Source organism: Enterobacter sp. JBIWA008, assembly GCF_019968765.1.
Lineage (GTDB): Bacteria > Pseudomonadota > Gammaproteobacteria > Enterobacterales > Enterobacteriaceae > Enterobacter.
Map to the genome: position 1 here is coordinate 4,170,791 of NZ_CP074149.1, position 648,742 is coordinate 4,819,532.

Below are 648,742 nucleotides of genomic sequence, written 5' to 3' on the forward strand. Positions count from 1 at the left end.
CACCGGCAGCAATCGCCGCGCCAAGGGCAATTACCGGCCAGCTAAGGGCACCCAGCACCGTCATGATGGCGCCGCCCACCACGCTGAATACCGTTCCCAACATCCCGGCCGCTGTAATAACCATATTGACGCCCGTCAAAACCGGGCCGATAACCGTGCCTACGCCACCCAGTACGCCAGCAAACGCCTGTGCGCCGACAGCGATGCTGGCGAGGGTCTGCGTCAGCTCAGGGTTGGCATTCACCCAAAGGGAGGCCGTGCTAAGCCAGCCGGTTGCGGTTGTTATCAGGTTGCGCAGAGCGCCATCCGCTTTATCAAATACATCAATCTTCAACCCGTTCCACGCGGCCTGGAATCGGTTGATATCGCCGTCAAGATTATCGGTCTGCACGGACGCCGCAATCGCGGTACTGCCTTTTGCCCCCTGCAACTGCTGGCGTTTTTCATCAAGCGATCCATCACCCGCAGCGGAAGCCAGCGCCCCCGCGGCTTTTATGGCATCCGGAGTCTGAACATGGCGCAACATCGCGCTGAGCGCGTCCCCGGCGGCGGCGCCTTTCATTCCTTTTTCCGCCAGAACGCCAAGCAGCGCGGTGGTCTCTTCAAGCCCCATACCGGCGGCATCCGCAGCTGGCGCAGCGGAGGTGACGGCCGCCACCATCTCAGCGAGGCTGGTATTTGAAGAGGTAGAACCGCGCGTAAGCACATCTGCGATGCGTCCCGCGTCCGCATCGGCCTGGCTGTACGCGGCCTGCGTGCTGGCGATCATATCGGCCGCTTTAGCCGCGTCGACATTACCCGCCAGGCTGAGGTTGACCGTTGGCGCGGTGGCCGCAAGTAGCCCATCGGCGCCATAGCCTGAACGAGTTAGCTCGGATTGTGCCCGGAGGACCGTATCTGCAGGTACTCCGGTCCTGGCGCTGACATCCCGCGCGTGCTGGCGAATCGCCTCAAGCCGGGGATCCCCCTTCGCCAGACCAAGGTTTGCCTGAATGGCCGACATCTGCTTTTCAAAGCTGATGCCAGGCGCCATAAACCGGGACGTCTGGTCAAAGCCCGCTTTTGCTATGCCCACACCCGCATTCGCAAGCTGACGCACCCGCGCGGTAACGCGTTTGCCTGACTCGTAGCGATTCTGAACGGTACTCAGCCGCTCCTGCTGCTGATTGACGCGGGCCAGCGCATCACGCTGTCGGTTAAGCTGCTGCGTTTTTTCGCTGATGTGAGTTCGTAAACGACGCTCATCAGACGAGAGCGTGCGCGTGTTGACTCCCGCCTGAGCGAGTTCAGCGCGCTGACGCTGTACCGAGTAGCGTAAGCTGTTGTACTCATGCTTAAGGTCGGCCGCCGATTTTCGGGCTACAGACAGCGCATCAGCCTGTGCCTGGGTAGGGTTTTGCGTGTTTTTAAACTGCACAGCCAGCGCCGCCGCCTGCTGTTTCGCCTGTGCAAGCGACTGCTCCGTCGTGGCGAGCCGGGCATTTGCTTTTCTGAAGCCGTTAATACGCCCCGCCTGCTCATCGAGCGCCCCCAGCGCCGTCTGCGCATCGCGGATATCGCTCGCGAGAGTGAGGCTGGCGTTCTGGAGAGCGTTAAGCGGTCGTGTTGCCCGGTCGACTGCCTTAAGCAGCTCCTTAAGACTGACATTATTACTCATGGTGGTTTCCGCTTCGCTGCAGCGCTTTTTCGCGCCATAAGAGGAGTTCGGTCACGCTCAGGGAGTACAGTTCTGACGGCGGCCAGTGAAAAATCACCGCGATATCCGCCATCAGATCGTCGACCGACACATTTTCAGGAAATTTCAGCGAGCCGAAGCCGGTGACAAAAAACCGATCACCTTACCTGCAAAAGAGAGCAGATCGCAGGCATCCAGGCGCGCAACCTCATGCTCGGTCAGCGCGGGCGAGGTCATTCGCGGCAGCACCTTAATCAGCGCATCGACGTCGGATTGCGCCAGCGAAGCCAGCGAGATCCCACGCAGAGTCCCGGCATTCGGTTTGGAGACCGTCACCTTTTCAATTTTTTGCTCACCGCGCTGAACGGGGCTATCAAGGGTGACGATATGTGGGTTTTCACTTTCGTTCATGGCGGTCTCGTTGATATTTTCCATTTCGTTACTCTTTAGAAAGTTAACTCACCGGCCGGTAATCCCGGCCGGTTAAAGGGTTACAGGCCGATGGCCTTACGGTGTTCTGCCAGGCGATCGACGCCATCGACTTTGAGCACCATGTTGATGATGTCGATTTCGATGATCTCTTTGCCATCAATGGTCAGCTGGTAGTAAGCGCACTCGGTGGACATCTTGGTGGTGCCGCTCTCGCCCTGCTTGTTTTCACCGCCATCAAACTCTTTATGACGGCCGCGCATGACGATTTCGACGGCGGAGATTTCGCCGGTATCATCGCGCTGATAAGAGCCGGTAAAGCGCAGCGGCACGCTGTCCGCGCCCGGAGAGGCATACTGCGCCCACAGTGCCACGTCCGGCAGGCCGCCAATGGTCCACTCCAGCGCCAGGGCATCATCGTCCAGGCCGAGGTCGATAGAGACCGAGCCCGGCATACCGCCACCGCGATACTTCTCCAGCTTGCGGGTGAGCTTCGGTAAGGTGACAGACTCAACAACGCCCATATAGCTCAGGCCGTCGTTGAACATATTCAGGTATTTAAGTTTGCGTGGTAACGCCATGCTTCAGCTCCTTAGCTATTAACCGAATCTGACAGGTCTGCCAGATAGGTATCGGTGATGCGCTGGCGCAGGGTCAGATTTTCCAGCGGCGGGACGGGGGTGTAGTCGTAATCGATATACAGTTTCCCCGCTTTCAGGGTGGAGGCATCGTTCGACTCAGGGTCATACCAGCAGGAGCCGTCGACGATATAGCCGTTGGTTTTCAGCTCGCGGAACTTGGCGTTAATACCGGAAACGATGTCGCGGATAAGCGTTGGCGTGATGGGTTTATCCATCGCCCACGCGTGCGCTTCCGCCATGGTATCGGCCAGCACCTGTGCGGTACGGGTGTAGTTTTCAAAGACGAATAACGGATCGTCAGAGCAGGTACGGTTACCCCAGAATTTGAAGCCGTCGTTGCGAATCAACGTAGTGACGCCAGCCTGGTTGAGCAGGTTCGCATCGGTAGCCTGTTCCTGCAGATCCCAGGAGACAGAGGCGCTTACGCCCGTAACGCCGTTGACGCCAACGTTTGACAGGGTTTTATGCCAGCCCATGGTCTGATCGATTTTGGCGCGCAGCCCAAGCGCGCGGGCGGTTGCCCAGGCCGTTGTCGTTGCGTTCGTGGTGGTATCCCATGCCAGAAAATCAGGATGGATAACCATCAGCTCGCGCTGGCTGAAGTTTTTGCGGTAGTCGATCGCCTCAGAGATGGTTTTACATCCCCATGCGCTGACATAGCCGAACGCGCGCAGGCTCTGGCACATAGCGGCCAGTGCGGTCGCCACTTCCTGAGAATCCAGCCCCGGCACGCCGAGAATACGCGGCTTAACGCCGGTTACCGTTTTCGCGGTCAGAAGCGCCTTCAGGCCGGTGTATTTACCGTTTTCATCGGTGGTACCGATGATGTTGGAAACGGTCTGCTTGCGCGCCTCTTCCGGGGTTTCAGCGGTGCCTTCGGCCACGCGAACAACCACGACAACCGGTTTGCACTGGTCGGCGATCGCCTGCAGAGAAGCGGACAGCGTCCCCGCCTTGCCGGCTTTCGCAATCGCGTTTTGCACGTTGGTAATGAGCACGGGCTCGTTTAAAGGAAATGTCTTGTCGTCAGCATCGCTGGCCGTACAGACCATGCCGATGATTGCCGTCGAGACGGTGGAAATGGTGCGGGTGCCATCGTTGATTTCGATAACTTCCACGCCGTGGTGATAATCGCCCATCCGGTTAACTCCTTCGTTTAGTGGTGAGGCTAGTTTCTCTTGGGCGGGGGAGTTATGAAACGTAATGCCGTTGGAGGTAAGACAGCACAACGCACAGTGAGTGGGAGTGGTTGACCCGCGCGGGAAAGGTGACCGATCGTTTTGAGAGATCAATCATGAGTCATTGATCATCGATCACCATGATTAATGATTGAATATTATCGATATCGTTGCGCCATTAACGAGGTTATGACGATTTTACTCTGGTTAAAAGATGGTCGGACTGCATGGTGGATTTTTGGCTATTACTGGCTGAAATTCATTGTCGGTGATGAAACAGTAGAATATGAGGAATGTCCCTATGAATAAGAAATAGCCCGCATGATGCGGGCTATTTCTTTAAAATAACCAACTACTTAAACAGATATCCACTCAGGAGTTTTAGGCCAGTCAGGTGTACTGAGGTCAACCCCCGTCAGTTCTACAACGTATTTTTTCAGTTCTTCCAGTTGTACTTTTTCTTCCTCGGAGGCAACCCCCAAATCAACTGCAGACTGCAGCGGAAATGCGCTAATCGCCGCCTCGCGTTTCCTGCTCAATAGCTCTCTGCGATTAACCGCGAGGATTTCTTCTGGTGTTCTGACCGGTGCGGTTACAGCGACCCACTCCATCTGTTTGCTCTCGACGTTGTAACCGGGAGCGCAGTTAACGGGGGCAGCACCGACAAATTTTTCATGATCTGAATCACTGACCCGAACAAGATCATCCGGCAGAGCGTTAACAGACTTGTAATAGCGCAGACTTTTTATCGGATAAAAGCCGCGCGTTTTATTGCTGAATAATTGACTATGCATAACTAATATCCTGTTACCACAAAAGAGAATGTGCCATCCGTGTTACGTGTGTGCAGGTTGAAAGCGCTAGCGCTTATAGCAGAAGCTGACCACCATGAATCCGAATCATTACCACCATTTCCGCTGTATGAACCTGAAATCGCAAGAATCCCATTCGGGAATGACGCTGGTAAATATACGGTGACGTCCGGGTTTGTTCGTGAATTGGAATACACACCACCAATACACTGCATAAAAACCTGTCCATTACCGTGACGGTAATAGGCGGAATAATTCCCGGTATTTGTTGACCCCGACTGATTTGGGGGCGGGTTATTTGATGAGTAAACTCTTACCTGTCCGCCAGATTCAAAAACCCCCTGACCAGCAACTATATTCCCACCAGAATTAAGCTGGCCTGAGGCATATATATTTGCGGCAGAATTAATATCCCCAGCAGCATCGACTCGACCGCCACTATAGACTTGTGATGGCACATCTAATCTACCATTTGCATTAAATGCTAATATGGCACCGCTACCGTTATCCCCAATAACCTGTATTATTGCGGAACCAAAATCGCCCACTCCTGAGCGTAAAATCCCGAAACTTACAGCTGAACCGTAGCCATGATAATCTGTTTGTGACAGCCCTTTAATCAAGGGAAGATATATAGATATACCCTTTGGCGTTGAATATCGTAAGGGAATCAGAAAAGGAGCAGAATTTGAATACTGACCAGCAAAACCCCCGGCACCATACCATCCCGAAGCGCCAGACGGGTTTGTCTGATAGTAGTCAGCACCACCCACCGGACCAGATACTTCCAGAGTCCCATTTGAATTAATATTAATCGCTGGACCTCCTCCCGCCCTCAGGTGTAGCACTTTATCGTCTGAGGCATACACCAAACCCATTTCTTTCCCACCTTGGTCAAAAAACGAGAGGTGTTTATTACCAATCCCGCGAATGCCTATTGCATTTTGGCTTAACTGAACCCCACCATTAAGCGCTTTTACATTACCTGGAATGGTAACGTTCTGGGTACCTTCATCAAATTTAAGAGTCTGGAAATACCGCCAGCTAATAGTTGTTCCATCATCTTCACGAATAGCATAAATCGCCGCTGAGTTCGAATAGCTTACAAACTGAATTAATGGTCTATTTACCCTTCCACCCTGTGCAGGACCAGTAGCATTGATAACAGTAATGAAATAAAAATCCTGGTTCAGAAACGGTGGATTATTGAATGAATAGCGTGTATCAATAAATAATGATTCACCTACGACGAATGCATACGTCGAAAAATCAATTGGACCGTGATACGTTTCGGATGTGAATATCCCTTTATATCCAACAGGAATTAATTCAGCCTTGGATTGGCCAGCCACATTCCTGAAAGCAGCATCGCCGAGACTGCTTTCCAGCGTTTTAACCTCATCGCTGACCGCCTTCACGGCCTTTGGTGTGGCAGCAAGCGTCTCAGAGGTGCTGTCAGCCGCACTACTAAGCTGAGTAAATCCTTTAGCCGTTAGCGTTGCATCAGGATGCCTGCGTGACTCCTCATGCTCTGCGAGCTTATCGTCGACATAATCCTGTGTTGCCATGATCAGTGAGGTATCTATCGAAAGCTCGATTGAGTCGATGTTGCTCACCATAACCACCATACGTACGGTCTGTGCTCGGCCTGACCCTTCGGCCAGCAGCGGCTTATAGCTTTCCGCCATGTTACCGACGGCAATCAGCGTGCCGGCATCATCGTAAAGCCCCATTTCTCGCATCCAGAAACCGCCGGTTTCTGGTGGAATGAGCAACTCCGCGATCACATAATTTTGATTCTTGTTGTCCTGGCTGATTTTATTCAGCGCGTGGCGCCAGACTTCATTAACCAGCTTCGTCTGCCCGGCATCAGGAACCGGCAATGTGCCCCCACCGTCACCCACCGCCATCGCCGTAAAATTGACTTTCTTGCCGTTCGGGACGGTCGCGGCAGCCAGTTTTTCGGCACCGGCTTTGGTGATAACCGTTTTATATTTCACTGTCATTGTGCTCTCACTTATCCGGGATAAACCGTGATGATGTCGCCGTCATAGCTCAGGGCACCGGTATAGAGATAACCCGGAATGTCCTGGATGATATTCAGGCCAATAAGGTGGCGGCTGGCAGGCTTCGCATCGGCGATAAGCCTCTCCATTTCGTAATACATTTCCTCGGTGATGCCCGTGTCCAACACGCCGATATCAAGGCGGAAGGTGCCGGGCGGATCGTTGGTTTGCCACCACTCGGTAACGTTAATCAGATAGCCGAGCGGCTCCACCACGCGGCGCACGGCGCCAATCGTTCCCTTGTGGGCATGAATAAACCACGCCGCGCGGATGACATCCCGCTTGGTGGCCTCCGGCCAGTTCTCATCCCAGCGGTCAACCGAAAACGCCCACGCCAGCCAGGGCAGCAGATTCGCCGGGCAGGTGTCCGCATTCCAGAGATGGCGCAGCGGAACGGGCGTATTTTCGATGTCCGCGCATGCGCGCGCCGCTGCCACCTCAAGCGGCGACGAGCCAACCGGTAGAAGACGCATATTACTCATCGTTTCCCCCCACGGTTACGCTGTAGTGGCTGCACCATGAGGCCTGAGTTTCATCAAGCACGATGTCCGCCGCAGGTGCGGTTAGCTCCACCCTCTGCACCCCTTCAACGTGAAGGGCTGCGTAAATGGCGGACTTGCGGATATCGCGTCCAAGCCGATGCTGGGCCGTGATATAGGCCTGTAGCCTGGCCCTTGCCGCGCTAAGCACGGGTTCACTTTCAGGGCCGGGGAAGAGAAATAGCGAGGCGGCAATGCTGTAGTCGACAATATTGGCCGACTGGACGGTGACGCGGTCGGCGACGGGCCTGACGTCCTCATCGTTCAGCGCATTGCGAACAACGGCGAGCAGTTCCTCAGAGGCCACGCCGTTATTCTCCCGAGAAAGGACTGAGATCGTGACGTTCGCCGGCTGTGGGCTGATTACGGAGATATCCGCCACCCGGCCATCTGCACTGCGTCCATGGAACTGATACGCGCCCGTCGAACCGGCCACGCTCAATCCTTCCGGTGCCTGCTGGATGCGCAAACGAAAATCGGTATCGGACTCCATCACAGCCGGCTTGGGCGGGAACGTGGCGTCATCGGCAGGGGTAATGACCAGACGCGCAAGGTTAGCGTTTGCCCCAATCTGGTCCAGATCGCGGCCCGCTGCATAGGCCAACATAACCGCACGGGCGGCCTCATTAACCCGCTGGCGCCAGATAACTTCCCGGTAGGCGTTCTCCTGCAGCAGCTTCACAATCGGCTCGGATTCCAGGGTCAGCGTCCGTGCAATCGCCTCTTGCTCCTCTTCCGGATAGAGGGAGACAAAGGTGGCCTTTCGTTCTGCCAACAGCGTTTCATAATCCACCTCCTCCACGACATCAGGCGCGGCGAGCTGGCTCAGATCAACAATAGCCATAGCGTTTAACTCAGTGAAATGGTGATAGAAAAGGATTGTCCGGAGGTCGGGCGCGTGCCGGTGATATCGACATACAACGTCCCGTCGTTCTCCGAACGCTCGAATGTGATGGCCGTCAGGCTTATCCGCGGCTCCCATTTCTGGATGGCGGAATAACAGGCGGCCATGATTTGCAGACGCAGCGCCGGACTCTGCGGCCTGTCGATCATCGCCGCCAGCAGCGAGCCGTAATCCCGCCGCATGACCCGCGAGCCGATCGGCGTAACCAGAATGTCGCGCACGCTTTGCCGGATATGTTCAGCCTCTGAAATGCTCAGCCCGGTCTGCCTGTTCATCCCCCTGTAACGCACCGTCATTGTGTCCCCTTAGTCCAGCTTCCGCCGCTTTGCACACTGCCGTGCGCGTGGTTGTCCACCTGCACCCCGTTGGAGGTGAATTTACCGCCGGAATGCTCAATATTTCCGGCCATCACGCCGCCCTTCTGCACCTCAAGAGAGGCAGTAATTAACTTGTTGGTACACACCACTTCAGGCGTATCCAGCGTGATGCGGGAGGTTGACGTCACCCGCACCTCCGGCACGGTGGCGGTCAGCGATTCGGAGGCGGTAATATCGGCCGTTTTAATGCCTGCAACCGTCAGCGCCCCGCGCCCGGGTTCGTACTCGATCACCGCGCCGTCAGGGAACGAGACGTGGAATGCGTCAGGTGACCCGGACGGTGCCGGATGGTCGTCAGAGAAAATGCCGGGCAGCACAAAGGCGGTATCAAGCTCGCCGCCGATGGCCAGCAGCAGCACCTGCTCTCCCTCGGAAGGAGCCCACCAGACGCGCGAACGTCCCGCACGACAGGTTAGCCAGTTCAGCCAGGTGGTTTTCATCCCGCCGGTCTGGACACGACAAAGCCCTCTGTTGAGGTCAACATCGGTCACAACACCGATACGAATAAGATTGCGGATCGCGCGAGCGATGCCGTTCATGGAAGTTAATGTATTCATGAGAAGAGAATGCCGTTCAGGAAGAACGGCAGCAACGAGACGGGGTTTTCTGCGGGATGATACAACAAGCGGTCCAGACGGTAGGTGCCAGGCGGCCTTCAGCGTGGGGAAGTTAGTCCTCCCACTGGCTGACCAGCTCGCCGTTAATATACAACGCCTTCGGACGCGTGACGGGCTCCGGCAGCGGCGGCTCGGGGGAATACGTTGCGTGCAGAACCCCCTGTTCCTCGGAAACAAGAATGCGCTCGGTTAATTGCACGCTGATGGTGATATCCATCGTATCGTCATCGTTCAGGACAATCGCGAAGGTGTAACCGTTTTTGCGTCCTTCATCGAGGGTAAAAATGTCCGGCTGGTTTTCCCGAAGCCAGGCCAGCACCGGGACGAAAAATCCCTCGCTGTCGCCGGTGAAACCGCTGACCTTCGCGTTTAGCGCATACCGCTTTTCAAAGGAGAGCGAGGTGGCCAGCCGGGCGTCAATATTGCCGCTTCCGACCGACATCTGCAGGCGCTCCGGGTTGGTATTGAGTTGAGGGATCGCGTCAATTAATGCCTGACGCAGGCTCTTGAGTTTGTGCATCGAGTTTATCCTGACAGTCTTTGATGGTTTCAACCTGCAGCGCGCAGGCAATAAGGGCGTATTCCAGCCTGCGAATATCCGTGCTGAGATCGCCGTTAGTGGCGGGTTCGCTTCCCGGCATCGGGCAGCGGCTCACCTTCGGGCAGGCGTTGTAAACAATGTGCTGCGGAGGCGCAGGCGGAGCGGGTGTGCAGCCTGCGGACAGCATCAGGCAGCTGAGCGGTATACCAGCGGCGTAACGCTTCATTTTCATTGAGTAATCTCCCGATAGTCGCTTCCCGTCTTGCTCTCTCCTCGCCCGCAGCCACAAGCTCCTCACGGAGCCTGACCTGGGCGTTTTCATTTGCTCTGGCCATCCGCTGCGACAGGGACAGCTGCTGGTTAAGCGTGGCGAGGGCCGCTTTTTGCTCGCTGGCGACCCGGTTGGCCGCGGCTAAGGAACGGGACAGGTTCAGGTTCTCATGGCGAAGCCACAGCGTGATGGCCAGCAGCCCGGCCAGCGCCAGCATGAGGGTTCTCACGGCAGCCCCGTCATGCACCAGGCCTTCTCGCGGACACGACGGTTTTCCAGCCCGGCATTTTTGACGCCGTTGACGTACACCCAGCGGGTAAGCTGTCCGCATGCCTGCGGCCACTGTTTACGTTTGATAAAGGACACCAGCGTCGAACGGCAGGCGGCGCCTGCGCCGACATTAAACGTAAAACTTACCAGCGCGTCGTAGACACGGGGCGGCATCTCCACCGGTGCACACGCCGCCAGACGCCGCTCAACGTTGAGCACATCAGCGACCAGGTTTACCGCAGCCTCACGCTCGGTAATGTCCCGCGTCGGCACAACGTTTGCCGTGTGGCCAATGCCGGACGTCCATACGCCGGCGCTACACCGGTAGGGCGAAAGGCGACATCCTTCGAGATCGGCAATCAACGCCAGTCCTTCCGGGGACGTTTTCAGTAATCGAAAGTCAGGCATCAGCACCGCAAGGGCCAGCACGCCGGCGACGCTGCAACGTTTAATGATTGAGTTCACGAATGCTCTTCTTATCGAGGCCAAGAGACTGGAGATAGCGCCAGGTTTTTCGCTTAAACCAGTAATTCGTCAGCGCGGTAAAAATGGCGCAAAGACTCCCCACGTACAGCGCGACTTTTTCAGGAGACATCGCCCCGAACCAGGCCAGCGCCACGGCCAGCCAGTAGGCGATAACCGTGGTGATTTTCTCCAGGCTCAGTCCCATAGGTTTACGGATTCTTTTGTGGGGGCGCTATTCACCTCCGGCATCTCTACCGGCGTGCCGTGAGGCAAGATAACGCCTAACTCCGCGAGGCCAGGATTGGCCTTCAGAACGGCTTCAACGACGCCAGCCGTGCGCCCATAAAAGCGGGCGCAAACGGCATCAAGCGTGTCCCCCTGCATTGCATAGATTTTCATCAGACGCTCCCAACATCCGGTTTCCAGGTAACGTAGAGTTTCCCGGGCCAGCAGGCTTTTCGCTATCGCTGACGGGTGGACAATCGCAGGCACAACAGATCGTCCGCGAGCGGCGAAGCGTGGTTCAACGGAAGCGCAAAACAGGAATGAGGGTGTTGGTACGGGTGATGACGCCGGGGCTAGCGCCAGCTCTCGTCTTCCCAGACTTCCCGGAGAATAGCGTCCAGCGCCTCGCGATCGGCTTCTTTTTCAAGCCCCTGGAGCTCGACCCCCGTCACCGATCCTATTTTTACGGTCACCCGCGATGACGGAAACAGGGATCGTATTCTGCGGGTCAGTTCGCACTGAAAGGCTTCAACGACGGCATGGCCAATCTGCTGATCTTTATCGAGAGTAATGTTCACCCGAACGTTGCCCTCTTTTTTGATTCGTTCCGGAACAGGCGATGCTGAGAACACAACGGTAAATGCGTTGTTCTTGATTAAATTTCCCCGTGCAATCTCAGCAATCAAATTCAGGGCAATCTCACGATCTCTTTCCTGACACGTTCCTTCCGTCGTCAGTCGCGCAATCATCTCGACTCGTTCAATCATGACCTGCTCGTTCAACTCTCTGTCCACACAACCTCCACCACGAGATACTGTATAAACATACAGTAGCACGTATTCATAAAAAGAGTGAAGCGAAAAATCAGAACTCTTCACGGTATGTACATGATATGGATGGAGATTAGCGTGCTCTCTGAGCGAAGAGATCCGTTAAATACCCAATACGTTCAAGGATTTTCCGCGCCTTTTGCTGGTAAGAGCACGGTGCAGGAAATAGCGATCCGTCAGCTGCGCCCCTGCACCATTTATCGTTAAAGCGGCTGATGCCTCCCGCCATAAGATGCAGGGCTTCTGCCCGGCTGATGGCTATCCCGGTGGCGAGCCGTATCTCATCGATCACCTTCTCCGGTACCCCGTTCTGCGGGTCGTTCGCGAAGACGACGGGCGATGTAGCGCCAGGGCGGATGAATTTGATGCGTTCGGTTAACGCCCGCCTCGCACGCCGGCTGAGGGGTTGAGAAAGATCGGTCTGCGTACAGTTATTGACAGAACTCCGAGGGGATACGGGCGCGTCCTTAAGATCCGCGGCCCGCTTCGGCACAACTTTCCACTGCGTGAGTCGGGTTAAAATTGGGCTGCCCGCGCCAACGGCAGAATCGTACACGCCGCGGATGCGGACCGTTTCCTCGCCGTACTGGTTAAACCCGGCGCGCGGCTCATACAGCGTGCGCACCTGTAAATCATCGCGACGCACAAACGGCCCGCCCTGCGCGGTAACGTAACCCGCCCAGTCTCCGGCGTCGGCAGCCTCATGGACGGCGGTAAACTCAACGCTCAGACCGCTCGCGGCCTCGGTATCCACCAGACGTCGCAGCTCGCGGTAGACCGTTACCGGCGCGCCGCCGATGAACTGAAACTGGCGAATGTGCCAGCGCCCCGCCCAGGCCGACACGGCGGACGCCGTCTCCTTCAGCAGCCCACCGCTTTCGCTATCGGTCTCGCCATCGAGCGCATAGCCGTCGATATTCTTTGAGATGTATTTGGCGATATAGCCGGTAGCGCTGCCTTTCTGCGGATCGATCGCGTCCGCGTGAAAGCGAGCCTGTCTGGCGCTTTCGATCTGCAGCTCAGCGTTCTCCTCCTGCCGCGCGTAGTCCCCGATAATCCGGCGAACGCATTCGACGTCTTCCGGCAGCATAAACATCAGCATGTGCCAGTGGGGTGTACCGTCGTGATGGGGTTCCGCAACGCGGATACCAAAGATACGGCGCCCGTCCCGGTGGAGCTTTGCCCGGATACGCGCCCAGAGACGGGTAAAGTAGATTTGCGTATCCGCCGGGCTGGCCCCGTTCCACTTCGCGTTGGGGAAGCCTGATTTCAGCGTCGCGTGATACTGCGCGGGCGCGGTTAAGGTATAGAACTCGCCCACGTAGCCCAGCGCCTCGCAGATATTTTCAAACCCGCGAATGCGGGTCATCAGTTCACAGCGGCGTATCGCCGGGTTGGCCACCGAGGTATCGTATTTTTCAATCAGGCTGATGCGGTTACCCTCTTCATCCTCCAGCTCCATGCCCTTGAGAAATTCGCGGGTGCGGCGCTTCTGCTCGCGCCACTCGGTCACGCAGCGTTTGCTCGCATACGCCGCTCTCCGTTTGCTGACGTTGCCGAGGGCAATCTGCAGATGCTCGCGCCAGGCAGCCGCGACCCGACGCAGGCGCCCGCGCCACCACGCCTCGGAGAACATGCGGATCACCGCCGCAGCAACGTCATCTTTGTCGAAAAACGTCTTCGACACCCGCTCCCAGTGCGGAGGCGACACGTTGAACTGCCGGGCGATCAGCCCGGCGCGCTGATACCAGACGTACAGCGTCTGGTATTCGCCCATCTCAGCATCGTTAATATTCGCCAGCTCGCCGCGAATAAAGCTGGCGATATCTGCGGCCAGCAGGTCGATGTCCGCGCGGGACATATCCGGAAGGCGGTTATAGCGGGCAACCAGTTCGACCATCCGCGAGGCGAGGTATTGCAAAAGCTGAGTGTCGAAATGGCCGTCAAACACGGCCCTGGAGAGCTCGTCGTGCAGGCCTGCGCAGGCATAGCGTTCAGAGACCCGCCGCAGGCGGGGTAACATCCTTTTGCAGAAGCGGATCAAAAAGGCGTTGGCCTGCGGGCTGCCCCGATGCTGTTCGAGGGCGTCAACCGTGCGCCAGATTTCGAAGCGTACGCAGTCGGGCTGCTGTGAGAGGGCAATTCTTGCCTGCTGCAGCGCCGCGAAAAGGCGATCGCGGCGCTGCTGTTGGGCATGGGTGAGATAAGGGCTGGCAATGGCCGACCGCGGGGCATTCCACGGATACGCAAATGACGTAGCCAACTTATCCTCCCCGGACGTGCTTATTTTTCATCTCCGCGATCTCCTGGCAGGTTACGCAAAGGGCCACGCCGGGCACCGCCATTCGGCGCGCCTCAGGTATCGGGGTCTCGCAGTCCTCGCAGAGGAAACGCGAAGGCGATGCGGGTCGTCTGCGGGCGCGATTAATGTACAGCTCTCTGTCCTCCTGCTCGCGCGCCTGCGCAAGATCGATAAAATCGGCCATCAGTGCAGCTCCTGAGATTCACGCTCGTAGCGGGCCGCCTCGTGGCACAGCAGTTCGGCAACGTCCTCTCCGCTCATGCCGGTTTTGTAGATATGGCTCGCCAGCGCCTCCAGGCGCAGGGAGACCGCGAGGGCTCGCGCGCATCGTTCCTCCGTTTTTGCCTCCATCAGCAGGCGCTTCAGTTCTTCACTTCCGATCGGATAAGGGCGGTTTTCACTGTTTCGCATCACGCGTTCTCCTTAATTTCAGGCAATAGGGTGCCCGGCGGGTTTACGCCATTAGGTTTTTGGTTGGGTTATATCGGCATGGTCAGCCGTTCAGGAAATAAACTCACAACAGCACGAAAATGGTTCATGGCGTTAATCAGCGCCCGTTTCTCTTCGGTCGTCAGCTCGCCGATATCGCACTCATGACGGGCGACGGGCAATCTCGCCAGGAAAAAGATGGCGGCCAGCGCCCTGCTGTTCTCCTCAAAACAGGGATCGCGCTTATCGCGCAGCTCGGCCATAAACCGCGCCAGCTCTTTTGCGCTATCGCTCCCGTATCGGGCGCGCAGTTCAGCGACGTGGTTAAGCCCGTTAAGACGAGCTCCCACGCTAAGTGGAACCCTTGCACGGGCAGCTTCTATCGCCATATCTCCCCTCGCATAAATTCACGCACGCTAATGTGCTGAAAACGGGCACAGCACGGCTTTTTTCCACCGTTTGAGGATTGCGATTTCAGAAGCCATGCTGCATGATTCCCATTTTGATAATGTCTGCAATCATTAGCCTCTGTTTGCCAACGTCTGCCGCTGATTGCCCGAATTTGTAATGATATTAATACCCAAATGAGCATTAGTAAACACCCAAAGGAATATATTTTGATTTTAGATTCTCAAGTGAATAATGAAGAGTTACTCGATAGAATCTGTCAGGTATATGGTTTCACGCAGAAAATCCAGCTGGCCCGGCACTTTAATATCGCCGCCAGCTCGCTTCAGAACCGCTACGCGCGCGGTACCATCTCTTACGACTTTGCGGTTCAGTGTGCGCTGGACACCGGCGCCAGCCTTCGCTGGCTGATGACCGGGCAAGGTGCGCAGTTTGAAGGTAACCCCGCGCCGGGCGATCCCGTTTCGGTTACCTCATACACCCTTAGTGATGGAAGACTCGAAGAAAATACTATTTTGAGTATCGACTCTGCTGTCTTTAGCAAACCGCTGGCGCGCGGCATCGCCGTCCGGGCGGAGGGAAAGCTGCACTTTATTGAAAAAGACGCATCGTTAACCGACGGCCTGTGGCTGGTTGAGATTGAAGGCACCGCCAGCATCCGCGACCTGACGCTGCTGCCGGGTAAAAAACTCCACGTGGCGGGCGGCAAAATTCCGTTTGAGTGCGGTATCGACGAGATAAAAACGGTGGGTCGCGTAGTGGGGATTTACAGCGAGGTGAGCTGAGGACAGCTCGGAAGCATTCGCCACTAAAGGCAGGGCGCTCGCTTTTGGGTAGGGCACGGTAAAACCCGTGGCAGAGGAAAAAGAGGATCGACGCACATTAACAGGGCTGGTGAACGTGTGGCATGTCGCTCTATCGCGTTTACCCCATAATGAGAGCACCACACATCAACTCATTAAAGAAATCCCCCGTCGCGCCGATCATCATCCGTGTGTATTATTTCCTGTAGCTTTTACAACAACTAACCTTAACTCAAATACTTAAGCGCCAAAGCGAAAGGCATCATGAGCACACCGATCAAACGGCTAGAAATCATTAAAAATGCCATTGAACTGGAAGATGACGACATCATCCAGAGCCAGCTGACACGCCTGAAAAATGAAGCGTTTGACGATGAGCTACAGGCAATCGTCGTGGCGTTTGAGCAGAAGAACTATACCGCGGCCATCCGGGCCATCACCGCCTGGCTGCAGGGCCAGCGCGCCGTGACCCAGTGGCGCGATCCGCAGGTGGCCGCCAGCAAGCTGGAGCTGAAGGCGCTGGAAGAGCGTCTGCGCGATCTGATTGACCGCCGCAACGCCCGGGTGCAGCAGCTCGATGAGTTCAACGATCTCTATTTCTCTCGACTCGGACCGCTGATGCAGCAGATCCTCGCCCTGCGCAAAACGCTGGCCGAACTCAACCTGCGTCGTCAGCAGGCGGAAGCGCGTCGTCGCGAGGAAGATTACCGTCGCTGCCAGCGCTATATGGCGCAGGCGGTAGAGGTACTGGCGACGCTCACCCAGCGCTGGCGCGATCTCCCGGCCGACTCCGTGCAGGCCGTTGAGGCGCGTAAGCATCTTGAGCAGCAAAGCAATCTGATTGCCAACCTGCTGGCCGAAGCGCTGGAGCTTGAGAGCGGCTTAACGCGCGAAGAGGAGCCTGCGCGTCAGGCGCGCGACGACGCTAACGAAGAGTACGAGAAGTATCGCGAGCAGCATCACGATGCCGAAGTGCGGCTGCGCAAGGGCAAAGATCTTTCGGAAGAGGATCGCAACGAGCTCAAGCGTCTCTGGCGTCAGGCGAGCAAGCTCTGCCATCCGGACCTGGTGGCAGACGACCTGAAAGAGGAAGCCAACGCGATGATGGTGCAGCTCAACCAGGCGAAGCAGCGTGGTGACGTTAAAACCATTCGCTCACTGGTGGCCCGCCTGCAGCAGGGCTTTGAGCCATTGATGGCAAGCGACAGGCTGAACGATCTGGAACGCATCCGCAAGAAAATGGCGCAGGTCCGCGAGCAGATCGACATCTTAGTGAACGAGCTGGCGGAGCTGGAGAAAGAGGAGTCCTGGCTGCTGGTCTCGTCGCTGAACAATATGGAAGCGTACTTCGCTCAGCAGGAGAAAGCGCTGCACGAGGTCCGCGCCTCGCTCGAACATCAGGTGAGCGAAGCGCAGCTGGATTCCGCCGCCTGATTATTTGGCGTGCCAGTATGCGCTGGCACGCACCAGCTGTGGGTCAATCGCGTCGGTTTCAAACTGACGGCTCAGCGTTTTCACCACCTTCCCTTCCCCGGTCAGCCAGATGAAGTAGTCTTCCCCCGGAACGGTCAGCGCCGCCAGATGGTCCGCTACCGCCTGCTCGCTGTGGCCCACCACCCATGTGATGTTGAATTCGCTCAGGTGCGCCAGATAGTCTTTATAAGATTCGTCCCCGACCGTCACTACCGCATGAATTTCCGGGCGAACCGGCAGTTTAGCAATGCTCTCTAAGCGTCGACGCAGCGCGGGCATGCCGGATTCGTCGCACACGTACAGCTGCCAGGCGTAATCCTCCGGCACCACCAGCGAACCTCGCGGGCCGCCGATGGTCAGCCTGTCTCCCGCTTTCGCCTCGACCGCCCAGCGGCTGGCAACGCCGCCGTCGTGAACGAAGAAATCGAGTACCAGCTCATGATTTGCCTCGTCGTACAGCGGCGTATAGTCGCGCGTCTGAGGACGCACACCGTCGCCCCAGTCGATGCCTTCATCGGTGACCACCGGCGGTACAAACACCGTTCCAGGGGCCGGGAAAAAGACTTTGGTATGGTCGTCGAAACCCCGGGAGCTAAAGCCCTCCAGCGCCTCGCCGCCTAAAACAATACGCTGGAAACCCGCACTGGCGCGCTCAACGCGGAGCACCGTCAGCTCGCGAAAACGCAGATCATTTCGAACACGCTGTGGGTAACGGGTAGATGCCATTTTTAGCCCCTTCTCTGGTGAATACGATATATCTAAATCAATTTTCAAATGATAATGATTACTAATAAGTAAAAATGCAAGATCTTTTAGATTGCATCTGAATATATCTTAGATATAGTTTAGATATATCAAATTAAAGGATCTGTTATGCGACACGAACACGACAGCGGCGGGCGCCGACCGCGCTTTTTCGGCCACGGCGATCTGCGGCTGGTGATTCTGGATATCCTGACCCGCAGCGCAAGCCACGGCTACGAGCTGATCAAAGAGATCGAGAACCTGACGCAGGGAAACTACACTCCGAGCCCGGGCGTGATCTATCCAACCCTGGATTATCTTCAGGATCAGACCTTTATCACCATTACGGAAGAAGAGAGCGGTCGTAAGAAGATTGCGATTACCGCTGAAGGACAACGCTGGCTGGACGAAAACCGGGAACAGCTGGAACAGATCCAGGTGCGTATCAAAGCGCGTTCCGTCGGTTTTCAGCTGCGCAAAAACCCGCAGATGAAGCGGGCGCTGGATAACTTCAAAGCGGTGTTAGACCTGAAGGTAAATCAGGGAGAGCTCAGCGACGCGCAGCTCAAGCAGATTATCGGCGTCATTGACCGCGCGGCGCTCGAGATCTCCCAGCTGGATTAAGCCGGTGCGTGCTCGCTCACGCGGAAGACGCGTACCAGCTCTTTCAGGTGCATCGCCTGTTCGTTAAGCGATGCCGCCGCCGCGACGGACTCCTCCACCAGCGCGGAGTTCTGCTGGGTGGTGGCGTCAATCAGGCCAATCGCGCTGTTAATCTGCGAGATACCTTCCGTCTGTTCGTGGCTGGCCTGGCGGATTTCGCGCAGGATCGCATCCATCTCTTCCACGTTGCCGACCATCCCGTTGATCAACGCACTCGCTTTTTCAACCAGGTTCATCCCGTCCTGGGTCTGGCTGGTAGAGCTCTCAATCAGCTCGCGGATTTCGCTGGCAGACGATGCGCTCTTCTGGGCAAGCTGACGTACCTCACCGGCCACCACCGCGAAGCCGCGACCGTGCTCACCGGCACGCGCCGCTTCCACCGCCGCGTTCAGCGCCAGAATGTTGGTCTGGAACGCAATGGCGTCGATCAGGTCGATAATGTCGGACATCCGGTTCGACGTTTCGTTAATCAGGCGCATTTTGCTGGTCACCTGCTTCATCATCTCGCCGTTGTTTTTGACCACCGTGGCGGCATCCGCCGAGAGGTTGGTGGCTTCCCCGGTATGCGAGGCGGTATTTTTCACCGTCGCGGTGATCTGCTCCATCGAGGCGGCGGTCTGTTCAACGGAGCTTGCCTGCTCTTCCGTGCGCGCGGCCAGATCCTGATTCCCGGCGACAATCTGCGCGGCTGCGCTGGAGATATTCTCCGAGCCGGTTTGCACCTGCTGCACAATGTCCAGCAGTCGCGTTTTCATCTCCATCAGCGCATGCAGCAGAAGACCCGTTTCGTCTTTGCCGTGTGGCGTGATGCTGCCCGTCAGATCGCCCTCGGAAATGGCTTTAGCGAAATGCACCGCCTCGCCGAGCGGACGAGTGATAGCGCGCACGATAAACCAGCCGATCAGGCTGCCTGCCCCGACGCTAAAGAGCGTGAGCAGGATCAGCAGCAGGCGGTTAGACCTGAAATCCCCTTCCACCTGCGCGCCAGCACTCTGCATCTCGCTGTTTTGAATGGTAATCAGCTCTTTCACCTTCGCTTTATAAGCCTGCTGCACGGCGAGGGTGGTGGTCATCATCTCCTGAATAGCGCCCGCACGATTGTTGTTTTGCACTGCCTGCAAAATGCGGTAGCGCGAGTCCAGATACTGCTGACGCACGCTGCGGATATCCGCCAGCACCTGCTGAGACTTTTGATCCTGCAGCGCGTTGTTAAGCTCGCCCAGGATCACCGTGATGTGCTCGCTGATCTCTTTCAGGCGCTGCTGAGATTGCCCCGTGTAGGTGCCCTGCTCGTCGAGCAGCATCAGCTGTTGAGTGCTAATAAATTCCTGGAAATTATCAATTAACTGGTTCGCTTTTACCGTGGTCGGATAATCACTGGTAATAATGGATTGCATCCCGTTATTTGCCCGGTTCAGACTCATCAGAGACAGGCTCGCGCTGATCGCCATCAGGACAATAAAGAACCCAAACGCCAGAAATAATTTCGTGCCGATCTTTACGTCATGTAAGAACATATTTTCTCCATCGATGTGATTATTTCTCAGACGATCGCTGTTATCGGTAACGATTACGCTAACTTTATGAGTTTGATCGTTTTTTTATTTCATAACCCACACAATGGATAGGTAGAGGCTATTAATATTGCCTCATCGATCGTTACCATACCGTCAAACCGGGTATTTTCGAAATAGCATTCTGAAGAACTGACTTAGGCAGGGATAAATAACTGAGGCGATTTCTTTAGTTATTTAATATTAACTTAACAATAAAATACATTAATAGTCACATCCAGCAAATAAAAAGCCGCTTATTTCTTACGGAATAAGCGGCTTTTTTAGGAACATTACAGACTCAATGGAGCACGGTCACCGCATCCTTGAGGCGTCCGGCGCGGTGCTTCACCATCGCAGAAATGTGGGCGCTCTCCTCGACCAGGTCGGCGTTTTTCTGCGTGATGCTGTCGAGTTCGGCAACCGCGCGGGTCAACTCTGACAGTCCGGTGGCCTGCTCGGAGGTCGCGTGGCTGATCTGGGCGATAAGCTGCGTCACGTTTTTCACCTGCACCACGATATCATCCATCGTGCGGCCTGCGGCGTGAACCTGCTCGGAGCCGGACTGCACCTTGCTGGCGCTGGCATCAATCAGTTTACGAATATCATTCGCGGCACTGGCGCTGCGGCTGGCGAGATGGCGGACTTCGCCCGCGACCACGGCAAATCCTTTGCCCTGCTCCCCTGCCCTTGCCGCTTCAACCGCCGCGTTCAGCGCCAGAATATTGGTCTGGAAAGCGATATCGTTAATCAGGGAGGTAATCGAGCCAATTCGCTGCGTGCTGTCGGCAATGTCATCCATGGTTTTGACGACGGTCTGCATCGCGTTGCCCCCTTTCGTCGCCGCGCTGCTCGCGGCCACGGAGAGTTTATCCACCTCGGCAGCGGTTTCAGAGTTACTCTGAACCGAAGCGGCCATCTGGTTCATTGTCGCGACGGTCTGCTGCACGTTCGCCACGGTCTGACGCGTCCGATCGTTCAGATCTTCATTTCCCTGCGCCAGCCTGTCGCTGCCGTCACGGACGCTCACCACCTGGCTCGACACGTCATTGATTAACCAGCGGCACATCAGGCCAAGTTGCCCAACCGCGCGCAGCGTCAGCCCCAGCTCGTCGCTGCGGTTAAGGTGCTGCACGCTGTTGCGCTCCCCGGTGGCGACCTTCAGCGCCTGACGCGCCACATTCTCTATCGGGCGGACAAGCTGTTGCTCAAACAGCAGTGTCCCCAGCAGCATCACCACCGCTGCTGCAACGAGCGGCATCCACCCGGCGGAGGTCGCGACCAGCGTGGCGGCGAGGAGAACAAAGAGCACCGCCATCACGCTGCGCACGCGCCAGCGCAGCGGCATTGCCGGCAGTTTTCCCAGCCAGCCTTTTCCAACGACCAGCCCCTTGTGCACACGTTTTTTACAGCTCCCGTCGTTTAGCGCCCGGTAGAGCGGCTCCACGGCGGCAATCTCTTCCGCTGTAGCTTTGGTGCGAATGGACATATAGCCCGTCACCTGCCCGCGGCGCACCATCGGCACCGCATTCGCACGTACCCAGTAGTGATCGCCGTTTTTGCGCCGGTTTTTGACAATTCCGCTCCACGGCTCGCCCTGCTGCAGCGTGTACCACATATCGGCAAACGCGGCTTTTGGCATATCGGGGTGGCGCACCATATTGTGCGGCTGGCCCGTCAGCTCATCGAGCTGGTAGCCGCTCACCTTCACAAAGGTGTCGTTGGCGTGGGTAATATAGCTGTGGACGTCTGTGGTAGACATTAAGGTGGTGTCATCGTCCAGAGGATATTCATTCTGGGTGACATAAGTTGGAGAGGACATCGTGGGCATCCCTTGCAGGTTATTTGAATGTTAATTTTGTGGGTCAATGTTTTTTCGGCGGTAAACAATTTATCTTTAGTTGTTAAACTTGATGAAGATCGCAAATTTGACTTAAACCATACTTTTTGTATGATTTTATAATTCATTGATTTCAAATACTTTCGATAAGAAATTACCTGTAAAGCATGACCAGTTAATGCCCACTTAAGTAGCAGGGAATGCACTTCTTTAGTGCAGTGGCGCTTTTCCGCTCTCCTTTGTCCTCTCAGTCCTGTACCGCTAAATCCCGTTTCGGTTGCTCCGGCATGATTAAATATTGTGCAACATTATTTTAACCTGGCGTTTATCCCGATTTTCGTTAAGTCCTCTGAAGTGGCGTAATCCCTGCAATACTTAATTCAGTATCATGTGATACGCGATCCCCGGGAGCACATTTTGAACAGGTTACCTTCCAGCGCCTCGGCTCTTGCCTGTACCGCGCACGCACTGAATCTCATTGAGAAGCGAACGCTCGATCATGAGGAGATGAAACAACTTAACCGAGAGGTCATTGATTACTTTAAAGAGCACGTCAATCCAGGGTTTCTGGAGTATCGCAAATCTGTTACCGCCGGCGGGGATTACGGAGCCGTAGAGTGGCAAGCGGGAAGTCTTAACACGCTTGTCGACACCCAGGGACAGGAGTTTATCGATTGCCTTGGTGGTTTTGGTATCTTCAACGTGGGGCACCGTAATCCAGTTGTGGTTTCCGCCGTACAGAATCAACTTGCGAAACAACCTCTCCATAGCCAGGAACTGCTCGACCCGCTTCGCGCCATGCTCGCGAAAACGCTGGCGGCCTTAACGCCCGGCAAACTGAAGTACAGCTTCTTTAGCAATAGCGGCACGGAATCGGTCGAAGCGGCGATTAAACTCGCCAAAGCGTACCAGTCGCCGCGCGGGAAATTCACCTTTATCGCCACCAGCGGCGCGTTCCACGGTAAATCCCTGGGCGCACTGTCTGCTACCGCCAAATCCACCTTCCGCAAACCGTTTATGCCGCTGCTGCCGGGCTTCCGCCACGTGCCGTTTGGCGACATCAACGCCATGCGAACCGCGCTGAGCGAATGCCGTAAAACCGGCGACGACGTGGCGGCGGTGATCCTGGAGCCGATTCAGGGTGAAGGCGGCGTGATCCTCCCTCCGCAGGGCTATCTGCCCGCCGTGCGTCAGCTGTGCGATGAGTTTGGCGCCCTGCTGATCCTCGACGAAGTCCAGACCGGGATGGGGCGCACCGGCAAGATGTTTGCCTGCGAGCACGAAAACGTTCAGCCGGACATTCTGTGCCTGGCGAAGGCGCTCGGCGGCGGCGTTATGCCGATTGGCGCAACGGTGGCGACAGAAGAGGTCTTCTCGGTGCTGTTCGATAACCCGTTCCTGCATACCACCACCTTTGGCGGCAATCCGCTGGCCTGTGCGGCGGCGCTGGCCACCATCAACGTGCTGCTGGAGCAAAACCTGCCCGCGCAGGCGGAGCAGAAAGGCGACATGCTGCTGGACGGCTTCCGTCAGCTGGGCCGGGAGTATCCGGACCTGGTGCAGGACGCGCGTGGGAAAGGGATGCTGATGGCGATTGAGTTTGTCGATAACGAAACCGGCTACAGCTTCGCGAGCGAGATGTTCCGCCAGCGGGTGCTGGTGGCCGGAACGCTCAACAACTCGAAAACCATCCGCATAGAACCGCCGCTCACGCTGACCATTGAGCAGTGTGAGCAGGTGCTGAAAGCGGCGCGTAAGGCGCTGGCAGCGCTGCGGGTGAGCGTGGAAGAAGCGTAAACAACGCCGGGTGGCGCTACGCTTACCCGGCCTGCAAAAAACTGCTATGCAGGCCCGGGAAGCGTAGCGCCACCGGGCAAAACGCTACTCCGGCAACAACCCCACAAAACTGCGTTTCTTGCGCGGCTCCGACATCAGCTCCTCAAGCTTATCCACGCACGCCAGATAGTGCGGGGTTTGCTTGTGCGCCAGCACCGCCTCTTCGTCTTTATAGGCCTCGTAGATAAAGAACCGGGTTTTCACCCTCGGGTCCTGCAGGACGTCAAAACGCAGGTTTCCCGGCTCCTGGATTGCCCCCTCATGGTTGGCGCGGAACACCTCCAGAAACTCGTCCACCCGCTCGGGCTTGATGTTGATCTCTACCAGCGTCACGTTCATTTTGCTTCTCCCTGTTTCTCTTCCTGCCAGAACTGGAACGCATCGCGGGCATTCCAGTTCTCGTGAACCACTTTCTTCACCGCCTTCAGCATGGCGAGCGGCGCGCTGGACTGGAAGATATTGCGCCCCATATCCACGCCCGACGCGCCCTGGTCAATCGCGCGCCAGCACATCTCCAGCGCCTCGTGCTCCGGCAGCTTTTTGCCCCCGGCGATAACGATCGGCACCGGGCAGCTGGCGGTCACTTTTTCGAAGCCCTCGTCCACGTAGTAGGTTTTGACGAACTGTGCCCCCATTTCGGCCGCAATGCGGCTGGCCAGCGAGAAATACCGCGCGTCGCGCGCCATCTCTTTGCCGACGCCCGTCACCGCCAGCGTCGGCATGCCGTAGCGCGCGCCCGCATCGACAAGCTTGATGATGTTGTTGATCGACTGGTGCTCAAACGGGCTTCCGATATACACCTGCGCCGCCACCGCGCAGACGTTCAGGCGCAGCGCGTCCTCCATTGCCACCGCCACGCACTCGTTCGACAGCTCGCCCAGAATCGAGTTACCGCCGGAGGCGCGCAGCACCACCGGTTTGTTCGTCGCGGCTGGCACCTGGCTCCTGAGGATGCCGCGGGTGCACATCAGCACGTCGGTTTCACCAAACAGCGGCGCGATGGAGAGATCGATACGCTCAAGGCCGGTGGTCGGCCCCTGAAAGTAGCCGTGGTCAAAGGCCAGCATCACCGTGCGGTTGCTCTGCGGGTTGAAGATGCGCGAAAGCCTGGACTGCATGCCCCAGTCCAGCGAGCCGCAGCCCTTCAGGGTGTAAAGCACGTTCTGCTGCGGCGTGCCGATGCCAAAATCCTTGCCGTCTTTGATGTCGTCTAAATCAGCCATTTGCTCCCCCGTCAGAAATCGTATTTATTGATGTTCTCTTTGGTGAACACCACGCGCTCCGGCAGCAGCACGATGCCGTTGCCCTTCGCCTCATACTGGTAGCCCTGCACGCTGTTCGGCTCGACCTTCAGCGCGCCGATGTTTTTCACGTCCACGCTGTCGCCGACGTTAAGATCGCTTTTTTTCAGCAGGCGATCGGCGACATTGACCGCAATTTTGCCCTGTTGCACGACGTCCCACAGGCCGAAGGCTTTCACCGTGCCGCGCTCAACGTACGGGCGCATCACGTTCGGCGTGCTGAAGCCGACAATCGCCACCCCTTCGCGCTTCAGGTTTTCCGCCGCCTGCGCCGCCGCAGGCAGCGCGTTGGCGTCCGGGGCAATGATGGCATCCAGATCCGGATACGCTTTTAAGATCCCTTCGGCGGTTTGCAACGATTTGGTGGCGTCGTTATAGCCAAACTGGGTCGTCACGACCTGCCACTGGGGGTGATCTTTCTCGATTTTGGCCTTCGCCTCCTTCACCCACTGGTTCTGGTCGGTAACGGTCGGGCTGGAGTAGAAGAAAGCCACTTTGGCATTTGGTTTGGTGACCTGCTTGCCCGCCATCTCCACCAGCAGGCCGCCCAGCTGCTCCGGCGTTCCCTGATTGATGTAGATGCTGCGGCACTCCGGTTTGGTGTCGGAGTCCCAGGTCAGGACCTTGACGCCGCGCTGCATCGCGCGCTTGAGCGCCGGGCAGAGGCCGTCCGGCGACACGGCGGAGACGATGATGGCGTTATAGCCCTGGTTGACGAAGTTATTGATGAGCTGCACCTGCCCGGAGACGCTCGGTTCGGTTGGGCCGTCGTAGGTCACGTCCACGCCGAGATCTTTCCCCGCCTCTTTCGCGCCGTTGCCGCCGCTGGTGAAGAAGCCCACGCCCACCAGCTTCGGGATAAAGGCAATGCGATCCGCCGCCTGCGCCGAAGCGAAGCTGAGGGCCATTGCCAGAACTATCAGTTTTGTTTTCATCTTACGCTCCGGATAGTTTTCTAAAGAGAGATCGCACCCATTCGCGGTGCAGACTCAGCGAACGCCCCATCACCACCACAACCAGCAGCGCCCCTGACAGCGCGCTCGACACCTGGTTAGGGATGCCGACCATCTGTAAACCCTGCTGCAGGTAGCCCACCAGCAGCGCCGCCAGCGCCGTACCAACAACCGAACCTGAACCGCCGTAGATATTCGCTCCGCCGAGCACGGCGGCGGTGAGCGCTGGCATCAGCAAATCGCGCCCCAGATCCGAACGCGCGGAGCCGAAATAGGAGACCATCACCAGCGCGGCAACCGCCGAGGCCACGCCCACCAGGCCGTAGAGCGCGTAGGGCATGCCGTTCACCGACAGCGCCGCATAGCGCGCCGCGCGCGGGTTTTGCCCGATCAAAAACAGGTGACGACCAAAGCGCCCGCGGTGGGTAATCAGCCAGAAAAAGGCAGTAATCACCGCGAACAGCACCAGCGGGATCGGCAGGCCCAACACAGTGAGGTTAGCGAACGCCGTGAAGCCGTCCGGGAAGCCGCCGATGCCCTCATAGCCCGTCGCCCCCGCCATGCCGGAGAGCAGCAGCGCCCCGCCTCCGTAGAGGTAGAGGGTGCCGAGGGTAATCACCAGAGGACTAATGCCGGTGTAGTGGATAAGCGCCGCATTCAGCAGCCCGCACAGCAGGCCGAGCAGCAGGGTTAATGGAATGGCTACCGCCATCGGCCATCCCGCCTGCATCATCAAGCCCAGCGCGATGGCGCACAGTCCAATGGTTGAGCCGAGGGAGATGTCGATCCCGCCGCTGACGATCACAAGCGTGAGCGGCAGCGCCACGATGCCGATGCAGATGAAGTCGCTGGTGCTGAACAGCAGCATATTGATATCGAGCATGCGCGGGTTGATGGCGCCAAAGAGCAGGATCTCCAGCACCAGCAAAATCAGCAGCGCGCTTTCCCAGTTAAGCCTCATTTACGCCACCTCTTTTTTGCGTTTGGGAAACGGGGTGACGTGCTTTCCCCCTTTGTTGCCCGGCTGGAAGCGACCGTACTTCAGCGCCCGCTGATGGCGCGCCAGCGCCTGGCGCAGGCGCCCGTCGAGCACCAGTACGCCCAGCAGGACCAGCCCGGCGATAAAGTCGTTCCACCACGCCGGGAGTCTGAACAGCACCAGCACGGTGTCGATTTGCGTCAGGAAGAAGGCGCCGAGCAATGCGCCAACCAGCGTGCCGGTGCCGCCCAGCAGCGAAATGCCGCCGAGCACGCAGGCGGCGATGGCCTTCATCTCCAGCCCGCTGCCGGTCTGGTTGGGTACAAAGCCAATCTGCGCGGCAAAGACCACCCCGGCGCAGGCCGCCAGCATGCCGTTCAGGGTAAAGGCAAGCATGCGGGTGCGGTTTACCGCCACGCCCAGCTGGCGCGCGGCGGCAAGGTTATCCCCTACCGCGTAAAAATCACGCCCGAACGCGGTGCGCGACAGCGTCCACGCGCCCGTGACCGCGATAATCAACACCAGCATGCCTAGCGGCGAAATGCCGATGGCGGCAGGCTCGGAGAGGGATTTCAGCCCCGGCGGCAGCCCCTCAATCCACTTTCCGCCCGTCCAGAGCAGCATCGCGCCGCGGTACAGCCCCAGCGTGCCGAGGGTGGCGACAATCGCCGGGATGCGCAGCCCCACCACCAGAAACCCGTTGAACGCCCCGGCCAGCGCGCCAGTCGACAGCGCGAAGAGAATGGAAAGGGGCAGGCTGTAGCCGCTATTAAGCGCCACGCCGACGGCGATGGCGGACAGCCCGACGATGGAGCCGACGGACACGTCGATATTGCGGGTCAGCATCACCAGCGCGGCACCGATGGCCAGCAGGATCAGGATCTGCGAGCTGGCGAAGATCATCCCCAGCGTCTGCAGGCTGAAGTAGGACGGGTTCAGCGCCACCAGCACGGCGAACAGCGCCAGAATGGCGAGAAACGCGCTCAGCTCGCGGTTTTTCAGTAAGGTCTTCATGATTGCCCTCCGAATGCCAGCGCCATCATCCTGTCGAGGCTGACGGCGTGGCGCGGCAGCTCGCCGCTGAGCACGCCCTGATGCATCACCAGCACCCGGTCCGCAAGGCCCGGGAACTCGTCGAGATCGCTTGAGATCATCAGCACCGCCACGTTCTGCGCCGCCACGCTTTTTATCAGCTGATAGATGTCTGCGCGCGCCGAGACGTCCACGCCGCGCGTCGGTTCATCGACGATCAGCAGTAAAGGGTTGGCCTCGAGACAGCGCGCCAGCAGCACCTTCTGCTGGTTGCCGCCGGAGAGCGTGCGCACGGTTTGATCCGCATGGTTGAGCTTGATCCCCAGCGCCCGGTGATAGCGCTCCACCACCGCAGACTCCCGCTTGCGCTGCTGCCAAATCGACGGCTCGTTCAGCGCCACGGTGTTCCAGCGGATCGGCGCGTCGAGGAACAGGCCGGACACCTGCCTGTCCTCCGGCAGGTAGACCAGCCCTTTTTCCAGGCGTGAACTTACCGGCTCGGCGGTGATCTCCTGATTCTCCAGCCAGACGCGGCCCCCGCGCACGGGCCGCAGGCCGTAGAGCGTTTCCGCAAACTCGGTGCGCCCGGATCCCACCAGCCCGGCCAGGCCGACGATCTCTCCGGCGTAGATCTCAAGGCTGAGATCGATAAAACCTTCTCCGGTGAGATCGTCCACCCGCAGCACCGGGAAATCCTGCGCCTGGGTGCGGCGGTTGCCCGGCAGCGCCAGCCACAGCTTTTGCGTATCGCTGAGTGATTTCTCCCGGCTCACCGGCGTCATGGCGGCGATCAGGGCGCTGTCGTCAAACTGCGCGGTTTCGCCGCTCAGCACCACCGCGCCGTCGCGCATCACCGAGACGTGGCTCGAAAGCACGCGGATTTCCGGCAGCTTGTGCGAGATAAAGACGATCCCGACGCCGAGTGCCTGCAGGGCGCAGATCTGGCGGAACAGCCGCTCGGTTTCGCCCGGCGTGAGTGAAGCTGTAGGTTCGTCGAGGATCAGGATCCTGGCGTTGCGCATCAGCCCGCGCAGGATCTCCACCATCTGCTGATCCGCCACTTCCAGGGTGCTGGCGGTGGCGTCGAGATTAAGCGGGCACTGCAGCTGCTGGAGTTTTTCCGCCAGGCGCTTTTCCAAATCGCGCTCGCGCGGCAGGCGAAACAGGATGTTTTCCCGCACCGTCAGGTTGGGGAACAGCTGCGGCTCCTGCGGCACCAGATAAATGCCGAGCCTGTGCGCCTGCACGGGCGTGAGCCGCGCATATGACTGCCCCTCGACGGAAAGTTCACCGCCGTCCGGCGTTTCCACCCCGGCGATGATCTTCATCAGCGTCGATTTTCCCGCGCCGTTTCCGCCCATCAGCGCGTGCACCTGGCCCGCAAGCAGCGTGAAATCTATGCCTTTTAGAACCGGCACGCCTGAGAACTGCTTGCTGATATTCCGCGCGTCGAGAAGTGGTGTCATCATCGCTCCGCTATTGAACAAATGATTTTTAGATTTAATAATGTTCAAAAGCGTAGACGGTGAACTATATTTACAACCGTGCAGGGATCACAGTTTTATCGATTGAGATTCAGATAAACCAGAAACGATCTAAAAGATCCGTTTTGTCGCGTGGCTCACACTTTCCCTCCGCGCCATCACGAACATATGATCTAAATTTTTATAAGAGTTCAACTATGAGCGATAAACGCACTGCGGAAGAAGGACGGTTTGCCGGGCTGGCGCTGGCGGAAGAGGAGCTGGTGGCGCGCGTGGCCTGGTGCTACTACCACGACGGATTAACCCAGAACGACATCGGCGAGCGGCTCGGGCTGCCGCGCCTGAAGATCTCCCGCCTGCTGGAGAAGGGCCGTCAGTCCGGGGTGATCCGGGTGCAGATCAACTCCCGCTACGAGGGCTGCCTGGCGCTGGAGACCGAGCTGCAGCAGCGCTTTGGCCTGAAGCTGGTGCGCGTGATGCCCGCGTTAAATACGCCGCCGATGAACGTGCGGTTAGGCATAGGCGCCGCGCAGTCGCTGATGGGCGTACTGGAGCCCGGCCAGCTGCTGGCGGTGGGCTTTGGTGAGACCACCATGAGCAGCCTGCAGCACCTGAGCGGGTTTATCAGCTCGCAGCAGATCCGCCTGGTGACGCTCTCCGGCGGCGTCGGGCCGTATATGACCGGTATCGGCCAGCTGGACGCGGCCTGCAGCGTGAGCATGATCCCCGCCCCGCTTCGCGTGTCATCCGCCGAGGTGGCCGGGATCTTAAAGCGCGAAACCAGCGTGCGGGACGTGATCCTCGCCGCCACCGCTGCCGACGTGGCGGTAGTCGGCATTGGTTCGGTGAACCAGCGCCGTGACGCAACGATACTGCGCTCCGGCTATATCAGCGAAGGCGAGCAGCTGATGTATGCCCGCAAAGGTGCGGTCGGCGACATTCTCGGCTATTTCCTCAATGCCGAAGGGGAGTGCGTCGAGGAGCTGGAGATCCACAAAGAATTACTCGGCGTCACGCTCGATGAACTGGCGCAGCTGCCCACCATCGTTGGCGTGGCCGGAGGGGAAGAGAAAGCCGATGCGATTTATGCCGCACTGAAGGGTCGCCGTATCAATGGCCTGGTGACGGAGGAGACGACAGCCCGCGCGGTGCTGGCTCTGGCCGACTAAGAGCCGCCCTGCGCTAACAACGAGGCAAGCTCATGAGTTACCTTTTAGCGTTAGATGCAGGGACAGGCAGCGTTCGCGCCGTTATTTTCGATTTACAGGGCAACCAGATTGCCGTCGGCCAGGCCGAGTGGAAGCACCTGAGCGTGGAGAACGTGCCGGGGTCGATGGAGTTTGACCTCGAGACCAACTGGCAGCTGGCCTGCCGGTGCATTCATCAGGCGCTGGAGCGTGCGCGCCTGAGCGCGGCGGATATTCAGTCCGTCGCCTGCTGCTCGATGCGCGAAGGGATCGTGCTGTACGACCGCAACGGCGAGGCCATCTGGGCCTGCGCCAACGTCGACGCCCGCGCCAGCCGCGAGGTAGCCGAACTCAAAGAGATCCATGACGACCGTTTTGAATCCGAAGTGTATGAAGTTTCCGGCCAGACGCTGGCCCTGAGCGCCATGCCTCGCCTCCTGTGGCTGGCGCACCATCGTCCGGATATTTACCGCAAGGCCGCGACCATCACCATGATCAGCGACTGGCTGGCGGCGAAGCTCTCCGGCGAGCTGGCGGTCGACCCGTCTAACGCGGGTACCACCGGCATGCTGGATCTCTTCTCCCGCGACTGGCGTCCGGCGCTGCTCGACATGGCCGGGCTGCGCGCCGATATTCTCTCCCCGGTAAAAGAGACCGGCACCGTGCTGGGCGCTATCACCAAAGAGGCCGCACAGCAGAGCGGCCTGCGCGAGGGCACGCCGGTGGTGATGGGCGGCGGCGACGTGCAGCTGGGCTGTCTGGGGCTGGGCGTGGTTCGCGCCGGGCAAACCGCGGTGCTGGGCGGTACCTTCTGGCAGCAGGTCGTGAACCTGCCGCAGGTGCGCACCGATCCCGAGATGAACATCCGCGTGAACCCGCACGTTATTCCCGGCATGGCGCAGGCGGAGTCGATCAGCTTCTTTACCGGGCTGACCATGCGCTGGTTCCGCGACGCCTTCTGCGCCGAGGAAAAACTGATTGCCGAACGGATGGGGATGGACACCTATTCCCTGCTTGAAGAGATGGCGAGCCGCGTGCCGGCGGGCTCCCACGGGGTGATGCCGATCTTCTCCGACGCGATGCATTTCAAGCAGTGGTACCACGCCGCGCCGTCGTTTATTAACCTCTCCATCGACCCGGAAAAGTGCAACAAAGCGACGCTGTTCCGCGCCCTGGAGGAGAATGCGGCGATAGTCTCGGCCTGCAACCTGGCGCAGATTTCGCGCTTCTCCGGCGTAACGTTTGAGAGCCTGGTGTTTGCGGGCGGCGGGGCCAAAGGCGCCCTGTGGAGCCAGATCTTAAGCGACGTCACCGGGCTGCCGGTGCGCGTGCCCGAAGTGAAAGAGGCGACGGCGCTCGGCTGCGCGATTGCGGCAGGCGCGGGCGCGGGGCTGTTTGCGGATATGGCCTCGACGGGCGAGCGGCTGGTGAAGTGGAGCCGCGAGTTCACGCCGAACCCGCAGCACCGCGAGCTGTACGACGGCATGATGCAGAAATGGCAGGCGGTGTACGCCGATCAGCTCGGGCTGGTGGACAGCGGGCTGACGACATCGATGTGGCAGGCTCCGGGGTTAGTACGTTCCCCCTCACCCCGGCCCTCTCCCTAAGGAAGTGTGAGATTAAGTCCCCTCTCCCTTAGGGAGAGGGTGAGGGCATCAGGCCACACCAATATTTGAATCCCATCACAATCACTGCATTCCCCTTTTCCCTTTTACTCCCCGCTGGCTAAATTAGTAACTCATCCGACCACATAACAATAATTTTACACTGGAAGAGACTATGAGCCGCTACCCGTCGTTATTCGCCCCCCTCGATCTGGGGTTCACCACACTCAAAAACCGCGTATTGATGGGCTCAATGCATACCGGGCTGGAGGAGCATCCGGACGGGGCCGAGCGTCTGGCGGCCTTCTATGCCGAGCGCGCCCGACACGGGGTGGCGCTGATTGTCACCGGCGGCGTGGCCCCTGCGCCTTCCGGCGTGGGCATGGAGGGCGGCGCGGTCCTGAACGATGCGTCACAGCTGCCGCACCACCGCATTGTGACCGACGCGGTACACCGCGAGGGCGGTAAAATCGCCCTGCAAATCCTGCACACCGGACGCTACAGCTACCAGCCAAACCTGGTCGCGCCATCGGCCATTCAGGCCCCAATCAACCGCTTTAAACCTCACGCCCTGACCCACGATGAGATCCTGGCGCTGATCGACGACTTTGCCCGCTGCGCGGCGCTGGCGCGTGAGGCGGGCTACGACGGCGTTGAGGTGATGGGCTCAGAAGGCTATCTGATTAACGAGTTCCTCGCCGCCCGCACCAACCAGCGCGACGACGAATGGGGCGGCGACTATGCCCGCCGGATGCGCTTTGCCGTGGAGGTGGTGCGCGCGGTGCGCGAACGTGCGGGCGTGGACTTTATTATCGTCTTCCGTCTGTCGATGCTCGACCTGGTGGAAGGCGGCGGCACGTTCGACGAAACCGTGCAGCTGGCGCAGGCGATTGAAGCCGCAGGTGCCACCATTATCAACACCGGTATCGGCTGGCACGAGGCGCGCATTCCGACCATCGCCACGCCGGTACCGAGAGCGGCGTTCAGCTGGGTAACGCGCAGGCTGAAGGGCAAAGTCTCTGTTCCGCTGGTCACCACTAACCGCATCAACGATCCGCAGGTGGCGGACGATGTGATTTCACGCGGCGATGCCGATATGGTTTCGATGGCGCGTCCGTTCCTTGCGGATGCCGAACTGCTCTCCAAAGCGCAAAGCGGCCGTGCGGATGAGATCAACACCTGCATCGGCTGTAACCAGGCCTGTCTGGATCAGATTTTCGTCGGCAAGGTCACCTCCTGTCTGGTTAATCCGCGCGCATGCCATGAAACCAAAATGCCGGTCGTTCCGGCGGTCAATAAAAAACGCCTGGCCGTCGTGGGCGCTGGCCCCGCGGGGCTGGCGTTTGCGGTGAACGCCGCCTCGCGCGGGCACAGCGTGAAGCTGTTTGATGCGCTGGCGGAGATTGGCGGGCAGTTTAATATCGCCAAACAGATCCCCGGCAAAGAGGAGTTCTATGAAACCCTGCGCTACTACCGCCGGATGATCGAACTGACGGGCGTCGAGCTGCGGCTTAGCCAGGTTGTGAATGCATTGGATCTGATCGATTTCGACGAAGTGATCCTGGCGAGCGGGATCGTACCGCGCACGCCTGCGATCGAGGGTATCGATCATCCGAAGGTATTGAGCTATCTGGATGTATTGCGAGACAAAACGCCGGTCGGCGAGAAGGTGGCGATTATCGGCTGCGGCGGAATCGGCTTTGATACCGCCATGTATTTAAGCCAGCCGGGCGAGGCCACCAGCCAGAACATTGCCGAGTTTTGCGTGGAATGGGGTATCGACACCAGCCTGAATCAGTCCGGCGGACTACGCCCGGAAGGGCCGCAGCTGCCGAAAAGCCCGCGCCAGATCGTGATGCTGCAGCGTAAAGCCAGCAAGCCGGGCGAAGGGCTGGGCAAAACCACCGGCTGGATCCACCGCGCCACCCTGCTCTCACGCGGGGTGAAGATGATCCCGGCGGTTAGCTACCAGAAGATCGACGACGAGGGTCTGCACGTCACGATCGGCGGCGAATCGCAGCTGCTGCGCGTGGATCATGTCATTTTATGTGCCGGGCAGGAGCCGAAGCGCGATCTTGCCGATCCGCTGCGCGAAGCCGGTAAAACGGTGCATTTGATCGGCGGGTGCGACGTGGCGATGGAGCTGGATGCACGGCGCGCAATTGCGCAGGGCACCCAGCTGGCACTGAAGATTTAGCGACGACGACCCAGCTTCACGGATTTCAGCACCACGAATTTGTTGTTGGTGGCAATCGTGGTGCAGTTACCGAAAATCTTCTTCAGCTTGTGGAAGTAGTCCAGGTGGCGGTTCGCCACGATGTACAGCTCGCCGTTGATTTTCAGGCAGCGGCGCGCGTGGTGGAACATCTCCCACGCGACGTTATCCGTCAGGGCGTGCTTCTGGTGGAACGGCGGGTTGCAGAATACGGCGTTGAAGCGGAACGGCTCTACGCCGGACAGCGCGTTGTTGATCATAAACTCGCAGCGATCCAGCGCTTCCGGCATATTGGTTTCCACGTTCAGACGGCTGGAAGCCACCGCCATCGGCGACTCGTCGCTGAACACCACGCTGGCCTCCGGGTTCTTCGCCAGCAGCGTCAGGCCAATCACGCCGTTACCGCAGCCCAGATCGACAATTTCACCTTCCAGATTTTCCGGCAGATGTTCCATAAAGAAACGCGCCCCGATATCCAGACCGGTGCGGGAGAAGACGTTCGCATGGTTGTGGATGGTCCAGTCGGTCCCTTCCAGCTTCCAGCTCAGGGTCTCTGGCGCGTCGGCCAGCTCCGGCGCGCTGAAGGTGCAGTTGATCAGGCGCGCTTTTTTCCACGCCAGCGTCGTGGTGGTCGGGCCGAGAACTTTCTCGAACAGCTCCAGCGTCGAGGTGTGGATATCGCGCGCTTTGGCGCCCGCGATGATGCGTGTTTCCGGCGTGACGACCTTACGCAGGGCGCGAAGCTGTTGCTCCAGCAGCGCCATGGTTTTTGGCACTTTGATCAGCACCACGCCCGGCGCCTGCGGGTACTCCGCGGTGCTGTCGAGGAACTTCACGCTGGACTCTTCGATGTCGTTATGACGCAGGTTTTCACGCGTCGCCAGCTCGCTCAGGTAGGAATCACCGATGCTGTAAGGCGTGTGCTCCGCCAGGGCGCAGCCCAGGGCGCCAAAGGCGTCATTCAGGATCAAAACCGGGCCGCGGATTTCAGTCTCATCCAACTGCTGCAGCAGATATTCATCCGCCGCTTCCCACGCCTGAAGCGGGTTAACGTCGTCCGTTTCCGGAAAACGTTTAAGGTTGAGTGAACGGAAACCGTTGTCTAAGTGGCTCATCGGCCCTCCTGAATGGTAAAATTTGGCGTATCCCTGAAAAGGGTGCGTGAGTATACCCGTTTTATTGTCGATTTGGGGCGTTGATGAACCAACTTACTTATCTCCAGGGCTACCCGGAGCATTTACTGACTCAGGTTCGCAGCCTGATTGCCGAGCAGAAGCTCGGCGCGGTGCTGGAAAAACGCTATCCCGGTACGCACGATTTCGCGACCGATAAGGCCCTCTGGCAGTATACGCAGGATCTGAAAAGCCGGTATCTGAAGAGCGCGCCGCCGATCAACAAGGTGATGTACGACAACAAGATCCACGTGCTGAAAAACGCGCTCGGCCTGCACACCGCCATCTCCCGCGTACAGGGCGGCAAGCTGAAAGCGAAGGCCGAAATCCGCGTCGCGACGGTTTTCCGTAACGCGCCGGAAGCGTTTCTGCGGATGATCGTCGTCCATGAACTGGCACATCTGAAAGAGAAAGAGCACGATAAAGCATTCTATTCCCTGTGCTGCCACATGGAGCCACAGTACCACCAGCTGGAGTTTGATACCCGCCTGTGGCTTACGCATTTATCGTTAAATAGTAATGCGCAGTAGCGCACGCGAATTGTCATGATGACGTGCTACAGTGGCTAAAGGTTCCCCGCAACGGAGTACGTAAACGTTTATGATACGTTTCGCAGTCATTGGTACGAACTGGATCACGCGCCAGTTCGTCGACGCCGCCCACGAAACCGGCAAACTTAAACTTACCGCAGTCTATTCCCGCAGCCTTGAGCAGGCGCAGAGTTTTGCTAATGATTACCTCGTTGAGCATCTCTTCACTTCGCTTGATGACATGGCGCAAAGCGACGCCATTGACGCGGTGTATATCGCCAGTCCGAACTCACTGCACTTCCCGCAAACGAAGCTGTTCCTCAGCCATAAAAAGCATGTGATTTGCGAGAAGCCGCTGGCGTCAAATATTGCAGAAGTGGAAGCGGCCATCGCGCTTGCCCGCGAAAACCAGGTGGTACTGTTCGAAGCGTTCAAAACCGCCAGCCTGCCGAATTTCCTGCTGCTGCAGCAGTCCCTGCCGAAAATTGGCAAAGTGCGTAAAGCCTTTATCAATTACTGCCAGTACTCGTCGCGCTATCAGCGCTATCTGGACGGCGAGAACCCGAACACCTTTAACCCGGCCTTCTCGAACGGCTCGATTATGGATATCGGTTTCTATTGCCTGGCCTCTGCCGTGGCCCTTTGGGGCGAACCACACGGCGTGACGGCCACTGCCAGCCTGCTGGAGAGCGGCGTGGATGCGCACGGTGTAGCGGTGCTGGATTACGGTGATTTCAGCGTCACGCTGCAGCACTCCAAGGTAAGCGATTCGGTGCTGCCGAGCGAAATTCAGGGCGAAGCGGGCTCGCTGGTTATCGAGAAGATCTCCGAGTGTCAGAAAGTGAGCTTTGTACCGCGCGGCGGCAAAGCGCAGGAGCTGACGCAGCCTCAGCATATTAACACTATGCTCTATGAGGCAGAGGTCTTCGCCCGCCTGGTGGAAGACAACGAAGTGAATCACCCTGGCCTCGCGGTAAGCCGCACCACGGCGAAACTGCAAACGGAGATCCGCCGTCAGACCGGCGTGGTATTCCCGGCAGACGGCGTGAGCGCGGAAGCTATCGCGTAAATCTGTGTAATGAAATGGCGCAGACCATTGACGAAACCGATGGTCCGACATATTTTGTTACCCGCAAAGGGGAGTAACTTCTTCGTCGGTGGATCGTCATTACGATGCGTGCAATACCGCATCCGGTCGCCGGGCAACCTTCGTGGTTGTAAGTGAGACCTTGCCGGAAGGCGAGGTCTATGCATAAAAAGCTAACGGCTATCGTCTTCTGACTATGGCCGTTTTTGTTTTTTTATGTGTAAGGAAAATAGTATGCATTCTGTCGGCACTCCCATGTTGTGGGGCGGATTCGCGGTTGTCGTGCTCATCATGCTGGCGATCGACCTCTTTTTGCAGGGGCGTCGCGGCGCGCACGGCATGACCATGAAACAGGCTGCGGCCTGGTCGCTGGTCTGGGTCACCCTCTCCCTGCTCTTTTGCGCCGCCTTCTGGTGGTATCTGGCCTCGACCGAAGGCCGCGCGGTGGCCGATCCTCAGGCGCTCGCCTTCCTCACCGGCTATCTGATTGAAAAAGCCCTGGCGGTCGATAACGTCTTCGTCTGGCTGATGCTGTTCAGCTACTTCGCCGTGCCTGCGGCCCTGCAGCGCCGCGTGCTGGTCTACGGCGTGCTGGGCGCGATTATCCTGCGTACCATCATGATCTTCGCCGGCAGCTGGCTGATTACCCAGTTCGAATGGCTGCTGTACGTCTTCGGCGCGTTCCTGCTGTTTACCGGGGTCAAAATGGCGCTGGCGAAAGAGGACGGCTCCGCGATTGGCGATCGCCCGCTGGTGAAGTGGATCCGCGGCCATCTGCGCATGACCGACAAGATCGAGAGCGAGCACTTCTTCGTGCGCCAGAACGGTCTGCTGTTTGCCACGCCGCTGCTGCTGGTGTTGATTCTGGTTGAGCTGAGCGACGTGATTTTCGCGGTAGACAGTATTCCGGCGATCTTCGCGGTGACCACCGACCCGTTCATCGTCCTGACCTCAAACCTGTTCGCCATCCTCGGCCTGCGTGCGATGTACTTCCTGCTGGCGGGTGCGGCGGAGCGCTTCTCGATGCTGAAGTACGGTCTGTCGGTGATTCTGGTGTTTATCGGTATCAAGATGCTGATCGTCGATTTCTACCATATCCCAATCGCCATTTCGCTTGGCGTGGTGTTTGGCATTCTGATCGTGACGCTGATTATCAATACCTGGGTTAACCGCCAGCACGATAAGAAGCAGCAGGTGGAGTAAAACGTTCGGTGCGGGCTGATGCCCTCACCCCGCCCTCTCCCACAGGGAGAGGGTGAACACACTTCTGTAACGTAGTAGTTAAAAAATATGATGCAACACGTAAAATCCAGCATTTTACGCTTCCCTCCTTTCGCGCATTCTCTATACTCGACCAGGCAAACATTTACTTACATCCGGACATAAATGTGACTAAGAGCACATTCGGAATGGAACGCAATTTCACTCAGGAATAATGTATGAGCACACAATCGACGGGTCTTTTTGCGCGCCTGGCGCAGGGAAGCCTGGTTAAACAAATTCTGGTAGGACTGGTGCTGGGTATTCTGCTGGCCATGGTGTCAAAACCTGCTGCGGAGGCAACGGGGCTGCTCGGCACCCTTTTCGTGGGCGCCCTGAAGGCCGTCGCACCGGTACTGGTTCTGATGCTGGTCATGGCGTCGATTGCCAACCATCAGCACGGACAAAAAACCAACATTCGCCCCATTCTGTTCCTGTATCTGCTGGGAACCTTCTCGGCTGCCTTAACGGCCGTGGTGTTTAGCTTCCTGTTCCCTTCCACGCTGCACCTGACCAGCGCGGCCGGCGACATCACGCCGCCATCCGGCATTGTCGAAGTACTTCGCGGCCTGCTGATGAGCATGGTCTCTAACCCCATCACCGCGCTGATGAGCGGAAACTACATCGGCATCCTGGTCTGGGCGATTGGTCTGGGCTTCGCACTGCGTCACGGTAACGACACCACGAAACACCTGGTGAATGATTTGTCGAACGCCGTCACCTTTATGGTGAAGCTGGTGATTCGCTTTGCGCCAATCGGTATTTTCGGGCTAGTCTCCTCCACGCTGGCAACCACCGGTTTCGACGCGCTGTGGGGATACGCGCAGCTGCTGGTTGTACTGGTCGGCTGTATGCTGCTGGTGGCGCTGGTGATCAACCCGCTGCTGGTGTTCTGGCAGATCCGCCGCAACCCGTATCCGCTGGTGCTGACCTGCCTGCGTGAGAGCGGCGTGTATGCTTTCTTCACCCGCAGCTCTGCGGCGAACATTCCGGTTAATATGGCGCTGGCGGAGAAGCTTAATCTGGACCGTGACACCTATTCCGTGTCGATCCCGCTGGGTGCAACCGTGAACATGGCGGGCGCGGCAATCACCATTACCGTCCTGACCCTGGCGGCGGTGCATACGTTGGGCATTCCGGTGGATCTGCCAACCGCATTGCTGCTGAGCGTCGTGGCGTCGCTGTGTGCCTGTGGCGCATCCGGCGTGGCGGGCGGTTCGCTGCTGCTGATCCCGCTGGCGTGTAATATGTTCGGCATCCCGAATGAAATCGCCATGCAGGTGGTGGCCGTCGGCTTTATCATCGGCGTGCTGCAGGACTCCTGCGAAACCGCGCTGAACTCCTCTACCGACGTGCTGTTCACCGCCGCGGCCTGTCAGGCGGAAGATGCGCGTTTAGCGAAGAACGCCCTGCGGGGTTAACAGCAAAACGGCAACCCTGAGGTTGCCGTTTTTAGCGTTTGTACCCTCTCCCTGTTGGAGAGGGTCAAGGTGAGGGCATCAGGCCGCACCGATTAAAGCGTCACACCACTCTTAAAGATCGCCAGCTCGCGGAAGTCGTTCTTCTCGTTGCAGGTCTGCTTGCCGTTGGCAAATTCCACGATAGTGTCCACGAACTCCGTCAGCAGCTGCGGCATGGCTTTGCCGTGAATCAGCTGGCCCGCATCAAAGTCGATCCAGTGCTTTTTCTTTGCCGCCAGCTCGCTGTTGGTGGCGATTTTCACCGTCGGCACAAAACCGCCGTACGGCGTACCGCGACCGGTGCTGAACAGCACCATATGGCAGCCGGCACCCGCCAGCGCGCTGGTGGCGACCGCATCGTTGCCCGGTGCGCTCAGCAGGTTCAGGCCGTGGGTTTTCAGCCGCTCGCCGTAGCGCAGAACGTCCACCACCTGGCTGGCACCCGCTTTCTGGGTGCAGCCGAGGGACTTCTCTTCCAGCGTCGTGATCCCGCCCGCTTTGTTACCCGGCGACGGGTTCTCATAAATCGGCTGGTTGTGGGCGATGAAGTACTGCTTGAAGTCGTTCACCATGGTGACGGTTTTCTCAAACGTCTCTTCGTCGCGGCAGTGGCTCATCAGAATACGTTCCGCGCCGAACATCTCCGGCACCTCGGTCAGCACCGTCGTGCCGCCGTTGGCAATGACGTAATCCGAGAAGCGGCCCAGCATCGGGTTGGCGGTGATCCCGGACAGGCCGTCAGACCCGCCGCACTCCAGGCCAAACTTCAGCTCGCTCAGCTTGCCCGGCTCGCGCCTGTCGTGACGCATCACCTCATACAGCTGATGAAGCTGTTCAACGCCCGCTTCCACTTCGTCATCCTGATGCTGACACACCATGAAGTGCACGCGCTCAGGGTCAAACTTACCCAGCGTCTCGCGGAAGGCGTCCACCTGATTGTTCTCGCAGCCCAGGCCAATCACCAGCACCGCCCCCGCGTTCGGGTGGCGCACCATGTTTTGCAGCATGGTGCGGGTGTTAATGTGGTCGTCACCGAGCTGGGAACAGCCGTAGGTGTGGCTGAACAGATGCACCCCGTCAGTGCCTTCAGCATTGTTGGTCTCTTTCAGGAAGCGCGTCTGGATCTGACGCGCAATCCCGTTCACGCAGCCGACGGTCGGGAGGATCCACAGCTCGTTGCGGATCCCCACCTCACCGTTGGCGCGACGGTAGATCTGCACCTCACGATCCGCCGCCTGACGCTCTTCCGCGGGTATATCAGGTTGATAGCTGTACTCGTCCAGATCGCTCAGATTAGTGCGGGTATTGTGGGAGTGGATGTATTCACCCGGCGCAATATCCGCCAGCGCATGGCCGATGGGCAAACCGTACTTCACCACGTTCTCCCCTTTCGCTATGGGGATCAGAGCAAACTTGTGTCCACGAACGATCGCCTGACGCAGGGTGACACTCTGGTTATCCAGGGTCACCACGTCGCCTTCACCGAGATCCGTCAGCGCGACGGCCACGTTATCCAGCGAATGGATTTTGATGTATTGCATACCAACCTCAGACGGCCTTAGTTCAGTTCAATGGCGAAGTAGTCACGCGCATTGTTAAAGCAGATGTTTTTCACCATTTCGCCCAACAGTTGGATATCCGCTGGCGCTTCGCCTGCGTGTACCCAGCGGCCAATCATCTGGCACAGAATGCGGCGGAAGTATTCGTGGCGAGTGTAAGAGAGGAAGCTGCGGCTGTCGGTCAGCATGCCGACAAAGCGGCTCAGCAGACCCAGCTGCGCCAGCTGCGTCATTTGACGCTCCATGCCGTCTTTCTGATCGTTGAACCACCAGCCGGAACCGAACTGCATCTTGCCCGGCATCCCTTCGCCCTGGAAGTTGCCGACCATGGTACCCAGCACTTCGTTATCGCGCGGGTTCAGGCAGTACAGGATGGTTTTTGGCAGCAGGTTTTGTTCGTTCTGTTTGCTCAGCAGCTTAGACAGCTCTTCTGCCAGCGGACGGTCGTTGATGGAGTCGAAGCCCACATCCGCGCCCAGTAGCTTAAACTGGCGCTGGTTGTTATTGCGCAGCGCGCCGATATGGTACTGCTGTACCCAGCCGCGACGCGCGTATTCCGCACCGAGGAACACCAGTACCGCCGTTTTAAACTGCGCCACTTCGTGCTCGCTCAGGCCTTCGCCAGAGAGACGACGCGCCAGAATGCTGTCCAGCTCTGCTTCGTTTGATTCCGCAAACAGCACTACGTCTAGCGCGTGGTCTGAGACTTTACAGCCGTGCGCCGCGAAGTGATCCAGACGTTTGGTCAGCGCGGTTTGTAGATCGGCGAAACGACGGATGTCGGTATCCGACACTTCCGCCAGCTTCGCCATGTAGTCGGTGAAGGTGGCCTGCTCAATGTTGAAGGCTTTGTCCGGGCGCCAGCTTGGCAGCACTTTGATATCAAAAGAGGTGTCTTTCGCGACAACGGCATGATGCTCCAGGGAGTCGATCGGATCGTCGGTGGTGCCCACCATCTTCACGTTCATCTGCTTCATGATGCCGCGCGCGGAGAAGTTATCCTGCGCCAGCAGCGCATTGCAGCGATCCCAGATTTCATCCGCGGTCGTTGGGGAGAGCAGCTTGCCGGTGATGCCAAACGGACGGCGGAGCTCAAGATGGGTCCAGTGATAGAGCGGGTTGCCGATGGTGTGCGGAACGGTCGCCGCCCAGGCGTCAAACTTCTCGCGGTCGGTCGCATCGCCGGTACACAGGCGCTCAGCCACGCCGTTGGTGCGCATGGCTCGCCATTTGTAGTGGTCACCCTTCAGCCAGATGTCATACAGGTTTTTGAAGCGATAATTTTCGGCAACCTGCTGCGGCGGTAAATGGCAGTGGTAGTCGAAAATCGGCTGGTCTTTTGCGTAGTCGTGGTACAGGCGGCGAGCAAATTCGGTATCTAACAGAAAATCTTCGGTCATAAACGGCGTCATTATCGTCTTCCTCATTACGGGAGCGCAGAAAGCGTATGTTCATATGCTGCAAAGTTATCACACCAATTTCCACCCACCGAAGCTTTTTTCGTGAGTGAGATCAATAAACGTCAACAAATAAATTACCCTTAATGGGGTAAACCCTTCTGCAACCCCCGCCAGCACTGGCTTTGCGCGCAACGATTAATGTCCCCACAAAGAATCATACATTTGTGATGTCACTCACCTTTTAAAGTTGTATGACAAGTTATCTTTTCGCCGTCGCAAACACTCAGCCGACGGAATGCATTACCGGTGTGAGAGACATCGGGTTTAACGGTACGGATACCGACTTATGCACGCTTACTTATGGCAAGGTTCGGGCCGTTCCGGGACATGCTTCCGGCTACGCCCCTCCCGTTACACAACTGCTCCCGGAAACGGTTGAGAGGTTGCCGTGCTCTGGCGCGGAAATAACATAACGATGAGGTTTTAGATGCGTAAAATTAAAGGGTTACGTTGGTATATGATCGCACTGGTGACGTTAGGCACCGTGCTGGGCTACCTGACGCGTAACACCGTGGCAGCAGCAGCGCCAACGTTGATGGAAGAGCTGCATATCTCCACACAGCAATACTCCTACATCATTGCCGCCTATTCCGCGGCTTACACCATCATGCAGCCTGTTGCTGGCTATGTGCTGGATATTCTCGGTACCAAAATCGGTTATGCCTTCTTCGCCATCGCCTGGGCGGTGTTCTGCGGCGCAACCGCGCTGGCAGGCAGCTGGGGTGGGCTGGCGCTGGCGCGCGGTGCGGTCGGTGCGGCTGAAGCCGCGATGATTCCGGCGGGCCTCAAGGCCAGCTCCGAGTGGTTCCCGGCGAAAGAGCGTTCCATTGCGGTCGGCTACTTCAACGTGGGCTCGTCCATCGGGGCGATGATAGCGCCGCCGCTGGTGGTGTGGGCGATCGTGATGCACAGCTGGCAGATGGCGTTCATCATTTCTGGCGTGCTGAGCTTTGCCTGGGCGATGGCGTGGCTGGTTTTCTATAAGCACCCGCGCGATCAGAAAAAGCTCTCCGAAGAAGAACGCGAATACATCATTGGCGGTCAGGAAGCGCAGCATCAGACCAACAACGGCAAAAAAATGACCGTCTGGCAGATCCTGGGCACCCGTCAGTTCTGGGGGATCGCCCTGCCTCGTTTCCTGGCTGAACCGGCCTGGGGTACCTTTAACGCGTGGATCCCCTTGTTCATGTTTAAAGTCTACGGCTTTAACCTGAAAGAGATCGCGATGTTCGCCTGGATGCCAATGCTGTTCGCTGACCTGGGCTGTATCGTGGGCGGCTACCTGCCACCGCTGTTCCAGCGCTGGTTTGGGGTGAACCTGATTGTTTCCCGTAAGTTGGTCGTCACCATGGGCGCGCTGCTGATGATTGGCCCAGGCATGATCGGCCTGTTCACCAGCCCGTACGTCGCCATTGCCCTGCTGTGCATCGGTGGTTTTGCGCACCAGTCCCTGTCCGGCGCGCTGATTACGCTCTCGTCTGACGTTTTCGGTCGTAACGAAGTGGCAACCGCCAACGGTCTGACCGGCATGGCCGCCTGGACCGCGAGCACCATGTTTGCGCTGGTGGTCGGCGCGCTGGCGGATACCATCGGCTTTAGCCCGCTGTTCGCGGTGCTGGCGATCTTCGACCTGATGGGGGCGGTGGTTATCTGGACGGTGCTGAAAAGCAAATCCGCAGAGGAGCTGGCGAAAGAGTCCCTCGGGAAACCGGCGACGCAGAGTTAGCGAAAATGCGTTTCGTCGAAGCCGCCTCCGGGCGGCTTTTTTAATGGCAAAATCTGGAGAGTGGCACGCAAAAGTGGTATAACAAATCATCTGCCGTACCCTGCCTGGAGCGCATATGGAAATCACCGAACCACGTCGTTTATATCAACAACTTGCTGCGGAGCTGAAAGATCGCATCGAGCAAGGGGTCTACCTTGTCGGTGATAAACTTCCCGCCGAGCGCTTTATCGCAGATGAAAAAAGCGTGAGCCGCACCGTGGTGCGTGAAGCAATTATCATGCTGGAAGTGGAAGGCTACGTTGAGGTACGCAAAGGTTCCGGCATTCACGTGATTTCTAATCTGCCGAAACACTCTCCCGTCGCGGACGAAAGTCTGGAATTCGCCAGCTATGGCCCCTTTGAGCTGCTCCAGGCTCGCCAGCTGATCGAAAGCAATATTGCTGAGTTTGCGGCGACGCAGGTGACCAAGCAGGACATCATGAAGCTGATGGAGATCCAGGAGAATGCCCGTAAGGAGAAATGTTTCCGCGATTCAGAGTGGGATCTTCAGTTCCACGTTCAGGTCGCCCTGGCAACCCAAAACACGGCGCTGGCGGCAATCGTTGAAAAAATGTGGACTCAGCGCGTTCACAACCCGTACTGGAAAAAACTGCACGACCATATCGATTCCCGCACCGTCGACAACTGGTGCGACGATCACGACCAAATCCTTAAAGCGCTGATTCGTAAAGATCCGCATGCCGCTAAGCTGGCGATGTGGCAGCACCTGGAAAACACCAAGCAGATGCTGTTCAACGAAACCAGTGATGACTTCGAATTTAACGCTGACCGCTATCTTTTTGCCGATAATCCGGTTGTTCATCTCGATACGGCTTCCAGTGCCGCAAAATAGATGACCTTTCTGCTGGCAGGCGCTACGTTGCGCCTTCCGGCTTACATGGGTAAGCAAAACATATATAGTGTCAGCCTTTGTAAATCCCCTCGCTCACTTCCTGGGCTTACGCCAAAATCAACTCACCCCTGCAAATTCTGTGACGCAGAACGTTGGGCTTTGTTACAATTGGATTCAATTCCTTATTTTGTAAGTTAGTGCTTGCTAACCAGCCAATTAACAGGGAACAGTGTTGGCCACACCGCAATGTGTCCGCGAGCGACCATAATGAAATCACAACAATGTCGCCGTGCTGTTTGTCCCGGATAACAGGCGTGACGTTAACCGATTTCCAGGAACACTGAATGGAACTTTTGACCCAACTACTGCATGCCCTCTGGGCGCAGGATTTTGAAACGCTGGCCAACCCTTCCATGATTGGCATGCTCTATTTCGTCTTGTTTATGATCCTGTTCCTTGAGAACGGTTTGTTGCCTGCTGCCTTCCTGCCCGGTGACAGTTTGCTGGTGCTTGTCGGCGTGCTGTGTGCCAAAGGGGCGATGGCGTTTCCACACACCGTTTTATTACTGACCGTCGCGGCCAGCCTCGGCTGCTGGGTGAGCTATATCCAGGGACGATGGCTGGGCAATACCCGGATCGTCCAGAACTGGCTCTCTCATCTTCCTGCGCATTATCACCAGCGGGCGCACCACCTTTTTCATAAGCACGGGCTTTCCGCGCTGCTGATTGGCCGCTTTATCGCCTTTGTTCGCACCCTGTTGCCCACCATTGCCGGTCTGTCGGGTTTGAGCAGCACGCGCTTCCAGTTCTTTAACTGGATGAGCGGCCTGCTATGGGTGCTTATTCTGACGACGCTCGGCTATGCGCTGGGTAAAACGCCGGTCTTTATGAAATATGAAGACCAACTGATGTCCTGCCTGATGCTGCTGCCTGTGGTTCTGCTGGTATTCGGCCTGATTGGCTCACTGGTTGTCTTGTGGAAAAAGAAATACGGAGCCAGAGGCTAACGATGGTTATCTCACCGCTCGCCCTGCGCCGTTTCGCTTTTGCCGTGATTACGCTGGTGGGGCTCAGCGCCCTGCTGCTGGCATGGAGCGCGCTTTCGCATCAGGAATCGACCCTGGCCATCCGCCCGGTAAACCAGGGCGCCAGCGTGCCTGACGGTTTTTCTGTCTGGCATCATCTGGATGCGAACGGGATCAGCTTTAAGAGCATCACTCCGCAGGACGACGTTTTACTGATCAAGTTTGATTCTCGTGCGCAAAGTGCCGCCGCGAAAGTGGTTCTCGACCGTACGCTGCCGCACGGGTATATCATTGCCCAGCAGGAGGATGACAGCCAGCCTGCGGCCTGGCTGTCATTGATTCGCGATACGTCGCATCGGTTTGGATAACTTCCAGGATTCCGAATCTTTTCACTCACTTTGGTGAATCCCCCGTTTACTTACTATGCTTAAGTACGCGGAGCACCCCTCAATGTACTCCGCATAACTTTGGATAGCGGCTTATGCCGCCACACAATGGAAGGTTTCGATAATGAAATTCCGCATGACTCTGGCTCTGGCCCTTTTTTCTTTAAGCACAGCATCCTTCGCAAACTCTCTCTGTCAGGAGAAAGAACAGGATATTCAGCGTGAGATCGGTTATGCCGAGAAGCATAACAATCAGCACCGAGTTGATGGTCTTAAAAAAGCGCTGAGCGAAGTGAAAGCGAACTGTTCAGACAGCAAGCTTCGTGCCGACCACCAGAAGAAAATCGCTGAACAGAAGGACGAGATAGCCGAGCGCCGTCGCGACCTGCAGGAAGCGAAAGAGAAAGGGGATGCGGAAAAAATTGCTAAGCGCGAGAAGAAGTTGAAAGAAGCGCAGGATGATCTGAAAGCGCTGGAAGCTCGCGATTATTGAGTTAACGGAAATCTCAACAGGAGAGAGAATCATGTCAAAAGATACGACGTCTGAACATCTGCGCGCTGAGCTGAAATCCCTGGCCGATACCCTTGAAGAGGTGCTGAACTCCTCTGCTGATAAGTCAAAAGAAGAGGTCAGCAAGCTGCGCAGCAAGGCGGAGCAGGCGCTGAAAGAGAGCCGCTATCGCCTGGGTGAAACCGGTGATGCACTGGCGAAACAGACCCGCGAAGCGGCTGCGCGCGCCGACGAATACGTGCGTGATAATCCATGGACGGGTGTTGGGATTGGTGCCGCAGTGGGTGTGGTACTGGGTGTCCTTCTGACGCGTCGTTGATATGGAAGATCCTCGTCACGCACAAGGGCCTGCTAACAACGTCCTCGGCATCGGCCAGCGTATTTTAACGACGCTGGTCGGGATTGCCGAAACGCGCGTCCGGCTTGCAGTGGTCGAGCTGGAAGAGGAGAAAGCGAACCTCTTCCAGATGCTGCTGATGCTCGGGCTGACCATGCTTTTCGCCGCGTTTGGTCTGATGAGCCTGATGGTGTTAATCATCTGGGCCATTGACCCGCAGTATCGTCTTAACGCGATGATTGCGACCACCGTCGTTCTGCTGGTCGCAGCGTTGATAGGCGGTATCTGGACGCTGCGTAAGGCGCGCAAGTCCACTTTCCTGCGCCATACGCGTCAGGAGCTGGCGAACGATCGCGCCCTGCTGGAGGATGACTAGCCGTGAGCGGTAAAGCCGAACGTCAAAAGCGAAAAGCGAGCCTGTTAAGCCAGATCCAGCAGCAACGACTGGATCTGTCAGCCAGTCGTCGCGACTGGATTGACGCGACGCGACGGTTTGACCGGGGCTGGAATACCGTCCTGAGCCTGCGTTCATGGGCCCTGGTCGGCAGCAGCGTGATGGCTATCTGGTCCGTTCGTCATCCGAATATGCTGATCCGCTGGGCACGCCGTGGATTTGGCGCCTGGAGCGCCTGGCGTCTGGTGAAAGCAACGTTGCGGCAGCAGCAGCTTCGGTGATAAAAGCAAAACGGTAACCCTGGTTACCGTTTTTTTTGCGCCTTCTCCCCGTGGAAGAGGGTTGGGTAAGGGCACCCGCGCGCACGATCCCTTACTCAATATCTTTGAAAGAGATTGACAGTTTTCCTTGCTAACAATTGCTACCCGCCCCGTTTATTATCCTCTCCATCGACAGCAACGACGCGGTATCTACCCGTAATTGCAGACAAATAATGTTCAGCCGCTCATGTGGTTTCCTGGAGAGTAAAATGAAAAAATTAGAAGATGTTGGTGTACTGGTCGCGCGTATTTTGATGCCAATTCTGTTCATCGTGGCAGGTTGGGGAAAAATCACCGGTTATGCGGGTACCCAGCAGTATATGGAAGCCATGGGCGTTCCGGGGTTCCTGCTGCCACTGACCATTCTGCTTGAGTTCGGCGGCGGCCTGGCGGTACTGTTCGGCTTCCTGACCCGTACCACCGCGCTGTTTACCGCAGGCTTCACCGTGCTGACAGCGTTCATCTTCCACAGCAACTTTGCGGAAGGCGTCAACTCTCTGATGTTCATGAAAAACCTGACCATCGCGGGTGGCTTCCTGCTGCTGGCCGTCACTGGCCCGGGCGCATACAGCATCGACCGCGTTCTGAATAAGAAGTGGTAAGCACGCTATACTGAATGAACTTAAAGCGAGGAGACATCTCCTCGCTTTTGCTATCTGACGGAGGAGAAAAAATGGGACAACTCGTAGACGGCGTATGGCAGGATGTCTGGTATGACACCAAATCCACCGGAGGTCGCTTCAAGCGCTCAGTTTCGGCCTTCCGTAACTGGCTGACCGCCGACGGTGCGCCGGGCCCAAGCGGCGAAGGCGGCTTTGCGGCTGAGAAAGATCGTTACCATCTTTATGTTTCGCTTGCCTGCCCGTGGGCCCACCGCACGCTGATTGTGCGCAAGCTTAAAGGTCTCGAATCCTTAATTCCGGTTTCAGTCGTCAACCCGCTGATGCTGGAAAACGGCTGGACGTTTGACGATGATTTCCCTGCGGCGACCGGCGACGATCTTTACCACCATGATTTCCTTTACCAGCTCTATTTGCGCGCCGATCCTCACTACACCGGGCGCGTTACCGTGCCGGTGCTGTGGGACAAGAAAAACCAGACGATTGTCAGCAATGAATCTGCGGAAATCATCCGCATGTTCAATACCGCGTTTGATGCGCACGGCGCACGTGCCGGAGATTACTATCCGGTTGAGCTGCGCGAGAAAATTGATGAGCTGAACGGCTGGATTTACGACAACGTCAACAACGGTGTCTACAAGGCCGGTTTCGCCACCAGCCAGGAAGCGTATGACGAAGCGGTCGGAAAGGTATTTGAATCCCTGGAGCGCCTGGAGCAGATCCTGGGCCAGCGTCGCTACCTGACGGGCGATCGCCTGACGGAAGCGGACATTCGCCTGTGGACCACGCTGATTCGCTTCGATCCGGTCTATGTCACCCACTTTAAGTGCGACAAGCACCGCATTAGCGATTACCTGAACCTGCATGGTTTCCTGCGCGACATCTACCAGATGCCGGGCATCGCGGAGACGGTTAACTTCGACCATATTCGCACCCACTATTTCCGCAGCCACAAGACCATCAACCCGACGGGCATTATCTCTATCGGCCCGTGGCAGAACCTGGATGAACCTCACGGGCGCGACGTCCGTTTTGGATAAATATTAAGGGCATCAATAGATGCCCTTTTTTAATTCACAATCTCCATCTATCCTTACTTTGATTACTTAAAAAACAAGTGATTGACCGATTATTGAGGCAAGGAAAAATGGACTGGTATTTAAAAGTACTACGCAACTACATCGGATTTGGTGGCCGTGCCCGCCGCAAAGAGTACTGGATGTTCGTTCTGGTGAACTTCATCCTCATCATGGTGCTGGGGATTGTGGATAAAATTCTTGGCTGGGAGCGGGCTGGCGGTGAAGGCGTGCTGACCACCATTTATGGCCTGTTAGTCCTGCTGCCATCATGGGCGGTGCTGTTCCGTCGACTGCACGACACCGATCGTTCTGCGTGGTGGTTACTGCTGCTGTTGATCCCGATCGTGGGCTGGATCGTAATTTTGATTTTCAACTGCCAGAGCGGGACACCGGGCGAAAACCGCTTTGGTCCGGATCCTAAGATCGGCGCATAAAAAAAGCCCGGTGACGCACAGCGATCCGGGCTTACAGACCTATTTATTATATTGCGCGAAAAGCTTCGGAATTTCGCGTAAACACCATGATTTGGCTTCGCCCATGCTGTCACGACGCCACGCCATAATGATATCCACCTCGTGGCTATATTCCGGGCTGACAACGCGCAGCCGGCCTTCAGCAATGTCTTTTTCGACAAACGGGTACGGCATGGTCGCCACGCCCAAACCGGCCAATAGCGCCTGCCGTTTGTCTTCCAGTGACGTGACCGTCAGACGAGGCTGTTTATCCAGCAGCTGCACCGTCAGCACCGGACGCTCGCGCGCGGTATCCGCAACCGCCACGCCGCGATACTTCACGCGCGTCACTTCAGATAGCGGCTCCGGCTCCTGGTGAATCGGGTGATTGGGAGCAGCAACATAGACGTTCATCACGCTGTAGAGCTTGCGCGAGTTGATTTCCGATGAGGAACGGAAGTGCATGTCCGGCGCAATCACAATATCCGCCCTGCCCGTTTCCAGACGTTCCCACGCGCCTGCCAGCACCTCGGTGATGATTGACAGCTGCGTATTGGCCTTAGCCGCCAGGCGGTCCACCAGTGGGAACAGCGCTTCTGTCGGCACCAGCGCTTCGGTAACTAACGTCAGATGGGTTTCCCAGCCGCGCGCCAGCGCTTCGGCGTCCGTCGTGAGCTTGTCCGCCGCTTCCAGCAGCACGCGGCCGCGCTCCAGCAGCATTCGCCCCACGTTGGTGAATTTTGTTCGATGACCGGAGCGGTCAAACAGCACCACGTCCAGCTCTTCCTCCAGCTTCTGCATAGTGTAGCTTAGGGCAGACGGAACGCGCCCCAGCTCATCTGCCGCCGCCGCAAAACTGCCGCGCCGGTCAATCGCGTCCATGACGCGAAGCGCCTCAAGCGTCAATGCTCTCTCTTTAGCCATCTCGTTCTCATTCAGGAAATTTGAACATACCGGGCAGAATATCTGGCTAACAATGCAGCGTCCATACCTTTACCATTGTTTTAGTGTAAAGAGAGGTCAAGTTTATGATTACGACAAGAACAGCTAAACAGTGCGGACAAGCCGATTTCGGTTGGCTGCAGGCCCGCTACACCTTTTCCTTTGGACACTACTTTGACCCTAAACTCCTCGGTTACGCTTCACTGCGCGTGTTGAACCAGGAAGTGCTCGCCCCGGGCGCTTCCTTCCAGCCGCGTACGTACCCGAAAGTCGATATCCTGAACCTGATCCTGGAAGGCGAGGCAGAATACCGCGATAGCGAGGGCAATCATGTCCAGGCAAAGGCTGGCGAAGCGTTGTTAATTTCCACGCAGCCGGGCATCAGCTACAGCGAGCATAACCTCAGCAAAGACAAAACGCTGACCCGCATGCAGCTGTGGCTGGACGCCTGCCCCGAGCGGGAAAACCCGCTGGTACAGAAGTTAGATTTAACGGGCGATAAGCAGCAGCTGATTGCATCGCCGGACGGCAGTAAAGGTAGTCTGCAGCTGCGCCAGCAGGTGTGGCTGCATCATATCGAGCTGAAGAAAGGTGAACAGGCGAGCTTCCAGCTTCATGGTCCGCGCGCCTATTTACAGTCTATTCACGGTACGATGCATGCGGTGACGCACGCGGAAGAGAAAGAAGCGCTCACCTGCGGCGACGGGGCGTTTATTCGCGATGAGGCGAACATCACCCTGGTGGCGGATACGCCGCTGCGCGCGCTGCTGATTGATTTGCCGGTTTAGAGAATACCCTCACCCTAACCCTCTCCCAATGGGAGAGGGAACCGATCGAGCCACGGCAGAATCATCCGGCGCCTTACGCGACGTACGGAATCACTCTGCCAGCGCGTTAGCCATATCGGTTCTAATCTGCTTACGCTGTTCCGGCGTCAACACCTGGCTGACATCGAAGTAATATTTCACGCGGTAATAGCGGGCCTGCTCTTCAATTTTGCTAAAGGCGACAAGCTGGCTTTTCACCGTGCTTTCGTCCCATTTACCCGCCTGGAACATGTCGATCAGCGCGCCGTCCTTCACCCCTGTCATCGGGATCTTGCTGACATTTTGTTCCAGCTGCTTATGCAGATCTGCAATTTTCTTAACCTGCTCATTGCTGAGCTTCAGGTGCTGTACCAGCGGATCCTGCGATGGAGACGGGGCAGCCTCAACGTTCGCGGCCTGTGCCGTAAAACTGCACACTGCCAGCGAGGCGGCAACCAGCGCAATACGGGTCATTTTCATCATCTTACTGTCCTTACATGCTGTTATAGGGAAAAGCAGGCGTATTGTTTTTCAAGAGCGGATGAATATGTGTGAGTAATTATACAAACAATTTTGTATGTTTAGCGGGCAAAAAAATGCCCCCTGCGTTGAGGGGGCATGAGCACTCGCGTTTAGATGGATTGGGTAAACGTCCTCGAAATCACGTCCTGCTGCTGCTCGCGCGTCAGGGCGTTAAACCGCACCGCATAACCAGAAACGCGGATCGTCAGGTTCGGATAGTTCTCCGGATGGGCGACGGCATCCAGCAGCATCTCCCGGTTCATCACGTTGACGTTCAGGTGTTGCCCGCCCTCAATGGTCGCTTCGTGGTGGAAGTATCCGTCCAGCAGCCCGACAAGGTTGGTTTTGCGCACCGGCTCGTCCTTGCCCAGTGCCTGCGGCACGATGGAGAAGGTGTAGGAGATCCCGTCTTTGGCATAGGTGAACGGCAGCTTGGCGACCGAGGTTAACGACGCCACCGCCCCTTTTCTGTCGCGCCCGTGCATCGGGTTGGCGCCAGGCGCAAACGGCGTACCGCCGCGGCGTCCGTCCGGCGTGTTCCCGGTCTTCTGGCCGTAAACCACGTTGGAGGTGATGGTCAGAATCGACTGGGTCGGTACCGCGTTGCGGTAGGTTGGCAGCGCCTGAATTTTCTTCATAAAGCGCTCCACCAGGTCGCAGGCGATGCTGTCCACGCGATCGTCGTTGTTGCCGTACTGCGGATAGTCCCCTTCAATCACGAAATCGACCGCCAGACCGGTATGGTCACGCACCGGCTTCACCGTGGCGTATTTAATGGCCGACAGGGAATCCGCGGCTACCGACAGCCCGGCAATGCCGCAGGCCATGGTGCGGTATACGTCCCGGTCGTGCAGCGCCATCAGCGAGGCTTCGTAGCTGTACTTATCATGCATGTAGTGAATGAGGTTCAGGGCGCTGATGTACTGCACCGCCAGCCAGTCCATAAAGTGATCGAGGCTCGCCATCACGGTGTCGTAATCCAGCACGTCGTCCAGCAGCGGCTCGGTTTTCGGACCGACCTGGATCTTCAGCTTCTCATCCACCCCGCCGTTGATCGCGTACAGCAGCGTTTTGGCGAGGTTGGCACGCGCGCCAAAGAACTGCATCTGCTTGCCGATCACCATCGGGCTGACGCAGCAGGCAATGGCGTAGTCGTCGCTGTTGAAGTCCGCACGCATCAGATCGTCGTTCTCGTACTGCAGAGAAGAGGTGACGATCGACACCTGCGCGGCGTATTTCTTGAACGCGATCGGCAGCTGTTCAGACCAGAGGATCGTCAGGTTCGGCTCCGGCGCAGGCCCCATGGTGTGTAGGGTATGTAGATAGCGGAAGCTGTTTTTGGTCACCAGCGTGCGCCCGTCCAGCCCCATGCCGCCGATCACTTCCGTCGCCCAGATAGGCTCGCCGGAGAAGAGCGTGTCGAACTCCGGCGTGCGCAGGAAGCGCACCATGCGGATCTTCATGATGAAGTGATCGATCAGCTCCTGCGCCTGGACTTCGTTCAGCCGTCCTGCCCGCATGTCGCGTTCAATGTAGATATCGAGGAACGAGGCCGTGCGCCCCAGCGACATCGCCCCGCCGTTCTGGGATTTCACCGCTGCAAGGTAGGCAAAATAGACCCACTGCACCGCTTCCTGGGCGTTCATCGCCGGGCGTGCGATATCAAACCCATAGTTCGCCGCCATCTGCTGGATCTGCAGCAGCGCACGCCTGTGCTCCGCCAGCTCTTCACGCAGGCGGATCGTCGCCTCCAGATCTTCTCCGCGCTCCAGCCTGCCCTGCAGATCCGCAAACTGAAGTTCACGCTCGCGCACCAGATAAGCGATCCCGTACAGCGCCACGCGGCGATAGTCACCGATGATGCGTCCGCGCCCGTAGCCGTCCGGCAAGCCGGTCAGCACGCCGGATTTACGACAGCGCATCATCTCCGGGGAGTAGACGTCAAACACGCCCTGGTTGTGGGTTTTGCGCAGGTCGGTAAAAAGGTATTCGAACTGCGGATCCATCTCCCGGCCATAGGCTTCGAACGAGCTGCGGATCATGTTGATCCCGCCATAAGGATGCAGCGCGCGCTTGAGCGGCTTATCGGTTTGCAGGCCGACGATCGTCTCCAGATCCTGGTCGATATAGCCCGGCCCGTGGGCGGTAATGGTGGTGGCAATGTTGGTGTCAAAATCCACCGGAGCGTGGGTGGCATTCTCCTGGCGAATGCCGACCATTACCTTCTGCCACAGCGCCGTCGTTGCTGGCGTCGCCTGCGCGAGGAAAGCTTCATCGCCTTCATAAGGGGTGTAGTTATGCTGAATAAAATCGCGGACGTTGACGGTGTTTTTCCATTCTTCACCGCGAAACCCGGCCCACGCGTCGCTGTAGGGCGCGACGCCCGTATCGATTGTTACTTTCATGTGTTTCTCGCTTTATCAGGCGTAAGCCGCAGCCGGGGTAACCTTCCCAAGACGGAGGGCGTCCAGCGCGATCATTTTTTCTTCGTTGGTAGGGACCACCGCGCAGGCCACGCGGGACGACCCGGTGGAGATCACGCGCTCGCCCGCGCTGCCCGGCAGGGCATTTTTGGCGTCGTCGAGGATGATGCCGAAGACCTTCAGATGTTCCGCCACCAGCGCGCGGACAAGCTTCGAGTTTTCGCCAATGCCGCCGGTAAAGACCACCCCATCCAGACGGTGCAGCGACGCCGCGTGGCCGGCGATATGCCGCGCAATGCGGTGAACGAAGGTATGGATAGCCAGCTGCGCCCGCTCGTTGCCTTCGTGCCAGGCTTTCTCCAGCGTGCGTAAATCGGACGAGATACCGGAGATCCCCAGCAACCCGGACTCTTTATTGACCACGCGCTCCAGGTCCTCAAACGATTGCCCGGTCTGGTGGGCAATCCACGCCATCGCACCGAAGTCCACGTCGCCGCAGCGCGTGCCCATAACCAGCCCTTCCAGCGGCGTCATCCCCATGGAGGTATCAACGCTTTCGCCGTTGCGCACCGCGCAGATGGACGCCCCGTTGCCAAGATGGGCAATCACCAGGCCGCTGTCATCGGGGGACAGCCCGAGAAGCGTATGCGCCTGCGTGGCAACGTAACGGTGAGAGGTGCCGTGGAAGCCGTAGCGGCGCACGCCCAGCTCTTCAAAATAGCGGTACGGCAAGCCGTACAGATACGCCTTTGGCGGCAGCGTCTGGTGGAAGCTGGTATCAAATACCGCGACCTGCTGCACGCCCGGGAACAGGCGCTCTGCCGCTTCCACGCCGCTCAGGTTGGCGTAGTTATGCAGTGGCGCCAGCGGGGAGACCTGACGGATCTGCGCGATCACCTCTTCCGAGATAAGGGTCGACTCGCTGAAGAGGTCGCCGCCGTGCGCAATGCGGTGGCCAATTAAGGCCACGCTGCTCATCAGGTTACGCTTCTCCAGCTCCAGGGCGATGGCAGCCAGCGCCCCTTCGTAGTCCTGGTGAGCAAGTCCGGCTGGCTCACCCCCGTTCACGGAAATAAAGGCCTTCTCGGTGTTGATCCCATCTGCAATGCCCGTCATCAGGGCATCGCAGCTGCTGGCGTCGAGCACCGAAAACTTAACGGAGGACGAACCGCAGTTAATTACCAGTACAACCGGATACTCAATCATCATGTGACTCCGCTCTTCCTGAGCAATGGGTTAGAACAGTTTGTAAACGATATTCAGAATGGTCAGCAGGCCGACCGCGGTAACGAAGATGTTCTCGGTACGCCCTTTGTATTTCGCCAGCGCAGGCGCTTTGCGGATGGCATACATCGGCAGCAGGCACAGCAGAGAGGCGATGATTGGTGCGCCCATGGCTTCAATAAGGTCCAGAATGTTCGGGTTGGCGTAGGCCACAACCCAGGTGGAACCCATGATGAACACCATGCTGATGGTGTTCAGTTTGCCGACAGAGACTTTCTTCTTATCGCCCTTGTAGCCGAACTTAAGGATCAGACCGTTCAGCCCTTCAAGCGTGCCCAGGTAGTGCCCGAAGAAGGATTTGAAGATAGCGACCAGCGCGATGATGGAGGCACCGTATTCCAGTACCGTTGCGAACGTCGATTTGGTGCCAGACATTGATGCAAAGTGGTTCGCCAGGTAGGAGAGCACCGGAATGTTCTGCGCCTTGGCGTCCGCCATGTTCTGCGGAGAGAGCGTAAACAGGCAGCTAAAGGCGAAGAACATTACTACGGCCACCATCAGCAGGCTGGCGCGACCGATGATTTTGGAACATTTCTGCTCGGTAAACTCTTTCCCGAACTCCGGCTCATACTCTTCGCGCTTGGAGACCACAAACGAGGAGACGATAGGCGAGAAGTTAAAGGAGAAGACCATGATGGAGATACCCAGCCATACGGTGACCAGAATGCCGTCATGACCGGTAAAGGCGATATCGCTCAGGTTGACCTGGTCGATCACCGCCGAGTTCCAGTAAGGGATCAGCGACAGGGAAATCAGCACCAGGCTGGCGATAAACGGAAATACCAGGAAGCTCATGACCTTCACCATCAGGTCTTTACCAAACCAGATAACAAAGGCCATCAGCAGCAGCAGGAACAGCGCCACGACGCCGCGATTCAGCGCGGGCAGCTGGAGCTGGTTTTCCCAGAAGGTCATAAAGGTGTTGGTAATGGTGACGCCATAAATCCACAGCAGCGGGCAAATGGCGAAGAAGTAGAGGAACGTGATGACCACCCCACCTGTCTTACCAAAGTGCTCTTCCACCGTTTCGGTGATGTTGCCGGAGACGTTGCTGCCGGAGAGACACAAACGCGCCAGCGCGCGGTGGCAGTAAAACGCAATGGGAAACGCGAGAACCAGCATCAGCAGGATAGGGATCAATCCGCCAAAGCCTGCGCGAATGGGGAAGAACAGCACGCCTGCGCCAATGGCGGTACCAAACAGGCCAAGTGTCCAGGTGGTATCAGACTTACGCCAGGAGGACGTTTTTGTCTGACCAACGATAATGCTTTCTGTGTTGCTCATAGGTCACCTTTATGCGTCAACGAAGCCGGTAATTTGGGAAACGCGGGAGAGGTCGATATTGCCGCCGGAAATAATGCAGACGGTTTTACGGCCCTGAATATAGTGGTCAAGTTTGCCGCTTAATAACGCGGCGCACGCCAGCGCGCCGGCACCTTCCGTCACCACTTTATTTCGCTGAATAAGGGCAATCATGCTGTCGCGAATGTTGTCTTCGCTGACCAGCACAATGTCATCGACCAGTTCACGAACGATTTCGAAGGTTAATTTCCCCGGACGAGAGACGTCGCAGCCGTCGGCTAACGTGCCGGTAACGCGGTGGTTGGTTATTTCTCCTGCCTGCCAGGAGGCTGCCATACCGTGAACATTTTCTGACTGCACGCCAATGATATTAATGGTGGGGTTGATGGATTTAATTGCCGTCGCGATCCCGGCAATTAAGCCGCCGCCGCCGATTGGCACAATGACGTTATCCACGTCATATAAATCTTCAAGAATTTCCAGACCGATGGTGCCCTGCCCGGCGATCACTTTGGCATCATCGTACGGTGGAATAAAAATACGCCCTTCCATCTCGACGATTTCGCTAACTTTGGCAATGGTGTCGTTGAAGTTCTCGCCGTGCAGCACGACTTCTGCGGAGTAGTCGCGCGTCGCGGCAACCTTAGACTTAGGCGCACCCATCGGCATCACCACTTTGCCGTCGATGCCAAGCATGGCGCAGGAGAGGGACACACCCTGCGCGTGGTTTCCCGCGGAGCAGGCGACAACGCCTTTGCGTTTCTCGGCATCGGTCAGCGAGCTTAATTTGTTAAACGCGCCGCGGATCTTAAACGAGCCGGTACGCTGCATGTTCTCAAACTTCAGGAATATTTCGCCCTTGCAGCGTTCGCTGAGATAATTCGAGCGCGGCATGCCGGTTTTATATACTTTTCCTGCCAGTCGTTTTCTGGCGTCCTGAATATCTTCAATCGTTACCGGGAGATCGTAGGTAATGTGCATAATATCCTCGTTATAATAATTCATTCTTTTCAGGCAAAGTCAGGGTATCAGAGCGTTACAGAGATAAGCTCTGGGTATTTTTAAAATGAATACTAATTATTCATCGTCGTCTTTCGATATTCATCGACGAATATTGTTTTGCCAGCTCAACTAATACTGACGCCGATTTTTTAATCCTGTAATTTTTTGACCACACGGCGGCATAACGCGCCACGGGTAATTCATCTTCCACGGGCAACACAATAAACTGGTCAGAACCGAACGGCGCAATCATGTCGCGGGGAATAACCGTCAGATAATCGGCATTCAGCACAAGGTTATAAATGGTGACGACGGAATCGGTCTGGACGATGTTTTCGATGCTGATGTGATTGTCTTGCAGAGTGGTCAGAAGTTCTTTGTAGTAGCCCATATCGGTTTGCGGCATCACCCACTGCTCGTGCGTGAGCGATGCCAGTGTCGTCGGGCCGGTGCACGTTCGCGTTTTGCTGGCGACCAGCACAAACTCGGACTCAAACAGCGGTTCGACGTGCAGATCCTGCAGCAGCATTTCATCACTCAGGGTGCCGATAGCGAAATCCAGACGACCGTCGCGAATGGCCGGAAGGAAAGAGGAGAGCTGGGCTTCATACATCGAGACGCGTGCTTTTGGGAACACTTCCTTAAATTTTTTGATCATCTCTGACAGGAAGGTAAAGCCGATCAGCGACGGGTAGCCAAAGGAAACGTCCATAACGGTACTGAAACTCAGACTGTTAATCTCACTCACCATATTTTTCATTTCGCGGGTGATCGACTCTGAGTACGAGAGCAGAACCTGGCCTGCGGCAGTGAGTTTTACGCCGGTGTTTTTACGCACCATCACTTCCACGCCGAAGTAGGACTCAATATCGCTGATGATTTTACTAACGGCGGGTTGCGTCAGGCCCAGCTGTCTTGCTGCAGAACCTATGGAGCCACTTTTAATGACTTCCTGAAATACCACGAGGTGCTGTGTTTTCGGTAGAATAATAGTGTTCATAATATTCTGCGCTTATTTCCCTATGACGGAGCGAATTCTACCTAATAGTGTTTCAGAGGGTATGTGCTGTCACTCACAATTTGCTTTTTAGCACGCTTTACTTGAACAACAACAATCTGAAAATACATTTATTATCAATGGCATAGATAAATACAGCCACACCATTACGCTGATATCGATCAACAAAATCAGTAGTAATAAATTTATTTTATGGCGATAACCCTGATAAATTTTCCAGCTTTAAAAAAATCAATAAAGACGATCTTTCAGGCAATTAAAGACCAATAAATAACCGCTATTTGTTTGAAACATTCTTTCAGATTATTAAATTTTTTCGATGCGAATTGTCAGGTTTGCGAAAAAGAGTGGAATGCGTCACATATTCACGGGAGAAATGTATTTGATTTCAATATATGCATATCAAACGCGAAAAGTTTCGGGATCATTAAGGTAACAAACATAACAAATTATCAATACTAAAAACCGTGTGTTTTTTAGCGTGAAATTTTGTGATGACGATCGTCTACAGATACAGAAACGACACTGAAGGGATAAAAACAGTGAAATGTGCTTAATGTCGCAAATATGAGAATTGATGTCGTTTGTCCCGTTGCCGCGTGGCGCTGCGCTTACCCGACCTGCAACACCCGGAAAGCAAAAACCCCGCCGAAGCGGGGTTTTTTAAGAAGTTGAAGCTGACCGATAAGCCGGGTTCTGTCGTGGACAGTCATTCATCTAGGCCAGCAATCGCTCACTGGCTCAAGCAGCCTACCCGGGTTCAGTACGGGCCGTACCTTGTGAACCCCTATTTGGCCTTGCTCCGGGTGGAGTTTACCGTGCCACGGACTGTTACCAGCCGCGCGGTGCGCTCTTACCGCACCCTTTCACCCTTACCTGATCCCGCTTGCGCGGGCCATCGGCGGTTTGCTCTCTGTTGCACTGGTCGTGGGTTTCCCCCCCAGGCGTTACCTGGCACCCTGCCCTATGGAGCCCGGACTTTCCTCCCCTCCGCCCGTCTCCCCCGAAAGGGACGACGACGAAGCGGCGACTGTCTGGTCAGCTTCGGCGCGCAGTATAGAGGGTTTGCGCGCCGCTGTCACCCTAAGGTGAAGGCAAGGCGTGATTAACGCGCCACTTCCACCTTCGCCAGCTTTTCGTAGTAGCATGCAATCGCGCTGTGGTCGGCCGTGCCCAGACCATCGGCACGCAGCGCCTGCATCATCTCCATGACCGCCGCGGTCAGTGGCAGCTGCGCGCCGACGCCGTGAGACGTATCCAGCGCGTTCGCCAGATCTTTGATATGCAGGTCGATGCGGAAACCGGGTTTGAAATTACGATCCATGACCATCGGCGCTTTGGCATCCAGCACGGTACTGCCCGCCAGACCACCGCGAATGGCCTGATAGACCAGGTCCGGGCTAACGCCCGCCTTGGTTGCCAGCGTCAGCGCTTCGGACATGGCGGCAATGTTCAGCGCCACAATCACCTGGTTTGCCAGCTTGGTCACGTTACCCGCCCCGATGTCCCCGGTATGCACCACGGAGCCCGCCATGGCTTTCATCAGGTCGTAGTATCTGTCGAAAACGGCTTTATCGCCGCCGACCATCACCGACAGCGTGCCGTCGATCGCTTTCGGCTCTCCGCCGCTGACCGGCGCATCCAGCATATCGACGCCCTTCGCTTTTAACGCCTCGCTGATTTCACGGCTTGCGAGCGGCGCAATAGAGCTCATATCAATCAGCACCAGGCCCGGCTTCGCACCGTCGATAATGCCGTTCTCACCCAGCGCGACCTCTTTAACATGCGGGGAGTTTGGCAGCATGGTGATGATAACGTCGCACTGCTCGGCAATGGCTTTCGCAGTGGTGGCAGCTTCAGCGCCAGCCGCTATCACCTCTGCCACGGCCTGCGGATTGTGATCGGACACCACCAGTGAGTAACCCGCTTTGATGAGGTTCTTACTCATTGGTTTACCCATGATGCCCAGGCCAATAAAACCCACTTTCAGCGTCATAATATGTTTCCTCAATGATGGTTATTTTTTAAAAGCGTCCGCTAATTTCTGCGTGGCTGAGCGGAATACGCCGAGGTCGCTACCGACGGCAACAAACGTGGCTCCCCACTCCAGATAGCGCCGGGCGTCAGCTTCAACCGGCGCCAGAATGCCGCAGGGTTTGCCGTGCGCTTTGGCGCGGGCAAAGATGTGCTGGATCGCGCGCTGCACGTCCGGATGACCGGCATTCCCCAGGTGTCCAAACGCGGCCGCCAGATCGCTCGGGCCGACGAAGATACCGTCCACGCCGTTTGTGGCTGCAATCGCGTCGACGTTATCAACGCCCTGTTGGCTCTCAATCTGAACCAGAATGGTGATGTTGCTATTGGACTGCGCGAAGTAGTCCGGCACGGTGCCAAACATATTGGCGCGATGCGAAACCGAAACGCCGCGGATCCCTTCTGGCGGATAGCGCGTTGAGGCTACGGCCAGTGCCGCTTGTTCTTCCGTCTCCACAAACGGGATCAGGAAGTTGTAGAAACCGATATCCAGCAGGCGCTTGATAATCACCGGCTCGTTAGTTGGCACGCGCACTACCGGGGCGCTGGGGCTGCCTTTCAGCGCCATCAGCTGCGGAATAAAGGTGCTGATATCGTTCGGCGCATGTTCGCCGTCCAGCACCAGCCAGTCGAAACCGGCCAGACCCAGCACTTCGGTGCTGATAGGGTTTGCCAGCGCGGACCAGCAGCCAATCTGAATCTGGTGCGCCGCGAGGGCCGCTTTAAATTTATTCGGGAAGATAGCGTTATTCATCGTAATTACCTTTTTAATTCCGCAGCCTTTTTCAGCATCATTTTATTTATTCAGACGCCGCGCCAGCATTATATTTATTATTCTGACGTATTCTGACGTATTCTGGCGTTATAAAATCGTCATTCAGTATAAGACGCAATCCACGACCGCACATTGTTGTAATGCTCAAGCATTGCGGTACATTTTGATAAAATTTTTTGCATATGCACAAGGCGCTGGGCGCTAATGCACAGAATCAGGGATTACTGGTCCTGGAGCGATCGAGATCACATTTTCGTATTCCCTATGCTGACATGCTTTATTTCTGAAAGCCGCGTATTTATTTCTACCATTAGAAAATTGGCTGAATTTATTATCAGACACTTTGCTGGAGAATACTGAACAATGGCCGACATTGAAATTCGACAGACACCGCCGACGGCGTTTTATATAAAAGTCCACGACACCGATAATGTGGCGATTATTGTCAACGACAACGGCTTAAAAGCGGGTACCCGCTTCCCGGACGGGCTGGAGCTGATTGAGCATATTCCGCAGGGACATAAGGTCGCCCTGGTGGATATCCCTGCGAATAGCGAAATCATTCGTTATGGTGAGGTCATCGGTTATGCCGTTCGTTCTATACCACAGGGTAGCTGGGTTGAGGAGTCGCTGGTAGCGCTGCCGGAAGCGCCGCCGCTGAACACGCTTCCGCTGGCGACCCGCGTGCCGGAACCGCTTCCTCCGCTGGAGGGGTATACCTTCGAAGGCTACCGCAACGCGGACGGCAGCGTCGGCACCAAGAATCTGCTCGGTATTACCACCAGCGTGCACTGCGTGGCGGGCGTAGTGGATTACGTGGTGAAAATCATCGAACGCGATCTGCTGCCAAAATACCCGAACGTCGACGGCGTAGTTGGCCTGAACCATCTCTACGGCTGCGGCGTGGCGATTAACGCCCCCGCTGCCGTGGTGCCTATTCGTACCATCCACAATATCGCCCTGAACCCGAACTTTGGCGGCGAGGTGATGGTAATCGGTCTGGGATGTGAAAAATTGCAGCCAGAGCGCCTGCTGCAGGGCACCGAAGATGTCAAAGCCATTCCGGCAGACGAGGCCAGCATCGTGCGCCTGCAGGACGAACGCCACGTGGGTTTCGGCTCAATGGTTGACGATATCCTGCAGGTGGCAGAGCGTCATCTGGACAAACTCAACCGCCGCCAGCGTGAAACGTGCCCGGCCTCGGAACTTGTAGTGGGCACCCAGTGCGGCGGCAGCGATGCCTTCTCCGGCGTGACGGCCAACCCGGCGGTGGGCTATGCGTCCGATCTGCTTGTACGCTGCGGCGCCACGGTGATGTTCTCCGAGGTAACCGAAGTGCGTGACGCCATCCATCTGCTCACGCCACGCGCCGTTAATGAAGAGGTCGGCAAGCGCCTGCTTGAGGAGATGGCCTGGTACGATAGCTATCTCGATATGGGCAAAACCGACCGCAGCGCAAACCCGTCTCCGGGCAACAAAAAAGGCGGCCTGGCAAACGTGGTGGAAAAAGCCCTCGGCTCCATTGCCAAATCAGGTCAGAGCGCCATTGCAGAAGTACTCTCTCCGGGCCAGCGCCCGACGAAACGCGGCCTGATTTACGCGGCTACGCCCGCCAGCGATTTCGTCTGCGGCACGCAGCAGGTGGCATCCGGCATTACGGTGCAGGTCTTTACCACCGGGCGCGGCACGCCGTACGGCCTGATGGCGGTGCCGGTGATCAAGATGGCGACCCGCACCGAGCTGGCAAACCGCTGGTATGACTTAATGGACATCAACGCGGGCACTATCGCCACCGGAGAAGAGAGCATTGAGGACGTGGGCTGGAAGCTGTTCCACTTCATTCTGGACGTGGCGAGCGGGCGGAAGAAAACCTTTTCTGACCAGTGGGGGCTGCATAACCAGCTGGCGGTGTTTAACCCGGCACCGGTGACGTGACTTCCCCTCACCCTGCCCTCTCCCCATAGGGGTGAGGGCAGGGTGAGGGGAAAGCCCCCTTAAACCAACACCACCTCAATCCCGCTTTTCCGCAGCCCGTCCAGGCTCTCCGCCGGAATGCCTTCATCAACAATAATCATATCAATCCTTTGTGTATCAATGATTTTATGAAGGCTTGAGCGGTTAAATTTGCTGGAGTCCGTGACAACGATAATACGCTCCGCCACCTCGCACATTTTGCGGTTCAGACGGGCTTCATCCTCGTTGTGCGTGCTCACGCCGCGATCGAGATCGATGGCGTCAACGCCGAGGAACAGCAGGTCAAAATGGTAATTCTGTAGCGACTGTTCTGCCTGGTCACCGTAGAAGGATTGCGACTGACGGCGCAGATGCCCGCCGGTCATCAGCAATTCCACCCCTTCCGCTTCCAGCAGCGCATTCGCCACGTTCATGCCGTTAGTCATCGCAATCACGTCCGTGTGCTGGCGCAGCATGCGGGCGATTTCAAACGTCGTGGTGCCGGAGTCCAGAATAATACGGTGCCCGGGTTTGACCAGCTCGGCAGCGGCCTGCGCGATGCTGCGCTTCACCGCCGTATTCAGCGAGCTTTTATCCTCCACGGAAGGCTCGGCGCCCGGCGCATTGCCCTCGCAAATCAATGCCCCGCCGTAAGCGCGAACGGCGATGCCCTGCTTCTCCAGGAACGCCAGATCGTTGCGGATCGTCACCGTCGATACGCCGTACAGATGAGACAGATCGTTAACCTGCACGCTTCCCTGCGCCCGCAACCGCTGAATGATCTGCTCCCGCCTTTCACTGGTGCCGGTGATGCGTTTTTCCGCGGATGAATCGGTGCTGCTCATACGAGTTCCTTAATCAATATTCTTTCGTTTCATTTCGTTTTGCCTATTAAGGCCTTTCCTTTGCGGGAATGCAAGCCCTGCATAGTGACGATACGCAAGCTGACACCGCGCTGAAACCTTTCATTATGCTTCTTTTGTGAAACAGATCGGAAAACTATTATCTTTCGTTTTATTTTTATATCACCATAATGCAGGATTAAATGAAACAAAACGAAAGATAAATATCATTACCATCCGAAATGGAGAGGAAAGTGAAACATCTGACAGAAATGGTGGAACACCATAAACGGGGGAATTCAAACGGGATTTACGCCGTCTGCTCCGCACATCCGCTGGTACTGGAAGCTGCAATTCGTTATGCGCATTCGCATCGGTCCCCGCTGCTGATCGAGGCCACCTCCAACCAGGTGGATCAGTTTGGCGGCTATACCGGCATGACGCCCGCTGATTTTCACGGGTTTGTCTACCGGCTGGCCGAATCGCTTGGTTTCCCGACGTCACGGCTGATCCTCGGCGGCGATCATCTGGGCCCTAACCGCTGGCAAAATCTTCCTGCGGAACAGGCGATGGCCAATGCCGACGATCTGATCAAAAGCTATGTTTCTGCAGGATTCAAAAAGATCCACCTCGACTGCAGCATGTCCTGCGAGGGCGATCCGGTTCCACTAACCGACGCTATCGTCGCCGGACGCGCCGCACGTCTGGCCAGGATTGCCGAAGCGACCTGCCGCGAGCAGTTTGGTGAATCCGATCTGGTCTACGTTATCGGCACGGAAGTGCCGGTTCCCGGCGGCGCGCACGAAACGCTCACCGAACTTGCCGTGACCACGCCGGACGCGGCTCGTGCCACGCTTGAAGCGCATCGTCATGCATTCGAAAAGGAAGGCTTAACCGACATCTGGCCGCGCATTATTGGCCTGGTGGTCCAGCCTGGCGTGGAGTTCGACCACGCGCACGTCTGTGACTATCAGCCGCAGAAAGCCGTAGCCCTGAGCAAAATGGTTGAAGCCTACGATACGCTGGTGTTTGAAGCCCACTCCACCGACTACCAGACGCCGCAGGCGCTGCGCCAGCTGGTTAACGATCACTTTGCGATTCTGAAAGTTGGCCCCGCCCTGACCTTCGCCCTGCGCGAAGCGCTCTTCTCGCTGGCCGCCATAGAAGAGGAGCTGCTGCCGGCAAAAGCCAGCTCCGGACTGCGTCACGTTCTGGAAAACGTCATGCTCGATCGCCCGGAATACTGGCAAAGCCATTACCACGGTGACGGCAACGCGCGTCGCCTGGCGCGCGGCTACAGCTACTCTGACCGCGTGCGCTACTACTGGCCTGACAGCCAAATTGACGACGCCTTTGAACGGCTGGTGCGTAACCTGGCAGACGAGCCTGTTCCTCTGCCGCTGATCAGCCAGTACCTGCCGCTGCAGTACGGCAAAGTTCGCGAGGGCGCTCTCAAGTCAACGCCACGGGAACTCATCATCGACCACATTCAGGACATACTCCAGCAGTACCACGCCGCCTGCGAAGGCGTAACGACTCAAAACGCATAATTAAAAAAGAGGAAAACGCTATGCCAAACATTGTCTTATGCCGCATCGACGAACGCCTGATCCACGGTCAGGTGGGCGTGCAGTGGGTGGGGTTTGCGGGGGCAAACCTGGTGCTGGTCGCTAACGATGAGGTCGCTGAGGATCCGGTTCAACAGAACCTGATGGAAATGGTGCTCGCGGAAGGGATCGCCGTGCGCTTCTGGTCGCTGCAAAAGGTCATCGACAACATTCACCGCGCCGCTGACCGCCAGAAAATCCTGCTGGTCTGCAAATCCCCCGCCGATTTTCTGAAGCTGGTCGAGGGCGGCGTGCCCATCACCCGTATCAACGTCGGAAACATGCACTACGCCAGTGGCAAACAACAAATTGCCAAAACGGTCTCTGTCGACGCGAACGATATCGCCGCGTTCAACGGCCTGAAAGCGGCCGGTGTGGAATGCTTCGTTCAGGGCGTTCCAACAGAAACTGCTTTGGATCTCTTTAAACTGCTCTGAGGGATTCACAATGGAAATCAGTCTGTTGCAGGCGCTGGGGTTGGGCATACTCGCCTTTATCGCCGGTCTGGATATGTTTAACGGGTTAACGCACATGCACCGCCCGGTGGTACTCGGGCCGCTGGTCGGCCTGATTCTGGGCGATTTGCACACCGGCATTTTGACCGGCGGTACGTTAGAGCTGGTCTGGATGGGGCTGGCCCCGCTCGCCGGTGCCCAGCCGCCTAACGTCATTATTGGCACCATCGTGGGTACCGCATTTGCCATCAGCACCGGCGTGAAGCCAGAAGTCGCGGTTGGCGTCGCCGTGCCGTTTGCCGTTGCGGTACAGATGGGGATTACGTTCCTCTTCTCGGTAATGTCCGGCGTGATGTCGCGCTGCGATCGCATGGCGGCCAATGCAGATACAAACGGTATTGAGCGGGTTAACTATCTTGCGCTGCTGGCGCTCGGCATCTTCTATTTTCTGTGCGCGTTCCTGCCGATCTACTTCGGCGCGGAACATGCGAAAACCGCGATTGACGTTCTGCCAGCACGGTTGATTGACGGCCTCGGCGTCGCGGGCGGCATCATGCCGGCTATCGGCTTCGCCGTGCTGCTGAAGATCATGATGAAAAACGTCTACATCCCTTACTTCATTATCGGCTTTGTCGCCGCCGCCTGGCTCAAGCTTCCGGTACTGGCGATTGCGGCCGCCGCGCTGGCGATGGCGCTGATCGACCTGATGCGTAAATCACCTGAACCGACGGCTCCCGCAGCCCAGAAAGAGGAATTCGAAGATGGCATCTAACCACACCACCCTGCCGGGCGTGTCTGAAAGCGAAGAGACGCTGCTGACCGGCGTGAATGAAAACGTCTACGAAGACCAGAGCATCGGTGCCGAACTGACGAAAAAGGATATTAACCGCGTGGCCTGGCGTTCCATGCTGCTGCAGGCCTCGTTTAACTACGAGCGTATGCAGGCCTCCGGCTGGCTATACGGGCTGCTGCCCGCGTTGAAAAAGATCCACACCAACAAGCGGGACCTGGCGCGGGCGATGAAAGGCCATATGGGCTTCTTTAACACCCACCCGTTCCTGGTGACCTTTGTTATCGGCATCATTCTGGCGATGGAGCGATCCAAGCAGGATGTGAACAGCATCCAGAGCACCAAAATTGCCGTCGGCGCACCGCTCGGCGGCATTGGCGACGCCATGTTCTGGCTAACCCTGCTGCCCATCTGCGGCGGTATTGGCGCCAGCCTGGCGCTGCAGGGTTCGATTCTGGGCGCAGTGGTCTTTATCGTCTTATTTAACGTGGTACACCTCGGCCTGCGCTTTGGCCTGGCGCACTACGCTTACCGGATGGGCGTCGCGGCCATTCCGCTGATTAAAGCCAACACCAAAAAGGTCGGCCACGCGGCGTCTATCGTGGGGATGACGGTGATCGGCGCGCTGGTGGCAACCTACGTCCGCCTCAATACCACGCTCGAGATCAAAGCCGGGGATGCGGTCGTCAAGCTGCAGGCCGACGTTATCGACAAGCTGATGCCTGCATTTCTGCCGCTGGTCTACACCCTGACCATGTTCTGGCTGGTGCGCCGCGGCTGGAGCCCGCTGCGGCTGATCGGTATCACCGTGCTGCTGGGCGTTGTCGGTAAATTCTGTCACTTCCTGTAAAAGCAAAGAGGTTGCGATGTTAGGCATTATTTTGACGGGTCACGGCGGTTTTGCCAGCGGGCTTGAGCAGGCGATGAAGCAGATCCTCGGCGAGCAGCCGCAGTTTATCGCCATCGATTTTCCGGAAACCTCCACCACCGCGCGGCTGACCGCTCAGCTTGAGCAGGCGGTGAGCGAACTCGACGCAGAGCACGATGTTGTGTTTCTCACCGATCTGCTCGGCGGCACGCCGTTCCGCGTGGCGTCAACGCTCGCGATGCAAAGATCGGGCAGCGAAGTGATAACCGGCACCAACCTGCAGCTGCTGCTGGAGATGGTGCTGGAGCGCGACGGATTAAGCAGCGAGGCGTTTCGTCTGCAGGCGCTGGAGTGCGGACACCGCGGCCTGACGAGCCTGGTGGACGAGCTGGGGCGCTGTCGCGAGGAAGCCCCTGCCGAGGAAGGGATATGAGCCAGCTGCTGCGCGCGCGGCGGATCCTTACCGAACAGGGCTGGCTGGACGACCACCAGCTGCGCATTGAAAGCGGCGGGGTTGCGGCGATTGAACCCATTCCGGCGGGCGTTACGACGCGCGATGCGGAGCTGCTTTGCCCGGCCTATATCGATACGCACGTCCACGGCGGCGCGGGCGTGGACGTCATGGATGATGCGCCCGACGTGCTGGACACTCTGGCGATGCATAAAGCGCGCGAAGGTGTGGGCGCATTTCTGCCCACCACCGTCACCGCGCCGCTGGAGGCCATCCACGCCGCGCTGATGCGTATCGCCCGGCGCAGTCAGTCCGACGGTCCCGGCGCGCAGATCCTGGGCAGCTATCTGGAAGGACCGTACTTTACGCCGCAGAACAAAGGGGCGCATCCGCCGGAGCTGTTCCGGGTGCTGGATATCGCCGAGCTGGACAGGCTGGTAGACGTTTCACAGGGCACGCTGCGGGTAGTGGCGCTCGCACCGGAAAAGCCCGGCGCGCTGCAGGCGATTCATCATCTTAAACAGCGCGGCATACGCGTAATGCTGGGCCATAGCGCCGCCACGTACCGGCAAACTCTCGACGCGTTTGATGCGGGTGCCGACGGGCTGGTTCACTGCTACAACGGCATGACGGGGCTGCACCACCGAGAGCCCGGCATGGTCGGCGCCGGGCTTACGGACAAACGGGCGTGGCTGGAGCTGATTGCCGACGGCCACCACGTCCATCCGGGGGCGATGCGCTTATGCTGCTGCTGCGCGCAGGATCGCGTGGTGCTGATTACCGATGCCATGCAGGCGGCAGGTATGCCGGACGGTCGGTATACCCTGTGCGGTGAAGTGGTCACGATGCAAAACGGCGTGGTTCGAACCGGCTCCGGCGGGCTGGCCGGGAGCACGCTGTCGCTGGATGCCGCGGTCAGAAATATGGTGGAGTATGCAGGCGTAACCGCCGAAGAGGCGATCCATATGGCCTCGCTGCACCCTGCCCGGCTGCTGGGCATTGACGGTCAGCTTGGATCCTTAGCCCCGGGCAAACGCGCCAATATCATTGCGCTGGACGGTGATTTACATCTCCAGCGGATCTGGATTCAGGGCCAGGCTCTCCCCTTTTAGCCCTTTCACTGTGTCTCCTTTTGGCTTTACGGCCTGAAACCGTAAGGCCTTTCTTTTCCTTTCCTTAAATTCCTCCTTTCTTTTCACGATCACACTTTTCGTTTTATTTCTTTTCATCCATTGAAGTTTCGATTTCTTTTCTATAGATTTTATTTAACTGCTTAAGTGAACAAGTGAAACGAAACGAAAGATAGCGACAAGATTGCCAGCGTCTGATGTGGAATTCACACGACTAAGGACTGAGTTATGCCACAAACCACTACCACCACTACAACCGGCACCTGGACCGAGGAAGAGATCCGCCAGCAGCCTGCCAGCTGGATCCGCTCGCTCAACAACATCGATAACCTGCGCGCTTCGATCGACGGTTTCCTGACGCCGCTGCTGCGCAAGCGCGATCTGCGGATCGTCCTGACCGGCGCGGGCACGTCCGCCTTTATCGGCGATATCATTGCGCCATGGCTTTCGAGCCACACAGGGAAAAACTTCACCGCCGTCCCGACAACCGATCTGGTCACGAACCCGATGGATTACTTCAGCCCTGCGCATCCGCTGCTGCTGGTTTCGTTTGCCCGCTCCGGCAACAGTCCGGAAAGCGTCGCGGCCGTTGAGCTGGCAAACCAGTTCGTGCCGGAATGCTACCACCTGTCGATTACCTGCAACGAGGCGGGGAGCCTGTACCAGAACGCCATCGACAGCGATAACGCCTGTGCCCTGCTGATGCCTGCCGAAACGCACGATCGCGGGTTCGCGATGACCAGCAGCATCACCACCATGATGGCAAGCTGTCTGGCGGTGTTCGCTCCGGAAACGATCAATAGCCACACCTTCCGCGACGTGGCCGATCGCTGTCAGGCGATCCTCACTACGCTCGGTGATTTCAGCCACGGCGTCTTTGGCAATGAAGCGTGGAAACGCGTTGTCTATCTGGGGAGCGGCGGCCTGCAGGGCGCGGCGCGCGAATCGGCGCTGAAGGTGCTGGAGCTGACGGCGGGCAAGCTGGCGGCGTTTTACGATTCCCCGACGGGCTTCCGTCACGGACCTAAGTCTCTGGTTGATAGCGAAACGCTGGTGGTGGTGTTTATCTCCAGCCATCCGTATACGCGTCAGTACGATCTGGATCTGCTGGCCGAGCTGCGCCGCGATCGCCAGGCCCTGCGCGTCGTCGCCATCGCCGCTGAAAACGATCCGGTCATCGAAGCAGGTCCGCACATCCTGCTGCCGCCTTCCCGCCCGTTTATCGATATGGAACAGGCGTTCTGCTTCCTGATGTACGCCCAGGTCTTTGCGCTGTCCCAGTCCCTCAGCGTGGGCAATACGCCCGATACGCCATCCGCCAGCGGGACGGTCAACCGCGTGGTGCAGGGCGTTGTTATTCATCCGTGGCAGGCTTAAGAGGATCGCACTATGAGCATTATCTCAACGAAATATCTTCTGCAGGACGCGCAGGCAAAAGGCTACGCGGTGCCGGCATTCAACATCCACAACGCGGAGACGATCCAGGCGATCCTCGAAGCGTGCAGCGAAATGCGATCGCCGGTGATCCTCGCGGGCACGCCGGGCACCTTTAAGCATATAGCGCTGGAAGAGATCTACGCCCTGTGCAGCGCGTACTCCCACACCTACGACATGCCGCTGGCGCTGCACCTCGATCACCACGAATCGCTGGACGATATTCGCCGCAAGGTGAACGCGGGCGTACGCAGCGCGATGATCGACGGCAGCCATTTTCCATTTGAACAAAACGTGAAGCTGGTGAAGTCGGTGGTCGATTTCTGCCACCTCAACGACTGCAGCGTCGAAGCCGAGCTGGGCCGCCTGGGCGGCGTGGAAGATGACATGAGCGTGGACGCCGAAAGCACGTTCCTCACCGATCCGCAGGAGGCGAAACGCTTCGTCGAACTGACCGGCGTCGATAGCCTTGCCGTCGCCATCGGCACCGCGCACGGCCTGTATACCAAACGCCCGAAAATCGACTTCCAGCGGCTGGCGGAAATCCGCGAAGTGGTCACCGTACCGCTGGTGCTGCACGGCGCGAGCGATGTGCCAGATGAATTTGTTCGCCGCACCATCGAGCTGGGCGTGTGCAAAGTCAACGTGGCGACCGAGCTGAAAATTGCCTTCTCTGACGCGGTGAAAGCCTGGTTTGCCAAAAACCCGCAGGGCAACGATCCGCGCTTCTACATGCGGGTCGGCATGGACGCCATGAAAGAGGTGGTCAGAAGCAAAATCGCCGTTTGCGGCTCGGCAAATCGATTGCTGCTTACTGCAGAAGCCTGATTAAAAAGGAGCTTACGCTGATGAAAAAAATCCTCGCACTCTCAGTGCTGGCCCTGTGCGTTTCCCATAGCGCTCTGGCCGCTAGCTACGCGCTCAATAACGACAATATTGCTCTGTCGTTTGATGACGCAAACTCAACGGTAGTGGTTAAGGACACCAGGGCTAACCATCCGCTCACGCCGCAGGAGCTGTTCTTTTTGACGCTGCCGGATGAGACGAAAATCCACACCGCTGATTTTAAAATCAAGCATGTCGAAAAGCAGGACAGCGGGATTGTCATTAATTTCACCCATCCGGACTTCAACGTAACGGTAAAGCTGAACCTGGTGAAGGGGAAATACGCCAGCATCGACTACACCGTTGCCGCAGTCGGGCAGCCGCGAGACGTGGCGAAAATCACCTTCTTCCCGACCAAAAAGCAGTCTCAGGCACCCTATGTCGACGGGGCTATCAACAGCTCACCGATCGTTGCTGATTCGTTCTTTATTTTGCCGGACAAGCCCATCGTTAACACTTACGCCTATGAAGCGACCACCAATCTCAACGTAGAATTGAAAACGCCGATTCAGCCGGAAACGCCGGTCAGCTTTACCACCTGGTTCGGCACCTTCCCGGAAACCAGCCAGCTGCGTCGCAGCGTGAATCAGTTTATTGATGCCGTGCGTCCGCGTCCGTACAAGCCTTATCTGCACTACAACAGCTGGATGGATATCGGCTTTTTTACGCCGTACTCCGAGCAGGACGTGCTGGGGCGGATGGATGAATGGAATAAGGAATTTATCACCGGGCGCGGCGTGGCGCTGGACGCCTTCCTGTTGGACGATGGCTGGGATGACCTGACCGGACGCTGGCTGTTTGGCCCGGCATTCAGCAACGGTTTTGGCAAGGTACGGGAGAAAGCTGACAGCCTGCATAGCTCCGTGGGCCTGTGGCTCTCGCCGTGGGGCGGATATAACAAACCGCGCGATACTCGCGTCTCGCATGCAAAAGAGTACGATTTCGAAACGGTAGACGGGAAGCTGGCATTATCAGGCCCGAACTACTTTAAAAACTTCAATGAACAGATTATCAAACTGATTAAAAACGAGCACATTACCTCGTTCAAGCTCGACGGAATGGGCAATGCTAACTCGCATATCAAGGGTAGCCAGTTCGCCTCGGATTTCGACGCGTCAATCGCCCTGCTGCACAACATGCGCAGCGCTAACCCGAATCTGTTTATCAACCTGACGACAGGTACCAACGCCAGCCCGTCCTGGCTGTTCTACGCCGACTCGATCTGGCGCCAGGGTGACGACATCAACCTGTACGGTCCCGGCACGCCGGTGCAGCAGTGGATGACCTACCGCGATGCGGAAACGTACCGCTCCATTGTGCGCAAAGGCCCGCTGTTCCCGCTGAACTCGCTGATGTATCACGGGATCGTCAGCGCGGAAAACGCCTATTACGGGCTGGAGAAAGTACAAACGGACAGTGATTTTGCCGATCAGGTCTGGAGCTACTTCGCGACCGGCACACAGCTGCAGGAACTGTATATCACCCCTTCAATGCTGAACAAGGCGAAGTGGGATACCCTGGCGCAGGCGGCGAAATGGTCGCGGGATAACGCCAGCGTGCTGGTAGACACGCACTGGATTGGTGGCGATCCAACCGCGCTGCAGGTTTACGGCTGGGCATCCTGGAGCAAGGACAAAGCGATTCTCGGCTTACGTAACCCGTCGGATAAGCCGCAAAGCTATTACCTCGATTTAACGAAAGATTTCGAAATCCCGACAGGAAACGCGGCGCAGTTTAGTCTGAAAGCGGTGTACGGCAGTAATTCAACCGTACCGGAGGAGTATAAAAACGCGGTGGTGATTACGCTCCAGCCGCTGGAAACGCTGGTGTTTGAGGCGTTGCCAGTTAACTAAAAGGCGCATAACGATCTGCAGGCCGGGTAAGGTGCAGCCGCCACCCGGCAAAACAGGCGGCAGGGGCTTACTCCCCCTGCTGCTCCAGCGCATGCTTATACAGCGCATTTTTCTTCACGCCGTGGATCTCCGCCGCTAGTGCCGCCGCTTTCTTTAGCGGCAGTTCCGCCTGCAGCAGCGCCAGCGTGCGCAGCGCGTCGGCAGGCAGCGCGTCTTCCTGCGCTTTATGTCCTTCGACAATCAGCACCATTTCACCCTTGCGGCGGTTTTCATCTTCCTTCACCCACGCCAGCAGTTCACCCACCGGCGCACCGTGAATGGTTTCCCATGTTTTGGTCAGCTCGCGCGCCAGCACCACGTAGCGGGCCTCTCCCCACACGGTCACCATATCTTCCAGGCTCTCCAGCAGGCGGTGCGTGGATTCGTAGAAAATCAGGGTGCGCGGTTCCGCCTCCAGGTCTTTTAACACGTCGCGACGGCCTTTGGATTTGGCTGGCAGGAAGCCTTCATAGCAGAAACGATCGGATGGTAGACCCGCCGCACTCAGCGCAGCAATTGCGGCGCACGGTCCCGGCAGCGGCACAACGCGAATACCGGCTTCACGACAGGTACGCACCAGGTGATAGCCAGGATCGTTGATCAGCGGCGTACCGGCGTCGGAGACCAGCGCAATGTTCTGCCCCGCCTTCAGCTTCGCCACCAGCGTTTCGGCTTTTTGTTGCTCATTGTGATCGTGTAGGGCAAACAAACGGGCGTTAATCGCGAAGTGTTGCAGCAACAGGCCGGTGTGGCGGGTATCTTCAGCGGCAATTAAATCAACAGCTTGCAGTACGGTGAGCGCACGTTGGGTAATATCAGACAAATTCCCGATAGGAGTAGGTACAATATAAAGCTGGCCTTGAGAATTATCTGCCGTTTCGTGTTGTTTCATTGTTTCGTCCGTATTGCCGATTTAATATTGAGCATTGCGTAAAAAAAATCACTGGATACAGTATGGTACCGTTAACGTTTCTTCGAAAAAAAGCCACGCGCAGCGTGCCGCTTCTGCTGGCAGCCCTGATCTTTGCAGGCTGTGGCACCCAGGCACCTGACCAGAGCACCGCCCATCTCCAGGGTTCTGCTCAGGCTGATTCTGGCTTTTATCTGCAACAAATGTCGCAGAGTTCAAATGATACCAAGACCAACTGGCAATTACTCGCCATTCGTGCACTGCTGAAAGAGGGTAAAACCCAGCAGGCTGCCGAACTGTTTAACCAGTTGCCGAAAGATCTTAACGACGCCCAGCGTCGTGAGCAGAGTCTGCTCTCTGCCGAGCTGAAAGTCGCGCTGAAAGATTATGCCGCCGCGAAGAAGATCCTCGGTGACATTGACGTGAGCGCGCTGGATAAAAATCAGCAGGCTCGCTTCTGGCAGGCGGGCATTACCGCTGAGCAGGGGCGCCCTTCCCTGACGCTGCTCCGCGCCCTCGTCGCGCAAGAGCCGCTGCTCGGCGGTGCCGATAAGCAGAAAAATATCGATGCCACCTGGCAAGCGCTTGCCTCGATGACCCAGGAACAGGCGCAGGCGCTGGTCATCAACGCCGATGAAAACGTCCTGCAGGGCTGGCTGGATCTGCAGCAGATGTGGTTTAACAACCGCAGCGATCCAAAGATGCTGAAGGCCGGTATTACGGACTGGCAGACGCGCTACCCGCAAAACCCGGGTGCGAAAATGCTGCCAACCCAGCTGGTGAACGTGCAGAACTTTAAGCCAGCGTCCACCAGCAAAATCGCTCTGCTTCTGCCGCTCAACGGCCAGGCGGCGGTGTTTGGGCGCACCATTCAGCAGGGCTTCGAAGCCGCGAAAAACGGCACGACGTCGGTAACCGGAAGTGCGGTTCCCGCGCAGGCGGCACAGGCGGCTAACGTGAATGACGTGGTCAGCCCGTCCGCCGCAGAGACCAGCGACCTGACCACGGCGCAAGCGCCGGCGCAGGGTACGATGCAAAACCCGGTGACGGCCCCGACGACGCCTCCGGCTACAGCTGCACCGGCTGCGGCAGCCCCGGCTACTACAGCACCTGCTACTCAGGCTCCGGCCGAGACGCAAGCGGCGCCAGCGCCTGACGCAACAGCAGAACAGCCTCAACAGCAGACTGCACAACCCGCGGCTCAACCTGCTGCGCAGCCGCAGGCCGTGGCAGCCACCAGCGCCAACCCGGGCGCTGAGGTGAAAATTTACGACACCAGCTCGCAGCCGCTTGACCAGGTTCTGGCGCAGGTTCAACAGGACGGGGCGAGCATCGTTGTCGGTCCGCTGCTGAAAAACAACGTGGAAGAGCTGATGAAGAGCAATACCACGCTGAACGTACTGGCGCTCAACCAGCCTGAGCAGGTTCAGAACCGGGCCAATATTTGCTATTTCGCACTTTCCCCTGAAGATGAAGCCCGCGATGCGGCGCGTCATATTCACGAGCAGGGTAAGCAGGCTCCGCTGCTGCTCATCCCACGCAGCGCGCTGGGCGATCGCGTGGCCACTGCCTTTGCCGATGAGTGGCAGAAGCTCGGCGGCGGCGTGGTGCTGCAGCAGAAATTCGGTTCCGTCTCTGAACTGCGCGCTGGCGTAAACGGTGGAGCGGGTATCGCGCTTAACGGCAGCCCTGTCACCGCGAGCCTGCCGCAGCAGCAGGGCGTGACGATTGGTGGCCTGACGATCCCTGCCCCGCCTACCGACGCGCAGATTAGCGGTGGCGGTAAAGTGGACGCGGCCTATATCGTTGCCACGCCGCAGGAGATCGCCTTTATCAAACCGATGATCGCGATGCGTAACGGCAGCCAGAGCGGCGCAACCCTTTACGCCAGCTCGCGCAGCGCGCAGGGCACTGCAGGCCCGGATTTCCGTCTGGAAATGGACGGCCTGCAGTACAGCGAAATCCCGATGCTGGCAGGCAGCAATCCGGCGCTGATGCAGCAGGCGCTGAGTACCGTACGTAACGATTATTCGCTGGCGCGTCTGTATGCGATGGGTGTCGATGCATGGGCGCTGGCGAACCACTTTACCCAGATGCGTCAGGTGCCGGGCTTTGAGCTTAACGGCAACACCGGCGATCTGACTGCGACTCAGGACTGCGTGATCAACAGGAAGTTATCATGGCTCAAATACCAGCAGGGGCAAATCGTCCCGGCCAGTTAAGCCTTAAAGAGACCGGCGATGCGTGGGAATTAAAGGCGCGTCGCTGGCTTGAAGGCAATGGACTGCGCTTTATCGCCGCTAACGTCCGCGGGCGCGGCGGCGAAATTGATCTGATCATGAAAGACGGTCAGGTCATCGTGTTTGTAGAAGTTCGCTTTCGACAGTCCTCCCGTTTTGGCGGTGCTGCCGCCAGCGTGACGCTCGCCAAACAACATAAATTATTACAGACTGCCCACTTGTGGCTTGCCCGCCATAATGGGAGCTTTGATACTGTGGATTGCCGGTTCGATGTGATAGCCTTCACCGGAAATGAGATCGAATGGCTTAAAAACGCTTTTGGCGAAGACGCATAATTAAGATTTAAAAGGGATAACGTGCTCGAAAGAATTAAAGTGTGCTTCACAGAAAGCATCCAGACTCAGATTGCCGCGGCGGAAGCCCTTCCGGATGCTATCTCGCGTGCCGCCATGACGCTGGTGCAATCCCTGCTAAACGGCAACAAAATCCTCTGTTGTGGCAACGGCACGTCAGCCGCCAACGCACAGCATTTTGCTGCCAGCATGATCAATCGCTTTGAAACAGAACGCCCGAGTTTACCCGCCATTGCACTTAATACCGATAATGTGGTCTTAACGGCGATTGCTAACGATCGTCTGCATGACGAAATTTACGCAAAGCAGGTGCGAGCCCTGGGTCACGCCGGAGATGTGCTGTTGGCCATCTCCACGCGCGGCAATAGCCGGGATATTGTCAAAGCCGTTGAAGCCGCCGTCACACGCGACATGACAATCGTGGCCTTAACCGGCTATGACGGTGGTGAGCTGGCGGGTCTGCTTGGGCCGCAGGATGTGGAAATCCGCATTCCTTCTCACCGGAGCGCGCGTATTCAGGAGATGCATATGCTCACGGTGAACTGCTTATGCGATTTGATCGATAACACGCTTTTCCCTCACCAGGATGATTAAGGAGTTCTTATGAAGGCTTTATCGACCCTCGCAGTCCTTATGTCTGCATTACTGCTTCAGGGATGTATCGCTGCGGCCGTTGTGGGTACCGCCGCGGTAGGCACCAAAGCGGCAACCGATCCACGCACCGTGGGGACGCAGGTGGATGACGGTACGCTGGAGCTGCGCGTCAACAGTGCGCTGTCGAAAGACGAACAAATTAAGAAAGAAGCGCGTATCAACGTGACGGCTTATCAGGGCAAAGTGCTGCTGGCAGGCCAGGCGCCGAATCTGGAGCTCGCCTCTCGCGCGAAACAGATTGCGATGGGCGTCGAAGGCACCACAGAGGTGTTTAACGAAGTGCGTCAGGGCAAGCCAATTGGCCTGGGTGACGCCTCTTCCGATACCTGGATCACCACCAAGGTGCGTTCCCAGCTGCTGGGCTCGGACCAGGTGAAATCCTCCAACGTGAAAGTGACGACTGAAAACGGTGAAGTGTTCCTGCTGGGTCTGGTGACCGACCGTGAAGGAAAAGCGGCGGCCGATATCGCCAGCCGGGTGAGCGGCGTGAAGCACGTCACCACCGCGTTTACTTACATCAAATAAAAAAAATCCCCTCGCTTGAGGGGATTTTTTTGTAGGCCCGGTAAGCGTAGCGTCACCGGGCTTTTTTCACACAAGCGCAATACTCCCCACCATCACCCCGCTCAACGCCACCAGCCCTGCGGTCAGCCACAGCGCTTTCGCTGGGAACGACTTACGCAGCATGATAAGCGACGGCAGGCTGATCGCCGGCAGCGTAATCAACAGCGCCAGCGCCGGCGCGGTGCCCATACCTGCAAGCATCATGGTCTGAACAATCGGGATCTCCGCCGCCGTTGGGATCACAAACAGGCAGCCTGCAACGGCCATTGCAATGACCCACATCAGCGTGTTGTCGATAGCGCCATCCGCATGCGGGAAGAGCCAGACGCGCGCCGCCCCCAAAACCAGTACCGCCAGGATATAGACCGGGATGGTGCTCCAGAAAAGCTGCCATAGCGCCCTGCCCCAGCGCGCAAAGAAGCCACCCTGCGGTTCGCTGACGTCCAGCTCAACAGACGCGGACTCTGGCGTCTTATCCTTCACCAGATTTTGCACCAGCGTCGCCACCACCAGCACGGTCAGCAGCCCGGCGACCAGACGGATGAACGCGAAATGCCAGCCCAGCACAAAGCCCATAAACACCAGCGTTGCCGGGTTGAGCAGCGGGTTCCCCATCCAGAACGCCAGCGCACCGCCCATCGACACGCGCTGACGGCGCATCCCTGCGGCCACGGGCGCGGCGCAGCAGGAACACATCATCCCCGGCAGGGAGAAAATCGTCCCCAGCAGCGTACCCTGAAAGCGCGGCTGCCCGAGCGTTTTCACCAGCCAGTTGCGCGGGATAAGCACCTGAATCAGCGAGCCAAGAATGACGCCTAAGACGGCGGCCTTCCAGACGGCAAGGAAGTAGACCATGGCATAGTCCCACGCCGCCTGCAGCGGGCTGGATTCAGCCTGTGCGAGAATAGATTTACCGATGCTGTGCGTTTCGGCGGCAGTGAAGGCTTTGCCGTAGTACGGCTGCCATTTCACATACCAGAGGCCAACAATGACCACGAGAAAGAAGAGTGCGGGCTTCCACCACTGAACAGGTGTTGCCGCCTGAGATGAAGACTGACCAGTCATAGCATTCCCCGGAGAGTATTAGGTTATTAGCCGGGGGAGTTTACGCCTCGCCCTGCGCTATTTCACGCAGTTTTGCCGAAGGAATAATGTTAACACCCGCTTTCGACGGGGCCAGCCCCTCTTTTAACATCGCGCGCGCGACGTCCCGTGCCTCGATGGATTTCCAGTTGCCGGGAAGGATGCGAAACAGCGGAGCCAGTATCGACTCGTTAAACCGGCGTTCGTCCCGGTGGCCGATCAGCATCGAAGGGCGCACAATCGTCAGCTGCTCCCACTTCTGCGCAATCAGCGCCTCCTCCATCTTGCCCTTCACCTTGTTGTAGAAGAAAGGCGATCCGGCACTGGCGCCCAGCGCGCTGACCACCAGAAAATGTTTGGCCCCCAGCTTTTTCGCCGTAAGTGCGGTATCCACCACCAGCGTATAGTCGGCGTGGATAAATGCCTCTTTGCTGCCCGCCTCCCGCCGCGTGGTGCCCAGACAGCAAAAGGCGATATCAATCGGGTCCTGCACCTGCGCCAGCGCGTCCGTCAGCTGAGGATCGTGCGGATTAAAGACGCCGGATAAGTCCGCCAGCGGTCGACGCGTCGGGGCGGCGATATAGTTCACGCGGCGATCCTGAATCAGCAGCCGCAGCAGATGATCGCCCACTAACCCGGTGGCACCCGTAATCAATACCTGACTCATCTTTTCCCCTTTACAGAATTGTCCGTTTGCGAACTCAGCGTCGTCGACCACACTTAGAAGTCTGTTACAGGTAAGTATTTACCACAAGCGGAGAAAAATCAGTCTGAAGCCAAAACAACGGAGGAAGCATGGGCAAGAAAATCGCAGTCTTGATTACCGACGAGTTTGAAGATTCAGAATTCACCTCTCCAGCAGAGGCGTTCCGCAAGGCGGGACATGAGGTCATCACCATTGAGAAAGAGGCGGGCAAAACGGTGACGGGCCATAAGGGCGAGGCGACCGTGACCATTGATGAGACCATCGATAACGTTAGCCCCTCAGATTTCGACGCCCTGCTGTTACCCGGCGGCCATTCCCCGGATTCCCTGCGCGGGGACGAGCGCTTCGTGACCTTCACCCGGGACTTTGTCTCTACCGGCAAACCGGTCTTTGCCATCTGCCACGGCCCGCAGCTGCTCATCAGCGCAGAAGTGGTCCGCGGGCGTAAGCTTACCGCCGTGAAACCGATCGTTATCGATCTGAAAAATGCGGGGGCCGAGTTTTACGATCAGGAGGTGGTCAACGACAAAGATCAGCTGATCACCAGCCGAACCCCGGACGATCTCCCGGCGTTTAACCGCGAAGCGCTACGCCTGCTCGGCGCGTAACCAGTGCAACTTCTTGCCAAAGCCCAGGGTGTTGTCGGTAAATTTCAGCTCATCGAGGCGGATTTCCCACACCGGGGCTTTTAGCGCAGCGGCAACGGGAAAGCGGCGCGTGTAGAGCTTACGACGCGCGTCGCTCTCTTCTCCGTCCAGACGACGGATCTCCCCTTTAAACTGCACGCCGCGGATCAGCGCGACCGTTTTCGGCTGGCCGTTTACCGTGCCCGCGACCTTAGCCTGCTGGCCGGTCATCTGCGCATGACGCGTTTTGTCTTCGCTCATGACATAAAACGCCACGCGCTCCGGATCGTAGTAGTAAAACGCGTTTGCGCACCACATCTCACCCTCGCTGTAGACGCACCAGGTGACGACGTGCTGCTTCGCCAGCCAGCGGTTGATGGCTGCCAGTGTTTCCATTTTCGTTCTCTCTCATGCTATGGTGCGTTCACCTTAACATACTGAATCCGTTTACCGTGTGCTGGTTTCTCTATCTTGTCCGAACCGCTGATAACGCACTCTACACCGGGATCACCACCGATGTGGCGCGGCGTTTTTTACAACATCAAACGGGGAAAGGGGCAAAAGCGCTGCGGGGGAAAGGGGAATTACAGCTCGCCTTCTCAGCGGCCGTCGGCGACCGTTCGCTGGCGCTCAGGCTGGAATACCGCATCAAGCAGCTGACAAAGCGCCAGAAAGAGCGCCTCGTGACCGGAGACGGCTCCTTTGAGGCGCTACGCGAGAGCCTGATTAAAAGCGATTAAAATGGTCGTGGTACTCGACCAGCCCATTGACGCCGTTGAGCGCGTCGTCCGCCAGACGATGAACCTGGAAAGCGGATTCCGTACCCGGCCAGCGGCAGCGCAGATCGTAATGCGCGGCCTGCTCAAAGCCTAATCGACCATAGAACGCCGGATCGCCCAGCGTGACCACGGCGGCATAGCCAAACTCATTGAGCGAGTCCAGCCCTTCATAGACCAGCTGACGTGCCAGCCCTTGCCCGCGATAGTTTTCATCTACCGCCAGTGGAGCCATTCCCACCCACTGAAGATCTTCGCCCTGAACGATGACCGGACTGAAGGCCACATAGCCGACCACCTGACCTTCGTCATCGGTGGCAACCAGCCCCAGCGTAATCAGGCCGTCTTCGCGAAGGTCGTGGACCAGTTGGGCTTCGGCATCGCTCGCAAAGGCGCGGCGTAACAACGCATCGATCCCCGGCGCATCAATCCCAATTTCGACTCGAATCAGCATGGCTCACCTACTGAAGTGTGTTTACCGTCCGGCGGGGTTTTCAGCCCGGCCTCAACGAAATCTGCCATTTGCATTAACATCACGCGCAGCGCTTTCGGCATCTGCTCCAGCTCAATGGCATCCATTAAATTCTTCACGTACAGGCCCAGCTCCGTGTCGCCTTCAATCACCAGACGGCGCTGGAAGAAGAGCGTATCCGGATCCTGCTTACGCGCGGCGATCATCAGCAGATCGCTGGCGTTGGCGCTAAAGCTCACATCCGCGTCGGCGGTTTCACGTACGATCAGCTGGCCATTCTCAACGGAGGTAAACCAGCGCAGCCCAATGTCACGCACTTCAATGCTTAACCAGCGGCCTTCCAGGAACTCCAGCTCGCCGTCCTGCAGCGCATGGCGGAACTGCCAGCTCAGGACCTGCTCCAGCACCTGGCGTTTTAGCGCGAACGGCGCCAGCTTGACCGGCACGCTCAGCATTGATGGACCAAATTGTACGAGACGTGAACGCAGTTTATCCAGCACGAGCTTTACTCCCTGATATCTATAGTCCTGCTATTTTGCCATATCCGAAGCGCAACATAGCGGCGTAAATCAACAAACCGTCGTCCGCCGCACCTCATTATTGGTGCCATCAATACGCCATTAGCTGCCTTAAATCAAAAATTGTCGCGTATGGGTTAATTAAAATCCCAGCTCGTTAACAATTTTGCGATCGACTACATCAGGATAAATTATGGAGCTGCTCTGCCCAGCCGGAAACCTTCCGGCGCTTAAGGCGGCCATCGAAAATGGGGCCGATGCGGTCTATATCGGGCTGAAAGATGACACCAACGCCCGCCATTTTGCTGGCCTTAACTTTACGGAGAAAAAGCTTCAGGAAGCCGTTAACTTCGTTCATCAGCACCGCCGCAAGCTGCATATCGCCATCAATACCTTTGCTCATCCTGACGGCTACGCCCGCTGGCAGCGCGCGGTGGACATGGCGGCACAGCTGGGTGCCGATGCGCTGATCCTGGCCGACCTCGCCATGCTTGAGTATGCGGCAGAACGCTATCCCCATATTGAGCGCCACGTCTCTGTTCAGGCATCAGCCACCAACGAAGAGGCGGTGCGTTTTTACCATCAACACTTTGACGTTGCCCGCGTGGTGCTGCCGCGCGTGCTCTCTATTCATCAGGTTAAGCAACTCGCGCGCGTCACGCCAGTACCGCTGGAAGTTTTTGCCTTTGGCAGCCTGTGCATCATGGCCGAAGGCCGTTGCTATCTTTCCTCTTATTTAACCGGTGAATCGCCGAATACCGTCGGGGCCTGCTCCCCTGCCCGCTTTGTTCGCTGGCAGCAGACCCCTCAGGGGCTGGAGTCTCGCCTGAATGAGGTGCTGATTGACCGCTACCAGGACGGGGAAAACGCCGGTTATCCAACCCTGTGTAAAGGCCGCTATCTGGTCGACGGCGAGCGCTATCACGCGCTGGAAGAGCCGACCAGCCTCAACACGCTGGAGCTGCTGCCGGAACTGCTGGCGGCCAATATTGCCTCGGTGAAAATCGAAGGACGCCAGCGCAGCCCGGCCTATGTGAGCCAGGTCGCGAAAGTATGGCGTCAGGCCATCGACCGCTGCATGGCGGACCCGCAGAACTACGCCCCACAGCAGGCCTGGATGGAGACGCTCGGATCGATGTCCGAAGGCACGCAAACTACGCTTGGCGCGTATCACCGTAAATGGCAGTGAGAAAATCATGAAATATTCATTAGGACCGGTGCTCTACTACTGGCCAAAAGAGACGCTGGAAGATTTTTACCAACAGGCGGCGACCAGCAGCGCCGATGTGATTTACCTCGGCGAAGCGGTGTGCAGCAAGCGCCGCGCCACCAAAGTGGGCGACTGGCTGGAGATGGCAAAAGGCCTGGCCGGCAGCGGCAAGCAGGTGGTGCTCTCCACGCTCGCGCTGGTGCAGGCGTCTTCCGAACTGGGCGAGCTGAAGCGCTACGTTGAAAACGGCGAGTTCCTGCTGGAAGCGAGCGATCTGGGCGTGGTGAACATGTGCGCTGAACGCAGGCTGCCGTTTGTTGCGGGTCATGCCCTGAACTGCTACAACGCCGTAACCCTGCGCCTATTGCTCAAACAGGGGATGACGCGCTGGTGCATGCCGGTGGAACTTTCGCGCGACTGGCTGGCTAACCTGCTTAACCAGTGCGAAGCGCTGGGCATTCGCAATCAGTTTGAAGTGGAAGTGCTGAGCTACGGTCATCTGCCGCTGGCCTACTCCGCCCGCTGCTTCACCGCACGCTCGGAAGACCGCCCGAAAGACGAGTGCGAAACCTGCTGCATCAAGTACCCGAACGGACGCAGCATGCTGTCACAGGAGAATCAGCAGGTGTTTGTCCTGAACGGCATTCAGACCATGAGCGGCTATGTCTATAACCTCGGCAACGAGCTGGCGTCGATGGACGGTCTGGTGGATATGGTTCGGCTGTCGCCGCTGAATACCGGCGTGTTCGCGATGCTTGACGCCTTCCGCGCCAACGAAAACGGTGCCTCACCGCTGCCGCTGACGGCAAACAGCGACTGCAACGGCTACTGGAGACGGCTCGCCGGGCTGGAGCTGCAGGCGTAAAAAAGGCTCACTTTGTTAACAACGGTTATCATTTTTTAATGCAGTATTAAAGATTCACCGTCGACAAAGTGAGCTGTTATGACTGACAAAACCATTCCGTTTTCGGTGCTGGATCTGGCGCCGATCCCACAAGGCTCCTCGGCAAGAGAAGCCTTTTCGCATTCTCTCGCTCTTGCTCAGCTGGCCGAAAAGCGTGGCTATCACCGCTACTGGCTGGCCGAGCACCACAATATGGTAGGCATCGCCAGCGCAGCCACCTCGGTACTGATTGGTTATCTGGCGGCAAACACCACCACCCTGCACCTGGGCTCCGGTGGCGTAATGCTGCCGAACCACGCCCCGCTGGTGATTGCCGAGCAATTTGGCACGCTGAATACGCTATATCCGGGCCGTATAGATTTAGGGCTTGGTCGTGCGCCCGGCAGCGACCAGCCAACGATGCGTGCCCTGCGTCGCCATATGAGCGGCGATATAGATAACTTCCCGCGCGACGTGGCCGAGCTGGTGGACTGGTTCGACGCGCGCGATCCAAATCCGCACGTGCGCCCGGTACCGGGCTACGGTGAGAAGATCCCGGTATGGCTGTTAGGCTCAAGCCTCTACAGCGCACAGCTTGCCGCGCAGCTGGGGCTGCCGTTTGCGTTTGCCTCGCACTTTGCGCCGGATATGCTGCATCAGGCGCTGCATCTTTACCGCACGAACTTTAAACCGTCCGAGCGTCTTGAGAAACCGTACGCGATGGTGTGTATCAACATCATTGCCGCCGACAGCAATCGCGATGCGGAATTCCTGTTTACCTCCATGCAGCAGGCGTTTGTGAAGCTGCGTCGCGGTGAGACAGGCCAGCTTCCACCGCCGGTGGAGAATATGCATCAGCTGTGGTCCGCCTCCGAGCAGTATGGCGTGCAGCAGGCGCTGAGCATGTCGCTGGTAGGCGATAAGGCAAAAGTGCGTCACGGGCTGGACGCGGTGCTACGCGAAACGCAGGCGGATGAAATTATGGTTAACGGCCAGATATTCGATCGCCAGGCGCGTTTGCATTCGTTTGATTTGGCCATGCAGGTGAAAGAAGAGCTGGTGGGGTAGTTTTTTGCCCGGTGGCGCTTCGCATACCGGGCCTACACTCTTTCCTCCCTCTCCCTGTGGGAGAGGGCCGGGGTGAGGGATTCAAACCGCACGTTTTACTGATACACAGGCAACAGATTAAAACTCGACAGCACGTGTACCAGAGCGTTACCAACGCCGAATACCAGAATCAGTGCAATCATCGGTTTGCCGCCCCAGACGCGGAATTTCGGGCTGCCGAAGCGTTGACGTGATTTGCGCGCCAGCAGCGCCGGCACTATCGCCGCCCAGATGGTTGCCGCCAGCCCTGCATAGCCGATGGCGTACAGGAAGCCGTTCGGCCACAGCAGGCCGCCCACAATCGGCGGCAGGAAAGTCAGCAGCGCCGTCTTGAAGCGCCCCATCGCAGAATCATCAAAGCCGAACAGATCTGCCAGGTAGTCAAACAGGCCCAGGGTTACACCCAGGAAAGAGCTCGCCACGGCAAAGTTAGAGAAGATAACCAGCAGCAGATCCAGGCTGCGGCTGTTCAGCACGCCGCTCAGCGCCTGCACCAGCACGTCAATGTTACCGCCCTTCTGCGCAATGCCGATAAATTCCGGACGCGGGATGTTGCCCATCGTCCCCAGCAGCCAAATCACATAAAGCCCCAGCGCCAGCAGCGTGCCATAGACCAGACACTTCACAATGGTGCGCGGATCTTTGCCGTAGTACTTCATGAGGCTCGGCACGTTACCGTGGTAGCCGAACGACGCCAGACAGAACGGCAGCGTCATCAGCAGGTACGGCGTATAGGAGGTGTTCACCTCGGCGACGTTAAACAGCGTGGCGGGCGTCACGTGCCCCAGCAGGCTGCCGAAGGTCAGGAAGAAGGTGATGACCTTAGCGCCTAATACGATCGCCGTCATGCGGCTCACCGCTTTGGTACTCATCCAGACGATAAACGCCACAGCCAGCGCAAAACATAGCCCCGCCAGACGCGGCGGAATGTTCAGCGACATCTCCGAGAAGGTGTGATGCAGAATCGAGCCGCTCGCCGAAATATACGCGTAGGTCAGGATATAGAGCACAAACGCGATGGACAGACCGTTCACCAGGTTCCAGCCTTTGCCCAGCAGATCTTTGGTGATGGTGTCGAAGCTGGAGCCAATCCGGTAGTTCAGGTTTGCCTCAAGGATCATCAGCCCGGAATGGAGCATGCAGAACCAGGTAAAGACCAGCGCGGCCAGCGACCAGAAGAACCACGCACCGGACATGACCACAGGCAGGGAAAACATCCCGGCTCCAATGATGGTTCCGCCGATGATCACCACGCCGCCAAGCAGCGAAGGTGACGTTTGGGTGGTGGTAAGTGTCGCCATACAGCCTTTTCTCCAGTCAATCATGCGGTTCTGCATTTTAATGTGACGCACTGTACCAGTACAAGAGTACAAAAGGAATAAAAAAAGCCCCGATAGCGTGTATCGGGGCTGTATATTTTACTTTACGTCAGTTGCGTAAGGCTTACGCGTCACGGCGACGGCTGGTGCCTTCATCACGACGTGGGCCACGGCTTTCGCGACGCTCACCGGAGAAACGACGTGGTTCACCGCGACCTTCGCTGCGGCCGCCTTCACGACGCTCGCCACCGAAACTGCGACCACCGCCACGACGTTCACCACCGCGGTCAGGACGTGGCTGTGCATCGCCCATCAGCTGCATGTTCATCGGCTTGTTCAGGATGCGGGTGCGCGTAAAGTGCTGCAGCACTTCGCCCGGCATGCCTTTTGGCAGCTCGATGGTAGAGTGGGATGCGAACAGCTTGATGTTACCGATGTAACGGCTGCTGATGTCGCCTTCGTTAGCAATCGCGCCAACGATGTGACGAACTTCAACGCCATCATCACGGCCCACTTCAATGCGGTACAGTTCCATATCACCCGCGTCACGACGTTCACGACGTGGACGGTCTTCACCACCACGCTCTGGACGGTCACCACGTGGGCCACGGTCATTACGGTCGCCACGACGTTCGAAGCGATCGTCACGGTCACGGAATTCACGCTTAGGACGCATAGGCGCATCTGGTGGCACGATCAGGCTACGTTCGCCCTGAGCCATTTTCAGCAGTGCTGCAGCCAGGGTTTCCATGTCCAGCTCTTCGCCTTCAGCGGTAGGCTGAATCTGCGACAGCAGCGCACGGTACTGATCCAGATCGCTGCTTTCCAGCTGCTGCTGTACTTTCGCGGCGAATTTTTCCAGGCGGCGTTTGCCCAGCAGATCTGCGTTTGGCAGGTCAGCTTCTGGAATGGTCAGCTTCATGGTGCGTTCGATGTTGCGCAGCAGACGACGCTCGCGGTTCTCAACGAACAGCAGCGCGCGGCCAGCACGACCCGCACGACCGGTACGACCGATACGGTGAACGTAAGACTCGGAATCCATCGGGATGTCGTAGTTTACAACCAGGCTGATACGCTCAACGTCCAGACCACGTGCTGCCACGTCGGTTGCAATCAGGATATCCAGACGACCGTCTTTCAGACGCTCCAGAGTCTGCTCACGCAGGGCCTGGTTCATGTCGCCGTTCAGCGCTGCGCTGTTGTAGCCGCTACGCTCCAGGGCTTCAGCCACTTCCAGGGTCGCGTTTTTGGTACGAACGAAGATAATCGCCGCATCAAAATCTTCCGCTTCCAGGAAACGTACCAGCGCTTCGTTTTTGCGCATGCCGTACACAGACCAGTAGCTCTGACTGATGTCCGGGCGAGTGGTTACGCTGGACTGAATACGCACTTCCTGAGGATCTTTCATGAAGCGCTTGGTGATACGACGAATCGCTTCTGGCATGGTGGCAGAGAACAGCGCGGTCTGATGACCGTCCGGGATCTGCGCCATGATGGTTTCGACGTCTTCGATGAAGCCCATACGCAGCATTTCATCTGCTTCATCCAGTACCAGGCCGCTCAGCTTAGAGAGGTCCAGAGTACCGCGCTTCAGGTGATCCAGCAGACGGCCCGGCGTACCGACAACAATCTGTGGGCCCTGGCGCAGGGCGCGTAACTGCACGTCATAACGCTGGCCGCCGTACAGGGCTACCACGTTTACGCCGCGCATATGTTTAGAGAATTCCGTCATTGCTTCTGCAACCTGAACAGCCAGTTCACGGGTTGGAGCCAGGACGAGGATCTGCGGTGCACGCAGGTCCGGATCAATGTTGTTCAGCAGCGGCAGCGAAAATGCTGCAGTTTTACCGCTACCAGTCTGGGCCATGCCCAGCACGTCACGACCAGAAAGCAGGTGTGGGATACACTCAGCCTGGATCGGAGATGGTTTTTCGTAACCCAGATCGTTAAGGGCTTCAAGGATAGGAGCCTTCAGGCCCAGATCTGCAAAAGTGGTTTCGAATTCAGCCATGTAGTACAAGTGCCTCGATATTAATGGCGGCCAGTCTACTTAGCTCATCGTGAAAATGATTAGCAATTTTCATTGAAAAGTGTGAACCGGCTCAAAGTAGGTGTATTGACGAACAACAACGCCCTCACCAGTCAAGGTGATGGCAATCAAAAGATTACGGGCTGATGTTTATGTCGTCAGCTATTGCTGGTCCGATTCTGCCAGGTCGTCTTGCTCCTGGCCCAAGAGCGATAATTCCAACAATGCATAACGGTGCTCAACGAAGTTGTGTACGTTGTTAGCAACCGCTAATTTGAACAGTGCCGTAGCGCTGTCCATATCCCCCAGACTTAGGTAGTACTTACCTAAATAGAAGTTGGTTTCACTGAGATGCTCAGCGAGCGAGGTGTTATCCGTTGCGTCCGCCTTGAGGCGTTCCATCAGCGTTGCTTCGCTAATGTTGCCCAGGTAGAACTCGACAATGTTCCATCCCCACTGTTCCTTGTCCGATTTATCGAAACGCTGTTTCAGCGCCTCTTTTGCCTGCTTCTCATCGAGCTTCCGCTCAACGATGTAAAGCCACAGGCTACGGAAAGGATCATTAGGATCGTCTTGATAAAACGCCAGCAGATCATCTTGCGCTAACTTATCACGACCGCCGTAATACAATGCGATACCGCGATTCAAGTGCGCGTAGTTGTAAGTTGGATCAAGCTCAAGTACAGAATCAAACGCTTCATAGGCAGCATCAAAATTGCCTGCCTGCGTTAAATAAATGCCTAAGTAATTGAATACTTCAGGCATATCAGGTCGGATAGCCAGCGCTTGTGAAAAATCATTTCGCGCCAATGCCCTCAGACCGAGACTATCATACAACACTCCGCGCTCATATAAAAGCTGCGCGCGTTCTTCATCGGTTAAAGCCCGACTGGCAAGTATTTGTTCCATGCGTGCCAGAATCACTTCCTGCTGCAAAGTCGGTTGCAATGGCACTGCGAGGACTTCGCTCTTACGCCAGGCAGAGTTGCTGCATCCTGCCAGCGTTAAAGCTGTCGCAACGAAACACCAGCGCAAAAAAGGCTTCATTTCCCACTCCCGAAGACAACTATTGGATGAACGTCCTGTCCCCCGGCGGCTTAACAAGGCGTCCTGCCTGATAATAGGCCCTCCGCAAAGCGGAGGGCAAATGGCAACTTACTCGCCTTGCTGTTCTGCTGCCTGTGCTTCTGGCGCAGCGGCTGGCTGAGACTGCTCGGTTGCTTCTTTAATGCTCAGACGGATACGGCCCTGGCGATCAACTTCCAGAACTTTCACCGGTACTTCCTGACCCATCTGCAGGTAATCGGTCACTTTCTCAACGCGCTTGTCAGCGATCTGAGAGATGTGAACCAGACCTTCTTTACCGCCACCGATGGCAACGAACGCGCCAAAGTCAACGATACGGGTCACTTTCCCTGCGTAGACGCGGCCCACTTCGATCTCTGCAGTGATTTCTTCGATGCGACGGATCGCGAATTTCGCTTTCTCGCCGTCGGTTGCTGCGATCTTCACAGTACCGTCATCTTCGATTTCGATCGTGGTGCCAGTCTCTTCGGTCAGAGCACGGATAACAGAACCGCCTTTACCGATAACATCTTTGATCTTGTCTGGATTGATCTTGATGGTGTGGATACGTGGAGCGAACTGAGAAATGTCGCCACGCGGCGCGTTAATCGCCTGTTCCATCACGCCCAGGATGTGCAGACGCGCACCTTTAGCCTGGTTCAGAGCAACCTGCATGATCTCTTTGGTGATACCTTCAATTTTGATATCCATCTGCAGCGCAGAGATACCTTCGCGGGAACCCGCTACTTTGAAGTCCATATCACCCAGGTGGTCTTCGTCACCCAGAATGTCAGACAGAACAACGAAGTTGTCACCTTCTTTCACCAGGCCCATTGCGATACCCGCAACGGCGGCTTTGATTGGCACGCCTGCATCCATCAGCGCCAGAGAGGCACCACACACGGAAGCCATAGAAGAGGAACCGTTGGATTCGGTGATTTCAGACACCACACGTACGGTGTACGGGAATTTGTCTGCTTCTGGCATGACTGCCAGTACGCCGCGCTTCGCCAGACGACCGTGACCAATTTCACGACGCTTCGGCGAGCCAACCATACCGGTTTCGCCTACGGAGTACGGAGGGAAGTTATAGTGGAACAGGAAGCTGTCAGTACGCTCGCCCATCAGTTCGTCGATGATCTGTGCGTCACGTGCAGTACCCAGGGTCGCGGTAACCAGCGCCTGCGTTTCGCCACGGGTGAACAGCGCGGAGCCGTGAGTACGTGGCAGAACGCCAGTACGCACATCCAGACCACGGATCATGTCTTTTTCGCGGCCATCGATACGCGGCTCACCTGCGAGTACGCGGCTACGAACAACGTTTTTCTCGATTGCGTGCAGGATGTCGCTCAGTTCGTTAGCGTCCAGCGTTTCGTCTTCAGCAACCAGGGTCGCGATAGTTTCAGACTTGATCACGTCAACCTGAGCGTAACGCTCCTGTTTGTCAGTAATGCGGTATGCATCGCTCAGACGAGATTCTGCCAGGGCTGCAACGCGTGCGTTCAGCGCATCGTTTGCCGCTTCTGGCTGCCAGTCCCAACGTGGTTTACCGGCTTCTTTAACCAGATCGTTGATGTTCTGGATAACGATCTGCTGCTGGTCGTGACCAAATACCACAGCACCCAGCATCTGGTCTTCGCTCAGCAGTTCAGCTTCGGATTCAACCATCAGCACAGCGGCTTCAGTACCCGCAACCACCAGGTCCAGCTTACTTTCTTTCAGCTCTTCCTGAGTTGGGTTCAGCACGTACTGGTCGTTGATGTAACCAACGCGCGCGGCACCGATTGGGCCATTGAATGGAATACCAGACAGTGACAGGGCAGCGGATGCGCCGATCATGGCAACGATGTCCGGGTTAACCTGTGGGTTAACGGAAACAACGGTCGCGATAACCTGTACTTCGTTAACGAAGCCTTCAGGGAACAGCGGACGAACCGGGCGGTCAATCAGACGCGCGATCAGGGTTTCGCCTTCGCTTGGACGGCCTTCACGACGGAAGAAACCACCCGGGATTTTACCGGCAGCGTAGGTACGCTCCTGGTAGTTAACGGTCAGCGGGAAGAAGTCCTGACCTGGTTTAGCTTTTTTCTGGCCAACAACGGTAACGAATACCGCAGTGTCATCCATGCTTACCATAACGGCAGCAGTAGCCTGACGAGCCATCATGCCGGTTTCCAGCGTGACGGTATGTTGACCATACTGGAATTTACGAACGATCGGATTCAGCAAAGTTCTGTCCTTTCTTAAATGTTTGACAGCACACCACCGGTGTGCTGTCGATTTAACCCGACCTTCTTCGCATCCTCGCGACTAATGACAACCAACACCCCCATGGGTGAAGCCTCTCATTAGCCGCGCGAACCTCTGCAATGAAGATCATTTATAGCAACAATACAATAGTTTCCAGTGAATTGCTGCCGTCTGGTTGAAAAAAGGGGCCATCAGGCCCCCTTTTCTGAAACTCGCAAGAATTAGCGACGCAGACCCAGACGCTCGATCAGCGCGGTGTAGCGTGCAACATCTTTACGTTTCAGGTAGTCGAGCAGTTTACGACGCTGAGAAACCATACGCAGCAGACCACGACGGCTGTGGTGATCTTTTTTGTGCTCTGCAAAGTGACCCTGCAGGTGGTTAATCTGTGCAGTCAGCAGTGCAACCTGAACTTCGGTAGAACCGCTGTCGTTAGTACCACGACCAAACTCAGAAACGATTTTAGCTTTAGCTTCAACGCTTAGAGACATTTTCAAACTCCAAAGTATAAAGAATATAAGGATGCCGATCTCTAATTCAGCAATCCCATGTACGCCCCGCAGATTGTTAAACAATTTACCAGGCGTTAAGCGGCGATATTCTACTCGTCTCCCCTGCTTATCGCAAGGTGAGCCGTTATCACCGTCACGCGTCGACCGGATATTCGACGACCAGACGACGGGGCGCAACGCGCCCTTCGCCATCCATTTCGCCCATACCAATGAATTTCCCTTCGTCACCTTCGGTCACGCGTACCAGTCCTTCCAGCGGCGCTTGTGCCGTACGAACCGGGTTGCCGTTCTTAAAGTAAATAGACGATGTTAAAGGAAGATTAACAACCGGGAAGTCCGCTGCCGGACTGTCCATCGGCATCAGCAATGGATCCAGTAAATCTGCCGGCGCGCTCCCCTGCGCTTCCGCCTGTTCTACCAGCTCGCGCAGATATTCCAGGGTCACCATCCGCTCCACCGGATACTTACTCACCGCCAGACGACGCAGGTAAATCACATGCGCGCCGCAGCCCAGCTTTTCACCGAGGTCGTCGATGATGGTGCGAATATAGGTCCCTTTCGAACAGTGCACTTCCAGCTCCAGCTCATCACCTTCGTGGCGAATAAACAGCAGCTCATACACGGTTATCGGACGGGCTTCACGCGGGACTTCAATACCCTGGCGCGCATATTCGTAGAGCTTCTTTCCCTGATATTTCAGCGCCGAATACATTGAAGGCACCTGCATCGTGTCCCCACGGAAGCTATCCAGCGCAGCATCAAGCTGTTCTGCGCTGAACGTCACCGGACGCTCTTCCACGACCTGGCCATCCGCGTCGGAGGTGTCCGTGCGCTGGCCCAGCTTAGCGATAACGCGGTAACGTTTATCGGAGTCAAGCAGGTACTGGGAAAACTTTGTTGCCTCTCCCAGGCAGACCGGCAGCATGCCGGTCGCCAGCGGATCGAGTGCACCAGTGTGGCCCGCGCGGTTGGCGTTATAAATGCGCTTAACTTTTTGCAGCACGTCGTTGCTGGAAGCGCTCTGGGGTTTATCCAGCAGCAGCACACCATGCACGTCGCGACCACGACGACGAGGACGACTCATTAGTCCTCCTTGCTGTCGTCCGCCGGGTTAACACGACGCTCGTCGTCATGTTTAACCACGCTGGTCACCAGGTTGGACATACGCATACCTTCGACCAGCGAGTTGTCGTAGAAGAAGGTCAGTTCAGGCACGATACGCAGGCGCATCGCTTTGCCGAGCAGGGAGCGGATGAAACCAGAGGCTTCCTGCAGCGCTTTAATGCCGTTTTTCACTGCCGCTTCGTCCTGATCGTTCAGGAAAGTGACGAACACTTTTGCATAGGCCAAATCGCGGGACATTTCGACACCGGAAACGGTGGTCATCATGCCGACGCGCGGGTCTTTAATTTCACGTTGCAGAATGAGTGCGATCTCTTTCTGCATTTCCTGCGCTACGCGCTGAGGGCGACCAAATTCTTTCGCCATAATAAATTCTCCAGACAAAAAAGGGGCTAAAAGCCCCTTTTAAAATTATTGCCGGGTGGCGCGAGGCGATCCCGGCTTACAATCGGTAATTAAGCGATGGTACGCTGAATTTCGATGATCTCGAACACTTCGATCATATCGCCAACGCGAACGTCGTTGTAGTTCTTCACGCCGATACCACATTCCATGCCGTTACGGACTTCGTTAACGTCATCTTTGAAGCGGCGCAGGGATTCCAGCTCGCCTTCGTAGATAACCACGTTGTCACGCAGTACGCGGATTGGGTTATGACGCTTGATGTTACCTTCGGTAACCATACAGCCCGCGATCGCACCGAATTTCGGTGATTTAAACACGTCACGTACTTCAGCCAGACCGATGATCTGCTGTTTCAGCTCAGGAGACAGCATGCCGCTCATCGCTGCTTTCACTTCGTCGATCAGATTATAGATGACGGAGTAGTAGCGCAGATCCAGACTTTCGGCTTCAATCACTTTACGCGCAGATGCATCCGCACGAACGTTGAAGCCAACCAGGATAGCGTTGGAGGCAGCAGCCAGGGTTGCGTCGGTTTCGGTGATACCACCTACGCCAGAACCGATGATCTTCACTTTCACTTCGTCGGTAGACAGTTTCAACAAGGAGTCGGAGATCGCTTCCACAGAACCCTGAACGTCAGCTTTCAGAACGATGTTCACTTCGTGAACTTCGCCCTCGGTCATGTTGGCAAACATGTTCTCGAGTTTAGATTTCTGCTGACGAGCCAGTTTAACTTCACGGAATTTGCCCTGACGATACAGTGCCACTTCACGCGCTTTCTTCTCGTCACGCACAACGGTCACTTCGTCACCAGCAGCCGGAACACCGGACAGACCCAGGATTTCCACTGGAATGGACGGACCCGCTTCCAGGACTTCCTGACCCAGTTCGTTACGCATCGCACGAACGCGGCCATATTCGAAGCCACACAGAACGATGTCGCCCTTGTTCAGCGTACCTTCGCGTACCAGAACGGTTGCAACCGGGCCACGACCTTTATCCAGGAAGGATTCGATCACCGCGCCGCTCGCCATACCATTACGGATCGCTTTCAGCTCCAGTACTTCAGCCTGCAGCAGAATCGCGTTCAGCAGGTCGTCGATACCGGTACCCGCTTTAGCAGATACTGGGATGAACTGCGCTTCACCGCCCCACTCTTCCGGCATAACGCCGTACTGAGACAGTTCGTTCTTCACGCGGTCCAGATCGGCTTCTGGCTTATCGATTTTGTTGACTGCAACAACCAGAGGCACCTGCGCCGCTTTCGCGTGCTGAATAGCTTCGATGGTCTGTGGCATCACGCCGTCGTCCGCTGCAACAACCAGTACAACGATATCCGTTGCCTGAGCACCACGAGCACGCATTGAGGTAAACGCCGCGTGACCTGGGGTATCCAGGAAGGTGATCATGCCGTTTTCGGTTTCTACGTGGTAAGCACCGATGTGCTGGGTAATACCACCCGCTTCACCAGAGGCAACCTTAGTAGAACGAATGTAGTCAAGCAGAGAGGTTTTACCGTGGTCAACGTGACCCATGATGGTCACAACTGGTGCACGCGGTTCAGCCGCAGCGCCAGTATCACGGTCGCTCATTACCGCTTCTTCCAGCTCGTTTTCACGACGCAGGATAACTTTGTGGCCCATCTCTTCAGCAACCAGCTGTGCGGTTTCCTGATCGATCACCTGGTTGATGGTCGCCATGGCGCCCAGCTTCATCATCGCTTTGATGACCTGAGAGCCTTTAACCGCCATCTTGTTCGCCAGATCGCCAACGGTGATGGTTTCGCCAATCACGACGTCGCGGTTAACGGCCTGAGCAGGCTTCTGGAAGCTCTGCTGCAGAGCGGAACCTTTACGCTTACCGCCTTTACCGCCGCGAACAGCAGCACGTGCTTCTTCACGGTCAGCTTTGGATTCAGCGTGCTTGTTGCCTTTTTTCGCCGGACGCGCAGCTTTTGCATTACGGCCACGGCCACGACCGCCTTCAACTTCACGGTCGTTATCATCTTCAGCCTGACGCGCATGCTGAGAAGTGGTCACGTGATAGTCGCTGGTGTCTTCAGTCGGCTCAACGGTATTCACACCATTCTTCTCGTTTTCTTCTGCCATACGGCGCGCTTCTTCGGCGACGCGGCGAGCTTCTTCTTCCAGCTTACGGCGGGCTTCTTCTTCCGCTTTACGCTTCAGCTCGGCAGCTTCATTTTCACGGCGGGCTTTTTCAGCCTGGGCGGTTTTGGTCATTTCGTCTGTCTGTTGATTGCTCACTTTGTCTTTTTCCGCAGCGTCACGCTTCACTTTATCACTTGCGTCGCGTTTCGCTTTTTCTGCGGCCTCACGTTCAGCTTTTAATTCTGCTTCACGTTTGGCGGTTGCTTCCGCCTCACGCTGAGCTTGTTCTTCCGCTTCACGCTGTGCCTGCTCTTCCGCGGCAAGGCGTTCTGCCTCTTGCGGATCACGTTTTACAAAGGTGCGCGTCTTGCGGACTTCAATTTGTACCGATTTGCTTTTGCCACCGGTCCCAGGGATGTTTAACGTGCTACGCGTTTTGCGCTGCAGCGTTAACTTGTCAGGCGTAGAACCGTGTTCACGGTTCAGGTGCGTTAACAAGGTTTGTTTTTCTTGCGCGGTCACCGAGTCATCAGCGGACTTCGGGATCCCTGCATCAGCAAATTGCTGTACCAGGCGGTCCACGGAGGTCTGAATCTCAGCAGCCAGCGATTTTACAGTTACATCAGTCATGCTGTTCCTTCCTGCTACAGTTTATTACGCTTCGTCGCCGAACCAGCAAATATTACGTGCGGCCATGATGAGCTCGCCGGCTTTCTCGTCGGTTAAACCTTCGATATCAGCCAAGTCATCAACGCCTTGCTCAGCGAGATCTTCCAGCGTACAAACACCACGGGCAGCCAGCTTGAACGCAATCGCACGATCAAGACCTTCCAGATTCAGCAGGTCATCAGCCGGCTTTTTATCGCCAAGGCTTTCTTCCTGAGCCAGCGCCAGGGTGGTCAGTGCGTTTTTAGCGCGTTCACGCAGGGCTTCAACGGTTGGTTCATCCAGACCGTCAATTTCCAGCAGCTCTTTCATTGGCACATAGGCCAGTTCTTCCAGCGTAGAGAAACCTTCTTCAACCAGAACAGTGGCGAAGTCTTCGTCAATATCCAGGTATTTGGTGAAGGTATCGATCGCCGCATGGGCTTCAGCCTGATGCTTAGCCTGCAGGTCATCAACGGTCATTACGTTGAGTTCCCAGCCGCTCAGCTGTGACGCCAGGCGTACGTTCTGACCGTTACGGCCGATTGCCTGCGCCAGGTTGCCCGCTTCAACGGCGATATCCATGGTGTGTTTGTCTTCGTCAACAACGATAGACGCCACATCAGCTGGAGCCATTGCGTTGATGACGAACTGCGCCGGGTTGTCATCCCACAGAACGATATCAATACGTTCGCCGCCCAGCTCAGTAGAAACGGCCTGGACACGCGCACCGCGCATACCGACGCAAGCACCGACCGGATCGATACGCTTGTCGTTGGTTTTCACCGCAATTTTCGCACGGGAGCCCGGATCGCGAGCCGCCGCTTTAATTTCGATAACTTCTTCACCGATTTCCGGTACTTCGATACGGAACAGTTCTACCAGCATTTCTGGTTTAGAACGGGTCACGAACAGCTGTGCACCACGTGCTTCAGGGCGAACGGCGTACAGAACACCGCGAATACGGTCGCCCGGACGGAAGTTTTCACGCGGCAGCATATCTTCACGCAGGATCACGGCTTCAGCGTTACCCGGCAACCCTTCGGATTTGATCTCCAGGGAGATGTTGTCGCGGTTCACTTTCTTCACCACGCCAGTGATGATCTCGCCTTCCTGATCGCGGAACTGATCGACAACCAGCGCGCGCTCGGCTTCGCGCACTTTCTGCACGATAACCTGTTTAGCGGTCTGAGTCGTGATACGGTCGAAGGTAACAGATTCAATCTGATCTTCAACGTACTCACCCACGTTCAGACTTTCGTCTTCAAAACGGGCAGCTTCCAGCGTGATCTCTTTGGTCGGCTGGGTCACTTCTTCAACGATTACCCAACGACGGAATGTATCGAAGTCACCGCTTTTACGATCGATTTCTACGCGAACATCGATCTCTTGTTCGTATTTTTTCTTGGTTGCTGTAGCCAGTGCACTTTCCAGCGCTTCGAAAATCTTCTCACGCGGCAGTGATTTCTCGTTGGAGACGGCTTCAACAACAGCCAAAATTTCTTTGTTCATCGCGGGCTTTTCACCTCAATCCAGACTGTTAAAAGTGGGGAACCAGGTTCGCCTTCTGGATATTACTCAGCGCGAACACTTCATCTTTGCCTTCGACTGTCACCGTGATCATTTCACCATCAACGGCTTTGATAATTCCCTGCCATTTACGGCGGTTCTGTACGGCCATACGCAGAACGAGAGCCACTTCTTCACCGGTAAAGCGCACATAGTGCTCGGCCGTGAACATCGGGCGATCGAGGCCAGGTGAGGAAACTTCCAGGTTATACGCAACGGTAATTGGGTCTTCAACATCAAGAACCGCACTCACCTGGTGGCTGACATCAGCACAATCATCAACATTGATGCCATCTTCACTATCAATATAGATGCGCAGCGTCGATGTACGGCCGCGAACGAATTCGATGCCGACCAGTTCGTAGCCCAGTGCTTCGACCGGTGCAGTAATCATCTCTGTTAATTTTTGCTCTAATGTGGACAAGCCCACCCCCAAGACATAAAAAAAGGGCGTAAAGCCCAGTTATTCTGTAGTCAGATAACAAAAAACCCCGATAAATCGGGGCTTTAGATAACTGAACCCTATAGCCACAACTGTGGCCTGGAGCACTTTCCGAAAGAATTTTTTCAAATCCAGCTACGAAGGCTCTAAGTCTTCACAGTATATTTGAAAAAGAACTTTATGGGAAAGTGGTTGCGGGGGCCGGATTTGAACCGACGACCTTCGGGTTATGAGCCCGACGAGCTACCAGGCTGCTCCACCCCGCGCCTGAAACGTGGCAAATTCTACGCGTTTTGGACAGAATTTGCAAATAATGCTGGGATTTGGTACCGAAGACGGGACGTAAAATCGGCGTTTAGTATATTGATAGTTGCCCCCACCTGTCAACCTAACTTCCGCCAGATCAATTAGACCAAATTTTTTACAAAAAACGCGCGACTCTCTTCCGGTCTTCGCCAAAAGATGATTAAATGAATACTCACTTATTTTGCATAAAAATGCACAAGAGAGCGAAAGCGGTCTCTAATCAGTCAATCAAGCAGGGTTTTATTCTATGACGACGATTCTCAAGCATCTTCCGGTAGGACAACGTATTGGCATCGCTTTCTCAGGCGGCCTGGATACCAGCGCTGCACTGCTGTGGATGCGCCAGAAGGGAGCGGTTCCGTATGCCTACACTGCGAACCTGGGTCAGCCGGATGAGGACGACTACGATGCCATTCCTCGTCGCGCTAAAGAGTATGGTGCGGAGAACGCGCGCCTGATTGACTGCCGTAAGCAACTGGTCGCTGAAGGCATCGCGGCTATTCAGTGTGGTGCGTTCCATAATACCACCGGCGGCCTGACCTATTTCAACACTACCCCGCTGGGCCGTGCAGTCACCGGCACCATGCTGGTTGCGGCGATGAAAGAAGACGGCGTCAACATCTGGGGTGACGGTAGCACCTATAAAGGTAACGATATTGAACGTTTCTATCGCTATGGCCTGCTGACCAACGCCGAACTGCAGATCTACAAGCCGTGGCTGGACACCGACTTCATCGACGAGCTGGGTGGCCGCCATGAGATGTCCGAGTTTATGATCGCCTGCGGTTTCGATTATAAGATGTCAGTCGAGAAAGCCTATTCCACCGACTCCAACATGCTGGGTGCGACGCACGAAGCGAAAGACCTGGAATTCCTGAACTCCAGCGTGAAGATCGTTAACCCGATCATGGGCGTGAAGTTCTGGGACGAGAACGTCAAAATCCAGGCTGAAGAAGTGACCGTGCGTTTCGAACGCGGCCATCCGGTTGCGCTGAACGGTAAAACTTTCTCTGATGATGTTGAGCTGATGCTGGAGGCTAACCGTATTGGTGGCCGTCACGGTCTGGGTATGAGCGACCAGATTGAAAACCGTATTATCGAAGCGAAAAGCCGTGGCATCTATGAAGCCCCGGGAATGGCACTGCTGCACATCGCTTACGAGCGTCTGCTGACCGGCATTCACAACGAAGACACCATTGAGCATTATCACTCACATGGCCGTCAACTGGGTAAACTGCTGTATCAGGGCCGCTGGTTCGATCCACAGGCGCTGATGCTGCGTGATGCGCTGCAGCGTTGGGTGGCAAGCGCGATCACCGGTGAAGTGACGCTGGAACTGCGTCGCGGTAACGACTACTCCATCCTGAACACCGTGTCTGACAATCTGACCTATAAAGCAGAGCGTCTGACCATGGAGAAAGGTGAATCCGTGTTCTCACCGGACGATCGTATTGGTCAGTTGACCATGCGTAACCTGGACATCACCGATACCCGCGAGAAGCTGTTCAACTATATTGAGAATGGCCTGCTCTCCGCGAATTCCGGTAACGGTCTGCCGCAGGTTGAAAACCTGGAGCATAGCGATAAGAAGTAATCGCTATTCAGAAATGCAGAAGGCACCCTAAGGGTGCCTTTTTCATGGTTTTCGTAGGGCGGGTGGCGCTGCGCTTACCCGCCCTACGAAAACCATCACAAGAATATACAGACGAAAAAAAGACGTCTTTCGACGTCTTTCTTCTGGAATATTGGTACCGAGGATGGGACTCGAACCCACAAGCCCGTTAGGGCACTACCACCTCAAGGTAGCGTGTCTACCAATTCCACCACCTCGGTACAGAATACTTAGTGCGGGATATCGCTGGTTGGCTTAGCCGGTGCAGCTGGCTGAGTCTGCTCAGTTTTTGCTGGCGCGCTCAGGTTTTCCCACTCGCTTCCTTTACTGGTCTTGTTGCTGTTGATATTGCCAAGCACAAGGCTGATGATGAAGAACAGCGTAGCCAGAATCGCCGTTGTGCGGGTCATGAAGTTCGCAGAACCACTTGAACCAAACAGCGTACCGGAAGCGCCTGCTCCGAAGGAGGCTCCCATATCAGCGCCTTTACCTTGCTGCAGCATAATCAGCGCTACGAGAGCGATGGCTACAATAAGGAAAACAACTAAAAGAGCTTCGTACATAATCAACCTGTTCCTTGCGGATTTGCCGCATACCAATGCTTCGACCAATTAGCAGGATTTTTGTTTCCCACTGAAGCGGGTGTGAATACTAACCAAAGCGAATGACCTTCGCAAGGGCATTTTTGACGCATTGTATCAACTGCGGAAAAAAACAGCAAAAAGCCATTAGTTGCTTAAAACAAAGGCGACAAAAGCCGCCTTTTTATACATTTAGCGCGCACAATTATGCAGCTTTCACAGCATCCGCAATACGGTGTGCAAATTCGGTTACCTGCGCTTCGTCTTCACCTTCCACCATCACGCGGATCAGCGGTTCGGTACCGGACTTACGCAGCAGCACGCGTCCACGATTGCCCAGGGCCGCTTCAACGTCAGCCATTACCGCTTTCACGTGCTCATTTTCCAGCGGATCGCCTTTACCGGCAGTGAAACGTACGTTCACCAGGATCTGTGGGAACATTTTCATGCCGCTGCACAGATCGTGCAGGCTCATATGGTTGCGCGCCATAGCAGCAACCACCTGCAGGGCGGCCACGATACCGTCACCGGTGGTGGTTTTGTCGAGCAGGATCACGTGACCCGAGTTTTCTGCACCGATACGCCAGCCCTTCTCCTGCAATTTTTCCAGCACATAGCGGTCACCCACTTTCGCGCGGACAAACGGAATACCTAGCTGTTTCAGCGCCAGTTCCAGGCCCATGTTGCTCATCAGCGTGCCCACCGCACCACCGCGTAGCTGGCCCTGACGCAGACCTTCACGTGCAATGATGTAGAGGATCTGATCGCCGTCGACCTTGTTACCTTCGTGGTCGACCATGATCACGCGGTCACCGTCGCCGTCAAGGGCAATACCCAGATCGGCTTTCTCCGCCAGAACACGCGCCTGCAGGGCGCGAACGTCAGTTGCCCCCACCTGCTCGTTAATGTTCAGACCATCCGGCTCACAGCCAATGGTGATCACTTTCGCCCCCAGTTCGCGGAAGACATTCGGGGCGATGTGATAGGTCGCGCCATTAGCACAGTCCACCACAATTTTGAGGTGAGCGAGGCTCAGCTCATTCGGGAAGGTGCCTTTACAGAATTCGATATAACGACCCGCCGCATCAACGATACGGTTCGCTTTACCCAGCTCTGCGGAATCAACACAGGTGATCTCTTTTTCCATTTCGGCTTCAATAGCCTCTTCCACGTCATCCGGGAGCTTGGTGCCGTCAATGGAGAAGAATTTAATGCCGTTGTCGTAGAACGGGTTGTGAGAAGCCGAGATGACAATCCCCGCTTCCGCACGGAAGGTGCGCGTCAGATACGCGACTGCAGGCGTTGGCATTGGGCCCGTAAAGGAGGCGGAAAGTCCAGCAGCCGCCAGCCCCGCTTCCAGCGCTGATTCCAGCATATAGCCCGAAATACGGGTGTCTTTACCGATAATGATCTTACGTGAACCATGACGCGCCAGCACTTTGCCAGCAGCCCAGCCGAGCTTCAGGACAAAATCAGGGGTGATGGGAGCATCGCCTACACGCCCACGGATACCATCGGTACCAAAATATTTACGATTACTCATAGCGTTTGTTTTCCTTCGCTGCCAGTGTGGCTTCCACCACACGCATAGCTTCTACTGTTTCTTTGACGTCATGGACACGAATTATGTGCGCGCCCTGCATCGCCGCAATCACCGCGCAGGCCAGGCTGCCGCTCAGGCGTTCGCTCGGCCCCACGTTCAGCAACTGCCCAATCATCGATTTTCTTGACATCCCCACCAGCAGCGGCAGGTCAAAGTGATGGAATTCCGATAAGCGCGCAAGCAACGCATAATTGTGTGAGAGATTTTTACCGAAACCGAACCCCGGGTCGAGCAGCAATTTCTCTTTTGGGATACCTGCACGTTCACAGCGCGCGATATGCTCAATAAAGAAGCGATTCACGTCGGCGAAGACATCGTCATACTTCGGTGCTTCCTGCATGGTTTTTGGTTGACCCTGCATGTGCATCAGGCATACCGGTAACCCCGTCTCTGCCGAGGCTTCAAGTGCGCCAGGCTCGGTGAGTGAGCGAATATCATTAATAATGTGAGCGCCCACTCTCGCAACTTCACGAATCACTTCGGGTTTAGAGGTATCTACGGAGATCCATACTTCAAACCGCTGTGCGATGGCTTCAACCACCGGCACCACGCGCGCCAGCTCTTCTTCCACTGACACTTCCGCCGCACCTGGACGCGTCGATTCTCCGCCAACGTCAATGATGGTGGCACCCGCATTAATCATTAAATTCGCGTGCTTAACCGCCTCGATAAGCGTGTTATGCGTGCCGCCATCAGAGAAGGAGTCAGGGGTAACATTCAGGATCCCCATCACATGGGGGTGTGAAAGATCGAGATGCGAGTCCTGAGCGAATAGTTTCATGGCGAAATCCCTGGTATCTATATCGTTAAACAGAAATGAAAAACCCCGGAGCAAGCTCCAGGGTTTGAGGTACAGACAAACGCTTCAACAGCAGTGACTTACTTATCGCCCAACTGTTCTGACATGGTGTTGCCCGGGTTTGGCGTACGCGGTTCATCAACCGGACGCGGCGCACGCGGGGTGCCATTGTTGTCAGAATTATTGGAAGCGCCTGGGTCTTCCCAGCCTGCTGGCGGACGCACTTCACGGCGCGCCATCAGGTCGTCAATCTGCGGTGCATCGATGGTCTCATATTTCATGAGCGCATCTTTCATCGAATGCAGGATGTCCATATTGTCGTTCAGGATCTGGCGAGCACGCGCATAGTTACGCTCTACCAGAGATTTTACTTCCTGGTCGATGATACGAGCCGTCTCATCGGACATATGTTTCGCTTTAGCCACAGAACGGCCCAGGAATACTTCACCCTCTTCCTCTGCATACAGCAGCGGACCGAGTTTGTCAGAGAAGCCCCACTGCGTCACCATGTTACGCGCCAGGTTTGTCGCAACTTTAATGTCGTTGGACGCACCGGTAGAAACATGTTCCACACCGTAGATAATCTCTTCTGCCAGGCGACCACCGTACAGGGTAGAAATCTGGCTTTCCAGTTTCTGACGGCTGGCGCTAATCGCGTCGCCTTCAGGCAGGAAGAAGGTCACACCCAGCGCACGACCGCGCGGAATAATCGTCACTTTATGTACCGGATCGTGTTCCGGCACAAGGCGACCGATAATCGCGTGACCCGCTTCGTGATATGCCGTGGACTCTTTCTGCGCTTCCGTCATCACCATGGAGCGACGTTCCGCACCCATCATGATTTTGTCTTTAGCTTTCTCGAACTCCACCATCGATACGACGCGCTTGTTACCGCGAGCGGCAAACAGTGCAGCTTCGTTGACCAGGTTCGCCAAGTCCGCGCCGGAGAAGCCCGGGGTACCGCGCGCAATGATTGCCGCATCGATATCCGGCGCCAGCGGTACGCGACGCATGTGAACTTTCAGAATCTGTTCACGACCGCGAACGTCCGGCAGACCCACAACAACCTGACGGTCGAAACGGCCTGGGCGCAGCAGCGCAGGGTCAAGTACGTCCGGACGGTTAGTTGCCGCGATAACGATGATACCTTCGTTACCTTCGAAGCCGTCCATTTCAACCAGCATCTGGTTCAGCGTCTGTTCACGTTCATCGTGACCACCGCCCAGGCCTGCGCCACGCTGGCGGCCCACGGCGTCGATTTCATCGATGAAGATAATGCACGGTGCTGCCTTCTTGGCCTGCTCGAACATGTCACGCACACGAGATGCACCGACACCCACGAACATTTCGACGAAGTCAGAACCTGAAATAGTAAAGAATGGCACCTTCGCTTCACCTGCGATGGCTTTCGCCAGCAGGGTTTTACCGGTACCCGGAGGGCCAACCATCAGCACGCCTTTCGGGATCTTACCGCCCAGTTTCTGGAAACGGCTCGGTTCACGCAGGTATTCAACCAGTTCACCCACCTCTTCTTTCGCTTCGTCACAACCGGCGACGTCAGCGAAGGTGGTCTTGATCTGGTCTTCCGTCAGCATACGCGCCTTGCTCTTACCGAACGACATGGCACCTTTGCCACCGCCGCCCTGCATCTGACGCATAAAGAAGATCCAGACGCCAATAAGAAGCAGCATCGGGAACCAGGAAATGAAGATAGAAGCCAGCAGGCTTGGTTCTTCTGGCGGCTCGCCAACTACCTTGACGTTTTTGGTCAGAAGGTTATCAAGCAGCTTAGGATCGTTCACCGGGATGTAAGTCGTGTAACGGTTACTATCTTTCTTGGTAACGTTGATCTCACGTCCGTTGATACGCGCTTCGCGAACCTGGTCCTGATTGACCTCCTGCAGGAAGGTAGAATAATCCACCTTGCGGCCATTCGACTCGCTGGGCCCAAAGCTCTGGAATACTGACATCAGCACAACGGCAATGACCAGCCAGAGTATTAGGTTTTTCGCCATGTCACTCAAGGGATTAACCTCATATTACAACTGTGTTAAAAACAGCGTCAGGATACTCTATATCCAGTTTCATTCAAACTTTCGCCTGAAATCTACCAGTTATCATTTTCGCCCGGTCGCTACAATATACACTTCTCGGGAGCGGGCCCGGGAAGAGTCCGGCTTACGAACTTTCACCTTCGCAAACAGGGAGCGAATTTCCTTAAGATACTCCTCGAAACCTTCGCCCTGAAACACCTTCACAACAAAACTACCACCAGGCGCTAGTACATCACGACACATTTCTAACGCTAGCTCCACCAGATACATGGCGCGGGGGATATCCACCGCCGGTGTTCCGCACATATTTGGTGCCATATCTGACATGACAACCTGGACCTTACTGTCACCTACACGATCAAGTAACGCTTTCAGCACTAATTCATCACGAAAGTCGCCCTGAAGGAAGTCGACACCAACGATGGGATCCATTGGTAAAAGATCGCACGCGATGATTCGGCCCGTTCCGCCGATCTGCGTTACCGCATACTGGGACCAACCGCCAGGTGCCGCACCGAGGTCAACAACCGTCATCCCCGGCTTAAAAAGTTTGTCACTTTGCTGTATTTCATCAAGTTTAAACCAGGCACGGGAACGCAACCCCTTTTTCTGTGCCTGTTGAACATATTTATCGCTAAAGTGTTCCTGAAGCCAGCGGCTGGAGCTGGCAGAACGCTTTTTACCTGTCATTTAACATTTCCGTCCTGGTTCATCGTTACCTGCCTGTGACGTAAATTTCTACGCAGCTATTTGGCGATATAAGGGAGATGGCGGTAGAATGAACCGTTTTCAATCCCAACGTAAGCAAAAATATACGATGAATCTGAGTACTAAACAAAAACAGCACCTTAAAGGTCTGGCACATCCGCTCAAGCCTGTAGTGATGCTTGGCAACAATGGTTTGACCGAAGGGGTGCTTGCCGAGATTGAACAAGCGCTGGAACACCACGAGCTGATCAAGGTGAAAATCGCCTCTGAAGACAGAGACACTAAAAACCTGATCGTGGAAGCCATCGTGCGCGAAACCGGCGCCTGTAATGTACAGGTCATCGGTAAAACGCTGGTGCTCTACCGCCCATCTAAAGAGCGTAAAATCTCGCTGCCACGCTAAGGATATCCTGAATCAAACACATTTTCTGTGTGAAACGAGGGATTTCTGTCAGCAGGCGAGCAAAATGCCATGCTCCTTGAGTTGATAAAAGGCCGCTATGCGGCCTTTTTCTTTTCTTTACAATGTATCAACATCTTAGTAGAGAAGCGAATTACAGGTATTCAACCTTAATAATTTCGTATTCCACTTCACCGCCAGGGGTGCGGATGGTGACAACATCGTCCTGCTCTTTGCCAATCAGGCCGCGAGCAATCGGAGAGTTCACTGAAATCAGGTTCTGTTTAAAGTCAGCTTCATCATCACCCACGATGCGATAGGTCTGCTCTTCGTCGTTGTCCAGGTTCAGCACGGTCACGGTAGAACCAAAGATCACACGCCCATTGTTAGGCATTTTGGTGATATCAATAACCTGCGCATTGGACAGTTTTGCTTCGATATCTTTAATACGCCCTTCACAGAAGCCCTGCTGCTCACGCGCGGCGTGGTATTCAGCATTCTCTTTCAGGTCGCCATGCTCGCGTGCATCCGCGATAGCGGCGATGATTTCAGGGCGACGCACGGATTTCAGGAAATCCAGCTCTTCGCGCAGTTTTTCGGCACCACGTAAGGTCATCGGAATAGCTTGCATTTGTTATACCTCTTAAACATTCCTGTGGGAGCAGTGTTCCCTGCTCCTGCCCCCCTAAGCGGGCAAGAAGCAAAAAGAAAACCGACCCGGGAGCAATGCCCCAGGTCAGCAGCAATTTTCAATTTGATATGCATTTTACCGCGAAGTTCACTATGGGTCATCGTTTACTTTGCAGTGCCATGCACCGTAGTATGACGGTTTGTTTTCGGGTTGTTAGCGCGAGATTATGCGATTTTCCAGATTTATCATCGGATTGACTACCAGTATAACGTTCACCGCTCAGGCCGCGAATGTTGATGAGTACATTAATCAGCTCCCCGCAGGCGCGAACCTTGCCCTGATGGTGCAGAAGGTTGGCGCACAGGCTCCCGAGATTGACTATCATAGTCAACAGATGGCGCTGCCTGCCAGTACCCAAAAGGTGATTACTGCCCTCGCCGCTCTGCTCCAGCTCGGTCCTGACTTCCGTTTTACGACCACACTCGAGACCAAAGGTAACGTCGAAGGTGGCGAACTGAAAGGCGATCTTATCGCCCGTTTTGGCGGCGATCCGACCTTTAAGCGCCAGGATATCCGCAATATGGTTGCGGTACTGAAAAAATCTGGCGTGCAAAAAATTGATGGTAATGTGCTGATCGACACGTCTATTTTTGCCAGCCACGATAAAGCCCCTGGCTGGCCGTGGAACGACATGACCCAATGTTTTAGCGCCCCACCCGCCGCCGCTATTGTTGACCGTAACTGCTTCTCGGTTTCGCTTTACAGCGCGCCAAAGCCAGATGATTTAGCGTTTATCCGCATAGCGTCCTATTACCCGGTCACAATGTTTAGCCAGGTCCGCACGCTCGCGAAAGGTTCCCCGGATGCGCAATATTGTGAGCTGGACGTCGTGCCAGGCGATCTTAACCGCTTCACGCTTACCGGCTGCCTGACGCAGCGCGCCGATCCGCTGCCGCTGGCCTTTGCGATACAGGATGGTGCAAGCTATGCGGGTGCCATTCTGAAAGATGAACTGAAACAAGCGGGCATAACTTACACCGGGACGCTGCTTCGCCAGACGCAGGTCAACCAGCCCGGCACGGTCATCGCCAGCAAACAATCTCCTCCGCTGCACGATTTACTGCGAATCATGCTGAAAAAGTCGGACAATATGATTGCCGACACCGTATTTCGCATGATTGGTCACGCGCGTTTCGGCGTGCCGGGAACCTGGCGCGCGGGTTCAGACGCCGTTCGTCAGATCCTGCGCCAGCAGGCCGGGATCGAGCTGGGTAATACCATCGCCGTCGATGGCTCCGGGTTATCGCGTCATAATTTGATCTCTCCGGCCACGATGATGCAGGTGCTTCAGTACATTGCACAGCATGACACTGAGCTAAACTTTATTTCAATGCTGCCGCTGGCCGGACATGACGGTTCACTGCAATACCGTGCCGGACTTCACGCTGCCGGCGTGGATGGTAAAGTATCCGCTAAGACAGGCTCGCTGCAGGGGGTTTACAACCTTGCAGGTTTCATCACAACTGCCAGTGGACAACGCATGGCATTCGTGCAGTATCTTTCCGGCTATGCCGTCGAACCGACCGACCAGCGCAATCGTCGTATTCCGCTGGTTCGCTTCGAAAGCAGGCTTTATAAGGACATCTACCAGAATAACTAGCGATGAAACTACTCATAGTTGAAGACGATCTGTTATTGCAGGAAGGGCTGGCGCTCGGGCTGGCCAATGAAGGGTATGCCCTCGACTGTGCCGGCACCGCAGCGGAGGCGGACTCCCTGATTCAGAGCGGCGAATACAGTCTGGTGATCCTCGATTTGGGCTTGCCAGATAAAGACGGCGCCACGCTGCTCAGCCAGTGGCGACGCCGCGGCATCGCCAACCCGGTATTGATCCTGACGGCACGCGATGCCATTGAGGATCGTATCACCGGCCTTGATGCTGGTGCAGATGATTACCTGGTGAAGCCTTTTGCGCTGGCGGAACTGCAGGCTCGGGTGCGAGCGTTGATTCGCCGCTATCAGGGCCATAGTGATAACTTACTGACCGACGGCGATATTACGCTGAATCTGCAAACCCAGCAGGTATTGCGCCAGGATCAGGCGGTAGAGGTGACGCCAAAAGAGTTCGCCTTGCTTACGCGTCTGATCATGCGCAGCGGGCAGACGGTGCACAGAGAAACGCTCCAGCAGGATATCTACTCCTGGCAAGACGATCCGGGGTCAAATACCCTTGAAGTTCACATTCACAACCTGCGTCGCAAGCTCGGCAAGGACAGAATCAAAACCGTCCGTGGCGTTGGCTATCGCCTTGAGAGCCAGAAATGAACAGCATGCGTCGGCGTTTGATGGTGCTGCTGGCGGTTATTCTCTTATTTTTCCAATTGATAAGCGTCATCTGGCTGTGGCATGAAAGCCGTGAGCAGATTGGTTTCCTGGTGAATGAAACGCTGTCGGCAAAAGCGCGCAATAACCATGTCGAAAAAGAGATCCGCGAGGCGATTGCTTCCCTTCTCGTCCCTTCTCTGGTGATGGTCGGTTTCACGCTGCTGTTTTCATTCTGGGCGGTCACCTGGATAACCCGACCGCTGAATAAACTGCGTGACAGCCTGGCTAACCGTTCGGCGGATAACTTAACTCCGCTTCCGATGTATTCCGACATGGAAGAAATCGGCGCAGTGACAACCTCCCTGAACCAGCTGCTCGCCCGGCTGGACAATACCATTCAGCAGGAGCGCCTCTTCACCGCTGACGCCGCACACGAGCTTCGAACGCCCCTTGCCGGTATACGGCTCCATCTGGAGCTCATGGCGCAGTCAGGCGCGCCACAGGCCGCGACGTTAATCAGCCGTATCGATCAGCTCATGCATACCGTTGAGCAACTGCTGATGCTTGCCCGTGCCGGACAGGCAATGGCGAGCGGCCACTACGAAACCGTGAGCTGGACGGAAAATATCATTGAACCTCTCGGCCTTGGCCATGAAGCCAAAGAGCATACGGTGATTTGGCCCGCTAAAAGCGCGCTCACGGTGCAGGGAGACGCCGTGCTCCTGCGCCTGATGCTGCGCAACCTGCTTGAGAATGCCGGGCGCTACAGCCCGACAGGGACAACGATTACCGTGACATTAACCGAGGTCGACGGGGGCACACAGATCAGCGTTATCGATCAGGGGCCAGGGATTGATGAAGCGCACCGACAGTCAATTACCGAGCCATTCCGCCGTCTTGACCAGCGCTACGGTGGCAGCGGTCTGGGACTGAGTATCGTACAGCGCATCGTCCAGCTTCATCACGGCAGGCTGACGCTTGAGAATGGTGATGAAGGCGGCTTAATCGCCAGCTGCTGGCTGCCTTCAACGCTGGAATAAAAAAAGCCCCCATAAGGGGGCTTTGGACAGATATTAGTGCTTGTAGATGAACTCGACGCCTTCTTCGTCGTCTTCATCCCAGTCATCGTCCCAGTCTTCATCATCGTCTTCCGCTTCCAGCTCTTCGAGCTGCTGGCGGTGGTAGTCATCCCACATGAATTCGACTTTTTCAGGCTGCTTCGCTTCTTCCGCCTGAACAACTGGGTTCTCAATGATGAAGGTCATCACATCCCAGCACAGATCTTTCACGCCAACCTGGCTTGCCGCAGAGATCAGGTAGTATTTATCTTCCCAACCCATCGCTTCAGCAATCGCTTTGGCTTTCGCTTCCGCTTCGGCTTTATCCATCAGGTCGATCTTGTTGAAGACCAGCCAGCGTGGTTTGTTCGCCAGTTTTTCGCTGTATTTTTCCAGCTCACCGATGATGATGCGGGCGTTTTCAACCGGATCGGAACCGTCGATAGGATCGATATCAATGAGGTGCAGCAGCACGCGGCAGCGCTCAAGGTGTTTCAGGAAGCGAATACCCAGACCCGCCCCTTCCGCAGCGCCTTCAATCAGGCCCGGAATATCGGCAACCACAAAGCTCTTCTCGTTATCCATACGGACAACGCCCAGGCTTGGTACCAGCGTGGTAAACGGATAGTCCGCCACTTTTGGTTTCGCCGCAGAAACGGCGCGAATGAACGTCGATTTACCGGCGTTTGGCATACCCAGCATGCCCACGTCTGCCAGAAGCATCAGCTCCAGCTGCAGGTCACGCTTATCACCCGGCGTACCCATCGTTTTCTGACGCGGCGTACGGTTAACGGAGGATTTGAAACGGCTGTTACCCAGACCGTGCCAACCGCCTTTAGCCACCATCAGGCGCTGACCGTGTTTGGTCATGTCACCCATGGTTTCACCGGTTCCCTGGTCAATCACACGCGTACCGACCGGAACTTTAATGGTGACGTCTTTACCGCGTTTCCCGGTACAGTCACGGCTCTGACCGTTCTGGCCACGTTCAGCGCGGAAGGATTTTTCGAAACGGTAGTCGATCAGCGTGTTGAGGTTCTCATCCGCCTCCAGCCACACGTCACCACCATCCCCGCCGTCTCCGCCATCAGGACCGCCACGTGGGATATACTTTTCACGGCGGAAGCTCACGCAACCATTGCCGCCATCACCAGCCACGACCAGGATCGTCGCTTCATCAACAAACTTCATTTTACTCTCCGTAACTCATTCGCCTGAGCGGGGGACTACTACAACCGCTTCATTTTTGCGCCAACGTCCCCAAAGACGATGACCAATGGCGGAATACATCGCGCCCGCAACCACGACAAACGCACCGAGATAACCCAACAGGTTAAGCATCGGTCTGACGAAGACATCGGGCCAGGCCATTGATAACAAATCTGAAAATAACAGCGTAAACAGCGGAGTAAGCGTAATTAACGCGCTCACCTGTGCTGCCTGCCAGCGCGCCATCGCTTCGGCCAGCGCGCCATAACCTACCAGCGTGTTCAGCCCACAAAAAATAAGGCACGCCAGTTGCCAGTCGCTAAGCTGGGTAATCACACCCGGCTTAGCTAATGGCAGCAATGCTACTGTACATAAAGTGTACAGCAAAAAGAGGATCTGCTGTGAGGCAAGTCGACGCAATAACACCTTTTGTGCGACACCATAGCTCACCCAGACCGTTGCTGCCCCCACACCGAAAATGACACCCCATGTGTAATCTGTCAGGCGGGTGAAAATCTCTATCAGACTGGTGTTGAAGAACATCACCAGACCGCACAGCAGCATGCTCGCCCCGATAATCTGCGTACCTCGCATCTTCTCCTTGAGGATAAAGACGCTGGCGACCATCATGCCCACCGGTGAAAGCTGACCTATCACCTGCGACGCCGTGGGGCTGAGATACTGCAGGGAAGAGCTGAACAGGATGAAGTTACCGAACAGACCACCCGTCGCGATAGCCAGCAACACCAGCCAGCGCGGTTTACGGAAGAGGCGCAAGGGTGGAAGCTTACCTTTGATAGCCAGAATGGCCCCGAGGCCGATGCTTGCCATCAGAAAGCGATAAAAGACCACCGTAGGCGGCTCCATCACTTCCAGTACCTGCTTCATTGCAATTGGCAGCGCACCCCAGCACATTGCGGTGGTGAGCGCCAAAAGAATACCCATGCCGGCCTGCTGCTTCATGCCCGTTTTCCCTACAGAAAAAATTACCGGGTTTCCAATGTAAAAAGCCCCGCAACAGGGTGCGGGGCTTTAATCCGTTACCGGACCGAGAAAACCTTACTCAGCAACGATGCTGATGTATTTACGGTTGTTCGGGCCTTTAACTTCAAATTTCACTTTACCGTCTGCTTTAGCAAACAGAGTGTGGTCACGACCGCAACCTACGTTGTTGCCAGCGTGGAATTTGGTGCCACGTTGACGAACGATGATGCTACCCGCCAGAACGGATTCGCCACCGAAACGCTTAACGCCAAGGCGTTTAGCTTCTGAATCGCGACCGTTACGTGTGGAGCCGCCAGCCTTTTTATGTGCCATTTAAATCTCTCCTCAGGTCTTAGGCGCTGATGCCAGTAATTTTCACATCAGTGAACCACTGACGATGGCCCTGCTGCTTACGGTAGTGCTTACGACGACGAAACTTAACGATTTTAACTTTCTCGCCACGACCGTGTGCAACAACTTCAGCTTTGATAACGCCGCCATCAACGAAAGGAACGCCGATTTTGACTTCTTCACCGTTTGCGATCATCAGAACTTCTGCGAACTCAACAGATTCGCCAGTTGCGATGTCCAGCTTTTCCAGGCGAATGGTCTGACCTTCGCTTACTCGGTGTTGTTTACCACCACTTTGGAAAACCGCGTACATATAAACTCCGCTTCCGCGCACGTCCTCGTATGAATCAGAGTGCGCTATAAATATTCACAATAGGGCGCGAATATTACGCAAAACGCGAGCCTTTGACAAGTGCTACCGTCAATACATGAAGAAAAAAAACACAACACGTACGGTAACGTTTATCTGTGCCGTTTTTTCAGTACAATCAGCACTACTATTGATAAACCAAAACTCTTCGTTACCCCATTGAAGATGGGATCAACAGGATAAAAAGCCCGGCTTTTGCGATGAATTTAGAAAAAATCAACGAGTTAACCGCGCAAGATATGGCGGGTGTGAATGCAGCAATCCTGGAGCAACTCAACTCTGACGTTCAGCTGATCAATCAGTTGGGCTATTACATTGTCAGCGGCGGCGGTAAGCGCATTCGCCCGATGATTGCCATTCTGGCTGCCAGAGCCGTTGGTTATCAGGGAAATGCCCACGTCACGATCGCCGCACTCATCGAATTTATCCACACGGCGACGCTTCTCCACGATGACGTTGTGGATGAATCGGATATGCGTCGTGGCAAAGCCACAGCAAACGCCGCTTTCGGGAACGCAGCCAGCGTCCTGGTGGGCGATTTTATCTATACCCGCGCCTTCCAGATGATGACCAGTCTGGGCTCCCTGAAAGTGCTGGAAGTGATGTCCGAAGCCGTAAACGTCATCGCTGAAGGCGAAGTTCTGCAGCTGATGAACGTCAACGACCCTGACATCACCGAAGAAAACTACATGCGCGTTATCTACAGCAAAACCGCACGCCTGTTTGAAGCGGCTGCCCAGTGTTCCGGCATTCTGGCTGACTGTACTGAAGCACAGGAAAAAGGCCTGCAGGACTATGGCCGCTATCTGGGTACGGCATTCCAGCTGATCGATGATTTGCTGGACTACAGTGCAGACGGCGAAACGCTCGGCAAAAACGTGGGCGATGACCTGAACGAAGGTAAACCGACCCTGCCGCTGCTACATGCTATGCGCAACGGAACAGCTGACCAGGCGAAAATGATCCGTGAAGCAATTGAGCAGGGAAATGGCCGACATCTTCTGGAACCTGTACTGGAAACCATGGCTATCTGCGGATCGCTTGAATGGACGCGTCAGCGTGCGGAAGAAGAAGCAGACAAAGCCATCGAAGCGCTTCAGGTCATTCCGGACAGCCCATGGCGCGAGGCACTCATTGGTCTTGCCCACATCGCCGTTCAGCGCGACCGTTAATCCCCTTGTTTCTCCCCGCAGCGATAGCGGGGAGATTCCAGTACACTCATGAAAATTCCGCGTTCATGTAAATTCATCGGTTTAGAGACCGCATGAATAAAGCCGTGTCTTATTCTGAATATCCCTTCAAGTAACGCGAACTTTTTAGAACAAGAGGTTGAAATGGGTATAGTAACCCCGTCGTTTCAGAAGAAACGGCGTAGGTGAATCCGAACTTAAGGACGGCGTTATGGATACGAAATTTATCGACTGGCACACGGCTGATATTATTGCCGCACTGCGCAAAAGAGGCACTTCACTGGCAGCAGAGTCTCGCCGCCATGGACTGAGTTCTTCAACTCTGGCAAACGCCCTCACTCGCCCCTGGCCCAAGGGAGAGTTAATTATCGCGACGGCGCTGGATATACATCCTTGGGTGATTTGGCCTTCGCGTTACCACGATCCCATTACCCATGAATTTATCGACAGATCGCGCATGATTCGCCAGAAAAAGGCAAAAAGTGAACCGCAGGAATAATGCGTTTTTGACAGGAACAGCAACCCCCCGGTCATTGCTGGCAGGGGGCTGCCGGAACGATTACTCGCCCTTCACACGCTCGATGTTAGCACCCAGCGCGCGCAGTTTATCTTCAATACGCTCATAACCACGATCGATGTGATAGATACGATCCACGATCGTTGTGCCTTCCGCAATACATCCCGCCAGCACCAGGCTTGCAGATGCACGCAGATCGGTTGCCATCACCTGAGCACCTGAGAGTTTCTCAACGCCATGGCAAATCACGGTATTACTTTCGATCTCAGCATGCGCACCCATACGGATAAGCTCCGGTACGTGCATAAAGCGGTTCTCGAAAATGGTTTCCGTGATGAAGCCAGTGCCTTCGGCGACCAGGTTCAACAGGGTAAACTGCGCCTGCATGTCCGTAGGGAACGCCGGATGCGGCGCCGTACGCACATTGACCGCTTTTGGACGCTGGCCGTGCATATCGAGGCTGATCCAGTCTTCACCGATTTCGATATCCGCACCCGCATCACGCAGTTTTGCCAGCACCGCATCCAGAGTATCTGGCTGCGCGTTACGACAAACAATCTTACCGCCAGAAATCGCCGCAGCGACCAGGAAGGTACCGGTTTCGATACGGTCCGGCAGAACGCGATACACACCGCCGCCCAGACGCTCAACGCCTTCGATGGTGATACGATCGGTACCCTGACCGGAGATCTTCGCACCCAGCGCCACGAGGAAGTTGGCGGTATCCACAATTTCCGGTTCACGCGCGGCGTTTTCGATGATGGTGGTACCTTCTGCCAGCGTTGCCGCAGACATAATGGTAACCGTTGCGCCCACGCTCACTTTGTCCATGACAATATGCGCGCCTTTCAGACGACCATTGACGGATGCTTTAACGTAGCCTTCTTCCAGCTTGATCTCTGCGCCCAGTTTCTCCAGACCAAAGATGTGCAGGTCAACCGGACGCGCACCGATGGCGCAGCCGCCCGGCAGAGAGACCTGACCCTGACCAAAGCGCGCCACCAGCGGGCCAAGCGCCCAGATGGATGCACGCATGGTTTTCACCAGATCGTAAGGGGCTGAGAAGTTGTTCACCTTGCTGGCGTCGAGCCAGACGGAACCGTTACGCTCGACTTTCGTGCCCAGCTGGGTGAGCAGCTTCATGGTGGTGTCGATATCTTTCAGCTTCGGTACGTTCTGAATTTCTACCGGCTCTTCAGCCAGCAGCGCAGCAAAGAGGATTGGCAGCGCGGCGTTTTTTGCGCCAGAAATTGTGACTTCGCCCTGGAGACGCGTTGGCCCCTGTACACGAAATTTATCCATTGTGTGCTCTCTTATAAATTCAACCGTGCTGCGGGCCTGTCGCCCTCAGCTCAAAAACCGTTTAGTTTGCGATCGCGTGCCCATTCTTGCGGGGTGAACGCTTTAATCGACAGGGCATGGATGCGGTTATCCGCAATATATTCCATCAGCGGCGCGTACACAGCCTGCTGTTTCTTCACACGGCTCATACCGTCGAACATCTCACCCACAGCAATAACCTGGAAGTGACTGCCATCGCCAGTGACGTGGGCTTCCTGAAGGGAGAGTGCATCCATCAGCACTGTCTGGATTTCATGATTTTCCATGGGCTCTTAATCATCTGATAGTGAAAACAAGCCAAACATCTTAGAGCAAAGTGGCGTTGTCTTAAACAAGCAAAAAGCCCCGACGATGAAACTGTCAGGGCTTTAGGAAGTAACGCACTGAAAATATTAACGAGGCAGTACGTCCTGAGGGAGATTGTAGAGCTGCTCAAGGGTAACGACATTATCGCTCGCGCCGTGAAGTTTGACGCTTGTCCCCTGCTTTTTCCCCACGGCAACCAGATGGGCAAGCAGCGCAACTCCCGCCGTATCGACCCGCGTGATGTTGGTTAAGTCGATAAGCGTCACGCCCTGCATCGCTTCATGGCGCTTGTCCCACAGTGGGTTCAGCAGGTCCTGATCCAGTTCACCGGACAGCATTAATGTTTCGCCTTCACGCGACCAGCTGAGTTGCTGTGACATTACTTCTTCTCATCCAGGGTAATTTTCTGGCGAGAGATAGACTGCAGCTGCGCGGTCAGGCCATCAATGCCTTTGGTGCGCAGCAGGTCGCTCCATTCGTTCTGTTTGGTGGTGATCATGCTTACGCCTTCGGCGATCATGTCATACGCCTGCCAGTGACCGGTCTGGCTGTTTTTGCGCCACTGGAAATCCAGGCGAACCGGCGGACGACCGTTAGGATCGTTGATCGTCACACGGATAGGGACAATGGTCGCATCGCCCAGAGGCTGCTCTGGCGCAATCTGATAGGTCTGACCGTGGTACATCGCCAGCGCCTGGCCATAAGCCTGTTTCAGGTATTCACGGAACGCGGCAAAGTAGGCATCACGCTGCGCAGGGGTAGCGTCTTTGTAATAACGTCCCAGCACCAGCGCGCCAGCATATTTAATCTGCACGTAAGGCAGCAGCTCCTGGTCAACGACATCACGCAGATAATCAGGATTAGCACGAATTTTAGGCTGTTCGTTTTTAAGACGGTCGAATGTCTTCTTCGCCGCTTCGTCCATCAGTTTGTACGGGTTACTCTGATCCGCGGCGTGGGCGGCGGTAAGAGGGGCGATGACCAGCATGGCAACCATTAACAGTCGTTTAAACATGAATGACTTCTCCTGAAATTAATTCGTCGCGCCAGGTGTCGGTGCGACGTCGGTATGATCTTCGCTCTGCGCAGGGGCAGCGTCGGATTTTTTCTCATCCCCTTTACTGTTGTAAAGGAACTGACCAATCATATCCTCCAGAACCATCGCGGATTTCGTATCCTGAATGACGCTACCGTCTTTAAGGATAGTCGTTCCCAGCTCGGGGTCTTCAAAACCAACGTTAAGCGCCAGATATTGTTCGCCCAGCAGGCCGGAAGTACGGATAGAAAGGGAACTGGTGTCCGGGATATGGTTGTAACGCTCTTCGATATCCATCGCGACGCGTGGCAGATAGGTTTTTTCATCAAGCGTAATGTCAGATACGCGTCCGATCACTACGCCGCCGATGCGGACCGGTGAACGCGCCTTCAGCCCGCCGATGTTATCGAAGGTGGCATAGATGCGATACGTCGGCTCGGTGCGCACAGACGTGATATCTGCCGCTCTCAGGCAGATAAACAGCGCGGCCAGCAGCGCCAGCAGCAGGAATACACCGACCCAAATTTCATTTTTTCTCGTTTGCATGAACTCAATTCCCAAACATCAGTGCGGTGAGCACAAAATCCAGACCCAGTACGGCCAGCGACGAATGTACGACTGTACGTGTAGTTGCGCGGCTAATGCCCGCCGACGTCGGGATGGCATCGTAACCATTGAACAATGCAATCCAGGTGACCGTAATGGCAAATACCACGCTTTTAATCAGGCAGTTAACCAGATCCATTCGCAGGTCTATGGCGTCCTGCATCGCGGACCAGAAGAAACCGGCATCAATGCCTTTCCAGTGCACGCCAACCAGCGATCCGCCCCAGATACCCACGGCGACAAACAGAATAGTTAGTAACGGCAAAGAGATTACCCCAGCCCAGAAACGCGGCGAGATGACGCGACGCAGCGGATCGACTGCCATCATCTCCATGCTGGAAAGCTGCTCGGTCGCACGCATCAGGCCAATTTCAGCCGTTAATGCTGACCCGGCGCGCCCGGCGAACAACAGCGCCGCCACAACCGGGCCCAGCTCGCGCAGCAGCGAGAGCGCCACCAGCATCCCGAGGCTGGTTTCCGCGCTGTAGGTTGTCAGAACAAGATAGCCCTGCAGCCCAAGCACCATACCGATAAACAGACCGGAGACAATGATGATGAGCATTGACAGCACGGCGACATTATAAAGCTGCCGCACCAGCAGCGGTGCGTGCTTGCGGAATTCCGGCTTGCCGACCAGCGCGTTGAATAACATCAATCCGGCACGCCCGAACGTCCTGATGGTTTTTATGCCACGGTGTCCGAGAGCGGCCAACGCATTTAACAGCATGAGTGGCTTAACTCCCTATTCCCAGTAAATCGTCACGATAGTCGCCCGCCGGGTAGCGGAACGGCACAGGGCCATCGGCAATACCGTCGAGGAACTGCCGCACGCGCGGATCGCAATTTTCCTGCAGCGCCTGAGCGCTACCGTGTGCGACGATCTTTTTGTCCGCCACAATATAGGCGTAATCGGCAATGCTCAATACTTCCGGTACATCGTGAGATACCACAATGCAGGTGACGCCAAGCGCGCTGTTCAGTTCAGAGATGAGCTTCACCAGCACGCCCATCGTAATGGGGTCCTGTCCAACAAACGGTTCGTCGAACATGATTAAATCAGGTTCTAATGCAATGGCTCGCGCCAGCGCGGCGCGGCGCGCCATCCCGCCGGACAGCTCCGAAGGCATCAGCTTTGCGGCGCCCCGCAAACCGACGGCTTCGAGCTTCATCATCACCGTGCTTTTCAGCAGTTCCGGCGGCAGGCTGGTATGCTCACGCAGCGGATAGGCCACGTTATCAAAGACATTCATGTCGGTGAATAAGGCTCCCGACTGAAAGAGCATGCTCATGCGTTTGCGGACAGTATACAGGCGCGAGCGCGACATCTCCGGGATGTTTTCGCCATCAAAGAGGATTTCACCGCGATCGGGTGGGATCTGCCCACCAATGAGGCGCAACAGGGTCGTTTTACCGATCCCGGATGGCCCCATGATGGCAGTAATTTTGCCACGCGGTACGGTCAACGAAATATCATCAAATATTAATCTGTTGGCGCGAGAAAAACTCACACCGCGAACATCGACTAAATTCGCCATCGTTTGGCTCATTTATGGTTCCTTTATTACCCTGCTCACGTTAAGTCATGCCGCCTGAATCAGCCCTCAACTGCGCATTTTTACAGAATAATAGCCGTTGAGGTTAGCGAAAGCTGGCATTTGTTTTACTTTTCCGGCGCATAAAGTCAAAATTAGGAATTCGTTACGCCTCAGACTGTATGCAATCCAGCCATTCCCGTGTGATGGACCGATGAGTATACCTGAAGAAAGGACTTTTGATGCTTTTAGCAACAGCACTGTTAATAATTGGTTTACTGTTGGTAGTCTACAGTGCTGACCGTTTAGTATTTGCTGCATCTATTCTGTGTCGCCTGACGGGCGTACCGCCTGTCGTTATCGGGATGACCGTTGTCAGTGTTGGAACGTCACTTCCTGAAATCATCGTCTCTGTCTCGGCATCGCTGCATGGTCAGTTAGACCTGGCAGTAGGTACAGCGATTGGCTCTAACATCGTCAATATACTCTTGATCTTAGGCCTGGCCGCACTACTCCATCCATTTCGCGTGCATTCTGATGTTCTGCGCCGTGAATTGCCGCTAATGTTAATCGTAAGCCTGCTGGCAGGCTGCGCATTTTACGATGGTGTATTGAGCTACAGCGACGGCATTTTCCTGCTGGCGCTGGCCGTCATCTGGCTGCTGTATAGTGTTAAAATCGCCCTCCTGGCTGAGAAGCAGGGTCAGGATAGCCTCACGCGGGAGCAGGTCGCCGAACTGCCGCGAGAAGGCACGCTGCCTGTTGCCCTGCTCTGGCTTGGCGTTGCGCTGATCATCATGCCGATGGCAACGCGCATGGTCGTGGATAACGCGACGGTGCTGGCGAACTATTTCGCCATCAGTGAACTGACCATCGGTCTGACTGTGATTGCCATCGGCACCAGCCTGCCGGAGCTGGCCACGGCCATTGCGGGGGCTCGTAAAGGTGAGGATGACATTGCCATTGGGAATATCATCGGTTCTAACATTTTTAATATCGCCATTGTGATGGGCCTGCCGGCCCTGATTACGCCAGGGCCCTTTAATCCCCTGGCGTTCTCACGCGACTACGGCGTGATGTTATTGGTCAGCGTGATATTTGCCCTGCTCTGCTGGCGGCGGCAACGACAGATCGGCAAAGGCGCAGGCGCGCTGCTGACGGGTGGATTTATCGTATGGATGGCGATGCTGTACTGGCTCTCGCCTCTTCTCTCTGGGTAAACGGAAACGCATTATGTCGCAAATAGAATTGCAGCCGGGTTTTGACTTTCAGAAAGCAGGCAAAAAGGTTCTGGAGATTGAACGTGAAGGTCTGGCGCAGTTAGATCGGTACATTAATCAGGATTTTAGTCTGGCATGTGAAAAGATGTTCTACTGTGCCGGCAAAGTCGTAGTGATGGGGATGGGTAAGTCCGGCCACATTGGACGCAAAATGGCGGCAACGTATGCCAGCACCGGAACCCCGTCCTTCTTTGTACATCCGGGGGAAGCCGCGCACGGTGACCTGGGGATGGTCACGCCGCAGGATATCGTCATCGCGCTGTCCAACTCCGGTGAGTCTAATGAAATTCTGGCTCTGATCCCGGTACTGAAGCGACTGCAGGTGCCGCTTATTTGCATGACCAGCCGTCCGGAAAGTAGCATGGCGCGGGCAGCCGATATTCACCTGTGCGTGAAAGTGCCCAAGGAGGCCTGCCCGCTCGGCCTGGCGCCGACGTCCAGCACCACCGCCGCGCTGGTTATGGGTGATGCGCTTGCCGTCGCGCTACTCGAAGCCCGCGGTTTTACGCCGGAAGATTTCGCGCTTTCTCATCCGGGGGGCGCGCTGGGGCGCAAGCTGCTGCTTCGGGTAAACGATATTATGCACACCGGGGATGAGATCCCTCACGTCAGTAAAGAAGCCTCCCTGCGTGATGCGCTGTTGGAAATCACCCGCAAAAATCTGGGTATGACGGTCGTGTGCGACGATCTGATGAAAATTCAGGGGATCTTCACCGATGGCGACCTGCGCCGCGTGTTCGATATGGGTGTTGATGTCCGCACGCTCGGCATTGCCGATGTGATGACGCCGGGCGGCATCCGCGTGCGTCCGGGTACGCTGGCCGTGGATGTATTGAACCTGATGCAGTCCCGCCATATCACCTCCGTTATGGTTGCCGATGGCGACCAGTTGCTGGGTGTGGTACATATGCATGATCTGCTGCGCGCAGGCGTAGTGTAATGAAGGATAAGACAATGAGTAATGCGGGTGCATCCCTTGCAACCTGTTATGGTCCGGTCAGTACCCAGATGATGGCAAAGGCGGAAAACATTCGTCTGCTCATCCTGGATGTGGATGGAGTACTCTCCGATGGCCTGATTTACATGGGCAATAATGGTGAAGAGCTGAAAGCGTTTAACGTTCGCGACGGCTATGGTATCCGCTGTGCGCTCACTTCAGGTATCGAGGTGGCTATCATCACCGGACGAAAAGCTAAACTGGTAGAAGACCGCTGTGAAACCTTAGGAATTACCCATCTGTATCAGGGTCAATCCGATAAGATGGCGGCGTTTAATGATTTACTGGGTAAACTGGCTATCGCACCTGAAAACGTGGCCTACGTCGGGGACGATCTGATTGACTGGCACGTGATGGCTCAAGTCGGGCTAAGCATTGCCGTTGCCGATGCGCATCCGCTGCTGATCCCGCGCGCTGACTACGTTACCCATATCAACGGGGGCCGTGGTGCCGTACGTGAAGTCTGCGATCTGCTTCTGCTGGCGCAGGGCATGCTAGATGAGGCCAAAGGGCAATCGATATGAGTAAAACCAGACGCTGGATTATCATTTTGCTGTCGCTTGTCGCACTGGTCTTGATTGGCGTGAACCTTGCCGATCGCGACGATACGCAAACGGAAGTGGTCAACAATAACGATCCAACCTATAAAAGCGATCACAGCGAGACTGTGGTCTACAGCCCGGAAGGTGCGCTGAACTATCGCCTGATTGCTCAGCATGTTGAATATTTTTCAGATGATGGTATTTCGTGGTTTACCCAGCCTGTCATGACCACATTTGATAAGGATAAAGTGCCGACGTGGTCAATTAAGTCAGATCGGGCAAAACTGACAAATGACCGTATGCTTTATCTGTATGGCCATGTTGAAGTCAACGCCCTGACCGCTGACTCGCAACTGCGAAAAATTACGACGGATAATGCCCAGATTAACCTGGTAACCCAGGACGTGACCTCGCAGGATCTGGTCACACTGTATGGCACAACATTTAATTCCAGCGGTTTGAGAATGCGCGGGAACTTACGCAGCAAGAACGCCGAGCTGATTGAAAAGGTTAGAACCTCCTATGAAATTCAAAACAAACAAACTCAGCCTTAAAGTAATTATCGCCAGCGCGATGCTGGCGACCAGTCTCCCCGCGCTTGCTGTAACGGGCGATACCGACCAACCGATCCATATCGAGTCCGATACCCAGTCTCTCGATATGCAGGGCAACGTCGTCACCTTCACGGGTAACGTCGTCATGACCCAGGGCACCATCAAAATTAACGCCGACAAAGTGGTCGTGACCCGTCCGGGTGGCGAGCAGGGCAAAGAGATTATCGATGGCTATGGTAATCCGGCGACCTTCTATCAAATGCAGGACAACGGCAAGCCGGTGAAAGGCCGCGCCACGCACATGCATTATGAGCTGGCGAAGGACCTGGTCATCCTGACCGGAAACGCGTATCTGGAACAGTTGGATAGCAACATTACCGGCGACCAGATTACCTATCTGGTGAAAGAGCAAAAAATGCAGGCCTCCAGCGAGAAAGGCAAACGCGTCACGACCGTACTGGTTCCGTCGCAGCTGCAGGACAAAGGCAAAGGCCAGGCCCCGGCACAGAAGAAGAGTAACTAATTCGTTATGGCAACATTAACTGCAAAGAATCTCGCTAAGGCCTATAAGGGCCGCCGTGTCGTAGAAGATGTCAGTCTGACCGTCAACTCCGGCGAAATTGTAGGGCTGCTTGGCCCTAACGGTGCGGGTAAAACCACCACCTTCTACATGGTCGTTGGCATTGTGCCGCGCGATGCCGGCAACATTATCATTGATGATGAAGATATTAGCCTTCTGCCTCTGCACGCGCGCGCGCGTCGCGGGATCGGCTATCTGCCGCAGGAAGCCTCCATTTTCCGTCGTCTCAGCGTTTACGACAACCTGATGGCGGTCCTGCAAATTCGTAACGATCTGACCAGCGAACAGCGTCAGGATCGTGCCAACGAGCTGATGGAAGAGTTCCACATTGAGCATCTGCGCGACAGCCTTGGTCAGGCACTCTCCGGGGGTGAACGCCGTCGCGTTGAGATTGCGCGTGCGCTGGCCGCAAACCCGAAATTTATCCTTCTGGATGAACCGTTTGCTGGCGTTGACCCGATCTCGGTTATCGACATTAAACGTATCATTGAGCACCTGCGTGACAGCGGTCTTGGCGTACTGATCACCGACCATAACGTCCGTGAAACGCTGGCCGTATGTGAACGCGCGTATATTGTGAGCCAGGGCAATCTGATCGCCCACGGTACGCCGCAGCAGATCCTCGAAGACGATCATGTTAAGCGCGTCTATCTTGGGGAAGACTTCCGACTCTGATAGGGTAGAGGTAACGTAACGCCGAACCGGAGAAAAATGCTCTGAACATGAAGCAAGGTTTGCAATTAAGGCTCAGCCAACAACTGGCGATGACGCCGCAGCTACAGCAGGCAATTCGCCTGTTGCAACTGTCCACGTTAGAACTTCAGCAGGAGCTCCAGCAGGCGCTGGACAGCAACCCCCTGCTGGAACAAACCGATCTTCATGACGAGGTAGATACCCAGCAATCTCAGGATACAGAAGCGCTCGACACCGCGGATGCACTCGAACAAAAAGAGATGCCCGACGAGCTACCGCTGGATGCAAGCTGGGATGAAATTTACACCGCCGGAACCCCTTCCGGTACGCGTGCAGACTACCAGGATGATGAGCTACCGGTCTATCAGGGCGAAACCACCCAGTCGCTGCAGGATTACCTGATGTGGCAGGTGGAGCTGACTCCCTTCTCCGATACCGACCGCGCGATTGCCACGTCAATTGTCGATGCCGTTGACGACACCGGCTATTTGACCGTCACGCTGGACGATATTCTGGAAAGCATGGGCGACGACGAGATTGAGCTTGAGGAAGTTGAAGCCGTACTGAAGCGCATCCAGCGTTTCGATCCGATAGGCGTGGCCGCAAAAGATCTGCGTGACTGCCTGCTGATCCAGCTTTCTCAATTCAGCAAAGAGACGCCATGGCTCGACGAGGCGCGCTTAATCATCAGCGATCATCTGGATCTGTTGGCCAACCACGATTTCCGCTCCCTGATGCGCGTCACGCGCCTGAAAGAAGAGGTGCTGAAAGAAGCGGTGAATCTGATCCAGTCGCTCGATCCGCGCCCGGGACAGTCGATCCAGACCAGCGAGCCCGAATACGTCATTCCGGACGTACTGGTCAGAAAACATAATGACCGCTGGGTCGTTGAACTGAACTCAGACAGCATCCCTCGCCTGCAAATCAATCAGCAGTATGCCTCCATGTGCACCAGCGCGCGTAACGACTCCGACAATCAATATATTCGTAGCAATCTTCAGGAAGCGCGATGGCTGATCAAAAGTCTGGAGAGCCGAAATGATACGCTGCTACGCGTCAGCCGCTGTATTGTCGAACAGCAGCAGGCTTTCTTTGAGCAGGGCGAAGAGTATATGAAACCGATGGTGCTGGCGGATATCGCCCAGGCCGTCGAAATGCATGAATCAACCATTTCCCGTGTCACCACGCAGAAGTATCTGCACAGTCCACGCGGTATTTTTGAGCTTAAGTATTTTTTCTCCAGCCATGTGAATACCGAGGGCGGCGGTGAAGCGTCGTCAACGGCCATTCGTGCCCTGGTGAAGAAGTTGATCGCCGCGGAGAACCCCGCGAAGCCACTAAGCGACAGTAAGTTAACCACCATGCTGTCCGATCAGGGTATTATGGTGGCACGACGTACTGTTGCGAAGTATCGAGAGTCTTTATCCATTCCGCCGTCCAACCAGCGTAAACAGCTGGTCTGACACAACCGATAAGGAAGACACTATGCAGCTCAACATCACTGGACAAAACGTCGAAATTACTGAGGCTTTACGCGACTTCGTGAACGCGAAGTTTGCAAAACTCGAGCAGTATTTCGAAAGGATCAATCAGGTCTATATTGTGTTGAAAGTGGAGAAAGTGACTCATATCTCGGATGCCACCCTGCATGTTAACGGGGGTGAACTGCATGCCAGTGCGGAAGGGCAAGACATGTACGCGGCTATCGACGGCTTAATTGATAAGCTTGCACGACAGCTCAATAAACATAAAGATAAACTGAAACAACACTAATTGTCCGGGCAGTTAACGGGTGCAGGAAGGCCTGTTGTGAAACACAACAGGCCATTTGTACAGTTAGCGCTTAGGTGAAATTATGATGAACAACGATTCCGCTCTTCAACTGAGCAATGTCCTTAACCAGGAATGTACCCGCAGTGCGGTTCACTGCCAGAGCAAAAAACGTGCGCTGGAGATCATCAGTGAACTGGCTGCAAAACAGCTGGGTCTGCCGCCGCAGGTGGTGTTCGAAGCGATTCTGACCCGTGAAAAAATGGGCAGTACCGGTATCGGCAACGGCATCGCGATCCCGCACGGCAAACTGGAAGAGGATACCCTGCGTGCCGTGGGTGTGTTTGTGCAGCTTGAAACACCCATCGCTTTTGATGCCATTGATAACCAGCCCGTCGATCTCCTCTTCGCGCTGCTGGTACCTGCCGATCAGACGAAAACCCATCTGCATACGCTGTCGCTGGTCGCAAAACGTCTGGCCGATAAAACTATTTGCCGTCGACTGCGCTCGGCCCAAAGTGATGAAGAGCTCTATCAAATTATCACTGAAGCAGAAGGCAATCAGGATGATGCATAACCAGGAGATGGCCTTCACATCTGTTGTCCTGAGGAGAAACGGAACATGGTGCTGATGATTGTCAGTGGCCGTTCAGGGTCGGGGAAATCCGTTGCTCTGCGCGCGCTGGAAGACATGGGTTTTTATTGCGTCGATAACCTGCCGGTCGTGTTATTGCCTGACCTGGCCCGCACGCTTGCAGAGAGACAAACCTCTGCCGCCGTCAGTATCGACGTCCGTAACATGCCGGAATCGCCAGAGATCTTCGAACAGGCCATGAGCAACCTGCCTGACGCGTTCTCGCCTCAGCTGCTGTTCCTCGATGCAGACCGTAATACCCTGATCCGCCGCTACAGCGATACCCGTCGTTTGCACCCGCTTTCCAGTAAGAACCTCTCTCTGGAGAGTGCTATCGATGAAGAGAGCGATCTGCTGGAGCCGCTGCGTTCTCGTGCCGACCTGATTGTCGATACCTCTGAGATGTCCGTTCACGAGCTGGCGGAAATGCTACGTACCCGGCTGTTGGGTAAACGCGAGCGCGAACTGACGATTGTGTTCGAATCCTTTGGCTTCAAGCACGGTATCCCGATTGATGCGGATTATGTTTTCGACGTGCGCTTCCTGCCGAACCCGCACTGGGATCCGAAACTGCGTCCAATGACCGGTCTGGATAAACCCGTCGCGGCCTTCCTCGACAGGCACACAGAAGTTCACAATTTTATCTACCAGACGCGAAGCTACCTTGAGCTATGGTTACCTATGCTGGAGACAAACAATCGTAGCTACCTGACGGTGGCGATTGGCTGTACCGGCGGTAAACATCGTTCGGTTTATATCGCCGAACAGCTGGCCGACTATTTCCGCTCGCGCGGGAAGAACGTTCAGTCCCGTCATCGCACGCTGGAAAAACGTAAAACATGACCGTAAAACAGACCGTTGAGATCACCAATAAGCTGGGTATGCATGCACGCCCGGCGATGAAACTGTTTGAGCTGATGCAGGGTTTCGATGCGGAAGTTCTGCTGCGGAATGACGAAGGTACCGAAGCGGAGGCCAACAGCGTGATCGCTCTGCTGATGCTGGATTCCGCCAAAGGGCGCCAGATTGAAGTAGAAGCCACCGGTCCTCAGGAAGAGGAAGCGCTGGCGGCGGTGATTGCCCTGTTTAACGCTGGCTTTGACGAAGACTAACGTTCACCCATTCGGCGGGTGGCGCTGCGCTTACCCGCCCTACATAAGATTATTACGCTGCATAAACCCCTCTCCGCCGAGCTGATTCATCTGGCGCAAAATCCACGCCTGACGGCTTCGCACGTAACCTGATGGAGCACTGGCTTTAAAGCGGATAGGATTCGGTAAAACAGCGGCCAATAGCGCTGCTTCTGACATGCTCAGACGGCTGGCCGGCTTATTGAAATACCGCTGTGCGGCAGCTTCCACGCCAAAAATACCGTCGCCAAACTCAGCCACATTGAGATAGACGGTCAGAATACGTTTTTTGCTCCAGACCGTTTCCATCCCCAGAGTTAACCCCGCTTCCAGCCCTTTTCGCACCCAGCTTCGACCATCCCACAGAAACAGATTTTTGGCCGTCTGCTGCGACAAGGTCGACGCACCACGCACGCGGTTTTCATGACGTTCGTTATGCGCCAGCGCCTTCTCAATCGCGGCCACATCGAACCCCCAGTGCTCCGGGAATTTCTGATCCTCCGCCGCGATGACCGCCAGCCCCATGAACGGAGAGATCTCATCCATGCTTACCCAGTCGGAATGGGCAACATAGCCGAAATCGCCGCTGAGCCACGCGCCGAACTGACGCTCAACCATCACGGCGGAGAACGGGACCGGCATAATGCTGAACAGGGCGAGTCCACCGCCCCAAAACACCGCCAGCACCAGAACGATGCGTAACAGGGTACGTTTTACCCACACGCCAGCACCGGATTTACGACTCATTCAGCCAGCACCAGCACGCGGGCGACCAGTTTTTCGATCCCCATAGCCGCTTCTGCAATATTCTGCGCCAGCATATATGCTGGCGTAGTAACAATTTTGTTCTCTTCATCAACCACAATGTCATCAACCGGGCACGGAACGTGTTCGCCCCCCATTTCCTCGACGATCTCTGCGGTATCAATATCCGTCCCGATAGTCAGGCGCAGCGGGAAATCAAAAATCCTGGGCAGCATTGCCGGCGCGATGCAGATAAAGCCCTGCGGTTTTCCTGACGCATGCATGGCCTGCGACAGCGCTTTAAGATGAGGATCTATCTGACACTCCGCCCCCTGCGCAGCAAAGGTACTGAGATTTTTGGCCGCGCCAAACCCACCCGGCACAATGAGCGCATCAAGCTCTGTAGGGTCTGCCTGAATAAGAGGATGGATATCACCTCGCGCAATACGCGCGGCTTCAATCAGTACATTTCGGGTTTCCGCCATCGGCTCACCGGTCAGGTGATTAATCACATCCGCCTGATTTTTGTCTGGCGCAAAACAAATAACCTCTGCGCCCTGCTTAGCCAGGGCCAGCAGCGTGATTACGGCTTCGTGTATCTCAGAACCATCGTAAACACCGCATCCGCTCAGCACGACACCAATCTTTTTCATCATGACAATCCTTTTCTGCAACTTGCTGAAGCACATTAATAATTTTGATTAAAACGCTATGCTTCACACATTTCACTGATTCATGTAACAAACCATTTAAGATTTGCTATCTTATCTGCGTGCGGCCTAAATTTTTCAGGCAGCGCCCTTTCGAAAATAACGTTTAAAAACAGGCGCAGCCACGATTTCCCTGGTGTTGGCGCAGTATTCGCGCACCCCGGTTAATCCGGGGTCATTTTTTTCTGGCGTCAACCCAGGCTTTAAGCACCGCCACATCGTTTTGCCACTCTTGTTTCATCTCTTCAACCCAATCACTCACGTTATCTTCCCATGCAGGTAAATCAGGCGACTGAATCTGCTGCCCCAACTGCTGCAGGTGGCGTAGGCCAACCGAGCCGGCTGCACCTTTAATTTTATGTCCTTCTTCCACGATGCCCTTCTGGTCACGAGCCGTCAGGTTTGATTCCAGCACGCTCAGATAACCCGGCATCATTTTTTCGAACACCGCCAGACCATCAGTAATCAGTTTCGGGCCTACCAGATCGATGTACTGCTCCAGCATCGCGGTATCGAGTATCGTTTGGGCTTTTGCGCTATCAACAGACGTCATGGTGCTCTCCTCTTCATCACGGGTATCCCAGAACTTCTTAATCATGGCGGTCAGAGCAGGCACCGCCAGCGGCTTGCTGAGTACATCGTCCATACCGGCATCGAGATACTCTTTTTTATCTTTCAGCACGTTCGCCGTCAGCGCCACCAGCGGCGGCAGTTCGTCGGCCGCGTACTGACGCGTCAGCTCACGCGAGATATCCAGCCCGGTCATATCCGGTAACTGAATATCCAGCAGGACAAGATCGTATTCGCCCGGTTTAAACATCTCCAGCGCGGCCTTACCGGTCATCGCGACATCCACGCTGTTGCCCAGTTTTTCAAGCACGGAGCGCGCCACAATCACGTTCAGTTCAATGTCTTCCACTAGCAGAACGTGCAGCGCAGGCAGCGGCATGTCGTCGTTTTCAAAGGTATCCTCAACCTCCTCCGCCACCGCCGGCGCATGGACCGTCAGCGTGAAGGTTGACCCTTTACCCGGCTGACTGGCAACGGTGATATCGCCCCCCATGCTTTTCGCCAGCCGTTTAGAGACCGCCAGGCCAATGCCCGTTCCGGTTGCCGGTTTCCCGCCGTTGCTGTCCTTAACCTGGTAGTACATCGCGAAAATTTTGTCCTGCTCCTCCAGCGGAATACCCATCCCGGAGTCCTCCACCTCGAAGTGCAGCATATCGCCGTCGTCATACCGGATGCGCACCGCTACCTGCCCCTTCTGGGTAAATTTCACCGCGTTGCTGATAAGGTTCCACAGGATCTGGCGCAGACGCGTGCCGTCAGTCACCACTTTATGCGGCAGCGGCAGGGCTGGCTCCATGACAAAACGCAGTCCCTTCTGCTGCGCCTGCAAGCCGGACAGGTTTTCGAGATCGGCAAGGAAGCTGGTGAAATCAACAGGCTGATTATCAAGCTGAACTTTACGGCGCTCCATCTTATCCATATCAATAATATCGTTGAAGATATTACCCAGCGTGACCGCTGAGACATGGATAGTCTTGAGGTATTTTTCCTGCTCTGCGGTCAGGTCGGTATCCAGCAGAATACGGCTCAGCCCGACAATGCCATTAAGCGGCGTACGCAGCTCGTGGCTGATGGTGGAGATAAAGGTAGTCTTGTCGCGGCTGGCGCGCTCCAGGGCGTCCTGATAGCGCTTACGCTCGGTGATATCGCGGCCAAAGCCCATCAGGCCGTGGCGTTTCCCCACGCGGTCATAGTAGGGAACCTTACGGATCTCAAAGCAGGCTTTGCGTCCGTCCGGATAATCCAGCCACTGTTCATAGGTCAGCGAGACGTTATGGCGGAATACTTTTTCGTCCGTCTCCATGACCTTGGCCGCAGCCTCTTCAGAGTAAACGTCCTGCGGCTTCAGGTTAATTAGTTGCTTCTCGCTTTTCCCGGTGAGCAACTCCATTGCCCGGTTACAGCCGGAAAACTCTTTATCTTCATTACGGTAAAACACCAGATCCGGCGAAGCATCGAGGAACGACCGCAGGAAAGAGGATTGCTGCTCAAGCTGGATCTGCGTGACCTCGCGCTCTTTCATTTCGATTTTCAGCTGCTCCAGCGTGGCCTGACGCTCGGCTTCCGCCTTTTCACGATCTGAAATCTCCTGGTTCAACTGCGCAATGTTGTCTTTGAGCTGGACGTTAAGCTTCAGGTCGCGCTCGCGCATCTCTTCCAGTTTATCGACTAGTTTTGACAAACGCTGACGGGACTCTTCCAGCTGTTCAACCACCACGGAAAGGAAATAGACCGCCCAGGGAGTAATGAGCAAGCCAAAGAAGATGGAGCGGATGACGTCGATACTCTCGACCTGACCATGCAGAACCATGGTGACGGCCATTTGCACAACAATGGCCAGAACGACCAGCGCCAGCGCAAGCAGCATGGAGAAACGCACCAGCCCAAGCTTCATCATCAGGTCGACGTAATACTGAGCAAGCATTCGAATTTGCTTCATAGGGGATCCCTTCACGACGTTATCGCTCAATAATACTCAAATTCAGGGCGAGGCGTTGAAGGTTGTGAGAAAAAGTGCGGGGTGAAACAGGAGATTAGCCTCGCTCCCGGATAACCGGAAGCGAGGAGAGGTGAATCAGGAGCGCTTCAACAGCAGCCAGAGGCTGATCAGGAGGAAGCTGGCGCTTGACAGAAGCGCACCGATAATCGGCGGAATGCCATAAACCAGCGTCAGCGGACCGAAGATCTGATCGAGCACGTAGAACACAAAGCCGAAACTGATACCGGTCACGACGCGTACCCCCATCGGCACGCTGCGCAACGGGCCGAAGATAAACGACAGCGCCATCAGCATCATCACCGCCACGGACATCGGCTGGAAGATTTTGCTCCACATGTTGAGCTGATAACGCCCGGCATCCTGCCCGCTCGACTTCAGGTATTTCACATAGTTGTGTAAACCACTGATGGAGAGCGCATCAGGATCCAGCGCCACGACCCCGAGCTTATCGGGCGTGAGCTTGGTCTTCCACGTACCGGTCACCGTCTGAGAACCGGTGATCTGTTTCGGATCCGTCAGGTCAGACTCATCGACCTGGGACAAACGCCACTGTTTATGTTCGGCGTCAAATTTCGCCGAAGAGGCGTGGCGGACAGACTCCAGACGACGCTGGTCATCGAAAGCATAGATGCTCACCCCACCCAGTTCATCATTCCCCTTCACCCGTTCGATGTAGACGAAGTTTTTACCGTCTTTCGCCCATAAACCTTGTTGAGTCGAAAGCAGTGAGCCACCGTACATTGCCTGAGCACGGTAGTTACGCGCCATCTGTTCGCCCTGCGGCGCGACCCACTCGCCAATCGCCATGGTTAACAGCACCAGTGGGATCGCGGTTTTCATCACCGACAGCGCGACCTGCATGCGGGTAAAACCCGAGGCCTGCATAACGACCAGCTCACTGCGCTGCGCCAGCATTCCCAGCCCCAGCAGCGCCCCCAGCAGGGCCGCCATTGGGAAGAAAATCTGCACATCTTTCGGTACGCTGAGCAAGGTATACATCCCCGCGCCCAGCGCGTCATAGCTTCCCTGCCCGGCTTTTTTCAGCTGATCGACAAATTTGATAATGCCGGAGAGCGACACCAGCATGAACAACGTCATCATGATGGTGGTAAAAATCGTTTTACCGATATAGCGATCAAGAACGCCAAACGCCTGCATTAGATGGCTCCTTTACGCGAGAGTCGGGCACGTATGCGGCGCACAGGCACCGTATCCCACAGGTTTAATCCCAGCGCCAGTAAGATGTACAGGCTGTTGACGAACCATGTCCAGACCATAGGGTCCAGCTTACCCTTCGCGCCGTTAGAACGAATCGAGGTTTGCAGCAGGAAATAGATCAGGTAAAGCAGCATCGCCGGCAGCATAGAGAGCACGCGTCCCTGCCGCGGGTTAACCACGCTCAGCGGAACGACAATCAGCGCCATCATAAACACGGTGAATACAAGCGTAATACGCCAGTGGAACTCAGCACGCGCTCTGTCGGTATCGGTATTCCAGAGGGTTCGCATGTCCATTTGCTCGGTATCCGTTGGATCAAGCGCCACAGTCTGATGGCCGATAATAGCCTGATAATTCTGGAAATCCGTAATACGGAAGTCGCGCAGCATCGCGGTGCCTTCGAAACGGGTGCCTTTGTTCAGCGTCACGATCTGAGAACCATCTTTGCGCTGAGCAAGCTGACCGGAGTCTGCAACCACCACTGACGGACGCGCGTTACCTTTGGGACGTAATTGCGCCAGGAATACGTCGTTGAATTTACTGCCGTCAACGCTCTCAATAAACAGCACGGAGTTGCCGTCGGTCGCCTGCTGGAACTGTCCCTGGGCTAAGGCCGCCATGCCAGGGTTTGCTTTCGCTTCGGCCAGCACTTCGTCCTGATGACGGGAAGACATGGGGCCCGCCCACATCACATTCACCGCCGCAACAATACCCGTGAACAGCGCCAGTATCATGGCCGCTTTCACCAGTACCGCTTTGCTCAGGCCACAGGCATGCATCACCGTGATTTCACTCTCGGTGTAGAGTTTCCCAAGCGTCATAAGCAGACCAAGGAAAAGACTTAGCGGCAGGATGAGCTGCGCCATTTCCGGGATCCCTAAACCAAGCAGGGAAAGCACCAGATTTGTTGGAATTTCGCCGTCAACGGCCGCACCGAGGATCTTAACCAGCTTCTGACAGAAAAAAATCAGCAGCAGGATGAAGAGGATCGCCAGTTGGCTTTTGAGCGTCTCCCGCACCAGATATCTTATGATTATCACTTTAAATACGCCCGTAAAAACCCGTCTCTTTGCAGGAATTTCGCTTGTTTCATGGCTTAAACGTCATTTATTCTCTTGAGTCGTCGAAATCATCGCTAAGATTAAAACATCCGGCGGATTCACGCTTCAGGACTTTTTCTGACGTGTCGAAACCGTAGTAACGTAAGATTAACACGAAGTCACCACAACAGCGGACATGAGTTACGAAAGGTTTCAATTCTATCCGTAGCTGCCGCCGTTGTCTTTAAGATTCAGGAGCGTAGTGCATGGAGTTCAGTGTAAAAAGCGGTAGCCCGGAGAAACAGCGGAGTGCCTGCATCGTTGTGGGCGTCTTTGAACCACGCCGACTCTCCCCGATCGCCGAGCAACTCGATAAAATCAGTGACGGCTATATTAGCGCCCTGCTGCGCCGTGGCGAACTGGAAGGCAAACCTGGGCAGACGCTGTTACTGCACCATGTTCCGAACGTACTATCAGAGCGTATTCTGCTGATTGGCTGCGGCAAAGAACGCGAGCTGGATGAACGTCAGTATAAGCAGGTGATTCAGAAAACAATCAATACGCTGAATGATACCGGCTCAATGGAAGCCGTCTGCTTCCTGACCGAGCTGCACGTCAAAGGACGTAACACCTACTGGAAAGTGCGTCAGGCGGTTGAAACGGCAAAAGAGAGCCTGTACAGCTTCGATCAGTTGAAGACTAATAAAAGCGAGCCGCGTCGTCCGCTGCGTAAAATGGTCTTTAACGTGCCAACACGTCGCGAGCTGACCAGCGGCGAACGCGCGATCCAGCACGGTCTGGCGATCGCAGCCGGCATTAAAGCGGCCAAAGATCTCGGCAACATGCCGCCTAACATCTGTAACGCGGCATACCTGGCCTCTCAGGCGCGTCAGTTGGCCGACGCCTACAGCAAAAACGTCATTACCCGCGTCATCGGCGAACAGCAGATGAAAGAGCTGGGGATGCACTCTTACCTGGCGGTCGGTAACGGCTCGCAGAACGAATCCCTGATGTCCGTCATCGAGTACAAAGGCAATCCGTCCGAAGACGCGCGTCCCATCGTACTGGTCGGTAAAGGCCTGACCTTCGACTCCGGCGGTATCTCCATCAAGCCTGCCGAGGGCATGGATGAGATGAAGTACGACATGTGCGGTGCGGCGGCGGTTTACGGCGTGATGCGCATGGTCGCGGAACTTCAGTTGCCCATCAACGTGATCGGCGTTCTGGCGGGCTGTGAAAACATGCCTGGCGGACGCGCCTATCGTCCGGGTGACGTTCTGACCACCATGTCCGGCCAGACCGTTGAAGTGCTGAACACCGACGCCGAAGGTCGTCTGGTACTGTGTGACGTGCTGACCTACGTTGAGCGCTTCGAGCCTGAAGCAGTGATTGACGTCGCCACGCTCACCGGCGCCTGTGTGATTGCGCTGGGCCACCACATTACCGGCCTGATGTCGAACCACAATCCGCTGGCGCACGAGCTGATTGGTGCCTCAGAGCAGGCCGGGGACCGCGCATGGCGTCTGCCGCTGGGTGACGAGTATCAGGAGCAGCTGGAGTCTAACTTCGCGGATATGGCGAACATTGGCGGGCGTCCTGGCGGTGCAATCACCGCGGGCTGCTTCCTGGCACGTTTCACCCGCAAGTACAACTGGGCGCACCTGGATATCGCAGGCACCGCATGGCGCTCCGGTAAGGCCAAAGGCGCAACCGGTCGTCCGGTGGCCCTGCTGTCGCAGTTCCTGCTCAATCGCGCCGGATTTAACGGCGACGAGTAATGTACAACGCCGGGTGGCGGCTTCGCCTTACCCGGCTTTGCTTTGAATCCAAAACAAGAACCCCCATATATGAAGAATGCAACGTTCTACCTTCTGGACAACGACACCCATCAGGATGGCCTTAGCGCCGTCGAACAGCTGGTGTGTGAAATTGCCGCAGAACGTTGGCGCGCAGGTAAACGCGTACTGATTGCCTGTGAAGATGAACAGCAGGCGATTCGCCTGGATGAAGCGCTGTGGGCTCGCCCGCCGGAGAGTTTTGTGCCGCATAATCTGTCGGGCGAAGGCCCACGCGGCGGTGCACCAGTTGAAATAGCCTGGCCGCAAAAGCGCAACAGCAGCGCGCGCGATATTCTGATTAGCCTGCGGATAGATTTTGCAGATTTTGCCACCGCTTTCACAGAAGTGGTAGACTTTGTCCCTAACGAAGAATCTTTGAAACAACTGGCGCGCGAACGCTATAAAGCGTACCGCCTGGCTGGTTTTAACCTGAATACGGCAACCTGGAAATAATGGAAAAGACATATAACCCACGCGATATCGAACAGCCGCTTTACGAGCACTGGGAACAGCAGGGCTATTTCAAGCCTAACGGCGACGAAAGCAAAGAGTCATTCTGCATCATGATCCCGCCGCCGAACGTCACCGGCAGTTTGCATATGGGTCATGCTTTCCAGCAGACCATCATGGACACCATGATCCGCTACCAGCGCATGCAGGGCAAAAACACCCTGTGGCAGGCGGGGACTGACCACGCGGGTATCGCGACCCAGATGGTGGTTGAGCGTAAAATTGCCGCTGAAGAAGGAAAAACCCGCCACGACTACGGTCGCGACGCTTTTATCGACAAAATCTGGCAGTGGAAAGCGGAATCTGGCGGCACCATTACCCGTCAGATGCGTCGTCTCGGCAACTCCGTGGACTGGGAGCGCGAGCGCTTCACCATGGATGAAGGCCTCTCTAACGCCGTGAAAGAAGTCTTCGTTCGCCTGTACAAAGAAGACCTGATTTACCGTGGCAAGCGCCTGGTAAACTGGGACCCGAAACTGCGTACCGCCATCTCCGACCTGGAAGTGGAAAACCGCGAGTCTAAAGGCTCCATGTGGCACATCCGCTATCCGCTGGCCGACGGTGCAAAAACTGCCGACGGTAAAGATTACCTGGTGGTCGCGACCACCCGTCCGGAAACCCTCCTGGGCGATACCGGCGTGGCCGTTAACCCGGAAGATCCGCGTTATAAAGACCTGATCGGCAAATTCGTGGTGCTGCCGCTTGTAAACCGCCGTATTCCAATTGTGGGCGACGAGCACGCCGACATGGAAAAAGGCACCGGCTGCGTAAAAATCACCCCGGCACACGACTTCAACGACTATGAAGTGGGTCGTCGCCACGCCCTGCCAATGATCAACATTCTGACCTTCGACGGCGATATCCGCGAAAGCGCAGAGGTGTACGATACCAAAGGCAACGAATCCGACGTTTATTCCAGCGACATCCCGGCTGAGTTCCAGAAGCTGGAGCGTTTTGCTGCGCGTAAAGCCATCGTGGCAGCCGTTGATGCGCTTGGCCTGCTGGAAGAGATCAAACCTCACGATCTGACCGTGCCGTACGGCGACCGTGGCGGCGTGGTTATCGAGCCCATGCTGACCGACCAGTGGTACGTGCGTGCCGACGTGCTGGCGAAACCGGCTGTTGAAGCGGTTGAAAACGGCAGCATTCAGTTCGTGCCGAAACAGTACGAAAACATGTACTTCTCCTGGATGCGCGACATTCAGGACTGGTGTATCTCCCGTCAGCTGTGGTGGGGTCACCGTATCCCGGCCTGGTACGACAACGAAGGCAACGTCTACGTTGGCCGTACGGAAGACGAAGTCCGTCAGGAAAACAACCTGAGTGCGGACGTTGCGCTGCGTCAGGACGAAGACGTGCTGGATACCTGGTTCTCCTCCGCGCTGTGGACCTTCTCCACCCTCGGCTGGCCAGAAAACACCGACGCGCTGCGTCAGTTCCACCCAACCAGCGTGATGGTGTCCGGCTTCGACATTATCTTCTTCTGGATTGCCCGCATGATCATGATGACCATGCACTTCATCAAAGACGAAGACGGCAAGCCGCAGGTTCCGTTCCATACCGTCTACATGACCGGTCTGATCCGCGACGACGAAGGCCAGAAGATGTCCAAGTCCAAGGGGAACGTTATTGACCCGCTGGATATGGTTGACGGTATCTCTCTGGAAGATCTGCTGGAAAAACGTACCGGCAACATGATGCAGCCGCAGCTGGCTGAGAAAATCCGCAAGCGCACCGAGAAGCAGTTCCCGAACGGGATTGAGTCTCACGGTACCGACGCCCTGCGCTTCACCCTGGCAGCACTCGCTTCTACAGGCCGTGACATCAACTGGGACATGAAGCGTCTGGAAGGTTACCGTAACTTCTGTAACAAGCTGTGGAACGCCAGCCGCTTCGTGCTGATGAACACCGAAGATCAGGATTGCGGCTTCAACGGCGGCGAAATGACGCTGTCTCTGGCAGACCGCTGGATCCTGGCGGAATTCAACCAGACGGTTAAAGCGTTCCGCGAGGCGCTGGACAGCTACCGCTTCGATATCGCGGCGGGCATTCTGTATGAATTCACCTGGAACCAGTTCTGCGACTGGTATCTGGAGCTGGCGAAGCCGGTGATGAACGGCGGTACTGAGGCGGAACTGCGCGGCACGCGCAACACGCTGATTACCGTTCTGGAAGGCCTGCTGCGCCTGGCGCATCCGGTTATTCCATTCATTACCGAAACCATCTGGCAGCGCGTGAAGGTGATTGCAGGCATCAACGCCGATACCATCATGCTGCAGCCGTTCCCGGAATTCGATGCGGCCAAGGTTGATGAAGCGGCGTCCGCGGATACCGAGTGGCTGAAACAGGCGATCGTTGCGGTACGTAACATCCGTGCTGAAATGAACATCGCTCCTGGCAAACCGCTGGAGCTGCTGCTGCGTGGCTGCAGCGAAGCGGCCGTTCGTCGCGTCACCGAGAACAACACTTTCCTGAAAACCATGGCGCGTCTGGAAAGCATCACCGTGCTGCCTGCGGATGACAAAGGTCCGGTTTCCGTGACCAAAATCATCGACGGTGCCGAGCTGCTGATACCAATGGCGGGCCTGATCGACAAAGACGCCGAGCTGGCTCGTCTGGCGAAAGAAGTGGCGAAAGTCGACGTGGAAATTGGCAAAATCGAAAGCAAGCTGGCGAACGAAGGCTTTGTGGCCCGCGCGCCGGAAGCGGTCATCGCGAAAGAGCGTGAGCGTCTGGTTGCTTTCGCCGATGCGAAGACCAAACTGATCGAGCAGCAGGCGGTTATCGCAGCCCTGTAATGCTTTTACCCCTTGCGCTTCAGGGCGTAAGGGGTAACCTTCCTGAAAACTCCTCGCTTGCACTCCCCTTTCTGCGGTGCTATTAACAGCAGCTATGTGTCAATTTTTGTAATGAGTAATGCTATGAGCGTGATTACCCCCGTCGCGACGACGATGCGTCGGATCGCTGTGCAGGATAACCCGGCTATCGCCGCCGTTATCCGCACCGTTTCTGCCGAATATGGCCTGACGGCTGACAAAGGCTACACGGTTGCTGACCCGAATCTGGACGAGCTTTACCAGCTCTACAGCCAGCCAGGGCATGCCTACTGGGTAATCGAACAGAATGACCAGGTTGTGGGCGGTGGCGGCGTGGCTCCCCTCAGCTGCAGCGAGCCGGATATCTGCGAACTTCAGAAAATGTATTTTCTGCCAACAGCGCGCGGGCAAGGCCTGGCGAAAAAGCTGGCGCTAATTGCTCTGGACCACGCGCGCACTCAGGGTTTTAAACGCTGTTACCTCGAAACCACCGCTTTCCTCAAAGAGGCCATCGGCCTGTATGAACATCTGGGCTTTGAGCATATTGATGCACCGCTGGGCTGTACCGGCCACGTTGATTGCGAAGTCAGAATGCTGAAAAGTCTGTAAGTTTTGTTCCTGCCCTCTTCTGTTAAGCGGCTGTAAACTGAATGCTCTACACTCTCAGTTCACACCACAACGGGGGAAACACGATGTCGAAGATAAAAAGCTACGCCGCACCGCAGGCGGGTGCAGAACTTGAGCTGTACGAGTACGATGCGGGCGAACTAAAAGCAGAAGACGTCGAAGTACAGGTTGATTACTGTGGGATCTGTCACTCGGATCTCTCGATGATCGACAACGAATGGGGCTTCTCGAGCTATCCGCTGGTTGCCGGGCACGAAGTTATTGGCCGCGTCGTAGCGCTCGGTAGCGCCGCGCAGGACAAAGGGCTGAAAGTGGGCCAGCGCGTGGGCATTGGCTGGACGGCACGCAGCTGTGGCCACTGCGACGCCTGTATCAGCGGTAATCAGATCAACTGCCTCGAAGGCGCCGTTCCCACCATTCTGAACAAAGGCGGTTTTGCCGACAAACTTCGCGCCGACTGGCAATGGGTGATCCCGCTGCCGGAGAGCATTGATATCGAATCAGCCGGTCCGCTGCTGTGCGGCGGTATCACCGTCTTCAAACCCCTGCTGATGCACCATGTCACCGCCACCAGCCGCGTGGGCGTCATTGGTATTGGCGGCCTGGGGCATATCGCCATCAAGCTGCTGCACGCAATGGGCTGTGAAGTCACTGCGTTCAGCTCGAACCCGGCGAAAGAGAAAGAAGTGCTGGCGATGGGTGCGGACAAGGTGGTGAACAGCCGCGATCCTGACGCGCTGAAAGCGCTGGCTGGGCAGTTTGATCTGATCATCAACACCGTCAACGTGGATCTCGACTGGCAGCCGTACTTTGAGGCGCTGGCCTACGGCGGTAACTTCCACACCGTAGGTGCCGTGATGAAACCGCTGCCGGTTCCGGCGTTTACCCTGATCGGCGGCGCTCGCAGCATCTCAGGCTCCGCGACCGGTACGCCGTATGAGTTGCGCAAGCTGATGAAGTTTGCCGGACGCACCAAAGTGGCGCCGACCACCGAACTCTATCCAATGTCGAAAATCAACGAAGCGATCCAGCACGTGCGCGACGGCAAAGCCCGCTACCGCGTGGTATTGAAAGCGGATTTTTGATGTGACATTGCCGGGGAATGTGCGGCCTGATGCCCTCTCCCCAACCCTCTCCCACCGGGAGAGGGCGCAAACACTAAAAACGGTAACGGGTGTTACCGTTTTGCTTCTTCCATGGCTTTAAACACCTCAGCCACCGCGACCGCACCCGGGTCCATTACTCCATCCAGATTCTCTTTATTCACATACGATGAGCGCCCCGCACCGGCTCTCTCCATTTTCGCCGTTGCCTCTGCCCCCTGCAGTGCCGCCTGCGCCGCTGACTGAAGATCTTTTTTCTGCAACGCCTCCAACGCCGGCTGCAGCGCGTCGATCAGCGTGCGATCGCCGAGATCTGCCCCACCGTACTGCTTCATCTGCGCAAGTCCGCTGAGCAATGCCTCGGGTAGCGGCTGACCATCGTGAAGCTTTTGACCGGCCGCGGTAAAGAAGATCGACATCAGCACCCCGCTCGATCCGCCCATTACCGTGGCCAGCCGCTCGCCCACCAGCAACAGCAGCGTCGATACGTTATCAAGCGGGAGTTTGTGTTCTTCCAGACGCTGCGCAATATCCCGCGCGCCTTGCGCAAAGGTTGAGCCGGTATCGCCATCGCCCACTTTGGCATCCAGCGCGTTCAGTCGGTTTTCCAGCTGGAGTAGCGTGTTCGTCACCGAGGAGACGTACTCGCCCACCCGCAGATTGTCCGACGGGGTGTATTCCACGCGATCGTGAATGGCGCTATGCGCCACGGTGCGCAGCGGCGCAAACGCCACGGGCTTCTGCCAGCCCAGCGTTTCGACCTCGGCGTGAATCGCTTTTTCGAAGAAATCATTGAGCTTCAGCAGCGTCAGAGAAAAGCCCTTCATGTCCAGCGCGCTCACCAGCGGCGCGGGGCCTATCAGGTACGCGATCTCCTCTTTCAGCGCCGAATGCGCCAGCTCTTTGGTCAGCAGCGCCATCTCCAGCGCCGATACGCCGCCGAGATTGTTAATCAATACTGCAAAGCGCCCTTCTCCCGCCTGCGCGCGTAACGGCGTCACCAGCGTGTCGATAATGGCTTTGCTATTCTGCGTATCCACGACGGAAGCACCGGGCTCGCCGTGAATGCCGAGGCCCAGCTCGACATGACCCTGCTTAATGCGCCCCTCTTCCTCGTCGCTGCCCGGCAGGTTGCACGTTTGCATCGCCACGCCCAGGCTCCAGAGGTTATCGCAGGCCTGTTGCGCAATATCCCGCACCTCACTCAACGATTTCCCGTGCTCCGCCGCATAGCCCGCAATCTTATGTACCAGTGCCGTACCGGCAATACCGCGCGGCTGTTTGTTATCCGGCAGCGCGATATCGTCCGCCACGATCACCATCTCCACCTTCAGGCCGTAGCGTTTGGCCTTTTCTGCCGCCAGACCAAAGTTCAGGCGATCGCCGGTGTAGTTTTTGACGATCAGCAGACAGCCGCGATCGCCCGTGACCGCCACAATGGCATTCAGCACCGCATCCACGCTCGGCGAGGCGAACAGATCGCCACACACTGCCGCCGTCAGCATCCCTTTGCCGACAAACCCGGCGTGTGCGGGCTCGTGGCCTGAGCCGCCGCCGGAGATCACCGCCACGCGGCTTTTGTCCCAGTCGCCGCGTGCGACGATCCTGATGGCCGGATCGATATCAAGCTTGACGAGATTTGCGTGTGGTGCAGAAAGCAGTATGCCTTCAATGGCATCGTTGACCAGCTGTTTGCGATCGTTAAAGAAGAATCTGGACATAGTTTCCCACTATTTTGTGAACCGTATGCAAAAGCATAGTCCGCGCTGGATAATGCGCCGCAAAGTCAGGAATTTACTCAACCAAATTGCTATCAGGTTGCCTATACTCCACCCAGGACAAAGAGAGGAAGCGCATCATGAGTACACCATTGTTAATTGCCCGGACGCTGGAAAAAGAGCTGTATTTACTGCCCGCGATGGCGAACCGCCACGGTCTGATCACCGGAGCGACAGGAACGGGGAAAACCGTCACCCTGCAGAAGCTGGCTGAGTCGCTTTCAGCGATTGGCGTACCGGTCTTTATGGCTGACGTGAAAGGGGATTTAACCGGTGTGGCTCAGGAAGGGACGGCCTCAGAAAAATTGCTCGAACGGCTGAAGAATATTGGCATCACGGACTGGACGCCGCACGGTAATCCGGTGGTCGTGTGGGATATCTTTGGTGAGAAAGGCCACCCGGTGCGCGCCACCGTCTCCGATCTCGGCCCGCTGCTGCTGGCCCGTCTGCTTAACCTCAACGACGTGCAGTCCGGCGTGCTGAATATTATCTTCCGCATTGCCGACGATCAGGGACTGCTGCTGCTTGATTTCAAAGATCTGCGCGCCATTACGCAGTACATCGGCGATAACGCCAAATCCTTCCAGAACCAGTACGGCAATATCAGCAGCGCCTCGGTGGGTGCCATCCAGCGTGGGTTGCTGACCCTGGAGCAACAGGGCGCCGAGCACTTCTTCGGCGAGCCGATGCTGGATATCAAAGACTGGATGCGCACCGACAGCAGCGGCAAAGGCATCATCAATATTCTGAGCTCCGAGAAGCTCTACCAGATGCCAAAGCTCTACGCCGCCAGCCTGCTGTGGATGCTCTCTGAGCTCTACGAACAATTACCCGAAGCGGGCGATCTGGAAAAACCGAAGCTGGTCTTTTTCTTTGACGAAGCGCACCTGCTGTTTAACGACGCGCCGCAGGTATTACTGGATAAGATTGAACAGGTCATTCGCCTGATCCGCTCCAAAGGCGTTGGCGTCTGGTTTGTCTCGCAAAACCCGTCGGATATCCCGGATAACGTGCTCGGCCAGCTCGGTAACCGCGTGCAGCACGCTCTGCGCGCCTTTACGCCGAAGGATCAAAAAGCGGTAAAAGCCGCCGCACAAACCATGCGCGCCAATCCTGCCTTTGATACCGAAGCGGCGATTCAGGCGTTAGGCACCGGTGAAGCGCTGATCTCGTTCCTTGATACGAAGGGCAGCCCTTCCGTTGTGGAACGCGCCATGGTGATCGCGCCCTGCTCGCGCATGGGGCCTGTTACCGACGATGAACGTAACGAACTGATTAACCACTCTCCGGTTTACGGGAAGTACGAAGACGAGGTGGATCGCGAGTCCGCGTTCGAGATGCTGCAAAAAGGGGTGCAGGCGACAACCGAATCGCAGGATGCGCCAGCCGCTAAAGGGCAGTCTGTCGGCGTGGATGACGGTATTCTCGGAGGGCTCAAAGACATCCTGTTCGGCAGCACCGGGCCGCGCGGCGGCAAGCGCGACGGCGTGGTACAGACCATGGCGAAAAGCGCGGCGCGGCAGGTCACCAATCAGATAGTGCGCGGCATGCTGGGAAGTCTGTTAGGCGGGCGTCGCCGGTAGACGGGGAACCCACCGACGGCCAAGTGCTGAGCCCTGTACGCCGTACTCCTGCAGATAGCGGTCGATTTCCACCATCCCCGTCCAGCGGTTCTCGCACCATAGCGGTGCCAGAAGCGTTGGACGGCGGGCACTGGCCGAGATGCGGTGGTAGACAATTTCCGGTGGGGTGTGGCGAATCATCTCCCCCGCCGTCACCGTATATTCCTCAAGCTCAATACCGCTTAACCGCCCCGCTTCCCACGCTTTCGCCATTATGCTGCCCTTCACGATATGCAGCGGGTGAAGCTTAATACCATCCACGCCAGTCTCAACCACCTTTTCCAGCGTCTCCAGGCCGTGCTGCTGCCCTTCACCCGGCAAGCCGACAATCAGATGCGAGCAGACCTTCAGCCCACGCTCGCGGGCCTGCCGCGTGGTGCGCTGGTAGCAGGCGAAATCATGGCCACGATTAATACGGTGCAGCGTTTTGTCATGTGCGGTCTGCAAGCCCAGCTCCAGCCAGATCTCGTAGCCTTGTTCTTTGTACTCGCAGAGCAGGTCCAGCACCGCGTCCGGCACGCAGTCCGGACGCGTCCCCACGCACAGCCCAACGATGTTAGCCTGGCTGACGGCCTGCTGATACATAGAGCGCAGCACCTGCACCTCCGCCCACGTGCTGGTGTAGGCCTGAAAATAGGCCAGATATTGCTTCGCGCGGTCAACCAGGCTGGCCTGATGGGCAAGCTGTTCAGCGATAGATTTATGCTGCTGGGCTTCGTCAGCAAATGACGCAACGTTACAGAAGGTGCAGCCGCCGCGCCCGATGGTGCCATCGCGATTCGGGCAGCTAAACCCGCCGTGCAGCGTCAGCTTATGAACCTTTTGCCCGTACCGCTGCAAAAGATCCCCACCAAACATATTGACTAATTTCTGTAACTGCATAATCTGATAGACCGTCCCGGAGAAAGGGGACAAGCCTGCCACTTTTAGCCTCTGTCGGCGATGACCTGGATCAATCGCCCTGGACGGCCTTTATCTATATGAATAAATACTCAGGATTACTGCAATTTCATTCACGCCATTCGTGATTACTTTTCCTTATGTTCTTATTGTTTTTTTCATTTATAGCGCCACCACTTAAAAACAGTGGGTTTATGCGGGTTTGCAGACAATACCAGATTATTATTCTGCTATAAAACTGCTATTCAGCACGCTACATTGATAATACCGCTTTCATATAGTGAGTCAGATCACACTCCGCTGCATCCCGCCAGGGCATACAATCATTGTAAAAATAGTTAAACATCATTAAATTACAAACACTTAAACTCTCCTTAGCACATTTTTGTATAAATAAGATTGCCATTTGACCTGTGTACCAATTCCCGATAAGTTGGAAATCCGCTGGAAGCTTTCTGGATGAGCGGCCTGCTCATCATATTTATGCAGTAATTGAGATTCCCTCTGAAGCAAGTCCTCAAACTTGTTTACCTGCGCGAAAGGATGATAAAGAGGGCGAATGCGAGGTCCGCGTATGAAACGCAAACCCCGTCGCCGTGCTCTTTCTGTGCCTGTGCGCCACGGTAAAGTTCAGTGGGAAGCCCGACGAGCCTGGGGAGGTTCACTGATATGTTGTACGATAAATCCCTTGAGAAGGATAACTGTGGTTTCGGCCTGATCGCCCACATAGAAGGCGAACCTAGCCACAAGGTAGTGCGTACTGCTATTCACGCACTGGCCCGAATGCAGCACCGTGGCGCTATTCTTGCCGATGGTAAAACCGGCGACGGTTGCGGCCTGCTGCTGCAAAAACCGGATCGTTTCTTCCGCATCGTGGCGGAAGAGCGCGGCTGGCGTTTAGCCAAAAACTACGCTGTCGGTATGCTGTTCCTTAACCAGGATCCCGAAAAGGCTGCCGCCTCACGCCGCATCGTCGAAGAAGAGCTTCAGCGTGAAACCCTGTCGATTGTCGGCTGGCGCGATGTGCCAACCAACGAAGGGGTGCTCGGTGAAATCGCCCTCTCCTCGCTGCCTCGTATTGAACAGATTTTCGTCAACGCGCCTGCGGGCTGGCGTCCGCGCGATATGGAACGCCGTCTGTTTATCGCCCGCCGTCGCATTGAAAAACGTCTCCAGGAAGATAAAGAGTTCTACGTCTGTAGCCTCTCTAACCTGGTGAACATCTATAAAGGTCTGTGTATGCCGGCTGACCTGCCGCGCTTCTACCTGGACCTGGCGGACCTGCGTCTGGAATCGGCCATTTGCCTGTTCCACCAGCGCTTCTCCACCAACACCGTTCCACACTGGCCGCTGGCTCAGCCGTTCCGCTATCTGGCGCACAACGGCGAGATCAACACCATCACCGGTAACCGCCAGTGGGCCCGCGCCCGCACCTATAAGTTCCAGACCCCGCTGATCCCTGACCTGCACGATGCCGCGCCGTTCGTGAACGAAACCGGCTCTGACTCCAGCTCAATGGATAACATGCTGGAACTGCTGCTGGCTGGCGGGATGGACATCGTACGCGCCATGCGTCTGCTCGTGCCACCGGCCTGGCAAAACAACCCGGATATGGACCCCGAGCTGCGCGCCTTCTTCGACTTTAACTCCATGCACATGGAGCCGTGGGACGGCCCGGCGGGCATCGTTATGTCCGACGGTCGCTTCGCCGCCTGTAACTTGGACCGTAACGGTCTGCGTCCGGCACGCTACGTCATCACCAAAGACAAACTCATCACCTGCGCCTCTGAAGTCGGTATCTGGGATTATCAGCCTGACGAAGTGGTCGAGAAAGGCCGCGTCGGCCCGGGCGAGCTGATGGTTATCGACACCCGCGGTGGGCGCATTCTGCACTCAGCCGAAACCGATCACGATCTGAAAAGCCGACATCCGTACAAAGAGTGGATGGAGAAGAACGTGCGTCGCCTCGTGCCGTTCGAAGATTTATCGGATGAAGAAGTGGGTCGTCGCGAACTGGACGACGATACGCTTGCGAGCTTCCAGAAGCAGTTTAACTACAGCGCAGAAGAGCTGGACTCTGTTATTCGCGTGCTCGGTGAAAACGGCCAGGAAGCGGTCGGCTCCATGGGGGACGATACCCCGTTTGCCGTGCTCTCAAGCCAGCCGCGCATCATTTATGACTACTTCCGTCAGCAGTTCGCGCAGGTCACCAACCCGCCGATCGATCCGCTGCGCGAAGCGCACGTGATGTCGCTGGCCACCAGCATCGGTCGCGAGATGAACGTCTTCTGCGAGGCCGAAGGCCAGGCGCATCGTCTGACCTTTAAATCGCCGATCCTGCTGTACTCCGATTTCAAACAGCTCACCACCATGAAAGAGGAGCACTACCGCGCCGACACGCTCGATATTACTTTCGACGTGGCCGAAGCGAGCCTCGAAGAGACGGTGAATGCGCTGTGTGACAAAGCCGAACAGATGGTGCGTAACGGTACCGTTCTGCTGGTGCTGTCCGACCGCAATATCGCGAAAAACCGTCTGCCGGTGCCTGCCCCGATGGCGGTTGGCGCTATCCAGACGCGTCTGGTCGACAAGAGCCTGCGCTGCGACGCCAACATCATTGTGGAAACCGCCAGCGCCCGCGACCCGCACCACTTTGCCGTGCTGTTAGGCTTTGGCGCGACGGCGATCTATCCATACCTGGCCTACGAAACGCTGGCCCGTCTGGTGGATACCCGCGCGATCGACAAAGATTACCGCGCGGTGATGCTGAACTACCGTAACGGCATCAACAAAGGCCTGTACAAGATCATGTCCAAAATGGGCATCTCGACCATTGCCTCCTACCGCTGTTCGAAGCTGTTTGAAGCGGTCGGCCTGCATGACGAAGTCTCCAGCCTCTGCTTCCAGGGCGTAGTCAGCCGCATCGGCGGCGCCGGTTTTGCTGACTTCCAGCAGGATCTGGTGAACCTGTCCAAGCGCGCCTGGTTGGCACGTAAGCCGCTGGATCAGGGCGGTCTGCTGAAATACGTTCACGGCGGCGAGTATCACGCCTACAACCCGGACGTGGTGCGCACGCTGCAGCAGGCGGTTCAGAGCGGCGAATACAGCGATTACCAGCAGTACGCTGAGCTGGTAAACAACCGTCCGGCGGCAACGCTGCGCGACCTCATTGCCCTCAATCCGGGTGATGAAGCGGTCAACATTGACGACGTTGAGCCTGCATCCGAACTGTTCAAACGCTTCGATACCGCGGCGATGTCCATCGGCGCGCTGAGCCCGGAAGCCCACGAAGCGCTGGCGGAAGCCATGAACAGCATCGGCGGTAACTCTAACTCCGGCGAAGGCGGTGAAGATCCGGCGCGTTACGGCACCAACAAAGTGTCCCGTATCAAGCAGGTGGCATCCGGTCGCTTTGGCGTGACGCCTGCGTACCTGGTCAACGCCGACGTGATTCAGATTAAAGTCGCTCAGGGCGCTAAACCGGGCGAAGGCGGCCAGTTGCCGGGTGATAAAGTTACCCCGTACATCGCCAAACTGCGCTACTCGGTACCGGGCGTGACGCTGATCTCCCCGCCGCCGCACCACGATATCTACTCTATCGAGGATCTGGCGCAGCTGATTTTCGACCTGAAACAGGTCAACCCGAAGGCGATGATCTCCGTGAAGCTGGTTTCCGAACCGGGCGTCGGCACCATCGCTACCGGCGTGGCAAAAGCCTATGCGGACCTCATAACCATCGCCGGCTACGACGGCGGTACCGGCGCAAGCCCGCTCTCCTCCGTAAAATATGCGGGCTGTCCGTGGGAGCTTGGCCTGGTGGAAACCCAGCAGGCGCTGGTGGCTAACGGTCTGCGTCACAAGATCCGTCTCCAGGTGGACGGAGGCCTGAAAACGGGCCTCGACATCATTAAAGCGGCGATCCTCGGCGCGGAAAGCTTTGGCTTCGGTACCGGCCCAATGGTTGCGCTCGGCTGTAAATACCTGCGTATTTGCCACCTGAACAACTGCGCAACCGGCGTTGCTACCCAGGACGAGAAGCTGCGTAAGAACCACTATCACGGTCTACCGTTCAAAGTAACTAACTACTTTGACTTCATCGCCCGCGAAACCCGCGAGCTGATGGCGCAGCTGGGCGTGAAGCGCCTGGTAGATCTGATTGGCCGTACCGACCTGCTGAAAGAGCTGGAAGGCTTTACCGCTAAGCAACAGAAGCTTGAGCTGTCTAAACTGCTGGAAACCGCGCAGCCGCACCCTGGCAAAGCTGTCTACTGCACCGAGAACAACCCGCCATTCGACAACGGCGTGTTGAACGCACAGCTGTTGCAGCAGGCGAAACCGTACGTGGACGACAAGCAGAGCAAAACGTTCTGGTTTGATATCCGCAACACCGACCGCTCCGTGGGCGCCTCCCTTTCCGGCTACATCGCGCAAACGCACGGTGACCAGGGGCTGGCGGCGGATCCGATTACCGCGCACTTCAGCGGTACCGCGGGTCAGAGCTTCGGCGTATGGAACGCTGGTGGCGTTGAGCTATACCTGACCGGCGATGCCAACGACTACGTTGGCAAAGGCATGGCAGGCGGTCTGCTGGCGGTGCGTCCTCCGGTCGGCTCAGCCTTCCGCAGCCATGAGGCCAGCATCATCGGTAACACCTGCCTGTACGGCGCGACCGGCGGTCGTCTGTTTGCAGCAGGCCGTGCGGGCGAGCGTTTTGCAGTGCGTAACTCCGGTGCTATCACCGTGGTGGAAGGCATTGGCGATAACGGTTGTGAATACATGACGGGCGGGATTGTTTGCGTTCTGGGTAAAACCGGCGTGAACTTCGGCGCAGGCATGACGGGCGGTTTTGCCTACGTCCTGGATGAAGACGGTGAGTTCCGCAAACGCGTGAACCCGGAGCTGGTGGAAGTGCTGGACGTTGATACGCTGGCTATCCATGAAGAACACCTGCGCGGTTTGATTACCGAACACGTGCAGCATACCGGTTCTTCACGCGGCGAAGAGATCCTGGCGAACTGGCCGGCTTTCTCTGCGAAATTCGCGCTGGTTAAGCCGAAGTCCAGCGATGTTAAAGCCCTGTTGGGTCACCGTAGTCGTAGCGCAGCAGAGCTGCGCGTGCAGGCGCAGTAAGGAATTCAGATGAGCCAGAACGTATACCAGTTTATCGACCTGCAGCGTGTTGATCCGCCAAAGAAACCGCTGAAGATCCGCAAAATTGAATTTGTTGAAATCTACGAGCCGTTTTCAGAAGGCCAGGCCAAGGCACAGGCAGACCGCTGCCTGTCCTGCGGTAACCCTTACTGCGAATGGAAATGTCCGGTACACAACTACATCCCGAACTGGCTGAAGCTGGCCAACGAAGGGCGTATTTTTGAAGCCGCCGAGCTGTCTCACCAGACCAACACCCTGCCGGAAGTGTGCGGCCGCGTGTGCCCTCAGGACCGCCTGTGCGAAGGCTCCTGTACGCTGAACGACGAGTTTGGCGCGGTGACCATCGGCAACATTGAGCGCTATATCAACGATAAAGCGTTCGAGATGGGCTGGCGTCCGGATATGACCGGCGTGAAGCAAACCGACAAGCGTGTGGCAATCATCGGCGCGGGCCCGGCGGGCCTGGCCTGTGCGGACGTGCTGACCCGCAACGGCGTGAAGGCGGTGGTCTTTGACCGTCATCCGGAAATCGGCGGTCTGCTGACCTTCGGGATCCCTGCCTTCAAGCTGGAAAAAGAGGTCATGACCCGTCGCCGTGAAATCTTCACCGGCATGGGCATTGAGTTCAAACTGAACGTGGAAGTGGGCCGCGACGTGCAGCTTGACGACCTGCTGAAAGATTACGATGCCGTGTTCCTCGGCGTGGGCACCTATCAGTCCATGCGCGGTGGTCTGGAGAATGAAGACGCGCCGGGCGTGTACGATGCGCTGCCGTTCCTGATTGCCAATACCAAGCAGATTATGGGTTATGGCGAAACGGCCGAAGAACCTTTCGTCAGCATGGAAGGCAAACGCGTGGTGGTGCTGGGCGGCGGTGATACCGCGATGGACTGCGTACGTACCTCCATTCGTCAGAATGCGGCACACGTGATCTGCGCCTATCGTCGTGACGAAGAGAACATGCCGGGCTCTAAACGTGAAGTGAAAAACGCGCGTGAAGAGGGCGTGGAGTTCCAGTTCAACATCCAGCCTCTGGGTATTGAAGTGAATGCCAACGGTAAAGTGAGCGGCGTGAAGATGGCGCGCACTGAGATGGGCGCACCGGATGTAAAAGGCCGTCGTCGCGCCGAGATCGTAGCCGGTTCTGAGCACGTGATCCCGGCCGATGCCGTGGTGATGGCGTTCGGTTTCCGTCCTCACAGCATGGAGTGGCTGGCGAAGCACAGCGTTGAGCTGGATTCACAGGGCCGCGTGATTGCGCCGGAAGGCAGCGACAACGCATTCCAGACCAGCAACCCGAAAATCTTCGCCGGCGGCGATATCGTTCGTGGTTCTGACCTGGTGGTAACGGCGATTGCCGAAGGTCGTAAAGCGGCTGACGGGATCCTGAACTACCTGGAAGTGTAAAAAAACAGGCCCGATTGGGCCTGTTTTTTATTTCACGACGCGAAGTGCCGGACGACCACCGCGCGGAGGCGGATCGTCATCAGGATCATTGTCGTCGTGATGATCGGGTTTATCGCCATCGATAAGTGACATCACCGTGTCGCTTTCGCGTTCATCGGATACGTTGTCATCATTCAGGCTGGCAACATCTTCATCATACGCCGCTTCCGGCTCGAACATCGTACCCGCACCGTTTTCACGCGCGTAGATAGCCAGCACAGCTGCCAACGGCACGGAAACCTGACGCGGCACGCCACCGAAACGCGCGTTGAAGCGCACTTCATCGTTTGCCAGCTCCAGATTTCCCACCGCGCGCGGCGCAATGTTCAGTACGATCTGTCCGTCACGCGCGTATTCCATTGGAACCAGCACGCCCGGCAACGTCACATCCACAACCAGGTGCGGCGTGAGCTGGTTATCCAGCAGCCATTCATAGAAGGCGCGCAGCAGATAAGGACGGCGTGGGGTAAGTTGTGACATTTCCACAGTCATTAGCCTCGGCCGAGACGCATTTCACGTTCCGGTTCAGTTAAAGATGCCAGGAAAGAGTCGCGTTCAAATACGCGAGTCATATAGCCCTTCAGCTCTTTCGCGCCAGGACCGCTGAACTCTACGCCCAGGGTTGGCAGACGCCACAGCAGCGGTGCCAGGTAGCAATCCACCAGGCTGAACTCATCGCTCAGGAAGAATGGTTTCTGACCAAACACAGGGGCAATTGCCAATAGCTCTTCACGCAGTTGCTTACGTGCAGCGTCAGCTTCAGAAGCGGAACCGCTGGTAATCACGTTCATCAGCGAGTACCAGTCTTTTTCGATACGCTGCATGTACAGGCGGCTTTCACCACGCGCGACAGGGTAAACAGGCATCAGTGGCGGATGCGGGAAACGCTCATCTAGATATTCCATAATGATACGGGATTCCCACAGGGTCAGCTCGCGATCCACCAGCGTCGGTACGCTTTGGCTCGGGTTGAGATCGATCAGATCCTGAGGCGGGTTATCCTTTTCCACATGCTCGATCTCAAAACTGACACCCTTCTCGGCCAGCACGATACGAACCTGATGGCTATAAATGTCAGTAGGACCAGAAAACAGCGTCATTACCGAACGTTTGTTGGCAGCGACAGCCATGAAAACCTCCAGGTATATTCAGAATTTTTACTGCTACCAGCCCAACAGGGGCCAGCCAGATGTTGTATCGCCCATCCCAGAGAAAACACATTGTTCAAGAAACGAACAAAAATCGAGTATTCACCGATATTTGGGCAGAAAATTGGATGATAGTTTACCAGATTTTGATGGCTTTGTGGTGAGGGGATTCTGGAAATGTGGAAAAAGAGAAGATATATGCATGGAGATTGTGGATAACCTGCACATTATCCATAAAAAAACCCGCCGAAGCGGGTTTTTCGCCAATCGTTCTGCGTAAGCAGAATGGATTAACGTTTGGAGAACTGTGGACGACGACGTGCTTTACGCAGACCCACTTTCTTACGTTCAACCTGACGCGCGTCACGAGTAACGAAGCCAGCTTTACGCAGTTCAGAACGCAGGGATTCGTCGTACTCCATCAGAGCGCGGGTGATACCGTGACGGATCGCACCTGCCTGACCGGAGATACCACCACCTTTAACGGTGATGTACAGATCCAGTTTTTCTACCATGTCAACCAGTTCCAGCGGCTGGCGAACTACCATGCGGGCAGTTTCGCGACCGAAGTATTGTTCCAGAGAACGCTGGTTGATTACGATTTTACCACTGCCCGGTTTGATGAAAACGCGAGCTGCGGAACTTTTGCGGCGACCAGTGCCGTAGTATTGATTTTCAGCCATTGCCTATAATCCCGATTAGATGTCAAGAACTTGCGGTTGCTGTGCCGCGTGGTTGTGCTCGTTGCCTGCGTAAACTTTCAGTTTACGGAACATAGCACGACCCAGCGGGCCTTTTGGCAGCATGCCTTTAACCGCGATTTCAATCACACGCTCAGGACGGCGGGCAATCATCTCTTCAAAGGTCGCTTCTTTGATACCACCGATGTGGCCGGTGTGGTGGTAGTACATTTTGTCAGTACGCTTGTTGCCGGTTACAGCAACTTTATCAGCGTTCAGAACGATGATGTAATCACCGGTATCAACGTGCGGAGTGTATTCCGCTTTATGCTTACCGCGCAGGCGACGAGCCAGTTCAGTAGCCAGACGGCCCAGAGTTTTACCGGTCGCGTCAACAACATACCAGTCGCGCTGTACGGTTTCTGGTTTAGCTGTAAAAGTTTTCATTAAAAGCTTACCCAAATAATAAGTTACACGTTGGTGAACACCCAAACGTTTAGTCAGTTGAGGTTCACACGACAAAGTCCGGCAAACCTACCCCTTCGAATAGCACATGCCGACACATAGAAAGTTTCGGGAAAAAAACCTTCTCGTAACGTGGGGTCGCAAGATTATAGAGAAGTTGAGGTCAAAGATCGACCCTTAAATGTGATTTGGAATGGGTTTTTCGGGGGCGGGTATTATGCGGCCTGGTGCCCTCACCCCCAGCCCCTCTCCCTGTGGGAGAGGGTGGCATTTACGGCATATGCTCAAGCTTCAGGTATTCCTCGCTTTGCATCTCCTGCAGGCGCGACAGGCAGCGCTGAAACTCAAACTTCAGCCGCTCGCCCTGGTAAATCTCATATAAAGGTACCTCGGCGCTGACCACCAGCTTGACGTGGCGCTCATAAAACTCGTCTACCAGCGCAATGAAGCGCCGCGCCTCGCTCTCCATCAGCCGCGTCATCACCGGCACATCCAGCACCATCACGGTGTGGAACAGACGCGAAAGCGCAATGTAATCGTGCTGGCTGCGAGCATCCACGCAGAGCGTCGTAAAGGAGACCGCCAGCGTTTGGTTTTCGACGCCAAGGGTGGGGAGCGGACGATGGTTGATCTCGAGTTCCGGGGCGTGCTCGCGTTTTGCCCCCGCCAGCGCCAGCCAAAGTGTATCCATCTCGCGAGTGGTCTCGGCATTTAACGGCGAAAGCCACAGGTGCGCCTGGGTCAGCGTGCGCAGACGATAATCGACACCAGCATCGACGTTCATAATGTCGCAGTGCTGCTTGAGGGCATCGATGGCGGGCAGGAAGCGAGCCCGCTGCAGGCCGTTACGATAGAGCTCGTCCGGCGGGATGTTCGATGTGGCCACCAGCGTGATCCCACGGGCAAATAGCGCTTTCATCAGGCCGCCTAACAGCATGGCATCGGTGATGTCAGAGACAAAAAACTCATCGAAGCAAAGCACGTCCGTTTCCGCCTTGAACCTGTCGGCCACAATCTCCAGCGGATCGCTTTCGCCCTGCAGCGCAGTAAGCTCTTCATGCACCCGCAGCATAAAACGGTGGAAGTGCAGACGCTGTTTACGTGCGCCCGGCAAGCTCAGATAAAACAGGTCCATCAGCCAGGTTTTTCCGCGACCGACCCCGCCCCACATATATAAACCGCGCACCGGCGCGTGAGCCTGCGGCGCTTTTTTACCGAGCAACCGCCCAAACGCAGCCTTTAGCCCACCGTTTTGTTCGACTTCAGCGGGTTTTACCGTGAGCTCCTGATAAATCATCTCCAGACGGTTTACCGCCTCACGTTGAACGTCATCAGGCTGATGAGTACCCTCATTAAGGGCCAGTTGATATCGCGATGCAGGGGACAGGTTTTGCATAATCTTATTGTTATTCCTTCAATTAACGCTCACCAGCAGACGTGACTGATGAAAAAAAGGCCGTTCTACACTACGCGATGATACGTCAGGATTCCACTTCTACAGAAATAGCGGTTATAGTGGCATTATCAGGCACAGGCAGGAGCCGAGCCAACACCCTACGGAACAACAATACAACGGGAGAAGTTCATGACCTGGGAATATGCGCTAATCGGTTTAGTCGTCGGCATCGTCATCGGTGCCGTGGCCATGCGTTTCGGTAATCGCAAATTGCGTCAGCAGCAGTCACTGCAATACGAACTGGAAAAGAACAAAGCCGAACTGGAAGAGTATCGTGAAGAGTTGGTCAGCCACTTTGCCCGTAGCGCCGAGCTGCTGGACAACATGGCGACCGACTATCGTCAGCTGTATCAACATATGGCAAAAAGCTCCAGCAGCCTGCTGCCGGAAATGACCGCGGAAACCAACCCATTCCGCAACCGTCTGGCTGACTCTGAAGCCGGTAACGATCAGGCGCCAGTTCAGATGCCTCGCGACTATTCCGATGGCGCGTCCGGCCTGCTGCGCGGCGGTGTAAAACGCGATTAATCGCACAACCTGAATTTATTTTACGGGCGCAGCGATTGCGCCCGTCCTTTCTTCATGACCCCAGCTATCATTTAGTTAAACACCTCATTGTTCAGCGGTTTAAAATTCAATAACATCAACGTGTTTTTGGGGCCGTTTTTCCTTTATTCCAGGTTACGAGAGTCAACATCGATGAAGAAAAAAAACCAGCTGTTGAGCGCTATCGCGTTAAGTGTCGGGTTATCTCTCTCGGCGTCCGTCCCTGTATTCGCCGCCATTCCCTCCCAGGTGCCTGGCCAGGCAGCCATTCCAAGCCTCGCGCCAATGCTGGAAAAAGTGTTGCCTGCGGTCGTCAGCGTTCAGGTTGAGGGCACCGCAGTACAAAGCCAACGCGTCCCTGAAGAACTGAAAAAATATTTTGGCGATGAGTCTCCCGACCAGCAGGCTCAGCCTTTTGAAGGCCTGGGTTCTGGCGTCATTATTGATGCGGCAAAAGGCTATATTCTGACCAACAATCATGTCATCAGCCAGGCCGATAAAATCAGCGTCCAGCTGAACGATGGCCGTGAATTTGATGCCAAACTGATTGGCGGCGATGACCAGAGCGACATCGCGCTGTTGCAGGTGCAAAACCCAAGCAACCTGACCCAGATTGCGATCGCGGACTCCGACAAACTGCGCGTCGGCGATTTTGCCGTCGCCGTGGGCAACCCCTTCGGATTAGGGCAAACCGCTACCTCCGGGATCGTCTCCGCGCTGGGACGCAGCGGCCTAAATCTTGAGGGGCTGGAAAACTTTATCCAGACCGATGCCTCAATCAACCGTGGTAACTCCGGCGGGGCATTACTCAACCTTAACGGCGAGCTGATTGGGATTAACACGGCTATTCTGGCACCGGGCGGCGGCAGCATCGGGATCGGTTTTGCTATCCCCAGCAATATGGCCAAAACCCTGGCGCAGCAGCTGATCCAGTTCGGTGAAATCAAACGCGGGCTGCTGGGTATTAAAGGTATGGAGATGAGCGCGGACATCGCAAAAGCGTTCAATATCAACGTACAGCGCGGGGCATTTGTCAGTGAAGTGCTGCCAAACTCCGGCTCGGCAAAAGCGGGCGTGAAATCGGGGGATGTGATCGTCAGCCTGAACGACAAACCGCTGAGCAGCTTTGCAGAACTGCGTTCACGGATTGCCACGACGGAACCTGGCGCCAAAGTGAAGCTGGGCCTGATACGTGACGGTAAGCCGCTTGACGTTGAAGTGACGCTGGATAAGAGCACCTCATCCTCGGCCAGTGCGGAGCTTATCGCCCCGGCGCTGCAAGGGGCTACGTTGAGCGACGGGCAGCTGAAGGATGGTACGAAAGGCATTAGCATCGACACCGTCGAGAAGAGCAGCCCTGCCGCACAGGCCGGACTGCATCAGGATGACGTGATCATCGGTGTAAACCGCAATCGAGTGCAATCCATTGCCGAACTGCGCAAGGTGCTGGAAAGTAAACCGGCGGTTATTGCCCTGCAGGTCATGCGTGGTAATGAGTCCATCTATATTCTGTTGCGCTAAGCATTTGCGACCCGGACATCACCGCTGCGTGTGATGTCCGGATAACTCATGTTATGCTGCAAATCGTTCCTTTTTTAACGACACGCGCATCATGCTTTTAAAGCTCTTACGTTCTACTGTCATCGGTTTGATTGTCGCTGGCCTGCTGCTGCTGGCGTTGCCGTCTTTACGTCAGTTTAATAAACTGTCGGCTCCCCAGTTCGATAGCGCGGATGAAACGCCGGCCACCTATAACCAGGCCGTTCGCCGTGCCGCACCTGCCGTGGTTAACGTTTATAACCGTGGCCTGAATACCTCAGCCCATAACCAGCTGGAGATCCGTACCCTCGGCTCCGGCGTGATCATGGACGAACGCGGCTACATTATTACCAACAAGCACGTGATTAACGATGCCGACCAGATCATCGTAGCCCTGCAGGATGGCCGCGTGTTTGAGGCGTTGCTCGTTGGCTCTGACAGCCTGACCGACCTGGCCGTTCTGAAAATTAACGCCACGGGCGGCTTGCCGGTCATCCCGATCAACCGTAAACGTACCCCGCATATTGGTGACGTCGTACTGGCTATCGGTAACCCTTATAACCTGGGCCAGACCATCACCCAGGGGATTATCAGCGCGACCGGTCGTATCGGTTTGAACCCCTCCGGGCGGCAGAATTTCCTGCAAACCGATGCCTCCATCAACCACGGTAACTCCGGCGGTGCGCTGGTCAACTCGCTGGGCGAGCTGATGGGCATCAACACCCTCTCGTTTGATAAGAGTAACGACGGTGAGACGCCGGAAGGGATCGGCTTTGCCATTCCGTTCCAGCTGGCGACAAAAATTATGGATAAACTGATCCGCGACGGACGCGTGATCCGCGGCTATATCGGTATCGGCGGGCGTGAAATTGCACCGATGCACACCCAGGGCGGCGGTATCGATCAGATTCAGGGCATCGTAGTTAACGAGGTTGCGCCGGGTGGTCCGGCGGCCAACGCGGGGATTCAGGTAAATGATGTCATCGTGTCGGTCAACGGCACGCCAGCGGTCTCTGCGCTGGAGACGATGGATCAGGTAGCAGAAATTCGCCCGGGCTCTATCATCCCTGTTGAGGTCATGCGCAACGATAAGAAACTGACGCTGCAGGTGACGATTCAGGAATACCCGGCAACAAACTGACAGCCATAAAAAAACCGAAGCCAGCAAGTGCTTCGGTTTTTTTTGCCGGGTGGCGCTGACGCTTACCCGGCCTGCGGGAGACGGTTCGTATTACTTGTTAACGAACTCTTCGCCCAGGGTGATATCTTTCTTCAGCGTATCCAGCATGCCTTCCATCGCGTGTTGTTCAAACGCGCTCAGCGTACCAATGGATTTACGCTCTTCGATACCGTTTTTACCCAGCAGCAGCGGCTGAGAGAAGAAGCGGGCGTGTTCGCCATCGCCTTCAACGTAAGCGCATTCAACAACGCCTTTCTCGCCCTGCAGAGCGCGAACCAGCGACAGACCGAAACGCGCAGCTGCCTGGCCCATAGACAGGGTTGCAGAACCGCCACCCGCCTTCGCTTCCACTACTTCGGTGCCCGCGTTCTGGATGCGTTTAGTCAGGTCAGCCACTTCCTGCTCGGTGAAGCTCACGCCTGGGATCTGCGACAGCAGAGGCAGAATGGTGACGCCAGAGTGACCGCCGATGACCGGAACTTCCACTTCTGTTGGCTGTTTGCTTTTCAGCTCAGCAACAAAGGTGTTGGAACGGATGATATCCAGCGTGGTCACACCGAACAGTTTGTTTTTGTCGTAAACACCTGCTTTCTTCAGCACTTCTGCCGCGATAGCAACGGTGGTGTTCACCGGGTTAGTGATGATGCCGATGCATGCTTTCGGGCAGATTTCTGCAATCTGCTGCACCAGGTTTTTCACGATGCCCGCGTTGACGTTGAACAGGTCTGAACGATCCATGCCAGGCTTACGCGCCACGCCTGCAGAAATCAGCACCACGTCGGCACCCTGCAGTGCAGGACGCGCATCTTCACCGGAGAAGCCTTTGATTTTTACAGCAGTCGGGATGTGGCTCAGGTCAACCGCCACACCTGGGGTTACCGGGGCAATATCGTACAGGGAGAGTTCTGAGCCTGAAGGCAGTTGGGTTTTCAGTAGTAGGGCAAGCGCCTGGCCGATACCACCAGCAGCGCCGAGGACTGCGACTTTCATCCTAAACTCCTTATTATGGTTAACTTAAGTATCTGTAAATCCGTTGCGGCGACCATAATTCAGCAAGTAAATAATTACAATTTTCGTAGCTAAAGAATTTGAGGTCACGCGACTTTAATCTCTCTTCAGAAGACTATCTGACGACAGACGGCAACGCATTAAGAGGTGGTTACAATACACCCTGCCCCGCCACCAAAACAACATCATTTTGATAACATTTAATTTACTTTTAAGCTTATTTGCGCGGCGTGACCCAGGCATGTTTTCTGATAACGAAATCTGATAAAATCACTCCCTTTCATAACATTATTTCAGCCTTGCGCTGAGTAGATAATTTGCATAAAAATTCATCCACATGCATAATAATGTTGTTTCTATCGTCATATTCCGGGTGACTTATGCGAAGCTCGTCTAAGCAAGAAGAATTAGTAAAGGCGTTTAAGGCGCTACTCAAAGAAGAGAAATTCAGTTCTCAGGGAGAAATTGTTCAGGCGCTGCAGGAACAAGGCTTCGATAACATCAATCAGTCGAAAGTCTCCCGCATGTTAACGAAATTTGGCGCGGTGCGTACCCGCAACGCCAAGATGGAGATGGTCTATTGCCTGCCAGCAGAACTTGGCGTGCCGACTACCTCCAGCCCGCTCAAGAATCTGGTTCTGGATATCGATCATAACGACGCCGTTGTAGTGATCCACACAAGCCCAGGTGCAGCACAGCTGATTGCCCGCATGCTGGACTCGTTGGGTAAAACGGAAGGTATCCTCGGGACTATAGCTGGCGATGACACCATCTTTACCACACCGGCTAGCGGTTTCTCCGTGAAAGATCTCCACGAAGCGATTCTGGTACTGTTCGAACAGGAACTCTAATCTCCTCTCCCCGTAGCGCCGCTGCGGGGATCGTTCTGCTTCCGCTGCTTTTTCCCCTCTTTTCTATTTCCCTTTACTTTGACAAATAGTGCTTTTTACCACCCATCGTCATTCACCTGGTGAATGCTAATCAAAAAATCGCACAAAAAATCAAAATCTGATATCCATATGATTTAATTAGATATACCCATCAAAAAAGAGCAAAAAATACTCAATATTATGCAATTTGGTTATAAAAAATTGGCGGTTTAACACGTAATAACCAAGGAAACCATTAGCATGGTATTAATTTTTGCCGTTATTAGTGTATACTTGATTTTGTGATGAGGGTCACGAAACAAGACCCCACTAAAAAATTCGACGAGGTAAGAATCATGAAAATCAAATCAACTGTAGCGGCGCTGAGCGTCCTGTCTGTCCTGTCATTTGGTGCTTTCGCAGCAGACTCTATCAATGCTGACCAGGCGCAATCCCGCCAGGCCATCGGTACGGTTTCTGTCGGCGCGGTCGCCACATCGCCAATGGATATGCGTGAGATGCTGAACAAAAAAGCGGAAGAACAGGGTGCATCATCCTATCGCATTATCGAAGCGCGATCTGGTGACCACTGGCACGCTACCGCTGAGCTGTACAAATAAGTTTTAGTGATAACTGAAGACGTAAATCTCCACTCAACGGCACCAGGCATAAAAATAGCGGTTCAACCCTTCTCGCCGTTGAGTAAAAACCCTATGCAGGAGTAAAGGCTATGAAAACCAAATTGATCATCGCAACCCTCGGTCTGGCATCCGTTCTCTCTTTCGGCGCTAGCGCAGCCGTACAGCAGGTGAATGCCGACCAGGCACAAAATCTACAGCGTATGGGCAGCATCTCCGTAACGTCTGTCACCGGTTCACCGATGGATATTCGTCACGAACTTGCCGCCAAAGCTGAAAAAGCAGGTGCCAGCAGCTATCGCGTCACCGAACTGAATCAGGGTGACCACTGGCACGCAACGGCAGAACTGTATAAATAAACCCTCGTCGTATCTCATCATACGACTTGCCCCTGGCCTCATGGTCAGGGGCTTTTTTTCGTTCAATGCCGCGCGTTAAAGCACAGCTGCCCTTCAAGCTCTTCTTCCGCTTCATCGAACAGCAATATCAGCGCGCCAAAACGTCTGCGAAGCTTATCGGGCAAATGGATGAACTCAATTTCCAGCGGTAGGGGCAACAGACTGCCGGTTACCACGTCCCACAGCGTATCCAGATTCGTCACGCTTTCCCGTTCAAGATCAAACGCCCGGATAAATTCACGGTAGAAGTCTTCCTGACTGTCGATCTCGTCAAAATCAAACGTATAGGTTTTCATTGCCAGCCACCCAGTCCAGGCGAGCGGCAGATGCCGCCCTGTCGATTATAATCCCCCAATATGCAGGGTTTTAACTTCCAGATATTCTTCCAGCCCCAGCACGGAGCCCTCTCGTCCAAGGCCTGACTCTTTTACACCGCCAAAGGGCCCAAGCTCCGTGGAGACGGCGCACTCGTTAATGCCGATCATCCCGCTCTCGATTGCCTGTGAAACGCGGAAAACCCGTGAGAGATTCTGGGTGTAGAAGTAAGCCGCCAGCCCATAAGGCGTGTTGTTGGCGCGCTGGATGACTTCATCTTCCGAGGTGAAACGGAAGCACGCAGCCACCGGGCCAAACGTCTCTTCTTCTGCCAGCTTCATGCCTTCATGGCAGTCGCCCAGCACGGTTGGCATCCAGAAATTCCCGCCAAGCGGATGAGGCTTCCCCCCTGCCAGTACGGTTGCGCCTCGGGCAACGGCATCGTCAACGTGCTCACGCACTTTGTTCACCGCAGAAGGTTCAATCAGCGGCCCGACAACAACCCCCTCGTCAAGGCCATTACCTACCTTGAGCGCCCTCACCGCATCGGCAAGTTTATTCACAAATTTGTCGTAGACGGTTTCCTGAATATAAAAGCGGTTCACGCTGACGCAGACCTGCCCGGCATTGCGGAACTTGTTGGCGATCGCGCCCTTAACCGCTGCATCGATGTCCGCATCCTCAAAAACGATATACGGGGCATTCCCCCCCAGCTCCATCGAGACTTTCTTCATGGTTTCTGCGGCATTACGCACCAGCGTTTTGCCGACGGAGGTTGAGCCGGTAAAGGAGATTTTACGCACGTCACGGCTGGCCATAATCGCATCGCTGATTTCATGGGTATTCCCGGCAACGGCGTTGAGAACACCGTCTGGCACACCGGCCTGTTTCGCCAGGGTAAGCAGCGCAAAGGCGCTGAGCGGCGTGTTATTGGCTGGTTTGATCACCCCGGTGCACCCTGCAGCCAGCGCCGGGCCTAACTTGCGAGTGAGCATGGCCATCGGGAAGTTCCACGGCGTTATCGCCGCGACCACGCCAATGGGTTCGCGGGTTGCCAGAATGCGCGAGCCAGGTTTAATCGGCGGAATAATTTCACCGTTCGCACGTTTGGCCTCTTCGGCAAACCACTGGATAAAGCTGGCAGCGTATTCCACCTCTCCTTCGGCTTCTTTCAGGGGCTTACCCTGCTCGGTGGTCATTAACCGCCCGAGCCAGCTTTTATTCTCAATAATGAGTTCGTACCAGCGGTAGAGAATCTCCGAACGCTCTTTCGCGGTTTTGGCACGCCAGGCCGGAAGGGCTTTAGTGGCCGCTGCGATAGCGTCTTCGGTTTGTGCTTTACCCGCTTTCGCAACTTTAGCGATGACTTCCCCGGTAGCGGGGTTAAGCACATCGAACGTCGTGTCCAGCGTTTTCCAGATTCCGTTGACCAGATAACCGGTCTGAAAAAGGATGTGGTCCTGAAGCGCCTGGGTCGTCATGTGTTCTCCCTTTCTGAAATGTAAGAACGTGCTGGAATAAGTATAGCCACAAAAAAACCGACGCTTTTGGCGTCGGTTTTTTACTTCAGTCAGTTAACCGTGAGGGCATTCTGGTAGCGATGCAGCATAAACACCAGCCGTCCTACCGGCTCGGTCACCTGAGGAGGTGCTTCCCAGTGCTTGAGCTTTTCCTGATAGATATCGAGCTCCTCAAGCAGCTGCGTAAAGTAACGACGCCGTTTGTCGTCGCTGCTGGCGGAAAGCACGTGGTCGGCGGTACGACGCAGCTGGCGGTGCCAGGCCGACAGATCGTCGTTGATCGGCACGGGCGCGTTACGCAAACGCTGGTGCGCAATGATCATGGTTAACGCCAGGCGGAACTTCGCGATATCGCCCGGGAACTTGTTCAGCAGTAAAAACAGCTGCTGGTAGAGCGCGGGCAGGTGGTTCTCTTTACGGCGCGCGGTATTGGTTGTCAAAGACGACACGGCAGCCGACACGAACTGGTTCAGCAGCACGCGGCCCGTTCTTGCCTGCGAATTATCCCGCACCAGCAGTATCACCATCATTGCCAGGAAACAGCCCACCAGCTGACCTAACGCGCTATCGAGGAACTGGCTGAAATGGAAGGTCATCGGGTTATCGAGCACGATGATGTTAATCGTACTCGCCAGCGCCCCCAGCGATCCCAGGCGCCGCTTTTGCACTTCAATACCGATAAAGAACGCCATTATCGCCAGGCTAATACAGAGTAGCAGCATGCTCTGTTGCGTCGACGGGATGATGACCAGGAAATAGAGCGCGCCTATCGGCAGGGCGGCAATGGTGCCGTAGAGGAAATCAATGGCGACCATACGCGGGTTAGGCAGACGCATCGCCAGTGCGGTCACGACGGCAATCATCACCATCGCGCCGCTGCCGGAGGTCCAGCCCGTCCAGAGCCAGAACAGCGTGCCGAGCATGCAGGCAAGCGTCGTACGCCAGAAGTTGACCATGGCGTGATGGCGCTCGGCGGATTCCGCCTTGATCACCACTTCTCCCTGCAGCACCTCCTCTTCCGCCGCGCTGATTTTAGTGTTGCCGATCACGCCGCGTTTCAGCAGCAGATAGCGCGTCGCGGCACCGACCCAGGTGTAGATGGTCACCGGCGTGTCGCGCTCCCCGGTCCAGGCAATCACCCGGCGCATGCGCTTAAGCTGCTTATGCACGTCCTGCACGGTTTCCACCGGCTCGGCAAACAGTTCACGGAACGTGTCGGTGACCACTTCCGGCCGGGTGTTCTGAATCAGATAGGTTTCACATGCCTGGGTGATCAGCGTCAGAGAGAGGGTGTTGAGGGCTTTAAGCCGACGATTCGCGCGAGCCCAGCGCGAGGACTCCATATTAAGGTTGCTACGCATTCCTTCCAGCGCCTGCGTACGGCGTACCAGCCCGCTCCAGGCTTTATCGACCTCTTCGCTATCGCCATGCTTAATACACAGCTGCATCAGCTGGTACTGGGCAACAATCAGCGCGTCAAGCTCAATATCGACTTCCTGCTTGATTGAGCGTGGGGAGAAAAGCAGGTCAGCGACGATCGCACAGACAATACCAATCACAATCTCGCTGCAGCGCTCAACCGCAAACTGAGGAGCGAGCAGTGGTTCGCTTTGGATAGTGATGACAATAATCAGCGCGGTATAGCCCGCCAGCCCCCAGGCGTAAGAATTCTCCACTTTCACCAGCGACGAGATCCAGGTGCAGAAACCCGCCCAGATACAGCAGACCATCAGCATCAGCAGCGGGGTGCGGATCATCAAAATAATAATGGTCAGCGCCGCGAAACAGCCGATAAACGTCCCGATGATACGCAGCATCCCGCGATAGCGGATCGCGCCAGAATAGGGCTCCCCACCCGCGGCAAAGGCAGGGCCCGCCGCGACAATAGCGGCCGTCAACACCGCCCAGCGAGGGGTTTCAAGCTGGAAGTGGAAGCCGACAAACAGCGCCAACACAATGGCGCACGCCAGCTTCACGGCGAAGCGAATATGCTGGCTGGCGATGGAAAAGATCCCCATGGCGATTAACCAAACTCGCGCAGGCGGTGGGCTATTTTACGGAAGAACGAGTCCTGGCTGGCATCCCGGTCCTTTTCACCGGTGATCACCACCGTCGCCGTGGTACCCGCAGGCCACAGATTGCCATGCTGTTCATCCAGGTGGATGCGCACCGGCACGCGCTGGGCAAGACGCACCCACTCCAGGTTGGAATCGACCGTCGCCATCCCTTTGGCATCGTTAGAACTGCTGGAGTTAGTCACCCCTGCGGCAACGCTGTCGACCGTGCCTTTAAAGACACGGTTACTGCCGAGCGGCGTGATTTCCGCCCGGAACCCCGGACGCACGCCTTCCAGCTTGGTCTCTTCCATATAGGCGAGCACGTAGAAGGAGTTCTGTTTAACCAGCGCCACGGCGGTTGAGCCACGGGTAATGAATTCCCCGGCATAGACGTTCAGGTTGGTCACCCAGCCATCGGACGGCGCGCGGATCACGGTGCGTTCCAGATCGAGCTTCGCCAGATCGCGCGTTGCCTGCGCTTTCGCCAGCTGGTGCAGCACGGTTTGCAGCACGTTATTGGACTGGTCAATCTCTTCGCGGGACATTGCCTGAACGCCCAGCTGATTACGGCGCCCTGCCTCGCGGCGTTTCTCCGCAGCAAGTGCCTGATAATAGGCCACGTCCGCCTCCGCCTCTTCCAGCGCTTTCTGGTAACGAGGCTGGTCGATGGTGAACAGAACCTGATCTTTCTTCACCAACTGGTTATCGTGTACGTTGACCGCCGTGATAAGACCGGCCACGTCAGGGGCTATTGCCACCACATCGGCGGTGAACCGTGCATCACGCGTCCACGGTGATTCGGTGTAATAAACCCAGGCGCGGAAAATAGCGATGAAGGCAAGGATAACCAGTGCCATCGTGATGGCGGTGCGGGAGATTTTTCTTGTTAGCGTTTTCACATCAACCTCAGACAAACATGCGCGATATCAGGTAAAACAGGCAGCAATATAGCGCGGTATTGAACAATGCAGGGTGCCAGACGAAATCGTAGATCCCGGTAGGGACCAGCACCTTGCGCACCAGCCAGAAAATCGCCAGTGATAAAAGAAGCTCGAAAAATATCGGTGGGAACGACAGACCGAACACCACGATAACGGGAAACAGACTCATGTTGACCTTGATAAGAGAGAGTGCAGGCTTCAGAATTTTTTAGCGCACGCCACCGCAGGAGAGCAAGAAACGCCGGGCGAGAATGGCGCAGCCGTTATGTAATTAATAATATATTAACGTAACAGTTATGCTGTTATCTATAATATGTGATCTAAATCACTTTTAAGCCAGAGTGAACAATGGAACGTTTAAAACGCATGTCGGTCTTCGCCAAAGTGGTTGAACTGGGCTCTTTTACCGCCGCTGCACGCCAGCTTCAGATGAGCGTCTCATCCATCAGCCAGACGGTGTCCAAACTGGAAGATGAGCTTCAGGTTAAGCTGCTCAACCGTAGCACCCGCAGTATTGGGCTGACGGAAGCGGGTAAAATTTACTATCAGGGCTGTCGCCGCATGCTGCTTGAAGTGCAGGATGTTCACGAACAGCTCTATGCATTCAACAACACCCCCATCGGCACGCTGCGCATCGGGTGTTCTTCAACTATGGCACAAAATGTTCTCGCTGCCATGACGGCGGATATGCTGAGAGAGTATCCCGGGCTTACCGTCAATCTGGTGACGGGTATCCCGGCGCCTGATCTGATTGCCGACGGGCTGGACGTGGTGATCCGCGTCGGCGCATTGCAGGATTCCAGCCTCTTCTCTCGGCGGCTTGGCAGCATGCCGATGGTCGTCTGCGCCTCGAAAAGCTATCTGGCGCAGTACGGCGTTCCGGAGAAACCCGCCGATCTAACCAACCACTCGTGGCTGGAGTACAGCGTGCGGCCCGATAATGAATTTGAGCTGATTGCCCCGGAAGGGATCTCCACCAAACTGCTGCCGGAAGGGCGGTTTATCACCAACGATCCGATGACCATTTCGCGCTGGCTGGTGGCCGGCGCCGGGATCGCCTATGTGCCGTTAATGTGGGTGATCAACGAGATTAACAGCGGCGTGCTGGAGATCCTCTTCCCGCGCTACCAGTCCGATCCGCGTCCGGTATACGCCCTGTATACCGAAAAAGACAAACTCCCGCTCAAGGTACAGGTGTGTATTAACTATCTGACCGAGTATTTTGTGGACGTGGCGGAGCTGTTTCAGGGGATGCGGGGAAGAAGGAAAGAGTAGGCCTTTTTCCAAAAGGACTAGTGAGAAAAGACAGCGCGGAGCAGTTCCCTCTCCCCTTTGGGAAGAGGGTCAGGAAATTACGCCGTGCCGCCCACCGTCAGGTTGTCCACTTTCAGCGTTGGCTGGCCCACGCCAACCGGCAGGCTCTGGCCCTCTTTACCGCAGACGCCCACGCCGTTATCCAGCTTCAGATCGTTACCGACCATCGAGATCTGCTGCATGGCTTCAATACCGGAGCCAATCAGCGTCGCACCCTTCACCGCTTTGGTCACTTTGCCTTTCTCGATCAGATACGCTTCTGACGTGGAGAAAACAAACTTACCGGAGGTAATGTCCACCTGGCCGCCGCCAAAGTTAGGCGCAAAGATACCGTAATCGACGGATTCGATAATCTCCTGCGGCGTCGATTTACCCGGCAGCATGTACGTGTTGGTCATGCGCGGCATCGGCAGATGCGCGTAAGATTCACGGCGTCCGTTGCCCGTCGGCGCGACGCCCATCAGGCGCGCGTTGAGTTTGTCCTGCATATAGCCTTTCAGCACGCCGTTTTCGATCAGCACATTGTACTGGCCTGGCGTTCCTTCATCGTCGATAGCCACCGAGCCGCGACGATCGCGCATGGTTCCATCATCCACAACGGTGCACAGCTCCGAGGAGACGAGTTGCCCGATCTGACCGCTGAACACCGACGTCCCGCGACGGTTAAAGTCGCCTTCCAGGCCGTGGCCCACCGCTTCGTGCAACAGCACGCCCGGCCAGCCGGCACCCAGCACCACCGGGAATGAGCCCGCTGGCGCCGCGACGGCATTCAGATTCACCAGCGCCATGCGCACCGCTTCTTTTGCCCACGCGTCGGCGCGGGCTTCACCGTCAACGTCACCCAGGAACCAGTCATAGCCGAAACGACCGCCACCGCCGCTTGAGCCGCGCTCGCGTTTGCCGTCGTCATCGACCTGCACGCTGATGGAGAGACGCACCAGCGGGCGAACATCTGCCGCCAGGGTACCGTCCGTTGCCGCAACCAGAATCAACTCATACACACCGCTCAGGCTGGCAGAAACTTCCTGCACGCGTTTGTCCGCCGCGCGCGCCACTTTGTCCACGCGACGCAGGATATCCAGCTTCTCTTCACGGCTCATGCTCTGCAGCGGATCGATGCTGGTATAGAGCGCAGAGTGCTGCACTTCTCCCAGCGTTTTCACACGACCATCGCCGGTATCACGCACAATGGTGCGCGCGGCCTGAGCGCTCTGCTCAAGTGCGGCGAGGCTAATCTGATCGGCATAGGCAAAACCGGTTTTCTCGCCGCTGACGGCGCGGACGCCGACGCCCTGGTCGATATTGTAAGAGCCATCTTTGATGATGCTGTCTTCTAAAACCCAGGATTCGTGATAGCTCGACTGGAAATAAAGATCGCCGTAGTCGAGACGGCGTTCGGTCAGTTGACCAAGAATGGAGAACAGGTCCTGATGGTTCAGGCCGTTCGCTGCGAGCAAATGTTCACTTACCAGGTTCAGACTCATCGTATTGCTACTCGTTCGTTGCCGCCTGTGGCGGTATAAAGATCGTATTTATTGAGAGTGAGGCAATTACCTGCCCACGTCAAATCATTGCTGTGCATCTTTGCGCGGCTGGCGCAGCACCTCGTTAATCTGCGGTTTATCGATCGGACCGGTGATGCGGTAGCGCAGAATGGAGACCTTGCTCCACAGCGGCCCCAGCACTTTGCTGGCGGCAAACACCGCCGCACCGACAATCGGGTTAACCACGAAGGCCGCCGCAACGCCCACGCTCGCGGAAATTTCCGGTGCCACCACGGCTTCCATATCCAGCTCGCGGCGCACGAGGTTGACTGAGCCTTTCATGGCAATATCCGCTTCCAGGCCATCCACCAGCGTATCGTCCGTATGCAGAACGCCGTCCTTGATCCACGCCGTGCTGCGGATTGAATCGTAGTAGAAACCTTCGCTGAAGGTATCGCTGAAATCAAAGCGCAGCTTGCGCAGCAGCGCATCAAAACTCAGCAGGCGCAGGATCTGCCCGGCGCGCCCCGTGCTCACGTCGGCAATTTCACCTTTGCCAAAGCGGGTTTTCAGAATGCCGTTCAGCGAGGCTTCATCCGGCCTCCACGGGGCATCACGCCAGTGAAGATCGTAATCAACGTCAAATGACGAGCCGCGCAGCGGAGTGGTGATACCAAAGAAATTGGTTGCCGCATCCAGTTTGTTGCCTTTAATGTCGCCTTTAAGGGAAGTTCGCTGCTCGCCCGGGTTATTCACCCATTCCCCGCCCGCCGTCATGCGGCCAAAGCCGGTGTCGATCAATCCGCCGGAGAGCGTAAGCGTATTTCCCTGAATGGCAAAATCACCGTCGATGCGGCCATATTTCTGCCCCCACAGCCAACACTCTGCACAGCGCAGCTGAAGATCGGGCCAGCCGCTAAAATCGATGCGGGATGTCTTACTCAGCGGCGACGTCTCTGCCGGTTTGTCTTTCACGCTCGCGGCACTTGTCGGGTTGTAGTAGAGATAGCGGATCGCCGCCTGCCACGGCGCGTGATTGCGCATGGTCAGCGTGCCGTTGATCTCCCTTCCCTGGGCCTCCACCTTCGTGCCGTTGGCGCCAGGCTGCGAGACAATGCTCAGGTTGTTCCACTGCTGTCCGCCCAGCATCAGCGACGGCGTGCGTACGGTAATGGCTTGCGGGAACTGGGCGGTTTCATCAACGTTTTGCCCAACGCCTTTCTGGAACAGCGCCAGCCACTCTGCACCGTCCATCGGTGGGAGATTCAGCTCAATGCCCGGCTGCTCCGGCAGCGGCGGGGTGGAGCGGCTATCCGTTGTCCAGATGGCTTTGTCGAGGGTGAGCTTGCGGTTAAGCAGCCAGCGGCTGTTGAAGTGGTTCGTCCCGCCCGCGCTGCCGGTCAGCTCGAAGCTGTTCAGGTTGCCATCAACGTTCAGCTTCACCGGCAGCGGCTGTCCGGCCTGTTTATCCAGCGGCGCAGGCAGCTGGCTCTGAAGGTTTTTCAGATCGCCCGTGATGTCGACCTTATACCGGGCACCAGCGTGATAAGGCAGGTCGATTGCCACTTTACCCTGCCAGGCGACCGCCCCCTCCACTGACGCCTCAATGGGCTTCGGCAGGACGTCCATTCGCGCTGGCTGCCAGTTGCCGTCCAGATTGACGGCCACCTGATAGGCCTTTTCACCCTCGGTAGTCGTGAAGTCGATATTAACGGGCTGATTAAACCAGCTGGCCGTAAGCGGCTCGCTCTTAAGGTTACCGTTCTCAAAGCTGAACTGCCCGCTGAGATTTTTCAGCGTGCTCTCAAGGGGTTTGATGAACAGGCTGTTGTTCTTAAGGCGGACATCACCTTTGGCGGTGGTCATCTCTCCGTCCAGAGGAATATCAAGATGTAAGCGAGCATTCACATCGCCATCAAGCTGCAGCTGCTGAAGCGTCGCGGCCAGCGACTCTTTCAAGGGGGTGTCCTCAAAGTACGGTCCCACCGCCTTGCCAGGACCGTTGATATCGGCATCAATCAGCAGCTTCTCTTTTGAGTAGTCCGGAATGTTGGCCGTCAGGTTGCTGGCCGTCACGCCGCCCAGCGCCACGCTGTCGGATTTCATCCATAGTCCGTCATTGAGGAAGTTGAGTTCGATATCCAGGTTTTTCAGCGCGGGCCAGCCGGGCTGGAACGCGAAGGTGGCGTCATGCAGCGGCACCAGCACCTGGAACTGACCTTCATTATGTTTGTACGGGAAAAGATGCGGATTGCCGCCGTAGACCAGCGTGGCATTGTCCGCCTGACCGCCCTGAATTGCGCCGCTCAGATAGTCGACCAGGGCTTTTCCCATCAGGTTTTCCGGGAAGTAGCGCCAGGCCTGAGAACCGTCATCAGTGCTAATCCCCGCCAGAATGCCCAGCCACGGCTCATCACCTTCAGGCTGCAGATAGCGGAAATCGCCGCGCGCGTGTACCGCTTTGGCTTTCACATCGATATGCCGGCCATCGAGCTGAAAACCCTTGTCGTTACGGAGCCAGTTAAGTACCGCGCTGCCCTGTTCGATTTCCAGCGGCGCGCGGAAGACCGTCTCGTAAGGCATTTTGGCGTCGTGCATATCAACCGTCAGCCTGCCGTTTTCCACGCTGCCTTCCAGCTTGCCGCTAAAGTGCTCAGCTCCCGGCAGCAGCTTCCACTGCTTCCAGGCCAGATCTTTCCATGTTGCCTGGAAGCGGGTTTTTTCCGTCGCCTGCAGCGGGATATCCAGCGCCAGAGAATCAATCTTTCCGCTCGGCTGCGTAGCCAGCCAGATCTCACCCAGGTCAGGAGATATCTTTGCCGCCATCGAGCGCAGGCCTTCAATGGCAGCCAAATCGAGGTTGCTGGCGCGGATGCGCAGCTCGTCGCTGCGTTTACTGGCCGTGCCGCCGACGTCCTGCTCCGGCATCCAGGCCAGCGTTAGCGCACCGCGCGGCCACGGCTTGCCGTCCATTGTGATGCGGGTATCGGGAATGGCAAACTGCCAGCCCTCTTTCTCCTGCGTCACGTGCGCAGTGAGGCTATCGACGGAAAGCTGATGCTGCTGTTTTTCGCCTTTCCAACTTGCGCCCCCCTGCTTGAGCCATATATCGCCGCTGGCAAATTTCCCTTTTGTCAGGGTCAGCCAGCCTTCAAGACTGAAGCGGGCCGTTTCCAGCTGCATATTTTGCTGGAGCCAGTCGCCCAGCCATGGCTTAACGTCCACATCGTCGGCCTGCAGCCAGACTTTGCCGTTATTTAACAGGCCGTCATCGTCGCGCAGATCCATGCGCACCTGCATCACGCCGTGCTGGCCGTTGAGGCTTGAGAGATTAACCTGCCCCTCGGCGCGGTGACGTTCTTTACCGTTGAGCCAGGTCAGCTGAGGGATCGCCAGTTCGGCGCGCTGGCCGGAAAGGGTAATAAAGCTCACTTCGCTGTCGCGCAGATCGAAATGATCGAACTGGCGGAGGAAAAGATCGCTGAAGCGGTTGGCTTCAAGACCCTGACCGCTATCGCCGCCAGACAGCGGCGTATTGGTCAGGAACTGGAGTTGATAAAAGGTGAGATCGCGAAACTGCCAGCGCAGATGCAGCAGGCTTTGCCAGACGTCAAGCGCCAGGGTTACGCGTTTGATTTTCAGGTAGCCGCCATCTTTCAGGCTGGCGTTGATATCCCGGACATCGAGCGTCGGGCCAAAATTCTGCCAGTTAGCGCTAATCTGGCTTACGTTCACCGGCACGCCGGTGGTGGATTCGATTTTAGCCAGCAGCTGCGGACGCCAGCTGTCCAGATGCGGTAATACGAGGCGTAGCCCGCTCACGAGCAACGCGACAATCACGACCAGCGTTGCCCCTGTAAGCAATAAAATCCCCGGCAATCGCCTCACGCATCTCTCCTTGTCAGCTTTCGTCACGCAGCGTACTGCGTCTTACATCATCACGACGTCAAACTGCTCCTGGTTATAGAGCGGTTCAATTTGTACTTTTACCTGTTTGCCGACAAAGATTTCCACTTCCGCCAGCGCGTGTGACTCTTCGCCTTTCAGCGCTTCAGCCACCGCAGGGGAAGCATAGACCAGAAAACGATCGGAGTCGTAGGCATGATGAACACGGACGATTTCGCGCATAATTTCGTAGCAGACGGTCTCAACCGTCTTTACCGTTCCGCGTCCATGGCAGGTTGGGCATTCATTACACAGCACATGCTCAACGCTTTCACGAGTACGCTTACGCGTCATTTCCACCAGCCCCAGCTGCGAGAAGCCGTTGATGCTGGTTTTCACGCGATCTTTGCTCAGCGCCTGCTCAAGCGAGTGCAGCACGCGGCGGCGATGGTCTTCATTACTCATATCGATGAAGTCGATGATGATAATGCCGCCCAGATTGCGCAGACGAAGCTGGCGCGCAATCGCCTGCGTGGCTTCGATGTTGGTGTTGAAGATGGTGTCATCCAGGTTGCGATGGCCGACAAACGCGCCGGTGTTGATATCGACGGTGGTCATCGCTTCGGTCTGATCGATGATCAGATAGCCGCCTGACTTCAGCTCGACCTTACGCTCCAGCGCACGCTGGATCTCGTTTTCGACATCATAGAGATCGAAGATCGGCTGACGCCCTGAATAATGCTCCAGCAGGCCAGGCATCTCCGGGATATATTCGGCGGTAAACTCCAGCAGGGCTTCATAGGTCAGGCGCGAGTCCACGCGAATGCGGTCGAGCTGGGCATCAGCAAAGTCGCGCAGAACGCGCTGAGCAAGGGCCAGTTCACCGTAAAGCTGGTAGCGGGTCTGGTTGCGTTTTTTACGCTCCATTACCTTGGTCCAGACGCGCTTCAGGTAAGCCGCATCTGACGCGAGGTCTTCTTCGCTGATCCCTTCCGCAGCGGTACGGATGATAAATCCACCCTGTTCATCGCAGTAGGCGCTGACCACTTTCTTCAGACGCTCGCGCTCGGTTTCGCTCTCAATACGCTGCGAAACGCCCACGTGCGACGCACCGGGCATAAAGACCAGATAGCGGGAAGGTAAGGTGATGTCGGTGGTCAGACGGGCGCCTTTGGTACCGAGGGGGTCTTTCACCACCTGCACCATCAGATCCTGTCCCTGACGCACCAGTTCAGAAATATCGCGCACGGCAAACTGCTTTTGCTCTTCGCCCGCGACGCACTCGGTGTGCGGCATGATATCGGAGGCATGTAAAAATGCCGCCTTATCCAGTCCAATATCTACAAAAGCCGCCTGCATACCCGGTAGTACACGACTGACACGACCTTTGTAGATATTGCCTACTATTCCGCGCCGCGCTTCACGCTCAATATGAATTTCCTGAAGAATGCCACCATCAATATAGGCCACACGGGTTTCCGATGGCGTTACGTTTACCAACAATTCAGCCGTCATAATTATCCCTTCCCTCACGCAGTGAGTTAAAATTGCTCAGCAACTCATACGTTTCCACCAGCGGTAAGCCGACTACGGCGTGATAGCTGCCATTAATCTTCCTGACAAAACAGCCACCCAGCCCCTGAATACCGTATGCACCTGCTTTATCCATCGGTTCACCGCTGGCAATATAAGCGGCGATGTCGTCGTCGGTAAGTACTCTGAAGGTCACTTCTGTCACTACCAGGCAATCCAGCACGTGCTGGCGGTCAGCCAGCGCGACGGCCGTCATCACCTGATGCGTTTGTCCGGACATTTTGTGCAGCATGCGCGCCGCATGATCGGCATCGCGCGGTTTCTCAAGCACTTCACCGTTCAGAATAACGATGGTATCTGCTCCCAGCACGGGAAGATCGCGCGGCACACTCGCCACGCCCGCCTGCGCTTTCTCGCGCGCCAGGCGAGACACGTACTGTTGAGCGCTTTCGCCCTCAGCACGTTTTTCTTCAATGCCGGTAACGATGCGTTCAAAAGAGACCCCTAGCTGCGTCAGGAGTTCCTGACGGCGCGGGGAGCCGGAAGCGAGATACAAAGACGTCATAGAAACCTTTTATTGCACAGCAAACTGCTGGCGAACCTTACGCATCAGCAGGAATAACCATGGCCAGAGCACACCGTTTACTACACTACTCCAGAACACTTCCGGTCGGAAAGAGACGTTGATCACTAAAAACTCTGCCCAGAAAACAACGATATCCGCAGCGAGCGACAATAGCATCACCACCAGGGCCTGTTGCCAGAGCGCAAGGTTGCGAAAGAGCTGGAATTTGAGTGCGACGAGGTACGCAATAATGCTCATGGACAAGGCGCGCACGCCAAGCGTAGAGCCGCTAATGAGATCCAGTATGGCACCCATCACAAAACCTGTGCCGACATTTACGCGATGCGGCAGGGCAAGGATCCAGTAGAGTAAAATGAGTAATACCCAGTTTGGCCGGAAAACGAGAATGTCATCCGGCCAGGGCATCACTTGCAGTAACAGTGCAATGAGAAACGAGAGCCAGATGACCCAGCGTCCCTGGCTACGATAGCTTGCCACTACTGCCCTCCCGAAGAGAGTTTAGGCGGTGGCGGCGCATCCGGCAGCGGCTGCGTTAATCCGGTTGCCGGTGCCGGTACTGGCGCAGGCGGCCCCATGGAATCCGCAGGAGGAAGAACCTGCGGCATCATCTGCATCAGGCGCTCGTTTGCTACACGATGCACCTCTTCAGGCGTCATCGGATTAGCACCGTTACGATCGGCGCCCCACAGCAGCAGCAGATAGCGCAGACGCTGCAAACCGGCGGTTGGACGAGCCTGAATCACGGTGTAGGCACGCTGAGTATCCAGCTTGACCGAAGAGACCACCGCAACCGGATAGCCTTCAGGGAAGCGTCCACCCAGGCCGGACGTTACCAGCACGTCGCCCACGCGGATATCCGTGTTAGCCGGCAGGTGTTCCAGCTGCAGGTCGTCCGTACAGCCGTTACCGGCCGCAATCACGCGGATGTCGTTGCGCAGGACCTGGATCGGTAACGCATGCGTGGCATCGCAAATCAGCAGCACGCGGCTGGTCAGTTTAGCCACGGCAACAACCTGGCCCACTACGCCTTTATCACTAATAACTGGCTGACCTTCATACACCCCGTTCACGCTCCCTTTGTCGATCACAACCTGATCGCTGTAGGGGTCGTTCACGGTGGAGATCACCTGCGTAACCATTTTCTGCTCATCCTGACGCAGCGGGGAGCCGAGCAGTTCACGCAGACGCGCGTTTTCCTGCTTGTATTGCCCCAGCATCAGCAGTTCGCTGTTTTTCAGCAGTAATTCCTGACGTAATGCCCGGTTTTCGAGTTCGAGTTGGTCGCGCGAAGACAACGTTTGAGAAACGGAGTCGAGCAGTTCACGGGGACCATTTGAAACAAAGTAGAAAGGACTGACGGCGGTATCCATGTACGTTCTGATCTGGCTGAACGTACCGAGGCGGCTATCGGCAATGATGACCCCAAGCGCAACCAGAACCGCCAGAATAAGGCGAAACTGTAGCGATGGGCCACGGCTAAAAATTGGCTTCATAGGCTATGCGTATTCTCGCGTCAGAGAGAAAGGGTAGCAAATTGCTACCCTCTCAAACTCGACTACTCTTCGCTGAACAAATCGCCGCCGTGCATGTCGATCATTTCCAGCGCCTTGCCACCACCACGGGCGACGCAAGTCAGTGGATCTTCTGCAACTACGACAGGAATACCTGTCTCTTCCATCAACAGGCGGTCGAGGTTACGCAGCAGCGCACCACCACCGGTCAGAACCATACCGCGCTCGGAGATATCGGACGCCAGCTCTGGTGGGCACTGTTCCAGCGCAACCATTACCGCGCTTACGATGCCCGTCAGTGGTTCCTGCAGCGCTTCCAGAATTTCGTTGGAGTTCAGGGTGAAACCGCGTGGAACACCTTCAGCCAGGTTACGGCCACGTACTTCGATCTCACGCACTTCATCGCCCGGATACGCAGAGCCGATTTCGTGTTTGATACGCTCTGCGGTGGCTTCACCGATCAGAGAGCCGTAGTTACGGCGTACATAATTAATGATGGCTTCGTCGAAGCGGTCACCACCGATACGTACGGAAGAGGAGTACACCACGCCGTTCAGAGAGATAACGGCCACTTCAGTGGTACCACCACCGATATCCACCACCATGGAACCGGTCGCTTCAGACACAGGCAGACCTGCACCGATTGCCGCCGCCATTGGCTCTTCAATCAGGAACACTTCACGCGCACCTGCACCCTGGGCAGATTCACGGATTGCGCGACGCTCTACCTGGGTTGCCCCAACCGGCACACACACCAGAACACGCGGGCTTGGACGCATGAAGCTGTTGCTGTGAACCTGCTTGATGAAGTGCTGAAGCATTTTTTCAGTAACAAAGAAGTCAGCGATAACGCCGTCTTTCATTGGGCGAATAGCGGCGATGTTGCCCGGGGTACGACCCAGCATCTGCTTCGCGTCATGACCCACTGCGGCCACGCTTTTCGGCGAGCCTGCACGATCCTGACGAATGGCCACAACGGAAGGCTCATTCAATACGATGCCTTGTCCTTTTACATAAATAAGGGTATTCGCGGTACCCAGGTCAATGGACAGGTCATTGGAAAACATGCCACGAAATTTTTTCAACATACTAAGGGATAATCCTGAAAGCTGGGGCGGAAAACAAAATCCGCTTACTTTACCAACCACACGCAGCAGCGACAAGGCGCAAAAATCATCTGCAACGGTGAAAATTTGTGCAGTACGTTTCCTGATGTTACAAAATCATCCCCTGACTCCCTCAGGGCTGAGTAAACAGTAGCGTTCCCCACTGACGTTTGTAACCCGTTAAAGGTCGTTCACTGGCTTTTTGCTCGACATACTCAAAGCTACAGGCGCGATATTCTACGTGAAAACAGCGTAAACGGCAGGTCAAACAGAGTATCTTTGCAAATATTTTTTCACGTTGGTGTCAAGCGGTTGAGAGGCAGCAAAAAAATCCCCCTGACCACCCATTACACCGCGCTCTGTTAACATCTGCCATTCCCCTCTGGATCGTACGCCCGTAGCAAATACTTGTGTTCGCGTTCCCTTGCATGCTTCTACCAGACTCTGTACCAGCAGCTGGTTTTCCGTACGCTTCTCAATATTCCTTACCAGCCCTGGATGTAGCTTTAATAACTCCACATCCAGCTCCTTAATCCAGTCGGTACTGACCAGCGTTAAACCTGCCTGCGTCACCGCGACACGCGCACCGAGCGCATTGATCAAACGTACCACCGGACGTAACCGGCTGATGTGTTGACCTACATCGGCCTCAGCAAGTTCAAAAATAATGTGTTTGCGTTGCGATTTTTCGCATTGCATTAATGTATCACGTAGCCAGCGCTGAAAACGTGGACGTATTAACGACTCCACGGTGACCTGCAGCGCCAGGTTTTCTTCCGGCCAGAAAGATAAAAACGGAATCAGCCGGGTAATTTGCTGGCGGTCATACTCTTCGGACAGGCCGAATTGCATGACCATCGGCAGATATTCCGCCGAGATAACCTCTTCCGAACCGTCAAAAATACGGCACATCAGTTCACGGTGATGAACGTTGCCATTTTTCATTACCGCGGGTTTTTGATAAATACGTGGCCCGCCGCGGCTAAGCATTTGCTCAATCAGCGTTCGCCAGCGCACGTTGCCACGCCCTTTTTCCGGCAGCGAGTCATCATAAATCGCCCAGCCGTTCGCCCCCTGCAGGACGGCGTTGCGGGTAGCGGCTTCCGCATGCTCCATCACCTGTTCTGTTGATTGTCCGCCACGCCAGGCGCAGATCCCTATGTGGACCATATCGTCCCTGTCGAGCATTTTGCTCTGCGGCAACGCATCCACCGCCTTCAGCAGCTGGCTGGCGATGCTTTCCGACTCTTTCAGCGTACGGTGCGGCAGCAACACGGCAAAGTCGCTGCGGTGATAGCGGGCCAGTAATGCGCCCGGGTAGCGCATAATAAAGGTGGAGAGCAGGTTGATCAGCGTAAAGAGATTTTCTTCCGCGTCCCGCTGTCCCCAGGTGTCGCGCAGGAGATCGAAATCGGGCAGGCGAATCATCATCACCACCCCATGTGTCCCCACTTTTTCTGAATCGTCAAGCAGCGTGGCGAGCTGATTATCAAAGAAAAGACGGTTATTAAGACCGGTTTTATTATCCTGCGCTGCATAAGAGCGGATCAGTGTATCCATACGGCTGCGCTGGTCGCTGGCAAACTGGACTTCGGAGAGCAAGGTATCCAGCGCGCTACTGGCGCGTGACGGCCACTCATGGACAGAGCCACGCACCTGCGGGCCGCGTTCACCGTTCAGGATACGTACGGAGCGCATCTCCAGCAGCTCCTGGCCGGAGAGCTGGCGGCGCAGCCAGCGGACCGCGAGAAAGATCAGCAGAACGATAAACGCCACCGCGACGGTGAGCGGCGCGGTGGTCATCATGGAACGGAAATAGCTGGCCATCGGATCGAGATAGACCATGCGTATGGTCATCCCCGGATTTTTGAGGGAATGCACCGTCACTTCCCGATACTGGCTCACCACGCCCGCAGGACGATAACTTCCCGACCGTTCATGGCTTAAAACACGATGCTTTCCCTGCTGAATGTCGATCTGAACAATATCAACAGGTACCATCAACTCATCAAGCTCACTGGAGAGCGCCGGTAGCGGCGTCGTCAGCAGACGCGTATCAATCACCGACGCGACAGACTGTACCCGGTTGACCAGTTTATCCTGAATGGCGTTGTAGAAGCTTAGAGAGCAGCCGAGAAGGGTGACAAAAATGGTAAGCCCCGTCAGCAAGGTGATAAAAGCTGAGAACTTCGTCGTTAATCGCATCCTTGAGATTACTCCGTGGGTTGATGGGGTAGCGAGTAAGCGCTAACTTGCATTTCAAATGCGGCATACTACCAAATCAGGTGTATCTGGCAATTCATTGCGTTAAATCGGCACTGCGTTTCCCTGAGCGAGTATAGTCTTCAGAAATTATTTTCCAATCACATGAGTCGAGAGGACCCCGTATGCAGGCTTTGATCTTAGAACAGCAGGACGGCAAAACGCTTGCCTCAGTGCAGGCGGTAGAAGAGAGTCGCCTGCCGGAAGGCGAAGTAACCGTCGACATCGACTGGTCCAGCTTAAATTATAAAGATGCGCTGGCGATTACCGGTAAGGGTAAAATCATCCGAAATTTCCCTATGGTGCCAGGTATTGATTTCGCGGGCCGGGTTCATACCAGCGAGGATCCGCGCTTCCATCCGGGCCAGCAGGTACTGCTCACCGGCTGGGGCGTGGGTGAAAATCACTGGGGTGGGCTGGCAACGCAGGCGCGCGTGAAGGGCGACTGGCTGGTGCCGATGCCGAAAGGCATGGATGGCCGTAAGGCGATGATCGTCGGCACGGCAGGATTTACCGCCATGCTGTGCGTGATGGCGCTGGAAGATGCGGGTATCCGCCCTGAGTCGGGTGAAATTGTCGTCACCGGCGCCAGCGGCGGCGTGGGCAGCACGGCTGTCACGCTGCTCCACAAGCTGGGCTATCAGGTCGCTGCGGTGTCTGGGCGTGAAAGTACCCATGACTATCTGCGCCAGCTCGGTGCAAACCGCATTCTCAGCCGTGACGAATTCGCTGAAACCCGCCCGCTGGAAAAACAGGTCTGGGCAGGGGCTGTGGATACCGTCGGTGATAAGGTGCTGGCAAAAGTCCTGGCGCAGATGAACTACGGCGGCTGCGTGGCAGCCTGCGGTCTGGCGGGCGGATTTGCCCTGCCAACCACCGTGATGCCATTTATTCTGCGTAACGTCCGCCTGCAGGGTGTGGATTCCGTGATGACCCCGCCGTCTCGTCGCCATGAAGCCTGGGAACGGCTGGTGCGCGATCTGCCGGAATCTTTCTATACCCAGAGCGCGACGGAGATTAACCTAAGCCAGGCGCCGGAATACGCCAGTAAGATCATGGACAACCAGTTCCACGGCCGCGCGCTGGTGAAAATCGCCTAATCTTCAAATTTTCGTGACATATTCGCGCGAATCCCTCTCCTCCGTCATGCTTAGAAAAACGCATGACGGAGGATGCCATGAAAAACCGAAAACTGACGGAAGCCGACGTAACGTCTGAGTCTGTCTTTATGCTACAGCGCCGCCAGATCCTGAAAATGCTTGGCATCAGTGCCACAGCCCTGACGCTCTCTCCGGCGGCACACGCCGACCTGCTCGACTGGTTTAAAGGCAACGATCGACCGAAGGCTCCTTCCGGCGCCCCGCTCACCTTTACTAAACCGGCTGAATGGCAAAAAAAACTGACGCTCACGCCGGAAGATAAAGTCACCGGCTACAACAACTTCTACGAATTTGGTCTCGATAAGGCCGATCCTGCCGCCAACGCGGGAAGCCTTAAAACCGACCCTTGGACGCTAAAGATTGATGGCGAAGTGGCGAAACCCCTGACGCTGGACCACCACGATCTCACCACCCGTTTCCCGCTCGAAGAGCGTATCTATCGCATGCGCTGTGTGGAAGCCTGGTCGATGGTGGTGCCGTGGGTCGGCTTCCCGCTGCATAAACTACTGGCGATGGTTGAGCCCACCAGCAACGCAAAATATGTCGCTTTCCAGACGCGCTATGCGCCGGACGAGATGCCCGGGCAGAAAGATCGGTTTATTGGCGGCGGGCTTGATTATCCGTATGTGGAAGGGTTACGTCTCGATGAAGCTATGCACCCCCTTACCCTGCTGACCGTCGGCGTTTATGGCAAAGCGCTTCCACCGCAGAACGGTGCCCCCATCCGTTTAACCGTACCGTGGAAATATGGCTTCAAAGGGATTAAATCTATTGTCAGCATTAAGCTTACCCGCGAACGTCCGCCAACCACCTGGAATCTGGCAGCCCCGGACGAATACGGTTTCTTCGCCAACGTGAACCCGCACGTGGATCATCCGCGCTGGTCGCAGGCAACCGAGCGGTTTATCGGTTCCGGCGGCGCGCTGGACGTCAAGCGCCAGCCGACGCTGCTGTTTAACGGCTATGCGGATGAAGTGGCCTCGCTTTACCGTGGTCTCAATTTACGGGAGAACTTCTGAGTGCGTTTAACGGCAAAACAGATCACCTGGCTGAAAGTGCTTCTGCACCTGGCCGGGTTACTTCCTTTTATATGGCTGTTCTGGGCCGCCAGCCAGGGGCTCTTTAGCGCAGACCCTGCAAAGGATATCCAGCATTTTACCGGTCGGATGGCTCTGAAATTTTTGCTGGCCACCTTGCTCGTCTCGCCGCTGGCGCGCTACGCTAAACAGCCCTTATTGATACGCACCCGTCGGCTGTTAGGGCTATGGTGTTTTGCCTGGGCCACGCTGCACCTCACCAGCTACGCCCTGCTGGAACTGGGAATTAACAATCTGGCACTGCTTGGCCGCGAACTGGTGACGCGTCCTTATCTGACGCTGGGTATCGTGAGCTGGGTGGTTTTACTGGCGTTAGCGCTTACCTCCACGCAATATGCGCAGCGGAAACTGGGCAGGCGCTGGCAGCTGCTGCACAACTTCGTCTATCTTGTCGCGATCCTCGCCCCCATTCATTACCTGTGGTCGGTGAAGATTCTCTCCCCGCAGCCGGTCCTTTATGCACTGGCGGCCGTGGCGCTTTTAGCATGGCGTTACAAGAAGTTCCGCCAGTGGTGGCGATAGTTCGCGAAAGTGTGCGTTTTCCCTCAGATTCCCCGTCAACCGCAAATCTTTTTCGGATAGCGGTTGATAATCTTCCCTGATAAGACCAGTATTTAGCTGCTAAATGCTACGAAATCGTTATAATGTGCGACCTTGGTTCGCCTGACAGCGGTTTTAAGCCTCTGAAAAGGTGACATTTGCGCTTCGAAGGTATATTTTGTTTTTTACCCGAAAATCGCAGGAGATAGCGGCATAATGACTGATAAGTTCCATATCTTAGTTTTGAACGGACCGAACCTGAACATGCTCGGAACCCGTGAGCCAGAGAAGTACGGCACGCTAACATTGAGTGAAATTGTTAACCGTCTGGGAACGGAAGCAGCGTCACTGAATGTAGATTTGGATCATTTTCAGTCGAATGCGGAGTACGCACTCATCGACCGTATTCATCAGGCTAAAGACACTGTGGACTATATCCTGATCAATCCGGCCGCGTTTACGCACACCAGTGTTGCTATCCGCGACGCACTGCTCGCGGTGAGTATCCCGTTTATCGAGATCCACCTGAGTAATGTGCACGCCCGAGAGCCGTTCCGTCACCATTCGTATCTGTCGGATATCGCTGCTGGCGTTATCTGTGGACTGGGCGCAGACGGCTATTCATACGCTTTACAGACAGCGGTAAAACGCTTGTCACAATCACACTAAACAAGAGTACGGAACCCACTCATGGATATTCGTAAGATTAAAAAACTGATCGAGCTGGTTGAAGAATCAGGCATCTCCGAACTGGAAATTTCTGAAGGCGAAGAGTCTGTACGCATCAGCCGTGCAGCCCCAGCCGCTAGCTTCCCGGTAATGCAGCAAGCTTATGCTGCGCCAGTGCAGCAGCCTGCGCTCTCCGCAGCCGTTGCACCAGCAGCTGAAGCCGCACCTGCCGCTGCAGCAGAAATCAGTGGTCACATCGTACGTTCCCCAATGGTTGGTACTTTCTACCGCACCCCGAGCCCGGACGCGAAGGCGTTCATCGAAGTGGGTCAGAAAGTCAACGTAGGCGATACCCTGTGCATCGTTGAAGCGATGAAAATGATGAACCAGATCGAAGCAGACAAATCAGGTACTGTGAAAGCGATTCTGGTCGAAAGTGGTCAGCCGGTTGAATTTGACGAGCCGCTGGTCGTCATCGAGTAACGAGGCGTACATGCTGGATAAAATTGTTATCGCCAACCGCGGCGAGATCGCACTGCGTATTCTTCGTGCCTGTAAAGAACTGGGCATCAAGACCGTCGCTGTGCACTCAAGCGCGGATCGCGATTTAAAACACGTATTGCTGGCGGATGAGACGGTCTGTATTGGCCCGGCTCCGTCCGTAAAAAGCTATCTGAACATCCCGGCTATCATCAGCGCCGCTGAAATCACCGGCGCGGTGGCAATTCATCCGGGTTATGGCTTCCTCTCTGAGAACGCCAACTTTGCTGAGCAGGTTGAACGCTCTGGCTTTATCTTTATCGGCCCGAAAGCCGACACTATACGCCTGATGGGTGACAAAGTGTCTGCTATCACCGCGATGAAAAAAGCCGGTGTACCAACAGTACCAGGCTCTGACGGCCCTCTGACCGACGACATGGATGCTAACCGTGCTCATGCTAAACGCATTGGCTACCCGGTTATCATCAAAGCGTCCGGCGGCGGCGGCGGTCGCGGTATGCGCGTTGTGCGTAGCGATGCTGAACTGGCGCAGTCCATCTCCATGACCAAAGCAGAAGCGAAAGCCGCTTTCAGCAATGACATGGTGTACATGGAAAAATACCTGGAAAACCCACGCCACATCGAAATTCAGGTGCTGGCTGACGGTCAGGGTAACGCTATCTATCTGGCAGAACGTGACTGCTCCATGCAGCGTCGTCACCAGAAAGTGGTCGAAGAAGCACCAGCACCGGGCATTACCCCAGAGCTGCGTCGCTACATCGGCGAGCGTTGCGCCAAAGCGTGTGTCGATATCGGCTATCGCGGTGCTGGTACCTTTGAGTTCCTGTTCGAAAACGGCGAGTTCTATTTCATCGAAATGAACACCCGTATTCAGGTTGAACACCCGGTTACCGAAATGATCACCGGCGTTGACCTGATCAAAGAACAGCTGCGTATCGCTGCAGGCCAGCCGCTGTCCATCAAGCAGGAAGAAGTTGTGGTGAAAGGCCATGCGGTAGAGTGCCGTATCAACGCCGAAGACCCGAACACCTTCCTGCCAAGCCCGGGTAAAATCACGCGTTTCCACGCGCCGGGCGGCTTTGGTGTGCGCTGGGAGTCTCATATCTACGCCGGTTACACCGTACCGCCGTACTATGACTCTATGATCGGCAAGCTCATCTGCTACGGCGAAAACCGTGACGTGGCGATTGCCCGCATGAAGAACGCCCTGCAGGAGCTGATCATTGATGGTATCAAAACCAACGTTGATCTGCAGATGCGTATCATGAGCGACGAGCACTTCCAGAATGGTGGAACTAACATCCACTATCTGGAGAAAAAACTCGGTCTGAACGAGAAGTAATAGACCAGTGTTGCTAAAAGGCCGGATAATCCGGCCTTTTTTATTTCTGGGGCCTGGAAAGCCTCATCATGTACAATCCCCGCTTTCTTCATCCACAAGGGACAAAAAATGGACAAACGATTTGTTCAGGCCCATAAAGAAGCGCGCTGGGCGCTGTGGCTGACCCTTCTCTATCTCGCAGCATGGTTGGTAACTGCTTACTTACCTGACTCCGCTATTGGCATCACCGGCCTGCCGCACTGGTTCGAAATGGCGTGTCTGCTGGTCCCGCTGGTCTTCATCCTGCTGTGCTGGGCAATGGTGAAATTCATTTATCGCGATATCCCGCTGGAGGACGATGATGCAGCTTGAAGTCATTCTGCCGCTTATCGCTTACTTGTTAGTGGTGTTTGGTTTATCCGTTTACGCCATGCGTAAAAGAACGACGGGCACCTTCCTGAACGAATATTTTCTTGGTAGCCGCTCGATGGGCGGCGTCGTGCTGGCCATGACGCTGACCGCGACCTACATCAGCGCCAGTTCGTTTATCGGCGGGCCCGGTGCAGCCTATAAATACGGGTTAGGCTGGGTGCTGCTGGCGATGATCCAGCTTCCAGCCGTCTGGCTCTCGCTGGGCATACTGGGTAAAAAATTTGCCATTCTGGCGCGCCGTTACAATGCCGTGACGCTCAACGATATGCTGTTTGCCCGCTATCAGAGCCGTTTACTGGTGTGGCTGGCCAGCTTAAGCCTGCTGGTGGCCTTTATTGGCGCAATGACGGTGCAATTTATCGGCGGGGCACGCCTGCTGGAAACGGCGGCCGGGATCCCCTACGAGACAGGCTTGATCATCTTCGGAGTCAGCATTGCGCTGTATACCGCGTTTGGCGGATTCCGCGCCAGCGTGCTGAACGATACGATGCAGGGATTGGTGATGCTTGTTGGCACCCTTGTTCTGCTGGTGGGCATTGTGCATGCTGCTGGTGGCCTGAGCCACGCCGTCGAAACACTGGAAGCCATCGACCCGAAACTGGTCTCTCCGCAGGGCGCGGATGACATCCTTTCGCCAACCTTTATGACCTCGTTCTGGGTGTTGGTGTGCTTTGGGGTGATTGGCCTGCCGCATACCGCCGTGCGCTGTATCTCTTACAAAGACAGCAAAGCCGTGCACAGAGGTATCATTATCGGCACTATCGTTGTCGCAATCCTGATGTTTGGTATGCACCTGGCGGGCGCGTTAGGTCGGGCAGTTATTCCTGACCTTACCGTACCCGATCTGGTTATCCCAACCCTGATGGTTAAAGTGCTGCCGCCATTTGCCGCCGGGATCTTTCTCGCCGCACCGATGGCCGCCATTATGTCGACAATCAACGCTCAGCTGCTGCAAAGTTCCGCTACGATCATTAAAGATCTCTATCTGAACCTGCGTCCTGAGCAGGCAGAGAATGAACGGCGTCTGAAGCGCATGTCGGCCGTTATTACTCTGGCGTTAGGAGCATTGCTGCTGTTAGCCGCGTGGCGCCCACCGGAGATGATCATCTGGCTGAACCTGCTGGCATTTGGTGGGCTTGAAGCGGTATTCCTGTGGCCGCTGGTGTTAGGGCTTTACTGGGAGCGCGCGAATGCCGCCGGTGCGCTGAGCGCTATGATTGTCGGCGGCGTGCTTTATGCCGTCCTCGCAACGTTTAAGATTCAGTACCTGGGCTTCCATCCAATTGTGCCTTCGTTACTGCTGAGTTTACTGGCGTTTGTGGTGGGGAACCGTTTCGGTCAGCCCGTCCCACAACCCGCTATGATTTCTACTGATAAATAAAGAGTTTTGCCATGCCGTGGATCCAACTAAAACTGAACACAACCGGCGCTAACGCCGAGGAACTGAGCGATGCGCTGATGGAGGCCGGTTCGGTTTCAATCACCTTCCAGGACACGCATGACACGCCGGTTTTTGAGCCGCTGCCGGGAGAAACCCGTCTGTGGGGTGATACCGACGTTATTGGCCTGTTTGATGCCGAAACCGACATGAAAGAGGTTGTCGCGATTCTGGAGAATCATCCTTTGCTGGGCGCGGGTTTTGCACACAAAATCGAACAGCTGGAAGACAAAGACTGGGAACGCGAGTGGATGGATAACTTCCACCCGATGCAGTTCGGCAAACGTCTGTGGATCTGCCCAAGCTGGCGAGAGGTTCCTGATGAGAACGCCGTCAACGTGATGCTCGACCCGGGCCTGGCGTTTGGTACCGGGACTCACCCAACCACATCCCTGTGCCTTCAGTGGCTGGATGGCCTGGATCTGGATGGTAAGACAGTGATCGACTTCGGCTGCGGATCCGGGATCCTCGCGATTGCCGCCCTGAAGCTGGGTGCGGCAAAAGCCATCGGGATCGATATCGATCCGCAGGCGATTCAGGCCAGCCGCGATAATGCAGAACGCAACGGCGTCTCCGATCGTCTGGAGCTGTATCTGCCGGATGCGCAGCCAGAAGCCATGAAAGCCGATGTGGTGGTCGCAAACATTCTGGCGGGCCCGCTGCGCGAGCTTGCCCCGTTAATCAGCGTGCTACCCGTTGAGGGCGGTCTGCTGGGGCTTTCCGGCATCCTGGCAAGCCAGGCTGACAGCGTGTGTGAAGCCTATGCCGATCTCTTTGATCTCGATCCGGTGGTGGAAAAAGAAGAGTGGTGCCGCATCACCGGCCGTAAAAAATAAGAATCTGGCGTGGTCATCTGACCACGCCTTTCTCCTCCGATAATTTTCTCTCCCCCGGTCATTCTTCGGTAAGATAACCCTACAAATCATGCTGATTTGTATTACAAAAATTCACCGGAAGAATATGATGAAACACATTACAGGCAAGGCAGCGCTGCTGACGCTGAGCATGATCTCGGCTTCAGCATTCGCATCACACTGGGGCTACGAAGGAAATAGTTCACCGGAACACTGGGGCGAACTGGACGAGGCGTACAAGACCTGTCAAAACGGCCTGAACCAGTCTCCCATTAATATTGATTCGACCATCCAAGCCCATCTCTCCCCGCTACAAACGCACTATATTGACGGCCCCGTGACGCTGACAAACAACGGCCATACCATTCAGGCCAATGAACCGGCTAACACCCGCGATACCCTTACTCTGGATAAGCAAACCTGGACGTTACAACAGTTCCATTTCCACGCGCCGAGCGAAAACACCGTGCATGGCAAGAAATACGCGATGGAAATGCATCTGGTTCATAAAAATGCCAGTGGAGAACTGACGGTGGTGGCGGTCATGTTTGATAAAGGGGCCGCAAACCCGGAGCTTGAAAAACTGTGGAGCGTTATGCCTCAGCTGGCCGAGCAGAACGTCTCCATCAAAGATAATCTCAACCTGAACACACTACTGCCGAAAGATAAAACGTACTGGCGCTTTAGCGGTTCACTGACCACCCCACCGTGCTCAGAAGGCGTCATATGGATTGTACTTAAGCACCCCATGACGGTTTCTGCACAACAGCTCGATAAATTCACCCATACCATGCACCACGATAATAACCGTCCGATACAGTCGCTGCATGGGCGTGTTGTGGTCGAGTAACACGCATTTTTTGCATGATGATCATGTTCTAAAATGCGACGCAGATCGCAAAGAAGTAGGAAAATCTGCTGCTAAAAACAGCAGATTATCCCGCTTCAGCGAAGCATTTATTCAGAAATGATGAGAAGTTACGGGAAATTGTAAGCGCCCATAAAATAACCATTATCATATAACTTAATGATTTAAATAATGAATAATTTTTAACGGAAAGATGGGGCGGCGATTCCTTGATCTACAACAGTGGATTGTTCAAAGTTTGGCCTTTCATCTCGTGCAAAAAATGCGTAATATACGCCGCCTTGCAGTCACAGTATGGTCATTTCTTAACTCATGCGCATCGGACACCACCAGCTTAGAAATCGCCTGATCGCAGCCCCTATGGCAGGTATTACAGACCGGCCGTTCAGGACGCTGTGCTATGAGATGGGAGCCGGTTTAACCGTATCCGAGATGATGTCGTCTAACCCGCAGGTTTGGGAAAGCGATAAATCCCGCCTTCGGATGGTGCACGTTGATGAACCAGGTATTCGCACCGTGCAAATTGCCGGAAGCGTGCCTGAAGAGATGGCAGATGCCGCGCGGATTAACGTGGAAAGTGGTGCCCAGATTATTGATATCAATATGGGGTGCCCGGCCAAAAAGGTGAATCGCAAGCTTGCAGGTTCAGCCCTTCTGCAATACCCCGACCAGGTGAAAGCTATCCTGACGGCGGTTGTCAGCGCGGTGGACGTTCCTGTTACGTTGAAGATTCGCACGGGTTGGTCGCCGGAACACCGTAACTGTGTAGAGATTGCCCAACTGGCCGAAGACTGTGGCATTCAGGCCCTGACCATCCATGGACGCACTCGCGCCTGTTTGTTCAACGGTGAAGCTGAATACGACAGCATTCGGGCAGTTAAGCAGAAAGTTTCCATTCCGATTATCGCGAATGGCGACATAACTGACCCGCTTAAAGCCAGGGCTGTACTCGACTATACGGGAGCTGATGCTCTGATGATAGGACGTGCAGCTCAGGGAAGACCCTGGATCTTCCGGGAAATCCAGCATTATCTGGACACTGGGGAGCTGCTTGCCCCGCTGCCTCTGGCAGAGGTTAAGCGCTTGCTTTGTTCGCATGTTCGGGAACTGCATGACCACTACGGTCAGGCAAAAGGGTACCGAATTGCGCGTAAACACGTCTCCTGGTATCTCCAGGAGCACGCTCCAGATGACCAGTTTCGGCGCACATTCAACGCCATAGAGGATGCCAGCGTACAGCTGGAGGCGTTGGAGGCATACTTCGAAAATCTTGCGTAATGAAATAAAGAGCTGACAGAACTATGTTCGAACAACGCGTAAATTCTGACGTACTGACCGTTTCTACCGTTAACTCTCAGGACCAGGTAACTCAAAAGCCCCTGCGTGACTCGGTTAAACAGGCACTGAAGAACTATTTTGCTCAACTGAACGGTCAGGATGTTAATGACCTGTATGAGCTGGTACTGGCTGAAGTTGAACAGCCACTGTTGGACATGGTGATGCAATACACCCGCGGTAACCAAACCCGCGCTGCGCTGATGATGGGTATCAACCGTGGTACTCTGCGTAAGAAACTGAAAAAATACGGCATGAACTGATACTAATCAGTTAAATGCTTGTTTAAAAAGGCGCTCTTCGGCATGGGGAAGCGCCTTTTTTATGACCTGCGCTCTCCGTCAACGCATTGTAAACCTTCGCTTCTCCCGCTTTTCAACCACGGTTTTTCGTGTATATTTCCACCACCTTACTGGCGCTCTTCTCGCGGAATGACACAATGATTCGTAAATACTGGTGGCTGGTTGTTTTTGCAATCTCCGTTCTCATTTTCGATGCACTCCTGATGCAGTGGATTGAACTGATGAGCACCGAAACCGATAAGTGTCGCAATATGAACTCCGTTAATCCGCTGAAACTCGTGAACTGCGCAGAGCTTGACTAAACGCCCGATTGCGCAAACCACCCCGTTATTACCCACTAAAAACGGGGATTTAAATCCCTTTGAGCCATTACCCGGCGGTGATAATGTCTCGCCCTTCACAACCGCTCTAGCGTAACCCCACACTCGAGTAGAACCGTCCATGCTGGTCAGCCAATACAACCATATCCTTGTCGTCCTCTCCTTTGTTGTAGCTATCCTTGCTGCGTATACCGCGCTGAACATGGCTGCACGCGTCGCCGGGAGTGAGGGCGGTGCTGCCCGCGCCTGGCTGGCTGGCGGTGGTATTGCAATGGGCATTGGCGTGTGGGCCATGCATTTTATCGGCATGCTGGCGATGGACCTCTCCATGAGCATGAGCTACAACGCCACCCTGACGGTATTATCCATGGTCATCGCCGTGGGATCGTCGCTGTTTGCGCTATGGCTCGTTAGCTGCGAGCAATTACGTCTGCGCCGACTGCTGCCCGGCGCGCTGGTGATGGGCAGCGGTATTGTTGCTATGCATTACACCGGCATGGCAGCGCTGGAAGTGATGCCCGGGATTATCTGGGACAAGGTCTGGGTGGCCATTTCGGTCGCGATTGCGCTTGCCGCTTCGCTCGCGGCATTATGGCTGACCTTCCGCCTGCGTCGCGAAGCCGCGCAGGTCGTGCTGATGCGCATGGGTGCCGCCATCACGATGGGAATTGCCATTGCCGGTATGCACTATGCCGGGATGAAAGCGGCCCAGTTTCCAATGTCCACAATGGTTCATCATGAGGGGATTGACGGGAGCTGGCTGGCGGTGCTGGTCAGCGTCGTCGCGCTCTCTATTCTTGGGATCACCCTGCTGGTGTCGATGCTGGATGCCCGCCTTCAGGCACGTACTGCCCTTCTGGCCTCTTCGCTGGCAGAAGCTAACCGGGAACTCGCTCAACTGGCGCTGCACGATACCCTGACGCGTCTCCCCAACCGTATCCTGCTGGAAGACAGACTCGATCAGGCCATCAGCAAAGCCGATCGTGAAAGAACCCATTTTGCCCTGATGTTCATGGATCTTGACGGCTTTAAAGCCATCAATGATGCCTACGGCCATGATGTCGGTGACAGGCTGCTGGTCGCCGTTACGCAGCGTCTGCTGCTGCTCCTGAAAGGCCAGTTCACCCTTGCACGTATCGGCGGTGATGAGTTTGTTCTGCTGGCAGAGGGAGAAGGTCCGGACGACGCGGCATCGCTGGCGAATTCGCTGGTGCGCGCGATCGATAGTCCGTTCAATCTCAGCCCCTATGAACTGATGGTAACCCTCAGCATTGGTATCGCGCTGTATCCTCACGACGGCAAAACCGAGCGTGAGCTGATGTTTAACGCCGACGCGGCGATGTATCACACGAAGCACATGGGCCGTAACGGTTACCACTTTTTTCAGCCCTCCATGAACACCCTGGCGCAGACCCATCTCCAGTTAATGAACGATCTGTGGATGGCGATCGATCGCAATGAGCTGTGCCTACTTTATCAGCCAAAATTTCACGCCCCCGCGGGTCCTGTCCTTGGATTCGAGGCGTTATTGCGCTGGCAGCATCCTAAGCAGGGGCTACTGACTCCCGACCTTTTCCTGCCGCTGGCAGAAAAAACGGGGCTGATCGTCCCGATTGGCAACTGGGTGATTAATGAAGCTTGTCGCCAACTGCGGAAATGGCATCTTCAGGGGCATCAAAGCTGGTCAATGGCGGTAAACCTGTCGACACTGCAGTTTGAACAACCCTCGCTGGTTAAAACGGTTCTCGACTGCCTGGCACTTCACCATGTTCCACCGGAAATGTTGATCCTCGAAGTGACGGAGACCACGGCAATGAGCAACCCTGATGAGAGCGTTCGGGTACTGACAGAGCTGACGGATGCGGGCGTGAAGGCCTCTATTGATGATTTTGGCACCGGATATTCGAGCCTGCTGTATCTCAAGCGTTTACCGGCCTGTGAATTGAAAATAGACAGGGCGTTTGTGAAAGAGCTCAGTGGCAAAAGCGATGATGCCACTATTGTCTCCGCAATTGTGGCCCTCGCTAAAACACTTAACCTGAAGGTCGTGGCTGAAGGAGTGGAAACCGAAGCACAGCAAGCCTTTTTAACCGAGCTGGGCTGTAACACCCTTCAGGGTTATCTGTTAGGTAAACCCGCCAGCGCGCAGACCATAGAAGCACTCTGTGCCCGAGGGGAAATGTTACCTGGCGCTGAGCTGTAAGCCCCCTCATCAGGCGACATGCGAATGACAGGAAGTGTCGCCAGTATGCTATCGACCAGGGCGGGAGCCTGCTGATAAAGATTAAAACTGTCGTTATTCATTAACCAGTTTTTAATTATTCCGCTAAAAAAACCGTGGAATACAATCAAGGTAAGATCAACACTCACCTCTGGCGAAATGATATTCCGCGAAATACAGGTCTCCAGCGTGGCACGTAGCGTGTCATCATTGAATCCAATACGCTTTCTGATTTCACGCTCTGAAATCATATCACTGCTAAATTCACACTTATGATACAAAATTTGTAAAAGCGCACATTGCCGGGGGTCATGGGCAATATACTGCAGCGCAGTAATAAATTGCTCACGAAGTTTTAACAAGGGATCGTCACTATCGGAAAGGGAAAGCCTGTCGCGAATCATGTCGCGAAGGGGTAATTGCTGTTCCCAGATGGCATTAAATATTTCAGATTTACTGGTGAAGTGCCAGTAGATCGCACCGCGCGTCACTTTAGCAGCATCAGCGATATCCGTCAGTGTCGTGCTGGCTACGCCACGCGTCGCAAACTGTCCGATAGCTGCCTCAATCAGTTTCTGCCGAGTTTGTTGAGCTTCTTCTTTCTTTTTACGCGCCATAGGCAACTACTCGTGACTCAAAAGGTTTAAAGGTAATATCGCTTTCATACAAATGTAAGTATTCACTAAAACCCGTTTTAATTTTGCACAAAAAAAGTCACCGCCATTAATCCATAATTAATACAAATATATCAAATCAATTAAATTGACACGATGAATAATAAGAAGCATTAAGTTTACTTACCTGATTAATATACATGAAGTATATCTCTGAATGGACATGGTTTGATTCTGATTTTTCTACAAGCATGGTCATTCGCACTTATAAATTAAAAAAGATTAAACATACTCATTATTATATGCAGCCACATTTTATTTTTATCCCTCTACCCCACCACCGATTCGCGGTATATATCGGTTAATGGGTATTTAAAGGAACAGTAATGACGAATCATTTCAGACGTTTGCCCTTATCCGGTTTCATTGTCTGCGCGGTACTGCTTACTGGATGCGATGGTCAGGAAAATCAACAACACCAGCAGGCGCCTCAGGTCAGCGTGCATATTGTGAAAAGCGCGCCTCTGGCTGTCACCACTGAACTGCCGGGCAGAACAGATGCATTTCGCGTTGCGGAGGTTCGTCCTCAGGTTAGCGGCATCATCCTGCGCCGCAACTTCGCGGAAGGTAGCGATGTAAAAGCAGGTGAATCACTGTACCAGATTGATCCTGCGACCTATCAGGCAGCCTATGACAGCGCGAAAGGCGAGCTGGCGAAGGCTCAGGCAGCGGCCAATATTGCGCACCTGACCGTGAAACGCTATCTCCCGCTGGTAGGCACCCAATATGTCAGTAAGCAGGAGTATGACCAGGCCGTGGCGACGGCTCAGCAGGCAGATGCCAGCGTTGTTGCTGCAAAAGCCGGCGTTGAAAGCGCACGTATCAATCTTGCCTACACCAAAGTGACCTCTCCTGTTGATGGCCGCATCGGGAAATCCAGCGTGACCGAAGGGGCGCTGGTGACGAACGGGCAAGCCGCAGCACTGGCAACGGTCCAACAGCTCGATCCGATTTATGTCGATGTCACCCAGTCCAGTAATGATTTTATGCGCCTGAAACAGACCAGCCTGCAAAAAGGCGATACCGCCAGCAGCGTTGAACTGCTGATGGAGAACGGACAGCCCTATCCGCTGAAAGGCACATTGCAGTTCTCTGACGTAACGGTCGATGAAAGCACCGGCTCGATTACCCTGCGCGCCATTTTCCCGAACCCTCAGCATCTGTTATTACCCGGCATGTTTGTTCGCGCCCGTATTGATGAAGGCACCCAGCCGGACGCGATTCTGGTTCCACAGCAAGGCGTGACCCGTACACCGCGAGGCGATGCAACCGTTCTGGTGGTGAACGATAAAAACCAGGTTGAGTCGAGAACCGTCGTAGCCCCTCAGGCAATTGGCGATCGCTGGCTGGTGACGGAAGGGCTGAAAAACGGTGACCGCGTGATTGTCAGCGGGCTACAGAAAGTCGGACCAGGGGTAACCGTCGTCGCCACGCCGGATACCACCACGACTCCAACCGGTTAAGGGACGACGACATGGCTAATTTCTTTATTCAGAGACCGGTTTTCGCCTGGGTACTTGCCATCATTTTGATGATTGCAGGCGGGCTGGCCATTCTCAAACTCCCCGTAGCACAGTATCCAACCATTGCCCCTCCCGCCGTGGCGATTTCCGCGACCTACCCGGGAGCGGATGCTCAAACGGTGCAGGACACCGTGACCCAGGTTATCGAACAGAATATGAACGGTATCGATAACCTGATGTATATGTCATCCACCAGCGATTCAGCGGGTAACGTCACCATCACACTGACCTTCGAGTCAGGAACCGACCCGGACATAGCCCAGGTGCAGGTACAGAACAAGCTGCAGCTCGCCATGCCGCTGCTGCCGCAAGAGGTTCAGCAGCAAGGGATTGCCGTGGAGAAATCCAGCAGTAGCTTCCTGCTTGTCGCCGGTTTTGTTTCAGACAACAAAAGTCTCACGCAGGATGACATCTCTGACTATGTCGCCTCAAACGTCAAAGATGCCATCAGCCGAACGTCTGGTGTCGGTGACGTTCAGCTGTTTGGCGCTCAGTATGCGATGCGCATCTGGCTCGACAGCAACGCGATGAACAAATACCAGCTGACGCCGCTGGATATTATCAACCAGCTGAAAACGCAGAACGATCAGATAGCGGCAGGCCAGCTGGGCGGAACGCCGTCCATTCCAGGACAACAGCTGAATGCCTCAATCATCGCGCAAACCCGCCTGAAATCACCGGAGGAGTTTGGCCGCGTGACGCTTAAGGTGAACCAGGACGGCTCGATGGTTTATCTGAAGGACGTGGCTCGTATTGAGCTGGGTGGCGAAAACTACAACATGGTCACTAAAATCAACGGGCAGGCGGCAACCGGCCTAGGGATTAAGCTGGCAACCGGGGCAAATGCGCTGGACACCGCAGCAGCCATTAAGAGCAAGCTGGCGCAACTGCAGCAGTTCTTCCCACAGGGGCTGAAAGTTGTCTACCCCTATGACACCACGCCTTTTGTAAAAATCTCCATTCACGAAGTGGTGAAGACCCTGTTTGAAGCGATCATTCTCGTCTTCCTGGTCATGTACCTGTTCCTGCAAAACCTGCGCGCGACCCTCATCCCAACAATCGCGGTGCCGGTCGTTCTGCTGGGTACCTTCGCGGTTCTGGCGGCATTTGGTTTCTCCATCAATACCCTGACGATGTTCGGCATGGTGCTGGCGATAGGTCTGCTGGTTGATGACGCTATCGTGGTCGTAGAGAACGTTGAACGTGTCATGGTCGAGGACAAGCTGCCGCCGAAAGAGGCCACGCAGAAGTCGATGGAGCAGATCCAGGGCGCACTGGTGGGGATCGCTATGGTTCTCTCGGCGGTCTTTATCCCGATGGCCTTTTTTGGCGGCTCGACGGGGGCGATCTATCGCCAGTTCTCGCTAACTATCGTTTCCGCGATGGCGTTGTCCGTACTGGTTGCGCTCATCCTGACGCCTGCACTCTGCGCAACGTTGCTTAAGCCCGTAGACCATCATGAGAAAAAAGGTGGCTTCTTCGGCTGGTTTAATGCGCTCTTTGATAAAAGCGTAGAGCACTACAGCAACAGCGTGAGCGGTATTTTGCGTAAGACAGGCCGCTATCTGGTGGTGTACGTCATTATTGTTGGTGGGATGGCGGTGCTCTTCTTGCGTTTGCCCACCTCCTTCCTGCCCGAAGAGGATCAGGGGGTGTTTATGACGATGGTCCAACTCCCGGCAGGTGCTACCCAGACGCGTACTCAGCAGGTCCTCGACCAGGTTCAGGACTACTATCTAAACAAAGAGAAGGCGAACGTTGAATCCGTCTTTACCGTAAACGGCTTTAGCTTTAGCGGCCAGGGTCAGAACTCCGGTATTGCATTTGTCAGCCTGAAGCCCTGGGAGGAGCGCCAGGGGTCGGAAAATGGCGTCGAAGCCATTGTGGGTCGCGCGACGAAAGCCTTCAGTCATATTAAAGATGGCCTTGTGTTTCCGTTTAACCTGCCTGCAATTCTTGAGCTGGGTACCGCCACGGGCTTCGACTTTGAATTGATCGATCAGGCTAACATGGGGCATACCCAGCTGACGCAGGCGCGTAACCAACTACTTAACATGGTGAAAGAGCACCCTGACCTGCTGGTTAACGTGCGTCCTAACGGCCTTGAAGATACGCCACAGTTCAAGCTGGATGTCGATCAGGAGAAAGCACAGGCGCTGGGCGTCAGTCTTTCTGACGTCAACCAGACGATTTCGACGGCCTTAGGTAGCACCTATGTGAACGACTTTATCGATCATGGACGAGTGAAAAAGGTCTACGTACAGGCCGACGCAAAATTCCGTATGTTGCCAGGAGATATTAACAGCCTTTACGTGCGCAGTGCGAATGGGGAAATGGTTCCGTTCTCAGCCTTTAGCACCGCTCACTGGGTCTATGGTTCACCTCGCCTGGAGCGCTATAACGGGATGCCCTCTATGGAGATCCTGGGTGAATCAGCCCCGGGTAAAAGTACCGGTGAGGCCATGGTTATGATGGAAAGTCTCGCGGCAAAACTGCCTTCCGGCATCGGCTATGACTGGACGGGAATGTCTTATCAGGAGCGGCTCTCGGGTAACCAGGCGCCTGCCCTGTACGCCATTTCACTGATCGTGGTGTTCCTGTGTCTGGCAGCGCTGTATGAAAGCTGGTCCATTCCGTTCTCCGTCATGCTGGTTGTGCCGCTGGGGGTCATTGGGGCTCTTCTCGCAGCGTCGCTGCGCGGGTTAAATAATGACGTCTATTTCCAGGTCGGCCTGCTGACGACGATTGGTTTATCGGCGAAAAACGCCATCCTGATCGTCGAATTTGCTAAAGACCTGATGGATAAAGAAGGCAAAGGCATTATTGAAGCCACGCTGGAAGCATCCAGGATGCGCCTTCGACCGATCCTGATGACTTCCCTGGCCTTTATCCTTGGCGTCATGCCGCTGGTGATCAGCTCCGGGGCCGGGAGCGGCGCGCAAAACGCCGTCGGTACGGGCGTTATGGGGGGAATGCTTTCCGCAACGCTTCTGGCGATTTTCTTCGTGCCCGTCTTCTTTGTGGTTGTTCGGCGACGGTTTACTAATCATAAAGAGTAATGTTTCCCTGAAAAGGCACCTCTGGTGCCTTTTTTATTTTTAACATAAACAATAAATTAGGCTTTACATAAAGGCAGTGTTAAAAATATGATGATTTGCATTAAGTAAAAACAGTCTCTTGCATCTTCATAATGTCTTAATTAATTCCTCCTGAAACCGACTTTTCTCCACAAATTTTACAAACTACATAATTTGAGATTATTCCTCGTGTAACGAGGACTTACCTGGGTGGTAAAATAACCTCCAGTTCGTTAATAGCCCTCCTGGCTTTATGGCGGATGAGAAATAATACTGAGGTAACATCATGAAAAGATTCATTCCCGTTGCACTACTCGCTGCGCTGCTTGCTGGTTGCGCGCACGACTCTCCATGTGTACCGGTTTACGACGACCAGGGCCGACTGGTTCATACCAATACCTGTATGAAAGGCACCACCCAGGATAACTGGGAAACTGCGGGTGCTATCGCCGGCGGTGCTGCCGCAGTGGCGGGTTTGACGCTGGGTATTGTTGCCCTGACGAAGTAACAGCTGTTGAGAAAGCGCGGCTCTGGCTGCGCTTTTGCTTTTAATGAGTGCAATATTTTCAAATAAGTAAAAAAATAGCCCCGAATTTATTCGCGCCGTTCTTTTCAGGCTGATGCCAGTCACATCTTTTTCGTATACTCATTTAAATTACCTGTTCTATTGTGATGATTTTCACACATTAATATTATTGAATACCCTGCCAATATTCACGCTGGAAACTATCTCTTCTTTTTCCTGACGCGACTCGAAACTTTTGCTCCGATTTGTGGCACAGGTTGTAATTTCGCACCGTTTCGGGGCGTTCGTTTTATTTAAGCCTGTCTACACTCAGCATTAAGCGTTCACTCGTCTCTTATTTTGTCGAACGCAAAACTGGCATTACGTTTGCTTTATAAACGTTGGCCAAAGCCACAGACAGGTAAAGCGTTTAAAAACGCCTCTATAACGATAAATTTCGCCACACAGGATGCATTATGAAAAAGACGATGATAGCCAGCCTGGCCGCTGCAGGCATGATGTTTGCCGTAGCCGGTCAAGCCCATGCGGGAACGACACTGGATGCCGTTAAAAAGAAAGGTTTTGTTCAATGCGGTATCAGTGACGGTTTGCCTGGCTTCTCTTATGCCGATGCGAACGGCAAATTTACCGGTATTGATGTGGATGTCTGCCGTGGCGTTGCCGCCGCCGTTTTTGGCGATGACAGCAAAGTAAAATATACCCCGCTGACGGCGAAAGAACGCTTCACAGCACTTCAGTCCGGTGAGGTTGACATGCTCTCCCGTAATACCACCTGGACCTCCTCCCGTGATGCAGGCATGGGGATGTCATTTACGGGCGTAACCTATTATGACGGTATCGGGTTCCTGACCCACAATAAAGCTGGCCTGAAAAGCGCTAAGGAACTGGATGGCGCCACCGTTTGTATCCAGGCGGGCACCGATACCGAGCTGAACGTCGCGGATTATTTCAAAGCAAACAACATGAAATATACCCCAGTGACATTCGACCGTTCGGATGAATCGGCCAAAGCGCTGGAATCCGGCCGTTGCGACACGCTGGCCTCTGACCAGTCACAGCTGTATGCCTTACGTATTAAGCTGAGCAACCCGACAGAGTGGATTGTCCTGCCTGAAGTAATCTCCAAAGAACCTCTCGGCCCCGTCGTTCGTCGTGGTGATGAAGACTGGTTCTCCATTGTTCGCTGGACGCTGTTTGCCATGCTGAACGCAGAAGAGATGGGCATCAACTCTAAAAACGTCGATGAGAAAGCCGCTAAGCCATCCACCCCGGATATGGCACACCTGCTCGGTAAAGAAGGTGATTTCGGCAAGGATCTGAAGCTGGATAACAAGTGGGCTTACAACATCATCAAACAGGTGGGCAACTACTCTGAGATCTTTGAGCGCAACGTGGGATCGGAAAGCCCACTGAAGATCAAACGCGGCCAGAACAATCTCTGGAACAACGGCGGTATTCAGTACGCACCACCAGTACGTTAAGTCATAGCTGTAACGGGCACTGCTCCGGCAGTGCCCACTCCAGAGTCATGGTTACTGAGGTTTCTTTATGTCCCATCGCCGCTCAGCCGTAAAAGGATCGCTATCCTTTTCTCATCCCGCGGTCCGCGCCTGGCTATTCCAGATTATTGCTATTGTTGCGGTTGTTCTTATCGCCGTGTATCTCATCCATAACACCATCACCAACCTAAATAATCGTGGCATTACCTCCGGTTTTGCGTTTTTGGATCGCAGCGCGGGGTTTGGCATTGTTCAGCACCTTATTGATTACCAGGAAGGTGACACCTACGGACGCGTGTTCGTGGTCGGTTTACTGAATACGCTGTTGGTATCGGCGCTTTGTATCGTCTTCGCGTCGATACTGGGCTTCTTTATTGGCCTGGCGCGTCTTTCTGAAAACTGGCTCTTGCGGAAACTGTCGACTGTTTATATCGAGACGTTCCGCAATATCCCCCCGCTCCTGCAGATCTTCTTCTGGTATTTCGCCGTACTGCGTAACCTTCCCGGTCCCCGTCAGGCCGTCGACGCGTTTGAGCTGTTTTTCCTCAGTAACCGAGGGTTGTCCATTCCTTCTCCTCAGCCGGGTGAAGGACTGTATGCTTTCATTGGTGCGATTGTGATAGCGCTTGCTCTCTCTGCTGGAGTATTCCGTTTTAACCGCAAGCATCAGATCAAAACCGGTCAGCTTCGTAGAACCTGGCCCACGGCAGTTGCCCTGATCGTTAGCCTTCCGCTAATCGCACACTGGCTGTTTGGGGCCGCTTTGCACTGGGATATTCCACATCTGCGTGGCTTTAACTTTCAGGGTGGGATGGTATTAATTCCCGAGCTGGCAGCCCTGACGCTGGCGCTGTCGATTTATACGTCCGCGTTTATCGCAGAGATTATCCGTGCAGGGATCCAGGCCGTTCCTTATGGGCAGCACGAGGCGGCACGCTCGCTGGGATTACCCCATACCGTGACGCTTCGTCAGGTCATCATTCCTCAGGCTTTACGGGTGATCATTCCACCTCTGACAAGCCAGTATCTCAATATTGTCAAAAACTCGTCGCTGGCCGCTGCCATTGGTTATCCGGATATGGTGTCACTCTTCGCCGGAACCGTGCTTAACCAGACCGGACAAGCCATTGAAACCATCGCCATCACGATGTCTGTCTATCTGATCATCAGCCTGGTGATTTCATTGCTGATGAACCTTTATAACCGTCGTATAGCACTGGTCGAGCGCTAAGGATCTATGATGACAAAAGCGATACTGTCGCACTCCTCGCGCCCTGCCAACTCGACAGGTGGACGTTTCATTATCTGGGCGCGTAAGAATCTGTTCTCTAGCTGGAGTAACAGCCTGCTGACGATTGTCTGCCTGTGGCTCATGTGGGAATTGATTCCTCCCCTGCTGAACTGGGCGTTTTTACAGGCCAACTGGGTCGGTTCAACCCGAGCTGACTGTACAAAAGCCGGCGCCTGCTGGGTGTTTATTCATGAACGTTTCGGTCAGTTCATGTATGGGTTGTATCCCCACGAACAGCGCTGGCGGATTAATCTGGCGCTGATTATCGGTCTGCTCTCTGTCGCGGCCATGTTCTGGAAAAAGCTGCCTCACCGTGGACGCTATATTGCCGTCTGGGCGGTGGTTTATCCGATTATTGTCTGGACGCTGTTATATGGCGGTTTCCTTGGGCTGGAACGCGTGGAAACACGTCAATGGGGCGGGCTGACGCTGACGTTGATCATCGCTTCAGTGGGGATAGCCGGCGCTCTACCGTGGGGGATTTTACTGGCCCTGGGGCGGCGTTCAAAAATGCCGATCGTACGCGTGCTCTCCGTTATCTTCATTGAGTTCTGGCGCGGCGTGCCGCTTATTACCGTTCTCTTTATGTCGTCGGTCATGCTGCCGCTATTTATGGCAGAAGGTACAACGATCGACAAACTGATCCGTGCCCTGGTCGGGGTCATTCTCTTCCAGTCCGCCTATGTCGCTGAAGTTGTGCGCGGTGGTCTGCAGGCGTTGCCTAAAGGCCAGTACGAAGCGGCAGAATCACTGGCGCTCGGTTACTGGAAAACGCAGGGGCTGGTCATTCTTCCACAAGCACTCAAGCTGGTCATCCCGGGTCTGGTCAACACGATCATTGCCCTCTTCAAGGATACCAGCCTGGTAATCATCATTGGATTGTTCGATCTCTTTAGCAGCGTGCAACAGGCAACCGTTGACCCTGTCTGGCTGGGTATGTCCACCGAAGGATATGTCTTTGCTGCCCTGATCTACTGGATCTTTTGTTTTAGCATGTCGCGCTACAGCCAGCATCTGGAAAAGCGCTTTAACACCGGGCGTACGCCGCACTGAGGAAATTATGAGCCAAATAACTATGACACCCGCCGACGCGATGATTACGCTGGAAAATGTGAATAAATGGTACGGACAATTTCATGTCCTGAGGGACATTAATCTCAAGGTAAAGCAGGGAGAACGCATCGTCCTTTGCGGCCCTTCTGGCTCCGGGAAATCCACAACCATTCGCTGTATTAATCATCTTGAAGAGCACCAGCAAGGACGCATTGTGGTTGATGGTATCGAGCTGAATGAAGATATCCGCAATATCGAACGCGTACGTCAGGAAGTGGGAATGGTCTTTCAGCACTTTAATCTGTTTCCGCACCTGACCGTTCTGCAGAACTGTACGCTTGCCCCGATTTGGGTACGAAAGATGCCGAAAAAGGAAGCTGAGGCGTTGGCAATGCACTACCTGGAGCGCGTACGTATCGCAGAGCATGCCAATAAATTCCCTGGCCAGATATCGGGTGGCCAACAGCAGCGTGTAGCTATCGCCCGTTCGCTGTGTATGAAACCCAAAATTATGCTTTTTGATGAACCGACATCTGCCCTCGATCCGGAAATGGTGAAAGAGGTTCTGGACACCATGATTGGGCTGGCTCAATCCGGCATGACCATGCTGTGTGTGACGCATGAGATGGGGTTTGCGCGAACCGTGGCCGACCGGGTGATCTTTATGGACCGCGGGGAGATTGTTGAGCAGGCACCGCCGGATGAGTTCTTTGCGCATCCGAAGTCAGAACGCACGCGAGCATTCCTGTCGCAGGTGATTCATTAGTCGTTTGCTCTGCCGGGTAGCGGCTTCGCCTTACCCGGCCTACCGTTTTTTCTGCGCATAAACGCAAAAAGGCCATCCTTGCGGATGGCCTTTCTACTTAATTGATGTCTGGCAGTTCCCTACTCTCACATGGGGAGACCCCACACTACCATCGGCGCTACGGCGTTTCACTTCTGAGTTCGGCATGGGGTCAGGTGGGACCACCGCGCTAAAGCCGCCAGACAAATTCTTTTACTTCTTGCCGAACTTTAACCTAAGTATAAAGTGGTGCTGATACCCAGAGTCGAACTGGGGACCTCACCCTTACCAAGGGTGCGCTCTACCAACTGAGCCATATCAGCACGCTAAATTTGATGCCTGGCAGTTCCCTACTCTCGCATGGGGAGACCCCACACTACCATCGGCGCTACGGCGTTTCACTTCTGAGTTCGGCATGGGGTCAGGTGGGACCACCGCGCTAAAGCCGCCAGGCAAATTCTGTTAATCTGTATCAGGCTGAAAATCGTGTCTCTCTCACCGCCAAAACACCTTCGGCGTTGTAAGGTTAAGCCTCACGGTTCATTAGTATCGGTTAGCTCAACGCATCGCTGCGCTTACACACCCGACCTATCAACGTCGTAGTCTTCAACGTTCCTTCAGGACTCTCAGGGAGTCAGGGAGAACTCATCTCGGGGCAAGTTTCGTGCTTAGATGCTTTCAGCACTTATCTTTTCCGCATTTAGCTACCGGGCAGTGCCATTGGCATGACAACCCGAACACCAGTGATGCGTCCACTCCGGTCCTCTCGTACTAGGAGCAGCCCCCCTCAATTCTCCAGCGCCCACGGCAGATAGGGACCGAACTGTCTCACGACGTTCTAAACCCAGCTCGCGTACCACTTTAAATGGCGAACAGCCATACCCTTGGGACCTACTTCAGCCCCAGGATGTGATGAGCCGACATCGAGGTGCCAAACACCGCCGTCGATATGAACTCTTGGGCGGTATCAGCCTGTTATCCCCGGAGTACCTTTTATCCGTTGAGCGATGGCCCTTCCATTCAGAACCACCGGATCACTATGACCTGCTTTCGCACCTGCTCGAGCCGTCACTCTCGCAGTCAAGCTAGCTTATGCCATTGCACTAACCTCCTGATGTCCGACCAGGATTAGCTAACCTTCGTGCTCCTCCGTTACTCTTTGGGAGGAGACCGCCCCAGTCAAACTACCCACCAGACACTGTCCGCAACCCGGATCACGGGTCTACGTTAGAACACCAGCCATTAAAGGGTGGTATTTCAAGGATGGCTCCACGCAGACTGGCGTCCACGCTTCAAAGCCTCCCACCTATCCTACACATCAAGGACCAGTGTTCAGTGTCAAGCTATAGTAAAGGTTCACGGGGTCTTTCCGTCTTGCCGCGGGTACACTGCATCTTCACAGCGAGTTCAATTTCACTGAGTCTCGGGTGGAGACAGCCTGGCCATCATTACGCCATTCGTGCAGGTCGGAACTTACCCGACAAGGAATTTCGCTACCTTAGGACCGTTATAGTTACGGCCGCCGTTTACCGGGGCTTCGATCAAGAGCTTCGCGTTGCCGCTAACCCCATCAATTAACCTTCCGGCACCGGGCAGGCGTCACACCGTATACGTCCACTTTCGTGTTTGCACAGTGCTGTGTTTTTAATAAACAGTTGCAGCCAGCTGGTATCTTCGACTGATTTCAGCTCCACCCGCAGGGGCTTCACCTACATATCAGCGTGCCTTCTCCCGAAGTTACGGCACCATTTTGCCTAGTTCCTTCACCCGAGTTCTCTCAAGCGCCTTGGTATTCTCTACCTGACCACCTGTGTCGGTTTGGGGTACGATTTCGTGTTACCTGATGCTTAGAGGCTTTTCCTGGAAGCAGGGCATTTGTTACTTCAGCACCGTAGTGCCTCGTCATCACACCTCAGCGTTAATAAACGACCGGATTTACCTAATCGTTCCGCCTACATGCTTAAACCGGGACAACCGTCGCCCGGCTAACATAGCCTTCTCCGTCCCCCCTTCGCAGTAACACCAAGTACAGGAATATTAACCTGTTTCCCATCGACTACGCCTTTCGGCCTCGCCTTAGGGGTCGACTCACCCTGCCCCGATTAACGTTGGACAGGAACCCTTGGTCTTCCGGCGAGCGGGCTTTTCACCCGCTTTATCGTTACTTATGTCAGCATTCGCACTTCTGATACCTCCAGCATGCCTCACAGCACACCTTCAACGGCTTACAGAACGCTCCCCTACCCAACAACGCATAAGCGTCGCTGCCGCAGCTTCGGTGCATGGTTTAGCCCCGTTACATCTTCCGCGCAGGCCGACTCGACCAGTGAGCTATTACGCTTTCTTTAAATGATGGCTGCTTCTAAGCCAACATCCTGGCTGTCTGTGCCTTCCCACATCGTTTCCCACTTAACCATGACTTTGGGACCTTAGCTGGCGGTCTGGGTTGTTTCCCTCTTCACGACGGACGTTAGCACCCGCCGTGTGTCTCCCGTGATAACATTCTTCGGTATTCGTAGTTTGCATCGGGTTGGTAAGCCGGGATGGCCCCCTAGCCGAAACAGTGCTCTACCCCCGAAGATGAGTTCACGAGGCGCTACCTAAATAGCTTTCGGGGAGAACCAGCTATCTCCCGGTTTGATTGGCCTTTCACCCCCAGCCACAAGTCATCCGCTAATTTTTCAACATTAGTCGGTTCGGTCCTCCAGTTAGTGTTACCCAACCTTCAACCTGCCCATGGCTAGATCACCGGGTTTCGGGTCTATACCCTGCAACTTAACGCCCAGTTAAGACTCGGTTTCCCTTCGGCTCCCCTATACGGTTAACCTTGCTACAGAATATAAGTCGCTGACCCATTATACAAAAGGTACGCAGTCACACCACAAAGGTGCTCCCACTGCTTGTACGTACACGGTTTCAGGTTCTTTTTCACTCCCCTCGCCGGGGTTCTTTTCGCCTTTCCCTCACGGTACTGGTTCACTATCGGTCAGTCAGGAGTATTTAGCCTTGGAGGATGGTCCCCCCATATTCAGACAGGATACCACGTGTCCCGCCCTACTCTTCGAGTTCACAACCTGTGTGCTTTCGTGTACGGGACTGTCACCCTGTACCGTGCGACTTTCCAGACGCTTCCACTAACACACAAGCTGATTCAGACTCTGGGCTGCTCCCCGTTCGCTCGCCGCTACTGGGGGAATCTCGGTTGATTTCTTTTCCTCGGGGTACTTAGATGTTTCAGTTCCCCCGGTTCGCCTCGTTAACCTATGTATTCAGTTAACGATAGTGCAACGAATTGCACTGGGTTTCCCCATTCGGACATCGCCGGGTCAAAGGTTCATATCACCTCGCCGGCGCTTTTCGCAGATTAGCACGTCCTTCATCGCCTCTGACTGCCAGGGCATCCACCGTGTACGCTTAGTCGCTTAACCTCACAACCCGAAGATGTTTCTTTCGATTCATCATCGACTTGCGAAAATTTGAGAGACTCGAACACACATAACATGTGTGTCGTTTCAATTTTCAGCTTGATCCAGATTTTTAAAGAGCAAATATCTCAAACATGACTCGCAAGTCAGTTTTGAGATATGAGGCAGGTGACTTTCACTCACGAACCAGCAAGTGGCGTCCCCTAGGGGATTCGAACCCCTGTTACCGCCGTGAAAGGGCGGTGTCCTGGGCCTCTAGACGAAGGGGACACTGAAGTCTCAATCGCAAGACGCCTTGCTATTTACTTTTCATCAGACAATCTGTGTGAGCACTACAAAGGCAGGTTCTTTAAGGTAAGGAGGTGATCCAACCGCAGGTTCCCCTACGGTTACCTTGTTACGACTTCACCCCAGTCATGAATCACAAAGTGGTAAGCGCCCTCCCGAAGGTTAAGCTACCTACTTCTTTTGCAACCCACTCCCATGGTGTGACGGGCGGTGTGTACAAGGCCCGGGAACGTATTCACCGTAGCATTCTGATCTACGATTACTAGCGATTCCGACTTCATGGAGTCGAGTTGCAGACTCCAATCCGGACTACGACGCACTTTATGAGGTCCGCTTGCTCTCGCGAGGTCGCTTCTCTTTGTATGCGCCATTGTAGCACGTGTGTAGCCCTACTCGTAAGGGCCATGATGACTTGACGTCATCCCCACCTTCCTCCAGTTTATCACTGGCAGTCTCCTTTGAGTTCCCGGCCTAACCGCTGGCAACAAAGGATAAGGGTTGCGCTCGTTGCGGGACTTAACCCAACATTTCACAACACGAGCTGACGACAGCCATGCAGCACCTGTCTCAGAGTTCCCGAAGGCACCAATCCATCTCTGGAAAGTTCTCTGGATGTCAAGAGTAGGTAAGGTTCTTCGCGTTGCATCGAATTAAACCACATGCTCCACCGCTTGTGCGGGCCCCCGTCAATTCATTTGAGTTTTAACCTTGCGGCCGTACTCCCCAGGCGGTCGACTTAACGCGTTAGCTCCGGAAGCCACGCCTCAAGGGCACAACCTCCAAGTCGACATCGTTTACGGCGTGGACTACCAGGGTATCTAATCCTGTTTGCTCCCCACGCTTTCGCACCTGAGCGTCAGTCTTTGTCCAGGGGGCCGCCTTCGCCACCGGTATTCCTCCAGATCTCTACGCATTTCACCGCTACACCTGGAATTCTACCCCCCTCTACAAGACTCTAGCCTGCCAGTTTCGAATGCAGTTCCCAGGTTGAGCCCGGGGATTTCACATCCGACTTGACAGACCGCCTGCGTGCGCTTTACGCCCAGTAATTCCGATTAACGCTTGCACCCTCCGTATTACCGCGGCTGCTGGCACGGAGTTAGCCGGTGCTTCTTCTGCGGGTAACGTCAATTGCTGAGGTTATTAACCTCAGCACCTTCCTCCCCGCTGAAAGTACTTTACAACCCGAAGGCCTTCTTCATACACGCGGCATGGCTGCATCAGGCTTGCGCCCATTGTGCAATATTCCCCACTGCTGCCTCCCGTAGGAGTCTGGACCGTGTCTCAGTTCCAGTGTGGCTGGTCATCCTCTCAGACCAGCTAGGGATCGTCGCCTAGGTGAGCCGTTACCCCACCTACTAGCTAATCCCATCTGGGCACATCTGATGGCAAGAGGCCCGAAGGTCCCCCTCTTTGGTCTTGCGACGTTATGCGGTATTAGCTACCGTTTCCAGTAGTTATCCCCCTCCATCAGGCAGTTTCCCAGACATTACTCACCCGTCCGCCGCTCGTCACCCGGGAGCAAGCTCCCTGTGTTACCGCTCGACTTGCATGTGTTAGGCCTGCCGCCAGCGTTCAATCTGAGCCATGATCAAACTCTTCAATTTAAGTTTGATGCTCGTGAATTAAACTTCGTAATGAATTACGCATGTTCACTCAGAGACTTGGTATTCATTTTTCGTCTTGCGACGTTAAGAATCCATGTCACTTTGAGTGCCCACACAGATTGTCTGATAAATTGTTAAAGAGCAGTGCAACGCGGCTTTCGCTCACCGTTGCGAGGTGGCGTATATTACGCTTTCCTCTTTCAGAGTCAACCCGTTATTTCAGGATTTTTTCTCTTCAACCGAACCGCTTGTTGTGTGAAGTGATTCACATCCGCCGTGTCGATGGAGGCGCATTATAGGGATCCCATTTTTTAGCACAAGTATTTTTTAGATCTTTTTTTTCGACTGCTGATTTTCCGCGCTTTTCGCTGAAATCCCGCCCGATCTGCTTAAATATTGACGTATTTTGCCTTGCCTCGATCCATTAATATGATCAAAGTCTTCTGTATAGCGCTCATTGTTAGAGGTAGATATGCCCGCAGTATTACGTCCTTATAAAGATCTGTTCCCCAAAAAAGGCGATCGCGTGATGATCGATGCCAGCAGCGTGGTGATTGGTGATGTCCGAATGGCCGATGACGTCAGCATCTGGCCGCTCGTCGCCATCAGGGGAGATGTTAACTATGTGTCGATTGGTGCACGTACCAATATTCAGGACGGTAGCGTTCTGCATGTCACACACAAATCCTCCTATAACCCGGAGGGCAATCCCCTCATCATTGGAGAAGAGGTTACCGTCGGCCATAAAGTGATGCTTCACGGCTGCACTGTCGGAAATCGCGTACTTGTTGGCATGGGGTCGATTTTGCTGGATGGCGTCATAGTAGAAGATGACGTAATGATTGGTGCCGGTAGCCTGGTCCCGCAGAACAAACGGCTGGAGAGTGGCTATCTCTATCTGGGAAGCCCGGTAAAACAGATCCGCCCCCTGAAGGAGGCAGAGCTCGAAGGGTTAAAATACTCTGCGAACAACTACGTTAACTGGAAGAATGACTATTTGGAACAGGACAACCAAACCCAGCCCTGATCGTCTTCCTGCTGTTCGCGGATTAAATCGCTGGCTTCCTCTTCCAGATCCCAGCGATTTTCGCAAAATACCGCTATCGGGTCTGAACCGCCAAAACGATGCAACAGCGTTTCTCCATGAATGGCACAGGTAAGTTGCATACCCTGCACCAGCACCGGAAAACTGACCGCTTGTTTACTCTCATCCCAGTTCTCTCTGTCCGGGAAATGAATAGCCTGGTTCACGCCGAAAGCTCCTGCTTTAACTTTTCAATGACAGGTTCGACCGCAGGCAACACGCCATGCCAGAGCAGCACCGCATGCGCGGCCTGACCCACCAGCATTCCCAGTCCATCGGCTAAATGTTTCGCGCCGTGTTGTTCACACCAGTTAAGGAAAGGCGTCTTCCCTTTCTGATAAAACATGTCATAGAAGTACATATGCGCGCTGACCAGAGAAGCGGGAATTGCCGGGATCTCGCCATTGATGCCGCTGGACGTGGCATTGATGACAAGATCGAACTCACGATCGTCAAGATCGTCAAGCGCTGCCGCGCTCACGCTGCCGGTATGCGCAAACAACGCCGCCAGCGCTTCTGCGCGGGAAAAGGTTCTGTTGGTTATGGTCACCGCACAGTCCAGAGAAAGCAGAGGCAACAGAACTCCCCGCGATGCGCCACCCGCACCAATCAGCAGGATCCTGAATCCGGGCTTAATAAACGACAGTCGTTCCAGATCGCTAAGTAAACCAATTCCGTCGGTGTTGTCACCCAAAAGGCGTCCATCCTCAAGCCGTTTTAGGGTATTGACTGCACCAGCCAGTGAAGCGCGCTCAGTAAGCTCATTCGCACGTTCGAAGGCTTCTTCTTTAAAAGGAACCGTCACATTAGCGCCTTTACCGCCCGCGGCGAAAAAAGCCTCCAGCGTTGGAATAAATGCATCCACCGGTGCCAGTACGCGGCCATAGGGATGATTTATCTGCAGCTGCTTCGCAAATTGCTGATGGATCAGCGGTGACTTGCTGTGCGCAATCGGATTACCAAAAACAGCATAGGTTTCCATGAGATTACCCCTGGCGAAAACGTTCGCCGGTCAAAGCGTCGCGAATTTCAGACGGATTCAGGCGCCCCCCCGTTTCACCGACAACAACAGGGAAGTCATTCCCGAACTGCGCCAGTACTTCTTCGGTTGTCCGACAAGGTGGCAATCCGGTCAGGTTGGCGCTGGTTGAGACTAGCGGTTTACCAAATGCCAGGCAAAGCTCAACCACCAGCGGATGGTCAGTTACGCGAACGGCGAGGGAATCAAAACGTCCGGTTAACCAGCGAGGCGTTGTCGGCTGCGCCGGGAAGACGAAGGTCACCGGTCCAGGCCACGCGGAGAAGATAGTCTCGCGCTGCGCCGGCGTCAGCATGGAGTCATCGATATAGGGTTTAAGCTGCTCATAATTCGCAGCGATCAAAATCAGCCCTTTCTCGACGGGTCTTTGTTTTAAGGCAAGCAAACGGCTCACAGCCGTCTCGCTGTCAGGATCGCAACCGACCCCAAAAACAGCTTCAGTTGGATAGGCGATGACTTCTTCATTTTTCAGTACGTCCACTGCATGCGCAATGGAGCCTGATGGCAGGTTATTATTCACTATTTTGATCCGCCGTAACCGGCTTTCCACATTGTTTACTGGCGCAGAAGCGTTTCATGCCTTGCGCGGTTTTCTTCTCTATAAGTAGCGGATAATTGCAATGAGGGCAGGTTCCCGCTACCGGTTTAAAATTGATAACGAACTGGCATTCAGGGTAGCGATCGCACGAATGGAAAGTCTTACCATAACGGGAGCGGCGCTGTACCAACTGCCCGCGCTGACACTGAGGGCACGCAATTGCCGTTTCATCAGGCTTATCAATTTGTTCCGTATGCTCACATTCCGGGTAGCGGCTACATCCAATAAACATGCCGAAACGCCCCTGCCGCAGGGCTAATTCACCACCGCAGAGTGGGCAATACTGCCCCTCCAGAATTTTAACGATATGTCCATCCGCCTGGTTTTTCAGGGGACGGACATAATCACATTCCGGATAGTGTGAACAACCGAGAAACGGGCCGTGTTTCCCGGACCGAATAACAAGTTCAGCCCCGCACTGCGGGCAGGGCTCGTTTTTATGCACCGTGAATAGTGCTGATTTGGCCATAACAACTCTTGGTGCTGCACATTGAATTAGTGCAGCATACCTTCATTCACTTCAAAGAGTAATTCTTCCATTTGCTGATAGGCGTTTTCACAGCCCGGGATATTAAACAGAACCATCAGGATCACCCACTTGAGATCTTCCAGTTCAAATTCTGCTGTATCCAGCGCCATGACGCGCTCTATCACCATTTCTCTCGTTTCGAGGTTCAGCACCTGAATCTGCTCAAGGAATAAGATGAACCCCCGGCAGCTGGCGTCCAGCCTTTCACACTCTTCCGCTGTATAAATGCGTACTGACAATGGGTCAGAAGCAAGCTGCATCGGTTCGGCGAGGCCTTCCTGATAATCAGCCAGTTTTTCCAGCCACATCAACGCATTATAGATATCTTCCCGCTCAAACCCCGCATCGGTAAGATCCTGTGTCAATTTGTCCTGATCCACTCGCATTTCTGCTTCGTTATGGATGTAAGTCTCAAACAAATACATCAGTACGTCGAACATGGCATGCCCTCCTTAATCGGACATAGCCGCCGGGTACAGCTGCGATCCACCCTGCTAACTCCAGTTCGAGTAGCTGTGCTACCGTTACTGGCACAGGTTGGCCGGCACGTTCAGCGACAACGTCAACAGGTGTTACCTCATCTCCTACGTTAGCCAGGAGCTTGGGAAATGGCAATGCCACCTTTCCCTGATCTGATGAATATTGTCGCTTTTCGGGATCTTCCTGCAGCCATTGCAACCCATATTGCAAATTTTCAAGAATATCTCCTACTTCCGTTACCGGCGTTGCCCCTTGCTTAATCAGCCAGTGGGGCCCCTCGCATCCGGGATTACCTATCGGACCAGGCAAGGCGAAGACTTCTCTCCCCTGTTCGAGCGCGCATCGCGCCGTGACCAGCGAACCGCTTCGGCGCGCCGCTTCAACCACCAGCACGCCTTTGCTAAGCCCACTGATAATTCGATTACGACGCGGAAAGTTTGCCGGCCTGGGCTGTGCGGAAAGCGGAAACTCAGACACTATCGCGCCGTCAGATTCGATAAGCCGCATCGCCAGTGCCTGATGCCTGCGTGGATAAATGCTAAAAAGACCGTTCCCCAGCACCGCTACACTTCGTCCTTTAACTGACAGCGCCGCGCTGTGGGCTACGCCGTCAATACCACAGGCCAGCCCGCTGGTGATCGTGAAACCGCTTTGTGACAGTTGTTCGCACAGGATTTTCCCCCATCGCTCGCCGTACCACGACGGCGCACGGCTACCTACCACCGCCAGTTGAACCGTATTAAGCGTCTCAGGGTTACCTTTTACGAATAATGCCCCGGGATAATCAGGGATCGTGCGGAGCAAAGGGGGATAAAGGGGATGGTTGGCCGTTAATAAATGATGTCCCGGCTGCTCAAGCCACATAAGGCTACGTTCCAGCTCGCTCTCATCAAGTGCAAAGAAGCGTTCAGTCTGCTTTGCTGTCAGCCCGGCGTTTCTGGCCACGAGCACGTTGAGGTGTTCCTGCTTCTGCAGTCGCGCAGCCGCTTCCAGCATTACATCACCACACAGCGACCCAGTGTGAACTAGCCGTAGCCATATCTCGTTAGACGTCATCCTTTCCCCTGCCATAAGCGGCCTGTGCAATCATTGCGATTGGTCACTGATGCTGTCAATCGATGGGGGATTTGTCTAGAATAGAGAGAGTATTCTTATCAACTACTGAACACGACTCTGGAAATTTATGGCAGTTTTGCAAGTGTTACATATTCCGGACGAGCGCCTTCGCATCGTCGCTGAACCGGTCAAAGAAGTGAATGCAGAAATCCAGCGTATCGTTGATGATATGTTCGATACCATGTACGCCGAAGAAGGCATTGGCCTGGCGGCGACGCAGGTGGACATTCACAAGCGTATTATCGTGATTGATGTTTCCGAAAATCGCGATGAGCGTCTGGTGCTGATCAACCCTGAGCTGCTCGAAAAGAGTGGCGAAACCGGTATTGAGGAAGGCTGTCTGTCCATTCCTGAACAGCGTGCTTTAGTTCCGCGTGCCGAAAAAGTGAAAATTCGCGCGCTGGATCGTGACGGTAATCCGTTCGAACTGGAAGCAGACGACCTGCTGGCGATTTGTATTCAGCATGAGATGGATCACCTGGTCGGTAAACTGTTTATCGATTACCTCTCGCCGCTGAAACAGCAGCGTATTCGTCAAAAAGTAGAAAAACTGGATCGTTTGCGTTCTCGCGCATAACGTCCCCCCGGATACAAGGATCATCGTGTCTAAAACACTACGTATTATCTTCGCGGGAACCCCTGATTTTGCAGCGCGTCATCTTGACGCGCTGTTATCGTCTGGTCACCAGGTTGTTGGCGTCTTTACCCAGCCAGACCGTCCTGCTGGTCGCGGCAAAAAACTGATGCCGAGCCCAGTAAAAGTGCTGGCAGAAGAGAATGGGCTACCGGTTTTCCAGCCCGCATCGTTGCGCCCACAGGAAAATCAGCAGTTGGTTGCTGACCTGAATGCTGACGTAATGGTGGTGGTGGCTTACGGTTTAATTCTGCCGAAAACGGTGCTTGATATGCCTCGCCTGGGGTGCATTAACGTGCATGGATCTCTGCTCCCACGCTGGCGTGGTGCTGCACCAATCCAGCGCTCGCTGTGGGCGGGTGATGCCGAAACGGGCGTTACCATCATGAAGATGGACGTAGGTTTAGACACCGGCGATATGCTGTATAAACTGGCCTGCCCCATTACGTCAGACGATACCAGCGCCACGCTGTATGACAAACTGGCAGACCTTGGTCCACAAGGGCTTATCGAGACGCTCCAGCAGCTTGCTGACAATACGGCGAAACCGGAAGTTCAAGATGACGCGCTGGTGACTTATGCCGAAAAACTGAGCAAAGAAGAAGCGCGGATCGACTGGTCCCTGTCAGCCGCTCAACTTGAACGCTGCATTCGCGCTTTTAATCCGTGGCCAATGAGCTGGATGGAGATTGATGAGCAGCCAGTGAAAGTCTGGAAAGCCTCCGTCATTAGCGGTACTACCACAGCTGAACCCGGTACGATTATTGACGCCAACAAGAACGGGATCCAGGTGGCGACCGCGCAAGGGATCCTGAATCTTGAATCGCTACAACCGGCCGGTAAGAAGGCCATGAGCGTTCAGGATCTGTTAAATTCCCGTCGCGAATGGTTTATTCCGGGCAATCGTCTCGCCTGAGCAAATTTATTCATAAGGCCCGGTGTTTCCGGGCATTTTTATTTTTACGGTTATGAAAAAACAAAATCTACGCAGCATGGCGGCTCAGGCCGTTGAGCAGGTTATCGAGCAGGGCCAGTCCTTAAGTAACGTCCTGCCTTCCCTGCAACAAAAAGTATCTGATAAAGACAAAGCCCTGCTTCAGGAGCTCTGCTTTGGCGTTCTGCGCACACTTTCTCAGCTTGAGTGGTTGATAAACAAGCTGATGTCACGCCCAATGACAGGCAAGCAGCGCAGCGTACACTATTTGATTATGGTGGGTTTTTATCAGCTTATTCATACCCGCATCCCACCTCATGCCGCGCTGGCTGAGACGGTGGAAGGCGCCGTTGCGATTAAACGTCCTCAGCTGAAAGGACTGATCAACGGCGTACTGCGTCAGTTCCAGAGACAGCAGGAAGAGCTTCTTGCTGAATTTGCCCAAAGCGAAGCGCGTTTCCTGCACCCGGATTGGCTGTTGAAGCGCCTGAAAAAAGCTTATCCACAGCAGTGGCAGGAGATTGCCGATGCAAACAACCAGCGTCCGCCAATGTGGTTACGCGTGAATCGTAATCACCACACTCGTGACGAATGGCTGGCATTACTTGAAGAAGCTGGAATGAGTGGATTCCCGCATGAAGCCTATCCGGATGCAGTACGCATGGCATCACCGGCACCGGTACATGCATTACCCGGTTTTGATGAAGGCTGGGTAACCGTACAGGATGCCTCGGCTCAGGGTTGCATGACCTGGCTTGAACCCAAAAATGGTGAGCAGATCCTCGATCTGTGCGCCGCGCCTGGGGGCAAAACGACGCATATTCTTGAAGTGGCTCCGCAGGCCATCGTGATGGCAGTGGACGTCGATGAACAGCGCCTCTCACGCGTCTACGACAACCTTAAGCGTCTGGGCATGAAGGCTCAGGTTAAGCAAGGCGATGGACGCAAGCCCGTAGAATGGTGTGGTGAAACCCAGTTCGATCGCATCTTGCTGGATGCCCCGTGCTCTGCAACCGGTGTTATTCGTCGTCATCCGGACATCAAGTGGCTACGCCGCGATCGTGATATTAAGGAACTTGCCCAACTGCAATCCGACATTCTCGACGCCATTTGGCCGCATCTGAAACCTGGCGGAACGCTGGTCTATGCGACTTGCTCCGTACTGCCGGAAGAAAACAGCCAGCAAATCGCGGCCTTCCTTAAACGTACTCCGGACGCCGCGCTGCGCGATACGGGGACGCCTGAATCCCCAGGTCTGCAGAACCTGCCGGGTGCAGAAGAAGGTGATGGCTTCTTTTACGCTAAGCTAATCAAAGAGTGATGTTGAGAACAGGTCACGAGATATGAAGATTATCATTCTGGGTGCAGGACAGGTGGGCGGAACGCTGGCGGAAAACCTTGTTGGCGAAAACAACGACATCACGATTGTTGATACCAATGGCGATCGTCTGCGCGTCTTGCAGGACAAATTTGACCTGCGCGTGGTGCAGGGTCATGGTTCGCACCCACGCGTTCTTCGTGAGGCGGGCGCCGACGATGCCGACATGCTGGTTGCGGTAACCAGTTCTGACGAAACCAATATGGTGGCCTGTCAGGTGGCCTACTCGCTTTTCAACACGCCAAACCGAATTGCGCGTATTCGTTCTCCGGACTATGTTCGCGATGCTGAAAAACTGTTTAATTCCGAAGCGGTCCCCATTGACCACCTCATCGCGCCAGAACAGCTGGTTATCGACAATATCTATCGCCTGATCGAATATCCGGGAGCACTGCAGGTAGTGAACTTTGCCGAGGGCAAAGTGAGTCTGGCAGTGGTTAAGGCCTATTACGGCGGACCATTGATCGGCAATGCGCTTTCCACCATGCGCGAGCACATGCCGCATATCGATACGCGCGTCGCAGCTATTTTCCGTCACGACAGGCCAATTCGCCCGCAAGGTTCCACGATTGTCGAAGCCGGTGATGAGGTCTTCTTTATTGCGGCCTCACAGCATATTCGTGCGGTAATGAGTGAACTTCAGCGCCTCGAAAAACCCTATAAACGCATTATGCTGGTCGGCGGCGGCAATATCGGTGCCGGTCTGGCACATAGGCTGGAAAAAGATTACAGCGTGAAGTTGATCGAGCGCGATCAACAGCGTGCTGCTGAACTGGCGGAAAAACTGCAAAATACGATCGTATTTTATGGTGATGCATCTGATCAGGAGTTGCTGGCTGAAGAGCATATTGATCAGGTTGATCTCTTTATTGCCGTCACCAACGACGACGAGGCGAATATAATGTCCGCCATGCTAGCGAAGCGCATGGGGGCCAAAAAAGTCATGGTGCTTATTCAGCGCAAGGCATATGTCGATCTGGTTCAGGGCAGCGTTATTGACATTGCCATTTCCCCTCAGCAGGCGACAATTTCCGCGCTCCTGAGCCATGTTCGTAAAGCGGATATTGTCGGTGTGTCATCGCTCCGCCGTGGCGTAGCGGAAGCCATCGAAGCCGTAGCTCATGGAGATGAAACGACGTCTCGAGTCGTCGGCCGTTCGATCGACGAAATTAAACTGCCGCCAGGCACGATTATCGGCGCCGTTGTGCGCGGGAATGATGTCATGATTGCCAATGATAATTTACGGATTGAGCAAGGCGATCACGTTATTATGTTCCTTACCGATAAAAAATTTATTACCGACGTCGAACGTTTATTCCAGCCAAGTCCATTCTTCCTTTAAAGGATTGGGTGCTCGAGTAAGAGCACCCTTACTTTATCCTTTCCATTTCTGTGCCTTCTATTTTTCATAATGTTTAATTATCCCGAATGGCAATTGGCTAATCATTTGTTAAACTTAAACTCGTCAGCTGGCACAAGGAGAGAACAATGAGTTTTATTAAAGAATTTCGCGAATTTGCGATGCGCGGAAACGTGGTGGATTTGGCAGTGGGTGTCATTATTGGTGCAGCATTCGGCAAGATTGTTTCATCATTGGTGGCCGACATTATCATGCCACCTTTAGGGTTGTTAATCGGCGGCATAGATTTCAAACAGTTCGCGTTCACGCTGCGTGAAGCGCAGGGTGATGTTCCAGCAGTAGTAATGCACTATGGCGTATTTATTCAGAACGTATTTGATTTTGTGATTGTCGCGTTTGCCATTTTTATGGCCATCAAGCTAATCAACAGGCTCAACCGTAAAAAAGAAGAGCCAGCTGCAACACCTGCGCCAACTAAAGAGGAAGTGCTGCTGAGTGAGATCCGCGATCTGTTAAAAGAACAGAATAACCGCGTCTAATCAATAGATAAAAGCAGGAAGGCCAGTGGTAAATAAGCGATTCGCTTGCTTGCCACTGGCCTCCCAGTTACCCCGTTTTTCATGTTTGTCTTTACGCAGATAACTTCCTTTCCCTTTTTTGTTCTTCTCAACGCGCTGCCTGAATAACGGGTCGTGAAGTAACGCCTCAATGGCATTGTCCTTTATTTGTCCTTTCGTATGCTGATAGCGGCTCATAATGTCTCCAGAGCAGGGTTTATGACGACGGGAGTCTAGACCCGGATGAACTAAAAATCAACAGCCCTGTTTTTCTCCACTCGCTCCCTGTTCAAGGGTTTCGAGAATTGAACAGTAAATACTGCTGTGGGCCGTCCCGCAGCAGGCATCATTCAGCCTTTGCAGAGAGCGCTGCATGGTTTGCAATTCCTGAATGCGTGCTTCAACTTCATCCAGCCGGGCCTGCACAATGCTTTTAGATTCCTGACAGGTGTGATGCTCCGGATCGATGCGGATCGATAATAACTCACGGATCGAATCCAGCGTGAAGCCGAGCTGACGCGCATAACGAATAAACCGTAGTCGCTGTAGGTCGTTATCGGTATAAAGGCGAAAGCCTCCTTCTGTACGAACTTCATGATCGATCATCTGCTGCTTTTCGTAATACCGGATGGTATCCGGCGTGACGTTCGCAAGCTTCGCAAGTTCACCAATACGGTACATAACTACTCCTCGTTTATTTTCTGCATCAATCTTTGGCCGTATTCACCGCGCAGAAAATCAGTGTTAATCCCTGCCTGGCGCAGCTTGAGTTCAAGCAGGGTGAGGTGGCGGCTAAGTTCAGCGTATCGTGGATCGTCATTACGGATCCCTTTGAGAAGATCGGCCAGTGCTACAGCCTCTCTGCGCTGTTCGAGCTCCGGAGGGAGACAGCCGGCATTTTTCAGTAAACGGTATCCAGCCCGTAGCTCAGGCGCTATATGCGAATCATCGTCAAGCACAAGGGGCTCGCCGCTTCCCGGGAGATCGTCGAATTCACCTTTTTTTTGGGCATCGCGAATATGGCGTTCTGCCCACTGGTCGAGCAACCACATTACCGGCTCCTGGGGATGAACAGAATTGATACAGACATTGTAGAGAAGTGGGGATATCGCGGATATAAAAAAACCCGCCGAAGCGGGTTTTTTTACGTTACTGCAGATTACTCTGCAGCAGCTTCTGCTTTCTCTGAACGATCAACCAGCTCGATGTAAGCCATCGGCGCGTTGTCGCCTGCACGGAAACCACACTTCAGAATGCGAGTGTAACCACCGGCACGGCTCGCGAAACGCGGGCCCAGTTCGTTAAACAGTTTTGCCACGATCTCGTTATCACGAGTACGGGCGAATGCCAGACGACGATTAGCAACGCTGTCAGTCTTGGCAAGAGTAATCAGCGGCTCAACTACGCGACGCAGCTCTTTCGCTTTAGGCAGGGTCGTCTTGATGATCTCATGACGAACCAGTGAACCTGCCATGTTGCGGAACATAGCCTGGCGATGGCTGCTGTTGCGGTTCAGTTGACGACCACTCTTACGATGGCGCATGACCTTATCCTTCTCAGTAAAACCTTAACCTGTGATCCGGTTACTCGTCAGCAATGCTTGCCGGTGGCCAGTTTTCCAGGCGCATGCCCAGAGACAGACCACGTGAAGCCAGCACGTCTTTAATCTCAGTAAGAGATTTTTTACCCAGGTTCGGCGTTTTCAGCAACTCAACCTCGGTACGCTGTACCAGATCACCGATATAGTGGATAGCTTCTGCCTTGAGGCAGTTAGCAGAGCGGACAGTCAATTCGAGATCGTCAACAGGGCGCAGCAGGATCGGATCGAATTCTGGTTTCTCTTCTTTCACTTCCGGCTGACGTACATCACGTAAGTCAACGAAAGCTTCCAGTTGTTCTGCCAGGATGGTTGCCGCACGACGAATCGCCTCTTCAGGATCGATTGTGCCATTGGTTTCCATTTCGATGACCAGCTTGTCCAGGTCGGTACGCTGTTCTACACGCGCTGCTTCAACATTGTAGGCAATACGCTCTACAGGGCTATAGCATGCGTCGACCAGCAGACGGCCGATTGGGCGCTCATCTTCTTCCGAATGAATTCGGGCAGAAGCCGGCACATAACCACGACCGCGCTGAACTTTGATACGCATGCTAATCGCTGCGTTCTCATCGGTCAGGTGGCAGATCACGTGCTGCGGCTTGACGATTTCAACATCACCGTCGTGGGTGATGTCGGCTGCAGTCACAGGGCCAATGCCAGATTTATTCAGAGTAAGAATAACTTCATCTTTACCCTGAACTCTCACCGCCAGCCCTTTCAGGTTGAGCAGGATTTCAAGGATATCTTCCTGAACGCCTTCTTTGGTGCTGTACTCATGAAGTACACCATCAATCTCAACCTCGGTCACCGCGCAACCCGGCATCGATGAGAGCAGAATACGGCGCAGTGCGTTACCCAGAGTATGGCCAAAGCCACGCTCTAAAGGCTCAAGGGTCACCTTGGCGTGCGTCGAACTCACTTGCTCGATATCTACCAGGCGCGGTTTTAGAAACTCTGTCACAGAACCCTGCATTGTGTCCTCTCTTTGGTACTAAGCTTTACTTGGAGTAAAGCTCGACGATCAGGTGTTCGTTAATGTCCGCAGACAGATCAGAACGTTCTGGCTGACGCTTGAACGTACCTTCCATCTTGCCAGCATCAACTTCCAGCCAGGTTGGCTTTTCACGCTGCTCAGCCAGCTCCAGAGCGGCCTTCACGCGAGATTGCTTTTTCGCTTTCTCACGAATGCTAACAACGTCATTCGCTTTAACCTGATAAGAAGCGATGTTAACAACACGACCGTTTACCATGATTGCTTTGTGGCTAACCAGCTGACGTGATTCAGCACGAGTAGCGCCGAAGCCCATACGGTATACAACGTTGTCCAGACGACCTTCCAGCAGAGCCAGCAGGTTTTCACCTGTGTTGCCTTTCAGACGTGCTGCTTCTTTATAGTAGTTACGGAACTGACGCTCCAGCACACCGTACATACGGCGAACTTTTTGCTTTTCACGCAGCTGCACACCATAGTCAGACAGACGCGGTTTACGCGCACCGTGCTGGCCAGGAGCTTGTTCAATTTTACACTTGGTATCGATCGCGCGAACGCCAGACTTAAGGAATAAGTCGGTGCCCTCACGACGGCTCAGCTTGAGCTTAGGACCCAAATATCTTGCCATTTTCTATCTCCAACTAACCTAAAAAACGGAGCGTTATACGCGACGTTTTTTCGGCGGACGACAACCGTTATGAGGGATCGGAGTCACATCAGTAATATTCGTGATGCGGAAACCAGCGGCGTTCAGAGCGCGAACAGTAGATTCACGACCCGGACCCGGACCTTTAACCATAACTTCCAGATTCTTGATGCCGTATTCTTTTACGGCTTCTGCACAACGCTCTGCTGCAACCTGAGCTGCGAACGGAGTGGATTTGCGAGAACCACGGAAACCGGAACCACCGGCTGTTGCCCAACCCAATGCGTTACCCTGACGATCAGTAATAGTAACGATGGTGTTGTTGAAAGAAGCATGGATATGAGCCACGCCGTCAGAGACTTGTTTTCTTACACGTTTACGTGCACGAACTGGTGCCTTTGCCATTATTCAATCACCCCGATTATTTCTTGATCGGTTTGCGCGGACCCTTACGGGTACGTGCGTTGGTCTTAGTACGCTGACCGCGCACTGGCAGACCACGACGATGACGCAAACCGCGATAGCAACCAAGATCCATCAGGCGCTTGATGCTCATGCTGATTTCACGGCGCAGATCACCTTCAACGACAAATTTGGCAACTTCGTCACGCAGCGTGTCGATTTGTTCTTCAGACAGCTCACTGATCTTAACATCTTCAGCGATACCCGCTGCAGCCAGAATGGCTTTAGAACGGGTCTTGCCGACGCCGTAGATCGAAGTTAATGCGATCACAGCATGTTTCTGATCAGGAATGTTAATGCCTGCTATACGGGCCACTATGCACTCCTACTATTTAATATGTACGCACCATGCTGAAAAGCCCGTTTTCAGGATACTCAAATGGAAACGTACAGACATACAAAAGATTGGCTGGCTAATCTAGCCAGCTCAACCCAACTTTGCAAGAAAAATATGCGAAATAATCAGCCTTGGCGCTGTTTATGCTTCGGCTCGGCACTGCAAATCACACGGATGACACCATCACGCTTAACGATTTTGCAGTTACGGCATAATTTCTTGACGGAAGCACGAACTTTCATTTTTACTCTCCGTAACTTCTCAGGCGACCATTTAGCGGCCGTAGCCTTTCAGGTTCGCCTTCTTCAATGCAGACTCGTACTGACTGGACATCATCAGAGTTTGCACTTGAGCCATAAAGTCCATAATCACGACAACAACGATAAGCAGTGAGGTCCCACCGAAGTAGAACGGTACTTTCATTGCATCACGCATGAACTCCGGGATCAGGCAGATAAAAGTAATATAAAGCGCACCAACCAAAGTCAGGCGAGTCATTACTTTATCGATATACTTCGCCGTTTGCTCTCCCGGACGAATTCCTGGTACAAATGCACCGGACTTCTTCAGGTTATCTGCTGTTTCACGCGGGTTGAAAACCAACGCCGTGTAGAAGAAACAGAAGAAGATGATCGCAGACGCATAGAGTAACACATAAAGTGGTTGCCCAGGCTGCAAATACAGCGAAATTGTTGTCAGCCAGTTCCAACCAGTACCGCCCCCGAACCATGACGCGATGGTCGCCGGGAACAGAATAATACTGGAAGCGAAGATAGCCGGGATAACCCCCGCCATGTTCACTTTCAGCGGTAAATGTGTGCTCTGTGCAGCATAGACACGACGACCCTGCTGACGTTTAGCGTAGTTCACCACAATGCGGCGTTGACCACGTTCAACGAAGACAACAAAGAACGTCACTGCAAATACTAATACTGCAACCAACAGCAACAGGAGGAAGTGCAGGTCGCCTTGACGCGCTTGCTCGATAGTATGGGCGATGGCTGGCGGGAGGCCCGCAACAATACCGGCGAAGATAATGATTGAGATACCGTTACCGATACCACGCTCAGTAATCTGTTCGCCGAGCCACATCAGGAACATAGTCCCTGTGACCAGACTTACAACAGCGGTGAAGTAGAATGCAAAGCCCGGGTTTAACACCAGGCCCTGCATACCAGGCATATTCGGCAAACCGGTAGCAATACCGATCGACTGGAATATTGCCAGCACCAGAGTACCGTAACGGGTGTACTGACTAATCTTACGACGTCCAGACTCCCCTTCTTTCTTCAACTCTGCCAGGGCCGGATGAACGACCGTCAGCAGCTGGATGATAATTGATGCCGAAATGTACGGCATAATACCCAATGCGAAGATAGAAGCACGGCTGAGAGCACCACCAGAGAACATGTTGAACATTTCAATGATGGTGCCTCGCTGTTGCTCAAGCAGTTTGGCAAGTACAGCGGCATCGATACCAGGGATCGGAATAAAAGAGCCAATACGGAACACAATCAGCGCGCCGATAACAAACAGCAGTCTGCGTTTCAGCTCGCCAAATCCACCTTTGGCACTTTGAAAATCTAATCCCGGTTGCTTAGCCATCTGCTACTTATTCCTCAATTTTACCGCCAGCAGCTTCGATAGCAGCACGAGCACCTTTAGTAACACGCAGGCCACGAACAGTTACCGGAGTAGAAACTTCACCAGCCAGGATCACTTTCGCGAACTCAATCTGGATACCGATAATGTTTGCTGCTTTCAGCGTGTTCAGGTCTACAACGCCGCCTTCAACTTTCGCCAGGTCAGACAGACGGATTTCCGCTGTGATCGCTGCTTTGCGAGAGGTGAAGCCGAACTTCGGCAGACGACGGTACAGTGGCATCTGGCCACCCTCGAAACCGCGACGTACGCCACCGCCAGAACGAGAGTTCTGACCTTTGTGACCACGACCACCGGTTTTGCCGAGGCCAGAACCGATACCACGACCCAGGCGTTTACCCGCCTTTTTAGAGCCTTCGGCCGGAGACAGAGTATTTAAACGCATCTCTTACTCCTCAACTTTAACCATGAAGTAAACCGCGTTGACCATACCACGAACAGCAGGAGTATCCTCGCGCTCAACGGTATGACCAATACGACGCAGACCCAGGCCAAGCAGCGTTGCCTTGTGTTTCGGCAGACGACCGATTGCACTGCGGGTTTGAGTGATTTTAATAGTCTTTGCCATGGTCAATTACCCCAGAATTTCTTCAACGGATTTACCACGCTTGGCAGCGACCATTTCTGGAGAATTCATATTTTCCAGGCCATCAATAGTTGCACGAACCACGTTAATCGGGTTGGTGGAACCATATGCTTTGGCCAGAACGTTATGAACCCCAGCAACTTCCAGAACGGCGCGCATTGCACCACCGGCGATGATACCGGTACCTTCTGAAGCTGGCTGCATGAATACACGAGAACCCGTGTGAACACCTTTAACTGGGTGCTGCAGGGTGCCGTTGTTCAGCGCGACGTTAATCATATTGCGACGGGCTTTTTCCATCGCTTTCTGGATCGCTGCTGGAACTTCACGCGCTTTACCGTAACCAAAACCAACGCGACCGTTACCATCGCCTACTACAGTCAGAGCTGTGAAGGAGAAAATACGACCACCTTTGACGGTTTTAGATACGCGGTTTACCGCGATCAGCTTTTCCTGCAGTTCGCCAGCCTGTTTTTCGATGTGAGCCATCTTACACCTCTACCTTAGAACTGAAGGCCAGCTTCACGGGCAGCATCTGCCAGTGCCTGGACACGACCATGATATTGGAACCCGGAACGGTCAAAGGAAACATTGCTGATACCTTTTTCCAGAGCGCGTTCAGCAACAGCTTTACCTACAGCTGCAGCGGCGTCTTTGTTACCGGTGTACTTCAATTGTTCTGAGATAGCTTTTTCTACAGTAGAAGCAGCTACCAGAACTTCAGAACCGTTCGGTGCAATTACCTGTGCGTAAATATGACGCGGGGTACGATGTACCACCAGGCGAGTTGCACCCAGCTCTTTGAGCTTGCGGCGTGCGCGGGTCGCACGACGGATACGAGCAGATTTCTTATCCATAGTGTTACCTTACTTCTTCTTAGCCTCTTTGGTACGCACGACTTCGTCGGCGTAACGAACACCCTTGCCTTTGTAAGGCTCAGGACGACGGTAGGCGCGCAGATCTGCTGCAACCTGACCGATCAGCTGTTTATCAGCGCCTTTCAGCACGATTTCAGTTTGAGTCGGACATTCTGCAGTGATACCGGCCGGCAGCGGATGCTCAACAGGGTGTGAGAAGCCCAGAGACAGGCCTACTGCATTCCCTTTGATAGCTGCACGATAACCTACACCAACCAGCTGAAGCTTTTTAGTGAAGCCTTCGGTAACACCAACAACCATTGAGTTCAGCAGGGCACGCGCGGTACCAGCCTGAGCCCATCCATCCACGAAACCATCACGTGGACCGAAGGTCAGAGCGTTATCTGCATGTTTAACTTCAACAGCTTTGTTGAGGGTACGAGTCAGCTCGCCGTTTTTACCTTTGATCGTAATAACCTGACCGTCGATTTTTACATCAACGCCGGCAGGAATAACGACCGGTGCTTTAGCAACACGAGACATTCTTTCCTCCGATTAGGCTACGTAGCAGATAATTTCGCCACCAAGACCAGCCTGGCGCGCTGCACGATCAGTCATAACACCTTTAGAGGTAGAAACAACTGCGATACCAAGACCAGCCATAACTTTTGGCAGCTCATCTTTTTTCTTATAGATGCGCAGGCCTGGGCGGCTGACACGCTGAATGCTTTCTACAACAGCTTTACCCTGGAAATACTTGAGAGTAAGTTCCAGTTCCGGCTTGGTGTCGCCTTCAACTTTAAAATCTTCGATAAAACCTTCTTCCTTCAGCACGTTGGCAATTGCCACTTTCAGCTTGGCGGAAGGCATGGTGACCGCAACTTTGTTCGCGGCCTGACCGTTACGGATACGGGTCAGCATATCCGCGATCGGATCTTGCATGCTCATCTGTCTTTACTCCCGTGATTCAATTGGTAATTACCAGCTAGCCTTTTTCAAGCCTGGCACTTCACCGCGCATAGCGGCTTCACGCAGTTTGATACGGCTCAACCCAAACTTGCCCACATAACCATGTGGACGACCTGTTTGACGACAGCGGTTACGCTGACGAGACGGGCTGGAATCACGCGGCAGAGACTGCAGCTTGAGAACCGCATTCCAACGATCTTCGTCGGAAGCGTTCACATCAGAAATGATCGCTTTCAGTTCAGCGCGTTTAGCGAAGAATTTATCAGCTAAAGCTACGCGCTTTACTTCGCGTGCTTTCATTGATTGCTTAGCCATTCAGTAACCCTACCTTACTTGCGGAACGGGAAGTCAAAGGCAGCCAGCAGAGCACGGCCTTCTTCGTCAGATTTCGCAGTAGTGGTAATGGTAATATCCAAACCACGCACGCGGTCGACTTTATCGTAGTCGATTTCTGGGAAGATGATCTGCTCACGGACACCCATGCTGTAGTTACCACGACCGTCGAAAGACTTAGCGGACAAGCCACGGAAGTCACGGATACGTGGAACAGCAATAGTGATCAGGCGCTCAAAGAACTCCCACATGCGTTCGCCACGCAGAGTTACTTTACAGCCGATCGGATAGCCCTGACGGATTTTGAAGCCTGCAACAGATTTGCGTGCTTTGGTGATCAACGGTTTTTGACCGGAGATTGCTGTCAGGTCAGCTGCTGCGTTATCCAGCAGTTTCTTGTCAGCGATCGCTTCACCAACACCCATGTTCAGGGTGATCTTCTCGACCCGAGGGACTTGCATGACAGAATTGTAGTTAAACTCAGTCATGAGTTTGTTAACTACTTCGTCTTTGTAGTAATCATGCAGTTTCGCCATCGTACTACTCCAAATTACTTGATAGTTTCGCTGTTAGACTTGAAGAAACGGACTTTTTTGCCGTCTTCGAATCTAAAGCCTACACGGTCAGCCTTGCCGGTAGCCGCATTGAAGATTGCAACGTTAGAAACCTGAATAGCAGCTTCTTTTTCAACGATGCCACCTGGTTGGTTCAGGGCCGGAACCGGCTTCTGATGTTTCTTAACCAGGTTGATACCTTCAACGACAAGTTTGCCGGAAGACAGAACATTTTTTACTTTACCGCGTTTACCTTTATCTTTACCGGTTAACACGATAACTTCGTCATCACGACGGATTTTCGCTGCCATGATTCGCTCCTTAGAGTACTTCTGGTGCCAGAGAGATAATTTTCATGAACTTCTCAGTACGAAGTTCACGAGTTACCGGCCCAAAGATACGCGTGCCGATAGGCTGCTCGCTGTTATTGTTTAAAATAACGCATGCATTACCATCGAAGCGAATGACAGAACCGTCAGGGCGACGAACACCCTTCTTGGTGCGCACCACTACCGCCTTCAGCACATCACCTTTTTTGACCTTACCACGTGGAATTGCTTCCTTGATGGTGATCTTGATGATGTCGCCTACGCCTGCGTAGCGACGGTGCGAGCCACCCAGAACCTTGATACACATTACGCGACGTGCACCGGAGTTGTCGGCGACGTTCAGCATAGTCTGTTCTTGGATCATTTTAGTGCTCCGCTAATGTCAACTACTACCTGAGACTCTAAAATCAGAGCCGTTAAAAAGCCCCATATCGAGGGCGCGGCATTATAACACCGCTTCTGCAATATGGGTAGAAAAAATAAACGGCTCATCGCTGAGCCGTTTATTCGTATTGAGAAGGCGTACTGTATTACAGAACCGCTTTCTCTACAACGCGAACCAGCGTCCAGGACTTAGTCTTAGACAGTGGGCGGCATTCACGGATTTCAACCTTGTCGCCGATACCACATTCGTTGTTCTCGTCATGTACGTGCAGTTTGGTCGTACGCTTGATGAATTTACCGTAGATCGGGTGTTTCACAATACGTTCGATAGCTACAACAATGGATTTCTCCATTTTGTCGCTAACAACACGACCTTGCAGAGTACGGATTTTATCGGTCATTACGCACCCGCCTTCTGAGTCAGTAAAGTCTTAACGCGTGCAACATTGCGACGCACTTGCTTCAGCAGGTGAGTCTGTTGCAGCTGGCCACTTGCAGCCTGCATACGCAGGTTGAACTGCTCACGCAGCAGGTTCAGCAGCTCAGCGTTCAGCTCTTCAACGCTTTTTTCACGCAGCTCTTTTGCTTTCATTACATCACCGTCTTAGTTACAAAGGTGGTTTTGATAGGCAGTTTCGCTGCTGCCAGGCCGAAGGCTTCACGGGCCAGCTCTTCCGGAACACCGTCCATTTCATAAAGGACTTTGCCCGGTTGGATCAAGGCAACCCAGTACTCCACGTTACCTTTACCTTTACCCATACGAACTTCCAGCGGCTTCTCGGTGATCGGTTTGTCCGGGAATACACGGATCCAAATCTTACCTTGACGCTTAACTGCACGGGTCATTGCACGACGTGCTGCTTCGATCTGACGTGCAGTCAGACGACCACGGCCAACAGCTTTCAGACCGAAAGTGCCGAAGCTAACATCCGTACCCTGCGCCAGACCACGGTTGCGGCCTTTGTGCACTTTACGGAATTTTGTACGCTTTGGTTGTAACATCAGCGACGCTCCTTATTTACGGCCTTTACGCTGCTGCTTTTTAGGTTGAGCAGCCGGTTTTTCCGGTTGTTCAACAGCAGCCATACCACCCAGGATCTCACCTTTGAAGATCCATACCTTAACGCCGATTACACCGTAAGTGGTGTGCGCTTCAGAGGTGTTGTAGTCGATGTCAGCACGCAGAGTGTGCAGCGGTACGCGACCTTCACGGTACCATTCGGTACGTGCGATTTCCGCGCCGCCCAGACGGCCGCTAACTTCAACTTTAATACCTTTAGCGCCCAGACGCATTGCGTTCTGTACAGCACGCTTCATAGCACGACGGAACATAACACGACGTTCCAGCTGTGAAGTGATGCTATCAGCAACCAATTTAGCGTCCAGTTCAGGCTTACGAACTTCAGCGATATTGATCTGTGCAGGAACGCCAGCGATATCCGCTACGACCTTGCGCAGTTTTTCCACGTCTTCGCCTTTCTTACCGATAACGATGCCAGGACGAGCAGTGTGAATAGTCACACGGATGCTCTTCGCTGGACGCTCGATAACGATACGAGATACAGACGCTTTAGCCAGTTCCTTAGTCAGGTACTGACGTACTTTAAAATCGCTGTCCAGGTTGTCAGCGAATTCTTTGGTGTTCGCAAACCAGGTAGAGTTCCATGGTTTTACAATACCCAGGCGAATACCATTAGGATGTACTTTCTGACCCATTGCTAGTCTCCAGAGTCTCAGCGATCGGACACAACCACAGTAATGTGGCTGGTGCGCTTCAGGATGCGATCTGCACGACCTTTCGCACGCGGCATAATGCGCTTCATGCTTGGGCCTTCATCTACGAAAATTTTCGCGACTTTCAGATCGTCGATGTCAGCGCCATCGTTGTGTTCAGCGTTAGCAATGGCAGATTCCAGTACTTTCTTGACCAATACCGCAGCTTTCTTGTTGGTATAGGTCAGGATGTCCAGGGCCTGCGACACTTTCTTACCGCGAATCAGGTCAGCAACAAGGCGAACCTTCTGAGCAGAAGAACGAGCATGGCGATGTTGAGCTAAAGTTTCCATCTCTTCCTCCTACCTTATTTCTTCTTCGCTTTTTTATCAGCAGCGTGGCCGCGATAAGTACGAGTCGGTGCGAATTCACCCAGTTTGTGACCAACCATTTCGTCGGTAACAAAGACTGGAACGTGCTGACGACCATTATGGACAGCGATGGTCAAACCGATCATGTTAGGAAAGATCGTTGAACGACGGGACCAAGTGCGCAGGGGCTTCTTGTCTCCGCTTTCCACCGCTTTCTCTACCTTCTTCAGCAAGTGCAGGTCAATAAAAGGACCTTTCTTGAGAGAACGTGGCATGGCTTATCCTCTAAAATTATTTGCTACGGCGACGTACGATAAATTTATCAGTACGCTTGTTGCTGCGGGTCTTCTTACCTTTGGTCTGAACGCCCCACGGAGTTACCGGGTGCTTACCAAAGTTACGACCTTCACCACCACCATGTGGGTGGTCGACTGGGTTCATCGCAGTACCGCGAACGGTAGGACGAACACCACGCCAGCGTGCAGCACCTGCTTTACCCAGAACGCGCAGCATATGCTCAGCATTGCCAACTTCGCCCAGAGTAGCGCGGCAGTCTGCTTCGACTTTACGCATTTCACCAGAACGCAGACGCAGGGTGACATAAGCACCATCACGCGCAACGATCTGAACGTAAGTACCAGCGGAACGTGCCAGCTGACCGCCTTTACCTGGTTTCATTTCTACGTTATGAACGGTAGAACCAACCGGGATATTACGCATCGGCAGGGTGTTACCTGCTTTGATTGCAGCATCAACGCCAGACTGAATCTGGTCGCCAGCTTTCAGGCCTTTAGGGGCCAGAATGTAACGGCGTTCGCCATCTTTGTACAGAACCAGCGCGATGTTCGCGGAACGGTTCGGATCGTACTCAAGACGTTCAACAACTGCTGGGATACCGTCTTTGTTGCGTTTGAAGTCAACAATACGATAAGCCTGCTTGTGGCCACCACCGATGTGACGAGTGGTGATACGGCCATTGTTGTTACGACCACCGGATTTGCTGTTTTTTTCCAGCAACGGAGCAAAAGGTTTGCCCTTGTGCAGCTCAGGGTTAACCACTTTAACTACGTGGCGACGACCCGGAGATGTCGGTTTACATTTAACAACTGCCATTGTATTACTCCTCCGACTTACTCAGCGCCGCCAACGAAGTCCAGATTCTGGCCTTCTTTCAGGGTGACGTAAGCTTTTTTCCAGTCGCTACGACGACCGATACGCTGTCCGTGACGTTTAACTTTCCCTTTAACAACCAGGGTGTTAACGACTTCGACTTCGACTTCAAACAGTTTCTGCACAGCAGCTTTGATCTCTGCTTTGGTCGCGTCTTTAGCAACTTTGAGAACGATGGTATTTGTTTTTTCCATCGCAGTAGACGCTTTTTCAGAAACGTGCGGTGCGCGAAGCACCTTCAGCAGACGTTCTTCACGAATCATGCCAGCATCTCCTCAACTTGCTTAACAGCATCAGCAGTCATTACGACTTTGTCGAAGGCGATCAGGCTAACCGGGTCGATACCAGTCGCATCGCGTACGTCAACCTTGTGCAGGTTACGTGCGGCCAGGAACAGGTTCTCGTCCAGCTCACCGGTGATGATCAGCACATCTTCCAGAGCCATGTCTTTCAGTTTCTGTGCCAGCAGCTTAGTTTTAGGCGCTTCAACAGAGAACTTCTCGACAACGATCAGACGATCCTGACGTACCAGTTCGGACAGGATGCTTTTCAGCGCGCCGCGGTACATCTTTTTGTTAACTTTTTGACTGTGGTCCTGTGGACGCGCAGCGAAGGTCACGCCACCTGAACGCCAGATCGGGCTCTTGATAGAACCTGAACGCGCACGGCCGGTACCTTTCTGGCGCCATGGCTTTTTGCCAGAACCAGTTACTTCAGCACGAGTCTTCTGAGCACGAGTACCCTGACGAGCACCAGCTGCATAAGCAACAACAACCTGGTGAACCAGCGCTTCGTTGAAATCACGACCGAAGGTAGTTTCGGAAACAGTCAGCGCGCTCTGCGCGTCTTTCAATACTAATTCCATTGCTATCCCCTTACGCCTTCACAGCTGGTTTAACGATCAGGTCGCTACCGGTTGCACCCGGAACTGCACCTTTAACCAGCAGCAGGTTGCGCTCAGCGTCAACACGTACTACGTCCAGGCTCTGAACGGTCACACGTTCGTTACCCAGCTGACCTGCCATTTTCTTGCCTTTGAACACTTTGCCCGGAGTCTGGTTCTGACCGATAGAACCCGGAACGCGGTGAGACAAGGAGTTACCGTGGGTAGCGTCCTGGGTACGGAAGTTCCAGCGCTTAACGGTACCAGCAAAACCTTTACCTTTAGAGGTACCGGTTACGTCAACTTTTTTAACGTCAGCAAACAGCTCAACGCTAATGTCCTGACCTACGGTGAACTCTTCGCCTTCAGCAAGACGGAATTCCCACAGACCACGGCCAGCTTCTACGCCAGCTTTAGCGAAGTGACCCGCTTCTGGTTTGGTTACACGGTTAGCTTTTTTAGCACCAGTGGTCACCTGAACAGCGCGGTAGCCATCGTTAGCCAGATCTTTAACCTGGGTAACGCGGTTTGCTTCAACTTCGATTACGGTTACTGGGATTGAAACGCCATCTTCAGTGAAGATGCGGGTCATGCCCACTTTTTTACCGACTAAACCAATCATTGTATCAACCTCTCAATCGCTCGATGACCTGATTAACCCAGGCTGATCTGCACGTCTACACCGGCAGCCAGATCCAGACGCATCAGAGCATCAACGGTTTTCTCAGTTGGCTCAACGATGTCAACCAGACGCTTGTGAGTGCGGATTTCGTACTGATCGCGCGCGTCTTTGTTGACGTGCGGGGAGATCAGAACGGTGAAGCGCTCTTTGCGGGTCGGCAGCGGGATCGGACCACGGACTTGCGCACCAGTGCGCTTAGCAGTCTCGACGATTTCCGCGGTTGATTGATCGATCAGACGATGATCAAACGCTTTAAGGCGGATACGGATTCTTTGGTTCTGCATGAGACCAGAGCTCCAATTATTTTATAAACGAAAATGATTACTCCTCAAACCCATTACGATTGATGGGAGAGTGTAACCGTTCTTACGTAGCTCCCCAATTGGGAGCATTGTTGAGTAACAAAATGAGCTACTCTGGTTCTGATTGAACCCGCCGTCAATTACGACAAGCCCGCGCATTATACGTAAATCTGGGCAAGACGCAAGTGCCGTTTAGAAATTAAGCGCCAAAGGAGCTGGATGCGTAAGAGCGCGCAACATTTTATGCAATGTATTCTGCGTCGATTCTTTCTTTCGAGTCGCTACGCATCAACGTTTTTTGTTCATTGCCGGAAAGGCCGATTATAACGAGTATGCGCTCAAACCCGTTTGAGGCCTTTTTCATGCTAACCACCCTCCCCTTTCTGCTGATCTATCTTTCACTGACTGCCTTACTTGTACATGCCGATATTCGCTACGGTCTGCTTCCCGATAAATTTCTCTGCCCGCTGCTATGGGCGGGACTGCTCTTTCAGCTCTGTATACAACCTGATTTTCTGCCAAGTGCGGTGGCGGGTGCGATGGCTGGATATATCGGCTTTGCCGTTATCTACTGGGTATATCGGTTTATCTGCCGGCGTGAAGGGATGGGATATGGCGATGTAAAATACCTGGCGGCGCTTGGTGCGTGGCATGGCTGGTGCACGCTGCCTTCGCTGGCGTTACTCGCTGCGCTTATGGCGCTACTTAGCATTCTTGTGTTTTCGTTACTCACCCCTGATAAGGGGGCATTAAAAAACCCACTGCCTTTTGGGCCATTTCTGGCAGCAGCGGGTTTATGCTTAGGTTGGAAGACGGTGGTTACTCTTCCACTTTAATCTGCGACTGAAGATAGTTCTGCAGGCCGATTTTAGCAATCAGATCCAGCTCCGTTTCCAGCCAGTCAATATGGCCTTCTTCATCGGCCAGGATCTGGATCATCATATCGCGACTGACGTAGTCATGTACGCTGTCTGCGTAGGCTATGGCTTCACGGAGATCTTTGGCGCCTTCAAGCTCCAGCCTGAGGTCGGAACGCAGCATCTCTTCGACATCTTCGCCGATGCCCAGCTTTCCGAGATCCTGCAGGTTTGGAATGCCTTCAAGGAATAAAATACGCTCGATATATTTATCGGCGTGCTTCATTTCATCGATCGATTCATGGTACTCAACGTCGTTCAGACGTTTAAGCCCCCAGTTTTTGAACATTCTCGCGTGAAGAAAGTACTGGTTAATTGCGACAAGCTCATTTCCCAATAATTTATTGAGATAACTTATGATTTTAACATCACCTTTCATTACATAGTCCCTCCGCTTCCACTCATTGAAGCGTAGATCGGGCTACAGGGATGTCAAAAAAAAGATGGAAGCTTACGCGATCTCTTTGTATTCCGGGATCTGCATCAATTCGTCCTGCATGATCTCTCGCGCAGCACGTACACATTTACCGCATTGATTTCCCACCGGAACAAATTTGCGTAGCTGCTGAAATGACTGAGGCTGAAACTGGCGAACGGCCTGACGTATTTTCTTGTCGCTTACACCATTACATAAACAAACGTACATAGAGACTCCCGTTCAAATTATGCGCAAAGTGTAAGTGAGAATGGTTATGATTACAATAGCACAGGCGCCGCATTACGGGGCGGGGGCAGGCAAAAAATGCGAAATTTTGTGACAGTGCCTGAACAGCAGAAAACAAAAAAGGACGCCGAAGCGTCCTTTTTTTATTCAGGGATAATTAATTAGCCCAGAACTTTAGCAACAACGCCCGCGCCAACGGTACGGCCGCCTTCACGGATTGCGAAACGCAGACCGTCGTCCATCGCGATTGGGTGGATCAGAGTCACAACCATCTTGATGTTGTCGCCTGGCATTACCATCTCTACGCCTTCTGGCAGTTCGATGGTACCGGTCACGTCAGTTGTACGGAAGTAGAACTGTGGACGGTAGCCTTTGAAGAACGGAGTATGACGGCCGCCTTCGTCTTTGGACAGAATGTACACTTCAGATTCGAACTTGGTGTGTGGCTTGATTGAGCCTGGCTTCGCCAGAACCTGACCACGTTCGATTTCTTCACGTTTGATACCACGCAGCAGAACACCAACGTTCTCACCAGCACGGCCTTCGTCCAGCAGTTTGCGGAACATTTCAACGCCAGTACAGGTAGACTTCGCAGTCTCTTTGATACCAACGATTTCAACTTCTTCGCCAACTTTGATGATACCGCGCTCTACACGACCGGTAACAACGGTACCACGACCGGAGATGGAGAATACGTCTTCGATTGGCAGCAGGAATGGCTTGTCAATCGCACGCTCTGGTTCTGGGATGTAAGAATCCAGGAAGCCAGCCAGTTCGATGATTTTCGCTTCCCACTCAGCTTCGCCTTCCAGCGCTTTCAGAGCAGAACCACGAACGATTGGGGTATCGTCGCCTGGGAAATCGTACTGAGACAGCAGTTCACGAACTTCCATCTCTACCAGTTCCAGCAGCTCTTCGTCATCAACCATGTCGCATTTGTTCAGGAACACGATGATGAAAGGAACGCCTACCTGACGACCCAGCAGGATGTGCTCACGAGTCTGAGGCATTGGGCCATCAGTCGCAGCAACAACCAGGATCGCGCCGTCCATCTGCGCAGCACCGGTGATCATGTTTTTAACATAGTCGGCGTGGCCTGGGCAGTCTACGTGTGCGTAGTGGCGAGTCGGGGTGTCATATTCAACGTGAGAGGTGTTGATGGTGATACCACGTGCTTTTTCTTCTGGTGCGTTATCGATCTGGTCGAATGCGCGAGCAGAACCACCGTAGGTTTTTGCCAGAACGGTAGTGATTGCAGCAGTCAGGGTAGTTTTACCATGGTCAACGTGGCCGATAGTACCAACGTTGACGTGCGGTTTTGTACGTTCAAATTTTTCTTTAGACACGGCTATATTCCTTACTATAGTGCTCTCCCCTGTGGAGAGAGCACGGGACTTAGGTTTTAATCCTGTGGATTACTTACCACGGGCTTCAATAACGGCCTGAGCAACGTTGTTAGGCGCATCATCATACTTCAGGAATTCCATGGTGTATGATGCACGACCTTTGGTCAGAGAACGCAGCTGAGTTGCATATCCGAACATTTCAGACAGCGGAACTTCAGCGTGGATCTTAACGCCAGTTACTTCGGATTCCTGACCACGCAGCATACCGCGACGACGGCTCAAGTCACCGATAACGTCACCGGTGTTCTCTTCAGGAGTTTCTACTTCAACCTTCATGATTGGCTCAAGCAGAACTGGTTTTGCTTTCTTAAAGCCTTCTTTAAAGGCAATAGACGCAGCCAGTTTAAACGCCAGTTCAGAGGAGTCAACGTCGTGGTAAGAACCGAAGTGCAGACGAACACCCATGTCAACAACCGGATAACCAGCCAGAGGGCCTGCTTTCAGCTGTTCCTGGATACCTTTATCAACGGCTGGGATGTATTCGCCAGGAATTACACCACCTTTGATGTCGTTGATGAACTCGTAACCTTTCGGGTTAGAGCCCGGCTCCAGTGGGTACATGTCGATCACAACGTGACCGTACTGACCGCGACCACCAGACTGCTTAGCGTGTTTACCTTCAATGTCGGTAACTTTCGCGCGAATCGCTTCGCGGTAAGCAACCTGAGGTTTACCCACGTTCGCTTCAACGTTGAATTCACGCTTCATACGGTCAACGATGATGTCCAGGTGCAGTTCACCCATACCAGCGATGATGGTCTGGTTAGATTCTTCATCAGTCCATACGCGGAATGATGGGTCTTCTTTCGCCAGACGGCCCAGAGCCAGACCCATTTTTTCCTGGTCAGCTTTGGTTTTTGGTTCAACTGCGATGGAGATTACCGGCTCAGGGAATTCCATACGCTCCAGAATGATCGGATGATCCGGGTCACACAGGGTGTCACCAGTGGTCACGTCTTTCAGACCGATAGCTGCAGCGATGTCGCCCGCACGAACTTCTTTGATCTCTTCACGTTTGTTAGCGTGCATCTGTACGATACGGCCAAAACGCTCACGCGCCGCTTTCACGGAGTTCAGGATGGTGTCACCGGAGTTAACCACACCAGAGTATACGCGGAAGAAGGTCAGGTTACCCACAAATGGGTCGGTAGCAATTTTGAACGCCAGTGCAGAGAATGGCTCTTCGTCGCTTGCGTGACGCTCAGCCGGAGTATCTTTACCGTCGTCCAGGATGCCGTTGATCGCAGGAACGTCAACCGGGGATGGCAGGTAGTCAACTACCGCATCCAGCATCGCCTGAACACCTTTGTTCTTGAACGCAGAACCACAGGTTACCAGGATGATTTCGTTGTTCAGAACGCGCTGACGCAGAGCTTTTTTGATCTCTTCTTCAGTCAGTTCTTCACCACCCAGGTATTTCTCCATCAGCTCTTCAGAAGCTTCAGCAGCGGATTCGATCAGGTTCTGGTGCCATTCGTCAGCCAGGTCCTGCATTGCAGCTGGGATATCTTCGTATTCGAAGGTAACGCCCTGGTCCGCATCGTTCCAGTTGATGGCTTTCATTTTCACCAGGTCGATAACACCGGTGAAGCCTTCTTCAGCACCAATTGCCAGCTGCAGCGGAACAGGGTTCGCGCCCAGACGGGTTTTGATCTGACCAACAACTTTCAGGAAGTTAGCACCCATACGGTCCATTTTGTTAACGAACGCGATGCGTGGAACTTTATATTTGTTCGCCTGACGCCATACGGTTTCAGACTGTGGCTGAACACCACCAACTGCGCAATAAACCATTACCGCGCCGTCAAGAACACGCATGGAACGTTCTACTTCGATGGTGAAGTCAACGTGCCCTGGGGTGTCGATGATGTTTACGCGATGCGGTTCGTACTGCTTAGCCATACCTGACCAGAATGCAGTAGTCGCTGCGGAGGTGATAGTAATACCACGCTCCTGCTCCTGTTCCATCCAGTCCATGGTGGCTGCGCCGTCATGAACTTCACCGATTTTGTGGTTTACACCGGTGTAGAACAGAATACGTTCGGTAGTAGTGGTTTTACCGGCGTCGATGTGCGCACTGATACCGATGTTACGGTAGCGTGCGATGGGTGTTGTACGAGCCATTTGATTCCTCGTTTATATCTTTAGGCGTTCAGTTAAGTTACCCAGAGCGGGCGGCTTCTCTGAAGCGCCCGCCTGGTGACTAATACTCCGAAGGGATTACCAACGGTAGTGTGCGAACGCCTTGTTGGCTTCTGCCATACGGTGAACGTCTTCACGTTTCTTAACTGCAGTACCTTTGTTGTCTGCAGCATCAGAAAGTTCGTTCGCCAGACGCAGAGCCATGGATTTATCACCGCGTTTACGAGCAGCTTCAACGATCCAACGCATTGCCAGAGCATTACGACGAACCGGACGAACTTCAACTGGAACCTGATAAGTAGAACCACCAACGCGGCGGGACTTAACTTCTACAGTTGGGCGAACGTTGTCGAGAGCGACTTCGAAAGCTTCCAGTTCATTTTTACCAGAACGCTGAGCCAGGGTCTCAAGCGCGCTGTATACGATTGCTTCTGCAGTAGATTTTTTACCATCTACCATCAGGATATTTACAAATTTTGCCAGCAGTTCTGATCCGAATTTCGGATCTGGAAGAATTTTACGCTGACCAATGACGCGACGACGTGGCATGGGAATACTCCGTTGTTAATTCAGGATTGTCCAAAACTCAAAGAGTTTAGTGTGACATTAAGATAAATCAGTTTGGCCTTACTTAACGGAGAACCATTAAGCCTTAGGACGCTTCACGCCGTACTTGGAGCGAGCCTGCTTACGGTCTTTAACACCTGAGCAGTCGAGCGCACCACGAACGGTGTGGTAACGAACACCCGGAAGGTCTTTAACACGACCGCCACGGATCAGGATCACGGAGTGCTCCTGCAGGTTGTGACCTTCACCACCGATGTAGGAAGTCACTTCGAAACCGTTAGTCAAACGCACACGGCATACTTTACGCAGTGCGGAGTTTGGTTTTTTAGGAGTGGTGGTATATACACGAGTACATACACCACGTTTCTGCGGGCAGGCTTCCAGCGCAGGCACGTTGCTCTTTGCAACTTTGCGTGCGCGTGGTTTGCGTACCAGCTGGTTAACTGTTGCCATTAAATAGCTCCTGGTTTTAGCTTTTGCTTCGTAAACACGTAATAAATCGACCTCATACAATATGAGGACGCGAAATTTTAGGGCTACGTCGAAAAGGTGTCAAGAAATATACAGCGATCTCAGATCACCAGTTCATTTGACTGGTGTGCGTCACAGTAAGATTGACGAAATCAGTATAGCCAACCACGTCAATTTTGGCTGAAATTTGACCAGAAAGACCCCGCGCATCCAGATCGTCTTTCAGCGCAAAGACTGTAATGGGGGCATTCGTGAGAATTTCAACGAAACGACTGCCTTCCAGTGCGGCAAGCACGCCATCCTGAATCAGCAGCAGGTCATCACCTTCGCGCAGCATACTCAGTAACGCGTCGATATCACACTGCCACGGTGAATGGCTCAGAGTATGGAGCATGGCGGCCTCAGAAAGTCAGAACGGTGTCGTAGTGGGAAAGGTGTTCGCGTAATGCAGCAGAAGGCAGGACTGTCACATCCAGCACGAAAGGTGTTGCCTCGTGTAAACCGCGCACGACCAAAGAGTCAGCACAAACATAGAAGGTTTCGATATCGTAAAGCGGTAACACTTTGAACGTCGCAATGTAGTCACGCGCCAGAATGGCCTGAGGCTGTTGCCCCGCCAGAAGCTGAAATACGCCGTCGCCCAAAAAGAAGACACCGATATCTTCGGTCAAAGCTGATGTCGCGAGCAGCGCATCCAGCCCTTCTCGGCCAGAAGCGCTGCCGTGCGGCGCAGAGGAAAAAACAAACGCGATACGCTTCATCAGAATTGCACCACTCTGTCGCAGGTCAATGCCGCCTGTGCCAGCGCGCCCAGACCACTTAACGAAAAACCGGGCTGCAGGTTAGAACCCGATAAACCAAGACGCGCGGCTTCGGTTGCATCGGTTACGCCGCGGCGCAGTGCCGCCGCCACGCAGATATGCAGTTCTACGCCCTGCTTTTCGTTTAATGCCTGCCAGGCGCGCACCAGATCGAACTCATCGCTCGCCGGTGACGTAAGCTGATTCGCGTTATACACCCCTTCCCGATAGAAGAAGACGCTCGCCAGCTCATGTCCGGCCGCCAGTAGCGCATGCGCAAACTGCAGCGCGCTGCTGGCCTGCTGAGTACCGTACGCCGGGCCTGTCACCATTAACGCAAAACGCATTACTTGTCTTGTCCCAGGAAATCGCCGCTTTTGAACTGGCGAATATAGAGGTAGACCGTGTGCTTGGAGATGTTCAGACGATCGGCCACCTGGTTGATGGCATCTTTAATATCAAAAATCCCTTTTTCATAGAGATTGAGCACGATCTGACGATTCTTGGCGTTGTTCGAGACGTTACGATCGGCATTCACCTCTTCAATCGTAAACTCAAGCGTCTGCGTGACCAGATCTTCAACGGAGGAGGCAAAGTTAACAGAAGAGCCAACGTCCGGCGTTTCTGGTGGAATAAAGGTACTCATGATTTGCGAGAATGGCACATCAAGGTTCATGTTGATGCACAGCAGCCCAATAACACGATGCTCGCGGTTTCGAATCGCGATGGTTTCTGATTTCATCAGCACGCCGCTTTTGGCGCGGGTGAAATAGCATTTGGAGACGCTGCTGTCCGCGCCGGTCATGTCATGCAGCATACGCAATGCAAGGTCGGTAATTGGCGAACCAATTTTACGGCCAGTATGCTCACCATTCGCAATGCGGATGGCGGAACACTTCAGATCTTGCAGGGAGTGCAATACGATTTCGCAGTGGGAGCCAATGAGCATCGCTAACCCGTCCACTACCGCTTCATAGGATTTCAGAATATCGAAGTCGGTCTGATCGAAAGGACGTTGATCCAGCAAATCAAGTTCACTGGTTTCGTTGGTTAAAAGCGACCTGGACATGAAAAAAACACTCCTTTTCAGGAGCCTGTCGTTAGGTTTTCAGGGCAGGCTCATTATCTACACGGACAACTAAATTAATACAGCGTGCCTAACGCTTTCCAGTGTTAATTATATCTGCCCCACAATAAAAAACCGCCGCCTTAAAGGCGGCGGTTTTTTTTCAGCATTACTTCTTAGCAGCAGCGGCTTTATCGTCAGCCGGCGCGTCTGCCTTGGCATCCGCTTTCGGTGCCGGTTTGATGTCCAGCAGCTCTACGTCAAAGACCAGCGTAGAGTTGGCAGGAATACCTGGAACGCCGGTTTTTCCATAGGCCAGATCCGGTGGGATAACCATCTTGATCTTGCCGCCTTTCTTGATGTTTTTCAGACCTTCAGTCCAGCCAGGGATAACGCCATCCAGACGGAAGGAGAGTGGCTCACCGCGGGTGTAAGAGTTATCGAACTCTTTACCGTCGATCAGCGTACCTTTGTAATTCACAACAACGGTGTCGCTGTCTTTAGGCGCATCGCCGGTGCCTTCTTTCTCAACTTTGTACACCAGGCCAGTAGAAGAGGTTTTCACACCCTTCTCTTTAGCAAAGGTATCGCGGTAGGCTTTGCCTTTCGCTTCGTTGTCTTTAGCGTCCGCGTCCATCTTAGTCTGCGCGGCACCCTTCACGCGCGCTTCGAACGCCTGGAGAGTCTGTTCAATTTCCTGGTCAGACAGCTTGCTCTTATCTGCAAATGCATCCTGAACGCCTGCGATCAGCTGAGCTTTATCCAGTTTGATGCCCAGTTTCTCTTGTTCTTTCAGAGAGTTTTCCATGTAACGACCCAGAGATGCGCCCAGTGCGTAGGCGGATTTTTGGTCGTCATTTTTGAACGCCGCTTTGCTGTCTGCAGTGGCAGCAGGCTTCGCAGCAGTATCAGCAGCGAATGACAGCGGCGCGTTCAGCGCAACAGCCATCGTCGTCGCCAGCAGCGTTACTTTAAACAGTGATTTCATCCATATCTCCAGGGCTTGGGGACTCTCACCCCAGCGTTAAACGTAAATGAGTTACGTACTATAAAACGTTGCGGAAGAAATCTACAGACAGACACTTCCAATTCTCGCCACTTTTCAGACTATTTTTGTTTAAATAAGTTTCCTGCCAAGGGGATGCGGACTGTACTTAAGGATAAACTCAGTTAAACTGCGCCGCCGCAGAGCCATTATGGCGAATCTGAAATAACGAGGTGAATGATGAAGGATACAGCAATAGAAGCGAGAATGGCTGAGCTGGAAAGCCGCCTGGCTTTTCAGGACATCACCATCGAAGAGCTAAACCAGACCGTAACCGCACATGAGCTCGAAATGGCGAAACTGCGGGATCATATGCGCCTGCTGACGGAAAAGCTAAAGGCCACGCAGCCGTCAAACATTGCCTCTCAGTCAGAAGAGACGCCACCTCCTCATTATTGAGGCGTAAAAAAAGCGGGACTATCCCGCTTTTTTATTTTCCGCATGACGGAATTAGTGACAGCCGCAGCCGCCGTTACCGCAACCACCTTTACCGTGGTCATGACCATGGTCGTGGCCGTGACCACCGCAGCAGCCGTCGTGGCCGTGATCGTGGTCATGGTCGTGACCGTGCGCACCGTGAACGTGGCCATGAGCCAGCTCTTCTTCGGTCGCTTCACGGATCGCAACAACTTCTACGTTGAACTTCAGGTTCTGGCCAGCCAGCATGTGGTTGCCGTCAACCACGACGTGGTCATCTTCCACTTCGGTGATTTCAACAGGAACAGGACCCTGGTCAGTTTCAGCCAGGAAGCGCATGCCAACCTGCAGTTCGTCAACGCCCATGAACACGTCTTTAGGAACGCGCTGAACCAGGTTGTCGTCATACTGACCGTAAGCGTCGTTCGCGCCTACAGCAACGTCAAATTTGTCGCCAACTTCATGACCTTCCAGCGCGTTTTCCAGGCCGGAAATCAGGGAACCGTGACCATGCAGGTAGTCAAGCGGCGCACTCACCGGAGACTCATCAACCAACACACCGTCTTCTGTACGTACCTGATAGGCCAGGCTGACCACCAGGTCTTTTGCTACTTTCATGATATCTCCTGAGCGTGGGAAAATTGCTGGCGCCGATTGTAGCGGAAATCTGCACCCGTGTACCCTTTAGCTTAAAAAAACTCAGGGCATATCGCTAGTCCGGATGAAAAATCCCGATAACTTGCTCTTCTTTGCGAACGTGATCGCGGGCCTCTTTATCGGCCTCACGCATCTGGTGACCGCACTTAACACACTCAACAACATCAATATTATTTTCCCGCCACATCGCAAGGGTATCTTGCGCCTGGCAGGTCGGGCATTTTGCACCCGCAATAAAGCGTTTACGTACAGCCATCTTGTTACCCTTTATTCAAATTCATCCCAGCCATCAAGCTGGCGTCGTTCCTGTTGCATCTCTCGCTGGAAGATCTCCTCCAGCTCGCGACGCGCTTCCCGCACGCGGGAGATCTGCGCCGTATCGGTATGTACCGGCATCAGCTCGCGCAACATCCGCATATCCAGCCGGCGAAAGTGCATCTGAGCGCGCTGCGCCTGGTGCGGATGCATGCCGAGCGAGATCAGCGCCTTACGGCCTAGCTCCAGCGCACTGGAAAACGTCTCACGGGAGAAGTGTTTCACACCCGCCTGCAATAATTCGTGAGCTTCAACACGTCCCCGCGCACGCGCCAGAATATGCAGATGCGGGAAATGCTGCTGGCACAGATCCACCAGCTTCATCGTGTCTTCCGGATCGTTACAGGTAATCACAATGGACTCTGCCGCTTCGGCCCCCGCCGAGCGCAGCAGCTCTAGCTGGGTCGCATCGCCGTAGTAAACCTTATAGCCATATTTACGCATCAGGTTGACCGCGCTGATATCACGCTCCAGTACCGTAATGCGCATTTTGTTCGCCATCAGCAAACGCCCGATAACCTGTCCGAAACGGCCAAAACCCACCACAATCACCTGCGGCTTGTCGTCTTCCACCCACGGCGCTTCGTCTTCATCGTCAGCTGGATTCAGGCGGCGCGACAGTAGTTTATCCACCAGCTTCATCAGCAGCGGCGTGGTCATCATAGACAGCGTGACCGTCACCAGCAAAAGCGCCATCTGATCGTCTTTAAACAGCTTCTGGGAGGAGGCGGTGGAGAACAGCACAAACGCGAACTCGCCTCCCTGACTTAACACGCTGGCAAACTGCATACGTTCCGAACTGCGCAGCCCGTAGATACGTGACATGACGTACAGCACCAGCATCTTCACCGCGACCAGGATGGCGACGCTCACTATCACCCACAGCAGATGGGTATAGAGCACGCCAAGGTTAAGCGCCATCCCCACCGAAATAAAGAACAGGCCTAGCAGCAGTCCTTTAAAGGGATCGATGGCAATTTCCAGCTCGTGCCGATACTCGCTCTCCGCCAGCAGCACCCCGGCGATAAAGGTCCCAAGCGCCATCGACAGCCCCAGCGCGTCCATGAATAACGCCGATCCCAGCACCAGCAGCAGCGTCGCGGCGGTAAACACCTCGCGAACGCCCGACGCGGCTATAAAGCGGAACACGGGACGTAACAGGAAACGACCGCCAATCAGCATGCCCGCGAAGGCCAGCACCTTCATGGCGATTTTAGCCCAGTCGAAGTGATCGTCCCCGGACCCCGCCAGCAGCGGCACCAGCGCCAGCGCCGGGATCACCGCCAAATCCTGGAACAGCAGCACCGAAAAGCCCAGCTGACCGGCTTCGTTACGATTCATCCCTTTATCGCGCATCAGCTGCAGCGCCATCGCCGTCGACGACATCGCAAGGCCTATCCCGCCAATCACCGCCGCCTGCCATGAAAAGTGGGTCAGCATTAACAGGCCACCCAGGATAGCGGCGCTGAACAACACCTGCGCGGCGCCCACGCCAAAGATAGAGCGTCTGAGCTGCCACAATTTCGAAGGATTCAGCTCCAGGCCGATGATGAACATCAGGAACACCACGCCCAGCTCGGAGAAATGGAGTATTTCATCCACATCGCTGATGAATCCCAGCCCCCAGGGGCCAATCGCGATCCCCGCCAGCAGGTACCCCAGTACCGCACCGATACCAATACGTGCTGCAAGCGGCACCGCGACGACGGCCGCAAATAAAAACAGCACCCCGGCGAGGAGCAAATTCGATCCTTCCATCAGCGACCTCCTACAGGAATCGGTGAGGCCAGCCATTCACCATAGGCTCTGGCGTGACTTGCCAGTTCTTTCGGATCCTGACGCCGCGCCCAGTAGACAATAATCGGGCTCATCCAGTGCATACGGCACATGGCCGCCGTCAGCTCGAATGGCCTGAGGATATCGCTCATCGGATAGCGGTTCAGCCCGTCGTGACGGTAAGCGCTTTCGGGTTCACCGGTCGTGATCACACTACGCCAGTACTTTCCCGCCAGCTGGTTGCCCCCCACCCCGCTGGAGAAGCCCCGGCTCAGCACGCGGTCCAGCCACTCTTTCAGCAGCGCCGGACAGCTATAGGTATAAAGCGGATGCTGGAACACAATAACGTCATGCTGACGCAGCAGCTCCTGCTCGTAAGGGATATCAATAAAGAAATCAGGGTAGTGCGCGTAGAGATCGTGCACCGTGACGTTACTAAGCTGTGTGGCCGGCTTAAGCAGCACCCGGTTTGCCACCGAGTCCTGAGATTCCGGATGGGCATACAGCAGCAGCACTTTTGCTGTCTGAGACATCATTCCCCTCCCGGTCTTGTTTCTGTTTTTGTGTATCGTCGTTGTTTTGGGCTACCATGGCGGCCCGGTGCGGAAAATGGCCCACACCTTACATTATCATAATGACAAATTAACATAGTCGGAACATACGGCGCTTCTATGATTGTTTTCTCCTCGTTACAAATTCGTCGCGGCGTGCGCGTCCTGCTGGATAACGCCACTGCTACCATCAACCCGGGCCAAAAAGTGGGCCTGGTCGGCAAAAACGGCTGCGGTAAATCCACCCTGCTGGCGCTGCTGAAAAACGAGATTAGCGCGGATGGCGGTAACTTTACCTTCCCGGGAAACTGGCAGCTCGCCTGGGTAAACCAGGAGACGCCGGCCCTGAGCGAACCGGCACTCGACTATGTTATCGACGGCGACCGTGAATACCGCAAGCTCGAAGCGGAACTTCATTCTGCTAACGAGCGCAACGACGGTCATGCCATCGCCACCGTTCACGGCAAGCTGGACGCTATCGACGCGTGGACCATTCGCTCCCGCGCCTCCAGCCTGCTGCACGGCCTGGGCTTCAGCAACGAACAGCTGGAGCGCCCGGTCAGCGACTTCTCCGGCGGCTGGCGTATGCGACTTAACCTGGCGCAGGCGCTGATCTGCCGCTCTGACCTGCTGTTGCTCGACGAACCGACCAACCACCTCGATCTCGATGCGGTTATTTGGCTGGAGAAGTGGCTCAAGAGCTATCAGGGCACTCTGATTCTTATCTCCCACGACCGCGACTTCCTTGATCCGGTAGTGGATAAAATCATTCATATCGAACAGCAAACGATGTTCGAGTACACCGGCAACTACAGCTCCTTCGAGCGCCAGCGCGCGACGCGTCTCGCCCAGCAGCAGTCCATGTACGAAAGCCAGCAGCAGCGCGTGGCGCACCTGCAGAGCTTTGTGGATCGCTTTAAGGCCAAAGCCTCAAAAGCCAAGCAGGCCCAGAGCCGCATCAAGATGCTGGAACGCATGGAGATGATTGCCCCGGCGCACGTGGATAACCCGTTCCACTTCAGCTTCCGCGCGCCGGAAAGCCTGCCGAACCCGCTGCTCAAGATGGAGAAGGTCAGCGCGGGCTATGCCGATCGCATTATTCTCGACTCCATCAAGCTCAACCTGGTGCCGGGTTCACGCATTGGCCTGCTGGGGCGTAACGGCGCCGGTAAATCAACGCTGATCAAACTGCTGGCGGGCGAGCTTAACCCGGTCAGCGGTGAAATCGGCCTGGCGAAAGGGATCAAGCTGGGCTACTTCGCCCAGCACCAGCTGGAATTTTTACGCGCGGATGAATCCCCGATTCAGCACCTCGCGCGTCTGGCGCCGCAGGAGATGGAGCAGAAGCTGCGCGACTATCTCGGCGGCTTCGGCTTCCAGGGCGATAAGGTGACTGAAAACACTGAGCGTTTCTCCGGCGGCGAAAAGGCCCGTCTGGTGCTGGCGCTGATCGTCTGGCAGCGCCCGAACCTGCTGCTGCTCGATGAACCGACCAACCACCTGGATCTCGACATGCGCCAGGCGCTGACCGAAGCGCTGATTGAATTCGAAGGCGCGCTGGTGGTGGTTTCGCACGACCGTCACCTGATCCGCTCCACCACGGACGATCTGTATTTGGTGCACGGCGGCAAAGTCGAACCGTTCGACGGCGATCTGGAAGACTACCAGCAGTGGCTGACGGACGTGCAGAAGCAGGAAAACCAGCCGGAAGAGTCAGCAAAAGACAACGCTAACAGCGCGCAGGCGCGTAAAGACCAGAAGCGCCGTGAAGCGGAGCTGCGCACCCAGACGCAGCCGCTGCGTAAAGAGATTACCCGTCTCGAAAAAGAGATGGAAAAACTCAACGCCACGCTTGCTATCGTTGAAGAGAAGCTCGGCGATAGCGGCCTGTATGATCAGAGCCGCAAGGCTGAGCTAACGGACTGCCTGCAAACCCAGGCGAAGACCAAATCCAGTCTCGAAGAGTGCGAGATGGCGTGGCTCGACGCACAGGAACAGCTGGAAGCGATGCTGCAGGCTGAATAACACGCCGGGAGGGTTATGAGTTTCGATATCACGAGCGAGATTACATTCCGCAAGCTCAGCATCTTCATGACGTTTATGGAGAAAGGGAATATCGCGCGTACCGCCGAAACTCTGGGCCTGAGCGGCGTGAGCGTGCACCGTGCGCTGCACACGCTGGAAGAGAACGTGCGCTGCCCGCTCTTTACCCACAAGGGGCGCAACCTGATTGCCCTGCCTTCCGCCTGGACGCTGCTGGAGTATTGCCAGGAGGTGATGCAGGTGATGGAGCGCGGGCTGGAAGAGTCCCGCAAAATTGCCGGAATCGGCCAGGGGCGGCTGCGCGTGGGCACGCTCTACTCCCTGACGCTGGAAACCGTGCCGCGCCTGATTATGGGCATGAAGCTGCGTCGTCCGGATCTGGAGATGGATCTGACGATGGGCTCCAACGACACCCTGCTGCACATGCTGGATGAAGGCTCGCTGGACGCGATTCTTATCTCCATCTCCGAAAGCGATATCGACCGCAATAGCCTTGAGGTTCTGCCGCTGTTTCATGACGACATCTTCCTTGCCGCACCGGCTTCCGCCACGCTGAATACCCGCGGACCCGCGGATCTGCGTGATTACAAAGACCAAAAATTTGTCGCTCTGGCAGAAGGGTTCGCCACGTATGCAGGGTTTCAGGAAGCGTTTCATATCGCCGGATTCGAACCGGAGATTGTTACCCGGGTGAATGACATTTTCTCGATGCTCAGCCTGGTTCAGGCAGGCGTTGGTTTTACGCTGATGCCGGGCAGGATGAAGAAGGTCTACGAGAATTCGGTGCAGCTGTTGAAGCTGGCGGAGCCGTACCAGATGCAGCAGCTGATCGCGATTGTCTTTGCCCGCAACCGCGAGCAGGACCCTAGCCTGCGCGCGCTGGCCGCCGAAGGGCGGATGTATGCGCGCAGCTTGCAGGAGAGTGCGTGATGCCTTGCCGGGTGGCGATGCGCCACCCGGCAAAAAAACTCACGCACGAAGTCGCTTTGCCAGGTGTACCGCCACGTCCACCCCGCTGCGCTCCAGCGAAATGGTCTCTCCTTCCCACGCAGCCTGTCGCGTCAGGCAGGTCAGTACGCCGCCGGGCGGCATCTCGATCGCCAGTCGGGCTTCGCGTTCATTCGCTGAAATCATCGCCTCCTGCCAGCGCACCGTACGCGCCATGTTCATCGCCAGATCGTCGGCGATCTTTTCCGGCTGCCAGAGCACGCGGCCGGTACTGCCGCTCAGGTATGCGCAGCGTGGACGAGCCAGCGTGACGGACTCAAACGCCGCCGCCAGCTTTTGTGCCGGTTCCGCCAGCAGTACACAGTGGGACGGCACGCTTACTGCCAGCCGTTTGGCCTTGCTCGCCCCTTTTGCCAGCGCGCGTGCAGCCACCTGCGCCATCCCGCCATCGCTTCCGGCAATCACGATCTGCGTTTCAGCGTTCAGGTTGGCAATATAGGTTCCAGTGCCTTCAATCAGCGTTTCCACCTGCGGCAGAGTTAAGCCCATAATCGCCGTCAAACCATAGCCGTGCGGCCAGGCTTGCTCCATCAAATCACCGCGCAGTGCTACCAGCCTCAGCGCGTCCGTAAATTCCAGCGCGCCCGCGATAACCGCTGCGGGATAGGCGCCAATCGATAAACCGCTCACAATGTCAGGCGACACGCCGCGCCGTTCGAGCTCGCGCGCCCAGGCCACGCCAGAAATCAGCAGGCACAGCTGAACCGCGCGGGTGTGAGTGAGTGAGGCTGCACTATCCAGCGTATCGACTTCGCTACCCAGCACCTCGCGTGCCTGAGCAAGCGTCGTTCCCGGCAGGTTTTGCAGCATGCCTTCATGCTGCGTGCCCTGTCCCGGAAAGGTAAACAGTATTTTCATCACTCCTCCCTGCGCCACGGATCCGCGACCAGGCACGGTCCGCGGCGGGTTTTCAGCAGCGTTTTGCCGTCGCGTAACCACTCCGTCAGCGCAAAGCCCCCCTCGGGCGTATCGACCTGCGTATCAACCCGGCACAATGCGCGGCTCAGCTGCGACTGCCATGCGCTAAAAGCATCGGGAGAAATCGGCTCAGGCGCGCGGATCAGCAGGTCAAGATCGCTGTCGGCATGGATCACCGGAATGCCGGTCGCCAGCGCATAGCCGGTACTGCCGGTAATGCCCCACGTCCACGGCCACGCCTGCTGAGTAAGCTGAAGCGCCACCTGAACCGGTGGCTGAGTTACAAACGGCGAACGCAGCAGATCGGCTGTGGCGCACAGGTCTTCAGGCGATACCACGCGCAGCACGTTTTCGGGCTTCACCCATCCGGCCGCCCGCTGGTCGCGGCGCAATCCGCGCACGCCAACGGGAATACGGCCTTCACTATCAACATCACGCCGCACCACCACCGGCAGGCCAATATGCCAGGCCGCCTCCACCCAGGATTCGGTGATACCTTCCAGCGCGTCGCGCGCGGTAAGCCAGATGAGGTCGTGCGGGCGTAATGTTGGGGTCATGATTACATTCCTGAAGTCAGCGAGATAAACAGCGGCAGCGACAGGATACACAGTACGGAGCTTAACAGCAGCACGGCTTCAGCATCTGGCGACTGCACGCCAAAGCGGTTACCGAACACCACACCGAAGAAACCCGCAGAAAGCGCAATCATCAGGATAGCGGTGATCGCCACGGAGCCATGCAGGCCGAAGATCAGCACAATACCCCAGGCAATCGCTGGCTGAATCAGCAGCTTGGCGATGGTGGAGGTGATCACCATGGTGTTGATCTGCAGCTTACGGGCAGAGAGGATCACCCCGGTCAGGAACAGCGCGGCAGCGGTCGCGGACAGTCCCAGCGGTTTAATCGCGGCAAGCACCAGTTCCGGCATTTTGATCCCGATGGCGGAGAGAATCACCCCCAGCAGCGGGCCCATCACGATCGGTTTTTTAATGGAACGCCACATCAGCACCGGCAGCATGGAGAGCGTTGAGCCGGAATTATCCCCCTCGGTACGCGCTTTCTCACGCTCCAGGATCAGAAGGCAGAACGGCGTCATCAGCACTGAGCCACAGGCAATAGAGACCGCCACGGAAAGCGACGTGGACGAGCCTTCACCCAGCACGCTGCCCAGAATCGGCAGTCCAAGCGCCGCGTAGTTCGGTAATGCTACCGTCAGGGTCAGCACGGCCGCGTCCTGCGGGGATTTTTTAAAGACTTTCGTGGCGAGGAAGTAGATGACCGCATAGGTAATCCACATCGCCAGCGTCAGCACCAGAATCAGCGGCGATTGCGCCACGATGCCGGTCCACGGGGTTTGCACGGTGGCGCTGAACAGCGCGGCAGGGAGTGCAAAATCCATCACGAAGATATTCAGCAGGGAAACGTTTTTGTTATCGACCATCTTTGCCTTACCGGCCCAGAATCCCAGCAGCATGATGACGAAAATCGGTGCAAGAGCATGAACAATTACGTAAGTCATAAATCACCTGTAGTAAAAAAAGTTTTAGCACTGGTGCGATGTTTATTATTTTTCAGGATGCAGGCTCCCACGCGGGCGCAGCGGGCGCGCCCACGGGGGTTTGCATCTCTGGCAGGTCTTTTTTTTACTTACCAGCTGGCTCGCATACGTTCGCGCACGAGCGCCGAGCTGCGGCGGTTGTCAGCACCCAGACGATTTTTCAGCGTGGTGTCCTGACGAGCGTCACTGATGGCCTGTTGCAGCGAGGTTTTCACCTGAGCCAGATCGTTATCGGATGGGGCATCCGGATTGCTGATATCCAGCAGGCTGGAGAGCAGCCCCAGCGTGGCGTAGTTGCTGATGTCATACGCCATTGGCGGAATGGTCGCCGCCAGTTTTTCCAGCGCCTCGACGGTACGCAGCGTGATGCGCGCGGCGGACTCTTTGCCCATCGCGTGGATCAGCACGCCTTTGTCGTTAAAGGCGATCAGACGGTTGGCCTGGTAGCCGTGCGCCAGGAACGCACCGGACATCGCCTTACCGACGATCAGGCCAATCACCGGGTGGCCTGCCAGGCGCGCGTTAGCATAGGCAGCAGCGGCTCCTGCCAGCGCCTGATGAATACCAAACGCCTCTTCGCGACGGCCATAGGCCTGGCTTGGGACGTCAATCACCGCCACAATCGGACGTTTAACCGGCTTATCTGCGTCAGCGGCGACGGTTTCGCTGACCACTTTCGCCAGCGTCCATCCTTCCAGCAGGCCGACTTCACCTTTCGCCGCGCGCGGGAAGTGGTTGTTGGCATCCGGCACCACGGCCACAAAGCGCACCGCCTCACCGTTCAGCTCGCCGTCTGCCGCCTGCACGGATGGGCACAGCCCTTCGATACGTTTGGCGTTCGGGGCCAGAGTTTCCAGCCAGAGTTCGCCACGGCTCATTGAATTACTCATCATTTCACCTCCCGGGCAAAAAGCGCGTTAATCTGTTCGGCATCGGCCTGTTTGCGGGTGTCGAAATTCGTCAGGCGGTTCAGGTAATCGTCGTAGTTATCGGTGCGGTGTTTCGCCGGCACGCCTTTCGCAATCGCCTCATTCATCGCTGCCTTAACCGCATTCACGCCGTCGCCCACCAGCGCATCCACCAGGCCGCTTTGATAGCGCACTTCGCCGCCGGTCATGCTCCAGATAAACGGACGGTCGCGGGAGTCGTACTCTTCGATGCCCGCCTCCTGCTCGATAACCTGCGGGCCGTTGAGGCCAAGACGCGCTTCGCGGGTCACAATCAGGTAGCTGCACAGCGCTGCCGCAATGGACATCCCGCCGAAGCAGCCCACGGTCCCGGCCACAATCCCGATGACGGGCGTGTAGCGACGCAGGTCTACAATCGCCGCGTGGATATCGGCAATCGCCGCCAGACCGAGGTTAGCTTCCTGCAGACGCACGCCGCCGGTTTCGAGGCACAGCACGGCCTGAGTCGGAATGCCGTTGCGGTTATCTTCCGCCGCCAGCTCCAGCGCTGCTGCCATTTTGGCACCGGACACCTCGCCCATGCTGCCGCCCTGGAACGCGCCTTCAATCGCGACCACGACCGCAGGCTGACCGTTGATGGTGCCTTTCGCCACCACCATGCCGTCATCGGCCTGCGGAACAATGCCCTGTGGCCCAAGCCACGGAGAGATAATACCTTCAAACGGATCCAGCAGTTCGCGGTAGCTGCCGTCATCCAGCAGGGCCTGCGCGCGCTGGCGCGCTTTTAATTCGATAAAGCTGCTGTCATCACGCATGGCTCACCCCCTCAAAAACCTGTTCGATGCGAATGCGGGCCACGCCCGGCGTCGCGCCGAAGTCATGAATAGTCAGTTTGCCTGCAGGCAGGCTGCTGACGGTTTGCAGGCGGTTGAACAGCGCCTCCCAGCGACCACGGCTGTTGTCGACTGAGGTGGTGATATCAATGGTTAACGTCTGGCCCGGTTCGGCGGTGAAGAGCACCTCCATATCCCCGGAGCCGACTACCCCCGCCAGCGCCCTGCCGCTTAACGCGCGGCTGGCTGGCACGGTCAATGTGATTTTTTCCATAACATCCTCTTAATGCTTTGAATAAGGCGATTCGACGCGGTCAAGAAACAGCGTGGCGGCAAGCAGGTCGGCAGCACCGCCTGGGGAGGCGTTTAGCGCCAGCATCTGACGGTCTAAGTTCGCCAGCGCCTGCTGGCCTTCGGGCGTTGCACAACCTCCGGCGTTCAGTACCGCACGGGCGCCGTCCTGCATGGCGTCCAGTCCCTTCAGCCCGGCGCGCGACAGCACGCAGGTGTCGGTGAGTGAGGTCATGATCGCCATCAGCGCGTCGAGCCTGGCCTGCGTTTCGCTGCTGCCGTTGAGGCGGCTGAGGCGAAGCTGCGGCAATGCGCGCTGCATAACGTGCGGGAACGCCTGCTGCGCTTCTTCACGCGCGCCCGGCACGCGGTAGCGGTGCGTGACGCGTAAACCCTTACTGAACACTTTCGGCGCCGCGTCATCCGGCAGCTTCGCCAGCTGCGCGGCGGTGCTGGCGACGTCTTGCGCCCTGGCATCGCCACCCAGCATCGCCACCGCGCTGACCAGCAACCCCAGCGCCCAAATCGCGCCGCGATGGGTGTTTACGCCACAGGTTGCAGTCATCATCTGCTGCTCGCCTTCGCGACCAAGTCGCCCGACGGTTTGCCGAAGTGCGATATCTGCCGGGCGCTGCCAGCTTTGCAGCGCCAGCGCCTGAAACGTCGGGGTCAGGCTGTGCGCGGAGCGCTCCATCAGCGCAAGGGATAAATCGTGGTGCGCGCCACTCCCCCGACTGTCCACCAGACCGGGCTTCGGGCTTAAACGTGCTTCGTCAATCAGACACTGCGTGGCGGTTCGCGCCAGCCATTCGGCACCGCCTTCAACCTGAATCTGGGGCAGAAGTTTCATTACCAGCTCCGGAATTTCGCAGGTGGGTTGTAGAGACCGCCGGACCACTCAACGAGGTCTGACACGCTGCCTGCCGCCAGCAGAGAGCGGGTGGCGTCGGTGCGGCGAATGCCCAAATCTTCCGGATAGACAACCTTGCCGCTCTGGCGCAGTTCCGCCACGCGTTTAGCATCCACGCCCAGGCCGATATCGGTGATCCCCGCAACAGCGGCGACCATGGCACGACGCTCTTCCAGATCTTTCGCCCGGTAGAGGTAGGCAATCCCCTCTTCCGTCAGCACATGCGTCACGTCATCGCCGTAAATCATGACCGGCGCCAGCGGCATACCCGAGGCTTTCGCCACGTCAATGGCATCAAGTTTTTCCACGAAGGTCGGCTTCACGCCTGCCTGGAAAGTTTCCACCATCTGCACGACGAGTTTTTTACCGCGCTGCATTGGGTCAGGTTCGGTGATCATGTTCAGCCAGGCCGGTGTGGCGTGGCGACGACCGTGTGGGTCGTGCCCCATGTTTGGCGCACCGCCGAAGCCGGAAAGACGACCGCGGGTCACCGTTGAGGAGTTGGCATAACCGTCAACCTGCAGGGTCGAGCCGATAAACATATCGACCGCATACTGGCCTGCCAGCTGGCAGAAGGCGCGGTTGGAACGCATGGAGCCGTCGGCACCGGTAAAGAACACGTCCGGACGGGCGCGGATGTACTCTTCCATCCCCAGCTCGCCGCCGAAGCAGTGCACGCTTTCCACCCAGCCGCTTTCAATGGCGGGGATCAGCGTCGGATGCGGGTTCAGCGTCCAGTGTTTACAGATTTTACCCTTCAGGCCGAGCTGTTCGCCGTAGGTGGGCAGCAGCAGCTCAATCGCCGCGGTGTTAAAGCCAATACCGTGGTTCAGGGACTGCACCTGGTGCTCCGCGTAGATGCCTTTGATCGCCATCATCGCCATCAGGATGTGTTCCTGCTTAATCAGGCGCGGGTCGCGGGTAAACAGCGGTTCGATAAAGAACGGCTTATCGGCAACCACCACGAAGTCGATCCACGAGCCAGGGATATCCACGCGCGGCAGGTCACACTCGTCGTCCACCAGCTCGTTCACCTGCGCGATGACGATGCCGTCGTGGAACGCGGCGGCTTCCACCAGCGCCGGGGTATCTTCGGTGCTCGCCCCGGTGTAGAGGTTGCCTTTGCGGTCCGCTTTAAACCCGGCAATCAGCGCCACGTTGGGCGAAAGGTCGACGTAGAGGCGTGAGTAAAGTTCGATGTAGGTGTGAATCGCACCGATTTCGAGCTGACCGTCTTCCAGCAGCTGCGAAATACGCAGGCTTTGCGTCCCGGAGAAGGAGAAGTCCAGCTTGCGGGCGATGCCTTTCTCGAAGATATCAAGATGCTCGCTGCGCCCGACGCTCGGCATGATCATATGCAGGTCGTGGACAATTTGCGGGTTCACTTCGGCCAGCGAGCGGGAAAGAAAATCCGCCTGCTTCTGGTTGTTACCTTCCAGAACGACCTTATCGCCAGGCGCGATTAATTTTTCCAGCATGGCGACAAGATCGCCGGTTGGCAGTACCTTGCCCTGCACCGGTACGGAGGCCAGACGACGCGCTTTTTCACTGCGTCGCGTGTTCCATTGCCGGGTGGGTGTTTGCCCAGATAACATTATTAACCTCCTGATTCAGCTAATCATTTTGATTTGCTTAACGTTGAGTAAAGTGTGCGCTCTGGTGAGAAAGGCATCAATTAAGCGTAGAGCTAAATCATTAGCCTGAGAGTAATAATCAAGGTAAAGATTTGTGATCGGGATCAGTTCATGTTTCGGAAAACCAGGCTAAACGGGGTACAATTCGGAAAGTACCGTAAATTTCCGACAAGAATCAGCATCGCGCTTATGACCCAAATCATTCCATCAGACTTCGACATTGCGGCCGAAGACAGCACTGAGTTCGTGCCTATGCGCGGCGTGGCCAATCCCCATTTGCAGACCATGCTGCCGCGACTGATCCGCCGCAAGGTTCAGTTCACCCCGCACTGGCAACGGCTTGACCTGCCAGACGGTGATTTTCTGGATCTCGCCTGGAGCGAAGCGCCTGAACAGGCTCGCCATAAGCCGCGTCTGGTGGTCTTTCACGGTCTGGAAGGCAGCCTGCACAGCCCGTATGCGCATGGGTTAATTGAAGCGGCAAAAGCGCGCGGCTGGCTCGGCGTGGTGATGCATTTTCGCGGCTGCAGCGGCGAACCGAATCGTCAGAAACGCATTTATCACTCGGGTGAAACCGAAGACGGGACGTGGTTTTTACACTGGCTGCGGGAAAATCATGGCACCGTGCCAACCGCCGCCGTGGGCTACTCGCTGGGTGGAAACATGCTGGCCTGTCTGCTGGCTAAAGAGGGCGAAAGCGTACCGCTGGATGCCGCCGTCATTGTCTCCGCGCCGTTTATGCTGGAGCAGTGCAGTTACCACATGGATAAAGGCTTTTCCCGCGTCTATCAGCGCTACCTGCTCAACCTGCTGAAGGCCAACGCGGCGCGCAAGCTGAAGGCCTACCCGGATACCCTGCCGGTAAGCCTGCGCCAGCTGAAAAAGGTGCGCCGTATCCGCGAGTTCGACGACCTGATCACCGCGAAAATCCACGGCTTCGCCGATGCGATTGACTATTATCGTCAGTGCAGCGCTATGCCGCTGCTCAGCAAAATCACGCAGCCAACGCTGATTATTCATGCCAAAGATGACCCGTTTATGGATCATCACTCGATCCCCGCTCAGGAATTCCTGCCCGACAACGTTCACTATCAGTTGACCGAGCACGGCGGCCACGTCGGGTTTATCGGCGGCACGCTGCGCCGCCCGAAAATGTGGCTTGAGGCGCGTATTCCTGACTGGCTAACCCCTTATCTGGACGGTGCAAAATGATTATTCCCTGGCAGGATCTGGCGCCCATTACGCTCGATAATCTTATTGAAAGCTTTGTATTACGCGAAGGCACCGATTATGGTGAACAGGAACGCTCGCTTGAGCAAAAGGTCAACGATGTTAAGCGCCAGCTGAAAAGCGGCGACGTGGTGCTGGTGTGGTCAGAACTGCATGAGACGGTCAATATCATGCCCCGCAACGCGTTTCACGGCTGATCTTCCACCCTTTTCAGTCAGGGAGTTGCTATGTCTGCCAGACATCCGGTTATTGCCGTTACGGGGTCGAGTGGTGCGGGAACCACCACCACCAGCCTCGCATTTCGCAAGATTTTCGCCCAGCTGAATCTCCGTGCGGCGGAGGTCGAAGGCGACAGTTTTCACCGCTACACGCGTCCGGAGATGGACATGGCCATCCGTAAGGCGCGCGATCTGGGTAAACACATCAGCTACTTCGGCCCGGAAGCCAATGACTTCGGCCTGCTGGAACAAACCTTTATAGAGTACGGTCAGAGCGGCAAAGGGCAGTCCCGCAAGTATCTGCATACCTATGACGAAGCCGTACCCTGGAATCAGGTGCCGGGCACCTTTACCCCGTGGCAGCCGCTGCCGGAACCCACCGACGTCCTTTTTTACGAAGGATTGCACGGTGGCGTGGTCACCCCTCAACACGACGTGGCGCGTCACGTGGATCTGCTGGTCGGCGTGGTTCCTATCGTTAACCTGGAGTGGATCCAGAAGCTGACGCGCGACATGAGCGAGCGCGGCCATTCGCGAGAGGCGGTGATGGACTCAGTGGTGCGCTCCATGGAGGATTACATTAACTTCCTGACGCCGCAGTTCTCCCGCACCCATATCAACTTCCAGCGCGTGCCGACGGTGGACACCTCCAACCCGTTTGCCGCCAAAAGCATCCCGTCGCTGGATGAGAGCTTTGTGGTGATCCATTTCCGCAACCTCGACGGTATTGATTACCCCTGGCTGCTGGCCATGCTGCAGGGCTCGTTTATTTCGCACATGAATACGTTAGTGGTGCCGGGCGGTAAAATGGGGCTGGCGATGGAGCTCATCATGACGCCGCTGGTGGAGCGACTGATGGAAGGGAAGCAGATAGCGTGAACATGTTCCCTCTCCCAGTGGGAGAGGGTTAGAGTGAGGGCATCAACACGCACGATGCCCCATTAATTAGCCCTCGATCACTTCATACGAATGCGTGATTTTTACCGCTTTCTCCAGCATTAACGCCACAGAGCAGTACTTCTCCGCAGACAGGTCCACCGCACGCGAGACCGCCGCGTCTTTCAGCTCTTTACCGGTGACCACAAAGTGCAGGTTAATATGGGTGAACAGGCGTGGCGCCTCTTCGCGACGCTCTGACGTGAGTTTGACCTCACAATCCGTCACGTCATGACGACCTTTTTGCAGAATCGACACCACGTCAATGGCGCTGCATCCACCTGCCGCCATCAGCACCATTTCCATTGGGCTTGGCGCTTTATCGCCGGAGTTGCCGTCCATCAAAATCTGGTGTCCTGACGCGGACTAGCCCAGGAACGTTAAACCTTCAACCCATTTCACGCGCGCTTGCATATTCTTAAACTCCAACGTTGCATTTTTGGTGACAGATTACGCGTGCGTTACATTTCTCGCAATGGAAGGCGACCTGCATCATGCTGAAGCGAGACACCAGGAGACACGCGGCGAAAGCTATGCTAAAACACTCTGGATGCTACAGTAATACATTGACGTTACACATGTATGCAGAGGACATCAAACTTTACTGGCTGCGAAACGTTACGGTAGCCGACTTCCCAGGGTATGGGTAAGAATTCGATTGCAACCCCAGAGTCCGGATGCATCTGATGACTCTGGTGACAGCTTATAACAGAGGATAACAGCGCATGGTGCTTGGCAAACCGCAAACAGACCCGACTCTCGAATGGTTCTTGTCTCATTGCCACATTCATAAGTACCCATCAAAGAGCACGCTGATTCACCAGGGTGAAAAAGCGGAAACGTTGTATTACATCGTTAAAGGCTCGGTGGCAGTGCTGATCAAAGATGAAGAAGGGAAAGAGATGATCCTTTCTTATCTGAACCAGGGCGATTTCATCGGTGAACTGGGCCTGTTTGAAGAAGGCCAGGAACGTAGCGCCTGGGTTCGAGCAAAGACAGCATGTGAAGTGGCTGAAATTTCTTACAAGAAGTTCCGTCAGCTGATTCAGGTTAACCCTGATATCCTGATGCGTCTTTCTTCCCAGATGGCGCGCCGTCTCCAGGTCACCTCAGAGAAAGTGGGCAACCTCGCCTTCCTGGACGTGACTGGCCGCATCGCACAAACCCTGCTGAACCTGGCGAAACAGCCAGACGCAATGACCCACCCGGACGGCATGCAAATTAAAATTACCCGTCAGGAAATTGGTCAGATCGTCGGTTGCTCCCGCGAAACAGTGGGCCGTATCCTGAAAATGCTGGAAGATCAAAACCTGATCTCCGCCCACGGTAAAACCATCGTGGTCTACGGAACGCGTTAATTCCGCTTAAACGGCGTGCCATCGCAAGGTGTCACGCCGTTTTTGTCTCTACTCCCCATGTGGCGCAGGCTGATCTATCACCCGGAAGTTAACTACGCACTGCGACAAACGCTGGTGTTGTGTCTTCCTGTGGCCATAGGCCTGATCCTCGGACATCTTCAGCAAGGCCTGCTGTTTTCCCTCGTGCCCGCCTGCTGCAACATCGCCGGTCTGGACACGCCGCATAAGCGCTTTTTCAAACGACTGATTATCGGTGGCTGCCTGTTTGCCGGCTGCAGCCTCGCCGTACAGCTTTTACTGGCCCGGGATATCCCGCTGCCGCTGATCCTGACCGTGCTGGCAATGACCCTCGGCGTCACGGCAGAAATCAGTTCGCTGCACGCCCGCCTGCTTCCCGCTTCGCTGATTGCGGCCATCTTCACGTTGAGCCTCGCCGGGAACATGCCGGTGTGGGAGCCGCTGCTGATCTACGCCCTGGGGACACTGTGGTACGGGCTGTTCAACTGGTTCTGGTTCTGGCTGTGGCGCGAACAGCCGCTGCGTGAATCCCTGAGCCTGCTCTATGTGCAGCTTGCGGATTACTGCGAGGCCAAATACACCCTGCTCACCCAGCATACCGATCCGGAAAAATCCTTACCGCCCCTGCTGACGCGCCAGCAGAAGGTGGTGGATCTGATAAGCCAGTGCTATCAACAGCTGCATATGCTTGCCGCCAACAAGAACCACGAGTACAAACGGCTGCTGCGCACCTTCCAGGTCGGGCTGGATCTGCAGGAGCATATCTCCGTTAGCCTGCACCACCCGCAGGAGGTGCAAAAGCTGGTCGAGCGCAGCCATGCCGAAGCGGTGATCCGCTGGAACGCCCAGACCGTGTCCGCACGCCTGCGCGTGCTGGCCGATGATATTCTCTATCACCGCTACCCGACGCGCTTTAACATGGATAAGCAGCTGGGCGCGCTGGAGAAAATCGCCCGTCAGCATCCGGATAACCCGGTCGGCCATTTTGCCGCCTGGCACTTCAGCCGCATCGCTCGCGTGCTGCGCACGCAACGCCCGCTTTATCCCCGCGACCTGATGGCGGATAAGCAGAAACGTCTTCCGTTATTGCCCGCGCTCAGAAGCTATCTGTCTCTTAAATCGTCCGCCCTGCGCAACGCCGCCAGGATTAGCGTTATGCTCAGTACCGCCAGCCTGATGGGCATGGCGCTGCATCTGCCGAAACCGTACTGGATCTTAATGACCGTGCTGTTTGTCACCCAGAACGGCTACGGCGCCACGCGGGTGCGCATTCTGCATCGAGCTGGGGGAACGATGGCCGGGCTGATCATTGCGGGCGTGACGCTACACTTCCACGTGCCGGAAGGCTATACCCTGGCAGGGATGCTGGCGATCACGCTGGTGAGCTACCTGATTATCCGCAAAAACTACGGCTGGGCGATGGTAGGCTTTACGGTAACGGCGGTATACACCCTGCAGCTACTCACGCTCAATGGCGAACAGTTTATTGTCGCCAGGCTGATTGATACCCTGATCGGCTGCCTGATTGCCTTTGGCGGCATGGTCTGGCTGTGGCCGCAGTGGCAAAGCGGGCTGCTGCGCCAGAATGCCCACGACGCGCTGGAAGCGGATCAGGAGGCCATCAGGCTGATCCTCAGCGACAATCCTCAACCGACGCCGCTGGCCTGGCAGCGAATGAAGGTCAACCAGGCGCACAACGCCCTGTTTAACTCGCTCAACCAGGCGATGCAGGAGCCGGGCTTTAACTCGCACTATCTGGCAGATATGAAGCTCTGGGTGACGCACAGCCAGTTTATCGTCGAACACATCAACGCCATGACCACGCTGGCGCGCGAGCACACGATGCTGACGCCGGATCTGGCGCAGCGCTATTTGCAGTCTTGTGAAATTGCGTTGCAGAGGTGTCAACAGCGTCTGGAGTATGACGCGCCGGGTGAGTCGGGAGATTCGAATATTCTGGAAGCGCCGGAGACGTTGACCCACGGCCCAATGAGCACCCTGGAGCAGCATTTGCAGCGCGTACTGGGGCATCTGAACACCATGCACACCATTTCGTCGGTGGCATGGCGTCAGCGTCCACATCACGGGGTTTGGTTAATCCGTCGGTTGAAACGAACCGAATATTAGCCTTTAACGATCTTCGCAACCGCTGCGGCAAAGCGGGTTAACCCGTCTTCAATATCCTTATCTTCAACCACCAGCGACGGCGCAAAGCGCATTACGTCCGGCCCGGCATTCAGCACCATCACTCCTTCACGCGCGGCGGCGTGGAGGAAATCACGCGCGCGGCCTTTGTACTGAGGTTTCAGCTCGGCACCAATCAACAGCCCCATCCCACGGATTTCGCTAAACACGTCGTACTGCTCATCAATCTTTTGCAGGTGTTTTACGAACAGCTCGCGCTTCGCGCTAACGCCGTTCAACACCTCCGGCGTATTGATAATGTCGAACGCAGCACCCGCCACGGCGCTCGCCAGCGGGTTACCGCCGTAGGTGGAGCCGTGAGAACCGACGTGGAAAGCGGAGGCGATCTCCTGGGTCGTCAGGACCGCACTCACCGGGAAACCACCGCCGAGCGCTTTGGCGCTGGTCAGAATATCCGGCGTCACGCCGTAGTGCATGTAGGCAAACAGATCGCCGGTACGCCCCATCCCACACTGTACTTCATCAAAGACCAGCAGCGCCTGATGCTCGTCGCACAGCTCGCGCAGCCCTTTCAGAAATTCCGGTGTTGCCGCCGTCACGCCGCCTTCACCCTGGATCGGCTCGACGACAACGGCGCAGGTGTGGTCGTCCATTACCGCTTTTACCGCATGCAGATCGTTAAACGGCACGTGGACGATGTCGGCCGGCTTCGGGCCAAACCCGTCGGAATATTTCGGCTGGCCGCCAACGGAGACGGTAAAGAAGGAGCGTCCGTGGAAGGCATTGTGGAAGGCGATGATTTTGGTTTTGTACGGGCTGTGGCGCGTTGTCGCGTAGTAGCGCGCCAGCTTAAAGGCGGTTTCGTTGGCTTCGGTGCCGGAGTTCATAAACAGCACGCGCTCGGCAAAGGTCGCCTCAATGATCTTGCGGCCCAGGCGCAGCGCCGGTTCGTTGGTGAACACGTTGCTGGTGTGCCACAGGGTTTCGCCCTGGGTTTTCAGCGCCTCCACCAGCGCGGGATGGCAATGACCCAGCGCCGTGACCGCAATACCGCCCGCGAAATCCACATACTCTTTACCCTGCTGATCCCAGACGCGGCTGCCTTTTCCCTTCACCGGGATAAACTCAGCCGGTGCATAAATCGGCAGGATCACTTCATCAAATGTCGCGCGGGTAATTGCTGGTTGTTCAGTTGCCATGTCATGACCGTCCATTTTATGTCACAGTGATTGTGAAAATATAATCACAAAATATGCATAAAAAATCACAACAAGGCAACAGTTATTCAGCGATGGAGGAAATTTGCCAGCAGCGCGTGGCCCTGCTCGCTGAGGATGCTTTCCGGGTGGAACTGCACGCCTTCGAGGTCCCATTCGCGGTGACGAATCCCCATAATCTCCTGCGTATCGCTCCAGGCGGTCACCTCAAAGCAGGCGGGCAGCGTCGGCGGGTCAATGACCAGGGAATGGTAGCGCGTCACGGTTAACGGATTATTGAGCCCCGTGAATACCCCGGTGCCGGTGTGGGTGACCGGAGAGGTTTTACCGTGCATCACTTTGGCGGCGCGCACGATGGTAGCGCCAAACGCCTGGGCAATCGCCTGATGGCCCAGACAGACGCCCAGGATCGGCAGCTTGCCGGCATAGTGCTGGATAATATCCAGAGAAATACCCGACTCCGACGGCGTACATGGCCCCGGAGAAATCACGATTTTCTGCGGAGCCAGCATCTCAATATCGGCGAGATCGATCTCGTCGTTGCGGCGGACAACCACCTCTGCACCCAGTTCACAAAAATACTGGTAAAGGTTCCAGGTGAAGGAATCGTAGTTATCAATCAGCAGAATCATGGCGGCCCCCGAAAAAAATGCCGCCCTATTCTACTCAGATTCCCGCGCTTCGCTCACTACTTTGGCAAAGATAGCGTTTAACGCGGTTAAATCTCCCGTTGCGCCACTTCGGTTAGCCTCCACCCACAGCTCGGGATCGATATCGCGCCAGTCCAGCGCATAGCCCGCGTGGAGCGCCAGCTGCTCGAAGAAAACGCGTTGGGCAATACCGTTACCGCGCATAAACGGATGCAGCATGTTGATTTCGCAGTAATAGTGACTAATTCTGTCAACAAAAGCCGCTTTCTCAAAGCCCACGAGATACTTTTCACTTTCCAGCGCCGCCATCAGCTCATTACCCATCTTTTCGATGTACTCAAAATGGCAGAAGGGAATGTCACCTTTAAAAATATCGTCGGTGCGGAACTCGCCAGCCCGCTTCATCTCGCTGCGGTACAAATGACGATGAATAAGACACAGATGGGGCAACCCGGGCGCGGAAGGCCCAAGCTCCAGCGTCTCAATATGGGGTTCTGAGGGACCATTACCTTTTTCAAGGAGACAACTGGCCTGTAAATTGACGTTACGCTGCTGTTCCCAGAGACGGGATTTTTGCTTGTCGGTGAGCTTTTTCACTTAACGCCTCCCTGAATAGTCCGTTTGCCACAAGTATAAGCAGCAAAACGCGCTTTCGCAGGGAGGGTCACGTAACGCGGGCAGAAGAAGCCCGCGTTCAGAAGAATTACGGCAGAACTTTTGCGGAGAGAATAACCACCGGTTTTGACGGCACATTCTGATACGGCCCGACGTCGTGGGTAGGCACCTGAGAAATCTTATCGGCCACGTCCATCCCTTTCACGATTTTACCGAAGACCGCATAGCCAAAGTCGCGTTGACCGTGGTCGAGGAAGGCGTTATCCGCCACGTTCAGGAAAAACTGGCTGGTCGCGCTATCTTTGTCTGCGGTACGCGCCATGGAAATGGTGCCGCGCTTGTTCAGCAGGCCATTGTCCGCTTCGTTTTTAATAGGCGGGTTCGGCTGTTTCTGCTGCATTTGCTCGTTGAAGCCGCCACCCTGAATCATGAAGCCTGGGATCACGCGGTGGAAAGTGGTGTTGTTATAGAAACCACTGTTCACATAGTCGAGGAAGTTTTTCACAGAAACCGGAGCTTTCTGGCTATTCAGTTCCAGCTCAATGTTCCCGGCGGAGGTGGTCAGCAGAACGTGAGGGTCCCCTTTTGCTGCCAGCGCAGCAGGGGAAACGGCAGAAAGAGCAAACACAGCTGCGACAGCCGCCAGTGTTGATTTGAGCATGAGAATTCCTTAACAAAGCGCAGTATAAAAAGCGAATGGCTTGATTCTAAAGAGCAGTATGAACGGAGACCAGCCTTTTACCTAATTTTACGAAATTGAAACAGTTGTAACCACGCAAACGGTTGGCTTTAGCGTCACCTTGTGTGATCAGGATCACACAAAAACATGCAATTAAGTTCGAATTTCTCTTAAAAGATATGAATAGATCACTTTAATGTCTAAAATCTGCCCGCTCTCAGCGCCCCCTGGGCGCTTTTCTTTTTCTGAACAGGCCAGACATGACTAACAGCAATCGCATCAAGCTCACATGGATCAGCTTCTTCTCCTACGCCCTGACCGGCGCGTTGGTGATCGTCACCGGGATGGTGATGGGAAATATCGCAGACTACTTCCAGCTGCCCGTTTCCAGCATGAGTAACACCTTCACCTTCCTCAACGCAGGGATCCTCATTTCTATCTTCCTGAATGCCTGGCTGATGGAAATTGTCCCACTGAAAACCCAGCTGCGCTTTGGCTTTGTGCTGATGGTCGCCGCCGTGGCGGGGCTGATGCTGAGCCACAGCATCGCCCTGTTCTCCGCCGCCATGTTCGTGCTCGGTCTGGTCAGCGGGATCACCATGTCGATCGGTACGTTCCTCATTACCCATATGTATGAAGGCCGCCAGCGCGGCGCGCGCCTGCTGTTTACCGACTCCTTCTTCAGCATGGCCGGAATGATTTTCCCGATGGTCGCCGCCGTTCTGCTGGCGCGCAGCATTGAGTGGTACTGGGTCTATGCCTGCATCGGCCTGGTCTACGTGGCGATCTTTATTCTGACCTTCGGCTGTGAGTTCCCGGTGCTGGGCAAGAAAGCGCAAACCACCGCAGAGCCTGTTGCGAAAGAAAAGTGGGGCATCGGCGTGCTGTTCCTCTCCATCGCCGCGCTGTGCTACATCCTGGGCCAGCTGGGCTTTATTTCCTGGGTACCGGAGTACGCCAAAGGTCTGGGCATGAGCCTGAACGATGCGGGTAAACTGGTGAGCGATTTCTGGATGTCTTACATGTTCGGCATGTGGGCGTTTAGCTTCATCCTGCGCTTCTTCGACCTGCAGCGCATTCTGACCGTGCTGGCCGGGCTGGCGACCGTGCTGATGTACCTGTTCATCAATGGTTCACCGGAGCATATGCCGTGGTTCATTCTGACCCTGGGCTTCTTCTCCAGCGCCATTTATACCTCGATCATCACCCTGGGCTCCCTGCAGACCAAAGTGGCCTCGCCGAAGCTGGTTAACTTCGTCCTGACCTGCGGCACCATCGGCACCATGCTCACCTTCGTGGTGACGGGCCCGATCGTGGCCCACAGCGGTCCGCTGGCGGCGCTGCACACCGCTAATGGCCTGTATGCCGTGGTGTTCATCATGTGCTTTATCCTGGGCTTTGTGACCCGCCACCGCCAGCACAACGCGGCGGCAGCTTCTCACTAAACCCTCCGCCCCTTTGCATTACGCAGAGGGGCTGCTTCTGGCGAAACTCACCTCTTCTCCTCCGACATCCGTCTGGATCCAGGTCTGCGCCAACTGCGTGGTGGCAATAATCCGTCCCTGACGAATCGACCAGCGCACCGGCACCTGACAGCGCACCGCTTCAAACCCACTCTCCGCAGGCAAAATAATCAGGTTCGCCGGGTTTCCCGTGGCAATACCGTAATCGCTCAGGCCGAAGGTACGGGCGCTGTTATGGGTGATGAGATTCAGGCCGCTGTCGATTTGCGGATAGCCCATCATCTGACAGACGTGCAGCCCCATATGCAGTACCTGCAGCATGTTGCCGGTACCGAGCGGGTACCACGGGTCGAAGACGTCGTCGTGACCAAAGCAGACGTTAATGCCCGCCTCCTGCAGCTCTTTCACGCGCGTGATGCCGCGGCGCTTCGGATAGTCATCAAAGCGCCCCTGCAGGTGGATATTGACCAGCGGGTTAGCGACAAAGTTAATTCCCGACATCTTCAGCAGGCGGAAGAGCCGCGAGGTGTAAGCGCCGTTGTAGGAGTGCATCGCGGTGGTGTGGCTGGCCGTCACGCGCGGGCCGATACCTGCTTCATATGCCAGCGTAGCGACCGTCTCGACAAACCGCGACTGCTCGTCGTCGATTTCGTCGCAGTGGATATCCAGCGGACGGTCATACTTCTTCGCCAGTTCGAAAGCGATATGCAGCGACTGCACGCCATATTCGCGGGTGAACTCGAAGTGTGGGATCGCCCCCACCACGTCGGCCCCCAGCTTTAACGACTCTTCCAGCAGCGCCGCGCCGTTCGGGTAAGAGAGAATACCTTCCTGCGGGAACGCGACGATTTGCAGCGTCACCCACGGGGCAACCTCCTGCTTCACCTCCAGCATCGCCTTAAGGGCGGTAAGCGTCGGGTCGGAGACATCCACATGAGTACGGACAAACTGGATGCCGTTGGCAATTTGCCACTTCAGCGTTTTCCAGGCGCGCGCTTTAACATCCTCATGGCTGAGCAACGCCTTGCGCTCCGCCCAGCGCTCAATGCCTTCGAACAGCGTGCCGGACTGGTTCCAGCTCGGCTCACCCGCAGTCTGGGTCGTATCAAGATGGATATGCGGCTCAATGAACGGCGGGATAGCAAGCCCACCGCGCGCGTTCAATACTTCATAACTTTCGGCGTGGGTGTCGTCCATCGGGGTGATGTCACCAAATCGCCCGTTCTCAATGGCGAGCTGCCACAGCCCTTCCCGACCCGGTAAACGAACATTCTGAACAAGCCATAACGGTGTTGTAGACATACCCTTCCCCTAAAAAACGCCGCTGATATTCAGGCGTATCGATTTTGGCAAAACCGCCCCTGATTTGTACACAAATTCAACGAGCACGAAAAGCCTGCGATTTCCGCTACTTATAAAAATCCTGACAAATCAGTCGCATACCACCTAAGGAGTAGGCTAAGACGTATTTGATTTGCATCAATAAGTGCCCCTGCTGAATCGTTAAGGTAGGCAATAATAGAAAAGAAATCGAGGCAATAATGAGCAAAGTCAGACTCGCTATCATCGGTAACGGCATGGTCGGCCACCGCTTTATCGAGGATCTTCTCGATAAGGCCGATGCTGAGCAGTTCGATATTACCGTGTTCTGTGAAGAACCCCGCAAGGCGTACGACCGTGTGCACCTGTCTTCCTACTTCTCCCATCATACCGCCGAAGAGCTCTCTCTGGTGCGCGAAGGTTTCTACGAGAAGCATGGCGTAAAAGTGCTGGTGGGCGAACGCGCTATCACCATCAACCGTCAGGAAAAAGTGATCCACTCCAGCGCCGGGCGTACGGTTTTTTACGACAAGCTGATCATGGCGACGGGCTCCTATCCGTGGATCCCCCCTATCAAAGGCTCGGAAACTCAGGATTGCTTCGTCTACCGTACCATTGAAGACCTCAACGCCATTGAGTCATGCGCGCGTCGAAGCCGTCGCGGTGCGGTGGTCGGCGGCGGTTTGCTGGGCCTGGAAGCGGCTGGCGCGCTGAAAAACCTCGGCGTTGAAACCCACGTCATCGAATTTGCCCCGATGCTGATGGCCGAACAGCTGGACCACATGGGCGGTGACCAGCTGCGTCGTAAAATCGAAAGCATGGGCGTGAAGGTTCACACCAGCAAGAACACCAAAGAGATCGTGCAGGAAGGGACTGAAGCGCGTAAAACCATGCGCTTTGCCGACGGCAGCGAGCTGGAGGTGGACTTCATCGTCTTCTCCACCGGTATTCGTCCGCGCGACAAGCTGGCGACCCAGTGCGGTCTGGCCGTGGCGCAGCGCGGCGGGATCATGATTAACGACACCTGCCAGACCTCCGATCCGGATATCTACGCCATCGGCGAGTGCGCCAGCTGGAACAACCGCGTATACGGTCTGGTGGCGCCGGGCTACAAAATGGCGCAGGTCGCCGTAGATCATATCCTCGGCAGCGAAAACGCCTTCACCGGCGCAGACATGAGCGCCAAGCTGAAGCTGCTGGGCGTAGATGTAGGCGGTATTGGCGATGCGCACGGCCGCACCCCGAACTCCCGCAGCTATGTCTATCTCGACGAAAGCAAAGAAGTCTACAAACGCCTCATCGTCAGTCAGGACAACAAAACCCTGCTTGGCGCAGTGCTGGTGGGGGACACCAGCGACTTCGGCAACCTGCTCCAGCTGGTGCTTAATGCCATCGAGCTGCCGGAAAACCCGGACGCGCTGATCCTCCCCGCGCACGCCTCCAGCGGCAAGCCGTCTATCGGCGTGGATAAACTGCCGGACAGCGCGCAGATTTGCTCCTGCTTCGACGTCACTAAAGGCATGCTGATCTCCGCCATCAACAAAGGCTGCCACACCGTTGCGGCGCTGAAAGCCGAAACCAAAGCCGGTACCGGCTGCGGCGGCTGTATTCCGCTGGTCACCCAGGTGCTGAACGCCGAGCTGGCGAAACAGGGCATCGAAGTGAACAACAACCTGTGCGAGCACTTCGCGTATTCTCGCCAGGAGCTGTATCACCTGATCCGCGTGGAAGGCATCAAATCCTTCGACGAACTGCTGGCGAAGCACGGCCACGGCTACGGCTGCGAAGTGTGTAAACCGACCGTCGGCTCCCTGCTGGCCTCCTGCTGGAACGAGTACGTGCTCAAGCCCGAGCATACGCCGCTACAGGACACCAACGACAACTTCCTGGCGAACATCCAGAAAGACGGTACCTACTCCGTCATTCCGCGCTCTGCCGGTGGCGAAATCACGCCGGAAGGGCTGGTGGCCGTGGGCCGTATTGCACGTGAATTTAATCTCTACACCAAAATCACCGGCTCCCAGCGTATCGGCCTGTTTGGTGCGCAGAAAGACGACCTGCCGGAAATCTGGCGTCAGCTGATTGAAGCGGGCTTCGAAACCGGCCACGCGTACGCCAAAGCGCTGCGTATGGCGAAAACCTGCGTGGGCAGCACCTGGTGCCGCTACGGCGTCGGCGACAGCGTGGGCTTCGGCGTAGAGCTGGAAAACCGCTACAAAGGCATCCGCACCCCGCACAAAATGAAGTTCGGCGTCTCCGGATGTACCCGTGAATGTGCGGAAGCGCAGGGTAAAGACGTGGGTATTATCGCCACCGAAAAAGGCTGGAACCTGTACGTCTGCGGCAACGGCGGGATGAAACCGCGCCACGCGGACCTGCTGGCGGCGGATCTCGATCGCGACACGCTGATTCAGTACCTCGACCGCTTCATGATGTTCTACATTCGTACCGCCGATAAGCTGACCCGTACCGCTTCCTGGCTCGATAACCTGGAAGGCGGCATCGACTACCTGAAATCGGTCATCATCGACGACAAGCTGGGCCTGAACGAGCATCTGGAAGCGGAGATGGCGCGCCTGCGCGAGGCGGTTATCTGCGAGTGGACGGAAACCGTCAACACCCCGGCGGCACAAACGCGCTTCAAACACTTCATCAACAGCACCCGGCGCGACCCGAACGTACAGGTTGTACCGGAGCGCGAACAGCATCGCCCGGCGACACCGTATGAACGAATTCCGGTCACGCTGGTGGAGGAAAACGCATGAGCCAGTGGATAAACATTTGCGATATTAACGACATCATCCCGGCCACCGGCGTGTGCGCGCTGCTGGGCAGCGAGCAGGTTGCGATTTTCCGCCCTCGCCACGATGAGCAGGTTTTTGCCATCAGCAATATCGACCCGTTCTTCGAGGCCAGCGTGCTCTCCCGCGGCTTGATTGCCGAGCATCAGGGCGAACTGTGGGTTGCCAGTCCGCTGAAAAAGCAGCGTTTCCGCTTAAGCGACGGGTATTGCATGGAAGATGAGAGCCGCTCTGTGAAGCACTACGACGCCCGCGTGAAGGACGGCATGGTGCAGCTGAAAGGCTAACCTCTGCCCTTTTAGGGATAGCAGCAGGAAATTCGTATGTTCCGTACGATTCCTGCTGTTATCCTGACGTCAATTCTTACCCCCTCCATGAATGCTGCGAGGTAACGTCGTGGATCACCTGCCGATTTTTTGTCAATTACGCAACCGCGACTGCCTGCTCGTGGGCGGCGGCGACGTGGCCGAGCGCAAAGCGCGCCTGCTGTTAGAGGCTGGCGCCCGACTGACCGTCAACGCCCTCGCCTTCGCCCCACAGTTTGAGGTCTGGGCCCAGGAAGGGATGCTCGCGCTGGTGCAGGGAGAGTTTGATGAATCCCTGCTCGATACCTGCTGGCTGACGATTGCCGCAACGGACGACGATGAAGTGAACCAGCGCGTGAGCGACGCCTGCGAAGCGCGCCGTATCTTCTGTAACGTGGTGGATGCGCCGAAAGAGGCTAGTTTCATCATGCCGTCGATTATCGACCGCTCGCCGCTGATGATCGCGGTGTCGTCCGGAGGACGCTCGCCGGTTCTCGCCCGCCTGCTGCGGGAAAAGCTGGAAGCCGTGCTGCCCCAGCATCTTGGTCAGATTGCGCATTACGCCGGGCAACTCCGCTCCCGCGTGAAGCAAACCTTCTCGACCGTGGGCGAGCGTCGTCGCTTCTGGGAAAAATTCTTTGTGAACGACAGGCTGGCGCAGTCGCTGGCGAACCAGGACACCAAAGCCGTTGAAGAGACGACTGAACGGCTGCTGAGCGAGCCGCTGGATCATCGCGGCGAAGTGGTGCTGGTGGGCGCAGGCCCCGGCGATGCGGGCTTGCTGACGCTAAAAGGCCTGCAACAGATCCAGCAGGCCGATATCGTGGTTTACGATCGCCTTGTCTCCGATGACATCATGAACCTGGTACGCCGCGATGCCGATCGCGTCTTCGTTGGAAAGCGGGCGGGCTATCACTGCGTACCGCAGGAGGAGATTAACCAGATCCTGCTGCGCGAGGCGCAGAAAGGTAAACGCGTGGTGCGCCTTAAGGGTGGCGATCCGTTTATCTTTGGTCGCGGCGGCGAGGAGCTGGAAACCCTGTGTGATGCGGGCATTCCGTTCTCTGTCGTGCCCGGTATTACGGCAGCATCCGGTTGTTCAGCGTACTCTGGCATTCCGCTGACCCACCGCGACTATGCTCAGAGCGTGCGTCTGGTGACGGGGCACCTGAAAACCGGCAGCGAGCTGGACTGGCATAACCTGGCCGCCGAAAAGCAGACGCTGGTCTTCTACATGGGACTCAATCAGGCCGCCACGATTCAGGCGAAGCTGCTGGAGCACGGCATGGAAGCGGATATGCCCGTCGCGCTGGTCGAAAACGGCACCGCCATTACGCAGCGCGTGGTGGATGGCGTGCTAACGCAGTTAGGCGAGCTGGCGCAGCAGGTCGAAAGCCCGGCGCTGATTGTGGTGGGTCGCGTGGTTGAGCTGCGCGATAAGCTGAACTGGTTCTCAAGCCACTAACGCATATTATCCCTTCCTGGAGTAGTCCTTAAGCGGACTACTCCCCTCTTACGGCTACCGATAACATACCGCTCCGAAGTGGAACTTTTCCCATTATTCCATCGAGTTACATCCAATTTTCGTTTTAAAGACAAGGAATGCGTATGTTCAAACTGGCAAAGGCCGCCGTTCTGGTTGGCCTGTTATCGACTCTGACGGCCTGCACCGGTCACGTACAGAACACCAAAAATAATTGCAGCTACGATTACCTGCTGCACCCGGCGATCTCCATTTCGAAGATCATCGGTGGTTGCGGCCCGGCAGCACAGCAGTAAGCGTTTTTCAGGCGTAAAAAAACCGGGAATTTCCCGGTTTTTTGTTTTAGGGAAGTGCGGCCTGAAGCCCTCACCCTGATCCTCTCCCACAGGGAGAGGGTACAAACCCTAAAAACGGTAACGCCGTTACCGTTTTGCTTTTATCTACGGTTTCGCCACAAACCCAATCGCTTCATACACCGCTTTCAGGGTTTCGGACGCGCGCGCGCTGGCTTTTTCCGCGCCGTCTTTCATTACCTTCTGCAGGAAAGCTTCGTCGTTACGGTATCGGTGATAGCGCTCCTGCAGCTCGGTCAACATGCCGGAAACGGCATCTGCCACTTCACCTTTCAGGTGGCCGTACATCTTGCCTTCGAAGTGCTGCTCCAGCTCAGGAATGCTCTGGCCGGTCACGCCGGAGAGGATATCCAGAAGGTTGGAGACGCCCGCTTTGTTCTGCACGTCGTAGCGCACAACAGGCGGCTCGTCGGAGTCGGTGACCGCGCGCTTGAGCTTTTTGACGACGGATTTCGGATCTTCCAGCAGGCCGATAACGTTGTTGCGGTTATCGTCAGACTTGGACATCTTCTTGGTCGGCTCCAGCAGCGACATTACGCGCGCGCCAGATTTTGGAATAAACGGCTCTGGCACTTTGAACACATCGCCGTAAATCGCGTTAAAGCGCTGGGCGATATCGCGGCTCAGCTCCAGGTGCTGTTTCTGGTCTTCACCCACCGGCACCTGGTTGGTTTGATACAGCAGGATGTCCGCCGCCATCAGCACCGGATAGTCGAACAGACCGGCGTTGATGTTTTCAGAGTAGCGCGCGGATTTATCCTTGAACTGGGTCATGCGGCTCAGCTCGCCGAAATAGGTGTAGCAGTTCAGCGCCCAGCCCAGCTGCGCGTGCTCTGGCACGTGAGACTGAACGAAAATGGTGCTCTTCTCAGGATCGATGCCGCAGGCCAGGTACAGTGCCAGGGTGTCCAGGGTAGCTTTACGCAGCTTCTCAGGATCCTGACGCGCGGTAATCGCATGCAGATCGACGATGCAGTAAATGCAATGGTACTCATCCTGCATGCTGACCCACTGACGTAACGCACCCATGTAGTTACCAATGGTCAATTCACCTGAAGGCTGTGCGCCACTAAAAACGATGGGCTTAGTCATTATTCAATTCCTGATGTTCACTGTGCGAAAGCCCGAGTGCGGGCAACAAATCTTTGAAGTGGTCGAAGACCACATCCGGCTCACTTAGCGTGATGGCTTCACCATAGTTATAACCATAGGTTAATCCGACGGAAGGACATCCTGCCGCTCGGGCAGCCAGAATATCATTGCGCGAATCCCCGACAAAGAGAAGCTCCGCAGGCGTTAAGGATAATTTTCCTGCCACCAGCAACAGCGGTTCCGGATGTGGCTTTTTGTTCTGCACGTCATCGCCGCCCACAATCACGGAGAAATACTTCGCGATATCCAGCGCTTCCAGCAGAGGCGCAACGAACGGGGTTGGCTTGTTGGTCACCAGTCCCAGCGGGATACCCTTCGCGTGCAGCGCGCTCAGCGTTTCCTGAACGTCCGGGAACAGGAAACTGCCCTCCTCGACGGTCTCTTCATAAAAACGATCGAACAGTTTGCGCAGAATCCGCAGCTGCTCATCCTTAGGAATGTCAGCATGATCGACGCTCGGTTTACCCTGCGCGGAACGCTGCGACGCGCGCTCCTGGCGAGCCCAGGTCAGCGCGCGTTCCATCAGGACATCGGCACCGTTGCCAATCCACGTTACCACTCTCTCTTCACCCGCAACGGGGAGTTCAAGCGCGTACAGCGCCTGATCGACGGCGCTCGTTAAGCCCGGCGCGCTGTCGACCAGCGTACCGTCGAGGTCGAATGCCACACCCCGAATTGCCTGCAATTTATCCATGACTTACCTTCGCCAGCTCACGGCGCATTTCATCAATGACTTTTTTGTAATCCGGTTGGTCGAAAATTGCCGAACCTGCAACGAACATATCCGCGCCCGCTGCCGCAATTTCACCAATGTTATTCACCTTCACACCGCCGTCCACTTCCAGACGAATATCGTAACCTGACTCATCAATACGACGGCGCACTTCACGCAGCTTATCGAGCGTGTGGGGGATAAACGACTGACCGCCAAAGCCCGGGTTAACAGACATCAGCAGGATCACGTCCAGCTTGTCCATGACATAGTCGAGATAGCTCAACGGCGTGGCCGGGTTAAACACCAGGCCCGCCTTACAGCCGTTCTCTTTGATCAGCTGCAGCGTGCGGTCCACGTGTTCAGAGGCTTCCGGATGGAAAGTGATGATGCTGGCACCCGCTGCGGCGAAGTCTGGCACGATGCGATCAACAGGCTTCACCATCAGGTGAACGTCGATCGGCGCGGTAATGCCATACTTACGTAATGCCTTGAGCACCATTGGGCCAATGGTCAGGTTAGGGACGTAGTGGTTGTCCATAACGTCGAAATGGACAACATCTGCGCCAGCCGCGAGAGCTTTGGCGGTGTCTTCACCCAGGCGGGCAAAATCGGCCGACAGAATTGAGGGAGCAATCAAAAACTGTTTCATCCGCTTCTCCTTGAAATGTGTTTACCGGCGGGCAAAACGGCTCAGGGGCGATACAGAGCCAGAAGTTCGTCCACCTTTTTACGTGTGCCGCCGTTGCTGCTAATGCTACGCCGTACTTTGACCTGAAAATGCTTCGCGGCTTTGTACCATTCGCGCGTATCAGGCGTGTCGTGATTCGAAATTAACACCGGAATTCTTTTGCTGACCAGCTTTTCCGCCATCTCCGCCAGACGAGCCTGTTCGGCCGGGCTGAAGCTGTTGGTGTGATAAGCGGTGAAATTCGCCGTTGCAGACAATGGTGCGTAAGGGGGGTCACAGTAAACCACCGAGTTTACGCCTGCCAGTTCCATACACTCTTCATAGGAGAGGCAATGAAACTCTGCATTCTGCGCTTTTTCGGCAAAGTGATACAGCTCGTCCTGCGGGAAATACGGGCGCTTATAGCGACCAAACGGCACGTTAAATTCCCCGCGCAGGTTATAGCGGCACAGGCCGTTGTAACCATGACGGTTGAGATAGAGGAACAGCAGCGCCCGACGGAACGGATCCTGACTCTGATTAAACTCAGTGCGGAACTGGTAGTAAACTTCCGGCTGATTATTCTCCGGCGTAAACAGTTTGCGCGCCTCTGCGACATACTCTTCGGTACGCAGCTTAACGATGTTATAGAGGCTGATAAGGTCGTTGTTTATATCCGCCAGGATATAACGAGAAAAATCGGTGTTGAGAAACACCGATCCCGCACCCACGAAAGGCTCGATAAGACACTCGCCTTTTGGCAGGTGCTTTTTAATATCATCGAGCAGGGGGTATTTCCCCCCTGCCCATTTCAGAAAAGCGCGATTTTTTTTCATGCTGACTAACTGATTACACCTTCTCCGGCTGTGGAGAAAGCTCCGACAGCATCCTGCGCTTTAAACATTACTTCAGATCGGCCTGAACCTGATGAATCGGCTTCGCCCATGGGTTTTTCGCCTGAACATCAGCTGGCAGGGCCGCTACGGCACGTTTTGCTTCATCTTTGGACGAATAAACGCCGCTGACCAGCACATACCACGGTTGACCGTTACGGGTCGTCTGATAAACAACATAGTTTTTTAGATTTGATTTCTTCGCCCAGCTGTTGAGATTGTCATAGTTAGACGAACTGCTCAGCTGCAGCGTGTAGTTGCTGGATGGCGCAGACTTCAGCGAGCCAACATTACCTGCCGTTTTACCTGCCGCACTGCTGGAGGCTGTTGCCGTGGCTGCTGGAGCCGTTGCTGCTGGTGTAGCTGTGGCAGCCGGTGTCTTAGGCGCAGTCTGCGTAACTGGCGCTTTAGCAGTCTCGCTCACCGCAGCCGTTTCGGTGTGTTTCGGCTGTGCCGGTACGGCTTTCACTTCAGGCGCTTTGACTACTGCCTGAGGTTTGGTTTCACGCTTAGGCTCAATCACCGCCTGCTTACGTTCAGGACGCGTCGCAGTTTGCGTCTGGCGAGGTTTGGTTTCCGTCGCTGCCGTTTGTGGCTGAGCGTTACCACCGCGAATCGGGGCAACGGTTGCCGGCTCAGTTGGCAGCGTAGAGTTAACTACGACGTTATCAACCTGCTGCTGGTTTTGCGGCTGCGTTAGCGCATTGTTCAGGTCTCCCTGAACTTCTACGCGCTGCTGGCCTTCAGGCGTAGCAGGTGCCTGGCCCTGAGCAGGGGTTGAAGAAACGGGCGGCAGAGAAACATCCTGCGGCGCTGTGGTGTTACCTGCGGTCTGTTCTGCCGAAGTGGCACCCGGAGCTGGCTGTGCGCCATTCGCCTGATTGGTCGCATCGTTACCGGACAGGTTGATGCTCTTCTCAGCGGAAGCCGTTTGCTCGGTTGAGTTTGTTGACGGTGCTTTAAGCGCGGAGCCAATGCCGACAATCAGCAGCACAAGCACCAGAACGCCAAGGCCCATCATAATATACTGGCGGGAAGCCGGTTTTGGCGCCGCGGCTTTTTTACGTTTACGCGGGCGACGCTCTACAGGCTGTTCGTCCATTGAATCTTCTTCGGACTCATAATCCTCTTCTGCTCGCTCTTCGTGCGCGTTGCGGCTGCGCGAAGGGCGGCGATCGTCTGCATCCAGATCAACATCGTCAAAGTTGATCTGCGGCTCGTTATCACGTTCTGAAGATTGACGAGAACGACCAGTACGACGATCGCTGGGATCGGGTTTCAGCTCGTCTTCTGGTTTGAATTCATCCATTTAACACCCCACTCAAAGGCTTATGCTAACGACTTTGCATTTCACCTGAAGCTAAACGACCACCTGCAACAGTGGCCTGACCTTTCTAATTGTTACGCCTGCTGACAATCAGCGATAGCGCCAAGAACGACATCGTGCGGCACTCCGCCGCGCACTTCACTCTTCCCTATTGCAAGCGGGAGTACAAGACGCATCTCACCTGCCAATACTTTTTTATCGCGCATCATGTGGGGTAAATACGCTTGCGCCGACATCTGCTGCGGCCCAGTCACCGGCAAACCTGCACGTTCAAGCAGCGCAATGATACGTGCTGTCTCTTCCGGTTTGAACTGCCCGAGACGTTCAGAGGTGCGGGCTGCCATGACCATACCGGCCGCAACGGCTTCACCGTGCAGCCAGTTGCCGTAACCCATCTCGGCTTCAATGGCATGGCCAAACGTATGCCCAAGATTCAGTAAAGCACGTAAGCCCGTTTCACGCTCGTCTGCTGCAACAACTTCTGCTTTCAGTTCACAACAACGACGAATGCAGTATGCCAGTTTAGCCTCATCCAGGCACAGCAGCGCATCCATATTCTCTTCAAGCCAGCTAAAGAACTCGCCATCCAGAATAATGCCGTATTTGATCACTTCCGCCAGACCAGAAGCCAGTTCGCGCTTAGGCAGCGTTTTCAGACAGTCGAGATCCACCACCACCGATGCAGGCTGGTAGAACGCGCCAATCATGTTTTTGCCGAGCGGATGGTTGACTGCCGTTTTGCCGCCCACAGAGGAGTCGACCTGAGACAGCAACGTGGTCGGGATTTGAATAAAACGTACGCCACGTTGATAGCTTGCAGCCGCAAAGCCGGTCAGATCGCCCACAACACCGCCGCCCAGGGCAAGCAGTGTTGTATCGCGACCGTGCGGTTTTTGCAGCAATGCGGTAAAGACGGTATCCAGTACCGTCAGGCTTTTATACTGCTCGCCATCGGGGAGAATCACGCTGTCGACTTTTACGCCCGCCTGCTCAAGCAGGTGGCGTACGCGGTCGAGATAAAGCGGAGCCAGCGTCTCATTGGTGACCAGCATCGCCTGATCACCCGCTTTCAGTGGTAAAAAGGAAGCTGGGTCGTTAAACAAACCAGCCGCGATGGTGATAGGGTAACTACGTTCCCCGAGAGTAACTGTAATCCTCTCCATGACGCGACATCCACCTTTAATGCTTTTACCCGCAGGCGAGTGTATATAAAGCCAGAATCAGTTGCTTTCCAGCATATGAATAATCTGGTTTGCAACCACTTTAGCGCTCTGGTCGTCAGTGCGAATGGTCACATCGGCAATCTCTTCATACAGCGGATTGCGTTCATCGGCCAATGCTTCCAGAACTTCGCGTGGTGGCGTTTCAACCTGCAGCAGCGGGCGCTTTTTATCGCGCTGCGTACGTGCCAGCTGTTTCTCGATGGTCGTCTCAAGATAGACCACTACGCCACGGGCGGAGAGACGGTTACGGGTTTCGCGAGATTTCACAGAGCCGCCGCCTGTTGCCAGTACGATGCCCTGTTTTTCCGTGAGTTCGTTGATCACTTTTTCTTCTCGGTCACGGAAACCTTCTTCGCCTTCTACATCGAAAACCCAGCCCACATCAGCTCCGGTTCGTTTCTCAATCTCTTGATCAGAATCGTAAAATTCCATATTGAGTTGTTGAGCTAACTGACGCCCAATAGTGCTTTTGCCGGCACCCATAGGCCCAACCAGAAAGATATTGCGTTTCTCTGCCATTTTATCGGTACTACTAAGACTATTCGTTAATGGTAATCCCCGCTTCGCAGACACCCAGCGTAGCAGGACATGAACTGAAACCTCATATGCAATAGAGCGAGAGTCAGACTAAAAATTATCTCAATACTCCGGCTTGTTTGGCAACTGATTAAATCACCGCGCCGGGCGCATAAGGTAATAAGACGTAAGTCCAACTCAAATCGGTACTCCTTGTATGCTAATTCATGCCCCACGTCAAACATCTGCAACAAACTGAATGCAAAATCATTGCGGGGATCGTTACCCGTCAGCGAATGCCAACCAGACGCGGTGTAATAAACACCACTAACTCGCGCCGTTCATTATTCTTACCATCGTGGCGAAAAAGCTGCCCAAGCCAGGGGATTTTTCCCAGCCCCGGCACGCTGTCACTGCCGGTTTTGTTCTTCTGCGAAAAAATTCCGCCCAACGCCAGCGTTTCTCCACTTTTTACCTCCACCTGGGTTTCTATCTCCTGTTTGTCGATCGCCAGCGTTTCGCCGTCAGCCTGCTGCAGGACCTGTCCCGGCATATTTTCACTGATATGCAATTTCAGGCGCACGCGCCCCCCCGGTAATACCACCGGCGTGACCTCCATGCCTAATACCGCCTCCTTAAACTCAACTGAGGTCGCCCCGCTTTCACCGCTTGAGACCTGATACGGGATCTCACTCCCCTGCTTGATGCTGGCCGGTTGCATATGCGAGGCCAGCAGCCTCGGGCTGGCGATAATATCGACCTGCTGTTTTTGCTCCAGCGCAGAGAGTTCCAGATCCAGCAGCCGACCATTGATCCGTCCGATATTAAAACCCACGTGGCTGGTGGCACTGGCAACGGAAAGATCGCTGCCAAGCGTGGTGAGCTGTCCAACCTTGCCCGCGTCGGTGGCGTCGGCGAGATTCCACTTCACTCCCAGCTCACGCAGGCTTTTTTCATTAATGGTCACAATATGCGCCGCCAGCTCGACCTGTTCGACAGGAATATCCATCTGAGCGGCCCAGCGCAGCAGCGTCTCCACCACCGTCTGGTTATCCCGAATCAGCAGCCGGTTGGTGCGTTTGTCGAGAGATAAACTCCCCTTTGAACTCAGGAATTTTTCCGCGGCTTTTTGCAGCTCTCCGGCATCGGCATAGGAAAAAGCGATGCTGTGAGACACAAGCGGCGCATCAAGCTGTCGACGGGTCCGCTCCTGTTCCGATCGTTCCTGCTGTTCACGCTGCCAGGCCGCGGTATATACATAAAAAATGCCGCCCTCCTCGCGCAAAACGAGGCCGGCGCTGGCGACAACCGTCTGTAACGCTTGCCGCCAGGGGACGCGCGTCAGGTTGAGAGAAAGCGTGCCGCCGACATCAGGCGATATCACCAGATTTCGGTTCTCCTGTGCGACCAGGCTCTGCAGCAGCTGGGCTACAGGCACGTCATCTACTACCAGCGTGACCGGTTTTGGCGCGGCGGCCCACAGCGGATGACTGAACGCCAGCAGCCACAGCATTATCCGTAAATTCATTCTTATCCGTTCCTTCTCGTTGCCACGTCCATTTTTCTGGTTCGCATGTGTCACCCACATCAACAACCAGTTCCGTTTCATTGATGGCTGTTATCATCCAACCTGCCGGAAAGCGCTCACGCGTTTTCAGCCGGTACCAGCGCTTTTGCCCATCCTGTAAAATGCCGATAGTCTCCTGCCCACCCACCATGCCGCGATAGCGCCACTGCGCCAGCTCGCCAATGGCGCAAGGATCGTCCGGCGGACGAAACGGATCGCGCATGCCGGTCAATAGCAGCACTGAGCAAACCAGCAAAAATCGCGCGCTATTTCGCATGTTCCAGCTCCAGCTGCAGGCGTAATGCCGAACCTTCTGGCGAAATCGTGAAAGCGGCGATCTGCACATTCCGCTGCGCCATCCGGGAAAAAAGCGCCGGGAGAGCCTGCCACTCCATCTCCAGCATCAGTTCCCCTCCGTTCTGCAGCGGCTTCCAGTGAACCAGCGTCGCGCCATCGCCCTGAAAATCGAGCGGGTAAAATGGCGTCAGCTCACTTGCTTCCGTTGTTTTCGGTCGAAACGGCGCCTTTCTGACGACAGGCCATAACGCCGCGTTCGTCCTCGCGTCCTGAATCAGCTGGCGTTGTCGTTCAGCACACTGCCTTTCTAGCGGTCTGAGCAAGGTGCCCCACGCGGCCAGTCCTGCCAGGAGGCTCCCCAGACACCAGAAAAGCACCCGATACCAGGGACGGCTTTCGCACCAGCGTTCTAAAAGGATATCCATGCGTTATCCCTCGCTTTTAAGGTGGAGGGTGAACATCCAGCGCCCCTGGCTATCCTGCCGAAGCTCACCCGCCGTCCCGGGCGTGAAACCCGCTATTTGGCCAAGCGCATCGCGCAGAGCAGACAGGGCTGGCAGGGTTGTGGCATACCCGGTCAACGTCAGCGCAGGCGGCTGAGAGCGCAGTTCCGTCAGCCAGACCTGTGCAGGAATGGCGCGGGAAAGGGATTCCAGCACCGGTTGCCATGCGCGTCGTTGAAGGGTCTGCGCTGGCTTCTGCGCCTGTGAGGCGAGTTTCTGCCGGGAGAGAAGCCCATGCTGCACGGTCTGCATTCCCGTCAGTTCCGTTTGCAGCGCGTGCAGCACCGTAAGATGGTTCATCCGCAGACAGAAAATGACCACGAACATCAACAGCACGGTGCCGACACACATTGCGCTCCAGAAACGCAGGCATCGTGCGCGCCGCTGCTGTCGCCAGGGCAGAAAGTTCATGATGCTCATCCGGGCACCTCGCTCATGGCCAACGCCAGCGCAACGGTATAATCAGCGCCGCAGTCCGGTAGCGGGGCATGCCAGCGTTCCAGGATTTCCCACGGGTCACGTCGGCTATCAAACAGCGCGATGTCATCCGGACCAAGCGCCAGCAGCGCCGACAGTTCAGCCACGTTTTCGGCTTCTGTGGTAAAGCGGCGTCCCCACTGATGGCGCATCGCCCAAAGCCACTGCCGGTCGTCCCGCCAGGCGATGCACGTCGCTGGCGCCACCGCGGGAAGAAGATTCGCCAGCGCGCTGGCATCCGGAGTAATGGCCACCAGACGCAAACGCAGCGTTTTCGCCAGCGCGAGAAGGGCGTCTACCTCGTTGTTTTGCGCGGCAGTCACGTGAAAGGTATTGCTGAAGGTATCCTGTGCGTAATCGAAACAGAGCGTATCGGCAGACATCTCCAGTTCGCGCGCGAGCGCCGCGCCAAGCCATGAGAGCTGCTCGCTGTCGCGCAGCACAACGGTCGGGCGGGGGAGCGACCGTTGCAGGGTGCGTGCTGCCGGGAAAGAGAGGAACACCCGGTGGTAGTGCGGCAGCGTTTTACGCCAGTCGAGTAACGCATCAACCAGCTGTTCTGGCTGATAAATTTTGCCGTCACGAATGATGCCTTCGGCCAGAGGAATTGCCCACCAGTGGCGCAAGCACCAGCCGGACTTCTCCCGGGCCAGGGCGACGATCAACACCCTATCCTGTTGAATATGAACGCCCGTTTGCCATGTTTTGAAAGCCATGCTTCACGATCTCCTTATCGCCCGTCATCTTGACGGCTATATCAATGAATCAGGCTTGCCTTTATACTACCGCGCGATTGTTTAGAAACTGCCCAAGTGAAACCAAATGGGAAATCTCCGGTGAAGTTCGTAAAGTATTTATTCATCCTTGCAGTCTGTTGCATTCTGCTGGGAGCAGGCTCGATTTACGGTTTGTACAAATATATTGAGCCACAGCTACCTGATGTCGCCACGCTTCGCGATGTGCGACTCCAGATCCCGATGCAAGTCTATAGCGCCGATGGCGAGCTAATGGCGCAGTATGGCGAGAAGCGTCGTATTCCGCTGACCTTAAACCAAATTCCACCCGTGATGGTAAAAGCCTTTATCGCCACGGAGGACAGCCGTTTTTACGAGCACCATGGTGTCGATCCGGTGGGGATTTTCCGTGCCGCGAGCATTGCGTTGTTCTCTGGTCACGCCTCCCAGGGGGCGAGTACCATTACGCAACAGCTGGCGCGTAACTTCTTCCTCAGCCCGGAAAAGACGCTGATACGTAAGATCAAAGAGGTGTTCCTTGCTATCCGTATTGAGCAGCTGCTGAGCAAAGACGAAATTCTTGAGCTGTATCTCAACAAAATCTACCTGGGCTACCGCGCCTATGGCGTGGGGGCTGCCGCGCAGGTGTACTTCGGTAAGCCTGTTGAGCAACTCACCTTAAGCGAAATGGCAACCATTGCCGGTCTGCCGAAAGCGCCGTCCACCTTTAACCCGCTTTACTCGCTCGATCGCGCCACCGCACGTCGTAACGTCGTCCTGTCACGTATGCTGAGCGAAGGCTATATCAGCCAAAGCGAGTACGAGCAGGCGCGTAACGATATTATCGACGCTAACTACCATGCCCCTGAGATCGCCTTCGCGTCTCCTTACCTGACGGAAATGGTTCGCCAGGAGATGGTGAATCGTTATGGTGACAAGGCCTATGAAGATGGCTATCGCGTGTACACCACCGTCACCCGCAAAGTCCAGCAGGCGGCTCAGCAAGCGGTGCGGAATAACGTGATGGACTACGATATGCGTCACGGCTATCGCGGCCCGTCAAACGTGCTCTGGAAAGTGGGCGAAAGCGCGTGGGATAGCAAAAAAATCACCAGTACGCTGAAGGCGCTGCCAACCTATGGTCCGCTCCTTCCTGCCGTGGTAACGCAGGCCGATCCTCAGGAGGCCGTTGCGACGCTCGCGGACGGCACCTCCGTTTCCCTGCGTATGGACGGTATCCGCTGGGCGCGTCCTTACCGCTCGGATACGCTGCAGGGCGCAACGCCGCGTAAAGTGACCGATGCAGTCCAGACCGGACAGCAAATCTGGGTGCGCAAGGTAGGCGAAGCCTGGTGGCTGGCGCAGGTGCCGGACGTCAACTCGGCCCTGGTCTCTATCAATCCACAGAACGGTGCCATCCTGGCCCTGGTCGGCGGGTTTGATTTCAACCAGAGCAAATTTAACCGCGCCACCCAGGCGCTGCGTCAGGTCGGTTCCAATATCAAACCGTTCCTCTACACGGCCGCGATGGATAAAGGCTTGACCCTCGCCAGCATCCTTAACGACGTGCCAATCTCCCGCTGGGATGCCGGGGCGGGTTCCGACTGGCAGCCGAAGAACTCCCCTGCGGAGTATGCCGGCCCTATACGCCTCCGTCAGGGCCTGGGACAGTCTAAAAACGTGGTGATGGTGCGCGCCATGCGCGCGATGGGCGTCGACTATGCCGCAGAGTATCTGCAGCGCTTCGGTTTCCCGGCGCAGAACATCGTTCGCACCGAGTCACTGGCGTTAGGCTCCGCCTCCTTTACTCCGCTTCAGGTCGCACGCGGATACTCGGTGATGGCCAACGGTGGCTTCCTGATTGACCCGTACTTCATCAGCAAGATTGAAAACGATCAGGGCGGCGTACTGTTCGAAGCGAAGCCGAAAATTGCCTGTCCTGACTGCGATATTCCGGTCATTTATGGCAATACGCCGAAATCCGAGGTGCTTGAGAATAAGGACATGGAAGACCCTGCCGTGTCGCAGGAGCAGCAGAACGGTGTGGTGCCGCAGCCGCAGCTCGAGCAGGCGAACCAGGCGCTGGTGGCGCAGACCGGTGCGCCAGAGTATGCCCCGCATGTGATCAACACGCCGCTGTCGTTCCTGATCAAAAGCGCGCTGAACACTAACATCTTCGGTGAACCGGGCTGGCAGGGTACAGGCTGGCGTGCAGGGCGTGATTTGCAGCGACATGATATCGGCGGTAAAACGGGGACAACCAACAGCTCGAAAGATGCGTGGTTCTCCGGCTACGGTCCGGGCGTGGTGACATCGGTCTGGATCGGCTTCGACGATCACCGCCGTGATTTAGGCCGTACAACGGCGTCTGGTGCGATTAAGGATCAAATTTCCGGCTACGAAGGCGGCGCGAAAAGCGCGCAGCCGGCCTGGGACGCCTACATGAAATCCGTTCTTGAAGGCGTACCGGAGCAGCCGCTGACGCCGCCACCAGGCGTGGTGACGGTCAATATCGACCGCAGCACGGGTCAGCTCGCTAACGGCGGTAATAGTCGCGAAGAGTATTTCATCGAAGGTACGCAGCCAACCACACAGGCTGTGCATGAGGTGGGTACCGAGATTATTGATAACGGCGAAACGCACGAGCTGTTTTAAGCATAAAAATGCCCGGTAAAAACCGGGCAAAGAATTCCAGGCCGGGTAAGGCGAAGCCGCCACCCGGCTTTTTTATGGCCTACAGTCGCCCCTGCCCCTTCAACCACTCCCGTACCAGGAACAGCGCGCTCACGTTGCGAGCCTCGTTAAAGTCCGGGTCTTCCAGCAGATCCATCAGATGCGCCAGCGGCCAGCGCACCTGCGGCAGCGGCTCCGGCTCATCCCCTTCGAGCGATTCAGGATAGAGATCTTCGGCCACCACAATATTCATTTTGCTGGAAAAATAGGACGGTGCCATACTCAACTTTTTCAGGAATAAAAGCTCATTCGCCCCGAACCCCACCTCTTCTTTCAGCTCGCGGTTTGCTGCTTCAAAGACGGTTTCACCCGGGTCGATAAGCCCTTTCGAGAACCCAAGCTCGTAAGATTCCGTTCCCACAGCGTATTCGCGGATCAAAATCAGATGATCGTCGACAATAGGAATAATCATCACCGCTTCGCGCGAAGAAGGGCGCATACGTTCATAAACGCGACGCACACCGTTGCTGAACTCCAGGTCCACACTTTCGATATTAAACAGGCGCGATTTGGCGACAGTTTCAACATTCAGAATGGTGGGTTTTTGTAGTGGTTTGCTCATCGTGATGGGTCTTAGCAGTGAGAACAGGCGTTATTGTGCGATATGCCGCACGGTTTCGGCAATGTCAATCGCTCTTTATTTACATTTATGCAACGTAGCAGGGATCAATCCTCATTTCAAAACAAATGTCAAGAGGTTGAAATGTTTCCAGGAATTTGCTGATATCGCGCCATAACAGGCTTTGCTATCATCACCGATCACTGGGATGCGCTTCAGAATGCTCAAGTTCGACTCCATACTTGCCGATAGCCAGCCACAGACTCTCATTCAATGTAAAGGTGCTACTGACTACACCTGTAAGAAGATAAGTAAGATGGGGAAAGCATGAGCACCATTTTGATTGTTCTCGCTGCTATGCTGGCCGGCGCGTCGGTTGCAGGGTGGTTGTACAGGCGCCGTGCACAGCGCCGTTATCGCCTGCCCTTTTTAAATGCATTTGCGGGTGCAAGCACGCGTAAACTCACGCAAGACGAACGCGATGCGGTTGAAAACTATCTCGAAATCCTGAACCGTACTCAGTTAACGCCTGCGCCAACGGGAGCCACCGCTGCGCCCGTCGCGCTCAAGCTTAATGCGCAAAGTGACACCGTGCTCTGCGTGACGCGCTCCATCACGCGCTACGGCATCACCACTGATGACCCCAACAAATGGCGCTATTATCTTGATTCAGTAGAAGTGCATCTGCCCCCGTCCTGGGAGCAATACATTAATGACGAAAACAGCGTTGAGCTGATTCACACCGATTCGTTGCCCCTGGTTATCTCGCTTAACGGCCATACGCTGAATGAATATCTTCAGGAAGCCCCGCGTTTTGCGCTGGAGCGCGCGAGTTCAACGCAGGCTTCCATCCGTGGCGAAGAGACAGAGCAGATCGAACTGCTGAACATTCGCCAGGAGACGCATGAAGAGTACGCCCTGAGCCGCCCGGACGGCATCCGTGAAGCCATTCTGATCGTTGCTGCCTTCCTGCTCTTTTTTATCTGCCTGCTCACGCCGGATGTGTTTGTCCCCTGGCTGGCTGGCGGCGCGGTGCTGCTGCTGGCCGGCGGGCTTTGGGGTCTCTTTGCCCCACCGGCCAAAACCTCGTTGCGAGAGATCCACTGCCTGCGCGGTACGCCAAAGCGCTGGGGCCTGTTCGGTGAAAACGATCAGGAACATCTCAACAATATCTCGCTCGGTATTATCGACCTGATCTACCCGCGTCACTGGCAGCCGTGGATCGCGCAGGACTTAGGGCAGAAAACCGATATTGATATCTACCTTGACCGCCACGTTGTGCGTCAGGGGCGCTTCCTGTCTCTGCATGATGAAGTGAAAAATTTCCCGCTTCAGCACTGGCTGCGCAGCGCGGTCATTGCCGGCGGCGCCGCGCTGGTCTTAGCCATGCTGCTGCTTTTCGTGCCGCTGGATATGCCCATTAAATTCACCCTGTCGTGGATCAAAGGCGCACAAACCATTGAAGCGACCAGCGTCAACAAACTGGATGAAGCCGGTGTACGCGTGGGAGACACGCTGCGCCTGAAGGGTACCGGGATGTGTAATATTCATACCCCGGGGGCGTGGAATACGCGTCAGAGCTCGCCGTTCATGCCGTTCGATTGTTCGCAAATTATCTGGAACGACGCGCCGCCGCTGCCGCTGCCGGAATCCGAAGTGGTGAATAAAGCCACGGCTCTCACCCAGACGGTTAACCGCCAGCTGCACCCAAAACCGGACGATGATTCGCGCGTCAGCCCTGCGCTGCGCTCGGCCATTCAGAAATCAGGCATGGTTCTGCTGGATGATTTTGGTGACATCGTCCTGAAAACGCAGGATTTATGCTCCTCTCAGGATGAGTGCATACGTCTTAAAAACGCCCTGGTAAACCTGGGGAACAGTAAAGACTGGGACTCGCTGGTGAAACGCGCCGAAGCGGGACGACTGGACGGCGTTAACGTGCTGCTGCGTCCGGTTAGCGCTGAATCGCTGGATAACCTGGTCGCCACCTCGACCTCGCCGTTCATGATGCGCGAGACTACCCGTGCGGCTCAGGCGCTGAACAGCCCGGCGCCGGGCGGCTTTGTGATTGCAAGCGATGAAGGCAGCGACCTGGTCGATCAGCCCTACCCGCAGGTTGCGCTTTATGACTACCCGGCGCAGGAGCAGTGGAGCCAGTTCCAGCGCCTGGCGCAGATGCTGATGCAAACGCCGTTCAGCGCCGAAGGGATTGTCACGAGTATTTATACCGATGCCAACGGCACTCGCCATATCGGCCTGCACCGGATGCCGGACAGCGCAGGTTTGTGGCGTTACATCGGCACCTCTCTGCTGATGACCGCGATGCTGATCGCCATTTTCTGGAACGGCTTTATGGCCCTGCGCCGCTACCAGCGCTCGCGAACCCGGCTTGCCGACATCCAGCAGTATTATGAAAACTGCCTCAATCCTAAGCTGATCCCCTCGTCTGAGAGCCTGATCTGATAACGTCGTTGCGCGACAAGATGTGCTACCCTGTCGCGCACGTTTCTTCTGGCTGGAGTTCCCCCTAATGCATCTTGATATCGCCTGGCAGGAGGTAGATACCGTTCTGCTGGATATGGACGGCACGCTGCTCGATCTCGCCTTTGATAACTATTTCTGGCAAACGCTGGTTCCTGAAACCTATGGCGAGCAGCAGGGGATCTCCCCGGCAGAAGCGCAGGCATTCATTCGTTCGCAATATAGCGCGGTACAACATACGCTAAACTGGTACTGTCTTGACTACTGGAGCGAACGCCTCGGTTTGGATATTTGTGCCATGACCACCGCCCAGGGCCCACGCGCCGTTCTGCGCGAGGATACCGTGCCCTTCCTGGATGCGCTGAAAGCAAGCGGCAAGCGCCGTATTTTGCTGACCAACGCGCACCCACACAATCTGGCGGTGAAGCTGGAACATACGGGTCTGGCATCGCACCTTGATTTATTACTTTCCACCCACACATTTGGTTATCCGAAAGAGGATCAGCGGTTGTGGCACGCGGTGAAGGAAGAGACGGGTTTGCAGCCAGAACGTACGTTGTTCATTGATGACAGCGAGCCCATTCTGGATTCTGCGGCAAGGTTTGGCATTCGCTACTGTCTGGGCGTTACCAATCCTGACTCTGGCCTGGCTGAAAAAAGCTATCAGCGCCACCCTGGACTGAACGACTACCGCCAGATGATCCCCTCACTGACCGTGAAGGAGACGCCATGAAAGAAAAACCCGCTGACGGGGTAAGACTGGATAAATGGCTGTGGGCGGCGCGTTTTTATAAAACACGCGCCCTTGCCCGAGAGATGGTTGATGGCGGAAAAGTGCATTACAACGGCCAGCGCAGCAAACCGAGCAAGCTGGTTGAACTGAATGCCACCTTAACGCTGCGTCAGGGCAACGATGAACGTACTGTGGTGATTAAAGCTATTACCGAACAGCGTCGACCCGCAGCGGAAGCTGTACTGCTTTATGAAGAGACGGCGGAGAGCGTTGAAAAGCGCGAGAAGACCGCGCTGGCGCGCAAAATGAACGCGCTGACGATGCCTCATCCGGACCGGCGACCGGATAAAAAAGAGCGCCGCGATCTGATGAAATTTAAACACGGTGAGACTGATTAACCTCACCCGCACGAGAGATGAAAATGGCCCAACACGACCAATTACACCGCTATCTGTTTGAACAATTCGCCGTGCGCGGCGAGCTGGTCACCGTATCCGAAACCTGGAAACAGATTCTGGAAAACCACAACTACCCGCTGCCGGTGAAAACCCTGTTGGGCGAACTGCTGGTTGCCACCAGCCTGCTGACAGCGACGCTGAAGTTTGCCGGTGATATTACCGTGCAGCTGCAGGGTGACGGCCCGATGACGCTGGCGGTTATCAACGGCAATAACCAACAGCAGATGCGCGGCGTGGCGCGCGTTCAGGGCGACGTGCCTGAAAATGCAGATCTCAAAACGCTGGTAGGTAATGGCTACCTGGTGATCACCATCTCCCCTGAGGAAGGCGAGCGCTATCAGGGCGTGGTGGGTCTGGAAGGCGATACCCTGGCTGCCTGCCTGGAAGATTACTTCATGCGCTCAGAACAGCTGCCGACGCGTCTCTTCATCCGCACCGGTGAAGTGGACGGTCAGCCTGCTGCGGGCGGTATGCTGCTACAGGTTCTGCCTGCGCAGGACGCACAGACCAATGACTTTGAGCACCTGGCGACGCTGACCGAAACCATCAAAGCGGAAGAGCTGTTCAACCTGTCAGCGACCGACGTGCTGTGGCGTCTGTACCACGAAGAAGAAGTGACGGTCTACGACCCGCAGGCGGTGGAATTTAAGTGCACCTGCTCCCGCGAGCGCTGCGCTGGCGCGCTGAAAACCCTGCCGGATGAAGAGATCGACAGCATCATGGCGGAAGACGGTGAAATTGATATGCACTGTGACTACTGCGGTACGCACTACGTGTTCAATTCGATGGATATCGCTGAGATCCGCAACAACGCCTCCCCGGCGGATCCGCAGGTTCACTAATCCCGTCTTACCGTTACCCTTATCCAGTTCCCTCTCCCTCCAGGAGAGGGTTAGGGAGAGGGTAAAACAACCGCCTCAAGCTGAATCGTTTTCCTAATGTAACTCTTACGTAATTTTCTTACGTGTATGCGATTACATTCACATTCTTTCCGATAAAATCACCACTCTTTAACCTTTTCGGAACATTTTCCCCAACCAAAAAGCGATTCCTGCGATAATCCGCCTGCGCTGTGACTGGAGTCGCAGCGTTTTCCGTTAGTAAGGGTTTTGTCCAGATGCGTAAATCTATGAGCCCCGTCGCGGTTAACAACCTCAGAAAAACCCTACAATTTCAGGCAGTACATATTGGCTAAGGAGCAGTGATATGCGTGTTACTGGTTTAACCCCGCAAGATCTCAAGGCTTATGGTATTCACGACGTCCAGGAAATCGTCTACAACCCCGACTACGATACGCTGTATCAGGAAGAGCTCAATCCAGCACTGGAAGGATACGAGCGTGGTGTGTTGACGAATCTTGGTGCTATCGCCGTCGATACCGGTATCTTTACCGGTCGTTCGCCGAAAGATAAGTATATCGTCCGAGACGAAACCACCCGCGATACGCTGTGGTGGGCTGACAAGGGCAAAGGGAAGAACGACAACAAACCGCTCTCCCCGGAAACCTGGCAGCACCTGAAAGGGCTCGTCACCCATCAACTTTCCGGCAAGCGTCTGTTCATTGTCGACGCTTTCTGCGGCGCTAACGCCGACACCCGTCTTTCCGTACGCTTTATTACCGAAGTGGCCTGGCAGGCGCATTTCGTGAAGAACATGTTCATTCGTCCAACCGACGAAGAACTGCAGGATTTCACCCCTGATTTCATCGTGATGAACGGCGCAAAATGCACGAACCCACAGTGGAAAGAGCAGGGTCTGAACTCCGAAAACTTTGTGGCCTTCAATCTGACCGAGCGTATCCAGCTGATCGGCGGTACCTGGTACGGCGGCGAAATGAAGAAAGGGATGTTCTCGGTTATGAACTACCTGCTGCCGCTGCGGGGCATCGCCTCCATGCATTGCTCGGCGAACGTCGGTGAAAAAGGCGACGTGGCGGTGTTCTTTGGCCTGTCCGGCACCGGAAAAACCACTCTGTCCACCGATCCAAAACGTCGCCTGATTGGCGATGACGAACACGGCTGGGATGACGACGGCGTATTCAACTTTGAAGGCGGCTGCTACGCGAAGACCATTCGCCTGTCTGAAGAGGCCGAGCCGGATATCTTCCACGCGATCCGTCGCGATGCGCTGCTGGAAAACGTCACCGTGCGTGCCGACGGCTCCATCGACTTCGACGATGCGTCGAAAACGGAAAACACCCGCGTTTCTTACCCGATCTACCACATCGACAATATCGTGAAGCCGGTATCAAAAGCGGGTCATGCCACGAAGGTCATTTTCCTGACGGCGGACGCGTTCGGCGTACTGCCTCCGGTGTCTCGCCTGACTGCCAGCCAGACGCAGTACCACTTCCTCTCCGGCTTCACCGCCAAGCTGGCGGGTACCGAGCGCGGCGTGACGGAGCCAACTCCAACCTTCTCCGCCTGCTTCGGCGCGGCCTTCCTGTCGCTGCACCCGACGCAGTACGCTGAAGTTCTGGTGAAACGCATGCAGGCATCCGGCGCGCAGGCATACCTTGTGAACACCGGCTGGAACGGTACCGGCAAACGTATCTCCATCAAAGATACCCGCGCCATTATCGACGCCATTCTGGATGGTTCTCTGGACGACGCCGAAACCTTCACGCTGCCGATGTTTGACCTGGCGATCCCAACGTCGCTGCCGGGTGTGGATACGCATATCCTCGACCCGCGCAATACGTACGGGTCTCCGGAACAGTGGCGTGAGAAGGCGGAATCGCTGGCGAAGCTGTTTATCGAGAACTTCGAGAAGTATACCGATACTCCGGCTGGTGCTGCGCTGGTGAGCGCAGGACCGAAGCTGTAGGTAAAAGCAAAAAGGCAACGAAAGTTGCCTTTTTTAATGTTTTCTTCCTCTCCCCGTGGGAGAGAGCCGGGGTGCGGGCATCAGACCGACTATCCCTCTTTCACCAGCCCCCGCGTCACCGGAACCGGCAGCCAGGCGCGAATGCTCAACCCCCCCCGCTCGCTGGTGCCAATCTCCAGCAGTCCGTTGTGGTTATCGATAATACGCTGAACAATCGCCAGGCCTAAGCCTGTACCGCTGGTGCTGCGCGCGCTGTCGCCGCGGACAAACGGCTGGAACAGATGCTTACGCTGCTCGGGCTTGATGCCCGGACCGTCGTCTTCCACCTGGAACCAGGCGCGGTTGAGTTCAGACCCGCTGCTGACCTTAATCCAGCCATTACCGTAGCGCGCCGCGTTGACCACCATGTTAGCGACCGCACGTTTGATGGAGAGCGGGTGCATGCGTACCTGGATTTCACCTGCCTGCAGGTCGGTATCAATCTCGCGCTCATAGCCGCTTTCCGCCGCTACCACCTCGCCCAGCACCGCGTTCAGATCCGCCATCTCCATCGGCATCTCCTGTCCGGTGCGCAGGTAGTCAATAAACTGCTCGATGATGGCGTTACACTCTTCGATGTCCTTATTAATGGACTCGGCGAGATAACCGTCCTCTTCCCCCATCATCTCCGTCGCCAGACGGATTCGCGTTAGCGGCGTGCGCAGGTCGTGGCTGACGCCCGCCATCAGCAGCGTACGGTCATCCGCCAGCTGCTTCACGCCTGCCGCCATATGGTTAAACGCGCGCGTCACCGAGCGGACTTCCGAGGCACCATACTCGCGAAGCGGAGGAGGAATAATCCCTTTACCGACCTGCAGCGCAGCGTGCTCCAGGTCGACCAGCGGTCGGTTCTGTATACGGATAAATAGCCACGCGCCGCCTATCGCCAGCAGCATAATCGCCAGGGTGTAGCGGAACAGCGGCGAGAAATCGCCCTGATGGATTTCGGTCAGCGGGACGCGCACCCAGATATTGGGTGACAGCCAGGTTTTCAGCCAGACGACGGGCGAGCTTTTGTTGACCTCAACGCGCACTTCCGTTGGGCCGCCCAGCTGCTGCGCCATCTGCTGGCTGAGGAATTCGTAGTGCTGCGCCCAGCGCAGGCCAGCGTCTTCCGCCGCTTCGTTGGAGTAGAGCGAAATGCCCAGCTCACGGTAGATTTCACGACGAAACGCCGGGGGAACGACGAGCTGCGTACCGTCCTCCAGCTGCAGTTTGTCGGTCATCAGCATACGAACTTCGTAGGCCAGGACCTTATTAAACTGCTGGAGGCTCGGCAGGATCGCAAAGTTCAGCACCACCAGATAGGTCGTCACCAGGCTGACGAACAGCAGGGTGACGATCAGTAACAGGGTGCGGGCAAACGAGCTACGCGGCGAGAAGCGCATTCGCCTCATGCTTTAGAGCCGTCCGGGACGAACACGTAGCCCAGACCCCATACGGTCTGAATATAACGAGGATGCGCAGGATCTTCTTCCACCATGCGGCGCAGGCGGGAGATCTGCACGTCAATGGAGCGCTCCATTGCGGAGTATTCGCGACCGCGCGCCAGGTTCATCAGCTTGTCACGGGAGAGCGGCTCGCGCGGGTGGCTGACCAGCGCTTTCAGTACCGCAAACTCGCCGCTGGTGAGCGGCATTGGCTCATCTTCACGGAACATCTCGCGCGTGCCGAGGTTCAGCTTGAACTTGCCGAAGGCGATGACGGCCTCTTCCTGCGACGGTGCGCCAGGCAGCTCGTTCGCCTGACGGCGCAGTACGGCGCGAATACGCGCCAGCAGTTCACGCGGGTTAAACGGTTTTGGAATGTAGTCGTCCGCGCCGATTTCGAGGCCCACGATACGGTCAACTTCCTCGCCCTTCGCCGTCACCATGATGATCGGCATAGGGTTACTCTGGCTGCGCAGACGGCGGCAGATAGAAAGCCCGTCTTCGCCAGGCAGCATCAGGTCGAGAACCATCAGGTGGAAAGATTCACGGGTCAGCAGACGGTCCATCTGCTCAGCGTTCGCGACGCTACGAACCTGGAAGCCCTGCTCGGTCAGATAACGCTCCAGCAGCGCACGCAGGCGCATGTCGTCATCCACGACCAGAATTTTGTAGTTCTCTTGCATTGTGTGTACTCCCAAAGGTTCGGATAGTCTTTGTGACAGCGTATTCTAAAAAAGTGCACGTATTCGACCAGCGAAATCTGGTATAAATTCTAGTCGAAATTGTTACAAAGCATATTTAACAGCAGCTTATCTGCTCATTTCATCACATAAATCATTATTAATCCTGTCTGTTACACTGTGTGGTACGTATTGTGCGCCAGACAGAAAACCGGCAGCAAAGGCTTTACCATGAAAACGCCCCTGATCACCCGCGAAGGGTACGAAAAACTGAAAAAAGAGATGGATTACCTGTGGCGTGAAGAGCGCCCTGAAGTAACCAAAAAGGTGACCTGGGCGGCAAGCCTGGGGGATCGCAGCGAAAACGCGGATTACCAGTACAACAAAAAGCGCCTGCGTGAGATCGACCGTCGGGTTCGCTACCTGACCAAGTGCCTTGAGAACCTGAAAATTGTCGATTACTCCCCGCAGCAGGAGGGCAAAGTGTTCTTCGGCGCGTGGGTGGAGATTGAAAACGACGACGGCAACACCCTGCGTTTTCGCATTGTCGGCTACGATGAAATTTTTGGTCGTAAGGATTACATCTCCATCGACTCCCCGATGGCCCGCGCGCTGCTGAAAAAGGAAGTGGGCGATCTGGCCGTCGTGCAGACCCCAGCCGGTGAAGCCAGCTGGTACGTCAATGAGATCGTCTACGTAAAATAGTCTGAGAGCGCCCTCCCCGGCTGGCATTTTGCCGTGTCAGCCCGTATAACTATCCCCTGATTTTTTCGACTCAACAGATGATAAAGCCATGATGAAAGATTCGCTCTGCCGCATTATTGCGGGTGATATTCAGGCCAGAGCCGAACAGGTAGAAGCTGCCGTTCGCCTGCTTGATGAAGGGAACACCGTGCCGTTTATTGCACGCTATCGTAAGGAAGTCACCGGCGGTCTGGATGACACGCAGCTGCGTAACCTGGAAACCCGTCTGGGCTATCTGCGCGAGCTGGAAGAACGTCGTCAGGCGATCCTCAAATCCATCGGCGAACAGGGCAAGCTGACCAGCGAACTGGAAAGCGCCATCAATGGCACCCTGAGCAAAACCGAACTCGAAGACCTTTATCTGCCGTACAAGCCGAAGCGCCGCACGCGCGGGCAGATTGCGATTGAAGCAGGCCTTGAGCCGCTGGCAGACCTGCTGTGGAATGAGCCGTCCCACGATCCCGATACCGAAGCGGCGAAATTCATCGACGCAGACAAAGGCGTCGCGGACACCAAGGCCGCCCTCGACGGCGCGCGTTACATTCTGATGGAGCGCTTCGCCGAAGACGCCGCCCTGCTGGCTAAAGTGCGTGATTACCTGTGGAAGAATGCCCACATCGTCTCTACCGTCGTGGCGGGGAAAGAGGAAGAAGGCGCGAAATTCCGCGACTACTTCGATCACCACGAACCGATTTCTACCACCCCTTCACACCGCGCGCTGGCAATGTTCCGCGGCCGCAATGAAGGCGTGCTGCAGCTCTCCCTGAACGCTGACCCGCAGTTTGACGAGCCGCCGAAAGAGAGCCACTGCGAGCAGATCATCATCGACCATCTCGGCCTGCGCCTGAACAACGCCCCGGCGGACAGCTGGCGCAAAGGCGTGGTGAGCTGGACCTGGCGCATAAAGGTGCTGATGCACCTCGAAACCGAGCTGATGGGTACCGTGCGCGAGCGCGCCGAAGATGAAGCAATCAACGTCTTCGCCCGTAACCTGCACGACCTGCTGATGGCCGCCCCTGCCGGCCTGCGCGCGACCATGGGTCTCGATCCGGGTCTGCGTACGGGCGTAAAAGTGGCGGTAGTTGACGGCACCGGCAAGCTGGTGGCAACCGACACCATCTATCCGCACACCGGCCAGGCAGCGAAAGCGGCCGCCGTGGTAGCGGCGCTGTGCGAAAAATACAACGTGGAGCTGGTTGCCATCGGCAACGGTACGGCTTCACGCGAAACCGAGCGTTTCTACCTCGACGTGCAGAAGCAGTTCCCGAAAGTGACGGCACAGAAAGTGATCGTCAGCGAAGCGGGGGCATCCGTCTATTCCGCGTCCGAGCTGGCGGCCCAGGAGTTCCCGGACCTGGACGTTTCCCTGCGCGGTGCGGTCTCTATCGCTCGCCGCCTGCAGGATCCGCTGGCGGAGCTGGTGAAGATCGATCCGAAATCCATCGGCGTAGGCCAGTATCAGCACGACGTGAGCCAGACTCAGCTGGCGCGCAAGCTGGATGCGGTGGTGGAAGACTGCGTAAACGCCGTCGGCGTTGACCTGAACACTGCCTCCGTTCCCCTGCTGACCCGCGTGGCGGGCTTAACCCGCATGATGGCGCAGAACATCGTCGCCTGGCGTGATGAGAACGGTCAGTTCCAGAACCGTCAGCAGCTGCTGAAGGTGAGCCGTCTGGGGCCAAAAGCCTTTGAACAGTGTGCGGGCTTCCTGCGCATCAACCACGGCGATAACCCGCTGGATGCCTCCACCGTTCACCCGGAAGCGTACCCTGTGGTGGAACGCATTCTGGCCGCCACCCAGCAGGCACTGAAAGATCTCATGGGTGACAGCAGCGCTCTGCGCAACCTGAAAGCCGTTGATTTCACCGACGACAAATTTGGTGTCCCAACCGTCACCGACATCATCAAAGAGCTGGAAAAGCCGGGCCGCGATCCGCGTCCTGAGTTCAAAACGGCGACCTTTGCCGACGGTGTGGAAACCATGAACGACCTGCTGCCCGGCATGGTGCTGGAAGGCGCGGTGACCAACGTCACCAACTTTGGTGCATTTGTGGATATCGGCGTACATCAGGACGGTCTGGTGCATATCTCATCCCTCGCCGACAAGTTCGTTGAAGACCCGCACACCGTGGTCAAAGCGGGCGACATCGTGAAGGTGAAAGTGCTGGAAGTGGATCTGCAGCGCAAGCGTATCGCCCTGACAATGCGTCTGGACGAGCAGCCGGGCGAAACCAACGCGCGCCGTGGCGGCAATGGCGGTGGCCGCGAGCAGCAGCGCCCGGCCGCGAAAGCCGCAAAACCGCGCGGACGTGATGCTCAGCCTGCAGGCAACAGCGCGATGATGGATGCGCTTGCGGCAGCGATGGGTAAGAAACGCTAAGGTTGTCAATGCCCCTCACCTCAACCTCTCCCTAAAGGGGAGAGGTTGAGAGGAATAAAATCATATCGAGATATATGAAACCGATTGCATAGCCATATTTAAACCGCGAATTATCAACCCGTTAACAAATGCTCCCCTTTTCGTTTTCCAGACAATTCAGCAAATATTGAGCAAGGTCAAACAGGCCGTAAATTAATACCGCAAACAATATTCCGTCACAGTTTTAATATTGCTGATAAAAACTATTCTCATTATCATCGCATAGTAGATAATTTAACCTTTCGTGGAATCAGGCGTTATGCAATTCACTCCAGACAGTGCATGGAAGATTACCGGTTTTACCCGCGAAATTAGCCCGGCCTATCGGCAAAAGCTGCTGTCGCTGGGCATGCTGCCCGGCTCGTCATTCCAGGTCGTGCGCGTGGCGCCGCTAGGTGACCCGGTTCACATCGAAACCCGCCGCGTGAATCTGGTCCTGCGTAAGAAAGACCTCGCATTAATAGAAGTTGAAGCCTTATCCCGATAACAAGCCAGCGGTTTCAGTGAGTCTAAAAAATGAAAAAGTTAACTATTGGCTTAATTGGCAATCCTAATTCCGGCAAGACCACGCTTTTTAACCAGCTGACCGGAGCACGCCAGCGCGTGGGCAACTGGGCGGGCGTGACGGTTGAGCGTAAAGAAGGCCAGTTCACGACGACAGACAACCAGGTGACGCTGGTTGACCTTCCCGGCACCTACTCCTTAACCACCATTTCGTCGCAAACCTCGCTCGATGAGCAGATTGCCTGCCACTATATTCTTGGCGGCGACGCGGACCTGCTGATCAACGTGGTCGACGCCTCCAATCTCGAGCGTAACCTTTATCTGACGCTGCAGCTGCTGGAGCTGGGGATCCCCTGCATTGTGGCGCTCAACATGCTCGACATCGCGGAGAAACAAAAGCTGCGCATCGACGTAGATGCCCTCTCGACGCGCCTCGGATGCCCGGTTGTTCCGCTGGTCTCAACGCGCGCTCGCGGTATTGACGCGCTGAAGCTGGCCATTGACCGTCACCAGGGAAATCATGACATTGAGCTGGTGCATTACGCGCAGCCTCTCCTGCGCGAAGCCAATTTGCTAACGCAGGAGATGGACAAAAGCATGCCTGCGAAACAGCGTCTGTGGCTTGGCCTGCAGATGCTGGAAGGGGATATCTACAGCCGCGCCTACGCCGGGCATGCGGCAGATAAGCTGGACGCGACGGTGGCCCGGCTTCACGACGAGCTGGACGACCCGGCGCTGCACATCGCCGATGCGCGTTACCAGGCCATCGCCTCGATTTGCGACGTTGTCAGTAACGCCCTGACGGCAGAACCCAGCCGCTTTACGGCGGCGGTGGATAAAGTTGTGCTTAACCGCTTCCTCGGTTTGCCCATCTTCCTGCTGGTCATGTACGTGATGTTCCTGCTCGCCATTAACATCGGTGGCGCACTCCAGCCCATTTTCGACGCCGGTTCCGTCGCGGTCTTCGTACACGGTATTCAGTGGGTGGGTTACACCCTGCACTTCCCGGAATGGTTAACCATCTTCCTCGCACAGGGGATCGGCGGCGGTATCAACACCGTTCTGCCTCTGGTGCCGCAGATCGGCATGATGTATCTGTTCCTCTCGTTCCTGGAAGATTCCGGCTACATGGCCCGCGCCGCGTTCGTGATGGATCGTCTGATGCAGGCGCTGGGCCTGCCGGGTAAATCCTTCGTCCCGCTGATTGTCGGCTTCGGCTGTAACGTGCCGTCGGTGATGGGCGCGCGCACCCTGGATGCCCCGCGTGAACGTCTGATGACCATCATGATGGCACCGTTTATGTCCTGCGGTGCCCGTCTGGCCATTTTTGCGGTCTTTGCCGCAGCCTTCTTTGGTCAGCAGGGTGCGCTGGCGGTCTTCTCGCTCTATATACTGGGCATCGTGATGGCTATTCTCACCGGTTTAATGCTGAAGCACACCATCATGCGCGGTGAAGCGTCGCCGTTTGTGATGGAGCTGCCGGTTTATCACGTGCCGCATCTGAAAAGCCTGGCGATCCAGACCTGGCAGCGCCTGAAAGGCTTTGTGCTGCGCGCCGGTAAGGTGATTGTCATCGTCAGCATTTTTCTGAGCGCGCTGAACAGCTTCACCCTCAGCGGGCAGGCGGCAGATAACATCAACGACTCCGCCCTCGCCTCCGTCAGCCGCGTCATCACGCCGGTCTTCAAACCGATTGGCGTGCATGAGGATAACTGGCAGGCGACCGTCGGGCTATTCACCGGCGCGATGGCGAAAGAGGTAGTTGTCGGCACCCTGAACACGCTTTACACCGCAGAGAACATCCAGGAACAGGAGTTTAATCCTGCAGAGTTTCATCTCGGTCATGAACTGCTGGGTGCCGTAGAAGAAACCTGGCAGAGCCTTAAAGATACCTTCAGCCTGAGCGTGCTGGCGAACCCTATCGAGGCGAGCAAAGGCGACGGCGAAATGGCGACGGGTGCCATGGGCGTGATGGGCGAGAAATTTGGCAGCGCGTCCGCGGCCTATAGCTACCTCATCTTTGTTCTGCTCTACATTCCGTGCATCTCCGTGATGGGGGCGATTGCCCGCGAGTCCAGCCGCGGCTGGATGGGCTTCTCCATCCTGTGGGGGCTAAACATTGCGTACTCGCTAGCGACGCTCTTTTATCAAACCGTTAACTTCAGCCAGCATCCGCGCTACAGCCTGGTCTGTATTCTCTCGGTTGTGCTGTTTAACGCGATCGTTCTCGGCCTGATGCGGCGGGCACGTAGCCGCGTCGACATCGACCTGCTGGCAAACCGTAAAACCGCCGCGACCTGCTGCAGCAGCCCGGCGGGCGACTGTCACTAAGGAGCAAAACCATGGCATCGTTGATTCAGGTTCGTGACCTGCTGGCACTGCAAGGGCGAATGGAGGCGAAACAGCTGAGCCTCAGCCTGCATACGCCGCAACCGATGATTGATGCCATGCTGGAAAGACTTGAAGCCATGGGGAAAGCCGAACGGATTCAGGAAGAAGCTGACGGCTGTCTCTCCGGCAGTTGTAAAAGCTGTCCGGAAGGAAAGGTCTGCCTCAGGGAGTGGTGGGCGCTGCGTTAACAAAGCCGGGCATTGCTGCCCGGCTTTACCGTATTACTTATAGACGTCCGCCGTTGCGCGTACGTTTTTGGTCTGTTTTTCTGCGCTGGTGACGACGTAGTACGTTCCGCCCAGCTCATCCGCTTTCTTCGACAGCTCTCTTCTCGCATCCATCGGCGCGGTGGTGTCAGACGTAGAAATCTCACCAATTTTCGTCAGATTCATGCCGGCAACTTTATCTTTTTCCAGCTCTTTTGCCGCAAAGACGCCAAATGACAGTGACCCAATAACCAGAGAAGTGACAATACCTGTAACAAGTTTCATAGCCTGACTCTCCATAGGATTGTTGTTTTGATTATCGTAGGCAGAACAACCGCAACGACATTTGGATTATGGTTGCGGTGTGTTACTTTTTCCAGACTGGATAGAAAATAATCAGTCGAAACGTTGACTTAACGCAATCAGCGCTGAACAAAATTCCGTCGGATGAGAGATAAACGGGGCATGTGCGGCTTTGGCAACGATCTGCGATTCACTGTCCGGCCAGAGTGAATCCAGCAGCGGAACCACTTTGCGCGGCACAATCCCGTCGAGGTAACCGTAGATACGCAGGTGTGGCACCGTCAGCTCAGCCAGCGGCTCACGCAGGTCAACCGTTTTCAGGAGCTCAAGGCCGCCGTTAAGCACCTCAACCTCCGGCATCGGCAGCGAAAGCACGGTCTGCTTCAGCGTTCGGGCATCCTTACGCGCGGTGTCAGTGCCCATTGTCTGCAATGCAAGGAACCGCTCTACGGTCCGCTGGAAATCGTCGCTCAGCTGCTGCTGGAAGCCTGCAAGCACCTCAGGCTTGATCCCCGGCCATTCATCCTGCGCGCTAAAACAGGGCGATGACGCCACCGTCACCAGCGCTTTTACGCGTTCAGGCCGCGACAGCGCAATCTGGCTCGCCACCAGCCCGCCCAGGCTCCAGCCCAGCCAGACGGCGTTTTGCGGCGCAGCGTCCAGAACCTGCTGCGCCATTTCATCGAGCGACAAGGCGCCATACCCGCGGCTGCGGCCAAAGCCGGGTAAATCCACCAGATGCAGTGTGAAATGCGAGGCAAGTTCCTCACGTATGCAATGCCACACTTCTGCATTCAGGCCCCATCCGTGCAGCAGCACAAGATGGCAATTTCCTGTCCCTACGGTCTGCCACCACAGCGTCTTCATCAGTTACTGTTCTCTTTTTTTCACATGGAGGTTGCACATGCTAACAGTACCTGGTTTGTGCTGGCTATGCCAAATGCCGCTGGCGCTCAGCGGGTGGGGCGTCTGCTCCGTCTGCACGCGATCGCTGCAATGGCGTATCGGGATCTGTCCAGAATGTGGTTTACCGGCCACAAACCCCTCGTTGCCCTGTGGTCGTTGCCTGAAAAAATGCCCACCGTGGAGCGCGCTGGTGGCCGTCGATGATTATGTTCCGCCGCTGAACAGGCTGATCCACGCGCTGAAGTTTTCCGGGCAGATCTCGCTGGCACAGCCCCTTGCCCGCCTGCTATTGCTGGCGGTTTTGCAGGCGCGACGTCACCGGGCACTGCCAAAAATCGACATGGTGGTGAATGTCCCTTTATACCGACGTCGGCACTGGCGGCGCGGCTATAACCAGAGTGATCTGATCTGCCGTCCCCTCGCACGGTGGCTCGGCTGTCGGTATGAGGCCAGCGCGCTGACACGCGTTCATGCCACCGCCATCCAGCATCAGCTCAGCGCCCGGCTTCGCAAAAGAAACCTCAAAAATGCCTTTCGCCTTGAATTGCCGGTCGACGGTCTCCATATCGCGATTGTGGATGATGTCGTCACCACGGGCAGTACCGTTGCTGAACTTTCCCGACTGCTTTTGCGAAGCGGCGCCGCGTCGGTTCAGGTATGGTGTCTGTGCCGTACCTTGTAGCCCTTCTTCAATGGGCGTATGATTATACCCAGGTAATTTAGTCAACTATTAGGCCAAAGCTATGATCCGTATTTCCGATTCTGCACAAGCGCACTTTGCCAAACTGCTGGCAAATCAGGAAGAAGGGACGCAGATCCGCGTGTTTGTGATTAATCCAGGCACTCCGAATGCAGAATGTGGTGTTTCTTATTGTCCTCCGGACGCTGTGGAAGCTACTGACACTGCCCTTAAATTTGAACAGCTCACCGCCTACGTTGATGAGCTGAGCGCACCGTATCTTGAAGATGCGGAGATCGACTTCGTCACCGATCAGCTGGGTTCTCAGCTGACCCTGAAAGCGCCGAACGCGAAAATGCGTAAAGTGTCTGACGATGCCCCTCTGATGGAGCGCGTTGAGTATCTGCTGCAATCCCAGATTAACCCACAGCTGGCGGGCCACGGTGGTCGTGTTTCCCTGATGGAAATCACCGATGAAGGTTTTGCGATTCTGCAGTTCGGCGGCGGCTGTAACGGCTGTTCAATGGTCGATGTGACGCTGAAAGAAGGGATCGAGAAGCAGCTGCTGAACGAGTTCCCGGAACTGAAAGGCGTGCGTGACCTGACCGAGCACCAGCGCGGCGAGCACTCTTACTACTAATTCAGTATCCGTCTGTATCGCCCGGTGGCGCTGCGCTTACCGGGCCTACCTTCCATTGCCTCTCCCCCCATATGTTGACCTGCGTCTCATAATTCAAATTTAGCCTCCCAGGGTGATTCTCAATCACATCATGTTACCCGTATCATTCTCGTGGGCACTCAGCATCCTTATAACAGCCGACTAAACTTAATAGTTTTGAAGGCATCAGTATGAGTGCCGTTAACGCTCTGTTCCCAGTTGGGACAATCGGAATTTGTCGTTGAAACAATGACGTTACCCATAACAATTCAAAGGCCAGGTAAATCATGCCATTAGTCATCGTTGCTATCGGTGTTGTGTTATTACTGCTCTTGATGATCCGTTTCAAAATGAACGGATTTATCGCTCTGGTTCTGGTGGCACTTGCAGTCGGTCTGATGCAGGGTATGCCGCTGGTGAAAGTCATCAGCTCGATTAAAGCCGGTGTCGGCGGCACGCTCGGCAGCCTGGCATTGATCATGGGCTTCGGCGCCATGCTCGGTAAAATGCTGGCGGACTGCGGGGGCGCGCAGCGTATCGCCACCACGCTGATTGCTAAATTTGGTAAGCAACACATTCAGTGGGCAGTGGTTTTAACCGGTTTTACCGTCGGTTTCGCGCTGTTCTATGAAGTGGGCTTCGTGCTGATGCTGCCGCTGGTGTTCACCATCGCGGCTGCGGCAAACATCCCGCTGCTGTATGTCGGTGTGCCAATGGCTGCGGCGCTGTCCGTGACCCACGGCTTCCTGCCGCCGCACCCGGGTCCAACCGCCATCGCAACCATCTTCCACGCGGATATGGGTAAAACCCTGCTGTTCGGTACGATTCTGGCGATCCCGACGGTGATTCTGGCAGGACCGGTTTATGCCCGCTTCCTGAAAGGCATTGATAAGCCGATCCCGGAAGGTCTGTACAGCGCCAAAACCTTCACCGAAGAAGAGATGCCTGGCTTTGGCGTCAGCGTCTGGACCTCACTGGTACCGGTGATCCTGATGGCGATGCGTGCGGTTGCGGAGATGGTGCTGCCAAAAGGACATGCATTCCTGGCCGTTGCGGAATTCCTGGGTGACCCGGTAATGGCCACGCTGATTGCGGTGCTGATCGCGATGTTCACCTTCGGTCTTAACCGTGGCCGTTCAATGGATCAGATCAACGACACGCTGACCTCTTCCATCAAAATCATTGCCATGATGCTCCTGATCATCGGCGGTGGCGGTGCGTTCAAGCAGGTTCTGGTCGACAGCGGCGTGGACAAATACATCGCGGCCATGATGCATGAAACCAACGTATCGCCGCTTCTCATGGCCTGGTCTATTGCTGCAGTTCTGCGTATTGCGCTGGGTTCTGCGACCGTTGCGGCGATCACCGCAGGCGGTATCGTTGCCCCGCTGATCGCAACCACGGGTGTTAGCCCTGAGCTGATGGTTATCGCCGTCGGTTCCGGTAGCGTAATTTTCTCTCACGTTAACGACCCTGGCTTCTGGCTGTTCAAGGAGTACTTCAACCTGACCATCGGTGAAACCATCAAGTCCTGGTCCGCGCTGGAAACTATTATTTCGGTGTGCGGTCTGGTCGGGGTGCTGCTGTTGAATATGGTTATCTGATGTAAAAAAAGAACCCGCCAACAGGCGGGTTCTTTTTTATTTCTTCTTCACTACCGCCCTTCTACGCTTATCCAAATCCTTAATCAGCTTGTTCACCCCATCATCGGCAAACATCTTCTCAAGGGTTGTGGACAACTTGCGACGCCAGTTCTTGTACTGATAGCTGGTCCCCGGGATGTTCACCGGCTCCGCCATATCAATCCAGTCTTCCGGCTGCAGGCCCAGCAGGGCGCTGTTGCTGTCGGCAATATAGCGCTGCAAACCGCGATTGAGGGTAGCGGTCATCGACATCAATGACGCCTTATGTCCGGCACGTTTCGGCAGACAGCCCTGCTTGTGCAGCGCATCCAGCAGCCCCTGTTTGGAGAGCTCGCGATCCTGATACAGGCCGCGCAAAACCTCTTCATCAGGATACAGGCCCAGCGTTTTGCCGAGCGTCAGATCGCCGCTTTCCCAATAGCCACGAAGCGTAGGAAGGTCATGCGTCGTCGCGACTGCCATTGACTGTTCAGGGTACGCTTTCGGCGCGCGGAAGGTTTTCTCATGGTCGTTTTCAAAATAGAGCACTTTATAGGAGTAGACGCCGCTGTCGCGGAGCTTGCTGACAATTTCTACCGGCACGGTACCGAGATCTTCACCGATCACCATGCACTGATGGCGTTTACTCTCCAGCGCAAGGATCGACAGCAGATCGTCAACCGGATACTGCACGTACGCCCCGTGATCGGCCGTTTCACCGTACGGGATCCACCACAGACGCAGCACGGACATCACGTGGTCGATACGCAGCGCCCCGCAGTTCTGCATGTTAGCGCGCAGCAGGTCGATAAACGGCTCGTAGGCGCGCGCCGCCATGACGTGCGGATCCATCGGCGGTAATCCCCAGTTCTGACCAAGCGGGCCGAGAATATCCGGCGGCGCGCCGACGGAGGCTTTCAGACAGTAAAGCTCACGGTCGCACCAGGTTTCCGCGCCGCCTTCCGCCACGCCGACGGCCAGATCGCGATACAGGCCGATCGGCATCTTATAGCCCTGGCTCACCTGCCAGCAGGCGGCAAACTGGCTGTACGCCAGCCACTGCAGCCACAGGTAGAAGTCCACCTCGTCGGCATGATTTTTACAGAACGCTTTGACTTCAGGCGTGTCGACGGACTGATACGCTTCCGGCCAGACCGGCCAGCCCCAGCGCATTTCATCCTCTTTCACCTGATATGCGTGCAGCGCATCAAACGCCGCCTGCCAGTACAGGCTCTCACCCTCCAGCGTCACAAACTGGCGGAAAGCTGCCATCTGCTCGTCATCGCGCTGTGAAAAGCCTTTCCACGCCAGACGCAGCGCGGCCATTTTCAGCGCCGTGACGGTGGAATAGTCCACCCAGTCTGCGTCGCGCGCCTGCTTGAGAGCCTGCTGCGTGGTACTGAGTTTCCACCACGCCTGCGCCTCTTTGCTGTTTTTGAAGTCATCTAACGCGTTAACGTCGATATAAATCACGTTCAGCCAGCGGCGGGAAGACGGGCTATACGGGCTGGCGCTCTCCGGGTTGGCCGGATAGAGCGCGTGGATCGGGTTGAGGCCAATAAACGCGCCGCCGCGCTCGCCCACATCCACCAGCATCTTTTTCAGATCGCCAAAATCACCGATGCCCCAGTTGCTGTCGGAGCGCAGGGTGTAGAGCTGCACGCAGGCGCCCCACAGCTTTTTACCTTCAAGCAGCGCCTGTGGCTCGTAGCAGCGTTTTGGCGCGACGATTACCCGGCAGTGGAAGCGCTGGTCATCCTGGGTGAGCGTTAGGGTGTGATACCCCTCCGGCAGCTTCGCCGGAAGGTTTAACGTTTTGCCGCCGGTGGCGTGGCCTTTGTGCTGATGCCCCTCTTCGGTGGTCAGCAGCCAGCTAAACTCGCCGCGCCCCTCCACCGCCAGCGGCATCTTTTTGCCTGCGGTGAATACCTTCACGTTCGGCACCGGCGCAACCGACGCTTTCGCGTCGGTTTTGTGCATGGCATCCAGCAAACGTCTTTTGGTGTCGGCGCCAATAGACTGCGGTTTGCCGTGAGCATTAATGTAACTGAGGCTGATTCCCGCCGCCTGCGCGGCGCTGTCCAGACGTTTACTCTCCATCGCGCTTCCTTAGCGTTTTGCCTGCCAGATACGGGCCTGATAATCACGGATTGAACGGTCAGAGCTGAACATACCGCAGCGGGCGGTGTTCAGAATGCACGCGCGGGTCCAGGCTTCCTGGTCGCGATACAGCACGTCGACCTGCTTTTGCGCTTCAACGTAGGCCGTAAAGTCCGCCATCACCAGATACGGGTCACCGCCGTGTTTGTCCATGCTGTGCAGCATCTGGTCAAACGCATGCTTGTCGCCGTCGCTGTATTTACCGCTTTCCAGCTCCTTCAGCACCGCATCGAGCACTTTGTCTTTCTTACGCCATTTCACCGGGTCATAGCCTTTGGCCTTGATGGCTTTCACCTCTTCCACGGTATGGCCAAAGATAAAGATGTTCTCTTCACCCACCTTCTCGGCGATTTCGACGTTTGCCCCGTCGAGCGTACCGACGGTCAGCGCGCCGTTCAGCGCCAGCTTCATGTTGCCGGTACCGGACGCCTCTTTCCCTGCCGTCGAGATCTGCTCGGAAATATCCGCCGCCGGGATTAACATTTCAGCCGCCGAGACGCAGTAGTCCGGCAGGAACACCACCTTCAGCTTGTCGCCCACTTTCGGATCGCTGTTGATCGCCGCCGCCACTTTATTGATGGCGAGAATAATGTTTTTCGCCAGATAGTAGCCCGGTGCCGCTTTCGCACCGAACAGGAACACGCGCGGCACGCGGTCGGCCTGCGGGTTCTCGCGGATCTCTTTGTACAGCGCCAGAATGTGCAGCAGGTTCAGGTGCTGACGTTTGTACTCGTGCAGACGCTTGATCTGGATATCGAAAATGGCATTCGGGTTGATCTCAATCCCGGTACGCATTTTCACGAACTCCGCCAGGCGAACCTTGTTCTCCAGCTTGATCGCCCGGTACTGCTCGCGGAACTTCGCGTCGTCAGCGTATTTTTCCAGGTTGATGAGCTGGTCCAGATCGTTGGCCCACTCTTTCTTCAGGGTCTTGTCCAGCAGGCCGGCAAGCAGCGGGTTGCACTGCTTGATCCAGCGACGCGGCGTAATGCCGTTGGTCACGTTGTGGAATTTGGTCGGCCACAGCTGGTGGTATTCCGGGAAGAGATCTTTGACTACCAGATCCGAGTGAAGCGCCGCCACGCCGTTCACCGCAAAGCCGCTGACCACGCACATGTTCGCCATGCGCACCTGCTTATCGTGAACCACCGCCAGCTTCGCCCAGACCGCTTTGTTGCCCGGCCAGGTTTTATCCACCAGGGTTTTAAACTGGTCGTTAATCTTGTTGATGATCTGCATGTGGCGCGGCAGGAGCGTTTTCACCAGCTTCTCATCCCAGCACTCGAGCGCTTCTGGCATCAGAGTGTGGTTGGTGTAGGCAAAGGTACGGCTGGTGATGGCCCAGGCGTCATCCCAGCCCAGCTGATGCTCGTCGATCAGCACGCGCAGCAGTTCCGGGATCGCAATCGTCGGGTGCGTGTCGTTGAGCTGAATCACCTCGAAGTCCGGCAGCTGCGCCAGCTTGCGGCCCGCCAGGTGATGGCGACGCAGAATATCCGCCACGGAGCAGGCGCACTGGAAGTACTGCTGCATCAGGCGCAGCTTTTTACCGGCCAGGTGGTTGTCGTTCGGGTAGAGGACTTTGGTCAGCTTCTCGGCGTCGATGCCCTGCTGCTCGGCGCGCAGGAAATCGCCGTCGTTAAATTTGGTCAGGTTAAACGGATGCGCGTGCTTCGCCTGCCACAGACGCAGCGGCTGCGCCACGCCGTTACGGTAGCCGAGCACCGGCAGATCCCAGGCTTCACCGGTAATGGTGAACGCCGGTTCCCAGAGCCCCTGCTTTGTGACTTTTCCGCCAATGCCAACCTGCACGTCCAGCTGCGCGTTGTGGCGGAACCACGGATAAGTATTGCGATGCCAGTCATCCGGCGCTTCCATCTGATGACCATCGGCAAACGACTGACGGAACAGGCCGTACTGGTAGTTCAGACCGTAGCCAATCGCCGACTGGCCGACGGTCGCCATGGAGTCCAGGAAACAGGCCGCCAGACGTCCCAGGCCGCCGTTGCCCAGCGCCGGGTCAATCTCTTCTTCCAGCAGGTCGGTCAGGTTAATGTCGTGTTCTTTGAGGACGTCACCGACGTCCTGATACCAGCCGAGGTTCAACAGGTTGTTGCCCGTCAGACGGCCAATCAGGAATTCCATTGAAATGTAGTTTACATGGCGCTGGTTCTTCACCGGCTTTGCCAAAGGCTGAGCATCCAGCTGTTCTGCGAGCGCACCGCTCACTGCCTGCCACCACTGGTGAGGCGTCATTTCGTTTGCAGCATGAAGGCCAAAACGCTGCCACTGACGCGTCAGGGCAGCCTGGAATTGAGCTTTGTTGAAGGTAGGCTGTGACATAGGGGATCGGCATCCTTTAGAAAGAAAACACAAGTTGGCGCTAGTGTGCCTGGCTCATTTCCCCTCTTCCTCCTCCTGTGGGGGATTAGACAGGGAGGAGTAGCGGGGATGAGCATAAAAGTGTGATCGAGGCCACTCTCAGAGCATAGTTCGAGTGTGCCCGGAAGATAAAAAAGTAACCGGGGAGAATGTCAAAGAAATGAAATGCAGTTTCGGGTGAAATTAATCCGTTCTGAAATGATTACTTACGTAGAATAATAATTTTGTAATTGGGTCAAATCTAACGAGATTATTACCCCCACTCAACTTTACCCATAATTTATTAATTTTGACGTCACCATACCTTTCTGAAACCAGTTTCAGCGCAGCCGCAACAGAAGCATACAAGCCAGCATTGACGCGGCGCTGAAGCCCTTTTCAGAAAGTTCCATCATCTGTCTGAATGTTTTGTGACAGAGTGCAAATTCAGAGCCACCAAATCCAGACATAACTTGCAATAGTTCTCTTTCTGGCCGACCTTATATCGTATTAATTACGAAGCGCAAAAAAAATAAAATCTCTCGTTCCCCACAGTGAAGTGAAACCTATGTTGATTCCGTCTAAATTAAGTCGCCCGGTTCGCCTTGACCATACAGTGGTCCGCGAGCGTCTGTTGGCTAAACTTTCCGGCGCGCATAATTTCCGACTGGCGCTGGTTACGAGCCCTGCAGGTTATGGAAAAACAACGCTCATTTCGCAATGGGCCGCGGGTAAGAGCGATCTCGGCTGGTACTCCCTTGATGAGGGTGATAACCAGCAAGAGCGTTTTGCCAGCTATCTGATTGCCGCCATACAGCAAGCAACCCATGGACACTGCGTCGCCAGTGAGGTGATGGTGCAAAAGCGCCAGTACGCCAGCCTGTCCTCCCTTTTCTCTCAGCTGTTTATCGAACTGGCCGAATGGCATCGCCCGCTTTACGTGGTGATTGATGATTATCATCTCATCACTAACCCGGTGATTCATGAATCGATGCGTTTCTTCCTGCGCCATCAGCCGGAAAACCTGACCTTAGTCGTGTTGTCACGCAACCTGCCGCAGCTGGGTATTGCCAACCTGCGCGTGCGCGATCAGCTTCTGGAAGTGGGCAGCCAGCAGTTGGCCTTTACCCACCAGGAAGCGAAACAGTTCTTTGACTGCCGCCTGACGTCACCGATTGAGGCCGCCGAAAGCAGCCGTCTGTGTGATGACGTTGCCGGCTGGGCCACGGCGCTGCAGCTTATCGCCCTCTCTGCCCGGCAAAACAACAGTCCGGCGCATCAGTCCGCGCGGCGTCTGGCAGGCATTAACGCCAGCCACCTTTCTGACTACCTGGTGGATGAGGTGCTGGATAGCGTCGATCCCTCGACGCGTAATTTCCTGCTGAAAAGCTCTCTGCTGCGTTCCATGAACGATGCGCTCATCGTGCGGGTGACGGGCTGTGAAAACGGCCAGCTACAGCTCGAAGAGATTGAACGTCAGGGCCTTTTCCTGACGCGCATGGACGATCCCGGCGAGTGGTTTAGCTATCATCCGCTGTTTGGCAGCTTCCTTCGCCAGCGCTGCCAGTGGGAACTGGCGGTTGAACTACCGGAAATTCACCGCGCCGCTGCCGAAAGCTGGATGGCACAGGGCTTTCCGAGCGAGGCCATCCACCACGCGCTGGCCGCCGGTGATGCCAGCATGCTGCGCGATATCCTTCTCAATCATGCGTGGGGCCTGTTTAACCACAGCGAACTGACGCTGCTGGAAGAGTCGTTAAAAGCGCTGCCGTGGGAAAGCCTGCTGGAGAACCCGCGTCTGGTGCTGCTGCAGGCCTGGCTGATGCAGAGCCAGCATCGCTACAGCGAAGTTAACACCCTGCTGGCGCGCGCCGAGCAGGAGATGGAAAGCGAGATGGATACCACCCTGCACGGCGAATTTAACGCGCTGCGCGCTCAGGTGGCCATTAACGACGGCGACCCGGACGAAGCTGAACGGCTGGCGATGGTCGCGCTGGATGAACTGCCGCTGGCTAACTTCTACAGCCGCATCGTGGCGACCTCGGTGCACGGCGAAGTGCTGCACTGCAAAGGCGACCTTACGCGTTCGCTTTCATTGATGCAACAAACCGAACAGATGGCGCGTCGTCATGATGTCTGGCATTACGCGCTGTGGAGCCTGATCCAGCAGAGCGAGATTTTATTCGCACAGGGGTTCCTGCAGGCCGCCTGGGAAAACCAGGAAAAAGCGTTCCAGCTGATTCGTGAACAGCATCTGGAACAGCTGCCGATGCACGAGTTCCTGTTGCGTATTCGCGCTCAGCTGCTGTGGGCATGGTCGCGTCTGGATGAAGCGGAAAGCTGCGCCCGCCAGGGTGTGGATGTCCTTTCCAGCTTCCAGCCTCAGCAGCAGCTGCAGTGTCTGGCGCTGCTGGTGCAGTGCTCGCTGGCACGCGGCGATCTCGATAACGCCCGCAACCATCTTAACCGCCTGGAGAACCTGCTCGGCAACGGTCAGTATCATAGCGACTGGGTCTCTAACGCCGATAAGGTCCGGGTGATTTACTGGCAGATGACCGGCGATAAAAAATCCGCCGCCAACTGGCTGCGTCAGACGCCAAAACCGGAATTTGCTAATAATCACTTCCTGCAGAGCCAGTGGCGCAACATTGCCCGCGCGCAGATCCTGCTCGGTGAATTAGAGCCCGCAGAGATTGTGCTGGAAGAGCTGAACGAGAACGCGCGCAGCCTGCGTCTGATGAGCGACCTGAACCGCAACCTGCTGCTGCTGAACCAGCTTTACTGGCAGGCGGGTCGTAAAAACGATGCCCAGCGCGTGCTGCTGGAAGCGCTGCAGCTGGCTAACCGCACCGGCTTTATCAGCCACTTTGTGATTGAAGGTGAAGTGATGGCGCAGCAGCTGCGTCAGCTTATTCAGCTCAACACGCTGCCGGAGCTGGATCAGCATCGCGCCCAGCGCATCCTGCGCGAGATTAACCAGCATCATCGGCACAAGTTCGCGCATTTTGATGAGAACTTTGTTGAACGTCTGCTGAACCACCCGGAAGTACCGGAGCTTATCCGCACCAGCCCACTCACGCAGCGCGAATGGCAGGTTCTGGGGCTGATTTATTCCGGCTACAGCAACGAGCAGATCGCCGGTGAGCTTGCGGTGGCAGCAACCACTATCAAAACGCATATCCGAAATCTGTATCAGAAGCTGGGTGTGGCGCATCGTCAGGATGCGGTGCAGCATGCGCAGCAGCTGTTGAAGATGATGGGTTATGGTGTTTAGGTTTGGTGCGGCCTGATGCCCTCACCCCGGCCCTCTCCCACAGGGAGAGGGAGAAAGGCTTTTCAACACAACTCTAACTGCAAATTATTATCCTTAATCACCTGCATCACGCCCGCCGGCGGCATCACGTCGGTATAGACCGCATCCACCATGCTGATGCTGCCCATGTTCACCATCGCGTTACGGCCAAACTTCGAATGGTCCACCACCAGCATCACGTGGCGTGAGTTTTCAATAATCGCGCGCTTGGTGCGCACCTCGTGATAATCAAACTCCAGCAGCGAGCCGTCGCTGTCGATGCCGCTGATCCCGAGAATGCCAAAGTCGAGGCGGAACTGAGAGATAAAATCGAGGGTCGCTTCGCCGATAATCCCACCGTCGCGGCTGCGCAGTTCACCGCCCGCGAGGATGATGCGGAAATCGTCTTTCTGCATCAGGGTATTGGCCACGTTCAGGTTGTTGGTGACCACGCGCAGGTTCTCGTGATCCAGCAGCGCATGGGCGACCGCTTCCGGCGTGGTGCCGATATCAATAAACAGCGTCGCCCCGTTCGGGATCTGGCTGGCGACCTTGCGGGCAATGCGCTCTTTCTCTGCCGTCTGCGTGGCTTTACGGTCATGCCAGGAGGTGTTGACCGAACTGGACGGCAGCGCCGCGCCGCCGTGGTGGCGAAGAATGCGGTTCTGATCGGCCAGGTCGTTCAGGTCACGACGGATGGTTTGTGGGCTGACGGCAAACTGCTCCACCAGCTCTTCGGTGCTGACGTATCCCTGTTTTTTTACCAGTTCGATAATGGCGTCATGACGTTGTGTTTGTTTCATCAATTATCCCTGAGAATTATGTTCGTTTTCGCGCATGGAGCGTGTCGGCAAACGCCATCGCCAGCCCCACGGCCAGCCCGGCGACGTGTGCACCGTTGGCGATAGACATACCAAACAGATCAAACCATCCGGCAATTAGCCATATTAACGCAAAGGTTATTAATCCGCGTTGCAGATAGATGCCGCTCTCCGGATCGCGCTCCCCGCGGAGCCAGACATAGCCCATCAGTGCATACACGACGCCCGACAGCCCGCCGAACCACGGCCCGCTGAACTTGTGCTGAACATAGCCGCTCAGCAGGGCGCTGATAAGGGTGATAACGATCAGCTTGCCGCTGCCCAGACGCTTTTCAACAGCACCGCCGAGATACCACCACCAGAGCAGGTTAAAGAGGATATGCATCACCGAGAAGTGCATCAGCGCGTGGGTAAAGTAGCGCCAGACGTCAAGCTCAAGAGACGGGTCATAGGGCCACGCCAGGGCAATCATAACGCTCTGATCGCCGACCACGTTCATGATAATGAAGACAATAATGCAGGCCGCCATCAGCAGCAGCGTAAACGGGCCCGCGCGTTCCCGGATAGTGGCAAGGAAGGGAAAACGGCTGTAGTGCAATCCGCTGTCGGTCTGGCCTGACTGCCAGCTGGCCGCCAGATAGCGCGGGTCGCCAGGGTTCTCAAGAAAACGCGCCAGCTCCTCGTTTACCCGCCCGGCCTGGCTTTCATCGGCCAGCCAGACGTCGGTCTGCGTATGTTGCTGAATAGTCAGAATAACGCCCTGCGTCGCCATATAGTCGACAAACGCCTGGGCGACGCGCGGGTTGGTAAAAGAGGTGATCATCAACATGGGCAGCGGTCGCTTATTTCCACACAAAAGGGGACAGTATAGCGGGATCAGCGCTCAAAAGCGTATTCCACTTCTGCCGGGAAATGACGATGCCAGGCATCAAAACCGCCGTCGACGCTGTAAACCGCGTCGTAACCCTGCTGAAGCAGATACTGCGCCGCGCCTTTGCTGCTGTTGCCGTGATAGCACATGACCATCACCGGCGTGTCGAAGTCGTTATCGCGCATAAACGCGCCCAGCGTGTCGTTGGTGAGATGGAACGCGCCCGGCGTATGGCCCATCGCAAAACTCTGCGGATCGCGGATGTCCACCAGCACCGCTTTTCCCTGGTGCATCTTCTGGTGGGCTTCTTCTACGTTAATACATTCAAACTGATCCATGGTGTTCTCTTTACATTGGTCAACGGCACTATTTTACCCCGTAGTGTACGTCCTGGCGGCGGGTAAACGCCATTATGTTATCCATATCACTCTAAATTGTTTTTTTGATGTTACCAAAAGCGCGTTCCTTTGCTATTATGAGCGATATCGAACATTTCTGAGCTTTAACGAAAGTGCATGAGGGTGTTATGGAAACCAAAGATCTGATTGTGATAGGCGGTGGCATCAACGGTGCCGGTATTGCGGTCGACGCCGCAGGACGCAGTTTATCCGTACTGATGCTGGAAGCTAACGATCTCGCCTGCGCGACGTCGTCCGCCAGCTCCAAACTGATTCACGGTGGCCTGCGCTACCTGGAACACTACGAATTCCGCCTGGTCAGTGAAGCACTGGCCGAACGTGAAGTGCTGCTGAAAATGGCACCGCATCTGGCGATTCCGATGCGCTTCCGCCTGCCCCATCGCCCGCATCTGCGTCCGGCGTGGATGATCCGAATTGGTCTGTTTATGTACGATCATCTGGGTAAACGCACCAGCCTGCCGGGTTCGAAGGGTTTGCGTTTTGGCTCAGAATCGGTCCTTAAGCCTGAAATCGTGCGCGGTTTCGAATATTCCGACTGCTGGGTGGACGATGCACGTCTGGTGCTGGCGAATGCCCAGATGGTTGAGAAAAAAGGTGGTGAGGTGAAAACCCGTACCCGCGCAACCTCTGCCCGTCGTGAAAACGGCCTGTGGATTGTGGAAGCGGAAGACATCGATACCGGCGAGAAATTCAGCTGGAAAGCGCGCGGCCTGGTGAACGCTACCGGCCCGTGGGTGAAGCAGTTCTTCGACGACGGCATGCATCTGCCTTCGCCGTACGGCATTCGCCTGATCAAGGGCAGCCACATTGTGGTGCCGCGCGTGCATACGCAGAAGCAGGCCTACATCCTGCAGAACGAAGACAAGCGCATCGTGTTTGTGATTCCGTGGATGGACGAATTCTCGATCATCGGTACCACCGACGTGGAGTACAAAGGCGATCCGAAGAACGTCGAGATCGACGAGAGCGAAGTGAACTACCTGCTCAAAGTCTATAACGCCCACTTCAGGAAACAACTGTCACGCGATGACGTGGTCTGGACCTACTCCGGCGTGCGTCCGCTGTGCGATGACGAGTCTGACTCGCCGCAGGCGATTACCCGCGACTATACGCTCGATATTCACGACGTTGACGGTCAGGCGCCGCTGCTTTCCGTGTTTGGCGGCAAGCTGACCACCTACCGCAAGCTGGCCGAGCACGCGCTGGAAAAACTGGCGCCGTACTATAAAGGCATTGGCCCGGCATGGACCAAAGGCGCGGTACTGCCCGGCGGTGATATCGGCGACAACCGCGATGATTACGCCGCGAAGCTGCGCCGTCGCTTCCCGTTCATTACCGAAGGGATGGCGCGCCACTATGCCCGCACCTACGGCAGCAATACCGAGCTGTTCCTGGGCGATGCAAAGGAGATTGCGGATCTGGGCGAGCATTTCGGCCACGAGCTGTACGAAGCCGAGCTGCGCTACCTGGTTGAACACGAGTGGGTTCGTCGTCTGGACGATGCTATCTGGCGTCGTACCAAAGAAGGGATGTGGCTCAACGCCGAACAGCAGTCACGCGTGGCGCAGTGGTTACTGCAAAATTCGGGGAAGCGTGAGCTGTCGCTAGCGTCTTGATGCGATCGGTGCGGCTGATGCCCTCACCCTCTCCCACAGGGAGAGGGAACAAACACTAAAACGGCAACCGAGGTTGCCGTTTTGCTTTTACAACCTCACCGGATCAATATGCCAGATCGTGTCGGCATACTCCTTGATGGTCCTGTCAGACGAGAAATACCCCATATTGGCGATGTTATGCATCGCAACACTGGTCCACTTCTCCTGCTGACGATAGAGTTCATCCACCTTATCCTGACAGTCCACGTAGCTGCGATAATCCGCCAGCACCTGGTAGTGATCGCCAAAGTTAATCAGCGAGTCCACCAGATCGCGGTAGCGGCTCGGTTCGTCAGGGCTAAACACGCCGGTCGCGATCTGCGTCAGCACCTGACGTAACTCTTCATCCTCTTCGTAATATTGACGCGGCGAGTAGCCTTCCCTGCGCAGCGCCTCCACCTCTTCCGTCGTATTACCGAAGATAAAGATATTTTCTTCGCCCACGTGCTCCAGCATCTCGACGTTCGCCCCGTCCAGCGTGCCGATGGTCAGCGCGCCGTTAAGGGCAAACTTCATGTTACTGGTGCCGGATGCCTCCGTCCCCGCAGTGGAAATCTGCTCAGAGAGATCCGCCGCCGGGATGATCAGCTGCGCCAGGCTTACGCTGTAGTTCGGAATGAACACCACCTTCAGCTTGTCGCCAATGTCCGGATCCTGGTTGACCACCTTCGCCACATCGTTGATGAGATGAATGATGTGCTTCGCCATGTAGTAGGCAGAAGCCGCCTTACCGGCGAAGATCTTCACGCGCGGCACCCAGTCGGCCGTTGGATCGGCCTTGATGCGGTTGTAATGGGTGATAACGTGCAGCACGTTCATCAGCTGACGCTTGTATTCATGGATTCGTTTAATCTGCACGTCGAACAGCGCTTTCGGGTTTGCCACCACGTTGAGGTGCAGCGCCAGCCAGACCGCCAGCCGTTTTTTGTTCAGCAGCTTGGCTTCGCGCACGGCTTTGTTCACCGTCGGGAAATCAATATGCTGTTCCAGCTCGCTCAGCTGGCTTAAATCGGTACGCCAGGTGCGGCCGATATTCTCGTCCAGCACCTCAGAGAGCGGCTGGTTGGCCAGCGCCAGCCAGCGGCGCGGCGTGACGCCGTTGGTCACGTTGCAGAAGCGCGTCGGGAAGATCTTCGCGAAGTCTGCAAACAGCGACTGCACCATCAGGTTTGAGTGCAGCTCAGATACGCCGTTGACCTTATGGCTGATGACCACCGCCAGCCAGGCCATGCGCACGCGGCGACCGTTCGATTCATCAATGATGGACGCCCGGCTCAGCAGCCCGGTATCGTTCGGGTACTGCTCCTGCAGCGTCTTGAGGAAGTAGTCGTTAATCTCAAAGATAATCTGCAGATGGCGCGGCAGGATCTTGCCCAGCATATCCACCGGCCAGGTCTCCAGCGCTTCGCTCATCAGCGTGTGGTTGGTGTACGAGAATACCTGACAGGTCACCTCGAAGGCATCGTCCCAGCTGAACTTATGCTCGTCGATGAGCAGGCGCATCAGTTCCGGAATGGATAGCACCGGGTGGGTGTCATTGAGGTGAATCGCGGTTTTCTCCGCCAGATTGGCGTAGGTTCTGTGGAGCTGATGGTGGCGGCTGAGGATATCCTGAATCGTCGAGGAGACGAGGAAATACTCCTGGCGCAGTCGCAGCTCGCGGCCGGAGTAGGTCGAGTCATCCGGGTACAGCACGCGGGACACGTTCTCGGAGTGGTTTTTGTCTTCCACTGCCGCAAAGTAGTCACCCTGGTTGAATTTACCGAGGTTAATTTCGCTACTGGCCTGGGCACTCCACAGGCGCAGCGTGTTGGTGGCATCGGTGTCATAGCCGGGGATAATCTGGTCGTAGGCCACGGCCAGGATCTCTTCCGTTTCTACCCAGCGGGATTTTTTGCCCTCCTGCTGGATACGCCCGCCAAAGCGCACCTTGTAGCGCGTATTGTGACGCTTGAACTCCCAGGGATTGCCGTACTCCAGCCAGTAGTCCGGCGACTCTTTCTGGCGCCCGTCGACGATGTTCTGTTTGAACATACCGTAGTCGTAGCGGATACCGTACCCGCGACCAGGCAGCGCCAGCGTCGCCAGCGAGTCGAGGAAGCAGGCGGCGAGACGCCCCAGACCGCCGTTGCCGAGGCCCGGGTCGTTCTCTTCGTCGATCAGTTCTTCTAAATCTAACCCCATCTCTTCCAGGGCGGTTTTGACGTCGTCATAAATACCGAGCGACAACAGCGCATTGGAAAGCGTGCGGCCAATCAAAAATTCCATCGACAGGTAGTAAACCTGACGCGTTTCCTGAGAGAGCTGGGCACGGTTTGAGCGCAGCCAGCGTTCAACTAAGCGGTCACGCACCGCAAACAGGGTGGCGTTCAGCCACTCGTGCTTATTGGCTATAACCGGATCTTTCCCGATGGTGAACATCAGCTTGTAGGCGATTGAGTGCTTTAACGCCTCAACGCTGAGCGTGGGTGAAGAGTAGCTAAATGGAGCGTTCATATCAGTAACTTCGCCTCGTTACATCAAGCGTTGATAGAGATCGCGGTATGACTGCGCCGCGACATGCCAGCTAAAGTCCATGGACATCGCCTGACGCTGAACGTAACGCCAGAGCGATGGACGGGACCACAAGACGAAAGCACGCCGAATCGCCCGAAGCAGCGACCAGGCATTACTGTCCTCAAAGACAAACCCGCTGGCGATACCGTCCGCCAGGTTTTCCAGAGAGCTATCGGATACGGTATCCGCCAGTCCGCCCGTGCGGCGTACCAGCGGCAGCGTGCCGTATTTCAGGCCGTAAAGCTGCGTCAGGCCGCAGGGTTCGAAACGGCTCGGCACCAGGATGACGTCCGCGCCGCCCATGATGCGGTGCGAGAACGCCTCGTGGTAGCCAATCTGCACGCCCACCTGACCCGGATGTTCCGCCGCTGCGGCAAGAAAACCTTCCTGCAGCACCGGGTCGCCCGCGCCGAGCAGGGCCAGCTGTCCGCCCTGCTCCAGTAAACCTGGCAGCGCCTCCAGCACCAGATCCAGCCCTTTCTGGCTGGTCAGGCGGCTGACCACCGCGAACAGCGGCACCTTGTCGTTAACCTTCAGGCCCATCGCAATCTGCAGCTGGCGTTTGTTTTCCGCTTTTTCTTCCACGGAATCACGGCCATAGCGCGCCGCCAGCAGGAGATCGGTTTCCGGGCTCCAGATCTGTTCATCCACGCCGTTCAGAATGCCCGACAGGCGGCCTTCGCGATGGCGCTGTTGCAGCAAACCTTCCATGCCGTAGCCAAACTCCGGCTGGGTGATCTCACGCGCGTAGGTTGGGCTCACCGCCGTGATGTGATCGGCGTAGTACAGCCCGGCTTTCAGGAACGAGATCTGCCCGTTAAATTCCAGCCCGTGCATGTTATAGAACGATAATGGCAGATCGATTTCACTCATGTGATGGGCATAGTACATCCCCTGATACGCCAGGTTGTGCACGGTAAAGACCGATTTGGCCGGATGGCCGCGCGCCGCGAGATACGCCGGGGCAAGCCCGGCGTGCCAGTCGTGCGCGTGCACCACATCCGGGCGCCAGAACGGATCCAGCCCCGTCGCCATTTCTGCCCCGACCCAGCCGAGCAGCGCAAAGCGCAGCACGTTATCGGTATAAGCGAACAGGTTCGTATCGTGATACGGGCTGCCCGGTCGATCGTATAAGTGCGGCGCGTCGATCAGGTAAATCCCTACGCCATTGTAATGTCCAAACAGCAGGGTGATGCGTCCGGCGAAGGTCTCACGGCGGGTCACCACTTTTGCATCGGGAATACCACGCCGGATATCCGGAAAGGCGGGCAGCAGGACTCGGGTATCCACGCCTCCGGCGATTTGCGCTGCCGGTAATGCACCCAGAACATCTGCCAGACCGCCCGTTTTTAACAACGGGAACATCTCAGAACATACGTGTAAAACCTGCATCATCGCTCCTGTTTGATCTGCAGCTTCCGCAACATTTCCCGTGTGACTAACACGATCCCCTCTTCCGAACGGTAGAAACGACGCGCGTCTTCTTCCGCATTCTCCCCAATAACCATCCCTTCAGGGATGACGCAGGCACGGTCGATCACGCAACGACGCAGACGACACGAGCGCCCTACCCAGACATCCGGCAGTAAGACTGCCGAATCGATATTACAGAATGAATTTATCCGCACGCGCGGGAACAGCACCGACTGCACCACTACTGAACCGGAGATAATGCACCCGCCAGACACCAGAGAGTTCAGCGTCATACCGTGGCTGCCGGAGCGGTCCTGCACGAATTTGGCCGGCGGCAGCGATTCCATATGGGTACGAATCGGCCAGTTCTGGTCGTACATATCCAGCTCAGGCGTGACCGACGCCAGGTCGAGGTTGGCTTTCCAGTACGCTTCCAGGGTTCCCACATCGCGCCAGTAAGGTTCCGCATTGGGATCGGACTGCACGCAGGACAGCGGGAAAGGATGTGCATACGCCATGCCAGCTTTCGTGATTTTCGGAATGATGTCTTTACCGAAGTCGTGGCTGGAGTTTTCGTCTTTGTCGTCGTCTTCCAGCAGCTCATAAAGATAATCTGCATCAAAGACATAAATCCCCATGCTGGCGAGCGATTTGGTGTCATCACCCGGCATGGTTGGCGGGTTCGCCGGTTTTTCAACGAAGTCGATAATTTTGTCGTCGGCATCCACGTGCATCACGCCAAACGCCGTCGCTTCAGCTACGGGCACGGGCAGACACGCTACGGTGCAGCGCGCCCCTTTTTCGACGTGGTCGATGAGCATGTGGGAGTAATCTTGCTTGTAGATATGGTCCCCGGCGAGGATCACGATGTATTCCGCGCTGTAGCGACGAATGATGTCGAGGTTTTGCGTCACCGCATCCGCCGTTCCGCGGTACCAGTTCTCGCCGTGAACGCGCTGCTGGGCAGGCAGGAGATCGACAAACTCGTTCATCTCTTCGCTGAAGAATGACCAGCCGCGCTGAATATGCTGAACCAGCGTGTGCGACTGATACTGCGTAATGACGCCAATGCGGCGAATGCCCGAGTTCAGGCAGTTGGAGAGCGCAAAGTCGATGATGCGGAACTTACCACCAAAGTGAACAGCCGGTTTGGCGCGCTTGATGGTCAAATCTTTCAGACGGGTACCACGCCCGCCCGCAAGTATCAGGGCAACCGTTTTTAATGGTAGCTGGCGTGCCAACATTAAGGGATCGTTCTTCTCTAATCTAACCATGACTAACTCCTTTTTTATCATCTTTGGAATACGCACACTCCGTGCGCAGGCCCGTGCCAGACAGCCATTACTACCGGATTATCCGCTCCGGCAAAGGGGGGAACGGCGCGCCACTCCCCGTCAGGTAAAACAATCTCTGCGACGTCATCCGTCGCGTTCAGCGTCACCAGCCACTTATCCGACAGCAGGATTTGCAGGCGTGGTACGCCGTGTTGCCACTCTTGCGCGCTTAACGGTTGCGCGTCTTGATTTAACCAGCGAACGTTGCCGTCACCCTCTTCCCACCAGCGGTCAGCGGTCAGCGCGGGGATCTGCTGGCGAAGATGGATCAGCGCGGCGGTAAAATGAATCAGCCCGCTGTTGGCTTCGCCCCAGTCGAGCCAGGTTAACGTGTTATCCTGGCAATAGGCGTTGTTGTTGCCGTGCTGGCTGTGACCGTGCTCATCGCCCGCCAGCAGCATCGGCGTGCCCTGCGACAATAAAAGCGTGGTCAGCAGCGCATGAACGCTGGCGCGTCGCCGCTCGATAACGTCAAGGCTTCCGCCTAACCCTTCTATACCATGGTTAAAGCTATGGTTATTGTTAGTCCCATCGCGATTCTCTTCGCCGTTTGCCTCATTGTGTTTCTGATTGAAACAAACGCAGTCCCTGAGCGTAAAACCATCGTGCGCCGTCAACAGATTAACGGTGGCCGACGGGCGTTTGCCGTCGCGCTTAAAGAGATCGCTTGAAGCGGCAAAGCGCCCGGCAAATTCCCCCAGCGAGAGATTCCGTTCCAGCCAGAAGCGGCGTGCGGCATCGCGGTAGTGGTCGTTCCACTCGGCAAACAGCGGCGGGAAATTCCCGACCTGATAACCGCCTTCACCGATGTCCCACGGCTCGGCAATGAGCTTCACCTGCGAGAGCACCGGACAGTTTTTTATCGCCTCAAACAGCGGCGCCTGCTGGCTGAATGCCGGCGTGCGCCCCATCACGGGCGCCAGGTCGAAACGAAAGCCGTCGACGTGGAACGTCTCAACCCAGTATTTCAGGCATTCATAAGCAAAATGCGTGACCGCCGGATGGCTGAGGTTGAGCGTGTTACCGCAGCCGGTCCAGTTCTCATAATCGCCATCCTGCCTGATCCAATAATAGCTACGGTTATCAATTCCGCGCATGGAGAGCGTCGGGCCGTCGAGATCGCTTTCAGCGCTGTGGTTCAGCACCACGTCCAGAATGACCTCAATGCCCGCCGCGTGGAGCGCCTTCACCGCATCGCGGAACTCGTCTCGCGCCTTTTCCGGATGGACGGCATAGCGCGGTTCAAGCGCAAACATGGCCAGCGGGTTATAGCCCCAGTAGTTGCTCAGCCCGAGCCGCTGCAGGCGCGGTTCGCTGGCAAAATGAGCGACGGGGAGCAGTTCCAGAGCGGTGATACCGAGGTGTTTCAGGTAGGCAATCATGGTGGGATGCCCGAGCGCCTTATAGGTGCCGCGCATCTCTTTGGGGATCGACGGGTGCAGGTACGTCAGCCCTTTAACGTGGGCTTCATAAATGACGGTATTGCCCCACGGCGTGTACGGCGGAGCGTCATCTTCCCAGTCATAAAGATCGTTCACCACCACGCTTTTTGGCGCGACGGACGCGCTGTCGCGGTGGTCGGGCTCGCCGTAGCCCACGTGGAAGAGCGGGTCATCTTTAAATTCGCCGTCCACGCGGTGCGCGCACGGGTCAATTAGCAGCTTCGCCGGGTTAAACCAGTGCCCCTGCGCGGGCTCCCACGGGCCGTGAACGCGAAAGCCATAGTGCATGCCGGGCCGTCCTCCGGCCAGGTAGCCGTGCCAGGTATCCCCCGTGCGCGCGGGTAAATCGTAACGGTGCTCGTTACCTTCTCCATCAAACACGCACAGTTCTATCCGCTCAGCGTGAGCGGAAAAAAGAGTGAAATTGACACCCTTTCCGTCAAAACGCGCCCCGAGCGGTTCGGATTTACCTGCCGTAAGCTGCGTCATTCGCCCTCCCGCATCAGCCAGATGGTGCCAAGCGGCGGCAGCGTCAGGCTCAGGGAGTTTGGTCGCCCGTGGCTTTCGATGGCGTCGCTCTGTACCAGCCCGCCGTTACCGGCGTTGCTGCCGTGGTAGTGCATGGAGTCGGTATTCAGAATTTCGCGCCATTTGCCCGGCTGGTTAATGCCGAAGCGGTAGTGCTGGCGCGGCACCGGCGTGAAGTTGCTGGCGACGATGATCTCGTTTCCCGCTTTATCACGACGCACAAAGACAAACACCGAGCGCTCGTGGTCATCCACCACCAGCCACTCAAAGCCGTACGGATCGAAGTCGAGCTCGTGCAGCGCTTTGTGGTGGCGGTAGGTCAGGTTGAGATCTCGCACCAGACGCTGCACCCCGTGGTGCCAGTTGTCGCCGCCTTCCAGCAGGTGCCAGTCAAGGCTGGCGTCGTGGTTCCACTCGCGTCCCTGGGCGAACTCATTGCCCATAAACAGCAGTTTTTTGCCCGGGAAGGCAAACATCCAGCCGTAGTAGGCGCGCAGGTTGGCAAACTTCTGCCACGCGTCGCCCGGCATGCGGTCGAGAATGGATTTTTTGCCGTGCACCACTTCATCGTGCGACAGCGGCAGCATGAAGTTTTCGGTGTAGTTGTAGAGCATCCCGAACGTCAGCTTATCGTGATGGTACTTACGATGAACCGGATCCAGCTTCATGTAGTCGAGCGTGTCGTGCATCCAGCCCAGGTTCCACTTATACCAGAACCCCAGACCACCTGATGACGGCGGACGGGAGACGCCCGCAAAGTCGGTCGACTCTTCCGCCATGGTTACGGCACCGTCCACCTGTTCGCCGATGATACGGTTGGTATTGCGCAGGAATTCAATCGCTTCCAGGTTTTCACGGCCGCCAAACTCGTTCGGGATCCACTCGCCCTCTTTGCGGCTGTAGTCACGGTAGATCATCGACGCCACCGCATCGACGCGCAGGGCATCAATACCAAACCGCTCGATCCAGTACAGGGCATTCCCGACGAGGTAGTTCGAGACCTCACGGCGACCGTAGTTGTAGATCAGCGTATTCCAGTCCTGGTGATAGCCTTCGCGCGGGTCGCTGTGCTCGTACAGCTTCGTGCCGTCAAACTCTGCCAACGCAAAATCATCCGACGGGAAATGGCCCGGCACCCAGTCGAGGATGACGTTCAGCCCGGCGGCGTGCGCGGCATCAATGAAATAGCGGAAGTCATCGCGCGTGCCGAAGCGGCGCGTGGGCGCATACAGCCCGGTGGGCTGATAGCCCCAGCTGCCGTCGAACGGATGCTCGTTGACCGGCAGCAGCTCAAGATGGGTAAAGCCCATCCATTTGGCATACGGCACCAGCTGGTCGGCCAGCTCACGGTAGCTCAGCCAGAAGTTGTTATCGGTGTGGCGACGCCAGGAGCCAAGGTGTACCTCATAGACGGAGATGGGCGCGTCAAAACGGTTGGCCTGTTTACGCTCCTCCGTCTGGACGACCTTCTCCGGCAGGCCGCAAATCAGCGACGCGGTATCCGGGCGCATCTGCGCTTCGAAGGCATACGGATCGGCTTTAATGCGCAGCTTGCCGTGGGCGTCGATCATCTCAAATTTATAAAGCTGCCCGGGGTGCGCTCCGGGGATAAACAGCTCCCAGATGCCGGTTTCCCGGCGCAGGCGCATCGGGTGGCGGCGACCGTCCCAGTAGTTGAACTGGCCAACAACGGAGACGCGCTGGGCGTTAGGCGCCCACACGGAGAACCGCGTGCCGGTAATGCCGTCCATGGTATCGGCATGGGCACCCAGCGTTTCATAAGGGCGAAGATGCGTTCCTTCGGAGAGCAGCCAGGCGTCCATCTCTTTCAGCAGAGGGCCAAAGCTGTAAGGATCGTCAATCAGGTTTTGCTGACCGTGCCAGAGAACGGCGAGTTGATAGCGAAAAGGGTTTTTACGACGGGGCATTACGCCCGAGAAGAAGCCACGGGAATCGAGGCATTCAAGATTACCAACCTTGCGGCCGGTTTTGGGTTCAATCACCCAGACTTCTGTGGCATCCGGTAACAGTGCCCTAACTTCAAGGCCATCCTCAGTTTGATGCATCCCAAGCACAGAAAAGGGGTCAGCAAAATGACCCGCAATAAGCGCATTAATCACGTCTCTATCCACACGATCGGACATGGTATTCATCCTGTTTTTTATGTCGTCCTTTTTAAGCGCTCCGGGACGACTTTTAATGTGACCTGAACGGGACAGCACAAAAATGTGCATCCATTCTGCTCCGTTCGAACCTCAGGTAAGAAATGACTCTTCCTTAAAGCATAGCCAACGCTCTAGATGACTCCTGATAAAAAATAAGACATACGCGTGTTACTCCATGTAGTACGCAAAAAAAAGGGGGTGAAAATCACCCCCGGTCGTTAACAAATTATTACGCCAGCTGCCGCAGCATGCGGCGCAGCGGCTCGGCTGCGCCCCACAGGAGCTGGTCGCCGACGGTGAACGCGGAGAGATACTCCGGCCCCATGTTCAGCTTGCGCAGACGGCCAACCGGCGTGGTCAGCGTGCCGGTAACGGCAGCCGGAGTCAGCTCGCGCATGGTGATATCGCGATCGTTTGGCACCACTTTCGCCCACGGATTGTGCGCGGCCAGCAGCTCTTCCACGGTCGGAATAGACACATCTTTTTTCAGTTTAATGGTGAAGGCCTGGCTGTGGCAGCGCAGCGCGCCGATACGCACGCACAGACCGTCAACCGGAATGGTGTTCGCGGTGTTAAGGATTTTGTTGGTTTCGGCCTGGCCCTTCCACTCTTCGCGGGTCTGGCCGTTATCCAGCTGTTTGTCGATCCACGGGATCAGGCCACCGGCCAGCGGTACGCCGAAGTTATCCACCGGCAGCTCGCCGCTGCGGGTCAGCTGGGTCACTTTACGCTCGATATCCAGAATAGCGGATGCCGGGTTTGCCAGCTCGGTCGCGACGCTCTGGTGCAGCTGGCCCATCTGGGTCAGCAGCTCGCGCATGTGACGCGCGCCGCCGCCGGATGCGGCCTGATAGGTCGCCACGGAGACCCACTCCACCAGATCCTGGGCGAACAGGCCGCCGAGGGACATCAGCATCAGGCTGACGGTGCAGTTACCGCCGACAAAGGTTTTCACGCCGTTGTTCAGGCCGTCGGTGATCACGCCCTGGTTGACCGGGTCAAGAATGATGATGGCATCGTCTTTCATACGCAGGGAAGAGGCCGCGTCAATCCAGTAGCCCTGCCAGCCGCTTTCACGCAGCTTTGGATAGATTTCGTTGGTATAATCGCCGCCCTGGCACGTCACAATAATGTCGAGTGCCTTCAGCGCTTCCAGATCGTAAGCATCCTGCAACGTGCCTGTGGTACCACCAAAGGACGGAGCAGCCTGGCCGAGCTGGGAAGTGGAGAAGAAGACCGGGCGGATAGCGTCGAAATCGCGCTCTTCAACCATGCGTTGCATGAGTACAGAGCCGACCATACCGCGCCAGCCGATAAAACCAACGTTTTTCATAGCATTTTTTTCCTGCTGAGGGTGTGTGCTGTTTGTGCAAGCCAGTATTGAACTGGGATATGCTTCACATTACAAAATGCTGCCAAAGTCGCAAGCGAAATTAATCGATGATTGCCCGGCAATCAGAAATACAGCTAATTATCATAATAACCATAGAGAATTTCAGGGATCATTTACATGAGTGAAATCATTTCCGCAGCGGTTTTATTGATTCTGATAATGGATCCGCTGGGCAACCTGCCGATCTTCATGTCGGTGCTCAAGCACACCGAGCCGAAGCGCCGCCGGGCGATCATGATCCGCGAGCTGCTCATCGCTCTGCTGGTGATGTTTATCTTCCTGTTTGCGGGTGAAAAAATTCTCGCGTTCCTGAACCTGCGCGCCGAAACCGTGTCGATTTCCGGGGGGATTATTCTGTTCCTGATTGCCATTAAGATGATTTTCCCGAGCGCGGAAGGCAGCAGCAGCGGCCTGCCAGCGGGTGAAGAGCCGTTTATCGTACCGCTGGCAATTCCCCTCGTTGCCGGGCCGACCATTCTGGCCACGCTGATGCTGCTGTCGCATCAGTATCCGAATCAGATGAGCCATCTGGTGATTGCCCTTCTGATCGCCTGGGGCGGGACGTTTATTATCCTGCTGCAGTCGTCGCTGTTCCTGCGCCTGCTGGGAGAGAAAGGGGTGAACGCGCTGGAGCGTCTGATGGGGCTGATTCTGGTGATGATGGCGACGCAGATGTTCCTTGACGGCATTCGGGCGTGGATGAAGGGATGAGTTTCTCCCTCTCCCCGTGGGAGAGGGTCGGGGTGAGGGCATCAGGCCGCAGAGGCAGTCCACCTACCCCTTACGAATCAAATACCGGTACGGCAGCGCTTCGGTCTGCTGTGCCACCAGCTCATGCTCCATAAAGGTACAAAAACCGGGAATATCGCGGGTCGTGGCCGGATCGTCGGCAATAATCAGCAGCGTTTCACCGGTCTGCATGTTGCGCACGGTTTTACGCACCATCATTACCGGTTCCGGGCAGCGAAGGCCCTGGGCATCAAGAGTATGGTCTGGGCTGGAAAACAGGTCGGTCATGGTCTTCTCGGTCTGGTAAAAACGGCTGTAGTTTACGCCCGGTTGCGATCAATGCAAACCAGGTTAACGATTGCGCAAAAACTAACCATTGCAATGTCCTGCCAAAGCAGTATCATGCTGCGGTTTTTATTGGGTTCCCTCACCCCAACGTATAAAAAGGTCACAATATGACGTCGTTTTCTGAATCACAGCGCGTAAAAGCGTTGTTCTGGCTTTCGCTTTTCCATTTGCTGGTGATCACCTCCAGCAACTATCTGGTGCAGCTCCCGATCTCCATCTTCGGTTTCCATACCACCTGGGGCGCATTCAGCTTCCCGTTTATTTTCCTCGCGACGGATTTAACCGTGCGTATCTTTGGCGCACCGCTGGCTCGACGCATTATCTTTGCCGTCATGCTCCCGGCGCTGTTCATCTCGTACGTGGTTTCGTCTCTGTTTTATATGGGAAGCTGGCAGGGCTTTGAGGCATTAACCCACTTCAACCTGTTTGTTGCCCGTATCGCCGCAGCAAGCTTTATGGCTTACGCGCTGGGGCAGATCCTCGACGTGCATGTGTTTAACCGCCTGCGTCAGAATCATCGCTGGTGGATGGCGCCAACCGCCTCCACGCTGTTCGGTAACGTGAGCGATACGCTGGCCTTCTTCTTCATCGCCTTCTGGCGCAGCCCGGATGCGTTCATGGCTGAACACTGGATGGAAATCGCGCTGGTGGACTACTGTTTCAAGGTCCTCATCAGCATTGTCTTCTTCCTGCCAATGTACGGCGTGCTGCTGAATATGCTGCTGAAAAGGCTGGCAGATAAATCTGAAATCACAGCATTGCAGGCTGGTTAAGGGTTCGCTTTATCAGTTGTGATAAGATGAGCGAATGAGCCGTTATGGCCGTTTATCGAAAGGAAGAAGTCAATGCGCAATCTGGTTAAATATGTCGGGATTGGCCTGCTGGTTGTGGGTCTTGCAGCCTGTGATAACAGCGACACGAAAACGCCTGCTCAGGGCGCATCCGCAGAGAGCAACGCGACCGGCCAGCCGGTGAATCTGATGGATGGCAAACTCAGTTTCTCTCTGCCAGCCGATATGACTGACCAGAGCGGCAAGCTGGGCACCCAGGCGAACAACATGCACGTTTACTCCGACGCAACCGGGCAGAAAGCGGTCATTGTGATTGTGGGCGACGACACCAGCGAAGATCTGGCCATCCTGTCCAAACGTCTGGAAGATCAGCAGCGCGGTCGCGATCCTCAGCTGCAGGTCGTGACCAATAAATCCATCGATCTGAAAGGCCACACGCTGCAACAGCTCGACAGCATCATCTCTGCAAAAGGCCAGACCGCATACTCTTCTGTGGTGCTGGGCAAGGTTGATAACAAACTGCTGACCCTGCAGATCACCCTGCCAGCGGAAGATCAGCAGAAAGCGCAGACGGCTGCTGAAAACATCATTAACACCATCGTGATTCAGTAACGCTTCACGACGATGACGTGGCCCCCGGTGCCTGCACCGGGGGCCATTTTTTTAGCCGCCACGTCAGCAGCAGCGCAATCACCACCAGCCCCGCCGCGGCAAGATAGATTACCGGAACCCCTGCCCAGGCCATCACCAGCCCCGCCAGCGGGCCGGTAATGCCTAAGGACATATCCATAAATACCGTATAGGTCGCCAGCGCCGCCCCCTGATTCTGCTGCGGCACGGCTTTTACCGCCACCACGCCCAGCGCCGGGAAGACCAGGGAAAAGCCCGCCCCCGCGAGGAACACGCCCACTTTCGCGACCCATGGCACCATCGCAATTCCGGTCAGCAGCAGCCCGGCAATCTCTATCGCAAAGCAGATCATCGCCACATTAAGCCCGCCCAGACGGTTAATGCCGTTAGGGAACAGCAGACGCGCACCAACAAACGCACAGCTAAACAGGGTTAACGCAAAGGCCGCGCCGTCCCAGCCTTTGGCGTCATAGAACAGAGTAATGAAGGTCGCTATCACGCCGAAGCCGGTAGTCGCCAGCGCCAGGGCCATGCCGTACGGCCAGACGCGCCCCAGCACAGCCCGAAACGGCAGTGGCTTGCCTTTGCTGGCCTTCACTTTCGGGCGCGGCAGCGCAAAGAGGATCGCCAGCAGCGCGACCGCCATAATGGTGATGGCCAGCCCATACAGCCCGCCAAGCGCATAGCAGGCCACGCCGAGCGGCGCCCCGAGCGCCATCGCACCGTAGGTAACAATCCCGTTCCAGGAGATCACCCGGCCGATGTGCGGCGCGCCTACCACCCCTACGCCCCACAGCGTTGAGCCAGTTCCCGCCAGGCTTTGCCCGATGCCAAGAATGACGCGGCCTAGGCAGAGCAGCGCCAGGCTGACCAGCGGCCACTGGCTGGTGATGGCTGCCAGCAGGTAGCTCAAGCCGCTGAGAAAACAGCCGCACAGTCCCACCACCACGATGCTTTTTGGACCGAACGTGTCCGCATAGCGCCCGGCATGCGGGCGGCTGAGGAGCGTGGCGAAATATTGCAGGCTAATCACCAGCCCCGCCCAGAAGGCGCTGAAGCCCATTACGTCATGGACATAGCCCGGCAGGACCGCCAGCGGCAGGCCAATGGTCAGATAGCTGGCAAAGTTGAAAATCACAACGGAAACGATGCGCAGATTGAGGCGCAGTCCGCTCAGTGCCGGTTCAGCGGCAGGTTCGGGCATGGGGTTCTACCTGGATTTTTTACAACAGTGTTTCACTATTACCACGACGCAATAAGAAAATCAGCAGCGACTTTCAGATTAACGGTGCCAGACGAAGCGAAGCCCGGGCACTACACTTACCGGGTCATCATATTAAGGAACACGCATGATCGCTAACCCGTCCGACAAAGCAGGACTCCACATCTTATTAAAACTCGCCTGTCTGGTGGTTATCCTTGCGGGTATTCATGCTGCCGCTGACATTATTGTTCAGCTCCTGCTGGCGCTCTTTTTTGCCATTGTGCTTAATCCTCTGGTCACCTGGTTTTTACGCCGGGGCGTGAGCCGTCCGGTAGCGATCACCATCGTAGTTTTCGTAATGCTGATTGCCCTGACGGCGCTCGTCGGCGTGCTGGCGGCCTCACTGAGCGAATTCTCCACCATGCTGCCGCAGTACAACAAAGAGCTGACGCGTAAGATTGTCGCGCTGCAGGAGATGGTCCCCTTTCTTAATCTGCATATCTCACCCGAACGGATGCTGCGCAGAATGGACTCCGAGAAGGTCATGACCTACGCCACCACCTTTATGACGGGGCTTTCCGGCGCGATGGCCAGCATTCTGCTGCTGGTCATGACGGTGGTGTTCATGCTGTTCGAAGTCCGCCACGTCCCCTATAAGCTGCGCTTTGCACTGAATAATCCCCAAATTCACATTGCCGGATTACACCGGGCACTGAAGGGCGTCTCCAAATATCTGGCGCTGAAAACGCTCCTGAGCGTCTGGACCGGGGTGATTGTCTGGCTGGGGCTGATGCTGATGGACGTACAGTTTGCGCTGATGTGGGGCGTGCTGGCCTTTCTGCTAAACTACGTGCCCAATATTGGCGCGGTGCTTTCCGCCGTGCCGCCGATGATTCAGGCGTTTCTGTTTAACGGTTTCTACGAATGCATGCTGGTCGGCGCACTGTTTCTCGTCGTGCATATGGTGCTGGGCAATATTCTTGAGCCGCGCATGATGGGACACCGTCTGGGCATGTCGACGCTGGTGGTATTTTTATCCTTACTGATTTGGGGATGGCTGCTGGGCCCGGTCGGTATGCTGCTGTCGGTCCCCCTGACCAGCGTATGTAAAATCTGGATGGAGACCACCAAAGGCGGCAGCAAGCTGGCGATCCTCCTCGGGCCGGGGAGGCCGAAAAGCAGGTTGCCCGGGTAAGCATTCTCGTCTGGTTAGCCATTACCGGGGACAATAGATTATAGTAATGGTTTCGCCGCGCAACTTTGCGACTCTCTCTGTTTTGACTGAAGGCCAGACGTAATATGTACCAGGTTATTCTGGGAAAAATCTCCTCGCTGAGCACCAATCGCTGGGCTGAAGCACTCTCCCGACACGCGCCCGAAGGTGCCCAGCGCGCACGCTGGCTGGCGGGTCGCGGGTTGCTTTCGCGTCTGCTGGCTCCGAAGTCACTCCCGGAGATTATCCACAACGAACAGGGGAAACCCCTTTTTGCCGGTAACTATCCGCTGTGGTTCAGCCTTAGCCACTCGGATGATGACATTGCGTTAATTATCAGTGACGAAGGTAACGTGGGTTGTTCACTGGAACGTATTCGCCCGAAGGATAACTGGCACACGCTCGCCAATGCCGTCTTCAGCTGCGCCGAGCATGAAGAGCTGGAAAAGGAAACGCCAGAGAGCCAGCTTACGGCATTCTGGCGCATCTGGACGCAGAAGGAAGCGATCGTTAAACAGAGCGGCGGTCACGCCTGGCAAATGGTTAGTATTGACAGTACCGCCCGCGCATTTCACTCAGTAAGCCAGTGCCGGATAGACTCGCTGAGCCTTGCGGTCTGTACCGAGACGCCCTTTGAGCTCAGGGCTGGGTTGATCCATTCTGCTGACGACGTGCTGGCCGAAAAATTGTCAGCACACCCAGAATAATAAACCCGACGCCCACCAGTCCTTGCCAGGAGAAACGCTCCTCCCAGCCCGGCAGCAGGATCGCGGCACCCCACACCAGAATATAGCTGAGGCTCAGCAAGGCATAGGCTTTGCTGAGCGCCATACGATGCAGCGCCAGATACCAGCAGCCCATAGAGGCCACGTACCCCATCAGCCCCAGCAGCAGCGCCCCCGTGCCGGATGAGAAGTGCCACAGCGCGGAAATAAGCGCCTTAACATCGCTGACCGGTGGCAATGCCTGCATGGCATCGCGCAGTAACAGCTGCGCCGCGCTGACTAACAGCACGCTGCATAAGGCCCAGAATGCACCTTTCACAGGCTCCCTCCCAGGATAACAATCCCAATGATGATCAATCCCACACCCAGCCAGTGGTGCGCTGCAACGTGCTCACGCCAGAAAACCTTCGCCGCCAGCGTCACCCAGACAAAATTGAGGCTCAGCATAGGATAGGCAATGCCGACAGGCAGACGTTGCAGCACCACCAGCCAGACCAGCATCCCACTCCCCAGCGCCAGCAGTGCCAGACCCAGCCACAGCGCGATATGCGCCCCACGCCGCCCGGCTTTCGCCGGACGGGTAGCTTGTTTCTGACACAGCTGCCCCGCGCAGCTGAGCAAGCTTGCCAGTATCAGCCAGATCCAGGTCATCACTTCGGCAGATACTCCAGCAAGGCCAGACGTCCCTGAATATAGAGATTGTCCGGCTGCGGTAAATTCGCCTGTGAAATATCGTCGCGTTTTGAGAGCAGCATCACCAGCGAGATGCGCCCCTGCTGACGATGCTCCGTCAACCACTGCGCGAAGTCGTCTTTATCAACATAACGATCTTTCGCATCGGGATAATCCAGTCCGTAGCGCAGTTCGCCACTCTGATCGAACATCGTGATGTCATTGCGCTTCAGCTCCCACGCCAGGCCCGCGGCCACGCCAACGTTATTGGCCAGCACGAACCGGCTTTCCTGCAGCGGTTCGCGCACGGTATCGACCAGCGACTGCGGCTGTTTGGAATCCACCACCAGGTTAGGAATGGCAAAACCAATCAGCAGCGCCACCCCTGCAGGGCACAGTGCCGCCAGCCACCAGCGCTGCTGGCTCTGTCTGAACGTAAACCAGCCTACCGCCGCCCAGATGAGGAACGCCACTACCGCACAGAAGACTTTATACAGTTCGACCGACGTCCAGACCGGATGCTTAGACAGTCCCCACGGCGAGACCACCAGCGCCGCCACCACGCCGATAACGCCAAACGCCAGGTTAATCCCGCTGTTAATGCGTAACGCTCTGGCACCTTTTTCCGCCGCGAGGCAGGCATAGCGCGCCATCAGGATAGCCAGCGGGGCAAAGCACGGCAGAATATAGGTCGGAAGCTTGCCTTTGGCGATGCTGAAGAACAGCAGCGGCATCACCACCCAACCCAGCAGATAGAACCCGCCACCCGCGTTTTGTCTGTCATTCCAGCCGAGACGAAACGCACCGGGCAGCAGAGCCAGCCACGGCAGGCTGCCCGCAATCAGGAACGGCACGTAGTACCAGAACGGAGCTTTGTGCTGCGCGTCGCTCTGGGCAAAGCGCTGAATATGCTCAACCCAGAAGAAGTAACGCCAGAAGTCAGGCTCACGCTGCGCAATGGCCAGCGCCCAGGGCAGAACGATCAGCACGCAGCTCAGGATCGCAAGCCAGCCAAAAATCAGCACCTCTTTCCAGCGCTTCTGGGCGATCACCCACGGCAGCACGCCAATCACCGGAACGGCCAGCGCCAGAAAGCCTTTGGTCATCACCCCCATCCCGCAGGCCAGCCCAAGCAGCACATAGCCCCCCGCTTTTCCGGCAACGGTTTGGGCCTGTGAGGCCAGCCAGAAGCTGCACATGGCCGCCACCAGCCACAGGGTGATGATTGGATCCAGCACCGCATACGTGCCGATGCCATACACCAGGAACAGGGTCAGGAAGATCAGGCCGGAGAAAATGGCAACACGTTTATCCCGCCAGAGACGCCAGGCCATCCAGATGACCAGCAGCGCGGCTAAACCAGTGGAGAAGATGGACCCGGCGCGCACGGCGAGGTTCGTGTGCCCGAACAGCATCTGCCCGATGCTGTTGATCCAGTAGCCGGCAATCGGCTTTTCAAAGTAACGCAGCCCCAAAAAATGCGGGACAATCCAGTCTCCGGAGGCCAGCATTTCGCGGCTGATTTCCGCATAGCGCGTTTCATCAGGCTGCCAGAGCAGGCGGATATCGACCGGAATGAGGTAGTAAACGATAAACAGTGCGAGAAGCGCTACGCCATAACGGGCTGTTTTCATGGGACCGGACTCACGGTTTGTTGGTAGCCAAGCCAGCCTTCCCGGCCAGCCATTTCATTACGTACGACTTTACCCAAAGGCAGGGTGCTGAGATCGTCCGGCAGCAGCTCGCTCAACGGGCAGAACATAATGCCCTCCTGAGCGGCCATCGTCAGCAGCTCATCGAAATCATGCTGATACGCAATCCCTTCCACTTCGGCATGGATGGTATACACCGGCGTGCCGGCGTCACGATGGATGCGGTCCAGGATGTAGCGATTAAACTCATCAGCCTTCACCTCGCGCCCGACCACTTCATCCCAGGTGGGAAGCGTGACCGGAATTTGCACCGTACCGTAGCGATTTTCGCCTAACAGCGGCAAAAATGGCCCGGTTCCGCGGCAGTCGCTGTTGTAGCGAAACGCGAAGGCTTCTTTGGCTTTCACGACGCGCTGATCCGCACGCCATCCCGCCACGGCGGAGCAGCGTACGGGCTGGCCGGTAATGGCCTCAAGCTCCAGCATCCCACGCTCGACCTCACGGGACAGGCGCGGGATATCCCAGACGCCCGCCCAGGCTTGCCAGGCATGGTGGTCCCATGCGTGCAGACCAACCTCATGATGGCGCGCCGCCTCACGGATAACCGCTTCATTACCCGCGCCGATGCGTCTGCCGGGCCAGGCGGTGCCGGCCAGCAAAATATCCCAGCCGTAGAGGGATGCTGCGCGCGAGCGCAGCATTTTGAACAGAAATGCCGGTTTAACCAGGCGCCATAAATGGCGTCCCATGTTGTCAGGCCCAACGCTGAAGAAAATGCTTGAACGCACGCCGTGCTTGTTCAGCAGTTCCAGCAGTTTGGGTACGCCGTCACGCGTTCCCCTGAAGGTGTCGACATCAATGCGTAAACCGACTTTTTTCATGAGTCCTGTTCCGACAGCTCCACGGTGCGCAGGAAGAAATCGAGCGTTTCATCAATGGTCTGCTCCATCTTCACCGTCGGCGTCCAGCTCAGGCAGCGCTTCGCGTTGCGAATGCTTGGCTTACGGTGCTCAACGTCCTGATAGCCTTTACCGTAGTAGCTGCTGCTTTCCACTTCGCGGAAACCGGCAAACGGCGGGAATTTATCGCGCAGCGGATGGCGCTCAAAGCTGGCCAGCAGCATCTCGGCCAGCTCGCGAATGCTCGCTTCGTTGTCCGGGTTACCAATGTTGATGATTTGACCGTTGCAGCGGTTATCCTTGTTTTCGATGATGCGGAACAGCGCTTCGATACCGTCGCTGATATCCGTAAAGCAGCGTTTCTGCTTACCGCCTTCGATAAGCTTAATCGGTGAGCCTTCTACCAGGTTCAGGATCAGCTGGGTGATCGCACGGGAGCTACCGATACGCGCCGCGTTCAGGTTATCCAGACGTGGCCCCATCCAGTTGAACGGACGGAACAGGGTAAAGCGCAGGCCTTCTTTCTCACCGTAGGCCCAAATCACGCGGTCCAGCAGCTGTTTGGAGACGGAGTAAATCCAGCGCTGTTTGTTGATCGGCCCGACCACCAGGTTGGAGGTGTCTTCATCGAAGTTCTTATCGGTACACATGCCGTACACTTCAGAGGTGGACGGGAAGATGATGCGCTTGTCGTATTTCACGCAGTCGCGGATGATCTTCAGGTTCTCCTCGAAGTCCAGCTCGAACACGCGCAGCGGGTTACGGGTGTACTCGATTGGCGTGGCAATGGCGACCAGCGGCAGCACTACGTCACATTTCTTAATGTGGTATTCAATCCACTCGGAATGGATGCTGATGTCCCCTTCCACGAAGTGGAAGCGCGGGTTGTCGAGGAAACGGCTGATGGCATCCGCGCCAATATCCAGACCGTAAATCTCGTAGTTATCATCCTTAAGCAGACGTTCGGTCAGGTGGTTACCGATAAAGCCGTTCACGCCCAGGATCAGCACGCGGGTGCGGCGCTTGATGGCAACAACCGGTGCGCTGGTGATCAGCGCCCCGGCCACCAGGCCCAGAGACTGTGCCAGCTGCGTGCCCTGAACGTACAGGCCGTTGTCGGTTTGCCCGGTGACGATCTCCAGCGCCTGCTCGCCGCAGCTCACAATCAGCGGAGAGACCGAAACGACGGTGCCCGGTTTAGCGGTCGGGATATCATCACGCACGCGGGATTTCCAGACGATAAACTTGCTGACGCCCGCAAAGCTGTATGCGCCCGGCCACGGATCGGTCACGGCGCGCACCAGGTTGTGCAGCTGGCGAGCGGGCTTGTTCCAGTCCAGACGGCCATCTTCCGGCGCGCGGCGGCCAAAGCAGCTTGCCTTGCTCTCATCCTGCGCGGTTTCGCTGAAGGTGCCGTTAAGGATGCCTGGAAGTGCATCACGCAGCAGCGTCTGCGCCGTCGCATTCAGCTTTTGATGCAGCTGCAGCGCAGTTTCGTCCGCATCAATAGCGACCTTCTGCTGTGCCACGATAGCGCCCGCATCCGCGCGACGCACCATGCGGTGCAGCGTCACGCCCGTTTCCGTTTCACCGTTCACCAGCACCCAGTTCAGCGGAGCGCGTCCACGGTAGGCTGGCAGCAGAGAGCCATGAAGATTAAAGGCCCCTTTTGCGGCCAGACCTAAGATCTCGTCGGAAAGCAGGTTGCGATAGTAGAACGAGAAGATCGCGTCAGGCGCGAGCGCGCGGATGCGCTCCACCCACAGCGGATGGTTTACGTCGTCCGGTGCATAAACCGGGATCCCGCGCTCGGCGGCGATACGCGCCACGGAGCCAAAAAAGTTATTCTCTCCGGCCGTGTCCGGATGGGTAAAAATTGCAGCAATATCATAGCCTGCTTCCAGCAGGGCCAACGTGCCCGTGCACCCCATATCGTGATAGGCAAATACAACAGCTTTCATGGGTGAATTTCCTCTTGAGACGCTTTGTGTTCCTGACGGACAACACGTTGAATAAAGTAGCGCGGACGCGCGCGAACATCGTTATAGATACGGCCAATGTATTCACCGAGAAGGCCCATCCCGACAAACTGGGCACCGATGAACATAAACAGCACGGCAAAGAGCATGAAGACCCCTTCCGCCGCCCACTGCGGGCCAAAGACCAGCCGCAGCACCACCAGCAGGACGGACAGCGTAAACCCGGCCAAGGCGATGATGCTGCCGAACACGCTCAGCAGACGCAGCGGTGTGGTGGTCAGGCAGGTGATGAGGTCATACATCAGGTTGATGAGACGCATAAAGCTGTACTTCGATTCCCCGTGCTCGCGCTCGGCGTGCAGAACCGGAATTTCCGTTGCCTTACGGGCAAAGGTGTTGGCGAGGATCGGAATAAAGGTGCTGCGCTCATGGCAATGCAGCATGGCGTCGACAATATGGCGGCGGTAGGCGCGCAGCATGCAGCCGTAATCTCCCATCGCTTTACCGGTAGTGCGCTGAATCAGACGGTTAATCGTGCGTGAGGCTAGCTTTCGGAACAGACTGTCCTGACGGTTCTGGCGAACCGTGCCGACCACGTCATAGCCTTCATCGGCTTTGGCAACCAGGCGCGGGATCTCTTCCGGCGGGTTTTGCAGGTCAGCGTCCAGGGTGATGATCAGATCGCCCGTGACGTGGCTAAACCCCGCCATAATCGCCGAGTGCTGGCCGTAGTTGCGGTTGAGCAGCACGGCAACAATATGGCTGCCTTCGGCCTGCGCGGCCTCGGTCAGCATCAGCGCGGAATGATCGCTACTGCCATCATCTACCAGCAGAATTTCATAAGCCTTGCCCATCGTGTCACAGGCGGCGGTTGTACGGCGGATCAGTTCGGGCAGGCTCTCCTGCTCGTTATAAACCGGGATTACCACGGAAACTTTTTGTACAGGCGGTGCACTGAACATATCAATGTCCTGCAAGCTGATGGAGTGCGGTAATGACGCGGGTTGTGTCGTCATGAGTCATATCCGGGAAAAGAGGGAGAGAACAAATACGCGCGCTATTCCATTCAGAATTCGGGAGCGATACATCAGGAAAACGCTCGCGGTAGTATTTTTGGGTGTGTGCCGCGCGGAAGTGGAGGCCGGTACCGATGCCTTTCTCTTTCAGCTCCGCCATCAGGTTGTCGCGTGAGATCCCGCAGCGCGCTTCGTCAACGCGAATAATAAACAGGTGCCAGGCGTGCACGTGCGGCCATGACGGAATGGTGAGCGGCTGGAACGGCGTATCGGCAAGCTCACGCAGGTAGCGTTCAGCAATTTCCTGGCGACGCCTGTTAGCCTCTTTCAGCTTGCCTAACTGCACCAGCGCCAGCGCGGCGTTGATGTCCGCCAGATTGTATTTATAGCCCGGCGCGATCACTTCCGCCTGCGGCGCGCGGCCGTGCGTCTGGCGGTCATAGGCATCTACGCCCAGGCCATGGAATTTCAGGCTGCGGATCCGCTGTGCCAGCTGGGCATTATCCGTGACGACTAAGCCGCCTTCCGCGCAGGTCATATTTTTAATGGCGTGGAAGGAAAAAATCGCCGTTCCTTTCCAGCCCACATGGTGGTTCTTGTAGTACGTTCCGGCTACGTGGGCAGCATCTTCAATAACCGGAATACCGTGACGTTCACCAATGGCATGAATAGCGTCGATGTCACACGGCGCGCCGGCATAATGCACGGGAATAATGGCTTTGGTACGCGGGGTAATGGCGGCTTCAACGGCTTCTGGCGTCACCATTAATGTGTCTTTGTCCACATCAATCATGACCGGTGTGGCACCCAGCAACACGATCATATTCAGCGTGGAGACCCAGGTCTGGGAAGGGGTAATGACTTCATCACCCGGGCCAATATCCAGCGCCATCAGCGTGACGTGCATTCCTGCGGTGGCTGAACAGACGGCAATCGCATGCTGATTCCCGGTAAGTTGACAGAATGCCTCTTCGAGTTCCTGATTCTTAGGCCCAGTGGTGATCCAGCCCGACATCAAAACGTCCTGAAGCGCCGCAATTTCCTCAGCGCCCATCGACGGTCGCGAAAAAGGCAGAAAATCACTCATTATTAATTTCCTTGTAATAAAAACGGCATGTTTTTGATATTAACCAAATGCCAGCCCGTTTATTTCAACGAACCATAAACTTATATCAAAGTAGCTCTCTTTCCTTAGGGAAAAATTAAGACAACGTTTGCATCGTTATAAGACAACTAGCAGGCATTTGAAAAACAACAAGTTAAATTAATATTAAATATTTTTAATGTGATCTTCCGCAACATTTTGAAATGGATTCATTTAAACCAATCATCAACAAACAAAAAAAATCCCGGCCATTTCAAAATAATATGAAATAGCCGGGAACTTTTCTTTTTAGTTAATTGTCGCGCTTATTTTAAGTTATCTGGGAAGTTTTTTGGTAACTCACTGGCTGCGCAGGCGATGACGCTTTCATTATTTGCACCGCAGTCGCGTACAAAGGTGATCGTGGCAAATTCATCAATCACTTCAGTTGGATACGCCGGGCCCGCATCGCGATAGCTGTTCATCAGCGGAATATGGTCATTCTGGAAGCAAACGGTTTTTTCCGGGTTGTTCATGATCCAGCGTGGGAAGAAGATGGTGCCGTGGAACAGTTTGTCGCCCAGGTTCACGATCAGGCTGACGTCGGTACCGGTTGGCTCGGTCCAGGAAATTTTATAGATGCTCTCCCCAACCCGTACGATGTAAGCCTGCTGATCTTTCACCCAACGGTTGGCCACCAGACCGCTGTGAATACGGTAATCAAGCGTGGTCTCGTTTTTTACATAAATCTCGTAGTTCCAGCCGTTATCGTAGGTATATACAAGATGTTTACCAACGAAGCCGCTTAAGTCGTGTTTGTCGAAGTTGCTCATAATGTGTCTCCTTTGTTTTGATGAGAGGATCTTACCCCTTCAAAAAATGAATGAATAACGCTATGTTTTAATCAAATTCATCCAAATTTTAGATAAATTATGCATAAGACGACGCTGGAACAATGGTCTTTACTGGAAAGGGTAGTGGAAGCGGGCAGCTTTGCCAAAGCAGCGGAGGAGACCCACCGCAGCCAGTCCTCGGTGAGCTATAACCTGTCGCTGCTGCAGGAGCGGCTGGGCGTAGCGCTCCTGGTTCCGGAGGGGCGACGGGCGGTGTTAACCCCTGCCGGAGAACTTCTGCTTAACCAGGTTAAACCGCTGCTGAAAGCGTTTTCGTATGTTGAGACGCGCGCAGCGACCCTTCGCAACGGGATGCGCACGCGGTTGGATCTGGTGGTGGACTCCATTTTCCCGCGCCGCCGCCTGTTCGCTATTCTTCGTCAGTTCCAGCAGCAGTATCCGCAGACTCAGATACGTCTGACCGAGGTGCTGGAAAATACCCGAGCCGATGCCATTAACGACGAAGCCGATGTGATGGTCTTAACCCGTCGCCAGGACATTACCGGGCTCGGCGAATGGCTGATGAATATCGACTTTGTTGCCGTGGCCCATTCCCGGCATCCCCTGTTTCACCTCGATGCGCCGCTAAATGATGAGATGCTTCGCCCGTGGCCGCTTATCCAGATTGCGGACAGCCAGCCCGCCGCGCGTGCTGCAGGCGAGTCCTGGACCTTCTCCACCATCGATGCCGCCATAGAGGCCGTCGTCTCTCAGGTCGGCTACGGCTGGCTGCCAGAGGAACGCATCCAGACCCAGCTGGATCAGGGCGTACTGAAACGCCTGCCGCTGAGTCACGGTGCACGCAGAGCAACGCCGCTACACCTGATTGTAAAGCGCTCCCTCGCCCCGCTTGATGAGCAGGTTGAGACGCTGTTGCGCCTTTTTAGCCAGGAGCCGTCATCCTCACCTGCTACGCTTTAAGGTTCGAACGTCAAAACGATAAGGAGCAGATGATGAAAATCGACTTTGCGGGGAAAGTAGCGCTGGTGACCGCCTCAACCGGCGGGATCGGATTTGCCATTGCCAGAGGTCTGGCAGAAAGCGGTGCGGAGGTGATCGTCAATGGCCGGAGCACGGAATCGGTGAATAAAGGCATTCAGCAGCTCCAGCAGGTAGTGCCGGGCGTACAGGTGCGTGCCGCGATTGCCGATCTCAGCACGGCGGAAGGGGTCGAGTCGCTTCTGAAGGTAGCGAATAACGTCGATATCCTGGTTAACAACGCCGGGATTTACGGTCCGCAGGATTTCTATTCCACCGACGATGAAACCTGGGAGCGTTACTGGCAGACCAACGTGATGTCCGGCGTGCGTCTGTCCCGCGCTCTGCTGCCGGGCATGGTACAGAAAGGCTGGGGACGCGTGGTGTTTATCTCTTCCGAGTCGGCCTGCAATATTCCGGCGGATATGATCCACTACGGCGTGACCAAAACGGCGCAGCTCTCACTGGCGCGCGGGCTGGCGAAGTTCGTGGCGGGGAGCGGCGTGACGGTCAACAGCGTGCTGCCGGGCCCGACGATGTCAGACGGTTTCGCAGAGATGATGAAAGATGAAATCGAAAAAACCGGCAAATCGCTGGAGCAGCTGGCGAAAGAGTTTGTGATGGCCAACCGCCCCAGCTCGGTTATCCAGCGCGCGGCCACGGTTGAAGAGGTGGCCAACATGGTGATTTATGTCTGTTCGCCCCAGGCCTCCGCCACCTCAGGCGCGGCGCTTCGCGTCGATGGTGGCGTCGTGGATGACATCATCTGATGCTGTCAGGCCGCACTGCCTGCGACCCGACGGGCGGTAATATAATGTGCTTGCCAGTAATCATCCGTCAGGGTTGAAACCGTTACGCCCTGGCTGCTTGAGGCATGAATAAACTGGCTATCGCCAATATAAACACCAACGTGCTTGCGGTTCGGACCCGTCTGGAAGAATACCAGGTCTCCGGGCCTCAGGCGGTATTGTGCCACCTGCACGCCGCGATGGATTTGCTCGCGCGTCGTGCGCGGTAAAGTAAGGTGTGCCGCTTCGCTGAACAGGTGCTGCATCAGCGCGGAACAATCCACCCCGCGATGCGTGGTTCCGCCCCACTGGTACTGGGTGCCTTTCCACTTCTGGTATTGATCGAGAATACGCGAGCGCAGTGGGCCTGCTTCCTGATGCACCAGCGCAGATTTCGCCGGCGAAACTGCCAGTTCACTGTTCATCGATAACATCGACGCTGGAAGTTGAAAACTCATTGCAGAAAACGAAGCAAAACTTAACGTGAGGATTGAAATAAGCGATCTAAGAGTCATATCAAGAAAGAAGTAGTGAGTGAGTTTTTCCTTACCTGTGGGGCCCAATGGTTCCCCGAAATATCTTGCGATGTGGCGATAATATAGGCAGTTCATTTTTTCACCAATCCTTATCGAGGCCAAAAATGGACTCACTTTGCGATCGCAAGATCGAGAAAAAAAGAGTGGTGATATAAAGACTGTCCAGCTAAAGCAGGTAAACTGATCCGCAGAATGTGTATTTCAGCTAAGACGTATTTATGACCAATATGATTGCCGACGAGACGGTGGCAAAGTCCAACGTGCTCTCTGTCTTTGACTTTGACGGGACATTAACGCACCACGACAGCTTTATCCCTTTCCTGCGTTTTGCCTTCGGTAAACGCTACTTCGCGGGCCGTCTGGTGCGCATGGCGCTGCCCACGCTCCACTGCGTGCGTCGCAAGCTGACGCGCGATGAGCTGAAGGAAGTGCTGATTAAAACGTTCCTGACGGGCGTGGATGAACACTGGCTGCGCCAGCAGGCGGAAGCCTTTTGCGAAAAATACTGGAACAAGCTGATGCGCCCCGAAGGGGTTCTGGCGGTAGCGGCTGAGGTGAATTCCGGTGCGGAAGTGACCATCTGTTCCGCGTCCCCGGCGCTGGTGCTCCAGCCGTGGGCTGACAAACTGGGCATTAAGCTGATTGGCACGCAGCTGGAAGTGAAAGACGGCAAGCTGACGGGGCGCATCACGGGCAATAACTGCCGCTGCGCCCAGAAGGTGGCAAGGCTGGAAAAAGTGTATGGCGATCTGAACGCCTATCACCTGCGCGCCTGGGGAGACACCCGCGGCGACCACGAGCTGCTGGCGGCGGCGCAGGATCCGCACTGGCGGCACTTCCATCACCCGCGCAAGCGCCGGAATTCACCGATTAAGGGTTAGGTGCGGTCTGTGCCCTCACCCCGGCCCTCTCCCACAGGGAGAGGGAGAAAAGCGGTACATCAGGCCTCACGTTTTCCCGGGAACACCACGCTCGCAATAATCCCCAGCGCCAGCACGCCTAATACCACAAACAGGCTGGCCGTAGCGCCAATGCTGTAACCGTGGTGCCAGAAGTGATCGGTGGCATTTAACCCCAGCTTGAACGCCACGAAGAACAGCAGCAGCACCACGGCTTTCTCGAGGTGCACCAGATACTGCTTCAGCGCTTCCAGCACGAAGTAAAGCGTACGCAGGCCGAGAATGGCGAACATCATGGCGCTGTAGATAATCAGCGGTTCACGGCTCACGGCAATAATGGCCGGCACGGAGTCAAACGCGAACATCACGTCAGAGAGCTCGACGACGGCCACGCAAAGCAACAGCGGCGTCGCATAGCGCTTCGCCTTTTTCACGCGGCCGACCATCACGTCCTGGTTTTCCGGCTTTTCCAGCTCCGCATCAACCTCTTTCTGCGTCAGAATAAAGGCATTGCTGCTGATTTTCGGCCAGACAGGATAGAAGCGTTTCACCAGGCGATAGGCGAGATGACCCGAGTAATCTTCCACTTCGTCACTCTCTTCATTGCGCCTGAGCATCATCACCGCCGTCCAGCCGACAACCAGCGCGAAGATCACCTCAACGTACGGCCCCAGGCTTAGCAGGCTGGTGCCGATAGCCACAAAGATACCGCGGAAGACAATCGCCCCCAGCACGCCCCAGTAGAGCACGCGGTGACGGTACTTATCCGGCACGCCGAACCAGGCGAAGATCGCCATCATCACGAACAGGTTATCGACGGAGAGCACCTCTTCCAGCGCATAGCCGGTGAGGAAAAGGCTCGCCATCTCGGCGCCGTGGTGAACATACAGGAATCCGGCGAAGGCCATCGCCATCATGACCCAGAAAATGGACCACATCGCCGCGCTTTTCAGCGAGACAGGTTTATCGTGACGGTGCATAAAGAGGTCGATAAACATCGCCCCAACGGCCATCACCACAAAGACAACAACGGTTTCCGTCGGGAAACCGAGATGAGCAGCAGACATACAAAAACACCATACAAACTGACATAAGCCAGTAACAGAAAAGGATGGTTACTTTAGCACACCCTTTGTCTAGCCGCTCATGCCCCGCAAACGCTGCAGCACCGCCACCAGCACCGCGACAGACCAGCCCACCATCAACGCGCCCACCAGCCCTTCCACTCCGCCGATGAGCCGCCAGTGCTGGGGTAACGTGACGTCGCCGTATCCCACGGTGGCGTAGCTGACCAGTGAAAAATAGAAGCTGGTGTTCCAGTCATTAAACGCGTCGATGACAAAATAAAACGCAGCAAACAGTCCGGCCTCAAGGAGGTGGGCGAAGATCATGGAGATCACGATACCGACGTTGCGTAACACGATGCGTACCGCAGAATCGACATCTAGTTTGATGAATTTTAAAACGCCAAACATCCACAGCGAATGGATCACCACGGTTAGGGTAAGCAAAATAATAATACTGAGTAGCTGCATGATGCGTGCTCGACCAAAGGGAATATGGCCCCGCTAGCGCGGCGGGGCATCTGGTCGAAGCTTAGTAGAAGGGAGATGAAAAGTTGGTGCAATAATTGCGTTACGTGATTATTTCTTTGCCAGCGCGTCCTGCTTGCGGCTGTTCAGCAGCCGTAAGCGATATCCGCAGCGCACTATCTGTGAGTCACCTCTTATTTACATCATTTAAACCTTCCATTAACTGGATAAAAAGAACGCGCCGTCGCTATAGTGGTTTTGTTTAATAAAACTAAGTTGTACCTAATAAAACAAAGAACAAACCCTGCGAGGACACAATGACAGAACATTTACGTAACGGCGCTACCGCCACCGAGGACATAGAAAGAGAGACGATGCGGAAGGTGATCTGGCGTATTCTCCCGTTTCTGATTGTCAGTTACCTGGTCTCCATTATCGATCGCGGGAATATCGGCATGGCTTCGCTGCAGATGAATGAGGACCTTGGCCTCAGCAAAGCGGCGTTTGGCTTCGCCAGCAGTCTTTATTTCGTGGCCTATTTTTTGTTTGAAGTACCCAGCAACCTGGCCATGCAGAAAGTCGGCGCCCGGCTGTGGATCCCGCGCATTATGATCAGCTGGGGCATCGTCTCCATGTGTATGTCCCTGGTGCAGAACACCACGTCGCTCTATATCGTCCGTTTTCTTCTCGGTGCTGCAGAGGCGGGCTTCTTCCCGGGCGTCGTGCTGTATCTGACCTGGTGGATCCCGTCCCGCTACCGCGCACGCATTATTGCGTCCTTTATGGTCGCCATCCCGCTCGCTAACTTTATCGGCTCCCCGCTTTCCGGGTTGATACTGTCGCTGGATGGCTGGCTGGGTCTTCGGGGCTGGCATCTGCTGTTCATTATTGAAGGATTGCCGGCGGTGCTGCTGGGTATTGCAGCCTGGTTTATTCTCCGGGATCGCCCTCATCAGGCGAGCTGGCTTAGCAGAGAACAGAAACAATGGCTGGAAACCACGCTGGAAACCGAGCGTAGCCAGCAAAAGAACATTGGACACCAGACCACGTGGCAGTTGCTGAAGCATCGTCAGATCTGGCTGATGGCGCTGATTTACGCGGGTGCATCGTCCGCGGGCACCACCATCAGCGTCTGGTCTCCTCAACTGCTGAAATCCTTCCATCTCGATAATCTTGAGACAGGTCTGCTTAACGCTATTCCTTACGGTCTGGCATCTGTTCTCATGATTGTATGGGGACGGAATTCCGATCGCACCAACGAACGCCGCTGGCATACCGCACTAACGCTATTCATGATTGCCGCAGGCGTGTTCGCCGCCTTTGTAAGCGTCTCGCTGTCTGCCACGATCGTTATCCTCAGCATTATGCTGATAGGCGCTTATTCAATGAAAGGGCCTTTCTGGGCGCTGGCGTCCGGTTGGATGAGCAGTACCTCAGCTGCGGCGGGACTCGCCGCGATTGGCGCCATCGCAAACCTGATAGGCGGGGCGGTGATGGTAAACGCGTACGGCATTATCAATGAGCGGACGGGTAGCTACACGCTGGCTATGCTTCCGCTGGCCGCGCTGTGCGTGGCCGGGGGTATCGCAGTGCTCATTATGGGCCGACAGGCCCGCAGCGCTGGGCTACACGAAAAACAGGTCACGCATTAGTGATGACAGAAGCGGGACACGTGTCCCGCTTCTGCCTTTAAAGATTTTCTTCCGCCGCGTCGCTCGTTTCACCAAAGAACTGCTGACAGAAGAGCTTACTGGCTCCCATTTTCTGCGACAGGCGGCTGGCCGCCGCCTTCATCAACTGGCCTATCTCCTTCTCACGGCGATCTTCCGTCAACCGTGAAATGGGGCCGGTCAGGGCTAATGCCGCAACCAGCTTGTCGTGAACGCCGAAGACGGGCATCGCAAACGCAGCGGTGTGGGGATCGCGTGCGCCTGACGTGTAGAAAGGGAGTTCAGCTTCTCCCTCCGGCAGGCTCTCATTGAGCCCCCAATGGCGTAATACCTTACTGATGGCCGAATTATCGAGCGGGAACTGGCTGCCGGGAAGATTGCTGTGTCGCAGGCCATGCGACGCTTCAGCGCGAAACAGGCAAAGGCGCTGCCCGCCCTCCAGCACATACCAGCTGGCACTCTCCTGAGACGCCAGGGATAGCGCCTGAAGCTCGGGCTGAACCACCCGGGAAAGATGGAAAGATTGTTCATACAGCTTGCCGAGGTAAAGCAGACGTGGGCCCAGCGCATAATTGCCGTCTTCATGCCTGACGACGTAATTCATCCGTTCAAGAGAATTCATCAAGCGGTAAACCGTGGTTTTGTGATAACCCGACAGCTGTGCCAGCGCGGTCAGCGTCAGGCTCTCATCCCCAGGACGGAAGCAATCCAGTAAAGCCAGCGCTTTTTCAACCGCTACAACGCCTTCATTCCCCATCATTATCTCCTTGTTAGCCCGGCAGTGAGTGTACCTCAAATTTTGTGAGTCACTTCGTGTTTACATCACAAACGCCACCTCGGGTCTGGCTAAAAGGAAAGCAACACCGCTATAGTTGTTTTGTTCTGTACACCTGCATTGTACTAAGTAAAACAATATGGAGGCATTTATGTCCGTTACTGAAAAAAAACCGATTAATCGCCATTTCGAGCGCGTTTCTGCCGAGGACGTTCGTCGGGCTGCCGAGTATCAGGCAGCTATTCTGGCCGACGTGGCCGGTCGCCGCGGTACGCTTCATGGCCGCATCAAACCGCTGGCCCCACACATGTCGGTTGCGGGTCCAGCCATCACCGTTGAAGTCCGTCCGGGTGATAATCTGGCGATTCATGCCGCGATGGCGGTGGCGCAGCCCGGCGATGTCCTGATCGTCGATGGCCAAGGCGACCTGAGCTGCGCGCTGCTTGGCGAAATCATGGCCACTCAGGCTCAGGCGAGCGGCATTGCGGGCATCATTATTGACGGCGCTGTACGTGACGCCGATTCCCTGAGCAAAGGTCACTATCCCGTCTTTTCTGCCGGCCTGAATCCCTGCGGCCCGACAAAGTTAATTTCTGGCCGGGTTAATCATCCCATTTCAGTCGCCGGGGCGACGGTTCAGGCCGGGGATCTGGTTGTCGCGGATATCGACGGCGTGGTCGTCATCCCGCGCGATGAGGTTCAGGAGGTTATCGCTCTGGCAAAAGAAAAGCTGGAGATGGAGACCCGGCGTCTTGCCGCCATCCGTGAAGGCGATTTACGTCCACACTGGCTTGATGACGCGCTTCGTAAGGCAGGTATGCTGACCGACGGGGAGACGCTGTGATGGGAGGCAAAGACGTAGTTCTGGTTACCGGAAGCGACCTGGCCGAGCAGGCCATGGTGATGTTGCAGGGCTTTGAGGTGGTGTTTGCGGGCCGCCAGCCGACAGAAGATGACCTGATCGCGCTGTGTGAACGACACAATCCCGTGGCGATTCTGGTTCGTTACGGCCGGATCACCGCGAAAGTCATGGATGCCGCCCCGGCTCTGCAGGTTATTTCCAAGCACGGAAGCGGAATCGATGTGATAGACCAAGAGGCAGCGGCCGAGCGCAATATCGCCGTCCGCGCTGCGCCAGGCGCAAACGCAGCGGCAGTGGCTGAACATACCTGGGCGCTGATCCTCGCCTGCGCAAAGTCCGTGGTGCCTCTGGACAAGCGGCTGCGAGACGGGCACTGGGATAAGGCGACGCATAAATCCATTGAACTGGAGGGATTAACGCTGGGGCTAATCGGGTTGGGTGCTATCGGCTCGCGCGTGGCAAATATTGGTCACGCTTTCGGCATGAAGGTGCTGGCTTACGATCCCTATGCTAAGTCCATGCCTGCCCTGTGCGAACGCGCAGAGACGCTGACCGGACTGCTTTCCCGTTCCGATGTCATCTCTTTGCACTGTCCGCTGACCGATGAGAATCGGGGGATGATCGATAGCGAGACGCTCGCACACTGCAAGCGGAACGCCATTCTGGTCAATACGGCACGCGGCGGACTGATCCACAGTGAATCGTTACTGGCAGCGCTCCGGGATGGCACGCTGCACAGCGCAGCGCTGGACAGCTTTCCCCACGAGCCGCTGACGGCGCCGCACCTCTGGCAGTCCGTAGAAAACGTGGTCATTTCACCGCATATTGGCGGCGTTACCGCAGCGTCATATATCAGGATGGGGACCGTGGCCGCGAGCAATATTCTGGCCGTGACGGACGTCACCACCGTCAGCTCGTAAAGCCAACCGCGACGAGTGGCAGTGCTCTTATGTCACTTGTCTTCTGCCAGCGCCTGCGCGCAGGCCCAGGCACTTGCCCATGCCCACTGGAAGTTATACCCGCCGAGCCAGCCGGTCACATCCATCACTTCGCCAATAAAATAGAGCCCCGGCACGTTGCGCGCTTCCATGGTGCGGGACGAGAGCTCATTCGTATCGACCCCGCCCAGCGTGACCTCTGCCGTACGGTAGCCTTCGGTGCCGTTTGGCTGAACGCGCCAGTTTGTCAGGGTTTCCACCAGCACCTCCTGCTCGCGGCTGTTAAGCTGCTTCAGCGACACGTCGGGGATCTGCCCCAGCGCCTGCAAACATTCCACCAGACGTTTTGGCAGCTGCATTGCCAGGGTGTTTTTCAGGCTTTGATTCGGGTGCGCGGTACGCTGCTCGTTAAGGAACGCGTCGGGATCGCAGTCCGGGAGCAGGTTAACCGTGACGAATTCTCCCGGCTGCCAGTAGCTGGAGATTTGCAGTACCGCCGGGCCGGAGAGGCCGCGATGGGTAAAGAGCAGATTTTCACGGAACACCGTGCCGTCTTCGGCGGTAATGACGGAGGGAACGGACACGCCAGACAGCGTCTGAAGCTGTTCCAGAAGCGGTTTATGCAGCGTAAACGGCACCAGCCCGGCGCGCGTGGGCAAGACTTTCAGGCCAAACTGTTCGGCAATCTTATAGCCGAACGGGGAAGCGCCCAGCCCCGGCATGGACAGGCCGCCGCTGGCGATCACCAGGCTGTCCGCGCTGACGGTTTCACCGTTCAGCTGCAGCGTGTAGCCCTGGTCGTCGCGGGCGACCTCCAGCACTTCCGTGCGCAGGCGCATGACGACGCCGCCCTTCTCGCACTCGGTTACCAGCATATCGACAATCTGCTGCGCGGAGTCGTCGCAGAAAAGCTGTCCCAGCGTCTTTTCATGCCACGCGATGCCGTGCTTACCCACGAGATCGATAAAATCCCATTGGGTGTAGCGCGCGAGCGCAGATTTACAAAAATGACGGTTTTGGCTCAAATAGGCTGCGGGTTCAACATACAGATTAGTAAAGTTGCAGCGCCCGCCGCCGGACATCAGGATCTTACGGCCGGGCTTTTTACCGTTATCCAGCAGCAGCACGCGACGACCCGCCTGTCCGGCCATTGCCGCACAAAACATACCCGCCGCACCGGCGCCAATTACCACGGCATCAAACCTTTCCACGTCAAAACCCTCTTTGTTAACTGCCGCGGATTGTAAAGTTTCCTCTGTGGTCACACCAGCGTAAAAAGATATTACAAAGCCATTCCATTGAAATTTAAAGAATATCCTTTCTGGTGCTTTTCTCAAATCAGGTGGTATGTCAAAAAAAGTCTATATTTCACTTTGCCCGCCGCGCATTTGTCCTGGATAATGCGCCGCGTTCATGTCCTCAAAATGGCGTAACGTCCTATGCTACATTTGTTTGCCGGCCTGGATTTACATACCGGGCTTTTATTATTGCTTGCTCTGGTTTTTGTACTGTTTTACGAAGCGATCAACGGCTTCCACGACACTGCAAACGCAGTAGCGACGGTTATCTACACTCGCGCAATGCGATCGCAACTTGCGGTTGTCATGGCGGCGGTATTTAACTTTTTTGGTGTCCTCCTGGGCGGACTGAGCGTTGCGTATGCCATTGTGCATATGCTGCCAACGGATCTGCTGCTTAACGTTAGTTCTGGCCATGGCCTCGCTATGGTGTTCTCAATGCTGCTTGCTGCAATTATCTGGAACCTCGGTACCTGGTATTTTGGCCTGCCTGCATCCAGCTCTCACACCCTTATCGGCGCGATTATCGGTATCGGGCTAACCAACGCCCTGATGACCGGGACATCGGTTGTTGATGCGCTGAACCTGCCTAAAGTATTGGGCATTTTCGGCTCGCTCATCATCTCCCCTATCGTGGGTCTGGTGGTGGCGGGCGGGTTGATTTTTATCCTGCGTCGCTACTGGAGCAACACGAAAAAACGTGCGCGTATCCACCTGACGCCAGCAGAACGTGAGAAGAAAGACGGCAAGAAAAAGCCGCCGTTCTGGACACGTATCGCCCTGATCATTTCCGCTATCGGCGTGGCCTTCTCTCACGGCGCGAACGACGGGCAGAAAGGCATTGGTCTGGTGATGCTGGTTCTGATCGGCGTCGCACCTGCAGGCTTCGTGGTCAACATGAACGCCTCCGGCTACGAAATCACCCGTACCCGTGATGCGGTCAACAACGTTGAAACCTATTTCCAGCAACATCCTGACCTGCTGAAAAAAGCGACCGGCGTTGATCAGTTGATCCCATCTCCGGAAGCAGGTGCGACTACCGCACCCGGTGAGTTCCACTGCCATCCGGCTAATGCGATTAACGCGCTGGAACGTGCCAAAGCCATGCTGGGCGATATCGAAAGCTATGACAAACTGGCCGTTGAACAGCGTGGTCAGCTGCGTCGTATCATGCTCTGCATCTCTGACGTAACCGATAAAGTCGCGAAGCTGCCAGAGGTGAATGGTGACGACAAACGTCTGCTGAAGAAACTGAAAGGCGATATGCTCAATACCATCGAGTACGCGCCAATCTGGATCATCATGGCCGTCGCGCTGGCGCTCGGTATCGGTACGATGATTGGCTGGCGTCGTGTGGCGACCACCATCGGCGAGAAGATCGGTAAGAAAGGCATGACCTATGCGCAGGGTATGTCCGCGCAGATGACGGCGGCAGTGTCTATCGGTCTGGCGAGCTACACCGGTATGCCGGTATCCACTACCCACGTACTTTCTTCGTCCGTGGCAGGTACCATGATTGTTGACGGTGGCGGTCTGCAGCGCAAAACCGTGACCAACATTCTGATGGCCTGGGTGTTCACCCTTCCGGCCTCTATCCTGCTGTCTGGCGGTTTGTACTGGATTTCGCTGAAGCTGATTTAATCGGTTGAAGGCGACAAAAAAGCGGGTCAGGAAACTGACCCGCTTTTTTTATGCTCAGTGCCAAATCATCAATGCAATCATACTGACTACGACCAGCCCGCACAGGGCGCTGGTCAAAATGAACTGACGACGCAGGCGCTCGCAGCGACGAATAAACTCTTCATCGTGATGATCGCGGTAGCGCTGGTAATAGATGTATCCCACCAGACGCATCTGCTTGCTGGGCTGTCCATGCGAGGTGAAGAACCCTCCACCGTCCACATACTGATAAAGCAACGGATCGCAACCACGAAGTACTACTAACAGCGCACGTAACGATGAGAAGTAGCGCGCCATATTCACTATGCAAACCACGCATAACGCCCAAAACAATGCGACGGTGCTAATCATACATCCTCCCCGGCGTACGCCCACGAAGCAAGGCTCCTGAGCTACCGCACCCCAATGCCCTGACAGACAGTTCAGTGAAAGAATGACCAAAAGTCGATCCGGTTCGCGTTTTAATATCCGAACGGTTCATTTAATAGTGTAGGAGATCCGTTAATTTTTTTGCCACAAGGTTAATCGTTATCAACACCAAAGCTTGAAAAATATGTTTAACTGGGCCGTAATGAAAGTATCAGACGACGGCATTCTCATTTAGTCATCGATAACTTAAGGAAGGAGTAACACTATGGCTTACAAACACATTCTCATCGCGGTTGACCTCTCTCCGGAGAGTAAAGTGCTGGTTGATAAAGCGGTATCCATGGCACGTCCCTACAACGCGAAAGTTTCCCTGATTCACGTTGACGTGAATTACTCCGACCTCTACACCGGTCTGATCGACGTGAATCTTGGCGATATGCAAAAACGCATCTCCGAAGAGACTCACCATGCCCTGAGCGAACTCTCCACCAACGCGGGCTATCCGATTACCGAAACCCTGAGCGGCAGCGGCGATCTGGGCCAGGTGCTGGTCGATGCGATCAAGAAATACGATATGGACCTGGTGGTTTGCGGTCACCATCAGGACTTCTGGAGCAAGCTGATGTCTTCAGCGCGCCAGCTGATTAACACCGTTCACGTGGATATGCTGATCGTTCCACTGCGTGATGAAGAAGACGAGTAAGTGCATTAAATCACCCTCACCCTAACCCTCTCCCAAAGGAAGAGGGGATAGATCGAGTACATAGGCCGGGTAAGGCGAAGCCGCCACCCGGCTTTTTTATTCCGGCGTACCCGGATAAATATCAAACCGGTGCCCTTTCGTGGTCACCGCGTTAGTGGTCGCAACGTCCGCCAGCGGCGGTGCATAGTCAGGACGCTTCACCACCACCCTCTTCGTCGCTAGCTGGCGAGCGGGCTCCAGCAGCCCATCCGCGTCCAGATCCGGCCCCACCAGCGACTGAAATACCCGCATCTCTTTCTTCACCAGCGCGCTTTTCTGCTTATGTGGAAACATGGGGTCAAGATAGACCACCTGCGGACGGGGGGTGATATCGGTCAGCGCCGTCAGGCTGGAGGCGTGGATCAGCTGCAAACGTTCCTGCAGCCAGGGGCCGATTTCCGGGTCCGCGTAGCCTCGCGCCAGCCCGTCGTCGAGCAGGGCCGCCACCACCGGATTACGTTCCAGCATCCGCACCCGACAGCCGACAGACGCCAGCACAAACGCATCGCGCCCCAGCCCCGCCGTAGCATCGACCACGTCCGGCAGATAGCTTCCTTTAATGCCGACCGCTTTAGCCACCGCTTCGCCGCGACCGCCGCCGAACTTGCGCCGGTGCGCCATCGCGCCGCCGACAAAGTCGACGAAAATCCCGCCGAGCTTCGGTTCGTCGCGCTTGCGTAATTCGAGATGTTCCGGCGTCATCACCAGTGCCATCAGGTTTTCTTCATCGTGCTCCAGCCCCCAGCGGGCCGCCAGAACAGATAAGGCGCCGTCTCCGGCGCCTGTTTCATCCACTAAGCAGATCTTCACGTAACAATCAGCCTTTGATCCCGTAATGCTCAAGCATCGCATCCAGCTGCGGCTCGCGGCCACGGAAGCGTTTGAACAGCACCATTGGCTCTTCAGACCCGCCGCGGGTCAGGATGTTATCGAGGAAAGACTGGCCGGTTTCGCGGTTGAAGATCCCCTCTTCTTCGAAGCGAGAGAAGGCATCCGCCGCCAGCACGTCGGCCCACAGGTAGCTGTAGTAACCCGCCGCGTAGCCGCCTGCAAAAATATGGCTGAAGGCGTGCGGGAAGCGGCCCCAGGTTGGCCCAGGAATAACGGCAACCTGCTTTTTAATCTCGGCCAGGGTTTCAAGGATTTTCGCGCCCTGCTCCGGACTAAACTCGGCGTGCAGGCGGAAGTCGAACAGGCCGAACTCCAGCTGACGCAGGATGAACATCGCCGCCTGGTAGTTTTTCGCCGCCAGCATTTTATCCAGTAGTTCCTTCGGCAGCGGCTCGCCGGTCTCATAGTGACCGGAGATAAACGCCAGCGCGTCCGGCTCCCAGCACCAGTTTTCCATAAACTGGCTTGGCAGCTCGACAGCATCCCACGGCACGCCGCTGATACCGGCCACGCCTGCGGTTTCGATGCGGGTCAGCATGTGGTGCAGACCGTGACCGAACTCGTGGAACAGGGTAATCACTTCGTCGTGGGTGAACAGCGCCGGTTTGCCGCTTACCGGACGGTTGAAGTTACAGGTCAGGTAGGCGACCGGCTTCTGCAGAGAACCGTCGGCTTTACGCATCTGGCCCACGCAGTCGTCCATCCACGCCCCGCCGCGCTTGTTCTCACGCGCGTAGAGATCGAGGTAGAAGCTGCCGCGCAGTTCGTTTTTCTCGTCATACAGCTCGAAGAAGCGCACGTCCGAGTGCCAGACGTCGATATCGGTACGCTCTTTGGCGGTGATGCCATAGATGCGTTTTACCACTTCGAACAGGCCGTTTACGGCTTTGTTTTCCGGGAAGTACGGGCGCAGCTGCTCGTCGCTAATGCTGTAGAGGTGCTGCTTCTGTTTTTCGCTGTAGTACGCGATATCCCACGGCTGCAGCTCGTCCACGCCGAACTCCGCTTTCGCGAAGGCGCGCAGCTGGGCCAGCTCTTTCTCACCCTGCGGACGGGCGCGTTTCGCCAGATCCGTCAGGAAGTCGAGCACCTGCTGCGGGTTTTCCGCCATTTTGGTGGCGAGGGATTTATCGGCGTAGTTTTCGAAGCCCAGCAGCTGCGCCAGCTCGTGACGCAGGGCGAGGATCTCCGCCATTACCGGGCTGTTGTCCCACTTACCGGCGTTCGGCCCCTGATCGGAGGCGCGGGTGCTGTACGCGCGGTACATCTCTTCGCGCAGGGCCTGGTTGTCGCAGTAGGTCATCACCGGCAGATAGCTCGGGATATCCAGCGTCAACAGGAAGCCTTCCTGCTCTTTCGCCTCGGCCTGGGCTTTTGCCGCCGCCAGCGCGCTTTCCGGCATACCCGCAAGCTCCGCTTCGTCGGTAATCAGCTTCGTCCAGCCCATTGTGGCGTCGAGTACGTTGTTGCTGTACTGGTTGCCCAGCTCGGACAGACGCGCGGCGATTTCACCGTAGCGGGTCTGTTTCTCTTTTGGCAGGCCAATCCCGGACAGCTCAAAATCACGCAGGGCGTTATCGACCGATTTTTTCTGCGCCGTGTTCAGTTCGGCATAATGGTCGCCATCGCGCAGGTCGCGGTAGGCTTTGTACAGCCCTTCGTGCTGCCCAACCCAGGTGCTGTACTCCGAGAGCAGCGGCAGGGTTTGCTCGTAGGCTTCGCGCAGTTCCGGGCTGTTTTTTACCGAGTTCAGGTGGCTCACCGGGGAGAAGATACGCCCCAGCACGTCGTCCACTTCGGCCAGCGGCTGACACAGATTTTCCCAGGTGTACGGCGCGCCCTGCGCTACCACGCTTTCTACCGCCGCGCGGCAGTTGTCCAGCGATTGCGTAACGGCTGGAACCACATGCTCGGGGAGGATTTTAGAAAACGGCGGCAACGAAAAAGGCGTCAGTAATGGATTGGTCATAAACGCTGTCCTGTTGAAATAGGTGAATGAAGCGCGCATCCGGCGCTGTGCATATGCGATCTAGAATGGGGTTAAGTGTAGAGGATTTCAATGCCGGACGTTGCGCTTTCGCGGCCGTGGAAACTTTTCTGTATACTGTGGCGATACGCTCTATTTTTGCCCGATGGCGCTAAGCTATCGGGCCTACGTTTACTACCTGGAACACATTCATCCATGCTCAGTTATCGCCACAGCTTCCACGCAGGCAACCACGCCGACGTCCTTAAACACACCGTTCAGAGCCTGATCATCGAATCGCTCAAAGAGAAAGAGAAGCCGTTTCTCTATCTGGACACGCACGCGGGCGCGGGCCGTTATCAGCTGAGCGGAGAGCATGCCGAGCGTACCGGTGAATATCTGGAAGGGATTGCCCGCATCTGGCAGAAGGACGACCTGCCTGCCGAGCTGGAGCCGTACATCGGCGTGGTGAACCACTTCAACCGCAACGGCCAGCTGCGCTACTACCCGGGCTCACCGCTGATTGCACGCCAGCTGCTGCGCGAGCAGGACAGCCTCCAGCTGACCGAGCTGCATCCGAGCGACTTCCCGCTGCTACGTTCTGAATTCCAGAAAGACAGCCGCGCCCGCGTGGAAAAAGCCGACGGTTACCAGCAGCTGAAAGCCAAGCTGCCGCCGGTTTCCCGTCGCGGCCTGGTGCTGATCGACCCGCCGTACGAAATTAAAACCGACTATCAGGCGGTGGTAACCGGCATCCACGAAGGCTACAAACGTTTTGCCACCGGCACTTACGCCCTGTGGTATCCGGTGGTGCTGCGCGCGCAAATCAAGCGCATGATCAAAGACCTCGAAGCCACCGGCATCCGCAAAATTCTGCAGATCGAGCTGGCGGTACGTCCTGACAGCGACCAGCGCGGCATGACCGCCTCGGGCATGATCGTCATTAACCCGCCATGGAAGCTCGAAGCGCAGATGAACAACGTGCTGCCGTGGCTGCACAAAACGCTGGTGCCCGCCGGTACAGGCCACGCCACCGTCAGTTGGATCGTGCCGGAGTAATCGCAGCCATCGGTGGAAACTATTGATTTCAGGTATACAATCGCGGCAATTCACGATTAAGGATAACAGCTATGACTAAGCATTATGACTACATCGCCATCGGCGGCGGCAGCGGCGGCATCGCCTCCATCAACCGCGCGGCCATGTACGGCCAGAAGTGCGCGCTGATTGAAGCGAAAGCGCTGGGCGGCACCTGCGTGAACGTAGGTTGTGTACCGAAGAAGGTTATGTGGCATGCGGCGCAGATCCGTGAAGCTATCCATATGTATGGCCCGGACTACGGCTTTGACACCACCATCAACCACTTCGACTGGGACAAACTGATCGCCAGCCGTACCGCCTACATCGACCGTATTCACACCTCATACGACAACGTGCTGGGTAAAAATAACGTCGACGTTATCCACGGTTTCGCCCGCTTTGTGGACGCGAAAACGATCGAAGTGAACGGCGAGACGATCACCGCCGATCACATCCTGATCGCCACCGGCGGCCGTCCGAGCCACCCGAATATCCCGGGCGTGGAATACGGCATCGACTCCGATGGTTTCTTCGAGCTGCCTGCCCTGCCAAAACGCGTTGCCGTTGTTGGCGCGGGTTACATCGCGGTAGAGCTGGCCGGCGTGATTAACGGCCTGGGGGCGGAAACGCACCTGTTCGTGCGTAAACACGCGCCGTTGCGCAGCTTTGACCCGCTGATCGTCGACACGCTGGTTGAAGTGATGAACGCCGAAGGCCCGACCCTGCACACCAACGCCGTGCCAAAAGCGGTCGTCAAAAATGCAGACGGCAGCCTGACCCTGGAGCTGGAAGATGGCCGCAGCCAGACCGTCGATTGCCTGATCTGGGCGATTGGCCGTGAACCGGCGAACGATAACTTCAACCTGGGCGTGACCGGCGTGAAAACCGACGAAAAAGGCTATATCGTCGTCGATAAATTCCAGAACACCAGCGTACCGGGCATTTATGCGGTCGGCGACAATACCGGTGCGGTTGAGCTGACGCCGGTGGCCGTTGCGGCGGGCCGTCGTCTCTCCGAGCGCCTGTTTAACAACAAGCCGGACGAGCATCTGGACTACAGCAATATTCCAACCGTGGTCTTCAGCCACCCGCCAATCGGCACCGTCGGCTTAACCGAGCCGCAGGCGCGCGAGCAGTATGGCGACGACCTGGTGAAAGTGTATAAATCGGCCTTCACCGCGATGTACACCGCCGTCACCTCTCACCGCCAGCCGTGCCGCATGAAGCTGGTCTGCGTAGGCCCGGAAGAGAAGATTGTCGGCATCCACGGCATCGGCTTCGGCATGGACGAGATCCTGCAGGGCTTTGCGGTGGCGCTGAAGATGGGCGCAACGAAGAAAGACTTCGACAACACCGTGGCGATCCACCCGACTGCGGCCGAAGAATTTGTGACCATGCGTTAATCCTGATGCCCCTCCCCGGAGGGGCATTTTTTTTAACATTCATAAATCGTTGCAAAACGAATGCTCCGAAAATAGTGATCTACCGCACATATCCCTCCCCATCTACCGAAGCGAATGTCTACGCTTATAAGACGCCCGGATAAACCTGTCTTTTGAACACACAACCGGAGGTCCCTATCACCATGTTCAACCAGAAACTACAGGCTACCGAGAACATCGAGTTCGAGATTGCAGAAGAGCTGCGCTACGAGACCGATCCCTGCGAGTTGAAACTGGATGAAATGATTGAGGCGGAGCCGGAACCCGAAATGATCGAGGGGCTACCCGCCTCCGATGCGTTGACGCCCGCAGACCGCTATCTTGAACTTTTCGAGCACGTGCAGTCGACACGGCTGTTTGCGGACAGTAAAACCTTTCCCGACTGCGCGCCGAAGATGGATCCGCTGGATATCCTGATCCGCTACCGCAAGGTCAGACGCCACCGGGATTTCGACCTGCGCCAGTTTGTGGAAAACCACTTCTGGATGCCAGAAACGTACGGCACAGAATATGTCTCCGACCCGGGGCTCTCCCTGAAAGAGCACATTGATAACCTTTGGCCGGTGCTGACGCGCGAGCCGCAGGATCATATTCCCTGGTCTTCCCTGCTGGCGCTGCCGCAGGCCTATATCGTCCCCGGCGGGCGATTCAGCGAGACCTACTACTGGGATTCCTATTTCTCCATGCTGGGGCTGGCGGAGAGCGGTCGTAACGATCTGCTCAAATGCATGGCGGACAACTTCGCCTGGCTGATTGAACGCTACGGGCATATCCCCAACGGCAACCGCACCTATTATCTCAGCCGCTCGCAGCCGCCGGTTTTTGCGCTGATGGTGGAGCTGTTCGAGGAGGACGGCGTTCGCGGTGCGAAACGCTATCTGGACCACCTCAAAATGGAGTACGCCTTCTGGATGGACGGCGCGGAGTCGCTGCTGCTTAACCAGGCCTACCGCAGCGCCGTACGCATGCCGGACGGTTCACTGCTCAACCGCTACTGGGACGACCGAGATACCCCGCGCGACGAATCGTGGGTTGAGGACGTGGAAACCGCCCGCCACTCGGGTCGTCCGCCCAATGAGGTTTATCGCGACCTGCGCGCGGGTGCAGCATCCGGCTGGGATTATTCGTCCCGCTGGCTGCGCGATCCGTCGCGGCTCGCCAGCATCCGCACGACGCAGTTTATTCCTATCGATCTGAACGCCTTCCTGTTCAAGCTGGAAAGTGCTATCGCCAACATCTCGGCGTCGAAAGGGGATAAAGAGACGGCAGAGGAATTCCGCCAGAAAGCCAACGATCGACGCGCGGCGGTGAACCGCTATCTGTGGGACGAGGAGAGCGGCTGTTACCGCGATTACGACTGGCGACGCGAAGAGCTGGCGCTGTTTTCTGCCGCCAGCATCGTGCCGCTGTACGTTGGCATGGCGACGCATGAGCAGGCAGAACGTTTGTCGGATGCGGTTAAGGCTCGTCTGCTGACGCCGGGCGGAATTCTGGCGACCGAGTACGAAACCGGCGAGCAGTGGGATAAACCCAACGGCTGGGCGCCACTGCAGTGGATGGCGATTCAGGGGTTCAAGCAGTACGGCAACGACTCGCTTGGCGATGAGATCGCCTGGAGCTGGCTGCATACGGTGAACCATTTTTATAAGACGCATCATAAGCTGATTGAGAAGTACCACATTTCCAGCAGCACGCCGCGAGAAGGTGGCGGTGGTGAGTATCCTTTGCAGGATGGTTTCGGCTGGACGAACGGCGTGGTGCGGCGGCTGATTGGGTTGTATGGGGAACCTTAAGTGGGGTGCGGTCTGATGCCCTCACCCCGGCCCTCTCCCACAGGGAGAGGAAGAAGAAATCAGCGAATCACCTCATAAATGGCAGTCTGAATGGACTGCCATTTTTTGGTGGTGGCATCCGGCTGTGACTGCGCGCGACGCGCGGCCATGTCGAGATCGTGCTGCTGGCGTTTCACCACGGCAGGCACGGTGCAGAACGCTTTGAGATACTCTTTACGTATCGAGGTCAGAGACTCGCCGTTCGACATGGCGTGACTAAGCGTGTTGATGAAGCGACGGCACGGCTTCTCTTCCACCATGTTCTGCCGGTAGCGTAACATCAGCTCCAGCACATCGTCATAGCCTGCCGACATCGCCTCTTCGGTCCAGGAGAGCTTCCAGTCCATACCGCCCTGCAAAAAGAGCTGGGTCACGCGGGTATCGTTGCGGTTTATGGCCGAGCGGAAATTATTCTCGTCCCAGGTCACGCCCATGCGCGTGAGGGTTTCGCGCGAGGAAGGCGCCTCGCGCATTTCCTGTGGAGGCGCCGCTTCAGCCGCTCTGGCGCTGGCTGGCTGCGGTTTACTGCTGGTCACCAGCCAGAAGCCCCCCGCCACGATGGCAATCACCATGACGCCAACCGCCCCCCATAGCGCACCGGAAATGAGCTGCTCGCGTTGTTCGGGGGTGCGCGGCGCGCGCTGGGTCGGCTTTTCAATGGTGTCACGGACTTCAAACAGATCCCCACCGGTGACCCGATCCATTTTCTGCGCCTTTTCCCAGAAGGTATGCAATTCGCTGGCATCTACCGCCATGAAACCGGCCGGATTGACGCGCGTTCTCCCCTCTTCAAACGCGCGTTGAACTGGCCGCGCGATCTGCGCGTAGTAATTATCCAGCAGCTGGATTTGCGCCGAGCTTAACGTTTTCTGAACGGTGATGTTGTTGCGGATTTGCCGAATGTCATCGAGAAAAGTTTGCAGCGTTTTGCGCGGTTCAACCAGCAGCGTCAGCATGGACGGGTCGCTGAACAGCGAAGCGTAATAGCGGCTGAACTCTTTTTTATCCACCAGCATCTGCGCCAGTTCACTAAACATCATGCCGCTCAGGACATCGTTGATCTCGCCAAGCTTCAGCCAGCGCCGTACGCGATCGGCGTTAAACAGGGTCTTCAGATGATTGTTCAACCGCACCTGATCGGGCCAGGCCTGCTGGATGAGCCCTTTAATCATCAGCTCAATCGCGCGTACCTGCTTGTGCGCCTGCTGCTGCTGGAGTTCGCTTCCCGGTGCCAGCTCTGTGCTGTAGGTCAACAGCGGCTGCTGCAGGCGAAGGTGTTCCAGTGCGGTCACAAACCGCATTGCCGCAATAAGCTGGTTTTCACTTACATCCTGTCCACTTTCATACTGCGGAACGCGCTGCTGCAGCAGGCGCAGCTGGAGCGTAAATTCCGACATCTCGGCATCATTCAGGTTGAGTTTTTTCGCAACGGCTCCCCAGCCGCCCAGAGCTAATCGCGCGCTGTCGAGTTGTTCCAGGAACCAGCGTGGATCTTTGCCCTCAGAAGCATGTACATTCAGAAGAAGCAAAATTTCCACCGACGCATGGCGAATGACCGCCAGACAGTGTTCAAACTGTTCGCGAATATGATGTGATGTGCTGAGAGTCATTGTTTTCCTTAAGCGACAACGAAGACATCCGAAATGGGTACGAGACGCCCTTTTTTCTTTTTATTTATACGCGGTTAACCATACCTGACTTTCTGTTGAAATAAAGTGACAACCCTAAAATGATTTAAAATGTTTCAGGAGAATCTGAATGCCGGTTTTAATTACCTCTCGCCTTACCTGTTCGCCACTGCAGGAACAAGACTGGCCCTTTTTTCTGGCGCTACAGCAGCACCCGGACGTTATGCGCTTCGTGGCGGAAGACCGCCCCGTCGCGGCGATCCGCGAGGCGTTTGATTCGCGCCTGACCCCATGGGCGCCGGGCAGCGCGCACTGGCTTTGTCTCGTCGTTCGTGACACCGCCTCGCGGGCCCCGCTGGGCGTCACCGGGTATATTCATCGGGAGGAGGACTGCGCCGAAGTGGGCTTCCTTTTCGCACCCGAGGCGCAGGGGAAAGGTTACGGCTTTGAATCCCTGAAAGCGCTTTGTGATTACGCTTTTCATCAGGGCGGTATACGTCGACTCACCGCTACCGTCACCGCGGGGAATGTCGCGTCAAGACGCCTGCTGGAAAAAACCCGCTTTCTCCTGGAAGGTGAATTACGCGAGAGCTATTACCTTGCGGGGCGCTGGCAAAATGACTGGCTATTTGGTTTATTACAGCAGGAATATCTGAATAATAATTCCTGACCAACAGCTTTTTAGCAGATATTTCCCGAATGTCGTTTCCTCTTCAGGGTCGCTATTAAGAGGAAACGAATATCAAACGTCTTGCGCTGAAAATATTTTCTGCGGCCATTGCGTTAATAAAAAACATCAGGGTCTTTCTCTGAAGAAATATCGTAATTAAGGGTCTCCTTAAGAGGTTCCTTCCCCTTAAGCCCGTGCATCACAGGAACATACCGCCGGACACTTCAATACGTTGCGCATTCATCCAGCCCAGCCTATCGCTGAGCAGTGCCGCAATGGCATCGCCAATATCGTCCGGCAGCCCCACCCGTCCCAGCGCCGTCTGCGTCGCCAGCATCTGATTCAGCTCAGCGTTGTCACGCACGCGTCCGCCGCCAAAGTCAGTTTCTATCGCGCCTGGCGCAATGATATTGACGGAAATTCCGCGCGCGCCCAGCTCTTTCGCCTGATAACGCGTCAGCACTTCCATCGCCCCCTTCATGGCCGCGTAGGTCCCTGAGCCCGGCTGGGTAAAACGGACCAGCCCGCTGGAGACGTTGAGGATCCGTCCCCCGTCGTTAAGCAGCGGCAGCAGGCGCTGGGTCAGGAAGAAAGGTCCTTTGAAATGAATGTTCAGCGCTTCATCAAACTGGGCTTCCGTTGTGTCGGTAAAGGGCGCATATAAACCCGTTCCGGCATTGTTCAATAAATAGTCAAAGGTTTCGCGCTGCCAGACGGTCCTAAGGGTTTCCTGTAGCTGTTGAGCAAAATTATCAAAAGCCGTGAAATCCCCGACGTTGAGCTGTAATGCCGCCGCGTTGACGCCTTTTTGCTGAATGTCATGCACAACATCCAGCGCTTCCTGCTGGCTACGGTTGTATGTCAGGATGACTCCCGTGCCGTCTGCCGCCAGCTTTAACGCAGCGTTTTTGCCCAGACCACGGCTACCACCCGTCACTAATGCGATACGTTCACTCATCATAAACCTCGTTTTGGCTGTTAAGGAGATTGAGAAAGAGCTTATTAGGTGATAGAAAATCAATAAAGATGGGTTAAAACGCTTCACTGTTTCAGCAGCAACAACAATGAGCTTCCTCTATGGATAAAATTCACGCAATGCAGCTGTTCGTTCGCGTCGCGGAACTGGAGAGTTTTTCCCGCGCGGCCGAAACACTAACCCTGCCGAAAGGCAGCGTTTCACGGCAAATTCAGGCCCTGGAAAACCGGCTTGGCACCCAGCTATTGCACCGCACCACGCGCCGCGTCAGCCTGACGCAGGACGGCATGGTCTATTACGAGCGGGCAAAAGATCTGCTGGCAAACCTTGATGAACTCGACGGTATGTTTCAGCACGATCCCTCCAGCATCAGCGGTCGGCTCCGCGTGGATATGCCCGTCGGCGTTGCTCGAAATTTAGTCATCCCTAAACTGCCTGCTTTTCTGCAGCACTATCCAGGCATTGAGCTGGAACTCAGCAGCAGCGATCGTCTGGTGGATGTGATCCGCGAAGGGTTTGATTGCGTGGTACGCGTCGGCACGCTGAAGGATTCAGGGCTGATTGCCCGTCCGCTGGGCAAGCTGTCGGTGATTAACTGCGCCAGCCCGGACTATCTGACGCGATTTGGCTACCCGGAAACCCTCGACGATTTAGGCTCACACGCCGTGATCCACTACGCCGCGATGCTGGGAGCCCGCCCGCAGGGCTTTGAGTTTTATAACGGCAGTGCGACGCAGTGGATAAAAACGGGTGGGGTATTAACCGTCAACAGCACGGAAACTTACCAGGCTGCCTGTCTCGCCGGGCTGGGTATTATTCAGGTTCCGCGGGTTGGGGTGCGCGATTTACTGCGCGCGAAGAAACTGATTGAGATCCTCCCGCAATATCGGGCCGAACCGATGCCTGTCTCCCTGATTTACCCCCACCGCCGCAACCTCTCCCGACGGGTCCATCTGTTCATGGAGTGGCTTACCGAACTCACAAAAGCCTACGTGGACTAGTCGCAAGCTATAATTCAAAAACACATCCAGCCAAACGAAAAGGAAAAGACGCGTGACGCCGGAAAACAATCCGCAACGACCCACCCAACATTTAGAGTATGAGCCCGTCAAAAAGATGGAAACGGGGCCCGAAGAAGCCAAAACGCCAGGCACCGCCAGCAAAGCGCTGGGGACCGTCACCGGCATCGCCGCGAGAATTCAGCAGTTTCCCATGGTTGCGCATCTGATACGCGCGACCGAGCGCTTTAATGACCGCATGGGAAACCAGTTTGGTGCCGCCATCACCTATTTTTCCTTCCTGTCGATGATCCCTATCCTGATGGTGTCGTTTGCGGCAGCCGGTTTTGTGCTCGCGTCGCACCCGACGCTCCTGCAGGATATCTTCAATAAGATCCTGAATAACGTCAGTGACCCGACCCTTGCCAGCACGCTCAAGAGCACCATCAATACCGCCGTTCAGCAGCGTACCACCGTCGGTATCGTCGGTTTGCTGATTGCCCTTTACTCCGGCATTAACTGGATGGGCAACCTGCGCGAGGCCATTCGCGCCCAGTCGCGCGACGTCTGGGAGCGTAAGCCGCAGGACCAGGAGAAAATCTGGGTGAAGTATCTCCGCGATTTTGTTTCGCTTATTGGGCTGCTCGTCGCGCTCATCGTGACGCTTTCCATTACCTCCGTGGCGGGCTCGGCGCAGCAGATGATCATCTCCGCGCTCTATCTTGATTACATCGAGTGGCTCAAGCCCGCCTGGCGCGGCATTGGGCTAGCCATTTCCATCTTCGCCAACTACCTGCTGTTCTTCTGGATCTTCTGGCGCTTGCCCCGCCATCGTCCGCACAAGAAGGCGCTGATCCGCGGCACGTTGATTGCGGCGATCGGCTTTGAGGCGATCAAAATCGTGATGACTTACACCTTACCGTCACTGGTTAAATCTCCTTCTGGCGCGGCGTTTGGCTCGGTGCTGGGACTGATGGCCTTCTTCTACTTCTTCGCCCGCCTGACCCTGTTCTGCGCGGCATGGATTGCCACCGCCGAGTACAAAGGCGACACGCGAATGCCCGGTAAAACACACCGCTAGCCCCGCTCTCGGGCTGAAATTTCAGCCCGATTCATCATTTCAGCATATAAATCCAGTTAGTAACTTTTATTTAACCAAAAACCAGTTTAATTGACTGATATTTAAAATTTGTGAAGCATTTCATAGACGTCTTTTCGCTGGCCTGAAAATTATTCGCTTTTTGTTGCTTTTATCACCAGCACACGGCTTTGTTACAGATTGAAATGTCGCTTTTGCTGTGCGTAATATGGCCTTTCGTTCGACAAAAATAAGAAAATATTATGCAAGCAACCACCACCACACTCGACTCAGAAACGGAAAACGTTCCGGTAAATTCACGCAATAAAGTTGTCGTCGCCTCGCTGATTGGCACCGCCATTGAGTTCTTCGACTTTTATATTTATGCCACCGCGGCGGTCATCGTCTTCCCGCACATTTTCTTCCCGCAGGGCGATCCGACGGCGGCCACGCTGCAGTCTCTGGCGACCTTTGCTATCGCGTTTGTTGCGCGTCCGATTGGCTCTGCGCTGTTTGGACACTTTGGCGATCGCATTGGCCGTAAAGTGACGCTTGTGGCCTCGCTGCTGACGATGGGCATCTCCACCGTGGCCATCGGTCTGCTGCCAACCTATGAAACCATCGGCATTCTGGCGCCGGTCCTGCTGGCGCTGGCGCGTTTTGGTCAGGGTCTGGGGCTGGGCGGTGAATGGGGCGGCGCGGCGCTGCTGGCCACCGAGAACGCCCCGGCGCGCAAGCGCGCGCTGTACGGTTCATTCCCGCAGCTGGGCGCACCGATTGGCTTCTTCTTTGCCAACGGGACGTTCCTGCTGCTCTCCTGGCTGCTGACGGATGAACAGTTCATGAGCTGGGGCTGGCGTATTCCGTTTATCTTCTCAGCCGTGCTGGTACTGATTGGCCTGTATGTGCGCGTTTCGCTGCATGAGACCCCAGTTTTTGCGAAAGTGGCCGCGGCGAACAAGCAGGTGAAAGTGCCGCTGGGTACGCTGCTGACCAAACACGTCCGCGTGACCGTGCTGGGCACGTTTATCATGCTGGCAACCTATACGCTGTTCTACATCATGACCGTTTACTCCATGACGTTCAGTACCGCCGCCGCGCCGGTTGGCCTGGGGCTGCCGCGAAACGAAGTGCTGTGGATGCTGATGATGGCGGTGATCGGGTTTGGCGTGATGGTTCCTATTGCGGGCCTGCTGGCGGATAAATTCGGTCGTCGTGCGAGCATGATTACGATCACCACGCTGATCATTCTGTTTGCCCTGTTCGTCTTCCCGCCGCTGCTGGGTTCAGGTAGCCCGGCGCTGGTGATGGCCTATCTGCTGATTGGCCTGAGCCTGATGGGGCTGACCTTCGGCCCGATGGGCGCGCTGCTGCCTGAGCTGTTCCCGACGGAAGTGCGCTATACCGGTGCGTCGTTCTCCTACAACGTCTCGTCTATTCTGGGCGCGTCCGTTGCGCCGTATATCGCCACCTGGCTGCAGGCGAACTATGGTCTGTTCTATGTGGGCGTCTATCTGGCGGCCATGGCGGCGCTGACGCTGATTGCGCTGCTGCTGACGCACGAGACGAAGCACCAGGCTCTGTAATTCACTGCGGCCAGATGCCCTCACCCGGCCCTCTCCCACAGGGAGAGGGAGAACGGGAGCTACTTCTTCATCTGCGACAAAATAGTCCGGCACTGATTCGCCTCGCCTTCTGACGGCGAAATCAACGCCAGCAGGGCTGCGGCTGGGGTGACCAGCGTCGCAAGCGCCGCAGCCACTGCACCGCGCGCAATCAGCGGTCCGGGCTTCACGCCCGCCTGCGGGTTTTTGAAGGTCCCGCGCACGTAAAGCGGCGAGCGCAGGGTGATGATACGGAGCCCCTTACTTTCCGGGTCAATCGTCAGATCAAGCTGCTCTGAGGCCATGCTGGCGGTCCCGGTCACGTTAATCACCGCGTTTTCCGTGTCGAAGGCAAAAATCTGCGGTCGCGCCACGCCGTTAACCAGATCCAGATTGGCCGCCGCGCAGTTCACCCTCACCTCGTCATCACCGAATATTTGCCCGATGACGTAGTTACCGACGTTCAGCCCCAGGATCTCCATCAGGTTTCGGCTCACCAGCCCGTCGTTCATCAGCAGTTTCAGGTTCCCGTTGCCGCTGCCCAGCAGCGCCGCCACCGAGTTCCCCACGCCGCGAATGTCGGCATCACCGTTCATTTCACCGAGGGTTTTCTGCATCAACTCTACGTTCGGCATCAGCTCTTTAAGCTTCAATCGACGCGCCTGGATCTCCGCCCGTCCCTGCATCGGCTTCTTATCGCCTTCCAGGTGAATGTTCGAGGAAATCGTCCCCCCCGCCATGCCAAACTTCAGCGGCTGCAGGCGCAGGTCGGCGTTTTTGAGAAGGATATGGGTCGAAAGATTGTTGATCGGCAGCGTACTGCCATGCTCAATTTTTCCGCCTTTGAAGCGTACATCCGCATCCATCACGTCCCATTTGTCGGTTTCGAAGCGATCGTAAGGCAGTACTTTGCCCGCAGGCTGAACGTCCTTTTTGACCTCTTTCGACTTGGTTCCTTTGCCCGAATCCACGCCAATCAGCGGACCAAGATCGGCCAGACGCAGCTGACGGGACTCAACATCCCCTTCCAGCTTCGGCCTCGGTTTTCCGGTGGTGTAGGTCAGCGTGCCGTGGATGTCGCTGTCGCCGATGCGGCCGTTAAAATCCCGGTAGTCAAAAACGGATGATTTTTCGGTATCAATTTTGGCAACCAGATGCCCGTCCGTTTCGAACGGCGGGGTATCCGGCAGCAGTACGCCGGTCAGGTCATACAGCTCGCCCAGCGAATCGCCGGCAAATTTAAGCTGAAGGTCGACGCCCCCCATATTCATCGGGTCGTTGACCGTGCCCACGAACGCCACTCGGGTGTTACCGGAACGGAAGTCCGCCTGCACCGGGAACGGCGTACCTTCGCTCCGTAGTGCCAGCATACCGCCTATTTTCCCTTTTCCGCTCAGCGGCTGGCCGTTGTAGCGTCCTTTTGCCGTCAGGCCGAAGACATAGTTACCCACGCTTGCCGCGTCACCTTTCGCTTTCGTGCCCGTGACCTCGCTAAACGGCAGCGGTTTGCCCAGCGGATCGACCAGGATCTCCACATCCGCCCTGCTGACCTTATCGTCGATGGCGATCCGTCCACGATCGAAAAGAATATTGTCGAGACGGAATGACCAGGAAGAAGGCTGGGCATTCGGATCTTTTTCGCCATCGCTGGCAAGGTTAAAGGTCCAGTTGTTGTTTTTTTCTGAGAGTCGGATCAGACGCGCATCGGGCTGCTGAAGTTTGATCCACGGCAGATAAACTGTTTTGGTCAGAAGCGCTAACGGCGCTAGCGTGGCTTCCACGCGCGGCAGGTGGATCATGGTGACGTCCGGGATATCCGGCGGGTTGCCGAGAATGATGTCGTCGGCATGGACGTGAGGCCAGGGGATCCAGCTTCGCCAGCCGGGCTCCTCTTTCTGACGCTCCCATACCACCCCTAAATCACCGCGTATGGCGAAGGGGCGGTTCAGTTCGGTTGAGACTTTCTGGTTGATGGTCGGCTTGAGACGGTTCCAGTCAAACGTCGCAATAATGATGGCGACGACCACGATCAACAACAAGAAAATCCCTGCTGTCCAGGAGATTACCCTGGTTGTTCTTGTCATTTTTATCCCCTTTCCTGATGACCTGTTCTGTAAAACTATAGTCCAGACAAAGGGAAGCGGGCTTATCAGAGGGTCGTTATAACGCTATCGAGGCGATCCATGGGCACCGGGCGAGAGAGATAATAGCCTTGCGCCGCCGCTGCGGGAGAGTTTTGCACATCACGCCACTCTTCCAGCGTTTCCACGCCTTCAACAATCACGCCCTGGCAATAGCGGTTCATCAGCTGTAATAACAGCGTAAACAGATTCCGTCCTTCCGGGGTCTGACGCAGCATAATGAACAGGTCGCGGGCCACTTTAATGTAGTCGTAGCGTACTTCACTCAGGGCGGAGAAGTTCGCCATGCCGGTGCCAAAGTCATCCAGCCACAGCGGGCCGTATTCGCATATCGAAGCAAACGAGGAATCCTGCGGCAGACGGACATGCTCCACCAGCTCAAAGCGCATCCACGGCAGGGTGGCGATCAGCTCCTGCAATTTCGCGTTCTGGCGCAGCGCCAGCAGGGTTGGGCCATCGACGTTCACCGAGGCGAGGATATCGTGCTGTTCGAAAAAGGGCTGCTTCGTCGCCAGCATACGAAGCTGCTCTTCCAGCACGTCCAGACGCTGGCGAACGGCAACTTCGGCAAAATAGCGATCCGGCGCGATGCGCTGAGTAGGGTTTGAGGGGTGCGTAACGACGGTCAAAATTTCAATTGCCATCAGTCGACCATCTGTTCGGTAGATCGGCTGATAGGTGTACGCACGCTCGCATTGCAGCCAGTAGCGATGCTCCTGCAAGTTCTCGATACTTGCCTCAGGCGTAGTGCTCAGCCGCTGGATAACCTGCTCTGACTTCATTTCAGATGTCCTGTTGTTGGGATAGCCTTTCTGGACTCGTCACAGGATTATCGGCGCGACAATTGAGAACTTTATGTTCAATTCACCGGGAAAATGAAATTAAGATGACAGAAATGCGCGGGAACACGCGCTGGCTCAAATAAAATAATGGAACGTTGTTTTAATATAGTTGACCGGTTAATTCACTCAGCGCACACTGCTGATAATTCTTCTGTTCAGGTTCACGACTATGTCCAAAAAAATTGCCGTGATTGGCGAATGCATGATTGAACTGTCACAAAAAGGCGCTGAAGTCAGCCGCGGATTTGGTGGCGATACGTTAAACACGTCCGTTTATATTGCCCGTCAGGTCGCACCTGACGCGCTTACCGTGAACTACGTTACCGCCCTGGGTACGGACAGCTTCAGCCAGCAAATGCTGGAGGCCTGGCAGAGTGAACATGTTGGAACGTCGCTGATTCAGCGTATGGAAAACCGCCTCCCGGGGCTTTACTACATCGAAACCGACAGCACCGGCGAACGCACGTTTTATTACTGGCGTAACGAAGCCGCGGCCAAATTCTGGCTGGAGAGCGACGCGGCCGCGGCAATCTGCGAAGAACTGGCGACATTTGACTATCTCTATCTGAGCGGGATCAGCCTGGCGATTTTAAGCCCCACCAGCCGTGAAAAGCTGCTCTCGCTGCTGCGCAAATGCCGTACCAACGGCGGTAAGGTTATTTTCGATAACAACTATCGCCCGCGCCTGTGGGCCAGCCGCGAAGAGACGCAGCAGGTCTATCAGCAGATGCTGCAGTGCACCGACATCGCCTTCCTGACGCTCGACGATGAAGACGCCCTATGGGGTCAGAAACCGGTTGAAGAGGTGATTGCACGCACGCAGGCGGCTGGCGTGAGCGAAGTGGTCATTAAGCGCGGTGCGGATTCGTGCCTGGTCGCGGTGGCGGGCGAAGCGCTGGTTGACGTTCCGGCGGTGAAGCTTGCTAAAGAGAAAGTGATTGATACCACGGCGGCAGGTGATTCATTCAGCGCGGGGTATCTGGCGGTACGTCTGACGGGTGGAACGCCGGAAGCGGCGGCACAGCGCGGGCACCTGACGGCCAGCACCGTGATTCAGTATCGCGGGGCGATTATTCCGCGCGAGGCGATGCCTGTTTAATTAAGGTGCGGGCTGATGCCCTCACCCTAACCCTCTCCCAAAGGGAGAGGGAAATGTTTAGGCATTACTGCCCCTGCGGAATATCCGTCGCGTCCGGATGTAAATCATCAGCCGTGGCGGCCTGCGCTGGCTGCGGCGCGGTAGCCATAATGGAATCCCAGGTCGTCTGAAGTTCCTTCATGTCATATTCCGGCTCGCCCTTCGGCTGCAGAAGGATCAACGCCATCTCCTGCGACAGCTGCTGACGGAGGTCCTGATTGAGCATATCGACGGTCAGACCGTTCAGGAAATCCTGGCGCAACTTCTGATATTGCTCAGGCGCAATGTCGACAACCTGGTTTTGCAGAGAGCGAATACGCTGGCTTATCAGAATGTCGGTATCGGCGCGAGCGTAGGTCGCAAACAGCTTCTGCAGCTCGAGTTTTTTCTGCGCCACGAGAGCATTGAATTCCTCTTCGGAAAGCCCCTCTTTGCGCACTTTCGCCAGCTCTTTCGCGACCACGCCCAGGTTGGCATTCAGCTTATCGCCAGGTGATTCAACGTTAATGGCACATTGTGCACGCTGGAACAGGACGCGGCAGTCAAAACCAAGACCGATATTCTTGACGTTGTTCTTGCTCAGCGTCTGCTGAACGTGCCAGAACAGCGCTTCACGCGCCAGATCGGCACGCCAGTAGCGCAACATCGCCGCGGACTCACGGATTGGCTGCCAGGCGTTATCCCACATGACGGAGAGGCGATCCTGACGCACGGTGTCCGTCATAATGCTGACAGGCTCAGCACGCAGCGGAGAGAGCGTCGGGACAGGGGCAGGCGTTTCACGCTTGCCTTTCAAATCACCAAACGCTTTGTTGATCTGCTCAACCACCGCGCGGCTGTCCACGTTACCCACCACAATCAGCGTCATCGCGTCCGGGGTGTACCACTTCTGGTAGAACGATTTTACCTGTTCGGCGTCCACCGGCTGTTTCAGCGGTTCGGCCGGGTCATGTCCCAATAACGTTGAGCCCTTCAGGCGGTAACGCCACCAGCCCTCTTTGGTATCCCCAGGCCAGGTCGCCACCATGTCACTGTTGCTCAACGCATAGTTGACGGTGTCCGGCGTAATTGCCAGATTGCCAGAGGCATCAGAGAGATACGTAAGCGCTTCTTTTAGCAGGTCGTTACGGTTATTAGGCAGGCTCAGGTTAAACATGGTGTAGTCATACGAGACCACAGCCGGAGGGAGTGGGCGTTTCGGATCGATGGCCTGCTGCCATAGGGAACGCACCTGAACCGCTTGCAGGCTGCCGCTCTGCGTGAGCGCCAGCCGGGGAATAAAATGGCTAAAACCGGTTTGCTGAGTGCTTTCCGTGAGGGAACCGGTATTAATAGACAGACGGATTTCTATACGGTCACTGGGACGTTGCGGAGTGGCTAAAACCTGCCACTGAAAACCGTTCGCTAATGTCCCTTGTTGCCAGGCCGGGTCTGGCTGGAGCGCATCTGCCTGCACATAACTGGCTGCTGCCATCATCAGCAAACCGCCGGTTAAGAGTCGAATTTTTGTGCCCTGCATGTGAACCCCTGATCAACATTCCTGGTTAAAGAAGAGTGCCTCGCGACGCGCTTCACTCTTAAAGATGACGATGAAAACACGTCGATTAGACCGCGCGTTCGGCAAAACGTCACGGTCAGAAGTGAAATATACCCAAAAAAAATCTTGTCGAATTATGACAGGTACGAACAGTTATTATGCGCAGGAGCCCGTATCCCGACAAGGGAATACGGGCATTTGTGACAAGATTAAGAGGATAAGCCAGGATTTTTGCTGTCAGTTGGACGATTATTCAGAGTATCGTCGAGCTTTTTGTGATCCAGCTCTTTCACCCATTTCGCCACCACTACCGTTGCCACGCCGTTACCCACCAGGTTGGTTAACGCACGGGCCTCAGACATGAAGCGGTCAATACCCAGAATCAACGCCAGACCCGCCACCGGCAGGTGACCTACTGCGGAAATGGTGGCTGCCAGCACGATAAAGCCGCTGCCCGTTACGCCTGCCGCACCTTTAGAGGAGAGCAGGAGCACCACCAGCAGGGTAATCTGATGGAAAATATCCATATGGCTGTTGGTCGCCTGAGCAATAAACACGGCTGCCATCGTCAGGTATATCGAGGTGCCGTCCAGGTTGAAGGAGTAGCCCGTCGGGATCACCAGTCCGACCACCGATTTACGGCAGCCCAGCTTTTCCATTTTGTCGAGCATACGCGGCAGCGCCGATTCTGACGAGGAGGTCCCCAGAACAATCAGCAGCTCTTCGCGGATGTAACGGATAAATTTGAAGATATTGAAACCTGTCGCGCGGGCGATGGACCCCAGCACCACGACCACGAAAAGGATACAGGTGATATAGAAGCAGATAATCAGCTGACCCAGCTGCACCAGCGTACCGACGCCATACTTACCGATGGTGAAGGCCATCGCGCCGAAGGCACCGATCGGCGCCAGGCGCATGATCATATTGATGATGCCGAAGATCACCTGCGAGAAGCTTTCGATCACATTAAAGATAAGCTGGCCTTTGCTGCCCAGACGGTGCAGGGCAAAACCAAACATCACGGCAAACAGCAGCACCTGCAGGATGTTTCCGCTGGCGAACGCGCCAATGACGCTGCCCGGTATCACGTCCAGCAGGAAGGCCACCACGCCCTGATCCTTCGCCTGCTCGGCATACACCGCGACCGCTTTGGCATCCAGCGTTGACGGGTCTACGTTCATCCCCGCGCCCGGCTGCACCACGTTGACGATGATCAGACCGATAATCAGCGCAAGGGTACTGACCACTTCAAAATAGAGAAGCGCCACTGCACCGGTACGACCTACCGCCTTCATGCTTTCCATGCCAGCGATGCCCGTCACGACGGTACAGAAGATCACCGGAGCGATGACCATTTTGATGAGCTTAACGAACGCGTCGCCAAGCGGTTTCATTTGCGCGCCCAGTTCAGGGTAATAGTGACCCAGCAGAATACCGATGGCGATGGCTGTCAGGACCTGGAAATAAAGACTTTTGAAGAGTGAGGTTTTCATAAGGTGTCCTTGGAAAGAAAAACCACAGGCTTTGTAAGGTTATGGTTAACCTGCGGCTTTAAAATAACACCCACATAACAGGACAGAAATAAACTCAGTTCAAATTTGAAACACAAATGTTAAGAACTTTGAGCTGGCTCGCACAAGCCAGCAACAAAATTACACTTTTGCGTTATTGTCAGCACCAGAAAGGTATCGTTCTTCAAAGACATCCGAAGGTACAGCAGGGGCAAAAAGGAAGCCCTGCCCGCTCTCCACGCCCGCCTCTGCCAGCCAGGCGCGTTGCGCTTCGGTTTCAATCCCTTCGGCAATAAGACGGAGGTTGAGACTGCGCGCCACCTGGATAATCGCCTGCACCATGCTGCTGTCGCCCGGCAGACCGTCGACAAACGCTTTGTCAATTTTGAGCACATCCACCGGAAGGGTTTTCATGTGCTGAAGCTGGCGCAGCCCGGCGTAGCCCATGCCAAAATCATCCAGCGCAATGCGAATGCCGGCATTACGCAGCGGCTTCAGAATGGCGACTGCGTCGTTAGGATCGTCAATGCGTCGGCTTTCCGTCACTTCCAGAGTTAACGTATCAGGCTTGATTCGATAACGATGGATCAGCTCCAGCATCTCTGAAACCATGGTCGGGTGCATCAGCTGCAGAGCGGACAAATTGACCGACAGCGGCAGCGTCACGCCGCGCTCCTGCCAGGCGGCAAGCTGACGGCAGGATTCCTCCAGCACCCAATAGCCGACGGTAACCATCAGGCCGCAGGACTCAATGCGCTCAATCAGCCCTTCCGGCAGCTCCCATGAACCATCCGGCTGATGCACACGCAGCAAGGCCTCGGCGCTTTTTACCTCTCCCGTCAACAGATCCACCTGCGGCTGAAGCCAGAGGGCAAACTGGCGGTTATCCAGCGCGGTCAGAATGTCACTCTCTTCCGTCAGGCGCTGCTGCGCCTTTTCCATCTGCTCCGGGTCAAAGAACTGGATCTGATTTTTCCCTTTGCGCCGGGCGGTAAAGGCCGCCGAGAAGGCACGGCGATAAAGCTGTTCCGCGGTCAGATCGCCATAGAACATGGCAATCCCGATACTGGCGCTTGGACGAAGCTGGATCCCCTGAATGGGCAACCGCTCATTAATGACAGTGAGTACTTGCTGACCTAACGTGATTGCATGCCAGGGCTCTTTTACGCCGTTGGCAATCACCACCAGGTCGTAACCGCTAACCTGGGTCAGTACCATGCGCGGGGCAAGGACAGATTTGATCTTTTCCACCAGGGTGAGCAGAAGCATTTCGCGCTGGCTCTCCTGAAGCACGCCAGCCGTGTCCTGCAGGGTTTCACAGGCGATAACCATCAGCGCCGTGGTTTGCTGACGGGCAACGGTCTGCTCCAGCATCGCCATCAGGAAGGCTTTATTGGGAAGCTCCGACACCGGGAAGCGCGTGGCGCTGCTGTTTAACTCATCCTGCTGACGCTGGATGCGCTGCTGGTTGAGGTTGTAGCTGCGCACCAGCATACCTATCTCATCGTCATGATGCAGACGCGGCAGCTCAAGCTGATGTCCCATTTGATCCTGCGGCGCAAGCGTATTCAGCTCGCGGGCGATACGGCGCAGCGGATGAACAATCAGCCGGTTAATGCACCAGGTGAGCGCCACGCTGAGAATAAGCGTCATAAGTAAGCAAGTGGTCACTAACGTAACCACCCAGCTCATGACGAATTTATACATGCGGTAGGAGTCCGCCTGTAATACCAGGTACGCCAGCGGCTGCGGATTGGCAGGGCGTTCGAGTGAATAAACGGGCAGCGAAATTTGCACCGGAAGCTCAAACAGGCGCATCACCATCATCGGGACGGGACGCTCCGGGATAAAGCTCATCCGCAGCGCCTGAAACTGGTTAGGCAAGACGACGTCGGCGCGGCTAACGACGCCGGCAGGCTGAATGCGTTTTAAAATGGTTTCCGCTTCGGGAATATCCCCTTTCAGGATCGAGGCGGAGAGCGGGCCGCGCACCGAGCGAGCGATACTTTCTAACTGCGAAGCCGTGTTGTAGCGATTCTGCTGTACGGAATGAAACAGCAGAATTACGCAGAAAAGCAGTACAAACAGCATGGTGACGGCAGAGACCATCGCCATCTGTTTGATTGTTAAGGAACGGCTGACACGCAAAATGACTCTCCACAAAACTCGAAGCGCAGGGCGCGCCAGGGTGTAAACCTGGCGCGCCTGAGTATACCCGATTGCCGCGCTATTAAGAGAGACTTACAAATGGATTAAGGAAAATCCGATTACCAGTCCGCATAAGGGATGAGCGGCTGCGGCGGTAAGTCCATATCGCCCTGCCAGCCTGCAGCAGAGTAGCGCACATAGATCAGCGCATGGCTTGGGGTATAGTCTTTCGCTTCCTGAATATCCACGCCCATGCCCACAAACCAGTTGGACGTTACGCGGCGTTCGATAATGGCCCGCGCGGTATAACCCGTGCCTGAGGAACTGCTGCCGGTTTCCATCGCGCCCCGGTCGGTATAGCGGTCTGGCTCATCGGTCGGGATCAGATTCTGGATCGGGTAGCGCAGTTCGTCTTTGGTTTTGGAGTGAGACCAGGACACCGAGCCACCCAGCTCCCAGGACCAGTTCTCCGTACGTTTACGCCAGGTCACCGGCAGTGCGAAGGAGACATACTCCTGCGGGCTGTAGTAGCCGCCCTGACCCAGGGTATAACCGCTCAGGTCTTTATCGTAGTGCCAGAGCATATTGGAGACGCCGACGGTCAGGCGCTCGTTGTTTTTATTAATGAGCTTGTAGTAGTAACCTGTCATCCAGCGGACGCGCCAGTTATCCTCCACATTTTTACCCGTTAGCGTTTCCGCGTTCAGGCTTGACCAGACGCCGTTCGCTTCCCCTTTGTCATAGCTCACGCTTACGCCGCCACCGGTGGCACGTACGCCGCCCCAGGTGGTGCCGGTGTTGGTATCTTTTTGCCCGGCGAAGGCCAGCAGAGAGCTGGAGATGGGGCGGCGATGGGCGTTAACGGTATAGCCGACAGGGCCCAGATCGCTGCTGTAGCTGATGCCGCCCACCACGTCGACGACGTCAAAGCCCATTGGCGTGGTGCCAATATCCATCGCCCAGGTTTTATTCTGCCAGCCGACGGCGACGCTTGCGCCATTGTCGGACTGATGGGTGTTGCCGCTACACGGTGTTTCGTAGCAGGTCCCCCATTTTGGATCGTAAGTCCCGTTATTGTTATCAAATGAACCGGCGTCCATGTTGACCAGATCGCTTCTGAAGAACATGCGCCCGTCAGAGAGCGGGGCATCCACCTGCAGCATGGTGGTATGCGCCTTCAGGTCGGAATAGCCGCCCGTGCCGCTGGAGCCCCAGTAGTCGTGCTGCAGCGTGACGTTAACATCCTGCTGACGGTACAAGTCACCGGCATCACTGCGCACGCCGCGCTTCAGCCAGTCGTCTTTTTCATCGTTACGCGTCAGACGGGTGAAACTATCGTTGTCGGCAGGACGGGTCGTCGTGATGCCGGACGACACCATCGCATCTTTATAGGTTTCCAGCGCCTGCTGAGGCTGCCCGTTTTGCGCCTGGAAACGCGCGGCATCACGTAACACCAGCGCGTTTTCCATGGAGCCGGGCTGCGATTTAGCCTGCGGAATGATGTTGTTGAAGGTCTGTTCTGCGGCAGCGGAATCGCCCAGACCTGCCTGCGCCATCGCGATCCTGCGCTGCATGTTGAGCGACAGCGGCTGGCCGTTTTGCGATGCGGGCAATTTCGCCAGCTCTGCGCGCGCGGCATCTTTGTCACCCTGAGCGCTATAAATCTCGGTCAGGCCGAGGATCGCGTCTTCGTTCTGCGGCTCACGCTGCAGAACGGCGCTGTACGCCGCTTTCGCCGACGCCAGATCGCCACGCTGCTGCGCCCAGTCCGCCAGCGTAAGGTCGATGCGGGTGGAGGTCGGCTGCTGACGCAGAAGGTTTTCCGCCTCCTGCTCTTTGCCGCTGTCGCGCAGACGGTTGGCGGTTTCCAGCACCTGGTTGCTTTGCAGGCGGTCGGCAAGCTCCTGAATATTGCCGTTCCACTGGCTGCGCGGCAGCGTGTCCAGATGCGCCAGCGCGGCGCGATCCTGATCGTTTCCGGAAAGATAGAGCCCGTTGGCGTAGACCTGATCCGGGTCGGACGGTTTCTGGCTGGCAAGCTGACGCATCAGGGTATCCGCCTGGCTGCGCTGACCCGCGCTGTAGAGATCGCGCGAGAGACGATAGGTTATCCACACGTCGCCGGGAGAGAGCGCCAGACGACGACGCTGAATCTCTGCCGCCTGGCCGTATTTCCCCTGATTTTCCAGCTGTTCTGCCTGAGCGGAAAGCTGCTCGTTGGTCAGGCTGCGTTCAATATCATCAATGCTCCGGCGCTGGCTGGCGGAGAGAGACTGGATAAACTGCGAGGCCTTCTCCGGGGACTGCGCGCGGTAAATATTGGCCAGGCCGCGGACCGCATTGCTGTTGCCGCTGTCCATACGCAGGGCCTGGCGATAATAACGTTCCGCCGCGTCGTTATCTTTACGCGCCGCGGCGGCATCTCCCAGCCCCAGCACGGCATAACTGTCGGTATTGTCGATACCGCGTGCCTGCTGATAGTAACGCTCCGCCTGCGCAGGGTTATTCGCCTTCAGCGCCGTATCGCCCTGCTGGATCAGCAGCCAGTAACGGTTGACCTTCAGCAAACTGTCCCATTTACCCCGGTTATCGCTCTGGGGATCGAGAGCAATCGCCTTTTCAAACTGCGCCACCGCGCGTGCGCGGTCGCCTTTCTGGGAGTACGCCTGGCCAAGGGCGCCCACCGCTTCACTGTCGGCATGGTTGGCGCTGACGGCTTTTTGCAGTTCCGCGACCGCCTTACTCCCCTGCCCGGCATCCACTGCCGCCAGCCCTTCCGCTTTCGCGCGGAACGCCGGGTCAGCGAGCTGTTTTTGCTGCGCTTCAAGCTGGGCACGCGCCGCCGTGACGCTATCACCACTGCTGAATACGCTCAGGTATTTTTGCAGCGCGCTAACGCTGGCGCTGCTGGCAGGCTGGCCTTTGATTTGGTCATACCACATATCAGACGCCTGGCTGCGCCCGTTGGTCGATTTAGCCATCTCCTGCAATACCGCAAAACCTTCATCACGGCGTCCGCTCTGGAACAAAAGCTGGGACAGCGTCGCCTGCAGCTGCGTATTTCCGGGGCTGCTGGTATTTATTTTCTTGAGCTGGTTAATGGCCGCATTCCGGCGAGCAGGGTCTTTCGCGACCACATTCCAGTATTCTGTCGCCACGTCGCCGCCCGGCGGGTTGCCGTCAAACAGCTTGTCGTAGGCGGCAATCGCCTCCTGCGTGTGTCCCGTGGTGGCGAGCAATCGCGCCTGCTGGAGCTGCTGGCGGCCATCCGGGGTGGAAAGCAGCATCGTATTGCGGGATGACTGGTACGCACTCGAGCCGGGCGCGATCCCTTTCAGACGATCCAGCTCTTTTTGCGCGCCGGCGTTATCGCCCTGGCGCAGCAGGTAGCGAAAGCGTGCGGCAATGACGTCAGGGTTGTTCGGGTCAATCAGCTCAAGACGATAAAGCGACTGACGAACCAAATCCTCACGCTGTGTCGATTCGCCCAGCCGAACCTGTTCCAGCAGCTGTTTCTGCTGCGGAGAGTTGGCGGCCTCAACCATCGGCATAAGCGCCAGGCCAAGCGATAAAGTGAGTAGATTTACTGTGAACTTGCGCATTCCTGGCCCCAATCCGGTATTAATTCACCTTTTGCGGTGAAGCGAAAACGATGCTGATCCCATCCTTGCCCAAAGAGAGTCAGCACGTAGCTGTAATAGGCATTATTATCGGGAAAATGGTCTGCAACGCGCTGGCGCTGAACCGCCTGGGAATCACGTTGTTGTAAAAACGGCAGCATGGCGGCAGAGAACCCGACCGGACCATTCCCGGTGCGTTTACCCGTGACCACATCCACTTTCTCCGGCGGCACACCCCGTTTCATTGTCTTTGCCGCCATCGGCTGGAAGCGCGTCAGAAGCCGGGCTTTCTGAGGATCTTTATCACTCATCATTCCCACCCAGAGATAAACGCGAATGGCGTCATAGCCGCCCACCAGCGATTTATCCTGCTGTAACCGCCAGCCTTTATTTTTCTGATACTGCACCCAGTCCGGCGAAAAGCCTTTCGGCGCGCTCTCCAGCAGCAGACGCTGATTGGTTTCACGAAGCTGGGTCCACGGGGTACCAAAACGCGTGAAATAACTCGCTAACTGCGGCGGAAGATAGCTGGGGTTAAAACGCCAGGCGTTTTCATCGGCAAAACCGACTTTACCGGGAAGCAGCATTGCGCCGAGCCCCGGGACTTTAACCACTTCCTCACTGACAATGCGTTTCAGCAGCGCCTTACCCGTGTGGGTATAGTCCGGATGTTTCCACAACCGACCCGCTTCGAGCAGAGACCAGGCGATCCAGACATCGGCGTCAGAGGCGGAGTTGGTATCAATCACCGCCCATGTCTCTTTATCTTTCTGGCCCCATAGCCAGGCTGGCAGATGGTCGTTGAGATTACCGCTGGCAAGATTATCGCGCGTCCAGGCCAGCAGCTGGTCAAACGCGCGGCGATCGTTCGCCGCCAGGGCAAAGAACAGGGCGTAACTTTGCCCTTCCGAGGTCGTTATTTTGCGCGTGTCGCTGGGATCGATAACGCGCCCGCCCTCACTGATGTAATCCTTTTTAAACTGCTCCCAGGCAGGCCAGGTACAGGCGGCGCGAAGAGGAAGCGCCGCCAGCATCACCGCTGCTAATGCACACCAGCGAAAGGCTTTCATCACATCTTACTCATCCGGGTTCAGTCGACGACGGCTGATGATTCGCAGCAGACGCCACAGCACCCATGCCAGCAAGACCACGCTGACCGCAGCCAGGATGGCGAGCAGAACCGGATGGTTAGCCAGCGCATACCACAGGCGTTCGAACCACGGCAGATGGCCCACGTAGTACACATCCCCCACGCGCAGGCTATTGACGCCGGACTCACGGATCACCGACACGGAACCAAACATCGCGGCACGTTTACCGCTGTCGTTCATGGCCGTATTGAGCAGTTCATACCCGCGCGGGCTGTCCGCCAGGAGAGCCACCACGCTACGCTGTTCGTTATAAGGTGACTGGAAGCCCACCACCGCGGCCATTGCCCCCTGAGACGTTACCGCCGTCTGCGCGCTGGCCTGACGATCGTTCATATCCGGCATAATGCTCGGGAACTCGGTCTGGCGTAGCGGCGTGTTAACCCAGGACTGGGCCGCTTTCACCAGCAGATCGATACGTTTGTCATCCTTCAGCTTATCCGGGATGGTACCGATCACCATGATGTCAGCGTCTTTGTTCTGAATCTGGCTGCCATCATCCGTCAACGTGACGTTAATCGCCGGTAATCCCGTTTGTCCCCCAACGGTCGCCATGGTGTCCAGCAGGGTCGTTACCTGCTCTTCGCTTGGTGCTTTTGGCATCACCACAATGGAGTCAGAAAGATCGGCCATGCGGCTGAACGGGAAGCCCGCGTTAGCAAAGGCGCGCAGATCCGGCATCGCCAGGAAGTGATAGTACTTCGAGAAGTCGATGGTCGACTCATCGCCAATCACGACGTGGTTCTGTACGGGCTGGAATGTGATGCAGTTTTCAACCGAGCCACCAGGCACCGGGTTCATGTACTGGAAGTCAAAGCGCAGCTGGTTTATCGCACCTAGCTTCAGTGCCGGGATGGAGACATCCGTTTTACCGTCCAGCAGCCCCTGCAACACCGGCAGGCGAAGCATCAGGCGGTTACTATCCTGCGTGCTTTGCAGACTGAACGATTGCAGGAACTGGTTGTTGAGGCTGATATCCATGCGCGAGCTGTCTTTGGTCGCTGGCGCGGTATAACGATAGTTCAGATTGATATCAATGCCGTTGGTACGCAGCAGGTACAAATCCGGCGGCAGATTCAGCGACAGGCTAATCGGCGCTGGTTCAAGCCCCGTCGCCTGCAGCTGTTCTTCATAGGTTTTCAGCTCGCCAAATGTCACCGCACGGTCGGTACGCACCCAGTTTGGCGCATCGTAAGGTTTACGCGCCAGCAGCGGTTTGACCTCATCCACCACAACGCTGTTGCCACGGAAAAGGACGTTGCCCTGGGCAATGGCTTTTGCTGCCTGCACCAGATCTTTATCATCACGGCCAAAGACCACCAGCAGCTTCACGTACGGGTTTTCCGGGTGATTTATCATCTCAATGGTCGGCGCTTTGACGTCCGGACGATCGCGCAGGAAGGCCGGGCGTTTCGCGTTGGTCGCAAACACAATGGCATTTCTGTCCGGCAGTTTGTCATACATCGCCGGGAAGCTCTGGCCACGCCAGCCCGCACGTGAACCAAACCAGGACGCCACAATGGTGGCCGCCAGCTGCTCGGTCACGTCCGGAGATGATGCAAACACCATCGGCAACGTGAGCGGACGGTTATCACGCGGATCAAAGAACGGAACCGGGAAGGCCGAGAGATCGTTTTTCAGGGCCAGCGACTGGTAGGTCAGCTGCAGCGAGGAGTTACGCCCAACGTCCATCCACAGCGTGCTTCTGTTAGGATTTCCACAGACATCACGGTAGTGACCAATAAACTCCAGACGGATACGGTTAAAGTCGGTGATGAACAGCGGGTTGATCGGCACCTGCGCCTTGGTTTTCTTGCCCAGCTGCTCTTTTGTGACCGGCAGAACGTCCATCAGCTCGTCATTCAGGTAGACCTTAAGTTGAGACTCTGTCGGCAGCAGCGACGGTGACGGCGTGTATTCAAGGTTCAGCACCGCATTAGAGACGACCTCATCGCTGCGCATGCCAAACTCAATGCCGCCGTTAGGGTTGATACCGCTCAGCACCATACTGCCCGGAGGCGGTGCAATTTGCGCGAAGGTCAGCTTCACGTCCCGTGACGGCGCATTGTCCGCGACGATGGGCGCATTCGCCCCCCGGACGCCCGGCATTACCTGCCCGATGACCTGGCCGTCTGCCGGTAGGGTGTTCCCCTCCGTTGGCTGGTTCGGCGTGATATTTTCTGTTTGACCTGGTGCCGCGGTGACAACCGGATCGGTTGCTTGCGCGACGACAGGTACCGTTGGTGCAGGCGTTGCCGCTGCGTTACCAGGAGCTGCGTTAGCCATTGTTGCGGGGATAACATTCATCCCCATTGCCACTGCACATAACCAGGAAAGTTTTGTTTTCATCGCGTTATCATCATTGTTGAGCCATAACCGGGTCCGCCTGCTTCGCCTCATCCCGCTCAGGACGGCGAGGAATGAACGACACGACCCAGGAAACCAGCGAAATAAGTGACCGGAAAATTAATTTCACCGACGACGGGGCAAATTCTGCAAGGTGACGATAGCCACGGAACCCCAGCTTCAGAATATCCAGCAGGCTTTCCAGAGGTTTATCTTCCGGGAAGCTGTCCTGCCAGAGAGCCCACGTATCCGCGCGGGCAAACGTACACTGCACAAAATCGATATGTTGCTTTTTGGTCAACGGCATCAGCTGCAAACCGACTTCATTGTCCGCCACGCGAACAACCTGCGTCGGGAAGACATACTCCTGCTGACCGCGCTTAAGCAGCAGGTTAACTTTCTGCCCTTCCAGTACCTTCGCCTGGCCGTTGATTTTGATCCCCAGACCACCGTCAGAGAAGTCGTGCACGGTACAGGAGAAGAGGTGGCCATCTTCACGGGCGATCGCCGCAGGCATGCAGATTTCAACGCGATGCGCACGACGAACCTGTTTGCTCTCCACCGACACCGCTACCGCGCCGCCGAGGATAATCAGGTTGTAGAAGACCCAGGCCATACTGACGAAGACGGTCAGGATTTCGTTTTCCGGGCCGTAGAAGTAGCGCCAGATACCGGCGATGACGCCAACGATATTCAGCAATACCAGGAAGATGTACGGACGGGAAATCACCCAGTCGACGTACTCTTCTTCTACCAGGCCGCCCTTGGCGGTGACGTTGAATTTACCTTTGTGCGGATTAATCAGCGCCACCATCGTCGGCGGCGCGATATACCAGGCCAGCACCGTTTCGTAGATTTCACTCCAGAAGGAATGACGATATTTACCCTGTATCTTCGAGTTTGTCAGGCTCGCGTGGATCATGTGCGGCAGAACAAACAGCGCAATCATCAGCGCCGGGGCGTAAATGATATAAGCATGAAGAAGCAGGAACGCCAGCGGCGCGGTCAGGAAGATCAGCCGCGGGATACCGGATAAGAAGTGGAACATGGCGTTGACGTAGCAGAGACGTTGCGCCAGCTTGAGCCCTTTACCCATCAGTGGGTTATCGAGACGGAAAATCTGCACCATCCCGCGAGCCCAGCGAATACGCTGACCAATGTGCGCCGACAGTGACTCCGTTGCCAGACCGGCGGCCTGCGGAATACGCATATACGCGGAGGTATAGCCACGACGGTGCAGGCGCAGAGAGGTGTGCGCATCTTCAGTGACCGTTTCGACGGCGATACCGCCAATTTCATCCAGCGGTTTACGGCGGATAACCGCACAGGAGCCGCAGAAGAAGGTGGCATCCCACATGTCGTTTCCGTCCTGCACCAGGCCATAGAACAGGGTGCCTTCGTTCGGGGTTTTGCGGAAGCGGCCAAGGTTACGTTCAAACGGATCCGGCGAGAAGAAGTGGTGCGGCGTCTGCATCATCGCCAGCTCTTTCTCCTTCAGGAACCAGCCCATGGTCATCTGCAGGAACGAGCGCGTCGGCACGTGGTCGCAGTCAAAGATCGAGACAAACTCCCCGGTGGCATACTTCAACGCGTTGTTGATGTTCCCGGCTTTCGCATGCTCGTGAGTCGGACGGGCGATATACTCGACGCCGACCTCCTCTGCGAACTGGCGGAACGCCGGACGGTTGCCGTCATCCAGGATCCAGACCTTGAGCTTGTCTTTCGGCCAGTCGATGCCCAGCGCGGCATAAATGGTGTTTTTCACCACGCTCAGATCTTCGTTGTAGGTCGGTACAAAGAGATCAACAGACGGCCACTGCGCAGTGTCTTTAGGCAGCGGAACCGGCTGGCGGTTAAGCGGCCAAATTACCTGGAAATAGCCCAGCACCAGCACAATCCAGGCGTAGGTTTCTGCAAATAGCAGCACCAGACCGCACACCAGGCTGACCGGGTCGTCCCAGTTCAGGGTTGAGGTATAACGCCACCAGATGTAGCGACAGGAGACGGTCAACGACAGCACAATCAGCATCAGCGCCGAGAAACGCCCCGGAATACGGCGGACCAGCAGCGCCACGCCCCACAGCAGGATCAGGAAGGTGAACTGCGCCAGAGGGTTGAAAGGTTGCGTAATACAGACCAGCGCAAGAATGAGCGAGAACACGACGATCACGCCGAGGATAAAACGCCGCAGGCCCGGATGGAGATGCCCGAGCTCTTTATGGTTATCCAGATGGCTGGTTTTATCGCTTACGCTGTTGGGCAGTCTGTCCAGCCACTGGTGGTAGCGCTCACGTAACTGCTGAACGCGGGAGAAGCTGCGCCAGTGCGGCGTTATTTTCTCTGAGCGGGATGACGTGACCACCAGCCAGATGGCCTGAATGAGATAACGTGCCGGATCCAAAGGACGCGGTCGGTTGGGATTAATGTGCGGATATAACTCACTGTGCCGGGCACGTATGCGCTGCCAGCGTGGATGTTCGAGTGGAATAAACATCCAGGCCAGAATCATCCAGAAACAGCCGAGCGAGGCGCTAAATGCCGAAGCACCGTGCCGGCGGAAATTCCGGTAATGTTCGCTCAAACGCGAACTGACCGGAGGGATGAGTAACCAGCTGGTGAGACGACTCATACAGCACTCCCTGCATGCTCCGCCCTGTTGGCAAAGTTCAGCAGACACCAGTTAGCCAGCGTCAGGATCTCTTCTGCCGCCAGTGAATCGCTGCGGTATTCACCGAGCGGTTGCTTCGACGCAAGGCATTCCGCCATTCCCTCATCACGATGGATGACAATAGGAAGCAGACGGCGCTGGCTTTGCAGCCACACCTGATACAGGTCGTCCTGGATCTGGCTACCAATGCGCAAATCGTTAATCAGAATATGAGCGTTCTGAGGCAGCCCCTGCTGATGCAGGCGGATATGGCAGTTCGCATCGACGTTAACGATCGACAGTACATGATCGCACTGGGCGATAAGCTGTCGGGTCAGCGTGCCGGCGCCGTGCGGCAGATCCAGCAGGATCCACTTGTAGTGCCCCTTTTCTTTCAGACTCTGCAGAGCAAGCGTGAACTGCGAAAACAGGCGCTGATACGCTGCTTCATTCTCGCGTTCCGTGGTGGTCAGTTGCCCAAACGGCAGCAGATCAAGCTGGGAGGTATAGCGCATCCCTGCATCCCGCCAGTCTTTATCATCAAGCAGCGCGCGGGCCCAGCCCTCTTCGCGAGTAAAATCGATGTTAAACAACATGCGCAATAAATTATCGGCGCAGGCGTCAATAACCAGCACCGATTCACCTAAAAGCTGTAATGACCACGCCAGCGCCGCGGTAACTGATGTGGTACCCACACCGCCACGTACACCCTGTAATCCGAGTATGGCCATCAATGGCTCCCTTATTGTTGATGGGCGAATTCAGCTAATAACGGCCAGCGTTTAATAGCCGCAGCCAACTGTTCCCTCTGGGAAATATCGGTGTAATCTATTTCAGGTAAAGAAAAGGCCTGCGTCAGCGCCAGAAAATCGTTTTGGAATGTGTAACCCAGAGTCGAGTCGACTGGGGTTCCAGGTTCGTTATTATCCATTTTTTTTTCATCCCTTTAAGGAAAATCGCACGCTAAAGAAGTTGCGGGGCTTCCTGCCCTGACAAATTTCATTTACATGCTAAATCTGATGTTCTTTAATTTCAATGTTAGGTTTATTTCTACGCTTTCGCTAGTAAACTGAGATACAGATAAATTAGACGAAAAGAGGGACACCGTGGACTCCATATTTTCTATTGGCATCCAGTCATTATGGGACGAATTGAGCCACATGCCAGTCGGAGGAGTCTGGTGGATTAATACGGACCGTAATGAAGATGCTATCAGTCTGGTAAACCAGACAATTGCTGCTCAGGATAAGGATTCCCGCGTGGCCGTCATTAGCATGGGCGAAGAGCCGAAGAACATTGTCACGCTTGAAAGTGACTGTGGCCCCAAGACGGTGCGATTATTTTCCATGACATCGGAAGCCGATAGTCTATACTTTTTGACCCGCGACGTTCAGTGCTCTATTGATCCGGATCGCTATTTAGTGATTCTTAAATGCGCCAATAACGTTCTGCAAAATATCCCTACGGAAAAACTGCTTTCGTGGCTGGAAAATATCAATAAATGGGCAAAATTTCAAAATTGCACGCTTCTTGTAGTCAATCCCGGCAGTAATAATGACAAGCTGTTCTCACTTTTAATGGGCGAATATCGCTCCCTGTTCGGTCTGGCAAGCGTGCGTGACCAGGTGGGCAGCTATCTCTACGATATTGCATTCTGGTGTAATGAAAAAGGCGTAAGTGCCAGGCAACAACTTACGCTGAAACATATCGAAGGTAAGTGGCACCTGGCACAGCAGGAAGAAACCGTGGTACAACCGCGCAGTGACGAAAAACGCATCCTGAGCCATATTGCGGTTTTGGAGGGGGCACCTGCCCTGTCGGAAAACTGGACGCTGTTTGAATCTAACGAAGCGCTTTTCCATGAAGCCCGCACTACACAGGCGGCGACCCTTATTTTTTCGCTGATGCAGAATAACCAGATTGAGACGCTGGCACGGCAAATCCACACCTTACGCCGCCAGCGCGGCAGTGCGTTAAAAATTATTGTGCGCGAAAATAATACCAGCCTGCGCGCCACCGACGAGCGCCTGCTTCTGGGCTGCGGCGCTAATATGGTTATTCCATGGAATGCGCCATTGTCCCGTTGCCTGACGCTTATCGAAAGCGTTCAGGGCCAGCAGTTTAGCCGCCATGTGCCGGAAGATATTTCCACGCTGCTCTCCATGACGCAGCCGATGAAGCTGCGCGGATTCCAAAAATGGGATACCTTCTGCGACGCCGTCGGCAACATGATGAGCAACACGCTCCTTCCCGCTGACGGAAAAGGGGTTATGGTTGCCCTGCGTCCTGTACCGGGTATTCGCGTTGAACAGGCCCTCACCCTATGTCGCCCGAACCGTACAGGAGACATCATGACCATCGGCGACAATCGCCTGGTGCTGTTTTTGTCCTTCTGCCGGGTTAACGATCTCGATACGGCACTTAACCACATCTTCCCCCTGCCTACCGGGGATATTTTCTCGAACCGTATGATTTGGTTCGAAGATAATACGATCGGCGCGGAGCTGGTGCAGATGCGTGCGCTCCAGCCTGAACAATGGGCTAAACCGCTCGCTATCACCAGCGATGCCAAACCAGTCCTCAATGCCAGGCATGATGGACACGTCTGGCGTCGGGTTCCGGAACCCCTTCGCTTATTAGCAGACAACGCGGAGAACGCATCATCATGAATATCAGCGATATCATTCAACTGGTTATATTCTGTGCGCTGATCTTTTTCCCGCTTGGCTACTATGCGCGCCATTCCGTACGCCGTATCCGTGATACGGCCAGAGTGCTGTTTATAAAACCTCGCTATGTAAAACCAGCCGGAACACTGACACGGGCATCACACGTCAAGGCAGACCGAAAACATGACTAATTCTACCTATACCGCTTCGTCACCCTCGCCGCTCTGGCAATACTGGCGCGGCCTTTCCGGCTGGAACTTCTACTTTCTGGTGAAGTTTGGCCTGCTGTGGGCAGGCTATCTGAATTTCCATCCCCTTCTCAACCTGGTATTTATGGCCTTCCTGCTGATGCCGCTGCCGAATATCAGGCTGCACCGCTTACGCCACTGGGTCGCTATCCCTGTCGGCTTTGCGCTGTTCTGGCATGATACCTGGCTACCGGGGCCGGACAGCATTATGAGCCAGGGCTCGCAGGTGGCGGGCTTTAGCGCCAGCTATGTCCTCGATCTGACCGAGCGCTTTATTAACTGGCAGATGATTGGCGCGGTATTTGTGCTACTGGTTGCCTGGCTGTTCCTGTCACAGTGGATCCGCGTCACGGTGTTTGTCGTCGCGATTATGATCTGGCTTAACGTGCTGACGCTGGCTGGACCAAACTTTTCGCTGTGGCCTGCCGGTCAACCGACCACCACGGTAACCACCACAGGGGGAAGCGCAGCGGCAACCGTCACAACGGCAGGCGATACGCCTGTGGTGGGTGATATCCCAACCCAGACCGCACCGCCGACCTCTACCAACCTGAATGCCTGGCTCTCCAGTTTCTATACCGCGGAAGACAAGCGACAGACTAAATTCCCGGATGCGCTGCCGGCGGATGCTCAGCCGTTTGAACTGCTGGTGATCAACATCTGCTCTCTCTCCTGGGCCGACGTGGATGCAGCCGGTTTGATGTCTCATCCGCTGTGGTCACATTTCGACATTCAGTTTAAAGATTTCAACTCAGCCACCTCGTACAGCGGCCCGGCGGCGATCCGCCTGCTGCGTGCAAGCTGCGGTCAAACATCGCATAAAAACCTGTATCAACCCGCCGGCAACCAATGTTATCTGTTCGATAACCTCTCGAAACTGGGCTTTACGCAGCATCTGATGCTGGGGCATAACGGCCAGTTCGGCAACTTCCTGAAAGAGGTGCGCGAACAGGGTGGCATGCAGGCACCGCTGATGGATCAAACCGGTCTTCCTGTCTCTCTGCTGGGCTTCGACGGCTCGCCTGTCTATGACGATTCCGCTGTCCTGCAGCGCTGGCTGCAGACCATCGAAAAAGACAATAATCCACGCAGCGCGACGTTCTTTAATACCCTGCCGCTTCACGACGGTAACCACTTCCCGGGCGTGAGCAAAACGGCGGATTATAAAGTGCGTGCGCAGAAATTCTTTGACGAGCTGGACGCATTCTTTACGGAGCTGGAAAAATCGGGCCGTAAAGTCATGGTGGTTGTGGTACCTGAGCACGGCGGCGCGCTGAAAGGCGACAGAATGCAGGTCTCGGGTCTGCGTGATATCCCAAGCCCGTCCATCACCAACGTGCCTGCAGGCATTAAGTTCTTTGGTATGAAAGCACCCCATCAGGGCGCACCGATTGAAATCACCCAGCCGACCAGCTATCTGGCGATCTCTGAACTGGTTGCCCGTGCCGTTGACGGGAAGCTGTTTGTGGAAGATAGCGTGAACTGGGATCAGCTCACCAGCAACCTGCCGCAAACGGCAGAAGTCTCCGAGAACGCCAACGCGGTGGTGATTCAGTATCAGAACAAACCGTACGTTCGCCTGAACGGCGGGGATTGGGTACCGTATCCGCAGTAACACGCTAAGACGTCCCTCTCCCCATCGGGGAGAGGGACAATGCCAACATTATTGCTGGGCGATCCACACCAGCATTTTCAGACTTGCCGAGTAGTAGTCGTCTTGAGAGGTAATTTCGGGTTCGCCGGAAGCCTGTCCCATCGTAAAATCCCTGACCGCCAGCAGACCGCCCTCCATCATATAAGGGGCATATTCGTTGGTTGTGACGTTAACCCAGGCGGGAGTGTGTTCCCGGGGGAACTGGCCGAACCAGGCCTTCCACGGCGTCAGGAGCGGGCTTTTTTTATCAGCCCAGGCAACGTACAGCGGAATACGAATCGCGTCGTAGCTCATCCGCGGTGGCCAGCCTTTGGCTGGAGCCAGCTTGTCACCTGATGCCAGTGAAACCCAGTCAGTGGGAAGATTCGCTTTACCCGAGCCCATTTTCCCCAGCAGGCGTTTTCCGTCCTTAATCAAATCGCGCCAGACCGGCAAATGACTGCGTCTGGCGAAGGCCTGCCAGGCCGGAAACACGAAATAGGAAGGATTAAGGACAACTTCACCTTCAGGCTTAAATCCCTGGGCGCCAGGCAGCATCACGCGGTAACCCGCGTAGCGGGTCACGCTGTGGTCAATCAGTGCTTTTGTAATTGCATCCGATGCGGCGCTGTAGCGTTTGTCATGCCAGCGCGCATCGGCCTTCAGTAACGCCCAGGCAATTAGCACATCGCCATCTGCAGCATTGTTTTTGTCGGCGACCGGGTTGGACTCTGCGGGGTTATAGCGCCAGTAAAACAGACCATTCTCTTTGTTCTTCAGATGACTGTCTGTCCATTGCCAGAGCTTATCGAACGTGGCTTTATCGTCGTTGGCTACCGCCATCAGCATGGCAAAACCCTGGCCTTCCGTATGCGACACGCCGCCATTGCCGGTATCAACAATGCGGCCTTCCGGTTTGAAAAAGCGGGCCTTATAACTCTCCCAGGCCCGATCCGCCTGAGAAAGGGGCGAGAACAGCAGACTCATCATGACGGCCAGCGTCGCGCAGACGGGTTTTCGCATCATTCACTCCATCCGGTTATTCGGCACTCCGCAGGGAAATCTCACCGCCCATCCAGGGTTTGATCACGCCATCCTGATCCAGGAGCAGCGCGCCCTGTGCATCAATACCGCGGGAAGTCCCGTAGATCTCTTTATCACCAATCAGCAATTTCACCGGGCGGTTGATGAAGTTATCCAGCTTTTCCCAACGAGACAGGAACGGTGCCAGCCCTTCCTGCTCAAAAAGCGTGAGTGAACTACGCAACTCTTTAATCATACGCACGGCAAGGGTGTTACGATCGATGACGATCCCCGCCTCCTGGAGGTTAGTCCATGCCTGATTTACCACATCATTTTGTACATTGCGCATCACCATATTGAGGCCTGCGCCAATGACGATTTGCGCCGCATCGCCCGTTTTCCCCGTCAGTTCGACCAGAATGCCGGCAAGTTTACGATCGTTGAGGTACAGGTCGTTAGGCCATTTAACACGTACTTTATCCGCCCCCAGATCGTGCAACACTTCCGCCATGACGATCCCGATGACCAGACTAAGGCCAATGGCAGCGGCCGGCCCCTGATCGAGTCGCCAGTACATGGAAAGATAGAGGTTGGCGCCAAATGGCGAAAACCACTTGCGGCCGCGACGGCCACGACCGGCCTGCTGATATTCAGCAACGCAGGCATCGCCCGATTTGAGCTCAGGCAGACGATCCAGCAGATACTGGTTCGTCGAATCAATTACAGGCAGCACCGCAACATTGCCGTGTCCAATCTGGCTGCGGATCGCTTCTTCATTCAGCAATTGAATCGGCTCCGGCAGGCTGTACCCTTTCCCGGGTACCGTGAACACATCGACACCCCAGTCGCGAAGCGTCTGGATATGTTTATTGATGCCGGCACGGCTCATGCCTAGCTGCTCACCCAGCTGCTCGCCAGAATGAAACTCACCGTCAGCGAGGATGCTAATCAGGGTTAAAGGGATGGTGTTGTCTTTCACGCGATGGCCTCCACGGCATTGACTTCACCTGTGCGGCCAATGAAGCGAACTTCTGGCTCCAGCCAGACGTTAAATTTTTCGCCTACGCGCTGACGAATATAATGAGCCAGCTGTACAACATCATCGCTGGTCGCATCGCGTTGATTAATCAGCACCAGAGCCTGCTGCTGGTGCACGGCAGCACCGCCTACTGAAGTGCCTTTTAGCTGGCATTGATCGATAAGCCATCCCGCGGCAAGCTTCACGCTGCCATCCGCCTGAGGGTAATGTGGCGCGGCTGGCCATCCTTCAAGAAAGACTTTTGCATTTTCGCTGCTGATAACCGGGTTTTTAAAGAAGCTTCCTGCGTTTCCGTTTACTTTTGGGTCGGGAAGTTTGGTCATCCGCATATGGCAAACCGAATCAAAAACATCGCGGGCAGTTACGGTAGCAGGATCGAGACGCGTTAAATCCCCGTAGGTCAATACAGGCTGCCAGTTCTTCGACAGGCGCAGACCCACGGCAACAATCACGTAGCGATCCTGATATTCATGTTTGAAGATACTGTCACGATAGCCAAATCGGCACTGCTCTGTCGTTAAACGCTTAGCCGTTCCGGTCGCCAGTTCGATGCAGTCGACATATTCACAGACATGTTTCAGTTCGATGCCGTAGGCGCCGATGTTTTGAATAGGTGACGATCCGGCGCAGCCTGGAATGAGCGCAAGGTTTTCCAGGCCCGGCATCCCTTTTTCGAGAGTAAATTGCACCAGATGATGCCAGTTTTCTCCGGCTCCAACGTGCAGGTGCCAGCTATCGGCACGCTCTTCAACATCCATTCCCATGATGCGGTTAACGATCACCGTTCCCGCAAAATCATCAAGAAACAGGACATTACTTCCTTCGCCCAGAATCAGTACGGGTTCGTTATTTTCTGTTGCGCTTTGCCATGCTTCCAGCAGTTGCTGTGCAGTATCGGCACGTACAATTTGATTAGCATTGCGTTGAATGCCAAAGGTATTCCAGGGCTTAAGGGAGTGGTTCATAGACGCTATCCTGATGCAAAAACGCAGGTAGTTTACCGTATAAGCAGGGGATTGGGGGATTAGTTTGTGCAGCGTATAAACGCAAAAAGGCCATCCTTGCGGATGGCCTTTCTACTTAATTGATGTCTGGCAGTTCCCTACTCTCGCATGGGGAGACCCCACACTACCATCGGCGCTACGGCGTTTCACTTCTGAGTTCGGCATGGGGTCAGGTGGGACCACCGCGCTAAAGCCGCCAGGCAAATTCTGTTAATCTGTATCAGGCTGAAAATCCTGTCTCTCTCACCGCCAAAACACCTTCGGCGTTGTAAGGTTAAGCCTCACGGTTCATTAGTATCGGTTAGCTCAACGCATCGCTGCGCTTACACACCCGACCTATCAACGTCGTAGTCTTCAACGTTCCTTCAGGACTCTCAGGGAGTCAGGGAGAACTCATCTCGGGGCAAGTTTCGTGCTTAGATGCTTTCAGCACTTATCTTTTCCGCATTTAGCTACCGGGCAGTGCCATTGGCATGACAACCCGAACACCAGTGATGCGTCCACTCCGGTCCTCTCGTACTAGGAGCAGCCCCCCTCAATTCTCCAGCGCCCACGGCAGATAGGGACCGAACTGTCTCACGACGTTCTAAACCCAGCTCGCGTACCACTTTAAATGGCGAACAGCCATACCCTTGGGACCTACTTCAGCCCCAGGATGTGATGAGCCGACATCGAGGTGCCAAACACCGCCGTCGATATGAACTCTTGGGCGGTATCAGCCTGTTATCCCCGGAGTACCTTTTATCCGTTGAGCGATGGCCCTTCCATTCAGAACCACCGGATCACTATGACCTGCTTTCGCACCTGCTCGAGCCGTCACTCTCGCAGTCAAGCTAGCTTATGCCATTGCACTAACCTCCTGATGTCCGACCAGGATTAGCTAACCTTCGTGCTCCTCCGTTACTCTTTGGGAGGAGACCGCCCCAGTCAAACTACCCACCAGACACTGTCCGCAACCCGGATCACGGGTCTACGTTAGAACACCAGCCATTAAAGGGTGGTATTTCAAGGATGGCTCCACGCAGACTGGCGTCCACGCTTCAAAGCCTCCCACCTATCCTACACATCAAGGACCAGTGTTCAGTGTCAAGCTATAGTAAAGGTTCACGGGGTCTTTCCGTCTTGCCGCGGGTACACTGCATCTTCACAGCGAGTTCAATTTCACTGAGTCTCGGGTGGAGACAGCCTGGCCATCATTACGCCATTCGTGCAGGTCGGAACTTACCCGACAAGGAATTTCGCTACCTTAGGACCGTTATAGTTACGGCCGCCGTTTACCGGGGCTTCGATCAAGAGCTTCGCGTTGCCGCTAACCCCATCAATTAACCTTCCGGCACCGGGCAGGCGTCACACCGTATACGTCCACTTTCGTGTTTGCACAGTGCTGTGTTTTTAATAAACAGTTGCAGCCAGCTGGTATCTTCGACTGATTTCAGCTCCACCCGCAGGGGCTTCACCTACATATCAGCGTGCCTTCTCCCGAAGTTACGGCACCATTTTGCCTAGTTCCTTCACCCGAGTTCTCTCAAGCGCCTTGGTATTCTCTACCTGACCACCTGTGTCGGTTTGGGGTACGATTTCGTGTTACCTGATGCTTAGAGGCTTTTCCTGGAAGCAGGGCATTTGTTACTTCAGCACCGTAGTGCCTCGTCATCACACCTCAGCGTTAATAAACGACCGGATTTACCTAATCGTTCCGCCTACATGCTTAAACCGGGACAACCGTCGCCCGGCTAACATAGCCTTCTCCGTCCCCCCTTCGCAGTAACACCAAGTACAGGAATATTAACCTGTTTCCCATCGACTACGCCTTTCGGCCTCGCCTTAGGGGTCGACTCACCCTGCCCCGATTAACGTTGGACAGGAACCCTTGGTCTTCCGGCGAGCGGGCTTTTCACCCGCTTTATCGTTACTTATGTCAGCATTCGCACTTCTGATACCTCCAGCATGCCTCACAGCACACCTTCAACGGCTTACAGAACGCTCCCCTACCCAACAACGCATAAGCGTCGCTGCCGCAGCTTCGGTGCATGGTTTAGCCCCGTTACATCTTCCGCGCAGGCCGACTCGACCAGTGAGCTATTACGCTTTCTTTAAATGATGGCTGCTTCTAAGCCAACATCCTGGCTGTCTGTGCCTTCCCACATCGTTTCCCACTTAACCATGACTTTGGGACCTTAGCTGGCGGTCTGGGTTGTTTCCCTCTTCACGACGGACGTTAGCACCCGCCGTGTGTCTCCCGTGATAACATTCTTCGGTATTCGTAGTTTGCATCGGGTTGGTAAGCCGGGATGGCCCCCTAGCCGAAACAGTGCTCTACCCCCGAAGATGAGTTCACGAGGCGCTACCTAAATAGCTTTCGGGGAGAACCAGCTATCTCCCGGTTTGATTGGCCTTTCACCCCCAGCCACAAGTCATCCGCTAATTTTTCAACATTAGTCGGTTCGGTCCTCCAGTTAGTGTTACCCAACCTTCAACCTGCCCATGGCTAGATCACCGGGTTTCGGGTCTATACCCTGCAACTTAACGCCCAGTTAAGACTCGGTTTCCCTTCGGCTCCCCTATACGGTTAACCTTGCTACAGAATATAAGTCGCTGACCCATTATACAAAAGGTACGCAGTCACACCACAAAGGTGCTCCCACTGCTTGTACGTACACGGTTTCAGGTTCTTTTTCACTCCCCTCGCCGGGGTTCTTTTCGCCTTTCCCTCACGGTACTGGTTCACTATCGGTCAGTCAGGAGTATTTAGCCTTGGAGGATGGTCCCCCCATATTCAGACAGGATACCACGTGTCCCGCCCTACTCTTCGAGTTCACAACCTGTGTGCTTTCGTGTACGGGACTGTCACCCTGTACCGTGCGACTTTCCAGACGCTTCCACTAACACACAAGCTGATTCAGACTCTGGGCTGCTCCCCGTTCGCTCGCCGCTACTGGGGGAATCTCGGTTGATTTCTTTTCCTCGGGGTACTTAGATGTTTCAGTTCCCCCGGTTCGCCTCGTTAACCTATGTATTCAGTTAACGATAGTGCAACGAATTGCACTGGGTTTCCCCATTCGGACATCGCCGGGTCAAAGGTTCATATCACCTCGCCGGCGCTTTTCGCAGATTAGCACGTCCTTCATCGCCTCTGACTGCCAGGGCATCCACCGTGTACGCTTAGTCGCTTAACCTCACAACCCGAAGATGTTTCTTTCGATTCATCATCGACTTGCGAAAATTTGAGAGACTCGAACACACATAACATGTGTGTCGTTTCAATTTTCAGCTTGATCCAGATTTTTAAAGAGCAAAACTTCGCAGTGCACCTTTTCAGGTTCACTCTGAAGTTTTCTTGTGTTTGCAGTAAAAGATGGTGGAGCTATGCGGGATCGAACCGCAGACCTCCTGCGTGCAAAGCAGGCGCTCTCCCAGCTGAGCTATAGCCCCATCGTTTATAATCTCTGTACCGCTCATCCTTTAAAAGGAGTTTGGTAGGCCTGAGTGGACTTGAACCACCGACCTCACCCTTATCAGGGGTGCGCTCTAACCACCTGAGCTACAAGCCTGCAGAGATTTTTACTGCTGTTTTTCATCAGACAATCTGTGTGAGCACTACAAAGGCAGGTTCTTTAAGGTAAGGAGGTGATCCAACCGCAGGTTCCCCTACGGTTACCTTGTTACGACTTCACCCCAGTCATGAATCACAAAGTGGTAAGCGCCCTCCCGAAGGTTAAGCTACCTACTTCTTTTGCAACCCACTCCCATGGTGTGACGGGCGGTGTGTACAAGGCCCGGGAACGTATTCACCGTAGCATTCTGATCTACGATTACTAGCGATTCCGACTTCATGGAGTCGAGTTGCAGACTCCAATCCGGACTACGACGCACTTTATGAGGTCCGCTTGCTCTCGCGAGGTCGCTTCTCTTTGTATGCGCCATTGTAGCACGTGTGTAGCCCTACTCGTAAGGGCCATGATGACTTGACGTCATCCCCACCTTCCTCCAGTTTATCACTGGCAGTCTCCTTTGAGTTCCCGGCCTAACCGCTGGCAACAAAGGATAAGGGTTGCGCTCGTTGCGGGACTTAACCCAACATTTCACAACACGAGCTGACGACAGCCATGCAGCACCTGTCTCAGAGTTCCCGAAGGCACCAATCCATCTCTGGAAAGTTCTCTGGATGTCAAGAGTAGGTAAGGTTCTTCGCGTTGCATCGAATTAAACCACATGCTCCACCGCTTGTGCGGGCCCCCGTCAATTCATTTGAGTTTTAACCTTGCGGCCGTACTCCCCAGGCGGTCGACTTAACGCGTTAGCTCCGGAAGCCACGCCTCAAGGGCACAACCTCCAAGTCGACATCGTTTACGGCGTGGACTACCAGGGTATCTAATCCTGTTTGCTCCCCACGCTTTCGCACCTGAGCGTCAGTCTTTGTCCAGGGGGCCGCCTTCGCCACCGGTATTCCTCCAGATCTCTACGCATTTCACCGCTACACCTGGAATTCTACCCCCCTCTACAAGACTCTAGCCTGCCAGTTTCGAATGCAGTTCCCAGGTTGAGCCCGGGGATTTCACATCCGACTTGACAGACCGCCTGCGTGCGCTTTACGCCCAGTAATTCCGATTAACGCTTGCACCCTCCGTATTACCGCGGCTGCTGGCACGGAGTTAGCCGGTGCTTCTTCTGCGGGTAACGTCAATTGCTGAGGTTATTAACCTCAACACCTTCCTCCCCGCTGAAAGTACTTTACAACCCGAAGGCCTTCTTCATACACGCGGCATGGCTGCATCAGGCTTGCGCCCATTGTGCAATATTCCCCACTGCTGCCTCCCGTAGGAGTCTGGACCGTGTCTCAGTTCCAGTGTGGCTGGTCATCCTCTCAGACCAGCTAGGGATCGTCGCCTAGGTGAGCCGTTACCCCACCTACTAGCTAATCCCATCTGGGCACATCTGATGGCAAGAGGCCCGAAGGTCCCCCTCTTTGGTCTTGCGACGTTATGCGGTATTAGCTACCGTTTCCAGTAGTTATCCCCCTCCATCAGGCAGTTTCCCAGACATTACTCACCCGTCCGCCGCTCGTCACCCGGAGAGCAAGCTCTCCTGTGCTACCGCTCGACTTGCATGTGTTAGGCCTGCCGCCAGCGTTCAATCTGAGCCATGATCAAACTCTTCAATTTAAGTTTGATGCTCGTGAATTAAACTTCGTAATGAATTACGTATGTTCACTCAGAGACTTGGTATTCATTTTTCGTCTTGCGACGTTAAGAATCCATGTCACTTTGAGTGCCCACACAGATTGTCTGATAAATTGTTAAAGAGCAGTGCCGCTTCGCTTTTCGCAGCGGCGCGGGGTGTGCATATTACGCTTTCCCGCTTCAGAGTCAAGCGTTTATTTTCGCTTTTCTCTGCTGACCCGGCGGCGTGTGTGCCGTTGTTCCGTGTCAGTGGAGGCGCATTATAGGGAGTTATTCCGACGTGACAAGCACAAAATACAAAAAACTTTTCGTTCGCTCACTTTTCAAACTTAACGCTTATTTATGTCGCGAATCGCCCGTTAAATGTGCGATTTCCCGTGCAAAACTGGCCACCTGCGACCAGTCGGTATAAACCACTTCTTTACGCGTATCGGTTTCCCCCCCGGTCATCTTCATAATCAGGCGGATCATAAAGCGGTCATACCAGCGGTAGCGAGGGTAGCGCAGCGCGCCGGCAAAGACGGCGCACAGGTCTGGTTGCCACGGTGAACTGAGTAGAAACTTGCGCGTGTAGCTGTTGGTCTGCGGCGTGCGCTTCTCGGCTTTACGTGCGACAAGGTTGACCGAGTAAAACGCACCGGGCAATTGGTTGAGCACCGCCGTGTGCTTTTTCACAAAGCGATCCAGCGCCGGATGGAAATGCCCGTAACGAATTGACGCGCCAATTACCACGCGATCGTACTCCTGCCAGGCTATCTGCTCCGCACGGTTCAGGTTCACAACATCCGAGTAAATACCCAGCTCTTTTAATTCAGACGCCAGATAGGCAGCAATCTCACGCGTTTGCCCGTCTCGCGTAGAGAAAAGAATCAATGTTTTCATCAACGGCTCCTTACTCGCGCCAGAATGTAGAGGTGAACAGCACCAGCAGCGTAAAGACCTCAAGACGACCAAACAGCATATTGGCGATGAGGATCCATTTCGCGACCGGGTTCATGCTGGCAAAGTTATCCGCCACAACCCCCAGGCCGGGCCCGAGGTTATTCAAGGTTGCTACGACGGACGCAAAGGCGGAAAAATCATCCACCCCCGTCGCGATAATCGCCAGCATACTGACGATAAAGACCAGCGCATACGCCGAGAAGAACCCCCACACCGCTTCGAGGATACGTTCCGGCAGCGCGCGGTTACCCAGCTTAATGCTGTAAACCGCATTCGGATGGACCAGACGCTTCAGCTCACGGTTCCCCTGCTTAAACAGCAGCAGAATACGAATCACCTTCAGGCCACCGCCCGTAGACCCCGCACAGCCCCCGATAAATGCAGAGCATAACAGCAGCACCGGCAGGAACAGCGGCCAGCGCGCGATGCTGTCCGTGGTAAAGCCGGCGGTCGTCGCCATCGATACTACCTGGAAGAACGCCTGATTTAGCGTGGTCAGCGCGGAGTTGTAGACATCATGGAACCACAGCACCAGGGTACAGATGATCACCAGCGTAAGCTGGACGCCAATGAACATGCGGAACTCTGGGTCACGCCAGTACACTTTCAGGCTACGTCCACTTAATAAAGAGAAGTGCAGACCGTAGTTACAACCTGAAATCAGCAAGAAAATGGCAATGATGGTGTTAATGGTTGGGCTGTCGAAGTAGCCGACGCTGGCATCGTGGGTGGAAAACCCGCCGATAGCAATCGTCGCAAAGCTGTGTCCGATGGCGTCGAAAGCGGGCATCCCGGCAAACCATAGCGCCAGCGCACAGGCCACCGTCAGCAAGACATAAATAAGCCACAGGGTCTTCGCCGTCTCGGCAATACGCGGGCGCATCTTATTGTCTTTCAGCGGCCCGGGCATTTCGGCGCGATAGAGCTGCATGCCCCCGACGCCCAGAATAGGCAGAATAGCCACTGCCAGGACGATGATCCCCATACCGCCGAACCACTGCAGCATCTGGCGATAAAAGAGAATGGCGTGCGGTAGCGAATCCAGCCCAACCAGCGTCGTCGCCCCGGTGGTTGTTAAACCGGAGAACGATTCAAAAAAGGCATCCGTGATACTCAGGTTAGGCTGTTCAGAGAAGATAAAGGGCAGCGAACCGACGCTTCCCAGCACCGTCCAGAACAGGACCACAATCAGAAACCCTTCACGAGATTTCAGCTCACCTTTCTGACGACGGTTTGGCCACCACAGCAGCGAGCCTATCACCAGCGCGACAAAAAAAGTCTGGGTAAATGCACGCCCCGCGCCGTCCCGGTAGATAAGCGCCACCAGTCCTGGGAGAATCATCGTCCCGGAAAAAAGTATAACCAGCAGTCCAACGATTCGGGTTATGGCACGAAAATGCATCTCTGCCGCTTCCTTTGGTATTCAAAAAAGTGAGGTGGGGATTATTCTTCAATCGGCAGCAATTGCAACGAACCACGACTAAAATCAGCCAGTTTTGCTGAAAAAGCAGCCAGCTCCGCCTGAGGAAGCGCCACGCGTAATTGCACCATTGCCTGGTAATCACTGTGCGCAATCACGCCGTTAAACTGTTTGAGCAGCGTTTCAATGCCCGATAGCTGAGCGTAATCGCACAACAAAGTATATTCAGTGAGCGGCGTTTTGCGGATAGTTTTGAGCATATTCAGTGCCTGCTGGACGCCGCCGCCATAGGCTTTTACCAGCCCACCCGTACCTAACAGGATGCCGCCATAGTAGCGCAGCACCACGGCGGTAATTTCACCCACGCCGCTGCCCATCAGCTGCGAAAGCATGGGTTTACCGGCCGTGCCCGCCGGTTCACCGTCGTCGGAAAACCCCAGCTGTAGTGAATCGTCCGGCGGCCCTGCCACCCACGCCACACAGTGGTGACGAGCGTCAGGATGCTCAGCCCGAACGGACTCGACAAACGCCTTTGCCGCCTCTACGCCGTCGGTATGCGCCAGCAGCGTAATAAAGCGGCTTTTCTTGATTTCCTCAACAAAGGTGACCGGTTCAGCCGGTATCAGCCAGCTCTCCATCAGGCCAGCTTCAGGTCTCGCGTCATGTTCTCGATACCGTTTTCGTGAACCACTACGTTATCTTCGATGCGAATACCGCCAAACGGCTTCAGCGCGTCAATTTTTTCCCAGTTGAAGTGTTTGCTGAACTGGCCTTCACGCCACGGCGCCAGCAGGGATTCGATAAAGTAGATCCCCGGCTCAATCGTCAGCACCATACGCGGCTCCAGAATACGGGTGCAGCGCAGGTAGGGGTATTTAGACGGTGCCGCCAGGTGCGTGCCGGTGTCATCCTGCATAAAGCCCGCAACGTCGTGAACCTGCAGGCCCAGCGGGTGGCCAATACCGTGCGGCATGAATGGCCCGGTCAGATCGTTCTCGACCATCGCCTCTTCGCTCATGTCTTTCACAATTTGATGCTTACGCAGCAGTTTTGCGATGCGCTGATGGAACTGGATGTGGTAATCCACATAGCTGGTTCCCGCCTTCATGGTGCCAATCAGCGCCAGCTGTTCATCGTTCACGTCTTTAATCAGCTGCGCGAAATCGGTATCCGCATTCGCCGCCCAGGTACGGGTCAGGTCAGCCGCGTAACCGTTGTACTCGGCGCCTGCGTCAAGCAGGAAGCTGCGCATCTCAGACGGTACATGGTGATCGAGTTTGGTGTAATGCAGGACGGAAGCATGCTCGTTTAGCGCAACAATATTGCTGTACGGAACGTCGGTATCGCGATGACCGGTGGCGGTCAGGTACGCCTGATTGATGTCGAACTCGCTCATGCCGGACTGGAAGGCTTCATGCGCGGCACGGTGGCCATTCACCGCCGTTTTTTGCGCTTCACGCATGCAGTAAAGTTCGTAGTCGGTTTTGTACGCGCGGTAATAGTGGAGGTAATCCAGCACCCCTTTCGGGTTGAGCTTGTCTGCCGCAATATCCAGGCCCAGCGCACGCTCCGGAACAGGGCCAATATAGGCGATGTTGCCACGCGCGGCAGGCAGCTGGCTGCCAATGCCGTCCGCTTTCGGCAGTGCAATCACGTCAATTTCTTCCGTCCAGAAAGAGGTCGGCAGCGGCTCTACGTTGTGCCAGTAATCGACCGGCAGGTAAAACCACAGTTTCGGCTTGTTCACGCCGTCTACCAGCAGCCAGCAGTTGGGAACCTGGGTTACCGGCACCCAGGCCTTAAACTGCGGGTTCACCTTAAACGGATAAGCGTGGTCATCCAGAAAGGTATTTATCAGCTCGCCGGAGTGGATCAGCAGCGCATCCAGCTTAAAGCGGGCGAGTACATCGCGGGTACGTTCCTGTAGGGTAACGATATGATTTTTATAAAGCGAAGCCAGTGAGTCCATCATTCTTCCTTTCGTTTTTTGACCTCAAGTCATCGCATCTTAGCACACCTCACTCCGCCTGCGTGATTTCCACCGACCGTGATCAATGCAGCAATTTCTTAATGAGTAGTTTGCATTTTATTAACATAAATCCCACACTCCGACTCATCTGGTATGACCAGATCCACTTGCTGGATTCAGGAGACTGACATGCTCTACAAAGGCGACACCCTGTACCTCAACTGGCTGGAAGATGGCATTGCCGAACTGGTGTTCGATGCCCCCGGCTCAGTGAACAAGCTTGATACCGCGACGGTGGCCAGTCTTGGCCAGGCGCTGGATGTTCTTGAAAAACAACCTGAATTAAAAGGGCTGCTGCTGCGTTCGAACAAAGCGGCCTTTATCGTCGGTGCCGATATCACCGAGTTCCTTTCGCTGTTTCTGGTGCCTGAAGAGCAGCTGAGCCAGTGGCTGCACTTTGCCAACAGCGTCTTTAATCGTCTGGAAGATCTGCCTGTCCCAACCATTTCCGCCGTTAACGGCTACGCGCTGGGCGGCGGCTGCGAATGTGTACTCGCGACCGACTACCGCCTGGCGACGCCGGACCTGCGCATCGGCCTGCCGGAAACCAAGCTGGGCATCATGCCGGGCTTTGGCGGCTCCGTGCGTATGCCGCGCATGCTGGGTGCCGACAGCGCGCTGGAGATCATTGCCGCAGGTAAAGATGTCGGCGCAGAACAGGCGCAGAAAATCGGCCTGGTCGACGGCGTCGTGAAGCCAGAGAAACTGGTTGAAGGCGCACTCGCCATTCTGCGTCAGGCCATTAACGGCGATCTCGACTGGAAGGCCAAACGCCAGCCGAAGCTGGAGCCGCTAAAACTCAGCAAAATTGAAGCCACCATGAGCTTCACCATCGCCAAAGGCATGGTGATGCAGACGGCGGGTAAACACTACCCGGCGCCGATTACGGCAGTGAAAACCATTGAAGCGGCCGCCCGTCTGGGCCGTGACGAAGCCCTGAAACTGGAAAATCAGAGCTTCGTCCCGCTGGCGCACACCAATGAGGCTCGCGCGCTGGTCGGTATCTTCCTCAACGATCAGTTCGTGAAGGGTAAAGCCAAACAGCTGACCAAAAACGTTGAGACGCCAAAACATGCGGCGGTACTCGGCGCCGGCATTATGGGCGGCGGCATCGCCTACCAGTCGGCCTGGAAAGGCGTGCCGGTAGTGATGAAAGACATCAGCGAGAAATCCCTGACGCTGGGCATGACCGAAGCGGCCAAGCTGCTGAATAAACAGCTGGAACGCGGAAAAATTGACGGGCTGAAGCTTGCAGGTGTGATCTCCACCATTCAGCCTGTGCTGGAATACAGCGGTTTCGACCGTGTCGACGTGGTGGTCGAAGCCGTCGTCGAGAACCCGAAAGTCAAAAAAGCGGTACTAGCGGAAACGGAAGATAAGGTTCGCCCGGATACCGTGCTGGCCTCTAACACCTCCACCATTCCAATCAGCGAACTGGCGAGCGTGCTGAAGCGTCCGGAAAACTTCTGCGGGATGCATTTCTTCAACCCGGTACACCGTATGCCGCTGGTCGAGGTGATCCGTGGGGAAAAAACCTCTGACGACACCATCGCCAAAGTGGTGGCGTGGGCAAGCAAGATGGGCAAAACGCCGATCGTGGTTAACGACTGCCCGGGCTTCTTCGTCAACCGCGTGCTGTTCCCTTACTTCGCCGGTTTCAGCCAGCTGCTGCGCGACGGCGCGGACTTCCGCAAAATCGACAAAGTGATGGAAAAACAGTTTGGCTGGCCGATGGGTCCGGCGTATCTGCTGGACGTTGTTGGCATTGATACCGCCCACCACGCACAGGCGGTGATGGCGGCAGGCTTCCCGCAGCGCATGCAGAAAGATTATCGCGACGCCATTGACGCGCTGTTCGACGCTAACCGCTTCGGCCAGAAAAATGGTCTGGGCTTCTGGCGCTATAAAGAAGACAGCAAGGGCAAACCGAAGAAAGAAGAAGATGCGGCGGTGGATAGCCTGCTGGCCGACGTCAGCCAGCCGAAACGCGACTTCACCGACGACGAGATCATCGCCCGCATGATGATCCCGATGATTAACGAAGTGGTGCGTTGCCTCGAAGAAGGCATCATCGCCAGCCCGGCAGAAGCCGATATGGCGCTGGTATACGGCCTGGGCTTCCCTCCGTTCCACGGCGGCGCGTTCCGCTGGCTGGACACGCTCGGCAGCGCCCGCTATCTCGATATGGCTCAGCAGTATCAGCACCTCGGCCCGCTTTATGAGGTGCCGGAAGGGCTGCGTAACAAAGCGCGCCATAACGAACCCTACTATCCCGCAGTTGAGCCAGCCCGTCCGGTTGGCGAGCTGAAAACGGCTTAAGGAGTCACAATGGAAAAGGTTGTCATTGTTGATGCGATTCGCACCCCGATGGGCCGTTCAAAAGGCGGCGCATTCCGCAACGTGCGTGCGGAAGACCTCTCCGCGCACCTGATGCGTAGCCTGCTGGCGCGTAACCCGGCGCTGGATCCGACTGCACTCGACGATATCTACTGGGGCTGCGTGCAGCAGACTCTGGAGCAGGGCTTCAACATCGCCCGTAACGCGTCGCTGCTGGCGGAGATCCCGCATTCGGTTCCGGCCGTCACCGTCAACCGCCTGTGCGGTTCGTCAATGCAGGCGCTGCACGACGCGGCCCGCATGATCATGACCGGCGATGCTCAGGCCTGCCTGGTGGGCGGCGTCGAGCATATGGGTCACGTCCCTATGAGCCACGGGGTCGATTTCCATCCGGGCATGAGCCGTAACGTGGCGAAAGCTGCGGGGATGATGGGCCTGACCGCCGAGATGCTCTCTCGTCTGCACGGCATCAGCCGTGAAATGCAGGATGCCTTTGCCGCGCGCTCTCACGCTCGCGCATGGGCGGCGACGCAGTCCGGTGCCTTTAAGAATGAGATCATCCCGACTGGCGGTCACGACGCAGACGGCGTACTGAAGCAGTTCAACTACGACGAAGTCATCCGCCCGGAAACCACCGTAGAAGCGCTTTCCACCCTGCGCCCTGCGTTTGATCCGGTCACCGGTACGGTAACGGCAGGTACTTCGTCGGCGCTGTCAGACGGTGCCGCCGCGATGCTGGTGATGAGCGAAAGCCGTGCCCGCGAGCTGGGCTTAACCCCTCGCGCTCGGGTACGTTCGATGGCGGTCGTGGGCTGCGATCCTTCGATCATGGGCTACGGCCCGCTTCCGGCCTCGAAGCTGGCGCTGAAAAAAGCGGGGTTAACCGCCAGCGATATCGATCTGTTTGAGATGAACGAAGCCTTCGCCGCGCAGATCCTGCCGTGCATTAAAGATCTGGGGCTGATGGAGCAGATCGACGAGAAAATTAACCTCAACGGCGGCGCGATCGCCCTCGGTCACCCGCTGGGCTGCTCCGGAGCGCGTATCAGCACGACGCTGATCAACCTGATGGAACGCAAAGATGCCCAGTTTGGTCTGGCTACGATGTGTATCGGGCTGGGTCAGGGTATCGCGACGGTGTTTGAGAGAGTGTGATAAAAAACCGGGTCGCATATGCGACCCGGCAGAAGTTTAGTTGCCGTTCTTCCCGCCTGTCAGGGGCGGGTTTTTTATTTAAATGAAGGCAAACGCATCGCCAAACAGGCGGTCTTCCCGCGCGTCACGTTCGTTACAGAACAGATCACGGGCGATTTTCGCCATCTCAAAACGGCCAGCAATATAGATATCATGCCCTGCCAGCGTGCCATGATCCTGCAGCACCGCCGTCAGCACTGTCCCATTACGACCACGCCAGCCCTCTTCCGGCTGCTCAACCACAGGCTCAATGCGCAGGTTAGGATGGGTTACGCTCAGCGCTTCCAGTTCAGACAGGTCGTACAGATGTTTCTCTTCGCGGCCACCCCAGTAAATGGTGATGTCGCGGTCCGGGTTTCGCGCCAGTGCGGTCAACAGAATAGAGCGCACATAAGAGAAGCCCGTACCGCCAGCGATCAGGATCAGCGGGCGGTCTTCGTCATCGCGAAGCCACGCATCACCGTGAGGAATATCCACCACGATTTCACGTTCCTTCAGGATCCGATCCATCACCGCCATTGCATACAGGTTAAGCTCTGACGCACCAATATGAAGCTCAATAAATTCCTGCTCCGCTGGCGTTGAGGCCATAGAGAAAGGACGCTTATCACGCTCATCCATCACGACCATCAGGTACTGACCCGCGCGGAAAGAGAATGGCGCTTCTGGCACTAAACGGACGCGATATACGGTGTCGGTGATAGCATCTACCGAGGTCACTTTACAGCTTAAGGTTGTCATTCGCTCTCTCTGTCGGCAAGTCTATAGGGCTTAACGGTCAGCTCGGGGTTTACCGTTATTCATTATGGCCAGCTCGTCCCAGATCGCGTCAATTCGCGCGGTCACTGCAGGATCTTTTTTGATCGGGCGACCCCATTCACGGTCGGTTTCGCCAGGCCATTTATTTGTGGCATCCAGTCCCATCTTTGAGCCAAGTCCGGAAACCGGCGAGGCAAAGTCCAGATAATCTATCGGCGTGTTTTCGACTAACACCGTATCGCGCGCCGGGTCCATTCGCGTGGTAATAGCCCAGATTACGTCATTCCAGTCGCGGGCGTTAACGTCATCATCGCAAACAATAACAAATTTGGTATACATAAACTGGCGCAGGAAAGACCACACGCCCATCATCACGCGTTTAGCATGGCCAGGATACTGCTTCTTCATCGTGACCACCGCCATGCGATACGAGCATCCTTCAGGCGGCAGATAAAAATCAACAATTTCCGGGAACTGCTTTTGCAGGATCGGCACAAACACTTCGTTCAGCGCCACGCCCAGCACCGCCGGTTCATCCGGTGGACGTCCGGTATACGTGGAGTGATAAATCGCATCTTCACGCTGCGTAATGTGGGTCACGGTAAATACCGGGAAATTATCCACTTCATTGTAATAGCCGGTGTGGTCGCCGTAAGGGCCTTCTGGCGCCATTTCACCCTGCTCAAGGTAACCTTCCAGCACAATCTCTGCACTGGCCGGAACTTCGAGATCGTTAGAGATACACTTCACGACTTCGGTTTTCGTTCCGCGCAGCAGGCCTGCAAACGCATATTCAGAGAGTGTATCCGGCACGGGCGTGACGGCCCCCAGAATGGTGGCCGGATCGGCGCCTAAGGCGACAGACACCGGGAAACGTTCCCCCGGATGTGCAGCGCACCACTCATGGAAATCCAGCGCGCCGCCGCGATGCGACAGCCAGCGCATGATGAGTTTATTCTTGCCAATCAGCTGCTGGCGGTAAATACCGAGGTTTTGCCGCTCTTTGTGCGGGCCGCGCGTAACGGTCAGCCCCCAGGTGATCAGCGGAGCGGCATCTTCAGGCCAGCACTGCATGATAGGGATTTTGGTTAGATCAACCGCATCGCCTTCCAGCACTTTCTGCTGGCAGGGCGCGCCACGCAGGCGTTTTGTGGGCATGTTCAGCACCTGCTTAAACTGCGGCAGCTTGTCGAACAGATCGCGGAAACCTTTCGGTGGCTCCGGCTCCTTCAGAAACGCCAGCAGTTTACCGACTTCACGCAGCGCCGTGACGTCTTCCTGGCCCATTCCCAGTGCGACACGACGCGGTGTACCAAACAGGTTGCACAGCACCGGCATGGAGTAACCTTTCGGATTTTCAAACAGTAATGCGGGGCCACCGGCACGCAGGGTGCGGTCAGCAATTTCTGTCATCTCCAGATAAGGATCAACAGGAAGTGTAATACGTTTGAGTTCGCCCTGCTTTTCCAGCAGCGTCAGGAAGTCGCGGAGATCGTGGTATTTCATGCAGTTAATCATGGCCTCTCTGTAAGCGCTTCATTATACGGCGTAAGCCTGCTTGATGCTGTAATTTTGTTAAATAAGCGTGAACTTATGCGTTCTGTTCCATTTTCCCCCATTATAATCAACTTAGCGATCCCGCCAGGGTTTTGATATGCTTGCGCCGCGAACTAAGGGAAAGAGTGATTATGCAGGCCTGGTATTTACTGTATTGCAAACGCGGGCAACTTCAGCGCGCGCAGGAACATCTTGAACGTCAGTCTGTAAATTGCCTGACGCCCGTGATCACGCTTGAAAAAATGCAGCGCGGGAAGCGCACAACCGTCAGCGAGCCGTTGTTCCCGAACTACCTGTTCGTGGAGTTCGACCCTGAAGTCATCCACACCACCACCATCAGCGCAACGCGCGGCGTCAGCCACTTCGTTCGTTTTGGCGCCCACCCGGCAACGGTTCCGTCAACGGTCATTCATCAGCTGTCGATTTATCAACAGCCTGAAGGGATCACCGACCCCGAAACCCCTTACACCGGCGATAGCGTCGTGATTACTGAAGGCGCTTTCGAAGGCCTGCAGGCGATTTTTGCCGAGCCGGACGGGGAAGCACGCTCTATGCTGTTGCTCAATCTGCTGAACAAGCAGGTACTGCAGAGCGTTAAAAACACCGACTTCCGCAAGCTTTAAACGTTTATCCCAAAGAGATTACGCACGTTGTCATCCGTCTGCGCCGAAAGCCAGTGCGGATCGTCTCCGCGCCACTTCGCAACGCTCTCAACAATGTGCCCCAGATACGCGGGCTCATTTCGCCGCGATGCCGGTTTGGGTTTCATATCACGTGGTAGCAGATAAGGCGCATCGGTTTCAAGGAGCAGCCGGTCGGCCGGGATTACCGGCAACAGCTCCCGAAGTTCAAGCCCGCGACGCTCATCGCAAACCCAGCCGGTAATACCCAGATAAAGCCCTCGCTTAAGGCAATCCACCGCCTCGTGCCGTGAACCGGTGAAGCAGTGCAGTACCGCGCCGGGCAGTTTATCCAGCCACGGATCCAGAAGTGCCAGGAAACGCTCATGCGCGTCGCGGCAGTGCATAAATACGGGCATTCCAAGCTCTGCTGCCAGCGCAAGCTGGGCAGTAAACGCCTTTTCCTGCTCTTCAGGCGTGGAAAAGTTACGGTTGAAATCGAGACCGCATTCGCCGATCGCCACAACGTCTGGCGTCTTCGCCAGCCTGTACAAGGTGTCGCCACTTTCCGCGGTCCACTGGCTGCTGTCGTGAGGATGGACGCCAGCGGTAGACCAGCAGCGATCGTAGCGCTGCGCCAGCTGCTGCGCCTGCTCGCTCTCATGCAGGTTGGTGCCCGTCAGCAGCAGTCCTTTCACCCCGGCGGCAAAAGCACGCGCAACCACCTCATCACGATCTTTCGCAAACTGCGAGCTGGTCAGGTTGAGTCCGATATCAAACATGCAAATCCCCATATAACAACCGCCCTGACGGGCGGCTGGTTTTACTCTTCAGTGGTCTTTTCGGGCGTATCGTCTTCGTCATCCGCTCGGCGCCCTTTACCCACGTAGAAACGCGAGAAGAAAACGCCGACCTCAAACAGGCAGTACATCGGTATGGCCAGCAGCGTCTGGGAGAACACATCCGGCGGTGTGAGCAACATGCCGACCACGAAGGCGCCCACCAGAATATACGGACGCTTCTTACGCAGGTCATCCGGGGTTGTTACCCCAACCCAGCAAAGCAGCACAATGGCCACCGGCACTTCGAATGCCACGCCAAACGCCATAAACAGCGCCATCACAAAGCTGAGGTAGCTGGCGATATCCGTCGACACCTGGACCCCTTCCGGCGCGGTATGCGTCAGGAAGCCGAAGGCCAGCGGGAAGACAACGAAATAGGCAAACGCCATGCCGATATAGAACAGCAGCGAGCTGGACACCAGCAGCGGGATCACCAGCTTGCGTTCATGCTTATACAGCGCGGGCGCCACAAACGCCCACACCTGGTAAAGAATGACCGGAGCAGAAGCAATCAGCGACACCCAGAAGGTCAGCTTGATGGGGGTAAAGAACGGAGAAGCAACGTCTGTTGCAATCATCGTTGCGCCCAGCGGCATCTGCTTGATCAGCGGCGCAGAAACCACCTGGTAGATATCGTTGGCGAAATAGACCAGGCACAGGAATATGACTAAAACTGCAATAATGCAGTTTAACAGGCGCTTACGCAGCTCAATGAGGTGCGTAATCAGCGGTTGAGTATCATCTACTGCCATGTTTACGCTTTATCACTCGACGAGGGGGATGATTCGGAAACGGACGCAGCGGGCTTCACTTCCGCCGTTTTTGCCACCGGCTCTTCCGGCTGCGCCTGTTTTTTCACTTCGGTTTCCTGCGGCGTCTGCTCTGGCGCGGCAGCCTGATGTTCAGCGCTGGCAGGCGTTACGCCCTCGCGCTGCTCCTCGCTGCCCTTCACCACCGGGTTATGGATGGTGTTCGCTTCGTCGCTCGCTTTTTCAGGATCGTTAACGCTATAGGAGCGTTTCATCGATTCCGCCGCTTCGCGCAGCTCATCCATTGACGCTTTCAGTTCCGGCGTCAGGTTATCCATGCTCGCCTTCTCGACCTTTTTCAGGCTTTCCTGAAATTCCTGCAGCTTAAGCTCCTGCGCCAGTTCATTTTGAACGGTCGATGCCAGCGATCTCAGCGCACGCACCCAGCCCGCAACGGTTTTCACTGCCACCGGCAGACGTTGCGGCCCCAGCACAATCAGGCCAATCACAAAGACCAGCAGGAGCTCACCAAAACCAATGTCGAACACGACTTACACCTGCTCTTTATCGTGGCGTTTAGCGTCTTCCTTTTTGGCTTCTTCTTGCTTATCGGCGATGGATTTAGCAGTAAAATCAGCGTCCTGGCTGGTTTTATCCTGCTTGCTCTCATCATCGCTCATCGCTTTCTTGAAGCCTTTGATAGACGCGCCCAGATCGGAACCAATAGAACCGAGCTTTTTGGTGCCAAACAGCAGCACGACGATGACGGCAATGATCAACAATTGCCAGATACTGATACCACCCATACATGTTCCTCAGGGATAGATGATTAAAGAGTCAGGTCGCATTATACGTATGCGACCCGTCGATAGCGACGCACGCTCAGCGCGTTTTTCGCCAGCCTGCTAGCCAGACTACCACCCCGCCAGCCATCAGCCAGGCGGGCATCATCTGCCAGTCCGGACGAGCGATCAGCAGCAGCGTACCGCTTAGCAGCAGCGTTGCGCCAATCCCAAAGAGATAGCGTGATTGTCCCTGACGAACGCGGCTGGACTGAAGTTCGCGGGCGATTTTATCCATACTGTGCTGAAGGTTCTTGCTCTGACGCAAACTGTCATAAACCAGTTCAGGAATTTCAGGCATTTTCTCTATCCAGAACGGGCCTTTCTCTTTCAGCGAGCGCACCAGCGCCGGAATGCCAACCTGATCCTTAATCCAGGATTCAAGGAAAGGTTTCGCGGTCTTCCACAAGTCTAACTGAGGATAGAGCTGTCGGCCTACACCCTCAACGTAAAGTAATGTTTTCTGAAGTAAAACAAGCTGTGGCTGAACTTCCATATTAAAGCGTCGAGCCGTGTTAAACAGGTTTAAAAGCACGTGCCCGAAAGAGATTTCCGCCAGCGGTTTTTCAAAAATCGGTTCACAAACGGTCCGGATCGCGAACTCGAACTCTTCGACGTTGGTGTCAGGCGGCACCCAGCCGGAATCGACGTGCAGCTCGGCCACCTTACGGTAGTCGCGGTTGAAAAACGCGATAAAGTTCTCAGCAAGATACCGTTTATCTTCTTTGTTCAGCGACCCCACAATCCCGCAGTCGATGCCGATATACTTCGGATCCTCAGGATGCTCATAGCTCACGAAGATATTGCCCGGGTGCATGTCCGCATGGAAAAAGCTGTCGCGGAACACCTGGGTAAAGAAGACCTGAACGCCACGCTCGGCCAGCAGCTTCATGTTCGTTCCCTGTTTCTCCAGGGCGACCACATCCGAAACCGGAATACCGTAGATACGCTCCATCACCATCATGTTCTGGCTGCAGTAGTCAGAATAGACTTCAGGCACATAGAGCATAGGGCTGTTTTCAAAGTTGCGACGCAGCTGTATGGCATTCGCCGATTCGCGCAGCAGGTTTAGCTCATCAATCAGCGTTTTTTCATATTCCCGCACCACTTCAAGTGGACGAAGGCGACGCCCGTCCGGCAGCAAGCGTGGTACCCAGCGCGCCAGACGATAAATCAGCTTCATGTCCGCTTTGATGACTGGCAGGATGTCCGGGCGAATGACCTTGATCACGACTTCTTTGCCGTTTTCTTTCAGGCGCGCTGTATGCACCTGCGCGATGGAGGCCGATGCCAGAGGCTGAATATCGAAATCATCAAACCAGGTTTCGACGGGTACATTCCCCATCGCCTCTTCGATTTGTTTTTTCGCTCGCGCGCCGTCAAACGGTGCGACGCGATCCTGCAGCATCGCGAGCTCATCGGCAATGAGAGGCGGGAAGAGATCGCGGCGGGTCGACAGCATCTGCCCGAACTTAATCCAAACCGGACCGAGCTCCTGCAGCGCCAGACGCAGACGCTCACCCAGCGGTTGACCTTTATGGCGATTGGGCATCCAGAACAGCATCCGCCGCCAGATACGAAGCGGCAGCGTGATACGCATTTTGGGGATAAGCTCGTCGAGCCCGTAGCTCAAAAAGGTGCGAATAATAAAATAGAGGCGCCGAATTTCACCAGGCGTCATTTGCCCTCCAGTTTTTCCAGCCGTTTGGTTAACGCATCAACCGCACGTTCAACAGCAGCGGTCTCTTCCGCAAACCATGCAACTTCCAGTGGCCCGGGCGCCATTCGCCACTCCTCAGTCAGTACTTCAGCCGCATAGCGTTGCTGGCGCTGGAGGCTTTTACGCGCAAAGGAGGTGCCACCATGAAGGACTTTCCCGATGCCTTCGGCGGCAATGTCGCCGATAAAAGGCGCGAGCAGCTCAGCCGGATCGAACTCCGCCAGATCGGTGAGCGCAACGAAGTTCTGCACGACCTGAATGTCGCCTTCCACTTCCAGCTCACCGCTGCGGATAAGCGCCGTTAATTGCTGACGATCGCGCAGTTTTGGCAGCACGCTCATGTGCGTGATGACCGAGCAGTCGGCTTCACCTTCCCACTCCCCCAGTACGTCAAGCTGGCGTTCACTGAATACCAGCACAAGCGGCGTCGAGAGCTCTTTTAAAACAATACGTAATACCTTCCCGTTTAGCCGCTGACGTGCGGCTTTCAGCGCAGGAGCGCGATACAGAAAAGCGTTCAGTACATTCTCGATGCCTGCGGAGACTAAGGGTTTAAAGGGCACGGGACACCTCCACTCAGAATTTGTAACCGCGATGCAGCGCGACGACACCCGCCGTCAGGTTGAAATATTCAACGTTCTCAAATTCTGCATCCTGCATCATGGCTTTTAATGTGTCCTGATCCGGGTGCATACGAATAGACTCCGCCAGATAGCGGTAACTTTCAGCGTCGTTAGCCACCAGCTCACCAATACGCGGCAGCACGTGGAAGGAATAGGCGTCGTAGGCTTTGCTCAGCGGCTCAATGATTGGTTTAGAGAATTCAAGCACCAGCAGACGTCCACCCGGCTTCAGCACGCGGTACATGGAACGCAGCGCTTTTTCTTTATCGGTCACGTTACGCAGACCGAAAGAGATCGTGATGCAGTCAAAGGTATTGTCCGGGAATGGCAGGGCTTCGGCGTTTGCCTGCACATATTCCACATTCCCCACCACGCCGATGTTACGCAGCTTTTCGCGTCCCATTTTCAGCATGGAGTCATTAATATCGGCGAGAACAACGCGACCGGTTTCGCCCACCAGACGCGAGAATTTCGCGGTTAAATCGCCCGTACCGCCGGCTAAATCCAGCACCGTTTGTCCACGACGTACGCCGCTACAGTCAATGGTGAAGCGCTTCCACAAGCGATGAATGCCGAACGACATTAAATCATTCATCACATCGTACTTCGCCGCCACGGAATGAAATACGTGGGCCACCATGTCAGCTTTCTGCGCTTTGGCAACAGTCTGAAAGCCAAAGTGCGTTGTGTCTTGTGAATCGTCAGCCATCTCAGAGCCTGCTTATCAGTAAAATGTTCGTGAAGTGTAACAGATTGGGCGCGTTTGCCCTACGTTTCAACCACCGCGAAAGAAACGCGCTGGAGTCTCGTCTGGTGATAAATCCGCCGCTAACGTATTGTCTTCACTGTTTGTCTTTTGTTCGTCCGCACCTTCTCGCAGGCGAAACTCGTCGTCCCGGGCGGTGGCCTGTTCGACCAATTCCGGATTAATCTCGCGTTTAACCTCAACCCCCAGGCTGCGGAATGATTCGGCCTGTGCCAGCAGGTTGCCACGTCCGGAGGCGAGTTTTTTCATCGCCTGGCGGTAGTTATCCTGCGCACGATCCAGGCTCTGCCCGACTGAAGACATGTCGTCCACGAAGAGGCGCATTTTGTCGTACAGCTTGCTGGCGCGGTCGGCAATCTGCTGCGCGTTGCGGCTCTGGTGCTCGTAGCGCCAGAGGTTCGCAATGGTGCGTAACGCCACCAGCAGCGTGGTGGGGCTGACCAGCATAATATTATTTTTGAGCGCTTCCGTTATCAGTTCGGGCTGTCTGTCGAGTGCCAGCAGAAACGCGGGTTCAACCGGGATAAACATCAGGACATAATCCAGGGAGCGGAGACCCGGCAGCTGCTGGTAGTCTTTTCTGCCGAGCAGGCGAATATGATTACGCACGGAGGCAATGTGCTCCTGCAGCGCGGATTCGCGCGTGTAGTCATCGTCCGCATTAAAGTAGCGTTCATACGCCACCAGCGTCATTTTGGCGTCGATCACTACATCTTTACCCTGCGGCAGCCGCACAATCACATCCGGCTGCATGCGAGAGCGGGCATCGTTTTCGATACTCACCTGCGTTTCGTATTCGTATCCTTCGCGCAGACCAGAGGCTTCCAGGACGCGGGTCAGCACCACTTCTCCCCAGTTGCCCTGGGTTTTGTTATCCCCTTTCAGCGCACGGGTCAGGTTGACCGCTTCCTGCGCCATTTGCGCATTCAGCTGCTGGAGATTGCGAATCTCATGCGCCAACGTGTGCCGCTCGCGGGCTTCCTGACCAAAGCTGTCCTGCACCTGACGGCGAAAACCGTCCAGCTGTTCACGCAGCGGCGTCAGCAGGCTGTTCAGGCTCTGGCGGTTCTGTTCGTCAACGCGGCGGTTGCTGTGTTCGAAAATTCGGTTGGCGAGGTTCTCAAACTGTTCGCTGAGACGCTGCTCGCTGTTGATCATCTGGCGGATTTTGTCTTCCGCATGCAGCTGGGTGGATTCAAGGCGGGTAGTGACTTCGCGGAGATCGGCCTCCAGCGAGGTGTTAATGTCGCGCAGGTTACGCAGCTCGTTGTTAAGTAATTCGCACTCGTCGCGCCAGTGTTCGCTCAGAGCAAGCTGCTGTTTTGTCGCGCTTAAATCGGCGACCATCTCTTCTCGCTCGGCCAGCTGGTCGGCCTTCTGCTGTGCATGCTGGTAGCTGGAAATCAGCCAGCCAATCCCTAAGCCCACCAGCGCAATCACCGCGTAAATCAGGATTGAGATATCCACAATGCCCCCTGCATCAACGTATTACCCGCACAAAATAGAATTGTGCTGTATAAACGTCCAGTTTGAAAGGGTTTTCCTGCGAGGCGCTACGCAAAAAATAAAGGCCGAACGCGTCGGCCTTTGATTTCAGAAGAGAGGATTAGATCAGGCGACGCGCTGCTTCCACCACGATTTTCACTGCATGACTTTCGGTCTGCTTCATGGTTTCGGCGTTCGGGATCTCCTGCTGGGTACGGTTGACGATAACGCCCGCCACCATACCGGCACGCAGACCCTGGCTTGCACACATGGTCAGCAGCGTTGCGGATTCCATTTCGTAGTTCATCACGCCCATGGACTGCCACTCTTCCATTGAGCCTTTGAAACGGCTTACCACGCGGCCTGAGAAGGTGTCGTAACGCTCCTGGCCCGGGTAGAAGGTGTCTGAAGAGGCGGTTACGCCCACGTGGGTGGTTGCGCCCACGGATTTCGCGGCTTCAACCAGCGCGGTGGTGCATTCGAAATCAGCCACTGCCGGGAATTCCATCGGTGCAAAGTGCAGGCTTGCGCCGTCCAGACGAACGGACGCGGTCGTGACCAGCACGTCGCCTACGTTGATATGCGGCTGGATAGCACCGGTGGTACCGATACGCAGGAAAGTACGAATGCCCAGCTGTGCCAGCTCTTCAACAGCGATAGACGTAGACGGGCCACCGATACCGGTAGAACACACGATCACGGCTTTACCATCCAGCTCTGCGCGCCAGGTGGTGAATTCACGATGGGCTGCCAGCTTAACCGGCTTATCCATCAGCGCGGCGATCTTTTCCACACGCTCTGGATCGCCAGGGACGATAGCGAGCGTAGCCCCTTGTAAATCGTTTTTGGTGAGGCCGAGATGAAAAACATCAGACTTAGACATAGGTGACTCCTCTGTGGGTCGGTTAGTCAGAAGAAGTAAAACGGTACTTTACAGAAGCAGTAAGCATAATTTCGTGACGTACCTCACCATGAATGAAAATGATTACATTGAATTTCCATAAAAAAGTGATTCACATCACATTAACAAGTTATATCGTCAGGTGCTGCACAAAAGATAGACCGTTTAAGGCACTGTGAGTTGTTAACCTGGTGTCTATATTTACCTTTGCGCTAACTGATTGGTACGGAGAATGCCATGACTGAAAGAACCGGTTTTGCACCTGCTGCGGCCCCCCATGCTTCAACCATCGTGTCGACGCCAGAAGCGGCAATTACCGCAGGTGAGACCTCTATTCCCTCGCAGGGGGAGAATATGCCTGCTTATCACGCGCGGCCAAAATCGGCAGAGGGTCCGCTACCCATCGTGATTGTGATTCAGGAGATATTTGGTGTTCACGAACACATTCGCGACCTCTGCCGCCGGCTGGCGCTGGAAGGGTATCTGGCCGTTGCCCCAGAGCTCTACTTCCGTCAGGGCGATCCGAACGACTACAGCGATATTCCCACACTGCTCAGCAACCTGGTCAGCAAAGTCCCGGACGCGCAGGTGCTGGCCGATCTCGACCACGTCGCCAGCTGGGCGGCGCGCAACGGGGGCGATCCGCATCGTCTGCTGGTCACCGGTTTCTGCTGGGGTGGACGCATTAGCTGGCTGTATGCCGCGCATAACCCGCAGCTTAAAGCCGCTGTCGCCTGGTACGGCAAACTGGTGGGTGATAAAACGCTGAATTCACCGAAACATCCGGTCGATATCGCAACCGAGTTAAACGCCCCCGTGTTAGGGCTTTACGGCGGTCAGGACACCGGTATTTCACTGGATTCGGTAGACACCATGCGCCATGCGCTGCGTTCGGCAAATGCGAAGGCGGAGATTGTGGTCTACCCGGATGCCGGGCATGCGTTTAACGCCGATTATCGTCCGAGCTATCACGCAGAATCGGCTAAAGATGGCTGGCAGCGTATGCTGGCGTGGTTTAGCCAGTACGGCGGTAAGAAGGCGTAATAGCAAAATGCCGGGTAAGCGTTAGTGCCACCCGGCAATACAGCACCGCTACGCCTGACGCAAATTCTGCGCCGCCTTCACCATGTTCGCCAGCGCCGCGCGCGTCTCCGGCCAGCCGCGGGTTTTCAGTCCGCAGTCCGGGTTCACCCACAGACGCTCCGCCGGAATGCGCTGGGCCGCTTTTTTCAGCAGGGCTTCAATCCACTCCACGCTCGGCACGTTAGGGGAGTGAATGTCGTACACGCCCGGCCCGATTTCATTCGGGTACTCAAACTCTTCGAACGACTCCAGCAGCTCCATGTCTGAACGCGAGGTCTCGATGGTGATCACGTCGGCATCCAGGGCGGCAATCGAATCCATAATGTCGTTAAATTCGCAGTAACACATGTGGGTGTGGATCTGGGTGTCGTCCTTCGCCACCGCGGCGCTGATGCGGAACGCCTCCACGCCCCACTGCAGGTAGGCATCCCAGTCGCTGCGGCGCAGCGGCAGACCTTCGCGCAGGGCTGGTTCGTCAATCTGGATAATGCCAATACCTGCCGCTTCCAGATCCGCCACTTCATCACGCAGCGCCAGGGCAATCTGTTTGGCGATGGTTTCACGGGTCACGTCTTCACGCGGGAATGACCAGCAGAGAATGGTCACCGGACCGGTCAGCATCCCTTTCACCGGCTTGTCGGTCAGGGACTGCGCGTATTTCGCCCACTCCACGGTGATCGCTTCCGGACGGCTGACGTCACCGATCACTACCGGCGGCTTCACGCAGCGGGAGCCATAGCTCTGTACCCAGCCGTTCTGGGTAAAGACAAAGCCGTCCAGGTGCTCACCGAAGTATTCCACCATGTCGTTACGCTCGGCCTCGCCGTGCACCAGCACGTCCAGCCCCAGGCGTTCCTGCTCGATAATCGCCTGCTTGATGTGTTCCGCGATGCCGGTGCGGTAGTGATTCGCATCCAGATTCCCCTTTTTGAAGTCCAGACGCAGGCCGCGGATTTCAGTGGTCTGCGGGAAGGAACCGATAGTGGTGGTTGGCCACGCGGGCAGGTTGAAGCGGGCGCGCTGGGCTTCGGCACGCACTTCATACGGGCTCTGGCGCTGGCTGTCCTGGGCGGTGATAGCTGCCAGACGTTTTTCCACCGCAGGGTTGTGCACGCGCGCCGAGTGACGACGCGCCTGGATCGGTGCGCTCCATTCGCTAATCGCCGCCGTGTCGCCGCTGTTCAGCGCATCGCGCAGCAGCGTCAGCTCTTCACATTTTTGCAGGGCGAAGGCAAACCAGTTTTTCACCTCGGCATCCAGGCGAGTCTCCACGCTAAGATCGATCGGGCTGTGCAGCAGGGAACAGGAAGAGGCCACCCACAGCTCACGTTTGCCGACGATGTCCTTAATCTGAGCATATTTCTCGGTCAGATCGGCGCGCCAGACGTTACGACCGTTAATCAGACCGGCGGAGAGCAGCCAGTCTGCGGGCAGGCGCTTGTGCAGCTCCGCCACATCATCTTTACCGTGTACACAGTCAACGTGCAGACCCTGCACCGGCAGCGCGGAAATGGTGCTCAGGTTAGGCGTCACGCCTTCAAAATAGGTCGTCAGCAGGAGTTTTACCTGACCAGTGAGCGCGTCATACGCCGGTTTGAAGGCATCGAGCCAGGCCTGGGGCAGTTCGAGCACCAGCGCTGGCTCGTCGATTTGCACCCACTGAATGCCGCGCTTGCCCAGCTCAATCAGCACCTGTTTATAGACCGGCAGAATATCCTTCAGCAGGCTGAGCCGGTCAAACGGCTCGCCTTTTACTTTGCCCAGCCACAGATAGGTTACCGGCCCAAGCAACACGGGTTTCACCTGGTGGCCCAGCGCCAGCGCTTCGTCCACCTCGTCCAGAAGCTGCGTCCAGGTCAGCCTGAACTGCTGGCCTTTGACGAACTCCGGCACCATATAGTGATAGTTGGTGTTAAACCACTTGGTCATTTCCGCCGCTGCCGCTGGCTCACCCGTTGGCGCACGGCCACGGCCTATGCGGAACAGAGTATCGATATCTACCGATCCATCTTTGTTCTGATGACGAGCCGGCACGTTGCCAAGCAGCAGGCTTGTCGTCAGAACATGGTCGTACCAGGCGAAATCGCCCACCGGCAGCAGGTCAATGCCCGCCTGTTTTTGCTGATCCCAGTGGCGGGCGCGCAGCTCGCGTCCTACCGCCAGCAGTTCTTCACGGGTGGCGTTACCCGCCCAGTAGCTTTCTTGCGCTTTTTTCAGCTCGCGACGCAGGCCAACGCGAGGGAAACCGAGAGTGTGATTGCGGATTGTCATGGTATACCCCTTGTAGAAATTCGTTATTTAGACGTCCAGATGTTTACACTTCTATAATTGGCAGGTACTGTATATTCCTCAAGCGCAAAATGTTCATGGCGAAGTGAAGGACTTTCATGATCGAGATTAAACACCTGAAAACGCTACAAGCGTTGCGGAACTGCGGTTCGCTCGCGGCGGCTGCGGCCACGCTGCACCAAACCCAGTCCGCCCTTTCTCACCAGTTCAGCGATCTGGAACAACGCCTCGGCTTCCGTCTTTTTGTGCGCAAGAGCCAGCCGCTACGCTTTACGCCGCAGGGTGAAATTCTTCTTCAGCTGGCGAATCAGGTGCTGCCGCAGATCGCCAGCGCGCTGCAGGCGTGTAACGAACCGCAGCAGACCAGGCTGCGTATCGCCATCGAGTGCCACAGCTGTATTCAGTGGCTTACCCCCGCGCTTGAGAACTTCCGCCAGAAGTGGCCGCAGGTAGAGATGGACTTCAAATCCGGCGTGACGTTCGACCCGCAGCCGTCGCTGCAGCAGGGCGAGCTGGATCTGGTCATGACCTCTGACATCCTGCCGCGCAGCGGCCTGCACTATTCGCCGATGTTTGATTATGAAGTACGCCTGGTGCTGGCGCCGGACCACCCGCTAGCCGCCAAAACGCGCATCACGCCGGAAGACCTGGCGACAGAAACGCTGCTGATTTATCCGGTCCAGCGCAGCCGCCTGGATATCTGGCGCCACTTCCTGCAGCCTGCGGGCATCAGCCCACAGCTGAAAAGCGTGGATAACACGCTGCTGCTGATTCAGATGGTGGCGGCCAGAATGGGTATCGCGGCGCTGCCGCACTGGGTGGTGGAGAGTTTTGAACGCCAGGGTCTGGTGGTGACCAAAACCCTGGGTGAAGGACTGTGGAGCCGGCTGTACGCCGCCGTGCGCGATGGCGAGCAGCGTCAGCCGATTACGGAGGCGTTTATTCGCTCAGCGCGGAACCACGCGTGCGACCATCTTCCGTTTGTGCGGAGCGCGGAGCGACCCATCGGCGATGGACCCACAGCGAAGCCAGGATCACCGCTCCCCCAATAAGGAAGCTCGGCCAGTGCGGCTGTTGCTGCCAGATAGCGAGGTTGACCAGCAGCCCTGCCGGGACATGCACGTTGTTCATGATCCCCAGCGTACCGGCGTCTACCTGCGTAGCGCCGTAGTTCCACATGAAGTATCCCAACCCTGACGCCACTACGCCCAGCCAGACCAGAACCCCCCACTGCGCGGTGGTGGTCGGCAGTTTTTGCGGGTTACCGAGCATAAACCACGCCGCCACCGCGACAATCGCGGCGCCCATATAGAACCACGCAAACGCGTTATGCTGCGGCATCGGACGGGTTTCCATCAGGCGTTTGTAGCCCACCATACCGATGGCAAAACTGATGTTGGCGAGCTGGACGAACATCAGCCCGGTCCAGAAGTGATCGCTGACTTTGTCATAGCGAATAATCGCCGCGCCGATCACCGCCAGCGCCGCGCTCAGCAGGTATCCCCAGCGCAGACGGCGTCTGCTGAGCAGGTCGTAAATCAGCGTAATATAGAGCGGCGTCAGAACGGTAAAGAGCAGGAATTCGGAGACGGACAGGTAGACGTAGGCCCGGAAGCTGAACAGATACATGATGCCGAGCTGCATCGCCCCCACCAGCATATAAAGCACAATCGTTTTCAGCGATTGCCCGCGCGTGCGTAGAAACGGCAGGAACACCAGCGCCGCCAGCCCCACGCGTATCAGCACCGAGAAGTAGCTGTCGACCGAACCGGCAAGGTATTCGCCAATCAGGCTAAAGGAGAAGGCCCACAGGATAGTGGTGATAATGAGTAGCGCCACAATGCTTGTCTCTCAGAAAGAAGGAGAGGCATTGTAGCGGACTATCAGGTTGACAACTGAGTCATAATTAGCCAGTCGTTGCATTATGAACATTATAGGGCTCTGTTTTTCCGGCGCAGACCCGCATCAGGTGTGATGCCGATCGGTCCATAGTATCAATTTAACACGGCCTGTGTGGATAACAGGCGTTATGGTAAATATGCTTGATTTTGTTATGACGGATCCGCTGGGACAGAGACCGATGCAAGCCTTTCTGCAATTGCTTGCTCTGTAGCTCCATCTGCGTCAAGGCACATGGAGTCAGTTATGAATCGAAGGTAATGTTGAATCTCAATGGCACTTTTCCCTTCCGCAATAAGTTCGCAGATTGGTTCTATATACGCGTCATATTCGTCATTAGCTTCTTCAAACTCACCGATCCCAATTGGGTCCCACTCATTTAATAGTATGGATTTAACGGCATCGTGCAGCATTTCATTGTTCATTATTTAGGTGCTCCTGGTATGACGGTAACAATGTTTCCTGTCTTTGAATTGACGATTACGCGGAGATTATTAATTGAGTCGTAGTACCCCGTTGTTCCCGCTTTTGTCGAAAACAGATCGCCTGTGCTAAGTGCATTTTCTATCGCTGAAGGCGGTACACCTCTTCCTTGCATGCGGTCAATCGCATGGGCTGAGTAGCTGAAATCACCAATAATAGTTGGGGGATTTGCTCCTATCGTATTCATAGGATTACCCATTCGACCTGTAGGTAAGTATGCACCAGAATCGCCTTTCGATATTTTTGTTAGTGCTTCCATCTCACTTAGGCTCCCTAAACGACCAATTCCGAGGCCAGCGGCGACAGACGTACCAGCGATGATAAGCCCTTTATTGTCCATAACCTGATCGTAGCCCGCTGGCGCATCGCCGCCGAGTTGCTGTGTGGTCTGATGAAAACCTTCGATATTACCGTTGTAGATGCCTCCAGCAGCCAGAAGTCTCCCTGCAGCTTTACTGTTGATTGTTTTGGCTACCTGAGCGTGCTGCACGGGTTCACCGGAAGAGCGATATTTCTCAGTTGGTGCGGGTTTTCTGCCGTTCTGATTATTAATGACTATCTGATATGCCCTCTGAAAGTCACTGATAACCCAACAGAAAGGGTCTGCGTTATCAAAAATGAGCTGACTGTCGGCATCGATGTGAAAAGGATTTAGGGTGTTATCCCAGTATTCATCTGTGTCCAGACCAATTATCCAGCCTTCCATCAGGTTCATTTCCAGATCGTCATAAACCGGGTCGTATACTGAACGATCTGCCCGAGTGTAAGGTTTGTCTTTTGGAATACTCAGTTCTCTGGGGACCTCACCTAATGGCGGATATGTGTAATTACTGTAGTCCAGATCATAACTTACCGTCGCTTTTTCCAGTGCTGCTTCCGGTGTCAGGATGTGCTGGAAATCTTCGGGAGACAGCTCCCGCTCCAGTTCCCACAGCGTGTAAAGTCTGAGCATTAAACGTCCCTTTTATCCATTCTATTTGCATGGACTTTCCTCTCTTTTTGTTTGTTAATCAAACAATCAATACAAGCATAATGCCCCATGATGAGTGCATCAAAACATGGGAGTGGAGCGTTCAGTGTCAGGCCGTTCGGTTTTGATTCTTATTGTGTGAATGTCGCACTAGAGCGACGCAGAGCAGAGGCACTGAGAGCGTCTACCGATACGGGGCACAGGGGGAGGTTCCCCTGTGCCACCCAATAACCCATTATTCAAGGAACAGTTTGCGCAGATACTTAGGCACCGCGTTGTCTGCGTTGGTGCCGATCACTTCCAGCTCAGGGTGCAGATCTTTCAGACGCTGGTGCGCGTTTTCCATGATGCAACCCTTGCCTGCCATAGAAAGCATCTCGGCGTCGTTCATGCCGTCACCGAAGGCGATACAGTCTTTCAGCCCGAAGCCCAGACGTTTCGCGACCGCTTCCAGCGCGTGGCCTTTGGAGACGCCACCCGCCATCACTTCCAGACAGGTCAGGGTCGAGAAGCTCACGTTGACGCGATCGCCCCAGCGGGCGTTGATCGCCTGTTCCAGCGGGAGCAGCTCTTCGTGGCTGTCGCAGGTGAAGAACACCTTGCTGATCCCTTCCGGCTCCAGCAGGCCCGGCTCGTAAAGGGAGTAGTTAAACACCGCTTCCTTGAAGAAACGCATTTCATCCGGTCGGTGGCGGTTCATAAACCAGTCGTCGTCGCGGTAAACGTTCGTGACGATAGCCGGGTTGTTATGCACCACGCCGAACAGATCGGAGGCGATATCGCGATCCAGATTGTGGGTAAAGATCAGGTTGCCGTCGGTATCATGCACGCGCGCACCGTTGGAGGTGATCATGTACGATTTGATCTCAAGATTATCGCGGATCTGCCCCACGTCCACGTGGTGGCGGCCGGTGGCGAACACAAAGTTCACGCCACGGGCAGTCAGGAGTTTTAAGGTCTCTTTCGCGTAAGGCGACAGGGTGTGGTCGGGGAAAAGCAGCGTGCCATCTAAATCAGATGCAACAACCTGGTACATAGGGATTTCAACCTCTGGTGGAAAACAAGAATCAATTATGCCTGTTGAAAAATTCAACAATGGCGTTGAGCGCGACTGAGCGCATAGCGTCCTTTTCAAAAAGGATCTCATGGAACGCGCCGTTAATGACCAGCGGTTTACCCCCTTCACAAGGGTGACCGGTTGCAGCGCGCAGTTCACAATAGCGGACATGCATGCGGTTATCCACCACACGCTCTTCTTCCGCCTGAATCAGAAGCGTCGGCGTGTCATCATTGCCTACGCCCGCCAGCACCTGCTCACCGGCCATAATACCCTCCCGCACCCAGTGCCAGGTCGGGCCGCCGACGCGCAAGCGCGGTTCATCGGCATAAAAGCGCAGGTTGCGGCGATAACGCTGCCGGCTGTGGGTTAAGACGTTGATGGCGAACGGCAGCGCGCGCCAGCGTCCTGTGCCTATGGCGTAACCTTCACGAATGCGCTGATGGCCCTCAGCCCAGTCGAGAAGATGACGCACCATCCAGTCAGGAAAACGGATGACGATACCGTACATCGGCGCGGTAAGCGCAATAGCGTCGCACTGGTGCGCGTAACGCTGCAAAAACAGCGTCGAAATGGCGCCGCCCATCGAGTGCGCAAGGATATAACGTTTGCGCCAGGGACCGGGCTGAACGTCCTGCTGCCAGAACGCGGCAAAATCGTCGACGTAATCGCTGAAGCGATCGACGTGCCCACGGTGCGTGTCCGGTAGCATACGTCCGGACAGCCCCTGCCCACGATGGTCGATGATCAGGACATCGAACCCCATATGGACCAGGTCATAGGCAAGCTCGGCGTATTTAACGTAGCTTTCAATACGCCCAGGGCAGACCACAATCACCCGGTCATTTTTTTCATTTCGGAAACGAACGAAACGCACCGGGATGCCCCCGACGCCCGTAAACTCATCTTCCTCACGCTGCCGCCAGAAATCGGTCAGCGGCCCCATAGAGAAAGCAGCAAAAGCGTTTTCTCGTGTTTCCCAGTCCTTTTTCTGCTGAAACATTGGGTTTCCACTCACGTAATCCAGGGAATATCGTTTTTTTCGTCACCGGTCACAAAATGACTCAATAATAGCGTATTGTGGCATAAAAATAGACGGTTCGGGAGTTTCAAATGACCTTCGAATGGTGGTTCGCCTACCTGCTGACATCCATTATCCTCAGCCTTTCTCCGGGTTCGGGTGCTATTAACACCATGACTACCTCCATCAACCACGGCTATCGCGGTGCGGCGGCGTCGATTGCCGGTTTACAGACCGGGCTGGGCATTCATATTGTGCTGGTCGGGATTGGTCTGGGAACGCTGTTCTCCCGCTCCGTGCTGGCCTTTGAGGTGTTGAAATGGGCCGGGGCAGCGTATCTGATTTGGCTCGGCATCCAGCAGTGGCGCGCGGCAGGCTCCATCAACCTCAATACGCTCGCTCAGACGCAAAACCGCGGCCATCTGTTTAAGCGCGCGGTGTTCGTCAACCTGACCAACCCGAAGAGCATCGTTTTCCTCGCCGCGCTGTTCCCGCAGTTTATCGTGCCGCACCAGCCGCAGGTGATGCAGTACGTGGTGCTGGGCGCGACTACCATTATTGTCGATATCATCGTGATGATTGGTTACGCGACGCTGGCGCAGCGAATTGCGGCGTGGATTAAAGGGCCTAAGCAGATGAAGGCCCTGAATAAAGTCTTTGGCTCACTGTTTATGCTGGTTGGCGCGCTGCTTGCGTCAGCGCGTCATGCTTAGCGAGAAATGATGAGATGAATGCCGAAGCCGGCGAACAGCGCGCCGGCGAAGCCGTCAATCCACTTCGCGATACGCTGGTAGCCGCGGCGCATCGCCGGTAAGGCGAACAGGCTGGCTACGATGGTAAACCAGGCAAAGGTTTCAACGACGATCAGCAGGAAGATGCCCCAGCGTGCGCCCGCACCGACGCTATCGCCAACAAACAGCGAGAACACCGATCCGAAATAGATAATCGCTTTTGGGTTCGCCAGATTAGTCAGCAGCCCTTTTACAAAGCTGCGGCCGCCCGTTGCCAGCTCTACTTTTGGCTCCTCCGGTTTTTTCTCTTCTTTCTTCAGCGCCCCGCGCAGCATCTGGTAGCCCATCCAGCACAGGTAAAGCCCGCCGCCGACCATAATGATGTTATGCAGCCAGGCCATCTTCGCCAGGATAAGGTTAAGACCGAGCAGCGCAACGGCCGCCCAGACCATAACGCCCATAGTGATACCGAGCACGCCCATCATCGCCTCCTTGCGGGAGCGGCTGACGGCCGTTTGTGATACGAAGAAAAAGTCCGGGCCGGGGCTCATCAGCGCAACGATGTGCACTAACGCCACGGTGAGAAATAGCATTAACATAATTCGCTCGCGGGGAAATAATTCAGTGAGTCATCATCCTGGCACTTTTTTGCCCGGCTGACTACTCTTCATCATCACCATCGGCGTGAGAGCGGATGAGCGCCATAAACTCTTTACCGAAGCGCTCCAGCTTGCGTGTTCCCACGCCGTTGACGCTGAGCATCTCGCTGGCGCTGAGCGGCATCTGCTCGGCCATCTCAATCAGCGTCGCGTCGTTGAACACCACGTAAGGCGGGATGTTTTCTTCGTCGGCGATGGCTTTACGCAGCTTGCGCAATTTGGCGAACAGCTTGCGGTCGTAGTTGCCGCCGTAGGATTTCTGCATCACGCGTGGCTTCAGGGCGATGACGCGCGGTACGGCGAGCTTGAGTTCAACGTCACCGCGCAGGACCGGACGCGCCGCTTCTGTCAGCTGTAGTGCGGAATGCTGGGCAATGTTCTGCGTGGCAAAGCCGAGGTGAATGAGCTGGCGAATGATACTCACCCAGTGCTCGTGGCTCTGCTCCTTGCCAATACCGTAGACCGGCAGCTTGTCATGCCCCATATCGCGGATACGCTGGTTATTCGCGCCGCGCAGCACTTCCACCACGTAGCCCATCCCGAAGCGTTGATTCACACGGTAAATGGTCGAGAGCGCCTTACGCGCGTCCATCAGGCCATCGTACTGCTTTGGCGGATCGAGGCAGATATCGCAGTTTCCGCACGGCTCCTGTCGCCCTTCACCAAAGTAGTTGAGCAGAACCAGACGACGGCAGGTTTGCGCTTCGGCAAACGCCCCCATCGCGTTGAGCTTGTGGCGCTCGATATCCTGCAGCTGTCCCTGCGGCTTCTCTTCCAGACAGCGGCGCAGCCACGCCATATCGGCCGGATCGTAAAACAGCATCGCTTCCGCAGGCAGGCCGTCACGCCCGGCACGGCCGGTTTCCTGATAGTAGGATTCGATATTGCGCGGGATGTCGAAATGCACCACAAAGCGCACGTTTGGCTTGTTGATGCCCATCCCGAACGCCACCGTCGCCACCACAATTTGCAGGTCATCACGCTGGAATTTCTCCTGCACGTCGGCGCGGATGTGGTTCTCTAATCCGGCGTGATACGCGGCGGCGCTAAAGCCGCGGTTTTGCAGACGCGCGGCGGTGTCTTCGACCTTCGCACGACTGTTGCAGTAGATGATACCGGACTTGCCGCGCTGCTCCTGCACGTAGCGCAGGAGCTGATCCAGCGGCTTGAACTTTTCCATCAGCATATAGCGGATGTTTGGGCGGTCGAAGCTGCTGACCTGAATATAGGGGTCGTTCAGCCCGAGCAGGCGAACGATATCCAGCCGCGTGGTGTCATCCGCCGTGGCGGTAAGCGCCATAAACGGCAGTTCAGGGAAGCGCTGGCGCAGCTGGCCGAGGGCAGCGTATTCCGGGCGGAAATCGTGTCCCCACTGGGAAATACAGTGCGCTTCATCCACCGCCAGCAGCACCGGGTTCCAGTGCGCAAGGTGATCGAGGAAGTTATCCAGCATCAGGCGTTCCGGCGCGATATAGAGCAGGCGGATCTGCCCGGTGCGGCACCCGGCCATCACCTCTTGCTGCTGCTCCCGGGTTTGCGTGGAGTTAAGACAGGCCGCCGCCACGCCGTTGGCGAGCAGCTGATCAACCTGGTCTTTCATCAGCGAAATGAGCGGAGATACCACGACCGTCAGGCCGTTCAGCACCAGCGCGGGCACCTGATAGCAGAGGGATTTCCCGCCGCCGGTCGGCATCACCACCAGGCAATCACGACCTTCCAGCACCGTTTCAATGATGGTTTCCTGGCCAGGGCGGAACTGCTGGTAGCCAAAGGTTTCATGCAAAACCTGTTTAGCCAGCGACTCCTGATTCAATACTTCCGCCTGCGCCACATTAACCCCATATGCGAAAAATAAAACAGGCGCTATTTTCAGCGCCTGAGAGAGAAACTTCAACGTTTAACGCAAAAACATTCGAACAGCCTAGAGAATATCGTTCAGCATCACGCCCACGCCGACGCGGGTCTGGTTGAAGTTATAATCGATAAGCGACTCGCCGTAACCGCTGTAGACCTGAGTATAGATACGGACATGCTTCGTCATTGGATAGCTCAAGCCCACTTCCGCACCACCGTAGCCGGTGTTCCAGTTGTACTGGCCTTTGGCGCTGAGCACGGCATCCCCTAACTGATAGCCGACTTTGAGCTGGTAGTAGCCCATATATTTGGTGATATCCGGGTTGTCATCAGTTTCGCCCACCACATACCACGGCTTCACCTCAACCATCCAGTTACCGTTCTGCGCCATCAGACGCGTATAGGCGCGGTTCCAGCTGCGCGAGGTAGGGTCAGAGCGACCGTTGGAATCGTGGTTAAAGCCCACTTCGACGTCACGCAGCGTCCAGCCCGCAAACTCATAATCTGTTGCAAAACCGAGGAACAGCTGCGGCTCATAGTTGGTTTCGCGGAACGGTGAGGACTCTCCGCTGTTAGAGAGCTGCCACCAGGATTTCTGCGTGTAAGACGCCCCGAGCACCGAGTTCGGCCCCAGAATACCGCGCCAGAACGGGAACGCGAGGCTGAGCTGGAACTTCACCTCATCTTTACGCGCATTATCAGACCAGTTATAGGAGCTTATCGCCTCTTTGTTGAGATCGCTGGTCTGGGTGTAAATCACATAGTTGGTATCATAAGGATAGAGCGTGAACGGATTGTCATGCTCCTGAAGAAGGTTCGCGATAATGCTACCGTGAACGGCAGGTTTATCATGCACCTCTTTAATCGTCGCTTCCTGCGCATATGCTGTGAGGGGCAGCGCAACCGCCGCCAGTAACCAGGCCAGATACGTCCGCATCGGTGGTGTTCTCCTGCAAAAGAGTAAAATTACCTGAATAGTTATGTGGCGGACATTCTACAGACTTCTGCGACAACTGCTGCATCCTCGTTTCTGAAAGTGGAATTCCTTGTTGTCGAGGCATAAAATCAACATTTCATTAACAATAAGGATGTGATGCCTCATGTCAGCCATGCTTACCGCCGAAGAAGTATTAAAACTCGTGGGCGAGATTTTTGTTTACCATATGCCGTTTAACCGCGCGCTTGGACTGGAGCTGGAGCGTTACGAGAAAGACTTTGCCCAGCTGAGCTTCAACAACCAGCCGATGATGGTGGGTAACTGGGCGCAAAGTATTTTGCACGGCGGCGTGATTGCCTCCGCGCTGGACGTGGCGGCAGGTCTGGTCTGCGTGGGCAGTACGCTGACCCGCCATGACACCATCAACGAAGACGAACTGCGGCAGCGTCTGGCGCGCATGGGCACCATTGATTTGCGCGTCGACTATCTTCGCCCGGGGCGCGGGAATCGCTTTACCTGTACAAGCAGCCTGCTGCGCGCGGGGAATAAAGTTGCCGTAGCGCGCGTTGAATTACACAACGAAGAACAGGTCTATATTGCCAGCGCAACCGCCACTTATATGGTGGGTTGATACGGCAAAATCGGGTAAAATTAATTCACTTTTTTGTAACGGATTTTCCCGATGGATGCTAAACAGACGCGGCAGGGCGTTTTACTCGCCCTTGCCGCTTATTTTATTTGGGGTATAGCCCCGGCGTATTTCAAACTTATCGCCTACGTTCCGGCCGATGAGATCCTGACTCACCGCGTTATCTGGTCATTCTTTTTTATGATCGCGCTAATGAGCCTCAGCCGTCAGTGGTCGGGCGTCAAAACGCTGTTTAAAACCCCTAAAAAGATCTTCCTGCTGGCGCTCTCAGCGGTGCTGATTGGCGGCAACTGGCTGCTGTTTATCTGGGCGGTGAATAACCATCACATGCTCGAAGCGAGCCTGGGGTACTTCATTAACCCGCTGGTGAACATCGTGCTGGGGATGATTTTCCTCGGTGAGCGCTTCCGCCGGATGCAGTGGGTGGCGGTGATTCTGGCCTTCTGCGGCGTACTGGTGCAGCTCTGGACCTTCGGCTCGCTGCCGATTATTGCCCTCGGTCTGGCGTTCAGCTTTGCGTTCTACGGTCTGGTGCGTAAGAAGATTGCGGTGGAAGCGCAGACGGGGATGCTGTTTGAAACCCTGTGGCTGCTGCCCGTGGCGGCGATTTATCTCTTCGGCATCGCCGACAGCGCCACCAGCCATATGGGCAGCAACCCGTGGTCGCTGAATCTGATGCTGATGGCGGCGGGCGTGGTAACCACTATTCCTCTGCTGTGCTTCACCGGTGCAGCGACGCGTCTGCGTCTCTCCACGCTGGGCTTCTTCCAGTACATTGGTCCGACGCTGATGTTCCTGCTGGCGGTGGTGTTTTACGGTGAGGTGCCGGGGGCGGATAAAATGGTGACGTTCGCTTTTATCTGGGTGGCGCTGGCGATTTTCGTCGCCGACGCAATTTATACCCAACGCAGGGTGCGCAAAGGGTTGTGATGTTTCCCTCACCCTAACCCTCTCCCACAGGGAGAGGGAATTCGCCTTGCTCTTACAGCCAGTTACGACGCTTAAAGTACAAGTACGGCGCCAGCCCGGCGAGGATCATAAAGATAATCGCCCCCGGGTAGCCAAAGCTCCACTTCAGCTCCGGCATAAACTCAAAGTTCATCCCGTAGCTGGATGCCACCAGCGTCGGCGGCAGGAACACTACGGACACCACCGAGAAGATCTTGATGATGCGGTTCTGCTCGATGTTGATAAAGCCCATCGCCGCCTGCATCAGGAAGTTGACCTTCTGGAACAGGGATTCGTTGTGCGGCAGCAGGGATTCGATATCTCGTAAGATCTCACGCGCCTGCTCCAGCTGACCGCCCGGCAGACGCGCCTTGCGCACCAGGAAGTTCAGCGCGCGCTGGGTATCCATCAGACACAAGCGCACCTTCCAGCCGATATCTTCCAGCTCCGCCAGCGTGGAGAGCGCTTCGTCGTATTCATCGCCCTGATGGCCTTCCATGATCACGCGGCTCAGCTTTTCCAGATCGCTATAGATGTTTTCAATTTCGTCCGCCAGCTGTTCAATTTTGGTCTCGAACAGATCGAGCAGCAGCTCGTAAGCGTTACCGTCCACCATTGCCTGGCTGCGGGCGCGCATGCGGTAGAGGCGGAATGCCGGCAGCTCACGCTCGCGCAGGGTAAACAGACGGCCGTCGCGAATGGTAAACGCCACGGTGGAGTTACCCGCGTGGTCTTCCGCATCTTCAAAGAAGAAGAAGGAGTGAATGTGCAGACCGTCTTCGTCTTCAAAAAAACGCGCGGATGCTTCGATGTCTTCCAGTTCCGGGCGGGTTGCCAGGCTTTGCCCCAGCTCAGATTGTACGCGAAGGCGCTCATCGTCGTCCGGCTCGACCAGATCCACCCATACGGCATCAATGAGGGGCTGTGACTCTTCGGCTTCAAGCCGAGTCAGTCGGTTATTTTCGAGTTGAAATGCGCTCAACATGACCGGGACTCCCAATGCAAAAAATATCGGACAGTTCGGTGGGCACACAGAAACAAATTGGGTTTCAGACCATTAAACAGCCTGACTCAGCGCGACGGGAATAATGCAGGTCGCTGACAACCACTAAGGCCATCAGCAAGAGGAGATAGCCTTAGGAGTTGTTCCTGGATGACAGGGAATTGAGCCAGTATCTACTGGGTGTGTCCAAGGCGAATGTCCTCTTAGCGTAATCGTGCGCGCATGTTACGCCAGCTATAACTGTGGCGTCAACACGCAACGGAACGCTGAAGGGCATTAATTGACCTTCAATGTATAAGGCTAGCAGATTATTACAAAATAATGATATTTTTCTGAATGTTAGACTGTTTCCAGCTTCGCATAGGCCGCCACCAGCCATTTGATCCCCTGCCCCTGGAACGCCACCTGCAGACGGCTGTGTTCACCGCTGCCTTCCAGATTCACAATGGTGCCTTCGCCAAACTTCGAATGGCGCACGCGCTGGCCCAGCTTGTAGCCGGTATCGGTTTCCGCAATCGGCGAGCCCATGCGCTGATGGCTCACCGGACGGCTGATGCTCGCCCGCAGACGCACCTCCTCCACGCACTCTTCCGGCAGCTCGCCGATGAAGCGCGACGGACGGTGGTAGACCTCTTTACCGTACAGACGTCGGGTTTCGGCGTAGGTAAGCGTCAGCTTTTGCATCGCGCGCGTCACGCCCACGTAGGCCAGACGACGTTCCTCTTCCAGACGGCCGCCTTCATCCAGCGACATCTGGCTCGGGAACATCCCCTCTTCCATCCCGACGATAAACACCTGCGGGAACTCCAGGCCTTTGGCGGAGTGCAGGGTCATCAGCTGAACCGCATCCTGCCAGGTGTCCGCCTGCCCTTCACCCGCTTCCAGCGCGGCGTGGGAGAGGAACGCCTGGAGCGGCATCAGGTCTTCGTCTTCTTCGTTGTAGCTGAACTGGCGCGTCGCCGTGACCAGCTCCTCTAAGTTCTCAATACGGGTCTGGCCCTTCTCGCCTTTCTCCTGCTCGTACATGGTTCTCAGGCCGGAGTCTTTAATCACCCGGTCGGTCTGCACGTGCAGCGGCATGTCGGCGGTTTCCTGCGCCAGGGCGTCAATCAGCTCAAGGAACCGCTGTAATGCGCTGGCGGCACGCCCGGCGAGGGCTTTTTCCTGCAGCAGCTCGCGGCACGCCTGCCACAGCGTCAGCTGGCGATCGCGCGAGGCCTGACGCACCACGTCCAGCGTGCGGTCGCCAATCCCGCGGGTCGGCGTATTAACCACGCGTTCAAACGCCGCGTCGTCGTTACGGTTCGCAATGAGGCGCAGATACGACAGCGCATCTTTGATTTCCTGACGTTCGAAGAATCGCATACCGCCGTAAATGCGGTACGGCATGCTCACCTGCAGCAGCGCCTCTTCCAGCACGCGCGACTGGGCGTTGCTGCGGTAGAGAATGGCGCACTGCTCCAGCGCGCCGCCGTTGTCCTGCCAGGTTTTAATGCGGTTCACCACGAAGCGGGCTTCGTCGAGCTCGTTGAAGGCGCAGTAAATGGAAATCGGTTCGCCGTCGACGCCGTCGGTCCACAGCTTTTTACCCAGACGCCCGTTGTTGTTCTCAATAAGGGCGTTGGCCGCGCTCAGGATGTTGCTGGTTGAGCGGTAGTTCTGCTCCAGACGGATGGTCTGTGCGCCAGGGAAATCGTTGAGGAAGCGCTGGATGTTCTCCACCTGCGCCCCGCGCCAGCCGTAGATAGACTGGTCATCATCGCCCACGATCATCACTTTGCCGGTATCACCGGCCAGCAGGCGGATCCACGCGTACTGAATGTTGTTGGTATCCTGGAATTCGTCCACCAGGATATTGGTGAAGCGTTCGCGGTAGTGCTGCAGGATGTGCGGCTTGTTGAGCCACAGCTCGTGGGCGCGCAGCAGCAGCTCGGCGAAATCCACCAGACCGGCGCGATCGCACGCTTCCTGATAGGCCTTGTAGACGTTCTGCCAGGTCTGCTCGACCGGGTTGCCGAAGCTCTGAATATGGTGCGGGCGCAGCCCCTCGTCCTTCTGGCCGTTGATGTACCACATCGCCTGACGCGGCGGCCACTGCTTCTCGTCGAGGTTCATCGCCTTGATCAGGCGCTTCAGCAAGCGGAGCTGGTCTTCGCTGTCGAGGATCTGGAAATCCTGCGGCAGATTGGCGTCCATATGGTGCGCGCGCAGCAGGCGGTGCGCCAGGCCGTGGAAGGTGCCAACCCACATGCCATCCTGGCTGGTGCCCATCAGCTGGGCGATACGGTGGCGCATCTCCGCCGCCGCCTTGTTGGTAAACGTCACCGCCATGATGGAGTACGGGGAGCAGTTCTCCACGCTCTGCAGCCAGGCGATACGGTGAACCAGCACGCGCGTCTTACCACTGCCCGCCCCAGCCAGTACCAGCATGTTGGTGCGCGAGGCGGCAACCGCGTCACGCTGTTTGTCATTAAGGCTGTCGAGCAGGTAAGAAACGTCCATTGGCACCGTCACGTCATGTCGGGCAGACGAATAGCATTCGCCAAAACCCTGTTAATTTATACAGAACAATTGATGATTATATCAGCGTCGTGAGGGATGCCAACCGCGAAATTTCCACGTGCGGCAGAAGACGGCTGTCCAGCGTGGTCATCAGGTCGGCGTTTTCCGGCTTGATCCAGCAGGCCTGCATGCCGCAGCGGATAGCCCCGGCCACGTCTGTGGTGAGGTCATCCCCCACGTGCAGAATGTTACCCAGCGGCAGGTTCAGCTTATCCGCCGCCAGATGGTACATATCGCCGAACGGCTTCGCGCGCCCGTGCGGGCCCGCGCGCAGCACGAATTTAAAGTAATCGCTGAGGCCAAAGAGCTCCGGCTGGGCATTGCCGTTGGTAATGGCCACCAGCGGCCACTTTTCGGCAAGCTTCGCCAGCGTGTCGTGAGTCTCCTGCGGCACGTCGATACGGCTACGCCATTTGGCAAAGTTTTCCATTGCTGCTTCGGCCCCAATGGCCGCGTCCTGCACGCTCAGGCCCACGTTGAGCATCGCCTGCTCAACCGCACGACGACGCCATTCGGTCACGTCGTGGTAAATGTCCGGCTCGGTCTCACGCAGGGACTGACGCAGCTTCTGAAAATCCTTGTTCTGTATCGCTTTCAGTGCGGGATGATAGTTCTGCACAAACGCCAGCGACTCCTGCTCGGTACGCAGGATCACCTCGCGGTTGTCATATAGGGTGTCATCAAGGTCAAACGTCAGGGCTGAGATCTGACCAAGTGGGCGGTAAAAACGCATTATTTCCCCCGTTTGGCGCGTGGGTGCGCCGCGTCATACACCGAGGCAAGGTGTTGGAAGTCTAAGTGGGTATAAATTTGAGTGGTCGACAGATTCGCGTGGCCAAGCAGTTCCTGCACGCCGCGAAGATCGCCGCTCGACTCAAGCATGTGTGTCGCAAAGGAGTGGCGCAGCTTGTGCGGGTGAACGTGGCTGTTCAGCCCCTGCTTAATGCCCCACTCCGCAAAGCGCTTCTGCACGTTACGCGCCGAGATCCGTTTGCCGAGCTTCGACAGGAACAGCGCATCCTCATCGGTGCCAAACAGCCCGCGCAGGTCAAGCCAGTGCTCAATCCAGGAGACCGCATTGCGGCCAATCGGCAGGCGGCGCTCTTTGCTGCCCTTACCCATCACCCACACTTCACCAGACTCCAGATCGAGATGTTTGATATCAAGATTAACCAGCTCTGACAGACGCAGCCCGGCACCGTACATCACCTCCAGCATCGCGCGGTCGCGCACGGCGAGCGGATCGTTAAGGTCGATATCCAGCAGGCGATTTACGTCGTCGACGTCGATATTTTTAGGCAGATGGCGCGGCGCTTTCGGCGTGGCGATCCCCTTTGCCGGGTTGGCTTTTAAGCCCCCCTGACTGACCAGCCAGTCGAAGAAACTGCGCAGCGCTGAGAGCCTGAGCGCCAGGCTCGCCGGGCTGAGATTTTTTTTACGGCTACGCACGACGAACCCGCGCACCGTCGCAGCATCACATTGTTGCCAGCTTTTCAGGCCGATTTCGTCGGCAATCTGCATGATGGCATCAAGCTGACGCTGGTAGTTGAGCAGGGTAATGGGGCTAAGCTGACGCTCCACGCCCAGATAGCGCAGAAAGCGCGAGACGTCAGTGGCGAGCAGTCCGTCCATCATACGCGCTCAATCCAGCGCTCCAGCAGCTCGGGCAGCATCAGGGCGATCTCCTGCAGCAGGTGCGTTGCTTGCCCCTGCTCATAGTGATGCGCGTCGCGGCTGGTAAATAATATGACGCCCAGATCGCCATCGCGCCCCATCAGCGACATCGCCACCGAGCCAATCGCTTTGGCTTCCGGCAACACCACCAGCAGCTCTGGTCCGTTCAGCGGCCCCAGATAGTGGTGCTCATGGCCCAGACGTTGAATGCGCAGCGGTTCAAACGCCTGACGGCTGAGAGCCAGATGGGTAAAACCGGACGGCGCGCCAATGCGCCAGCGGTCAGGGAACAGACGAATCGTTGCGCCCGCCAGCCCCAGCTCGCGAGCCCAGCGGTGGAAGCGGCTGAGGAACTCGTCAAGGCTGTGCGCAGACGCCAGACGCGCCTGCAGGTGCAGCAGACGATAGAACAGGCTTTCGTTGGTGCTGGCCTGCTCCATCAGCAGCGTCATATTCTCTTCAAGCTGATTGATGTGGTTGCGCGAGCGCGCCATGTGCCATTCGACCAGCGACACGGTCCCGCGAACCGGATGCGGCACGCGCATCTCTTCGACGACGCGTGCATTGCGAATAAAAAACTCAGGATTGCGCAGCAGATAATCAACAACAGCTCTGTCGTCCAGTTCCGTCACTGTTTCCTGCAGTTCTTCCCCTGGTTGTTTCATAGATGGATAAACCCGTCATAGACATGTGCCGCCGGGCCAGTCATATACAGTGGATGACCCGGTCCTTTCCAGGCGATATCAAGCCGACCGCCCGGTAACTCCACGCGAACCTCTTCTGCCAGTAACCCCTGGGAGATGCCCACGGCCACCGCAGCACAGGCGCCGCTTCCGCAGGCCTGAGTCTCGCCCGCACCGCGCTCGTAAACCCGCAGGCGAATGTGCTCGCGCTTCACCACCTGCATAAAGCCGATGTTCGCGCGCTCCGGGAAACGTTCGTGGCTTTCCAGCACCGGGCCGAGCGTTTCGACCGCGGCGGTTTCCACATCATCAACCTGAATCACGCAGTGTGGATTACCCATTGAGACGACGCCGCACAATACTGTCTGCTCGGCCGCACGCATAATATAGGTCTTTTCCGCTTTGTTTGCGCGAAACGGCACGACGGAGGGCTCGAAGTTAGGCTCGCCCATGTTCACGCGCACCAGCTCATCATCGGTAACGCTGAGCACCATACGACCATTAGCCGTGCTGACGCGAATATCTCGCTTGTTGGTCAGCCCTTTCAGGCGGACAAAGCGGGCAAAGCAGCGCGCGCCGTTGCCGCACTGGTTAACTTCGCTGCCGTCCGCGTTGAAAATACGGTAGTGAAAATCGAGGTCGGGATCGTACGGTGGCTCGACCACCAGCAGCTGATCGAACCCCACCCCCAGATGCCGATCCGCCAGGCGACGGATCAGTTCCGGGGAGAAAAACACATTCTGCGTTACCGCGTCGACGACCATAAAATCGTTGCCAAGGCCATGCATTTTAGAGAACTGCATCATTTGCTCCATTGCGCGGGTACAGAACGTTGTCGTCAGAGATTAACCTGGGTCGGGCCACCGTTATCGCCACGATCGTTAGTATTTGGCGTAGTAGACTCAATGCCGCTTTGCACGGGTTTTGTCGGCGGCGGCGCGGTTTTATCCGCAGGTGGGAAGTACAGCGGTCCCTTCAGTCCGCAGCCAGTCAGGCTGAACAGCGTGATGAGAACGGCAAGCGTTCGGAAAGCGTTTTTCATTATAAAGTTGCCCGTAAGTTCAAATCTGTTTCTATCATCGCAGGAGAAGACACAAAAGCAAGAGTTTGCCGCTTTCCTGCAACGGGAATTATTTAGGGTTATACTGCCGGCATCACGAAAAACAGGAACAAAACCATGAACGACAGTGAATTCCATCGCCTTGCCGACAACCTGTGGATGACCATCGAAGAGCGTATTGACGACTGGGACGGCGACAGCGATATCGATTGTGAAATCAACGGCGGCATTCTGACCCTGAGCTTCGAAAATGGCAGCAAAATTATTATTAACCGCCAGGAGCCGCTTCACCAGGTGTGGCTGGCCGCTAAACAGGGCGGCTATCATTTCGATCTGAAAGACGGGGAGTGGGTTTGCGACCGTAGCGGCGTACCGTTCTGGGATCTGCTGGAACAGGCGGCGACCGCGCAGGCGGGTGAGGCTGTGAGTTTCAGGTAGTTTTGTTGCCGGGTAAGCGTGAGCGCCACCCGGCGAAAAACTTCAGGAGAAATACTGCTGCAACAGCGGCGCGGTGTCCTGATTAGCAGGCGCGGCAGGCGTTACGGCCTGGGTGCGGAACGGGATCACCTGCGTACGCCCGTCGACGTTCACAATCTGATAGAACTGCGGCAGGTTAAAGTTGATAAAGCTTGAGCCGTAGGTAAAGCGGTCATGCGAAGAGGAGTAGAAGCGGCTGACGTCGCGCACCAGCTCCTCTTTACTGCCTTCACAGTGGTGATACACCTCGGCGCGGTTGGTCTCATCCAGAATATAGATGTTGAACCCGGCATCATCGCCCGACTCTTCAAAGAAGAACTGAATAATCCCTTCGCTGGCGAATCCGTCCACCACTTGCGGGAGCTTAACGTGGTTGGTTTCCACCTGCACCGACAGACCATGCAGCTTGTTGTGTGAGATCGCGCCGTAGAACTCGATGGCGTTTTCCAGCTTCTGTACCGACACGTTCAGGCGTTCGAAGAACAGGCCCCAGGTCTGGCCGGAGACGCGCAGCGCTTTAAAGCGTCCGGTCTCCTGACGGGTACTGGAGAGACGCAGTTCGATACACTCAGAAACCAGCTGCTGCACGCGGGTACGAATTAAACCGCGCAGGTGCTGGCTGTAGCAGAACACCTCAACGCTATCCGGCGGTGCGGCATCCTGGTGCATCTTGCCGAGAATCGTTTTCAGCGCTTCGATCATCGCCTGCTCGCCGTTGAAATGCAGGGTACGCACTTCGTTCCACGAGTTGCGGTACAGCAGATCGACGCTCCCCACCAGGCAGTTTTGCTGCTCGCCAAAGCTGAAGACGTCCAGCTTGCGGAAGTCAAAATGAACCACCTGATTGCGGAAGGCCGCCGTCGGGTCGTATTCCAGGTTGACGATGATCGCCAGATGGCGAATTTCACACGGGCTGTAGAGCGCTTTCGGCGTTGGGGCAGGCAGACGCAGCGGGAAGTGGTGCGACACATCCGCGACCATCTCCTGCAGCTTAGCGAGATCTACCACCTCGTTGCCTTTAATAAACAGGCGCGTACGCGAGGTCAGCAGGCCGTTGAACCAGGCCCAGGCCACCAGCTTGTTCAGGTAGCGGTTATATTCCAGCGGCTGATGGCTGATGATTGAATCCATGCTTGGCGCACGGTTATACAGATACCATCCGGTGCGGTTCGCGCGGCCCGGCGGCACGTAGATAAAGGTCAGGTTTGGTTCTGACAGGTCTGGCGAAATCTGCGGGTTAACCAGGGTGACTTTACCCGGCAGCGCTTCAAACGCGGCGTACAGCTTACGGGTCAACACCCCAATGTCCTGCGGGCTGGCGGAAACGCTGAGGTTGTTACGGCGCGCAAAGCGGATCAGGTTACGGTAGCTTTGCATCATCGCATCGAGCAGTTCGTTGTGCGCTTCACGCACCTGATCGATTTTCCAGTTGGCCCGGTTGTCGAGCATGGACAGACGCGCTTCGTCCCATCCCCACTCTTTCACTAACTGACTGACCACTTCACGACGCCAGCCCACGCAGGCGCGCTCGCGGCTCAATTTCTCACAGACTTTGAGATAGAAACATCGACGCACCAGGTCAAGACGCGTGGTGTCATCAATGGCTTTCAGGTATTCGGTCACGCGCTCCAGCATCATGCAGTAGGCGTCCAGCCCGAAGGAGACAATTTCCCCGTCGTGCAAACGCTGCTTGATATCTTTCGCCAGCAGGCGAGGCGTGGGGTATTCCCAGGAGTACGCTTCGAGCAGCAGCGTTTTCAGCACCGCTTTATAAGGTGAGTCAATACTCTTATAGAGCTGCCAGAGGCTTGCGCCAAAGTACTCTTCGGCCGAAAGGGAGCTAAGGCCGCCCAGATCCAGCCATTCGTTTGGCGTCAGAACGCCCTGCGCATACAGCGACATGACGTAGTCGTCGTAATGCTCTTCTTCTTCGCAAGGGACCATATTCCACAGAATACGCTTCCCGGCCAGACGCACAGCAGTACGGTAAAATTCATCCAGCAGTAAGATGTGCTGAGTCGAGCCGCAGTCCTCACCACCCAGACTGCCGCTTTCGTTGTGGCGGAAACGGTTTTCATCAATCAGGAAGAAGCTTACTTCCACGCCGAGCGATGCCGCCCAGCTCTCCAGCAGGCTGCACTTGCGTTGCAGCAGCTGACGCTCATCGTTATCGAGCCAGGACTGATGACAGACCCAGATGTCCAGGTCCGAAGAACAGCTTTGCCCTACCGATGAGGTGCTCCCCATAGAGTAAACGCCGGTAATCGGCAGTTCACCTTTCGGAGACTCCTGTGGCGGCATGCCGCGGTAGAGTTCCAGCTCGTTCAGGTAATGTTGTTGGGTTTCATCAGGCGTGAAAAGGCAAATGCCCTGGGGAACGTTACCGTCAAGGTAGCCAGGCATCAGCGGATGGTGATAGTGCAATAATGTCGGCAGCAGACTGTATACCTGCTGGAAAGCAGGGCCCATAGCAGCAAGCGCGCGATCCACACGCAGTTGATTTATGGCATCCAGTCTCTGTTTCAGAGTCTCAATATAGAGGTACAAGACGTATCGCCTGATGTTTCCGGGTGTCGCAATCTATTCAAAACACGAATATCAGCGGACCCGCAGTATTTCAAAAAGATAACCGTTACCCTTTTTCGCCCTTATCATTTTTGGTGGTACCGACGAAAAAATGGTCTAAAACGTGATCAATTTAACACCTTGCCGATTGACCGTAAAGAAAGATGCACTACATACAAGTGTAGCACCGTTCTGTACGTGTAAATTCCTGAATACGGCTATGGCTGACGAATACGCCGCCTTCTCCCTCTCACGCTTCATCAACCGTAAAACTGCCATCCCAGAGTCAACAATGTTAGGATGGTTAGCGATTAATAATGACGGTAACAAGCATGTTAGACAATGTTTTGAGAATTGCCACACGCCAAAGCCCTCTCGCGCTCTGGCAGGCCCATTATGTGAAGCAGCGCCTTGAAGCCTGCCACAGTGGATTGCGCGTCGAGCTGGTGCCGATGGTTACGCGCGGTGACGTGATCCTCGATACGCCTCTGGCGAAAGTGGGCGGCAAAGGTTTGTTTGTCAAAGAACTGGAACTGGCATTGCTTGAGAACCGCGCCGATATCGCCGTACATTCGATGAAAGACGTACCCGTCGAGTTCCCGGAAGGGCTGGGGCTGGTGACCATCTGCGAGCGCGAAGATCCGCGCGATGCGTTTGTCTCTAACCACTATGACTCCCTCGACGCGCTGCCGGAGGGTAGCGTCGTTGGCACGTCCAGTTTACGCCGTCAGTGTCAGCTGGCGGAGCGCCGCCCTGACCTGATCATTCGCTCGCTGCGCGGTAACGTTGGCACGCGTCTGGGCAAGCTGGATAACGGCGATTACGATGCCATTATCCTCGCCGTTGCCGGGCTGAAGCGTCTGGGGCTTGAGGAACGCATTCGCGTGGCCTTGCCGCCCGAGCTGTCGCTGCCAGCCGTGGGCCAGGGTGCCGTAGGTATCGAGTGCCGTCTGGACGATGCGCGTACCCGCGAACTCCTTGCCCCGCTGAACCATGACGAAACCGCTACCCGCGTAAAAGCCGAGCGTGCGATGAATACCCGCCTTGAAGGAGGGTGTCAGGTGCCGATTGGCAGCTATGCTGAATTAACCGAAGGTGAACTGTGGCTGCGCGCGCTGGTGGGCGCCCCGGACGGTTCGCAGATGGTGCGCGGCGAACGTCGCGGCAAGCCGCAGGATGCCGAACAGCTTGGCGTGTCGCTGGCGGAAGAACTGCTGAATAACGGCGCACGTGAAATTCTGGCCGAGGTCTACAACGGAGAACCCCCTGCATGAGTATTCTTGTCACCCGCCCTTCTCCCGCAGGAGAGCAGTTAGTGAGCCGTCTGCGCACACTGGGGCAGGTGGCCTGGAGTTTTCCGCTCATTGAATTCTCCCCCGGTCGGGAGCTCTCTGCGCTCGCCGACCAGATGAATACCCTTCAGGAAGGCGACCTGCTGTTTGCGCTGTCGCAACATGCCGTGGAATTTTCCCACGCGCAGCTGCAACAGCAGGGTTTGACCTGGCCAACCGCCCCCCGCTATTTCGCGATTGGCCGCACAACGGCACTGGCATTGCATACCGTAAGCTGCGCGGACGTTCGTTACCCGTTAGATCGGGAAATCAGCGAAGTCTTGCTACAATTACCTGAATTACAAACTATTGCCGGAAAGCGTGCGCTCATTTTGCGCGGTAATGGTGGCCGCGAGCTGCTGGGCGAAACTCTACGTGAACGTGGTGCCAACGTGACGTTCGTTGAGTGCTATCAGCGCTGTGCAAAACACTATGATGGCGCGGAAGAGGCGATGCGCTGGCACGCGCGCGGCATCAATACGCTAGTGGTCACCAGCGGTGAAATGTTACAACAGCTTTGGTCGCTGATACCGCTTTGGTATCGCGAAAACTGGTTACTCCGCTGTCGGCTTCTGGTCGTCAGTGAGCGTCTGGCGAACCTCGCCCGGGAACTGGGCTGGCAAGATATTCGGATCGCTGATAACGCCGACAACGATGCGCTGCTGCGCGCATTACAATAACTCTCAAATGGGAAGCCATAATGACGGAACACGAAAAATCCTCCGCCGTGGTTGAAGAGACCAGGGAGACTGTGGACACAACGCCACAGCCAGAGACGACAGAGAAAACCGCTGAGAAGAAAAACGGCAGCAATAAAACCAGCCTCGCATTGAGCGCGATTGCCATCGCCATTGCGCTGGCAGCAGGCGTTGGTCTGTATGGCCTGGTGAAACAACAGGGTGCTAACCAGACGTCCACCAGCGATGCGCTGGTGAATCAGCTTACCTCCCTGCAAAAAGCTCAGGAAACGCAGAAAACCGAGCTGGAAGCCGTGATTAAGCAGCAGGCCGCCGCGCTTGCCGAAGCGAACAGCAAACAGGAAGAGCTGACCAAACAGCTGGGTGAAGTACAGCAGAAAGTCGCCACGATTTCCGGCACCGATGCCAAAACCTGGCTGCTCTCGCAGGCTGACTTCCTGGTGAAGCTTGCTGGACGTAAGCTCTGGAGCGATCAGGACGTCACCACTGCCGCCGCGCTGCTGAAAAGCGCCGATGCGAGCCTGGCAGATATGAACGACCCGAGCCTTATCACGGCTCGGCGCGCGATCACCGAAGACATCGCCAGCCTCTCCGCCGTCTCTCAGGTGGATTACGACGGCATTATCCTCAAGGTGAACCAGCTTTCGAATCAGATTGATAACCTGCAGCTGGCGGATAACAACGACGACGACTCTCCGATGGATTCCGACGGTACCGAGCTGTCCAGCTCCCTGAGCGAATGGCGCATAAATCTGCAGAAAAGCTGGCAGAACTTTATGGATAGCTTCATTACTATCCGCCGTCGCGACGAAACCGCCGTGCCGCTGCTGGCGCCAAACCAGGACATCTATCTGCGCGAGAACATTCGTTCCCGCCTGCTGGTGGCGGCTCAGGCCGTGCCGCGTCATCAGGAAGAGACTTACAAACAGGCGCTGGATAACGTCTCAACGTGGGTACGCGCCTACTACAATACCGATGATGCAACGACCACCGCCTTCCTCGAAGACATTGATAAGCTGAGCCAGCAGAACATCACCATGAACGTGCCGGATAAGCTGGCCAGCCAGCCAATTCTGGAGAAACTGATGCAGACGCGCGTACGTAACCTGCTGGCGCAGCCGGGCGTGCCGGCAGAGCCGTCGGGCGGAGCGGCACCAGCTCCTGTACCAGCGCCTGAAAGCGCACCGCAGGGAGAGTAATGATGCTAAAAGTCCTCTTACTCTTCATCCTGCTGATCGCCGGGATCGTCCTGGGTCCGATGCTTGCCGGTCATCAGGGTTACGTTCTGATCCAGACCGATAACTACAACATCGAAACCAGCGTAACGGGCCTGACGATCATTCTGATCCTCGGCGTGGTGGTACTGTTTGCGATCGAGTGGATCCTGCGCCGTATTTTCCGCACCGGTGCCCACACGCGCGGCTGGTTCGTTGGCCGTAAACGCCGCCGCGCCCGTAAGCAGACCGAACAGGCGCTGCTTAAGCTCGCAGAGGGTGACTATCAGCAGGTTGAAAAGCTGATGTCGAAAAACGCCGACCATGCCGAACAGCCGGTGGTGAATTATCTGCTCGCAGCCGAAGCGGCGCAGCAGCGCGGTGACGAAGCCCGCGCCAATCAGCATCTGGAGCGGGCGGCAGAGCTGGCGTCCGGTGACCCAATTCCTGTGGAAATTACCCGCGTTCGTCTGCAGCTGGCACGCAATGAGAATCACGCTGCTCGCCACGGTATCGACCGCCTGCTGGAAGTCGCGCCACGCCATCCGGAAGTGCTGCGTCTTGCCGAGCAGGCCTATATTCGTACCGGCGCCTGGGGTTCGCTGCTGGATATCATTCCATCTATGGCGAAGGCCGAGGTGGGCGACGATGAACATCGTGACGAGCTTCAGCGTCTGGCGTGGATTGGCCTGATGGAACAGGCGCGCGCCGATCTGGGCAGCGACGGTCTGAAAACGTGGTGGAAGAATCAGAGCCGTAAAACGCGTCAGCAGGTTCCTCTGCAGGTAGCCATGGCGGAACATCTTATTGAATGTGACGATCATGACACCGCGCAGGAGATCCTCCTCGACGGCCTGAAGCGCCAGTACGACGATCGTCTGGTGATGGTGATCCCACGCCTGAAAACCAATAACCCTGAGCAGGTCGAAAAAGCGCTGCGTCAGCAGATTAAAACCGTCGGTGACCGCCCGCTGCTTTGGAGCACTCTGGGTCAGTCGCTGATGAGGCACGGCGAATGGCAGGAGGCGAGCCTCGCCTTTCGCGCGGCGCTGAAACAGCGTCCGGACGCGTTTGATTACGCGTGGCTTGCCGATACGCTGGACAAGCAGCATAAGCCGGAAGAGGCGGCCGCTATGCGCCGTGATGGGCTGCTGTTGACCCTGCAAAATAACGGTAACCAGCAATAAATAAAAAGGAGGCCAGAGGGCCTCCTTTTTTTATCGCCTTTCTCCTGCTACATTCTTTACACCTCAAACCGCAAACGAACCCGCCAATGTAACGATGTCTTTTCATTAACCTTTTTTCATACACGCGCACATTCTGCTGCGTGGACTAAATCGTTTTTGAAAGGAAATCGTCATGAACTCGCTTCTGTATGCGCTTATTGAAGCGCTGTGCTGCCATCGCTGGCTGCGCCTGCTTGCCAGTGCTTTCATCTTTTCTTCGCTGGGAAATGGGTTAACCCAGGTTGTGGTATTCGGTTTGCTGTTAGCGTGGTCAGTTCCGCCCGCTCTGCTCACTCTTGCTTTTCTTTTCGCTACGGTACCGGGATTTATCGGCAGTACGATCGGCGAAAAGCTGTGCTCACGCTGTTCTCCGATTTCCCTGCTGATACTGACCGAGGGACTAGGCTTGCTCGCCCTGCTCTTTCCCCTGTTTGGCGTGAGTTATCACAGCATTGCCGCGTTACTCGCCGTGCAATCCGCCGAAGCCCTACTGAGCGGGATGAGCTGGCCCGCGTTGACACTGCTTTTTAAGCGCGGTCTCAGCGAAACGGAACTGCCTGCCGCCACCTGTCTGGAAAATGTGATTTTTGCGTCTCAGGTGTTGTTAGGTACCGGGCTGGGCGTGGTGCTGTTTCAGAAGACATCCGTGTTTACCCTGCTGGCCATTGATGCCATCAGCTTTCTCGGGTCACTGGTCATGTTATGGCTGACGGGACGCCTGTTTTCTCCGGCATCACGCCCCGACCCTGTGGCAAAGGAGGCTTCAGCGACATTGCGCTGGCAGGCGTTGACCGTTCGGCAGAAACGCAGCCTGCTCATTTTGCCGGCGCTGGCCGCCGTCGGGTCACCCGCGATGGCGCTTCTCCCGGCGCTGGCCCAGCAGCTCCGTCCTCAGGATGCGGCGAGCCTTGCTCTGCCTCTGCTTTTCGCGAGGAGTTTGGGGCAGCTTTGTGGCCCCCTGCTGCTAAAAAAAGAGAGCCTGACGCGCTTTGCGGCCCACACGCCGCGAATCATCGTTTGTCTCGGTATTTTTCTGGCTGCTTATGGAATGCTGCCGTTTTTGTCCGGGTGGACGGCATGTGCGCTGGGGATGATCTTTATCGCGCATCTGGCCTCGAATGTTCTCTTCGCGGCCGGCACGTTTGGCGTACTCAGCAGTTTTCATATCACGCAAACCGCGTCGGCCAGCGGTAAGGCCTGGCGCTGGCAAACGCTCAGCGCCTCTCTTTTCACCGGCATTGCAGCGGCGGTGGCTTCAGGGTTTGGCTCCGTACAGGCGCTCTATGCTGTTTCTGCATCGGCCCTGCTGATGGTTGCCCTGGTCATGCGCTTGTATCGGGAATAAGGCATAAAAAAACGCCTGCTATAAAAGCAGGCGTTAAAACAGGTCTGTAAGACAACATATTTGGTGCTTCACTCAACGTTGTGTCCATGGTGTCTGATGAGGCCGAAGCGACATCTGTCAGTGGACGATAAGCACCGTAAATGGCTCTGCGTCATTCCTGAGTTTATGAGGCACTAAGGCGAACATAAGAGATGGAATGAGCATCTACACGCATATTATTGCACGTAACGTGCCAACATAACACCCAGAACTTATACATGACGCAACATTTTAAGATAAAAGGAAATTATGCTGCTAAGCGCCGCCTTAGGCTTCACAACGTATCGGGAAAAGGCGGGTATATGTCGCCAGGAGGAGACAGCAAAACCCATAAATAGTTATTTACTTAATTTTCAATTACTTGCATGTCGCCGGATTGCGACAAAGAAAAGGATGCTGTCGGGGAATCACTACATAGAAGAAAAGCTGCAGAAAACAAAAAACCCCGCCGAAGCGGGGTTCAAAATTGGTCGGCGAGAGAGGATTCGAACCTCCGACCCACTGGTCCCAAACCAGTTGCGCTACCAAGCTGCGCTACTCGCCGATGTACTGCTTTTTTGAATTTTTAGTTCAATTCATTTAAAAAGTCGTGGTGCGAGGGGGGGGACTCGAACCCCCACATCCAAAGGACACTAACACCTGAAGCTAGCGCGTCTACCAATTCCGCCACCTTCGCAATTCACAACTCTTTCAAATAATGGGGTGGCTAATGGGATTCGAACCCACGACAACTGGAATCACAATCCAGGGCTCTACCAACTGAGCTATAGCCACCACTGTATTCTTTCACGCGGTACTGACTACTTCTCAGACCACCGCAGCTCTAGCGCCGGGACTAAAATGGCGCGCCCGACAGGATTCGAACCTGAGACCTCTGCCTCCGGAGGGCAGCGCTCTATCCAGCTGAGCTACGGGCGCTTAGCGCCGTTGCGGGGCTGGATATTACGTACCTCCGTCCCCGCTGTCTAGTGCTTTTTTGAAAAAAATGCGCGTTTGGTTATGGTTTGCACATTTTGCCGTTTATTCCTCCACTTTCTGCGTGGTGGCGCGGCGACCCAGGCCAAAAAGCTTATATGCAGCCGTTACAGCCGCCAGGAAGATCACCCCGACAAACAGCGACATGCGGGTATCTTCATTAAAGTACATTCCAATTAATACGCAAATCAGGAACGCCATGGTCAAATAGTTCGCATAGGGGAACAGAATTGAACGGAACGGATGGCTTTCAATCGCCTTTTTATGCGCATGACGGAAACGCAGCTGGCTGATGAGAATAACAAACCACGGCACCATGCCCGGCAGTACGCTGGCGCTGTAGACGTAAACGAACACGCGCTGCGGGTTAGGGATGATGTAATTCAGGCAAGAGCCAATCAGCAGTATCGCAATGGAGACCGCCACCCCCGCCACCGGTACGCCGGCACGTGAGACTTTACTCATCGCCGCAGGAAGCTGGTTGTTCTTCGAGAGCGCATAGAGCATACGCCCGCAGCTGTACATCCCGCTGTTACAGCCCGACAACGCTGCCGTCAGGACCACAAAGTTGATGATACCCGCCGCCGTGATACCAATTTTGGCGAAGGTCAAAACAAACGGGCTACCCGTCGTGCCGATTTCATTCCAAGGGAAAATGGTCACGATGACGAAGATCGCGCCCACATAGAAAATCAGGATACGCCACAACACTTTGCCCACCGCGCTACGCAGCGTGACCTGTGGATTTTTCGCTTCACCGGCTGTAATACCGATCAGCTCCACGCCCTGATACGAGGCCACAACGATACACAGCGCCGTCAGGAAGCCCTTCCAGCCGCCGGCGAAGAAGCCGCCGTTTTCGGTCAGGTTGCCAAAGCCGATAGCGTGTCCACCGTTGCCAAAGCCGAAGAAAATCACGCCCAGGCCGACGACAATCATCACGATAATCGTGGTGACTTTGATCATTGCGAACCAGAACTCAATTTCACCGTAAAGGCGCACGGCTGCCAGGTTTGCCAGCGCCACCAGCCCCACGGCAATGAGCGCGGGTATCCACTGGACCATGTCCGGGAACCAGAACTGGACGTAGACCCCTATCGCGGTGATCTCTGAGATGCCCACCGCCATCCACATAAACCAGTATGACCAGGCCGTCAGGTAGCCGAAGAACGGGCTCATATAGCGATGCGCGTAAACGGCGAAAGAGCCGGTTACCGGCTCCAGGAAGAGCATTTCGCCCATGGAGCGCATAATGAAGAAAACAAACAGCCCGGCGATAATATACGCCAGTAATACGGAAGGGCCTGCCCATTTGAGCGTGCTTGCGGAGCCCATAAACAGGCCCACGCCGATAGTGCCGCCCAGCGCTATCAGTTCGATATGACGAGCTTCCAGCCCACGCTGTAGCTCCGGTTGTTTCTCTGCCATAGATCCTCGATTGTGTTTGCTGTTTCCCGGCTTAATACCGGGTATTGTTTTTTAGGGGTACTAAAATACGGAGCGAATGGTTTCCTAAAATCTGCCAAATGGCAAACGATGCATTAAAAAAATGAATGCATTGCACAGATTATCAGCAGTTTTGCAGGCGAGTTGCAGCGCGAATAGCATATCGCGCTACATTTTGATTACATTTTTCCGGTGTAATGCCAGGCGAGGTAGCGAAGCAGACGGATCTGTCGTTTAATGCGCGTCGGTTGCGATAGCAGGCGGTACAGCCACTCCAGCCCCAGATTTTGCCAGACCTTGGGCGCACGCTTAACGTGGCCGGTAAAGACGTCGTACGTGCCGCCGACGCCCATGTAGAGAGCATCCGGACAGACCAGACGGCAGTCACGCATCAGGATCTCCTGGCGCGGGGATCCCATCGCCACGGTGACAATTTTCGCCCCGCTGTCACGAACGCGCTCAAACAGCGCCTGCCGATCTTCCGGTTTGAAGTAACCATCCTGGCTGCCAACAATATTAACATTCCATTGACGACGCAGTTTCTCCTCCGTCTGGGCCAGTATCTCCGGCTTTCCCCCAATCAGGAACACGGGCGTGCCCTGCGCGCCTGCGCGGGCCATAAGCTGCTCCCAGAGATCGGCACCCGCCACGCGGGAAACATTAGCGTCAGGATACTTTTTACGGATAGAGCGGACCACGCTGATCCCGTCCGCGTATTTAAATTCAGCCGCTTCAATCAGGCCTTTAACTTCCGCATTGTCCTCAACCGCCAGCATTTTTTCCGCGTTGATGGCCACCAGCGTACCGGATTTCATCTGGCCGTCGGCGAACAGAAAGTCCAGCGCGTGCTGCATGTCGCGCCAGCCAATAAGCTGCAGGCCACGTAGCGCATAGCGCGGTGCAGAGATTTTATCAGTCATTACTATCCTTACTCAGACTTGCGACAGCGTTGTGCTGCCCTGCCGCTCGCGATTGTGCACAAGCCCTGCGCTGTCAAACAGCCAGTACAGCAGTTTGGCCAGTAACAGGCAGACGCCGAAAACGACCATGAAGAACACCACGCGCGACACGAACGAGTCCAGCCCTTCGCGCGCCAGAACGATCATATTGAAAATGGCACCAAAGCAAAAACTGTGCAAAATGGCCGCTTTATAGCGGTTGGTCTCTTCGTTGCCACGCACGTAAAGCCAGTCGAACCACTTGATAATCAGCCCCACGGCAACCGCCCCGGGGAGAATGAACCACGCCCCTCCCATCACCACCAGGGAACCAATCAGCGTTGGCGAGATTGCCAGACCGGAATGGTTGTTCAGCACTTCCCAGGTAAAGTAATTTGCCGTGTTAAGCACCACGCCAGGACGGTCCGGCCATAGCCAGGAAGGGATAAAGACGTAGAAGTCGCGAACAATCGGCGCAAGCCCCTGGAAATCAATCTTGTCGTAGTTTTGCAGCAGCAATGCGAGGTTTTCCCACGGCGAGAAGGTATCGCGCGTCAGGTAGAGAAACGTGTAAAACGCCTCATCGCCCGCCACGTTCATCCCGTAGCGCTTCAGCGCCAGCCAGAACATGCCCACAATGCCAAACACCCCTGCCGCGACCAGCATCCACAGCGAGATCCAGCCGCGGATGATGCCGATAAACAGGAAGATAGCGAAGGCGATGATGATGTTCGCGCGCGTACCGCCCACAATCATGTAGGTCAGGATGCCAAACGCGACGGTGCTGACCAGAAAGAACAGCCACGCTTTGCTGTCCTGACGCAGGAAAAAGATCACCAGCATTGCCGGAATGAAGAAGTAGAAGAAACGCTTAAGCGCCACGCCCGAGACTTCTGCCGAAAAAATCTGGCTGTAGGAGTGGAGCTTAAACAGCAGGAAGCCGTTATGCATGAAGAAGATACCGACGCTGACCAGGGCGATGGTCATCAGCATCACCCACGTCAGGTGGGTCTCGACCCGATTCATGGTAAAAAGCGCCCGACGCGGGGCAGCAGCCTGTGCTGAACGCAGACGCGTTTTATAGGTGACGTAGTAGACCGCATAGAAGCAGGTCGCCGCCAGAAGCGCCTGGAGCAGGATTTCCGGCGGCGCGACGCTCACGTCAAAACGGAAGACCAGAATGCTGGTGAGCGGGAAGCCGAAAAAGAAGGTCAGAAGAAACAGTAACGAGAAGAAAACGTTAAAGTTGAAACGTACCCGGCGGAATTCAAACCAGGTAAGCGTGGCGATAAACAGGGTGCTCAGAAGCCAGACAACCAGTAAGCCGCTGAATTGCAACTGACTCATGCTTTGTCTCCTGAAGCGATACGCAGCGCGCGGTGCCACGGCGTGAGGTAATTCGGGCTGAAAAAATCGATGCTATTTTTATCCACCAGCGTGAGCTGGCGTTGGGCTTCCCGTACCACCTCGACATTCAGCGTATCTGAGGTAAACAGCACCGGAATATGCTGCTCGGCCATGTCCTGCCAGAACGGGTTGTCGCGGTTGAGCACGCACGGTACACCCGCCTGGATCAGCAAACACAGCGTGCCAATTCCCTGCTGTCGGGCAAAGATGAAATAGCCGAGATCGCATTTTCTCAGCAGCGCAAGATATTCATCAAATTCCAGCTTATCGCTGAGGATGTGCAGATTTTCTGCGCTAAACAGCGCAAGCCCCTGTTGGCGAACGTCAGCAATATAGGCGTCGTTGTTGGCGGGATAGCCCATTGGCACCACTACGTTTACCGTGTCGCCAAACTGCTGATGCACCGCCCTGAGCGCCGCGACGTGTTCGTTACTGCGATCGCCGGAATTCCCCACCAGGATCGTCAGCTTGCCTTCACGCACCGCGTCATTCGCGATAGTGTTCAGCGCCGGATCCATGCGGGTTGGGAAATAGAGTAATTCTCCGCGCACGTTCGGGTGCTTGTTAGCAAAATAGTTGAGATCGCCACGGGTGGCAAACACACAGCCCACGCGCCCCTGGGCCATGCGGCGCAGGGGATAAAAAAGACGGAATTTCCAGCCGCGGGAGACTTCGTAGAGATCGGCTCCCCAGATATGCCAGCTGCACTGGGAGGGTTTAATCCCCCCGCTGAGAAGCGCCAGCCACAGGCCGGTATTGAACTGCCCGTGGAAGAAGAATCGTTGCTCGCGGTTGGCTTTCGCTTTGGCAACGACCGCCTTCGCCAGCGTGGCCTTATCCGGCCAGAAGCGAATAGTTAGCGCCGGGAACGCCTCGCTCAGGCCCTTATCCTGACCTGCAACCATAAACTCACGCGCATCAGGATTACCCGATGCCAGCTCGTCGTTGAAGAACCGCAAAACGGTCTGGTTATGGTGTGGGATATCCGATCCCAGGATGTGAATCAGTGCAGTCATGCGCGTTTACGCCACAATAAAAATACGCCGCAACAGGCAGCGAAATAAACGATATAGGTTGCCATGTAGGCCTGAGCCGCCCCCAGCGCACCGTGCGCGGGTATCAGCCAGTGTGAAAATGCGGTCAGTAAAGCAAACTGGCTAATTTCCGCCAGGATATACAGCCGCAGGGACGCTTTTGCAATCACCAGATAGCCGAAAACGTAAGCACCCACTTTCAGCACATCACCCACCAGCTGCCAGGCAAAGAGATCGCGCATGGCGGTGAACTTCGCCGAGAACAGCAGCCAGATGGCGACATCGCGCAATAACCAGACGGTAAAGCTGGCCGCCGCGACGGCCGGCAGCACAAAGCGCAGCGATCGGAAAATCTCGCGCGTTATTTCTTGTCTGGACGTCAGTCGCGATAAGGTTGGCAGCAGGTAAACGCTAAAGGAAGCCGTAATAAACTGGAGATAGGCGTCGGAAATACTGCTTACGCCCTGCCAGATGCCCACTTCATCCCAGCTATAATGCGCCGCCAGCAGGTTTCGCATCATCACGTAGGCCACCGGCAGCGTGACGGAGGTGATGAGCGCCATCAGGGTAAATTTACCCAGCTGGCTGGCAAGCATCGTGTCCCATTGCGGTTTCAGGTAGCTCAGAGGGATGACGCCCCGACGCATCAGCATAAATGCCGCAGGCACAACAACCAGCGCCGGGACCAGCGCAAGCCCCAGCAGTGCGCCTTCATAGCCGCCCAGGCGAAAGCAGAAGTAATAGGCAATCACGCCGATGACGCTGCCCAGGATTAAGGCAAGCGCGTTCCCTGCAGCATCACGAAACCCTTTCATCAGCGCCAGCAGCAGGTTAGCCCAGGCAATGCCCATCTGAACCAAGGCGACCAGACGCACCAACCCCTGGTAATGGGTATGCCCGAACAACCCCTGGCTGATGGGCGCCGCCGCCAGCAGAAATATAATCGCCATCAGGGTCGAAAAACCCGTGACCATCGCCGAAGAGGTGCCCACCACCCTGCGAAGCTGAGCCGCATCATCATGATACTGTGCAACGTATTTGGTCACGCCGTTGAAGATACCGGCGCCGGCCAGCACCCCAAGGACGGTAACAAGCTGGCGGAAATTACCCGCCAGCCCCACACCAGAGGGGCCAAATGAGACGGCCAGCAGCTTGACGACCAGCAGCCCGGCGCCAATTTTTACAAGCGTGGACGCGGCGGTCCACACCGATGCTTTTGCCAGAGACATATCAGCCGAAATAACTCAGAAGGGTATTAATCACCGTACGCTGGTTAACAGGCGCGAGGTTGTAGAACAGTGGCAGGCGAAGCAAACGCTCACTTTCTTTGGTAGTGTAGCGGTCTTCGCCCACAAAAGTGCCAAATGCTTCTCCGGCCGGGCTGGAGTGCAGCGGGATATAGTGGAACACCGCCATAATTTCGGCCTCTTTCAGCCAGGCAATGAGCTCGCTGCGGTCGTCGTTATCGCGCAGCTTGATGTAGAACATATGCGCATTGTGGACGCAATCTGCCGGTATGGTCGGCAGTTCAATACGCCCGGCTTTGGCCAGAGGCTCAAGCGCATCGTAATACGTTTGCCACAGGGAAAGACGCTGAAGGTTGATACGTTCCGCCGCTTCCAGCTGCGCCCACAAGTACGCCGCCTGCAGGTCCGCCATCAGATAGCTGGAGCCAATATCGCGCCAGGTGTATTTGTCTACCTGCCCCCGGAAAAACTGGCTGCGGTTGGTGCCTTTTTCGCGGATCACTTCCGCACGCTCCACGAGAGCCCGGTCGTTAATCAGCGTCGCGCCACCTTCTCCACCCGCCGTGTAGTTTTTGGTTTCGTGGAAGCTAAAGCAGCCAATGTGGCCGATAGTGCCCAGCGCGCGTCCCTTGTAGGTGGACATCACGCCCTGTGCGGCATCTTCCACCACGAACAGATTATGTTTTTTGGCGATGGCCATGATGGTATCCATTTCACAGGCCACGCCCGCGTAGTGAACCGGCACGATCGCGCGCGTTTTGTCAGTGATCGCCGCTTCAATCAGCGTCTCATCAATGTTCATAGTATCCGGGCGGATATCCACAAAGACGATTTTCGCTCCGCGCAGGACAAAGGCGTTCGCTGTGGAAACGAAGGTATAGCTCGGCATAATCACTTCATCACCGGGCTGGATATCCAGCAATAGTGCCGCCATTTCCAGCGATGCCGTACAGGACGGGGTCAGCAGCACTTTGGCGCTGCGAAAACGCTGTTCCATCCACTGCTGACAGCGACGGGTAAAACCGCCGTCACCACAAAGTTTGCCGCTGCCCATGGCAGACTGCATATAGTCGAGCTCAGTTCCGACAACGGGTGGTGCGTTAAATGGAATCATCTTGTCACCTGTATAACCAGTAGGCGGTGGCGTCGATGTTGGCACCACTCGCAATATAACGTTTAAGCGCGGCGGTGTTGCCCAGTTGGGTCGCTACCCGCAGCGTCACAAGCTGTTGCTGCTGCGCCCAGTACAGCGCCGCCTGCATAAGTTTTTCACCCATGCCGCGCCCGGCTAATAGGCCAATACGCGCCTCGTGCTCGTTGAGCTTACGCAGCGAGACGAACCCCTGGATTTGACCGTCTCCTGCACGGAAAACCAGGCAGACGTGGTCGAAGGTGCCCTTGACCGCATTTTCTATCCACTGGGCATAGAAACGTCCGCTATCGTCAGGTGCATACCAGGGCGTACGAAAGCGACTCTGTGCAAACGCCTGAGCCGCCATCTGACGCAGCACGGGAATATCCTGCTCGGTTGCCATTTCCGCGCCGGACGCATCGTGCCGGGTGAGGGTAATGGAAAGGTCTACCTCACCTTCAACCAGCTGAAAGCCGCCTTGCTGGAGCGCGTCAAGCAGGTCGGTACGCTCCGCCGGGATCTTAGCCTGCACCCGTTTCCAGGCGCAAAAATCCGATTCAGCCAGCACCGGCGCGTCATCGCGCAGACGCACGATGGCCGACGGCAGGCCGAAAAAGGCAGTCTCCCACTGCAGGGACTCGAGCACCCCATTCAGGCTGTTCAACGCCAGACACCTTTGGTATCCACAATATACTGCTGACGAACAGCATCGCCGGACGTCGCTTTAAACTCTTTATGATCCACCAGCAGCACCAGCACGTCCGCCGTCGCCAGCGCGTCGTCCAGCGCAGTCAGCGTGCAGTGCCCCGCCAGTTTTGTCGGCAATTCATGAATATTCGGCTCAACCACCAGCGTTTCACCCTTGTGCCATGCGGCAATCATCTCGGCAATTTCCATCGCCGGGCTTTCACGCAGATCGTCAATATTGGGTTTAAATGCCAGACCAAAGCAGGCAATTTTCAGCTCGCTGGCGCGCTTGCCGCTCTCTGCCAGACAATCCGCTACCGTCGCTTTAACCTGATTGAGCACCCAGTGAGGCTTGCTGTCGTTCACTTCACGCGCGGTGCGAATCAGACGCGCCTGCGCCGGATTTTGCGCCACGATAAACCATGGGTCGACGGCGATACAGTGTCCGCCCACGCCCGGGCCTGGCTGGAGAATGTTTACACGCGGATGGCGATTCGCCAGGCTAATCAGCTCCCAGACGTTAATCCCCTGATCGGCGCAGATCAGAGACAGCTCGTTCGCGAAGGCGATATTTACGTCACGGAAGCTGTTTTCCGTCAGCTTGCACATCTCGGCGGTGCGGGAGTTGGTCACCACGCACTCACCTTCCAGGAAAATCTTGTACAGCGCGCTGGCACGTTCGGAACAGACGGGCGTCATACCGCCAATAACGCGGTCGTTTTTAATCAGTTCGACCATGACCTGGCCCGGCAGCACGCGCTCCGGACAGTAGGCGATGTTGATATCCGCCCGCTCCCCCGCCTGCTGCGGGAAGCGTAAATCAGGGCGCGCGTCGGCCAGCCACTTTGCCATTTGCTCGGTAGCGCCGACCGGAGAGGTCGACTCCAGGATCACCAGTGCCCCTTTCTTCAGCACAGGAGCGATTGATTTTGCCGCCGCCTCGACGAAAGCCATGTCGGGCTCGTGGTCGCCTTTAAACGGGGTGGGGACGGCAATCAGGTAGGCATCCGCTTCAACTGGGCTCGTGCTGGCACGCAGGAAGCCCCCCTCTACCGCCTCTTTCACCACGCGGTCAAGGTCGGGCTCCACAATATGAATTTCGCCACGGTTAATGGTTTCCACCGCACGGGCGTTGATATCCACACCGACAACCTGTTTCTGACGAGAGGCAAACGCCGCCGCGGTGGGCAAGCCGATGTAGCCAAGACCAATGACAGAGATGGTAGTAAAACTCATAGCGATACCCGATTGTGTTTAAGTGCATGCAAAATACGACCACAAGCCTGCCCATCTCCATACGGATTATGGGCCCGGCTCATCGCCTGATAGGCTTCATCGTCGTGCAGCAGGCGCGTGACCTCTTCGACGATCAGCTGTGCGTTGGTACCGACCAGACGCACCGTACCGGCTTTGACGGCTTCCGGACGTTCGGTCGTTTCACGCATCACCAGTACGGGTTTGCCGAGGGATGGCGCTTCTTCCTGAATTCCGCCGGAATCGGTGAGGATCAGCCAGGCATGGTTCATCAGCCAGACAAACGGCATGTAATCCTGCGGTTCAATCAGAAGGACATTTTCGACATGGCCCAGGATCCGGTTAACCGGCTCGCTGACGTTAGGATTGAGATGGACCGGATAGACAATTTGCACATCGTCGTTCTGCGCGGCGATTTCAGCCAGCGCGTGACAGATTTGCTCAAAACCCCGGCCAAAGCTTTCGCGTCGGTGGCCAGTGACCAGAATGGTTTTTTTGCCGTTGTGAAGGAACGGATAGCGGGCAGCGAGCTCTTTCTGAAGATCGCTATTTGCCAGGACGCGGTCACGTACCCAAATTAACGCGTCAATGACCGTATTACCGGTCACAAAGATTTTGTTATCGGCGATATTTTCACGCAGCAGGTTCTGACGCGAGTTTTCCGTTGGCGCAAAATGGTACATCGCCAGATGACCCGTTAACGTGCGGTTGGCCTCTTCCGGCCACGGCGAATAAAGATTGCCGGTACGCAAACCCGCCTCAACATGCCCCACGGGAATTCGCTGGTAAAACGCGGCCAGGCTTGTCGCCACGGTAGTGGTGGTGTCACCGTGTACCAGCACCACGTCAGGTTTGAATGACTCCAGGATCGGCTTAAGCTCTTGCAGAATTCGACAGGTTATCTCCGTTAGCCCTTGCCCCGGTTTCATAATATTAAGGTCGTAATCCGGGACGATGGAAAAGAGCGTTAAAACCTGATCGAGCATCTCACGGTGTTGGGCAGTGACGCACACTTTCGCTTCAATATCAGGATCGCTGGCCAGCGCATGAACCAGAGGTGCCATCTTAATGGCCTCCGGCCTGGTGCCAAATACGGTTAGTACTTTCACATCGATTCTCTTCGATTAGGCGATGAAGGCCGCAGCCTTCATCGTAGACGGCGTTCTTAGTTTTTGCGACGACGCGTTAACGCCACGCCAGCACCCGTCAGTGCGCCTACAATCCCCCACATAATCATCAGGAATGCACGACGCGGACTATCGCGTTTTACAGGTTCTTCAGGCGTTCGCAAATAACGATAGGTCTGAAAACGCGGGTCCAGGGATGGACCGACATTAAGCGTATTGAGCATCGCCCGATTTTGATCGTAATCGAGGTCAAAATCAGGACCGACGGCCTTCAGGTTTTCCAGACGCGCCTGCAGCATAGGGCGACCTAGAAGGAACATTTCAGAGTCAGGCAGTTCATCAGCCGGCACGTCCGTCTCAGTACGGGAAATATTGTGCTGTTCCGCAATTTTCAGCGCCTGCTCAATGTTATGCACGCGGCGACCGAAAATGGTATTCGCCACCTCTTCCTGACGTTTCACCTGCGCCTTCATCTGGATGGTACGGGCCGCCCAGGCACCTTTAAGCTCTTCGTTAAGATGGCTTGCAGCACGCTGGCTGGCAAACGCGACGTACTGGCGCAACAGGTTGTTGGCATCCGGCGCGGTTTCTGCAATCAGCTTGACGCTGTCATTCACGTTACGTAGCGCGTCGCCCGGCATAAACTGAATATTGTTAATCAGATCGTCCAGCAGGGCGGCATCGGCTTTGGTGTTATCAACCCGACGCTGCTTGTAGTAATCCGTCTGGGACCAGAAGTCGCGACGCGTATCCCACGAAGCCAGCTGCATCACAAACTCTTTATAGGCCTCATCCATAACGGAAGCCTGGTCAGGTGTGGCAAGACTCGCTTTGATATCCAGGTTACGCAGGAATTGCTGCTGGGAATAATATCCCCCGAGCATGTTAACCGTTGGCTTGTCTGTAATTGCCGTGGCGCTCCACTCTTGCTTTGCAAAGAAAGTATAGGCCAGCGCTAACAGTGCAAACCCCAGCGCGATCCCCGCGATCCAAAGTTTGCCTGCCCATAACACGCGAAACAAACCCCGAATATCCAGTTCATTCTCAGTTACCACTGATTTCGCTCCCGTCAACGGTTGAGTCATCATAGTCCCGGTTTTACTTAGTTAATGTTGTATGTTTGCCACTGTTACGACGCATCCTGCGCTTAATACGTTTAATGAAGCGTGCTACCTTCCATGCGCGCTTGATGCAGTAGCCATAGAGAGAAAAAGCCAGCAAGAACAATACCAACATAGCCCATTCAGGCATAAAATGTGTATATTCCGCCGTCACGCCAATCCCCGCTAGAATAGCAGCCGCAAGGGTAATAAGCACAAATGCCTGCCTGGAAGTGAATCCGGCTCGCATGATCAAATGATGAATGTGCTGACGGTCAGCAGAGAAAGGGCTCATCCCTTTACGCAGGCGGCGATACATAATCGCAACCATATCCATTAACGGGATAGCAATAATCCATAATGCCGTTACAGGGCTAATGGGGTGTACATCACCCTGAGTGGTTTCCAGCAGGATCCAAATAATCGTAAAGCCGATAAGCGTGCTACCCGCATCACCCATGAATACTTTATAGCGTCGGCCTAAGGCCCCGAGATTTAACAAGATATATGGCAAGATGGCCGCAATCATGGCAAAACACCACATAGCAAGGCTATATTGCCCATCGAACCATAGAATGAAACCAATTGCGGCAAATGAGACGCAGGACAGGCCTCCCAGCAAACCATCAATACCGTCAACCATGTTGAACGCGTTAATCGCCACCCACACGGCAAAAAGTGTCAGGAAATAGCCGAACGGGCCGAGTTCCATCTCCCAGGAGCCAAAAATATAGCCAAGGCTACTCAAGTGCAACTTAGCGAACACCATCATAGCAATCGCCACAGCTGCCTGAACGAAGGCGCGGATTTTGACGCTAATATCATAACGATCGTCAAGAGCACCAACCACCACAAGCACCGTCGCACAGGTCAGGTACAGTCTGGCATGCGGAATATAGTAATCCGCGATGGCGAATGTGAAGCAGATCCCCGCAAAAACAGAGATACCACCGACCAAAGGGATCATACCTTGATGACGCTTACGGAAGTTGGGTTTATCCACTAACCCCAGATATTTCGCCACCTTACGTGCCAGAAACAAAAAGCAGGTGGTAAACAAGAAAATACTGGTTAGTTCAGCAAACGTATCAAGTAGGTTCACAATGGATGTTCTCAACAAATGTTAGTCAAGGAAGTATAACCATCAAGGCGCTGAGCCTGAAGTTATAAAGCAAACCTCTTTCAATTCCATTTGTTTATTATTCAAGCTATTAATGTTTTTACTGTGCGAATTATCTTATTGTCGCATCGACCAGTCAAAATTGGGAGTAGATGGTACTAGCGTATAGTCCATAAAAGAAAAACGCCACGTAAAAACGTGGCGTCTACTGGCTTTATTTACGTTACGAGCGTTTCATCATGTCGAAGAAATCGTCGTTGGTTTTGGTCATCGCCAGTTTGTTAATGAGGAACTCCATCGCGTCAATTTCACCCATTGGATGGATGATTTTGCGCAGGATCCACATTTTCTGCAGCTCTTCCTGCGTGGTGAGCAGCTCTTCTTTACGGGTACCAGAACGGTTGTAGTCGATAGCCGGGAAGACGCGTTTTTCTGCAATTTTACGAGAAAGATGCAGTTCCATGTTACCTGTACCTTTAAACTCTTCGTAAATAACTTCATCCATTTTGGAACCGGTATCGATCAGCGCCGTCGCGATGATGGTCAGGCTACCGCCCTCTTCCACGTTACGTGCGGCACCGAAGAAGCGTTTCGGACGGTGCAGGGCGTTAGCATCCACACCACCGGTCAGCACTTTACCGGACGCCGGCACCACGGTGTTGTAAGCACGCGCCAGACGGGTGATGGAGTCAAGCAGGATGATCACGTCTTTCTTGTGCTCAACCAGGCGTTTCGCCTTCTCGATAACCATTTCCGCAACCTGAACGTGGCGAGATGCTGGCTCGTCGAAGGTGGAAGCAACCACTTCACCTTTAACCAGACGCTGCATCTCGGTCACTTCTTCCGGACGTTCATCAATCAGCAGCACCATCAGCACGCAGTCTGGGTGGTTATAGGCGATGCTCTGCGCGATGTTCTGCAGCAGCATGGTTTTACCCGCTTTTGGCGGTGCCACAATCAGACCACGCTGGCCGCGACCAATTGGTGATGCCAGATCCAGAACACGCGCGGTTAAGTCTTCGGTCGAACCGTTACCACGCTCCATGCGCAGGCGAGAGTTCGCGTGCAGCGGCGTTAAGTTCTCAAAGAGGATCTTATTACGCGAGTTTTCCGGTTTGTCGAAGTTAACTTCATTGACTTTCAACAGCGCAAAGTAGCGTTCACCCTCTTTAGGAGGACGAATCTTACCTGAAATGGTGTCACCAGTGCGGAGGTTGAAACGGCGGATTTGGCTGGGGGATACGTAGATGTCGTCAGGGCCGGCGAGGTAGGAGCTGTCTGCAGAGCGGAGGAAACCAAATCCGTCTTGCAATATCTCCAGCACACCGTCGCCAAAGATATCTTCGCCACTCTTAGCGTGCTGCTTCAGGATGGCGAAAATGATGTCCTGCTTGCGCATACGAGCCTGGTTTTCCAGCCCCATATTTTCGCCGAGAGTGATCAGCTCAGAAACCGGCGTATTCTTTAATTCGGTAAGATTCATAATGGTGTGGGTTCTTAAACTCGGGGTGATTCTCGAACTTAATGTTGTGAATGGTATGGCAGGGTCATCCATGCCTGTTTAGCGGCCATCAACTCATGTCTGTTCGCTGTCTGGTCACAGGGAAAGAACGCAGAACTGAAACGACAAGACGGATTGAGTGACAAGCCCGGAATTTAGCCACTTCACGCACTGTTCATGTTAACAACGGGAAGTATCGGGTAAAACAAGATTCAAACAACAAGATATGTTTAAAACGAAGTCATAGCTAACTTAGCACGACTTCAGCCGGGCGTCCAGAGTTCCACATCATTTAGCCGGGAGCTCTGAACGCGCAGCGGAGAAACCTTACGCCAGGTTAGCGTCCAGGAACTCTTTCAGTTGACCTTTAGACAGCGCGCCCACTTTGGTCGCTGCCACTTCGCCGTTTTTGAACAGCAGAAGGGTTGGGATGCCACGGATACCGTATTTTGGTGCGGTGCCCGGGTTCTGGTCGATGTTCAGTTTGGCAACGGTCAGTTTGCCCTGATATTCGTCAGCGATCTCATCCAGAATCGGGGCGATCATTTTGCAAGGACCACACCATTCAGCCCAGAAATCGACGAGGATCAGCCCGTCAGCCTTAAGTACGTCCGTGTCAAAACTGTCGTCAGTCAGGTGAATAATTTTATCGCTCATATATAACTCCACAGGAATAAGCCTGGTACGTTGGTTTTGTCTCCACCAACGACGTGTTGATGTCGCATTAACCAACTAAAGGTTGACTTTATTTCACCGGATACGCTTTCGTAAAGCAATAGTAAGCTGATATTCTACCACACTATGAGCAAAACACATTTAACAGAACAGAAGTTTTCCGACTTCGCGCTGCACCCGAAGGTGATTGAAGCCCTTGAAAGTAAAGGGTTTCATAACTGCACGCCCATTCAGGCCCTCGCGCTGCCGCTGACGCTGGCCGGTCGCGATGTTGCCGGGCAGGCGCAAACCGGTACCGGCAAAACGATGGCGTTTTTAACGTCAACGTTTCATTATTTACTTTCTCACCCAACGATTGCAGACCGCAAAGTTAACCAGCCGCGCGCGCTAATTATGGCCCCGACGCGAGAACTGGCGGTACAGATCCACGCAGACGCTGAACCCCTGGCGCAGGCTACCGGCCTGAAGATTGGACTTGCCTATGGCGGCGACGGCTACGATAAACAGCTGAAAGTGCTGGAAAGTGGTGTGGATATCCTGATTGGTACCACCGGCCGTCTTATCGATTACGCCAAACAGAACCACATTAACCTCGGCGCAATCCAGGTTGTGGTGCTTGATGAAGCTGACCGCATGTACGATCTGGGCTTCATTAAAGACATTCGCTGGCTGTTCCGCCGTATGCCTCCGGCCAATCAGCGTCTGAATATGCTGTTCTCTGCAACCCTCTCATACCGCGTACGCGAGCTGGCGTTCGAACAGATGAACAACGCCGAATATGTAGAAGTGGAACCTGAGCAGAAAACGGGTCACCGCATTAAAGAAGAGCTCTTCTATCCTTCCAATGAAGAGAAAATGCGTCTGCTGCAAACGCTGATTGAAGAAGAGTGGCCAGATCGCGCCATTATCTTCGCGAACACCAAACACCGTTGTGAAGACATCTGGGGCCATCTGGCTGCAGACGGTCACCGTGTTGGCCTGTTGACAGGCGACGTGGCGCAGAAAAAACGCCTGCGTATTCTGGAAGAATTTACCCGTGGCGATCTTGATATCCTGGTCGCAACCGACGTAGCGGCACGTGGTTTACACATTCCGGCCGTGACGCACGTCTTTAACTACGATCTGCCAGACGACTGCGAAGACTATGTACACCGTATCGGTCGTACCGGTCGTGCGGGCGCAAGCGGTCACTCGATTAGCCTTGCTTGTGAAGAGTATGCGCTGAATCTTCCAGCCATTGAGACTTATATCGGTCACTCTATTCCGCAGAGCAAATACAATCCGGAAGCGCTGTTAAGCGAACTGCCGCCGCCTAAGCGTCTAACCCGCCCACGCTCCGGCAATGGTCCGCGTCGTTCTGGCGGCGCACCGCGTAATCGTCGTCGTTCAGGTTAAGAAAATATGCTCAGCTCCACCTCGCTTTATGCGGCAATTGATCTCGGTTCGAATAGTTTTCATATGCTGGTTGTGCGCGAGGTGGCGGGAAGCATACAAACGCTGACGCGCATCAAGCGCAAGGTCCGCCTCGCGGCGGGCCTGAGCAGCAATAATCACCTCTCCCCTGAAGCCATGGAACGTGGCTGGCAGTGTCTGCGGCTCTTTGCCGAACGTCTGCAGGATATCCCGCACGCCCAAATCACCGTGGTCGCCACTGCGACACTCCGCCTGGCGGTTAACGCCGTGGATTTCATTGCCAGAGCGCAGGAAATTCTGGGGTGTACGGTACAGGTTATCAGCGGTGAAGAAGAAGCTCGCCTGATTTACCAGGGCGTTGCACATACCACGGGAGGTGACGATCGCCGTCTGGTGGTGGATATCGGCGGTGCCAGTACCGAGCTTGTGACCGGCACCGGCGCGCAGGCAACGTCGCTGTTCAGCCTGTCGATGGGCTGCGTGACCTGGCTTGAGCGCTACTTTACCGATCGGAACCTGGCGAAAGAGAACTTCGACGAGGCAGAAAACGCCGCGCGCGAGGTGTTACGCCCGGTAACGGATGAACTGCGCTATCACGGCTGGAAAGTCTGCGTGGGTGCCTCAGGTACGGTGCAGGCTCTCCAGGAAATCATGATGGCGCAGGGAATGGACGAGCGGATTACGCTTGCCAAACTTCAGCAGCTGAAACAGCGCGCCATTCAGTGCGGACGCCTGGAAGAGCTGGAAATTGAAGGCCTGACGCTGGAACGCGCGCTGGTCTTCCCGAGCGGGCTGGCCATTCTTATCGCCATTTTCACCGAGTTGAACATCCAGTGTATGACCCTGGCCGGCGGCGCGCTGCGCGAAGGTCTGGTCTACGGGATGTTGCATCTGTCGGTCGATCAGGATATCCGCAGCCGTACCCTGCGCAACGTGCAGCGTCGTTTTCTGGTTGATATCGATCAGGCAGGACGTGTGTCGCAGCTGGCGTCACGCTTCGCCGATCAGGTCGCGAACGCCTGGGACCTTGATCATCTGAGCCGGGATTTACTGCTGAGCGCCTGTGCGCTCCATGAAGTCGGACTGAGCATTGATTTTAAGCAGGCACCGGCTCACGCAGCGTATCTGGTACGCAACCTTGATTTACCGGGCTATACACCCGCGCAGAAAAAATTGCTGGCAACGCTGCTGCTGAACCAGACCAATGCCGTCGATCTCTCCTCTTTGCATCAGCAAAACGCCGTACCGCCGCGCGTGGCCGAGCATATGTGCCGCCTGCTGCGTCTGGCGATCCTGTTTGCCAGCCGCCGCCGCGATGATTTGCTGCCCGCCATTAATCTGGTGGCCGATGACGAGAAGCTTTCGCTGACGCTGCCGGAGAACTGGATTGATCGTCACCCGTTAGGGGCAGAAATGATCGAGCAGGAATGCCAGTGGCAGAGCTATGTGCACTGGGTGCTGGAAGTAAAGTAAGATAGTGAAACATGCCGGGTGGCGCTGCGCTTACCCGGCCAACAATCCCTTCGGACTCATCCTTTCTCTTTGGCTTTTGCCAGCATGGCGCGGATGTTCGCCACGTTAGCCTGCCCCTTGTGCATCCGCTCTTCTGCGGTAATTACTTTGCGCTCCTGTTCCCAGATCACGTCATCCTGCGGCAGTTCCAGCAGGAAACGACTCGGCTCCGGGCGAACCAGTTCACCATACTGGCGGCGCTCTTTACAGAGCGTGAACGTCAGCTCTTTCTGCGCACGGGTGATCCCCACGTAGGCCAGGCGGCGCTCCTCGTCGACGTTGTCTTCATCAATGCTGCTCTGGTGCGGCAACAATCCCTCTTCCATACCGACCAGATACACATACGGAAACTCAAGCCCTTTTGACGCATGCAGCGTCATCAGCTGAACCTGATCGGCCTCTTCTTCGCTCTCGCCGCGCTCCATCATGTCGCGCAGGGTAAAGCGGGTGACCACCTGCGTCAGGGTCATTGGCTCGTCGATTTCAGAGCCCTCCAGCATTTCTGTCATCCAGCTGAAGAGCTGGTTAACGTTTTTCATGCGCATCTCAGCCGCTTTCGGGCTGGCTGAGGTTTCATACAGCCAGGACTCATAGTCGATGCCGTGAATGAGATCGCGCACTGCCGCCACCGGCTCGCGCTCCGCGAGACGCTGCACTTCGCCGAGCCAGTGGGTGAAGCGGGTTAACGAGTCATACCCGCGTCCGGTTAACGTTTGGCTCAGCCCCATGTCAAAGCTGGCGGTAAACATACTTTTATTGCGGGTCATCGCCCACTCGCCGAGCTTTTGCAGCGTCGCCGGGCCAATCTCGCGTTTTGGCGTATTCACGATGCGCAGAAACGCGCTGTCGTCATCCGGGTTAGTGAGCACGCGCAGATAGGCCAGCAGATCTTTAATTTCTGGTCGTGAGAAGAACGACGTGCCGCCCGAGATTTTGTACGGAATGCGGTTCTGCATCAGCATCTTTTCAAAGACGCGAGACTGGTGATTGCCGCGATAGAGGATCGCGTAATCCTTATATTCGGTTTTGTTGACGAAGTGGTGCGCGATGAGTTCGCCCGTCACGCGCTCCGCTTCATGATCCTCATTATTGGCGCTGAGCACTTTCAGCTCCGTACCGTAGCCCAGTTCGGAGAAGAGACGCTTCTCAAAGACGTGCGGGTTATTGGCAATCAGGATGTTTGCTGCCTTCAGGATACGTCCTGAGGAGCGGTAGTTCTGCTCCAGCTTAATCACCTGCAGGGCGGGGAAATCTTTGCTCAGCAGCACCAGGTTTTGTGGGCGTGCACCGCGCCAGGAGTAAATTGACTGGTCGTCGTCGCCTACCACGGTGAAACGCGCGCGCTGCCCCACCAGCAGCTTCACCAGCTCGTACTGGCTGGTGTTGGTGTCCTGATATTCATCCACCAGCAGGTAGCGGATTTTATTCTGCCAGCGCTCGCGCACTTCTTCATTGCGCTGCAGCAGCAGCGTGGGCAGCAGGATCAGGTCGTCAAAGTCCAGCACGTTGCACGCTTTCATATGCGCATCGTACAGACCGTAGCAGTGGGCGAAGATCCGATCCCGTTCGCCTTTGGCGATCGCCGCGGCCTGGGCCGGCATCATCAGATCGTTTTTCCAGTTCGAGATCGTCGAGATCAGCTGCTGCAACAGCACTTTGTCATCTTCGATCAGCCCCTCGGTGAGCTCTTTGAGCAGCGCCACCTGATCGGTATCGTCAAAGAGCGAGAAGTTGGACTTCATTCCCAGCGCCGCATACTCGCGTTTTATGATATCCAGCCCCAGCGTGTGGAAGGTGGAGATCATCAGGCCGCGCGCCTCTTTACGGCCCAGCGTCTGACCGACACGCTCTTTCATCTCGCGCGCCGCTTTATTGGTAAAGGTGACCGCTGCAATGTGTCGCGCCTGATACCCGCAGTTGTGGATCAGATGGGCGATTTTATTGGTGATCACGCGGGTTTTACCCGAACCGGCCCCTGCCAGCACCAGGCATGGTCCAGTAACGAATTCGACCGCTTGTTGTTGTCCAGGGTTTAAACGCATGGGAGTATTGCTCAATCTTCGAACGGGGTGTGGATTGTAGCAGAAAGCCGGGCGCAGATTTACCGGCTGATGATAAAGTGGAGAAATCGCGTTTAACCCGTAGAGCAGAACCATGAAAAAGACCGCAGCAGCCCTGCATATTCTGGTAAAAGAAGAGAAACTGGCCCAGGAGATCCTGGCCAAGCTGGAGCGCGGCATCAGCTTTGATCATCTGGCGAAGCGTTACTCTAAATGCCCGTCCGGGCGCAATGGCGGGGATCTTGGCGAGTTTCAACAAGGTGCGATGGTCGGCCCGTTCGATCGGGCAGTCTTTAGCTGCCCGCTTCTGAAGCCCTGTGGCCCGGTAAAAACCAAATTTGGCTACCATATCATTAAGGTGCTTTATCGCCGCTGACGCGTGGTATATTGCGCCCCGATTTATCTCAACCTATTCAAGGCACGATCATGGCAAAAACAGCAGCAGCAGTGCACATCCTCGTTAAAGAAGAGAAACTGGCTTTAGATCTTCTGGAGCAGATTAAAAACGGTGCCGACTTCGGCAAGCTGGCGAAGAAGCACTCTATCTGTCCGTCAGGCAAACGCGGCGGCGATCTGGGTGAATTCCGCCAGGGCCAGATGGTTCCGGCGTTCGATAAAGTGGTGTTCTCCTGCCCGGTGCTGGAGCCAACCGGCCCGCTGCACACGCAGTTCGGCTACCACATTATTAAAGTTCTGTATCGGAAATAAACAGCAAGGCCTTCTCTAAGAGAAGGCCTTGAATGTTTGCACCCTCTCCCCGTGGGAGAGGGCCGGGGTGAGGGCATCAGCCCGCACCAGGTGTTAACCCGCTACCGCGATACGCTTCATATCGGTCATGTAGCCGCGCAGTTTGTGACCCACTTTCTCGATCTGGTGGCTGCGAATCGCTTCGTTCACATCGCGCAGCTGCGCGTTATCCACGGCACCTTCCGCAATCGCTTTACCCAGATCGCCCGTCTGCAGAGTGGTCATAAACTCTTTCAGCAGCGGTACGCAGGCGTAAGAGAACAGGTAGTTACCGTATTCTGCGGTATCAGAAATAACCACGTTCATTTCATACAGACGCTTACGGGCGATGGTGTTCGCGATCAGCGGCAGCTCGTGCAGAGATTCGTAGTACGCAGACTCTTCGATGATGCCGGAATCCACCATGGTTTCGAACGCCAGCTCAACGCCTGCTTTCACCATTGCGATCATCAGTACGCCTTTATCAAAGTACTCCTGCTCGCCGATTTTACCTTCATACTGTGGTGCGGTTTCGAACGCGGTTTTACCGGTCTCTTCACGCCAGGTCAGCAGGTTTTTATCGTCATTCGCCCAGTCCGCCATCATGCCGGAAGAGAATTCGCCGGAGATGATGTCGTCCATGTGTTTCTGGAACAGCGGTGCCATGATGGTTTTCAGCTGTTCAGACAGCGCGTAAGCACGCAGTTTTGCCGGGTTGGACAGACGGTCCATCATCAGCGTAATACCGCCCTGCTTCAGCGCTTCGGTGATGGTTTCCCAGCCGAACTGAATCAGTTTTTCCGCGTATGCCGGGTCGGTACCCTCTTCCACCAGCTTGTCGAAGCACAGCAGAGAACCGGCCTGCAGCATGCCGCACAGGATGGTCTGCTCGCCCATCAGGTCAGATTTCACTTCGGCAACGAAGGAAGATTCCAGCACGCCCGCACGGTGGCCGCCGGTCGCCGCTGCCCATGCTTTGGCAATCGCCATGCCTTCGCCTTTCGGATCGTTTTCCGGGTGTACCGCGATCAGGGTCGGCACGCCGAAACCACGCTTGTACTCTTCACGTACTTCGGTACCCGGGCACTTTGGTGCCACCATCACCACGGTGATGTCTTTACGGATCTGCTCGCCCACTTCAACGATGTTAAAGCCGTGGGAGTAACCCAGCGCGGCGCCGTCTTTCATCAGCGGCTGTACGGAACGCACTACGTCAGAGTGCTGCTTGTCCGGCGTCAGGTTAACCACCAGATCCGCCTGCGGGATCAGCTCTTCGTAGGTACCCACTTTGAAGCCGTTTTCGGTTGCTTTGCGCCAGGAAGCACGCTTCTCAGCAATCGCTTCTTTACGCAGGGCATAGGAGATATCCAGACCGGAATCACGCATGTTCAGGCCCTGGTTCAGACCCTGAGCGCCACAGCCGACGATGACCACTTTTTTACCCTGAAGGTAGCTCGCGCCATCGGCAAATTCGTCGCGCGCCATGAAGCGGCATTTGCCCAGCTGCGCCAGCTGCTGGCGCAAGTTCAGTGTATTAAAGTAGTTAGCCATGGGTGATACCTCGTGATGTTGTGTGTCTTATTGTTCGGTTCGCGTTTCAGCGAGAATGTACCCACATTACAACAGGAAATTTATTGCGGAAATTGATATATTCACAACGTCATGTTGCAATTTTTGCAATATAAAAAGAGGGAGTGGAATCGGTGGATTTACGCGATCTGAAAATGTTCCTGCACCTGGCGGAAAGCCGTCATTTTGGCCGCAGCGCCCGGGCGATGCACGTTAGTCCTTCCACGCTTTCGCGCCAGATCCAGCGCCTTGAGGAAGATCTCGGCCAGCCGCTGTTCGTGCGCGATAACCGCACCGTCACCCTCACGGAAGCGGGCGAAGAGCTGCGTATTTTTGCCCAGCAGACGCTGTTGCAATACCAGCAGCTGCGGCACTCGATTGACCAGCAGGGGCCGTCACTTTCCGGCGAGCTGCATATTTTCTGCTCCGTGACCGCCGCCTATAGCCATCTGCCGCCCATTCTCGACCGCTTCCGAGCGGCGCATCCGTCGGTTGAAATTAAACTCACCACCGGCGACGCCGCCGACGCAATGGAAAAAGTGGTCACGGGTGAAGCGGATCTCGCCATTGCCGGGAAACCCGAAACCCTGCCGGGGGCGGTGGCATTCTCAATGCTGGAGAATCTGGCGGTGGTACTGATTGCCCCGGCGCTGCCCTGCCCGGTGCGTAACCAGGTGTCGGTGGAAAAACCGGACTGGTCCACGGTGCCGTTTATCATGGCCGATCAGGGGCCGGTGCGCCGCCGCATCGAGCTGTGGTTCCGCCGCCAGAAAATTAGCAATCCTTCGATTTACGCCACGGTCAGCGGCCATGAGGCGATGGTGTCGATGGTGGCGCTGGGCTGTGGCGTGGCGCTGCTGCCGGAAGTGGTGCTGGAAAACAGCCCCGAACCGGTGCGCAATCGCGTGATGATTCTGGAGCGCAGCGACGAGAAGACGCCGTTTGAGCTTGGCGTGTGCGCACAAAAAAAGCGGCTGCATGAGCCGCTTATTGATGCGTTCTGGAAGATATTGCCGAACCACTGAAGCCGGGTGGCGCTACGCTTACCCGGCCTACGCGCAGCTCTACCACTAGCCTGCCAGGAAGAAGCGGAACGCCGGGTTATGGGTTTCGTCGTGACACTCATAGCCCAGCTCGTTGAGCCGCGTTTCAAAATCAGGCTCGTGCTCGCCCAGTTCGAACGCCGCCAGCACGCGGCCGTAGTCGGTGCCGTGGCTACGGTAGTGGAACAGAGAGATGTTCCAGTGCGTGCCCAGCGTGTGCAGGAACTTGAGCAGCGCGCCCGGCGATTCCGGGAACTCGAAGCTGAACAGACGTTCCCTGAGCGGCTTCGATGGACGCCCGCCGACCATGTAGCGCACGTGCAGCTTCGCCATCTCGTCGTCAGAGAGATCGACCACGCTGTAGCCGCCCTCATGCAGCAGGTTGAGGATCTCTTTGCGCTCCTCCACGCCGCGGCTCAGACGCACGCCGACAAAAATGCAGGCGTCTTTGGCATCGGCAAAACGGTAGTTAAATTCCGTTACCGAACGGCCGCCCAGCAGCTGGCAGAACTTCAGGAAGCTGCCCTTCTCTTCAGGAATCGTCACCGCCAGCAGCGCTTCCCGCTGTTCGCCCAGCTCGCAGCGCTCGGAAACGTAGCGCAGACCGTGGAAGTTCACGTTCGCACCAGACAGCACGTGCGCCAGTCGCTCGCCGCGAATGTTGTGCTGCGCAATGTATTTCTTCATTCCCGCCAGCGCCAGCGCGCCTGACGGTTCCGCCACCGCACGCACATCCTCGAACAGATCCTTCATCGCCGCGCAGATGGCGTCGCTATCAACCGTGATGATATCGTCGAGATACTCCTGGCACAGGCGGAAGGTTTCGTCCCCAATGCGCTTCACCGCCACGCCTTCGGCAAACAGCCCGACGCGCGGAAGGTCTACCGGATGCCCGGCATCCAGCGCCGCTTTCAGGCAGGCAGAATCTTCCGCTTCAACGGCGATGACTTTGATCTGCGGCATCAGCTGCTTGATCAGCACTGCGACACCTGCAGCAAGGCCGCCACCGCCAACCGGAACGAAGACGCGGTCGAGGTGGGCATCCTGCTGCAGCAGTTCCAGCGCCAGCGTGCCCTGCCCGGCAATCACCATCGGGTGGTCGAACGGCGGCACCCAGGTAAAACCCTGCTGCTGCGCCAGCTCAATCGCTTTGGCTTTCGCTTCGTCGAAATTAGCCCCGTGGAGCAGCACTTCCCCGCCGAAACCGCGTACCGCATCGACTTTGATATCCGCCGTGGCAACCGGCATCACGATTAACGCTTTCAGCCCCAGACGCGCAGACGAAAACGCCACACCCTGGGCGTGGTTGCCAGCCGACGCGGTAATGACGCCGCGCGCTTTCTGCTCGTCGGTCAGTCCGGCCATCATCGCGTAGGCGCCGCGCAGCTTAAAGCTGTGCACCGGCTGACGGTCTTCGCGCTTCACCAGAATAACGTTGTCGAGACGCGAGGATAGTTTTTCCATTTTCTGCAGGGGCGTGACCTGCACGGCTTCATAGACCGGCGCGCGCAGCACCGCTCTCAGGTATTCCGCCCCCTCGGGGGCGGCGGATAAGGGTTGTGACTCGGCCATCATTAGCCCCCAAGTTTAGATTTATCGCGCACCGCGCCTTTATCTGCACTGGTGGCAAGGCTCGCGTAAGCGCGCAGGGCGAAGGAAACTTCACGCTGGCGGTCTTTCGGCGTCCAGGCTTTATCGCCGCGGGCTTCCTGCGCTTCACGACGGGCCGCAATTTCCTGGTCACTCAGCTTGAGCTGAATGCCGCGATTCGGAATGTCGATTTCGATCAGGTCGCCGTCTTCGATGATGGCGATGTTGCCGCCGCTTGCCGCTTCCGGGGAAACGTGGCCGATAGAGAGGCCGGAGGTTCCGCCGGAGAAACGCCCGTCGGTAATCAGCGCACAGGCTTTACCGAGGCCCATGGATTTCAGGAAGGTGGTTGGATAGAGCATCTCCTGCATGCCCGGGCCGCCTTTCGGCCCTTCGTAGCGAATGACAACCACGTCGCCTTCCACCACTTTGCCGCCGAGGATCGCGTCTACCGCTTCATCCTGGCTTTCGTACACTTTCGCCGGACCGGTGAATTTCAGGATGCTGTCGTCCACGCCTGCGGTTTTCACGATGCAGCCGTTTTCCGCGAAGTTACCATACAGCACGGCCAGACCGCCGTCTTTGCTGTAGGCATGTTCCAGCGAGCGGATGCAGCCTTCGGCGCGGTCATCGTCCAGGGTATCCCAGCGGCAATCCTGCGAAAACGCCTGCGTGGTGCGAATACCGGCGGGACCGGCGCGGAACATTTTTTTCACCGCGTCGTCTTTGGTCAGCATCACGTCGTACTGGTCCAGCGACTCCGGCAGCGTCAGGCCGAGCACGTTTTTAACCTCACGGTTCAGCAGACCGGCGCGATCCAGCTCGCCCAGAATACCGATGACGCCACCGGCACGGTGCACGTCTTCCATATGGTACTTCTGGGTACTCGGCGCAACCTTACACAGCTGCGGCACTTTGCGGGAGAGCTTGTCGATATCGCTCATGGTGAAGTCGATTTCGGCTTCCTGCGCAGCAGCCAGCAGGTGCAGAACGGTGTTGGTGGAACCGCCCATCGCGATATCCAGGGTCATGGCGTTCTCGAACGCGGCTTTGCTGGCGATGTTGCGCGGCAGCGCGCTGGCGTCGTCCTGCTCGTAGTAGCGTTTGGTCAGCTCAACGATGCGCTTACCGGCGTTAAGGAACAGCTGCTTACGGTCAGCATGGGTCGCCAGCAGCGAGCCGTTGCCCGGCTGAGAAAGACCCAGCGCTTCAGTCAGGCAGTTCATGGAGTTGGCGGTGAACATTCCGGAACAGGAGCCGCAGGTCGGACACGCGGAGCGTTCCACCTGGTCACTCTGCTCGTCAGAGACTTTCGGGTCCGCGCCCTGGATCATCGCATCGACCAGGTCGAGCTTGATGATTTTGTCGGAGAGCTTGGTTTTCCCCGCTTCCATTGGACCACCGGAGACGAAGATCACCGGAATGTTCAGGCGCAGGGAGGCCATCAGCATCCCCGGGGTGATTTTGTCGCAGTTGGAGATACAAACCATCGCATCGGCGCAGTGGGCGTTAACCATGTACTCAACCGAGTCAGCGATCAGCTCGCGCGACGGCAGTGAATAGAGCATGCCCCCGTGCCCCATCGCGATACCGTCATCCACCGCAATGGTGTTGAACTCTTTCGCCACGCCGCCGGAGGCTTCGATTTGCTCGGCAACCAGCTTGCCGAGATCGCGCAGGTGCACGTGGCCCGGTACGAACTGGGTGAAGGAGTTCACCACGGCGATAATCGGCTTGCCGAAATCGGCGTCGGTCATTCCGGTGGCGCGCCACAGAGCGCGGGCACCCGCCATATTACGGCCGTGGGTGGTGGTGGCTGAACGATACTTAGGCATGCTTTATTTACTCCCGTCTGACTATTAATGGGACGGTGCGTGCCGTCCCAAATTTATGCTTAGTGATTAACCTGATCCAACCAGCCGTATTTATCTTCTGTTTCGCCGGTGAAGAGGCCAAAGAACGCTTGCTGAATACGTTTGGTGACCGGACCGCAGCGGCCTTCGCCCACCTGGATACCGTCCACGCTGCGTACCGGCGTGATTTCAGCCGCCGTACCGGACATAAACACTTCATCCGCCAGATACAGGGATTCGCGGGACAGCACCTGCTCGCGCACTTCGATACCCAGGTCTTTCGCCAGCTTGATGATGGCGTCGCGGGTAATGCCCGGCAGCGCAGACGAGGTGAACGGCGGCGTAAACAGAATGCCGTCTTTTACTTCAAACAGGTTTTCGCCTGCGCCTTCGGAGATGTAGCCGTTCACATCCAGCGCAATACCTTCCTGATAGCCGTGACGGCGCGCTTCGCTGCCGACCAGCAGTGAAGAAAGATAGTTACCGCCCGCTTTCGCGGCGGTCGGGATGGTGTTTGGCGCCACGCGGTTCCAGGAAGAAACCATTGCGTCGATCCCCTGCTCCAGGGCTTCTGCACCCAGGTAAGCACCCCACGGGAACGCGGCAATGATCACATCGGTGTTGTATCCGGCTGGCGGATTCACGCCCATGCCGACGTCGCCCACGAACACCAGCGGACGGATATACGCGCTGGTCAGGTTGTTCTTGCGGATCACGTCGCGGCAGGCTTCCATCAGCTCGTCGACGCTCTGGGAAACCGGGAAACGATAAATTTTGGCTGAGTCATGCAGACGCTGCATATGTTCGCGATGGCGGAACACCACTGGTCCTTTGTGAGAGTCGTAGCAACGGATGCCTTCAAATACGGAGGTACCGTAGTGCAGCGCGTGGGACATCACGTGAACCTTCGCATCCTCCCAGCGAACCATCTCACCGTTGAACCAAATGTAATCAGCTTTTTTTGTCGTCATATTCTCGTCCTGTCACGCTTAAGCGCGGATTTGTTGTGATGTGGTTGTGCTCTGGCAGATGGCAACATGGGCAACGTCTACCAGCTTTGATAATTGACTAAACAGTAAGTCGACCGACCGCGGGCTGGCAACGGTTAATTCGATACTGATGTTCTGCGCGTCGGTGGCCGTCTCCATATTCATAGAGCAAATCTGAAAACCACGATGACGCACCACGCGCAAAACGCGTTCTAAGGTTTCCGGGTTGAAGCGAGCCTGTACGGCGACCTGATGCTGCATCATGATAATTTCTCCATCATTTGTGAGTTACTGGCACCAGGCGGTACCAACGGCCAGACGTTCTCGAGTTCGTCGATTGAGACATGAAGCAGGTAAGGCCCATCGCTGTTCAGCATGGTGTCGAGCGCCGCTTCAACCTGATCTTTACGGGTGATGTGCTGTCCAGGGATGCCAAAGGCGCTGGCCAGGGTGAGGAAATCGGGGTTATCGGTGAGCGTCGTTTCGCTGTAACGCTCCTGGAAGAAGAGCTGTTGCCACTGGCGAACCATCCCTAAACGCTGGTTGTCGAGCAAGACGATTTTCAGCGGCAACTGCTTACGCTTAACGGTGCCGAGCTCCTGAACGTTCATCATGAAGGAGCCGTCACCGGAGATACAGATAACGGTATCGTTCGGGCGAGCAACCTGCGCGCCAACGGCTGCTGGCAGACCGAAGCCCATCGTCCCTAACCCGCTGGAGGTGATGAAATTTTCCGGGCGGGTGTAGGTCATGTGCTGCGCGGACCACATCTGGTGCTGGCCTACGTCGGTGGTGACGACGCTATCAGCCGGTTTACGGTCGGACAACTGCTTCAACAGCAGCGGCGCGTAGATGGCCTCGCCGGGGTGGTCGTAACGCCAGGCGTGCTCGGCACGCATGTCTGCGGCGTGCTGACGCCATGGGTTGATATCCAGCGGCTGCTGCAGCGCCGGTAACAGCGCGTTGAGATCGCCCTGCAGCGCCACGTGCGCCTGACGCAGCTTGTTCATCTCCGCCGGATCGATATCCATATGAATGACTTTGGCGTTCGGCGCAAAGGTATTCAGCTTCCCGGTGACGCGGTCATCAAAACGGGCACCTACGGCGATGAGCAGATCGCACTCCTGCACCGCCAGGTTTGCCGCTTTGGTGCCGTGCATCCCCAGCATGCCCAGATAGTACGGGTAGTCTGCATCTACCGCACCCAACCCTTTCAGCGTGCAGGTCGCTGGCATCCGCGTTGTTGCGATAAATTCACGCAGGGCGGGAACGGCCTGCGCCATGCCGACGCCACCGCCAACGTAAAGCATCGGCTGTTGCGCCTGCGCCAGCATCTGACGGGCCTCTTCAACTTCCGCTTCCGGAAACGCATCATCGCTTTCAACGGTGGAAAAGTGCGGTTCCAGATCGCCGAGTGCCACCTGGATATCTTTCGGGATATCCACCAGAACCGGACCGGGACGACCAGAGTTTGCCACTTCGAACGCTTCTGCCATTACGCGCGGCAGCTCTTCCAGAGACTGGACGAGGAAGCTGTGTTTGGTGCAGGCCAGCGATAAACCGAGGACGTCGACTTCCTGGAAAGCATCTGTACCGATGAACGGAGTCGCCACCTGTCCGGTGATGGCAACAACGGGAACGGAATCCAGCAGCGCGTCAGCCAGACCGGTGATGAGGTTAGTTGCGCCCGGGCCTGAAGTCGCCATACACACGCCGGTTTTACCTGTCGCTCGGGCATAGCCAATGGCTGCCATCGCTGCGCCCTGCTCGTGTCGGCACAAGAGATGTTCCACGCCGCCGTCATACAGTGCATCGTAAATCGGCATAATTGCGCCACCCGGATAACCGAATACTGTTTCGACTCCCTGCGCGCGCAACGCATGTACTACCCACTGTGCCCCATTCATAGTTAGTTCCCCGTCATAAATCGGGAGAAACAGAATTTTGTGCTAGTCGTCATTATCTGCTCCTCATTTACATTTTTTAGTCATAAAAAAACCCCCGGACCTTTCGGTGCGGGGGTCTTAGTTCGTTAAGGCTTGATTTTTAAGCCTTTCCTCGTCCAAGTGCAGCCCCGCACGGTGGGATAATAATCACCACCACGCTAATCACGACCAGGCTAATCACTCGTAGAAGGGCTGTCATTTTCAGTTCTTTTTGCATCTTGTTCGAAGGAATACCTAAAGAGTTATCACAGTTTTTAAATCAAACACAAGATTTATTTATGACGGATTTGATTAGGCAGCGAATCATATTTCTTAAAGCCGTTGTTTTATATACGGAAATTAGAAAATGAATGTTTTTCATTTTTTTACTGCGATTCTGACCGTCAAAACGAGGCTTTTTACATTCTGCGAGGAGGATTCCAGGGTTATGCAATGGTTTCAGTGCGCGCTTAAAATCTCTGAATAAGCAGCGTAAATTCGCAAAATGACGCTAAAAAGACAAAACTGGTGCTGGCATAGTCACACCAGGAGGTAGTGCAAATGTCACTGTCAGTTGTTTATACGCGTGCGGCTCTCGGGGTAAAGGCACCGCTTATTTCCGTCGAGGTTCATTTGAGTAATGGGCTCCCCGGACTCACGCTTGTCGGATTACCTGAAACGACGGTTAAAGAGGCCAGGGATCGCGTTCGCAGCGCAATAATAAATAGCGGTTATACCTTCCCCGCGAAGAAGATCACCATCAACCTTGCGCCCGCCGATCTGCCTAAAGAGGGGGGACGATACGATTTACCTATCGCAATCGCCCTTCTCGCGGCTTCTGAGCAGCTTAATACGACACGGCTAGCCTCGTATGAGTTCATTGGCGAACTCGCGCTCACAGGCGCGCTAAGAGGCGTTCCCGGTGCTATATCGGGAGCGCTGGAAGCCATACGAGCAGGGCGACAAATCATTGTCGCCAATGAAAACGCATCAGAAGTGAGTCTTATCGCCGAGAAGGGGTGTCTCATCGCCGGGCATTTACAGGAAGTTTGTGCCTGGCTGGAAGGGCGACATGAACTATCCGAGCCGGAGGAATATGATGATGTTATAGCGGATGCACCAGAGGATCTCAGCGAGATTGTGGGACAGGAGCAAGGGAAACGGGCACTGGAGATTACGGCTGCAGGTGGACACAATCTTCTGTTAATGGGTCCGCCGGGTACGGGCAAAACAATGCTGGCAAGCAGGTTGAGTGGGTTACTTCCACCGCTCAATAATCATGAAGCGCTGGAAAGCGCCGCCATATATAGCCTTATCAGTTCGACGTCATTGCAAAAACAGTGGCGCCGCCGTCCTTTTCGTTCTCCGCATCATAGCGCTTCACTGACGGCAATGGTCGGCGGCGGGTCTATTCCCGGGCCGGGTGAGATCTCGCTGGCACACAATGGCATTCTGTTTCTTGATGAGCTGCCGGAGTTTGAGCGCCGCGTGCTGGATGCACTGAGGGAGCCTATTGAATCCGGTGAGATACATATCTCACGTACGCGAGCCAAAATAAGCTATCCCGCGCAGTTTCAGTTAATCGCGGCGATGAATCCCAGCCCGACGGGGCACTACCAGGGCAACCATAACCGCTGTACGCCAGAGCAGACGTTGCGCTATCTGGGTAAGTTATCCGGCCCGTTCCTCGACCGTTTCGATTTATCCCTCGAAATCCCCCTTCCCCCACCGGGTCTACTCAGGCAAACGGGCATAACGGGTGAAAGCTCAGCAGATGTACGCGAGCGGGTGATTGCCGCCCAGACGCGGCAGTACGCTCGTCAGAACAGGCTGAATGCACGGCTGGATAATGCCGGGATCCGGCAATTTTGTTCTCTTAACGTTGAGGATGCGGGATGGCTGGAAGAGACGTTGACGCGGTTTGGGCTATCCATACGCGCGTGGCAGCGTTTGTTGAAGGTGGCCAGAACCATTGCTGACGTGGAAGGGTGCACTGACATCGAGAGGAAACATTTGCAGGAGGCGCTGAGCTACCGCGCTATCGATCGTTTGCTGCTGCATTTGCAGAAATTGCTGGCATAAAAAAAGGGGCCTTAGCCCCTTCTCTTTATTTTAGTCATCAGACTCGGTGTAGTCTTCTGCACCTTCCATCTGCGGCTTGCCGCCAGACAGCGTATGGAAGCGCTTTGGACGCTTAATGCGAGCCATGTACTTGATCCATACACGTTCCGCTTCAGACTCCGGCTCACGCTCACCACGACAAACAGAAACAAACTGTTTTTCATCTTCGGTAGCAGGCTCACGCTTACCCAGATCCAGCTCGTTAAAGGCATAACCATGGCGCTCAAGTAGTTGAGCTTCTTTGATGGTGAAATCGCCGTGACGAGAGAACCCGCGCGGATAATGTTTATTGTCGAAAAAACGATTAGTCGTCGTAAAGCTTTCCGCCATCCTACACGCTCCTAATTCTTTGGCCGAGCTATTTATGGCGCGGAGTATTAGTTACGCTTGACAGAGTGTAAAACAAAACATTTAAATCATAACGACAAATAATTTTGCGGAGAAAGATGTGGATACGGAATTGCTTAAAACTTTCCTTGAAGTGAGCAGAACACGCCACTTTGGGCGAGCAGCTGAAGCCCTTTACCTGACGCAGTCAGCAGTCAGTTTTCGTATTCGACAGCTGGAAAATCAACTGGGTGTGAATCTTTTTACCCGCCATCGCAACAATATTCGCTTAACGCCTGCCGGTGAGAAACTGCTGCCGTACGCAGAAACGCTCATGAATACCTGGCAGGCGGCACGTAAAGAGGTGGCACATACTTCGAGGCATAATGAGTTCTCGATAGGGGCCAGCGCTTCTCTGTGGGAATGCATGCTAAGTCAGTGGCTTACCCGGCTGTATCATTCACATGGCCACCTGCAATTTGAAGCCAGGATTGCGCAACGGCAGTCGCTGGTTAAGCAACTTCATGAGCGCCAGCTTGATCTTCTGATCACCACCGAAGCACCCAAGATGGACGAATTTAGCAGCCAGATTGTGGGCCAGTTTGGCCTGGCACTTTATGCGTCTGAACCTTCGATGATGAAGGCAGACCTGACCTATTTACGTCTGGAATGGGGGCCGGATTTTCAGCAGCATGAGGCGGGGCTGATTGCACCTGATGATGTTCCGCAGTTAACGACCAGCTCGGCAGAGATAGCCTGTCAGCAGCTTTCCCTGCTGAAAGGTTGTACCTGGTTACCTGTTCGCTGGGCAGACACTAAAGCGGGGCTGCACACCGTGATGGATTCCACCACGCTTACCAGGCCGCTCTATGCGATTTGGCTGCAAAACAGTGATAAGCAATCGCAGATAAAAGATCTTTTGAAAATCAATGTAATGGATTAATGCATCAGCCAGCAGAGATGCTGGCTGAAAATTCAGAAGAGAGTTTTCTGCAGTGTTTCAGGCAAAAAAAATCCTTTGCCGAAGCAAAGGATTATATATGGCAGGGGCGGAGAGACTCGAACTCGCGACACCCGGTTTTGGAGACCGGTGCTCTACCAACTGAGCTACGCCCCTAAAGTTTTTTGCCATTAAGCCTGCCAATTAGGCAGGCTTAATGTCTTAATAAGTGGCGGAACGGACGGGACTCGAACCCGCGACCCCCTGCGTGACAGGCAGGTATTCTAACCGACTGAACTACCGCTCCACCGAAGACTGCTTGTAACCACCGGATTCATGCACCGGCTTACTACTTAATTTGATGCCTGGCAGTTCCCTACTCTCGCATGGGGAGACCCCACACTACCATCGGCGCTACGGCGTTTCACTTCTGAGTTCGGCATGGGGTCAGGTGGGACCACCGCGCTAAAGCCGCCAGGCAAATTCTGTTAATCTGTATCAGGCTGAAAATCCTGTCTCTCTCACCGCCAAAACACCTTCGGCGTTGTAAGGTTAAGCCTCACGGTTCATTAGTATCGGTTAGCTCAACGCATCGCTGCGCTTACACACCCGACCTATCAACGTCGTAGTCTTCAACGTTCCTTCAGGACTCTCAGGGAGTCAGGGAGAACTCATCTCGGGGCAAGTTTCGTGCTTAGATGCTTTCAGCACTTATCTTTTCCGCATTTAGCTACCGGGCAGTGCCATTGGCATGACAACCCGAACACCAGTGATGCGTCCACTCCGGTCCTCTCGTACTAGGAGCAGCCCCCCTCAATTCTCCAGCGCCCACGGCAGATAGGGACCGAACTGTCTCACGACGTTCTAAACCCAGCTCGCGTACCACTTTAAATGGCGAACAGCCATACCCTTGGGACCTACTTCAGCCCCAGGATGTGATGAGCCGACATCGAGGTGCCAAACACCGCCGTCGATATGAACTCTTGGGCGGTATCAGCCTGTTATCCCCGGAGTACCTTTTATCCGTTGAGCGATGGCCCTTCCATTCAGAACCACCGGATCACTATGACCTGCTTTCGCACCTGCTCGAGCCGTCACTCTCGCAGTCAAGCTAGCTTATGCCATTGCACTAACCTCCTGATGTCCGACCAGGATTAGCTAACCTTCGTGCTCCTCCGTTACTCTTTGGGAGGAGACCGCCCCAGTCAAACTACCCACCAGACACTGTCCGCAACCCGGATCACGGGTCTACGTTAGAACACCAGCCATTAAAGGGTGGTATTTCAAGGATGGCTCCACGCAGACTGGCGTCCACGCTTCAAAGCCTCCCACCTATCCTACACATCAAGGACCAGTGTTCAGTGTCAAGCTATAGTAAAGGTTCACGGGGTCTTTCCGTCTTGCCGCGGGTACACTGCATCTTCACAGCGAGTTCAATTTCACTGAGTCTCGGGTGGAGACAGCCTGGCCATCATTACGCCATTCGTGCAGGTCGGAACTTACCCGACAAGGAATTTCGCTACCTTAGGACCGTTATAGTTACGGCCGCCGTTTACCGGGGCTTCGATCAAGAGCTTCGCGTTGCCGCTAACCCCATCAATTAACCTTCCGGCACCGGGCAGGCGTCACACCGTATACGTCCACTTTCGTGTTTGCACAGTGCTGTGTTTTTAATAAACAGTTGCAGCCAGCTGGTATCTTCGACTGATTTCAGCTCCACCCGCAGGGGCTTCACCTACATATCAGCGTGCCTTCTCCCGAAGTTACGGCACCATTTTGCCTAGTTCCTTCACCCGAGTTCTCTCAAGCGCCTTGGTATTCTCTACCTGACCACCTGTGTCGGTTTGGGGTACGATTTCGTGTTACCTGATGCTTAGAGGCTTTTCCTGGAAGCAGGGCATTTGTTACTTCAGCACCGTAGTGCCTCGTCATCACACCTCAGCGTTAATAAACGACCGGATTTACCTAATCGTTCCGCCTACATGCTTAAACCGGGACAACCGTCGCCCGGCTAACATAGCCTTCTCCGTCCCCCCTTCGCAGTAACACCAAGTACAGGAATATTAACCTGTTTCCCATCGACTACGCCTTTCGGCCTCGCCTTAGGGGTCGACTCACCCTGCCCCGATTAACGTTGGACAGGAACCCTTGGTCTTCCGGCGAGCGGGCTTTTCACCCGCTTTATCGTTACTTATGTCAGCATTCGCACTTCTGATACCTCCAGCATGCCTCACAGCACACCTTCAACGGCTTACAGAACGCTCCCCTACCCAACAACGCATAAGCGTCGCTGCCGCAGCTTCGGTGCATGGTTTAGCCCCGTTACATCTTCCGCGCAGGCCGACTCGACCAGTGAGCTATTACGCTTTCTTTAAATGATGGCTGCTTCTAAGCCAACATCCTGGCTGTCTGTGCCTTCCCACATCGTTTCCCACTTAACCATGACTTTGGGACCTTAGCTGGCGGTCTGGGTTGTTTCCCTCTTCACGACGGACGTTAGCACCCGCCGTGTGTCTCCCGTGATAACATTCTTCGGTATTCGTAGTTTGCATCGGGTTGGTAAGCCGGGATGGCCCCCTAGCCGAAACAGTGCTCTACCCCCGAAGATGAGTTCACGAGGCGCTACCTAAATAGCTTTCGGGGAGAACCAGCTATCTCCCGGTTTGATTGGCCTTTCACCCCCAGCCACAAGTCATCCGCTAATTTTTCAACATTAGTCGGTTCGGTCCTCCAGTTAGTGTTACCCAACCTTCAACCTGCCCATGGCTAGATCACCGGGTTTCGGGTCTATACCCTGCAACTTAACGCCCAGTTAAGACTCGGTTTCCCTTCGGCTCCCCTATACGGTTAACCTTGCTACAGAATATAAGTCGCTGACCCATTATACAAAAGGTACGCAGTCACACCACAAAGGTGCTCCCACTGCTTGTACGTACACGGTTTCAGGTTCTTTTTCACTCCCCTCGCCGGGGTTCTTTTCGCCTTTCCCTCACGGTACTGGTTCACTATCGGTCAGTCAGGAGTATTTAGCCTTGGAGGATGGTCCCCCCATATTCAGACAGGATACCACGTGTCCCGCCCTACTCTTCGAGTTCACAACCTGTGTGCTTTCGTGTACGGGACTGTCACCCTGTACCGTGCGACTTTCCAGACGCTTCCACTAACACACAAGCTGATTCAGACTCTGGGCTGCTCCCCGTTCGCTCGCCGCTACTGGGGGAATCTCGGTTGATTTCTTTTCCTCGGGGTACTTAGATGTTTCAGTTCCCCCGGTTCGCCTCGTTAACCTATGTATTCAGTTAACGATAGTGCAACGAATTGCACTGGGTTTCCCCATTCGGACATCGCCGGGTCAAAGGTTCATATCACCTCGCCGGCGCTTTTCGCAGATTAGCACGTCCTTCATCGCCTCTGACTGCCAGGGCATCCACCGTGTACGCTTAGTCGCTTAACCTCACAACCCGAAGATGTTTCTTTCGATTCATCATCGACTTGCGAAAATTTGAGAGACTCGAACACACATAACATGTGTGTCGTTTCAATTTTCAGCTTGATCCAGATTTTTAAAGAGCAAAACTTCGCAGTGCACCTTTTCAGGTTCACTCTGAAGTTTTCTTGTGTTTGCAGTAAAAGATGGTGGAGCTATGCGGGATCGAACCGCAGACCTCCTGCGTGCAAAGCAGGCGCTCTCCCAGCTGAGCTATAGCCCCATCGTTTATAATCTCTGTACCGCTCATCCTTTAAAAGGAGTTTGGTAGGCCTGAGTGGACTTGAACCACCGACCTCACCCTTATCAGGGGTGCGCTCTAACCACCTGAGCTACAAGCCTGCAGAGATTTTTACTGCTGTTTTTCATCAGACAATCTGTGTGAGCACTACAAAGGCAGGTTCTTTAAGGTAAGGAGGTGATCCAACCGCAGGTTCCCCTACGGTTACCTTGTTACGACTTCACCCCAGTCATGAATCACAAAGTGGTAAGCGCCCTCCCGAAGGTTAAGCTACCTACTTCTTTTGCAACCCACTCCCATGGTGTGACGGGCGGTGTGTACAAGGCCCGGGAACGTATTCACCGTAGCATTCTGATCTACGATTACTAGCGATTCCGACTTCATGGAGTCGAGTTGCAGACTCCAATCCGGACTACGACGCACTTTATGAGGTCCGCTTGCTCTCGCGAGGTCGCTTCTCTTTGTATGCGCCATTGTAGCACGTGTGTAGCCCTACTCGTAAGGGCCATGATGACTTGACGTCATCCCCACCTTCCTCCAGTTTATCACTGGCAGTCTCCTTTGAGTTCCCGGCCTAACCGCTGGCAACAAAGGATAAGGGTTGCGCTCGTTGCGGGACTTAACCCAACATTTCACAACACGAGCTGACGACAGCCATGCAGCACCTGTCTCAGAGTTCCCGAAGGCACCAATCCATCTCTGGAAAGTTCTCTGGATGTCAAGAGTAGGTAAGGTTCTTCGCGTTGCATCGAATTAAACCACATGCTCCACCGCTTGTGCGGGCCCCCGTCAATTCATTTGAGTTTTAACCTTGCGGCCGTACTCCCCAGGCGGTCGACTTAACGCGTTAGCTCCGGAAGCCACGCCTCAAGGGCACAACCTCCAAGTCGACATCGTTTACGGCGTGGACTACCAGGGTATCTAATCCTGTTTGCTCCCCACGCTTTCGCACCTGAGCGTCAGTCTTTGTCCAGGGGGCCGCCTTCGCCACCGGTATTCCTCCAGATCTCTACGCATTTCACCGCTACACCTGGAATTCTACCCCCCTCTACAAGACTCTAGCCTGCCAGTTTCGAATGCAGTTCCCAGGTTGAGCCCGGGGATTTCACATCCGACTTGACAGACCGCCTGCGTGCGCTTTACGCCCAGTAATTCCGATTAACGCTTGCACCCTCCGTATTACCGCGGCTGCTGGCACGGAGTTAGCCGGTGCTTCTTCTGCGGGTAACGTCAATTGCTGAGGTTATTAACCTCAACACCTTCCTCCCCGCTGAAAGTACTTTACAACCCGAAGGCCTTCTTCATACACGCGGCATGGCTGCATCAGGCTTGCGCCCATTGTGCAATATTCCCCACTGCTGCCTCCCGTAGGAGTCTGGACCGTGTCTCAGTTCCAGTGTGGCTGGTCATCCTCTCAGACCAGCTAGGGATCGTCGCCTAGGTGAGCCGTTACCCCACCTACTAGCTAATCCCATCTGGGCACATCTGATGGCAAGAGGCCCGAAGGTCCCCCTCTTTGGTCTTGCGACGTTATGCGGTATTAGCTACCGTTTCCAGTAGTTATCCCCCTCCATCAGGCAGTTTCCCAGACATTACTCACCCGTCCGCCGCTCGTCACCCGGAGAGCAAGCTCTCCTGTGCTACCGCTCGACTTGCATGTGTTAGGCCTGCCGCCAGCGTTCAATCTGAGCCATGATCAAACTCTTCAATTTAAGTTTGATGCTCGTGAATTAAACTTCGTAATGAATTACGTATGTTCACTCAGAGACTTGGTATTCATTTTTCGTCTTGCGACGTTAAGAATCCATGTCACTTTGAGTGCCCACACAGATTGTCTGATAAATTGTTAAAGAGCAGTGCAACGCGGCTTTCGCTCACCGTTGCGAGGTCCCGTATATTACGTTTTCCTCATTCAGAGTCAAGCGATTATTTTTGCTTTTCTCTGCTGGCGTTCATCTCTGAACCCCGCTAACCCGGCGGCCTGTAAGCCGTTGTTCCGTGTCAGTGGAGGCGCATTATAGGGAGTTCTCAGACGTTGACAACCCCTGTTTTAAAAAAAACTTTCAACCGTCTCTTTTTTGCTCAAAACCGTGCTATAGCGCCAGTTTTTCGAGCGTTTCAAAGCCATAACGGCGTAAAACGGGTAAAAGTTGCTCAGTCTCTTTCGTGATGGCCATACAAAACGCGATATTCGCATCGGTAGATTTCGCATCCGGAGCTTCATGCTCCAGCAACCAGACCGTACGACGAGCGATAGCCGCGCCGGAATCCACCAGCCGCGTCCCCTCCGGCAGCACCTCTAATAACTCTTCCTGCAATAGTGGGAAGTGGGTACAGCCCAGCACAACGGTATCCGGGGGTTCGGGCATCCTTAGCCACGGACGAAGAATACGACGCAGCTCGTCGAGTGATACCGACTTGCCATGCAGCTTCGCTTCCGCCATCTCCACCAGCTCAGCCGAACCCAGCATCGCAATCTGACATTCGTTGGCAAAACGGTCGATCAGTTCGCGGGTATAAGGACGCTTTACCGTGCCTCGCGTTGCCAGCAAACCCACAATACCGTTCGCCGTCAGGCGCGCGGCAGGTTTTATAGCAGGAACAACGCCCACAACCGGGAACTGGAATTTTTCACGCAGGGCGGGAAGAGAAACGGTGCTCGCCGTATTACAGGCGATAACTGCCAACGCAAGGGGATAGCGCTTTTGTACCGCGGTGACGATTTCAACCACACGCTCAACAATAAAATCTTCGCTCTTTTCCCCATACGGGAAAGCGACGTTATCGAAAGCGTAGATGTAATGGAGATCCGGCAGGAGATGCCGAATCTCATCATAGACCGAAAGCCCACCGACGCCGGAATCAAACACCAGCACGGTGGGACGCGGATTAGAAGGTGTAGCTGCCAGACAAGGTGTATTCCCGTCCTGCAGTTTGGTAGCCATAAACTGTCTCGTAATCTTTATCGAACAGGTTGGCTATTTTACCACGAACTGTGAGATGTGAGGTGACCGGATACGAAACTGCCACATCCCACAGACTGACACCGCCCATTTTTACTTTCTCAGACGGATAAGTGCCAAAGTCAGTGTCGTAACGCGTACCGAGATAGTGATAAGTCAGGCTCCAGTCGAAATCATAGATCTGGGTGTCGAGCTGATATTTCACCTGCTGCTTAGCACGACGGTCCAGAAGTTCGTTGGTTGCGGCATTGCGAGCATCCACATAGTCGTAACCAACAGTATGCGTCAACCGGCCCGTATCAAACGATGCTGTCGCTTCCACGCCTTTAATGCGTGCTTTACCAACGTTGTAATATTGCTGGAGGTTATTATTGAAGTCGATGAGATTATCAACGTCATTACGGTAGCCGGATACGCGCCAGCTCACGCCCGCCGTCAGGCCTTCAAACGCACCTTCCCACTGCTTGCTCTCTTCTGGATCAAGATGGTCATTGCCATAGAAACCATAGAGTTGACCCAGATTCGGCGCTTTATAGGCCGTTCCATAAGAAGCAACGAAGCGGTAACCCTCCACGAACTCCCAGGCCGCACTACTTTGCCAGGTGCCATGGCGACCGAACTGAGAGTTATCATCGCTGCGAACCGCCCCTTCCAGGGTGAAGTCACCAAACTGCTGCAACCCGGTCAGGTAAACGCCGGTGTTACGCAGATCGTAGCCGTTGGTCACGTAGTTTGTACCCGGCTCGGTGCTCTGCTTCTGCCAGTCAACGCCCGCGCCAATGTTTCCATGGCCAACATCAACGGAGTTGAGCCACTGGACGTTGTACTGTTTGATTTCATCCAGTGTGGCTGTCGAATCGTAGCGGCCTAAATTGGGGTCGTAGTTATAGTCCTTGCTGTGGCTATAGCTGGTGAGCAGCTGGGAATGGAAGATGTCATCGTTGAAGCGCAATCCTGCATCCCAGGTCTGACTATAGAGCTGGCGGGTATCGACCAGTACATCAGGGGTAAATGAGCTGTAATAGCCGTCGTAGGCAGTGCGGTTGCTGTAGCCAAAGCCGCGAACAAATCCGCTCCACTGCTCCGAGAATGCGTGATCCAGTGCACCATAGAGCGTTTTATTCATAAAGCCGTCGCGATCGGTCTGGGCAAGGCCGCCATTATTGCCGTCCGCAACCACATCAAACCCTTTGGTATAGGTGTAATCACCCGCAAGCGTGACGCGCGTGCTGTCGCCCAATGTTTGCTGGGTACTACCGCCATAATTCTGGTAACCATGCGACCCTACACCTGCATTCAGCGTGGTACCGTCCTTCGCGCGAGTGGTAATAATGTTTACGACTCCGCCGATAGCGTCCGAGCCGTACACCGCCGAACGCGGTCCACGAACATATTCGATACGCTGCACCAGGGAGATCGGGAACTGGCTGAGATCGGATGACCCCGTGACGCCCGCCTGGTTAAGGCGGATCCCATCAACAAGAATCAGGACGTGGCTGGAGTTGGTGCCACGAATAAAGAGAGAAGAGAGTTGCCCCATCCCACCACTTTGCGCCGTATCCACGCCGGGCAGGCGACGCATAACATCCAGGACCGTGGTTGATTGCCAACGGTCAATATCGGCACGCGTAACAACCGTGTTTGCTGCCAGAATAGTTTTTTCAGGTTGTTCAAAACGATTTGCCGTCACCACCAACGAGTCGGCGCTATCCTGCGCCCAGCCCGAAAATGCCGTGACGGACAACGCCGTCAACAGCGATACTTTTTTAATCATTGTTAAAGCATCCACAATATAAGAAGGATGCCGCAGGCCTCATCGATAGCACGCGATGATGAAACCAAATGCGACGTGATCCCGGCAGGTCTTCGGGCTAGGTGGCTATATAAGGATGAAGACTTCCCATTTTTCACAGTGTCTACAACGCTCATCCCGCCAGTCTTTACCGCTGCGCGTCAGCTCCAGATTTACACTGGATTCCCTTTTCACTCTCAGGAGACCGGAAACAGAATGCTACAATTAGACACGTATGGATGTCCAGACAGCTATTGCCCATTAAATCTGGACATCCCCTGAACAATGCCTACAATCCCCGCGTAATTCTTTATCACTCAGGACGCATCATGACCCCAGAACACCTCCCGACAGAACAGTACGACGCGCAGCTGGCAGAGAAAGTCGCCCGCCTGCAAAGTATGATGACGCCTTTCAACGCGCCCGTTCCCGAGGTGTTCCGCTCCCCTGTCAGCCACTACCGCATGCGCGCCGAGTTCCGCATCTGGCACGACGGCGACGACCTGTACCACATCATTTTCGATCAGCAGACGAAGTCCCGTATTCGCGTGGACAGCTTTCCGGCGGCGAGCGAACTCATTAACCAATTGATGACGCTGATAATGGACGGCGTGCGCAACAATCCGGTACTGCGTAACAAGCTGTTCCAGATTGACTACCTGACCACCCGGAGCAATCAGGCAATTGTCTCTCTGCTGTACCACAAAGCGCTTAACGACGAGTGGCGCGAGCAGGCAGAAGCGCTGCGCGATGCGCTGCGTGCGCAGAACATCAACGTTCACCTGATTGGCCGCGCGACAAAAACCAAAATCATGCTGGATCAGGACTACATCGACGAACGCCTGCCGGTGGCAGGTAAAGAGATGGTTTACCGTCAGGTCGAGAACAGCTTCACACAGCCGAATGCCGCGATGAACGTGCAGATGCTGGAGTGGGCGCTGAAGGCGACGGAAGGGTCAACGGGCGATCTGCTTGAGCTCTACTGCGGTAACGGCAACTTCTCGCTGGCGCTGGCGCGTAACTTCGATCGCGTCCTGGCAACGGAAATCGCCAAGCCGTCGGTGGCTGCCGCGCAGTACAACATCGCCGCTAACCATATCGACAACGTGCAGATCATTCGTATGGCCGCAGAAGAGTTCACGCAGGCCATGAACGGCGTACGCCAGTTTAACCGCCTGGAAGGGATCGATCTCAAGAGCTACCAGTGTGAGACAATTTTTGTCGACCCGCCGCGCAGTGGCCTGGACAGCGAAACCGAGAAGATGGTGCAGGCGTACCCGCGCATTTTGTACATCTCCTGTAACCCGGAGACGCTGTGCAAGAACCTCGAAACATTAGGCCAGACGCACAGGGTTGAACGTCTGGCGCTGTTCGATCAGTTCCCGTATACGCACCATATGGAGTGCGGCGTACTGCTCACGGTGAAATAATGTGGGGCTTGCAGGGCAGGTAAGCGAAGCGCCACCTGCCAAAAAAGCCGGATGGCGCTTCGCTTATCCGGCCTACCATCACAAAACTCTTTACTCCGGCAACTGGCTCTTACGGCTACGCATGCGCGAGCCAATCCAGAACACCAGCGCCACAGACAGTACCGCAGGGAAGAAGTTAGAGCCGATATCCGGATATTCCGCGCGAACCACCGTGCTATACAGCAATACGCCCAGAATAAAGCAGGCAGCGGCCAGCCCCGGTAACCCCACAGGCATAGTGCGGTTCAGGTAACGTTGATGCAGGCAGTAAACCGTCAGCACCAGCGCAATAAGCGGGAAAATCGAAAATGGAACGATTGAGCTAAAAATAGCGGCAAACGTACCATTAATGGATAAGCCAGCGATCAATGCCAGCAACAGCGTCCCTTTATCCTGACCTGACTGTTTCATTACTCACCTTCACTCTTCGGTTTGATGTGCCAGTTTCTCTTGTTCACGGCGATACCAGTAGTACGCGCCTTTGGAGATCATCCTGAGCTGCAATACCAGTCGCTCTTCGAGCTGCTTGCGTTGTTCAATGCTGACATCCAGCGCTTCGGCACCCGCGCTGAAAACAATCGTCACCATCGCCTCAGCCTGTGCTTCAGTAAACGCACGCGGCATATGGTTTTCGAGTTCAAGATAGTCGGCAAGTTCCGCGATGAAATGCTGAATTTCACGCGCGACGGCGGCACGAAACGCTGCCGATGTGCCCGAACGCTCGCGCAGAAGCAGGCGAAACGCGTTGGGGTTATTACCAATAAATTCCATAAAGGTGGACACGGAGGTGCGGATCACGCTGCCCCCTTTGGCGATACGCTGGCGCGCCTGTCGCATCAGCTGGCGCAGCATCAGACCGCTCTCGTCGACCATGGTCAGGCCCAGTTCATCCACATCACGGAAATGACGATAGAAGGACGTTGGCGCAATTCCGGCCTCGCGTGCGACTTCTCGCAGGCTCAAACTGGCAAAACTCCGCTCAGCACTCAGTTGACTGAATGCGGCTTCCACCAGCGAACGCCGGGTTTTCTCTTTTTGTTGTGCTCTTACGCCCATCACTATAGTTGAATCCTTCCAAAGGCCTGCTGGCACTATACCAGAGAATAAAATTAATCTGTTTGCCTGGCTTTGTGAATGATTGTTTACGTGCGGTTTGTGCTCCACTGCCGGAAAAAAGCACAACGATAATTGGGTTACTCTGCCAATGATGTTATGATTCTGTTGCTTTTATGTATAAGAACAGGTAAGCCTTACCATGCCACATTCCTACGATTACGACGCAATAGTTATTGGTTCCGGCCCCGGCGGCGAAGGTGCTGCTATGGGTCTGGTGAAACAGGGAGCCAGAGTAGCGGTCATCGAGCGCTACCATAATGTCGGCGGCGGTTGTACCCACTGGGGCACCATCCCTTCGAAAGCCCTCCGCCACGCCGTTAGCCGCATTATCGAATTTAACCAGAACCCTCTTTACAGCGACCACTCCCGACTTCTTCGTTCATCCTTTGCTGACATCCTGAATCACGCGGATACCGTTATTAACCAGCAGACACGCATGCGCCAGGGATTTTATGAGCGTAACCACTGTGAAATTTTGCAGGGCAACGCGCATTTTGTGGATGAACACACCCTGGCACTCGAATGCCACGACGGTTCGGTTGAAACCATCACGGCTGAAAAGTTTGTGATTGCCTGCGGCTCACGCCCGTACCATCCCGCCGACGTGGACTTCTCGCACCCGCGCGTCTACGACAGCGACTCGATTCTGAGCCTGCACCATGAACCCCGCCACGTCATTATCTATGGCGCAGGGGTGATTGGTTGCGAATATGCGTCGATCTTCCGCGGAATGGACGTCAAAGTTGACCTGATCAACACCCGTGACCGCCTGCTGGCGTTCCTCGATCAGGAGATGTCGGACTCCCTCTCCTATCACTTCTGGAACAGCGGCGTGGTGATTCGCCACAACGAAGAGTACGAGAAAATCGAAGGCTGTGACGACGGGGTGATCATGCACCTGAAGTCCGGTAAGAAGCTGAAAGCAGACTGCCTGCTATACGCCAACGGCCGTACCGGCAACACTGATTCCCTGCAGCTGGAAAATATCGGGCTTGAGACCGACAGTCGTGGTCAGCTGAAGGTTAACAGCATGTATCAGACCGCCCTGCCGCACGTTTACGCGGTCGGCGACGTGATTGGTTACCCAAGCTTGGCCTCAGCCGCTTACGACCAGGGACGAATTGCCGCACAGGCGTTGGTAAAAGGTGAAGCGACGGCGCACCTGATCGAAGATATTCCGACGGGCATCTATACCATCCCGGAAATCAGTTCAGTCGGGAAAACCGAGCAGCAGCTGACCTCAATGAAAGTGCCTTACGAGGTGGGTCGTGCGCAGTTTAAACATCTTGCGCGGGCGCAAATCGTGGGGATGAGCGTAGGTACGCTGAAAATTCTGTTCCATCGTGAGACGAAAGAGATCCTCGGCATTCACTGCTTTGGTGAACGCGCGGCGGAAATCATTCATATCGGCCAGGCGATAATGGAGCAGAAAGGCGGTGGTAACACCATTGAGTACTTCGTTAACACCACCTTTAACTACCCGACCATGGCGGAAGCCTATCGGGTAGCTGCGCTGAACGGCTTAAACCGCCTGTTTTAACGCGCTGTCAAAATGGCCATCCATCGAACCACGGATGGCCTCTGCCAGCTGCTCATAGCGGCTGCGCAGCGGTGAACCCGGACGATACACCAGGCCGATAGTGCGACGCGGCTCTGGCTTAATGCACGGCAGATAGACTACGCCATCACGTTTACGCTCGTGCGGCACAGCCAGCGCAGGCAGCAGCGTAATACCGCTTCCCGCCGCCACCATATTACGCAACGTTTCCAGACTGGTTGCCCGGAAATGGGTATCTTCGTCAGCACCCGCTTCGAAGCAGAAGCCCATAGCCTGGTCGCGCAGACAGTGGCCATCTTCCAGCATCAGCAGCTTTTCACCGGCCAGATCGGCCATCGGCACGCGATCGCGGTTCGCCCACGGGTGATCTTCATAGATCGCCAGCATCATTGGCTCATCGAAAAGTGGCACTTCAATAAAGGCTTCACTCTCTTTTACCAGTGCCAGAATAGCGCAGTCGAGCTTGCCGCTGTCCAGCTGTGCCAGCAGCTGATGGGTTTGCGCTTCATGTAGATACATTTCGAGTTTAGGGAAGGTCTGGTGCAACATCGGGATAATTTGCGGCAGCAGGTACGGGCCAACGGTTGGGATCAGGCCAATATGCAGCGGGCCGGACATGGCTTCCCCCTGCTGGCTTGCCATTTCCTTGAGCACTTTGACCTCGCGCAGCACGGTGCGCGCCTGATCCACCAGCAGAAGACCTGCCTGTGTGAACAGAACCTTACGACTGGTGCGCTCCAGCAGCATCACGCCCAGCTCGTCTTCCAGCTTGCGGATCTGCCCGCTCAGCGTGGGCTGGCTGACGTGGCAGGAATCTGCCGCGCGGCGAAAGTGACGATGCTCGGCTAACGCTACCAGGTATTCAAGATCACGAATATTCATTATTCATCCTCCGTCGCCACGATAGTTCATGGCGATAGATAGCATAGCAACGAACGATTATCCCTATCAAGCATTCTGTTGAATAATACACCACATAGACGAGGCGGCACGTGTTTGACCCTTGACGTCCCCGCATCGTCAGCGAGTTTCTCTCAAAACTCGAACAACTAAAGCCAACGTGAACTTTTGCGGACCCCGTGGTCCGCTTTTTTTTGCGTATAAAAGGCCGGAGATAAAAGCACAATGGCAACCGAAGTTACCCTTTATAGTGTTTACTCCCTTTCCCCTGCACATTTTCATAAGCATCTCTTATCTGACGCAATGTGAATTAAATTTCGTAAATTGCCCACATTTATTCGTTTGCTGAACCGTTTTCGCAGCAATTGACGACGGGGGTTTTACGTGGCTTTATAAAGGGAGATGACAAAATAATGTCCAGAAAATTTTCGCCTGGGCATAAACAAAAATGATGGGGTGACTGGGTTTTTATGAACGAACAATATTCCGCGTTGCGTAGTAATGTCAGTATGCTCGGCAAAGTGCTTGGAGATACCATCAAAGATGCGTTGGGGGAGAACATTCTCGACCGCGTTGAAACCATCCGCAAGCTGTCTAAATCTTCCCGCGCCGGTAACGAGGCCAGTCGTCAGGAGCTGCTCACCACCTTGCAGAATCTCTCTAACGATGAGCTGCTGCCCGTTGCACGCGCATTCAGCCAGTTCCTGAACCTGGCCAATACCGCTGAGCAATACCACAGCATCTCGCCAAATGGCGAAGCGGCAAGCAACCCGGAAGTCATTGCCCGCACCCTTCGTAAACTGAAAGACCAGCCAGACCTCAACGAGGCCACCATCAAAAAAGCGGTGGAGTCTCTTTCGCTGGAGCTGGTGCTCACCGCACATCCAACCGAAATTACCCGTCGCACCCTGATCCACAAAATGGTGGAAGTGAACAACTGCCTGAAGCAGTTAGATAACAAAGACATTGCCGACTACGAACGCAACCAGCTGATGCGCCGTCTGCGCCAGCTTATTGCCCAATCCTGGCACACCGATGAAATTCGTAAGCATCGCCCTAGCCCGGTAGATGAAGCCAAATGGGGCTTTGCGGTGGTGGAAAACAGCCTGTGGGAAGGGGTACCGAACTACCTGCGCGAGCTGAACGAACAGCTGGAAGAGAACCTTGGCTACCGTCTGCCGGTCGACTTTGTTCCGGTTCGTTTCACCTCCTGGATGGGCGGTGACCGCGACGGCAACCCGAACGTGACCGCGGAGATCACCCGTCACGTCCTGCTGCTGAGCCGCTGGAAAGCGACCGACCTGTTCCTGAAAGACATTCAGGTGCTGATCTCCGAGCTGTCGATGGTTGAAGCGACGCCGGAACTGCGCGCGCTGGCCGGCGAAGAAGGCGCCAGCGAGCCGTATCGTTTCCTGATGAAAAAACTGCGTGGTCAGCTGATGGCCACTCAGGCCTGGCTGGAAGCGCGTCTGAAAGGTCAGCGCCTGCCAAAACCAGAAGGACTGCTCAGCCAGAACGAACAGCTCTGGGAGCCGCTGTATGCCTGCTATAAATCACTGCAGGCCTGCGGGATGGGCATCATCGCTAACGGCGAACTGCTCGACACCCTGCGCCGCGTGAAGTGTTTCGGCGTACCGCTGGTGCGTATCGACGTACGTCAGGAAAGTACCCGTCATACCGAAGCGCTGGGCGAGCTGACCCGCTATCTCGGCATCGGCGACTATGAAAGCTGGTCCGAAGCCGACAAACAGGCCTTCCTGATCCGCGAGCTGAACTCGAAGCGCCCTCTGCTGCCGCGCAACTGGGAGCCTAGCAACGAAACCCGCGAAGTGCTCAACACCTGTAAAGCGATCGTGGACGCACCGAAAGGATCGGTGGCCGCCTATGTGATCTCCATGGCGAAGACGCCGTCCGACGTGCTGGGCGTTCACCTTCTGCTGAAAGAAGCGGGAATCGACTACGCCCTGCCGGTCGCCCCGCTGTTTGAGACCCTCGACGACCTGAACAACGCCAACGACGTCATGACCCAGCTGTTGAATATCGACTGGTACCGCGGCTTTATTCAGGGCAAACAGATGGTGATGATTGGCTATTCCGACTCTGCGAAAGATGCGGGCGTGATGGCGGCATCCTGGGCGCAGTATCAGGCGCAGGACGCACTGATCAAAACCTGCGAGAAAGCCGGTATTGAACTGACCCTGTTCCACGGACGCGGTGGCTCAATTGGCCGTGGCGGCGCACCTGCACACGCAGCGCTGCTGTCGCAGCCGCCGGGAAGCCTGAAAGGCGGCCTGCGCGTCACCGAGCAGGGCGAGATGATCCGCTTCAAATACGGCCTGCCGGAAGTGACCATCAGCAGCCTGTCGCTCTATACCAGCGCGATCCTTGAAGCAAACCTGCTGCCGCCGCCAGAGCCTAAAGCATCCTGGTGCCATATCATGGACGAGCTGTCTGATATCTCCTGCGATCTGTACCGCGGCTACGTGCGTGAAAACAAAGATTTCGTGCCTTACTTCCGCTCGGCCACGCCTGAGCAGGAGCTGGGTAAACTGCCGCTGGGCTCACGTCCTGCGAAGCGTCGCCCAACCGGTGGCGTAGAATCTCTGCGCGCGATCCCGTGGATCTTCGCCTGGACTCAGAACCGTTTGATGCTGCCCGCCTGGCTGGGTGCCGGTGCCGCGCTGCAAAAAGTGGTGGAAGACGGCAAACAGAACGAACTGGAAACCATGTGCCGCGACTGGCCGTTCTTCTCTACCCGTCTGGGCATGCTGGAGATGGTCTTCTCGAAAGCTGACCTGTGGCTGGCGGAATACTACGACCAGCGTCTGGTGAAACCTGAGCTGTGGGCGCTGGGTAAAGAGCTGCGCGAACTGCTGGAAGGCGACATTAAAGTGGTGCTGGACATCGCCAACGACTCACATCTGATGGCGGACCTGCCGTGGATTGCCGAGTCTATTCAGCTGCGTAACATCTACACCGACCCGCTGAACGTCCTGCAGGCAGAGCTGCTGCACCGTTCGCGTCTGGCGGAAGAAGAAGGTAAAGAGCCGGATCCGCGCGTTGAACAAGCGTTGATGGTGACGATTGCGGGCGTTGCTGCAGGTATGCGTAACACCGGCTAATACTTTATGCCCGGCGGCGCCGCGCTTGCCCGGACCTACGACAGGTAGGCCGGGTAAGCGTTAGCGCTGCCCGTCACATTTCGGTAGTCTTCTCATGCATTCCGATATCACCCGAATTTTGGCAAACCTGGTGAACCGCACGTTACCGCTGGGTCAGATTCACTTCTCAGCGATGGCTGAACAGCAACCCCGAACATCTCCCTGCCTCGTCATTACCCTTGATACCCCCTGTGAGGCGATATTTTCATCCTTTGGACACTTAACGCATCCATCGTCAAACGCCCTGAGCATACATTTCGGTAAGCAGCTGCTGACTATCGAGTTACAGCATGACAATACGCTTTTGCAGCAGCTCCAGGTTCCCCGTCGCGGTCCGCGAACGGGTGCTTTTCTTCTGCAGACGCTAACCGAATTACAGATGCAGCCGGATGAGCAAGACACCGCGATACTGGTGGTATTAAGCTTGCTCAGCCACTGCCGGGATCTGCTTGGCAGCGATATCCACACCGCCAGCCGCAGCCGCGCCCTGTTTGAGGCTATTCGCCGCTTCATCGAAGAACATTATGCTTCGGCGTTAACCCGTGAATCCGTGGCGCAGGCTTTCTACATTTCGCCGAACTACCTTTCCCACCTCTTTCAGAATACAGGCAACGTGGGATTCAACGAATACCTGACGCAAACGCGGCTCGAACACGCGCGCCAGCTGCTGAAAGGCTACGATCTTAAAATCAAAGATATCGCCGCAAGCTGTGGGTTTACAGACAGCAATTACTTCTGCCGTCTCTTTCGCAAGCACACCGAACGTTCCCCTTCCGAATATCGTCGCCAGTATCACAGCGAGCTGATCGCCAAAAAATAGCATTGTGATCGCTCTCGCACTTCACTAAGGACATTACATTTGTCCAGTATTTGGCAAAATTGGCCTGTATCCGCCCTGCCTGCCCGCGCCTTATCCTTTATTCAACCTTTCTGACTTAAGGAAAAATAATGGAACTGTACCTGGATACCGCCAACGTGGCGGAAGTTGAACGCCTGGCGCGCGTCTTCCCCATGGCGGGCGTCACCACCAACCCGAGCATCATCGCCGCCAGCCGTGAATCCATCTGGGACGTGCTGCCGCGTCTGCAAAAAGCCATTGGACCAGAAGGCACGCTGTTTGCCCAAACCATGAGCCGCGATGCCGAAGGCATGGTGGCGGAGGCCAAACGTCTGAGTAACGCCATCCCGGACATTGTGGTGAAAATCCCTGTCACGGCAGAGGGCCTTACCGCGATCAAGGCGCTGAAAAAAGAGGGGATTACCACGCTGGGAACCGCCGTTTATAGCGCCGCTCAAGGTTTGCTCGCCGCGCTGGCGGGAGCGAAATATGTCGCTCCCTATGTAAACCGCGTTGATGCTCAGGGCGGTGATGGAATTCGCATGGTCCAGGAGCTGCAATCCCTGCTGGAAATGCACGCGCCGGAAAGCAGGGTGCTGGCCGCAAGCTTCAAAACGCCGCGCCAGGCGCTGGACTGCCTGCTGGCGGGATGCGAGGCAATCACGCTTCCCTTAGACGTAGCGCAACAAATGCTCGGCACGCCGGCGGTAGAGTCAGCAATAGAGAAGTTCGAGCAGGACTGGAAAAACGCGTTTGGTAACCTCAACCTCTAAGGGAGAACTGTTATGGACCGTATCATTCAATCGCCGGGAAAATACATCCAGGGCGCTGATGCGCTTACCCGTCTCGGCGACTATCTGAAACCTCTGGCCAAGCGCTGGCTGGTCGTCGGCGATAAATTTGTGCTGGGTTTTGCTGAAGAGACCCTGCGACAAAGTTTTAAAAAAGCCGAACTGCATGCCGAAATCGCGCCATTTGGCGGCGAATGTTCACAAAATGAAATCGATCGTCTGAAGAAGCTGGCCGACAGCGCAGACTGTCTGGCGGTGCTGGGCATTGGCGGAGGTAAAACGCTGGATACCGCCAAAGCGCTGGCCCATTTTATGGACGTCCCCGTCGCCATTGCGCCAACTATCGCCTCCACCGACGCGCCGTGCAGTGCCCTTTCCGTGATTTATACCGACAGCGGTGAGTTCGATCGCTACCTGATGCTGCCGCACAACCCGAACATGGTCATTGTCGACACCAAAGTGGTGGCAGGGGCACCTGCGCGCCTGCTGGCCGCCGGGATTGGCGATGCGCTGGCGACCTGGTTTGAAGCACGCGCCTGCTCGCGCAGCGGCGCGACCACCATGGCGGGCGGCAAATGTACGCAGGCAGCACTCGCGCTGGCCGAGCTGTGCTACAACACGCTGATTGAAGAGGGTGAAAAGGCCATGCTGGCAGCAGAACAGCATGTGGTGACGCCTGCTCTTGAACGCATTATCGAAGCCAATACCTATCTCAGCGGCGTAGGCTTTGAAAGCGGCGGGCTGGCGGCGGCACACGCTATTCATAACGGAATGACGGCGGTACCGGACGCGCACCACTTCTATCACGGTGAAAAAGTGGCGTTTGGTACGCTGACGCAGCTGGTACTGGAAAACGCGCCGGTAGAAGAAATAGAGACCGTCGCGGCGCTTTGTCACAGCGTTGGGCTGCCGATCACGCTGGCGCAGCTGAACATCAAAGAGGATATTCCGTCCAAAATGCGTCTGATCGCTGAAGCCTCCTGTGCCGAAGGGGAAACTATTCACAACATGCCCGGCGGAGTAACGCCGGATCAGGTGTATGCCGCGCTGCTGGTGGCTGACCAGTATGGGCAGCGGTTCCTGCAGGAGTGGGAGTAAATAGAGTGAATAAAAATCCCCGCATCAGCGGGGATTTTTTTACCCGTAGGCCGGATAAGCGTTAGCGCCACCCGGCACTATGGTTACTGCAGATCAAACCGGTCCAGATCCATCACCTTCGCCCATGCGGCAACGAAGTCGCGGACGAACTTCTCATGCGCATCATCGCTGGCGTAAACCTCTGCCAGCGCGCGCAGGACGGCGTTAGAACCGAAGACCAGGTCGGCGCGGGTAGCGGTATATTTCACTTCACCGCTGGCGCGATCGCTTCCGGCAAACAGCTCATTAGATTCGTCTGTCGCCTTCCACTGGGTGTTCATGTCCAGCAGATTCACGAAGAAATCGTTGCTCAGCACGCCCTCGCGGTCGGTGAACACGCCATTCTTGCTGCCATCAAAGTTGGCACCCAGCACGCGCAGGCCACCGATCAGCACCGTCAGCTCCGGCGCGGTCAGCGTCAGCTGCTGGGCTTTGTCGATCAGCATTGATTCAGTTGTGGACACATCCACCTGCGCACGGTAGTTGCGGAAGCCGTCGGCAATCGGTTCAAGCAGGTTAAACATCTCGATATCCGTCTGATCCTGACGCGCATCCACGCGGCCTGGCGTAAACGGAACGTTGACGTAAACGCCTGCCGCTTTCGCCGCCTGCTCAACGCCCACGACGCCCGCCAGCACGATGATATCGGCCAGAGAGGCTTTGTTGGTGGTGCGCTGGATAGCTTCCAGAGCCGGCAACGCGCGAACCGCCGCGGCGTTCACATCCCAGTCACGCTGGGGAGCCAGCGCCAGACGCGCGCCGTTGGCGCCGCCGCGCTTGTCGCCGCCGCGGAAGGTTGAGGCGGACGCCCATGCTACGGAAATCAGTTCGCTCACGGAGAGGCCAGATGCTGCGATTTCCGCTTTCAAGCTTTCAATGTCTTCTTTCGACGGATTGAACACCGCCTGCGGCAACGGGTCCTGCCAGATCAGATCTTCTTTCGGCACTTCCGGGCCAAGGTAGCGCGATTTTGGCCCCATATCGCGGTGGGTCAGCTTGTACCACGCGCGCGCGAAGGCTTCGTTGAAGGCCTGCGGATCGTTCAGGAAGCGGCGGGAAATTTTCTCGAATTCCGGGTCAAAACGCAGCGTCAGGTCGGTAACCAGCATAGTAGGTTTGCGTTTTTTCGACGGGTCGAACGGATCGGGCATGATTTCCGGCGCGTCCACGGCTTCAAACTGAATCGCACCCGCCGGGCTGCGGGTCTGCACCCATTCGTATTTGAACAGGTTCTCGAAGAAGTAGTTGCTCCACTGGGTCGGGGTTTGTGACCAGATGACTTCCAGACCGGAGGTAATGGCATCTGCGCCAACGCCCGTGCCGTGCGTGCTGGCCCAGCCCAGGCCCTGCGCTTCAATCGGCGAGGCTTCTGGGTCGGTGCCGACGTGCGTCGCATCACCCGCGCCGTGGGTTTTGCCGAGGGTGTGGCCGCCCGCAATCAGCGCAACGGTCTCTTCGTCGTTCATCCCCATGTTGCCAAAGGTGGCGCGGATCGCCGCGGCCGCTGACAGGGGTTCACCGCTGGCGTTTGGCCCTTCCGGGTTAACGTAGATCAGGCCCATTTCGGTGGCGGCCAGCGGACGCTTCGCCAGCGCCTCCGGGTCACGGTGGGTCAGCCAGGCTTTTTCATCACCCCAGTTCACGTCCAGATCTGGTTCCCAGACGTCTTCACGCCCGGCACCGAAACCAAAGGTACGGAAGCCGGAGTTCTCCAGCGCCACGTTACCCGCGAGGATAAACAGGTCGGCCCAGGAAATTTTTTGTCCGTATTTTTGCTTGATTGGCCACAGCAGACGGCGTGCCTTATCCAGGCTCACGTTATCTGGCCAGGAGTTCAGCGGCGCAAAGCGCTGTTGACCGCGTCCTGCTCCACCGCGCCCGTCAACGGAGCGATAGGTACCCGCGCCGTGCCAGGCCATACGGATAAACAGGCCCGCATAGCTGCCCCAGTCGGCAGGCCACCACGGTTGGGAGTCGGTTAAAAGTGCTTTAAGGTCGCCTTTAAGGGCGGAATAATCAAGCTTGCTGAATTCTTTGCGGTAGTCGAAGTCTTCACCCAGCGGGTTCGAACGATTGGAATGTTGATTAAGAAGATCGATACGGAGTTGTTTTGGCCACCAGTCGCGGCTGCTTGTACCTGCGCCCGCGCTGTCATCGACACCGCCCTGATGGAACGGGCATTTGCCGACTGATGCCGCTTTATTGGTCTCGTCTGACGTGCTCATCGCTATGCTCCCTTTTACAGTGTTACCGTTACGATATACACCACTAGCAATAAGTTATAGTTGAATTAATCCACAGATTCGATAGCTCATACCTTTTAACTATCCACGTAACTAAAAAGCCCTCGTGATACGAGGGCTTTGTGCTTATTACGCCGGACGAACACCCAGCGTATGGCAAATGGCGTAGCTCATCTCCGCGCGGTTCAGCGTATAGAAGTGGAAATCTTTCACCCCTTCACGGCTTAAAATTTTCACCATGTCCATCGCGATATTGGCGCCCACCAGCTTGCGGGTTTCCGGGTCATCATCCAGCCCTTCGTACATTTTGGACATCCACAGCGGAATGCGGACATTGGTCATATCAGCGAATTTCTTCGCCTGCTTGAAGTTAGAGACAGGCAGAATACCCGGGATAATTTCAACGTCGATGCCCGCGGAGACGCAGCGGTCACGGAAACGCAGGTAGCTTTCAACATCAAAGAAGAATTGAGTAATGGCGCGGTTCGCACCGGCGTCCACCTTACGCTTCAGATTCAGCAGATCGGCCTGGGCGCTTTTCGCTTCCGGATGCACCTCAGGATAAGCGGCAACGGAGATATCAAAGTCAGCCACGTTTTTCAGCAGCGCGACCAGATCGGCGGCATACATGTCCGGCTTACCGCTGCCCGGCGGCAGGTCACCGCGCAGTGCGACGATATGACGAATGCCGTTATCCCAGTAATCCTGGGCGATAGCCCGTAACTCATCGCGGGTCGCGTCGATACAGGTGAGATGCGGCGCCGCTTCCAGACCGGTACGATCTTTGATGCCTTTAATGATGCTGTGCGTACGGTCACGCTCGCCGGAGTTAGCGCCGTAAGTCACGGAGACAAACTTCGGTTTCAGGCTGCTGAGACGATCGATAGAGCTCCACAGGGTTTGCTCCATTTCACTGGTGCGCGGCGGGAAAAATTCAAAAGAGACGTTAATCTGGCCGTTTACTTCGGCCAGGCTCTGATTCAGTGCTTCCCGCTGGTTGGCGTGAAAAAAGCTCATACCTTACCTCTATCAATCGCATGTCGTTATCTGTTGTGTTGTGAACTTCTATACGTTTAGACGTCCAGATGTAAAAATGACGGAAAAGCGGAGGGACGTCAACATAAATAATCAACAATAACGGTGAGGTTTGCTCAGGAAAGATGAAGAAAGTTCATGATGGGGAGTGAGACATCCCCTCCCCCAGGACCTTACCCTTCTTTGAGTAAAGGGGAAAAACCACACCGGGCAGTCCTCTCCCCTATGGGATGTACGGTGCGGTTTTAATGCCAGCAGAAGTGATGCACAACCTGGGTAATCAGTTCGCGGGTTGGCTTGATGAAGCGGGTTTCCAGATATTCATCCGGCTGGTGGGCCTGGTTGATGGAGCCCGGGCCAAGGACCAGCGTCGGACAAAGGGTCTGAATAAATGGCGCTTCAGTGCAGTAATTCACCACGTCGGTTTTCTCACCGAGCAGCTTTTCCACCACCTCAACCAGCTGATGGTCCGGCGGGCATTCGTAACCCGGGATCGGCGGATGCAGTTCGGAGACCGTCAGGCGGCCCGGCCAGCGCTCGCTCACAGGGGCCAGCGCCTCGTTCAGCAGGCCGTCGAGATCGCTCAGGGTCATGCCCGGCAGCGGGCGGATGTCCATATGCAGTTCGCAGCAGGCGCAGATACGGTTAGAAGCATCTCCGCCGTGCAGGCTGCCGAGGTTCAGCGTTGGATACGGCACGGTGAACGCGTCATAGTGATACCGCTCTTTCAGATCGTCGCGCAGGGTCATAATGCGACCGATGGCGTCATGCATCAGCTCAATGGCGTTCACGCCGCGCGCCGGATCGCTGGAGTGGCCGGACTGACCCAAGACGCGCACGGCTGTAGAGATATGGCCTTTATGCGCGCGGATCGGCTGCAGAGACGTCGGCTCGCCGATGATCGCACAATCCGGGCGAATCGACGTGTTTTCAGAGAAGTAGCGCGCGCCCGCCATGCTGGTTTCTTCATCGGCGGTCGCCAGAATGTAGAGCGGTTTTTTCAGCTTCGCTACGTCCACGTCACGCAGCGCGTCGAGGATAAAGGCGAAGAAGCCTTTCATGTCGGCGGTGCCCAGACCATAGAGCTTATTATCGTGCTCGGTCAGGGTGAACGGATCGCGCGTCCAGCGGCCATCGTCAAACGGCACCGTGTCGGTATGACCGGCCAGCAGCAGGCCGCCCGCACCTGTTCCGGTGCTGGCAAGAAGGTTAAATTTGTGGCGGGTTCCGGGGACAGGCTGAACCTCAACGTTAAACCCAAGATCGCTAAACCAACCCGCCAGCAGATTGATTAAAGACTCATTGCTCTGATCCAGCGCTTCTTCCGTTGCGCTGATGGACGGAGTGGCAATCAGGGCGCGGTAGATCTCGATAAATGGCGGTAAGTTCATTTTCATTGTTGACACACCTTAGGTCGTGATAGTATCAATATTCATGCAATAAATGTGAATAAAAATACATTAACGTTGAGCATAAAGGAACCCGATGTTGAATACGCTGATTGTAGGCGCTAGCGGTTATGCGGGCGCAGAGCTTGTAAGCTACGTGAATCGCCATCCACATATGACCATAACCGCTTTGACCGTGTCAGCGCAAAGCAATGATGCAGGAAAGTTAATTTCCGATTTGCATCCGCAGCTTAAGGGCATTGTCGATCTGCCGCTGCAGCCCATGTCTGACATCAGCGAGTTTACCGACGGCGTCGACGTGGTGTTTTTAGCCACCGCGCACGAGGTTAGCCACGACCTGGCGCCGCAGTTCCTGGCGGCTGGCTGCGTGGTCTTTGACCTTTCCGGCGCGTTCCGCGTTAACGACGGCGCGTTTTACGAAAAATATTACGGTTTCACCCACCAGCATCCGGAGCTGCTTGAAAAAGCGGTGTACGGTCTGGCTGAGTGGAGCGCAGACAAGCTAAAAGAAGCGGACCTGATTGCCGTGCCGGGCTGCTACCCAACGGCGGCGCAGCTTTCCCTGAAGCCGCTGATCGACGCAGGCCTGCTGGATCTGAGCCAGTGGCCGGTGATCAACGCCACCAGCGGCGTGAGCGGTGCAGGACGCAAGGCCGCTATTTCCAACAGCTTCTGCGAAGTGAGCCTTCAGCCGTATGGCGTGTTTAATCACCGTCATCATCCTGAAATCACGACGCATCTGGGCGCAGAGGTGATTTTCACGCCGCACCTGGGCAGCTTCCCGCGCGGGATCCTTGAAACCATTACCTGCCGCCTGAAGCCCGGCGTGACCAAAGAGCAGGTGAACGAGGCTTTCACGCAGGCGTATGCGGATAAACCGCTGGTGCGCCTGTACGATAAAGGCGTGCCGGCGCTGAAAAACGTGGTCGGCCTGCCGTTCTGCGACATCGGCTTTGCCGTGCAGGGCGAGCATCTGATTGTGGTCGCCGCAGAAGATAACTTACTCAAAGGCGCTGCCGCACAGGCAATGCAGTGTGCAAATATTCGTTTCGGTTTCCCGGAAACGCAGGCTCTTATTTAAGGTGTGATGATGAACCCATTAATTATCAAACTCGGTGGTGTACTGCTGGACAGCGAAGAAGCGCTGGAGCGTCTGTTTACCGCGCTGGTGAACTATCGCGAATCACACCAGCGTCCGCTGGTGATTGTGCACGGCGGCGGCTGCGTGGTGGATGAGCTGATGAAAGGGCTCAACCTGCCGGTGAAAAAGAAGAACGGCCTGCGCGTGACGCCTGCTGACCAGATTGACATCATTACCGGCGCGCTGGCGGGTACGGCGAACAAAACGCTGCTGGCGTGGGCGAAGAAACACCACATCGCGTCCGTTGGCCTCTATCTGGGCGATGGCGACAGCGTAAAAGTGACCCAGCTCGACGAAGAGCTCGGCCACGTTGGACTGGCGCAGCCTGGTTCGCCTAAGCTGATTAACACGCTGCTGGAAGGGGGTTTCCTGCCGGTGGTGAGCTCTATCGGCGTGACAGAAGAAGGCGCGCTGATGAACGTCAACGCTGACCAGGCGGCAACCGCACTGGCGGCAACGCTGGGCGCGGATCTGATCCTGCTCTCCGACGTGAGCGGCATTCTGGACGGCAAAGGCCAGCGCATTGCGGAAATGACGGCTGAGAAAGCCGAGCAGCTGATTGCTCAGGGCATTATTACCGACGGCATGATCGTCAAAGTGAACGCCGCGCTGGATGCCGCACGCACGCTGGGCCGCCCAGTGGATATCGCCTCCTGGCGTCACGCGGAACAACTGCCGGCGCTGTTTAACGGCACGCCGATTGGCACGCGTATTCTGGCGTAATCGATTTAATGATTTGTAGGCCCGGTAAGCGCAGCGCTACCGGGCAATGAAATTCAAAGATATTTAAGGAAGCATGTTATGGCACTTTGGGGTGGGCGTTTTACACAGGCAGCGGATCAGCGGTTCAAACAGTTCAACGACTCTTTGCGCTTCGACTACCGCCTGGCCGAACAGGATATTGTCGGCTCTGTGGCCTGGTCCAGGGCGCTGGTGACGGTGGGCGTACTGACCGCAGACGAACAATTACGGCTGGAGGACGCGCTGAACAACCTGCTGGAAGAGGTGCGTCTTAACCCGCATCAGATCCTCGAAAGCGATGCTGAAGATATTCACAGCTGGGTGGAAGGCAAGCTTATCGACAAAGTCGGCCAGCTGGGTAAAAAGCTGCATACCGGGCGCAGCCGTAACGACCAGGTCGCCACCGACCTGAAGCTGTGGTGTAAAGATACCGTTGGCGACCTGCTGGCGGCTAACCGTCAGCTGCAGAGCGCGCTGGTGGAGACCGCGCAGAACAACCAGGACGCGGTGATGCCGGGTTATACACACCTGCAGCGCGCCCAGCCGGTGACTTTCGCGCACTGGTGTCTGGCCTACGTCGAGATGCTGGCGCGTGACGAAAGCCGTCTGCAGGATACCCTGAAACGTCTGGACGTCAGCCCGCTGGGCAGCGGCGCGCTGGCCGGTACGGCGTATGAAATCGACCGTGAGCAGCTGGCAGGCTGGCTGGGCTTTGCCTCCGCCACCCGCAACAGCCTGGACAGCGTGTCCGACCGCGACCACGTGCTGGAGCTGCTCTCCAATGCGTCTATCGGGATGGTGCACCTGTCGCGCTTTGCCGAAGACCTGATCTTCTTTAACTCTGGCGAAGCGGGCTTCGTGGAGCTGTCCGACCGCGTGACCTCAGGCTCATCCCTGATGCCGCAGAAGAAAAACCCGGACGCGCTGGAGCTGATCCGCGGCAAATGTGGCCGCGTGCAGGGCGCGTTGACCGGCATGATGATGACCCTGAAAGGGCTGCCGCTGGCGTACAACAAAGATATGCAGGAAGACAAAGAAGGGCTGTTCGACGCCCTCGACACCTGGCTGGACTGCCTGCATATGGGCGCGCTGGTGCTGGACGGCATTCAGGTGAAACGTCCGCGCTGCCAGGAAGCGGCCCAGCAGGGCTATGCGAACTCTACCGAACTGGCGGATTATCTGGTGGCGAAAGGCGTACCTTTCCGTGAAGCGCACCATATCGTGGGTGAAGCGGTAGTGGAAGCCATTCGTCAGGGTAAACCGCTGGAAGATCTGGCGCTGGCCGACCTGCAGAAGTTCAGCGCGGTTATCGGGGATGATGTGTATCCGATCCTTGCGCTGCAGTCTTGCCTGGATAAACGTGCCGCGAAAGGCGGCGTGTCGCCGAAGCAGGTGGCGCAGGCGATAGCGGATGCGAAAAACCGGTTGGTTTAATCTGACCTGACAGGAGCCCTCTCCCACCGTGCGGGGAGAGGGCCAGGGTGACGAGTTACAGCAGCTTAGCCAGACGGTTGATGTCGGACTGAATTGCTCCAGCGGTGACATCGCGCCCCGCGCCAGGACCGCGGATCACCAGCGGATTATCGCGATACCAGCGGCTTTCGATGGCGAAGACGTTATCGCACGGCAGCAGCGCCGCCAGCGGATGCTCAGGACGCACCGCCTCGACGCCGACTCGCGCTTTTCCGTTGGCCTCGAAACGCGCCACGTAGCGCAGTACCAGCCCCATCTCGTTCGCCGCCTCCAGACGCTGTACCATCTGCTCGTTCAGCTCTTCACCATTTTCAAAGAAATGGTCCACAGAACCATCCTCACAGCCGGCAGGCACCAGTGATTCGACGCGTACGGAATCCGGCTCGATGTCGTAACCGGCCTCACGCGCCAGGATCACCAGCTTACGCATCACGTCTTTACCGGAAAGGTCAACGCGCGGATCGGGCTCGGTTAAGCCCTGCTGCCACGCCTGATCCACCAGGTCGGTGAACGGTACGGTGCCGTCAAACTGCAGGAACAGCCAGGAGAGCGTGCCGGAGAAGATACCGCTCAGCGCCAGAATGCTGTCGCCGCTTTCAATCAGGTCACGCACGGTGTGGTTAACCGGCAGGCCAGCCCCTACCGTGGCGTTATAAAGCCAGTGGCGCCCTGTTTTTTCAAACGCGTCGTGGATCTGACGGTATTTATCGGTGCTGCTCGCCCCCGCCAGCTTGTTGGCGCTGATGACGTGGAAACCGTGGCTGGCGAAATCCAGGTACTGATCGGCAAGCTGTTCACTGGCGGTGACGTCCAGCACCACCAGATCGTCATACGGGTGTGCACGCATCCACAGGAACAGCGACTCTTCATCCTGTTCTACGGCTTCATCATTAAAGAAGGCAAGCGCGCGGCTGGCGTCCAGCCCTTCGTAGTTCAGCAGGCTGCGGCGGCTGTCCACCACGCCCGCAAGAATAAATTCAAACCCGGTACGCGCCGAGAGCGTCACCTGTTCGCGGGCAAACAGCTCCAGCCAGCGGGAACCGATGTTGCCTTTCCCGAACAGCACCAGGCCGATGCGTTTTTCCGCGCGGAACAGGGAGGTGTGCAGACCCTGAATCAGGCTCTCGGTTGGCCCTTTGCGCAGCACGGCGACCAGGCTGATGCCCTCTTCCGACTGCCAGGTAAATTCTACCGGCTGGCCTTTCAGCTGCTGCCAGAAGCGGTGGCAGTGCAGCGGGTTACGCGTGACGCCCGCGCCCACCATCGCCACCAGCGCCAGCCCCTGACGCAGACGAAGCTCGCCCGGCAGGCCAGCTTCATCCAGAATTTTCAGCGCGCTGTCCGCCACTTCAGCGGTATAGCAGAACTGCAGCAGCTGACGGTCATTGTGGACACCCACGGCGAGCGGACGCACCTGAGCACGTTTCAGGATCGTGTCGATATCTTTATGCGCCAGCCTGAAGTCCTGGCCCGCAGGCACCTGGAACTCAATCAGGCAGATGTCGTCGTGACTGGTGACAATACGCGCCCCGGTACCGGACGCCAGCACGCGCTCAATGCGCGTGGAGCCTTGATCCGGGGTGTAACTGCAGCGCAGCTGGAGGTCGATATCGCTGCCGGAAACCGGCTGCAGCGTGCGGGCGTGCAGCACCGGCGCGGCCAGACGCGCCAGTTCGCTGGCTTCATCGAGACGCAGCAGCGGCAGCAGGCAGGCATCTTTCACTTTACGCGGGTCCGCGCTGTAAACACCGGCCACGTCGCTCCAGATGGTGACGCGGGACACGCCCGCCAGGGCACCAATCTGCGTTGCCGAGTAGTCCGAACCGTTACGGCCCAGCAGCACGGTTTCGCCCGCGTTGCTCCGACTGATAAAGCCGGTGACGACAATACGTTTGCCCGGATGCTGCACCAGCAGCTGTTGCAGCAGCGGGTAGGACAACCCTTCATCCACTTGCGGCTGCGCGGCGCGTTCGGCGCGCAGAAAATCACGCGCGTCGAGCCAGGCCGCTTCTACGCCCAGGTGTTGCAGCACGGCGGCCATCAGGCGCGCAGACCACACTTCACCGTGGCCCACTACTTCGGCATACACCGCGTCGGTAATCCCGCTGTCCAGCAGGGCGGCCAGACGCTCAAGGTCATGCGTGAAGGCGCTAATTAGCCCGTCCGCCACGTCCGCAGGCAGCAGGCCGGCAATCAGCTCACTCTGGTAACGGCGTAAGGACTGTTGCACCTGATGCGCAGAAAGGCGATCGGTCTGGCTCAGTTTCAGCCAGCTAATCAACTGGTTGGTGGTGCTGCCCGCCGCCGAGACAACCATCATGTCACCCGGCTGTGAATATTCCGTCATGATCCCTGCGACACGCAGGTAACATTTCACATCAGCAAGACTACTACCACCAAACTTGTGCAGTTGACGACCCTTCGCCCCTGCCTGCGCTATCACACTCATGATTACCCCTTGGCTGCGATCCGGAAGGCATTTTCCAGATCGGCAATTAAATCTTCAGAATCTTCAATACCGGTTGAGATACGCAGCAGCGTCTCGGAAATCCCGGCGGCGGCACGTGCTTCGGGTGCCATACCTGCGTGCGTCATGGTCGCGGCGTGGGAGATCAAGCTTTCAACCCCACCTAAGGATTCCGCCAGCGTAAACAATGACAGCCCGCTCAGGAAGCGACGCAGCGTTTGCTCGTCACCGTCCAGTTCAAAACTTAACATCGCGCCAAACCCTTTCTGCTGACGCGCGGCAATCTCGTGCCCCTGGTTTTCCGGCAGCGACGGGTGATAGAGCTTCTTCACCAGCGGTTGGGTTTTCAGGAAATCGACAATCGCCTGGGCATTGCGCTGCGCCACGTCCATGCGCGGCGATAGCGTGCGGATGCCGCGCAACAGCAGATAGCTGTCGAAGGCACCTGCGGTGACGCCAATATTATTAGCCCACCATGCCAGTTCGGTGACAACGTCGGGATCTTTAGCAATCACCACGCCCGCCACAACATCAGAATGGCCGTTCAGATATTTAGTGCATGAATGCAATACCAGATCGGCACCCAGTGCGAGTGGGTTCTGAAGGGCCGGACTGAGGAACGTATTATCCACTACACTTATCGCTCCCGCATCCCTTGCGAGCTGACAAATTTTCGCAATATCGACAACGCGCAACAATGGATTACTTGGACTTTCCACCAGAACCAGCTTTGGTTTCTCTGCCAGAGCCTGTTTCAGCGCCTGTTCGTCGTTTTGATCGACAAACAGCACGCGATAGCAGCCGCGTTTCGCCAGGCTGTCAAACAGGCGATAGCTGCCGCCGTAGCAGTCGTGCGGCGCGACCAGAAGATCGCCCGGTTTCAGGAACACCGTGGTCACCAGATGAATGGCGGACATCCCCGTATTGGTTAATACTGCACCTGCGCCACCTTCCAGCTCGGCCAGCGCGCGCTGGGTCACGTCACGCGTAGGGTTGCCACGACGCGAATAATCATGCGCGCGGGGTTCATTAAATCCGGTGAAGTTATAGGTACTGGAAAGATGAATCGGCGGGACAACGCAGCCGTACTGCTCGTCATCATTTAATCCGCTACGCACTGCAATAGTGGCCTGTTTACGCGTCATGGTGAGGGCTTCCTGGCGAATGAGGTGAAAAGTCAGGCACCAGAGTAAACATTGAAAGTATGGACGTCAATACATCTGGACATCTAAACTTCTTTGCGTATAGATTGAGCAATGCGCAAATAGCCGTTAAAATTATATGCTTTAGTGCACGCTGCAGCGGCAATATCCGTGCCACGGTATCGTCTCTACGGTAAACTAGGCAAGATTGCGGTTCAAAACGGGTGGTTACAGGTTTTGCACCTTTAGATAAATGACTGAGAGGATTAAAGGTATCTCATGGCTGAATGGAGCGGCGAATATATCAGCCCATACGCTGAGCACGGTAAGAAGAGTGAGCAAGTAAAGAAAATTACGGTTTCCATTCCTCTGAAGGTGTTGAAGATCCTCACCGATGAACGTACGCGTCGTCAGGTGAACAACCTGCGCCACGCGACCAACAGCGAACTGCTGTGCGAAGCGTTTCTGCATGCGTTTACCGGTCAACCGTTGCCGAACGATGAAGATCTGCGCAAAGAGCGCAGTGATGAAATCCCGGAAGAGGCGAAGGTGATCATGCGTGAACTGGGTATTGACCCGGAGACGTGGGAATACTGAGAAACGGATACAAAAAAGGCACCTTGCGGTGCCTTTTTTTCGGGAAACTTATTTAGCGCCCGGGATGCTGAAACGCTTGTTGAAGCGGTCAACACGGCCACCGGTTGCAACGTCACGCTGCTTACCAGTGTAGAACGGGTGGCATTTGCCGCACACGTCCAGGTTCAGATCGTGACCCACGGTAGAGCGGATCTGGATAGAGTTACCGCAAGAACAGTTTGCAGTAATCATTTCGTATTTCGGGTGAATATCTTTTTTCATGGGAGAACCTCAGTTAAGGCCGCGTCGCTCTTCCAGCCCTAACGCCAGACACCACGCGATGTTGATTGTAAGTTCTTTGGCGTAAAGTACACCAAAGGCGGCGAATCATACAGAATTTGACCAACGTATGCAAACTGATCCGCACGCCGCTTTTACTAATGTGTATACTAACGCGCCACTTTTCAAGTCAGGAAGATTCGATGCCCGTCGCTCACGTTGCCCTGCCCGTTCCGCTTCCCCGTACCTTTGACTATCTGCTGCCCGACAGCATGAGCGCCAAAGCGGGCTGCCGCGTGACCGTGCCGTTTGGCAAACAACAGCGCGTGGGGATCGTTGTCTCCGTCAGCGATAAAAGCGAATTGCCGCTTAACGAACTGAAGTCGGTCGTTGAGGTGCTGGACAGCGAGCCGGTTTACTCCACCAGCACCTGGCGACTGCTGCTGTGGGCGGCGGATTATTACCATCACCCGATTGGCGACGTTCTGTTCCACGCCCTGCCTATCATGCTGCGCCAGGGCAAGAGCGCCAGCCATGCGCCAATGTGGTACTGGTTTGCTACCGAGCAGGGTCAGGCGGTGGACATCAACAGCCTGAAGCGATCGCAGAAACAGCAGCAGGCGCTGGCGGCGTTGCGTCAGGGAAAAATCTGGCGACATCAGGTCGACGAGCTTGAGGTCAGCGAAACAGCGCTACAGACCTTAAGAAAAAAAGGGCTAAGCGAACTGGCCAGCGAAGCACCCGCTCTTCACGACTGGCGGGAAAGTTTCTCCGTTTCAGGGGATCGCCTGCGTCTGAATACCGAACAGGCCACCGCCGTGGGCGCGATTCATAGCGCCTCCGATCATTTCTCTGCCTGGCTGCTGGCGGGGGTCACCGGTTCCGGCAAGACCGAAGTCTACCTGAGCGTGCTGGAAAACGTGCTCGCTCAGGGCAAACAGGCGCTGGTGATGGTGCCGGAAATTGGCCTGACGCCGCAAACCATCGCCCGATTCCGCGAACGCTTTAACGCGCCGGTTGAGGTGCTGCACTCCGGCCTGAACGACGGCGAACGCCTCAGCGCCTGGCTGAAAGCGAAAAATGGCGAAGCGGCGATTGTCATCGGCACCCGCTCGTCGCTGTTTACACCGTTTAAAAATCTCGGGGTTATCGTCATCGACGAAGAGCATGACAGCTCCTATAAACAGCAGGAAGGCTGGCGCTACCACGCCCGCGATCTGGCAGTTTATCGTGCCCATAGCGAACAAATTCCTATTATTCTCGGCTCCGCCACGCCAGCGCTCGAAACGCTGCACAACGTTCGCCAGCGTAAATACCACATGCTGCGCCTGACCCGTCGGGCGGGGAATGCCCGTCCGGCCATTCAGCACGTGCTGGATCTGAAAGGCCAGCAGGTTCAGGCGGGGCTAGCGCCCGCTCTTATCACCCGCATGCGCCAGCACCTGCAGGCGGGCAACCAGGTGATCCTGTTCCTTAACCGACGCGGTTTCGCGCCCGCGCTGCTGTGCCACGACTGCGGCTGGATTGCCGAGTGCCCGCGCTGCGACCATTACTACACCTTCCATCAGGCCCAGCGGCATTTGCGCTGCCACCACTGCGACAGCCAGCGCCCGGTGCCGCGCCAGTGCCCGTCGTGTGGTTCCACGCATATCGTGCCGGTGGGGCTGGGAACGGAACAGCTGGAACAGGCGCTTGGCCCTTTCTTCCCGGACGTGCCGATTTCGCGTATCGACCGGGACACCACCAGCCGCAAGGGCGCGCTGGAACAGCAGCTGGCGGAAGTGCATCGCGGTGGCGCACGCATCCTGATTGGCACCCAGATGCTGGCCAAAGGGCACCACTTCCCGGACGTGACGCTGGTCGCCCTGCTGGACGTAGACGGCGCGCTGTTCTCGGCAGATTTCCGCTCAGCCGAGCGCTTCGCCCAGCTTTATACCCAGGTGGCAGGGCGCGCCGGCCGCGCCGGTAAACAGGGTGAAGTGGTGTTGCAAACGCACCATCCTGAGCACCCGCTGCTGCAAACCCTGCTGCATAAAGGCTATGACGCCTTTGCCGAGCAGGCGCTGGCCGAGCGCCAAACCATGCAGCTGCCGCCGTGGACCAGCCACGTCATCATCCGCGCGGAAGACCATAACAACCAGCAGGCGCCGCTTTTCCTGCAGCAGCTGAGAAACCTCCTGCAGGCCAGCCCGCTGGTGGATAATCAGCTGTGGATTCTGGGCCCGGTACCGGCTCTCGCACCAAAGCGCGGCGGACGTTTCCGCTGGCAAATCTTACTTCAGCACCCTTCGCGGGTTCGCCTGCAGCATATCGTCAGCGGCACGCTGGCGCTCATCAACACGCTGCCGGAAGCGCGGAAAGTGAAGTGGGTACTGGACGTCGATCCCATAGAAGGCTGAAGACGGATCGAAAAATTTAACGCTCCTCACACTTTTTATGAAAATTCTGTAACCGATTCCATTAACTATCTGTAAAAATGGTGATGTCAGAAGTTCGGTGTTCAGGCGAGGAGAAGACGTTGAAGTCCAGGAAAGAGGTTGCACCGGCGACCATGAAAGACGTTGCCCAGAAAGCACAAGTCTCTACGGCAACGGTATCCCGCGCATTAATGAACCCGGATAAAGTCTCCCAGGCGACCCGTAACCGGGTGGAGCAGGCTGCGCTTGAAGTGGGATATTTTCCACAGGCGATGGGGCGTAACGTCAAACGCAACGAGTCGCGTACCATTCTGGTAATTGTGCCGGACATCTGCGACCCCTTCTTCAGCGAGATTATCCGCGGTATTGAAGTCACCGCGGCGGAACAGGGGTACCTGGTGCTCATTGGCGACTGCGCCCATCAGAACCAGCAGGAAAAGACCTTCATCGATCTCATTATCACCAAGCAGATCGACGGCATGCTGCTGCTTGGCTCTCGCCTGCCGTTTGATGCCAGCATCGAAGAGCAGCGCAATCTACCGCCGATGGTCATGGCCAACGAGTTTGCGCCGGAGCTTGAGCTGCCGACGGTCCATATCGATAACCTTACCGCCGCGTTCAACGCCGTAAACTATCTTCAGGAGCTGGGGCACAAGCGCATTGGCTGTATTGCCGGGCCGGAAGAGATGCCGCTGTGTCACTACCGTTTGCAGGGCTACGTTCAGGCGCTGCGCCGTACCGGCGTCACCGTCGATCCGCACTACATTGCGCGCGGTGATTTTACCTTCGCAGCCGGTGGACAGGCGCTGGAGAAACTTCTGGACCTGCCTGAGCCGCCAACCGCCGTATTTTGTCACAGCGACGTGATGGCGCTGGGCGCATTATCGTACGCCAAACGCCGCGGCCTGCGGATACCGAAAGATTTATCGATCATCGGTTTCGACAATATTTCGCTTTCAGAATTTTGCGATCCGCCGCTGTCAACGGTCGCTCAGCCACGCTATCAAATCGGCCGCGAAGCGATGCTGCTTCTGCTGGATCAGCTTCACGGTCAAACAGTTAGCAGCGGCTCGCGGCTGCTGGACTGCGAACTGATCGTTCGCGGCACTACCCAGGCATTGACTTAAAGTAAACGTCTTTCGGATACCCTTATCTGGTCAAAGCCCCGCCGCTTAAGTAACATGGCGGACTGACGAACGAATAAATACAGCGAAACGATAGTGGCACAACGAGATTATGTACGTCGCGGCCAGCCGGCACCTTCGCGACGCAAAAAGAGTAGCTCAAGGAAAAAGCAACGTAACCTGCCTGCTGTATCGCCAGCAATGGTCGCTATTGCTGCGGCTGTAGTCGTCGCCTTTATTGGTGGCCTGTACTTTATCACGCACCATAAAAAAGAAGAATCTGAGGCACTGCAGGCCAGTAAAGTTGCCGGAAATGGTCTTCCTCCGAAGCCTGAAGAGCGCTGGCGCTATATCAAAGAGCTGGAAAGCCGTCAGCCTGGAGTGCGTGCGCCAACCGAACCTTCTGCGGGTGGTGAAGTGCAGAATGCGAATCAGCTGACGGATGAACAGCGTCAGCTACTGGCCCAAATGCAGGCCGATATGCGCCAGCAGCCTACGCAGCTGAACGAAGTTCCCTGGAATGAGCAGACGCCAGCACAACGCCAGCAAACGCTGCAGCGACGTCAGGCGCAACAGCAGATCCAGCAGCAACAGCAACAGCAGCAGTGGGCACAAACCCAGCCGGTGCAGCAGCCGAAAGCACAGCCGCGGGTAACGGAGCAGCCATACCAGCAGCAGACGCGTACGGTGCAGTCTCAGCCTGTCCAGCAGCAGCCGAAAGCTCAGCCGCAGAAACAGGCGGCTCAGCCGTATCAGGATCTGCTCCAGACGCCAGCGCATACCACCGCGCAGCAGCCGAAAACCCAGCAGGCCGCGCCGGTGACCAAAGAGACCGAAGCACCTAAGCAGACGGCGGAGAAAAAAGACGAACGCCGCTGGATGGTGCAGTGCGGTTCATTCAAAGGTGCCGAGCAGGCGGAAACGGTGCGCGCGCAGCTGGCCTTTGAAGGGTTCGATTCGCGTATTACCACCAATAACGGCTGGAATCGCGTGGTGATTGGTCCGGTCAAAGGCAAAGAAAATGCCGATGGCACCATTTCGCGGTTGAAAATCGCTGGTCACACAAACTGCATTCGACTCGCCTCCGGGGGTTGAAACCCCCAAAATCCCCCCCATCTATCATTTAATTCAGCCCTGAGCACAGGCTCAGGGCTTCTGTTTCCCGATTCTGTAACCAGGGGGTCTGCTCGTGACAACAATAGTAAGTGTACGCCGTAACGGCCATGTGGTAATCGCCGGTGATGGCCAGGCCACGCTGGGTAATACCGTCATGAAAGGCAACGTGAAGAAAGTGCGCCGTCTCTACAACGACAAAGTGATCGCCGGTTTTGCAGGCGGCACGGCGGATGCCTTCACGCTGTTTGAACTGTTTGAACGCAAACTGGAAATGCACCAGGGTCATCTGGTGAAAGCTGCCGTTGAGCTGGCAAAAGACTGGCGTACCGACCGCATGCTGCGCAAGCTTGAAGCACTGCTCGCCGTGGCCGATGAAACCGCCTCGCTGATCATCACCGGTAACGGTGACGTGATTCAGCCGGAAAATGACCTGATTGCCATCGGCTCTGGCGGCCCTTATGCCCAGGCTGCAGCCCGCGCGCTGTTGGAAAACACCGACATGAACGCGCGTGATATCGCGGTGAAAGCGTTGGATATTGCAGGTGATATCTGCATCTATACCAACCACAACCACACCATCGAAGAATTGACCTCCAAAGCGTAAGGATCTCCCATGTCTGAAATGACCCCACGCGAAATTGTCAGCGAACTGAACAAACACATTATCGGCCAGGATAACGCCAAGCGTTCCGTGGCTATCGCTCTGCGTAACCGCTGGCGTCGTATGCAGCTTGACGAAGAGCTGCGCCACGAAGTAACGCCGAAAAACATTCTGATGATCGGCCCGACCGGCGTCGGTAAAACCGAAATCGCCCGTCGTCTGGCGAAGCTGGCTAACGCGCCGTTCATCAAAGTTGAAGCCACCAAGTTCACCGAAGTGGGCTATGTGGGTAAAGAAGTGGACTCCATCATTCGCGATCTGACCGACTCGGCGATCAAGATGGTGCGCGTCCAGGCGATCGAGAAAAACCGCTATCGCGCTGAAGAGATGGCCGAAGAGCGCATTCTCGACGTTCTAATCCCACCGGCAAAAAACAACTGGGGCCAGGCAGAACAGCAGGCGGAGCCGTCCGCTGCGCGCCAGGCATTTCGCAAGAAGCTCCGTGAAGGCCAGCTGGATGACAAAGAGATTGAGATCGATCTCGCTGCCGCGCCGATGGGTGTGGAAATCATGGCGCCTCCAGGCATGGAAGAGATGACCAGCCAGCTACAGTCGATGTTCCAGAACCTGGGCGGACAAAAGCAGAAAGCGCGTAAGCTGAAAATCAAAGACGCGATGAAGCTGCTGATTGAAGAAGAAGCGGCGAAGCTGGTTAACCCGGAAGAGCTGAAGCAGGACGCTATCGACGCGGTTGAGCAGCACGGCATCGTGTTTATCGACGAAATCGACAAAATTTGTAAGCGCGGCGGCAACAGCTCCGGCCCGGATGTTTCCCGTGAAGGCGTTCAGCGCGACCTGCTGCCGCTGGTTGAAGGCTGCACCGTCTCCACCAAGCACGGCATGGTGAAAACGGACCACATCCTGTTTATCGCTTCAGGGGCGTTCCAGGTTGCCAGCCCGTCGGATCTGATCCCCGAACTGCAGGGGCGTCTGCCCATCCGCGTTGAGCTGCAGGCGCTGACCACCGAAGATTTCGAACGTATCCTGACCGAACCAAACGCCTCTGCTACCGTACAGTACAAAGCGCTGATGGCGACCGAAGGCGTGAACCTCGAGTTCACCGAAGACGGTATTAAACGTATCGCTCAGGCCGCATGGCAGGTGAACGAAACCACCGAGAACATCGGTGCGCGTCGTCTGCACACCGTGCTGGAACGCCTGGTGGAAGATATCTCTTATGATGCGAGTGACCTGAACGGTCAAACCATTACCATTGACGCAGAATATGTGAGTAAACATCTGGATGCGTTAGTGGCAGATGAAGATCTGAGCCGTTTTATCCTATAATCGCGGTTACTGGATTCTCATCACGTTTAATGGGGGCTAATGCCCCCATTTTTATTGGCTATATACCTATGACTGACATCAGCCGTACTCAGGCGTGGCTCGAAAGTCTGCGCCCTAAAACACTTCCTCTGGCCTTTGCCGCGATTATCGTCGGCACCGCCCTTGCCTGGTGGCAGGGTTATTTTGATCCGCTGGTCGCCGCGCTGGCTTTGATTACCGCTGGCCTGCTGCAAATCCTCTCCAATCTCGCCAACGACTACGGCGACGCGGTAAAAGGCAGCGACAAGCCGGACCGCATAGGGCCACTGCGCGGAATGCAGAAAGGGGTGATTACCCAGGCGCAGATGAAACGCGCGCTGATTATCACCGTAGTGCTGATCTGTCTATCCGGCCTGGCGCTGGTGACCGTGGCGTCTAAGACCCCGAGCGATTTTATTGGCTTCCTGGTGCTGGGTTTATTGGCCATTATCGCGGCCATCACCTACACCGTCGGCACGCGTCCTTACGGTTATATTGGGCTCGGGGATATCTCCGTACTGGTGTTCTTCGGCTGGCTGAGCGTGATGGGAAGCTGGTACCTGCAGGCGCATACGGTGATTCCTGCCCTGTTCCTCCCTGCGACCGCCTGCGGTCTGCTGGCGACGGCGGTGCTCAACATCAACAACCTGCGCGACATCGACAGCGATCGCGAGAACGGCAAAAACACCCTGGCGGTTCGTCTTGGGCCGGTGAATGCGCGCCGCTATCATGCCAGCCTGCTCATTGGTGCGCTGGTTTGCCTGGCGCTGTTTAACCTGATTTCCTTACAGAGCTTGTGGGGCTGGCTGTTTGTGCTTGCCGCGCCGCTGCTGATTAAGCAGGCCCGCTTTGTGATGCGTGAACTCAGCCCTTCCGCCATGCCGCCAATGCTGGAACGTACGGTAAAAGGCGCGTTGCTGACTAACCTGTTGTTCGTCATCGGGATTGTTTTAAGCCAGACGCTGCGTTAGCTGACAAATATCAATTAACAATTGATGATTTTGCCAACAACGCATTTCGCGCGATATACTGAACACATTCGCAGCAACTGAGCGTTAAACCTATGAAATACGATACCTCCGAGCTTTGTGACATCTACCAGGAAGATGTCAACGTCGTTGAACCGCTGTTCTCCAACTTTGGTGGGAGGTCGTCGTTTGGCGGTCAAATCGTCACGGTGAAATGTTTCGAGGACAACGGGTTGCTGTACGATCTGCTCGAACAGAATGGCCGCGGCCGTGTTCTTGTGGTCGACGGCGGTGGTTCCGTGCGCCGTGCATTAATTGATGCTGAACTGGCAGGCATTGCCGTCCAGAATGAGTGGGAAGGCATTGTGGTGTACGGTTCCGTGCGTCAGGTCGACGATCTTGAAGACCTGGATATCGGGATTCAGGCCATCGCGGCCATACCGGTAGGAGCGACAGGTGACGGCATTGGCGAAAGCGACGTGCGCGTTAACTTCGGCGGCGTGACCTTCTTCTCCGGGGATCATCTCTACGCCGATAATACCGGCATTATCCTTTCCGAAGATCCGCTGGATATTGAATAGTTAAAGAGTCAGCGAGAACCATAAAAAAACCGCCAACAGCAATGTGGCGGTTTTTTTTGTCCCTCGGGATTCGCGGTCCGTTGGGGAGTCTTACAGACTAACACCAAGGAACTTCATCATACTCTCGTCTACACCTTGGGCAACCCCTCAGAACCTTTATAAAATCCTAATTGCCCATGAAAACCTTAACGCCACGGTTGATGCTCTTTATGATACAGCGTCCCTTTCCTCCATCTCGCAAATGGGCATCGGTCCAGGGAAAGGTGTATTCACTACCGTAAAGCAGGCTAACACCAGGGCTTGTGTCCACCGACTTATCACCGGTGGTGAACGGTGGAGCGGTTAGCTGCAGGGACCGCATAATGAAACGCTATTTATGTATCGCGTTCATTGTCGCCAGCGTACTCGTGGTAAAGAGTGATGAACCCAATGTGTTCGTTGCTTATGCTATGACAGCGCAGGACAAGTAGCGTTAAGGCCGCCTTTGGCGGCCTTTTTTATTACTGGCATAAAAAAAGCCGGGTGGCGGCTTCGCCTTACCCGGCCTACTGAGTTCATCCCAATGGGAATTAAACCTCTTCCATACGTCCAAGCAGCGCCTGCAGGCGATCCTGCCAGCCGTTCTGCTGTTCGCGCAGCTGGTTGTTTTCGCGCTCCAGTTCTTCGCGGCCGTGCTGAGCGTTCTGAACTTCCTGCGCCAGGCTGTTGTTTTTCTCTTTCAGCTCTTCAATTTCCATCTGCAGCAGGGTGATGGTGTCAATCGCCTGCTGTACTTTCGATTCCAGTTTCTCAAACACTTCTAAAGACATGATGCTACCTCTCCTGAATTGCAAGGCGACGCTTTAACATAAACGCGCACGACATATACCGTCGATTGTATGGAGCGCGGGGCTCTGTGTCCAGCGACACACCGCGCAGATCGCGGTTTGCAACACTTTTAGGTCTGGTCCTGGTGTGTTCGCGTCATATACCCCTAAATTGTTAACTGATTCGTTAATGAAATGATTCAGCTCACATTCCTGTACCGATCCTGTACTGCTGCAAAAATGTGCTTTATGGCGCGAAAACGCTCATTTTATTGACGCAGACCACACATTTTGATTTCGATATTTCTCGTTTTTGCTCGTTAACGATAAATTAACACTATGTCTACAGGGCATCGTGGCTGTCACGGGCGGCCATGCTAACAATAAACATCAATTTCTTCAGGATTCCGATTATGAGTCAGACATCAACCTTAAAAGGCCAGTGCATTGCCGAGTTCCTTGGTACCGGGTTGTTGATATTCTTCGGAGTGGGCTGTGTCGCTGCACTGAAAGTGGCGGGTGCCAGTTTTGGTCAGTGGGAAATCAGTATCATCTGGGGTCTGGGCGTGGCGATGGCCATCTACCTGACCGCAGGGGTTTCTGGTGCACATCTTAACCCGGCGGTGACAATCGCGCTTTGGCTGTTCGCGTGCTTTGACGGACGCAAAGTTGTTCCTTTTATTCTTTCTCAGTTTGCCGGCGCGTTTTGCGCAGCGGCGTTAGTTTACGGGCTTTATTACAATCTTTTCATCGACTTCGAACAGACGCATCATATGGTACGCGGCAGCGTCGAGAGTCTGGATCTGGCAGGCATCTTCTCAACCTATCCAAACCCACATATCAATTTTGTGCAGGCGTTCGCAGTTGAAATGGTGATTACCGCTATTCTGATGGGCGTTATCCTGGCGCTGACCGACGACGGAAACGGCATTCCGCGTGGCCCGCTGGCACCCCTGCTGATTGGTTTGCTGATTGCGGTGATTGGCGCATCCATGGGCCCGCTGACCGGCTTCGCGATGAACCCGGCACGTGATATCGGGCCAAAAGCGTTCGCCTTTATCGCAGGCTGGGGCGACGTCGCCTTCACCGGTGGCAAAGACATTCCTTACTTCCTGGTACCGCTGTTTGCGCCGGTTGTCGGGGCTGCGCTGGGTGCGTTTAGCTACCGCAAATTAATTGGTCGCCACTTACCGTGCGACACCTGTGTGGAAGAGGAGAAGGAAACGACTTCTACCGCACAACAAAAAGCTTCGCTGTAATCTGACTACGGGACACATACCATGACCGAAAAAAAATATATCGTTGCGCTCGACCAGGGCACTACCAGCTCCCGCGCTGTCGTAATGGATCATGACGCGAACATCGTCAGCGTGTCACAGCGCGAATTTGAGCAAATTTATCCTCGTCCAGGCTGGGTAGAACATGACCCGATGGAGATTTGGGCGTCCCAGAGCTCCACGCTGGTCGAAGTGCTGGCGAAAGCCGATATCAGTTCCGACGAGATTGCCGCGATTGGTATCACCAACCAGCGTGAAACTACCGTGGTCTGGGAACGCGAGACCGGTAAACCCATTTACAACGCTATCGTCTGGCAGTGCCGCCGTACATCCGAGATCTGCGAACAGCTGAAGCGCGACGGTATGGAAGAGTACGTGCGCAGCGCCACCGGTCTGGTGGTTGACCCATATTTCTCCGGCACCAAAGTGAAATGGATCCTCGACCACGTGGAAGGTTCACGCGAGCGTGCTAAACGCGGCGAGCTGCTGTTCGGTACCGTCGATACCTGGCTTATCTGGAAAATGACCCAGGGACGCGTTCACGTCACCGACTACACCAACGCCTCACGTACCATGCTGTTCAACATCAACACCCTGGAGTGGGATGACAAGATGCTGGACGCGCTGGACATTCCGCGCGCGATGCTGCCTGAAGTGCGTAAGTCTTCAGAAGTGTACGGCCAGACCAACATCGGCGGTAAAGGCGGCACCCGTATTCCTATCGCCGGTATCGCCGGTGACCAGCAGGCGGCGCTGTTCGGCCAGCTGTGCGTCAAGGAAGGGATGGCGAAGAACACCTACGGCACCGGCTGCTTTATGCTGATGAACACCGGCGAGAAGGCGGTGAAATCAGAAAACGGCCTGCTGACCACCATCGCCTGCGGCCCGCGCGGCGAAGTGAACTATGCGCTGGAAGGTGCGGTGTTCATGGCGGGTGCATCCATTCAGTGGCTGCGCGACGAGATGAAGCTGATCAGCGATGCGTTCGACTCCGAGTACTTCGCGACCAAAGTGAAAGACACCAACGGCGTGTACGTGGTGCCTGCGTTCACCGGTCTGGGCGCACCGTACTGGGACCCGTATGCCCGCGGCGCGATTTTCGGCCTGACGCGCGGTGTGAACTCTAACCACATTATTCGCGCTACTCTAGAATCCATCGCCTACCAGACTCGCGACGTGCTGGAAGCGATGCAGGCTGACTCCGGTATTCGTCTGCACGCCCTGCGCGTGGACGGCGGTGCGGTAGCGAATAACTTCCTGATGCAGTTCCAGTCCGACATTCTCGGCACCCGCGTTGAGCGCCCTGAAGTCCGTGAAGTGACGGCGCTGGGCGCGGCGTACCTTGCCGGTCTGGCTGTAGGCTTCTGGCAGAACCTGGACGAGCTGCAGGAAAAAGCGGTTATCGAACGCGAATTCCGCCCTGGCATCGAAACCACCGAGCGTAACTTCCGCTACAGCGGCTGGAAAAAAGCGGTAAAACGCGCCCTGGCGTGGGAAGAGCACGACGAGTAATCCTATATATCCTCTCCCCTGGGGAGAGGGTTAGGGTGAGGGGCTCTGACCGCACCGGACCCCTCACCCCTCTCCACTCTGTGATAAACTTCGTGCAATTCCTTTTGATTGCACGAGTACCTCATGAAACGTGAACTTGCTATCGAGTTTTCCCGCGTCACCGAAGCGGCCGCCCTCGCAGGCTATAAATGGCTGGGTCGTGGCGACAAAAATACCGCAGACGGCGCAGCCGTCCATGCCATGCGCATTGTGCTTAACCAGGTCAACATTGACGGCACCATCGTGATCGGCGAAGGCGAGATCGACGAAGCGCCGATGCTCTATATCGGTGAAAAAGTTGGTACCGGCAAAGGCGATGCCGTGGATATCGCCGTCGACCCGATCGAAGGCACCCGCATGACGGCGATGGGTCAGGCCAATGCGTTAGCGGTGCTGGCCGTGGGCGATAAAGGCTGCTTCCTCAACGCGCCGGATATGTACATGGAAAAGCTGATTGTCGGTCCAGGCGCGAAAGGCGCAATCGACCTTAGCCTGCCGCTGGAAGAGAACCTGCATAACATCGCCAAAGCCCTGGGCAAACCCCTTAGCGAACTCACCGTGACTATTCTGGCGAAACCGCGCCACGACGCCATCATCGCGCAGATGCAAAAGCTCGGCGTGCGCGTGTTCGCTATTCCTGACGGTGACGTTGCCGCCTCGATCCTGACCTGCATGCCGGACAGCGAAGTGGACGTGCTGTACGGCATCGGAGGCGCGCCGGAAGGTGTGGTCTCCGCGGCAGTCATCCGCGCGCTGGATGGCGATATGCAGGCCCGTCTGCTGCCCCGCCATGAGGTGAAAGGCGACAGCGAAGAGAACCGCCGCATTGGGGAAAACGAGCTGGCACGCTGCGAAGCAATGGGCATCGAGGCGAATAAAGTGCTGGCTCTGGATGAGATGGCGCGTAGCGATAACGTTGTCTTCTCGGCGACCGGCATCACCAAAGGCGATCTGCTGGACGGTATCACCCGCAAGGGCAATATGGCCACCACCGAAACGCTGCTGATCCGCGGTAAATCACGCACCATTCGCCGCATTCAGTCTATCCACTATCTCGATCGCAAAGACCCGGACGTGCAGACGCACATTCTGTAAAACCGTTTGATCGATTGAGCTTTCCGGCCCTAACGGGCTGGAAATTTCGCCGCTAAGTACGGAAGATAGAACAGAGAAACAGCACAGGAGAAGATCATGGCGGACTGGGTAACAGGTAAAGTCACAAAGGTACAGTTCTGGACCGATGCGCTATTTAGTCTCACCCTGCATGCTCCCGTTCACCCGTTTAAAGCCGGGCAATTTGCGAAGCTGGGGCTGGATGTCGACGGCGAGCGCGTGCAGCGCGCCTATTCTTACGTAAACGCACCTGATAACCCGGACCTCGAGTTCTATCTGGTCACCGTTCCTGACGGTAAGCTCAGCCCGCGCCTTGCCGCCCTTAAGCCCGGCGACGACGTGCAGATTGTGAGTGAAGCGGCAGGCTTCTTTGTGCTCGAAGAGATCCCTGACTGTGACACGCTCTGGATGCTGGCAACCGGTACGGCCATCGGCCCTTATCTCTCTATTTTGCAGTACGGCAAAGACCTGGAGCGTTTTAAAAACATCGTGCTGGTTCACGCCGCGCGCTACGCTGCAGACCTGAGCTATTTGCCTCAAATGCAGGCGCTGGAGCAGCAGTACGGCGGAAAGTTAAAGATTCAGACGGTTGTCAGTCGTGAAACCGTAGCAGGAACGCTTACCGGTCGCGTGCCCGCGTTAATTGAGAGTGGAGCCCTGGAAGACGCGGTGGGTTTGCCGCTGAACGCTGAAACCAGCCACGTCATGCTGTGCGGCAACCCGCAGATGGTGCGGGACACGCAGCAGCTTCTGAAGGATACCCGGCAGATGACTAAACATCTTCGCCGCCGGCCGGGCCATATGACCGCCGAACACTACTGGTGATCAGCGGTATTTCACCTCAACGGTATCTTTACCGTATTTGTTTTCGCTCTGGGTGCCAATAAACGCGCCCAGATCGACAACCATCATCACGAAGATGACCGACGGCAGCAGCCTGCCCACGACCCATGGCAGGATGGATGGAAGCATCGCCCAGTTCCCCGCCACCAGCATCCAAGCCAGAATAATCAGAAATGCCCATGCGCCGGAACGTCCGCGATCGTGCAGGCGCTTTACGACAACCGCCGCCGTTGGCCATAGCAGACAGACCAGCGCGAAGGCCGCCGTTTGCGTGCTCAGCCAGGCGTTGTAAGCAACGAAAAACAGAAGCAGCATGGCGACAACCCACGTCACCATCCAGATCCAGAAATCACGGCGTCCAATACGCCCTTTGAACGAAAACAGCCACTGCTGTATGGTCATGTAAGGTTCCTTATTATCGTATAGCGCGCATTTTACCCTGGAGTTGTGACCTTTTGACAAGCCGACCAGATATCGTTTTAATCATGAACACTTACGGCCAGGGGCAATGTTGATGAAAAGTTCGGCACGTTCTCTCTTCCTGTGTTTAGCGCTCCTCGGCGTGGGCTATCCCCTGCACGCCGCCGAAACCACTGCCCCGACCACAGCACCGTATCTGCTGGCGGGCGCCCCGTCGTTCGATCAGTCCATCAGCCAGTTTCGTGAAACCTTCAATCAGACCAACCCCACGCTCCCGCTGGATGAGTTTCGCGCCATTGATGGCTCACGCGATACCCCCACGCTGACCCGTGCGGCAAGCAAGATTAACGAGAATTTGTATGCCTCTACGGCGCTGGAGCGCGGTACGTTGAAAATCAAAAGTATGCAAATTACCTGGCTGCCGATACAGGGGCCAGAGCAAAAAGCCGCTAAGGCGAAAGCGCTGGAGTACATGAGCGCGGTATTGCAGGCCTTTACCCCTGCGCTGACGAAAAAGCAAAGTCAGCAAAAGCTGCAAAAACTCCTTACCGCCGGGAAAAACAAGCGTTACTACGCCGATACCGAAGGCGCGATCCGCTATGTTGTGGCGGACAACGGCGAAAAAGGACTGACCTTCGCTGTTGAACCGATTAAGCTGGCACTATCTGACACCCTCGGCGGGGCGAATTAATGACAAAAAGCAAAGCCTTTCGAGGGAAAATCTCTATACTGATTCACAGACCATGCTGCCCGACAGGGCGGCCATATTCCTTAATTCGCTTATTTAGCGTGGAGAATTGAAATGCGACATCCTTTAGTGATGGGTAACTGGAAACTGAACGGCAGCCGCCACATGGTAAACGAACTGGTTGCGAACCTGCGTAAAGAGCTGGCTGGCGTGACCGGCTGCGCGGTTGCTATCGCTCCGCCGGATATGTACCTGGATCTGGCTAAACGTGCCGCTGACGGCAGCCACATCATTCTTGGCGCGCAGAACGTAGACGTTAACCTGTCTGGGGCATTCACCGGTGAAACTTCCGCTGAAATGCTGAAAGATATCGGCGCGAAATACATCATCATCGGCCACTCCGAGCGTCGCACCTATCACAAAGAATCCGATGAGTTCATCGCGAAGAAATTCGCCGTGCTGAAAGAGCAGGGTCTGATCCCGGTTCTGTGCATCGGTGAAACCGAAGCGGAAAACGAAGCGGGCAAAACCGAAGAAGTGTGCGCACGTCAGATCGACGCAGTGCTGAAAACCCAGGGCGCGGCAGCGTTCGAAGGCGCGGTTATCGCATACGAGCCAGTATGGGCGATCGGTACCGGCAAATCTGCAACCCCTGCGCAGGCTCAGGCGGTTCACAAATTCATCCGCGATCACATTGCTAAAGCCGACGCCAAAGTCGCTGAGCAAGTGATTATCCAGTACGGCGGTTCCGTTAACGCTTCCAACGCTGCTGAGCTGTTCACCCAGCCAGACATCGATGGCGCGCTGGTTGGCGGTGCATCCCTGAAAGCTGACGCATTCGCGGTTATCGTTAAAGCAGCAGAAGCGGCTAAACAGGCGTAATTGCCTTTGTGGCGGGTGGCGCTTGCGCTTACCCGCCCTACAAAAACCCTACAGCTTACCTAACACGCTAAACCATAGATAATCCAGCGGCAGCAGCACCAGATACGTCGCAATAGCCAGCGCCAGACAAAGCACCATCCCCGCCCTTGCAGGCACCTTTCCGAGCCCCATTGCCACCACAATCGGCGACGCCTGATACGGCAGCAGCGGCGTGGAATAGCCCAGCACCTGAATCATGATCACCGACAGCAGCGGGAAACCGGTCGCGTCCGAGAAGCTCTGCGCCAGCGTGGTGTAAAGCGCCGGCACGCCGTTGGCGGTCATAATGAAGTTGAGCGCTGTGGTAATACCGGTCAGCGCCAGGAAACTGGTGAACGGTCTGTCTGCATCCAGCGGCATAATGCGAAGCAGTACCTCGCCCACAGCCGTTCCAATTCCGGTTTGCGTCACCACGATTGCCAGACCGAGAATACCCGCGACGTAAATGCAGGTACGCATGTTCACGCCCGCTGAAAATTCGTCCCCGGTTATAAAGCCAACGCGCGGCAACATGACGATGATCGACGCCGCCAGCCCCGTCCAAGCGGGCCCCACGCCGTGCCAGCTCTCCGTGACCCACATCCCCAGCACCACCGCCAGCAGCCAGGCGAGACGCTTTTCATCCCGCCCCATCGGCTCAGACGGCGCCTGTTCCTTCGGCGGTTTCGGGCTACCGGGAAATAGCCAGCAGATCAGGCCGATCAGGATCAGGCCTTTGAGAATGCCCAGCACCGGCGTATGCAGCAGCAGATACGGGACATAGTTCAGATGGATGCCGTACGAGCCTTCAGCCGCACCGCTCATTACCAGATTAGGGACGTTAGCAGGCAGGATCGTCGCCGAAAGCTGGAAAGTCCCGAACCCCACCGCCAACGCCAGTCCGAACCAGGCGCGGGAGCCGTCGGCGATACCGGCGCGTTTTGCCATCGCCGCGACAATCGGCATCAGCAGCGCAATACGTCCCATGTTCGACGGCATCACAAATGCCAGCGCATAGCTCAGCAGCACCACGCTCGCCACCATCAACACCCAGGAGTCGGTAAGCTTTGATGACAGCGCCCGGGCGGCCCTGTCCGCCAGTCCGGTTTTACGGATCGCCACGCCAAGCACAAAGCCGCTGAATACCAGCCAGAAAGCAGACGAGGCAAAACCGCCGAAGATGACCTCCGGCGGGGCGATTCTGGCGGTCATCGCCGCCGTGAAGAACAGCAGCGCGGTGATAAATTCCGGCAATAGCGACGTCGCCCACAGCACGATGGTGACGCCAACGATCAGTGAGGGCAGCAGCAGAGGATACGTTAACCAGAGCGACATACCTGTCTCCTGTAGAATTTTTCAGCAAGTCTACGGTGACAGGCAGCCCGAGTAAACGCGATTTATGGTGGGGTTACTTCAGGATAGTGCATTGATGATCCTGCAGTTCCTCCGCAGAGGCGCGGTTAAGCGTGAGCAGGTTACGCTCGGTCGCCAGCAACACAAACGAACCATCCGACTGCTGCGCCAACGCCAGCGCGAAACGCCCCATATGATCGCGCGCTTCCGGCAGTTCTTCCGCGAGCATCATGAACGGGCTGCGCTGGGCCAGTTCATTCTCCGTCACGCGGCGAGCAAGATACTCATGTCCCTCCAGCCCCCCAGGAAGAGGCAGCCACTGGGTGCTGATTTCTCCCTGCGCCGCGTTGAGCTTCTCGCGCACGTCCGGGCGCAGGCAGGAGATATGAATATGAAAATGGTTCTGCGTGCGCCCTGTCGGAGAGTTAATCGTCAGCGAAATGGCGCTATCAGGCACCTCGGATCCACGCTTCAGGGTCATAAAGCGGCGCGACTGCCACGCCAGCCAGAAAAAGTTCGGCGTATGAGCTTCAGTCAACAGCGGGCTCTCGGTACCGTTGATGCGATATGTCGGCATCAGCAGGTATTGCAGCGGCCCGTTGCGATCTTTAAATACCACATAGCCTGCATCCGTTTTCACCTGCGCACAGGGTGCCGGGTTACGGTTCTGGATCTGATTCGGGACGCACTGGTCGAGAACGATATGGCGCAACGCATTCGGATTACCTGCCTTCATCCAGTACACGCCGCCAGCGGCAAGGGCGATGACAATGAGGAGCAATAAGATAATTTTTTTCACAACGCGTTCCCTGTTTTCAATAGAGGCAAAAGAGTAACGCAAAATGATGACCAAATAAAAAACCCGGCGGATTTCTCACGCCGGGTCACCGTGTCACAGGCTAATGGTTAGCGCTGGCTAATCTGGTCGAAGGTACCGCCATTGGAGAAGTGCTCTTTCTGCGCTTTCGTCCAGCCGCCGAACTCGTCATCAATGGTGAAGAGTTTCAGCTTAGGGAATACGCTTTCGTATTTCTTCGCAACGGCCGGATCGCGTGGACGATAGAAGTTTTTCGCCGCAATTTCCTGACCTTCTGGCGAGTACAGATACTTCAGATAAGCTTCCGCCACCGCTTTGGTCCCTTTCTTATCAACGACCTTATCGACCACGGAAACGGTCGGCTCGGCGAGGATTGATTCACTCGGGGTCACGATCTCGAATTTGTCTTTACCCAGTTCGTTGGTCGCCAGCAGGGCTTCATTTTCCCAGGCAATCAGCACGTCACCAATCCCGCGCTCGACGAAGGTGTTAGTGGCGCCACGCGCGCCGGAGTCCAGCACCTCGACGTTTTTATACAGCGCTTTCACGAATTCCTGCGCTTTGGCCTGGTCGCCATTGTTGTGATGCAGCGCATAACCCCAGGCGCCCAGGTAGTTCCAGCGAGCGCCGCCAGAGCTTTTCGGGTTTGGGGTAATCACAGAAACGCCAGGTTTGATCAGGTCATTCCAGTCATGGATCTGTTTCGGATTGCCTTTACGTACCAGGAAAACAATGGTGGAAGTGTAAGGCGCGGAGTTATCCGGCAGGCGTTTGATCCAGTTTTTGTCGATACGGCCGCGTTCGGCGATCGCGTCGACGTCGTAGGCCAGCGCCAGGGTCACCACGTCGGCTTCAATACCGTTAATCACAGACGTCGCCTGCTTGCCGGAACCACCGTGAGACTGGCGAACCACCACGTTATCGCCGGTTTCCTGCTTCCAGTGTGCGGCAAACGCTTTGTTGTATTGCTCGTACAGTTCACGCGTCGGGTCGTATGACACGTTCAGTAACTGGATATCCTTAGCCAGAACGCTGGTCGATGCCAGCAATAATGTTAAACCCACGCCCCATTTATTCATCGCCCAGCTCTCTTGTGTAGTGTTTTGATGAATGCAGCGTGCCAGAAAGCGATTCGAGGATTAAAGAATAAAAAAAGATTGGCTATAACGTAGTGGAATAAAAGCCCTCTCCGCAACGGAGAGGGCTTGAGGGATCAGTACAGTTTTTTCGCGCAGTCCAGCCAGTCACCTTTGAACGGACGCTTCATGTTTTCAATCGCGTCGATGATGTCATGGTGAACCAGTTTTTCGTTCTGAATACCGACGCAGCGGCCGCCGTGACCCTGCAGCAGCAGATCGATAGCGTACGCGCCCATGCGGGAAGCCAGAATACGGTCGTAAGGGCCAGGGGAACCACCACGCTGGATGTGACCCAGTACGGTCGCGCGGGTTTCGCGCTTGGTTTCGGCTTCGATGTACTTCGCCAGCTCGTCAACGTCACAGATATGCTCGGTGATAGCCACGATCGCGTGTTTTTTACCTTTCGCGATGCCCGCTTTGATCTCAGCTACCAGATCTTCACGACTAAATTCGACTTCTGGCACGACGATAAATTCGCAACCGCCCGCAATGGCTGCCGCCAGCGTCAGATCGCCACAGTAACGGCCCATCACTTCAACGATAGAGATACGCTGGTGAGAAGACGAGGTATCACGCAGACGGTCAATCGCTTCAACAACGGTACCCAGTGCAGTAAAGAAGCCGATAGTGTAGTCAGTACCTTTGATGTCGTTGTCGATGGTGCCCGGCAAACCGATGCACGGGAAGCCCATTTCGGTCAGACGTTTTGCACCCATATAGGAGCCGTCACCACCAATAACCACCAGGGCATCCAGGCCGCGTTTCTTCATGTTTTCGATAGCCACTTCGCGCACGTGTTCATCACGGAATTCCGGGAAGCGCGCAGAACCGAGGAAAGTACCGCCACGGTTGATCATGTCAGACACGCTATAACGGTCGAGCTGAACCATACGATCTTCATACAGGCCCAGATAACCGTCATAAACGCCAAAAACTTCCAGGCCTTCCGTCAGCGCTGCACGGACAACACCACGAATTGCCGCGTTCATGCCCGGCGCATCACCGCCGCTTGTCAACACACCGATTTTCTTAATCATGACTACCTCTGAACTTAGGAATGCAAAATTGAAATCTGTTGCCGGAAGAAACTTATCGACCAACGAATACTGCAGATAGTATATCAATCCCTTCCAGCTGAATTGATTCAGGTCAGACCAAATGGCGGTAATTTATACACAAAATGCTGGCCTGGCTCACTTTTTTACAACGAATTACGAAAGCCCAACGTGACCGGGTACAACCGAGCAGGGATCCTGGTGAATGATGACGTCTGAACCAGGAAAACGCTGCAAAATCGCCTGCTCGACCTGGTCAGCAATAACGTGAGCCTGTACCAGTGGCAGGTTGTCTTCCATTTCAATATGAATCTGAATAAAGCGGGTCGGCCCTGACTGCCGCGTTCGAAGATCGTGTGCACCTCTGACGCCGGGCCAGGCGGTCACGATAGAAAAAATTTCATTACGTTCTGAGTCCGGGAGGGCGCGGTCAAGCAGTGATTGCACCGCTTCATACCCCATCCGCAGGGCGCTATATAAAATATAGATACCAATTCCTAACGCAAACAATGCATCTGCCCGATGCCAGCCATACCAGGCCAGACCGAGCGCAATAAGAATAGCCCCATTCATCATAACATCAGATTGATAATGAAGCATATCTGCCCGTACAGCCTGGCTTTGCGTTTTGCGCACGACCCAGCGCTGGAACGTTACCAGAACAAGTGTGCAAATAAGCGCAACGACCGTCACAACGACGCCCACGCCGGGATCGTTCATCGGGGTCGGCGAAACGAGATGCTGAATGCCGGTTAAAAACAGGAACAGCGCAGAGCCGGAAATAAACATACTTTGCGCCAGCGCGGCCAGCGACTCCGCCTTGCCGTGCCCAAATGTATGTTCTTCATCCGCAGGCTGCAGCGAGTAACGCACCACCAGCAGGTTAGTCAACGAGGCGGCAATATCCATCAGCGAGTCCACCAGCGCCGCCAGAATACTGACCGAGCCGGTATACCACCAGGCAAAGATTTTAATCAGTAACAGGCTGGAGGCCACGACGGTCGCCGCAATGGCGGCCCGGCTTACCAGTCTTCCATAGGATTGATTCATAAACGCTCCTGTCATGTCATGCCGCTATTATAACGGAAGCATGGGGAGCCTAAGGATGAATAAACGGTTAACAGGGCAAATGCGGGACAAAAAAAACCCCCACATCATGTGGGGGAAGACAGGGATGGTGTCTATGGCAAGGAAAACAGGGTTTACTGGTTACTACGGGTACTGCTATTGCTACTGAAAAACGTCGTTTCTGAGCTTCGCTGCATCCGTGCAACCTCTCGCAGCTGGTCCATTCGCTGCTGATGTCTGTCATTCAAAACCGCTTGCTGCTCGGGCGTTAGCAGATTGAACATCTGGTTGCGAACCTTCGCCATCTCTACCTGGCGGGCAACCTGTTCCTGTGCCATTTTTTCGGCCTGAGCGCGCACAGCGCTTTCGTCAAAATTTTCTGCGGTGACAAGGCGATGCATTGTCTCCATTTCGCTAACATTAACAGGGGGCTGGTCATGTCGTGCCCTCTGCATCAGATCTCGCATCTGTTGACGCTGATGTTCGGTTAAACTTATGCCGTCAAACATATGGCTTTGGCTGCTGTTCTGCGTTGCGCCCTCTTCTAAGGGACCGTTATCGCTGATGATAGCTACGGCAGCCTGGCTAAACGCACTGAACGCCAGCGTTGAGGCCATGACGGCAGCGGTAACTTTGCGCATCACTTGCTCCCAAAATCTTTCGTGTCGCGATTCAACGAGAGACAGTCTACGATTCAGGCTGCAAACATGCGTCAGGGGGTGTAAAACAACGTAAAGTCATGGATTAGACAGCCTTGATGTCGTAATTTCTGCCTCGGAGGTATTTAAACAATGAATAAAATCCTGTTAGTTGATGATGACCGAGAGCTCACATCCCTTTTAAAGGAGTTGCTCGACATGGAAGGTTTCAACGTCCTGGTTGCCCATGATGGCGAGCAGGCGCTGAGTCTCCTTGACGACAGCATCGATTTACTTTTGCTCGACGTGATGATGCCGAAGAAAAACGGCATTGATACGTTGAAAGAGCTTCGCCAGACGCACCAGACTCCCGTTATTATGCTGACCGCACGCGGCAGCGAACTTGACCGCGTACTCGGCCTTGAGCTGGGCGCGGATGACTATTTACCGAAGCCGTTTAACGACCGTGAACTGGTTGCCCGTATTCGCGCTATCCTGCGTCGTTCCCACTGGAGCGAACAGCAGCAAAATACCGACAACAGCTCACCCACCCTGGAAGTCGACTCCCTGAGCCTGAACCCGGGCCGTCAGGAAGCGAGCTTTGATGGCCAGACGCTGGAACTGACCGGCACGGAGTTCACCCTGCTGTATCTGCTGGCGCAGCACCTCGGCCAGGTGGTATCGCGTGAGCATTTAAGTCAGGAAGTGCTGGGCAAACGTCTGACACCGTTTGACCGCGCCATCGACATGCACATTTCTAACCTGCGCCGTAAGCTGCCTGAGCGTAAAGACGGTCACCCATGGTTTAAAACCCTGCGTGGTCGCGGTTATCTGATGGTTTCCGCTTCATGATAGGAAGCTTAACCGCCCGCATCTTCGCCATCTTCTGGCTGACGCTGGCACTGGTTTTAATGCTCGTTTTGATGTTGCCAAAACTCGACTCACGCCAGATGACGGAGCTTCTCGACAGCGAGCAACGTCAGGGCGTGATGATCGAGCAACATGTTGAAGCCGAGCTGGCAAACGATCCGCCAAACGATTTGATGTGGTGGCGCAGGCTGTTTCGCGCTATCGACAAGTGGGCGCCGCCCGGACAACGCCTGTTGCTGGTGACCAGCGAAGGCCGCGTCATTGGGGCCGATCGCAATGAAATGCAGATTATCCGCAACTTCATTGGCCAGGCGGATAACGCCGATCATCCCCAGAAGAAGAAATACGGCCGCGTAGAGATGGTGGGGCCTTTCTCCGTCAGAGACGGAGAGGATAATTATCAGCTCTACCTGATCCGTCCGGCGAGCAACTCCCAGTCTGATTTTATCAACCTGCTGTTTGACCGCCCTCTCCTGCTGCTGATTGTTACCATGCTGGTCAGCTCGCCGCTGCTGTTATGGCTGGCGTGGAGCCTGGCAAAACCGGCACGTAAGCTGAAGAATGCCGCCGATGAGGTGGCGCAGGGTAACCTGCGACAACACCCTGAACTGGAAGCCGGACCGCAGGAGTTCCTTGCCGCCGGGACCAGTTTTAACCAGATGGTGAGCGCTCTCGATCGCATGATGACCGCACAGCAACGTCTGCTGTCGGATATCTCGCACGAGCTGCGTACCCCGCTTACGCGCTTGCAGCTTGGCACCGCGCTGCTGCGCCGCCGCAGCGGTGAGAGCAAAGAGCTGGAGCGTATTGAAACGGAAGCTCACCGCCTGGACAGCATGATCAACGACCTGCTGGTCATGTCGCGTAATCAGCAGAAAAACGCGCTGGTCAGCGAAACGGTGAAAGCCAATCACCTGTGGCACGAGGTGCTGGACAACGCGGCGTTCGAAGCGGAACAGATGGGTAAATCATTCACCGTCAACTTCCCGCCGGGCCCGTGGCCGCTGTACGGTAACCCTAACACGCTCGAAAGCGCGCTGGAGAACATCGTGCGTAACGCCCTGCGCTACTCGCACACGAAGATTGAGGTGGCCTTCTCGGTGGATAAAGACGGGATCACCGTCATTGTCGATGACGACGGCCCAGGCGTCAGCCCGGAAGACCGCGAGCAGATTTTCCGTCCGTTCTATCGTACCGATGAGGCGCGCGACCGGGAATCGGGTGGTACTGGACTGGGTCTGGCGATTGTTGAAACCGCCATGCAGCAGCACCGTGGCTGGGTGAAAGCCGACGACAGCCCGCTGGGTGGACTACGGTTAACGCTGTGGCTACCGTTGTATAAGCGTTCGTAGCGGTTAGTGCCGGGTGGCGGCTTCGCCTTACCCGGCCTACTTTTTACGGAGAACTACTTCCCCCACAATCTCCGCGAATTATCCTCGATCTTGCTGCTTAAACGCCGCTTCTGCATCGTTCTCGTCCAGCTGGTCGATAGCCCCGCAGCCGACAGCAGGCGGTGATACTGTTCGTCGTCAAACGGTATATGCCATGCAATAGCGCAGGCCTCATAAACAGATACATCGCTCAGGCGCGACGCCAGCTCAAGCGGGGCATCCGCAGAAACCTGCCCAGCCAGGACCACGCGATACAGCCAGCCGGTTTTACCCGCTTTTTGCAGCTGGGCAGACATATCCTGAATACCGAAGTGGTAGTTAAGCTTGAAGCACGGCGAGCGTGGCTGCGTCACCTGAATCAGGGCATCGCCCCAGCGGTAGATATCACCAATAAACACATTCTTTTCGGTGAGCCCTTCGGTGGAAAGATTCTCGCCAAACGCGGGGGCAACGAAGAGATCCGCCTGCTCGGGGAACTCTGCCTTCCAGTGCTCATAGTGCTCGCGCGGATAGTGGCACAGCGCGCGTTCCGGCCCGCCGTGGATTTTCTTTTCGGCCTGCTCGTCGCCCGCAAGCCCAAGGTCGGTTAACGTCAGTTCACCGTCGACCTGAATTTTGGCGATGGCGCTCGGGCGGCTGCCGTCGTAATCCCTTACCTTGCCTGTAAACACGTTCACCGGATAATGCATCGCTGCTCCTTTCTGCAGATACAAAAAAAGCGAGTCATTAGACTCGCTTCTCACAGGCGTCAATGCAACCTTATTTTTTAGCGGCGAAACGCGCTGCTGCTTCGTCCCAGTTCACGACGTCCCAGAAGGCTTTGATGTAGTCCGGGCGACGGTTCTGGAACTTCAGGTAGTAAGCGTGTTCCCACACGTCCAGGCCCAGAATTGGGAAGCCGGATGCGCCAGAAATTGCTTCACCCATCAGCGGGGAGTCCTGGTTAGCAGTAGACACTACCGCCAGCTTGTCGCCTTTCAGAACCAGCCACGCCCAGCCAGAGCCGAAACGGGTTGCAGCGGCTTTTTCGAATTCCGCTTTGAAGTTGTCAACAGAGCCGAAGTCGCGCTCGATAGCCGCTTTCAGGTCGCCCTGCAGGGTGGTACCGGTCTTCAGGCCTTTCCAGAACAGGCTGTGGTTAGCGTGGCCGCCAGCGTTGTTACGCAGAACGGTTTTCTTGTCCGCTGGCAGCTGGTCCAGCTTGGTGATCAGCTCTTCAGCAGACAGGTTAGCGAACTCTGGCAGGCTTTCCAGCGCGGCGTTCGCGTTGTTCACATAGGTCTGGTGGTGTTTAGTGTGATGGATTTCCATCGTCTGCTTGTCGAAATGCGGTTCCAGTGCGTCATAGGCATACGGCAGGGATGGCAGTGTATAACTCATAATCCTCTCCATTATTGTCGGGCGGCACAGCTGTTAATGCCGCGTAAGCAGTTGGTTCATTATAGTTAATTAAATGATATTGAAAATGATTATCAATGCCGTAGTTTTTATAAGGTTATTCGTTTTTCGATTAATAGCGGAAATGTGCGTCTGCTCACGCGGTTAACGTGCTGATTGCCATCCAGAACACATGTGCGGCAACCTTCTGAAGGTTCCCAAACCGCCTAATTTTTACACTCCTCAAGTCGGTGGGAAGCCACTGACGATAAAAACGATGAGGGTGTAAAAATGAATCATGCGATTACGATGGGTATCTTCTGGCATTTGATAGGCGCCGCCAGTGCAGCCTGTTTCTATGCTCCGTTCAAAAAAGTGAGGGGCTGGTCATGGGAGACCATGTGGTCCGTTGGCGGGATCGTGTCCTGGCTGATTTTGCCCTGGACCATTAGCGCCATGCTGCTGCCCGATTTCTGGGGCTACTTCTCCTCCTTCAGCGCCACCACCCTGCTGCCGGTGTTCCTGTTCGGCGCGATGTGGGGCGTCGGCAACATCAACTATGGCCTCACCATGCGCTATCTCGGCATGTCGATGGGCATTGGTATCGCAATTGGCATCACGCTGATCGTCGGTACCCTGATGACGCCAATTCTCAACGGCAACTTTGACGTGCTTATTAATACACAGGGTGGGCGGATGACGCTCCTGGGCGTGCTGGTAGCGGTCATTGGTGTAGGAATTGTGACTCGCGCGGGGCAGTTAAAAGAGCGCAAGATGGGCATTAGAGCCGAAGATTTTAACCTGAAGAAAGGCCTGCTGCTGGCGGTGATGTGCGGCATTTTCTCGGCCGGCATGTCTTTCGCCATGAACGCCGCCAAACCGATGCACGAAGCGGCTGCCGCGCTGGGCGTCGACCCGCTGTACGTTGCGCTGCCAAGCTATGTCGTGATTATGGGTGGCGGCGCGATGGTTAACCTCGGTTTCTGCTTCATTCGTCTGGCAAAAGTCAAAAACCTGTCGGTAAAAACCGACTTCTCGCTGGCAAAATCGCTTATCATCACCAACGTTCTGCTCTCCGCTCTCGGCGGCCTGATGTGGTATTTGCAGTTCTTCTTCTACGCCTGGGGCCACGCCAGCATTCCGGCGCAATACGACTACATAAGTTGGATGCTGCACATGAGTTTCTACGTACTTTGCGGCGGGCTGGTTGGGCTGGTGCTGAAAGAGTGGAAAAACGCCGGACGTCGTCCGGTTGGCGTACTGAGCCTCGGCTGCGTGGTAATTATTATCGCTGCCAATATAGTCGGCCTCGGGATGGCAAACTGATTACGACCCTTTTCGACTGCGATGACGCCACTGTACCGGCGTCATCCCCACCTCGCGGTTAAACACCACTGAAAAGTAGTTACTGTCCTCAAAGCCGCAGCACATCGCCACATCACTGACCATCCACTCCGTATGCTGGAGAAGATATTGTGCATGGCAGATGCGCAGCTGGCGCAGATAGTGGTTCACCGTCATCCCGGTCAGGGTGCGGAACTGCTGGCGCAACGCGCGCTCGCTGCACTGTTCCTGCTCGCAGAATTTCTCCAGAACAAAGTTTTTATTCAGGCTGCCCGCAAGCCGGGTGATGAGCTTATCCAGCAGCGCTTCCTGCGTCGTGGCGGAGGGGTTATCAGTGGCGTAACGGTGGCGCTTCAACGTCATCACCAGTTGGGCGAAAAGCAACTCCGCCAGCTGATTAGATACGGGGTCGTTCTTCTGGCTCTCCTGCTCCAGTTGAGAAATAACCTGCCGCACCTGAGCCATGCCGTTACTGCTTAAGCGCCAGTGCGGAGAACCCTTAGCATCAAGAAAGCCCGGAATGCTCGCGGCCCAGTCCACGTTAAGCCTGAGCCTTTCCGGACAGTAAATAACGTTCTGCAGCACCAGGTCGTTAACCGAGGCGTAGGAGTGTTTATCCTCCGCGCGAATGTAGAACAGATCGCCGCGCGTAATGCGGTAGGGACGGTCGTTGAGGATGTGAAGGCCGTTACCGCGCCACACCAGCACCAGCTCGCAAAACTCGTGGGTATGTTCGGCAAAGACGTCTTGCGGGTAGCGATCGGCCACCGTGACGGCCTGACTCGCGGAGGCATAAAAATCATCTTTGCGAAGAATTAACTGAGCAGCCACATCACGACCTCTACGCCGAATAACCTGACACTATTAGCTTTTTTGCGGAAATAAAACGGTGACTGCCCTCGCGTTACTGAAGCATCGCGTCTTTCCCTTGACGAATATCGCGCGGCGACCAGCTAAATTCCCGGCGAAACAGCGTTGAAAAGTGATTGCTGTCGCCAAAACCGCAGCAGTAGGCAATATCTGTAACGCTTTCGTCGGTATGACGTAAAAGATGACGCGCTTTGATCAGGCGCAGACGGTTAAGGTAGCGCTGCGGCGTCAGCCCGGTGTGCTGCTTAAGCTGGCGATGCAGGGTGCGCAGCGACAGTGAAAAATCATCCGCAAGCGTTTCCCAGCAGACGTCCTCAGCGAAATGATCTTCCAGCCAGGCCATCAGATGGTTCAGGCGCGCGTTATTATCTTCCAGCCCTTCAACCAGACTGCTGCGGCGCAGCAGCACCAGAAGCTGCATAAACAGCAGTTCGCGCGAGGCAATGGCGTGCGTCTCCTGCCCCTCCTCGCTCTTCTCCATCTGGCTCACCAGCTGACGCACCTGCTGCAGGATGGACTGATTCACCCGCCAGTGCGACGGATAGTGTCCGTCCTGCTCCTGGGGCAACAGCTGATTCAGCCCCGAAAGAAACTGGAACGCGTCCGGGGAACGGTAGAGCACATTAGTCAGATACAGGTTGTCGGTATGTTCATACAGGTGCCGATCGTGGTCACGCACGAAGCACACCGTACCGCCGCTGATGGTATAGGGCTGGCCATTGAAGACATGAATCCCCGTCCCGCGCTCAACAATCACAATCTCATGAAAATCATGATGATGCTCCGGAAACGCGGCCTGAGGAAGCCGCGGCTCAATCGCGACAGGCAAACCTCCTGAAGGAAAAAAATCCACGCTGTGCAATATGGTCATAACGGCCTCCACCAATGAAAAATGTTCTCAAAATAGTAATTAAGGCCTCCCACACTCACCTTCAATTTTTGGCAGTAAACCTCGCAAAAGCTGTCCATTTTTCAAGAAACAGGGGGAAAGATCGGGAAATGCGGTCAGCGTCACACTGTCTGAGAACCCCGCCGCTGCTGGAAACTGTGAACTCCCTCACATTCACCTTTGCTTTCTTGCCAGCGCGAGATTTGGCCTGTCAGTGGTGAGAAGGTGACTTTTTCTTCCCTTTTTTACACTCACCGCTAATGACTTAAGAAAGGACCCGACCATGACTTTTCGCCATTGTGTGGCTGTCGATTTAGGCGCATCCAGCGGCCGCGTAATGCTCGCGAGCTGGGACCGTGAGCAGCACACGCTTTCGCTTCGCGAAATGCACCGTTTCGCCAACTTTCTGCAAAAGCAGGACGGTTTTGAGGCCTGGGATATCGATGCCCTGGAGGCGGAGATCCGTATCGGACTGAACAACGTTTGCGACGATGGCATTCGCATCGACAGCATCGGCATTGATACCTGGGGCGTGGACTACGTTCTGCTTGATAGCCATGGCGAGCGCGTCGGCTTGCCGGTTTCTTATCGCGACAGCCGCACCGACGGCCTGATGGCGCACGCTATCGCCCAGCTTGGCAAGGACAACATCTACGGGCGCAGCGGCATTCAGTTTCTGCCGTTTAACACGCTTTATCAGCTGCGTGCTTTGGTCGAGCAACAGCCGGAGCTGGTCGCAGACGTGGCCCATGCTCTGCTGATCCCGGACTACCTGAGCTATCGCCTGACCGGCAACATGAACTGGGAATATACCAACGCCACCACCACGCAGCTGGTCAACATCAACTCGGATAGCTGGGATGAACATCTGCTGGCCTGGACGGGGGCGTCGCCTTCCTGGTTCGGCACACCAACCCACCCGGGTAACGTGATCGGTCACTGGATTTGCCCCCAGGGGAATGCAATCCCTGTCGTTGCCGTCGCCAGCCACGATACCGCCAGCGCGGTGATAGCGTCCCCACTTGCGAGCAAAGACGCGGCTTACCTCTCGTCCGGCACCTGGTCGCTGATGGGCTTTGAGAGCAAAACCCCGTACACCAGCGATGCCGCGATGGCCGCAAACATTACCAACGAAGGCGGTGCCGAAGGGCGCTACCGCGTACTGAAAAACATCATGGGGCTGTGGCTGCTCCAGCGGGTGCTAAGAGAGCAGAACATTACCGACCTGCCTGCGCTTATCGCCGAAACCGAGAAGCTGAAGGCCTGCACTTTCCTGATCAACCCGAACGACGATCGCTTTATAAACCCGGCGCACATGAGCGCCGAAATTCAGGCCGCCTGCGTTGAGGGCGGGCAGCCGGTGCCGTCCAGCCCTTCCGAACTGGCGCGCTGCATTTTTGACAGCCTCGCCCTGCTGTATGCCGACATCCTCAGCGAGCTGGCGAGCCTTCGCGGAAAACCGTTCAGCCAGCTGCACATCGTGGGCGGCGGCTGCCAGAACCAGCTGCTGAACCAGCTCTGCGCCGATGCCTGCGGCATCACCGTGGTGGCAGGTCCCGTGGAGGCCTCCACGCTCGGCAACATCGGCATTCAGCTGATGACCCTGGACGAACTTTCCAACGTTGACGACTTCCGTTCGGTAGTGGCGGCGAACGCCAGCCTGACCACTTTCACCTCCAATCCCTGCAGTGAAATTGCTCGCTTTCGGGCGCAGTTTCAGCAAAACCGACTGACTAAGGAGCTTTGTGCATGACAACTCAATTAGAACAAGCCTGGGGCCTGGCTAAACAGCGTTTCGCCGCCGTCGGCGTGGATGTCGAAGAGGCGCTGCGCCAGCTCGACCGTCTGCCCGTATCCATGCACTGCTGGCAGGGCGATGACGTCGCCGGTTTCGAGAACCCGGGCGGTTCCCTGACGGGTGGTATTCAGGCCACCGGTAACTACCCAGGCAAAGCGCGTAACGCAACCGAACTGCGCGCCGACCTGGAGCTGGCGCTGAGCCTGATCCCGGGGCCAAAACGCCTGAACCTGCACGCGATTTATCTCGAATCCGACGAGCCGGTGGCGCGCAACGAAATCAAACCGGAACACTTTAAGAACTGGGTAGAGTGGGCCAAAGCCAACAGGCTGGGCCTGGACTTTAATCCGTCCTGCTTCTCACATCCACTGAGCGCGGACGGTTTTACCCTCGCCCACGCTGACGACGATATCCGCCAGTTCTGGATCGACCACGTGAAGGCCAGCCGCCGCGTCTCGGCGTATTTCGGCGAGCAGCTCGGCACGCCGTCGGTGATGAACATCTGGATCCCGGACGGCATGAAGGACATCACCGTCAATCGTCTGGCTCCGCGCCAGCGCCTGCTGGCCGCGCTCGATGAGGCCATCAGCGAGAGGCTGGACCCGGCGCACCACATCGATGCCGTAGAGAGCAAGCTGTTTGGCATTGGCGCCGAGAGCTATACCGTTGGCTCGAACGAGTTCTATATGGGTTACGCCACCAGCCGCCAGACCGCGCTGTGCCTGGATGCCGGCCACTTCCACCCGACCGAGGTGATTTCCGACAAAATCTCCGCCGCCATGCTCTACGTGCCGCGCCTGCTGCTGCACGTCAGCCGTCCGGTGCGCTGGGACAGCGACCACGTGGTGCTGCTGGATGACGAAACCCAGGCGATTGCCAGCGAAATCATCCGCCACGACCTCTTTGACCGCATACACATCGGCCTCGACTTCTTCGATGCCTCCATCAACCGCATCGCGGCGTGGGTTATCGGCACCCGCAACATGAAGAAAGCTCTGCTGCGCGCGCTGCTGGAGCCTGTCGCCGCGCTGAAACAGCTGGAGGCTAACGGCGACTACACCGCGCGTCTGGCGCTGCTGGAAGAGCAGAAATCCCTGCCGTGGCAGGCGGTGTGGGAGATGTACTGCCAGCGTAACGACGTCCCGGCAGGCAGCCAGTGGCTGGAAAACGTGCGCGCGTACGAGAAAGACGTGTTGAGTAAGCGCGGGTAATTTTGCCCTCACCGCGATAACTGGAAAATAAAACTATGCAGACCATCACCACTTCCTGGTTCGTCCAGGGCATGATCAAAGCCACCTCCGACGCCTGGCTGAAAGGCTGGGACGAGCGCAACGGCGGCAACCTGACGCTGCGCCTGGACGACGCGGATATCGAACCGTTCGCGGCCGATTTCCACCAGAAGCCGCGCTATATCGCGCTGAGCCAGCCGATGCCGCTGCTCGCCAACACGCCGTTTATCGTCACCGGTTCCGGCAAGTTCTTCCGTAACGTCCAGCTCGACCCGGAGGCCAACCTCGGCGTGGTGAAAGTGGACAGCGACGGCGCGGGCTACCACATTCTGTGGGGCCTGACCGACGAGGCGGTGCCCACCTCCGAACTGCCGGCGCACTTCCTCTCCCACTGCGAGCGCATCAGGGCAACTAACGGCAAAGACCGCGTGATTATGCACTGCCACGCCACCAACCTGATCGCCCTGACCTACGTGCTGGAAAACAGCGCCGACTTCATCACCCGCAAGCTGTGGGAAGGCAGTACCGAGTGTCTGGTGGTGTTCCCGGACGGCGTGGGCATTCTGCCGTGGATGGTACCGGGTACCGACGAAATCGGCCAGGCAACCGCCGTTGATATGCAAAAACATGCTCTGGTGCTGTGGCCGTTCCACGGCGTGTTCGGCAGCGGCCCTACGCTTGATGAAACCTTTGGCCTGATCGACACCGCCGAGAAATCAGCGGAAGTGCTGGTGAAGGTGTACTCCATGGGCGGCATGAAGCAGACCATTCCCCGGGAAGCGCTCATCTCCCTCGGCAAGCGCTTTGGCGTGACCCCGTTGCAATCCGCGCTGGATTTATACGCATAACACCTTCGCAGGACAAACGTTGATCGTTCAGGAGAATTATCATGAGCTTTATGTTGGCACTTCCCAAAATCAGCCTTCACGGCGCGGGCGCAATCGGCGATATGGTCAACCTGGTAGCGTACAAGCAGTGGGGAAAAGCGCTGATTGTCACCGACGGCCAGCTGGTGAAGCTGGGCCTGCTTGACAGCCTGTTTACCGCGCTGGACGCCCATCAGATGTCGTATCACCTGTTCGATGAGGTGTTCCCGAACCCAACAGAAGCGCTGGTGCAAAAAGGATTTGCGGCTTACCGGGACGCGGAGTGTGATTACGTGATTGCCTTTGGCGGCGGTAGCCCGATTGATACCGCCAAGGCGATTAAAATCCTCACCGCCAACCCCGGCGCGTCAACCGATTATTCCGGCGTCGGCAAGGTGAAAAATGCGGGCGTACCGCTGGTGGCGATCAACACCACCGCAGGCACGGCGGCGGAGATGACCAGCAATGCGCTGATCATCGACTCCGCGCGTCAGGTGAAAGAGGTGATTATTGACCCGAACATCATCCCGGACATCGCCGTGGACGATGCCAGCGTTATGCTGGATCTTCCCGCCTCCGTGACCGCCGCAACCGGTATGGACGCATTAACCCACGCCATTGAAGCCTACGTGTCCGTTGGCGCGCATCCGCTGACCGACGCCAACGCGCTGGAGGCGATTCGCCTGATCAACCTGTGGCTGCCGGAAGCGGTCGACAACGGTCATAACCTTGAAGCGCGCGAGCAGATGGCGTTTGGTCAGTATCTGGCGGGCATGGCGTTTAACAGTGCGGGTCTCGGCCTTGTGCATGCCCTGGCGCACCAGCCGGGCGCGACCCACAACCTGCCGCACGGCGTATGCAACGCCATACTGCTGCCGATCGTCGAAAGCTTTAACCGCCCGAACGCGGTTGCGCGTTTCGCCCGCGTGGCGCAGGCGATGGGCGTCGATACCCGCGGCATGAGCGATGAAGCCGCCAGCATGTCCGCCATTCAGGCGATTCGCGACCTGAGCGCTCGCGTCGGCATCCCTGCGGGCTTTAGCCAGCTCGGCGTGACCAAAGCCGATATTGAAGGCTGGCTGGATAAAGCCCTCGCCGATCCGTGTGCGCCGTGTAACCCACGTACCGCCAGCCGCGATGAAGTCCGCGAGCTCTACCTGGAGGCCCTATGATCCGCAAAGCGTTTGTGATGCAGGTCAACCCGGACGCGCACGAGGAGTACGCGCGTCGCCACAATCCGATCTGGCCTGAGCTTGCAGCAGTACTGAAAGACCACGGCGCTCACCACTACGCCATTTATCTCGACAAAGCACGTAACCTGCTGTTTGCGACCGTAGAGATTGAATCGGAGGCGCGCTGGAACGCGGTAGCGAATACCGACGTCTGCCAGCGCTGGTGGAAACATATGGGCGACGTTATGCCGTCGAACCCGGATAACAGCCCGGTAAGTACCGAGCTGAAAGAGGTCTTTTACCTGGACTGATGTGTTAACGCCGCTGCCCCCGCGGCGGCGGCAATCTCCTGCCTGCTGCTCAGCGTAAACGCCGACACCACCGTAATCGCCAGCACGAAACAGCCCAGCATCAGATACGTCTCCTGGAAGCCGATCCGGTCATACATATTCCCGGCAAAAGCGGAGAGGAAAATGGCCGCCGACTGCTTGGCAAACTGGAAGCCGATCAGATAGATAGTCGCCGACAGACGGGTATCAAACACCCCGGTGATGTACTTGAATGCGCCCACGAGCAGGAACGGGACTTCCAGGGCGTGCAGCATCTTGAGGGCAATCACCTCCACGGCAGTGGTGGCGAACGACGAGCCGATAATGCGCGTCGCCATAATCACCCCGGCGATCAGCAGCGTGTTCTTCGCGCCGATGCGGTTAATGATCCACGGCGAGCAGAACATAATGATGGCATTACAAATCTCCCCCGCAGTCGTTGCGAAACCAAAGGCGCGGGTCCCTTCCTGCGGCGTGGCGAAGAAGGTTTTAAAGAAGGTGGCAAACTGCTGGTCGAAAACGTCATACACGCAGGCCACGCCAATCACGTAGAGGATAAACATCCACATTCTGCGCTGGCGGAACAGGTTGAACACGGTTTTAGCGGTGATTTGCGGCTGGTTTGCGCCCAGGGCATCCATGACCTGCGCCGTCTGGTTGGGCTTCGGCTTCGCAACTACCAGCAGCAGCATCAGCAGCAATGCCGCTCCCGATCCCATCCAGAAAACATACGACGGATCGATACCAAACAGGATGCCGCCCGTTGAGGCGCACAAGCCCCAGCCGAGACAGCCAAACATCCGCGCCTTGCCGTATTCAAAGAAGCTGTTGCGGCTCACGCGTTCGATGTAGGCCTCAATCGCCCCCGATCCGGCCGAGAAGACAAAACCGATATACAGCCCGCCGCTCAGCGCGCCCAGCCAGATATTGGCTTTCAGCAACGGCGCGAAGACGTACAGGAAGAACGGTGCGAACAGAAACAGCAGCACCGCGATAATCCACAGAAGGTGTTTTTTCAGCCCCAGCTTGTCCGAAATCACGCCCAGCACTGGCTGGAAGGCGATAGCCGACAGCGAGATGCAGGAGAAGACGATCCCGGTATGGGTTTTATTCAGGCCGATGATGTCCGACAGCCAAATCGGCAGGAACGGAAAGCAGGTGGCCATGATGAAGAAGTAGAGAAAAAAGAACAGCCCGAAGATCCAGAAGTTAGGGTTGTCTTTGTGGGTACAGGTTGTTGTGCTCATTATTTTTATCCTCAACGGAGGGCCGGCTGCCCGGCCCGTCACCCTTACACGCGTTCGACGCCAATCAGAATGGCGGTTTCCGGATCCAGAATCGGCAGCGCAATGCCCGCCTGCATCAGCCACTCGCCGCTCGCCGTTTGCGGCGTTTCCATCCACGCCGGTAGCTTGCGCATGGTGTGCCCTCCCTCACCCGTAATCTGAATATTCGGGTGATCGAGCAGCGTGACGCGGTACTGGGCGCTGGCCTCCAGCCCCGCCATGCGCAGCGGTATCATCAGGCTGTAGTCCGGCATCGCAAGCTGGCTAACCATAAACAGCCCCTGCGCCTTGTCTTCGCTCACAATCCCCTGCACCAGCGTGGTGGCATCCGGCATATCAATACGCCACTGGGTACCATGGTGGATCACCTCTCGCCACTGCTTGTGCAGCGCGGCGTAATGGCGATAGCCTTCGCGCTCCTGTGCGTCCACGGTGAGCGGATCCAGCTCCAGCCCCATATGGCCAAACAGGGCCGTCAGCCCGCGGAAGGCGATGCCGTGCTGGCGGAAGGTGGCGTGGCATTTATGATGACCGATATGCGCGCCCATCACCTCCGGTGGGAAGAAGTAGCTCATGCCGCGCTGGATGGTGCTGCGCTCCAGCGCGTCGTTGTTGTCGGATGCCCAGAATCGGTGGCTGCGGGTCAGTACCTCATAATCAATGCGCCCGCCGCCGGAGGAGCACGATTCAAACTCAATGTGCGGGAAGCGCTCGCCCAGCACGTCCAGCAGGCGGTAAAACTGGCGGGTCTGGGCGTCGGCGGCAGCTTTACCGTTGTGCCCCGGCTGCACCAGCTCGCGGTTCATGTCCCACTTCACGTAGTCGACCGCATGCTCGCCCAGCAGCCAGCTCATGCGCTCCACCAGGTAATCAAAGGCCTCCGGGATATTGAGATTGAGCACCAGCTGGTGTCGTCCGGTCGCCTGGGGATAGCCCGACAGCGCCAGTACCCAGTCAGGATGCGCGCGGTACAAATCTGAATCCGGGTTGATCATTTCCGGCTCAACCCAGATGCCAAACTCCATGCCGAGCCGTTTGACGTGGTCGATCACCGGCGTCAGGCCGTTCGGGTATTTTTTCTCGTCCAGATACCAGTCGCCCAGCGCGGCATGGTCGTCGTTACGGCCTTTGAACCAGCCGTCATCGATGATGAAACGCTCTACGCCCAGCGCGGCAGCCTCGTCGGCCATGCGCTTGATGTAGTCCGGATCGTGGTTGAAGTAGATCCCTTCCCAGGTATTGAGGTGCACCGGGCGCGGTTTGTTTTCCGGGAAGCGGATGACGTTGTCGCGCAGGTAGCGGTGGAACGGCTGGCTCATGCCGTTCAGGCCCTGCGTGGAATAGCTGGCATACAGGCGCGGCGTCCAGAGCGTATCGCCTTCCTCAACCGCCATTTCACCCGGCAGGTAGAGCGCTTCGGCCTGGAGATAGCGACGACCGTCGGTTTTCGCCTCCGCGCGCAGGCGGTGATTACCGCTCCAGCCCAGATGTACCCCCCAGACGTCACCCTGCATTTCGCTGAACGACGGCGTACCGGCAATCAGCGCCGGGAAGTGCTCGTGGGAGGTTTTACCCCGGCGGTTTTCAATCACGAAGCTGTCATGTTCAAGCTTTACGCGGTGCGGCTGAAACTCCCTGATCCAGCGTCCGTGGAAGGCCATTACCTCCTGCGCGCGCTCGGCCACCGGCAGGGTGACGGCGAAACGGTCCACCTGCCAGGGGAGCGCTTTCAGGTTCGTTAAACCGTGACGAACCACCAGCACGCCGCTGGCATCCAGAGCCAGCTCGCTGGTCAGGCGCAGTCCCGCATGCTCATCTTCGGCAGTTATCGTCAGGGTGTTTACGTCCTGCTGCACCTGCGTGGTTTTGAACACCGGGGAACCGTCCAGCCCCTCGCGATGCCCCTCAATGCCCGGCGAGCCAAACAGGCCGTGCCCCAGCTCGGCCATCAGCGTGACCGGGGAGTCGACGTCAAGCCTGCCGTTGGCAACAGGACGCGCGAGCATAGCAACATCCTGCGGCGAAAAGTGCCGAAGATGAGGCCCCCAGTAGAGAATTTCGGCGAACGGATGGGTTTTAATCACCACGTCTACCGTCGTGGTTTCGAGCCGTAAAACGGAATTTTGCATCAGACATCTCCTGTCATCGGGATGATCTGAGTGTTGATCCGAAACGTTTCGGATACAAACCAAAACGTTTCGGATCTGTGATCGGGTTTAAAATTTTGCGGTATTTAGGCCGTCTGGCCTGGGGTAAATTCTGGCTGCCAGAGCACCTGAAGCTGTTCAATATCGTCGCCGTTAATCAGCTGACGCACCATATCGGCAATCTGTTTCCCAACGCCCTGGCGGGTGGACTGGATAACCGACGCCACGTCAATATCGACGATGCTGTCCTGCGGCAGGCCGTCGTAGACCACCAGCGAGACGGCGTTGTCGCCGGATAAACGCCCCAGCTGCGCCAGCGCCATCGCCGCGCCGTCGCCGTGGGTGTTGCAGTCGGTGATGATGGCCGTGGGCGGCTGCGGCAGGGCAAGCAGTTCTTTCGTGGTGGCATACCCGACGCGGCGCGAAGGCGGCATAGCGCGCAGCCATTCGCTGGAAAGCCCGGCTTCCCGCAGGGCGTCCAGATAGCCCTGACGGCGCTGGGTGATAAACGCCTGATTGTTACTTTCGCCAAGTAGCGCGATACGCCGATGGCCTTTCTCGATCAGCCAGCGGGTCGCCTGATGCGTACCGGCGTAGTTGTCGAAGTCAAACCACGCGTACGGCTGCGGGAGGTGGCTGCGCCCAAGCGCCAGGAAAGGAAAACCGGCGGCCTGAAGCTGCTCAAGACGGGGATCGTGATCCAGCGTGTGCGCCACGATCAGCGCGTCGACGCGGCGGCTTTGCACCATGCGCATATAGCTGTGCTTATCCGCCAGATCGTCGTCGGCGATGAGCAATAAGTCGATCTCATGTCGCGCAAGTTCATGGCTAATTTCGCCGACCATGTCCATAAAAACGCTGTTATTGAGCGGAACAGGATGTACGGGAAACACCAGCCCGACGGCGTCAATTTTGCCCATCTTCAGGCGGCGGGCGAAGGTGTTCGGTCGGTAACCACGGCGCTGGGCCTCTGCTTCCACGCGTGCGCGCGTCTCGGCGGAGACGTCGTCATATCCGTTGAGGGCGCGGCTGACGGTGGTGACTGACAGCCCCAGTTCTTTAGCAATGGCTTTAAGCGACATGAGTTTCCGTATCTCTGTTAGTTTTGTTCCGCCACCAGCAGCGCGTGCGTATCCGGCTCCAGCGCCTTAAAGATATGCGGCCGATCGGCGGGATAACAGATGTAATCTCCCGGGCCGAGTTCTTCCGCCGCGTCGATCAGGCCGACTAACGCGCGCCCCTGCGTCACAATAATATGTTCAACGGACCCCGGCGGATGCGGCTGGGAAATGCGGTCTGCGCCCGGCTGGGTAAGCAGGAGGTATACGTCGCGTCGCGCGCCCGGCGGACATGCCGCCAGCAGTATCGCCTCGTAGTTGGCCTGTCCGGCAACGACCTTCGTACCTTCGCCACGACGGATCACCTGAGTGGTAGGCTGCTGTGGTTCGAGCAGGCGGGCGAAAGGAATATCCAGCGCCACGCAAAGCGACCACAGCGTTTCCAGGCTCGGGTTACCGTTGCCGGACTCAAGCTGAGAAAGCGTGGATTTGGCGATCCCGGCACGGCGAGCGATTTCCGCCAGTGAAAGCCCGGTTCGCAGGCGTTCTCGCACCAGGCTTTTGGCGATTACGCTGATTGGCTGCGTCATAAAACGGCCCTTTTTGTTCTATAAATCGAACGAATCGTTCATCTTGAAAAACACTTCTGTTGCGTTCATTATAATGGATACACGTTCGATATGGCTAAAAATGTATGAAGCATCATCTCTCCTGCCTGAAAGGCGACACCATAAAAGCAATCATCCTGGTCTGTCTCGCGGTCGGCGTTGTCGGGATGTCATACGGCTCCCTGGCGATGGCCTACGGTTTCCCGGTTTGGGTACCGTTTGTACTCTCCATCACCGTACTCGCGGGCGCGTCTGAGTTTATGTTTATCGGCATCGTGGCGAGCGGCGGTAATCCTCTGGCGGCCGCCGCCGCGGGGTTGCTGGTCAACGCGCGGCACGTGCCGTTTGGCGTGACGGTGCGTGAACTGGTGGGCAAACGTGGCCTGAGCCTTTTGGGCTGCCACATCATGAACGACGAAAGCGTGGTGTTTGGCCTGTCGCAAAAAACCGCCGAGCAGCGTAAAGCCGCCTACTGGCTGTGCGGCTTAGGCGTGGCGATTGTCTGGCCGCTGGGGGCCCTGCTGGGCGCCATGGTCGGCAAACTGCTGCCGGATCCGGAAACCATTGGCCTGGATGCGGTATTCCCGGCCATATTGCTGGCGCTGGTAGTTCCCGCGTTTAAAAACCGTACCACGCTAATCCGCGCCTGCAGCGGTGCCGTTGTGTCGCTGGCCGCCGTGCCGTTTGCTCCGGTGGGATTACCGGTGCTGCTCTCATTACTGGGTCTTGCTGCGAGGAAAAAATAATGGGAAACATGACGTTTTTTATTCTCGGCATCGCCATTTTGTCTGCGGGAACGTACCTGATGCGTCTTGGCGGGGCGAAACTGGGCAGCAGGCTGGCATTGTCAGAACGTTCGCAGGCGCTGCTGTCAGATGCGGCAACGGTATTGCTGTTTTCCGTGGCGCTGGCGACCACGTTTTATGAAGGTGACCACTTTGCCGGCATGGCGCGCGTACTGGGCGTGGCGTTTGCGGTATTTCTGGCCTGGAGAAAGATGCCGTTAATTGTGGTGATCGTGGCTGCGGCAGTGGTAACCGCGCTGCTGCGCGTGGCGGGCATAAGCTAAAAAAGCGCCCCGGGGGCGCTCTTTCGACGGTGTGACAGCTTATTTAGTCAGTTCAGCAGTCATGTGTACGCGGTTACCTGAGAACGCCTGGGTAATTTTGTAAGATGACGCGCCCGCTTCCTGAGCCTGAGCCGCGATTTTAGCTTCTGCGCCATCAATGGTTGACGCGGTTGCGGTCACGGTCTGTGCAGCAAAAGAACCGAAAGAAGTAGCCAGAGCGATTACAGCGACAAAAGTTTTGATGCTTTTCATGATATAAACCCTTTCATTAAGTTGTTTAGGTAAGGCTCCGTGCCTTGATGAGATAAATATTAGACCTCATCATGAACAACTAAAAGCGGAAGGATTTGCTATTATCATTCAAAATTATTGATTAACTATTAATCGCTGCGGATGGGTATAAATCGTCGCCCTTCCCGGCTTGCAGAAGCCCACCAGCGTCAGGTTGCAGCGCTCCGCCACCTCCACCGCCAGCGTCGTTGCGGCTGAGACCGCAAACAGAATTTCCACACCGCACATCGCGGATTTTTGCACCATCTCATAGCTGGCGCGGCTGGAAACGAGCGCCGCGCCCTGCTGCCAGACCTGACTTTCACGCGCACGACGACCAAGCAGCTTATCCAGCGCCACGTGGCGCCCAACGTCCTCATGCCCCCCGGCAATATCCCCCGACGGCAACACCCATGCCGCCGCGTGCGTGCAGCCGCTCAGCTGGCCGATGGGCTGTACATCGTTCAGGTGCTCGAGCGCATGGTCGAGGTGAGCCAGATTAAAGGTCTGAGTAAACGGCAGTGGCGCAACGGGTTTGCCAATATCATTGAGCTGCTCAACGCCACAGACGCCGCATCCGGTACGCCCGGCCAGCGCGCGGCGGCGCTCTTTCAGCCCCATAAAGCGGCGGCTGGAGAGTTCGATTTGCACTTCAAGGCCGTTGCAGGCCTTCACCACATCCACGCCGTAAATCTCTTGCGGGTGTTCAATGATGCCTTCCGAGAGGGAAAAACCAATCGCGAACAGCTCCAGATCTTTCGGCGAGGCCATCATCACCACATGGGAAATACCGTTGTAAACCAGAGCAACGGGCACTTCCTCCGCCAGAAAATCCGGCGTGGCATGGGTAATGTGGGGCGGTCTGTGTACCGACAGTTCCACAATGCCCGCAGGCAGTGGTGACGAGTGGGGAGCACGGTTTTGTTTAGACACAGCGGTATTCCTGAACAACCACGGAGGTGAGCCTGCTATTGCAGCATAATCCACAGGCTGTACGCATAGTATGGATCAACTTTTCAACAATCATTCTCCTACTCATTTAGAAGGGGTGCAACCCGACAGCCGCTACACCCCTTTAACAAGCGGAGCTGTTAATGTGATCAATATCACACTTTATAATCAACATGGTGATAATACGTTCACTTTGTATTAACGCCATTAGAACAGCTGTACCGACATTGTGGTATTCTGATGATATCCCTCGTGGAATTGAGGGATTAACGCAAATTTTCACCTTTGCGGTCATTCTTCAGCCGCGAAGTCAAAACTACATATGTAAGCAATGTCGAAACAAGGAGTGACCCATGCAGGTCAGCAGAAGGCAGTTCTTTAAGATCTGCGCTGGCGGTATGGCAGGCACCACGGCGGCGGCACTGGGCTTTGCGCCCGGCGTAGCGCTGGCGGAGACGCGGCAATATAAACTGCTGCGCACCCGTGAAACCCGTAATACCTGTACGTACTGCTCTGTCGGTTGCGGGCTGTTGATGTATAGCCTCGGCGACGGTGCTAAAAACGCCAAAGCGTCTATCTTCCATATCGAAGGTGACCCGGATCATCCGGTTAACCGCGGCGCGCTGTGCCCGAAAGGTGCCGGTCTGGTTGACTTTATCCACTCTGAAAGCCGCCTGAAATTCCCTGAATATCGTGCGCCTGGCTCTGATAAATGGCAGCAAATTAGCTGGGAAGAGGCGTTCGACCGCATCGCAAAACATATTAAAGAAGACCGCGATGCGAACTTTGTTGAGAAGAACGCCGACGGCGTCACGGTCAACCGCTGGCTCTCCACCGGGATGCTGTGTGCCTCTGCTTCCAGCAACGAAACCGGTTATTTAACCCAGAAATTTACGCGCGCACTCGGTATGCTCGCGGTCGATAACCAGGCGCGCGTCTGACACGGACCAACGGTAGCAAGTCTTGCTCCAACATTTGGTCGCGGTGCGATGACCAACCACTGGGTCGACATCAAAAACGCCAACCTCATTGTGGTGATGGGCGGTAACGCCGCTGAAGCGCACCCTGTCGGGTTCCGCTGGGCGATGGAAGCCAAAATCCACAACGGTGCGAAACTGATTGTGATCGATCCCCGCTTTACGCGTACTGCGTCAGTGGCGGATTTCTACACCCCTATTCGTTCAGGTACTGACATCACTTTCCTGTCAGGCGTATTGCTGTACCTGATGACCAACGAAAAATATAACCGCGAATACACCGAAGCCTATACCAACGCCAGCCTGATCGTGCGTGAGGATTACCACTTCGAAGATGGCCTGTTCAGCGGTTACGACGCCGAAAAACGCAAATACGACAAAACCAGCTGGAACTACGAGCTGGATGAAAAAGGCTTTGCGAAGCGCGACACCACCCTGCAACACCCGCGCTGCGTGTGGAACCTGCTGAAAGAGCACGTTTCCCGCTACACGCCGGAGGTTGTCGAAAACATCTGCGGTACGCCGAAGGCAGACTTCCTGAAGGTATGCGAGCTTATCGCCGAAACCAGCGCGAAAGACAAAACCGCGTCGTTCCTGTACGCCCTCGGCTGGACGCAGCACTCCATCGGTGCGCAGAACATCCGTACCATGGCGATGGTTCAGCTCCTGCTCGGCAACATGGGGATGGCAGGCGGCGGCGTGAACGCCCTGCGCGGTCACTCCAACATTCAGGGTCTGACCGACCTCGGCCTGCTGTCTCAAAGCCTGCCGGGTTACATGAACCTGCCAAGCGAGAAACAGACCGATCTGCAAACCTACCTGACGGCCAGCACGCCTAAACCGCTGCTCGAAGGCCAGGTAAACTACTGGGGCAACTATCCGAAGTTCTTCGTCTCAATGATGAAAGCCTTCTTCGGCGACAAAGCGACGGCTGAAAACAGCTGGGGCTTTGACTGGCTGCCGAAGTGGGACAAAGGCTACGACGTTCTGCAGTATTTCGAGATGATGCACCAGGGCAAAGTGAACGGCTACCTGTGCCAGGGCTTTAACCCGGTTGCCTCGTTCCCGAACAAGAACAAGGTTGTTGAGTCTCTGTCGAAGCTGAAGTTCCTGGTGACGATTGACCCGCTCAATACCGAGACTTCAACCTTCTGGCAGAACCACGGTGAATCGAACGACGTCGATCCATCCAAGATTCAGACCGAAGTGTTCCGTCTGCCGTCTACCTGCTTCGCGGAAGAGAACGGTTCTATCGTCAACTCCGGACGCTGGCTGCAGTGGCACTGGAAAGGCGCGGACGCCCCGGGTATCGCCATGAACGACGGCGAGATCCTGGCCGGTATCTTCTTACGCCTGCGTAAGATGTATGCGGCAGAAGGCGGCGCGAACCCTGAGCCGGTGCTGAACATGACCTGGAACTACTCGACGCCGGAAAACCCAGCGCCGGAAGAAGTGGCGATGGAGAGCAACGGTAAGGCGCTGGCGGACGTTATCGACCCGGCCACCGGTACCGTGCTGGCGAAGAAAGGCGATCAGCTCAGCACCTTCGCGCACCTGCGCGATGACGGCACCACGTCAAGCGGCTGCTGGATCTTTGCCGGTAGCTGGACGCCGAAGGGCAACCAGATGGCCAACCGCGACAACGCCGACCCGTCGGGCCTCGGCAATACGCTGGGCTGGGCATGGGCGTGGCCGCTCAACCGCCGCATCCTCTATAACCGCGCATCCGCTGATCCACAGGGCAACCCGTGGGATCCGAAGCGTCAGCTTCTGAAGTGGGACGGCGCGAAATGGGGCGGCGTGGATATTCCGGACTACAGCACTGCCGCACCAGGCAGCGATGTCGGACCGTTTATCATGCAGCCTGAAGGGATGGGGCGTCTGTTTGCTATCGATAAGATGGCGGAAGGGCCGTTCCCGGAACACTACGAGCCGTTTGAGACGCCGCTGGGTACCAACCCGCTGCACCCGAACGTGGTCTCTAACCCGGCAGCCCGTATCTTCAAGGGCGATTTCGAAGCGCTGGGTAAAAAGGACAAGTTCCCGTACGTGGGCACCACCTACCGTCTGACCGAGCACTTCCACTACTGGACCAAGCACGCGCTGCTTAACGCCATCGCGCAGCCGGAACAGTTTGTGGAGATCGGCGAGAAGCTGGCGGGCAAGCTCGGCATCGCCCATGGCGATACCGTGAAGGTCTCCTCTAACCGCGGCTATATCAAAGCCAAGGCGGTGGTGACCAAGCGTATCCGCACGCTGAACGTTCACGGTCAGCAGGTGGATACCATCGGTATTCCGATCCACTGGGGCTATGAGGGCGTGGCGAAGAAAGGGTTCATTGCGAACACCCTGACGCCGTTCGTCGGCGATGCGAACACGCAGACGCCGGAGTTTAAGGCCTTCCTCGTGAACGTGGAAAAGGTGTAACGGAGACGACTTATGGCTTATCAATCTCAAGACATTATCCGTCGTTCCGCGACTAACGGTTTCACGCCCGCGCCTCAGGCGCGGGACCACCAGCAGGAAGTGGCGAAGCTTATCGACGTGACCACCTGTATCGGCTGTAAAGCCTGTCAGGTGGCCTGCTCGGAGTGGAACGATCTGCGTGACGAAGTGGGTCACAACGTCGGGGTGTACGACAACCCGGCTGACCTGACCGCCAAGTCCTGGACGGTAATGCGTTTCTCGGAAGTGGAGCAGAACGACAAGCTGGAATGGCTTATCCGCAAAGACGGCTGTATGCACTGTGCGGATCCTGGCTGCCTGAAGGCATGTCCGTCAGAAGGGGCTATCATTCAGTATGCCAACGGCATCGTCGACTTCCAGTCCGAACAGTGCATCGGCTGCGGCTACTGCATCGCGGGCTGTCCGTTCGACGTACCGCGCCTGAACCCGGAAGACAACCGCGTCTACAAATGCACGCTGTGCGTTGACCGCGTCACCGTCGGCCAGGAGCCAGCGTGCGTGAAGACCTGCCCAACCGGCGCTATCCACTTTGGCTCCAAAGAGGATATGAAAACGCTGGCGGCAGAGCGCGTGGGCGAGCTGAAAACCCGTGGTTACGACAACGCGGGCCTGTACGATCCGGCCGGGGTTGGTGGTACGCACGTGATGTACGTGCTGCACCATGCCGACAAGCCGAACCTGTATCACGGCCTGCCGGAAAACCCGGAAATCAGCGCCACCGTGAAGTTCTGGAAAGGCATCTGGAAACCGCTGGCAGCGGTGGGCTTTGCTGCCACCTTCGCAGCGAGCATCTTCCACTACGTCGGCGTCGGTCCGAACCGCGCGGAAGAGGAAGACGACAACCTGCATGAAGAGAAAGACGAGGTGCGCAAATGAGAAAACGTGACACCATCGTGCGCTACACCGCGCCGGAACGCATCAACCACTGGATCACCGCCTTCTGCTTTATGCTGGCGGCGATAAGCGGGCTGGGGTTCTTCTTCCCCTCCTTCAACTGGCTAATGCAGATCATGGGGACACCACAGCTGGCGCGTATCCTGCACCCGTTTGTGGGCGTCATCATGTTCGCGTCGTTCATCATCATGTTTTTCCGCTACTGGCACCATAACCTAATCAATCGGGATGATATCTTTTGGGCGAAGAATATTCGTAAGATCGTCGTCAACGAGGAAGTGGGTGATACCGGGCGTTATAACTTCGGCCAGAAATGCGTATTCTGGGCGGCGATTATCTTCCTGGTCCTGTTGCTGGTGAGCGGCGTGATCATCTGGCGTCCATACTTTGCGCCTGCTTTCTCAATCCCGGTGATCCGATTCGCGCTGATGCTGCATTCATTTGCCGCAGTAGCGTTAATTGTGGTTATCATGGTGCATATCTACGCCGCCCTTTGGGTGAAAGGCACCATTACCGCGATGGTGGAAGGATGGGTAACCAGTACGTGGGCGAAGAAACATCACCCGCGCTGGTACCGTGAAGTCCGAAAGACAACGGAAAAGAAAACTGAATGAGTATTCGCATAATCCCGCAAGATGAGCTGGGGTCGAGCGAGAAACGCACGGCGGATTATATTCCGCCGTTGTTATTCCCCAGACTCAAGAACCTCTACAACCGCCGCGCAGAGCGTCTGCGCGAGCTGGCAGAGAACAACCCGCTGGGCGATTTTCTGCGCTTTGCCGCGCTGGTCGCCCACGCGCAGGAAGTGGTGCTGTACGACCACCCGCTGCAAATGGACCTGACCGCGCGCATCAAAGAAGCCAACGCGCAGGGCAAGCCGCCGCTGGATATTCACGTCCTGCCGCGCGACAAGCACTGGCAAAAGCTGCTGCATTCGCTCATTGCCGAGCTGAAGCCCGAGATGAGCGGTACCGCGCTGGCGGTCATCGAAAATCTGGAAAAAGCCTCTGACCTGGAGCTGGAAGAGATGGCGAGCGCGCTGTTTGCCTCTGACTTCTCGCTGGTGAGCAGCGATAAAGCGCCGTTTATCTGGGCTGCGCTGTCGCTTTACTGGGCGCAAATGGCGAGCCTGATCCCGGGCAAAGCCCGCGCCGAATACGGCGAGGCGCGCCAGTTCTGCCCGGTCTGCGGCTCCATGCCGGTCTCCAGCATGGTGCAGATTGGCACCACGCAGGGGCTACGCTACCTGCACTGCAACCTGTGTGAAACCGAGTGGCACGTGGTGCGCATAAAGTGCAGCAACTGCGAGCAGACTCGCAATCTCAACTACTGGTCGCTGGAAAATGAAGACGCAGCGGTGAAAGCCGAAAGCTGCGGCGACTGCGGCACTTACCTGAAGATTCTGTATCAGGAAAAAGACCCGAAAGTCGAAGCGGTGGCCGACGATCTCGCCTCGCTGATTCTGGATGCGAAGATGGAGCAGGAGGGCTTTGCCCGCAGCTCGATTAACCCGTTCCTGTTCCCGGGCGAAGGGGAGTAATTCCCTGTGACAGTGCCGGGCGGCGCGTGCTTGCCCGGCCTACAGCTCGACAGCACTTCCCGCCGTCTTTCATGCCAAATACTCCCCCTTCTCGTTGAAAGACGCGTTATCGCCTTGCGAGCCGCTTTCCAGATTGTTGTCCGCAACGCTATTCTTGTTTTCTTTTGAATCAAACCAGGCTATAAAACTGTATATCCATACAGCTAAAGGGAATTCTCATGGCACTGGAACAGGGTATTGCGCAGCTGGTTCAGGGATTTATCGCTGCAGGTCGGCCCTCGTCGCGTCGACAGACCATTGAGGTGCGACGAGCAGGCTATATCGCCAGCACGGGGCTTGCCGGGGAGACCGAAACGCGCGTTCAGGTGGAGACGCTTGTTCTTGAGGGTCTTACCATTCGGGTATATTCACCTCTCGATGCGCCTGAACTATTGCCTGCTGCCATCTACTACCACGGCGGATGTTTTATCAGCGGCGGCTTTGATACCCATGACAACCAACTCCGTCAGTTAGCCTGCTACGGCAATTGCCGGGTGATTGCAATTCAGTACAGGCTGGCACCGGAGCATACTTTCCCCGCCGCACATGACGATGCGGAAAGAGGTGCGGATCTGGTCTGGCAATATGCAGACAAATTAGGCGTGGATAAAAACCGGCTCACCCTCTGTGGAGACAGCGCAGGAGGGCATCTGGCGCTGGTAACGGCGCTGCGGCTTAAGGCGAAAGGGCGATGGAAACCCGCACAGCTCATTCTCATCTATCCCATGCTCGACGCCACCGCCAGTTTTGAAAGCTATGCCCTTAATGGCACGGATTATATTATCACCCGCGATACCCTGCTCAGTGGGTATGAAATGTATCTCGCAGAGACTGACCGGCAGCATCCGGAAGCCAGCCCGCTGTGGCGCGATGATTTTTACGGGCTTCCGCCAGTGCATATCATTACAGCAGAGTACGATCCGCTGTGCGATGAGGGAGAAATGTTGTATCAGCATCTGACTGAGCAGGGTGTGAAGTGTACCGCTCAGCGCTGGCTGGGCGTCATCCATGGCTTCTTTCAGCTTGGCGGCGTCAGCCAGTCAGCGCGAGACGTTATGCGGGATATCGCCGGGCGGATTCAGCATGCCCGGGGAGCGTGAACAGGAGATTACTCCTCCTCGTTCCCACCCTCTTCATACGCGCCGAAGGGCTTCGCCGGAAGAACGATGTAGGTGCCTTCAAACACTGCACCCGGTGTTTTATCGCCAAACAGCTCAACCTGCATTTGTACGCGCGCTTTGCGGCCGCGTGCCAGACGGTCAAGATCGCCACCCAGTGACCCCAGATCGGCCACGGCGCTCGGCTTGCCGCTTATCGGTGCGCTATAGCGAATGTGGGCATCGGCCAGAATGATGGTGCCGCCCAGATGGCGCTCGCGGAGCATCAGCCAGATAAGTCCCCAGCCGGTGAGCGTGGCCAGTGAGAAAAGACTTCCGGCAAACAGGGTGTGGTGCGGGTTCTGATTGCCGGTTTCCGGCATGGTGGTAATAAATTTTTGTCCGGTGTACTGCTGAATGCGCACGCCCATTTTTTCACTGAGCGGAATGTGCTGATACCAGGCCTGCTGCAGCTGACCACACCAGTCGGCGCGATGAAGAATATCATCCAGCGTGGCGATGGGTTTAATCATCAAAAAATGACGAATCGGCGTGGTTTGCGGGGTCGTGATTTCCCCCTGATTCACAAAACCAAGCTTGGCGAAGAATTCTACGGCATCTTCGCGAGCGCTACAGGTGACGCGCTTAACGCCTTCCTGACGGGCCACGGACTCAAGGGTCATCGCCATTAGCGTCCCCAGCCCTTTGTCCTGTACGGAGGGATGAACCGCCATAAAGCGAATAGACGCTTCGTTATCGGCGTTGATATACAAACGCCCGACGGCGACGAGGTTACCCTCTTCGTCCATCACCATCTGATGGTGGGCCATCGCGTCCCAGGCATCGCGTTCAGAGCCTTTTGGCTGATGCAGTGGCTTGCGCAGCATTTCCCAGCGGAACTGGTAATAAGCGTCTAACTCTTCTTCCGTTTGCGGTACTCGAAGGTGATACATAGCTGTACTCTCTCTTGTTACCCGCGGCCACGCCGCCAGTTGGCTCATACCTGGAGCCAGAATGTGACGGGACCATCGTTCACCAGCGAAACCTGCATATCTGCAGCGAATCGTCCGGTTTGCGTATTCATTTCCTGCTGGCGACAACGCTCAACAAAGTACTCGTATAGTGCTTCTGCTCGATCCGGCGCGGCGCCTTTGGAGAAGCTCGGGCGCATGCCGCGCTCGGTATCCGCTGCCAGCGTAAACTGGGAAACCACCAGCACGCTGCCGCCCGCCTGCTGGACGTTCAGGTTCATCTTGCCTTCCGCATCGCTGAAAATGCGGTAGCCCAGCACGCGCTCGCACAAGCGGTTGGCTTTTTGTTCGTCATCATCCTTTTCGACACCTAACAACACCAAAAGTCCTGGGCCAATTTCACCCGTCACCTTTCCCTCCACGGTGACGCTGGCACGGGTTACGCGCTGTATCAATGCAATCATGGTTGGTCTGCTTCTTGTTGTTTTTCAGCTGCTGCTGCTTTTTTCAGTTCGCGGTATACGCCGAGAGTGACAGTTATTTCGGCACCAAGCAAGACGATACACCAGGTCCAGTAGACCCAGACAAACAAAATGGGGATCACCGCCAGCACGCCGTAAATCAGCTGATAGGACGGAAACATGGTGATGTAGAGGGCGAACCCTTTTTTTCCCAGTTCAAAGAGTACCGCGGCCACCAGTGCGCCAATAACGGCATCACGGTTAGGCACGCGCGTGGTCGGGACAACGCTATAAAGCAACCAGAAAGAGAGCCATGACAAAATCAGCGGGAAGATGCGCAGGACGTTATCAATGGCACCGTTAAAATCGCTCGCCCAACGCAATGACAGAAGGTACGAGCTGATCGCAAGGCTCGCCCCGGCCAGCAGCGGGCCAAGCGTTAAGATCATCCAGTAGACGGCAAACGAGTAAACCTTGGGCCGCGCTTTTTTACTGCGCCAGATGGTGTTGAGCGCGCTATCAATGGCGTACATCAACAGCAGCGCGGTGACGATAAGACCGCACGCCCCCACCGCCGTCATCTTGTTAGAGTTGGCAACAAACTGCTCGATGTAGTTCTGAATGATGTCGCCGGTGGCGGGAATGAAATTCGCGAAAACAAAGTGGCGAAGCTGTACGCTCACTTCCGCAAACATCGGGAAGGCGGAAAAAAGCGCAAAGATGACCGCCACCAGCGGCACCAGTGAAAGCAACGACACGTAGGCGAGGTTACCCGCCAGCGTGGTCATGTTGTCCTCATCAATCCGGTGCCAGAGCAGCTTCAGCCAGGCCCGCAGCGGACGCGTATGATGTGTGGCTTTTTGATGAACGGTTTTTAGCATAGCTGCTTCGCAAAGTAGTTGGGGATCGTCTCTTTTCCGGTCACCAGAATTGACGTGATACCCAACTGGTTAGCTCCCTCTATATTATCGGCATTGTCGTCGAAAAAGACCGCATCGCCCGCGGTGAATCCCTCTGCCAGCAGAACAGCCTGATAAATTCGCGCTTCAGGCTTACGCATGCCCATCTCCTGCGAGAGATAGATTTTATCTGCCGCCGCCTTAACCTCAGGGTATTCTTCAGGCCAAAACCTGGTGTGGAGGCGGTTGGTATTGGACAGGACAACCACGCGGTGTCCCTGCTCGCGCAGCTTGTGCATGATGTCGATCACTTCAGGCCGGATGGCGACAAATACGGCCTGCCAGCCGTGTGAAAACTGCTCGTAGCTTAACGAGAGCCCCATCTCCTGACAGAAACGTTCTGCAAATTCCTCGTCGCTGATTTCACCGCGCTCGTGCTGGTGGAAGGTCTCGCTCATCGCGAAATTCTGCTTTAACGTCGCCAGCGGAACACGGCTAAAATCGCTCCATGCGCCCAGCACCCGATTAAAATCGATGTCGACGATTACATTTCCTAAGTCAAAGATATAAAGCATGTTTATCTCCTGCTCGCCGTGGAAAATTAACTGTAGCGGGAAAGAGAAGGTTTGGCTATGCGCCAGATTCAGCTTAGAGAAAGGAGCAGCCCGAACCTGAAGTCCGGGCCATAAACGGATTACCCCGCCTGCTGTTCGTCGTTTGAATTCACTTCAACCACCTCAACCTTGCTGGATTTGAGATGGTTTTGCAGCGTGGGGCCGGGGAGTTCATCAGTAAAGAGCGCCGTGGCCTGCGCCACGTTGCCAATTTCCACGGCGGCGGATGCGGTGTACTTCGTATGATCGGCTGCCAGTAAAATATGGCGCGAGTGAGCCATCATGGTTTTCACCACGCTGGCTTCATTGACGTCAAACTCCATCATCGCGCCGTCATGCTCAATCGCCCCCACGCTGGTCACGAGATAGTCCGCCCGGAAGCCAGACACAAACGTCGCCGCCGCAGGGCCGATGATGCCGCCGTTATGCGGGCGCAGCGTGCCGCCGGGCACCATCACTTCAAAGCGCGGATTTTTATAGAGAATGTGCGCCACCCGCAGGCTGTTGGTAATGATGCGCAAATGATTGTGATTAAGTAGCGCCCGGGCGACATGCTCCACCGTCGTACCGATGGTGATGAAGATGGTCGAGCCATCGGGAATGTAGTCCGCAATCGCTTCGGCAATCGCCCGCTTCTCTTCGGTGAGAGACACTTCTCGCTGCTCGAAGGCTGTGTTCACCACGCTTGACGCCCGGCCCGCCCCACCATGATGGCGCGTAATCAGCCCCTGCTCGCTGAGCTTACGAATATCCCGCCGCACCGTTTGCGTGGAGACATCCAGCAGCTGCGCCAGTTCATCAATGTTCATATAGCCGCGATCGGCAATCAGCGTCAGCAGCTGATCGTGACGCGGGTTGCCGGTCAGTTCGGTAAGGCTCATGGGCTGTCCTCTGAAAACCATCACGCCCCGCATTTTATACAAAAAGTGACAAAAAAGAGCGGGTTTGATCACAGTCGGGTATCCCCGCACGCCCGCCGGGCCTGGTGCACTTCAGGGCGGCGACCGCGCTGGCAAACCGCACGGCGTCGTCCACAGGGACATGCTGCCCCAGGCTAACCGCCAGCGCGCCGTGGAAAACGTCGCCCGCACCGGTGGTATCCACTACATCCACCTCAAAGCCGGGCTGATGGCACAATGTGCCGCTCTCCAGCCAGAAGCAGCCGTCTCGCCCCTGGGTAACGTACACATGTCCATTTGTGAGCGTTTGTGCTTTTTTCAGCGCACCTACGGTTTCATCCAACTGCGTTAAGCGCCGCAGCCCCGGCGCGGAGAAGGCAGCGTGGTCGCTTAAGGCGATCAGTTCCGCAATGTCCTGCGGGGTGACGTCGGCATCCAATAAGGTCGGAACGTCCTGCTGGCGGGCAAGTGTGAATGCCTGTTTTGCCCCGTCATGCCAGCGCACGTCTGCCAGGACGATATCCCATTGTGAGAAATCGATTTCATGCAGCCAGTCTGCCGCAGAGGGGAGATCGGGGCTGGGATAGTTCGCAATGACGCGCTCCCCGCTGGCGTCTACCAGCACCGCCGATTGTGACGAACGGGCACCCTTAAACACGCGCGTGTAGCGGGTATTTACCCCCAGGGATTCCAGCTCCGCGAGCAGCCTTCTGCCGGTATCGTCATCCCCCACCCGGCCAATAAAATCCACTTTCGCCCCAAGTTTTGCCGCCGCCACCGCCGCAGTAGCCGCCGGGCCGCCGCCCACTTCCGTGTAGTCTTTTGCGACATATTTCCCACCTTCCTTTGGTAAATCATCGATATACCAGATGCGATCCAGCACGGTAATGCCGACACAAACGATGCGAGTCATGGTGATTCCTTCTGCAATTTCTGATGCCTTCATTTTAATTTCACCAAATGTTTAAAAAGTGACCCATGTCTATTTTTTGACGATAAATTACAAATACGATCAAAAACAGACAACATAAACGCGCAAAAATTGACACGAAGTGACAGGAGAGAGGCATGTCAGCAATCGCATTTATCGGTTTAGGGCAGATGGGCGCGCCAATGGCGAAGAATCTGCTGAAGCAAGGCCACCGGCTTCAGGTCTTTGATGTGAATCCGCAGGCCGTTCAGGCGCTGGTGGAAAGTGGTGCACAGGCGGCGGCAACGCCCGCGCAGGCCGCAGCCGAGGCCGAGTTTGTCATCACTATGCTGCCAAACGGCGACCTGGTGCGCAGCGTCCTGTTCGGCGACCACGGCGTTTGCGAAGGGTTATCACGCGACGCGCTGGTGATAGATATGTCCACCATTCATCCGCTGCAAACCGACGCGCTGATCCGCGACATGGCGGAGCGCGGCTTCAGCCTGATGGACGTCCCCGTCGGGCGCACGTCTGACCATGCCATCGCCGGGACGTTACTTCTGTTGGCAGGCGGCACGGCGCGGCAGGTTGAGCGCGCCACCCCGGTACTCATGGCGATGGGCAACGAGCTGATTAACGCTGGCGGCCCGGGCATGGGCATCCGCGTGAAGCTTATCAATAACTATATGAGTATCGCCCTGAACGCGCTTTCGGCCGAGGCGGCCGTGCTGTGCGAAGCGCTCGGCCTCTCCTTCGACGTGGCGCTCAAGGTGATGAGCGGCACGCCTGCGGGTAAAGGCCACTTCACAACCTCATGGCCGAACAAGGTGCTGAAAGGCGACCTTTCCCCCGCCTTCATGATCGACCTTGCGCATAAAGATCTGGGCATTGCGCTCGACGTGGCCAACCAGCTCCACGTCCCGATGCCGCTCGGCGCGGCTTCCCGCGAAGTTTACAACCAGGCACGTGCCGCCGGGCGCGGACGCGAAGACTGGACGGCCATTCTCGAACAGGTTCGCGCATCTGCCGGGCTGAAAAAAACACTCTGATACGAAAGGACTGAGGAATGACGATGTACACCCTGAAAGATATCACCCGACCTTCCGGCGGTTTTGCGATGCTGGCCGTGGACCAGCGCGAAGCGATGCGCCTGATGTTTGCGGCGGCAGGCGCGCCGGTGCCGGTAACCGACCAGCACCTCACGGATTTTAAGGTTAACGCTGCCAAAATCCTGTCGCCGTATGCCTCCGCCATTCTCGTCGACCAGCAGTTCTGCTATCGCCAGATTGTGGCGCAGCAGGCCGTTGCCAAAAGCTGCGCGATGATTGTGGCAGCCGACGAGTTCATACCGGGCAACGGTATTCCGGTCGACAGCGTGGTGATCGACAAGAACATCGACGCGCAGGCGGTCAAGCGCGATGGCGGCAAGGCGCTGAAGCTGCTGGTGCTTTGGCGCAGCGATGAAGATCCGCAGCAGCGGCTGGAGATGGTGCAGGCGTTCAACACGCTGTGCCACAGCAACGGGCTGCTGAGCATCATTGAGCCGGTGGTGCGCCCGCCGCGTCGCGGAGCCGCGTTTGACCGCGAGCAGGCGATTATTGATGCGGCGAAAGAGCTGGGCGACAGCGGCGCCGACCTCTACAAAGTGGAGATGCCGCTGTTTGGTAAAGGCACGCAGCAGGCGCTGCTGGCCGCCTCGCAGAAGCTGAACGCGGAAATCAATATGCCGTGGGTGATCCTCTCTTCCGGGGTGGACGATAAGCTCTTCCCGCGCGCGGTGCAGGTTGCCATGCAGGCAGGGGCTTCCGGCTTTTTAGCCGGTCGCGCCGTGTGGTCGTCCGTGGTGGGGCTGCCGGATACGAAAATGATGCTGCGCGACGTCTCTGTGCCGAAACTGCAGCGTTTGGGTGAGATAGTCGACGAAATGATGGCTCGCCGTTAAGAAAGGACCTGAACATGAAATGGTTTAACACCCTGAGCCATAACCGCTGGCTCGAACAAGAGACCGACCGTATTTTCGATTTCGGTAAAAACGCCGCCGTGCCGACCGGCTTTGGCTGGCTGGGCAATAACGGCCAGGTGCGCAGCGATATGGGCACGCATCTGTGGATCACCGCCCGCATGCTGCACGTGTACGCGGTGGCGGCAAACATGGGCCGCCCCGGCGCGTATGCCCTGGTTGAGCACGGCATTAATGCCCTCAACGGCCCACTGCGCGATAAACAGCACGGCGGCTGGTACGCCTGCGTGAACGATGAGGGGGTGATCGACGCCTCCAAGCAGGGCTATCAGCACTTCTTCGTGCTGCTGGGCGCGGCGAGCGCCGTGACCACCGGCCATCCGCATGCGCGCAGGCTGCTTGACGACGCCATTGAGATAATCGAGCGCTATTTCTGGAGCGAGGAGGAACAAATGTGCCTCGAATCCTGGGACGAGGCCTTCAGCAAAACCGAGGATTACCGCGGCGGCAACGCCAACATGCATGCCGTAGAAGCCTTCCTGATCGTCTATGACGTGACGCATGACCGCAAGTGGCTCGACCGCGCCCTGCGCATCGCCTCGGTGATTATTCACGACGTGGCGCGCAAAGGGGAGTACCGCGTTAACGAGCATTTCGACACCAACTGGAACCCAATCCGCGACTACAACATCGATAACCCAGCCCATCGCTTCCGCGCCTACGGCGGCACGCCGGGGCACTGGATCGAGTGGGGCCGCCTGATGCTGCACCTGCGCGCCGCGCTGGAAGCCCGCTTTGAAACCCCGCCTGAGTGGCTGCTGGAAGATGCAAAAGGATTGTTCCACGCCACTATCCGCGACGCCTGGGCACCGGACGGGGCCGATGGTTTTGTCTACTCCGTGGGTTGGGACGGCAAGCCTATCGTCCGCGAGCGCGTGCGCTGGCCGATCGTCGAAGCGATGGGCACGGCTTACGCGCTCTACACCGTGACCGGCGAAGCGCAGTACGAAGCCTGGTATCAGAAGTGGTGGGATTACTGCATTAAGTACCTGATGGATTACGAGAACGGGTCCTGGTGGCAGGAGCTGGATACCAATAACGAAGTGACAACCAAAGTCTGGGACGGCAAGCAGGATATTTACCATCTGCTGCACTGCCTGGTGATCCCTCGCCTGCCGCTGGCACCGGGCTTAGCCCCGGCAACGGCCGCCGGCCTGCTGGATAGCCTGGCCAAATAATAAAAGACGGAGTTCTTATGCGTACCCTACACAATATTGACCTGAAAAATAACGAAAGGGGTTTCACCCTACACTGGGAAAACCGCCTGATTTTGTCCCACACCGCGGAAGCGCCCTGCCTGTGGATCGGCGCGGGCGAGGCCGATATCGAGATGTTTCGCGGCAACTTCAGCATCAAAGACAAGCTCAACGAAAAGATTGCCCTGACGGACGCAACCGTCACGCAGCAAAGCGCGGGCTGGGCGATCCGCTTTACCCGTGGCGACGCGGTGAGCGCGACGCTAACGGTGGGCGTGGATGGTGAAGGTCGGCTGGAGCTGAAGCTTAAAAATGATGCCACCTGCCATAACCGCATCTGGCTGCGGCTGGCGGCACAGCCTGAAGATCACATTTACGGCTGCGGCGAGCAGTTCTCTTATTTCGATCTGCGCGGCAAGCCGTTCCCGCTGTGGACCAGCGAACAGGGCGTGGGTCGTAACAAGCAAACCTTTGTCACCTGGCAGGCCGACTGCAAGGAGAACGCAGGCGGGGATTACTACTGGACCTTCTTCCCGCAGCCTACCTTCGTGAGCACCCAGAAGTACTACTGCCACGTAGATAACAGCTGCTACATGAACTTTGACTTCAGCGCGCCGGAATTCCACGAGCTGGCGTTCTGGGAGGATAACGCCACGCTGCGCTTCGAATGTGCGGAAACGTACGTCGATCTGCTGGAAAAACTCACCGGCCTGCTGGGGCGACAGCCGGAGCTACCGGACTGGGTGTACGACGGCGTGACGCTGGGTATTCAGGGCGGCACCGAGGTGTGTCAGCAGAAGATCGACGTGATGCGCAAAGGCGGCGTCAAGGTGAACGGCATCTGGGCGCAGGACTGGTCCGGCATCCGTATGACCTCCTTCGGCAAACGCGTGATGTGGAACTGGAAGTGGAACCGCGAGCTGTATCCACAGCTTGATGAGCGTATCCGGCAGTGGAAAGCGGAAGGCGTGCAGTTCCTCTCCTATATCAACCCGTACGTTGCCAGCGACAGAGATCTCTGCGAAGAGGCGGCGAAACGCGGCTATCTGACCAAAAATGCCGACGGCAAGGACTACCACGTCGAGTTTGGCGAGTTCTATGCGGGCGTTATCGACCTGACCAATCCTGAAGCCTACGACTGGTACAAAGGGGTCATCAAAAAGAACCTGATCGAACTGGGCTGCGGCGGCTGGATGGCCGATTTCGGGGAATATCTGCCGACTGACACCTTCCTGCACAACGGCGTTAGCGCAGAGATCATGCACAACGCCTGGCCAGCCCTGTGGGCCAAATGTAACTACGAGGCGCTGGAAGAGACCGGCAAGCTCGGCGAGATCCTGTTCTTCATGCGCGCGGGCTACACCGGCAGCCAGAAGCATTCGGTGATGATGTGGGCAGGCGACCAGAACGTTGACTGGAGCCTGGACGACGGCCCGGCCTCGGTTATTCCGGCGGCGCTGTCCCTGGCGATGACCGGGCACGGCCTGCACCACAGCGACATCGGCGGCTATACCACCCTGTTCGGGATGAAGCGCAGCAAAGAGCTGCTGCTGCGCTGGTGCGATTTCAGCGCCTTCACGCCGATGATGCGCACCCATGAAGGCAACCGCCCCGGCGACAACTGGCAGTTCGACGGCGATGCGGAAACCATCGCGCACTTCGCGCGCATGACCACCGTCTTCACCACTCTGAAGCCGTATATCAAAGCCGCCGTCGCGCAGAACGCGAAAAGCGGCCTGCCGGTAATGCGCCCGCTGTTCCTGCACTACGAGGACGACGCGCGCGCCTACACGCTGAAATACCAGTATCTGTTTGGCCGCGATCTGCTGGTGGCGCCCGTTCACGAAGAGGGGCGCACCGACTGGACGCTCTATCTGCCGCAGGACAGCTGGGTGAATGCGTGGACCGGAGAAACCTGCCGGGGCGGCGACGTGACCGTTGACGCCCCGCTCGGTAAGCCGCCGGTCTTCTATCGCCAGCACAGCGAATGGGCAGACCTGTTTAGTACCTTACGTCATATCTGATAAGGCTCGCCCGCAGTGAAACCTGCGGGCAGACGGAGAATAATAATGAGTCAACATACTTCCGATCCGGCAGCCCTACGCCTGCCGTTTAAAGAAAAACTCGCCTACGGGATGGGCGATCTCGGCTCGAACATCCTGCTGGATATCGGCACCCTTTATCTGCTTAAATTTTATACCGACGTGCTGGGGCTGCCGGGAACCTACGGCGGGATCATCTTCCTGATTGCCAAGTTCTTTACCGCCTTCACCGACATGGGCACCGGGATCATGCTCGACTCCCGACGTAAGATTGGCCCGAAAGGGAAATTCCGCCCGTTCGTACTGTACGCCGCCTTTCCGGTAACCTTACTGGCGATTGCCAACTTCGTCGGCACGCCGTTTGAAATCACCGGTAAGACAGTGATGGCAACGGTGCTGTTCATGCTGTACGGCCTGTTCTTCAGCATGATGAACTGCTCCTACGGCGCGATGGTGCCCGCCATTACTAAAAACCCGGGCGAGCGCGCCTCGCTGGCCGCCTGGCGTCAGGGCGGCGCCACGCTGGGCCTGCTGCTCTGTACCGTCGGCTTTGTTCCGGTGATGAACCTGATTGAAGGTAACGACCAGCTTGGTTACATCTTCGCCGCAACCCTCTTCTCGCTGTTCGGGCTGTTCTTTATGTGGTGGTGCTACAAGGGCGTGACCGAGCGTTACGTCGAGACGCGGCCTGCTCATCCGGCGCAAAAGCCGGGGCTGTTGCAGTCGTTTCGCGCCATCGCCGGGAACCGTCCGCTGTTTATTCTGTGCATCGCTAACCTGTGCACGCTGGGCGCCTTTAACGTCAAGCTCGCCATCCAGGTTTACTACACGCAGTACGTGCTCAACGACCCGCTCCTGCTGTCGTATATGGGCTTCTTCAGCATGGGCTGTATTTTTATCGGCGTCTTTATGATGCCCGGCGCGGTGCGGCGTTTCGGGAAGAAAAAGGTCTACATCAGCGGGCTGATGATCTGGGTGGCGGGCGATCTGCTCAACTACTTCTTCGGCGGCGGCTCGGTGAGCTTTGTGGCGTTCTCCTGCCTGGCGTTCTTCGGTTCCGCATTTGTGAACAGCCTGAACTGGGCCCTGGTGTCCGATACCGTGGAATACGGCGAGTGGCGCACCGGCGTGCGCTCCGAGGGGACGGTCTACACCGGGTTTACCTTCTTCCGCAAGGTTTCCCAGGCGCTGGCGGGCTTTTTCCCGGGGATCATGCTGACGCAGATCGGCTATGTGCCCAACGTGGTGCAATCCGCCGGGACGGTTGAAGGGCTGCGGCAGTTGATATTTATCTACCCAAGCCTGCTGGCGGTCATCACCATCGTGGCGATGGGCTGCTTCTACAACCTCAACGAGAAGATGTATGTGCGCATCGTGGAAGAGATCGAACTGCGCAAACGTACGGCATAAATGACGTGATAGAGCGCCCTGCGGGGCGCTCTGAGGATCGACCATGACGCATAATACTGATCCGTTAACCCTGAAATTGAGCCTGCGAGAGAAGTGCGCCTACGGAATGGGCGATTTTGGCTCGAACCTGATGCTGTGTATTGGCACGCTGTATCTGCTGAAGTTTTACACGGATGAACTGGGCATGCCCGCGTTCTACGGCGGCATTATTTTCCTGGTGGCGAAATTCTTTACCGCGTTTACCGACATGCTGACCGGCGTGCTGCTGGACTCCCGGCGCAATATCGGTGCGAGGGGAAAATTCCGGCCGTTTATTCTTTACGCCTCCGTCCCGGTGGCGCTGGTCGCGACGGCGCAGTTTATGGCCAACGACTTTAGCCTGACGGTGAAAACGGCGCTCGCCACCGTGCTTTTCATGCTGTTTGGCCTGTGCTACAGCCTGATGAACTGCTCTTACGGCGCTATGGTTCCGGCCATTACCAAAAACCCCAACGAACGTGCGCAGCTTGCGGCATGGCGCCAGGGCGGCGCAACGGTCGGGCTGTTGCTCTGCACCGTCGGCTTTATGCCCATTCAGGCGCTTTTCGTCCACCAGCCCTCTCTCGGCTACCTGGTGGCCGCACTGGCGTTCGTCACCGGTGGCCTGTTCTGCATGTGGTGGTGCTACAGCGGGGTGAAAGAGCGCTACGTGGAGCTCACGCCCGCTCACCACAAACCCGGCATCCTCAAATCATTCTGCGCGATTTTCCGCAATCCGCCATTGCTGGTGCTGTGTATCGCCAACCTGTGCACCCTCGCCGCCTTTAACATAAAGCTGGCGATTCAGGTCTATTACACCCAGTACGTGCTGAACGATCTCCATCTGCTGTCGTGGATGGGCTTTTTCAGCATGGGGTGCATTCTGATTGGCGTGTTTCTGGTACCTGGCGCCGTGAAGCGCTTTGGCAAGAAGCCGGTCTATCTGGGCGGGCTGGCATTGTGGGCGGTAGGTGACGTGCTGAACTTCTTCTGGGGGACCAGCTCCCTGCTGTTCGTGCTGTTTTCCTGCATGGCCTTCTTCGGCACGGCGTTTGTGAACAGCCTGAACTGGGCGCTGGTTCCGGATACCGTCGATTATGGCGAGTGGAAAACCGGCATCCGCGCCGAAGGATCGGTGTACACCGGGTATACCTTCTCGCGCAAAATATCCGCCGCCCTCGCTGGCTTCCTGCCCGGCATTATGCTGACCCAGATTGGTTACGTTCCCCATGCGGTGCAGAGCGCAGGCACGCTGCTGGGGTTGCGCCAGCTTATTTTCCTCTGGCCGTGCGGTCTGGCGATCGTGGCCGCCGTGACCATGGGGCTGTTTTATAAACTCAACGAAGCGCGCTTCGCTTTTATTATCGAGGAGATAGGAAAACGGAAAAAAACATCAGCGAATACCCCTGAGATAACCACCAACAATAAAGCGTCAGCAGTCACTTTATAACAATAAATCCGGCCACTATGTCCTTCCTGCTTATCAGGAGGGAGGCCCTTCTGTACCTGATACATGGACAAATTATGAAAAAAATCATTACTGTACTGATCGTGTCGTCTGTGTCCTGCCCGGTATTTGCCGGGGCCTATGTCGAAACCCGTGAAGCCTACAATACTGCCTCTGAGATGCACGAGGTAATCCTGCGTGCGGGATATAACTTCGATATGGGCGCGGGGCTGATGTTCACCAACGCCTATAACGTGGGGAAATGGGATGAGCTGAAGCACAGCTATAACGAAATTGAGGGGTGGTATCCGCTCTTTAAACCCACCGACAAACTCACCTTCCGGCCCGGTGGATTAATTAACGACAGCAGCGCCGGTTCGGGTGGCGCGGTCTATCTGGACACCAACTATAAATTCGTCGACTGGTTCAACCTGACGTTCCGCTATCGCTATAACCATAACAATTATGATACGCCGGACTATAACGGGCAGATGGATAAAAACGACACGCACGAGTTTGCCAACTACTGGAATTTCAAAGTGACGGATGCGTTTTTCTACACGTTTGAACCGCACTTTTTCCAGCGGGTGAATGATTATCACAGCAAAAATGGCAAAGACCATCACTGGGAAATTACCAATAAGTTTAGCTATAAGATCGACAGAAACTGGCTGCCGTACCTTGAGCTTCAGTGGCTGGACAGATGGAATTATTACAACCGCGAGCAGTACCGGATTCGCTTGGGGTTACGGTACTCGTTCTAATAAAAAAGCCGCTGAGAAATCAGCGGCTTTTTAGCTGCCGGGTGGCGCGTACGCTTACCCGGCCTACGGATTGACCGTATTAGTCTTCTTTCGCACCGCGCATAGCACGCTTACGATCGTTCTCGGTCAGGTGACGTTTACGGATACGAATTGACTGTGGAGTCACTTCTACCAGTTCGTCATCATCGATGAATTCCAGAGCCTGCTCCAGAGTCATCTTGATCGGTGGAACCAGAACCGTTGCTTCGTCAGTACCGGACGCACGCATGTTGGTCAGTTTCTTACCGGTCAGGCAGTTTACGGTCAGGTCGTTAGAACGACTGTGAATACCGATGATCTGGCCTTCGTAAACTTCAGCACCGTGACCCAGGAACAGCTTGCCGCGATCCTGCAGACCGAACAGCGCAAACGCAACCGCTTTACCCTGACCGTTGGAGATCAGCACGCCGTTGTTACGCTGGCCCACTTCGCCCGGACGCACGTCGTCGTAGTGGCTGAAGGTGGAGTAAAGCAGACCGGTACCGGAGGTCATGGTCATGAACTCTGAACGGAAGCCGATCAAGCCACGGCTTGGGATCACGTAGTCGAGACGTACGCGGCCTTTGCCATCTGGATTCATGTTTTTCAGGTCGCCTTTACGCTCACCCAGAGCCTGCATCACAGAACCCTGATGCTGCTCTTCAACGTCCAGCGTGACGTTTTCGAACGGCTCTTGTTTACGGCCGTCGATTTCGCGGAAGATAACTTTCGGACGGGAAACCGCCATTTCGAAACCTTCACGACGCATGTTTTCGATCAGAACAGACAGGTGCAGCTCACCACGACCCGAAACGCGGAATGCATCAGCGTCTTCGGTTTCTTCAACGCGCAGCGCAACGTTGTGTACCAGCTCTTTGTTCAGGCGGTCAAGGATCTGACGAGAGGTAACGAATTTACCTTCTTTACCACAGAACGGAGAGGTGTTGACGTTGAAGAACATGGATACGGTTGGTTCATCAACGGACAGAGCTGGCAGCGCTTCGACGTTCTGCGGATCGCAAATGGTGTCGGAGATGTTCAGTTCACCCAGACCGGTGATAGCGATGATGTCGCCCGCTTCCGCAACGTCACTCTCGATACGCTCAAGACCCAGGTGGGTCAGTACTTTACCGACTTTACCGTTACGGGTTTTGCCTTCGCTATCGATGATAGTAACCTGCTGGTTAGGCTTCACTTTACCGCGCTTGATACGACCAATGCCGATTACGCCAACGTAGTTGTTGTAGTCGAGCTGAGAGATCTGCATCTGCAGGGTGCCGTCGAGATCGACGTTTGGCGCAGGAACTCGGTCAACAATCGCCTGATACAGCGGGGTCATGTCTTCAGCCATGTCTTCGTGGTCCAGACCAGCGATACCGTTCAGCGCAGAGGCGTAAACGATAGGGAAGTCCAGCTGCTCGTCGGTCGCGTCGAGGTTAACGAACAGGTCGAAGACCTGGTCAACAACCCAGTCAGGACGCGCGCCAGGGCGGTCAACTTTGTTGATAACAACGATTGGCTTCAGACCATGGGCAAAAGCTTTTTTGGTCACGAAGCGCGTCTGTGGCATTGGGCCATCCATTGCGTCAACGACCAGCAGAACGGAGTCTACCATGGACATTACACGTTCAACTTCACCACCGAAGTCGGCGTGCCCTGGGGTATCAACGATGTTGATACGGTAGTCATTCCATTTAATCGCGGTGTTTTTAGCGAGGATGGTAATCCCACGCTCTTTCTCCAAATCGTTGGAGTCCATCACGCGTTCTTGGGTTTCGGCACGCGCATCAAACGTACCGGATTGCTGCAGCAGCTTGTCAACCAGGGTAGTTTTACCATGGTCTACGTGCGCGATGATGGCGATGTTACGCAAATTTTCGATCACAACTTTGCCTCAGGCATTTAGAAATAGCGCGTTATTGTACACGGATTAATCGCACTACAAAACAGGATCACAAACATCCCCCGCAAACAAGTATTGCAGAGATGCTTTGTGATCGCTTTCACGGAGCGGTAAAAGGGCACTTTAACGTAAATTGCACCAATATGGTGCTCAATGTTCACATTGAAGCACTATACTGGTGCAACAAATCCATCGTGGTGCAGCCCTTTTGCACTATGGTGCGCATGATAACGCCTTTTTGGGGTGTTTTAAAAGTTGGCACAGATTTCGCTTTATAAAAAATACATGGCACCAGCCAGTACAAACAGAAATTGAAGACCTCGTTACCACGACGACAATGACCAATCTGGAGAGTTAAGTATGTCCGCTGAACACGTTTTGACGATGCTGAACGAACATGAAGTGAAGTTTGTTGATCTGCGCTTCACCGATACCAAAGGTAAAGAACAGCACGTCACAATCCCTGCTCATCAGGTGAACGCCGAATTCTTTGAAGAAGGCAAAATGTTTGACGGCTCCTCCATTGGTGGCTGGAAAGGCATTAACGAATCCGACATGGTTCTGATGCCAGATGCGACCACTGCGGTCATTGATCCGTTCTTCGAAGAACCAACCCTGATCATCCGTTGCGACATCCTCGAGCCAGGCACGCTGCAGGGCTACGACCGCGACCCACGTTCTATCGCGAAACGCGCTGAAGAGTACCTGCGTTCTACCGGCATCGCAGACACCGTTCTGTTCGGGCCAGAGCCAGAATTCTTCCTGTTCGATGACATCCGTTTCGGTGCCTCTATTTCTGGCTCCCACGTGGCTATCGACGACATCGAAGGTGCATGGAACTCCTCCACCAAATACGAAGGTGGTAACAAAGGTCACCGTCCTGGCGTGAAAGGCGGTTACTTCCCGGTTCCTCCGGTCGACTCTGCGCAGGACATCCGTTCCACCATGTGTCTGGTGATGGAAGAGATGGGCCTGGTTGTTGAAGCTCACCACCACGAAGTGGCGACTGCTGGTCAGAACGAAGTGGCAACCCGCTTCAACACCATGACCAAAAAAGCGGACGAAATTCAGATCTACAAATATGTTGTGCACAACGTTGCGCACCGTTTCGGTAAAACCGCGACCTTCATGCCAAAACCAATGTTTGGCGATAACGGTTCCGGTATGCACTGCCACATGTCTCTGTCCAAGAACGGTACTAACCTGTTCTCTGGCGACAAATATGCCGGTCTGTCCGAGCAGGCGCTGTATTACATCGGCGGTGTAATCAAACACGCTAAAGCGATCAACGCCCTGGCGAACCCAACCACGAACTCCTACAAGCGTCTGGTCCCGGGCTACGAAGCGCCAGTGATGCTGGCCTACTCTGCGCGTAACCGTTCTGCTTCTATCCGTATCCCGGTGGTGGCTTCTCCTAAAGCGCGTCGTATCGAAGTGCGCTTCCCGGACCCAGCGGCTAACCCATACCTGTGCTTCGCAGCGCTGCTGATGGCCGGTCTGGACGGTATCAAGAACAAGATCCACCCTGGCGAAGCGATGGACAAAAACCTGTACGACCTGCCGCCAGAAGAAGCGAAAGAGATCCCACAGGTTGCTGGTTCTCTGGAAGAAGCCCTGCAGGCGCTGGACGCAGACCGCGAGTTCCTGACTGCAGGTGGCGTATTCACTGACGACGCTATCGATGCTTACATCGCCCTGCGTATGGAAGAGAACGACCGCGTGCGTATGACGCCACACCCGGTAGAGTTCGAGCTGTACTACAGCGTTTAATTAAAGTTGTTTTACCCGGCGTGATAAGCGCCGGGGGTAGTTGCCGTGGAAACTTTTAGCCCATCTCCGGATGGGCTTTTTTCTCCACCAACAACCTGATCTCACGCGCTTTTTACGCCGAAAACGCTATACTGCACTAAATTAGTGCAAACGACTCCAGGAGACTGCTGAATGGCAACTGGCACGCTGCCCGATGCTGGGCAGATCCTCAATTCTTTGATTAACAGCATTTTGCTGGTCGATGACGAGCTGGCCGTTCATTACGCCAACCCGGCGGCGCAGCAGCTGCTCGCTCAAAGCGCACGTAAACTGTTCGGCACCCCGCTTCCTGAACTCCTGAGCTATTTTTCGCTGAATATTGGCCTGATGCAGGAAAGTTTGCAGGCTGGCCAGGGGTTTACCGATAACGAAGTGACGCTGGTGATCGACGGGCGCTCGCACATTCTGTCGCTTACCGCGCAGCGTCTTCCCGATGGGATGATCCTGCTGGAAATGGCGCCGATGGATAATCAGCGTCGACTGAGCCAGGAGCAGCTTCAGCATGCGCAGCAAATTGCCGCCCGGGATCTGGTGCGCGGTCTGGCGCATGAAATCAAAAACCCGCTGGGTGGGTTACGCGGCGCGGCGCAGCTTCTGACCAAGGCGCTGCCCGACCCCGCGCTGGCGGAGTATACCAACGTCATCATTGAGCAGGCGGACCGTCTGCGGAACCTGGTAGACCGTCTTCTCGGTCCGCAGCAGCCGGGAATGCACGTCACTGAAAGCATCCATAAAGTGGCTGAGCGGGTGGTGAAGCTCGTCTCAATGGAGCTGCCGGAGAACGTCACGCTGGTACGTGATTACGACCCAAGCCTGCCGGAACTGGCCCATGACCCGGACCAGATTGAGCAGGTTCTGTTGAATATTGTGCGTAATGCCCTGCAGGCGCTGGGGCCCGACGGGGGCGAGATTATTTTACGCACCCGTACCGCCTTCCAGCTCACCTTACACGGCGTGCGCTACCGGCTGGCGGCCCGAATCGACGTTGAGGATAACGGGCCCGGCATTCCATCGCATCTGCAGGATACCCTGTTCTACCCGATGGTAAGCGGTCGCGAAGGCGGGACCGGCCTGGGCTTATCCATTGCCCGAAGTTTGATCGATCAACACTCCGGAAAAATTGAATTTACCAGTTGGCCGGGACATACCGAGTTTTCGGTTTTCCTGCCGATTAAAAAATAAAGGTGACGTTTATGCAACGAGGGATAGTCTGGGTAGTCGATGACGATAGCTCCATCCGTTGGGTGCTTGAACGCGCGCTCACAGGGGTGGGCTTAAGCTGCACGACGTTTGAGAGCGGCAGCGAAGTGCTTGACGCACTCACCACCAAAACGCCAGATGTTCTGCTGTCGGATATTCGTATGCCGGGCATGGACGGGCTGGCGCTGTTAAAGCAGATCAAACAACGCCACCCTATGCTTCCGGTCATCATAATGACCGCGCACTCCGATCTGGATGCCGCAGTGAGCGCCTATCAGCAAGGGGCGTTCGATTACCTGCCCAAACCCTTTGATATCGACGAAGCGGTGGCGCTGGTTGAGCGCGCGATCAGCCATTATCAGGAGCAGCAACAGCCGCGCCACGCGCCCGATTTTGGGCCAACGACAGACATCATCGGTGAAGCGCCGGCGATGCAGGACGTGTTTCGCATTATCGGTCGTTTGTCCCGCTCGTCCATCAGCGTATTGATTAACGGTGAATCGGGAACCGGTAAAGAGCTTGTGGCGCATGCCTTGCACCGCCACAGCCCGCGCGCGAAAGCGCCGTTCATCGCCCTGAATATGGCGGCGATCCCGAAGGATTTGATTGAGTCTGAACTGTTCGGCCATGAAAAAGGGGCATTTACCGGCGCCAATACCATTCGCCAGGGGCGGTTCGAACAGGCTGACGGCGGCACGCTGTTCCTGGATGAAATCGGCGATATGCCGCTGGATGTCCAGACCCGCCTGCTGCGCGTGCTGGCCGACGGACAGTTTTATCGCGTGGGCGGCTATGCGCCGGTGAAGGTGGACGTGCGCATTATCGCCGCGACCCACCAGAACCTGGAGCAACGCGTGCAGGAGGGAAAATTCCGTGAGGATTTATTCCACCGTCTGAACGTCATCCGCGTTCATCTGCCGCCGCTGCGTGAACGCCGTGAAGATATCCCTCGCCTGGCGCGCCATTTCCTGCAGGTGGCCGCTCGCGAGCTGGGTGTGGAAGCCAAGCAGCTTCACCCGGAAACCGATGCCGCTCTGACGCGTCTGGCGTGGCCGGGCAACGTGCGCCAGCTGGAAAACACCTGCCGCTGGTTAACCGTAATGGCCGCCGGGCAGGAAGTGCTGATTCAGGATTTACCGGCCGAGCTGTTTGAAGCAACCGCGCCTGAAAGCAGTACCGGGCACGCGCTGCCGGACAGCTGGGCGACGCTGCTGGCGCAGTGGGCCGACCGCGCGCTGCGTTCCGGTCATCAAAACCTGCTGTCTGAAGCTCAGCCGGAGATGGAGCGTACGCTGTTAACTACCGCGCTTCGTCATACGCAGGGTCATAAGCAGGAAGCCGCTCGCCTGCTGGGATGGGGACGTAATACCCTGACGCGCAAGCTTAAAGAGCTGGGAATGGAGTGATCGTACTCCGCTGTGTAAAGGTTATTAATTGAGCGCAAATTGCCGTTATTTTGCGCTTTACTGTTCCGATGAGTTTTGTATGATCGTGCCCGGAAATTGGGGGTGAACATCATGCTGGAAACAATCGTGAATATGCTCTCTAGCGGAGCCGCTGAAAGCCACACGCCACAAACAGCCGTTGCGGCTATGTTGTGTGCGGCGCTGGTTGGGCTGTTTAGCTAGCGGGGTTGAACGTAAAAGCCGGGTGGCGGCTTCGCCTTACCCGGCCTACGTTTTGTGCTTTAGGCAATGCGCCTTAAATCACCCGCGAGAACTGCTGCAGTCGCGCTTTCTGACGCAGATACGCGTCAAAGCACATGCAGATATTACGGATCAACAGACGCCCTTTCGGCGTGACCTCAATCGCGCTCTCCGACACATCCACCAGCCCGTCTTTCGCCAGCGGCGCAATCAGCTTCAGGTCTTCCGCAAAATAATCGCTGAAGTGCAGATCCCACTGCGACTCAACGTCGCTGAAATCGAGACGGAAGTTGCAGATTAGCGCCTTAATCACATCGCGCCGAATGCAGTCGTCGCGCGTTAACGCGATGCCTCGCCACAGCGCGTTGCCCGTTTCATCAACCTGCTGGTAGTAGCGCTTCAGCTCTTTCTGGTTCTGCGCGTAACAGTCGCCAATCATACTGATGGCGGAGACGCCCATCCCCAGCAAATCGGTATCGCCCTGCGTCGTGTAGCCCTGGAAGTTGCGGTGCAGAACGCCTTCCCGCTGAGCAATCGCCAGCTCGTCATCCGGACGAGCAAAGTGATCCATTCCGATAAACTGATATCCGGTTTCGGTCAGCGAGGTGATGGTTTCCTGCAGAATATCCAGCTTCTGCTGGGCAGAAGGAAGATCGGCATCTTTTATTTTGCGCTGGGCGGCAAAGAGCGTCGGCAGGTGCGCATAGTTAAAGACGCTCAGGCGGTCCGGGTTGAGTTCGGCCACGCGCTTCAGGGTGAAGGCGAAGCTTTCCGGCGTTTGCTTTGGCAGGCCGTATATCAGGTCAATATTGGTCGAGGTGAAGCCAATTTCACGCGCATGGTTGAGTAAGGCAAAGATAAACTCTTCGTCCTGCTCGCGGTTGACCAGGCGCTGCACCTCTTTGTTGAAGTCCTGCACGCCCATGCTCAGACGATTGAAGCCTTCGGCGCGTAAGTGATCCAGTACATCCAGTTCTATTTCACGCGGATCGACTTCGATCGAGATTTCAGCGTCGGCTTTAAAACTGAAATTACCGCGCAGCAGAGCCATCAGGCGGCTAATTTGCGCTTTATTCAGATAGGTTGGCGTGCCGCCACCCCAGTGAAGCTGGCTGACGTGACGGCCTTTAAACAGCGGTGCGCGATGCACAATTTCCTGTTCGAGCGCGTCAAGATACTGATCGGCTTTGTGCTGCTGACGAGTCACGATTTTATTGCAGCCGCAGAAGTAGCAAAGCTTGTGGCAAAACGGAATATGGACGTAGAGCGACAGCGGACGCTCAGGATAGTGCGCAACAGCCTGCTGAAAATCCCCCTCGCCGAAGGCATCGGAGAACTCCAGCGCGGTGGGGTATGACGTATAACGCGGCCCGGAATAGTTATATTTCTGGATTAGGGCCAAATCCCAGTCGATAGTTGGTGCTGACATGCTCACTCCTTCCGTTGGTGTCGCGTTCGTATACGGCGGCCCGCTCTGGCCCCATCGCGGGCCATCACTCGGGTGCGCAGCCACTTCTGTCGCCGCGACAACCGCCGTAGTTTAACGAATAACCACACCAGATAACATATAACCGGAAGGGTTATAAGCAGGACTATCGTGCCTGCCGGGTGCAAATGTTAGTTTCCACCCTTCAGAAGACGCATCATATCTTCCTGTTTCTCGTCTTCTTCTTCATCTTCGTCATCGTCGTATGACAGGCCCAGCTTCTGCATCAGTTCATCGATACGATCCAGTTTGGCATCCACCCATGACTGCTCTTCAGCGGTCAGGGTTTCACCCTCTTCAAGACGTTCCAGCAGCGCGTCCAGGCGCTCATCGTTCTCCAGCAAATCCAGCTCAGCCTGCGGTGAAAGCATAGGTTTCTCGCTCTTTGGTTTGTGCTGCTTAGTGACCGGGGTGTCAGTCACGCCCAGTGGAATGGGAGTTTTACTGCCGATACGAGGGTCTTTCTGCTGTTTGCCTTTTGCAGAAGCACCTGCTGCACCACCACCGTTGGCACGGCTACCCGCAGCATGACCGCGATGTTTTTTGTCGCGTTTGCGATCGCGCGCTTCCTGGTTCAGTTCTTCGCGCGTTTTGCGGCGTGCTTTTGCAGGGCGTTTCGCGCCCGCAGCGGAGGTTGGTTTTTTCATGATGTTTTATCTTTAAGTCGATTTATTCAGTATAGAATTGCGGCGAAATCTAGCAGAAAGCAAGCAAAGAAAAAAGGCGACAGAGCAATCTGTCGCCTTTTTTCCTGACTCACAACCCTTAGCGGGTCAGACATTCCATGTTTGCCAACAACAAACCCTGTTTATCCCTTGGCTAATACCTTCCGTGATACGGTTCCATTTCCTGTTAAAACGCCTCCAGGCGTGATCATCCTGACAATCCTGCGTCTTCGCCTCCTGGCGCTCCTGACCCTAATCCTTCAATCCATATCCTGTTGGCATCCTCGCCCTGACGCACACTTTACCTTGTTCCGTTAAACTAACAAGCAACGAGACGGTACAAAAAGGGATTTTCAGATAATTACCTGGAAATAAACTTATGATTTAAAACAGTTTGGCTTTTTTGACACCTGCGAATTCTCTGAAATCTCCCATAGCATCATTAGCCGATCTCTCACACCGGTTGGGGTATTCGCCTACAGGTCATAGCAATCAGAAAAGCCTTTTGCCTGCATTCGGGTATAATCCCCTTCAGATTACGATTTTGGAGACGACCACGTGACTACCTGGAACTACCAACAGACGCATTTTGTCACCAGTGCGCCCGATATTCGCCACCTTCCTTCTGATACCGGTATTGAAGTGGCATTTGCTGGCCGCTCCAATGCGGGGAAATCCAGCGCCCTGAATACGCTGACCAATCAGAAGAGCCTGGCGCGTACCTCAAAAACACCTGGCCGTACCCAGCTGATCAACCTGTTTGAAGTCGCTGAGGGCAAACGCCTGGTCGACTTACCGGGATACGGTTACGCACAGGTACCGGAAGAGATGAAAATCAAGTGGCAGCGTGCGCTGGGTGAATACCTGGAAAAACGCCTGTGCCTGAAAGGTCTGGTGGTGCTGATGGATATTCGTCATCCCCTGAAAGATCTGGATCAGCAGATGATCGACTGGGCTGTAGCAAGCGATATCGCCGTGCTGGTGCTGCTGACGAAAGCCGATAAGCTGGCGAGCGGCGCGCGCAAAGCGCAGGTGAATATGGTTCGCCAAGCGGTGCTGGCGTTCAACGGTGATGTACAGGTTGAGCCGTTCTCCTCGCTGAAAAAGCAGGGCGTGGACAAGCTGCGTCAGAAGCTCGATACCTGGTTTAGCGAGCTGGAACCCGCGACGGAAGCTGAAGAAGAGTAATACCGAGCGCGGCTATCGCCGCGTTTTTTTTGCCTGAATTTTTCTTTGCCGCAATAAAAAACGCCCCAGTCATTACTGACTGGGGCGGCTAAAATATTCAGCCAAATCCGATTACGTGAAGTAAAAGGTCTGAAAGATAGAACATCTTACCTCTGTACCCTACGCCGATAACTCTACCCCTTTTTGTGCTGCAGAAAAAGCACTTTTTGTAGTTTTTTTTCATTCTTTACATAGGGAATTCTAATGATTGTCACAAAACGCGCGTTGGTATGTTGCAAACTTACATAAAAAGCGCGTTATGCGAAGAACCGTTAGTGAGCCTGATCCCAGTTTTCGCCACTTCCCACTTCCACCAGCAACGGCACGTCCAGCGTCATGCTGCTTTCCATTAGCTCGTGGATATTCTTCGACACGGCGTCGAGGTCGTCCTTGTGCACTTCAAATACCAGTTCATCGTGTACCTGCATGATCATTTTCACGCGAGGCTTCTCTTTTTCCAGCCAGGCATCAACGGCGATCATTGCACGCTTAATAATGTCCGCTGCGGTGCCCTGCATCGGGGCGTTGATCGCCGCACGCTCTGCGCCAGCGCGACGCGCCGCGTTGCTGGATTTGATGTCCGGTAAGTAGAGACGGCGGCCATCCAGGGTTTCGACGTAACCTTTTTCCTTCGCCTGCGCGCGGGTGCGTTCCATATATTCCAGCACGCCTGGATAGCGCTCGAAGTAGAGATCCATATACTTCTGCGACTCTTTGCGCGGAATGTTGAGCTGGCGCGAAAGACCAAATGCGCTCATGCCGTAAATCAGACCGAAGTTGATCGCCTTAGCACTGCGGCGCTGCTCGTTGGTCACGCTGTCCAGCGGCAAGCCGAAGACTTCCGCCGCGGTTGCCCGGTGGATATCTTTCCCTTCGGCAAACGCGGTCAGCAGGCCTTTGTCGCGGGACAGATGCGCCATAATGCGCAGCTCAATTTGCGAGTAGTCAGCAGAGACAATCAGATAATCCTCTGGTGCGATGAAAGCCTGGCGAATACGGCGGCCTTCCTCATTACGCACCGGGATGTTCTGCAGGTTGGGATCGGTCGATGAGAGTCGACCGGTAGCCGCTACGGCCTGATGATACGATGTATGCACGCGACCCGTTTTTGGGTTGATCATCAGCGGAAGCTTGTCGGTGTAGGTAGACTTCAGCTTCGCGAGGCCACGGTACTGCAGAATCACTTTTGGCAGCGGGTAATCCAGCGCCAGCTCTTCCAGCACCTCTTCAGAGGTTGACGGCGCGCCGCCTGGGGTTTTCTTCAGCGGCTTGATGCCCTGCTTTTCAAACATAATGGTCTGCAGCTGTTTCGGTGAAGAGAGGTTAAACGGCTCGCCGGCAAGCTCATGCGCTTTTTGCTCGAGCTCGGTCAGGCGCTGCGCCAGCTCCCCGGAGTGGTTATGCAGCACAGTTGGGTCGATTTTCACGCCGTTGCGTTCAATGCGTGACAGCACGGGCACCAGCGGCATCTCAATATTCTGGAACACATTCAGCGGACCTTCGTGCTTCTGCAGTTTTGGCCACATCTTCAGGTGCAGCTGCAGCGTGACGTCAGCGTCTTCCGCCGCGTAGCGCCCCGCCTCTTCCAGAGCAATCTGGTTAAAGGTGAGCTGATTTTTCCCTTTACCGGCAATCTCTTCAAAGGTGATCGTTTTGTGCTTGAGCCAGCGGTCAGATAAGGAATCCATATCATGACGTCCCGCAACGCTATCCAGAATGTAGGATTCAAGCATGGTGTCGAAGGCAATCCCGCGCAGTTCAATGCCGTAGTTTTGCAGAATGCCGCGGTCGTACTTGAGGTTTTGCCCGACCTTGAGCGCTTTTTCGTCCTCCAGGATCGGCTTCAGCAGCTCAAGCACGCGGTCACGGGAGATCTGCTCCGGCGCATCCAGGTAATCGTGCGCCACAGGAACATAGGCGGCAATACCCGGCTCTGTTGCAAATGACAGACCAACCATATTGGCTGAGATGTTATCGAGGCTGTCTGTTTCAGTATCAAAGGCAAAGACCGGCGCCTTTTTCAGTTTCTCGATCCAGGCGATCAGCTGTGACTCTTCAAGAATGGTTTCGTAGTTGTCAAAGGAAAGCGCCACGGCTTCTTCTTCCGCCAGCTCTTCTGCGTCAGCAACGATCGTCTCCTTCGGCTTTGCAGCAGGTTTGGCCCCTTTTGCCTGCAGCCATTTACCGGCTTCCACGTCAGCGGTCCAGCGCTTGAATTCGTATTTCTTAAACAGGCTCAGCAGATCGTCAGCGGAAGGCTGTTGCACTTCAAGCTGCTCACAGCCCAGCTCCAGTTCAACATCGGTTTTGATTGTGGCCAGCTTATAGGAGAGATAAGCCACCTCTTTATTCTCTTCCAGTTTTCCGGCCATGGTTTTTGCACCACGGAAGGAGAGCCCGGCGATTTTGTCTGACTCCGCGTAGAGCGTATCCAGACCACCCAGCCCCTGAAGCAGCGCCTGCGCGGTTTTTTCACCGACGCCAGGGACACCCGGGATGTTATCCGAGGAGTCGCCCATCAAAGCGAGGAAGTCGATAATCAGCTCAGGCGGCACGCCGTACTTTGTGACCACCTCTTCAGGCCCCAGAATGGTGTTGGTCATGGTGTTAATCAGGGTGATACCTGGCGTCACCAGCTGCGCCATATCTTTATCACCGGTGCTGATCAGTACAGGACGCCCCATCTTTTCTGCTTCACGCGCCAGCGTGCCGATGACGTCATCGGCTTCAACGCCAGAGACGGCCAGCAGCGGCAGCCCCATCGCTTTTACCATGGTGTGCAGCGGCTCAATCTGCGCACGCAGATCGTCAGGCATTGGCGGACGGTGAGATTTGTAATGCTCAAACAGCTCATCGCGGAAAGTTTTACCTTTCGCATCAAAGACCACAGCCGCGTGGGTTGGCTGATACTGAAGGATCAGGCTGCGCAGCATGTTCAGCACGCCGTACATTGCGCCGGTAGGTTCCCCTGCGCTATTGGTCAGAGGAGGAAACGCATGGTATGCCCGATACAGGTAAGAAGAGCCATCGACGAGAATAAGAGGGTTTTCTGGGATCTGAACCATAATGTCCGTGCCTTTAATCAATTTATGGGTAAAGGATGCCACAGAAGGATGAAAACATCAGTTATTAGCACCAGATACAGGAAAAGATTTTGCGATCGTGAGGTTCGCTCGCAAAAATCAAACTGTGGATAAGTTTGTGCATATTTTCACTTCATATGAATAACAGACGTAAAAAATACATATGAGTTAATTTTTAGATCTTAATTATCATGCTGTTATCGCATTAGATCTTATCTATATGGTCACCTGATGGCAATTTAGTCTATGTGGATATAAGCCTTATTAAGCCCGGAATCACAGAGAAATCTTCTGCGACAGGGTAAAAGCGGCCAAATCATCACGTCAAAGCGCCATTAATTTGTCCGTTTTCTGGTAAAATCAGCGCCCGGCGTTGCATAGCCGACCGCTCACTTACAGCTAACCATTTGAAAAAGCTCATCATGTCGAGATTGCTCGCTGCAATAACATTACTGTTAAGCATCATTTTAACTATCCTGGTGACTGTCGCCTGCTCTGTGCCGATCATTATTGCCGGGATTATTAAACTGCTGCTGCCTGTCCCCGCGGTGTGGCGAGCCGTGTCCGCATTTTGTAATTTCATGATGTACTGCTGGTGCGAAGGACTGGCGATCCTGCTGTGCCTGAACCCGCATCTGAAGTGGGATATCAAAGGGCTGGAGAGCCTTAACAAGAAAAACTGGTATCTGCTGATCTGCAATCACCACAGCTGGGCAGACATCGTGGTGTTATGCGTACTTTTTCGCAAACACATCCCGATGAACAAATACTTTCTGAAACAGCAGCTCGCCTGGGTGCCTTTTATCGGGCTGGCCTGCTGGGCGCTAGATATGCCGTTTATGAAACGCTATTCGCGCAGCTATTTAATTCGTCATCCCGAGCGTCGCGGCAAAGATGTGGAAACCACGCGCCGTTCCTGTGAAAAATTTCGCGCGTATCCCACGACCATCGTGAACTTTGTTGAAGGCTCCCGTTTTACGGAAGAGAAGCATCAACAAACTCGCTCCCCTTACCAGCATCTGCTGCCGCCAAAGGCTGCGGGTATTGCGATGGCGCTTAACGTGCTGGGAGCACAGTTCGATAAACTTCTTAACGTCACGCTCTGTTATCCGGAAAACGATAAGACGCCATTTTTCGATATGCTCAGCGGCAAACTGACGCGTATTGTAGTGCACGTCGAACTGGTCCCGATAGACGCTGAGCTGCACGGTGACTACGTAAACGATAAGAATTTCAAACGGCGCTTCCAGCAGTGGCTTAATACGCTCTGGAAAGAGAAAGACGAACAGTTAGACAATATTAAATCTTCATACAAAAACGCCGGTCAGTGACCGGCGTTTTTACATCAACGAAATTACTTCTTCTCAACCAGGTATTTCACGGTATCAGCATACTGCTGTACGAAGATATCCATGCTGCTGGTGTCCATGCCCTGCATGTTCAGCTGGTATTTACCGTTAACAAACATCGCCGGAACGCCCTGAAGCTGGAGGTCAGCAGCCGCTTTTTCCTGCTGGGCTACCAGAGATTTCACCACAAAGCTGTTCCATGCTGCGTCATACTCTTCACCTTTCACGCCAGCATCAACGAACACTTTACGGATATCCGCAGTGGTCTGAACGGTCTGGGTTTTCTGTACGGCTTCAAACATTGGCGCAGTGATCTTATCTTCCACGCCCAGTGCCATAGCAACCGCCCACGCCTGTGTCAGATCTTTACCCAATGGGCCCAGGAACTCGACGTGGTACTTGGTCATTTTGGTGCCTTCTGGCAGCTTTTTCTTCACGTTGTCAGACACATGCAGCACCTGCTCGAATTGATAGCAGTGTGGGCAATAGAACGAGAAGAACTCCAGAACCTGCGGCTCGCCAGCAACCGGTTTGTCCAGCGTGATGAACTGTTTGCCGTCGGTAAACTGCGCAGCAGAAGCGCTAAATGCCAGAATCATTCCTGCCAGCGCCAGCCAAATTTTTTTCATGATTAACTCTCTCCTGGGTGTGTCCAATTAATACATCGGCGTTAATTGCAGAGGGGGTTCCTGAAGAACCTTGACCTGCTCAGTAAATGTAGATATCTGGCTACGCCAGTAATCCTCTCCGGTAAGCCACGGGAAATTCCGGGGAAATGCGGGATCGTCCCAACGCCTAATTAACCATGCGAGATAATAAACAAAACGCATCGCGCGTAAAGGCTCAATCAGGGCAATTTCGTCTGAATTAAACGGGCTAAATTCTTCATAAGCTTCAATAATGGTTTCAAGCTGCATGCGTTGCTCGGCTTTGTCGCCATTGAGCAGCATCCACAGGTCCTGAACTGCTGGCCCCATACGCGCATCATCAAGATCGACAAACAACGGGCCATCACGCCAGAGGATATTTCCGGCATGACAATCGCCATGCAGGCGCAGGACGGTAATATCGTCGCGCCAGCAGGCTTTCACTGCAGCAATAATCTTATCGGTGGCGTTGAGGAAATCATCCTTTAACGCTGTGGGGATCATTGCAGACGTTTCGAATATTTCGCGCGGCTCAAGAAGGTATTCCTGAATCCCGATAGTCGGGCGGGCAATAAAGGTTTTTTTGCGTCCCGTCTGGTGTATGCGCCCAAGATAGCGGGCAACCCACTCCATCTGATCGATATTATCCGCTTCAAACTGGCGGCCACCCAGGCTCGGGAATACAGCGTAGTAAAACCCTTCGTGCGTGAGGAGCGTTTGGTTATTGAATTTTAGCGGCGCGGCAACGGGAACATCGTCATCCAGCAGATCGTGAGCGAACTGATGCTCTTCCTGAATTTGTTCTGCGGACCAGCGTTCAGGACGATAGAATTTTACGACGAAGCGCTGACGATCCTCATCCTGAAACTGATAGACGCGGTTTTCGTAGCTGTTTAACGGTGTTAGCCCGGAATCCACCCGAATACCCTGTTCAAACAGGGCATCCATAATGGTGTCCGGGTGTAATGTCTGGAAAGTAAAAGCCTGGTCGTTCATCCGATCATCCGGAAATTATACGAATGATTCAGGATATCATCTTGTGGAGATTTCGGTGCCGCCGCTTACAAGCTTTTACTCTTTAATTACGCCTCGGGCGCGCAGTAATGCGGTCTTAAAATCTTCCTCATAATCTTTCTGAATACCAGGAATAACAGCATCTTTGGCAGAGTCACGCATTTTAAGGTGATAGATCAGGATGTCGTCAGAAAGGTCTGCCAGATCGCCGTCAAAACCTGACTCTTTCGCCAGTTTCTGTAAAAATTGCATCAGATTTAGCTCTGGCTCTTTTTGCCAGGCGGGCTGGAGGAGTTCAATAACTTCATTCAGACGTTTACATTTCATGGTGGTGCTCCTTTCATTTAGAGTGACACGTTAGCAGGGTCAATCCCACAATAAAAGAGGCGATATTCGTGAATCTTAGCCAGGAAATCATTGGGGTCGTTCTGGCAGGCGGCAGAGCAACGCGAATGGGCGGAAAAGATAAGGGGCTTCAGCTTCTTAATGGAAAACCCTTGTGGCAGCATGTCGCTGATACGCTCTCAGGCCAGGTGTCGACAATGGTTATTAGTGCTAACAGGCATATCGACACTTATCAGCTCAGCGGGTACGCCGTTTATCAGGATAGCCTTGAGGATTACCCGGGACCGCTGGCCGGTATGCTTTCGGTCATGCAACAGTCTCACGGAGAGTGGTTTATCTTCTGTCCCTGCGATACCCCGCTTATTCCGTCCTGTCTTGTCGAGCGTTTGTTATTGCTTCGCGGTACGGCCCCTGTGGTTTGGGTACATGACGGCGAGCGTGACCATCCCGCTATCGCATTGATGCACCGATCGCTAGCGCCAGCCCTGCAGTCCTGTCTGGCTGCGGGAGAGCGCAGGGTGATGCTTTTTATGCGCGAGTCTGGCGGCCATCCCGTTGATTTTAGCGATTTGAAATCAGCATTTGTGAACGTGAATACGCGTGAAGATTTGCAGATGATGCAGGAGAAAAGATGATACCTGTTGTCGCCATTTCCGCCTGGAGTGGAACCGGAAAAACCACGCTGCTTAAAAAGCTCATTCCTGCGCTTTGTGCCAGGGGTATCCGTCCAGGATTGATTAAACATACCCACCATAATATGGATGTCGATAAACCGGGCAAAGATAGCTATGCGTTGCGTAAAGCGGGTGCAGCGCAAACGATGGTGGCAAGTACTCGACGCTGGGCGTTGATGACAGAAACGCCGGATGAGGCACCGCTGGATCTCGCTTATATGGTCAGCCGGATGGATCATGCCACTCTGGATCTGGTGCTGGTTGAGGGATTCAAGCATGAGGCCGTGCCTAAGATCCTGCTGTTCAGAAACGATGCCGGGCATGATTTAAGCGAGTTAACGCTGGATGAGCATGTGATTGCGGTGGCCAGTGATGTTGTATTGCCGCTTGAAGTTCCGATACTGGATTTAAATGATGTGGATGGGATTGCGGAGTTTATTGTGGACTGGGCTGCGATCTGACGACTTGCCGGGAGGCGGCTTCGCCTTACCCGCCTACCATTTTTTAGGCGTATAAACGCAAAAAGGCCATCCTTGCGGATGGCCTTTCTACTTATTTGATGCCTGGCAGTTCCCTACTCTCGCATGGGGAGGCCCCACACTACCATCGGCGCTACGGCGTTTCACTTCTGAGTTCGGCATGGGGTCAGGTGGGACCACCGCGCTAAAGCCGCCAGGCAAATTCTGTTAATCTGTATCAGGCTGAAAATCGTGTCTCTCTCACCGCCAAAACACCTTCGGCGTTGTAAGGTTAAGCCTCACGGTTCATTAGTATCGGTTAGCTCAACGCATCGCTGCGCTTACACACCCGACCTATCAACGTCGTAGTCTTCAACGTTCCTTCAGGACTCTCAGGGAGTCAGGGAGAACTCATCTCGGGGCAAGTTTCGTGCTTAGATGCTTTCAGCACTTATCTTTTCCGCATTTAGCTACCGGGCAGTGCCATTGGCATGACAACCCGAACACCAGTGATGCGTCCACTCCGGTCCTCTCGTACTAGGAGCAGCCCCCCTCAATTCTCCAGCGCCCACGGCAGATAGGGACCGAACTGTCTCACGACGTTCTAAACCCAGCTCGCGTACCACTTTAAATGGCGAACAGCCATACCCTTGGGACCTACTTCAGCCCCAGGATGTGATGAGCCGACATCGAGGTGCCAAACACCGCCGTCGATATGAACTCTTGGGCGGTATCAGCCTGTTATCCCCGGAGTACCTTTTATCCGTTGAGCGATGGCCCTTCCATTCAGAACCACCGGATCACTATGACCTGCTTTCGCACCTGCTCGAGCCGTCACTCTCGCAGTCAAGCTAGCTTATGCCATTGCACTAACCTCCTGATGTCCGACCAGGATTAGCTAACCTTCGTGCTCCTCCGTTACTCTTTGGGAGGAGACCGCCCCAGTCAAACTACCCACCAGACACTGTCCGCAACCCGGATCACGGGTCTACGTTAGAACACCAGCCATTAAAGGGTGGTATTTCAAGGATGGCTCCACGCAGACTGGCGTCCACGCTTCAAAGCCTCCCACCTATCCTACACATCAAGGACCAGTGTTCAGTGTCAAGCTATAGTAAAGGTTCACGGGGTCTTTCCGTCTTGCCGCGGGTACACTGCATCTTCACAGCGAGTTCAATTTCACTGAGTCTCGGGTGGAGACAGCCTGGCCATCATTACGCCATTCGTGCAGGTCGGAACTTACCCGACAAGGAATTTCGCTACCTTAGGACCGTTATAGTTACGGCCGCCGTTTACCGGGGCTTCGATCAAGAGCTTCGCGTTGCCGCTAACCCCATCAATTAACCTTCCGGCACCGGGCAGGCGTCACACCGTATACGTCCACTTTCGTGTTTGCACAGTGCTGTGTTTTTAATAAACAGTTGCAGCCAGCTGGTATCTTCGACTGATTTCAGCTCCACCCGCAGGGGCTTCACCTACATATCAGCGTGCCTTCTCCCGAAGTTACGGCACCATTTTGCCTAGTTCCTTCACCCGAGTTCTCTCAAGCGCCTTGGTATTCTCTACCTGACCACCTGTGTCGGTTTGGGGTACGATTTCGTGTTACCTGATGCTTAGAGGCTTTTCCTGGAAGCAGGGCATTTGTTACTTCAGCACCGTAGTGCCTCGTCATCACACCTCAGCGTTAATAAACGACCGGATTTACCTAATCGTTCCGCCTACATGCTTAAACCGGGACAACCGTCGCCCGGCTAACATAGCCTTCTCCGTCCCCCCTTCGCAGTAACACCAAGTACAGGAATATTAACCTGTTTCCCATCGACTACGCCTTTCGGCCTCGCCTTAGGGGTCGACTCACCCTGCCCCGATTAACGTTGGACAGGAACCCTTGGTCTTCCGGCGAGCGGGCTTTTCACCCGCTTTATCGTTACTTATGTCAGCATTCGCACTTCTGATACCTCCAGCATGCCTCACAGCACACCTTCAACGGCTTACAGAACGCTCCCCTACCCAACAACGCATAAGCGTCGCTGCCGCAGCTTCGGTGCATGGTTTAGCCCCGTTACATCTTCCGCGCAGGCCGACTCGACCAGTGAGCTATTACGCTTTCTTTAAATGATGGCTGCTTCTAAGCCAACATCCTGGCTGTCTGTGCCTTCCCACATCGTTTCCCACTTAACCATGACTTTGGGACCTTAGCTGGCGGTCTGGGTTGTTTCCCTCTTCACGACGGACGTTAGCACCCGCCGTGTGTCTCCCGTGATAACATTCTTCGGTATTCGTAGTTTGCATCGGGTTGGTAAGCCGGGATGGCCCCCTAGCCGAAACAGTGCTCTACCCCCGAAGATGAGTTCACGAGGCGCTACCTAAATAGCTTTCGGGGAGAACCAGCTATCTCCCGGTTTGATTGGCCTTTCACCCCCAGCCACAAGTCATCCGCTAATTTTTCAACATTAGTCGGTTCGGTCCTCCAGTTAGTGTTACCCAACCTTCAACCTGCCCATGGCTAGATCACCGGGTTTCGGGTCTATACCCTGCAACTTAACGCCCAGTTAAGACTCGGTTTCCCTTCGGCTCCCCTATACGGTTAACCTTGCTACAGAATATAAGTCGCTGACCCATTATACAAAAGGTACGCAGTCACACCACAAAGGTGCTCCCACTGCTTGTACGTACACGGTTTCAGGTTCTTTTTCACTCCCCTCGCCGGGGTTCTTTTCGCCTTTCCCTCACGGTACTGGTTCACTATCGGTCAGTCAGGAGTATTTAGCCTTGGAGGATGGTCCCCCCATATTCAGACAGGATACCACGTGTCCCGCCCTACTCTTCGAGTTCACAACCTGTGTGCTTTCGTGTACGGGACTGTCACCCTGTACCGTGCGACTTTCCAGACGCTTCCACTAACACACAAGCTGATTCAGACTCTGGGCTGCTCCCCGTTCGCTCGCCGCTACTGGGGGAATCTCGGTTGATTTCTTTTCCTCGGGGTACTTAGATGTTTCAGTTCCCCCGGTTCGCCTCGTTAACCTATGTATTCAGTTAACGATAGTGCAACGAATTGCACTGGGTTTCCCCATTCGGACATCGCCGGGTCAAAGGTTCATATCACCTCGCCGGCGCTTTTCGCAGATTAGCACGTCCTTCATCGCCTCTGACTGCCAGGGCATCCACCGTGTACGCTTAGTCGCTTAACCTCACAACCCGAAGATGTTTCTTTCGATTCATCATCGACTTGCGAAAATTTGAGAGACTCGAACACACATAACATGTGTGTCGTTTCAATTTTCAGCTTGATCCAGATTTTTAAAGAGCAAATATCTCAAACATGACTCGCAAGTCAGTTTTGAGATATGAGGCAGGTGACTTTCACTCACGAACCAGCAAGTGGCGTCCCCTAGGGGATTCGAACCCCTGTTACCGCCGTGAAAGGGCGGTGTCCTGGGCCTCTAGACGAAGGGGACACTGAAGTCTCAATCGCAAGACGCCTTGCTATTTACTTTTCATCAGACAATCTGTGTGAGCACTACAAAGGCAGGTTCTTTAAGGTAAGGAGGTGATCCAACCGCAGGTTCCCCTACGGTTACCTTGTTACGACTTCACCCCAGTCATGAATCACAAAGTGGTAAGCGCCCTCCCGAAGGTTAAGCTACCTACTTCTTTTGCAACCCACTCCCATGGTGTGACGGGCGGTGTGTACAAGGCCCGGGAACGTATTCACCGTAGCATTCTGATCTACGATTACTAGCGATTCCGACTTCATGGAGTCGAGTTGCAGACTCCAATCCGGACTACGACGCACTTTATGAGGTCCGCTTGCTCTCGCGAGGTCGCTTCTCTTTGTATGCGCCATTGTAGCACGTGTGTAGCCCTACTCGTAAGGGCCATGATGACTTGACGTCATCCCCACCTTCCTCCAGTTTATCACTGGCAGTCTCCTTTGAGTTCCCGGCCTAACCGCTGGCAACAAAGGATAAGGGTTGCGCTCGTTGCGGGACTTAACCCAACATTTCACAACACGAGCTGACGACAGCCATGCAGCACCTGTCTCAGAGTTCCCGAAGGCACCAATCCATCTCTGGAAAGTTCTCTGGATGTCAAGAGTAGGTAAGGTTCTTCGCGTTGCATCGAATTAAACCACATGCTCCACCGCTTGTGCGGGCCCCCGTCAATTCATTTGAGTTTTAACCTTGCGGCCGTACTCCCCAGGCGGTCGACTTAACGCGTTAGCTCCGGAAGCCACGCCTCAAGGGCACAACCTCCAAGTCGACATCGTTTACGGCGTGGACTACCAGGGTATCTAATCCTGTTTGCTCCCCACGCTTTCGCACCTGAGCGTCAGTCTTTGTCCAGGGGGCCGCCTTCGCCACCGGTATTCCTCCAGATCTCTACGCATTTCACCGCTACACCTGGAATTCTACCCCCCTCTACAAGACTCTAGCCTGCCAGTTTCGAATGCAGTTCCCAGGTTGAGCCCGGGGATTTCACATCCGACTTGACAGACCGCCTGCGTGCGCTTTACGCCCAGTAATTCCGATTAACGCTTGCACCCTCCGTATTACCGCGGCTGCTGGCACGGAGTTAGCCGGTGCTTCTTCTGCGGGTAACGTCAATTGCTGAGGTTATTAACCTCAACACCTTCCTCCCCGCTGAAAGTACTTTACAACCCGAAGGCCTTCTTCATACACGCGGCATGGCTGCATCAGGCTTGCGCCCATTGTGCAATATTCCCCACTGCTGCCTCCCGTAGGAGTCTGGACCGTGTCTCAGTTCCAGTGTGGCTGGTCATCCTCTCAGACCAGCTAGGGATCGTCGCCTAGGTGAGCCGTTACCCCACCTACTAGCTAATCCCATCTGGGCACATCTGATGGCAAGAGGCCCGAAGGTCCCCCTCTTTAGTCTTGCGACGTTATGCGGTATTAGCTACCGTTTCCAGTAGTTATCCCCCTCCATCAGGCAGTTTCCCAGACATTACTCACCCGTCCGCCGCTCGTCACCCAGGAGCAAGCTCCCTGTGCTACCGCTCGACTTGCATGTGTTAGGCCTGCCGCCAGCGTTCAATCTGAGCCATGATCAAACTCTTCAATTTAAGTTTGATGCTCGTGAATTAAACTTCGTAATGAATTACGTATGTTCACTCAGAGACTTGGTATTCATTTATTGTCCGAAGACATTAAGAATCCATGTCACTTTGAGTGCCCACACAGATTGTCTGATAAATTGTTAAAGAGCAGTGCCGCTTCGCTTTTCGCAGCGGCGCGGGGTGTGCATATTACGCTTTCCCGCTTCAGAGTCAAGCGTTTATTTTCGCTTTTCTCTGCTGACCCGGCGGCGTGTATGCCGTTGTTCCGTGTCAGTGGAGGCGCATTATAGGGAGTTATTCCGACGTGACAAGAGGAAATTTAAAAAAAGTTTCCATCCGTGTTTTTTTTCACCAACAGAGGTGAAATCAAGCTACAAATTGTTCTATTTGATGTATCTGCAACCACAATCACATTCGAGGTGGCATAATTATCAGCATGAATCTTTAAGGAATAAAAGCGATGCCATTAAGCGCACAACAGCTGGCCGCCCAAAAAAACCTGTCGTACGTGCTGGCAGAAAAGCTGGCTCAGCGTATTTTAGCGGGTAAATATGCCCCGGGTAGCATCCTGCCGGGTGAGATGGAGCTGGGTGAGAAGTTTGGGGTGAGCCGTACCGCCGTGCGCGAAGCGGTGAAAACCCTAACGGCAAAAGGTATGGTGCTTCCACGCCCTCGCATTGGCACACGCGTGATGCCACAGAGTAACTGGAATTTTCTCGATCAGGAGCTGCTCTCCTGGTGGATGACGGAAGATAACTTTCATCAGGTCGTCGATCACTTTCTGGTGATGCGCAGCAGCCTTGAACCTCAGGCATGTTTGCTTGCCGCCACGCTAGGAACGGCAGAGCAAAAAGCGCAGCTTAACGCGTTGATGGAAGAAATGGTGTTCCTGAAAAAACATTTCAACCGCGAACGCTGGGTTGAGGTCGATATGGCCTGGCATGAACACATCTATATGATGAGCGCCAATCCGTTCCTCACCTCTTTTGCCTCTTTATTTCATTCGGTGTATCACACCTACTTTACCTCTATTACACAAAACGAAGTGGTAAAACTGGATTTGCATCAGGCGATAGTGGATGCCATCCAGGAAAGCGACGGGCTGCGAGCCCTGAGTGCGTGCCAGGCATTGCTGGCAGCGCCAACCCACCAGCAGGTAAATAAATGACAACGAAAAAAGCGCGCAGCATGGCCGGATTGCCGTGGATTGCAGCCATGGCGTTTTTTATGCAGGCACTGGATGCCACCATCCTCAACACAGCGCTTCCCGCTATAGCGCAAAGCCTTAACCGCTCCCCGCTGGCGATGCAGTCCGCCATCATCAGCTACACCCTGACGGTCGCAATGTTAATTCCGGTCAGCGGCTGGCTGGCCGACCGCTTTGGCACCCGCAGAGTTTTCATGCTGGCCGTAACGCTCTTTACGCTCGGTTCACTGGCCTGTGCGCTCTCCTCATCCTTAACGGAGCTGGTTATCTTTCGCGTATTGCAAGGCATTGGCGGCGCGATGATGATGCCGGTGGCGCGCCTTGCCTTACTGCGAGCCTACCCGCGAAGCGAATTACTTCCCGTGCTCAACTTCGTCACCATGCCGGGCCTGGTTGGCCCGATACTTGGCCCGGTCCTCGGTGGCGTGTTTGTCACCTGGGCAAGCTGGCACTGGATCTTCCTGATTAATATTCCAATTGGCGTTGCGGGGCTGCTGTATGCCCGCAAATATATGCCGAACTTCACCACGCCAAGGCGCAGCTTCGACATGGGCGGCTTTTTCCTGTTTGGCCTGAGCCTGGTGTTATTCTCCAGCGGGATGGAGCTGTTTGGCGAGAAGATCGTCGCGACGTGGATGGCGCTCTCCGTTATTCTCGGCGGTATTCTGTTATTCCTTCTATATATACGTCACGCGCGTCGTCACCCGACGCCATTAATCTCCCTGGGTCTCTTTAACACCCGAACGTTTTCCGTCGGGATTGGGGGTAACATTGCGTCTCGTCTGGGGACGGGTTGCGTACCGTTCCTGATGCCATTGATGCTGCAGGTCGGTTTCGGCTATCCGGCCCTGATTGCTGGCTGCATGATGGCGCCTACGGCGATGGGCTCAATTCTGGCAAAATCAACCGTGACGCAGGTGCTGCGCTGGTTTGGCTATCGTAAGACGCTGGTTGGCGTAACGGTCTTTATCGGGCTGATGATTGCGCAGTTCTCGCTGCAATCCGCCGCGTTACCCGTCTGGATGCTGATCCTGCCGTTATTTGTGCTGGGCATGGCGATGTCGACGCAGTTTACGTCGATGAACACCATCACCCTCGCCGACCTGACTGACGAGAACGCCAGTAGCGGCAACAGCGTGCTCGCGGTTACGCAACAGCTGTCGATCAGTTTAGGGGTTGCCGTGAGTGCAGCGGTGCTGAGGTTTTATGAAGGTTTTGACAGCGCAAATACCGTTGAGCAGTTCCATTACACCTTTATCACCATGGGTGCACTTACCGTGGTATCGGCGCTGGTCTTTATGCTGTTAAAACCGAAAGACGGACGTAACCTGATCAAAGAACGCCACAAAGCAAAGGCTAAACCGAACCCCGTTCCATCAGAACAGGAGTAAGCTGCAGACGTTGCTGATGCAACGTGGGCTGCGCCATTCGGTGGATCAACACATCGATGGCCAGCTCGCCCAGTTCATCCTTCGGCTGATGAATTGTAGTCAGCGGCGGCGTCATATAGCTGGCTAGTTCGATATCATCATAGCCAATTACCGCCATATCATCCGGAACGCGCAAACCAGCCTGGTATAACGCCTGATAGGCGCCAAATGCCATAGCATCGTTGCCGATAAAGACGGCCTGAGGATGCTGCGGCTGCGCCAGCAAAGTCTGCATCGCTTCAAAGCCGCCGTGAAACTCAAAATCACCGGTAATACGGTAACCTTCCGGCACTGAAAGTCCCGCCCGTGCCATCGCGGCGAGATACCCTTCCAGACGCAGGCGCGCCGGGGTTTTATCCAGCGGACCAGTAATACAGGCGATGCGGGTATAGCCTTTATCAATCAGATACTGGGTCGCCATATCACCGCCCAGCAGGGAGTTATCCTGAATGAGATCGCTGGTTCCGTCGAACGGCGCCCAGTCCATCATCACAGTGGGAATAGAAGGATAGCGCTGGATAATCTCTTTAGATGGTTGGTGTGTTTCGGTACAGAGCAGCAGCAGCCCGTCGACGCGTTTTTGCATCAACGTTTCCAGGTTACGATTCATTCTCTGCTCGTCACCTTCGGTATTGCACAGCACCAGGCTGTAGCCACGCTCGAAGCAGCTGCGCTCCACGCCGCGAACCAGTTCTGAATAAAAAGGGTTGGTACTGGCAGTGATCAGCATACCGATGGTGCGCGTCTGGTTGAGCTTAAGGCTGCGCGCCAGCGCCGACGGCGCATAGTTGAGATCTTTTACTGCAGCTTCGACTTTCTCCCTAATCGCCTCGCTGACAAAGCGATCGTTGTTTATAACGTGAGAGACCGTCGAGGTAGAAACGCCCGCCATGCGGGCGACATCTTTCATTGTAGCCAAGCGTTACCCCTGCTGACTTAAGAATTCATCAATCTCTTTACGCCACGGAACGGAAGGCTGGGCGCCCTTGCGCGTCACCGCAATCGCGGCGGCAGCGTGTGCGAAGCGGATAGCGTCATCCATTATCTTGCCTTCCAGCAGCGCGGTGACCAGTGCACCATTGAAGGTATCTCCCGCTGCGATGGTATCAATCGCTTTGACCTTAAACCCCGGCACGCGGCGGCCTTCACCGTTTACGCTTGCCCATACCCCGCGGCTGCCGAGGGTAATGATCACCGTTCCAATGCCTTTCCCGTGCAGCACTTTTGCTGCACGCGCGGCATCGTCATCATTTTCAACGCGAATACCCGTCAGTTTTTCTGCTTCAGTTTCGTTCGGGGTGATGATGTCCACCAGCGCCAGCAGCTCGTCTGATAATACACGGGCTGGGGCCGGGTTAAGTACGACAGTGGTATGATTTTCATGCGCAATTTTCGCGGCGGCCAGCACGCTTTCAACCGGTGACTCCAGTTGCATGAGCAGGGCTTCCGCTCCGGCGATGATGGCACGCTGCGCTTCTACGCGCTCCGTCGTCAGCGCAGCGTTAGCCCCCGCATGAATACCGATGACATTCTCACCTTCCGCGTTGACGAAAATCAGCGCCACGCCGGTAGATTCCCCTGCAACAACGCTGACCGGTGCGATATCAATGTTGTCGCTCGCCAGCTGTTTGCGTACGCGCTCACCGGTATCGTCATCACCCGTGCAGGCGATAAACGCAATATTCGCCCCGCTGCGACCGGCGGCGACGGCCTGGTTGGCACCTTTACCGCCAAATGCCACCTGATACTGGTTACCCGTGACGGTTTCGCCCGGTGTAGGGAACGATTCAAGGTTAAGAATGTGATCGGCATTGATACTGCCAAGGACGACGAGGTTGCCTGCGGTTTTCATGGTTGGGTTGTCCATCTGAGAGCGCCACCGGTATTACCCGGTGGCGTATGCCACACTTTTCTTTATTGGTGTCCCTCAGGCAGCCATCGACCGCCTGATTCGCCTTTTACTGCTTGATGACCAGCTTCAGGTCAACCGGGTATTTGGCCTGAACTTTTTCGCCCTTCAGCACTTTGTCGGCAGTTTCAACGCCAGTGGCGCCAATCTGCTCAGGCAGCTGAGCAATGGTCGCAGCCAGTTTGCCATCGTTTACTGCTTTTTCACCATCCGGCGTGCCGTCAAATCCGACAACCATCACATCAGATTTACCTGCAGTCTGCAGGGCACGCAGCGCGCCGAGCGCCATTTCGTCGTTCTGTGCGAACACGGCCTGCACGTCAGGATGCGCGGTCAGCAGGTTCTGCATAACGTTCAGACCTTTAGTACGGTCGAAGTCTGCCGGCTGGCTGGCCAGTACGTTAAATTTGTGCGCTGCAACGGCCTGCTGGAAGCCTTCACCACGCTCACGCGCTGCGGAAGTCCCGGCGATGCCCTGCAGTTCGATAACTTTCGCGCCTTCACCTGCTTTCTTCGCGATGTAATCACCCGCGATTTTGCCGCCCAGCACGTTATCAGAAGCAATGTGGCTGACCACGTCGCCTTTAGAGGCCTGACGGTCCAGGGTGATTACCGGGATCTTCGCCTGGTTTGCCATTTTAACGGCGTTGCCTACGGCGTCAGAATCGGTTGGGTTGATCAGCAGAATTTTGGTGCCACGAACGGTTAAGTCCTGAACGTTAGCCAGCTCTTTCGCCGGGTTGTTCTGAGAATCCAGCACCACCAGGTTGTAACCCAGTTTATCCGCTTCTTTCTGCGCACCGTCCTTCAGGGAGACGAAGAACGGGTTGTTCAGGGTAGAGACAACCAGCGCGATGGTGTCTTTTGCCATTGCGTTAGCACTTACGGTTGCGCTTAGCGCGACTGCAGAAACCAGGGTAGCCAGTTTTTTCATGTTCATATCTAAGATGTCCTGTAGTGTCGTCAGTTACTGTTTTTTGTTGTCTACCAGTACCGCCAGCAAAATCACCACTGCCTTAACGATCATCTGGTAATAGGAGGAAACACCTAACAAATTCAAACCATTATTCAGGAAACCGAGAATCAGTGCGCCGATCAATGTCCCAACAATGCGACCTTTACCGCCCGCAAGACTCGTACCGCCCAGAACCACTGCCGCAATAGCATCCAGCTCATATCCCGTACCCGCCGTCGGCTGCGCGGAAGAGAGGCGCGCCACCTCGATAATGCCTGCCAGTGACGCCAGAAGGCCGCACAGGGAGTAAACGATAATTTTGACTTTATTAACGCTGATACCAGACAGGCGCGTTGCCGCTTCGTTACCGCCCAGCGCATAGATATAACGGCCCAGACGGGTGTGGTGCAGCATGTACCACGCCGCCAGGAAGACGATAGCCATGATCCAGACCGGGGTCGGGACACCCAGAGGGCGACCAATACCGAACCAGCCAAACAGATCCGCGTTATCGGTGAAGCCGGTATTGACCGGGCTGCCGTTGGTGTAAACCATGGTCACACCGCGCAGCAGCAGCATCATCACCAGCGTGGCGATGAACGCCTGAACGCGGCCTTTTGCCACAATTACGCCGGTTACGGCACCAATCGCCGCGCCTGCTGCCAGAGCAGCGGCCACGGCCACCAGGGCGTTGACTTCAATCCCGACAATCGAAGCGGCGATCGCGCCGGTGAGCGCCAGCAGGGAACCGACGGACAGATCGATACCTGAGGTCAAAATCACCAGCGTCATGCCGACCGCCATAATGGCGTTCACAGACGTCTGCTGCAGAATGTTGAACAGGTTATTAACGGTGAAAAAGTTCGGGCTCATGGTCGACACAATCGCGATCAGCACCAGCAGGGCAATCAGCGATTTTTGTTCCATCAGCCATGCCTTTGTGAAATAGCGGCGACCAGAAACAGCCTGGGTAGTCATCTTCTTACTCCTGATTCACGCGATTAAGCTTGCCCACAGCGGCAGCCATCAGAACTTCCTGGGTGGCCTGCTCGCGAGTGAATTCACCGCCGAGATGCCCTTCATGCATGACGATAATGCGATCGCTCATGCCTAATACTTCTGGCATCTCGGAAGAGACCAGAATGATGCTTAGCCCGTCGGCCTTAAACTGGTTAATCAGCTGATAGATCTCTTTCTTCGCGCCCACGTCTACGCCGCGGGTTGGCTCGTCGAGGATCAGCACTTTCGGGCGCGTCATCAGCCCGCGCGCAATGGCCACTTTCTGCTGATTACCGCCGGACAACAGGCCAATCGCCTGCTCCATCGACGGGGTTTTGACGTTAAAGAGACGGATAAAATCGCTGACCGCCTGCTGCTCATCTTTATGCTTCAGGCTACCGCCGCTATGGCTGAAATAGCGCAGCGCGGTCAGGGACATGTTCTCTTTTACCGACATCCCCAGCACCAGGCCATCGCGTTTGCGGTCTTCGGAGATATAGACGATACCGTTCGCCAGACCATCCTGCGGAGAGCGGGTGACCACTTCATGACCATCAAGGGTGACATAACCGCTGGTGCGCGGCAGTGCGCCGTACAACACTTTCATCAGCTCGGTACGTCCGGCACCCATCAGGCCCGCCACGCCCAGGATCTCGCCCTGACGCAGGGTAAAGGTCACGTCGTTCACACCCGGACCGCAGAGGTTATCCACCTTCAGGCGGATCTCACCCGGCGCTTTATCCAGATGCGGATACTGATCTTCGAGCTTACGTCCCACCATCATTTCGATGAGCGTATCTTCGGTCAGCGTGGCGACTTCGCGCTCGGCAATAAACTGCCCGTCGCGGAAGACGGTGACGTCATCGCAGATTTCGAAGATCTCTTTCATGCGGTGAGAGATATAGACAATCCCGCGCCCCTGCGATTTCAGCTCGCGGATCACGCGGAACAGGGATTCGGTTTCGGTATCGGTCAGGGCGTCGGTCGGTTCATCCATAATGATGACCTTAGACTCAAAGCTCAGCACCTTGGCGATTTCCACCATCTGCTGATCGCCAATGGACAGATCGCCTACCAGGCGGTCGCTCTTAAAGCGCAGGTTCAGCTTCGCCAGCAGCTTGTCCGCTTCGGCATACATGGTTTTCCAGTCGATTTTGCCGAACCGGTTAACAAACTCGCGGCCGAGGAAAATGTTTTCCGCAATGGTGAGCTGAGGGATGAGGTTCAGCTCCTGGTGAATAATACCTATACCCGCTTCCTGAGAGGATTTCGGACCATTGAAGGTGGTCTCTTTACCCAGCCAGACGAGTGAACCGGCATCGCGTTGATAGATACCGGTCAGCACTTTCATCATGGTGGATTTGCCGGCACCGTTTTCACCCACCAGCGCCATCACGCGCCCGGGGTAGACGTTCAGCGCCGCGCCGGAGAGGGCTTTTACGCCCGGGAACGACTTATCGATCCCTTTGAGTTGCAGTAATGCGTCCATGATGGCCTCAGAAGGTGACGCCAGCACAGAGAATAATATTCGCATACGGGGAGCACTCCCCGCTGCGAATCACCGCCTGACTTTCTGCGGTTTGTTGTTTGAACTGTTCGTGCGTCGTGTAACGAATTTCTATGGTGTTTCCCTGGTGTTGTTGCAGTTGCTCAATGTGGTTGAGCAACGTTTCGTGGAGTTGCGGATTATGTTGTTTGATTTCCGCCGCGAGAATGGCTGCCTCAACCTGCATCTCCGCCGTCACGACTTCCAGTACCTGCATAAACGAGGGCACGCCCTGCGTTAACGCCATATCGATACGGGTTGTGCTGCGCGGAACCGGTAAGCCTGCATCGCAAACCACCAGCGTATCGGTATGCCCAAGACGGGAAATAACCGATGAGATTTCTGAGTTGAGAACCGTACCTTTCTTCATTTTCTTGCTCCACTAGCGAAACGTTTCGCTAAAAATAGTGTAGACGCAAGAGTGTTCAGAAAACCATCATGACGTAACGGAATTGTGATCGACGTCGAAACGTTTCGCTAAGTGAAATGGAGTGGAGGTAAATGCAAAACGGTAACCCCAAGGTTACCGTTTTTTATGTTTGCGCCCTCTCCCTGTGGGAGAGGGTCGGGGTGAAAGCATCAGACCACACAAAGACTTAAATCTCGACCTGTGTCCCCAGCTCAATCACGCGGTTAGGTGGGATCTCAAACTGGTCAGGCGCGCGCAGAGCGTTACGCTGCAGGATAAGGTACAGCTTGCCGCGCAGGCGCAGATACCATGGGCGCTTGCCGATAATCAGCGACTCGTGGGACATAAAGAATGACGTCTCCATCATCCGGCAGCTCAGCCCTTCCAGGCCGCAGCGGTGGAACACCTCTTCCACGTTTGGCGTTTCACGCCAGCCGTAGCTAGCCACCACGCGCCAGAATGTCGGCGACAGCTGCTCGATTTGTACGCGACGTACGTTGTGAACATACGGCGCATCTTCGGTGCGTAGCGTCAGCAGAATGACGCGCTCATGCAGGACCTTGTTGTGTTTGAGGTTATGCATCAGCGCAAACGGGATCACGTTCAGGGCACGAGACATATACACCGCGGTGCCGGGCACGCGAACCGGCGGTGATTTCTCCAGAGAAGCTATCATCGCCTCGAGAGAATTACCGTGCTCATGCATGCGGCGCAGCAGGCGGAAACGCTCGCTTTTCCATGTGGTCATGACGATAAACATCACCAGACCCAGCGTCAGCGGCAGCCAGCCCCCGGAGACAATCTTGTCGAGGTTCGCTGAGAACAGCGGCACGTCGATACACAGGAAGCCCACCAGAATCAATGCCACGAGGAATTTATTCCAGTGCCAGTTTCGGTACGCCACCGTGGTGGAGAGAAGCGATGTCAGCACCATCGTACCGGTTACCGCAATGCCGTAAGCCGCCGCCAGGTTGCTGGAGTGCTCGAAGCTGACGATAACAATGACAACAGCGAAATAGAGTAACCAGTTAATGAACGGGATGTAGATCTGGCCCGACTCCATCTCTGAGGTATGGATGATGCGCATCGGTGAGAGGTAACCCAGACGCACGGCCTGGCGCGTCAGAGAAAACACGCCTGAAATCACAGCCTGGGAGGCAATAACTGTCGCCAGCGTTGCCAGAATCAGCATCGGTACCAGCGCCCAGTCAGGTGCCAGCAGGAAGAACGGGTTCTTGATCGCTTCCGGGTTTTTAAGCAGCAGCGCACCCTGACCGAAGTAGTTCAGCACCAGTGACGGGAGCACCACAATAAACCATGCCACGCGGATAGGCAGTTTCCCGAAGTGCCCCATGTCAGCATACAGCGCTTCAACCCCGGTGATGGAGAGCACGACGGCTCCGAGCGCCACGAAGGAAACCACTTTGTATTCCAGGAAGAAATGCACCGCCCAGTATGGGTTCAGCGCGTGCAGCACTTCCGGGTTCGCGATAATGCTGCGCAAACCAAGCGCCGCGAGGATCAGGAACCATGCCAGCATAATCGGTGCAAACAGTTTGCCCACCAGCCCAGTGCCGTGCTTCTGGATCGCAAACAGCAGCGTCAACACGATTATCGCCAGCGGGACCACCCACGTATCAAGCTGCGGCGCGATAATCTCCAGCCCCTCTATCGCCGAGAGGACCGAAATCGCGGGCGTGATAACCACCTCGCCATAGAAGAAACTGCCGCCAATCAGGCCGATAATGACCAGCACTGAGGTCATTCTGGCCGAGGTATTGCGCCCGGCAAGGGACATCAGGGTCAGGATCCCACCTTCCCCTGCGTTATCTGCACGCATAACGAAGGAGAGATATTTAACAGAAACCACCAGGATCAGCAGCCAGAAAATGAGGGACAGGAAGCCAAACACGGCATCGCGTTCAACACCAAAGCCAAACTGGCCGGACAGACATTCACGAAGCGTATAAAGCGGGCTGGTGCCGATATCACCGTAGACAACCCCGATCGCCGCAAGCGTTATTGCGGGTAATGATTGCTTATTATCAGTGCTCATAGACTAGTCTTTTCGTTTAAATAACAAATGTGTTCCTGGTCCCTTGGCCCACAAAAAGCGCACAGTATGCACGATTCATTGCAAAATCGTACCCCTAAATGCAACCGCATTAATGTAGCGCAAAGAAAATTGCGCCGCACTTCAGTCTATTACCAGCCCTGACTGAAACGTCTATACTCGCTTCAATTGGCCGCCACGACGGCGAAAGGATGCAAAACTATTATGGCTCACTCACATTTATTAGCAGAAAGAATTTCCCGCCTTAGCAGCGCGCTGGAGAAAGGCCTTTTCGAGCGTAGCCACGCCATTCGCCTCTGTTTACTGGCGGCGTTGAGCGGTGAGAGCGTGTTTTTGCTGGGACCGCCGGGCATTGCCAAAAGCCTGATTGCCCGCAGGCTAAAATTTGCTTTTCAGAACGCCCGCGCTTTCGAATATCTCATGACCCGATTTTCCACCCCAGAAGAAGTTTTTGGCCCGCTTTCCATTCAGGCATTGAAAGATGAGGGGCGCTATCAGCGTCTGACAGAAGGGTATCTTCCGGAAGCTGAGATTGTTTTTCTCGATGAGATCTGGAAAGCCGGCCCGGCTATTCTGAACACTCTGCTCACGGCGATAAACGAACGTCGGTTCCGTAACGGCGCCAGTGAAGAGAAAATCCCGATGCGCCTGCTGGTGGCCGCCTCTAACGAACTGCCTGAAGCCGACAGCAGTCTGGAAGCGCTGTATGACCGTATGCTGATCCGCCTGTGGCTGGACAAAGTGCAGGATAAATCCAACTTCCGCTCCATGCTGGTCAGCCAACAGGATGAAAGTGAAAATCCGGTATCCGCTTCGCTGCAGGTAACGGATGAGGAGTATCACCAGTGGCAGGAGGATATCGGCAAAATCAAACTGCCAGACGCCGTCTTCGAGCTGATCTATCTGCTGCGTCAGCAGCTCGATCTCCTCCCTTCTGCACCCTATGTATCCGATCGCCGGTGGAAAAAAGCGATCCGCCTGCTGCAGGCCAGCGCCCTGTTCAGCGGGCGTGATGCCGTTGCGCCAATCGATTTGATCCTGCTGAAAGACTGCCTCTGGCACGATGCAGAAGGCATGAACCTGATGCAGCAGCAGCTTGACGTTTTGATGACCGGACACGCCTGGGGGCAGCAGGCGATGCTCAACCAGCTGGGGGCGATAGCCCAGCGACGCATTCAGCTCCAGCAGCAGCAAAGTGATAAAACCGCGCTGAAAGTGAATCGCCTGGGCGGCATGTTCGCCCGCAAACCGCACTACGAGCTTCCCGCGGATCTGACCGGCGCAACGCTAACGTTGCTGCTCCAGCAGCCACTTAAACTGCATGACATGCAGGTGGTGCATATTACGATTGAGCGCGAGGCGCTGGCGCAGTGGCTGGATAAGGGCGGAGAGATCCGTGGAAAACTCAACGGCATTGGTTTCGCGCAGCCGCTGAATATGGAAGTGGACAGTAGCCAGCATCTGGTGATCCGCGACGTCAGCCTCCAGGGATCGCGTCTGGCTCTGCCGGGAACCGCCTCTGACAGCGTCCCCGAAGAGATTAAGCAGCAGCTGGAAGCGCTGGATACCGAATGGCACCAGCAGCACACCCGCTTTAGCGAGCAGCAAAAATGCCTCTTTATTCATAGCGACTGGTTAGGTCGCATCGAAGCCAGCCTGCAGGACGTCAGCGCGCAGATCAAACAGGCGCGTCAATGCTAACTCTGGATACGCTTAACGTCATGCTGGCCGTCAGCGAGGAGGGGTTGATCGAAGAAGTGGTCATTACGCTTCTGGCGTCGCCGCAGCTGGCGGCGTTTTTTGAAAAATTTCCGAAGCTTAAAAAGGCGATGACGGACGATCTTCCGCGCTGGCGGGAAAATTTGCGTCTGCGGTTCAGAGAGACCGAAGTTCCGCCTGAATTAACGGAAGAAGTAGCCTGCTATCAGCGGTGCCAGCGGCTCTCTACGTCGCAGTTTATCGTCCAGCTCCCGCAAACTCTGACGTTGCTCGATAACGTCCACTCTCCGTTTGCCAGCCAGGCCCGGGCGCTGGTCACGGATAACGCAACCTTTACACCCGCACTACAAACCCTCTTCTTACAGCGCTGGCGCCTCAGCCTGGTGGTTCAGGCCACAACGCTGAACCAGCAGCTGCTGGACGAAGAGCGTGAACAGCTGCTCAGCGAAGTTCAGGAACGGATGACGCTGAGCGGCCAGCTTGAACAGGTGCTGGTGGAGAATGAAAACGCCGCAGGGCGTCTCTGGGACATGAGCGCCGGCCAGCTTCGGCGCGGGGATTATCAGCTGATCGTCAAGTACGGCGATTTTCTGGCGCAGCAGCCCGAGCTGATGAAGCTTGCAGAACAGCTGGGACGCTCAAGGGAGGCGAAGTCGGTTCCAAAGAAAGACGCCCCAATGGAAACCTTCCGCACCCTGGTGCGCGAACCAGCTACCGTGCCGGAGCAGGTCGACGGGCTCCAGCAGAGCGATGACATTTTACGCCTGCTGCCCACGGAGCTGAGCACGCTGGGGATGACCGAGCTGGAGTATGAGTTTTATCGTCGGCTGGTTGAAAAACAGCTTCTCACCTACCGACTGCACGGCGAAGCCTGGCGCGAGAAAGTCAGCCAACGGCCGGTCGTCCATCAGGATTTTGATGAACAGCCGCGCGGGCCATTCATTGTTTGCGTGGATACGTCCGGTTCGATGGGCGGGTTTAACGAGCAGTGCGCGAAGGCGTTCTGTCTGGCACTGATGCGCGTGGCGCTGGCCGATCGCCGTCGCTGCTTTATCATGCTCTTCTCCAGCGAGGTGGTGGGCTATGAGCTGACGAACCAGCAGGGTATCGAGCAGGCAATCCGCTTCCTGAGCCAGCGCTTTCGCGGCGGCACGGATCTGGCCAGCTGCTTTCGCAGCATTGTGGAGCGTATGCAGGGAGGCGACTGGTACGACGCTGACGCGGTGGTAATTTCCGATTTTATTGCTCAGCGGCTGCCGGATGACGTGGTAAATAAAGTGAAGGAACTACAGCGGGTGCATCAGCATCGTTTTCATGCGGTGGCGATGTCAGCCCATGGAAAACCCGGCATCATGCGCATCTTCGATCATATCTGGCGCTTTGATACCGGGTTACGTAGCCGCCTGCTCAGACGCTGGCAGCGTTAATTAAAGAAGAGAACCGACGCTTTCGCGTACCTGCTGCGGCCAGACGCCACACTGAACCTGACCGATATGGGGTAATTGCAGCAGCAGCATGGTCAGACGGGACTGGCCAATACCGCCGCCGATCGTCTGAGGCATTTCACCGCGCAGCAGCGCCTGGTGCCACTCGAGTTTGAGACGATCTTCATCACCGGTGACCGCCAGCTGGCGCTTCAGCGCGTCAGCATCCACACGGATCCCCATAGAAGAGAGCTCGAATGCGTCTTCCAGTACCGGGTTCCACACCAGAATATCGCCGTTCAGCCCGGCAAACTCGCTCTCACCCGCAGTGCTCCAGTCATCATAATCCGGCGCGCGAACGTCGTGGCGTTTGCCATCAGACAGCTTGCCGCCGATCCCAATCAGAAATACCGCGCCCAGCTCTTTGGCGATCGCACGCTCGCGGCCTTTGGCATCCAGACCCGGGAAGCGGCTCAGCAATTCCTGGCTGTGCACAAAGTGGATCGTATCCGGCAGGAACGGTGCCAGACCAAACTCTTTGCTTACGGCCGCTTCGGTCGCTTTGATCCCGGCGTAGATCGCCTCAACGGTAGATTTCAGCGTACCGACGTGGCGCTCGCCGTCACCCATAACGCGCTCCCAGTCCCACTGGTCAACATAGACAGAGTGAATTGGGGTGAGGCGATCTTCATCGGGGCGAAGGGCTTTCATGTGCGTGTAGAGCCCTTCGCCCGCGCTGAAGTCGTGTTGCCCCAGGGTTTGGCGCTTCCACTTCGCCAGTGAATGAACCACTTCGAACTGGGCGTCTGGCAGTGTTTTCACTTTAACCTGTACCGCTTTTTCGCATCCAGAGAGGTTATCCTGGGTCCCGTCACCCACGCGGCTCAGAATCGGCGCCTGAACTTCAATAAGGCCAAGCTTCTCTTCCAGCTGGCGGGAAAAATGGGATTTAACGAAACTGATCTGGCGTTGTTTTGCGATGTAAGCGGTTTTCATTATTTATACTCCTGCGTCCTGTTGATATTGATTAAGCAACAGAAATGGCATCACATTCAATAACCCATCAACAAAAAGCCACCTTCACTTTTGATTCGATAAAATTAAACGCTAGAATAGAGTGATTCATTAATCTTCATAAGAAAAAGCTATGGAAAATTATCAGATCGATAATCTCGACCGCGGCATTCTGGAGGCCTTAATGGCCAATGCCCGTACCGCCTACGCCGAACTGGCAAAACAGTTTGGCGTCAGCCCGGGAACCATTCACGTTCGCGTAGAGAAGATGAAGCAGGCGGGGATCATTACCGGCGCACGCATTGACGTCAGTCCTAAACATCTGGGTTACGACGTCTGCTGCTTCATCGGCATCATTCTTAAAAGTGCCAAAGACTACCCTTCCGCCCTGGCGAAGCTGAACGCGCTGGATGAAGTCACCGAGGCGTATTACACCACCGGGCATTACAGCATCTTTATTAAAGTCATGTGCCGATCCATCGACGCCCTCCAGCAGGTACTTATCAACAAGATCCAAACAATCGATGAAATTCAGTCCACCGAGACATTGATCTCCCTGCAAAACCCGATCATGCGTACCATTCGCCCGTGATCGGGCAAATTCATTCCCACATTTTCCACAGGTAGATCCCAGCTCGTTCACAGCGTACAATGGCCGTCTCTTTATCTGGACGAGCGATCAATGGCGGACATTACCCTTATCAGCGGCAGCACCCTTGGTGGTGCGGAATACGTAGCGGAACATCTGGCTGAAAAGCTGGAAGAGGCAGGCTTTTCCACGGAAACTCTGCACGGCCCGTTGCTGGAAGATCTCCCGACTGACGGGGTCTGGCTGCTGATCACCTCCACGCACGGCGCGGGCGATCTGCCGGATAACCTGCAACCTTTATATGACGAACTGCTGGAACAGCAGCCCGACCTGTCAAACGTCCGTTTTGGCGCAGTCGGGATCGGCAGTCGTGAATATGACACCTTTTGCGGGGCAATAGAGAAAGTCGAAGCCGCTGTTAACTCCTGCGGAGCAAAACAGTTGGGCGAAACACTCAAGATCAACGTCCTCGATCATGACATTCCGGAGGATCCAGCCGAGATCTGGCTCGCGGAATGGAAAAATTTACTCAAAAACGATTAAAGATCGCGCGAACAGATGTGGATAACTCTGGTTAAAAGCTCGTATTAACCCGTAGTTATCCAAAGAACAACTATTGCATCGTTTTTGACCTGTGCATAAAGTCGCGATCTGATCCCAGCTTATACTGTCCAGGATCACCGATCATTCACAGCAAACGATCCTTTCTAACTGCATGATCTTCTTTGTGAGATCGGACTTATCCACACAAGTTCGCGATCCTAATAAGAGATCACAATAGAACAGATCTCTAAATAAAAAGATCTTCTTTTTAATAGCCCAGGATCCCAATGCTTTCTCGAAAGACTAAAGTTGAGTAGAATCCACGGCCCGGGCTTCAATCCATTTTCATACCGCTTTACGCGAGGCAGACCACCATGTTTTATCAGGATCCTTTTGACGTCATCATCATTGGCGGGGGTCATGCAGGCACTGAGGCCGCAATGGCCGCAGCGCGTATGGGTCAGCAGACCCTGCTTTTGACACACAATATCGACACGCTGGGACAAATGTCCTGTAATCCGGCGATTGGCGGCATTGGGAAAGGACACCTGGTAAAAGAAGTGGATGCACTTGGCGGCCTGATGGCGAAGGCGATCGATCGGGCTGGCATCCAGTTTAGGATACTAAACGCGAGTAAAGGTCCCGCTGTGCGTGCGACCCGTGCCCAGGCAGACCGCGTGCTTTACCGTCAGGCTGTGCGCACCGCGCTGGAGAACCAGCCTAACCTGATGATCTTCCAGCAGGCTGTAGAAGATCTTATCGTTGAGAACGATCGCGTCGTGGGTGCCGTGACCCAGATGGGCCTCAAATTCCGCGCTAAAGCCGTGGTGCTGACCGTGGGCACATTCCTGGACGGTAAAATTCATATCGGTCTGGATAACTACAGCGGTGGCCGTGCCGGCGATCCGCCGTCTATTCCACTGTCTCGCCGTCTGCGTGAACTGCCGCTGCGCGTCAGTCGCCTGAAAACCGGTACGCCGCCGCGTATTGATGCACGCACCATTGATTTCAGCGTGCTGGCGCAACAGCACGGTGATAACCCAATGCCGGTCTTCTCGTTCATGGGTAATGCGGCGCAACATCCGCAGCAGGTACCGTGCTACATCACGCATACCAACGAGAAAACCCATGACGTGATCCGCAATAACCTCGATCGCAGCCCCATGTATGCTGGCGTGATCGAAGGGATCGGCCCACGCTACTGTCCGTCGATCGAAGACAAAGTGATGCGCTTTGCCGATCGTAACCAGCACCAGATCTTCCTGGAGCCGGAAGGGCTGACCTCGAACGAAATTTACCCGAACGGCATATCCACCAGCCTGCCGTTCGATGTGCAGATGCAAATTGTTCGCTCAATGCAGGGGATGGAGAATGCGAAAATCGTTCGCCCTGGCTACGCTATTGAGTACGATTTCTTCGATCCGCGCGACCTGAAGCCAACCCTGGAAAGCAAATTCATCCATGGTCTGTTCTTCGCGGGGCAGATTAACGGCACCACCGGATACGAAGAAGCGGCTGCACAAGGTCTGCTTGCCGGTCTGAACGCCGCGCGCTTCTCCGCTGAGAAAGAGGGCTGGGCACCAGGCCGTTCTCAGGCCTATCTTGGTGTGCTGGTTGACGATCTCTGCACGTTGGGTACCAAAGAACCGTACCGCATGTTTACTTCTCGTGCTGAATATCGCCTGATGCTGCGCGAAGATAACGCCGACCTGCGTCTGACCGAAATGGGCCGCGAGCTGGGTCTGGTCGATGACGAGCGCTGGGCGCGTTTCAACGAAAAGCTGGAGCGCATTGAACAGGAACGTCAGCGCCTGAAAACCACCTGGGTCAATCCGCAGGCGGAAACCGCTGCCGAAGTAAACGCTCACTTAACCGCGCCGCTGTCGCGCGAAGCCAGCGGGGAAGATCTGCTGCGCCGTCCTGAAGTCACCTACGAGAACCTGGTCAAACTGACCGCGTTCGCGCCGGGCCTGAAAGACGCTGAAGCTGCCGAGCAGGTTGAGATTCAGGTGAAGTACGAAGGTTACATCGCGCGTCAGCAGGACGAGATCGAAAAACAGCAGCGTAACGAAAACACGCTGCTGCCGGAAATGCTGGACTACCGCCAGGTGACGGGCCTTTCCAACGAAGTGATCGCCAAGCTGAACGATCACAAACCGGTATCGATCGGCCAGGCATCCCGTATCTCCGGCGTCACGCCTGCGGCGATTTCCATTCTGCTGGTCTGGCTGAAAAAGCAGGGCATGCTGCGCCGCAGCGCGTAATGCCCAGAACATTGCCCGGTGGCGCTGCGCTTACCGGGCCTGATGAACCCGTAGGGCGGGTAAGCGAAGCGCCACCCGCCACCTAAGTTTTCCAACAGGTATTCACCGTGCTCAACAAACTTTCTCGTCTGCTGGATCAGGCAGGTATTTCGCTCACCGATCACCAGAAAAATCAGCTGGTGGCCTATGTCGACATGCTGAACAAATGGAACAAAGCGTACAACCTGACCTCAGTACGTGACCCCAACGAGATGCTGGTACGCCATATTCTCGATAGCATCGTGGTTGCCCCCTGGCTGAAAGGTGAACGTTTTATCGACGTGGGTACGGGACCTGGTTTACCGGGCGTTCCGCTGTCGATTGTTCGCCCTGAGAGCCACTTCACGCTGCTGGACAGCCTTGGCAAGCGCGTGCGCTTTTTACGTCAGGTACAGCATGAGCTTAAGCTTGAGAACATCACACCCGTGCAGAGCAGGGTAGAAGCGTTTCCGGCTGAGCCACCGTTTGACGGGGTTATCAGCCGCGCGTTTGCTTCGCTGAACGACATGGTGAGCTGGTGTAAGCATTTGCCTGCTGAGAATGGCCGCTTTTATGCGCTGAAAGGGCAGTTGCCTGGCGATGAGATTGAACAGCTTCCGGACGGATTTGCTGTTGAATCCATCGAGAAATTAAACATTCCTCAGCTCGAAGGTGAACGTCACCTGGTGATAATTAAGCCAAACAATTTTTAAAAAAATAATAAAAAATGTGGAATTCGTGCTGTTGTTGTCATGTTAAAAAACAGCACAACTACCAGGGATTTACCGGGGGGCTTTTAACCTCGGTTTCACTAAGGTTTTTCTTACAGTTAACGTAGCGCCTATTATTTACCGAAAAGATAGTCATCTATGAAAATATAAGTCTGCTAAAAGTGGAAGGCAGTAACCAGAACTCGATGTTAATTATTTATTAAGAATGTCAATAAAAGGTTTTTATTGTGTACTGGGCTGTTTTGAAAATAGTTACGACGTTTTGCTTTTAATTTCATAAAGATAAATTTACGCGATTTGCGTCTTTGATAAATACAACCTTATCGCAAATGTGTGTTTTGTGATCTCGTGCACGCTTTATCGCCAAGGTTTTCGCGCTGTTTGCAGTTTTGGTCGAAGGTTGACGCTTTCTACGAAAGTTAAAAAATAGCGGTGGGGAAAAATATTTAAACATTTATTCACCTTTTCGCTACTTAATGTTTGAAATCACGGGTGCGCACCGTATAATTTGACCGCTTTTTGATGCTTGACTCTGAGCCTTAAAGAACGTTTTATACGACACGCGGCATACCTCGAAGGGAGCAGGAGTAAAAACGTGATGTCTGTGTCGCTCTTGAGTAGAAACGTTGCTCGTAAGCTTCTGTTCGTTCAGTTTCTGGCTGTGATAGCAAGTGGACTGCTGTTTAGCCTCAAAGACCCCTTCTGGGGCATCTCCGCCGTGTGCGGGGGTTTGGCGGTTATGCTGCCAAACGTGTTGTTTATGATTTTTGCCTGGCGTCATCAGGCGCATACACCCGCCAAAGGCCGCGTGGCCTGGTCCTTCGCCCTCGGCGAAGTGTGTAAGGTGTTGCTGACCTTTGCTCTACTGGTGATGGCGCTGGCGGTTTTGAAAGTGGTCTTCATGCCGCTGATAGCAACGTGGGTTTTGGTGCTGGTGGTACAAGTTCTGGCTCCAGCTGTAATCAATAACAAAGGGTAAAAGGCATCATGGCTTCAGAAAATATGACGCCGCAGGATTACATAGGTCACCATCTGAATAACCTTCAGCTGGACCTGCGTACATTCTCGCTGGTGGATCCACATAACCCCCCGGCCACCTTCTGGACGATCAACATCGACTCCATGTTCTTCTCGGTGGTTTTGGGTCTTCTGTTCCTGGCCATGTTCCGCGGTGTTGCTAAACGAGCGACCAGCGGTGTACCAGGGAAATTCCAGACATTCATCGAAATGATCATCGGCTTCGTCCATGGCAGCGTCAAAGACATGTACCATGGTAAGAGCAAGCTGATTGCTCCGCTGGCCCTGACCGTGTTCGTTTGGGTCTTCCTGATGAACCTGATGGACCTGCTGCCAATCGATCTGCTGCCGTTTATCGGCGAGCACATCTTCGGCCTGCCTGCGCTGCGTGTTGTACCGTCTGCGGACGTGAACATCACCCTGTCGATGGCGCTGGGCGTATTTATCCTGATTCTTTTCTACAGCATCAAAATGAAAGGCGTAAGCGGCTTTGTGAAAGAGCTTACCTTGCAGCCGTTCAACCACTGGGCGTTTATTCCGGTCAACCTGATCCTGGAAGGCGTTAGCCTGCTGTCCAAACCTGTTTCACTGGGTCTGCGACTGTTCGGCAACATGTATGCGGGTGAGCTGATTTTCATTCTGATCGCGGGTCTTCTGCCGTGGTGGTCACAGTGGATTCTGAATGTGCCATGGGCCATTTTCCACATCCTGATCATTACGCTGCAAGCCTTTATCTTCATGGTTCTGACGATCGTCTATCTGTCGATGGCGTCTGAAGAGCACTGATTTTTTACCAACACTACTACGTTTTAATTGAAACAAACTGGAGACTGTCATGGAAAACCTGAATATGGATCTGCTGTACATGGCTGCCGCTGTGATGATGGGTCTGGCGGCTATCGGTGCTGCGATCGGTATCGGCATCCTCGGGGGCAAATTCCTGGAAGGCGCAGCGCGTCAACCTGATCTGATTCCTCTGCTGCGTACTCAGTTCTTTATCGTTATGGGTCTGGTGGATGCTATCCCAATGATCGCTGTAGGTCTGGGTCTGTACGTGATGTTTGCTGTCGCGTAGTAGTAGTTTTAAAACCCTAAGCCACAGAAATTAAAGAGGTATTGTGCTGTGAACATGAACGCAACAATCCTCGGCCAGGCCATCGCGTTTATTCTCTTTGTCTGGTTCTGCATGAAGTATGTATGGCCGCCTTTAATGGCTGCCATCGAAAAACGTCAGAAAGAAATTGCTGACGGTCTGGCTTCCGCAGAACGCGCTAAGAAAGATTTGGACCTTGCACAGGCCAACGCGACAGACCAGCTGAAAAAAGCGAAAGCTGAAGCTCAGGTAATCATTGAACAGGCTAACAAACGCCGTTCTCAGATCCTGGACGAAGCCAAAGCTGAAGCAGAACAGGAACGTACTAAGATCGTGACACAGGCTCAGGCAGAAATTGATGCTGAGCGTAAACGTGCTCGTGAAGAACTGCGTAAGCAGGTTGCGATTCTGGCTGTTGCTGGCGCCGAGAAGATCATCGAACGTTCCGTGGATGAAGCTGCTAACAGCGACATCGTGGACAAACTTGTCGCTGAACTGTAAGGAGGGAGGGGCTGATGTCTGAATTTGTTACGGTAGCTCGCCCCTACGCCAAAGCAGCTTTTGACTTTGCTGTCGAACACCAAAATGTCGATCGCTGGCAGGATATGCTGGCGTTTGCCGCTGAGGTGACGAAAAACGAACAAATGGCTGAGTTGCTTTCCGGTGCGTTAGCACCTGAAACTCTCGCCGCGTCGTTTATCGCCGTGTGCGGAGAGCAACTGGATGCCAACGGCCAGAACCTGATTAAGGTGATGGCAGAAAATGGTCGTCTCCGTGTGCTCCCGGATGTTCTCGAGCAGTTTGAGCACTTACGTGCCCTTAGTGAAGCAACCGCTGAAGTTGAAGTGACTTCTGCGACTGAACTGAGTAATGAACAGCTTGCGAAAATCACCGCCGCGATGGAAAAACGTCTGTCACGCAAAGTTAAGCTGAATTGCAAAATCGATAAGTCTGTAATGGCAGGCGTAATCATCCGTTCGGGTGATATGGTCATTGATGGCAGCGTACGCGGCCGTCTTGAACGCCTTGCAGACGTCTTGCAGTCTTAAGGGGACTGGAGCATGCAACTGAATTCCACCGAAATCAGCGAACTGATCAAGCAGCGCATTGCTCAGTTCAGTGTTGTGAGTGAAGCTCACAACGAAGGTACTATTGTTTCTGTAAGTGACGGTGTTATCCGCATCCACGGCCTTGCCGATTGTATGCAGGGTGAGATGATTTCCCTGCCGGGTAACCGTTACGCTATCGCACTGAACCTGGAGCGCGACTCCGTAGGTGCTGTTGTGATGGGTCCATACGCTGACCTCGCCGAAGGCATGAAGGTTAAGTGTACTGGCCGTATTCTGGAAGTGCCGGTTGGCCGTGGCCTGCTGGGTCGCGTTGTTAACACCCTGGGTGCACCAATCGACGGTAAAGGTCCGGTTGAGCACGATGGCTTCTCCCCAATCGAAGTTATCGCACCAGGCGTTATCGACCGTCAGTCCGTAGATCAGCCTGTTCAGACAGGTTATAAGTCCGTTGATGCCATGATCCCAATCGGTCGTGGTCAGCGTGAACTGATCATCGGTGACCGTCAGACCGGTAAAACCGCGATGGCAATCGACGCCATCATCAACCAGCGTGACTCCGGCATCAAATGCGTGTACGTGGCCATCGGCCAGAAAGCGTCCACCATTTCCAACGTGGTTCGTAAACTGGAAGAGCACGGCGCACTGTCTAACACTATCGTTGTGGTAGCAACTGCGTCTGAATCTGCTGCACTGCAATACCTGGCGCCATACGCCGGTTGCGCAATGGGCGAATACTTCCGTGACCGTGGTGAAGATGCGCTGATCGTATACGATGACCTGTCTAAACAGGCTGTTGCTTATCGTCAGGTTTCCCTGCTGCTCCGTCGTCCACCTGGACGTGAAGCGTTCCCTGGCGACGTATTCTACCTCCACTCTCGTCTGCTGGAGCGTGCTTCCCGCGTTAACGCGGAATACGTCGAGAACTTCACTAAAGGTGAAGTGAAGGGTAAAACGGGCTCTCTGACCGCTCTGCCGATCATTGAAACCCAGGCGGGTGACGTTTCTGCGTTCGTTCCGACCAACGTAATCTCCATTACCGATGGTCAGATCTTCCTGGAAACCAACCTGTTTAACTCCGGTATTCGTCCGGCGGTTAACCCGGGTATCTCCGTATCCCGTGTTGGTGGTGCTGCTCAGACCAAGATCATCAAGAAACTGTCCGGTGGTATCCGTACCGCGCTGGCACAGTATCGTGAACTGGCTGCGTTCTCTCAGTTCGCATCCGATCTGGACGAAGCAACCCGTAAACAGCTGAGCCACGGTCAGAAAGTGACCGAGCTGCTGAAGCAGAAACAGTACGCACCAATGTCTGTTGCTCAGCAGGGCCTGGTACTGTTCGCGGCTGAACGCGGTTACCTCGAAGATGTGGAACTGGCGAAAATCGGTAGTTTCGAAGCCGCTCTGCTGGCTTACGTTGACCGTGATCACGCTCCGCTGATGCAAGAGATCAACCAGACCGGTGGCTATAACGACGAAATCGAAGGCAAGCTGAAAGCTATCCTCGATTCCTTCAAAGCAACCCAATCCTGGTAATCGTCCGGCGGCTTGTCTCAGGACAAGCCGCCTGGCATTGAGGAGAAGCTCATGGCCGGCGCAAAAGAGATACGTAGTAAGATCGCAAGCGTCCAGAACACGCAAAAGATCACTAAAGCGATGGAGATGGTCGCCGCTTCCAAAATGCGTAAATCGCAGGATCGCATGGCGGCCAGCCGTCCTTATGCAGAAACCATGCGCAAAGTGATTGGTCACCTTGCAAACGGTAATCTGGAATATAAGCACCCTTACCTGGAAGAACGCGACGTTAAGCGCGTGGGCTACCTGGTGGTGTCGACCGACCGTGGTCTGTGTGGCGGCTTGAACATTAACCTGTTCAAAAAACTGCTGGCGGATATGAAAGCATGGTCTGAAAAAGGCGTTCAGTGCGATATCGCAATGATCGGCTCTAAAGGCGTCTCTTTCTTTAACTCCGTTGGTGGCAACATCGTCGCTCAGGTGACCGGTATGGGTGATAACCCGTCCCTGTCCGAACTGATCGGCCCGGTTAAAGTGATGTTGCAGGCCTATGATGAAGGCCGTCTGGACAGACTGTACGTTGTCAGCAACAAATTCATTAACACCATGTCTCAGGTTCCAACGCTCACTCAGATGCTGCCGTTACCGGCATCAGAAGATGACGAGCTGAAGCATAAAGCCTGGGATTACCTGTATGAACCCGATCCGAAACCGCTGCTGGATACCCTGCTGCGTCGTTACGTTGAATCACAGGTTTATCAGGGCGTTGTAGAAAACCTGGCCAGCGAGCAGGCCGCACGAATGGTGGCGATGAAAGCCGCGACCGATAATGGCGGCAGCCTGATTAAAGAGCTGCAGTTGGTTTACAACAAAGCTCGTCAGGCCAGCATTACTCAGGAACTCACCGAGATCGTCTCGGGGGCCGCCGCGGTTTAACCAGGTTTACGAATTACGTAGAGGATTCAAGATGGCTACTGGAAAGATTGTCCAGGTAATCGGCGCCGTGGTGGACGTCGAGTTCCCTCAGGACGCCGTACCACGCGTGTACGACGCGCTTGAGGTACAGAATGGTAACGAGAGCCTGGTGCTGGAAGTTCAGCAGCAGCTCGGCGGCGGTATCGTGCGTACCATCGCGATGGGTTCTTCCGACGGTCTGCGTCGTGGTCTGGAAGTAAAAGACCTTGAGCACCCGATCGAAGTCCCAGTAGGTAAAGCAACACTGGGTCGTATCATGAACGTATTGGGTCAGCCAATCGACATGAAAGGCGACATCGGTGAAGAAGAGCGTTGGGCTATCCACCGCGCGGCACCTTCCTACGAAGAGCTGTCCAGCTCTCAGGAACTGCTGGAAACCGGTATCAAAGTTATCGACCTGATGTGTCCGTTCGCGAAGGGCGGTAAAGTCGGTCTGTTCGGTGGTGCGGGTGTAGGTAAAACTGTAAACATGATGGAGCTGATCCGTAACATCGCGATCGAGCACTCCGGTTACTCAGTGTTTGCGGGCGTAGGTGAACGTACTCGTGAGGGTAACGACTTCTACCACGAAATGACCGACTCCAACGTTCTGGACAAAGTATCCCTGGTTTACGGCCAGATGAACGAGCCACCAGGAAACCGTCTGCGCGTTGCGCTGACCGGTCTGACTATGGCTGAGAAGTTCCGTGACGAAGGCCGTGACGTTCTGCTGTTCGTTGATAACATCTACCGTTACACCCTGGCCGGTACGGAAGTATCTGCACTGCTGGGTCGTATGCCTTCAGCGGTAGGTTATCAGCCTACGCTGGCGGAAGAGATGGGTGTTCTTCAGGAACGTATTACCTCTACCAAAACCGGTTCTATCACCTCCGTTCAGGCGGTATACGTACCTGCGGATGACTTGACTGACCCATCTCCAGCAACCACCTTTGCTCACTTAGATGCAACCGTGGTACTGAGCCGTCAGATCGCGTCTCTGGGTATCTACCCGGCCGTTGACCCGCTGGACTCCACCAGCCGTCAGCTGGATCCACTGGTTGTTGGTCAGGAACACTACGACACTGCGCGTGGCGTACAGTCCCTGCTGCAGCGTTATCAGGAACTGAAAGACATCATCGCCATCCTGGGTATGGATGAACTGTCTGAAGAAGACAAACTGGTGGTAGCACGTGCGCGTAAGATCCAGCGCTTCCTGTCCCAGCCGTTCTTCGTTGCGGAAGTATTCACCGGTTCTCCAGGTAAATACGTTTCCCTGAAAGACACCATCCGTGGCTTTAAAGGCATCATGGAAGGCGAATACGATCACCTGCCGGAGCAGGCGTTCTACATGGTTGGTTCCATCGACGAAGCCGTGGAAAAAGCCAAAAAACTTTAACGCCTTAATCGGAGGGTGATATGGCAATGACTTACCACCTGGACGTCGTCAGCGCAGAGCAACAAATGTTCTCTGGTCTGGTCGAGAAAATCCAGGTAACGGGTAGTGAAGGTGAACTGGGTATTTTCCCGGGTCACGCACCGCTGCTCACCGCCATTAAGCCTGGTATGATCCGCATCGTTAAACAGTTCGGTCACGAAGAGTTTATCTATCTGTCCGGCGGCATTCTTGAAGTGCAGCCTGGCAGTGTGACCGTTCTGGCCGATACCGCTATCCGTGGACAGGATCTCGACGAAGCGCGAGCCCTGGAATCGAAGCGTAAGGCTGAAGAGCACATTAGCAGCTCTCATGGTGACGTGGATTACGCTCAGGCGTCTGCGGAGCTGGCCAAAGCGATCGCGAAACTGCGCGTTATCGAGTTGACCAAAAAAGCGATGTAACACCGGCTTGAAAAGCACAAAAGCCAGTCTGGATACCAGGCTGGCTTTTTTTTTCGGCCTTAATTCATGATGAAAAAGATGTAGAATTTTAAGCATCAAACGTTTTTACTTCACACTCAAACTACCGTCAGGATGCGTATGTCAAACAGTGCGATGAGCGTGGTGATCCTTGCCGCTGGCAAAGGGACCCGCATGTATTCCGATCTGCCTAAGGTGCTCCACACGCTTGCAGGAAAGCCAATGGTGCAGCATGTCATTGATGCAGCGAATGAACTGGGTGCCAGTCAGGTCCACCTGGTCTACGGCCACGGCGGCGATCTGCTTAAAAAGACGCTGAGCGATGACAAGCTCAACTGGGTGCTTCAGGCCGAACAGTTGGGTACTGGCCATGCGATGCAGCAGGCAGCGCCATTCTTTGCGGATGACGAAGACATTTTGATGCTCTACGGCGATGTCCCGCTGATCTCCGTTGAAACACTGACTCGCCTGCGTGAAGCCAAACCGCAGGGCGGCATCGGTTTGTTGACCGTCGTGCTGGACGATCCAAGCGGTTATGGCCGCATCACCCGTGAAAACGGCAACGTCACGGGTATTGTTGAGCATAAAGATGCCAGCGATGAACAGCGCCAGATTCAGGAGATCAACACCGGTATCCTGATTGCCAATGGTGCGGACATGAAGCGCTGGCTGTCCAAACTCAACAACAACAACGCGCAGGGTGAATTCTACATCACCGACATCATTGCGATGGCGTACCACGAAGGGCGTGAAATTGCCGCCGTTCATCCGGAGCGCATTAGCGAAACGGACGGTGTGAACAACCGCCTGCAGCTTTCCCGCCTGGAGCGTATTTATCAGTCCGAACAGGCTGAAAAACTGCTGCTGGCGGGCGTGATGCTGCGCGATCCGGCGCGTTTCGATCTGCGTGGTTCGTTATCTCACGGTCGTGACGTTGAAATTGATACGAACGTTATCCTCGAAGGTCACGTGACGCTGGGCAATCGCGTCAAAATTGGCGCCGGCTGCGTGATTAAAAACAGCGTCATTGGTGACGACTGCGAAATCAGCCCGTACAGCGTGGTGGAAGATGCCCGTCTGGATGCGGCGTGTACCATAGGCCCATTTGCGCGTCTGCGCCCGGGCGCTGAGCTGCTGGAAGGCGCTCACGTGGGTAACTTCGTGGAAATGAAAAAAGCGCGTCTGGGTAAAGGCTCGAAAGCCGGTCATCTGACCTATCTGGGCGACGCGGAAATTGGCAATAACGTGAATATTGGTGCAGGGACGATTACCTGTAACTATGACGGCGCGAATAAATTTAAAACGATCATCGGTGATGATGTGTTCGTTGGCTCCGATACGCAGCTGGTGGCGCCTGTTACCGTGGGTAACGGGGTGACCATTGCCGCCGGAACAACCGTTACGCGCGATGTGGCCGAGAACGAGCTGGTGTTAAGCCGCGTTCCGCAGGTCAGCAAGCAGGGCTGGAAACGCCCGGTGAAGAAAAAGTAACAACAAGGCGGGTGGCGCTATGCTTACCCGCCCTGCGATTGAGTAGGCCTGATAAGGCGTAGCCGTCATCAGGCAAACCCGGGAGAGGAGATAAATATATATCTCCCCCCACAAGCAGTACCCATAAAAATAACCCCACTCTCTACAAGGCTCGGGGTGCCCGGAAAGGGCGTTACCCAAAGGATTTCGCGTTGTGGCAAGGCGGCAAGCGTATGAGTCCATGGGAGCTTACTTAAGTAAGTGACCGTGGCGAGTACGAGAAGCCAACGCAGCCGCAGCGTGAAAGACGCAGGGAAAATACAGGTCAGCGACAACGCAGGCATAATGCCTAAATTCGGAATCTAAAATTATGTGTGGAATTGTTGGCGCAGTTGCGCAGCGTGATATTGCTGAAATCCTTCTCGAAGGTTTACGTCGTCTGGAATACCGTGGCTACGACTCTGCCGGTCTGGCCGTTGTCGATGCAGAAGGTCATATGACCCGTCTGCGTCGTCTCGGTAAAGTGCAGATGCTGGCCCAGGCCGCGGAAGAACATCCGCTGCACGGTGGTACCGGTATTGCGCACACCCGCTGGGCGACGCACGGCGAGCCGTCTGAAGGTAACGCGCACCCGCATGTGTCTGAACACATCGTGGTGGTGCACAACGGCATTATCGAAAACCACGAACCGCTGCGCGAAGAACTGAAAGCGCGCGGCTACAACTTCGTCTCTGAAACTGACACCGAAGTGATTGCTCACCTGGTGCACTGGGAGCTGGAGCAGGGCGGCACGCTGCGTGATGCGGTGCTGCGTGCTATCCCTCAGCTGCGCGGTGCATACGGTACGGTGATCATGGACTCCCGCGACCCGTCAACGCTGCTGGCAGCGCGTTCCGGTAGCCCGATGGTTATCGGTCTGGGTATGGGTGAAAACTTTATCGCCTCCGATCAGCTTGCGCTCCTGCCGGTTACCCGTCGCTTTATCTTCCTTGAAGAGGGTGATATCGCGGAAGTGACCCGTCGCAGCGTGACCGTATTCGATACCAAAGGCGAGCAGGTGAAGCGCCAGGAGATCGAATCTAACCTGCAGTACGACGCGGGCGACAAAGGCGCTTACCGTCACTACATGCAGAAAGAGATTTACGAGCAGCCAAACGCCATCAAAAACACCCTGACCGGGCGCATCAGCCATGGTGAAGTGGATCTGAGCGAGTTGGGTGCAAACGCGAACGAACTGCTCAGCAAGGTCGAGCATATTCAGATCGTAGCCTGCGGCACCTCCTACAACTCCGGTATGGTCTCTCGATACTGGTTTGAATCCCTGGCGGGCGTGCCGTGTGATGTGGAAATCGCGTCTGAATTCCGCTATCGCAAATCCGCTGTGCGTCGTAACAGCCTGATGATCACCCTTTCCCAGTCCGGCGAAACGGCGGATACGCTGGCAGCGCTGCGTCTGTCTAAAGAGCTGGGTTACCTGGGCTCTCTGGCCATCTGTAACGTCCCCGGCTCTTCCCTGGTGCGTGAGTCCGATCTGGCCCTGATGACCAAGGCTGGCACCGAAATCGGCGTGGCCTCCACCAAAGCGTTTACCACTCAATTGACCGTTTTGCTGATGCTGGTGGCGAAGCTGGCGCGTCTGAAAGGCGAAGATGCGTCCGTTGAGCATGACATCGTTCATGGTCTGCAGGCGCTGCCAAGCCGTATTGAGCAGATGCTGTCTCAGGACAAACGCATTGAAGCGCTGGCGGAAGATTTCTCTGACAAACATCACGCCCTGTTCCTGGGTCGTGGCGATCAGTATCCGATTGCGCTGGAAGGCGCGCTGAAGCTGAAAGAGATCTCCTACATTCACGCTGAAGCCTATGCGGCTGGCGAGCTAAAACACGGCCCGCTGGCGCTGATTGACGCGGATATGCCGGTCATCGTTGTGGCACCTAACAACGAACTGCTGGAAAAACTGAAATCTAACATCGAAGAAGTGCGCGCCCGCGGTGGTGTTCTGTACGTCTTCGCCGACAAAGATGCCGGTTTTGTCAGCAACGACAACATGCACATCATCGAGATGCCGCATGTGGAAGAGGTTATCGCACCAATCTTCTACACCGTTCCGCTGCAGCTGCTGGCCTATCACGTTGCGCTGATCAAAGGCACCGACGTTGACCAGCCGCGTAACCTGGCGAAATCGGTTACCGTAGAATAATCCCTTCAGGCTCCATCTTCGGGTGGAGCTTTTTTATCCCGCCCGGCTTGTTTTTAATCAATCCTTTCTCGTTTTTAATAATGACAATTTGTCATCTTCAGCTACTTTTTTCAGTGTCACATAAAGAAAATATTTCTGAAAACGTGTTGTCATAAAAGTGGCTAACACGATGAAAATTAAGCTTTATTATGCGGTATTTTAAGTTAAATTTTCATTGTCATAAAACTGTCATAATTCGTACATTTATCTGTCACCTGTTTGTCCTATTTTGCTCATCGTAGCCACTAAACAACGATTTACGAAAATCTTGCAGGAGACATTATGAAAGTTATGCGTACCACTGTCGCAACTGTTGTCGCCGCGACCTTATCTCTGAGCGCGTTCTCTGTATTTGCAGAAGCAAGCCTGACTGGCGCTGGTGCAACCTTCCCTGCGCCGGTGTATGCCAAATGGGCAGATACCTACCAGAAAGAAACCGGTAACAAGGTTAACTATCAGGGTATCGGCTCCTCCGGTGGCGTTAAACAAATTACCGCGAACACTGTTGATTTCGGCGCATCAGACGCTCCGCTGTCTGATGACAAACTGGCTCAGGAAGGCCTGTTCCAGTTCCCGACCGTGATCGGTGGTGTGGTTCTGGCCATCAACCTGCCGGGCGTGAAGTCGGGTGAGCTGGTGCTGGACGGCAAAACGCTGGGTGACATTTACCTGGGCAAAATCAAAAAATGGGATGACGAAGCGATCGCTAAACTCAACCCAGGCCTGAAGCTGCCTTCTCAGAACATCGCCGTGGTTCGCCGCGCGGATGGTTCCGGTACCTCTTTCGTGTTCACCAGCTACCTGGCAAAAGTGAACGAAGAGTGGAAATCTAAAGTCGGCTCCGGCTCTACCGTTAACTGGCCAACCGGCCTGGGCGGTAAAGGTAACGACGGCATCGCCGCGTTCGTACAGCGTCTGCCTGGCTCTATTGGCTACGTAGAATACGCGTACGCTAAGCAGAACAACCTGTCCTACACCAAACTGGTTTCAGCCGACGGCAAACCGGTTAGCCCGACCGAAGAGAACTTCGCTAACGCGGCGAAAGGCGCTGACTGGAGCAAATCCTTCGCGCAGGATCTGACTAACCAGAAAGGCGAAGGTGCGTGGCCAATCACCTCTACCACCTTCATCCTGGTTCACAAAGAGCAGAAGAAACCTGAGCAGGGCGCCGAAGTGCTGAAGTTCTTCGACTGGGCGTACAAAAACGGCGGCAAACAGGCCAACGCCCTGGATTACGCCACCCTGCCGGACAACGTGGTTGAGCAGATTCGCGCTGCCTGGAAAACCAACGTGAAAGACAGCAGCGGTAAAGCATTGTATTAATTTAGCATTCTGACGAAAATGGCGGGTGGCGCTAGCGCTAACCCGCCCATTTCGTAAACGCGTTTAACAGAAGAGTAATTTATGGCTGCAACCAAGCCTGCATTTAACCCTCCGGGTAAAAAAGGTGACATGATTTTCAGCGCGCTGGTTAAACTGGCTGCGCTGATTGTGCTATTGCTGCTGGGCGGCATTATCGTGTCTCTGATTTTCTCCTCATGGCCGAGCATCCAGAAATTCGGATTCTCCTTCCTGTGGACCAAAGAGTGGGACGCGCCGAACGACATCTACGGTGCCCTGGTGCCGATTTACGGCACGCTGGTGACCTCGTTCATCGCCCTGCTGATTGCGGTTCCGGTGAGCTTTGGTATTGCCCTGTTCCTGACGGAGCTGGCGCCGGGCTGGTTGCGACGCCCGCTGGGTATTGCCATCGAACTGCTGGCGGCCATTCCAAGTATCGTTTACGGCATGTGGGGTCTGTTCATCTTTGCTCCGCTGTTCGCCACATACTTCCAGGAACCGGTCGGTAACGTGCTTTCCGCCATTCCGTTTGTGGGGGCCCTGTTCTCTGGCCCGGCTTTCGGTATCGGCATTCTGGCGGCAGGTGTGATCCTCGCCATCATGATTATTCCGTACATTGCGGCGGTTATGCGCGATGTCTTCGAACAAACGCCGGTGATGATGAAAGAGTCTGCCTATGGCATCGGCTGCACCACCTGGGAAGTTATCTGGCGTATTGTCCTTCCGTTCACCAAAAATGGAGTAATCGGGGGCGTGATGCTGGGCCTGGGTCGTGCGCTGGGTGAAACCATGGCGGTGACCTTTATCATCGGTAACACCTACCAGCTCGACAGCGCGTCGCTCTTCATGCCTGGTAACAGTATTACCTCGGCGCTGGCGAATGAATTTGCGGAAGCTGAATCCGGGCTGCACGTGGCGGCGCTGATGGAGCTGGGTCTGATTCTGTTCGTTATCACCTTCATTGTTCTGGCGATTTCCAAGCTGATGATTATGCGCCTCGCTAAAAATGAGGGAGCACGCTAATGGCTACTCTCGAAATGCAAGCTACCGCTGAACTGGCGGAATCCCGCCGCAAAATGCAGGCCAGACGCCGCATGAAAAACCGCATTGCCCTGACGCTCTCTATGGCGACGATGGCGTTCGGCCTGTTCTGGCTGGTCTGGATCCTCTTCTCGACGGTCGTTCGCGGTATTGACGGGATGTCCCTGTCGCTGTTCACCGAAATGACGCCGCCGCCGAACACGGCGGGGGGGGGCCTGGCGAATGCTCTGGCGGGCAGTGGGTTGCTGATCCTATGGGCAACGGTCTTCGGCACGCCGCTGGGCATCATGGCCGGTATCTATCTGGCGGAATACGGCCGTAAATCCTGGCTGGCGGAAGTTATTCGCTTCATCAACGACATTCTGCTCTCAGCCCCGTCTATCGTGGTAGGTCTGTTTGTTTACACCGTGGTGGTGGCGCAGATGGAACACTTCTCCGGCTGGGCGGGTGTGATTGCGCTGGCGCTGCTGCAGGTGCCGATTGTTATTCGTACCACCGAGAACATGCTGAAACTGGTGCCGGACAGCCTGCGTGAAGCAGCTTACGCCCTGGGCACGCCGAAATGGAAGATGATCTCTGCGATTACGCTGAAGGCGTCAGTCTCCGGGATTATGACCGGCATCCTGCTGGCGGTTGCGCGTATCGCGGGTGAAACGGCACCGCTGCTGTTTACGTCCCTTTCCAACCAGTTCTGGAGCACGGACATGATGCAGCCGATCGCCAACCTGCCGGTGACGATCTTTAAATTTGCGATGAGCCCATTCGCGGAATGGCAGCAGCTGGCCTGGGCCGGGGTGCTGATCATTACCCTTTGCGTACTGTTGCTGAACATTCTGGCGCGCGTCATTTTCGCGAAGAAGAAACACGGTTAATTTTTTACGGCGCGGCAGCTCGCGGCGCCGAATGAGGAAATGAGTCAATGAGTATGGTTGATACTGCCCCGGGTAAGATTCAGGTTCGTGATTTGAACTTCTACTACGGCAAATTCCATGCCCTGAAGAACATCAACCTGGATATCGCGAAGAACCAGGTCACGGCATTTATCGGTCCGTCCGGCTGTGGAAAATCCACGCTGCTGCGTACCTTTAACAAAATGTATTCGCTCTATCCGGAGCAGCGCGCTGAAGGTGAAATCATCCTGGACGGTGAAAACATTCTGACCCAGGCGCAGGATATTGCCCTGCTGCGCGCCAAAGTGGGGATGGTGTTCCAGAAACCAACGCCGTTCCCGATGTCCATTTATGACAACATCGCCTTTGGCGTGCGTCTGTTTGAAAAGCTCTCCCGTGCCGATATGGACGAGCGCGTACAGTGGGCTTTGACCAAGGCCGCATTATGGAACGAAACCAAAGATAAGTTACACCAGAGCGGTTACTCTCTCTCCGGTGGTCAGCAGCAGCGTCTGTGCATTGCGCGCGGTATTGCTATTCGCCCGGAAGTGTTGCTGCTGGATGAGCCGTGTTCAGCGCTGGACCCGATTTCAACCGGTCGTATTGAAGAGCTGATCACCGAGCTGAAGCAGGATTACACCGTGGTTATCGTGACCCATAACATGCAGCAGGCTGCACGTTGTTCCGATCACACGGCGTTTATGTACCTGGGCGAGTTGATTGAGTTCAGCGATACGGACGCGCTGTTCACCAGGCCCGCGAAGAAACAAACCGAAGATTATATTACTGGCCGCTACGGTTGATTTGCCTTAGTGCATGTGGAGAAACCATGGACAACCTCAATCTTAATAAACACATTTCAGGCCAGTTCAACGCAGAGCTGGAAAGCATCCGCACGCAGGTGATGACCATGGGTGGCATGGTTGAGCAGCAGCTTTCTGATGCGATTACGGCAATGCACAACCAGGACAGCGAGCTGGCGAAGCGCGTCATTGAAGGCGACAAAAACGTCAACATGATGGAAGTCGCTATCGACGAGGCCTGCGTGCGCATTATCGCGAAACGTCAGCCGACGGCGAGCGACCTGCGTCTGGTGATGGCGATCATCAAAACCATCGCCGAGCTGGAGCGTATTGGTGACGTTGCGGATAAAATCTGTCGTACCGCGCTGGAGAAGTTCTCTCAGCAGCATCAGCCGCTGCTGGTGAGCCTGGAGTCGCTGGGCCGCCACACCGTGCAGATGCTGCACGACGTGCTGGATGCCTTTGCGCGTATGGATCTGGACGAAGCGGTGCGTATCTACCGTGAAGACAAGAAGGTCGACCAGGAGTATGAAGGCATCGTGCGTCAGCTGATGACCTACATGATGGAAGATTCACGTACGATCCCAAGCGTACTGACCGCCCTGTTCTGCGCGCGCTCTATCGAGCGTATCGGCGACCGCTGCCAGAACATTTGCGAATACATTTTCTACTTCGTTAAAGGTCAGGACTTCCGTCACGTGGGCGGCGACGAGCTGGACAAGCTGCTGGCGGGTAAAGATCCGAAAGAGTGATTTTTACCCTCACCCTAACTCTCTCCCACAGGGAGAGGGTCGGGGTGAGGAGAAAACTCAGCGAGTAATATCCCACCCGCGAGCCTTCCACAGTTCCGGCAGCTGTGCCAGATCGGTAAAGGTCGTCACGTTTGGATGATCGATCGGCTTGTTGTGCGGGTCGGCGCAGAAGTAAAACACCTCCATCCCCGCATCAATCCCTGACTGCGCGCCCGCAGACGAGTCATCCACCAGAATGCAGTTTTCTACGTTGACGTTCATCGCTTTTGCCGCATGGAACATCAGCGCCGGGTCTGGCTTCCAGCGCTGGATATCGTAGCCGCTGAACAGTTTTTCCGGGAAATGGTGCAACATCTCAAGCTTGCCTAGCGAGTGCTGCATTTTGCTGACCGGGCCGTTAGAGACGACGCAGACTGGCACCGTCATCGCATCCAGCAGCGCGTTTGCGCCCGGAATAACCTCCAGCTCGGAGTCGAACAGGCGTGCGACCTCGGCGCGGTACACCGGTTCCAGTTCGGCTTTCGCCAGATCCACACCGTGTTCCTGGTTAATGATGTCGATGATCTCGTAGAGCTTCACGCCCTTAAAGCGTTTAAACACCTCTTCGAGTTCCAGCGTAATGCCAAATTCCTGGAACATAGTGACATACGCGCGGGAACAAATGACCTCACTGTCGACCAGCGTACCGTCGCAGTCGAAAAATACCGCTTCAATTCCGGACATGCCTTTCCCTTTTAACAAGTTTAACGTTTACGTACGGCAGTTCGCCGGCACGCAATCGTTGCCGTATAAGCAAAATCAATGAAAAAAGTATCACGTAACCGCCACTATTGTCGCATTTTGGTATAGGATAGCGACGAATTTTCCCTCCTTGTTCGGAAATTGATGATGAGTCAACAACACACTACCCAGACATCTGGTCAGGGTCTGCTTGAGCGCGTGTTTAAACTGCGCGAGCACGGCACAACGGCACGCACCGAAGTGATCGCCGGTTTCACCACCTTCCTGACGATGGTCTATATCGTTTTTGTGAACCCTCAAATTCTGGGCGTTGCTGGCATGGATACCAGCGCCGTCTTCGTGACAACCTGCCTGATTGCGGCCCTTGGCAGCATTCTGATGGGTGTGTTCGCTAACCTGCCGGTTGCGCTGGCACCGGCGATGGGCCTGAATGCGTTCTTCGCGTTCGTGGTCGTTCAGGCGATGGGTCTGCCGTGGCAGGTTGGCATGGGCGCCATCTTCTGGGGCGCGGTTGGCCTGCTGCTGCTGACCATTTTCCGCGTACGTTACTGGATGATTGCAAACATTCCCGTGAGCCTGCGCGTGGGCATCACCAGCGGTATTGGTCTGTTCATCGGTATGATGGGGCTGAAAAACGCCGGCGTTATCGTGGCTAACCCGGATACGCTGGTGAGCATCGGTCACCTGACCTCTCATAACGTGCTGCTGGGCGTGCTGGGCTTCTTTATCATCGCGATCCTGGCTTCCCGCAATATTCACGCGGCGGTGCTGGTGTCCATCGTGGTCACTACCCTGCTGGGCTGGATGCTGGGTGACGTTCACTATAACGGTATTGTCTCCGCGCCACCGAGCGTCTCTACCGTGATTGGTCACGTCGATCTGGCGGGTTCCCTGAATCTGGGCCTGGCGGGCGTGATTTTCTCCTTCATGCTGGTCAACCTGTTTGACTCCTCCGGTACGCTGATCGGCGTGACCGATAAAGCCGGTCTGGCGGATGAGAAAGGTAAATTCCCGCGCATGAAGCAGGCGCTGTTTGTGGACAGCGTCTCCTCTGTGACCGGCGCTTTTATCGGAACCTCGTCCGTTACCGCGTACATTGAATCTTCTTCCGGCGTGTCCGTGGGCGGCCGTACTGGCCTGACGGCGGTGGTCGTGGGTATTCTGTTCCTGCTGGTGATCTTCCTCTCTCCGCTGGCGGGTATGGTTCCTCCGTATGCGGCAGCCGGCGCGCTAATCTATGTGGGTGTGCTGATGACCTCCAGCCTGTCACGCGTGAAGTGGGATGATTTAACCGAAGCGGTGCCGGCGTTTATTACCGCCGTGATGATGCCGTTCAGCTTCTCGATTACCGAAGGTATCGCGCTGGGCTTTATCTCTTACTGCGTAATGAAGATCGGTACCGGCCGCTTCCGCGACCTCAGCCCATGCGTGATTGTTGTGGCGCTGCTGTTTGTGCTGAAGATTGTGTTTATTGATGCCAAATAAACAGGTTTGTTCCCTCTCCCTGTGGGAGAGGGTTAGGGTGAGGGCTTACGCTTTCACCCGCTTAATATAATCCCCGAACGCCGTCAGCTGACCAGACAGATGATCGCGCGTGCTCTGATCCACCACTACACCCGTTTGCGGGTCGACCTTGTTCTGAATCACACCACCCATAAATTCCGGCTTGTTCATGACCATCGCATCCAGGAATACCAGGATCTGGCGCAGATGATACTGACAGCGCGCGCCGCCAATCGCGCCCATTGAGCTGGTCTGGATCAGCACCGGCTTGCCTGACAGCGGCTGCTCAGGCAAACGGGACAGCCAGTCGATGGCATTCTTCAGACCACCCGGAACCGAATAGTTGTACTCCGGCGTGACGATGACCACGCCGTCGGCCTGGCGGATCTGCTCTGCCAGCGCCTCAACGCTCTGCGGAAAACCCTCTTCCTGCTGGACATCCGCATCATACAGCGGAATATCGCCAATAGACGGCAGGGCGCTAATTTCCATTCCTGCCGGTGCCAGCTGTGGCAGCGTGCGGGCAACCATCCCGTTAAATGAACCTTTGCGCAGGCTTCCCAGTAACGTAACTACTTTCAACGTATCAGACATGATTACTCCTGTTTCATCATGATGACCCTGATTGGATCAGCTAAGGGTGAATGCTTTTTCTGCCGGTAAACTGGTTAAACGCATCAGGCGTGCGGCGGGCTCGTTGGCGCGCTCGGGCACATCAGGAAGGCTACGCCATCCCTGTTGACTGTCAAATTCCCAGATTTTCATGCGTTCGATGGCGGGGGTAACCGCAATGGACCAAATGAGCACATCCTCTGCGTCACTGAGCGCCTCTACCAGCGTGGCCTGAGTGGCACGAAGACGTCCGGAGCCTGGCAGCAGCTGCAGCAGGCTGGCGTCGTCTGAGGCGCATCCACAGAGCTTGCGAATGCTCTGGCGCAAGGTAATGAGCTGGGCTCTGGCTTCGACAGGATCGTTCTGGTTGCGGACCCACAGCTTCTCATTGCTGGAGAGCGGATAGTCTTCGTGCGCATTACCGCCATGGAAGCTGCGCGTCGCGCGCTGAAGTTCCATATCCAGCCCGCAATCCCCTTCGGTGGTCAGCGCGACGCCAATGATATTGCCCGCGTAGGCAATCGAAAAACGAGGGAGATCCGGATCGGCAAAGACCGGGCGGCCTTCGGGTTGGGTAATGATGTCCGGCAGCTCGCTGGTGCCGTACAGCATAAACAGCAGTTCTGCGAGAAGCGCCCGGGAAGCTAAAAACCGCGTTCTGCGGTGTTCCGGGAGAGTAAGTGCTTCACTGTGACAGGCTGAAGAAATTCTTGCCGATACGAGACGTCCTTCCGTAAGTATCCCTCTTGCAAAGTGCGTAGCCATTTTTCGCTCCTTGATAATGGTCGTAATCGGTTAAACGGTTACATGATTATCGCTTAACTTGACTTCTGTTTTAATCAGTAAATGGGAGTAAGAGAAGCCTTAGGACCGAACTTTACATTTTCTTAGGCAAAAATTGGATCGCTGGCACCGTACAGCGCCTTGATGGTTTCCCGCAGCCAGAGGATTTTCGGATTATGGCTGTTCCGTTTATGCCAGATCAGCGTGAAGGGAACGGTAAGCTTTTCAGCCTGCGCTTCGTCAATGGGAATAGGAAGCGCGATCAGCTTCCGCTGGTGGAGTTGATTGTAGTGATGGCAGTAGTGCGGAGCCGTGGCGATGTAGTTATGGCCGGGCTGCGCCGCCATAAACATCGACTGCTCAAACCCCGGCACGCTCATGGCAATGTTTCTCTCTCGACCCATCTCCTTTAGCACTTCGTCCAGTGCCCAGGTGTCGCTGCGTTCCCAGAAGATGCTGATGTGCGGGTAGCGCAGGAAGGTCTCGAGGTTCCATTCATCCTGCAGCGCGGGGTGATCCTCACGCAGATACACGCACGGACGGTCGCTGAACAGGATCTCATAGTCGATGAACCACGGCATTAGCTTCAGCAATTCACGCGATCGTGGGTGTGTTTCGCGTCCGGTGAATCCCAGATCCACCTCTCCACGCGTAATAGCGTCCAGCGAATCGTAATCCCAGTGCCGCATCTTCACCGTAGCCTGCGGATAGCGCTGGTTCACCTGCTCCAGCAGGGCATTAAAGCGGATCAGCATCAGCGGCGTTTCGGCGGCCAGCACGAACGTTAGTCCGCCTGGCGAATCATGGTGGAATTTGTCGAGGATCTGGTTGCCGATTTGCATCCAGTCGGCCAGATCTTGCTCCAGGCTTACCGTCAGCGGGGTTGGCAGCAGCCCTAACGGCGTTTTCACAAACAGCGGGTCGTCAAACCAGTCGCGCAGCTTGGCCAGCGATTTGCTCACTGCCGACGGCGTCACGTTCATCCGTTTTGCGGCTTTGGTGACGCTGCGCTCCTGCAGCAAAAGCTGCAGGCAAAGCAACAGGTTAAGATCGAGACTGCTGATGGGCTTCTTCATAATGCGCCGCGGGCTGGATGACCATAAGTAAGGTGATGCACAGTATGCTACAGCCAATCAGAACCCCGATCAGCATATTCAGCGCGTTAAGCCCGATGACCGCCGCCAGCCAAATCCACAGCGACGAGCCGCAGACCTGCGCAATTCCCAGCACCGAGCTTGCCACGCCTGCCCGCAGCGAAAAGGGGCCAAGCGCCTGACTCATCGCCACGCCAAAGCCAACCGAGAACCCGGCACAAATGAGCGTAATTCCCACCAGCATCACCGCATGTGAGCTGGTGGTTGCCAGGATCGCGCCTGCGGCGAGGAATAAAACCTGTGAGGTCAGCATCAATGTGCGCTGGCTGAAAACATTTAGCGCAAACGGGGTGGAGAACGAGACCGCCATACTGACCATGGCGGTTAATGCCATCACCGTTGAATACTCGCCGCGATCGAAGCCCATGGTTTCCATCAGTAAAACCGGGGAAACGTTTACATAGGTCAGGATCACCGCCACGCTTAACGTGGTCACGGCCAGACGACTGAGGAAAAAGCTGTTAAGCAGCTTCTCAGCGGGGTGAATCGTTGGGATATGACCAGTATTCTGCGAGCCAGGGTGGGTCTCTTTCAGCACGGTGATGGACAGGACAAACACCAGCGCGCCCATCACAGCCATGGTCCAGAACAGGCTCTGCCACGGGAATTTCAGCATGATCAGATACCCCACGACCGGGGCCAGCACCGGGATGATGCAGGTAATACCGTTCAGCATCGACAGCACCTTAGCGCGACGCTGGGCGCTTAAGGTGTCGCGCAAAATGGCAAAAGCGACGACGTAGCAGCCACCGGCGCCAATGCCCTGGATAAAGCGCCCGGTCAGAAACACGGTGCTGTTTTGCGCCTGTGAGCAGAGAAGAGAGGCCAGGGAAAAAATGATGGCGCCGGTTATCGCGACAGGCTGACGGCCTGCCTTATCCGCGATCTTCCCGGCAAACACCATCGACGACGCCATCCCCGCGAGGTAGGCCGAAAACGCGATGTGCAGCTGCGCTTCGCTGGCACCCAGATCGCGGGCGATATGCGGCAATCCCACCAGATACATATCAATGCCAGATGGATAAAGCAGAACTAATGCGAAACTACAAAACAGAAAACGCGCCATAAACCCCCCATAGATGCAGGCATGCAGGATAGGGGGTGAGAAGGGATTAGGCGAGTTGCCATTTGGACAATGGTGATTTCCCTGGAGGAAATCACCATGGATTAGCGGGAATTACTTACCAATACAGAAGCTTGAGAAGATCCGTCCCAGCAGATCGTCCGACGTAAACTCCCCGGTGATCTCGCTCAGATTCTGCTGCGCCAGACGCAGCTCTTCCGCCAGCAGTTCACCCGCCCACGCGCCGATCAGCTGCGCTTTACCCTGAACGAGGTGGTTCGCCGCCTCTTCCAGCGCCTGCAGGTGACGGCGACGCGCCAGGAAGCCGCCTTCCATGCTGGTATCAAAGCCCATGCTCTGCTTGAGATGGTTACGCAGGTCGTCAACGCCTTCACCGGTACGTGCAGACAGGCGAATCAGTGAGTGACCATTCACATCGCTGATTCCCAGCGTTTCGCCGGTGACGTCCGCTTTGTTACGCACCACGGTGATCGGCAGTTTCGCCGGCAGGCGGGCAATAAAGTCCGGCCAGATCTCCGCCGGGTCAACGGCGTCGGTCGTGGTGCCGTCCACCATAAACAGCACGCGGTCGGCCTGCTCGATCTCCTGCCAGGCACGTTCAATACCGATGCGCTCAACCTCGTCGCTGGCATCTCGCAGACCCGCGGTATCGATGATGTGCAGCGGCATCCCGTCAATGTGGATATGCTCGCGCAGCACGTCGCGGGTGGTGCCGGCAATGTCGGTCACGATGGCCGCTTCACGGCCCGCCAGGGCGTTCAGCAGGCTTGATTTCCCGGCGTTAGGGCGTCCGGCTATCACTACCTTCATCCCTTCACGCAGCAGGCTGCCCTGGCGCGCTTCGGCGCGAACGGCATCGAGATCGTTCATTACCTGGTTGAGCTGGGCTTCAATTTTACCGTCAGAGAGGAAGTCGATTTCCTCATCCGGGAAGTCGATAGCCGCTTCCACGTAGATCCTAAGGTGAGTAAGTGCTTCCACAAGGTGATTTACGCGGGCAGAAAATGCTCCCTGCAGCGAGTTCAGGGCGGAGCGGGCCGCCTGTTCTGAGCTGGCGTCGATCAGGTCTGCAATCGCTTCTGCCTGCGCCAGGTCGAGCTTGTCGTTGAGGAAGGCACGCTCGGAGAACTCTCCCGGCTTCGCAATGCGCAGGCCCGGCAGGGTCAGGATACGTTTTAACAGCAGGTCGAGGATAACCGGGCCGCCGTGGCCCTGCAGCTCCAGCACGTCTTCGCCGGTAAAGGAGTTCGGGCCGGGGAACCACAGCGCAATGCCCTGGTCCAGCGGCGTACCGTCGGTATCTTTAAACGGCAGGTAATCAGCGTAGCGCGGCTTTGGCAGCTTACCCAGTACCGCTTCTGCGACCTCGCGGGCCTTAAGGCCGGAGATGCGCAGAATGCCTACACCACCGCGTCCCGGTGGGGTTGCCTGGGCGACGATAGTGTCGTTATGGCTCATGGTTGGTCTCGTTCAATACAAATAAAAAAGGCGGTCAATCGACCGCCCTTATTTTAGCGTTAACTTACCGAATCAGGACTTTTTCTTTTCGCGGCTATGCAGGCCACGTTTTTCCAGACCACGGTAAATCAGCTGCTGCTGGATGATGGTCACCAGGTTGCTGACGATATAGTACAGCACCAGACCTGACGGGAACCACAGGAAGAACACGGTGAAGATGACCGGCATAAAGGTCATGATCTTCTGCTGCATCGGGTCGGTCACGGTGGTCGGCGACATCTTCTGGATGAAGAACATCGTCACGCCCATCAGGATCGGCAGGATGTAGTACGGGTCCTGTGCGGAAAGGTCATGGATCCACAGCGCGAACGGCGCGTGGCGCAGCTCAACGGAACCCATCAGCATGTAGTACAGCGCAAGGAAGATTGGCATCTGAATCAGCAGCGGGAAGCAACCACCCAGTGGGTTCACTTTCTCTGCTTTGTACAGGGCCATCATTTCCTGGCTCTGACGCTGTTTGTCATCGCCCAGACGCTCACGCATTGCCTGAATCTTCGGCTGCAGCATGCGCATCTTCGCCATGGAGGTGTACTGCGCTTTGGTCAGCGGGTACATGATGCCACGAACGATGAAGGTGATAACGATGATGGAGAAGCCCCAGTTACCCAGGAAGCTGTGGATGAACTTCAGCAGCTTAAACAGCGGCTGAGAGATGAACCACAACCAACCGTAATCCACGGTCAGATCCAGGTGAGGCGCAACAGCAGCCATTTTGTCCTGAATTTCCGGGCCGACCCACAGGGTGCTTGCCATCTTACCGGTTTGACCCGGCTGAACCAGAATCGGCTGAGATTTGTAGCCAATGGCTGCAAGGCCGTTACCCAGGTTCGCGGTATAGAAGTTGTTGGTACCGTCGTTATTTGGCACCCACGCAGTGGCGAAATACTGCTGCAGCATTGCCACCCAACCGCCTTTAGCGCTGACGTTCAGGTTTTCGTTATCGGCAATGGTGTCGAATTTGTATTTCTCGTACTTCGCGTCTGGCGTGGAGTACGCCGCGCCACGGAAGGTATGCAGCGCAAAGTTGCTGCTTCCGGTGTCACGGTGAGACGGCAGATTGATGGACTGCTTCAGCTGGCCAAAGGTCGACAGTTCCAGCGGTTTCGCACTGGCGTTCTGTACGCTGTAGCCCACGTTCACCGCATATTCACCGCGTTTCAGGGTGAAGGTTTTAGTGAAGGTGTTGCCTGCGGCGTCGGTGTACGTCATCGGGATCGCGAGTTCGTTCTGACCGTCAGCCAGCACAAAGGTGTCGTTCTCGACGGTATACAGTGGACGCGCACCGTTAGCCGGGTTATCCGGGCCATCACGACCAGTCAGGCCGCTCTGCGCCTGGTAGATAAACTCAGGCGTGGTTTCCAGTAACTGGAACGGTTCGTTAGACTTCAGCTCTTTCGGGTAGGTCAACAGCAGCGCCTGCTCAACATCACCACCACGGGTGTTGATTGTCAGCTCAAGCACATCGGTCTTAACCGTAATCTGTTTCCCCTGGCCACTGGCCGGTACGCCCTGGTCGGCGGCGCTACCCGCTGCGGTGGTCGTAGTCTGCGTGGTCTGCTGCTGGGGTTGAGGATTTTTATCCTGCTCCCATGCCTGCCAGATCATGAAAGACACGAACAACAAAGCGATGATAAGAAGATTGCGTTGCGAATCCATCGTTAGTGTTCTCTGGTATCAAAGGGTCCTGGGGGGACGGGGTCGTCTCCACCGGGGTGTAAAGGGTGGCATTTTAATACGCGTTTCACCGTCAACCAACTGCCTTTTATCACTCCAAACCTGCGCAATGCCTCAATTCCGTAGCTTGAGCATGTTGGTGTGAAACGGCAGTGCGGCCCGAGTAGCGGACTAATCAGGCGTTGATAGACCCGAATGAGGGCTATCAGGACCCGTGAGCCAGGCGACAGTGGCGGCGCCATAATTTTTCCAACGCTTCCGAGAGAGCACGGTTATCGAGGTCGGCAACCCCTTTTTTAGCCACCACCACGAAATCCATTGAAGGCAGTTCGTGTTGACGTAAACGGAAGCTTTCACGCGTCAGACGTTTAATCCGATTGCGTTCATGCGCACGTTTAACATTTTTCTTGGCGACTGTGAGACCGATGCGGGGATGCCCCAGCGAATTTTGGCGGCCGAGGATGGTGATTTGCGGCGTGCCAGCCCGTAGTGGCTGCTGGAAGACGAAAGTGAAATGAGCGGGAGTTAACAAACGTAACTCCCTGGGAAATGCTAGCTTAACCACTCAGGGGTTAGCTTTATTACTTGGAAACGGTCAGACGAGCGCGGCCTTTAGCACGACGACGTGCCAGAACCTGACGACCATTTTTAGTAGCCATACGAGCACGGAAGCCGTGAGAACGGTTGCGCTTCAGTACAGACGGTTGAAAAGTGCGTTTCATGGCGATTTCTACCTAAACTTGAATAAATTCACTGACTTTTGCGTATACCCGAACGAGTTTCGAACGACTAACGCCTCAGCGTGGGTGATTAAAGAGGCCGGATTGTAATAATTGTACACTCCGGAGTCAATTCTCTTTCCTTATTTCCCGCGTATTTCCGCACGTTTTCGCGTGGAAAATGAGCAACGGACGACGCAGGAAGATGAGCATCACGCGCCGGGTCGAGGATTATACGGGCTCGAAGATAAAGCGCAAGGATCGTCCCGGATCTTCGTTAGATCATTTAAGCAATAAATTGTCTGTGCTCATTAATTTTTCCAATATGCGGACTAAATCGTGGGGCACTGGCGCCAGGATCGTTTACACTTAACCGGTTTCGGATCTTCCTGTGGATAAATCGGGAAGAATCTGTGAGAAACAGAAGATCTCTGGCTCAGTTTAGGCTATGATCCGCGGTCCCGATCGGGATCCCAGGATCCTGGTCAGGATAAATTGCAGATAGCAATTCGCACGTCCCCCTTTACACAGGGTCATGTCGATGTGCGCCAACAATCATGAATATTCAATAGTTTTCTTTTATTGTTCGAGTGGAGTCCGCC

General features: G+C 55.7%; 602 protein-coding genes, 15 tRNA genes, 13 rRNA genes, 1 other RNA gene, 2 pseudogenes and 1 riboswitch (1 of these 634 only partly in view). Of the genes and pseudogenes, 255 read left to right on the top strand and 378 right to left on the bottom strand.

What is annotated here, in order from left to right; genetic code table 11:
* From KGP24_RS20185 to KGP24_RS20290, 22 genes are all read right to left on the bottom strand, one after another.
* Positions 1-1,657: the 5' portion of a phage tail tape measure protein gene (locus KGP24_RS20185; RefSeq protein ID WP_223561607.1), read on the bottom strand. 623 nt of this gene lie to the left of the window's left edge; only the first 1,657 of its 2,280 coding nucleotides appear in the window; the start codon lies at positions 1,655-1,657; its stop codon lies beyond the left edge, outside the window.
* Positions 1,650-1,769, bottom strand: coding sequence for a GpE family phage tail protein (locus KGP24_RS20190; RefSeq protein WP_023616176.1), 120 nt, complete (start codon positions 1,767-1,769; stop codon positions 1,650-1,652). Before KGP24_RS20190 ends, KGP24_RS20185 begins: the two co-directional genes overlap by 8 nt.
* A 32-nt stretch (positions 1,770-1,801) precedes the next feature.
* Positions 1,802-2,110: a phage tail assembly protein gene (locus tag KGP24_RS20195; protein ID WP_223561608.1), complete on the bottom strand. Its 309-nt coding sequence runs from the start codon at positions 2,108-2,110 to the stop codon at positions 1,802-1,804.
* Positions 2,111-2,166: 56 nt separating this feature from the next.
* Positions 2,167-2,685, bottom strand: a complete 519-nt coding sequence (locus tag KGP24_RS20200; RefSeq protein ID WP_223561609.1) for a phage major tail tube protein — start codon at positions 2,683-2,685, stop codon at positions 2,167-2,169.
* A gap of 11 nt (positions 2,686-2,696) precedes the next feature.
* Positions 2,697-3,884: a phage tail sheath protein gene (locus KGP24_RS20205; RefSeq protein WP_114978754.1), complete on the bottom strand. Its 1,188-nt coding sequence runs from the start codon at positions 3,882-3,884 to the stop codon at positions 2,697-2,699.
* A gap of 395 nt (positions 3,885-4,279) precedes the next feature.
* Positions 4,280-4,717: a tail fiber assembly protein gene (locus tag KGP24_RS20210; RefSeq protein ID WP_223561610.1), complete on the bottom strand. Its 438-nt coding sequence runs from the start codon at positions 4,715-4,717 to the stop codon at positions 4,280-4,282.
* A 2-nt stretch (positions 4,718-4,719) separates the two neighbouring features.
* A complete protein-coding gene (locus KGP24_RS20215) occupies positions 4,720-6,741 on the bottom strand; it encodes a phage tail protein (protein WP_223561611.1) in 2,022 nt (673 codons plus the stop codon).
* Between the two features lie 11 nt (positions 6,742-6,752).
* The gene (locus tag KGP24_RS20220) at positions 6,753-7,283 is read right to left on the bottom strand and encodes a phage tail protein I (RefSeq protein ID WP_223561612.1); all 531 of its coding nucleotides are present in this window, start codon (positions 7,281-7,283) and stop codon (positions 6,753-6,755) included.
* Positions 7,276-8,184 carry a baseplate assembly protein gene (locus KGP24_RS20225; RefSeq protein WP_223561613.1) on the bottom strand — a complete coding sequence of 303 codons (909 nt, stop codon included), beginning with the start codon at positions 8,182-8,184 and terminating at the stop codon, positions 7,276-7,278. Before KGP24_RS20225 ends, KGP24_RS20220 begins: the two co-directional genes overlap by 8 nt.
* 5 nt (positions 8,185-8,189) lie before the next feature.
* Positions 8,190-8,540, bottom strand: a complete 351-nt coding sequence (locus tag KGP24_RS20230) for a GPW/gp25 family protein (RefSeq protein ID WP_023309241.1) — start codon at positions 8,538-8,540, stop codon at positions 8,190-8,192.
* On the bottom strand, positions 8,537-9,178 hold the full coding sequence (locus KGP24_RS20235; RefSeq protein ID WP_047646380.1) for a phage baseplate assembly protein V: 642 nt from the start codon (positions 9,176-9,178) through the stop codon (positions 8,537-8,539). Before KGP24_RS20235 ends, KGP24_RS20230 begins: the two co-directional genes overlap by 4 nt.
* A gap of 112 nt (positions 9,179-9,290) precedes the next feature.
* Complete coding sequence (locus KGP24_RS20240) at positions 9,291-9,758, bottom strand: phage tail protein (RefSeq protein ID WP_223561614.1); 468 nt, start codon at positions 9,756-9,758, stop codon at positions 9,291-9,293.
* Positions 9,721-9,966 (bottom strand): Rz1-like lysis system protein LysC, encoded by a 246-nt coding sequence (gene lysC / locus KGP24_RS20245; protein WP_245403331.1) that lies wholly within the window; start codon positions 9,964-9,966, stop codon positions 9,721-9,723. Before lysC ends, KGP24_RS20240 begins: the two co-directional genes overlap by 38 nt.
* Positions 9,854-10,279 carry an Rz-like lysis system protein LysB gene (gene lysB, locus KGP24_RS20250; protein WP_223561615.1) on the bottom strand — a complete coding sequence of 142 codons (426 nt, stop codon included), beginning with the start codon at positions 10,277-10,279 and terminating at the stop codon, positions 9,854-9,856. Before lysB ends, lysC begins: the two co-directional genes overlap by 113 nt.
* Positions 10,276-10,785: a lysozyme gene (locus tag KGP24_RS20255; RefSeq protein ID WP_223561616.1), complete on the bottom strand. Its 510-nt coding sequence runs from the start codon at positions 10,783-10,785 to the stop codon at positions 10,276-10,278. Before KGP24_RS20255 ends, lysB begins: the two co-directional genes overlap by 4 nt.
* Complete coding sequence (locus KGP24_RS20260) at positions 10,769-10,990, bottom strand: HP1 family phage holin (protein WP_023309247.1); 222 nt, start codon at positions 10,988-10,990, stop codon at positions 10,769-10,771. Before KGP24_RS20260 ends, KGP24_RS20255 begins: the two co-directional genes overlap by 17 nt.
* On the bottom strand, positions 10,981-11,184 hold the full coding sequence (locus KGP24_RS20265) for a tail protein X (protein ID WP_023309248.1): 204 nt from the start codon (positions 11,182-11,184) through the stop codon (positions 10,981-10,983). Before KGP24_RS20265 ends, KGP24_RS20260 begins: the two co-directional genes overlap by 10 nt.
* Positions 11,185-11,363: 179 nt before the next feature.
* Positions 11,364-11,804: a DinI-like family protein gene (locus KGP24_RS20270; RefSeq protein WP_223561617.1), complete on the bottom strand. Its 441-nt coding sequence runs from the start codon at positions 11,802-11,804 to the stop codon at positions 11,364-11,366.
* Positions 11,805-11,913: 109 nt separating this feature from the next.
* A complete protein-coding gene (locus tag KGP24_RS20275; RefSeq protein ID WP_223561618.1) occupies positions 11,914-14,103 on the bottom strand; it encodes a replication endonuclease in 2,190 nt (729 codons plus the stop codon).
* A 1-nt stretch (position 14,104) separates the two neighbouring features.
* A complete protein-coding gene (locus KGP24_RS20280) occupies positions 14,105-14,326 on the bottom strand; it encodes a TraR/DksA family transcriptional regulator (RefSeq protein WP_223561619.1) in 222 nt (73 codons plus the stop codon).
* A complete protein-coding gene (locus KGP24_RS20285) occupies positions 14,326-14,553 on the bottom strand; it encodes a DUF2732 family protein (RefSeq protein ID WP_041908021.1) in 228 nt (75 codons plus the stop codon). Before KGP24_RS20285 ends, KGP24_RS20280 begins: the two co-directional genes overlap by 1 nt.
* A 68-nt stretch (positions 14,554-14,621) precedes the next feature.
* Positions 14,622-14,960 carry a DUF5347 domain-containing protein gene (locus KGP24_RS20290; protein ID WP_223561620.1) on the bottom strand — a complete coding sequence of 113 codons (339 nt, stop codon included), beginning with the start codon at positions 14,958-14,960 and terminating at the stop codon, positions 14,622-14,624.
* 228 nt (positions 14,961-15,188) lie between these two features.
* On the opposite strand from KGP24_RS20290, the gene KGP24_RS20295 reads away from it, so the two are divergent.
* Both KGP24_RS20295 and KGP24_RS20300 read left to right on the top strand, forming a co-directional pair.
* The gene (locus KGP24_RS20295) at positions 15,189-15,764 is read left to right on the top strand and encodes a phage repressor protein CI (protein WP_223561621.1); all 576 of its coding nucleotides are present in this window, start codon (positions 15,189-15,191) and stop codon (positions 15,762-15,764) included.
* Between the two features lie 282 nt (positions 15,765-16,046).
* Positions 16,047-17,216: a DNA repair protein gene (locus KGP24_RS20300; RefSeq protein ID WP_223561622.1), complete on the top strand. Its 1,170-nt coding sequence runs from the start codon at positions 16,047-16,049 to the stop codon at positions 17,214-17,216.
* Here the strand turns inward: KGP24_RS20300 and KGP24_RS20305 are convergent, their stop codons facing one another.
* On the bottom strand, positions 17,217-17,981 hold the full coding sequence (locus KGP24_RS20305; RefSeq protein WP_223561623.1) for a siderophore-interacting protein: 765 nt from the start codon (positions 17,979-17,981) through the stop codon (positions 17,217-17,219).
* Positions 17,982-18,128: 147 nt separating this feature from the next.
* Here KGP24_RS20305 and KGP24_RS20310 point away from each other — a divergent pair, with 147 nt between their 5' ends.
* Positions 18,129-18,623: a PadR family transcriptional regulator gene (locus KGP24_RS20310; protein WP_023333504.1), complete on the top strand. Its 495-nt coding sequence runs from the start codon at positions 18,129-18,131 to the stop codon at positions 18,621-18,623.
* Here KGP24_RS20310 and KGP24_RS20315 read toward each other — a convergent pair.
* Entirely contained in the window at positions 18,620-20,179 is a 1,560-nt protein-coding gene (locus KGP24_RS20315) for a methyl-accepting chemotaxis protein (RefSeq protein ID WP_223561624.1), read from the bottom strand. The genes KGP24_RS20310 and KGP24_RS20315 overlap by 4 nt on opposite strands.
* Before the next feature lie 337 nt (positions 20,180-20,516).
* Complete coding sequence (locus KGP24_RS20320; RefSeq protein WP_223561625.1) at positions 20,517-22,037, bottom strand: PAS domain-containing methyl-accepting chemotaxis protein; 1,521 nt, start codon at positions 22,035-22,037, stop codon at positions 20,517-20,519.
* A 435-nt stretch (positions 22,038-22,472) separates the two neighbouring features.
* Here KGP24_RS20320 and ygjG point away from each other — a divergent pair, with 435 nt between their 5' ends.
* The gene (ygjG, locus tag KGP24_RS20325) at positions 22,473-23,852 is read left to right on the top strand and encodes a putrescine aminotransferase (protein WP_032650311.1); all 1,380 of its coding nucleotides are present in this window, start codon (positions 22,473-22,475) and stop codon (positions 23,850-23,852) included.
* 84 nt (positions 23,853-23,936) lie between these two features.
* On the opposite strand, the gene lsrG is transcribed toward ygjG, so the two are convergent.
* Genes lsrG through lsrA form a run of 6 tightly spaced genes read right to left on the bottom strand, consistent with a single transcriptional unit; the run spans position 23,937 to position 29,622 of the window.
* Positions 23,937-24,230: a (4S)-4-hydroxy-5-phosphonooxypentane-2,3-dione isomerase gene (gene lsrG, locus KGP24_RS20330; protein WP_008503162.1), complete on the bottom strand. Its 294-nt coding sequence runs from the start codon at positions 24,228-24,230 to the stop codon at positions 23,937-23,939.
* Positions 24,227-25,114, bottom strand: a complete 888-nt coding sequence (lsrF, locus tag KGP24_RS20335) for a 3-hydroxy-5-phosphonooxypentane-2,4-dione thiolase (RefSeq protein WP_223561626.1) — start codon at positions 25,112-25,114, stop codon at positions 24,227-24,229. Before lsrF ends, lsrG begins: the two co-directional genes overlap by 4 nt.
* Positions 25,115-25,125: 11 nt before the next feature.
* Positions 25,126-26,127: an autoinducer 2 ABC transporter substrate-binding protein LsrB gene (lsrB, locus tag KGP24_RS20340; RefSeq protein ID WP_223561627.1), complete on the bottom strand. Its 1,002-nt coding sequence runs from the start codon at positions 26,125-26,127 to the stop codon at positions 25,126-25,128.
* A 1-nt stretch (position 26,128) separates the two neighbouring features.
* Positions 26,129-27,106 (bottom strand): autoinducer 2 ABC transporter permease LsrD, encoded by a 978-nt coding sequence (lsrD, locus tag KGP24_RS20345; protein ID WP_223561628.1) that lies wholly within the window; start codon positions 27,104-27,106, stop codon positions 26,129-26,131.
* On the bottom strand, positions 27,107-28,138 hold the full coding sequence (gene lsrC / locus KGP24_RS20350) for an autoinducer 2 ABC transporter permease LsrC (protein ID WP_223561629.1): 1,032 nt from the start codon (positions 28,136-28,138) through the stop codon (positions 27,107-27,109).
* On the bottom strand, positions 28,135-29,622 hold the full coding sequence (gene lsrA, locus KGP24_RS20355; RefSeq protein ID WP_223563537.1) for an autoinducer 2 ABC transporter ATP-binding protein LsrA: 1,488 nt from the start codon (positions 29,620-29,622) through the stop codon (positions 28,135-28,137). The genes lsrC and lsrA overlap by 4 nt, the downstream gene beginning before the upstream one ends.
* A gap of 215 nt (positions 29,623-29,837) precedes the next feature.
* Between lsrA and lsrR the strand changes: the two genes are divergently transcribed.
* From lsrR to KGP24_RS20370, 3 genes are all read left to right on the top strand, one after another.
* Positions 29,838-30,809: a transcriptional regulator LsrR gene (gene lsrR / locus KGP24_RS20360; RefSeq protein ID WP_126796133.1), complete on the top strand. Its 972-nt coding sequence runs from the start codon at positions 29,838-29,840 to the stop codon at positions 30,807-30,809.
* Between the two features lie 32 nt (positions 30,810-30,841).
* A complete protein-coding gene (gene lsrK, locus KGP24_RS20365) occupies positions 30,842-32,434 on the top strand; it encodes an autoinducer-2 kinase (RefSeq protein ID WP_223561630.1) in 1,593 nt (530 codons plus the stop codon).
* 172 nt (positions 32,435-32,606) lie between these two features.
* The gene (locus tag KGP24_RS20370) at positions 32,607-34,628 is read left to right on the top strand and encodes an NADPH-dependent 2,4-dienoyl-CoA reductase (protein WP_223561631.1); all 2,022 of its coding nucleotides are present in this window, start codon (positions 32,607-32,609) and stop codon (positions 34,626-34,628) included.
* Here the strand turns inward: KGP24_RS20370 and rlmG are convergent.
* Positions 34,625-35,761 carry a 23S rRNA (guanine(1835)-N(2))-methyltransferase RlmG gene (rlmG, locus tag KGP24_RS20375; protein WP_223561632.1) on the bottom strand — a complete coding sequence of 379 codons (1,137 nt, stop codon included), beginning with the start codon at positions 35,759-35,761 and terminating at the stop codon, positions 34,625-34,627. The two genes, KGP24_RS20370 and rlmG, sit on opposite strands and share 4 nt — an antisense overlap.
* 83 nt (positions 35,762-35,844) lie before the next feature.
* On the opposite strand from rlmG, the gene KGP24_RS20380 reads away from it, so the two are divergent.
* The 4 genes from KGP24_RS20380 (at position 35,845) to sstT (ending at position 40,116) form a co-directional block, all read left to right on the top strand.
* Positions 35,845-36,348, top strand: a complete 504-nt coding sequence (locus tag KGP24_RS20380) for a M48 family metallopeptidase (protein ID WP_223561633.1) — start codon at positions 35,845-35,847, stop codon at positions 36,346-36,348.
* A gap of 70 nt (positions 36,349-36,418) precedes the next feature.
* On the top strand, positions 36,419-37,417 hold the full coding sequence (locus KGP24_RS20385) for a Gfo/Idh/MocA family oxidoreductase (protein WP_223561634.1): 999 nt from the start codon (positions 36,419-36,421) through the stop codon (positions 37,415-37,417).
* A 252-nt stretch (positions 37,418-37,669) separates the two neighbouring features.
* Positions 37,670-38,638: a TerC family protein gene (locus tag KGP24_RS20390; protein WP_223561635.1), complete on the top strand. Its 969-nt coding sequence runs from the start codon at positions 37,670-37,672 to the stop codon at positions 38,636-38,638.
* 236 nt (positions 38,639-38,874) lie between these two features.
* Positions 38,875-40,116, top strand: a complete 1,242-nt coding sequence (sstT, locus tag KGP24_RS20395; protein ID WP_223561636.1) for a serine/threonine transporter SstT — start codon at positions 38,875-38,877, stop codon at positions 40,114-40,116.
* Between the two features lie 92 nt (positions 40,117-40,208).
* On the opposite strand, the gene KGP24_RS20400 is transcribed toward sstT, so the two are convergent.
* Positions 40,209-41,696, bottom strand: a complete 1,488-nt coding sequence (locus tag KGP24_RS20400; protein WP_223561637.1) for an altronate dehydratase family protein — start codon at positions 41,694-41,696, stop codon at positions 40,209-40,211.
* A 17-nt stretch (positions 41,697-41,713) separates the two neighbouring features.
* Positions 41,714-43,126 carry a glucuronate isomerase gene (gene uxaC / locus KGP24_RS20405; protein WP_223561638.1) on the bottom strand — a complete coding sequence of 471 codons (1,413 nt, stop codon included), beginning with the start codon at positions 43,124-43,126 and terminating at the stop codon, positions 41,714-41,716.
* Between the two features lie 475 nt (positions 43,127-43,601).
* On the opposite strand from uxaC, the gene KGP24_RS20410 reads away from it, so the two are divergent.
* The 11 genes from KGP24_RS20410 to KGP24_RS20460 all read left to right on the top strand — a co-directional run bounded on the left by KGP24_RS20410 (position 43,602) and on the right by KGP24_RS20460 (position 50,898).
* Entirely contained in the window at positions 43,602-44,900 is a 1,299-nt protein-coding gene (locus KGP24_RS20410; protein ID WP_194401296.1) for an MFS transporter, read from the top strand.
* A 115-nt stretch (positions 44,901-45,015) separates the two neighbouring features.
* Complete coding sequence (gene exuR / locus KGP24_RS20415) at positions 45,016-45,792, top strand: transcriptional regulator ExuR (protein WP_023309288.1); 777 nt, start codon at positions 45,016-45,018, stop codon at positions 45,790-45,792.
* A gap of 344 nt (positions 45,793-46,136) precedes the next feature.
* Positions 46,137-46,799, top strand: a complete 663-nt coding sequence (gene yqjA / locus KGP24_RS20420; protein ID WP_223561639.1) for a DedA family general envelope maintenance protein YqjA — start codon at positions 46,137-46,139, stop codon at positions 46,797-46,799.
* 2 nt (positions 46,800-46,801) lie between these two features.
* Positions 46,802-47,185: an EnvZ/OmpR regulon moderator MzrA gene (gene mzrA / locus KGP24_RS20425; RefSeq protein WP_223561640.1), complete on the top strand. Its 384-nt coding sequence runs from the start codon at positions 46,802-46,804 to the stop codon at positions 47,183-47,185.
* A gap of 142 nt (positions 47,186-47,327) precedes the next feature.
* Complete coding sequence (locus KGP24_RS20430) at positions 47,328-47,696, top strand: DUF1090 domain-containing protein (protein WP_008503142.1); 369 nt, start codon at positions 47,328-47,330, stop codon at positions 47,694-47,696.
* Positions 47,697-47,727: 31 nt separating this feature from the next.
* Entirely contained in the window at positions 47,728-48,033 is a 306-nt protein-coding gene (locus tag KGP24_RS20435; protein ID WP_008503141.1) for a YqjD family protein, read from the top strand.
* A 1-nt stretch (position 48,034) separates the two neighbouring features.
* Entirely contained in the window at positions 48,035-48,427 is a 393-nt protein-coding gene (locus KGP24_RS20440; RefSeq protein WP_023333540.1) for a phage holin family protein, read from the top strand.
* 2 nt (positions 48,428-48,429) lie between these two features.
* A complete protein-coding gene (locus KGP24_RS20445) occupies positions 48,430-48,726 on the top strand; it encodes a YqjK-like family protein (RefSeq protein WP_223561641.1) in 297 nt (98 codons plus the stop codon).
* A gap of 248 nt (positions 48,727-48,974) precedes the next feature.
* Positions 48,975-49,367, top strand: coding sequence for a DoxX family protein (locus tag KGP24_RS20450; protein ID WP_023309292.1), 393 nt, complete (start codon positions 48,975-48,977; stop codon positions 49,365-49,367).
* A gap of 71 nt (positions 49,368-49,438) precedes the next feature.
* Positions 49,439-50,425: a glutathione S-transferase family protein gene (locus KGP24_RS20455; RefSeq protein WP_223561642.1), complete on the top strand. Its 987-nt coding sequence runs from the start codon at positions 49,439-49,441 to the stop codon at positions 50,423-50,425.
* 107 nt (positions 50,426-50,532) lie between these two features.
* Positions 50,533-50,898, top strand: a complete 366-nt coding sequence (locus KGP24_RS20460; protein ID WP_023294635.1) for a DUF805 domain-containing protein — start codon at positions 50,533-50,535, stop codon at positions 50,896-50,898.
* A gap of 39 nt (positions 50,899-50,937) precedes the next feature.
* On the opposite strand, the gene KGP24_RS20465 is transcribed toward KGP24_RS20460, so the two are convergent.
* On the bottom strand, positions 50,938-51,840 hold the full coding sequence (locus KGP24_RS20465; protein ID WP_223561643.1) for a LysR family transcriptional regulator: 903 nt from the start codon (positions 51,838-51,840) through the stop codon (positions 50,938-50,940).
* A gap of 104 nt (positions 51,841-51,944) precedes the next feature.
* On the opposite strand from KGP24_RS20465, the gene KGP24_RS20470 reads away from it, so the two are divergent.
* Entirely contained in the window at positions 51,945-52,646 is a 702-nt protein-coding gene (locus KGP24_RS20470; RefSeq protein ID WP_223561644.1) for a pirin family protein, read from the top strand.
* A 90-nt stretch (positions 52,647-52,736) separates the two neighbouring features.
* Here the strand turns inward: KGP24_RS20470 and KGP24_RS20475 are convergent, their stop codons facing one another.
* The 9 genes from KGP24_RS20475 to garL form a co-directional block, all read right to left on the bottom strand.
* Complete coding sequence (locus KGP24_RS20475; RefSeq protein WP_194401299.1) at positions 52,737-53,147, bottom strand: hypothetical protein; 411 nt, start codon at positions 53,145-53,147, stop codon at positions 52,737-52,739.
* A 149-nt stretch (positions 53,148-53,296) separates the two neighbouring features.
* Positions 53,297-55,591 carry a formate C-acetyltransferase gene (gene pflB / locus KGP24_RS20480; RefSeq protein ID WP_223561645.1) on the bottom strand — a complete coding sequence of 765 codons (2,295 nt, stop codon included), beginning with the start codon at positions 55,589-55,591 and terminating at the stop codon, positions 53,297-53,299.
* A 15-nt stretch (positions 55,592-55,606) separates the two neighbouring features.
* Positions 55,607-56,815 (bottom strand): propionate kinase, encoded by a 1,209-nt coding sequence (tdcD, locus tag KGP24_RS20485; RefSeq protein ID WP_223563538.1) that lies wholly within the window; start codon positions 56,813-56,815, stop codon positions 55,607-55,609.
* Positions 56,816-56,845: 30 nt separating this feature from the next.
* On the bottom strand, positions 56,846-58,177 hold the full coding sequence (gene tdcC, locus KGP24_RS20490; RefSeq protein ID WP_023333551.1) for a threonine/serine transporter TdcC: 1,332 nt from the start codon (positions 58,175-58,177) through the stop codon (positions 56,846-56,848).
* A gap of 9 nt (positions 58,178-58,186) precedes the next feature.
* A complete protein-coding gene (gene tdcB / locus KGP24_RS20495; protein ID WP_223561646.1) occupies positions 58,187-59,176 on the bottom strand; it encodes a bifunctional threonine ammonia-lyase/L-serine ammonia-lyase TdcB in 990 nt (329 codons plus the stop codon).
* 100 nt (positions 59,177-59,276) lie between these two features.
* Complete coding sequence (tdcA, locus tag KGP24_RS20500; protein ID WP_008501504.1) at positions 59,277-60,197, bottom strand: transcriptional regulator TdcA; 921 nt, start codon at positions 60,195-60,197, stop codon at positions 59,277-59,279.
* Positions 60,198-60,884: 687 nt separating this feature from the next.
* An RNA gene (rnpB, locus tag KGP24_RS20505) (RNase P RNA component class A) lies at positions 60,885-61,261 on the bottom strand.
* Positions 61,262-61,320: 59 nt separating this feature from the next.
* The gene (gene garR, locus KGP24_RS20510; protein WP_223561647.1) at positions 61,321-62,211 is read right to left on the bottom strand and encodes a 2-hydroxy-3-oxopropionate reductase; all 891 of its coding nucleotides are present in this window, start codon (positions 62,209-62,211) and stop codon (positions 61,321-61,323) included.
* 21 nt (positions 62,212-62,232) lie between these two features.
* A complete protein-coding gene (gene garL / locus KGP24_RS20515) occupies positions 62,233-63,003 on the bottom strand; it encodes a 2-dehydro-3-deoxyglucarate aldolase (RefSeq protein WP_194401303.1) in 771 nt (256 codons plus the stop codon).
* A 384-nt stretch (positions 63,004-63,387) separates the two neighbouring features.
* Here garL and garD point away from each other — a divergent pair, with 384 nt between their 5' ends.
* Complete coding sequence (garD, locus tag KGP24_RS20520) at positions 63,388-64,959, top strand: galactarate dehydratase (RefSeq protein WP_223561648.1); 1,572 nt, start codon at positions 63,388-63,390, stop codon at positions 64,957-64,959.
* A 59-nt stretch (positions 64,960-65,018) separates the two neighbouring features.
* Here garD and KGP24_RS20525 read toward each other — a convergent pair whose 3' ends face one another.
* Positions 65,019-65,822, bottom strand: coding sequence for a DeoR family transcriptional regulator (locus tag KGP24_RS20525; RefSeq protein ID WP_223561649.1), 804 nt, complete (start codon positions 65,820-65,822; stop codon positions 65,019-65,021).
* Between the two features lie 251 nt (positions 65,823-66,073).
* Between KGP24_RS20525 and kbaZ the strand changes: the two genes are divergently transcribed.
* The 9 genes from kbaZ to KGP24_RS20570 all read left to right on the top strand — a co-directional run bounded on the left by kbaZ (position 66,074) and on the right by KGP24_RS20570 (position 75,292).
* Positions 66,074-67,369, top strand: a complete 1,296-nt coding sequence (gene kbaZ / locus KGP24_RS20530; protein WP_223561650.1) for a tagatose-bisphosphate aldolase subunit KbaZ — start codon at positions 66,074-66,076, stop codon at positions 67,367-67,369.
* Positions 67,370-67,389: 20 nt separating this feature from the next.
* On the top strand, positions 67,390-67,863 hold the full coding sequence (agaV, locus tag KGP24_RS20535) for a PTS N-acetylgalactosamine transporter subunit IIB (RefSeq protein ID WP_023333561.1): 474 nt from the start codon (positions 67,390-67,392) through the stop codon (positions 67,861-67,863).
* 10 nt (positions 67,864-67,873) lie between these two features.
* On the top strand, positions 67,874-68,653 hold the full coding sequence (agaW, locus tag KGP24_RS20540; protein WP_023309308.1) for a PTS N-acetylgalactosamine transporter subunit IIC: 780 nt from the start codon (positions 67,874-67,876) through the stop codon (positions 68,651-68,653).
* Positions 68,643-69,521: a PTS N-acetylgalactosamine transporter subunit IID gene (gene agaE / locus KGP24_RS20545; RefSeq protein ID WP_194401308.1), complete on the top strand. Its 879-nt coding sequence runs from the start codon at positions 68,643-68,645 to the stop codon at positions 69,519-69,521. The genes agaW and agaE overlap by 11 nt, the downstream gene beginning before the upstream one ends.
* A gap of 16 nt (positions 69,522-69,537) precedes the next feature.
* Positions 69,538-69,972: a PTS galactosamine/N-acetylgalactosamine transporter subunit IIA gene (gene agaF / locus KGP24_RS20550; RefSeq protein ID WP_194401309.1), complete on the top strand. Its 435-nt coding sequence runs from the start codon at positions 69,538-69,540 to the stop codon at positions 69,970-69,972.
* Positions 69,969-71,102: an N-acetylglucosamine-6-phosphate deacetylase gene (gene nagA, locus KGP24_RS20555; protein ID WP_223561651.1), complete on the top strand. Its 1,134-nt coding sequence runs from the start codon at positions 69,969-69,971 to the stop codon at positions 71,100-71,102. The genes agaF and nagA overlap by 4 nt, the downstream gene beginning before the upstream one ends.
* 246 nt (positions 71,103-71,348) lie before the next feature.
* A complete protein-coding gene (locus tag KGP24_RS20560; protein ID WP_223561652.1) occupies positions 71,349-72,497 on the top strand; it encodes an SIS domain-containing protein in 1,149 nt (382 codons plus the stop codon).
* A gap of 12 nt (positions 72,498-72,509) precedes the next feature.
* Positions 72,510-73,382 carry a tagatose-bisphosphate aldolase subunit KbaY gene (kbaY, locus tag KGP24_RS20565; RefSeq protein ID WP_223561653.1) on the top strand — a complete coding sequence of 291 codons (873 nt, stop codon included), beginning with the start codon at positions 72,510-72,512 and terminating at the stop codon, positions 73,380-73,382.
* Between the two features lie 20 nt (positions 73,383-73,402).
* Positions 73,403-75,292 carry an enterotoxin gene (locus KGP24_RS20570; protein WP_223561654.1) on the top strand — a complete coding sequence of 630 codons (1,890 nt, stop codon included), beginning with the start codon at positions 73,403-73,405 and terminating at the stop codon, positions 75,290-75,292.
* Positions 75,293-75,359: 67 nt separating this feature from the next.
* On the opposite strand, the gene rsmI is transcribed toward KGP24_RS20570, so the two are convergent.
* On the bottom strand, positions 75,360-76,223 hold the full coding sequence (gene rsmI / locus KGP24_RS20575) for a 16S rRNA (cytidine(1402)-2'-O)-methyltransferase (protein WP_223561655.1): 864 nt from the start codon (positions 76,221-76,223) through the stop codon (positions 75,360-75,362).
* A gap of 62 nt (positions 76,224-76,285) precedes the next feature.
* On the opposite strand from rsmI, the gene KGP24_RS20580 reads away from it, so the two are divergent.
* Genes KGP24_RS20580 through dolP form a run of 4 tightly spaced genes read left to right on the top strand, consistent with a single transcriptional unit; the run spans position 76,286 to position 80,013 of the window.
* Positions 76,286-78,463: a penicillin-binding protein activator gene (locus KGP24_RS20580; RefSeq protein ID WP_223561656.1), complete on the top strand. Its 2,178-nt coding sequence runs from the start codon at positions 76,286-76,288 to the stop codon at positions 78,461-78,463.
* The gene (locus tag KGP24_RS20585) at positions 78,421-78,816 is read left to right on the top strand and encodes a YraN family protein (protein ID WP_223561657.1); all 396 of its coding nucleotides are present in this window, start codon (positions 78,421-78,423) and stop codon (positions 78,814-78,816) included. Before KGP24_RS20580 ends, KGP24_RS20585 begins: the two co-directional genes overlap by 43 nt.
* A 21-nt stretch (positions 78,817-78,837) precedes the next feature.
* A complete protein-coding gene (gene diaA, locus KGP24_RS20590; protein WP_003861754.1) occupies positions 78,838-79,428 on the top strand; it encodes a DnaA initiator-associating protein DiaA in 591 nt (196 codons plus the stop codon).
* 9 nt (positions 79,429-79,437) lie between these two features.
* On the top strand, positions 79,438-80,013 hold the full coding sequence (gene dolP, locus KGP24_RS20595; RefSeq protein WP_029739641.1) for a division/outer membrane stress-associated lipid-binding lipoprotein: 576 nt from the start codon (positions 79,438-79,440) through the stop codon (positions 80,011-80,013).
* 66 nt (positions 80,014-80,079) lie between these two features.
* Here dolP and KGP24_RS20600 read toward each other — a convergent pair whose 3' ends face one another.
* Together KGP24_RS20600 and KGP24_RS20605 are read right to left on the bottom strand one after the other, a co-directional pair.
* Complete coding sequence (locus KGP24_RS20600) at positions 80,080-81,117, bottom strand: permease (RefSeq protein ID WP_223561658.1); 1,038 nt, start codon at positions 81,115-81,117, stop codon at positions 80,080-80,082.
* A gap of 40 nt (positions 81,118-81,157) precedes the next feature.
* Positions 81,158-81,802 carry an NAD(P)H-binding protein gene (locus KGP24_RS20605; RefSeq protein WP_223561659.1) on the bottom strand — a complete coding sequence of 215 codons (645 nt, stop codon included), beginning with the start codon at positions 81,800-81,802 and terminating at the stop codon, positions 81,158-81,160.
* Positions 81,803-81,930: 128 nt separating this feature from the next.
* Between KGP24_RS20605 and KGP24_RS20610 the strand changes: the two genes are divergently transcribed.
* Positions 81,931-82,449 carry a type 1 glutamine amidotransferase domain-containing protein gene (locus KGP24_RS20610; RefSeq protein WP_023333577.1) on the top strand — a complete coding sequence of 173 codons (519 nt, stop codon included), beginning with the start codon at positions 81,931-81,933 and terminating at the stop codon, positions 82,447-82,449.
* Here KGP24_RS20610 and KGP24_RS20615 read toward each other — a convergent pair.
* Positions 82,429-82,863, bottom strand: a complete 435-nt coding sequence (locus tag KGP24_RS20615; protein WP_223561660.1) for a YhbP family protein — start codon at positions 82,861-82,863, stop codon at positions 82,429-82,431. The genes KGP24_RS20610 and KGP24_RS20615 overlap by 21 nt on opposite strands.
* 14 nt (positions 82,864-82,877) lie before the next feature.
* On the opposite strand from KGP24_RS20615, the gene KGP24_RS20620 reads away from it, so the two are divergent.
* Positions 82,878-83,207: a GIY-YIG nuclease family protein gene (locus KGP24_RS20620; RefSeq protein ID WP_023309323.1), complete on the top strand. Its 330-nt coding sequence runs from the start codon at positions 82,878-82,880 to the stop codon at positions 83,205-83,207.
* Here KGP24_RS20620 and KGP24_RS20625 read toward each other — a convergent pair.
* Together KGP24_RS20625 and KGP24_RS20630 are read right to left on the bottom strand one after the other, a co-directional pair.
* On the bottom strand, positions 83,194-83,697 hold the full coding sequence (locus tag KGP24_RS20625; protein WP_126329205.1) for an N-acetyltransferase: 504 nt from the start codon (positions 83,695-83,697) through the stop codon (positions 83,194-83,196). The two genes, KGP24_RS20620 and KGP24_RS20625, sit on opposite strands and share 14 nt — an antisense overlap.
* Positions 83,691-84,215, bottom strand: a complete 525-nt coding sequence (locus KGP24_RS20630; RefSeq protein ID WP_223561661.1) for an SCP2 domain-containing protein — start codon at positions 84,213-84,215, stop codon at positions 83,691-83,693. Before KGP24_RS20630 ends, KGP24_RS20625 begins: the two co-directional genes overlap by 7 nt.
* A gap of 211 nt (positions 84,216-84,426) precedes the next feature.
* Between KGP24_RS20630 and KGP24_RS20635 the strand changes: the two genes are divergently transcribed.
* The 3 genes from KGP24_RS20635 (at position 84,427) to KGP24_RS20645 (ending at position 87,394) form a co-directional block, all read left to right on the top strand.
* Positions 84,427-85,422, top strand: a complete 996-nt coding sequence (locus KGP24_RS20635) for a peptidase U32 family protein (protein WP_023309326.1) — start codon at positions 84,427-84,429, stop codon at positions 85,420-85,422.
* A 7-nt stretch (positions 85,423-85,429) separates the two neighbouring features.
* Positions 85,430-86,308, top strand: a complete 879-nt coding sequence (locus tag KGP24_RS20640; RefSeq protein WP_223561662.1) for a U32 family peptidase — start codon at positions 85,430-85,432, stop codon at positions 86,306-86,308.
* Positions 86,309-86,386: 78 nt separating this feature from the next.
* Positions 86,387-87,394 carry a luciferase-like monooxygenase gene (locus KGP24_RS20645; protein ID WP_223561663.1) on the top strand — a complete coding sequence of 336 codons (1,008 nt, stop codon included), beginning with the start codon at positions 86,387-86,389 and terminating at the stop codon, positions 87,392-87,394.
* 95 nt (positions 87,395-87,489) lie between these two features.
* Here KGP24_RS20645 and mtr read toward each other — a convergent pair whose 3' ends face one another.
* From mtr to KGP24_RS20705, 12 genes and pseudogenes are all read right to left on the bottom strand, one after another.
* Positions 87,490-88,734 (bottom strand): tryptophan permease, encoded by a 1,245-nt coding sequence (gene mtr / locus KGP24_RS20650; protein WP_223561664.1) that lies wholly within the window; start codon positions 88,732-88,734, stop codon positions 87,490-87,492.
* Between the two features lie 142 nt (positions 88,735-88,876).
* Positions 88,877-90,763 (bottom strand): DEAD/DEAH family ATP-dependent RNA helicase, encoded by a 1,887-nt coding sequence (locus KGP24_RS20655; protein ID WP_023333585.1) that lies wholly within the window; start codon positions 90,761-90,763, stop codon positions 88,877-88,879.
* Positions 90,756-90,836 (bottom strand): protein YrbN, encoded by an 81-nt coding sequence (gene yrbN / locus KGP24_RS20660; RefSeq protein WP_097397692.1) that lies wholly within the window; start codon positions 90,834-90,836, stop codon positions 90,756-90,758. Before yrbN ends, KGP24_RS20655 begins: the two co-directional genes overlap by 8 nt.
* A 107-nt stretch (positions 90,837-90,943) precedes the next feature.
* Positions 90,944-91,828: a lipoprotein NlpI gene (nlpI, locus tag KGP24_RS20665; protein ID WP_023333586.1), complete on the bottom strand. Its 885-nt coding sequence runs from the start codon at positions 91,826-91,828 to the stop codon at positions 90,944-90,946.
* Positions 91,829-91,878: 50 nt separating this feature from the next.
* A pseudogene (gene pnp / locus KGP24_RS20670) lies at positions 91,879-94,075 on the bottom strand (polyribonucleotide nucleotidyltransferase).
* 242 nt (positions 94,076-94,317) lie between these two features.
* A complete protein-coding gene (rpsO, locus tag KGP24_RS20675) occupies positions 94,318-94,587 on the bottom strand; it encodes a 30S ribosomal protein S15 (RefSeq protein ID WP_003861789.1) in 270 nt (89 codons plus the stop codon).
* Positions 94,588-94,741: 154 nt separating this feature from the next.
* Positions 94,742-95,692, bottom strand: a complete 951-nt coding sequence (gene truB, locus KGP24_RS20680) for a tRNA pseudouridine(55) synthase TruB (protein WP_223561665.1) — start codon at positions 95,690-95,692, stop codon at positions 94,742-94,744.
* Entirely contained in the window at positions 95,692-96,096 is a 405-nt protein-coding gene (rbfA, locus tag KGP24_RS20685) for a 30S ribosome-binding factor RbfA (protein ID WP_003024988.1), read from the bottom strand. Before rbfA ends, truB begins: the two co-directional genes overlap by 1 nt.
* A gap of 89 nt (positions 96,097-96,185) precedes the next feature.
* Positions 96,186-98,873, bottom strand: a complete 2,688-nt coding sequence (gene infB / locus KGP24_RS20690; RefSeq protein WP_029739629.1) for a translation initiation factor IF-2 — start codon at positions 98,871-98,873, stop codon at positions 96,186-96,188.
* Positions 98,874-98,897: 24 nt separating this feature from the next.
* Positions 98,898-100,400 (bottom strand): transcription termination factor NusA, encoded by a 1,503-nt coding sequence (gene nusA, locus KGP24_RS20695; protein WP_029739628.1) that lies wholly within the window; start codon positions 100,398-100,400, stop codon positions 98,898-98,900.
* 28 nt (positions 100,401-100,428) lie between these two features.
* The gene (gene rimP, locus KGP24_RS20700) at positions 100,429-100,881 is read right to left on the bottom strand and encodes a ribosome maturation factor RimP (protein WP_014833432.1); all 453 of its coding nucleotides are present in this window, start codon (positions 100,879-100,881) and stop codon (positions 100,429-100,431) included.
* A 207-nt stretch (positions 100,882-101,088) separates the two neighbouring features.
* Positions 101,089-101,165, bottom strand: a tRNA-Met gene (locus KGP24_RS20705).
* Between the two features lie 287 nt (positions 101,166-101,452).
* Here KGP24_RS20705 and argG point away from each other — a divergent pair.
* Positions 101,453-102,799, top strand: coding sequence for an argininosuccinate synthase (gene argG / locus KGP24_RS20710; protein WP_223561666.1), 1,347 nt, complete (start codon positions 101,453-101,455; stop codon positions 102,797-102,799).
* Positions 102,800-102,951: 152 nt separating this feature from the next.
* Here the strand turns inward: argG and KGP24_RS20715 are convergent.
* The 6 genes from KGP24_RS20715 to rlmE form a co-directional block, all read right to left on the bottom strand.
* Positions 102,952-103,038 (bottom strand) — tRNA-Leu (locus tag KGP24_RS20715).
* Between the two features lie 9 nt (positions 103,039-103,047).
* A complete protein-coding gene (gene secG, locus KGP24_RS20720) occupies positions 103,048-103,380 on the bottom strand; it encodes a preprotein translocase subunit SecG (protein WP_023309338.1) in 333 nt (110 codons plus the stop codon).
* Between the two features lie 223 nt (positions 103,381-103,603).
* A complete protein-coding gene (gene glmM, locus KGP24_RS20725; protein ID WP_223561667.1) occupies positions 103,604-104,941 on the bottom strand; it encodes a phosphoglucosamine mutase in 1,338 nt (445 codons plus the stop codon).
* On the bottom strand, positions 104,934-105,782 hold the full coding sequence (folP, locus tag KGP24_RS20730) for a dihydropteroate synthase (protein WP_223561668.1): 849 nt from the start codon (positions 105,780-105,782) through the stop codon (positions 104,934-104,936). Before folP ends, glmM begins: the two co-directional genes overlap by 8 nt.
* A gap of 98 nt (positions 105,783-105,880) precedes the next feature.
* Positions 105,881-107,815: an ATP-dependent zinc metalloprotease FtsH gene (ftsH, locus tag KGP24_RS20735; protein WP_010436002.1), complete on the bottom strand. Its 1,935-nt coding sequence runs from the start codon at positions 107,813-107,815 to the stop codon at positions 105,881-105,883.
* 102 nt (positions 107,816-107,917) lie between these two features.
* Entirely contained in the window at positions 107,918-108,544 is a 627-nt protein-coding gene (gene rlmE, locus KGP24_RS20740) for a 23S rRNA (uridine(2552)-2'-O)-methyltransferase RlmE (protein WP_003861812.1), read from the bottom strand.
* A 127-nt stretch (positions 108,545-108,671) separates the two neighbouring features.
* Between rlmE and yhbY the strand changes: the two genes are divergently transcribed.
* Positions 108,672-108,965: a ribosome assembly RNA-binding protein YhbY gene (gene yhbY, locus KGP24_RS20745; protein ID WP_003861814.1), complete on the top strand. Its 294-nt coding sequence runs from the start codon at positions 108,672-108,674 to the stop codon at positions 108,963-108,965.
* Between the two features lie 151 nt (positions 108,966-109,116).
* On the opposite strand, the gene greA is transcribed toward yhbY, so the two are convergent.
* Positions 109,117-109,593 (bottom strand): transcription elongation factor GreA, encoded by a 477-nt coding sequence (gene greA, locus KGP24_RS20750; protein ID WP_014171793.1) that lies wholly within the window; start codon positions 109,591-109,593, stop codon positions 109,117-109,119.
* A gap of 226 nt (positions 109,594-109,819) precedes the next feature.
* Here greA and dacB point away from each other — a divergent pair, with 226 nt between their 5' ends.
* The 3 genes from dacB to pmrB are packed head-to-tail and all read left to right on the top strand — an operon-like array spanning position 109,820 to position 112,958.
* Complete coding sequence (dacB, locus tag KGP24_RS20755) at positions 109,820-111,253, top strand: serine-type D-Ala-D-Ala carboxypeptidase (RefSeq protein ID WP_032659718.1); 1,434 nt, start codon at positions 109,820-109,822, stop codon at positions 111,251-111,253.
* A gap of 2 nt (positions 111,254-111,255) precedes the next feature.
* The gene (gene pmrA / locus KGP24_RS20760) at positions 111,256-111,918 is read left to right on the top strand and encodes a two-component system response regulator PmrA (RefSeq protein WP_023333595.1); all 663 of its coding nucleotides are present in this window, start codon (positions 111,256-111,258) and stop codon (positions 111,916-111,918) included.
* Positions 111,915-112,958 carry a two-component system sensor histidine kinase PmrB gene (pmrB, locus tag KGP24_RS20765; protein WP_223561669.1) on the top strand — a complete coding sequence of 348 codons (1,044 nt, stop codon included), beginning with the start codon at positions 111,915-111,917 and terminating at the stop codon, positions 112,956-112,958. Before pmrA ends, pmrB begins: the two co-directional genes overlap by 4 nt.
* 33 nt (positions 112,959-112,991) lie before the next feature.
* Here the strand turns inward: pmrB and cgtA are convergent, their stop codons facing one another.
* The 4 genes from cgtA to rplU all read right to left on the bottom strand — a co-directional run bounded on the left by cgtA (position 112,992) and on the right by rplU (position 115,833).
* Positions 112,992-114,167, bottom strand: a complete 1,176-nt coding sequence (gene cgtA / locus KGP24_RS20770) for an Obg family GTPase CgtA (protein ID WP_094934465.1) — start codon at positions 114,165-114,167, stop codon at positions 112,992-112,994.
* Positions 114,168-114,182: 15 nt separating this feature from the next.
* Positions 114,183-115,148, bottom strand: a complete 966-nt coding sequence (locus KGP24_RS20775) for a DMT family transporter (RefSeq protein WP_148243334.1) — start codon at positions 115,146-115,148, stop codon at positions 114,183-114,185.
* A 96-nt stretch (positions 115,149-115,244) separates the two neighbouring features.
* Complete coding sequence (gene rpmA, locus KGP24_RS20780; protein WP_004385076.1) at positions 115,245-115,502, bottom strand: 50S ribosomal protein L27; 258 nt, start codon at positions 115,500-115,502, stop codon at positions 115,245-115,247.
* A 19-nt stretch (positions 115,503-115,521) separates the two neighbouring features.
* Complete coding sequence (gene rplU / locus KGP24_RS20785) at positions 115,522-115,833, bottom strand: 50S ribosomal protein L21 (protein ID WP_010436026.1); 312 nt, start codon at positions 115,831-115,833, stop codon at positions 115,522-115,524.
* Between the two features lie 257 nt (positions 115,834-116,090).
* On the opposite strand from rplU, the gene ispB reads away from it, so the two are divergent.
* Both ispB and sfsB read left to right on the top strand, forming a co-directional pair.
* Positions 116,091-117,062 carry an octaprenyl diphosphate synthase gene (gene ispB / locus KGP24_RS20790; RefSeq protein ID WP_223561670.1) on the top strand — a complete coding sequence of 324 codons (972 nt, stop codon included), beginning with the start codon at positions 116,091-116,093 and terminating at the stop codon, positions 117,060-117,062.
* A 229-nt stretch (positions 117,063-117,291) separates the two neighbouring features.
* Positions 117,292-117,579: a DNA-binding transcriptional regulator SfsB gene (gene sfsB / locus KGP24_RS20795; protein ID WP_223561671.1), complete on the top strand. Its 288-nt coding sequence runs from the start codon at positions 117,292-117,294 to the stop codon at positions 117,577-117,579.
* Positions 117,580-117,639: 60 nt separating this feature from the next.
* On the opposite strand, the gene murA is transcribed toward sfsB, so the two are convergent.
* The 7 genes from murA to mlaF form a co-directional block, all read right to left on the bottom strand.
* On the bottom strand, positions 117,640-118,899 hold the full coding sequence (gene murA / locus KGP24_RS20800; RefSeq protein WP_223561672.1) for a UDP-N-acetylglucosamine 1-carboxyvinyltransferase: 1,260 nt from the start codon (positions 118,897-118,899) through the stop codon (positions 117,640-117,642).
* 50 nt (positions 118,900-118,949) lie between these two features.
* Complete coding sequence (ibaG, locus tag KGP24_RS20805) at positions 118,950-119,204, bottom strand: BolA family iron metabolism protein IbaG (RefSeq protein ID WP_223561673.1); 255 nt, start codon at positions 119,202-119,204, stop codon at positions 118,950-118,952.
* A 126-nt stretch (positions 119,205-119,330) separates the two neighbouring features.
* A complete protein-coding gene (gene mlaB / locus KGP24_RS20810; RefSeq protein WP_223561674.1) occupies positions 119,331-119,624 on the bottom strand; it encodes a lipid asymmetry maintenance protein MlaB in 294 nt (97 codons plus the stop codon).
* Complete coding sequence (mlaC, locus tag KGP24_RS20815) at positions 119,624-120,259, bottom strand: phospholipid-binding protein MlaC (RefSeq protein WP_047650934.1); 636 nt, start codon at positions 120,257-120,259, stop codon at positions 119,624-119,626. Before mlaC ends, mlaB begins: the two co-directional genes overlap by 1 nt.
* A gap of 18 nt (positions 120,260-120,277) precedes the next feature.
* Positions 120,278-120,826 (bottom strand): outer membrane lipid asymmetry maintenance protein MlaD, encoded by a 549-nt coding sequence (gene mlaD / locus KGP24_RS20820; RefSeq protein ID WP_223561675.1) that lies wholly within the window; start codon positions 120,824-120,826, stop codon positions 120,278-120,280.
* Positions 120,827-120,830: 4 nt separating this feature from the next.
* Complete coding sequence (gene mlaE, locus KGP24_RS20825) at positions 120,831-121,613, bottom strand: lipid asymmetry maintenance ABC transporter permease subunit MlaE (protein WP_023333605.1); 783 nt, start codon at positions 121,611-121,613, stop codon at positions 120,831-120,833.
* A 7-nt stretch (positions 121,614-121,620) separates the two neighbouring features.
* On the bottom strand, positions 121,621-122,433 hold the full coding sequence (gene mlaF, locus KGP24_RS20830) for a phospholipid ABC transporter ATP-binding protein MlaF (protein ID WP_023309353.1): 813 nt from the start codon (positions 122,431-122,433) through the stop codon (positions 121,621-121,623).
* Positions 122,434-122,660: 227 nt separating this feature from the next.
* Between mlaF and KGP24_RS20835 the strand changes: the two genes are divergently transcribed.
* From KGP24_RS20835 to npr, 11 genes are all read left to right on the top strand, one after another.
* Entirely contained in the window at positions 122,661-123,638 is a 978-nt protein-coding gene (locus tag KGP24_RS20835; RefSeq protein ID WP_223561676.1) for a calcium/sodium antiporter, read from the top strand.
* Between the two features lie 13 nt (positions 123,639-123,651).
* Entirely contained in the window at positions 123,652-124,638 is a 987-nt protein-coding gene (gene kdsD / locus KGP24_RS20840; protein ID WP_223561677.1) for an arabinose-5-phosphate isomerase KdsD, read from the top strand.
* A 14-nt stretch (positions 124,639-124,652) separates the two neighbouring features.
* Positions 124,653-125,219 (top strand): 3-deoxy-manno-octulosonate-8-phosphatase KdsC, encoded by a 567-nt coding sequence (kdsC, locus tag KGP24_RS20845; protein ID WP_223563539.1) that lies wholly within the window; start codon positions 124,653-124,655, stop codon positions 125,217-125,219.
* Positions 125,216-125,791, top strand: a complete 576-nt coding sequence (gene lptC / locus KGP24_RS20850) for an LPS export ABC transporter periplasmic protein LptC (RefSeq protein WP_223561678.1) — start codon at positions 125,216-125,218, stop codon at positions 125,789-125,791. The genes kdsC and lptC overlap by 4 nt, the downstream gene beginning before the upstream one ends.
* Entirely contained in the window at positions 125,760-126,314 is a 555-nt protein-coding gene (lptA, locus tag KGP24_RS20855; RefSeq protein ID WP_020883526.1) for a lipopolysaccharide ABC transporter substrate-binding protein LptA, read from the top strand. The genes lptC and lptA overlap by 32 nt, the downstream gene beginning before the upstream one ends.
* Positions 126,315-126,320: 6 nt before the next feature.
* The gene (lptB, locus tag KGP24_RS20860) at positions 126,321-127,046 is read left to right on the top strand and encodes an LPS export ABC transporter ATP-binding protein (RefSeq protein WP_023309359.1); all 726 of its coding nucleotides are present in this window, start codon (positions 126,321-126,323) and stop codon (positions 127,044-127,046) included.
* Between the two features lie 47 nt (positions 127,047-127,093).
* A complete protein-coding gene (gene rpoN, locus KGP24_RS20865) occupies positions 127,094-128,527 on the top strand; it encodes an RNA polymerase factor sigma-54 (protein ID WP_223561679.1) in 1,434 nt (477 codons plus the stop codon).
* Positions 128,528-128,549: 22 nt separating this feature from the next.
* Positions 128,550-128,837: a ribosome hibernation promoting factor gene (gene hpf / locus KGP24_RS20870; protein WP_008501444.1), complete on the top strand. Its 288-nt coding sequence runs from the start codon at positions 128,550-128,552 to the stop codon at positions 128,835-128,837.
* Positions 128,838-128,919: 82 nt separating this feature from the next.
* A complete protein-coding gene (gene ptsN / locus KGP24_RS20875) occupies positions 128,920-129,411 on the top strand; it encodes a PTS IIA-like nitrogen regulatory protein PtsN (protein WP_008501443.1) in 492 nt (163 codons plus the stop codon).
* A gap of 45 nt (positions 129,412-129,456) precedes the next feature.
* The gene (gene rapZ / locus KGP24_RS20880; protein WP_223561680.1) at positions 129,457-130,311 is read left to right on the top strand and encodes an RNase adapter RapZ; all 855 of its coding nucleotides are present in this window, start codon (positions 129,457-129,459) and stop codon (positions 130,309-130,311) included.
* A complete protein-coding gene (gene npr, locus KGP24_RS20885) occupies positions 130,308-130,580 on the top strand; it encodes a PTS phosphocarrier protein NPr (RefSeq protein WP_003861872.1) in 273 nt (90 codons plus the stop codon). Before rapZ ends, npr begins: the two co-directional genes overlap by 4 nt.
* Positions 130,581-130,619: 39 nt before the next feature.
* Here the strand turns inward: npr and mtgA are convergent, their stop codons facing one another.
* From mtgA to lptF, 5 genes are all read right to left on the bottom strand, one after another.
* On the bottom strand, positions 130,620-131,345 hold the full coding sequence (gene mtgA / locus KGP24_RS20890) for a monofunctional biosynthetic peptidoglycan transglycosylase (RefSeq protein WP_223561681.1): 726 nt from the start codon (positions 131,343-131,345) through the stop codon (positions 130,620-130,622).
* Complete coding sequence (elbB, locus tag KGP24_RS20895) at positions 131,342-131,995, bottom strand: isoprenoid biosynthesis glyoxalase ElbB (protein ID WP_223563540.1); 654 nt, start codon at positions 131,993-131,995, stop codon at positions 131,342-131,344. Before elbB ends, mtgA begins: the two co-directional genes overlap by 4 nt.
* A 232-nt stretch (positions 131,996-132,227) precedes the next feature.
* Positions 132,228-134,561, bottom strand: coding sequence for an aerobic respiration two-component sensor histidine kinase ArcB (gene arcB, locus KGP24_RS20900; protein WP_223561682.1), 2,334 nt, complete (start codon positions 134,559-134,561; stop codon positions 132,228-132,230).
* 135 nt (positions 134,562-134,696) lie between these two features.
* A complete protein-coding gene (lptG, locus tag KGP24_RS20905; protein WP_223561683.1) occupies positions 134,697-135,779 on the bottom strand; it encodes an LPS export ABC transporter permease LptG in 1,083 nt (360 codons plus the stop codon).
* Positions 135,779-136,879 carry an LPS export ABC transporter permease LptF gene (lptF, locus tag KGP24_RS20910; protein WP_223561684.1) on the bottom strand — a complete coding sequence of 367 codons (1,101 nt, stop codon included), beginning with the start codon at positions 136,877-136,879 and terminating at the stop codon, positions 135,779-135,781. The genes lptG and lptF overlap by 1 nt, the downstream gene beginning before the upstream one ends.
* 266 nt (positions 136,880-137,145) lie before the next feature.
* Between lptF and pepA the strand changes: the two genes are divergently transcribed.
* The 5 genes from pepA (at position 137,146) to KGP24_RS20935 (ending at position 143,755) form a co-directional block, all read left to right on the top strand.
* Positions 137,146-138,657, top strand: coding sequence for a leucyl aminopeptidase (pepA, locus tag KGP24_RS20915; protein ID WP_223561685.1), 1,512 nt, complete (start codon positions 137,146-137,148; stop codon positions 138,655-138,657).
* Between the two features lie 69 nt (positions 138,658-138,726).
* Positions 138,727-139,170 carry a DNA polymerase III subunit chi gene (gene holC / locus KGP24_RS20920; protein WP_223561686.1) on the top strand — a complete coding sequence of 148 codons (444 nt, stop codon included), beginning with the start codon at positions 138,727-138,729 and terminating at the stop codon, positions 139,168-139,170.
* Entirely contained in the window at positions 139,170-142,025 is a 2,856-nt protein-coding gene (locus tag KGP24_RS20925; protein WP_223561687.1) for a valine--tRNA ligase, read from the top strand. Before holC ends, KGP24_RS20925 begins: the two co-directional genes overlap by 1 nt.
* A gap of 123 nt (positions 142,026-142,148) precedes the next feature.
* Positions 142,149-142,652: a GNAT family N-acetyltransferase gene (locus KGP24_RS20930; RefSeq protein WP_223561688.1), complete on the top strand. Its 504-nt coding sequence runs from the start codon at positions 142,149-142,151 to the stop codon at positions 142,650-142,652.
* An 83-nt stretch (positions 142,653-142,735) separates the two neighbouring features.
* Positions 142,736-143,755: an NAD(P)-dependent alcohol dehydrogenase gene (locus KGP24_RS20935; protein WP_223561689.1), complete on the top strand. Its 1,020-nt coding sequence runs from the start codon at positions 142,736-142,738 to the stop codon at positions 143,753-143,755.
* A 92-nt stretch (positions 143,756-143,847) separates the two neighbouring features.
* Here KGP24_RS20935 and KGP24_RS20940 read toward each other — a convergent pair whose 3' ends face one another.
* On the bottom strand, positions 143,848-145,494 hold the full coding sequence (locus KGP24_RS20940; RefSeq protein ID WP_223561690.1) for a dihydroxyacetone kinase subunit DhaK: 1,647 nt from the start codon (positions 145,492-145,494) through the stop codon (positions 143,848-143,850).
* A 137-nt stretch (positions 145,495-145,631) separates the two neighbouring features.
* Here KGP24_RS20940 and KGP24_RS20945 point away from each other — a divergent pair, with 137 nt between their 5' ends.
* Entirely contained in the window at positions 145,632-147,134 is a 1,503-nt protein-coding gene (locus KGP24_RS20945; RefSeq protein WP_223561691.1) for a helicase HerA-like C-terminal domain-containing protein, read from the top strand.
* On the opposite strand, the gene KGP24_RS20950 is transcribed toward KGP24_RS20945, so the two are convergent.
* Positions 147,114-148,055 carry a TIGR01212 family radical SAM protein gene (locus tag KGP24_RS20950; RefSeq protein ID WP_223561692.1) on the bottom strand — a complete coding sequence of 314 codons (942 nt, stop codon included), beginning with the start codon at positions 148,053-148,055 and terminating at the stop codon, positions 147,114-147,116. The two genes, KGP24_RS20945 and KGP24_RS20950, sit on opposite strands and share 21 nt — an antisense overlap.
* A gap of 687 nt (positions 148,056-148,742) precedes the next feature.
* Between KGP24_RS20950 and gltB the strand changes: the two genes are divergently transcribed.
* Together gltB and KGP24_RS20960 are read left to right on the top strand one after the other, a co-directional pair.
* Positions 148,743-153,203, top strand: coding sequence for a glutamate synthase large subunit (gene gltB / locus KGP24_RS20955; protein ID WP_223561693.1), 4,461 nt, complete (start codon positions 148,743-148,745; stop codon positions 153,201-153,203).
* A 9-nt stretch (positions 153,204-153,212) separates the two neighbouring features.
* The gene (locus KGP24_RS20960; RefSeq protein ID WP_223561694.1) at positions 153,213-154,631 is read left to right on the top strand and encodes a glutamate synthase small subunit; all 1,419 of its coding nucleotides are present in this window, start codon (positions 153,213-153,215) and stop codon (positions 154,629-154,631) included.
* Positions 154,632-154,658: 27 nt separating this feature from the next.
* Here the strand turns inward: KGP24_RS20960 and sspB are convergent, their stop codons facing one another.
* The 5 genes from sspB to zapE all read right to left on the bottom strand — a co-directional run bounded on the left by sspB (position 154,659) and on the right by zapE (position 158,359).
* Complete coding sequence (gene sspB / locus KGP24_RS20965) at positions 154,659-155,156, bottom strand: ClpXP protease specificity-enhancing factor (protein ID WP_223561695.1); 498 nt, start codon at positions 155,154-155,156, stop codon at positions 154,659-154,661.
* Positions 155,157-155,161: 5 nt separating this feature from the next.
* Entirely contained in the window at positions 155,162-155,800 is a 639-nt protein-coding gene (sspA, locus tag KGP24_RS20970; protein ID WP_014885418.1) for a stringent starvation protein SspA, read from the bottom strand.
* Positions 155,801-156,108: 308 nt separating this feature from the next.
* Complete coding sequence (rpsI, locus tag KGP24_RS20975) at positions 156,109-156,501, bottom strand: 30S ribosomal protein S9 (protein ID WP_003860436.1); 393 nt, start codon at positions 156,499-156,501, stop codon at positions 156,109-156,111.
* Positions 156,502-156,516: 15 nt separating this feature from the next.
* Complete coding sequence (gene rplM / locus KGP24_RS20980; protein ID WP_003860434.1) at positions 156,517-156,945, bottom strand: 50S ribosomal protein L13; 429 nt, start codon at positions 156,943-156,945, stop codon at positions 156,517-156,519.
* Positions 156,946-157,234: 289 nt separating this feature from the next.
* Positions 157,235-158,359 (bottom strand): cell division protein ZapE, encoded by a 1,125-nt coding sequence (zapE, locus tag KGP24_RS20985; RefSeq protein WP_223561696.1) that lies wholly within the window; start codon positions 158,357-158,359, stop codon positions 157,235-157,237.
* Between the two features lie 189 nt (positions 158,360-158,548).
* Here zapE and zapG point away from each other — a divergent pair, with 189 nt between their 5' ends.
* The 3 genes from zapG (at position 158,549) to degS (ending at position 161,645) form a co-directional block, all read left to right on the top strand.
* Positions 158,549-158,947, top strand: a complete 399-nt coding sequence (gene zapG, locus KGP24_RS20990; protein WP_008502832.1) for a Z-ring associated protein ZapG — start codon at positions 158,549-158,551, stop codon at positions 158,945-158,947.
* Between the two features lie 171 nt (positions 158,948-159,118).
* Positions 159,119-160,486, top strand: coding sequence for a serine endoprotease DegQ (degQ, locus tag KGP24_RS20995; RefSeq protein WP_063442140.1), 1,368 nt, complete (start codon positions 159,119-159,121; stop codon positions 160,484-160,486).
* 91 nt (positions 160,487-160,577) lie between these two features.
* On the top strand, positions 160,578-161,645 hold the full coding sequence (degS, locus tag KGP24_RS21000; protein WP_223561697.1) for an outer membrane-stress sensor serine endopeptidase DegS: 1,068 nt from the start codon (positions 160,578-160,580) through the stop codon (positions 161,643-161,645).
* 90 nt (positions 161,646-161,735) lie between these two features.
* On the opposite strand, the gene mdh is transcribed toward degS, so the two are convergent.
* Entirely contained in the window at positions 161,736-162,674 is a 939-nt protein-coding gene (gene mdh, locus KGP24_RS21005) for a malate dehydrogenase (protein ID WP_223561698.1), read from the bottom strand.
* A gap of 398 nt (positions 162,675-163,072) precedes the next feature.
* Here mdh and argR point away from each other — a divergent pair, with 398 nt between their 5' ends.
* From argR to yhcN (KGP24_RS21020), 3 genes are all read left to right on the top strand, one after another.
* Positions 163,073-163,543, top strand: a complete 471-nt coding sequence (argR, locus tag KGP24_RS21010; RefSeq protein WP_023309388.1) for a transcriptional regulator ArgR — start codon at positions 163,073-163,075, stop codon at positions 163,541-163,543.
* A 374-nt stretch (positions 163,544-163,917) separates the two neighbouring features.
* Positions 163,918-164,181 (top strand): peroxide/acid stress response protein YhcN, encoded by a 264-nt coding sequence (yhcN, locus tag KGP24_RS21015; protein WP_223561699.1) that lies wholly within the window; start codon positions 163,918-163,920, stop codon positions 164,179-164,181.
* A gap of 110 nt (positions 164,182-164,291) precedes the next feature.
* Complete coding sequence (gene yhcN, locus KGP24_RS21020) at positions 164,292-164,558, top strand: peroxide/acid stress response protein YhcN (RefSeq protein ID WP_023333630.1); 267 nt, start codon at positions 164,292-164,294, stop codon at positions 164,556-164,558.
* Between the two features lie 62 nt (positions 164,559-164,620).
* Here yhcN (KGP24_RS21020) and KGP24_RS21025 read toward each other — a convergent pair whose 3' ends face one another.
* From KGP24_RS21025 to aaeX, 5 genes are all read right to left on the bottom strand, one after another.
* Positions 164,621-164,893 carry a barstar family protein gene (locus KGP24_RS21025; protein ID WP_223561700.1) on the bottom strand — a complete coding sequence of 91 codons (273 nt, stop codon included), beginning with the start codon at positions 164,891-164,893 and terminating at the stop codon, positions 164,621-164,623.
* A gap of 45 nt (positions 164,894-164,938) precedes the next feature.
* A complete protein-coding gene (locus KGP24_RS21030; protein ID WP_223561701.1) occupies positions 164,939-166,393 on the bottom strand; it encodes an NAD-dependent succinate-semialdehyde dehydrogenase in 1,455 nt (484 codons plus the stop codon).
* Between the two features lie 89 nt (positions 166,394-166,482).
* Entirely contained in the window at positions 166,483-168,450 is a 1,968-nt protein-coding gene (gene aaeB / locus KGP24_RS21035) for a p-hydroxybenzoic acid efflux pump subunit AaeB (RefSeq protein WP_223561702.1), read from the bottom strand.
* Positions 168,451-168,455: 5 nt separating this feature from the next.
* Positions 168,456-169,388 carry a p-hydroxybenzoic acid efflux pump subunit AaeA gene (gene aaeA / locus KGP24_RS21040; protein WP_223561703.1) on the bottom strand — a complete coding sequence of 311 codons (933 nt, stop codon included), beginning with the start codon at positions 169,386-169,388 and terminating at the stop codon, positions 168,456-168,458.
* A 7-nt stretch (positions 169,389-169,395) separates the two neighbouring features.
* On the bottom strand, positions 169,396-169,599 hold the full coding sequence (aaeX, locus tag KGP24_RS21045) for a p-hydroxybenzoic acid efflux pump operon protein AaeX (protein WP_003860416.1): 204 nt from the start codon (positions 169,597-169,599) through the stop codon (positions 169,396-169,398).
* A 179-nt stretch (positions 169,600-169,778) separates the two neighbouring features.
* Between aaeX and aaeR the strand changes: the two genes are divergently transcribed.
* Positions 169,779-170,705 (top strand): HTH-type transcriptional activator AaeR, encoded by a 927-nt coding sequence (gene aaeR, locus KGP24_RS21050; RefSeq protein ID WP_223561704.1) that lies wholly within the window; start codon positions 169,779-169,781, stop codon positions 170,703-170,705.
* 77 nt (positions 170,706-170,782) lie between these two features.
* Here aaeR and tldD read toward each other — a convergent pair whose 3' ends face one another.
* The 8 genes from tldD to csrD form a co-directional block, all read right to left on the bottom strand.
* Complete coding sequence (gene tldD, locus KGP24_RS21055; RefSeq protein ID WP_023309396.1) at positions 170,783-172,228, bottom strand: metalloprotease TldD; 1,446 nt, start codon at positions 172,226-172,228, stop codon at positions 170,783-170,785.
* A gap of 84 nt (positions 172,229-172,312) precedes the next feature.
* Positions 172,313-176,116 carry an AsmA2 domain-containing protein YhdP gene (gene yhdP, locus KGP24_RS21060; protein WP_223561705.1) on the bottom strand — a complete coding sequence of 1,268 codons (3,804 nt, stop codon included), beginning with the start codon at positions 176,114-176,116 and terminating at the stop codon, positions 172,313-172,315.
* 42 nt (positions 176,117-176,158) lie between these two features.
* Positions 176,159-177,628 (bottom strand): ribonuclease G, encoded by a 1,470-nt coding sequence (gene rng / locus KGP24_RS21065; protein ID WP_010436156.1) that lies wholly within the window; start codon positions 177,626-177,628, stop codon positions 176,159-176,161.
* Positions 177,618-178,211 carry a nucleoside triphosphate pyrophosphatase gene (locus tag KGP24_RS21070; RefSeq protein ID WP_023309398.1) on the bottom strand — a complete coding sequence of 198 codons (594 nt, stop codon included), beginning with the start codon at positions 178,209-178,211 and terminating at the stop codon, positions 177,618-177,620. The genes rng and KGP24_RS21070 overlap by 11 nt, the downstream gene beginning before the upstream one ends.
* A 9-nt stretch (positions 178,212-178,220) precedes the next feature.
* A complete protein-coding gene (mreD, locus tag KGP24_RS21075) occupies positions 178,221-178,709 on the bottom strand; it encodes a rod shape-determining protein MreD (RefSeq protein ID WP_023309399.1) in 489 nt (162 codons plus the stop codon).
* The gene (mreC, locus tag KGP24_RS21080) at positions 178,709-179,725 is read right to left on the bottom strand and encodes a rod shape-determining protein MreC (RefSeq protein WP_023309400.1); all 1,017 of its coding nucleotides are present in this window, start codon (positions 179,723-179,725) and stop codon (positions 178,709-178,711) included. Before mreC ends, mreD begins: the two co-directional genes overlap by 1 nt.
* Before the next feature lie 62 nt (positions 179,726-179,787).
* Positions 179,788-180,831, bottom strand: coding sequence for a rod shape-determining protein MreB (gene mreB / locus KGP24_RS21085; RefSeq protein ID WP_000913396.1), 1,044 nt, complete (start codon positions 180,829-180,831; stop codon positions 179,788-179,790).
* A 282-nt stretch (positions 180,832-181,113) separates the two neighbouring features.
* Positions 181,114-183,054: an RNase E specificity factor CsrD gene (gene csrD, locus KGP24_RS21090; RefSeq protein WP_223561706.1), complete on the bottom strand. Its 1,941-nt coding sequence runs from the start codon at positions 183,052-183,054 to the stop codon at positions 181,114-181,116.
* A gap of 182 nt (positions 183,055-183,236) precedes the next feature.
* On the opposite strand from csrD, the gene KGP24_RS21095 reads away from it, so the two are divergent.
* The 14 genes from KGP24_RS21095 to KGP24_RS21160 all read left to right on the top strand — a co-directional run bounded on the left by KGP24_RS21095 (position 183,237) and on the right by KGP24_RS21160 (position 196,151).
* Complete coding sequence (locus KGP24_RS21095; RefSeq protein ID WP_223561707.1) at positions 183,237-184,211, top strand: MDR family oxidoreductase; 975 nt, start codon at positions 183,237-183,239, stop codon at positions 184,209-184,211.
* A 77-nt stretch (positions 184,212-184,288) separates the two neighbouring features.
* Complete coding sequence (msrP, locus tag KGP24_RS21100) at positions 184,289-185,290, top strand: protein-methionine-sulfoxide reductase catalytic subunit MsrP (protein ID WP_223561708.1); 1,002 nt, start codon at positions 184,289-184,291, stop codon at positions 185,288-185,290.
* On the top strand, positions 185,291-185,890 hold the full coding sequence (gene msrQ / locus KGP24_RS21105) for a protein-methionine-sulfoxide reductase heme-binding subunit MsrQ (RefSeq protein WP_213328838.1): 600 nt from the start codon (positions 185,291-185,293) through the stop codon (positions 185,888-185,890).
* A 234-nt stretch (positions 185,891-186,124) separates the two neighbouring features.
* On the top strand, positions 186,125-186,577 hold the full coding sequence (gene aroQ, locus KGP24_RS21110; protein WP_032642454.1) for a type II 3-dehydroquinate dehydratase: 453 nt from the start codon (positions 186,125-186,127) through the stop codon (positions 186,575-186,577).
* A gap of 21 nt (positions 186,578-186,598) precedes the next feature.
* Positions 186,599-187,060, top strand: coding sequence for an acetyl-CoA carboxylase biotin carboxyl carrier protein (gene accB / locus KGP24_RS21115; protein WP_010436174.1), 462 nt, complete (start codon positions 186,599-186,601; stop codon positions 187,058-187,060).
* 10 nt (positions 187,061-187,070) lie between these two features.
* On the top strand, positions 187,071-188,420 hold the full coding sequence (gene accC / locus KGP24_RS21120; RefSeq protein ID WP_003860388.1) for an acetyl-CoA carboxylase biotin carboxylase subunit: 1,350 nt from the start codon (positions 187,071-187,073) through the stop codon (positions 188,418-188,420).
* 108 nt (positions 188,421-188,528) lie between these two features.
* The gene (locus KGP24_RS21125) at positions 188,529-188,771 is read left to right on the top strand and encodes a YhdT family protein (protein ID WP_006178860.1); all 243 of its coding nucleotides are present in this window, start codon (positions 188,529-188,531) and stop codon (positions 188,769-188,771) included.
* Positions 188,761-190,212, top strand: a complete 1,452-nt coding sequence (panF, locus tag KGP24_RS21130) for a sodium/pantothenate symporter (RefSeq protein ID WP_193807202.1) — start codon at positions 188,761-188,763, stop codon at positions 190,210-190,212. The genes KGP24_RS21125 and panF overlap by 11 nt, the downstream gene beginning before the upstream one ends.
* 11 nt (positions 190,213-190,223) lie before the next feature.
* A complete protein-coding gene (prmA, locus tag KGP24_RS21135) occupies positions 190,224-191,105 on the top strand; it encodes a 50S ribosomal protein L11 methyltransferase (RefSeq protein WP_223561709.1) in 882 nt (293 codons plus the stop codon).
* Between the two features lie 127 nt (positions 191,106-191,232).
* Positions 191,233-191,973, top strand: a complete 741-nt coding sequence (locus tag KGP24_RS21140; RefSeq protein WP_223563541.1) for a carbonic anhydrase family protein — start codon at positions 191,233-191,235, stop codon at positions 191,971-191,973.
* Positions 191,974-192,303: 330 nt separating this feature from the next.
* Positions 192,304-193,269, top strand: a complete 966-nt coding sequence (gene dusB / locus KGP24_RS21145) for a tRNA dihydrouridine synthase DusB (RefSeq protein ID WP_023309409.1) — start codon at positions 192,304-192,306, stop codon at positions 193,267-193,269.
* 23 nt (positions 193,270-193,292) lie between these two features.
* Entirely contained in the window at positions 193,293-193,589 is a 297-nt protein-coding gene (gene fis / locus KGP24_RS21150) for a DNA-binding transcriptional regulator Fis (protein ID WP_000462905.1), read from the top strand.
* 176 nt (positions 193,590-193,765) lie between these two features.
* Positions 193,766-193,930 (top strand): DUF2556 family protein, encoded by a 165-nt coding sequence (locus KGP24_RS21155; protein ID WP_223561710.1) that lies wholly within the window; start codon positions 193,766-193,768, stop codon positions 193,928-193,930.
* Positions 193,931-194,069: 139 nt separating this feature from the next.
* Positions 194,070-196,151: a bifunctional diguanylate cyclase/phosphodiesterase gene (locus KGP24_RS21160; protein ID WP_223561711.1), complete on the top strand. Its 2,082-nt coding sequence runs from the start codon at positions 194,070-194,072 to the stop codon at positions 196,149-196,151.
* On the opposite strand, the gene envR is transcribed toward KGP24_RS21160, so the two are convergent.
* Complete coding sequence (envR, locus tag KGP24_RS21165; RefSeq protein WP_223561712.1) at positions 196,067-196,786, bottom strand: acrEF/envCD operon transcriptional regulator; 720 nt, start codon at positions 196,784-196,786, stop codon at positions 196,067-196,069. The two genes, KGP24_RS21160 and envR, sit on opposite strands and share 85 nt — an antisense overlap.
* Positions 196,787-197,169: 383 nt before the next feature.
* Between envR and KGP24_RS21170 the strand changes: the two genes are divergently transcribed.
* From KGP24_RS21170 to KGP24_RS21200, 7 genes are all read left to right on the top strand, one after another.
* A complete protein-coding gene (locus KGP24_RS21170; protein ID WP_194401348.1) occupies positions 197,170-198,306 on the top strand; it encodes an efflux RND transporter periplasmic adaptor subunit in 1,137 nt (378 codons plus the stop codon).
* 11 nt (positions 198,307-198,317) lie between these two features.
* A complete protein-coding gene (locus tag KGP24_RS21175; RefSeq protein ID WP_223561713.1) occupies positions 198,318-201,425 on the top strand; it encodes an efflux RND transporter permease subunit in 3,108 nt (1,035 codons plus the stop codon).
* 304 nt (positions 201,426-201,729) lie between these two features.
* The gene (locus KGP24_RS21180; RefSeq protein WP_223561714.1) at positions 201,730-201,951 is read left to right on the top strand and encodes a lipoprotein; all 222 of its coding nucleotides are present in this window, start codon (positions 201,730-201,732) and stop codon (positions 201,949-201,951) included.
* A gap of 473 nt (positions 201,952-202,424) precedes the next feature.
* Positions 202,425-203,450, top strand: a complete 1,026-nt coding sequence (locus tag KGP24_RS21185) for an amino acid ABC transporter substrate-binding protein (RefSeq protein WP_223561715.1) — start codon at positions 202,425-202,427, stop codon at positions 203,448-203,450.
* Positions 203,451-203,517: 67 nt separating this feature from the next.
* A complete protein-coding gene (locus tag KGP24_RS21190; protein ID WP_223561716.1) occupies positions 203,518-204,699 on the top strand; it encodes an amino acid ABC transporter permease in 1,182 nt (393 codons plus the stop codon).
* Positions 204,700-204,708: 9 nt separating this feature from the next.
* A complete protein-coding gene (locus KGP24_RS21195; protein ID WP_223563542.1) occupies positions 204,709-205,812 on the top strand; it encodes an amino acid ABC transporter permease in 1,104 nt (367 codons plus the stop codon).
* A gap of 7 nt (positions 205,813-205,819) precedes the next feature.
* Positions 205,820-206,578 carry an amino acid ABC transporter ATP-binding protein gene (locus tag KGP24_RS21200; RefSeq protein ID WP_023309440.1) on the top strand — a complete coding sequence of 253 codons (759 nt, stop codon included), beginning with the start codon at positions 205,820-205,822 and terminating at the stop codon, positions 206,576-206,578.
* A gap of 106 nt (positions 206,579-206,684) precedes the next feature.
* On the opposite strand, the gene rrf (KGP24_RS21205) is transcribed toward KGP24_RS21200, so the two are convergent.
* The 6 genes from rrf (KGP24_RS21205) to KGP24_RS21230 form a co-directional block, all read right to left on the bottom strand.
* A 5S ribosomal RNA gene (gene rrf, locus KGP24_RS21205) occupies positions 206,685-206,800 on the bottom strand.
* A gap of 43 nt (positions 206,801-206,843) precedes the next feature.
* Positions 206,844-206,919: transfer RNA gene (locus KGP24_RS21210), tRNA-Thr, on the bottom strand.
* 14 nt (positions 206,920-206,933) lie between these two features.
* Positions 206,934-207,049: ribosomal RNA gene (rrf, locus tag KGP24_RS21215) — 5S ribosomal RNA — on the bottom strand.
* 69 nt (positions 207,050-207,118) lie between these two features.
* A 23S ribosomal RNA gene (locus KGP24_RS21220) occupies positions 207,119-210,024 on the bottom strand.
* Positions 210,025-210,215: 191 nt separating this feature from the next.
* Positions 210,216-210,291 (bottom strand) — tRNA-Glu (locus KGP24_RS21225).
* Positions 210,292-210,376: 85 nt separating this feature from the next.
* Positions 210,377-211,916: ribosomal RNA gene (locus KGP24_RS21230) — 16S ribosomal RNA — on the bottom strand.
* The 16S, 23S and 5S rRNA genes sit together here with 2 tRNA genes alongside, the layout of an rRNA operon.
* Positions 211,917-212,388: 472 nt before the next feature.
* On the opposite strand from KGP24_RS21230, the gene KGP24_RS21235 reads away from it, so the two are divergent.
* Positions 212,389-212,943, top strand: coding sequence for a gamma carbonic anhydrase family protein (locus KGP24_RS21235; RefSeq protein ID WP_223561717.1), 555 nt, complete (start codon positions 212,389-212,391; stop codon positions 212,941-212,943).
* Here the strand turns inward: KGP24_RS21235 and KGP24_RS21240 are convergent.
* Genes KGP24_RS21240 through dprA form a run of 6 tightly spaced genes read right to left on the bottom strand, consistent with a single transcriptional unit; the run spans position 212,910 to position 216,702 of the window.
* The gene (locus KGP24_RS21240; RefSeq protein WP_223561718.1) at positions 212,910-213,167 is read right to left on the bottom strand and encodes a DUF1488 domain-containing protein; all 258 of its coding nucleotides are present in this window, start codon (positions 213,165-213,167) and stop codon (positions 212,910-212,912) included. The genes KGP24_RS21235 and KGP24_RS21240 overlap by 34 nt on opposite strands.
* The gene (gene aroE / locus KGP24_RS21245) at positions 213,164-213,982 is read right to left on the bottom strand and encodes a shikimate dehydrogenase (protein WP_223561719.1); all 819 of its coding nucleotides are present in this window, start codon (positions 213,980-213,982) and stop codon (positions 213,164-213,166) included. Before aroE ends, KGP24_RS21240 begins: the two co-directional genes overlap by 4 nt.
* Positions 213,983-213,986: 4 nt before the next feature.
* Positions 213,987-214,559, bottom strand: a complete 573-nt coding sequence (gene tsaC, locus KGP24_RS21250) for an L-threonylcarbamoyladenylate synthase type 1 TsaC (protein ID WP_223561720.1) — start codon at positions 214,557-214,559, stop codon at positions 213,987-213,989.
* A complete protein-coding gene (locus KGP24_RS21255) occupies positions 214,552-215,106 on the bottom strand; it encodes a topoisomerase DNA-binding C4 zinc finger domain-containing protein (protein ID WP_223561721.1) in 555 nt (184 codons plus the stop codon). Before KGP24_RS21255 ends, tsaC begins: the two co-directional genes overlap by 8 nt.
* Before the next feature lie 26 nt (positions 215,107-215,132).
* Positions 215,133-215,606 carry a DUF494 family protein Smg gene (smg, locus tag KGP24_RS21260; RefSeq protein ID WP_008503477.1) on the bottom strand — a complete coding sequence of 158 codons (474 nt, stop codon included), beginning with the start codon at positions 215,604-215,606 and terminating at the stop codon, positions 215,133-215,135.
* Complete coding sequence (dprA, locus tag KGP24_RS21265; RefSeq protein ID WP_223561722.1) at positions 215,578-216,702, bottom strand: DNA-protecting protein DprA; 1,125 nt, start codon at positions 216,700-216,702, stop codon at positions 215,578-215,580. Before dprA ends, smg begins: the two co-directional genes overlap by 29 nt.
* 127 nt (positions 216,703-216,829) lie before the next feature.
* Here dprA and def point away from each other — a divergent pair, with 127 nt between their 5' ends.
* The 5 genes from def to mscL all read left to right on the top strand — a co-directional run bounded on the left by def (position 216,830) and on the right by mscL (position 221,607).
* The gene (gene def, locus KGP24_RS21270) at positions 216,830-217,339 is read left to right on the top strand and encodes a peptide deformylase (protein ID WP_006812188.1); all 510 of its coding nucleotides are present in this window, start codon (positions 216,830-216,832) and stop codon (positions 217,337-217,339) included.
* A 25-nt stretch (positions 217,340-217,364) separates the two neighbouring features.
* Positions 217,365-218,312, top strand: a complete 948-nt coding sequence (fmt, locus tag KGP24_RS21275) for a methionyl-tRNA formyltransferase (RefSeq protein ID WP_223561723.1) — start codon at positions 217,365-217,367, stop codon at positions 218,310-218,312.
* A 52-nt stretch (positions 218,313-218,364) separates the two neighbouring features.
* Positions 218,365-219,651, top strand: a complete 1,287-nt coding sequence (gene rsmB, locus KGP24_RS21280; protein ID WP_223561724.1) for a 16S rRNA (cytosine(967)-C(5))-methyltransferase RsmB — start codon at positions 218,365-218,367, stop codon at positions 219,649-219,651.
* Between the two features lie 22 nt (positions 219,652-219,673).
* Positions 219,674-221,050 carry a Trk system potassium transporter TrkA gene (gene trkA / locus KGP24_RS21285; protein WP_008503482.1) on the top strand — a complete coding sequence of 459 codons (1,377 nt, stop codon included), beginning with the start codon at positions 219,674-219,676 and terminating at the stop codon, positions 221,048-221,050.
* Between the two features lie 146 nt (positions 221,051-221,196).
* Positions 221,197-221,607, top strand: a complete 411-nt coding sequence (gene mscL / locus KGP24_RS21290) for a large-conductance mechanosensitive channel protein MscL (RefSeq protein WP_223561725.1) — start codon at positions 221,197-221,199, stop codon at positions 221,605-221,607.
* On the opposite strand, the pseudogene KGP24_RS21295 reads toward mscL, so the two are convergent.
* From KGP24_RS21295 to rpsJ, 31 genes and pseudogenes are all read right to left on the bottom strand, one after another.
* Positions 221,543-221,823: pseudogene (locus KGP24_RS21295) on the bottom strand (alternative ribosome-rescue factor A). The gene mscL and the pseudogene KGP24_RS21295 sit on opposite strands and share 65 nt — an antisense overlap.
* A 57-nt stretch (positions 221,824-221,880) precedes the next feature.
* Positions 221,881-222,306, bottom strand: coding sequence for a Zn(2+)-responsive transcriptional regulator (zntR, locus tag KGP24_RS21300; RefSeq protein WP_223561726.1), 426 nt, complete (start codon positions 222,304-222,306; stop codon positions 221,881-221,883).
* Positions 222,307-222,308: 2 nt separating this feature from the next.
* Positions 222,309-222,677 carry a DUF1992 domain-containing protein gene (locus KGP24_RS21305; protein WP_223561727.1) on the bottom strand — a complete coding sequence of 123 codons (369 nt, stop codon included), beginning with the start codon at positions 222,675-222,677 and terminating at the stop codon, positions 222,309-222,311.
* A gap of 107 nt (positions 222,678-222,784) precedes the next feature.
* Complete coding sequence (gene rplQ, locus KGP24_RS21310; RefSeq protein WP_001216368.1) at positions 222,785-223,168, bottom strand: 50S ribosomal protein L17; 384 nt, start codon at positions 223,166-223,168, stop codon at positions 222,785-222,787.
* A 40-nt stretch (positions 223,169-223,208) separates the two neighbouring features.
* Positions 223,209-224,198, bottom strand: coding sequence for a DNA-directed RNA polymerase subunit alpha (rpoA, locus tag KGP24_RS21315; RefSeq protein ID WP_002919219.1), 990 nt, complete (start codon positions 224,196-224,198; stop codon positions 223,209-223,211).
* Positions 224,199-224,223: 25 nt separating this feature from the next.
* Positions 224,224-224,844: a 30S ribosomal protein S4 gene (gene rpsD / locus KGP24_RS21320; protein WP_004868345.1), complete on the bottom strand. Its 621-nt coding sequence runs from the start codon at positions 224,842-224,844 to the stop codon at positions 224,224-224,226.
* Positions 224,845-224,877: 33 nt separating this feature from the next.
* A complete protein-coding gene (gene rpsK / locus KGP24_RS21325; RefSeq protein WP_003863312.1) occupies positions 224,878-225,267 on the bottom strand; it encodes a 30S ribosomal protein S11 in 390 nt (129 codons plus the stop codon).
* 16 nt (positions 225,268-225,283) lie between these two features.
* Complete coding sequence (gene rpsM / locus KGP24_RS21330; protein ID WP_003863308.1) at positions 225,284-225,640, bottom strand: 30S ribosomal protein S13; 357 nt, start codon at positions 225,638-225,640, stop codon at positions 225,284-225,286.
* A 146-nt stretch (positions 225,641-225,786) separates the two neighbouring features.
* Positions 225,787-225,903, bottom strand: coding sequence for a 50S ribosomal protein L36 (rpmJ, locus tag KGP24_RS21335; RefSeq protein WP_000868187.1), 117 nt, complete (start codon positions 225,901-225,903; stop codon positions 225,787-225,789).
* Between the two features lie 31 nt (positions 225,904-225,934).
* Complete coding sequence (secY, locus tag KGP24_RS21340) at positions 225,935-227,266, bottom strand: preprotein translocase subunit SecY (protein WP_003863305.1); 1,332 nt, start codon at positions 227,264-227,266, stop codon at positions 225,935-225,937.
* A gap of 7 nt (positions 227,267-227,273) precedes the next feature.
* Positions 227,274-227,708 (bottom strand): 50S ribosomal protein L15, encoded by a 435-nt coding sequence (gene rplO / locus KGP24_RS21345; protein ID WP_003863304.1) that lies wholly within the window; start codon positions 227,706-227,708, stop codon positions 227,274-227,276.
* A 3-nt stretch (positions 227,709-227,711) separates the two neighbouring features.
* Entirely contained in the window at positions 227,712-227,891 is a 180-nt protein-coding gene (gene rpmD / locus KGP24_RS21350; protein WP_003863301.1) for a 50S ribosomal protein L30, read from the bottom strand.
* A gap of 6 nt (positions 227,892-227,897) precedes the next feature.
* The gene (rpsE, locus tag KGP24_RS21355; protein WP_003863299.1) at positions 227,898-228,398 is read right to left on the bottom strand and encodes a 30S ribosomal protein S5; all 501 of its coding nucleotides are present in this window, start codon (positions 228,396-228,398) and stop codon (positions 227,898-227,900) included.
* A gap of 14 nt (positions 228,399-228,412) precedes the next feature.
* Entirely contained in the window at positions 228,413-228,766 is a 354-nt protein-coding gene (gene rplR, locus KGP24_RS21360) for a 50S ribosomal protein L18 (protein ID WP_003863297.1), read from the bottom strand.
* A gap of 9 nt (positions 228,767-228,775) precedes the next feature.
* Complete coding sequence (gene rplF, locus KGP24_RS21365; RefSeq protein WP_003863296.1) at positions 228,776-229,309, bottom strand: 50S ribosomal protein L6; 534 nt, start codon at positions 229,307-229,309, stop codon at positions 228,776-228,778.
* Between the two features lie 12 nt (positions 229,310-229,321).
* Positions 229,322-229,714: a 30S ribosomal protein S8 gene (gene rpsH, locus KGP24_RS21370; protein ID WP_006178918.1), complete on the bottom strand. Its 393-nt coding sequence runs from the start codon at positions 229,712-229,714 to the stop codon at positions 229,322-229,324.
* Between the two features lie 30 nt (positions 229,715-229,744).
* Complete coding sequence (gene rpsN / locus KGP24_RS21375) at positions 229,745-230,050, bottom strand: 30S ribosomal protein S14 (RefSeq protein WP_003863291.1); 306 nt, start codon at positions 230,048-230,050, stop codon at positions 229,745-229,747.
* 14 nt (positions 230,051-230,064) lie between these two features.
* Positions 230,065-230,604, bottom strand: a complete 540-nt coding sequence (gene rplE / locus KGP24_RS21380; RefSeq protein WP_001096206.1) for a 50S ribosomal protein L5 — start codon at positions 230,602-230,604, stop codon at positions 230,065-230,067.
* 14 nt (positions 230,605-230,618) lie between these two features.
* The gene (gene rplX, locus KGP24_RS21385) at positions 230,619-230,933 is read right to left on the bottom strand and encodes a 50S ribosomal protein L24 (RefSeq protein WP_003863287.1); all 315 of its coding nucleotides are present in this window, start codon (positions 230,931-230,933) and stop codon (positions 230,619-230,621) included.
* Between the two features lie 10 nt (positions 230,934-230,943).
* Complete coding sequence (gene rplN / locus KGP24_RS21390; RefSeq protein ID WP_002919748.1) at positions 230,944-231,315, bottom strand: 50S ribosomal protein L14; 372 nt, start codon at positions 231,313-231,315, stop codon at positions 230,944-230,946.
* 166 nt (positions 231,316-231,481) lie between these two features.
* Positions 231,482-231,736, bottom strand: a complete 255-nt coding sequence (rpsQ, locus tag KGP24_RS21395) for a 30S ribosomal protein S17 (RefSeq protein ID WP_008503489.1) — start codon at positions 231,734-231,736, stop codon at positions 231,482-231,484.
* A complete protein-coding gene (gene rpmC, locus KGP24_RS21400) occupies positions 231,736-231,927 on the bottom strand; it encodes a 50S ribosomal protein L29 (protein WP_003863282.1) in 192 nt (63 codons plus the stop codon). Before rpmC ends, rpsQ begins: the two co-directional genes overlap by 1 nt.
* Entirely contained in the window at positions 231,927-232,337 is a 411-nt protein-coding gene (rplP, locus tag KGP24_RS21405; protein WP_002919759.1) for a 50S ribosomal protein L16, read from the bottom strand. Before rplP ends, rpmC begins: the two co-directional genes overlap by 1 nt.
* Positions 232,338-232,349: 12 nt before the next feature.
* Positions 232,350-233,051 (bottom strand): 30S ribosomal protein S3, encoded by a 702-nt coding sequence (gene rpsC, locus KGP24_RS21410; protein WP_000529945.1) that lies wholly within the window; start codon positions 233,049-233,051, stop codon positions 232,350-232,352.
* Between the two features lie 17 nt (positions 233,052-233,068).
* Complete coding sequence (gene rplV, locus KGP24_RS21415) at positions 233,069-233,401, bottom strand: 50S ribosomal protein L22 (RefSeq protein ID WP_002919773.1); 333 nt, start codon at positions 233,399-233,401, stop codon at positions 233,069-233,071.
* Between the two features lie 14 nt (positions 233,402-233,415).
* Positions 233,416-233,694 (bottom strand): 30S ribosomal protein S19, encoded by a 279-nt coding sequence (rpsS, locus tag KGP24_RS21420; RefSeq protein ID WP_001138117.1) that lies wholly within the window; start codon positions 233,692-233,694, stop codon positions 233,416-233,418.
* 16 nt (positions 233,695-233,710) lie between these two features.
* On the bottom strand, positions 233,711-234,532 hold the full coding sequence (rplB, locus tag KGP24_RS21425) for a 50S ribosomal protein L2 (RefSeq protein WP_000301859.1): 822 nt from the start codon (positions 234,530-234,532) through the stop codon (positions 233,711-233,713).
* Between the two features lie 17 nt (positions 234,533-234,549).
* Positions 234,550-234,852: a 50S ribosomal protein L23 gene (rplW, locus tag KGP24_RS21430; protein WP_000617546.1), complete on the bottom strand. Its 303-nt coding sequence runs from the start codon at positions 234,850-234,852 to the stop codon at positions 234,550-234,552.
* Positions 234,849-235,454: a 50S ribosomal protein L4 gene (gene rplD, locus KGP24_RS21435; protein ID WP_000424395.1), complete on the bottom strand. Its 606-nt coding sequence runs from the start codon at positions 235,452-235,454 to the stop codon at positions 234,849-234,851. Before rplD ends, rplW begins: the two co-directional genes overlap by 4 nt.
* A gap of 10 nt (positions 235,455-235,464) precedes the next feature.
* Positions 235,465-236,094, bottom strand: coding sequence for a 50S ribosomal protein L3 (gene rplC / locus KGP24_RS21440; RefSeq protein WP_006178923.1), 630 nt, complete (start codon positions 236,092-236,094; stop codon positions 235,465-235,467).
* 32 nt (positions 236,095-236,126) lie between these two features.
* Complete coding sequence (gene rpsJ / locus KGP24_RS21445) at positions 236,127-236,438, bottom strand: 30S ribosomal protein S10 (RefSeq protein ID WP_001181005.1); 312 nt, start codon at positions 236,436-236,438, stop codon at positions 236,127-236,129.
* Positions 236,439-236,818: 380 nt separating this feature from the next.
* Between rpsJ and KGP24_RS21450 the strand changes: the two genes are divergently transcribed.
* Positions 236,819-237,292, top strand: a complete 474-nt coding sequence (locus tag KGP24_RS21450; RefSeq protein WP_223561728.1) for an A24 family peptidase — start codon at positions 236,819-236,821, stop codon at positions 237,290-237,292.
* Here KGP24_RS21450 and bfr read toward each other — a convergent pair.
* The 11 genes from bfr to fkpA all read right to left on the bottom strand — a co-directional run bounded on the left by bfr (position 237,276) and on the right by fkpA (position 245,477).
* Positions 237,276-237,752, bottom strand: coding sequence for a bacterioferritin (bfr, locus tag KGP24_RS21455; RefSeq protein ID WP_008503492.1), 477 nt, complete (start codon positions 237,750-237,752; stop codon positions 237,276-237,278). The two genes, KGP24_RS21450 and bfr, sit on opposite strands and share 17 nt — an antisense overlap.
* Positions 237,753-237,824: 72 nt before the next feature.
* On the bottom strand, positions 237,825-238,019 hold the full coding sequence (bfd, locus tag KGP24_RS21460; protein WP_008503493.1) for a bacterioferritin-associated ferredoxin: 195 nt from the start codon (positions 238,017-238,019) through the stop codon (positions 237,825-237,827).
* Positions 238,020-238,198: 179 nt separating this feature from the next.
* Positions 238,199-239,383, bottom strand: coding sequence for an elongation factor Tu (tuf, locus tag KGP24_RS21465; protein ID WP_014068448.1), 1,185 nt, complete (start codon positions 239,381-239,383; stop codon positions 238,199-238,201).
* A 69-nt stretch (positions 239,384-239,452) separates the two neighbouring features.
* Positions 239,453-241,567 carry an elongation factor G gene (gene fusA / locus KGP24_RS21470; RefSeq protein ID WP_008503004.1) on the bottom strand — a complete coding sequence of 705 codons (2,115 nt, stop codon included), beginning with the start codon at positions 241,565-241,567 and terminating at the stop codon, positions 239,453-239,455.
* 96 nt (positions 241,568-241,663) lie between these two features.
* Positions 241,664-242,134 (bottom strand): 30S ribosomal protein S7, encoded by a 471-nt coding sequence (gene rpsG, locus KGP24_RS21475; RefSeq protein WP_004106370.1) that lies wholly within the window; start codon positions 242,132-242,134, stop codon positions 241,664-241,666.
* 96 nt (positions 242,135-242,230) lie between these two features.
* Positions 242,231-242,605: a 30S ribosomal protein S12 gene (rpsL, locus tag KGP24_RS21480; RefSeq protein WP_000246815.1), complete on the bottom strand. Its 375-nt coding sequence runs from the start codon at positions 242,603-242,605 to the stop codon at positions 242,231-242,233.
* A gap of 124 nt (positions 242,606-242,729) precedes the next feature.
* A complete protein-coding gene (gene tusB, locus KGP24_RS21485; protein WP_223561729.1) occupies positions 242,730-243,017 on the bottom strand; it encodes a sulfurtransferase complex subunit TusB in 288 nt (95 codons plus the stop codon).
* 7 nt (positions 243,018-243,024) lie between these two features.
* Positions 243,025-243,384: a sulfurtransferase complex subunit TusC gene (tusC, locus tag KGP24_RS21490; RefSeq protein WP_223561730.1), complete on the bottom strand. Its 360-nt coding sequence runs from the start codon at positions 243,382-243,384 to the stop codon at positions 243,025-243,027.
* Complete coding sequence (tusD, locus tag KGP24_RS21495) at positions 243,384-243,770, bottom strand: sulfurtransferase complex subunit TusD (protein ID WP_223561731.1); 387 nt, start codon at positions 243,768-243,770, stop codon at positions 243,384-243,386. Before tusD ends, tusC begins: the two co-directional genes overlap by 1 nt.
* The gene (locus KGP24_RS21500; RefSeq protein ID WP_003861697.1) at positions 243,770-244,492 is read right to left on the bottom strand and encodes a transcriptional regulator; all 723 of its coding nucleotides are present in this window, start codon (positions 244,490-244,492) and stop codon (positions 243,770-243,772) included. Before KGP24_RS21500 ends, tusD begins: the two co-directional genes overlap by 1 nt.
* 166 nt (positions 244,493-244,658) lie before the next feature.
* Positions 244,659-245,477 carry an FKBP-type peptidyl-prolyl cis-trans isomerase gene (gene fkpA, locus KGP24_RS21505; RefSeq protein ID WP_023309460.1) on the bottom strand — a complete coding sequence of 273 codons (819 nt, stop codon included), beginning with the start codon at positions 245,475-245,477 and terminating at the stop codon, positions 244,659-244,661.
* A gap of 237 nt (positions 245,478-245,714) precedes the next feature.
* Here fkpA and KGP24_RS21510 point away from each other — a divergent pair, with 237 nt between their 5' ends.
* Positions 245,715-245,933: a protein SlyX gene (locus KGP24_RS21510; RefSeq protein WP_023309461.1), complete on the top strand. Its 219-nt coding sequence runs from the start codon at positions 245,715-245,717 to the stop codon at positions 245,931-245,933.
* A gap of 51 nt (positions 245,934-245,984) precedes the next feature.
* Here KGP24_RS21510 and slyD read toward each other — a convergent pair whose 3' ends face one another.
* From slyD to kefG, 4 genes are all read right to left on the bottom strand, one after another.
* Positions 245,985-246,569: a peptidylprolyl isomerase gene (gene slyD, locus KGP24_RS21515; protein ID WP_013099037.1), complete on the bottom strand. Its 585-nt coding sequence runs from the start codon at positions 246,567-246,569 to the stop codon at positions 245,985-245,987.
* A 94-nt stretch (positions 246,570-246,663) separates the two neighbouring features.
* Positions 246,664-246,864 carry a YheV family putative zinc ribbon protein gene (locus KGP24_RS21520; RefSeq protein ID WP_010436300.1) on the bottom strand — a complete coding sequence of 67 codons (201 nt, stop codon included), beginning with the start codon at positions 246,862-246,864 and terminating at the stop codon, positions 246,664-246,666.
* Positions 246,865-246,875: 11 nt separating this feature from the next.
* The gene (kefB, locus tag KGP24_RS21525; protein WP_223561732.1) at positions 246,876-248,681 is read right to left on the bottom strand and encodes a glutathione-regulated potassium-efflux system protein KefB; all 1,806 of its coding nucleotides are present in this window, start codon (positions 248,679-248,681) and stop codon (positions 246,876-246,878) included.
* A complete protein-coding gene (kefG, locus tag KGP24_RS21530; RefSeq protein ID WP_045285961.1) occupies positions 248,681-249,235 on the bottom strand; it encodes a glutathione-regulated potassium-efflux system ancillary protein KefG in 555 nt (184 codons plus the stop codon). Before kefG ends, kefB begins: the two co-directional genes overlap by 1 nt.
* A gap of 135 nt (positions 249,236-249,370) precedes the next feature.
* Between kefG and KGP24_RS21535 the strand changes: the two genes are divergently transcribed.
* Both KGP24_RS21535 and KGP24_RS21540 read left to right on the top strand, forming a co-directional pair.
* Complete coding sequence (locus tag KGP24_RS21535; protein ID WP_223561733.1) at positions 249,371-251,275, top strand: ABC transporter ATP-binding protein; 1,905 nt, start codon at positions 249,371-249,373, stop codon at positions 251,273-251,275.
* Between the two features lie 15 nt (positions 251,276-251,290).
* A complete protein-coding gene (locus KGP24_RS21540) occupies positions 251,291-252,223 on the top strand; it encodes a LysR family transcriptional regulator (RefSeq protein ID WP_223561734.1) in 933 nt (310 codons plus the stop codon).
* Positions 252,224-252,262: 39 nt separating this feature from the next.
* On the opposite strand, the gene mdcH is transcribed toward KGP24_RS21540, so the two are convergent.
* From mdcH to mdcA, 8 genes are all read right to left on the bottom strand, one after another.
* The gene (gene mdcH / locus KGP24_RS21545) at positions 252,263-253,159 is read right to left on the bottom strand and encodes a malonate decarboxylase subunit epsilon (protein WP_223561735.1); all 897 of its coding nucleotides are present in this window, start codon (positions 253,157-253,159) and stop codon (positions 252,263-252,265) included.
* Positions 253,159-253,776, bottom strand: coding sequence for a malonate decarboxylase holo-ACP synthase (locus KGP24_RS21550; protein ID WP_223561736.1), 618 nt, complete (start codon positions 253,774-253,776; stop codon positions 253,159-253,161). The genes mdcH and KGP24_RS21550 overlap by 1 nt, the downstream gene beginning before the upstream one ends.
* A 2-nt stretch (positions 253,777-253,778) precedes the next feature.
* Positions 253,779-254,738: an AEC family transporter gene (locus KGP24_RS21555; RefSeq protein ID WP_223561737.1), complete on the bottom strand. Its 960-nt coding sequence runs from the start codon at positions 254,736-254,738 to the stop codon at positions 253,779-253,781.
* 128 nt (positions 254,739-254,866) lie between these two features.
* Entirely contained in the window at positions 254,867-255,667 is an 801-nt protein-coding gene (gene mdcE / locus KGP24_RS21560) for a biotin-independent malonate decarboxylase subunit gamma (protein WP_223563543.1), read from the bottom strand.
* Positions 255,667-256,500 carry a biotin-independent malonate decarboxylase subunit beta gene (locus KGP24_RS21565; protein ID WP_223561738.1) on the bottom strand — a complete coding sequence of 278 codons (834 nt, stop codon included), beginning with the start codon at positions 256,498-256,500 and terminating at the stop codon, positions 255,667-255,669. The genes mdcE and KGP24_RS21565 overlap by 1 nt, the downstream gene beginning before the upstream one ends.
* Positions 256,493-256,792, bottom strand: a complete 300-nt coding sequence (mdcC, locus tag KGP24_RS21570) for a malonate decarboxylase acyl carrier protein (protein WP_014885504.1) — start codon at positions 256,790-256,792, stop codon at positions 256,493-256,495. Before mdcC ends, KGP24_RS21565 begins: the two co-directional genes overlap by 8 nt.
* Positions 256,793-256,801: 9 nt before the next feature.
* On the bottom strand, positions 256,802-257,659 hold the full coding sequence (locus KGP24_RS21575; RefSeq protein ID WP_223561739.1) for a triphosphoribosyl-dephospho-CoA synthase: 858 nt from the start codon (positions 257,657-257,659) through the stop codon (positions 256,802-256,804).
* Entirely contained in the window at positions 257,659-259,314 is a 1,656-nt protein-coding gene (gene mdcA, locus KGP24_RS21580; protein WP_223561740.1) for a malonate decarboxylase subunit alpha, read from the bottom strand. Before mdcA ends, KGP24_RS21575 begins: the two co-directional genes overlap by 1 nt.
* Positions 259,315-259,542: 228 nt before the next feature.
* On the opposite strand from mdcA, the gene KGP24_RS21585 reads away from it, so the two are divergent.
* From KGP24_RS21585 to KGP24_RS21595, 3 genes are read left to right on the top strand one after another with little or no spacing between them, the layout of a single operon-like run.
* Entirely contained in the window at positions 259,543-260,565 is a 1,023-nt protein-coding gene (locus KGP24_RS21585) for a hydrolase (RefSeq protein WP_223561741.1), read from the top strand.
* A complete protein-coding gene (locus KGP24_RS21590) occupies positions 260,562-260,780 on the top strand; it encodes a YheU family protein (protein ID WP_047652866.1) in 219 nt (72 codons plus the stop codon). Before KGP24_RS21585 ends, KGP24_RS21590 begins: the two co-directional genes overlap by 4 nt.
* Before the next feature lie 30 nt (positions 260,781-260,810).
* Positions 260,811-261,680 carry a phosphoribulokinase gene (locus KGP24_RS21595; protein WP_023333686.1) on the top strand — a complete coding sequence of 290 codons (870 nt, stop codon included), beginning with the start codon at positions 260,811-260,813 and terminating at the stop codon, positions 261,678-261,680.
* A gap of 66 nt (positions 261,681-261,746) precedes the next feature.
* Here the strand turns inward: KGP24_RS21595 and KGP24_RS21600 are convergent, their stop codons facing one another.
* Complete coding sequence (locus KGP24_RS21600; RefSeq protein WP_245403332.1) at positions 261,747-262,079, bottom strand: OsmC family protein; 333 nt, start codon at positions 262,077-262,079, stop codon at positions 261,747-261,749.
* Between the two features lie 383 nt (positions 262,080-262,462).
* Between KGP24_RS21600 and crp the strand changes: the two genes are divergently transcribed.
* Entirely contained in the window at positions 262,463-263,095 is a 633-nt protein-coding gene (gene crp, locus KGP24_RS21605; RefSeq protein ID WP_000242758.1) for a cAMP-activated global transcriptional regulator CRP, read from the top strand.
* Positions 263,096-263,152: 57 nt separating this feature from the next.
* The gene (locus KGP24_RS21610) at positions 263,153-265,240 is read left to right on the top strand and encodes a YccS/YhfK family putative transporter (protein WP_223563545.1); all 2,088 of its coding nucleotides are present in this window, start codon (positions 263,153-263,155) and stop codon (positions 265,238-265,240) included.
* Here the strand turns inward: KGP24_RS21610 and KGP24_RS21615 are convergent.
* The 4 genes from KGP24_RS21615 to ppiA all read right to left on the bottom strand — a co-directional run bounded on the left by KGP24_RS21615 (position 265,237) and on the right by ppiA (position 268,401).
* A complete protein-coding gene (locus tag KGP24_RS21615; protein ID WP_223561742.1) occupies positions 265,237-266,457 on the bottom strand; it encodes an aspartate aminotransferase family protein in 1,221 nt (406 codons plus the stop codon). The genes KGP24_RS21610 and KGP24_RS21615 overlap by 4 nt on opposite strands.
* Before the next feature lie 86 nt (positions 266,458-266,543).
* Positions 266,544-267,107 carry an aminodeoxychorismate synthase component 2 gene (gene pabA, locus KGP24_RS21620; RefSeq protein ID WP_223561743.1) on the bottom strand — a complete coding sequence of 188 codons (564 nt, stop codon included), beginning with the start codon at positions 267,105-267,107 and terminating at the stop codon, positions 266,544-266,546.
* A 30-nt stretch (positions 267,108-267,137) separates the two neighbouring features.
* The gene (locus KGP24_RS21625) at positions 267,138-267,722 is read right to left on the bottom strand and encodes a putative adenosine monophosphate-protein transferase Fic (RefSeq protein ID WP_223561744.1); all 585 of its coding nucleotides are present in this window, start codon (positions 267,720-267,722) and stop codon (positions 267,138-267,140) included.
* 106 nt (positions 267,723-267,828) lie between these two features.
* Entirely contained in the window at positions 267,829-268,401 is a 573-nt protein-coding gene (gene ppiA / locus KGP24_RS21630) for a peptidylprolyl isomerase A (RefSeq protein ID WP_014885514.1), read from the bottom strand.
* Between the two features lie 278 nt (positions 268,402-268,679).
* On the opposite strand from ppiA, the gene tsgA reads away from it, so the two are divergent.
* Positions 268,680-269,864 carry an MFS transporter TsgA gene (gene tsgA / locus KGP24_RS21635; protein WP_021242206.1) on the top strand — a complete coding sequence of 395 codons (1,185 nt, stop codon included), beginning with the start codon at positions 268,680-268,682 and terminating at the stop codon, positions 269,862-269,864.
* An 18-nt stretch (positions 269,865-269,882) separates the two neighbouring features.
* Here the strand turns inward: tsgA and KGP24_RS21640 are convergent, their stop codons facing one another.
* Positions 269,883-271,184, bottom strand: a complete 1,302-nt coding sequence (locus KGP24_RS21640; RefSeq protein WP_223561745.1) for a cytosine deaminase — start codon at positions 271,182-271,184, stop codon at positions 269,883-269,885.
* 239 nt (positions 271,185-271,423) lie between these two features.
* On the opposite strand from KGP24_RS21640, the gene nirB reads away from it, so the two are divergent.
* From nirB to KGP24_RS21660, 4 genes are all read left to right on the top strand, one after another.
* Positions 271,424-273,967, top strand: a complete 2,544-nt coding sequence (nirB, locus tag KGP24_RS21645; protein ID WP_223561746.1) for a nitrite reductase large subunit NirB — start codon at positions 271,424-271,426, stop codon at positions 273,965-273,967.
* Positions 273,964-274,290 (top strand): nitrite reductase small subunit NirD, encoded by a 327-nt coding sequence (nirD, locus tag KGP24_RS21650; RefSeq protein ID WP_223561747.1) that lies wholly within the window; start codon positions 273,964-273,966, stop codon positions 274,288-274,290. Before nirB ends, nirD begins: the two co-directional genes overlap by 4 nt.
* Positions 274,291-274,399: 109 nt before the next feature.
* Positions 274,400-275,773, top strand: a complete 1,374-nt coding sequence (gene cysG / locus KGP24_RS21655) for a siroheme synthase CysG (RefSeq protein ID WP_223561748.1) — start codon at positions 274,400-274,402, stop codon at positions 275,771-275,773.
* A gap of 143 nt (positions 275,774-275,916) precedes the next feature.
* Positions 275,917-276,087 carry a YhfL family protein gene (locus tag KGP24_RS21660; protein WP_008503029.1) on the top strand — a complete coding sequence of 57 codons (171 nt, stop codon included), beginning with the start codon at positions 275,917-275,919 and terminating at the stop codon, positions 276,085-276,087.
* A gap of 144 nt (positions 276,088-276,231) precedes the next feature.
* Here the strand turns inward: KGP24_RS21660 and trpS are convergent, their stop codons facing one another.
* The 12 genes from trpS to KGP24_RS21720 all read right to left on the bottom strand — a co-directional run bounded on the left by trpS (position 276,232) and on the right by KGP24_RS21720 (position 286,197).
* Positions 276,232-277,236: a tryptophan--tRNA ligase gene (gene trpS, locus KGP24_RS21665; RefSeq protein WP_223561749.1), complete on the bottom strand. Its 1,005-nt coding sequence runs from the start codon at positions 277,234-277,236 to the stop codon at positions 276,232-276,234.
* Positions 277,229-277,990 (bottom strand): phosphoglycolate phosphatase, encoded by a 762-nt coding sequence (gene gph / locus KGP24_RS21670; RefSeq protein WP_024907924.1) that lies wholly within the window; start codon positions 277,988-277,990, stop codon positions 277,229-277,231. The genes trpS and gph overlap by 8 nt, the downstream gene beginning before the upstream one ends.
* The gene (gene rpe / locus KGP24_RS21675; protein WP_223561750.1) at positions 277,983-278,660 is read right to left on the bottom strand and encodes a ribulose-phosphate 3-epimerase; all 678 of its coding nucleotides are present in this window, start codon (positions 278,658-278,660) and stop codon (positions 277,983-277,985) included. Before rpe ends, gph begins: the two co-directional genes overlap by 8 nt.
* Positions 278,661-278,701: 41 nt before the next feature.
* A complete protein-coding gene (dam, locus tag KGP24_RS21680; RefSeq protein ID WP_223561751.1) occupies positions 278,702-279,514 on the bottom strand; it encodes an adenine-specific DNA-methyltransferase in 813 nt (270 codons plus the stop codon).
* Positions 279,515-279,581: 67 nt separating this feature from the next.
* Complete coding sequence (gene damX, locus KGP24_RS21685; RefSeq protein WP_223561752.1) at positions 279,582-280,880, bottom strand: cell division protein DamX; 1,299 nt, start codon at positions 280,878-280,880, stop codon at positions 279,582-279,584.
* 92 nt (positions 280,881-280,972) lie between these two features.
* Positions 280,973-282,061: a 3-dehydroquinate synthase gene (gene aroB / locus KGP24_RS21690; protein ID WP_223561753.1), complete on the bottom strand. Its 1,089-nt coding sequence runs from the start codon at positions 282,059-282,061 to the stop codon at positions 280,973-280,975.
* Positions 282,062-282,118: 57 nt separating this feature from the next.
* Positions 282,119-282,640 carry a shikimate kinase AroK gene (gene aroK / locus KGP24_RS21695; RefSeq protein WP_003861630.1) on the bottom strand — a complete coding sequence of 174 codons (522 nt, stop codon included), beginning with the start codon at positions 282,638-282,640 and terminating at the stop codon, positions 282,119-282,121.
* 286 nt (positions 282,641-282,926) lie between these two features.
* On the bottom strand, positions 282,927-284,150 hold the full coding sequence (gene hofQ, locus KGP24_RS21700; protein WP_223563546.1) for a DNA uptake porin HofQ: 1,224 nt from the start codon (positions 284,148-284,150) through the stop codon (positions 282,927-282,929).
* On the bottom strand, positions 284,077-284,481 hold the full coding sequence (locus tag KGP24_RS21705; protein ID WP_223561754.1) for a HofP DNA utilization family protein: 405 nt from the start codon (positions 284,479-284,481) through the stop codon (positions 284,077-284,079). Before KGP24_RS21705 ends, hofQ begins: the two co-directional genes overlap by 74 nt.
* Positions 284,471-284,926, bottom strand: coding sequence for a HofO (locus tag KGP24_RS21710; protein WP_223561755.1), 456 nt, complete (start codon positions 284,924-284,926; stop codon positions 284,471-284,473). Before KGP24_RS21710 ends, KGP24_RS21705 begins: the two co-directional genes overlap by 11 nt.
* Before the next feature lie 3 nt (positions 284,927-284,929).
* A complete protein-coding gene (locus KGP24_RS21715; protein WP_223561756.1) occupies positions 284,930-285,424 on the bottom strand; it encodes a PilN domain-containing protein in 495 nt (164 codons plus the stop codon).
* The gene (locus KGP24_RS21720; protein WP_223561757.1) at positions 285,421-286,197 is read right to left on the bottom strand and encodes a DNA utilization protein HofM; all 777 of its coding nucleotides are present in this window, start codon (positions 286,195-286,197) and stop codon (positions 285,421-285,423) included. The genes KGP24_RS21715 and KGP24_RS21720 overlap by 4 nt, the downstream gene beginning before the upstream one ends.
* Positions 286,198-286,317: 120 nt before the next feature.
* Between KGP24_RS21720 and mrcA the strand changes: the two genes are divergently transcribed.
* Positions 286,318-288,870, top strand: coding sequence for a peptidoglycan glycosyltransferase/peptidoglycan DD-transpeptidase MrcA (mrcA, locus tag KGP24_RS21725; protein ID WP_223561758.1), 2,553 nt, complete (start codon positions 286,318-286,320; stop codon positions 288,868-288,870).
* Between the two features lie 79 nt (positions 288,871-288,949).
* Here the strand turns inward: mrcA and nudE are convergent, their stop codons facing one another.
* Positions 288,950-289,510: an ADP compounds hydrolase NudE gene (gene nudE, locus KGP24_RS21730; protein ID WP_223561759.1), complete on the bottom strand. Its 561-nt coding sequence runs from the start codon at positions 289,508-289,510 to the stop codon at positions 288,950-288,952.
* Between the two features lie 324 nt (positions 289,511-289,834).
* On the opposite strand from nudE, the gene KGP24_RS21735 reads away from it, so the two are divergent.
* From KGP24_RS21735 to pckA, 5 genes are all read left to right on the top strand, one after another.
* Positions 289,835-291,970, top strand: coding sequence for an intracellular growth attenuator family protein (locus tag KGP24_RS21735; protein WP_223561760.1), 2,136 nt, complete (start codon positions 289,835-289,837; stop codon positions 291,968-291,970).
* Between the two features lie 67 nt (positions 291,971-292,037).
* Complete coding sequence (gene yrfG, locus KGP24_RS21740; RefSeq protein ID WP_223561761.1) at positions 292,038-292,721, top strand: GMP/IMP nucleotidase; 684 nt, start codon at positions 292,038-292,040, stop codon at positions 292,719-292,721.
* A complete protein-coding gene (hslR, locus tag KGP24_RS21745; RefSeq protein WP_223561762.1) occupies positions 292,718-293,119 on the top strand; it encodes a ribosome-associated heat shock protein Hsp15 in 402 nt (133 codons plus the stop codon). The genes yrfG and hslR overlap by 4 nt, the downstream gene beginning before the upstream one ends.
* Positions 293,120-293,136: 17 nt before the next feature.
* Positions 293,137-294,021: an Hsp33 family molecular chaperone HslO gene (gene hslO / locus KGP24_RS21750; protein ID WP_162269339.1), complete on the top strand. Its 885-nt coding sequence runs from the start codon at positions 293,137-293,139 to the stop codon at positions 294,019-294,021.
* A gap of 364 nt (positions 294,022-294,385) precedes the next feature.
* Complete coding sequence (pckA, locus tag KGP24_RS21755; protein WP_023309493.1) at positions 294,386-296,005, top strand: phosphoenolpyruvate carboxykinase (ATP); 1,620 nt, start codon at positions 294,386-294,388, stop codon at positions 296,003-296,005.
* 89 nt (positions 296,006-296,094) lie between these two features.
* Here the strand turns inward: pckA and envZ are convergent, their stop codons facing one another.
* Both envZ and ompR read right to left on the bottom strand, forming a co-directional pair.
* Positions 296,095-297,441: a two-component system sensor histidine kinase EnvZ gene (gene envZ, locus KGP24_RS21760; RefSeq protein WP_194401412.1), complete on the bottom strand. Its 1,347-nt coding sequence runs from the start codon at positions 297,439-297,441 to the stop codon at positions 296,095-296,097.
* Positions 297,438-298,157, bottom strand: coding sequence for a two-component system response regulator OmpR (gene ompR, locus KGP24_RS21765; protein ID WP_001157751.1), 720 nt, complete (start codon positions 298,155-298,157; stop codon positions 297,438-297,440). The genes envZ and ompR overlap by 4 nt, the downstream gene beginning before the upstream one ends.
* Positions 298,158-298,385: 228 nt before the next feature.
* Here ompR and greB point away from each other — a divergent pair, with 228 nt between their 5' ends.
* The 5 genes from greB (at position 298,386) to feoC (ending at position 304,400) form a co-directional block, all read left to right on the top strand.
* Entirely contained in the window at positions 298,386-298,859 is a 474-nt protein-coding gene (gene greB / locus KGP24_RS21770; protein ID WP_047367195.1) for a transcription elongation factor GreB, read from the top strand.
* Positions 298,860-298,947: 88 nt separating this feature from the next.
* A complete protein-coding gene (locus KGP24_RS21775; RefSeq protein WP_223561763.1) occupies positions 298,948-301,278 on the top strand; it encodes a Tex family protein in 2,331 nt (776 codons plus the stop codon).
* A gap of 298 nt (positions 301,279-301,576) precedes the next feature.
* Positions 301,577-301,804: a ferrous iron transporter A gene (feoA, locus tag KGP24_RS21780; protein WP_008503050.1), complete on the top strand. Its 228-nt coding sequence runs from the start codon at positions 301,577-301,579 to the stop codon at positions 301,802-301,804.
* Between the two features lie 29 nt (positions 301,805-301,833).
* Positions 301,834-304,152, top strand: a complete 2,319-nt coding sequence (gene feoB / locus KGP24_RS21785; protein ID WP_223561764.1) for a Fe(2+) transporter permease subunit FeoB — start codon at positions 301,834-301,836, stop codon at positions 304,150-304,152.
* 11 nt (positions 304,153-304,163) lie between these two features.
* A complete protein-coding gene (feoC, locus tag KGP24_RS21790; RefSeq protein WP_223561765.1) occupies positions 304,164-304,400 on the top strand; it encodes a [Fe-S]-dependent transcriptional repressor FeoC in 237 nt (78 codons plus the stop codon).
* Between the two features lie 33 nt (positions 304,401-304,433).
* Here feoC and KGP24_RS21795 read toward each other — a convergent pair whose 3' ends face one another.
* Together KGP24_RS21795 and bioH are read right to left on the bottom strand one after the other, a co-directional pair.
* A complete protein-coding gene (locus tag KGP24_RS21795; RefSeq protein ID WP_033146824.1) occupies positions 304,434-304,703 on the bottom strand; it encodes a YdgH/BhsA/McbA-like domain containing protein in 270 nt (89 codons plus the stop codon).
* Positions 304,704-304,814: 111 nt separating this feature from the next.
* Entirely contained in the window at positions 304,815-305,588 is a 774-nt protein-coding gene (gene bioH / locus KGP24_RS21800; RefSeq protein WP_223561766.1) for a pimeloyl-ACP methyl ester esterase BioH, read from the bottom strand.
* 37 nt (positions 305,589-305,625) lie between these two features.
* Here bioH and gntX point away from each other — a divergent pair, with 37 nt between their 5' ends.
* From gntX to gntT, 3 genes are all read left to right on the top strand, one after another.
* Positions 305,626-306,309 (top strand): DNA utilization protein GntX, encoded by a 684-nt coding sequence (gene gntX / locus KGP24_RS21805; RefSeq protein WP_223561767.1) that lies wholly within the window; start codon positions 305,626-305,628, stop codon positions 306,307-306,309.
* A 61-nt stretch (positions 306,310-306,370) separates the two neighbouring features.
* Positions 306,371-306,946 (top strand): Fe-S biogenesis protein NfuA, encoded by a 576-nt coding sequence (gene nfuA / locus KGP24_RS21810; RefSeq protein WP_008503055.1) that lies wholly within the window; start codon positions 306,371-306,373, stop codon positions 306,944-306,946.
* Between the two features lie 305 nt (positions 306,947-307,251).
* Positions 307,252-308,568: a gluconate transporter gene (gene gntT / locus KGP24_RS21815; protein WP_223561768.1), complete on the top strand. Its 1,317-nt coding sequence runs from the start codon at positions 307,252-307,254 to the stop codon at positions 308,566-308,568.
* Between the two features lie 36 nt (positions 308,569-308,604).
* On the opposite strand, the gene malQ is transcribed toward gntT, so the two are convergent.
* Both malQ and malP read right to left on the bottom strand, forming a co-directional pair.
* A complete protein-coding gene (gene malQ / locus KGP24_RS21820) occupies positions 308,605-310,686 on the bottom strand; it encodes a 4-alpha-glucanotransferase (protein ID WP_223561769.1) in 2,082 nt (693 codons plus the stop codon).
* A 9-nt stretch (positions 310,687-310,695) separates the two neighbouring features.
* Positions 310,696-313,089, bottom strand: a complete 2,394-nt coding sequence (gene malP / locus KGP24_RS21825) for a maltodextrin phosphorylase (protein ID WP_223561770.1) — start codon at positions 313,087-313,089, stop codon at positions 310,696-310,698.
* A 586-nt stretch (positions 313,090-313,675) separates the two neighbouring features.
* On the opposite strand from malP, the gene malT reads away from it, so the two are divergent.
* Entirely contained in the window at positions 313,676-316,381 is a 2,706-nt protein-coding gene (malT, locus tag KGP24_RS21830; RefSeq protein WP_029742188.1) for an HTH-type transcriptional regulator MalT, read from the top strand.
* 62 nt (positions 316,382-316,443) lie between these two features.
* On the opposite strand, the gene KGP24_RS21835 is transcribed toward malT, so the two are convergent.
* Genes KGP24_RS21835 through glpE form a run of 3 tightly spaced genes read right to left on the bottom strand, consistent with a single transcriptional unit; the run spans position 316,444 to position 318,429 of the window.
* The gene (locus KGP24_RS21835) at positions 316,444-317,202 is read right to left on the bottom strand and encodes a DeoR/GlpR family transcriptional regulator (RefSeq protein ID WP_008503060.1); all 759 of its coding nucleotides are present in this window, start codon (positions 317,200-317,202) and stop codon (positions 316,444-316,446) included.
* A 16-nt stretch (positions 317,203-317,218) separates the two neighbouring features.
* Entirely contained in the window at positions 317,219-318,049 is an 831-nt protein-coding gene (gene glpG, locus KGP24_RS21840; RefSeq protein ID WP_194401403.1) for a rhomboid family intramembrane serine protease GlpG, read from the bottom strand.
* A 47-nt stretch (positions 318,050-318,096) separates the two neighbouring features.
* Positions 318,097-318,429, bottom strand: a complete 333-nt coding sequence (glpE, locus tag KGP24_RS21845; RefSeq protein WP_008503062.1) for a thiosulfate sulfurtransferase GlpE — start codon at positions 318,427-318,429, stop codon at positions 318,097-318,099.
* A 188-nt stretch (positions 318,430-318,617) separates the two neighbouring features.
* Between glpE and glpD the strand changes: the two genes are divergently transcribed.
* Positions 318,618-320,126 (top strand): glycerol-3-phosphate dehydrogenase, encoded by a 1,509-nt coding sequence (glpD, locus tag KGP24_RS21850; RefSeq protein WP_223561771.1) that lies wholly within the window; start codon positions 318,618-318,620, stop codon positions 320,124-320,126.
* A gap of 87 nt (positions 320,127-320,213) precedes the next feature.
* Here the strand turns inward: glpD and glgP are convergent, their stop codons facing one another.
* From glgP to asd, 6 genes are all read right to left on the bottom strand, one after another.
* A complete protein-coding gene (glgP, locus tag KGP24_RS21855; RefSeq protein ID WP_223561772.1) occupies positions 320,214-322,661 on the bottom strand; it encodes a glycogen phosphorylase in 2,448 nt (815 codons plus the stop codon).
* An 18-nt stretch (positions 322,662-322,679) separates the two neighbouring features.
* Positions 322,680-324,113, bottom strand: a complete 1,434-nt coding sequence (glgA, locus tag KGP24_RS21860; protein ID WP_194401400.1) for a glycogen synthase GlgA — start codon at positions 324,111-324,113, stop codon at positions 322,680-322,682.
* Complete coding sequence (gene glgC, locus KGP24_RS21865; protein WP_023309510.1) at positions 324,113-325,408, bottom strand: glucose-1-phosphate adenylyltransferase; 1,296 nt, start codon at positions 325,406-325,408, stop codon at positions 324,113-324,115. The genes glgA and glgC overlap by 1 nt, the downstream gene beginning before the upstream one ends.
* Positions 325,409-325,425: 17 nt before the next feature.
* Positions 325,426-327,399 carry a glycogen debranching protein GlgX gene (glgX, locus tag KGP24_RS21870; protein WP_223561773.1) on the bottom strand — a complete coding sequence of 658 codons (1,974 nt, stop codon included), beginning with the start codon at positions 327,397-327,399 and terminating at the stop codon, positions 325,426-325,428.
* Positions 327,396-329,582 carry a 1,4-alpha-glucan branching enzyme gene (gene glgB, locus KGP24_RS21875; RefSeq protein ID WP_223561774.1) on the bottom strand — a complete coding sequence of 729 codons (2,187 nt, stop codon included), beginning with the start codon at positions 329,580-329,582 and terminating at the stop codon, positions 327,396-327,398. The genes glgX and glgB overlap by 4 nt, the downstream gene beginning before the upstream one ends.
* Before the next feature lie 250 nt (positions 329,583-329,832).
* Positions 329,833-330,936, bottom strand: coding sequence for an aspartate-semialdehyde dehydrogenase (gene asd / locus KGP24_RS21880; RefSeq protein WP_024908885.1), 1,104 nt, complete (start codon positions 330,934-330,936; stop codon positions 329,833-329,835).
* 177 nt (positions 330,937-331,113) lie between these two features.
* On the opposite strand from asd, the gene yhgN reads away from it, so the two are divergent.
* On the top strand, positions 331,114-331,707 hold the full coding sequence (yhgN, locus tag KGP24_RS21885; protein ID WP_003861574.1) for an NAAT family transporter YhgN: 594 nt from the start codon (positions 331,114-331,116) through the stop codon (positions 331,705-331,707).
* Between the two features lie 63 nt (positions 331,708-331,770).
* Here yhgN and tusA read toward each other — a convergent pair whose 3' ends face one another.
* Positions 331,771-332,013: a sulfurtransferase TusA gene (gene tusA, locus KGP24_RS21890; protein WP_008503071.1), complete on the bottom strand. Its 243-nt coding sequence runs from the start codon at positions 332,011-332,013 to the stop codon at positions 331,771-331,773.
* A 167-nt stretch (positions 332,014-332,180) separates the two neighbouring features.
* Here tusA and KGP24_RS21895 point away from each other — a divergent pair, with 167 nt between their 5' ends.
* Positions 332,181-332,846 carry a 7-cyano-7-deazaguanine/7-aminomethyl-7-deazaguanine transporter gene (locus KGP24_RS21895; RefSeq protein ID WP_223561775.1) on the top strand — a complete coding sequence of 222 codons (666 nt, stop codon included), beginning with the start codon at positions 332,181-332,183 and terminating at the stop codon, positions 332,844-332,846.
* Between the two features lie 72 nt (positions 332,847-332,918).
* Positions 332,919-333,476: a DcrB family lipoprotein gene (locus KGP24_RS21900; RefSeq protein WP_223561776.1), complete on the top strand. Its 558-nt coding sequence runs from the start codon at positions 332,919-332,921 to the stop codon at positions 333,474-333,476.
* 4 nt (positions 333,477-333,480) lie between these two features.
* Here KGP24_RS21900 and KGP24_RS21905 read toward each other — a convergent pair whose 3' ends face one another.
* Positions 333,481-334,698 carry an MFS transporter gene (locus KGP24_RS21905; protein ID WP_223561777.1) on the bottom strand — a complete coding sequence of 406 codons (1,218 nt, stop codon included), beginning with the start codon at positions 334,696-334,698 and terminating at the stop codon, positions 333,481-333,483.
* A 145-nt stretch (positions 334,699-334,843) separates the two neighbouring features.
* On the opposite strand from KGP24_RS21905, the gene KGP24_RS21910 reads away from it, so the two are divergent.
* On the top strand, positions 334,844-335,893 hold the full coding sequence (locus KGP24_RS21910) for an AI-2E family transporter (RefSeq protein WP_223561778.1): 1,050 nt from the start codon (positions 334,844-334,846) through the stop codon (positions 335,891-335,893).
* A 104-nt stretch (positions 335,894-335,997) separates the two neighbouring features.
* Complete coding sequence (gene acpT / locus KGP24_RS21915) at positions 335,998-336,618, top strand: 4'-phosphopantetheinyl transferase AcpT (protein ID WP_223561779.1); 621 nt, start codon at positions 335,998-336,000, stop codon at positions 336,616-336,618.
* Here the strand turns inward: acpT and arnF are convergent.
* The 8 genes from arnF to KGP24_RS21955 form a co-directional block, all read right to left on the bottom strand.
* Complete coding sequence (gene arnF, locus KGP24_RS21920) at positions 336,551-336,955, bottom strand: 4-amino-4-deoxy-L-arabinose-phosphoundecaprenol flippase subunit ArnF (protein WP_223561780.1); 405 nt, start codon at positions 336,953-336,955, stop codon at positions 336,551-336,553. The genes acpT and arnF overlap by 68 nt on opposite strands.
* Entirely contained in the window at positions 336,952-337,287 is a 336-nt protein-coding gene (gene arnE / locus KGP24_RS21925) for a 4-amino-4-deoxy-L-arabinose-phosphoundecaprenol flippase subunit ArnE (RefSeq protein WP_223563547.1), read from the bottom strand. Before arnE ends, arnF begins: the two co-directional genes overlap by 4 nt.
* A complete protein-coding gene (arnT, locus tag KGP24_RS21930) occupies positions 337,287-338,942 on the bottom strand; it encodes a lipid IV(A) 4-amino-4-deoxy-L-arabinosyltransferase (protein WP_223561781.1) in 1,656 nt (551 codons plus the stop codon). Before arnT ends, arnE begins: the two co-directional genes overlap by 1 nt.
* Positions 338,939-339,841, bottom strand: a complete 903-nt coding sequence (gene arnD / locus KGP24_RS21935) for a 4-deoxy-4-formamido-L-arabinose-phosphoundecaprenol deformylase (RefSeq protein WP_223561782.1) — start codon at positions 339,839-339,841, stop codon at positions 338,939-338,941. The genes arnT and arnD overlap by 4 nt, the downstream gene beginning before the upstream one ends.
* On the bottom strand, positions 339,838-341,820 hold the full coding sequence (gene arnA / locus KGP24_RS21940; protein ID WP_223561783.1) for a bifunctional UDP-4-amino-4-deoxy-L-arabinose formyltransferase/UDP-glucuronic acid oxidase ArnA: 1,983 nt from the start codon (positions 341,818-341,820) through the stop codon (positions 339,838-339,840). Before arnA ends, arnD begins: the two co-directional genes overlap by 4 nt.
* The gene (arnC, locus tag KGP24_RS21945; protein ID WP_223563548.1) at positions 341,817-342,800 is read right to left on the bottom strand and encodes an undecaprenyl-phosphate 4-deoxy-4-formamido-L-arabinose transferase; all 984 of its coding nucleotides are present in this window, start codon (positions 342,798-342,800) and stop codon (positions 341,817-341,819) included. The genes arnA and arnC overlap by 4 nt, the downstream gene beginning before the upstream one ends.
* 1 nt (position 342,801) lies before the next feature.
* Positions 342,802-343,941 carry a UDP-4-amino-4-deoxy-L-arabinose aminotransferase gene (gene arnB / locus KGP24_RS21950; RefSeq protein ID WP_223561784.1) on the bottom strand — a complete coding sequence of 380 codons (1,140 nt, stop codon included), beginning with the start codon at positions 343,939-343,941 and terminating at the stop codon, positions 342,802-342,804.
* Positions 343,942-344,264: 323 nt separating this feature from the next.
* Positions 344,265-344,771 (bottom strand): phenolic acid decarboxylase, encoded by a 507-nt coding sequence (locus KGP24_RS21955; protein ID WP_223561785.1) that lies wholly within the window; start codon positions 344,769-344,771, stop codon positions 344,265-344,267.
* 99 nt (positions 344,772-344,870) lie between these two features.
* On the opposite strand from KGP24_RS21955, the gene KGP24_RS21960 reads away from it, so the two are divergent.
* Both KGP24_RS21960 and KGP24_RS21965 read left to right on the top strand, forming a co-directional pair.
* Positions 344,871-345,752: a LysR family transcriptional regulator gene (locus tag KGP24_RS21960; RefSeq protein ID WP_223561786.1), complete on the top strand. Its 882-nt coding sequence runs from the start codon at positions 344,871-344,873 to the stop codon at positions 345,750-345,752.
* Between the two features lie 32 nt (positions 345,753-345,784).
* On the top strand, positions 345,785-346,579 hold the full coding sequence (locus KGP24_RS21965; RefSeq protein ID WP_223563549.1) for an SDR family NAD(P)-dependent oxidoreductase: 795 nt from the start codon (positions 345,785-345,787) through the stop codon (positions 346,577-346,579).
* 5 nt (positions 346,580-346,584) lie between these two features.
* Here KGP24_RS21965 and KGP24_RS21970 read toward each other — a convergent pair whose 3' ends face one another.
* Positions 346,585-347,031: an NlpC/P60 family protein gene (locus KGP24_RS21970; RefSeq protein ID WP_223563550.1), complete on the bottom strand. Its 447-nt coding sequence runs from the start codon at positions 347,029-347,031 to the stop codon at positions 346,585-346,587.
* Positions 347,032-347,351: 320 nt separating this feature from the next.
* Between KGP24_RS21970 and KGP24_RS21975 the strand changes: the two genes are divergently transcribed.
* Positions 347,352-348,014, top strand: coding sequence for an HAD family hydrolase (locus KGP24_RS21975; protein ID WP_111963721.1), 663 nt, complete (start codon positions 347,352-347,354; stop codon positions 348,012-348,014).
* A 59-nt stretch (positions 348,015-348,073) separates the two neighbouring features.
* Here KGP24_RS21975 and KGP24_RS21980 read toward each other — a convergent pair whose 3' ends face one another.
* On the bottom strand, positions 348,074-349,099 hold the full coding sequence (locus KGP24_RS21980) for a TerC/Alx family metal homeostasis membrane protein (RefSeq protein WP_223561787.1): 1,026 nt from the start codon (positions 349,097-349,099) through the stop codon (positions 348,074-348,076).
* Between the two features lie 69 nt (positions 349,100-349,168).
* Positions 349,169-349,567: a potassium channel family protein gene (locus KGP24_RS21985; protein WP_223561788.1), complete on the bottom strand. Its 399-nt coding sequence runs from the start codon at positions 349,565-349,567 to the stop codon at positions 349,169-349,171.
* 314 nt (positions 349,568-349,881) lie between these two features.
* Here KGP24_RS21985 and KGP24_RS21990 point away from each other — a divergent pair, with 314 nt between their 5' ends.
* A complete protein-coding gene (locus KGP24_RS21990) occupies positions 349,882-351,216 on the top strand; it encodes an MFS transporter (RefSeq protein ID WP_223561789.1) in 1,335 nt (444 codons plus the stop codon).
* Positions 351,217-351,253: 37 nt separating this feature from the next.
* Here KGP24_RS21990 and KGP24_RS21995 read toward each other — a convergent pair whose 3' ends face one another.
* A complete protein-coding gene (locus KGP24_RS21995; RefSeq protein WP_223563551.1) occupies positions 351,254-351,991 on the bottom strand; it encodes an IclR family transcriptional regulator in 738 nt (245 codons plus the stop codon).
* Positions 351,992-352,160: 169 nt separating this feature from the next.
* On the opposite strand from KGP24_RS21995, the gene KGP24_RS22000 reads away from it, so the two are divergent.
* Entirely contained in the window at positions 352,161-352,853 is a 693-nt protein-coding gene (locus tag KGP24_RS22000; RefSeq protein ID WP_223561790.1) for an RraA family protein, read from the top strand.
* Positions 352,853-353,791: an NAD(P)-dependent oxidoreductase gene (locus KGP24_RS22005; protein WP_223563552.1), complete on the top strand. Its 939-nt coding sequence runs from the start codon at positions 352,853-352,855 to the stop codon at positions 353,789-353,791. The genes KGP24_RS22000 and KGP24_RS22005 overlap by 1 nt, the downstream gene beginning before the upstream one ends.
* A gap of 32 nt (positions 353,792-353,823) precedes the next feature.
* Here KGP24_RS22005 and KGP24_RS22010 read toward each other — a convergent pair whose 3' ends face one another.
* Positions 353,824-355,020, bottom strand: a complete 1,197-nt coding sequence (locus tag KGP24_RS22010) for an NAD(P)/FAD-dependent oxidoreductase (RefSeq protein WP_223561791.1) — start codon at positions 355,018-355,020, stop codon at positions 353,824-353,826.
* Positions 355,021-355,248: 228 nt separating this feature from the next.
* On the opposite strand from KGP24_RS22010, the gene pitA reads away from it, so the two are divergent.
* Complete coding sequence (gene pitA / locus KGP24_RS22015) at positions 355,249-356,748, top strand: inorganic phosphate transporter PitA (RefSeq protein ID WP_223561792.1); 1,500 nt, start codon at positions 355,249-355,251, stop codon at positions 356,746-356,748.
* 54 nt (positions 356,749-356,802) lie between these two features.
* On the opposite strand, the gene uspB is transcribed toward pitA, so the two are convergent.
* Complete coding sequence (gene uspB / locus KGP24_RS22020) at positions 356,803-357,138, bottom strand: universal stress protein UspB (RefSeq protein WP_003861224.1); 336 nt, start codon at positions 357,136-357,138, stop codon at positions 356,803-356,805.
* A 283-nt stretch (positions 357,139-357,421) separates the two neighbouring features.
* Between uspB and uspA the strand changes: the two genes are divergently transcribed.
* Positions 357,422-357,859, top strand: a complete 438-nt coding sequence (gene uspA, locus KGP24_RS22025; RefSeq protein ID WP_003861223.1) for a universal stress protein UspA — start codon at positions 357,422-357,424, stop codon at positions 357,857-357,859.
* Positions 357,860-357,955: 96 nt separating this feature from the next.
* Here uspA and rsmJ read toward each other — a convergent pair whose 3' ends face one another.
* Together rsmJ and prlC are read right to left on the bottom strand one after the other, a co-directional pair.
* Positions 357,956-358,708, bottom strand: a complete 753-nt coding sequence (rsmJ, locus tag KGP24_RS22030; protein ID WP_213788110.1) for a 16S rRNA (guanine(1516)-N(2))-methyltransferase RsmJ — start codon at positions 358,706-358,708, stop codon at positions 357,956-357,958.
* A 7-nt stretch (positions 358,709-358,715) separates the two neighbouring features.
* Positions 358,716-360,758 carry an oligopeptidase A gene (gene prlC, locus KGP24_RS22035; protein WP_223561793.1) on the bottom strand — a complete coding sequence of 681 codons (2,043 nt, stop codon included), beginning with the start codon at positions 360,756-360,758 and terminating at the stop codon, positions 358,716-358,718.
* Between the two features lie 213 nt (positions 360,759-360,971).
* Between prlC and KGP24_RS22040 the strand changes: the two genes are divergently transcribed.
* From KGP24_RS22040 to KGP24_RS22050, 3 genes are all read left to right on the top strand, one after another.
* Complete coding sequence (locus KGP24_RS22040; protein ID WP_193805266.1) at positions 360,972-361,814, top strand: 23S rRNA (adenine(2030)-N(6))-methyltransferase RlmJ; 843 nt, start codon at positions 360,972-360,974, stop codon at positions 361,812-361,814.
* Between the two features lie 71 nt (positions 361,815-361,885).
* Positions 361,886-363,238 (top strand): glutathione-disulfide reductase, encoded by a 1,353-nt coding sequence (gene gorA / locus KGP24_RS22045; protein ID WP_223561794.1) that lies wholly within the window; start codon positions 361,886-361,888, stop codon positions 363,236-363,238.
* Positions 363,239-363,420: 182 nt separating this feature from the next.
* The gene (locus tag KGP24_RS22050) at positions 363,421-365,070 is read left to right on the top strand and encodes an alpha,alpha-trehalase (protein WP_223561795.1); all 1,650 of its coding nucleotides are present in this window, start codon (positions 363,421-363,423) and stop codon (positions 365,068-365,070) included.
* Positions 365,071-365,129: 59 nt separating this feature from the next.
* On the opposite strand, the gene KGP24_RS22055 is transcribed toward KGP24_RS22050, so the two are convergent.
* Positions 365,130-366,719, bottom strand: a complete 1,590-nt coding sequence (locus tag KGP24_RS22055; protein ID WP_223561796.1) for an STY4199 family HEPN domain-containing protein — start codon at positions 366,717-366,719, stop codon at positions 365,130-365,132.
* 148 nt (positions 366,720-366,867) lie between these two features.
* Here KGP24_RS22055 and KGP24_RS22060 point away from each other — a divergent pair, with 148 nt between their 5' ends.
* Positions 366,868-367,407, top strand: coding sequence for a GNAT family N-acetyltransferase (locus KGP24_RS22060; RefSeq protein WP_223561797.1), 540 nt, complete (start codon positions 366,868-366,870; stop codon positions 367,405-367,407).
* Between the two features lie 199 nt (positions 367,408-367,606).
* Here the strand turns inward: KGP24_RS22060 and KGP24_RS22065 are convergent, their stop codons facing one another.
* Positions 367,607-368,365, bottom strand: a complete 759-nt coding sequence (locus KGP24_RS22065; protein WP_223563553.1) for an SDR family oxidoreductase — start codon at positions 368,363-368,365, stop codon at positions 367,607-367,609.
* Positions 368,366-368,484: 119 nt separating this feature from the next.
* On the opposite strand from KGP24_RS22065, the gene KGP24_RS22070 reads away from it, so the two are divergent.
* The 3 genes from KGP24_RS22070 to KGP24_RS22080 all read left to right on the top strand — a co-directional run bounded on the left by KGP24_RS22070 (position 368,485) and on the right by KGP24_RS22080 (position 372,045).
* The gene (locus KGP24_RS22070; protein ID WP_223561798.1) at positions 368,485-369,384 is read left to right on the top strand and encodes a LysR family transcriptional regulator; all 900 of its coding nucleotides are present in this window, start codon (positions 368,485-368,487) and stop codon (positions 369,382-369,384) included.
* A 52-nt stretch (positions 369,385-369,436) separates the two neighbouring features.
* Entirely contained in the window at positions 369,437-370,462 is a 1,026-nt protein-coding gene (gene yhjD / locus KGP24_RS22075) for an inner membrane protein YhjD (RefSeq protein WP_194401368.1), read from the top strand.
* 260 nt (positions 370,463-370,722) lie between these two features.
* Entirely contained in the window at positions 370,723-372,045 is a 1,323-nt protein-coding gene (locus KGP24_RS22080; RefSeq protein WP_223561799.1) for an MFS transporter, read from the top strand.
* A gap of 59 nt (positions 372,046-372,104) precedes the next feature.
* Here KGP24_RS22080 and KGP24_RS22085 read toward each other — a convergent pair whose 3' ends face one another.
* The gene (locus KGP24_RS22085) at positions 372,105-374,147 is read right to left on the bottom strand and encodes an AsmA family protein (RefSeq protein WP_223561800.1); all 2,043 of its coding nucleotides are present in this window, start codon (positions 374,145-374,147) and stop codon (positions 372,105-372,107) included.
* Between the two features lie 65 nt (positions 374,148-374,212).
* Positions 374,213-374,986: a cyclic-guanylate-specific phosphodiesterase gene (gene pdeH, locus KGP24_RS22090; protein WP_023309584.1), complete on the bottom strand. Its 774-nt coding sequence runs from the start codon at positions 374,984-374,986 to the stop codon at positions 374,213-374,215.
* Positions 374,987-375,215: 229 nt separating this feature from the next.
* Here pdeH and KGP24_RS22095 point away from each other — a divergent pair, with 229 nt between their 5' ends.
* Complete coding sequence (locus KGP24_RS22095; protein WP_223561801.1) at positions 375,216-376,145, top strand: sugar kinase; 930 nt, start codon at positions 375,216-375,218, stop codon at positions 376,143-376,145.
* A gap of 64 nt (positions 376,146-376,209) precedes the next feature.
* Here the strand turns inward: KGP24_RS22095 and KGP24_RS22100 are convergent, their stop codons facing one another.
* The 9 genes from KGP24_RS22100 to bcsR form a co-directional block, all read right to left on the bottom strand.
* Entirely contained in the window at positions 376,210-377,703 is a 1,494-nt protein-coding gene (locus tag KGP24_RS22100; protein WP_223561802.1) for a pitrilysin family protein, read from the bottom strand.
* A gap of 227 nt (positions 377,704-377,930) precedes the next feature.
* The gene (locus tag KGP24_RS22105) at positions 377,931-379,217 is read right to left on the bottom strand and encodes a dicarboxylate/amino acid:cation symporter (RefSeq protein ID WP_059311445.1); all 1,287 of its coding nucleotides are present in this window, start codon (positions 379,215-379,217) and stop codon (positions 377,931-377,933) included.
* Positions 379,218-379,376: 159 nt separating this feature from the next.
* Entirely contained in the window at positions 379,377-381,383 is a 2,007-nt protein-coding gene (gene hmsP, locus KGP24_RS22110; RefSeq protein ID WP_223561803.1) for a biofilm formation regulator HmsP, read from the bottom strand.
* 119 nt (positions 381,384-381,502) lie between these two features.
* The gene (gene bcsC, locus KGP24_RS22115; protein ID WP_223561804.1) at positions 381,503-384,985 is read right to left on the bottom strand and encodes a cellulose synthase complex outer membrane protein BcsC; all 3,483 of its coding nucleotides are present in this window, start codon (positions 384,983-384,985) and stop codon (positions 381,503-381,505) included.
* On the bottom strand, positions 384,967-386,073 hold the full coding sequence (gene bcsZ, locus KGP24_RS22120; RefSeq protein WP_223563554.1) for a cellulose synthase complex periplasmic endoglucanase BcsZ: 1,107 nt from the start codon (positions 386,071-386,073) through the stop codon (positions 384,967-384,969). The genes bcsC and bcsZ overlap by 19 nt, the downstream gene beginning before the upstream one ends.
* A gap of 6 nt (positions 386,074-386,079) precedes the next feature.
* Complete coding sequence (bcsB, locus tag KGP24_RS22125) at positions 386,080-388,500, bottom strand: cellulose biosynthesis cyclic di-GMP-binding regulatory protein BcsB (RefSeq protein ID WP_223561805.1); 2,421 nt, start codon at positions 388,498-388,500, stop codon at positions 386,080-386,082.
* A gap of 10 nt (positions 388,501-388,510) precedes the next feature.
* Positions 388,511-391,126 (bottom strand): UDP-forming cellulose synthase catalytic subunit, encoded by a 2,616-nt coding sequence (bcsA, locus tag KGP24_RS22130; protein ID WP_223561806.1) that lies wholly within the window; start codon positions 391,124-391,126, stop codon positions 388,511-388,513.
* On the bottom strand, positions 391,123-391,875 hold the full coding sequence (bcsQ, locus tag KGP24_RS22135) for a cellulose biosynthesis protein BcsQ (RefSeq protein WP_223561807.1): 753 nt from the start codon (positions 391,873-391,875) through the stop codon (positions 391,123-391,125). Before bcsQ ends, bcsA begins: the two co-directional genes overlap by 4 nt.
* 11 nt (positions 391,876-391,886) lie before the next feature.
* Complete coding sequence (gene bcsR, locus KGP24_RS22140) at positions 391,887-392,075, bottom strand: cellulose biosynthesis protein BcsR (RefSeq protein WP_008503237.1); 189 nt, start codon at positions 392,073-392,075, stop codon at positions 391,887-391,889.
* Between the two features lie 175 nt (positions 392,076-392,250).
* On the opposite strand from bcsR, the gene bcsE reads away from it, so the two are divergent.
* From bcsE to bcsG, 3 genes are read left to right on the top strand one after another with little or no spacing between them, the layout of a single operon-like run.
* Entirely contained in the window at positions 392,251-393,813 is a 1,563-nt protein-coding gene (gene bcsE, locus KGP24_RS22145; protein WP_223561808.1) for a cellulose biosynthesis c-di-GMP-binding protein BcsE, read from the top strand.
* Entirely contained in the window at positions 393,807-394,004 is a 198-nt protein-coding gene (bcsF, locus tag KGP24_RS22150; RefSeq protein ID WP_223563555.1) for a cellulose biosynthesis protein BcsF, read from the top strand. The genes bcsE and bcsF overlap by 7 nt, the downstream gene beginning before the upstream one ends.
* Positions 393,997-395,676: a cellulose biosynthesis protein BcsG gene (gene bcsG / locus KGP24_RS22155; protein ID WP_223561809.1), complete on the top strand. Its 1,680-nt coding sequence runs from the start codon at positions 393,997-393,999 to the stop codon at positions 395,674-395,676. Before bcsF ends, bcsG begins: the two co-directional genes overlap by 8 nt.
* 48 nt (positions 395,677-395,724) lie before the next feature.
* Here the strand turns inward: bcsG and KGP24_RS22160 are convergent, their stop codons facing one another.
* The 12 genes from KGP24_RS22160 to pepQ form a co-directional block, all read right to left on the bottom strand.
* The gene (locus KGP24_RS22160; RefSeq protein WP_223563556.1) at positions 395,725-396,717 is read right to left on the bottom strand and encodes a glycosyl hydrolase family 8; all 993 of its coding nucleotides are present in this window, start codon (positions 396,715-396,717) and stop codon (positions 395,725-395,727) included.
* 16 nt (positions 396,718-396,733) lie between these two features.
* A complete protein-coding gene (gene birA, locus KGP24_RS22165) occupies positions 396,734-397,696 on the bottom strand; it encodes a bifunctional biotin--[acetyl-CoA-carboxylase] ligase/biotin operon repressor BirA (protein WP_223561810.1) in 963 nt (320 codons plus the stop codon).
* Positions 397,693-398,721: a UDP-N-acetylmuramate dehydrogenase gene (murB, locus tag KGP24_RS22170; RefSeq protein WP_223561811.1), complete on the bottom strand. Its 1,029-nt coding sequence runs from the start codon at positions 398,719-398,721 to the stop codon at positions 397,693-397,695. Before murB ends, birA begins: the two co-directional genes overlap by 4 nt.
* Before the next feature lie 124 nt (positions 398,722-398,845).
* Positions 398,846-398,961: ribosomal RNA gene (rrf, locus tag KGP24_RS22175) — 5S ribosomal RNA — on the bottom strand.
* Between the two features lie 69 nt (positions 398,962-399,030).
* Positions 399,031-401,936: ribosomal RNA gene (locus KGP24_RS22180) — 23S ribosomal RNA — on the bottom strand.
* Positions 401,937-402,116: 180 nt separating this feature from the next.
* Positions 402,117-402,192 (bottom strand) — tRNA-Ala (locus tag KGP24_RS22185).
* A 42-nt stretch (positions 402,193-402,234) separates the two neighbouring features.
* Positions 402,235-402,311 (bottom strand) — tRNA-Ile (locus KGP24_RS22190).
* Between the two features lie 69 nt (positions 402,312-402,380).
* Positions 402,381-403,922, bottom strand: a 16S ribosomal RNA gene (locus KGP24_RS22195).
* A gap of 354 nt (positions 403,923-404,276) precedes the next feature.
* A complete protein-coding gene (hemG, locus tag KGP24_RS22200; RefSeq protein WP_223561812.1) occupies positions 404,277-404,822 on the bottom strand; it encodes a menaquinone-dependent protoporphyrinogen IX dehydrogenase in 546 nt (181 codons plus the stop codon).
* 10 nt (positions 404,823-404,832) lie between these two features.
* Entirely contained in the window at positions 404,833-406,284 is a 1,452-nt protein-coding gene (gene trkH / locus KGP24_RS22205; RefSeq protein ID WP_223561813.1) for a Trk system potassium transporter TrkH, read from the bottom strand.
* Between the two features lie 41 nt (positions 406,285-406,325).
* Positions 406,326-406,940: an IMPACT family protein gene (locus KGP24_RS22210; RefSeq protein ID WP_223561814.1), complete on the bottom strand. Its 615-nt coding sequence runs from the start codon at positions 406,938-406,940 to the stop codon at positions 406,326-406,328.
* Positions 406,940-408,271 (bottom strand): Xaa-Pro dipeptidase, encoded by a 1,332-nt coding sequence (gene pepQ, locus KGP24_RS22215; protein ID WP_223563557.1) that lies wholly within the window; start codon positions 408,269-408,271, stop codon positions 406,940-406,942. Before pepQ ends, KGP24_RS22210 begins: the two co-directional genes overlap by 1 nt.
* 189 nt (positions 408,272-408,460) lie before the next feature.
* On the opposite strand from pepQ, the gene fadB reads away from it, so the two are divergent.
* Positions 408,461-410,650, top strand: coding sequence for a fatty acid oxidation complex subunit alpha FadB (gene fadB, locus KGP24_RS22220; protein ID WP_223561815.1), 2,190 nt, complete (start codon positions 408,461-408,463; stop codon positions 410,648-410,650).
* A 9-nt stretch (positions 410,651-410,659) separates the two neighbouring features.
* Entirely contained in the window at positions 410,660-411,823 is a 1,164-nt protein-coding gene (gene fadA, locus KGP24_RS22225; RefSeq protein WP_223561816.1) for an acetyl-CoA C-acyltransferase FadA, read from the top strand.
* 78 nt (positions 411,824-411,901) lie between these two features.
* Here fadA and fre read toward each other — a convergent pair whose 3' ends face one another.
* The gene (fre, locus tag KGP24_RS22230; protein ID WP_223561817.1) at positions 411,902-412,603 is read right to left on the bottom strand and encodes an NAD(P)H-flavin reductase; all 702 of its coding nucleotides are present in this window, start codon (positions 412,601-412,603) and stop codon (positions 411,902-411,904) included.
* Between the two features lie 30 nt (positions 412,604-412,633).
* A complete protein-coding gene (gene ubiD / locus KGP24_RS22235; protein ID WP_223563558.1) occupies positions 412,634-414,136 on the bottom strand; it encodes a 4-hydroxy-3-polyprenylbenzoate decarboxylase in 1,503 nt (500 codons plus the stop codon).
* Between the two features lie 173 nt (positions 414,137-414,309).
* Between ubiD and rfaH the strand changes: the two genes are divergently transcribed.
* Complete coding sequence (gene rfaH / locus KGP24_RS22240) at positions 414,310-414,801, top strand: transcription/translation regulatory transformer protein RfaH (RefSeq protein ID WP_023309605.1); 492 nt, start codon at positions 414,310-414,312, stop codon at positions 414,799-414,801.
* Here the strand turns inward: rfaH and tatD are convergent.
* From tatD to udp, 9 genes are all read right to left on the bottom strand, one after another.
* Positions 414,798-415,580, bottom strand: coding sequence for a 3'-5' ssDNA/RNA exonuclease TatD (gene tatD / locus KGP24_RS22245; protein WP_223561818.1), 783 nt, complete (start codon positions 415,578-415,580; stop codon positions 414,798-414,800). The two genes, rfaH and tatD, sit on opposite strands and share 4 nt — an antisense overlap.
* 41 nt (positions 415,581-415,621) lie before the next feature.
* Positions 415,622-416,392, bottom strand: coding sequence for a Sec-independent protein translocase subunit TatC (gene tatC, locus KGP24_RS22250; RefSeq protein ID WP_223561819.1), 771 nt, complete (start codon positions 416,390-416,392; stop codon positions 415,622-415,624).
* A 2-nt stretch (positions 416,393-416,394) separates the two neighbouring features.
* Positions 416,395-416,937, bottom strand: coding sequence for a Sec-independent protein translocase protein TatB (gene tatB, locus KGP24_RS22255; RefSeq protein ID WP_063145006.1), 543 nt, complete (start codon positions 416,935-416,937; stop codon positions 416,395-416,397).
* 3 nt (positions 416,938-416,940) lie between these two features.
* Positions 416,941-417,195 carry a Sec-independent protein translocase subunit TatA gene (gene tatA / locus KGP24_RS22260; RefSeq protein WP_024908000.1) on the bottom strand — a complete coding sequence of 85 codons (255 nt, stop codon included), beginning with the start codon at positions 417,193-417,195 and terminating at the stop codon, positions 416,941-416,943.
* Positions 417,196-417,271: 76 nt separating this feature from the next.
* Complete coding sequence (gene ubiB, locus KGP24_RS22265; RefSeq protein WP_223561820.1) at positions 417,272-418,912, bottom strand: ubiquinone biosynthesis regulatory protein kinase UbiB; 1,641 nt, start codon at positions 418,910-418,912, stop codon at positions 417,272-417,274.
* Entirely contained in the window at positions 418,909-419,514 is a 606-nt protein-coding gene (gene ubiJ, locus KGP24_RS22270) for a ubiquinone biosynthesis protein UbiJ (RefSeq protein ID WP_223561821.1), read from the bottom strand. The genes ubiB and ubiJ overlap by 4 nt, the downstream gene beginning before the upstream one ends.
* A 13-nt stretch (positions 419,515-419,527) precedes the next feature.
* On the bottom strand, positions 419,528-420,283 hold the full coding sequence (gene ubiE, locus KGP24_RS22275; RefSeq protein ID WP_023309612.1) for a bifunctional demethylmenaquinone methyltransferase/2-methoxy-6-polyprenyl-1,4-benzoquinol methylase UbiE: 756 nt from the start codon (positions 420,281-420,283) through the stop codon (positions 419,528-419,530).
* A 66-nt stretch (positions 420,284-420,349) separates the two neighbouring features.
* Positions 420,350-421,807: a DNA recombination protein RmuC gene (gene rmuC, locus KGP24_RS22280; protein WP_223561822.1), complete on the bottom strand. Its 1,458-nt coding sequence runs from the start codon at positions 421,805-421,807 to the stop codon at positions 420,350-420,352.
* Between the two features lie 139 nt (positions 421,808-421,946).
* Complete coding sequence (gene udp / locus KGP24_RS22285; protein ID WP_003860792.1) at positions 421,947-422,708, bottom strand: uridine phosphorylase; 762 nt, start codon at positions 422,706-422,708, stop codon at positions 421,947-421,949.
* A gap of 255 nt (positions 422,709-422,963) precedes the next feature.
* On the opposite strand from udp, the gene KGP24_RS22290 reads away from it, so the two are divergent.
* A complete protein-coding gene (locus tag KGP24_RS22290) occupies positions 422,964-423,770 on the top strand; it encodes a dienelactone hydrolase family protein (RefSeq protein ID WP_223561823.1) in 807 nt (268 codons plus the stop codon).
* A 48-nt stretch (positions 423,771-423,818) separates the two neighbouring features.
* Here the strand turns inward: KGP24_RS22290 and metE are convergent, their stop codons facing one another.
* Positions 423,819-426,080 (bottom strand): 5-methyltetrahydropteroyltriglutamate--homocysteine S-methyltransferase, encoded by a 2,262-nt coding sequence (gene metE / locus KGP24_RS22295; protein ID WP_223561824.1) that lies wholly within the window; start codon positions 426,078-426,080, stop codon positions 423,819-423,821.
* A 116-nt stretch (positions 426,081-426,196) separates the two neighbouring features.
* Here metE and metR point away from each other — a divergent pair, with 116 nt between their 5' ends.
* Complete coding sequence (metR, locus tag KGP24_RS22300) at positions 426,197-427,150, top strand: HTH-type transcriptional regulator MetR (RefSeq protein ID WP_194401840.1); 954 nt, start codon at positions 426,197-426,199, stop codon at positions 427,148-427,150.
* Here the strand turns inward: metR and KGP24_RS22305 are convergent.
* From KGP24_RS22305 to pldB, 5 genes are all read right to left on the bottom strand, one after another.
* Positions 427,038-427,937 carry a carboxylate/amino acid/amine transporter gene (locus KGP24_RS22305; protein ID WP_223561825.1) on the bottom strand — a complete coding sequence of 300 codons (900 nt, stop codon included), beginning with the start codon at positions 427,935-427,937 and terminating at the stop codon, positions 427,038-427,040. The two genes, metR and KGP24_RS22305, sit on opposite strands and share 113 nt — an antisense overlap.
* Before the next feature lie 212 nt (positions 427,938-428,149).
* Positions 428,150-428,422: a hypothetical protein gene (locus KGP24_RS22310; RefSeq protein ID WP_223561826.1), complete on the bottom strand. Its 273-nt coding sequence runs from the start codon at positions 428,420-428,422 to the stop codon at positions 428,150-428,152.
* The gene (locus KGP24_RS22315) at positions 428,422-429,432 is read right to left on the bottom strand and encodes a DUF4258 domain-containing protein (RefSeq protein ID WP_223561827.1); all 1,011 of its coding nucleotides are present in this window, start codon (positions 429,430-429,432) and stop codon (positions 428,422-428,424) included. Before KGP24_RS22315 ends, KGP24_RS22310 begins: the two co-directional genes overlap by 1 nt.
* Before the next feature lie 253 nt (positions 429,433-429,685).
* On the bottom strand, positions 429,686-430,486 hold the full coding sequence (yigL, locus tag KGP24_RS22320; RefSeq protein ID WP_223561828.1) for a sugar/pyridoxal phosphate phosphatase YigL: 801 nt from the start codon (positions 430,484-430,486) through the stop codon (positions 429,686-429,688).
* Between the two features lie 31 nt (positions 430,487-430,517).
* Positions 430,518-431,510, bottom strand: a complete 993-nt coding sequence (gene pldB, locus KGP24_RS22325; RefSeq protein WP_223561829.1) for a lysophospholipase L2 — start codon at positions 431,508-431,510, stop codon at positions 430,518-430,520.
* A gap of 110 nt (positions 431,511-431,620) precedes the next feature.
* On the opposite strand from pldB, the gene rhtB reads away from it, so the two are divergent.
* The gene (gene rhtB / locus KGP24_RS22330; RefSeq protein WP_008501533.1) at positions 431,621-432,241 is read left to right on the top strand and encodes a homoserine/homoserine lactone efflux protein; all 621 of its coding nucleotides are present in this window, start codon (positions 431,621-431,623) and stop codon (positions 432,239-432,241) included.
* Here rhtB and rhtC read toward each other — a convergent pair.
* From rhtC to pldA, 3 genes are all read right to left on the bottom strand, one after another.
* Entirely contained in the window at positions 432,238-432,858 is a 621-nt protein-coding gene (gene rhtC, locus KGP24_RS22335) for a threonine export protein RhtC (protein WP_010426287.1), read from the bottom strand. The genes rhtB and rhtC overlap by 4 nt on opposite strands.
* Before the next feature lie 61 nt (positions 432,859-432,919).
* Entirely contained in the window at positions 432,920-434,749 is a 1,830-nt protein-coding gene (gene recQ / locus KGP24_RS22340) for an ATP-dependent DNA helicase RecQ (protein WP_029741834.1), read from the bottom strand.
* A gap of 90 nt (positions 434,750-434,839) precedes the next feature.
* The gene (pldA, locus tag KGP24_RS22345) at positions 434,840-435,709 is read right to left on the bottom strand and encodes a phospholipase A (protein ID WP_023333803.1); all 870 of its coding nucleotides are present in this window, start codon (positions 435,707-435,709) and stop codon (positions 434,840-434,842) included.
* Between the two features lie 163 nt (positions 435,710-435,872).
* On the opposite strand from pldA, the gene yigI reads away from it, so the two are divergent.
* Both yigI and rarD read left to right on the top strand, forming a co-directional pair.
* Positions 435,873-436,340, top strand: a complete 468-nt coding sequence (gene yigI / locus KGP24_RS22350) for an acyl-CoA thioesterase YigI (protein ID WP_008501538.1) — start codon at positions 435,873-435,875, stop codon at positions 436,338-436,340.
* 51 nt (positions 436,341-436,391) lie between these two features.
* Positions 436,392-437,288 (top strand): EamA family transporter RarD, encoded by an 897-nt coding sequence (rarD, locus tag KGP24_RS22355; RefSeq protein WP_194401844.1) that lies wholly within the window; start codon positions 436,392-436,394, stop codon positions 437,286-437,288.
* 52 nt (positions 437,289-437,340) lie between these two features.
* Here rarD and corA read toward each other — a convergent pair whose 3' ends face one another.
* The 8 genes from corA to KGP24_RS22395 form a co-directional block, all read right to left on the bottom strand.
* A complete protein-coding gene (gene corA / locus KGP24_RS22360) occupies positions 437,341-438,291 on the bottom strand; it encodes a magnesium/cobalt transporter CorA (RefSeq protein ID WP_008501540.1) in 951 nt (316 codons plus the stop codon).
* Positions 438,292-438,442: 151 nt separating this feature from the next.
* On the bottom strand, positions 438,443-438,499 hold the full coding sequence (gene ysgD, locus KGP24_RS22365; protein ID WP_212743980.1) for a YsgD/CorL family protein: 57 nt from the start codon (positions 438,497-438,499) through the stop codon (positions 438,443-438,445).
* 149 nt (positions 438,500-438,648) lie between these two features.
* A complete protein-coding gene (gene uvrD / locus KGP24_RS22370; protein ID WP_223561830.1) occupies positions 438,649-440,811 on the bottom strand; it encodes a DNA helicase II in 2,163 nt (720 codons plus the stop codon).
* Between the two features lie 76 nt (positions 440,812-440,887).
* Positions 440,888-441,604, bottom strand: coding sequence for a 5-amino-6-(5-phospho-D-ribitylamino)uracil phosphatase YigB (gene yigB, locus KGP24_RS22375; RefSeq protein WP_223561831.1), 717 nt, complete (start codon positions 441,602-441,604; stop codon positions 440,888-440,890).
* Positions 441,604-442,506: a tyrosine recombinase XerC gene (xerC, locus tag KGP24_RS22380; RefSeq protein WP_223561832.1), complete on the bottom strand. Its 903-nt coding sequence runs from the start codon at positions 442,504-442,506 to the stop codon at positions 441,604-441,606. Before xerC ends, yigB begins: the two co-directional genes overlap by 1 nt.
* A complete protein-coding gene (locus tag KGP24_RS22385; protein ID WP_126331078.1) occupies positions 442,503-443,210 on the bottom strand; it encodes a DUF484 domain-containing protein in 708 nt (235 codons plus the stop codon). Before KGP24_RS22385 ends, xerC begins: the two co-directional genes overlap by 4 nt.
* Positions 443,207-444,031, bottom strand: a complete 825-nt coding sequence (gene dapF, locus KGP24_RS22390) for a diaminopimelate epimerase (protein WP_008501545.1) — start codon at positions 444,029-444,031, stop codon at positions 443,207-443,209. Before dapF ends, KGP24_RS22385 begins: the two co-directional genes overlap by 4 nt.
* Before the next feature lie 35 nt (positions 444,032-444,066).
* A complete protein-coding gene (locus KGP24_RS22395) occupies positions 444,067-444,270 on the bottom strand; it encodes a lipoprotein (RefSeq protein ID WP_014885650.1) in 204 nt (67 codons plus the stop codon).
* A 135-nt stretch (positions 444,271-444,405) separates the two neighbouring features.
* On the opposite strand from KGP24_RS22395, the gene cyaY reads away from it, so the two are divergent.
* The gene (gene cyaY / locus KGP24_RS22400; RefSeq protein WP_045909228.1) at positions 444,406-444,726 is read left to right on the top strand and encodes an iron donor protein CyaY; all 321 of its coding nucleotides are present in this window, start codon (positions 444,406-444,408) and stop codon (positions 444,724-444,726) included.
* 42 nt (positions 444,727-444,768) lie between these two features.
* On the opposite strand, the gene cyaA is transcribed toward cyaY, so the two are convergent.
* On the bottom strand, positions 444,769-447,312 hold the full coding sequence (cyaA, locus tag KGP24_RS22405) for a class I adenylate cyclase (RefSeq protein ID WP_023309629.1): 2,544 nt from the start codon (positions 447,310-447,312) through the stop codon (positions 444,769-444,771).
* A 350-nt stretch (positions 447,313-447,662) separates the two neighbouring features.
* On the opposite strand from cyaA, the gene hemC reads away from it, so the two are divergent.
* The 5 genes from hemC (at position 447,663) to KGP24_RS22430 (ending at position 453,144) form a co-directional block, all read left to right on the top strand.
* Positions 447,663-448,604 carry a hydroxymethylbilane synthase gene (hemC, locus tag KGP24_RS22410; protein WP_223561833.1) on the top strand — a complete coding sequence of 314 codons (942 nt, stop codon included), beginning with the start codon at positions 447,663-447,665 and terminating at the stop codon, positions 448,602-448,604.
* Positions 448,601-449,341 (top strand): uroporphyrinogen-III synthase, encoded by a 741-nt coding sequence (gene hemD, locus KGP24_RS22415; protein WP_223561834.1) that lies wholly within the window; start codon positions 448,601-448,603, stop codon positions 449,339-449,341. The genes hemC and hemD overlap by 4 nt, the downstream gene beginning before the upstream one ends.
* Positions 449,342-449,361: 20 nt before the next feature.
* Positions 449,362-450,558: a uroporphyrinogen-III C-methyltransferase gene (hemX, locus tag KGP24_RS22420; RefSeq protein ID WP_223561835.1), complete on the top strand. Its 1,197-nt coding sequence runs from the start codon at positions 449,362-449,364 to the stop codon at positions 450,556-450,558.
* A gap of 2 nt (positions 450,559-450,560) precedes the next feature.
* The gene (gene hemY, locus KGP24_RS22425; protein WP_223563559.1) at positions 450,561-451,760 is read left to right on the top strand and encodes a protoheme IX biogenesis protein HemY; all 1,200 of its coding nucleotides are present in this window, start codon (positions 450,561-450,563) and stop codon (positions 451,758-451,760) included.
* Positions 451,761-451,932: 172 nt separating this feature from the next.
* Complete coding sequence (locus tag KGP24_RS22430; RefSeq protein WP_223561836.1) at positions 451,933-453,144, top strand: MFS transporter; 1,212 nt, start codon at positions 451,933-451,935, stop codon at positions 453,142-453,144.
* 506 nt (positions 453,145-453,650) lie between these two features.
* On the opposite strand, the gene KGP24_RS22435 is transcribed toward KGP24_RS22430, so the two are convergent.
* The 17 genes from KGP24_RS22435 to trxA all read right to left on the bottom strand — a co-directional run bounded on the left by KGP24_RS22435 (position 453,651) and on the right by trxA (position 468,808).
* Positions 453,651-453,727 (bottom strand) — tRNA-Pro (locus KGP24_RS22435).
* 46 nt (positions 453,728-453,773) lie between these two features.
* Positions 453,774-453,859: transfer RNA gene (locus KGP24_RS22440), tRNA-Leu, on the bottom strand.
* Between the two features lie 22 nt (positions 453,860-453,881).
* Positions 453,882-453,957 (bottom strand) — tRNA-His (locus KGP24_RS22445).
* Positions 453,958-454,024: 67 nt separating this feature from the next.
* Positions 454,025-454,101: transfer RNA gene (locus KGP24_RS22450), tRNA-Arg, on the bottom strand.
* A 102-nt stretch (positions 454,102-454,203) separates the two neighbouring features.
* The gene (locus KGP24_RS22455; protein WP_223561837.1) at positions 454,204-455,586 is read right to left on the bottom strand and encodes an amino acid permease; all 1,383 of its coding nucleotides are present in this window, start codon (positions 455,584-455,586) and stop codon (positions 454,204-454,206) included.
* Between the two features lie 197 nt (positions 455,587-455,783).
* A complete protein-coding gene (gene wecG / locus KGP24_RS22460; protein WP_223561838.1) occupies positions 455,784-456,524 on the bottom strand; it encodes a lipopolysaccharide N-acetylmannosaminouronosyltransferase in 741 nt (246 codons plus the stop codon).
* Between the two features lie 12 nt (positions 456,525-456,536).
* The gene (gene wzyE, locus KGP24_RS22465; protein WP_223561839.1) at positions 456,537-457,889 is read right to left on the bottom strand and encodes an ECA oligosaccharide polymerase; all 1,353 of its coding nucleotides are present in this window, start codon (positions 457,887-457,889) and stop codon (positions 456,537-456,539) included.
* Positions 457,886-458,965 carry a TDP-N-acetylfucosamine:lipid II N-acetylfucosaminyltransferase gene (locus KGP24_RS22470; RefSeq protein WP_223561840.1) on the bottom strand — a complete coding sequence of 360 codons (1,080 nt, stop codon included), beginning with the start codon at positions 458,963-458,965 and terminating at the stop codon, positions 457,886-457,888. Before KGP24_RS22470 ends, wzyE begins: the two co-directional genes overlap by 4 nt.
* Positions 458,962-460,212 carry a lipid III flippase WzxE gene (gene wzxE, locus KGP24_RS22475; RefSeq protein WP_223561841.1) on the bottom strand — a complete coding sequence of 417 codons (1,251 nt, stop codon included), beginning with the start codon at positions 460,210-460,212 and terminating at the stop codon, positions 458,962-458,964. Before wzxE ends, KGP24_RS22470 begins: the two co-directional genes overlap by 4 nt.
* A 1-nt stretch (position 460,213) precedes the next feature.
* On the bottom strand, positions 460,214-461,344 hold the full coding sequence (rffA, locus tag KGP24_RS22480; RefSeq protein WP_223561842.1) for a dTDP-4-amino-4,6-dideoxygalactose transaminase: 1,131 nt from the start codon (positions 461,342-461,344) through the stop codon (positions 460,214-460,216).
* Positions 461,345-461,348: 4 nt separating this feature from the next.
* The gene (rffC, locus tag KGP24_RS22485) at positions 461,349-462,026 is read right to left on the bottom strand and encodes a dTDP-4-amino-4,6-dideoxy-D-galactose acyltransferase (protein ID WP_223561843.1); all 678 of its coding nucleotides are present in this window, start codon (positions 462,024-462,026) and stop codon (positions 461,349-461,351) included.
* Positions 462,023-463,285 (bottom strand): UDP-N-acetyl-D-mannosamine dehydrogenase, encoded by a 1,263-nt coding sequence (gene wecC, locus KGP24_RS22490; RefSeq protein WP_223561844.1) that lies wholly within the window; start codon positions 463,283-463,285, stop codon positions 462,023-462,025. Before wecC ends, rffC begins: the two co-directional genes overlap by 4 nt.
* On the bottom strand, positions 463,282-464,412 hold the full coding sequence (gene wecB, locus KGP24_RS22495) for a UDP-N-acetylglucosamine 2-epimerase (non-hydrolyzing) (RefSeq protein WP_121423335.1): 1,131 nt from the start codon (positions 464,410-464,412) through the stop codon (positions 463,282-463,284). The genes wecC and wecB overlap by 4 nt, the downstream gene beginning before the upstream one ends.
* 56 nt (positions 464,413-464,468) lie before the next feature.
* Complete coding sequence (wzzE, locus tag KGP24_RS22500; protein WP_223563560.1) at positions 464,469-465,515, bottom strand: ECA polysaccharide chain length modulation protein; 1,047 nt, start codon at positions 465,513-465,515, stop codon at positions 464,469-464,471.
* Positions 465,516-465,528: 13 nt separating this feature from the next.
* The gene (gene wecA / locus KGP24_RS22505) at positions 465,529-466,632 is read right to left on the bottom strand and encodes a UDP-N-acetylglucosamine--undecaprenyl-phosphate N-acetylglucosaminephosphotransferase (protein WP_223561845.1); all 1,104 of its coding nucleotides are present in this window, start codon (positions 466,630-466,632) and stop codon (positions 465,529-465,531) included.
* A 241-nt stretch (positions 466,633-466,873) separates the two neighbouring features.
* Entirely contained in the window at positions 466,874-468,133 is a 1,260-nt protein-coding gene (gene rho / locus KGP24_RS22510) for a transcription termination factor Rho (protein ID WP_008501566.1), read from the bottom strand.
* Positions 468,134-468,478: 345 nt separating this feature from the next.
* A complete protein-coding gene (trxA, locus tag KGP24_RS22515; protein ID WP_006179218.1) occupies positions 468,479-468,808 on the bottom strand; it encodes a thioredoxin TrxA in 330 nt (109 codons plus the stop codon).
* A gap of 144 nt (positions 468,809-468,952) precedes the next feature.
* On the opposite strand from trxA, the gene rhlB reads away from it, so the two are divergent.
* Both rhlB and gppA read left to right on the top strand, forming a co-directional pair.
* Positions 468,953-470,221, top strand: coding sequence for an ATP-dependent RNA helicase RhlB (rhlB, locus tag KGP24_RS22520; RefSeq protein WP_223561846.1), 1,269 nt, complete (start codon positions 468,953-468,955; stop codon positions 470,219-470,221).
* Positions 470,222-470,227: 6 nt separating this feature from the next.
* Positions 470,228-471,712: a guanosine-5'-triphosphate,3'-diphosphate diphosphatase gene (gppA, locus tag KGP24_RS22525; protein WP_223561847.1), complete on the top strand. Its 1,485-nt coding sequence runs from the start codon at positions 470,228-470,230 to the stop codon at positions 471,710-471,712.
* Positions 471,713-471,768: 56 nt separating this feature from the next.
* Here the strand turns inward: gppA and rep are convergent, their stop codons facing one another.
* Entirely contained in the window at positions 471,769-473,793 is a 2,025-nt protein-coding gene (gene rep / locus KGP24_RS22530) for a DNA helicase Rep (protein WP_223561848.1), read from the bottom strand.
* A gap of 112 nt (positions 473,794-473,905) precedes the next feature.
* Between rep and ppiC (KGP24_RS22535) the strand changes: the two genes are divergently transcribed.
* On the top strand, positions 473,906-474,187 hold the full coding sequence (gene ppiC, locus KGP24_RS22535; RefSeq protein WP_223561849.1) for a peptidylprolyl isomerase PpiC: 282 nt from the start codon (positions 473,906-473,908) through the stop codon (positions 474,185-474,187).
* Positions 474,188-474,237: 50 nt separating this feature from the next.
* Positions 474,238-474,519, top strand: a complete 282-nt coding sequence (ppiC, locus tag KGP24_RS22540; protein WP_023309650.1) for a peptidylprolyl isomerase PpiC — start codon at positions 474,238-474,240, stop codon at positions 474,517-474,519.
* A gap of 93 nt (positions 474,520-474,612) precedes the next feature.
* Here ppiC (KGP24_RS22540) and ilvC read toward each other — a convergent pair whose 3' ends face one another.
* Positions 474,613-476,088, bottom strand: a complete 1,476-nt coding sequence (ilvC, locus tag KGP24_RS22545; protein ID WP_023333828.1) for a ketol-acid reductoisomerase — start codon at positions 476,086-476,088, stop codon at positions 474,613-474,615.
* A 152-nt stretch (positions 476,089-476,240) separates the two neighbouring features.
* On the opposite strand from ilvC, the gene ilvY reads away from it, so the two are divergent.
* Positions 476,241-477,131, top strand: a complete 891-nt coding sequence (gene ilvY / locus KGP24_RS22550) for an HTH-type transcriptional activator IlvY (protein ID WP_223561850.1) — start codon at positions 476,241-476,243, stop codon at positions 477,129-477,131.
* Positions 477,132-477,176: 45 nt separating this feature from the next.
* On the opposite strand, the gene ilvA is transcribed toward ilvY, so the two are convergent.
* From ilvA to ilvL, 7 genes are all read right to left on the bottom strand, one after another.
* Positions 477,177-478,721, bottom strand: coding sequence for a threonine ammonia-lyase, biosynthetic (ilvA, locus tag KGP24_RS22555; RefSeq protein WP_134348982.1), 1,545 nt, complete (start codon positions 478,719-478,721; stop codon positions 477,177-477,179).
* Between the two features lie 2 nt (positions 478,722-478,723).
* On the bottom strand, positions 478,724-480,574 hold the full coding sequence (gene ilvD / locus KGP24_RS22560; RefSeq protein WP_213823072.1) for a dihydroxy-acid dehydratase: 1,851 nt from the start codon (positions 480,572-480,574) through the stop codon (positions 478,724-478,726).
* Positions 480,575-480,633: 59 nt separating this feature from the next.
* Positions 480,634-481,563, bottom strand: coding sequence for a branched-chain-amino-acid transaminase (gene ilvE / locus KGP24_RS22565; RefSeq protein ID WP_023326297.1), 930 nt, complete (start codon positions 481,561-481,563; stop codon positions 480,634-480,636).
* An 18-nt stretch (positions 481,564-481,581) separates the two neighbouring features.
* Positions 481,582-481,845, bottom strand: a complete 264-nt coding sequence (gene ilvM / locus KGP24_RS22570; RefSeq protein ID WP_006179206.1) for an acetolactate synthase 2 small subunit — start codon at positions 481,843-481,845, stop codon at positions 481,582-481,584.
* On the bottom strand, positions 481,842-483,488 hold the full coding sequence (gene ilvG / locus KGP24_RS22575; protein WP_223561851.1) for an acetolactate synthase 2 catalytic subunit: 1,647 nt from the start codon (positions 483,486-483,488) through the stop codon (positions 481,842-481,844). Before ilvG ends, ilvM begins: the two co-directional genes overlap by 4 nt.
* 2 nt (positions 483,489-483,490) lie before the next feature.
* A complete protein-coding gene (gene ilvX / locus KGP24_RS22580) occupies positions 483,491-483,541 on the bottom strand; it encodes a peptide IlvX (protein WP_166792073.1) in 51 nt (16 codons plus the stop codon).
* A gap of 86 nt (positions 483,542-483,627) precedes the next feature.
* Positions 483,628-483,726, bottom strand: a complete 99-nt coding sequence (ilvL, locus tag KGP24_RS22585) for an ilv operon leader peptide (RefSeq protein ID WP_001311244.1) — start codon at positions 483,724-483,726, stop codon at positions 483,628-483,630.
* Between the two features lie 341 nt (positions 483,727-484,067).
* Between ilvL and KGP24_RS22590 the strand changes: the two genes are divergently transcribed.
* Entirely contained in the window at positions 484,068-485,588 is a 1,521-nt protein-coding gene (locus KGP24_RS22590) for a YifB family Mg chelatase-like AAA ATPase (RefSeq protein WP_223561852.1), read from the top strand.
* Between the two features lie 30 nt (positions 485,589-485,618).
* On the opposite strand, the gene KGP24_RS22595 is transcribed toward KGP24_RS22590, so the two are convergent.
* Positions 485,619-485,957 carry a DUF413 domain-containing protein gene (locus KGP24_RS22595; RefSeq protein ID WP_023309658.1) on the bottom strand — a complete coding sequence of 113 codons (339 nt, stop codon included), beginning with the start codon at positions 485,955-485,957 and terminating at the stop codon, positions 485,619-485,621.
* Positions 485,958-486,075: 118 nt separating this feature from the next.
* Here KGP24_RS22595 and hdfR point away from each other — a divergent pair, with 118 nt between their 5' ends.
* Complete coding sequence (gene hdfR / locus KGP24_RS22600; protein ID WP_223561853.1) at positions 486,076-486,897, top strand: HTH-type transcriptional regulator HdfR; 822 nt, start codon at positions 486,076-486,078, stop codon at positions 486,895-486,897.
* 98 nt (positions 486,898-486,995) lie between these two features.
* On the opposite strand, the gene KGP24_RS22605 is transcribed toward hdfR, so the two are convergent.
* The 9 genes from KGP24_RS22605 to btuB form a co-directional block, all read right to left on the bottom strand.
* A tRNA-Trp gene (locus KGP24_RS22605) sits at positions 486,996-487,071 on the bottom strand.
* Positions 487,072-487,124: 53 nt separating this feature from the next.
* Positions 487,125-487,201, bottom strand: a tRNA-Asp gene (locus KGP24_RS22610).
* A 56-nt stretch (positions 487,202-487,257) separates the two neighbouring features.
* Positions 487,258-487,373: ribosomal RNA gene (rrf, locus tag KGP24_RS22615) — 5S ribosomal RNA — on the bottom strand.
* Positions 487,374-487,442: 69 nt separating this feature from the next.
* A 23S ribosomal RNA gene (locus KGP24_RS22620) occupies positions 487,443-490,348 on the bottom strand.
* Positions 490,349-490,528: 180 nt separating this feature from the next.
* Positions 490,529-490,604 (bottom strand) — tRNA-Ala (locus tag KGP24_RS22625).
* A 42-nt stretch (positions 490,605-490,646) separates the two neighbouring features.
* Positions 490,647-490,723, bottom strand: a tRNA-Ile gene (locus KGP24_RS22630).
* 69 nt (positions 490,724-490,792) lie between these two features.
* Positions 490,793-492,334: ribosomal RNA gene (locus KGP24_RS22635) — 16S ribosomal RNA — on the bottom strand.
* A 381-nt stretch (positions 492,335-492,715) separates the two neighbouring features.
* On the bottom strand, positions 492,716-493,567 hold the full coding sequence (gene murI, locus KGP24_RS22640) for a glutamate racemase (RefSeq protein ID WP_223561854.1): 852 nt from the start codon (positions 493,565-493,567) through the stop codon (positions 492,716-492,718).
* Positions 493,512-495,359, bottom strand: coding sequence for a TonB-dependent vitamin B12 receptor BtuB (gene btuB / locus KGP24_RS22645; protein WP_223561855.1), 1,848 nt, complete (start codon positions 495,357-495,359; stop codon positions 493,512-493,514). The genes murI and btuB overlap by 56 nt, the downstream gene beginning before the upstream one ends.
* A 65-nt stretch (positions 495,360-495,424) precedes the next feature.
* Positions 495,425-495,602, bottom strand: a riboswitch (cobalamin riboswitch).
* Positions 495,603-495,706: 104 nt separating this feature from the next.
* Here btuB and trmA point away from each other — a divergent pair.
* Positions 495,707-496,807 carry a tRNA (uridine(54)-C5)-methyltransferase TrmA gene (trmA, locus tag KGP24_RS22650; protein WP_223561856.1) on the top strand — a complete coding sequence of 367 codons (1,101 nt, stop codon included), beginning with the start codon at positions 495,707-495,709 and terminating at the stop codon, positions 496,805-496,807.
* 90 nt (positions 496,808-496,897) lie between these two features.
* Here trmA and KGP24_RS22655 read toward each other — a convergent pair whose 3' ends face one another.
* Positions 496,898-497,257 carry a YijD family membrane protein gene (locus tag KGP24_RS22655; protein ID WP_008501783.1) on the bottom strand — a complete coding sequence of 120 codons (360 nt, stop codon included), beginning with the start codon at positions 497,255-497,257 and terminating at the stop codon, positions 496,898-496,900.
* A gap of 9 nt (positions 497,258-497,266) precedes the next feature.
* Positions 497,267-497,905, bottom strand: a complete 639-nt coding sequence (gene fabR, locus KGP24_RS22660) for an HTH-type transcriptional repressor FabR (protein WP_008501784.1) — start codon at positions 497,903-497,905, stop codon at positions 497,267-497,269.
* A gap of 196 nt (positions 497,906-498,101) precedes the next feature.
* Between fabR and sthA the strand changes: the two genes are divergently transcribed.
* Positions 498,102-499,502: a Si-specific NAD(P)(+) transhydrogenase gene (sthA, locus tag KGP24_RS22665; protein ID WP_008501785.1), complete on the top strand. Its 1,401-nt coding sequence runs from the start codon at positions 498,102-498,104 to the stop codon at positions 499,500-499,502.
* On the opposite strand, the gene oxyR is transcribed toward sthA, so the two are convergent.
* Complete coding sequence (gene oxyR, locus KGP24_RS22670) at positions 499,485-500,402, bottom strand: DNA-binding transcriptional regulator OxyR (RefSeq protein WP_131635652.1); 918 nt, start codon at positions 500,400-500,402, stop codon at positions 499,485-499,487. The genes sthA and oxyR overlap by 18 nt on opposite strands.
* 488 nt (positions 500,403-500,890) lie before the next feature.
* On the opposite strand from oxyR, the gene ppc reads away from it, so the two are divergent.
* The 4 genes from ppc (at position 500,891) to KGP24_RS22690 (ending at position 506,308) form a co-directional block, all read left to right on the top strand.
* Positions 500,891-503,542 (top strand): phosphoenolpyruvate carboxylase, encoded by a 2,652-nt coding sequence (gene ppc / locus KGP24_RS22675; protein ID WP_023309665.1) that lies wholly within the window; start codon positions 500,891-500,893, stop codon positions 503,540-503,542.
* A gap of 94 nt (positions 503,543-503,636) precedes the next feature.
* Positions 503,637-504,401, top strand: a complete 765-nt coding sequence (locus tag KGP24_RS22680; protein WP_223561857.1) for an AraC family transcriptional regulator — start codon at positions 503,637-503,639, stop codon at positions 504,399-504,401.
* 128 nt (positions 504,402-504,529) lie between these two features.
* Positions 504,530-505,192, top strand: a complete 663-nt coding sequence (gene fsa / locus KGP24_RS22685) for a fructose-6-phosphate aldolase (protein ID WP_223561858.1) — start codon at positions 504,530-504,532, stop codon at positions 505,190-505,192.
* Between the two features lie 12 nt (positions 505,193-505,204).
* Positions 505,205-506,308, top strand: a complete 1,104-nt coding sequence (locus KGP24_RS22690) for a glycerol dehydrogenase (RefSeq protein WP_223561859.1) — start codon at positions 505,205-505,207, stop codon at positions 506,306-506,308.
* Positions 506,309-506,391: 83 nt separating this feature from the next.
* On the opposite strand, the gene katG is transcribed toward KGP24_RS22690, so the two are convergent.
* From katG to argE, 3 genes are all read right to left on the bottom strand, one after another.
* Positions 506,392-508,572: a catalase/peroxidase HPI gene (katG, locus tag KGP24_RS22695; RefSeq protein WP_223561860.1), complete on the bottom strand. Its 2,181-nt coding sequence runs from the start codon at positions 508,570-508,572 to the stop codon at positions 506,392-506,394.
* A 147-nt stretch (positions 508,573-508,719) separates the two neighbouring features.
* Entirely contained in the window at positions 508,720-509,607 is an 888-nt protein-coding gene (metF, locus tag KGP24_RS22700; RefSeq protein WP_223561861.1) for a methylenetetrahydrofolate reductase, read from the bottom strand.
* 263 nt (positions 509,608-509,870) lie between these two features.
* Entirely contained in the window at positions 509,871-511,022 is a 1,152-nt protein-coding gene (gene argE, locus KGP24_RS22705) for an acetylornithine deacetylase (protein WP_223561862.1), read from the bottom strand.
* Positions 511,023-511,110: 88 nt separating this feature from the next.
* Between argE and argC the strand changes: the two genes are divergently transcribed.
* From argC to argH, 3 genes are all read left to right on the top strand, one after another.
* The gene (argC, locus tag KGP24_RS22710; RefSeq protein WP_223561863.1) at positions 511,111-512,115 is read left to right on the top strand and encodes an N-acetyl-gamma-glutamyl-phosphate reductase; all 1,005 of its coding nucleotides are present in this window, start codon (positions 511,111-511,113) and stop codon (positions 512,113-512,115) included.
* 6 nt (positions 512,116-512,121) lie between these two features.
* On the top strand, positions 512,122-512,898 hold the full coding sequence (argB, locus tag KGP24_RS22715) for an acetylglutamate kinase (RefSeq protein WP_121423298.1): 777 nt from the start codon (positions 512,122-512,124) through the stop codon (positions 512,896-512,898).
* Between the two features lie 78 nt (positions 512,899-512,976).
* The gene (gene argH / locus KGP24_RS22720) at positions 512,977-514,350 is read left to right on the top strand and encodes an argininosuccinate lyase (RefSeq protein ID WP_223561864.1); all 1,374 of its coding nucleotides are present in this window, start codon (positions 512,977-512,979) and stop codon (positions 514,348-514,350) included.
* A 55-nt stretch (positions 514,351-514,405) separates the two neighbouring features.
* Here argH and KGP24_RS22725 read toward each other — a convergent pair whose 3' ends face one another.
* Together KGP24_RS22725 and metB are read right to left on the bottom strand one after the other, a co-directional pair.
* Entirely contained in the window at positions 514,406-516,838 is a 2,433-nt protein-coding gene (locus KGP24_RS22725; RefSeq protein WP_223561865.1) for a bifunctional aspartate kinase/homoserine dehydrogenase II, read from the bottom strand.
* A gap of 2 nt (positions 516,839-516,840) precedes the next feature.
* Positions 516,841-518,001 (bottom strand): cystathionine gamma-synthase, encoded by a 1,161-nt coding sequence (metB, locus tag KGP24_RS22730; protein ID WP_033146933.1) that lies wholly within the window; start codon positions 517,999-518,001, stop codon positions 516,841-516,843.
* Positions 518,002-518,277: 276 nt separating this feature from the next.
* Between metB and metJ the strand changes: the two genes are divergently transcribed.
* Entirely contained in the window at positions 518,278-518,595 is a 318-nt protein-coding gene (metJ, locus tag KGP24_RS22735; protein WP_015966498.1) for a met regulon transcriptional regulator MetJ, read from the top strand.
* A 48-nt stretch (positions 518,596-518,643) separates the two neighbouring features.
* On the opposite strand, the gene rpmE is transcribed toward metJ, so the two are convergent.
* On the bottom strand, positions 518,644-518,856 hold the full coding sequence (gene rpmE / locus KGP24_RS22740) for a 50S ribosomal protein L31 (RefSeq protein ID WP_003862040.1): 213 nt from the start codon (positions 518,854-518,856) through the stop codon (positions 518,644-518,646).
* A 200-nt stretch (positions 518,857-519,056) separates the two neighbouring features.
* On the opposite strand from rpmE, the gene priA reads away from it, so the two are divergent.
* From priA to rraA, 7 genes are all read left to right on the top strand, one after another.
* On the top strand, positions 519,057-521,252 hold the full coding sequence (gene priA / locus KGP24_RS22745) for a primosomal protein N' (RefSeq protein ID WP_223561866.1): 2,196 nt from the start codon (positions 519,057-519,059) through the stop codon (positions 521,250-521,252).
* Positions 521,253-521,371: 119 nt separating this feature from the next.
* The gene (gene cytR / locus KGP24_RS22750) at positions 521,372-522,397 is read left to right on the top strand and encodes a DNA-binding transcriptional regulator CytR (protein ID WP_023309683.1); all 1,026 of its coding nucleotides are present in this window, start codon (positions 521,372-521,374) and stop codon (positions 522,395-522,397) included.
* 93 nt (positions 522,398-522,490) lie between these two features.
* Positions 522,491-523,489, top strand: coding sequence for a cell division protein FtsN (gene ftsN, locus KGP24_RS22755; protein ID WP_223561867.1), 999 nt, complete (start codon positions 522,491-522,493; stop codon positions 523,487-523,489).
* Between the two features lie 94 nt (positions 523,490-523,583).
* The gene (hslV, locus tag KGP24_RS22760; RefSeq protein ID WP_008501802.1) at positions 523,584-524,114 is read left to right on the top strand and encodes an ATP-dependent protease subunit HslV; all 531 of its coding nucleotides are present in this window, start codon (positions 523,584-523,586) and stop codon (positions 524,112-524,114) included.
* A 9-nt stretch (positions 524,115-524,123) separates the two neighbouring features.
* Positions 524,124-525,458 carry an HslU--HslV peptidase ATPase subunit gene (hslU, locus tag KGP24_RS22765; RefSeq protein WP_010436948.1) on the top strand — a complete coding sequence of 445 codons (1,335 nt, stop codon included), beginning with the start codon at positions 524,124-524,126 and terminating at the stop codon, positions 525,456-525,458.
* A 68-nt stretch (positions 525,459-525,526) separates the two neighbouring features.
* A complete protein-coding gene (menA, locus tag KGP24_RS22770) occupies positions 525,527-526,447 on the top strand; it encodes a 1,4-dihydroxy-2-naphthoate polyprenyltransferase (protein WP_223561868.1) in 921 nt (306 codons plus the stop codon).
* A gap of 92 nt (positions 526,448-526,539) precedes the next feature.
* Complete coding sequence (gene rraA, locus KGP24_RS22775) at positions 526,540-527,025, top strand: ribonuclease E activity regulator RraA (protein ID WP_223561869.1); 486 nt, start codon at positions 526,540-526,542, stop codon at positions 527,023-527,025.
* A 569-nt stretch (positions 527,026-527,594) separates the two neighbouring features.
* On the opposite strand, the gene zapB is transcribed toward rraA, so the two are convergent.
* The gene (gene zapB / locus KGP24_RS22780) at positions 527,595-527,834 is read right to left on the bottom strand and encodes a septal ring assembly protein ZapB (RefSeq protein WP_010436935.1); all 240 of its coding nucleotides are present in this window, start codon (positions 527,832-527,834) and stop codon (positions 527,595-527,597) included.
* Between the two features lie 410 nt (positions 527,835-528,244).
* On the opposite strand from zapB, the gene KGP24_RS22785 reads away from it, so the two are divergent.
* The 4 genes from KGP24_RS22785 to fpr all read left to right on the top strand — a co-directional run bounded on the left by KGP24_RS22785 (position 528,245) and on the right by fpr (position 532,597).
* Positions 528,245-529,090 carry an MIP/aquaporin family protein gene (locus tag KGP24_RS22785; protein ID WP_014885705.1) on the top strand — a complete coding sequence of 282 codons (846 nt, stop codon included), beginning with the start codon at positions 528,245-528,247 and terminating at the stop codon, positions 529,088-529,090.
* Positions 529,091-529,111: 21 nt separating this feature from the next.
* Positions 529,112-530,620: a glycerol kinase GlpK gene (glpK, locus tag KGP24_RS22790; RefSeq protein WP_023333857.1), complete on the top strand. Its 1,509-nt coding sequence runs from the start codon at positions 529,112-529,114 to the stop codon at positions 530,618-530,620.
* Positions 530,621-530,743: 123 nt separating this feature from the next.
* Complete coding sequence (gene glpX, locus KGP24_RS22795) at positions 530,744-531,754, top strand: class II fructose-bisphosphatase (RefSeq protein ID WP_223561870.1); 1,011 nt, start codon at positions 530,744-530,746, stop codon at positions 531,752-531,754.
* A gap of 96 nt (positions 531,755-531,850) precedes the next feature.
* A complete protein-coding gene (gene fpr, locus KGP24_RS22800; protein WP_223561871.1) occupies positions 531,851-532,597 on the top strand; it encodes a ferredoxin--NADP(+) reductase in 747 nt (248 codons plus the stop codon).
* Here fpr and KGP24_RS22805 read toward each other — a convergent pair whose 3' ends face one another.
* Positions 532,598-533,017 carry a DUF805 domain-containing protein gene (locus KGP24_RS22805; RefSeq protein ID WP_008501811.1) on the bottom strand — a complete coding sequence of 140 codons (420 nt, stop codon included), beginning with the start codon at positions 533,015-533,017 and terminating at the stop codon, positions 532,598-532,600.
* Positions 533,018-533,129: 112 nt separating this feature from the next.
* Here KGP24_RS22805 and KGP24_RS22810 point away from each other — a divergent pair, with 112 nt between their 5' ends.
* Both KGP24_RS22810 and tpiA read left to right on the top strand, forming a co-directional pair.
* Positions 533,130-533,726 (top strand): DUF1454 family protein, encoded by a 597-nt coding sequence (locus tag KGP24_RS22810; protein ID WP_223561872.1) that lies wholly within the window; start codon positions 533,130-533,132, stop codon positions 533,724-533,726.
* A 111-nt stretch (positions 533,727-533,837) separates the two neighbouring features.
* Entirely contained in the window at positions 533,838-534,605 is a 768-nt protein-coding gene (gene tpiA, locus KGP24_RS22815) for a triose-phosphate isomerase (protein WP_003862019.1), read from the top strand.
* Between the two features lie 48 nt (positions 534,606-534,653).
* On the opposite strand, the gene KGP24_RS22820 is transcribed toward tpiA, so the two are convergent.
* From KGP24_RS22820 to cpxP, 6 genes are all read right to left on the bottom strand, one after another.
* Positions 534,654-535,958, bottom strand: a complete 1,305-nt coding sequence (locus tag KGP24_RS22820) for an SLC13 family permease (RefSeq protein WP_223561873.1) — start codon at positions 535,956-535,958, stop codon at positions 534,654-534,656.
* A 73-nt stretch (positions 535,959-536,031) separates the two neighbouring features.
* Positions 536,032-536,775 carry a CDP-diacylglycerol diphosphatase gene (locus tag KGP24_RS22825; protein ID WP_223561874.1) on the bottom strand — a complete coding sequence of 248 codons (744 nt, stop codon included), beginning with the start codon at positions 536,773-536,775 and terminating at the stop codon, positions 536,032-536,034.
* A gap of 107 nt (positions 536,776-536,882) precedes the next feature.
* Complete coding sequence (locus tag KGP24_RS22830) at positions 536,883-537,872, bottom strand: sulfate ABC transporter substrate-binding protein (RefSeq protein ID WP_223561875.1); 990 nt, start codon at positions 537,870-537,872, stop codon at positions 536,883-536,885.
* Positions 537,873-538,006: 134 nt separating this feature from the next.
* On the bottom strand, positions 538,007-538,969 hold the full coding sequence (pfkA, locus tag KGP24_RS22835) for a 6-phosphofructokinase (RefSeq protein WP_023309696.1): 963 nt from the start codon (positions 538,967-538,969) through the stop codon (positions 538,007-538,009).
* A gap of 174 nt (positions 538,970-539,143) precedes the next feature.
* Positions 539,144-540,037, bottom strand: coding sequence for a CDF family cation-efflux transporter FieF (gene fieF, locus KGP24_RS22840; RefSeq protein WP_223561876.1), 894 nt, complete (start codon positions 540,035-540,037; stop codon positions 539,144-539,146).
* A 152-nt stretch (positions 540,038-540,189) separates the two neighbouring features.
* Positions 540,190-540,696, bottom strand: coding sequence for a cell-envelope stress modulator CpxP (gene cpxP / locus KGP24_RS22845; protein WP_223561877.1), 507 nt, complete (start codon positions 540,694-540,696; stop codon positions 540,190-540,192).
* Between the two features lie 150 nt (positions 540,697-540,846).
* Here cpxP and cpxR point away from each other — a divergent pair, with 150 nt between their 5' ends.
* Both cpxR and cpxA read left to right on the top strand, forming a co-directional pair.
* Positions 540,847-541,545 carry an envelope stress response regulator transcription factor CpxR gene (gene cpxR / locus KGP24_RS22850; protein ID WP_006179159.1) on the top strand — a complete coding sequence of 233 codons (699 nt, stop codon included), beginning with the start codon at positions 540,847-540,849 and terminating at the stop codon, positions 541,543-541,545.
* Positions 541,542-542,915 (top strand): envelope stress sensor histidine kinase CpxA, encoded by a 1,374-nt coding sequence (cpxA, locus tag KGP24_RS22855; RefSeq protein WP_023309731.1) that lies wholly within the window; start codon positions 541,542-541,544, stop codon positions 542,913-542,915. Before cpxR ends, cpxA begins: the two co-directional genes overlap by 4 nt.
* Positions 542,916-542,968: 53 nt before the next feature.
* On the opposite strand, the gene yiiM is transcribed toward cpxA, so the two are convergent.
* On the bottom strand, positions 542,969-543,706 hold the full coding sequence (yiiM, locus tag KGP24_RS22860; protein WP_223561878.1) for a 6-hydroxyaminopurine reductase: 738 nt from the start codon (positions 543,704-543,706) through the stop codon (positions 542,969-542,971).
* Positions 543,707-543,713: 7 nt separating this feature from the next.
* Positions 543,714-544,334 (bottom strand): superoxide dismutase [Mn], encoded by a 621-nt coding sequence (gene sodA / locus KGP24_RS22865; protein WP_004203668.1) that lies wholly within the window; start codon positions 544,332-544,334, stop codon positions 543,714-543,716.
* A gap of 288 nt (positions 544,335-544,622) precedes the next feature.
* Here sodA and rhaT point away from each other — a divergent pair, with 288 nt between their 5' ends.
* Positions 544,623-545,657: an L-rhamnose/proton symporter RhaT gene (rhaT, locus tag KGP24_RS22870; protein ID WP_223561879.1), complete on the top strand. Its 1,035-nt coding sequence runs from the start codon at positions 544,623-544,625 to the stop codon at positions 545,655-545,657.
* Here rhaT and rhaR read toward each other — a convergent pair whose 3' ends face one another.
* Together rhaR and rhaS are read right to left on the bottom strand one after the other, a co-directional pair.
* Positions 545,658-546,506, bottom strand: coding sequence for an HTH-type transcriptional activator RhaR (rhaR, locus tag KGP24_RS22875; RefSeq protein ID WP_223561880.1), 849 nt, complete (start codon positions 546,504-546,506; stop codon positions 545,658-545,660).
* A gap of 73 nt (positions 546,507-546,579) precedes the next feature.
* Positions 546,580-547,416, bottom strand: a complete 837-nt coding sequence (gene rhaS / locus KGP24_RS22880; protein ID WP_223561881.1) for an HTH-type transcriptional activator RhaS — start codon at positions 547,414-547,416, stop codon at positions 546,580-546,582.
* A 301-nt stretch (positions 547,417-547,717) separates the two neighbouring features.
* On the opposite strand from rhaS, the gene rhaB reads away from it, so the two are divergent.
* The 5 genes from rhaB to rhaM are packed head-to-tail and all read left to right on the top strand — an operon-like array spanning position 547,718 to position 552,810.
* On the top strand, positions 547,718-549,187 hold the full coding sequence (gene rhaB, locus KGP24_RS22885; protein ID WP_223561882.1) for a rhamnulokinase: 1,470 nt from the start codon (positions 547,718-547,720) through the stop codon (positions 549,185-549,187).
* On the top strand, positions 549,184-550,443 hold the full coding sequence (gene rhaA / locus KGP24_RS22890) for an L-rhamnose isomerase (RefSeq protein ID WP_223561883.1): 1,260 nt from the start codon (positions 549,184-549,186) through the stop codon (positions 550,441-550,443). The genes rhaB and rhaA overlap by 4 nt, the downstream gene beginning before the upstream one ends.
* 35 nt (positions 550,444-550,478) lie before the next feature.
* Positions 550,479-551,309: a rhamnulose-1-phosphate aldolase gene (rhaD, locus tag KGP24_RS22895; protein WP_223561884.1), complete on the top strand. Its 831-nt coding sequence runs from the start codon at positions 550,479-550,481 to the stop codon at positions 551,307-551,309.
* A gap of 41 nt (positions 551,310-551,350) precedes the next feature.
* On the top strand, positions 551,351-552,499 hold the full coding sequence (gene fucO, locus KGP24_RS22900) for a lactaldehyde reductase (protein ID WP_223561885.1): 1,149 nt from the start codon (positions 551,351-551,353) through the stop codon (positions 552,497-552,499).
* Complete coding sequence (gene rhaM, locus KGP24_RS22905; RefSeq protein ID WP_223561886.1) at positions 552,496-552,810, top strand: L-rhamnose mutarotase; 315 nt, start codon at positions 552,496-552,498, stop codon at positions 552,808-552,810. Before fucO ends, rhaM begins: the two co-directional genes overlap by 4 nt.
* Here rhaM and KGP24_RS22910 read toward each other — a convergent pair.
* The 4 genes from KGP24_RS22910 to KGP24_RS22925 all read right to left on the bottom strand — a co-directional run bounded on the left by KGP24_RS22910 (position 552,798) and on the right by KGP24_RS22925 (position 557,909).
* Complete coding sequence (locus KGP24_RS22910; RefSeq protein WP_223561887.1) at positions 552,798-554,075, bottom strand: MFS transporter; 1,278 nt, start codon at positions 554,073-554,075, stop codon at positions 552,798-552,800. The two genes, rhaM and KGP24_RS22910, sit on opposite strands and share 13 nt — an antisense overlap.
* A gap of 44 nt (positions 554,076-554,119) precedes the next feature.
* On the bottom strand, positions 554,120-556,243 hold the full coding sequence (locus tag KGP24_RS22915; RefSeq protein WP_223561888.1) for an alpha-galactosidase: 2,124 nt from the start codon (positions 556,241-556,243) through the stop codon (positions 554,120-554,122).
* A 104-nt stretch (positions 556,244-556,347) separates the two neighbouring features.
* Positions 556,348-557,343 carry a LacI family DNA-binding transcriptional regulator gene (locus KGP24_RS22920; protein ID WP_223561889.1) on the bottom strand — a complete coding sequence of 332 codons (996 nt, stop codon included), beginning with the start codon at positions 557,341-557,343 and terminating at the stop codon, positions 556,348-556,350.
* Positions 557,344-557,360: 17 nt separating this feature from the next.
* Positions 557,361-557,909 (bottom strand): XRE family transcriptional regulator, encoded by a 549-nt coding sequence (locus tag KGP24_RS22925; RefSeq protein ID WP_223561890.1) that lies wholly within the window; start codon positions 557,907-557,909, stop codon positions 557,361-557,363.
* Positions 557,910-558,013: 104 nt separating this feature from the next.
* On the opposite strand from KGP24_RS22925, the gene KGP24_RS22930 reads away from it, so the two are divergent.
* Both KGP24_RS22930 and KGP24_RS22935 read left to right on the top strand, forming a co-directional pair.
* Positions 558,014-558,673: an AzlC family ABC transporter permease gene (locus KGP24_RS22930; protein ID WP_032662709.1), complete on the top strand. Its 660-nt coding sequence runs from the start codon at positions 558,014-558,016 to the stop codon at positions 558,671-558,673.
* Positions 558,673-558,996: an AzlD domain-containing protein gene (locus KGP24_RS22935; RefSeq protein ID WP_032662707.1), complete on the top strand. Its 324-nt coding sequence runs from the start codon at positions 558,673-558,675 to the stop codon at positions 558,994-558,996. The genes KGP24_RS22930 and KGP24_RS22935 overlap by 1 nt, the downstream gene beginning before the upstream one ends.
* 39 nt (positions 558,997-559,035) lie before the next feature.
* On the opposite strand, the gene KGP24_RS22940 is transcribed toward KGP24_RS22935, so the two are convergent.
* Positions 559,036-559,248: a DUF1471 domain-containing protein gene (locus KGP24_RS22940; protein ID WP_023309747.1), complete on the bottom strand. Its 213-nt coding sequence runs from the start codon at positions 559,246-559,248 to the stop codon at positions 559,036-559,038.
* Positions 559,249-559,362: 114 nt separating this feature from the next.
* On the bottom strand, positions 559,363-560,199 hold the full coding sequence (gene fdhD, locus KGP24_RS22945; protein ID WP_223561891.1) for a formate dehydrogenase accessory sulfurtransferase FdhD: 837 nt from the start codon (positions 560,197-560,199) through the stop codon (positions 559,363-559,365).
* Between the two features lie 371 nt (positions 560,200-560,570).
* Here fdhD and fdnG point away from each other — a divergent pair, with 371 nt between their 5' ends.
* The 5 genes from fdnG (at position 560,571) to KGP24_RS22970 (ending at position 567,233) form a co-directional block, all read left to right on the top strand.
* Entirely contained in the window at positions 560,571-563,621 is a 3,051-nt protein-coding gene (gene fdnG, locus KGP24_RS22950; RefSeq protein ID WP_121423257.1) for a formate dehydrogenase-N subunit alpha, read from the top strand.
* A 12-nt stretch (positions 563,622-563,633) separates the two neighbouring features.
* Entirely contained in the window at positions 563,634-564,536 is a 903-nt protein-coding gene (gene fdxH, locus KGP24_RS22955; protein WP_008501831.1) for a formate dehydrogenase subunit beta, read from the top strand.
* Positions 564,533-565,168: a formate dehydrogenase cytochrome b556 subunit gene (gene fdoI / locus KGP24_RS22960; protein WP_223561892.1), complete on the top strand. Its 636-nt coding sequence runs from the start codon at positions 564,533-564,535 to the stop codon at positions 565,166-565,168. The genes fdxH and fdoI overlap by 4 nt, the downstream gene beginning before the upstream one ends.
* Positions 565,165-566,094, top strand: coding sequence for a formate dehydrogenase accessory protein FdhE (gene fdhE / locus KGP24_RS22965; protein WP_223561893.1), 930 nt, complete (start codon positions 565,165-565,167; stop codon positions 566,092-566,094). The genes fdoI and fdhE overlap by 4 nt, the downstream gene beginning before the upstream one ends.
* A 218-nt stretch (positions 566,095-566,312) precedes the next feature.
* A complete protein-coding gene (locus KGP24_RS22970) occupies positions 566,313-567,233 on the top strand; it encodes an alpha/beta hydrolase (RefSeq protein WP_223561894.1) in 921 nt (306 codons plus the stop codon).
* A gap of 8 nt (positions 567,234-567,241) precedes the next feature.
* Here KGP24_RS22970 and fabY read toward each other — a convergent pair whose 3' ends face one another.
* The 6 genes from fabY to KGP24_RS23000 form a co-directional block, all read right to left on the bottom strand.
* The gene (gene fabY, locus KGP24_RS22975; RefSeq protein WP_023309755.1) at positions 567,242-568,183 is read right to left on the bottom strand and encodes a fatty acid biosynthesis protein FabY; all 942 of its coding nucleotides are present in this window, start codon (positions 568,181-568,183) and stop codon (positions 567,242-567,244) included.
* A gap of 44 nt (positions 568,184-568,227) precedes the next feature.
* On the bottom strand, positions 568,228-568,665 hold the full coding sequence (dtd, locus tag KGP24_RS22980) for a D-aminoacyl-tRNA deacylase (RefSeq protein ID WP_223561895.1): 438 nt from the start codon (positions 568,663-568,665) through the stop codon (positions 568,228-568,230).
* Positions 568,662-569,543, bottom strand: coding sequence for a virulence factor BrkB family protein (locus tag KGP24_RS22985; RefSeq protein WP_223561896.1), 882 nt, complete (start codon positions 569,541-569,543; stop codon positions 568,662-568,664). Before KGP24_RS22985 ends, dtd begins: the two co-directional genes overlap by 4 nt.
* Positions 569,537-570,136: a glucose-1-phosphatase gene (gene yihX / locus KGP24_RS22990; protein ID WP_223561897.1), complete on the bottom strand. Its 600-nt coding sequence runs from the start codon at positions 570,134-570,136 to the stop codon at positions 569,537-569,539. Before yihX ends, KGP24_RS22985 begins: the two co-directional genes overlap by 7 nt.
* 119 nt (positions 570,137-570,255) lie before the next feature.
* Positions 570,256-571,056 carry a DeoR/GlpR family DNA-binding transcription regulator gene (locus tag KGP24_RS22995; RefSeq protein WP_223561898.1) on the bottom strand — a complete coding sequence of 267 codons (801 nt, stop codon included), beginning with the start codon at positions 571,054-571,056 and terminating at the stop codon, positions 570,256-570,258.
* 34 nt (positions 571,057-571,090) lie between these two features.
* Entirely contained in the window at positions 571,091-571,987 is an 897-nt protein-coding gene (locus tag KGP24_RS23000; RefSeq protein WP_223561899.1) for a sugar kinase, read from the bottom strand.
* 155 nt (positions 571,988-572,142) lie between these two features.
* On the opposite strand from KGP24_RS23000, the gene yihU reads away from it, so the two are divergent.
* From yihU to ompL, 7 genes are all read left to right on the top strand, one after another.
* On the top strand, positions 572,143-573,033 hold the full coding sequence (gene yihU, locus KGP24_RS23005) for a sulfolactaldehyde 3-reductase (RefSeq protein WP_223561900.1): 891 nt from the start codon (positions 572,143-572,145) through the stop codon (positions 573,031-573,033).
* Positions 573,034-573,050: 17 nt separating this feature from the next.
* On the top strand, positions 573,051-573,926 hold the full coding sequence (gene yihT / locus KGP24_RS23010) for a sulfofructosephosphate aldolase (protein WP_223561901.1): 876 nt from the start codon (positions 573,051-573,053) through the stop codon (positions 573,924-573,926).
* A 14-nt stretch (positions 573,927-573,940) separates the two neighbouring features.
* The gene (gene yihS / locus KGP24_RS23015; RefSeq protein ID WP_223561902.1) at positions 573,941-575,182 is read left to right on the top strand and encodes a sulfoquinovose isomerase; all 1,242 of its coding nucleotides are present in this window, start codon (positions 573,941-573,943) and stop codon (positions 575,180-575,182) included.
* A gap of 17 nt (positions 575,183-575,199) precedes the next feature.
* Positions 575,200-577,224 (top strand): alpha-glucosidase, encoded by a 2,025-nt coding sequence (locus KGP24_RS23020; protein WP_223561903.1) that lies wholly within the window; start codon positions 575,200-575,202, stop codon positions 577,222-577,224.
* A 45-nt stretch (positions 577,225-577,269) separates the two neighbouring features.
* Entirely contained in the window at positions 577,270-578,652 is a 1,383-nt protein-coding gene (locus KGP24_RS23025) for an MFS transporter (RefSeq protein WP_223561904.1), read from the top strand.
* Positions 578,653-578,695: 43 nt separating this feature from the next.
* Entirely contained in the window at positions 578,696-580,120 is a 1,425-nt protein-coding gene (locus tag KGP24_RS23030; protein WP_223561905.1) for an MFS transporter, read from the top strand.
* A gap of 74 nt (positions 580,121-580,194) precedes the next feature.
* Entirely contained in the window at positions 580,195-580,881 is a 687-nt protein-coding gene (gene ompL, locus KGP24_RS23035; RefSeq protein WP_223561906.1) for a porin OmpL, read from the top strand.
* A gap of 79 nt (positions 580,882-580,960) precedes the next feature.
* Here ompL and typA read toward each other — a convergent pair whose 3' ends face one another.
* A complete protein-coding gene (typA, locus tag KGP24_RS23040; RefSeq protein ID WP_032639914.1) occupies positions 580,961-582,784 on the bottom strand; it encodes a ribosome-dependent GTPase TypA in 1,824 nt (607 codons plus the stop codon).
* A gap of 378 nt (positions 582,785-583,162) precedes the next feature.
* Here typA and glnA point away from each other — a divergent pair, with 378 nt between their 5' ends.
* The 4 genes from glnA to KGP24_RS23060 all read left to right on the top strand — a co-directional run bounded on the left by glnA (position 583,163) and on the right by KGP24_RS23060 (position 587,439).
* The gene (glnA, locus tag KGP24_RS23045; protein WP_023309763.1) at positions 583,163-584,572 is read left to right on the top strand and encodes a glutamate--ammonia ligase; all 1,410 of its coding nucleotides are present in this window, start codon (positions 583,163-583,165) and stop codon (positions 584,570-584,572) included.
* A gap of 171 nt (positions 584,573-584,743) precedes the next feature.
* Positions 584,744-585,793 (top strand): nitrogen regulation protein NR(II), encoded by a 1,050-nt coding sequence (gene glnL / locus KGP24_RS23050; protein WP_223561907.1) that lies wholly within the window; start codon positions 584,744-584,746, stop codon positions 585,791-585,793.
* Positions 585,794-585,804: 11 nt separating this feature from the next.
* Positions 585,805-587,217 (top strand): nitrogen regulation protein NR(I), encoded by a 1,413-nt coding sequence (gene glnG / locus KGP24_RS23055; protein WP_223561908.1) that lies wholly within the window; start codon positions 585,805-585,807, stop codon positions 587,215-587,217.
* 111 nt (positions 587,218-587,328) lie between these two features.
* On the top strand, positions 587,329-587,439 hold the full coding sequence (locus KGP24_RS23060) for a YshB family small membrane protein (protein WP_023333898.1): 111 nt from the start codon (positions 587,329-587,331) through the stop codon (positions 587,437-587,439).
* Between the two features lie 73 nt (positions 587,440-587,512).
* Here KGP24_RS23060 and hemN read toward each other — a convergent pair whose 3' ends face one another.
* Both hemN and yihI read right to left on the bottom strand, forming a co-directional pair.
* Positions 587,513-588,886, bottom strand: coding sequence for an oxygen-independent coproporphyrinogen III oxidase (gene hemN / locus KGP24_RS23065; protein WP_223561909.1), 1,374 nt, complete (start codon positions 588,884-588,886; stop codon positions 587,513-587,515).
* Positions 588,887-589,074: 188 nt separating this feature from the next.
* Entirely contained in the window at positions 589,075-589,590 is a 516-nt protein-coding gene (yihI, locus tag KGP24_RS23070; RefSeq protein ID WP_032644299.1) for a Der GTPase-activating protein YihI, read from the bottom strand.
* 576 nt (positions 589,591-590,166) lie between these two features.
* On the opposite strand from yihI, the gene yihA reads away from it, so the two are divergent.
* Positions 590,167-590,796, top strand: coding sequence for a ribosome biogenesis GTP-binding protein YihA/YsxC (yihA, locus tag KGP24_RS23075; RefSeq protein WP_223561910.1), 630 nt, complete (start codon positions 590,167-590,169; stop codon positions 590,794-590,796).
* 311 nt (positions 590,797-591,107) lie between these two features.
* Here the strand turns inward: yihA and polA are convergent, their stop codons facing one another.
* Positions 591,108-593,900 carry a DNA polymerase I gene (polA, locus tag KGP24_RS23080; protein ID WP_223561911.1) on the bottom strand — a complete coding sequence of 931 codons (2,793 nt, stop codon included), beginning with the start codon at positions 593,898-593,900 and terminating at the stop codon, positions 591,108-591,110.
* A gap of 440 nt (positions 593,901-594,340) precedes the next feature.
* Here polA and KGP24_RS23085 point away from each other — a divergent pair, with 440 nt between their 5' ends.
* Positions 594,341-595,249: an acyltransferase gene (locus tag KGP24_RS23085; RefSeq protein ID WP_223561912.1), complete on the top strand. Its 909-nt coding sequence runs from the start codon at positions 594,341-594,343 to the stop codon at positions 595,247-595,249.
* Positions 595,250-595,272: 23 nt separating this feature from the next.
* Here the strand turns inward: KGP24_RS23085 and dsbA are convergent, their stop codons facing one another.
* From dsbA to KGP24_RS23100, 3 genes are all read right to left on the bottom strand, one after another.
* Positions 595,273-595,896, bottom strand: coding sequence for a thiol:disulfide interchange protein DsbA (gene dsbA, locus KGP24_RS23090; protein ID WP_033146975.1), 624 nt, complete (start codon positions 595,894-595,896; stop codon positions 595,273-595,275).
* Between the two features lie 27 nt (positions 595,897-595,923).
* Positions 595,924-596,910, bottom strand: a complete 987-nt coding sequence (locus KGP24_RS23095; protein ID WP_223561913.1) for a serine/threonine protein kinase — start codon at positions 596,908-596,910, stop codon at positions 595,924-595,926.
* Positions 596,911-596,985: 75 nt separating this feature from the next.
* Positions 596,986-597,255 carry a YihD family protein gene (locus KGP24_RS23100; protein ID WP_008501866.1) on the bottom strand — a complete coding sequence of 90 codons (270 nt, stop codon included), beginning with the start codon at positions 597,253-597,255 and terminating at the stop codon, positions 596,986-596,988.
* 68 nt (positions 597,256-597,323) lie between these two features.
* Here KGP24_RS23100 and mobA point away from each other — a divergent pair, with 68 nt between their 5' ends.
* Together mobA and mobB are read left to right on the top strand one after the other, a co-directional pair.
* Positions 597,324-597,908, top strand: coding sequence for a molybdenum cofactor guanylyltransferase MobA (gene mobA / locus KGP24_RS23105; RefSeq protein ID WP_223561914.1), 585 nt, complete (start codon positions 597,324-597,326; stop codon positions 597,906-597,908).
* Positions 597,905-598,408 (top strand): molybdopterin-guanine dinucleotide biosynthesis protein MobB, encoded by a 504-nt coding sequence (gene mobB / locus KGP24_RS23110; protein ID WP_223561915.1) that lies wholly within the window; start codon positions 597,905-597,907, stop codon positions 598,406-598,408. Before mobA ends, mobB begins: the two co-directional genes overlap by 4 nt.
* A 100-nt stretch (positions 598,409-598,508) precedes the next feature.
* On the opposite strand, the gene rrf (KGP24_RS23115) is transcribed toward mobB, so the two are convergent.
* The 4 genes from rrf (KGP24_RS23115) to KGP24_RS23130 all read right to left on the bottom strand — a co-directional run bounded on the left by rrf (KGP24_RS23115) (position 598,509) and on the right by KGP24_RS23130 (position 603,491).
* A 5S ribosomal RNA gene (gene rrf, locus KGP24_RS23115) occupies positions 598,509-598,624 on the bottom strand.
* A gap of 69 nt (positions 598,625-598,693) precedes the next feature.
* Positions 598,694-601,599 (bottom strand): 23S ribosomal RNA (locus KGP24_RS23120).
* Positions 601,600-601,790: 191 nt separating this feature from the next.
* Positions 601,791-601,866 (bottom strand) — tRNA-Glu (locus KGP24_RS23125).
* A gap of 85 nt (positions 601,867-601,951) precedes the next feature.
* Positions 601,952-603,491: ribosomal RNA gene (locus KGP24_RS23130) — 16S ribosomal RNA — on the bottom strand.
* Between the two features lie 454 nt (positions 603,492-603,945).
* Here KGP24_RS23130 and KGP24_RS23135 point away from each other — a divergent pair.
* Both KGP24_RS23135 and mdtD read left to right on the top strand, forming a co-directional pair.
* Positions 603,946-604,653 (top strand): FadR/GntR family transcriptional regulator, encoded by a 708-nt coding sequence (locus KGP24_RS23135; protein WP_223561916.1) that lies wholly within the window; start codon positions 603,946-603,948, stop codon positions 604,651-604,653.
* A complete protein-coding gene (gene mdtD / locus KGP24_RS23140) occupies positions 604,650-606,083 on the top strand; it encodes a multidrug transporter subunit MdtD (protein ID WP_223561917.1) in 1,434 nt (477 codons plus the stop codon). The genes KGP24_RS23135 and mdtD overlap by 4 nt, the downstream gene beginning before the upstream one ends.
* Here mdtD and rbsR read toward each other — a convergent pair.
* From rbsR to kup, 7 genes are all read right to left on the bottom strand, one after another.
* Entirely contained in the window at positions 606,049-607,041 is a 993-nt protein-coding gene (gene rbsR / locus KGP24_RS23145; RefSeq protein ID WP_223561918.1) for a ribose operon transcriptional repressor RbsR, read from the bottom strand. The genes mdtD and rbsR overlap by 35 nt on opposite strands.
* Before the next feature lie 3 nt (positions 607,042-607,044).
* Positions 607,045-607,974, bottom strand: coding sequence for a ribokinase (gene rbsK / locus KGP24_RS23150; RefSeq protein ID WP_223563561.1), 930 nt, complete (start codon positions 607,972-607,974; stop codon positions 607,045-607,047).
* 106 nt (positions 607,975-608,080) lie between these two features.
* Entirely contained in the window at positions 608,081-608,971 is an 891-nt protein-coding gene (rbsB, locus tag KGP24_RS23155) for a ribose ABC transporter substrate-binding protein RbsB (RefSeq protein ID WP_032644286.1), read from the bottom strand.
* Positions 608,972-608,998: 27 nt separating this feature from the next.
* Complete coding sequence (gene rbsC / locus KGP24_RS23160) at positions 608,999-609,964, bottom strand: ribose ABC transporter permease (protein ID WP_006808742.1); 966 nt, start codon at positions 609,962-609,964, stop codon at positions 608,999-609,001.
* 4 nt (positions 609,965-609,968) lie between these two features.
* A complete protein-coding gene (rbsA, locus tag KGP24_RS23165; RefSeq protein ID WP_045354605.1) occupies positions 609,969-611,474 on the bottom strand; it encodes a ribose ABC transporter ATP-binding protein RbsA in 1,506 nt (501 codons plus the stop codon).
* 7 nt (positions 611,475-611,481) lie between these two features.
* Positions 611,482-611,901, bottom strand: coding sequence for a D-ribose pyranase (gene rbsD / locus KGP24_RS23170; protein WP_223561919.1), 420 nt, complete (start codon positions 611,899-611,901; stop codon positions 611,482-611,484).
* 226 nt (positions 611,902-612,127) lie between these two features.
* Positions 612,128-613,996 carry a low affinity potassium transporter Kup gene (kup, locus tag KGP24_RS23175; RefSeq protein ID WP_223561920.1) on the bottom strand — a complete coding sequence of 623 codons (1,869 nt, stop codon included), beginning with the start codon at positions 613,994-613,996 and terminating at the stop codon, positions 612,128-612,130.
* Between the two features lie 222 nt (positions 613,997-614,218).
* Between kup and ravA the strand changes: the two genes are divergently transcribed.
* Entirely contained in the window at positions 614,219-615,715 is a 1,497-nt protein-coding gene (gene ravA, locus KGP24_RS23180; protein ID WP_223561921.1) for an ATPase RavA, read from the top strand.
* Entirely contained in the window at positions 615,709-617,160 is a 1,452-nt protein-coding gene (viaA, locus tag KGP24_RS23185) for an ATPase RavA stimulator ViaA (protein WP_223561922.1), read from the top strand. The genes ravA and viaA overlap by 7 nt, the downstream gene beginning before the upstream one ends.
* On the opposite strand, the gene asnA is transcribed toward viaA, so the two are convergent.
* A complete protein-coding gene (gene asnA / locus KGP24_RS23190; RefSeq protein ID WP_223561923.1) occupies positions 617,161-618,153 on the bottom strand; it encodes an aspartate--ammonia ligase in 993 nt (330 codons plus the stop codon). It abuts the gene before it with no gap.
* Positions 618,154-618,304: 151 nt separating this feature from the next.
* On the opposite strand from asnA, the gene asnC reads away from it, so the two are divergent.
* The 20 genes from asnC (at position 618,305) to phoU (ending at position 638,352) form a co-directional block, all read left to right on the top strand.
* On the top strand, positions 618,305-618,763 hold the full coding sequence (gene asnC / locus KGP24_RS23195; RefSeq protein ID WP_023333916.1) for a transcriptional regulator AsnC: 459 nt from the start codon (positions 618,305-618,307) through the stop codon (positions 618,761-618,763).
* A 90-nt stretch (positions 618,764-618,853) separates the two neighbouring features.
* The gene (gene mioC, locus KGP24_RS23200) at positions 618,854-619,303 is read left to right on the top strand and encodes an FMN-binding protein MioC (RefSeq protein ID WP_223561924.1); all 450 of its coding nucleotides are present in this window, start codon (positions 618,854-618,856) and stop codon (positions 619,301-619,303) included.
* A gap of 374 nt (positions 619,304-619,677) precedes the next feature.
* Positions 619,678-621,567, top strand: a complete 1,890-nt coding sequence (mnmG, locus tag KGP24_RS23205) for a tRNA uridine-5-carboxymethylaminomethyl(34) synthesis enzyme MnmG (protein ID WP_223561925.1) — start codon at positions 619,678-619,680, stop codon at positions 621,565-621,567.
* Between the two features lie 107 nt (positions 621,568-621,674).
* Positions 621,675-622,298, top strand: coding sequence for a 16S rRNA (guanine(527)-N(7))-methyltransferase RsmG (rsmG, locus tag KGP24_RS23210; RefSeq protein ID WP_223561926.1), 624 nt, complete (start codon positions 621,675-621,677; stop codon positions 622,296-622,298).
* A gap of 616 nt (positions 622,299-622,914) precedes the next feature.
* Entirely contained in the window at positions 622,915-623,295 is a 381-nt protein-coding gene (gene atpI, locus KGP24_RS23215; protein ID WP_223561927.1) for a F0F1 ATP synthase subunit I, read from the top strand.
* A gap of 8 nt (positions 623,296-623,303) precedes the next feature.
* On the top strand, positions 623,304-624,119 hold the full coding sequence (atpB, locus tag KGP24_RS23220) for a F0F1 ATP synthase subunit A (protein ID WP_023309789.1): 816 nt from the start codon (positions 623,304-623,306) through the stop codon (positions 624,117-624,119).
* Positions 624,120-624,168: 49 nt separating this feature from the next.
* A complete protein-coding gene (gene atpE / locus KGP24_RS23225; protein WP_000429386.1) occupies positions 624,169-624,408 on the top strand; it encodes a F0F1 ATP synthase subunit C in 240 nt (79 codons plus the stop codon).
* Positions 624,409-624,456: 48 nt separating this feature from the next.
* The gene (gene atpF / locus KGP24_RS23230) at positions 624,457-624,927 is read left to right on the top strand and encodes a F0F1 ATP synthase subunit B (RefSeq protein WP_014072436.1); all 471 of its coding nucleotides are present in this window, start codon (positions 624,457-624,459) and stop codon (positions 624,925-624,927) included.
* 14 nt (positions 624,928-624,941) lie between these two features.
* Entirely contained in the window at positions 624,942-625,475 is a 534-nt protein-coding gene (gene atpH / locus KGP24_RS23235; protein ID WP_023309790.1) for a F0F1 ATP synthase subunit delta, read from the top strand.
* 12 nt (positions 625,476-625,487) lie between these two features.
* Entirely contained in the window at positions 625,488-627,029 is a 1,542-nt protein-coding gene (gene atpA, locus KGP24_RS23240) for a F0F1 ATP synthase subunit alpha (protein ID WP_006808751.1), read from the top strand.
* Between the two features lie 51 nt (positions 627,030-627,080).
* Positions 627,081-627,944 (top strand): F0F1 ATP synthase subunit gamma, encoded by an 864-nt coding sequence (atpG, locus tag KGP24_RS23245; RefSeq protein WP_023333921.1) that lies wholly within the window; start codon positions 627,081-627,083, stop codon positions 627,942-627,944.
* Between the two features lie 31 nt (positions 627,945-627,975).
* Positions 627,976-629,358 (top strand): F0F1 ATP synthase subunit beta, encoded by a 1,383-nt coding sequence (gene atpD, locus KGP24_RS23250; RefSeq protein ID WP_006177559.1) that lies wholly within the window; start codon positions 627,976-627,978, stop codon positions 629,356-629,358.
* Positions 629,359-629,378: 20 nt separating this feature from the next.
* On the top strand, positions 629,379-629,798 hold the full coding sequence (locus KGP24_RS23255; protein WP_006177560.1) for a F0F1 ATP synthase subunit epsilon: 420 nt from the start codon (positions 629,379-629,381) through the stop codon (positions 629,796-629,798).
* Positions 629,799-629,936: 138 nt separating this feature from the next.
* Entirely contained in the window at positions 629,937-631,307 is a 1,371-nt protein-coding gene (gene glmU / locus KGP24_RS23260; RefSeq protein WP_223561928.1) for a bifunctional UDP-N-acetylglucosamine diphosphorylase/glucosamine-1-phosphate N-acetyltransferase GlmU, read from the top strand.
* 349 nt (positions 631,308-631,656) lie between these two features.
* Positions 631,657-633,486 (top strand): glutamine--fructose-6-phosphate transaminase (isomerizing), encoded by a 1,830-nt coding sequence (gene glmS, locus KGP24_RS23265; protein WP_223561929.1) that lies wholly within the window; start codon positions 631,657-631,659, stop codon positions 633,484-633,486.
* Between the two features lie 321 nt (positions 633,487-633,807).
* On the top strand, positions 633,808-634,848 hold the full coding sequence (pstS, locus tag KGP24_RS23270; protein WP_008500186.1) for a phosphate ABC transporter substrate-binding protein PstS: 1,041 nt from the start codon (positions 633,808-633,810) through the stop codon (positions 634,846-634,848).
* Between the two features lie 81 nt (positions 634,849-634,929).
* Positions 634,930-635,889, top strand: a complete 960-nt coding sequence (pstC, locus tag KGP24_RS23275) for a phosphate ABC transporter permease PstC (RefSeq protein WP_028017768.1) — start codon at positions 634,930-634,932, stop codon at positions 635,887-635,889.
* On the top strand, positions 635,889-636,779 hold the full coding sequence (pstA, locus tag KGP24_RS23280; protein ID WP_024907882.1) for a phosphate ABC transporter permease PstA: 891 nt from the start codon (positions 635,889-635,891) through the stop codon (positions 636,777-636,779). The genes pstC and pstA overlap by 1 nt, the downstream gene beginning before the upstream one ends.
* A gap of 47 nt (positions 636,780-636,826) precedes the next feature.
* The gene (pstB, locus tag KGP24_RS23285) at positions 636,827-637,600 is read left to right on the top strand and encodes a phosphate ABC transporter ATP-binding protein PstB (protein ID WP_010426574.1); all 774 of its coding nucleotides are present in this window, start codon (positions 636,827-636,829) and stop codon (positions 637,598-637,600) included.
* Between the two features lie 26 nt (positions 637,601-637,626).
* The gene (gene phoU / locus KGP24_RS23290; protein WP_008500182.1) at positions 637,627-638,352 is read left to right on the top strand and encodes a phosphate signaling complex protein PhoU; all 726 of its coding nucleotides are present in this window, start codon (positions 637,627-637,629) and stop codon (positions 638,350-638,352) included.
* A gap of 57 nt (positions 638,353-638,409) precedes the next feature.
* Here phoU and yieH read toward each other — a convergent pair whose 3' ends face one another.
* A complete protein-coding gene (yieH, locus tag KGP24_RS23295) occupies positions 638,410-639,075 on the bottom strand; it encodes a 6-phosphogluconate phosphatase (protein WP_223561930.1) in 666 nt (221 codons plus the stop codon).
* 165 nt (positions 639,076-639,240) lie between these two features.
* Between yieH and adeP the strand changes: the two genes are divergently transcribed.
* A complete protein-coding gene (adeP, locus tag KGP24_RS23300) occupies positions 639,241-640,578 on the top strand; it encodes an adenine permease AdeP (RefSeq protein WP_023309797.1) in 1,338 nt (445 codons plus the stop codon).
* A 45-nt stretch (positions 640,579-640,623) separates the two neighbouring features.
* Here adeP and KGP24_RS23305 read toward each other — a convergent pair whose 3' ends face one another.
* The 9 genes from KGP24_RS23305 to rpmH all read right to left on the bottom strand — a co-directional run bounded on the left by KGP24_RS23305 (position 640,624) and on the right by rpmH (position 648,143).
* Positions 640,624-641,190 (bottom strand): NADPH-dependent FMN reductase, encoded by a 567-nt coding sequence (locus tag KGP24_RS23305; RefSeq protein ID WP_194401463.1) that lies wholly within the window; start codon positions 641,188-641,190, stop codon positions 640,624-640,626.
* A 36-nt stretch (positions 641,191-641,226) separates the two neighbouring features.
* Positions 641,227-641,973 carry a hypothetical protein gene (locus KGP24_RS23310; RefSeq protein ID WP_063145549.1) on the bottom strand — a complete coding sequence of 249 codons (747 nt, stop codon included), beginning with the start codon at positions 641,971-641,973 and terminating at the stop codon, positions 641,227-641,229.
* 122 nt (positions 641,974-642,095) lie between these two features.
* A complete protein-coding gene (gene yidZ, locus KGP24_RS23315; RefSeq protein ID WP_029741480.1) occupies positions 642,096-643,067 on the bottom strand; it encodes an HTH-type transcriptional regulator YidZ in 972 nt (323 codons plus the stop codon).
* A complete protein-coding gene (locus tag KGP24_RS23320; protein ID WP_223561931.1) occupies positions 643,036-644,211 on the bottom strand; it encodes an MFS transporter in 1,176 nt (391 codons plus the stop codon). The genes yidZ and KGP24_RS23320 overlap by 32 nt, the downstream gene beginning before the upstream one ends.
* A 111-nt stretch (positions 644,212-644,322) precedes the next feature.
* On the bottom strand, positions 644,323-645,687 hold the full coding sequence (gene mnmE, locus KGP24_RS23325) for a tRNA uridine-5-carboxymethylaminomethyl(34) synthesis GTPase MnmE (RefSeq protein WP_023333930.1): 1,365 nt from the start codon (positions 645,685-645,687) through the stop codon (positions 644,323-644,325).
* Positions 645,688-645,759: 72 nt separating this feature from the next.
* A complete protein-coding gene (yidC, locus tag KGP24_RS23330) occupies positions 645,760-647,403 on the bottom strand; it encodes a membrane protein insertase YidC (RefSeq protein ID WP_223561932.1) in 1,644 nt (547 codons plus the stop codon).
* Between the two features lie 2 nt (positions 647,404-647,405).
* The gene (gene yidD / locus KGP24_RS23335) at positions 647,406-647,663 is read right to left on the bottom strand and encodes a membrane protein insertion efficiency factor YidD (RefSeq protein WP_001307474.1); all 258 of its coding nucleotides are present in this window, start codon (positions 647,661-647,663) and stop codon (positions 647,406-647,408) included.
* On the bottom strand, positions 647,627-647,986 hold the full coding sequence (gene rnpA / locus KGP24_RS23340) for a ribonuclease P protein component (protein WP_032640303.1): 360 nt from the start codon (positions 647,984-647,986) through the stop codon (positions 647,627-647,629). The genes yidD and rnpA overlap by 37 nt, the downstream gene beginning before the upstream one ends.
* Positions 647,987-648,002: 16 nt before the next feature.
* Positions 648,003-648,143: a 50S ribosomal protein L34 gene (rpmH, locus tag KGP24_RS23345; protein WP_000831330.1), complete on the bottom strand. Its 141-nt coding sequence runs from the start codon at positions 648,141-648,143 to the stop codon at positions 648,003-648,005.
* Between the last annotated feature and the right edge of the window lie 599 nt (positions 648,144-648,742).

Excerpts from the sequence above, each read along its gene's own strand:
- KGP24_RS20190 (WP_023616176.1), bottom strand. The coding sequence starts at position 1,769 with ATGGCGGATATCGCGGTGATTTTTCACTGGCCGCCGTCAGAACTGTAC.
- KGP24_RS20195 (WP_223561608.1), bottom strand. The coding sequence starts at position 2,110 with ATGGAAAATATCAACGAGACCGCCATGAACGAAAGTGAAAACCCACAT.
- KGP24_RS20200 (WP_223561609.1), bottom strand. The coding sequence starts at position 2,685 with ATGGCGTTACCACGCAAACTTAAATACCTGAATATGTTCAACGACGGC.
- KGP24_RS20205 (WP_114978754.1), bottom strand. The coding sequence starts at position 3,884 with ATGGGCGATTATCACCACGGCGTGGAAGTTATCGAAATCAACGATGGC.
- KGP24_RS20210 (WP_223561610.1), bottom strand. The coding sequence starts at position 4,717 with ATGCATAGTCAATTATTCAGCAATAAAACGCGCGGCTTTTATCCGATA.
- KGP24_RS20215 (WP_223561611.1), bottom strand. The coding sequence starts at position 6,741 with ATGACAGTGAAATATAAAACGGTTATCACCAAAGCCGGTGCCGAAAAA.
- KGP24_RS20220 (WP_223561612.1), bottom strand. The coding sequence starts at position 7,283 with ATGAGTAATATGCGTCTTCTACCGGTTGGCTCGTCGCCGCTTGAGGTG.
- KGP24_RS20225 (WP_223561613.1), bottom strand. The coding sequence starts at position 8,184 with ATGGCTATTGTTGATCTGAGCCAGCTCGCCGCGCCTGATGTCGTGGAG.
- KGP24_RS20230 (WP_023309241.1), bottom strand. The coding sequence starts at position 8,540 with ATGACGGTGCGTTACAGGGGGATGAACAGGCAGACCGGGCTGAGCATT.
- KGP24_RS20235 (WP_047646380.1), bottom strand. The coding sequence starts at position 9,178 with ATGAATACATTAACTTCCATGAACGGCATCGCTCGCGCGATCCGCAAT.
- KGP24_RS20240 (WP_223561614.1), bottom strand. The coding sequence starts at position 9,758 with ATGCACAAACTCAAGAGCCTGCGTCAGGCATTAATTGACGCGATCCCT.
- lysC (WP_245403331.1), bottom strand. The coding sequence starts at position 9,966 with ATGCTGTCCGCAGGCTGCACACCCGCTCCGCCTGCGCCTCCGCAGCAC.
- KGP24_RS20260 (WP_023309247.1), bottom strand. The coding sequence starts at position 10,990 with ATGGGACTGAGCCTGGAGAAAATCACCACGGTTATCGCCTACTGGCTG.
- KGP24_RS20265 (WP_023309248.1), bottom strand. The coding sequence starts at position 11,184 with ATGAAAATCTATGCAATGCAGGGGGACACGCTTGATGCCGTTTGCGCC.
- KGP24_RS20280 (WP_223561619.1), bottom strand. The coding sequence starts at position 14,326 with ATGGCCGATTTTATCGATCTTGCGCAGGCGCGCGAGCAGGAGGACAGA.
- KGP24_RS20285 (WP_041908021.1), bottom strand. The coding sequence starts at position 14,553 with ATGCGAAACAGTGAAAACCGCCCTTATCCGATCGGAAGTGAAGAACTG.
- KGP24_RS20290 (WP_223561620.1), bottom strand. The coding sequence starts at position 14,960 with ATGGCGATAGAAGCTGCCCGTGCAAGGGTTCCACTTAGCGTGGGAGCT.
- KGP24_RS20300 (WP_223561622.1), top strand. The coding sequence starts at position 16,047 with ATGAGCACACCGATCAAACGGCTAGAAATCATTAAAAATGCCATTGAA.
- KGP24_RS20305 (WP_223561623.1), bottom strand. The coding sequence starts at position 17,981 with ATGGCATCTACCCGTTACCCACAGCGTGTTCGAAATGATCTGCGTTTT.
- KGP24_RS20310 (WP_023333504.1), top strand. The coding sequence starts at position 18,129 with ATGCGACACGAACACGACAGCGGCGGGCGCCGACCGCGCTTTTTCGGC.
- KGP24_RS20315 (WP_223561624.1), bottom strand. The coding sequence starts at position 20,179 with ATGTTCTTACATGACGTAAAGATCGGCACGAAATTATTTCTGGCGTTT.
- KGP24_RS20320 (WP_223561625.1), bottom strand. The coding sequence starts at position 22,037 with ATGTCCTCTCCAACTTATGTCACCCAGAATGAATATCCTCTGGACGAT.
- lsrG (WP_008503162.1), bottom strand. The coding sequence starts at position 24,230 with ATGAACGTGACGCTGGTAGAGATCAACATCAAGCCCGAGCGGGTGGAC.
- lsrF (WP_223561626.1), bottom strand. The coding sequence starts at position 25,114 with ATGGCTGATTTAGACGACATCAAAGACGGCAAGGATTTTGGCATCGGC.
- lsrB (WP_223561627.1), bottom strand. The coding sequence starts at position 26,127 with ATGAAAACAAAACTGATAGTTCTGGCAATGGCCCTCAGCTTCGCTTCG.
- lsrD (WP_223561628.1), bottom strand. The coding sequence starts at position 27,106 with ATGAGGCTTAACTGGGAAAGCGCGCTGCTGATTTTGCTGGTGCTGGAG.
- lsrC (WP_223561629.1), bottom strand. The coding sequence starts at position 28,138 with ATGAAGACCTTACTGAAAAACCGCGAGCTGAGCGCGTTTCTCGCCATT.
- lsrA (WP_223563537.1), bottom strand. The coding sequence starts at position 29,622 with ATGACACCACTTCTCGACGCGCGGAATATCAGCAAGCAGTTCTCAGGC.
- lsrR (WP_126796133.1), top strand. The coding sequence starts at position 29,838 with ATGAGCGATAAACGCACTGCGGAAGAAGGACGGTTTGCCGGGCTGGCG.
- lsrK (WP_223561630.1), top strand. The coding sequence starts at position 30,842 with ATGAGTTACCTTTTAGCGTTAGATGCAGGGACAGGCAGCGTTCGCGCC.
- KGP24_RS20370 (WP_223561631.1), top strand. The coding sequence starts at position 32,607 with ATGAGCCGCTACCCGTCGTTATTCGCCCCCCTCGATCTGGGGTTCACC.
- rlmG (WP_223561632.1), bottom strand. The coding sequence starts at position 35,761 with ATGAGCCACTTAGACAACGGTTTCCGTTCACTCAACCTTAAACGTTTT.
- KGP24_RS20380 (WP_223561633.1), top strand. The coding sequence starts at position 35,845 with ATGAACCAACTTACTTATCTCCAGGGCTACCCGGAGCATTTACTGACT.
- KGP24_RS20385 (WP_223561634.1), top strand. The coding sequence starts at position 36,419 with ATGATACGTTTCGCAGTCATTGGTACGAACTGGATCACGCGCCAGTTC.
- KGP24_RS20390 (WP_223561635.1), top strand. The coding sequence starts at position 37,670 with ATGCATTCTGTCGGCACTCCCATGTTGTGGGGCGGATTCGCGGTTGTC.
- sstT (WP_223561636.1), top strand. The coding sequence starts at position 38,875 with ATGAGCACACAATCGACGGGTCTTTTTGCGCGCCTGGCGCAGGGAAGC.
- KGP24_RS20400 (WP_223561637.1), bottom strand. The coding sequence starts at position 41,696 with ATGCAATACATCAAAATCCATTCGCTGGATAACGTGGCCGTCGCGCTG.
- uxaC (WP_223561638.1), bottom strand. The coding sequence starts at position 43,126 with ATGACGCCGTTTATGACCGAAGATTTTCTGTTAGATACCGAATTTGCT.
- KGP24_RS20410 (WP_194401296.1), top strand. The coding sequence starts at position 43,602 with ATGCGTAAAATTAAAGGGTTACGTTGGTATATGATCGCACTGGTGACG.
- exuR (WP_023309288.1), top strand. The coding sequence starts at position 45,016 with ATGGAAATCACCGAACCACGTCGTTTATATCAACAACTTGCTGCGGAG.
- yqjA (WP_223561639.1), top strand. The coding sequence starts at position 46,137 with ATGGAACTTTTGACCCAACTACTGCATGCCCTCTGGGCGCAGGATTTT.
- mzrA (WP_223561640.1), top strand. The coding sequence starts at position 46,802 with ATGGTTATCTCACCGCTCGCCCTGCGCCGTTTCGCTTTTGCCGTGATT.
- KGP24_RS20430 (WP_008503142.1), top strand. The coding sequence starts at position 47,328 with ATGAAATTCCGCATGACTCTGGCTCTGGCCCTTTTTTCTTTAAGCACA.
- KGP24_RS20435 (WP_008503141.1), top strand. The coding sequence starts at position 47,728 with ATGTCAAAAGATACGACGTCTGAACATCTGCGCGCTGAGCTGAAATCC.
- KGP24_RS20440 (WP_023333540.1), top strand. The coding sequence starts at position 48,035 with ATGGAAGATCCTCGTCACGCACAAGGGCCTGCTAACAACGTCCTCGGC.
- KGP24_RS20450 (WP_023309292.1), top strand. The coding sequence starts at position 48,975 with ATGAAAAAATTAGAAGATGTTGGTGTACTGGTCGCGCGTATTTTGATG.
- KGP24_RS20455 (WP_223561642.1), top strand. The coding sequence starts at position 49,439 with ATGGGACAACTCGTAGACGGCGTATGGCAGGATGTCTGGTATGACACC.
- KGP24_RS20460 (WP_023294635.1), top strand. The coding sequence starts at position 50,533 with ATGGACTGGTATTTAAAAGTACTACGCAACTACATCGGATTTGGTGGC.
- KGP24_RS20465 (WP_223561643.1), bottom strand. The coding sequence starts at position 51,840 with ATGGCTAAAGAGAGAGCATTGACGCTTGAGGCGCTTCGCGTCATGGAC.
- KGP24_RS20470 (WP_223561644.1), top strand. The coding sequence starts at position 51,945 with ATGATTACGACAAGAACAGCTAAACAGTGCGGACAAGCCGATTTCGGT.
- KGP24_RS20475 (WP_194401299.1), bottom strand. The coding sequence starts at position 53,147 with ATGATGAAAATGACCCGTATTGCGCTGGTTGCCGCCTCGCTGGCAGTG.
- pflB (WP_223561645.1), bottom strand. The coding sequence starts at position 55,591 with ATGAAAGTAACAATCGATACGGGCGTCGCGCCCTACAGCGACGCGTGG.
- tdcD (WP_223563538.1), bottom strand. The coding sequence starts at position 56,815 with ATGATTGAGTATCCGGTTGTACTGGTAATTAACTGCGGTTCGTCCTCC.
- tdcC (WP_023333551.1), bottom strand. The coding sequence starts at position 58,177 with ATGAGCAACACAGAAAGCATTATCGTTGGTCAGACAAAAACGTCCTCC.
- tdcB (WP_223561646.1), bottom strand. The coding sequence starts at position 59,176 with ATGCACATTACCTACGATCTCCCGGTAACGATTGAAGATATTCAGGAC.
- tdcA (WP_008501504.1), bottom strand. The coding sequence starts at position 60,197 with ATGAACACTATTATTCTACCGAAAACACAGCACCTCGTGGTATTTCAG.
- garR (WP_223561647.1), bottom strand. The coding sequence starts at position 62,211 with ATGACGCTGAAAGTGGGTTTTATTGGCCTGGGCATCATGGGTAAACCA.
- garL (WP_194401303.1), bottom strand. The coding sequence starts at position 63,003 with ATGAATAACGCTATCTTCCCGAATAAATTTAAAGCGGCCCTCGCGGCG.
- garD (WP_223561648.1), top strand. The coding sequence starts at position 63,388 with ATGGCCGACATTGAAATTCGACAGACACCGCCGACGGCGTTTTATATA.
- KGP24_RS20525 (WP_223561649.1), bottom strand. The coding sequence starts at position 65,822 with ATGAGCAGCACCGATTCATCCGCGGAAAAACGCATCACCGGCACCAGT.
- agaV (WP_023333561.1), top strand. The coding sequence starts at position 67,390 with ATGCCAAACATTGTCTTATGCCGCATCGACGAACGCCTGATCCACGGT.
- agaW (WP_023309308.1), top strand. The coding sequence starts at position 67,874 with ATGGAAATCAGTCTGTTGCAGGCGCTGGGGTTGGGCATACTCGCCTTT.
- agaE (WP_194401308.1), top strand. The coding sequence starts at position 68,643 with ATGGCATCTAACCACACCACCCTGCCGGGCGTGTCTGAAAGCGAAGAG.
- agaF (WP_194401309.1), top strand. The coding sequence starts at position 69,538 with ATGTTAGGCATTATTTTGACGGGTCACGGCGGTTTTGCCAGCGGGCTT.
- nagA (WP_223561651.1), top strand. The coding sequence starts at position 69,969 with ATGAGCCAGCTGCTGCGCGCGCGGCGGATCCTTACCGAACAGGGCTGG.
- KGP24_RS20560 (WP_223561652.1), top strand. The coding sequence starts at position 71,349 with ATGCCACAAACCACTACCACCACTACAACCGGCACCTGGACCGAGGAA.
- kbaY (WP_223561653.1), top strand. The coding sequence starts at position 72,510 with ATGAGCATTATCTCAACGAAATATCTTCTGCAGGACGCGCAGGCAAAA.
- KGP24_RS20570 (WP_223561654.1), top strand. The coding sequence starts at position 73,403 with ATGAAAAAAATCCTCGCACTCTCAGTGCTGGCCCTGTGCGTTTCCCAT.
- rsmI (WP_223561655.1), bottom strand. The coding sequence starts at position 76,223 with ATGAAACAACACGAAACGGCAGATAATTCTCAAGGCCAGCTTTATATT.
- KGP24_RS20580 (WP_223561656.1), top strand. The coding sequence starts at position 76,286 with ATGGTACCGTTAACGTTTCTTCGAAAAAAAGCCACGCGCAGCGTGCCG.
- KGP24_RS20585 (WP_223561657.1), top strand. The coding sequence starts at position 78,421 with ATGGCTCAAATACCAGCAGGGGCAAATCGTCCCGGCCAGTTAAGCCTT.
- dolP (WP_029739641.1), top strand. The coding sequence starts at position 79,438 with ATGAAGGCTTTATCGACCCTCGCAGTCCTTATGTCTGCATTACTGCTT.
- KGP24_RS20600 (WP_223561658.1), bottom strand. The coding sequence starts at position 81,117 with ATGACTGGTCAGTCTTCATCTCAGGCGGCAACACCTGTTCAGTGGTGG.
- KGP24_RS20605 (WP_223561659.1), bottom strand. The coding sequence starts at position 81,802 with ATGAGTCAGGTATTGATTACGGGTGCCACCGGGTTAGTGGGCGATCAT.
- KGP24_RS20610 (WP_023333577.1), top strand. The coding sequence starts at position 81,931 with ATGGGCAAGAAAATCGCAGTCTTGATTACCGACGAGTTTGAAGATTCA.
- KGP24_RS20615 (WP_223561660.1), bottom strand. The coding sequence starts at position 82,863 with ATGGAAACACTGGCAGCCATCAACCGCTGGCTGGCGAAGCAGCACGTC.
- KGP24_RS20620 (WP_023309323.1), top strand. The coding sequence starts at position 82,878 with ATGCTATGGTGCGTTCACCTTAACATACTGAATCCGTTTACCGTGTGC.
- KGP24_RS20625 (WP_126329205.1), bottom strand. The coding sequence starts at position 83,697 with ATGCTGATTCGAGTCGAAATTGGGATTGATGCGCCGGGGATCGATGCG.
- KGP24_RS20635 (WP_023309326.1), top strand. The coding sequence starts at position 84,427 with ATGGAGCTGCTCTGCCCAGCCGGAAACCTTCCGGCGCTTAAGGCGGCC.
- KGP24_RS20640 (WP_223561662.1), top strand. The coding sequence starts at position 85,430 with ATGAAATATTCATTAGGACCGGTGCTCTACTACTGGCCAAAAGAGACG.
- KGP24_RS20645 (WP_223561663.1), top strand. The coding sequence starts at position 86,387 with ATGACTGACAAAACCATTCCGTTTTCGGTGCTGGATCTGGCGCCGATC.
- mtr (WP_223561664.1), bottom strand. The coding sequence starts at position 88,734 with ATGGCGACACTTACCACCACCCAAACGTCACCTTCGCTGCTTGGCGGC.
- KGP24_RS20655 (WP_023333585.1), bottom strand. The coding sequence starts at position 90,763 with ATGGCTGAATTCGAAACCACTTTTGCAGATCTGGGCCTGAAGGCTCCT.
- yrbN (WP_097397692.1), bottom strand. The coding sequence starts at position 90,836 with ATGAAAATTGCTAATCATTTTCACGATGAGCTAAGTAGACTGGCCGCC.
- nlpI (WP_023333586.1), bottom strand. The coding sequence starts at position 91,828 with ATGAAGCCTTTTTTGCGCTGGTGTTTCGTTGCGACAGCTTTAACGCTG.
- rpsO (WP_003861789.1), bottom strand. The coding sequence starts at position 94,587 with ATGTCTCTAAGCGTTGAAGCTAAAGCTAAAATCGTTTCTGAGTTTGGT.
- truB (WP_223561665.1), bottom strand. The coding sequence starts at position 95,692 with ATGAGTCGTCCTCGTCGTCGTGGTCGCGACGTGCATGGTGTGCTGCTG.
- rbfA (WP_003024988.1), bottom strand. The coding sequence starts at position 96,096 with ATGGCGAAAGAATTTGGTCGCCCTCAGCGCGTAGCGCAGGAAATGCAG.
- infB (WP_029739629.1), bottom strand. The coding sequence starts at position 98,873 with ATGACTGATGTAACTGTAAAATCGCTGGCTGCTGAGATTCAGACCTCC.
- nusA (WP_029739628.1), bottom strand. The coding sequence starts at position 100,400 with ATGAACAAAGAAATTTTGGCTGTTGTTGAAGCCGTCTCCAACGAGAAA.
- argG (WP_223561666.1), top strand. The coding sequence starts at position 101,453 with ATGACGACGATTCTCAAGCATCTTCCGGTAGGACAACGTATTGGCATC.
- secG (WP_023309338.1), bottom strand. The coding sequence starts at position 103,380 with ATGTACGAAGCTCTTTTAGTTGTTTTCCTTATTGTAGCCATCGCTCTC.
- glmM (WP_223561667.1), bottom strand. The coding sequence starts at position 104,941 with ATGAGTAATCGTAAATATTTTGGTACCGATGGTATCCGTGGGCGTGTA.
- folP (WP_223561668.1), bottom strand. The coding sequence starts at position 105,782 with ATGAAACTATTCGCTCAGGACTCGCATCTCGATCTTTCACACCCCCAT.
- ftsH (WP_010436002.1), bottom strand. The coding sequence starts at position 107,815 with ATGGCGAAAAACCTAATACTCTGGCTGGTCATTGCCGTTGTGCTGATG.
- rlmE (WP_003861812.1), bottom strand. The coding sequence starts at position 108,544 with ATGACAGGTAAAAAGCGTTCTGCCAGCTCCAGCCGCTGGCTTCAGGAA.
- yhbY (WP_003861814.1), top strand. The coding sequence starts at position 108,672 with ATGAATCTGAGTACTAAACAAAAACAGCACCTTAAAGGTCTGGCACAT.
- greA (WP_014171793.1), bottom strand. The coding sequence starts at position 109,593 with ATGCAAGCTATTCCGATGACCTTACGTGGTGCCGAAAAACTGCGCGAA.
- dacB (WP_032659718.1), top strand. The coding sequence starts at position 109,820 with ATGCGATTTTCCAGATTTATCATCGGATTGACTACCAGTATAACGTTC.
- pmrA (WP_023333595.1), top strand. The coding sequence starts at position 111,256 with ATGAAACTACTCATAGTTGAAGACGATCTGTTATTGCAGGAAGGGCTG.
- pmrB (WP_223561669.1), top strand. The coding sequence starts at position 111,915 with ATGAACAGCATGCGTCGGCGTTTGATGGTGCTGCTGGCGGTTATTCTC.
- cgtA (WP_094934465.1), bottom strand. The coding sequence starts at position 114,167 with ATGAAGTTTGTTGATGAAGCGACGATCCTGGTCGTGGCTGGTGATGGC.
- KGP24_RS20775 (WP_148243334.1), bottom strand. The coding sequence starts at position 115,148 with ATGAAGCAGCAGGCCGGCATGGGTATTCTTTTGGCGCTCACCACCGCA.
- rpmA (WP_004385076.1), bottom strand. The coding sequence starts at position 115,502 with ATGGCACATAAAAAGGCTGGCGGCTCCACACGTAACGGTCGCGATTCA.
- rplU (WP_010436026.1), bottom strand. The coding sequence starts at position 115,833 with ATGTACGCGGTTTTCCAAAGTGGTGGTAAACAACACCGAGTAAGCGAA.
- ispB (WP_223561670.1), top strand. The coding sequence starts at position 116,091 with ATGAATTTAGAAAAAATCAACGAGTTAACCGCGCAAGATATGGCGGGT.
- sfsB (WP_223561671.1), top strand. The coding sequence starts at position 117,292 with ATGGATACGAAATTTATCGACTGGCACACGGCTGATATTATTGCCGCA.
- murA (WP_223561672.1), bottom strand. The coding sequence starts at position 118,899 with ATGGATAAATTTCGTGTACAGGGGCCAACGCGTCTCCAGGGCGAAGTC.
- ibaG (WP_223561673.1), bottom strand. The coding sequence starts at position 119,204 with ATGGAAAATCATGAAATCCAGACAGTGCTGATGGATGCACTCTCCCTT.
- mlaB (WP_223561674.1), bottom strand. The coding sequence starts at position 119,624 with ATGTCACAGCAACTCAGCTGGTCGCGTGAAGGCGAAACATTAATGCTG.
- mlaC (WP_047650934.1), bottom strand. The coding sequence starts at position 120,259 with ATGTTTAAACGACTGTTAATGGTTGCCATGCTGGTCATCGCCCCTCTT.
- mlaD (WP_223561675.1), bottom strand. The coding sequence starts at position 120,826 with ATGCAAACGAGAAAAAATGAAATTTGGGTCGGTGTATTCCTGCTGCTG.
- mlaE (WP_023333605.1), bottom strand. The coding sequence starts at position 121,613 with ATGCTGTTAAATGCGTTGGCCGCTCTCGGACACCGTGGCATAAAAACC.
- mlaF (WP_023309353.1), bottom strand. The coding sequence starts at position 122,433 with ATGAGCCAAACGATGGCGAATTTAGTCGATGTTCGCGGTGTGAGTTTT.
- KGP24_RS20835 (WP_223561676.1), top strand. The coding sequence starts at position 122,661 with ATGCTTTTAGCAACAGCACTGTTAATAATTGGTTTACTGTTGGTAGTC.
- kdsD (WP_223561677.1), top strand. The coding sequence starts at position 123,652 with ATGTCGCAAATAGAATTGCAGCCGGGTTTTGACTTTCAGAAAGCAGGC.
- kdsC (WP_223563539.1), top strand. The coding sequence starts at position 124,653 with ATGAGTAATGCGGGTGCATCCCTTGCAACCTGTTATGGTCCGGTCAGT.
- lptC (WP_223561678.1), top strand. The coding sequence starts at position 125,216 with ATGAGTAAAACCAGACGCTGGATTATCATTTTGCTGTCGCTTGTCGCA.
- lptA (WP_020883526.1), top strand. The coding sequence starts at position 125,760 with ATGAAATTCAAAACAAACAAACTCAGCCTTAAAGTAATTATCGCCAGC.
- lptB (WP_023309359.1), top strand. The coding sequence starts at position 126,321 with ATGGCAACATTAACTGCAAAGAATCTCGCTAAGGCCTATAAGGGCCGC.
- rpoN (WP_223561679.1), top strand. The coding sequence starts at position 127,094 with ATGAAGCAAGGTTTGCAATTAAGGCTCAGCCAACAACTGGCGATGACG.
- hpf (WP_008501444.1), top strand. The coding sequence starts at position 128,550 with ATGCAGCTCAACATCACTGGACAAAACGTCGAAATTACTGAGGCTTTA.
- ptsN (WP_008501443.1), top strand. The coding sequence starts at position 128,920 with ATGATGAACAACGATTCCGCTCTTCAACTGAGCAATGTCCTTAACCAG.
- rapZ (WP_223561680.1), top strand. The coding sequence starts at position 129,457 with ATGGTGCTGATGATTGTCAGTGGCCGTTCAGGGTCGGGGAAATCCGTT.
- npr (WP_003861872.1), top strand. The coding sequence starts at position 130,308 with ATGACCGTAAAACAGACCGTTGAGATCACCAATAAGCTGGGTATGCAT.
- mtgA (WP_223561681.1), bottom strand. The coding sequence starts at position 131,345 with ATGAGTCGTAAATCCGGTGCTGGCGTGTGGGTAAAACGTACCCTGTTA.
- elbB (WP_223563540.1), bottom strand. The coding sequence starts at position 131,995 with ATGAAAAAGATTGGTGTCGTGCTGAGCGGATGCGGTGTTTACGATGGT.
- arcB (WP_223561682.1), bottom strand. The coding sequence starts at position 134,561 with ATGAAGCAAATTCGAATGCTTGCTCAGTATTACGTCGACCTGATGATG.
- lptG (WP_223561683.1), bottom strand. The coding sequence starts at position 135,779 with ATGCAGGCGTTTGGCGTTCTTGATCGCTATATCGGTAAAACGATTTTT.
- pepA (WP_223561685.1), top strand. The coding sequence starts at position 137,146 with ATGGAGTTCAGTGTAAAAAGCGGTAGCCCGGAGAAACAGCGGAGTGCC.
- holC (WP_223561686.1), top strand. The coding sequence starts at position 138,727 with ATGAAGAATGCAACGTTCTACCTTCTGGACAACGACACCCATCAGGAT.
- KGP24_RS20925 (WP_223561687.1), top strand. The coding sequence starts at position 139,170 with ATGGAAAAGACATATAACCCACGCGATATCGAACAGCCGCTTTACGAG.
- KGP24_RS20930 (WP_223561688.1), top strand. The coding sequence starts at position 142,149 with ATGAGCGTGATTACCCCCGTCGCGACGACGATGCGTCGGATCGCTGTG.
- KGP24_RS20935 (WP_223561689.1), top strand. The coding sequence starts at position 142,736 with ATGTCGAAGATAAAAAGCTACGCCGCACCGCAGGCGGGTGCAGAACTT.
- KGP24_RS20940 (WP_223561690.1), bottom strand. The coding sequence starts at position 145,494 with ATGTCCAGATTCTTCTTTAACGATCGCAAACAGCTGGTCAACGATGCC.
- KGP24_RS20945 (WP_223561691.1), top strand. The coding sequence starts at position 145,632 with ATGAGTACACCATTGTTAATTGCCCGGACGCTGGAAAAAGAGCTGTAT.
- KGP24_RS20950 (WP_223561692.1), bottom strand. The coding sequence starts at position 148,055 with ATGCAGTTACAGAAATTAGTCAATATGTTTGGTGGGGATCTTTTGCAG.
- gltB (WP_223561693.1), top strand. The coding sequence starts at position 148,743 with ATGTTGTACGATAAATCCCTTGAGAAGGATAACTGTGGTTTCGGCCTG.
- KGP24_RS20960 (WP_223561694.1), top strand. The coding sequence starts at position 153,213 with ATGAGCCAGAACGTATACCAGTTTATCGACCTGCAGCGTGTTGATCCG.
- sspA (WP_014885418.1), bottom strand. The coding sequence starts at position 155,800 with ATGGCTGTCGCTGCCAACAAACGTTCGGTAATGACGCTGTTTTCTGGT.
- rpsI (WP_003860436.1), bottom strand. The coding sequence starts at position 156,501 with ATGGCTGAAAATCAATACTACGGCACTGGTCGCCGCAAAAGTTCCGCA.
- rplM (WP_003860434.1), bottom strand. The coding sequence starts at position 156,945 with ATGAAAACTTTTACAGCTAAACCAGAAACCGTACAGCGCGACTGGTAT.
- zapE (WP_223561696.1), bottom strand. The coding sequence starts at position 158,359 with ATGCAAAACCTGTCCCCTGCATCGCGATATCAACTGGCCCTTAATGAG.
- zapG (WP_008502832.1), top strand. The coding sequence starts at position 158,549 with ATGACCTGGGAATATGCGCTAATCGGTTTAGTCGTCGGCATCGTCATC.
- degQ (WP_063442140.1), top strand. The coding sequence starts at position 159,119 with ATGAAGAAAAAAAACCAGCTGTTGAGCGCTATCGCGTTAAGTGTCGGG.
- degS (WP_223561697.1), top strand. The coding sequence starts at position 160,578 with ATGCTTTTAAAGCTCTTACGTTCTACTGTCATCGGTTTGATTGTCGCT.
- mdh (WP_223561698.1), bottom strand. The coding sequence starts at position 162,674 with ATGAAAGTCGCAGTCCTCGGCGCTGCTGGTGGTATCGGCCAGGCGCTT.
- argR (WP_023309388.1), top strand. The coding sequence starts at position 163,073 with ATGCGAAGCTCGTCTAAGCAAGAAGAATTAGTAAAGGCGTTTAAGGCG.
- yhcN (WP_223561699.1), top strand. The coding sequence starts at position 163,918 with ATGAAAATCAAATCAACTGTAGCGGCGCTGAGCGTCCTGTCTGTCCTG.
- yhcN (WP_023333630.1), top strand. The coding sequence starts at position 164,292 with ATGAAAACCAAATTGATCATCGCAACCCTCGGTCTGGCATCCGTTCTC.
- KGP24_RS21025 (WP_223561700.1), bottom strand. The coding sequence starts at position 164,893 with ATGAAAACCTATACGTTTGATTTTGACGAGATCGACAGTCAGGAAGAC.
- KGP24_RS21030 (WP_223561701.1), bottom strand. The coding sequence starts at position 166,393 with ATGACGACCCAGGCGCTTCAGGACCACATCCTTTTTCAGACCGGTTAT.
- aaeB (WP_223561702.1), bottom strand. The coding sequence starts at position 168,450 with ATGGGGATCTTTTCCATCGCCAGCCAGCATATTCGCTTCGCCGTGAAG.
- aaeX (WP_003860416.1), bottom strand. The coding sequence starts at position 169,599 with ATGAGTCTGTTTCCCGTTATCGTGGTGTTCGGTCTGTCGTTCCCACCG.
- aaeR (WP_223561704.1), top strand. The coding sequence starts at position 169,779 with ATGGAACGTTTAAAACGCATGTCGGTCTTCGCCAAAGTGGTTGAACTG.
- tldD (WP_023309396.1), bottom strand. The coding sequence starts at position 172,228 with ATGAGTCTGAACCTGGTAAGTGAACATTTGCTCGCAGCGAACGGCCTG.
- rng (WP_010436156.1), bottom strand. The coding sequence starts at position 177,628 with ATGACGGCTGAATTGTTGGTAAACGTAACGCCATCGGAAACCCGTGTG.
- KGP24_RS21070 (WP_023309398.1), bottom strand. The coding sequence starts at position 178,211 with ATGACGTCTTTGTATCTCGCTTCCGGCTCCCCGCGCCGTCAGGAACTC.
- mreC (WP_023309400.1), bottom strand. The coding sequence starts at position 179,725 with ATGAAGCCAATTTTTAGCCGTGGCCCATCGCTACAGTTTCGCCTTATT.
- mreB (WP_000913396.1), bottom strand. The coding sequence starts at position 180,831 with ATGTTGAAAAAATTTCGTGGCATGTTTTCCAATGACCTGTCCATTGAC.
- csrD (WP_223561706.1), bottom strand. The coding sequence starts at position 183,054 with ATGCGATTAACGACGAAGTTCTCAGCTTTTATCACCTTGCTGACGGGG.
- KGP24_RS21095 (WP_223561707.1), top strand. The coding sequence starts at position 183,237 with ATGCAGGCTTTGATCTTAGAACAGCAGGACGGCAAAACGCTTGCCTCA.
- msrP (WP_223561708.1), top strand. The coding sequence starts at position 184,289 with ATGAAAAACCGAAAACTGACGGAAGCCGACGTAACGTCTGAGTCTGTC.
- aroQ (WP_032642454.1), top strand. The coding sequence starts at position 186,125 with ATGACTGATAAGTTCCATATCTTAGTTTTGAACGGACCGAACCTGAAC.
- accB (WP_010436174.1), top strand. The coding sequence starts at position 186,599 with ATGGATATTCGTAAGATTAAAAAACTGATCGAGCTGGTTGAAGAATCA.
- accC (WP_003860388.1), top strand. The coding sequence starts at position 187,071 with ATGCTGGATAAAATTGTTATCGCCAACCGCGGCGAGATCGCACTGCGT.
- KGP24_RS21125 (WP_006178860.1), top strand. The coding sequence starts at position 188,529 with ATGGACAAACGATTTGTTCAGGCCCATAAAGAAGCGCGCTGGGCGCTG.
- panF (WP_193807202.1), top strand. The coding sequence starts at position 188,761 with ATGCAGCTTGAAGTCATTCTGCCGCTTATCGCTTACTTGTTAGTGGTG.
- prmA (WP_223561709.1), top strand. The coding sequence starts at position 190,224 with ATGCCGTGGATCCAACTAAAACTGAACACAACCGGCGCTAACGCCGAG.
- KGP24_RS21140 (WP_223563541.1), top strand. The coding sequence starts at position 191,233 with ATGAAACACATTACAGGCAAGGCAGCGCTGCTGACGCTGAGCATGATC.
- dusB (WP_023309409.1), top strand. The coding sequence starts at position 192,304 with ATGCGCATCGGACACCACCAGCTTAGAAATCGCCTGATCGCAGCCCCT.
- fis (WP_000462905.1), top strand. The coding sequence starts at position 193,293 with ATGTTCGAACAACGCGTAAATTCTGACGTACTGACCGTTTCTACCGTT.
- KGP24_RS21155 (WP_223561710.1), top strand. The coding sequence starts at position 193,766 with ATGATTCGTAAATACTGGTGGCTGGTTGTTTTTGCAATCTCCGTTCTC.
- KGP24_RS21160 (WP_223561711.1), top strand. The coding sequence starts at position 194,070 with ATGCTGGTCAGCCAATACAACCATATCCTTGTCGTCCTCTCCTTTGTT.
- envR (WP_223561712.1), bottom strand. The coding sequence starts at position 196,786 with ATGGCGCGTAAAAAGAAAGAAGAAGCTCAACAAACTCGGCAGAAACTG.
- KGP24_RS21170 (WP_194401348.1), top strand. The coding sequence starts at position 197,170 with ATGACGAATCATTTCAGACGTTTGCCCTTATCCGGTTTCATTGTCTGC.
- KGP24_RS21175 (WP_223561713.1), top strand. The coding sequence starts at position 198,318 with ATGGCTAATTTCTTTATTCAGAGACCGGTTTTCGCCTGGGTACTTGCC.
- KGP24_RS21180 (WP_223561714.1), top strand. The coding sequence starts at position 201,730 with ATGAAAAGATTCATTCCCGTTGCACTACTCGCTGCGCTGCTTGCTGGT.
- KGP24_RS21185 (WP_223561715.1), top strand. The coding sequence starts at position 202,425 with ATGAAAAAGACGATGATAGCCAGCCTGGCCGCTGCAGGCATGATGTTT.
- KGP24_RS21190 (WP_223561716.1), top strand. The coding sequence starts at position 203,518 with ATGTCCCATCGCCGCTCAGCCGTAAAAGGATCGCTATCCTTTTCTCAT.
- KGP24_RS21195 (WP_223563542.1), top strand. The coding sequence starts at position 204,709 with ATGACAAAAGCGATACTGTCGCACTCCTCGCGCCCTGCCAACTCGACA.
- KGP24_RS21200 (WP_023309440.1), top strand. The coding sequence starts at position 205,820 with ATGAGCCAAATAACTATGACACCCGCCGACGCGATGATTACGCTGGAA.
- KGP24_RS21235 (WP_223561717.1), top strand. The coding sequence starts at position 212,389 with ATGCCCGCAGTATTACGTCCTTATAAAGATCTGTTCCCCAAAAAAGGC.
- aroE (WP_223561719.1), bottom strand. The coding sequence starts at position 213,982 with ATGGAAACCTATGCTGTTTTTGGTAATCCGATTGCGCACAGCAAGTCA.
- KGP24_RS21255 (WP_223561721.1), bottom strand. The coding sequence starts at position 215,106 with ATGGCCAAATCAGCACTATTCACGGTGCATAAAAACGAGCCCTGCCCG.
- smg (WP_008503477.1), bottom strand. The coding sequence starts at position 215,606 with ATGTTCGACGTACTGATGTATTTGTTTGAGACTTACATCCATAACGAA.
- dprA (WP_223561722.1), bottom strand. The coding sequence starts at position 216,702 with ATGACGTCTAACGAGATATGGCTACGGCTAGTTCACACTGGGTCGCTG.
- def (WP_006812188.1), top strand. The coding sequence starts at position 216,830 with ATGGCAGTTTTGCAAGTGTTACATATTCCGGACGAGCGCCTTCGCATC.
- rsmB (WP_223561724.1), top strand. The coding sequence starts at position 218,365 with ATGAAAAAACAAAATCTACGCAGCATGGCGGCTCAGGCCGTTGAGCAG.
- trkA (WP_008503482.1), top strand. The coding sequence starts at position 219,674 with ATGAAGATTATCATTCTGGGTGCAGGACAGGTGGGCGGAACGCTGGCG.
- mscL (WP_223561725.1), top strand. The coding sequence starts at position 221,197 with ATGAGTTTTATTAAAGAATTTCGCGAATTTGCGATGCGCGGAAACGTG.
- zntR (WP_223561726.1), bottom strand. The coding sequence starts at position 222,306 with ATGTACCGTATTGGTGAACTTGCGAAGCTTGCGAACGTCACGCCGGAT.
- KGP24_RS21305 (WP_223561727.1), bottom strand. The coding sequence starts at position 222,677 with ATGTGGTTGCTCGACCAGTGGGCAGAACGCCATATTCGCGATGCCCAA.
- rplQ (WP_001216368.1), bottom strand. The coding sequence starts at position 223,168 with ATGCGCCATCGTAAGAGTGGTCGTCAACTGAACCGCAACAGCAGCCAT.
- rpoA (WP_002919219.1), bottom strand. The coding sequence starts at position 224,198 with ATGCAGGGTTCTGTGACAGAGTTTCTAAAACCGCGCCTGGTAGATATC.
- rpsD (WP_004868345.1), bottom strand. The coding sequence starts at position 224,844 with ATGGCAAGATATTTGGGTCCTAAGCTCAAGCTGAGCCGTCGTGAGGGC.
- rpsK (WP_003863312.1), bottom strand. The coding sequence starts at position 225,267 with ATGGCAAAGGCACCAGTTCGTGCACGTAAACGTGTAAGAAAACAAGTC.
- rpmJ (WP_000868187.1), bottom strand. The coding sequence starts at position 225,903 with ATGAAAGTTCGTGCTTCCGTCAAGAAATTATGCCGTAACTGCAAAATC.
- secY (WP_003863305.1), bottom strand. The coding sequence starts at position 227,266 with ATGGCTAAGCAACCGGGATTAGATTTTCAAAGTGCCAAAGGTGGATTT.
- rplO (WP_003863304.1), bottom strand. The coding sequence starts at position 227,708 with ATGCGTTTAAATACTCTGTCTCCGGCCGAAGGCTCTAAAAAGGCGGGT.
- rpmD (WP_003863301.1), bottom strand. The coding sequence starts at position 227,891 with ATGGCAAAGACTATTAAAATCACTCAAACCCGCAGTGCAATCGGTCGT.
- rpsE (WP_003863299.1), bottom strand. The coding sequence starts at position 228,398 with ATGGCTCACATCGAAAAACAGGCTGGCGAACTGCAGGAAAAGCTGATC.
- rplR (WP_003863297.1), bottom strand. The coding sequence starts at position 228,766 with ATGGATAAGAAATCTGCTCGTATCCGTCGTGCGACCCGCGCACGCCGC.
- rplF (WP_003863296.1), bottom strand. The coding sequence starts at position 229,309 with ATGTCTCGTGTTGCTAAAGCACCGGTCGTTATTCCTGCCGGCGTTGAT.
- rpsH (WP_006178918.1), bottom strand. The coding sequence starts at position 229,714 with ATGAGCATGCAAGATCCGATCGCGGATATGCTGACCCGTATCCGTAAC.
- rpsN (WP_003863291.1), bottom strand. The coding sequence starts at position 230,050 with ATGGCTAAGCAATCAATGAAAGCACGCGAAGTAAAGCGCGTAGCTTTA.
- rplE (WP_001096206.1), bottom strand. The coding sequence starts at position 230,604 with ATGGCGAAACTGCATGATTACTACAAAGACGAAGTAGTTAACAAACTC.
- rplX (WP_003863287.1), bottom strand. The coding sequence starts at position 230,933 with ATGGCAGCGAAAATCCGTCGTGATGACGAAGTTATCGTGTTAACCGGT.
- rplN (WP_002919748.1), bottom strand. The coding sequence starts at position 231,315 with ATGATCCAAGAACAGACTATGCTGAACGTCGCCGACAACTCCGGTGCA.
- rpsQ (WP_008503489.1), bottom strand. The coding sequence starts at position 231,736 with ATGACCGATAAAATCCGTACTCTGCAAGGTCGTGTTGTTAGCGACAAA.
- rpmC (WP_003863282.1), bottom strand. The coding sequence starts at position 231,927 with ATGAAAGCAAAAGAGCTGCGTGAAAAAAGCGTTGAAGAGCTGAACGCT.
- rplP (WP_002919759.1), bottom strand. The coding sequence starts at position 232,337 with ATGTTACAACCAAAGCGTACAAAATTCCGTAAAGTGCACAAAGGCCGC.
- rpsC (WP_000529945.1), bottom strand. The coding sequence starts at position 233,051 with ATGGGTCAGAAAGTACATCCTAATGGTATTCGCCTGGGTATTGTAAAA.
- rplV (WP_002919773.1), bottom strand. The coding sequence starts at position 233,401 with ATGGAAACTTTAGCTCAACATCGCCATGCTCGTTCTTCTGCTCAGAAG.
- rpsS (WP_001138117.1), bottom strand. The coding sequence starts at position 233,694 with ATGCCACGTTCTCTCAAGAAAGGTCCTTTTATTGACCTGCACTTGCTG.
- rplB (WP_000301859.1), bottom strand. The coding sequence starts at position 234,532 with ATGGCAGTTGTTAAATGTAAACCGACATCTCCGGGTCGTCGCCACGTA.
- rplW (WP_000617546.1), bottom strand. The coding sequence starts at position 234,852 with ATGATTCGTGAAGAACGTCTGCTGAAGGTGCTTCGCGCACCGCACGTT.
- rplD (WP_000424395.1), bottom strand. The coding sequence starts at position 235,454 with ATGGAATTAGTATTGAAAGACGCGCAGAGCGCGCTGACTGTTTCCGAA.
- rplC (WP_006178923.1), bottom strand. The coding sequence starts at position 236,094 with ATGATTGGTTTAGTCGGTAAAAAAGTGGGCATGACCCGCATCTTCACT.
- rpsJ (WP_001181005.1), bottom strand. The coding sequence starts at position 236,438 with ATGCAGAACCAAAGAATCCGTATCCGCCTTAAAGCGTTTGATCATCGT.
- KGP24_RS21450 (WP_223561728.1), top strand. The coding sequence starts at position 236,819 with ATGCTAACCACCCTCCCCTTTCTGCTGATCTATCTTTCACTGACTGCC.
- bfr (WP_008503492.1), bottom strand. The coding sequence starts at position 237,752 with ATGAAAGGTGATGTTAAAATCATAAGTTATCTCAATAAATTATTGGGA.
- bfd (WP_008503493.1), bottom strand. The coding sequence starts at position 238,019 with ATGTACGTTTGTTTATGTAATGGTGTAAGCGACAAGAAAATACGTCAG.
- fusA (WP_008503004.1), bottom strand. The coding sequence starts at position 241,567 with ATGGCTCGTACAACACCCATCGCACGCTACCGTAACATCGGTATCAGT.
- rpsG (WP_004106370.1), bottom strand. The coding sequence starts at position 242,134 with ATGCCACGTCGTCGCGTCATTGGTCAGCGTAAAATTCTTCCAGATCCG.
- rpsL (WP_000246815.1), bottom strand. The coding sequence starts at position 242,605 with ATGGCAACAGTTAACCAGCTGGTACGCAAACCACGCGCACGCAAAGTT.
- tusB (WP_223561729.1), bottom strand. The coding sequence starts at position 243,017 with ATGCTCCATACTCTGAGCCATTCACCGTGGCAGTGTGATATCGACGCG.
- tusC (WP_223561730.1), bottom strand. The coding sequence starts at position 243,384 with ATGAAGCGTATCGCGTTTGTTTTTTCCTCTGCGCCGCACGGCAGCGCT.
- tusD (WP_223561731.1), bottom strand. The coding sequence starts at position 243,770 with ATGCGTTTTGCGTTAATGGTGACAGGCCCGGCGTACGGTACTCAGCAG.
- KGP24_RS21500 (WP_003861697.1), bottom strand. The coding sequence starts at position 244,492 with ATGTCCAGGTCGCTTTTAACCAACGAAACCAGTGAACTTGATTTGCTG.
- fkpA (WP_023309460.1), bottom strand. The coding sequence starts at position 245,477 with ATGAAATCACTGTTTAAAGTAACGCTGCTGGCGACGACGATGGCTGTT.
- KGP24_RS21510 (WP_023309461.1), top strand. The coding sequence starts at position 245,715 with ATGAAGGATACAGCAATAGAAGCGAGAATGGCTGAGCTGGAAAGCCGC.
- slyD (WP_013099037.1), bottom strand. The coding sequence starts at position 246,569 with ATGAAAGTAGCAAAAGACCTGGTGGTCAGCCTGGCCTATCAGGTACGT.
- KGP24_RS21520 (WP_010436300.1), bottom strand. The coding sequence starts at position 246,864 with ATGGCTGTACGTAAACGCTTTATTGCGGGTGCAAAATGCCCGACCTGC.
- kefB (WP_223561732.1), bottom strand. The coding sequence starts at position 248,681 with ATGGAAGGATCGAATTTGCTCCTCGCCGGGGTGCTGTTTTTATTTGCG.
- kefG (WP_045285961.1), bottom strand. The coding sequence starts at position 249,235 with ATGATGTCTCAGACAGCAAAAGTGCTGCTGCTGTATGCCCATCCGGAA.
- KGP24_RS21535 (WP_223561733.1), top strand. The coding sequence starts at position 249,371 with ATGATTGTTTTCTCCTCGTTACAAATTCGTCGCGGCGTGCGCGTCCTG.
- KGP24_RS21540 (WP_223561734.1), top strand. The coding sequence starts at position 251,291 with ATGAGTTTCGATATCACGAGCGAGATTACATTCCGCAAGCTCAGCATC.
- mdcH (WP_223561735.1), bottom strand. The coding sequence starts at position 253,159 with ATGAAAATACTGTTTACCTTTCCGGGACAGGGCACGCAGCATGAAGGC.
- KGP24_RS21550 (WP_223561736.1), bottom strand. The coding sequence starts at position 253,776 with ATGACCCCAACATTACGCCCGCACGACCTCATCTGGCTTACCGCGCGC.
- KGP24_RS21555 (WP_223561737.1), bottom strand. The coding sequence starts at position 254,738 with ATGACTTACGTAATTGTTCATGCTCTTGCACCGATTTTCGTCATCATG.
- mdcE (WP_223563543.1), bottom strand. The coding sequence starts at position 255,667 with ATGAGTAATTCAATGAGCCGTGGCGAACTCTGGCTGGAAACTCTGGCC.
- KGP24_RS21565 (WP_223561738.1), bottom strand. The coding sequence starts at position 256,500 with ATGCGTGATGACAGCAGCTTTATCGAATTAAAAGCGCGCCAGCGCGCG.
- mdcC (WP_014885504.1), bottom strand. The coding sequence starts at position 256,792 with ATGGAAAAAATCACATTGACCGTGCCAGCCAGCCGCGCGTTAAGCGGC.
- KGP24_RS21575 (WP_223561739.1), bottom strand. The coding sequence starts at position 257,659 with ATGAAACTTCTGCCCCAGATTCAGGTTGAAGGCGGTGCCGAATGGCTG.
- mdcA (WP_223561740.1), bottom strand. The coding sequence starts at position 259,314 with ATGTTATCTGGGCAAACACCCACCCGGCAATGGAACACGCGACGCAGT.
- KGP24_RS21585 (WP_223561741.1), top strand. The coding sequence starts at position 259,543 with ATGACCCAAATCATTCCATCAGACTTCGACATTGCGGCCGAAGACAGC.
- KGP24_RS21590 (WP_047652866.1), top strand. The coding sequence starts at position 260,562 with ATGATTATTCCCTGGCAGGATCTGGCGCCCATTACGCTCGATAATCTT.
- KGP24_RS21595 (WP_023333686.1), top strand. The coding sequence starts at position 260,811 with ATGTCTGCCAGACATCCGGTTATTGCCGTTACGGGGTCGAGTGGTGCG.
- KGP24_RS21600 (WP_245403332.1), bottom strand. The coding sequence starts at position 262,079 with ATGGACGGCAACTCCGGCGATAAAGCGCCAAGCCCAATGGAAATGGTG.
- crp (WP_000242758.1), top strand. The coding sequence starts at position 262,463 with ATGGTGCTTGGCAAACCGCAAACAGACCCGACTCTCGAATGGTTCTTG.
- KGP24_RS21610 (WP_223563545.1), top strand. The coding sequence starts at position 263,153 with ATGTGGCGCAGGCTGATCTATCACCCGGAAGTTAACTACGCACTGCGA.
- KGP24_RS21615 (WP_223561742.1), bottom strand. The coding sequence starts at position 266,457 with ATGGCAACTGAACAACCAGCAATTACCCGCGCGACATTTGATGAAGTG.
- pabA (WP_223561743.1), bottom strand. The coding sequence starts at position 267,107 with ATGATTCTGCTGATTGATAACTACGATTCCTTCACCTGGAACCTTTAC.
- ppiA (WP_014885514.1), bottom strand. The coding sequence starts at position 268,401 with ATGCTCAAATCAACACTGGCGGCTGTCGCAGCTGTGTTTGCTCTTTCT.
- tsgA (WP_021242206.1), top strand. The coding sequence starts at position 268,680 with ATGACTAACAGCAATCGCATCAAGCTCACATGGATCAGCTTCTTCTCC.
- KGP24_RS21640 (WP_223561745.1), bottom strand. The coding sequence starts at position 271,184 with ATGTCTACAACACCGTTATGGCTTGTTCAGAATGTTCGTTTACCGGGT.
- nirB (WP_223561746.1), top strand. The coding sequence starts at position 271,424 with ATGAGCAAAGTCAGACTCGCTATCATCGGTAACGGCATGGTCGGCCAC.
- nirD (WP_223561747.1), top strand. The coding sequence starts at position 273,964 with ATGAGCCAGTGGATAAACATTTGCGATATTAACGACATCATCCCGGCC.
- KGP24_RS21660 (WP_008503029.1), top strand. The coding sequence starts at position 275,917 with ATGTTCAAACTGGCAAAGGCCGCCGTTCTGGTTGGCCTGTTATCGACT.
- trpS (WP_223561749.1), bottom strand. The coding sequence starts at position 277,236 with ATGACTAAGCCCATCGTTTTTAGTGGCGCACAGCCTTCAGGTGAATTG.
- gph (WP_024907924.1), bottom strand. The coding sequence starts at position 277,990 with ATGGATAAATTGCAGGCAATTCGGGGTGTGGCATTCGACCTCGACGGT.
- rpe (WP_223561750.1), bottom strand. The coding sequence starts at position 278,660 with ATGAAACAGTTTTTGATTGCTCCCTCAATTCTGTCGGCCGATTTTGCC.
- dam (WP_223561751.1), bottom strand. The coding sequence starts at position 279,514 with ATGAAAAAAAATCGCGCTTTTCTGAAATGGGCAGGGGGGAAATACCCC.
- damX (WP_223561752.1), bottom strand. The coding sequence starts at position 280,880 with ATGGATGAATTCAAACCAGAAGACGAGCTGAAACCCGATCCCAGCGAT.
- aroB (WP_223561753.1), bottom strand. The coding sequence starts at position 282,061 with ATGGAGAGGATTACAGTTACTCTCGGGGAACGTAGTTACCCTATCACC.
- aroK (WP_003861630.1), bottom strand. The coding sequence starts at position 282,640 with ATGGCAGAGAAACGCAATATCTTTCTGGTTGGGCCTATGGGTGCCGGC.
- hofQ (WP_223563546.1), bottom strand. The coding sequence starts at position 284,150 with ATGCTGTGGCTGCTGGCGTTCAGTCATCCGCTGTGGGCCGCCGCGCCA.
- KGP24_RS21705 (WP_223561754.1), bottom strand. The coding sequence starts at position 284,481 with ATGCGAAATAGCGCGCGATTTTTGCTGGTTTGCTCAGTGCTGCTATTG.
- KGP24_RS21710 (WP_223561755.1), bottom strand. The coding sequence starts at position 284,926 with ATGGATATCCTTTTAGAACGCTGGTGCGAAAGCCGTCCCTGGTATCGG.
- KGP24_RS21715 (WP_223561756.1), bottom strand. The coding sequence starts at position 285,424 with ATGAGCATCATGAACTTTCTGCCCTGGCGACAGCAGCGGCGCGCACGA.
- KGP24_RS21720 (WP_223561757.1), bottom strand. The coding sequence starts at position 286,197 with ATGGCTTTCAAAACATGGCAAACGGGCGTTCATATTCAACAGGATAGG.
- nudE (WP_223561759.1), bottom strand. The coding sequence starts at position 289,510 with ATGAGCAAACCACTACAAAAACCCACCATTCTGAATGTTGAAACTGTC.
- KGP24_RS21735 (WP_223561760.1), top strand. The coding sequence starts at position 289,835 with ATGAGCACCATTTTGATTGTTCTCGCTGCTATGCTGGCCGGCGCGTCG.
- yrfG (WP_223561761.1), top strand. The coding sequence starts at position 292,038 with ATGCATCTTGATATCGCCTGGCAGGAGGTAGATACCGTTCTGCTGGAT.
- hslR (WP_223561762.1), top strand. The coding sequence starts at position 292,718 with ATGAAAGAAAAACCCGCTGACGGGGTAAGACTGGATAAATGGCTGTGG.
- hslO (WP_162269339.1), top strand. The coding sequence starts at position 293,137 with ATGAAAATGGCCCAACACGACCAATTACACCGCTATCTGTTTGAACAA.
- pckA (WP_023309493.1), top strand. The coding sequence starts at position 294,386 with ATGCGTGTTACTGGTTTAACCCCGCAAGATCTCAAGGCTTATGGTATT.
- envZ (WP_194401412.1), bottom strand. The coding sequence starts at position 297,441 with ATGAGGCGAATGCGCTTCTCGCCGCGTAGCTCGTTTGCCCGCACCCTG.
- ompR (WP_001157751.1), bottom strand. The coding sequence starts at position 298,157 with ATGCAAGAGAACTACAAAATTCTGGTCGTGGATGACGACATGCGCCTG.
- greB (WP_047367195.1), top strand. The coding sequence starts at position 298,386 with ATGAAAACGCCCCTGATCACCCGCGAAGGGTACGAAAAACTGAAAAAA.
- KGP24_RS21775 (WP_223561763.1), top strand. The coding sequence starts at position 298,948 with ATGATGAAAGATTCGCTCTGCCGCATTATTGCGGGTGATATTCAGGCC.
- feoA (WP_008503050.1), top strand. The coding sequence starts at position 301,577 with ATGCAATTCACTCCAGACAGTGCATGGAAGATTACCGGTTTTACCCGC.
- feoB (WP_223561764.1), top strand. The coding sequence starts at position 301,834 with ATGAAAAAGTTAACTATTGGCTTAATTGGCAATCCTAATTCCGGCAAG.
- feoC (WP_223561765.1), top strand. The coding sequence starts at position 304,164 with ATGGCATCGTTGATTCAGGTTCGTGACCTGCTGGCACTGCAAGGGCGA.
- KGP24_RS21795 (WP_033146824.1), bottom strand. The coding sequence starts at position 304,703 with ATGAAACTTGTTACAGGTATTGTCACTTCTCTGGTTATTGGGTCACTG.
- bioH (WP_223561766.1), bottom strand. The coding sequence starts at position 305,588 with ATGAAGACGCTGTGGTGGCAGACCGTAGGGACAGGAAATTGCCATCTT.
- gntX (WP_223561767.1), top strand. The coding sequence starts at position 305,626 with ATGCTAACAGTACCTGGTTTGTGCTGGCTATGCCAAATGCCGCTGGCG.
- nfuA (WP_008503055.1), top strand. The coding sequence starts at position 306,371 with ATGATCCGTATTTCCGATTCTGCACAAGCGCACTTTGCCAAACTGCTG.
- gntT (WP_223561768.1), top strand. The coding sequence starts at position 307,252 with ATGCCATTAGTCATCGTTGCTATCGGTGTTGTGTTATTACTGCTCTTG.
- malQ (WP_223561769.1), bottom strand. The coding sequence starts at position 310,686 with ATGGAGAGTAAACGTCTGGACAGCGCCGCGCAGGCGGCGGGAATCAGC.
- malP (WP_223561770.1), bottom strand. The coding sequence starts at position 313,089 with ATGTCACAGCCTACCTTCAACAAAGCTCAATTCCAGGCTGCCCTGACG.
- malT (WP_029742188.1), top strand. The coding sequence starts at position 313,676 with ATGTTGATTCCGTCTAAATTAAGTCGCCCGGTTCGCCTTGACCATACA.
- KGP24_RS21835 (WP_008503060.1), bottom strand. The coding sequence starts at position 317,202 with ATGAAACAAACACAACGTCATGACGCCATTATCGAACTGGTAAAAAAA.
- glpG (WP_194401403.1), bottom strand. The coding sequence starts at position 318,049 with ATGTTGATGATCACCTCTTTTACCAACCCGCGCGTCGCCCAGGCGTTT.
- glpE (WP_008503062.1), bottom strand. The coding sequence starts at position 318,429 with ATGGATCAGTTTGAATGTATTAACGTAGAAGAAGCCCACCAGAAGATG.
- glpD (WP_223561771.1), top strand. The coding sequence starts at position 318,618 with ATGGAAACCAAAGATCTGATTGTGATAGGCGGTGGCATCAACGGTGCC.
- glgP (WP_223561772.1), bottom strand. The coding sequence starts at position 322,661 with ATGAACGCTCCATTTAGCTACTCTTCACCCACGCTCAGCGTTGAGGCG.
- glgA (WP_194401400.1), bottom strand. The coding sequence starts at position 324,113 with ATGCAGGTTTTACACGTATGTTCTGAGATGTTCCCGTTGTTAAAAACG.
- glgC (WP_023309510.1), bottom strand. The coding sequence starts at position 325,408 with ATGGTTAGATTAGAGAAGAACGATCCCTTAATGTTGGCACGCCAGCTA.
- glgX (WP_223561773.1), bottom strand. The coding sequence starts at position 327,399 with ATGACGCAGCTTACGGCAGGTAAATCCGAACCGCTCGGGGCGCGTTTT.
- glgB (WP_223561774.1), bottom strand. The coding sequence starts at position 329,582 with ATGTCCGATCGTGTGGATAGAGACGTGATTAATGCGCTTATTGCGGGT.
- asd (WP_024908885.1), bottom strand. The coding sequence starts at position 330,936 with ATGAAAAACGTTGGTTTTATCGGCTGGCGCGGTATGGTCGGCTCTGTA.
- yhgN (WP_003861574.1), top strand. The coding sequence starts at position 331,114 with ATGAGTGAAATCATTTCCGCAGCGGTTTTATTGATTCTGATAATGGAT.
- tusA (WP_008503071.1), bottom strand. The coding sequence starts at position 332,013 with ATGACCGACCTGTTTTCCAGCCCAGACCATACTCTTGATGCCCAGGGC.
- KGP24_RS21895 (WP_223561775.1), top strand. The coding sequence starts at position 332,181 with ATGACGTCGTTTTCTGAATCACAGCGCGTAAAAGCGTTGTTCTGGCTT.
- KGP24_RS21900 (WP_223561776.1), top strand. The coding sequence starts at position 332,919 with ATGCGCAATCTGGTTAAATATGTCGGGATTGGCCTGCTGGTTGTGGGT.
- KGP24_RS21905 (WP_223561777.1), bottom strand. The coding sequence starts at position 334,698 with ATGCCCGAACCTGCCGCTGAACCGGCACTGAGCGGACTGCGCCTCAAT.
- KGP24_RS21910 (WP_223561778.1), top strand. The coding sequence starts at position 334,844 with ATGATCGCTAACCCGTCCGACAAAGCAGGACTCCACATCTTATTAAAA.
- acpT (WP_223561779.1), top strand. The coding sequence starts at position 335,998 with ATGTACCAGGTTATTCTGGGAAAAATCTCCTCGCTGAGCACCAATCGC.
- arnE (WP_223563547.1), bottom strand. The coding sequence starts at position 337,287 with ATGACCTGGATCTGGCTGATACTGGCAAGCTTGCTCAGCTGCGCGGGG.
- arnT (WP_223561781.1), bottom strand. The coding sequence starts at position 338,942 with ATGAAAACAGCCCGTTATGGCGTAGCGCTTCTCGCACTGTTTATCGTT.
- arnD (WP_223561782.1), bottom strand. The coding sequence starts at position 339,841 with ATGAAAAAAGTCGGTTTACGCATTGATGTCGACACCTTCAGGGGAACG.
- arnA (WP_223561783.1), bottom strand. The coding sequence starts at position 341,820 with ATGAAAGCTGTTGTATTTGCCTATCACGATATGGGGTGCACGGGCACG.
- arnC (WP_223563548.1), bottom strand. The coding sequence starts at position 342,800 with ATGTTCAGTGCACCGCCTGTACAAAAAGTTTCCGTGGTAATCCCGGTT.
- arnB (WP_223561784.1), bottom strand. The coding sequence starts at position 343,941 with ATGAGTGATTTTCTGCCTTTTTCGCGACCGTCGATGGGCGCTGAGGAA.
- KGP24_RS21955 (WP_223561785.1), bottom strand. The coding sequence starts at position 344,771 with ATGAGCAACTTCGACAAACACGACTTAAGCGGCTTCGTTGGTAAACAT.
- KGP24_RS21960 (WP_223561786.1), top strand. The coding sequence starts at position 344,871 with ATGCATAAGACGACGCTGGAACAATGGTCTTTACTGGAAAGGGTAGTG.
- KGP24_RS21965 (WP_223563549.1), top strand. The coding sequence starts at position 345,785 with ATGAAAATCGACTTTGCGGGGAAAGTAGCGCTGGTGACCGCCTCAACC.
- KGP24_RS21970 (WP_223563550.1), bottom strand. The coding sequence starts at position 347,031 with ATGTTATCGATGAACAGTGAACTGGCAGTTTCGCCGGCGAAATCTGCG.
- KGP24_RS21975 (WP_111963721.1), top strand. The coding sequence starts at position 347,352 with ATGACCAATATGATTGCCGACGAGACGGTGGCAAAGTCCAACGTGCTC.
- KGP24_RS21980 (WP_223561787.1), bottom strand. The coding sequence starts at position 349,099 with ATGTCTGCTGCTCATCTCGGTTTCCCGACGGAAACCGTTGTTGTCTTT.
- KGP24_RS21985 (WP_223561788.1), bottom strand. The coding sequence starts at position 349,567 with ATGCAGCTACTCAGTATTATTATTTTGCTTACCCTAACCGTGGTGATC.
- KGP24_RS21990 (WP_223561789.1), top strand. The coding sequence starts at position 349,882 with ATGACAGAACATTTACGTAACGGCGCTACCGCCACCGAGGACATAGAA.
- KGP24_RS21995 (WP_223563551.1), bottom strand. The coding sequence starts at position 351,991 with ATGGGGAATGAAGGCGTTGTAGCGGTTGAAAAAGCGCTGGCTTTACTG.
- KGP24_RS22000 (WP_223561790.1), top strand. The coding sequence starts at position 352,161 with ATGTCCGTTACTGAAAAAAAACCGATTAATCGCCATTTCGAGCGCGTT.
- KGP24_RS22005 (WP_223563552.1), top strand. The coding sequence starts at position 352,853 with ATGGGAGGCAAAGACGTAGTTCTGGTTACCGGAAGCGACCTGGCCGAG.
- pitA (WP_223561792.1), top strand. The coding sequence starts at position 355,249 with ATGCTACATTTGTTTGCCGGCCTGGATTTACATACCGGGCTTTTATTA.
- uspB (WP_003861224.1), bottom strand. The coding sequence starts at position 357,138 with ATGATTAGCACCGTCGCATTGTTTTGGGCGTTATGCGTGGTTTGCATA.
- uspA (WP_003861223.1), top strand. The coding sequence starts at position 357,422 with ATGGCTTACAAACACATTCTCATCGCGGTTGACCTCTCTCCGGAGAGT.
- prlC (WP_223561793.1), bottom strand. The coding sequence starts at position 360,758 with ATGACCAATCCATTACTGACGCCTTTTTCGTTGCCGCCGTTTTCTAAA.
- KGP24_RS22040 (WP_193805266.1), top strand. The coding sequence starts at position 360,972 with ATGCTCAGTTATCGCCACAGCTTCCACGCAGGCAACCACGCCGACGTC.
- gorA (WP_223561794.1), top strand. The coding sequence starts at position 361,886 with ATGACTAAGCATTATGACTACATCGCCATCGGCGGCGGCAGCGGCGGC.
- KGP24_RS22050 (WP_223561795.1), top strand. The coding sequence starts at position 363,421 with ATGTTCAACCAGAAACTACAGGCTACCGAGAACATCGAGTTCGAGATT.
- KGP24_RS22055 (WP_223561796.1), bottom strand. The coding sequence starts at position 366,719 with ATGACTCTCAGCACATCACATCATATTCGCGAACAGTTTGAACACTGT.
- KGP24_RS22060 (WP_223561797.1), top strand. The coding sequence starts at position 366,868 with ATGCCGGTTTTAATTACCTCTCGCCTTACCTGTTCGCCACTGCAGGAA.
- KGP24_RS22065 (WP_223563553.1), bottom strand. The coding sequence starts at position 368,365 with ATGAGTGAACGTATCGCATTAGTGACGGGTGGTAGCCGTGGTCTGGGC.
- KGP24_RS22070 (WP_223561798.1), top strand. The coding sequence starts at position 368,485 with ATGGATAAAATTCACGCAATGCAGCTGTTCGTTCGCGTCGCGGAACTG.
- KGP24_RS22080 (WP_223561799.1), top strand. The coding sequence starts at position 370,723 with ATGCAAGCAACCACCACCACACTCGACTCAGAAACGGAAAACGTTCCG.
- KGP24_RS22085 (WP_223561800.1), bottom strand. The coding sequence starts at position 374,147 with ATGACAAGAACAACCAGGGTAATCTCCTGGACAGCAGGGATTTTCTTG.
- pdeH (WP_023309584.1), bottom strand. The coding sequence starts at position 374,986 with ATGAAGTCAGAGCAGGTTATCCAGCGGCTGAGCACTACGCCTGAGGCA.
- KGP24_RS22095 (WP_223561801.1), top strand. The coding sequence starts at position 375,216 with ATGTCCAAAAAAATTGCCGTGATTGGCGAATGCATGATTGAACTGTCA.
- KGP24_RS22100 (WP_223561802.1), bottom strand. The coding sequence starts at position 377,703 with ATGCAGGGCACAAAAATTCGACTCTTAACCGGCGGTTTGCTGATGATG.
- KGP24_RS22105 (WP_059311445.1), bottom strand. The coding sequence starts at position 379,217 with ATGAAAACCTCACTCTTCAAAAGTCTTTATTTCCAGGTCCTGACAGCC.
- bcsC (WP_223561804.1), bottom strand. The coding sequence starts at position 384,985 with ATGCGCAAGTTCACAGTAAATCTACTCACTTTATCGCTTGGCCTGGCG.
- bcsZ (WP_223563554.1), bottom strand. The coding sequence starts at position 386,073 with ATGAAAGCCTTTCGCTGGTGTGCATTAGCAGCGGTGATGCTGGCGGCG.
- bcsB (WP_223561805.1), bottom strand. The coding sequence starts at position 388,500 with ATGAAAACAAAACTTTCCTGGTTATGTGCAGTGGCAATGGGGATGAAT.
- bcsA (WP_223561806.1), bottom strand. The coding sequence starts at position 391,126 with ATGAGTCGTCTCACCAGCTGGTTACTCATCCCTCCGGTCAGTTCGCGT.
- bcsQ (WP_223561807.1), bottom strand. The coding sequence starts at position 391,875 with ATGGCCATACTCGGATTACAGGGTGTACGTGGCGGTGTGGGTACCACA.
- bcsR (WP_008503237.1), bottom strand. The coding sequence starts at position 392,075 with ATGGATAATAACGAACCTGGAACCCCAGTCGACTCGACTCTGGGTTAC.
- bcsG (WP_223561809.1), top strand. The coding sequence starts at position 393,997 with ATGACTAATTCTACCTATACCGCTTCGTCACCCTCGCCGCTCTGGCAA.
- KGP24_RS22160 (WP_223563556.1), bottom strand. The coding sequence starts at position 396,717 with ATGCGAAAACCCGTCTGCGCGACGCTGGCCGTCATGATGAGTCTGCTG.
- murB (WP_223561811.1), bottom strand. The coding sequence starts at position 398,721 with ATGAACCACTCCCTTAAGCCCTGGAATACCTTTGGCATTCAACGCAAT.
- hemG (WP_223561812.1), bottom strand. The coding sequence starts at position 404,822 with ATGAAAACATTGATTCTTTTCTCTACGCGAGACGGGCAAACGCGTGAG.
- trkH (WP_223561813.1), bottom strand. The coding sequence starts at position 406,284 with ATGCATTTTCGTGCCATAACCCGAATCGTTGGACTGCTGGTTATACTT.
- KGP24_RS22210 (WP_223561814.1), bottom strand. The coding sequence starts at position 406,940 with ATGGAGAGCTGGCTGATACCGGCTGAACCGGTCACCTTTGTTGAGGAA.
- pepQ (WP_223563557.1), bottom strand. The coding sequence starts at position 408,271 with ATGGACTCACTGGCTTCGCTTTATAAAAATCATATCGTTACCCTACAG.
- fadB (WP_223561815.1), top strand. The coding sequence starts at position 408,461 with ATGCTCTACAAAGGCGACACCCTGTACCTCAACTGGCTGGAAGATGGC.
- fadA (WP_223561816.1), top strand. The coding sequence starts at position 410,660 with ATGGAAAAGGTTGTCATTGTTGATGCGATTCGCACCCCGATGGGCCGT.
- fre (WP_223561817.1), bottom strand. The coding sequence starts at position 412,603 with ATGACAACCTTAAGCTGTAAAGTGACCTCGGTAGATGCTATCACCGAC.
- rfaH (WP_023309605.1), top strand. The coding sequence starts at position 414,310 with ATGCAGGCCTGGTATTTACTGTATTGCAAACGCGGGCAACTTCAGCGC.
- tatD (WP_223561818.1), bottom strand. The coding sequence starts at position 415,580 with ATGTTTGATATCGGACTCAACCTGACCAGCTCGCAGTTTGCGAAAGAT.
- tatC (WP_223561819.1), bottom strand. The coding sequence starts at position 416,392 with ATGGCAGTAGATGATACTCAACCGCTGATTACGCACCTCATTGAGCTG.
- tatA (WP_024908000.1), bottom strand. The coding sequence starts at position 417,195 with ATGGGTGGTATCAGTATCTGGCAATTGTTGATCATTGCCGTCATCGTC.
- ubiB (WP_223561820.1), bottom strand. The coding sequence starts at position 418,912 with ATGACGCCTGGTGAAATTCGGCGCCTCTATTTTATTATTCGCACCTTT.
- ubiE (WP_023309612.1), bottom strand. The coding sequence starts at position 420,283 with ATGGCTGACGATTCACAAGACACAACGCACTTTGGCTTTCAGACTGTT.
- udp (WP_003860792.1), bottom strand. The coding sequence starts at position 422,708 with ATGTCTAAGTCTGATGTTTTTCATCTCGGCCTCACCAAAAACGATTTA.
- KGP24_RS22290 (WP_223561823.1), top strand. The coding sequence starts at position 422,964 with ATGACTGAAAGAACCGGTTTTGCACCTGCTGCGGCCCCCCATGCTTCA.
- metE (WP_223561824.1), bottom strand. The coding sequence starts at position 426,080 with ATGACAATCCGCAATCACACTCTCGGTTTCCCTCGCGTTGGCCTGCGT.
- metR (WP_194401840.1), top strand. The coding sequence starts at position 426,197 with ATGATCGAGATTAAACACCTGAAAACGCTACAAGCGTTGCGGAACTGC.
- KGP24_RS22310 (WP_223561826.1), bottom strand. The coding sequence starts at position 428,422 with ATGAACAATGAAATGCTGCACGATGCCGTTAAATCCATACTATTAAAT.
- KGP24_RS22315 (WP_223561827.1), bottom strand. The coding sequence starts at position 429,432 with ATGCTCAGACTTTACACGCTGTGGGAACTGGAGCGGGAGCTGTCTCCC.
- yigL (WP_223561828.1), bottom strand. The coding sequence starts at position 430,486 with ATGTACCAGGTTGTTGCATCTGATTTAGATGGCACGCTGCTTTTCCCC.
- pldB (WP_223561829.1), bottom strand. The coding sequence starts at position 431,510 with ATGTTTCAGCAGAAAAAGGACTGGGAAACACGAGAAAACGCTTTTGCT.
- rhtB (WP_008501533.1), top strand. The coding sequence starts at position 431,621 with ATGACCTTCGAATGGTGGTTCGCCTACCTGCTGACATCCATTATCCTC.
- rhtC (WP_010426287.1), bottom strand. The coding sequence starts at position 432,858 with ATGTTAATGCTATTTCTCACCGTGGCGTTAGTGCACATCGTTGCGCTG.
- pldA (WP_023333803.1), bottom strand. The coding sequence starts at position 435,709 with ATGCGGACGTATCTGGCCTGGTTACTGGCGGCGGTTGCGCTGCCCCTC.
- yigI (WP_008501538.1), top strand. The coding sequence starts at position 435,873 with ATGTCAGCCATGCTTACCGCCGAAGAAGTATTAAAACTCGTGGGCGAG.
- rarD (WP_194401844.1), top strand. The coding sequence starts at position 436,392 with ATGGATGCTAAACAGACGCGGCAGGGCGTTTTACTCGCCCTTGCCGCT.
- corA (WP_008501540.1), bottom strand. The coding sequence starts at position 438,291 with ATGTTGAGCGCATTTCAACTCGAAAATAACCGACTGACTCGGCTTGAA.
- uvrD (WP_223561830.1), bottom strand. The coding sequence starts at position 440,811 with ATGGACGTTTCTTACCTGCTCGACAGCCTTAATGACAAACAGCGTGAC.
- yigB (WP_223561831.1), bottom strand. The coding sequence starts at position 441,604 with ATGCGTTTTTACCGCCCACTTGGTCAGATCTCAGCCCTGACGTTTGAC.
- xerC (WP_223561832.1), bottom strand. The coding sequence starts at position 442,506 with ATGATGGACGGACTGCTCGCCACTGACGTCTCGCGCTTTCTGCGCTAT.
- KGP24_RS22385 (WP_126331078.1), bottom strand. The coding sequence starts at position 443,210 with ATGAAACAACCAGGGGAAGAACTGCAGGAAACAGTGACGGAACTGGAC.
- dapF (WP_008501545.1), bottom strand. The coding sequence starts at position 444,031 with ATGCAGTTCTCTAAAATGCATGGCCTTGGCAACGATTTTATGGTCGTC.
- KGP24_RS22395 (WP_014885650.1), bottom strand. The coding sequence starts at position 444,270 with ATGAAAAACGCTTTCCGAACGCTTGCCGTTCTCATCACGCTGTTCAGC.
- cyaY (WP_045909228.1), top strand. The coding sequence starts at position 444,406 with ATGAACGACAGTGAATTCCATCGCCTTGCCGACAACCTGTGGATGACC.
- hemC (WP_223561833.1), top strand. The coding sequence starts at position 447,663 with ATGTTAGACAATGTTTTGAGAATTGCCACACGCCAAAGCCCTCTCGCG.
- hemD (WP_223561834.1), top strand. The coding sequence starts at position 448,601 with ATGAGTATTCTTGTCACCCGCCCTTCTCCCGCAGGAGAGCAGTTAGTG.
- hemX (WP_223561835.1), top strand. The coding sequence starts at position 449,362 with ATGACGGAACACGAAAAATCCTCCGCCGTGGTTGAAGAGACCAGGGAG.
- hemY (WP_223563559.1), top strand. The coding sequence starts at position 450,561 with ATGCTAAAAGTCCTCTTACTCTTCATCCTGCTGATCGCCGGGATCGTC.
- KGP24_RS22430 (WP_223561836.1), top strand. The coding sequence starts at position 451,933 with ATGAACTCGCTTCTGTATGCGCTTATTGAAGCGCTGTGCTGCCATCGC.
- KGP24_RS22455 (WP_223561837.1), bottom strand. The coding sequence starts at position 455,586 with ATGGCAGAGAAACAACCGGAGCTACAGCGTGGGCTGGAAGCTCGTCAT.
- wecG (WP_223561838.1), bottom strand. The coding sequence starts at position 456,524 with ATGACTGATAAAATCTCTGCACCGCGCTATGCGCTACGTGGCCTGCAG.
- wzyE (WP_223561839.1), bottom strand. The coding sequence starts at position 457,889 with ATGAGTCAGTTGCAATTCAGCGGCTTACTGGTTGTCTGGCTTCTGAGC.
- KGP24_RS22470 (WP_223561840.1), bottom strand. The coding sequence starts at position 458,965 with ATGACTGCACTGATTCACATCCTGGGATCGGATATCCCACACCATAAC.
- wzxE (WP_223561841.1), bottom strand. The coding sequence starts at position 460,212 with ATGTCTCTGGCAAAAGCATCGGTGTGGACCGCCGCGTCCACGCTTGTA.
- rffA (WP_223561842.1), bottom strand. The coding sequence starts at position 461,344 with ATGATTCCATTTAACGCACCACCCGTTGTCGGAACTGAGCTCGACTAT.
- wecC (WP_223561844.1), bottom strand. The coding sequence starts at position 463,285 with ATGAGTTTTACTACCATCTCTGTCATTGGTCTTGGCTACATCGGCTTG.
- wzzE (WP_223563560.1), bottom strand. The coding sequence starts at position 465,515 with ATGACTCAACCGTTGACGGGAGCGAAATCAGTGGTAACTGAGAATGAA.
- rho (WP_008501566.1), bottom strand. The coding sequence starts at position 468,133 with ATGAATCTTACCGAATTAAAGAATACGCCGGTTTCTGAGCTGATCACT.
- trxA (WP_006179218.1), bottom strand. The coding sequence starts at position 468,808 with ATGAGCGATAAAATTATTCACCTGACTGACGACAGTTTTGACACGGAC.
- rhlB (WP_223561846.1), top strand. The coding sequence starts at position 468,953 with ATGAGCAAAACACATTTAACAGAACAGAAGTTTTCCGACTTCGCGCTG.
- gppA (WP_223561847.1), top strand. The coding sequence starts at position 470,228 with ATGCTCAGCTCCACCTCGCTTTATGCGGCAATTGATCTCGGTTCGAAT.
- rep (WP_223561848.1), bottom strand. The coding sequence starts at position 473,793 with ATGCGTTTAAACCCTGGACAACAACAAGCGGTCGAATTCGTTACTGGA.
- ppiC (WP_223561849.1), top strand. The coding sequence starts at position 473,906 with ATGAAAAAGACCGCAGCAGCCCTGCATATTCTGGTAAAAGAAGAGAAA.
- ppiC (WP_023309650.1), top strand. The coding sequence starts at position 474,238 with ATGGCAAAAACAGCAGCAGCAGTGCACATCCTCGTTAAAGAAGAGAAA.
- ilvC (WP_023333828.1), bottom strand. The coding sequence starts at position 476,088 with ATGGCTAACTACTTTAATACACTGAACTTGCGCCAGCAGCTGGCGCAG.
- ilvA (WP_134348982.1), bottom strand. The coding sequence starts at position 478,721 with ATGGCCGAGTCACAACCCTTATCCGCCGCCCCCGAGGGGGCGGAATAC.
- ilvD (WP_213823072.1), bottom strand. The coding sequence starts at position 480,574 with ATGCCTAAGTATCGTTCAGCCACCACCACCCACGGCCGTAATATGGCG.
- ilvE (WP_023326297.1), bottom strand. The coding sequence starts at position 481,563 with ATGACGACAAAAAAAGCTGATTACATTTGGTTCAACGGTGAGATGGTT.
- ilvM (WP_006179206.1), bottom strand. The coding sequence starts at position 481,845 with ATGATGCAGCATCAGGTCGCCGTACAGGCTCGCTTCAACCCGGAAACC.
- ilvG (WP_223561851.1), bottom strand. The coding sequence starts at position 483,488 with ATGAATGGGGCACAGTGGGTAGTACATGCGTTGCGCGCGCAGGGAGTC.
- ilvL (WP_001311244.1), bottom strand. The coding sequence starts at position 483,726 with ATGACAGCCCTTCTACGAGTGATTAGCCTGGTCGTGATTAGCGTGGTG.
- KGP24_RS22590 (WP_223561852.1), top strand. The coding sequence starts at position 484,068 with ATGTCACTGTCAGTTGTTTATACGCGTGCGGCTCTCGGGGTAAAGGCA.
- KGP24_RS22595 (WP_023309658.1), bottom strand. The coding sequence starts at position 485,957 with ATGGCGGAAAGCTTTACGACGACTAATCGTTTTTTCGACAATAAACAT.
- murI (WP_223561854.1), bottom strand. The coding sequence starts at position 493,567 with ATGGCTACCAAACTGCAGGACGGGAATACACCTTGTCTGGCAGCTACA.
- btuB (WP_223561855.1), bottom strand. The coding sequence starts at position 495,359 with ATGATTAAAAAAGTATCGCTGTTGACGGCGTTGTCCGTCACGGCATTT.
- trmA (WP_223561856.1), top strand. The coding sequence starts at position 495,707 with ATGACCCCAGAACACCTCCCGACAGAACAGTACGACGCGCAGCTGGCA.
- KGP24_RS22655 (WP_008501783.1), bottom strand. The coding sequence starts at position 497,257 with ATGAAACAGTCAGGTCAGGATAAAGGGACGCTGTTGCTGGCATTGATC.
- sthA (WP_008501785.1), top strand. The coding sequence starts at position 498,102 with ATGCCACATTCCTACGATTACGACGCAATAGTTATTGGTTCCGGCCCC.
- oxyR (WP_131635652.1), bottom strand. The coding sequence starts at position 500,402 with ATGAATATTCGTGATCTTGAATACCTGGTAGCGTTAGCCGAGCATCGT.
- ppc (WP_023309665.1), top strand. The coding sequence starts at position 500,891 with ATGAACGAACAATATTCCGCGTTGCGTAGTAATGTCAGTATGCTCGGC.
- KGP24_RS22680 (WP_223561857.1), top strand. The coding sequence starts at position 503,637 with ATGCATTCCGATATCACCCGAATTTTGGCAAACCTGGTGAACCGCACG.
- fsa (WP_223561858.1), top strand. The coding sequence starts at position 504,530 with ATGGAACTGTACCTGGATACCGCCAACGTGGCGGAAGTTGAACGCCTG.
- KGP24_RS22690 (WP_223561859.1), top strand. The coding sequence starts at position 505,205 with ATGGACCGTATCATTCAATCGCCGGGAAAATACATCCAGGGCGCTGAT.
- katG (WP_223561860.1), bottom strand. The coding sequence starts at position 508,572 with ATGAGCACGTCAGACGAGACCAATAAAGCGGCATCAGTCGGCAAATGC.
- metF (WP_223561861.1), bottom strand. The coding sequence starts at position 509,607 with ATGAGCTTTTTTCACGCCAACCAGCGGGAAGCACTGAATCAGAGCCTG.
- argE (WP_223561862.1), bottom strand. The coding sequence starts at position 511,022 with ATGAAAATGAACTTACCGCCATTTATCGAGATCTACCGCGCCCTGATT.
- argC (WP_223561863.1), top strand. The coding sequence starts at position 511,111 with ATGTTGAATACGCTGATTGTAGGCGCTAGCGGTTATGCGGGCGCAGAG.
- argB (WP_121423298.1), top strand. The coding sequence starts at position 512,122 with ATGATGAACCCATTAATTATCAAACTCGGTGGTGTACTGCTGGACAGC.
- argH (WP_223561864.1), top strand. The coding sequence starts at position 512,977 with ATGGCACTTTGGGGTGGGCGTTTTACACAGGCAGCGGATCAGCGGTTC.
- KGP24_RS22725 (WP_223561865.1), bottom strand. The coding sequence starts at position 516,838 with ATGAGTGTGATAGCGCAGGCAGGGGCGAAGGGTCGTCAACTGCACAAG.
- metB (WP_033146933.1), bottom strand. The coding sequence starts at position 518,001 with ATGACGCGTAAACAGGCCACTATTGCAGTGCGTAGCGGATTAAATGAT.
- metJ (WP_015966498.1), top strand. The coding sequence starts at position 518,278 with ATGGCTGAATGGAGCGGCGAATATATCAGCCCATACGCTGAGCACGGT.
- rpmE (WP_003862040.1), bottom strand. The coding sequence starts at position 518,856 with ATGAAAAAAGATATTCACCCGAAATACGAAATGATTACTGCAAACTGT.
- priA (WP_223561866.1), top strand. The coding sequence starts at position 519,057 with ATGCCCGTCGCTCACGTTGCCCTGCCCGTTCCGCTTCCCCGTACCTTT.
- hslU (WP_010436948.1), top strand. The coding sequence starts at position 524,124 with ATGTCTGAAATGACCCCACGCGAAATTGTCAGCGAACTGAACAAACAC.
- menA (WP_223561868.1), top strand. The coding sequence starts at position 525,527 with ATGACTGACATCAGCCGTACTCAGGCGTGGCTCGAAAGTCTGCGCCCT.
- rraA (WP_223561869.1), top strand. The coding sequence starts at position 526,540 with ATGAAATACGATACCTCCGAGCTTTGTGACATCTACCAGGAAGATGTC.
- zapB (WP_010436935.1), bottom strand. The coding sequence starts at position 527,834 with ATGTCTTTAGAAGTGTTTGAGAAACTGGAATCGAAAGTACAGCAGGCG.
- KGP24_RS22785 (WP_014885705.1), top strand. The coding sequence starts at position 528,245 with ATGAGTCAGACATCAACCTTAAAAGGCCAGTGCATTGCCGAGTTCCTT.
- glpK (WP_023333857.1), top strand. The coding sequence starts at position 529,112 with ATGACCGAAAAAAAATATATCGTTGCGCTCGACCAGGGCACTACCAGC.
- glpX (WP_223561870.1), top strand. The coding sequence starts at position 530,744 with ATGAAACGTGAACTTGCTATCGAGTTTTCCCGCGTCACCGAAGCGGCC.
- fpr (WP_223561871.1), top strand. The coding sequence starts at position 531,851 with ATGGCGGACTGGGTAACAGGTAAAGTCACAAAGGTACAGTTCTGGACC.
- KGP24_RS22805 (WP_008501811.1), bottom strand. The coding sequence starts at position 533,017 with ATGACCATACAGCAGTGGCTGTTTTCGTTCAAAGGGCGTATTGGACGC.
- KGP24_RS22810 (WP_223561872.1), top strand. The coding sequence starts at position 533,130 with ATGAAAAGTTCGGCACGTTCTCTCTTCCTGTGTTTAGCGCTCCTCGGC.
- tpiA (WP_003862019.1), top strand. The coding sequence starts at position 533,838 with ATGCGACATCCTTTAGTGATGGGTAACTGGAAACTGAACGGCAGCCGC.
- KGP24_RS22820 (WP_223561873.1), bottom strand. The coding sequence starts at position 535,958 with ATGTCGCTCTGGTTAACGTATCCTCTGCTGCTGCCCTCACTGATCGTT.
- KGP24_RS22830 (WP_223561875.1), bottom strand. The coding sequence starts at position 537,872 with ATGAATAAATGGGGCGTGGGTTTAACATTATTGCTGGCATCGACCAGC.
- pfkA (WP_023309696.1), bottom strand. The coding sequence starts at position 538,969 with ATGATTAAGAAAATCGGTGTGTTGACAAGCGGCGGTGATGCGCCGGGC.
- fieF (WP_223561876.1), bottom strand. The coding sequence starts at position 540,037 with ATGAATCAATCCTATGGAAGACTGGTAAGCCGGGCCGCCATTGCGGCG.
- cpxP (WP_223561877.1), bottom strand. The coding sequence starts at position 540,696 with ATGCGCAAAGTTACCGCTGCCGTCATGGCCTCAACGCTGGCGTTCAGT.
- cpxR (WP_006179159.1), top strand. The coding sequence starts at position 540,847 with ATGAATAAAATCCTGTTAGTTGATGATGACCGAGAGCTCACATCCCTT.
- cpxA (WP_023309731.1), top strand. The coding sequence starts at position 541,542 with ATGATAGGAAGCTTAACCGCCCGCATCTTCGCCATCTTCTGGCTGACG.
- sodA (WP_004203668.1), bottom strand. The coding sequence starts at position 544,334 with ATGAGTTATACACTGCCATCCCTGCCGTATGCCTATGACGCACTGGAA.
- rhaT (WP_223561879.1), top strand. The coding sequence starts at position 544,623 with ATGAATCATGCGATTACGATGGGTATCTTCTGGCATTTGATAGGCGCC.
- rhaS (WP_223561881.1), bottom strand. The coding sequence starts at position 547,416 with ATGACCATATTGCACAGCGTGGATTTTTTTCCTTCAGGAGGTTTGCCT.
- rhaB (WP_223561882.1), top strand. The coding sequence starts at position 547,718 with ATGACTTTTCGCCATTGTGTGGCTGTCGATTTAGGCGCATCCAGCGGC.
- rhaA (WP_223561883.1), top strand. The coding sequence starts at position 549,184 with ATGACAACTCAATTAGAACAAGCCTGGGGCCTGGCTAAACAGCGTTTC.
- rhaD (WP_223561884.1), top strand. The coding sequence starts at position 550,479 with ATGCAGACCATCACCACTTCCTGGTTCGTCCAGGGCATGATCAAAGCC.
- fucO (WP_223561885.1), top strand. The coding sequence starts at position 551,351 with ATGAGCTTTATGTTGGCACTTCCCAAAATCAGCCTTCACGGCGCGGGC.
- rhaM (WP_223561886.1), top strand. The coding sequence starts at position 552,496 with ATGATCCGCAAAGCGTTTGTGATGCAGGTCAACCCGGACGCGCACGAG.
- KGP24_RS22910 (WP_223561887.1), bottom strand. The coding sequence starts at position 554,075 with ATGAGCACAACAACCTGTACCCACAAAGACAACCCTAACTTCTGGATC.
- KGP24_RS22915 (WP_223561888.1), bottom strand. The coding sequence starts at position 556,243 with ATGCAAAATTCCGTTTTACGGCTCGAAACCACGACGGTAGACGTGGTG.
- KGP24_RS22920 (WP_223561889.1), bottom strand. The coding sequence starts at position 557,343 with ATGTCGCTTAAAGCCATTGCTAAAGAACTGGGGCTGTCAGTCACCACC.
- KGP24_RS22925 (WP_223561890.1), bottom strand. The coding sequence starts at position 557,909 with ATGACGCAGCCAATCAGCGTAATCGCCAAAAGCCTGGTGCGAGAACGC.
- KGP24_RS22930 (WP_032662709.1), top strand. The coding sequence starts at position 558,014 with ATGAAGCATCATCTCTCCTGCCTGAAAGGCGACACCATAAAAGCAATC.
- KGP24_RS22935 (WP_032662707.1), top strand. The coding sequence starts at position 558,673 with ATGGGAAACATGACGTTTTTTATTCTCGGCATCGCCATTTTGTCTGCG.
- KGP24_RS22940 (WP_023309747.1), bottom strand. The coding sequence starts at position 559,248 with ATGAAAAGCATCAAAACTTTTGTCGCTGTAATCGCTCTGGCTACTTCT.
- fdxH (WP_008501831.1), top strand. The coding sequence starts at position 563,634 with ATGGCTTATCAATCTCAAGACATTATCCGTCGTTCCGCGACTAACGGT.
- fdoI (WP_223561892.1), top strand. The coding sequence starts at position 564,533 with ATGAGAAAACGTGACACCATCGTGCGCTACACCGCGCCGGAACGCATC.
- fdhE (WP_223561893.1), top strand. The coding sequence starts at position 565,165 with ATGAGTATTCGCATAATCCCGCAAGATGAGCTGGGGTCGAGCGAGAAA.
- KGP24_RS22970 (WP_223561894.1), top strand. The coding sequence starts at position 566,313 with ATGGCACTGGAACAGGGTATTGCGCAGCTGGTTCAGGGATTTATCGCT.
- fabY (WP_023309755.1), bottom strand. The coding sequence starts at position 568,183 with ATGTATCACCTTCGAGTACCGCAAACGGAAGAAGAGTTAGACGCTTAT.
- dtd (WP_223561895.1), bottom strand. The coding sequence starts at position 568,665 with ATGATTGCATTGATACAGCGCGTAACCCGTGCCAGCGTCACCGTGGAG.
- KGP24_RS22985 (WP_223561896.1), bottom strand. The coding sequence starts at position 569,543 with ATGCTAAAAACCGTTCATCAAAAAGCCACACATCATACGCGTCCGCTG.
- yihX (WP_223561897.1), bottom strand. The coding sequence starts at position 570,136 with ATGCTTTATATCTTTGACTTAGGAAATGTAATCGTCGACATCGATTTT.
- KGP24_RS22995 (WP_223561898.1), bottom strand. The coding sequence starts at position 571,056 with ATGAGCCTTACCGAACTGACCGGCAACCCGCGTCACGATCAGCTGCTG.
- KGP24_RS23000 (WP_223561899.1), bottom strand. The coding sequence starts at position 571,987 with ATGACTCGCATCGTTTGTGTCGGCATTACCGTGCTGGATCGCATCTGG.
- yihU (WP_223561900.1), top strand. The coding sequence starts at position 572,143 with ATGTCAGCAATCGCATTTATCGGTTTAGGGCAGATGGGCGCGCCAATG.
- yihT (WP_223561901.1), top strand. The coding sequence starts at position 573,051 with ATGACGATGTACACCCTGAAAGATATCACCCGACCTTCCGGCGGTTTT.
- yihS (WP_223561902.1), top strand. The coding sequence starts at position 573,941 with ATGAAATGGTTTAACACCCTGAGCCATAACCGCTGGCTCGAACAAGAG.
- KGP24_RS23020 (WP_223561903.1), top strand. The coding sequence starts at position 575,200 with ATGCGTACCCTACACAATATTGACCTGAAAAATAACGAAAGGGGTTTC.
- KGP24_RS23025 (WP_223561904.1), top strand. The coding sequence starts at position 577,270 with ATGAGTCAACATACTTCCGATCCGGCAGCCCTACGCCTGCCGTTTAAA.
- KGP24_RS23030 (WP_223561905.1), top strand. The coding sequence starts at position 578,696 with ATGACGCATAATACTGATCCGTTAACCCTGAAATTGAGCCTGCGAGAG.
- ompL (WP_223561906.1), top strand. The coding sequence starts at position 580,195 with ATGAAAAAAATCATTACTGTACTGATCGTGTCGTCTGTGTCCTGCCCG.
- glnA (WP_023309763.1), top strand. The coding sequence starts at position 583,163 with ATGTCCGCTGAACACGTTTTGACGATGCTGAACGAACATGAAGTGAAG.
- glnL (WP_223561907.1), top strand. The coding sequence starts at position 584,744 with ATGGCAACTGGCACGCTGCCCGATGCTGGGCAGATCCTCAATTCTTTG.
- glnG (WP_223561908.1), top strand. The coding sequence starts at position 585,805 with ATGCAACGAGGGATAGTCTGGGTAGTCGATGACGATAGCTCCATCCGT.
- KGP24_RS23060 (WP_023333898.1), top strand. The coding sequence starts at position 587,329 with ATGCTGGAAACAATCGTGAATATGCTCTCTAGCGGAGCCGCTGAAAGC.
- hemN (WP_223561909.1), bottom strand. The coding sequence starts at position 588,886 with ATGTCAGCACCAACTATCGACTGGGATTTGGCCCTAATCCAGAAATAT.
- yihI (WP_032644299.1), bottom strand. The coding sequence starts at position 589,590 with ATGAAAAAACCAACCTCCGCTGCGGGCGCGAAACGCCCTGCAAAAGCA.
- polA (WP_223561911.1), bottom strand. The coding sequence starts at position 593,900 with ATGGTTCAGATCCCAGAAAACCCTCTTATTCTCGTCGATGGCTCTTCT.
- KGP24_RS23085 (WP_223561912.1), top strand. The coding sequence starts at position 594,341 with ATGTCGAGATTGCTCGCTGCAATAACATTACTGTTAAGCATCATTTTA.
- dsbA (WP_033146975.1), bottom strand. The coding sequence starts at position 595,896 with ATGAAAAAAATTTGGCTGGCGCTGGCAGGAATGATTCTGGCATTTAGC.
- KGP24_RS23095 (WP_223561913.1), bottom strand. The coding sequence starts at position 596,910 with ATGAACGACCAGGCTTTTACTTTCCAGACATTACACCCGGACACCATT.
- KGP24_RS23100 (WP_008501866.1), bottom strand. The coding sequence starts at position 597,255 with ATGAAATGTAAACGTCTGAATGAAGTTATTGAACTCCTCCAGCCCGCC.
- mobB (WP_223561915.1), top strand. The coding sequence starts at position 597,905 with ATGATACCTGTTGTCGCCATTTCCGCCTGGAGTGGAACCGGAAAAACC.
- KGP24_RS23135 (WP_223561916.1), top strand. The coding sequence starts at position 603,946 with ATGCCATTAAGCGCACAACAGCTGGCCGCCCAAAAAAACCTGTCGTAC.
- mdtD (WP_223561917.1), top strand. The coding sequence starts at position 604,650 with ATGACAACGAAAAAAGCGCGCAGCATGGCCGGATTGCCGTGGATTGCA.
- rbsK (WP_223563561.1), bottom strand. The coding sequence starts at position 607,974 with ATGAAAACCGCAGGCAACCTCGTCGTCCTTGGCAGTATCAATGCCGAT.
- rbsB (WP_032644286.1), bottom strand. The coding sequence starts at position 608,971 with ATGAACATGAAAAAACTGGCTACCCTGGTTTCTGCAGTCGCGCTAAGC.
- rbsC (WP_006808742.1), bottom strand. The coding sequence starts at position 609,964 with ATGACTACCCAGGCTGTTTCTGGTCGCCGCTATTTCACAAAGGCATGG.
- rbsA (WP_045354605.1), bottom strand. The coding sequence starts at position 611,474 with ATGGACGCATTACTGCAACTCAAAGGGATCGATAAGTCGTTCCCGGGC.
- rbsD (WP_223561919.1), bottom strand. The coding sequence starts at position 611,901 with ATGAAGAAAGGTACGGTTCTCAACTCAGAAATCTCATCGGTTATTTCC.
- kup (WP_223561920.1), bottom strand. The coding sequence starts at position 613,996 with ATGAGCACTGATAATAAGCAATCATTACCCGCAATAACGCTTGCGGCG.
- ravA (WP_223561921.1), top strand. The coding sequence starts at position 614,219 with ATGGCTCACTCACATTTATTAGCAGAAAGAATTTCCCGCCTTAGCAGC.
- viaA (WP_223561922.1), top strand. The coding sequence starts at position 615,709 with ATGCTAACTCTGGATACGCTTAACGTCATGCTGGCCGTCAGCGAGGAG.
- asnA (WP_223561923.1), bottom strand. The coding sequence starts at position 618,153 with ATGAAAACCGCTTACATCGCAAAACAACGCCAGATCAGTTTCGTTAAA.
- asnC (WP_023333916.1), top strand. The coding sequence starts at position 618,305 with ATGGAAAATTATCAGATCGATAATCTCGACCGCGGCATTCTGGAGGCC.
- mioC (WP_223561924.1), top strand. The coding sequence starts at position 618,854 with ATGGCGGACATTACCCTTATCAGCGGCAGCACCCTTGGTGGTGCGGAA.
- mnmG (WP_223561925.1), top strand. The coding sequence starts at position 619,678 with ATGTTTTATCAGGATCCTTTTGACGTCATCATCATTGGCGGGGGTCAT.
- atpI (WP_223561927.1), top strand. The coding sequence starts at position 622,915 with ATGTCTGTGTCGCTCTTGAGTAGAAACGTTGCTCGTAAGCTTCTGTTC.
- atpB (WP_023309789.1), top strand. The coding sequence starts at position 623,304 with ATGGCTTCAGAAAATATGACGCCGCAGGATTACATAGGTCACCATCTG.
- atpE (WP_000429386.1), top strand. The coding sequence starts at position 624,169 with ATGGAAAACCTGAATATGGATCTGCTGTACATGGCTGCCGCTGTGATG.
- atpH (WP_023309790.1), top strand. The coding sequence starts at position 624,942 with ATGTCTGAATTTGTTACGGTAGCTCGCCCCTACGCCAAAGCAGCTTTT.
- atpA (WP_006808751.1), top strand. The coding sequence starts at position 625,488 with ATGCAACTGAATTCCACCGAAATCAGCGAACTGATCAAGCAGCGCATT.
- atpG (WP_023333921.1), top strand. The coding sequence starts at position 627,081 with ATGGCCGGCGCAAAAGAGATACGTAGTAAGATCGCAAGCGTCCAGAAC.
- atpD (WP_006177559.1), top strand. The coding sequence starts at position 627,976 with ATGGCTACTGGAAAGATTGTCCAGGTAATCGGCGCCGTGGTGGACGTC.
- KGP24_RS23255 (WP_006177560.1), top strand. The coding sequence starts at position 629,379 with ATGGCAATGACTTACCACCTGGACGTCGTCAGCGCAGAGCAACAAATG.
- glmU (WP_223561928.1), top strand. The coding sequence starts at position 629,937 with ATGTCAAACAGTGCGATGAGCGTGGTGATCCTTGCCGCTGGCAAAGGG.
- glmS (WP_223561929.1), top strand. The coding sequence starts at position 631,657 with ATGTGTGGAATTGTTGGCGCAGTTGCGCAGCGTGATATTGCTGAAATC.
- pstS (WP_008500186.1), top strand. The coding sequence starts at position 633,808 with ATGAAAGTTATGCGTACCACTGTCGCAACTGTTGTCGCCGCGACCTTA.
- pstC (WP_028017768.1), top strand. The coding sequence starts at position 634,930 with ATGGCTGCAACCAAGCCTGCATTTAACCCTCCGGGTAAAAAAGGTGAC.
- pstA (WP_024907882.1), top strand. The coding sequence starts at position 635,889 with ATGGCTACTCTCGAAATGCAAGCTACCGCTGAACTGGCGGAATCCCGC.
- pstB (WP_010426574.1), top strand. The coding sequence starts at position 636,827 with ATGAGTATGGTTGATACTGCCCCGGGTAAGATTCAGGTTCGTGATTTG.
- phoU (WP_008500182.1), top strand. The coding sequence starts at position 637,627 with ATGGACAACCTCAATCTTAATAAACACATTTCAGGCCAGTTCAACGCA.
- yieH (WP_223561930.1), bottom strand. The coding sequence starts at position 639,075 with ATGTCCGGAATTGAAGCGGTATTTTTCGACTGCGACGGTACGCTGGTC.
- adeP (WP_023309797.1), top strand. The coding sequence starts at position 639,241 with ATGAGTCAACAACACACTACCCAGACATCTGGTCAGGGTCTGCTTGAG.
- KGP24_RS23305 (WP_194401463.1), bottom strand. The coding sequence starts at position 641,190 with ATGTCTGATACGTTGAAAGTAGTTACGTTACTGGGAAGCCTGCGCAAA.
- KGP24_RS23310 (WP_063145549.1), bottom strand. The coding sequence starts at position 641,973 with ATGGCTACGCACTTTGCAAGAGGGATACTTACGGAAGGACGTCTCGTA.
- yidZ (WP_029741480.1), bottom strand. The coding sequence starts at position 643,067 with ATGAAGAAGCCCATCAGCAGTCTCGATCTTAACCTGTTGCTTTGCCTG.
- KGP24_RS23320 (WP_223561931.1), bottom strand. The coding sequence starts at position 644,211 with ATGGCGCGTTTTCTGTTTTGTAGTTTCGCATTAGTTCTGCTTTATCCA.
- mnmE (WP_023333930.1), bottom strand. The coding sequence starts at position 645,687 with ATGAGCCATAACGACACTATCGTCGCCCAGGCAACCCCACCGGGACGC.
- yidC (WP_223561932.1), bottom strand. The coding sequence starts at position 647,403 with ATGGATTCGCAACGCAATCTTCTTATCATCGCTTTGTTGTTCGTGTCT.
- yidD (WP_001307474.1), bottom strand. The coding sequence starts at position 647,663 with ATGGCGCCGCCACTGTCGCCTGGCTCACGGGTCCTGATAGCCCTCATT.
- rpmH (WP_000831330.1), bottom strand. The coding sequence starts at position 648,143 with ATGAAACGCACTTTTCAACCGTCTGTACTGAAGCGCAACCGTTCTCAC.